The organism is Methylomonas sp. HYX-M1, from assembly GCF_040741385.1.
Classification (GTDB): Bacteria; Pseudomonadota; Gammaproteobacteria; order Methylococcales; family Methylomonadaceae; genus Methylomonas; species Methylomonas rhizoryzae.
In genome coordinates, this window is the sequence record NZ_CP160405.1 from 3,855,870 (window position 1) to 4,527,494 (window position 671,625).

Consider the following 671,625-nt stretch of genomic DNA (forward strand, 5'->3'; position numbering starts at 1 on the left):
ACCATTTATCGTTTGAGGTCGATGTATTTGGCCCATCCACAAATATCAATTTCGTTGGCAACACTAATCAACCCTGGTCTGACGAAGGATTTGGCATCGATAACATTCGCGTCACAAACCTAAGTGCTGTCCCTGTTCCCGGCTCATTGCCTTTATTTGGTTCAGCTTTAATGGGTATTGCTGGCATCATGCGGCGTAAGCGCGTTTTTCAATTTATGTAACCCGTAACCCGTAAGGCGGATTCGCGCTAGCAATCCGCCATTCGAGGGTGCCGTTTGGTGAATTGTCAACCGATCGCTCATAGTATCGACTGTGGGCGGTCTTTATGTCTACGTTGTGCAATATCCCATTCTTAATGGCGGTGTGCTCCACTCTGTTCCGCGAAACCGCCCTACGCCATCCGATTTGAGATGATTTTTATGGAAACGCGATTAGGAAATTAATCGCACATGTTTAGAGGCAGTTGATTTGCCTTTTCAACTTAATCGTCATTGATCGCTTGGTTCGTAACAACACGATCGTTGCACACCCACCCAAGCCAATAATTCCCCAGAACCGGATTCCAACCCAAGTTTGCAAATAGAGCTTAAATCATTCGCGGATAGATCCATGCCCGGCTTCTGGCATTAATTGCCGGATAACCCGACTAGCCGTGCGCTCGCTATAACTGTCTCTTGGCCAATGTCCGGGGCTCCAGCCTTTTAAAAAACGGTGAAAATCGGTCCAGGCGACTGGGTATAGGGCGCGCCAGTCGGTAATTAGCGCCTCGGCTTTCGCGGATTTGCCGTGTGTATGCAGCGACCGGCGTAGTTCGGCGAAGTAAACATCCAACAATTCGGTTTCGCGGCGTTCGCATGCGTCCGGCGGCAAACAGCTGTCGATGAAATAAGCGACGTCCTTGATGCCGGGGCCGCCGCCGACATATTGAAAGTCCACTGCCGCAACGCCTACCCCGTGATCTGCGAAACAAAAGTTGTCCAGTTTGGCATCGCCGTGAATCAGGGTTTGATACGGACTGGCTTTTAGCGCGCGGTCTATGGCCGCCGCGGCCCTTTTCAACGGTGGGTCGTCCAATACCAGCCATTCATCCAGGCGGGTATCCAGATGCCAATAGCTGCCGATAGGCCACAGGCCTTCCGGCGCTTCACCCAGGAAATTGGCGTGAAATTCGGCCAGCCAGCGTAAACAGGCGACGATGTCGCACTCGCTGACGCGACGCCTGCGGCGCGAATAGCCGGCGGCATCCAGATCCTCCAACACCATGACCACTTCGCCGCCGAAATCCGCGCATGCCAAGCCGTGCGCTACCCGACAAACGCCATTGCAACGTCCGGCCCATCGATCGTACCAAACGGTTTCCACTTGATAGGAACGTACCTTGCGTTGGTGGGACAAGTCGCCGGCGGCTTTGCCTTCCGGCAGTTGCACATGCTTGACGACCACGCTGTCGTAGACGCCGCCGGTCAATGCGTAACGGGCGATCTCGCCGTAACCGCTCCACAGCCGCTGTATGGCCTGCCGTTTTGCGGCGGTTTTGGCACCGGTGGCTTGACGGACAAAGGTGCAAATATCGACTGACACGGTATAGACGGCTACGGCTGTGGAAGATGCGCTTATTATACAAAGCAGCCCAGGCATGCATTGCATATCTAAACGATCCGCATGCGTGCGGCACTTGTCTGGCCGGCATCAATTGCCTTTCATGCTCATATCCAGTTTCAACTCCCTGGCGGTTTGCGCTTTCAGCAATTCGATCAAGTCGTTGGCCGCCCCGCCGCCGGTCGCGCCGGCACCCATTTGAATTTCCGGCACCCATTTTTGCTTTTCTATCGCTTCGGCATAGCGTATGTGTACCGTTTTCCAGGCCTCCAGTTTGGCGGTCAAGGCACCGTCCGCACTCATCACCAGCCGCTTGTATTCGCTATCGCCTTCGCCGCGCAATCGTTGCTCTTCTTTATAGGCAATGGCGGCCAAGCGCTTTTGCTCCGCTTCCAGTTTGCCTTGCTCGGCGACCAACACCGCCTGAGTGGCTTTGGTAACCGCGACTTCTTTTTCCTTTTCGGCGTCGACTACGGCCTGGATTTTTTCCTGTTCCTTGGCGTAACGGTCCACCATGACGTTTTTCTTACCCTGTTCCTCCGCCGTCAAGGCTTCTTGCCGCGCCCGCTCCGCATCGGCTTTGGCGGTGATGATGCCCATGGTCGCCTCGCGTTTGCGGGAAATTTGCTCCAGGGTCTTTTTTTCGAAATCCCAATCGGTGATTTGAAAGCCGTTAACCAGAATGCCGTACATTTTAAAATCGCTGGAATGCTGCAGCGGCTGGCCGTCTTCGCCGTACTTGATGACCGGTATGTTACGGGTAATGTGCTCTTTGGTGCTTTCTTCCTTCTCGGTAACGGCTTTCAACTCGGTAAAAAACTTGCCGGAGGTCACTTGTTGTTCAGCCCATTGGGTAAAAATTCCGCGCTTTTCCGCATAAGCCTCTTCCGAAGTCATCAAGCCCGCGGTCAAGTTCATCGATTCTTCGGTGATCGTGCGGATCAATTTTTCGGCGACGGCATAACGGTTGCGGAAGTCTTTGTGCAAGCGAATCATCGTTTCTTCGTCGTTAGGCAAGGCAAAACGCGCTTTGCCGTAAACGACGCCGGTACCGCCATCCTGATAGCGTACCGATATACCGTTAGCCGATAAACTATGTTCGCTGTCTTTACCGGCCGAGCCGGCCTTGTCGAAATCGTAGGTAGCCACATCCCAGTACGGTTCGGTTTTGCCGAAACCTTTGAAATAAATACCGGGGTTGAACCTGACGTATAAGGTGCCGTTGGGGTATTGCACCACCGTGCGTTCGCCGGCGTCGTTGATGCCGAAACAATAGTGACCGACGACCAGCAAGGCAGCTGCCGAGAGCAGATAAATCGGCCATTTGCCGGAAACTTGCAGTGGCGGAACTTTACTAAAAATCGTTTCGGAACTCATAGGCTTTCCTCGATCAAGAATGGATGAACGACGACAAAATTTATACTCTGAAAGTCATGGTGGGAGCGACGCCTTCGTCGCGACGAAGGCGTCGCTCCCACCGAAAAACCTCAATACTTTGAACATCTTGGTAGGACAGACACATAGTCGCGATTTGCAAAACCGGCCTCGCGACTGCACGTCGTTTGACTCAGCGCTTCGCACCTGCCTCCATCATCGCTTTACGAACCATAGCTATCGGCGGCGCACCGTAGGACAGAAATGCGTCGTGAAAGGCCGGCCACGCCGCTTTGCCGCCTCGCTTGGCCGTCCAATCGTCGCGTAATTGCCGAATCAACAGCTTACCCAAGGTATAGTTTAGATAAGCCGGGTCGAAGGTACCGCGCGCGGCCTGTTGGCGGGCGTTGCCTGGATCGCGGAAAGCGTGTTCGCGAAACATGTGCTCGGCTTGTTCAACCGTCATGCCTTGGGTATGCAAGCCGATGGCCGACAAAAAACGCACGTTGCGCAACAAGGCGTTCAGCAATTGGCCGATATGCGTTTCCGGATCGCCGTGGCTGTAACCCGCCTCCCAAATCAATTCTTCGACATAATGGGCCCAGCCTTCCGAAAACGCATAACTGGTGAATAAGCGGCCTAGTGGCGAGCCGGCCCGATGCGCATGCAGATGTTGCAGAAAATGCCCCGGCCAGACTTCGTGAGCGGAAACGAACAGCAAATTCGCCTCTCCCGGCACGTAGGCGGCTTGCTCTTCGACTGTCCAAGCCGGATCGGGCGGAGCCACGTAATAGATGGACGGCAAGTTGCGTTCGAACGGGCCGGGAATGTCGATATAAGCCAAATTCCAACGGGCATAAGCCGGAGAGGGTGCGACAACGGCATCTTCGTCGCCGGGTATGCTCAGCAAATGCCGTTCGGCAACAAAGGCTTTGAGTTGCTGCAACTGCCGATTGGCCGCGGCCACCGCCCCGTCGGCCGGTTTATGCGCTTCGGCTTTGGCGACGCACTCAGCCGTCGTCTCGCCGGGTGCATACAGCCCGCACGCTTGCCGCAACGCGGTTAAGTTGCGTTGCAAATCGGCCCGGCCCATTTGCTCCAGGTGCGGCAACGGAATGTCGACGCCTTCTGTTTCTTTCAGCATTTGCGCAAACCGTTGCGCTCCCAAAGCGAAATCATCGGTCGCCGTAGCACGTTGCTGCTCCAGCCAAGTCACCAAGTCCAGCATGGCCTGCACCGCTTTCGGCACGGTTTGGCCAAATCGTTGCTGCAAAGCCGTATCGGCAACGTCGGCGAACGCGGCTTTGGCGTCGGTTTGGTAAAACTTGGCCATGCCGCCGAATACGGTTTTACCAATGTCGATGAAGCTGCGCGGCAACGGTAAAGCCAAGTTGGCGCGGATATGCGCGGCGGCTTGAGGCACATTGTCCGCATAGTTCAAAAACGCTTGCATGCGGACCGGCAGCGGCGCGTAAGCACGGTTGACGTATAGGTTGGGATCCAGCGCACGGGAATAAAACAGCGGATTTTTGTACGGCGTGCCGACTTGACGCCGCCAAAACAGCTGTTTGCCGACTACGGCTACCAGATAATCGCGTTCGAAGCGCTGTTGCGGCGTCAACGCTTGATCCGGATAGGCCAAGGCTTGAACGCGCTGCGCTTCCAGCCAATTTTCGGTGTTGCGCAAACCGGCCGCACTCCAATCCGGCAGACGCCCGTCATACTCGTGACGACCGGCATCGGCGGCGAATTCGGGATGCTGTTCGAAATAGCCCGCAACGAATCGCTCGACGAAATCGGGCCAAGGCAGAGCGCCGGTCACGGCGGATGCCGACGGACTTGTGGCGACAAGCAAGACTAAAAGCAGTGCCCGGCTGTAGATAAAAATGCGGCTGATCCATTTCATGGCGGTTTACTCGGATAACGGAGCTGCGCCGGATGATACCCCCGCGCCGGCCGTCAAGCCAGAAATTGCTGCTCGCCGGCTAACGTGCACGAAAGCATCGCACTCACCCCGGCCGATGAAAAAGCATTGACAGTGGAATCGCGACTCGAAAGGCTGTTCGCGAAGAGGACGCACTGCCACTATGATTTTCACAGCCAAGCCGGAATACATTTGTTTGCTACATTTACCTCTAATGCTAGCGCTTTCGTGACTATTCAGCGGTTATCGTGAAGAAGGCGGTTACGCCCTCTCCTGATGGAGGGGCGATTTGTGCTTCGCGCTGAATAGTTACCCGCTTTCCGTTTCGCACCGAGAATGTGGAAAACACATGAACATTTTTTTTAATTTATCGATTCGTTACAAAACCGGCATACCTATCGCTTTGATGTCTATCGCCTTAATCATAGTGGCCGGGGTTGGTTACCACTACATCAACCTATTAGGCGAGCGAGTCACCCGATTAGGCGGCGTGCAAATGCCGGCCTTGGGCGTTCTGTTGGAAAGCGACCGCGACATGTATCAAGCGATAGTGGCGGAACGTTCGCTACGCTTAGAGAAACCGCATTCGGAAGCCTTCGAAAAACTGAGCCAATTCCGCAGCGACAATGTACAGCAAGCCAGAACCCGCTTCGATAAATTTGTGGCCCTTAGCGATTTGCCGGATACGGCGGCTTACAAAACCCGCTTCGATAGCGCATTTAGCGCGTGGCAGCAACAAAGCCTGGAGAACGCGCAGGCGATAGAAGCCGGCAAACCCGAGAATTACCAGCGCGGCGAAGCCGCATTCGAAGCGGCCCGTCAGGTGATAGACGAATTAACCGATCTGATCAACGCAGCGGCCCGGGATACCCAAACCCAATCGGCCGAAAAAATCGAACTGGGCATTGCCGGCATGACGATTGCTACCGCCATCGGCCTGAGTTTAGGCTTGCTGTTCGTCTGGTTTTTTCCTCGGCATATCGGTAAATCGCTGGCGGCTACCGTCGACGCGGCACAAAAGATCGCCCAAGGCGATATGGATTTCCAACTGGAGGCACGCAACCAAGACGAAACCGGACAATTGCTGGCTGCCATGCAAACCTTACGAACCGCGCTGCATGCCGTGTTGGCCGACGCCCAACTCCTGGTGGAAGCCGCGCTGGCCGGCCGCTTGGAGGTACGGGCGGACGCCGGCAAACATCAAGGCGATTTCCGTAAACTGGTGGCCGGCTTCAACAATACTTTGGATGCGGTGATTTTACCGGTCAACGCAGCGGCCGACGCCTTGCTGCGGGTGGAACACGGCGATTTGACCTGCACGGTGGCGGGGGATTACCAGGGCCAACTCGGCAGCTTTAAGGACACGGTGAACAACACCATCGCCAAATTGTCGCAAACGATTTCTCAAGTGCTCGCCGCGACCAACCAGCTAGCCCAAGCGTCGGAATTAATCGCCGATACCGCGCACTCCCTGGCGCGCGATTCCAACGAACAATCAGCCGGAGTGGAAGAAACCAGCGTCAGCATCGAGCAAATGGCGGCCAGCATCAAGCAAAACGCCGAGAATGCCAAAATCACCGACGGCATCGCGACCGCTGCCGCCGCCGAAGCGACTAAAGGAGGTATCGCGGTTAAAGACACCGTCGATGCGATGAAACACATCGCGGCAAAAATCGGCATCATCGACGACATCGCTTATCAAACCAATATGCTGGCGCTAAACGCCGCCATAGAGGCGGCCCGGGCCGGCGACTATGGCAAAGGCTTCGCGGTAGTCGCCGCCGAAGTGCGCAAATTAGCGGAGCGCAGCAGCGTCGCAGCCCAGGAAATCGGCACGTTGGCCGAGAATAGCGTCGCCAAAGCCGAAATCGCCGGCAAAATGTTAGAAGATATCGTCAGCGGCATCGACCGAACTTCCCATTTGGTTCAGGAAATTTCCGCCGCTTCGCAAGAACAGTCGGCCGGCGTGCACCAAATCAACGTTGCCATGAACCGCATCAGCCGTATTACCCAACAAAACGCGGCCGCCAGCGAACAATTGGCCACCACAGCCGAGCAAACCACCAGCCAAACCGAGCAATTGCAACATTTGATGAGCTTTTTTACCCTTAAACAAGTAGAGCCTATCGAGCTATTCGTCGATCATTACCGAGAATCCTCCCCAAGGCGCGAACCGCGGGCGAGGCGAACCAATCCCGGCAAAGCGCCGGTCGACTTAAACAAATTCGAGCGCTTCTAAGGATTTCGCTAATAACAACTTCCCTATTTTCTCAAGCCTTATGGATTCTTAGACCCAAATCCCGTTTGCCGCGCTGAGCGCCGAAGGATTCACGCGGCTGTCGGGTGTCGGCTGACTCGGGCCTTCCAGGCCGTCGCACTAGCGACTCAAAAACCGATAGCCTTTCATAAATCCTGCTCTTTCAATTTCGGGACGTTATTTGTGACGGTATCCTAAGTCCATCAATCGCACCCAAGCGGCCGGCCACTTCCGAGCATCTCATCGGGATTGCGAGCGCAGCAGGGCGATGCGTTCCTCACTGGCCGGATGGGACGACAGATAATCCAGCACCGAGTCCAGGCGCCGCACAAAACCCGCTTCATCCTGCGCTTGCCGGGCTTGCAATTTGAGCAACAGGTCGGCCAAGCGGCCGGGCGGGATGTGATTCAAGCGCATCACTTCGATTGCAAATTCGTCGGCACTACGCTCCAAATCGCGTGAATAGCGCGTTTGCAATAGTGCGCTCGGCACTACGGCCAACAGGCTGCTCGAATCGCCCACATACCAAGCGACTATCAGGCCGACCAGCGAGGCCTGCAACAGCTGCCGCAACGCGTGACGCTGACTGACGTGGCCGCTTTCGTGTGCCAAAACCGCGACGATTTCATCCTCGTCCGCCATTTCGACCAAGCCGTCCAGGATCACTACGCTACCGCCTGGCAAGGCAAAGGCATTCGGCTCCAAACGCTCACTGCCGCGAAAAACCAACTGCGGCCTGACCGCTCCCGCCGGCAAAATCAGATCGGCTACCCGCTGTTCGATGGCTTGCCGACGCGCGCCGTCCAACACAGAGGCGCCCAACACGCTATCATCCAAGTTGCCGAGCCAATAGCCGTCCATGTCTGTTAGCACCGCATCGGGAATCCTGTCCGCCACCAGCCGCGCCAAATAAGGCAGCCCCCACCAATAGGCGGCTACGGCCAAACCGGCCGCCAATACCAGCGCCGTTATCGCGTACAGCCAGCGGCCTTCCAGCTGATTAGAGCCCGGACCTGCCGGAAACAGCGCGGCAAAGCCTTGGATGTCCTCCACTTCACAGCGGCCGCCGTCGGCAAACAAAATCGTCCTGGGCGCGGAACCCAGCGGCGCAGGGATGCTCAACGCCGCCAAAGCGTCCCGGCGTTCGAGATTGTCGCCCTGCAAAAACAGCACCGAACCGCACACTCGCAGTTGCACCGTGTGCGGAACGGCCGTCCGACCGTCGTAATAGCGGGCGGACAACATGCTTTAAAGCGCGATGTCGAAATCGAACATTTCGGCGATTTCCTCGCCGGTTGCCGCGGCCTGAGACTCTATGCCGGCAACTATGTTTTCCAAATCCGCACCGGGAATCAGGCTGATATGCTCGATGCGATAGCGGGCCAAGCGAATATCGGCAAAGGGTTTATAAAAACCCAAGGTCAACAGCGTCAGTATTAAATTGCTGAACATGATGCCGAACAAGCCGGACGCTTTAACCTCGGAGGTGAAGCGATGTACGCCGGCCAATTGAGTATTGTTCCAAATCAGATTTTGCAAGCGGGCCGACACGTAGGGATAGCCGAAAATCAGCATGCCCAGGTATGTGCCTATGCCGGCCAAGGCGCCGCCGACCGCCATGCGTTGCTCGACGTCATCGGGAATCACCAACTGGCTGGCGACCAAAAGCAGGACGAAAATGGCCACCAGCATGGGGATCACCAATAAATAAATTTTATAAAAACCGCCCGTGCCGGCGGTGAAACGGAACAATGCATTGCCGTAAGCCGAGTTGTCGCGCATATAGCGAACGATGCGTTGCTGAGTCAAAGGCCACAACAATCCCACACTAAGCGCGGAGGCAAGCGGCCACGCCAGCCAACTGAGATAAGCGCCGCCGGTTTTGCCGTAAAAAGCGAACCGCAACCCCCGGTAGCTGGAATTGTATAAGCGAAACCGCAAGGAGCGCTTCAGCAGCCACGGCATCACCAACAGGATGAGCAACAATATCGCCAGCGCGATGAGCGGGGAAAATCTTCCGGCCAAGGTATACGCCACTACCAAGACCACGGCTATTATTCTGCCTTTCAGAATGGCTTTCGGGTCGCCGTGATAATCGAAGCACGCGCCGGCCAGCCGGGTGTGCCGGTAAAAATATTGGTTACGCCTAACCTTGGCCCAAGCCGAATAAATGCCCAAGGTTAAAATACTCAACAATAAGTTGACGATCCAAATTTTGAAATACTCGCCGCCTTGACCGGTAAATTGCAGCCGTTCGCGATTCTTCATAGCCATGATTCCTGGGTTTGCTGTGGATATACTCCCACAAGAATAACGGATTGACGCAAGCTAACAAGAATAATACGCCGCTGCCTTCGACTTTAATGATACTTTCAGGACCATGAAAGGCTTGCCCTACCCTATCCGAGGACGGAGGATGCGTTCAAACGCGGCGGGCCAAGGGATTAGGGGTAGGTTCGGCAATCTTGTCGAGGATATTCTTATCGGTATGATGGAAGGGCTGAGCTTGGCCCTGGATTTGCAGAACCGTGTCTTCTTGGTATGACCAGGTACCATCGGGGTTAAACAGCACGCGAATATTGAAGGCCACGGTACGAAAAGCTTGCGCTAAAAACGGCGCGGAACAAATGCCCCAGGTATCCAAGCCTTCGCTGGCTTGCAACTCGAATCCGTCGGCGTCGGCCGCGGCCCGTCCCGCCGCCATGGCCACCAAGCCGCGCGGTATCGTCAAGGTATGTATCACGGTTTCGGTCGCCGGTTCCCACAGCCAATAGCCGACTTGTTCGTGATAGGTTTTAATCCGGCCGGGCTTGGTAATGTGAGTAAAATAACGCAAACCGTACAGCAGTTGCGGACCGTTGGTGACCGGGTCTATCGGTTGCAACTCCAGCCGCTCGACGAACTCCTGCGATTTAGGCCCGTCAGCCTTGGGTTTTATGTCGACGCCGCGCCGACCCGACCAGATGCCGGCCATTCTGCGTAGCGGCCCCAAGTTGTTTAAGGTGTTCAGGTCGATGTCGCTAGGTTCGGTGTAAATATCTACTTTTAATTCGTTCATTTCTTCAGCCCTAAGATTCACTCAAGCAAACACGATAGGCGTCAGCCACAGCACTAGCGCACTGTATACCACTAGTATCGGCAAACCGAAACGGATGAAATCGCGGGTTTTATATCGACCGGGCGATAACACCATCAAATGGGTTTGATAGCCGCTCGGGATTAGAAAACAAGCGCTGGAAGCGTAAGCCACCACCATCACGAACGGCATAGGGTCTACCCCATGAGCCTTGGCGGCTTCCAGGCCCACCGGCAAAGCCAGAGCCGCGGCGGCATTGTTGGTGATCAGTTCGGTCAACAGCCAGGTCATTAGATATACGGCGAATAAGGACCCCATCAAGCCGCCGTGGCCGAATAGCCCGTTCAATGTCCCGGCAATCAGCTTGGCGGCGCCGGATTGCTCCAACGCTCCGGCAACCGCCAAGGCCGATCCGACCAACAGCCAGACGTCGAACGGGAAACGCCGCCGCATTTCCATTCGCGTGAGCACGCCGGCCGCCAATAATATTCCCAGCATCACCAACAAGCCGTTCAATAGCGGAAATACCCCGGCGGCCGAACAGGCTATCACCAGCGCGAAACACCCCAGCGTCAGCAGGTTTTCCTTGGCGTTCAAGCGGGGCCGTAACGGTTCGCTGGAGAGCAGATGAAAGTTGCGCTCCACATTGCGGTGCTGCCTGAAATCGTGGCCCGCCGCCAGCACCAGGCAATCGCCGACCTTCAGTTCGACTTGCCCCAGTTTGCCGGTGAGTTGCCGGTCGCCGCGCCGAATCGCCACCACGCCGGCGTCGAACATCAAGCGGAAATCCACTTCCCGCAATGTCTTGCCTTCCAATTCCGATGAATGTGCGATCACCACTTCCAGCAAATTATCCGCGAACAATGCGTCGACATCATTGCCGAAAATTTCCAAACCGGGATAACGCTGTAATTCCTGAACCTTGTCCAAGCTGCCGCTAAACAACAAAATGTCGCGGGCTTCCAGCAGGTCGGTGGGGCGTACCGGACTGAGCAGATGCCCGTCGCGCACCATCTCCACTAAAAACAGGCCCTGCATGCCGCGCAAGCCGTTTTGCTCCACGCTGCGGCCGATCAGCGGCGAATGTTCCGCCACCCGGGCTTCCAAAAAATACGGTGCGTGCTGCCGGCTTTGGGCCGAACCGTTAGCGGGTAGCAAACGGCGCATCAACAACATCGTGGCGCCGCAAGCCAGCAGCAACGGCACCCCGACCCAGGCAAATTGAAACATCTGCAACCCCGGCATGCCGGCCTGGCGCAATAGCGAATCGACTACCAAATTGGTGCTGGTACCGACCAAGGTGGTGACGCCACCCAATATCGAGGCATAAGACAGCGGCATCAGCAAGCGTCCGACCGGATGCTGGGTCTGCCGGCTTAGCGGCCCCAGCAAGGTGCCCACCACCGCGGTATTGTTCAGTACCGACGACATTAACGCGGCGGCCCCGGTCAACTTCAGCATGGCGCTGAATTCGGAACCGTTCAACATGTGCTTGATGATGGCCTCGATAATCCGGGAGCGCTCCAAAGCCAGTGACACCAGCAACAACAATACCAAGGTAACCAGCGCCGGGTTGGCGAATCCGCGTAAAAACCGGTCTACGTCGCACCAGCCCAACAACAAAAACCCGACCGCCCAGCCGGTAAACAACAAGGCCGCCGGCCAGCGGCCTATCACCAACAGTACTAATAAAAGCAATACCGCCGACAACACCAGTATCGCGGTCATCGCTCGCCACCCGCGTTCTGCCGCTGCCGATAGGCCCTGACGGCGGGATAGGCGATTGCGCCGAATAATCCGGCAACCAGCAGCAACGGCCAAAATTTTGCCCGGTTCCAGGCTTGGCGCTGCCGCTCGCGCGCGTCGATATCGATGCGGCTGTATTTCAAGCGGTTGCTGATCATGCGGGCCGGCTTCAAGTTTTTATACCAGCTGTGCAGCAAGGCGAAATCCTTGGGGTAATAGCCGAACAACCAGGGCGAATCGCGGCGTAGAATGTCCTGCATGCGGTCGATGATGGCTTGCCGTTCCTCGCCGTTCGGCATGTTGCGCATCTGCTCGAACAAGCGGTCGAACTCGGGATTGGCATAGTTGCCGGCGTTCTCGCCGCCTTGCTTGACCTTGGAATTAGGGCCGTACAGCAAAAAGAAAAAGTTTTCCGGGTCGGGGTAATCGGCGTTCCAGCCCCAGACGAAGATTTGCGCGGCGCCGCTACGCATTTTTTCCTGAAAGCGGTTGTAGTCCGTGCCGCGGATCACCAGCTGGATGCCCAACTTGTCGAATTGCTTGCGATACCAATTCATCAAGGCTTGATCGTCGGCACCGACTGCGGTGGTATCGAAATACAACAACAATTTTTCGCCGCTGGCCGGATCAATACCGTTGGGGTAGCCGGCTTCGGCCAACAAACGTTTGGCTTCGGCTAGCGACTTGCGCTTGGGAGCGCCGTTTTGCCAGTCGAACACCACGGGATTCAGACCGGCTTGGCCGTCGCGGTAACCGAAGATACCGGGCGGCAAAGCCCCTTGCGCCACCACGCCGCGACCGTTGGCGAAAATGGCGATGAATTCTTCGTAATCCACGGCTATCGCTATGGCTTGCCGCAATTTGCTTGCCCGTTCGGATGCGCCGCCGACTAGCGGATCCAGCCAGTTAAACCCCATGTAAAACAAGGAGCTGGCTACCGAAGTCTGCAATTGAATCTGCTTGTCGCGCATCAGCGGCGTCAGTTGCGGGTCGCCGCTACCGGAAAACTGAACGGCCTGATCGAAGTTGTCGGAAGCGATGCCGGACGCGTCGTAATAGCCTTGCAGAAACTTGGCCCAATACGGAATGGTTTCCTTTTCCAAGGTAAACACCACCTGGTCGACGAACGGCAGCGGCTGCCCGGCATCGGCCAGCAAACCGGCCTCCAGGTCTCCGGGATCGCCATCCTGCGGATAGAAATCGCTGTGATAGTAAGGGTTTTTGCTGAGCACCATGCGCCGATTCGGGTTGTTTTCCGTCAACCAATACGGACCGGTACCGACCGGATACCAATCCAGGGTGATGTTTTTGCTTTTCAGTCCCGGTTGGGCGTAAAACAGCGCCGCCTCCCAGGGCATGGGCGCAAAAAACGGCATCGCCAGCCAATATTGGAATTGCGGGTATTTGCCTTTGATGCGGATGCGATAATGCCGCTCGTCCAAGGCAGTAGCGCCGCGCATAGGCTTATTGCGCAATTCCGCTATGGGCGAGGCGGCAGTGTCTTGACCGAACTCGGCGAAACCGTCGATATAAGCCGCCATCAACTCGGCGATAGGCGATTGCGTTTTGGGGTAGGCCAGACGTTTGATCTGATAAACGTAGTCTTCCGCTTGGAGTAAGCGACTGCTTTGTATCGGAAAATCGCTCAAGGTTTCGATCCGCGCCAGTTGCCGCTCGTCCAGCTGGTGATACAAAAATCGGCCGTCGTCGTCCCGGCTAAAGGCCGGATGCGGCTGGTAGCGTATGTCGTCGCGGATTTCGATCAGGTAGTCGGTGAACGCCACCTGGTCGTCGCTGGCGGTTTCCGGCAGCTCCGCGCCATGCGCATCCAGATAGCGAATTTCGGGCAGATCGGTAGCGGTCAACGCCTGCAGCTGGTAAGGCCGCTTCAGGAAATGGTATTGCAAAGGCGGTTCGTAGATTTGGCCGATGAAGCCGTATTCGTCGCTGCTGTAGGACACCGCCGGATCCAAATGCTTGGGTTGCTCGGAAAACGACGAATACATAATCGCCCGAGCGCGGTCGCTGTCCGGATACGGATTGTTAAGCTGGGATACCTCGCATGCCGTTAACGAAACGATAGACAGCGCCAGGAAAGAGTTTCGAATCGACGAAATATTGAACATGTGGCGGACCAAGCGGATAACTTGGCCGCATTCTACCGCAATGCTAGGGGGATTAGGCCGTCAAGCCGAGGTATACGCCCCATAGCAGCAGCAAGCATCCCAGCGTCCTGCTCAAGGTTTCCGCAGGCACGGGCGCCCATTTCTCGACCAGTACCATCAAGCTAACCCATACCATGGCCGACAAGCTCATCACACCAAAGGCAAACATCAATAACATCTGTGCCCAACAACAACCTAAACAGTACAAACCGTGTTTGAAGCCCATGTTGAACGCGCCGCGCCTGCCGGGTTGCCAATGCCGCAATAGAAAGCCCAGCGTTGAACGGCATAGCCGCAAGCACGCGTTTTTAAACGCGGCGAACTGATAACTGCCAGCCAGCATCAACAGCGCCGCCGCCAACCACGGTTGCCGGTTTTCCATCATTGGCGACAACCACGCCCGACTATGCAACAGGCTTTGCAACAAGGTCGGCAACACGCTGAATAACAGCCAAACCGTTAAATAGCCTGCGGCGAACAACAGCGTACCGGCCGGCGCGCTGGTACCGCCTCGTCGGCAATATACAGCGAAGGTTTGCAGCATAGGCCAGGCGGAAGGCAACATCATTGCCGCCGTCATGACTGCCCACATTGCCGACAGCCAGATATAATCGGCCAAGCGCCAATCCGCCAGGGCGGAAGGCGGCATCCACAGCTGTGTCATCGGCAGGGTTTGCATCTGCCAAGCCTGATAAGCCAAATACAGCCAGCTGGCGGCGATCAGCGCGGCAAACAACGCGGCAACTTTAAACGGCATCAAGGCTGATAAACGAAAGCCGAATGGTAGCCGTTGCGTGCGGAAAATTCCCAGTCTTGCCCGTAGTCCCGATAACGGTAGCGGGCGGATTTGGCCACCACGGCCGGATGACTGGGCACCACGCACAAAGGCGGGTTGGCAATAGTCGCATCGCCGCCGGTAATGCCGCGTATGCTTTGAATTTCCGCCTCCGCCACGCCCGGAATATGCAAACTGCGGCTGTCGCCTTGCTCGCAGTAATCGATTACCACTTTCCGAACGCCCCACACCTCGCCGATCAATGCGGCCAACACGCCGGGATGGCCGCCTGCCCGGCCGGTAAAGATAGTAGTCAAGGCTTGAGTTTGCGAGGCATCGGCCCGCAGGTCCAGATATAGCGCCGCCTGCCAGCCGCCGTCTATCATGTTGCCCTTAGCGTAACAGGCCAAGGCTACGTTCAAACCGTCCAAGCCGACCTCGGCGCAATAACCATTGTCGATGTGCCAAGCCGCCAGCAACTTGCATTCGCCTTCACTGGCCGGCTGCAACCATACGCACGGGCAAGCCACTTCGCAATTACAGGTTTCGAAGTAGCGGCCCTGCAAGCGCCAATCAATGGTTTCGGCAGCCATCAAAACGGCTCCTTGTAAGGACGCAAATCGATTTCGTGCGTCCAGGCGCTGGGATGTTGTAAATGCAACTGCCAATACGTTTCCGCTATCGCTTCCAGCTGCAACAGCCCGTCCTGCCCTTTGGCCGTCACGAACCGGGCAAACTGTCCGCGCGAACGCTCCCCGTCTATCACGCCGTCGATCACCGCGTGCACCACGTGTATGCCCTGCGGCCCGAACTCGCGGGCCATGCCTTGCGCCAACGCCCGCACGCCGGCTTTGGCAACGGCAAATGCGGTGAACGGCGGCTTCGCCCGCAAAGACGCGGTCGCGCCGGTGAAAATGATGGTGCCGTGGCGTTGCACCTGCATATACTTGGCGGCCTCACGGCCGAACAAAAACGCCCCCAGACTGTTTTGCTTCCATAACGCGGTAAACATGTCCAGATCGGTTTGCAGTAGCGGGGCCGACCAATTGCTGTCGACGTTGTAGGCGGCGATCTGCAAATCCTCGCCATCCGCAACGGCTTCGTTAAACAGCTTGACCACGTCGGCTTCCACGGTGGCGTCGACAACCACCGGGATTACCGAACCACCCTTGGCGGCTATAGCGTCGGCCACCTTGGCCAAGCGATCCGGGCTACGGCCGGCGATAAACACCCTTAAGCCTTCGGTCGCAAACCGTTGCGCCAGAGCCGCCCCCAAACCTTGCAACGGCCCGACTCCCAATACCAGCGCGGTTTTATTAGCGGCCATCGCTTGCTCCTATCTCACCCGCGCCTGCTAGGCTGGCGAACGCGGCTGCCGTTTCTAACGCTATAACCATGTCAACTCCTCCTTTAAACTCTGCCGAACACCAAAGAAAAGTTGTTGGCCGGCATGTCTATGATTTCTTTCAATTCCAACCCGTGTTTAGCGGCGGCGGCCTTCAAATCGGCGACGTCTTTCAAGCCCCACTCCGGGACCTGATAAGACGACAGCGTATCGTGGAACTCTTGGTTGGATTCGGTGGTAAACCGCCCTTCCACCTTGAACGGACCGTAGATCAGCAATATGCCGTCGCTGCACAGCAGATGCGCCGCGCATTCCATCATACCGTCGGCAATCGAGATCGGCGCCACTTGAAAGATGTTGATGCAAAAAATCGCATCGAAGCCGGCTTGCTCTCCGACGTTGAACCAGGTCGCCGGATCGGTTAAGTCCAAATGCGCCGGATCGGCGATATTGTCGTTGCCATGCTGCGCAGTCAGCTGTTTGATGTTATCGAACACCTCCTGATCTTTGTCGGTGGGATGAAAATGCAAGTGCTCGAAATGCGGCGCAAAATAATTGATATGCATCCCGCTGCCGCTAGCCATTTCCAGCACCCGGCCCGCTTGCTTGGGCAATTTTTCCTTGAGCACCCCTAATATCGGTTCGCGGTTACGGTTGCCGGCCCAGGCAACGTATTCGCTGAGCGGATGCGGATTTAACGGCGGCTTGTCGGTCATCATGATGTACTCCTGAAAAATGTAGGGTTATAGATTACCGCCTCTAACGGGCGTTTGCGTAACTCGCCGAAAGGCAAGTCCCCTATCAGCAGCAATTTACAGACCAAAACCATAGCAAGAAAATACCTTTATAAATCAATATATTGATATTCATCACTTGGTCAAATTGCGAATCGATGCTTCAATCTGCGAACTATAACTTCACAACCCTGCGCCGATGAGTGGAAACGATTTCTCGCAAATCACCCCAGCGTTCTTTTTGCAGACCTTTATTTTGGAGTTGATGCACGCCGCCGAGCAACTGGGCGGCGAGTATTGCGAATCGTTGATCGAACACATCGCCAAAAGCGCCGGCCTGTATTTCGAGCAAACCTACCGCGACGACCACCAGCTGGGCGCGGCTTTGGACCACGACCAGTACATCGACTTGATTTTGGCCCTTAAGAATCATATCGGCGGCCATTTCTCGCTGGCGTCGACCGACGCCGATACCATAACGGTAATCAATAGCCGCTGTCCGTTCGGCGAGCGGGTAATCAACTTTCCGGAACTGTGCCGCATGACCTCCAGCGTATTCGGCGGCATCGCCGCCCGCAACTTCGGCTACGCCAAGGTCGAAATTCGCCAGGCCATCGCTCGCCGACACGGCGGTTGCGAAGTTTGCATACATACCAACCGCGAACAGGCCGCGGACAAACCCGGTTTGGAATATAAGCGCAGCGCCCAGCGGCAGGACAAAACGGAAATCGCCGAATTGCATTCGCGCATAGAGCAGCAGATGCGCAAGGTGTGGTGGACAAAAGCCAAGCAACAAGGCGCCAAACCAGCCCCGGCCATCGTCGCCAAATCACCGGCCATGCAACAGGTATTGCAGCAAATCGAAGTCGTGGCGCCCACGCGGGCAACGGTGCTGATCAACGGCGAAACCGGAGTCGGCAAGGAATTGGTTGCCCGGGCCATCCACGCGATGAGTGCGCGCGAACATCAGCCTTTTGTCGCCATCAATTGCGGCGCGATTCCGGAAAACCTGATCGAAAGCGTGTTGTTCGGCCACGAAAAAGGCGCTTTTACCGGTGCCGTCGAGGTACATCAAGGCGTATTCGAACGGGCCGAAGGCGGCACCTTGTTTCTGGACGAAGTCGATACCCTGTCGGCCGCGGCGCAAATTCGCTTGCTGAGAGTCTTGCAAGAAAGCGAAATGGAGCGGGTCGGCGGCAAACATACGTTAAGCGTGGATGTACGCATCGTGTCCGCAACCAATCGAAATTTGGAACAACGCGTAGAGCAGGGCTTGTTCCGTATGGATTTATTTTACCGGCTGAATGTGGTACGGCTGTGGATACCGCCGTTAGCGCAACGCCCTGAAGACTTACCGCATTTAGTACAGTTGATTCTGAAACGGCTGAATGAAAAGTACGACAAACAGGTACAAACGGTCAGCCGTGAGGTGATGGAACGGATTCGCGCCTATCCCTGGCCCGGCAACATCAGAGAATTGGAAAATATCCTGGAAAGAGCCGTTTTGTTCTGTGCCGGCAGCGAATTGAAGCAATTGCCGCTGGACCTCAAACCGGCCCAATCCGAGCTGACGGATTGGGCCGCCGGCAAGCGGCAACTGGTCGATGCGGCCGAACAAGATTTCTTAGTCGGGCAATTGCAATCCTGTCACGGCAACGTCAAACAAGTGGCTGCAGCAATGGGCGTCAGCTCCAGGGCCGTGTACGCCAAATTAAAAAAATTCGGCCTCAACCCGGCCACGTTTAAATAAACCCTGCCGGTACGCCGCAAACAACCGTTAGAGCAAATTGGCGATCGGCACGACCGGTTCGACGTCGGCTTCGTAATCCACGCCGTCGACTTCGAAGCCGAACAGCTTCAGAAACTCGTGTTTATAGCCGGCAAAATCGGTAAGTTCGCGCAGATTTTCGGTCTTGACTTGCGGCCACAATGCATTGATTTGTTGCTGCACCTGCGGCGCCAGTTCTTGCAAATCGGCGCGTAACCGGCCTTCGTCGTCTAAAATCGGCGCCGAATTGTAAAGACTGTCACGGAACAAACCGTTGACCTGTTCAATACAGCCTTCGTGGCAGCCTTCGGCCTTCATCACTTTGAACAGCAAAGCCAAATACAAGGGCATGACCGGAATCGCCGCGCTGGCTTGAGTGACCACCGCTTTCAATACGGACACACGCGCATCGCCGTGCAAAGCCGCCAGTTTGGCGCGAATATCCACTACCCGCTTGTCCAAATCCTTTTTGGCCGCACCTATGGTGCCGTCCCAATAGATATCCCAGGTGACTTTTTCGCCCAAATAGGTAAACGCGGTGGTTTTAGCCCCCTCGGCCAACACATCCGCTGCCGCCAAGGCATCTATCCACATTTGCCAGTCTTCGCCGCCCATTACCGCCACGGTGTTGTCGATTTCCTCCTGGCTAGCGGCGGTCAAGGTAAACGACTTGATCAGCTCCTTGTCGGTATCGATACCGTTTTGCACGAAATCCTTACCTATCGGCTTTAGGGTTGACGTATAGGTAACGCCGGTTTTCGGGTGGGTGCGACGCGGCGCGGCCAAGCTGTAGATAACGAGGTCGACTTTGTCCATGTCTTGTTTGATCGCGGCTATCGCTTTGGCTTTGACTTCGTCCGAAAACGCGTCGCCGTTGATGCTTTTCGCGTACAAACCTTCGGCGTCGGCAAACTTGTGGAATGCCGCCGAATTGTACCAACCCGGCGTAGCCGGTTTGCCTTCGCTGCTTTCCCGTTCGAAAAACACCCCCAAGGTCTTCGCCCCCGCCCCGAAAGCGGCAACGATGCGCGAGGCCAAACCGTAACCGGTAGAGGCACCCAACACCAATACGTTTTTCGGACCGTCGCTGATGGCGCTAAAGCTTTTGACGTAATCGATCTGCTGTTTGACGTTGGCTTCGCAGCCGACCGGATGAGAGTTGACGCACATAAAACCGCGTACGCGAGGTTTGATGACCATGTTGCTCCTCGAATAAAGCCTTAAAAAAGAATCGGCGACACTATCGCCCTAGGCGCTAAAGTTTATCCCATCGCCAGAGGTTACAGGAAAATTAATAGCGACTCGCCTTAACTCAAGCGTCACAAACTGTATCCTGCAGGGTAATGTTTGTTTCAGACGCGATTGGGTTGACTGCCGAAAACGCGAAAGGGCGGTGCCTTGCGGCACAGCCCTTTCGGCATTTAGGTTTTAAGCGGGCATCCTGCGGCGATTGGATCCGCAAGCGCCCGCCGGACGGAAGCGATTAAGCCAGCCAGAGCGACTCGTCAGCGTTCGACACGCCCACTTGCGCAATCAAATCGGCAAAACTGATGGCTTGGCCGCCGGCTGCAACTACGTCGTCAGTCGACACGTTGAAATACACGTCGGTCATGTCCACGCTTTGACCGTCCGCCAAGGTCGCGCTGCTGCGTTCGAAGTGCAAATTGCCCTGCGCATCGATAAACGGCAGATCGGTATGGCCTACGGTTAGCGAACTAACGCCGGCCTCGCTCAAACTCATCAGTTCGCCGGCGTCGGTTTGGTGATTGCCGTTACCGTCTTTCCAAATCAGCAAGCTGCTGAAATCGGCGTCATTGGCATCGACCAGACCGTCGCCGTTGCTATCGAACGCTGCCAATTTGGCAAAACCTGCACCGATCTCGCTGCCTCCGAACAACTCGCTGATATTGTCGATCAAGCCGTTGCCGTTGCTGTCCACCGCCAGGAAACCGTCGTCGCCGGAAATCCAGCCGGATTCGACTTTGGTGCCGGTTCCGAACAAATCGAAGCTGCCGGCGGCATCGGCACGGCTGACGGTTTGCACGCCGTCGCCGTTTAAATCTATGACAACCGGAGTAATGGCGGCGTCCCAACTCATGTCGTTTTCGCCGGATACCAATTGCGTATATTGGGTATATACCACATTCGCCTTGGTGCCGTCGGACAGGGCATCGGAGTCAATATTGTCATTAGTGCCGACATTGGCTTTGACGTCCCAATACCAATCGTTCATGTTGGCCCAATAGTTCCAATAGCTGTAATGCGACACGTTAGCCTTGTCGAAGCACAATCTATAAGTACCCGGATCCAAATTAACGAATTTGTAGTTACCGGCGCTATCGGTGTAGGCGGTTTGAAGAGTTGTGCCGCTGCTATTTTGCAACATCACCTTCACGCCTTTAATACCGATTTCGCCGACGTCTTGAATACCGTCGTGATCGGAGTCTTCCCAAATGCGATCGCCAATACTGGCTTTACGGTATAAGCCGGCATCTATGGTCAGATTCTGCTGTCCTGCCGCCAAATCGATTACCGAAGTCTTACCGGATGAGTCGATATCGGAGTCAATCGCATCGTTACTGCCTTGATTGGATTTAGTCACGTAATAGCCCGAGGGACTAACCACGGTTACCTGATATTTTCCCGCATCCAAGTTACTGAATTGATAGTAACCGCTTGCATCGGTTTTAGTGGTGTAGGCTTTATCGTCCGCCGTATCGAATTTCCCATCCGCTCCAGCATATTGCAATTTGACGGTCACATTGCCGATGCCATTTTCGCCAGCCTCCTGTTTACCATCCATATCAAGATCTTCCCATACCCTGTCGCCAAGCGAACTTTTCAGCGCACTTGAGCCGGTATAGTTAGCCGCATCCGAATCGGTCACTTTAGTACCGCTAATAGAATCGTAACCGGTAACTGTAGCGATATTGGTCCTTAAGCCGGAAACTGCCGCCTCCGAAGCGGTATAAGTCCAGGACTCGCCAACATCCAAAAACCCGTTTTTGTTACTGTCGCCGCTAACATAAGTAACCGTAGCAATTTTGTCGTCGACTAACGAAACGTTTTTCAACGCGGTATCGCCGGTATTTTTCACTATGTAAGTAAAAGTAACGTTGGTGCCGGTTTTAACTTCCAAACCGGGTGCGGCGTCCGCATCGTATAAGGTCGTGTCGACGGTGCAATTATAGGTATGCTTGCTATCGGTATAGTTACAGCCCAATTTATTCTCGTAAGAGAACATATTGATGGTATCGGTGAAACTACCGCAACTCAGCGCATATTTAGTTTGTGCGCAAACCTCTTCTTTGCTGTAGGCAAAATCGACGCCCGTATGGCAAGCATTCAAGTAGGCCGCGACACATTCGCGCATCATGACATCCTGACTACCGGTACCTGTCGAACACAAAATATCGTAAAGAGACTTATTACCGCCGCTGCAATTGACCCCGAACACCGAATTGAAAGTATCGCTTGCCTTGCAATCGCTTATACCATTCCAGCCGGTCGGCGTTTTCGTTTCCTGCCAACCCGACCACCAGTTGTAGCTCCAAGACGACGAGAAATTACAATTGGACTTCCAATCGTTAACAGAGGCGCCCTCGCCTCCGCAATTGTTTTTGGTCACGCATTGGGTACTGGAGACGTATTTTTCGACGTCGACACCTATGAAATAAACGCCCGCATCCCAGCTTAAATCCACTTCGCCCGCTGAGAGAGTGGTTTTATCCATAATCCCGTAATTTAACGGCACAGTTGTCGAACCGTATTGGGTAGAAACGTCCGAATCCACATTGTCGTTGCCGCCAATATTGGCTTTGGTAAATTGGTAACCGCTAGGCAAAGTGGATTCGACGATGTCGATGTGATAATCGCCAGGATTGAGATTATCGAACAGATAATTGCCGTTAGCGTCAGTCGTGGTGGTTTCAAGTATATTGCCGTATGTACCGGTGTTGTCTCTCAATTCAACGGTAACACCGGCAATGCCTTGCTCGCCTGCATCCTGAATGCCATTGGCATTTGCGTCATGCCATATTTTGTCGCCAATCGTTGCCTTCTTAGCCACGATACCGGCGTCCCAGCTCAAGTCGACTTCACCGGAAGTCAACGTGGTTTTATCCATAACACCCCAACTGAGAGGCACAGTTTCCGCTCCGTAAACGGTGGAAACATCCGAATCCAGTTCGTCATTGCTTCCCGCATTCGGTGTAGTGAATTCGTAACCGTCGGGCAGGGTATCCTCTTGAATGTCGATGTGGTAATCGCCCGGTTTTAAGTTATCGAACAAATAATATCCGTTCGCATCGGTCGTCGTGGTCTGCAACACGGCACCAAGGCCATTGTTATCCTTCAAGTCGACCACTACACCGGCGACGCCGCTTTCTCCGGCATCTTGAATGCCGTTGGCATTGGTGTCATACCAAATTCTATTGCCGATACTCGCTAGTTGATACAAACCGGCGTCTACCGTGTCGATGTTGTCGCCGCTGTTGACGGTGTAGCAACCGGTGATGCCGGCGCTGTCGGCGTCGCTGTCGTTGCCCAGGGCTTCGGCAGTGACGTCTTGCGCGGTGAATACGTAGCCGTTCGGCGCCACGAATTCCACGTGGTAGGTACCGGGCAGCAAACCGGTAAAGCTGTAGTTGCCGTCGGCGTCGGTGGTGGTGGTCGCCAGCAGGTCATTGGTCACGCAGTCGTACAGGTTGACGGTGACGTCGGCGATGCCGTTCTCGCCGGCGTCTTGCACGCCGTCGGCGTTGCTGTCTTCCCACACCCGGTCGCCCAGGCTGGCCAGTTTGACCAGACCGGCATCCCAGCTCAGGTCGTTTTCGCCGGAGGTCAAGCTGGTGGTGACGGTCAGGCCGGTCGTGGTGTCGGCGTCGCTGTCGGCAGCGTCGTCCGCGCCTTGATCTTGCTTAGTAAACGCATAACCGTCCGGTTGCACGAATTCGACTTGGTAGTCGCCCGGAACCAGGTTGTCGAACAGATAATAGCCGGGGTTGCCGTTGACGTCGTTCGCGGTTTCGGTGGTCGCCACCAGATTGCCGTTGCCGTCGTACAGGTTGACGGTGACGCCGTTCAAGCCGTTGCCGTTGGCTTCGTTTTGTTTGCCGTCGTAGTTGTCGTCTACCCAGACGTAATCGCCCAGGCTGGCGGTTTGATACAGGCCGGCGTCTACCGTGTCGATGTTGTCGCCGCTGTTGACGGTGTAGCAGCCGGTGATGCCGGCGCTGTCGGCGTCGCTGTCGTTGCCCAGAGCTTCGGCGGTCACGTCTTGCGCGGTGAATACGTAGCCGTTAGGCGCCACGAATTCCACGTGGTAGGTACCGGGCAGCAAACCGGTAAAGCTGTAGTTGCCGTCGGCGTCGGTGGTGGTGGTCGCCAGCAGGTCATTGGTCACGCAGTCGTACAGGTTGACGGTGACGTCGGCGATGCCGTTCTCGCCGGCGTCTTGCACGCCGTCGGCGTTGCTGTCTTCCCACACCCGGTCGCCCAGGCTGGCCAGTTTGACCAAGCCGGCATCCCAGCTCAGGTCGTTTTCGCCGGAGGTCAAGCTGGTGGTGACGGTCAGGCCGGTCGTGGTGTCGGCGTCGCTGTCGGCAGCGTCGTCCGCGCCTTGATCTTGCTTAGTAAACGCATAACCGTCCGGTTGCACGAATTCGACTTGGTAGTCGCCCGGAACCAGGTTGTCGAACAGATAATAGCCGGGGTTGCCGTTGACGTCGTTCGCGGTTTCGGTGGTCGCCACCAGATTGCCGTTGCCGTCGTACAGGTTGACGGTGACGCCGTTCAAGCCGTTGCCGTTGGCTTCGTTTTGTTTGCCGTCGTAGTTGTCGTCGATCCAGACGTAATCGCCCAGGCTGGCGGTTTGATACAGGCCGGCATCGACCGTGTCGATGTTGTCGCCGCTGTTGACGGTGTAGCAGCCGGTGATGCCGGCGCTGTCGGCGTCGCTGTCGTTGCCCAGAGCTTCGGCGGTCACGTCTTGCGCGGTGAATACGTAGCCGTTCGGTGCCACGAATTCCACGTGGTAGGTACCGGGCAGCAAACCGGTAAAGCTGTAGTTGCCGTCGGCGTCGGTGGTGGTGGTCGCCAGCAGGTCATTGGTCACGCAGTCATACAGGTTGACGGTGACGTCGGCGATGCCGTTCTCGCCGGCGTCTTGCACGCCGTCGGCGTTGCTGTCTTCCCACACCCGGTCGCCCAGGCTGGCCAGTTTGACCAAGCCGGCATCCCAGCTCAGGTCGTTTTCGCCGGAGGTCAAGCTGGTGGTGACGGTCAGACCGGTTGACGTATCGGCATCGCTGTCGGCGCCATCGTCCGCGCCTTGGTCTTGTTTGGTGAAGGCGTAGCCGTCCGGTTGCACGAATTCGACTTGGTAATCGCCCGGCACTAACGCATCGAAGAAATAGTAGCCGGGGTTGCCGTTGACGTCGTTCGCGGTTTCGGTGGTCGCCACCAGATTGCCGTTGCCGTCGTACAGGTTGACGGTGACGCCGTTCAAGCCGTTGCCGTTGGCTTCGTTTTGTTTGCCGTCGTAGTTGTCGTCGATCCAGACGTAATCGCCCAGGCTGGCGGTTTGATACAGGCCGGCATCGACCGTGTCGATGTTGTCGCCGCTGTTGACGGTGTAGCAGCCGGTGATGCCGGCATCGTCGGCGTCGCTGTCGTTGCCCAGAGCTTCGGCAGTGACGTCTTGCGCGGTGAATACGTAGCCGTTCGGTGCCACGAATTCCACGTGGTAGGTACCGGGCAGCAAACCGGTAAAGCTGTAGTTGCCGTCGGCGTCGGTGGTGGTGGTCGCCAGCAGGTCATTGGTCACGCAGTCGTACAGGTTGACGGTGACGTCGGCGATGCCGTTCTCGCCGGCGTCTTGCACGCCGTCGGCGTTGCTGTCTTCCCACACCCGGTCGCCCAGGCTGGCCAGTTTGACCAAGCCGGCATCCCAGCTCAGGTCGTTTTCGCCGGAGGTCAAGCTGGTGGTGACGGTCAGACCGGTTGACGTATCGGCATCGCTGTCGGCGCCATCGTCCGCGCCTTGGTCTTGTTTGGTGAAGGCGTAGCCGTCCGGTTGCACGAATTCGACTTGGTAATCGCCCGGAACCAGGTTGTCAAACAGATAATAGCCGGGGTTGCCGTTGACGTCGTTCGCGGTTTCGGTGGTCGCCACCAGATTGCCGTTGCCGTCGTACAGGTTGACGGTGACGCCGTTGAGGCCACTAGCGGCGCTGTCGTTTTGCAAGCCGTCGTAGTTGCTATCCACCCAAACGTAGTCGCCAAGGCTGGTAGGCTCGGAAATATTTTCCGCAATCAAGCCCGCGTCTATGGTTTGATCGGATTCGCCGGCAACCAGATTAATGATGCCGGTTTCGCCGGTGGTAATATCCGCGTCGCTATCGGCTGCATCGGAACCGTTGCCGTTGGCGTCTTTAACGGTAAACGCCATGTCGGCAGGCGTTATAAACTTGACTTGATAGTCGCCAGCTTTTAAGCCGGTGAATTGGTAATAGCCGTGCTCAACTGCGGCGGTGCTGTAATCGTCGCCAGTTGTTGTTTCGGCGAGCAAATTACCTTGGCTATCGTAGAGTTGCACGATGACGTTGTCCACACCGGCTTCGTTGGCATCTTGAATGCCGTCGGAATTCTGGTCGAACCAGACGTAGTTACCCAGTTTGGCGCTTTGTAGTTGGATGATTAACGGCTGGGCATTCCCGGCCGGATCGATAACGGCAGTGAAAAAACTGTCGGTAGGCAGAACGCCGTTTCCGCTTGCAACGGCATTTTGCGCCGCTTGTACCAAGAACGTGATATCGGACGAACTGACTACGTTTCTATTGTTGTCGTTCAAAAAACGATCCAAACCGGCATCGTGAATCTGTTGGTCGGTAAAACCTACGATTTTCCAAATGGCGGTTTGTACTTCGCCGTAGTTGAACTGCCCGCCGTATTTCGCATCCGAGGTAAAATTTTGTGCCAGCAACCAATTGAGTTGATCGACCTGCAGCTGGGTCAAATCGCTTAAGCCAACCGGTTGTATGGAGGTAAAAGAGTCTAACGAATCACCTTCTGCGCCGGAGGCCGAATAAGTGGTTGGAGAAAGTAAAATGTCGATTAAAGGATTCAGACAGTAAGCATCGTACACCCCGTTAACGATAACCGGATCGGTACTATTGGTGACTATCATGTCAAGAAAACTGGGCGCGCCCAGGTCGGGCTGTTGGCCGTAAGCAGTCCCTGCCTTATTGGTTGCGGACGAAGTAACGCGTATCGTGAATGTGCTCATTGTCGAAATCCTCTGGAATTTATTGTTCTACTTGCGAAAGCCAACTCCGAAATGAACGCGCAGGCGGGCGCTCTACGGCTTTGCAGTGCGCTAAGTAAAACCCCTTTAGCCTAACGCTGCCGGTAACGGCTGTGGGCGATGAAGCCCCGGGGATCCCAGACTCTCCGGACGGATTCCGGAAATGTTGACAGGATCTCCCAAGGCGCAATGCTGACTAACTTATTTTTTCGCGCGTTTTTTTGCCACCGCAAAAGCTAAAGCGCCGATGGCCAACAAAGAATAAGCTTCCGGCTCCGGAAGATTGAATGTGGGAGCTGCAAATGCGGGAACGGCAGCCAACGACATTACTAGCAGAGAAACCAATTTACCCATGATACTTACCTAACCTGTAATAACTGAATGAATGTTAACTGGGATCATGTATCAACAGACCGCACGGACAGCTACCGCATATTTTCCGTTCGAGCGAAGTCACTCATGAACAATTCCAGTTTCCGGTCGCGAGGGATACCGCTTATTCTCGCTGACACAAAACAAGCAAACATCAGGCCATATCTACAAATCTCGGCTCAACGAACGTGATTCGTTTCAAATTCTTGCCATTTAACCGATTTTTAGACCCAGTTTGTAAAATTTACTGACGCTTTACTTGCATTACATAAACTAGTCGCCGGCTTGTATTCCCGCCAAACCGAAACAAAAAATAAATAATTGATTTTAAAAATAAAATAGCCAATCTCTACACCAATGGCACTCAGCAAGGCCCACCAGGCCCTAAAGCATTAGAGATTGCTAATTTAGACAGTTATGACAGTTTTTGCCGACTTCGTCACATTACCGGCCACTTTCCGGTTTAAATAAACGGCATCAACAGCACGGATTACTAAACCTATCTTTAATCCAACCTTAATCTATCTTTAATGTCACCGGCAAAAACAATGTCGATCGCCGAATCAAACCCGCAAGCCAGAATCCGTCTTCACGCGCCGAAAAGATCCAACGATCAACTTATATCGACTCGAAACGCCATCAAACCCTGTAAAATTAGTTGACGCCTACCTACTTATGGCCTACACCCATACATTCGATGGATTTATTCGTCCCTAACCGCCATTCTTACCGCGCATTTGCGTCAATGCGGTAAACTCTTTCCGATAACCGCATAGCCACTCGAACCCGATGCAACGAAAAAACGCCTCAGCGAATCCGCTTCGCTCCGATTTAGAACTCGCCCTGATGGAATGCAAAGGCGCTTTCATCTCCGCCGCCGGCTTCAGCATGGTGATAAACCTGTTGATGCTGACCCCGTCCATATACATGCTGCAGCTCTACGATCGCGTGGTCTCTACCGGCAATAAGTCGACCTTGCTGATGCTGACCATTTTGATGATCGCACTGTACCTGACCATGAGTTTTCTGGAATGGATACGCTCGCAAATTCTGGTGCGGGTCAGCGCCAGACTGGAAACCTTGCTGAATTACCGGGTATTCGCCGTCGCCTTTCAACAATCGCTGGCCAGCAACCAGCGCGCCGGCACGCAACCATTGGAAGATTTAACTGCGTTGCGGCAATTTTTAACCGGCAACGGCTTGTTCGCATTTTTCGACGCGCCCTGGCTGCCGATTTATGTAGCCTTGCTATTCGTGTTTCATCCTTGGTACGGTTGGTTTTCGGTCGCGATAGTCCTGCTGCTAATGGCTATCGCCATCGTCAACGAAAAATTGACCGCCAAGCCGCTCGCGGAAGCCAACGATATGGCTGTGCAAGGCCGCGCGCAAGTCGCCCGCAATCTCAGAAACGCCGAAGTGATCGAGTCCATGGGCATGCTGGCCGACATTCGCCGCCGCTGGCTGGAAACCACCTATAAAATACTGGAACTGCAATCGATCGCCAGCTCCAGAGCCGGCTTAATCAGCGCGATTTCCAAAGTTGTGCGCCTCACCGCACAGTCGGCGATTTTAGGTTTGGGCGCTTATTTGGCGGTCGAAAGGGAAATTTCGCCGGGCTTGATGATCGCCGGCTCCATTCTACTAGGCCGTGCACTAGCCCCTATTGACTTGTTGATAGGCACCTGGAAAGGCTTTATCAGCGCCCGTGGTCAATACAAGCGTTTGCACGACATATTGCTGGAAGTACCCGCGGAAAGCGAAAAAATGTCATTGCCGCCGCCGTCCGGGCAAATCGAATTCGAAGCAGTACAAGTCAATCCGCCCGGCTCGCAAAAAGCCACCTTGCGCGGCATCAGTTTGGTTATGGAACGCGGCGACCTAATCGGCGTGGTTGGCCCCAGCGGAGCCGGCAAATCGACCTTCGCCCGGGCGGTGTTGGGCATTTGGCCGGCCTCCGCCGGTAAAATTCGCTTGGACGGTGCGGACATCGCGACCTGGAATCGCCTGGAGTTAGGCCCCTACATCGGCTATTTACCGCAAGACATCGAACTATTCGAAGGCTCGATCAGCGAAAACATCGCCCGCTTCGGCGCCGTCGATGCGCAAAAAGTTATCGAAGCCGCGCAAATGGCCGGAGTACACGAGCTGATCTTGCATTTGCCGAACGGTTACGATACGCCGATCGGGCCGGGCGGCGCCACATTATCCGGAGGCCAGCGCCAACGCATAGGTCTGGCACGGGCCTTGTACGGCAATCCGGTCATCGTGGTGTTGGACGAACCGAATTCCAATTTGGATGACCAAGGCGAGGAAGCGCTGGCGCAAGCACTTAACCAATTAAAACAACGGCAAGTGACGGTGATATTGGTCTCGCACCGCCAGAACGCGCTGTCGAAAGTGGATAAACTGCTGATTTTGAACGAAGGTAAGCTGGCGCTTTACGGCTTGCGCGAACAGGTAATCGCGCATTTGCAAAGAAACATCCAACAACAAACCAACGCCCAACCCAACCCGGAACCGGCATAACCTCCCACCATGAACTCGCAACCCAACATCGAACAATCTTCGCTTCATCTGGTCACCGACGACAGGCCGATCCGCCGTTTAGGCACTATCGTCCTGCTATGCACCGTTGGGGTATTCTTCGCCTGGAGTTTTCTGGCACCGATAGACGGCGCGGCCTATGCTCCCGGCGTGGTAGCGGTCAAATCGCACCGGAAAACCATACAACATTTGGACGGCGGCATCGTCAGCCGAATGCTGATCAAGGAGGGCGACGTGGTCCATGCCGGCGATTTGCTGTTGACCCTGGATGGGACCGAAAACAAAGCCCAGTTGGAAATCGCCCGCGGCCAATTTATCACCTTGGCGGCTCAGCTGGCTCGGCTGGAGGCCGAACGCGACGGCTTGCAATCGGTACGCTATCCGCCCAGCCTGGATGACGACAGCGATGCGCGCATCAGCGAAGCCAAAAAAACCGAAAACCAATTGTTCATGGCCCGCAAGATTGCCCGCGAAGGCGAAATGGAGGTGCTCAAGCAGCGCATTCAACAACTCAATTCCATCATCGCCGGCTTGCAAGGGCAACGCGCCAGCAAACAGGAATTAGTGGAATCCTATGCCGAAGAGGCTAAAGACCTCAAAGAACTATTGGCGGAAGGTTTCGCCGACAAACAGCGTCTACGCGACATCGAACGCAACCACACCATGAATAAAGGCGACATCTCCTCTATCAATTCGGAGATAGCCTCCAACCAAGTGCAAATCGGCGAAACCAAGCTGCAAATCCTGCAATTGGAGAAAAAATTTCAGGAAGAAGTCACCACCAAGATGAGCGAGACGCAAACCGATTTGTACGGAGTCAATCAACGCATCCTGGCCACCCGCGACAAAGTAGTGCGCATAGACATCAAGGCCCCGGTCGACGGCCGGGTGATGGGCATGACGGTGCATACCATAGGCGGCGTGGTGATGCCGGGCACCCCCATCATGGACCTCGTCCCGCTAAAAGAAGAGTTGGTCATCTCGGCCCGCGTTGCGCCTATCGATATCGACAGAGTCAGCGTCGGTCTGATTGCCGACGTGCGCTTTACCGCGTTCAAGCAGGCCTTGACGCCGGTTATCGAAGGCAAGGTCACCACCCTATCCGCCGATAGTTTCACCGACGAAAAAGAAGGCAAGTCTTACTACCAAGCGGAAGTCACGCTAACCCCGGAAAGTATCGAAAAAATGGCCCATCTGGAACTAGTACCCGGCATGCCGGTAGAAGTGTTGATCAAAACCGGCGAACGCACCTTGTTCGAATATCTCACGCAACCGATAACAAACGCCTTCGCCCGGGCATTCATTGAGGACTGAGCCCATGGCCAAACCCGCATTATGCCTTTTGGCTGCACTGGGCTTCGCCTGCCCGGCGGCGGCGGAAAACTTATTGGAAATTTATCATCAAGCACTGCTGGCCGATCCGGAACTCAAAGGCGCCGCGGACAAACTGGATCTCGGTAGCGCCCAAACCGGACAAGCGATGGGCCAAATGTTGCCGCAAGTAACGGGTACCGCCAACTGGTCGGCCAACGACCAACAGATCGTCAATTTTGGCGGCCAGCATTACAAGGGCACCCGCTATTACGTGTCGTTGAACCAAACCTTGATCGATTTCGGCAAATTCTGGGACTGGAAACGCGCGCAACGCATAGAAGATCAATACACCACCGAATTACTGGTCGCCCAACACAATTTGCTGTTCAACGTGGTCGAGCGCTATTTCGACGTTTTGGCCGCCGCCGACCAGCTGAATCTGACCCTGGCGGAAATCGACGCGACGCAAAACGAATTGGAACAAGTCAAAAAGCAATTCGACAAGCAATTGATCAAAATCACCGATCTTTACGAAACCGAGGCCCGCCTCGACCAGCTTAAAGCCGAAGCGATAGCGGCGGAAAGCCAGCTCATCATCGCCAGACAAGCCTTGACCCAGCTGACCGGTCAAACGCCGCAACAATTGAGCCCTTTGCAAGACGAAATCGACTTTCCGGAAATCGAAGGCAAACTGGAAGACTGGATAGCCGTCGCGCAGGGTCAAAATCCCGGCATGGCCGCGCAAAAACTGGCGATCGAAGCCGCCAGCGACAACGTGGTCGCACAACGCGCCAAACACTTGCCGGTGGTCGATCTGCAATTGTATTTTTACGATACCGACATCGGCTTCCAAAGTTCGCGCACCAGCCACACCCAAACCCAAGCCGCCGCCATCAACGTCAACGTGCCGATTTTTACCGGCGGCACCACCATGTACCGGGTAGACGAAGCCCAAAGCCGCCTGGAAATCGCCAAGGACGAAAGCGAAATCAAACTACGCGAATTGGTTAAAGAAACCAGCGACGCTTTTTCGGCCTCCAACGCCGACGCCAGACGCATCAAAGCCTCCGAAAAAGCCTTGGCCTCTGCGGTGAAATCGCGCGAAGCCATGCAAAAAGGCTTGAAATTCGGAGTGGAAACCGTCGCCGACTTGCTCAGGGCGCAACAACAAGAATACAAAGCCAAGCGAGACTTAGCCGGCACCAAATACAATTACATCACCAACCGGATTCGATTTTTGAAAGCGATAGGCTCCATCAGCGAAGACAACATACAAGAAGTCAACCAGTGGCTGACAGTCCCACTTAAAAACTAAAGCCAAGCGAGGACGAGACTTTGATATAGGCCGGCCATAGCCTGCCCCTCGTCCGCCGCCATGCCATTAAGCTAGGCCTAACCCATTTCTTTTGAACCCGCCGAAGCGCGATGGTCAAGCCGTCAGGTTTTATAAACTCTTCACGGAAAGAAGCAACGACGGTGACGACTCGACAACCGAAAATTGAAATGCACTGAGTGCCGCATCAGCCTTTGTCCGATACGGCACTCAGCGCGGACTCAACGCTAGATATCGAAGTCCAGTTCGAATCCGCCGTAAGCGAACAGCGGCATACCGGGGCGAGGACCGTAAGGTTGGCGGGAAACGATGTATTCCTCGTTGCCGGCGTTCTGTACTCCGCCGAGTATCTTCACGCCTTTAGCCACTTTGTAATAAGCGGAAACATCCAGGATCACGTATTCGTCGGTTTTACCGTAGCGAGAATCCACGCGACCTATGCCGTTGATTTGGCTTTCGGTATTATTCGCACTGGTAAAGGTTTCGCTGACGTAATTCGCCGCTACCTCCATGCCCCAGCGCTGAAAATGCAAACCGCTGCCGAAGCTCAAGGTAAAATCGGGGATGTAGGGAATCTTGTTGCCTACTTTTCCGTAGCTAAAGATCGATTCCGCGTCGGTCGAAGCCGCGTTATTCAACTGCTCGGTATCGGTGTAAGTGAACGCCAGAAAATACGGGTTACTAAAGCCCCAGCCCCAATCCTCGCCGGCATCGTAATTCATCGCTACTTCAACGCCACGGCTGTCGACCTTGCCGAAATTCTCGCTTTTCCCGGTCCCGGTGCCGCCGATGTTGCTGACAACTAACAGGTTTTCAAATTGAGTGTAAAAACCGGTGATTTCGGCGTTGAACGCCCCGCGCGAATATTTAGCGCCCAATTCGTAAGCGTTAGAAGACTCTTCCAGCAATTTATCGACCACCGAGTTCTGCGGACTGGGCGGTGAAAAACCGCGATGTGCGCTGGTGAATACCATTAAATCGTCGTTAACTCGATAATCCAGGCTAGCGCCGCCGGCGTACATATCCAGCGAACTTTTTCCGCTGCTTTCCGGCGCCAAGTGATTGACGTATTCTTGGTTCAAATGCTCGTAGCGAATACCCGGCGAGAATCCCCATTTGCCCCATTCCATACGGTCTTTAAGAAAAAACGCATAAGCATTGGTCAAGCCGTAGCGATCGTCCTGGCTACCCGGATCTGTGCGCGTCACGCCGGTAATCGTACCATTGGCGGCCTGGCTGTAACGGGTATCGTGCTGAAAACGATCTTCCTTATCTTCGTGATAACGCATGCCGCCGTTTAATTCGTGGTGAACCGCGCCGGAATCGAAGCGATAAGTCGCCATGGTTTCGACGCCGCCGGCATAATAACTGCGGTTGTTGTCTCTAATTCGCAATTGGCAGGCAAAATTGCCTTTCAGACAAGCCAAGCCGTCGCCGCCGTAATCGCCGGCCAGCGAACGGGCCAAATCACGGTTGGCACCACCGAAGTTAATATCTTGCAGCTTGCTCCAGTTTCGATTGAATTCCTTGTAATAAGCCGTGGTGACGATATCCAAATTATCGGTGGGCGAAACGAAATAACGGGCAAATCCGCCGTATTGCTCGCTGTCGATATTATCGAAACGGCTCGCGGCATAGCGCCGGTAGGGATCGGCCCGAAAATCCGCTTCGCTCAGTCCCAAGTAAGTTTCGTCGGCATCCATGCTGGAATAACCGAATTTAACCTCCAGTTTTTGGTACATCGCGGTATTCGGCTCCCAAGATAGCCGCACCATAGGCTCTACCTGTTGAAAGCCGGTTTGGTCGCCGTTATTAAAATCCGGCGTGGCATCGATAGTTTTAAAACCGTCCGAACCGCGATAAAAACCTTCCACCAAATAACCAACCCGGCCGTGCGCGGTATCCAAGGTATCGCCGACAAAACCGTGCGACCGGAATTCGCCGTAACTGCCGTAAATCGATTTCAGATAAGCCTTGCCCTCAATCGGGATAGGCGTAGACAGATAATTCAACACCCCGCCGGTAATGTGCGGCCCGTATTTGATTTGGCTCCCGCCTTTCAAAACCTCGAGGCCGCTCATGCGTCCGCCGGCCGGGTTGAAATAGGCCGCCGGTGCCGAATAAGGCGCCGGTGCCACCATCACCCCGTCTTCCATCACGGTGATCTTGGCACTACGCGTGGTATCCACACCGCGAAAACTGATATTCGGAAACAAACCGAAGCCGTCTTCCTCGCGTATGTTGACTCCGGGTGCTTTGCGCAAAATCCGGTTCACGTCGCTGTAACTTTGTGCGCGTATATCGTCGGTACCTAAATAAGTTGCGGATGCAGGCATGTCCTTTGCTTCTTCGGCACTCCCCACCACGCTAACGATATCCAACAACTCGGCAGCAGCAGTTTGTTTCTCTTGCGTTTGTTTCTCTGAAGCTTGTTCGGCAAAGCCGGTTTGCACCGATGTGACAATCAGCGACATAACGCCAATCGTTTGTTTAGTGTTGAGCATGAGCAATCTCGGAATATTTAAATGTAAAAATATGTTAAGACGATTTCATACTACCCTCCACATCAATGAGAATCAATATTATTTTTACCAACAAGGCATGACATCCGCCCGGCTTTAACCGTGTCAGACCAGCCTGAAAGATCGGCAAAGCGACGCCTGATACCGCTAAGTTAGGCATATGTAGCCCCACTATGTCTAGCAACTAAAGCGCACTCTCTTGAACGTCTGATTTCGACAGCATGGAAAGATATTGGCCGGCCGCAATCGGATTTAGAAGCAAAAACCGCTGTTGTAGCCGAACAAACCTTGAGAAGGGGAAGCAGGGAAGAGCGAGAGCACCGGCCGAACCGCCTACCGTGCACGGGATTACCGGCATCTTCCAACCGGGACGGCAAGTGATGGAAATCCGCGGGGCGCCAAGCGCTTTGGCATGAGTATCCGGAAAACAGCTACGTCCATTCTGTCGCTCGCAGACAAATCCTGTGAACTAAGCGGACATTTGCGCCCGCAACCAACACGTTTGAAGGTTTTATAGTACACTTCGCGTCGATTATTTCACGTCTAGCAACCAACTAATAGTCGGAGAACTCTATGTTGACTCATGACGAACGGCGCGATTACATCCGCATGGAAGTCGACTGCGACATTCTGTACAAACCAGCCAACGCCAGCGACTGTAAAACGGGACGCTGTACCACCCTTAGCGGCGCCGGGGTTTCCTTTATCGCCGACCAGCATTTCGAACCGGGTTTGGCAATGGAAATCAGCGTAATCCCCAAAACCAGCATCACGCCCCCGATGACGGCTTTTATCGAAGTGGTACGCAGCATAAAACGCGGCGACAACGAGTACGAAATTGCCGCCTCCATCAAAAGCATCAAAGGTCATTGACGTAAAGCATTTATTTACGGCCAGGGATAGACATGTACCTCATCACCAAAGAAGTTTATTTCTGTTACGGACACCGGTTGATGCACCATCCCGGCAAATGCCGCAACCTGCACGGCCACAGCGTTAAAGCCAGCATCACCCTGAAAAGCGAGCAGTTAAACGCGCAAAGCATGCTCTGCGATTTCGCCGACGTCCGCGACGCGGTGGAATCGTTTGTCGATTTGCATTTGGACCACAATTTCCTGCTGCACAAAGACGATCCCATCATCCCGGCCTTAATCGCCAACAACGAACGTTTTTTGGCGATAGACGAACACCCGACCGCGGAAGTGCTCAGTAAAATGATTTACCTGCACCTGAAACAACAAGGCTTGCCGGTCGATCAAGTGGTGCTGTGGGAAACCGCCAGCGCCTATGCCTGTTACCGGGAGGATTAGCGTGAGCCAGGTCAAACCGGTCAACACCTCGCTGTGCCTGGAAAAGATTTGCGAATCCAACTATCAAAAACTATTCAGACTGATTCCCAATCTACGCCAGCTGGGAAGATACGCGGTCGGCCGCACCTCTAACAAGCCGGCTTTGCACGTAGAGATAGTGGAACGCAATCCTTATACCTTAACCATAGAATTGAGCCACTGCTTCAAAATGCCACTGGAAGAGTTACTCGCGCCGGCGGTACGGATCAGGGTGTATTTAGACGCGCAACTGGCCGAGGTGATCCGCGACCACGATAGGCCGGCGGTCGACCGGGTCTACCCGAATCCGGGAAAATCTTTGGAAATACAAGATTATAAATGGCGGCTGAACTATTTTTTACAAAAATGGCTGGACCATTGCTTGCAGACCGACTACTACTTCGACAGCGCCGCCGATTACGTCATTTGACGCGCTGCAACAGCAGCGCGTGCACGCAGCGCAACACACCATAGCTATAAGCTGCGCCGAACTGCTCGAAAACCGGCTTCAACGAACCCGCCTCCCAATCCGGCTGCGCCAACCACCCATTCTCGATATCGGCAATCTGCAGCTGCGAAATGCCGTGAGCCAGCAAAACGTCGGTTAGGTCTGTCGAACGGAGCGCGCCTTGCGTCAATCCTTTGGCCAGATGGGAATAAATCGTATCGGTTTTCAGGCCGCGCTGACCGGCAATTTGCTCGACGCCGTAACCCAATTTCAGTAACTCCAGACTTTCCTTGATTGTGTCTTTTTTGTCGGCAACGGGTTCCCTGTCGTCGAACTCGGCCAAGACTTGTAAAAAGGCGTCGCCGTATAAGTCCAACTTGCGCTCGCCTATGCCGGAAAGACGCGCCATTTGCTCGTGATTGCGCGGTCTGGCCTCCATCATCGCCATCAAGGTGGCATCGTGAAAAATCACATAGGGCGGCACGTCCTGTTCATCCGCCAATTCGCGCCGTTTGGCGCGCAACGCATTCCACAGCGCATTGTCGCCGCCGTCCTCCCGGCGATTGTCGAATTTCTCGCGCTTGTTTTTAGGGTTGGCGGCGTCTTTGCGCAGCATCAAGGTTTGCTCGCCGCGCAGCACCGGCCGGCAGGCTTCGGTGAGTTTCAAACTGCCGTGGCCGTCGAAATCGATTGCGACTAAAGACTTGGCTACCAGCTGTCTGAAGATAGAGCGCCATTGTTTTTCGTCTATGTGCTTGCCGATGCCGAAGGTGGATTGTTTGTCGTGACCGAATTGCTTGATGCGTTCGTCGTCCTTGCCCAACAGCACGTCGACCAAATAAGCCACGCCGAACCGTTGGCCGGTGCGGTAAATACAAGACAAGGCCTGTTGCGCGGCCACGCTGCCGTCCCAGGTTTGCACCGGTTCCAAGCAGGTATCGCAATTGCCGCATCCTTGTTCCAAACTGTCGCCGAAATACGCCAGCAAAGCTTGGCGGCGGCAACTGACCGTTTCGCATAAAGCCAACATGGCTTCCAATTTGTGGTATTCGACCCGTTTATGCGTCTCGTCGGCATTGGACGAAGCCAGCATTTGCCGTAAAGTCAACACGTCCTGCAAGCCGTAAGCCATCCAGGCGTCGGCGGGTAAACCGTCGCGGCCGGCACGGCCGGTTTCCTGATAATACGCCTCCACACTTTTCGGCAAATCCAAATGCGCGACGAAGCGGACGTTCGGTTTGTCTATACCCATCCCGAACGCGATGGTGGCTACGATGATCAAACCATCTTCCATCAAAAACTGGTGTTGATTGCGCTGCCGTTGCTCGTGGCTCATACCGGCATGGTAGGGTAAGGCGCGCAGACCTTTTTGCTGCAACCAATCGGCGGTTTCTTCGACCTTTTTGCGCGACAAACAATACACGATGCCGGTATCGCCGTCGTGTTCGCCCCGAATAAACTCCAGCAATTGTCGGCGGGCGTTATCTTTTTGCACGATGCGATAGCGGATGTTGGGCCTGTCGAAGCCGCTGACGAACAGCCTGGCCTCCTCTAGCGCCAGCCGGGCAATGATTTCCTGCCGGGTGCGCTCGTCGGCCGTCGCCGTCAGCGCGATGCGCGGCACCTGAGGAAACTGCTGGTGCAGCACCGACAACTGTAGATAGTCCGCGCGAAAATCGTGTCCCCACTGCGACACACAATGCGCTTCGTCGATGGCGAACAGCGAAATCCGGCAGCGGGCGAACAGATTTTGGGTGCGCGGGTTGGATAAACGTTCCGGCGCGATATACAGCATATCCAACTCACCGGCTAGCAAGCGCTGCTCGGTATCGCGCACCTGTTCCAGCGACAAGGTGGAATTCAAAAACGCCGCTTTAACCCCCAATTGATGCAAGGCGTTGACTTGATCCTGCATCAAGGCGATCAACGGCGAAATGACAATGCCGACCCCGTCGCGCACCAAAGCCGGAATTTGGTAACACAAAGACTTGCCGCCGCCGGTCGGCATTAACACCAATGCGTCGCCGCCGGCGACGACTTGCTCGATGATGGCTTGCTGCTGGCCGCGAAAGCTGTCGTAACCGAACACGCTGCGCAAGGTGTGCAAAGCGGCCGGTACGGGCTCACCTGGGGGAGATAGTTTTTGCAAAGTACTCTAAACCTTTATAATGGATTCGATTATATCAACATCGCCGTAGTGCGCCGCTACACTATCCCGTTCATGAACAACCCTAAACAGCCTATCCCCAAGCGTCTGCAATACCTGCTCGACAACAACTTGCACCATCTGCTGCAATTAGGTTTAAAAGGCATAGAAAAAGAGAGCTTACGCATAGACTTGCGCGGTCTGATTGCGCAGACGCCGCATCCCGCCGCGCTGGGCTCGGCCCTGACCCACCCTTACATTACCACCGATTATTCGGAAGCCTTGCTGGAATTCATTACCCCGCCGTTTGCCGACATCAAGCAAACCTTGGGCTATATGCACAAGATTCACCAGTTTGTCTACCCGCATTTAGGCGACGAAATGCTACTGTGCACCAGCATGCCTTGCGGCATAGACGGCGACCTCAGCGTACCTATCGCCGAATACGGCAACTCCAACGTCGGCAAGATGAAACACGTTTACCGCAAGGGCTTATGGCATCGTTACGGCCGGACCATGCAGGCGATAGCCGGCATCCATTTCAATTATTCGGTACCGCAGGCGCTGTGGCCGATGCTGCACCGCCAAGCCGGCAATCCGGGCGCACTCGATCAATTCATCGCCGACGGTTATTTCGGCTTGATTCGCAACTTTCAGCGCTTGGGCTGGCTAATGTTATATTTGTTCGGCGCCTCGCCGGCCATCTGTAAAAGCTTTTTCAAAAGCCGGCCGCAGTTGATGACCGAGTTCGAGGAATTCGACGAATTCACCCTGTACCACCCCTACGCCACCTCGCTACGCATGAGCGACATCGGCTACAAAAGCAAAAATCAGGCAGGATTGAAGATCGATTACAACTCGCTGGCCGGTTATGTCGACAGCCTCAGCGCCGCGATCAACACCCCATACCCGGAATATCAAAAGATCGGCATCAAAGTCGACGGCGAATACCGGCAGCTGAATGCCAACATTTTGCAGATCGAAAACGAGTTCTACAGCACCATCAGACCCAAGCAAATCGCCGAATCCGGCGAAAAACCGACTTTGGCACTCAAGCGGCGCGGCGTGATGTACGTGGAAATGCGCTCTTTGGATTTGAATCTGTTCAATCCCATCGGCATTGAAGAAAGCACGGCCCGCTTTATAGAAGCCTTTTTACTGGGCTGTTTGCTGTACGACAGCCCGCCGCAAGGCGAACAGGAATTCCAAATCAACAACAACAACCAATTGCTGGTGGCTAACCGAGGCCGGGAGCCCGGCTTGATGTTGAGTAACAATGGCAAACCTATAGGCCTGCAAACCTGGGCCCATCAAATTCTGAACGCCTTGCAGCCGATTTGCGCACTGCTCGACCAAGGCGGCGTGGACAAGCCGTATCAAATGGCGCTGCAGCATCAGCTGGCCTTGGTGGATAATCCCGCCCTGACCCCGTCGGCACACATCTTGGCCTGCATGGGGCAAAACAATCAGGAATTCGGTTGTTTCGCCCGCAAGACCTCAACGTTGCACAAACACTATTTCTTGGCCCAGCCTTTGGACAGCCAGACCCAGCGGCAATTTGCCGACATGGCCGAAACCTCCATCCAGAAACAAGCCGACATCGAAGCTAACGACAGTTTAAGCTTCGACGACTTTTTGACCCGGTATTTTTCTCAATCATGACCCTATTCGACCTAGCAACCGCCCAAACCGAACTGCACGGCAAAAACCCGCGCACCATTTTAAAAGCCGCCCTGGCCCAATTCGACAATATCGCGATTTCCTTCAGCGGCGCCGAAGATGTGGTGTTGATCGACTTGGCGATACAATTTCGCGAAGACATCCGGGTTTTTTCGCTGGACACCGGCCGCTTGCATCCGGAGACCTACCGCTTTATGGAATTGGTGCGCAAACACTATCAAATAGAGATCGAGTTACTCAGCCCGAGCCACGACGCGGTGGATAAATTGGTCAAGGAAAAAGGCTTGTTCAGCTTTTATCAGGACGGCCACCACGAATGCTGCGGCATCCGTAAGGTGGAACCTTTGAAACGCAAATTGGCGACCCTAGACGCCTGGATTACCGGTCAACGCAAAGATCAAAGCCTGGATACCCGTAGCGACATACCGGAAGTGCAACTGGATAGCGCATTCTCGACGCCGGACAAGCCGCTGATTAAATTCAATCCTTTGCTGAACTGGTCGTCCGCCCAAGTGTGGGACTATATCGAAGCCTACCAAGTGCCCTACAACGATTTACACAAGCAAGGCTACATCAGCATAGGCTGCGAACCCTGCACCCGCCCGGTACTACCCAACCAACACGAACGGGCCGGCCGCTGGTGGTGGGAGGACGCGGCCAAGAAAGAATGCGGCCTGCATGCGGGGAACGTCGACAAAACCTAATCAGCCAAGGTTGCGGGGAACTCACCCTATTTGCGCGTTTTTTTGCGCTTCGCTTTCGACGAAGCCTTGGCCTTTTTGCCGGAGCCGGTTTTTTTAGCGGATCTTCGCTGGGTCGATACCGGTTGCACTGCGGCTTCCTCAGCCGCGACCGACGTAGACTCAGCGGATTCCGGAGACGACGCCGGCGGCGCGCTCTCCCTATCCTGCAACGGTTGCTCGCAATCAGGCAACTGCTCGCCATCCGGCGTACATATGACGCGGTATGTGATGCGTCCGTCGTCGACCGGCACTTGGTCGGCGGTCGGCGGCGGCGCACTGTCTTCGGAGATGTGCTCCAACAGTTCCGCCGCCGTGCCGGGAAGGGAAGTCGTTAACGCTAAAACAGTGACCGTGCCACAGACACTGTAGCGCAGCAGTTTGGCTAAAACAGAAATATCAATGACTTGCATGATTGAACGCGGGTAAAAGCTTTACGGCGGGGACTAAAGAAAAAACCTAATTGGCACGCAAGGCGCACGTTTTAAACAGCAACGCGACGGGCATCGCTCAAGAGTCGACCACCGCGCTTTTGCTTTGCACCCGCTTGGCCTCGTTCCACAAGGCGTCCAACTCTGCCAGCGGGCAATCCAACAATTGCCGGCCGCTGGCGGCGACTTGGCGTTCGATGTAATTAAAACGGCGGGTGAATTTTTTGGTCGCTTGTTGCAAGGCGATCTCGGGATTCACTTTCAAATGCCGCGCCAGATTGACGACCACTAACAACAAATCTCCGATTTCTTCCTGCACGTGAGCTTGGTCGCCGGATTGCCAAGCGTCGTGTACCTCGTGCAATTCTTCCCGCACTTTATCGAACACCGGTTCCGCTTCCGGCCAATCGAAACCGTGGCTGGCGGCGCGGTTTTGAATTTTTTCGCAAGCCACCAAGGCCGGCAAACTTTTCGCCACCCCGTCCAGCACGCTCTGCGGCTGGTCGTTGCCGTGTTTTTGCCGGCGTTCGCGGGCTTTGGCGTCTTCCCAGGCTTGCTGGCGCTCCGCGTCGCTGGCAAATACCGCATCGGCGAATACGTGCGGATGCCGCTCTACCAGTTTGTTGCCGATGGCTTCGGCTACCTGTTCGAAATCGAACAAGCCCTGCTCCTCGGCCATTTGGGAATGAAACACCACTTGCAGCAGCAAATCGCCTAATTCCGCGCGCAGGTCTTCAAAATCGCCGCGCTCTATCGCATCGGCCACTTCGTAAGCTTCTTCAATGGTGTACGGAATCAGGCTGCGGAAATCCTGCTTGAGATCCCAGGCGCAACCGGTTTGCGGGTCGCGCAAGCGAGCCATCAGATTCAGCAGATGCCGGGTTTTCTCCAGAGTCAAAACGGCGTTCCGAATGTGTCCAGATAACGCTGCTTGAATTCCGTCAGCGTGAACACGTGGTTTTGGGTGCCGCTATGTTCGATTTTTATGGTACCCAACAAGGACGCAATGCGGCCTGTGACCTGCCAATCGTAATCGTTCAGCAAGCCGTACAGCAAACCGGCCCGGTAAGCGTCGCCGCAACCGGTCGGGTCTTGAAGCTGTTTAGCCGGCGCGGCCGGAATGTCGATGCATGTACCGCCGGTATAGATGTGCGAGCCTTTAGCCCCCATGGTCACGATCAAGGCCTGCACGCGCTCGGCCAGCTGCGCCAGACTCAAACCGGTACGTTGTTGCATCAATTCCGATTCGTAGTCGTTCAGCGTCAGATAGTCCGCCAAATCGATCAGTTTCAACAGCTCTTCGCCGTCGAACATCGGCATGCCTTGGCCGGGGTCGAAAATAAACGGAATACCCAATTCGGCGAATTGCTCGGCGTGTTGTTGCATGCCTTGTTTGCCGTCCGGCGACACGATGCCTATGCTGATTTCATGGCCACGCGGTACGTCGTTCAGATGGGAGAAATTCATCGCGCCGGGATGGAAAGCGGTGATTTGATTGTCGCTCTCGTCGGTGGTGATATAAGCTTGGCCGGTGTAATGATCGTCCAGCAATTTGATAAAGCGGGTGCTGATGCCGCACTGACTCAACCACTGCGCGTAGGGTTCGAAATCGTGTCCGACCGTAGCCATGATAAGCGGCTCTTCCTGCAACAATTTCAAGTTGTAAGCGATGTTGCCGGCACAACCGCCGAATTCGCGCCGCATCACCGGCACCAAGAACGACACATTCAGAATGTGCACTTTGTCCGGCAGAATATGATTGTTGAATTTGTCGTGGAACACCATGATGGTGTCGTAAGCCATCGATCCGCAAATTAACGCACTCATTGTTTTCCTTTCATCGTTGAACGAGTGGCGCTAAGGTAACGGATGTTGGCTTACGGCACAAGCCGGCGCTATGCCGAGCTTACAATAGGATCAACGCCCAAGTCGCCGCGGCCCAGGCCAACGACAGCATTACCGCTGCCGAACCGATATCCTTAGCGCGGCCGGATAGCTCGTGATGTTCGAAGCCCACCCGGTCCACAACCGCTTCCACCGCCGAATTCAATAGTTCTACCAACAACACCAAAACGACGCTGCCGATTAATAATACTTTTTCTATCGGGGTATGGCCCAACCACAACGCTAAGGGGGCCGAAACGGCGAAAAGCGTCACTTCTTGGCGAAACGCTTCTTCGTGTTGCCAAGTCGCTTTGAATCCGGCCACCGAAAAAAAACAAGCGTTGATTAAGCGCTTTAAACCTTTTGCATTCTGATTGGCCATCGTTACTCTCGTTATTCCTCTATCATTTTTTGATAGGCCTGTGCATCCATCAACTGGTCCAGTTCGGACGGATCGTCGGCCTGTATGCAAAACAGCCAATTGACAAACGCATCCTCGTTGATCCGCTCGGGCTCGTCCTGCACGGCCGGGTTGACCGCCACGACGGTCCCGGTTGCCGGGCTGAACAAATCCGAAGCGGTCTTAACCGATTCCACGACCGCTAGCTGTTCGTTGAATTTGACTTTACGGCCTATGTCCGGCAAGCCTATGAATACGATGTCGCCCAATTCCGACTGGGCGAAATCGGTGATACCGACCCGGACGATTTGTGCGTCTTCGAGACAAGCCCATTCGTGAGTCACCGCATATTTCAAGTGGTCTGGCATGTGTTTCATTTCCGATTCCCGCAACAGTAAGCAACTCCCACAGCATAACCGGCTATTTTTTTTTAACAACAAAAAATTACAATAGCCAAGTATGCAAAAATCGTCACCCGCTCATGTCAGGCTTAGCGCCCGCCCACTGATAACTCGAACTATGTTGGTTAAATCCGCCGTAATAACACTATTGGCCGTGCTGCTTAGCCGCGGCCCGGTTAGTTACGCCGATGACGACGAGGCGCCGGCCGCCGCATCCGAAAACGCCAGCACCGATTTACGCCAGCTGGCGGGCATTAAAACCCAAGCCTTAGCAGCCGCAAGCCAAGCACCGGAAACCACGGCCTTCGGCAGCGTCATCAACCTGGAGCCCTTGCTGACCTTTCGCCAGCAATTGTTGCAGGAACAAGCCGTGCAAAGCAGCGCACAAGCTCGCTACCGCGCATCGGACGCCAATTTAGCCAGAACCCGGGATTTGCACAGTCACGACATCGTGTCCACCCGCCGCTTGCAAGAGCAGCAAGCCCAATGGCAAAGCGATCAGGCCAATTTAGCCGCTACGGGCTACCGCCGGCAGAATCTACTCTCCGCCAGTCGCTTGCAGTGGGGCGATACACTGACGGCGTGGTTCGCCGAGCCCGACGGCAAACAGATAGCGCCGTTTCTGGTCCAGCGCCGCCAATTGCTCATCATTAGTCTGCCGCCCAACTCATCGCTACCGGACAACACCCAAGACATCGCCGTGGCACAACACGGCGACCGTACCCAAGCCATTACGGCGCATCTAATCGGCCCAGCTCCCCAGGCCGACCCCTTGACCCAAGGCCGTCAATATTTCTGCTTCACCGAACAACAAAACCTGCCTTACGGCGCCCGAGTGACTGCTTGGATCAAGCGCGGCAATCAGGCGAGTCAAGGCGTATGGATTCCGGAATCCGCCGTCGTCTGGCATTTAGGTCAAGCCTTTGTGTTTGTCCAAAGCGCGGCAGGCCAATTCGTCCGCCGCTTGTTACCGACCTTGACGCCGGGCGCCAACGGGTATTTTGCCGGCGAACCGTTCTCGCCCGGCGAAGAGATCGTGGTTCAAGGCGCGCAAACCATGTTGTCGCAAGAGTTGAAAAACCTGATACCCGACGAAGATAAGGACTAAGCGGTATGTCCCGGTTTATGCCGGATTTGCAAAACTTCCACACTGTTCCAGACATTCTCCACGAAATCCATATCCATGGCCGGCATGCCGTCGTGTAACCACTGCACCAACACCTTCGCGACGTTGGGGTAAGTAACGTGTACGGCATGCGGATTGTGCAGCCAGTCTTCTATCACCGCGCTGTCCAGTTCATACATGGTATGTCCGTAACCCAATTGCACCAGCGCCGCCGCGTTGGAAATTTGCTCCATTTGCGCGTGCAAGGGCTTGGCAAGGATTTTTTTGCCAAGCTGCAAGGATTCGCTGGCCAATTCGAAACCGGCGTTGCTGATAATGCCGGCGCAATCGTACAAGTCGCGCTGAAACCCTTCCCGGGACAAGGCTTTGAATTGCACGTGCGAATATTTGGAATCAATGACGTCCGGCGAATAGACGTGAAAGCGAAAGTTCTCGAACGGACATAAGTGCTGGAGTACCTTGTGCGGATTTTCGAACGGCAAATACACCAAAATCTTGTCCGCCTGAATTTTCTCCGGAAAATTCGGCGTCTCTATGATGGGCGGCAAGATCGGTTGACCGAAATGATGCCAATGCAAACCGACACCGATGTCGGCCGGCGCGAAATATTTCATTACTTGTTCCGCCAAGGGATCGGAACCCTGGCGCGGCACTTGATGGCCGAACGCATACTGGTGGCCTATGCCTATCACTGTTTTTCTTTGCCGTTTTGCCGCCCAAGCGGTGACGGGCTCAAAGTCGCTGATCACCAAATCGTAAGCGCGCAAATCCAGGCGGTTGACGTCTGTGACAAAGCGGATAGGCTTGGCTTGCAGTGCGGTTTTCAAATACGACACCTGGCCGTTGCTGGTATTAAAGGTTAATCCTTCCCTAACCTGATAACCATTGAACACCTCCATGTCGAAATACTTGTCCGCCGGCCGGCCGGTAAATTGAAAGGTAACATCGAAGCCGGCTTTAAATAACTCGCGCGCCATCACCCGGGCACGGGTGATGTGTCCGTTACCGGTGCCTTGGACACCGTAAAAAATTTTCATCATAGAATGCTATTAAGACTGATAAACGCAGTAAACGAGCCTAACACCGCCCCCATCAGGGTATCGGTAGGGAAATGCACGCCCAGCACCACGCGGGAAAAACCGATAGCTAAAGCCCAGGCGTATAACCCCGGCGCTAGTGCCGGAAAAAAATAACTGACCATGGTTGCCACCATAAAGGCGGCGGAAGTATGGCCCGACGGAAAACTAAATTGATCCGAAGGGGTAATGACGCTACGAAAGCCGGTTAATGCCTGTTGCGGCCTATTCCGTTTAAAGCCGTTTTTCAACAGAAAATACAGCGGTCTTTCCAGCAAAAAGCCCAAAACCATGACTTGCAATAAAGGATCGCTCACCCCGTGCTGCCACAGCAGCAGGGCTGCCAGCAACACGTACAGTAGACCGTCCGCCGTCTTGGACAAGCGCCGGCAGAACGCAGCCAAGCCGGCATGCAAGGCGCTGTTGGTCAAACTGGTAAATAACCGGACGTCGTAATTGTGTATGGTATACATCAGTTTCATGTCAGTACTCCGCTTAGCGTGCCGCACCCCGTTGCGGCAACTGGAAAACCCATTTTTTCCGTAATTTTCTATTTCTCCGGATGTGTGCTAAGCGTAATCCCACAAGATGACGAGCAAATGACTGTTGTTTTACCGTTATATGACGGCGCGAATTTATGCGAATGTTTGCTACAATCCCCACCCCTGCCAACCATTACCAATCTGGTCGCCAGCCGCGTTTTTTCGGCAAAAACAGGCCCCTATGCAACGATTTTGTACTTTAGGCTTCGTGTTAGGCCTGATCTTGATGATTTTCGGGTTGACCTACACCCTGCCGATTGCGGCTTCGCTTTATTTCGGCGACGGCATGACCGAACATTTTCTGCGCGGCATGTCCTTGAACATAGGCATAGGCGGCACCTTAGCCGGAGCGACCATGCGTTACCGCGGGGATTTGCGGAATCGCGACGGCTATTTATTGGTGGCGTTTTTTTGGCTGTTGATGGCATCCGCCGCCACCTTACCCTTGCTGTGGGGCATGCCGGGCTTGTCGTTTACCGACGCTTTTTTCGAAACCATGTCCGGATTCACCACTACCGGGGCAACCGTATTAGTGGGGTTGGACAATCTGGCACCGTCGCTGAATCTTTGGCGGCACGAATTGAACTGGATAGGCGGGCTGGGGATTATCGTGTTGGCCGTAGCGATTTTGCCGTTATTGGGCGTCGGCGGCATGCAGCTGTATAAAGCGGAAATTCCCGGCCCGGTTAAAGACAGCAAGCTGACCCCGCGCATCACCGAAACCGCCCGCTTGTTATGGCTGGTCTATGCCGGTTACACCCTGCTGTGTAGCGTATGTTTGTACGTCGCCGGCATGACCTGGTTCGACGCGATTTGCCATGCCTTTTCCACGCTATCGCTGGGCGGCTTTTCCACCCACGACGCCAGCATAGGTTATTACGACTCGCCGGCGATAGAACTGGTGATTACGGTATTCATGTTAATCGGCGCAACCAATTTCGCCACCCATTACTCCGCCATTCATTGCAAAAGCACCAAAGCGTATTCCCAAGACCCGGAATTCATGCCCATGCTAGGTCTTTTAACCGGTAGCATCCTGCTATGCGCGTTTCATATTGAACATTTCGCCGTTTATCCGGATTTTCTCACCGGTTTACGCTACATCACCTTCAATTTAGTCTCGATCGCCACCGATGCCGGATTCACCAACGACGATTTCGACAAATGGCCGCCGTTTATTCCCTGGTGGATGCTGTTTCTCAGCTGCATCACCATTTGTACCGGCTCAACCGGCGGCGGCATCAAAATGTTTCGTGCCTTGCTTTTATTCAAACAAGCGGGCCGGGAAATGTTCAAAATCCTGCATCCGCGCGCCGTCAATCCAATCCGCATCGGCAACACCGTCATCGCCAATAAGATCATCTTCGCGGTGCTGGCGTTTATTTTCTTGTACTTCATTTCCGTGGTGGTAATGACCTTTGCGCTGATATTTACCGGCATGGACCCCATTTCCGCCCTCAGTGCGGTTTTAGCGTGCATCAATAATGCCGGCCCGGGTTTGAACAGCGTAGGCCCCTCGACAAACTACGCGCATTTAAACGATTTTCAAACCTGGATTTGCGCCGTAACCATGTTGCTCGGACGCTTGGAGGTTTTTACCCTGGTCGTGCTTTTTACCCCTACTTTCTGGAAAAAATAGTACAATTCAACAATTTGGCTCTTGACCATAGAATCAAAGCCTACGTGGTTTTACTTCACTGATAGGATTCGTGCATGCAAACCGTTTCCCAACTCGATTTCTTAGGCAAGCGCAAGCTGGCATTCATTTTTTCCGGCCTGTTGGTCGCCGCCTCCATTCTCTCGTTATGCATTAACGGCTTGAATTTAGGCATAGATTTTACCGGCGGCAGCGTATACGAAATGCATTTCAACCAATCGGTGGATTTGACCAAGATGCGCGATAGCTTTGCCGAACGCGGCTTTGCCGACGCCAACGTGCAACATTTCGGCAGTTCCGAAGAAGTATTGGTGCGATTAAAACCCATTACCGCCGTTAACCAGCAACAACTGGGTCAGCAAGTATTGGATGCGGCCAACGCCAGCCAGACGCAACCCGGCGAATTGCGGCGGGTGGAATTCGTCGGCCCGCAGGTCGGAGACGAATTGCTGGACGACGGCGGCCTTGCGCTGCTGTTCGCTTTCATCGGCGTGATGATTTACGTTAGCGTGCGCTTCGAATGGAAATTCTCGGTCGGCGCGGTCCTCGCATTGGTTCACGACTCGGTTATCACCCTGGGATTTTTTTCCGTCTTCGGCTGGGAATTCGACATGACCGTGTTGTCCGCACTGTTAGCGATTATCGGTTATTCGATTAACGACACCATCGTCGTTTACGACAGAATCCGGGAGAATTTCCGCTCCAGCCGGGTAAGCAGCGTGGATGAAGTCACCAATGTCGCGTTGAACGAAACCTTGAGCCGCACCCTGCTGACCTCGTTCACCGTGTTCTTGACCGTGCTGGCATTGGTATTTTTAGGCGGAAAAACCATACACGGTTTTTCTGTCGCGATGCTGATAGGCGTCGTGGTCGGTACTTATTCCTCCATCTACGTCGCCAGTGCAATTGCCCTCGCGCTAGGCTTGAATAAAGACGACGTAATGGAAATACAGCGCGATAACACTATCGAAGATTTACCCTAACGCGCATGAACGCATGACAAGCCCCCCCCGGCCAATGAAAAGCATTGATAACGGGACCGACGCTCCATCGCAATTCGAAGGGCTATTCGCGACGAGAAGGCCCCCCTACGATGATTTTCAGAGTAATAACATCCCAAATTGCCTAAGCCTTGGCGGCGGCCACGGAACCACCGTCCACCCCAAGGCATAGCGTAAAGCCAGCATTGTTTTCCATCCCTCTTCTTAACTTAAGGAACAAGTCCATGTCACAGCATCCCAACACCAGTCAATTTACTCAACTGTCCCTGGGCCTGCCCGGATTCGACTATCAGGATCTGCACGACGCTCAGCGCTTGCAAGACCTGATGACGACGTTCGACGATTCGGTCAAGCAGCACGCCCCCGAGCTGTTCGCGGAGCTTAGCGCCTACCGCGCCTGCGGCGGCGAAGGCATGAAGCCCGAAGCCGTGTCGGAACTTTTAGTTAAATTGGCGCCTTTGGTTGGTACCTTCGTGGCTCGCTTGTTCAATGTAACCGATGTACGCGAGCAACAAATCGGCAAAATCGGCGACGAATTCGACAGCATCTTCGTCTACCGCACCGAAATCGTCGGCAAATTGGCCAGCCGTTTCAAAGGCCAAACATGCGACGGCTGGAACTTAACCGAATTACAAGGGCAGTTGGAAGCTTTAATAAGCGCAACCGCCAAACAAACCGTGTTCGCCCAAGACCCTGAACTTGCCGTCGCGCAACTGGGCGCCGAATTGTGGCAGTTGTCGCAGCAAGCCGAGCTAAGCGAAGCGGACGTAGCCGTACTCAAAAGTCGCATAGCCGAATTTCCGGCCCTGAATGTCAACTACGACAGCGCTAGCAGCTTGATCGGCGGCTTGCTGGACATCGTCTGGCGCTGGAGTTTCGCCGCCAAACAAGCCCCGGAATTACAAGCCTTAGTCAAAAAATGGCTCAGTTTTAAAATTGCCGAGAAGACCGATTTGGACAACTTGGTCCATCACGACTCGGTTGAACAGTCCGGCTACCGGGTATGGGCTTGCGGCGAACACGAACACCGGCGCCGCGACGGTTTCGCCTTGACCGATAAACGCTTCAATCAGCGCCAAACCTTGTACGAAGTCGACCATTGCATTTATTGCCACGACCGCGACAACGACTCCTGTTCCAAAGGCATCAAAAACAAAAAAGACGGCACGTTCAAAGCCAATCATCTGGGCTCGTTGATGACCGGTTGCCCGCTGCAGGAAAAAATCTCCGAAATGCACTTGGTCAAGCGTCAGGGCGACAACATCGGCGCGCTGGCGATGATCATCATCGACAACCCGATGTGCCCCGGCACCGGCCACAGGATTTGCAACGACTGCATGCGCGGCTGTATCTATCAAAAAACCGAGGCAGTCAACATTCCGCAAATCGAGACCAACGTCCTGACCGACGTGTTGTTCATGCCGTGGGGATTCGAAATTTACAGCCTGTTGACCCGCTGGAACCCCCTAAACGTCAAACGCCCGGTCGCCTTGCCTTACAACGGCAAAAACGTGCTGATCGCCGGCATGGGACCGGCCGGCTACACCCTGGCCCATTACCTGTTGAACGAAGGCTTCGGCGTGGTCGGCATAGACGGCCTGAAAATAGAACCGCTACCCCTGCATTTGACCGGCGACCGCAACAACGCCCCAATGCCGATTTTGGACTTTAAGGAGCTGTACGACGATCTGGACAAACGCATCATGCTGGGCTTCGGCGGCGTGGCCGAGTACGGCATCACCGTGCGCTGGGATAAAAACTTTCTAAAAGTCATTTACCTGACCTTGCTGCGCCGCAATGCGTTTAAATGTTACGGCGGCGTGCGTTTCGGCGGCACCGTCAGCATAGACGAGGCCTGGGAGTTGGGTTTCGACCATATCGCCATCGCTAGCGGCGCCGGCAAACCGACGGTCATCGATCTGAAAAACAACATGATCCGCGGCATTCGCAAAGCTTCGGACTTTTTGATGGGCTTGCAATTGACCGGCGCGGCCAAAGAAACCTCGCTGGCCAACCTGCAAGTCCGGATGCCGTGCGGCGTCATCGGCGGCGGCCTGACCGCTATCGACACCGCCACCGAATTGTTGGCCTATTATCCGTTGCAAGTCAGCAAAATCACCAAGCGCTACGACAAACTGGTCGCGCAATACGGTGAAACCGAAGTACGCAGCCGTTACGACGCCGAAGAACTGGAAATCCTGGAAGAATTTTTAGCGCACGGCCGCATCATAGAAGCCGAACGCACCCGCGCCGCCGCAGCCGGCGAAACCCCGGATTTTCTGCCGTTTTTGAAACAGTGGGGCGGCGTCACCCTGTTTTACCGCAAAGGCATCAAAGACTCGCCCGCTTACCGGCAAAACCACGAGGAAATCCACGAAGCCCTGTCGGAAGGCATTTATCTGGCCGAAGGCATGAGCCCCTTGGAAGCCGTCGAAGACCCATACGGCCATCTAAAGGCAGTCCGCTTCGAAAAACTGGAATTACAAGACGGCAAATGGCGTAAAACCGACGAAGTCGAGGTCGGCTTGCGCGGCTTGTTCATTGCCGCCGGCACCGCGCCCAACACGATTTACCAAAGCGAACACCCGCGCACCTTCCAAATGGAAGGCAAATTCTACAAACGCCACGAACCGGAATGGCTGGACGGCAAAGCGGCATTGGTAGCGATGGCCGACGAAGCCCAGGTAAAAGTCGGCAAACCGGCGCCTTTTACCTCGTATTGCAGCGAAGGCCGCTACATCAGTTTCTACGGCGACAACCACCCGGTTTATGCCGGCAACGTGGTAAAAGCCATGGCTAGCGCCAAAGACGGCTATCCCTATGTGGTAAAGCTGTTTGCTGACGAATTGGCCGCGCTGGACCCGGCCGAACAAAACGAACGCAACGCCCGATTGCACGCTTTGCAAGACTCGCTGGACGGTTATTTCAAAGCCCACGTGGTTGAAGTCAACCGCTTGACCCCAACCATCATCGAAGTCGTGATCAAAGCGCCGGCAGCCGCCAAAAATTTCGAGCCCGGCCAGTTTTACCGGGTACAAAACTTCGAATCCCTGGCTCCCGTGGTCGAGGGCACCGCCTTGGCCGCCGAGGGCTTGGCCCTGACCGGCGCCTGGGTGGATAAAGAACGGGGCTTGGTGTCCTTGATCGCCTTGGAAATGGGCAGTTCCAGCCGCTTGTGCGCCACCTGGAAGGCCGGCGACCCTTTGGTATTGATGGGCGTCACCGGCGCACCGACCGAGATCCCCACCGGCAAAACCGTACTGTTGTTGGGCGGCGGCTTGGGTAACGCAGTGCTGTTCTCCATCGGTAAAGCCATGCGCGCAGCCGGCAACAAAGTGCTGTATTTCGCCGGCTATCGCAACCGTGCCGATTTGTTCAAAGTCGCCGAAATCGAGGAAGCCTCGGACGTCATCGTCTGGGCCGTCGATAATCGCCCCGGTAACGAAGCGATTCCGGTCACCCGCCCACAGGATAAAACCTTCGTCGGCAACATCGTCGAGGCCATGATCGCATACGCCGAGGGCCAGCTGGGCGAAACCCAAGTTCGGCTGCAAGACGTGGAACATTTGATCGTCATAGGCTCGGACAAAATGATGGCCGCCGTCAAAGCGGCCCGTTTCGGCGTGCTAAAACCCTATCTCAAGGAAGGCCACGAAGCGGTAGGCTCGATCAACTCGCCGATGCAATGCATGATGAAAGGGGTTTGCGCGCAATGTATGTGTAAGCACGTCGATCCGGACAGCGGCGAAGAAAGTTTCATGTACTCTTGCTACAACCAGGACCAAGCGCTGGACTACGTCGACTTTCCAAATCTGGCCGCCCGCTTGCGGCAAAATACCGTGCAGGAAAAACTATCATCCTTGTGGTTGACTTACTTGCTGGAGCAAGCCTGATCAACCTATCGGTAAGCGCTACTAACGGCGCCGAGCACCGAGCACCGGCAGCGAACTATACTGTCCGGTAAGTGCCTAAGGCAGTTGCGGAACCTAGAGGTATCGCAACTGCCTTATTGCTTTGATGATATAACTCTTATCTCGATGAAGGGCTTATGAAGCTCGACGTATTTTTGTCTTTATTCAGTTTGATGTTAATTTCGCTGGCGGTTTTCATGCTGTCGAAAAAACTCAAGCTACCTTACACCGTGTTGCTGGTGATCGCCGGCTCGCTGCTGGTTCCGTTGTCTCATATCGAATTATTTTCATTCATTACCAGTTTCGAGCTCACGCCGGAATTGTTGTTTTTCGTGTTTTTGCCGATCTTGATTTTCGAATCGGCCTACAACATGAATATCCGCCACGTCACCGAAAACATCTACTCGATCGGCTTGTTGGCAGTCGTCGGGCTACTCGTATCCACCCTGTTCATCGGCATCGCCGGCTTTTACGCCTTCGAAACGGCTGGATTCGACGTCCCCATGCTGGTATTGCTGTTGTTCGGCGCCATCATTTCGTCGACCGACCCGGTAGCCGTCCTCGCCTTGTTTAAGGAGTACGGCGCTCCGCAACGGCTAACCCTGATATTCGAAGGGGAAAGCTTGTTTAACGACGCCACCGGTTTCGCCGCTTTTTTAGTGACCCTGGATTTGATGCTCAAAGGCTTCCACGGCTTCGACTCCGTATGGACGGCCTTGTTTTCCTTTTCCACCATGTTGTTGGGCGGCATTCTGTTTGGCCTGATCATGGGCTTTTTGTTCGCAAAATTGATCGAACGCGTCCACGGTAACGAGCACCTGGAAATCACGCTGACGCTGCTAGTCGCCCATTTCACCTTCATACTGACCGAAGTCATTTCCGAACATCTGCAAATTGCCGGTCAGGAAATCCGCTTGTCGTCCATCATCGCTACCTTGACCGCATCCATGGTCATCGGCAATTTCGGCCGCTACAAAATGTCCGCCGACGTCGAAGAATACATGGAGAAGTTCTGGAGTTACTTCGCTTTCGTCACCAACTCCCTGGTATTCATTTTGATGGGCTTGCTGTTCGCCGACTTGGCGATCGACTTGAATATCGCCTTACTGCCTATTTTATTAGGTATCGCCACCGTCGTCGTCGGCCGGGCTGTTTCGGTATACCCCTTGCTTTGGTTGTTGAACCGGACCGGTAAAGAACGACCGATTCCCAGCAACTGGATGCATCTACTCGCCTGGGGAAGCTTACGCGGTTCATTGGCGGTAATCATGGTGCTGTTGATTCCCGACGATTTGACCGTGTCCGGCTGGCACTTCAACTTCAGCGTCAAAGACTTTGTCGCCGCGGTGACCATAGGCAGCATTTATTTCACCCTGCTGGTCAAAGCCACCACGATAGGCAAAGTCATGCGCGCCCTAGGCATCGATGCTTTAACCCCTATGGAGCAGGTGGGCTATCACAAGAGTAAGGCGCAAATTTACGACAAGTCGCTGGATAAATTGGAAGAACTGTTGCAAGACCAGCAACTGACCCCTAAGCAATACGAAAAACTGAAAAGCCGCTACCAAAGCTTGTACCAAATCGCTTGCCTGGAGTGCAAAAACGCCATCGGCGAGTCCGATACCTTAATTGAAGATATGTTGCGCACCTATGCCTTGGGCGTAGAAAAAGAAGCGCTTAAAGACATATTTCTGCGCGGCGAAATCGAGGAAAAAACCTATAAAAAAATCAGCAACATGCTGAGCATACAAACCGAGCGCATCAAACGCGGTCAGCAACAAGTCCATTCTATCGACGAAAACTTCCCTATCGACAGCTTGGACCGTTTTGTATCCATTGTCAGCCACCTAGTATTTTGGCGCGATTATCAAGTCAAACCGGAGGAAATTTACCGTTACTATCGCGCTTTGAAAAAAATCAGCAACGAAGTGCTGAAGGAGTTGGACGCGGTGGAAAACTCCAGCCTTAGAGAAGTATTCGACGACAAAGCCGCGTTAGAAAACCTGCGCAATCTATTCCGCGCTATCCGCGACAATACCCATGAAAAAATGGAAGCGGTTATTCGTGAAAACGAAGAAATTTTAAGCCGCTTGAACGAAGCCACTACCCTGCAATCTTTATCGGTTTTAAGGGAAGAAACCTTGGAAAAATTGCACAAAAACGAAATCATCACCAGCAAGCTGTATATTCTATTAAAGCACGAACTGGAGCAAAGCGGCCTTTAATCCCCCGTTTTGCCTCAAGTCGGGCGATGAACCGGCTTGAGGCAAAAAGCCGCCCTCTTCCCCGAATCCGAACGCCGTCATCCGCCGCGCCCGGCCGGTCAATAGAACTAAGAAGCTAGACAGTTAGCTTAAACGCCGCCTCGAAACCGGCCGATAATAAACAAACGATTTTGCCGAAATTTAAAAAAAATCGCCCTTAGGGCGTGTCACCCAACCTTAACACACAGAATCCATCTTTTTTCTTGGACTATCGATATTGCTATGTATAATTAACCCTGATTTAGCTCGGTAATCGTTGTCGCTACAGATGTGCCTACTTCTACCTGCTTTATTCAACACCCGTAACAACCCGCCGGCGACGGCAATTTTGTAAAAGAGAGATTTATGTCAGCACAAGTAGAAGGTAAAGTGAAATGGTTCAACGATGAAAAAGGCTTCGGCTTCATCGAACAAGACGGCGGCAAAGACGTATTCGTTCATTTCAGCGCCATTAACGGCTCAGGCCGTAAAACCTTGAAAGAAGGCCAAAAAGTGACCATGGAAGTGACTAACGGTCAAAAAGGCCTGCAAGCCGAAAACGTTACCCCGCTGTAATCGCTTCGCCTTGTAATTTCTGAGCCACTGCGGCTAATAGCCGCAGTGGCCAAGCTACTGGTCCTGCCCCTCGCACTGCAGGTTCAGCAAACTTAAACCATGGGCTGTTGACTGAGGCGATGCCTGCGCCTTATTGACGGTCGGGATTTTGCTGCTGACGTATTGAGCAGAGCGCGGCTTTTTTTGCCCCCTCTTTACTTAAGGGGGCAAAATCTAAGGTGCTAACCACACTACAAGTTCTTCGCGCCATTCGCCCTGTCGTGGCGACCATACCGGAAAAGCGTTAACGACATCCGCACAGACTAATCGGCGCACAATCTGGCCCACAAGTCGTATTCGTCCGCGTCTTCAATTTGCACCCTAACAAAATCACCCACCTGCAAATGGGTAGCTCCATCGATGAATACCTGACCGTCGATTTCAGGCGCATCGCTCCTGCTGCGCGCGACCGCACCTTCTTCCACTACTTCGTCGACTAACACCGTCTCTATTTTGCCGATTCGTCTCAGCAATCGCGCGGCACTGATTTGCGCTTGATGTTGCATGAAGCGCTCCAAACGCTGTTGCTTGACGTCTTCGGCTACAGCACCGGGCAATGCGTTAGCCGCCGCGCCTTTCACCGGTGAATAAGCAAAACATCCCACTCTATCCAACTGCGCTTCGGACAGAAACTGCAGCAACTCCTCAAAATCCTGTTCGGTTTCCCCCGGAAAACCGACGATGAAAGTACTGCGTATGGTCAAATCGGGGCAAACTTGTCGCCAAGCACGAATCCGTTCCAAATTGTTTTCAGCCGCCGCCGGCCGGCGCATCGCTTTCAACACCCGGGAGTTAGCGTGCTGAAAAGGAATATCCAAATACGGCAAGATTTTTCTGTCCGCCATCAGCGGAATCACCTCGTCGACATGGGGATAGGGATAAACGTAATGCATCCGCACCCAAATGCCCAATTCACCCAAAGCCGCAGCCAGATCGTAAAAACGGGTTTGCCGTTCCAGTCCGCGCCAGATAGCAGGTTGATACTTCAAATCCAATCCGTAAGCACTGGTATCTTGCGAAACGATCAGCAACTCTTTAACACCCGCATTCGCCAGATTTTCGGCCTCTTGCATCACACCGTCGATAGGCCGGCTAAGCAAGTCGCCGCGCATGGAGGGAATGATGCAGAACGTGCAACGGTGATTGCAACCTTCGGAAATTTTAAGATAGGCATAGTGCTTAGGGGTTAATTTAATGCCTTGCGGCGGCAGCAAATCCATAAAAGGGTTATGTGCCGGCGGCAAATGCTGATGAACCGCATCGACCACTTCCTCGGTAGCGTGCGCCCCTGTAATTTTCAAAACCTGCGGATGTCTGGCCAAAATTTCATCTTGACGCGCGCCCAAACACCCGGTGACGATGACTTTGCCGTTTTCGGCCAAGGCTTCGCCTATGCTATCCAAGGATTCCTCGACCGCCGCGTCTATAAATCCGCAGGTATTGACGATAACCAAATCCGAGTCTTTATAGTTAGGCGCAATCGAATAGCCCTCGCTACGCAACCGGGTCAATATCTGTTCGCTATCGACCAAGGCTTTTGGACAACCCAAACTAATAAAACCTACGCGCGGATTCCTCATTCGTGACTCTCAAAAAAGTTATAGGGGCTAAAGACAGGTTGGCGGCTTCGGCAAACCCGCCAATTTACAAGCATATTTCAGCGGCCCTTGCGGAAACAGTGTTTGCAGGTAGCGACTCGCCGCTTTTTCGTCGCCCAATTGTTTGCGGATTGCCGCGGCGAACATGCGCGCATTGGGAAGATGTTTGAATTGGCTGTAATAGTTGCGGATGAAATACAGGATTTCCCAATGTTCCTCGCCGATTTCAATGCCGTCCGCGCAAGCCAGCGCCTCGGCTACTTGACGATTCCAGGCGCTGCAATCGCGCAAGAAGCCATCATCGGTCGTTTCCAAACTTAGGCCATCGACTATCAACACCATGTGGCAATCACCGGATTTTGTTCCGTCAGTACCACCAACTCGCCGTAATCTATGGCCTCAACGCCGGTCAACAATTGATCTAAAGCGATACCGTTAACCGTTAACCAATCTTGTAAGGCATAAATCCGGCATGTCAATCCTAACAAATGCAAAACTTTTGGATTATCGGCATGTCCCCGGAAAGCGGCCCAAACCGCGCTGCCTTGCAATAACACATCGTCTCCGGCTGCAACGCGCAGCATCACCTCATCGGACAATGACGCCTGTGCCAGCAAATGCAGCATGACTATTCGACGTGGGTCAATTTCAAACCCGCAATACCGACAACAATCAGCAAGATAGAAGCCAACCGGATCCAATCGGCGGACTCTTTGAACATCACTATACCGATTACGGCAACTCCGACCGCCCCCATCCCCGTCCAAACCGCATAAGCAGTACCCAACGGCAAGCTTTTAAGAGAAAGCATCAACAAATAAAAGCTGCCCGCCCCGGAAAAACAAGTCAAAACGCTAGGCCATAATTTACTGAAACCTTCGTTATACTTAAGGCTCAACGCGAAGACGATTTCCGAACACCCCGCACTGAACAATAACAACCACCCCATTCGGCTTTCCTAATCATGCAGAAACATCCAGGCTATTTTACAATACCGGGTCTATCAAACCGTAATTTTTAGCCGCCGCCGATGTCCACCGAATCCGATTACGTTGTCAAAAATGCCAAGCTGGTATTCAGCCACTTCAGCGAATTAGTCAGTAGAAAGTGTTTGATCAGCGCACACTTCGGCGATCGAAATACCTCGTTCCTGACGACCATCGTCAACCTGGACAAAAACAACAATAGCCTTAGCCTGGACTGCGGCCCAAACGACAGCATTGATCAGCAATTGCTGGCGTCCGGCAAAGTGCTGTTTCGTACCGAAGTGGAAGGAATCAAAGTCTCCTTCAGCGGCAAAGGCATTAAAAAAACCCGCGAGGACGACGAATGGGTATTATCGATGCCCATTCCGGAAGCGATTTTCTGGATGCAGCGCCGGCAATTTTATCGGGTAAAAATCCCTTTATCCCATACGGAAAGTTATTGCCGTCTCAAACTGGTTACATCTAACGAAAACGAGGAAACCGTCGAACAGTCCGTGATATTCCCCTTGTACGACCTCAGCGTCAGCGGGATGGCGTTTTTGAACGCCGATGCTAAGTGGGCCGCCCAACTGCAGCCGGACTGTCGCTTCACCGAATGCGAATTACATTTGCATAACGGCAATCACGGTAACATCAGCTTTGTGATTAAAAACAACGTCGAAACCAAAACCAGTGCGACCACCACCAAAAACCGAATAGGCTGTTTATTCGAAAACGTGCCGACCAGCTTCGAAACCAATATATTGCGTTACATGCAAGAAATCGAAATTCAACAGAAAAATGTCAACCATTAATTAAAACGCCCGTCATTCATCCCGGCGGTTACCCAACCTCCAAACTGCCAACTAATACCCGCAGCGCAACAACCTTTAATGTCTTATACCTCGTTTCCGATCCCGCCCATTCCTCGTAGCAACGAGGCCGTTAGCGCTTGGCAAGGCCACGCCGCCTGCAGCCAATCATTGACACTGGCAAACGCCATCCGCTCCGAAAAACGCTTGTTCGTCGTGATCGCGCCGGATAGTAACTGTGCCCTGCGCTTGGAGCAGGAACTAGGTTTCTTCTTAAACGATTGCATCCCGATATTGCAATTTCCGGATTGGGAAACCTTACCTTACGACGTATTCTCGCCGCTACCGGAAATCATTTCCGACAGGCTACGCACCCTGGCCCTGCTCCCGGAAACCAAGCACGGCGTATTAATCGTCCCCGTCTCTACCTTGATGCACCGGCTGGCACCGCGCGAACACGTGCTGGCGCATACCTTTTCCATTGAAATCAACGGCACGTTAAATCTGGAATTGACCCGCGCGAAATTGGAAGCGGTCGGCTACCAGTGCGTGTCCCAAGTGTATCAACACGGCGAATTTGCGGTGCGCGGCTCGATTATGGACCTGTTTCCCATGGGCTCCAAACAGCCGTATCGCATCGAACTGTTCGACGACGAAGTCGAATCCATTCGCAGCTTCGATCCGGAAACTCAGATGTCGAAAGACAAGATGTCCAAGGTCGAACTATACCCCGCACGCGAGTTTCCGTTTACCGACGACGCCGTCAAACGCTTTCGTCAGGCCTTTCGCGAACAATTTCCCAACGCGTCGGCCAAAAACAATCTCTATCAAGACGTCTCCAAACAAATCGCCCCGGCCGGGATCGAATACTACCTGCCGTTATTCGTCGAACATACCGAATCCATATTCGCCTATTTGCCGCAGTCGGCGTTATTGGTTTTGCCCGGCGAATTCGACACCGCGCTCGACCGATTTTACGCCGAAGCCCAAGAACGTTATCGGCAACGCAACTTCGACGTCGAACGCCCCTTGCTGCCGCCGCAGCGATTGTTCCTGACGACCGCAGAAACCCTTGCGCACACGCAACGTTTCGCCCGCGTCCGTTTCGACACGTCAACGAGCGTCGAAACGGCGGAAGCGCCGCTGCCGAATCTGACCATCGACAACCGACTCAAAGAACCGGCCCACGCCTTACGCCAATTCATCGAAAATTTTTCCGGCAAAATTTTATTCGCGGCCGAAACCGCGGGCTACCGGGAAAGCCTGCTGGACAAGTTAAAAAGCGTAAAACTGACAAGCAAACCGGTACAAAACTGGCAGGAATTCCTACAAAGCGAACACAAAGTCTGCATTACCGTCGCGCCGCTGGAACAAGGCTTGATTCTCCGCGACCCGCCGCTCGCCATTATCGTCGAAAGCCAACTGAGCGGCGAAAAAGCCCAACAACGCAGGCGCCGACAAAAATCGGCATCGCGCAACCTGGAAAACATCTTCAATAACCTGGACGAGCTGAGCATAGGCTCGCCGGTCGTCCACCGGGAACACGGTGTCGGCCGCTATCTAGGGCTACAAACTTTGAACGTCGGCGGTATAGACGCCGAATTTCTAATGCTGGGTTATGCCGGCGGCGACAAAATCTACGTTCCGGTATCGTCGTTGCAATTAATCGGCCGTTACAGCGGCGTCAGCGCGGAAAGCGCGCCTCTGCACAAATTAGGCAGCGAACAATGGAGTAAAGCCAAACAAAAGGCCCTGGAGCGGGCGCGCGACGTCGCGGCCGAACTGCTGGACATTCACGCCAAACGCGCCGCCCGGGAAGGCTACGCGTTCAACATCGACGACGGCGATTACAACGCTTTTTGTGCGGCATTTCCTTTCGAAGAAACGCCGGACCAAATCAGTGCCATCGACGCCATCGTGCAAGATATGGCCTCGCCTCATCCCATGGACCGGGTGGTATGCGGCGACGTCGGCTTTGGCAAAACCGAAGTGGCGATGCGCGCCGCTTTCGTAGCGGTACAAAACGGCAAACAAGTCGCCGTTCTGGTTCCGACCACCTTGCTTGCCCAACAGCATTACCAAAATTTCCGCGACCGCTTTGCGGATTGGCCGATACGCGTAGAAGTCATGTCGCGTTTCGTGACCGCGAAACAGCAAAAATCCATCATAGACGAACTCGCGGCCGGCAAAGTCGACATCATCATAGGCACACATAAGTTGCTGTCCAAGGACTTGCAATACCAGGCATTGGGCCTGGTCATCATCGACGAGGAGCATCGCTTCGGCGTCACCCAGAAAGAGCACTTTAAAAAACTGCGCTGCGAACTGGACTTGTTAACCCTGACCGCCACGCCGATTCCGCGCACCCTCAACATGGCCATGTCCGGCTTGCGCGATATTTCCATTATCGCCACCCCGCCGCCCAATCGGCACGCGATCAAAACATTTATCACCGAATGGATAGATTCCCAAATCCAAGAGGCTTGCCAAAGGGAAATCAAGCGCGGCGGACAAGTATTTTTCTTGCACAACGACGTCAAAACTATGGAAAAAATGGCCGGAGAGCTGGGCGTGTTAGTACCGGAAGCCCGTATCCAAATTGCTCACGGACAAATGGCGGAACGCGAACTGGAGCGCATCATGTTGGACTTTTACCATCAACGCTTCAATTTGCTGATTGCCACCACCATCATCGAAAGCGGCATCGACATCCCCAGCGCCAACACGATTGTCATCAATCGCGCCGACAAACTCGGCTTGGCGCAATTGCACCAACTACGCGGCCGGGTGGGCCGTTCGCACCACCGCGCTTACGCCTACTGTATCGTCCCGCCTAAAACCTTGATGACCGCGGATGCCGTCAAACGCCTGGAAGCCTTTGAAACTTCCGGCGAACTGGGCGCCGGCTTTATGCTGTCTTCACACGACATGGAAATTCGCGGCGCCGGCGAATTGCTGGGCGACGAGCAAAGCGGACAAATGCAGGAAATCGGTTTCACGCTGTACACCGAATTATTGGAGCGCGCCGTCGCTGCATTGCGCTCCGGACGACAACCGGAATTGGAGATTCCGTTAGAACTGGGGCCGGAGGTCGATTTACAAATTGCCGCATTAATTCCGGAAGATTATCTGCCGGATATTCATGCTCGCCTGGTGCTGTACAAGCGCATCGCCAGCGCGGAAACCGAAGAAGACTTGCGTAAATTAAAAATCGAGATGATAGACCGCTTCGGCCTTTTGCCCGATCCGGTCAAGGCATTGTTCGCCGTTACCGAACTTAAACAGCTGGCCGCGCCGCTGGGAATCAAGAAAATCGAAGCGTCCGCCAAAACCGGACGCTTGGTGTTTAGCAGTTCGTCGCATATCGACACCGGCGAGCTGATCTCGCTGATTCAAACCCAAACCGCGCTATACAAATTCGACGGCGCCGATAAGCTACGGTTTAACCGGAGCTTCGACGATCTGGAAAGCAAAGTCGCTTTCCTACAACAATTGCTGTTGCGCCTAACGCCGAAAGATGCACCGTAGCTAAAACAATGGTTTACGTCAAACTCACGGATAATCGCCAAAAGCATCATGAACAGCGCTATGGAAATAAACAAACGCTAAACCAGCCCAGACCGCTAACAAAGCTCTTAATTCGCCTTCGCATAAAATAAATCGACAAAAGCCGATATTTACGCTATTTTCTAGCCGTGCAGAGCATGGCGGACCTAAAGTCGCCTCATATTACAACCTAGCAATGAAGGGTGTACTATGTCCAAATTATTCGGCCTTGGCGTTAGGCGAAACAATCGCACCGGCTTCAGTCTCACCGAATTGATAGCGACTGTGGCAATAGCCTCAATCCTGTTGACATTGGCTTTGCCTAGCCTTAGCGCAATAGTCGTCAACAACCAACTATCCGCAACCGCCAACGAATTTTTGGCGGCTCTGAACCTGGCCCGCAGCGAAGCGATCAAACGCGGTCAATACGTGGTAATGCGCAAGACCGGCAGCGATTGGGAAGACGGCTGGCAGATTTTCATCGACCTCAAACGGGATTCAACGGATAGTAAAAACGCCTTCGACGCCGATAGCGACATCCTGCTAAAAACCTACCCCGGTTTGAACGATGGCTACACCTTGCGCGGCAACAACAGTAGATTTCAATCTTACGTCGGCTATCAACCGAACGGCAGCAGCAACGGCATGGGGAGTTTCGCCCTTTGTAAGAACCAGCAACTGCAAGGCACAAAATTGCTGATCGTCAACCTGGTAGGCCGCCCCAGGATTGCTACGGACAGCGACCGCGACGGCATCCCCGAAAAAGACTCCGGACAGGACATCACTTCATGCATGTCCGGATTTTGACCCGGCAGGTATTTCGTGGCTTGCCGCAAATCTTATACGCTCTGTGTTGAATTTCACATTCCCCGATCCCTGCCTATACTAGCATCTTGATCAGGGGTAGGCGCTTATCCGCTTATCGAACCGGACTCATCGAATTTAGGAGGAAAGACATGCCGATCAGGCAAAGCGGGGTAACTTTGATCGAACTGATGATCGCCGTTGCGGTTGCCTCCGTATTGCTGAGCATGGCTATTCCCAGCTTCAAACAAACCATCGTCGGCAACCGCTTGTCCACCATAAACAATGAATTTTTCGCTGCGCTGAATTTTATCCGGGCCGAAGCCATTAGGAGCGGGCATAAAGCGGCCATTTGCAAAAGCCCGGAAACCACCTCGCCAAGAACCTGCTCGACCTCGGCGAGCGAATATTGGGAACAAGGCTGGATTGCCTATGTGGACAGCAACAACAACGGCAGCTTGGATAGCACCGAAATTCTGAAAGTCTGGCCGGCGCTTCCGAATCAATACACCCTGCGCAGTTCCGCCTTTCCACACATCATCTGGTACGACCCCAGGGGCGCCACGTCCGGCAACGGTAATTTCGCCGCCTGCCATAACAGTGACGAAGAAAGCGCCAAAGCCGTCATTATTACGCCGTTACGGCCCCGTATCGCGGTTGACAATAGCAGCGATACCGACCACATCCCGGAAACCGATAACGGAAACCTTACCAGTTGCGAGTCCCCCTAGTATGCGCCCTGTACATCGCCAACCTCAGCTAGGTTTCTCTTTACTGGAAGTGTTGATCGCCGTATTGATTCTATCCTTCGGCCTGCTTGGCATTGCCGCGCTACAGACCAATGCCCTCAAAAATAACCAAAGCGCCTTTCAACGCAGCCAAGCCACAATGCTGGCGTATTACATGCTGGACGCCATGCGAGCCAACCGCGATGCCGCCATGATTGCGTCTTACAACTTGAGCAAAACCTGTTCCGCCCCCGCCACCGGTTCTTTGATCACAAACGACCAAGCGGCCTGGATTTCCGCCCTTAAAACCAATTTGGGCAACCTGAACAGTACCTGCGGCGAAATTACCTGCAACGTAACCAGCTGCACCGTGAAAGTCTATTGGGACGACAGTCGCGGCCTCGGCGGCGCCAGCACCCAAACCGTGGAAATCAAAACCCGACTATGAATAAAACCTACGTCCCCAACTCCCCCCAAGCGGGATTCAGTTTGATCGAGCTAATGATCGCGATGATGCTGGGCCTGTTTTTGATCGGCGGCGTCGTCAGCGTGTTTTTATCCAATCGGGCGGTTTATCGGCAAAACGAGAACCTGTCTCGCATGCAGGAAAGCGCCCGCTATGCCTTCGAAGTGATTGCCCGCGATTTGCGCGAAGCCGGCGGCATTCCGTGCGGTAGCAATTTGCCGACCGGCAACGTGTTGAACGATGCCGACACCACCTGGTGGGCCAACTGGGGCGAAGGTCTGCACGGTTACGAAGGCACGGAGACCCTGCCCGCCAAAGCCATCGGCACCGCAACCGCTTCCAGAGTCTCGGGCACCGACGCGGTGTCCATTTTGAGCGGCACGGCGTACAACGGCACCACGGTGACCGACCATAATCCGACCGCCGCCGAATTCAAAGTCAATACCACGGCACACGAGATCGTCGACGGCGACGTATTGATGGTTTGCGACTTCAAACAAGCCGCCATCTTTCAAACCACCAACGCCAACGACAGCAATGTCACCATCGTCCACAATACCGGTGGCTCGCAAGCCCCCGCTAACTGCAGCAAAGGCCTGGGCTATCCCACCATCTGCACTACCAACGGCGAGGAATATTCTTTCGAAGACGGCGGCATCCTGACCAAACTATCCTCCAATGCCTGGTATATCGGCTACAACAGCCGCGGCGGCAAATCGTTGTATCGGGTCAAAATGTACAACAGCGGCGGCAACGCCGCGACCCAAGCCGACGAAGTGGCGGAAGGCATTACCGATATGCAGCTGCAATACTTAGCCAAAGACGCCAGCGGCAACTTGGCAAGTAATTACGTTGACGCCACCAGCATTACCACCTGGACCCGAGTCGTCGCGATACGGCTGATATTTACCTTGCAATCGCTGGAAAACGTCGCCACCGGCACGGCGCAACCGTTAACGCGCACCTGGAACGCCACCATCACCATCAGGAACCGGCAGTCATGAGCTCCCTACCTGCCTTAGCCCGGCAACAACGCGGCGTCGCCCTGTTTGTTTCCCTGATGCTGCTGATCGTCACCACGCTGTTAGGCGTAGCCGGCATCCGCTCGGTCAGCCTGGAAGAAAAAATGGCCGCCAACAGCTTCGACCGAAATCTGGCCTTTCAAGCCGCCGAAGCCGCCTTGCGGGAAGCGGAAAAGTACGCGGAAGACAATAAACCTACGCCATCTTATACCGATAGCACCGCCAACAGCTGCCCCACCAACCCGAATGTCATCAACAACTGCACTAACGGCATCTGCCCGAAAGCCGACAGCGATTGTACCCCGCGTTGGGAAAGCGCGTCCGGTTTTACCGGCTGGACCAATGCCAGCGCCAGCTTGGGAACCCTGGCAGGCAACGCCCCCCAATATTTTATCGAATACTTGGGTAGCGAATTTCAATGCACCGACGGCGGCGCCTCCGATCCCAAGAACTGTAAACGTTACCGAATTACCGCGCGCAGCAATCCGGGAACAGGGCGGGCCACCGTCATGCTCCAGTCGATTTACGCCACCAACTAACGCTGGAGGACCCTATCCATGAAGCAAAATGCATCTTTCGTTCTCCGTTATTTACTCAACGTAGCGCATGTGCTGCCATGGTTTTGTCTCAATCCGGCGCTTGCCGCAGTGGACATTCCCGATATTCCCTTGGCGGTTAATATCTCGGCCACCCCGTTAACCTTGTTAACCGCCGCCAGAGACCACAAGCTGTATTACGAGGCCTATAACGACGCCTCCGACCTGAATGGCGACGGCTCTATTGACGTTGGCTATCAACCCACGATTACTTATTACGGTTATTTCGATTCCTACAAATGCTATAGCTATAACAGCTCTAACGGCGTATTCGAACCCGCTTACACCACGGTCAACAAAACGTGCGCCAATTCCAGCGGCGAATGGAGCGGCGATTTTCTAAACTATTTGACCATGTCGCGCATGGACGCATTGCGTAGAGTGCTGTATGGCGGCTACCGCAGCACCGACACCGACAGCGCCACCATTCTGGAAAGAGTTTATATCCCGCAAGACGCCCACAGCTGGGGAAAAGAATATACCAGCACTGCGGTGGACGGTTACGACATCAGCTCTTACACCCCGCTATCCCAACCCGCTACCGACAAACGCCATCTGTTCGCCAACACCACGCTGCTGGAAACGACCACACCGTTATTGCGCGTGTTGGAAAACAGCGGGTTTAGGGTGTGGGAATGGCTGTCCATTGAACGCCCGGTAGCCGGCAGCGACTGTGCCACCGGCAACAACGTGCGCACCGCTTGCGCCGTTGCCGGCAGCACCAGCTGGGAGATAGTGCCGGCCAGCTATTTTTCAGGCTTGACTCAAGCGACATACAACACCGGCAATACCTCGCGCAGTGGCAACAATTGCTATTGCACCTACCCCACTACTAACTCGGAATTCAATAGCTTAGAGACTAATTACGCCACCAGCAGCAGACGCTACGGCAGCAAATCCGTTACGCAAATCAACGGCAGCGGTAACCCGAACTCCTCCGCCTCCGGCTCGCAAGACAACTACCTCACCCTCTTCGAAGGAACGTTGACCATCCCAACCGGGAAAAGCGGCACCTATACCTTCGCAGTTGACGGCGACGATGCCGTCGAGGTGATCATCGATGGTACGGTAGTGGCTTGGTGGTACGGCGGCCACGGCTCCAATAACAGCGACACCAGCCTAACCAGTCATTCCGGCAGCATCTATCTGTCGGCCGGCGCTCACACCGTCAAATTCCGCCATCAAGAACGAGATGGCGGCGACAGCTACTATTTATATTGGAAAAAAACCGTGGTCGCATCCACGCTAACCGATTACGCGGTACGGGTAAAAGCCTGTGTTAGCGGCTTATTGGAATCGGAATGCCGCGGCTACCCGTCGGCCAGCCCGGTTTATTACAAACCCGGCGGCATTTTGCAGCAATACGGCGAAACGGACGCCATGGCCTTCGGCTTAATGACCGGCTCTTACGAGAAAAACACCTCGGGCGGGGTATTGCGTAAAAACATTTCCTCGTTGACCAACGAAATAGATTTGAACACCGGCCAGTTGACCTCCACTGTTGGGGTCATCAAGGCCCTGGATAAATTAAAAGTAACCGGCTTCGGTGACTATTATTTTTATCACGAGGACTGCGGCGTACCGGAAGTTGGCGGCCCGCTTGCTCAAGGCAGATGCCGGATGTGGGGCAACCCGATTGCGGAAATCATGTACGAAGGCTTGCGCTATTTAAGCGGTGCCACGTCCCCAACCACCGCATTCGACATCTCGGCGTCAGGAAACGACGACACCACGCTTGGCTTGCCCAAACCGGACTGGCTGGATCCGTACCGCACCACTACAGGCGGCTATCCGCGTTGCTCGAAACCCTCGCAAATCGTCATCAGCGACATCAGCCCCAACTACGACACCGACCAATTGCCGGGCCGTTACGAATATACCGCTCCGTCCGGCCTGACTAGCTTCAGCGGCGACAGCAGCATCAACGGCAATTCCTTGGGCGTCAAATCGCTGGGAGACCAAGTTTGGGCAACCGAATTCGAGGGGGCCGCGAGCAAGAATTTTTTCATCGGCCAATCCGGCAACACTTACGACGGCGCTCCTACGGTAAAAAGCGCTTCCAGCTTCGGCAGCATACGCGGCCTGGTACCGGAGGAACCCACGCAACAAGGCGGATACTATCCCCCCAGCGTCGCCTTCTTCGGCAAGACGAAAGACATCAATTCGGTTACAGACGCCCAAAATGTCGATACCTATAGCGTGGCATTGGCTTCGCCCAAACCGCAGATGACTTTTAGCGTAAACGACAAAACCATAACCTTGGTCCCGTTCGGCAAAACCGTCGGCGGCTGTTTGTCGGCCAGCATCCTTGAAAGCAACTTTAGACCGACCAACACCATTGTCGATTTCTATGTCATATCACTGAAAAATACCAACAGCAGCAACCAGGACTCCAGCGTCAATAGCGGCCGGCCTTACGCAAAATTCCGGATTAATTACGAGGATTCGGAATACGGCTCCGACCACGACATGGATGCGATTGTGGAATACGAACTCAGCGTGACGTCCAGCAATAAATTGGACGTTAAACTGACCTCGGACTACGCGGCAGGCGGCTGCATTCAGCACATGGGCTACGTTATCTCCGGCACTACCGCCGACGGCACCTATTTGGACGTGCGCGACTCGGACACGGACGCGGCATCGGACGTCAACTACGCGCTGGACACACCCGATACTAGCAGCGCATTGCCGTTAACCAACACCCGCACCTTTACCCCCGGAAACACATCCAGCGGCAGTTTCGTACCGCACGATCCTCTGTGGTACGCCGCTAAATGGGGCGGGTTTTCCGACTTAAACAACAATAAACTACCGGATTTAAAACTGGAATGGGACGCCGATAGCGATAACGCGCCGGACACCTATTTCTACGTCCAAAATCCGTTAAAACTCAAAGAATCGTTGCGCAAAGCCTTCGATAAAATCATAGACCGCACTGCCAGTGCCAGTAACGTCACCTCCAACAGCACCTCAATCCTTACCGATACACAGGTGTTTCAATCGCTGTTTAGTACGGCGACTTGGTCCGGTAGCTTACGAGCATTCCCGATCAGTACGGGCTCAGGGGTGGGCGATACATTCAACTGGGATGCCGCAGAAAAAATCCCTACCCATACCGGCCGCAAGATTTTCACCAAAACGGGCGGTACGGCGACAGAATTTTTGTGGGCCAACTTGACCACTACCGACCAGGCGGCATTAATCAGCGAAAACGTTACCAATTGGCTGCGAGGCGACTCGTCGAACGAGGTGAACTCGAGTGAGAGCGGAACGCTACGGGACCGTACGTCTACGGTTTTAGGCGATATCGTACACTCGTCGCCCTATTACATTAAAGACACCGAGACGGTGTTCGTCGGCGCCAACGACGGTATGTTGCATGCCTTCGATGCCGAAACCGGCGTCGAACTGTTTGCCTACATTCCCAGCATACTACTTCCCAAACTTAAATATTTATCTCAAATTAATTACGGCAGCGATTCCAACCCGCACGATTATTTTGTAGACGGCGAAATTGCGGTGTCGTCCACCAGCCAAACGCCTAGCCATAATTATTTGATCTCCACCTTAGGTCACGGCGGCAAGGGTTTATTCGGCTTGGAGGTAATCAGCCCTTCCTCGTTTTCCGCCAGCAACGTTCTTTGGGAATATTTCGACGCAACGGATGCCGATCTGGGCTATATGTTGGGTCGCCCGGTCATTGCCAAAATGAATGACGGCACTACCGCGCTCATTGTCGGCAACGGCTACAACAGCAGCGACGGCAAAGCGGTGTTATACATCTTCAATCTAACTACCGGCGCCGTCATCAAGAAAATCGATACGCTGGTCGCCGGTGACAATGGCCTAGCCTCACCCGGCGTATTCGACAACGACAATGACGGCGACGTCGACTTCATTTATGCCGGCGACCTTAAAGGCAACGTCTGGAAGTTCGACGTATCGGCGAGCAGTGCCGGCGCCTGGGACGTCGCGTTCAAATCGGGCATTACCCCGGCACCGTTTTTCGTCGCTCAAGACGAAAATGGTACGGCCCAACCGATCACCGCGCAAATAACCGTGGCGGTGGACGACGTGCAAAGCGATGCGAATTACGGCAAACGCTTTATTTGGTTCGGCTCCGGCAGCTATTTTGTCAGCGCCGATCCCGCAAACCTGAACATTCAAACCTGGTACGGCCTGATAGACCAAAACGCGCAAATCAGCGGACGCACGACCCTGAAACAGCGGACTGTGGTAGCGGAAGGAACTTTCGACGGCAATCCGGTACGCACTCTTTCGGCCTCCACAGACGGCGACATGATAGGCAAAAACGGCTGGTATCTGGACCTAACCCTTGCCGCCGGGACAGCCCAAGGCGAGCGGATAGTGACCTCGTCCAAAGTCTATAAGCTTGCCCAATCTACCCTAATCGCAAGCTCCATCATTCCTGACGACGATCCGTGCAAGTCCGGGGGTAGCGGTTACGTCAATGCCGTCAACCCTTACACCGGGGCGAGATTAACCATCGGCATTTTCGACGTTAACGGAAAAAATAAATTCGAGGACGACAAATTGAACGACATACTGATCAGCTCAATCGATTTAGACGTAGGAATGCCCAGCGAACCGGTATTAGTCGGAAACAGGCTGGTAGTTGGCGGCTCCAAAGGCGAAATCAAAGACCTCGAAGTCAACGTGGACGTCACCGTTAATAAAGGCAGAATATCGTGGCGCGAACTAATTTTTGATTGACGCAAATCGGCTAAGAGCCAACACACTGCTCTCAGCAATTTAATACCTTTTTACGATATCGAGGAGACCAAGCAAACATGGCGAGTAATTCGACGAATCGAGGATTCACCTTGTTGGAATTAATGATTGCCGTGGCGGTAATCGGCATATTAGCGGCGATAGCCTATCCCTCCTATATGGAACACGTCGGAAAAACCCGCAGAACCACGGCAGGCTCGTGTTTACTGGAGCTAGGCCAATACATGGAACGCTATTACACAACCAATATGAGTTACGCCAACGCAACCTTGCCATCGACGCAGTGTAGAACCGACTTGGCGGGTTTCTACACATTTGCTCTTGCAGACGGCGAACCTACTGCATCCACCTTTTTGATTGAATCCGCACCGACAACAGGCCCTCAAGCCAATGACAAATGCGGCACACTGACCTTAAGCGAAACCGGAGAAAGAGGCATCAGCTCCGCGCACACCGGTGTGACCGCCGGCGACTGCTGGTAATTTAACTTCCCGACGCTCTACTGGCCCACGGACGGGCACGAATGTGATGTAACCCGCATTCTCCAAGACAAACCGCGCCAAGCATACGCCCGGGCCCATCTTATGCGTATAGAATTTCCTGCTATATTTTCTTTCAAAACATTAAACAAAATTTAGGAGTTGATCGTGGCAACGATTCTTGCAGTTGATGATTCAGCATCGATGAGGCAGATGGTTACTTTCACGCTAAAAGGCGCCGGATACAATGTCGTCGAAGCCGTAGACGGAGTTGACGCGCTAACCAAGGCAAAGTCCCAAGCTTTCGATTGTATTGTGACCGACGTCAATATGCCGAATAAAGACGGTATCACCCTGATTAAGGAATTACGCGCCCTACCCAACTACAAATTTACCCCGATGCTAATGTTAACGACAGAATCGGGAATGGATAAAAAACAACAAGGTAAAGAAGCAGGCGCGACCGGTTGGATCGTTAAACCGTTTAATCCTGACCAATTATTGAAAACCATCAACAAGGTTTTGGGCTAAAACGTTTCGGTCCACACAAACATCACAACCTGGGTAGCGACGATGTCTATTGATATGGCGCAATTTCATCAAGTCTTTTTCGAGGAGAGCTTCGAAGGACTTGACACAATGGAATCAGGCTTGCTTAACCTCGACATGGGAGATGTCGATGTGGATGAAATCAATAACATCTTTCGCGCGGCCCATTCGATTAAAGGCGGTAGCGGCACATTCGGGTTTACCGCCGTATCCGATTTCACTCACGTGATGGAAACCTTGTTGGATGAAATGCGCGACGGGCGCCGCCAAGTCACGCAACAAGCTGTAAACGTCTTGCTAGGCTCGGTCGACTGTCTGCGCGAGATGCTTCAGAGCATTCAAAGCAACCAGGACATCGACCGGCTGACCGTAAACATGCATCAGCAAGCGCTTGACCACGAATTGAACAATTCACCTGACGGCACATCGACAGATTTAAAATCATTCGTCCCATCGCCGTCCGCTGAGCTTTCCAGCTTGACCCCCGCCATTGCCGATTGCGTATCCGAGTGGACCATCGCGTTCAGCCCTCATGCCCACATGTTGAAAACCGGCAACGAGCCTATCAGAATGTTTCGAGAACTGGCTACGCTAGGGGAGTTAAGCGTAAAAGCCGATTTACAGGGCGTGCCTGACTTGTTCGATCTTGACCCGGAAGAATGCCATCTGTCTTGGAGCCTCACGTTAAAAGGAAATGTTCCCGCAGCCGATATTGACGAAATTTTTGATTGGGTGGAAGAAGATTGCGATTTCGCCAAACAAGCCCATTACGTAACAACCTCCATCCTTGCGGATAGCCGCAGCTATAGCAACGAAGACAACAACTACAGTGGCGCGGTTTATAACACAGAAGGGCCGAACGCCTTTTCGTCCGACGAAGATTCTTCCTCGATTGCGAATAACGACATTCAAGACCCGACCAACAAAAACAAAAAAGACGAAACTAAAGCCGCTGCTAAAGGTTCCAGTTCCATTAGGGTAGATACCAGTAAGATCGACACATTAATCAATATGGTCGGTGAGCTGGTAATCACCCAATCCATGCTCAGCCTAATCGGTGAGCATTTCGAACTCAATAAATTGGATCAGCTAAAAAACGGGCTTTCCCAGCTGGAGCGCCATACCCGGGAATTGCAAGAAAGCGTGATGAATATACGAATGCTGCCGATCAGCTTCGTATTCAGCCGTTTTCCACGCCTCACCCACGACCTTAGCAGCAAACTCGGCAAAAAAGTCGAGCTTAAATTGGTTGGCGAAAATACCGAAGTCGATAAAACGGTTGTCGAATTACTCAGCGACCCCTTAGTGCACCTGGTTAGAAACAGCTTGGACCACGGCATAGAAATGCCCTCGGTTCGAATTGCCGCCGGCAAACCGGAAGTGGGTACGGTGACGCTGGAAGCCTATCATCGCGGCGGCAATATCGTCATAGAAGTCAAAGACGACGGCAAAGGTCTCGATAAAGAAAAACTCAGAACCAAAGCAATCGAAAAAGGACTCATCGACCCGGACACCATTCTTACGGATAAACAAACCTACGAACTGATATTCATGCCGGGCTTCTCTACCGCAGAGAAACTAACCGATATTTCCGGCCGCGGTGTCGGCATGGACGTGGTACGCCGCAACATTCAATCGCTGGGCGGCAACATCGAAATTGTGTCCGAATTAGGCCGCGGCACAACCATATCGATTCATCTACCGTTGACCTTGGCGATACTCGACGGTCAATCGGTTGCGGTCGGCAACGAGACCTATATCGTACCGCTAGGCGCCATCATCGAATCCCTGAACATAAAAGAAGAGCGGGTAAACCGAGTGGTAGGCAAAGGCGAAACCTTCAAATTGCGCGATCAATATCTGCCTATTATTCGGATGCACGAGATTTTCAATGTCCCTACCGCGAAACACACCAAACTGACGGAAGGTCTTTTAGTGGTAGTCGAAGGTCAAGGCGAACGTTGCGGCTTGTTTGTGGACGATCTTCTCGGGCAACAACAAGTAGTCATCAAGTCATTAGAGGCGAACTACAGGCGAATCGAGGGCGTTTCCGGCGCTACCATACTCGGCGACGGTTCGGTGGCTCTGATACTTGACATACCGGGCTTAGTGCGACTGGCAAATCAATAATCTAACGGCTTATGTCTCAAATACAAGAAAGCGAATTAACTGAAAAAAGGCTGCAATTAGATAGCGAGCAGTTTTTAAGCTTTACTCTAGGCAAAGAAGAATATTGCGTCGATATTTTGCGCGTGCAAGAAATTCGTAGCTGGGAACCGGTATCGAGAATCCCCAACGTACCCAGCTACGAAAAAGGCGTGGTTAATTTACGCGGTTCGATTGTGCCTATTATCGATTTACGGGAACGCTTCCAACTCGGCCGAAGCGAATATACGCCGTTAACCGTTGTCGTAGTCGTTCAGGCCCATATCGGCGATAAAACTCGGATTATGGGCATCGTTGTTGATACTGTGTCGGACGTCATTGATGTCAATAAGAAATTAATACAAGGCGCTCCGAATTTCGGCACTAAAGTCAGTACCGAATTTATCAGCGGCCTGGTATCCGTGAACAATCGCATGGTTATGCTGCTTGATGTAGATAAATTACTGAGATTGGATGGCGTAGACGATGATGACGATACGGTCAAAGCCGCTACTTCGCATTAAACCTTACACATTTATTTATAACTTTTGCCGCTAAATAATATTTATCAGTTAATTAATTTTACCTCCATGCAAGCCGGCCACGCCCGGCTTGCAAGCGAAAGCCCAATTCACTGATACGCAAAAAACCACGAATTCGAAAATACGTCGGGAGAAATACATGTTTAACTCATTATTTAACAAGCAAGCGAATTCTGTTAATGATCGACACAACCAGAGCGCGATGCAAACCGACTACCTCGGCCAAATCGATGCGATAGAAAAATCCCAAGCCGTGATCCACTTCAATATGGACGGCACCATAATAAAAGCCAATGATTTATTTCTAAAAATCATGGGCTATACATTGGACGAAATCAAAGGTAAACATCATAGTATGTTCGCTACCCCGGAATTGCAAAACAGCCTGGAATACAGACAATTTTGGGATAAATTGAACCGGGGTGATTTTGACAGAGGAGAATACAAACGTATAGGCAAAAACGGCAAAGAAGTATGGTTACAAGCCACTTACAATCCCATTATGGATACTAACGGCCGGCCGTTTAAAGTGGTGAAATTCGCCACCGACATTACCGAAGCTAAACTTAGAAACGCGGATTACCTAGGGCAAATAGAAGCCATCAAAAAATCGCAGGCCGTCATCGAGTTCAACATGGACGGCACCATTATTTCCGCTAACGATTTATTCTTGAAGGCTATGGGCTATGGACTGGACGAAATAAAGGGCAAACATCACCGCATGTTTGCCGCCCCGGAAGAAGCCGCCAGCTCGGCGTATCGGCAATTTTGGGAAAAACTTAATCGCGGCGAATTCGACAGCGGCGAATACAAGCGTATTGGCAAAGGCGGCCGGGAGGTGTGGTTGCAAGCTTCTTACAACCCCATCATGGACATGAACGGCAAACCGTTTAAAGTCGTTAAATACGCCACAGACATTACCGAAACCAAACTCATCAATGCCGACTATACCGGACAAATCGACGCGATCCATAAATCGCAGGCCGTCATCGAATTCAACATGGACGGCACGATAGTCAATGCCAACCACCTGTTTTTAAACGTGATGGGTTACAGCCTCGACGAAATCAAGGGCAAACATCACAGAATGTTTGCCGATCCGGAAGAAGCTGCCAGCCCGACATACAGACAATTTTGGGAAAAACTCAATCGCGGCGAATTCGACAGCGGCGAATACAAGCGCTTCGGCAAAGGCGGTAGGGAGGTGTGGCTGCAGGCTTCTTACAACCCCATCATGGACATGAACGGCAAGCCGTTTAAAGTCGTCAAATACGCGGCGGATATAACGGAACAGACCTTAACCAAACAAACCTTGGAGCAAGTCTTCTCGGAAGTCGGCGAAGTGATGAACTTTGTTTCGGAAGGTGATTTGACCCATAAAATACTGGGTGATTACGAAGGCATTTACTTGGATTGTAAAAATGCGATCAACGCGACGATAGACAAGCTGAGCGAAATCGTCACGCAAGTCAACGAATCGGCGACGTTCATCAACAACTCCTCTCAGGAGATTGCCAGCGGCAACAATAACTTGTCTCAACGCGCCGAACAGCAAGCGGCAAACTTGGAGCAAACCGCAGCCAGCATGGAAGAACTGACCAGCACAGTAAAAAACAACGCGGAAAACGCTCAACAAGCCAACGCCGTAGCCAGTAATGCGCGGGAGCTGGCCGAAAAAGGCGGCAACGTGGTGGCGGCCGCGATGACCGCCATGCAGGAAATTAACGAAAGCAGCAACAAAATTGCGGACATCATTGGCGTGATCGACGAAATCGCTTTCCAAACCAATTTATTGGCACTCAACGCCTCCGTCGAGGCCGCTAGAGCCGGCGAACAAGGGCGCGGCTTTTCAGTGGTCGCCACCGAAGTACGAAACCTTGCCCAGCGAAGTGCTACGGCAGCGCGGGAGAGTAAAGAGCTCATTCAAACAAGCGTCCAAAAAGTCAGAGCGGGTAGCGAGTTTGTCAATCAAACCGGATCTTCGTTAAACGAAATCGTCACCAGCGTTAAAAAAGTCGGCGACATCGTGGCGCAAATAGCAGCGGCAAGCGCTCAGCAATCGTCCGGCATCGCGCAAGTCAATCAAGCGGTGGCGCAAATGGATGAAATTACTCAGCAAAATGCCGCATTAGCCGAAGAAGCCTCTGCAGCCAGCGTATCGATGAGCGACTTATCGAATAACATGGTCGAACTATTATCATTTTTCAAACTCGACAACCACCCGGTATCCTCTAAACATAGCAGCCCGAAATCACATAAAACACATCAACCCGCTCGACCAAGTACTGTCGTAGAGGCTACACGCAAGTCGTCAACCCAAGCGCCTAAAAAAACTTATAAAAGTGTGGCCGGCGATGAAGATTGGCAAGACTTTTGAGAGCAAGCGTAGATTTGATGCCGAATTATTGGGAAAACAAAATGAGCTCCACTGCCAAGCCTGAAAATCAAGTCGAACAATTCCTGACTTTTGAACTGGCGGGAGACGCATACGCGATAGAAATACTCAAAGTACAAGAAATTCGCGGCTGGGAAAAAGTCAGAAAAATTCCCAACACCCCATCATATGTAAAGGGCGCCTTAAATTTACGCGGCACTATTGTGCCGATTATCGACCTTCGCGACCGGTTTAATATGGAGCCTGCAGAATATACACCGGTCACGGTCGTAATCGTAATGTGTATTCAAACGGAAAGCTCAGGCAAGCTGGTAATGGGAATAGTGGCCGATGCGGTTTCCGATGTATTGGACATCCATCCGGAGGATGTAAAATCTCCCCCTAATTTAGGAGTCAAAATTAATACTCGCTATATTCGCGGCATGTATGTGGGTAGAAAAAATATGGTGATGTTGCTGGATGTAGACAAATTGCTTAATCCTGACGAATTTGTCGAAATTTCAAATATCCCGGACGTATTAAGCGGAAAATGAGTGCACGAATTGTTGCCGTTATTAATCAAAAAGGCGGAGCAGGTAAAACCACCACATGCGTTAATCTCGCTCATGCTTTATCGAGATTGGGCTATCGCGTTTTAACAATAGACCTCGATCCTCAAAGTCATCTGGGAATAGCCCTGGGACAAACAAGCCGTACCCAATCTGGAATCGATCAAGTTCTGCTTGGCCTGAGCTCGATAGAAATTCAAATGCTATTAGTTCGCGAAAATTTAAACTTGATCGTGGCCGGCCCCAGACTACAAGAAATCGAACAGCTTGCCGACGGAACCAGCCACCGAGGTGATTTGTTAAAAACCGCACTGACCAATTGCAACGATCTGGACTTTATATTTATCGACTGTCCACCTTCGTCTGGAATTTTGGTAGCAAATGCTTTATTTGCGGCTGAAGAATTGCTAATACCTATGACCAGCGACTATATGGCATTACAGGGCTTATCGCATTTAATGGGTACAATTAAAAAATTCGAAGCCGCTTTAGCTAAAAACTACAAAATTAAACTGGTAATGTCACGCTACATTCCAACTAGGCGGCTTTCTCATGACGTACTGGAAACCATACAAAAATATTTTCCCAATCAGATATTAAAAACGCCGATTCGAGAGACCGCGTCTTTAGCCGAGAGCCCGAGCTTCGGTAAAACCATTTTCGAATATCGCCCCGGATGGCGGTCGGCAAAAGACTTTTCGTCACTAGCAAACGACTTTATTAACGAGAGGGTGATGTGATGTCCGAACAAAATGAGCATAGTTTAATCGGTTACGATCCATTAGCATGGATGAAGGATGCAGAACAATCTAAAAATCATCTGATTGCAGAAAACGATGCATTTGCCGACTCGGAATCAATCCTTAAAACCACCAAAGCTGAGACTCTAGCGTCGGATAGTCTAATCACCGCTACCGAGTTATCCGAAGCTGAATGTAATGCAAATCTCCCTAAAAACATACCATCAGAAAATAACATCGAAATAACCCCAAATAAAAACGCTGACACAGCGAGCACCGCTCAAATTACATTAGAAAAAGCGCCAAGCATTCAGAACATTAATCTGCTACACGAGCAACTGCTAGCTGCCTTAAATAAAAATAATAAAATCGATATAGACGCATCTGCGGTCATCTCCATCGATACAGCCACATTGCAGCTATTGCTAGTCGCTAAACGGACAGCACTCCCCCTTCACAAGCAAATCTCGATCGACTTTCCTTCAGACCAGTTTATTGCAGCCGCTCATTTGCTGGGGCTTGCCGAAATATTAGACGTTAACCACGCCGCCGCAGGATTTTTTTAAAAAATTCGGCGTAAAATAAACTTAATATACTACTTACTCCCCATAACAAGTAGCAATACACGCCAATAACGGTCTGATGCGAAATAAATTTATTATATTATCATGCAGAAAGAACTATAAAAAGCCATATATATTATGAGCGCAAATATAAAAGAAAAGCCCCGCGAGTTTGAATATACTCTGGAAGACTTTGACTACCTTAGAAAAATATCTAACGAGCACTCCGGCATCCAAGTACCAAATGATAAATTCGACATGTTTTACTCTCGCTTATCCAAGCGGGTTCGCCTGTTAGGCTTAAAAAACTTTAAAGAATATTGCAAATATTTAGAGTCCAATCCGGAGCATGAATTTACTGAATTCATTAATGCGGTAACAACCAACTTGACCTCGTTCTTTAGAGAAAATCATCATTTTGAATACATTATCAATCCGCTTTTACCGAATTTACTAAAAAGAAATCAAAATCGGCAACAAATAAAAATATGGTCGGCCGGATGCTCAACCGGCGAAGAACCTTATTCTCTAGCCATGACATTATTGGAAAATACGCCACCAGCTTGGAGCATCAAGATTTTAGCCACGGACTTGGATACCAACGTATTGGCGACAGCGGCAGAAGGAATATATTCGATGGATCTGGTTGAAAATATCGGAGAGAAGCGGCTACAACGCTGGTTTCAAAGAGGAACGGGCTCCCAAAACAATAAAATTCGCGTTAAACAGGAACTTAAACAAATTATAAGTTTTAAGCAATTAAATCTAATAAAAGAGTGGCCCATACAAGGCAGCTTTGATTTTATTTTTTGCCGAAACGTATTGATATATTTTGACAAGGATACTAAAGAAAAATTAGCCAACCGTTACGCTGGCGTGCTCAATGCCGGAGGCACTTTGTTTATCGGACACTCCGAATCTTTACATCAGCTGGACACCCCTTTTCACCTTATTGGTAAAACCATATACCAAAAAGCCTTATGAATAAACGGCACGACATACCTCCGGCTGCCATTCCCGGCTTTTCCGAGATAAATAGATATTGGGATCAAGAAAACCAAATCATTTCCGCTAAATTATTACCAGGTGAATATTATGTCACCTATGAAGACGAAATGATTACTACCGTTTTAGGTTCCTGCGTATCGGCCTGTATTCGCGACAGCGTCTCCGGTGTTGGCGGCATGAATCACTTTATGCTCCCCGAAACGAGCAAAACAAAGCTGGCATCCCGGGATGAATCGGTTATTGGTACCGCTTTACGTTACGGAAACTATGCCATGGAGCACTTAATCAATACGATCTTACAAAACGGCGGCAAACGAAAAAACCTTGAAGTCAAATTATTTGGCGGCGGCAAAATTATTGCCACCTTAGGCGATGTAGGCTCCCGGAATATTGCCTTCGTTATGGATTACGTGGATATGGAGGCGCTAAAATTGGCATCGCATGACCTAGGCGATATTTATCCTCGGAAAGTAAACTATTTTCCGAAAACCGGTAAGGTTAGAATGAAAAAAATCAAAGACCTACATAACGAAACCATCATCATGCGGGAAAAACAATACGGTTCTCAAATTAAAGACATTGAAATTGAAAGCGACATAGAATTGTTCTAGGAAATTTCATGGATAAAATTAAGTTGCTGATAATCGATGATTCCGCATTGATTCGGCAAATGCTCACTAAAATTTTCAGCGAAACAAACGACATCGAAGTAGTCGGTACCGCAAGCGATCCTTTAATTGCCCGAGAAAAAATAAAGGCGTTGAATCCTGACGTGCTAACCTTGGATGTCGAAATGCCCAGAATGGATGGATTAACATTTCTTCGCAACTTGATGCGGCTTCGGCCCATGCCCGTGGTAATGATTTCTACGCTGACATCTCAAGGCGCAGAGGTTACCTTGGAAGCGCTTGGGCTAGGCGCGATAGACTTTGTCGCAAAGCCCAAAGCGGACGTCGCTCAGGCTCTGCAAGTTTATGCGGATGAAATTATCGAAAAAGTGCGTATAGCGGCAAAAGCCAAAGTAAAAGCATTGGAACTATTCAACTCCTCTAGCCAAGTGACAAACCGGGACGACAACAACACGACCCCGATTTACAAAAATCATTTTCGAACTACCAACAAAATTGTTGCGGTCGGCTCTTCAACAGGAGGCACGGAAGCACTGAAGCAAGTGGTAAAAAGATTGCCCGCTAATGCTCCGGCCATGGTTGTTACTCAACACCTACCTGTTGCCTTCAGTGCGTCCTTTGCCAAGCACGTTGACGAAGCCGGATTATTGAACGCTCACGTTGCCTACGACGGCCAGCTTATAGTTCCGGGAAACGTTTATATCGCACCGGGAGATAAACATTTAAAGGTAGCGCGAGACGGCGCACGCTATATCTGCCGTTTAGACGACGGTCCATTGGTTAATCGGCATAAGCCATCCGTTGAAGTGTTGTTTCAATCAGTCGCTGAAAACGTCGGTAAAAATGCAATCGGCGTCATGTTGACCGGAATGGGAGCGGATGGTGCCAACGCGATGCTGCAAATGCGGCAAGCCGGCTCAATCAACATAGTTCAAGACGAAGCCTCGTGCGTTGTTTGGGGCATGCCGGGGGAAGCCTTCAAGCGCGGCGCCGCTCACCATGTGCTTTCCCTAGACAAAATAGCCAATCAAATCATGGCATTAGTTGACGGATGACTCTATGATAATATTTCTCCGTAATCATGGAGTCGCATTAGTCTGTACAGTGCTATTATTGAGCGCCTCCCCCATCCTTCTGCCTGCGACCATTGGAGTTTGGTTGCCGAGCGCTGTGATCGCCGGTATTTGGATTTACAAAATCTGGAAACTGGATAAACATCAACAACCACTGCATACCTACGACTCTAACGAAGAGTCCGGCCGCCTGCATCGTGTCATAGACCGCTACGTAAACGGACTTAAGTCTTGCAGCGATGAACAAGTGCAAGTCTACTTCGATGAACTGCATAAATTGAAATTTATCGTGGCCGACGCCGTGGCCACTATGAGCAATAGTTTTAACACGTTGCACCGCTTGACGTCCGGCCAGTCGCAAATCGTACACGCCCTGCTCAAGGATTTGGAAGGCGGGAATTCCGAATCCGACGCTACCATGACTTTTCAACAATTCACGGAAGAAACCGATCTTGTGCTGGGTTATTTTATCGAGCACATCCTCCAAATCAGCAAACAAAGCATGGAAATGGTGGGGGTCATCAACGATGTGGGCAGTCATATGTCACAAATTGAAAAACTACTGGGAGACGTGCAAAAAATAGCGGACCAAACCAATTTGTTGGCTTTAAACGCCGCGATAGAAGCCGCACGTGCAGGTGAAGCCGGCCGGGGATTCGCCGTAGTCGCTGACGAAGTCAGAACCCTATCCAAACATTCGGATAAATTTAGCGAGGAAATAAGAACGGTCGTCGTATCGTCCAAACACAATATTCACCTTGCACAGTCGATGATAGAAGTAATGGCTTCTAAGGATATGAATCTCGCCATCAGTTCGAAAGCCAAGATCGGTAAAATGATGGCGGACATTGCAGTCATTAACGACAAGGTTTCCCGGAGTGTGGCCGAGGTTTCAGAGATAACCGAAAAGGTGGAATCGAGCGTCAACGATGCCGTCAGAAGCTTGCAATTCGAAGACATGTCCCGACAACTCATTGAATGCCTGCAACAAAATCTTCAACACTTACGCGCGCTATCCGACGAGATCGAGATCGGCATTAGCGTTTTTAAAACTAGCGACCCCGCGGAATGGGAAAAACAACTGAATGACGGCACCGATCGGATGAAAGCCATGAAACAAGAATGGCGTAGCACCCAGAATACCGTAGTAACCCAAAACTCGGTTGCCGAAGGTGAAATCGAGTTATTTTGACTTTCAAAGCCCGCAATAATCGCTAAACTTTAAGATCAGCCCCTACTCGTGCGGACTGCATACGTCTTTTCCACCCTCCTTTTCTAACTGACAACTCGATATTTCAAGAGGCATTAATATGGGCATAGAAGCCAAAGTGGAATTCGGAACCTTGACCATTCGAATAAGCGGACGTTTTGATTTCGGCGTCCACCAACAAATGCGGGAAGCCACCAATCTAGTCAAGCCGGACGTCACCAAGATCGTGGTAGACTTGTCTTTCACTGATTATCTTGATAGTTCCGCCCTAGGCATGCTATTAGTTCTCAGGGAAAAAAGCGCCACACAAAGTAATACTGTGGAAATTAAGGGCGCTCATGCCGAAGTAAAAAAAATACTCGAAATCGCCAACTTCGATAAACTGTTTACCTTGTCTTAACTAAAACCAACGTTCTCCTGAATGGGTCCGCTCCTCCCACTCACTTGCCTAATCGACCGCTGCACAATGCGATGAGTAAGCAAACCGATTTTTCCAACCTGGATTTCGTCAGAGATTTTTTCCATCGCTTTCTACCCAATTCCCAAGTCGTTGCCTTAGCAATCAGCCTAGTCGTAGGCTCATTGCTGATTTACGGCCTTTCCGGCCTTTTAATGCCGGTGTTTGCGTCGATTGTCATCGCGTACTTACTGGATGGCTTGGTCGTCAAGACCGAGAAGCTGGGCTTACCCCATCTGATTTCGGTACACGCCGTGTTTTGTAGCTTTCTTACCGTATTGGGTTTCGTACTTTTTGTGCTGGTTCCGGTCGTATCGGAACAAACGGTGCAACTGGTACAACGCATACCGGAGATGGTCTATAGCGCTCAGACTGAGATTCTCAGATTACCGGAGGTATATCCGGAATTCATCTCCCAAGCGCGAATACGAGAAATCATGTTCGTCGTACAACAAGATTTGTTGAAATACGGCCAAAACATCCTTTCAGGCTCGGCCCAGTCTTTCGCCGGTTTATTAGCCGCCGCGATTTATTTATTTCTGGTGCCGATGATGGTGTTCTTTTTTTTAAAAGATAAACACATATTAATCAAATGGTTGTCTCAATATTTACCTAGCGATATGTCGCTGACCATCACGGTGTGGCAAGAAGTCGATTTGCAAATCGCCAATTACGTCAGAGGCAAGCTCTTAGAAGTATTCATCTTATGGGCGGCCAGTTATTTGACCTTCGCCATGCTGAATCTGAATTATGCAATGTTGTTGGCCGTGCTGATGGGAGCGTCGGTCATCATTCCTTATGTCGGCGCAACCTTGGTCACCTTGCCCGTGCTGGGAGTGGCTTACGTGCAATGGGGTAGTAACAACGGCGATGAATTCATGTACGTATTGATTGCCTATTCGTTGATTCAAGCGATTGACGGCGTCGTCCTGGTGCCCTTGCTGTTTTCGGAAGCAGTCAACTTACACCCTATCGCTATCATCATCGCGATATTATTTTTCGGCGGCCTATGGGGATTTTGGGGGGTATTTTTTGCCATCCCGTTAGCCACGCTGGTTAAAGCCGTGTTAACCGCGTGGCCCAGAGCCGGTCATGCGCACAATACGCTAGGCGTTTAATTACAAATGATCGGAAGCATAGTCCGCAAGCCGCGAGCGCTCTCCCCGCTTTAGGGTGATATGCGCACTGTTTTCCCAGCCTTTAAACCTATCAACCACATAAGTCAGTCCCGAGCTGGTTGCCGTCAAATAGGGCGTGTCGATTTGCGCCAAATTGCCGATACAGATGATTTTCGACCCCGGCCCCGCCCGCGTAATCAAGGTCTTCATTTGCTTTGGCGTCAAATTCTGGGCTTCGTCGATAATCAAAAAACGATTTAAAAAGGTGCGTCCGCGCATAAAGTTCAGCGAGCGTATCTTCACCCGATTCATAACCATGTTGTGGCTCGCGTTCTGCTCCCATTCATTGGCGCCGGAACGGCTACCCAACAACTCCAAGTTATCCATCAACGCCCCCATCCAGGGCGCCATTTTTTCTTCTTCCGAACCGGGTAAAAACCCGATGTCTTCTCCCAACGGTACGGTTTCGCGCGTCATTATAATTTCATAATATTCTTTTCTCTCCATCGTCAGAGCCAAACCGGCCGCCAGTGCCAGCAGGGTTTTGCCGGTACCGGCCGAGCCCAACAACGTAACAAAATCGACATTTCTATCCAGCAGCGCGTTTAAGGCGAAATTTTGTTCCCTGTTTTTAGCAATCACTCCCCAGACGCTGTGATGCTTGTTCCGATAATCGTTGGCAAGTTGTAATACCGCGCTTTCCCCGTTGCGGGATTTAACAATCGCTTCGAATCCCGATTCATCGTCGAGATACAGAAATTGGTTAGGATACCATTCAGCAACCAGAGGGCTATGGATGCGATAAAAGGTATTGTTGTTTTCCTGCCAAGATTCCATTCGATTGCCGCATTCCTCCCAAAAATTGGCGTCCAAGGCCAAAGAGCCGCTATAAAGCAAGTCTATGTCTTCGATCGTTTGATCGTTGTGATAATCTTCCGCCGTAATTTGTAAGGCGGCGGCTTTAATCCGCATGTTGATATCTTTGGACACCAAAATGACTTTGACGTCCGGATATTCTTTAGTTAAAGCCAATACCACGCTTAAAATCGAATTATCGGCTATTTGGCCGGGTAAATCGTCGGGCAACAAATGCGTCAATTGCCGGGTTTGAAAATACAAACGCCCGGACTGATCAACCTCGTTTGCCAGACCGTGCTCTATCCGAGACAGAGGCAAACCTTCGTTAATACTATGCCGGTCGGCATCTCGAATCAGTTCGTCCAGAAAACGACTCGCTTGCCGCACGTTGCGCGAGACATCCGACAACCCTTTCTTGGCGTGGTCCAATTCCTCCAGCACCACCATAGGGATGAATAAATTATGTTCTTGAAAACGAAAGATCGAAGTAGGGTCGTGCATCAGCACGTTAGTATCTAAAACAAATAATTTTTTTTCGTTTGACTGAATATTCATGAATTATCGATCTCGAGATTGCTCGGTATAGCCGAATTTCCGTTACGCCCTCATTACTCTATCAGAAAAGCGAGCAAGGCATTGAACTCGGAGGCAACCGTAATCGGCCCGATTCCAAGCGGCCGGCTAACCGTGCGCCGCACGCATACCGCGAGCGGAACGCTGGATTTGTTGCCGACACAGGCCCTTAAATCATCCCACCCTTTTCATCCCTAGCAAGTAAGCCGCACCGCTTCAGAGACCTGTCCACAACTGGTAAAATACGCACCAAACGCCGCGCTCCGGCGCATTCACACTATCCATCGACGCAAACATCACCATGAAATTAGAAAAATCCTCCCGTTTCACGCCTGCCCCCGGCCCGGTCGTCACCATCGTTCTGGACGGCGTCGGCATTTCGCCGCGCGAAGACGGCGACGCGATCAAAGCCGCCCGCACGCCCACTCTGGACCGGCTAATGGCCAGCTACCCCATGACCAGCCTGCGCGCCCACGGTACGGCAGTCGGGATGCCCAGCGACGAAGACATGGGCAATAGCGAAGTCGGCCACAACGCCATCGGCGCCGGCCGGGTATTTGCCCAAGGCGCCAAATTGGTCGCCGAATCTATTGCCAGCGGCCACTTGTGGCAAGGCCACGCCTGGCACGAAGTCGTCGCGGCTGCCAAGCAAGGCGGCAGCTTGCACTTCATCGGCCTGTTTTCAGACGGCAACGTGCATTCTCACATCGACCACCTGAAAGCCATGCTGGAACGCGCCAAGCAAGAAGGCGTCGGTAAAGTGCGCTTGCACATTTTGCTGGACGGCCGCGACGTCGGCGAAACCTCGGCGCTGGATTACGTCGATCCGTTTGAAGTCTATCTAAGCGAATTGCGTAGCGCCGATTTCGACGTGGCTATCGCCTCCGGCGGCGGCCGTATGAGCATCACCATGGACCGCTACGAAGCCGATTGGAGCATGGTCAAACGCGGCTGGGACATCCACGTCCGCGGCGAAGGCCGGCAATTCGCCAGCGCGCACGAAGCGGTCCAAACCTACCGCAACGAATTGAACGTCATCGACCAAGACCTGCCCGGCTTCGTCATCGCCCAAGGCGGCCAGCCGCTAGGCCCCATCGTCGACGGCGATGCGGTGGTGTTTTTCAATTTCCGCGGCGACCGGGCTATCGAAATCTCCCGCGCCTTCACCGAACAGGAATTTTCCGCATTCGAGCGCGGCCCGCTGCCTAACGTGACCTACGCCGGCATGATGCAATACGACGGCGACACCAAACTGCCGCCGCGTTTTCTGGTGGAGCCACCGGCCATAGACCGCACCCTGGGCGAATATCTGGCCAAAAACGGCGTGTCGCAATACGCGATCAGCGAAACCCAAAAATACGGCCACGTCACCTATTTCTGGAACGGCAACCGCACCGGCAAATTCGACGAAGCGCTGGAAACCTATGTGGAAATCCCCAGCGACGTGGTACCGTTCGAGCAAAGGCCGTGGATGAAATGCGCGGAAATCACCGACGCCCTGATAGCCGCGGTGCGCAGCGGCAACTACCAATATCTACGGGTCAACTACGCCAACGGCGACATGGTCGGCCACACCGGCAACTTCGAAGCCGCCGTCACCGCGATGCAAAGCCTGGACATTCAGCTGGCTCGTCTAATCCCGGCGATCCTGCAAGCCCAAGGCACGGCGATCATTACCGCCGACCACGGCAACGCCGACGAAATGTACGAGCTGGACAAAAAAGGCAACGTCATCCGCAACGGCGAAGGCCGCGCCAAAGCCAAAACCTCGCATACCTTGAATCCGGTGCCCTTCGTGCTGATTTCCGGCGAGGAAAACCCCGGTTATAAACTGCGCGACGATTTGGCCGCCGCCGGTTTATCCAACCTGGCGGCCACCGTGCTGAATCTTTTGGGCTACGAAGCCCCCGCCGATTACGATGCGAGCTTGATCGAAGCGGTTTAAAGTCCGTCCTCAGGTGGGCGCCATATGCAGTGCGCCCACCACTTCAACTAACTTTCCGGAACGTGCGGCTGATGTGCTTTGCCGATTGGCGAGAATTAGCCCAACTGGGAAACGATCGGCGCCACCCGTTGATTGACTGCCTCCAGCAATTGCTGCTGGCTCTTGCCGCTGTCCAAACCGGACTCGATAGGCAGGATAAAAGCCTGCCACGCGCTTTCGCCTGGCGGGAACGTGCCGGTTTCGAAAAAACCGGTATTGAATGCGCTACCCCACGGTTCGTAATACTCGGTTTTCGGCCGGCCGGCTGCCAACGGCGGATTCTGCGCCAAAGCCTGTTGCCGGTTGAACAACGCGGGGTTACCCCAGGACCACATCTTGGTGTAGTGCGGCCGACCGGCATCGGATAGCGTCAGGTAGGCAATGCCTCTGCCGTCGCCGTAACTCAACGCATGGTAATCGCCGTCCCGGCGCGGATAGTCGTACAAAATGCCGCCACTCCCGGTCGGCCAAGCCAGCGGCTTGTTCAAATCGGCGTCGTTCCAATTGGCCGGCGTCGGCGGACAGCCCAACACGAAGCCGTTTTTGCCGCGATAAGCCGGTAAATCCCGATCCGGGTCCAAACGCATGTCCTGCGCCAGAAAGTTGTCTTTCACCATGCCCTGATACACCCACAAATCCTTGCAGCGGCGTTTTTGCTGATGGGAAATCACTTGCCCGTCGGCGTTGACCGGATAGGTCTGCGGCAGCCAAATCTCACCGGTCACCTCGCTGTCGCGGCTATTGATTAAACCGGCGCGCAAACGCACGAAATCCTCGCCCGGACGCAGGCCGATCTCGAACACGAATAAGGCATCGGTCACCGGATACTTACTCATCGGCAAATCGGAACCCGGCGCCGAAAACTGGCCGCGACTCAAGGTATCACACAGCAACGCCCGGTTCTCCGCCGAATCGCGAATACTCAGCACGATGTTGGAACCGGCTTGGTCGGCCACGAATTCCACGTCCCAATCGCTGTCGTAATACAGTCCGTGCTCCGCAGTCACCGCCGCCACCCGGATGCCGCCGTGCAAAATCAAGCCGCGGGTCAACGGAAACGCGTTGGAACCGGCGCCGTAATACGTAGCCCCGGCCTGGTTTTGCCAGATATATTCTTGGCCTTCTTTTTCGATGGACACCAAATTGCCGCCCATCGAGATTGCTTTGACCCGCAACACGCCGTTATCCAATACCCAGCAATCGACCGTTTCCCGCCCGCAAATAGGCCCGTTTTCTATGCGCTCGATGGACTCGACGAAGGTCAACACATAGGTGCTGCGGCTAATCGTTACCCCGCTGGGAAATGCGGACGGCAGCTCGCCGACAGCGCCCGCGCGCAACGCTCGTAACGGAATAACGCCTTGTGTTTCGGCCATGCTCTGCCTCCTGAAATGGGGGAAATTGCGCTGAAGTTTAGTGCAAGGTTGGAGATGCGGCGGGATTTGTAATGCTTAGCAGGAGGGGGGCCTTTTTCCGAATCTGCTCACTGCTGTTCGTATTCTATGGCCTTGCAGCACTGTACGGCGAAGTTATGGACTGCTCGACAGGACCGGCTTGACTTAATCTAATATTCCGATAACGCCAAGTAATTCATCCAACCCACGATTTAGCGGCGCAGTTCGCGGTAGCGGTAAGCCAGGCTAACGCCCCGCGAGCGCCCGGTGAGTTGTTTGATGCGATACTTAACGTGGTGTAACGCATGGTTGCCCCGGAAGCGAAACCCGAGAAACTCCAATTCGTTGCGGGTGCGCCGGAGCGGGAGGCAAGCCCCCTATTTTTCAAATTCAATTCACGCCTTTCTGCGCCACAAATCCTTCCCAATTGCTGGTCGTTACCGCGCGCAAGTAAGCTTGGGCCATCTCCGGTGTGAGCAATTCGAACAATACCCGGTTTTCCAGCCAAACCTCCACCACCTGAAACATGCCGCCGCGCTCACAAGTGATCGCCCTCCAGCCTTCCCGCGCGGCAATCGCTTTGATAGCGGCTTCGTCCAATGACACGGATAATGCGGCGTGGGTAGGCACGTAATCGGGCTGATCCCCATCGGTTTGAAACTGCACCTCCTGCTCTCCCGAACCGGGCTCCATGACGGTACCAAGCGGATAGACCTCGACCAGCGTGGCATGGCCGTCGTCGCAGATCGCAACGTGACTGCCATGCGCGGGTGGAAACGGGTAAGCCTTGCCGCCGATCAATTCGGCAACGACGGCTGCTACTCGGGCTGGTTCATGGGCGGAAATCGATAAATGGTGAATCATATTCGGTTCTCAATTTGTAATAAAAATGGGGGCGGGTTACTTTTTGCCGCTTTTTCCTCGACAATCATATATCCTGACTTTTATTTGAGCGAATACTCCGATGATCATTGCTCACATGCCCGCAGGGTAGGTCATCGCGAAACTGCTGGTCCGCTATGCAGAGCCGCTTGGAATATCGGCAACCGCATTTCTCTGGTCCGGTGTCGTCGGAGCCTTGGCACCCGACCTCGACATGTTCTATTTTTACCTCGTCGACCACCGACAACACCCTCACCATAGCTACGTCACCCACTACCCGGTGGTTTGGCTTATGTTGCTACTCGGCTCTATTATCGGGTTTTACCTTTCTACCTCTAAACATATCGCCACCTATGCGGCGATATTTTCACTGAACGGCTTTGCGCATATGTTTTTCGACACGATAGTAGGCGATATCCGCTGGACCGCGCCCTGGGGTAATAAAGCATTCGCTTTCTTCACGGTACCGGCGCTCTACAAGCCGTGGTGGCTCAATTTCCTGCTGCACTGGTCGTTTGCCGTAGAGCTTGCCATCGTTGTTTGGGCCTACTATCTTTGGCACAAGTCACGCCATCTCAAACAGTGAGATACTGGCCGATTTAACCAATCCGTTAGAGGCTGCCATGAAAACCCTTATCTTCGCAACACTAATCGCAGCACTGCTGGTAACCGGCGGATGCGCCTCCCGTAACCAAACGCCGCCGCAAGCATCGGCGGCAGGGACAGGCAATCCGCCTGAATCGCTTATCGAGGGTAACTTTCCGCCCGACAGTGCCTTTGCGAAAATTCGCCTGGGCATGGCACAAGGCCAGATCCACGAAATCCTCGGTCAGCCCAACGATACCAAGTACTACCAAACCGGCAAGGCATGGATACCGTTTTACTTCGGTCAGGACACGATGCGCGCCGACGAATTTTACAAAGGCGTCGGCGTCCTCACCTTCACCGGGGCCGGCATCGGCGGGGTGCATTGGACGCTGTTTAGAGCGGTATACGATCCTAGCGAAGACGGCTATCCGAACAATTGACCAAGCGAGTTAAAGAGACTTCCGTTCAAAGTCATCGCCCTGCTCCGGCATGAAATGGCCGGAATTGGGACTTCATGGACGGACCGGCATCCACCCCCGGCACTGGCCGCCCGCTACCCTGAGCGAACATCGAAAATTCCGGTTAACCGGCCAATAAATTGACTTGAACATTCACCAACATACTCGGGGAATGATTCCTGGGCCCGATGTAGCTACCCGAAATGGGCGGTACCGCTTCCGGATTACGAGCCACCGCGACGGCGATGTGGCTATTTCCGGTCATGTAACCGACAGTCGGATCGAAACCTTGCCAGCCTGAGCCGGGAAAATACACCTCCGCCCAAGCGTGGGTAGAAGCGTTGCCTATTTCCGTCGCGGGGGCGTGCAGATAACCGCTGACGAAACGGCTTGCCAGACCCAGACAGCGACAAGCCTCGATAAACAGGGTGGCGTAATCTCGACAAGACCCGCTTCCCAGATTGAGGGTAAGCAGCGGCGATTGCACCCCGGCCTCTTCTCGGACGGTGTAGCGAAATTTACTGTTGATGACGTGATTAAGCATGGACTGCAAATACGGCATATTCAGATCGCCGATTTCGAAGCCGATTTCCCGCAACCAACTCTGTAAGGCCGGTTGTTCTTGTTTAAAAATAGGCTGTTGGTAGGCGGCAAGATCAATCAACTCGGCCGGATCATAATTTCGCGGGTTGACCAGCGGATAAGCGGTTTTGCTAATATTCAGCGCTGAGTCTTCGTAATGTTGGATCACAACCTCGCTCACAATTCGCAGCCTGTTCGTAGGCTGCGAAAATTGAATCAAAGCCACGGAATTGTCGAACACGTCTCGATACCACTTGATGGAATAGGTCGGACTAATCTCCAATTTCGAAGATTCGATACGCACATCGTGGCCCTCGCGCGGCCGAAGCAACAGACGGTGACTGTTCAGCGTGACCGGGGCCCAAAATACATATTCCGTAACATGCCGGATACGCAGTCTTTGCACGCCGTCATTCCTGAATATTCGGCAAGCGTTCGACGCTGACGGACAGGCGAGCAGGACGTAGCGGTAAGCCGAATTGGGTAAAAATGGCGACGTCGGCGGCATCATGGCCGTAGGCGACTATCACTCGCCCCCCGCGCGGCGTCGGCTGGGTAGGATCGAAGGCATACCAACGCCCGCCGACGTAAGCCTCGAACCAGGCATGAAAATCCATGGGGTGCAAACCGTACAAATAGCCCACGACCATGCGCGCCGGGATGCATAACGCTCGGCACAATGCGATCCCCAAATGCGCGAGGTCGCGGCAAACGCCCTGTCCCGCCAGATTGACCTCTATAGCCGATAGCTGCAGCTGAGCGGTGTCCTGATTGAAACGAATATGCTCGCGCAACCACCGATTAACCGCATCCACCTGGTCGTAACCGGGCGCCATTCCCGCCGCTATGTCGCGCGCAAGCTCGATAAAGCGGTCGGATTCGCAATACCGCGAGGGCAAAAGATAAGTCAATACCGAATCGGGCAGCGACCCAATTTCAGCAAACGGTGCGCCGGGTGCGATGTCGATTTGCTCGGAGGTTCGAATATCCGCGTCGGTATGAATCGAGAGCGTACCCGCCGGAGCTATCAGACGCTGACATAAATTTCCGTATGCATCGATATACTCAAACAGCTGGATGCCCGGTTCAATGACAAAGGACTCTCTCTCAATCCATTGATTCCAGCCGCTGCGTGGCCGCAGCATGAGTATGATCGGCGTGGGCAGATCGACTTCAAAACAAAGGTCGCAACGAGTACGTAACCGCATAAACCTTATCCCGCTAGCGTCCATCGGGGGGAAAACATTTCATTGACCATAACGTAAGAATGCCTACAAGCGGAAACTATAGCTGCGCAAGTAAAAGGAGTTGCATGGTTTTGCTCAATCCCCGTATCGGTTGCGGCCGGGAGGTTGACGAATACATTCGATTTTGAGTGCGCGAAAAAGCTTTGCGCCGCAGCGATAGTCCGATCATCGCCGCGCCGGCGGGCAAAACCGCACTCACCGCAAGCGCCGGCTGGAAAGTCACTATCCTTGTTTGCCGCCGCGCTTCGCCGATAGCCGGTACACTTTGTCTTCCGCACGGGTCGGCATTTGCTCAGGCAAGCGCGGGTCGGATTCGAAAACGCTTTCCATACAGGTCAATTTAACATCGAAATCGGCCGCGTAAAGGGCGTCAATTTCTTCGTCAATCCCGAAGATTTGGCTTAAGGGTTCATTCGCCTCGGCATATTCTGTGGTCAACAGCAAGATTTGAGCGCCGGGAGAGACAATCTTGAACAAATGCGCCACATAACGTTTGCGCAAGTCTGGCGGCAGCGCAGTCAAGGCGGCGCGATCGTAGACGATGTTCACCGGACCTAAAACAGCAGCGGTCAGGGCAAAATAATCGCCGCACAATATACCGAGTTTGCCGCCCTGCCATAAGGTGAATCGGCCGAGTTTACGGCGGGTGGGCTGCAATTGGTTTTCCCGAAAAAAATCCCGCACAGCGATTGGGCTCAACTCCACCCCTATGACCGAATGTCCTTGCTGTGCCAGCCAGATCATGTCCAAACTTTTTCCGCACATCGGTACGAATACCCGGCTGCCGGCCGCACAGTCCAGACTAGGCCAATACCTTGGGAGAAAACGGTTGACGCTGGCTTGATGAAAATCGCCGGTGTTTTCCTCCTGCCAGCATCGCAACCACAAGGGATTGTCGCGGCCGGTCATGCGGCAACCGCGGCCGAAGGCCGGTTGAAGATCAGAAATCGACCTTTGTAGGGGTCGCCGTTTTCCAACCGGCGATCCGCCCGGCGCCAGCTATTTTGATAACCCAGCGCGCTCATTTCCCGGCAGAAGGCAACCCGGTTGCCGCGGTCAGGGTCCACGATGATCACTTGCGCGTCCTCCGCGGCGTGCTTGTCGATAAAGCGTGCCAACAAACCGGGGTGTTGCGGTTCGTAGAGCACGTCGCTGCCGATGATCAGATCAAACCAGCCCAGCTCAGGGTTATCGCCGGCCCAATTACCGGTTTGATAAGGTAAAGGCGTCATTCGATTCAAAACCAGGTTTTCGTTTAAGAATGCACTGCTCAACGGATGCCAGTCACTGACGGTGATATCGCCGGCGCGGCGGTGAATCACCAAACTGGACAATGCCAGTCCGGCACCAATTTCCAGAATGCGCTTACCATCCAAATCGAAGTCGTGCATGGCCCTAGCCAATACTAGCGCCGAAGGCCAAATTTGCCCGAACAGCGGCCATCCGGCTGAGGAAATGCCCATACGCTGAGCGTCTCCGGCAGGGTCTGAAAACTGCTGCAGATCAAGCAGCGAACGGATTTTATACTCGTTACCGGCTACGGTAACGGTCTGATATCTAACTTGATAGGATGGCATGATCGGCGTCTTCTCATGGTGAGCAGTGATGCGGCGGAGGGTTCTAATCGAACGGGCACAACACTTCGAGAGAAGAGACATGCAGGCCGAAAAGGCACTAGCAGAAGGATTAACCTAATGTGAAAGTCTTGCGGCAGCTTATCACAACTCAGTGCAGGACGGCGAAAATAGCAAGGTAGTCCATGCAACCCGGATACCTGCCGCATCAGCAGCCCATAAAGGCTACACATCGGCAAGCTTTATGTCTTGCGGGCGGTAACAGACAAACAATTGACATATCCTACTAAAACAGTATGTTTATGTCAGCTTCGGCACAGGTGCTAAAATTATCGGCGCAGCAACTGGAACGCCAGTCCACGGCCGGTGTTCCGTGTGATTCGATTTCATGGCCTTGCTGACTTGCATGGCTACTCTGCGGCGAATCCGGCGGCAACCGTTGCGCGGACCGCAACAGCGCGCTCGCACCCTATCCTTGAGGGCATATCCGTGAAAATGCACGACAGCAAATATCTGGTATCGGTACTGGAAACGGTATTGGATGCGATCATCACGATAGACGATTGCGGCATCATACAAACCGCGAACGCCGCCACCGAACGCATGTTCGGTTATTTAGCCGAAGAAATCGTCGGCCAAAACGTCAGCATGCTGATGCCGGAACCCTACCGTTCGGCGCACGACGGCTATCTTTCCAACTATTTGCATAGCGGCGAGAAAAAGATCATCGGCATAGGTCGGGAAGTGCAGGGTAAACGCAAAAACGGCAGCGTCTTTCCCATGTCCTTGGCAGTAACGGAAATGCGCTTCGAAGAAGCCGATCACCTGCATATCGAATTTGTCGGCATCATTCGCGATCTCACCGTACAACATCGGCAACTGAACGATCTAAAGCTATTGCACGCCGGCCTGGAAGCCGCGGACGACGCGGTAGTGCTGACCGATGCGCAAGGCGTGATCGTCTGGATCAATTCCTCTTTCACCCGTCTGACCGGCTATACGGAAGCCGACGCGCTCGGCAACAACGTGCGCATCCTCAAATCCGGCGTAACCCCGGACGCCGTGTACCGCAAACTGTGGGAAACCATCGCCAACGGCCAGGAATGGCGCGGCGAAATGGTCAACCGCCGCAAGGACGGCAGTCTCTATCCGGAAGATCAAAGCATCACTCCGGTACGCAGCGAAGGCACGATTACCCATTACGTTGCGATCAAGCGCAACGCCACCGCACGCAAACTGGCTGAACAAAACGCCGCCTCGGTGGCCATGGCGGCCTATGAACATCTGCACGGCGAAATCCTCGGCACCATGAGCCGCAGCCGGGACCGGCGCAATTTGCTGCAAGAAACCTTGACCATACTCGGCAACTCCGGCAAGTACCCGACTTCGGCCTTGTATTTGTTCGACGACTGGCACGGTACCCTGCAATGCCAGGCTAGCTACTGCGCACCGGACGATTTGGCCCAGGAGATCAACCCCGGCGAAGGCCTGGTCGGCCAAGCGTTTAACGAGCGACGCATGTTGACCATAGAATCCGCCGATCAAATGCCGCTACGCATAGAAACCGGCTTGTTGGTGATCAACCCTGTCGCCGTACTGGCCTGTCCTATCAGCTATCAAGAACGCTGCCTGGGCGTACTGGTATTGGCCGCAGCCAATCAGGTGTCGGCTTCCGACCGGGAATTCAACCAACGCATCGCCACCGAACTCGGCGCAGCCTTACAAAACTTGCGCCAATACGAAGAGTTGAAAGCCATGGCCGAGCAGCTGAAGCTGCGTACCCAGGAAATCACACACAAGAACGCCGAGCTGGAACATACCAATCAACTGAAGCGCGAATTTCTGGCCAATATGTCGCACGAATTGCGCACGCCGCTGAATGCGGTAATCGGTTTTTCGGAAGTACTGCGCGACGAACTGCTGGGCCCGTTGAATCCCAAGCAACACGACTACGTTGGCGAAATTCTGGACAGCGCCAGCCATCTTCTATCGTTGATCAACGATATTCTGGATTTGTCGAAGATCGAAGAAGGCCGCATGGAATTGGCGCTCGAACCGGTCAACGTAGAAGAAGCCTTGCGTAACTGCATGTCCATCGTCAAGGAAAAGGCCAACGCCCGTTCGATCAAATTGAATCTGGAATTTGCCGGCGAGATCGGCATCGTCCGGGCGGACGGGCGCAAATTGCGGCAAATCGTTTACAACCTGCTATCCAACGCAGTCAAATTCACGCCGGAAAACGGCCAAGTACAACTGGCGGCCAGACTCGACGAACACAAACTGCGCATAGACGTTTCCGACACCGGCATCGGTATTGCGGAAAAAGACCAAGCCCGGCTGTTTCGGCCGTTCGAACAATTGGACGGCGGCCTGGCGAGAAAACAAGAAGGCACCGGCTTGGGCTTGGCCATGGTCAAACGCTTGGCCGAACTGCACGGCGGCACGGTATCGGTCAACAGCCAATTGGGTGTGGGCAGTTGTTTCAGCGTGTGCTTACCCGTTCACCCGGTAACGGACGCCGGCGAAAAACCGGCCGGCGAAGCGGATTCCGCAGTCGTCGTATCCGCCGTAGCTCAGGCCTTGCCGCCGGCAACCTGTATCTTGCTGATAGAAGCGCAAGACGGGGTCGCCGACATCATTACCGCCGAACTGACGGCGGCCGGCCATCACGTCCTGCGCGCCACCACCGGCCGGCAAGGCTTGAGCCTTGCGGCGGAATTGCTGCCTTCCTTAGTCATTCTGAATATCCGCCTGCCCGACATCGACGGTTGGGAGGTGTTGAAACTGATGCGCCACCAACCGGAACTTAGGGCTATCCCGGTAATTTCGGTCGCGGCCGAAGCCGATAAAGGCGTGCACTTGGGCGCCATCGACGTGCTGGAAAAACCCTTGCGCCGGGAATGGCTGTTGGAAGCGGTCGTCAGGGCCCTGCCCAAAAACGATCTACATACCAAGCCCTACATATTGGTGGTCGACGACGATCAGCGGGCGCTGGATTTTATCGGCACGCGTTTAACCCAGGCCGGTTTCCGCGTCACCACGGTCAACGGCGGCCGCGCCGCCATCGAATCGGCCAAATCGTCCCCGCCGGATTTAATGATCGTCGACCTGATGATGCCGGAAATCAGCGGCTTCGAAGTCATAGCCGCCTTGCGTCAGGAGCCGGCCACCGCATCGATACCGATCATCGTGCTGACCGCTATGCAACTGGGCGATCAGGAACGCCGTAATCTGGAACGCAGCCAAGTGATTTGGATGGAAAAAAGTTCGTTCAATTTGGCCGACTTCATGCGTTTGGTCGAACAATCCATGGTGCAGCCGCTACGTAAAACCCGGCTTGCGCACGATACGGGCGGCTATCAGGCCAAACTGCTGGTCGTCGAGGACAATCTGCAGCACGCGGAGCTACTGCGCATTTATCTGGAAGACGCCGGTTACCAAGTCAGAATCGCCAACAACGGCCGGCTGGCGCTCGAAGATCTGGCTTCCAGCGAACCGGACCTGATCGTCCTGGATTTATTGATGCCGGAAATGGACGGTTACGCGTTCCTGGACGCCAAAGCAGCCCGGCCGCAATGGCAACACATTCCGGTCATCGTGGTTTCGGCGATAGCCAACCCGCAAGCAAACTCGCCGGTACTGGCCGCCGACGCGGTCCTGCGCAAGCCCATCGGCCGCGCCGAATTGCTGGAAACCGTCTCGCGCTTCGCCCCCAACCGGCAACAGCATCACAAACCCCGGCTGCTGATCATCGACGACGACCCGAAAGCGGTCAAAATCATCACCAGCTTTCTGAGCGGCGGCGAATTCGAACTGGTCACGGCATTCAGCGGCAGCGAAGGCCTAGCCCTGGCGAAAAGCGAAAAGCCGGACATAGTGCTATTGGATCTGATCATGCCTGATCTAACCGGCTTCGAAGTATTGGCGTCGCTAAAAGAAGACAGCGCTACCAACCGCATTCCGGTATTGATTATTTCGGCCAGACGCCTGAGCGCCCAAGAACACATAGAGTTGCAAGACAAGGTAACCGCTATCGCCGAAAAAGGCCGCTTATCCAATCATTATCTACACGACTTGATCAAACGTGCTTTATATGGAGACCGTCCATGAGCAGCATTGCCGTGATCGAAGACCACGCTCCGAGCCGCAAGCTGCTCACCGACGTGTTGGAAACGGCCGGATACCGGGTATTAAGCGCCGAAAATGCCGAAACCGGCATTGCGATGATACGGGAAGCCGAACCGGATTTGATCTTGATGGACATCCAAATGCCGGGTATGGACGGCTTAACCGCGATTCGCTTGTTAAAAGCGGATTTTCGCACCGCTAAAATCCCTATCATCGCGGTCAGCGCCCTGGCCATGGAAGGAGACCGCGAACGCATCTTGGCGTCCGGCTGCGAAGACTACACCAGCAAACCGATACGCTACAAAGAATTGCTCGGCCAAATTCAACGCATGTTGCAGCCGACATGAACGAGTCGTCCTTACTCATCGTCGACGATGAGCAGATTAACCTCAAATTAATCCGCAACCTGTTGCAGCGCGAAAACTACCTGCTTTACGAAGCCCGGGGTGGGGAAGAAGCCCTGTACATCGCCAAGTCAAAATTACCGGACGTGATTTTATTGGACGTGATGATGCCCGATTTGGACGGCTTCGAAGTAACCCGCCGCCTGAAAGCCGACGAATCGACCCGCGATATCCCGGTGATATTGCTGACCGCGTTGGACGGCAGCGAAAACCGTACCAAGGGTTTGGAGGCGGGTGCCGACGAATTCTTAAGCAAACCGGTGCACGTCGACGAATTGCGGATTAGGGTACGTTCCATGAGCCGGCTGGCCAATATGCACCGCGAACTGCGCACCCGCACCGAGGTCGGCCGCCGCTTATTGAAACTACCGGCCGAAAACGACTTTCCGGACATGGACAGCATACTGCTCGCCGAAAACGACCCTGCCCTGGCCAAACTATTGACCGGGGTCTTGGAACAAGCCGGTTTTTACGTGTTCATAGCGGAAAGCGAAGCGGAGCTTTGGGAAGTTTTGACGCAAATTCTACCGGGCTTGATCATACTCGGCCTGGACTTGCCGGAAAATAGCAACCTGCAATTGCTACGCTCTTTAAAACGGACGCCCGGCTTGCAAGACATTCCGATTCTGGAAATCGCTGCGGACTGCGAACCGCAACAAAAACTCGATTGTCTGGCGCAAGGCGCCGACGATTATTTAAGCAAACCGGTCAACAGCGACGAATTGGTCGCGCGTAGCAAGGCCGCCTTGCGCCGCGCCGAAACCTTGCAGCAAATCAAACGCGAATACGAAAGGCTTTGCATAGACACGATTACCGACGCCTTGACCGGCGCGCTGAATCGCCGTTACTTGGACGCCGACCTCGCGCACCGCACCGGCGAATTGAGCCGCTATCCCGGTAAGTCGCTGGGCGTGGCAATGCTGGACATCGATCATTTCAAATACGTAAACGACCAATACGGCCATGTGGTCGGCGACCAGGTGCTGAAACATATCGCCAAATTAGTGCAACGGCAATTACGCGCGTCCGACTATCTGGCGCGTTACGGCGGAGAAGAATTCTGCTTGATCATGCCCAACACCCATCACGACCAGCTGTTGCAAATTGCCGAACGCGTAAGGTGCGAGATGGCGCACAACAGCTTGCAAGCCATCAGCAACCATACCGTGACGGTAAGCCTCGGCGTCACCACTTACCGCCCCGGCGACACCGCGGAATCCCTGCTGAAAAGAGCCGACGCCGCGTTGTACAAAGCGAAATTGAACGGCCGCAATCAAGTGTTCGGTATCAGGGCGCAACAGCTGTAAACAGAAGGTATAGCCATGTATAAACTGTCCGGTCCGCCGAAACGCCTGCTATTGGTGGACGACGACCCCCGCAACATCAAAATCCTGGAGATGTTCGTCAAAACCGCCGGCCACGACTGCCGCGGCGCCGCTAACGGTAACGCCGCGTTGCAGCTATGCCGCAGCTGGGCGCCCGATCTGTTGCTGTTGGACATCATACTGCCGGACATGACCGGCATCGACATTGTCAGAATATTAAAAGCCGATCCGACTACCACGGACATTCCCATCATCATGCTAACCGCCAGCGCCGACCGGGCCGCTTGCCTGCAAGCCTTGGCCGCCGGTGCGGACGACTACCTGTACCGGCCGGTGGACCGGGACGAACTCAGCATACGCATAGGCAATCTGCTGCGGGTTAAAGAGCGCAACGATTTGCTGCGCGAACGCCTGGAACTGGTGGACCAACTGGCCACCGTCGCGGCAACCGTACCCGGCCTGATTTTTTCGATGCAACGCCGACAAGACGGCCAACTCAGCCTACCGTTCGCAAGTTCGGCCATCGAAGACCTGTTCGGTATGACACCGGAACAAGTGCAAAACGACGCCGCCGGCTTGCTGGCCCAGATCCATCCGGACGACGCAACGGCTTTTCTAAGCGCCATGCAAGTTTCCGCGCAAGGCTTAACGCCGCTGAGCACGCAGTGGCGCATGCACCATCCGATACGCGGCGAGCGCTGGATCGAATGCCATGCCCGTCCGCACCGTATAGCCGACGGCGGCATACTCTGGCACGGCCATGCTCAGGACATATCGGAAGCCAAATCGGCCGAACGGCAACTGCGTATCGCCGCGGTTGCATTCGAGTCGCAAGACGGTATGGTGGTCACCGACGCAACCGGCACCATCTTGCAAGTCAATCAGGCGTTTTCGACCATTACCGGCCTGACTAGCGCGGAAACCATAGGCAAACATTCCTTGACCCTGCAAAACGGCCACATCGACGAGAACCTGAATCGCGTCATCTTGCAATCCTTGCGTCACGAAGGGCGCTGGGAGGGCGAAGTGCGCAGCCGTAGCAAAGACGGAGCGATCGACATGTTGTGGTTGTCCATCTCCTCCGTGAACGACCGCAACGGCCGAATCTCCCACTACGTAGCCAGCTTATCCAGCATTAGCGAACCCCGGGTGGCGCAACGGAAAATCCTGGAACTGGCCATGTACGATCACCTGACCGGCTTACCGAACCGGCGGCTATTCTTCGACAGGCTGCATCAAGCCTTGTTGGGCGCTCATCGTAGCGGCGGTTACGGCGCCTTGTTGCTGATAGACCTGGACCGCTTCCACGACATCAACGACAGCCACGGCCACGAAACCGGCGATAACTTATTGATCGACATCGGCAAACGCATCCAACAGCAACTGAGGGGCGGCGACAGTGTCTCGCGGCCGGGAGGGGACGAATTCCTGGTGCTGCTGGACGAACCCGGCAGCGATTTGCTCACGGCCGCCGCCGCCTGCGATTCCGTCGTCGGTAAAATGCGCGACGCCATCAACCAGCCCTTGTGGATAGACGGCCTGGAATTGCAGATTACCGCCAGTATAGGCATCACCTTGTTTCACGATCACGATTCTCAGTCGCCGGAAAAATTGCTGAAACAAGCGGAACTGGCGCTGTATCAAGCCAAACAATCCGGGCGAGACAATTTCCGTTTCTTCGAAATGTCGATGCAGGAAACCCTGCTGACCCGCACCCGCATCGAATCCGGACTGCGTTTGGCCTTGCGGGACGGGCACTTACTCCTGTTTTACCAACCCCAAGTCGCCAGCGACGGCAAACTGCTGGGCGCCGAAGCGCTGATACGCTGGCAACCGCCCCAACAAGCGCTCATATCCCCGGCCCTATTCATTCCAATCGCGGAAAACAGCACCATCATCCTGGCCATAGGCCATTGGATACTGACTACCGCCTGCCGGCAGCTGGTGGCCTGGTCGCAAGACCCCGCCACCCGCCAATTGGTTCTGGCCGTCAACATCAGCGCCCGGCAACTGCTCGATCCGGGTTTGGAACAAATGGTCAAGGACATTCTGGAGCAAACGGGGGCCAACCCGACCTTGTTGAAACTGGAATTAACCGAAAGCGCGGTATTGGGCAACATAGAATCGGCCATCAGCACCATGCATAAAATCAAAGCGCTGGGCGTCAGTTTTTCGATGGACGATTTCGGCACCGGCTATTCGTCCTTGACCAATTTAAAACGCCTGCCCCTGGATCAAATAAAAATCGATCAAAGCTTCGTGCGCGACATCCCGGCCGATCAAGACGATTACGCCATCGTCAGCGCCATCATCGGCATGGGCAACAGCCTGCGCCTGCAGGTGATTGCCGAAGGGGTGGAAACCCTAACCCAATTCAACGCCCTGGCGGAATTAGGCTGCGACGCCTACCAAGGCTATTTATTCGGCAAACCGGGACCCGCGGAAATGCTGGAAGCCATCGCCCGCCAACGTTGCGGATAAAACTACTTTGCGCATTCGTCGAGGCGTCGTCACCAGGCGGGTAGGATCTCACTCACAAGCGCTTCGAACCCGCCTGGCGAAAATAGTGTCATCGCCCGTTCGATATGATTCCGCAGGAGCAGGCCTTAGCCGGAACCATGCCTATCCCGCACAACCTTCTGAATCATGGCTGCAATCCCGGCAACTTGAAGAAGCGAGGCCGCCGTCATGGATAGAAATACCACAAACCATGCGCTGAACAATCTCACCGCACGCTTTCAGTCTCTGACGGAACGGAAATCGAAACATTCGCACGATTACGCAACGCTGATCGCACCCAAGCGGCCTGTCATGCCGCCCGTGAACGCTCATATGCAGCGCTTTGATAATCCGCTGCACAGTATCCCATTTAGATTAAGTCTTTCCGGACAAGGCTTTATACAGGCTTTCCCGATTCAGGCCGGTGTCTTCCGCCAGCGCTGACCGGCGTAGAGGATGGTCAAGGCAACAAAATCACTTATACCTTAGACGCGATGGGCAATCGCACCGGCGAAGATGTCTTCGATCCCGGTCAGCAGTTGGTTCGTACCCGTTCGCGCGCCTACGACATTCTGAACCGATTGCAGCAAGATTTAGGCAGCAGCGCGGGTAGGGTCACCGATTACGAATACGATGCCGAAGGCAATCGCACCGCGAACTTACAGCCGCTGAATCGCAGCATTCACCAAACCTACGATGCCTTGAACCGCCTGGCCGACGTCGTGGACCCGCTCGGCGGCACGACCCACTATAGCTACGACGGACAAAACCGTGTGATCGGCCTGACCGATCCGTCGAATCAAACCACCAGCTATACTCGAAACGGCTTCGGCGAAGTGATTCAAGAAGTCTCGGCCGACCGGGGGACCACAAGCTACGCCTACGACGAAGCCGGCAATCTAAAAATCCGTACCGATGCCCGAGGGTTGGCGGTCAATTACGCCTACGATGCCTTAAACCGCATAGTGTCGATCGAGGCCGGCGACGACCAGAACAAAACCTATATCTGGGATAACTGTAACAATGGCATTGGCCGCCTGTGCCAACTTACCGATTTCGCCAACACCACCGAATACCAATATGATCTTCATGGCCGCGTCGTCAATAAAACGCAAACGGTAGGCAGTTCAACCCTATCGATCGCCTACGCATACGATGCCGATGGACATTTGACATCGATGACCACACCGACCGGGCAAACCATCGGATACGGCTATGCGAACAACCGGATTAGCGATTTGTCGCTAAACGGCCAACCGTTGTTGACAGATATCGGTTACGAGCCTTTCGGCCCGGTTAAAAGCTGGACCTGGAGCAACGGCCAATCCGCGTATCGAGGCTATGACTTGGATGGCCGGCTAACCGCTAACGACAGCGGGCCGACGGCGGCGGTTAACTTGACCTGGGACGATGCCGACCGCTTGGAATCCGCATCGAGCGGCGCCGAGGTACAAACCTTCGGTTACGACGACATGGATCGCGTCACCGACGCCTTGGGTAATTGGGCCGGCAAACCTTTGCTTACGACGCCGTCGGCAACCGCCTGAGTAAAAGCGAGCCATCCGGCCTGACGCAATACGGCTATGGCGCCAACAACCATCGCTTGGACAGCCAGACTGGCACGATTAACCGCAGTTACCAATACGACGCGGCCGGCCATTTGCTCAATGAAGGATCGCTCGGGTTTGTGTACGACAACAGCGGCCGGCTGCTGGGCGCTCACCTGTCGGGTACGCCGATTAGTGTGTACCTTCACAACGCTCTGGATCAGCGGGTGGCCAAATTGACGGTGAACGGCCCCTCGGTATTCGTCTACGACGAAGCCGGACGGACGATCGGCGATTATAGCGAAAGCCGGTTAACCGAAACGATTTGGCTGGACGACATCCCGGTCGCGCTACTCAAATCGCAAAGCAACGGCAGTGTTGCCTTAGCCGGTTACATCCATACCGACCACCTGGGTACGCCGAGAAAAATCACCGACCCCAGCAGCAATACCCTGATTTGGCAATGGCAAGGCGCACCGTTCGGTGAAACGGCAGCCAACGACGACCCGGATGGTGACGGCAACCACTTGGCCTTTAACCTGCGCTTCCCTGGGCAGTATTACGATACGGAAACGGGAAAGCATTACAATGTCCACCGAAATTACGACCCGGCGCTGGGCCGGTATATCCAGAGCGATCCGATTGGGTTGGCTGGGGGCATTAATACCTACACCTATGTTGAGAATAATCCGGTTAATTGGATTGATCCATTGGGGCTTGCTAAGAAAAATAATAAGCTTCCACAGTCATCGTATTTTGATTGTGATGCGGCCGACTTGGAGCAATGTGCAAAAAAATGCGGTAGTGCCGACAACGTAGAGCGTTGCGTAGTACGCATCACACCTAAGATCAAGTGCATAACATCTGATGGAACGCAACTGACTGAAGACAAAGTGGAAACATTGTGTGAATGTAAGGGGGATGATGTTAATCCTATTGAGAATGAACCAAATCCGGTAATTATTCCAATAAAGCCGTTACCGCTCCTAAGGTTACCAGTGCCAGTGCTAGTGCCAATAATTCCGTAAGTTTTGAATATCGTAATAAGCCTGTTTAATATTCAAAAAATGGATATTAGACATAAGGATATAAAATTAAACCTTATGAGGAAAATATAATGGATACTGTTAGTAATACAACTACTTACGTTTCAAGGAAATGTTACTTTCAGCTTTCATATTTCGATTATGATTTCCTTTACCCAAAAGTGGATACTGTCGTATATCTTGGTAATGCGTACGAATTAAAAGACAAGCTACCAACCGAAGAAGGTTATTTGTATTTTCAAGATGCGGAATCTTACGCAAATCACGGATTCCTTAATTCGAAAGGCCATAAACTTGATGAAGGAGAAATGGTTGTTATGCAGAAAAGTGAAGCTATCGCGAAAAAGACAATAATTGATATCAACAGTTTTATTGAAAAATTCAAAAATTTGGCGAAACAACCCCAGTTCAGCTAATGGGGGCTTCCCGTCAGGCGGAACCGGCCACAGGTTCCGCCGACTGCTAGCCCTACATGCGCATGGATTGCCCAAGCCCTCTATTCACCGTCAAGGTTTTAACCTTGCCGACAGGACTATCAGCCGCCGAAGGCCCTTGATCGGTTGCTGCCGCGTCTTGTCCCAAGCGCTGTTGTTTTTCCCGCTCCATTGCCTCAATGTCACGCTGTAACGATTCTTTTTTTATCAAGGCCGTAAGGCGGACGGCCGTACGGCGGATGAATCGCATGGTGACGTGTCGTAAGGCCGTAAGGCGGAACGCATCGCGGTTCAGCCGAATGTCATACGGTTAATTGTACCGGAAGCGTTCGGAGTATCCGGTTCGGTTTAACGGTGTTGGTTTTTCGGGCGTTTTTTGGCGGATCACCCTGCGGGCATCCGCCCTACGGTCTTTACCTCAACCGGCCTTGCTCATCAAATCAAATCCTCCTTGTTAGGGTTCGGATTCCACACAAACCCCTTGGTCTTGTCCGCCGCCCGCGTGGCGGCGGGTTCCGGCTTTTCGGTCTGCGGCGTCGCCGGCTTATTGCCCTTGGCCTGCCTTCGCGTCTGCCCCGGATTCAAAATCAAGGGCCGTAGGGCGGATAAGCTTGCGTCATCCGCCGAATGAAATAAACTTGTTCCATGCCAAACTATCGACGCAATCGCATTCCGGGCGGGACTTATTTTTTCACGGTTAATTTGCTTGAGCGAAAATCGGCATTGTTGATCGAGCATATTGCCGAATTACGGGAAGCGGTCCGCGCAACTCGGCAACAACAGCCCTTTCATATCGACGCCTGGGTTGTTTTGCCGGATCACATGCACGCCATTTGGACATTGCCATCTGGTGATGATCAATACTCCAATCGATGGCGAGCTATCAAAAAAGCTTTTTCAAAAGCACTCCCAAAAATCGAATATCGCTCCCAAATCAGAATCAAACGTCACGAACGCGGCATTTGGCAACGGCGTTTTTGGGAGCACACCATTATCGATGACGCCGATTATGCGGCTCACATGGATTATATTCATTACAATCCGGTAAAGCACGGTTGGGTGCGCACGGTCAAAGACTGGCCTTATTCCAGTTTTCATCGCTTGGTCGCTGCCGGCATTTATCCCTTGGAATGGACTGGCGATATTTCCGAAGCTTTCGAGGTAGGTGAATTGGGTGATTGAAATGTTTTCAAATGGCGGATGGCGCTCCGCTTATCCGCCCTACGGTGTTTGCCTCGACCGACCTTGCCTATCAAATCAGATCCTTGTTAGGGTTCGGATTCCAGATAAACCCCTTAGCCATGTAGGGTAACCGCGTACCCTACATCTGAGACGATGCCGACCGCTCGCACATAGGGATCAGGTCTTTCAAAATTACACCCCACACTGTTATCTCTTCTTCGGCTGCGTCGTAGACGCATCCGAGGGCCGTTGACCGTCAATTTGGCCACCCGCTAATCCAAGGCGTTGTGAAGATCGGCGTACCCGACAGGTGAGTGCTCCGCAGCCGGGCCGCGTCGTATTGATAAGGCCGGTTAACCGTGCCGATTTAGCTTGCCTACACGGTCACTTCGGTTCGAAACTCATCAAATAGCCGCAATGGTCGGACACTCGGCCGTAATCCCAATCGGTAAACAATACCCGAGCCGACGTCACCCTCAAGTCGCCGGATTTGTTCATGAAGATGTAGTCGATACGGTAATCATCGGCCAATAAATGCTGCCAATGCGCGTCGTTGACCCGGAATATTTTTTCGAACAAGCCGATTTGATTGGCCGCCAAATACTGGTCTTCGTAGCGGCGGCCGTCCACCACCAGGCGATAACCCGCAGAACCCGCGGCAACGTTGAAATCGCCGCATAACAAGGTGGTTTTGACCTCGCCGCCCAACTGGCTATCGGCCCAGGCGCACAGGCGCTCGAATTGGTGTTGAAAGCCGTCTTCCCACCAGCTCAAATGGGCGGAATACACATTGACGACGCCCATATACGGAATATCCAGTTGCGCCATCACCACTTTGCGCGCATGGATGCTGTAAGGGTCTTGACTATCGGACACGTAGCGGGACCGGGCCTGCCGAAAGGGATAGCGGCTTAAAATCGCCACCCCTTCGCGGTATTTGTCGAAGCCCAAGTGCGACCAATCGGTGTGGATATGCATGGGCCGCCGTAAACGCCGGTTGATGATGTTGGCGGAGTTGGAGGCCCAATCGCCGTGGCCGTGATTCCAATGTTCGGCCACTTCCTGAAAACACACCACGTCCACGGCTTGTTCGTCTATGGCTTTGGCGATTTGGCTGAGTTTGACGTCCTGCCTGTCTTCCTGATAGCAATGCAGATTCAAGATTAAAACCCGTAGCGGCTCGCGGCTGAGCCGATAATTTTTGCCGTGGTTGTTGTCCCAAACTTCGCCGAGCTTGCTGCGGTAACACAGGCAGTACTCCAGCGCGAACGCCTGCTCCACCGGCAAGCGTGCCGTCCAGATCTGCGCGGTATGTTGCTTGGCCCGCCGGTTGCGCCGGCAGGCGGTTTGTCGACTGGTGCGCCAATTGTCGTCGCTCCAGTGAATCACCACTTTGTCGGCGGCCTGGGCCGGGCGGGTGGCGACTTTGATCTGCAAATAGTGTTGTCCGGCCTCCAAGCGCTGTTTGATCGCCAGGTTTTGTACGGCCAAGCCGGCTGCCAATGCCACGCCGCTACGTGCCGGCGCGTGATAGTTCCATCCGCCGTTGTTGTCCCAGATTTCGCCACCGTCGTAGCGAAGCCGCAAGGCGAAATTGACGGCACCCGGCAAGGCTAATCCGGAGCGGTTGCTGATACTGACCCGCGCCAGCCAATATTCGCGCCCGTCGCCGCGCCGTGCCTGATAAGCGGCCGACAGGGTTTGCCAGACGCCGTCCCGGCCGGCCCAGTACACTTCGACCTGTTTATCGTAACCCCTGTTTTCGACGACCAACCAAAACTGCAGCACCTGATATTGGGCTTGCTTGCTTCGGCTTAAGCTATTTTCCACCGCCAGCAATTCTATGGCTGCCATGGCTTACTCCTGTTCAATCGGCCGACCGGTAATCGCGAAAATCGATAGTCGGAAAAATATCGTCCATGATTTCCAGCGCGCTCAAATAACGCTCGTCTATCCGGTTTTTGCGTAAGCAATCGTGCAAATAATTAAAGCGGGCCAAATGGTCGCTAACCCGTTTACGCGCGTAGTCTTCAGTCGTACCGGATTTCATGATAAACGGCCAATCCGAAGCCTGTGCCAACAGCAGCGAACGCAAGGCCTGATTCAAGGCCCGCTGCTGCAGTTCGTTCACTTGCAGCCGGGCCAAATCGCCAACTAACTTGGCCATGTCGGCACTGGCTTTGTGCAACAATGGGTAAATCCACTCGTTGCTGTCGTTCAGCCAATATTCCGAATACCCCCGATCGCCCCAGGTCGATGCGGCCGGTACGGCCTTAAAGGCGTGCGGATAGCGCGCCAAATAATCGCCGCCGGTGACCGTTTCTATGCCGCTAGCTTCCGCGGCCGCCAGGCGCAAAACCGCTTCCAGCCACTGCGGACCTTCGTACCACCAATGACCGAACAACTCGGCATCGTAGGGCGCCACCATGATAGGCGCAGTCGGCATTTCGGCCTGCAATGCCGCGGCCTGCCGTTGCCGCTTGAGCGTGAAATCCTCGGCGTGCCGTTGCGCTTGCCGGCTGGCCGCGTCCGGCCGGTACGGCCGTTTCTGAGCGCCGGCCTCGCTAACCGCGTAATATTTGATGCCCGTGTCGATACGCGTCGCTCCGTCCAAAATATACGGGCCGATATAGTCCAGTGGCAAATCGAAACCGATGTCGCGGTAATACTCCCTATAATTCGCATCCCCGGGATAGCCGGTTTGTGCACTCCATACCTGCCGGGAGCAATCCGGGTCTCTGCCGAATGCCTGCACCCCGTTTCCGCAATCCACCGGCGCGTAAACGCCGCTGCCGGGGCAAGGATTTGCGGCTAAAAGCCCATGGCTATCGACGAAAAAATACTCCACGCCGGCTTCGTGCAACACCTGCTCCAAGCCAGGATAATAACCGCATTCCGGCAGCCAGAAACCTTTAGGCGCGACGCCGAAACGGCTTTGAAAAGCGTGTACGCCCAGGAAAACTTGCTGACGCACCGCGACGGGGTCTACGTTCAGCAGCGGCAACAAGCCGTGGGTCGCCGCGCAGGTGATCAACTCCAGGCGTCCGCCACGAAAATGGTGCAGAAAGCCGGCCAATAGGTCTTGTTGGTAGCGGTTTCGATAGCTATCCCAGGCCGTTCTAAACCCTTGTTGATAAGCTAGCGCCAGAGCGTGAAACTCGGCTTGCCCGCGCGTGCGCTCGACTTCCTTGTCCGCCAATTCGATCAGGCGCTCCAAATGCCTTAAATAACGCTGGCGCAACAAAGCGTTGTCCAGCATGGCCGTCAGCGTCGGCGACAACGACACGGTCAAACGGCATTTGACCTTATCCCGCTCCAGCCTGTCCAGCACCGCCAATAACGGCAGATAACATTCGGTGATCGCTTCGAACAGCCAGTTTTCCTCGAAAAAACTGTCGTATTCCGGATGGTGCACAAAGGGTAAATGCGCGTGCAAAACGAAACAAAGCAAACCTGAATTCATCGTTGTTTTTTCAGTGGGATTCGGCCGGGGATACCTTGACGCTAACGGAACTGGCTGCGGGCAAATTCGGCAGGATGAACTGCGAAAAAACCTGCGGCAATGCGGTTAGCGAATCCCAATACCGGGCCGGCGCCGTGGCCGAATTGGAAACCAGCAACGGTTTGAAAGCCCCGTCGGCGGCTGTCTCGCCCAGAACCGCACTAAACTCGCTCACCGCATTTCGCAGCCAGACATCCGGTAGCGGAATGTCCGCGTGGAAACCGCTACGAGCCACGGCCAGATCGAGCCATGGCGACTCGAGCCTATTTTCCGCCGTTGCCGCGGCATGCGGGAATACTCTGAGCGTCAGCGGTTCCTGCGCTGCCTCTGCGCTCTGCGGCATGGCCGTCGACAAGGGTTGAGGAGCTTGCCAATAGGCATGCAAACGCTGCGGCGACAAGGCCAGCAACACCAGACCGGGCGGACGGACGAGACGGTTCGGGGCAAATTCGCGGCTAATTTCGCAACCGATGTCGCGCAATTCTTGGGACGAAAAACTGCAACCGCTCCCCGGCGCTAACTGGCGCCGAAAAAAACGCGGTGCGAACTCGCGACCTATGGCTTGACTAATGGTACGCATTTCCTGCTGGGACAGCTCGGCCCGGGGGCGGGAACGGGTAGGCGAAAACGGCATTATTGGCCAAACAATTAAAAGGTTGCGCGAAAATCTCCTGATTCAAAGTGTTCAGCACAGACTCATATCACTCGCCGCAGGTAGGAGAAAACTCTACCTGTTGTCGCCGCTTTAAGCAAGACAAGGGCAGAATTGCAACCGGCAACCGGAAGCGTGCGGAACCCTAGGCCGCTGCCACGGTCCCAGGCAACGTGCCATTTGCTGCCCCGGTATAGCGCCGGCGGCCGGAGCGGCCAGGCATTTTTCGCTACAATCACCTGAAACGGCAACCGACCAAGCGCCCATGGATATTCCCTGCCAGCAGCAACCAACACAGCCTGTTAAACGCACTCTTGCGGGTACAGCCGGAAACCGCCCTGCCAGGCTACCGCCGCCCTACCCGTCCGGACATTAGCGTCCGTTTTGTCCCCATATATAAAGTTTCGATCGCTGACCATCCCACACAAAGGAGTTCACAATGGCAAGCTCGCAGTCCCCGCTTCAGCGCCTGCGCGAATTGATCGCCGTCGAACGCGACGACGTACATACCTTGATCATATACGGCATTGCCATAGGCTTGATGTCGCTGGCGACGCCGATAGCCGTTCAAGCCTTGGTCAACACCATTGCTTTCGGCGCCCTGCTGCAGCCTTTGGCGGTATTGACACTGATCCTGTTGGTGCTGATGCTGCTCGGCAACAGTCTGGCGGCTTTGCAGTTTTACGTTGTGGAAATGTTGCAGCGCCGTTTGTTCGTGCGGCATTTTGGCTTGGCTGCGCAACAATTGGCCCACGCCCGCTTCGAACTGCACGATAGCCGACACTTGCCGGAATTGGCAAACCGCTTTTTCGACGTCGTCACGCTGCAAAAGACCGCCGCCGTCATGCTGCTGGAAACCCTGGGCTATCTGCTGCAAACCCTGATAGGCATGATCTTGCTGGCGTTTTACCACCCGATGTTGCTGGCCTTCGATTTGTTCATGGTGGCCATGCTGGCTTTCATTTTATTCGTGCTGGGTAAGGAGGGGGTCAAAACCGCCATCGAACAATCCAAAGCCAAATACGAAGCGGCCGCCTGGCTGGAGACCATAGCGACTCACCCGCTGTTGACTCGCAACGCGGCCGGGGAGCGCTTTTTCCACGAACGTAGCGAACGCTTGGCAACCGACTATTTGAACGCCTGCCAACGCCACTTTCGCATTCTTAACCGGCAAAACATTGCCGCCCTGTCGCTGCATGCCGTCGCCAATACCTTATTACTGGGCATGGGCGGCTGGATGGTCATCGAGCGCCAACTCAGCCTGGGTCAATTGATCGCCGCCGAACTGGTGGTCAGCGCCATGATTTACGGCCTGACCCGGCTCGGCAAGACCTTGGACAACTTTTACGAATTGCTGACCAGCCTGGACAAAATCGGTCATTTACAAGACTTGCCGCAAGAAATCGGCAACGACGAAGCCATCCTTGAAATCAGCGAGCCGTACCGGGTGGACATACACCATCTAAGCGTGGCCCGCCTACCGACACTAGATCGCCTGGACGACATCGACCTGCACTTGACGCCCGGCGAACATTTACTTATAGGCACTGGTGCGGAACGCGGCACGCTGCTCGATTGCCTGTTCGGCTTGCGCACGCCGCTTAGCGGCCGCATCGAAATCGACGGCCACGATTTGCGGGAGTTGAATTTACTCCGGCTGCGCGACCGGATCGCGCTGGTACGCGAGGCCGAAATCATCGAAGCCGGCATCCTGGACAACCTCAAATTGGGCTGGAATGCCGATAACCAACAATGCCGCAAGGCACTTGCAACCGTTGAGCTACTGGATTTCGTGCTCTCGCTGCCCGACGGTCTGAATACCCGGCTGGCCGCGAACGGCGCGCCGTTGAATCAGGAACAAGCGCTACGGTTGACGCTGGCCCGCGCCGTTTGCCGCCAACCGAAACTGTTATTGCTGGACCGCGTCCCGGACTGTATAGACCGGCGCGCGCTGCCCGGCATATTGCATAGCCTGACTAGCGAGCAGGCCCCGTGGACGCTGGTCGTCGTCAGCCAAGAACCTGCAGTCGCGGATTTTTGCCGCCGCCGCATCGAGATTCGTAACGGCCGGGTAATGGCGCTTCCCGCACAACCCGACAACGGAGCCGCGTCATGAGCCGGTTGGAACTGGATACCCTGCAACAGGCGCAAACCGCCGGCATTGCCCGACGCGTCGCCCGCTCCATGGCGTGGCTGTTTGTCGGTTTACTGATTTTTCTCGCCCTGACACCCTGGCAGCAAAACGTGCGCGGCATCGGCCGGGTGGTGGCGTACTCGCCGAACGAACGCCAACAACTCATAGGCGCGCCGGTCGACGGCCGGATAGCCCACTGGCGGGTGCGGGAGGGAACTCAAGTGAAAAAAGGCGAGGTCATCGCCGAACTCAACGACAACGATCCTTTGATATTGCAACGCATTCAAGCCGAGTATGCAGCCTTGCAAGCCAAACAGGCGGCTACCGACGCCCGGGTCGAAACCTTGCGCCAGCAATTACGCATGGCCCAACAAGCGCGGCCGCAAGCACTGGCCGCCGCTGAAGCGCGAATCGCCATGGCTCGCGAACGCCGCAAAGCCGCTCAGCAAACAGTGGACGCCGCCACAGCCGCCCACCACACCGCAGCCCTGAATCTCGACCGCCAGCAGCACTTGCAGAACAAAGGCCTGGCTTCCCGCCGCACCCTGGAATTGGCGCAACTGGAACGCGCACAGCGTCAAGCCGACAGCGAGCGCGCCGATGCGGCGCTACGAGCCGCAAGCAGCGAAATCAAGGCGCTGGAAGCCGACCTGGGCAAACTCGACGCCGATACCGCCGCGTCTATCCAAAAGACCGAGTCAGACTTGAACAAGGCGGTAGAAGACCAGCAATATGTCCGTGCCGACGTGCTGAAATTGGAAACCCGGCTGGCCCGCCAGCAAACCCAAAGCATTACCGCGCCGCGCGACGGCACCATACTGCGCTTGTTGGCAAATCCCGGCGCCGAAATGGTCAAATCCGGACAGCCCCTGGCGATTTTGGTGCCGGACAGCGAGCAGCGGGCGGTAGAACTTTGGATGGACGGCAACGACTTACCGCTGATCGTGCCCGACCGCCCCGTCCGGCTGCAGTTCGAGGGCTATCCGGCCGTGCAATTCGGCGGATGGCCGGAATTTTCGGTAGGCTCGTTCGGCGGACGCGTCGCCCTGATCGATGCCACCGACGACGGCAAGGGCCACTTTCGCATCCTGGTGATCGCCGATCCGGACGACATCCCCTGGCCTGAACCGCGTTTTCTGCGCCAAGGCGTGCGGGTCAACGGCTGGGTGTTGCTAAGCCAAGTCACGCTGGGTTACGAGCTGTGGCGGATATTCAACGGTTTTCCGCCGTTGGTGCTGCCGGAACCCGCTGCCGGGCAAACCATCAAAGACGGCGCCAAACAGAACGACGCAACCCGGGATAAATGATTATGAAGGTTCGCTTGACATCATGGCTGATGGCCGTCTTATTGGTTTGCCCGACCAGCCGGGCCGACCCGCCCGCACTACTGAGCTTGGCCGAGGTGCAAGCCGCGGCCTTGCGCGCCTTTCCAGGGCTGTTGGCATCCGAGCAATTGAAAGACGCCGCCGAGGGGCGGGTGCTGGAAGCCGAAGGCGGCTTCGATACCTTGTTGAAATCTAAAAACCAATGGTCGGTCGTCGGCTTGTACGAGAACCGCAACGTCGACGTCGGGTTCGAACAAGCGACACCGTTCCTGGGCGCGACCTTCTTCGGCGGATGGCGGCGCGGTAGCGGCGATTATCCGGTTTACGAAGGCAAAAGCCTGACCGCCACCGACGGCGAAGCCCGCATCGGCGTCAACCTGCCGCTCTGGCGCAACCGCGACATCGACCGGCGCCGGGCAGGCCTGTTACAGGCGGAATTGGGCAAGCTAATTGCCAGCCACGAATTCGATCAAAGCCTGATCGATATTCGCCGGATGGCCGGCCACCGCTACTGGGACTGGGTGCTGGCGGGACAGCGCCTGCACATCGCGGAAAAGTTACTGGCTATCGCCGAACAACGCAATGCGGGCATTCTGGAGCGAGTGGCGGCCGGCGACATTCCGGAATTCGAAGCGCTGGACAATCAGCGGGCGATTATCGAGCGCCGCGAGCGCGTGGTCGCCGCCACTCGGCTGTTGGAGCAAAGCGCGATTCAATTATCGCTGTACTGGCGCGATGCGGACGGTCAACCGCAATTGCCGGGCCGCGAACGCTTACCTAACGGTTTTCCCGAACAAGCCCCGCCGATTAGCGAGGTTTTCGACGACATGCTCGGCACGGCGTTATCGCAACGGCCGGAACTCAAACGTCTGGCCTTGCAAATCCGCCAGAGCGAAACCGAAGTGGAGTTGCAAGACAATCAGCGCGCGCCCGGCATCGACCTATCGGTGCTGGGTGCCAAAGACATCGGCGACGGTAAATACAAGCTCAATCGGGACGAACTCTACGTCGGTCTCAATGTCGATATTCCGTTGCAACAAAGAGTCGCTTCCGGCCGCGGGCAAACCGCCTCGGCCAATTTGCGGCGGCTGCGTTGGGAGCGCAAAGGCGCAGAAGACCGGATCGCAGCGGAAGTGAAAGATGTATTGTCGGCCTTGCACGCCGCCCGCCAGCGTCTACAGCTCAGCCGTGAGCAACAACAGGCGGCCCGCATGCTGGAAGACGGCGAACGCACCCGTTTCGATTTGGGCGAAACCACGATCTTGTTCGTGAACTTGCGTGAAATCGCTGCCGGAGACGCCGCGCTTATGGCCGCCGAGGCCGGCGCCGGTTTATTCAAGGCCAATGTCGATTACCAAGCGGTCATCGGCCAACTTCAGTAAATCCAACCGAGGATATTCCCGGTTAACTTATACGACACACCGAGAGCCGGAGGACAACCGCATGAAAAAACCGTCGATAAAAACCATTGCGATAATGATCGTATTGATCGGTCTACTGGTTTCACCCGATGTCATGTTCGATCTGAAAGCCAAGTTGCTGCACGGCATCGCCATCATTTTGCATATGGTTTACGAAATCGAATCGTTTTTGTTGGAAGAATGGCTGATCCATAGCTTCGAGCTGAATAAAGCCACTGCGCAAATGCTGACGTTTTACTTTAATTGCATGGTAGGAGCAGGCATGGCTTACCGTTTCTGGCGGCGCTTGCCGCGCATGCTGCACCGCTGGCGCCACCGCTGCCACTGTTTTTTCGAGCAAAGCAAACTCAACATCCGGTTTGCCTGGGAATCCATGCCCAATCGGCAAAAAATCCAATGGGTGGCCACGCAACTCGTTGTCTTAACCGGCGGTTTTTTCTGGCTAATGGCATGACCGCGCATCGCTGTTCGGCTCGTAGGCCGAACAGCGGTGGAACGCGTTGAATAAGTCTAACGCCCATGAAAAAGCGGCATCATCCCGGCAAATGAAAGTTTTTCGGTGGGAGCGACGCCCTCGTCGCGACGAGGGCGTCGCTCCCACAATGACTTTCATCGTCAACATCCTTAATCCGAACCGGGTTTGAACGGGCAGACAGGTGAAACCCGCTGTCGCCCCCGGACACCAACACTATCGCGGCAACACATCGCTCCCGCACATTGAGCGCTCATCGGCCGGTCTCATGCCCCGTACTCGGCCTCTCCAAGACCGGACGATCAAAGCCGGCAAGCTCGGCAAACCTAGGCCTATTCTTACTCGTAGCCATGCCCGGACAGGACGGAAAGCCAAATGCCGATAGGGCCTAGCCGCTGATTTGCAGTAAAATCCCCGCATTCCATCGTTTTCCTACCCAACCCATGCACCCTACATACCATCTACGACCGGGCAGCCCTTACCCTCACGGCACCTTAGTCAGTGCGGAAGGCGTGAATTTCTCGATCATGAGCCGCTATGCCACTCAGGTAGAGCTGTTACTGTTCGCGCAGGACGATAGCGCAACCCCTTTTCAAGTCATCCCGCTCGATAGACATAAAAACCACACGTTTTTTTCCTGGCATGTGTTCGTAGAAGCACTACCCCCCGGCGTTTGGTACGGTTGGCGCATAGACGGCCCTTGCGCCACCCGGGAAGCCGGCTTGCGGTTCGACCGCGACAAATTGCTGCTGGACCCTTGGGCCAGGGCGGTCAGCGACAAGTTGTGGAACCGTGCCGCCGCCTGCCTGCCGGGCGACAACAGTGGCCGCGCAATGCGGGCCGCCGTGGTGGATGAAAGCGATTACGACTGGGAAGGCGACACGCCGCTGGCGATTCGCAGCGAAAAAGCCATCGTTTACGAGCTGCACGTGGGCGGTTTTACCCGCCACGAGTCGTCTCAAGTCAAACACCCGGGTACCTTTGCCGGCTTGATCGAAAAAATACCCTATCTGCGCGATTTGGGCATCACCCACGTCGAGTTACTGCCTGTCATGGCCTTCGACCGCCAAGACGTACCGCCGCATACCGCCGATTTAGGTTTGAACAATTATTGGGGATACAGCACGCACAGTTTTTTCAGTCCGCACCCCGGCTATTGCGTGACGCCGGAGCAAGCCAGCCATATCCGCGAATTTCGGGACTTGGTCAAGGCTTTGCACAAAGCCGGCATCGGCGTAATCATGGACGTGGTGTTCAACCACACCTCGGAGGCCGGCGCGGAAGGACCGGTCATCAATTTCAAAGGCATCACCGGCAATAGTTTTTATCTGACCGATAAGCACGACAGGCGAATTTTCTTCGACTACACAGGTTGCGGCAACACGGTGAACGCCAACCATCCGGTGGTCAGCAATTTCATCATCAGTTCGCTGGAATACTGGGTGCGGGAAATGCACGTAGACGGTTTTCGCTTCGATTTGGCCAGCGCGCTGTCGCGCGGAGAAGACGGCCACGTGATGCAAGATCCGCCGGTAGTCTGGGGCATAGAACTGTCGCAACAACTAGCCAAATCCAAATTGATCGCCGAGGCCTGGGACGCATCCGGTTTATACCAAGTCGGCAGCTTTCCGGGTTACCGCTGGGGGGAATGGAACGGCATGTACCGGGATACCGTCCGCCGGTTTTTACGCGGCGACGGGGGCGTAGTCAGCGAACTGGCTACCCGCATTTGCGGCAGCAGCGATTTGTATCAACATCAAGGCCGGCTGCCCATCAGCGGCATCAACTTCATCACCTGCCACGACGGCTTCACCCTGCACGATTTGTTCAGCTACAACGATAAACACAATTACGCCAACGGCGAACATAATCGCGACGGCTGCAACAACAACATCAGTTACAACTGCGGCGCGGAAGGACCGACCCAAAATGGCGCCATCCTGGCCCTGCGCCGCAAACAAGCTAAAAACGCCTTCGCGCTATTGCTGCTGAGCCACGGCGTACCGATGTTATTGGCCGGGGACGAGTTCTTGAACAGCCAGAAAGGCAACAACAACGGTTATTGTCAAGATAACGACCTCAGCTGGTTGGACTGGAACGATTGCCAGCAAAATACCGACATCGTCCGCTTCGTCCAACAAATGATTCAACTGCGTAAACGCCATCATTCGCTGATGCGCCGCAACTTTCTGAGTGGCGACAAATTGGAGCTGCGCGACCTTGCCGACATTGCTTGGTACGGTACCGAGCCCAATCAGGCTCCGGACTGGCACAATCCCGAGCTGCGCTTTTTGGCTTATACCTTGGCCGGAGTAGCGCCGGAAGACCCGGATTTGCACGTGGTGATGAATATGTCGCATCTGAAGCACAAACACCAGCTACCGCACATCGAAGGCCGCACCTGGTGCCTGGCGCTGGACACCTCGTTAAAATCGCCGCACGATATCCTGCCGCCGGAACAACAAAAACTGCACAATAAACCCACTTATACCGTCGATAGCCGCAGCATCGCGGTGTTCGAAAACGTCGCCAACCATTTGCTGCACACCCGCGCCGGCAGCGGTTTTTTTAGCAAACTGACCCACATCAAAATTTTCGATTTAAACGAATAAAGCGCTTAGTCGATTGCCGGGAATAACTGCACCCGAACGGCACCGGTTTGTTGTGCGGCTACCGAGTGTAAAAGCGGCCGCCTATCAGGCGAGTATGAGTATATTTTCGCAGTCAATCGCCTCAGTCCTTCGTCAACCGGTCGGGAGTAAGATTGGCCTCCGCCGCGGTTTGCAACGCGGCCAACAAGGCTTCTCGCTGCTGCCGCAGTTCGGCCGCACTTTGTTGCAAGCCGTCGATTTGCCGCTTGAGATTTTGCTCGCCGGCGTTGATTTCCTGCAGTTTTTCGGCGGTCAATTCCAGCAGCAGCTCGCTTTGCCCCTTATACGGTTGGCCGAAGCGCCGCCGATAAGCCGACAACAAGACATCCAGTAACTGCTGGAAATCCTCGGCATGAAAGTCGTCGCGCGCGATGCCGTCCACAAGTTCCTGCCTGGCGTCGAATACCTCGGTTTTAAAGGCCTGCCGGTAGGCGCTACGCAATTGCCCGATCAAGCCGCGCAAACGCGCTTCGTCACCTTGGCTCGCCGCAACCAAGCGTGCGGCGTGAGTTTCCACACTAAACAGCGGCTGCTGATGGCGCAGCATGTACAGCACTTCCAAATTAGCGACTAATTCCTGCAACTTGGAGCCGGCATAATCTTCCGCTTCCAGCCAGCGAAACAACACTGCCTCGAATCCCGGCGGATATACGCCAAGCGCATCGACATACGCCGTCAGCAAATCGCCGAAAAAGCCTTGAAGTTGCGGCTGGTCGCCGCGGTAATTTGTGAAAGCCGCCAACACGCGGCGGCACAAGGCCTCCAACGTTTGGCTCTCGGCCACGCTCGCGCTGCCGTCCGGCACCGGGCCGGATACCGCTGCGGCTGCAGGACTAAGCTCGACCTCGGCCAACAAACTTCGCCAATAATCCGTCCAACCGGATGCGCCGGCTTCCGCCCCCAGATAACGCATGATGTTATCGGCCAAGGCATATAAGCACCGGCTGGCCGGCGCATTGGGCAACGATTCGACGATAGGCGTTTGCCGGAGAACCGATTTGGCGACCTCGGCATCATCGGCCACAAAGCCGCCGTATTCCACTTGCAACTGCAGATATTTCTCCGCGGCCGCGGCAAAGCGGCGAAAGGTTTCGGTGGCTTGGGCGTAATCGCCGGCCATGTTGACGATCACCCGCAACCGCCCCGGGTAACTGCGGCCGTGCAATAATTTCAACAAGGCAAAGGCGTCGGTCAGCGAGGTCGGCTCTTGGGTGATCAATAAAAACGTGTAGGGCGCCGCCTGGATGATTTTCAGCACGTTGTCCGCTACGCCGGCGGCGGTATCGATCAAAAAATAGTCGTAGTCGGCCTCGAGTTCCGCCATCGCCGCACTCAAGCGATTTAACCCGGCCGAGTCGAGATTGGCCAAGGCCTCAACGCCGCTGGCCCCCGGCACCACGGATACGCCTTGCGGGGTTTCAACCACGATGTCGCGGATGGATTTTTGCCCGTCGATCACCTGCTCCAAGGTAAACTCCGGCCGCAATCCCAACAGAATGTTGATATTGGCCAAACCGGTATCGGCATCGAACAAACAGACCCGCCCGCCGCGGCGGGCGATGGCCGTCGCCACATTGGCGGCGACGCTGGTTTTGCCGACTCCGCCTTTGCCGCTGGTAAACACCATGACTTGGGCCGATTGGCCGGCAGCAGGAGTAGAAGCGAGAATATTGTTGATCTGCATAGCGACTTTCCGAACCGGCACGCAAGACCGGCAGCAGCGAAATTGAAACTACCCGCAATCCAAACCGCCGAACGCCACCGATTGCGCAAATCGGCTTGCGCCAAACAGCATAGGAAGCGAGTCCGGCATGGCGGCTGGGGTATAATGCCCACCTGTTTGCTCGTTGAATTTGCCGATGAAACCACCACGACTCGCCTGGGCGATTACAGGCTCCGGCCATTATATCGAAGAATGCCTCGAATACCTGCTCAGCCTTAGCGACGTGGATTTATACCTCAGCCAAGCCGGCGAAGAAGTGCTGCGCATGTACGGCGTTGAGCTGAAAGACATCCGCGACCGACTGCCGATATACCGGGATAAAGCGGCTTCCGCGCCGCCGGTAGGCTGGTTTTACACCGGCCGCTATCATACCTTCGTGATGGCGCCGAGCACATCCAATACCATCGCCAAATGCGTATTGGGCATCGCCGACTCGCTGGTCACCAATCTGTATTCGCAAGCAGGCAAATGCCGTGTGCCCAGTATCGTCTACCCGTGCGACGTGGCGCCGGAAATGGAAACTACCGCGCCCGGCAAGAAAAAAGTCATGGTGTATCCGCGCCCCATCGATTTGGAAGCCACCGAAAAAATCAAAACCTTTCCCTATACCGAAGTCGTGGAAAGCGTGGACGAGTTAAAAATCGCGGTCGACCGGCGCCTGGCGCACTTGGGCTTATGAACGCCGAACCGGAACGCATTTTATTTCTGACCGGCAAACTGGCCGAAAAACAATTGCGGCAAATTCTGGCGGCCATGCAGCCGGACTTTTTGTACAAGGTCAAGGAAATGGGAGTAAAAGTCGCCGCCTTGATGACCACCGAGATGATAGGCCGGCGTTTGCAGGACACCGACGGCGCCACCCGCATCGTCATCCCCGGCCGTTGCCGCGGCGACATTGCCGCGTTGTCGCAACAACTCGGCGTGCCGGTCGAGCGCGGCCCGGAGGAAGTCAAGGATCTGCCGCTTTATTTCGGTAAGGGCGCACATCACTATGATTTAAGCCGTTACCGGACCAAGATTTTTGCCGAAATCGTCGACGCCCCCACTATCTCGGTGGAGGCCATCGTCGAACGAGCCCATTATTACCGGGCCAACGGCGCCGACGTGATCGACATCGGCTGCCTGCCCGGCACGCCGTTTCCGCATCTGACCGACAGCATACGCACCCTGAAACAGGAGGGTTTCACGGTCAGCATCGATTCGCTGGAAGACGCCGATTTGCTGGCCGGCGGCCGGGCCGGGGCCGATTATCTGCTCAGCCTGACCGAGCGCAGCTTGTGGATAGCCGACGAAGTGGCGGCCACGCCGATAGTAATTCCGCAGGTGCACGGGGATTTATCCAGCGTGGATACGGCCATCGAAGGTTTACAGCGCAAAGGCCGCGCCTTCATCGTCGACCCGATTCTGGATCCTATCCACTTCGGCTTCACCGCCTCGTTAGCGCGCAACTACCAATTCCGCCAACGTTATCCGGAAGTCGAAATGATGCTGGGCGTCGGCAACTTGACCGAACTCACCCACGCCGACACGGCCGGCATGAATGCTCTTTTGCTCGGCATTTGTTCCGAGCTGGACATCAACCACATTCTGGCCACCGAAGTCAGCCAACACGCCTGCCGCGCCGTCCGCGAGGCCGACCGGGCCCGCCGCATCATGTATGCCGCCAAACAGCACGACAGTCTGCCCAAACACATTTCGGCGGACTTGCTGACTGTGCACGATACCGCGCCTTTCCCGTACCGGCGCGACGAAATCGAGGCTATAGCGGCCGAAATCAAGGACCCCAGTTATCGCATTCAAGTCAGCCGCGACGGCTTGCACGTCTTCAACCGCGACGGTTTCCACACCGCCGTCGATCCGTTCGAGCTGTTTCCGAAATTGGGGGTGGAAAGCGACGGCGGTCACGCTTTTTATCTGGGCGTCGAGTTAGCCCGGGCCCAAATCGCCTGGCAATTGGGCAAACGTTTCACCCAAGATCAACAATTATCCTGGGGCTGTGCGGCGCAGGGCGTGGAATCGGAAGCCGATTTGCACACCTTCAAACCAGCCGGCACTACCTTGAAAAAAGCCCACCGCGACGAAACCGACCATCCGCAATCCCCCGATCAACCCGCGCCGTCCTCCGCGTCCTGAGGAAAATTCCGCCTGCCTGCAATCCGCTTTCAAACATGCTCGAACCAATAGACTCAACGGCGGCCGACCTGGCCGCCGCCCCGCAGCCCCATCCCGGCTTGAGCCGACGCTTTTGCGTTGCGCCGATGCTGGATTGGACCGATAGCCACTGCCGTTACTTTTTTCGCTTGCTATCCAAACGCGCCCTGCTATACAGCGAAATGGTCACGACCGGCGCAATTTTGCGCGGCGACGCAGCCAGACACTTACGCTTCAATGCCGAAGAACAACCGGTCGCGCTGCAACTGGGCGGCAGTGATCCCGGCGATTTGGCGGCCTGCGCCCGCATCGGCGCAGAATACGGCTACGCCGAAATCAATCTGAACGTAGGCTGCCCCAGCGACCGGGTGCAGAACGGCCGTTTCGGCGCCTGCCTGATGGCCGAACCCAAGCTAGTGGCCGATTGCGTCGCAGCGATGCATCAGGCGGTGCCGGTTCCGGTCACGGTCAAATCGCGCATCGGCATAGACGACAAAGACTCCTACCCCGAGTTGCTCGACTTTATCGCCACCGTGTCCGCAGCAGGCTGCAACACCTTCATCGTACACGCCCGCAAGGCCTGGTTGAGCGGACTATCGCCGAAACAAAACCGGGAAATTCCGCCGCTGCGCTACGACGTGGTCGCCCAGCTGAAGCGGGACTTTCCGCATCTGGAAATCGTCATCAACGGCGGCATAACGACCCTGCAAACCGCTACAAGTTTGCTCGAAACGGTGGACGGGGTGATGCTGGGCCGCGAGGCCTATCACAATCCCTATATTCTCAGCCAGGTAGACCGGGAGTTGTTCGGCAGCGACAGCCCGATTCCCAGCCGACGCGACGTCGTATTGGCACTGATACCGTACGTGGAACAGCAATTAGCCCAAGGTGCGCGCTTGAACAACATCGCCCGCCACCTGCTCGGCCTGTTTCACGGCGCCAACGGCGCGCGGGCCTGGCGCCGGCATCTCAGCGAACACGCCGCCAAGCCGGGAGCCGACGCGCGGGTACTATTGCGCGCCTTAGAATTTACCGGTGGTTGAGGTATACTCGGGCCATTTTTTGCATCAGGGGGGACGGCAATGGAAGAATATTTCCGCAAAATTATTGAGACTATCGGCGAGGACGTTAACCGGGAAGGTCTGCGCGATACCCCGAAACGGGCGGCCGAAGCCTTCAAATTTTTGAACAACGGCTACGAGAAAAATTTGGACGACGTACTGAACGGCGCCATCTTCGAAGCCGACACCGAAGACATGGTGATCGTCAAGGACATCGAACTGTATTCTTTGTGCGAACACCATTTGTTGCCGTTTATCGGCAAATGCCATATCGGCTATTTGCCGCAAGGCCGGGTACTGGGTTTATCCAAACTGGCCCGCATCGTCGACATGTACGCGCGCCGCTTGCAAATCCAGGAACAACTGACTAGACAAATCGCCGACGCGGTGGAAACCTCCATCAACGCCCGCGGAGTGGCGGTTGTGGTCGAAGCCAAGCATTTGTGCATGATGATGCGCGGCGTGGAAAAGCAAAATTCGGTGATGACCACCTCGGTCATGACCGGCATCTTCCGCGAAGAAATTTCCACCCGCTCCGAGTTTTTAAATCTGATCAACCGTAAGTAACGTATGGCTGCAAGCTTAGCGCGCAAAACCGGGGTGCTGCTGGTCAATTTGGGGTCTCCGGCCAGCACCCGCACCCGCGACGTTCGCCAATTTCTGCGCGAATTTTTAGGCGACCCACGGGTAGTCAATCTGCCGCGGCCACTGTGGTGGCTGATATTGAACCTGTTCATCCTGCCGCTGCGACCGCGCAAATCGGCCCATGCTTATCGAGCGATCTGGACCGACAAAGGCTCGCCGCTGCTGGCCTATACCCGGCAACTCAGCGACAAACTCGCCAAGCGCATAGGCGACGAACAGTTGTTGATCGATTGCGCGATGCGCTACGGCAAGCCGGCCTTGGCCGACAAGTTGCAGGAACTCAAACAGCAAGGCGTGCAAAACATCGTGATTGTACCGCTATATCCGCAATACTCCTCCACCACCACCGCAGCGGTTTTCGACGTGGTAGCGGCCGAGTTCTGCAAATGGCGCCACCTACCGTCGTTGCGCTTCGTCAGCGATTACCACCAAACGCCGGCCTATATCAAAGCCGTCGCCGAGTCGATTCGCCAGCATTGGCAAACCCAAGGCCAAGCCGGCTTGCTGCTGATGTCGTTTCACGGATTGCCGGCGGCCTTGACCGAAATGGGCGACCCCTATTTCTATCATTGCCAAACCACTGCGCGTTTGCTGGCGGAAGAATTGCAGTTGACGGATAAACAATGGCGTCTGGTGTTCCAGTCGCGTTTCGGCCGGGCCGAGTGGCTCAAACCGTATTGCGTAGAAGTTTTACAGGAATTGCCCAAACAAGACGTCCGTCAAGTCGACGTGGTTTGCCCCGGCTTCGCGGTCGATTGTCTGGAAACCTTGGAGGAAATCGCCATTACCAACAAAGAACTATTCTTAGCCGCCGGCGGTAAGAGTTACCGCTACATTCCGGCTCTGAACGACAACGACAACCACGTGGAACTCATGGCCGAATTAATATTAGCCGCCGAATAAGAGCGGCCTTTGACACCGGAGGGGAGCATGCAACAAAACGTATTACAAAGCTGGAACGACGACGAATGGCCAGTGGTGCGAAAAAGCCAAGCGCTCCCCACCGGCCAAGGCGTACTCGACCCAAGCGCCTTCAATACCATAGAGGTCGACGAACTGTTCGACCATCTCAACTACGCCGGCACCCTCGCCGGGCAAACCGTGTTGTACCGTTCGCTGACTCAGCCCCCGGCGGACCTGAATGAGATTGTCGCCAAGCAGGCTGCCGTGCGCGAGATCCGCGACAACCCGGCAGTGCGGGAAAACGTGGAAAACATCGTCGCCCAGGCCGCGCCCGGCGAGCACCGTTTGTATTTACTGCTGTTCGGCGAATTTTTAGGCAGTTTCGGCACCGCGCGCGCCGACAACCAAATCGAAGGTTACGGTTACAAGCAATACCGGCGCGGCATCAACTTCGTACTGAATCTGGTCGGTGCCATTCAAAATTCCGGCAAACCGCAATCGCCTTATCTGCAAAGCGTGTTCGACAAAATCGGCCGTTTTGCCGACAGCCACGACTATTCGCTGATGGTGGGCCCGGTCTATAACAGCGAACAAGGCATCCAGAGCAAAGAAGAGCGAAAAGGCAGCTTCGCGCCGGCTACTCTTTTTCGCCCCACCCTGTTCAAACCGCTGTTGCTCGGCCTGATCGCCGCGGCGATTTGGGGGGTATTGAAAATCTTTCCCAGCGACATGTTCCAATTCAGCAAGGACGGCATCTCGGTCGCTTCGGTGTTCTTTTTACCGCTGATGCTGGCCTATATCCCGGTCATCGGCGGCTACGATCGGGACAATTGCATCATCCCGCTACGCGAGCGGTTTCGCCGCTCGGCAGTCTTGGGCGAACTACTGGACGGTTTAGGGCAACTCGACGAACTTCTGGCCTTCATCAAATACGCTGAAAATTACGGCAGCGACACCGTGTTGCCCGAGCTGCACGACGGCGAATCTCACAGCCTGCAATTGACCGAAGCCAAAAACCCGGTATTGGGCAATAAAAACCCGGACTACGTCGGCAACGATTTTGCCATGGACGAGCAGCGCCTGGTCTGCGTAACCGGGCCTAACAGCGGCGGCAAAACCGCGTTTTGCAAAACGGTGACGCAAATTCAATTATTGGCGCAAATCGGCTGCTACGTGCCCGCTAAAGCGGCACGTTTAAGCGTGGCCGACCGGATTTTCTACCAAGCCCCGGAAATCAGCCACCTGGACGACGGCGAAGGCCGCTTCGGTACCGAACTGAAGCGCACCCGGGATATTTTCCTGGCCAGTAGTGCAAAAAGCCTGGTCGTGCTTGACGAAATGGCGGAAGGCACTACTTTTGAAGAGAAAATGCAATCGTCCATCGACGTGTTGGACGGCTTTTACCGCAAAGGCAACTCCACTATCCTGATCACCCACAACCATCAGCTGGTGGACGTATTCGTCAAACGCGGCATCGCCGTTCCCAAACAAGTGGAATTTGCCGACGAACAACCGACCTTCAAACTGATAGACGGTATTTCCAGAATTAGCCACGCCGATCGGGTGGCCAAAAAAATCGGCTTCTCCAAGCAGGACATCGACCAATATTTAGCCCAATCCAGATGAACATAGGCACTCCCAATAGCCCGACCGCCACGAAAGTATTACTGTTGGGCAGCGGCGAACTCGGTAAAGAAATCGCCATTTCGCTGCAACGCTTCGGCGTGGAAGTGATAGCGGTGGATCGCTACCCCGGCGCGCCGGCCATGCAAATCGCCCATCGCAGCCACGTGATCGACATGACCGATCCCGAGGCGGTTAAACGCTTGATCGCCGACGAAAAACCCGCCCTAATCGTCCCCGAGCTCGAGGCTATCGCTACCGATGCGTTAGCCGAAGTCGAAGCGCTGGGCGGTATCACCGTGGTTCCGAATGCGCGCGCCATTCAACTAACGATGAACAGGGAAGGCATACGTCAACTGGCGGCGGAAGAACTGGGCTTGCCGACCTCGAAATACGCCTTCGCGCAAACGTTCGCCCAACTTCAGACCGCTGTCGATGCCGGCATAGGCTATCCTTGTTTCGTCAAGCCGACCATGTCCTCGTCCGGCAAAGGCCAATCCATGGTGAAAAGCCCGGATCAATTGCAAGCGGCCTGGGACTATGCCAAAGCCGGCGGGCGCACCGATACCGGCAAAGTCATCGTCGAAGGCAAAATCGATTTCGAGTTCGAAATCACCTTGTTAACCGTCCGGGCACTGGACCCGGCCGGCAACGTACAAACCTATTTTTGCCAGCCGATAGGCCACGTACAGGAAAACGGCGATTACAGGGAAAGCTGGCAACCGCAGCCCATGAATCCGAAAGCCTTGGCCGCCGCTCAAGCCATTGCCGGCAAGGTCACTCAAGCCTTGGGCGGTTTGGGGCTATTCGGGGTGGAATTGTTCGTGCGTCATGACGAAGTCTGGTTCAGCGAAGTCAGTCCTCGCCCGCACGATACCGGCATGGTCACCATGGTCAGTCAACGGCAAAGCGAATTCGATCTGCACGCCAGGGCTATCTTGGGCTTGCCGGTCTGCACCGATTTGCAAAATGCGGGCGCCAGTGCGGTAATTTTGGGCGGTATCGACGCCGTAGCGCTTCAATATCAAGGCCTGGCCCAAGCGCTGGCGATTGCCGACAGCGAGATACGCCTATTCGGCAAGCCGCAGGCTTTTGCAGCCCGCCGCATGGGGGTGGCCCTGGCGACTGCGGACAACCCGGACGCCGCGCGGCAAAAAGCGCTAAGCGCCGCACACGCCATAAAAATTGTTGCTTTGGAATAACGAGTATCACGGGGAGTACGACGGATGAAATGGCAAAGGGCTCCGTTATTACTACTATTGCTCCCGGCAATCGCGGTTGCCGACATATACAAGCGGGTGGATTCGGACGGTCGCATCTACTATACCGACCGTCCGGAAAAAGGCTTGTACTATCGGCTCATCATCCGCACTCCCCCGAAAACTTACAAACGCGATCTAAAATTCATGTCGGGCAATAAAGCCAAATATAACGACTTGATTGCCCGAGCCGCAGCCAAGCACCAGATGGATCCCAAGCTGCTGCACGCCGTGATTCAAGCCGAATCGGCCTATAACCCGCACGCAGTGTCGTCAGCCGGCGCGGTGGGCTTGATGCAGTTGATGCCGGACACCGCCCGCCGTTACGGGGTGACCGACCGCCACGATGCCGAACAGAATGTAGACGCCGGCACCCGCTATCTGAAGGACTTGTTGGCCATGTTCGACTCCAATCTAAAATTGGCGGTAGCCGGTTATAACGCGGGCGAAGGCGCGGTGATGAAATACCATTATTCCATTCCCCCCTACCCCGAAACTCAAAACTATGTGCAGCACGTGCTGAAACTTTACGGAAAAAGCTAAACGTGAAACCCAGTTCCCCACAAACGCTCGTCGCCACCATCAAGGATTTAGTCACTTTACCCGACATCTATTTTCAGCTTAACGAAATGATGGACGATCCCCGCTTCACCCTGGCGGATATTGGTAGCGTGATCAGCAAAGACCCGGCGTTAACGGCCAGACTGCTTAGAACGGTAAACAGCTCGTTCTACGGCTTCGAATCCCGGATAGACACGATTTCGCGGGCTATAGCCATCATCGGCGTCCAAGAACTTTACAACTTAGTGGTCGCCACCTGCGTGGTGGATAGTTTTCGCAAAATTTCCACCGATTTGGTCGATATGACCTTGTTTTGGATCAGAAGCGTCGAATGCGCCATCGTCACTCGGCTATTGGCCAAACAATGTTCGATTCTTAACGCGGAACGTATGTTTCTGGCCGGATTGCTGCACGACATAGGCTCCTTGGTGATGTACCAAACTATCCCGGAGCTATCCTCGCAAGTATTGGTTACCATACGCCAAGACCGGCGCCTTTTACCCGAGGCGGAACGGCAAATCGTCGGCTTCACCCATGCCGACGTCGGCCGCGAACTGTTGAAATCCTGGAAATTACCGGACTCGCTCTACCAAGTGATAGGCCATTACCGGCAACCGGATTTTGCCGCGGAATTCAGATTGGATGCCAGCTTGGTATATTTAGCCAGTAGGTTGATCGACGACAAGGAATACGGCCGGCATTTCGAAGAAACTCTATTAGAGAGTCCGGCCTTACCGCTGGAAGTTAAAAATCTCAGCATCAGCGGGATACATAGCGCGATGGAACAATTGCCGCTCGAATTTCTGGAAATCTTCGAACAACTGATGCCCAACCGCAAACTGTCGCCACCTCACGGAATCAGCAAACCGCATTGATTCAGTAAAGCGCACAGCTTGATCAACGGCAACCCGACCAAGGCATTCGGGTCGTCGCCGTTTATCCGTTCGAACAAACTAATTCCGTAACCCTCGGATTTGAAGCTGCCGGCGCAGTCGAAGGGCTGTTCAACGGCTAAATATCTGCGAATTTGCTCCGCACTCAGCGGCTTGAAATGCACATAGCAGCTATCCAAATCGGTCAATTGCCGATTCGCTGCAGTATCGAGGACGCACACGGCCGTGTAAAAAGCCACGACTTGCCCGGACTGCCGGGCAAGTTGCTCCGCTGCGACTTCCGCGGTTCCGGGTTTGCCTAGTAACACGCCGTTGCAAACCGCGACTTGATCGGAGCCGATAATTAAACCGCGCCGGTTTGCCGCCGCCGCTTGCGCCTTGGCTATCGACAGTCTTAACGCCAACGCCGGCCCCGTTTCGCCCGGCAAGGCCGTTTCATCCACCTGAACGGCACAACAGGTAAATTCCACATGCAATTTTTGCAATAATGCTCGTCGATAAACCGAAGTCGACGCCAAGACAAGCGCCTGCGCGCTCTGATTCATACCCGCCCACCATCTGTTAGTTTGACGCAACAAACGCGAATCTGTATGATTGTACAGTTATGTCAGACAAACTTCCTGAATTTATCGATCCTGTGCTATTTGCCGAACGGCGAAGCATTTTGTCCGGGTCTTTGAAAATAGCCAGTCTCGAACGTTTGTCGAGCGCCGTTTCCGAAAATAGCGGAAATATTCTGGTCGAGTTGCAATTCGACAAACAGGGCAAGTACGCGGTGGTATCGGGCCACATCAAAACCGTGCTGCAACTGGAATGTCAATCGTGCTTGCAACAATTGGAATGGGCAATCGATGCACCGATAAAATTGGCCGTGGTCTCGTCGCTACAAGAAGCCGATCAATTGGAGATCGATTGCGAGCCCTTGCTGTTCAACGGCGAAAAAATTTCGCTCAATGAGTTGATAGAAGACGAAATTTTGCTGACGTTACCCGACTACCCTAAGCACGATTATGACTGCATCGTCCGCCGTCATTCCAAAGATGCGGATTTCGACGATAGCAAACAAGACCAAACCCATAATCCATTTTCAGTTTTAGCCAATCTTAAAAAAACCGGAGAGTAAAAATGGCAGTACAAAAGAGCAAAGTCTCACGCTCCAGACGCGGCCAACGCCGTTCCCACGACGCGTTAACCGCTAGGACGCTTTCTCAAGATCCGTTGACCGGCGAAATGCACCTGCGTCACCACATGACGCCGGACGGATTTTTCAAAGGCCGCCAAATCGTCAACACCCGTAGCGACGACGAATAAAGCGAACCTCTAAGCGCCGAACCGCCATTTCGCATCGGCGCAAGAGTTTCCGCGCGATACGCATCGGAGCCGATCTCCTGCGGGAAGCGGCCGAATGCACATTATGTACATTCATCGTAACGGCACATTGTCAACAATGTGCCTTTTTATTCTTTAACTTCACGGGTTAGGTCCTAAGTGTGAGCTCAACTCTCTCGATTGATGCCATGGGCGGCGACTTCGGTCCCCAAGTGACGATACCGGCATCGCTATCCTGTTTACGAAAAAATCCCCGGCTTAACTTGATCATGGTCGGCGACCAGACGATATTGCAAGAAATGCTGGCGAGCGCTCTGCAAGAATTTCCGGGCAGATTAAGCATCGTGCATGCTTCGCAAGTCGTCGAAATGGACGAAGCGCCGCAAAAAGCCTTAAAGAATAAAAAAGACTCCTCCATGCGAGTGGCGATCAATCTGGTCAAGGACGGTCGCGCCGACGCCTGCGTCAGCGCCGGCAACACCGGCGCCTTGATGGCAACCGCCCGTTTCGTGTTGAAAATGATTCCGGGCATCGAACGTCCGGCCATTATTTCGACACTGCCCTCTACTTTCGGGCATACCCACATGTTGGATTTGGGCGGCAACGTAGATTCCAGCGCCGAACATTTATACCAATTCGCCGTAATGGGCGAAGAAGTGGTCAAGGCCGTCGAAAACATCGAGCGCCCGAGAGTCGGCTTGCTGAACATCGGCGAAGAAGACATGAAAGGCAACGAACAAGTCAAAGCCGCGGCCAAATTGCTGGAAAACTCCAACCTGAATTACATCGGCTATGTCGAAGGCAATTCCATCAATGCCGGCAACGTTAAAGTGGACTTGATCGTAACCGACGGTTTCGTCGGCAACATCGCGCTGAAATCCATAGAAGGCGCCGCAAAAATGATAGGCGTCAAACTCAAAGCGACCTTCGCGCGCAACTGGCTGACCAAACTGGCCGGCTTAATCGCTTACCCGGTGCTGAAGCAATTCAAGGACAGCATAGACCCGCGTCTCTACAACGGCGCCAGTTTCGTCGGCTTGCGCGGCTTAGTCATCAAAAGCCACGGCGGCGCGGACGCCTTGGCGTTCGAGACCGCAATCCATCTCGCCGAGGTGGAGGTTGAAAAAGACGTATTACGCAAAATCAGCGACAAGCTGGAAACCGCACTGGCCCCTAGGGAAACCGCATGACTTGCTGGAGTAAACTCATAGGTACCGGCGGCTACCTGCCCGCCACCGTACGTAGCAACGACGACATCTCGCAAATGGTGGATACCTCCGATGCGTGGATTTACGAACGCACCGGCATCAAAAGCCGCCGTATCGCCGCAGACGACGAAAGCGCCTCGACCATGGCGGAGGCCGCCGCTCGTCAGGCTTTGGCGATGGCGGGCATACAGCCCGAATCGATAGACCTGATTTTGGTGGCGACCGGCACGCCCGACAGAGTCTACCCTAGCACGGCTTGCCTGGTGCAACGACTCTTGGGCGTAACCAATTGCGCCGCATTCGACATTCAAGCCGCCTGCTCCGGATCAATTTACGCCCTGAGCGTCGCCGACCAATACATACGCGCAGGCACCTACAAACACGTGCTGGTGATAGGCTCCGAAGTCTGTTCCCGTATCGTCGACTGGAGCGATAGAGGCACCTGCATCTTGTTCGGCGACGGTGCCGGCGCCGCAGTACTCGCGGCTTCCGACCAGCCCGGCATTCTGTCGACTCACATCCATTCCGACGGCGGTTACGAAGACTTGCTTTATTGCCCGAATCCGCAAGTCGCGGCAGCTGCAAAACAACAAGAAGCGGCTTACATCAAAATGCGCGGCAACGAAGTGTTTAAAGTTGCGGTCAACACCTTGGGCCGTATCGTCGACGAAACCCTGGAAGCCAACAATTTACAACACAGCGACATCGACTGGCTGGTGCCCCACCAGGCCAACACCCGCATCATCGCCGCTACCGCTAAAAAGCTCGGCATGTCGATGGAGCAAGTTATTCTAACCTTGGAAAATCAAGGCAACACCTCGTCAGCCTCGGTATTGCTGGCTCTGAACGAAGGCATCAGGGACGGTAGAATCCAACCCGGTCATACGGTGTTGATGGAAGCGTTCGGAGCGGGCTTTACCTGGGGCTCCGCCCTGCTCAAGTATTGAATTGAATGATGAATCAGCAAAACTACAGTCTGGCTTTCGTATTCCCTGGTCAAGGATCGCAATCAATCGGCATGATGTCGGCCTTAGCCGATGCCTTTCCTCAGGTCAAAGAAACCTTCGTCCAAGCCTCGGACGTCTTGGGCTTCGATTTGTGGCAATTGGCCAACGAAGGTCCTGAAGCCGATTTAAATCAAACTCGGAACACTCAACCCGCCATGCTGGCGGCTGGCGTCGCCACCTGGCGGGTTTGGTGCCAACAATCGCCAGTCCGGCCAGGCTGGATGGCGGGACACAGCCTAGGGGAATACACCGCGTTGGTATGTTCCGGGGCTATCGCTTTCGAAGATGCAATTAAACTGGTTGCCGAGCGCGGCCGCTTGATGCAGGAAGCGGTGCCGGCAGGCGTCGGCGCGATGGCGGCTATTTTAGGCTTGCAAGACCACCAAGTCGTCAATGCCTGCGCCGAAGTCGCCCAAGGCGAAGTGGTCGCAGCCGCCAATTTCAATGCGCCCGGCCAAGTGGTCATTGCAGGCCATAGCGCCGCGGTGGATCGGGCCATAGAGGCCATGAAAGCCCTGGGAGCCAAGCGGGCGGTAAAACTACCGGTCAGCGTGCCGTCGCACTGCTTGCTGATGGAGCCGGCTGCAGAAAAACTTGGCGCGCTATTGCAAAGCATAACGATCGTCCCGCCTAGCGTCTCCCTGATACACAACGCCGACGTTAAATCGCACGGGGCGCCGGAAGTCATTCGCGTCGCGCTGACAGAGCAATTGTTCAAACCGGTACGATGGGTGGAAAGCGTGAAGTTCATGCACGAACAAGGCGTCACCGGCTTTGTCGAGTGCGGTCCGGGCAAAGTGTTGATGGGACTTAACAAGCGTATTGCCCCGGACGCCGCGCATTACGGTTTGTTCGATCCTGATTCTTTACAAAAAGTATTGGAGCTAACCAACAATGGATAAGAAACTTGCCATCGTCACGGGCGCCAGCCGTGGCATAGGCCGAGCGATTGCGGAAAGATTGCTGGCCGACGGATTTTTCGTGGTGGGCACAGCCACTTCCGACAGCGGCGCAGACGCTATTTCCGCTTACCTAGGCGATAACGGTAAAGGCTTTAAATTAAACGTTGCCGATGCTGCCGACATCGACGTCTTCATCAAAACGGTGGACGAAAGCTACGGTACCCCGGCCGTCCTGGTCAACAATGCCGGCATTACCCGCGACAACTTGCTGATGCGCATGAAGGACGAAGACTGGGACGACATCATCAACACCAATCTGACCTCCATCTTCCGCATGAGCAAGGCGGTGATGCGCGGCATGATGAAAGCCCGTTACGGCCGCATCATCAACATTTCGTCGGTTGTCGGCTCCACCGGCAACGCCGGACAGGCCAACTACGCGGCGGCCAAGGCCGGCATGGTCGGCTTCGCAAAATCCATGGCTAAAGAGATAGGTTCGCGCGGCATTACCGTCAACACCGTGGCCCCGGGTTTCATCGATACCGACATGACTAAAGAATTGCCGGGAGAAGTCAAGAAAAATCTGCTTTCCGCTATAGCAGTCGGCCGTCTCGGCCAACCGGAAGAAATCGCTCACGCGGTCAGCTTCCTGGCATCCGAGCAAGCGTCCTACATTACCGGCGAAACACTGCACGTCAACGGCGGCATGTACATGCCTTAAGGCTTTCGCCGAACACTACGGGCACGGACGCCCGCTACTGCACCGCCAAAACCAACCCCGCCAATCCCAAGCTCAACACTGAAATCCCGCCGACCAGGCTGGCCAACCGGCTATCGCCCAGCACCCAAGTCAACGTGACTTTAAACCCGGTGTTGCTGATCACCGCCAACAAAATCGCGTAAGCGGCAGTTTGCGTCTGCATCGTAGATTTGCCCATTTGCGCCAGCGACAAGGTTATCGCATCCACATCGGCAATACCGGAAATCGCCGCCAGTACATAAGTACCCATGTCGCCGAAATAATCCCGCATCCATTGAGTCAGTAACATAACGGCCAACAGCAAGGCACCGAATTTCAAAGCCGTACCCAATTGAAACGGATTTTCCAGCTTAAATGCCTGTTGCTCTCGATAATCCGCCGCCGAACGCCATAGCAGGAATGCCGCCAGATAGGTGGACACGCTCATCAAGACCAATGCCGGCCACAAACACTGAAACAAGGCTTTATTGAACAACCACGACAGTAAAACGATACGGGCCGGCATGGTCGCGCAAGCGGTCAAAATACCGGCCGCCAGCGCGTTATGCAAGCCCGGTAGCTGCACAGCCAGACGCGACAGATTCAAGGTCACCACGGTGGAAGAAACCAATCCTCCGCAAATCCCGGTCAATAGCGGGCCGTGCCTATCGCCGGCGATGCGTATCGCAAAATACCCCAAATACGAAATCGCGGCGATCAGCACCACCATCCACCAGATTTGGTAAAGGTTTACCGGCGCCCAAGACACGATGTCCCGGTTCGGCAATACCGGCAACACTACCACGGAAATCAACAACAGCTTTAATGTGGCGTGTACTTCCTCTTGGTCCAGCCGGCTTATCCAATCGTGCAATAGCGGCTTATAACCTAGCAACGAGGTCACCACGACTGCCGCGGCCACCGCCAACATACTATGTCCGCTTAAGGTCAACGCCCCCAGCGAAAAGGTCAGCAAGGAGGCTACGCTGCCGGTAATGCTCAAGTCTGCGAAGCGTTTTACCCCGCCGCGGTAGGCGACCAGCAAAATCAAAGACAAACTCAAAAACACCAGCCCCAGTAACAAAGGGCCCAATTGCTGCGCGATCAGCGCCCACACCCCGCCCAACAGCCCCAACAAACCGTGAGTACGCAATCCGGCCACCCGCATGCCTTCGGCCTTGTCGCGCATCTGCCAGCCCCGTTCCAAGCCTATCAACAAACCGATCGCCAACGCGATGCCCAGTGCTTTGAAATTCGATAAATCGGCCAAATGCATGCCGCCCGTTACCGTAGGTACCGCTACCGATTCAACGGGATTACCGCTCATTTAAATTCTCCACCGTAATTACTGGCCAAGCCGATTTCCGGTGAAAACACACCAGCCTAACCGGTCTTTTTATCCATCTACTGCAGCTAGGAAATGCTTGCAGCACGCCGCAGTGCCTCTCGTTTTTAAGCTTGCTCGGGGCACAAAATTCCGGCACCGTTCCGATATGTTTATTGTTGAAAATCGCCTAAAACCGTAAGGATGTACCGCACAGGATAGTATCGAAATCTGCAAAGCTGTCGTTGGAATCACCCCTTTCAATTGCCCAAGCGCCACGTAACGGTCATAACGCGGCTATATCGCCCGGTAAATCAAAACCTATCAGTGGGATGAGCGCCTTCGATAAGGTTCACGGCACACAAACACCTGCTTATTCGATCGACCCAGCCGCATCAAAAAATCGGACGCGATTCAACCGGAAAAAAGCAATTACCTATTGCCTCCCCGGCTATTGCAACGGCTAGGCCATTAGAGCATATAATCCGCGCGATACCCTCCCATAGCAATAACCGAATTACCACTATGCACAGCATATTCTCAACACGCCGACTCGTGAGCGGCAAGCCGGCAACAGTCATGCACGGCCTGATTTCGCATTTCGATCTTCCTTACCGCCACTCCCCAAGTTTCGCGCCGCAGCATTAAAGGACACTCTCGCCGACAATGGACTCACAACTCGACTTATTCCCGCATTTTCAACCCATTATCAGCGTCGCCAACGGCAAAATCATCGGTTACGAGGCTTTAGCTCGACAGCGCAACGCGCAGAACAAAATCGTATCGGCCGGCGCGCTGTTTTCTTCGCCGGATTTAGACGCCAAACAACGTACCGAGCTGGACCGTCAAGTGCGCTGGAAAGCCCTGCAAAAGTTCGCCGAATTGGACAACAGCACTTATTTGGCCATCAATATTTCTTCGGCCTGGATCAACAACCTGAGGCAATTGAACGCCTCGCCCACCCTAAAAATGCTGGAAGAACTGAATATCGACCGGCAGCGGATTATCGTGGAAATCACCGAGGAACATGTCGATTTGCATAAGCTGAAAGAACTGGTGCGCCGCTACCGAGACCAAGGGCTCAGAGTCGCGTTGGACGATTTCGGCAGCGGCGCCGCGCAATTGCAACGCGTCACCACCCTACACCCCGACATCATCAAAATCGACATGCGCTTGTTCAAACAAGCCAGCAAGGGCGGCATTGCCGGAGAATTGGTAAACAGCTTGACCCGGCTAGGAAAACGCACCGGCTGTCAAATCATTTGCGAAGGGGTGGAAACTGACGAAGAATTTCTATTCGGTTTGAACTGCGGCGCGCAATTCGTGCAAGGGCATTTATTCTCTCCGGCCAGTGCGGAATTCAAACCTTCCAATTTGTTCGAGCAGCACATCGTGTCCTTGCGCGGCAAATTTTTGAAAAATACCTTAAGCAAACTGAAACAAGAATTCAGCGCCATCAACGCTACCAAACAGCTGATTTACCGCTTGGCCGACGCGCTGCAAGGCGATTTCAACCTGAACGAATTGGCCAGCTGGAATTTTACCCAAAGCGGCGTCGTGCGCTTTTTCTTATGCGACAACCAAGGCAACCAACTTTCCCCCGACTTTAATTTCCAACAGGACAAATGGTTCACCAACCCACGCAAAATCGGCTACAACTGGTCATGGCGCCCTTATTTTTATCAACTGTTGGCTTTGGAAACCATTGGGGATAACCATCGCATCGTCACTTCGGAGCGTTACCGCGACTTCGGTAGCGAGCTTTTGTGCAAAACCCTATCGTTACGCCTGGATGCGGACCGCATTTTATTGGTCGACATCGTAGCCAACGACTAAATTCCTAGCAAACATGACAGGTATCGCCGTGAACTATTGGTTAATGAAATCCGAACCGGACGCGTTCGGCATAGACGACTTGCAGCAACGCCCCAAACAAACCGAACATTGGGACGGGGTGCGAAATTATCAGGCCCGCAACATGATGCGCGATCAAATGAAAGTGGGCGACCCCATCTTTTTTTATCACTCCAACTGCGATTTGCCGGGCATCGTCGGTATCGCCGAGGTAGCCCGGGAAAGTTATCCCGATTTCACCGCCTTCGACCCCGACAGCAAATATTTCGATCCGAAAAGCAATGCGGACAACCCCACTTGGTTTATGGTCGACGTCCGTTTCGTCCGCAAACTCGCGCGCACGATCAGCTTGCAGGAATTGAAACCCTATCCGGAACTGGCAGACTTGGCGCTGGTAAGGCGCGGCAACCGCCTGTCCATCATGCCCGTCACCCAACCGCAGTGGGAATTCATCCTGAGTTTGGAATGAGCGCAGCTTTACAGCGCCCGTTACCGACCATGAGCCCGGAAGAATTTCAACTGCGTTTGCTGGCTTGGTTCGACATGCACGGCCGCAAAGACTTGCCGTGGCAGCAAGACATCAACCCCTACCGGGTTTGGGTGTCCGAAATCATGTTGCAGCAAACCCAGGTAAGCAGCGTCATCGGCTATTACCGGCGTTTCATGGAACGTTTTCCCAATATCGCCGCATTGGCCGCCGCCGATACCGACCATGTTCTGCAGTATTGGGCAGGACTCGGTTATTACGCCCGGGCACGCAACTTACACAAAACAGCAAAAGCAATCGCCGCAAACGGTGGCGCCTTTCCGACCGGCATCGAGGAACTGAGTGCTCTGCCCGGCATAGGCCGCTCGACGGCCGGCGCAATCTTGAGTATCGCTTGCGGACAATCCCAGCCCATTTTGGACGGCAACGTCAAACGCGTGTTGAGTCGCTTTCACGCCGTCCCCGGCTGGCCGGGCAACAGCAAAGTCGCCGCACAACTCTGGGAAATCGCCGGACGCTATACGCCGAACCGGCGCTGCGGCGCTTACACCCAAGCAATGATGGACTTGGGCGCCACACTCTGTACCCGTAGCAAACCGCAATGCAAGCGCTGTCCGGTTGCCACGGGCTGCGCAGCCTATCACGCAAACGCGGTAGCGGATTACCCGGCCGCCAAACCGCGCAAAATCCTACCGGTAAAACGCAGCTACTTATTGGTATTACTCGATCGCCGGCAGCGTACCTTGCTGCTCAAGCGCCCGCCGGCCGGCATTTGGGGGGGCTTGTGGAGCTTGCCCGAATTCGACGATCTGGACCGGTTGACCGCTTGGGCCGGGCCGCACGGCGTAGATAGGCAACGCATTCGCTTGCTCCCCGAAAACCGGCACAGCTTTTCTCACTACCATCTGGATTACACCCCCGTCGTCGCTCAGGCACAAAACCCTACTGATGCTGTGATGGAAGCAAATCAAGCGCTCTGGTATAAATTCGCCGACTTCGATACGCTCGGACTACCGGCGCCTATCAAGCGCCTGTTAACACAACTGAAAGAGGACTACTATGGCTAGAATGGTTAAATGCGTAAAACTGGGTATGGAAGCGGAAGGCTTGGAGGCCCCGCCGTTTCCCGGCCCTAAAGGTCAGCGCATTTTCGAACAGGTTTCCAAGCAGGCCTGGAAAGATTGGCTGGCGATGCAAACCATGATTATCAACGAACAGCGGCTGGCCAGTTTCGACCCGATGACCAAGAAAATCCTGGAAGTCGAACGGGAAAAATTTCTGTTCTCCGGCGGCTTCGAAATGCCGGAAGGCTACGTACAGCCCAAGGCTGAATAAGCCTTGCTTAAAACCGTGACCTCAAACAAAAAGCCGGCATGTCGCCGGCTTTTTTATATTCCTATCGAAAATTCCCTTAGCGGATCAAACTGCGATTTTTCAGTGCTGCATAGATTTCGTCGACGCTGTATTCGCTGCAATCGAAAGCCACCTCGTATTGCGCCGGTTTTGCTTGCACGCAAATACACAGCAAGCCGGCATTTTTGACTGCGGTTACCAATTCGTCGCTCACAGTTTCCAGAATGGTGGCCGCGTGACCGGTATCGAACAACTTCCGCTCCAAGCGATAGGCTGCGTCCTGGGCCGCCGCGCCGCTTAACACGATGGCGCCGGCGGTTTGGCCGAAACGGGTGGCCCGCTCTTCCGCGCTAACCGGCGACCAATCTTCTGCACTGGCATCGCCGGCTATCATACCGGCGCCGACGGTAATGTTGGTCAAGCGGTCGATTACAATGAACGAACCGGTGGCTTTGTTCAATTTATAGGGGTCAAATACTACAGGGGCATTGACTGCCACCGTGCAATAGCCGATTTCGTTCAACTTCAATTCGTTGGCGTCGTGGTGCTCCAAGGTGTTCACATCGATGCGGTGATGAATCATCGAAATCGATCCGGACACGCTACGGCTAGCCAATTTCAGCAGATATTGCCGTCCGGGCGTCATCGGCTGTTCGGTCATCCACACGATGGTTGCCTTGAATTTATCCGCCACGCTAGGCGCGGCTTGGTGTTTGCCGACGATGACGTCGCCGCGGCTAATGTCGATTTCGTCGGTCAGAGTCAGCGTGACCGCCATGGCGGCAAAGGCCTCCGGCAATTCGCCGTCGAAGGTCACGATAGATTTGATATGACTGGTTTTGCCGGACGGCAGCGCAGTCACTTCGTCGCCTTGCCGAAACACGCCGGACGCCACGGTACCGCAAAAACCGCGAAAATCCAGATTCGGCCGGTTCACGTATTGCACCGGGAAGCGGGCATCGGCGAAATTGTGGTCGTTGCCGATTTCTATGGTATTCAGCAATTCCATCATCGGCTTGCCGTTATACCAGGGCATGTTGTCGCTGGGGTTTACCACATTGTCGCCATCCAACGCCGACATCGGGATGAAATAAATATCGTGCAAATCCAAGGATTGTACGAAAGCCAGGTAATCGGCCTTGATGTGATTGAAGGTTGCTTCGCTATACGCCACCAAATCCATTTTATTGACCGCGACGATGATGTGCTTGATGCCCAGCAGCGAAGCAATGAAGCTGTGGCGTTTGGTTTGGGTTTGCACGCCGTAACGGGCGTCGATCAGAATCACCGCCAAATCGCAGGTCGAGGCGCCGGTGGCCATGTTGCGGGTGTACTGCTCGTGGCCCGGGGTGTCGGCGATGATGAATTTGCGGGTCGAAGTCGAGAAATAACGGTAGGCCACGTCGATGGTAATGCCTTGCTCGCGCTCGGCCTGCAAGCCGTCGACCAGCAGGGCCAAGTCGATCTTGCCGGCGCCGGTGGTGCCGGATTTGACGCTGTCGGCCGCGACGGCGGCCAATTGGTCTTCGTAAATCATTTTCGAGTCATGCAGCAGGCGGCCGATCAGCGTGCTCTTGCCGTCGTCGACGTTGCCGCAGGTCAAAAAGCGCAGTAGCTCTTTACGTTCGTGTTGCGCCAGGTAGGCGTTGATGTCGGTGGCGATGAGGTCGGATTGGTGGGACATTTAAGGATTCCTAAAATATTTGTCGAAGTAGATTTCAATTGGCTAATTGGTGTCGTATGGCTTCTGCTTCATTAAAAACTTTGATTGCCGTTGGCGATATGTTCCAAATTTTCATCAATGGCTTAAGTGCGGGTCTAAGACTATTAAGCACAGGGCGCAACCAAGCATCCTCACTTGTTTTTATTACTAAAATAAATTCAAAATCGATGTTTTGAAGTGAAAACTTTTTGAATTGATTAGGCAACCCGCTGAAGCCAGATGAATGCCGATTTAAATAATAGGAAACAAAAAGGTGCAGGCTATTGCTTAGCTTTGACTTTATGTCGCCAATATATTTATCAAAGTCCTCTGTATTGCCAGGCTTAGGCGATGATGTCTTTGCTTCTATTATGGAAATATAATTCCTACTTTTTTCAGACTTGATTAATAAAAACTCTGCTATAGCTATGCCTTCACCTTTATTTGAACTCTTGTTGAGTTCCAATAATGCAGGGCTTTTTTCTATAAAAAACACATGATCCTCTGAAAAAGGCCCAAATGACATGCCTGATTTTAATATAGTTATCATGACTATCAGGCTGGCAGGCTTATTTCTTCTTTAAACAACCGCGTTGCTTCATCAATAATGGGATTGTCTGGAAAATCCTTCAACAAATCCGATTGAACCCAACCTTCTTGGTTTGATAGAACCGGAACTGAAATTTTTTGTTGTTGAGCTATTAGAAATAACTTTTTGACAACAAAATAAGAATGGCTGGCTATAAAGAATTGGATGCCTCGACTAGCAAGGGCAGAGACAATATCCAACAAAATTGAAACAGCTTTGGGATGAAGTGCTGATTCAGGCTCATCAATGAAAACTATAGAACGATCTGACAAATAGCGGTTTCCTAATAAAGTATCCAGTATGGCTATTTTTTTGCTACCTTCGGCTGTAACTCCAATTGAAAACCTCTGGTTATCTTTCTTAAATTGCCAACGACTCGATGGTTGGTCGTATTCTACCTTGCCACCAAACATATCCTCTAAAGACTTCCTAGACTGCGAAAACTCCTTGGAGTTTCCACCTTTTCTCGGCACTTGGCTTAGAGCTTTTGCCAAATCATAGTAAGTATCATCAAATCCATAAGCATTATCTTGTTCACGAGACTTAATTATTATGTTATGAATTGATAGAACTTCCTTTGCAGGCAAAAAAATAGAATTGCTATCTCCTCTTGGAGCTACATGATTCTCAAGCCTAGGAATAGCCTTTGTAGTATCTTTTCCAAATGTGTAAGAAAAATCCTTGTCATCAACGGTAAACTTAAAGTCAAGAGGTTGATCTGAGTTTTTAGAAACCAAATCACCAATTCTGTTATCTGGCTGAAAAGTCCAGTATAGCTTGGAAGCCAAAATCTCCGATGCGGAGCGAGGTTCATTACCCCTTTTGTATTCTTCCAAAGTTCGTATTGCGGTATAAAGGGACTTTAATAGACAAGTTTTACCCGCGCTATTACCACCAATAACCAAGTTAACTCTTCCCAAATTGGACCAGCTTAAATCATCAATTGGACCAAAATTTTTAAGCTCTACACTATTAATCATTAGACGCCTAACTCTAAAAGTAACCCTCGCGCTTCTTCTGCTCCATCGATCCGGCCTGGTCGTGGTCGATCAAGCGGCCTTGGCGTTCGGACGTGGTAGTCAGCAACATTTCCTGAATGATTTCCGGCAAGGTGGTCGCGGTGGATTCGACCGCGCCGGTCAGCGGGTAGCAGCCCAAGGTACGGAAACGCACCATTTTCATTTCAATTTTATCGTCAGGCCCAAGCGGCATGCGGTCGTCGTCGACCATGATCAGCATGCCGTCCTTGTTGACGACCGGGCGTTCCTTGGCGAAATACAACGGTACGATAGGGATGTTTTCCAGGTGGATGTATTGCCAGATGTCCAATTCGGTCCAGTTGGACAGCGGGAAGACGCGGATGGACTCGCCCTTGTCGATCTTGCCGTTGTAGATGTTCCACAGCTCCGGCCGTTGATTTTTCGGATCCCAGCGGTGGTTTTTGTCGCGGAACGAGTAAACCCGTTCCTTGGCGCGGGATTTTTCCTCGTCGCGGCGGGCACCGCCGAAGGCCGCGTCGAATTGATATTTGTTTAGGGCTTGCTTTAAGGAATCGGTTTTCATCACGTCGGTGTGTTTCTTACTGCCGTGGGTAAAGGGCCCTATACCCTGGGCGACACCTTCTTCATTAATGTGCACCATCAAATCCCAACCCAGGTCTTTCGCCATCCGGTCGCGGAATTCGATCATTTCGCGGAATTTCCAGGTGGTATCCACGTGCAACAGCGGAAACGGCGGCTTGCCGGGAAAAAACGCCTTGCGGGTCAAGTGCAGCATCACTGCCGAATCCTTGCCGATGGAATACAGCATCACCGGCTTTTCGAATTCCGCAGCGACCTCGCGAATGATGTGAATACTTTCGGCTTCGAGTTGCTTTAGATGGGTCAGTTTATAATCGGTCATGAACGCTTCCGGAACAAAAGGCCTTAGGGCCTCAGAAAAATACAGGTATTTTAAAGGCAAAAGCAAAGTCGATGCCACGGGCAATAGTGCAACCTTCACAGCCTAGCTCAAGCGCGAATACCTAGCCACCGGTTTAAAGCCTTACAGCGCGCCCGGCCAAGCAAATATGCCGCCCGGCTAAGGGACTACGCAATAAGGATTGAACCCTTGAGTTTCCACTTGAATTCCACGATCCGGCGCGGCCAATAGAAAATCGGAAATGGTTTCCAGTATGTCTTGATCGATAAACAGGGCTTTGCTGCCGTCTATCAACAATTCGCAGTCGTTCGGGATCTCGCTCAAATGCTGCCGCAGCACCGCTTTATTCAGAAACGAAACATCTTTATGCAGGCGCAACAAGCAATGGTTGCCGTGTATCGTCAATGTCATCGCCTCGTGGAAATTAGTACGCAGCACAAAATAGATGCCGATGCACATGCCTATCGCAATCCCCACCAATAAGTCGGTTAATAAAATTGCCGTTACGGTAATCGCGAACGGTAAAAACTGATTCCAACCGCGCCGATAAAACTCTATAAATAATGCAGGTTTGGCTAATTTATAGCCGGTTTGCAGCAGGATTGCCGCCAAACACGCCAACGGAATTTGATTCAGAAACTCGGCAAAAAAAATCACGCTGACGAACAGCAACACCCCATGGAAAAAACTGGACCAGCGGGTACAGCCGCCGGCATTGATGTTGGCGGAACTACGCACGATCACTGCGGTAATCGGCAAGCCGCCCATTAAGCCGCAGATCATGTTGCCCAAACCCTGGGCTTTCAGTTCGCGGTTAGTCGGCGCCACGCGTTTAAAGGGGTCCAGCTTGTCTACCGCTTCGATACTTAACAAGGTTTCCAAACTGGCAATGATGGCCAGCGTGAAGGCAATGCTGTAGACCTTGGGCTCCAGCCATTGACTAAAATCGGGTAATTGCAACTGATTGATAAAGTTGGTGGCGCTGCCCAATTCCGGCAAGGTTACCAAATGCTTGTCTTGAATCGCCCATTCCGGTGCCGTTTGTAAGGCCCAGGCGTTATAAGCCACGCCCCAAACCACCGCCAACAGCGGGCCGGGGATGAGCTTCAACCAAGCGATTTGTTTAATCCGACGGCTTTCCCATAGCACCAGTATCAACAAGGCGATCAGACTGACTACGGTAGCGCCCGGCGAGACGCCTTCCAACGCTTCTACCAGCTCCGAAAAGCTGGAGGCGGCGGTTTCCTGCATATAACTTTCGTCGCCATCGAAGCTGGTATCGTAACCGGTTGCGTGCGGGATTTGCTTGATGATCAAAATCAAGCCTATCGCCGCCAACATGCCTTTAATCACCGCAGACGGAAAAAACGCCCCTATCAAGCCGGCTTTCAAATAGCCTAAAGCGAGCTGCAAAACGCCCGCCATGAACAAGCTGAGCAAAAACGCCCCGTAGCCGCCTAGCGTCTCGATGGCATTGAACACGATAACCGTCAATCCCGCCGCCGGTCCGGACACACTAAGCTGCGAGCCGCTGGCCCAGGACACCACGATGCCGCCGACAATGCCGGCAATCACCCCGGCAAACAGCGGCGCTCCGGACGCCAGGGCAATCCCCAAACATAGCGGCAAAGCCACCAGGAACACCACAATACTGGCGGGAAGATCTTGACGCCAATGTTTAATTTTCCGATCCATTACACATCCCCGTTAAGTAGCAAACCTGGCATTAATCGGTATAGCGGTAGATCGAACTGATCTGGGCGTTATGATCCAGTTTGATCAATTCGCTCAACAAACCGTCGTGCAAACCGTACACCCAACCGTGCAGAGAGGGTTTGTGGCCGTGCCGCCAGGCGTATTGCACAATGGAAGTATGCGCCAAGCGGTACACTTGTTCGATGATGTTCAGCTCTATCATGCGGTCCATCTTTTTTTCCGCCGGCATGTATTCCAATTCGTCCTGGTGCAAACGGTAAATATCTTTGATGTGCAACAACCATTTATTGGTGATCGCCAGATCCGCCCGTTGCGGTTGTAATGCCGCCTTGACGCCGCCGCAGCCGTAATGCCCGCAAACGATGATGTGTTTTACCTTCAATACCGAAATCGCATATTGCAAGACGCTTAAACAATTGAAATCGGTGTTAATGATTTGATTGGCAATATTTCGGTGCACGAAAATTTGCCCGGGCTGAGCGTTTACCACGGTTTCCGCCGGCACCCGGCTATCCGAGCAACCTATCCATAAAAAATCCGGTCGCTGCTCTGCGGCAAGATGGCTGAAAAAACCGGGGTCTTTTTTACTGATCTCTTCCGACCAGGCTTTGTTTTCCAATAATAGCTTTTCAGGGGCGTGCATAAGGAACTCCTTGTTGATATTCAAGAAATAGACGGACTGCAAAACATTCGGTTCAACCCGCGCACAGTCATTATATTATCGATTCGATATTATTAAAGCATTTCTAAAGCCCGCCTTGGCGAAACGGCAGACTGATTGGAATACGGTTAAAGTAACGGCTTGGCTGTTGCGGTGAGAATTTGCGTATGCTGCGGCTGCAAACGATGCGTCCAAGCCGTCAGTGCGGGAGCTTGTATCGATAGCAAATGCTGCGGAAACAAGCCCAACCACAGCACCAACAAAGCGGGCACGGCCAATATCGCCAACTCGCGGGACAACAAATCTTCGCCATTCTGCACAGCTTCGCGCACCACCGGCCCGAATAAGCCGCGCCGGATAAAACCCAAGCTATAGGCCGCTCCGACCACTGCGGCAAACAATACCGGCACCGCCAGCACCGGAAACGCCTCTACCGTTGCCCATAGCAACAACCATTCGGCCGGAAAACCGTTGGTTCCCGGCACGCCGATAGCGGATAAGCTGAACAATATGAACAGGGTCGCCAACCGTGGCATCGGTTTGGCCAAGCCGCCCAGATGCAAAATATCGGTACCGCCCAAGCGCTGCTGAAGCATGCCGGCCAGCAACATCAAAGCCGCAGCCGCAACCCCGAAATTCAACATTTGCATTAATGCACCCTGCAGACCTTGCATATTGCTGGCCGCGATCCCCATTAAAACCAAGCCGACGTGGCTAACCCCGGCATAGGCCAGCAACCTGCGCAGATTGCTTTGTTGCAACGCAATCAAGCCGGCATAAATCAGCGTCGCCGCCCCGACAACCGCCAACAACCAGCGCTGCTCGCCGGCGGCGTCCGGCGCTAGCGGCATGGCAAACCGCACGATACCGTACAAACCTAGTTTCAAGCCGGTCAACAGTGCGGTGATCTGGGCGGGCGCTTCGAAGGCTACGCTCGGCAACCAGGTATGAAACGGCGGCAACGGCGCTTTAACGGCAAATCCCAACAGCAACAATGCAAAAATCGAGCGCTGCAGGGAATCGGACAAGGGCAAAGCCAAAAGCTGCGGTAAGCTAAAACTCAAACTGCCGGTAAGTTCCGCATGTTGCAATGCCAGCAATGCGAATCCAAATAACAAGGGCACTCCGCCGAACAGCATGTATAAGGTGTATTTCATCGCCGCGTAACGGCGTTGCGCCCCGCCGCCCCATAAGCCGATCAGGAAAAACAGCGGCGGCAGGGTCAATTCCCAAAACAAAAAGAACAGCAACAAATCCAGTGCGGTGAAAATGCCCAAGGTCGCCGTTTCCAAAGCCAACAGCAAGGCCAGATGAAAACGTTGCAGCGTCGTCACCGAACGCCAGCCCATGGCTATGGCCAGCAAAGTCAACAACGCGGTCATCGGCAGAAACAACAAGGAAATGCCGTCCACGCCCAGCAAATAATGCACGTTCAAAGCCTCTATCCACAGCCGATCTTCCAGCAGCTGAAAACCGGCCTGCTCGCGCTCGAACACTGCCACCACGACCAGCGTCAGCAGCAACTCCAGCGCCGCGACCGCCAACGCCAATGGCTTGGCCCGCTCGGGTTTGCACACGGCCAGAAGCAACGCTCCGCCTAGCGGCCAAAACACGCAGATTGATAGCAAAGGCAAGTTATTCATGGTCGGGGAGATTGCTGTGGTGCCTATGATGTTCCGGATAGTGTTCGCCGATTTCGCTGGCTTCCTGATCGATGTATTTGAGCCAGGGGGTGGTGTAAAAACCGGTAGCGATCAACAAACCGCACACGGTCAGCGCAATCAGCCGTTCTTGCAAAACCGGGTGATGGATGCTGCTGTAAGGCTGTGCAAAACGCCGCCTATGGGTGATAAACAGACGTTGGAACGCCCACAACAAAAACGCCGCCGCCAATACGTTGCCCAACAAAATTGCGATGGCGGTCAACCAGCCGTGTTCTTCTATCACCCCTTCGATCAACAAATGCGCCGCATCGAAACCGGGAGTACCCGGCATCACCATGGTGCTGAGCGCCGAGATCAAAAACAACAGCGCAATCGCCGAATTGGTTTCGAACAAACCGCCTAGGCGCGGCAAGAACGAGGTGCGGGTGCGTTCGTAAATCAAGCCTATGCTGAACAGCATGCCGGCCGTCGCCAAGCCGTAAGCGATAGACAGCAAGATGCTGCCTTCCAACGCAAAATCGTTGAACGAAAACATGCCGATGACCAGCATGCCGGTATGGCTGATCACCGCAAACGACAACAAACGGCGCATATTGATCTGCATCAGCGCCAACACTGCCCCGTAGAAAATCCCGATCAACCCCAAGGCCAGCGCGAAATGCGCCCACTCCTCCGCAGCACCGGGCACCAAAGGCAAGATAAAGCGGATCACGGCGTAAATGCCCAATTTCAAGCCGTGCAGAAAAATCGCCGCGCTGGCCGCCGTGCCGTGCTCGGCCAGGGGCGGCAGCCAGGCGTGAAACGGAAACAGCGGCATCCGCACCGCAAACCCGAAAAACAACAGGATGAAAATCAGGGTCTCATGCGGAATCGCCAATTGATGGTGCTTCAGCGTCAGCCAGTCGAAACTCAAGGGCAAACCGCTGTCTGCCAGCCCGAAACTCAATAGCAGAAAGCCGGCCAAACTCATCGCCAAGCCGGACAACCAATATTGCAGCACGGTTTTAATCACTTGGTTGCGCCGCATGCCGGTACCGGCGGACAGGGTCAGCAACACCACCGGCACTAACTCCATCAAGCACCAAAACCAAAATTGCAACACGTTCAGCGCCACGAACGCGCCGATCAATACCCCCTGATATGCCAGCACGCACACCACGAACAGCCGATCGTGCACATGGCGGGTAATGGTGGTGTAGATCAGGGTCAGCAAACCGACGATAGCCGCCAAAGGCACGAACAAGATGTTGGTCCCGTCCACCCCGGCGCGATAAGCCAATCCGAAAATATTCCAACTTTCCGCCAAATGAATGCCGGCCGCGTCGGCGTCGAACACGCTCAGCAAATACAGACTCAGCAACACGTTGGCAACCGCGCCGCCAAAAGCAATCCTGAAGGTTAAGGCCGGGCGGGCCAACAAGACCGCCAGCGCCGCAACCAGCGGCAGCAGGGTCAAACTGCTCAACAACGGAAAGGCACTGGCGGCCGGCCAATACACAATATCGGTCGTCATCCCGGATACCCCGCCGCGGCCATCAAAACGATCAACACGAACAACGACAAATAACGCGGTTTCAGCAACAAGCGCTCGAAGCGGTTGGCGGCCCTGCCCAAACGGCGCCCGAACCGAACCGAATCGCGCCCTATCCCGGATAAAATGAAGCGGTACTCGAACCAATTCAACACTGCCGCGCTCCACTGCGCCAACTTGCCGGCAATGCCGCTGCCTTGCGCAAAACTGTCCTCATCGCTTTCCAAATTTGCGCCCATCCGCCGCTCTTCCCATTGCGCCAGCGAAGAAATCGCCCTGATAGTCGGGGCCGGCATCCCCAACGCCGGGTCTACCCATTGTTCGTCGAAATAGCGCATGTCGGCACCTAAGCCCTGCACCGGTTTGACCAGCACCGCATCCACCGCCGGTTCCAGCCAACCGCGCTGCAGAGCGGCTAAAAATCCAAAACGCCAGTCGTTTAACGACGCATGTACCGGCTTGACCGGACGGGCACCGGTAACGTGCAAAATCGAAGGCGCGCTCAACAGCAAATAGCAACGCACCACCGCGTGCGCCGCCATGTGCCAGGTCGCCACTTCCCACCAACCCAGACCGCATTCGGCAAACATCACCCCCAATTGACCGGCGGCCGCATAGGCTTGGGCGCTTTTGACGTCGGTTTGCGCCAAGCCTACCCAGTAGCCGTACAGCGCCGTCGTAGCGCCTACCGCCAGCAACAACGCCCGGGCGACCGGGGCGTGTTCGAACATGGCTTGCAACTGTATCAACAAGAAAACCCCGGCGTGTATCATGACTCCACCATAAAACACCGCACTGGACGGCGTGGGTCCTTCCATCGCTCGGGCCAGCCACGGGGTAAACGGCACTTGCGCGGACTTGGCACAGGCGGCCAACGCAAAGCACAAAGCCAACAGATTGCCGTCTTGCGCGGCTAATTCCGCACTACGCGCATTGATCTGCGCCCAATCCGCGCTACCCAGCCACACCAAAGCCAGCGCGATACCCAACAAAAATCCGCCGTCGCCGACCCGATTGGTGACAAAAACGCGGGTGGCGTTGTGCGCGGCGATAGGCCTGTCGTAGGCGTAAGCGATCAACAAATACGAGCACAGGCCGGCCAATTCCCAACCGACGAAGGTAAACAGCGCATTAGCCGACAGCACCAGCAGCAACATGGCCGCGCCGAACAGATTCAACAAAAACACGAAGCGGTGAAACCCGGCTTCCCGGTGCAAATAGTTGACTGCAAAGCGCATGACCAGCCACAGCAACACGCTAAAAAGCGCGGCAACGGCCAAATTGAACGGGCGAACTTGCAGTGCGAGCGCGATACTGACCTTGCCGGACTGCAGCCAATCGGCGAAATGCACGGTTTCCGCAGTCGTCCATCCCAAAAACAAAGCCAAGCACCAAGCGACCGACAACAAACCGCTTAAACTTAAAGCCGCCACGCCAAGCCCACTGCTGGCCCGTTCGCCCGACTCGCCGGCAACGATGCGAAAAAAATGCAAGCCGCCGATAGCTAGCGCAGCCAGAAAAGGACATAAAGGGATTAACGCAATCCAAGCGTTCATGGCGATCTCAGCAAACGGTAGGTTGTTGAATCAGCAGAGTGGCAACCGGGCCGGTTTCCTCGCGGTAGCAATCCGGCGAGGACGCGCGTACCGGCAACTCGCCGGGCTGCGGCTGCCAGGCGACGAAACCTCGGCCGCGTTCGAACACCTGGATGGCGCCGTCGTCCGGATCGATGGCGCTAAGATGCAGCCAACCGCCGCCAACCAGCTCTTGCAAGGCGGCTTGACGGGCGTAAATTCGTTCCAACACCTGGGTTTTGGCTTCCACCACCAACTGCAAGCGCATCGCTTCGTGAATTTCTATCATTTGCCGCGGTAAACCGGTCCGCAAATCGCTGGCCGCACCCTCCATCACCGCGAAAAACCCGGTCGGATTGTGCGGCACCTTGGAACCGCAGCCCAAGCGTTCGTTATTGACCGTGGAAAAATAGTATTCCAGATTAATGCCGGCGCCGACCGGACCGACCGCCAACAATATGCCTTCCAAAATACTGCCGTCCGGATCTTGAGTCGGATCGTAGGAAATCAAAAACAGCCGCCTGTCGAAAAACGCGCCTTGGCTTAGCGCCCGCCGGCCGACCAAGGCCGAGGCGTTGGTGGCGTGGCCCAGCTCGGGCCGGGCTTGCGAGTAATCGGCCGTGCGCTCGAAAAAATGCCGCAAGGCCTGCGCCGGCTTGGGACGGCGCGGCGCGGAGGCCAAACGCCGGCAGCGCTCGTGGGCCGACATCTGCCGGGCGTGCTGCATTTCGGATTGGAAGCGCTGCAGTGCCGGGCGGCGTGCGCCGGGCACTGCATCGTCGTCGTACCAAGTCAGTTGCTCGTTGCCGGTATTGTGCTCGGCACCGACGAACCAGGTATCGGCCGGAATGTTAATCCCGCGCTCGGCCAGCAAAGCCCTCACCTCGGCGCGATTGGCCATCGCCGCGAACAAGCGCGCATTCGGCCCGCCGTGACGGCCGCTGCAAGCCCCGCAATCGTAAGCGGCCAGATGCGGGTTGTTCTGGCTGATGGACCCGTGCCCCATCAACACAACCAGCTCGGCAAACCCGTAGGTCAAACCGGTATTGCGCAAAAACCCCGCAACCCGCTCGGCTTGCTCGCGGTCGGTAAAGCCGTGACGGGGATGCTCCGGCGTCGCCGGCAGGCTGGGGTCCTTGGCGTTGAACTCCAATCGGGACGCCACTTGCGGATCAAAGCGGTCGAGCAGCGCATCGACTAAGGCCGCCTGTCGCGCCGGAGCCACGCCTTTCAGCAGCAGATTCAGCAGCGTCAACGGGGCGAGCGCATGCAGCAAGGGATAAGCGACCAATACGTGCCGACGCAAGCCGTGGAACACCGCTTCGGCAATTCGCTTCACCCGGAGATTTGCCCGCCGGTGTTTAGCCAACGCGACCTCCTGCCCGGCCTGGCTTGCCTCGTTTACCTCGTGCGCCGGAACCACTACCACCGGACATAGCGGCGTAGCCTGGCTATCGTCCAGACCGCGATAATTCATGGGCACCCCGAAAAAACCGGCGGCCCCCAGCGTTTCTATCGCCGGATTCAATTCTTCCAAGTGGCGGCGAATGCCCTCTTCCCGGTCATCCATGCAGAAAATAATCTGCGCCTGCGGCCGGGCGTTGCGTTTGGCCCAACGGCCGCGCCCACGGTTGGCATGCAGAGCTTGCAGCAATTGCTGGCGATAATGACGCTCGTAAGCGGTCAGCCAAACCTGACTCTGCCGAGCCGGATCGAATTGTTCGATCGTCTTAAGCCAATCCAGCAACTCGGTTGGCGCGATTCGACCGATTTCCGCAGCGCTCAACTCTAATGCCCGGCACAATCCGAATGCGCGCCAGCCGTGGTCACACACCCCGAGTTGGCCCGATTGCGCAGATCCCAACGGACTGCGCCGCCAAGTCCAAATCCTTTCGGCCAACTCCTGCCAAGCTTGCTTGGGCGACGCCGAGGCCAGCAAGGCTTGGCCGGCTTCCTGCAGATATTCAGGCAATTCGCCGGCAAAAACCGCTACCCGCACACTGAATTCCGCCGGGTTTTTGTCGAAATAGCCGCGCAACTTGTCCAGTCTGGCCGAATGCCGCCATTGCTCTCGGCACAGCGGCTCCAGGTAGAGCCGGTCCAAGACCAGACGTAACGCCAGATAATCCGCCAAGCGCGGCGCGCCGACCGCCCCGCGCCGGTAAGACGGATGGGTTTGCCGCCAATTGATCAAACCGGACCAACCGGGCAACTCCAACGCCAGTCGCTGCAGATAGGTTTCCCAGCGTTCGCACGGAATCGCCATGGCTTGCAATTGCTGCACGATAGCGGCTACGGGATCGGCCGGCAATTCGGCGATCAAATCGCGCCAGCCGGACAATTCTTGCAACGTCGCGGACAGGTCCGTTCCGGCCGACGCCAACCAGGCCGAGTACAAGCCCTGCTCGCCCGCCGGCAGCTGCCAAGCCGCCATGCCTTCGTCCAGGGCAATAGCGCACCAGCGGATCAATTGCGGGCGAACCTGCTCCAGCGCGTCCGTGCCGGTCAATGCCTGCAACAAGCCGCGCATCGTCAATTCCCGCCCGACTTGCGCGAATAGGCTATCGATTTCGCCGCCAATCCGCCGCTGCATTTCGGCGGACAACAGCGCGCCGCTATCGCCGCTCCACGCTTGCGCCTGCTCGTCGGACAAATCCAACAACTGCTCGGGGTGCAGATCGGGAGGCTGTAGATTGAGTAGCGCCAACACCGCTTGCCACACCTGCTGCTGTTCGGGGTCATGACTCAACTTTTGCTGCAACTGCCATGACAACCGGTTGGCCGGCAGCGGCGTCAAATCGTGCAATAAGCCGGCCCGGTACAAATCGCGCCGGCTTATCGACTTTTGCCCTAACACGAATAACGGCGCCGGTTCCGATAGCATGCCGGCTTGCCGTAACGCGGCATCCAAATCGCTATCGTCTATCCGCCCTTGGGCGTAAAACTTGCGAAATTCCGTAGCGGGCAAATAGCAATCGATCCCGGTTAACGCCTGAAATTCGGCCAAGGCCTGTTCGAACGGCAAATGCTGAAAGCCGTGCAGCGTGTTGTGGTGCACGAAATCGTGTATCGGCGCCTGCCCCGGCAGGATATGATCCAAATGGGCGATGGCATTCAACACATAATCGCGCAGTTCGGCCGTTTCCGGCCCATGCGGCTGAACAGGCGCAGTCATGGCAACCGCTCCCCTATCACCTCTATCATCCGGGCCACGGTGGCGTCGGATATAGCGATCAACGGCGACGGCAACAAACCGAAGCCGACGATCCCGACCACCAGCGTGCCGGAAGCCAGCCACTCCATCGGTTTCAAGTCGGCGATCTCACGCATCTGCGGCTTGATCGGGCCGGTGAACAGCAAACCTATGGTCCGCATCGCATAAGCGGCGCTAATCAGAATACTGAGGCTGAACAACGCCATTAGCGCGCCCCATTGCTGCAATCCACCCAGCAGCGTATGCAATTCGGCGATAAAACCGACCGAGCCCGGCAAACCCATCGCGGCCAACAGGGTCAACGTCGTCAAGGCCGCGAATCCCGGCATGACTTGCACTAAGGAGCTGTAATCTTGGATGTTACGGGTGTAAGTACGCTCGTACAGCAAGCCAACGAGCAAGAACAATGCCCCGGCGATCAAGCCGTGCGCGGTCATTTGCAAGATGGCGCCGCTAAATCCGGCCGGATTCAGAGTGGCTATGCCCAACAGCACCACGCCCATGTGGCTGAGGGAGGAATAAGCGACCATGGCTTTTAAATCGGCTTGACGCCAGGCCAGCAGACCGCCGTACAACATGCCGAACAAGGCAAGAAACACCAATACGGGTTGCAAAAGCTGGGCGGCTACCGGCAGCATCACCACGGTCCGCAACAAACCGTACGCGCCCATTTTGAGAAGAATGCCGGATAGTAGAATGCTGATAGGACTGGGGGCTTCGACGTGGGCCAAGGGCAACCAGCCGTGCAAGGGGAAAATCGGCATCTTTACCCCGAAACCCAACAAAAAACCCAGTAGTACCAGCACTTGCTCTACTATCGGCATGTTCTGCGCCGCTTGCCCCATAGAGGCCATCAACGAACCTTGATGTTCCAAATCGTACTGGCTGACGGCCAACAGGCTCAACAGCATGAACACCGAGCCGCCCATGGTATACAGGACAAAATTCAAACTGGCCGCGTGGCGGCGCTTACCGCCCCAGCGGTCGATCAGGAAAAACAGCGGAATCAGCGTGACTTCCCAGAAGATGTAGAACAAGGCCCAATCTTGAGCCATGAACACGCCGAGCATGCCGAATTCCAGCAGCAGAACGCAAATATGATACCCCTTTGTATCGTACTTGACCGAAAAAGATGCGAACAAGGCGATCAAGGTTAACAAGCAGGCCAGCACCAACATCGGCATGGACAAACCGTCCACGCCCAAGGCATAGGCGCTGCCGAGTTTGGGATTGAGCGGATAGAACTCGCTAAACTGCATGGCGCTGTCGCCGGCATCGAACCGATACAGCAGCAAACAAGCCAGCAACAAAGCCAAGGCAGCGAACGTCTGACTGACGCCGCGAACGACCCCGGTGCGCTGCGCGGAAACCGGCAGCAACAACAGCGCCCCAACGGCCGGCGTCCACAGCAAGCTACTTAAAATGGTCATGTTGAAATATCGACAATAGAACTGGTCGACATTTTAATAGCATTTGGTTGAAATAAGCCAATTTTATATGTCAATGGTTTATATAAACCAAACTTTAGATAACACACAGAATCAGCCCCGCACCAGTCGCCACCACCCCGATCACGCCAACGGCGTATCTCAGTCATCCAGCTGATATTCCAGCTCCGGCAGCACCACCTCCCAGCGCTGGCAGCGCAAATTTTCCGAACCGCCGTTCTTGACCTGCCTCGCCAAAATGCCGGCGACGCGGACGGCGGCGATAGTGCCGCGCGGCGGCGCAAAGGCCTGAGCCATGCGGGCAACCGCGGTACCGTTCGCATCGGCCAGCTCCCAACCGGACTGGCCGTCGCCGCGCGGACGCAGGACCAGCGGAGTACCGTAGTCCAGCGCGGCGATAGCGCGGTGGACGGGATGAGCGGCGGCGAAGTAACCGGGCCAGGATAATATGACGTGCTCCGGAGTAGCCTGCCACAGGCGCCGTTTTACGTCGGCCACCTCGCTCGCCGCTTCGATAGACCTGCTCAGGCACAGCGGCGCGCAATCTTCGACAAAGGCGTGGCGGCCGCCGGTGCGCCGGCACAGCGTTAAGGTCTGGCGGGCACGGGTCATCGCCACGTAAAATAACCGGCGCTCGTCGTCGCCGGTTTGCTGCCAGCCGTCCGCATCCAAAATCAGCACGTGGTCGAATTCCAAACCCTTGGCTCTATGGGCCGTCATCAGCAATAACGGCGCGTTCGGGCCGTCGGCAAAGCGGGCTTGACGGCCGCTGCCGAATTCGTACACGGCTTCGATCAGATCGGCTACCACCCGCCGAGAGGCCAACGGCCAACCGCTGCCGGCCGCACCGTCGCTAGGCAGGGTTTCGCTATCGGCGATGAACTGCGCCAGCATGGCCCGGTAGGGATGTTGCAGCGGTTCGTGGACCGCTTGCCGGTAGCGGCGGCGAAACCAGCGCGACAGTACACCGCAACGCAGCCACAGACGCGGCCGGCCGTGGCGTTGCCGATTCAGCAAGTCCAACAGCAGCGCGCCTTCGCGGGTCGTGTACAAGGCCGGCAAGTTTTCTTCGCTGAGCAAGCGCGCCGGAATGTTTTGCCGGCGGCACAACGCGGCCAATGGCTCCAACGCCGCCCAATGCCGGGCAATCACGGCACAGCGCCCCCAGTAACGCACGCCCTCGCCGTACTGCACAGCCTGCAAGCGCTGTAACTCGGCCAGTGCTACCGCCAGCTCGGCGCCGGCTTGCGTCGGCGTTAGCAAAATCTGCACCCGCCCGCGGGCAAGCGGATCCAGCACCTCAAACGCACCGCCGTCCGCCTGGTCAGCGCGGGCATGGTCGATGCGGATTTTGCCATCGTGTTTCATCCGCTGCCGCGCCTTGGCGATCACTCGGTTGGCACACGCGATGATGTGCAGGGTAGAGCGGTAATTTTCCAACAGATAATGGGTCGTGGCCTGGTAGTCCTCGGCAAAGCGGCGGATAAAACCGGCATCGGCCAGATTGAAGGCATAGATGTTTTGATCGTCGTCGCCGACCGCCATCAACGCCAGCTTGTCGTCGGCCGTTTGCACCCCACGCCCGGCCAGTGCGCTGATCAATTGGTAATGGTCGGCGTTGATGTCCTGATATTCGTCGATCAATACGTGACTCAAGCCGGCCAACAACCGGTCGCGACGAAGCGAAGCACCGTTGGCTTCATCGACGTCGGCCCCGCGCAGCAGCTCGGCGGCGCGCTGGAACAACAACTGGAAATCGACGCTCTCGCCGCGCTCGGCGGCTACCGCGCAGCTGGTACCGGTCAGGCGCAGAGCCAAGGTATGCAGGGTTTGCACGGTGACTCCAGCCCCATCGGCGCCGGCCAAGGCACGCAAGCGGCCGCGAATTTCCGCCGCAGCGGCCCGGTTATAGGTCAACACCATGATCGCATCGGCCGGCACACCCGCCTCGTGCAGCAACCAGGCGACACGATGGACGATGACCTTGGTCTTGCCGGAACCGGGACCGGCCAACACCAACAGATTGGCGTTTGCCGGCGCGGCAACCACGGCTTGCTGCTCGGGATTCTTCAAGTCGACCAGGATGCGGCGGTGCGCGGCTTCGCTGCCGGCCATCGTCAATATGTCCTCGCGGCCGGCGAAATAGCGCCGCACGAATTCGTCACGCTGCAGCGCGAAGTAATCGACGATAAACGCCATCGCCGCTTGAAGTTTACCCAACGCCAGTTTGGCGTATTCGCTCATCACGTGAATCTGGATGATTTTGTCGCGGTAGTGCAGCGCCAGCTCGGCGTAATCGGCATTTTTGAACTGGCGGCGACGGGCGTCCGGATTCAGCCGGATATGCATGGCGGAGCGAAACACCGCCTTACCGCGCGCCAAATGCAACACGTCGTTGGCATCCAGGTACAACAGCGCGGCGGCTAGCGCCAATTGCCAATCGGCCACATCCAGGTCTTGCAAGGTCGCATCGTGTTGCAACGCCGCCTCCAAGGCTTCCTGCCGGCACACAATCAGCAAATTGTTGCCCTGGCGCAGATTATCGAAACAAGCCACCAGGGCCTCAGCCACCCGGCGGCGCTTGGCGCAAATGACCTCGATCTGCCACCAGTCGCGCTGCAATTTGACGTAGCGGTAATCCGGACCGCCGGGGCGCAAACTGAAAAACGCCCGGCGGGCGCCACCGAAGGCTTTGTCGCCGAACGGCTCGGCGAAGGCTTTCAGCAAACGGGTCAGCCGGTCCGGTTGCAAGTCCACCCCGGCATCGCGCCGCAAGCTATCGCATAAACGCCGCACATGCAGCAACTGCCATTGCTCCGAATCGGCGTCCGGCGCCGCTTCGCGCAAGCTATCGATCAGCGCCCGCTCCAGCTTGGCCAAATCGGTCAGCCGTTGCCGCGTGTCGGGCTCGCGATAGAATTGCACGCCGATTTCCTGGTCGTTGGACAGCAATTGAAAGCCGGCCAGTTCATGCAACAACTTCTGCACCGCGTGCACCGGCCGGCCGGTGGCCAGCATCAAATCGTCGGTGCTGATGCCGGCGTCGTCGCCTGCGCTCAGCAGTTCGGCCAGAATAGCCAAATAGGGGCCGGGATCGGCATGCGCTTTCAACTTTTTCGCCAATAGGGCTTTGGCTTCGTCCAGACTGGCGACCCGCAAACTGCCCGGAAACACCCGCACGTGATTTTCCTCGCGCTTGAGCAAACGCGCCTCTTCCAGCCAGGCCACGGCGATGCGCACCTTGGTATCGGCGTCGGCGGCGTCCGGATCGATGCCGTGTTTGTCGGGGATTTCCAGCAGGATCTCACCGCTGCTGACCACCAGCTTGCCTTCGGCGCGCTCTTTGTGGTCCAGACTGCGCAAGGCCTTCAGGATGGCGTAAATGTCTTTTTGGCTGAGCCGCGAGTTGCGCAGCAAGCGAAATTGCACCTCCATGTCGGCCTCGTCGAACAGCAACACGCAACGAGCCGGGTCCTGGTCGCGGCCGGCACGGCCCGCTTCCTGCAAATAGTTTTCCAGCGAGCCCGGCGTATCCAGGTGAATGACCAGACGCACGTCGGCCTTGTCCACCCCCATGCCAAAGGCGTTAGTAGCCGCGATGACCCGCAATTCGCCGGCAATGAACGCCTCCTGCACCCGGCGCTTGTGCTCCGGCAACATGCCGCCGTGGAAATAGCCGCAATTCAAACCGGCCTGGGTCAGAAATTCGGCGGTGTCTTCGACGGTTTTTTGCCGGGCGCAAAATACGATGGCACCGCCGGGTTCGCGCAACGCCTCTTCCAATAAACTCAAGGCCGCCTGCTGTTTACCGTTTTGCGGCACGGCGTGCACTTCGTAGCTCAAATTCTCCCGGCTGACCCCGCCGACCAAACAAGTCAATTCCAAACCTAAGCGCTGGCGGAAATGGCCGACGATGTCGGCGACCACGTCCGGTTTCGCGGTAGCGGTGAAACAGAACACCGGCGACGGCTTGTCTTTTTGTCTGGCTTTGACGAAGCGCGACACGTACAAATAATCCGGGCGAAAGTCGTGACCCCATTTGGACAGGCAATGCGCCTCGTCGAATACCCAGCAGGCAATGTCGCGGTAGGCCAGCGCGTTGGCAAAGGCGCTGCTGCGAAACTGCTCGGGCGCAACGAAGATCAACCCCAAGTCGCCCAGACGCAGCTTGTCCAGCACGGCGCGCCGCTCCAGCGGATTGAGCAGACTGTTCAGATAGCCGGCGCAGGTAATTCCGCGAGCGTCCAGATTGTCGACCTGATCCTTCATCAAAGATTGCAGCGGCGAAATCACCACGGTCAGCCGGCCGCTACGATAGTACCTCGCCAAGGCCGGCAGCTGGTAACACAGGGACTTGCCGCCGCCGGTCGGCAGAATCGCCAAACTCGGCCTGTCGGCCAAAGCGTGTTCGACGATGGTTTGCTGCAAAGAGCCGCCGTCCGCGGTCGCCGGCGTTGGCCTAAACCTGCTGATGCCGGCGAAATAGCGCGGCAGCAACTGTTTCAGATCGTGCTGCTCGGCGCACCAAGCGCATTTCGGATCGCCGCAGGGTATGTCGCGCAGCTGGTTAATCAAGGCTTTACTTTGCGGAAACCGGATGCCGACCCATGGCGGCAACACCGAATTGCCGCCGGCCAGCCGCAACCAAGCCAGCACGTAGGCTAACGGTTTGCGCATATCGGCATCGGCCAGGCCTTGCTCGGCGATTGCCCGTTGCGCCGAAGCGCACACCTTGCCGGCCGTCGCCGCCAGCCAAGCCGCTTGAGCCTCGGTCAAACTCGGCCGCTCGGCATGCCGCAGGCCGGCAAAAAAACCGGCCGGGCCGCGGCCGTTTTCCGGCGCCAGCAAAAAATGCAGACACAACATTTCCTCGGGCTGTTCGGCTACCCGTTGCAGCAAGGCCTCGCGCTGGTCCAGAAACAGCTCAAAAGCCAGCTCCGCGTCGCGCACCGGATCGTTGCGGGTGGTCGTGCACAGTTTGTAATCCTTGACCAGCCGGTGGTAGGGGTTTTGCGGAAAGGCCACCGGCGACAATTCCAGCGTATCCACCAGCGGCAAACCGTGTAGAGCCAGATTCGGATGCAGTAGCGACAGGGCCGGCTGGTCGAAAGCAATCACGTTATGACCCAACACAAACGCCGCACCTTCGGCGATGTGATCCAGACGCTGGGCGAAATCCCTGGCATTGCCGGAGATCCGCAGCCGTTCGCCGGTATCCGGGCGGAAGGCGCCGACCTCGCGCAATTGCAGATTGTTCTGCCGCGCGGTTTCGATGTCCAGGCACAAGCAACGGGGTTTGAATATGGGAGCGGCAAACGCCGTGGATTCCGGATGTAACGGCCGATTAATCATGTGCTGATTTTAGAGTAATCGGCGCCGCATGAGCCAACGGCCCTCATCCAACCGGAGACATTTTTTCAGCGGGCCTTGCCACACCAGTGATTGCGGAAGCGATGCCCCGGCCGAGACGCAAGTGGCGTTACCTGCGACTTCCTTTCATTCGCCGGGGCGGCGATATCGCGGTTTCATGATCGTGAAACCGCCGGTTTGCCGGCTATCCGGCGGATTTTTTTGCTTGTCGCGGCCTTGGAAAAGCGGTTACAAATGACGGCTTTAAACTATAGGAGGAACGCATGAAAACCAAACTGCGCATTTTAACCGTCGCATTCGGCGGATTGATTGCCGAAGCGCAAGCCGGAAGTCTGCACAACGGCACCTGGACCCCTTCCGGCTGCGGCGAACGCCCGCCGGCGCCGACCGTCAACGGCCAAAGCGTGGAAGACTTTAACGCCAGCGTCGCGGCGATCAACGACTGGCAACAGCGTTCCAAGCCTTATTTCGAATGCCTGATCAAAGAAGCCAACGCCGACAACAACGCTATCGCCGATTCGGCCAACAAAGCTCAAGACGACTTTCGCGCCAGAGTGCAGGCTATCGCTGCCGAAGTCGACGCCGCTAAACAAAAATTGGAAAAGTAAAGCGCGGCCGCTTGCGGATAACCCAATGCGTTCGGGCTGGACTCGCTTTACAACTAACGGAACCCGCAAGCCGCGGCCTGCGGGGGTTCTGTAGACGCCAAGCGAACAACCTCAATCGCAATCGGCCGGCTTGCCGGTTTGCCGGCAAGCGTTTCCATCCGCCCCGCTATCGGCAGGGCCGGACGAGCGACCGGTACCCACCGCGGTGTTGCCTATGCGTATCGAGGTACTGCCGTCGTCGTGGTAGATCGAGCTGCCTATCGCCGTCCCGGTCGAACCGTCCGAACCGTACACGGTATTGCCCATCCGGATGTAACTCGTACCATCGTCGGAATACAGCGTGCCGCTCGAAGTCCGGTTGCCGTCCGCAGCCGCGACCGTCGACACAATGATCAGGAATAACATTAAGCGTTTCATACTCTCCTCCTGCCGCTGGTTCGGCTTTGTAAATCCCGCTATTACCGGCGTTAGAGGCAGGTTTGCCGCAAAAGTTTACCGGCAAATCGGCCCGTACCGTTCTTAGGCGAATAGCATGGTACCCCGGGGAAGGCGCGGCGTATAGCGGCGGAACGTCGCTCCGGCTTGACTTTCGCCTGCACGAACAACATGATTGCAACAGGACCTGGCGGCGGTGCCGCCGTGCAAACCTGCCGGGGCGGCTTCGCAACCACCGGGAGCATGGGCGAAGGGAAGACGAGGAATCGTTCCCGCACCGCTTAAGCAAAGCTAAAGAATGGTTTGCCAAGCTAATCGAGAGACACTAGCCGTTGTTCAGTTTCCAGGCGCCCGCCAGGGGGGTGAAGCATGAAATATCGATTATCATTAGCCGTAACCGTTTTAGCGGCATGCATGGTACACAGCTCGGCGGCGTGGCCGCACGGCCGCGGCGGAGGCTGGGCCGGCCACCATCACCATGGCGGACGTTTCGGGTTTTACGTGGGCTCGCCGTTTTTCTCCGATCCCTTCTATAGCTGGAGATTCGGCTACCCCTATTCGTATTATCCGCCGACTATTATTACCGTACCGTCACAACCGCCTGTATATATCGAGCAAACGCCGACCCGGCAGTACCCGGCGGGCTATTGGTATTACTGCGATAACCCGCAAGGCTATTATCCTTACGTAAAACATTGCCCGTCCGGCTGGCAACCGGTGGAACCCACCCCGCCGCAATGAAACCGCATATAAGCCGGCGTTGTTTGGCCGCAGGCTAAACGGAACGATGGAATACCTCATTTTTAGGGAGAACTGCTATGTTGCGCTATTCAATGATTCCAGTAATAACCACCGCCTTACTACTCGGCGGCTGCGCTAGTTTGCCGGACGGCCCCAGCGTAATGGCGCTAGCCGGCCACGGTAAAAGCTATGAACAATTTCGCAGCGACGACTATGTCTGCCAGCAATATGCCCTGATGCAAGTGGGCGGCGTAACCCCCAATCAAGCCGCAACGCAAAGCGGACTGAGCTCGGCCGCAGCCGGTACCGTAGTCGGCGCGGCGGCCGGCGCAGCCTTGGGCGGCGGCACGGGCGCGGCGATAGGCGCCGGAACGGGATTGGTAACCGGCAGCGCGGTAGGTACCGGCATGGCAAGCAGTTCAATGTCCGCCACCCAACAACGCTACGACATGACGTACATCCAATGTATGTACGCCAAAGGCCACCGGGTGCCGGTAAACGGGCAGTTTTCGGCGCCGCAAACGCCCAAACCGATTTCCGCACCTGCAGCCAACCTTCCGCCGCCGCCCGCCGGCACGCCGCCCGAACCGCCGTCGCAGTAACGCCGCCCGCACCCTTAGTCAATTTTCAGCATCCTCACTGTGAACGGCCTGCAGCAACGCTCGATCCGTATAGAGCGGCCGACCTTGGCCCTTAAGTTAATCGAACAAGCCTGGCGCCTAAAACTCGGATTGGAACAAAAATTCGCACAAAACAACGCCGCTTCGGATATCGGCCAAAGCGGCGTGTCGCGCTTGCCGCAACGCAAGATCGATCAACTCAGCCACCTGCACACCAAAGCCCACATCCGCTACCTACGTCGCCTGCAAGGCGTTTGGTATTAACGCGGCCCGGCATTGGAATTTCCGATAGGCTAAGGATTTGGTCAAAAATAATGCCCCTAATTGATAACAGTGTGATAGAGCGAATAAATTCGCCCCCTACCTTATAAAACAAGCTATCAACGAAATCCCGGCTTTGCGGTGATGTGAAATTGTCGGCACGGTGGTATCGTGTGCAGCGCCGATTGAATTGGAGTAGCCGCACGCCTCCCACAAAGCCTTGTTGCGGCAAAACTACCCAACCCTGCTAAGTTTCGATTCGCCATGCTGCCTAAAAACCTAGAAGAACTCAACGAAATCCGTAGCGAATGCTACACGATGGTCACCACGCGGGCCTCCGTCTCGGCCGGTTCGTCCTTGCTTCCCACCCCCGGCATCGACATCGCGGCGGACGTCGCGATATTGATGGAGCTCATTCCGGCGATTAACCGGAAATTCGGGCTAAGCAGCGAACAAATAAAGGGTTACGATCCTGTGACCAAACAAATCGTTTTTCAAGTCGTTAAAGGCGCCGGACTGGCCATGATAGGCGCGGAAGTCACAAAAACCGTCGCCATGCAAACCCTCACCAAAGTAGCCGGGCGCACAGCCGGAAAGCAAGTGCTGAAATTCGTACCCATCATCGGTTGGGCGGCCAACGCTGCGGTCGGATTCGGAGCCATGAAATTTGTAGGCAATTCGCACGTGGACGACTGCTACACCGTCTGCAAAAGACTCATTTCGGTCAAAAGCCTACCGTAACATGCCTGCCACTCTCCGAAAACCGGGGACAAGATTGAGCTCAAGCGATTTCCGCCCGTTCTCTCCCGCCCCACGCAACCTAGCTCAATCGATGCAACCACCCTCCGGCCTATGAGAACCTGGCGGATGCTATACGACATCGCCGGCAACGACCGCACCGATTTCACTCCGTTTTTATATGTCGCCGGCGCCATGTTGCTGCTTGCGCTACTGTTTCAACTACGCGCGCACCGCCGCCGGCAGAGCTCCGGCAGCGCCAAAGTCATCGCCGTATTTGCCACGCTGATAGGCGGCTTGGGTTACGGCATCAATACCTGGGATCAACAACGCCTGATCGGCAGGCTTTCCGGCGGCGACTATCTCATCGCCGAGGGCCTTATCGCGAACCACCAACAATGGGAGCAAGAACTAGCGCGCGGCAAAGACGGCCGGCGCCGCTATGACCGTTGGGAAATCGTTTACGTCGCCGGCATCGCTTTTATCTGGTCCCCCGGCGCGCAAGAACCGGCGTTTACCAACGCACAGCAGCCGCCTATCGACATTCGCGACGGTCTACCGGTGCGTATATCCTACGTGGAAGACGTGGCAGGCGAAGCTCATCAACGCCGTATCCTGCGCTGGGAAATAGCCGAACCTTTCGGTGGCCAGGCCGCCGCGCCATGAGGCACAACGGCCCGCTTTGCAAGCCTGTGGTCAAATCAGGCGCATACCGTTAGAATCCGGCAAAAAATCACTTGCCCGGCATCATGGATAAGCAACTTTTTCTCTACGACACCGAAGGTTTGCATCGGCTTTGTTCCGACGAGTTGGTCAAGCAAGGCTTGCGCTATTTCACCGATAACCGGGTTATCGGCGTCGGCGTCAAAGACGGCAGCCTGGAAGCCCAAGTCGAAGACGAAAACGGCGAACAATATTGGCTGAGGTCATACGAAGCCGATGAGCGCTTGGAGGTGGACTGCGATTGCCGCTCGACAAACGGTATGTGCGTGCATGCCGTCGCCGCACTATACGCCTACGCCGATCAATATGCCCCTATCGAATCCGGCAGCTTGAACAGCGCTTTGGACGAAGCGATTCAAGAACGCATCAAAAAAGGCCGCAACGAAGTCAAGGTCAAGCTGATCAGCGGCAATCCGGGTTTCGGCACTTGGCAGGCAAGCTCTTTAGTATCCGCCAGCCATTGGCAGCGCTCCTACCAAGTGCACATTCGCTCCTTGGATTAGCGCGTCAATTATTGCACCTGCCCGGATCTGGCAAGCAACCGGCTGGGCACCTGCAAACATATCGAAGCGGTGCTGCACTTTGCCCGCAAACATCGCGACTATCAGCGCTTAAAAGCCGCCGGCTGCCCGGTGTCCTTCGTCTACTTGGCCTGGGAATCGGCCACCCTGCCTATTCTGCGCTTACAGCGCCGTCCCGATTTGCCGACGGACTCAAGCACACGGCTGACGGAGTTTTTCGATGAGCAAGACCGCTTTACCGGCCGACTTCCGGAAGACTTTTACCGTTTGGAACAGCTGGTCTACGGCCGCGACGATTTCCAACTCGGCGACGATGCGAAACGCTATGTACAGCAATACGCCGAAGACGCGGCGACTGCATTACGTGGCCAGGAAATCAGCCGGCAAATCAAGCAAAGCAACGGGATTTTGCCGGGTTTGAAAGTCAAACTGTTTCCGTACCAAGTCGACGGCGTCGCGTTTTTGGCCTCGCGCGGCCGGGCGCTATTGGCCGACGACATGGGATTGGGCAAAACCCTGCAAGCATTCAAACCGCCTTCGGAACGCGCATAGAACGCATTCTAGGTAAGGCCGGCGGCTTGCTGGTCGTGGTGCAACATTGGCAGGATGACGACGAAAGCACGGCGCAAAGCCTGTCCGGCAAGCTACCGGTAGCCGTGATCGACCGCCGCACTTGGCGCAGCCTGCAACGCTTGGGTGCGGCGTCGCCGTTGGCCGCCGGTCAAGCGCTATACGAAGCTGCCGCCGACGCGCCTATTGCCAACCCTTTGCACGCCATAGCCGCACAAAAACTGCGTTCCGCGCAAGTCTTGCTGGAACAGCAATACCCGGCCGGCGTAATGGATTTGCTGGCGGCGGCGTTAATCGCCAAAACCGCCACCGAAGCCACCGTCTATATGCAGACATTGTGCCTAGCGGCCTGCTTACGGCCGAACAAGCAGCCACGGTATTGCGCATCGCCGCCTTGAGTCTATCCGGCCAACTCGATGAAAGCTTGATCCGCCAAGCGGCGGCGGATTGCGCCGCTTGGTTTGCCGAATCCTAGCCAATATGGGCATCGAGCGTTAAAGGTCCGGCAACGCGGCCAGCTTAGGCGGAGTGAAGAGAAAATAAGGCTATTTGCATTCTGAGCTTGGAATCAAAGCCACTGGGATGTAATGTTAAGTCCAGTTTGGTTAGGTTGGATTTCAGTGCGCGGAAAATCCACCGTTTGGTAGGGCAGGATCGTCTTGTCCCGACTCCTATGTATAGTGCCCAACTATGAATAGAAGCGATTTATTTTGATCTGCATCCTACGTGTTATTAGCGATTACCAGCAGAGCGCTATACATAGTTTTGATGCTTTTAAAACTGAGTCGATTCATTTCTAGCCGGTTGATAACTAGAAACGGAGTTGGTGCATGGCAATATTCAACCAAACGAAGCATAAAACCATCAACAAAGGCTGCCAATTGGCACTCAAGCAGGCAAGTGTAAATGTGTTAGTCGGCAAGGATCATTGAATTTTCTGAAGTGAAGAAATTTTCACATCAAAACCCTTGCAAAATTATGTAAAGCTTTTTAGCCAAGGATTGGCTGAAAGACCAGTAAAATCAGACTTTGCCACCGATCGCAATATACGGCTACTCATAGTTGGGCACTATACATAGGGGTCGCTATGGATAGCTATCCATAGCGACCCATTGCAGCCTATCGTCTAATCTGATTCAATGACCGCAGTTTGATGTTTACCAGTCATGTCTACTAGGTTCCGATGATATACAGAAGGGAAAATCGCATGTTAATCAATAAATTATCGGTTCTAGGAATGATTTTCGGTAGATATACAGAACTATCTAATTACTAGTTAGGCATACGGAGGTTATGTGCCAGTAATTAAATATCCATATTCATGTGATGTGAACACTATTTTCGAATTTTGCAACGAAATTGAACAGTATTGTGAAGAGAATGAAGTCGTAATCGATTTTTCCAATATGGGTCGGATTGAACCATTTACCATAGTCTATGTTGCAAAGTATATTCGTGAGTTCAATCGCCGAAATAAGGATACGGTCGTTTCCTGTAGAGGACACAAAACTAAAGACTATGCAGCTAATATGGCATTTTTTCGGGCATTTGGTCTCAGGCACGGTAGAGAACCTAATTGCGTAGATGGCAATGACCGATTTGTGCCTTACACCATCCTTCGCATTCAAACAATTGTAGATGAAGCCACAAAAGAGTGGGAAGTAGAGCAAGAGATCATTGAGCGAAGGTCAGCGCATCTAGCAGAGATATTGGCACAGCAAAATAGTGGAAACCTTGTTGATGCACTAACATTTTCTATACGTGAAATTATGCGTAACGTATACGAGCATAGTAAATCGAAGAGTATTGAGTACTGTGCTCAATACTGGCCCTATTACAGCAAAGTAGAAATTGCGATTGTCGATCATGGAATAGGCCTTAAAGCTTCACTAAAAAACAACCCCCATGTCCAGATAGCAACCCATAGTGATGCTATCCAACAGGCATTAATGCCTGCAATATCAAGCAAGAACTACAAAGGAGCGATCGTTGATACAAATGACCCTTGGCATAACTCAGGTTTTGGTCTTTATATGATTAATAGAATTTGTCGCCTTGGGGGTAGTTTTTTAATTTGTTCTGGCGACCACGGAATTCAGCTTGATGAAAATGGAAAAGAGCATATTGATTTACCTCATTTATGCAGAGGTACAGCGGTTAGAATGGTTCTGAATACCGGCAAACTTGCTGAGTTAAATTCCATGCTGGCAAAATTTAGAAATGATGGGTACGAAATTGCCAAGCAAATTAAAGGGGTTGGAATGTATGAGGCCTCCGCTGCATCACAAATGCTATCGCGGGATTTTGAGAAAAATGCCTAACCAGCGTATTAACTTGACCCCAAAAAGCTCCGCGGCTATCGCCGCTCCGCTTTTTGAGTCAAGTTATACTTGGCGTTAGAGCTCTGAGGCCCATCGGAAGCATTTGGATGACTAAGTACATTATTGATTGCAAGGATATTCAATCGAAAGTTGATTTTTGGAATTTATATCTAGAAGTTGTCGACCCGGATGGAGCAGAGTATTTTGGAAAAAATCTGGATGCACTCTGGGACGCTTTGCACGCGGGTGGTCCCGGTTTTCCGGGGGAAGAAGAATGTACTATAAAGGTAATAAATACTGCCACACTGAAACAAATAGAAGACGGAATATTTTATGATCATCTGAAACAAATTTCTTACGATCTAAAATCTGATCCTGGATGTCAAATTTCTTTTAAGGTCGAGTGAGATGGAAGAATGCTCTAACAATTTTGTCCAGCCGACGCTTTGGCCTACGTTCCGTTTTGGGGTGGCTACGCCACTTTACCCCAAAACTCCACTTCAGCCAAAGCGCGGCTGACAAAGGCGTTAGCTGTTTGCGGAATGTATGCCAAAGTACAATTACAAAAATTGCCAATCTCTTTTCGGATATTCCGCGGAGGTACACATACGGTGTAAGGGTAAGTGTCAGCTATGTGGTTGTGGTGGAGAGCCATTAAATTTTGATCTTTGGCGTCAAATGACAGTAGAACATTTAATCGGAAAATCACAAGGCGGCTATCTGAAACAAATTCGGTGAGGAAGTGAAAGATAAATTCCCTTTTTTCTCAGGCGCTGAAATTGAATCTTTAGCAAAAGAAATCGAGGCGCTTAATACGGTAACAGCGTGTCAATTTTGCAATTCAACTACAAGTAGAGATGTAAGCGAAATATCAATGCATGAGCTGTTTTTAAAATCAGAACCAAACCGTAAATCGGTTTTAGAGAATATAACTCAGGCATGCGCTGCGATTTTGAAACGAAAGCAAGATGCTGTGAAGTGGAAATTAGAATCAGTAGAGGAAGCATTTTATGAGCAGGTCGTTTCAAAAATGGGCGACAGCTAACAACCGCATTAACTCCGACCTTCGCCGCGATGCGGCTCAGTCGGGTTATGCGGAACGTTATGCGTCTTAACTCATGAGCAAACTGATCCTCGACTACCTGAAATCTGGCGTAGAGTCCTTCCCCGACTCCAATTACGGTGAGGGCTTTCGCTGTAGCGCTTACCTGAAGGACGGCACGTACCTACCGTGCGTAATGCTGAGAAAATGCGGCCCTATCGTCGAGCTCGCGATTCGGCGGTTTGAGCAGGAGAAGAAGGGCAAGGGCATCTTCCGCTCAGGCAACGGCTACGAATCAATCGTCAAGAGCTTTGTGGCTTCTGGCAACCGCGTAAATCACTACGACATCGAGCGTGTCCAACCAAGTAGATTCGCTATCCCTCTTGCGCTACTGAAGAAGATCGAAGGCGAAACAACCATGGGGTGGACTGGGTTCGTCTTTGAAATGCAGGATGGAAAATTGTTTTCCTATGGAACGTCGTTTGGCGTGGAGTTCTTCGGTCTTCCAGACGGTTACGGTTTCGAGAACGTGGTTGCGGTCCACAACCACGCCTATATTTCGCCTACTGGGGCGCTTAGTCCTCTTGCGGTGGGGATGGGAGCGCAGCCCGACGGCTACGATCGATCGCTAGTGTTCCGTGAACGACCGTATTTTGTTTGCTACTACGATGCTTAGTCCGGCGACGCATAACGATTGCGTGAACGTGACCGGTTTTCTGCTGGCGCTCCAAACCGGCCCGTTACGCTGGCGTTAGCCATTTTCAATCGTAAGGAACCCGTATGCCCTTTGATGAAGGATTGGCCGAGAGAGTTCGCGATATCTTACGCCCGGATCGACACATTATTGAGAAAAAAATGTTCGGTGGACTGGCCTTCATGTCCGGTGGCTACATGTTCGTTGGTATCTCGGGTGAAGTTTTGATGGCAAGAGTCGGCCCCGCAAACTATGAGGAGGCACTCTCACAGCCTCATGTCCGAGAAATGGATTTCACTGGCAAACCGATGAAAGGGTATGTATTTGTCGATCCGCCGGGTTTTCAAAACGACTCAGACCTTTCTAATTGGGTCACCCAATGTCATCGTTTCGTCAAATCTCTTCCACCGAAAAAACAAAAGGAACCTTCAAGATGAACAAGTGTTTCTTGGCTGTCTTGGCGTACATGCTCCCAACTTTCCCTCTCGGATTCTTCTGGCACCTGACCATTTTTGCCGATTACTACCAATCCCTGCATGTCTATCGTGATGACGTAATCATTCCCTTCGGCATCGCGTCTATGCTCATCCAAGGGGTAATTTGGTCAATCGTGTACGAACGGCTGTTTGCGGGAGAATCAATCGTCAAAGGCGCGCTCAAATTCGCAGCTCTCGCATGTCCGCTAGCGTGGAGTTTCATGGTTCTTGCTGTCAGCGCCAAGCACATCATGTCGTCGGTCAGTGGCTACTTGGCTATAGAAACTGCATTTGTCTTACTGCATTACGCTGTCGTCAGTCCGCTAATCGCGGCAGTCTATGCGCGAAAGGGCTAACCGGACGTTCCAGCGGACCTGCGCAAAAAGCAGCGCAGGCCGCTGAACTACACGTGTGTGCCGGGCATGGCACGTTACTATGTCGGTGAAAGTCCGGCAGCCAGGTGTTCGTAGAGCCGAAGGCTAGGGAAACGGCAAGGGCGTTGTCGCGAGGCAAGGTCTGGAAGAAGCCGCACCCAAAGCTGCGGGGCGATGACAAAATCGTTGGGAACGATTTTGAACGCACAACGTGCGGCCCGCAAGGTGAGCATCAGGAAGATGCGAATAGCAAGAACCGGATATGAGGCGTGATACATCCGGGGCGAGCGGGCACGTGACCGCGAAGCCCTCGGCTTTGGCTTCCTGCGTCGCCCTAATGGGAGCCCCAGTTTCACCGGGATAGTTTCGGCTTTCGCCCGAACCGTTCGGCGCACCAAGCGGTACGCAAGCTGCAAGCGGATATTCGCCAAGGCTACCGCTGGGTGGTTGACCTGGATTTACAGGCGTTCTTTGACCGCGTCAACCATGACCGGCTCATGGCCAAGCTGAAAAGCCAAGTCTCTGATCCAGCCTTGCTGCGCTTGATCAACCGCTACCTGAAGACAGGCATCCAAGTTGGAGATACGTTGCAACCTTGCAAAATGGGTGTTCCGCAAGGTGGGCCGTTGTCACCGCTGTTAGCCAACATCGTACTGAATGAATTGGATTGGGAACTGGAGCGGCGCGGCCACCGTTTTGCCCGCTACGCTGATGACTGCAACATCGTCGTCAAAAGTCAGCGTGCGGGCGAGAGGGTGATGGCAAGCGTGACACGCTGGCTGAGTGACAGGCTGAAGCTCACCGTCAATCCGCTCAAAAGCGCGGTGGATCGCCCTTATAACCGAAAGTTTTTTGAGCTTCACCGTCAGTCGCAACGGGAGTAAACTGAAAGTGGCCGATCAGGCTATGGACAAACTCAAAGACCGTATCCGCGAACTGACCCGTCGTACCCGAGGCCGCCGTTTGGAACAGATCGTTGCAGAATTAAGAAAAGCCCTGCTTGGTTGGACAGGTTTTTGCTCCTGCAAAACCTGCATTCCCGCCATCCATGGCGGTCAAAGCAACTTCGGCATTGCCGAAGTGATGAGCCCGCTGCGCGACATCGACAAATGGATACGACGGAAGCTACGCTGCCATCTCTGGAAACAATGGGGTCGAGCCGGCTACCGGGAATTGCGCAAACGCGGAGTCTCCGTGCGAGAAGCGTGGAACACCAGCAAAAGTGCGCATGGCCCGTGGCGCCTATCGAAGACCCCGGCGTTATCGCTGGCTTTGCCGGCGAGGACTTTTGCACAAATGGGGCTGCCCGCCTTGGCGGAGCGGCAGGTATGAATCATCGAACCGCCGTGTACGTGATCCGTATGCCCGGTGGTGTGGGAGGGAGGAGCCGCGAGGCTTCTTCCTATCCCGATTAGCAGCCATGAACCAAATTGTCTTTTTCGGAATCGAAGCTACTCTGGTAGCAGCGCTCCCTGTCGCCTTTGTCATCACCGGCATTTTTGCCAAGCATGCTTCGCAGCATACGCGCAGACTCATCGTAGCCTCTGTTATCTCCCTTGCCGCTATTGCGGCGCTGTGGTTTGCCGGTGTATCAATGCGGTGGATTGAGGCAGATATATTTGTTCTCTTCATCGCTTCTGTTTTCTATTCGTCTATATTTATGTTCGCTTTTCGCATCATACCTATTGCGCCACGAATCGTGGCTGTTGTTGTCTTAGGGAGCCCCATCGTTCTTGGGTATGCAATTGGTACAGTAGGGATTCTCGCGTTGATGTTCATCGCTGGTGACTTAGGTTCTTCTGTTGAGATGAATACAAAAACAGGCCTCCTGTGTCGAGCGGAACCGTTTGGAAACGTCACTACTGATGTCAATGGCTACTTAACTAAGTTGGTTCGTCCAATGGGTTTTCTGGAAAGAAATGTTTTCGAGGCGCGCTTTGTGGACCCCATTACACCCGAAGAAGCATGTTTTCGGGCGAGCGTTAAATATGGCAGCTAACAATCGCGTTAACTCGGACGCCAGAAAGCTACGTTGCGCTCCGCTTCCTGGCGCCGGTTACGCGAAACGTTATGTTTCTCGGAGCGAAATACCATGAGTATGGATATAAATGTATTTCTAAATGAGTTGGACGATTCAATCGTTCCAATTTGGTTAGAAAAAATGCAAGAGCTCGGCATGTCTTGCCAAATTCATCCCGAGTTCTCGTTTCGCACGCATTCGGGGTTTTTGCCTTTTAAAATCAATATACGGGACCATTCTCACCCTGACTTAATAGGCAAAGATTACTATGCAGGGTTTGAGTTCTATTACGACCATTTCGATGTCAATAAGCATATAAAGCAGCCTAAGCAATCATGGATAGATAAACTCTTGAGAAAACCAGTACCCGTTGCATATTTCGCTAATGCGGAAATAGATCAACGGCTTAAAAAATGCACGAAATCAACCTTATTCAATTTTGGCTCATCGGACACTTTTGATCTGAGAATGGCGTTACTTGCATCTGCAACACTTACCGAGATAGCGAAAGGTATCTGCTGGCAAGCGTTTTCAGACGCATGGCCTAGTAGTGATACGATAGTTTCCCAAGCACTTAATGAAGTGTGCGAGTATGAAAAATCATTAACGCCTAAAGACTTCAAAGTGCATGAATTCAAAGGATGGATATGAAAAAACATAACGATTGCGTCAACGTGACCGGTTTTCCGCTGGCGCTCCAAACCGGCCCGTTACGCTGGCGTTAGGCGTCACCAAATGCCGGACCACGAAATCACCATCGACTTACCCGAGCCGCACTACACGCTGTTCAACTCCAAGCGAGACGGGCTTCCCGAGGTAATCGTGGTCAACGATGCGTTGCTCGCCTTCCAGCACACAGCGATCTTCCCTTGGCACCTCTGCATCACGATAGAAGCCGAGGAACTAATCGAGAACGGCATGCCGTCGGAAAAAGGAGAGCAAACTCCTGTTCGATCTGGGCGACGAGATCGAATCCGTTGTTCTCAAGGGGCGAACCGAACAAGGAGCTGAGAACGCAATGTTCCTGGCTCGAAGCACCTGGAATGAGGCGCGTGAACTGATGTTCCAAGTCCATGATCCAGAGGTCGCTCATACCGAACTCCAAACCCTTCTTCACAGCCGCACATGGCAGCGGCAATGGAACTATCGAATGGAGAATGACCCCGAGTGGGAGAAGGCATCCTTCGTCTTCCAACTCTTTCCTCAGGCGCGTGGCTGTGACGCCTAACCCTTCCATCGAGCTGACATGCCCCGGCAAGCCGGGTCATGCAGCTCATGTCAAACGTTATGCAGAGGAATTGCCATGGTGAAAATTATTGGACTTATCATTGGCTTGCTATTTGGCACGACTTCAATGGCGCATGAGCAAATAGGCTTTAAAGTTAATATTCCTGATTCGTGGAAGTTAGTGACATATTCCGCCGACGATAACTTGTGGGCGTATGAGTCAAATGATGGAAATCATCGGCTTACTGTGTCAGTTCTCTACTACTCTAAAGAACCCGCTCATGCCCAGCAGAGACAGTTTCTCGATGACTTCCTGAAAACGAGACAAGAACAGTCCGCTAATATCGCAACCAACGTTAACTTTAGCGAAATCGCAGTTCAAGAGCATAAGTCAGCTTGGGTAGCAAAGTATAACGAGACTTCCCCCAATGGCAGAATTGCTACAACTAAAGCGATATCTTCGAAAATAGGCATTGCAAATTTCTATTTAGAGTCATTCTCTACTTATGAATCCCATGAAGAAGTAAGTAACATCATATTGTCCACAACTGGATTTGCTAGCTAAATGCATAACGATTGTGTCAACGTGATCGGTTTTCCGCTGACGCTACAAACCGGCCCGTTACACTGGCGTTAAACAAGCAATGTCTGATCTAAACCAGCCATTCAACAATCAACCCCGACTGACGTGGTTTTGGCCGATAACGGCCATTACTCCCAACCAACTTTTACACATAACAAGTTATTGCGCCCAGCTACAATCCAACCGTGTTTTGCTCAAAACGGTGCAGTCTGAAAACATGAGTCGAGCTGCTTTCCTATCCTAGAATGCAGATAGCCGAAAATAATTTCCCGGTTTGCGGGATTGCATCACTAAATGACGCCGCATTCTTGTTCCCACTGCGTGGCAGTTGGATAAAGGACCGGTCAGACGGAATGAACAGCCCTGTGCCTTAACTGCCTCTTCACCGTGAGACATATCTTTTGTGTTAGTCTATTTCGGCTCTAATCGACAGTTTTCGGCTACCGCCGCAAACGCGTTGCCTTTTTCGGCATGCTGCGGCAAAAATCAACCGTCATTCGCTGCCGACATTTCAATTTCCGCAACCAGCACCTAAAAGAACGCAATGAATGTCTCCGGGAATAAACCACATGTTCAATAGTCAATCCGATGTTCAAGCGTGTTTCACTTTGTTGGACGAATACGAAAAAGGGATTTCCAAATCCATTGCCCGTTACATTCTATCCGGAGACAATCACGCTATCCCGGCGCATTTGGGGCAATTCAGCCGCGAACAATTGCAAACGGCCGCAGTTTCCGCACCGCGCTATCACTACGGGTATTACCAACTGGGTGCGGAACATCAAAAGAAAGCCACCAAGGTATACGAAAACTTCGAAAAACTGTATCGCTCCGACCTCTTGGCTGATATCGAAATAGCCCGACGCTTGGGCGTGGTCATGGCCGCCTGCGCCGATATGAACAACATCCGTCGACATTATCTGGCGGAAGTACCGGATTGGTTTGCGGTCTTGGTTTCCGAGCTGAATATGTTGCATGCCTTCGCCGGGGATCGCGCCGAACTGGCGCAGCATTACGATCAACGCTGGTTTTTATTGTTGACCCGGCAAAACGATTTGGACGTCGCACAGTGGATGCCGGTTTTGCTGGAACGCAGAGAAAACGAATGGAATTGCGGTTTCGTTAAAAAATTGGCGTCGCGCTTCGACTGGCCGGCATTGCTGCAAGACCCCGACCTTAGCGCTACCTTGGCGGCACTACACTATTCGGGCCGCGTAGTGCTGGCGGAGTGCTTGTTGCCGCAACAAAATTTGGATGCCGTGCTGGCGGTCGTGGTTTCTTTGCTTTGCGACAAAAGCAAACAAGTGCGGCAAACGGCTCTACCGTTGATACCGAAATTGAGCGCGGAAAAATTGTTGGCCTACTTGGATGCGCATTACCTTGGTTTCGACAACGCAGCGCGTAAAACATTGGTGCCGACGTTACCGGTCATGATCGGCGACGAAGCGGTCGACTTATTGAAAAAGTGGCAAAGCAGCGAACCCAGCAAGGCCATACAAGAAACCATCGGCCAGGCTTTGGCGAACAAGGCGGCGGCCCGGCAAACCGCCGATGCCGAGTTGGAACTGCCGGAATGGAGTCCGTTGGAATCGGAAGCACCCATCGGCAAACATTGGCTCGACACATTAACGGACCAGTACGCCAAATCGCTCAAAGCCTACGAGCGCGCCGCCGAAGCAGAGCGGACCGGAAACCTCGCTCAAAAAACCCAGTACGACTGGCAACAAAAAAACTATAAGAGCTGGCTGGCTTATAAAGCCGACCACATCAAACGCGACTTGGATAAATTGTTGGGCGCTTCGACCGAGTTAGGCTTAAGCGAACGAATTCGGCAAAGCGTCGGGCAATTGACCGGCCAACAATCGGATAGCGATTTTAAAAAGCTCAAGGAATTGTGCTTGAAAGCCGATTTGTTTGCCGATGCCGACTTCAAAGCCGTCCATTTAGTCCGTTTTTTTCAAGGAAATATCGAGATGACCCAAGCCAGGCAATGGTTTACCGCCCATCCCGGCGTCATTACCGATTTACGCCAGTTGGCGCAGCTGGTCCGTACACAAGCAGGCGACATTCGCAAATTGGCGCAATGGCTGTTGATTCATTATTGGAACACCGATGCGAGCTTGCCCGATACTTACGGCATGGCGATCTGGCCGTTTTTTGCCGAGAACGAAGACTATCTCAAAGAAGCCTTTGGTCTGCTGGAAAGCCGGGAAGACAGATACCGCAAATTCGAACTCGCGCGCGGCATGGCCATCCTGGCGCAGTTCCCGGTGATTCCGGACATGTATCTGCAAGTGTTGTATCAACAAGCCTTGTCGCCCGCTAAAACCTACGGTCCGTTGGCACGGTCGATTTTAAGCGGCTACGGCATAGCGCCGCAGCGCATCATCGACGCCTTAAGCTCGGGAAAAGCCGACGAACGCATCGTCGCCGCCGACTGGATTGCCGAATTGAAGCTGAACCAGGCAATTCCGGCGCTGCAGACGGCCTTGAAAAAAGAAAAACATCCGGCGGCAACAGCCGTATTGCTTGGCACGCTGCATGACTTGGGCTGCAATATCAGCGCTTATCTGGCGCCGGCCACGATGTTGAAAGAAGCGCAGATCCATTTAAAACAAGCGCTGCCGAAAGGATTGTGCTGGTTTCCGTTCGACGCGCTGCCGGCACTCAAATGGCTTAGCGGCGAAGCGGTAGACCGGGACGTTTTGCAATGGTGGCTGGCATTGGCCTGCAAACTCAAACAACCCGAGGGCAATCCCTTGCTGGATTTGTACGTGCGGCAACTGGATGACCGGAGTCAAAAAGCCTTGGGCAATACCATACTGCATGCTTTCATCCGCCAGGACACCTTGAATCCGGGCGACGACGCGGCACATGCCCATGCCAAGCAGTACCATCAAGGGCTTTTCGATAGTTGGCAGCGTTGGGCAAAAAGCGACTGGGGCAAGCAATATGCGGATAAAACCTTGGATGACGCTTACCGCGAGTTATTCAACCAAAAAAAGGCCGAGTATTTAGGCTCGGCAATCGGCGAGAAAGGCATCCTGGCGCTGGCGGCTTATGCCGAGCCGGCCGATGCGGTGCTGGTCGTCAAACGATACATGAAGGACCATTACACCCGACGCGCACAAATCGAAGCCTTGCTGACCGCCTTGGCCAACAACAACGATCCGACTGTAATCCAGTTGCTGCTCGCCGTGGCCCGGCGCCACCGCACAAAATCCGTTCAGGAACGGGCCAACGAACTGGTTGCCGCCATTGCCGCCAGAAACGGCTGGAGCCACGACGAATTGGCGGACCGCACCATTCCTAGCGCGGGCTTCGAAAGCAACGGCACGCAACAACTGTCTTACGGTACGCGCAGTCTAATCCTGAAACTGAACAACGACCTAAGCCTCATTCTGGAAAACCAAGCCGGCAAAACCCTCAAGTCCTTGCCGGCCCCGCGCCAGGACGACGACGCCGAAGCGGTCAAACAGGCCAAGGCGGATTTTTCCAATAACAAGAAAGAACTGAAACAAGTGCTGGAAATGCAAACCCAGCGTTTGTACGAGGCGATGTGCGTCGGCCGTGTTTGGCAAGGTGCCGAATGGCGCGCTTACCTACTGGAACACCCGCTGATGCAGCGCTTGTTGCAACGCCTGGTTTGGCAAGTCGAGAGCGATGGGAAAACGCGCCGCTTACGGCCGACCGCCGAGCTGGAACTGATCGACCTGGATGACGAAACCTACGATTTGGCCGACGACGCCCGGATCAGCGTGGCCCATGCCGGCCAGTTGCCGCAAGAGGAAGCGAAAGCCTGGGCAAAGCATTTCAAGGACGAAAAATTGAAACCCTTGTTCGAGCAGTTCAGTCTGCCGCAACATGAACTGACCGATGCCGAACTCGCCGGCAAGCAATTGGATTACCATCAAGGCTGGATGACCGATGCCTTTACCCTGCGCGGCGTATTGACCAAGCGCGGCTACCAGCGGGCCGCGGCGGAAGACGGCGGCTTTTTCACTCACTATTACAAAGATTTCGCCTCCTTGAACACCCGCGTGACGATCGAATTCAGCGGCAATTGCCTGCCGGAGGAAAACGTCGCGGCGACTTTATTCCATCTGGCCTTCACAACCCCGGACCAACGCGGCTGGGTCAGCGAGGAAAGTTTTAAACCGCTGCACGCCATACCGGGCAGCTTACTTTACGAAGCCATGCTGGATTACGAAGCCGTTGCCGCCAAAGGCAGCTTCGATGCCGATTGGCGGCACAAATCGCCTTGGTGAGCGGGGGGTAAATAAACATGTCAGAGGTGATTAAACAAGCCGCCGAATCGCTGTTTCACCAAGAGTTGCAAACTCTACGCGAGCAGGATAAAGGTCCCAAGCCTGCCGGCTGGCAATTGTCCGGGCAGGCCGTGAGGGACTTCGTAATCGGCAACGCGGCATTGGGCATTAGCCAGAAGTTTTACGGCGACGACGCCTTGGTCGAGCGGGCCATCGTTACCTTGATGGGTCATCAGGCCTTGCTGTTGGTGGGCGAACCGGGCACCGCCAAATCGTTGTTGTCGGAACTGTTGAGCGCGGCGATCAGCGGCGACTCGCAAAAAATCGTGCAAGGCACCGCCGGCACGACCGAAGAACACATCAAATATTCCTGGAATTACGCCTTGCTGCTGTCTCGCGGCCCCAGCGACGATGCGCTGATTCCCGGCGCAATTTATCGCGCCATGCAAAGCGGCTCGCTGGCGCGCTTCGAAGAGGTCACCCGTTGTCCGCAGGAAATCCAGGATGCGCTGATTTCGCTATTGTCGGAAAAGCAAGTCATGCTGCCGGAATTGCACCGCGTCACGGCCGCCAAACCCGGTTTCAATCTGATCGCCACCGCCAATCTGCACGACCGCGGCGTCAACGAAATGTCGAGCGCATTGAAGCGGCGCTTCAATTTCGAAACCGTTTACCCGATTCGCGACGTGGAACTGGAAAAACGCCTGATTCGCCAGCAAGTTGCCGAAAAACTGTCGCGCCTGTCGTTGCAACCGGCGATGGACAACGATGTGCTGGAAGTACTGGTCACCGCCTTCGACGAATTGCGCGGCGAAAAGCAGGCCGCCGTCAAAGCGCTGGATGCGGTGCTGTCGACCGCCGAAGCCGTCAATATCGCCTATGCCTGCTGCCTGCAAAACCACTACATGGGCAGCCGGCCGTGCAGCTCGCAAGTTGCCGAACAAATGCAAGGCAGCATCCTGAAAGACAAACCGGACGAGCGGAAAAAGCTGGCACATTATCTGGACGTCGTAGTGCGCGACCGCGCCAAAAAAGACGGACGTTGGAAAGGTTTTTTCGAGGCGGGCAGAAAGCTCTGGCTAGGCGGCTAACAACCTGACAAGCATCGCCGCCGGTACCGCATACAGCCATGCTCCAAGACACGCTTACCCCGCAGCTCCAAGCCGCCCGCGCTAAATTCGCCGGCGACGACGGCATTTTTTGGGCGCCGATCCGCCACCATAGCCCCGCTTGCAGCATTTATTTAAGGCAATTGCTGGACAGCGTGCAGCCGGACGCGGTATTGATCGAAGGCGCGGTGGATTTCAATCGCCAGCTCGAAACGCTGTTGGACGCGCAGACCGTACCACCGGTGGCCCTGTACGGCCAAAACAGTTTTTACCCTTTGTACGACACCAGCCCCGAATGGGTCGCGTTGCGCTGGGGCCGACAACACAACAAAAGTCTCTATTTTATCGACTTACCGATAGCCGACAAGGCCTGGCAGCGGGAAGACCGGGAACACGGCGGCATCAGCTTTCTGCACGAAGCGTATTTGCAGCACAGCGAGTTCATCCGCAAACTGGTGCAAACGACGCGCTGCCGCCATGGCGACGAGTTATGGGAGCGTTGGTTCGAGCTAAGACGCTTCGACGACCCGGCACAATTTTTCGGCCGGGTTTTCGATTATTGCACCGCCGCCCGTTTGACCTACAGCGAGCAAGCCATCGCCGATTCCGGCGATGGCGCGCGGGAACGCTTCATGCGCGGCGAAATCGCCCGCCATGCCGGGAAAGGTCAACGTTGCGTGGTGGTAACCGGCGGTTTCCACACCTATGCTTTGCTCGATTGGCAAAACGCGCCGTCCCACAAACCGCAGCAGGCAAGCCCTAGTTGGCTGGTCCGCTACAGCGAGGATCGTCTCGACGCCTTAAGCGGTTACAGCGCGGGCATGCCGGTGCCCGGGTTTTACCGGCGCTTGTTGCAGTGGCGCTCTGACTTGCCGGAATACGGTGTCGCGGAGGAATTACTATTGCAAGTGCTTGCCGACCTTCACCAACATCCCTTATTTCGGCAACAGATGAATACCGCCGCGAAGCAGGCGGTGTTTTACCAAGCGATGCAGTTGCAGCAATTGCGCGGCCATGCCTGGCCGGGCTTGTACGACATCCTGGACGGCCTGCGCAGCGTGCTGATCAAACACGACGCAGCCGGCGACGAGCCTTTATTGAAACAGGCGTGCAGCTTGCTGGCCGGCGACCGACTGGGGCAAGTCAGCAGCGCTTTGCCGCCCTTGCCGTTAGTCGACGAAGTCTATCGCCTGTTGAAGCGCGCCCGTTTCAAACTGGAGCAGACCACCAAAGTCACCACCACCTTCACTATCCGGCAACGCGACAACGAGCGCTTGGCGCTGTTATATCAATGCCGGTTTATCGGTCTGGGCTTTGCCGAAAAAACCGCCGGGCCCGACTGGGAGCATGGCCTGCATCTGCATTTGCGCAGCGAAGAATGGCAGTATGCCTGGACTCCGTGGGTGGAAGCCCGGTTAGTCGATTTGAGCCTCACCGCGCCGGATTGGCAAAGCTTGTTGAATCAGCGTATCCAAGAACAATTAGCCGAATTGCGCGATCTGAGCCTCGCCGAACACCAGAAGTTTTTCGTGCAACTGCTGCTGATGAAGCGTTTGGACTTGGCTCATGAGCTGTGGCGGCAAATCGGACAGCAGTTGAACGATTGCAGCGATTGCGGGCAATTGGCGGAGTTTTTACTGTTATTGCTGCGCCTGCGCCAACACCAAAACGAGTTGTTCGAGCACTACGCCGAGCCGATCCGCCGGGTAGTCAAGCAAGCCTGGCAACAGCTGATGTTTATGCTGCCGGCGCTCAACTCGCTGCCAACTTCGGCGGGATTGCGCTTATTGCTGCAAATCCGGGAAATCACCCGCGAATGCGCCGAAGCACTGACCGACGACTGGCAAAATGCCTGGCAGGCGCGCCTGCATTGGCTGGAACAATACGGCGAATTGAGCGTCGCTTTGCGCTATGCCTGTCTCGCCTTGCTGACGGAACTGGGCGACGGCGGCCCGGCGGAATTGTGCGCGGCGCTGGGCAAACTGTTCGACTACGCCCCGGAGGCCGCTTACCAGGCGGTCAACGCGGTGATCACTGTAACGCCGCACTATTTGCTGCACGACGATGCGCTCGGATTACCGGCCTTGCTCAACCGCCTACTGGCCGGCTGGGACGAAGAACGCTTTATGTCGGCCTTGCCGGAACTGCGTTTGTTGTTCAGCCATCTCGACCCGGCAGCGGTCGAAAAGCTCGGCGATACACTGTGCGAATTGAACGGCTGGCAGGCGGCACCACCGTTGTTCAATGCCGACGTGGACGAACACTTGCTGCTGCAGGCCCGCCACTTGCAGCAACAACTCGCCGCGCAACTTAAAGCCGACGGCCTCGAACATTGGCTGGAACCAGATGAGTGAAGCTCATTAAGGCATGGCAATCGCCCCGACAAACGAATGCTTCCACCATGATTTTCAGAATAAGGAGAGACGGCATGACTAGCAGTTTGGAACAACGTTGGCGTTTGGTACTCGGCCGTTTTGCCAACAAACATTTGTGCTCGGTGCCGTTAAGCCGGCAACAGAGCCAACAAGACCAAGTGTTGGAGCAACTCTATAAAAAACAATTGGAACGCCGCGGTCTGCGGACGTCCGGCACACTGGACGATTCCCAACTGCAGGTGGTCGATTGGCTGCATCGGGCCGACCGTTTGTTTCCGAAAACCGTGCGGGAAAAAATTCAGGACCATGCGGTGCGCGAATTCGGCATCAAGGAATTGTTGAAAAACAAGGATTGCCTCGGCAACCTGACGCCCAACCTGGCTTTGCTGAAACAGTTGCTGGCGGTACGTGCCGAGCTAAGCCCCGAGTTGATGCAGGAAGTCAGGCGCATCATCCAAACCGTGGTCGACGAATTGCTGCAGCAACTGCAACCGAAATTCAACCAAACCTTCAGCGGCCGATTGAACCGCCACCAAAGTTCGCCGCAACCGCTGTTGGCCAATCTGGATTGGCCCAAAACCATCCGCCGCAATCTCAAGTATTACGACCGGCAACGGCAGTGCTTGCTGCCGCAAACCATCTATTTCAGCTCCCGTAGCCAAAAGCATTTGCCGTGGCGGGTCATTTTATGCCTGGACCAAAGCGGATCGATGATGGATTCGGTGATTTACAGTGCGGTGATCGCCGGGATTTTGGCGCGATTGCCGTGCGTCGATCTGAAACTGGTGTTGTTCGATACCAATGTCGTCGATTTGTCCGCCAAGGCGCACGATCCGGTGGAAGTATTGTTGTCCGGCCAAATGTGCGGCGGCACCCATATCGCCAAGGCGTGGAGCTACTGCCAGCAATTGGCCGAGCAACCAAGGCGCACCGTCATCGCCACGGTCAGCGATTTCGAAGAAGGCGCTTCGCCCGCCGCATTGTTGCGACAAGCGGCACAGATGCTGGAAAGCGGTATCAAAATGCTCGGCATTACCGCGATGGCGGCCGATGCGGCCCCGTTTTACGACATCGCGATGACCGCTAAACTTGGGCAATTAGGCATGGAGATCGCATCGCTCAGCCCGGACGTGTTTGCCGATTGGCTGGCCAAAGCCATGGAGTTATAGCGTGTTCGGTATCGAGCAATTGGAAATTCTCAGCAGTCCCGGCTTGGTACGGCGCGCAACGAAATCGCTGGAGAAAACCAAGGTCGAATGGACGGCCAAGGAAAGCGATGCCTGGCAATTCGATTTCGAAAGCCAGCAAGGCAAAATTTTGCCGGCGCGCATCGAACAGAGCGTTTGCAACTGTCCGGCAACCGGCCTATGCAAACATATCGTCGCGGCGGCCATTGACTATCTCAACCACCACCAAGCGCAAAGTTTTACGCCACCCGCTTTGGACCACCCCCAATTGTTCGACAGCGCCGGCAAAGCCGCTTGCCGCCAAGCGTACCGGCTGTGGCAAAGCGGGGCTTGGCCGCAGGCCGAAATCCGCATCGCCGAGCGTCATGTCGAAGTCAGTTGGCTGCAGCAAAAAGCCGTCATTCGCCAAGGCGAAGGACTGGATGCGGTGCTGTGCGAATCCGGCGCGGCCAGCGAACGCTTGATCGCCGCACTGCTTTACCAACCGCCGTCCGCCTGGCCCGACTGGCTGGAGCGGGAACAGCAAGCGGCGCAAAGCGAATACCGACAACAGCGCGAACAATTATGCGGACAAGTCAAAACGCAAACCTGCATTCTGCTGCAAACCGGCGTCAGAAACCTGCAACCCGCCAACCTGAGCGAATTGACGAGTCTGGTACCCCAGCTGAAAAACGGCGGCGAACCGCGCTTGGGCAATGCCGTGCTGGCATTGCATGAATGGGTCGAGCGCCGCAGCCAAGCGCAAGGTTTGGACCCGAGCGCAGCGATATTGCGGCAACTAGCCTTAATCTATGCGTGGGCCGATTCGACGCTGCCGGCGGCTGAGCAGGAGGAGCGGCACGCAACGGAGTTGTATTTACTGTGTCTCGGCGGCCATCAATGGCGCACGGTGAGCGGTGCCTTGGGATTGAATATGCTGTTTCTGAGCGACGACGGGCGGATTTTTAGCGCGAGTCTGGCGCGTAGCGGCAAAGGCCGGGGTTTCAGCATTGCCGAAGCCTGGAAAAACTGCAGTTTATGGTCCGGCGCACCGCTCAACCGAGATTTGCCGGGCCGCTATCTGCGCTTGCACGCGGCGACCTACAATCCGCGTAACGGCCTCAGTTTAAGCCAAAAGACCGAAGCCAAACCAAGCGATGAGGCCTTTGAATGGGTCTATACCCAAGACTGGATGCAGTTAACCGAGTTACCGGAATACGGTTACGCACTGCTCAAAGTCGAGCGTTGCCTAGCGTGCGAGTTCGACGAAACCCGGCAGCAGTTGCTGCTGCAACTGGTCAACGATAGAAGCCAGCGGCTATTGGTCCGGCAAACCTATAGCGAAGGCATGTCCGAACGCTTAGTCAACCTACAAAGCCTGAAAAATGCCCGGGACTTTCATCTGGTGATTCGCCATGTCATCGCCGACCACAGTCATCAATTCGAAGCGCTATGCGTTTACCGGGATCAGTGGCAATCACTCGATTTTCAAAAGCCGGAAAAGCACCGCCTGGACCTGTTAACGCGTTTGCTCGGCCGCTTCAAAAACCGGCCGCTCGAACAAACCGCCGAGCCGCCGCTGGCGGAACTCTGCCGCAGCGCGTTGGAAACCTTGCAGGATTACCCCCATTGCTCGGCAACCCGCCTCGACGCCTCGCAGGCACAATTCGCCGCTTTGGGGTTAGACCTATTGCAACAGAAACTAACGATCGGCCGGCAACAACCGGAAGCCGTATTACAGCTAGTCTATTTACTCACGCTGGCTTATCACTCGGCAAACGGATGGCCGGTGGCCGAAGCAAGCTAATTGGGCTGCTAAGCCGGAACCGCCGAAATAGGTCGTGCCGCACATGTGCCGCCACACTTGGATAGCGAGCGGCGGTTGGTGCGCCCCATCGCACCACCGGTTTTCACCGCGCCCACGAGCCGAAAGCCGTCAACCTTTACGGCGCGTCCTACCGCGGTCCGGAAGAGAGATGAAGAACTATCGCGGCAATAGAGGGGCGCCACCCGATTCAGCGGAAAAGCCGAAGCAAAAACGACGGCTAACGAAATTTATAAACAGACTTCGGTTTTGACCGTCAACGACAACTTTTGCGCAATTCCGGGGCTTGCAGTCGCGCACCGCGCCGAGCGGAACCAAGCAATGCTCAAGCCGGCAGCAAATAGCCAGACGGCAGGCGGTAGGGGTATCGGGGCGGTGGAGTAGGTCAGATTATCGACAATCAATCCGTCACCGCTTTGGCCATGAAACTGGATTTTGTCGACCCATCCGGCGTAGCCCGATGCCAACCAATATATCCCCAGTGGTTGATTGGCACTGTCTAACGGAGAGCTGTAGACCTGTTGCCCCTGATAGAACAGCGAAAAACTGATGTTGGTATCCGATCCCCAATAGTTGTAATACATGCCTTGGAAAATCACCGGACCATGGTCGAACGTCAGCTCGCCGGCATGGCTATGCAACCGATTCTCGCCCAATTCCGGCGCGTGCGCTTCGAACTCCGAATAACTCGACACCTGGGCGTACATCGACTCCCAACCCGACAAACCGCCGTAGCCGTCGACCAGATCCCAGTCGGAAATGCCTTCGAAATCGACCACAGTCGCCGCCGCATTGGCCGGACCGTTGCTAAGCGACACCGCTAACAAAGCGGCTATAAATGATTTTTTCATACGCTCTTCTCTAATAACTTCGGACACATTGCCGGCTTAAATCGTCGCTTCGGCTTTATCGCTCTTAGCTGGACCGGCAGCTGCCCGCCGCCCCGCGATCGAACAGTTGGGCATGCGCAGCCGGAGCCGTCGTGGCGGCGTCACTCAATTTAAGCTTCATATAGCCCGTCGGAAACGGAAACAAGCAAAAATCGGCTGCGGTTTTGCGAGGCATTATCAGCACCGGCCCCGGACAGTGAAACCCTACCGTAGTGGGGTTAGGATAGACGTTGGAATCTGTTAAGATGCAAACCATTTACATCTAAAGACTGCCATCCGAAAACAGGAAGCCTGCAGTATCCATATGACTTATCGAGATAAGCGCGGACACTTTGATGCCATTATTTTTTGGAAAGCATAATTGTAAAATTCCGCCATATGTCAATAGACTCATATGGATACATTATTAACCAGCTGCGGCATGCAGGATTTAGGCTGTATGTATCCAGCCACTAGCAGCTCTGCCGCGGACTGAATGTTTAGCCCCGCTGTCGATTCCCAAGGGAGCATTAACGTGAAATATTCGGCATGGGCAGCGGTTGTGGACGACCATCCGCTGGTTGCGCACGGCATCGCCGATTATTTGGTCACTCATTGCGGTTTTTCCCGCGCCGCCCCCATATCCGGCGTCGGCGAATTTTGGCGATTGCTGGAAACCGGCCAGCCGCCGGCGTTAGCCGTGATCGATTTCTGGTTGCCGGACGGCATTTCGTTACCGCTGCTGTTGCAGCTAAAACAATCCCACCCGGCCATACGGGTACTGGCGATCAGCGCCGACGACGACCGGGCCGTCGCCGGCAAAGTCGCCTCCGCAGGCGCGGACGGTTTCATCCACAAGCAAGCGGCCCCTAGTGTCTTTGCCAAAGCGGTTGAGGCAGTCATGGCCGGGGATTCCTGGTTCCACCCGCAGGCGGCCGGATTTGCGCCGACTCGGGAGCTGCCGGTTACGGCCGCCGAGCTGGGTTTAACCCCACGCCAGGGCCAGGTGCTGGCGATGATGCTGAAAGGTCTGCCCAACAAACGCATCGCTCTGAACCTGTCGCTGTCCGAACATACCGTCAAGGAACACGTCACCGGCATATTGGAGCGGTTGGGCGCGAAAAACCGAATCGAAGTGATCACAATGCTGCGCGGGCGACGGCTGGAAAATCCATGACCTCCCAATCGGCCCAGACAGATTCGGCCGGCACTCGCTTGCATTTTGAGGATCTGACGCCGGAAGGCCAGGCCAGCCTGTTGGATATGACCCACAATCGGCTAGTGTTCGGCATTACCATCATTCCTTTCGTCGGCATGCCGTTCGTCTATTGGAAATACCAGTTGGATCAAAATGCCTGGGGGCTGCTGGTTTGGACGTTGGCATATCTCGTGGCACTGGCAGCAGTACGCCTTCAATTTCGCCACTACCAACGTGACCGTTATCACCTTAGCACCCCTGAAGCGATTGGAAAATGGATGCCGGTCATTTTGCGCATGGCCTTGGCCCATGGCCTGGGGTTAATGGCGTTGGCAGCCGTGATAGCCGGCCGGGTACCGTTCGAATTTGCCCTGCTGCTGTATATGAGCCTGGCGGCGATTATGGCCGCCAATGCCACGCACCAGTCGCCGCTGTTCAGTGCCTTCAAACGATTTTTTTATGCCGGTTGGGGCGGATGCACGCTGCTGACGCCGTGGGCTTTCCCCGAGCATTGGCATTTGGTCATGCCCTTGTGCGCCAGTTACATCGTCTCCATCCACCGCCACTCGTCGATTGCCCACCGCTTCTTCCTGCAACAGGTCAAGCTGGAGGAAAACAGCAAACGCCTGGCCGAAGATTACCGGCTCGCCAAGGAACAAGCCGAAGCGGCGCTCCGCGCTAAAAACCAATTCCTCACCACCGCCGCCCACGACTTACGGCAACCCGTGCATGCGATGGGCTTTCTGATCGAATCGATCTCGCACCGCAACCAAGACCCGGCATTGCGTCCGGCCTTGCAGGACTTGCGGCAAAGCGTGCAATCGGTGACCCAAATGTTCAACTCCCTGCTCGACTTATCCAAAATCGAACTCGGCGTCCAACCGGTGCAACTGCAAGCGGTGGCCGTCGACCCGCTGATGGCCGACATTGCTACCTTGTTCCGGGAAGAAGCGGCGGCCCGCAACATCCAATTACGGATACGCACCAGCGGCGGCAAGGCCTTAGTCAACGCCGATCCGTTGCTGCTAAAACAATCGATGGTCAATCTGATGCAGAACGCCTTGCGCTACACCCGGCAAGGCGGGGTACTGATGACAATAAGACGCCGCGCCGGCCAATGGCAATTCGAAGTCTGGGACACCGGTGTCGGTATCGCTGAAGCCGACCTGCAGCGCGTGTATTCGCCGTTCTTCCGCCCCGAGCACGCCTGGCGCATCGACAATGCCGGCCACGGTCTGGGCTTGGCTGTGGTCGCCCGCTGTGCCGACCTGATGGGCATCAGCCAAGGCTTGAGTTCGCGCCGGGGATCGGGCTCCCGTTTCTGGTTACGGCTGCCGGCGGCCGATGTTGGCGAACGCCGCGCCGAATTATGCAACGCGTCCTTTGTAACGGCCAAGCGCCCTATTCGGCTGCACGGCCGCTGCTTGATCGTGGACGACGAACCGCAAGTACGCAGCGCCTGGCAGGCGCTGCTCGATACCTGGGGCATCAACGCGGTCTGCGCCGGGTCGGCCTCCGAGGCATTGGCCGCGCTGGAAACAGGATTCGAACCGCAGGCAATTTTTTGCGACCAGCGCCTGCGCTCCGGGGAAAGCGGCTTTGAATTACTACAAGCCCTGCTGGAGCGCTGCCCGGAAGCCGCCGGCGCGATGATCAGCGGCGAGTTCGACTCACCGGCACTGGCGCAAGCCGAGCAGGAAGGCTATCTGCTGCTGCACAAGCCGCTGAACCCGGACGCTCTGCATACCTTGCTCAGCCGGCTATTACCGCCGGAGCCTTGATAAAAGATGAAGTAAGCACACCGTCGCCGTCTCGTTGCCGAAAAATGGCATCAATCTTGACTGATACCCGCAACCTTGCCATTGAAATCCGCAGTGTGCGATGAATATTTCGAATATAAAGCCAAGTCTTGCCGCCCACCGGATCACTAGCGAAAAAACTGCACCGCCCGCTACCGGCATTACCCGCAGCGCTACCGACTCCGAGCGGAACCCGGCACGCAAAACCGTCGATATGCAACGTCTCGCTGAACGAAATCGATGCGCTGATCAAGTCCGGCGTCGACGGCTTGCTGGACGTGGAGCCCTATATTCCCACTGCGCTTACCCACCAATCGGCGGCACAGGAAATCGGTGACATTAGCTACCTCTGTCCACATTGCCCCTTCTCGCCGTGCACTAACCGAAATTCGCTGTCCAGCCTTCATTATTAGAAGCGGAGATTGACAATCGGCACCACTAATTGGCCCCCTGCAAAGGTTTGATCGGCACGCCCGTGCGCAAGAGCGACACCACAGGCAGCGCGGGATGGAGCTCAGGCCATCACCTGTTGATAAAACCCGGTCAGTCGGTCGATATTGTTATGCATTTGCAACTCTTCTCGGGCAGCCACAACATTTTTTTTCAATCGGGCAATATCGGTTACTGCAACGATCTCTGGAATAAGATCCAGCTCATCCGGCCCGATAATCACACCAATATCATATTCTTTAACTATATTGCACACAGCCGAAAATCGCTCGCTTACCAATACCGGCAACCCTGCCTCTAAGTAATTAAATAACTTAGTCGGGATGAGATGTTTAAAGTGCAAATCTCCCGCATATGTACCACAAAAATCGTAAACCATAAGACCAATATCATAAGCGGAAATTATTTGATTGATATACTGCGGCATATCGCCGGCATAAAAATTGAATCTATCACTACTTTTGGCCATATCCATATAATCAGGATACAATCGTTTATACTCGGACTCCGGCGCCAATAACGGATTATTATAAATATCAAGATAACATCCGCTATCGATGAGGCTTTTTACTAAATTGAGCAGCTGCGAGTCGCCGAATAACTCATGAGGCCGGTTATTCGTCAACGGTGGAATACCTCCGACGAACACAAGACGTTTTTGCTGATTAGATTGATTAGATATATAAAAAAAATCTTTTAACGGCAAAGCCGGAAACGCTAAATGTTTATCGCGCAATCCTTGGGAGTCGCGCTTGACTAGGGGTTCGCGATAAGTTTCATCGCCGTTGAAAATAACGCCATCGGAATGATGAACTATGTAATATTCGCAAGCCAGCTGCACGGCATGATTCTCCAGGACATTATCGCCCCATGCCTGTTTCAAAGAATTAGGAAACTTACTAAATAAAGATTCCGGCAGATAAAACGACTGACTGTCCATCATCTCGATAATCTGCTTACAGCGCGTGGATTTATACATGTCTATAATAACAGGGATGTGGTATCTAAATAACCAGCCTTGGGTATGCAATAGCACATCTTCGTCGAATTTGTTTAAAAACAACAAAAAACTCAACAAGTCGGTGTAAATAACCTCATCGAAAAAACCCGCTTGGTGTTGGGCCATCGAGCAATCAAACACCAACGCGATCGTCCGATAGCCCTTGTCGCGTAAAACCTTACTCATACGCAGTTGATTGAAATATACCTTTTTCGCCGTAAAAACCACGACCGGCCGATCTGCCGCAATACAACCCGTAAGTTTTTCGGTCAAATCTCGCCGATGTTCCGCCAGAAACCCTAAATAAAATTCACCGAAACGTTGATTGGAAAAAATTTGATCGGCTACGATAAGATCGCTATGACATTTATCGCCGGCTGACGCTTCCGAGTCGGAGTTTCCGTCCGATTTAATCACTTCGTAGCCGTGAGCTGATAACGCCGACGTTAATCCCGCACAAAATTCCGACGCGGAATTTACCAATAAACGTGCCTTATGCTTTAAACGCTCTGGATCGTAAGCTTGCAAACTAAGCTGTATGGCATGGGCATTAATGCTTTCTTCCTTTAAAAAATCCGGCACTCGGTCCGCTAGTACCCGTTGAGCCATTACATTTTTTAGCTCAAGCGCCGCATGCGACACACTAAAAACATCATCAAACAATTTGCTCGTTCTCATAACGTCATTCTATGTTGCAGCTCGGCATCGCCACATTGGCGAATAAATGCTCGAATAATCGAATCGACGGTCTGTTCGGAAACATGATGCGTTGAACCGTCTTCCGCCCCGAACGCATCGCCACGATATCCACCGACCCACCGTACCACTTCGAACGAAGGCCAATAATAAATACCGGGAATTCGCTCGCGCATCAGCTGGTCCGCGGCAATTCTCAACACCGATTTCGAAACGCAATCGGCGACAATGGGCGAATCGTATTCGAAAGTTACCGCTAGCGGCACCGGTGAGACCGTAATGACAATAGTAACGGCGGGTGATAATCGCCTGACAAGCGCCACCATGGCTTTTAAGTTATTTAAGTTTTCGTCCACTGTTGTAGTTCGAAAGTGATATTTCGCGGCAAACAAGCGCATATTGATCTGACTGGCTTTAGGCAAAACGAATTCGCCGCTTTCCAGTTCGAAAAACGCCGGAGCCACGCCTAAGGTAATAATCAACAATTGCGCTTTGGCAATTTTTTCGCGGTAACTTTCGGCCGGCTGATCGAAAATTTCGGCAAGCCGATGCCCGAGTTTATCGGAAATCGTTTCGCCAGCAACCCAACGCAAATAAGCTAAATTGGCAAACGTACTGTTTATATACTCGCCAAACGTAATATTTTCTGCATCGACGTCAAATTTGCGTAGCACTCTGGCAATATTGCCGGCAAAACAGGAACCGAAGGTACATATTTTCGATTGGCCATTAAACAAGTTGGTCGGCGCAACTCCCTGTAACACATGCTTTCCGATACATTGATCTAAATCTGCAAAATCGCTCAGCTTAGCGGGCCAGCGGGCAATGTTTACTTTTTGTTTATGTTCGCTAAGAATGGCCTCTATATCGTGCAAATCATTTTGGATTTCCCGATCTTCCGGCGCCAAGGCCGAAGCCGCACGCAACTCGCGTTGCGCGCTTTTCAGATCACCCTCGATCAAATGCTCGTGCGCTAGAAACTGACGCGCCACGTAATGTCCCGGATCTAAGCGAATCGCCTCGCGAAACCAGTGGTCGCAACCGCCCTTGCCTTGCATGCGTACCGCCAATCCCAAGTGGAAAAACGCAAAAGCAGATCCACAACCTAACGAAATTGCCCGGGATATATGCTGTTCGGCACAGACCCCGTCGGAGATTTTTTGAGTATCCCTCTGCAAATAGTACACTCCCAATTTCAAGTGTAATTGCGCATCGTTCGGCTGCTCCGCCACCAATGCAGTGCACTGGGCAATTTTATCTTCGATCGCGGCGTTTACGGTCATTCGTAGTGCTTGGTAGATTAAATTTCGCGGTACATACTGCCGAGGTCATGCGGCGGTAATTCGGCGGTCACCGGACAAGGATTGTAAAAACCCAACTTTTGATAATTCGGATTAACCTCTACCCGGTTAAACACTGGATGGACAAAATAGTGTTGGTGTAGAGGCCTGGCCCAACTAACCGCCCGCACGCTGCGCCGCGGACGATTCCCGCTTAGAATTCCGCCACCGTGCAGACAGTAGGTATCCAAAAAAATAATAGTGCCGGGCTCGCCTTCGAGATGCAGTTGCTCATACGCAGCGGCATCGGACAAAAAACTATCTGAAACCAACGGGTTCGGATTTTGTTGCAAGGCTCGTAGCGCAAACTCGCGCGCCGGCACGTGCGAGCCGGGCAACACCCGCACCGCGCCATTGTCCCGGGTCGTGCGATCCAGATATATAAATGTTTTCAGTGAAGGCACCATGTCGAAATGCAACGGACTGCCGTTGGTGCTACCGAGCTTAAAATTATGCTCTACCTCAAAGACCTCATGAACGTCGTTACGCGGATAATCAAAAAACAAGTTCATGTAGGCATGCACGACATCCCGCAATTTTTCCGCGTCGAAAAATTTCAATAACGCCTCAAACCCGGTAAATTTACGTAAAGTGGAATGGTGTACGTTGTAAAGATGACCGTTATCCAACGTTACCGTATGTACTTGAGGCGGTTCCAATCTAAATACGTTCTCGTAAGCGGCGGCGAAATCGACCAAATCCGCCAGATTAACCGCATCGCGTAACACGTAATAGCCTTGATCGACAATACTGGCCACCGCTTCCTGAACTGCGCATTCGATCATTTCACACTCCCGATAGTTGATGTCGTGTTACCGGCGATAGGACTCAAGTTGCCGCCAGATCTTCGATGATTTGCTCGGCGCGATGGCGCCAGGTATGCTGCGCAGTGATGGCTTGAAATGCCGCATCTCTGACTTTATCGGCCAGATTGGTATTATTTGAATAGTATTGATACAGCTCGATTAAGTTCTCGGCCTGAAACGCGACGTAATGCACTCCCGGTTCGAAGAAGCGATCAAGCCCCGCATCTCCTTCGTGGTAACCATGATTTTTTACGAACAACAGACTGCGACAAGCCATGGCATCGACCACTCTAAAATGCATGCTACAGCCCTCGTGAAAATTAATCTGCGATTGATTGTAAACGGCGCGTAGCTCATCGACCGATGACAAAAATCGCTGATAAAACGGTCGATACTGCGGCCATAACGCCCAATTGTCCGGACCATAGATAGCCAATCCCTCTATCTCGACCAACTGATCCACTAAGGCCCGGCGGTTAAGCAAACGAATCAAGCGCCCGCTTAAATCGTAATCCAATACGGCACCGAATCGAATATTTACGCCAAAGTGCTGTGTTGCCAATTCGCTCAGCAATGCATTGTAATCGGCCTGCACCACATAGCGGGATTTGTGCCGCGTTAAGGTATCCTCCAACATTGGCAAAACATCGGCAAACCGCAAGACTCGATCTCCGGCGGCGATATTCCGCTGCAACTCCGCCTCAGACCATGGTTTGGGAATATGTCCGACAAAAGAAGCAATATGACTAAACGCTCCCGCTTGCGGAAAATAACATTCGGCACTCACTCCGGGCGGTAGCCAATGGTAATTTTCCCGACTACCGCAACTCTGCAGCCATTCCGCGGCAAACAAATAGGTAATATCGCTTCCGGCAAAAGCCTCCAAGCTGCGACCGTTAAAGTCGACCACCCAGCAAATATGAAAAATGTCCGAACCAAGACCCGGCCTATCCGCCCGCGAGCAATTCATATCGAATATCAATTGCGGCTTATGACACGCCACCCAGCCCGCCAACTCCGCTTCGGTAAGCGTACCGCAGTAATAACTCGCCTGCAGACCCAGTGCGGAAAATCCTTGGGCAATTTGCGCCGCCACCGACCAATACCATGGATTATCCTTTGGCATCAATACCGATACTCGATGTATCCTTCTTTTTAGATCAAGCATCGGCGAACATTAAATTCCAGCTAATTAACTGCCTTGGCTTTACGTGGTGTCGTTCGAGTCGGTCGATCAGGTTACGAAACTCAACCCACGGCAAAATGACCACAACTTTGTCATTAAATTGCTCGATATTATTACTATCGATCAACGCCGTGGAATGACCTAAAAAGAGTTTATTCTCACGAAATGACCGAGTATCGAACACAGCCTCAACGATATTCTCATCGATATGCATATCTTCCAAAAATACCTTGGCAAATCGATCCAGCGATGGCGTGAAAATGGCTTTTTGCCCATTAGCCTTGATTTCATCCAGCGCGCGTTGAAAACGCTGGTAAACCCCTTGCATATGCGGAATATCCTTGGCTTTCAAATGCATTTTCCGCCCGCAATCCGGGCATAATACGTTCATGCCTTGCACCCCGACCGGTCCGGCTAAAATCGGGCCGTTTTCGTCCTGTTCGAACGGAAATGGCAAATCCAGGGTTTGTTGATGGCTACAACAGGGACACTCGATGGTGATTCTCGATTTCCAGCGCTCCAAAATCTCGCCGGCCACCACTTTGGTACAGCGCTTTCGGTGATTTTCATCGTTCAACTCGCGCAACGAAATATACCAATCCTTATATTCCTCGTCGCTCATCTGCGTCATATTGACCTGGCTGTTATATAAATAGCCGGAAATATTGCATAAACTGCGCATAAAGGTTTCGCGATCGGCAATTAAGCCTTTTTCCAACGCATAATGGTAAATAGGGGTACCGGCATAGGGAATCACCGCCGACCAATCGCAAAAATATAATTGATTGTCTTGTTGAAACTGCAAACTCTCGCGGATGGTTTCCTGAGTTTCGGCCGGATCGCCGAATAAGAAATTACCTTGTATGCCGATTTTCGCCTCGCGCACGATTTTTACCGCATCGGTAATCGTTTGCTTGGTAATTTTTTTCTTCATGCTGCCCAATATCGCGTCGCTGCCGCTCTCTATGCCGAAGGAAATATAATTACAGCCGGTTTCCTTCATCATTTTCAGCATCGGCAAATCCAGCTGATCCATGCGCAACTGGCAAAACCATTGAATATTCAGTTTGCGCTGTTTCAGCAAATCGCAAAACTCGACCACCCTAGCCTTATTGGCCGAGAATAATTCGTCGTAAATCGAAAAATTATTGATGCCGTAGGTTTGAATATAACCCTCGATTTGCTCGACCACCCGACCAATGTCGTGTTTTTTATACGCCCCCATGCCGGCATGATGGCAAAACGTACATTTAAACGGGCAGGATCGACTGGCGGCAATCGGGAACGAGCGGCCGGCGTCCAGCCGGGTCAAATGATAGGAGAACTGACCGTGTTCGCCCTGTAAACCGATATGCTCGCGTATCCCGAACGAGTCCAAATCCGGCAACGGCAAGTCGTCCAGATACTTAGGCGACTCACCCTCGCCGGTGAATTTGGGCCTATCGGCGTCCCAGCACCAGATCCCGGCGATTTTGCGCACGTCGTCGCCTTCCTCCAAGGCTTTCAACAAGCGGGTGAAAATCAACTCGCCCTCGCCGACTACCGCGTAATCCGGCCGCAAGGTGTCCATCATCAATTCGCCTTCCACCGAGGTAATGCCGCCGCCCAATACGATGGGCACGTCGGCGCGAATGTCCCGAATGGCTTTGATCAAACGGTCGATCTCGTTAAACGCCACGGTCAAACCGCTGATACCGATAATATCGACCGCTTCGTGCAACAAGGTATGGCGCAAGACCGGATTGCGTTTTTCCATCGGCATGTGGTTGAAGTTCAAGCCTACCACCTGATGGCCTTGGCTCTGGATATAGGCCGAAATATAAGCCAGGCCCAACGGATAGTACGAAGCGTTGGCCTGCGGATAATAACTGGGGGAAATCAAGAGGGTTCTCATCGCAATCACCTGTCAGACATAGGCTAAGTCGTGAATGATTTTTTCGGCGCGGGCGCGCCAGGTATGCTTGGCTGCGATCAGCGCCCGCACCTCGGCGACGATAGCACGCCCCGTGGCCCGACACTCCGCGGCCTGATGATAAACGTGTTCGAAATTCTCGCGTTTAAAGGCAAAGTAGTGTCGACTGGCGTCGAAGTGGTCGTGCAAGCCGCGGCCGAGCAAAACTTCTGAATTGACCTCGTCGTTATCGTACCAAAACAACAGACCGCCGGAAGCCAGACAGTCAATGGCGCGAAAGTGAAAACTCACGCCGTCGTGCAAATTGATGCGCGAATATTGATGCACCCGGTTCAATTCGGCCGGACAATCCAGAAAATGCCGATAAAACGGCCGGTATTCGCGCCATTGCGCCCAGTTGGCGCTGCCGTAAATCGCAATCGACTTCGACTTGCCCAGCGCGAAATTCAACAGCTCCGTGCGATTTTGCACGCGTTTGGTCCGCTCCATCAAGTCGTAATAACAGACGTTTAAAAATTCGGGTTCCGGCGTCGCGCCTGCTTCGGCCAATAGCGCGTCGATGATGCGCTTTAAATCGCCGTGGGTTTTGATTTGCTCGCGCGTAGCTTGTAGATGCCCGTCGTAACGCTGCAACAATTCGGCAAAGCTCAGCGCCGAATCCGCCGCGACCGGTCGCGCCAGTTCGGCAGCACTCCACGGCAACGGAATATGACCGATAAAATTGAATTCCACATCCGCCGGCAAGGCCCCGGGCAGCGGCTGAAAGGTTTGCGCGCAAGTACCGGGCGGCAGCCAATCCTGCAAACCGCCGGTGCGGTAGTTGACATCCCAGCCCGGATCGAAAAAATAGGTGATTTCGCTGCCGGCGATTTGCGCCTCGGTCCGTCCCTGAAAATCCACGATCCACGCAATATGCGGGATTTTATACCGGTGTAAAGCCGGCACTTCGTTCTTGACCCGATTCATTTCGAACACTGCGTCCGGCTTGTGCTTGACCAACCAAGTGTGCATTTGCGCATCGTCCAGCAAACCGCAACCGCCGCTAACCCGCACGTCCAGACTGGCGAATGCGTCCCGCAAAAAACCGTAAATGCGTCGATAAAACGGGGTATTGCGCGGCATGAACAACGCCAGATGTTGCAACCTCATGCCGGTTCCAGGGCACAAAAGCGCTGTACCGCCGCCGCCAAAATTCGTTCGGCAACAGCCCGATATGACAATTTCTGGTCCAGACCGCGCAGCGCATTGGCGGCAACCCGCTCGCGCGCCTGCGGGTTGTTCAAGTAATACTCGACTTTGGCCAGCAAATCCGCCTCGTCGCGGTACAGCACTACCGCGTCGGCATCGAAGAACTCGCGCAACGGCGAACCGTCGTAAAGCATCTGCCTAGACAACATAAACCGGCCGGCGGCGATAATTTCCAGGGCCCGCATGTGCAGTGTCACTCCGGGATTGGCATTCAAACAAATTTTAGCCTGTTGCATGATGCGGTTCAGCGCCGCACCGTTTTCGGCCACGCCTCTAGCTAAGCCGGCAAACGCCGGATAGGCCTCCCAATGTTTACCGTACACTTGAATCTTTAGATTCGGAAAAGCCCCGGCCAACAACCGGATCGGCCAATATTTCATGCGATTCAAATACTCGCAATGCAGGCGGTTGCCTTTCAGGCACAGCAGTAAGTCGAGGACCTCGTCGCTAAGCGTGTAGCCATGTCGGGCAAACAAATCGCGAAAATCGGCCGCGGTTTTACCCGGATGCACGGTGCAAAACTCCTCGAATTCGGCCATCGTCATCGGCGCGCAATGACTTTCCAGGACGGCGTATAGGGCACGCAACTGCGTCAAACTCAGCACGCCGCGCCGAATCAAGTCCGCTTCCTCGGCGTTAAGATTCAACTGCAACGCCGGGTCGCGTAACGGCTGCAAGGTATCGCCCGGTGCTTCCAGATGACTAACCAGCAATACGTCGCACTCGCTAACCGTTTGCGGCAACGGGTGATATTGGCTGTCATTGAAACCCAAGGGCAAAAATTGCAGTGGATAGTCTTGATACAACGGCAGGGTGTTAAAGCTAAGCCAGCGCTGGGCAAACACGAAATTCAAATCGAACGGACCGGGCGCAATTTGATTGAAGCGAATGTTGGGTAACATATCCTGTATCCAATTGACAAACGGCAATTGCTGCGGGATGCCTTGGTATTCGTGACGGAAATGATCTATGGTCAAAATCAGATCCGGCTTGAAACGATTGATGTCGTCGAGCAACTGTTCGATGGTGCTCAAATAATAATTTTCCGATTCGCTGCACAACTGGACATTCGCACCCAGGCGTTCAAAGCCGTCCAGCCAGTCGCGCATGCAATATTTTAAATAGCTGGAAAAACGCGAGATAAACCCCATCACCCGCAGTTCGCCGCGCCGCTCTTCGCGAAATTTGTCTCGCCAGGCATCCATACCTATGCCCGCATAGTATTCCGCCACGTCGCGCAGATTGTCGGCGTGGCGTTGCGCCCTGTTCTGCTTGGCGTCGATCACCCGTTGGAAAATTGCTTCGGCGCCGAACTCGGCGCCCGGGTCCAAGTTGAACAAGACGTCCGGCAGCGCTGCCTCGAAGCGGGCAAACTCGGCCTCGATTCGCTCGGCCAGCCGCTCGCCGTGGTAAATGCGCAGGCGCGGCGCGGCCAATAGCGGAACAAGATCGTGCAACAGCAGATTCAACAACCACATGTCCGGGCGGGATTCGAACACATACAGCGGCACTTCGAACTCGGCCATTTCCGGAATCGGCCGCTCGCTCGCCTGAAATGCCGCCAGCAACTCGTAGCCGGCGCCGATGCCGGCCAACGCGTAACAACAGGTATTTTCCCGCGTCATGGTTTTGGCGTTGTCGGCAAGCATTGCGCGATGTTCCAGCAAAGCGACGATGTCCAAGCGGTAGGCCGCCCGGCCGGATAACGACACGCTGATGCGCCAAAATTCGTCGCCTATCGGGCTGCCCAGCTCGATTTCTGCATGCAACGTCTGCCACGCTTGCATCAGCTGAGCATGCAATTGCGGACGATGTTGCGCCAAGGCCGCTAAATTCGCTTGCCAGCGGCCCAGGCAAGCCCGGCGGGTAGCCGCGCTGTCGCACTGCAAGCGGAGCCGTGCGCCGAACGAATCCGGCAACAACGCATCGCCCATAGCCTCGATTCGCGCCGCCGGATTCGCCCAGGATGCCAGCCCGGCCACTTCGCCGACCCGGCGCGCGGCGGCTTTGTAAGTAAATTGTGCCGCCAATAATTCCGGCGGCTCGGCCGGACGTAAGCGCCGGCTCAGTATGTTCTGCAGATCGGCGGCGGTTTTGAAGAATAGACAATGCCGTTCCCAATACGGCGCTTCGGCCACGTCGCGACAATCGTAAACCAACGGAATACAACCGCAGGCGGCCACTTCGGCCAAGCGTTGCGAATTCACTTCGAACGGATGGCAGACCAGCGCATAGCGGGCACGGCGGTAAACCTCGGCTACTGCCTCGCCGTGCACCAGTTCACCCCGAAAATAAGGCGCGATTAAGTCGTCTTGCTCCCAATAACGGCCGTACACGTCGATAGGCAGTTCGGACCTCGCTTGGCACAGCCAATGCAGCGAATGATCGCGCGTGGCGTAATGCAGCAACTTCCAAAACACGAATTCGTAATCCAGACCGGCCGCGGCGGCGATAGCGGCCACCGTCGCTTGATCGAAGGTGCCGCCGCTTTCCATCACTGCCGTCAACCCATCCAGAGCCTGCCGGTGCCGGGTATCGGCGAAATTAACGAACGGCCGGTAGGAACTGCCGATGAACACCACGCGCTCGGCGCGCTCGCCGCCACCACTGTTGTGGAATACCGCATCGTCGATGACGAAGTGTAAACGCTCCACCTGCTTAGCCGCGCAGTCCGTCAAATAGCGATCGAATTGCGGCGTGATCGAGAAATTGAAATCCCTATCCCGCCAATTCAAGGGCTGGCGGTTTTTTAACTGCGGCATCAGGTCCTGCCACCACACCAGATTGACGACCTCGTCGTGCAGGAAACTGTTGTTCAAACTGTTGACGTAGAAACAGGCGTGCGGTGCAAAGTCGATGTAACTTCGCAGCATATCGACAGTATTGCTGCCTTCCATGTCGTTGGCCTCGATGTAAACCAAAGTCTCCCAACCCATAGCGGCAAAAGCCTTGGCGATACCCCGAGAACTGTATTGCATCACCGTGGTCAGGCGGCTGCTGGGGACAAACATGCGCGGTCGCCCGCTATTCGGCCCCGGCCGCAACGCCTTGGCTTTGTTCAACAATTGCTGAATCAAGGCGATACGCCGCCGCTTGACCGATTCGACCGCATGGGCAATATCCTGACGAACCGCCGTTTGCACGTCCTGTTCCAATCCGTCGGGTATCTGAATATCCTCGGGCATGCGCAAGCGGGAACGCACGAAAAAGTCCTCGAATTCGTCCAACTCCAAATGCAGCAGATTTTCCAGCGCGTGTTCCGGCAACTCGCCCCGGTAATAACACACTTGCAGACCGTCTATGGTCGGGTGGCCGCAGGTAACGCGGTTGCGCTGTTTGGCCACGTTCAAGGCCAGTAACGGATCGACGAAATAGGTATCGAAATGGATGGATTCGGCCGGCGTGTATGTGGCCCGGTATTGGCGAATTTCCTCGACGATGTCGGCCGGCATATCGTCGAAATGCAGCTTGCCGTCTTGGGAAATCGCGATTTTGCCGGGAATCGGCAATTGGTTGTGCGAGAAGAATTCGACGAAACGTTCGGCCGAAACCTGAATAAAATTCGGCAAGGTAATATCGGTCAGCGGGCCGTCGTAATAGCAATAGGCCTGGCGCCGGCGGCCGTCCGCGCCAGCCACCGTATGCCCGGCCTCGGCCGCTCGATAAGCGTCCTCGATATTCAGATAAAAACAGTCCAACACCGTTTCGGCCATCGGTTCGTCAGATGAAATTGATGTGTTCCGGCGGATTTTTTAAATCCCACAGAAACTTATTCACGTAATCCTGGCGGCAGCCGATCGCGCAGTCCTTGTGGACGTCCACCGATTCGGCCACGTCCTTATGCACTTGCCAGTAACGCTCGCTGTTGGCGACCAAGTCGTAAAACGAATCGCTGTGCAAATCGCCGATGTAAAAGCGTTCCTTGTTGAAAAACGGCCCGCACGGATAGATTTTGCCGTTGCCGGAGATTTGCAGCAAAAACGGCGTGCCGAAGCATTGATCGTATTTGCGGTAGCCGTCCTTATACAGATTGGTTTCGCCGGCGGCATTGATCTTGTTCCATTTAGCCTGCACCACATAGTGCTCGTTGCTCAATGCCTCGGCTTGTTTCAACAGATCGTTGACGTTCAGATACGCGTCGTAATCGATGCCGATTTCCTTGTATTCGGAATCCGAGCAATGCTTGATCACGAAGTAATCCACGCCCAGTTCGGCACCCAGCCGGGCTTCGGCCAATACTTCGTCGAAGCACTCGGGGATCAGCACCATTTGCAGGCCTATCGTGCATTTGTAATTGTTTTCTTTCTTGATTTTGACCAGTTCGCGAATCTTGGCGATCAGCAAGTCGAAATTGCTTTCCACCGATTGGTGCACCCGGCGGAAACCCTCCGGGGTGCCGGCGGACAGGTTGAAGCGGATATAGCTCATGTTCTTCAGCAGGTCGTGGGCGCGCTCCATGTCCAAGGCGATGCCGTTGGTGGCCATCGCGGTGTCTATGCCCAGTTCGCCGGCCAGCACCGTGGCGTCGTACAAAGTCGGGTTCAGCGTCGGCTCGCCGTCGCCGATGAAGCCCAACGAGCGCACGCCCAACTTGCCGCAGTCGCGGACGAAATTCAACAAGGCCTCGCGGCCTATCATTGCGCCCTTGGTCATGTTTTGCACCACTGCGTAACAGTACAGACACGCAGTATTGCAAAACTTGGTCAGGCCCATGTCGATATGCACCGGCGCGAAGCGCTGGCCGTTTTGCCAGGCTTGCACGCGGTCCAGATGGTGCATCATCTTGTGGCCGTCGAAGCGAAAGCGTTCGCGCTGGGTGCGGAAGCTGGGCCCGGTGAACTGATTGGGTACCGAAGGCTCGTGCTCGCAACCGGCCTCCAAACGCACGATACCTTCCTGGCCGTCGTGGCTCACGGTCTTGAATTTTTGCCCCGGCAAGCGGCTTAATTGGCTGGTATCGATGACTTGGTAGTCTTGCGACAACGCACTGCGGTCGACAATCTGGTTGGAGGTACGCAGCTTGTGGCCCGGCTTGTTGAACAGCGGCGCGTCTTCAGGGATGGAGGTAACCGCGGCATTGCCGAATCGGTTGATGTGCTCGGGTTTGGACATGGCGAGTTCTCGAATAAGTTAAAACGGGCCGACGAAACTGCGGTCGGGCTGATCCTTGGCCAAATCGGATTGCAATTGCCGGTGCAGCGTATCCATTAGCGGCCGTTGCGCCAATAATTCCAGCGCCGCTTCGGCGATCCGCTCCGCGCCGGGGTAGTAATGGTTGGCCTGAAAATGCGTGGTCGGCACCGGATGGTTCGGATAAGCGACCAGGCAAGGCGCTTGTTTTAAGGTGTTTGGCTGGCGCTGATACAAGCGCGAGATCAACACATGGCCCAGCGAGGCCATTTCCGGCGCGCAATCGGCCACCAACAACAAACCGGTTTTGGCCGCCGACCCGGCCACGCTGTCGACATCCAGCGGGGTCAGGCAGCGCATGTCGATCACTTCGGCTTCGATACCGTGCTCGGCCAACACGGTCGCCGCTTTCAGCGCTTCGATGCTCATATGCGAGAACGCGGCGATGCTGATGTCGCGGCCTGCGCGCAGTACCGCCGCGCCGCGCAAGCCGGCGGCGGGCCGCTGTTTATCGACTTCGCCGATCACGTGATGCAACCAGCGGTGCTCGACGAACAACACCGGGCCGTCGTCGGCAATCGCATCCAGCAGGAAATGGTAGGCGTCGCCGGCCGTGGTCGGCATCACCACTTTCAAACCCGGCACCTGGGCGAACATCGCTTGCAGGCTTTGCGAATGCTGCGGCCCCTGCCCCCAGCCGCGGCCGATAATGACCCGCACCACCAACGGCACACTTTGCTTGCCGTCGAACATGTAATGCCATTTGGCGGCGTTGTTGACCAGCTGGTCCATCGCCAGCAACGCGAAGTCGATGCGCTGATGTACCAGCACCGGCCGCATGCCGGCCAGCGCCGCGCCGATGCAGATGCCGGTCATGCCGTTTTCGGCCAGCGGCATGTCCAGTACTCGCTCGGCGCCGTATTTCTCGCGCAAGCCTTGGGTGGTGGCGAAAATGGTTTTCGGATCGGGCACGCCTTCGCCGATCAGCAGCATGTCCGGATATCGGTTTAGCCCGTCGTCCAGCGCCTCGCGAATCGCCGCGCCGTAACTCAGCATCAAGGTCTCAGACATATAGATGCCGCTCCATGTCGGCCAATTCCGGCGGTTGGCCGGCCAGCGCCCGCGCGAAGGCCTCGGCGATCTCGGCGCCAATCCGCTGCTCGATGTCGAGCAAGGCCTCGGCGGCGACGCCGGCCTCGGCCAATGTCCGGCCGGTATGCAACAACGGGCAACGTTGTTTCCAGGCCAGCAACTCGCCGGGAAAGCGGTAACCTAGCTCGTCGTCTTCGTTCGGCCCGCAATGTTCCGGCCAGCGGTGGGTATGCAATTCCAAAAATTGCGGACCAGCGCCATTTCGAGCAGCGGCGATGGCATTTTCCGCCAGCGCGTACACTTGCTCGACCTTGTTGCCGTCGCCGCTGACGGCTTGTAAGCCGTGGGCGGCGGCGATGGGGTAAATGTCGCGGGCCGGCTGGCGTTCGTACAGCGGCGTCATCACCGAATATTGATTGTTCTCGCACACCATCACCAAAGGCAGTTGCTTCAGCACCGCGAAATTCATGGTCTCGTGCAACACGCCTTCCTCGAAACAGCCGTCGCCGAAAAAGATCACCACCACGTTTTTCGAGTTCCGGCGCTGTTCGCCCCAGGCGTAACCGGCCGCCACCGGCACGGTGCCGCCGACGATGGGCGTGGAGGCGATAAAGCCGGCCGACAAATCGCTCAAATGCATCGAGCCGCCACGCCCGCCGCAACAACCTTCGGCAAAGCCGTACAGCTCGGCAATCAAGCCGACCAGACTGCCGCCCTTGGCCAGGTAATGGCCGTGGCCGCGATGATTGCTGAATACTTTGTCGCTGTTGGTCAGATGCGCACAGACCCCGACCGCGATAGCTTCCTCGCCGATGCACAAATGGGTCGGGCAACGCATTTGTTGCTCGACGTAACGCTCGGCAATGGCTTCTTCGATCCGGCGGATGCGCAGCATCCGCTGATACAAATCCAGTAATTCGGCCGAATTTAGCGAGTTCATTTCAACAAGGTGGTGATGTATTTGAACAAGGCCACCGCCCGCACCGGCTCGCGGTTGCAGACGATTTGCACGTCCAGCGCCGCCGCCGCGCTGCCGGCGAACAAGGCCAGGTCCGGCGCCAGACCGGCGCCTAGGCACAGTCCGGCCAGCGATAAAAAGGCATCGCCGGCGCCGATGCGGTCCACCACTTTCGACGACAAGGCCGGGATCTTGTATTGCGTTTTGATGTGATCCAGCAGCAGCGCGCCCTTGGTGCCGCGGGTGATCGCAATGTGGCTGGCCTGTAATCTATCGGCCAGTTGTCCGGCCAGCTCTTCGATCGCCCCGCCTCTATCGTGGACGGCCAAGCGCAGTTCCGGTTCGTTCATCGACAGAAAATTGGCGCGCGGATAGCGGGTAATCAAATGGTAGCCGCGATTACCGCTGTTGACCTGGGCGTTGACGGCCAGGAATTTGGCGCCGCCGGACAAGGCCGCCACCATCTCGCCGGAAATGAAGCCGTTGCCGAAATCCGGCACGATCACCACGTCGAAATCACCTAAATGCCGATCCAGCCAGACCAGAATCTTGCGATTGGTTTCTTCCGGTAGCGGCGCGTCGTTGTAAAAATACACTTCGAACAACTTAGCAATATCGGCGTCGACATAACGGCGCTTGACGATAGTCGGCCTATCCTGGCTGAAAAAAAATACCGGATCGATGTTGGCATTCAGGTTGGTGCGAATGAAGTCTTCGTGGCTCTTGGTCGCGCCCAACCCGGACAGCAAGGTAACGTTGCCGGCGAATTCGGCCACGTGATTGGCGACCGCGATCGCGCCGCCGGCAAAGCGTTCGTAGTCGTGGTATTTGACCGAAAACACGTTGCCCTTGCCGGACTGGCCCAAGGCCGAGGTGTAATGGTATTCGTCGACGATGGCCTCGCCGACCACCAACACGTTCAGGCCCTGCAAACCTTTCAGCTGCTCTATCATCGCGTTGGCCGAAATCCGCTCCTTGAACTCGTCCAGATAGGCGGAAATTTCCGGCGAGAACACCTCGAAATATTCGTTCAGCAAGCGGGTGGAACTGGAGGTCAGCTCGTCGGTGAAAAACACCTTGCCGCCGTGGCGTTCCACCGCGTCCCGTTCGTGCTGAATATTGCCGGTCAAATCGTCGCTGGTGCTTTTGTAGTCGCTGCCCTTGACGTACAGATCGGGCTTGACCGCGTCCAGCACGTTGACCGCGGTCACCGCATGATTGATCGCCACACTATCGACGCAGGCCAGCGCGGCGATGTTTTCGGCCCGTAAATATTGATTGAACACCGGCCGGCCGGGGCCTTTGTTGACGTATTCGTCGGCGGTGACGCTGACCAACAGCGCGTCGGCTTCGCGAGCCGCAGCCTGCAAATGGCGGATATGGCCGATATGCAGCAAATCGAAGGTACCGTGGCACAACGCCACGGTTTTGCCCTGTGCCTTCAATTCGGCGGAACGCTGGGCCAGTTGCTCGATCGACAGAATTTTGGTGGTGGACATGGTTTTAGGTTTTTATCAAATGATCGGTGATGTGGTGCAACACGAACAAATGCGCCAGCTCGACCATGCCGTAATGGCTGCTGTCCAGCCAGACGTTCCAGCGCCCCAGTTTGCGTAACGGATTGTCGGGCTTGAAACCGCTCAGGGTCAGCACCGCCAAACCCTTGGCATTGGCGGCCGCGACCGCGTTGACGATGTTGGCCGACTGGCCGGAGCTGCTGATCGCGATCAACAAATCGTCGGGATAGGCGAAGGCCGCGACCTGCTTGGCGAAAGCCTGTTCGTAACCGAAATCGTTGGTAAAACAGGTCAACGGCGCCGCCTCGTGCAAGGTCAACGCGCATAAGCCGCCGACGTTGCGCAGATCGGTGATCACATGGCTGGCAATCGCCGCGCTGCCGCCGTTACCGAGGATGATGACCTTGGCCTGTTGTTGCTTGACCCGCGCGAATTCGGCCAGGACCTCGGCGACGACGCCTTCGCCGTCCAATTCGGCGCCGGCCGCATCGCTGAAACGGCACCCGGCCAGCAATTGCGCAAACTGTCCCGCGGCTTTGACGATGGGCATAGCGGTCTCCTTATTTGTCCAGGTATTTGAACCAATCGGCGGTGGCGTCGGCGATCGAAGCCGAAGTCCACAGCGGCGCTTCCCGCCAATAATCGATATGCGCCAGCATATTCGCTACGCCCTGCTCAAAATCGACTTGCGGTCGCCAATTCAGCTTTTCCCGGATCTTGCGGGTGTCGGCAAAGGTGCAATCCGGCTCGCCGGGCCGCTTGGGAATATATTCGATGTCCCCGCCCAGCAACCCCACCAATTTATTAATACTGTAGCTGCCGCCGCTGCCGACGTTCATCACCTCGCCGACCCAAGCCGATTCGGCGGCGGCGATGAAGGCGTTGGCCACGTCGGTCACATAGGTAAAGTCGCGGGTTTGCTTGCCGTCGCCGACCACGGTGAACGGCTTGCCGTTCAGCTTTTGCGCCAAAAACACCCCGAACACCGCCCCGTAAGCACCGGTGGTCCTGGAATGCGGGCCATATACGTTAAACAGACGCAGGGATAAGGCCGGCAAACCGTACAACTGCGCCCAGTGCAATACCAATTCCTCGCCGAGATACTTGGTCAACGCATACGGGTATTGCGGTTTGACCGGCGCGGTTTCCGGCGTCGGAAACTGCTCGGCCAAACCGTAGCAGGACGACGACGCGGCATACACCAAGCGTTTGACGCCAACCGCGCGGGCCGCTTCCAACACGTTGAAGGTGCCGTCGACGTTGGTTTCGTAATAAGCCCGCGGCTTTTCGATGGACGGCACGATGTCGGCCAGACCCGCCAGATGAAACACCCAATCGACGCCTGCGAATAGCGGCGCGATGGCGGCAAAATCGCGAATGTCGGCCTGATGAAACTCGAAGCGCTCCTGGTCCAGCAAGTCGGCGATGGTTTCCCTGCGGCCACCGACCAGATTGTCGATGACCTTGACCGCATGGCCTTGGCGCCACAGTTCGCGGCTCAGATGACTGCCGATAAATCCGGCGCCGCCGGTGACGATGACCTTCATGCGCGATCCTTAAATGAAATTGACATGAGCGGGTTGGTTGTCGGCCAGTTGGTCCAAATATTGATTCACCGCTTCCATCCGACAGTTTTTGCGGCACTCGTGGATGTCCAGTTCGTGGCCGATGAAATGCCAATTCGCGCGGCGCTTCTCGCCTTCCCAAATCGCCTGAAAACTTTGTTCGGCGATGTTGCCGTAGGCAAAGCGCGAGTCGGTCAGATAGGCGCTGCAACCGTAGACCTCGCCGTCGGCCATGATATACGCCCAAAAATACGGCGTGGCGTGGCAGGTTTTGTAACGCTGTTGGTCCGACTGGCTGTAGTTTTTCATGGTTTGTTCGCGAAACACCACGTTGAAGCCGTCGCCGTTAAAAGCCGCCAGTTCTTCGGCCATGCCCAGCAAATCGTCGTAGCGCAGGTTTTCGTAAACGCGGGTCTCGCTGAACAGATGTTGGGAATACGGTTTGACCACCAGATAGTCCAGGCCGATGTCCTTGCAGATCCCGGCCAAGGTAGCGATCTCGTGGCGGTTTTCCGGTAACAACAGAATCTGCGCGCCCAGCGTGCAGGCCAGACCGTTTGCCCGCTTATACGCGACCGCCGCGCGCAGGTTGTTCAACACCAAATCAAAATCCGCCGGCTTGGTGCGGTGTATCGCCGCGTAAGTCTCGGCGCTGCCGGCATTCAACGACACTTTGATCCAGGAAGTCAGCGGCAGCGATTGTTCGATGAATTTGGCATTCATCAGCGTGCCGTTGGTGGTGAACGATACGTCGATGCCGGCATCCACGCTGGCCTTGACGATTTCGTTGATCTCTTTGTGCAACATCGGCTCGCCCTCGCCGGCGTACATGATGCTCTTGACGCCGAGCCGGCCCATCTCGGCCAGGCGCTGCGCCAGAATTTTGACATCCAGCCGCTTGGCCTGGTAACCGATGTAATCGACCGCGCAAAAGGTGCAGCGATGGTTGCAGGCGCCGACCGGCGAGATTTCCATGTAGATCGGATAGACAGCCTTAGCCCGTTCCCAGTCGGCGCGGCCATCCAGCCACTGCGCGACCCGGCGCGGGTGGTAAACCAATTTGTGGCTGTCGATAGCGTACTTATCCGTCATAACTTTGTCACCGACCGGTCGAAAAACTTGAGTATTTCAATCAAAGCGATATATGTGCCAGTTACCGAGCCATGGCTCCGCCTGACTTAAGCGCGCCAGCCCGACCAAGCAAAGGCTTAGCGACTATCGCCCCCATAGCCTAGCGGATTCTTTGCGTTTGACGAATAAACGGCCAAGCAAACGTATTACCGATAGATGTATGAGCCGCACACACATGTCGCCCGATGTCGGTCGCCTTAAGTCTGGTTAATGTTGTCGGCCAGCGCCAGCAAAGCTGAAGTCTGCCGACGTATCTGCCCGGCTACCTCGGCGTCCAAGGCATCCAGCCAGCGTTGAGGTATCGCGTCGAGGCCGTAATAGGCGCCGGCCAGCATGCCGGCCAGAGCTCCGGTAGTGTCGGCGTCGCCGCCCTGATTGACCGTTGCGATCAGACAATCTTCGAAACTGTCGGTAGCAAAAAAATAATGCAGCACGGTCTGCACGGTATCGACGATATAAGCGGAAGCCTTGCCGGGATAGGGCCGGAATTCGAACTGAGGAGCGGCTTGAATCAAATCCTCGGCGATGCGGCTACAGGCAGCCTCGTCGCCACCTAGCAGCAGACTGCGCAGCATCTGCGCCATGGCCAGGGTTCCCGAATCGGCCAAGGGATGGTGATGGGTCAAGCGGCATTGCTGCAAGCTGCAATCGAGCATTAGCTGCGGCTGCCGCAAGGTCGCCAGCACCACCGGCAGGTTGCGCATGCAGCCGCCGTTGCCGGCTTCGTCGTCCCTCGGCTCGCCGTGCAGAAAGCCCGTGTCTCGATAGCGCTGGATACCGCGCCGGCAGGTGTTGCCGACGTCAGGCGGCTCGCTTTGCAACCAAGCGACGAAATTGTCCGCAATCGCGCGCAAATCCCAAGCTTGCCGGTCGATCAGCGCTTGGCCCAACGCCAACGCCATTTGGGTATCGTCGGTAACCTGCCCGGCGTCCAGTCCTAACCAGCCACCGCCGGTAATGTCGCGATGCACGCCGATGCGGCGGCGGATAAGCTTGGGCGACATGAACTCCACGGTCGCTCCCAAGGCGTCGCCGCAAGCAAAACCCAAGTAGGCGCCTAACGCCCGGTCGGCCAATTCCGTCTCGTCTACCATCTGGCCACCTTGACCCGGTAATCGCCGCCTATCACCAAATATTCGGCTTCGCCGTGCAGCGCGTGATGCGGCAGCAACTCGCTGAAAAACACCAATTTCACCATAGGCACATCGACTTCCAGGATATAACTGCCGAATTCGCCGGCAATGTCGCGTTGATCGGTAAACGACATCAAACTGTTGAAACGCACGATTTTGTGTTGCTTATCTTCGTCGCCCAAAATTTCGTGCTCGTCCAAGGCGTTGACGCCACGGTACAGAGTTTTGCGAACCGCTGCCGGTACCTGGAAACGCTCTATCACCCATTGGCAATATTCGTACAGCAAATCCAGCTGCATGTAGATGCAGTTGTTGTGGTAGCGGCTGTTCATTTTTTCCTGAACGTAGTCCAACCAATCCTTGGTCATGAAGCCGGTGATGCGCTGTTTATGATAATTGGGAAACAAACCGAAGCGGCTTTCCACCCAACCTTTAAACACCGCGCCTTGGGCGTTGTTGGAATCCAAGCCCCAATCCTGTATCAGCCGCAAATAACTGTTGCGATAGCGTCTACGGCCGCTGGCGTCGTCGCGCAATCGCTGCTCGGTCTCGAAGCCGAACACCACGCACATATAGTCTTGAAAGAGTTGCCCGCACGCCTGCATCGAATCTTGCGTTTCCAATTGCTGGAACAAGCCGGGCGCCGATTCTCGGGTGCCGGCGATATGCAAAGGTTTGGGATCGTCGTTAAACAAATGACTGGCGATGCAAGCGCTGGCAACGCCGATCAGGTTGGTACTGTGCGAATAGGGCGAACGAAAAGGCATTGCAGGCAAAATTAGGCGCGCAAACGGGTCAAAATGCATATCATCGGCGAAACGGCGCCCGGCTGGCCAGTGCTTTCGCGCAAGCCGCCGCCAGTACACCTAATAGCACCCCGCCGCAGTCGATAGCGATGTCGCTCAATCTCGGGGTACGGCCCTGAATGAACAACTGCAAGACTTCGCTAGCGCCGGCAAACAGCGCCAAGGCCGGTAAAACCCGCCGCCCGCTTCCTTTCACGCCAAGCACAAATGCCAAGCAGGCAAACAGGCCGAAGTGGCCTAGTTTGAACATGTCCCAATCCGGCCAATGTAACGCGGTTTCGAAATAGGGAAAATCGCTGCTTTGGAAAAACACATCAGCCGAGGCGACAGACTGCAGACCATAACGGACAAGCCAGCCGCCGACTTGGTGTTTCACGCTCCCCGGCATCAATACTCCCGCTAGAATGCCCATAGTCAACAAGCATTTCACCGGGTCTTGCGCTTTCAACAAACCGCTACGCAGCCAAGCTAGCAACAGACCCGCCCCCAAGCTTATCCACAACGTCAACAAGGTGTAACGCCAGGCGTGGAAATGTTGGGATAATTCCAGCCTGCTTAAACGGCAATCCTTGACCCAAAGCTCGCCGGGGCTGTGCATCAGTTGCGCGGCCACTTTCAGCTCCGCCACACCGGCGGCCACGGCAAATACCTGTGTCACCGCGTTCCAAGCGCGGCTGCCGGTCAATGCGGTTAATAAATGCGGGTAGGCGTAAATCGGCTTGCCTTGCCGGTCAACGGAAAGCAGCACCAGCCGGCCCAGCTCCCATCCGCGGGTGCCGGGCTGAATAGCCTGACTTTTGACGTGGCAACTCAGCTGCAACAAACTGCCTAGCGGCGGCGCCTTGATGGTTTGGCTGACTTCGACGCCGCCTTTGGCCTCCGCCAAACCCAAGCGCAAGCTGCCCGCTACCGCCTCGGCCGTGCCGGCACCCGTTACTTGCCAGCCGGTCAGCGCATCCGCGAAACCCGGGTTCCGCAACAACTGCGGCCCGGCCAGATAGCGCGGAAAGTGGTTGAAAAACACTACGGTCGCCAAGCATAGCAGCAGCACGCATGCCGCCCATAAGCTTTGCCGCCGCCAGCCCGCCATTACGCCGCCTTCAGCCGCATGCTAATCTCATCAACCGGCTGCAACACTACACGTCAGCCAAATTGCCTTTTTCCTCCAACCAGCTCTTGCGGTCGGCGGCGCGCTTTTTCGCCAACAGCAAATCCATACGCTGGAAGGTTTCGCCGTCGTCGTCCACGGTCAACTGCACCAGCCGGCGGGTATCCGGGTTCATCGTGGTTTCTCTGAGCTGCGACGGATTCATCTCGCCCAAACCTTTGAAGCGTTGAATATTGATTTTGCCGGACAGTTTTTCCGCCTCTATCCGCGCCAACACCCCTTGCCGCTCGGCTTCGTCCAAAGCGTAAAACACCTTTTTACCCACGTCGATGCGATATAACGGTGGCATTGCCACGAACACGTGGCCGGCCTTAACCAAGGGTTTGAAATGTTTGTAAAACAAGGCGCAAATCAGGGTGGCGATGTGGTTACCGTCCGAGTCGGCATCGGCCAGTATGCAAATTTTGCCGTAACGCAGATTCTGCAAATCGGCACTGTCCGGCTCTATGCCCAGCGCCACCGCGATGTCGTGCACTTCTTGCGATGCCATGACTTCGTTGGAATCGACTTCCCAAGTGTTCAAAATCTTGCCGCGCAACGGCATGATGGCTTGGTATTCGCGGTCGCGAGCCTGCTTGGCGGAACCGCCGGCCGAATCGCCTTCGACCAGAAACAACTCGGTGCGGGTAATGTCCTGTGCGGCACAATCGGCCAATTTACCGGGCAAAGCCGGTCCGGCGGTCACTTTTTTACGCACGATTTTCTTGGCCGAGCGCAAGCGTTTTTGCGCACTGACGAGGATGATTTCGGCGATTTTCTCCCCTTCTTGCGGATGCTGGTTCAACCACAGGCTAAAGGTGTCCTTGGCGACGCCGGACACAAAGGCCACGCATTCGCGTGAACTCAGGCGTTCCTTGGTTTGCCCGGAAAACTGCGGATCTTCCAATTTGACCGACAACACGAAATGGCAGTTTTCCCAAACGTCTTCCGGGGCGATTTTAACGCCGCGCGGCAGCAGGTTGCGAAAATCGCAGAATTCGCGCATCGCCTCGGTCAAACCGGCTCGCAAGCCGTTGACGTGGGTACCGCCCTGCGCGGTCGGCACCAGATTGACATAACTTTCGGCCACCGCCTCCGCCAACCCTTCGGGAGTCCAGACGATGCCCCATTCCACCGCCTCGTTGCTGGCGGCCATATTAGCCATGAACGGCGGCTGCGGAAAAATTTCCGCATCGCCGATCCGATCCAGCAAATACTCTTGCAGACCGTTTTGATAGCACCATTCGATGCGTTCGTCGCTTAGCTCCGAGACCAAGACGATTTTCAAACCGGGGCATAACACCGCCTTGGCCCGCAACACCTGCTTGAGCTTGCTGACCGATACCCGATTGGAATCGAAGTATTTGCCGTCCGGCCAGAAATGCACGCTGGTGCCGGTGTTGTTTTTGCCGACCGTGCCGGTTTGCTGCAATTCGCCGATCTTATCGCCGCCGGCGAATTCCATTTGAAAAACGCCGCCGCCGCGCCTGATTTCCACCAGCAACTTTTCGGACAAGGCGTTGACCACCGACACCCCGACGCCGTGCAATCCGCCGGAAAATTGGTAATTTTTGTTGGAAAACTTGCCGCCGGCGTGGAGTTGGGTCAGGATCACTTCGACCCCCGGAATGCCTTGTTCCGGATGAATATCGACCGGCATGCCGCGGCCGTTGTCGACTACCTTGATCGAGCCGTCTTTGAACAAGACGACTTCTATGTTGTCGGCGAAACCGGCCAGCGCTTCGTCGACGCTGTTGTCCACCACTTCCTGCACCAAATGGTTGGGGCGGGTGGTATCGGTATACATACCGGGACGCTTACGCACCGGGTCCAGACCGCTAAGTACCTCGATCGCGGCGGCGTTATATTCTTGGCTCATGCTTGATTACTGTGAAAGTCATGGTGGGATGCGCTCCGTCGCAATGGGCAAGACTGTGGCCGCGGCAAAGTGCCCGCACCTGCCAATCCGCCTTTCATGCTCAGCGGTAATACTTACCTTGGCTCCCTGCTCATTAAGTTGGGAAATTCGATTCGGAAAGGCAAGCAGCCGTTCGCCGGACAAAGGCTGCGGCAAGCCGCCACATCCTCTAAGGCGTTCGACCGTTCATCCGTCGGCTACGGCCGCCTAAGCGCAAATCGTCTCAAGAAGCCGCCAGCATGTTATCCAGCGCCGATTTGGCCAGCGCGGCTTGCGCGGCCGGCACCGCTACCTGATTGACGACATGGCCGGCGGCGAGATTTTCCAGCACCCAGCATAAATGCTGCGGATCGGTGCGGAACATCGTGGAACACATGCTTAAGGTAGGCGCCATAAAGTGCACGCTTTTGCCTTGCGCTTTACATTCCTGCGCCAGCCGGTTGACCAAGTTCAATTCGGTCGCTACCAGCCAACGGGTGTTGGCTTCGGCTTCGCGGACTATCTTTAAAATCATTTCGGTGGAACCGATGTAATCGGATTTTTCGCACACCTCGAAACAGGCTTCCGGGTGGGAAATGACGATGGTCTCAGGATGCCGCTGTTTGAAGTCGTCGATTTGCTCCGGTTGAAAGGCTTGGTGCACCGAACAATGGCCTTTCCACAAGATTATTTTAGCCTCACGGATTTGTCGTTCGGTCAGGCCACCCTGCGCTTTATTGAAATCCCAAGTCACCATCTGTTCCAACGGGATACCCATTCGGAAACCGGTGTTGCGGCCTAAATGCTGATCCGGGAAAAACAGCACTTTCTCCCGTCGCGCGAAACTCCAGTTCAGGATTTTTTGTGCATTGGACGAGGTGCAGACGATACCGCCGTGTTGGCCGCAAAACGCTTTCAAATCGGCTGCCGAGTTGATGTAAGTGACCGGCGTTACGCAGTTTTCAACGTCGATGATCTTGGCCAATTCGTCCCAGCATTGCTGAACTTTGATTTTATTGGCCATGTCGGCCATCGAACAACCGGCCGCCATGTCCGGCAAAATGGCGATCTGCTCCGGGCGCGACAAAATATCGGCCACTTCGGCCATAAAATGCACGCCGCAGAACACGATATATTCGGCTTCGGACTGCGCGGCCTTACGCGACAACTTCAGCGAGTCGCCAAACGCGTCGGCGTGCTTGAACACTTCGTCGCGTTGATAGTGGTGACCCAGGATTATGCAACGCTTGCCCAACTTAGCCTTGGCCGCTTCTATGCGCATATCGCATTCGGCATCGTCTAACAGGGCGTAATCGTGTATCGGTAAAGCGGAAGTCGTCATATCTGTCATCAAACTCTAATCGTTTGCGCCGCCGGTTCAGTACAGCGCTCTTTGCAATAAACTCATCGCCCCGCTGCCGCCTTGACCTTGCACGTACTGCAACACGACCGGGACGAATTGACTCGCCATATTGGCATTCATACCCAAGGACTGAAACGATCCGCCTAATGCCGCCAGCTTGCCCAGTCCGCTGCTCTGACCGCCCAGCAAGGTCGCGGCCGAACCCAGCAATACATTGGAAGCGCTGCTTTGCGGCACCGCCCCCAAATACTGATCCATGCCGGGGATACTACCGCTGAGCTGGGTAAAATCGCTAGGATTCATGTACTGCTGCGCCAATGCGAAGATGGACCCGGCCCCACCTAAAGCTTGTTGCGGGTTTACTCCCAGTTTATCGACCAACAGGGTCACCAAGCCGAGCTGGGACGAAGAACCGGTGAGAGTCCCGACCGCTTGTTGCGCGGCGGCTTGCGCCAATACTTGTCCTGCGCCGGATGGCGTCTGCGCGCAGCCGGCCAGCAAACCGGCAACGCAAATGCTGGAAACTGTCGATATCGTTTTCATCGTTGGTGCTCCTCGGGTAGACAACTGGATTTTCACCCGAGCCGCACCGGCGGCTGGGCGACTGATTAGCGGCCTTATTTTTCTTCGCTGCCTGCCGGCTTGCGCAAGCGTATTCCCAGTTCTTTGAGCTGTTCTTCGCTGACCGGCGCCGGTGCATTGAACAGCGGGCAAGCCGCGGTCTGGGTTTTCGGGAAGGCAATCACGTCGCGTATCGAGCCGGCGCCGGTCATCAACATCACCAAGCGGTCCAAACCGAAGGCGATACCGCCGTGCGGCGGCGCACCGTAACGCAGAGCATCCAGCAAAAAGCCGAATTTCTCGCGAGCCTCGTCGTGGCCTATGCCCAAAATCGCGAATACGATTTGCTGCATCTCGGTGCGGTTGATCCGAATCGAGCCGCCGCCGACTTCGGTACCGTTCAGCACCAAATCGTAGGCACGCGACAGAGCCTTGCCGGGATCGGCTTTCAATTCGTCGACCGAACATTTCGGCGCGGTGAACGGGTGGTGAATCGCCGTGTAACGTTGCGCTTTTTCGTCCCAGGCAAACATCGGAAAATCCACGACCCACAGCGGCTTCCAAGGGCCGGTCAGCAGGCTGCGCTCCAAACCCAGTTTGACTCGCAACGCACCCATGGCTTCGTTGACGATGTCGGCCTTGTCGGCGCCGAAGAAAATCAGGTCGCCGTTCTCGGCCCCTACTTTCTCCATGACCTTGGCCCAAACGTCGGCCGGCGCGAATTTGACGATAGGCGATTGCAAGCCTTCCACACCGGCAGCCAAGTCGTTAACCTTGATGTAGGCCAGACCTTTGGCACCGTAGATGCCGACGAATTTGGTCAAGGTATCGATTTCGCTACGGCTCAAGTCGCCGCCTTGCGGCAATTTCATAGCCACTACCCGGCCGTGCGGATCGTTGGCCGGGCCGGAAAACACTTTAAAATCCACTTCGCGCATTTCGTCGGCGATGTCGACCAGTTCCAGCGGAATCCGCAAGTCCGGACGGTCGGAACCGTAACGGTGCATCGCTTCGGCATAAGTCATCACCGGGAACGACTCGCCCAAATCGACATCGATGATGTCTTTGAACAAGCGGCGGATCATTTCTTCCATCACCGCCATAATTTCGGCTTCGTTCATGAACGAGGTCTCGATATCCAGCTGGGTGAACTCCGGCTGGCGGTCGGCGCGCAAATCTTCGTCGCGGAAACAACGCACGACTTGGTAATAGCGCTCCATGCCGGCCACCATCAACAACTGCTTGTACAACTGCGGCGATTGCGGCAACGCAAAAAACGAGTTTTGGTGGGTACGGCTGGGCACGATGTAATCGCGCGCACCTTCCGGCGTGGCCTTGGTCAGGTAAGGCGTCTCGATTTCGAAAAACTCGTTGGCATCCAGATACTGGCGCAAATGGCGGGTCACGTCGCGGCGCACTTTCATTTTTTCCAGCATGGCCGTGCGGCGCAAGTCGATATAGCGGAAACGCAGGCGGGTTTCCTCGTTGACCTCGATTTCGCTTTCTAACGGGAAAGGCGGCGTCTCGGATTCGTTCAACACTTCGATATGCTTGCCCAATACCTCGATTTGGCCGGTAGCCATGTTGGGATTATGCGTGCCTTCCGGCCGGTCGCGGACAATGCCTTCGATGCGCAATACATATTCGCTACGCACGTGTTCCGCTATCGCGAAACTCGCCTGGGCATCGGGATCGAACACCACTTGAACCAGACCGGCTCTATCGCGCAAGTCGATGAAAATCACGCCGCCGTGGTCGCGACGACGGTGTACCCAGCCGCACAACGCGACGGTTTGTCCTAAATGTTGGGTATTCAGTTCTCCACACTTGTGGCTACGCATATCGAGTCTCGGAAAAAATCACTAATTGGCAATAGTTGGGCCGGGCCGCACTGCAACAAGGCAGGCCCGGTCGAAGATAGGCGCCGATGACGAATACCGGCGCAACTGATTTGGCTAGTGGCAGGCGCAACTGCCGCCGCAACCGCCGCCGGCAGGCGAGTTGTTAGAGCTGCCGCCGGAGTTTTCGCCGGCGACATTCCTTTTGCTACCGCTTTTGAAATCGGTCTCGTACCAGCCGCCGCCTTTCAAACGAAATCCGGCGGCGGATATTTTCTTTTTCAATTCCGCTTGGTTGCAGGCCGGGCAAATCAGCAACGGTTCGGCACCTAGTTTTTGTAAGGCTTCGTGCTCGTGGCCGCAGGCGTTACATTGATACTCGTAGATAGGCATGGCTACTCCCCAAAAATAAAATCGAAAAAACGAATTCTGAATAAGGCTTGCCTTGATCGTTTTCAAGGCCCTTGGTGATAGAATGCCGACCATTTTAATCGAAGTTGACACTATTGGCGTAAAAATGGACGCATCGCTTACCCGTTTGACTCTCACCCGCCCCGACGATTGGCATTTACACGTCCGCAGCGGCTCCCTGCTCAAAAGCGTCATCGCCCATAGCGCCCGGCAATTCGCCCGCGCCATCGTCATGCCGAACCTGAAGCCGCCGGTCACTACCGTAGCTCAGGCCTTACAATATCGCGAGGAAATTTTGTCCGCCCTGCCAGCGGAATCTAACTTCCAACCGCTGATGACCTTGTATTTGACTGCCGACACGCCGCCGACGCAAATCCAACAAGCCGCCGAGTCCGAACACGTTTACGCCATCAAACTGTACCCCGCCGGTGCGACCACCAATTCCGCCGCCGGGGTTGGCGACATCCGCGCCGTTTATCCCTTGTTCGAGACGATGCAGCGCTACCAGCTGCCGTTATTGATACACGGCGAAGTCACCGGCGAGCAATACGATATTTTCGATCGCGAGAAGCTGTTTGTAGATAACCATTTGAGCGAAATCGTCCGGCAATTTCCCGAGTTACGCCTCGTGGTCGAACATTTGACAACGGCAGACGCGGTGCAATTCGTGTCCGCAGCCGGCCCCAACGTTGCCGCCACCATCACGCCACAGCATTTGCTATACAACCGCAACGCCTTGCTGGCCGGCGGCATTCGTCCGCATTACTATTGCCTGCCTGTCCTGAAACGCGAGCAGCACCGTCAAACCCTGCTCGCGGCCGCCACCAGCGGCAATCCCAAATTCTTTTTGGGTACCGATAGCGCACCGCATCCAACCCATCTTAAAGAGAACGCCTGCGGCTGTGCCGGCTGTTATAGCGCCCACGCCGCGCTGGAGTTGTACGCCGAAGCGTTCGAACAAGCCCGGGCATTGGACAAGCTGGAAGGTTTTGCCAGTTTTTACGGCGCCGATTTCTACCGCTTGCCGCGCAATACCGATCGCATCACCTTGCAAAAGCAAACCTGGACGGTACCCGACCGCTACGGCGAAGGCGAGGCTTCGATTACGCCGTTAAGGGCCGGCGAACAACTGACTTGGCAACTTGAAAACGCCTAATGCCTTTGGTGAATTTGAACCGGACCAGGCCATTTCAACCACTCCCCGCACAGTTTGCAGCATACGCTAACAGCCGGAAAGCGGGTGTCGGCCGAACGGATACAGCCGGCATCAACCACTAACCGCTTCACAGCAAAATGGCACAATCTTGGCATGGCTTTAGCCGACTTCCTGCTACCCACTAATGATGAGCAATCCCCTGTCCAGTTTTGCCCTTAAACCGGCATCCGCCGCTTCGCTTTACCGTTGGGGGATTTTTCCGCTATGGGCCTTGTTAACCGCGACCTTATTATTTCGCCCCATCATTCCTCTGGACGAGACCCGTTATCTCAGCGTCGCCTGGGAAATGTGGCAACGGGCCGACTTTTTGGTCCCCTATTTGAACGGCCAGCCTTACAGCCATAAACCGCCGCTGTTGTTCTGGCTGATCCATGCCGGCTGGTCGGTTTTCGGCATCAACGACTGGTCGCCGCGCCTGATCGGACCGCTCTGCTCGCTATTGAATTTGGTACTGATTCGCACGCTTGCCGCCAAACTTTGGCCAAACTCACCCATAGTTGCATGGACTAGCCCTTGGTTTTTACTCGGCACTTTGCCGTGGACCTTGTTCGCCACGGCAACCATGTTCGATACCTTGCTCACCGACTGCGTGCTTGTCGGCATGCTGGGTTTAATCGCGGCGTCCCAAACCGCCGCCCGCTTACTCGGCTGGAGCTGTTTTGCCTTGGCGACCGGACTGGGCTTATTGGCTAAAGGCCCGGTGGTACTGCTGTATTTATTGCCGTGCGCGCTGACGGTTCGCTTTTGGTTGCAAACAGTACCTGAGCGCTGGTTCATTCATTTAGTGATCGCCCTATCGGCCGGCATGGGTTTGGCTTTGTGTTGGGCAATACCCGCAGCCGCAGCCGGCGGCGAAAATTATGCCGGTGCAATTTTATGGCATCAAACCGCGGACAGGGCTGCCGGCACTAGAATCCACGCCCGACCGTTTTTTTTATATTTGCTGTTTTTGCCGTTGCTGACTTTTCCCTGGATTAGTTGGCGGCCGCTTTGGCGCGGCGGTCAATGGCAGTTAATCAAATCCGACCCGGCCTTGCGGTTTTGCTGGCTGTGGTTGTTAAGCGCTTTTTTATTGTTTTCGCTGCTGCCGAGCAAACAATTGCACTACTTGATTCCGGCATTGCCGGCCTTCGCATTAATTTGCGCCCGCTATTCAAGCCTGCCGCAAACAATCGGCAAGCGCGCACTGGAGTCGTTACCCGGCTTATTGTTGTTAGCGATAGGCGGGCTGCTAGCACTGATCCCAAGTTTACCCGGTTTGGCCGATCTGCGTTGGGCGCAATCAATCGAACCGACCTGGGGCTTGAGCGTCGCCGCCATCGCCCTAACGCTAACGCTTTACGCCTTAGTCCGCGGCCGCTTGCCGATAGCGGCAATCGCCGCCGCGATGACAGTCAGCATATGCATAGGGTTCTTTTACTTTTTTCGAGACGCCGGCTCGCAATACGATTTACGCCCCGCCGCCAATTTTTTAAAGCAATTGGACGAGCAACAGATACCCAACGCCTTTATCGGCGACTACCAAGGCCAGCTACATTTTCTAGGTCGACTGACTCAACCAATAGCCGTTATTCAACCGCAACAAGCCAAAGACTGGTACAGGCAACATCCCAACGGTTACCTGTTGTCGGTTAATCGGGAAAAGCCCGAGCGCGCCGGTTTTCTGCAAGCGCACCGCGAGTATTGGCTGGCGTTTCAAAACGCGGACGACCGCCTCAAACCCAAACCGCACAAGCCGTAATAAAAGCAACACTCTTCGATTAAAATAACCCACTCAATTCTAATTTCTCGACTTGCCTCAAATATGAAAATATCGGTCGTAGTTCCGGTGCATAACGAATCGGAGAACGTTGCTCCGCTGATAGATGAAATCCAACAAGCACTTAGCAGTCTGGAAAGCTGCGAAATCATTTTCGTCGACGACGGCAGTACCGACGACACCTTGCAAACACTATTGCAAATCCAAAACCATTGCCCGCTACTGCGCATCCTTACGCACCAACGCAGCTGCGGGCAAAGCCGCGCAATCCACAGCGGCATCGTCGCCGCCAAGTACGAATGGATAGCTACCCTGGACGGCGACGGGCAAAACGACCCTGCCGACATAGCGAATTTGATACTTGCTTACCGGCAACAACCATCGGACCGGCTTTGGATGTTGGCCGGCCACAGACATCGGCGCCGCGATACCGGCTGGCGGCGTTTTTCATCCAAATTCGCCAACGGCATCCGTCAGGCGATATTACACGACGACACCCCCGATACCGGCTGCGGCCTAAAATTGTTTCGGCGCGACAAATTTTTATCGCTACCCTATTTCGACCACATTCACCGGTTCCTGCCCGCCATGATACAAACGGCCGGCGGACAAGTGATTTCGGTAAAAGTCGGCCATAGATCCAGAAGCCACGGCCAATCCAAATACGGCACCATGGACCGCTTATTGGCAGGCATCGTCGACATGCTCGGCGTGCTTTGGTTACGCAATCGCCATAGCCTGCCTATCGTCAGCGAGGTGAAGCATGGATAGCAATACCCTGTGGCTGATTGTCGGCTTCGTCGGCCAAGCGCTATTTTCCGCACGCTTTCTGGTGCAATGGCTGGCCAGCGAACGGCAAAAGAAAAGCGTAATTCCGGTCATGTTCTGGTATTTCAGCCTATTGGGCGGCTCGACTTTACTGATCTACTCAATCCACAAACAGGATCCGGTGTTTATTTTCGGGCAGGCCGGTGGCTTGTTAATCTATGCCCGCAATTTGTATTTTGTGGTCAAACACCGCAAAAGCACGGAAACCGCGCCGCAAGCCGACCATAACGCCAACAGCCAAAACGCGCTCAACTGCTCCGGCATCGGCAAACCTAGATAGCGCTTGAAGCCCGCCGCACAAAACAGTATAATCGCCGGTCTTTATATAGCCTCGAACATTTGAGAAGCAAAGATGAAAACATTTAGTGCAAAGCCCGCAGAAGTTAAGCGCGATTGGTACGTAATTGATGCAGAAGGAAAGACGCTTGGTCGCCTTGCTACTGAAATTGCACGACGTCTTCGCGGCAAACATAAACCGGAATTTACCCCGCACGTAGACACCGGTGATTACATCATTGTCGTCAATGCCGAGAAAGTGGGCGTTACCGGCAACAAAGAAAAAGACAAAATCTACTATCGTCATACCGGCTACATCGGCAACATGAAATCCGCGTCTTTGGGTAAACTGAGACAAACTTTTCCCGACCGCATTATCAGCACCGCCGTACAAGGCATGCTGCCTAAAAATCCTTTAGGCCGGGCTATGTTCAAAAAACTTAAAATTTACGCGGGTCCTGAGCATAACCACCAAGCTCAACAACCCAAGGCACTCGATTTTTAAACAGGTAATTAGTTTATGGCAGCTCAATACTACGGAACCGGTCGTCGCAAAAGCTCGATTGCCCGCGTCTACGCCACCGTCGGCTCAGGAAAATTCATCATTAACAGCCGGCCGGTCGCAGAATATTTCGGTCGCAAAACCGACGAAATGATCGCAAGACAGCCTTTGGAATTGCTGGGCAAAAGCGGCGATTTCGACGTCAACATTATCGTTTGCGGCGGCGGCCCATCAGGTCAAGCCGGCGCCATCCGCCACGGCTTAGCCCGGGCGTTGATCGAATTCGACGAAGCATCCCGCTCTCCGCTGAGAAAAGCCGGCTACGTCACCCGCGATGCCCGCGTGGTAGAGCGTAAAAAAGTGGGCTTACACAAAGCTAGAAAACGTCCGCAATACTCGAAACGTTAATATCTTGCCCACCCGCAAAAAAGCCGCTGTACAGCGGCTTTTTTGTGCTTATCGCTTGCGTATTGCGAATCCAGCCGGCGTTACCGGCTGGCGCGCGTTGGCAACCTCTTAGTGACTGACGTCGACTTTGTTACCCTTAGCCTGACCGATTTGTGCCAACATTTGACCAAACCATTCGGCATCGATATCGAAAGGTTTGCCGCCTTTGATGCGCGGAAACTCGATAGCCCGCAACACATTATTGTTATCCTCGTCATGGCCGATAACGCCGGATTCGCGGCGAAACGCACACTCGACAGCCAAATCCGCGCAAGACTTGATTAAACGCATGTCATCGACGTTAGCCGCCGCGGCGCGCGAGAAATAACCGGATTTTTGTATCAAGGTTTTTTCGGCGCCTATCATTTGTGCGAATTGCTCGCCGAACCATTTACCCGGATTAACCGCATCCAGCTTAATATGCCCGAACGCATCGCGCGGCACTTCTTGGCCTTTTGCTTGCATTTCCGCAACGATGGCCTCGACTCCCGCGCCCTCGGACACGAAAATATTAACGCAATCGACCTTGTCCATCACCGCTCGCAGCCGCGCCGCTTCCGCCGCCAAATCGACATCCATTTCCGGAATGAAGACCGCGTGCACCTCGTAGGATTCGCGCGACAACCCTAACTCCGGCAGCCACTCGGCTTTATCGAGCAATTTACGGTACTCTTGCGCGGTGGCCGCCGTTAACCATCCGCAGTTACGACCCATGACTTCGTGCACAATCAGCATTCGCGGGTTTGAATTATTTTCGGCCGCCACGTTTAAGAAATAACGCGCACCTTGCTCGGCCGCGGTCCATGCACCTAAGGATTGTTTGATCGGAAATACGTCGTTATCGACCGTTTTCGGCAAACCGATTACCGTCAAGCCGTAGTCGTTGGAAGCCAAAAATGCCGCCAGATCGGCCGCCGCGGTATTGGTATCGTCGCCGCCTATGGTATGCAAAATATCGACGCCGTCTTTAACCAATTGGTCGGCCGCCACTTTTTGCGGATCCTGGCCTTCTTGGACCAAACCGCGCTTCACGCAGTCTTTAACGTTAGTCAGCTTGACCCGGCTGTTGCCGATCACGGACCCACCAAAAGCTTGCAACACGCCGGCTTTTTTACGTACCGCCTCGGTGACCGGATAAGAATCTCCCAACAGCAAGCCCTTGTAACCGCCCCGGTAGCAAATAATTTCGATACTCGGATCAATCTCGGTATAGCGCTCGATCAAACTACCGATAGCCGAGTTCAAGCAAGGCGCTAAACCGCCTGCGGTAAGAATTGCCACTTTCTTTGGTTTATTCATGAGAGTTTTCAATTTGAGTTAACGACAAACACATTGAGCGGACATTGCGCAGACTAGCGACGTCCAAACAATACGGTAGAGCAATCAAACGAAATGGTCGCCCTGAAACCGTGCTGACGCGATTTTAACATATCAATCCGCTCAATAATTAGTCGACCCAAGAGTCCGGCCATTCCCAATTTAAAACCCTGAGTTTGTCCGGACAATACAGGAAATCGCCTAAACCACTAATCGCTTACTTTGTTTAAATACCGATTGATGTCTTGCAAATCCGCTTCGCTTAAACTGCCTGCGGCCTGCTTGAGCTTGACGCCATTGATCAGATAATTGTATCGACTGGTCGCATAATCGCTTTTGGCCTTATAGAGATTACGCTGCACCGTCAATACGTCCACCATGGTCCGGGTACCGACTTCAAACCCGGCCTCCGCGGCTTCGACGGCCAATTCCGCAGACTTTACCGTCGTATCCAAAGCTTTAACCGTATTAATGCTGGTCAAAACCCCCCGATAAGCGTCCTTCACTTGACGATTCACGCTACGCTTGACTTTGATCAATTCTTCGCGCGCCGCTTGATAAGCGTATTCCGCCTGTCTGACTTTGGACGCAACCCCGCCGCCTTGAAATAACGGCAAATTGAGCTGCAAACCGAAACTTTCAGTATTCCCGCGTAACCCGTACAGGTTGCGATTGTCTTGCTCTTGATATTGGGCGACGAGATCGACGGTCGGCAAATGCCCGGCTTGTTGTAACTCAATGCTTTTACGTATGTATTCGGCCTGGTTAATCTGCGCGACGATAGAAAAATTATTGCTTTCGGCACTATGCGCCCAGGCCGATATATCCTGCGGAGCCGGTTCGCCCAGCGGTACGCTTTGTCCCAATGCACTTAAACCGGCGGGATGCTCGCCGATAATCTGGCGCAAGGCTTCCTTTCGATTATCGATAGTATTCTCCGCCTCTATCACCGAAGCCGTGGCTCTATCGTATCCTGCTTGAGCCTCATAGACATCGGTAATGGCAATCACGCCGACGTCGAAACGCTGTTTGGCTTGCTCGAGCTGTTTTTCGATCGCCTTCTTCTCCGCCAGACTAAAGGTCAAATAGTCTTGAGCAGCCAGCACATTGAAATAGGCTTCGGCCGTGCGCGCCATCAAATCCTGTTGTTTGGCCTGATTTTGCGCTTCCGCTTGCGCAATCTTGTTGTCCGCCTGATCCAGCCCTATCCAATGCTCCCAGTGAAAAACCGGTTGCTTGAGCGATATACCTAGCGAACTGTTCCAAAAGTGCTGTAATGTTTGCCCTAAAAAGCTCTGGCTTTCCAAACGATTGCGCGAACTGTCCGCGGTAAAACTGATATTGGGCAACATCTGTGCGATGCTTTGCGAACGCACTTCGGCAGCGGCGGCTTGATCGATAACGCCTATCTTCGCATCGGGGTCGTTTTCCCTGGCCAGCTGATAGATCTGCATCAAATCGTCTGCAATAGCGGCCGCACCCGGTATCGACGCCAGCCATAGCGCCGCCAACAGTCTTAACATCGCACTATCTCTCCAGAAAGAGTGAAAAATTACCGGCATTATCACCTAAAATAATCAGACCACCGCAGCTAATTGCGTTTAGGCACGTTAGATTCCAAGCTACGCCGTCTGGCGACAACCCATAACCGACACGATTTTCGCCAACTCGACAACCTGAACTAACCGCCGACGCTTAAGAATTAATAAATGCTAGGCTGCCAACATGGATTCGTCAAAACCAACCATCAACCTAAAGTCACTATGAGTCAAAAAGTCACTAAAGCTGTATTTCCGGTTGCCGGCCTCGGCACACGGTCACTTCCCGCCACTAAAGCCGTGGCCAAGGAAATGCTACCGGTAGTCGATAAACCGCTGATTCAGTATGCCGTTGAAGAAGCTATCGCGGCCGGCATAGACACCATGGTTTTTATCACCGGCCGCAACAAAAACTCGATTCCCGACCATTTCGATAAATCTTACGAACTGGAAAAGGAGTTGGAGAAAAACGGTAAAACCGAATTGCTAAAAATGCTGCAAAACCTTCTGCCGCCCCATGTTTCCTGCGTATTCATACGCCAAGCCGAAGCGCTCGGACTTGGTCATGCCGTGTTGTGCGCCAAACCGGTAGTCGGCAACGAGCCTTTTGCCGTCATATTGCCCGACGATCTGATCGAAGACGGCGCGCGCGGATGTATGAAGCAAATGACGGAATTGTTCGCCAAAGAACAAAGCAGCATTTTAGGCGTGGAAAGAGTGGACCCGAAAGAAACCCACAAATACGGCATCGTCGAGCACAACGCAATGGCGCCCCGCGTTGGTCGGCTAAAATCCATCGTGGAAAAACCCAAACCGGAGGTCGCACCCTCCAACATCGCCGTAGTTGGCCGTTACATTCTAACCCCGGCCATTTTTCAAAAAATCGAAACTACCGGACGCGGTGCCGGCGGGGAAATTCAGCTCACCGACGCCATCGCTGCCTTAATGCACGATGAAGCCGTGTTGTCTTACGAATTCGAGGGCAAGCGTTACGATTGCGGCTCGAAGTTCGGTTTTTTGCTGGCAAACGTAGAATACGGCCTGTTACATCCCGAAATAAAAACCGAATTCGCCGCTTACCTAAAGCAACGCTCCGAACAAATCTAAACCTTACGCTACATAGGATAAAAGATATTCGCCCTCCTACCTTCGCAGAATGGGGGACCTCATGGGAAACGCCGCGCGCACGAGCGGCGTTTTATTCGGCGCCATAAACCGGCTATACCAGCCATCCAAGGCTTGAATCGTTGGCTCACATATAAAAAAGAATTTTTCCTATCGCCGATAAACCGTACTTCCCAAATAATACTCGGTTTAACGGTTTTTAACGCATGAGCCTTCGGTACCAAATCCTTTTCCGCATTTTATGCTCGTCGCTGTGCATCCTGGTACTTGGCGGCGCAATTGTCGTTTGGCAAGCCAGACTTTCCGTGGAAAAAGAAGTCGATGCCTCGATTCGCTTAGCCTTGCAACTCATCACGCTAGGCATTACCGATACGTCGTCCTTACAGCAAATCACCGATTTATCCCGTCTCAGCGCTTTAAGGCAAACCCGGCACTTAAGCATTCAATTGCACAAGCCGGACGGCCAACTGGTGCATTTCACAGGCGAACCGTTACCCAGCCACAGCCGGGATTTACCGCCGGCTTGGTTTATACATTGGGTGAAAGAGGAATACCCTAAAGTTCAACACCGGCTAAAAACCGAAGACGGAGAAACCGTCAGTTTGATCATCGAGGCGCAACCGCTAGACGAAATCACCGAAGTCTGGCAAGAAAGCGTGGCGTTTTTTACCTCTATCTCGGCTTTAACCCTGCTAACCTTCCTAGCCGTCAACCTAGTGTTCAATAAGTCGTTGAAGTCTATAGATATCATCGTTTCGGGTCTACAGACCATAGAAACCGGCCAATATCGCTATAAACTCCCGCCGTTTTCCACGCAAGAGTTCGACGCTATCGCTAATGCGATCAACCACATGACGGGAGAATTGGATAAAACTCGCCAGGAAAACCGAGCGCTTACCCAACATTCACTAGCGATACAGGAAGAGGAGCGTCAGCACTTATCGCAAGAGTTGCACGACGAATTAGGTCAATCGCTGACGGCTATTAAAGTCATGGCGGTTGCCGCTGCGCACCGAAACGCCGATACCGAAAAAATCACGGCATCGATCGGGCAGATTTGCGATCACTTGATGAGCGTCGTACGCTCTATGATGCAGCAACTTCATCCTTTAATGCTGACCGAACTGGGCTTGAAGGCTACATTAGAGGATCTTTTAAACCATTGGTCCGAACGCAACCCCAATCTTCGACTGGAAATCGATTGCGACGAGGCCGTCGACACACTGGACAAAAACCTGATTCGCCAATTATTCAGAGTGATACAAGAGTGTTTAACCAATGCGCTCCGCCACGCAAAAGCCAACCGCTTAAAGATCGATTTATACTTTGCCGACAACGGCAATAGGCTGGAACTGAAAGTCGCGGACGACGGACAAGGCTGCAATCCGGATACTTTAAAACATGGCTTCGGCTTACGCGGCATGGCGGAACGCATACGCTCGCTGGACGGCGAGTTCAACGTAAACTCCAGACCGGGCCAAGGCATGACCATTACCGCTTCCATACCTTTGACATGAGTACAAAAACGAAAATCATTTTGGTGGACGACCACGCCGTAGTGCGGGCGGGTTTCAAAATGTTGCTGTCGGCCAGCGAAACGATAGAAGTGATCGGCGAAGCTTCTCGTGGCGAGCAAGCCATCCGAATGGTGGAAGAATTAAAACCCGAAGTCATCGTCATGGACTTGTCCATGCCCGGCATAGGCGGCTTGGAAACGATACGCCGCATTGTCCAGCGGGACGGCTCGGCGCTGATCCTGGTATTCAGCGTCCATCACGAACAGGTATACGTCAATCGTGCACTTAATGCCGGCGCCAAAGGCTACATCACCAAAAACAGCGCCCCCGAAATCTTGGTTGAAGCCTTGCAGCGCATCGCCGGCGGCGAGCGTTACATCGAAACCGGCTTATTGAAATCCGTTGAAGACCTGCACGAACCCAGCGATCACCAGAGTGCGATTGCGGCGTTTTCGCCCCGTGAATTCGACGTATTCGGCTTATTGGCACAAGGCATGACGGTACAACGCATCGCCGACCAACTATGCCTGGGCCAAAAAACCGTAGCCAACTACGCGACGCAAATCAAGAAAAAGCTGCAGGTCGACACCAGCGCGGAATTGGCTCATATCGCCGTCAATCTGGGCTTAACACTCCATAAGCGCGGATAAGCGTAACCGGTTTATTAACTGTAGTGGTCTAATAAAAAAGGACATCCGAATAGGTTGATAAACTATCCCTATCAACATTCTCGGACCGGCGGAGGAACTGTTCGATTGCCTGTGCCGCTGCGGCTGGCCTTGTTTGGAGCAGGAAGTGTGGCCCCTCCAGCTTGGCTACCGTGGTGGCCGGTTGGACGCGCAGCACCTCTCGGGCGCACGAAGAAGGGACAACTCGATCGTGAGTCGCCTGTAGGTAGAGGATGGGACAGCGCAGCAGTGCAAGGCTGGGGCGAGCGTTGGCCGAAAGTGCTGCGGCGGCGCGGTGCCGAAGCACCACCGGCTCGACCGTCTCGAGCGAGCACGACAGTGCCGCGCGTAGGTTTGGGGTTTGGTTCCATCCCATGAGTGCCAGGCTCAAGGGGCCGACGAGCATTGCTGGCGATGGCAGCCAGCCGAGCAGTGCCTTGAGCGGCGTGAGCATCGGCCTTGGATTGCCAATGAACGAGCAAACCAGAACTACCGCGAGAGGTGCGCTCCGAGCAGCAACAGCTACCGCTACCGGTCCTGAGAAGGACTCACCAAGGATCGCGAAGGGCGGGTCCGGCAACTGCCCGAGCACGAAGTTGGTGAGTTCGTCGTAAGACAGCGACTCACGCGCGGGGTATGAGACAACCTTTGGGACGATTCCGGGAGGAAGGTGAGGCAGCAGGAATTCGAACAAGATCCCGGTGCCATCCATGCCGGGGAGGAGAACGAGGGTCGTCATGCGGCCTAACGACAAGGGTAGCTTTTGCCGGTCAAGTTTACCCGTTGGTTAGGCATTGGCGCGGGAACTCCAGATCATAATTAAACCAACAATCCACGCCACGATTACAAAAAGCGCAAATGGCATTAAGAGGAAAGGCAAATTTCCGAAGGCTGCATATTTGAAGACAATAAGTAACACAAGCGCTGTGGTGCTGATACTTATGACATTTGCTATAGCCACTAAAAGATGCCCCTGCTTAAAACGTTTTTCACGCTCAGGAATAATTGTGCTTGGAGATAGGCCTATGCTGTGCCAAACAATAATGAGCGCAATTGCAATAAGTAAATACGATGTAAATGGCACCAAATATGGATTAGCGGTTTCGGGGAAAAATTTCATAAAGAAGATGTAAATAAAGCCGGAAAGCATAGTACCCAGCACAGTACTTAGCAGACTAAAATACGGTAGGAAAAGATTTAAATTCCGTAGAAACATTCGATCACCTTTTCCTAACGTTGAAGATCGGCCGAGCGAAAAGCGTGTAGCGTTTTTTGGGTCGGCTGGAGCAACTGGTTATGTCTTAACATTGAATTTACCCCAAGGCTCAAAGTCTGCGCCACACTTTAAGCACATTTTTGCCTGCCAAGTTTCAAGCTTCATGTTACACACAAGACAGTTTCTTGTTTTTAATGTACAAAGCTCAAAAAGGCCATGCTCTGCCCAAGAAGTTGCAACTTCCTCACTAACATTTTCTAGCTTAACAAGCGAATTTATATATGCTTGCTTAGAGCCTGTATCATACAAGTTCAAATTTTCTACATGAATTGATCTGCGATAAATTAACTCGCCGCAACGATCACAAATTATCTTTCCATTTAAATCGTTGATTTCCATCTAAGACACATAACGTTTGACATGAGAGGCTCGGCCCGGCTTGCCGGGGCGAGTCCTCTCGATGGAAGGGTTGGGCGTCATTCTCGCGGACTACTGCAGCGATGACATTGAGCCTTGCTCGGGCAAGCCCTGAATGAGGGCTGTATGGAGAGATGCGAGGCAGCCCTTGATGGCCAAGGAGACGATTGGATTTTCGATCATGCTTTCTTCATTGAGCTTTGCTCCGAGCAGCGGAATGCTCACCGACGCCGGCTCAACGATGACAGCGGACATTGTTCTGAGCGTTTCGCGTAGCGCTGAATCGGCGTGATGTGCACGTGGGGATGAATTCAGCACAACGACATGCTTGCCTACGAATAACTCGAAGCTCACCAACCAGTCGAGGGTGTTCTTGATAGCCCCAGTGACACCATGAGCGTATTCGGGGCTTGCAAAGAGAAGTGCATCTGATTTCGCAACTGCACCATGCAAAGCAAGTACTTGAGAAGGTAGGCTTGCTTCGAGATCGGGGTTGAACAGCGGTAGGCCTCCGACACCATTGAAGACTGTGAATTCCATGCCCGGCGGCGCAAGGCGACTTGCCGCCCGCAGCAGGGCTGAATTGATAGAGGCTTTGCGCAGGCTACCGGATATGCCAAGGACTCTCATGACGCTCAACTAACTGTGTAACCTGCCCGCGGCAGCCACGCCGTTGCGGGTCAGGTTGACACAATAGTTAGGCTTAGGCAGCGTGGTGAGCAACGGCACGGCCTTGGTGGGTGAACTCAGAAACAGCGAGCGACGCCCGTTTGCGGACCCGACAAGCGAGGGGGTAGGCAGCTGCGGCTGCGCGCTTGTGAAGGCACTCACTCCGCACCGTATTGCGCTGCGAGGGCCGCGGCAACCTGGCCAATGAGCTGCAGCGGCAGTTCCTCTGTGTGCGGAAAGGACAAGTTTCCCTTCGGACCCCGATACGCCTTAGTAGCTTCGATGAGTTTGGCGTCTTCTGTGACCGGTGGATAGATGCCAATGTGCTTCTTGAAGGCCGCGAAGTAGAAGAAGGTGCGCCGGAGTTTGAAGGCTGGCAGGTGTAGCTGATGGTTCTTTGCGCTCTGGGAAACTGAGACTCGACTGTTTTCCGCACTTGCTCCAGCCGGCTTCTCATTTCCTCGGACTTTGCTTCGAAGTACTCGTCGTGGGTCTTGAAGGGCATGCTCTTCTCTCCATGGTTCTGCGGGCACGGGAGTGGGTGCCTGCGATGCCTAACGTAGAGCTAACCGGGCGCGGCCCGGAAAGCTGAAAAAACAAAACCGCATTACATTATATGTTGGTTTCCTCTTGTTTAAAGCAATTAGTTGGGAAAGAAGCGGCCCAATAGAATCCCGGGACTGAAGAAAATTGACAGTATTAGATACTTTTCCTCTTTCAGCGGAAAGTCGGCTCTACTTGATTACACGTAGTAGTCGCGGGTATTGGGCCTGCCCCAAGCAAATTGGCCGAAACGCAGGCATGAATGATTGAGGCTAATTCAAAAGTTTGGTCAATAACATCACCTCCTTTGTGGTAAGTTTGTTTTACTGGTTGCCTAACGAAAAGGGTAACTTGCCTGCGAAAGCGTAGCGACGATAGGAGCGTAGCTTTTGCCGGTCAAGTTTACCCGTTGGTTATGCATATTGTTTTTCCAAAATAATATACCCAGGGAACTCCTTTAATAGCGCATCCATCAGGCGATTAGATAATGCATTGTCTGACAGATTTCGCACAATAGTTATTCCAACAACATGGTCACCAAAAACTCTAACTAAACAACGGAATACCTCAGCATTCCGCTCGTTTCGAAGGATATATTCCTCTCCATATTCCGGTACTCCATATCCCTCGGTAAGCCACCAGTATATTTGCTTTATGATGATTTTTGCTTCTAGGTGCAATGGCAATTCAATGGACCAGGGCGATACTTCTGATTTTTCAATTACAACTGTATTGACTCGAGCTGCGGAATTTCTGATACGCTCGGCCACCTCTTTATGAACAATAGATGCAGGACCAACGGTGCCTTGCCCGAGTAGCGCAACCGTCGCTATAAGCCCCATAAGGACAAAAATGATTGCCGTTAATTTAGGCCGCATAGATGCATAACTAGTGATTAGATAGTTTCCGTATATCTACTACAAAAGCAGTGTTGTACCAATAACTTTATGACTGCCAGGGTTTTTCCCAACTGTATATCATTCGGACTGTGCCAAAAGCAGCGTTAGAGGTTGCCATGTTAGCGGTTCCTGTATCGCTTAGCCGGGCATTTGAGGTGCATAGGTCGCGAACGATGGGCTTCACGTTGTTCATCCTCCGGTTCTAATTTATTGCCTTTCCGTATATCCCGAAAGCTAGGTAGTTATTATGGGCACCGCTCAATTCGTTGTTTGCACTATGGTTGTTGTTCTGCGCCGAGTGTCCCGGTTTGGCGATATCCGAGTTGACGGGAATGCTAGCTAAGCTAGGACAATCGAGTACAGCCAATATCCCAAACACCCGCACCGCCACCGGTTGGCAGCAGTGCGGGTACTGGAGGAACGTCACTTAAGCCAAGGTCAAGCTGACCACGGCGCCCTGAGTCGTCGATGCCAACAAGGTGCCGTCCGCTTGGAAGGCCAGGCCGCTGACCCGATTGTTGCTGTCTATGCCTTGGCTGGCGGCGTCGAACTGACTGACTTCGGTTAGCGTGGCACCGGCATCGTCGATGGAATATTCGACCAGGGTGGATACGCCGTTGTAGGCGCCCAGCCACAAGTGGCCGGTGTTGGGATCGATGGCCAAGCCGCTCCAGCTTTGCACGTTGTACGGCGCGCTGAAGCTGGCGACCACGCTGCCGTCGGCCGCGCTGACTTCGACGATTTGGTTGCCGTTGTTGGCGGTCAGGAAGAGGTTGCCGGTGCCGGGATCGTAAACCGCGCCGGTCAAATCGTGGTTGGCGCTCAAAGTCAGCGTCGCCAGGATGCTGCCGTCGGCCGGGTCTACCGCGAAGACTTTGTCGGTGTTCGGATAACCGTTGAATACCAGCAGGCTGCCGCTCGGCACGTTGGTGCCGCCCAGGCTGATGTCGGAAGTCAATACTTCCAGTCCGGCGTGATTGTAAAGATACGGCGTACCGAAGGCGTCGGTCAGGGTAATGGTTTGCAAGGTATCGCCGTTAGCCGGATCGATGCGTAGCAAATGGCCGGGGTTACTATAGTCGCTGACCCACAATTCGCCGGCGGCATTGACGGCAACGTCGCCTAGATTGGTGCCTGCCACCGTCACTTTCAGCAGATTTAACGCCAAACCGGCGCTGGTACCGCCGGCAGTGGTGACCGCGACGCTGCCGAAGCCGTTGTGGTCGAGATCGGCGGTGTCCAGCACCGCATAACCGTTGTAGACGTAAGTGCTTCTATTGTTGTCGTAGTAATAGCTGACGTCCACGCCGTCGCCGGTTGCCGTGTCGTCCACGGTAACCCCGCCAACGGCATATTGGGTGCCGCCTTCGACGAAACCGGCGCCATATAGCAACAAGCTGCCGTTGTAGTCGAAACTGTCCAGCAAAGGTACGATTTGCAGCTCCAAGGTGGTATCGCTGCCCAACATGCGCACTTTGACCACGCCGTTGGCATCCAGCGGCGCGGTAAAGCTTGCACTGCCGGCGCCGTCGGCGACCGAATCGGGGCGGATACGCACCGTTTTTTCGTTGCCGTCATAGTCGGTATAGGTCAGCAATACGTCGCTGGTGCCGGTAAAGCCGCTGCCGCTCAGGGTAAAGCTTTGGCCGGGATTGGCTGAAGCTTTACCGGCGTCGGCCGGCGTGCCGGAGGCGGCGGTGCCGCTGATGCCGGCCAGATCGACGTTGAACGCAGCGCTGCTGCCGCCGGCGGAGACCACGCCGATCGGCCCGAAGGTACCTGCGGTGATCGGCACGGTCATATAGACCCGGCCATTGACGTATTGGTTAAGGGTGGCATTGTAGATCAGCTGCACGTCCGGGCCGGTGCCGGTGCCGGGATCGTATATGACCGTGCTGTCGGCGTCGGCGCCGAAACGGTAAGCATTGTTTGCGCCTTCCACGAAACCGCTGCCGTACAGGTAAATCTGCATCGAGCTGCCGTTGATGCCGATGACTTCCACCCCGGTAACCGCCGGGACGATTTGTAGCAACAAAGCGGCGCCGTTTTGGTCGCCGACGATGTGCACCGTACCGGTGACCACATTCCACGGCACTTGCACCTGGATTTCGCTGCCGTCCTCGTTGACGCTGGTCGGTTTGACCACGACATCGCTCAGATTGCCGGATTGATCGACCACTTGGAACACGATGTCGGTGGTGGCATCGAAGCCGCTGCCGGTCAAGCTAATGGTTTGGCCCGGATTGGCGGAAGCGCCTTCGCCGGCCGCGCTGCCGCTGTCCGCGGTCGCGGTAATGCCGGTGAAGCTCGGCCCGAACGCGGCGCTGGTGCCGCCGGCCGTGGTGATTTGGATGGGCCCGCCGGCCGCGCCGTCAGGTACCGGAATCGTCAGACTGGCGGAGTCGACGTATGGTAAATAGGACGAGCTATAGTCGCGAATATCGACGCCACCGATCGAGACGGTAGTAGCGCCGTCCATGTAGCCGCTGCCGGTGATGGTAAGGTTGTTGCCGATAAAGCCGTTGCCGGCGCTCATGCTGAAGTCGTTCAACGTCGGTACGATTTGCAGCAGAATGCCGACGTTTTCGCGTGCTAAGCGGACTTGGCCGCTGATCGCGGTACTCGGCACCACGACTTGTAGGCTGTTGCCGTCTTCGGCGACGCTGGTGGGCGACACGGTTTGTTCGCGCAAATTACCGCTGCTATCGACCGTCGTGAAGACCACGTCGTCGTCGCCGGTCAGGCCGCTGCCGGTCAAGGTGACGGTCTGCCCGGTATTGGCCGAAGCGACGCCGGCTTGCGCCGGGGTGCCGCTGGCGGCGGTGGCGGTAATGCCGCTCAAGCGGGTAGTGCTGCCGGCCAATCGTTCCACGCTTAATGTGTAATCGCCGACCAACGATGAGCTGGTGCCGCTGCCGCTGACGGTGGGATCGTAGTTGGCGTTGTAGTAACCGCTGACGCCGAGGTATAGGCTACCGGTATACGGTACGGTGTATTGCAGCTCGGACGAGTCTCCGGCGAAGAAGTAGCGTGACGACAACTGGTTGCCGTCGGCATCGAATAAGCGTAGCAAGTGATAACTGTCGCCGGTGTCTACGTTCAAGGTCAATACGTCGCCGCCGTTCACATCGAGTTTGAACATGTCGACGTCGAAACCGGCCAGGGTGCCGCCTATGCTGGCGCTGACCTCTTGGCTTTGGTTGTTGCCTATGGTCAAGGCCAGCGCGTCGGCCAAGGTACCGGCGACGTCGTCGGCCGGGGCCAAATTATCCAAAGCGGTAACGCTGGCGCCTGTGGTCAGGCCGGCGCTACCGCCGCCGGTACTGACGCCAATCACCCCGGCGCTTACACCGTCCGGAACCGTCAGCGTAACCAGCTGCTGATCTTTGGACGAACCGCTGCCGTCGCGCAGGGTGCGGATGTCAACTACGGTAGCGGCGATGCCGTCAATCGTGAAGACTACGTCATCGGCATTCAATCCGGAAGCCTCGATGACCAGGGTATTGCCGGCGGCGATGGTGCCGCCGACCGAGCGTAGGGTCGGCACGACTTGCAGCTCGAAGCTGGCGTTGCTGCCCAACACGGTGACCGGGCCGGTGACGGCCAAGGCCGGTACCTGGATGGTCAATTGCGTACCGTCGCCGTTCGGGGTACCGGTGCGGGTGATCAGACCGGCTTGGCCGCTGTCGTCTATGCCTTGGAACTGCACCAGGGTGTTGTAGGTAAAGCCCTGGCCGGTCAAAACGATGGTTTGGCCGGTGTTGGCTGCCGGGCTGTCGGCGTCTGCCGCCAGCCCGCTGGCGGCTTGGGCTTGGATGCCGGTAAAGCCGGCCAAGGGCTGGTTGCCGAAAGTCGGCCCGGCCAGTTCGGCGTAACCGCCTTCGGTGGTGATACGGATCGGCCCGTCCAGGGTCAACGGCGACACCGCGTTGAGGGCGGTGTTGTTGCTGTAGATGTCCAACGGGCTTTGGTTGAGGTATTGATCCGGGATGGCGATGCCGCCGATAGTGAGGGTGCTGGCGCCTTCCATGAAGCCCGAGCCGTACAGGTAGAACAGGTTTTCCTGGTTGGGCCGGCCGTCCATGCCGGTCAGGGTCGGTACGATCTGCAGGCGGATGCCGTCGCTGCTGTTCAGCGTTTGCGCGACTTGCAGATTGTAGTTGCTGACGCTGTCGTGCAATACGCTGACGCCGTCCACCGACACGTCGAACACGTCCGGGCCGTTGACGCCGTCCCAGCTGTCCAGTACGTACAAGTCGAAACTCAGCGTGTAGGTCTGGCCGGCGGTCAAGCCGCTCAAGTTCAGGGTTTGGCTGGCGTTGTTGAAGCGGCCGGAAAACTCGGTGAAGTTGGCTTGATAGGCGCTGCTGGTGGCCGGATCGCTCCAGGCGGCGTCGGCGCCACCTTCGAAGTCGTCCTGGAATACCGTGCTGCCGCCTTGTTTGACCAGGACGTTATCGATACCCCAGCTTTCGTTGCTTAAGTCTTCCAAGCCGCCGTCGGCGAAGCGCACTTCTGCGCTGTCGCTGCCGGCGGTGAAGCTGACCGTGACTTGCCGGTAGATCGAATCGGTATAGCTAGTAAAGCCCAAGTCGCGGGTGCCGAGGTTGCTGATGCGGACGTCGCCGCTGGTGGCGGTTGGCGGTACCAGCACCTGCAGGCGGGTGCCGTCGGCGTTGATCAGCTGCGGCACCACGGCTTGCAAGCCGACGTTGCCGTTGCTGTCGCGGACCGGGAACAGCACTTGGGTGCCCGGGCCGAAGTTGGAGCCGGTCAGTTCGATGATCTGGCCGGCGTTGGCGGAGGCTTGGCCGGCGTCGGCCGGGGTGCCGGCCGCGGCCAGCGCGTCGATGGCGGTCAGGGTCGGAGCCAAGGTGGCGGCGTCTTTGCCCAGGTCGATTTTAACCACGATACCGCTGGTGGTTGCAGCCAGCAGGCTGCCGTCGGCGGCAAAACTCAGGCCGCTGATGCGGTTGCCGCCGTCTATGCCCTGGCCGCCGGCGTCGTAGCGGCCGACTTCGGTCAAACTGGTGCCGCCGGCGCCGATGGCGTATTCGACCAGCTCGCCGCCGCCGTTGTAAGCGCCCAGCCACAGGTGGCCGGTGGCCGGGTCGATGGCCAGGCCGCTCCAGCTTTGGATGTTGTACGGCGGTTCGAAGCTGGCGACCACGCTGCCGTCGGCGGCGCTGACTTCGACGATTTGATTGCCGTTGTTGGCGGTCAGGAAGAGGTTGCCGCTGGCGGGGTCGAATACCGCGCCGGTCAAATCGTGGTTGGCGCTCAAGCTCAGGCTGGCCAGGATGCTGCCGTCGGCCGGGTTGACGGCAAACACTTGGTCGGTGTTCGGGTAGCCGTTGAATACCAACAGGCTGCCGGCCGGTACGTTGGTACCGTTCAAACTCATCTCGGCAGCGACGATTTGCAGGCCGGAATGGTTGTACAAATACGGCGTGCCGAAGCTGTTGGTCAGGGTGATGGTTTGCAGTACGGCGCCGTTGTCCGGGTCTAGGCGCAGCAAATGGCCGGGGTTGGTGTAATCGCTCACCCACAAATCGCCGGCGGCATCGATGGCGAGGTCGCCCAGATTGGTGCCGGCGGCGGCTACTTTCAATTGGTTCAACGGCAAGCCGGCGCTGCTGCCGCCGGCGGTGGTGACCACGATGCTGCCGAAGCCGTGGTTGGGCAGGTCGGCGGAATCCAAAATCGCGTGGCCGTTGTTGATGTACGTGCTGCGGGTGTAGTCGTAGTAATAGCTGACATCCACCCCGTCGTCGACGACGGTGTCGTCGACCGTAACCCCGCCGACCGCGAACTGGCTGCCGCCTTCGACGAAGCCGGCACCGTACAGCAACAGATTGCCGTTGTAGCTATAGCTTTGCAGTACCGGCACGATTTGCAGACTCAAGCGGCTGTCGCTGCCGAACAGGCGCAAGCTGGCAATGCCGTTGGCGTCGTAAGGCACGGTCACGGTGGCGCTGCTGCCGTCTGCCGACACGGTAGCCGGGCTGACCTTGACCATCTGCGGATTGCCGTTGTAATCGGTATAGCTAAACAGCACGTCGGTGGTGGCGCTGAGGTCGGCGCCGCTGATGGTGATGCTTTGCCCGGGGTTGGCCGAGGCCTGACCGGCGTCGGCCGGCGTCCCGGACAAGGCGGTGGCGGCGATGCCGTCCAGGCTGGTGGTGAAGGCCGCGCTGACGCCGCCGCCGGTTTTGACCGTAATCGGCCCGAATGCCCCGTCGGTCAGCGGTACGGTCAGTACCACCCGGCTGTTGACGTACTGGTTCAGGTTGTTGTCGTAAGTTTGCTGTACGTCCGGGCCGGTATTCGCGCCGGCGTCTAACAAGACCAAGCCGCTAGCGCCGAAGCGGTATTCGCTGTTATTGCCTTCGACGAAACCGGTGCCGTACAGGGTGATGTTGGCGCTGCTGCCGTCGGCAGCGACGCTGTTTACATCCATGCCGGTGATCGTCGGTACGATTTGCAATTCCAAGGCCGTGGCGGTTTTGTCGCCGAGTACCCTCACTACCCCGCTAATCGCGTTCAAAGGTACGATCACTTGCATTTCGGTGCCTTCGGCATTGACCAAAGACGGGCGGACGATGATGTCTTTAGCGGTGCCGGATGGATCGACCACGCTCATCACGACACTCGTCGAGTTTTTGAAGCCGCTACCGGTCAGCGTGACGGTTTGCCCGGAGGTTGCCGATGCACCGCTGCCGCCGGCGGTACCGCTGGCGGCCGTGGCGCTGATGCCGGTTAAGCTCAAATCGAATATCGCGCTGCTGCCGCCGGCGGTCACGATTTGGATCGGGCCGGTCGCTGCGCCGTCGGGCACCGTCAAGCTCAAACTGGTGTTGCTGACATAGGGGCTATAGCTGCGGCTGTAGTCGACGATGACTTGATCGCCGATGTTGATGGTGGTGCTGGATTCGGTGAAACCGCTGCCGCTGATGTTCAGGGTACCGCCGATGAAATCGGCGTTGGGGAACATGCTGACGTCCTCCAGGGAAGGGACGATTTGCAGCAATACGCCGCTGGAATCGCGTTCCAAACGGACGGAGCCGGTCGTCGCGTCGCTGGGCACTATGACGGTCAGGCTACTGCCGTCCTCTGCCACGCTGGCTGGATCGACGGTATTGGAATACAGATTGCCGGAACTATCGATAGAAGTGAAAACGATTTGATCCTCGCTGGTCAGGCCGCTGCCGGTCAAGGTGACGGTTTGCCCGGTATTGGCCGAGGCGACGCCGGCTTGCGCCGGGGTGCCGCTGGCGGCGGTGGCGGTAATGCCGGTCAGACGAGAGCTATCGACCGCCAATCGTTCGATGTTTAACGCATAATCGCCGGTATAGAACGACGATTCGCCGCTGCCGCTGACGTTCGGGTCGTAGCTGGAGTTGTAAGCACCGCTGATGCCTACGAAATAACTGCCGCCGGCCGGTGCGGTCCAATGCATTTGTTCGGTAGTGTTGCTGTAAAAATAGTTGATGTCCAGCTGATTGCCGTCCGCATCGAATATTCTCAGGATATGGTAGTCATCATTGCTGTTGCTCAGGTCGAAACTCAGTACGTCGCCGCCGTTAACGTCGATACGGTACATGTCGACGTCGAAACCGGCCAGGGTGCCACCTATGTTGCCGTTAACCTGCCGGCTTTGATTGCTGCCGACGTTGAGCGTCAGCGCGGTATCCAAGGTGCCGCCGACGTCGTCGGCCGGACTGAGCGGGTCCAGCACCGTGATGTTAGCACCTAGGCGCAGGCTGGCGATGCCGCCGCCGGTTCCAACGGTTATCACGCCGGCGGTAATGCCGTTGGGCACGGTCAGTGTCAGCAATTGCTGGTCGTTGTAATAGGAATACGTGCCGTCGTACAAGGTGCGAACGCTAAAGTCACCGACCGGGCGGCCGTCGATGTTGATGATCAAGTCATCGGCATTCAATCCGGAAGCCTCGATAACCAGGGTATTGCCGGCGGCGATGGTGCCGCCGACCGAGCGTAGGGTCGGCACGACTTGCAGCTCGAAGCTGGCGTTGCTGCCCAACACGGTGACCGGGCCGGTGACGGCCAAGGCCGGTACCTGGATGGTCAATTGCGTACCGTCGCCGTTCGGGGTACCGGTGCGGGTGATCAGACCGGCTTGGCCGCTGTCGTCTATGCCTTGGAACTGCACCAGGGTGTTGTAGGTAAAGCCCTGGCCGGTCAAAACGATGGTTTGGCCGGTGTTGGCTGCCGGGCTGTCGGCGTCTGCCGCCAGCCCGCTGGCGGCTTGGGCTTGGATGCCGGTAAAGCCGGCCAAGGGCTGGTTGCCGAAAGTCGGCCCGGCCAGTTCGGCGTAACCGCCTTCGGTGGTGATACGGATCGGCCCGTCCAGGGTCAACGGCGACACCGCGTTGAGGGCGGTGTTGTTGCTGTAGATGTCCAACGGGCTTTGGTTGAGGTATTGATCCGGGATGGCGATGCCGCCGATAGTGAGGGTGCTGGCGCCTTCCATGAAGCCCGAGCCGTACAGGTAGAACAGGTTTTCCTGGTTGGGCCGGCCGTCCATGCCGGTCAGGGTCGGTACGATCTGCAGGCGGATGCCGTCGCTGCTGTTCAGCGTTTGCGCGACTTGCAGATTGTAGTTGCTGACGCTGTCGTGCAATACGCTGACGCCGTCCACCGACACGTCGAACACGTCCGGGCCGTTGACGCCGTCCCAGCTGTCCAGTACGTACAAGTCGAAACTCAGCGTGTAGGTCTGGCCGGCGGTCAAGCCGCTCAAGTTCAGGGTTTGGCTGGCGTTGTTGAAGCGGCCGGAAAACTCGGTGAAGTTGGCTTGATAGGCGCTGCTGGTGGCCGGATCGCTCCAGGCGGCGTCGGCGCCACCTTCGAAGTCGTCCTGGAATACCGTGCTGCCGCCTTGTTTGACCAGGACGTTATCGATACCCCAGCTTTCGTTGCTTAAGTCTTCCAAGCCGCCGTCGGCGAAGCGCACTTCTGCGCTGTCGCTGCCGGCGGTGAAGCTGACCGTGACTTGCCGGTAGATCGAATCGGTATAGCTAGTAAAGCCCAAGTCGCGGGTGCCGAGGTTGCTGATGCGGACGTCGCCGCTGGTGGCGGTTGGCGGTACCAGCACCTGCAGGCGGGTGCCGTCGGCGTTGATCAGCTGCGGCACCACGGCTTGCAAGCCGACGTTGCCGTTGCTGTCGCGGACCGGGAACAGCACTTGGGTGCCGGGGCCGAAGTTGGAGCCGGTCAGTTCGATGATCTGGCCGGCGTTGGCGGAGGCTTGGCCGGCGTCGGCCGGGGTGCCGGCCGCGGCCAGCGCGTCGATGGCGGTCAGGGTCGGAGCCAAGGTGGCGGCGTCTTTGCCCAGGTCGATTTTGACCACGATACCGCTGGTGGTTGCAGCCAGCAGGCTGCCGTCGGCGGCAAAACTCAGGCCGCTGATGCGGTTGCCGCCGTCTATGCCCTGGCCGCCGGCGTCGTAGCGGCCGACTTCGGTCAAACTGGTGCCGCCGGCGCCGATGGCGTATTCGACCAGCTCGCCGCCGCCGTTGTAAGCGCCCAGCCACAGGTGGCCGGTGGCCGGGTCGATGGCCAGGCCGCTCCAGCTTTGGATGTTGTACGGCGGTTCGAAGCTGGCAACCACGCTGCCGTCGGCGGCGCTGACTTCGACGATTTGATTGCCGTTGTTGGCGGTCAGGAAGAGGTTGCCGCTGGCGGGGTCGAATACCGCGCCGGTCAAATCGTGGTTGGCGCTCAAGCTCAGGCTGGCCAGGATGCTGCCGTCGGCCGGGTTGACGGCAAACACTTGGTCGGTGTTCGGGTAGCCGTTGAATACCAACAGGCTGCCGGCCGGTACGTTGGTACCGTTCAAACTCATCTCGGCAGCGACGATTTGCAGGCCGGAATGGTTGTACAAATACGGCGTGCCGAAGCTGTTGGTCAGGGTGATGGTTTGCAGTACGGCGCCGTTGTCCGGGTCTAGGCGCAGCAAATGGCCGGGGTTGGTGTAATCGCTCACCCACAAATCGCCGGCGGCATCGATGGCGAGGTCGCCCAGATTGGTGCCGGCGGCGGCTACTTTCAATTGGTTCAACGGCAAGCCGGCGCTGCTGCCGCCGGCGGTGGTGACCACGATGCTGCCGAAGCCGTGGTTGGGCAGGTCGGCGGAATCCAAAATCGCGTGGCCGTTGTTGATGTACGTGCTGCGGGTGTAGTCGTAGTAATAGCTGACATCCACCCCGTCGTCGACGACGGTGTCGTCGACCGTAACCCCGCCGACCGCGAACTGGCTGCCGCCTTCGACGAAGCCGGCACCGTACAGCAACAGATTGCCGTTGTAGCTATAGCTTTGCAGTACCGGCACGATTTGCAGACTCAAGCGGCTGTCGCTGCCGAACAGGCGCAAGCTGGCAATGCCGTTGGCGTCGTAAGGCACGGTCACGGTGGCGCTGCTGCCGTCTGCCGACACGGTAGCCGGGCTGACCTTGACCATCTGCGGATTGCCGTTGTAATCGGTATAGCTAAACAGCACGTCGGTGGTGGCGCTGAGGTCGGCGCCGCTGATGGTGATGCTTTGCCCGGGGTTGGCCGAGGCCTGACCGGCGTCGGCCGGCGTCCCGGACAAGGCGGTGGCGGCGATGCCGTCCAGGCTGGTGGTGAAGGCCGCGCTGACGCCGCCGCCGGTTTTGACCGTAATCGGCCCGAATGCCCCGTCGGTCAGCGGTACGGTCAGTACCACCCGGCTGTTGACGTACTGGTTCAGGTTGTTGTCGTAAGTTTGCTGTACGTCCGGGCCACTGCTTGGGTCTAAGTCTTGCACAACCGACGCGCTATCGCCGTTGCCGAAGCGGTATTCGCTGTTATTGCCTTCGACGAAACCGGTGCCGTACAGGGTGACGCTGGCGCTGCTGCCGTCGCTGCTGACCGAGTTGATTTCGAAACCGCTAATGACAGGCACGATTTGCAACGGGAAGGTACCGTCGGCAAAATCGGTTCGCACCTCGCCGACTTGCGAATACACGACAATGTCGGCGGTGACGGCGTTCATGGGGACCACGAAATAAGCGACGCCGGTGGCGCTGTCCCAGCGGTTGGCCTTGAGGCTGAGCGTGGATTGGCTGCCGCCGGCGTCTATCACGGTGAAATCCGCTTTAGCGGTGGACGGATCGAAGGGTACCGAAATGCCGAATTGTTGCCCCGGGTTGGCGGCCGGTGCGGTAGGCACGTCCGGTACGCCGGATGCGGCGACGATATCGCTGGCCGTGCGGATGCTGAAGTTGCGTACTATGGGATCCGCCAGGCCATTGCCCGCCAAGTCGCTGATTGCGGCGGCCGGCAGGGTAAAGCGGTAAGGTCCGGGCGGCAGGATGCCGGCGATCAGGAAACTGACCCGCTGTCCGAACGCGCGGCTGTCGATGCTCACCGGAATATTGACGTCGTCCTCGGTATCCAGCACGCCGTCGGTTCCGGCGCCGATCAAGGTGACGCCGGTGGACGTTAACAGCTCGGTATCGATCGGTTCGTCGAATACGACATTGATGGCGCGCACGATGTAACGTTCTTCGCCTTCGTTGACGTTGACCGAGGTGACGTTGGGCGCGAAGGTGTCCGGCACCACGTCCACCGTGATCAAGTTGGACAAGGCTTCGTTGCCGCCGGTATCTGAGGCTCTAATTTGCACGGTAAAGCTGTCGCCGCCTGTGGCGATGGCCGGTGCTTGGGTGAACAGTTCGAACGGAAAGGCAATGTCGTTGGCGACCACTTGGCCGTTGACCAACAGTTCCACGTTGCGAACCTGCACGTCGTCGGTGATAGTCGGCAGGATGCGGATGCTGTGGCCTTCCAACACTTGAATGCCGTCGGTGGCCGGGTCGGCGTCTATGCCGTCGACGCTGATGGAGACGGTTGGGGCCACGCCCAAGGTGTCGAAATTGACGTAGTTGACGATTTGTAAACCGCCGCTGCCGTCGGCCACAAAGGCCAAGCCGTTGGCCAGGACGACGTCTTTAGGCGTTTGCGGCAAGTCGATGCGGGTAACCAGATTACCGGTATCGGTGGGGTCGGCGACGTTGACGACGTCCAAGGCGTTGTTGCCGAATACGCCGCCGGGGTTGCCGACGCTGACCGCCAAGCCGGATCCGTTGGCGACGATGGCGTTACCGCCCAGGTTGGTGCTGTCCGGCCCGCTCAACAAACTGAGGTTGCTTGGGTCGCTGACGTTTACCGTCGAGAAACCGCCGTTGAAACCGTCGTTGCGGCCGATATAGGCCACCCCGCCGCCCACGAACAATTTGCCGCCGCCGAGACCGACGTTCAGCGAATCCAGGGGCGTCAATTCGTCGCCGGCAATGCCAATCGTGCGCAACACGTTGTTTCTGTCCAGGCTGAACAGGGTGTTGCCGTCTATGGCCAGATCGGCCAGGGTGTTGCCGCCCAACGCCGATAAATTCAAGGTGTTTATCAGTTCGCCGGTGTTCAAATCGACAGTTGCGATGTCGGTACCTGTGGTGACGAAAGCCACGCCGTCGCGAATGTCGACGTGGGTGACCGGGTTGACGAAAGCTAAGGTTTTGCTGAGCACCGGATTGCTCGGATCGGCGATATTCACAATGTGCAGACCGGCGCTGCCGCCGGCCACCGCGGCAATGTTGCGGGCTGCGTCCACCGCCACATCGGTGTTGTTGCCGTCCAGCGCCAGCTCGGCCAAAACCTGCGGCGAATTGAATTTGGAGGCATCTATGATGGCCAAGCCTTTGTTGCCGGTAGCGACCAGTGCGGTCAAGCCGGAATCGCCGGACGTCGAGCCGAGCATGGCGACGGCTTCCGCGCTGCCTTGCAGGCCGACCGAGGAAACGATGCCGGTCGGTATCGCCAAACCGCCCAAGGGATCCAAGCCTTGCTCGATTTCGGTGAAATCGTCCAGCGAATCTTTATCGGTGTCGGTTTTGTTCTGGTTGGTGCCGATGGCGAATTCGGCGTCGTCAGGCAAACCGTCGCCGTCTGTGTCGATGGCGGTGGAAGGCCGGAATACTAGGCCGGAGGCCAGATCGGTACCGCCGCCGGAAGCCGGGGTAGTGCCGGAACCGTGGGCGACCAAGCCGCTTTCCGGATCGAATACCGTGATTTTGTAAGCCTTGTCGGAGGGCAGGAAGAATTCGAAATAACCGTCGTTGCCGCTTTGGGTGCGTAACACCGTGCCGTCGACTTCGACCGCGACGTAATCGTTGCCCCAATGATATTGGTAAGACTTGTCGTAACCGGTGCCGACCACGTTGACTTTCAGGGTGCCGTTAGCTGGGTCGTTGGTGGCGACGTTGACTGTGCCGCGCAGCAGGCCGGTAGCGCTGGGGTCGAATTTGACTTCGAAAGTGTAGGTTTCCCCGAAAGCCAGCGTGATCGGGTTGGTGTCCAGGTCGCTTGGCGCGTTGACCAGACTAAAGTCGCTGGCACCGTTCGCTATCGACAGGCCGGAAATCACCAAGTCTTGTTGGCCGTCGTTGCGCACCGTGAAGCTGCGGGTGACTTGGCCGGTTGTCAGATCGGCGCCGCCAAAATTGTTGTTGGCGTAAACCGCCGTTGCGGTGGCTGCGGCGTTTTGGCCGAAGCCGGCCAGATCGATTTTGGTTAGACCGTTGACTGCGTTGCTATTCAGATTGATCGTGCCGGTAAAGCTGCCGATAGTTGCCGGGCTGAAGTTCAGCGTGACGTTAACCGATTCGCCCGGATGCAGCACGGTGTTCGGGGCTAGATTACCCAACGTGAACGCGCCGCCGGCCGAGGTCAGGCCGGCTATGCTTAGGTCTTCGTTGCCGTAATTGATCAGCAACAGGTTTTTTTGCACCGTGCCGCCGACCGCTACGTTGCCGAAATCCATGTCGCCGAAGATGCCCATTTCCGCGTCGGCGTCGAATACCGCCAAATGCGGGCCTTGGAACACCAGGTTGGGGGTTTCCGGCTCCTCGCCGCCATCTTCGGCCGGGGTAGAGAAACCGCCTTCCACCACAATGTTTTGGTAATAGTAATTGGAGATGACTTGTGCGTCGGCCGCGGTATAGTTCAAATCCAGCGACATTTTCAGCGCGGTACTGGTTTGAGTTTTTAGCGACAGATTGCCGCCGTGCGAGGACGGCAAGTCGCCGGCATGGCCCATCATTAAGTCCAGCGTGTTGCCGGGGCCGGTTTGTTTGCTGGGATTAGGCGCGAAGGTTTTGTAGGTGTGGGCCAAACTCAGGGTATGCCCGAATTCGTGCGCCGCGGTCTCGGCCACCATTTGAATAAAGGTTGCCCGCGGGGTGGCTTGCGCGGCCAAATCCCAATATTCGAAATGGGTGTCGGGATGGACGTTGACGTCCCCGTCGTATTCGGGGTTAATGGAATTGTCCAGTCTGAACGCCAGCTCGGCCTTGCTGTAGTTGTTCATGTTGTTGATGACGGTGGAGACCGTATCTTCGCTGGAGCCGCTGCTTTGGTCGAATACGTTATCCACGCCGCCGGCCGGGCTGGAAGTGCCGTACAAGCCGGCCTTGGCGACGCCGCCTTCGCTATAAGTGCTGAATACGATTTCGATTTCGTCGCCCAGCAAGGTGCCGCCGCCTACCAAGCCGTCGGTAAAGCCGCTGTAGAAACCGTACATCGCGGTCGCGATGTCGTTGGCCAGATCGCTGCGTTCGTTCGGTTTGGCGGTAACACCGTCGTCTTCCAAATTATCGAACAGCTTGATTTCGGCAGCGCTAACGAAAGAATAATCGACGTTGCCGTCGCTGCCGCCGGCGATGGAGGCCAGGGTGGATTCCAGACTGCTGACGTCGATATCCCACACTTGCTTGTCCGCGCCGACGCCCTTTAAGTCGATCGTGCCGGCCACGTCGCCGTTTTGCGGGTTTTTAATCTCTAATTCGTCTGTCAGTTCCTCGCTTGCACTGAGCAGGCCCGAGCTGACCGGATCGAACCACAGTTCTCCGCTGGAAGAGGCGTCGAAGAAATGGGTGCCGCTGCTGATGTTCAGTTCGGGTTTTTGCGAGCCGGTGCGGAATTCGATCGGGGCAACCCGGTGGATACCGGCAGCGCCGTCGTTGATGGTTTTGGAGAATTCGGTCTGGCCGTCGGTATGGTTGTCGTCGGTAGCGTCCACATAACGGGTCAACAGATATTCTTTGGTGGTGGTGTGGGTGCTGCCGTCCGGCCGGCCGGTGACTTCCTCGATGGTGATGGAACTGCCGAACAGCACGTTCTTTTCGAAGTCTTTCATGCCGTTGGCGGATAGCTCGGCAAAGGTTTTAGCCACCATGTCGAAGGTCTTGGTGATGCCGGTGCCTGCGCGCAATGCGAACGAATCGCCGGTCAGGGCGACGTCGCCGGTTTGTTTCATGTAATCGCCCAGCGGCCCGTCGACCGTGATGGTAACCTGGATGTAGGGCTGTTTTTCGTCCGGTAAATCCGGGGCCGGTTGCGGACAGCCGGATGGATCGGGCGGAGTCGGCGGCGTATCCGGTAACGGATCGGGCGCAGTCCAGCTCATGTCCGGGAAGTCGAAGCTGCCGCCTTCGTCGGTAATCAGCGGCAGCGTAATGTACTCTTTCGGATCACTGGTGTCGTTAGGATCCGGCTCGTGCGGCGGCATCGGCGGAGTTGGGGCGCCGCCACAACCTCCGGGCGGCGTCATGCCGTGCCAACCCGGCGCACGCACGCCGGAACCGGGGTCGGAAACCACGGTCAAGCCGTCGGCCGATACGGTGCCGGTGCCGTTGATGACCAGCATGCCGGTGGTGTGGTCGAAACTCAGAATGTTGAGTTTGGTACCCGGTGCGGCGTTGAATACGTTAGGAAAGGTAATCTCTACCGGGTCGGTGAAGGTAGCGATGCCGGGCGCCTGGATGGTAATGTCGAAGGTGTGTTGCAACACGCCGGGCGGCAGCATGTCGCGCACCAATTCCGGCGGTACCGTGGCGATACCGATCTGCGCGTTGTCCACTATAGTGCCGTCTTCGCCGACGGCGGTGCCGGGATTGATGGTCAGGGTTAGTTTTTCCCTCTCTTCCGGGGTCAGATTCGGTGCGGCGTCGGCGTTGGCCGTAGTGATGGTGGTCGGTTCGCTGTTGCTGACGTCCTGCAATACGGTATTGGCGATGCGCGGCAGATAGGCTTCCACCCGGTCGGCATTGGCCAGTTTTTCTTCGTCGCTGCCCATGCTGCCCATCACGGTGTTGGTGACGCCGGCTTTGATTTCCAGCGCCATGACCATTTCCGGGAAGAATACGCCGTCCGGCGCATTGGTGGCGGTGCGGCCGTCTATCGCCAATTTCACTTCGCCGGCCGGAACGTCGGTCAGCTCGAAATTGCCGTTTTCATCGGTATAAACGAATTGGTCCTCGTGGCCCAGGATAAATACCTTGGCGTGGGCTATCGGCAATTTGAACACGTCATCGGCGGTATGCGGCACGCCGTCCGGGCCGCGGCGGATGTCGTCGAAAGTCATAGGCTCCAGGTCTGGACCGGGGTCGACCACCTTGCCGATCAATTTAGTGCCGGTAATGGCCGTGGTGCTAACCGTGGTGAAGCTGACCGTGGTCTCGCCGCCGGCCGTGCCGTCGCCGTCCGCGTCCAGAAAGCTGCCGTCCGCCGCGGCGCGGATTTTGGAGCCGTCCACATGAATGGTGATTTCCGAACCGCCGGGCATGGGATTGGTGAAAAACAGCCAGGCGAAGCTGCCGTCGGCCGCGGGAACGATGGTGGTGGCCAGTTTGGTGCCGTCCGGCGCCGTAGCGTACAGATTTTTACCGGTCAGCGTGGCGGGGTTGACCGCGCGGCTGAAATTGATTTGCGGACGCTGGGTGACGCCGACGTTGGCGCTGCCGTCGGCCGGGCTGATTTTAGTGATGGTAAACGGTGCCAGCGCGTCGACCTTGACCGTCAAGGTTTGCACGGTTTGGTTGCCGGCCGAATCCTGGGCGGTGATTTTCAAACTATGTTCGCCGACGCTCAAGTCGCCGTATTGCAATAAGTCGTCGAATTTGCCGGTGCTGTCGTAAATCAAGCTGCGCACCGTGCCGGTGTCGAATTGGTAATTCAGCATGGTCAGCGTGGTGCCGGTGCCGTCTGCGCTGCCTTTCAAGCGGATGTTGGCGGTCAAGCTGTCGCCTTCGGCCAAGCTGGTTACGGTGACGGTCGGCGCTTGGGTGTCCAGCGTAAAGGTGCGGGTATAGGCGCCGCTGGCGTTGCCGGAGGCGTCGGTTGCCATGATGGATACGCTATGGCTGCCGTCGGCTGAGCCGTCCAACGCAAATGCGGTGGAAATACTGAATTTGCCTTCCGCATCCAGGTTCAGCGTTTGCCAGTCGCCGCCGTCGATGCGGTATTGCGCGCCGGCTACTCCGGATAGATTGTCCACTACTTGTCCGGTCAGGGTCGGGTTGTCTTTGGCGTAAGCGGCGACATTGTCGACGATGACTACCGGCGCCTGGGTGTCTTCGGTCAGCGCAAAGCGGGTCAGAACCGCGTTGGCGACTTGGTTGCCCAGCGCGTTGCCGGCCTGATTGGTGAATTCGTAATGAATACCGCCGTACACCCGGCTGCGGCCGGCTTCTTGCGAGGCTTCGCTAAAACTGGTGTAGTCGCGAGTGACGCCGGGTAATGTCGCCGAAGTGGTGCTGAACGCGACGTCGTCGCCGAAAGTGGCGGCCAATACCGTCGCGGCGGCGGCGCTGAAGGTGGAGTGGCCGGATACGTATTCCGGGTGCGGCGGGGTAAGAAGCAAAGGCCGCCAGTCGTCGTCGTCCTCGGTGGCCGGGTTGTTGTCGAACTCGGCGTCTTGAATGGCGGTTATCGGCCGCCACAGGCCGTAGGTGTATTTGGCGTCCCAACAGGCGATACCGGCGTCCGCCAGGGCGACGTTCAATTGGGCAAACAAGCGCACGTTGGCGCTGAGGCTGTTGCCCTGGGCGAAAGCGACTTCGGACGCGATTTGGTTCCAATGCCCGGGCGGGGTGAAGCTGCCCTTGCCGTCGGCCCAAAACAAGGCTTGTTCCGTTTGGTCCGCGGTTCGGGTACTGCTGTCGGCGCTGCCTAGAGCTTTGATTTCATTGACGGCTTCGGCGTATGCGGCGCTGTCCAAGGCCGGAGGCGGGGCCGGGCGGAATTCGTCCGCCGAATCCAGGGCGAACGGCGTCACATTCCCCCAATGCGGTTCGTCCGGTAAGTCGAAAGCCGGGGCGGTAGGCCGCCAGGCGCCGGGTTCTTCGCTGCCGATATAAGTATCGTAGTCGTCCGAGCCGTCGTTTTCGCGTATGGCCCAGACCGCATCGGCAATACTTAACCCCAAGGCGATGCCGTTGTCTTTGGCCGCACCGTCGGCTATCAGGGTGAGATCGGAAGCTAGAGCTGCATCGAAAGTGGCTTTTTGCGCCGGGTAGCTCAAGGTCAAAATGCGGTAGGCGGCGGTGGCCAAGGCGGCCTGAGCGTCGACCTCGCCGGTTAGCGAGCGCTGTACCATATAGGCTTGCGTGCCTTCGATAGCCGCCAAGGTATCGTATTGCGCCAAGCTGAGCATGGCCAACATACGGGTGGCGATCGGCGGGTCGGTCACGTCGCGCTGGATGGCGTGCAAGGCAATGTCGTTCCAGGCCAGTACCGGGTCGGCCTGGGTTTGATCGACCCGGGTCAAAGTGCGGGTTAATTGGTTGACATTGCCGGCCGGGTCGGTAATGGCTAAAGTGATGCTATTGTCGCCAAGCGTCAGTGCTACGCCGGGCAGGGTGAAGTTACCGTTGTTGCCGACTAAAACCGTTTGGTTGCCGTAACTGACTTGCGAGCCGGCTTCGGCGCTACCGCGCAACACTACGTTGGCGGCGGCGGTTTTGCTGGTGTCGCCGCCAACCGCGTCGGTTTCGGAGACTCCGAAACTGGCGAATTGGGCTACCGTATCCAGCGTAAAGCTAAGGTCGAATGACTTAGTGCCGCCTTCGGCATTAGTGGCTAAAAAGTGAATGGTATGGGCTCCGTCGGCTATTTGCTGGTTCGGGAATAGCGCAACCAATTCTTGATGGCTGATTTGAAAACTGCCGCCATCCCCGACTTTGCCGCTGAAGTCGCTGTAGCCGGTGGCGTCGTCGAATCGAACCTTGAGTTGAATGCCGGTACCGGAGGTGTCGACGGTTCCGCTGACGCCAATGTTGTTGGTGACGTTGTTGGTGCCGGGGTTTTGCAAGGCAGCGGACAAGTCGATCAATACTTCCTGGCCGGGGGCTTGAGTCAGGAACTGATCCACATCAGCGGACGATTGATTTCTGCCGCCGATTTTGACCCGAGCCGGGAAGGCGGCCGCAAACACTTTGGTGGTGCCGGTCAAGTCGCCTTGCACAGTGATTTTTTTGAACGGGGTGCCGCTCAGCAAGCTGTCATCGCCGTCGTCGTAACTGCCGTTGGTCGGATTCATGCCGATGCGAATCCGGCTGTCGGCGACGTCGCCTTTAACGAAGAAGTTGGCGATGGCGGCCTGCCCGAAGCTGTCGGCCGCATCGCCGGTGCCGCCCAAGGCACCGTCGCTACCCAGGTTGGCGCCGATGTTGAGTACGGCGGCGTTCAGATTCCGCCCGACTTGCAAGTTTTTGACGTTAGGCGTATCCAGCGTGCCGGCCAAATCGCCCTTGGTTTTCAATAAGCTGATTTCGCCGGTAAAGGTGCCGTGCCAACTGCCGGAAGTGCTGTCCAACAACAAACGGCCGGTTTTACCTAGCACTAACCATTCGCCGCTGCTGTCGCCGCCTATCGTGGCGCTGCCCAGGGTCATGCCTTTGGCGTCGGCTTGCGACAAGTTCAGGTCGGCTTGAAAATCGCCTTTAATTTTCAAGGCCGCCAACGACGGAGCGGTTAGGCTGTCGGCGGTATCGTCGGTATCCAGCCACTCGTTGGCGGTGAATTTGCCGATGGCCGTGGCGCTGTCGAAGCTGAGGTCTTTGATGTCTTTGGCTGTGACGTTCAGCTTGCCGCTGGTGCCTTCAATGACCACGCTACCGCCCAATACGTCGTCCAAGCTGAGTTTGGCCAGATTGCCGCCGATTTGGATATCGCCTTGTAATGGCGCGTTGATCAGCTTGATCGAGCTGAGGCCGGTAGCGCTGGTTATGCTGCCTATACTGCCGTCGCCGTCTTTGATGTTGACGGTCAGGTTGGAGCGGTTGCCGGTATCGGCCAGCTGGATAGCGAATTGGCCGTCGGCATAGCTGACGCTGCCGCTGCCGCCGCCGGTCAGTTTGAAGCTGGCTTCGGTACCGTCTTCGGTCTCGACGTTTAAGGTGACGTTGCCTTTGTGGCCGTCCACTTCGCCGAACGCCCAAATGTTGTTCAGGGTGCCGATGTTGGTGACGTTGTTGGTCTCGTCGTTTTCGGTGAGCTTCGCGTTCGGGTCTGCCTCCGCGAACAAGGTGTAATCGCCGGGGATTAAGTCTTTCGGCAAGTTCAGCTTGAGTTTTACGGTTTTATCCTGACCGTCCGCCAATTTGCCGGTGGCTTTGCCGCTGCCCAGCAAAATGTCGTTTTCGTCCAGCGTGTCGTCTAAAGAGGCCCAGACCGCGACTTCCGGTTTGCTGACCGAGGCATCGCCGTCGTTGCTTAGATTCAGCGTGACCGAGATGCGGTCGCCCGGCACTTGGTTTTCCAAGGCCAGGTCTTGGCCGATGTCGATTGCGAGGTCCGCACTGAGCAAAAGGCGCGGCTCCAGGCGTTCCAGCTTAAGGTGTTGCGGAGAATAAGGCGGATGGTTGGGCCGATTGTCGGCGGAAGGCTTCTGATGCTTATCGCGTATGGACTGAACCAAGGTTTTAAGTGTGAAGCCGTTGTTGCTGCTCGTGATGGTGTGCCGTTGTTGCGGTTTCATGGCCGTAACCTCCGCTGATTGTTATTTTTGTAGTGATGGGGGCAATCTCTTGCCGTATTGCTGGATGATAACCAAAATTTAACAAAAGTTAACTTTTGTTTATGGTTATTTTCGTCAGCCCCGGTCTAGCCTGATTTGGCGCTACTGTTTGTTAAGCGCAATTAGACAAGTAGCGAGACGTTTTGCTCCCGACAGTCGCCGATCTCACGGGAAAGGAAGACGGTCTATTGTTCAGGTCTACAGCGGGATGGTAATTCAAGATGAAACGCCTCCCTCTTATTGGGTTGGCGGCGGTTGGCTTTGGGACTAATTTAGGCTAGTCGGTTGAGAATCCGTTCGGCGTTGAAAAACCAATAAGCGGTTGTTAGCCGGCATGGCATGGTCGGCTGTAAGCGTCATGCCGATTTGCGCCGCTAGTCCGGCGATGTGTTCGAAATGTTTGATGCAGCTTAAAGGGTTGCGCTCTTTGAGCCACGCATCGAAGCGGGCATTGCTGGCGCTGGTGTAATTCCCGGCATAGTTGAAGGGACCGTAAATACAGAGAATCGCCTGTTCGGATAGGTAGACGTTCAAACGCAGGAACAAGGTTTCGACTTCCGCTTGGCTCATGATGTGCAGGGTATTGGCGGTAAACACGGCTTCTATTCGTTCGGCCGGCCAAGCTTCATCGTTGACGTCCAGCGATAGCGGTTGTCCAAGATTCGCTAGCTTTGCGTCCGCTTGCCATAGCCGAATGCCGGGCAAATTGTCCCGGCGATCGGTCGCTTGCCAGAACAGGTGCGGAAGGTTGGCGGCAAAATAGCAGGCGTGCTGGCCGGTCCCGCTGCCGATTTCCCAAATCGTCGTCGGCTTTACGAAGACCGTTTGCAAAATTTCCAATATCGCTTGTTTGTTGTTTTCGCAGGCTTGCGAGAAGGGTTTTTCAGTCGTCATGGCGGACAATCGGTGCTATGGTGAAGTTTTGACTGTAGCGCGAATGCCGATGCAAGTAAAAGTTATCGCCAGTCTGGCCCAAGTGGCGGCACAGGACTGGAATCGTTTATTGGTCGACGCTTATCCCTTCCTTCGCCACGAATATTTATCGGCTTTAGAGCGTAGCGGTGCGGCCAGCCTTGCTACCGGTTGGCAGGCAAGGCATTTGTTGGTGCTGCAAGGGGAAAGTCTGATTGCCGCGTTGCCTATGTACCAGAAGCAGCATTCCTGGGGTGAATACGTGTTCGACCAGCAATGGGCGCTGGCGCATGAACGATACGGTTTGGAATATTACCCCAAATGGTTGACCGCGATTCCGTTCACGCCTTGTCTGGGGCCGCGGTTGTTGATTGCGCCCGAAGTCGATGCGCGTTTGATTTGGAATTTAGTGTTAGACCACGTTCGCGCTCAGGCTATTTCCTCTTGGCATTGTTTGTTTCCCGACGCGGTACAGTTGGGCATGTTGCGGGAGATGCAATTGATCGTTCGCCATGATGTACAGTTTCAGTGGTTTAATCGGGGGTATAAAGATTTCGACGATTATTTGCAGGCGCTCAATGCAAGCAAACGCAAAATGATTAAGAAAGAACGCCGGCGGGTAACCGAACAAGGCATCGATATGTTGCAAATAGCCGGGACGGAGGCTACTCCGGAGCAATGGCATGTGGCATTTCAGTTTTATTCGATGACCTACTACAAACGGCGGCGCGAGCCTTATTTGTCCGAAAGCTTTTTTCGACAAATCGCCAAAGAGATGGCGGAGAGCTGCATATTGGTATTCGCAGTTAAAGACGCCGCTTACGTCGGTGCAGCCTTATTTTTTGTCGGGTCGGATTGTCTGTACGGACGCTTTTGGGGATGCCGCGAAGAATACGACGTTTTGCATTTCGAAGCCTGTTATTACCAAGGGCTGGAATTTTGCATTCAACAGGGCTTGCAGAGATTCGATTCGGGCGCGCAAGGCGAACACAAGATTGCCCGAGGTTTCGAACCGATACTTACCCAATCCGCCCATTGGATCAAGGATCCGCGGTTTGCCAGATTGATTGCCGATTTTACCGAGCGTGAAAAACAGCATGTTTTAAAATACCAAACCGATGCCGCGAGGCTTTTACCTTTCAAACAAACGACTGCGACCTAAAGCAATAGAGGCGGCCGCGTTTCGGCAATTTGACCGCGTTGTAAGCAGGTACGGCCACAATACACTGGGCCCGGCTGATTTCCTCCTTTTACAGATGCTTGTTCGACGGGGGGCGGCTTTTTATTTCAAGCGCCTCGTTATAAAACAGCCTCCCAAGAAATTTGATCCACTTCAAATTTGCTATTCACGTAATCTTTAAATTAGCGCTATTATTCCTTGAAAAACTTGGCGATTGCGTCACAAATCGACCGCGCAGTTGTTTTTCGTCCATGCTGTCCACCCCGCGATAAAACGATGAATCGATTCCATTTTGCTTTTGTAACCCTGCCCGTTTGTTTGATCCTAGCAAGTGGTTGTTCGCCTAAGACGACTGCGTTAAAGCGGGATAATTCAACGTCTTATCGAACTTATACCCGTAACGCTAATCCGCCGCCTAAGGTAGTGTCGGCGATGAGTTATTCGGGGCAATTCCCCAAACCGGCGGAATTGGAGCCTGCCGTGGATTTTTGGCGTAAGACTTACGCGGTGTGGCAGCGTTCGGAAGTGGCGTATCACGACGACCGCTATATGAATGTCGTGTATGAAGTGATGACGCTGCCGGGTTATGTCGGCGAAGGCTTGACCGCGGAACAAAAGCGTCTAATGTCCGAGCGCCGGGATTATTGGAAGGGTCAGCTCGCAGGGTTGGAAAGCAAGCTCCGTTACAACGCGCCATTAACCCCGCAGGATAGAATGTTGATCGATAAATTCGAACGCGCCGGATTGTCGGTAAATACCGTGTTGGCCGGGGCCGGTGACCGGGTTAGGGCGCAACGCGGTACGCGCGAGCGCTTCAAACGGGGCATGGAAATCAGCGGACGTTACAATTTACAGTTCAGAAAGATTTTCCGCGATGCCGGATTACCGGAGGAATTGGCTTTGTTGCCTCACGTGGAATCCTCGTTTCAGCCGGCCGCACGTTCGTCGGCGGGGGCGGTAGGCATGTGGCAATTCACCAAAGCGGCTGCACAGACTTTTATGCCGGGCAACAATCGGGTCGATCAGCGCTTGGACCCTTTTATCTCTGCCGTCGGAGCGACGCGCTACCTGAGTTATGCCTACGGCAAATTAGGCGATTGGCCCAGTGCGGTCACTTCCTACAATCACGGTATCGGCGGAATGAAACGGGCTCAATCCAATATGGGTAAAGATTTCGCCCGTATCGTCCGCTACTACGATGGGCCGGCCTTCGGTTTCGCGTCCAGAAATTATTACGCACAATTTCTGGCTGCCCGGGAAATCGCTGCGAATACGGACGCTTATTTCCCGGAGGGCATCCGATACGAAGAGCCGTTAGGGCCGGGGCAATATTTGGCGGCTGAGTAGTGGGGGCTGTGTTGCAAACGGAGTGGGCAGCGCATGTATTTGCCGTCGATGATCCGGGAGACGCTTAGGCTCCCGGAGACGATTACGCCGGTTTTTATTCGATGACCGGAACGCTGACGGTAGTCGGACGATAGGCCGCAACCAAAGGTGCGGTGTAATTGATGGTTTTGGCTTGATCCGAGGCATTGGCATCGCCTTCCGCAAAACCGCAAGGAGCGCCGGCGCATTCGCTGCTTAAGTCAGGCGTCGCAAACAACATCAGCGCCGGGCCTTTATAACTCATAATTGTACCGAAGCTTTCATCCACACCCCATGCGTAGGAGTAATCGAATTTTCCGGCAAAGCTGCTGTATTCGCGGTCGTGAACCGTTCCGAAACTATGGCCTAGTTCGTGGGTAAACGTATTGGAACCGCAGAAAAAGCTATCGTCTTCGTCTTTTGAATAACCATCGCCTATCGTTCCGAAACCGGTGTTTGCTTGAGCGTCGCCGCCGTTGGCAAAGCCTACGTAAGTAGTGCCGCAGCTGCCGGCCGTTGCGGCGTGTAAGGGGCGAAACAACACGACCAAATCCGCTCCGTATTGATTGCGTAGCGCGGCGGTGCCCGCAAACGCGCCGTTGTCGTTCGCTAAATCGAACAAGGCGGTGGCATTCGCGCTAGCCTCCGAATAGTGCGTTTTCTGAGTGTGCACCAGTCGTAAGCGCATGTTGATGCCTGAATCCTGATACGCTTGGTTGGATACGTCTACCAGATATTGGATACGTTGTTTGGCGTAGTCGGCGGTTTGATTTTCCGTGGTGTACAACACCATCAGATCGACGATAACCTTGTCTGAAGAATTGTTGGCGACCGTATCATTGGAGCCGGATTTTTGCGCTTCGTAGCTTGCTTGCGCTTGTAGCGCGTTGGCTTGTGCCGCTTTGGCCAGCGCGAGTTTTTTCTTATAGCCGGCTTTGGCAAGTTTGATTGCTTTTAGCGTTGTACGCAGGGCTTTGCTGCTGGCGCGTAATTCATTTTTAATTTGTTTCAGTTGTTGAGTGAATTGGGCAAGCTGCGCGCCTAACTGAGTATCGGTTTTAGCGGTTGCCAGCGCTTTGCGCACTGCCGTTAGTTGGGCTTTTGTCGTCCGCAATTCGGACTTTAAATTGGCAATTTCGGATTTAATCGCTACGCCGTCGGCGATGGCTTGCTGATAGTCGGCCAATAGGGTTTCCGCTTGGGAGGCCAAAGTTTCGGCATTTGCTTTGGCTTGTTCCGCTGCGATCTGCAGATTGTCGAGTTCGCTGTTCATGCTCAAGAGCGGGTTGTTCATCGTTGCCGGCTGACCGGGTATCGGCTCTACTTCATCGTGTTCCAAGCCGGCGTTTGCCAAGCCCGATTGACTAACGTCCACAATGACGGTTTGGCCGTTGACGGTTTCTATGTTGTAAGCTCCGTCCGGGGTATAAACGTTTCCAATCACCCCGGCGTCGCCTTCTGACAGATAAATTCTGTAACCTTTACCCTCGTCTCCCAGATAACCCATCCAGGTCGAGCTGCCGTCTTCGTGTTCGATTTGGCTGTCGTGGCGGACGGTATATTGACCTATCGGCAGGTCCAATACGAAGTCGTCGCCGGAGGCTACATCCCGTAATTCATCCATGGGTAAAGCAACGTTCATGACCGAGCCTTGATTGAAGTGCCGATATTGTTCCGGCAAATTGGCATTCGATTCGGGTTGCACCAGTATCAACTTGGCCTTTTCGATCGCGCTATCCGCGGCGATATTGCCGCTGCCGTTACGGCCGCTGATAACCACCGTCGTAATTTTGTCGTTTAAGCTTTCAACCGAAAAGTTATAACCTTCCAACAGTTGATTTAAAGCTTCCGTCCAGTTGGCGGCAGCAAGTTTTCGGTTAATCAAATCTTGCTCGACGTCGGCATTGATTTCGAACGAAATCCCGCTACGGTTAGCCAGTTGATTAGTTACTTGGAGTAGCGTTTTGTTTTTTGCTACGTGATAGATCGTGTGGTGTTGTTCTTTAAACAGATTGGCACTCACGCTGGTAGGAAATGCCATAGCCAACGCTAAGGCAAGCAGTATTGTATTTGTTTTCATCTCGGTCACCTTGAACAGCGAAAACCTCAGCAAGCAAACCAACCGAACCAACTTGCTGAGTTAATTAAAATTTCGAGTGAAAATTTATCAAAATCCCCGGATTTATCTGTGAGCGGGTGACCGCTTTTTTGGCCCGTTAGTTAAAGGGCTGCGTAACGTTTCACGTTTCTAGGGTAGGGAGTGGGTGTGCGGATGTTGAAGAGTGAGCGAATGGGGCCGGAGCTGCTTGCGCCGTGACCGGCGGTCAGTCAAAAACGTCGCCCCAGGAGGGTTCATCCGGGTTAGCGGCATTTTCGGAATGCGCGGGTTCGCTGCCGGTAGTTTCGGTTAAAGGCGTGGCGTCGTGGGAGCTGGGCGCGCTGTTCGAGGCATGGCATTTAGGGCAAGTGACGGCCAGATAGCTGTCTAACAGCTCGCAAAGTTGTTCGTAGAACTGTTCTATCGGCTTTTGTTGCATTTGTTGGTCGATAAATTGTTGCAAAAACAATTTTTCGGCGGTGATCAGTTGTTCGCTTAGCCCCAGGGCATCGGTTTTATCGACGTTGAGTTTATCCGCCAGACGGCGGGCCAAAAGATTGCCGCGCATGGTTTGGCGGTTTTTAATGTCGTCCAGCAGCCGTTCGAAATCCCGGTGGCGTTGGTTTTTGTTTCGCCAGATCAGAAGCAATACGCCGGTAATCAAGATGACGACCGATGCCGTCGTCAACGAACCAATCAGCCATAGCAAATTCATCCCGGCGCCTCACTGCTTGGAATGATGCTTGGCCGCATCGATTGTGGATTGAAATATCTGCAGCATTTTTTTACTACTGTTTTCCAATTCCAGTTGGCTTTGGTGACCTGCAAATACCCGCGCATATTCCGCGCTGATTTCGTCTATGGTTTTCATTGCAGTGTCCAACTGCAACACTAATTGCTCGTTGATTCGTTCCAGCCCCGGTGGGGCTTTGGTTACGCTGTGCGTGGTTTTACCGGCGGCAACGTCGGTCAGCAAACGTTGGTAAGGTGCGGACAATTGGCCGATTTTTCGGTCGATCTGGGAGAGCAAGGCCATTTCCCGATGCAGGAAAAATTGAATCACGCTGTGCAGCAGCGCCCGTTCCGATTCGGAAACCTCGTGCAACACATTGTCGATCGATTGTTTGTCCAGCCCGCAATTGTCGGTTAACAGTTGCTCTAAAGGCTGATTTTTCAGAAACATTTGTTCATCGAATTTGCTGATGAATTTATCGATCGCTTCGATTTCCCGGTTTTGTTTTTTTCGCGACATAAAAAACAGAATCCCGGCTAAAAGCACTACGCCGGCCAGTAATTCCACCATTAAGACTATCAATGCGGCGTCAGCGGTCATCACGTCAGCTTCTCCAAAAGTTGCTGCTGTTTTTTCAGATTGGACTTGTTCAGCGCACGGTAAACGGCGTATCCAATCCCGAACAATAGTAAATTAGCGAACGTTACAATGCCGATAACCATTGCCCAATTCGTGGTTGCTTCCGCCGCCTCCATCGGCGGCGCGGGTACGGATTCCGGTTCGGTTTGCGTTTCGGGTGATGGCGGCGTTGCTTTCTCGTCGGTAGCGACGCTGGCCGGGCTGGCGGATGCGAACCAGCTTTCATCTATCGTAATCGCCGGCAAGGTAGGGCTGATAGCGTTTCCGTCCAGGGTTTTTGCGGTGACGTCAAAGCGTATGTGCAGTGGCACGTCTGTGGGAACATGCTCGATTTGCATCTGCCATATGCCGTTTTGTGCCGTCACTACTTGGCTTTGTGCGGCTTCTTCGCCTTTTTGAACGTGCGCGGTAATGCTCATTGCCGCCACGTCAAGCACCGCGATGTCGGGTTGAAACGTCAAGCCGACTTGGCGCTTGTCGACGTTTACGGATTTTTCCAGGCGAACGACTTGGGCAACCGCTTCAATGTCCCGATTCAATTCACGTTGAAAGGTTTTGCCGTCGGCGACGATGTGCAAGCGATGTTTGCCTCGGGATAGTCCGGGTATTTGATGACTAAAAAATCCCGCTTGCCCTGCCGAAGCGGGGATGGGCGCGGCCGCCTGCTCGTCCACGGCGACGGACAGGGAAATCAGTTGTAAAAAATCGGCTCGGCTAATCAGTTGCCCTTGTTCGGTAAAACTTAGCGTTAACGGGACAGCTTCCGATTCGGACACGAAATTGCCCGGTCCTTCGAGCACCAATTGTAAATCGGTCAGAATCATCACCTGATTGTCGGGATCGATAGCCGCTTGAATCTGCCAACTGCCCAGCGCCGGTTGCTTAACGGTAATCAAATCGTATGACGGGTTTGCCAGCCACGCGACGTTGGGCCGTTTGGATTCGGAATCTATGCTTTGCCGGTCCGGGTCGATTAAGCGGGTGGGATTAGCGCCGGCTTGCTTGAACACCAACACCGAGAACTCCCGAATGCTGCCGTCGATAGTAAAGCGGTTGTCGGTTAAGGGAACGGTGTCGCGCGGAGCCGCTTTTTGCGCCATTTTCAAAAACGCGCGTTGCAATTGGTCGGCGGTGACGGCGATTTCGTTCCAACCGCCGCTGTCGTAAGCCAAACTGTGCAGCAATGGTTTATCGGCTTGGTCGGACAAAGCGATGGTATTGATTTTGATGCCGCGTTGTATCAATCGGGGTAATCCTTCGCTCAAGATGCGTTCCCTGGAATCGGCACTGACCATGATATCTTTGGAAATATCCACCATGCCGTCGGTCAACAGAATCAGGTTTTTGTTGCCGGTGCCGCCAAACCCTTGCCCCGTAGCGGTTTCGAGCGCGCGTTCTATGTTGGTGAAGGCACCGCGCGAATGAATGGCTTTTAACGACTTCAGCGCTGTTTTGCGCCAGTCGCTATCCAGCGCGTCGGTATGGCTGAGCAACTTGACGTCTTCCGCAAACAGCCACAAGGACACTTTGGCGCTGTCCGGCAACAAATCAATCAGTAATTCCGCCGCGTCCACCCGCAAATTGTTGGGATCGTTCTGCTTCATGCTGCCGGACACGTCGATTAACACCTGCACTTCATCCGTTTCGGCGCAGATGCAATAATGCGGATAAAGCCACAGGCAAAGCAGCAAGGTATGCAACCACAGTTTCATAAGCTTATTGCGGGAAACAAGATTGCTGAAACTATAGTTCAAGATGCCGGCCGGGCAGCACGGAATATGTCTTGACAAACGGCAATGTTACCCTCTAGGCTCAGCCGACCCTTTCCGCTACCGGAGTTTGCCATGCACTACCTACGATTGAGTTTATGGACGGCGGTTTTTGCAGGGATGATGGCCAATGCACACGCTGTAAGCATTACCGAACGCGCAGGTAATCAGTTTCGCACCGCGGCCAACAACCAAGAGTTTTTGTTGAATAAAAGCAACGTGAACCCGGAGCGCTTCGGATTGCTCAGAACCTACGATTTCAACGCTAAAGTGGAAACTCAGCCGTTAGTGCTGGAAAATGCCGCCGGCGGCGACGATTTGGTCGTCGTCACCACCATGAAAAACGAGGTGATCGGCATCAACGGCCGTACCAATGCCACGGTGTACAACGTCAAACTCGGTCCGGAAGTCAGTTCGCAAGACATGGACATGTGGAAACACACCCCCACTTGGGGCATATCGGCGACGCCTATTATCGATCCGGCTACCAATACCTTGTTCGTTGCGGCTTGGCAGCGAAAAAACACCCACGACAACCGCTTTCGCGATTACTGGCTGTACGCGCTGAATCCGCTGGACGGCAGCCGCAAGGCAGAACCGGTGCGAATTTGGGGACAGTCGCAGGAAGGCAACGGCTGTTGGTTTAACGACGCCGACGCCACTTATATGGAAAACGGTCAGAAGAAACAATACGTTTATCCCAAATTGCGCGCCGGCTTGGCCTTGACCGACAACCACGGACTGGTACTGGCCTTTGCCGCCAATGCCGAATCCAATTTGGGCGGGCGGAAAAATCCGCACGGCTTCGTGCTGGCCTACGATACGCGCGGCTTGTTAGCACAGCCGGGATTTTCCAACCAGCCCGCCATGTTTTGCGCCACCCGCTTCAATTCCTGGGGCGCCGGAATCTGGCATGCCGGCGGTGCGCCGGTTACCGAAGGCGACATGATTTACGCCGCAACCTCTAACGGCACCTCCAACAACGGCGGCGAAGACTTGGCCGAGAGCATGCTCAAATTGCGTTTCGTACCCGGTAGCGGCGGCTCCCGGCCGGTATTGCAATTGGTGGATTATTACAAGGCTTTCATGGACGAACGTACCAGCGGTGCAGGCTGTTTATGGAACGACAACAACTCGGAAGTGTCCTGCGGCCGCGCCGCCCACGGCGCGGCCGGGGCGGATTGGGACTTCGGCGCCGCCGGGCCGATGTTGGTGCCCGGCTCCAGTCTGCTGCTGCAGGGCACCAAAGACGGCATCATTTATTCGTTGGACAAATTCAATTTGGGCAAAAGCGATAAATTCAATCAACTGATGTCCAAGCCGCCGTTGGTCGCTGCCTATTACGGCGGCGATCAAGCGCAAAATTGGGACAGGGCGCAGCGTCTCAACCGCAGCTTGCCGTGCCCTGCGGCCGGCAACAGCGACCACGGCTGGTTCGTACCGTGCGGCGATCCGGAAAACAACAAAATGCACCACATTCACGCCTTGGCCCTGGCGCAACGCGACCAGCTAGGCGGCATCGTCTACGTGTGGGGCGAAAACTCCCGCTTGAAAACCTATAACTTTTCTACGGTAGACGGTGCGTTGCCGACCTTTCGCGCCGAGGGCGACGACATGGCTTCGGTAGACGTGGAATCGCCTGGCGGCATGCCGGGCGGCTTGCTGATGGTGTCCGGCAGGCCTTCGACCAGTTCCGCATTTCCGCATGCCATAGACTTCGGTACCGCCCTGCTTTGGGCGGTATACCCCAAATACGGCGATGCCAACAAAGATTTCGGCGAAGGCCAGCTGGTCGCTTACGACGCCACCACCATCCTGCCCGGCAACAAACTGCGCCGCTTATTCCGCACCGGCGACGACACCCACGGCGGCTTGGGCAAAATGTCCAGGATGATTCCGCCGGTCGTCGTCAACGGCCGAGTGTACGTGATGATTTACCGGGTAGGCGACGTCGACAATTGCAGCGTACCGGACAATCAACTCAAAGTCTGCAGCCAGCTAAAGGTGTACGGCTTGAAATAATCCGGTGGCCCCCCCCCGCGGATCCGACGCTAAGGCCGCAAACGCCGGGGAATTCAGCTTTCGCCCGCGTCCCGGGCCTTAGAAGCGTTTGCTGAGATACGGGCCGCTTAACGGCAGTCATCCCGGCTTGTTACCGGATTTGTACCACCAAGCGGCGGCCAAGATGCTCAAGCCGGCAACAGATGCCATCAGCATGCTGGGATGCTGATATAACAGATCGAAAAAAGCGCCGACTAATTTGGGTGTGCTGCGATAACAGTTTTCCATGGCTTGCCTCCGAATTGATCGAAAAGGCCTAGCTTATTGCCGGCATAAGGTTGTGTCCAGTCCGGGACGAGCAAGCAGGCAAGCGTATCGGGAACCGGGTGCGGCTTGGTTTGAGCGGTTGAAACACCGCCTCCGCTCCAATCGGGCACCACAGCCAGCTTCGAAACGATAGCGATAGGAAGCGCTTACGACGATTGGAATTGGTGAGTTTTTCGAAATCGAGCCGTAGCGGATTATCGTTTAGAATGATTTAACGACAGTAAATGGATGTTTACCGGGCATTTTCAATTGCTCCCCGTGATATACAGGCGCAATATTTTATGCTTATCAATAACTTATATTTAATGACCTCGTTTTCCGGTAGATATACGGAACCATCTAATAGCTAGTTAGCAATCCAATCATGCTTCAAAACGCTATCACGTCTGCCGGATTCGTGCTGCTTCCTTTAATTCGGCAATAAGTTGTCGCGGTTCATCATTAAAACGGCGCATAAGTTCGGGAGGTGCTGCCGTGTTTTCGTCGTAAATTATACTCCAACGACTAATTTCAAGCAGTATAGGCACTAAGTCGAGAGCTTTTTCCGTTAGTTCATAGAAAATTTGGCGCTTATCTTCAGGATTTTGTTTGCGGATGATTAGCCCATCTGCCTCCATTTTTCGGAGGCGCGATGTCAAAATGTTAGTCGCTATGCCCTCCTTTGAGGTCATCAACTCACGATAGTATCGCTTTCCGCTTAGCATCAGATCGCGCAGCACGAGCAAAGTCCATCTGTCTCCAAACACTTCGAGCGCATAATCAATTGGACATTTATTGTTAAGTTTAGATTTTGGCATTTTTCAAATTACTTGCATTTTGCAATTAATATAGGATAATTAGTTGCAATATACAAGTGTTTATCAATAACACTGGTTGTTTTGTAATCACATCCACAGGAAATCGTATATGTCACCTATAAACTCCACTGCTCCAGTTATCTCTTTAACGCAGATTTACACCGCCCCAGGTATTATTGTTGGGACAGCCACCGCGTGGTTATTTTGGGTAGTAACTGGGGAGCATTACGCTGCTCGGTCAGAGTTACTTATTGCCCCAATGGTTGCGCTCTTTGCCTTGACGGCTTTGGTGTGGCTTATCATGGTTATCGTCCGCAACCTCGCCGTTATTCGAGGGTATGCTTCTATCAAGTATTTCGCTGATTTCAAGTCGGATGCCCCCACCGATGACCGCTTAGAACGCCCCGCCAGGACATTTAACAATCTAATGCAAGTACCAACCCTTTTTTATGTCATTTGTATCCTGATGCTTATCATAAAAGAAGCTGACAACACTCAAATTATACTCGCATGGACTTTTGTCGTGTTCAGGTGCTTCCACGCTATTATTTACATGACTGTGAATTGGGTGCCGTATCGCTTTGCAACGTGGGCTTCAAGCTGCATTATACTTGGTGTCATTTGGTTTCGCTTCGTAGTCCAAGCATCGTTTGGCTAACACGGCGCTCAACCGGAGCGCGGTTTTATAATGCGGTTTTATTTTTTCAGCTTACCGTGCCGCGCCCGGTTAGCTCTACGTTATGTAGGCAAAGAGAGACCATTATGACAATCGAAGTTGAGAAACGGCAAAAGTTGGCACTGGATGCCATCAAGCACGCGTTCGGTACCGAGGCAGGTGAGGACAGCGTTAATTTGTTTGTTGGACACCATTTGGAGGAGCTTCCACAAAGTTATTGGCAGCAACATCTTGGCTCCAGTACCCCAAAACCAACGGCTGTAATTGGCTTGCTCCAACTTCGCTCGTCTTGGGGTGAAGATGACATTGAGTTTTTTGACTTCACACTTCCAGACGAGGTCACGGATTACGTCGTTTCGGTGCATTTTGATAGTGCAGGCAAAATTGATGGCATCTCAATGGAGAGTTAGCGTGCCGTGTCTGCCTAACCCGGCGCTCAAGCCGACCCGCTTCCGCTACGCTCCAGCGGTCGGCTTAGCTCTACGTTAGGCGAAAGCATGAATAGAGTTCTTTTTATTTTTGCACCGATACTTGGCCTATTAATTGAGGGCTGTGCTGCCCCAGGAAGCGGAATTGGAAATTTGGCTGTGTCTGGTAGGCTCACCTCATCATCTGATCAGCCGATATCTGGCAAAGAAATACAATTCATTTTGCCCGCCACTTATGGGTTAGGCGGGCTAGATTTAGTCATGAATTCGCCAGACGACTTCGGGCATAAAGATAGGCGGTTTAACGTTACGACCGACGAAAATGGTCAGTTTTACCAAGATCTAGGCCAAACTATTTACCACGTTACGTGCTGGTTGCTACCGCCTGTAGGTTGTTATCCAAGCGGACCACCTGCTCCATTTCTATTGGTGCGCCTACCAGACAATCAGAGCGAGTATTACGCCGTACAAACTCAAGACGGACAATTCAAGGTATTTACAATGTCTGGTAAAGAGACTCCCGTTGAAGAATCTAGCGTTAAGTCCATCTCGACAAAAGTTGAGAATTCCAATGACAAAAAGGAACGTTCTACTGTAGGCGTTATAAATATTCAAATAAAGTAAGTTGCCTAATCGGGTAAGGGCGAGTTTCTCTCTCACCCTCCCCACACCATCTAGCATGCGGGTCCGTACTCAAGCGGTTGAAACAGGGTAATGAAAACGAACCCACTGATCTTTGATCGATACCAAGCCCTGCGCTTTTAACCACTCGTGTTCTTCATCGCCATTTGCGTAATCGGCGTCCGCGACATGGCGTAAGGCCCTTTCGAGCTCACGCCGGTTTTGATCGCTTCTTTTAGGCTGGCGCCCAGACTGACCAGATGGCTAATCTTGGTGCGCGGCCATCGCCATTGTTTAAGCGCCAAGGATGGCGCGAATGCAGATATTGCAGGAGCATATATCTGCCCAGTAGCAACAGCGCATGCGCCGCCGTAGCCATTCTTCGTCCGGTTGGATAATACAAGCTCCGATTAGCGAAGCGTAATCGGAGAAACGACGTAACGATAGATGCTACGGCCTTCAACCTATCCTCCAAGTTAATTCGGACACCGAATATCGATACCTAAACCTGCGTTAAATTTTGAGCGGTAAAATCTCGCAAACGCCGCCAACGGATTTGTAGATCATCCAGTTCCAGCAACGATTGCTTCAAAAAGGCTGGCAACGGTGCGTACATGGCAATATAGTTCATCGCAAGTTCCGGGTCGCTAAGCAGCTCCGCTTCGGCATGAGCGAGTATTCCACTGTTACCTAAACTTTTTAACACCGCCGTCCAAATGGGTGGAATTTCGCCCTGGCAGGCGTTGATTTCCGCTAAATCGTCGGTTTGGCCAAGCCACAGTCCGTCGGCTTGTTGGCGAATTCGCCGCAAACGTTGGCGTTGTTCGCCTTGTAAGGAAATAGATAACAAGCCATTGGGCATTTGGCCGAAGTCGATTATTCTGGCGCTGGTACCCAGTGAATAACAAATCGGTACCGGTTGCGCGGGTGATTCGGCATTGCCAAGCACCTCCAGTTTTTCAAATCCCTCCCGTAGCAAGCACACGGTAAAACTCGCTCCGCTTCGCAGACACGCCGATATCATATTCAGATAGCGCGGTTCGAATATCTGCAGCTGTATGATGCATTTTGGGAACAGTGGCGTATTCAACGGAAACAGGGCTTGTTCAGCGGGTTGCGGTTGCTGCATAACATCAATCCTCAATGGGTTGTTATCACTATTCGGCTCGCTTATCCGGCAAGTAAAAAATAGCGAAAAAGCGTTTGGCGATTTTGTCGGGAATATTGAAGCAAAAGTTACACCAACTTAAGTTATCCGGATCTGCCGTCTATTAATTAATCGGAGGGACACCATGCAACACGTATTAATCATTCACGAAGTCGAATCTTATCCGGCATGGAAAGCCGTTTTCGATCAGGCGGCGGACATTCGCAAAAATGCCGGCGAAATCCGTTACCAGTTACTGCGTTACGACGAGGACGGAAATAATATCGTCCACTTTTCCGAGTGGACTTCGCTGGAAAACGCCCGACGCTTCTTCGAATCTCCCGAACTGGTGGAAATCCGGAAAAAGGCCGGGGTAAAAGCGCCGCATTTCATCTACCTGCAAGAAATAGAGCGTGGCGTGTTATAGCTCGGCCACTATCCTACGGCAGCCGTTAGATCTTAAGGAATGCCATGACACCGCTGGAAATCGGCCGGGCTTACAATAGCATCACCCACTTATGGGAAAGCCCGGCGTTCGACCGCAGCAACGGCATCGCCCAGCACCAAAAAGCAATAGCATTCGCTCACAAACGCGGCCATGCATTGGACATCGGCTGCGGCTGCAGCGGAAGGTTAATCGACCTATTATCGAATAATGGGTTTGCAGCTGAAGGCCTCGATGTTTCGGACGAAATGATCAGACTAGCCAAGCAAAAACATCCTTGCCTGCAATTTCACCAGCAAGACATTTGCGAGTGGATTTTCCCCAAACGCTACGACTTTATCACCGCCTGGGACAGCATTTGGCATATCCCGCTGACCCGGCAGGTTGAGGTGCTGACCAAAATCGTCGACGGCTTGAATAAAAACGGCGTGCTGATCTTCTCCTTCGGCGGAACCACCGAGCCGGGCGAACATAAGGATAACGCCATGGGACCGGAAGTTTATTATTCTTCGTTAGGGACGAACGGCTTCCTGTCGCTACTGATCAATTTGGGCTGCGCATGCAAACACTTGGAGTACGAGCAAGTGCCGGAACTGCATGCCTACCTGATCGCGCAAAAAATCTGACGCTGTCCGAGCAATCTTGCGCGGCATATCAAACCCGCCGAGCAAGCGCTAAAATGTCCGGCATGCAAAATCCCTCACCGCCAACCCGGCCTGCAGCAACGCTTAAACCCGACCCGCGTCAGGCCGCAGCCAACGCGCCCAAACAGCTTAAAGCCGATTTTTACGTCGGCCCCGGCCGCTTGGGCATGCAACAAGCCAGCTTGGCGCAAGAATTCAGCACCCTCTCCAGCCAAGCCACGCCGCTGCCGGAGTTGTGCTCGGCCTGGCTGCAGTGGCTGGCCAAACACCTGGAGGCTTTCGACTGCGGCATCGTCACGCTGAAAACCGAAGGCGATAAATTGTCGCTGCCCATCGCCGCGTGGCCCGCGCAACCAGCCGATTTAACCGGCCTGCTGAGCTTGGCGCAATCCGCTTTAAAACAACGGCAAAGTCTGGAAATGCGGATGGCCGGCAAAGGCCCGTCGGCCAAGATAAACAGTTTGCTGGCAGTGCCCATCCAAATCGAAGACGCATTGTACGGAATTGCCGTGATCCGTTTGCTGAACGACGATGCCCCGCAGTTCGCCCGCGCCAACCATTTAATGACCTGGGGCCTGGCCTGGCTGACTCAATATTTCTGGCGTGACGGTTACCGGCAAAGCACTTTGACCGCCGAACGAGCCGCTTTCCTGTCCGATCTGATGCTGATGACCGCCGAAATGCCCAGCTTTCAGGAGGCCTTGTTTGCCTTGGTCAACGATCTGACGGCTCGCCTGAAATTGCGCCGGGTCAGCATCGGCTGGCTGGAAAACGGGCAAATGCAGGTCAAAGCCATTTCGCACAGCGCCCATTTCCGCCAAGCGCATGAATCGGTGCAGCGCTTGGCGCGGGCCATGGAGGAAGCCTACGACCAAAACCAAACCATCGTCTTGCCTGGCGGCGACGGCCCGGCGCCGGCGCCATCCGGCCGGCTGATCGTCAGCGACCACCTGCAACTGGCGCAAGCCGAAGGCGGCCACGCCGTGGCCTCGTTTTTGATTCGCATTCCCGGCCGCATCGTCGGGGTGCTGACCTTCGAATTCGAACCCGGCCGGCAGCCCGGCGCCGACGAGCAGCTATTGGGCGAATTGCTGGGCAGCGGCCTGGCCGCGCTATTGCAACAAAAGCATCTGCACGAACGCTGGCTGGGCGGCAAGTTTCAAAAGCGCTGGCAAGCGGTTAAAGACGGCCTGCTGGGTAACGAGCATCCGGTGTATAAGCTGGCGACGTTCGCCGCCGCCTTGTTGCTGGCGGCTCTGTTCTGGGTGCAGGCGGATTTTCGCATTACCGCCAAAACCGTGATCGAAGGCCTGATTCAGCGCGCCGCGGTGGCGCCGTTCGACGGTTACGTGGCCCGAGCCGAGGTGCGTGCCGGCGACAGCGTGCGCGCCGGCCAGGTCGTAGCGGCCCTGGACGACAAAGATTTGTTGCTGGAACAACAGCGTTTGACTAGCGAAGTCGCACAGCATCAGCGTAAATACCGCGATGCGCTGGCGAAACACGACCGCCCGGCCGCCGCAGTGCTCGGAGCCGAGCTGCAGCAAGCGCAAGCACAACTGGCCTTGGTCGACGAAAAACTGGCGCGCGCAGAAATCAAAGCCCCGTTTGACGGCATCGTCGTATCCGGCGATTTGAGTCAAAAATTGGGCGCGCCGGTCAACCAAGGCGACGTGTTGTTCGAGATCACGCCGCTAAACGCCTACCGTATCATTTTGAAAGTCGACGAACGCGACATCAGCCTGGTCCGCCCCGATCAATCCGGTCGAATGACGCTGGCCGGCCTGAGCGCCGAACCACTGCCGTTCACGGTTAAACAGGTCACCCCGGTAGCGGCGGCCGAAGAAGGCATCAATTATTTTCGGGTGGAAGCCGAAATCATCGGCGACAAGCCCTTGCTGCGGCCCGGCATGGAAGGCATCGGCAAAATCGGCGTGGGCGAAGCCAGCCTGTGGCACATCTGGACCCGGCGCTTGTTCGACTGGCTGCGCATCGGCCTTTGGACTTGGCTGCCCTGATATGTCCCGATTTTTAGACGCCTCCTGGCACCGCGTAGCTCAGTTGAAACCACGGCTGGCCGACCATGTGGATGTGCAAAAGCACCGCTATCGCGGCCATCCCTGGTACGTGCTGGTCGATGCCCGCAACGCCCGTTCTCACCGCTTGACGCCGGCCGCATTCGGTTTGATCCATGCCATGGACGGTAAGCGCACGCTGGACCTAATCTGGCAGCGCGCGGTCGAACTGGCGGGCGACCAGGCGCCGGGACAAACCGAAGTGATTCAACTGCTAGGGCAATTGCACGCCAACGACTTATTGGTCTGCGACGTGGCACCGGACAGTGCCGAATTATTGAGCCGGCTGGACAAACAATCCCGCAGCCTGCTGTGGAAAAATCTGCGCAATCCGCTGTCGATGCGGGTGCCGCTACTGGACCCGGACGCATTTTTGCAAGCTACCCTGCCGCTGGTTCGTCCCTGCTTCAGCACGATGGGCTTGGTCTTATGGCTGGTTTGGGTAAGCTTCGGGGTCGCACTGGCCGCGCAGCATTGGCAGGAACTGACCGGCAACCTCGCCGACCAAATTTTTTCGGCCCACAATCTGGCCGCGCTGTGGCTGACCTTTCCGCTGGTCAAGGTACTGCACGAGCTGGGTCACGCTTACGCCACCCGCGTCCACGGCGGCGCGGTGCACGAAATGGGTTTAATGAGTTTGATGGGCATGATCGTGCCTTACGTGGACGCCAGCGCATCCGCCGGTTTTCGGGATAAATGGCAACGGGTGCTGGTCGGCGCAGCCGGCATGATGGTCGAGTTGGCGGTCGCCAGCGGCGCCATGCTGCTTTGGACCTTGCTGGAGCCCGGCTTGCTGCGTTCCATTCTGTACAACGTCATGCTAATCGCCAGCGTGTCGACCTTGATTTTTAACGGCAATCCGCTAATGCGCTACGACGGCTATTACATGCTGGCCGACTGGTGCGAAATTCCCAACTTGGCCGGGCGCGGCCCGCAATACTGGTATTTTCTGATCAACCGCCACGCCTTCGGCGTGCATAAACCGGAGCGCTTCGACGCCACACCCGGCGAGCAGCGCTGGTTCTTGTGGTACGCGCCGCTGTCTTACCTATACCGCTTGTCGGTCATGCTGGGCATCGCCATGTATATCGCCGAACGCTATCTACTGCTAGGCGCCCTGCTCGGCCTGTTTTACGCCTATTCGCTGCTGCTGTTGCCGGCGTATAAAGCCGGCAATTATTTGCTAGGCCATCCTACGCTCGCCCCGCACCGACGACGCGCGGTTTTAGTCAGCCTGGGAACGCTGACGGCATTATGCATAGCGGTTGGATTGTTGCCCATGCCGATGCGTACCCAGTTCGAAGGGGTGGTCTGGTTACCGCCGCAAGCCCAGGTTAGAGCCGGCGCGCCCGGTTTCGTGCGCACCATCGTCGCCGCACCGGGGCAATGGGTGCAGCCGGGCGACGTTCTGGTGATTTGCGAAGATCCCGATCTTGCCGCGCAAATCCAAGTGTACCAAGCGAAAATTGCCGGCATAGAAGCCCAACGCCTATCCGAATGGCGGCAAGACCGCAATCAGGCGGAGATTACCCGGCACGCCCTACTGCAAGCGCAAGCCGACTTGGCCAGAGCCCGGCAACGCGCGGCGGATTTGATCTTGCGCAGCCGCAGCAGCGGCCGGTTTTTTCTGGAGCGAGGCCCGGACCTGCCCGGCCGCTTTTTGCACCAGGGCGATTTGATCGGCTTTGTGGTCGATCCCTCCCGCGACATCGTCCGCATCGTCGTACCGCAAGCCGATATCGCCTTAGTGCGGCATCAAACGGAAGCGATTCAGGTACGCTTGGCCGAACGCCCCGAGCACGTGTTGCAGGCCCGTTTGCTGCGCGAAGTGCCTGCCGCCGATACCGAGCTGCCCAGTCCGGCCTTGGCGACCGAAGGCGGCGGCCAACAAGCACTGGACCCGCGCGAAAAAAGCCCGACCAAGGCCATGAACCGCTTGTTTCAATTCGACCTCGGCCTGATCCGCCCGCAGCAGTTAGATGCCGCCGATACCCCGGTATTGCCTTACGGCACCCGCGCCCACGTACGTTTCGAGCATCCTGCGCAACCTTTGGCCAGCCAAATCTGGCGCCGAATCAGACAAACCTTTTTATCCAGGCTGGCGGTGTAAGCGATGACCGCCACCCTCAACCGCTTGCCGCAACGTTACGCCAACGGCCCCTACCCGGAAAAAGCCGATCCGCAAGAATTCGCAATAGACCGGCGTTTGCGCAATCTGGCGGCCCGTCATTTATTCAATCTCGGTCCGCGCGACCGCACGCCGGAGCGCTTCGTGGCTGCGGTGGATGCCTGGAGCGAACGCCTCGAGGCCCTGGACGAGGCCGCCTTGCAACAAGCGGTGGCGCAAATCGGCCGCCGCTTGCGGCGCAGCGGCTTCGCTTGGGACTTGGTGGTCGAATCCTTTGCGCTGATCCGCGAAACCTCGCGCCGGGTCATGGGCAAACGCCATTACGGGGTACAGTTACAAGGTGCGTTCGCCTTGATCCGCGGCCATATCGCCGAAATGTCCACCGGCGAAGGCAAAACCCTGACCGCCACCTTGGCAGCGGCCACCGCGGCCTTGAGCGGCGCGCCGGTGCACGTGGTAACGGTCAACGATTATCTGGCGGCGCGTGACGCCGAAGAAATGCAACCTTTGTACAACGCGCTGGGATTGTCGGTCGGAGTGGTCAACAGCGAATTGTCCAACGATCAAAAACGCCAAGCCTATGCGGCTGACATTACCTATTGCACCAACAAGGATTTGGGCTTCGATTATCTGCGCGACCGCTTGCAGTTAAAGGAATGGCTTAGCGTCAGCCGCCTGAATTTTCTGCGCTGGTTGCGCGGCGACACCCCGGCATCCAAGCTACTGATGCGCGGCTTGTGCTTTGCCATCGTCGACGAAGCCGATAGCGTGTTGATAGACGAAGCCCGTACCCCTTTGATCATCTCGGGGCCCGGCAAGGGCTACGTCGGCGAAGAGGCTTTTCAGGCGGCGATTGCAGTCGCGCAAACGCTGCAACAGGACGACGATTATTGGTTGAATAGCAAGACTCGCAGCAGCTATTTGAAACCGGCCGGCAGCGCCAAAGCCAAACTGCAGCGGGAAGCGTCCGGCCTGCCGGCGCCGCTGGAATCGGTTTGGCTGGACTTGGTCAATCAAGCCTTAACCGCGCTGCATCTGTATCAAAAAGACCGCCACTATCTGGTTAAGGACGACAAGGTGCAGATCATAGACGAATATACCGGCCGGCTGATGCCGGACCGCAGCTGGGAGTACGGCTTGCATCAATTGATAGAAGTCAAGGAACACTGCCCCTTGAGCCCGCAAAAAATCACCTTGTCGCGCATCACCTACCAGCGCTATTTCTGCCGCTATTTGCACCTATCCGGCATGACCGGCACCGGCAAAGAGGTGCAGGCGGAATTTTGGTCGGTGTACGGCTTGAAAACCTCGAAAATACCCACCCATCGGCCGGTACAACGGCTGTTGTATCCGCCGCGCCTGTATCGCAACCAAACCGAAAAGTGGCGGGCGGTAGTGGAAGCCGCCCGCTTCCAAGTCTGCGAACGCGGCCGGCCGGTATTGATCGGCACGGTCTCGGTGGAAGCGTCGGAGATCCTGTCGCAACTCTTGAGCGAAGCCGGCTTGCCGCACAAAGTGCTCAACGCCCGCCAGGACGCTGAAGAAGCCGAAACCGTCGCCGCTGCCGGCCAAGCCGGCAGTCTGATGGTCGCCACCAACATGGCGGGACGCGGTACCGACATCAAGTTGGGGTCAGGCGTCGGCGACCTGGGCGGCCTGCACGTCATATTGACCGCCTACGCGGAATCCAGCCGCATCGACCGGCAACTTTACGGCCGCGCCGGCCGCCAGGGCGATCCCGGCAGCGCCCAGGCCATTGTGGCGATGGATGACGATTTGTTCGAGCAATATCTGCCGGCCGGCTTGAGTCCGCTGTTGGCATTGGGCTTGATCAAGCCGGCCTGGGTCAGGCTGCTGACTCATTTCGCTCAGTCGCGGGCCGAACGGCGCAATGCCCGCATTCGCGAACAAACCCTGGTATCCGATCGGCAAATCGATACAATGCTGGCTTTTGCCGGCAAGGAGGGCGCTTGAAATTTCGTTTAACCGCGGCCCTGCAGCCGGTGGCGGCCGGCATTTGTGCGGTTTTCAGCGCGGTATCGGCAGCTAAACCGGTGGAATGCTTGATCGAACCCAGCCAAATCGTGGAGGTCCGCGCCCCTGTGGACGGGCTGATAGAAACGATTGCGGTCGATCGCGGCGACAAGATCAAACAAGGCCAAGTGTTGGTGACGCTGGACAGCGGCGTGGAACGCGCCCGCTTCGCTCAAGCCAAATTCAAATCCACGACGCGCGGTGCGCAACTCGCCGCGCAAAGCCGGGTGGAGTTTTCCGGCAAAAAATTCGAGCGCGACCGCGAGCTGTATAAGGATCAATACGTATCGGCCAACGCGGTCGACGAGTCGGAAAGCAGCCAGAGACAAGCCGCCGCCGATTTGATTGCCGCGCGCGACAACAACAGAATCGCCGAATTGGAAGTGCGCGAATACGAGGAACTGATCCGCTTGAAAACCTTGAAGAGCCCGTTCGACGGCGTCGTCCTGGAACGCTCCCACCATCCCGGCGAAGTCGCGCAAATCAACGACCGGCTGCCGATTTTGAAACTGGCCAAAATCGACCCTGTGTTCATCGAAGTGGTGTTGCCGGCGGCGGCCTTGGGCAAAATCAAAACGGGCGAGGTATTCAAGGTATTCCCGCACGCCGGCGAAACAGCGGAATTTACGGCCCGCGTCGGCGTCATCGACCCGGTATTGGATGCCGCCAGCGGCACGCTGGGCGTGCGCCTGCAAGCGGAGAACGCCGCCGGCCGGATTCCGGCCGGTATCAGTTGCCAAATCGAAATGCCGCAACTGTAACCATGCAGTCGCCATTCAAGCCGTTAAGCGTGGCGCTGGTGCTATACGTGTCGCTAGTGTCTGCGGCGCACGCCACTGCGCTGAATGTGCTACAAATTTACGATCTGGCCTTGCAAAACGATCCGACCTTGCAGGAAGCGGAAGCGAATCGCAATGCCTTGTTGGAAGTCAAGCCGCAAAGTCTGGCACGCTTGCTGCCGTCCCTATCCGTGGTAGGCAGCGTCAACGCCAACCGCTACGATACCACCAACACCTTCAGCCGCCAGCAACTGGGCTTGCAATATTTTTGGGACAGCCATGTGTCGCTTAAATTGTCGCAACCCATCTACCACCACGATTACTGGCTGCAACTCAGCCAAGCCGACAACCAGATTGCCGAAGCCGAGGCGGAATTCGTCGCCGAGCAACAAAACTTGCTGCTGCGCAGCGCAAAAGCCTATTTCGGCGTGTTGCTGGCGCAAAACGCCCATACTTACGCCCAGGCCGAGCAACTGTCGCTAGCCAAGCAATTGCAGGAAATGCAACGCCGCCTGGCGGTGGGCGCCGGCGCCTTGCCGGAAGTACAAGACGCGCAAGCCGGGTTCGACCAGGCGCTAGCCGAGGCCTTGGAAGCGGAACGAAAACTGAAAGCGGCCCGCAACGAATTGACGGAAATCCTCGGCGTGCCGGTTTCGGCGCTGACGCCGTTACGCCAGGATTGGCAACCGGTGACGCCTGAACCGAACAATGCCGCCGACTGGTTGCAATGGGCCGCGCAAAACAACTTATCCTTGATAGCCGCCGGCCATCATGCCGAAGCGGCCAGAAAAACCGTGGAAGTACAATTCGCCGGCCATTTGCCGACTTTGGACTTGGTCGGCAACGTCGGCACCACCGACACCGACCGACCGCAAGGCTTGATTTCCAACTCGCAAACGGTCGGCCTGCAACTGAACGTACCGATTTATCTCGGCGGCATGGTGGATTCCAAAGTCCGGCAAGCCGAATTCCAGTACCAAGCCGCGTTAAAACATGTCGATAAACAACGCCGGGCTGCCGAGCGGCAAACCCAAGACGCATTCGAAGCCGTTCAAACCGCCATCGGCCGGGTACAGGCATTGGCCACCGCTCGCCAATCCGGCGAAATCAGCGTAGCCGCCACCGAAAAAGGTTTGGAAATCGGCACCCGCTCGGTAGCGGAGTTGTTGACGGCCAAACGCAATCTGGCTCGCATCCGCCGTGATTACGAACAAGCCAAATACGATTACCTGTTGAACAGCCTGCAATTGAAACTGGCGGCCGGGCTATTGGGCCGCAATGATTTGGAAGCGGTCAACGCCTGGCTATCCGAGCGCTGACCTGAGCTGCCGTTATTTATTGAGGGTGGCCTCGATCAAGACCAGCAAGCGCTTGACGCACTCGATTTGGTTGAATTCGTTAACCACCAATTCGCGGGCCGCTTGAGTGACTTTACCGGATTGCGCCGGCTTGGCGTCCAACTGTTTGATAACCGCGTTAACCAAGCCGTCGCCGTCGAAAAATTCGAACAAACTGCCGGTTTTCCCTTGCCGGATGAACTCTTTAACCGGCGCGGTCGCCGAGGCTACGATAGGCGCACCGCACGCCATGGCCTCCAACAGCGACCACGACAAGATGAACGGATACGTCAGATACACGTGGGCTTTGGAGACTTGCAACACTTCGCGGTACTGGTCTTTATTCAAAAAACCGACCAAATGCACCCGGCCCGGATCCAGATAAACCCCGACCTCGTCCAGCATCATGTCCTGCCAGGTATCGAAACCTTCCGGCTCCGCACCGTAAGAAGCTTGTTCCTTACCCATGATGATCACGTGCGCGTTCGGCCGTTGCGCCATCAATTCCGGCAAGGCGCGCATGAAGGTATGGAATCCGCGCACCGGCTCCAGCGAGCGGGCGGCATAGGTGATCACCTCGTCCTTGCGGGTCAGGGTAATGTTTTTGTTGTCGATACGAAACTTGGCCTTGGGATTGGGTTTGAAGTATTCGGTATCTATGCCTTCGTGCAGTACTTGGATTTTGCTTTGCGCCCATTTCGGAAAGGTTTTTTGTTGCCATTTGGTGGGCGCCCATCCGGCGTCGGCCACGTCCAGGGCTTGCAGCATCGCGGTTTTTTTCATCCTTAGTTTGGCCAAGGCTTCGATATCGGATTTTTCGAATTCAGGGTCGAAGTTATATTCCTGACCCACGGTGTTATAAAAGTATTCGAAATAACAAATTAATTTGACGTCCGGCCAAACGTCTTTGATGAACAAGGCTTCGCCCCAACCCGGATGAACGACGATCACGTCCGGCTTATAGCCCTTCTCTTTAATGCGGACCAATGCGTCCGCCACCGCTTCTCCCCGTAACACTTTGGCTTCCGTATCTTGCAGCAATGGATGAATGTCCGCTTGCGGCTCGTGCTGAAACCGGTATGCCGCCACGCCGACACCCTCTATCTGGACTCGATTAGGGGGTTGTTTCAAGGCCAAAACCTCGTGGCCGCCGACTTTAACCAAATAATCCACTATATGGCGAAATTGAGCCGGAAAGTTTTGATGTATAAAGAGAATTTTCATTCGTCCGTTCGTGTTTGCTGTTGGTTTTCGCGTAGAGCGGGATAATCCGATTCGGCCAACGCGCGACCGCGCGGCGGCATGGCCAATCCGGCATGGCTGTAATTTTCCAAATTCAGATTAGGATTGTAATATGGGTCATCGATAATCCAATGCCGCCATTTTTGCATGAATTTGTCTTTTTCACGCGCTAAGCGGCTACGCCGGTCCGGTTGCTTGTCTTTGCCGCGGCTGGCCGACTCGGCGTGCAGCAAGGTAGCATCCGGGGTCCAAACGATGCGCTTGCCCAAACTGCGTAATTTCAAACAAAAATCCACATCGTTGAAATTGACCGGGAAATCGGTCTCGTCCAAGCCGCCAACCGCCAAATAATCGGCTCGCCGGCATAGCAAACAAGCTCCCGTCACCGCGCTGACGCTGCGGGTAATTCGATTATAATCGAAATAGCCGGGATCATCGCGGTACCAGTTGTTGCCTATATGCCCGACCAAGCCGTGCAAACCCAACACCACGCCGGCGTGTTGCACCATGCCGTTAGGCCACAACAATTTGGCACCGACCGCGCCGACTCCGGGCCGCAACAAATGAGTAACCATCGTTTTCAGCCAACCCGCGTCCAACGCTTCTATGTCGTTGTTGATCAAACCGATCAGTTCGCCCTCGGCCAGCTGCACCCCTCGGTTGTTGATCGCCGAAAAATTGAAAGTGCCGGGATAAGGCTCTACCCGCACCGCACCGCCGCGGCTTGCAAGTTGCTCAAGGTAGCTCAAAGCCTGCGGTTCGGCACTGTCGTTATCCATGACGATGATGTCCAGATGCGGATAATCCGTGCCGGCCAGGCTGTCGATGCAACGGCGCAACAAATCGGCTTTGTCCCGGGTCGGGATAATCAACGTGACTTTCGGCCATTCCGCCGGCTGCGGCCAAGACAAACGCGGCGGCCGATGCTCGCCGGGCAAACGTTGCATACCGGCGGCCAGCACCTCGTCACAGGCATGCATGGCTTGGGCATGCTCCGGTTGCTGTGGTGCGCAACGCCGATACAACACCTTGGCAATATGCCGAATCGAAGCGACTTCGTCTCCCACCGCCCGCACCGCCAACCATGGCCAAGCGTTCGGGTCTTGCAAGGCTTGGCTCGCCGTTGCGATAAGTTGCGCACGAACGCCGAACAGATAATGCAACGGGGTCGCGGCAAGAAACAAATCCGGATCCCAATCCGGTTTGAACCAGGGCATGATCCTGCCGTCAGAGCCGAGGTATTCACAGTCGCTATAAACAACGTTCACCTGCTGTTCGGCGAATGGTCGCGCCAACTCCGCTAGCGCATCGTCCAATAACACATCTCCCGCTTCTACGAAACTTAAAATTCCTGCGAAGTGGTTCGGACCTTGTTTGATTCGTTGCAGCCATTGGCCGGCATCGACATATAGGATGCGGGCGTCCTTGGCCGGTTGCCGGGCTGGGGCGCTTAGCACCCAAGCCTCCCAGTTACTGTGGGTTTGCGACAGTAAGCTGTCGATAGTCACCGAAATATCGCCGGCGCCAATCACCGCGACTAGTACCGGCATCGTATCGCTGTGCGCGGGCGATGCCGCGGCGAATTTGCGCCGCCAAACCGGATACGCGGAAAAGTCCATGGAAACCGGCACATGCCAGACATAACGTTCCATCATGGCGCTAAGTATGCGCCGGTCGTCGTCCGGCAATGCCAGCGCCGCCGCCCATGATTTCACGCCGGCGGGCAAAAACACGCGCAACGGACTACCGGCCAGCGGCTTGCCGCTGGCAGTGACCACGCGGACTTCGTGCACGCGGCCGTCGGCCAACGAAAACGGCAATGTCAGGCTGAAGCCGTGCGCAACGCCGTTGCCGGAATCGGCTTCCGGTTCGGCGCTGGGTTCTTTGGCCTCGCATTCGGCCAGTAGCGAGTCGCCTTCGTAGACGCGCACACTCAGTTGGGCTTGCGGCTCCATCAAATCCCAGGCCCAACCCCACAGCCTTAAACTGCCGTCGTTTTCGACATAATCGGTCTGGCTAGGCAACGGTCTATCCGCTTCCAAGCGGGTGAACACGCTGCCGGGCAAGCAGTGATCGTGGTTGCTGATCCTAGCGTCGATTCTCGCTACACCTTGCCAAACGTAGCGCGGAACCGGGAATATGAAAAAATGGCCTTGGGCGCTATCGGGGAGCTCGGCTTGTTTGACCGGCATGTGGTGCCCGGCCCTGACGGTGCCTAACCATTGTCCGTCTCCGCAAACATCGATAACGACCAAAGCATCCGGATTGCGATTATCCAAGGCCCAGCCCAGCAAATAATCGCCGTTGCGGCCCAATAAAGCACCGCTAAAACGGCTATCGCCAACAGAACTTGTCATTGCTAATGAGTGAAGTGGGTTTCTTGTAATAAAGGTATGTTAAGTCGACCAGCGACATCGTGGGCCAATTTACGCTCGTATTCGTCATCGGCAAAGGCGGCAATAGCTTGAACGTGGTAAAGCTCCAGCTTGCCGATGATGTCAGCGGTATCGCTAACCTCGACCAGATGGACATTGGGCCAGCGCCGCAAATCGTTGTCGCTAATGCTATGGCCGAATATGAACCACTGTACATCAATTTGCCTCTCCCAAGCGTTTTTCACCTGCTGCTGTAAGCGATAGTAACCGCTGGATGAGGCCTGACCGAATACCGCCACCCGCATCGCCCTGACCAACACGCTTGCGCCCGGTTTTTTACGATTTTGCCCTTTAGCCGCAGACCGAGCGGGCTTGTCGATGTCGATGCGCTGTGCCAATTCAGGAAAACGCTTACTGTGGGCTTCGCCTATCTCGTCGTTCAGGGCAGTGATTTTTTCCGCGCCGCCCAATAATCGTCTGGCGCGCGACAACCAGGCGTCCATCCCTTGGTAACCGTATGCCAAAGGCCCGAATTTGTGCACGCAGGCTTGGCAGATCGCAATATCCGCAGGATCGGCGCAGGCTGTTGCCTGCTCCTGCAAGCGGTACCGACGCGGGCAATAAGCGCTATAGTCATCCAATCTCAACCGATAGGGCAGGAAACCGTTGGTGAGAAAATCGAGCGGCCGGGCCGGCCAATCGGCCCATCCGGAAATGTGCAGACAGGAAAAGCCGGCGGCTAATAGGTCTTGCTGCAATTGTTCGCCTTGCTCCGGCCAATCGTAGGAAATGACCGCTAAGCCGGTGATGCCGTACATCTTTAAATTCAAACGCCATTGTCCCGGCCGATGTTCAACGGCGTTCAATTCAAACCTCGGGCCGTCCGGGTCGTCAGCATCGGTAGGCGATAACGTCAGCACCGCCTTGCTGCCGGCCGCCGTTTGCGCCAACCATGTTCGCTGCAATTGCCGGCGCAACGGTCCTAATGGATCGGTATTCAAAAAGTGGTCGTATTCGGCCTCATGCCCCGGATATTTGGCATACAGCTTAGGCAAATTTTGCGCGACCAGATGGGCTTTTTCCGCGCCGAAAGACTTGCTGCCCCAATGCACCACATAGGTGTTCGCCGCACAAACGTTACGCCAGCCGGCTTGCCGAACCCGCAAACACAAGTCGGTATCTTCGCCGTAGCCGCGTCCGAACAGGAATTCGTCCAATCCGCCGACCCGATGCCAAACAACCCGTTTAATGTACATGCAAAACCCGACACCGGCCGGCAAGTCGATCACTCGCTCCGATGCAATGACGCGCAATAACGCGTCCAACTGCTCAGCCTGCCGTATATCGCCTACCGGATTATTTTTCATGGCTTGCGGATAGCTGACCAATTCTCCGAAATTAGATAGCGGCGTGACCGTGCCGATGTCTTCGCTTTGGTATGCCGCCGCGTGCAGCCTGTCCAACCAATAATCGAATACCTGGGTGTCGGCGTTCAACAAAACCAAATCACGGTTGTCGTCCAGACTCGCCCCGGTATTCACCGCACCGGAAAATCCGGCATTGATCGGCCGCAACAGCAAGATAATCTTTTTATCCGACGCCAGGCGTCGCAGTTCTCGACCTAGTTGCGGATCGGGCGAACAGTCATCCACCACCACAATTCTATAAGCGATATTGGTTTTAGCCGACAGCACGGACTGAATGCATTGCAGGGTTTCCTGACGACCGCCATATACCGGCACGACGACATCAACGGCTTCGGAAATGGCAACGCGGGTTTGGACTACTGCCTGTGCAGGTGTTACCGACCTCCCTTGGATCGGGCAACCCCAAAGACTCACTCCTGCGATGCCCAGCCTCAACAATGAAAATTCGTCCGGCAATTGGAAGCGAAAACCATTCAAGCCGTCACCTATCCCCAATTGTTGCAAGCCGGGTGTGGCTATCGAACATTCGGCTTCGAAGAAGTTTCCATCTATTTCAACTTGTAATGTCCTACTAGGCATATCTCGCCGGACAGCCCAACCGCATATAAACTCGCCGTCGCGCCAAACGCAACCAAAAGCGGCCAATTCCGCCGCGTTGACCCATTCCGCCACTTCCGGTTCATGGGCTAATTGCGGCGCCAATCGTAAGATGTTGGTCAGTGTGCGCCGATACAAATCCCGGTAGCGGACCCTATCAAGACAACAGGCTCGCAACAACGCGCGAGCAACGTCCAAATTGGTAGGCAATAGTTGCAATGCAGCACAATAATCGGCTAGCGCTAAATCCAGTTTATCCAGCCTTATCAAGGTATTGGCTCTGACTAACAGCGCACTGGCTTGCGGAGGGGATGTCAGCTGACAGGCTCGCTCCGAGAACGCTAAAGCATCCGGAAGATTTCCCGCTTCGAGCGCATGGAACGCCAGTTCCAGTAAATCCGTCAACTTAGTCGGCAAACAGAACTCGGCGGCAACGGCTAAATCTATCATCAAAAAATTCGGACAAAAAAAAGGCAGGCTTTTTAGGCCTGCCCCGGTTTTAACAATTTAGACTGTAAAACTCTTAGCTAAGAAACTCCTTAGCTACCTGGGTTAAAAAAGTCGTCAAGTTGAGTCAAACCTACGGTTTTAATGCCGCCATTGCTCAGCGTACCATTCGAGTCGAATACGAATTTCTCGAAGTTGCTGGCGTTAATCACACCGCCGTTTTGCAACGTAATCGATACGGAAGTACCGGCAACCGTTACGTCGGCAATATCGACAGCGCTCAAGTCAAGTTTGTCATTGCCCGCACCGCCGTCTACCACAGCGGTACCGACGAATTTACCGACCAGCTTGACGATGTCGTTACCAGCGCCTGTATCAACAGTATCACTGCCGGCACTATCGGAGCCATCACCCAGGAATACAAGGTCATTGCCGCCGTTGGTTTTAATATTGTCGTTACCGTCGCCGGTTGCAACAGTATCTTTGCCATCACCGGTAGTAACAGAATCGTTACCGTCGCCGGTTGAAATAAAGACTTTCTTGGTATCTTGAACAGTCAGGTTATCATCGCCGTCGTTGGTAGAAATGGTGCCTTTGAATTTTTTCGCACCATCGCCAGTTAGAGTGAAGGTAACATCGCTGTTGTCACCAAAGACGATAGACTTAACACCTTTAAGGTCGTTTTTGCCGGCGCCAGAAAAGTTAACAGTGGCAGTACCGCCAGTACCGGTGAACAGAGCGAGTTTATGCCCTGCTAAGTCACTAGACGAAGAGGTATTACCAAATTCGCCAACGGTTACTTTGCCGCCACCCAGCGATTTGATGATTTGTTGCGCAGTTGAAAAGGAAAGAGTTGAGTCCAGTAAATTATTTACCGCTTCTTGTTTACTGATACCGTCATCGTAATTAGATGCCATAAGCCCCCCATAGAGAAATTAAAAATTTTTTAACAAAAGTTACCGCGGATTGTAAGGAGTTGTAACAAAATAATTCTGTGAAACATCACCAGAATGTTGCCCGCGTCACAAAATTTACAGGTACGCTTATTTTGTTCCATCCTAAGTGGAAGCCACTCGCTTACCAGTGTAGTACAGAACCCACAAAACCAAAGTACGAATTCATTGTAAAGGTGTTGTGGCCATTTCACAACATTGTTAATGTGTTAAACGATAAAACCAGCACTGAACAATGTGTTTCTTAACCCGCTTCCCTGCTCTTTTGACAATTAGCTACATACAGCAGCTAATCGCGCAAAACCGCGTTGCGCCGGTCGCTCTGCTTGCGAATGCCGCCTAATACCCACATTTGATAAATAGACACTGTCCACATGAACGCAAACGACGCGCCCAACCCAGCCCCGGCCAAAATAACTAGCCAGGCAAAATGCGGATTGATTTTGGTCAACCACCAAGAGGCAATGTCGACCAACAAAAAAAGATAAGGCATGACTATTGCCGGATACTTAAGGAAATACGGCACACCCGTGGAAAACGCAAAAATTACGCCGACAAACATGAAAATGAAGCTGATGCCGAACAAATGGATGTGCGACAACCGGGTTAACGATTGAAACGTAGCGCCCTGACTGGATTCCGCCACTTTTTTAAGGTTTTCCAATTTGGAAAAATCCGGCAACGAACCGGCATTCTCGTTGTGGCAAGCCACACAGTTTTTATCGACTATCGTTTTGATGGACTCCCAATAACCGGCTTCCAACGCACCGTCGCGCACCCACTGAATCAATTTGAATCTATCTTGTTCAGGAGCATTAAATTTCATAGACCCGTTTAACTTAGATTCTAACACGGAACCCGAGCGGTCTCCGTAGTAACTATACACTATATCTTCCAAAGATAAACCGAGTTTTCCATCGGCCATGCCGTGGGTCATCAGAATCTGCCCAAGTGCCATCAAGTAACCGACTGCGATAGTGACCAAGTAACCGGTGAATAACAGCTTGATCGACAGACCGAAGCTGATCAAATTAACTCCCTTGTACGCGTATTTGACGGGTATGTCAGCCTCGGCCATAAAGTTCCCCTCTGTAATTTGAGGCGGTCGGCGGCGTCGAATAGCCAGCCGACCGCCAGCGTGCCTTTTATTTACCGGTATTTTGATAATAAAAGCCTAGCTGCTCGATTTCTTCGTTGGTTAAATTTTCGGCAATCAAGCGCATTCGCCCGTAGATATCGTTATGTCTCTCACCGGATTTGAACGCCTTTAGCGCAGCCGTCGTATAGCTAGCGGCTTGCCCCGACAGTGCCGGCATATCCATGACTTGTCCCTGCCCGCTACTGCCGTGGCACACCTCGCAAGGCGGCAAAATGCGTTCGCGGTCCCCGGATTTCACCAAGGTCTCAGCCGCTTGATAAACCATCACGCTACGCGACTGAAACGCCGGAGTTTGAGAGGCATACCACACAGCCAGATTAGCCGCATCCTGCTTGCTAAGCCCTTTTGCGATACCGCCCATGATTACATCCTGCCTATCCCCGTTTGCGTAATCCTGCAACTGCTTATAGAGATAAGTCGCCAACTGGCCCGCTAACGATGGATACGCCCCTGTGACACTAATGCCTTTATCGCCGTGACATCCGCCGCACGATTTGGCCAATGCTTCGCCGGCCGCCGGATTTCCCGCTTTGACGAAATTTAATTGTTCCGCCGTCCATGCCACTTGCGTCGATGGTTGTGCGGCTAGCGTCAATGACCAGCAACAGGTTGCAATAAGTACAAAGCTTCTCATGACTATACCCCCCATCTACCGGAACCGAAGGTTTCCATGAAGAAGAATTGCAAAATCGGATACCCGAAAGCCAACAGCATAAAGGCCGCAATCACGATGTTCCACAGCTTGAATCCATTCAAGTAAGCGGGCAATGCGCCGACCGGATGAATCGGTTCGGCATATTCCACCTCGCCTTCAAAGCTACCGCTACCGACTTGGGTTTGATACAAGTTATAAAGCAACAGCGCCGACGATGCCAGCAATATCGCACCACCGAATATCATCGCCGCCTCGTACGGCTCCCACGATAACACCAACAAGTTGTTGTAATTGACGCTATCGATGCGGCGTGGCTGGCCCAGCAGCCCTAAAATATGCCATGGCGTGGTCATGATGATCATGCCTATAAACCAAATCCACAGCTGAGTAATCGCCAACGACTGGCTGAACAAGGGCTTACCGGTCAAGATCGGCCAAAAGTAATAAGCGATGCCGAAATACATGATGATGGTAGTACCGCCGAAAATCAGATGAAAATGGCCGGAAACCCACGCGGTATTGTGTACCATGGCATTCATGGCATAACTGGCGTTGACCAAACCGCCGAAGCCGCCGAAAATCAACATCAGCAAGCCCAGGATAATCGCCAACACCATAGGATTATCCCACGGCAAGGCGGCAATCCAACCGAACAAACCCTTGCCGCCGTTCAAACGTCCTGCGATTTCCAAAGAGGCAATGACGGTAAATCCGGTAATGAAAGTCGGCAGGGTAACGACAAAGGTGCCGATCGCATGCACGATCTTCCAGCCGTGGCTCTGTTCCGGATCCATATATAAATGGTGAAAGCCTATCGGCAGGCTGAACACGACCAGCAACATGAAAGCCGCCCGAGCCATTTCGTCGCTGAACAAAAAACCGCCGGCCTGCTTAGGTACCAAACAGTAAAACGCGGTATAGGTTGGAATCAACCAAAAATAAACGATGGGATGTAAGGTCCAAGCAAACAAAGTGCGTGCCAAGCCGGCGTCTATTGTGTCTATCCAGCCCAAGGCCCAGGGAATCAGCTGGAATAACACTTCCACGGCCACTCCGGCACTGGTCCAAAGCCACAAGATAGCGTTTCCGGTAGTCGCAAACATCGCCAGCGGTACCGGCTGCCCCGGATGGGCGGCTTTCCACTGTGCATACATCACGATCATCGACACACACCAAAACCACGAACCGACAACCAACAAAGTGGCGCCGATATAAAACGCCGGGTGCGCCATCAGCGGCGGATAAAACGTGAATAAAACCGATGCATTCCCGGTCAGCAGCGGGCCGGCCGCCAACACCACGCCCAATAGCGACAGTGCAAAGCCGCCCCAGGCAAACGACACATTCCAGATCGGCAACTTAAGCGTTGTAGTCGCCACGTAATAGCCGAAGCCCATGATAAAAAAAGTGGTCAACACAAAACCCATCAATACCCCGTGGGTACTGACGGAGGCGTAATACACTTCCCGCGACTCCAAAAAACCGAAAAACCCGCTTCGCTCCACCACCTGATACAAGCCCATGACGGCCGCCAAACCGAATGCGGCGAAAGCCACCCAGAAATGGCACAGCGCCAACTTTTTTTCCGCCACATTAGCCATGATTCTCTCCCCCGGTCCGATTTATCGTTTGCCACTTCTCTTTGCCGACCACGCTGATGTTGCTCCACATATGCGCATGCCCCATGCCGCAGTATTCATTACACAACAGCGGATATTCCCCGGTATGTTTCAACTCGGTAGTCAGTTGCGCCACATAACCCGGCACTATCATGGTGCTCATATTGGTCATCGGAATATGCACCCCGTGCAACACGTCTAAACTGACCCAACGAAAAATCAGTTTGGTCTGGGCCGGCAAAGTCAAGGTTTTCGGATAAAAACCATAACGCCCGGCGACCATACGCACGGTCACACTGCCGTCCGAATTCTGTTGCGGACCCAAATGATCCTCGGCAAATTCTGCCGATAAATGCAAACGCGCCGAATCGATGGTTTCCACGTTACTCGGCGCGTGTATGCCGTGAAACAGTGCCGACGTCAAAATCACCAGCACAAACAAGCCGGCTATGCCGAGCGCGATATTCGCCCAACGCCTTTCCAATTGATCGATATGCATACCGCCCCCTAACCGATATGGCCGCGCGGGATGAACACCCCGTAATACATCATTAACCAAGCGATCACCATGCCGGCCCCGACTATCAGCATCAACGCCCAGGTACCCACCGGCGAACTCTCCAGGATTTTCCTACGCTCTTCTTCGCTTAATTGGCTCATTACTCCCCCCCGTGGAAAACAATCTACGTAGCCTAATCGTAGCCAAAAAAACATAAATCGCCTAACGATCATACGGATATATCGTCTCCGCGAACAATCAAGGGCATGACCCGAGCGGACAAGACTTTCGTTGCGGCGCCAGCCTTTCGAATCGCAACCTGGCCGCGCTAACCACGTATTTCGGCGAATGTTTGCGGAAACCTTACGCGACAACCGCGCTAGCCGGCTTCCTTGTTGGCGAGCGGCTATTGTCGGCGCGCCCCTTGCAATCCGCCTGTGTGCAAGGCGACGATACGCTGGCCGGCAACGAAGTAATCTTTATTAAGCAAATCGTAGATTGCATACAAAGCTTTTCCGGTATAAATCGGCTCCAACGGCACATCGTGTGTGAGCCTAAAATTCGAAATAAAATCGGTCAACTCCGGGCGAGTTTTGGCGAATCCGCCACAGTGATAGTTCAACAGCAACTCCCAGTCGCATACCGGCTGCAGCCGGCCTAGCAACGCCGGAATATCCCGATGCAAGAACTCTCCGCCTTTTAGCGCCGCCACGCCGAGTATCTTAGTCTCCGCGCGAGCCGCGCCAATCAAGCCCGCCAACGTAGTACCCGTACCGCATGCGCACACTAACACGTCGTATGCGCAATCCAGCTCCGAGACGATTTCGGCCACGCCTGTCAACGCCTGCCGCGACGCCCCGCCTTCCGGAATCCAATAACTGCCCGCTTGCAAATTCAAAGCGCCGGCCGTCACGTCCGAATAACGTAAATCCCGATAGGCGCTTCTGGAAACGAAATGCAATTGCATCCCCCAACGCTGCAAATCTGCCAAAGTCGGGTTGAGCACCCCGGGCCGTTCTCCGCGGATGTAAGCGGCCGAATGCAGCCCCAGTTCGCGCGCAGCGAAAGCGAGAGCGTGCAGATGGTTGGAATAAGCTCCACCCATGCTGACTACGGTATGCGCGCCGGCATACAGTGCGTCGTTCAACGGGTATTTAAGCTTGCGCCATTTATTGCCGGATATGACGGGATGCAATAAATCGTCGCGTTTGAGCCACAACTCGACGTTATGCGCACGCGTCGCCGAATCGACAATCCGCGACAGTGTAGATACCCCCAGTTGCCGCTGCAGCGCTTGTAAACGCGGATGCAGCGCCGTCATTGGGCTTGTTTGATTGCCCAGGCCAAATCCGCCGCCTGCCGATTCGGCAATATGTCGTGCACCCGAAACAGCCGCACGCCGGCCATCACGCCCAGCGCGGTAGTCACGGCGGTAGCGGTAACCAATTCGGACGGCTCGGAGACATTGCAGATACTGCCCATGAAGCGCTTCCGGCTGGTACCGAGCAATACCGGAAAGCCTAAAGCCGCGATTCGCTGCAAATTCGCCAATAAATCGATATTGTCTTGCTTGCGTTTGCCAAAACCGATGCCGGGGTCTATCGCAATGTTGCGCTCGGCAATCCCGGCCGCCAAGGCCGCATCGATTCTACCTTGCAAGCCATCCGTCACTTCGGCGACCACGTCGTCGTAATAAGGATCGAGCTGCATGGTCTTGGGAAGCCCCTGCATGTGCATCAATACGATAGGCACATTTCTATCCGCCGCCAGCGCTAAAATCTGCGGATCCACCACCCCGCCGGAAACGTCGTTCACCAGAGTCGCGCCGGCCTGCAATGCCGCTTGCGCCACGCAGGCGGACATGGTGTCTATGCTGATCGGCAATGCCGGATACACGCTACGAATGGCGGCGATAACCGGCACCACTCGGCGGATCTGTTCGTCGTGACTCACAGGATCAGCCCCAGGACGAGTCGACTCGCCGCCTACGTCGACGATATCCATCCCTTCCTCCAGCATGGCTTGCACCCGGCACAAAGCCGCGTCGGCGCCGGAATAGCGCCCGCCATCCGAAAAACTATCCGGGGTGACATTCAAAATGCCCATTAATTGCGGCGCCGATAATTGCGTAAACATAAACCTCTTAACTCCTGAAATACCGAGCAAATATTGTATACGCGATTAACCGTCCGGCAGCTCGGCCGGCTCGGGACCCAAGCACTAAGCAAAATGGAGCGGCTGCCGCCGCGGCTCACGGACTAAAGATTGTGCCGAAGCGGCCGTCGGACGGATGCGGAGCACTACCCAGCCAGCGCGCTATCAACAGCGGCACCTGTTGCGGACAGTCGTTGCGCAACAACGCCGCAGCCGGTTCCACATAGTCCAACAACGCTCGGTCCCGCGCCAAATCGGCGATTTTGAACTGAATTTGTCCGGTCTGCCGGCTGCCGATAATTTCGCCGGGACCGCGCAATTCCAGATCCCGCTCGGCAATCACGAAACCGTCGTGAGTTTCTCTGAGTATCCCCAAGCGTTGCTTGCCGGCTTCCGATAACGGCGACTGGTACAGCAGCAAACAATAGCTGTCCAGATTGCCGCGCCCCACCCGTCCGCGCAACTGATGCAATTGCGACAGCCCCAAACGCTCGGCGTTTTCGATGATCATTAAGCCGGCATTCGGCACATCCACCCCGACTTCAATCACGGTAGTCGCCACCAACACCCCGAACAAGCCGGATTTAAAGGCCTGCATGGCGGCCTCTTTATCGGCAGGTTTCATCCGGCCGTGCACCAGACCGACCTTGGCCTGCGGCAGCAGCGCACGCAAACTCTCGGCGGTTTGTTCCGCCGCTTCGCATTGCAGCTGCTCGGACTCTTCTATCAAAGTACACACCCAATACGCTTGTTTACCGGTTGTCAGCCAATGAGCGATACGCGCTACGACATCGGCGCGCCGTTCGGACGGCAGCACGCTGGTAGTAACCGGCCGGCGGCCGGGCGGCAACTCGTCGATGACGGAAATATCCAGATCGGCATATTGCAACATTGCCAAGGTCCTTGGAATCGGGGTAGCGGTCATGACCAGCTGGTGCGGCGCCAAGCCAGCCGCTTGGCCTTTAGCCCGCAAGGCTTGCCGCTGGTGCACGCCGAACCGGTGCTGCTCGTCTATGATCACCAAGCCCAATTTGTGAAATTGAACCGCATCCTGAAACAAGGCGTGCGTGCCCACCACCAAACCGGCACTGCCGTCGGCCAGCTGCTGCAATATCGCCGCCCGGGCCTTGCCCTTACTCTGCCCGCTCAGGTACAGCAGCGCATGGCCGCTATCGGCAAACCAACTTGAGAAATTGCGAAAGTGTTGCTCCGCCAATAATTCGGTTGGCGCCATCAACGCTACCTGATAACCGGAACTCAAAGCGGCCAAAGCCGCTAATGCGGCCACCACGGTTTTACCGGAACCCACATCGCCTTGCACCAACCGCAGCATCGGCTGCACGCCGGCGCAATCGGCTTCGATTTCGCCGACGACTCGAGTTTGGGCACGGGTCAACGTGAACGGCAAGCGCATCAAAAACGCTTGCTTGGCATGTGCGGGAACGGTAAAAACCGGCGCTTGCCAATGCCGGTATTGCTGTTTTCCCAGCCATAACGCCAAATGATGGGCTAAAAACTCTTCCAAGGCCAAACTTTGCAAAGCCGGCGAACTGCCGTCGGTCAGGGTAATTTCAGATAAACCCGGCGGCGGTTGATGCAAGGTCAGCAAAGCCTCGGACAAGCGCGGAAAACCTAACTGCCCTCGCAACTCGTCCGGCAACACATCCGGTAACGCGCTCGGGTCGCGTAAACACAGCTGCAGCGCCTGCTTGACCGCCTTGCGGATACTGGCCTGATGCAAACCTTCGGTACCCGGATACACCGGGGTCAAGGCCGGCTCGGCAGCCGTCTCGCCGGACGCCAGCAACCGATACTCGGGATGAATCATTTCCAAGCCGTTAAAGCCCATGCGGACTTCACCGAAACAAGCCAATTCGACGCCTGGCTGCAACTGCTGGATTTGTTGGGCGGAAAAATGAAAGAAGCGCAAACTCAAAAAACCGCTACGATCGCCGATCCGGCAAATTACGCTGGAGCGGCCGCGTTGCTGGGCGTCGATAAATTCGACGGCGCCCTGCACCAAAGCGGTGCCGCCCGGTATCAAATCGCGAATGGCGACAACGCGCGTCCGATCTTGATAACGTTGAGGTAGGTGAAATAGCAAATCTTGCAGAGTACGGATGCCGAGTTTTTGCATCCGCGCGGCGGTCTGGGAGCCGATACCGGCTAAACTGGTCACCGGCTGTTTATGCACTTCCCCGCTAGGCATCAATGAAAAGGCGCCGGTGCCGGCGCCTGATTAACGTCAGTAGTACTCGTCTCGCAACATCATCACGCCGTCCATCTCAACGCCGACGCCTTTGGGCAAAGCCGCAACTCCGACCGCCGCGCGGGCCGGATAAGGTTCTGCAAAATACTCGGCCATGATGGTATTGACGATGGGGAAGTTCCCCAAATCGGTCAAATAGACGTTCAGCTTGACGATGTCCGCAAAATCTCCGCCGGCTGCTTCGGCCACTGCCCGAAGGTTATCGAACACTCGGCGAATTTGCAGCTCGATGTCCCCGTCCACCACTTGCATCGTTGCCGGGTCCAGGGCAATTTGCCCGGATAAATAAACAGTGTTGTCGATTTTTACCGCTTGCGAATAAGTGCCAATGGCTTGAGGCGCCAACGGCGTGGAAATGATGGTTTTTTTCATGCTTAAGCTTTGATGCGAGTGATTTTTAGAACAATGGATAATTTTTTCAGCTTGCGGATGATGTTGGCCAAATGTACGCGGTCGCGCACCGCCAACGTTAATAAATCCACCGATACCCTGTCGTCTTGACTGACAACGGTGATGTTTTCGATATTGGATTCCATGAAGGAAATGGTAGACGCCACGGTGGCCAGCGAACCGCGTTGGTTCAAAATTTCAACTCGGATTTCGGCCGAAAATTCGCCACTCGCTTCCGGACTCCATTCCACGTCTAGCCAGGTGGTTTGCTTTTTGCGTACTTCGTTGCTGTTGCGGCATTCGTGGTGATGCACGACTATGCCTTTACCCGGATTGAAAAAGCCGATGATGGGATCGCCCGGAATTGGCCGGCAACACTTGGCCAAACTAACCACCATTCCCTCCGTACCCTTGATGATCAACGGCGATTTATTACGCGGCTCGTGCCCGTCCAGTTTGACCCCGGTATTGCTGCCGATCTGACATATGTGTTTGGCGACCAGAAACGGCATGCGATTGCCCAAGCCGATGTCTTCCAATAGATCGTTCAACGAATGTTTACGCAAAGAATGCAAAACTTGCATGATTTGCGTGTCGTCCACTTCGTCCAAAGTGATGTTGGAACTGTTCAATTCCTTTTCCAACAAACGCCGGCCTAGATTGATCGCTTCCTGCTGATTGAAGTTTTTCAAATACGAACGGATACAGCTGCGGGCTTTTGCCGTCACCACGTAATTCAGCCACAAAGGGTTGGGGCGGGCCCACGGCGCGGTGATGACCTCTACCGTCATGCCGTTTTCCAATTTGGTTTGCAGCGGCACCAGCTTTTTATCTATCCTGGCCGATATGCAAGCATTGCCGACGTCGGTATGCACTTGATAGGCAAAATCCACCACCGTCGCGCCGCGCGGCAACTTGATGATTTTGCCCTTGGGCGAGAACACGAACACCTCTTGCGGAAACAGATCGACTTTGAGGTTATCGATAAACTCCAAGGAGTCGCCGGCCGATTTTTGAATCTCCAACAGCTCGCGCAACCATTCGTTGGCCCTAGCTTGCATGGTCTCGCTTTTTTCGTGGTCGGATTTATACAACCAGTGCGCGGCAATGCCGGACTCCGACAAACGATGCATTTCGTGGGTGCGAATTTGAATTTCGATCGGCACCCCGTAAGGCCCTTTCAATATGGTATGCAGGGATTGATAACCGTTGGCTTTGGGCAAAGCGATATAGTCTTTGAAGCGTCCGGGTATCGGCTTAAACAAATTGTGCACGCAACCCAAAGCCCGGTAACAATCGTCGACCTGATGGCAGTAGATCCTAAACGCATACACGTCGAAAACGTCGGAAAAGGAAATCTTTTTACTGACCATTTTATGGTAGATGCTGGCGATATTCTTTTCCCGGCCAGCTACCGAACAGTCCATCCCGGTCTCGGTCAACCGGTTTTGTATCGCGTTTTGAATGGTATCGATGATTTCCTTACGGTTACCGCGAGACTTTTTAACGGCATCGCTCAGCACTACAAAACGATTGGGGTACAAGGCTTTGAAGCCTAAGGTTTCCAGCTGGTGACGAATATCGTTCATGCCCAATCGGTTAGCGATGGGGGCATAAATTTCCAAAGTTTCTTTGGCAATCCGGCGTTTTTTATCCGCCGGCATATTGCCCAGGGTTTGCATGTTGTGCAGACGGTCCGCCAGTTTGACCACGATGACGCGTAAATCCTGCGCCATCGCCAAAAACATTTTGCGGACGTTTTCCGCCTGCGCCTCGGCCCGCGAACGGCTATCGATTTTGGACAGCTTGGTGACCCCGTCCACCAAATCCGCCACTTCGCTGCCGAACTGTTCGGTCAACTCCGCCTTGGAAACCGGCGTATCTTCAATAACGTCATGCAATATCGCCGCCATGATGCCGTTGGCGTCCATATGCATACCGGCCAAAGAAATCGCTACCGACACCGGATGACAAATATACGCTTCGCCGCTTTTCCGAAACTGCCCGGAATGAGCCTTTGCGCCAAACCGATAAGCCCTAACGATATTAGCCACCGCGTCTTGATCGAGATACGCGCTCAACACCTCGCACAACTGATGCAGCAGCTTCTCTTCCGGATGCTCTACGTCCGGCAGCGGCGGTAATGCGTGCGCGATCTCGACCATACCTGCGATCAGATTTCCAAATAGGTATCGGAAACGTTGCCGCCGCGGTGTAAACGATCTACGTTCTCTTCGTTAACGTAACCGGCCGCGATTTCCCGCAAGGCAATGACGGTATCTTTGTCTTTACCGCGCGGTACGAATTCGTCGGCGCCTTTTTCCAGTTGTCGTACCCGCTTGCTGGCCAACAACACCAGTTTGAAGCGATTTTCCACGTGTTCTAAACAATCTTCCACAGTAACGCGTGCCATCTAATAACCTTCTAAAATTTGAGATTGAATCGGATTGTATCGGCTAAACGAACCGAATGGGAAACAAAACCGGAAACAGCGCGTTTCTCTGAGTGCGGCAAACATCTGAAAGCCACTCCCCAACGGACGCAAGCCGTGTTGAGCCGGTTTGTTTTACCGCATTATAAGTACAAAGTGACGGAAAATAAAAAGCCCGCAGAAGCGGGCTCGTCCTATTGGTTATTATTGTTGTTTTTAAGTCGGACGTCTGCCAATAATGGCAGCTTAGTCAAGCAGTTACTATTGTTGTTATAGTTATGAGCCTTAGTTACAGGCCGCTCCCTCCCCTCAAAGACATGATCCGAAGATCGTGTGCACCCCTATTAAGGTGGCGACAGTCTAGGCAAATTTTTTTGTGATGTCCATTAAAAATTGGCTTCGCCCACGAAAATTAGTTTCGCCCCGAAATTAACATTTGGAAACAAAAACTTGTGTATATTAGAAACACCTAATTCATATTACCGCAGACTTTTCCGCTCTTGCTCTTCGCTTAAAAAGAAATTCAAGCGCTCGTCCAAAATCGCTTGTAGTTGATAGCTCAAATGCTTTTGCTGCTTGGCCAAGCGTATTTGGGTAATGGCTTCTTCAGTATATCCGCTCGCATAATAGTGCTCGGCCATATAACGGTGCGATTCGGCCTGCTGGCCGATCCCGGCCGAGATTTGCGCCATCAGCTCGTAATACATCGGCTGTCTTTTCCAACGCTCAGACAAACCCGCCAACACCTGCTTCGCTTGCTCCGGCTGATTATTTTTCAGCAGGCAACGGGTAAACTCGATTTTAATCGCATCATCGTTAGGAAACAGCTGAATCGCTTTGCCGAACAGCCGGTTGGCCATCTCGTAATCCTGGCTTTCCAGCGCCGTGCGCGCATAGGCGGACAAAAAATGCGGCTGATCCGGATAACGGTCCGCCAATGCCTGAAACACCGCCAAAGCCTTGGGGTACTGCAAACTTTTGAGATAGACTAAACCCATGCCGTAACGGGCGACAGCACGCTGCTGTTCGGTGCCTTGCTGTTCTAACGCGCTGAAATAACGTTGCGCGGCGGCTTTGTCCTCGGTAGTCGCGGCGTATAGCTTGGCCTTGGTTAAGGAATAACCCATGGAATCGGGATATTGTTTGTAGGGATACACCTCGGCGCGGCCACGGGTATCGGCAATCCTGCTTTCGGAAACCGGGTGGGTGCGTAAAAACTCCGGCACGCCCTTACCGTAATAACGCGTCGATTGCTGTAAACGCTCGAAAAAAGTCGGCATGCTGCGCGGATCGTAACTCGATTCGGCTAAGGTTTGCATGCCTACCCGGTCGGCCTCTTTTTCGTTGTCCCTGGTGAAGTTGATTTGAAATTGAATGCTGCCCGCTTGCACCGCCATCAATGCCGCCTGACCCATCCTAGGCGATTGAGTGCCGATTAAAATGGCCGCCAAGGTGGCAGCCACGGTCGGAATGGACATTTTGCTGGCCGCTTCGATTTGCCGATACAAATGACGTTGTGTCACGTGACCTATCTCATGCGCCATGACCGAAGCCAACTCGCTTTCCGCCTCGGTCAGCAAAATCAACCCGGAATTGACCCCGATATAACCGCCGGGCCCGGCAAACGCGTTGATGGTAGGATCTATCACCACGAAGAAATGAAACGGCGTCGACGGCGTATCGCTGTGCGCGGCCAATTGCCGGCCTATCGTCTGGATGTATTGTTCCACTTCCAGGTCCTGGCTGATTTCCGCTTGCGAATGTAAATTCCGGAAAAACGCCTCCCCGAGCTGCGCTTCTTCCACCGGCGAAATCAAGGCGCCGGCCGAATCGCCCATTTCCGGCAACTGGATTTTTTCGATTTCTATGGCCTGCGGCGGCGATGGCGCCAAAGCCAACAAGATAGCGGTCGTTAATAAGCGTAGTCTCATGGCGAAAACAAGCAGTCGAGAAATAAGGCCGCCGGACCGATCCGCCCAAAACGCGGGACAAGCCGTCCGGCCGATACTAAAATGACGCGATTATAAAAGAATTAGCCCGGGCAAACAGCGACATGAAGTACGCCATTTTAATCAATTGCAGCCCTGAGAGCTCGGACGCCAGCCGAGTCGCTTACCGCTTCAGCGCGGCAGTCCTGCAAAAAGGTCATCGAATTTTGCAAATTTTTTTCTACCGGGACGGCATACACAACGCCTTACGTTATGCCTTGCCGCCGGAATCTCAAACACCTGCCGCAGAGCAATGGTCGCAACTGGCGGCGGAGCACGGCATCGATTTAGTCGTGTGCATCTCCGCCGCACAACGGCGCGGGCTATTACACGCGGACGAAGCGCAACGCCGGGGGGCATGCGACGACAATCTGGCGCCGGGCTTTAGAATCGCCGGCCTCGGCCAATGGTTGCAGGCCTCCATGGAAGCGGACCGCCATCTGGTGTTCGGTTAAGCGATGAAACGTTATTTGTTCATCATGCGCCGGCCTCCGCACCAAGGCTATCGCTTGGCGGAAACCTTGGACCTGATCCTCACCACCGCCGCTTTCGACCAACCAGTCGGCGTTTTGTTCTGCGACGGCGGCGTGCTGCAACTGGCGCCCAACCAACAGGCCGAACCGGCGGATTTACGCGACACGGCAGCCACTTACGCGGCATTCTCGGTATACGGCATCGACAAACTCTATGTGGAGCAAGAGTCGCTCAGCCAAAACGGCTTGGCAGCCGGTGCGTTGATCCTACCGGTTCATCCGGTCCGGCGCCGCGACATAAACAGCTTAATCGCCAGCCACGATATTGTGGTTCCCGATTGAGGCGCCCCATCGCGACCGGCTTTCGATTAAAATTCAGCGCAGCCCTTCTTCCGGAGACTATGACCATGATCGACGACGCGCAAGAAAAACGGCGTTTTTTTCGCATCAGCGATACGATCAATCTTTTGTTTCGCCGCATAGACTCCGAAGAAGCAAGACGCCACAGCTTGGCCTCGGACCGCATATTGGAAAGCTGCAGCTTAACTACCGCGATGAGCATATTAAACCGGGAAGCGGCCCTACTGGCCCCGCGTCTGGAACGGCGCGATCCCGAAATGTTCGAATATTTGAAAATCATCGACAACAAAATTAATGTGCTGACCCAGAGCTTAAGCAGCAACGACAGCGATTTTTCCGACAACGACCGCTGCGAAGTCAATTTGAGCGCCGCCGGTATTGCATTCACCCATGAACAAGCCATTCCGGTCGGCACGATGCTGGAATTGAAAATGCTCTTGACCTCGTCCTTGGTGGTAATCGTAGCGATAGCCCGCGTCGTACAATGCAAAGCACCTCCGGACAAGGATGCCGGAGTCTATACGGTCTGCGCCGAATACGAAAATCTGCGCGAAGAAGACCGGGAATTGCTGGTCAAACACGTCATGAAAAAACAAATGCAGCAACTGCGCGATAAAAACACCCAATAGCCCCGTTCCAGTTGCAAATGACCGTTCCTGCCCCGGGATTATTACAGCTTGTGTCGTTGCTGGCCGACGGCCGGTTTCATTCCGGCACGGAACTGGCACAAACTTTATCCGTCAGCCGTGGCACGGTTTGGAAGCAGATGCAAGCATTGACCGAATGGGGCCTGGAATGGAGCGCACTCACCGGCAAGGGTTACAAATTGCTAAGCCCCTTGCAATTGCTGGAGGAAACCACCCTACGAGCCCATTTAACCCCCGAGGCGGCCGAATTGCTGGGCGAATTGGAACTGCATGCCGTGATCGACTCCACCAATACTTATCTGAAACAACGCAGGTTAGCGCTAAACCGCCAAGCTATCGTATGTTTTGCCGAGTACCAGACTGCCGGCAAGGGGCGGCGCGGACGCTCTTGGGTTTCACCGTTCGGACACAACCTCTATCTGTCGATAGTATGGGAGTATGCCGACGGCCCCGCCGCACTCGCCGGATTGAGCTTGATCGTAGGCCTTGCGGTGGCACGAGCCTTAAGCCGCGCGGGAATCGACGGCATTGGTTTGAAATGGCCGAACGACATCTACTGGCAACAACGCAAATTAGCCGGCATTTTGATAGAAGTCTCGGGAGAAAGCGATGGCCCTTGTCAAGCCGTTATCGGCCTGGGCTTGAATTTCTACCTGCCCCGGTCCGAAGCGCTAGCGATAGATCAAGCATGGGTGGACCTGCGGCAAATTTTAGGCGAACACGTTTATTTGCAGCGTAACCGCATCGCTGCGTCGGTCTTGAACGAAGTGCTGCCGGCCATTGCCCATTATCAGATCGATCGACTGACCGAAGCCTTACCCGCTTGGCGCAGCTACGACTGTCTGCAAGGCAAACCTGTGGTTGTCAGCATCGGCGCACAACGCATTGAGGGCATCGCTCAGGGCATAGACCATCGAGGTTTGCTGCTATTGACCGGGTCGGACGGCCAACTGCGCAGCTTTGCTTCCGGCGAGGTCAGCGTCAAAGCCTTATGAAGTTATTAGTCGATCTCGGCAATTCCCGTTTGAAATGGTGTACGGAACAAGACGGCCGGCTAAGCCCGGTCAACGCAATAGACTACAAGCACGCACGCGATTTAGAGGCGCTAAGACAATCGTGGTCGGAGTTGGCACAACCACGCGATTTGGCCATTTCATCGGTAGCGCACGGCGCCTTAGCACAAGACACGATCGCCTTAGCCCTCGCCTTATGGCCTAAAGTTACCCTGTATCAGGCGCAATCGGCCGCATACGAATACGGGGTACGCAACGCCTATGCCGAGCCGACCAAACTCGGCGTGGACCGCTGGCTGGCCTTACTGGCCGCACACCGCCATTACCCCGGCAACGTCTGCGTCGTCGACTGCGGCACGGCTGTCACCTTAGATGCCGTGACGGCCGACGGTCAACACTTAGGCGGCTTGATTTGTCCCGGCCTTAACCTGATGCGCAACGCTTTAGCCGCCAATACCGCCAATCTGCCGTTAAAGGCCTACACCCCGCAAGCGCAGTTAGCGAACGCCACCGAACCGGCAATAGCAAACGGCGTGTTGCTGGCAGCGGCCGGGATGGTAGCACTGGCCGCAAAACAGTTAACCGGCAATTTCCGCCTATTGATCACCGGCGGCGACGCCGACCTACTGGGCTCGGCATTAGAGCTACCGGTAACGATAGACTCGGACTTGGTATTAAAAGGCCTGGCATTGGTTTGCCGGGGTAGCGGCAATCGATGAAAGCGCTGTTTTATCTACTGCTGCTGTTGAACATCGGCTTCGGTGTCTGGCAATACGCTAAAAGCCGCCTGACCGTCACACAGCAAACCGAACCGAACAGCGGCAGCATCCTCTTGGCCGGGGAGTACACCCGCGCGCGGCGCGGCGCGGCAATCGAACAAATTTTGAATCGCCGGCCACGCAGGATCGCCACTGAAACCGTTAGCGAACTATTGGCCGGCCTGCTGCAGAAATCCCCAACAGTCGCCAAACCTACAGGCCCAATCCTAGCCAAGGGCAAAACGCCAACCGCGCCGTTTCCTGCTGCCCATGCGAATCAGCCCCGCAAGCCGACCCGTTTGCGCTGCTTGCAAACCGCCCCCTTCTCCAGCTTCGCTGCCGCCCAAAATTGGCTACGCGACACCGGCTTCGCCCCGGAGAACATCATCAGCAAAGACGCATCCTACCCGGCCGATTATCAAGTTTACTTCCCGGCCGCTAAAACCCAGGAACAGGCGCGCTTGGACAAAATGATGCTAAACGCTAAAGGCTTGACCGACATCTGGCCGATAGCACCCGGCGACCCTCGTAGCGGCTATTCGCTTGGAGTATTCAAGAGCAAACAACGCGCCGAGGTGTTCCAGACCGAGCTTGCACAACGCGGCGTCAAAGCGGACATTAAAGCCCGGCTAAAATCCAAGACCGAATGGCTGGCCCGGATTAAAATCGACGCGGACAAAGCCTTACCGGCCAAGTTGGCGGCACAAACGTTAACGGTTTGTAAGGACAATTAACCGACTCAACGCCGATTGCGTTCCAGCGCCAGCGCCTCGTGGCGTAAATCGACGTAGTTGCTGCCTATCATTTGCCAAAACATCGCCGCCGCTTCCGGCTCGCTGCTCACTAATTTCACCGCAATCGCGCCTACGTCGCTGATATCGGTAATTTGCGCATCGATGGTGACGTCAGTCTGATTTTGGATAATGCGCTTGTCGGCCGGAAACTGAAAGGTCACGTTCTCGCCGACTTTAAAAACCAAGTCCCGCTTCAATCCGCCGAAAAACTTTAACCGATATTCGGGTACCGATTGAAAAGGCAGCACAAACTCGGCATGCCAGCGAAACGGCGGACAATTTATCGGCCCGCTACGCTTGGGAAAATGTATGGTGTAACCGTCATCCACTTGGGCTTTGACCACACCCTTGGTATAAATCGAACGACAATTGGTCAGAACGGTATCTCCCGGCGCGAAACGATAATTCCCTGCGGCCGCGGCGGCGGTTAGCCATCCCACGTATAACAACACGGCAAAAACGACTTTCTTGGACTGCACGATACACCTCCGTCTTTATAGTTATCTCGTGAGTCTGAAATTGAGCGCCACTCTTGTCAAGACAGGTAAGCCCGCCAACCTTTCGATACGGTCAATTAAACGGATAGCGGCGCAACAATCCGTTATAGGCGCCACGCAGAGCATCCACCGCTAAGTCTAGCGTTTCATTGAAGATGGGAAAGAAGATTTTGCTGCCGGGCTCGGCTGTAAAATTCGTCTATATCGTCGACATACAGGCAATTGGCGGGCAACTTGCCCTGTACCGACGCCCAGTATTTACCTCCGGCTCCGGCAATCCACAACTGAGTTTGCCCACCCGCGACGAAACGGACCAAGCGTTCGACATCGGCCGCCGTTTCCGCATCCGGCGGGTTTTTCACCAGACCGATCACAATAATCCTCGGTGCCAAGTGTTCGCAGGCATCGATAATATCCGCCGCCGGCAAATCGGCACCTAAATAATAGCAATGGTATTGCAGCGTGGAAGCTACCAAACTGCCCAACAAAATCCCAAGTTCGTGTGGTTCCCCGCTGGGCGTAGCGAACAACATGGCCGGTTGCCGCTTGGACGTATGGTATAGATTGTTAACCATTGTAAGCACAATACGTTTCACGCAGCCGGAAAACAAATGCTCTTGCGCAACATTGAGTTTTTTTTGATGCCAAAGCAACCCAACTTGGTGCAAAACAGGTAGTAACACGTCTCTAGCGTACTCTACCGGTTCATGCGCCAGCATTGCCCGTTTTAATAACTGTTCGCAACGCTCGATTCGGTAGTTTTGTAAGGAATCCAAGATCTGGCTGAACAAATCCCGTTGGGTATTGTCGGTACGCTGGTGCGTTGGATTACGAAAATGCCGCAATTGTTCGCAACTTAGATTAGCTATCTTACCGATGGCATGACCGTTGCGTGTCAAATTGACAAGTAGCGTTAATTTTTCCAGGTCCTCCTGAGTATAAAAACGCCGCCCGTTTTCGGTGCGTTGCGGAGTGACGCACTCGTAGCGCCGCTCCCAAGCGCGCAGGGTTTCCGGAGTCAAACCGGTTAATGCGGTAACGGCTTTAATTGAGTACATTGTTCATGTTTTGTACAAATTTTAGTTTGACAAAAATATTACACCCTTGTATCTTCGCTGCCAACCCAAATTTTCGAATCGGTGCATCCAAATGTCTCAGGCAACAAAAAAAGTTTTAGACTTGGAATTATCGACGGCGGAACCGGACGCCAGATCCCGCGCCTTACAAGTGGAGTCGGCCCGGCAAACGTTGGCGGATCTGTTGTTGAGCAACACGAAAGTCGCTGCAATCATGGCCAAGCAACTGCTGTTGGATCTCAGTAATGGTCTGGAATACTCCGATGTGGTTCTGATCAAACAGCAGGAAAGCTATAAAGACGGCTTACGCCGATTCGTATCGGAATTTTCCAAACCGGACATTTTTACCGGCTTGTTCGGCGAATGCAGCCCCTATTCGCTACACAAAGCTGTACAACAGAAAAATGTTGTACAAGTCGGTCACTTCAATCGTATCGACTCTCAAGCCATAAACGAATGCTCGCGCACCAACATGCAGCGTCTGCATTTTTTGCCCTTATACCTAATGAGAATTGCCGAGCGGGTGGAAAAAGAACTGTCCGACAGTGACGATTACGTTCGAAAAGTCAAACGAGCCCGCACGGAGCTAAAAAAAATCCGGCAACTTATGATTGCCGAAAATACCGGTCTGGTTGCCTTTGTCGCCCACAAATATAAAACCCTCAGCTTAACCTTCGACGACCTGATGCAAGAAGGTTTGGTGGGCCTGATCAAAGCGGTAGACCGCTTCGATGCCGAACGCGGCCATTGCTTTTCCACGTATTCCATTTTTTGGATCAAGCAAGCGATCTCCCGCTTGATCGTCAAACAAGACAAAATCGTCGCCTTGCCGGTCGCGCTGGCGGAAAAGTCCGCGCCTATCTTCGAAGCAATGCGCATCTCCTATACACAACAGGAACGCTGGCCAACCCTGAAAGAACTGAAAACCTGTTGCGATTTGTCGGAACAAGACATTCGCACCATCTCCAGTTATTATCAATCCGCATTCCTGCAAGACGCCAACGCCGAAGAGGATGACGGCATGGCTATCATGGAACGCATGAGTCAAGAACAATTCAATCAACCGATTGACGATTTAATCGACAATGATTTGGTCTGCTATATGAATAAAGCGGTAGAGGCATTGCCGGAAAAACAAGCCACCATTTTAGCGATGCGTTTCGGTTTGAAAAATCACACCGAAATGACCTTGCAAGCGGTTGCCGATCAACTCAACGTCACGCGAGAGCGGGTAAGGCAAATTCAAAACGAAGCGCTGGCACGACTAAAACAACAATTCGGCTTCGACTTGATGCTGTTTCTGGAACCAAACGATACCTGATTCTATCTATGGCTTCACGGTTTCCACTTACCGCCCGCATCCGGCGGCTACCAACCAACTATAACTGCATAGCCCGATCCGGCTACCTTATCAAGAGGAGTAACTATGTCATCTGAAAACCACAACGCAGACAAACCGACCCCACCGCCGGATTGGAAGATGGAATTTGATAAACAGTGGAAACACATCTCCAATAAGACCACCGAGTTCTACCACGAACACGAAAACCTGTTTTCCGTCACCAAAATCGGCGGCTTGCTCGGCGGCGCGCTCGCCTTGGGCTGGCTGATCAGCGGCATTTACATCATCGACCAAGGCAACCGGGGCGTCGTCACCCGCTTCGGCGCTTACGTCGAAACCACCCAACCCGGCCCGCACTGGCATCTGCCCGTGCCGATAGAAGCGGTGTCCGTGGTCAATGTGGAGCAGCAACGTTTTATCGAAGTCGGCTACAACGACGTCAGCCGTTTCAGCAAATCGCCCAACAATCCGCAAGAGTCTTTGATGCTGACCAGCGACGAGAACATCATCGCCGTGCGCCTGGCCGTGCAATACCAAATCAAAAACGCCGGGGACTATTTGTTTAACGTCAAGAACAACGAAAACACCCTGAAACAATTGACCGAAAGCGTGTTGCGCGGCGTCATCGGCCGCAACGACATGGACTTCGTGTTAACCGAAGGCCGCAGTCAAATCGTCGCGGAAATCAAGGAACAGATTCAAGAAGCGATGGACGATTACAAAGCCGGCATCAGCGTGGCCAGTGTCAACCTGCAAGACGCTCAGCCGCCGGAGGAAGTGCAAGGCGCCTTCGAAGACGCGATCCGCGCCCGCGAAGACAAGCAACGCCTGATCAATGAAGCCGAAGCTTACTCCAACGAAGTCATTCCCAAAGCGCGTGGCGCCGCGTCCCGCATCCTGCAGGAAGCCGAAGCCTACGCCTCCGAAAAAGTCTCCAAGGCCAAAGGCGAAACCGAACGTTTCGACCAACTGCTGGTGGAATACGAGAAAAATCCGGCGATTACCCGCAAACGCTTGTATTTGGAAGCAAAAGAAAAACTTTACAGTTCAACCAACAAAATCGTGGTCGACACCGACCAGCCGCCGGCCTTGTACATGCCGATGGCCCCGAATGTGGTGCACCAAAACGCCGCTTACGTCAACCACGAAGAACCTGTAACGACCGAGGAATCCTATAGCCCGGCGAAATACAACCACGGAAAATCGGCCCCTCACGATATCCGTCCCAGCAGGAGCAAACCATGAACAAAGCGCAACTCGCATTTCCGGCCGGCTTGTCGGTCCTGGCTTTAGCCGCAACGATGTCGGTTTTCCACGTCAATCAAAACGAAAAGGCTATCTTGTTTCGACTGGGCGAAATCGTTACCACCGATTTGCAACCCGGACTCCACTTTATGACTCCCGTCATCAATAACGTCAGTACGTTTGATGCGCGCGTACTGACCTTGGATGGTAAATCCGAGCGTTTTCTTACCTCCGAAAAGAAGAACGTTATTGTCGACTCATTCGTCAAATGGCGAATCGGTGACGTGGGTCTTTTTTATACCACGGTCGGCGGCGACGAATTCCAGGCCAACCTGCGCCTCGACCAAATCATGAAGGACGCCATGCGCAGCGAGTTCGGCGTGCGCACGATCAAACAACTGATTTCGGAAGACCGTAACCAACTACGCGATACCTTGTTGGAAAAAGTCTCCCCGGCCGCACAGAAATTCGGTATCGAATTGATAGACATCCGCGTCAAACGCATCGACTTGCCGCCGGAAGTCAGCAGCTCGGTGTACCAACGCATGCGGGCCGAACGGGAACGCGTCGCCAGGGAATTCCGTTCCCAAGGTGCGGAAAGCGCAGAGCAAATCAGCGCCGAAGCCGACAAGCAAAAGCAAGTGATCGTCGCTAACGCACAACGGGATGCGGAAAACATCCGCGGCCGGGGCGACGCCGAATCGGCGGACATATACGCCAAGAGTTTCGGTAAAAACCCGGAGTTTTACGCGTTCTACCGCAGCTTGCAAGCATATCAAGCCTCGTTCGAACACACGCAAGACACCTTGGTGCTGAAACCGAACTCGGACTTTTTCAAATATTTCTCCAACGAGAAATGAGTTAAGGGGATAGGCAAATGAAAAAGTTTTTCTTCTTCGTTTTGATATTGGCGACCATAGGCATCGTGGTATCGTCGATATTCAACCGCACGATGCCGGAATACGATCCGCACAACGAAATCTCCTATTCCGATTTCATCGAAGACGTGCGCAACAACGTAGTCACCGAAGTCGTGATCGACGGCAATTACGTCGACGGCAAACGTAATAACGGTACCCGTTTTTCCACCTACAATCCCAACGACATGCGGATGATCGACGAGCTGTTGGAATACGGCGTTAAGATCAAAGTGGAAAAACCGCAGCCGCCGTCCACGCTAATGAATATCATCATTTCCTGGGCACCGACCTTGCTGCTGATCGCCGTATTGGTTTACTTCATGCGCAAACAAGCCATGTTGGCCGGCGGCCGCGACGGGCAAATGGGCTTCGGCAAAAGCCGGGCCAAATTGATGGAAGAAGACCAAGTCAAAGTCCGCTTCAAAGACGTGGCCGGGGTAGAGGAAGCCAAGGCCGACGTGGTGGAAATGGTGGACTTTTTACGCGACCCCGGCAAATACGAAGCGTTGGGCGGTAAAATCCCGCGCGGGGTTTTGATGGTCGGACCGCCCGGTACCGGTAAAACCTTGCTGGCCCGCGCCATCGCCGGCGAAGCCGGTACCCCCTTCTTCTCAATATCCGGTTCGGATTTCGTCGAAATGTTCGTCGGCGTCGGCGCCTCCAGGGTGCGCGACATGTTCGACCAAGCCAAAAAGCGCGCGCCCTGCATCATCTTCATCGACGAGATCGACGCGGTGGGCCGCCAGCGCGGCAACGGCAACATCGGCAACGACGAACGCGAGCAAACCTTGAACCAGCTGCTGGTGGAAATGGACGGCTTCAGCGGCAACGAAGGCATCATCGTCATCGCTGCCACCAACCGGGCCGACATTCTGGATAAAGCCTTGCTACGGCCTGGCCGTTTCGACCGGCAGGTGCAAGTCGGCCTGCCGGACATCAAAGGCCGCGAACAAATCCTCAAAGTACACGGCGACCGGGTACCTTTGGCCGACGACGTCAACCTGACCGACCTGGCCCGCGGCACCCCCGGCTTTTCCGGCGCCGAACTAGCCAATTTGATCAACGAGGGTGCCATCTTCGCGGCTCGCAACAACAAGCGGCAAGTGTCCATGAGCGACTTGGACAAAGCCCGCGACAAGATGATCATGGGTGCCGAACGCCGCACCATGGTGATGACCAAGGAAGAGCTGTTGATGACCGCCTACCACGAAGCCGGTCATGCCATCGTCGGCCGCTTGGTGCCGGAGCACGACCCGGTGTACAAAGTCAGCATCATGCCGCGCGGCGGCGCCCTGGGTATCACCATGTTCCTGCCGGAACGCGACCAATACAGCGCTAGCAAGGATAAACTGGAAAGCCAGATTTCCAGCTTGTTCGGCGGCCGCATCGCCGAAGCCTTGATTTACGGCAAGAACAAAGTCACCACCGGCGCCTCCAACGACATCATGCGCGCCACCCAACTGGCCCGCAACATGGTCACCAAATGGGGCTTGTCCGACAAACTGGGCCCTATGGATTACGGCGACAGCGAAGGCGGCTACATGGGCCCGCAATCCAAGCCGATGTCGGAGAAAATGGCACAAACCATAGACGACGAAATTCGCGCAGTCATCGATCAAAACTATCAGCGCGCGGAAAACATTTTGAAAGACAACATGCAAGTCCTGCACAACATGGCACATGCCTTGTTGGACTGGGAAACCATCGATAAATACCAAATCGACGAACTGATGCAAGGCAAGCTGATTGCTCCGCCGGAACCCGAACCGGAACAGCCCGAGCCGGAAGCGCAAGCCGCGATGACCGAATTGGAACTAGACGACGGACCCGACCGCTCCATCCCGACACAACCGGTCGCGACGTCTTAACGGTCCTCCTCTATATACCCTCCCAACGCGGTACTCCGGGAGGGTATCTTTTTCTCCCACGGAGGGTCCAATATGAACACTCAAGCCCTATCCCACCACTCCATGCGCTGCTTGCTGCTGCTATTGCGCATCAACTTTAACGCCTCGGTCATCATCGTCTTGGTAGCCGGCATAATGACCTTGACCGGCAGCGAACTCTTCTTCCGCAACACCGTGGATTTATACGGGCCGCTGGCCAACAACCTGCGCTGGGTGTTGATGTATTTGTGCCTGGTACAATTAGCCGTCTACGGTTTTTACCAATTCAGTCAGAACTACGCGGCGGTATTCGCGTTGGGCGGGTTTATATTGCTGCTGATTCTGTCGCTGGAATACTATTCATCCATCAACCAAATCGAAATTGACGACAACTTCGAGCCGTTTTTGTTGTATACCGGGCTGTCACACGTTCTGTACGGCGGTTTGCAGATATTGCAGCAGCCACGCCGCTAACGGCGGCAGTTGCCGCCTTTTCGGCCGCAATTCATCATTACCCTCCCTATCCTCACCGTCATGTCCGGCAACACTCCCACTTTTCGCAGGCGATGCGGGCGGCCCTTGCCGCCGCCTGTCACGATGGTCTGTACGAACAGCTGAAACGCCCCTCAACACACAAAAAATTGGCCGCAGCTGCGGCCAAATTCCACTGACGCGTTGTCGAATCGATTTAAAGCCGATTAAGCCGCTTTGCGCGCCTGCACCATTTCCAACAAATCTTGGCAATCGGCTTCGATCAGTTCGAAACCCAGTCTTTCCGAGAAACGTTTTTCCTTGTCGGTTGGATTCTTACGCAAGAACCAACCTCTGTGCTCGTTAGCACCGTAAGTAATGTCGCTCATCACCATACGCTCCGAATCGCGGTTCAGCGGCAAGCCGAGCAACAGATATTTTTTGCCTTTGCGGTATTCTTTCAAGAAATCCGGAATCGCGAACCCGCCCATCAACTCGGTAATGTAATCGACATAATCGGCGTCGGAGGCAATATAGTTGGACTCCGGCTTGGGCGTGCCCATAGGCTTGAACAAAATCGGCAAACGCGGATCGACCTGGCCTTGTTCAATTTCGAAATAGTTTTGCCCATCGTATTGAAAAATCTTAAAACGGTAGCTAGTACCAACGATACGTGCCAAACCGATAATCAAGGTATGCTCTTCGTCGGCGTAACTGTCTTGCAACTGGGTATCGCGATTGACATCGATGATGTAGTTCGGCTTCCATTCTGCCAGCCAATCGTGAATGGCGGCCCGGGTATATTGGGTTTCGCCATAGGTTTTGTCTAAAAATTGGGTCAAAAAGTTACGTCCGCGTTTGAGCTCTTGATTCATCGCCGCACGCGGAAATTCGTACATCAATTTCGGCGCCATCGGTTTGCCGCCATTCATCGCCAAAATCAGGCTGTCACTATCGGCCGGAATCGGGCTGCCGTTCAGTTTGCTGGTTACATCGAATAACACGCCGGGTCCCAAATAAGGGACGACTTGGTTGTCGTAAAGTCCGCTGAGAATTTCGCTGAAAACGGAACTGGTCATGATGAACTCCTGAGAGGAATGAAGATTTTCCAATCAAGCAAGCAAAAACCAATCCAACATTACACAAAAACAAAAAATAGTTAACTATCAATAATTTATAAACGCGGCAAACATCAGCACGCCTTCTCAAACTCAACAAATGTAGGGTTTATCACAAGCCAAAGCCGAGCGCACCACAGTGGTCGAAAACACGGAAACGACCCGGCCATTGTTCGGACGCCAGCATCGGCAGACCTCAATTTTCCGCCTTACCCCATTCCGAAAAAAAGAACTTCTCGGCTAAGGCCGCGCGCTGTCTTTCGGCCGTTTCGCCGGTCCGGAAATCTTCCGGCAAGCTATCCGCTTCGGCTTGGTATCCGACCGCCAACACCGCCATCGGCGTGCAAGCTTCCGGCAAATTGAAAAGCGCCCGGCACCGGTCGGCATCGAAACCGCCCATTTGATGCGCCGCCAAGCCCAAGGCCTGGGCCTGCAAACACAGACTGAGACTGGCCGCGCCGGTGTCGTAAGCAGCCCAGCGGTTAGGATTGCCGTTGTGGCCGAAATGCTGCATCGCAATCGATAAAATCAACAGCGGCGCATTCTTTGCCCATGCCTGATTTTTCTCGGCCAAGCAAGACAGCATTTTTTCCCAAGCGGGCCGGTCCCGAAAGCTATCGCAAACCAGATAGCGCCACGGCTGGTCGTTAAAACAAGACGGCGCCCAGCGGGCTGCCTCCAACAATGCAGTCACCGCGTCCGGCTGCACGGCTTTATCCGGGGCGAACGCGCGCGGGCTCCAGCGATTTTGAATCAGCTCGTGCAAAGGCACGGCGGAGAGTGCGGGTTTTGCTTGCATATTCGAGTCCTTTAAAAATCTCTAATTAAAACTTACTGGGTTTTTTCGGCCGGCTATTCGCAAGATTGCCTTGGAAAAACACCGCCCACATTTAGTAATAGTAGTAATACCAGCGGCCCGCCCCCCAACGCCAATAATAGGGATAACTATGAGCCCAATAGTTATAAAAAGTTTGGCGCCAACGTTGCCGCCAACGGTAATCGTCTGCTAGCTCCTGCTTAGCGGCATTCGCTTCTTCCAATAATTTTTCCGCTTCTTTGTCGCCACGGCCGGCGGTGATGGTCAACCATTTTTGCGCTTCCATCGGATCGGAACCCATTTCCGCCAAGCCGGTTAAATACAGACGCCCCAACGCTTTTTGCGCATCGAAATGCCCGCGCTCCGCCGCATCGCGCATCCACTGCACCGAACGGTACAAGTCCTGTTTAACGCCGTCGCCCCTGAACAACCTGAGCGCCAAATCGTAAGCCGCGCTAGGGTCTTTTTTAGCGATCGCTTCCAACGCGGCGATTTGTTGCACGCCGGCCTCTTCTTCCGCCGTGCGTTGCGGGCGAAAACTTTCGTAATCGCGCGGACGTTCGGCGCACCCCTGCTCGTCGCACACGCTAACCGTGCTTGGCACCACAGGCTGCGGCGGGGTCTGCGCACACGCCGACACCATCGCTAAGCAGAAAATTGATATAAACCGATTTGACGTTTTCATAGGGACATAACCACCATTATCGCGTTGCTACGGAACTTGCGTTATTATCTTCGGGAATATTATTAGTTTAAGCCGGTTAATACCAAGCCCGTTTTACAACTTCAAACAATCTAGTTTGATTTTATTCGATAACCCTTAATCAGGAGGTAATATGCACTTACAGCCATCAAGAAGAATTTTATTATCGGCTGTTATGATGAGTTTAACCGCTTGCGCGCCCCAGCAACCCGCATTGCAAACCGGCGGCAGCGGCAGTTTGTTAACCGGCTCGGCCGGCGGTTCCACCAGCGTCAACGCCAACAAAGCGCTGGAACGCTGCAGTCAATCTTTGGGCACCTTGGCGGTCGCCGACGGCCGTTTCAGCGGGGCCGGCTCGGTAACCACGGTCGAGCCGTTGATCAGACTGGCGGTCCAACAATCCAATTGCTTTGTGATTACCTCCATCGGCAATCAAGCCACCCGGGCGTTGATCAACGACATCGTCTCCGAACAACGCGAATCCGGCGAATACCGTGCCGGCTCCAAGCAACATAAAGGCCAGCGCGTCGCTGCAGATTATCTGTTGGACCCGCAAGTCATCGTCAACAATGAAGTCACCAGCGGTAGCTCCAACACCGTAGGCGGCGGACTTTTGGGGATAGGCCTGAACGCGGCCGGCTTGGGCGCATTGGGCGCGGCAGCCGGCGCACTGTCCAACGCGGTGCAAACCCGCACCTCCGACGTAGCCCTGACCTTAACCGATATTCGTTCGACCGTGCAGGTGGCGGTATCCTCCGGCAGTGCGACGGTTAACAACAGCAACATCTCCGGCGCGTTGGGCCTGGGCGGCTGGGGCGGCGTCATCGGCGGCGCAGTCGGCGGCGGCGCCAGCTCGTTTACCCAAACCCCGGAAGGCCAAGCCATCGCCGCAGCGTTTTTCGACGCCTACAACAACATGGTCATCGCCGTGCGCAATTACAAAGCCCAAGACGTACAAAACGGCCTGGGCACCGGCGGCTTGCTGCAAGTCAAATAAGCCATTGCACGTTCTCATCCTCTACTCGCGCCGGTTGCAAGATTTTGATAACCGGCGCGCTCGACAACAAACCTCTGATACAGGATTCGAGCCGGCATAGCCGCAAGCTTTGATCCGCCATGCGACCGACTCTCGGCCGAGCAGCGGCAAAAGTCTGTTTACAACAGCGCCCGCCAAGCCGGATGCTTGGCGATTGCAGCCAAAGCCTGCGCCAACAAGCTTTTACCCGGTTCGCTACGATGCCAGGTGGATGCGCCGGACGGGTGCGGCAGCGGGATCAGGTCGGTTTCATGGCCGAATAGGCCCAAACGAAACTGCCGACCGATCACATCGCTGAGCTTATCGGCTTCCAGCCATTGCCGGATCGCCAGTTTACCAACCGGAATCACCAGTTGCGGGCGCAACAACTCGACTTCCGTCTGCAGCCAAACCGAGCAATTGGCCACTTCCACCGGGCTGGGCAGCCTGTCCCCGCCTTTAGCCTGCTTGCCGGGAAAACAGCGGCACACCGCCGCCATGTAGACTTGCCGGCGAAACGCCGCCTCGTCCAAGCCTATGCCGGCAAACCAACCGAACAAGGTTTTGCCGGCCGTCCAGGCGAAAGGCTTGCCGAACTCGCCTTCCTTAGCCCCCGGCGCCTGGCCGACCAACAACACCCCGGACTGTACCGGCTGGCCGCAGACTACCGGCCCGATCATATCCGGGCATCGGCGGCAAGCCAATAAAGCGGAACGGTGTGCGAGCAAAGCGTCGCTTGCGGGGAGATCAGGATGCATCGGCGTTATTTTGCAAAGTTGCCGCATTGTAGCCCGACCCAGCCGAAACATGGCACTTTGGTATCTGCCAAAATCATCCTGATCCGCCCGATCGTAGAAAGACACCTAAGGAGGAACCCGGAGGCCGGACGCCACCGAAAATGGTTTAACGCATGATAGCCGCGCCCCAAGTCAAGCTTGAGTCCTCGTCTCGCCACTATGCAACCATCGTTACGCCAACCTGTCGGCCATTGTCGCGCCCGAGCCACCTGTAACGGCGTTTTGTAGCATTTGCGACAATCGGAATTTAACGAAAGCGATGCTAAATCAATTTGTTAGCCTATGGCACAGGCGTTGCTTGATCTACAACAAAAATTGAGGAGTTTCGCGATGAAATCCACGAAAGACATAGCAGAACTGTTAGACGAACCAGCCTGCGAACACAACAAAAAGGAAAAATCCGGTTGTGCCAAGCCTAAACCCGGTTCGGCCGCGGGCGGTTGCGCCTTCGACGGCGCGCAAATCGCGTTATTGCCCATAGCCGACGTCGCTCACATCGTACACGGTCCTATCGCTTGCGCCGGCAGCTCCTGGGACAACCGCGGCACCCGCTCGTCCGGGCCGGATCTGTACCGGATCGGCATGACCACCGACCTGACCGAGCAAGACATCGTGATGGGCCGCTCGGAAAAACGCTTGTTCCACGCCATCAAGCAAGCGGTAGAAACTTTTAACCCGCCGGCGGTATTCATCTACAACACCTGCGTGCCGGCCCTGGTCGGCGACGACATCAACGCCACCTGCAAAGAAGCCACCGAACGCTGGGGAGTGCCGGTGGTGCCAATCGACGCGGCAGGCTTTTACGGTACCAAAAACCTGGGCAACCGGATAGCGGCAGACGCCATGATCAAACACGTGGTCGGTACCCGCGATCCCGATCCGTTGCCGCCGGCCGCACTCGAAGCGGAAAAAGCCGGCATTAAAATCCACGACGTCAATCTGGTCGGCGAATACAACATCGCCGGCGAATTCTGGCACGTATTGCCGCTGCTGGACGAAATGGGTTTGCGCGTCTTGTGCACCTTGTCCGGCGACGCCCGCTTCCGCGAAGTGCAAACCATGCACAAAGCCGAAGTCAACATGATGGTGTGCTCCAAAGCCATGATCAACGTGGCCCGCAAACTGGAAGACAAATACCAAATCCCCTGGTTCGAAGGCAGCTTCTACGGCATTACCGATACCAGCCAAGCCTTGCGCGACTTTGCCCGCATCATCAACGATCCGGAGCTGACCGCCCGCACCGAAGCCATCATTGCCCGCGAAGAAAACCGTATCCGCGAAGCCTTGGTACCCTGGCGCGAACGCCTGAAAGGCAAACGGGTACTCTTGTTTACCGGCGGCGTCAAAAGCTGGTCGGTGATCTCGGCGTTGCAGGATTTAGGCATGGTGGTGGTTGCCACCGGTACCAAAAAATCGACTGAAGAAGACAAGGCGCGGATTCGCGAGCTGATGGGCGAAGACACCTTGATGATAGAAGACGGTAGCCCGAAAGCCTTGTTGAAAGTGGTCGCAGACTACAAAGCCGACATTTTGATTGCCGGCGGCCGCAATATGTACACCGCCTTGAAGGCCCGCATCCCGTTTCTGGATATCAATCAAGAGCGCGAATTCGGCTACGAAGGCTATCAAGGTATGCTGGAGCTGGTGCGCCAGCTGGCGCTGACCCTGGAAAGCCCGGTCTGGGAATCGGTCCGCAAACCGGCGCCTTGGCGAGTAGCCAAAACGGTTAACGACAGTAGCGATGAAGTAACGGTCGAGACCGGCGACGACAGCGTCGGACTTAGCGAACCCATGAAAATTCAGGCGGCTTGATATGGCTGAAATTCAAAAACGCAAAAAAGCGCTGTCGGTCAGCCCGCTGAAAGCCAGCCAACCGACCGGCGGCTCCCTGGCCTGTTTAGGTTTCGACAAAGCCATGCCGATGTTGCACGGCTCGCAAGGCTGTACCGCGTTTGCGAAAGTATTCTTCGTCCGCCATTTCCGCGAACCGATTCCCCTGCAAACCACGGCGATGGACCAAGCCAGTTCGGTATTGGGCGCCGACGAAAACGTCATCGAAGGCATTAAAGCCATCGCGGAAAAATCCAACCCGGCCCTGATCGTGGTATTGACCACCGGTCTGGCCGAAACCCAAGGCTGCGACGTGCACCGCAACGTGCGCGAATTTCGCGACAAGTATCCGGAATACAACCACGTCGCCGTAGTCGCGGTAAATACCCCGGACTTTTCCGGTTGCGTCGAAAGCGGTTACGCGCTGACGGTATACGAGATCATCAAGGCGCTGGTCCCCGATGCCGCCGAAGCCGGTACCAAACCGGGCAACCGGCAACGGCAAATCAACGTATTGACCCCGCCGATGCTGACGCCGGGCGACCTGGAAACCTTGCGCGATACCATAGAAATGTTCAACCTACGTCCGGTGTTCGTACCGGATTTGTCCGAATCCTTGGACGGCGTACTGACCGACGATCCGTTCTCGCCGGTCACCATAGGCGGAACTACAGTCTCGGAAGTCGCCACGTTGGGCGAAGCCAAGGCGACCTTCGTCATCGGCCCGTCCTTAAAAAAATGCGGCGATTTATTGCAAGAACGCACCGGTGTACCCACGTTTTATTTCGACCATCTGTACGGCCTGGAAGCCAACGACGCCTTGATCTCGACCTTGGCCGACATCAGCGAAATGCCGGTACCGCCGCGCCTGGAGCGTCAGCGCATGCAGTTGCAAGACGCGATGCTGGATACCCACTTCATGCTCGGCCAGCTGCGAGTAGCCATTGCCTCCGACCCGGATCAATTGAACGCCTTCGTGCATCTGCTGCAAGCCATGGGTGCGGAAATCGTCGCGGCGGTCGCCCCCGCCAATGCGCCCATCCTGGCGAAAATGCCGGTCGATGCCGTCAAGATCGGCGATTTGGAAGATTTGGAAATCACCGCCAAAGAACGCGGCGCCCAGTTGCTGATAGGCAATTCCCACGCAGTGCATAGCGCCGAACGTCTGGAGTTACCGATTTTACGGGTTGGTTTTCCGTTGTACGACATCATAGGCGGCTACCAAAAAACCTGGATAGGTTATAAAGGTACCCGGCAAACCCTATTCGATCTGGCGAATCTGGTCATCAACTTCGCCCACGAAGATATTGAACCTTATTTCTCGCCGTACGCGCAAAAACCGGAACAAGAACTTGCCGCTCACGCGTCGTCATGTCATTAGCCCGCCGTATGCAGGTCGTTCTGACCCAAGAACAGAAAATGCCTATGGAAACAGCCATAAAAGTGGCTTTTGCCACCACCGACATGGTGCACGTTAACCAGCACTTCGGCTCCGCCCGCTCGTTCGCCGTCTACGCCGTCGATCCGGAACAATCCGAAATGCTGGAAGCGGCCCAGTTCGGCGATTTAGCCCAGGACGGCAACGAAGATAAATTGTCGGTCAAGCTGCAACTGTTGGAAGGCTGCGCGGCGGTGTACTGCCAAGCCGTCGGCGCGTCGGCGATCAAGCAAATCGTGGCGCAAGGCATACAGCCGATCAAAGTACACGAAGGCAGCACGATCAAAGATTTGATTTCGGACTTACAAAACGAAATGAAATCCGGCCCGTCCACCTGGTTGGCAAAAGCGATCGGCCGGCACCAAGCTCCCGACCCCAATCGGTTCGACTCGATGGAAGAGGAGGGCTGGGACGAATGAGCCAGCCGGCCCGTTTCGTCTTAAGCCGCCACCCGGCCATTTTTTAAGCATTTTCACTCATAGGAGAACATTATGTCCCAAGCTGCCCTTGTTATCGAAACCGGCGATCCGTACATGTCGTCCGACGTCGTCGTCGAGATGATCAAACAACTGCGCGCCTTAGATACTTACGATACTTACGAAGGCTGGTCCGAAGAAAAAATCATCGATCCATTGATCATGACCAAAGAGCGCAAACGCGAAATTCCCATCGTCGGCGATCCGGACGAAATCACCATGGCCCGGGTCAAAGCCTATTACAACAGCATTGCCTCGCTGGTCGAGAAAAAAGCCGGCCTGATGGCAGTACCCGTCATCAACATTACCCACGAAGGTTTCGGCCGCGCTTTCGTTCTGGTCGGCAAATTGATCGTGGTCGACAAAACCTTGCGCGACGTACACCGTTTCGGCTTCCCCAGCCTGGAAGAGATGGCGCAAAAAACCGAGCAAGTCATCGATAAAGCCGCCGCCTTGATCGAGCAATTTAAAGAAGTTGCGGAAGCGTGAGGTGCAACATGAGTGACGAAGACATCAAAAAACTGGAAAAAGAAGTGAAGAAAACCAAGCGGCTCGCCGGCGAAGCGGCCATGGAACTGCACGACTTGATCGAAGACCGTTTGCCTGACGCCTATGGCGAATTGATGGCCGTAGCGCAAAACACCTACGAGGCTTGCAAAGCGTGGGACGAAGCAAACAAGAAATATTTAGCGGCAAGCGCCGAGACTGCCTGAGGATACAGTCATGAGTGAATTTGTAACCGGTGTAACCTTTGGCGGCAAGGTCTGGACGCCGTCTTACGTTGCCGACTTGAATCAGCGCGACTGCATAGGCTGCGGCCGCTGTTTCAAAGTCTGCCCGCGCGACGTGTTCGACTTGATCGAACGCGACGAAGCCTTTGCCGATGCGGACATGGACGACGATTTCGACGAAGACGATAACACCATGGTCATGAGCTTGAAAAACCCGGCCGATTGCATCGGTTGCCAAGCTTGTTCCAAAGTGTGTCCCAAGGATTGCTTTACCCACGAGCACAAGCTGGCGGCTTGACGGGTTTCCTGCCGGCACGCCGACCGGCATTGGGACGAAAATTCCGGAATCTATCGGACTCGCCGGCAAACTCTCGCAGCTTGCGCAGCCGGTCGTAGATGCGCTGACCAACGCCTGCCGGCTTTGTCAGCGCCCGGTTAAGAACAGTTCTTAACCTTTCCAACGACGCGGTCATAGGCTTCCGGCAGCACCCTGCCCGTTTAAGGCTTGAATCGCGCGACAATCCGGGCCGCCCCGGCGAGTCAACTCGGCAAATATCCGAGGAATGCGCCTGCGCCGCATGGCGTGACGGACCGTCCGAATTTGTCGAGTGCTTGCAAGCGCACGGCCCAAACCAGCCGGAAAACGGCTGAACCTAGCGAATTTGGTAGTCCCCAGTCATTTCTAAATTGAGGAGCAATACAATGCCACGCCCCGAAAAACACGTATTCGTCTGCACCCAACAACGCCCGCAAGGACACCCGCGCGGTTCCTGCGGCCAAGTAGGCTGCGCCGAAGTGATGAACGAATTCATGAACGAAATTCAAGCCCGCAACCTGTACGAAAGAATAGGCTTGACCAATACCGGCTGCATGGGGCCTTGCATGACGGGACCTAGCGTACTGGTGTATCCGGAAGGCATTATGTACGGCCACGTCAAGAAAGAAGACGTTAAAACCATTGTGGAACAGCATCTTTTAGGCGGCACCCCGGTTGAAGCGCTGAAAGTTCCGCCGGAAGTGTGGTAACCATGCAAGCGACTCCGTTATTCGAAGAACGGGTGCTGTTTAGCCCGAATATTCCCAAGGCCGTCAACGAGCTGCTGCAAGCCGCCGTGGCGGCCAGCCACGCCGATAAACCGCGCGCGGAACAACTGTTCAAACAAGCCCAGGCAGCCGATCCCAGTTGCTTACAAACCTATTTTGCCCTGTATAAATTTTATTTTTACCAAGGCAGATTACAGGAAGCCGAACGGGAAGCCTTGGCCGCCTTGGAACAGGCCGCCGCGCTCGGCGAGTTTCCCAACGATTATCAGCGCTTGGCCAACGAAGCCGCACAATGGGACATGTACGCCAGCGAGACGCATTTGTTTTATTTGTATTCGCTGAAAGCCTTATCCTTCATCAAACTGCGTAGCGGCCAAGAAGAGCAATCGCGCGAAATCTTGAGCAAGATACGCATTCTGGACCCGGAAGACCGCTGCGGGGCCTCGGTAATCATGACTCTGGCGGCGGCGCTGGACGAGGAAAACGCATGAGCGAAGTCAGCGAACATATCGAAGCCAGACGCGAATTCGGCCAGGCGGTGTGCAAACGCATAGGCGAAAACATTGCCAAATTGGGCTTCGCGCCCGAAGAGGGCGTCAGCGCTCCCGAATTCGACGGCGCCGAATTCAGTCTGGTCGTCGACCCCTACACCCAAAGCCAAGACCTGGTCGGATACTGGTACAATCCCGGTAAACAACGTATCGGACAGATCAAGTTTCACGGCGACGGCAGTTTTTATGCCGAATACGACGTGGTAAAACCGCATCCCCGTAAAAAACAATTTTTCGTCGAAGCGATCAACGCTTGGGGCCAGCAAGACAACATCAAAACCGAAGCCAAGTTGTTGGATGTACCCGAATAGAGGCCTAAATGGCGCACCCTAAGCATATTTACGAATTGCTGTTGGACCATTGCAGTACCGATGCGCTATTGGAGCATCTCACCATCGGCTTGGTATGGACTTATTGCAAAAACAGCGATGCCAACGGCATCGGCTTGGCGATGAGCCCCGGCACCTCGATACGCACCCTGTCCTGGTCCGGCGAGTTAAACGGCAAACCCATCGTCGATCTGGCCGCCTGGGTGGAAGAATGGAACCTGTATCAAGCCACGGTCGGCATGGCCGCGCTCAACAGCTGCATCAATAGCCGGCCGCTACCGGATTCGGTGCCGGTCATCCGCTGCCAGGAAAACGGCAATTTATCGGTGTTCGAACACTTTCTGCCGCAGCTGTTGGGTAAGAAAGTCGTCGTGATCGGCCATTACCCCGGCATAGAGCGCTACCAAAACCAAATGCTGCTCAGCGTGCTGGAAAAGTATCCGGTCGCGGAAGACCTGCCGGATTCTGCCTGCGAATTTTTATTGCCGACCGCCGACTGGGTATTTTTGACCGCCAGCTCGATTACCAATAAAACCTTCCCCCGCCTGGCCGAATTGGCACAACACGCCACCACCGTGCTGATGGGGCCTACCGTACCTTGGTTGCCGCATTTACACGAATTCGGCATCGATTACCTGGCCGGCGTCGAAATATTGGATCCGGAAAACCTTTATCACACCGTCGCCCAGGGCGGCGGCGTACGCATATTCGGCAACGGCTTGCGCTACCGGATTGCCGACTTGACCCCAGCCAACAGCATAATCTGGCTGAAACGGCAAATCGCCGACTGTGCCGCCGAAAGAGCCGCGCTGACCCAAGAAATGGAAAGCTGGTATGCCGCAGGCAACCTCAGCCGCTTCCCCAAATACGCTTTGCTGGAGCGGGTAAACGCGCGTTTGTCGCAGTTGGACAGTAGCTACAAACCGTTGTGGGACAAATACGGCGCGGTATCGGCGCATCTTCACTAATATGACTGCCGATGAAGTATTTGCTCGTCACCGCCTTTTGCTGTTTTATAAAGGCGACATCAGCGCGTTGATGTTGTTTGCCCAGCAAAGCAACGGCAGCGTATGCTTTCCGGAGTCGTTGCCGCCGTTGTCCAGCCCGCTCGATCCGGAAGAATTCGACAACGCCAAGGTCAGCATGCATCCGGCCATCTTGCTGAACCGCATCAATCAAATGATGGGTTTCGACAACGAGCTGTTGCGCATCGAATCCGGCGAAGGCGAACCGGTAGACGCGCCCGGCGGCGTCATCGTCGTGCACATGGCCCGCTTCATGCTACTCGATCCGCCGCACAAGCTGCTGCAAAGCCGCGATTGCCACTTGCGCACCCTGCCGGAATTGCGCGGCCGCCCACCCGCGGAAATGGAACTGCTGCGGCGCGCTTATATCCGCGTCATGGAGGGCTGAATGTTCGACTTCATGGACATGGCATTCGGCCAAACGTCGGCGATGCCGGCTGCCGACGGCCCTTACATTCCCGACGCCGCCGAATGCATGCGCTGCGGCATGTGCGTCAGCGGCTGCCCCACCTTCCGCTTGTTTCAAATAGACGAAGAAACCCCGCGCCGACGCATCCGCACCATCAGCAAAATCCTGGTGGAAAAGGCCGAGGTATCCGCCGACGAATTAACCCACCTGAACAATTGCGTGCAATGCCGGGCCTGCGAAGCCATCTGTCCCAGCCGCATGGCCTACGGCCGATTGTTCGACCAAGCGCAAGCTGCATTGCAGATCCAGCCCGGCGGCTGGGGACGCTGGGCATTGCGCCTGATCGAGAACAAAAAGGCCCGAAACCGCTTGCAACCCTTGATTGCCTTGTATTTGAAATCCGGCCTGCGCCGGCCTTTGCAAAAATCCGGGCTACTGGCTGCCATCGGCTTGGCGGATGCGGAGGCCATCACCACGATGCCGACACTAGTCGCCTTGAAAACCGTCTATCCCGTTGCCGCACCGCGCGGCAAAGTAGCGTTGTTTACCGGCTGCGTAGGCGAACATTACGACCGGGAGAGCTTAAGCGCCGCCATTCGCATCTTGAATGCCATCGGTTTCGAGGTACTGGTGCCCGAGCAACAAGGCTGTTGCGGGGCGGTCCACCAACATAACGGCCAAGCCGCCGACGCGCTAATCGCCAACAATCTGGCCGCCTTCGCCAATCCGGACGTGGACGCGGTAGTGCATTGCGCCACCGGCTGCGGAGCCATGCTGAGCGAATATCCCGACGAAGACCCGGCCGCCGCCAGCTTCAAGCAACGCTTGGCCGATGTTAACGACTTCGTGCTACAGCATTGGCCCGAACACTTGGCCTTGGCGCCCCTCAATGCCAAGGCCGCGGTTCACGAACCCTGCTCGCAGCGCAACGTGCTGAAAAACCGGCAAAGCGTCTACGCTTTACTCGGCAAAATCCCCGGTCTGGAAGTCTCGCCGCTGCCGGATAACCAGCTTTGCTGCGGCGCCGGCGGCAGTTACATGCTGAGCCATCCGGAGAACGCCAAGCAGATTCGACAAATGAAAGTCCAAGCCGTCAGTCAAACCCCGGCCGACTGGCTGTTAAGCAGCAATTACGCCTGCGCGGCCTTTCTATCCGCCGGCGCCGGCCGCTTCTGCCATCCTCTATCCTTGATTGCCCGCCAGCTTCCCGCGTGACGCTCCGGCCTTTACGCGGCCCAACATTAAAATCAGGTTAATACCCGCCCAAACCATTGACGGATCCGCATATTTCGGACTACTGTCCTAGCGGGCGAGCCAACCGGCTCTTTCGCGCCCAACCGCAATTCTCGAATACGCGCGGTCCGTTCAAACAACCGCGCGCCCCATCAGCCATTGGGAGAAAACATGTATGCAGCAGTCATCAACCATTAAAATCGTTCTTGCCGCAGCGCTCCTCGGATACGCTGCCGTTGCTGCGGCGGCTCCGGAAATGCGCGTCAGCGGCCGCGTCGAGCTGGACGGCACATTTCCGCCGTTCGATTCTTTCTTGAGCGATACGGAAACCGGCACACCCGAATTCACCCGCTCAGCGATCGAAGTCAGCGATCAACAAACCGGGGTATGGGAATATCTGGCCCGCGTCGACAGCAGCGTGCCCAAGTTGCAAGTCGCCGGCTCGCTGACCAACAGTAGCGACAGCACGCTCGGCGACATCGAACTCGGCGCGCTGAATGCGTTCGCCAGTTACACCGACACCATTACCCTGACGCCGAACACCAGCGATCCCTATTTGGTCACCATCGACATGGTGGTAGACGGTGACCTGCAAATCGACGGCAGCAGCTCGCGGGCCGGCGCCGGCTTGATCATCACCCCGCTAGGCCAACTGCAATCCTTCGATTTCAGCAACTACACCACGACCGGCATCGTGCACGACGTCCTGACCGCGCAATATCAATTCAGCGGCGAAGCGGTGTTCGACCTAAATAGCAACCTGCAATTCACGATTTCGCAAATCGATCCCGGAGTCACCGCATCCGGCGACTTCAGCAACACCGCCATCATCAACTTGCTGATCACCACCCTGAACGGCGACCCGCTACCGGCCGGAACGATAGAGGTGAGCAGCGCATCCGGGTTCTTCGACACCGCCCCGGTGCCGGTGCCAGCCAGCTTGCCATTGTTCCTGGCCGGACTCGTCGGCGTGTTTAACGTCAGACGCAAGGCTTGATCGGCCGGTGGGCGGTTCCAACCCGTCTTGAGCCGGGCACACGCTTACGGCCGCCCGCCAGCGGATTAAAATCTCCCCTGCGCCGGGCCGTCGATGCCAAATGGTTACCGATCCCGGCCGCTTAGCCTAGCCATCGATCGTCACCTTAGGGCCGGGCCATACACACCCGGTCCCGCACGGGATGTTTGCTGCCGTGTCCAAAGGCTGTCACCTGCTTGTAAGCAGGCTGGCTCCGCTCGGTTAGCCAGGCGATCCCGCCGGGCTAACCGGCTCCTGACCGGGCCGGATGGGACCTCAGGCGAAAGCCCGGGAAGCTGCCGGCAAAGCCGGGTTGGCGGGCGTTGGCTAGCAAAGTTACTGCGATGTCCGGCTTGATCGGTTATCCATCGCAGATTTGGGTAGCCGTAGCCCCGGTCGACATGCGGCGCGGCCTGGATGGTTTGTCGGCGATCATGCAGCACAGTCCGGGGCATGCGCCTTGCGCCGGCTCGGCTGTCATCTTCCGCAATCGAACGGGCAATCGCTTGCGCGTGCTGCTGTGGAATGGCAATGGCGTCCGGTTATATCAGCGCCGATTGCATCAGGGCAGCTTTGTCCCGCCCAAGGCCCATGATGCGGTGTTTGCGCTCGATCAGACTCAACTCAAAACTCTGCATTATTAAACGGCCGACCTTTGCCGCACGATCGTCAGCATCAATCTTGGGAACCAGCCAACAGGCCGCCGGTTGCGAAAATTTCCTTTTTCCGGCCGAGCGGCACTTTTCGCGGCGGCGCGTTTTACACTGCCGACAACAGCTGCTGAACCGGGACGACACGATGGTCATTAAACCCTATACCCTGTTTACCCTCACCCTGCTGACGTGGAATCCGTCGTTATCTCCCGCCGCGGAACTGAGCCGCGAGCAACTTTCGGCACTGACCGCCGTCGGCTCCCCGTTGAAACTGGCTAATCGGGATTTATCCGGCCTGGACCTGTCCGGCATCGACTTGCAGGGCGCGGACCTGTTTTCCGCCAATCTGGACGGGGTCAATATGGACGGGGCCAAACTGCATGGCGCGAATCTGAACCGGGCGCAATTGCGCAAGGCCAGTTTGCGTAATGCCGATTTGTCCAACGCCAGCCTGTACGCGGTGGTGATGGACGGCGCCGATTTGACCGGGGCCAATCTGGCAGGCAGCCGGGTAATCGGCTTGCTAAACGGCGCGAATCTGAGTCAAGCCGGCTTGGCCGGAGCCGATTTCGGCGCCGACATGGCCAATCAAGGCATGGCCCCTGCCAGGGTGGAAATGAACAATGCGGTGTTGACCGGGGCCGATCTGCGCGGGGTGAATTTGACCCATGCCGTCATGGCTTACGTCAAACTGCAAAACGCCGATCTGCGGGGCGCACGGCTACGCTGGGCGGATCTGTCCGGTGCGAACTTGTCGGGAGCCAATCTGGCCGACGCCGATTTCAACCATGCCAACCTGGATGGCGCGGCTTTACACGGTGCCCAAGGCTTGACCACCGCCACCGGGCTGGCAGCAAGCGTCGGCGCAAAACATTAACCCGGTGCGGTTCGGGCGGTCTCCGGCAAAATTTGGCGATTCCTGCGATACGCGTCACAGTTTAACGCGACTGTCATATAGCCGGTTTAGCATTCCCGTTGCGCATTTTGCGCGCCCGCAACCGGCCGAATGCCGGCTTCGGCGGAACGTCAAACCTCGGCAATATCTCAGGAGCACGCTTTATGAAACTACTTCCACTCGCCGCGGCAATTGCCGCGGCGCTGGTATCGGCCGGCGCCGCGGCCGCCGATTTTCAATGGTCGCACCAATGGACCTTCAACCACACCGCAGCCAACGGCTCCAATGCCATGGGTTCGGAAATCGTCGCCTACGATGCGCTTAACGACCGCTTGTGGATTGCCGGTACCGACGCCAATCAGGCCAACATCGGCCAAGGTGGCATCGACGTACTCGATTTATCCGGCAATCTGGTACAAAGTTTTTCCACCGCCGCGCTGGGCGGCATCAATAGCGTGGCGCTGAGTCACGGCCAAGCCGCCGTCGCCATTACCGCGCCGACCAAGACCGACCCGGGCGTGGTGCGCTTTTACGACGCGGCCGATTATTCGTTGCAAGGCTCGATAACCGTCGGCGCCAACCCGGATGCGGTGACTTATACCCCGGACGGCAGCCGCCTGCTGGTCGCCAACGAAGGCGAACCGAGCAGCTATTCGATAGGTCCTGCCGGCGACCCGGAAGGCTCGGTCAGCATCATCGACACCTCGACCTTCGCGGTGCAAACCGCCGGTTTCTCCGGCTTTAACGCCGATGCCGACGCGCTGACAGCCGCCGGCGTGCGCTTGACCGGCCCCAATGCGACCGTGGCTCAGGACCTGGAACCGGAATACATCGCGGTCAGCCGGGATGGCAGCACAGCCTTCGCCACTCTGCAGGAAGCCAACGCGGTCGCCATCATCGACATCGCCAGCGCGACCGTCACCGACATCAAGTCCATGGGCCTGAAGGATCACAGCCTGCCCGGCAACGGTCTGGACGCCTCCGATCGTGACGGCAGCGGCAACAATCCGTTGAACGGCAACATTCAAAACTGGAACGTCCAAGGCCTGTACATGCCGGACGGCATCGCCAGCTTCAGCCAAGGCGGCAAACAATATTACCTAACCGCCAACGAAGGCGATTCGCGCGCGGATTGGCCGGGCGGCAATGATGAAATCAGAGTCGGCAGCGCCGACATAGACCCCGATTTGCGCACCGCACTGGACGCCGCGCACGGCACCGATTGGCAAAGCAACAACGACAAATTGAGCCGGCTGACCGTATCCACCAGCGGCGACAGCGACGGCGACGGCGATCTGGACCGGTTACAGGTATTCGGCGCCCGCTCCTTCTCGATTCTGGATGCCGACGGCAACATGGTATTCGACTCCGGCGACCAACTGGAACAAATCATCAAAGCCCAATTCCCCAGCCTGTGGGACGACGGCCGTAGCGACAACAAAGGTCCGGAACCGGAAAGCGCGGTAGTGGGCAAGGTGGACGGCCGCGAGTTGTTGTTTCTGGGCCTGGAGCGTTCTAACGCCGTGATGGTATGGGACTTGACCGACCTCAGCAGCATTGCATTCCTTGACATGCTGTTCACGTCCGGCGACGTCGGTCCGGAAGGCCTGAGCTTCTTCAGCAATGCCCAAGGCAGCTACCTCGCCGTCGCCAACGAAGTCAGCGAAACCACCTCGCTGTACAAAGTCTCGGCGGTACCGCTGCCGGGCGCGCTGTGGCTGTTCGGCTCCATGTTCCTGACTTGGCTAGGCTTGCGCGAAAAACGCGAAGCTTGAGGATACAAGGCCCGCGGCGTTACCCGGCGCGGGCGGTTTTCCGCTTTCCCACACTCAGCGGATGAGCGTTCCTCGCCGCCTGGATAGCTGAAGCAACATCCGTGGCACAGGATACCCCCGAGCGTGGCGGCAACCTGTACCTTGTAGTTTGAGGTTTTTTCCAATCATGAAATGCGCATAGCCAAAACAAGAACATCCCTACAACGCTATGCTTCTTCCTTGTTATTCAAATTCCTGAAGGCCAGATATCCCGTCAACGCCCCCCAGGTAATCATGTAAATGCCGTGTAGAATGATTTCGAAATTGAAGCGGTAGGCGTCGATAAAGTAGTCATACAGATAATCCAGAAACACAATGACCACTATTACTTTCAGCGCTTGCCCAAACCGCATTTTTTGCGCGTAAAACGCATTGGCGCCTAGAATGAAAAATCCGAGCAAAAAACGTATGCCTGCATGTTTCCCCCATTCCCAATCTAAAAACGGCATTTTGATCAGGGCTATGTTGATGAAATAAAGGCCTATCAGACCTGCTAGCAATACCAACCACAACATTTTCATACCGTTTTCCCCCCATAGTAATGGTTCGGACTATAGAGCAATGCACATGTCCGACCTTGGCAATCAAGGCTTTTACACAAGCAACCCGCTCAGCTTTAATCGGCTTAAGACTTCCTGCCATTTTATACGACCGCATAACCGAGATCATTTCGTCCGCCTCCGGTTCCCACCGCTATCCGCAGAACATTCACCGCGTTGTAACATTGTCCCTATATTATTCGGCCGTATGAGTTTCCGAAAATTACCGGGCACTCGATGAAACCATGGGTGTAAAAAACCAACCGGCCGAACCGGGAACAATGCTTGCTTTCCATGCGTTACGGCCGCCAGTGTCAACTTGAAAGCGTCCGTTACGTCGGCATTATCCAACGGATCCGCAACCGGCCGTCCGAATCGAATAAAAAAGAGGTAAACACCGTGAGTCTAGGACTATCCGAATTATTGTTGGTACTGGCGATTGTGGTCGTTCTTTTCGGCACGAAAAAGCTGCGCACTGTTGGCAGCGACCTGGGCGGGGCCATCCGCGGTTTCAGGCAGGCCATGCACAACGACGACAAGGCTTTACCCCAAACCACCGATAACGCCGGATCGGCCGACAAGGTGAGCGAAACGGTTGAAAACCGGTCCTGAGCGCTCTGTACGCCATCGGTTTTGCTGAATGGTCGGCATGTCTGACAAGCCCTGGAGAAACAGCTTTCATATGCTCAAAATCCATGGCTGCCAAGATATAAAAATGCAAAAAAAAATCACGGCAAACAGCGGCTGTTTATTGGTAACGCCGTGCGCCCGCAAGGAGGCTTACCTTGATCGTCACTAACGGCTTAAGTTGGCGCCTAAATTTCGATCGCCCACGCCCTCGCCGGACCAATCTAGCGAACGGAATAATTTAAACACGCCGAGGTCGCCCCGCCGGGTTGCTGCCTGCCATACAACCTTTAAATCCGCGTCACGGCCTTGTCACAGTATCCGGTTAATTTGTGAAATGCCACACAACACCCACGAACCATTTGTATATGCAAGGAGTTGAATCATGATTTCACGCAAACCGTTACTGCTGGCTTCGGCACTGTCTGCCGGCCTGGTGTTCTCCGCAAGCTCGCAAGCGGCCCTGGAAGCGCGCGCCAACGGCATGTTTTACGATACCGTTTTGAACGTGACCTGGCTGGATGTGAGCGTCGCCGACCTCAGTTGGCAACAAGCGATGGACTGGGCGGACGCATTGACTCACGCCGGCCTATCCGACTGGCGCCTGCCTTCGGTTTCGCCCGTCAACGGCACGGCATTCCAGTATGACGAAAGCGTGGACGGCAGCAGCGACTGGAGCTACAACATCAACAGCCCGGCCTCCGAATTGGCACATTTGTACTACGTCACGCTGGGCAATAACGGTGCTTATGACAACCAAGGCAACTATATCGACGGCACGCTGAGCCAGGCCGGCCCGTTCAGTCAACTGCAAGCCGGCTTGTATTGGACCGGCGTCGACTACGCGCCGGATGCGCAGAATTTTGCCTGGTCGTTTCTGACCGATTTCGGCTTGCAAACCGATGCGCTGAAAACCGGCACAGGTTATGCCATCGCCGTACACGACGGCGACGTCGCCCCGGTCCCGTTACCGCCCGCCCTCTGGCTGTTCGGCAGCGCTCTGGCCGGACTCGTCGGTTTCCGCCGCAAACAGCCGACCATTTAATGACACTTTAAACACCTGCATTCCACTCGCCAAAGCAATACTCGCCGGCTCGAATTGCCGTCATATTTCCTTCATAGGCCCGTCACGGATTATTCATATCGGCCCGTTATCGTGAAGGCTTATTCTGAGCCATTACGAGAGAGCACATACAATGAATGATAACGATCGTAACCTGACGGACTTCGGCGACGAGCCGATGAGCAACCATTCCGACAACCCGCATTTTTCAAGCATTCTTGAAAGACGTTTGTCTCGCCGGGATATGCTGACCGGCAGTTTGACCGTAGCGGTGGCCGGCATGTTCGGCGCTTCCGGCTTAGGCAATTTAGCGGAAGCGGCTACCAGCGGCTTTCTGCCGCCGACCGCCGGCGGCAATCCGTCTTTCGCCTTGAACCCAAGCCTGGGTTTTACGGCGGTTCCGCCTACCCGTTCCGATACCGCTACCGTACCCGCCGGCTACAAAGTACAAACCCTAGCACCCTGGGGCACACCGTTGACCGGCAGCTATCCCGCCTATAAAGCCGACGGTAGCAATACGGGTGCCGAGCAGGAACAGCAAGTGGGCATGCATCACGACGGCATGTACTATTTTCCCATGGCCAATAATCCGAATGCCCACGGTTTGTTGTGCGTCAACCATGAGTACGTCGATCAGTACAACCTGCATCAAGGCGGTGCCAACAACAGCGTGCCGCGTCCTGAAGACCAAGTCAGAAAAGAAATTGCGGCCCACGGCATCAGCGTCATCGAAGTCAAGAAAGACGAATTCAGCGGCGAATGGGAAATTGTTTATGGTCAGTATAACCGCCGCATCACCGGCAACACGCCGATCGAAATTCGCGGTCCGGTCCGCGGCAGCGATTTCGTCAAAACCAAGTACAGCCCGAATGGCACCATGACCCGCGGCACCCTGAACAACTGCGCCAACGGCTACACGCCTTGGGGCACTTACCTGACCTGCGAGGAAAACTGGGCCGGCTATTTCGTCAACAAAACCGGCCTGCCGCGCGAACACAGCCGTTACGGCGTATCGACCAGTAACGGCCGTTACCGCTGGGAAAGCGCGCAAGGCGACGCCGACCAGTACATTCGTTTCGACGCTTCGGTGAAAGCGGACTCCGCTGTCGACGATTACCGCAACGAACCCAACGGTCAGGGCTGGGTCGTAGAGATCGATCCGTTCAATCCCAACAGCACGCCGAAAAAACGCACCGCCATGGGCCGTATTGCCCACGAAGGTTGCATCGTAGCGCCGCCGCAATTAGGTCAACCGGTCGTGTTCTATTGCGGTGACGACTCGCAAAACGAATACGTCTACAAATTCGTCACCAAGGCGCGCTATAGCAAACACGTCAACGGCGACATCCTCGACCAAGGTACCTTGTATGTGGCGCGCTTCAACGAAGACGGCAGCGGCGAATGGTTGCCTTTGGACATCAACGATTTGGCGTTCCAGGCTGCGGCGTTTGTCAAAGGCGTGAGCTTCGCCGATCAGGCCGACGTACTGGTCAACACCCGTCTAGCGGCCGACGTGGTCGGCGCCACCAAAATGGACAGACCGGAATGGGGCGCGGTGCATCCGCAAACCCGCGAAGTCTATATGACCATGACCAACAACGCCAGCCGCAACGCCGGCAACATCGACGCCGCCAATCCGCGCGGCCCTAATCCCTACGGCCACATCATCCGTTGGCGCGAGCAAGGCAACCGCTCGTGGGCCACCAAATTCGAGTGGGATATCTTCGTGTTGGGCGGTACCGAATCCGACAGCCAGGTGTTGCCGGAACAAGGCGGCCCCGCGCTGACTCAAGACAACATCTTCGCCAGTCCGGACGGACTGTGGATAGACCAAAACGGCATACTATGGATTCAGACCGACATGAGCGGTTCGCAGCAATTGTCCGGACCTTTCGGCGCCAACCAGATGCTGGCGGCTAATCCGGTCAGCGGCGAAATCAAACGCTTTTTGGTCGGTCCTAACGATCAGGAAGTTACCGGAGTGGTCTCGACCCCGGACGGCAAAAACCTGTTCGTCAACTTCCAACATCCGGGCGATCGTTCCAGCGCCGGCACCGGCTTTACCAGTAACTGGCCGGATCACGGCGCCGTTTACCGTCACCCCGGCGAGGCGACGGTAGTTGCGGACCCTGCAGGCCCGCGCCCGCGTTCCTCGACCATCGTCATCAGCCGTGAAGACGGCGGCGTGGTTGGTTTATAACCCGGGCGCTAACGTCATTCGCCGGTAACCAAGCGGCTTGTTCGGCATTTGCACGCGGACGAAAGACTTCGGCAATTGTCGAGCAAAAGCGGCACCGATGCGTTAAACATCGAATCGGTGCCGCATTTTTTCAGTGATTCAGCGGATTAGATTTGCTTGACGCTGATATTCAGAGTCTGAATCCTGTAAGCGATTTGCCGCGGGGTCATGTCGAGCAAACGGGCGGCTTTGGCTTGCACCCAGCCGCATTGTTCCAAAGCGGCGATGACTCGTTCACGCTCGTCCATGTCGCTATCGTGTAGATTGACCACCCGCGCGACAGTAGCTTGAGGGCGGCTCACCCCGATTTCGTCTTCCAAACCGGTACTAATGATGACGTCTCTGTCGATGACGCCGTTCGCGCTCATGATGGCCGCACGCTCCAGGCGATTCTCCAACTCCCTGACGTTGCCGGGCCAACCGTGTTTCATCAGTATGCGCAAGGCGCTTTCCTTGATTTCCAGCGGCCTTCCACCCTGTTGTTTGGAGATTCTATTCAGCAGGAAGTTGGCAAGGTCGGGAATATCTTCGATGCGGTCGCGCAACGGCGGCATGTTAATCGGCATCACATTCAAGCGGTAATACAAGTCCTCGCGGAACGAGCCTTCCGCGACGTCCTGTTCCAGATTACGGTTGGTCGCGGCAATGATGCGGACGTTGACCTTGATGGTTTTAACGCCGCCGACCCGCTCGAACTCGCCTTCTTGCAATACCCGTAATAGTTTGGCCTGAAACGAGGCGGAGATTTCGCCGATTTCGTCCAAAAACAAGGTGCCGTTATCGGCTAGTTCGAAGCGGCCTTTGCGTTGACCGATTGCCCCGCTGAATGCCCCTTTTTCGTGGCCGAATAGTTCCGATTCCAACAACGTGTCGGGTAATGCGGCACAATTCAGCTTTAAAAACGGACCGTTCGCGCAGGTGGAGTTAAAGTGAATCGCGTTGGCAACTACCTCTTTACCGGTACCGGATTCGCCGCGAATCAAAACGGTGGTATGCCACTTGGCGACTTGGCGAATGATATCGAATACTTTCAGCATCGGCTCGGAGTGGCCGATGATGTTTTCGAACCGGTAGTTTTTCACCAAGGCTTGTTTTAAAAAATCGCGCTCGTTAGTCAACTCGTTTTGCTTGCGCTCCATGACGCGCAGCATATTGACGCTATGTGCAATCAAGTTTGCGACCATCTCCAGGAAGCGCGCCCGTTCGCCCAAAAAAGTCGCCACGCAGGGTTGGGCCGCCAAAATGCCGACAACTTCGCCTTGTTCTATCGATAACGGCGAACCGATGAACGGTAAATCCGGGTTGTAAACGCCGAGCCGGCTAAGAAAGCGCGGCTCGTCGGCTATGCGTTCCACCACAATGGTGCTGCCTTCGTCCAAAATCGCGCCGACCAAACCTTCGCCGGGTTGATAGCGTACCGACCGGTCTATGCCTTCCCCGTAAATTTCGCAGATGCTCATGCTGTCGTCGTCGATATCCCGTAGGGTGATCATGCCGAAGTGCAGCCCCGAGCGCTTATGCAGTATTTCCAGAATTCCTTTTAGTTTGGTCCTGAGATCGTGAGTGCTGTTGAGAACCTGACTGACAAGGTACAGGGTATCCAGCTCCGACTCGACCAGAAGCAAACGATCACTCATGAATGTCCACCTTCTCTCCGTAACGATGGCTAGGAAAACTGACGTTAAAACAACAGCCTTTTAAATAAGCAGCATCTATTTCAATCATCCCGCCGTGCTGGCTCACGATTTCCCGCACCATCACCAAGCCCATGCCGGCTTGTACGCCGCCCAGGTGTTGAGGATTGGTGGTAAAAAACGGCTCGAACACTTTGCTGCGTTGTTCGGGCGGAATACCGGGTCCGCTGTCGGCAATGGTCACGCAAACCCAATCTTTTTCGGTTGCGGTGGCAATTTTGATGGTGCGCTCGCTACAGCTTGTCCGGTTAATGGCGTTGACGGCATTATCGATCAGCAATTTGAACAACATACGTAATTTATTCTCCGCTCCCAGCACCGAAGGCAAGATGGGATTGGGCAGCCAATCGATCACAATGCCGTTCGCTAGAAACTTCTGACTGTATAGTAAAACCACTTCGTGTAACAGTTGGTTCAAATTGACAGGAATCACCGCCGATTCGGGAATCTCGGGTACGCAACGTTGCAGAGTCGCCAAGGTTTCTTCGCCCATCTGGTGCACTTGATTCAATAATTCTTTCAGCGGTTGATGCTGACTGTCGTTGCGTTGCGCCATCAATTGAATCGCGGCGTTGATCTGATTCACCGGCTGCCGAATCTTATGCATCGCCCCGAGCAGGGTTTCACGGATGCTGCGGATATGTTCTTCCTCCGCCATCATGTTGCGCAAGGTCTGCAATTGCAGTTTTTCTTGCTGCCGACGTTGTGAGGTGATGTCGTTGATACTGAGGAGTAGATAGTCGCTGGTTTGCGGTAGAAAGAATTTGTCGGCCTGAGTATCGTTTTCGCTAAACCAATTGCCGGAACAGGCAAACCAGCGGGTGCCGCGCCGGCCGATGCCTTCCACCCTCACTTCGCGATTGGCAAATCCGCGCCGGCTGCCGTCGTCTTGCGCCCGCCAGATGTCGCCCATCTCTTGTTGCAGCGCATCCAGAAAGAACAACGCCGGTTCGGCGTGGCCTAATTCGCTGATCAGCATTTTATAGACTTGGTTGTCCAGGATGATGCGGTGCTCGCTGTTCAACACCACCATGGCCACCGGCGAAGCGTTAATCACCGACTCGATCAGCTTCTTTTGGTTGTTCAGCTGTTGCTCGACGTGGTGGCTTTGCGTCACGTCGCGGTGCATGCCGATGTAATGACTGATCGCCCCGTTTTCGTCCAACATCGGGGCGATAGTCAGATCGGCCAGATAACGTTCGCCTTGCTTGCGCCGATTAATCAGGCGGCCGTTCCAGACTTTCTTCCTGGATATGGTGTGCCACAAATCGTAATACACCTGGCGCGGCGTGGATTTATCCGATAGTTTCGATTCGTTCTCGCCCAATATTTCGTCACCCCGGTATCCGGTCACCTCGGTGAACGCGTCGTTGATGTATAGGATGTTGGCTTTTTTATCGGTAATGGAAATCGCCACCGGTGCCTGCTCTACGGCTTTAACGAACAAAGAAAACGGCAAGGTTTTTGACGAATTGAGTTGGACTATTTCTTCTCGGGCAAGCGCTATCAAGGGCGAAAGTGCCGATTCAAGCTCGGTACCGACGCTAACTTCTAATTCTTTGGGCGGTGGATTTTTCATGCTGATCGTCTCATTACCTAATGCGTAACTGCCAATTAAACTAGCAAATAAAACGCCAATCTTAAAAATGAATCTTATCCGACAATTCCGAATGAATATCCCCGCAGGGAATTTAGCGTGTTTGTCGCATTTACTACAAAGATCGGCGCCTCTTGCCGGCTTATGTGTCCTTTAACACAGGCTCAAATGCACCAAAAGTCGCGTTGCGCGCCCTATCCGCGCCCGAATTCGCTTGTTTAAACCTTACAAATATTGTTGGCATGGATGATGCTGCTGGTATAGCAAAACACAACGCGATACAGCAATGAGTGAATATCTTCTGCTAATTCTGGGTACCGCACTGGTCAACAATGTAGTACTGGTCAAATTCCTGGGCTTATGCCCCTTCATGGGCGTATCCAATAAATTGGATACCGCTCTGGGCATGGGACTGGCAACGACCTTTGTATTGACCTTGGCATCGGCCGCCAGCTGGGTAGTGGAACACCGTTTGCTTATCCCGTTCGATATCGGTTTTTTACGCGTACTCGGTTTCATTCTGGTAATCGCCGCAGTCGTGCAATTTACCGAAATGGTGATCCACAAAACCAGTCCGGTATTGTATCAGGTGTTAGGCATCTTCCTGCCTCTGATTACTACCAACTGCGCGGTGTTAGGGGTTGCTTTGCTGAACATTCAAGAACATTACAACTTCGTCCAAAGCTTGCTGTTCGGCTTTGGGGCGGCGTTAGGATTTACCCTGGTGATGGTGCTATTTGCCGGTCTCCGTGAACGCTTAGCGTTGATGGCTGTACCGGCACTTTTTTCCGGCACGCCGATCGCATACATCACAGCCGGCATACTCTCCTTGGCCTTTATGGGCTTCGCAGGTCTGTATACCAAGTAAGCGCGTGCATGAACAATTAACGGACACTGACCGACCATGTACATACTTTCCGCAATCGCCATTCTGACAGCCTTGGGTCTCTTGCTCGGCTTGAGCCTAGGTATCGCCGCAAAGTATTTGAAAGTGGAGTCCGATCCCTTGGTGGAACAAGTGGAAGCCATGATGCCCGGCTCACAATGCGGGCAATGCGGATTTCCCGGCTGCCGACCCGCCGCGGAAGCGGTAGTATCCGGCGCCGCTCCGGTAACGCTGTGTCCGCCCGGAGGCACGCCGCTAGTGGAACAGTTGGCGAAGCTTTTGGGCGTGGAAGTCGATTTGAGCCAAACCCAAGATCAAGAGCCCATGGTTGCCCGCGTCAGCGAGGAAACCTGTACCGGCTGTACCCGTTGCTTCAAAGTCTGCCCTACCGACGCCATCGTCGGCGCTCCCAAACAAATTCATGCCGTGGTGGCCGACGCCTGCATAGGCTGCGAAAAATGCGTCAACGTATGTCCAACCGAATGCCTGCAAATGCATCCCGTAGAAGTCACGTTGCGCGACTGGCGCTGGCCGAAACCTCTGTTGGCCGCCTAAGCGGGAGAGACTGCCTATGTTGTCCTTGTTCGAAAACCCGAGACTGCGCGGCGGCATCCATGCCGAAGAGCACAAAGTGGAAACCTCCGGCGTCCCTATCGCACAGGGCATGCCGTTGCCCAAGCGCTTATACATCCCGGTCCAGCAACATGTCGGCAAACCGGCGGAACCTCTGGTCAAGGTGGGCGAAAAAGTACTGAAAGGACAATTGCTGGCTTACAGCCAAGGTACTATTTCCGCACCCGTGCATGCGCCCAGTTCCGGCCTGATCGCCGACGTGCTGGATTACCCGGCGCCTCATCCTTCCGCATTGCCTATTCGCACCATCGTCATAGAGACCGATGGCTTGGACGAATGGGTGCCACTACAAATTCCCGTCGACCCGTTCGAATTGCAGCCCGAAGAGATCTGCATGCGGGTAGGCGCCGCCGGCGTGGTAGGCTTGGGCGGCGCGGTATTTCCTTCCGCGGTTAAATTGGATTTAGGCCGTAAAAACCAAATCCATACCTTGCTGATCAACGCCGGCGAATGCGAACCCTATTTGACCTGCGACGATAGGCTGATGCAAGAACGCGCCGCCGACATCGTGACCGGCATCCGCTTGATGCTGCGCGGCATGAACGCTCCGGCCGCCATCATCGGCATCGAGGACAACAAACAGGAAGCCTACGACGCGATGACCCTCGCCTGCGCGGCCTATCCGGAAATTACCGTAAGACAAGTCCCTACCCGCTACCCCATGGGCTGGGACAGGCAAATGCTGCGCTATCTGACCGGCTGGGAAATTCCGGCCGACGGCCGCGCCACCGACATAGGCGTGGTCATCCACAATGTTGCTACGGCCTATGCGGTATTCAAAGCCGTGTGCTTGGCACAGCCCTTGATCAGCCGGGTAGTGACGGTATCGGGCGGCGCTGTCGGCAAACCGCAGAACGTGGAAGTGTTGATCGGCTCCTTGATGACCGAGGTGCTGGCCTATTGCGATACCGACAAGGCGGCCATTTCGCGGTTGATCATGGGCGGCCCCATGATGGGCGACGCTCTGCCGCGAGCCGACGTGCCGGTAGTCAAGGCATGCAACGGTATTCTTGCGCTGGCGGCCGAAGAAATCGAAACCCCGGACGTCAAGCCCTGTATTCGTTGCTCAACCTGCGTAGGCGCTTGCCCGGTCGGATTGTTGCCTTTGGAAATGGCTAGCCGCATCAAAGCCAACCAACTGGACGCTGCAGTCGACCTGGGCCTCAAGGATTGCATCAATTGCGGCACCTGTTCTTACGTCTGTCCGTCCAACATCCCGTTGGTGCACTACTTCAAATACGCTTCCGGCGAATTATACAAACGCCAGCAGATGGAACATAAATCCGAGCAAACCAAGCGTTTGGTCGACGACCGCAATCAACGTATGGAACGCATCCGCTTGCAGCAGGAAGAAGAAGCCCGCAAAGCCGCCGAAGCCAGAGCCGAGCGTCAACGCCAGCAAGAGGCCGCTAAAGCGGCTGCCGCTGCGGCCAAAGCCACCGAAGCGACCAAAGTTACCGAGGAAAGCTTATGAGCATAAAGCCTGTCAGCGGCCCGCACGTCATCGCGGTGCGCCGCGTCGATGAAATCATGGGCCTAGTCATCATCGCCTTGGTGCCGGCTACTGCCTGGGGTTTACTGTTATTCGGTTTCCCCGCGCTTTACCTTTGCTCGGCCACCATCGGCTCGGCGCTGCTGTTCGAGGCAATGTGCTTGAAAATGAAAGGGGTGGAAGCCGCGCCTTTTTTACGCGACCGCTCGGCAATTTTGACCGGCTTGTTGGTCGCCATGACCTTGCCGCCTTGGGCGCCATGGTGGATAGGCGTAGCCGGCTCGGCCATCGCCATCGTATTGGGCAAACAAGTGTACGGCGGCTTGGGCCAAAATTTGTTCAACCCGGCCATGCTGGCCAGGGTCGCCTTGTTGATTTCCTTTCCTATCGAGATGACGACTTGGGTAAACGTCAATCCGCTATTCTTTGGCCCAGGCCCCATCGATAGCTTAGCGATTACTTTCGGCAACGCCGGCGCCGACGCCGTCACCGGCGCAACCACGCTGGGCGCGGTCAAAACCGGCTTCTCCAATCATCTGACCTTACCCGGCTCTTTATCTGACTATAACGGCTTTTTATCCTTTATCGGCTGGGAACGCGGCAGCTTCGGCGAAACCTCCAGCCTGCTGGTGCTGGGCGGCGGCTTGTGGCTGCTGTACAAACGGGTAATTCAGTGGCATGGACCGGTTGCGCTGTTGGCCTCCATAGCGCTTTTATCGACTGTATTTCACTGGATAGACAGCAGCCACTACCTGGGACCGTGGGCACACCTGAACTCCGGTGCGATCATGCTGCTGGCCTTCTTCATCGCCACCGACTACGTCACTTCTCCCAATACACCGGCAGGCCAAATGCTATTCGGCGCGGGCTGCGGAATCTTGATTTTCATTATCCGTACCTGGGGCGGCTACCCGGAAGGTAGCGGGTTTGCGATTCTATTGATGAACGCCACCACACCGTTGATAGACCATTACGTTCGTCCGCGCATTTACGGCCGCTACCGTAACGGCAGACCGATCGACATCAGCCAATCTTGAGGAAAGCCATGAGTTCAGAGCCTGCGCCTGACACTGCATCCGGCGAATCGGCGATCGATTCGGCGACGACTGTCAAAATATTGTCTGAAAAGCTGAAAGCATTTCTTGAACCCGAAAACTTGGAACGACTACGCCCGCAATTAAAGTATCAAGCCGGCGTATTGGCGGGATTTGCATTGCTGGGCAGCTTATTGCTAGGCGTAGCCGATTTCGCGACCCGTGACGTCATCAAGCTGCGTTTGGAAGAAGATTTGAAAGCCAGCTTGGAAGAAGTGGTACCTGCAGATTTATACGATAACGATTTGCTGGCGGACACCGTAAGCTTGCCGTCCGCCGAAGCCAACATAGGCGCTGAGCAAACCACGGTGTACTTGGCAAAGAGACAAGGCAATTTGACTGCGGCGTGCTTTAAATTCGTCGCGCCGGACGGTTACGCCGGCCCTATTTATCTGGTCATGGGTGTCGATAAAAACGGCGAAATCTTAGGCGTGCGAGTCATTTCTCACGTAGAAACGCCGGGGCTAGGCGACAAAATCGAACTGAGTAAATCCAAATGGGTACTGAGCTTTAACGGCAAATCGCTGGACAACCTAACGGTAACCCAATGGGCCGTCAAAAAGGACGGCGGGGTATTCGACCAATTTGCCGGGGCCACTATCACACCGCGCAAAGTCGTGCAGGCCATCAAACGCGGTTTGGATTTCTACCGCAGTCACCAGCAGGAGCTGTTGGCTCCGCATAAGCCGTAATCGCGCATACCCTGCAATTTCTATCGGGAGACGAACATGAATTTCTTATCCGCATCCTACCGGAAAATCGCCTCTGACGGCCTGTGGCACAACAACGTGATCCTGACGCAGAACCTGGCGCTTTGCCCGCTGTTAGCCGTCACCGGCACCGCAACTAACGGTCTCGGCATGGGGCTGGCTACCACCGCCGTGATGGTGGCTTCCAACGGCGCGGTATCCGCCAGCCGTCATTTGATTCCTGCGGAAATTCGAATTCCCATTTTCGTGCTGCTGATCGCCGCTCTGGTCACTTTGGTGGATATTTCGCTGAATGCCTGGATGCACGAATTACACAAAGTGTTGGGTTTGTTTATTCCGTTGATCGTTACCAACTGCGTCATTCTAGGCCGAGCCGAAGCCTTCGCCTCCAAACAAGCTTTAATGCCTTCGATGTGGGACGGCTTGATGATGGGCATCGGTTTCACCTTAGCCATGGTGGTATTGGGAGCGCTACGGGAAGTGAGCGGCGCCGGCACCTTATTCGCAAACGCATCCGTGTTGCTCGGCGAGGGCTTTCGTTTCATGGAATTCACCGTGATTCCGGAATACAAAGGTTTTTTATTGATGGCCTTACCGCCGGGAGGCTTCATCATGTTGGGCTTTTTAGTCGCAGCCAAGCGCCTGCTGGATAAAAAAGCCGAAGCCAAAAAAGATTCCGGCGTCGAAAATTTAACCATCGCCGAACAACAAGCCACTTCTTAAATCCGGCCAGTTAGGAGTTTTCAATGAACGTTGGTGTTTGTTACGCAGAAGCGGACCGGCAAACATGGGTCAAATTGGAAGTACCGGACGATGCCACGGTACAGCAAGCCATCGAACTGTCCGGCATGCTCAAGCAATATCCGCATATTAATTTGGACATTCAAAAAGTTGGCATTTTCGGCAAATTAACCAAATTAAACAGCCCCATCAAAGAAGGGGATCGCATAGAAATTTATCGGCAAATTACCGCAGACCCGGCCAAAGTCAAACGCCGTCGTATCGAAGTAGACGATGATGACGACGACGATGACGACGATTAACAGCCGCTCGCACGCCGAACACGGCAATCCAGTTACCAACCGAATTTTTAATCAGGAGACTATTCATGCTACTTGAAAGCTACGATAAACAAGGCCTCACTTTCATCTCAAACGTGTTAGGTCAGACCAGCGAGAAAGGCGTTACCGCTTATCGCGGCGATTTGGTATTGATCGAAGGCGGCTACCGCGAAGGCTCTACCACCGACCGTAAACCGCCGGTATTATTGCTTCATCAAACCGCAATCTTGGCTAACAGCGAAAAATTCATTTTTTTGAACGGCCTATTCGACGAATTGCAACACGTACCGGTATTCGTTGAAAAATACAAAAGTGCTTTGAGTCCGGATACCTTGACCTTGTTCTATGTGGAAAACATTGCCGAACCCATGCAAGTGGAATTGGAAGGCGTATTGTTTAAATTTTTGCCTTTCCGCGAAGGCATGATTTGGAACGACACCCTGGAACTGCTTTATATCGAAAAAGCCGACTTGAAAGGCCAATCGGCCGAAGATAAAGTCGTCACCATGTACGAAGCGGCAAAAAGCTTTAAGATCAAATCCGCGCCGATCAGCTTCGACGAAGCCATGAGCAAAACCGTCGTCGTGAAAAAATCCGCGGCGGTCGGCCCGGTATAAGATCAGTACCATCAAAGGTCAACGTATGAAACCGTTCAAAACCGTTTCCGCCGCCGAAGCGGTGGAGCTGATAAACGCCAACGGCCCGGCGATTCTGGATTGCCGCGAACTCAAGGACTATCGTGCCGGACATATCGATCAAGCCATGCATGTGCACGAACAGCTACGCGACAGCCTGCTGCGCAAAGCCGATAAAAATCGACACATGCTGATTTACTGCTATTACGGCCACGCCAGCGAACATCTAGCGGAAATGTTTTGCGATTTCGGTTTCAAGCACGTCTACAGTCTGGCCGGCGGCTACGCCGGCTGGAAGGAACATCACAACCTTTAGCGGTGAGAACATGACTCAACTATCAAGAGATTTGGCGTTGCGTATCGCGTTGGCCTCGCGCGTATTGCCCGGCGTGGGCGTTCAAGAACTGATCGACATTTTGCACGAAAAAGTCGGCCGCCCCTTGTCCGACGAAAGGCTTAAAACCATCACGGTTACCAATCTGAAAACCGGAATCGGCAGTCACGACGGCGAGGAAGACGGCGAAGACATAGGCATAGGCTTGGCCAACATCAAACTCGCGGTACGCTACCTGTGGGGCGAAGAAGAAGGCGACGAAGGACTACCCCAAGTACACCCTTACAAAGAAGGCGACATGCCGGAATCCATTCGGGTAGCCATTGCTTCCAACGCGGGAGCCGGGCTAAACGGCCATTTCGGTTCTTGTATCCGGTTTTTGGTCTACCAATTGTCTCGCACGGATTACCGTTTGGTCGACATCCGTTCGACGATTGAAGCGGACAGCGCCGAAGACCGTAATCTATTCCGCGCCAATCTAATCAAAGATTGCCACGTGCTGTTCGTACAATCCATCGGCGGCCCGGCCGCAGCCAAGGTAATCCGCGCGGATATTTATCCGATTAAAGTACCGGACGCTATAGAAGCGGAAGAACAATTGCGCGAATTCCAGCAAGTATTTGACGCCCCGCCGCCTTGGCTGGCAAAGGCGTTAGGCCGTAGTGCGGAAGAGCGCAAACGCTTCGTAGCCCATGAATAGCTATTGCTTGATATTACCGATATATTATGTATAATGTATCGAGTTGACGCGGGGTGGAGCAGCTTGGTAGCTCGTCGGGCTCATAACCCGAAGGTCGTTGGTTCAAATCCAGCCCCCGCTACCAAATAAATCAAAGGCTTAGGTTTAACGACCTAGGCCTTTTTTGTTGCTTGTATGTTTTGTGTAGGCACTTTGTAGGCAAATTGCATCAACATTACTCGACTTTAGACACAGCACTGGCCGCGCCGCGCCAGCTTGACCTAAAGACGAAGGGGCCGCGTAGCGATGGACCCGCGTATTTTCGTGAGACCAACTGGTCAAGGCGACAATCGAGAGGCGCCGCGCTGTTCTGGGACACTGAATTTTTGCGACTTCGGGTCAAAACCGTCGCGAAAGGCAAGTCCTGTAAATTCAATCCGCAACCCTTGCGCGACGAGACCCGCCGTCAAGGGATGCCCTTCGCGCCAGGGCGCAATTTCACGTGGCGGGAAGGTCTCGTCGACGGCCAAAGCCAACAACTGTGCCAGCGTCCAAGCGGTGGAGCGAATTTGCATCCAGGTTTCCAGCACGGTGGCGACTGTTGCCACAGATTGCTAATGCCCCAGCAGCGTTTCAGATGATGAAACAAGGGCTCGATGCCCCAACGGCGAGCAATACAGTTCGAGAATGGCCGAGGCCGATAACGCCGTTTCGGTGGCCAGCAGCAGGCGGGGCTTCGCCCAAGTCTGTTTCCGGTCGTCGTAAAACTCGCACCAGACGGCCCGCACCGGCGCGTCTTTCAGAAAGCGGGCCAAGGCCACTGCCGACCGTAGCCGCAGCTTTTGGGGTTTGCCGTGCAGCGTTAACGACCGCTCTCACAACGGCAAGCCGGCAATCGCTTCGGCCGTCAGGCGTTGACCGTATTTGTGCGGCCGCCCGATACGGCCGGCAAGTCCGGTCGTATCGGGCGGCAAAAACAACGGGTATCGATGCGGGCCTGAGCGATGACCTGGATCCCCCGGCTCAGCAACGGCAAGACCAGCCGAGCGCGCATGAACCACGAATCGCATAGCAGCCGTGCCGGCGCCAACACCCGCAGCAAAGCCAGTGCAATGGTCAATTTATTCCGGTTACCGGTGTCCGGCACCAGGCGTGACAACATCGGCAACACCAATTTGGCCTTGCCATGGCCCGGCACACTGACCCCCAGCGTCACCCAGCACTGGGCCTGCACGAAATCCGGGCGATTGGCTTCAGTTCGTTCTCGTCGAGAATCCGCCAAACCGTACTTTTACCGACCCTGGCAAGCCGCGGGAACCCTGCCGACTCCGCGTGTTCGCACACATAGCGTGCCAAGGCCGAGAGGCTCCACAATTCCGCGGCCAGCCCCAGTTCCTTCAGCTGGATGCAAGCGATACTGACCACCCTGGCCTTAGCCTCCTCAGTAATCTAGGGCGGGCGAGGGCGATGATAGGCATCTTTCAGCCCTGCCTGAACGCCGGCCGCCAGTGCCTTGTCGATACATTTATCAATCGTCGGCCGGCTCACGTGCAATTGCCGTTGAATCTCGCTGATCGACAGACCTTGTGCGTACTTCAGCAGCACCCCGGCCCGCTCCACTTCCCGCACCGGCGCCGTACGCGAGTCTGCCAGTTCAGACAATTTGCACCTTTGTTCATCGGTCAATACCAGAGCCGCTCGCTCACTTTTACGTCCCATGATCACCCGCCAATAGAATAATAGGAGGATCCTGACAATTCAGGATAAACCTGTAACCTAATTAATGGGACGATCTACTAGGCAAGCTGGCACTCGTTTCGACGCTGGAAAGGTGATTTCGGAAACATCCAACCAATTTCGCCAGGTCTGTTTGAGTGAGGCCCAACCGTAACCGGGCCTGTTTGATTTTTGCACCGGTCACAGTAGCGGTCTGACGCATCGCAATCCGTTTATCCACCCCATTTCCCACCCATTGCCGAATCTCCTCATCGGACTTGGCGGCCCAGAATAAATCCGTGCCGGCATACTGGCGTATGACTTTCTCAAACAACAATCGTTATAGCAACCGTGACGGAAGCCACTGAGACCGTTAATTCCCAGATCGCCGTCCTGCATTGTATCGACCATCCGGTGCGCAAAGGCCTGAATCACGTCGGCTCGAAAATGCGCAAACGGGTCGCGGCTGATCTCTTTTTCAGGCGCAAGCGTGATTGGACAAGGCTTAAGATTGTTTAATCACTTGCTTTTGGGGATAATGCCAAAGAACTAATTTTTTGGTCTGCTGCAATGAATGAACTCATGTCTTCCGGAATTGAACTGATGCTGATCGGCATGGGCATGGTCTACGCCTTTTTGGCGATGTTAATCGTTGCTATTAAAACCATGTCGGCCTTGATCCTAAAATTCTTTCCGGAGATGCCGGCCGGCCGGCATGCCGGCTCGCATCATGGCGAGGATTTAGGCACTATTGCGGCCATTAGCGCGGCCGTCCATCAATATCGGAATAAATATCTGAAGAAAGAGAAGTAAGTCTTCAGATACGTTCATAATTCCGCCGTTTTATCGTTTGGATATTGCTGCGAGACAGCTTAGCCCCATCCCACGAATAGGAGAAACACGCGTGGCAAAGGTAAAAAAACCTTTAGGCATAACCGAGGTCGTCTTGCGAGACGCCCACCAATCGCTGTTGGCAACCCGTTTTCGTATCGAAGACATGCTGCCGATTTGCGCTGATATCGATCAAATCGGCTATTGGTCTGTAGAGTCTTGGGGCGGTGCGACTTTCGATGCATGCATCCGCTATTTGGGGGAAGACCCTTGGGAGCGCCTGCGTTTACTGAAAAAAGCCATGCCTAATACCCGCCAGCAAATGCTGTTTCGCGGCCAAAACATTTTGGGCTACCGGCACTATGCGGACGATGTCGTCGATAAATTCGTAGAGCGTTGCGTAGTCAACGGTATCGACGTATTTCGCATTTTCGACGCGATGAACGACATGCGCAACATCGAGCGGGCCGTTAAAGCCGTGTTGCAAACCGACGCTCACGCGCAAGGTACCATTTCCTACACCACCAGCCCGGTACATACCATAGCCAAGTGGGTGGAACAGGGCCGCGTCATCGAAGATATGGGCGCGCACTCCATCTGCATCAAAGATATGGCCGGTTTGTTGACTCCGTATGACGCATACGAGCTGGTCTCCAAACTGAAAAAAGCGGTTTCTATCCCGATTCACATGCAATGCCACGCGACTACCGGCTTGAGCGTAGGAACCTACATCAAAGCGATAGAAGCCGGCCTGGACAACGCCGATACGGCGATTTCTTCGATGAGCATGACTTACGGCCACAGCCCCACCGAAACGATCGTCGCCAGCTTGCAAGGCCAAGCCAGCGATACCGGCCTGGATTTGAACAAACTCGAAAAAATTGCCGCTTACTTTCGCGAGGTCAGAAAAAAATACGCCAAATTCGAAGGCAGCTTGAAAGGGGTGGACGGCCGCATACTGGTATCGCAAGTACCCGGCGGCATGTTGACCAATATGGAAAGCCAGCTGAAAGAACAAGGGGCGGCCGACAAATTTGACGAAGTTTTACGCGAAATCCCGCGGGTACGGCAAGATTTGGGCTTCCTCCCCTTGGTGACGCCCACGTCGCAAATCGTAGGCACCCAAGCGGTTCTCAACGTGCTGTCCGGCGAGCGTTACAAAACCATCAGCAAGGAAACCGCCGGCGTATTAAAAGGCGAATACGGAGCCGCCCCCGCCCCGGTGAATACAGAGCTACAAGCCCGGGTACTGGACGGTGCCGAGCCGATTACTTGTCGTCCGGCCGATTTGCTGGAGCCGGAAATGGACAAACTGGTCGCCGAAGTCCAACGCAAAGCGGCGGCGGAAGGCGTTAAGCTATCGGCCTTCGTCGAAGAGGATGCCTTGATCGACGGCATGTTCGCGCAGATTGGCTGGAAGTTTTTGCAAAACCGCGGCAACCCGAGTGCGTTCGAGCCTGCTCCGGGTTCAGAAGCCGCTACAGCCCCGGCTGCGCCGCAAGCTGCCACCGCCGGGCCGACCGAAATCTACAGCGTTAACGTCGACGGGCGCACCTACCACGTGGCGGTCGGTCCTGCCGGTAGCAATCTCACCATACAGCCGGTTTCGGCATTGCCGGCCGGGCCGGATTTAGTCGTGGCACCGCCCATGATCAGCGGCAGCGGCGTGGTCGTCTCCCCCTTGGCCGGCGTGGTATTAAAAGTCAACGTCAATGTCGGCGCGCACATTTCCGAAGGCGACGTGGTTTTAGTCATGGAAGCCATGAAAATGGAAACCGAAATTCGCGCGAAAGTGGCGGGCATCGTCAGCGCGGTCAACGTTAAACAAGGCGATAACGTGGCGGTTGGCGATGTGCTGGTCACCCTATAACGCGGGGTAAATCAAATTCATGGAAAATTTATACCTGTTATGGGAAAGCACCGGCCTTTATAACTTCACGGCTTCGCAAGCCGCCATGATGGCGGTGGGCTTCGTGCTGCTGTTTTTGGCCATTAAAAAGGGTTTCGAGCCTTTATTACTACTGCCGATAGGCTTTGGCGCCGTCCTCAGCAACATTCCGGTGGCCGGGATGACCGAAGAAGGCGGCTTGCTCTATTATCTGTACTACGGCGTTAAGACCGGGATGTTTCCGCTATTGATTTTCATGGGCGTGGGTGCGATGACCGACTTCGGCCCCATGCTTGCCAATCCGAAAACCCTGTTGCTAGGCGCGGCGGCGCAGTTCGGCATATTCGCAACGCTGTTGGGCGCTTTGGCGTTAAACATCGTTCCGGGCATGGAATTCGACCTAAAACAAGCCGCCGCGATTGCAATCATCGGCGGTGCGGACGGGCCGACCGCGATTTACGTAGCCTCCAAACTGGCGCCGGAGTTATTGGGCGCTATTGCGGTGGCCGCTTATTCCTATATGGCGTTAGTCCCCTTGATTCAGCCGCCTATCATGCGGGCCTTGACCACCGAAGAGGAGCGCAAAATCGAAATGCAGCAACTGCGGGCGGTAAGCCAGACCGAAAAAATCGTGTTTCCGTTAATGTTGATCACCTTGACCGCATTGTTGTTGCCTTCGGCGGCTCCGCTGGTCGGCATGTTCAGCCTGGGTAATTTGATGAATGCCTGCGGCGTGGTCGATAGACTGAGCAAAACCGCGCAAAACGAATTGATCAATATTGTGACTATTTTTCTGGGTTTGTCGGTCGGCTCCAAATTGAGCGCCGAGGCGTTTTTAACCATGGAGACCCTGGGAATTTTAGGCCTGGGCGCGGTCGCGTTTGCTATAGGCACCGCCAGCGGCGTGATCATGGCAAAAATCATGAACCGTTTCAGCAGCACGCCTATCAATCCCTTGATAGGCGCCGCCGGGGTTTCCGCCGTGCCGATGGCCGCCCGTGTGGCGAATAAGGTCGGCCAAGAAAGCAATCCTTATAACTTCCTGTTGATGCACGCCATGGGCCCTAACGTAGCCGGCGTCATCGGCTCCGCGGTGGCCGCCGGGGTGCTTTTAAGTCTGATCCGTTAAAACCTAACTCTACCGCTGTATGCAAACGGAGCCGCAGGCTCCGTTTTTTTGCCCGACATTTCGACTCGCCGGCATAGCACATGAGTCTGGCCGACAGTTAAACCGCTCCACACCTACTAAGCCCCCGCGTCGAAAACTTGACGATTGCCGCCGGCGGAAAATTTTTGCCGCTTGGCGAAAAACAGCATTTTCTTGACGCCTTAGAGCGGCATATATCCCCATACCTAACTGAAAGCAAATGAAAAATTTATATTGGCATGAGCCATGCTGTGCTCTTGGCAAAGCAGGAGGTACATACCATGGCTATCAATTTCAACAATGCTTTAGGCATACATCCGCAAGCCTTATCGCTACGCGAGCAGCGTGGCGAAATCCTTGCCGCAAACTTGGCGAACGCCGATACCCCGGATTACAAAGCGCGCGATCTCGATTTCAGTTCGGTGCTGCAGCAAACCCTGCAATCCGAACCGCGCATCAACAAAACCAATGTCGGTCATATGGAGGCTAGCAATTCGGTATTAGAGGCCGATTTGCTGTACCGCAATCCGCATCAGGCTTCGTTAGACGGCAATACGGTTGAAGCCCATGTCGAGCAAGCCAAGTACGCCGAGAACGCGGTGCAATATCAAGCCAGTTTGCGTTTTATCAATAACAAATTCGCCGGCTTGATGTCGGCGATACGCGGAGAATAACCATGTCGTCCCTGAATATCTTCGATATTGCCGGTAGCGGTATGAACGCGCAAAACCTGCGTTTGAATCTGGTGGCGTCGAATATTTCCAACGCCAACAGCGTCAGCAGCAGCCTCGACCAAGTTTATCGTTCCCGCCAACCGGTGTTCGCCGCCGAGTTGCAAAACATCATGGACAAAAACGATGCCGTCAGCGGCGTCGACGTGCTGGGCGTAGTGGAAAGCCAGGCCCCGCCCATCATGGAATATGCGCCTCAACACCCGATGGCGGACGAGTTGGGTTACATCTACAAACCTAATGTCAACACGGTTGAGGAAATGGCCAACATGATGTCGGCGTCACGCGCTTACGAAAACAACGTAGAAGTACTCAATACTGCCAAAAACTTAATCCTGCAGACTCTAAAAATGGGTCAATGAGGCTGAATCATGTCCAGCAGCGCGATAGATACCTTTAACAGTTTAGGCCTTGCCACCACATCGAATAGCCAAAGCAGCGGCAACCAAACTCAAGCGTTGGGACAGGAGCAGTTTTTGAAACTGTTGACTACCCAATTGACGCATCAAGACCCCAGTAATCCGATGGAAAACGGCGAATTTTTAGGACAAATGGCCCAATTCGCCACGGTATCCGGCATACAGGATTTACAGACCTCGTTCAAGGAATTCGCCGATTCGATCAATTCCGGCCAGGTGTTACAAGCATCCGGCCTGGTAGGACGATACGTACTGGCCCCTACCGACCAGGGCGTGTTGTCGGCAGGCGGCACCATCAGCGGCAATTTCGAACTCCCGAGCAGCAGCACTCAGGTCAGTTTAAGGATTGTAAATCCGCAAACCGGCGCGACCGTGCGCGAGGTCGATTTGGGCGATCTGGCCGCAGGGCAAAACGATTTTTCCTGGGACGGTCTGGACGAAGACGGTCAACTGGCCAATCCAGGCGTCTACGACATCCAAGTTCAGGCATTGATAGACGGCAAAAACACTCAACTGAGCACCAACGTCAAATCCTTGGTGGAAAGCGTGACCATGGGCAGCGGCAGCAGCGGGCTGCAAGTCAATCTGAGCGGATTGGGTTCGGTCAAATTTAATCAAATCAAACAAATACTTTAATCGAGGAGCGTGTCATGGGTTTCGCGACAGCATTAAGCGGCTTGAATGCCGCATCCAACAACTTGGCGGTAACCGGCAACAACATTGCCAACGCCAATACCGTAGGTTTTAAGAAATCCCGCTCCGAATTCGCCGACGTTTACGCGTCCAGTCTAGGCGGCGTCACCAGCACGACTCCGGGTGCCGGCGTGAAAGTGGCCAACGTGGCTCAGCAATTCAACCAGGGCAACCTGAACTTTACCGACAACAGCCTGGATATGGCGATCAGCGGCGAAGGTTTTTTCATCATGGCGAAAAGCCCCACCGAAGTAAACGATTTGTCTTACACCCGGGACGGCGAGTTTAAGTTGGATAGCGAAGGTTATCTGGTCAACAACCAGGGCAAAGCGTTATTAGTTTACGCCCCCAACGGCACCGAGATTTCCGACGGCTTCAGTACCGGGGTGACTCAACCGGTGCGCATCAACACGCTGACCGGTTTGCCGGTCGCCTCCGAATCGGTCAACCTGACCCTCAATCTAAATGCCGACGATACCTCGCCGGTCGATTCTAACGGTAATGCGTTGACTTTCGATCCGGACGATTCCAATACCTATAACAGTCAAACCTCCGCGACGGTTTACGATTCCTTGGGATCCCCGCACATCTTGACGACTTATTACGTCAAAAACCCGGTGACTTCCGGCAGTAGCGGCACCTCTTGGAATGTATATCACTACATGAGTGAACCGGACGATTTACCGGGCGCGAGAACAGCTATTTCCGCGGGAGACTTCGGCACCACCATACCGGCAACCGGGTCAGGCGCGTTGCCGACCCCAGCCGTATTGACATTTGGTTCGGACGGCAAGTTGACCGACCCTGCCGACGGTAAATTTGCGCTGGAAGATTACGTGATTACACCAGCGACCGGTGCCGCGGACGTCAAAATCAGCACCATGAATTATTTCGGCTCCACCCAAGTCCAGCAAAAATTCAGCGTCAACGAATTGACGCAAGACGGCTTGCCGGCCGGACGCTTGACCGGCATTGCGATAGACGACGAGGGTGTCATCTTTGCCCGCTTCAGCAACGGCGGTTCGCAAACCATAGGCAAAGTGGCAATGGCCCGCTTTCCCAATCTGGACGGTCTAGCAAAGATTGGCGATACCGCTTGGGCGGAGAGCGCCAACTCGGGTCAACCGATCCGCGGCGAGGCCGGCGGCAACAGCTTCGGCACCATCCAGTCCGGGGCCTTGGAAAGCTCCAACGTCGATTTGTCGGCCCAACTGGTTAATTTGATCGTCGCCCAGCAGCATTATCAAGCGAACGCCAAAACCATCACGACCGAAAACACCATTATGCAAGCGATATTGAACATCTAACCGCGTTTAGGAGGTAAGCCGTGGATCGTAGCTTATACATCGCCATGAACGGTGCCAAGCAAACCCTGATGGCGCAAACCGCCAATTCCAATAATTTGGCGAATGCGCAGACGGTAGGATTTAAAGCCGATTTCGAACAATTTCGCGCCATGCCGGCATTCGGCCCCGGTTATCCCAGTCGCGTCTACGCGATGACCGAAAGACCGGGTAGCGACTTGTCCGCCGGCAGCTTGCAAACCACCGGCCGCGAGCTGGATATTGCGATCAACGGCAACGGCTGGTTTGCGGTGCAAGCCCCGGACGGCAGCGAAGCCTATACCCGGGCCGGCGATCTGCGCATAACTCCGCAGGGTTTGTTGCAAAACGGCGCCGGCTTGCAGCTTTTGGGCGAACAGGGGCAACCGATTGCCGTCCCGCCGGCGCAAAAGGTGGAAATCGGCCGCGACGGCACCATCAGCGTCATTCCGCAAGGCACCAACGCGACCAACTTGGTGTTGGTGGACCGGATCAAACTGGTCAATCCCGGCGACGACAATCTGGAAAAACGCCAAGACGGCCTGATGCACATGAAAGACCCGAACACGCCGGTCCGGCCGGACGCCAACGTCAACATCGCCCAAGGCGTTTTGGAAGCCAGCAACGTCAACGCCATGTCGGCCATGGTGGAAATGATAGAGTTGGCTCGCAATTTCGAATTGCAAAGCAAAGTCATGAAAAACGTCGATCAAACCGCCGGAGTCACCGCCAAACTGATGCAAATGGTATAGTTTCTGCATTACTCCTGATAAGACAAAATTTTGTCAGTTAGGAGGTTAACATGACAGAGCGCGCATTATGGGTGGCTAAAACCGGCCTGGACGCTCAACAAACGCGAATGGCGGTGATTGCCAACAACTTGGCCAACGTCAACACCACGGGCTTCAAAAAAGTCAGGCCGCTGTTCGAAGATTTGATTTATCAAAACATTCGCCAAGTCGGCTCGCAAACCACCCAAAACACTCAATTACCCACCGGTTTGCAGTTGGGTACCGGGGTTAGAACGGTAGCCACCGAAAAACTGCATACCCAGGGCAATATCCAGCAAACCGAGAATTCTCTGGACGTGGCGATCAACGGCCGCGGTTATCTGCAAATTTTGATGCCGAACGGCGACATCAACTACACCCGCGACGGTTCGTTCAAACTGGATTCCACCGGCCAGCTGGTTACTTCTGGCGGCTTGACCGTAGAACCCAATATCACCATCCCGCAAGACGCCATCAGCATCAGCATAGGTCGCGACGGCTCGGTCAACGTAGTGCAGCCGGGCAACGCCGCGGCAACCAACGTGGGCCAGCTGCAATTGGCGGATTTCGTCAATCCGACCGGACTGGAACCGGTCGGAGAAAATTTGTTCAGAGAATCGGTGTCCAGCGGCGCCCCCATCGTCGGCATACCCGGCGAAAACGAATTGGGCTACATCCAGCAAGGCGCGTTGGAGACCTCCAACGTCAACGTCGTGGAAGAACTGGTCAACATGATAGAAACCCAAAGGGCTTACGAAATGAACTCCAAGGCGATTTCCACCACCGACGAAATGCTGTCCTTCGTGACCCAACAACTGTAGGCCGAGGCTTAACACCATGAAAGCATTCCTGATAACCGGTTTAGCGCTGCTGAGTCTGACCGGCTGCGATACCCTACCGAAACGCGATCCCGATTTTGCCCCGGTGCAACCGGCCGATTTACGGCCGCCGGACCAGCGCAACGGCGCGATTTACCAGGCAGGTTACGACATTCGTTTGTTCGAAGACATCAAAACCCGCCGGGTCGGCGACGTACTGACCGTCAGGTTGGCCGAAGCGACTCAGGCCCAAAAGCAAGCCAATATGGATGCCTCCAAAAGCACGCAGATTTCCGCCACCGCGCCGACGTTGTTCGGCTTGGCCAGCCAGGCTGTGCTGGGACATGATTTGAAAACCAGCATCGCCGCCAGTTCCACCTTCGAAGGCGAAGGCAAGGCCGACCAGAGCAACAGGCTAACCGGCGACATCAGCGTGACGGTGGTGGAAGTATTGCCCAACGGCAATTTACGGGTACGCGGCGAAAAACGGGTGGCGTTGAACGACGGCGACGAATACGTCCGCCTGTCCGGCATCGTCCGGCCGGTCGACATTTCCACCGGCAATATCGTGTCGTCCACCAAAATCGCCGACGCCACCATTATGTACAAAGGCGACGGTGCCATGGCCGATTCCAGCAAAATCGGCTGGCTGGCCCGGTTTTTCTTTAGCCCGTTGTTTCCGTTTTAAACATGCGGACGGTTAAGCGTTTGGAGGGGACCATGCTCAAAATACTGTATGTCACGTTAAGCGCCTGGTTAGCGCTCGCCGGTCCGGAAGCCCATGCCGAAAGAATCAAAGACTTGGCCTCGGTCTCCGGGGTCAGGAGCAACCAATTGGTCGGTTTCGGCATCGTCACCGGTTTGGATAAATCCGGCGACGTGTCGTCGTTGTTCGTGCGGCAAAGCATGCGCAACATGGCGGCCAATTTAGGCATCACCTTGCCGGCCGATACCAATCCGAAATCGAAAAACACCGCAGTGGTTAGCGTACACGCCGAATTGCCGGCCTTCGCCAAACCCGGGCAAGCCATAGACGTCACCGTATCGTCGGTCGGCGACGCCAAAAGTCTGCGCGGCGGCTCGTTGATTATGACGCCGTTGCGCGGTGCCGACGGCAGCGTATACGCGGTAGCCCAGGGCAACCTGGTGGTGGGCGGCTTGAGCGCTCAAGGCCAGGACGGCTCCAAAATCACCGTCAACAACCCGCTGGTCGGCCGCATTCCCAATGGCGCGACCGTGGAGCGCAGCGTGCCGACCTCGTTCGATCAAAGCAGCGACTTGGTGTTCAACCTGCATAACGCCGATTTCACCACCGCCACGCGAGTAGCCGAAGCCATCAACAAAGAATTGGGCGGCGAGACCGCCAGAGCGACCGACGCCACCTCCGTCAGCGTGCGCGCGCCCATCGATCCCAATCAACGAGTCTCTTTCGCCTCGGTGATCGAAAACATCAACGTGTCTCCGGACGACGCGCCAGCCAAAGTGATCGTCAATTCGCGCACCGGAACCGTCATCATTAACAGCAAAGTCAAAGTCCAGCCGGCGGCGGTATCGCACGGCAGCTTGACCGTGACCATCAACGAAAATCCGCAAGTCAGCCAGCCCGGTCCGTTTTCGCAAGGCCAAACCGCGGTAACTCCGCAATCCGATATTTCGGTAAAAGAAGAGAACAATCACATGTTCGTGTTCAATCCGGGCATTTCGCTGGACGAGATCGTACAGGCGGTCAACAGCGTAGGCGCGGCGCCTAGCGACTTGGTGGCGATATTGGAAGCCTTGAAGTCGGCCGGGGCGTTGCGGGCCGAATTGATCGTCATTTAACCCGGACAGTTCACCGTAACCCAGAGTGCGATAAGGGGGAGCCATGTTAAACGCGGATACCGCTTCGGTTTATACCGATTTCAACGGTCTGGCCAAACTGAAACAAGGCGCACGCGAGCAATCGCCGGAAGCGATCAAACAAGTAGCCAGCCAGTTCGAGTCGATTTTTTTGAACATGGTGCTGAAAAGCGCGCGGCAGGCCAAACTGGCGGACAGCATCATGGACAGCAAACAAAGCGAGTTTTACCAAGACATGTACGACCAACAGATGGCGATGCACCTGGCCGCTAAACCGGGCGTCGGCCTGGCTGACATGATTGTTAAACAATTGTCGCCGCAATCCGAAGCGGATTCCGACGAAAAATTGGACGCCGGCGATTATTTGGAACGGGCTTTCGGCGGCAGCGGCGAGGTCAAGCAGGCGCAACCCAATTATTTCGCCCGGCCCATGGACACATCCGGTTTGAACCGGCTGCAAGCCAGCCTGGATAAACTGGAACAAAGCCAACAGGCGCTGGACGATCACTGGGCGGCGCTGGAAACGGCCTGGGACGCAAGCGCCGTTTCCGGCAGCAAACAAAGTTTCTTGACCGAATTGTGGCCTCATGCGCAACAAGCCGCCAACGAGTTAGGGGTAGACGCCAAAGTCCTGGTGGCGCAAGCGGCCTTGGAAACCGGCTGGGGACAATCGGTGATTAAAAACCGGGCCGGCGAAAGCAGCTACAACCTGTTCAACATCAAGGCGGACAGGAGCTGGCAAGGCAAGCAAGCCCAGGTATCCACGCTGGAGTTCGACGGCGGGGTGGCGCGCAAACAAATGGCCGGTTTTCGCTCCTACGATTCGTTTAAAGAAAGCTTCGACGATTACGTCGCTTTCATAAAATCGAATCCGCGTTACGACGCGGCGCTACAACATGCCGGCAACGCCCAACGCTACGTGCAAGAGCTGCAAAAAGCCGGTTACGCCACCGACCCGCAATATGCGCAAAAAATCATGCGTATTTATCATAACCAATTCGACGCCGGCATCGAGTCCAACGCGGGGTAAGGAGGATCTATGGCTATCGGAATTTTAGGCTCCGCACTTTCGGGTTTGGCAGCGTTCCAACGCTCGTTGGACGTCACCAGCAACAACATCAGCAACGCCAACACCGAAGGCTATAGCCGCCAACGCACCGAACTGCAAACCAGCCCCGAGCAATATGTAGGCTCCGGTTACTTGGGTAGCGGCGTCAACGTCAGCAACATCAAACGCAGCTACGACCAGTTCATCACCGGGCAAGTACGCGCCAGCTCCTCGGCGTTCAAAGAAGTGGATAGTTTTCATAGCCTATCCTCGCAAGTGGACAACGTATTAGCCGACAGCAATACCAGCGTGTCGACGGCGATGAAGGCGTTTTTCGATTCGGTCAACGACGTCGCCAACGATCCGACCTCGTTCGCCGCCCGCCAGGTTATGTTGGCACAAGGCGCAACCCTGACCAATCAATTCAATACGCTCAGCACCCGCTTCAACGAATTGCAGCGCCAAGTCAATTCCAATTTGACCCAAGCGGTCAAAGACGTCAACAGTTACGCCGCGTCGATAGCCGAGCTGAATCTGCAAATCAGCGACGCGATAGGCAAGGCTTCGGCTGGCCAGTTGCCTAACGAGCTGATGGACAAACGCGATGTATTACTAACCAAGCTGGCCGAAAAGGTCGACATATCGGTACTCAACCAGGAGGACGGCACGGTCAGCGTGTTCGTCGGCCAAGGCCAACCCTTGGTGATGTCCGGCAATACCGCTACGTTATCGCAGCAGGACAATGGCACCGACCCTTATCATCCCGATCTGCAGATCAACGGCGTTTCGGTAGCCAAATACTTATCCGGCGGCGAGATTTACGGCAATTTACGTTTTAGGAACGAAGTCTTGGACCCGGCGCAGGCGCAATTGGGGATGTTGGCGACCGGGTTTGCCACCGAGTTCAACAACCTGCACGCCGCCGGCTACGACACGAACGGCAATACCGGGGTGGCATTTTTCGAGCTCGGTACTCCGCAAGCCTTGATAATTCCGCATACCAAAGACTCGGCGCTGGTGGCGACCGCCAGTTTCTCGGCGCCGACCTCGGCGGCTAACCTGGGAGCCTCCTACCGCTTGGAGGTAACCGGTGCAGGCGTGTTCAGTCTGACCAATCTAACCGATAACACCACTACCGGTGGATTGAACGCGGCGTCCTTGGCGACCTTGTCGGCCGCCAACGGCTTCAGCATCAGTTTTAGCGGCGGTTCGCTGAATGTCGGCGATTCATTCGAAATCACCCCGAATTTCAACGTCGCCGGCACGATTAAAGTCAATCCTGCCTTGACTTCGGCCAGCCAAATCGCCGCGGCTTCGGCTGCCGGCTCGACCGGCGACAACGGCATCGCCCTACAATTGGCCGACTTGGAGCAAAAAACCAGCATGCTGGGCGGCAAGAAAACTTTTACCCAAGTGTACGGGCAATTGGTATCCGACGTCGGTTCCAAAACCAGCAGTGCCGCAGTCGGGGTAAGCGCCCAGCAAGTGCTGCTGAATCAAGCCACTGAGGCCAGAGAAACCTTGGCCGGGGTCAATTTGGACGAGGAAGCGGCCAACCTGATCAAATTCCAAAACGCCTATCAAGCCGCCGCCAAGGCGGTGTCGGTAGCGAGTTCGGTGTTCGATACTCTGATTAACGCGGTATAGTCCGGAGCGTATGATGCGAATTTCGACTTATTGGAACCAGCAATCCAACGTCAACCGAATGTTGGATCAGCAAGTTAAGCTAAACGACATTCAACTGAAATTGTCGTCCGGGCAAAAATATCTGACGCCGTCGGAAAACCCCGCCGTCGCCGCGACCGGCATAGACTTGCAACAAAACATCAAGGAAGGCGAGCAGTATCAAGTCAACATCGGTTTTGCCAAACAACGCTTGGGTCTGGAAGAATCCACCCTAAACAACGCCACCGAGGTATTGCAAAAAATCCGCGAACTGGCGGTGCAAGGCATGAACGACATCAACACCGCGGAAAACCGCAAGCAAATCGCCTTCGAAATCGACGAACTGAACCAGCATTTATTGGAATTGGCCAACACCCAAAACGCTAACGGCGAATACATATTCTCCGGCTACAAAACCGACGCACCGGCGTTTTCCAACAGTTCCGGCTATAGCTACGACGGCGACGCCAATCAGCGCACGCTGACGATAGGCCCCGGCCGCACCATCACTGACGGCGATCCCGGCGAAGCGGTATTCGGTACCGTTGCCGCCGGAACCTTAACCGCGGGCAGCATAGACAACGTCTTTCAGGCCATCGATAAACTCAGTACGGATTTCAAGGCCGACGTGGCCAACTCCGCGTCGTTGAACGATCTGGATACCACGCTGAAGCGCATGGGCACCATCCGCGCGTCGGCCGGCGCCCGCCTCAATGCTCTGGACAGCCAAGACAGTTGGAATACGGAGTACATCCTGCAAAACAAATCCACCGCTTCGGACATCGGCGATTTGGATTATGCCGACGCATTGACCAAATTCAATCTGCAACAAACCTCGTTGCAAGCGGCCCAGCAAGCCTACGTTAAAGTTCAACAGTTGTCGCTGTTCAACTACATCTAAGCGCCGATGAGCCCGCGCCGCGCCCCCGGCCAAAAGTTAAAGCGCCTGTTCTTCGCGCTGTGGCCCAAGGACGACGAACGCGCGCAATGCACTGCCATCGCAGCCGCCCACGCCGCCGGTTGCCGCAAGGTACCGTCCCACAATCTGCACGCGACGCTGGTTTTTCTCGGCAACGTCGATGCGCAACGCTTTGAAGCGCTAAGCGCAATCGAACCCCTTAAGCTGAAAACCGAACTGCTGCTCAGTTTCGACCGTATCGAATTCTGGAAAAAACCGCGTATCGTCTGTTTGACCGCCGGGAAAGTCGATCCGGAATTGCTGCAACTGGTAGAGCACCTGCAGCACACCGCCCGCGAACTCGGCATCGTATTAGACGAACGCCCCTACCGCCCGCACGTCACCCTGCTCAGAAAAGCCCAAGCGCTTGACGCCTGCGACATTCCGCCCATCGTCTGGCGTACCGACGCATTTTGTTTGGTGCAATCCTTAAGCACCGACCACGGTGTGCGCTACCAAGTCGTCAAATCTTGGAACTTTTTACATAAGACAGGCAAAGACAACGGACACCCGGATTGTTCTTTACACGATTAACCGGAACGCAGTTAGATGGACATCGTGCCCGACATTTTGTCCAGGGGAATAAATTGCAGACGCTTGTCGACTCCGCGCTAACAAATAAAATTTTGCGATGACAGGAAAAGACAAATAAGCTGTCAGTCAAGATGCGATAGTATTCCGCAAATGATGACTTTTAAATGGACGTACCAACGTTTTTACCTACCAAGAGCCATTTTCTTTAGCCGTCTGGATCTCGACCAAACGGACATGATTAGCAGTCGTACATCAGCGAGGAGATAATATGAAGGTTTTCATTAGTTGGTCCGGTGATACCAGCAAAGCTGCGGCGATTGCCATAGGCCAGAGCGTTTCTGACGTTTTCTCCAGCGTTGAACCTTGGATATCCGCGGTGAATATCCAGGCAGGGCAGCAATGGTTTAGTGAGCTTATGCAAGCGCTTGAGGACTCGAAATTCGCCATCGCGTGCATCACTAAGCGCTCCCTCGGCGCTCCCTGGATCATGTTCGAGTCCGGCGCCTTGTCGGCAAAATTCGGCTCCCCTAGACTTGTCCCGCTCATGCTGGATTGTGTCGCAGAGGATCTGGTAGATCCACTGGCGCGGTTTAACGGAGTCCTGTTCGACGAAGACAGCGTACACGGCTTGTTCAAGTCTATTAATTCGAGCGTAGGCACTCCATTGACACCAAAGGCGCTGAAAGCGGCTTTCAAGGAAATATGGCCCGACCTCAACGCCAAAATACACGATGCGCTCGAGGCCGAGCGCAAGACTCTCCGGCCCGAATACGACGTCTTCCTGTCTGCTCCGATGGCCTCATTCAAGGACGATAGCGAATATCAATCGTTTCGCGCAGAGGTTCTCAAGGTTATCCATGCCCTTGACGCCTGCGGACTGTCGGTATTTTGTGCACTGGAAACGATCGAATCAATGAGCATGTTCGACACCCATGGCGTCAGCACGCATGACGACTTGGACATTATGAAAAAGAGCGGGAGCTTCATCATGCTCTATCCGCAAAGACTCGCGACGAGCGCATTGTTCGAAGCCGGCTACGCGCTGGCACTGGGGCTGCCTAGCCTATTCTTTGTCCGCGACGAGCAAGACTTACCTTACTTAATGCAACGCCTACCGGAAGCCGTCACCCACGTTTCCATCCTGGACTCGCGTGAGTGGCAAACGTACGAAGATATCGGCGATCTGCTTCGCCGAAATGCCCATCACTACTTCAGGACGGGATCCGTAGCCCAACTCAAACTCTAAGCTGGGCGGCACGCGCATCGCAGGATTGCCGCCGAACAAGGCGCTGTGGCTATCATTGAAGAATTCAAGCCGATGAATCGAGCGTTGAACGACAGCTTACTATTGGCAAGCAATATGCTAAAAACATCGAATGTCGCAAATTGGCCGCAGTGAGGCAGCCACAAACACCGCGCGAGCATAGGCGGAATCATCGCAACCATTGTGAAGTACGCGAATAACCGAAAATACCGGCGCTCCGGTTACAATGCCAAGTGCGGCAAGCCCTAACTCGTCTCGTCATTGTATTAGCCCCCATCTGGAAAACCGGCAACCCCATGAACATCAAAGCATTTGTTGCGACCTTATTGCTTGCCGGCCCAATACCGGCAATGTGCCAGGCCAATCCGACTCTAACGGATACGGCAATCGACCTTGCCTTCTATCGCCCGGCAGGGCTTTTCCAAACCTTGCTCGGTTCGGCGGTTTTCCCGGTGCTTCTGCCGATGTCATTGGTGGCATCGGCGCTTGACCGCAGCTTGGTAATCGCCGATGTTGCCGAAAGTTTGGTCATAAAACCGGCGGAATTTACCTTTGTCCGGCCCTTGGGAATATCGAATTCGGAATGGCAGGCCCTCCGGCGGCAGGAAGAAGCGAACGGCGGCGGTTGAGTCAAGCCGGCTAGGCCTGCCGGGGATGATTGCCGGGTTTTCGTGGCTATTCATTACTTTCATTTGCCGAGGCGCTACAGTGCCCGCATGAACGTTAGGGATCGATAAAGAGCGGATGGAGCCGGCATACCCTGTTGATATTTCATCCCCTGCCGACTTTCGGCCGAACTAGCCCCCGAGCTCCGGTTCTTTTCGCCTATAACCTTTTCTGCAACCCAAATCCAGCACAACAAAATTGCCCCTGCAATTTCACAAACAGCCGGCGCTTCGTGTAATCTAGCTCTACTTTTCAGCCTTCGCGTTTTCGTTAACCCCTTCGCCCCCGTCACCGTTTCGCATGCAAATTCACTTAATTGCCGTCGGCAACAAAATGCCGGACTGGGTGCAGCAAGGCTATAATGAATACGCTAAACGCTTGCCGCGCGAGTGCGAGTTGGTCCTAAAAGAAATTGCGCCGGACAAGCGGCGCAGCGGCGATATTGCCCGCATTACCAAGGACGAAGGCGATAGGATGATAGCCGCTCTGCCGGCCCGAGCTCACGTAGTCACCCTGGACGTACCCGGCAAACCCTGGTCTACCGAAGACGCTGCCCGCGCATTGCAGCGCTGGCTGGGCAACGGTCAGCCGGTGGCCTTGATGATCGGCGGCCCGGAAGGCCTGGCGCCGGAGGTAAAGGAACTGGCTAGGGAATCCTGGAGCCTGTCGCCGCTGACGTTCCCGCATCCCTTGGTCCGCATCATCGTTGCTGAACAAATTTACCGCGCTTGGAGTCTGATCCAAAACCACCCCTACCACCGCCCATAGCATGAAACCGCAACTGATTTTGGCCTCCGCCTCGCCTCGCCGTAGCGAACTACTCAGGCAAATCGGCATTCGCCACCTAGTTAAAGCCGCAGACATCGACGAAACCCCGCTGCCGGGAGAAACGCCGCTAGCCTACGTCGAGCGTGTCGCCGGGGAAAAATCCGCCGCCGGAATGGCCGCTACCTGCGAGGATTTACCCGTACTGGCCGCCGACACCAGCGTGGTACTGGACGGCGAAATTCTCGGCAAACCGCAAAACCCGGCCGATGCGGTTAGAATGCTGGGTTTGTTATCGGGGCGCCGCCACCAAGTATTTAGCGCGGTGTCCTTGCGGGGCGACAGCCACTGGCAAGCCGTAAACGTCAGCGAAGTCAAATTCCGCCCTATCAGCCCGGACGAAATTCAAGCCTATTGGCAAAGCGGCGAACCGCTGGACAAAGCCGGCGCCTATGCGATTCAGGGCTTGGGCAGCATATTTGTGGAATCGATTAGCGGCAGTTTTTCCGGGATCATGGGCCTGCCGTTGTTCGAAACCGCGCAACTATTAGCCAGACAAGGGATTAAAGTGATTGCATGAGCGAGGAAATATTAATCAACGTCACGCCGCCGGAAACCCGGGTGGCGGTGATAGAGAACGGGGTACTGCAAGAACTGATTATCGAGCGGGTGCGGCAAAAGGGCCTGGTCGGCAATATTTACAAAGGCGAAGTGTGCCGGGTTTTACCGGGCATGCAGGCGGCATTTGTCGACATCGGCCTGGACAAGGCGGCGTTCTTGCATTTGTCGGATTTCAACGCCCAGGAATTGGCCGAAGGCTCCGACAATATCGAGCACTATCTTAAAGAAGGCCAGAAGATCGTAGTTCAGGTCACCAAAGATCCTTTAGGCAACAAAGGCGCCAGGCTGACCACCGACATCTCTATTCCGTCGCGCTATCAGGTCTACATGCCTTACGCGGCCAATTCCGGGGTTTCCCAGCGCATAGAGTGCGAAGACGAACGCATCAGGCTGCGCAACTGCATAGAAAGTTATTTGCAAAAACATACGATTCCGGGCGGTTTTATCGCCCGTACCGCCGCCGAATGCGTCGAAGAAGCCATTTTGTTTTCCGACATGACCTTCTTGTTCAAGCTGTGGGAATCCATTCTGGACAAGGGCAAAAAAGCCAAAGTCAAAACCTTGATACACGAAGATTTACCGCTGAGCGTCAGGACCTTGCGGGATTTGTATAAAGAAGGCGTCGAAAAGGTGCGGGTGGACTCCAAAGAAACGTTTTTGCGCATGGTGGAATTCGCCGAAACCTTTCTGCCGGAAGTGGTGCCGGTGATCGAGCATTATTCCGGCGAGCGGCCGGTGTTCGACATTTACAACGTCGAAGACGAAATCAGCAAGGCCCTGGACCGCAAGGTCAAGCTGAAATCCGGCGGCCATTTGGTATTCGACCAAACCGAATCGATGACCACGGTGGACGTCAACACCGGCGGCTACGTCGGCGGCCGCAATCTGGAAGAAACCATTTTCAAAACCAACCTGGAAGCGGCTCAAACCATATCCCGGCAGCTACGGTTACGCAATCTGGGCGGCATCATCATCATCGATTTCATCGACATGCAGAGCGAGGAACACAAAAAACAAGTGTTGTACGCTTTGCAGCGCAACTTGGACAAAGACCACGCCAAAACCAAAATCACCGAGGTTTCCGCGCTGGGCTTGGTGGAAATGACCCGCAAACGCACCCGCGAAAGCCTGGAACACATATTATGCGAACCTTGCTCCACCTGCGGCGGGCGCGGGGTGCTGAAAACCGCCGAATCGATCTGTCTGGAAATATTCAGAGAAATCATCCGCGTGGTCAGACAGTACAACGTGCAGCAAATTCTGGTGCTGGCATCCGAACAAGTGGTGGAAATGCTGCTGGACGAAGAAGCCGACATGCTGGCCGAGCTGGAAGTATTTCTTAAAGTCGGCATCAAGTTGCGCGCCGAAACCGAATACAATCAAGAGCATTACGACGTCGTTCTGCTGTAGTTTCGCCCGTGTTCGCCCATTTAACCCGCGCCGCCCGCCTTGCCTTGTTTTGGCTGCTGATCAGTGCAGCCGTGTTAATCAGCCTTGCTCGCTGGCTACTGGCCGACATCGGCGATTACCGCGGTCAGTTGGAACGGCAAATCCGCGACACCACCGGCCTGCCGATACGCTTCGGCCACCTCAGCGCCGGCATGCGCGGCCTCAACCCGGAAATCGTGTTCGGCGACATCAGCATAGACGCCGACCGGGCGGATGCGCATACCGACATTCGCTTGCGGGAGATCCGCGCCGGCATCGATTTTTCCGAGCTGTTACTGACCTGGAATTGGGCTGCCGCGGGCCGCATTACCCTGGTCGGCGCCGACATCGCCGTGCTGCGCCAACAAGACGGCAGCCTTGCGCTCAAAGGCTTGCAGGCCGGCGACGAACCGCCGCTGTGGCTGCTGCAGGGCGGCAGATACGAGATCCTGGACAGCCGCATGACCTGGCAGGACCTGCTGCACGATAGCCCGCCGCTGCCGGTGGAGCACATCGATTTGGTGTTCAAAAACCATCATTTCGATCGAAGCCACGAACTGCACCTGCTGGCCCGCTTGCCGGAACAATTCGGCGAAAGTGTGCGGATTTCCGCCCGCTTCGACGACAAGGCCGTGGAATCCGGCAGCTTCACCGGCGAGATTTATATCGAAGCCGTCGATTTACAAGCCAACGCGCTCACAAGCGCCGAACTGCCGATGGATTTGCATTGTTATAGCGGCGCCGGCGACCTGAGAGTTTGGAGCGCTTGGCGCGACTCCGCCCCGTACCGAATCGCCGGCTACCTGCAAGCACAGCAAATCAAGGTCGGCAAGAAAGACAGCAAACCGGTCGTCATGGACACCCTGGACGGCAACTTCAGCTGGAGCCACCAAAACGGACGCTGGCGCCTAGCCGCTTACGACCTCAACATTTTCGCCAATAAGCAGCGTTGGCCGCACGGCGAGTTCTATCTGCAACAAAATCAACAAGGCGATTTGTCCGTCAGCATTACCCAACTCGACCTGCCGGCCGCCATGTTACTGGCGCCGCTGCTGACCCCGGCAAAGCCCGATTACGCCGATTGGTTGAAACTGAATCCGCGCGGACGTTTGAACGATGTCCGGGTATTCGTCGGCAGCGATGGCCAACAATTCGCGGCTAACGGCCGCTTTACCGGCTTGGGTAACGACCGCCATGGCGAGCTGCCGGGGCTGAGCAACCTCGACGGCAACATAGAATTGACCGACCGGAGCGGCCACCTGGCGTTGTCCGGCAGCGACATTACCGTAGACGCGGCCAACTGGTTTCGGCAAAACCTATCGGTAACCAGCCTGCACGGGCGAATCGCTTGGCGGCACGACACCGACCGATGGTTGATCGGCAGCGAAAACCTGCTGCTAGCCAGCCCCGACTTTCATACCGAAAGCACGTTTCAATTCAGTAAGTTCGATGAAGCCGGCAAAACACCGCATTTACGTCTGCGCACTTCTTTCGCCGATTTTGCCGACATCGGCCGGGTCAAAACCTATTTACCCGCCAAAATCATGGATCAAGACGCCGTCGCCTGGCTGGACGATGCCTTTGTCGCCGGCCGGGTAAGCCGCGGCGAACTGATTGTCAACGGCGATTTGGACCGTTTTCCGTTCGCCGACGGCAACGGCCGGTTCGAAACCGCGTTCGTCATCGAACACGGCGACATCCAATTCAACGAACTATGGCCGCATTTGCAAGACGTATACGCCGACGTGCAATTTCTCGGCCCGGATTTACAGGTCGCCATCGCATCGGGGCATAGCGAAAACGTCACCATCCACCAGGCGCTGATCACCATTCCGCAGGTGGCCGACAGCGATCACGTCTACGTCTGGGGCGCGCTGCAAGCCAGGATCATGGATAGTCTTAGTTTTCTGCACCATTCGCCGCTGAAAAGCGACGTGGCGCCGGTAGCCGGCATACTGCAAGCGGAAGGCGACACCGAAATCAGCCTACAGCTGCAAATTCCCTACGACGTAAATGCCCCGGTCGGAGTAAACGTCGACGCAAGCTTGCAAGACGCGCAGCTGACCGTCAAACCGGTCGGGCTGAAAGTCGACGGGGTTAGCGGCGTGTTGAATTTCACCGCCGACAGCATATCCAGCACCCGCATCGACGCACGCACACTGGGCCAACCCATCCGCGCCAAACTAAGCAGCGACGCGGCGGCGACTTATCTGAGCGTACAGGGCGCGGCCTCGGTCGAGCGCGTGCAAAAGCAATTCAGCTACTTAAAAACCTCCGCCGTGACCGGCAATGTTAATTACGATTTGAAACTGACGCTGCCCGGCGCCGAGGCACAAGCCGCCCAATTGCTGATAGACAGCGATCTCAAAGGCGTGGCGGTCGACGGCCTGCTGTTGGAAAAAGCCGCCGCCGACTCCAAACCGCTGAACTTGGAATTCACACTAGACGACGCGCCGCTGATGCCGTTAAGCATCGCATACGGCAACGATTGGCATGCCAGTTTGCTGATCGACAAAAAACGCGAAAGCCTGCATTCGGCCCATCTGTTGTTCGGACAGGGCCGCAGTGCGCCGTTTCAGGAAGCCGGCATTAAACTGGAGGTGCGCCAACCACGCTTCGATTTGTCGCAGGCTTTGGCCGCCTTCGGCAAACAAAGCGGTCAGACCGGCCTGCCGGCGCTTAAGTCGCTAGCGTTGGACACCGCGCAATTACTGTGGCACGAACGAGAACTAGGCCCGTTCCATTTTCAAGCGCAGCACCAAGACCGGCATTGGCGCGGCAAGATACAAGGCGCCATGGCCGACGGCGAGTTCGACGTGCCGGACCAAAACGGCGGCGACAACCGCATCGTTCTGGAAATGAACCAGCTCAACCTGTCCGCGCTGGAAAAATTCGACCTTGGCGAAGCCGGCGATCCCACACAGGAACTGCCTTTGATCGACATCGACAGTCGCCGGCTGTTGTGGCGCGGCATCGATTTAGGCAGCTTGCGCTTGCGCACCGAACGCCGCAACAACGGCATTCACTTTAAAAAAATTCAATTGCAAGACCAGCAAAACACCCTGGAAGTCTCGGCCGATTGGCTGAAGCAAGCCAACGGCACCGTCACCTTGGTACAAGGCAGCTTGGATTCCGACGCATTCGGGCCGTTTTTGTCGCGCCTGAACTTTAGCGACGACATCAAAGAAACCAAAGCGCATTTGGAATTCAAAGGCGGCTGGCGCGGCGCTCCGCACCAATTCTCGCTCGCCAGACTAAACGGTCAACTGCAGCTGAACATGAAAGACGGGCGAATTTCCAGCATAGAGCCGGGCTTCGGCCGTTTGCTGGGCTTGATTGCCGTCGAGCAGTGGGTCAAGCGCTTGAGTCTGGATTTCAGCGACGTCTACCGGCAGGGCTTGGCCTTCGACGAAATCAAAGGCCACATCAAAATCAAAGACGGCTTGGCGTTCACCGACGATTTGCAGGTAGACGCGGTAGCGGCTAAATTTCAGCTGGCCGGCTTCGCCAACCTAGTCGACAAAACCCTGGATCAGCGGGTGGCGGTGGTTCCCAAGAGTTCCGACGCCGTCCCCATTGCTGGTACAATCGTCAGCGGCATTGCCGGCCTGATTACCCAAGCCGTCACGGACGATTACAAAGAAGGCTATTTCTTCGGCTCGCAATATCAGTTGTCCGGCACCTGGGGGAATATCGAAGTAACCCCCTTGCACGATCAAGACGGGCTGTTGAAAAAAACCTGGCGCGGCCTGACCGATTTCGGCTGGCTGGATTTCAGCAGCGAATGACCGCCCGTAGCGGCTAGATACAATAACAATACATAAGGACTCTTCATGACAATCTGCGCAGCGATTCAGATGGCTTCCGGGCCGCAAGTCAACGCTAACTTGCTGGAAGCCGAAAAACAAATCGCCGAAGCCGCCAAAGCCGGCGCCCGCTTGGTGGCTTTACCGGAAAACTTCGCCATCATGGGCATGAACGAATACGATAAAGTCCAAGTGCGCGAAGCGGACGGCCACGGCCCCATCCAGGATTTTTTGGCCGCCACCGCTAAAAAATACGGGGTCTGGGTCATAGGCGGCACCATGCCGATGGCCGCCAACGCCGACAACAAAGTCCGGGCCGCCTGCTTGGTTTACGACGAGCAAGGCCAACGCGTCGCCCGCTACGACAAAGTACATTTGTTCGACGTCAGCGTGCCGGACACCGCCGAAGAATACCGCGAATCGGATTCGGTCGAAGCCGGCGATCAACCGTGCATAGTCGACACCCCGTTCGGCCGCATCGGCATCGCGGTGTGTTACGACCTGCGTTTTCCGGAATTTTTCCGCCCCATGACCCGCAAAGGCTTGGACATTATCGTCATTCCGTCCGCCTTTACCTCCAAAACCGGCGCGGCCCATTGGGAAGTGCTGCTGAGAGCCAGAGCCATCGAAAACCTCTGTTACGTCATCGCCCCCAACCAGGGCGGTTTCCACATCAACGGCCGGCAAACTTACGGGCACAGCATGATCGTCGATCCCTGGGGCGTCGTGCTGGATTGCTATAAAACCGGACCCGGTTTCGTGTCCGCCGAGGTGGACAAGAACCGGCTGGTCAAGATGCGTACCGCATTTCCGGTACTGGAGCATAGACGCTACTTTTGCGAATAAACTTATGCGTAAACTGTTAACCGTCGGCTTGCCCGCCTTATTGCTGGGCGCTTGCGCCGACACCTCCGAACGCTACCGCGATACCCACCAACTGGAACTGCCGCCGGAACTGCCGATAGAACACACCCACGTGCAAGAAGCCGTCGCGGTCGACGATTTAAAACCTAAAGCAACGGCCGCGTCGTCGCTAGCCGGTCTGATCGAATTAAAAGACGACGAAAAAAGCCCTAAGCTAATCTTGAAAACCCGCCCGGACCGGGCTTGGGAAATGGTGGTGGTGGCACTGAAGCTTTGCAATACCGAAGTAATAGACAAAAACCGCGAAGAGCTTAAACTGCAAGTCCGTTACGACCCGGATAGCGCTTGCGAAGAACAAGGCATTTGGGATGCTTTGATGCATAACGACTATGCCGAGGCCGAATACACGCTGAAGCTGAAAGAAGACGCGTACGGGGTTAACGTCACCGCCGGTTTGAGCAAACCGGACGATCTGGAATTCGGCGAAGACGGCTCGCCCCGGCTGATCCGTCTGCTCCACAAAACCATGGACGAAAAAATCATCCATCGCGAGCAACGGAAAAAACCGGAACAAGAGTGACTTAGCCTAATCCGCGCCGCGTAGCCAGCGGCCGGATTTGCCGCCGGTTTTTTCCAGCAAGCGCACACCCTGAATCGCCATGCCGCGGTCGACCGCCTTGCACATATCGTAAATGGTCAACAAAGCTACCTGCACCGCGGTCAAGCCTTCCATTTCCACTCCGGTTTGACCGTTGGTTTTTACCGTCGCCAGACAATGCACCCGGTTGCGCTCGGGCTGCGGCTGCAGCTGCACTTCCACGTGGGTCAACGGCAACGGGTGGCAAAGCGGAATCAAATCGGCGGTTTTCTTGCTGGCCATGATGCCGGCGATACGGGCAATGCCTAAGACGTCGCCTTTTTTATGATTGCCTGCGATAATCAGCGCCAGAGTATCCGCCTGCATCTCGATGTAACCTTCGCAAACCGCGGCCCGCTGCGTGACGGCTTTATCGCCGACATCCACCATGTGGGCCTCGCCAGCCGCGTTGAAATGCGTCAAGCTTGTTTCAGACATAATCGTTATCCGCCAAAAGCCCCATTGTATTGTATTCGGTGACCCCCATGCCCATTCGAGTCCGCTATTTCGCCAGCCTGAAAGACAAGGTCGGCCGCTCGGAAGACGAGTTGATTTATGCAACGCCGCTCAGCGTGCGCGACGCTTGGCGGCAACTGCACCCGAATCTGCCGTTGCCGGAACCGCTGTTGGCTGCCGTCAACATGGAATACGTCGATTTGGATGCGTTAGTGCAAGACGGCGACGAACTGGGATTTTTCCCGCCGGTAACCGGAGGTTGAGATGCTGATCGAACTACGCGCCGAGGCTTTCGACCCATGGCGGGAAGTCCAAGCCTATCAAGCCAACTTCCAGGATTTAGCCGGCAAATTCGGCGCTACCGCCGTGTTCGTCGGCAGCATGCGCGACTTCAACCAAGGCGACGGCGTGTCCGCCATGAGTTTGGAGTATTATCCGGGTATGACCGAAAAACAGCTGCAACGTATTGTTGAATGCGCCCAAAGCCGCTGGCAACTACTGAATAGCTTGGTACTGCACCGGATAGGCGATGTAAAACCGCAAGACACGCTGGTATTAGTCGCCGTCTGGTCGGCGCACCGCGGCGACGCCTTCGACGCCAACCGCTACATCATGGAAGAATTGAAAAGCCAAGCGCCGTTCTGGAAGCGAGAAACCTTAAGCGACGGCCGGCAACGCTGGGTGGAAAAAAACAGCGACGGTTATGCGCATTGAGCCGCAGGCCGGCCACTCAATGCGCAAACGTTAACAAGACTAGACCGCTAAATCCTACACCCGTTCCGCAATCCAAGCCGCCACGCTCTGCAATGCACCGGGCAAACCGGCCGGATCGTTGCCGCCCGCTTGCGCCATATCCGGCCGGCCGCCGCCTTTGCCGCCGACCTGGGTCGCGACAAAATTCACCAACTCGCCGGCCTTGATCTTATCCATCGCGTCTTTGGATACGCTGGCCACCAAGCTGACTTTATCGCCGCTAACCGCGGCCAACACCAGGGCGCAACTACCCAGTTTGTTTTTCAGCTGATCGGCCAAATCGCGCAAGGCCTTGGGATCGACATCGTCCAATTTGACCGCCAGCACCTTAACGCCGTTTACGTCTACCGCTTGATCGGTCAATTCGTCCCCGGCCGAGCTGGCTAGTTTGCCTTTGAGTTTTTCCAGTTCCTTTTCCAGATGGCGGGTTTTCTCCAGCAACTGTTGCACCTTGTCGGCGGTCTTGTCCGGCGCCGCTTTCAGCAGGCCGGCAATGCTGAGCAAGGCCTGTTCGCGCTGGGCAATCCATTCCAACGCGCCTTGGCCGGTCACCGCTTCGACGCGGCGCACGCCGGCGGCAACGCCGGTTTCAGTGACGATTTTCAGCAAGCCGATATCGCCGGTGCGCTGCACGTGGGTACCGCCGCACAGCTCGGTGGAAAAATCGCCCATCGTCAATACCCGCACTTCGTCGCCGTATTTTTCGCCGAACAGCGCCATCGCGCCGGCCTTGACTGCTTCGTCTTTAGCCATGATTTGCGCGCAGACCGCGTTATTGGCGCGGATTTGTTCGTTGACCAGGCGTTCGACGGCGGCGATTTGCTCGGCCGTCATCGGCTCGAAATGCGAGAAGTCGAAACGCAAGCGCTCGGAGTTGACCTGCGAGCCTTTTTGCTGCACGTGTTCGCCCAACACGCTACGCAAAGCCGCGTGCAATAAGTGGGTCGCCGAGTGGTTACGCTCGGTCGCTTTGCGGATCTCGGCGTTGACGCTGACTTCGCAAGCCATGCCCTCGGCAATCACGCCTTTAACGACTTTGCCTTTATGCAAAAACAACTGGCCGCCCTGTTTTTGGGTGTCAGTCACTTCAAACGTGCCGCCAGTGCATTCGATCAAGCCGCTGTCGCCAACCTGACCGCCGGATTCGGCATAGAACGGGGTTTGGTCCAGAATCAACACGCCTTCATCGCCAGCTTCCAGGCTCTCCACCGCTTGGCCTTTTTTGAACAAGCCAATGACTTGCACCGAGCCGTCCAGATGCGAGTAACCGGTAAATTCGGTGACGCTGTCGTGGCGAATATCCTGGTCGTAATCGGCCGCGAACTGGCCGCCGGCCCGAGCCCGGTCGCGCTGGGCGCTCATTTCGATTTCGAAGCCGGCGTGGTCCACGCTGAGGTTATGTTCGCGGGCGAAGTCGGCGGTCAAATCCACCGGGAAACCGTAGGTGTCGTACAGTAGGAACACCACGTCGCCGGGGATGACGTGGCCGTCCAGTTTGGCAACGCAGTTTTCCAAAATCTTCATGCCCTGGTCCAGGGTCTCGGCGAAGCGCTCTTCTTCCTTCTTCAAAACCCGCTCGACCTGCTCTTGAGCCTTAACCAATTCCGGATAGGCTGCGCCCATCTCGGCCGCCAGCGGCGCGACCAGTTTGTAGAAGAAGGTGTCCTGAATGCCCAAACGGTAGCCGTGACGAATCGCACGGCGGACGATGCGGCGCAACACGTAGCCGCGGCCTTCGTTGGACGGCAGCACGCCGTCGGCCACCAAAAACGCACAGGAACGAATGTGGTCGGCGATGACGCGCAGCGAGCTGTTGCTCAAATCGCTGGTGCCGGCCAACGCGGCGGCGGTTTTGACCAGATTTTGGAAAATATCGATTTCGTAATTGCTGTGCACGCCCTGCATCACGGCGGCGATGCGCTCCAAGCCCATGCCGGTATCGACCGACGGCGCCGGCAGCGGCGTCAGGTTGCCGTCCTTGTCGCGCTCGTATTGCATGAACACCAGGTTCCAGATTTCGATGTAACGGTCGCCGTCTTCGTCCGGACTGCCCGGCGGGCCGCCGGCCACGTGTTCGCCGTGGTCGTAGAAAATCTCGGTGCAAGGGCCGCACGGGCCGACATCGCCCATAGCCCAGAAGTTGTCCTTGGCGCCGATCCGCGAGAAGCGGGTCGGATCGATTTTGACTTCTTCCAGCCAAATCGCTTCGGCTTCCGAGTCCTCGTCGAACACCGTCACCCACAGCTTAGCCGGCGGGATGCCCATTTCCTGAGTCAAAAAGTCCCAGGCAAAATTGATGGCGTCGCGCTTGAAATAATCGCCGAAGCTGAAGTTGCCCAGCATCTCGAAGAAGGTATGGTGGCGGGCGGTGTAACCGACGTTCTCCAAATCGTTATGCTTGCCGCCGGCCCGCACGCAGCGCTGGCTGGTCGCGGCACGGTTGAAATCGACTTTCTCCCGACCCAGAAATACGTCTTTGAACTGCACCATACCGGCGTTGGTGAACAGCAAGGTCGGATCGTTGCCCGGCACCAAACTGCTGGAGGGACGCACGGCATGGCCGCGCTGGCGGAAGAATTCCAAAAAGGCGGCGCGGATTTCGGCGCTGGTCATGTGTTTCATCGTGGTTATTTCGTATGTTCCAAATTAAATTCGCTCGCTTCCCAAGGTCGGCACCTATGAAAAGTTTTTGTCAATATCTCGTCTGCGCAAACAACGGGTAAAATCAACTCGCCAATCAAAAACTCTAATCCGACTCGCAAATCGCCCATCCGTAGCTGCTAAAAACGCTCGTAACCTAGTAGTTTTTTTACTTGGCAAATTGCCTTAAGTTCGGCTGTTTCAATGTCAACCCAAGTAAAGTTCGGCCCCCAAAAAACCTATCGAGAATTGGACATACCACCGATCTCTCCACGGTTAAACCGCTTCCGAGCCTAGCTGCGCGATATAGCCGTTCAAATCGTCCGCCAAAGACGGCACTTCGGCGGTCTGATAGCGGTAGTTTTCCGCGCGCGCCAACAATGGCAATACCTCGCTCAATTCGCGGGTCCATAAAATCGGCACCACTTTAGCCAGGCGCGCCAGAAACTGAGTCTGATGGTCGTCGGCCCCCTTGGGATTGGCCACCGCGACGAACTTTTTGCCGCGCGCCACTACGTCCAGGGTACTACCGGTGCCACCGTGGCAAATCACCCTGTCGGCTTGATCCAGATAGTCGGACAGCGACTGGCTGTAGTGGAAAAACTCGCAATGCCGCGGCTGGTAGGCGCCGTGGCCGATTTGGCAAATCACCTTATCCTGTATTGCCCCGCAACCCACCGCTTCGTCGACCAAACGAATCAAATCGTCGAATGGTAGCGTGGTACCCACCGTCACGAAAATCATAAAACCGTACCTTTATAGACGGCGCCTTTATACAGCGTCACCGCTTCCGGCCATTGCACGTAAAACCGGTCGGCCAATTTGAATTTGCTGAGCAAGCGGCCGGTAGTCGAGGCTTGATTGACCCGGGTGATACTGTCTATGTACACCGTCTTGATTCCTAGCAGCTTGGCGGCCAAAAAAATCGGCACCGCCAGCGACGAGGCCACGGTCACCACCAAATCCGGCCTGTCGCTGTGCAGCATAGCCAGCGCCGCCCGGATACACTTAACGAAATTCAGTGCCCGCGATACGGCCGACGACGCAATCGTGGTCACCGGCGGAATCCTGACGATTTCGAAACGGCGCTGCAAGCGCTTTTCGATCTCCGGAATCATTTGCAGACTGTCGGTAGGCACGGCCAAGCGGATCCGATTGGCCGCGTTAAGTTTGCCCAGCAGCGATACGCTTTGAAAAAAGAACCCGCCGCCGCCTATGACCATGACAATGTGTTTCATGCAAAACTCTCCGTACCGCTTATTTTCTCGCGCGCGCCGTTCGGCTGGCGTACTTTGCTTAGCTCAGTTGGCGAATCCGCTATCGGCATCCACCCTGCTTAGCTTAATTTTCAACTCGGCGAACACCTGTTTGATGGTGTCGCCGGCAAACCCACGTTGCTGCAAGAAGCGGCTGCGCTTGGCCCATTCGCGCGGCGTCAGCGATTTTTCGTCGCCGAATTTGCCCGCGTAAACCTCCAAGGACAGATTCAGCCAACCGCCTCGGCTCTCGGCCTGCACATCCAAATCGGCGCCCACAATGCCGCGTTGCTGCAATTCGTAAGCGATCCGGATCGGTCCGTAGCCCTTGGCAATCCGGTCGCGGATGTAGCATTCGGCATAACGCGCGTCGTCTTGCCAGCTTTGCCGGCTCAAGTCGTCGATAACCGCCGCCACCTCGTCGCGCTCGAAGCCGCGCATCGCCAGTTTGTCCAGCAACTGCCGCTTACTGTGCTCGCGGCGCGCCAATAAACGCAGGCAAATCGTCTCGATTCGGACACGGCGCTCCGCTTGATTTTCGCCCGATTCAACCGTCATCGTCCGCGCTCGTAAAATGCGGACATTATCACACAGATAAGCGCTGCGGAAACAGCGAGGACAAAGGCTGCCGGCCAATACGACACGTTCGAGCGCCCGGACTGACTTTAAGCGAAATTGCCCAGCCACTGCGAGCCGGCTAGAAATAGCAACCGAATTTCACACCACGCCTTACCGCGCGAGCGTCGCCAAATCGATCCAAACTTTCCTGCACACTGGCCAGAAAGCCAATTCATACTATAATGCTCGGTCATTTTTTTAGCACTGCGGCGCGCATATCATGTCTAGACGCAAAAGCGCTTCCCAATTCGAAGAGGCGATGGAAGAACTGCAAAAACTGGTGGAGCAAATGGAACGGGGCGATCTTTCCCTGGAAGAATCGCTGAAAGCGTTCGAACGCGGCATCAAATTGACTCGCACCTGCCAACAAGCCTTGCAAGACGCCGAACAAAAAGTCCAAATCCTATTAGAAAAAAACGGCCAACAAACTCTGGAGCCCTTTAACGATGAGTAATTTAAAAGCCTACCTCAGCGCCTGCCAGAATCGCATCGAGCGTGCGCTGGACGCTCGCTTGCCCGGCGACAACATCCTGCCGCAACAACTGCATCAAGCCATGCGTTATTCGGTACTGAACGGCGGCAAACGCATGCGCCCGTTATTGACTTACGCCACCGGACAAGCCTTGGGCTTAAGCGAAGACGTATTGGATGCCCCCGCCTGCGCCGTGGAATTCATTCACGTTTACTCATTGATTCACGATGACCTGCCGGCAATGGACAACGACGATCTGCGCCGCGGCAAACCCACTTGCCATAAAGCCTTCGACGAAGCGACCGCCATTTTAGCCGGCGACGCCCTGCAAGCCTTGGCCTTCGAAATCCTGGCCCACGACGCCGGCATCCGGGTAGATGCGTCCGCACGCTTGCAAATGATCAACACGTTGGCCAGAGCCGGCGGTTCTCAAGGCATGGTAGGCGGCCAAGCCATAGACCTCGGCTCGGTGGGCCGGACATTGAGTTTGCCGGAACTGGAAAATATGCATATCCATAAAACCGGGGCGTTGATTCGGGCCAGCGTCAATCTGGCGGCCTGGTCCAAGCCGGATCTGGATACTGTAATAGCGAAAAAACTCGATCACTACGCCAAATGCATAGGCCTATCGTTTCAGGTTAAAGACGATATCCTGGATGTGGAAGCCGACACCGAGACTTTAGGCAAAACCCAGGGCAAGGATGCGGACAACGACAAACCGACCTATCCGGCGCTATTGGGCATGGCCGGCGCCAAGCAAAAAGCCCGGGAATTGCACGAACAAGCCGTCGCCAGTCTGAGCGATTTCGGCAGCGAAGCCGATTTGTTGCGCGATTTATCGCTTTACATCATCGAACGCACGCATTAAGCGGTCGCCCTCTTTTTAATTCTTTTAATTTTCGATGAGCCTTTCCGGAACTTATCCCTTACTGAACACCATTCAGTGCCCTGCGGACCTGCGCCAGCTGCCCAAGGACAAGCTGAGAGCCCTGGCCGACGAAGTACGCTGCTTTTTGACCCATTCGGTCAGCATCTCCGGCGGTCATTTCGCCGCCGGCCTGGGCACGGTGGAATTGACTGTGGCCTTGCACTACGTCTACAACACCCCGGTCGATCAACTGGTCTGGGACGTCGGCCATCAGGCGTATCCGCACAAGATTCTGACCGGCCGCAAAGACCGCATGACCACGATACGCACTCTGGGCGGGGTGTCGGCCTTCCCGTCCCGCGACGAGAGCGAGTACGACGCCTTCGGAGTCGGCCATTCCAGCACCTCGATCAGCGCCGCCTTGGGCATGGCCATCGCGTCGCAATTGCGCGGCGAAGACAAGAAAATGGTGGCCATCATCGGCGACGGCTCCATCACCGGCGGCATGGCTTACGAGGCGATGAACCACGCCGGCGACGTCAACGCCAATCTGCTGGTGATTTTGAACGACAACGACATGTCGATTTCCCCGCCGGTCGGGGCGATGAACAATTACTTGACCAAAGTGTTGTCCAGCAAGTTGTATTCGTCGGTGCGCGAGGAGAGCAAGAAAGCCTTGTCCGGCATGCCCAGCGTGTGGGAATTGGCCCGCAAAGCCGAGGAACACGTCAAAGGCATGATCGTGCCGGGTACCTTGTTCGAAGAATTGGGCTTCAATTATTTCGGCCCGATCGACGGCCACGATCTGGAGGTGTTGGTCTCCACCCTGGAAAATCTGAAAAACATCCCCGGTCCGGTGTTTTTGCACGTGGTGACTAAAAAAGGCAAGGGGTTCGCGCCGGCCGAGAAAGATCCTTTGGCCTACCACGGCGTGCCGGCCTTCGACCCGACCAAGGATTGCCTGCCGAAAAGCCAGGCCGGCCAGCCGACCTACACCGAGGTGTTCGGCCGCTGGCTGTGCGACATGGCCGCCAAGGACGAGCGTCTGCTCGGCATTACGCCGGCAATGCGCGAAGGTTCGGGCTTGGTGGCGTTTTCCCAAAAATACCCGAAGCGCTATTTCGACGTGGCCATCGCCGAACAGCACGCGGTGACGCTGGCCGCCGGCCAGGCCTGCCAGGGCGCCAAGCCGGTGCTGGCGATTTATTCGACGTTTTTGCAACGCGGCTACGACCAATTGATCCACGACGTGGCTTTGCAGAATCTGGACGTGTTGTTCGCACTGGACAGGGCCGGCTTGGTCGGCCCGGACGGCCCGACCCACGCCGGCGCCTTCGATTTCAGCTATTTGCGCTGCATTCCGAATATGCTGATCATGGCCCCGGCCGACGAAAACGAGTGCCGGCAGATGCTGACCACCGGTTTCAACCACCCCGGCCCGGCGGCGGTGCGCTATCCGCGCGGCAAAGGCCCCGGCGTGGCGATAGACCCGGCCTTGACCGAATTGCCGATCGGTAAAGCGCACATCCGCCACCAGGGCGGGCGCATCGCGATTCTGGCCTGGGGCGCCATGGTGGCGCCGGCCGCGGAAGCCGGCCAGCCCTTGGGCGCTACCGTGGTCAACATGCGCTTCGTCAAACCCTTCGACCAGGCCTTGGTGCTGGAGCTGGCCAAAACCCACGAGGTGTTGGTGACCGTGGAGGAAAACGTCATCGCCGGCGGGGCCGGCAGCGCGATCCTGGAGTTTTTGCAAGCGCAGAAAATTCTGCTGCCGGTATTGAACATCGGTCTGCCGGACCGCTTCGTCGAGCAAGGCAGCCGCGAGGAGCTCTTGAGTCTGGTCGGCCTGGACTCTCAGGGCATTTCCGCTAAAATCCAGGCGTTCTGCGCTTGATAGATGGATAAAAAATGGAAAGACTTAAAAGCAAAATTCGCGACATTCCCGATTTCCCCAAGCCGGGTATCGTATTCAAAGACATCACGCCGCTAGTCAAGGACCCGGCCGCATTGCGCCTGGCCGTACATCAGCTATTACACCCGTTTTTGGGTAAAGACATCACCGCAGTAGCCGGTATGGAAGCGCGCGGTTTTATTTTCGGCTCTCTGGTGGCCTGGGAGCTCGGCATACCGTTCGTCCCGCTCAGAAAACCCGGCAAATTGCCGTACGACGTGCAAAGCGTCAGCTACGATTTGGAATACGGCTCGGCGGAATTACAAGTTCACATCGATGCCGTCGACAGTAGTGACCGGGTTTTGTTGATAGACGATTTACTCGCCACCGGTGGAACCGCAAAAGCCAGCTGCGAATTGTTGGAGAAATTAGGCGCCCAAATTGTCGCCTGCGCATTCGTAGTCGAGCTGGATTTTCTGCATGGGCGCGAATCGTTACGAAACTACCAGGTTCATTCGCTATTACATTATTGAAATTCCCGGCAGAAATAAACCACCGCCCATAAAAAAGACGCTTAAGCGTCTTTTTTATGGGCGGTGCCGGATAATCCACTTATCTACGCCGCTTCCGAACCGCTTGTTGGCCCAGCTTATCCATTTTGTCGGACGCGAGTTCAAATTGGTTTAAAGCCTGATCGACCGATTTGGACATTTGCTCGAACGCCTCGACAGTCGCATCGTTGCCGGCCTTAGTCGCTGGAACGGCTTGAACGGACGGAGCGGAATCTACATCGGCGTTACTTTTTTTTTTTGAGTCGCCAACCCCATTGTCTTCGTCGAGGGCGGCGTCGACGTCCAACTCGAGGGCGGACGCATCGGCCTCGCCGTCGTTAATCAAATGTTTTCGATACTGCAAAAAAGATTCGCGGGTGAAGACATAAGGGTCCAAAGCCGCTTCGTCGATAAAATTTAAGGCCCCTTCGGCGTTCGCGCGCTCGTTGATGCCTTCTATGATGCCGGTACCCGGCACATAAGTTCCCGGATTGGCGGCTTTATCGACGATGATGGCACCGCCGTCGCGCAAAGTAGTCGGTCCCAATACAGGCAACACCAAGTACGGCCCTTGATCGACCCCCCAAACCGCCAAAGTTTGCCCGAAGTCTTCAACGTTTTGTTGAAAACCTAAATCGCTTGCCACATCGAATAAACCAAGCATGCCTATTGTCGAATTGGTGGTAAAACGGCCGAGATCGGAAGCGCTCTGTGAAAACTTACCTTGTAATACGTCGTTTAATACGACGTTGATACCTTTCAGATTGTTAAAAAAATTAGTGACTCCCGTCTGCATAAAGTCGGGAGTCACAAAACGATAACCATCCGAGATGGGTTTAAGAAAATACTTGTCCAAGCCCATGTTAAATCCGTACATCGAACGGTTAAAACCTTCGTACGGATCTGCGGGAACGGAATTGGCTTCGCTAGCGAGATTGCCGCTCGACGGAGCCGTGTCGGTACTTGCGCATCCGGCCAATAAACTGGCTCCGAAACACACCACTACCGGCAACATCGAAATTTGGCGATTATCTGCGCAACTTGGAGTAAACATCTGCAGTGCTTCCTGACAACTTATTGTTTCGAGTAACTCTGAATCTTTTCTTTGATTTTCGCGATTAATGCGTCAAATCCTTCGCGATTCAATACACTGGTGTAATCCGAACGCTTTAAAGCCAAGTCGCTGACACCATCCGCTATTATATTGATAATCTGCCAGCCATCGTCTTTTTTCTTCATCATGTAATCGAACTTGACGTCCTTTTCGCCGGGAATCTTCAAGTTGGTATGTACGATCACGCCGCCGCGCCCGGTTTCTTCTTCGGAAACGAAATTGAACGATTCGCCCGAGAAATCCTTGAAATTATGCGCATAGGCAGACACGCTGAGCCGGCTGAACACATCCTCAAGCTGAGTTTGTTGCTCGGGCGTCAAGTCCTCCCACTGCTTACCGACCACGATACGGGCAATTTTGGGCAAATCATGGCTTTTCTTGACCGCTGCCTCCAGCTTGTCGTAACGCCCCTGAAAACCCAAGTCCTTGCCCTGCTTCATAACGTCTATCAATTGATTTTGGAATTCGTCCACCACCTGACGAGCCGCGATTTCTTCGGCAAACGGCGCCGCCGAAAAAAGCGTAAACAGTACGCTCAAGCCGATCATTATTGTTTTAAACATAACTGCCATTCTGTGCTAGAAAAAGTGGAAAAAACCTTATCGCAAGGCCGTTAAGATTCGACTTTGACCGGAATTTCAGCCAGCCTGGCATTGACTGTCGCGCCGAATTGCGGAACGACCTCCGGCACCATTTCACCCGTCGTCTTCGGCCCGCGAATATTAGCCCACAGCGCTTTCAACGGATTGGACAACGTATCTTCGACGGCAGTCGCTTCGTAACCGCAGTGCGCCATGCAATTAGCGCACTTAGGGTTTTTGACGGTGCCGTATTTATCCCAAGGCGTACTATCCAGCAATTCTTGAAAAGATGAAGCATTACCTTCGTCGGCCAACAAATAGCATGGCTTTTGCCACCCGAAGACATTCCGGGTCGGGTTTCCCCAAGGGGTGCAATTGTAGCTTTGATTACCGGCCAGAAAATCCAGATATAGCGAGGAGTGATTGAGTTTCCAGTTGCGGTTTTTGCCGATTTTGAAAATGCCGCGGAACAAATTTTTCACGTCCGCGCCTCTAATGAACACATCTTGTCTTGGCGCACGCTCGTAACTGAAACCCGGAGCAATGGTGACGCCTTCCACGCCGAGCGCCATGACGTAATCCAAAAATTCCGCCACTTCTTCCGGCGACTCGCCCTGAAACAAGGTGCAATTGACGGTAACCCTAAACCCTTTCCCCAGCGCCAGCTTGATCGCTTCGACGGCAATGTCGAACACCCCCTCCTGGCAAACCGAGGCATCGTGCCTATGCTTTAATCCGTCCAAATGCACGGAAAACGTCAAATAGGGCGAAGGCTTGTAGTCGTTGATGCGCTTTCTGAGCAACAAGGCATTGGTACACAAATAGACGAACTTCTTGCGCGCGACGATGCCTTCGACAATTTGCGGCATTTCCTTGTGAATTAAAGGCTCGCCGCCCGGAATGGAAACCATGGGCGCGCCGCACTCGTCGACCGCATCCAAACATTCCTGGACCGACAATCGCCTGTCTAGGATTTCGTCCGAATAGTCGATTTTCCCGCAACCGGCGCAAGCTAAATTGCAGCGAAACAACGGCTCCAGCATTAAAACCAAAGGGTATTTCTTAACGCCTTTCAGTTTTTGCTTGATCAGATAACTACCCACTGCCAACTGTTGACGTAACGGAACACTCACAACCTACTCTCCAAAACTATTGAATCGATTAGCATCGGCATGCTGTTAAAAAAAAACAACACCCCAAAACCAATGGCGATGAATCGAATTTAGTAGGAACTCTGCCTTAAATAAGGCAAAATAGCCCTCCTGATACGATTCGCTGTTGTTAGAATACTACTTTTTTTACATCTACTCCAGCGCAATTCAAAAAAAGCAACACAAGCGCCGAAAAAACATCAGACTAAAAACCGGTCTGCCGCACAAGCGCTTTACAGCTAATCGCCGCAAACTGGCGGGAAAAACCCTTTAAAAACAAAGAGAATACCCAACTACTCACGCCATACACACCGGAACGCTTACCCGCTAAACAATTTGCCCGCCACAAGATTTGCAGTAAAACAACAACACTTTGCAAATCACCAACAAAGCGACTATCATTTAGCCAGCTTATTAAGTTCACTTTATATGTTCATGAACGGATCTCAGCCAACGGCAGACAAACCGGAATCACTAACACAGCTTTCCGATAGCGAATTGCAAGCCACTTTGCTCGAAGGCGTGTCGCGCACGTTCGCACTAACCATTCCACAGCTGCCGTCCTCTCTATACCCTGCGGTCGCTAACGCTTACCTGCTCTGCCGTATTGTCGATACCATAGAGGACGAAGTGTCTCTGACCGCAGAACAGAAAAAACGTTTCTGCGCGGAATTTATCTCTGTCGTGAAAACCGGCCGGAATGCACAAGCGTTTGCCGATGAATTGGCACCCTTGTTATCGGAGCAAACCATACCGGCCGAACACAGCTTAATCAAACTGATTCCCAGAGTCATCGCCATCACCCATAGTCTGGATCAAGCTCAAATCGATGCTTTGGCCTGTTGCGTAGAAACCATGGCCGGCGGCATGCCCGTCTATCAAGCGCTGGATTTGCATGCAGGCTTGAAGACCATGAAAGACATGAACGACTACTGCTACTACGTGGCCGGTTGCGTCGGCGAAATGCTGGCCAAATTGTTCTGCCATTACTCGCCGGAGATCGACCGCCACAGAGAACAGCTATTGGCATTATCGGTATCATTCGGTCAAGGCCTGCAAATGACCAATATTTTGAAAGACATTTGGGACGACGCCCAACGCGGCGTATGTTGGCTGCCGCAAGACATCTTCACGGAAACCGGTTTCGATTTGGCGCATTTAACCCCGGAAACCGACGACCCCGGATTTCGCCAAGGCTTGCTGCACCTGATCGCGATAGCGCGCGGCCATCTGCAAAACGCCCTCACCTATACCCAATTGCTGCCCAGCCACGAAACCGGCATCCGCAATTTCTGCTTATGGGCACTCGGCATGGCGGTGCTGACCTTGAAAAAGATCAAACAACACCTGGATTTCAACGAATCCAACCAAGTCAAAATCAGCCGTAACAGCGTCAAAGCTACCATTGTCGCCAGCAAAATTTCCGCCAGGTACAACTGGTTGTTATCGCTCATCTTCAATTTCGCCAGCCGAGATCTGAAAACTCCCGGCTGGCACTATTTACCGGAATCGCACTCTGGACATTAAGGAATCGCCATGTTTACTGAATCCCCTGTCGAAACCAACAGCAACGAGTCGTTCAATTCCAGCAACACGCAAAAGACAGCCCGAATCGGTTTGAACAAAGCTATCGAGCGCGCACAAAACAAGCTGCTCAGCTTGCAACATTCCGCCGGTTATTGGGTATTCGAACTGGAGGCCGACTGCACCATTCCGTCCGAATACATCATGATGATGCATTACCTGGACGACATCGATTTAGAGTTACAACGGAAAATCGCCGTCTATTTGCGCAGCCGGCAAAATCCCGACGGCAGCTATCCGCTGTTCACGGGCGGCCCCGGCGACATCAGCTGCAGCGTTAAAACCTATTACGCGTTGAAAATGGCAGGCGACGACATCCATGCGCCGCACATGAAAAAATTGCGCGCCTGGATACTCGGCCAAGGCGGCGCGGCGCGCGCCAACGTGTTTGCCCGCATCGCACTAGCCATGTTCGAGCAACTGCCATGGCGCGGCGTACCGTATATCCCGGTCGAAATCATGCTGCTTCCATCCTGGTTCCCCTTCCATTTAGACAAAGTCTCTTATTGGTCGCGAACCGTGATGGTACCGTTGTTCATCCTATGCACCCTCAAAGCCAAGGCCAAGAATCCGCACAAAATCGACATTTTGGAATTGTTCGTCGTGCACCCGGACGAAGAGAAACATTATTTCCCGGAACGGACTTGGCTGAACAAACTGTTTTTAGCCCTGGACAAACTCGGCCGGGTAAGCGAACCCTTGATTCCTCAGCGGGTTCGCCAAGCGGCGATAGACAAGGCCGTTGCCTGGTTCACCGCAAGACTGAACGGCGAAGACGGCTTGGGCGGAATCTTTCCCGCCATGGTAAACGCTTACGAATCCATGCTTTTACTAGGCTATCCTAAAGACCACCCTCATGTGGTCGTTGCCCGCCAATCCATCGACAAATTGTTAGTGGTCAACGAACACGATGCTTATTGCCAACCCTGCTTGTCGCCGGTTTGGGATACCGGTTTAGCCAGTCTGGCACTGCTGGAAGCCGATAAATCCGCAAATGCCGCAGCATTGCACCGCGCCTACGACTGGCTGAAAAGCGTTCAACTTTCCGACGAACCCGGCGACTGGCAGATCAAGCGCCCGCAGCTGCCCGGCGGCGGCTGGGCATTCCAATTTGCCAATGCCTATTATCCGGACGTAGACGACACCGCCGTGGTCGCTTTTTCGATGGCGGAATCCGGCCAAGCCGGTTTGGACGAACCCATTGCCCGCGCTACCCGCTGGATTATCGGCATGCAGTCTAAAAACGGCGGCTACGGCGCCTTCGATGCCGACAATACCTGCTATTACCTGAACGAAATTCCGTTCGCGGACCACGGCGCCTTGCTGGATCCGCCTACCGTCGACGTCAGCGCCCGTTGCGCAATGTTGATGGCCAGAATGCGCAAAACCATGCCCGAGTGTTTGCCAGCCCTGCAGCGCACCATCGACTACATACGCAATGACCAGGAAGCGGACGGCTCCTGGTTCGGCCGCTGGGGAACCAATTATATTTACGGCACTTGGTCCACCCTGCTCGGATTGGAACAAACCGATCTGCCCAAGTCCGATCCGATGTACGTCAAAGCGGCCGCCTGGCTGAAAAGCGTACAACGCGAAGACGGCGGCTGGGGCGAAGACAATCTCAGCTACCACGACGACAGACAGTACCGCGGCCGTTACGATTTCAGTACCGCATTCCAAACTGCCTGGGCGGTATTAGGCTTGATCGCCGCCGGAGAAACGCACAGCCCGGAAGTTAAAGCCGGCATCGATTTTCTGCTCCGCAACCAGCAAGCCGACGGACTCTGGAACGACCCATGCTTTACCGCCCCCGGTTTTCCAAAAGTGTTTTATCTGAAATACCACGGCTACGACAAGTTTTTTCCGTTATGGGCGCTGGCCCGCTACCGTAACGAATTGGCAAAGCAGTGAACGTTGCCGAACAAACCGCGCCGTCGCTCCTGAATTTCTCAACCGGTCTGAACGGTATCGTCGTCGCGTTGCCCGAAGAATTGGCAACCCTGACCGGCCGCAAACTAAAACCGGGAAACGTGCAGCGCGATGGCAATAGCTTGCTTGCGCTCAGCGGAGCGGGACCTAAAAATGCGGAGCAAGCTACGCAGGCACTGATTGCGCACGGCGCGACACGCTTGATCAGTTGGGGATGCGCGGCCGGACTAAGCGATACGCTTAAGCCGGGCGATTTGGTTATTCCGGAATCCATCGTCACTCCCCAACAAGCGCTCGCTCCGAACCCAGCGCTACGTAGCGCCGCCATTGCGCAGCTGACTGGCGCTTGCAAGGTAATAAGCGACGATCTATACAGCGGCGGTGACTTAGTCACGCAAAGCAGTCAAAAGCGCAGCATCCATCAAAGCTACGGCGCAACAGCGTTAGACATGGAAAGCGCGGCGGTCGGCCGAGCCGCGCAAGCGGCCGGATTGCCTTTTCTGGCGATACGCAGCATTGCCGACCCGGCCCACATGGATCTACCGCCTGCCGTGTGCACCGCGCTGAATTCGCAGGGCCAAGTGGAGTTAAGTCGTCTGCTGTCCGCCTTGCTCAAAAACCCGCGGCAAATTCCGGCTCTAATCCGCTTAGGCTTATTTTTCCGCGCCGCACAGAAAACACTGAGCGCCGCAGCCCGATTATTGCACTTGCCGTAAATAGCCATGACCGCTGTTCATGGCCGGACTTTCCCGAACACCTAAGCGCTGCCTACCTAGTCCGTAGCAGCCGATTATCAAGAGGTATTAAATGTCTTTTAGCATTGCCGATCTTTTCGCTCAGCATTTCAACGAGAAGTTCGACCTACACGAGCATTATTTAAACAACCAAATGGTGCGGGTGCTGCGCACCATAGGTTACGACCGCAACTACAAACGGGCGCTCGGCCAATACCTTTACGACGAAAACGGCAACGAATACCTGGATTTACTGAGCGGTTTCGGGGTATTCGCCATCGGCCGCAACCACCCGACGGTAATCGGCGCGCTAACCGAAACCTTGACCTTGGAATTGCCGAACTTGGTGCAAATGGACGTCTCCTTGCTTAGCGGGCTGTTGGCTAAAGAAATATTGGCGACCTGCCCGGATAATTTGGACAAGATGTTTTTTTGCAATTCCGGCACGGAAGCGGTGGAAGCCGCCATCAAATTCGCCCGCTATACCACCAAGCGTTCGCGGGTGGTGTATTGCGAGCACGGCTACCACGGCCTGACCATGGGTTCGTTATCGCTGAACGGCGAAGAAATTTTCCGCGAAGGTTTCGGACCGCTGTTACCCGAATGCAGCGCCGTGCCGTTCAACGACTTGGCCGCGTTGGAGCGCGCGTTGAGCGGCAAAGACGTTGCGGCATTCATCGTCGAACCGATTCAAGGCAAAGGCGTCAACCTGCCGGACGACAACTATTTACCGGAAGTCGAAAGGCTGTGTAAAAAATACGGCACCTTGTTCGTGGCCGACGAAATCCAAACCGGCATCGGCCGCACCGGCAAATTCTGGGCGATAGAACACTGGGGCGTCAAACCGGACATGATTTTAATGGCCAAAGCCTTGTCCGGCGGCTTTGTGCCGGTCGGCGGCGTGGCGATGACCGCACACATCATGGACAGCGTATTCAATCGCATGGACAGAGCCGTGGTGCACGGCTCCACCTTTTCGAAAAACAACATGGCCATGGCGGCCGGCTTAGCCAGCTTGCACGTCATCCATGCGGAAAAATTGGTGGAAAATAGCGCCCGCGTCGGCGAGGACGTCATCGCCAGCATCAACGCGATGAGCGATAAATACGAATTTTTGAAAGAAGCCCGCGGCAAGGGCTCGATGATAGCCATCGAATTTCATTCGCCGAAGAGCTTGGGGCTAAAGGCGGCCTGGGCCATGCTGGAAGCCGCCAATAAAGGCTTGTTCTGCCAGATGATTACCATACCGTTATTTAAGGAACACCGGGTCCTCAGCCAAGTGGCCGGCCACGGTATGAACGTGGTCAAACTGCTGCCGCCGCTGAATCTGACGCCGAAAGACCGCGACTGGATAGTCGGCGCGATGGACAAAACCATTGCCGACACGCACAACGTCACCGGCTCGATTTGGACCTTGGGCAAAAACCTGGCCGGTCACGCTTTAAAAAACAAAAAATAAACAGGAAGTCCCATGCGCTTAATCAGCAAGCTAGTGTTTGTTTTATCTTTAATCACCAGCTGCGGCGTGCATGCACACGCAGTAGTCACCCACAATTCGCTGGCATTGAAACCGGTACCGGTCAATCAAGCCAGCCAAGTCGAGTTGTCTTTCAACTCCAAAGTCGAGCTGGATCTATCGGAAATTCATCTGGTCAGCGCCGGCGACAAGATGCAAGTCATCGAGGCCGTCCCCGGCGACAAACCCGGTAAAGTGCTGTTGAATCTACCGGCTTTAATGCCGGGCGAATACGCCATCAAACTGAAAGTTTTCGCCGCCGACGGCCATTTAAGCGAAGACTTGTTGCGTTTTTTTGTCAAACAACCCCAATAACGTATGGAAGGCATAGCTGATTACCTAGACTCTCTGATCGGCGGCATCGATCTGACGTTTTATTCGATCGCCATCGGCGGCCTACTGTGGGGCTGGTTGATTCTGAAACCCTGGGAAGACGAAACCCGTTTCAATAACGCGCTGTTGGAGAAAACCGTAGCGCTGATTCAATTCGGCAGCAAGGCGTTGATTTTTACCCAATTGTCGAAAATCGGCCTAAAAATCTGGCTGATGTCGGTTACCTTGGGCAAATCGCCGTTTCCGGCATTTTTCCATACCGTACAATTCAACGCCGGCATCGCCCGCGCCGCGTCCGCCGCCGTGTTGTTTTACTACGTCAAAACCGCTTTGAGCAAACACTTGCGTAGCGAACAACGCTGGCTGACCGCAAATGCCATTCTATTGCCGCTAGTCGTTTCCGCCGCTTGGCTGGTACACGGCGCCAGCCGCCTGGAAGACCGTGGTTTGTTGATGAGCATCACGGTCATCCATCAAATCGCCGCAGCGGCTTGGGTAGGCGGAATCTTTCAATTACTGGCGATTTGGCGCTTGAAAAAACGCAATCTGGTCGGCGTGGAATTATGGCCTGTCGTACTCAAGCGCTTCTCGGTATTGGGCGTAGGTGCCGTCGTGGTACTGCTGCTTACCGGTACACCGCTGGCCTGGTACTACATCCGCACCTTCCAAGGCTTTATCGGCGCCGGCTACGGCAACCTGTTGATGGTGAAAATCATGATGATGGGGCTAGCCTTGGGCTTCGCCTGGCTAAACCGCCAAGCCGTGGTCGAATTTTTCGAAAGTCGCAGCCTTTACACCTTAACCGCTAAAGTTCCGTACTACATCGAAGCGGAAACCTTGGTGCTGTTGACCATATTGTTCACCGCCGCCAGTTTGGCCTCGCAACCGCCTTCCATGGACATCCCCAGTCTTACCGCAACTTGGCAAGAAGTGTTAGGCATGTTCGAGCCGCGCCTTCCGCGCTACACCTCACCCAGCCACGAAGCGCTATTGGCCGGCGAACCCGGCCGGGTGGCGATTGTCGGCCAAGTACCGTCGGAAGCCGCTACCGCTTGGTCGGACTACAACCATAATATCTCCGGCATTTTCCTAACCACGATGAGCTTTTTCGCCATGCTGTCGTATTCGGCGCGTTTTCATCGCTGGGCGCGCTTTTGGCCGGTCGGTTTTATGCTGCTGGGAGTATTTTTATTTTTCCGTAGCGATGCGGAAACCTGGCCGCTAGGACCCATAGGTTTTTGGGACAGTACCTTCAACAACGGCGAGGTGCTGCAACATAGAATCGCCACCTTTTTGGTATTCGGCCTGGGTTGGATGGAAATCAAAGCCCGCATTGCCAAAGAACCGGGAATGCTGCCGTTCGTTTTTCCGTTACTGGCGGCTTTCGGCGGCATGATGCTATTGGCCCATTCCCATGTCGGGTTCGAACCTAAAACCGCATTTTTGATTCAAGTGGGGCATACGCTGATGGGCGTATTCTCCTTGATCCTTGCATGCGGCCGCTGGCTGGAATTGAAATTGGATGCTCCTGGCAAAAACATCGCCGGCTTCATCTCAGTGTTCGCCCTGTTTCAGATAGGCATCGTCCTGATGTTCTATCGTGAACCCTTGTACTGATTATGAACCTGTCAACCGACTACAAATTACTGAATACCATCAACAGCCCTGCGGACCTGCGCCAGCTGCCCAAGGACAAGCTGAGAGCCCTGGCCGACGAAGTACGCTGCTTTTTGACCCATTCGGTCAGCATCTCCGGCGGTCATTTCGCCGCCGGCCTGGGCACGGTGGAATTGACCGTGGCCTTGCACTACGTCTACAACACCCCGGTCGATCAACTGGTGTGGGACGTCGGCCATCAGGCGTATCCGCACAAGATTCTGACCGGCCGCAAAGACCGCATGACCACGATACGCACTCTGGGCGGGGTGTCGGCCTTCCCGTCCCGCGACGAGAGCGAGTACGACGCCTTCGGAGTCGGCCATTCCAGTACCTCGATCAGCGCCGCCTTGGGCATGGCCATCGCGTCGCAATTGCGCGGCGAAGACAAGAAAATGGTGGCCATCATCGGCGACGGCTCCATCACCGGCGGCATGGCTTACGAGGCGATGAATCACGCCGGCGACGTCAACGCCAATCTGCTGGTGATTTTGAACGACAACGACATGTCGATTTCCCCGCCGGTCGGGGCGATGAACAATTACTTGACCAAGGTGTTGTCCAGCAAGTTGTATTCGTCGGTGCGCGAGGAGAGCAAGAAAGCCTTGTCCGGCATGCCCAGCGTGTGGGAGTTGGCCCGCAAGGCCGAGGAACACGTCAAAGGCATGATCGTGCCGGGTACCTTGTTCGAAGAATTGGGCTTCAATTATTTCGGCCCGATCGACGGCCACGATCTGGAGGTGTTGGTCTCCACCCTGGAAAATCTGAAAAACATCCCCGGTCCGGTGTTTTTGCACGTGGTGACTAAAAAAGGCAAGGGGTTTGCGCCGGCCGAGAAAGATCCTTTGGCCTACCACGGCGTGCCGGCCTTCGACCCGACCAAGGATTGCCTGCCGAAAAGCCAGGCCGGCCAGCCGACCTACACCGAGGTGTTCGGCCGCTGGCTGTGCGACATGGCCGCCAAGGACGAGCGTCTGCTCGGCATTACGCCGGCAATGCGCGAAGGTTCGGGCTTGGTGGCGTTTTCCCAAAAATACCCGAAGCGCTATTTCGACGTGGCCATCGCCGAACAGCACGCGGTGACGCTGGCCGCCGGCCAGGCCTGCCAGGGCGCCAAGCCGGTGCTGGCGATTTATTCGACGTTTTTGCAACGCGGCTACGACCAATTGATCCACGACGTGGCTTTGCAGAATCTGGACGTGTTGTTCGCACTGGACAGGGCCGGCCTGGTCGGCCCGGACGGCCCGACCCACGCCGGCGCCTTCGATTTCAGCTATTTGCGCTGCATTCCGAATATGCTGATCATGGCCCCGGCCGACGAAAACGAGTGCCGGCAGATGCTGACCACCGGTTTCAACCACCCCGGCCCGGCGGCGGTGCGCTATCCGCGCGGCAAAGGCCCCGGCGTGGCGATAGACCCGGCCTTGACCGAATTGCCGATCGGTAAAGCGCACATCCGCCACCAGGGCGGGCGCATCGCGATTCTGGCCTGGGGCGCCATGGTGGCGCCGGCCGCGGAAGCCGGCCAGCCCTTGGGCGCTACCGTGGTCAACATGCGCTTCGTCAAACCCTTCGACCAGGCCTTGGTGCTGGAGCTGGCCAAAACCCACGAGGTGTTGGTGACCGTGGAGGAAAACGTCATCGCCGGCGGGGCCGGCAGCGCGATCCTGGAGTTTTTGCAAGCGCAGAAAATTCTGCTGCCGGTGTTGAACATCGGTCTGCCGGACCGCTTCGTCGAGCAAGGCAGCCGCGAGGAGCTCTTGAGTCTGGTCGGCCTGGACTCTCAGGGCATTTCCGCTAAAATCCAGGCGTTCTGCGCTTGATGTTTAAACCATGTTGGAAATCCGCCTACTACCGGTTCTCAGCGACAATTACATCTATTTGCTGCACGAGCCTAACTCAGGCAAAACTGCGGCGGTAGACCCTGCCGTCGCGGAACCGGTATTAGCCGCTCTGGAATTAAATGGCTGGCATCTGGATTTCATTTTCAACACCCACCACCACACCGATCACATCGGCGGTAACCTGCAATTGAAGCAAGCGACCGGCTGCCGGATCGTAGGTGCCACGGCGGATAGGCAACGCATACCCGGCATCGATATCGGCCTGGGCGACGGCGAGCGTATTGCCTTAGGCAACGCCGAATTTCAAGTCTTGGATACGCCCGGTCACACTTGCGGACACATCGTTTACTATTGTGCAGATAGCGCCGCATTGTTTTGTGGAGATACCTTGTTCGCATTAGGCTGTGGACGCTTGTTCGAAGGTAGCGCCGAACAGCTTTGGCGCTCTTTGCAAAAACTCAAAGAATTACCGGGCTCAACCCGGGTCTATTGTGCCCACGAGTACACCCAGGCCAACGCGCGATTTGCGCTGAGCGTGGAAACGGATAATGCCGAGCTTAAGCGGCGCGCCGCCGAGATCGATCAATTACGCCTACAAAACCTGCCAACCTTACCGTCGACCCTCGCGCTCGAATTGGCGACCAACCCGTTTATGCGCGAACATAGCGCCAGTATTCGTACTGCGGTCGGCGCCGCTGCCTCGGATACGCCGGCAGCAGCATTCGCCAAAATCCGCTTGGCAAAAGACCGGTTTCGGTGATTAACGCTTAAACGCCTTCACGATCACGAATTTGGGGTTAGCCGCCACCTGCTCCCAGTTACCGAACAATTTTTTCAAGCTATGGTGGTATTGCAAATGCCGGTTGCCTATCACCCGCAGTTCTCCTCCCCGGCGCAACACCTGATGGGCTTGCCGGAACATCTGCCAAGCAATTTGATCGCCGATCGCATGTTGCTGATGAAAAGGCGGATTGCAAATAATGCAATCGGCAGTTTCGCCAATAAAACCGCTCAAGGCGTCGTTAACTTTGAATTCGGCATGACGTGCGGGAAACGCCCGCGCAAAATTTTCGCGGGCCGAAGCGACTGCCATAAAGGATTCGTCTACAAAGGTGACCGTTGCGTTTGGCAATAACAAGGCCAATTTCATGCCGACGATGCCGTTGCCGCAACCTAAATCGATCAGTTGCCGGTATTCCGGGTTATCCGGCAAGTGCTGAAGCAAAAACCGGGTACCGATATCCAAACTGTCGCGGGAAAATACGTTGGCATGATTGCTGATCACCCAATCGGAATGCTCCAAGCGGTACGCAAGCGGATAAGGATTGATAGGAGGAACCAAGTTCGGATCCGGATCGGCAAAGATCAGACGGGCTTTTTTTACCGCTAACGAAGTTCGGGTCGGACCTAGTAAACCTTCCAGCAGTTTCCAAACTCCTGCCGGCAGATTTTTCACCATTCCGGCCACGATGACTTGGCTGTTTGATTGCAAAAACGGTCGTAAACGATGCAGCTGATATTCCAGTAAGGCCAAATTCTTGGGCACTTTGACCAATAAGTAATCGATCGCTTTACTCGGCCGGCTCAAACTATCCAGCAAATTCACCGCTTCTACATCTATCCCGTTCATACGGCAATTTTGCAGGGTTGCCTGTTGCGACAAATACGAATCGGAAATAGCAATCGGCGAATAGGCATGCAGCGCAAGACTCAAAGCCCCGAAGCTATCGTTCAGCAACACGATGCTAGAGTCTTGGTTTAGCTTATCGCCCGTTAAAAACTCGAGCAAATATTCGTCGGCGGCATCCCAAGCGCGCAGTTGATCGTGCTTGCGGTAAGGCAAGCGCCTTAATTCGAAACGGCCGTACGGAGAATAGAAGATTGACATGAGAGCGGGTGGTTGACAGCGACAAACTGCCACGCGACGAATTGCCACATTTAAAATCTATATGCTATTAGTTAGACTACTGGCGACTCTTGTATGCGTCCCGAAAGGGAAAAGAGTTACTTCCCTCTCCTCAGGTCAGGTTTCTTGTCGTACCTGACCTTTTTTTGCAGCATTCGCTAAACAATCAATGCGGCGCAAACAAGCGTTTGAAGTTTTGAGTGGATAGTTCGGCAATTTCCTCTATCGTAGTCCCGCGCAACTCGGCTATATGTTCCGCCACGTGACGCACATATAAGGGATAATTCGGTTTGCCTCGGTACGGTACGGGCGCCAAATAGGGCGAGTCGGTTTCGATCAGAAACCGGTCTGCCGGTACTTTTTGGGCTACTTCCTTAATCGCCTGCGCGTTCTTAAAGGTCACAATACCTGAAAAAGAAATGTAAAAATTCAGGTCCAAGGCCTTTTGCGCGTAGTCCCAATCCTCGGTAAAACAATGGATGACGCCGCCCACCCTATCGGCATTTTGTTCCGCCAGCACTTTCAACGCATCCTGACCTGCTTCGCGGGTATGAATGATCAACGGCTTGTTCAATTGTTTAGCCGCTTCGATATGATTGCGAAAACGGCGAAATTGCCAAGCCAAATCCCCACTGCTGCGAAAATAATCCAAGCCGGTTTCGCCTATCGCAATCACCTTGTCGTTATCGGCCAGTTGCAACAATTCGTCCACCGATGGATCGCGACCCTCGGTCACATTGGGATGCACGCCTACCGATAGGGAAATGTCTTGATAGGGACTCACCAAGGCGGCCATATCGGCATAAGATTCCAAATCGATGCCGATACATAACATATGGCGAATCTGTTGCTCTCTGGCCGTTTGCATAAAAAGCGAGAAATCGTGCCGGTACGGTGCCAGATCGATACGATCCAGGTGGCAATGCGAGTCTATAAACATGGGGCAGTATGGTCTTACGTGTTGATTGCGTAAGAATTTACATGGTATGGGTGGAGCGGTCGGACTCCAAAGCGCCGGCCAAATACGTCTCGATTTTATTTCGAGCGGTGCCGTTATCCTGATCGCTGAATTGCACGCCTATGCCGGGCGCACGGTACCCTTCCGCACCGACCGGCGTTTTCCAAATAATTTTTCCGGCAATCGGCAAACGCTCGGTTTCGTCCATAAGATTCAATAGCATAAATACTTCTTCCCCCATTTCGTATTCTCGCTTGGTGGGAATGAACAAACCGCCGTTTTTGATGAAAGGCATGTACGCCGCATACAACGCGTTCTTATCCTTGATGGATAACGATAGAATACCTTGTCTCGGGCTGGATTCCGCCATAGTTTTACCGTGAAAAAAGTTGACACCAAGCAATCAATAGCTGCTCCATCAGCATTTGCTTGTTCAGTTGCGTGTACAGTTGAGAACGCATGGTTAGCAGGTCGTCATAATGCGCAAATAACCGGTTCAATTCTATCCGCTGGGCCAACGCATGCAAGGGATTTTTCAAGTCCGGATTGAGCAGCGCCTCGCTATCCAATTGGTGCGCGCACTTGACGACGTCGGACAACCAACCGGCCATCCACTGCAACAGCGTTTCCAATTCGGCCGTATCGAGTTTCTGCCATTGCTCCGCTAGAACCAAGGGGTTTTGTTTACCGTCGGCCAATTGACTCCACGCTTGAAAATACTGCCGGCGAACGGCAAGCGCATTGGACTCGGCAAATTGTTTCGCTAAAACCGGCTTATCTTGAGCCATACGCAACAAAATCCGCATATCGTCTTTTACACCTTGCTGCTCTAACCAACTTTCGGACTGGCGCTGATCCGGCACCGCGCAATTCAGCGTTTGGCAGCGACTGCGTATGGTAGCGGGCAATTGCGACGGCTTATCGGTCAACAAAATAAGACAGGTCCGTTCATTCGGCTCTTCCAGACATTTCAAAAATGCGTTTGCCGACGCGTTGTTCAACAGGTCCGCCGGCTTGATCAACACCACCCGGTATTGCTCGAACTGCGGCGTCAATGCCAATTTAACGATCAGTTGGCGAATTTTGTCGATACCGATCGCTTTGCCGGGCTCATCGGGCTCTATTGCCAAATAGTCAGGATGGGTTTGCGCATCAGCTAATTTGCAACTGTCACAGGTGCCGCAAGCCAGATGATTTGAGCGCGGAGAGCGGCATAAAATCGCTCGGGCATAACAATCAGCCAGTCGGTCAGCGCCATCGCCCGAACCGCCCAACAACAGCAAGGCTTGCGGAATTCTACGCAACTCAATGTAATTGGCCAATTGTTGCCATTGGGCCTGATGCCACGGATATAACTCGGGAGACACCGCTCAGCCTCTAACGATCAACGCATCCAACGCAAGGCGAATTTGGCGCCTTACTTCCGCAATCGGTGCGGCCGCGTCAATAATGCGGTAGCTTTCGGGCATGGCTTGCGCTCTTTGTAAATAGGCGGCTCGCACCCGCTGGAAAAACGCCACACGCTCGCTCTCGAATCTATCCAAATGGCCTCGCTGCTGCGCTCTTTGCATACCGACCTCAACCGGTACGTCCAGCAACAAGACTAAATCCGGCCGCAATTCTTGTTGCACGGTTTGTTCCAGCCAAGCAATGTTAGCGCAATCCAAACCGCGCCCTCCGCCTTGATAAGCGTAGGTGGCATCGGTAAAACGATCGCAGACTACCCAAATCCCCTGGGCCAGTGCCGGCCGTATCACGTGGCGGATATGCTGGGCGCGAGCGGCGAACATCAGTAACAACTCGGCGTTAGGATCCAGGGTTTCGTCATGATGCCCTAATAACAACTCCCTAAGACTCTCCGCAATCGGCGTACCTCCAGGCTCTCTTGTCGCCAGAAAATCTATATGACGCTCCGCCAATAATTCTTTCAGGTATTGCAGATTGGTGGTTTTGCCGCCGCCTTCTCCACCTTCCAGCGTAATAAACCGACCCGGTTTCATCGTTGATACATGGCGACATATTTTTCATGTGCGCTGTAGGTCGATGAAAAAACGTGTTTGCCGTCGCCTTTGGCGACGAAAAATAATTCGTCCCCCTCGGCAGGATGGAGCGCCGCCTCGATAGCCGCCTTTCCGGGCATGGCGATGGGAGTAGGCGGCAAGCCTTTATTCACGTAAGTGTTATAGGGCGTCGGTTCGAGCAAGTCTTTACGGCGAATATTGCCGTGAAAATCCTCGCCCATACCATAGATCACGGTAGGATCGGTTTGCAGCAACATTCCCATTTTCAACCGACGGCTAAATACCCCGGAAATTTTCTTGCGCTCTTCCGCCGCGGCGGCTTCCTTTTCGATGATGGAAGCCATAATCAAGGCTTGGTAAGGCGTTTCCAACGGTATGTCTTTATCGCGTTTCCTCCAGGCACCGGCCAATACCTGCTGCATCTTGGCGTGCGCTCGCTTTAACAATTCCACGTCCGAACTGTTTTTTTCGAAATAATAAGTATCCGGAAAAAACAGCCCTTCCGGATGCGGCTCGGAGAAACCGATTTTCCGCACGACCTCAGCCATGTCGGCATCGGCAGGTAATAGGTGTTGTAAATTAGGGCTGTCTTGTATGGCTTGAAACCATTGTTTGAAGGTCCAACCTTCCGGAAATGTCATTGCGTACTGTTTGGTTTTGCCGCTTTTCAACAGCGCTAGGATGTCCGCTGCCGTCGCACCTTTATCCAATACGTATTCGCCAACTTTAAGCATCCTATCCAAGTGGGTGCGGTAGGAAGACAATCGAAACCACAAGGGATCGATCATAATCCGCTGGGCGCGCAAATTTTTGATCACGTTCTCCAGCGAGTCTCCCCGGCTGATTTCCAAGGTACTCGCATTTGCAACTACAACTTTTTTGATAAATATGTGTTGGTGCATCGCCCCCCAAACCATCAGCAATCCGATAGACATCAGGGTAGTAAAGGCTACAATGCTTCTAATCATGCGCTCACCTCAGCTGCTCTTGCCGCTGCATACCAGAGCTGCACTTTCCGAGTGAGTTCGCCGCACTCGAAACCTTGCTGTTCGAGTTGCTTGATGGGCCATACGCCTATCACCGAATTCGTGACAAATAGCTCGTCCGCGTCTAGTATGCTTTCCCTGCTGTAATTATTTTCAACAACGTTAACGTTGTACCGGGCCGCGAAGTTTAGCACCATCTGACGTAAAATCCCGTTAATACCGCATGCAGCCAGGGTAGGCGTATGCAATACGCCTTGTTTTACCAGGAAAAGATTACTCATCGTGCCTTCCACCACGCGGTCTTGGTAATCAAGCATCAAACCTTCCTGAATGGCGTCGCCGGACCATTCCGCCCTAGCCATGACCTGCTCCAAGCGATTCATGTGCTTGATACCGGCCAACGCCGGATTGACGGCCAATCGCTGCCGGCAAAACCGGGCAACTATGCCATGGCCTTGGTAGGATTCGGGATAATCCGGGTAGGGATATAAGGCGAGTAGTCTAGTTGGATGAATCGGCTCCGGTTGTCGGTACCCGCGCCCGCCGCTGCCGCGGGTAACGATCAGCTTTAGCACGGAGCGGCAGCCGGATTGTTCGGCCAACTCGCAAGCCTCTTTGCTTAATAACGCCGAGTCGACTTCGGGTATCCCCAAAGTCCTACAGCCCAACGCCAAGCGCGTTAAATGCGCCTGCAAAAATAAAGGCTTGCCGTTATCTACCTCTAGGGTCTCAAATACGCCATCGCCGTATTGGAAACCTCTATCGGATACGTCGACCCTGTGCCCGCGTTCCCCGTTTAATAAAAACATCGGCGGACACAGTGCTAGAGAGATTATTCGAAGCGTTTAAAGACCAGCGAACCATTGGTCCCGCCGAAACCGAAAGAATTCGACACGGCGATATCGATTTTCATATTCCGGGCGATATTGGGAACATAGTCCAGATCGCACTCGGGATCGGGATTTTCCAAATTGATAGTCGGCGGAGCGATTTGGTACTTGATCGCTAACGAAGTAAGCACCGCTTCTATCCCGCCGGCGGCACCCAACAAATGCCCTATCATGGACTTGGTCGAACTGACCGCGACTTTATAGGCATGCTCGCCTAAAGCCGATTTCATGGCGTGGGTTTCGCCGACATCGCCAGCCGGAGTAGAGGTACCGTGGGCGTTGATGTAATCGACTTGATCCGGGTTAATTTTGGCATCGCGCAATGCGTTTTTCATACAACGCGCCGCCCCTTCGCCGCCTACCGAAGGCGAAGTAATGTGGTACGCATCGCCGCTCATGCCGTAGCCTATCAATTCAGCGTAAATCTTCGCACCGCGTGCTTTAGCGTGCTCCAACTCTTCCAATACCACAACGCCCGCACCGTCGCTGAGCACGAAACCGTCCCGGTCTCTATCCCAAGGCCGGCTGGCCCGCTGGGGATCGTCGTTACGGCGCGACAAGGCTTTCGCTGAAGCGAAACCACCCATCGCAGTCGGAGAAGTCGTACAACGTTCGGCTCCTCCGGCTATCATGACGTCGGCATCGCCGTATTTAATCAATCTCGCCGCATCGCCGATATTGTGGGTACCTGTGGTGCAAGCGGTGACAATGGCAAAATTAGGACCTTTCAGACCGTACTTAATAGACAAGTTACCGGAAATCATATTGATGATATTCCCGGGCACGAAGAACGGCGAAATCTTGCGAGCCCCACCTGCCACATAGGTGGCGTAGCATTCTTCAATGCCGGTAATACCGCCTATGCCGGCTCCTATCGCAACGCCGATACGGTCGGCATTTTGCTCGGTGACCACAATTCCGGAGTCTTCGAACGCTTGGCAACCGGCAGCGATCCCATAATGCATGAAACCATCCATGCGTTTCGCGTCTTTTTCCGGAATATAATCGCCGATGTTGAAATTCCGGATCACGCCGCCAAACGTAGTCGCAAAAGTGGATATATCGAAGGAATCGATCGGGCCGATTCCGCTTCTGCCGTTGCTGATTCCGTCCCAAGTATCGGCGACATTATTCGCTAAGGGCGTGACAGCGCCTAAGCCCGTTATAACAACTCGACGTATGCTCACAGTAAACTACCGCAAAAAGAAGGTAATCTGAGGGGGAAAAGAAATGTGGGCTAGTGAAGAACAACACTAGCCACGAAGATAGTGCTATTGCAGATTGGCGTTGATGTAATCGATAGCCAATTGAACGGTGGTGATTTTTTCAGCTTCTTCGTCAGGAATTTCGCATTCGAATTCTTCTTCCAGGGCCATGACGAGTTCAACTGTGTCTAAAGAATCCGCACCAAGATCGTCAACAAAAGACGCGTCATTTGCGATTTCCTCTTTTACGCCTAATTGCTCTGCGACAATCTTTTTTACTCGTTCTTCGATGTTACTCATAATTTTTATTCCTCGAACCATGCGAACGCCCGACAAACAGCATTCACCTTAAACTAGTGTGGTATTGTTAATCTGAAATCTCGTCACCGGCCAAGCCCAACGACTTCGACGATTATACTTGATGTTCAAAAAAATTCACAATATTAGCACCGCGAAACACAACATTATGAAAACTAACGCGATTTCGAACTCAAGTTTTTCAATATTTCTTCTAACGGCACCAGATTGAGCTTAATCCGAAACAATACGGCTTGGTTTTCCAATATGCCATAGCACTCGTAGGTTCGCAGCATGATGTTGGTTTGATTCAAGGTATTGTGCTTGGATTCCGGCAATTGCTTAACCAGAATATGGAGTTTGTCGTTATTTTTCACTTGCGCCAGATGCACGCGATCGATTGAAAAATCGTGCGAGGTGTATACCATCGGGTTGCGCAGAAAATCGTGACTCTCCAACTGAGCCTTCTCCAATAACGCGCCGGACGTCAGACTGCAGGGAAACACTTCAGGATAATTCGCCATATGAGACAATTCGTCGAAATAATCGGACTGTTCGGCCAACGAACCGGACAAAAAATTCTTGACGTTGCCGTTCGTCATCCATTTGCGCTTTAAAAAATAATCGGTCCCGGGCACCAAGGACCTATCCGGCAGCGTATTCAAGTCCGGCAATCCGCTTAAGTCCTCGTCCGCCAAAAACAAAGGCCGCTTGGTTTCCTTTTTGTATCCCAGCAATATGGTCTTACCTTGAGACTTGATCGCTATCCGATTGGTCAAGGTCAGCTCCGGTATGGTCGCAATCAGCGTTTTCTTGATATCCAGAGATATTTCCTGCCGCGGCCGCAAGGCATTGACGAATGTAATCTGGTAATTGCTAAACCTGAGTTGATTATCGGCGATGATATCGTCCTCATGCTGCGCTTCCCGGTACAGCTTCATCTGATACTCAATCAGGGTATTCAATTGAAAACCTAGCACAATCGGACCCTTGAACGGATTATGGGTGATTTGCAGCCACTTGTGCTTATCGTGAAACAAGTTGAAATCGTCCGAAGCTGCCCGCGCGACCTCTATGTGAAATTGTTCGAACACGAACGACGCATCTTTACTCATAAACTCCCAGCAGATACAAACCGGCCGGCGACGGATCGCACCACCACGTCGCCACTCCTATGGAAAAGCGTGAGCTTAATCGACCGCCAAGCAGCTAGCGACCGACATATTGCATCACAAAATTATTGCAATAATCCTTACGATTCCAATAGTCCTCACCCTCGGCCCGCTGATGCTGATTGGAGTTGAATTCGGCAACCGGACGCAATCGCCCGCGCTGTACGAAATAACCGTCGTAACCGAAACTACGAAAGTACCCCAACACCTCTTCGACGCCATACTCGGTCAGGTGCCGGTTTTCACATTCGCAAACGATCAAAGGTCTGTGGTGCGACATAATCGATTCGGCACCGCGCAAAACTGCCAGTTCGTGGCCTTCCACATCGATTTTAATAGCACCGATTCGGCGGCTCTCAGTAGCAAAATAGCCATCCAACGTGCAAACCGGCACGTCTAACAACGTGCAAGATTCGCGAGTCATAACCGCCTCCTCGAAGGATGCGCCGGGCGAACTTGCCCCATACCCCGGAATACCTAGGCGCAAGCTGCCCGACCTGTCCGACACGCCTTGCGCCTCGACCTGGACATTCGATAAACCCGCCGCGGCGACAATGCCCTTCAAATAATCGGCCAAATAAGGCTGGGGTTCGAAGGCAATCAGCTTACCAGCGGCCACCGCCTTCGCCAACGACGGGATAAAGCTGCCTTTATTGGCACCAACATCCACGGCAATATCGCCCGGCTGCAACGCACTAGTCAGCGCGAGAATCTCGGCCTTATGATCACGGTAACGAGCCTTCCAGCCGCGGTACAAAAATTTAACAACAGTCGCATCAATTCCCGGCATATCGGATCACTCTTTAGCCTTGCGGCAACACTTGCTCGATATCGTCTTCCAAAGCAGCCGGCGTTACGATCGGCGCATAACGCTTGACGACTTGCCCGTCACAGCCAACCAAAAACTTGGTGAAATTCCATTTTATCGCCTGCGTACCTAGGAGCCCGGGCTCGGCCTCTTTCAAAAACCGATACAAAGGGTGGGCATCGTCGCCATTTACCGAAATCTTTTCGAACATGGGGAAAGTCACCTGAAATTTAGCAGCGCAAAACGCCGCCACTTCTTGATTAGTCCCAGGCTCCTGCTGACCGAATTGATTGCACGGAAACCCCAACACCACCAACCCCCTATCTCGGTATTTCTGATACAGCTGCTCCAAACCTTGATATTGGGGCGTAAATCCGCATTGACTGGCAGTGTTGACGATTAACATCACTTTATTGCGAAAGACTTCCAGCTTCAGCAGCCGCCCGTCTAAGGTATTGACCGAAAAATCATAAATAGGAGCTGTCACTTAAGCCACCTGATGCCGCAACACCCTACCAACGCCAAAAAAGCGCTTGAAATAAGGCATGAAGCTGACGGTAATCGGAATCGAAAACAAGCAATATATTGCTGCAGCCTCGCCGGTCGTGACCCCTAGCAGCCATTGCGGTACAAACAATGTCATCAATGCCATCAGACAGTGATAAGACGCAATGCGCCAATTGTCTCTCCATAAAAAACCGCTCAAGGCTAATGCAAACAAGGAGCCGTGGGTTACCAAGGTGCCGAATGCCGCCGGAATTTTATAGCCGATGTGGTAAATCCCCATATACAGACAAGCCACCATGTCGCCGATAAAGTTCGGCTGCATGCCGAACAACTGCCATTCTCTAGGTAATCCGGTACATACAAGAAAGAATCCGCTCAAGCAAATACCGATTATGCTAGCTTTCTTCAGCGCTTCTTTATCGCTCGAATAAGTGGCCAAGGCCGGCATGATGGCAAACGCCTGCAAAGCGATGTGATAAGTCGATAATTCGCTCAATAATAAATTCGTACCGTACCCGCACTGATCGGCGACCGGATAGGCGAAATATTGAATCAGCTCCATCAACGAAAAATGAAAAATGGCGTAGGCCCGCGCCATACGCACCCAAAACGGCTCGTCCTTATCCAAAAATGTAACGCTGGCGGCGGCGACCCCCACCAGCCCCAAGCCCAAAGACATATTTGCACTAAAACACATAGTCGATCCGTATCAATGACAGCCCAGCCCTACGCACGCCTCGCTTTAGACTAAGGCCGGATTTGCAACACCTGGGCAAGCCGCTAGCCCGCAGCCCGTCCAATCCGAAATAAGTTTAAGTTTTGATTCTAACAAATTAAAAGGCAAAACGAACCGATCCACACATTTGCGTTACGACATCCCACCCATCACAATACTTTTTGAGGAGAACAACAGAAACCGCTCCGCATCGGCCAAGACCGGCACGGACAAGCCTGGCCCAGGCTTGTATCCCCAGCTGTGGCAAGATGTCGAGATGAAAGCCGCACCGGCCCGGACAAACCGAAAAGTATCCGACAGCCCGCCCAGCAAGACGAGACGAGCCTGCATCGCCGCCGGAAAGACAGGTAACATAAGACCAATAAAGAGCCAACTCACACGGCGACGTTACAGCGACCGAAATCGCAGCTTAGCACTTTATTGAAGAGTAAGGAGTCAAGGCTATAGAACGCAACTTGTATTCCAGAGATTAGGCACAGCCCTTATAGATAAAAGCCGGCAAATATCCAAATGAAAATGGGAAGGCTTGTTAGCGCAGAGGACGGCGTCCCTTAGTGCGGGACGAGGATAAACTTGAAAATATTGGGGTGAACGATGGGGCTCGAACCCACGACAACCGGAATCACAATCCGGGGCTCTACCAACTGAGCTACGCTCACCATAATGGAATTTGAAATGGCACGCTTGGCAGGACTCGAACCTGCGACCCTCGGCTTAGAAGGCCGATGCTCTATCCAGCTGAGCTACAAGCGCATAGTTGGTCGGGGTAGAGAGATTCGAACTCCCGACATTCTGCTCCCAAAGCAGACGCGCTACCAGACTGCGCTATACCCCGTTGCTATTTGACTCAGACAGTTGAACGTCATTCGGCGCATTATATGCAGATTTTTTTATTTGTCAATTTTTTGTCGGATATGCCGCGCGTATCGCGCCATATCCATATATAGCTACACCCCGCGCACCTATGGCGAATTCGCTCGCCTCGCCTCCCCTCCAATCATTCAACAACCCGGCATTCTCCTAACTCCCCCCCACCACTCAACTTTGCGAACCTTCGCAAGCCTCCTACCCTTGAAAAGTTTTCCCGCCACCCCCATAAAGCCTTCGTTCGATTAAACCACCATTACGAGCAACGATTATGACTGTTGAAGCAAAAAAAGAAACCTTAGGCTTTCAAACCGAAGTGAAACATTTGTTGCACTTGATGATTCACTCCCTGTACAGCAACAAAGAAATTTTCCTGCGCGAACTGATTTCCAACGGTTCGGATGCCGCCGACAAACTGCGTTTCGAAGCGCTGGCCAACGACAGCCTGTACGAAGGCGACAGCGACCTGAAAATCCGCGTCGATTTCGACGAAAGCAAAAAAACCATCACCATCACCGATAACGGCATCGGCATGAGCCGCGAGGAAGTACAGGATCACATCGGCACCATCGCCAAATCCGGTACCAAACAATTCTTCGAAAAATTGACCGGCGATCAGGCCAAGGACAGCGAACTGATCGGCCAATTCGGGGTCGGCTTTTACTCATCATTCATCGTCGCTGACAAAGTGACGTTGACCACCCGCAAGGCCGGTGCATCACACGACCAAGGCGTGCGCTGGGAATCCGACGGCCTGGGCGAATACAGCATCGAATCGGTCGAAAAGGCGACGCGCGGCACCGAAATTGTGCTGCATCTGAAAGAGGGCGAGGACGAATTTTTAAGCAGTTGGAAGCTGCGCTCCATCATCAAAAAATATTCCGACCACATCTCCCTGCCCATCGTCATGAGCAAGGACATCCCGGCCGAGAAAGACGACGACGGCAACGAAACCGCGCCGGCCCGGGTCGAAGACGAAACCGTCAACAGCGCTTCCGCTTTGTGGACCAAAAACAAGGACGACATCAGCGCCGAAGATTACAACGAGTTCTACAAACACGTCGCGCACGACTTCCAGGATCCGCTGGTTCACGTCCACAGCAAGGTCGAAGGCACCAACGAATACAGCCTGCTGCTCTACGTTCCGGGCCGGGCGCCGTTCGACTTGTGGGACCGCGATGCCAAACACGGCGTCAAGCTGTACATCAAAAAAGTCTTCATTACCGACGACGCCGAACAATTGATGCCGCGCTACCTGCGCTTCATCCGCGGCGTGATCGATGCCGACAGCTTGCCGCTGAACGTGTCGCGCGAAATCCTGCAACAAAGCAAGCAGATCAGCAACATCAAGGCCGGCGCCGTGAAAAAAGTGCTGGGCATGCTGGAAGATTTGGCCGAGAACGATGCCGACAACTACCAAAAATTCTGGGAGCAATTCGGTAACGTCATCAAGGAAGGCCCGATCGAAGACCACAAAAACAAGGAGCGCGTCGCCAAATTGTTGCGCTTCTCGTCCACCCATACCGACGATAAAACCCAGAACGTGTCGCTGGCCGACTACGTCAGCCGGATGAAGGAAGGTCAGGACAAAATTTACTTCATCACCGCCGACAGCTTCGCCGCCGCCAAGAACAGCCCGCACCTGGAAGTGTTCCGCAAGAAAGGCATCGAGGTATTGCTGCTGACCGACCGCATCGACGAATGGCTGGTGTCCAGCTTGACCGATTTCGACGACAAGCACCTGCAATCCATCGCCAAAGGCGAACTGGACCTGGACAAATTCGATAGCGAAGAAGAGAAAAAACACCAGGAAGAAGTCAGCAAGGACTTCGAATCGGTGGTCAAGCAAATCAAGGACGTACTCAGCGACAAAGTCAGCGAAGTCAAAATCAGCCACCGCCTGACCGACTCGCCGGCTTGTCTGGTGACCGGCGCCTACGACATGAGTCTGCACATGGAGCGCATCATGAAGGAAGCCGGCCAGGCCGGCGGCCTATTCGGCATGGGTGGCAGCAAGCCGATCTTCGAAATCAACCCGGATCATGCCATTGTCCAGGCCTTGAAAAACGAGCAAGATGACACGCGCTTTGCCGACATCAGCCACATCCTGTTCGACCAAGCCATCCTCAGCGAAGGCGGCCAGTTGGAAGACCCGGCGGCATTTGTGCACAAGTTGAATGGGTTGTTGCAGGGGTTGTTGAAATAAGCTGTTTTTGATTGGAAAAGGCCGGGAAACCGGCCTTTTTTGTTGACTCGGATTGGATTGTAAGAGCGTCGGGGGTGGCTGATCAAGAGCAAGATAAACAAATATCAATCGTCGTCGTTCTTGTTGGAAGCGTCTGATTTGAATTTTGCCTTGGCGATGAAATACCCGGTGACTGCGCCGATGCCGTATTTGAATAGCTCAATGAATAAGCCAATCAACTCGGATAACACGGCTTCTTTGTCTTTGGAAATAACGTATCCACCAAAGATCAAAAGCATGAGAATAACTACACCTAAAAAGATCAGTGCGTATTTGGTCAGCTTGGTGGCTTGTACACGCGTTCTGGATCGGTCTTCCAACTGAGCGTCGATAGATTTCTCAGCTAATGCTTTATCGGTGTCGATTTCCCGATTTTTGAGCCGCATTTGCTCTTTTTGGATTTCCATTTCCATGCGCTGGTTTTCCAGCCATTTATCCATCAAATCCGCTTCGCGTTGCGGATCAAGGCGTGCCGTTTCTTGACGCGGTACGGGCGGTTTAGCCATCAATCAGTTCAAAGTCTTTAAATTCGACGCGGAAGCGGCCAAAGCTATTTTCGCCGACTTTAGGCGGCACAAAGCGGGTGGACTCAATTTTGTTACGGCGAGTCTCCACTAGGCTCACTAGTTCCTCAGGAGAAACGATGCGGTATTTGATGGGTTTTAACGTTCGGATTTTTTTCATGGCGAAAAGTATAGGCTTGCAAGCTTATCAAAGCAATGATACTGAGGCAATTTGTCGCGTGATTGATGGCGATATAAGCCATGTAGATACGCACCGCGTACCTTCTGGCTTTTCCCATCGGGAAAGGCCCTCATTTGGTACGCATTGCGTATCCTACATCTTTGCGGCCAAGCCCGGAAGGAAGGCATACTAGCAAAAGAAGCAACCGATTCCGGCTATCCAATCGGTTACTGAGCGTTCATTGGCGACCCGGACGGCCATATTTTGTAAATTGCATACGGACAAGAGGTCGGTTTGACCATAGAGCAATCGCAAGTAGGTTGAACTGTACTCGCCTGAAGCAAGTAACCTCGATAAAATCCGGGATCTGCAATCCGAGATAACGACGCTTCAAACTTCAATAGTCCTTAGGCAAGCGCGCCGCCAACTCATCCCAACGAATCGCGATCTCTGGCAATATGCCGACCGGGGTTACGCCTTCCAGCGGGTAAAGATCGGGTTTACCGTATTCACCGTTTTGCAACAGGTAAACGGTCAGTATGCGGTCTATGGGATGCACCAGCCAGTATTCACGGACACCGTGGCGTTGGTAGAGGTCGCGTTTATTAATTTGGTCGTGGCTGGCGGTGGATGGCGACAACACTTCCACGATCCAGTCCGGCGCACCGCGCACGCCGCGTCTGTCCAGTTTGCCGGCGTCGCAAACCACCAGCACATCGGGTTGCACGACGCTGTCGATGAGCGCATCGGCTTCGTCGCGTTTCGGCAAGCGCACGTCCAGCGGGGCGATAAAGACACGGCAGGGTTTGCCTTGCAATGCCTGTCGAGCTTGGAAATAAATTTCGCCGGCAACATCTTGATGCGCCAGGTCCGGGGCCGGCGACATTAAATATGCGTTGCCGTCGATCAATTCGTAACGCACATCCTCGGGCCACTGCAAATAGTCACCGTAGCTGTGTCGTTGCCGGTCTTTAAGCACTACAGCCATCGCTCGTCTCCTGCTTCCACCCGTTATTGAACCATCCTAACCGGCCCATCCAGCGGCGGCAAGTTGCCTCAATTGAAAAACCGCCGCAAATATTTTCCGGTATGCGAAGTCTTGTGTTTGGCGATCTGCCGGGGCGTACCTTCCGCGACCAGGGTGCCGCCGCCGCTGCCGCCTTCCGGGCCCATGTCGACGATCCAGTCGGCGGTTTTGATCACGTCCAGATTGTGCTCGATGATGATGACGGTATTGCCGTGGTCGCGCAGGGTGTGCAGTACGCTGAGCAGTTGCTTGATGTCGTGAAAGTGCAGGCCGGTGGTTGGTTCGTCCAGAATATACAAAGTGGTGCCGGTATCGCGCTTGGAGAGCTCTTTCGCCAGTTTGACCCGCTGCGCTTCGCCGCCGGACAGCGTTACGGCGTTCTGGCCCAGGGTGATGTAGCTTAGGCCCACGTCGATCAAGGTTTGCAGCTTGCGCGATAAACTCGGTATCGCCGAGAAAAACCCCGCCGCATCCTCCACTGTCATCTCCAATACTTCGTGGATGGTCTTGCCTTTGTAGCGGATTTCCAGGGTTTCGCGGTTGTAGCGTTTGCCGTGGCAGATGTCGCAGGGCACGAAGATGTCGGGCAAAAAGTGCATTTCCACCTTGATCACGCCGTCGCCGGCGCAGGCCTCGCAACGCCCGCCCTTGACGTTGAAGCTGAAGCGGCCGGGCGTGTAGCCGCGCGAACGGGCTTCCGGCACCGCCGCGAACAGTTCGCGGATCGGCGTAAAAATGCCGGTGTAGGTGGCCGGATTGGAGCGCGGGGTGCGGCCGATCGGGCTTTGGTCGATGTCGACCACCTTGTCGAACTGCTCCAGGCCTTCGATGGCCTGGCACGGCGCCGGAATACAGCTGGCGCCGTTGATCAAGCGGGCCGCATGGCTGTACAAGGTATCGTTGACCAGCGTCGACTTGCCGGAGCCGGACACGCCGGTGACGCAGGTCATAAGGCCGACCGGAAACTGGACGGTCACATTGTTTAAATTGTTGCCGCCGGCGCCTTTGATAACCAATTGCTTGGCCGGATCGTTGGGCGTGGTCTTGTTCGGTACGGCTATGCTTTGGCTGCCGGCCAGATATTGACCGGTCAACGAATGGGCATCCGCCAGAATTTGCTGCGGCGTGCCTTGGGCGACGATTTGCCCGCCGTGCACGCCGGCGCCGGGGCCTATGTCGACCACGTGATCGGCGGCGCGAATGGCGTCTTCGTCGTGTTCGACCACGATGACGGTGTTACCGAGGTCGCGCAGCCTGAACAAGGTGTTCAATAGTCTTTCGTTGTCGCGCTGGTGTAATCCGATGGACGGTTCGTCCAGCACGTACATGACCCCGACCAAGCCGGCGCCGATCTGGCTGGCGAGACGGATACGCTGGGCTTCGCCGCCGGACAGGGTGTCCGCACTTCGATCCAGGGTTAGGTAATCCAGGCCGACATTGACTAAAAATTCCAGGCGCTCCTGAATTTCCTTATTGATTTTGGCAGCGATTTCGCCGCGGTGGCCGGGAATGTGCAAGGCTTGAAAAAAGCCGAGCGCATCTCTAATCGGCAGCCGAGTCAGGTGATGCAGCGGCTTATCCTCGACGAACACATTGCGCGCGCCCAGATTCAAACGCGCGCCGTCGCAAACCGTGCAGGTCTGTTGCGCCAGATATTTAGCCAGCTCGTCGCGCACCACTTGCGAGTCGCTCTCGCGGTAGCGGCGCTCCATATTTGGGATCACCCCTTCGAACGGATGGCGCACGGTCTTGGGTTTAGCGTTGCCCATCTGGAATTGAAACTCGATGGTTTCGTCGCCGCTGCCGTACAAAATCACCGCCTGTAGATCGCGCGGGATATGCGAGAACGGCGCTTCCGGGTCGAAGCCGTAGTGCGCGGCCAAGGCACAGACGATTTGGTAATAATAGGCGTTGCGTCTATCCCAGCCGCGCACCGCTCCGCCGGCCAAGCTGAGTTCCGGATTGTGCACGATCAACTGCGGGTCGAAATGCTGACGCACCCCCAGGCCGTCGCAGCTGGGGCAAGCGCCTTTGGGATTGTTGAACGAAAAGATGCGCGGCTCCAACTCGCTGAGGTTGTAGCCGCAATGCGGACAGGCGTAGCGCTCGGAGAACAACAATTCCGTGCTCGTTTCCATCGATGCGGCAATTGCCAAACCTTCCGAGAGTCTTAGCGCGGTTTCAAACGATTCGGCCAGTCTGAGGGCGATGTCGCCGCGAATTTTGAAGCGGTCGACGATCACTTCTATGGTGTGTTTTTTACGCAGATCCAAGGCAGGCGGTTCGTCCAGTTCGTAAACTTCGCCGTCGATACGGGCCCGCAAAAAACCTTGGGCTTTCAAATCTTCCAGCAATAGTGCGTGTTCGCCCTTGCGCTGGTTGACTACCGGTGCCAGCAGCATCCAGCGTTCGCCTTCCGGCTGCGCCAATACCTGATCGACCATCTGGCTGACAGTCTGCGCCTGTAAAGACACGCCGTGTTCCGGACAGCGCGGAATGCCGACCCGGGCGTACAGCAGACGCAGGTAATCATAAATCTCGGTTATGGTACCGACCGTGGAACGCGGGTTGTGCGAGGTGGATTTTTGTTCGATGGAAATGGCTGGCGACAAGCCTTCGATATGGTCGACGTCCGGCTTTTCCATCATCGACAAAAACTGGCGAGCGTAAGCCGACAACGACTCCACATAGCGGCGCTGGCCCTCCGCGTAAATCGTGTCGAAAGCCAACGACGATTTGCCGGAGCCGGACAAGCCGGTAATGACGATCAATTTGTCGCGCGGCAAATCGAGATCGATGTTTTTCAGATTGTGAGTGCGGGCGCCGCGTATGCTGATGGTTTCCACTACGTTGGTTTCCTGCGGATGGGATCAACCGAATACTATACGGGCAATCGCGGGAATTGGGCAAAGGTCGGTTGTGGCCGGGATTGGCGCAATGGCGGCAGTCCACCGCCACGGTGTTATGATTGCTATCCTGACCAGATACGGAGTTAATGATGAAAGTCACCATTTATCACAACCCGCGATGCGGCAAGTCCAGGGACACTTTGAAGTTGTTGCAGGCCAAGGGCATTGAGCCCGATGTCGTCGAATACTTGAAGCATCCGCCGACCGCCGACGAATTGCGGACGATTTTGGCTAAACTGGGCATGGCGCCGCGCGAGTTGATGCGGACCAAGGAAGCCGAATACCGGGAAAACGGCTTGGACGACCCAGGCTTGAGCGAGTCCGAATTGATCGAAGCGATGCTGCGCATTCCCAAATTGATCGAGCGGCCCATCGTGTTGGCCAACGGTAAAGCGGCGATCGGCCGGCCGCCGGAAGCGGTGTTAGGCATCTTATGACGGCGAAAATTCTGATCGTTTATTTCAGCCGTAACGGTAGCACCGCCAAACTGGCGCAGCATATCGGCCGCGGGGTGGCTTCGGTCGCCGGGGCCGAGGCGGTGCTGCGCACCGTGCCGCAAGTATCGCCGTTATGCGAACAAGTAGAGGACAGCATTCCGGCCTGCGGCGCGCCTTATGCCAGCTTGCAGGATTTGGAAACCTGCGACGGTTTGGCGCTGGGCAGCCCGACCCATTTCGGCAATATGGCGGCACCGTTGAAACACTTTATCGACGGCACGACCGCCCTTTGGTTTTCCGGCGCCTTGTCCGGCAAGCCGGCCGGCGTGTTCACCTCGACCGGTAGCATGCACGGCGGGCAGGAAACCACCTTGTTGTCCATGATGTTGCCGTTGATGCACCACGGCATGTTGCTGATGAGTTTGCCGTGCAACGAAATCGCCTTGCGCGAGACGGTCAGCGGCGGCACGCCTTACGGCCCCAGCCATTGCTCGGATAACGACAGCGATTTGACCGAACACGAAAAGCGCTTATGCTGGGTACTGGGACAGCGCTTGGCATCCGCGGCCTTGGCATTAAAGGCCGAGAAACGATAAGACGTTACGATGTTGCTCGAGACCGATTAAAACGCTACGGCGCATTCGAGCCATTCCGTGATCCGGAGTTTGTCTAAAGAGGGGCTGTGTTATGACTAGTATTGCCGTGAGTTCCGACGTTTTCAGTCAATTGCATATCGACGTGGCTCGCAACTCCACCGACGACTTCAATCTGTTTCACGATAGCCGTAACTGGGACAAGATTAAAGACAATCCGTTCGGCGGGCCTATTACCATGGGCTTTCAGCTGGAGTCGCTGTTGGAAGGCAAAATTGCCGCGTTCCGCCGACAAAACGGCGAAGAGCAGTTGATAGCCGAACGCGAGCTTCATTTCAGCAATTACCAGTTTTCGTTCGCCAATGCGATTAAAGCCGGACAATTGGTGGAAATCGAAATCAAGCCGTCGCAATTCAAAGCCGATAGCTTGACGCTAGGCAATCGTATCTCGGTAAAAAGCGATAGCAGTTTGGCCTTGCTCGGCTATAAAAAAGAAACGGCCCAGCCTTTGTTTTTGGCGGATGCGGACTTTGCCGCTTTCGGCGATATACGTACGCAACCGGACCGCAGCTTTTTACCCAGCGGACACTTTCTGAAACGCAAATTCATGACCACCAGCAACGGCAAGAATTTTTTGTGCGGCTCGCTCCGCGATCAAACCGAGTTTTTCGACGAAATTCAAGACAAAGTTCGGTTTCCGGAAATGTTTCCCTGCGCATTGCTGTCCAGCGCGTTGCTGGAGAAGGCATTGAAAAATCGCCACGATTTCGAAAAGAATCCTATGGTTTACACCTCCCATAAAATCAGCTTGGACCGACGCTTGCTGGCCAAGCTCAAAAGCAACGACGTTTTGCATCTTTTGATCAAACCGGCGCCGGGTTCGGCCGAACACGATTTCGGCGAAGATTTTGCGGCGGCGCTGGATTACGAATGCTTCGGATTGGTCGCCGAAAACGCCGTGTTGTTTCGCGCGTTGATTTGCTTGGCGCCTTTGGAATTGATCGTCAAAGCACTGGGATGACCGCCCGGCGCAAGCTTTAGACCGGTAAGTCGTCGGCCCGGTTTTATCCGCTAGCGATTGAGCTTTGCTACACTGTGAAGCTGTACCGGCCGGAGCGCCGCGTTTTCTTGATCCGTTCGAGTTATTCAACCCGTACCTTTCATCAATCTTCTTATCACGATGCGATTGAATTCATTGCTTATGCTGGCAACAGCTGCAATTTTGGGCTGTCAGCGCGAAATCCCGCCGGAAGCGCCGCCCCGGCCGGCGTTGGTGGTCACCGTAGGCGAACAAACCGAGGCCGCACCGGCCATTTTGGTCGGCGAGGTGCGTTCCCGTTACGAATCGGCACAAGGGTTTAGGATTCCCGGCAAGATCGTGCAACGCTACGTCGAGGTAGGCGCCTTGGTTGAGCAAGGTCAGCTGTTAGCCCGGTTGGATAACCAGGATAGGTCTTTATCGACCGAAGCGGCCCGCGCACAAACCGCGTCAGCCCAAGCCGATTGGGTATTGACTCAAGCGGAGCTGCAACGCCAGCAAGCCTTGTACGAAAAGCACTTCATTTCCAAACAGGCGCTGGACGTGCAGATAGCCAAGGAGAAAGCCGCGGCGGCTCAGGTTCGGCAACTGCGAGCGCAAGCGGCCGTGACCGGCAATCAAACCCAGTACACCGATTTGCCGGCCGATCGTGCCGGCGTGGTGACCTGGATTCGCGCCGAGCCCGGCCAAGTCGTCGACGCCGGGGAAACCATAGTCCGCATTGCGGTACCGGAGACTTTGGAGGTCGACATCGCCGTGCCCGAATCGCGCATGCAAGGCATAGTCCCCGGTAGAACGGCTCTGGTTAAATTGTGGGCCCAACCGGCAAACATATACCAAGCCCTGGTGCGCGAGGTCGCGCCGGCGGCCGACAGCGCCACCCGGACCTTTGCGGTCAGAGTGGCTTTTCAGGACGCCGATCAGAACGTGCGTTTGGGTATGACGGCCGGCGTGCGGTTTGCGGACGAGTTCGATCAATTATGGTTGTTGCCGTCGCCCGCGGTAACCCAACGGGATGGCCGCGCGGTGGTTTGGGTAGTGGACGGCAACAACCAGGTGCAGCCGAGACCGGTTACCGTCGGCAGCTACCGCGAGGACGGCGTCACGCTGACGCAAGGTTTGGAGAAAGGCGAAAGAGTTGTGGCGGTAGGGGTACACAGTTTGTTGCCGGGCCAAACAGTTACCCCGCAAGCCTTGCAGGGTAGCCGATGAAGGCATTCAATCTGTCCGAATGGGCGCTGGCGCGCCCGGCCTTAGTACTGTTCGTGATGCTAATGTTGACCGCGGTAGGCATGATTTCCTACACCCGCTTGGGGCAGTCGGAAGATCCGCCGTTTACGTTTAAGGTTATGCTGATCAGAACCGGGTGGCCGGGCGCCAGCGCACGGGAAGTCGAGCAGCAGCTTACCGATAAACTGGAAAAGAAATTGCAGGAAGTACCTTGGCTGGATTACGTGCGCAGTTTCTCCAGGCCGGGCGAGTCGATGATTTTCTTGCTGGTCAAAGATTCCGCTCCGGCCGGTGAAATCCCCAATGTTTGGTATCAAGCCCGAAAGAAAATCGGCGATATTCGCCATACCTTGCCCGTTGGGGTGGAAGGCCCCAGCTTCAACGATGAATTCGGCGATGTTTATGGGAATTTATATGCACTGACCGGCAAGGATTACGACTATGCCGAGTTGAAACGCCAAGCCGATTCCGTCAGGGCGGAATTGCTTGGCATCAAGGACGTGGCCAAGGTGGATTTTTTCGGCGAACAGGCACAGCGCGTTTATATCGATATTTCCAACGCCAAATTAGCCACGCTGGGCATAGACACCGCGACTTTGTTGAGAACCTTGCAAACTCAAAACCTGGTGACGGAAGCGGGCAGTTTCGATGCCGGCGAGGAACATATCCGCATTTCGGTCAGCGGCCGTTTCGATGCGGTACAACAACTGCGAGAAGTGCGGTTGCGCGCCAACGACCGGGAATTTCGCCTGGGAGACGTCGCGCAAGTCAGCCGCGGCTTTGAAGATCCGCCGGTAGAGAAAGTGCGTTTTCAGGGAAAGGAAGCCTTGTTGATCGGCGTCGTCATGCGGCCTGGCGGCGACGTCATCGCATTGGGACGGCAGTTGGAACGGGCGGTGCAAAGCATACAAGCCCGCTTGCCGGTGGGATTGGAATTGGCGACGGTGTCGTCGCAACCGCGCGCCGTTCAGCGTTCGGTGGACGATTTCGTCAAATCACTGACCGAAGCGGTGGTGATCGTGTTGGCGGTGAGCCTGCTATCCCTGGGGCTACGTACCGGTATCGTCGTGGCGGTGTCGATTCCGGTAGTGTTGGCGATTACCTTCTGGTTCATGCATTTATTCGGGGTCGGCTTGCACAAGATTTCCTTGGGCGCGTTGATTTTAGCCTTGGGCTTATTGGTGGACGACGCGATCATCGCGGTGGAAATGATGGCCTCCAAGATGGAACAGGGCTGGGAACGGGCCCGGGCGGCGGCGTTTGCCTATACCTCAACCGCCATGCCCATGCTGTCCGGTACCTTGGTGACCGCGGCCGGATTTTTGCCGATTGCTACCGCCGAATCGTCGACCGGCGAATACACCCGGTCGATTTTCCAAGTCGTGGTGATTGCCTTATTGGTGTCCTGGCTGGCGGCGGTAGTGTTTGTACCCTACCTCGGTTTTCGACTATTGCCGGACTTTTCCCGCGACCACGGCCATGATTCGCAAGGATGGTCGGCTTGGCTGAAACGGCGCTTAGCGAAAAATACGCATGCCGACGATGGCGACAAATCCACCGCACCCGGCCGGCAACACGGCGTGTACGACACGCCTTTCTATCATCTGTTCCGCAAGCTAGTGACGTTTTGCGTGCGGCGGCGATGGTGGGTTATCGGCGCCACCGTAGCATTGTTCGGCATTTCGATAGCCGCGTTTTCTTTGGTACAACAGCAGTTTTTTCCCGATTCCACCCGGCCGGAATTGATCGTCGACCTCCGCTTGGCGGAAGGCGCCTCGTTTACCGCCACCGAAGCCGAAGTCAAGAAATTGGAAGCTTGGCTGGATAAACAAAGCGGCATCGAAAATTACGTCGCTTATGTCGGCACCGGCAGCCCGCGCTTCTACTTGCCGCTGGACCAACAGCTGAAGCAACGCAGTTTCGCCGAGTTCGTGGTGTTGACCGAAGGCGCGGCGCAACGCGAACAAATTCGCAGGGATTTGATTGCATTGTTTCAACGCGATTTCAGTGCGCTCAGGGGCAGCGTATTCCGCTTGGAGAACGGGCCGCCGGTCGGATTTCCGGTGCAGTTCAGGGTGTCCGGGCCGGACATCGACACGCTGCGCACCCTAGCCTATCGGGTAGCCGAGGTAATGCGCGGCAATCCCTATTTGTCCAATGTGCAGCTGGATTGGGACGAGCCGATCAAAGTCGTGCGGCTGCACGTCGATCAATCCAAAGTACGCTTATTAGGCACCAGTTCGGCGGAAGTGGCGAATTTGATCGACGGTGCACTTCAAGGCTTGTTCGTCACACATTTTCGCGAAGGTATAGAGTTGATAGACGTACTGGCCCGCGGCGCGCAAACCGAACGCAAACATTTGTCCAGGCTGGAAAATCTGATGATTCCGCTATCCGGCGGGCGTAGCGTGCCGTTGTCGCAATTGGCGACCTTCGAATACGCATTCGAACCGGGGGTGATTTGGCGGCGCAATAGAATCCCGACTATTACCGTGCGCGGCAATCTTTACGGCGACATTCAGGCGCCCACGGTTTCCGCGAGCGTCGAAGCCGAGCTAGCCCAAATCAAGCGGGATTTACCGCTAGGCTATCGCCTGGAAACCGGCGGCGCCGTAGAAGAATCGGCCAAGGGCGGAGAATCGGTCGCCGCGGGTATGCCGTTGTTTTTTTGCACCGTGCTGACCGTGTTGATGGTGCAGTTGCAGAGCTTTTCCCGCGTAGCCTTGGTCGTGTTGACCGCGCCGCTCGGCATGATAGGGGTGACTGCGTTTTTGTTGTTGTTCAATCAGCCATTCGGCTTTGTGGCAATGTTGGGCACGATTGCGCTGTCCGGCATGATTATGCGCAATTCGGTGATATTGGTAGATCAGATCGATCAGGATTTGCGCGACGGCCTGACAGCAATGCAAGCCGTGGTCGAATCGACGGTACGCCGTTTCCGCCCTATCGTACTTACTGCGGCCGCGGCGATTCTGGCCATGATCCCATTGACCCGTAGCGCGTTCTTCGGCCCGATGGCGGTATCCATTATGGGAGGCTTGACGGTAGCGACGTTGCTGACCTTGCTGTTCTTGCCGGCGTTATATGCCGCCTGGTTTAAAGTGGAAACCGATCCGGTCCCCTGAAGTTATACGCCCGGCCGCATCAATATCGAATTTAGGCATATTTAAATGCTTTTTTATTATTAAATTTTCAGCGCAGCCGTTGCTATAGTAGGCCGCAATTGTTACTGACTTAAGGATTGATGCCATGAATTTGCTGTATACCGCTTCCGGTTTTGTCGTCGGTTTGTTGGTCGGGGTAACCGGCGTCGGCGGCGGTTCGTTGATGACGCCATTGCTGGTGTTTTTGTTCGGATTCAAGCCGGCGGTCGCGGTCGGTACCGATTTGCTCTATGCCGCGATCACTAAAACCGCCGGGGTGTTCGTCCATCACGGCAAACACCGCTCGGTGGATTGGCGCATCGTGGGCTGGTTGGCGCTGGGCAGTTTGCCGTTTGCCGGCGCCACCTTGTACGTGCTGAAGCATTTGATGACGGTGGGCAAAGAAATCACCGGCATGATTACTTTCACTTTGGGAGTGGCACTGCTGCTGACCGCCAGTGCATTGTTGATTCGTAGCGTGTTGTTGAAGTTGGCCGCCAAGGCGCCGCAAGTCGACGACGAGCTTAGCAATCCGGACAATGCCGGCCGCTTTTCGCCGCGTTGGGAAAAGGTCGCCACGGTGCTGACCGGCGCGGTGTTAGGCGTGCTGGTTACCTTGTCGTCGGTCGGAGCCGGCGCGTTGGGGACGGTGGCCTTGTTATTTTTGTATCCCAGGATGAGCACGCTCAAAATCGTCGGCACCGATTTAGCGCACGCAATTCCGTTGACGGCGGTCGCAGGCTTGGGGCACTTGAGTCTGGGCAACTTTGATTGGCAGCTATTGGTTAGTTTATTGGTGGGTTCCATCCCGGGTATTTGGGTGGGTAGCCATTTGAGCGCCAAAATTCCCGAACAATTTTTACGGCCGGCGTTAGCCACCTTGCTGATGATAATCGGGGTTAAGTTCGTGTTGGTTTAATTAAAACGCCGCTGTTCTTGAACGAACAGCGGCGTTTTTTTGGCGGTTGCTTACTCGGCCGAACGGGATGCGCGCTTGCGCTCGTTTTCGGTCAACAACTTTTTGCGTAATCTGATCGATTGCGGCGTGACTTCCACCAACTCGTCGTCGTCGATAAACTCCAAGGCTTGTTCCAAGCTCATTTTAATCGGCGGGGTCAGCAAGATGTTTTCGTCGGAGCCGGCGGCACGAATGTTAGTAAGCTGCTTGGCTTTGGTCGGATTGACCACCAGATCGTTATCGCGGGAATGAATGCCGATCACCATGCCTTCGTAGACTTCGGTGGCGTGTTCTATGAACAAGCGGCCGCGCTCCTGCAGGTTGAACAGGGCATAGCCCAGGGCCTTGCCCTGCACCATAGACACCAACACGCCGTTGATGCGTCCGCCGACGTTGCCTTTTTTCATCGGCCCGTAATGGTCGAATACGTGGTAGAACAGCCCGGAACCCGAGGTGGAGGTCATGAATTCGGTTTGAAAACCGATCAAGCCGCGCGACGGCACCATGTACTCCAACCGGGTACGGCCCTTGCCGTCCGGCACCATGTTCAGCAAATCGCCTTTGCGTTCGCCGAGTTTTTCCATGATGGCCCCCTGGTGCTCGTCTTCCAGTTCGATGGTGACCATTTCGAACGGTTCGTGCAACTCGCCGTCCACTTCCTTCAAAATCACTTCCGGTCGGGATACGCCTAACTCGTAACCTTCGCGCCGCATGTTTTCGATCAGAATGGACAAGTGCAATTCCCCGCGACCGGAGACCTTGAATTTATCCGGATCTTCGGTGTCCTCGACCCGCAACGCCACGTTGTGCTGCAGCTCTTTATGCAAACGGTCGCGAATTTGCCGCGAGGTAACAAACTTGCCTTCCTTGCCGGCGAACGGCGAGGTGTTGACTTGAAAAGTCATACTGACGGTAGGTTCGTCGACTTTTAACGGCGGCAAGGCTTCCACCGCATCTTGCTGACATAAGGTGTCGGAAATTTCCAATTTATCGATGCCGGTGAAGGCAATGATATCCCCTGCTTGCGCTTGCGGTACTTCGACGCGTTCCAGGCCTTTAAAACCGAAAATCTGCAGTATGCGACAGCTGCGGGTGGCGCCCTCGCGGTTGATTAAGGCCAACGCTTGATTGGTTTTGACCGTGCCGCGCTGAATGCGGCCTATACCGATTACGCCGACGTAGCTGTTGTAATCCAAACTGGATACTTGCATTTGAAACGGGCCGTTCAAATCCACGTCGGGAGGACTGACTTTATCGACTATGGTCTGGAACAAGGGGGTCATATCGCCGCCTTCCACGCTGCTGTCCAAACCGGCGTAACCTTTCAAAGCCGAAGCATAGACGATGGGGAAATCCAGCTGTTCGTCGGTAGCGCCCAAGCGGTCGAACAAATCGAAGGTTTGGTCGATAACCCAGTCCGGACGAGCGCCGGGCCGGTCGATTTTGTTGATTACCACAATCGGATGCAGACCTAAGGCAAAGGCTTTTTGGGTGACGAAACGGGTTTGCGGCATCGGGCCGTCCACTGCGTCTACCAGCAGCAATACCGAATCGACCATCGACAATACCCGTTCGACTTCGCCGCCGAAGTCGGCGTGGCCCGGGGTGTCGACGATGTTGATGTGATAGCCGTTCCAATCGATCGCGGTGTTTTTGGCCAGGATGGTGATGCCGCGTTCTTTTTCCAGAGCATTGGAATCCATGACCCGTTCGTCGACTTTTTCGTGGGCGCCGAATGTGCCGGATTGTTGCAGCAATTGATCGACGAGAGTGGTTTTGCCATGGTCGACGTGCGCGATGATGGCGATGTTTCTAAGTTTTTCTATCACAGGAATTTAAGGGCTAAAAATGAAATGGGTCGGGTGGAATACAGGGAGTAATCTTGTACCGCATCGCGGCGAAGCGGGCGCCGGCTATTATGCGCGGACAATTACGACAATCGTATGTTTTCGTATGCGCATTACTCTAAATGCAGCATGGCCGCACTTGGAAGACTATTATCGCAACCATGCCCCGCTACAGTACCGGCCTGGATTAGCCGCTGTACTTGCATGCCGTCATGAGGAGCGCCAAGGCCTATCCGGCGGCGGCCAACCGGCGTTACGACATAACATTTTCCGCGACGAACCACGAAAAAGTTTGGCTCTTGGGTTGCTGGCTGTCGAATCGGCTGCTCCGGACGCGTTGGGAAGGCGCCCGAATCGGAAATGCTCAAGTCTGCTCCCAAGGCAGGCCGTGAAAACGCCAGCCGCCTAAAGTACCGCGGTGCTTGGCCTCGTCCAACGGTCCTTCAAAACCTTCCAGGATATTGACCAAATGCCGGTAACCGGCTACCTCCAAAGTCTTAGCGGCTTCCACGGAACGCACGCCGCTACGGCACAACAGCAAAACCGGAGCGTTTTTGTCGGGAGCATGCTTTTCGACTTGTGCGACAAACTCGGGGTTGACTTGCATGCCGGGAAATTCTTTCCAAGCAACGTGTATCGCCTTGGGCGGATGGCCCACAAAGCTATGCTCAATAGCGGTTCTAACGTCGATGAATACTGCCGTCGGGTCGTTTTGCAGCAGAGCCCAAGCTTGCTTAGGTTCGAGATTTTCAATCATGTCGTCAATCCAACTTTTGTCCAATGAAGCAGGCTTCGTTACGGTTGCCGCGGCCGAGGTCGCCTATGCCCTGGTATTCTTGGTAATACACCACATGCAGCGGAGCGAACAACCTGAGCAATTCGTTACGCTTTAACAAGTAATCCGGGTTGTTCGGGCCTATGGCATCGGGCTTATCGCGGGTGAACGTTTGATAAAACAGCAAGCCTGCGGGCTTTAAGGCGCTCATTATCTCATCACATAAGGTGCGGTCAAGAAATCGGCTAACCACGATAACGTCGTAACCGGCTTTCGGCCAGCTATGATTCGACAGGTCGTATTGCTGCGCGACTAGGTTCAATGCCAGTTGGGCGGCTGTGTGCTGCAAGCGGTCCGTGGCAACTTTAGAAATGTCCCAGGCGTTGACTTCCAAGCCATGCCGAGCGAGCAGAATGGCGTTAGCGCCTAAGCCGCAAGCAACATCCAGAGCCCGTCCGGCGCTCGGTAACAAATATCTGTGCGATGCCAAAACCTCTGCCGCGTCAGGCTCGATATTCTCCGCACTATAAATTCGATCCCACTTTTGCTGTATCGGATTCACGGCGGATCCATGCCGATACGGTGCGGCAGCCAGCCCTGAATAAAATCCAGGAACGAGCGGACTTTGGCGGACAAATACTTGCGGTGCGGATAAACCGCATAAATTTCCAACGGTTTAATGCCGTACTGATCCATTACGACTTGCAAACGCCCCAATTCGATATCGCGTCCGACGATGTATCGCGGTAGCATGATCAGTCCCAAGCCGTTGACGGCCGCGTTACGAATGGGGTCGGCCATATTGGCTTGCATACGGCCGGTAACGGTAATCGTTCGTTCGCCTAAAATGCCTTTAAAACGCCATTTGTTGCGCGGAGGGATCGCCCAGTTGATTAAACAGCTGTGGTCTTCCAGATCTTCCGGGTCTTGGGGGATGCCGTGATTTTTCAGGTAGTCCGGCGAGGCACAAACCACTAACGACGAACTAGCCAGTTTGCGCGCAACCAAGCTGGTATCATTCAGCTGCCCTAAATAAATGGCGATATCGACGCCTTCGTCTATCAAATCGACTTGACCGCCTTTAAGCACCATATCCACCGACAGGTCAGGGTAACTCTTTAAATACTCGGTCAGGCCCGGCGCAATATGCGTCGCCCCAATGACCGGCGGCGCGCAGATTTTCAGCACGCCGCGCGGTTCGGTCTGCAACTTGGTCACTGCGGCTTCCATCTCCTCGACGTCCAATAGAACTTGTTGGCAACGTTCCAGGTATTCCTCGCCGGCTTCAGTCAAACTTAAGCTGCGAGTCGTACGATTGAACAATCTTGTGTTCAACTCGCTTTCGAGCTGCATGATGTGTTTAGTAGCCATCGCCCTAGATATGTCCAGATCTTTGGCGGCTCCGGCAAAGCTGCCGGCTTTGGCCACTCGGACGAACACGGTCATACTGGTTAGTTTATCCATACGACATTCCCAATCGATGTAAAAATTGTTGACATTTTTATTATTTCTCTGTTGTTTACAATTTATTTTATATTAACCCAATTGTAAACGTTTTTTTATCCTGTATAGTATTAACCAACTGATGAACAAAGCAATGGCGCTTTGTCAAGATGACGCAATCTTAAAGAGGAACTAAAACTGAAATGAACGGCATAGGTAAAGATATTTTGGTCGGCGCATTATTTATCGCGGGCACGCTTAGCTTCTTATCCGGTTTGTTTATCGTTTCGACGGTTTTATTCGCCGCGACCACCATGTTCAGCAATATGAGCACTACGGCGCGTATCAAAGGTTAAGCACATCAACGAATTTGTAACTACCTCCTGGTGTTGTAATTCAAGCGGAATCTCCTCATAGCACTCTGCTTGGTTTTTACCTCCTTCTGCGCAAGCAGTGGGAGGTTTTTTTTGTCCGTCGTTTTAGCCAAGGCCACTCCATGTTATGATTTTTAGCGAACTTTGGTGAAGGAAGGGGTTATGAGCGATGTTTTACAACAATTGGCTGCCGTATTAGAGCAGCGTAAAGAACAAAGCCCGGACCAATCCTACGTTGCCGGCTTATACGCCAAAGGCTTGGACCATATTCTGAAAAAAATCGGCGAAGAAGCTACCGAAACAGTTTTAGCGGCGAAAGACGGCGATAAACAGAAAATAGTCTACGAAACGGCCGACTTGTGGTTTCACAGCATGGTAATGCTGGCGCAACAAGGCTTGGGCCCGGAACATGTGTTAAACGAATTACAGCGTCGTTTCGGATTGTCCGGCATAGAAGAAAAGGCGCAAAGAAATTCGCCCTAATCGTTATCTAACATTAAGGAGGGGATATGGGCGTAAGCATGACTCAATTGCTAATTGTGCTGGTGATAGTCATTTTAGTATTCGGCACCAAGCGCTTGAAAAACGTTGGTGGCGACCTCGGCGAAGCTATCAGAAATTTTCGTTCGGCGATGAAAGAAGGGAACGAAAACAAGTCGCTAACCGAGGAAAAAGGCGAAACCCTGGAAGGCGAAATCACCCAAAAAGAAAAAGACCAGGCTTGATTATTTATGTTCGATGTCGGTTTCTCCGAATTATTAATGGTTGGACTGATCGCGCTGTTGGTTATTGGGCCGGAACGCTTGCCGAAAGCAGCTCGAATCGCCGGATTTTGGCTGGGCAAAACCCGCAGCACGATTGCCAGCGTGAAGGCGGAAATCAAACAGGAGTTGCACGCTGAGGAAATGCGGCAATTGTTGCGCCAGCAGCAATCGATCGCAGACGAATTGCAGCAAGTTGCGCAAGAAACCCAAGCGGCGGCTGGCGAATTAGAAAACAAGCCGCAAAACGGCCAACCCTCCCGAACGATCGATGACCCATCAGCTTGACCCTATCGGCGAGCAGTCCTTCATCAGCCATTTAATCGAATTACGCGACCGTCTATTGCGGGTGGTATTGTGCGTGCTAGTGGTTTTTATCGGCACTGCGACTTACTCCAGCGAAATTTATCATTACCTTGCCGAGCCGTTGTTGGCGCATATGCCCAACAACAGCACGATGATAGCAATCGATGTCGCCTCGCCGTTTTTCACCCCGATTAAGCTGGCCTTCGTGGTGGCAGTATTTGCCTCGGTACCGTTCATTCTGTATCAATTTTGGGGCTTCGTGGCGCCCGGACTGTACCGGCACGAAAAGCTGATGATACTGCCGCTGTTATTGGCAAGCACCCTGCTGTTTTATGGCGGCGCGGCATTTGCCTACTACGTGGTGTTTCCGCTGGTATTCGGCTATTTGACGGCAGCGGCGCCCACCGGCGTCGCGGTGATGACCGACATCAGCACTTATCTGGATTTTGTGCTGACCTTATTTTTTGCGTTCGGCATTTGTTTCGAGGTACCGATTTTCACGATTGTACTGGTTTGGACAGGGATTACTACCCCCGAAAGCTTGGCGGAGAAACGGCCTTACATCATCGTCGGCGTATTTACCATCGCCATGTTTTTAACCCCCCCGGACGCATTGTCGCAAACATTATTGGCCGTACCGATGTGGATGCTATTCGAATCCGGCTTGCTGTTTTCCCGCTTGTTTGTCGGCACCGATCGAGAGCATTGACATGCAATCCTCCGACATAGCCGAGCGTTTTCGACACGTACGCAGCCAGATACGCCATGCGACAGGCATTGCCGGCCGACCGGCCGCAAGCGTGCAATTGCTGGCTGTCAGCAAAACCAAATCCGCTGCCGATATTGCACAGCTTTATCGACTGGGACAACGCCATTTTGCGGAAAATTATGTGCAGGAGGCGCTGTTTAAGCAACAACAACTGGCCGCATTCGATATTAGCTGGCACTTCATCGGCCCCATTCAATCCAATAAAACCAAGCCCATCGCCAGTCATTTCGCCTGGGTACACAGCGTGGACAGATTAAAAATCGCCCAACGCTTGAGCGAGCAGCGTTCCGAGCGCTTACCCCCATTGAACATCTGCTTGCAAGTAAATATCAGCGAAGAAAGTAGCAAGTCCGGCGTTAGTCTGGCTAACTTGCCCGAACTGGTAAGCGCGGTACGTCAATTGCCGAGATTGCGCTTGCGCGGCGTGATGGCCATTCCGGAACCGGAAACTAACTATGCAAAACAACGGCTGCCTTATCGCAACTTACACCAAGCCGTTCAACAGCTTAACGATCCCAGTTTGGACAGCTATTCTTTCGGCATGAGCGGCGACTTGAAAGCAGCAATCATGGAAGGAGCCACCATGGTCAGGATCGGCACGGCGCTATTCGGCGAGCGCCGATAAGTTTCGAAACTCAGTCCGGTTTCCTGCGGTTGCGGGGCTGTAATCAGCAAGCGAAGCCGGCGGTAACTCCCGCTCTCGGTAGCCACGATGGGGGTTTTCAGGGATAATAGCCGCAATTTCGTCCCCGTTTTTTCTCATCAATAATGAAAACAAAGCTCGAATACCTGTTGCAAAACGCTATAGACGCATTGAAAACGCAAGGTGTTCTGGATCGCGAACTAACCGTACAAATCGTGTTGGAACGGGCTCGCGACGCGCAACATGGCGACTTCGCCACCAATCTGGCCATGATGTTGGCAAAACCCGCTAAATCCAATCCGCGCCAGTTGGCGGAAAAGATTATCGCCGCACTGCCGGCCGACCGGCTGATCAGCAAGGTTGAAATCGCCGGCCCCGGTTTTATCAATTTTTTTCTGAATCCGGATTATTTATTCGATATCGTCAAGCAAATCCACGTTGCCGGTTCGACATTCGGCTTAAGCCAGTCAGGTCAAGGCAAACGGGTGCAAGTGGAATTCGTTTCCGCCAATCCCACAGGACCTTTGCACGTCGGGCACGGACGCGGGGCCGCTTACGGCTCCGCCGTCGCGGATTTGTTGGCAGCGGTAGGCTTCACGGTGGAACGCGAATACTACGTCAACGACGCCGGCCGGCAGATGGATATTCTGGCAACCAGCGTTTGGTTGCGTTACCTGGAAGAATGCGGCGAAGTGTTACCGTTTCCCGGTAACGGCTACCGGGGTGATTACATCCGCGACATCGCTCGCAGCTTGCATCAACGCGATGGCGAGTTATACCGCCGCGCGGCCGGTGCAGTCATAGCTGATTTGCCTGCCGACGAAGCACAAGGCGGCGACAAGGAAAAGCACATCGACGCATTGATAGACCGAGCCAAAACTTTGTTGGGCGAAGCGGATTATCGGTCGGTGTTTCAAGTCGGGCTGGACGACATATTGGCGGACATCAAGGACGATCTCGCCGAGTTTGGCGTAAGTTATCAGCACTGGTTTTCGGAACGCAGTTTGATGGAGGACGATTCGATACCCCAAGCCTTGCAACGTTTGGATTCCGCCGGATACTTGTACAAACAGGATGGGGCAACTTGGTTCGCGTCCAGCCGACTGGGGGACGAAAAAGATCGGGTGGTAGTGCGCGACAACGGCCAAACGACCTATTTCGCCTCGGACATTGCTTACCATATGAACAAGTTGGACCGCGGTTTCGATCAGATCGTCAATATCTGGGGGGCGGACCATCACGGATATATTCCGCGGGTCAGAGCGGCTATGCAGGCCTTGGGAGCCGACGAAACCAAGCTAAAAGTGTTGTTGGTGCAATTTGCGGTGCTCTATCGCGGGGACGAAAAAGTGCAAATGTCCACGCGTTCGGGGGAGTTTGTTACGCTAAGACAATTGCGCAACGAGGTCGGTAACGACGCCTGCCGCTTTTTCTATGCGATGCGCAAATCGGAACAGCACATGGATTTCGATTTGAAACTAGCCACCTCGAAAACCAACGATAATCCCGTTTACTATGTCCAATATGCGCATGCGCGGATTTGCAGCGTGCTAAGGCAACTGGACGAAAAACATCGCCCGCGCGACTTGGCCTTGGGAATGGGACATTTACGCTCGTTGACCGAGAGCCACGAAACCGAATTATTGACCGCACTCTGGAAATATCCGGAAGTAGTGGAGCGCGCTGCTACGCAGTTCGAGCCGCACCAGCTGATTACCTATTTACGCGAATTAGCCAACCAGTTCCATAGTTACTACAACGCTCACCAGTTTCTGGTAGACGACGACGGTCTGTGTAATGCCCGGCTAAACCTGATTTGCGCGGTTAAACAGGTTTTCGCTAATGCATTAGGTTTATTGAAAATAAACGCCCCAGAATCGATGTAATGGCCAGAGATTACAAACACCGCGTTCAATCGTCCGCCTATAGCGCCTCCCGGCGTCAAGCCGCAAAGCAGCCGCCATTATGGCGGCGCTGGTTGCTGGTGCTTGCATTGATTGCGGTTTTCGGCGCGTTCTTACACATTGTTAGCCGGAAGGTTGAAGAGTTGTTAGCGTCTCGTAGCGGCGAACCGGCACAAACCAACGTTTCCGAACTAAAAACGCCGGAGCAGCCCCCCGATCCTAAGCCGGTTGCGGCCGTGCAGCCGGTAGTCGAGCCGCGTTACGATTTTTATACCATCCTGCCGCAAGCCGAAACCGTAATACCCGATTACGAAATTCAAAGCCGGGTCAGAGAAGAATTGGTAGGCAAAAGCAAGGCGGTGCGCTACGTCATGCAGGCCGGCTCCTTCCGTGAGGGAGCCGAGGCGGAACGGCACAAGGCCAAACTGGCTTTATTGGGGATAGAAGCGCGAGTCGAGAAAGCCAAGGTCGGAAGCGCCATCTGGCATAGAGTCAAAATCGGCCCTTACGACAATCCGTCCAGTGTCGCCAAGATCAAGGAATTGCTGCAAAAAAACAATATAGGCGTCGTTGTGACCGAACAAGGTCAATAAGCTTTATTCTTGCTCCCGCTCCGGGGCCAGCCACTTTTCCAACACGGCATACAGCGTTTTGGGCAATATCGGCTTACAGATATAGTCCACCATACCCGCTTCCAAGCACTTCAATTTGTCTTCCTGCATGGCGTTAGCCGTCATCGCTATCACCGGGACGTTTTTACAGGCGTCCATTTCTTTTAGGCGTTTAGTAGCCATATAACCGTCGATCTCCGGCATTTGTACGTCCATCAATATACAGTCATAACGATGTTGGGCCAGCTTCTCCAAAGCAATTGCACCGTTTTCGGCGACATCCACTTGAATCAGCACTTTTTCCAACAGTTCGACCGCGACAATTCGGTTAATTTCGTTGTCTTCGACGAGAAGCACTTTGCGGCCTCGAAGCTGATGACTGTGTTTGGAGGCCATAGGCGAACCATTTTGCTGCCGAGCGTAGAGCACGCTAGCGAAGTCTGCAACGCCGAGTTTTACACTGAAAATAAACTTGGAGCCGACCTGCTTCTGACTGACTACCCGTATCGTTCCTCCCATTTGTTCGACGAGTTGTTTGCTAATCACCAAGCCTAAGCCGGTTCCGCCGTGTGTGCGGGTCACGCTGCTATCGCCTTGCGAGAAGGCTTGAAACAAGCGTTGTTGTTGCGCTTCGCTAATGCCTATGCCGGTGTCGCTGACACAAAATTGCAAACTAATATGCTGCGAAGTACGGTTCAATTCGACCACACTGATGCCGACTTCGCCATATTCGGTGAACTTGATCGCATTGCCGATCAAATTGATCAGGATTTGCCTGAGGCGTTGCGGGTCGCCGATCACCGCGTGTACGGTACCGGAAGCGGGGCAGCTCAGTTTTAAACCTTTCTGGGCCGCCAATTGATTCATCGTGGCGAAGACTTGCTCCAGAACGTCTTCCAGCAAAAACGGAATGCTTTCCAGCTTCATTTTTCCGGCTTCCATTTTCGAAAAATCCAAGATGTCGTCGATGATATCCATCAAGGAATGCGAGGCCGCTTCCACCCGTTCCAAATAAGTTCGCAACTTGTCGCTGATTTCGCTATTTAAACAGAGCTCCACTAAGCCGACAATCGCATTCATGGGCGTGCGAATTTCGTGGCTCATATTGGCTAGAAATTCGCCTTTGGTCTGGTTGGCCTGCTCGGCTTCTTGTTTTGCAATCTGCAGCTCGCGGGTGCGCAACAGCACTTGGTTTTCCAAATAGGCTTCGTTGGCTTGAATTTGCGACAACATGCTGTTGAAAGCCTCGGATAAATCGGAAATTTCGTCATTGCCGGCATAGTCGGAGCGCTTGCTGTAATCGTGGTCGCGCTCGATTTGCCGAGCGATGTTGGCCAAATGCACGATAGGCGTCAGCAACGAACGCTGTAACCGCAATACGAAAACAGCGGCGATACTTAAAGCAGCGAAGACGATTGCGGCGTTTAAGGCCGCATTGCGAATCAGCGCATGGTAGGGTTGTTTTAGATCGGCCACCAAAACGATGTCGCCGATTTCCCTATTGTTCGCATCCAAGATAGGACGCCGGGTCGTATGGTTTTTCTGCAAGGCCTTAGGCCATAGGATGTGCCAGTTGGAAGTCGCTTTGGCATAGCTTGCAAAAATTTCTCCGTTCGCAGATCGAATGACGCCGGAGATTATGTCCGGATCGTGAGCCAAAGCATTGAGAACTTCCTGCGCGGTTTTTTTGTCTTCAAACACAATCGGATAGCTGCAATTCTGCCCGATCATATCGGCGGTCAGCGTCAATTTGGTGTTGAGCTCTTGGTGCAGATCGTTGAACTCGCGCACAGAGAGAGAGACCGTGGCGACGAATAAGGTCAAGATCGCCATCAACCGCAATGCTTTGGCTAATTTGTTGACAATCGAAATCCGAGGGCTGCAAGGCCTGTTCATTGCACTATTTCCGCCATACGTAGCAATTTGGAACTGAGTTTTAGACCGGCGCGCTTAACCGCCGCTAAATTAACGATCAGTTTTAGCTTGTTGTTGCGTAAAGTGAATTGAATCATGCCGCCGCGTTCGGCGAAATCCTCGCTGTCGCTAACCAGCAAGATATGGCGGGATTCCGCTTGATTCAGGATGTCTTGGGTTAAGGTATGCGGATCGCTTAAAAACAAAATTTGGCACCGAGCCATCTCCGGCAAGGGTTCGCTTACTACTTGTACCGTAGAACCGCCCACTTGTTGGCCGTCCAGCGCCGGTAAATAAGCGCGTAACGGGCTGTCACCCCATAAACAGATAGTCACCTGGTCGGCTTTCGGCCATTCGGTTAATTCGACGAAGTGAAATAGATAGAGCGCTTTGAGCTGGTACTCCCGGCTGACCAATGCATCGTCAGCCGCTGCCGGACGGCTTAGGCAAACGCTGACGCTGAGTAGCAATAAGACAACCGAAAGCTTAGCGAAACGATTCACAGCTCAAGACTCAGAAACGCCAGGAAAATTGCGCCAACACGCTACGCTGGATCTGGCTGGCAACCGGTATGTACAAAATATCGCTAAATTCCGGGTGTTGATTGTCCAATAAGTTTTGCCCGCTGATCGAAATTTCCAAGTCTTTATGCGGATGCCATCCTAACCGTAAATCCATGGTGAAGTAGTCGGGAATGGCCATGTCCCGGTCGACCACGATTCTACCCACATAGCGGAACCAGGCATCCAATTCGATTTCGTTGGTCAGGTTGTATAAGGAGCGTAGCGACAAGGTATGGTTAGGGCTGGAATGCGGTTCGGTTAACTCGTCTCTGAACCAGCGGCGCGAGGTATCGTAATTCACGTCGAATCGATTGAGGCTATACGCGCCTTGTAAGCGCCAGGCGCTATTGGCTCGATAGTTGGCCGAGAGCTCCACACCGTAGCTTTTTACTTGCCGGCTATTGCTAACCGTTGCAGGATAGATTGGAACGTTGGTTGGAAAAGCCGGGGCAAAATCGGGGCTATTCAACGTTGTGCCGTCAAATTGAGTGCCTTGCATCCTGTCGTAAATGTTGTAGAACGCCGCGGTATCGATATCGAAGTTATGCAGAATTTGCCAGCGCCAACCCAATTCGAATGCCAGCAGGTTTTCGGTTTTCATGTCCGGATTGGCCTTCACGTCGACAAAATCGCTACTGCCCGGAATCGGTACAAACAGGCGAATACTGTGTTGCGCCCGATTGGGCAACACCACCGCCCGGGACACGGCTCCCCATAGACTGTGCGCCTTATTGGGCGTCCAAATCAAACGTAGGTTGGGTTCGGTTTCCCAGCCGGTGAAGGTAAAGTGTTCTACCCGATTGCCCAAGGTCAGTTTCAAATCGTCCAGGATGTCAATTTGATCCTGTAAATACCAGCCGACGTTGTATTGCGCGAATTTGGCCGGCTCGAAACCCAGTGTCAAACTATTTTGGAATTGATCGTGTACGGTCTGAAAGTTCAGGCCCCACAAAATTTGGTGGCTATCCAGTTTGGGTAGGCTGTGTTGGACATCGAGAACCGCGTGCGAACGGTCCATTTGTATCGTTCCCAATAGCCAATGGGTTTGGGTAAACGCAAAGTTGGTTTGGATAAGATGACCGCTATCGGTCGTATGTTTCCAGTTGCCTTGCAGGCTGCCGGTCATGCCGTCCCGACCGAAATCGTTCTGCACCCACAGCGGCGGCGTTTCGGAAGTAACGCCGATCAGATAACCGCGTTGTCGATAGCGGGCTAGGGTAGCTTCCAACGTCAATTGATCGTTTCGGCTCAATTGGCTGTCCATCCGTAGCGTGGCGTTTTGCGCGTTTCCGTTATCGTGCGTGTCGTCCGTGGCCGTCAGATCGGCACTGGAGTCTCGGTAAGCGGTATTCACGGTACCGCGCAAATAAGAATCTTCGGAAATCTTGGTGCCGTAGCGGACACCGCCGAAGCCCAACTCTTCGCTTCCGCCGCCACCGAACAATAGACCGCCCTGGGTGTCGCGGGCGGAGCGGGTAACGATGTTGACCGTTCCGTTAACGGCATTCGCGCCCCACAAGCTGCCGCTGGGGCCTCTTAACACCTCTATGCGCTCTATATCCCACAAGGATAAGTTCTGTTGCCCCCAATATACCCCGCTGACCAAAGGGTCGTAGATGCTGCGCCCGTCTATCATGACCTGCAGTTTGTTTGCGTACAAGTCGTTGAATCCGCGGGCGCTAATCGCCCAATTCCAAGCATTGACCTTCGCCACGTTCATGCCGGGCACCATGCGCAGCAGTTCCGGCAGCGTGGTTACTCCGGAGCGACGGATGTCTTCCGCGGTAATCACGAAAGCGGCGGCCGGACTGTTTTTGACGGATTGGGTCTGCCTGGATAAAGTGGAAATATCCAGCTCTGTCACTTCCTCCCAGCTTAGCGGCAATAGTTCGCTAGTCTCTTCAACGGCTTCGGCTTCGCCGGCCACTGCTGCAAAACCGGGTTTAATCGATAGACACGCCAATAAGGTGCCTGCAAGATAGACAACAGGGTACAACATTGCAATTATTGATCGGACAGTTATCTTGGGAAGCGGCGTAAGCCCTTAGTACGGAATTTTGACAGGTAATTAAGGCGGCACTCGGTTTTTTTAGACACGATCACGGCTCGCAACCCACTGATAATCAATATACCCTAGGATGCGTCCAAAGGCGCGCATCATTTCGATATTACAACCATTAGACCCAATAATAGGATATTTGTAACTATTCATCCATGCCAGGAGCTAGTCCCAGGGAGGCATTCCTCATCTGTTGTAACGTAGCTGCATTGAGGACTTCGTCCTCTAATGCGCATTCGGGCGCACAATCAACCGCGAACCGTGTGCGCTGAAAAAGCGTTTATTCGGCCGGCCAGCTTTGCAACAACGCCGCAACTTGCGCCGTATTCGGCATACCGGGCCTAGCCCCGATGCGCGTGCAGCAATATGCGCCGGCCGCGCTGGCAAATCGCAGCAGATCCTCCCAAGCCATCCCTGCCGCCAAGCCGGCGGCAAACGCGCCGTGAAAGGCGTCGCCGGCTCCGGTACTATCCAGCGCATGCACCGGCGGCGCCGACATGCGGCCGGTTTGCTCGCCGCGCCGCCACAACAAACCGCGTTCACCCAAGGTAATCACCGCAACCGGCGCCATCGCAGCCATTTGCGTCAAGGCGTCCCCCTCATCACCGGCCAATTGCAGGGCGAATTTTTCCGAAGCCAGCAGATAATCCACTTTATCCATCAACAAACGGGTACCGTCGTGTAATGAGCCGGCATCCAGCAGCGTCGGTACGTTCGGCAGCGCCCGGCTAGCGGCCAAGGCCAAATGCGGCTCGTGGCCGTCGCACAACACTACCTTGGCTTGCACGCCGGCGAAGGCGATGCGTTCGGCCGGCAAGGCTTGGGTATCGCCTTTGTAGTTGATCAAGACCCGTTTGCCGTCCGGTTTGACCAAAATCGTCGACAACGGAGTGGGCGAAGCACCCCGCACCAGCAAACCAAGGTCCACGCCCTCTACTCGCAATTCCCGGCAATGACTGTCGCCATAAACGTCGTTGCCTAAATAGCCGGCGAAACCGGCCTGATAACCAAGCCGGGCGACCGTCACCGCGGCATTGGCCGCCGGCCCGCCACCGCAACTCAGCAAACCGTCGGCAAACAACTTTTCGTCCGCACCGGGATGACGGGCGATCGAAAACACCAAATCGTAGCTGGCATGGCCGATACAGAGTACGTCACACGTTTTAGCATTCATAACATTTACCGCATATCACTAAAAACAGCGCACTGTATTCGGCAACCGCAATTGAGGAAAGCGCTTTTTCCCAACCACCACGTCCTCGGCCGAAACTAAAGCGGACGCGGCTTGATCAACCGCTGCCGTTTTTGTCATCGTATTGCGATAGCCGGCCGGCGGCGGTCCATGTAAAATGGCCGACCAGTTATCGACTGTCAACGCCCATCATGATCCAAACACCACCGCCCAAGCGTCACCGCGGCATTTATCTGCTGCCCAACTTGTTCACCACCGGCGCGATGTTTGCCGGCTTCTACGCCATTACTTCGGCGATCAACGGCCGCTTCGAGACCGCCGCCATTTCATTATTCGTGGCGATGGTATTGGACGGCTTGGACGGCCGGGTTGCGCGTTTGACCAATACCCAAAGCGAATTCGGCGTGGAATACGACAGCTTGTCCGATATGGTGTCATTCGGCGCCGCCCCGGCCATCGTGATGTATTTGTGGACCTTATCCAGCATGGGGCAAGTCGGCTTGTTCGCCGCGTTCGTGCACATGGCCGGCGGAGCTTTGCGCTTGGCGCGATTCAATACCCAAGTCGAAGTGGCGGATAAACGGTATTTTCAAGGCCTACCCAGCCCGGCGGCGGCGGCAATTTTAGCCGGCGGCTTATGGTTTTGCGTGGAAAACGGCTATCAAGTGGAAAACTTCAAGTACTTGGTGCTCGTCGCCACCATTTCCACCGGATTGCTGATGGTCAGCAACTTTCGCTATTCCAGCTTCAAAGAAATCGACTTCAAAAACAAAGTACCGTTCATCGCCACGATCTTGGCGATGTTGGTCATCGGTTTCGTGCTGGCCCAACCGCAACGCATGCTGTTTTTACTGGCGGTCGGTTACGCCGCATCCGGGCCTATCGTCACGCTGATCATGCGCAAAAAGCGCTTGCAAAGCCGAAAATCCTGACTGCGTCATGGCCAAAGAGGACGCCAAACTCATCCAAGCAGCATTGGAGCGTCATTGGGCCAAACATTTATCACGCTTGCAAGCCTGTCGCAACCAAGCCAGCGAATCCGCGGTACATAAACTGCGTATCAGTCTGCGCCGTTTGCTCGCTTTCATAGAACTACTGCAGATTCTGGCGCCCGACCCGGCGTTGCGCAAACTTAGAAAAGACCTTAAATCTCAGGTGGACGGCTTCGACGAATTGCGCGACACCCAAGTCATGCTGGCCGATTTGCTGGATTTGAATGCCTTGCCGGAGATAGCGCCTTTTCTCGCTTATTTGCGCGCCAACGAACGTCGTTTGTTAGCCGCTATCCCGCGACAACTCCATGTCTTGGACAGCAATTCGCAAGAACTGCTGCTAGCTAAAGTGCAAAAACGCGTTTTGCCGGCGCTACGCGAAATGAATCTGCCACGGGCTTGCTTAGCCGCGATAGACGCCGTATACGCGGTTGCCCTCCAGCGTTATCGCGCGATAGACGCCCAACAGCCGCAAACGCTGCACAAACTGCGCATCGCATTGAAAAAGTTACGCTATCTGCTAATTACCGCCAGCGAGCTGCTACCCCCGCTCCCCGACGGCCATCTGGCCAGCCTGCAAACCTATCTGACTTTATTGGGCGACATTCAAAATTCTTGTGTACGCCGGGAATATTTGAATCGTTACTTCGGACACCAACCGCCGCCGGCATTAGCGGAAATATTTGCCGAGCGTCATCAGTTGCTGCTGGACGCGTTTTGGTTAGAACGCCCGAAAATTGCCACGTTTTGGCGACTGAGCGACAAGCACCCCTGGCCATGGGACAACAAGGGCATGCATTAAGGAATAAAATGATTAAGACGCAGCCACAGCACTGTTGCCGCGTCCAGCACTAAGAAGAACGGCCCGAATTCGGGCCGTTTCGCAGTCGGGAGCCGCTTGTCTGTGGCAAGCGCTATTTTCAACACAAATCCCTGATGAAGCAGGTAGGATGAGTAGGGGCCGTTTAACGGCCTAATCTCCCCCTCCCGTCATCAGAGAGCAACCACCTTCTCGTTCGCCGCGCCAAAAGGCAATCAACGAACCAAATATGACTCGGGACAAGCTACGCCCGGTCACGCACGGCAAGATAGCGCGTTACGCGCTTCTTTTCTTGCCGGTCAAACCCAAGCCTAACAGTGCCGAGCCCATCAGCCAAACCGCGGCAGGCACAGGAACCGCGGCGATATCGATTTGCAAGGTATAGAAGAAGTCGGTACTGACACCGGCAAGACTTTCAAACCCAAAATCGTCATAACCGGCAACTGCCGCCGTGTAAGTGCCCGGCTCGGTAATTTCCCAAACCAGAAAGGCGTCGAAACCGGGACCGGCATCATCGTCATATGCCACAAGGCTTCCGCTCGTGTCGAACAACCCGACTATGGGATCATCGCCAAATAGCGGACCGTCCGGCGTAGTAACAGTCAATTTAAGCCAAGTAGGCGCAGTTATGTCGAAGCTGTAAAAATCCACATCGTCGTTATCGACTATCAAACCGCCGTATACCGAGCCGCGCACACCCAACACATTGATGACCGGATCGGCACCGGTAAGAGTACCCACATACTGCGCAGTAGCCACACTAGAGTTATCGGTGCCCAAATCTTCCAGTGCCGCCTGCGCGGAGGAAGATGCGACACCTAGCCCCACGGCTAACGCGAGCAAAGCTTTAGAAAAGTTCATAGAAACACCCTAACTACGAAATGTTTAAAAAATAGGCATCCTTCACAAAATTATCATCCTGAGCCTAATACTAGCAAAGATTAACCGTTAGTAAACCGATAGTTTTGATTAAAACAGCCGTCGCTTTCTGCGCTCAACCGGATGCAGCATTCGACATAAGCCTTTCCATCCATCCGGACTAACTCAAATCGGCAGGATCTACATCCAACGACCAATGCACTTGTTTCGCGCCTTCTAAACCGTCGATATGCTGCACCAGCCTATCCAGCAAGCCATGCAACGCCTTGCGGTTCGGGCTCTGCAACAGCAATTGAAACCGAAACTGCCCGGCCCTGCGCGACATCGGCGCCGGCACCGGTCCCAACACCTGGACGGCCGACAGCTGATTTTGCTGCGTCCAAGCGCGAACGGCGGCTAAAAAACCTTGTGCAGCTGCAGCCTGCTTGGCGTCCGCCCGCAATAAGGCATGGTGGGTGTAGGGAGGCAAGCCGGCCTGACGGCGTTCGTTCAATAACTCCTCGACATAAGCGGAATAACCGGCTTGCAGCAGAATCGACAGTAACGGATGTTGCGGGTGGCGCGTTTGCAGGATCACAGTCCCGCGCTGCTCGCCCCGCCCCGCCCGTCCGGCGACTTGCACGATTAATTGAGCCAATTTTTCCGAACTGCGAAAGTCGATGCTGAATAAGCCACTGTCGATGTCCAAAAGCGCCGCCAGGGTCACGTTGGGAAAATGATGGCCTTTAGCCAACATTTGCGTTCCCAAAATAATATCCGCTGCGCCGGCGTTGATTTGCTGCAAATACGTTTCCAGCGTGCCTTTGCGCTGGGTACTGTCCCTATCCAGACGGACGACGGTGTGTTCCGGAAATAAAGCGACCAACTCCTGCTCTATCCGCTCGGTACCGGCGCCTAGCGCCCGCATTTCTCCGGTTTTGCAGGCCGGACACTGCCGGGTCAACACGTAAGAAGCGCCGCAGTGGTGGCAGCGTAAGCGGTTTTCGGCGGCGTGTATCACCAAATTGGCATCGCAAAACCGGCAACGCGCCACCCAACCGCATGCATGGCAAATCTGCACCGGCGCATAACCGCGGCGATTCAAAAACAGCAGTACTTGCTGGCCTTGCTGCAACTTCGCCCGCATCGCCTGCAACAATCCTTCGGATAAGCCGGCCTGTAAATAGTGATTGCGGATATCCAGGATTTGCATATTCGGTTGCTCGGCGGCCCCGGCCCGGCCCGGTAGCTCCAACAAGCGGTAACGCTGCTGCCGGACGTTGAACAAAGATTCCAACGAAGGGGTTGCCGATCCCAACAAGACCGGAATATGCAGCAACTTACCGCGCGCGACCGCCACGTCCCGGGCCGAGAACCTAAAACCATCTTGCTGCTTGAACGAACTATCGTGCTCTTCGTCCAGGATAATCAAACCCGGCTTGGGCATAGGGGTAAACAGCGCCGAGCGGGTACCCAGCATAATCCCGGCTTGGCCCCGTTGAAACGTCAGCCAGGCCCGCGTCCGCTCGCCGTCACTGAGTTTGGAATGAAAACAAACGATGCCCGTGGCAAAACGTTGCCTAAACCGTTGTTCCAATTGCGGCGTCAAGGTAATTTCCGGCAGCAGTACCAAAACCTGCAAGCCCAGGGCCAATACCTTAGCCATGATCTGCATATAGACTTCGGTTTTGCCGCTACCTGTCACCCCTTGCAACAAGAACACCGAAAATCGGCCCAGCTGAGCGCTTACCGCGTCTATGGCTTGTTGCTGGGCTGGATTCGGCGCCAATGCCGGTGCCATGTCTACAGAGAATGCAAGGTTGTCTGGAACGGGCAGCCTGTGCACCCACCCCTTTTGTAACAAGACTTTCAGCAGCGGCCTGTCTTGCGCCAGCTCGGCGGCGGTGACAACCTGCCGTCCCGCCTGCAAGCGCTTGAGCAATGCCAATTGCTTGGGCGCTCGCGTACACGTTTCCGCGGCCCGCTCGCCTTCTTGGGTTAACGCATAGCCGAACGCTTGGCTGAACTCGGCCATTTTTCCATGCCGCAGTTGGACCGGAAAAGCCGTCAACATCACTTCGCCTATCGGGTGGTGATAATAACGGCCAGCCCATTGCAATAGCTGCAGGTCTTGGGTCGACAATAACGGTTGCGTATCGATCGCTTGTTCAACCCGCTTCAAGCGTTGCCGTTCTATGGCACTGCCGGACTGGACGGCCACCAACACCCCCACTTTGCGCGACCGGCCGAAAGGCACCCACAACCTGATGCCCGGCAAGTAATCCTGACCGGAATCAGCCTCGGCCGGCAAATAATCGAACAAGCGAGGCAAGGGGACGGCGATTGCCACTTGCAGGACGCTCGTGTGCGATGCGTCACAATTAGGCATGTTTTGTGATGTACCTATAGATATTTGCCGGCTAAACCATTATCGGCATTACGAAACTCAAGTTACCCACAAAAGCTGTGGATAACTCTGTGGATGGCAATGGAATTACTAGGATTAGTGCCGGTTTTTATTACAATTTTTTTAAATTGACCATTTTTGCGACAATGAATAATATTGTTTATATTCAATTAGTTACATAAAAATATTTCGATCTGGAATCTCAAATTTTCGAAAACGGCGCAGCTTAAGCGCATGATCCATTTTTGTGCATAACATCATTGCCGGGCGTCGATTCGATACCGTTTAAAGCAATTCGTCCGCCGCTTGCCGTTTAGCAAGAACAATGGCCGACAAACTGAACATGGCCAACAACAGAAAGGCGATTAACGTCCAAGCCGGAATGCTCAAGCCCAAAAACGTCGCATCCACTTGCGCGCACTCGCCGGTTCCGGTCAACATCAACTTCACGGTATCGGTCAAGGGAAAATGCTTGAAAACATACTCCAAGCCGGGGCTGCACTCGGGCACTTGTTCAGGCGGCAAATGCTGCAGCCAAACGTGTCGGCTGGAGATGCTCGCGCCGATTAAGGCACTGACCGCCCCGCCAATCGCGTAAGCCTTGATTCCCTTGTTATGAAGGGCGGCAACCAGAAACACCAGACCGGTCGCCAAAATGGCCAAACGTTGAGAAATACATAACGGGCAAGGTTCCAATTCTTGGACGAACTGAAGATAGGCCCCCATGCCCAACAGCGAAATACAGCCCAAAAACCCGATTAAAAACCATATGCGCGGCTTAAACATTGCCAGATTCATCGTTCACGTCCTGCTTGAAAGCTCTAATTTCCCGCGAGGGGCCCAAAATTACCAACACATCGCCCGGATTCAAACGCCGCTCGGCTTGTTCCGCCGCCCAATGCATGCGACCTCCCTGACGTTTGTTCACCACTCCGACCAACACTAAATTGTAGCGGCTGTTTAAAGCCAAGCGACCGATTTCGACTTCCAACAGACTGCAGCGTTCCGGCACGACAACTTCGGCCAAATGCAAATCGTGGCGGCCGAACACGGTATGATCGAACAAGTCGGTAATTTCCGGCCGGGTCAGCATCTCGTGTATTTTGCTACCGCAAATTTGGTATGGGTCGATAATCTTATTCGCCCCCGCTGCCAACAGCTTTTCCGACGCGTCGGGATTTTCCACGATCGCGATAATTTGCAAATCCGGATCCAAGCCGCGCGCCGACAGGGTAAGAAATACATTTTCCGAGTCGTCCTCGAAACAACAGAGCAAGGCATCCACCGGGCCGCCGATGCCGACCGACTTGAGCTCTTCGTCGCTGCGAAAATCCAGCAAGCGTGCATCGAATCCCGATTCTTCGGCCTGCTGCACATGTGCCAACTGGTGATCGTAAACGATCATTCTATGGGTAGCGATGTCGATACGATTCATCGCCTCCCTGGAAAGCCGGTTATAGCCGAACACCGCGATAGCTTTCATGGCATTGCCTTGCCGCGCAGACGCCGCTGCACCAATTCGCTGCGGAAATGTTCGATACCGTATTTATGCCCCAACACTACCAATAGATCGCCTTGCCGCAGTTCGAAATGCGCTTCCGGGTTGAAATAAAAATGCTGCTGCTTTACCCGATATTTGTTCTTGTGTTTTAAATGAATGGCGTTGCCGCTAATCACCCCAAGCAAAGTCAACTTCCATTGCTGTAATTGCAATTGACCGATTTGGCGACGATCCAGAGGCGATTCTGCATCAACCAACACGGTTTCCATTGCAATATCGCCTTGCTGGCGCAACACCCCGGACAAGGCTTCGAACGCCACCGGCTGCCCCAAGTATTCGGCAACCAACAAGCCGGCCACTTGAAACGGCAAAATCACGCTATCCGCGCCGGCCTGATACAGTTTGTTCTGATTTTCCTGACGGTTTGCCCGGGATACGATGCGAATCGTCTTATTCAAATGCCGGCTGGTCAAGGTAACGTACACGTTGACCACGTCGTCGCCGGTGATACATAAAATGGTGTCGGCACCGCGGCAAATTCCGGCGTTGATCAACACTTCGTTACGGGTGGCGTCGGCGCAGATTGCCGGGTAGCGGAGTTTTCGGGCCAGCGCGACGTTTTGTCCATCTTTATCGATGACCACGAAAGTTTGGCCGTCCTTCGCAAGCTGACCGGCAACTTCCTGCCCAACCCGCCCGAAGCCGCAGATAATCACGTAACCCTTACGCCGCTTGAGCTCGGTTAATATTTTGTTTTCCCGCAATTCCGGCATCTTTTCGTTGAAAGCGGCAATCAAAATCGAGGTAAAAAATGCCAGGATACCGATGCTGGTAAAGATCAAGATGATAGCGACCAGCCGCCCCCCCGAAGTGTGCGGGGTTATATCGCCGTAACCCACCGTCGCCAAGGTGACGATGGCCCAATAAAATGCATCGAACAAATTGCGAATATCCGTACCGGCTTCGGGATATTCGAACACGTAAATGGAAACCGCGGCGATAAACAGCAAAAAACCGGTGAATATCAAAAGGCTTAACAACTCGAAGCGCCTGCCGGCTAGCACGTCCGCGTACAAGCGGATGCTGTCGGAGTAGCGAAACAGCTTGAATAAGCGAAAGATCAGAAAAATCCGCAAGATGCGTAACGGCCGATAACTGGGCAAGATCGCCAGCAAATCGATAATCGCGAACGGCGACACCACATATTCGACTTTTTTGAATAAGGCTTTGCCCAAGGCCGCAAAAATCCTGAAGCGGACGTTCAGGTAAGCGGCTTTTTCGTAGTCGGCAATAATGATTTCGTGGCTATCGGAATATACCCAAAGCCGCAACAGGTATTCTACGACCAGCACGATCAGAATACCCCACTCGATCAGGTCGCCCGGTCCGCCGGACGGATAACCGGTTTCGTACAACAGCAGGTAAACGCTGAGAAACACCAGGCAGATCATAAAGCTATCGAAATACGATTTAGCCTTACCGGCCGGATTCTCCAAAAAATCCCAACAAAAACGCTTTATGGCTTGGTAAGAACCGGACGCTTTCAACGAATAGGCAAAATAGACGACAAGGCGACTGAGCATGCGGTTATTTTTTGAACGAAACGACTTTGGTGAGCGGGCTTAAATTGATTTCGTCCAAGGCGCAATAGCGGCCGGCATTCAACACGAAACAAACGGCGTCCGCCACATCCTGTACTTGTAGCGCTTGCGCCGGCGCGCTACCCGGCCGAAAGGCAAGCTGATCGAAAAACGGTGTATCAACCATGCCCGGATTCACTAACGACACCCTGACCCCGGTTCTACCGCATTCCTCCCGCAATGCCTGAGTAAATCCGCGCAACGCAAATTTGCTGGCGCAATAAATGCTGCCGTTGCGGCTACCGGATAGTGCCGCTTCCGATCCGATATAAACCAGATTCGCGTGCTGTTTTTGCTTCAGCTGCGGCAGCAGCCAGCGGGTCAAACAGGCTTGCGCCGTGAAATTCACCGTCATAAGTTGCTCGATCTGCTGTGTGGACATCTGCTCCAACGCGCCGAACCTACCGTATCCGGCGGCAAATATCACGCCGTCCAAGCCGGGATAATCGTCGCTAAGCTGCTTTGCCCACCGTTCCACAGCCGATAAATTCGCTAAATCCAAGCCCATCGCCACGAAGCCCGGCATATCCGGCCGAAATTTCTGCGGCTCCCGGCTGGTGCCTATCACCGTATGTCCCTGTATCAATAAGCGCCTGGCTACCTCGCGGCCTATACCGGAGCTGGCCCCTGTGACTAAAAGCGTGCGCATCAAGCCCGACACGGAAAAAAAATCTCGCTAGACAGGTATTCCAACAACATCTGCCGGCAATCCTCGAACATCGCCTGTTCCAAATCCGCCCGGTACGACACCATGCCGGCTTGCGCTTGCAACGGACCCGAGAATAGTCGCTCTTGCGGATACAATTTGTGCATTTTTTTAAAATACGCCTCCGGCAAACGGAACACCCCCAAGCTGACCGAATGCAAGCGAGCCGGATCAATCCGTGCGAATACCTGTTCGAACAATGCGCGGTATTGGCGCCGATAGTCCTGTTGATAGATCAAAGGATCGAAACGTAAACCGACCTGCCAACCTTGCCGCTGCAATTTAGCCGCCGCCTCCAGTCTTTTGAACAAAGGCGGCGCTTTAGCTTCCACTTTCTCGGCCACCCCCTCCGGCGACAGACTAAAGGCCACCACGCAACGCGCCACAGGCTCGCGGGCCGTCAAGCTTCTGATTTGCGTGCTTTTGGTGCGCAGTTCCAACCAGGCGTTCGGCAAAGCATCGAATAGAGGCAAAAAATTGTCGGCAAATCCGGTCACCGGCTCCAAGGCCAAACTGTCACAATCGTAACCCGAGAAAAAATACACCGGCTGCTGCGGAGTTTGCGCGCAAATGTCGCGGATCTGCTGCTGAAAATCCTCGTAGTTCACAAACAGCACGTAATTGGCCGACTCCAGCATCCCTTGCAGAAAACAGTAGCGGCAGTCGTACAAACAATTCAGCATATGGGAAAAATAATAATTGCGGCTGCCGCCTATGCCGTAGCCGGGCGGCGCCGGCAGTACCCATTTGTGATGTTTGCGGGCTAAAATCAAGGCTGGCCGGCGTTTCTGCAAACGAAAGTTTTGCGCCTTCGGGTTAAACACCTCACCGTAACGTTCGCACTCGACGATGCGGGCTTGGGCGAAATTTTTTCTAATCGCCAAGGTCCGCGGATGCTCGGCAACGGCGGCTTCGATATAAAGTGTGTCTATCATGCCTTGGGCGCTTGCGGGTTTCGGGCCGTCATTATAAATGAGGATGGGTTGAACGACCCGATCCTGTTAGAATCACGGCTTTTAAGTTCCTTACACCGATGCGTTTAATCCGGGGTATCAACCGCTTAGAAGCACTGCAGCATGGCTGCGTACTCACCATAGGCAATTTCGACGGCTTGCATTTAGGCCACCATCGCGTAATCGCCCGACTGGCGGCGCACGGACAGCACCTTGGACTACCGACGGTCGCGATGATATTCGAGCCCCAGCCCTTGGAATTTTTCCTCGGCGACCACGCCCCGTCCCGCTTGACCCGTTTAAGAGAAAAAGCCTTACATTTCGCCAAACTGCCTATCGATTATTTGCTGGTGCTGCCTTTTTGCAGCACTTTGGCGGATATAGACGCGGAGCGTTTCGTCCAACACATTCTGATCGACCGGCTCAACATCAGACATTTGGTGGTCGGCGACGATTTCCATTTCGGCAAAGCCCGCCGGGGCAACTTTGCGCTGCTAAAACATATCGGCGAACAAGCCGATTTCAGCGTGGAAGCGACCGATTCCTTCGAATTAGACGGCTTAAGAGTCAGCAGCACTCTGATTCGGGATGCGTTGGGAGAGGGCGATCTTGCCACCGCAAAGCTGCTGCTGGGCCGAGATTACTCGGTATGCGGCCGCATTGCGCACGGAGACAAACGCGGACGAGAGCTAGGCTTTCCTACCGCCAACTTGAAAATGTTCCGCAAAAATACACCCTTGGTCGGCGTGTTCGCAGTGACCATGAGCGGCTTGGACGGCAAAGCATTACACGGCGTCGCCAACCTAGGCACCCGGCCAACCGTGGATGGTGTCAGCAAACCGGTGTTGGAAACGCATTTGTTCGATTTTGACCGGGATATCTACGGGCGCTATGTGGAAGTGCATTTCAAAATGAAACTACGCGACGAAACCCGTTTTTCGTCGTTGCCCGCGTTGAAACAGCAAATCGACATAGACATCGCCCAAGCCCGGGCTTTTTTTGCCGGTTGCGCCACGTGAGCATGAACGACAATACCGTACCTTCGCCCTGCGTGCGTAATTGCTGCCTGAACGAGGAAGACGTTTGTTTGGGCTGTTTTAGAACCTGCGCGGAAATTTGCAGTTGGTCGCAAGCTAGCGGCGAACAAAGACGGGAAATCTTGCGCAAGGCTGCACAACGACGCAAGCTGGATGCACTAAAACGCGGCATTCCCGGAAACAGGCATTGAAGGCATGCCGGTGCCATGCGCTATTTTGCAGACCTGGGCATCAAGTCTTATCACTGTTGCGCTAAGCTCTTGAAAGCAATTCTATTTGCAATGCACCAAATTCGGCTGTGTCCACACCGTACGCGCCAGTTTGACAATCTCCGCCGGCCGCTTGGGCCAAGCGACCAATCAGTGTTACGCTATCCCTAGCGTTTTACTTGGTTTTCACCCGATTTTTTTATTTAGGAGTCCGCAATGACCGGCATTGACAAGGCTGATGTCGAAAATTTACTTAAAACTTTTATCGATCCCAATATGGCCACCGACTTGGTCAGCGCCAAGGCGGTAAAACAAATCGCCGTCGCAGGAGCAGACGTCTCGGTAAAAATCGAACTGGGCTATCCCGCTAAGAGCTATATAGAGGAGTTGCGCCGGCGTCTGCAGGAAAAATTAGCTTCTCTGCCCGGCGTCGGCCAAATAAGACTGGAAGTCGACGTTAACATCGCCGCCCATTCCGTGCAAAAAACCCTTAAGCCGTTACCCAACGTCAAAAACATCATCGCCGTGGCATCCGGCAAAGGCGGGGTCGGCAAGTCCACTACTTCGGTTAACATCGCTTTGGCGCTAGCCTCGGAAGGGGCAAACGTCGGCATTTTGGACGCCGACATATACGGCCCCAGCATCCCGACCATGTTGGGCGTGTCCGGACAACCGGACACTGTCGACGGCAAAATGTTGTTGCCGAAAGTATCGTTCGGGATTCAAACCATCTCCATCGGCTATCTCGTCGATCCCGACCAGCCTATGATTTGGCGAGGTCCGATGGTCACCGGCGCACTACAGCAACTACTCACCCAAACCCAATGGTCGGACTTGGATTACTTGATCATCGATTTGCCGCCGGGCACCGGCGACATCCAACTGACTTTGGCTCAGCAGATTCCGGTCAGCGGCGCCGTGATCGTAACGACTCCGCAAGACATCGCGCTAATCGACGCGCAACGCGGCTTGGGAATGTTCGAGAAAGTCAACGTGCCGATTTTAGGCTTGGTGGAAAACATGAGCATCCACATTTGCAGCAACTGCGGACATGAAGAAGCCATTTTCGGCCAAGGCGGCGGGGTGGCGATGGCCGAGAAAAACCACGTGGAACTGCTAGGTTCGCTACCTCTCGACATCAGCATCAGGCAATTGGCCGACAGCGGCCGCCCGACCGTTGTCGCCGACCCGGACAGCCGAGCGGCACAAATGTATAAGGCCATTGCCCGGAAAATGGCCGCTAAACTGGCACTGCGCGCTAAAGATTACAGCGGAAAATTTCCGAACATCGTCATCCAGAATACCTAGACTTAAACCGACGGTTGCCTCCGGAAATTCCGCGTAAACAGCGCACGGCTATGGACGCCTGCTTTAGATCAATACCAAATTGTCTCTGTGGATTAATTCGGCATCGTCGGCATAGCCGAGCAAGGTTTCGAACTCATTGCTCGGTTTGCCGGCGATTTTGAACGCCTCGTCAGCGGAATAATTGATTAATCCTCTGGCAATTTCCCGGCCCTGCAAATCCCGACAAGACACCAAATCGCCGCGCTTGAAGCTCCCTTGCACGGCTTTGACGCCCACGGCCAACAAGCTTTTGCCGGCATCGCGCAAGATTTTCACCGCCCCGTCGTCTAACGTCAGATTACCCTTGACCTGCAATTGCCCGGCCAACCACTGCTTACGGGCAACCAACGGCTCCAAGGTCGGAACGAGGTAGGTCCCTAAATCTTCGCCGGAAAACACCCTATCGATCGCCTTCTCCGCTTTACCCGACACAATGACGGTCGCCGCTCCGGAACGCGCGGCCAAACGCGCCGCCCGGACTTTGGTAAACATGCCGCCGCGCCCCAGGCCGCTGATGCTGTCTCCGGCCACTTGATCGAGCAATGGTTCGGCAACGCTAACGCGCGAAATCAATTTAGCATCGGGATTCAAGGTCGGATTCGCGTCGAACAGACCTAATTGATCGGTCAAAATAATCAATAAATCGGCTTGCACCAAATTCGCCACCAACGCCCCCAAGGTGTCGTTGTCGCCGAAGCGAATCTCTTCCGTCGCGACCGCATCGTTTTCATTAATGACCGGCACGACGCCGAAATCCAGCAGTGTCAATAAAGTACTGCGCGCATTCAAGTAACGCTGCCGGTCGGATAAATCGTCGTGAGTCAACAAGACCTGTGCCGCCAACAAACCGTGCAGTTGAAATTCGTCCTCGAAGCGCCGGACCAAGCCCATTTGCCCAACCGAAGCCGCTGCTTGTAATTCATGCAAAACCTTAGGCCGCGCTTTAAGCTTTAATCGGCTCATCCCTTCGGCGACCGAACCGGACGACACCAACACGACGTCGACGTTTTCCCGGCGCAGACCGGCCATTTGCGCCACCCAATCCGCGATAGCCGCTTTATTTAGCCCCCGGCCGCCGTCGGTTAATAGCGAGCTGCCGATTTTGACGACCACTCGCTTAGCTTTACAAAACTCAGTCCGGCTCATCGTTTTTTACCGCCTGTAGCGCCGCCTTTTGTTGATCCAAAAAATCCATGATGGCGAACATCAAGGCTTGAGTGCCTTGGTTTTTGAGTGCGGAGATTTTAAATACCGGCCCTTGCCATTCGAGTTCTTCGATTATGGCTTGACAATGCTGCTCCAGTTCGTCGTCCGGCACGTTGTCTATCTTGTTCAACACCAGCCAACGCGGCTTTTCCGCCAGTTCGTCGCTCCATTTTTCCAATTCACGGATGATCTTACGCGCGGAGGAAACCGGCGTTTCTTCGCTCTCGTAGGGTGCAATATCCAGCACATGCAGCAACAACCCGGTCCTGGACAAATGCTTAAGAAACTGCAGACCCAAACCGGCGCCTTCCGCCGCACCCTCGATCACGCCGGGAATATCGGCAATCACGAAACTACGCATGTCGTCGATACGGACCAAGCCTAAATTAGGGTGCAAGGTCGTAAACGGATAATCGGCTACTTTAGGCCTGGCCGAGGAAACGGTACGGATCAAACTGGATTTACCGGCATTCGGCATGCCGAGCAAACCGACGTCGGCTATGACCATCAATTCCAGGTGCAACAGCCGATGCTCGCCCGGCGAACCTTTGCTGCACTTTTGCGGCGCTCGATTGATACTGCTTTTAAAGCGGGTGTTGCCTAAACCGTGGAAACCGCCTTTGGCAACCAACAAGGTCTGGCCGACCCGAGTAAGATCGCCGATCTTTTCGCCGGTCGTCGCTTCGTAAACGAGGGTTCCGGGAGGCACCGGAACAAAGCAATCCTCGCCTTTGCGCCCGGTGCAATTTCTCGCCATGCCGTTTTGGCCGCGCTGCGCCCTATGTACCGAATGGTAACGAAAATCCACTAAGGTATTGACGTTCTCCGTAGCGATTAAATAAACGCTACCGCCGTCGCCGCCGTCGCCGCCGTCCGGTCCTCCCAGCGGAATGTATTTTTCTCGCCTGAACGAGACGACGCCGTTACCGCCATCGCCCGCCTCTACCCGTATATCCGCTTCGTCGACAAATCTCATGTTACACCGCTAGAAAACAAAAAAGCCCCGCTGAATAACGAGGCTTTCTGCATCGATTGTGCGCGAGGCACAGTCTGAAAATTTATGCTGCAACGATACTAACGAATTTGCGGTTATTCTCGCCTTTTTCAGCGAATACCACTTTGCCGTCTATCAGCGCAAACAAGGTATGGTCCTTACCGATACCAACGTTGTCGCCGGCATGAAATTTTGTGCCGCGTTGACGCACCAAAATATTGCCCGCTTTAACCACTTGACCGCCGAAACGTTTAACGCCTAAACGCTGAGCATTAGAGTCGCGCCCGTTTCGGGTACTACCACCTGCCTTCTTATGAGCCATTTTCTAACCTCGATTCGTTATGCGGAAATGCCAGTAATCTGGACTTCCGTGTAATATTGACGATGCCCCATTTGTTTCATATGGTGCTTACGTCTTCTAAATTTTATGATTCTGACTTTTTTGTGTCGGCCTTGAGAAACGACAGTCGCCGTTACTTTACCGCCATCGACAAAAGGCTGCCCCACTTTAACCGTGTCCCCGGACTGCACCATCAACACTTTATCAAACTCAACGCTGTCGCCTGCGCCCAACTCGAGTTTTTCAATTTTTAGGGTAGTACCTTCCGCGACACGATATTGTTTACCGCCTGTTTGAATTACCGCATACATCAGCGTAAGCTCCGTCAAGCATTGCAATTAAATAGAACAGACTATTATATTTTTGTTATTTCAATAGGTCAACGCGAAATTGCGGTTAAAATACAGCTAATTGAACTCGCTCCCCGCGAGTGGAACACGGGTACTATTGACACTATTGAACAATATCAATAGGATTCCGCCCATTTTAGCCCAAGCCCGCGCTACCGGACGACGAAAATCTCCACATGACAGCCACCAACTCTACGACCTCTCCGGTCACTATCGATTTCGAATCGATCAAAAATTTGACTGCGACGGAAACGCAAGCGACTGATCGGTTGATCATAGAAGAGCTTAGTTCGGATGTTGTTCTCATCAACCAAATCGGCCACTACATTATAGGCAACGGTGGCAAACGCCTGCGTCCGATGCTACTGCTGCTCGCCGCCAAAGCGCTCGGCCACGTGGACAAGCACCACCTCACCCTAGCTGCCGTCATCGAATTCATTCACACAGCCACCCTGTTACACGACGATGTGGTGGACGAATCCGTGTTGCGTCGCGGCAAAGAATCCGCCAACGCGGTCTGGGGCAATGCGGCCAGCGTATTGGTCGGCGACTATTTGTATTCCACCGCCTTCGAAATGATGGTTCGCACCAATAACATGCGCGTGATGGACATCATGTCCAAGACCACAACCGCGATTGCCGAAGGCGAAGTCCTGCAATTGTTAAATTGCAACAACCCCGACACCACCGAAGAAAAATATCTGGACGTCATCGCTAGAAAAACCGCCATCCTATTTAGCACGGCAACCCGGTTAGCCGCCGTAATCTCCGGCAGCAATAACGCAATTGAAGAAGCACTCGCCGTCTACGGCCAGCAACTCGGCGTCGCCTTCCAATTAATCGACGATGCTTTGGACTACAAAGCCAACACCCAGGAACTCGGCAAAAACCTCGGCGACGACTTAGCGGAAGGCAAACCCACTCTACCGCTTATATACGCAATTGAGCACGGCTCGCCGGAACAGGCACGGACAGTAATAGAAGCAATTAAAAAAGGTTCGCGCGAAGCGTTTAACGCTGTTTACCAAGTCGTCTTAGCTACCGATGCAATCGAGTACACCGAGAAATGCGCGGAACGGGCTGCGGAAAAAGCGATTAGCGCTTTAGAAATCTTGCCCGAGTCCGCATACAAAACCGCCCTGATCCAATTAGCGCATTTTTCCGTGCAGCGGGATTATTGATCGCATCGACTTGAATTCCGCACATCTTGCAACACTGCAATCCTCGCAGCTTAGACATCGCCCGCCGCCCCTTCCTCCGCCAACAACCCTCCAGCCTGTTGGATGAGACAGAGTAGCGCGGCGTGCTGCTTTTCGATTTTATCGAGCAACTCGCCCAACAAAACCCCCGCCTCACCCTCCGCACTCAGATCGCACAATCTTGCTTCCAGCGAACTCATCACGTCGTTATCCACCATCCCATCCAATTCGTCTATCAGCGGATCGAAGCGCATTCGCTCGGCAAATTCCAACTTATCGATTTGCGCGGCACATTCTCGTAACTTCTCACAAATCACCAGAATCCGCCTAACACAGTCCGTCATATCCTGAAACTGGGAAAGCCCATTGACTAACAAATCCAGCTCGCGCGCGGCTTGATCAACATGTATCAACCATTGTTTAAAACGTTTTTTTACCGACTTCATGCCAGCCCGACCTCGACCTATTCGAAAAAAATTAGCTGATAACCAACGCCTGTCCCAGCAAAAAAGCATTGCAAACCAACCCTGCGCAAATTCCCGCAAAGCAGGCGCCCGCGACTTGAAAACTCATCTGTTTCTTAAGAAATTTAGCAGCTTATCCAGTACTAGAATACTTGCAATTATGCGTTCAATCCATTACCTTAACCGTCCAACCAAAGGCTAGGGGTGCTTGTGCCGACTGTCGGCAAAGCTGAGAAAAACCCTTCGAACCTGAACCGGTTAATACCGGCGTAGGGAAGCCAAGCCCTTCCCTGCGCTCACGACTATTGATTTTTGGAGACACTGATGAGCGCTGTCCGCAACGACATTACTACCGACACCGGCAGTAACATTAGAATCGATTCCTACCCCGCATCGGAAAAAGTATATCTCGAAGGCAGCCGCCCCGACATCCGAGTGCCGATGCGCAAAATTCATTTATCCGACACCCCTGCCCACTTCGGTGCAGAAAAAAACCCGCCGATATACGTCTACGACACCTCCGGCCCCTATACCGATCCGAATTACCCCGTCAATTTGCACAAAGGACTGAAATCCGTTCGGACCGCGTGGATCGAAGAGCGCAGCGATACCGAACAACTTATTTCGCCCAGCTCCAAATACGGCCAAGAACGGCAAAACGACCCCAAAACCTCCCACTTGCGTTTCGAGCACATTCGCCTGCCCAGACGAGCCAGACACGGTCATAACGTCAGCCAAATGCATTATGCGCGCCAAGGCATCATAACCCCGGAAATGGAATTCATCGCCTTACGGGAGAACCAAAATCTGGAAGAAATGCGCGACCGCTATCAAGGCCAACACCCCGGATTTTCTTACGGCGCCAATATTCAGTCTTACATCACCCCCGAATTCGTCCGCTCCGAGGTGGCACGCGGACGCGCCATCATCCCGGCCAACATCAACCACCCGGAACTGGAACCGATGATCATAGGCCGCAACTTCCTGGTCAAGATCAACGGCAACCTGGGCAATTCAGCACTGACCTCGTCGATCGAGGAAGAAGTGGAAAAAATGCTGTGGGGCATCCGCTGGGGTGCCGATACCATCATGGACTTGTCGACCGGCAAGAATATCCACGAAACCCGCGAATGGATTTTGCGCAACTCACCGGTTCCTATCGGCACCGTGCCTATCTATCAGGCGCTGGAAAAAGTCGACGGTAAAGCCGAAGAATTAACTTGGGAAATCTTCCGCGACACCTTGATCGAACAAGCCGAGCAAGGCGTCGATTACTTCACCATCCATGCCGGCGTGCGCCTACACCACGTGCCACTGACCGCCCGCCGCTTGACCGGCATTGTCTCGCGTGGCGGTTCCATCATGGCCAAATGGTGCCTGGCTCACCATACCGAGAGCTTCCTCTACACCCATTTCGAAGAAATCTGCGAAATCATGAAGGCCTACGACGTGTCGTTCTCGCTGGGTGACGGCCTGCGCCCCGGCTCGATCTACGATGCCAACGACGCCGCCCAGTTCGGCGAACTGGAAACCCTGGGCGAGCTGACCCAGATCGCCTGGAAACACGACGTGCAAACCATGATCGAAGGCCCCGGCCACGTGCCGCTGCAAATGATCAAAGTCAACATGGACAAACAGCTGGAAGATTGCTTCGAAGCGCCGTTCTACACCCTGGGCCCTTTGACCACCGACATCGCCCCCGGTTACGACCACATCACTTCAGCCATCGGCGCCGCCAACATCGGCTGGTACGGCTGCGCGATGCTCTGCTACGTGACCCAGAAGGAACACCTGGGCTTGCCTAACAAACAAGACGTCCGCGAAGGCATCGTCACGTATAAAATTGCCGCCCATGCCGCCGACCTGGCCAAGGGCCATCCCGGCGCGCAGATTCGCGACAACGCCATGTCCAAGGCCCGTTTCGAATTCCGCTGGGAAGACCAGTTCAACCTGGCGCTGGATCCGGAAAAAGCCCGCTCGTTCCACGATGAAACGCTGCCCAAAGAGTCTGCAAAAGTCGCCCACTTTTGCTCGATGTGCGGCCCGCACTTTTGCTCGATGAAAATCACCCAAGACGTGCGTAACTACGCCCAAGAACGCGGCATGCAGACCGAAGAAGCCCTTAAACAAGGCATGCAGGAAAAATCGGAGGAATTCTTAAAAGACGGCGCCCGCATTTATCGAGAGGTCTAGCCGCCGACAAAATCCTCAGCGATGTCAACTTATTTAACATCAGCCGACCGAAAAAACCTATAAAACGTGACAAGCCGGCAACAAAAACTATTTTTTAGCCACAATTAGTATGCATTTTGGCCACAACCTTCAGCCAGCGCCCCTAAAACAAAGTAAAAGTGTCGGATATTTTGACACTCATCTCATTTTAATGTGGTAATACATTGATAAGTAGTTAACAATTTTTAGGCTTAAAATTTGCTTCAGACCAACCGGGAGAAAAGCATTTAATGGCATTCGTATAAGATTCAAGCTTCTGCGCAATTTAAATGCCTTTTTCCCATATCCCTTAATACTTAATGCAACTCTTGAAGGTGTTTACTTATGTTCTCTAAACTCAAAGCGAGCATGGTACTGGCGCTAGCATTAGCCGCCAATATCGCTCAAGCCGGTGTATGGGCACCAGCAGCCAACCCGTTAGTAGCAGCGGACTTACAAACCCTTTACCAATTGCCTAGCAATGCGGAATTCGGGATTTTTGAAGATACCGCAGACGTCTCTTCAGCCGCACCGGTATTAACCTTTATCGGCGGAGCCGAAATCACTTTCGCTCAAAGCGGAAGCGACTACACCGTTAGCGCCAATGGCTCAGAAGGAACTTTATCCGGATCATTCATGTTCCAATTCGGCTGGAATAACAATGGCGTTTGGGAAACCGAAACCTCCAGCGCGCAATTGACTGCAGACGGCTTTTGGCTGTTAGCATTCGGAACCGGTCAAGGCAATTTGGTTCCGTTGTTAGCACAAGTAACACCCATGGGCGAAGTCGGCGAAGTACCGCTACCGGCAACCGCATGGTTTATGGTAACTTCACTGTTCGGCATGCTGTTCGTAGGCCGCAGAAAAGCTTAATAAGCTGATTAACTCGTGACTGCGAGTTATTAAAGCCGGTTAACCGAGCACTTTTGGTTAACCGGTTTTTTTTGTCCAAAATACGTATGGCCTATCTATTCTCGCAATCCCGTTAAATTAGACGTCACGATGCGCCGCATCATTTCGATTGCCCACCGAATCCGCAACATCGGTTTTCTCCCTCGTTTCCTTGGTGTAACATCTGCGCCACCCAATTATTGCCGCTCGCGTGTTCAGCTTTTAGATTCCTTCTATGCGCATACTTAATCTGTACTTCAAAAACATCAATTCGCTGGAAGGCGAGAGCCGCATTCATTTTGATAAAGGCCCGATTGCCGACAGCGGCGTGTTCGCGATTACCGGGCCGAACGGCTCCGGAAAGTCGAGCATACTTGATGCAATGACCCTAGCGTTATACGGAGAAACCTATCGGCTAAACAAGCCTGCAACCCACGTCGTCACCAAGCACGCGCAAGAATGTGCCGCGCAAGTCGAATTTGCGGTTGAAAACAGCCGCTACAGAAGCGCTTGGCGCATAGACCTCGTCAACCATTTAAATGAACAGATTGACTTAGCCCAGCCGAGCATGCAGCTATGGGAAATCACCGGCCAGGAGGTATTGCTCGCCGAAACGCCTAATCAGGTGCGCAAGCTAATCGCCGAATTGACCGGGATGGATTTTCACAAATTCAGCAAATCCATTGTTCTACCCCAAGGGGATTTCGCCGCGTTTTTACGCGCCCTGGATAGCGAACGCATGGATATTTTGGAAAAGATCAGCGGCTCATCCATCTATTCCGATCAAATTAAACAACTGGAAGCCAAGCATGCACAGATAAGCCAAACCCTTACCCAACTAAGGCAAGACTTGGCGGCCCTACCGTTAATGAGCCAAGCGGAAGTCGATGCCGCAATCCATGACTTAGAAGACAACCAAGACGAAGTTGCCGATTTAAAACAAAAACAGCAACGATACCAAAGCAATTTGGCACAAGCCCTGCAGATTGCCGAGCTTGAACAGACACAACAAAAACTGCACATCCAGCAACAGACATTAACGACCGACTTACACCTGCGAGAATCTCAATTAGCACAGATCGATCAACACGCCGCCGCACTACACTACCGTAGCGACATAGAATTACTGGACCAAAAACAAACGCAGATCAGAACCTACCAAACCGAACTCGAGCAAATTCGTCACGAATTAACGCTTCTACAAGCCAAGCTTGCCGCGTCAAACGCCACAGCAGCACCGCCCTTGTCCGAGAAATCGTTGGCCGAACAGCAACAAGCCATAGACTCACTAAAACTTTCGGTCAGCGAACTAAAACTTGAATTGCCTCGCCAACAGGAATTAGCCGAGTCTATCCGCCAAGCGATACACAATAGCCAAAATGCACAAAGCGAATTAGACCTCTGGCTGGATAAGCACTCGAGCGATGCTGTACTGGTCGAACAATTTCCCGATGTTGTCCGCTTACGCAATTTACGCAATGAACTCGTTGAACTCGGCAAAAAACAAAAAAACCAGACTAATTGGAGCAAAAATACCGGGGCTTCATTGCAGAAGACAAAGGACTCCCTGCAAAAGCTACAAGCCGAATTGAAAGACTCGACCGCCAAGATAGAAGCTGATCGGCAAACCTTGGCCGAATTAGCTCAAGGTAGACCAATCGACAGCTTGCTCGACTTGCAACAAGAACAGCAAAACCGCGTCAATGATTTCTTAGAGTTGATCTCGCTAGCAAACGCCACAGCCAAACTCACCCATAAAGGCTTGCTGAGCTGGCTAGGCATCAAAAAGCCTGCCGAAACCCCGCTGGACGCCAACCTGCTGGTGTCTCGCGTCGACGAACTGCACATAGAAATCGCCCGAGAAGAAAACATCATCAAAGTCTTGGAACGCGCCTTGCGCAACGAGGCTCTGGTCAAAAAAATGAGCGCCGAAAGAGCCAAATTGATCGAAGGCCAGCCGTGTTTCTTGTGCGGCTCTACAACTCATCCTTATGCGCAAAAGCCACCGGTCTTTACCGATGCCAAACAAGCGCTCCATGATCAACGCAACAAAATCCAGGCCTTAAAATCGCGTCTGGAGCAGGCTAACGCCCAGCTCATCAGCACCGAAAAACAAAATTTCCGCTTAAGCGCCAAACAGAAACGTTTGCAACAAATGCAATCACAATGGACGCTATTGGCTAATCGCTTGAACATCATGCGCGCCGAAATGCATATCGAAAATTTGTCGCTGCAAAAATATTTACTGGCGCATGAAATGGAAGAGCTGGACAAAATAAACGGCACGGTCAAGCAACACCAAAGTTTACAGCGCAGCATCGCCAAGATGCAGGCCGATGTTGCCGCCAAACAAGAACAGCAACAAAAATTGGTGCTCAGCGTCACCGAGTTGGAAGCCGCATGGGCCAATAGGCCCGCGGATTACGATGAAGTGGAAAAGCGCTTCACAGAATGCCGGCTGGAAGAACAAGCATTAAGTACCGCGCTTAAACAACAACTGGCAACCTTAGGCGAAAAACTGCCGGGGCGCGGCAAAGAAAACTCCTTGTTCGATCGTCTCAACGCCAGACGCCAGGATTACCAAGTCTATCAGCTCCGAAAACAAGGAGTCCTCAAGGAAGTCGCCGGCTTGCAAGAACAATTGCGGGCCGGCGAAAACCGCATAACGCTGTGTCAGCAGCAATTACAACAATACAGCGAGAATTTAAATAGCCAAGAACAGCTAGGCATTCACATCGCCATCATCGAAAAACAAAAACTGTTGATCGCCCGCGAACACGAATTGCGCATCGTACAAATAGAACACAACACCATCTTGGAAACCGTCGCACACCGACTTGCCGGCACTTCCATTAAGGACATCACCATGTTGCGAGAGCTACTCGCGCTCATTGCCCGGCAAGCCGAAATTCAAGCGGCCCACGACAACCTCAAGGCGCAGCTTGACGAAAATGCCGAGCGCCGGGTAGGAATGCAAACAGAATTGGCCGAGGCCTATGCACAGGCAAGCGATTTGCCGGCTCCGCAAGAGCTTCAACACGAACTGCAACAAATCGCCAATCGGATCGAGCTATTCGAGCACGAAATCGTCCGCTTGGAGCAGAAACTCGAAAAACAAAATACCTATCGCGATCAATTTGAAAGCTTATCGCGACAATTAGAGCAGCAAAGTAAACTTTACGAACAAACCGGCAGCGAATTGCAGGCTATTCAGGACGATCCCGCCGGTTTCAAGCAACGCATACGGCAAATACTGGCAGACCGGCTATTGGCGGAAACCAATCGCATCTTGGAACGGTTAAGCGGCCGCTATTTTGTCCGTAGCGGTGTCAGCGAACACGGTTTGGCTTTGGAAATAGAGGACAGCAAGCAACAAAACGTGCGCCGCTTGCCGCAAACGCTTTCGGGCGGAGAAAGCTTTGTCGTCAGCTTGGCTCTGGCACTCGCTTTAGCCGAAATCGCCGGCAACGGTAAGTCGATCGACTCGTTCTTTTTGGACGAAGGATTCGGCAATCTGGATGCGGAATCGCTATACCTAGTGATGTCCACGTTGGAGAACCTAAAAACTCACGGTAAAGTGATAGGCGTTATTTCCCATATCGACGGCGTGAAAAAGCGTATCAAGACCCAAATCGAATTGGTTAAAAAACCCAACGGGCTTAGCGAATTGAAAATGGTCGCTTGATCCTAACGACCATGAAGGTCTGGCAAATGAAAGGTAGTTTGGCATAGTCGCGACGATGGCCTTGCGAATCGCGGCTATGTGTCGTTCCCACCATGACTTTCATAAGTAACAATCAAGACCACAGTAAAGCCGCTATAGCGAGCCCTGACACCTCACTGGACTAACATCCAAAGCCTTCTCAACCGCCACAACCGTCCTGCTATTTAGCCACAAGTCTTAACCCACCCATACGCAAAAAATCCCTACAAACTTACATTTGTTTTTTATTTGTTCTTGGTTTATGCTTAACATAAAGAACAAATATAGAACAAAAAATGAATCTGACTCGCAAACAACAAGACCTTTTCTACTTTTTACTGAACAACCTGGACAACTTACCTCAACCCTTAACGCTAGAGGCATTATGCTCGGCCATGGGTTTGAAATCCCGCGGCTCACTACACGGACACATCAAAGCCTTGATAGACGCCGAGCTATTGGAGGCTCCGGAACGTAAACAACGCGGCATCCGTTTAACCGAGCGCGGAAAGTCTTACGCCAAACCCAAACCAAATACACAAGAGACTCGCCTGCCTTTGGTAGGAGTCATTGCGGCCGGCCGGCCCATAGAGGCTCTGGAAAACATCAGTTACATAACCGTCCCGCACCAATTGCAGACGGAAAAACCTTGTTATGTCTTAAAAGTTAAAGGCGACTCCATGATAGAACAAGGCATATTCGATGGAGACTGGGTCATTATCGAACAACGCAGCCACGCCAGAAACGGCGAAATCGTAGTCGCGTTGATCGACAAATCCGACGCAACCCTGAAAATTATCGAGCAATATCCGCACGAAACCCTATTAATCCCCGCCAATCCAGACTTGAACGTCATGCGTTACCGCCCCGAGCAAATCGAAATTCAAGGGGTATTGGTCGGACAAATGCGTAGCTATGTCTCTCACCATTAGGAGCTTCCTATGAAAACCCACTATGTGCACATGCGAGATCAAAAAGCCAATCAACAAGCCATGCAATGCCGACAAACCCGGCAATCGGCAATCAACATGCTGGAAGACGCCACCGTACTGGCCGTACTCTGGGGGCTGATGTTGCTGACAGGCGCACTTTAAAACACAGACATGTATCAAATCACGTTCTACGTCCCTGCCAGTCACTTGGACAAGGTCAAACAAGCCTTGTTTAGCGCCGGCGCGGGACGTTATCGCAGTTATGATCAATGTTCATGGCAAACTTTAGGCCAGGGCCAATTTAGACCGCTGGCCGGCGCTCAACCCTATTTGGGCGTAGCCGGACAGCTCACCAAAATTGCCGAATATAAAGTGGAAATGATTTGCGAATCGGCAAATTTACCCGCTGCACTGAATGCCTTGTTCGCAAGCCACCCTTACGAACAACCCGCCTACGCCGTACAGAAAATCTTGCAAGCTTCCGATATCGCCGACTAATCGCATACGTTATTCACCGACACCGCGGAAAATGCAATCAGTGCTCGTCTTCATTTTCGTCCTCGTCTTTGATGATTGCCTGCAGCGACAAGCCGCCGTCACCCGCCGGCTTGTCTTTAGCAGCCGTCGCAGAGCCTAAACCCTCGCTTAAATTGATTTTCAATTTCAAGTTGTTAGGTGAATCGGAATTGCGCAAAGCCTCCTCCAAGGAAATCACTCCACTTTTATATAGTTTCAGCAAGTGACTATCGAAAGTCTGCATACCGATATTTTCGGATTTTTCCATGGCCTCCTTGATGGCATGCACGTCGCCCTTTTGAATCAAATCGCTGACTAACTTGGTTCCCAGGAGGATTTCAATAGCCGCCACCCGTTTTCCTTCCACCGTGGGTACTAAACGCTGGGATACAAAAGCTTGCAAATTCAGCGACAAATCCATTAGCAGCTGCGGCCGGCGTTCTTCAGGAAAAAAATTGATAATTCTATCCAGGGCTTGGTTGGCATTATTGGCGTGCAATGTCGAAAGGCATAAATGCCCGGTTTCAGCGAATGCCAATGCATGCTCCATGGTTTCCTGGCTGCGAATTTCCCCGATCAGAATCACGTCCGGCGCTTGCCGCAAGGTATTTTTCAACGCGTCTTCGTAACTCAAAGTATCTACCCCGACTTCACGCTGGTTAACCAGCGATCGTTTATGCGGGTGGACGTATTCGATAGGGTCTTCAATGGTAATGATGTGACCGGAAGAATTACCGTTGCGATAATCGATTAATGCTGCCAACGATGTCGACTTTCCGGACCCTGTGCCGCCTACAAACAAAATCAGACCGCGTTTTTCCATGATTTTGTCTTTCAAGATTTGCGGCAATCCTAGCGCGTCGGCATTAGGAATATCGACTTTAATGTTGCGGATGACCAAGGCATGCGTATTGCGCTGCTTGAAAATATTGACCCGAAATCGGCCGATGCCCGGCTCGGCTATCGCCAAGTTCATCTCCGGCTTATGCTCGAAGCTGGCACGCTGGTCGGCATCCATAATGCTGTTTGCAATCTCGCGCAGCCGCTCGGCGGTCAATTTAACATTTTCCAACGGCTTCAGCGTTCCCTGAAACTTCGCGGCAGGCGGTGCATTTTGAGTCAAATACAAATCCGAACCATCGTGTTGAACCAATATCTTCAAATAGTCTTTAAATTCCATAAACCAACCTAGCGCAATACACCCATTGCGCTTAAGTTTAGAGTAAAGCCATTAAAGTTGAAGCAAGGTAAGCTGTCGTGGAATGGCGTATAATGTTACTTTTTTACAACACCTTGGCGTTTTTGTGGTTATCGCTCAACAAAAAAAGGCTGTAGCACTGATTTCCGGCGGTTTAGATTCCATGCTGGCCGCCAAAACCATCATGGCTCAGGGCATACATGTCGAAGGCATTAACTTTTTCACCGGCTTCTGTGTTGAAGGTCATACTCACGCAATACGCAAGCAGGACGAAAACAAACCCAAGCGCAATAATTCGTTATGGGTCGCCGAACAACTGGGCATCAAGCTCCATATCATAGACATCATAGAAGAATACAAACAGGTCTTGCTCAATCCCAAACATGGTTATGGCGCAAATATGAACCCCTGCCTGGATTGCAAAATCTTCATGGTCAACAAAGCCAAACAATGGATGGCGGAAAACGACTTCGACTTCATCATCACCGGCGAAGTCGTCGGCCAACGCCCGATGTCGCAACGCAAACAAACCATGCCTATCGTTGCGGCCGAATCCGGCGCGGACGATTTATTAGTGCGACCTTTATCCGCGCAAAATTTGCCGACTACTTTGCCGGAACGCCAAGGCTGGATCGATCGTACAAAAATGCACGGCTTTAGCGGCCGTTCCAGGAAACCGCAAATGGCATTGGCCAAGCAGTACGGCTTTTCGGATTACGCGCAACCGGCCGGCGGCTGTTGTTTTTTAACGGACGAAAGCTATTCGCTGAAACTGGTCGATCTCTGGCAAGCCCGCGGAAAGCGCGATTATGAACTGGACGACGTCATGCTGTTAAAGGTCGGCCGTCATCTGCGGCCACGGGCGCACTTCAAAATCATTATCGCCCGCGAAGATGGCGAAGCTCGCTTCATGAGCGGTTATAAAAATGATTTCATGAGTATGTATTGTACTAGCCACCGCGGACCGCTAGCCTTGATAGACGGCAATCCCAGCGATGACGATCTGCAGTTGGCCGCCCGCATAACCGCCCGTTACGGACAAGGACGGGAGGCGGATTCAGTCGAGGTCGCGGTACGTAATCCTTCAGGAGAAGAGCGGCACTTGCAAGTTAAACCATTGCCCGCCGACGAAATCGAGCAGGGTTGGTTCATATGAATCAAGAAACGTTAAACACTCACCGCTTGCTCTGTCCTTTGCCGGTCATTCGTACTCAAGACAAAGTAAAAACCCTGCAAGCGGGCGACCGGTTAACCGTGCGCTGCACCGATCCGGGGGCCATGCACGACATTCCAGCCTGGTGCCGCATCAACGGCCACAAAGTTCTGGAAACCAAAGCCGAGAACGGCGAATATGTAGTGGTATTGGAAGTTGCTTAATTTATGTCGAATGGGAGATGACATGGCAGTAGGACTCTGTGATTTTCCAACTATGCATCCGGTAGCGGGAATCAAACTCGGTACGTGTAACGCGGGAATCAAACAAACACAACGAGATGACGTTTTAATCATTCAAATGGCTGAAAACGGCAGCTGTGCGGCAGTATTCACGCAAAACGCCTTCTGTGCGGCTCCGGTCATTCTCGCTCGAGATCATTTGACCATGGGAGCGCGCTGGTTGCTGGTCAACTCCGGTAACGCCAACGCCGGCACCGGCAAGCAAGGGCTACAGGATGCTTTTGCCTGCTGCGCAGCGGTGGCGGACGAAGTGGACGCTATAGCCCAACAGGTATTGCCCTTTTCTACCGGAGTCATCGGCGAGCCGCTGCCCGTGGACAAAATTGCCGGAGCAATACCCAAGGCGGTGGCCAATCTCGATGAATCACATTGGGATAAGGCCTCCCGAGCCATCATGACCACGGATACTTTCGCCAAAGGCGCTTCCTGTGCCGTCGAGATCGCCGGCCAAAAGATAACGATCACCGGTATCGCAAAAGGCGCCGGCATGATACATCCCAACATGGCGACTATGCTCAGTTTTGTCGCCACCGACGCGACGGTTGAACAATCCGTCTTGCAACACATTTTGTCCGAAGCGGTTGAACAATCATTTAACCGTATTACGGTGGACGGCGACACATCCACAAACGATGCTTGCGTTTTATTGGCATCCGGCTGCAGCAACGCTCCGGAAATATTGCCCGGCACCGATCACTACGCGGTATTTTCCGCAGCCGTCTCGCAAATACTCAAACGCCTGGCCGAGTTGATCGTACGAGACGGGGAAGGCGCGACCAAACTGATACGGATTGCGGTGGAGCAAGCGAAAGATGACGCCGAAGCCGTATTAGTGGCCAAAACGATTGCCCATTCACCCTTGGTTAAAACCGCATTTTTTGCCAGCGACCCGAATTGGGGGCGCATTTTGGCAGCAGTCGGCCGAGCCGGCCTTGTCAATTTAGAGTTAGAAAAAGTACAAATTTATCTGGGTACGGTTTGTATCGTCGAAGCCGGCGGACGCTCACCCGGCTATACCGAACAAGACGGGCAACGCGTAATGGATCAAGCGGAAATCGCAATTACCGTGCGGCTTGGCCGCGGCAACGCTTGCCAAGAAATTCTTACCTGCGATTTTTCCTACGATTACGTCAAGATCAATGCCGAATATCGCACATAAATGTTAGATCCAGCCCCGTTGCATGTCGCTGTCGGCGTAATACGCAACCCGGACGGCCGAATTTTGTTAACTCAACGCGCCAAGAATGTTCACCAAGGCGGCTTATGGGAATTTCCCGGCGGTAAGCTGGAGCCGAATGAGTCTCCGGAACAAGCCTTATACCGAGAACTGCATGAGGAAGTCGGTATTGAGGTCCATCACGCACGACCGTTACTGAAAATCAAACATCGATACCCGGAGCTGGCGGTTCTGTTGGATGTGTGGCAAGTAGTCGGATATTCAGGAACGCCGTACGCGCGCGAAGATCAAGCAATGGCCTGGGCTAAGCCCGACGAACTTTCCGATTACAGATTCCCTGCCGCTAACTACCCGATCATAGCAGCCGTGCGCCTACCCGATCGCTATGCAATTTTAGAGGGCGTAAATTGTTCTTCGATTTCGGACAAACTGGAATTATTAAAAAAGCAAGGCATCAGCCTGTTGCAATTTCGTTGTAAATCGGCCCGGACATCAGAAATTAGCCAGCTCCATCATCAGGTCGCTGCTTTTTGCAAAAGCAATGCTATTACCTTGCTTGGTAACTCCGATCATAACTTCGAAGCACACGATATCGACGGCATTCATCTTACGGCACGCCGGCTGGTAACCCTGAATCATCGCCCTCGCGGTTTCGACTGGGTTGCTGCATCTTGCCATAATATTGGGGAACTCGAACACGCACAACGCATTGGCGTGGATTTTGCTGTTTTAGCGCCCGTCATGCCTACCCCAACCCATCCGGACGCGCCTGCGTTGGGTTGGTCGGCTGTAAGCAGCTTAGTGGCCGAAATTAATATTCCGGTCTTCGCCATGGGCGGTTTGAAAGCGACCGATCTACAACGGGCAATTGCGGCCGGCTGCCAGGGTATGGCCGGTATTAGCGCTTTTTTAACGGCCGACAAATTCACTCAGAAGCCTGACCGGAGCTATTGAGCTCGGAAAATTCGACCGGTTCGCCTGGAATTTTATGCGCCTCGGTGGCCCAATCACCTAAGTCGATCAATTTGCAACGTTGGCTGCAAAACGGCTTATAGCGCTGCTGAGCAACCCAAGGCACCTGTTTTTTACAAGTCGGACACGACACAAAAAACAGGTTTTGCTCGCTCATCTTCACACGGCACAGCGCGCCAAATTGAATACCACGTCCTCTTGAGTTTGTACCGGACGATTCTCATCGGTAGACGGAAGCAAAAACCGAATACTAAACCTGTGCTTACCGCCACTGATTTCGGCAAAACAACCCGCCGCTTTAGGCACACCCACCCTAAGCAATTGAACCGGATGATTTTTATCCAACGCTAGTTGAAAAAATCCTGCGTGTGCAAGCTCTTGCCGCGGAACGCAACTTTGCCGGATGAATCCCAAAATCAAATCGATAGCCAATTGAATATCAACAAACGGCTGAGTCCAGGTTTCTAAATCCTTCTGCTGCTGTACCGCATCTTGTTCCAGCCAATAATGAAAAGCGGGCAAGTCAAACGAATAGGTCCCACCCGGGATTGCGCTACGTTGGGAAATACTTTGAAACAATCCGCTTTCTAAAACGCTAATGCCGATTTTACCGCTGGCATTATATAGTTTGCGGCTCGCCTGGCTCAGCTGGTCCAGTATGGTTTGCAACTTGTGGCGATCAACTTCCTCGCTCTGACTTAAATGCCCTAGCACTTTGGAATGGCGCTCCAATTCCTTGATTAATTCCGATTTCAAATCACTACGGCCGAAAATCGTCAGAATATCCAGCAAAGAATCGATAGCAGCCCTTTTATCGAATACCGAACCACCCGCCATAAAGTGGTTGAGTTGTTGAAACAATTGTTCCAAACGCATAAACACCCGAACTCTCTCGTTCAACGGAAATTCGTAGATCGTTTGTGTATTCAAGCCGGCGTAGTCCTTAAGTTGGCTAATGCAAGGTAAAATTGATGCAATTTTTTCACGCGGTCGGCAAGCAAGCTTTCGTCACCTGAATTTTCTATTACGTCATCCGCAGCTTGAAGCCGGAGCTGCCGGCTGGTTTGTACAGCCATAATTGCGCGCACCTGCTCCGGCTCGACATTATCGCGTTTCACTACGCGTAATACTTGCAACTCCTCGGAACAATCCACAACTAAAATGCGATCGATGGAGGCCAAATGACGCGTTTCCAATAATAAAGGGAGAGCGATGATGTAATATCCGCACTGAAAACTCCCTAGCTCCGATTCAATCTGCTGGTAAATTGCGGGGTGCATGATAGCATCCAGCGCTTTACGACGCGAGTGGTCGGAAAAAACGATGTTTCTCAACTGCAGCCTGTCTAACTCGCCGTTCGGCAAAATAATGCCTTCTCCAAACAGTTGAACTAGGCTATTCAGCAATGGCCGCCCCGGTTTCACTAACTCCCTAGCTACCAGATCAGCATCAATAACCGTTGCGCCCAATTGCGCAAATAAGCGGCAAACATAACTCTTGCCGCTGCCGATACCGCCGGTTAAACCGACCCGTAACATTCTATAAACCTGTAATACCTAGGTAGAATTGGTTGATTTCCCTACCGTAAATTAGCGCCAACCAGCCGGCCCCCGCCAGATAAGGGCCAAATGGGATGGGTCGGCTAATATCCTGTCGTTTCAACACTATCGAAACAACGCCGATAAGCGCGCCAACGAACGATGCAAGCACAATGATCAACGGCAAAAATTGCCAACCTAACCAAGCTCCCAACAACGCCAACAACTTAAAGTCGCCATACCCCATACCTTCTTTCCCGGTAAGCAATTTGAATAGCCAGTAAATACTCCAAAGGCTTAGATAACCGGCTATCGCTCCGATAATGGCGCTGTGACTGTCGGTATAAAGGGAAAACAAACTTAGCAATAAGCCTAACCAGAGCAGTGGCAGGGTGATGGAATCCGGTAGTAATTGGTGATCTATGTCGATAACACTTAACGCGATTAGACTCCAGGTCAGCAATAAAGCAAATGCCAGCGCTATTCCGTATCCAAAATGAAGGGCAACCATAGCGGACGAAATCGCGGTAAAAGCCTCTAATAATGGATAACGCCAAGTAATGTGTGCGGAGCAATTGGCGCATTTACCGCGAAGCAAAAGATAACTCAAGATAGGAATATTTTGATGCGGTTTGATTTCGGCTCGGCAACTTGGACAACGCGAGCCAGGCCAAATCAAGTTGAAAGCCTCGGCATCCTGTTCCGGCGGTAACTCCAAATACTCCAGACAATCTCTGCGCCAAGCCTTTTGCATCATCAGCGGGAGCCGATAAACTACGACATTCAAAAAGCTACCAATCATTAAGCCCAACACGAATGTCAGGCTCACCAGCATTAGCATGGATTGCTGCAAGGTTTCGACTAACATACTCGAATTTTGTAAAGATCCGGCCTTGAAATAATTGGAATTTTGCTTTGCGGCAGATTATGCGAACACGGCCTAACCAACCGCCGCCCCCAATTTGAAAATAGGCAAATACATCGCCACGATAAGCCCCCCGACTAAAACCCCGAGCACCGACATAATGATAGGTTCCATCAAACTGCTGAGATTATCGACCAAATTATCCACCTCCTCTTCGTAGAAATCGGCAACTTTATCCAACATACTATCGATGGAACCGGACTCTTCGCCGATGGCTACCATTTGGATCACCATATTAGGAAATAACCCCGTCTGAATCATAGAGAATTGCAATTGCTGACCGGTTGCCACGTCATCGCGCATTTTCATCACGCCGTCGTAGAACAAAATGTTACCGCACGCTCCTGCAACGGAAACCAACGCTTCTACCAGAGGAACACCTGCGGCGGACATGGTCGATAGCGTCCTGGCAAACCGCGCAATAGCGGATTTTTCCAAAATCATTCCCACCACGGGTATTTTCAACAACGTTCTATCCAAAAAGTGATTAAAAGGCCGAGAGCGTTTTTTAAAAAAACTAAAGGTGTAACCGGAAGCTCCTATCACACCGACAATAGCCCACCACCATTCTTGTATCCATCGGGACAATTCAATGACGAATTGCGTAAAAGCGGGCAAGTCGGCGCCAAACCCTTTAAACAAATCTTCGAAAACCGGTACCACAAAAATTAAAAGCACCGCAGTCACAATGCACGCAACCACCAAGACGGCTATCGGATAAGTTAAAGCCTTTTTTACTTTTTTACGAATGGACTCGGTTTTTTCTTTGTAGGTTGCAATCTTATCCAATAACGATTCCAACACACCGGCTTGCTCGCCTGCGTTCACCAGATTGCAAAACAAATCGTCGAAATATAGATTCTTTTTAGCCAGTGCCTGCGCTAAGGTATCGCCACCTTCAATATCGGCCTTAATGGACAACAACATTTCAGACATACTCGCGTTATCGTGACCTTTGCCGATAATGTCGAAAGATTGCACCAAGGGCACTCCAGCTTCCAACATAGTGGCTAATTGCCGGGCAAAAACCGCAATATCAGCACTGGTTATTTTCTGTTTTTTGGGCCCGAACAACGGCTTTGGCTTGGGCTTGATTTTAATGACCCTAACCCCGGACTTTCTTAACTCCGTCCGTGCAACCGCTTCACTTTTAGCGCTAAAAAGCCCCCCGGTCTTTTTGCCTTGTTTATCCAAGCCCTCCCAAAGAAAATCAATTTGATCGCTTTCTTTTGCCATGATTTAGTCCTTGGTTACGCGGTCGACTTCTTCCAGCGAGGTAATACCTTGCCGCACTTTCAACAAACCGGAAGCCCGTAAATCGTTGATACCTTCGGATTTTGCCAATTCAGCCATCTCCATCGAATTTCCGCCGCGAAGAATTAACGCCCGCATTTTTTCACTGATGGGCAACACTTGGTAAATCCCCACCCTACCTTTATACCCGTTGTTACAATGTTCGCAACCGACCGGCTCGTATAATTTGAATGTACCGATCTCCTCCTCGTTAAAACCAGCCGCTAACCAAACATTTGCAGGAAAATCGGCTTCCTTTTTGCAATGTTCGCACAACCTTCTCGCTAAACGTTGTGCCATAATTAAATTGACGGCGGATACGATATTGAACGGCTCTATGCCCATTTGCACCAAGCGGTTGATTGTCTGCGGAGCATCGTTGGTGTGCAGAGTGGACAACACTAAGTGTCCCGTTTGCGCGGCTTTTACCGCAATACTTGCAGTCTCTATATCCCTAATTTCGCCCACCATTATAACGTCCGGGTCTTGACGTAAAAATGCTTTTAGCGCTTCGGCAAAAGTTAGTCCTGCCTTGGGATTGACGTTTACCTGATTAATACCCTCCACTGTAATTTCGACCGGATCTTCTGCAGTGGAAATATTTCGTTCGACGCTATTCAGCAAGTTTAGCCCCGTATACAAGGAAACCGTCTTACCACTACCGGTGGGCCCTGTAACCAAAACCATTCCATATGGCTTATGTATGGCGTCTAAAAAATATTTTTGTTGCGCGGGTTCAAAGCCCAATTTTTCTATCCCGATTTGCGCACTGGTAGGATCGAGGATCCTCAATACAACCTTTTCGCCAAACAAAGTCGGACAGGTATTTACCCGAAAATCAATGGCTCGCGTCTTCGATAATTGCATTTTGATCCGCCCGTCCTGCGGCACACGGCGTTCTGCAATATCCATTTTCGACATGACTTTGATGCGGGAAATAATTCGGTTAGCGATCCCGATTGGTGGGCTTGCGATTTCAGCAAGGATACCGTCCGCGCGAAATCGAATCCTGAATCGCTTTTCGAACGGCTCTAAGTGGATGTCGGAAACCCCTTTTTTTATCGAATCCAATAGAATTTTATTGACGAAACGAACGATCGGCGCCTCGTCGATGTCGGAAGACGATACGTCTTCCGCCGGCTTTTCATCGCCGCCGGAAATATCGATATTATCTAAATCTTCGTCAAGTAAATTCCCCATTGTCGTATCAACCGCTTCCAAAGCAGCATCGATACAACGGACTAACTTATCTTCTTCGACGAGAATATTTTCGGTATTTAACCGCGTATGAAACTTGATTTCATCCAGAGCCTGGAAATTTGTAGGATCTGCAGTTGCAATAAACAAACGGTTACCGCGTTTGAATAGAGGTAACGCATGATGTTGACGAATTAGTTTTTCGCTGACTAATTTGACCGGAATCGACGTGAGGTCAACTGCGTCCAGATCCAGCAGTGGCACCCCAAATTCGCTAGACGCTAATTTGGCGATAGTTCGACTATCGACTTGCTTGTTGGCAACCAGATAGGTTACCAGTGGTTGTTTTTGTTTTTGGGCCTCTTGTGCGGCTACAGCTGCAGCGTCTTCGGTTAGCAAGCCTTGTTGGACTAAACATTTTGCTAAGCCACTAAAATGGATGTTAGGAGGAGCCGTCACCATATTTAAGTAATTTCTTCTAGTTGTGGCGTAACTATAGATGATTCAAGGATTTTGTCTACAGGTCTCACTGAGCACCGTCGCTATCACATAACAATCAACTACCCCAACAACTGCATAATTAAGCGCTTTACCGAACCCGGCTCAAAGGGCTTGTCCAAGATCGCCGATACACCTGCTTTTTCGATTGCCGCTAATCGATTTTGATTTTGCTCACTCGTTACCATCATAATAGGTACCATGGCTCGTTCAAAATCCTTCCGCATAGCCTGAACCATCTGCACACCGTCCATTTCAGGCATATGGTAATCGGTAACTATCAAATCGAAATAATATTCTCGGTAAAGTTGCAGACCTTGTTTGCCATTGGAAGCAGTCATTACACGTTCTATTCCAATATTGCTCAATACCTTGCGAATGTATTTAAGTGAAAACTCGCTGTCATCCACTAATAATACCTGCAAATCTTCTATATCAAAGTGTTGTATATATAGCTTTTGAGGATGTAGATATTCCACTGTAGCATATAAGGCCGTTTCCAACTCTCCCTGAGTAAAGGGTTTAGGTAATATAGCAATCGCACCAGCCTGTCTTATCGGTTCAAGATACTTAATGTTTGTTTCGCTCGAAATCAGCAAATAAGCCATATCGTAAGACTCGCTGTCCTTTCTTATAGCGTGGACTAAATCCACGCCCGTCATATCGGGCAAATACATACTACTAATAATTAAATCAGGTCTACCATGCTTCAATTGTGCCAATAATTCACTTCCAGTGCTTATATCTGTTACCGACTCAATTCCACAACTTCGTAAATGTTGTTTGATAATGAGAGCTTGGGTATGCGAAGGCTCGACTAAATAAATATCCAGCGTGGAAATTTCCTGTTCGTTCATATAGCATCAATGTCGGATTCGGTATAGTGTCAAACCAATTTGCACTTGTTTTACGAAGTGATTAACGATCGAGAAGTCTTCTATCGTCAATGGCCGATGGTGCACACCTCTATCACAATAAATCAATCCGATTGGTTTCATTTCGATTTGCACCGGAAATACAAAGCACTCATGTTTACCCATATGCTTTACAATTTGTGCCGTATAAAGCGATGGGTGTTCTTGCGGTTTGGCCCAAAAACCGTTTTTACTTTCTAATCCATGAAAAAGGATGTTTCGACCAGACTCCTCGTTTGTAAACTGAATCTTGTTAGAACCGCTAAGCTTGCTCCATCCTAACGATATTTTCTCTATTACTGAGGTCCTATTTTTATTTAATATCATAAACAGCGTCCTATCCATGTTAACGCCTCTATGAACACCCTCCAATACCATTTCTAGTAATATATTTATATCGATTGCCCCACTAACGTGCAACGCGATTTCTTGTAATATCTGTAATTGCAGATTCTTATAATCAAACTGTGCTTCCGATATTTTAGGCTCGATTTCCGTTACAGCTATTGATTCTTTACTAATATATTTCGAAGCATCATGAGCTCCAAATTGCTGAGCAATTTCAACTGCTTTTAAAGTACTCAAACTAACTTTAGCTTTAACTTGCTCTTTGGACAAATCCGATAGACCAGCCAATTCTTGCACACAATCCATTAATTCTTTAGACTCTTCCCCGATTTCTAAAGCCCCGCAAAGCTTTTCACTTAGCCTTACCAATTTAACTCTAATATCGTTAGTATCTTTGTTCGTCATAGCCGCCTCTATTAATCCACCAAGTCGCCATGATTGATTTAATTTACCGCCCAATTCCTCCAGAGTGAATCCCAAAACTCTTTTCTCAGCATCCAAAGAATTAACACCGACCTTAAGTAACTCTTGAATTTTCGCAGCAGCAGGACTATTCGAGCACCAAAAAGCGACTTTTCCAACATTCATCAACAAAGCAGCGACAAACACTTCCTCGGGCGATTTATCTCCCATTGATACGGCTAACTCTCTGGCCTGCACAGCGGAATGAATTGCCTTTGCGATTTCTCGATTTGCACATTCCTTATTAGCCGATGATAATATTGACTCAAAAAAAGAACATGCCAGCGTCAGCTCCCTGATCAATTGCATACCCATAATGACAATCGCTCGAGACACAGTGCCTATCTTTTGTCTCGAGGGGTTGTAATAAGGGCTATTGCTTATTTTTAGCAACTTAGCAGTTAGATTTGGATCCTGCAAAATTATAGAAGCCAACTCCATAGCCCCTTTATTGTTGTCGTCTAATGCCGAATAAATTTGTCCTGCGGTATGGGAAAAAATCGGCATTTTTTCAACTTGTAATGTATAGACCCATTCCTCTAGGCTCTGCGGGAGCGTGGATAAAGAGTCATGCCGCTTCATTATAAACTTCGAATTTTGATGACTTGCTCTAACAAGCCGGCATGAGACAGTTTCAACGTTGCGAGCTTTTCTCGCTCTTTAACAATTACCTCAACAGGTGCCTTTTCTACGAACGATGTATTAGCTAATTTTCCTTCTATTCTGGGAAGCTCTTTTTCAATCCGTTGAATTTCTTTTTCCAGCCTTGCCAATTCAGCAGACTTATCGATCAATCCGGCAATTGGTATCAATACCCGTAATTCACCAATTAATGCAATTGCCGCTTCCGGCGCATTCTCATTTAATTCTAAAATCGTGATGTTAGCTAATCGTCCTAATTTCAGTAAATAATCTGAATTCGCTAGCAACAGCTCGTGATCTTTTTCAGTGACGTTCTCCAATAGTATATCGAGCGGCTTTCCTGGAGCGATATTCATCTCCCCGCGAATTCGACGTACCGCCAACAAAAAATCCATGACCCAAGAAATGTGGATTTCCGCCTCGTTGTCCAGCAAGTAATTATCGGCTTCCGGGTAGGGTTGTAACATTATGGTAGGTGCTTTGATTCCTGCTAGCGGAGCTATCCTTTGCCAAATTTCCTCAGTTATGAAAGGCATGATAGGGTGAGTCAGACGAAGTAAACATTCGAATACACTCACTAGCGTTTGCCTAGTTCCTCTACGCAACAATTCGTCTTCAGCCTGCAATGTTATTTTAGCCAGCTCCAGATACCAGTCGCAGTATTCATTCCAAGTAAACTCATAAATTGCTTGCGCCGCCAAATCAAACCGGTACTGATCGATTGCATCTCTTGTTACGCCGATTGTGCGATTTAATCTCGATAATATCCAACGGTCGGCTTGGCTGTATCTACAATCGACATTATTAGCTGCGTTTTCTTCTCCTGCCGTATTCATTAATACATAACGCGCCGCATTCCATAGCTTATTGCAGAAATTACGGTAGCCTTCCGTTCGTTGTAAATCGAATCTTATATCTCGTCCGGTTGAAGCCAATGAAGCAAACGTAAATCGCAAAGCGTCTGTTCCGTAGGATGGAATGCCATTGGGAAATTGTTTCCGTGTGGCTATTTCTATTTTTGGCGCATCTCTAGGCTGCATCAAGCCAGTGGTACGTTTTTTTACTAGCGTTTCAATATCGATTCCGTCAATGATGTCTATAGGATCAAGCACGTTGCCCTTTGACTTAGACATTTTCTGGCCTTCCGCGTCTCGAACCAGACCATGAATATATACCTCACGAAAAGGCACATCACCCATAAACTTTAGGCCCATCATGATCATCCTTGCCACCCAAAAAAATATGATATCGAACCCGGTCACCAACACACTTGTCGGATAATGCTCAGCCAACTCGGGAGTTTTGTTCGGCCATCCCAGTGTCGAGAAGGGCCAAAGCGCCGAGGAAAACCAAGTATCCAATACATCACCATCCTGCTGTAGCGGATAATCGTGACTCAAATTATGCCTTTCTCTAATTTCCGATTCGCTTCGACCTACATAGATATTGCCTTTTCCATCATACCAAGCAGGGACACGATGACCCCACCAAATTTGCCGGGAAATACACCAGTCTTGGATATTGCGCATCCATTCGAAATAGGTATTTTTCCAGTTATCCGGTACGAATTTTATTCGGCCGGACTCTACTGCTTCTATAGCGGGCCCTGCTAACGGTGCAATTTTGACGTACCATTGATTAGTTAAGTACGGCTCAATAACAGCTCCCGTCCTATCCCCGCGTGGCACCATAAGCTTATGATCAACTATTTTTTCCAATAAATTCTGTGCCGACAAATCGGCAACGATTTGCTTCCTAGCTTCAAAGCGATCTAACCCGATGTAGCCTGATGGAATAATCTGGTATTCGTCGTTATCGCGTATGGTCGCATCGGGCGTAAAAACATTAATCAATCCGCCATAAGGTTGTTCAGATATTGCCAGTGTTTGCTTATGACGCCCCCACACTTCGTAATCGTTGAAATCATGTGCAGGAGTAATTTTGACGCAGCCCGAACCAAACTCAGGATCGACGTATTCATCTGCAATAATAGGAATAAGTCTTCCGGTCAGCGGTAATTCTACCAACTCGCCAATTAAATGTTTATAGCGCTCATCACCTGGATGCACAGCAACGGCAGAATCGCCCAACATCGTTTCCGGCCGTGTTGTCGCCACCACCAAGTATCCGGAGCCGTTGGATAATGGATAACGAAGATGCCACATTGAGCCATTTTCTTCTCCCGACAGAACTTCCAAATCTGAAACTGCCGTATGTAATACAGGATCCCAATTTACTAGGCGTTTACCGCGATATATAAGACCCTCTTCGTACAATTGAATAAATACTTCTCTGACGGCATCGGACATTCCTTCGTCCATCGTGAACCGCTCTTTTGCCCAATCGAGCGAAGACCCCATTCGCCTTAGTTGGCGAGTAATCATTCCGCCGGATTGCTTTTTCCACTCCCAGATTTTATCTACGAATTTATCCCTACCAAACTCATGACGCGTCTTCCCTTCTGCGTTTATCAATCTCTCCACGACCATTTGCGTTGCTATTCCGGCATGATCTGTTCCGGGTTGCCATAGAGTATTGCAACCTTTCATTCTATGGTATCGACTCAACGCATCCATTATTGTGTCCTGAAACGCATGCCCCATGTGCAAGCTACCGGTCACATTCGGTGGTGGAATCATGATGCAATAAGAACTCCCATTGCGGTTCGCAGCAAAGTATCCTGCTTCTTCCCATACTTGATACCAACGTTGTTCTATTGCATGAGGCGAATAAATTTTATCCATAATTTTTTAATACTTATATAATATAAATAAGGATTCAGAATTTTTATTAAATTCACACACTCAACTAATCATCAAGCCACATATATTCAAAGCATTAGCATTATTTTCCTTATATATCTTAAAGCTCGACAATGGCTAAACAGCTTTCAATTATTGCTTTTTAATACAAATATAAATAATACAAAAATCGAACCTAGAAATAATACCTACCCTTTAAAACAATCAAGTAGCCCTACCCAATACGATTTACTTAGAAATATCCGAATCTCATTCAGAATTGTAACCCGCACATTCCGCACACTGAAGACGCAAACCAATCAGTTACATATCTTAATATTGGAGCACCATTTGTTTTTGAAACAATCAAGATCGAAAGCCTCCCTTTATCAACCTCCAACAATCATCGCTTTATCAGATTTCGTTTTTATTCTTATGTTTTGAGCAGGGCAGTGAAATACTCAAATTTAATACGTACCTTTAATACACAAGTCAACATGCGAGTACTCGCCAAGCCTTTGTTCACCTGACCTAAGCAAAACTTGCGTATAGCGAGACAAGTAAAACTTTTTATAAATTTTTCGATTTTTTGCCGTGCAAATGCGATTTTCGGAATAAGCAGGCACACTTATCTATCTTGTATTTTAGTTAAGCTCTAGTAGTAATTTTAAAAAACCTTATCGCATCATTTTGCCTGTTTTTGCTCGGAAAGGGACTCTTCCCCTGCAGTTACGATTCCATTTAAACATTCAACAACACTTTGCGCATAATTTGCTCGCGCCTCTGCTAACGATTTTGCAGATCCGAACGCAACCGCAAGCTCTTTTATTTCACCCACAGGGTCTGTTGATTCGGCTAACTTCATCATTCTAATATAGCTTTCATATGCTTCTTTTTTGCGTGGATCCAACGGTGTAAAACCGGGCATTTTACTACTCGTTTCCATGACTACACATTTAGCCATCTCATTTATATCAACTTTATAATCCATTACATCTTGATCTTTTTTTAGCTGCTCCATCACTGCGGCTTCATATTCGCTTTTCTCTTGGCATCCTAATAACCCCAATAACACAGCAACGACAACTATTTTTTGCATGATTTTGTAATCCATCCGGTTAAATACAATATTCATTTATTTGGTCTACAACAAAAAAAAGCCCCCGCTACCTAGATGGTAGCGGAGGCTTATTCTGTCCTAATTGACTATTAGAACACCTTCATTTATTAGATGAAAGTTGGAATCAGCGGAGCGTCAACAGTTACCATTTGACGTGTTCCGTTTTCATCCCAGAAGAACAACAAACCAGCGAAACGGCTATCTGGGTCGTAGATCAAGTCAGCCAGACGATATACTTCCCAAGCAGCGTCAGAAGCAGTAACTTCAACGGTGCGGGTTTCGCCTGGAGCAAGCGGACTGTTATCGCTAACGGTCAAACCTTCTTCAGCCAACAAGTCATCTGGATAGTTGGTATCGTCTTCGTGAACAGCAGGATCCAAGAAGCGAACACCTGCAGTGTTGAACTCACCCAAACGTACTGCTGAATCACCGTTATTGGTAACGGTTAAAGTCATTTGCATTGCACGACCAGGTACGCGATAAGTCGCGTCGTCAACTTTAACTGAAACAGTTGACTCAGGCATTTGGTAAGTTTTCATGCCACGCAACAAACCAGCTTGCAGTGGAGTGGTCACAGGATACTTTTCGTTGGTAGCACCCATTGACGCAGCAACGATAACCATGGTACCAACACCGAACAACATACCGACTTTTTTATCGCCAGAGCTGATCAGAGTGTCTGCTTTGCCAGTGCTTACAGCAATGTGACGTGGAACGAACATTGGGCGTTTGATCCAGAACAGCAACCAAGCGAACGCAATGCCAAACCATACTGCGTGCCAGAAGTAAACGTTATCCAGCGCGTATTTTTCCAGATCAATGGTTTGACCGGTCAAAGTAGTTACTGGGTTAACGAATTGGCTCATTGAACCGGTAATGGTTACCCATTTTCCTGGCCCGATGATAGGACCACCGCCCTCAACGTTCATCATAGAGTGAACGTGCCAGTCACCTGGACGACGTGCTTTCAACAGTACTTTGAACTCATAAACTTCGCCCAATTCCAATGAAACTGAACGAGGAACCAACTGACCACCAATCCAAGAACCTGCACGGATAAATACAGGGCCTGGGATACCTACGTTCAAGAAGGATACTTCCGGTTTATCAACAGTTTCCGGCCATCCTGCAAAAACCAGGAACTTACCAGAAATAGTCATGGTTTCGTTCACAGCCACTTCTTCTTTTGACCAGTTCAAGTCAAACCAGTGGATAGTACGCATACGCATGAACGCAGCCTGTGATTTTTCACCGTGAGCAGAAGCTGCTGGCGCGTAGAACATCGCTGCTGTCAATGAGATCAGCAGGGCGACAAAGGACAGTTTTGCAACTTTGTCTTTAATTATTTTCATATTTCCTCCTCTATTACTAGAGAACCTTGTAATTTTAAGATCTTCTGGCAACAAACCAAACATGCCAGTCGTTTATCAACAAAATCTTCGAATTAAGAAGCGTCGTCGGCGATAAAGTCGGTTTTAGAAAACCAACGACCGAAGAAGTGCCACAAGAAGTAAATGATGATAGAAACGAATCCAGAGAAGAACGCTGATACAGGCGCAACGTCTTTACCGAAAGTTCTTAAAGTACCTTTCTCTACCATACGGATGTACTCAGGAGTACCAGTACGTACATAGTGATAACCTTGCAAGTCCGCCAAAGTCATCATCATGCCGTTGTACTCTACAGGCACGTGCAGAGGAGCGATAACCGGCCAGTTACCTGGATAGAACAACAGACCGTAAGCCAAACCACCAACTACCGCTGTCAAAGTCATGCTGCTGCCCAGCATCAGAATGACGTCCAGAACGATTGCACCTGGCAACAAGTTTGATGGGAAGCAGATGTTTACTGGGAAATATGTCCAGCCCCAGAAATTGAAGTAGCGGTTAATCCACTCACCAACCATCAGAGCAACCACAGACAAGGTTGCACCAACTGGTAAACGGTATCTCCACCACAAGCAAGCTTGAACAGCCGCAGGGAATGTAATGGAAACGATAGGTGCTACAGTAACCCATAGACGTCTATCTTTCCAGTCGGTCCAGAAATCCCAGTCACCACCGGTCAACATGTAGTGAATGTGATAACCGCCCAAAACTGCTGTAAACAGTGTAAAGAGAATCATCCAGTCAAACGCACGGGAAACTTGCACCGCTTCCGCACGTGAACGTACAGCTGATTGAGATGCGCTCATTAGCTTACCTCCTAAAGAATTAAAATTATTTTTTATTACTTTTCTTACCTTATCTCGTCCTGCCTATAAAAGCAGGACAAGAAAGGAGATAGTATTTTACTTTTACAACTTAACTAAATTAAGCCAAGTCTTTTTTCAGCAATTTCGCAATTGCCATTACTTCAGTGTTCACAACACCCATTACAGCCAGAGCAGCCCAACCAAAGAATACGAAACCGTAGTGCAATGGAGCAACAAACAACTCTTCCATAAACCAGAAGGTGTGACCCCACTCATTCAAACCAACGTTTGGCAGAATCATGAAAGGTCCGATAACTGCAACCAAGTACATCAAGTGCAAACCTTCATGATAGGTTGGCAGTCTGGTTTTTGCATACATGAAAGAAGCAGTACCAGTAATGATGTAGATTGGGTATGACAGATAGAATTCGATGATATGACTTGGAGTGAAGTCGGTATCACGAACGATTGTTTGGTGCCAAGTACCATCTTGCTCGGTGAAGTAAGAAGCACCCCAGTAGATTGCCCAGCCGTAGCACACCAACCAAATCCAGTGTGTGAAATGACGGCGCAGTTCTTCACGTGGAGTGATTGACATCACTTTACGATCACGAGTTTTCCAGATATAGCCATTGATACCTGCGAAAAACAGTACTTCCAGAACGATCTCGGTATATAAGAAGTTCATCCAGTATGTTTCAAACTCAGGCGCGAATGAGTCAAGACCAGCGGACCAGCCATAAACGCCTTCATACCAACGCACCCAGGTGTAAAACACTTGATAAAGAAGAATACCTAGAATTAGGTTTCTTTTGTTCAAAAGCGGTGCTTCCGCAGCATCAGCCTTAACTGATTCAGTTGTAGCAGCCATTTCTACCTCCTAAAAGATTTAAAAATTTCCGGAAAATTCCGAAAGCTCTTTTTATACATTTCCATCTATCGAATCGTAAAGTTTACGACCCACTTCCATCCCTAAAAGTGCCACGCAGTCTACCATCTCACTGATCCTTGTCAAGACAATATTCATCGTTTCTCGGTAAGATTTTTCCGATTCACCACATCGGCGAAGAATAAGCCATACCCCCTATATCAGACATCCATCTTTCCGACAGAAAGCCATGTACCGGCTCACTCCAAATCAGCCCTACCCTCTTTACACCACTTTCCTCCAATCAACTATTGATATTCAGCCTCCGCCCCCGGCAGGATCGACGGTTTTTGCGGCCAAATTTCATGCAACCCAAAAAGTACTTGACGCCCCTTCGCCCGACGACACTCGACAACATATGTTTTTGACGTAACCCAAGAGATTTCCTAAAAATACCCACCCATAACAAGTAAAATAGCCCTCCCTTAATACAACCGGCTAAGTCGCAAAAACTCAGCTTCCCGGAGCAGCACGGTAACCCGCTGTTGCCGCCTTAACCAACCACCGTGCCCGACCATTCTCCGCTCAATCAATACGCGCCCACTCCGTCTTGTAGCCAAGTCAGTGCGGAGTCACCTGTGCGGCACCTAAGGTCGGACTTCTTTCACCAACAATACCGGAATACAACGCATAAGCCCCAAACCGCATTTGATGCGCCCGCCCTAATTTCTCTTTGCTGAAGTCAATTGCAAATTGCTCGGTCAATTTTGTACCATCCCAACTATAGGCTTTCAGAAATTGCTCGTCCTCTTGACCCTTTTTATCCCAGTTCGCTAACAGAGAAGAGGTAAAATACAATCTCTTACCATCCCAGCTCGATGAGACCATATTCACTTGACTGGCAATCTTCTTCTCATACACTTGCTTAGGATGAAATGGATCAGTTATATCGAATTGCCGAGCTTTACCATCCATAAACGTATTGACCCATAAGGTTTTGTCGTCACTAGAAATGGATATATCAACCGGCAACGGCACCTTACCCGGATCACCGACATCGGCAACCTCTTTTGCCAGCCACTCCCCAGTAGCTTCCTGATAAATTAGCCAGATCTTGGATGTCAATGCAGTACTGGTAAAACAGTAGTTGTGCGCATCATTCCAAGCGCAACGAATTTCTAAAGGCGCCCCCGGCACATCGAAAATTTTTTTAGGCTGTCGAGTATGTAAATCCCATTGAACCATAGTACTCCCAAAACGCTTCATCGCTTCCGCATCGCCCAACATCTTGCCGAAATCCATCATGTAGTTCGACCAGCCGGTAAACGATGAAGTCAACAACAAATTTTTACGCGGCAAAGCGCGAACATCGTAGTTATAACCATCGGCATACTGCCCGGACTTTACGGCACCTTGTAAATCACCATCCGTTGGCAGCCAGTGCGTAGCAACATATTCACCACTATTGCTGTACTCTACAAGCGCTGTTCGCCCGCCATGGTCTTTATTATTCGACAAACCTGTAATAACCATCCGTCCCGGCAATGCGTAAAAGCTATGCGGCCCCACCACCCCACCGGTTTTAGTCACGAAATCACTGAGGGTTTTTACTAATTTGGGCTTTGCAGGATCGGAAGCCACATCAAAAATAAAAATTTTGCTGGTATCTAAACCACCTGCCCAAAGATACCTGCGATCATCCGTAAAATCAGAATGGTGCGCTTCGTTACGCCCTCCTACCGATAAACTAGCTATTACTCTTCCGTATTGTTTTGATTTAGGATTTACATCTACGGTCACCAACTTGTCTTGCTCATCACCAACCCCTTGTTCACCCAAGGTCCAGACATATACAAAGTCTTCCTGCCCGGTAATCTTTGCCATATACGGTGACGCACAAGTTTCGTCGGCATGACCGGAAACGCTAATACAGCCAAACGCAAATGTTATAGATAACACACTGAATTTTAATTTCATATTAATTTCCCCCGTTTAAAAAATTTTTCTCCTCCGAGAAAAAAGCGTGAGTTTCATTGTCTAATGTCACGTAGCAAACAAATAAATGCCCCATCACTCTTTTGACAATGATTCAGCAGTAGTCGGATCGATTATAGTTTTGATCTCTTCTATGCGATTTACCGGAAACCCTCCAAGCTCAGCATGCCGCCGTATTGACTTCTCGTCATCGGCAATATAAATACAATAAACCTTATCTCCCGTAACAAAGCTCTGCAACCACTGAATATCCGGCCCCATTCCCTTTATCACGTCACAAGATTTCTGCGATATTGCTTGCAAATCAATCGCAGTCAACTTACCCACTCCCACGATACCCCGTTCTATGATGTATTTTGGCATTACACACTCCTAATAAATGACCGGTCGTCTAAAAACAACCGAATAAAACCCCCGCTTTGTCGGTACTTAACTAGCATCAAATTTAATACACCCTGACAGCAAGCATTTTCTACGATAAACACCGACATTAAACTTGCTTTAAAAGCCTCAATAATCCTAGATTTAATTTTTCAACAAACACAGCTTCAACAACATATTCTTTGTTATTCTTAAATCCGTGACTCCAAGGCCTAAAATCACTGTAACTTGTTGAATAAAATACAAATACTCGTTTTTATGATTTCACCCAATCCGATCAAAAAGCAATTTATATTCAATAAGTTACGAATAAAGCCACTACTTCATATTATTTATTGCATTGCTTTCACTACGAAAGCATTCCATAAAATCGGAAAGATCATTATCACTAACTTGAATAATGACTACATCAGCAGCTAAAAACCTAGCATGTTGCTGATAATACTGCCATTCTCGATCTATGCTATACCCCGACATACCTGCATTAATCACCTGCTTTTGATACATCGCTTTATTCAAAATCGAAGTATATATATCTTCATTAGAAATGTGCGCACCGTAAGTAAAGGAATCCCCCAGCACTAGCACTCTCGACTTATACGAACTAATCACTTCATCCATCCTGTAGCCTTGGGCATTTGTGATCAACCTATATGGACGGCCCGACATTTCCACTCGAATTTTATTCGTATTTCCTTTAAATAAACCTTTGCTTTTATCGATTTGCAGAACTTCAAGATTTTTAGTTGAAGCCGTTTGCAAATATTCAAATAATCTTTTAGCTATTAATTGATGCCCTAAGCGAGACATGTGGTTGTCGCCAGGAAGCAAATATATTAACTCAGACTCATACCTAGAAAACTCACCAGACATATCAATTAGCTCAACTCCAACTTGCTTTGCTAATCGATAAAAAACATTTTTACACTGCAGCCCTTGAACGCCGTAAACTGGTATATATATTACAACAACTCCCGCTCCGGACTGCTTTATGGCGTCGATCAATTTATTAAAATAAAAAGAATAATTACTACTTATCGACTCAAGCAGTTCATTACTGTCAGCACACAATTTTTGTTCGATCTGCCGTCGACTTAATATTGACTCCTCTGCAGCGTTATCCATTGGGAGAAGCCCTCCGCTAACGACCGACCAAAGCAATGGCCTTCCTGGACCCACTTCGAATTGATAACGAACATAGCCAAGACCAAGTTCTATAACTATAACCAGCGCCAAACAAAAAAAACTGAGCCTAATAATCAAGGTCTTGATATACAACTCCTACTAAATCAGGCAATTTATTTTTTACGCACCATTGTCTTATTTGCCAAAGCATAACTCGCATTAAGTATCGGGCGCTCTATAGTCAGAAAAAAAGACACCCCTCCAATAACCGCACAAACAAATAACAGCACGTAACTAATCCAAACGGGAATACCATTCAAAACGCCTGCAAATGTCATAATTTTGTAAGCAATTCCAATGAATAGCAAATGCATCAAATATATAGAATATGATGATTCTCCGATTAAGACCATAACCCCCGGCACTCGCAGGTAGCCCGAGCGCTCGCATTCGACTAAACTCATTAAGATAACCAACGAAAGAATGCCGTAAGGTATGCGGGCGTAAGATTTGGTTCCATCCAAAGCATCAATATTCTCATACATACCGGTCACTAAAAAACCAAAAATGGATATAATCAGCAAAATCATTGGAACTGGCAACTTGTATTTTGATAAATAAAATCCGGCAAACAAACCTAATATAAATTCAAAATTCCAAGCCGAAATAAATAGCCCCATAAATGGATTATCCGGCTTAAGTAGCAAACCTGCCGAATATGCCAATATTGCCAACATCCAAACCACCAACAATGCAACACCCACCCGGAAAGAAATAATCACCAATGAAAACAAAAAGTAAAATAATATTTCGAAGCGCAATGTCCACGCCACACCCAGTGTTTCCAGTTTCGAGCCGGGCATAAGGGTAGCATCCCATAAAAAACCCGGAATTGAATAATTCTTACCGCTAAAAACATTTACCGTCAATAATATACACATTGCCACCCAGTATATTGGATATATTCTTGTAAATCGCTTATAAATATAGCGCCCAAGCTGTTTGGGCCGGCCCAAATCTCTTTGGTGCGCATAAAATATAATAAAGCCGCTTAATACGAAAAAAAAATCGACTCCAGCTCGACCGAAATGAAACAGTCCATCTAACGGAAGATAGCCTACATCCTGTTTTAGATGGTTTGCCGCATGGTGCAAAACTACCAACATCGCAGCCACACCTCTTGCTGCTTGTATCCCATTGAGCTTTTGTTTTTGGACCAACATGTCATACCTACCTAAATTCGGATGCGCCTAATTACATTTTAATTCGCAAGAAACGATGTTCACACCTGCGCCTCCAAATCAATCGGCGTTGCTAGCAAATATCTCGTCAACTTTTAAAGTAGTCATCCAACAACTCGCGACACACTTCCCGCAAAGGTTGTACGGACTGCTCAACCTTCATGCGCAATAGAGCCCCCTGCCAACCGTTCAGCATTAAATCCGCCATACTTTGAGCCGATTTATCGACTCGCACTATGCCCTCACTCTGCCCACGCTCCAACGCGGATCTCTGCAACGCACTATACCGATCCACCGCCTCCAATAACGCATCTCGACACAACGAACTGGTATCGCCGATTTCGCCCATTAAATTACCTAACAAGCACCCTCCTTTAAAACCGCGCAGTTCTACCTCGACGATGAGCTCGTTATAGTAGGTTTTCAGTGCCGCTAAGCCATCTAACTCGGAATTGTGTAAGTGCTCATTCAAACGCAATATGAACGGCTCGATGTAATGCTGTATAACCTCTGCAGCAAATTGTTCTTTGCTGGGAAAATAAGCATAAAATGACCCTTTGGGAATCCGCACTGCATCCAATATCTCTTTTAAGCCGGTAGCATGGTAACCCTTCTCCAAGAGCAAGCCCACCCCCTGATCTAATAAACGATCTTTTCTAATTTGTTTTGCTATCGATTTTGTCATGGAACAATTATATGACCGGTCGTCTTAATTTGCGAGATTTTTTCGAAACCATTCTGCGAGTATTTCATCTTGTGCAGAGCAACACCACTTACTTGACCATCGTGAAATTGGGACCTCGGCATCGTTGAAATCGTTTTTGTTGTCCACCACAAAGACTTTCACGTAACGGGCGTTCAGCAGTTCAACCTCATAACCCGGCTGTTAAATCGACCGCGCCTAATGATGCGAACCGCGCAGGTTTACAGCACAATCAGGCTCGGCGGCAGTCGGGCAGTGGCGCCAATGAGGCAGCTCTGAGCAGGGGCCTGCATGGAATTGACTTAAACGCCAGAAGCGCGTACAACCAACCCGCCCGCACAAATTGCGATAAATCGCAAAATTCGGTTCTATCGCTTGGACAGCCGGTAGCCGGCGGGCCAACCGCAAGGTTACTAACCGGACAACTTTTAGGGGGTATCATGAAAAATCATTTCGGCCTATTGCTCATCGGCTGGTTGGCGGCATCAGGTAGTGCGCTCGCCGCCAATCAAACGGTTTACGACTTCGAGCTGAGCGGCGCTGCAGAAGTGCCCAGCGTCTCCACACCGGCTACGGGCTCAGGTTCGGTATCATTCGATTTGGATCTCAAGACCATGCGCATCCAAATGACGTTCGACAATCTGACCGGCACCACAACCGCCGCCCACATTCACTGCTGTACCTTGCCGGGCTCCAACACCGGCGTGGCCACCATCACGCCCACGTTCACCGGCTTTCCGCTGGGCGTTTCGTCCGGCAACTACGACTTTACTTACGATTTAACCCAAACCGCAAGTTATAGCGCCGGCTTCCTCGCGGCAAACGGTGGAACTGCGGACGGGGCAATGGCCGCTCTATTAACCGGCGCAGACAACGGTCTGGCGTATTTCAATTTGCACACCTCGACATTCGGCGGCGGAGAAATCCGCGGCTGGTTACAACCGGCGGCCGTGCCGCTTCCGGCCGCGGCATGGTTGTTTGCCGGCGGATTGATCGGGTTATTGCCGCTTAGGACCGGCAAACGGCCTACTTAAGCGGCTTATACCCCACTGGTAATAGCGCGGTTGATCTCACCGACCCTTCTGCTACAAACGGAGCAAGCGCCAGGAATTTGTCACGCCTTTCTGGCCACGATGGCCAACCAAGGCTGTTCATGCCTGGGTTTGCCGGCGGGACGATAGTAATGACTCAGAATGTCGAAACCGGCGTCGGCTAGATAACGGCTGCCGGTTTCGAATTCGACGAAATACCCGTAACGTTGCCCGGACCAGCCTTCGCCGCTGCCGCGCGGGTTAGACATAAACAAAACGCCGCCCGCTCGCAATGCCGCATGTAATTCCATCAACACCCTAGGCAATTCAATACGCGGCACATGAAATAAGCTGGCATTGGCAAAGATACCGTCGAAACGCTGCTGCGGCAAATCCAAGTTCAGAAAACTCTGGTGCCATATCGAACAAGCGGTGTAAGCGCGCGCCATGCGGCAAAACGCCTCGCTACCGTCCAGTCCGACCGGATTATGTCCCAATGCGCGAAAATGTTTGACGTCGCGGCCGGGGCCGCAGCCCAAGTCCAAAATGTCCAACGACTTGCCCGCCGGCAGCGCATCTAAAAATGCCGTGTAGTTTTGCGAGACGTCATGATCTTGCGTACCTTGCCAATACGATTCGGCGTTTTGGTTGTAATGTTGCAGCGTGGATGCTTCGATATGCGCCAACTCGTCGCTAAGATTTTGCATAGCCACCGTATCTGAAATTCGGGAACGCCAGCCATCATATCGTGTTTCGGCTTGAAAAGTTCGGTATCTCCCGTTATCGAGGCAGCCCGGCCAACCGGCCGGACATCAGCCCAATTCGAACGAGGTGACGCCGTACACGCCGGACAATGCAAGCTGCGGCGCGACGCCTTTGTACATGCGAGCGGTTTCGAAAACGCTGTACATGGCGTGGCGCTCGGCCAATGCCACGGCCTGAGCGTTGCACTCGGGCACATCCATAATGATCGGTTCCGACGCATTTAGCTTGGCTTTCAGCGTCAAAAACAACGCCTCGGCGATTGCCGGCGAGTCGGCGAACAGAGGGCCGACTTTATAACCGGAACGGCATTTACGTAATACGCCGTAACCTAGAAGGTCATGGTTACGCACCATTCCGCACGCATAAGACTCCGGCTGTTCGAACCAGCGATGCAAAAATGCCGGGCGCGCAGCCGGGAAATGACGCAAATCGTAAGCTTCGATCTGCGGCCAAGCCAGCGCCGACAGCTCGACCAAATCGGCTTCGGCCGGACAATCGCCGCCGCCGAATCCGGCATAGCGGATGTTGCGATAGGCAAGGGAAAATCCGGATTTTCGATAATTGTCCTGCTGCTCGACCACCCCGTCCAACCCGACGGTACACCCGGCCAAATAATCCAAACCGGCTTGCCAGATTTCCAAGCCGAAGCCCAGCCCGCGGTATGCCGGCTTGACAATGTAAAAACCCAAGAAGCCGAAAGCGCCGTATTTGACTGCCGACAAGGTTGCAATCGGTTCGCCGTGCAGCAACCCGAGCAGAAATCCCCGGCAATCGGCCGCATAAAAACAATCCGCGTCGTACAAACCGGGATTCCAGCCCTCGGCAGCCGCCCAATCTAGGGCAATGTCGAGTTCCGGCCTAGTCATATTACGGATTATGAATGGATTTTCCGGCATGGCCTGCTCCGTAACGTATGGGGAAGCAGACACGCTGTCACGACAATCGCTTTACGAATCGCCACGGAGCGGCTGCCCACTTTAACTGGCACAAATATCTGTAGATACATCTGACCGCCAGGATCGCTACTTTTCGATATTCAACCGAGTCAACGCTTCGATTGTAGCGCTTCCCACGCATCGATCAATTTAACGGCGTCGGAAAAACCTTGGTCTGCGTGCTTCAATAATTCCAGCCACCCCTGTTTGATCAACTCACATTGTTTCTTGGTCAACATCCAGGACAGCGGCGGTTTGTTTTGTACCTGATTTAAGAATTGTTTCCCGTTGTAGGAAAGCGATACTTCGAAGAACTTGGATTTAGGAAAGGAAATCTTGAAATCCTGAATATCCACCATCCCTTGCCATTTTTTGATCAAATCCTGCACGTCATCGTAATTGCGCTGGCCTTGGGTGGAGTTTCGTGCGTCCAGAATCGTGAATATCGGCCCGAATAACGCCATTTTCCAGCCTACTCGTTGATCTTTTGCGGTTTGCAACGGTGCTTCGTCCGGAAACGCCCGTATTTGCACGAATAAGACGTTTTTGATCGAACGCCCCTGATCGTGTTCCAGAATTTTCTCCAGAAAGTCGATTGCGGCCACGATACCGTAGTTATCGAAATAGCCGCCGTCGGCGACGTGAAATATCTTTTGATTCGGTGGCTGCCGGCTGTTGCGGGTCACCGGCGTCACGTAGGGGAAGGTTGCGGACAACAAGGCGGCGGTACTGGCGTCGATGTCGCAACCGGGATACAAGCCGTTGAATTCGACGCCCTCTACCGGTTTTAAGCCGAAGGACATCGGACTAAGCGAATAGCGGCGGCCGTCTTCGACTATCGTCGCGTTGAAAACCGGGATGGGCATTTTGCCGCGCAACACAGGATCGACCCAACCGCGCAAAGTTGATTGGGGCTTGTTCAGATGACTCTTCCAATCCAGGTCGACTGCTTTGCCGCGATCGCGCGGTTGGGTGGTCAAAAACGGCAAGCCTAGCAGCCGCCATAAATCCGGATACACCAGTCCCCAACCGGTAGCCCCCAAACTTTCCTTGGTCGATGCATCGAAGATTTCCGCCAGTTTATCGTGAGGAGGCGCGCCTAAACCGTCGTCGAAACGATCCAAAAAATGCAAGGCCCCGACCGAGCCGCCGGATACCGAGCTGATCAGTCCAATGGCTTTGGTAAAGTCGGGGCCCAGTCTTTGCTGCAACCGGATCAACACTTGCGTCGTCCAACCGGCCGCTTGAATGCCGCCGCCACTGGCGCAGATTACCACCAAAGTCTTTTCCGCCCCCTGATGCGTCAACCTGGCTTTTACCGCCGCGAACAAAGCTTCCGTGGCCGGAGGAGAAGTCGGACAGGTTTTCAGCTCGTAATAATGTTCGACTTTCCACAGATAATACGCCAGCGCCGAAAATGCAAACAAACACAACAATACCGGGACGCGATAAAAGTCCAACCAAAAGGTTAGCAAGCCGAGTACTAAGGTAAAGATTTGCAACAAGCCCAATACGTAGGAAATGACCGGCAGCTGCCTACCATCTCCGGTGGGCGGACGATAGCGAACCAGGCCGATCAGATAGAGCACTGCCGCAACCAGCAGATAGCTGGCCAGCACCGCGTGCCCTTCGGCAATTTCAATGCCCTTATTGGTATCGATCAAATAGCCGCTCTGCGCGCCTTCCGGCAACAACCCGGCCAAACCAACCAACCATTGCCGAGCGGAATCGAAAACCGCCAGCGAGCGCAACCAGTACACGGCAAAGAAAAACGCAAGGGATAACAGCGCTCCGGCAATCGCCCCCCGGGTCCGCTCGCTGGAAAGCATTTCTTGCGAATACGGTCCGGAAGCCCAGTACGCGGTAAACGCAGTGGGCAAGGCCAATAAAGCCGCCAGGACATACGGCCATGGCGACTCGGAACCGGCCAAATCGCCCAGAAAATCGACCCCAACCAAACTAAACCGCTCGTCGGCGTTAGCGCCTATCACCGCACCGACCAGTACGATACCGAGGCCGACCGCCGCGGCCCCGGCCGTGACGAGAGCCAGCTTCCACCAGCGATTCAACGCAAAGATATTACCCAGCATCGTCGGCAAGCCCAAAAGGCAGATAACCGGTAGAAACAGCAAAAGCAGTCCGCTGAGGATAGGCACCCGTAAATGAAACAGATACGGCAAGGTAGCGCCGCCGTAACCGATTAAAACTGACAATACGGCGACGGCCGCTAACCAGCCCAAAAACGCCGGCTTGTTCGAAAAATCAATCTTCATGCATCGCTCTCCGTGTTTAACTTGCTGGATGACGGCTTCTTACGGGCTGAGGACCCACAATTCGCAGTCGTTTAGAAATTGCGGCTTTACCGCGAATCCGCTTAAAAGCAATTCTGCACAACACAAATGGACTAGACGAGTAACATTTCGTACTAGTACAAATGTACTGCTACACCCAGCAAGGTTAGATCTAAAGATATTCGTCGCTGTCGAAATTCTGACTCCGTGTCAAACATTGTGTCATCAATGCCTTAAATTGCCGTGTTAGCTCGTCCACCATCAAAGATGCCGTGCACAAAGCGCTAGGCGCCAGCATCTCCCCAACCATCACGTCGCAGTTGAACGGCACCAGCAAGGCTTCGCCGCGCGGCAGGGCCTTGCCCAAGCCGTGCATGACCACCGGAATAACGGGGATTTGCGGCCGGTCTTCCAACAGGTAAAACAACCCTTTCTTCAGCGGGCCGAATTTTTCCGGTTCGCCGCGGCTACCTTCCGGGAACAGAATGACAATATCGCCGGCGTCCAAGGCCGCGTGACAAGCGGCGAACAATTGGGCTTTAGCGGCCTTGCCGCTCCGGTCTATCGGAATGATGCCGATGCAGTAGCGAGCCAGCCAAGCCAGCACGCGGTTGCTCAAAAAATAATCGGCTGCCGCAACCGGACGGATTTTGTGAATCAAATGCAGCGGAAACAGGCTCATCAGCACCAATGCGTCCAGATGACTATTGTGATTGGCGGCAATGATAGCCGGGCCGCTTAACGGCAGACGCTCGCGGCCGCGCAGATTGAGGCCCAGCAGCAGCAGCACCAAGGGCTTGACCAGCAAGCAGAAAAACAACACCTTAACCAAGCGCACGCTACCCCTCAATACGCCGTGTAATAAACGTAATGAAAAAACAGCGGCGCGCTGTAAATCAGGCTGTCCAGACGATCGAGAATGCCGCCGTGGCCGGGAATCAGACTGCCGCTGTCTTTGATCTGCAGATCCCTTTTGACCGACGACAGCACCACGTCGCCGAAAAAGCCGGACACGGCAATCAACGCGCCGGCCAGCAAACCTTGCTGCGCGGTCAACGGCGTCAACCAGGGCGCGCAACCGGCCGACACCAAGGTTATCGTCGCCACGCCGCCGAGAAATCCGCCCCAGGTCTTGTTGGGGCTGACGTTGGGAATGATTTTGCGCTTACCGAAGGTTTTGCCCCACACGTATTGGCTGACGTCGTTAAGTTGGGTCATGAACAACAAAAACAACACCGGCCCGAACGGCCCGGCGGCGGGATTTTGCACCGGCAAAGTCAGCAAGTAGGCAATGTGGCTGATCGCAAACACCATCAGCATGACCGCCCAATGCAAAATCCCTGCGGAACGGATGAAGCCGCGGGTATCGCCGATCAACACCATGCGTATCGGCAAAAACAAAAACACGTAGACCGGAATGAATATGATGAACATACCGTACCACTGCTGACTAACCCAATAATATTGAAGCGGTATCGCCAGATAAGCCCAAAAGATGACCCGCCTGTCGGTCAGCCGGATCGGCACGATGGACAAAAACTCTTTTAGCGCCAAAAAGCTGAGAAAGCCGAAGAAAACGATAGCAGGCGTTTGCCCCAGGCTAAGCACCGTAAACAACATCAACACCATCCACCACCAGGAGCGGATGCGCAAATTCAGTTCGCTATAGTCTTTGCTTACATTTCGTTTGGCCAGCCAATGACCGATTGCCGTGGCAACGAGTAAAACCGCCTGAGCCGCCGCCATGGCGTACAAAGCATGCGGAGCGTTAACGATTTGCATGATTTTGCAGATAGTCGTATGCGGCCTTGCTGCGTCTATACAGGGTCGCCACGCAACCGACCGCCATTGCCGCTAAGGCAAGCAACATGGCGTAGTTGCCGCTGCCGAACAAGTTCTCCAAAGTGGTCAACAAGCAGGCGCCGGTCAACAAGGCCATGCGGTGCTGTTTGGCCATGGGCCCGGCAAAGTTGACCGGTGCGCCCAGACTCGCCGCCAGTGTGCGCACATAGGCGGTGGAGACCGCCAACAGCGCTACGCACCAACCCAAGGCCGGCGCCCAATCCGGCGCCGGCACCGAGTATCCGGCCGCCACCAGCAGCAAGGCGTCGGAAAGTCGGTCGGGCATGTCGTTGAACAACTCGCCGGCCGCGGTTTTCTTGCCGCCTTCGATGGCGACCAAGCCATCGAACAAATTGCACAGCAAACGGCCCTGGATGCCGACCGTCGCCGCCAGCGGCAGCCACCAGGCCATTTTGCCGCTCTGTCCCGGCAAAGCCAGCAAACAAACGCTGCCGAGCACGGCAAAACCGATGCTGGCCAGCGAAATTTGATTGGGAGTAATGCGCTGCCGGCTCAATAGCCGGGCGATACGCTGAGTGATTGCCAGTTCCCGCACGCGCAGGTAACGGCGATTGCTTAAATCGGTCATGCCAAATCCGGACAAGAGGGTGGTACCAAACGCGGATGATAGCGCAAAGTCAGCCACTTAAATCGAATACGTCCCTCTTCTACACCCAAACGGGCCATACCCGCATGTTGCAAAATTTTCGCTATGGCATATCTTTAAATGTGAATATGCTAACGTTTCTGATAGATTCGTACCGTTTTAGCTCCACGGCAAGCGACGCCCTGTGAAAAACGGACACTCGACTGACGTAACTTCTTGCATCGAGTGCAGATAAACTAACCCTTCGTTGGACTTCAATGGATTATTGCAGCTCTTTCATACCGACCTACGACTTTTCCACCGATGCCAATCAAAAAGTGTTACAGCAAGTTTTACCGCTGCTGGAGCGGCATCAGATTGCCGCCAATCCAATCAACTATGCCATTTGCTACGACTATATCGTCGGCAGCAACACCGGCCTTAGGAAGGTTGTTTCCGATTTACTCAAAGAAAACAAGCCGTTGGATCGATCCACCAGTTTAGAGATTTACAGCACCCACATCTGTAGCGCGACGCTGGCTTCTTTCGAAAAGCTCAACGCCAGTTTACGCCAGGTACTGGATCAGGCCAGCAACGCGATTAGCGACACCTGCAGCAAAGCCGAAGAAACCAACGACAGCTTCCAAAAAAAATCGCAGATCTTGCAAAGCCTGTCCACCCGCAGCGACATTAACTCGCTGTTGCAAGAGATCATCACCGAAACCCATGCCTTGGCCGCTACCAGCCAAACCATGCAATCCCGGCTACTGGACGCTAATCGGGAATTGAGCCAGTTGCGCACCGAGCTCGATCAAATGCGGCAGATAGCCGTCACCGACAGCCTGACGGGCTTGTTGAACCGGCGCGCATTCGATCAAACCTTGAACGAGGTACTCGCCCATTTTTCGGAAGCCGAATCCACGTTTTTAGCCTTGCTGGACATCGATCGTTTCAAGCGAATCAACGACACTTACGGCCATACCATAGGCGACAGCGTGATCCGCTTCGCCGCCAGTTTGATGAGGCAATACGCGCAAAGTCACCACCACACCGCCCGCTACGGCGGCGAGGAATTGGCCATCATCATGCCGGGTACCAGCCGCGACGATGCATTGGCGATTTGCGAAAACATCCGCGCAACACTGGAAAAAAGCCGGCTGAAACGCAAAAACGACCAACAACCGCTGGGCGTCATTACCGTATCGATAGGGCTGGCCGAATTGCAAGCCGGAGACGATAGCGAAAGCTTCATCGACCGGGCCGACAAAGCGCTGTATACCGCGAAAACCAGCGGGCGAAATAAAATCGTCATTTAAATGCTCTACCACGCCACAAGCTCCGGTACTTCGCGCATAGCGAGCTAAAACCCGGATTCCCGTATCAGCACGGTGACTATCCGGTTCCAAATTTTCTCGATCGGGCTGATGGCCGGGGTGTCCAAGCGCACGCTGCCGCGCAATACCGCAGGATGAGCCAAGGCCGGCATGGCGGCGTCGGCTTGCGGGCGTAAAAGCATGCGATACACGGCAGCTTCCGGGACCAACTGCTGCTGCGCATCGATTCTGGCCGCGATCTCGCCGCCGTTCACCGATGCCAGCAAGGCCGGAATCCGCGCGCTATTGCCCTGCTCTATCGCCTGCACCGTGCAAGCGATCCCCGGCAAATCCGGATCTTCCGGATAGAATATCGCGGCGGTTGCGCCGGCCGCCTGCTGCAAATCGGCTTCTTCCAGGTACACTTCGATCAACTGACTGCTCAGATCAGCAACTATCATCAACGCCTGTCCTTCCGCCAGCCATTGTCCCGCTTGGACCGTATCGTTCAAATCCAGCACGACCCCGGCAAAAGGCGCGCGCATCTCCAGTTGCCGCCGTTGCAGCTGGTAACCGGCTTGTTTGCTACTTGCCGACTCCAATTCTTTTAACCAAATCCGGCGCCGCGTCGCCAAACGTTGCTCCAACCCGTGATAAGCCAGTTGCCGGTCTACCATGACGCGTTCCAGCGCGCTGTGCTGCGCCTGAAAATCAAGCTCGCTGGAACTGAATGCGGCCAGCAGTTCGCCTTGCGCCACCCGGCTTCCGGTCTGCAGTTGCCAAACGTCCAGACGCCCGGCCCGCGGCAAATAGATTTCGGCATAGCGTTCGGCTTTCATCAAGGCCGGTACGTTGACGTGATCTTGCCAGGGAATCAGCAACAACACTAAAAAACCCATAGCCAGCGACAAGCTCAGCCGGCTGCGCGGGTTACTCCAAGTGGCAACGGACAAGGATTTCCAGGTTCGCATTTCCGTCCAAATCGGCCGGACGATGAACCAGCCGACTTCCACCACCAACAAGGCTATGCCCAATAATTTGAAAAAAAAATGGTAGACCAGCAGTGCTATCCCCAGGAACAGCATTAAGCGGTACAGCCAAGTCGCCCAGGCGTAAGCGACGAATATCCGCTGCATGCGCGGTGCGAGCCGCTCGGGCGGCACTTCTTGGCACCCGAACAACAGCCGGCGCAAATGCCAACGCGCGTAGGCAAAGCTGCGCGGTTGCAAATTGTCCACTCCCAACCAGTCGGCCAATAGGTAATAGCCGTCGAAACGCATGAACGGCGATAAATTCACCGTCAAGGTGATGATCCAGGTCGAGGTTGCTAACAAGAAGGCGCCGCTGCGTAGCGGGCCGTCCGTCAAAAAACACCACGCCAACGCGGCTAGCATCGCCAAGCCCAATTCGGCCGCCATGCCTGCCCCGGCCACGGCCAGGCGCTGGCGGCGATTCTGCAATTTCCAGGTTTCGCTGGCGTCGGTATACAAAACCGGGTACATCACCATGAATGCCACTCCCATGCTGGGAACCCGGCAGCCGTAGCGGTGTGCGGTCAAGGCGTGGCCGAGTTCGTGCAGTATCTTGGCCGCCGCCAAGGCCGCGCCGTACTGCAGCAAACCGGACCAATTGAAAAAATACGAAAACGTTGTGATGAAGCGTTCCCATTGCCGAGAGATCAAAAACAAGGCCAGCAATGCGCAACCGCAAATGCACAGGCCGAAGCCGCGGCTGTAAACCCAGGCCACCCGCGGATACAACCACGCCAAAAGCCGATCCGGTTTAACTAAGGGAATTCGAAAAAACAGATAATTGTGTAGCAGCCATTGCTGCCAACTTAATTGCTGCAATCCGGCTTGTTTACGCAAAAGTTGTATGCCGCCGTCGCCCTGCAGGCGCAGCAAATTGTTGACGAGCAGAAACTGACCCAGCGTTGCGACCCGCTCGGCATCAACCTGCAACGTGGTCTGAGCGTTAATCGCTTGCACGATGGCTTCTGCTTGCCGTAAGCCCCAACGACTCACTATTTCGAAATCGACCCAACCCAAGCGGAAAAATCGGTTATTAGCCGGGTCGTGCAAAGTCCAGGTCGGGGCACCGTCGGCATCGCGCGGGCCGGCTGTACAATGCAACTCCTCGCGCAAAGGCGGCAGTAGCTCCTGCGTCGAATTCACAGGCCCAGCCATTGTCTAGCAGCCGCCAACGGCCGCCGAAACAGGTAATAGAACAAGCTCACTCTAGGCCCGTACAGCTTGGCGGTCCCCTTCAAACCGATGCGCGGGACCTGATCTTGCGCCCGTAACCGGGCTTTCACCCGATAAGCCAGGGTTTGATCGGCTCCCGCTTCGGCTTGGTAACTGACCGAATATACTTCGGCATCCAGCGGATGTTGCGGATCGACGTTCAAAAACATCACCGCTTGCGCACCGTCGGCAAACTCGATGTAATCGGCAACCGGAAGACGCATTTCCAATTCAGCCTTGGCCGGGTCGGCCAGCATCAAAATCCGTTCGCCTAAAGCCACCGGCCGGCCTATCCAGTCGTGCACGTCGCTGAAAATCGCAATGCCGTCGCGCGGCGCTTTGATTTGGGAGCGCTCCATTTGGTCTTGCATATAAGCCACTTCGGCGGCGTGTTGATCTATGCGGCTTTTCAAAACGGCCAATTCAGCCTTGCTGTCGGGATCGAACATGGCTTGCTGGGCCGACTTGCGGTATTCGGCTTCCGCCACCGCCCAGGCTTTGCGGGCAATTTCCAAACGGTTGGCAATATCGGTATTGGTCAAGCTCAACAGCAATTGTCCACCGCTTACGTTTTGATTGGGCAGCACCGAAAAACTGTCGACCACGCCTTCCAGCGGAGCGCGCACCACGACCGGCTCGGCGGCTATCACTTCGGCCGGCGCCAATACCGACTGCCTGACCGGCAACAACATCAAGGCGGTTAAGCCCACCAGCCAATATTTTAACGAACCCGCGCTTATGGATTTTAGCCAACCCGGCCGGGTCCTATGCAAAGCCTGCCAAGCATGGGCGTAAGCATCGGCCAATTCCGCCAGCAACACACTGTCCGCCTCCTGCCAAGGCTGCTCTCTGGCCAGCAGCAAACCGCCCCAAGCCCGGCCTTGATACCGTAAAGGCAACCATAAACCGAACGGCGGCAGCCATTGCGGCCAATCTTGCCGCAAACGCTCCGGCAAATCCTGCGCACCTACGGCTTGGGCAGCCCCCGAAAACCGGCCGGAGTCGCATGTCTGCGCCACACCGTTCAGCCAGACGATGTAAGGCGCATTCGCCTCCAACTGTGCCACCCCGGACACGGCTTTGACCGCTCGCGCATCGGCAATCCACAAGGCGGCTTGCCGGTAATCCAGCAAACTGCGCGTTTCATTGACCATAATAAATGCCAACTCGGCCGCGTCTTGTGCGCTGCGGGCTTTGCGTTGCAATTGCAATAGTAACGCCAACCCCTGCAACTGACGTTGGCGGGGGTCGTTTGGATTGACGCTCAACTTAGTTGGCCTTTTCCGGAAATTTTGCCTGACCGCTCATGCCCGCCAGCAACTCGGGATGTTTTCCTTTAATTTTGCCTATTACCGCCACGGTTTGACTGACGGGATCGATGCGAGCACCTAGGGTGCTCACTTCGGCCGGATACTCCTGATTCAACTCGTCGATGTGAATTTGAAACTTTTGCCCGGCTTTCAACCAGCTGAGCCAGGGTGACGGCACTATCATGCGGATTTCCAATTGACCGTCGTCCAAAATGTCCATGATGGGGTCGCCCACTTTTAAGTGCTGATACTGGTGGGCGTGCAATTGCGCCACCCGGCCGGAAAACGGCGCACTGATCCGGCATTTTTTCAAGCTGGCTTTATACAAAGCGATATCGGCTTTGGCTTCGCCTAATTTGGCTTCGGCCACGTCGACTTCCAGGCTGCTGATGGATTCCAGCTGCGCCAGACGCGAATTGACATCGTAGGTTTTTTTCGCGCCGTCCGCGGTGGCCTGCGCCTTATCCAATTGCGCTTTTTGAATAGAGCAATCGAACTCGACCAAAAGCTCGCCGTGCTTAAAGCGCTCACCGTCCCGTACCGTCAATTTTTGAATCACCGCAGCCAACTCGGCGGATAAGGTCGTCGTATTGATGGGTGCCAATTGCACCCTAACTTCCGGTTCGGATACTGCGGCCGTTTCGGGATTTACGGCTTGCGCACCGGCATCGCCGGCCAGTACCAGCCCCAGCAAAACTCCGGTATAAGCAATCTTGTGCATCAAGACTGCCCCCCTTGGGCGGAATCGGATGTTTCCGGGGCTAACGGATCGTCCGTGGCCCGAACCGGGTAATGACCTTGCCGCCATTCGTTGTCGATGGCTTCCAGCTCGCCGGCCAAGGTATCGATGCTATCGTCCGGCGCCGTAGCCGGCAGAGGATCGAAGCCCAACGAAACATATAGATTACCCAAGGCCTCTTGCGATTCGGCATAGGCTTGGTGGCGTTGCAATTCGGACAACACCGAATCCACCGACACCCGTATCCGCTCTACCGCGCTCATAGCCTCGGTCAATTCGCTGTTCAGCACGTGATGGTGTATCTTCTGATTGATGTCGTCCAACTCGGCGCTACGTTGATAGAGTTTGTGCGCTAGATCGAACTGTTGCTGCGACAAATGTACCTGGGTCAAGATCGCCATGTGGGCGGCCAAACGCCGCGAGTGAGCCAGTTCTTCCTGGGTTTCCGCGGTAGCGATAGCATGCGGTGCCGACAGCAATTCGAACAGGTTTTTGGACATCTGTGCGCCGATTTCCCCCCAATTTTGATTCAGCAGGTAGGAGTTGGAATCGTAGTTGCCGCCCAGTTGCACTTCCACACCCGGCAACAAACGCAACATGGCTTTCTTGACTTCGGCCGAACCAATGCGGGTTTGATACATTTCCTGACGCAGCTCCGGCCTGAGTTGCAGCGCCAAGTCGCCCATTTTGTCGACGTCGAGCTGCGGCGCGGCGATTTGCGGCCAGCTGCCGTTTAAGTCGTCGGTCAAGCGATAATCCTGGTTCGGCGGCAAATTGATCAGGCCGGCCAATTCGGCTTTGGCCATTTGCTGTTGTTCCAGCAAACTTTCGAGTCGGCGCACAATTTCCAGCAAACTTTTACGATAGCGCAGGCTTTCCAGCGGGGGGCGCAATTTCTCCGCTTCCGCTTGCTCGGCCAGGCCCAACGCGTGTTGCGCTTCGGCCAACACCGGTTGGATTTTGGCGGTCATTCGTTGTGCGCTCAGCGCGCGCCAATAGGCACTCCGCACGTCTTTCATCAAGTTGTGGCTGACTTTGCGCCGGCTTTCCGCGGTTACCAAGGCTTTGTTGCCTTCCTGTTGCGCCCGATAATAACTGACGCCGAAATCCAAAATATTCCACCTTAAACTCAAATCGCCCAGGTAGCGGCTGCGGTCTTGCGAGGTAGAGGTTTCCAGCGACTGGTTACCGCTCCTGATCGAACGGCTGGACGACGCATTAAAGTTGTCGCGGCTGCGATAACCCGCCGAAGCGACCACTTCCGGCAACAAGTCGAATCGCGCCAAAGTGGCTTGTCCTTCCGCTACCGCCCGCTCCATCATTTTGACCCGGTGATTCAAATTGTATTTCAATGCCCTCGACATGGCTTGATACAAGCTCAACGGCGCTACCAAAGGTTCCTGCCGGTCGAATAAACGCACTTGATCGCTGCCGATTTGTGCTTGGCGCTCTTGCTGGGTCAAGGGCGACGGCGCCAACGAACAGCCGTTCAGGAAAACGGCACCTATCGCCGCCGCTAACGCCCGCCTGGTCAACTTCGGCCGGACAATGATGGAATAAAATGCTCGCATGTCGAGTTCCTTATTGGGATTAAGTTATGCTGCGTCGTGGCGGTCGGCGAAACTTCGAGCCAACTGCTCCAGAAAGGTTTGTGCGTCTCGATGTAGTTGCTCACTGCCGAAACCCTGCAGTTGTTCGGTTAACGACGGCCTTCCGGCAAACGCAGACAGCCGGTCGCCGCCGAGCAAATAGCCTTCGGCCGAAGAACGAATTTGTCCGTTAGTTCCGCGTCCGCCGCCTTGACCCTGATGCTGTCCTTGTCCCCGGCTATCGCCTTTGGGCTTCACGACAATGGTCACCACGCTCTGGTTACCCTGCCCGTCCGTTGCCAGGACTTTGACCACGGTCTTGCCTGCAGCAAGCCCGTCCAGTCCTTGCTGTAAAACCCTTAAGGTACCGGTATGCGGATCTATGCCCAGCCAAGCGGGCAACGGACTACCATCGGCCAAACTTGCTTGAAAACTGACGCCGGAAGCGGTATCCAAACCGAACAGTGCTTCCGCCGGCAAATCAAATATCCCGCCATCGGCACTACCGAAATCTAAAGTAGCCTCCATACTCAGCGAGCTACTCAGTCCCAGGCCGGAAGACAGACCGCCGTCTACCCCGAAAGTGGGCGCGGTGCCGAAGCCGAAACCGCCGCCAAAGCCACCGCCGAGACCGGGTACCGCTCCACCGCCTAATAAACCGGCCAAACCGCCGCCGCCAAAACCACCTAAACCTCCGCCGGTTCCGCCACCTAAACCGGCTCCACCCGGTCCGCCTACTGAAGTACCTCCACCCAGTACGTTAGCCAAGCTAGCACCCGAGCCGCCCAATCCCGGCAAACCGGCATTCGCCCCCCCAACGCCTGGCGTACCGCCCGGCTCACCGATAATCGTGATGATGTTAGACCCCGCTCCGCTGCCGGCTGCGCCGTTCGTGCCTATCACACCGGTCGACGAGTTGAAATCCACTGTTTGGGTTGCGTTAGTAACCACCTGTTCCTCAATGTGTATCGAAGCGGTGAAATTCGTGCTAACGCCGCCGTTACTATCCACAACTCGGAAGGTAAAACCGGTATGTAGCGTTTGGTTCTCGGCCGGTACAAAGCGCAACTGCCCGGCACTGATATCGGCCAATTGGATAGTTTGACCGACAGTCACACTAGCACCGTTCAAGCTTATGCGGCCACCGCTAGGTATTGCGGTAATCTGGATAGCTTGCAAGCGATCGCCGGCATCCGCATCACTAAACGCAAATTCGTCAGCGGTGAATACGTGACTAGCGCTAGCGCTGACCGTAAAGCTGAAGCTACGGCTGGTAGGGATGTCGTTAGCGGCGGCAATATTTACGATATAAATCGCCGTCGAGCTCAAGCTGCCGTCGCTGACCGTTACGGTAAAGTTTTCACTGGCATCAAGACTCAAAGCATTGACCGCATCGTTATTGGGCGTAAAAGTGTAAGCGCCGGTCACGGTATCGACCGTCAGGGTACCAAAGTTGCCGACCAAGCTGCTGGTGGTGCCGGAGACGCTACCGCCGTCGATGCCATAGACTAAGGTGTCTCCCGGATCGCTATCGGCGCCGACCAAGGTCCCGGTATCGTTGCCAAAGGTATCGTTTGCCGCCGTATCCGTATAGTTCGCCGCCGCCGGTATCGCCAAGGTCGGCGCATCGTTAGCGGCAAAGACATTGACGGTATAAACAGCCGTGGCCGTGGCCGTGCCGTCCGACACTGTGATGGTAAAGCTATCGATACCGTCGCCGCTCAAGCCGTTGATTGCCGCGGCGTTGGGCGTGTAGGTATAGGCGCCGGTCACGGTATCGACCGTCAGGGTGCCGAAGTTGCCGACCAAGCTGCTGGTGGTACCGGCGACGCTGCCGCCTTCGATGCCGTAGCTCAGGTCGTTACTCTCGCCGTCGGACGCGCTCAAACTACCGCTGTCGGCTGCGAAGCTGTCGTCGCCGGCCGTGTCGGTGTAGCTGGCGGCCACCGGCGTCGCCAGTACCGGCGCGTCGTTGCTGCCGCTCAGGTTGACGCTGTACACGGCAGTCGACGTGCTGCTGCCGTCGGATACCGTAACGGTAAAGCTATCGATACCGTCGCCGCTCAAGCCGTTGATTGCCGCGGCGTTGGGCGTGTAGGTATAGGCGCCGGTCACGGTATCGACCGTCAGGGTGCCGAAGTTGCCGGCCAAGCTGCTGGTGGTGCCGGCGACGCTGCCGCCTTCGATGCCGTAGCTCAGGCCGTTACTCTCGCCGTCGGACGCGCTCAAACTACCGCTGTCGACTGCGAAGCTGTCGTCGCCGGCCGTGTCGGTATAGTGGGCGGCCACCGGCGTCGCCAGTACCGGCGCGTCGTTGCTGCCGCTCAGGTTGACGCTGTATGTCGCGGTCGCCGTGCTGCTGCCGTCGGATACCGTGACGGTGAAGCTGTCGCCGGCGTCGCCGCTCAAGCCGTTGATTGCCGCGGCGTTGGGCGTGTAGGTATAGGCGCCGGTCACGGTATCGACCGTCAAGGTACCGAAATTACCGACCAGTGTACTGGTGGTGCCGGATACACTGCCGCCTTGAATACCATAACTCAAACTGGCGCCGCCATCGCCGTCCGACCCGCTCAAGCTGCCGGTATCCTCGGCGAAACTGTCGTCGCCGGCCGTGTCGGTGTAGCTGGCGGCCGTCGGCGTGGACAGCACCGGGGCATCATTGGAGCCGCTCAAGCTGACGCTGTACACGGCAGTCGACGTGCTGTTGCCGTCGGACACGGTGACGGTGAAGCTGTCGCCGGCGTCGCCGGTCAAGCCGTTGATCGCCGCCGCATTCGGGGTGTAGGTATAGGCGCCGGTCACGGTATCGACCGTCAGGGTACCGAAATTGCCGACCAGTGTACTGGTGGTGCCGAATACACTGCCGCCTTGAATACCGTAACTCAAACTGGCGCCGCCGTCGCCGTCCGAACCGCTCAAGCTGCCGGTATCCTCGGCGAAACTGTCGTTTCCGGCGGTATCGGTGTAGCTGGCGGCCGTCGGCGTGGACAGCACCGGGGCATCATTGGAGCCACTCAAGTTGACGCTGTACACGGCAGTCGACGTGCTGTTGCCGTCGGACACGGTGACGGTGAAGCTGTCGCCGGCGTCGCCGGTCAAGCCGTTGATCGCCGCCGCATTCGGGGTGTAGGTATAGGCGCCGGTCACGGTATCGACCGTCAGGGTACCGAAATTGCCGACCAGTGTACTGGTGGTGCCGGATACACTGCCGCCTTGAATACCGTAACTCAGAGTATCGTCGGCATCACTGTCGAAGGCATTCAAGTTCCCGCTATCGTTAATAAAGTTGTCGGTAGCTGACGTATCACTGTAATTGGCTGAGGCTGGTGTACCTAATGTTGGAGCATCGTTCACCGGATTGACATCTAAGGTCAGGGTGTAGGTGTCGGTCGAGTCGCTTTTGCCGTCGCTGACTTTGAATTGAAAGTTGGCGTAGCCCGTGCCGTTGCCATCCGCCGCCGGGCTGAATTGCAGTTTGCCGGCCACAATGTCGGCTACGGTTATGATTTGGTTGAGCGTGACTGCGACGTCGTTTAGGCTCAGACTGCCCGCCGCCGGCAGGCCGGTAATGGTGATACTTTGCAGGCTGTCGCCGCTGTCGGGGTCGCTGAAGGCGAAGTCGTTGCTGCCGAAGGTGTAGGTGGTGTCTTCGTCAAGGCTGACTGTGCGGTCGCTGCCGGTCGGCGCGGCGTTGCGCACGACTTGGACGTCGGCCGTGGCTTGGCTGCTGCCGCCGTCGCCGTCGTTCAGCGTGAATTGGATCGTGCGGGTGCTTTCGGTGGCGGTCGCGTTGTCCAGGTTGCGGTAACTGATGCTGTGCAGCAGGGCGCTGACGGCTGCCGCGTCGGCGTTGGCGTTGAGGCCGATCACCAGGTCGCTGCCGCCGCTGCCGCCGCTCACGCTGCCGATGACGCTGCCGCCGTAGCTGACGCTATTGCCGTCATAGCCGATTTGTCCTGTACCGTTGCCTTGGTTGCGGATGGACAGGACGTCTTCGCCAGCCACGCCGTTGGCGCTGATCGCGACGGTCAGGCTGCCGCCGGCAAAGTCGCCGGGATCGAGGTCGCTGACCAGGGCGTCGCCGTTTTGGTCGATGAGTTGCGCGATGCCGTCGCTGGCCGCGTAGTTTAGGTGGTCGCCGTCCAGGCCGCTGATGCCCGGGGCGTCGTTGACGGAGAGGACCGTCAGTTGGCTGCTGCTGTCGCTGCTGCCGTCGCCGCTGCCGTCGTTGACGGTCAGGGTGAAGTGGGTGACGACGCTGGAACCGGGCGCGGTTTGGTTTTCGGTCGGGGTGAACACCAGGGCGCGCAGTTGGCTTTGCAGGCTGGCGGGGTCGGTCGCCGCCAGGGTGTAGCTGCCGGCGACGCCGCTTAGGCCGGCGCCGGAGAGGCTGCCGTTCGCTGCGTTGTAGCTGATGCTCAGGCTGACGTTGTCGCCATCCAGGTCTTGGACGCTGACGGCGGCAAACGGCTGGGCGCTGGCGGTGTCGTCGATTTGGATGGCGGTGGCAAAGCCGCTCAGGGTCGGCAGGTCGTTGGCGCCATGCAAGGTGACGGTCAAGACGGCGGTGTCGCTCAGGCTGCCGTCGCTGACGCTGTAGTTGAAGCGGTCGGTCAAGCTGGCGCCGGCGCCCAGGGCTTGGACGTCGGGGTTGCTGTCGTCGATGAGGTAGCTGTAGCTGCCGTCGCTGTTGAGGGTCAGGCTGCCGTACTGGCCGGCTAAAGCGACGCCGAGACTGCCGACGGTACCGCCGCCCTCGGTGCCGCCGCTGCGTACGGCACTAATGCTGAGGCCGCTGCCGCTGTCGTTGCTTAGGACGTTGCCGCTGGCGACACTGCCGACTTCGCTGTTGTTCAGGCCGCCGGCTTCCGTGGCATCGCCGCTGTCGTCGCTCGCTGTCGGGATTCCGGTTTCGTTGGCGTCGGTGACGGTTACGGCGATGGCCTGGCTGTCGCTGTGGCTGCCGTCGCTGACTTCTACCGTGACGTCGTAGACGTTGTCGCTGCCGCTGTCGGTTGGGGTTTCGTAGTCGGGCGCGGCCACAAAGGTCAAAACGCCGGTGGCCGAGTCAATCGAGAATAGGCCGGCGTCGGCCCCGCCGACGATGCTGTAGGTCAGGGTGTCGGTCACGTCCGCGTCGGTCGCGCTGACGGTGGTGACGGCCGTATTGTTTTCTGCAATGTTGACTGTTGCCGTGGCGCCGCCGCCGTTCGAGCCGATGACCGGACTGTCGTTAACCGGGTTGACGTCTAAGGTCAGGGTGTAGGCGCTGGTCGAGTCGCTTTTGCCGTCGCTGACTTTGAATTGAAAGTTGGCGTAGCCCGTGCCGTTGCCATCCGCCGCCGGGCTGAATTGCAGTTTGCCGGCCACAATGTCGGCTACGGTTATGATTTGGTTGAGCGTGACTGCGACGTCGTTTAGGCTCAGACTGCCCGCCGCCGGCAGGCCGGTAATGGTGATACTTTGCAGGCTGTCGCCGCTGTCGGGGTCGCTGAAGGCGAAGTCGTTGCTGCCGAAGGTGTAGGTGGTGTCTTCGTCAAGGCTGACTGTACGGTCGCTGCCGGTCGGCGCGGCGTTGCGCACGACTTGGACGTCGGCCGTGGCTTGGCTGCTGCCGCCGTCGCCGTCGTTCAGCGTGAATTGGATCGTGCGGGTGCTTTCGGTGGCGGTCGCGTTGTCCAGGTTGCGGTAACTGATGCTGTGCAGCAGGGCGCTGACGGCTGCCGCGTCGGCGTTGGCGTTGAGGCCGATCACCAGGTCGCTGCCGCCGCTGCCGCCGCTCACGCTGCCGATGACGCTGCCGCCGTAGCTGACGCTACTGCCGTCATAGCCGATTTGTCCTGTACCGTTGCCTTGGTTGCGGATGGACAGGACGTCTTCGCCAGCCACACCGTTGGCGCTGATCGCGACGGTCAGGCTGCCGCCGGCAAAGTCGCCGGGATCGAGGTCGCTGACCAGGGCGTCGCCGTTTTGGTCGATGAGTTGCGCGATGCCGTCGCTGGCCGCGTAGTTTAGGTGGTCGCCGTCCAGGCCGCTGATGCCCGGGGCGTCGTTGACGGAGAGGACCGTCAGTTGGCTGCTGCTGTCGCTGCTGCCGTCGCCGCTGCCATCGTTGACGGTCAGGGTGAAGTGGGTGACGACGCTGGAACCGGGCGCGGTTTGGTTTTCGGTCGGGGTGAACACCAAGGCGCGCAGTTGGCTTTGCAGGCTGGCGGGGTCGGTCGCCGCCAGGGTGTAGCTGCCGGCGACGCCGCTTAGGCCGGCGCCGGAGAGGCTGCCGTTCGCTGCGTTGTAGCTGATGCTCAGGCTGACGTTGTCGCCGTCCAGGTCTTGGACGCTGACGGCGGCAAACGGCTGGGCGCTGGCGGTGTCGTCGATTTGGATGGCGGTGGCAAAGCCGCTCAGGGTCGGCAGGTCGTTGGCGCCATGCAAGGTGACGGTCAAGACGGCGGTGTCGCTCAGGCTGCCGTCGCTGACGCTGTAGTTGAAGCGGTCGGTCAAGCTGGCGCCGGCGCCCAGGGCTTGGACGTCGGGGTTGCTGTCGTCGATGAGGTAGCTGTAGCTGCCGTCGCTGTTGAGGGTCAGGCTGCCGTACTGGCCGGCTAAAGCGACGCCGAGACTGCCGACGGTACCGCCGCCCTCGGTGCCGCCACTGCGTACGGCACTAATGCTGAGGCCGCTGCCGCTGTCGTTGCTTAGGACGTTGCCGCTGGCGACACTGCCGACTTCGCTGTTGTTCAGGCCGCCGGCTTCCGTGGCATCGCCGCTGTCGTCGCTCGCTGTCGGGATTCCGGTTTCGTTGGCGTCGGTGACGGTTACGGCGATGGCCTGGCTGTCGCTGTGGCTGCCGTCGCTGACTTGGACGGTGACGTCGTAGACGTTGTCGCCGCCACTGTCGCCCGGGGTTTCGTAGTCGGGCGCGGCCACAAAGGTCAAAACGCCGGTGGCCGAGTCAATCGAGAATAGGCCGGCGTCGGCCCCGCCGACGATGCTGTAGGTCAGGGTGTCGGTCACGTCCGCGTCGGTCGCGCTGACGGTGGTGACGGCCGTATTGTTTTCTGCAATGTTGACTGTTGCCGTGGCGCCGCCGCCGTTCGAGCCGATGACCGGACTGTCGTTAACCGGGTTGACGTCTAAGGTCAGGGTGTAGGCGCTGGTCGAGTCGCTTTTGCCGTCGCTGACTTTGAATTGAAAGTTGGCGTAGCCCGTGCCGTTGCCATCCGCCGCCGGGCTGAATTGCAGTTTGCCGGCCACAATGTCGGCTACGGTTATGATTTGGTTGAGCGTGACTGCGACGTCGTTTAGGCTCAGACTGCCCGCCGCCGGCAGGCCGGTAATGGTGATACTTTGCAGGCTGTCGCCGCTGTCGGGGTCGCTGAAGGCGAAGTCGTTGCTGCCGAAGGTGTAGGTGGTGTCTTCGTCAAGGCTGACTGTGCGGTCGCTGCCGGTCGGCGCGGCGTTGCGCACGACTTGGACGTCGGCCGTGGCTTGGCTGCTGCCGCCGTCGCCGTCGTTCAGCGTGAATTGGATCGTGCGGGTGCTTTCGGTGGCGGTCGCGTTGTCCAGGTTGCGGTAACTGATGCTGTGCAGCAGGGCGCTGACGGCTGCCGCGTCGGCGTTGGCGTTGAGGCCGATCACCAGGTCGCTGCCGCCGCTGCCGCCGCTCACGCTGCCGATGACGCTGCCGCCGTAGCTGACGCTATTGCCGTCATAGCCGATTTGTCCTGTACCGTTGCCTTGGTTGCGGATGGACAGGACGTCTTCGCCAGCCACGCCGTTGGCGCTGATCGCGACGGTCAGGCTGCCGCCGGCAAAGTCGCCGGGATCGAGGTCGCTGACCAGGGCGTCGCCGTTTTGGTCGATGAGTTGCGCGATGCCGTCGCTGGCCGCGTAGTTTAGGTGGTCGCCGTCCAGGCCGCTGATGCCCGGGGCGTCGTTGACGGAGAGGACCGTCAGTTGGCTGCTGCTGTCGCTGCTGCCGTCGCCGCTGCCGTCGTTGACGGTCAGGGTGAAGTGGGTGACGACGCTGGAACCGGGCGCGGTTTGGTTTTCGGTCGGGGTGAACACCAGGGCGCGCAGTTGGCTTTGCAGGCTGGCGGGGTCGGTCGCCGCCAGGGTGTAGCTGCCGGCGACGCCGCTTAGGCCGGCGCCGGAGAGGCTGCCGTTCGCTGCGTTGTAGCTGATGCTCAGGCTGACGTTGTCGCCGTCCAGGTCTTGGACGCTGACGGCGGCAAACGGCTGGGCGCTGGCGGTGTCGTCGATTTGGATGGCGGTGGCAAAGCCGCTCAGGGTCGGCAGGTCGTTGGCGCCATGCAAGGTGACGGTCAAGACGGCGGTGTCGCTCAGGCTGCCGTCGCTGACGCTGTAGTTGAAGCGGTCGGTCAAGCTGGCGCCGGCGCCCAGGGCTTGGACGTCGGGGTTGCTGTCGTCGATGAGGTAGCTGTAGCTGCCGTCGCTGTTGAGGGTCAGGCTGCCGTACTGGCCGGCTAAAGCGACGCCGAGACTGCCGACGGTACCGCCGCCCTCGGTGCCGCCACTGCGTACGGCACTAATGCTGAGGCCGCTGCCGCTGTCGTTGCTTAGGACGTTGCCGCTGGCGACACTGCCGACTTCGCTGTTGTTCAGGCCGCCGGCTTCCGTGGCATCGCCGCTGTCGTCGCTCGCTGTCGGGATTCCGGTTTCGTTGGCGTCGGTGACGGTTACGGCGATGGCCTGGCTGTCGCTGTGGCTGCCGTCGCTGACTTGGACGGTGACGTCGTAGACGTTGTCGCCGCCACTGTCGCCCGGGGTTTCGTAGTCGGGCGCGGCCACAAAGGTCAAAACGCCGGTGGCCGAGTCAATCGAGAATAGGCCGGCGTCGGCCCCGCCGACGATGCTGTAGGTCAGGGTGTCGGTCACGTCCGCGTCGGTCGCGCTGACGGTGGTGACGGCGGTGCCGTTTTCGCCGACGTTGATCGCGGCCGTAGCGCCACCGCCGTTCGAGCCGATGACCGGCGCGTTGTCGTTGGTGTCGGTTACTGTGATTGCAATCGCTTGGCTGTCGCTGTGGCTGCCGTCGCTGACTTCTACCGTGACGTCGTAGACGTTGTCGCCGCCGCTGTCGGTTGGGGTTTCGTAGTCGGGCGCGGCCACAAAGGTCAAAACGCCGGTGGCCGAGTCAATCGAGAACAAGCCGGCGTCTGCCCCGCCGACGATGCTGTAGGTCAACGTCGCGCCGGCGTCCGCGTCGGTCGCGCTGACGGTGGTGACGGCCGTATTGTTTTCTGCAATGTTGACTGTTGCCGTGGCGCCGCCGCCGTTCGAGCCGATGACCGGCGCGTTGTCGTTGGTGTCGGTTACTGTGATTGCAATCGCTTGGCTGTCGCTGTGGCTGCCGTCGCTGACTTCTACCGTGACGTCGTAGACGTTGTCGCCGCCGCTGTCGCTTGGGGTTTCGTAGTCGGGCGCGGCCACAAAGGTCAAGACGCCGGTGGCCGAGTCAATCGAGAATAGGCCGGCGTCGGCCCCGCCGACGATGCTGTAGGTCAACGTCGCGCCGGCGTCTGCATCGGTCGCGCTGACGGTGGTGACGGCGGTGCCGTTTTCGCCGACGTTGATCGCGGCCGTGGCGCCACCGCCGTCCGAGCCGATGACCGGCGCGTTGTCGTTGGTGTCGGTTACTGTGATTGCAATCGCCTGGCTGTCGCTGTGGCTGCCGTCACTGACTTCTACCGTGACGTCGTAGACGTTGTCGCCGCCACTGTCGGTTGGGGTTTCGTAGTCGGGCGCGGCCACAAAGGTCAAGACGCCGGTGGCCGAGTCAATCGAGAATAGGCCGGCGTCGGCCCCGCCGACGATGCTGTAGGTCAACGTCGCGCCGGCGTCTGCATCGGTCGCGCTGACGGTGGTGACGGCGGTGCCGTTTTCGCCGACGTTGATCGCGGCCGTGGCGCCACCGCCGTCCGAGCCGATGACCGGCGCGTTGTCGTTGGTGTCGGTTACTGTGATTGCAATCGCCTGGCTGTCGCTGTGGCTGCCGTCACTGACTTCTACCGTGACGTCGTAGACGTTGTCGCCGCCACTGTCGGTTGGGGTTTCGTAGTCGGGCGCGGCCACAAAGGTCAAGACGCCGGTGGCCGAGTCAATCGAGAACAAGCTGGCGTCGGCCCCGCCGACGATGCTGTAGGTCAGGGTGTCAGTCACGTCCGCGTCGGTCGCGCTGACGGTGGTGACGGCGGTGCCGTTTTCGCCGACGTTGATCGCGGCCGTAGCGCCACCGCCGTTCGAGCCGATGACCGGCGCGTTGTCGTTGGTGTCGGTTACTGTGATTGCAATCGCCTGGCTGTCGCTGTGGCTGCCGTCGCTGACTTGGACGGTGACGTCGTAGACGTTGTCGCCGCCACTGTCGCCCGGGGTTTCGTAGTCGGGCGCGGTCAGGAAGGTCAAGACGCCGGTGCTCGCGTTTATCGCGAATAGGCTGGCGTCGGCCCCGCCGGCGATGCTGTAGGTCAGGGTGTCGGTCACGTCCGCGTCGGTCGCGCTGACGGTGGTGACGGCGGTGCCGTTTTCGCCGACGTTGATCGCGGCCGTGGCGCCACCGCCGTTCGAGCCGATGACCGGCGCGTTGTCGTTGGTGTCGGTTACTGTGATTGCAATCGCCTGGCTGTCGCTGTGGCTGCCGTCGCTGACTTGGACGGTGACGTCGTAGACGTTGTCGCTGCCGCTGTCGGTTGGGGTTTCGTAGTCGGGCGCGGCCACAAAGGTCAAGACGCCGGTGGCCGAGTCAATCGAGAATAGGCCGGCGTCGGCCCCGCCGACGATGCTGTAGGTCAACGTCGCGCCGGCGTCTGCATCGGTCGCGCTGACGGTGGTGACGGCGGTGCCGTTTTCGCCGACGTTGATCGCGGCCGTGGCGCCACCGCCGTCCGAGCCGATGACCGGCGCGTTGTCGTTGGTGTCGGTTACTGTGATTGCAATCGCCTGGCTGTCGCTGTGGCTGCCGTCACTGACTTCTACCGTGACGTCGTAGACGTTGTCGCCGCCACTGTCGGTTGGGGTTTCGTAGTCGGGCGCGGCCACAAAGGTCAAGACGCCGGTGGCCGAGTCAATCGAGAACAAGCCGGCGTCGGCCCCGCCGACGATGCTGTAGGTCAACGTCGCGCCGGCGTCTGCATCGGTCGCGCTGACGGTGGTGACGGCGGTGCCGTTTTCGCCGACGTTGATCGCGGCCGTGGCGCCACCGCCGTTCGAGCCGATGACCGGCGCGTTGTCGTTGGTGTCGGTTACTGTGATTGCAATCGCCTGGCTGTCGCTGTGGCTGCCGTCACTGACTTCTACCGTGACGTCGTAGACGTTGTCGCCGCCACTGTCGCCCGGGGTTTCGTAGTCGGGCGCGGCCACAAAGGTCAAGACGCCGGTGGCCGAGTCAATCGAGAACAAGCCGGCGTCGGCCCCGCCGACGATGCTGTAGGTCAACGTCGCGCCGGCGTCTGCATCGGTCGCGCTGACGGTGGTGACGGCGGTGCCGTTTTCGCCGACGTTGATCGCGGCCGTGACGCCACCGCCGTTCGAGCCGATGACCGGCGCGTTGTCGTTGGTGTCGGTTACTGTGCTTGCAATCGCCTGGCTGTCGCTGTGGCTGCCGTCGCTGACTTCTACGGTGACGTCGTAGACGTTGTCGCCGCCACTGTCGCCCGGGGTTTCGTAGTCGGGCGCGGCCACAAAGGTCAAAACGCCGGTGGCCGAGTCAATCGAGAACAAGCCGGCGTCGGCCCCGCCGACGATGCTGTAGGTCAACGTCGCGCCGGCGTCTGCATCGGTCGCGCTGACGGTGGTGACGGCGGTGCCGTTTTCGCCGACGTTGATCGCGGCCGTGGCGCCACCGCCGTTCGAGCCGATGACCGGCGTTTCGTCGTTGCTATCTGTCACCGAGATAGCAATAGCTTGCGCATCGGTGTCGGTGCCGTCGGACACTTGCACTGTCACATCGTAGACATTATCCGCCCCGCTGTCGGCTGGATTTTCGTAGTCGGGCGCTGTAACAAAACTGAGCTCGCCGCTGTCGGCGTCGATGCTGAACAAGGCCGCATCGGCCCCGCCGCTAATCGAATAAGTCAGGGTGGCGCCGCTGTCGGCGTCGCTGGCGGTGACGGTGGTCACGGCCGAGGCATTTTCGGCAACGCTGACACTGGCGCTTGTGGCTCCACCGTCGGAGGTGATGACCGGGATGTCGTTGGCCGCGGTTAGATTGACCGAATAATCAGCTGAATCGCTCGCGTTGCCGTCGGAAACGGTGACGGTAAAGCTTTCGGATGCATCCGCACTGAGGCCGTCGATCGCGGCCGCGTCCGGCACGAAAACGTAAGCGCCGCTGCCGCTGTTGAGGTACAAGGTACCGTAGCTGCCGGCCTTGCTGATGTCGTAAGTCGTCGCGCCTATGGTCGTGGAGGTGCTGCCGCCGCCTGAAATGCCGTAGCTCAGGCTGGCACCGCTATCCACGTCGCTAGCCGACAAGCTGCCGCTATCGTCGCTAAAGGAATCGCTCGCCGAGGTATCGGTGTAATTTGCCGGGTTCGGGGTGTCGAGCAACGGGCTATCGTTAACGTCGCTGACCGTTATGCTCGCGGTAGCACTATTGCTGGAAAATCCGCTGTCACCGCCTGTCGCCGAGGTATCCGCGGCGCTAGGCGTGGTGTTGGTCGACGCACTACCGCCGGTTTGATCCCAAGCCAGATAAGTGAAACCGGCGGACTCGCCGTTTGCGCCGTCCGGCACGTAGCGCACCTGACTGGCCGCATCCAACAGTAAGGCGCTATTGGTCGATACGCTGCCGAAACCTTGCCAACTGACGCCGTCGGTGGAATATTGCCAAACGCCGTTGCCGCTGGTCGCTTGCACTGCGATACCGCTAAGCGCGCCGTTATCCTCATCGCTGTGCCCGGCGTTGGATAATATCGCCGAGACAGTGACCGCGCTGCTCTGGGTATCTTCGTCTGTAGTCGAAAAACTGTAATCGGTGCCGGCGTTTAGGGTCGGCGCGTGGTTTTGTACAGTCAACACCACGTCGTTTCCGTCTCCGCCGCTATAGCTGACCAGCAAATCGTAGCCGCCGGTACTGTATACCGCCCCCTCGCTCAGTCCGGCAAAGATACCAGTTACAAGATCGGAACCGTCGTTATCGATAATGACGAATTGATCGCCGACGCTGGCGCTATAACCTACACTGGCCGACAGACTGGAGCCGGTCAAGTCCACGCTGCCGGTAACTGCCAATTGGTCGTATCCGCTTCCGGCACTGGTACCGTTTAATTCCGCGCTTAAGGTGCCGGCGATGACGACGCCGTTCCCCAAGCTTAAGACGCCCAGGCTGTTCCCCGGCGCTACATAAGCACCGGAATTTACAGTCGTGGCAGCATTGATACTGCCGCTACCGGCCAGCGTCGCACCGGATTGAACGCCGACCGCTCCGCTACCGGTCAAACTGCCGTTGACCGCCAGGGTGCCGGCGGCCACGCTGGTGCTGCCGCTGTAGGTGTTAACGCCGGACAACGCCAGCAAACCGGCCCCGGCTTTAGTCAAGTCACCGCTTCCGCTAATCACACCGGATAAGGTAGCGCTGTTTGCGTTTTGCAAAGTGCCGCCGCCGGCGGCCAGTACCATGGCGTTGCTCAGCGTTTGGCCGCTGCCGGTAAAAATCAGGGAGGCGCCGTCTAAACTGACGCTACCGCTGCCCAGATTGTCGTCGCCGGACACACCCAGGGCACCGGCTGTTACCGCTATACCGCCGGAGAACGTATTGCTGCCGGTCAAAGTCAGGGCACTGCCGCCCTGCTTGATCAAGCCGCCGCCGCCGCTGACCGTACCGCTCAAACTGGCGTCTGCGCTTTGGTTGACGGTTAAACTGCCTCCGTTCAAATCGATATTGCCGCCGCCGCTCGCACTGCCGACGGTTTCATCGCTGTCTAAAGTAAGGGTAGAGCCCGAGTCGATTTGCAGGGCGGCGCTATCGTGTAACGCCGCGCCGCCGGACAGGGACAAACCGCCGGCAGCCACTTGGGTGCCGCCGCTAAAACTATTGCTGCCGGATAAGGTTAGCGTTTCGCTGCCCTGTTTGATCAACATGCCGCTGCCGCTAATCGAACCGGAAAACGTCGTCGCCTGATATTGGTTAAGCGTTAAATCCGAGCTGCCCAGTGCGACGCTACCGGCACCGGCCAGCGAGCCTAGGGTTTCGTTGGAGGCTAATTCCAGCGTGGCGCCGGATTGCACGGTTACCGACCCGGTATTGACACTGGAGGCCGAAGTCGGGTCTGCAATCGCCGCACCGCCGGACAAAATTAACGTTCCGGCATTGACCGCGGTGCTGCCCAAAAAGCTATTGCTGCCGGATAATACCACTGCCCCATCGCCGTCTTTGCTGAAGGCTGCACCGGAATCTCCGGCGATCGTGCCGGATAAGGTCAAAAGATCGCCACTGGCGGTATTACCATAATTCACCGCACCGCCACCGGTCGCCAGCGTGATGTTTCTGTCGATAGTCACGGCCCCGCTGCCGGTGACCGCCAAAGTGGCCCCGCCGGATAAGGTCACATTGCCCGAACCGAGATTATCGGCATCGGCGACCGTCAACGTACCGGCTTGTACCGTGGTAGCATCAAAACTGTTGGAACCGCTCAAGGTCAGATTGCCGGCGCCCGATTTAGTGACATTGCGAGTCGTCAAGCTCGCCTTGCTGATGGTACCGCTGAGCGTAACCGTAGCATCGTTGCTGATGCTCAGGTTAGTGTCGATGACGATGTTGTTCGCCAAAGTACCGGTGCCTGTAATCGTTAAAGAACGGTCACCGCTTCCGCTGGTTTTGATGCCGGCGCTACCGGCCAGGGAGCCTGTCGCAGCCACGCTGAGCAAGCCATCTTCGATCACCACGAAATCGCCGGCGAAACCCACCGTATCCGCCAAGGTCATCCCGCCCGCGCCCGACTTCAGCAAACCTTGATTGCCGGTGCCGCTGGTAGTCACGCTACCGCTCAGCGTCGCAGTATCGCCAGCGTTGCTAACGTTGACTTCGGTATTACTGCCGCTGGTTTGCGCCAGCACGATGGCGTTACCGATCGTGGTAGTCCCGGTCACCAGCAGCGAAGCACCGCCGCTGAACGTCAAGCTGCCGCTTCCCAAACCGGCGGCATCGGCTATGCTAATGCCGCCTGCGGTCACCTGCATGCCTCCGGCGTAAGCGCTATTGGCACCACTTAAGGTCAACACCCCTGCCCCCGTTTTGACCAGGCCCTGGCCCGACAAAACGCCGGAAATTTCCGCTGTGTCGGCATTGCTTAGCGTACCGCCGTCAACACCGATAGCGATTGCGTTGTCGATATCCGCCGCGGTTCCGGTCAGGGTCAACTGACCACCGTTCAGCGTCAACAGACCGGAAGTCAAATTGGCGTCGTCCGCTACCGCCAAAGCGCCTTCGCGAACCGTAATGTCCCCGTTGTAATTGGAGGCATTGTCGGATCCGCTCAGAGTCAACGCGCCGGCGCCAACTTTCAGCAGCGAGCCGGTGCCGGTCAGCGTTCCGGACAGTGTTACTGCGTTAGCATTGGATATAGACGCGCCGCTGCTGCCCATGTCAATATTTTGCGAGACGGTGACTGCGTTGCCGGTTATCTGCAGCGTGCCGCTATTCAATGTCACGTCGCCGCTGCCTAAATTATTGCCGTCGGTCACACTGAGGGTGCCGTTGGACAGAAAAGTACCGCCCGAATAGGAATTGGTGCCGGATAAAATTACGGTGCCGCTACCGGTTGCATTCAATGTCCCGCTACCTGAAATGTCACCGGACACCGAAAATGAATGACTGGTGGTTAGATTGCCGTTGGCATTACCCAGTACCAAGCTGTTGTCGTATACCGTCCCGCTGCCGGCGGTAGTTACGCCTAACGCACCGCCGTCCAGGGTAATCGTGCCGCCGACCATGGCGTCGTCGCTGCTCGCCGCGACCAGTCCGCTAGTCACGGTGATACCGCCGGTAAAGCCGGTTTCGTTGCCGGCATGGGTCAAATCCAATTCGCCGGAGCCGGTTTTAGTCAATTCGGAACTGCCCGTCAATAGGCCGGACAACACAGTATCGGCAGCGATGTTCAAGGTAGCGTCGCCGGTCAGCGCAATAACATTGTCGATGGTGCCGGCACCGGTCACTTGCAGCGTGGTACCGGTGCTCAAACTCAAGCTACCGTTGCCCAGATTGCTGTCGGAAGCGACCGATAAGCTACCGGCGGATACCGTCGTGCTGCCTAGATAACTGTTGCTGCCCGATAACACCAGAGTGCCGCTACCGGACTTGGTCAAACTGCCGGCATTGAGACCGTCGTCGGTGATGACGGAACTGACCGTTAGCGTATCGCCGCTGCCATTACTGACATTCACGGTAGCGTCTATATCCAGCGTGAGCGTAGCACCGGCTATGATCAAACCATCCGCGGCGTCTGCATTCAAGCTCAGGCCGTCTTCCAAAAATAAATCGGAGCCCAGCGTGATGGTTTGTCCACCCAAGGCGCTGCCGAACACGATGGTTTCGGCACCGGACTGGTTGTTGGCCCGACTGACGGCCTCGCGCAAGCTGAAACCGTCGGCGGCATCGCCGTCGGCTTCGTCGTTGCTTTGGTCGACGTAGATGGTGGAGCTGGTGACCGTAACATCCGCGGTGACTTCGTTCGCAACGTATTTGTCGGTCAAGGTAAACCGGATGGTGGCATCGCCGTAAGGCGTGGCATTGCTATAGCCTATGCTGCGCATCAAGGCTTGTACCCGCGCCGTCGTCGCACTGCCGTCGCCGGCGAAGGTGACGACCAAGCTACCGCTGCTGCTGGTATAAGCCCAAGTGGCGAATTGGGTGGCGCCTTCGGATAAGGTACCGCTGCTGTCCGAACCCTGGCTGATACTGCCGGTCGCAGTCAGTCCGGCGTCGCTCAGAAAATTAAACGCGTCGTTGCTGCTGCCGTCCGCGCTGCCGCCGGTGACGCGTTGCACGGTTAAGGTGCCGTTATTCCAATCGCCCTCGCCGTCGGTCACGGTGGCGTTGGCAACGTCGGCCAAGCCGCTGCCGGCATCGGCCAATGCGACAGTATTGCCGGTGCCGCTGTCGGCACCGTTCAAATCCAGCGTCGGCGGCTGATCTATCGGCGCTTGCAGCATGAATTCGTTACCGCCGGACGTAGCACCCGCGTCGGTGGCGGCATAATATGCCGTCAGCAGTGTGCTGCCCTGAGTCGTGGTGCCGCCTTCGGTTAAGCCGGAGAAGGTTCCGGTAATCGCAGCAGCGCCGCTTTTGCTAATCAACCGATAACTTTCGCCGCTGGCCGGCGAGGTGACGCTGTAGTTAAGACTTAAGATGGTGCTACCGTCTATCGTCACGCTGCCGTCGACCGCGACAACGTCGTAACTACTGCCGATGCTGTCGCCGCCGATGTCGGCGGCAAAAGTGGCGCCGGCGCCGAATACCAGATTGCCCTGCACGGTCAAGGCGCCGAAACCGCCGCCGGCCGCGCCCGGCGCCAAGGTTCCGTTGACAGTCAAGGTATTGGTCGAACCGGAGCCAAACAGCGTACCGCTACCGCCCAGCGTTGCGCCGTTGTCTACCGTAATAGCGGATGTGCCGCTGAGGGCGCCGTCCGCTATCAATGTACCGGCGGATACTACGGTGGCACCGGTGTAACTCGCCGCACCGGCCAAGGCCAGCGTGCCGCTGCCGGATTTACTCAAACCGGCGCTACCCGATAGCGTACCGTTCAAGGTCAAAGTCGAATCGGATTCGACATACAGCGTCGAATCGGCGCTCATTGTGACGGCACCGTTCAAGCTCGCCGTGCTACTGGCAGCGGCTATCGAAATCGCGCCAGATGAACCGCTAATGCCGGTGCCGGCGATAGTCAGGTTCTCGTTCAGCGTCCGCCCTGATACCCGTAGCTGCGCACCGCTGGCGATAGTGGTGTCGCCGCTGCTGTTACCGAGCGCATTGTCGTGCCCGACATCCAGTACGCCGGCACTGACCACGATAGCGCCGCTAAAACTGCCGTTGTCGCCTTGCAGGGTCAGCCGGCCATCGCCGATTTTGGTCAACGTTGAACTTCCGCTTACCACCCCCGATAGCGTCAGAGCCGTGTCGGTACCGGCATTGATCGTCGTGTTGCCGGCCAAGGCAACCGAACCGCTCACGCCGGCGGATATGGCGCTACCGCTGGTGGTAACCAACAGGGCGCCGCCGTTCGACACGCCTGTGCCGGTTAAGGTCAGGTCTTCGGCGATGGTATAGCTTCCGCCGAACTTGAGCGCCGCGCCGGAGGACACCGTGGTGCCGGCGCTGCTGTCGCCCAAGGCCGAATTGCTGCCTATTGTCAATATCCCGCCGGAAACCGTTGTTGTACCGGAATAGGTATTATTGCCGCTTAGTGTGATGTTGCCGGTGCCGACGCTGTTAAAAACGATACCGCCGTTAGCGATCGTGCCGCCGAATGTCAGCCCGGCGCTAATGGTATTGTTGATCGTCCGCGTAGCGCCGCCCAGATCCACCGCCCCGGTAAACGTCAGGCCGGCGCTGCCGGACATCGTCATCGTACCGCCCAAGGTCAGATCGTTCGCCAAGGTGCGAGCGGTAGTTAATCTTGCGCGAATCTTGCCGCCGTTGATATTTAACCCGCCGCTGCCTAACGCCGAGTCGTGGCCCACTTCGATGATGCCGTTATTGAGCGTGGTAGTGCCGCTATAGCTGCTGTTATTGCTTTGCAGCGACAAAACATTGCCACCGACGGTTGAATTAACGCTGACGGAACCCGAGCCGCTCAGGGCGCCGGACAAGAAAATCGAACCGTTGGACAGATCGAATGTACCACCGCCGGCGCCGACGGAGACTCCGCCGCTGTAACTTAATGAGGTCGATGTGTTGGTTTTCAGGGTTCCGCCGTCCAGAGCCAACGCCGCGGAGCTGAGGTTATCGACTTGCAAGGTACCGGCGCTGATCGTAGTGGTCCCGGTATACGAGTTGGTCCCGGCCAACGACAACAGACCACTGCCGGTTTTAGTGAAACCGCCGCTACCGTTTATGTCACCGTCGAAGGTCGCGTCGGCCGCTTGTTGTACGGTTAAAGTGAAGCCGTTCAGATTGACCGTGCCCAAGCCGGTAATCCCGGCGACGGTTTCGTTACCGTCTACTCTGAACGTTGCGCCGGTATCCACGGTTACGGTGCCGGTATCGGCAATGGCCGAACCGGTCACCGCCAACGTGCCGGCCGAAATCGTGGTACTGCCGGTATAGGTATTGGTCCCGCTTAACGTGACCGTGCCGCTTCCGGTTTTCGTCAAGCTGCCCGTCCCGCTGATGTTGCCGGAAAAAGTACCGGTCGCGCTTTGATTGAACTCTACGGTACCGTCGTTGCTAATGTTTCCCAGCAATGTCGAAGTCGTGCCGCTCAGAGTACCGGCGGTCACGGCCAAGCCCCCGGAATAGCTGTTGGACGTGCCGGACAAGCTCAGGGTTTCCGCGCCGGCTTTTGTGAACAAACCCGAACCGGCGATGTCCCCGGACAAGGTCGCAGCCGCACTGTTGTCCACGGTACCGCCGCTGCTGCCTAAGCTGATGCTGTTATCGACAGTGGTAGCTCCGGTCAGCGAGAGGGTACCGCCGTTCAGCTGCACGGTTCCCGTCCCCAAGTTGCTGTCGTCGGCTATCGACAACGTGCCGCCGCTTACGCTGCTCACGCCGGAATAGGTGTTGCTGCCTGACAGGGTCAGCACGCCGCTGCCGCTCTTGATTAAGTTACCGCTACCGGAAATAACCCCTTGCAGTTCCAAATCCGCGCTTTGTGCGACGGTTAAGGAATATATCCCCAACGCAACGGATCCTGCCGCATTATTGCCGAACAGACCGCCGATAGTTTCGTCGCCCAGCAGCGCGAAAGTGCCGTGGCCGTTGACCCTAAGAATGCTGGCGTCGGACAGCGCCGACCCGCCGCTGACCTTCAAGATACCGTAATTGATCACGGTGGTATCGCCGCTGTAATCGCTGGTGATACCGTCCAGCGTGATGCTGCCGGTATTGCTAACGCCGCCGGAGACGACCAAACCGCCGCTACCGGTAATTTTACCGGAGAAGGTGGTATCGACGCCGGTGGTCAACCCGGTAGTCAGCGTATTGCTAGCCAAATCGATAGTGCCGTCGCCCGACAACGTACCGATGCTCTCGCTGGCCGACAAGACTAAGCTGGAGCCGCTCGACATGGCGACGGCACTACTATTGCCGATAGCCGCCCCGCCTGAGACCTCCAGCGTACCGGCCGAAATCGTAGTCGTGCCTGTGTAACCATTGCTGCCCGATAGCGTTACCGACCCCGCCCCGACCTTACTTATCCCACCACTGCCGCTCAGCGCCGTGGCGACGGTCAGGCTATCGCCGACACCGTTGCTCAGACTCAGCGCAAAGCCGGAATCGATGCTCAAACTGCCGTCGCCGGCCAGAGTGGCGCTGCTCGCGGAATCGGCATCGATAGCAAGGTTTTCGCCCAAGCTGGTTGCGGCCGACGTTGAAATCGATTGCCCGGCCAGCGAGCTGTCCAGCACCAGAGTTTGGCTACCGCTGACATCGGCGGCGGCGATAGCGATCGCTTCGGAAAAACTGACGCCGTCGGTTAGATCTATCGTCGCGGTATCGCTAGTATTAGTGACATAGATGGAATCGGTGGCCACCGTCACATCCGCAATGTCCGTCGTAGTGCCGTCGGACAGGCTGAAACGGATAGTCGCATCGCCGGCCGGCGTATCGTTACGGTAGGTAATGCCGTTTAACACCGCAGAGACCAGCGCCGTAGTGGCTCCGCCGTTGAAGCTGATACTAAGGGTGCCGCCGCTATTCGTAAAACTGGCAAACGCGCTGCCGCCGTCTTCCAAGTCCGACCCATTGACCGTATAGCCTGTCTGGTTAAAGTCGAACAGGTCTTGCGACCAAGCCCCGCCGGCCCGTTGCACAGTCAACGTGCCGTTGTTCCAATCGCTGACGTCGTTGTCGGCATCGCTGGCCGAAGCCACTGTTCCGCTGTCCAACAACACGGTATTGCCGACTCCGGCCCAAGCCACGCTGTCCCCGTTTAAATTGGAAATGACCGGGCTATTGTCGTTGTCGTTGATTACCGAAATCGAAAGGGTTTGGGTATCGGTGTTGCTACCGTCGCTGACTTGCACTTCGACTTGGTAAACGTTATCGGTATTGGCATCGGTCGGATTTTCGTAGTCGGGCGCCGCTTGGAACGTCAACGCACCGGTCGAACTGTTGATGCTGAATTCCGCGGCGTCGGCTCCGCCGCTTATCGAGTAGCTCAAGGTCTGCCCGGTATCCGAGTCGGTAGCGGTCACCGTTGTTACCGCCGTGGTGTTTTCCGTAATGGAAACCGACGCCGAAGCGCCACCTCCGTCCGAGGTAATCGTCGGTGTAAATTCGTTGACCTCGGTAACGGTGACCGCAATATCCTGAGTATCCGAGGCGGTGCCGTCGCTGACTTGCACCTGCACGTCGTAAACGTTATCCGTACCGGAGTCGGTCGGATTTTCGAAATCCGGCGCCGATAGAAAACTCAGCACCCCGGTACTGCTGTTGATGCTGAAGCTAGCGGCGTCGGCGCCGCCGCTAATCGAGTAAGTCAAGGTATCGCCGCTGTCGGCGTCGGTCGCGGTTACGGTCGTGACGGCCGTGCCGTTTTCGGCTACGTTGACCGAGGCGGTGGCGCCGCCGCCGTTGGAAGTAATTACCGGGGTGCTATTCGCGGTGGACGTGATGCTGCTGCTATTGGCGGCGGTCAATCCGCCGGATGTCGCGCGCAACGCCAGCGTGTTGGAACTGCCGGAATTGGTATATTGCAGAGCCAAACCGGTAAAAGTCGCCACCCCGTTGACGTAGGTTGCGCCGGTACTGGCAGTCGACAAAGTAACCGTGGTTCCCGTCCCGTCCTGATCGCCGGAGCTGACGCTAAGACTGTTGACTGTGCCGTCTACGGTACCGTCGTTGGGATCGGTGACTGACAATACCAGGTTGGTCGCATAATCGGTATCGACGAGACCATTGGCGTCAACTGCGCTGACGACCGGTACCGTCGAAAAACCGGTGGACACGCCGCTGCTAATAGCGGTCGGCGCAGGCTGGGTGCTGAAAATCAATCGAGTCGCCACTACGTCCGGATTGATGGTAGTGGAGGTAGCACCGGTCAACGATCCGCTGGATGCGCTCAGCGTGAAATTGGCGTCGGCATCCGATGCAGAGGTATAACTGATGTTGGTAAACGTAGCGATCCCGGCACTTGCTGCTAGCGTGGCGGTACCGCCTAAAATACCGCTACCGTTTTCGCTAAGCGAGACATTTGAGGTATAACCGGTATCAAGATTGCCGCGTGCATCCACGGCCATCACAATCGGCTGCGTACCGAAAGTACTACCGCTGGTAACCGTCGCGGATGGATTTTGCGAAAACACCAATTGCGTAGCCGTCACGTCGACAGCCGCGCCGGAACCGTTAGTCACGTTCGCTTGGCTGGCCGCCATGGTCGAACTGCCCGAACCGGTGGTAAAAGCGGAAGCGTTGGTCGAAAGAATTAATGTATGACCGTCGGTGATGTCGTTACTCGAGGTACTGTCGTTGTAATAGGCGCTGATGGTATACGTCTCGGAGCCGCCGTCCGCAATGGATAGACTCAGACTCGAAAAGGTGATTTTGTCGGTCCCAGAATCGTATGTCCCCTGCACGTTGCTGGCATCGGGGCCGTTTAGCAGGAATACCATGTTGGCGCGTTCGGCGTCGGTGGTGGTACCGGAGACGTCAACCGTGAATGCGCTGATGGTAGTCGCTACCCCGTCGGACGTACCGGCATCGCTAACGGTAAAATCCAGCAAATTTACGGCGGTGCCGGACGAGGTTGCGGTGGTGCCGAAACTGGACGCTTCCGAACCCGCACCGGCGGTGACGGTGGACGTGGCGTTCACCGGAGCAGCAGCTGTCGTGTCGCCTGTCAGGGTATCGATCGTAAGGTTATTAAAATCGGTGCCACTGATCTCCAAGGTGTCCAGAGTCACGTTGCTAAAATTGACCGTTGTGCCGCCGCTACTGGTAACTGTCTGCGTAGCAACGGTGCTCCCCGACAATTTCGCGGTCAGGGTAACGTTGGCCGAGTTGACTAAATCGACCCAGATTGAACCCAACTTCCAAGAACTGCCGTCCGCTTTGGAAAATTTAACTACTTCGGTGGTACCGGTATCATGAACAGGGGAGCCGCCACCGGAATCGATCGTCAATGAATCAGTGTTACCTTCCCCAAACTGCGAAAAAAACCGGATCGCAGTTCCGTCGCCATTACTGGCGGCGGTTAATCTGAACGTAGCGCCGCTGGCGGTAAAATCGTAAGTAGACGGCTCGGTTGTTCCGCCATCCGAATCGACAATGTACTGGCTTTCGCCAAAGCTCCAATCGAAGTTTTCGGTAAACGCGGCCAGCACGTAAGCGTAGGTTTGCTGAGCCGTTGCGGAAAAAACCAGCGGTATTTCCACCGCGCCGGTCTGATATTCCAATTTCCAATCGCCTCCGAGGGTCGCGTTCCCGGTAATGTCGCTACTCGCCGCCACGTCAGCGCCGGTGTATTGCGCGATGGCGTTTACTAACGCCGCACCGGCGCTGCCTTCGGCAATATCGCAGCCGTACAGCAAAATATCGGCGTCAGCGCTCAACGCGCTGCCGATTTGCCGCAAGGCGTCGGCGTGATCTGCAATAGTGTCGTTGCTAAGATCGAGCGAGCCGAGTTCTACATTAGCCGCGGAACCGTGCGAAACGATGTGGATGGCGTCTATGCCGGTTCGTCCGTCCAAAATATCCGCGATTTGCGCCAAGCCGTTTTGTCCGGCATCCAACAGGTGAACTTCGATACCGCTGACCGCGCCGGCCAGCAAGGTTTGGTAATCGGCCACGTTGCTTTCGATGAACAATATTTCGTTGCGCGATTCGCCGCTTTCCGAAACGGCTGGAGCGTAACTCGCGGCCGCGTCCAGCAAAGTTTGCATATCGTTGCCCTGCGTGCCGCTGTCGGTAACGGTCTGGGCGTCTACGGCCGCATCGGCCGTCGCCGCCGCAGCGCCGTCGAAAAACAAGCGCGGCTCCAATGCGAATGCGGTCAATACCGGCTTAGCTAAGGTGTCGGCCGAACCGTTAGCCCGTTTTCTGCTGCCGATTTTCATGCTAACTCCTATGCTAAGTAGAGATGGGTGCCCCGGGCAAAACCGGTCGCGCGAAGTTGCGAATTAAACACGTTTTGAGCTCGGTATCACAGCGGCTAAGCCTAGACAAAGATCAAAATTTGTCCACCGTCACAAACCCTTTTGCGTTCGCCTGCTCAGCCGCGGCTGGCGGCAAGCGGGCATGGCCTGACCCCAGCCAGGTCAAACTCTGCTAAAACAACATTAGCGGGGAAACAAAACACTGCAGTAGCAAGCGGGTGATGCTTGCCACTGACTTGGGAAGGGGAAATCGAAGCTTACAACTTAGCCTGAACGATGCGGTACACGGCGCCGGACTCGTCCTCCGCATGGCGCATAATCTCGTCCAGCTCGGCCAACTTGGCCTCGGCAAACGCCCGGTCTTTCAAGGCAGCGGCGTTGATTTGCACATTCAAAGCCGCACTTTTCAAGCCGGCATAAGCGGCCATCACCGCCACGCCGGCGTCGCTGATCACACCTAAATTGCCTTTTTCCGCCGCGACCCGGCTCAAGGCTATCGCTTTTGCACACGCCCCGGCACAGGCTAACGGCACCTCGGTGGCTACCCGCAAGGCCGCTTGAATTTGCGCGTTGCGGACGGCTTTTTCGGCGTCGCCGGCTTTGGGCAAGGCGTAACAGGCCATTAACCGGTCGAATACCTCTATGTCGGCTTTGATCATGCCGGTCAAGTCTTCCCGGAGTTGCTCGGATTCGCGCAATAAGGCGACCAGTTCCGCCTCGACTTCGGCGTATTTAGGCTTGCCTATGGTCAAGTTGCACACCATGCTCACCAGCGCAGCCGCTTGCGCGCCCATCAACGCCGCGGCGCTGCCGCCGCCCGGCGTGGCTTGTTTGCCGGCCAATTCGTCTAAAAACCGGCTGAGCGGTTTATCTTTCATTTCCGTCATGACTGTTCCTTAATTTTCCCGCCGCCAAATGGTGTTACCGCCGGCTACGTCTTCCAATAGTATGCCTTGCTGTTTTAACCGGTCGCGAATCGCGTCGGCTTGCGCCCAATCCTTGTTGGCTTTAGCGACTTTGCGCGCGGCGATTTGCGCATCGATGTCCGTTTCCGACAATCCGCTGTCCAAGCCGCTGCCTTTTAAAAATTGTTCAGGATCGTCTTGCAACAAACCGAGGATGCAAGCCAAACCCTTTAAGGTAGCGGCCAACCCGGCTTTGTCGCTGGCTTTGTTGAGTTCCCTTGCCAGGTCGAACAACACCGAAAGCGCCAGCGGGGTATTGAAATCGTCGTCCATGGCTTGTTCGAAACGCAGTTTGTAGTCGGCGTCGATTACCGATTCGCCTATTTCCACGCCACGCAAGGCGGTATACAAGCGGGTCAAAGCAGCGCCCGCTTCATCCAATTGCTCGTCGGCGTAGTTCAGCGGGCTGCGGTAGTGGCTGGACAAAATAAAAAAGCGGATCACTTCAGGCCGGTATTGCTTCAGTACCTCGCGCACCGTGAAAAAATTGCCCAAGGATTTGGACATTTTCTCTTCGTTTACCCGCACGAAGCCGTTATGCATCCAGTAATTGACGAACGGCTCGCCGGTAGCGCCTTCGGATTGGGCAATTTCGTTTTCGTGGTGCGGAAACTGCAAATCCATGCCGCCGCCATGGATGTCGAAATGATTGCCCAAGCAGCACGTGGACATGGCCGAGCATTCGATATGCCAGCCGGGTCGCCCTTGGCCCCAAGGCGAATCCCAATACGGCTCGCCGGGTTTGGCCATTTTCCACAACACGAAATCCAAGGGGTCGCGCTTGGCATTGTCAACGTCGACCCGCTCGCCGGCGTTCAAATCCTCGGTGTTTTTACCGGACAATTTGCCGTAGCCCTCGAACTTGCTCACGCTGTAAAACACGTCGCCGTTGCTGCCGACGTAGGCATAATTGTTATCAATCAATGTTTCGATCATCGAAATTATGTCGCCAATGGAACTTGTGGCTCTGGGTTCGATATCCGGCGGCAGTACCGACAAAGCCCGCTCGTCTTCGTGCATCGCGGCGATGAAGCGCTCGGTTAACGCGCTGAAGTCCTCGCCGTTTTGATGGGCGCGCTGGATAATTTTGTCGTCGATATCGGTGACATTACGCACATAGGTTAATTGGTAACCGGCATGACGCAGATAGCGGGCCACGGTATCGAAAACCACCATCACGCGGGCGTGGCCGATATGGCAGTAGTCGTATACCGTCATGCCGCAGACGTACATGCCGACTTTGCCGGGTTGGCGCGGCACGAATTCCTGCTTGCTTCGAGTGAGGGTGTTATAGATTTTCAACATGTTGGGGAAAGTGGAATACAGCTAAAGACCCGGCAATCTATCAAGGTTGTGGCTTCTCTTTCAAGCCGAAAACACCTAGAATTCGTGGCTTGCAGCGAACACAAGGAGCTTTACATGCTGAGATTGCCTGCTTTTTTGATGCTGTTTTTGTCTTCAACCCTTTTATTTGCAACGGAAAAATCAATGTCCGATACACCCACCAAAGTCAAACTGACCACTAGTTTGGGCGCTGTCGTCATCCAACTGGACACCGCCAAAGCGCCGGTCACCACGGCCAACTTTATCGAATACGTCAAAAGCGGTTTCTACGACGGCACGATCTTTCACCGCGTCATCAAAGACTTCATGGCCCAAGGCGGCGGTTTCGACACCGGCTTCGAGCAAAAAACCACCCAAGCGCCTATCAAAAACGAAGCGGACAACGGCCTGAAAAACAAACGCGGCACGCTGGCGATGGCTCGCACCAACGATCCACATTCCGCCACTGCACAGTTTTTCATCAACTACAAAGACAACAGTTTTCTGGACTTTACTTCGGCAACTCCCAGCGGCTGGGGCTACGCGGTTTTCGGCGAAGTCGTCGAAGGCATGGACGTAGTCGACGAAATGGCCAAGCAACCGACCGGCAACCGCGGCATGCACCAAGACGTACCCAAAACCGACATCGTGATCGAGAAAGCCGAACTCGTTCAATAATGCCATGGCCGGATCGGTAGGCGCCGGTCCGGCGTTTCTCCCCCTTATTCATTTGCGGTCTTGAAACGCGAAATTTTATTCATCTCCGATTTGCACCTCTCCCTGGAAAAAACCGAGATCACTCGGCGCTTTCTGGAGTTTCTAGCGTCCCGCGCCCCCAGAGCCCGAGCGCTTTACATTCTGGGCGATTTATTCGACGCCTGGATAGGCGATGACGACAATACGCCGCCCATCCAGCCGGTCAAGCGGGCTCTCAACACGCTGGTTGCCAGCGGCACTGCGGTGTATTTGATGTTGGGCAACCGGGATTTCCTGCTGAGCCAACGTTTTGCGGCCGAAACCGGGGTAAAGCTATTAGGCGACTATGAACTGATCGACTTGAACGGCCGACGCACCTTATTGACCCACGGCGACTTGCTATGCAGCGACGATGTGCCTTATCAAGCTTTTCGGGCCAAATCCCGTAGCCCGGAGTGGCAACAAGCAGTGTTGAGCAAACCCTTATGGCTACGCTTGCTGGCAGCTAGATGGTACCGCTTGCGCAGCTATTGGCACAAACGGCAAAAGTCGGCGGAAATTATGGACGTCAATCCGCAAACCGTAGAACAAGCAATGCGCCAATTCGGGTGCTCGGTATTGATACACGGCCATACTCACCGGCCGGCAAAACATGAACTGATTATTGACGGGGTTCCGGCGCAACGTTGGGTGCTCGCCGACTGGAAAAAGGACCGGGCCGAGTGTTTGTGCTGGCATGGCAGCGGTTTTGCGACGGAACGCTATTAGGGGGAATACGCCCGCGCCTCAAACCCGGTAAAAAAATCCGGCAGCCTTTCGAGTTTCCCCGGGTACTGCCGAATGCTTACTATCTCCCGACTCTACGACATATGTGTTTTTATTTAGTTCCAACGTATCAAGCCGTTAAAACGCACAGCCCGATTTGACTCCAAACTTTTTCAGCACTATCGCCAACGGGCAAAAGCCGGTGAATGCCGCTTGCAGCAAATTGGCTCCCACGAACGCGGTAAACCATAACCAATTGGGCGAATGCCAATGCGCCAGCGCCAAGCTCAGTAATATGAAGCTACCGGCAAACGCCATCACTAAACGGTCGATAGACATTATCGCCTCCTATTTCAAGCGGACCACGCCCATAAATTTCAGCATCATCCGCTCGTAAAACGGTTCGCTGATGCCCTTTCTGACTTTGCGCATAAAATATTTTTCGAATGCAATTTTGGCCAAGTGCACCCATTTGCCGTGATTGGACCAGGTTGTGTTACGCGGCGGAATCTGCGGGACGGCCAGAAATGCGACGCCGGTATCGCCCAAATCCGCTAAACACAATGCGCTTAAACTCGGAATATCCGACGGTTCTTTACCTGCCAGTTCGTCGCGGATGTTATGCGCGGTCGCGGTAACCATGGATTCGATCATGTAACCGGTTTTAGGGGTACCGGTAGGTACCGGAGTTTTTTCGACCGGCGGCAGCGCCACGCACACGCCGACCGAATAAATGTTTTTAAAGGTCGGGTTGCGTTGGTGTTGATCCACCACTACGAAACCGCGCGGATTGGTTAAGCCTTCGACACCACAATTGCGCACCGCGTCCACGCCGGTAAATGCCGGCAACATCATCGAATGCTTGAACGGCAGTTCGTGCTTTTTCTTTTCGTTGCCGTCATCGTCGACTTCGGTCACATACATCATGCCCGATTCGATGCGTTCGACCTTGGCGTTGGTTATCCAGCGTATGGTTTTGTCGCGTAACACGCTTTCCAGCATACCTTTGGTATCGCCCACGCCGCCCAAGCCTAAATGGCCGATGTAGGGCTCCGAGGTAACGAAGGTCATAGGCACTTTGTCGCGAATCTTGCGTTTCCGCAGCTCGGTTTCGATAATCATCATGTACTCGTAAGCGGGTCCGAAACACGACGCGCCTTGCACCGCACCGATTACGATAGGACCGGGATCAGCCATGAAGCGCTCCCAATCGTCGGCGGCCAATGCCGCGTGATCCACATGACACACCGAAGAAGTAAAACCGCCGTGCGGGCCTAATCCCGGCACTTCGTCGAAAGCCAGACGTGGACCGGTCGCAATGACCAGATAATCGTATTCCACTGAAGTGCCATCGGCCAAATCCACTTTGTTGCCGGGCGGGTCGACCTTGACCGCCGCTTTTTGAATAAAATTGATACCTTTTTTGGCCATGACCGGCGCCAGCTCGATTTTTAATTCTTCCGGTTTACGCCACTTTGGCGGCACCCATGGATTGGAGGGCACGAAATGAAACGTTGGAGAATCCGAAATCACCACGACTTCGTGTTCTTTACCGAGCAATTCCCGCATTTCGTATGCCATAGGCACGCCGCCTATGCCGGCTCCTAGAATTACAATTTTCGCCATGACTATAACCTCTCTGATACGTTGATTAAAGCGTTTCGAAGCTGCGCGCTAAGCGCCTGGTTATTGTTGTGTACGCTCCGAAACCACCGAACCGTAGAATATTAGAATTTTATAATATATGCAAGTCCGGACGTTTTGCACCCCGTCGTAGACGCTTACCGATACTAGTCACAACGCGTACAATAGCCGAATCTTACTCTTATCTGTGCGGCCTCCAAATGACTAAATTAGAAAACGACCTAGAGCTGTGGCGGGAAAAACTATCGCCGGAACAATTCCACATCTGCTGGGAGAAAGGCACTGAACCGCCGTTTACCGGCAAATACACCGACTGCGAGACTCCGGGGCTATACCGTTGCGTTTGCTGCGGACACGCGTTGTTTCGCTCCGATCAAAAATTTCACTCGGGCTGCGGCTGGCCGAGTTTCTGGGAGCCGGTTAGCCCGGATGCCCTGCAAGAACACCAGGATCTGAGTCACGGCATGCGTCGGATCGAAGTCACCTGCGGCCAGTGCGGGGCGCATCTAGGCCATGTATTTCCCGACGGCCCGCCGCCGACCGGTTTGCGTTATTGCATTAATTCGGTGGTACTGGATCTGGAAGAAAACTCATGACTGCACGACAACAGGTGCAAGACCTGCTGAACTTTATCGACGCCAGTCCAAGCCCGTGGCATGCGGCGGAAAACCTTGGCCGCCGCTTGCAACAGGCCGATTTTCAGCGCTTGTACGAGACCGACGCCTGGTCGCTGACGGCAGGCGGACGCTATTATCTGGTCCGCGACGATTCCTCTATCGTGGCTTTCGTCGCCGGCGGCAAAGATCTCGCGCACACCGGCTTCAAAATTATCGGCGCCCATACCGATTCGCCCGGTTTACGCCTAAAGCCCAAGCCGCTTATAGAAAGCGACGGCCTGCTGCGCTTAGCCGTCGAGATATACGGCGGCCCGATAGTGGCAACGTTTACCGACCGGGATTTAAGCTTGGCCGGCCGGGTTGCTTATCGGGCAGAGAACGGCTCGCTTGCCAGCCGGCTGGTACGCTTCGAAAAACCCTTGCTGCGCCTACCCAATCTGGCTATCCATATGAACCGCGGCGTCAACGAAGACGGCTTGAAGCTGCAAAAACAGCAAGAACTGGCCTTGTTGTTTTCCCAAGCGAATCCGCAATTGGCTGCGAATCGGTTCGACGACTTGCTGCAAGACGCAACCGGGCTGGATAAAGAAAACCTGTTAAGCTGGGAATTCAACGTCTACGACACCCAACCGGGTAGTTTTTGGGGCGACGGCGACGCATTTTTTACCGATAGCCAATTGGACAATCTGGCCTCTTGCCATGCGGCGGTGAGCGCGCTTATCAGTGACAGTGCATTAACCAGCGGCAACACCTTGGTATGCGCGCTGTTCGACCACGAAGAAATAGGCAGCGAGACCTGCAAAGGCGCCGCCGGCAGCTTTTTGCCCGACGTTCTGGAGCGTGTCGCCATGGCAACCGGACTGGCTCCGCAAGGTTACAAGCAGGCGTTGGCCAATAGTCTGATGATCAGCGCGGACATGGCGCACGCCTACCAACCGAATTTTCCCGCTGCTTACGAGCCAAATCATAAGATAATCGTCAACCAAGGCCCGGTGATCAAAATCAACGCCAATCACCGCTATGCGACGCAATGCTTGTCCGAAGCCGTGTTTGTGGAGGCCTGCCGGCACACACAAGTGCCTTATCAAAAATATGCCCATAGGGGCGATTTACCTTGCGGCAGTACCATAGGCCCGATTGCCTCGGCGAAGTTGGGGATAGCCACGGTGGACGTCGGCAATCCGATGTGGGCCATGCATAGCATCCGGGAAAGCGCCGGGGTAAAAGACCATGGCGACATGATTACGGTACTTCGCCATTTTTTGAGCAATTGATCACGTAAAGCCAAACTTCGGCTATCTTTGTCGGAAGATTTCTTACGATAGGATGCCACCTTGCCCCACTTCGCGACTGACGGTTTATCAGCCAAGCTGATAAACGCCGTCTATCGGATTGTATTGCCGATATATCTATGCATCGGCTTGGCTCAAGCAGACGACAGCCTCGAATATAAAATCAAGGCCGCCTATCTCTACAACTTTACCAAGTTCATATCCTGGCCAAGCATCGATCCGGATACCTTCAATATTTGTATCGTCGGCGTAGATCCGTTCCAGCATTATCTCGATAGCGTCGAGAGTAAAACCGCGCTCGGCAAACCGATCCGGGTTTTGCATTTCGAGGACGGTTCCCAAGCGCGTAACTGTCAAATTATCTATTTCGACGACGCGCAGGCAGCCAACATACTGTCGCCTGCAGCGCATACCTTGCTGGTAGGAAGCTTGCGCAACGGCTTAACGGTTTCCAGTCAACCTTTTTTTGCCGAATCCGGCGGCATGATCGGCTTCGTATTGGAAGAAGGCAAAGTCAAATTGCATATCAACCTTAAAGCCGTAAAAGATGGCGGCCTAAATATCAGCGCCAAACTGATAGAAGTATCGTCACTGGTTGGAGAAAACAGCCGTGACTAAACTGCTTGCACGCTTTTCGGTAAAAGCCAAATTATTCACTATCGCGCTGGCATCCAGCTTCTTCGCCTTGTTGGTGACCATTTTGATCCTGGTCGCGATTAACGTCACCGAAGTCAAACGTAAGGCGCAAAGCGACTTTACCGCTACCGCGAACTTGATCGCCAACCGTAGCGTCGCGGCCGTGATGTTCGACGACCCCAAAACTGCCCAGGAAAACTTGAACTCGTTGACCGAGTTGCCTGAACTGCAAAATGCCTGCGTATTCAACAAATACGGTTTGCTTTACGCATCGCTAAATCGTCACGCCACCCTCTGCCCGAAACATGTGGAAGACAGCGCCAACCGCATCAACCGATTGGCGTTATACGTTTATCAGCCCATGCTGGTGGATGACGAGAGAGTGGGTACGGTTCTGATTATTGCCGACCTCAGCGTGACTTTACTCAGGCAATTACAGTTCATCGGCTTGATACTGGTCGTGTTGTTTATAGCCCTATTCGCGGCCTTTCTGTTAAGCGTACCGCTATTCAACCAAGTCGCTAAACCGATCGCTTTACTGGCCTCCACCGCGGAAAAAATCAGCAGGAGCCACGACTATTCGCTACGGGTAAAAAAACACAGCAACGATGAAATCGGCATTTTGGTGGATTCTTTCAACAGCATGCTGGACACCGTAGAGCAAAAGAACGACAAACTATTATCTTTAAAAAACAACTACCAAGCGCTGTACGACAACAATCCGACCATGCTGTTCGATTTGGATGCCAACGGAGAAATCCAGTCGGTCAATCAATTCGGCGCCAAACAAATCGGTTTAAGCCCAACTGAAATACAAGGCCTGTCGATCTTTGAATTCATTCACCCGGAAGATGTGAAAGACAGCACGGCATTTTTCAACATCTGCCGCGAGTATCCCGACCATGTGCATAAACAGGAAAAGCGCTTCATCTGTAAAAACGGCAGCGTGATCTGGGTCAGGGAAACCTGCCGATTCATAGAAATCGAACACAACATCCAACGCATGCTGCTGGTCTGCGAAGACATTACCGAAACCCGCCGGCTAGCGGACAAAATTGCCTATCAAGCCAGCCACGACGAATTGACCGGCCTACCTAACCGGCGCCAATTCGATATTAATATTCAAAACCTAGTCAGTCAGGCGCACGCGGACGGCAGCGAACACGTGATGTGCTATTTAGACCTGGACCAGTTCAAAGTCGTTAACGACACCTGCGGCCATCTGGCGGGGGACGAATTGTTACGCCAGCTTGGCGAGGTTTTAAAACAAAACGTCCGAAAAACCGACATCTTAGCCCGCTTAGGCGGCGACGAATTCGGCATTTTGATGTCGCACTGTCAGGTCGAACAAGCGGTGATCGCCGCCGATAAATTTCGCAGCGTGATCCGCGATTTTCAATTCGCTTGGGAAAACCGCAGTTTCAGCATCGGCGTCAGCATCGGCATAACAGCCATTAACCAAATTAGCGGCAACGCCGTGGACATTCTTAAGAAAGCCGACGCAGCCTGTTATGCCGCCAAAGAAAAAGGCAGAAATCGGGTGCACGTCTTCAATCCGGACGACGAGGAATTGGCCGTTCGGCAAGGCGAAATGCAGTGGGTGGAAAAAATCCGCTTAGGGATTGAAGAAAACCGCTTCAAATTGTTCGGCCAATTGATCGTGCCTGTCGACGATAAGGGATGCGGTTTGCATTTCGAAACCCTGATCCGTTACATGGATGAAAACGGCAGCATCATCCCCCCGGGCGCATTCTTACCGGCCGCCGAACGTTACGGCATTGCCCCGGCGCTGGATCGCTGGGTCATCGAAAACCTATTCCGGCATATCAGCATTACGGAAGGTTTCAGCGAACGGCTGGAGTTGTGCTCGGTGAATCTGTCCGGCTTATCTCTGTCCGACGAAACCATGCTGGCCTTCATTGCCGGCCAATTCGAAAAATGGCAGGTTCCGACCGGGAAAATTTGTTTTGAAATCACCGAAACCGCGGCGATAAGCAATTTATCGTATGCCCGCCATTTCATCGAATCGTTACGCGATAAAGGCTGCCGGTTTTCACTGGACGATTTCGGCAGCGGCCTGTCGTCTTTTGCCTATTTAAAAAACCTGCCGGTAGATTTTCTAAAGATAGACGGCCTATTTGTCAAAGATATCTTAGAAGATCGCATCGATTGGACTATGGTTAAAGCCATCAACGAAGTGGGTCAAGTCATGAATAAAAAGACCATCGCCGAATTCGTAGAAAATCAGGACATCCTCAATCTATTGAAAAGTTTGGGTGTCAATTTTGCGCAAGGATACGGAATTGCCAAACCCATACCTCTTCAAGACCTGTAATCGCACCATGCAAAGACGCTTCCAACTGCGCCTCGTTCTGCTGTTGCTGGGAATCTGCGGCAAAGCTGTCGGCGACAGCGAAAACATGGACGAGCTATTGACGCTTTCGCCGGCCGAACTGGCGGAAATACCGGTAACGATCGCTACCGGCACCGCCACCAATCTTTCACACTCAGCCGCGGTAACCAGCGTGATTACCGCCGAGCAAATCGCTTCGATGGGCGCAACCGAATTGCACGAGGTCCTGGAAACCATTCCGGGCATGCACGCGACGCTGCAACCCGTGAACTACGATTACAGCTATAGCTTGCGAGGCATACAAAATACCGGCAATTCACAAGTACTGATGCTGATAGACGGCACCCGATTTTCGGTGCCCTATCAAGGTACTCACATGGCGGGCATGGAGATTCCCGTTAGAAACATTCAGCGCATCGAAGTGATCAGAGGCCCCGGTTCCGCGCTGTACGGCGCCGATGCCTTCGCCGGCGTCATCAATATCGTCACGAAAAAAGCCGCCGACCTGGACGGTTTGTCGATAGGCGCACGCGGCGGCTATGCCGATACCAAAAGCAGCTGGGCGCAATACGGCGGCTATTGGCAAGGCTGGGATGTCGCCGCCAGCTTACAATACAGTCACAATGGCTATGATGCGGACCGTATTATTCAGGCGGACCTGCAATCGCAATTGGATGCCGCTTTAGGTACCCGAGCCTCACTGGCGCCCGGCCCCATGCAGGACCAAAACGAACGTTGGAACGGCCACCTGAATCTGCAACGCAAACATTGGCAACTCGGGTTTTGGGCTTTCGATACCAACGGCGGTTTCCGCGCCGGAGCGGCGGGTGCCTTGGATAATTTGGGCAAACGCACCGGCAGCAATTATCTTGCCGATCTACGTTATTCAACGGAAGATTTATTCGGCGATTGGGAACTACAGGCCCACGCCAGTTTTTTACACACCGACGTCAACGCCGACATCTATAGCTTTCCACCCGGTGCCGTTTTACCTCTCAGCCCCGACGGCAACATCACAAGCAACATTACCGCTGCCGATACGCGGTTTTTTCGTTTCAACGATGGGGTACGTTTTATTACCGGACTGAAAAATACGGTGCCCAGTTTTGAACTAACCAATTTATACAAGGGTTTTACCGACCACCTGATCCGCGTAGCCGGTGGTTTCCGTTACGAAGAGCTTAATTCGCAAGAATCCCGAAATTACGGCCCGGGCGTCATCGATACGACAGGCCTTCCGAATTCGGCCATCTATACCGCCGGCGGCATTAAAGACCTTACGGGAACGCCTTATACCTTCATTGCCGACCATCACCGCGATATTTGGTCTATCGCCGCGCAAGATGAGTGGCAAATCGCCGCAAATTGGCAGTTGACCACCGGTTTGCGCTACGACCACTATTCGGACTTCGGCAATACGGTCAATCCTCGCGCCGCGCTGGTATGGGACATCAACTCCGATCTCACGGCCAAAATTTTGTACGGACGCGCATTTAGAGCGCCCAGCTTTCTGGAACAATATCAACAAAACAGCCCATTGTTTACCGGCAATCCCTCCTTACGCCCGGAAACCATACAAACCACCGAGCTCGCATTCGACTATCGGCCGACTTACAACCTGAGAACCGCGTTAAACCTATATTATTACGAGATTAAAGATGCTATTCGACCGGTAATGTCCAACCGGGGCGTACTGTCGGCCGCTAACACGGCCGGTCAAAACGGCTACGGCAGCGAACTCGAATGGGATTGGCGCATCACCCAAGACTGGAATTTTCGCGGTAACTACGCCTGGCAATACGCCAGAAACCAGGATAGCCACAGCCGGGTCAGCAATGTCCCCGAACACCACGTATACGGGGCAGTTGCCTGGAGTTTTATGCCGAAATGGCAAATACAAACCCAGCTCAATTGGCTAGGCCACCGAATTAGCGATGCCGGCGATCCGAGAATATTGAAAGATTACTTCACCATCGACGTAACCTTGAATGCAAAGCGCTTATTCGGCCATTTGGATTTAACCGCTTCCGCGCGCAACCTGTTCGATGCAGAAGGTGCGGAGCCTGCGACCTCGAGCTATCCATACAACCTCCCCATCCCCGGTCAAAGCTACTATCTGGAAGCATCGGTGCATTTTTAATGCACCCGAATTTAAACTTAAACATTGAATGCATAAAACGCTCCTTCCGTCGAAAGTCTTACTCTGGAAATCTAAGCGATGCTGAACTGGAACACAATCGACACGGTGCTGCTGGATATGGACGGCACGTTACTGGATTTAAATTTCGATAATCACTTTTGGCAGGAATTCGTGCCGTTGCGTTTTGCCGAACTGCATGACTTGTCGCTAGAGGAAGCCAAGCGGCAACTTGCGCCCCGCTTTAAAGCAATGGAAGGACGGCTGGAATGGTATTGCCTGGATTATTGGAGCCGGGAATTGAGTCTGGATATCGCCGGATTAAAACACGAGCTAGCCGGTTTGATTGCCGTTCATCCGCACGTTGTAGATTTTTTGGAGGCTGCCAGAAACGGCGGCAAGCGTTTGATATTAGTGACCAATGCCCACCGCGACAGTTTGGCTCTGAAAATGGATAGGACCTGCTTACACCAATTTTTCGACGCCATCGTTTCGTCGCATGATTTAGGCATGGCCAAAGAACAGCAAGGCTTTTGGCTAACATTTCAACAAAACTATCGCTTCGATAAACTGCGCACTCTGTTAGTCGACGACAGTTTAGCGGTATTACGCTCCGCTCGGGCATTCGGCATTGCCAACCTGATTTCGATTGCCCAACCGGACAGCCGGCAACCCAAACGGGAAATCATTGAGTTTCCGGCAATGGAGGATTTTCGGGCGTTACTGCCGGATCTGCATCCGATTTCGGCTTTTTAAACTCCCAAGACTTACGCTGATCTTTGGACATTCGGCGTTTCTCGAAGGGTAGAACCCGTTCTCTGGGCTCCCGTTTGCCCGGCTTGATCACCTCATCGGCCAACAATTGTGCCGTGATCGGTTCGACCGGAATTTTTTCCCCAATATATTCCTCAATATCCGGCATAGAGTAAGCGTATTCCTCGCAAATGAAACTGATAGCTTCACCCGACGCACCGAAGCGCGCCGTCCGGCCGATTCGGTGCACGTAATCTTCCACGTCTTGCGGCAAATCGTAATTGAATACATGCGATACGTCGGGAATGTGCAAGCCGCGCGCGGCCACATCGGTCGCTATCATCAAAGTAACTCGATTTTCCTGAAAGTCGTTCAACAGACGCTGACGCTTTTCTTGCGGGACGTCGCCGCTGAGTAAAGCCGTTTTGTATCCGTTTGCTTGTAGGTAATCGTCCAACAGTTCGGCACAACGCTTGGTGTTCACAAACACGATGCTGCGTTGCGGCTGATGACTCTTCAACAAACCCAACAGCAGCGGAATTTTTTGCTCGTTAGCCGGACAATAGCCTAACTGCTTGATTGCTTTAGAAGTTACTTCCTCCGGCTCGATGCGTATCATCACCGGATTATTCATATGTTCGTAAGCCAGCTCGGTCACCTTGTAAGATAAGGTAGCGGAAAACAATAAATTCAAACGCTTTTCGGGAACCGGCATCCGCCTTAACAAAAAGCGTATGTCCTTGATAAATCCCAGATCGAACATACGATCCGCCTCGTCCAGCACCGAGACTTGTATATTGTCTAAGCTAAACGCCCCTTGTTTATAAAAGTCGATGATACGGCCGGGCGTGCCGATAATAATATCGACGTTGGCCTTGAGTTTATCCAACTGCTTTTGATAATCGGTGCCGCCGTATATCAACGCGAATTTTAAATTCAAATACTTACCGAGCAGCAAGGCATCTTTATGGATTTGTATCGCCAATTCCCGTGTCGGCGCCAGAATCAACGCCCGCGGATTCTTGATCTTTTCACTTTCGTCATTAATCAGGCGCTGGAAGGTCGCCAGCAAAAAACTGGCGGTTTTCCCGGTACCGGTTTGCGCTTGTCCGGCGACGTCCCTGTCTCGTAAAGCAATCGGCAAAGACCTATCTTGTATCGGCGTACAATGAATAAACCCGGCCTCTTTCAAGCCCTTGACAATAGAATCGGACAATTCCAGATTACTAAAACGCGTTTCAGTGACATGTGCTTTTTTCATAACCGAATAGCATATCCTAAAATCCAATTCCGTTGAAATCGATTGACAATTGCCGAGCGACGAAACTATAGTTTTCACTTTAAAAATTATTGGAGAATGGCGTGAGCGACCTAGTCCTTCATGTATCAGATGCAGATTTCAACGATTCCGTCCTTAAAGCCGGCGGTCCGGTTTTAGTCGATTACTGGGCTGAATGGTGCGGCCCATGCAAGATGATCGCGCCAGTTTTGGAGGAAGTAGCGGCCGAATATCAAGGCAAATTAACGGTAGCAAAACTCAACATCGACGAAAACCCCAAAACCCCTCAACATTACGGGGTTCGCGGTATCCCGACATTAATGTTGTTCAAAGGCGGCGAAGTGGAAGCCACCAAGGTTGGAGCCTTGACCAAGTCTCAACTGACTGCGTTTATCGATAGTAACATCTAATACAGAATACCTACACGCCGGACTTATCACAAAACGTTTTGATAAGTCCGGTTATTGAGCTAAAATCTGCAGCGCTTGCTGCATACATACTCCAGCTTCCGAATTAACCCCAACCTGTACCTCTTGTCGTAAACGGTTTCATGCCGTTTGCTTTTCTTCACGCCAAACAATCTGCTATGAATCTTACCGAGTTAAAGCTTAAACAAGTCAGTGAAATCATTTCTATCGCGGAGTCTCTAGGACTCGAGAACATAGACAGGGCACGAAAGCAAGAGTTGATATTCTCCATTTTAAAGAAGCAAGCGAAAAGCGGCGAAGACATATTTGGCGACGGGGTATTGGAGATCTTGCAAGACGGCTTCGGTTTTTTACGGACTCCGGGCTGCTCTTATTTAGCCGGTCCGGACGACATTTACGTCAGCCCTAGCCAAATCCGCCGCTTCGGACTACGCACAGGCGACACCGTCAGCGGCAAAATAAGACCCCCCAAAGAAGGCGAACGTTATTTCGCCATGCTGAAAGTCGAAAGCATCAACTTCGAATCGCCGGAACAAGCTAAAAATAAAATTTCTTTTTCCAACCTCACCCCATTATTCGCCAATAAACGTTTCCGCTTAGAACAAGGCAACGGCACCAGCGAAGACTTAACCGCCAGGATGATAGACTTGGTCGCGCCTATCGGCAAAGGCCAACGCGGCTTGATTGTATCCCCGCCCAAAGCCGGCAAAACCATGATCATGCAAAGCATCGCGCATGCCATCGCCGAAAAAAACCCGGAATGCTATCTGATCGTGTTGCTGATCGACGAACGCCCCGAAGAGGTTACCGAAATGGAGCGCTGCGTGCGCGGCGAAGTGGTTTCCAGCACCTTCGACGAACCGGCGACCCGACACGTACAAGTCGCCGACATGGTAATCGAAAAAGCCCGCCGCCTGGTAGAACACAAGTTCGACGTGGTTATTCTGTTAGACTCCATCACCCGCTTAGCCCGTGCTTACAACATGGTCGTGCCGTCGTCCGGCAAATTGCTGTCCGGGGGGGTTGATGCCAACGCCTTGGAAAAGCCGAAACGCTTTTTCGGTGCAGCGCGTAACATCGAAGAAGGCGGCAGTTTGACCATTATCGCCACGGCATTGATCGATACCGGTTCACGCATGGACGAGGTGATCTTCGAGGAATTCAAAGGCACCGGTAACATGGAACTGCATCTGGAGCGCAAAATCGCCGAAAAACGCATCTATCCCGCCATTAACATCAACCGCTCCGGCACCCGCCGCGAAGAGTATCTGGTAGACCCCGACGAACTACAAAAGACCTGGATACTACGCAAAATTCTGCAACCCATGGACGAATTGGCCGCTGCGGAATTTTTATTGGGCAAACTCAGAGATTTCAAAACCACCGCCGAATTTTTCGATTCGATGAAACGCTAGATAGAAGGCAGCAACCTTTCCGATAAACGACAACCTAGAGGCTATACCCCTGCGACGCATCTGCGCGTCGCTTCGCTGTTCGAACATGGCCGAACAATGAAGTTGTTATTCATTCATTGAATTTGTATATTGCCCGCTCAAGCTATATAGGAGTTCGGCATTGCAAACCACCAGCAGATTTTTCGTCCAATTTGTTCGCCTTGCCGGACCGTATTGGAACTCGGAAGACAAAATATCGATCAGGCTGTATTCCCTGGCGCTCTTCGTACTAACGGTTTTGCAAATCGTGATCTCGGTGGTGATCACCATCTGGAGTGCCGACTTGTTTGACGCCCTCGACCAGCGCTCGATGTCCAGGTTGTTCACTCAAATCGGTTTGATCATTCTGATTTTCATCGCCAACATGGCGGTTACCGCCACGCATTTGACGGTAAAGCGCCGGCTTCAGCTAGGTTGGCGCGGCTGGTTGACGGACAAACTGATAGAACAATGGATGAACGACGGCCGTCACTACTTGGTGACACACATTCCGGGCAAACACGATAATCCCGACGGACGTATAGCCGAAGACGTACGCATCGCCACCGAATATGCACTGGACTTGGTTCATAGTTTAGTCTTCAGTCTAATGCTGTTGATTAGCTTCACCGAAATCCTTTGGGATTTATCCGGCACCCTGATATTAGACTTAGGGATTATCGAGATACCGATGCAAGGACATTTGGTCTGGATTGCCATGATGTATGCCGCCAGCGCCTCGGTGTTGGGCTGGTGGATAGGCAGACCGTTGACCAAAGCCACCGACGACAGACAAACCGTGGAAGCCAACTTTCGCTTCGCCTTAGTCAAAGCCCGCGAGAATTCGCAAGCAATCGCCCTCATCCACGGCGAGCGTCATGAAAACCCGCACTTCCATCGCCGCTTCGGCGACATCGTCAACGCCTGGAATTTGCAGACCAAAGCCTGGCAGCAAATCATGTTGTTCAGTTCCGGCTACTCGGTGCTGTCCATGGCTTTTCCTATCCTGGTCTCCGCGCCCCGCTACATTCTGGGCAGCATCACCCTGGGCGCCCTGATGCAATCCGCCCAATCCTTCCAGCATATGGTCTCGGCACTTTCCTGGCCGGTGGATAACATGGGCAGGGTTGCCGAATGGCGCGCATCGGTAGAACGAGTATTGGGCCTGGTCGGCGCACTCAGTCAACTGGAGCGAGAAATTGCCAAACCGGATCCGCACCGGATCCGCATAGAAAAAAAACAGCGATCGGTTCTACGTTTCAACAACTTGAGCCTGTGCCGACTGGACGGCTTGGTATGCATACCCTTGCTGAACGAAGAAATAAATCCCGGCGAAAGAGTGCTAATCCTGGGTAACACCTTTACCGGCAACAAATTATTCAAGGCAATTGCCGGCTTGTGGCCTTGGGGCACCGGCTGTATCGAACTACCGGACGACGAACCCTTATTTTTCATGCCGCCGCGCCCCTTTTTACCGACCGCAACCTTGCGTTCCGCGATATGCTACCCGTCCCAAGCCCGGGACTTCAGCCAGGAGGAATTGGAAGACGCCTTAAAGATCGCCGGAGTGGCCGACTTGATCCCCCAGCTGGACGACTTCGGCGACTGGGAAAAAACCCTGGAAAGAGAGCAGCAACAGCGCCTCGGCATGGCCAGACTGTTATTGCAGCGCCCCAAATGGATCATGATGCAAGAAGCATTCGATTCGCTAAACCCCGAGGGCGAAGTCGATATGATACGCATCATCAATAACAAGCTGCCTCAATCCACCCTGCTGACCATCACCAAACAACCCACAATCCAAGCCATGCACCAACGCCGCATCTTGCTGCCGTAGCCCGGACCGACTCATGCCCTCGACTTCAACTCCTAGCAAATTACGCGGCGTCAATCTGGGCGGCTGGTTGGTGTTGGAAAAATGGATGACGCCCAGCTTATTCGCCGGCATGACTGCGCGCGACGAAACCGACTGGTGTGTGGAACTCGGCAAACAAGCCGAGCCGAAGTTAAAAAGCCACTGGAAGAATTTTATCGGCCTAGCCGATTTTGCTTGGCTGGCCGAGATCGGCATCAACGCGGTGCGCATCCCGGTCGGTCATTGGCTGTTTGCCGACGATTACCCTTATCACCCCAGTTACGGTAAAGTCCGTTATCCATACGTGGCCGGCGGCTGCGAATTCCTGGACCAAGCCTTCGTCTGGGCACAACAGTTTGATTTACGGGTAGTGCTGGACTTACACGCAGCTCCCGGCTGCCAAAACGGTTTCGATAACGGCGGCATCCAAGACGTCTGCGAATGGCATACTCGGCAGGAATATATCGACTATTCGCTGCTGACCTTGGAACGGCTGGCTCAACGATACGGATGCAGCCCGGCACTACACGGCATAGAAGTTCTGAACGAGCCGCGCTGGGACATCGATACTACCTTACTCAAGCGCTATACCTTGGACGCATACCGACTGATTCGCAAGCACTGCCCGGCAGAGCGGGTCAGCGTGGTCTTCCACGACGGTTTTCGCAGTTTTCGGGATTATCAAGGCTTTATGTCCGGCCCGGAATTTCCGAATGTCATCTTCGACATCCACCGTTACCAATGCTTTATAGCTGAAGACGCCCGGTTGGACATTTTCGGCCATCTACACAAAACGGTCACCGACTGGAAGGACGAAGCAGAGGATATCATCCGTCACTCCGGCCTACCCACCTATGTCGGCGAATGGAGTTTAGGCCTGGACTTAAAAATGCTGGAAACCTGGGCGGCCGGCGCCTTCGACCATCGCCAAACCCAAATGGACGCGTTTCAATTGGACATAAGCTACCGCGGCTATGCCGCTGCGCAATTGGCTTGTTTCGAGAAATATTTAGGCTGGTTTTTCTGGAGCTACAAAACCGAAACGATGCGGCACTGGAGCTTTCGCGATTGCGTTGCCGAAGGCTGGCTACCGCAACGCTTCGGCTGACACGCCTCCAAGCGGTACAAACTAATAAGCTTGCTTGCCGATAAAGCCTTTTAATACCGTCATCACCACGATCTTAAAATCCAGCCATAACGACCATTTACGCATATATTCCAGATCGTGATGCACCCGGCCCTCCATTTTTTCAATGGTGTCGGTTTCGCCGCGAAAACCGTTAATCTGCGCATGGCCGGTAATGCCCGGCTTGATTTTATGCCGCAGCATATAGCCTTGAATTTGCTTGCGGTAATACTCGTTATGCGCAATCGCATGCGGCCTGGGGCCGACCACGGACATGGTACCGAATAGCACGTTAAAAAATTGCGGTAATTCGTCCAGCGAAGTGCGGCGTAAAAACGCCCCTAATTTGGTAACCCGAACATCGTTTTTCGTCGCTTGTTTAACGCTATCGCCGTTTTCGCAGACCGTCATAGAGCGGAATTTCCACACCTCGATCGGCTCGCCCTTCATCCCGTAACGTTTTTGCCGAAAAATCACCGGCCCCGGCGAGCTGAGTTTGACGGCCAATGCGATAACCAACATCGGCACAATGATGACGGGCAATATAATCGCGCATAAAAACAAGTCTTCAGCCCGTTTCAAAAAGCCGTTGAAATCGCCGAAAGGCGTGTCGAACACGCTAACCACCGGTATCCCTTTGACGTTACTCCATTTGGATTGAATCAAATTGAAGGTAAAAAAGTCCGGCACGATGTTCACCGATACCGTCGTATCGGCAAGCTCTTGAATTAAATCGCCTATCCGTTTTTCCGCCCTGAGCGGCAGGGTGATATAGATATGGTCGATATCGCCGTTACGCGACTGCGCCAGCAACGCAGAAAAATTCCCCGCTATCGGAATCGCGTTGTTTTCCAAACGCCCTTCTTTGCCGTCCACCCTATCGTCGAAAAATCCGACAAAACGGTAGCCCAACCATGGCATTTCGGTCAGTGCCGTTTGTAATCGCACGCCCAAGGTATTGGCGCCTAAAATAGCGTAGGTACGGGTGTTCATCCCATGCTGGCGCACAAACGACAGAAAAGCCCGCCGGCTGGTATGTACGCCGATCAAAGCCAATGGTACCAATGGCAACCACAAATCCAACGCCAAGCGGGAAAACTCGAACGGCAATTCGAAGAAATAAATCCCGGCACCGATCAACCCGAAAGTTGCCAGCCAACTCAAGAATATTCTGACCGCCTCGTCGAACATCGGCGCCCCGCGCCAACCGTGGTAAACCTCTTGGTTCTCGGCAAAAATCCCGAAAACGACAATACTGGCCATACACAGCATCAAGTACTCGGCACGCAACGGCTCTTCATAAACCGCCAGCGACAGATAAAGCATCGCAAAAATCAATCCGCCATCGATTGCTCGGATGAAACCTTGAATTTCGGAGTTGAGAGGTCGAATCAATCCCTTGGAGCGAATTTGGTTCATGGTCGGTAAAACCCGGGTTTTGCCAGTTTATATAAACTATCGAATAGTACAGTAAACCACACAAGCATTAGCCAGTTAGATTCGATAAAGTCGTGCGTAATTCAAGCCGGTTGAATGACGCCTGAGCAACTATAGTAAAGAAATGCGTAGGTTTCATTAAGGCACAATTAGGAAACAATTCAGTTGCAAAAAACAACATATAGACATTTTTAATTACCAATCTCAAATGACCTTGCCCTAAAAACCTTAACTATTCGTTTGATCTGTCGACGCAGTAAAATAGTATTGGCAATCGATTGAGATTCAACCGATCAATGCCTACCCGCATGTCGTGTTTATTGGTTACTGCACATATCCGTTGCCATTCCCGTTTCATCCATCACCTACTAAAAACCTAAATGAATCCGTCATATATCTCTCAAAAACCCATTCCGAGCCGCGAACGCCTGATCATGGCCCTTGATTTGCCCGGCATCCCGGAGGCCCAATCCTTGGTAGAAGAACTGGGCGATAGCGTGGTGTTTTACAAGGTGGGCATGGAATTATTCATGTCCGGAGATTATTTCGGCTTCATAGAATGGCTGAAAGCCAGAGAGAAAAAAGTCTTCGTCGATCTTAAGTTTTTCGATATTCCCGCCACGGTCGGCCGCGCCATCAAGGCACTCAGCAATAAAGGCGTCGACCTGGCGACCATACACGGCAACGATTCCATCATGGAAGCCGCGGCGCAAGCCAAAGGCGATCTCAAGGTGCTTGCAGTAACCGCCCTGACAAGCCTGGATAGGGGCGACTTAACCGATCTCGGCTTTCAATGCGACGTGACGCAACTCGTTTTATCCCGAGCCAAACGCGCTCTGCAACTCGGCTGCGACGGCATCGTTTCATCCGGCTTGGAAGTCCCCATGATACGCGAACAGTTGGGAGACAAGTTGTTGGTGATCACCCCCGGCATTAGACCGGTAGATAACCGCGAGGATGACGATCAAAAACGCGCGGTCAGCGTGGAATTAGCCATTCGAAACGGGGCCGACTATCTGGTAGTCGGCCGCCCCATCCGTGACGCCTCCGATCGAAAAGCCATGGCGGAAACCATACAAGCGCAAATCGCCGCCCAATTTGTTTAGCCCATCTGCAACTTAAAAACTAAGCGACCGGGTAGAGCCGTGTAGGCATGGACTCTATCGTTCGAAACCGGACCGGCTGGCCCGGCCGGTGCGGTCACGGCCTCTTTTCACGAGACACCACGACTAGCGCCGACAGCAAAAATACCTCAGCCTTTCAGTTTGGCAACCAGCATTTTATTGACTTCCGCCGGATTGGCCTTGCCCTGGGTTTCCTTCATGATTTGGCCGACCAGAGCCATCAGCGCTTTTTCTTTGCCGGACAAGTATTGTTCGACCGGCACCGGATTGGCGGCGATGACTTTGTCGACAATCGCTTCGATGGCGCCGGTATCGGTGATTTGCTTCAAGCCTTCTTTTTCGATGATTTCGTCGGCCGATTCGCTGCCGTTCCACAGTTTGTCGAATACCTGTTTCGCGGTCTTGCCGGAGATGGTGTTGTCGGCGACGCGCTTCAGCAAGCCGGCCAAGCGTTCGGCGCTGACCGGGCAATCGCCGATTTCCAAGCCGGCCTTGTTCAACGCGCCCAGCACGTCGCCGGTCAGCCAGTTAGTCGCCAATTTGGCTTCGGCGGATTCGGCAACGACTTTTTCGTAAAAGTCGGCCAGTTCGCGCGACGAGGTTAAGGTGGCGGCGCTTTCACCGTCCATGCCGTATTGCGCAATGAAGCGTTGTTTCTTGGCATCGGGCAGTTCCGGCAAGGTGGCGCGAATTTCGTCTTTCAAGCTTTCTTCGATCACGACCGGCAATAAGTCCGGGTCGGGGAAATACCGGTAGTCGTTGGCTTCTTCCTTGCTGCGCATCGAGCGGGTTTCGTCCTTGTTGGCGTCATAGAGCCGGGTTTCCTGCACGATTTTGCCGCCGCCTTCCAGCACGTCGATATGGCGCTCGATTTCGTAATTGATGGCTTTTTCGACGAAGCGGAACGAGTTGATGTTCTTGATCTCGGTGCGGGTACCGAATTCTTTCCGGCCTTTGGGGCGGACCGAGACGTTGGCGTCGCAGCGGAACGAGCCTTCCTGCATGTTGCCGTCGCAGATTTCCAGGTAACGCACCAGTTCGTGCAATTTACGCATGTAGGCCACGGCTTCCTTGGCCGAGCGCATGTCGGGCTCGGAGACGATTTCCAGCAGCGGCGTGCCGGCGCGGTTCAGGTCGATGCCGGTCAGGCCGTGGAAGTCTTCGTGCAAGGATTTGCCGGCGTCTTCTTCCAAATGGGCGCGGGTGATGCCGATGCGTTTGCTCTCGCCGTCGACCTCTATATCCAGATGGCCGTTGCCGACGATCGGCAGTTCGAACTGGCTGATCTGATAGCCTTTCGGCAAGTCCGGATAAAAGTAGTTTTTGCGGGCGAAGATTGAGTGTGGAGCGATGTCGGCGTCGATGGCCAAGCCGAAGGTCACCGCTTTGCGCACCGCGTCTTCGTTCAACACCGGTAATACGCCGGGCAAGCCCAAGTCAACCGCGCAGGCCTGGGTGTTGGGCTCGGCGCCGTAAGCGGTGGCGGCGCCGGAGAAGATTTTGGATTTAGTAGACAGTTGGGTATGGATTTCCAGGCCGATGACGGCTTCCCATTGTGAGCTCATGGTGCTTTCCTTTTAAAACTTATTCGGCAAAAACGTCGTTCAGGTCGATTTGCAGATCGGGGAATAAATGTGGGGCGGCGGTTTCGTTACCGGGATACAAGGCGCGCAGTTGATATTTGCCGCTATCGTCAAGCACGAACTGTTGCACAATTTGCTCGTACGGAAAGACCAGCCAATATTCGATCACACCGCTTTCTTCGTATAAGTCATATTTCAGGCGCACTTCCCTGCGACTGTTGCCTGGGGAAAGAATCTCGATAATCCAGTCCGGGGCGCCGTCGCAACCTTGCTCAGTCAGTTTATCCTGGTCGCAGATCACACAAAGATCGGGCTGCACAACGCTGAAAGCTTCGCGGTTAGTCAGTAGCGATTTGCGACGGTCGTAAAGCTTGACGTCGAACGGGGCGATAAAGATTTCACAACTTTTACGCAAGAAGTAGTTATCGATTGGTCGCAGTAACTTAAGCGCGATCCTTTGATGCTTGACATTGGGTGCCGGCGACATCGCCATGATCTTGCCCTTGATCAGTTCGACCGATTCCTCGAGCTGCCAGGTCAAATAATCGGCGTAGCTGTAGGTGCCGTCGGGATCCAGTTGCGATAATTGCGTGATTGGCGCCATGGTGCCTCCCGTGTTATTCGAAGCCTTTGGGACTTTGCAAATGCCAATCGGTCGCTTGTTGGTAGCGGTGGCCGATGTTCAGCAATTTGGCTTCGCTGAAATAATTGCCGATCACCTGCAAACCAACCGGCAAGCCGGCTATGAAGCCGGCCGGAATCGAGAGGGCGGGTAGGCCGGCCAGGTTGATCGCTATCGTATAAATATCCTCTAAATACATTTGTATCGGATCGCTGGTTTTTTCGCCGATCTTAAACGCCGTACCGGGCGTGACCGGCCCCATTAATACGTCGACTTCGCTAAACGCCCGCTTGAAATCATTACTGATTAGGCGGCGCACCTGTTGGGCCTTCAGATAGTAGGCATCGTAATACCCGGCAGACAGCGCATAGGTACCCATCAGAATCCGCCGCTTGACTTCCTGGCCGAAGGCTTCGCCGCGCGAACGAGTATACAGGTCGGTCAAATCGGCCGGATTTTGGCAGCGATAACCGAAGCGCACGCCGTCGTAGCGCGACAGGTTGGACGAACATTCGGCCGATGCGATAACGTAATAAGCAGGAATTGCCAGCTCCAGATTCGGCATATCGACCTCTATGACCTCTGCACCCAGCTTTTGATACTCCCCAATCGCCGCATGAACGGCAGTGGCCATCCGGTTGTCCAACGCCGCGCTGAAGAATTGTTTCGGCAGGCCTATTCTCAAGCCTTGCAGGCTATCGTTCAGCGTCGCGCCATAGTCAGGCACTGCTTGGTCAACGCTGGTCGAGTCTTTAGGATCGAAACCGGCCATGACTTGCATCAGCAAGGCCGCGTCTTCCGCACTCCCCGCCATCGGTCCGCCTTGATCCAGGCTGGAAGCATAGGCGATCATGCCGTAACGCGACACCCGCCCGTAGGTCGGTTTCAAACCGGTAACGCCGCACAATGCAGCCGGCTGGCGAATGGACCCGCCGGTATCGGTACCGGTCGCAGCCGGAGTCAAGCGCGCTGCCACGGCCACCGCCGACCCGCCGGACGATCCGCCTGGTACCCGTTCGCTATCCCAGGGATTCCGCGCCGGGCCGTAAAAGCTGGTTTCGTTGGACGACCCCATCGCGAATTCGTCCATATTGAGCTTGCCCAGCATGACGGTACCGGCCTGCTTAAACCGCTCGACTACGCTGGCATCATAGGGTGAGACGAAGTTGTCCAGCATTTTCGAACCGCAACTGGTTTTAACACCCTGCGTGCAAAAAATGTCTTTGTGCGCCAGCGGAATGCCAGTCAAAAGACCTGCTTCGCCGTTGGCCAGACGCAGGTCGGCAGCCTTAGCCTGCTCCACCGCCGCGCTTTCGGTCACGCTGATAAAGGCGTTTAGCGCCTGATGTTGTTTGATCCGGCTTAGAAAGACATGCGTTAATTCGACGCTGGAAAATTGCTTATCGCGCAGCCCGGCAGCCAACGCGCTCAATGAAAGTTTATGCATGATGAAAACTATTCGATGACTTTAGGAACCAGATAAAGACCGGCTTCGGTCTGCGGCGCAATGGCCTGGAAACATTGCCGCCGGTCGGCCTCCGTGACCTGGTCGGCACGCAAACGCTGGGTTTGGTCCAAAGGATGAGACATAGGCACCACGCCCACGGTATCCGCCTGCTCCATTTTGGCCACCAAATCCAATATGCCTGACAAATCTTTGGCATAAGATTCAATATCTTGGCTATCAATACCCAAGCGGGCCAAATAAGCGATTTTATTTACGTCATTTGCCGTCAACGACATTTCCCAGCTCCGTGTTTATTCAACCGCTTATGATACTTTATATCTTGCCCTACCGCCCGCTTGATTGATAAAGTAGCGGGATTTTCTGTGCGCTCTGGTGAGATCATGTTCAAACGAATTCGCGGCTTGTTTTCCAACGACTTGTCCATCGATTTGGGTACCGCAAACACCCTAATCTATGTACCCGGCCAAGGTATCGTCTTGAACGAGCCGTCCGTGGTCGCCATTAAGGAAGACAAAATTCGCGGACAAAAAACCATCGCTGCCGTCGGCGCCGACGCCAAAAGCATGCTGGGCCGCACGCCTGGAAACATTACCGCTATCCGCCCCCTGAAAGACGGCGTGATTGCCGACTTCGCCGTGACCGAGCGCATGCTGCGCCATTTCATCAAAAAAGTTCACGAAAACAAACTGCTCAGACCTAGCCCGCGCATTCTGATTTGCGTGCCTTGCGGCTCGACGCAAGTCGAACGACGGGCGATTCGCGAATCGGCAGCCATGGCCGGCGCCCGCGAAGTCTATTTGATCGAAGAACCCATGTCGGCGGCAGTCGGCGCCGGCTTGCCGGTGGATACCGCACACGGCTCCATGGTACTGGACATAGGCGGCGGCACCTCGGAAGTGGCGGTGATTTCCTTAAACGGCATCGTCTATTCCGCCTCGGTACGGATAGGCGGAGACCGCTTCGACGACGCCATCATCTCCTACGTGCGCCGCAATTACGGCACCCTGATCGGTGAGGCCACCGCGGAAAAGATAAAGCATGAAATCGGTACCGCCTATCCCGGCAGCGAAGTCAGGGAAATGCAAGTCACCGGCCGCAACTTGGCCGAGGGCATACCGCGCAGTTTTTCCTTGAACAGCAACGAAATTCTGGAAGCCTTGCAAGAACCCTTATCCGGCATCGTCAGCGCGGTTAAAGTTGCGCTGGAGCAGACTCCGCCGGAACTGGGCGCAGACGTCGCCAGCCGCGGCATCGTGCTGACCGGCGGCGGCGCACTGCTTAAAGACATCGATCGCTTAGTCGCCGAAGAAACCGGCTTACCGGTCTATATCGCCGAAGACCCGCTAACTTGCGTGGCGCGCGGCGGCGGCATGGTCTTGGAAATGCTCGACAAAAAAGGCGCTTCGGCGTTTTCCTTGGAATAAATCGGCCAAGCATCTGCATCTAAGCGGGTTTCCCTGCCCCAAGCACCAACGGGCTTCATTGTTTATCCGATTCTTGCAAAATAAGCCCGCGCGTTTTTCGGCCTAAGGCTGTTGTCAGTTTTCCCGCCAACTTATAATACCCATACCTACCGGCCAACTTTTCTCGCTGCTTGAGGATTTGCCATCAAACTGCTATTTGCCCAAGGCCCTTCGTTAAACACCCGTTTGTTAGTAGCGATGCTGGCCGCTATTTCGTTACTGGTAACGGATTACCGTACCCAACGGCTGAATCCGGTTCGCTCATTGCTGTCCTTCGTGACCTACCCTTTACAGAATTTGGCCAGCCTGCCGGTAGACGCTTACCTGAGTGTCTCAAGTACCGTGATTTCCTACGCGGAACTGCAAAAGGAGAATCGGCGCTTAAAAGAATCGCAATTGATCAACGATGGTAAGCTGCTGAAGTTGGAAGCGCTGGAAAAAGAAAACATTCGCCTGCGCATGCTGTTGGAAAACTCGTTTCAACTCGGCGAACAAGTGCTAATCGCCGAACTATTGTCAGTAAAATTAGCACCTTACGAACATACGGTAGTCGTCAACAAAGGCTCTCGCTTCGGCGTACATTCGGAACAACCGGTGTTGGACGGCAACGGCATCGTCGGCCAAGTGGTACGCGCCCTGCCTTCCAGTTCCGAAGTCATGTTAATCACCGATCCCGACCATGCCATCCCGGTGGAAGTCAACCGCAACGGTTTACGTACCATAGCGTTCGGCACCGGCCAATCCAACCGCCTGCATTTACCGTTCTTAGCCAAAAACGCCGATATCGTACCCGGTGATTTGTTGGTCACATCCGGCCTCGGCGGGGTATTTCCTGCCGGTTATCCGGTTGCGGTAGTGGATAAATTCGAAGCTCGCCCGGATAAATCATTCGCCAACATTTACGCCACGCCTAAAGCCCGCCTGGAAACCAGCCGCGAATTCCTGATCGTCTGGAGCGACACCACACCGGTGGAATTGGATCAACTCCCCAAACCCGCCCCAGCGAACGGCCCCTCTCCGGACGAAAGGCCTTAGAACATGCAGGCCGACAAGCTGTCCGCACCGTTTTATTTCGCCGCATCCATCGCAGTCGCCATGATGTTTAGAGTCGCTTCACTGCATCCTTTGCTGGACATGCTCAATCCCGACTGGATTGCACTCACCCTAATTTATTGGTGCATCGCCTTACCGGAACGCTTCGGCGTGTTTACCGCTTTTACCGTCGGCCTGTTGACCGATGTATTGACCGGCCATTGGTTAGGCCAATACGGCTTAATCTATTCCCTGATTAGTTATTTCAGCATCAAGCAATACCGGCGCCTACGCCAGTTTCCGTTACCGCAACAAAGCCTGTTTGTCGGCGCCTGCCTGTTTGTCGGGCAAAGTTTGTTGTTCGGCATGGAAAGCATGCAAGCCGCCAACCGGCTACCGGTTTCGTTCTGGTATCCGGTCTGTACCGGGGCCTTAATTTGGCCGGCTGTGTATTTACTGCTGCGCGCCCTGCGGCAAATGGCGCGTATCAGTTGACGATGGATAATAGACTCGCCTTCAAAGATCCTTTGGCTGAGAACAGAATGTTTCTGAGCCGCATCGTCGCAGCCTTTCTGTTGATCCTGGTGATGGTCGCCGGCTTGATCGTGCGTTTGGTTTATTTACAAATTGTCGGACACGAGCATTATGCGACGCTGTCCAAAGACAATCGGATTAAGATTTCGCCGTTACCGCCGACGCGAGGGATCATTTACGACCGACACGGCCGCATGCTGGCGGAAAATGTTCCCACCTATAGCTTGGAGCTAATACCGGAACAAATTAAAGACATGGACGAAACGTTGCAAAAATTGCAGCAACTGTTGAACATCCCCAGCGACAAAATCGAACAATTCCAAAAGCAACGCAAACGCAACAAGTCTTTTACCGCGACACCGTTGCTACAAAACCTGTCCGACGAAGAAGTCGCCAAATTCGCGGTGGTACGCCCGTATTTTCCCGGCGTAGACGTGTATGCCCGCTTGGTACGCTACTATCCGTACGGCGATTTGGCCTCGCACGTCGTCGGCTATGTCGGCCGCATCAATGAACAGGAGCTTAAATCCATACCTACCGCCGAATATCGCGGCACCGACATCATCGGAAAAATCGGCATAGAAAAATCTTACGAATCGCAACTGCTGGGCACCGCGGGTTACGAAGAAATCGAAACCAACGCCCAAGCTCGGGCGGTCAACACCGTAGCCACAGTCGAGCCCATAGCCGGTTCGAATATTTACCTGACCTTGGACATCGATCTGCAAAAGATCGCATACGACGCATTGGCCGAATATAACGGCGCTGCCGTAGCCATCGACATCAAAACCGGAGGCGTATTGGCATTTGCCAGCCGCCCGGGCTTCGATCCCAATCCGTTCGTAACCGGCATCTCCAGCAAAGACTACAAAACTTTGCGAGACTCCCCCGACCAACCTTTATACAACCGGGCGCTACGCGGACTCTATCCTCCCGGCTCCACCGTCAAACCGTTCATCGCCTTGGCCGGCTTGGAATACGGCGTGACGGACTTCGGCCACCGTTTGTTTTGTCCCGGCTACTACCGCTTGCCTAACGTCGACCATAAATATCGCGATTGGAAAAAATGGGGGCACGGCATGGTGGATATGAACGAAGCCATTACCCAATCGTGCGACGTTTATTTTTACGATCTCGCCCTGGCACTCGGCATAGACCGGCTGTCGGCGTTTATGCAAAAGTTCGGTTTCGGCGAAAAAAGCGGTATCGATTTGGTGGGCGAAGTCAGCGGCCTGATGCCGTCCAAAGAATGGAAGCGTAGCCACCGAAACCGCGCATGGTACCCCGGTGAAACCTTGATTACCGGTATCGGCCAAGGTTATATGCAAGTCACGCCCCTACAATTGGCACGCGCCACCGCTACATTAGCCAGCTACGGTAAAGTGGTTACGCCGCATTTGGTTCATGAAATCATCACGCCGGATTTGGCCACTCCGCCCGAACTATTGCCGGAAACCCGCATCCCCCTCAGCACAAAACATGTGGACAACATCATTTATGCCATGACCAACGTCGTACATGGCTCACGCGGCACGGCAGGCCGTTTGGCGAAAGCCATCGATTATCAGATCGCCGGCAAAACCGGCACGGCGCAGGTTTTTACCGTCAAGCAGGAAGAAAAATACAACGAGGACGCTATCGACTTCAAAATGCGCGACCATGCGCTTTTCATCGCTTTCGCCCCGGTCCACGATCCGAAAATCGCGGTAGCGGTGGTAGCCGAGCATGGCGGTCACGGCGGTTCGGTAGCCGCACCGATTGCCGGTAAAATTATCGACGCCTACCTTAATCCCAAAAAAGGTCCGCCCGATGAAACTTGAAATGCGTACCGAATACTTTCAAGCGCCCTCCATTCTAGGCAACCTGCTTAGAAAGCTGCACGTCGACATCCCGCTGTTCTTAGCGTTATTGATGATATGCGGTCTTAGCTTTGTGATCCTCTACAGCGCCGGCGGCCAAGATACGGCAGTGCTGTACCGTCACGCCAGCCGAACCGGTCTCGCCATGTCCATTATGGTCGTGTTGGCGCACGTCAATCCGCGCCGCTTTCAATCGTTCTCGCTAGCTTTGTTTTCAGTATGTATTTTGTTGCTGATTGCCGTGGCGGTGATGGGACAAATCAGTATGGGCGCCCAGCGCTGGTTGAATTTAGGCTTTTTCCGCTTTCAACCGTCCGAATTCGCCAAGATCTCCGCACCGATGATGATCGCTTGGTATTTATCGGAACACCAATTGCCGCCCAAACCCAAACACATTTTAGCTGCCGCAATCTTACTGATGGTGCCCGTCGTATTGATAGCCAAACAACCCGATTTGGGTACGGCCATGCTGGTCGCCAGCTCGGGTGCGGCCGTATTGTTTTTCGCCGGATTATCTTGGTGGTTGATGATAGGGGCACTGGCGCTGTTAGCCGCGCTCACTCCGCTGCTCTGGCATTTCCTGCGCGAATATCAGCGCAACCGGGTTTTGACGTTTATCAACCCGGAAGCCGATCCCATGGGTACCGGTTACCATATCATCCAGTCCAAAATCGCAATCGGCTCCGGCGGCATCAACGGCAAAGGCTGGCTAGGCAGTACTCAAGCCAAATTGGATTTTCTGCCGGAAAGTTCCACCGACTTTATCTTCGCGGTATTTGCCGAGGAGTTCGGCTTATTCGGCTGCGTCGGTTTATTGCTTTTATATCTACTCGTGATCAGCCGCTGCTTTTACATTGCCGTGCAAGCCCAAGATACCTATAGCCGCTTGTTGGCCGGCAGTCTGGCCTTTACTTTTTTCGTTTACGTATTCGTCAACATCGGCATGGTAATCGGTATATTGCCTGTAGTAGGCGTACCGCTACCTCTGGTAAGCTATGGCGGAACTTCCATGGTGACGCTAATGGCCGGCTTCGGCATACTGATGTCCATTCACACTCACCGCAAATTGTTACCCGTTTGATGCTATGAAATTCAAGACCGCATTACGTGCCGCAATCGCCAGCCTTTACAGCCTCTCCACCGCCCATGCCGCCATTCCGGAAAGCGATGCCTTCAATAAATTTATCGCTCAAATGGTGTCCGAACATCATTTCAACGCCGACGCGCTGAAAAACTTGTTCCAGTCGGTCGAGATTCAAGAGCAAATTTTGGCCGCTATGACTAAACCGGCGGAAGCAAAACCCTGGTATCAATACCGGCAAATTTTTATGACGCCGGCACGCATTGAGGGGGGAGTAAAATTTTGGCAGGACAACGAAACCACTCTGCAGGCGGTAGAGCAACAGTACGGGGTGCCGGCGGAAATCATTGTTGCCATCATCGGCGTCGAAACTCATTACGGCAAAAACACCGGCAAATACCGCGTAATCGATGCACTTGCCACGCTTGGTTTCGCCTACCCCCCGCGAAGCGACTTTTTCTTAAAGGAATTGGAAAACTTCTTGCTGTTGAGCCGGGAGGAAAACCTCAATCCCTTGCAACCTCTGGGCTCTTACGCGGGCGCCATGGGTTTGGGCCAGTTTATGCCCAGCAGCTATAGAACTTATGCCAAAGATTTCGATCAAGACGCCAAACGCGACATCTGGCAAAATCCGGCCGACGCCATCGCCAGCGTAGCCAATTATTTTGCCGCCAACAAGTGGCAACCGGGCGAACAAATCGCCTTTCCGGTCAGCGCCAATGGCGAAATATACAAGCAAGCCCTTTCCAAAGGCGTCAAGCCGGATACCTCTATCAACCAATTACGGCAACTGAAAGTCAATCTACCCAGCGGCCTGGCCGACAACCTTGCAGGAAAGCTACTCAGTTACCAACTGCCGGACGGGGAAGAACTGTGGCTGGGCTTACATAACTTTTATGTTATTACCCGTTATAACCACAGCCCCTTGTATGCATTGGCGGTTTACCAGCTAAGTCAGGAAATCCGCCAACGAATTGGCCATTGACCCCATTCAGCCAACCAAAAAATTTCTAAGCATGTCATGGCCGTGCTCGGTCAAGATGGACTCCGGGTGAAACTGCACGCCTTCCACCTCTAAGGTCTTATGCCGTACCCCCATGATTTCATCGATATTACCGTCATCGTCTTGAGTCCAGGCGGTAATCTCCAAACATTCCGGCAAGGTAGCCTGATCAATCACCAATGAATGATAACGAGTTGCGGTAAAAGGATTGCTCAAGCCTTTAAACACACCAATATCCTTATGGTAAACCGCGGAAGTTTTCCCATGCATAATGGCTTTGGCATGAATGATTTGCCCGCCGAACGCATAACCGATGCTCTGATGCCCCAAGCAAACTCCCAAGATGGGGAAACGCCCCGCATATCGGTGTATGGTATCGACCGAAATACCGGCTTCCTTCGGGGTGCAAGGGCCGGGGGAAATCACGATTTTATCCGGCTTTAGGGCTTCGATTTCTTCGACCGAAACTTCGTCGTTACGAACCACGATTACATCGGCGCCCAACTCGCCGAAGTACTGAACCAGGTTGTAAGTGAACGAGTCGTAATTGTCGACCATTACCAGTCTTAGCGCGCTCATGCTATCCCTCCCAGCCCGGCTTCGGCCATGCTGACCGCACGAAACACGGCACGGCCTTTATTCATCGTTTCCTCCCATTCGCTACGCGGCACCGAATCGTACACGATGCCGGCGCCGGCTTGTATATGTAAGGTCTTGTCTTTAATTACCGCCGTACGAATCGCAATCGCAGTATCCAGATTGCCCGACCAGGAAATATAGCCGACAGCCCCCGAATAAATGCCTCGCTTCACGGGCTCTAACTCGTTGATGATTTCCATCGCTCGAATCTTAGGCGCGCCGCTGACCGTACCGGCCGGAAAAGTGGCCGCCAACACGTCGAACGCATTTTTGCCGTCTTGCAGCTCGCCGGTCACGTTCGATACGATGTGCATGACATGAGAGTAACGCTCTATGATCATCTTATCCGTCAATTTAACGCTGCCGATTTTTGCGACTCTCCCGGTATCGTTACGCCCCAGATCGATCAACATCAAATGCTCGGCAATCTCTTTAGGATCGGCCAATAACTCCTGCTCCAAGGCAAGATCTTGTTCGTGCGTGGTTCCGCGCGGCCGAGTTCCGGCAATCGGCCTGACCGTCACATCGCCGTCTTCCAAACGGACCAAAATCTCCGGCGAGGAGCCGACGATATGTAATTCGCCCAAATTCAAGTAATACATATAAGGCGACGGATTCAAACATCGCAACGCCCTGTACAAATCCAAAGGGGCGGCATCGAACGGAATCGACATCCGTTGCGATAGCACCACTTGCATGCAGTCGCCGTCGGTGATGTACTGCTTGGCTTTCATGACCGCGTCTTCAAAGCCCCGCTGAGTAAAACCGGATACAAAGTCGGTTTCCTGCACCTGCTTGGTGACAGGATGCTGACTGGGATGCGCCTTAAGCTGATGCAATTTGTCGATCAGAATTGCCAAACGTTGGTTCGCTTGCTCATACGCATCGTGCACAGCAGGATCCGCATGGGTAATCAGCAGCATCTTGCCTGACAAATTGTCGAAAACCAACAAATCCTGCGAAACCATTAGCAAAATGTCCGGCGCGCCAATGGGATCCGGTTTATGCAAATTCTGCAACCGCGGCTCTATATAGCCAATGGTCTCGTAGCCGAAATAACCAACCAAACCGCCGTTGAAACGCGGCAAACCGGGAACGTCCGGCACACGGTATTGCTTACGAAACTCCGCCAGCCATTCCAGCGGTTGAGCATGTTCGATCCGTTCAACCGTCTTGCCCTCTTCCACTATTACCGTGTAGCCGTAAACTTTTATGCGGGTTGAACACGGTAAACCAATAATCGAATACCGCCCCCATTGCTCGCCTCCATGTACAGACTCGAGCAAATAAGAATAAGCACCGTCAGCTAATTTCAAATATGCGCTTAGCGGCGTATCCAAGTCTGCCAATATTTCTCGGCAAACCGGAATTCGGTTATATCCCTGGCGGGCAAATTCGGAAAATTGCGAAGGCGTCATGCTAATTCTCTGAAATCGGAAGAAAACTAAAACCCGGCATTGTATCGCACATTCAAACCGGATCATGTGCTGAAACTTACTGTCCGATCCACCCTGACGGCAAAACTTCGGAGCCGACAGGCCACAGATTTTGCACACCAGTTTGCATTTATCAGCCTAATCCCCGATTTTCGCCGCCGCCGGCACGGAGAATTAGAGGTAATTCAAAGATGTTGGTTAGCCAAATCGCTATAAAAAGCACCGTGTTTAGAAATTAAACCAAAACCCAAAATAACTTATAACTCAGTTTTCCCTTCAACAAGTTGGATCGGTTGGTGTGCTTGTTGAAGGTTATCCCCAAAAGGTGACCGATATGAAAACCGCTACTTTGGCTTTAGCCATTTCCCTAGAAATGGCTGTTTCCGCCGGCGCATTCGCCGCCACCCCTGCTGACTTAACCGGAATTAATCTGGAACAAAATCGCGAATTAGTCGCTGCAGTCATGCAAGGCCGCAACTATATGATCCAAGTGGATCAAGCCGGCAGCATCAAACAAATTATCGATACCGGTGCTAACGGCGATGGCAAAGATCCTTTGCAATTGGCAAAATCCGCAGTTTATAAATCAAGCGCGGCAACCCAAAAATCGGTAAATCTACCGACCCATTTCGAAGGCCAAGATGCAATTAACCATATAGGCGTTGACTTACCGAAAGTCGCAGCCAATTACGGTTTAACCGCCGAAGCCTTAACGCAAAAACTGCTGCAGGACGACACCTTGAAAGTCGACAGCAACAATCAATTGTTTGTCGTCGATACCGGCGCGGACCACGACAACCACGATCATTCCGAGCCACAGATGGCCGGCGGCTCTACTGCCGGAACCGAAACGGCAACGGCGGTACCGATAGCCACCACAGCTCAACGCGAAAACGCCTTTAAACTGCATAGCAAACCCGGTGCTTCAAAAACGCTATATATCAACTTTGTCGGCTACACCGCCACAGGAACAGCCTGGTCAAGTTCAACCATCGTTGCGCCGGCCTATGATTTAAACGGCGACCCGACCACCTTCGACGATAACGAGCGCAATAACATCATCAGCATCTGGAATCGCGTGGCAGAAGATTACATACCGTTCGACATAGACGTAACCACCGAACAACCTTCAACAACAGCATTAATACGTAGCAGCACTTCCGACACCACCTACGGCACGCAAATCGTGGTTACCAAAAAAGGCACCATCAGCTGCACCTGCGGCGGCATTGCGTATATCGGCATGGTCGCGATGATAAACAATACCGCCTATCAACCAGCCTGGGTGTTTCAACAATCGTTGGCAAACAACGAAAAATACATTGCCGAAGCCATTTCCCACGAAGCCGGCCATACGTTTGGTTTACTCCACGACGGTACCTCGTCAGCCAGCTATTATTCCGGTCACGGCAGCGGCACGACAGGCTGGGCACCTATCATGGGCGTTGGCTACTATAAAAACGTCACGCAATGGAACAGCGGTACTTATCCCGGCGCAAACAACCGTCAAAACGACTTTTCCGTAATGGCGGCCAAAGGCTTAGTAACGAGAACCGACGATACCGGCAACACATTCGATACCGCGACTTCATTAACGAATACGACCGATAACTCCGCAGCACAAGTACTAAATTTCGGGATCATCGAAACCGCTGCCGACGTAGACATGTATTCATTCAATACCGCCGGCGGAGACGTTAGCTTTACAGTTGCTCCCGCAGCTAAAGGCCCGAACCTGGATACTCAATTGACCTTGTACAGTGCAGACGGCACTGTTATCGCCAGCCATGCCCCGGTGGACAATCTGTCAGCCACGTTAACAACTAACGTATCGGCAGGCCTATATTATCTCGCGGTAAAAGACGCCGACCGTCCGGCCAATGGTTCCGATTATGGATATCCGACCTACGGTAGCTTAGGTCAATATCAAATTACCGGTTCGTTTGAAGCCGCCGCAGTAGCAGAACCGCCGGTTGCCGTGGTTACCAGCTCCACTCAATCAGGTCCGGCGTCATTGACTGTGGAGTTCTCTGCTAACGATTCCATAGGTAACGGCGCTATCGTGGCCTACCACTGGGATTTTGGCGATGGACAATCTTCCGACAGTTCCAATCCAACCCATACCTACACCACGGTCGGTAATTACACTGCTGTATTGACTGTGACTAACGAGCACATGCTAACTAACACACAAACGATAGGTATTGAAGTAACCGCTCCCGAAGTCAACACAGCTCGCGTGGCATCAATGTCAATGCAATTGATCAAAAGCACAACAACAAGAGCCAAGGTAGTACTCAAACTGGTAGACAGCCAAGGTCAACCTGTACCTAACGCTATAGTCACAGGCGCTTGGTCCGGCACATTCCAAGGTTCCTCAATCGGAAAAACCAACCAATACGGCGTCGTAACCCAAATTTCAAAGCCCGTATCCTCCGGCGCAACCGGCTCAGGAGCCTACACGGTCAACAAAGTAGTCGTCAGTGACTACGTGTACGACGCAACGGCAAACACACAAAATATTGTTACCTTGACTTGGTAATCTCTTTCTGCAAACTCAATGACTATCGGGCAAGCTATCAAGCTTGCCCGATAGCGTATCAGGTCTTTTAAAATCCTTCCGCCCGATATAGATTCCGCAAACCATCCCATTGTTGTAAAGCGCTCAAAACGCGGCAATCGTTACATAGACCTACAAAGCTAATTGAGCCCATTACCGCCTTCACTGCCCAATTATTTAATGCGCGGCGCTGAAATCTCAACGAATCTCTAGTGCTGACGCCAATAGGCTTTGGCCTACGTCACCTGAAAAATCTGGCCCGAATTTTGATTGGATGTGGCTAAGAATTGAAAATTAAAAGTCACGATGACCCAATCCATTAATTCCGCCCCCTTGGAGCAACTTAGCCATTATGTGGCCAATCGAAAATCCGCTGCCAAAGGCGAATACGAACGGCGTCTAGCCTACGACCTGTCCCATCAACAATGGTCAGGTTGTTTTCAGCGTAATGTGTTAGCCGTGCTGCAACAGATGTACGACGATGCCTTAACGGAAGTCAAAAGCCTGTCTTTCAGTTCAAGCGGGCTATCGGCCACCGACGGCATGTCGGACTTGACTCAATCCGTGCTGGCTAATTTCCGCGGTTTCAGCGACGAATTTTTGTTGTCCGTCGTTGAAAAACATCGCACGTCATGCGCCCTATCCAACTTTCCGACCGAGCACAAACCCGACAAGGATTACATCGACGAGGTAAGACGAGAGCTTGCCCTGATCTGGAAAGACTTCGCTTTAGCCGTCAACGAGCATTTTTTGCAAATCCAATGATGCGGTTTTACTTCACCCCCGGAGCTTGTTCTATAGGAATCCACATTCTGCTCGAGGAATTGGATTTAGTATTCGAAGCTTATTTGCTCAATTTAATGAACGGCGATCAACATAAACCGGAATTTTTGGCCATCAACCCCAAAGGCACGATTCCAACCTTGGTATGCGACAACGGAACAAGCTACAGCGAATATCAAGCCATTGCCTATTGGTTAGCGCGCAAATACCCCAAAGCACATTTGTTACCCGACGACATGGACTTGGCAACCAAAGCTATGGAAATCATGGACTATGTCGTCGGCACGATACACGGACAGGGATTTCTACGCATTTTCGTGCCTGAAAAATTCAATACGGCAGCTGAGGCCTTCCCGGCAATCAAACAGGAAGGCGAAGTTATAGTCAATAAAGCATTCGCGATTCTCAACGCACAAATCGCCGACTCCGGCTACTGCCTGGGCGATTTTAGTATCGCGGATGCCGCATTATTTTACGTGGAGTTTTGGGCGCTACGATCCGGCATTCAACTTCCGGCGAACTGCTTACAGCATTATCAACTGATGTTGTCTCGGCCTGCTGTCAAACGCGTTTTGCTCGAAGAAGGCTATAGATTGGAATAAGACGATGCCAATCCGCGAACGTACTCAGCCTGGCCCAACTATCGAGCACGCATCGGCAAAGGCCTTAAACAACGGCGCTACAGCCATGTCAACCTCGGCCGGCAATCAGCTTGGTCACTGCGCACCAATCCCGGAACTGGAATATATTGCAGACTTTTTCGATGCCGAGGAAAGCGAATTCCTGTTTAACAGTTTTCGGCACCGACAATGGCCATCGAATCACTACGAATATTCAGGACGGCAGTTTGTATTGCCGCGCTTACAAACATGGCATGCCGACGCCGGCATTCGTTATAGTTACAGCAACAATTTGCTTAAAACCACCCCGTGGACGCCGGTTCTTTTAGATATTCGCGTCAGGTTAGAACAATACCTAAACGCCCCTTTCAACTCGGTGCTGGCCAATTATTACCGCGATGGCCAAGACTTCGTCGGTTGGCATGCCGACGACGAAGCGGAATTAGGCGAAGCCCCGTTGATCGCTTCCGTGACCTTCGGTTCCCCGCGCTGGTTCGCATATAAACAGAAAGCTAGCGGGCTTACCGGCAGGTTTATACTCGATAGCGGCAGCCTGTTAGTCATGAAACCGGCGTTTCAACGTGATTGGTGGCACAGCGTACCTAAAGACAAACACGTTTCCGAAGGACGCATCAACCTTACCTTCCGCCACGTTTTCAATCTAAAAGCCGCAATCTCAGCGTAACCTGCCAAAACCGATGACCACACTTAGCCTGAAATTCGCAGTAGCCAGTAAAGATAAAATCGCTATCAACGAACATTTCGGCCACGCCAAGCATTTCCATATCTATTCCATCCACGATGATCGCTGCCATTATCTGGAAACGCGAGACGTGGCCAACTACTGCTTAGGCCAAACCGCGGACGAATCGGCAATGCCGGCTATATTGGCCTCGATCAAAGACTGCCATAGCGTATTCGTGGCCAAGATCGGCGACGGCCCGACTGAAAAAGTTAATGCCATCGGCGTGCAAGCAGTTGCCGAATACGCTTACATGGCCATCGAAGAATCGCTGATGACCCACGCCCATCGGATCGCTGCATTGAGAGCCGGCAAATGACAATAGAACATGTTTCCGCATGGGCAACAGCCTATGAGCTCAACCCGATTCAAGTCGATTGCGCCGTGACTGTGATGTTAAAAATCTTGGACGGCAAATGCAAAATGCCGGAACATGAAAAAGTCATCATGACCCTGCTGTACGACCGAATCAAAATGCGCAAAGGCCAAATACTGAATAACGAACTGCATGCATTGATCGCACAAGCTAGAGTTCAACCAACGGACGAAACCTTAAAAATGCAGGTATACGAACAACGATTATTGGCGGAAACCGCATTAACTCGGCCGGTCATGAAGAAATTCAAAGCTTATATTCGCGAACATGGGTTATTAGCCGTCACGGAAAGTGACGACGACTCCTAAGCCTAAGCGGCACCGACCCGTGCCTGTATTGCAAAGTCGCGACGCGGCAATGAAATGAGTTGTTGCGGATTGTCTAAATTGCGTGCCGAAAGGCCGTCAATCGACGGTAAGGGATAAATGCCGGGAACGCTACCATCCAAAAAGTTAGCGTCGTCGGCAAATAGAATCCGCAATTGGGCGTTTGCACGATTCGGCACCCGATACCACGGCATCAAACCAGCTGTTTGTGCACCGACCGGTCCAATCGTCTGAAAATCCAGCCGTCCTTGCTCGTTACAGTACTTGATCTGCGTACAGGCATTCGTAATGAAATTCGCCCGCTTCCAACCTCTCAATTTGGCATGCCATCTGGTTTGATCCAACCGTCTATTTTCCAAAAAAGCCAGATAGTTAGGCCCGGTCAGCCCGGACTCCACTTCAAACGCAAACGTCAAAGCTTGGCTGTAAGTCCATTCCGCCGGCAGCCCGGCGTGTACTATCGTAAAATTCAACGTACTATCATGATGAACCAAGCTGCAACGCCTTAACCAGCGTATCAGCTCGTCTTTATCTTCCGCGTCCAAAATCTCTTTTGCTCCGGGCAGCAAATCCGCTTCGGCAAATCCGGCTGCTATTTGCATCAATTGCAACTCATTGTCGCCCAACACGCTAAGCGCCGATTTGCCGAAACTTTTAACCATGCGAAGAGTTTGCAAAGATCCAGGGCCTCCCGCTAAATTACCGGCAAACCATAATCTATCCTGAGCCGGATTAAAATCGATGTGTTGCAAAAGCTCGGATAACAAGCGGTAATTGCCGAGTACGCTACCGATAGCATAGGTTGTCATAGTATTTAGGCCTTTAATCGCAGCAAAACTCAAAAGGATTTAACTTATTCGTATAATGTTGAATCAAGTTTGATGCCAATTACGTTCGTGCCTAGCGATGCACAAGCCCAGATAGGCCGTAGCCGCGCGATCTAAAAATAGCCAATAAATATCAATAAGCTATAAAACAATATTTAAAGTCTTGCCTTGCACACTCGTTAATCCCCCTGATGCTAGCCACCGACATCCGTCTATTAACTATGGTTTTTGTCGCCATTCCTACAGACACAAAGCACACTCGGGCGACAGTGCAGGTTAATCGCAGACCCCCACTTTGTCATTTTTCATTTGCCTATGAGTAATATCACATTAGCTAACGCCGAAACATTAGGACGACAATTAGGCTTGCGGGGCTGGAAATTAGCCGTGGCGGAATCATGTACCGGCGGAGGCATTGCCCATGCCGTCACCGACATTTCCGGCAGTTCCGCATGGTTCGACCGGGGATTTGTAACCTACAGCAATCAGTCGAAAATAGACATGCTTGGCGTCAAGGTGCAAACCTTGGAAAGCTTCGGCGCGGTCAGCAAACAGACGGCACTGGAAATGGCTGCGGGAACCTTAATGCACAGTCAAGCCGACCTGGCACTGGCGGTGACGGGCATTGCAGGTCCGACCGGAGGTAGTGCGCACAACCCGGTAGGCACTGTCTTTGTGGCATGGATTGTTAAAAACTTTACCGCCGAGTGCACACACCTAAGACTGTCCGGCAACCGGCAAGAAATCAGACAACAAGCCATCGACTATTGCCTGGAAAAAGCCCTAGCTCTAAGCCGGCACCCGCAATAATTACGCATACGTCTACAGGCCCAAAGGCGTTTTTCGTTTATCGCTAACAAATCCGCAAAGCGTATAAAGACTCTTCGGATAGTCACTCGGCTAGCAAGCGCAACCCCGGAGGAAGGGCTTCGCCAAAGATTTGTTTTTCCTGGCTTTCGTCCAAGCGGCGAAATTCGGCCACCATTTCCTGCCACGAAACCGGCGCCTTTACCTGCCTGAGTCGCTCCAACACCCGTCCGCGCATAGCATCGTCTATATCCCATAACCTATCGTTACAGCGCCGGGCCAGTAAGCTTGCTGCAAAACCGGCTTGCGGCTGTTTTTTCCAATCGGTTTGCAGAACTTTTTGCAGCCAGTTTTCCACAACAGCGGGCAAAATCGCGTCGTGCTGATTGCCGTGAAACAAGACGCGACCGCCTATGCGGCCTAAAGCCCACCAACTCGTATCGGGCTCACCGGCTTTGCCTAGGCGACTCAATATCCATTCCCCCAGTTGAATTTTATGGCAGGACGGCAAACGCTCCAACACGGCAGCCAAGCGAACAATGTCTTCATAGCCGCGCACAGCGAGTTGTTTGGTCACTGCACTTTGCCGGGCACTCGCGGGATTAATAAATTTAGAAATATCTTCGAACAGTTTTTGTTGTGCTTCGGTCGGTAAGCCACCGGATACCCTGCGCCAAAAAGTCCACCATTCGGTCCAGTTTTGCTTTTCGTTAACGAATTGGATGCCTTCCGGATATAGCTTCCAAATTTGTTCGATACGCCAATCGTCCAGCGGATACCCAAAGCCGGGCCTTAGGCAAAACCCGGTCAGGCTCAGCCACAGTCTTTCATGTTGCTCGCTACGACGACGGTATTTTCCGCCCTCCAACAATACGCCGAATAATTCGCGCAACAGCGGCGTCTGCCAATCCGAACGCGGCAAAGCCAACACATTTTCTAAATCGAGCCGCAAAGTTTTTACTGCTTGCGGGCTAACCTGTTTTGATTTGGCGCCGAAAACGGCCTGTATCTTTTCCAAAGCTAACGGCAATTGAGCCGGCAAGTCGGCTGTTCGTGAGAACGAGGGTTGTTTACGGATTTGAAATTCCACATCCCATCGCGCGTCGGCGTTTTGCAACGCAACGCACTGCAAGTGCAACGTGCCGACTTCGGTGTAAGTCGCCGCCAGTTGCACCGCGATTTCCTGTTTTTGCTCACCTTCGAAGGCTACCGCCAATGGCGGCAAATCATGAAAATGTTCGTCGTCTAAAGTTACGATATCGCCTGGATGTTGCATGCTGTCGCCGCTGGCGGACAACAAATGGAATCGTACCGGTTGACCGATCTTCAGCGCAAAATGCCGGCCGGGGAGTATGATTTCCCGGCCTTCCTCACTACCTTTCGGTAATACGCACACCCCTTGCCGAACTTCGTTGTCTTTGTTGTCGATCAGTAAAAAATAACTACGCGCACAGCCGCCGCCAATCTTGAGCGTTTTCTCGCGCCTAGCCAATGCATAGCATACGGCACCATAGGCTACCGCTAATTCGGGATGTCGGTTCTCCAACACCAACGGCGGATTTTCATTACGCCAGTAGGCAAGCAGCCCGGTTATTCTGCTAACCATGGCCGAGCTACGAAACACCCCGCCGTTAAGCAACAACGCATCCGGCACTATGTCATCACTTTGCAATGCCGAACGGGCAGCTTGGGCGTGGGCATGCAAAAAGGCGGCAATGTGTTTGCTGATAGCCGGCTCGGCGGCATAAGGCAGGCCGAACTCAACTACTCCGCTACGTTTTCTATCCGGCCATTCGCCGAGCGAAGACAATGGTAAGAAACCGTCTAATGCGAGACGCTCCACCTCTACGCGTTCGAGTAATGTCGACTTGCTGCCGCCAATCAGTTTAGAACCGCTACCCAGCAGGGTCACCGGCAGTTGCGTTGGTGCATCGTCGGTCAACAAGGCTTCTTTAACGATCCGGCATTGCTCCAACAACTGAGATAATTCCGCGGTGGAGAGCTTCTTATCTCCATGACGTAATCGGCCTTCAGCTAAATGGGCTAGCGCCAAATCGACGTTATCGCCTCCCAACATTAAGTGATCGCCCACCGCAATCCGGGTTAGCGTAGGCTCACCATCGCCGTACTCGATTTTGATCAAGGTAAGATCTGTGGTTCCGCCTCCCACGTCGCAGACCAACAATAATCGGCTCCCCGCTAAGGCCTCGTTCACCGTTCCGGCATGACGCCGTAACCAATCGTAAACAACCGCCTGCGGTTCTTCGAGCAAGCGGACGCCAACTAAACCGGCCGTTTTGGCCGCTTGCAAGGTTAACGAGCGCGCCGATTCATCGAATGAAGCCGGTACCGTGATGACCAGATCTTGATTTGATAACGGTGCATGCGGAAACTGCTGGCTCCAAACCGTAGATACATACTGTAAATAACTGGCACACGCTTGTAGCGGCGACACTTTAAAAACCGATTCGTCGCTACCCCAAGGCAAAATGGCCGCCGTTTGATCGACCGAAGGATGCGATAGCCAACTTTTGGCGCTCGTGACCAAACGACCTAAAGATTTAGAGCCCAACAGCCTGGCGGCTTCTCCCAATATTGCACCGTCTTCTGCAATTAGAAACCCGGCTTCAGCGCTAAATTCGCCCGGAGCCGGGTGATAACGGACGGAAGGCAACAACGGCCGCGTAGCAACCTCACCAGGGGCGACAAGTTGCGGAATTTCAAATAGCCGGATGGATTTATCCGGATCGTGGATGTCGGCGTAAGCCACTACCGTATGGGTAGTACCCAAATCGATGCCAACCAGAAAGTTCGGCTTTTTTGTGTTCAAAGTCTTGCCTATTTTTACTTACCGAAGCGCATATTGTAATTTACAAAAGCGCGATGGGTTGTTTTGACAGGCAATAACCCGAGGTAGCTTTCAACCGAAAAGGCATTTATTGCCCAAAATTTGGGGGGCGTTAAATCAATGACGCTAAAAACCCATTTTTCGCGACGGCAACGCAGCTCCGTTGGACGCCTATCTTTGAGTAGAAACTAATCAGGGAAGCGGATTGATACGAGTTCGAAAACTATCTGCCATTATAAGCGTGCAATGCTTGCTTGCCGCGCTCGAATGACTGCTGTTCGATTTTGAGTTGATCGCGGATTTGCTGAATACGCGCTTGGAACGCTTGGTCTTGAGATAAGACTTGTTGAATTAAGCCTTTAAATCCCGTAACGCATAAAGCTGGAATGGGGCCGGACTGTTGCCGTTCGAAATAAATCTGCCGAGCTTCTAATACAGATTGCAGGCCTTCCCAGTCCTTGTTCTCTATACGAGACTCAATTTGACGCGTAAAGTCTTGTAATTCCCTTTCACGCTGCTCCAACCATCCCTGTACGCTTACCGAACGATTAGCCAATGGCATCCCACGCTTCTTTTATATCGCGCATCAGTCCGGCCACTTCGTCCAATTTTTCGATACTGTTTTCCCTGCTGGCTTCTAACAAGCGCATATTCATATACTCGTAGAGCTGACGTAAATTCAAGGCAAGCTCCCCGCCTTGCTCCAAGTCTAAGGCCTCGTTTAAACCACCGACGATGCCGATGGCTTTAGAGATAAAAATACTTTTCCCTTCGACATCCCCATGATCCATTGCGCCTTTGGCGGAGTTTATCCGAGCAAGCAGGCCCTCCATCAGCATCTGAATAAGACGATGAGGGGTGTTTTCCTCCAGCCTGCCGGTATTGTGCATTTCGGCGTATTGCCGGGCACCCTTTTTTTGCGCATCGACGTACATGACAACCCCTTTAAGTTATAAATTGCTAATCCAGCTGCTTAAGAATGAACCGGTGGAATTGAATTGCCCCACGGTAACATCCATTGCCGTAAATTGTTTTAATAGCGCCGCTCGAAACGTCTCGGAACGGGCTTCCACATCAGCGAGGCGATCTTCGAGTTGCGCACTTCGATTGTTCAACGAAGTGGTCTGACTATCGATAGAGCCGCCCGATTGCAAAAACTGGTCAAGGATGTCATCCAAGCGGGTTGCGACACCATCGTCGGACGAAAAAACCTCGGCTACCGAGGATAAACTTGAATTCAACGCCGCTTCCATGTCGGTCTCGTCCAGGGACATGACGCCGCTTTTATCTATCGTCACGCCTATCATAGCCAGCGAATTGTAATTCCCGGACGCAGACGAAACGGAGGACGAAGTGTTCTGCCGAATTTGGCTGGTAACGAGTCGCAAAGTTGCATCGCCTATCAACGCTCCGTTCCCGGTACCGTCGTCACTACCGCCGTATTTTCCAAGCGCTGCCGTGGTGGAATGCAAGGCATTGTATGCCGACACAAAGCCACTGACCGCTTTACTGATTGCATCGGTATCCAGACTAACGTTCACATTGACCGTCGTACCGATTTCCGCTTTCTGTAAATCTAAAGTAACGCCTTGCAGCACGTCGCTAATCGAATTTGTACTCCGAGTGGCGGTTTGGCCGTCAACTTCGATGATCGCATCCAAGGCGGACGTTTGCTCGTCAAGGTTAGCGGAGAACAACTGCGACAATCCCGATGCGTCGCTATCGTTGCCGTCATCGTCGCTGCCGCTGACGGTAAAGGCATTCGTAGTCCCGCTATTTTTAGCGGTGAGTACCAGTTTAGAGATTGTTCCGGTACCGCTACCGTTGTCTACGTTAATGATGCTTGCAGTCACCGAGCTATTGTCGGACGAGGCATTAATGGCGTCGCGAATCCCGGCCAAAGTATTGTTGCTACTGTCGACGGTAATGTTAAACGATGAACCGCCGGTAGTTGCAAAGGTTAATGTTCCGGTACCCACGGTAGCGGACGAACTAGCGAATTCAGTATTGGAAATGGATTTTTGCGCTTTGGCCAATTGTTTGACTTCCACGGCATAATTTCCGGCCACAGAACCGGACGAGGCAGTGGCCTTAACGATGCTCTCGTCCGCAGACGAGCCTGCATGGGTTTTGAACAGGGTGTCGTCCTTCAATTTGGCAACAGCCGTTTGAAACGTGGATAACGCGCTTTTTAAGCTACCCAATCCGCTCAACCGCGTGCTAACGGCATCTTGCTGACGCGTTATCGCGTTGACCGCAGGCTGCTTCTCCGCCGCGGTCAATTGCGAGACCAGAGATTGAATGTCGATGCCGCTACCAAGACCTGTTGACGATACGATACTCATGGCTGCCTCCTAAAAACCCCACCTGCAATTTAAGCCCTATCCTGTATCATCGAGCCTTGATGACCATCCATTTCTTTCATGTGTTTGATAAAAGCCAACATTTCCTCGGACGGAATTTGCCGCACAAGTTCGCCGGTTTCGCTATCTACAATTTTGACCACCAATTCATTGGTAGTATCGTCGACCTTGAATTGCAGATTGCGCTTGACTTCTTGCAATAAAGCGTTTCCTTCGTCCGCAGCCTTTTTAACGTCTTCCAAAGGCGTCTTAGGGTTGGTTTTTTTATCGTCTTCCTGCTTAGCTTGAAAAGTCAATGGATTGGAACTTTCCGTCGGCGTAGAAGCAGGCGTAGGCGAAACAGACAACTGCTCGCCTTTAATTACGTCTTTACTTGAAGAACGGTCGTCGGTTTGCTTGTCGGCTTTCACAACAGTCACGGGAGATAACTTCACTACATTGGTAATCTCGCTGTTCATGATGTTCACCTTATACGTTTAGTAATCGGGAAGGTGCTATATACCATACCACCTTCCCATCAAAACTACCTCAGCAAACTGAGAACGGATTGTGTGGATTGGTTAGCTTGCGCCAACATCGCCGTACCTGCTTGTTGCAGGATTTGCGTGCGGCTCAAGTTGGAAGTTTCTATCGCAAAATCCGCATCTATAATCCGCGATCTGGCGGCGGATTGATTTTCAATAGACGACTGCAGGTTAGCAATGGTGGTAGTAAACCGGTTTTGGGTTGCACCCAAAGTCGATCTGAATGTATCGATTTTTTTGATGGCGCTATCGATAGCGGTAATCGCAGATCTGACGTTGTTGGAGGTAGCATTCGAACCGATCGACAACTTGGTGCCGAACAATGCACTCAAGCTAGTGACTTTTTCCAAGTCGGAGATGTTAACTGAAATTTGGTTGTCTGTTGCCGTATTAGCACCAACTTGGAAGTTAGCGTTTTTCAACGAACCGTTCAGAATTTTTTTGCCGTTAAACTCGGTGTTTTGAATGATACGTTTCATCTCCAAGCCGAGTTGTTTGAATTCGGTTTGCAGTTTCTGTCTATCACTCGACGATACCCCCGCGGTGTTGGCAGCTTGAACGGCCAAGTCCCGCATCCTTTGCAGCGTATCGGTAATATTTCCCATGCCGGCCTCAGCGGTTTGCGCCATGGAAATACCGTCGTTCGCGTTTCTCACCGCAACAGTCATACCGCGAATTTGCGATGTCATTTTGTCGCTGATAGCCAAGCCGGCCGCGTCGTCTTTAGCCGAGTTGATTCTCAAACCCGAAGACAAACGCTCCATAGAGGTCGATAACGACATATTGGTATTATTCAAGAACCGTTGACTATTCAACGATTGGACGTTTGTATTGATGACCATTGCCATGATATTACCCTCCAGATACCGAGAATGCGCGATTCTGCGGAAATGCCTTGTTTAGTTGACTTTAAGAAAAAAGGATTGTTTCAAACTCGCTGGTTTTATCGGCTTTGGTTTGGAGAACTTTAATCATCGAATTCAAAAATACTGGGCAAACTCGCCCTGCGCACGCAAAAAATCGGCTTCCCGGCCTATGTCCAACCAATAATCGTTGACCGCAAACATAGACACCGCCTCGCCTGCGGCGATTTGCCGGTTGAATAGGTCGGGCATATCCAGTTTTTTTTGCGCGGCGATGCTGTTTATCAAACTGTGATCCAATACATAAATTCCCGCGTTTGCCAAACAATGTTGCAAAGGCTTTTCATCGATACCAACGATACGCTGCTGATCCAGCCTCACAACTCCGTAAGGAATTTGATACTCATACTGCCGCACGCACATGGTCGCGATGGCTTGTTGCTCGTTGTGATACGCCAGCAGCCTGGCAAAATCGATTTGGGTAAGAATGTCGCCGTTCATCACGATCAACGGTACGTCCGGCAAGTCGGCCGGCAGCATACCGATGGCTCCGGCAGTTCCCATAGGCTCCAATTCGTCGATATAGACGATCGAAATGCCCCAACGACTACCGTCACCAAAATAGCGCTTGATTTTTTCGGCTTTAAAATGCACAGCGATATAAAACTGCCGAAAACCGGATTTGACGAAATTTTCGATAATGGTCTGCAGAATCGGTTTCCCGCCGATTTCCAACAAAGGCTTGGGGCAATCGTCGGTATAGGGCCGTAAACGTTTTCCAAAACCGCCCGCCATTAAAAACACCGGATTGGGGAAACACGGTTGTTTATACAAGGCTTGCAAAGATTCCAAGCGCACCACGCGGCCGCGTTCGTCGACCACAGGTAGTTGATATAAATGGTGTCCCTCCATCATTGCGATCAACTGGGTTTTACTATCCTGTAGCGTGGCGACTTTAGGCCGCTTATTCATCACGTCGCCGACGGCATGTTCCAGCGACAACCCGCGAATGAGCGCTCGGCGAATGTCGCCGTCGGTCACTACACCGATCAATTTTTCGTTGCCGTCTACCACCAAAGCAATTTGCAGCGCGCCGCGATCTATCACTTCCAGAGTGGTTCTGAGAGAAGTGTCCGATCCTATCACCACCTGTTGCCAATGCTGCTTCATTTCATGCTCTTAATAAATGTCTTGTATGCGCGCGCGAGCCGGATACACAATCTGGCGCACGCCGATATCGCGAGTTACTACGCTGCCGGCGCCGACGATACTACCCGCTCCAATCCGAATGCCTTGAATGATGACCGCCCCGGTACCGATATGCACGTTATTTCCGACCTCCACGTTGCCGCTCAGTACCGCTCCGGGTGCTACATGTGCATGGCAGCCGATCACGCAATCATGCTCGACTATCGCGCCGCTATTGATAATAGCGTTCTCAGCAATTACTGTGCCTGCCTGAATTATGGCGCCCGCCATCACTTGCGCTCCGGCGCGACACAAAACACTGCTTGCAACTATTGCATATGGATCTATCACCGTATCGAACCGATATTTTTGCGCCACGAACTCGTTATAGAGTTTTGCACGCAATCCACTATCTCTGGGCAAAGAACCGAGGCCATTAACCAATATCACGTCATCCACCGCGAACCGCGAGATCACGCTGTCGTCACCCAATACCGCGACATTCTCCCAACTACTACCCGGCGGACGAGCCGGATCGGTTATCCCTACGATCTCCCGGCCACCTCTACGCAAGGTTTCGAGCAGAACTTTTGCATGGCCTCCGCTCCCCAGCAAAATTATCCGTTGTCTCATTCGATTAAATCGTCAACGCGATAATCCCGTTCGCTTGTCCGGCCTAACAGCCGCCAATAATCCATCGGACTTCTACCGGTGCCGGGCCGCTTGAATGTCAAATTTTCGACGCCGAATGTTTCCCCTCGCCCAATCTCACGCGCCGCTACCACGCTTTTTCGGGCGACATCGCGCGTTTTCAATTCCTCCTTTTGCGGGGTTTTACGCGCCGAACCTAATGCGCTTTCCACACAGCGTATCGCAGCAACCATTTGTTTCAATTCCTCCGGCTCCAAGGAAACCTGATGGTCCGGGCCGGGTTGGTTGCGGTCCAGCGTGAAGTGCTTTTCGATCAATACCGCGCCGCGAGCTACTGCGGCAATCGGCACGGCCAGACCGACGGTATGGTCGGAATAGCCGACCGGCAATTCAAAGGCATGGGCCAAAGTATCCATGGCCTTTAGGTTTACGTGCTCGGGCGGTGTCGGATATTCACTGGTGCAATGCAGCAGCGTGACTTTTTGTTTCAGAATATCGTGACCCGCGCTATTTTCGTAAGCGAGGCGAAACCGCTCCAAACTCGGCGCCTCCCAGCCCAAATAACCGAAAGCCAAAACCCCTAATGCGGTTTCGACTTCGCCTAAGCCGGCCATACCGGTCGACAAAACCAGCTCTTTGCCGGTTTGGGCATGCGCCAATAAAAACGGTCCGTTGTTGATTTCTCCTGAGGGAATCTTCAAACGGCTCACGCCTACTTCGTTAGCCAAAAATACCAAGCTGTCGAAATCGAAGGCCGTAGATAAAAACTCGATTCCGCGGCCGCGGCAGTAATCGCGCAATTCGTAATGAAATACCTGTTGCAATTCCAAGCCGCGTAACATTTCCAACTGGTTTTCGCGCGAACCCGTCGCTTGCTTTTGATAATCGGCTTTACCGGCCAGGGCCGTTGTGAGTTTTTCGGCTTTGAAAGTTTGAAACTTAACCGCATCCGCGCCTGCAGCAACGGCGGCATCTACCAGCTGAAACGCCGCTTTCGGCTTGCCGTTATGATTCACGCCGGCTTCGGCGATGATATACACGTGACTCATGCCTTCTCCCAATGTGGCAACAATAAAAAAGCCATCAATTAACACGCTAAGGTTAGCCTAATGTGAATCCGTCCGCATTTAAACCAAGACCTGCCATCCAGTCCCTGCCTGCGCCACCGTAGTTGTCGCCAACTGATAAACAAGTAACGACTAGACTAATAGAACTTTGCTTTTTTCAGCGCTAAGTCGTTTGACCTTAGCATGCCAAATACGCCACTTCTCCATTGCATGCATGAAAATTCGTCAACCTGTTACACGCAGTACAAAGCGATCCGCTTGCCGCCCAAATGACGCTCTGTTTACGGGTAAAACACGCGTTCCACTTTACCGCATGGGTATCTATGACTAGTCAAACTATAGATTTACATAGTGCAATTACCGCATTGAGCTGCGCGTTGGATTTAGTCGGATACGATGAAATCAAACACGGCAAAAGAGTAGCGATCATGGCTTTTCACATCGCCAACCATCTCGGCTGGCCCTATGACGAATGCTTGTCCATCATGCATTCCGGCATGTTGCACGATTGCGGCGTGGCGCAAATGCAAGAGAGGCATAATATTTTGAATGCTCTTGAATGGGCCGGCGCCGAGGCGCATGCCATTCGCGGTGCCCAATATTTACAGCAATGCCCGCCCCTCGCACAGTTTGCCGAAGAAGTGCGGTATCACCATACCCGCTGGGAACAACTGTTGACGCTGCCCGTAAGCGATCGTGTTCGGCTACGGGCCAACCTACTGTTTCTGGTCGATCGGGTCGACATGCTGTTGGTACCCTATTTAAATACCGAGCGTGTATTGACGGCCTGCACGGACATTCTGGCACAGTTGCAAGATTGCGCCGCCACCTTATTTTCGCCGCATTTATTGGATGCATTGACAGTAGTCGGGAAAAGCGAGGCATTTTGGCTGGCGATGGAACCGGACTATTTGGACGAGGATTTGCGCAGCCTGGGAAAAGACGTGGCGCCGGTTAGCTTAGATTTCCAAGCGCAACGCGAACTAGCCAGATTATTCTCCCGCGTGGTGGACGCGAAAAGTCATTACACGGAATTGCATTCCGAACGGGTAGCGGCAATTGCCAGGCAGCTTGCGCAGGATTTCGGTATTGCCGGAGCGGAATTGGAACAAGTCGAGATTGCCGGACTACTGCACGATTTAGGCAAGCTGCGCGTCTCCGAAAATATCATCGATAAACCCGGCAAACTCACGCCTGACGAACGGGCGAGCATGCAACGACATAGTTACGATACCTATCGCATTTTGCAACGGGTATTCAGCCAGTCAAAAATCCCGCTCTGGGCCGGATTTCACCACGAAAACCTGCGCGGCGAAGGCTATCCGTTTAAAACCGCCAGCGCCTCGCAAGACTTGGAATGCCGAATCATCACGGTAGCCGACATTTTTCAGGCTTTGATACAAACCCGCCCGTACCGGCGCAGCATGCCGTTGCCCGAAGCCCTCCAAGAACTGGAGCGGCGCGTGGCAGCCGGCGAATTGGATGCCGAGGTCGTGGAACGATTAAAGCTCAATGCCGAGTCGTATTATCGATTGGCTAACGGCTGATCCAGGCTAAGCGCTGAGTTATAATTGACGGCCGCATTTCGTGCCGCTTTTTCAACCTCATGTCCGACGATTATTTTCTTGAACCCGACTATGCCGTCGATTCCTTAAAAGTTCCCCCTCATTCTTTGCAAGCCGAACAATCGGTATTAGGCGGCTTGTTGCTCGACAATCAAACTTGGGACTCGGTCGCCGACAAGGTCAACGAGGTGGATTTTTATCGCCGGGATCACCAGCTCATTTTTCGGGCTATCGGTCAACTAGCCGAAAAGCAAGAACCGTTCGACGTCGTCACCTTATCGGAAATATTGGAGGCAACCGGAGAACTAAAAGATGTCGGCGGCTTGGCCTATCTGGCTTTTTTGGCCAAAGAAACGCCCACCGCCGCCAACATCGTGGCGTATGCCAATATCGTGCGGGATCGCTCGGTACTTCGGCAACTGATACATGTAGGAACCGAGATATCCGATTCGGCCTTTAGTACGGAAGGCCGGGAAACCGCCGAATTACTGGAAAACGCCGAACGCAAGGTGTTCGAGATCGCCGAACAGCGGCAACGCGGACAAGGCGGTTTTGCGTCGATAAAATCGCTACTGGCCAAAGCCGTCGATAAAATCGAAACCCTATACGAGTTGGACGGCAATATTACCGGCGCCAGTACCGGATTTACCGATCTGGACGAAAAAACCTCCGGCTTGCAGCCATCCGACTTGATCATCGTCGCCGGACGGCCGTCTATGGGCAAAACCACCATCGCGATGAACATGGCGGAAAACGTAGCCGTCAAAAGCGGCATGCCGGTAGCGGTATTCAGTATGGAAATGCCCGGCGAAGCGCTGGCCATGCGGATGATGTCCTCGCTGGGCCGCATCGATCAGCACAAAGTCCGCACCGGTAAATTAGACGACGACGACTGGCCTAGACTGACGTCCGCGATTAATCTTCTTGCCGAAACCAAGCTATTCATAGACGACACGCCGGCCTTAACACCAACCGAAGTGCGTTCGCGCGCGCGCCGCTTAACCCGCGAATACGGCCAACTCGGCTTAATCGTGATCGACTACTTACAGCTCATGCAGTCACCGACTAGCGGCGACAACCGGGTACAACAAATTTCCGACATTTCCCGCGGACTTAAAGCATTAGCCAAGGAATTAAACACGCCGGTCATTGCCCTGTCGCAGTTGAACCGTAATCTGGAACAGCGCCCCAACAAACGGCCGGTCATGTCTGACTTACGAGAATCCGGCGCCATCGAACAAGACGCCGATTTAATCATCTTCGTGTATCGCGACGAGGTTTACAACGAGGATAGTCCGGATAAAGGCATAGCCGAAGTAATTATCGGCAAGCAGCGTAACGGTCCTTTAGGGACGGTACGCTTAACGTTTTTAGGGCAATACACCCGTTTCGAAAACTTTGCCGGCCATTATTCGGGAGACGGAGATTACGAATGACCCCGGCCGCATACGTCCGTTTGGATTTAGATGCCGTACGACACAATCTACATCAAGTAAAACGTTACGCACCTAACCACAAAATCATGGCGGTCATCAAGGCCAACGCCTACGGCCATGGGATCACGCGCGTAGCGAGAGCTTTGACCGAGGCCGACGGCCTAGCCGTTGCCAGATTGGACGAAGGCGTGCGCCTGCGTAAAGCCGGCATAACCCAGCCTATCACCGTATTACAAGGGTTTGTCTGCAGCGACGAGCTGCAGTCCATGCTGCAACACGGCTTGGACGCAGTCGTTCATACCCCCCAGCAAATCGAGCTTTTACAGCAACAATCGGCTCACAATGCCGGATTGACGGTCTGGTTAAAAATGGATTCCGGCATGAATCGCTTGGGTTTTAAAAACGCGGATTTCGCTAACGCCTATCAAGCCTTATTGCGTTGTTCAATTGTCGAACAGCCTGTCAATTTGATTACTCACTTTGCCAATGCGGACGATTTGCTGGACGACAAGACGCGTTGTCAAATCGATGTGTTTAACCGGGCTATCGAGGGTTTTCCCGGACAGCGTAGCATCGCTAACTCGGCAGGCATCATCGGCTGGCCGAACGTGATTAGCGACTGGGTAAGACCGGGGTTAATGCTGTACGGCTGCTCGCCGTTTGCCGGAAAAACCGGCACAGACTTCGGATTAAGGCCGGTAATGAGTTTACATGCCCGGGTAATTGCCGTAAAAAATGTCAGTGCCGGAGAGACGGTCGGCTATAGCGGAACCTGGCAATGTAAAGTCGATACCCGCATAGGGGTCATCTCGATAGGTTATGGAGACGGTTATCACCGCCATACCCGACCGGAAGCCCCCGTCTTGGTCAACGGGCAACGTGTACCGCTGATCGGCAGAGTTTCGATGGACATGATTACGGTAGACTTGACGAGCCAACCCCATGCCAGCCCCGGCGATCCGGTTACCTTGTGGGGGCCGGGGCTACCGGTGGAAGAAATTGCCCGCTACGCCGATACCATTCCTTACACCTTGCTATGCGGCATCACTCAACGCGTATACGTGGTTGAGCAATGAATTTCCGTGCCGTTTAATTCACATTCGCTCGCATCTTCAGCATTAAGGCCAAAATTGACAGCCGCCGAAGGGTAACTGTATATCGCAGGTCCATAAGCTTGACTGACATAAAATTGGCCGTCTTTTCCGATGGTTTTTGCGGCGATTGGATTGAAATAACTATGTATGCCGCGGTTAATTGCCGGGTCATCGTAGACAATTTCGACCACACGATTTTTAAGCATGGTTTCCGCTGTGATGTGATCTCCATGCGCATAGGCTACTGCGGAAGATAATGTAGCGGTTAAAACGATTGATGCGGTAATAATTACTTGCGTTTTCATGATAAGCCTCCATAAGCCACTGTTAGTATTGGCGGCCGATTCTTAATTTCGGTCTCACCAAGTTGGAGGCATTTTGCACCCATTTTATCAATCAATAAATTTGATAGTTTTTATGTTAAAAATAGAAAATATCAATTGATGCCCTGCCGCATTCACGAAAAACTCACACCATAAAACCCATCCCGTTATACACAACCCAATTCTAACGGTCGACTTATACGGCCAATCAGTGCGATACGCATGCGCCATACGCTGCAAAGACAGAAGGGGATGTAAAACTAACTTATTGTCGAAAAAAACTGCGCTGCCTGTCGAACACCCGTATCGCATTGGCCATTACCTGCGCAGCCGGCCCGGCTCCGGCAATCGCAACCGCATCAACCAGACAATACCAAGCCGCAACGCCGCTAGGCGGATTTCCTTGCGGCAAACTCGACGCCGGATCTATTTCCGCCCATGCCCACGTTCCCGCTGAAGTTCCGACAATTTCTAACCAAGAAGTAATAAAAAACGCCCCTAAATAAACCATCGGTGAGCGCCCTTTGAATAAATAGCCTAGAAACACTAGATATAAAACCGCCCCGATTACATCGAGCCTGCCTACACCGCTTAACCCCCATACCACCCACACAGCACATACCGCAACTACAAATACGGCAATACGCCGTGCATGTTGTTGAAATAAGCCGGATCGCCCTAATGCGACCGCAGTCAAATAAACCAGTCCATGTCCGGCAGGTACATAAGCAGGCACATTTTCGAAACGGTACACATAGCCTTTCATATATACCGAAGCGAAATACTCACCTATCAGCGCAAAAGACACGGCCACCGCAACCTGCATTCTCACATACCCGGATTCGCCTCGCAGAAATGCCAACAGGAAAATCCAACCGCATAACGCCAACACATACTGCATGAACTTTGGCGTGAAGCCGTCCAACGTCAGGCAAATGGTGGTGGCTATAAACGTGAAGCCGGCGATGAAATAATCACGATAGCGATGTACGGCGACCGTATTTCTAGGTGGAAAATGTGGCAGTGAGAAATTAATCATAGTCGGGCAATTGTTTTGACAAATCACACTACTGCATACGCAATTACAAGATATCTAAGCACTTTCCCTATAGCAATCAATACCATCGAGCCGTAAAGCGACAATCTTAACCAACCCGCCGCAAAGCACAATCCATCACCCACAATCGGCAACCAAGAAAACAATAACGAGAAAATCCCCCAACGCTTGATAGTCGTCAGTGATTTCTGCCGCGAGCTATTCAATAACGCTTCCGAAGGATATTTGCGCGACATCCAGACGCCCAGCCAGAAAGTGGTCAAAGCGCCCAAAGAGTTTCCCACAGTAGCCACCGCTACCAAATCAGGCACCGAAAATTGCTTGCTCTTAACCAACAAAGCCAAAACGATTTCGGAACCTCCCGGTGCTAGCGTTGAAGAAACAAACGCACTAAGAAATAACCCCAATAACCCAAACGACTCAAACTGCATAATTCATTAATAAAAAAGCCCCTGAAACCGAAGGTTTCAGGGGCTTGATAGCAAGAACCTTATTTGTCAGGTAACGGAATAGCTTTTTTTCCGGTTAACTTTTTGATTAATTTTGCCAGCAGGTCGATTGAAGCGCCTATTGCTCCGGAAAGCCATTCGAAAATAGTTGCCACTACCTCGCCAGCACTCATTCCCTTGAAGCGTTTAGCTAATATCGGTCCAATAAAAATACCCACAACCAAGCCAACAATGGAAACTCCGGACAAAAAGCCGCTGTCATCAGCCACCGCCACATCCGAATTTGCGGCAGGTTTAACCGATGCTTTGGCCGCTGCCGCTACGGCAGCGGCAATGGCTGCCGCCTCTTGTTCGGCGAAAGCAGTCACAGAAAACGGCTTTCCACTATAGTCATCCGGAAACACGCTAGCGGTAACCCCGGGGATACTGGGCAAGTCTTCTCCCCCCTTCCCTACTTTTAATTGCGCCTTCATGCCTTTTTCCATATGTTGCGCAATATCGCAATGCACAAGATAGGTTTTGTCACCCGGCGGAAGAATTAGGGTACCTGTGACACTGCCGGGACCGCTGACTTCCAAATGAAACATACCTTTAGGATACAGGTATTTAGGCAACCCATGCATCATCCACTGATGCCGAATTTCATCCTCGTTAACGAAATGCACCGTCAACTTAGTGCAAGGCTCAAACTGAAATTCCTGTTGATCGAATGCCCACATTGTGCCGGGAAATTTTTCCGAATATTTGTGCCCGGCGCGAACGGTAATTTCTTTACTCGCCGCAATTTTATCGCAACCACCTGGCAAGGTATCAACATTCTGCCCCATAACCATTGCGCCATCCATATCCATTAAGTGGCCGTCGCCATGATCCATCATGTTGTTATGTTCCTGAAAATCTTTCGCGTAAACATTGGCAAACGATAGAATCCCAACTAGCGCGGCCATTGAAATGACTTTGAACATTGAAGCTAACCTCTGTCGTAAAGCGGCAGTAAAATTATGCAGGCTGAATCCGCCCAAAAATTCGTAAGCAAGGAATAACGAAAGAGAACGTTTACCCTAGTCCATCTCTGGACAAGGTAAACGCCGTTTAGTTTAGAACTCTTTTGCTTTGCCAAGCAAACCATCAACCTTTTGCTTGAATCCGGCATGAGATAAATAAGCGATATAAAGCCCGGCGAACAGAACCAAGGCGTAAAGCCCGATACTGCCTTTGCTGGCAGGCTGCCCTGCGCCGGCCTTGAAGCTCATGTGAGCATCCAAGCGCTCGCCATTGTCTTGCAGCAAAGTAATGTGTATTAAATATTTTCCGGCCTCAGAAACCCCGTTTGACAGATTCAATATAACGGTGCCTGACTTATGTTTTTGCGGTTCTTGATAAAAAACCCGGGTACCTTCCGGCTCTTTGGTTACCTCAAACTCTATCGCCATATTTCTATAACGTTGGTCCTGATAGTCAAAAACCAACTGTATCAACGAGTTTAAGTCCGGGATATTGCCGCAAAACTCTTCAGCCGGATAGGCTTTAGGCTGATAAGCCGTATAATGGATCCAGTGGTCTTTTTCCAATTCGAATTTGCATTGATCGGTATCAGTCCCGGCGGCACCGCCGTGCGCCAATACAGTTGAGGAAAAAATTAGCCCTAAGAGACCTAGGAAAACATTTCTTACTTGTCGAATTGTCATCATAATTACCCTTCCCGAAGTTGTTAATTTTTATATCCACGCTCTCGGCATGGTGGATTTGCCATGAGCGCAGCACTGGCAAAAGCGCGCCCACTCTAGCACATCGCCCTAGGCAAATAAAGGCAATACTCATCATCAGCAAGGTATTCGCTAGCCCATGTATTTTTTTGTCAACACCACAACACAATCCTTATAATATGTAGGTTATCCTTTCCGCTACACAGCAACAACTCTCCGGTTTTCTGAACTGTCACTAGGCTCAAGGCACTCAAAACATATGTCCAGTCTGATCAAGTCCGCCGAATGGAACGCCGTCAAGCAACATCACCAAGAAGTTGCCGGCAAATTTTGCATGAAAGAGGCGTTCTCCAAAGACCCGCACCGATTCGAAAAGTTTTCGATTGAATTTAACGATTTGCTATTCGATTTTTCTAAAAACCTCATCACAGAGGAGACGATTCCGCTGTTAATCAATCTGGCTAATCGAGCAGAATTGCATGAGAAAACCGAAGCGATGTTTTCGGGCTCGATTATTAACACTACGGAAAAACGTGCTGTACTGCATACGGCGTTGCGCAATAGGGGCAACGACCCTGTCTATTTCCGCGGCAAAGACGTCATGCCGGAAATCAATAAAGTACTGGAAAAAATGCGGGAATTTACCGAAAAAGTACGTTCGGGCGCTTGGACCGGCTACACGGGAAAACCCATAACCGATATTGTCAATATCGGCATCGGCGGATCGGATTTAGGCCCGAAAATGGTCGATACCGCCCTCACACCCTACGGTAAAGAATCTTTAAAAGCGCATTTTGTCTCCAACGTCGATCAAACCGACATTGTCGAAACGTTGAAACAGTTAAACCCTGAGACCACGCTATTTCTCATTTCGTCAAAAACCTTCACCACACAGGAAACCATGACCAATGCGCGCTCGGCGCGGAATTGGTTTTTAAATACTGCCAAAGACTCTGCGCACATTGCCAAGCACTTCATCGCCATCTCGACCAACGTAGCAGCGGTGAAAGAATTCGGTATAGACCCGGACAATATGTTCGAGTTTTGGGACTGGGTTGGCGGCCGTTATTCGCTTTGGTCCGTTATAGGTATGTCCATAGCACTCTATATCGGCATGGACAATTTCGAAGAATTATTGATGGGCGCCCATTTAGCGGATGAACATTTCCGCAATGCGCCTTTCGAGCAAAACATTCCCGTAATCATGGGGTTACTGGGCATTTGGTATAACAACTTCTTCGAAGCTGAAACCTATGCCATCTTGCCTTACGCACAATCGTTAAAATTCTTCGCCGATTATTTCCAGCAAGGCGACATGGAAAGCAACGGTAAGAGCGCCACGATTAACGGAGAAAAGGTCGATTACAACACAGGCCCCATCATTTGGGGCCAACCGGGCACCAACGGGCAACACGCTTTCTTTCAGCTGATTCACCAAGGAACCAAGTTAGTACCTAGCGACTTCCTTGCGGCGGCGCAAAGCCATTATGACCTGCCCGATCACCACGACATCCTGATCGCAAATTTCTTGGCACAAGCCGAAGCGCTAATGCTTGGTAAAACCGAAGAAGAGGTTAGAAAAGACTTAAGCCACGAGCCCAATCTGGACGACGCTTTAATTGTATCTAAGATATTTGACGGCAATCGGCCATCAAATACGTTTCTATTTAAGAAACTGACGCCAAGAACGCTCGGGATGTTAATCGCCTTTTACGAACATAAAATTTTCGTTCAGGGCGTTATCTGGAATATCAATTCCTTTGATCAAATGGGCGTAGAGTTAGGCAAGGTTTTAGCGAAAGCCATTTTGCCGGAATTAAAGCATGATGAACCGATCCACAGCCACGATTGCTCGACTAACGGCCTAATCAACGCTTACAAAAAATTGCGAAACTCTTGACGCCGATTCTACCTCTTTAGATTTACGCATCATCCTGGAAAATTTGATAAAGAAAGCGCTCGGTACCGCCGACCACGATAGACAAATCGCCGGATTGACATATGTTTATCCGGTGATTTCCCGCCGTTCCGGCGGACTCTCGATAGGCATTAACTTCAACCCCAATAATGCATGCAACTGGCGCTGCATTTACTGCCAAGTTCCCGACCTGAAACGCGGCTCAGCCCCCATCTTGGATATAGAAATACTTCGCTCGGAACTGGAGCTTTTATTAGATGACATCATTTCCGGCGAGTTCTACGAGCGCTTCGAAGTGCCGCCGGAAGCGCGGGAGATCAAAGACATCGCACTATCAGGGAATGGCGAACCTAGCAGTTTGACTAATTTTCACGAAGCGGTCAGCACAATTGCACATACAGCAAAAAACAAGAAGATATTTCCCGCATGCAAATTCATATTGATTACCAACGGCAGCTTGCTGCACAAACCCAACGTTTGCCAAGGCCTAGTTTGCTTGGCCCAAAATAACGGAGAAATTTGGTTTAAGCTGGACAGTGCCACGACAGAAGGACGCCGCCTGCTCAACAATAGCAGGCAAAGTCGCAAACACCTCGTTAATAACTTGAAGATCGCCAGCGAACACTGCCCGACAAAATTGCAAACTTGCATGCTGCATTACGGCGATGCTTGGAGCAATGATGAGAAAACGGCTTATCTTTCGCTGCTAACCGAACTACAACGACAAAACATCTCCATTCGCGGCGTTATGCTGTATAGCCTTGCCCGCCCTTCACTGCAGCCTGAGGCGCCATCGCTAGACAAAGCATCCGAATTGGAAATAAAGGCCTTCGCTGCTGACATCGAAAAACTAGGGTACGACGTCAGCGTTAATGGTTAGACTTTTATATCCAATAAACTGCCTACCGTTTTTTCATGGGATTTAATTACCTTTGCGGCCGCCGAGGTTTCCAGTTCCGCCTCTTTTAAACTCAGAACAGGTTTAAATAAATCACCTGAGCTGAATTGTTCGGCGGTTCCAACTTCTTGTTTATCGACAGGCAGCCGAGCAATGGTATTGGCGGCGTCATTTGCTCTTTGCTGCGTAGTACTAATCAAATTAGTGACGCTGGAAAATGTATTGATGTTCATGACGGCCTCCGCGAGATTTCTCTACCCGAACTCTATCTTAACCCTAAGAGCGGCGGCAATAAATTAAATTCCATAGCCCATCGCCACCGATTTGTCCTTAGTATCACAATACGCGCTAATTTTTCTTGGCAAACACCTTGGTAAATCGCTCTTTAACGTAAGGATAACCCACTTGCAACCACTGCCTCCACAAAGCGCTTAAGCCCGATTTGCACATACACCACAGCCGTCCGCTGATAGACAATGCACTATCGCAACCTATGCGCTGCAACCTAGTTTCGACGATAGTGCTCCAATTCGGCCGACGATGACCTTGCGAATCGATAAACACCTTCTCAAACATCCACATTTCCAACACGGAAACCGTCCACATAAACGCAAACGAAATAGCCATGCCTGCACCGGCGATTATTACCAGAATCGCAAACATAGGATGTAATTTGGTTAACCACCAAGACAAAATATCCACCAGCAAAAACACATAAGGCATACCGATTGCGATCGACTTGTATTTGACGGTGCTGGTTTCGGCAAAACTGAAAATCAATCCGACGAACATAAAAATAAAACTAATCCCGAACAAATGGATATGCGACACCCTCGTCAAGGAACCGAAGGTCGCGCCTTCGTCTTGCCGAGATAATTCGGTCAATACTTTAAAATCATCGAAATTGGGCAAGCCGCTTTCCTTGTTATGGCACATCACGCAACGTTCTTTGATGATATTCTGAACACCTGATTCGACGTAATCATCTTGGTCTGCGCCGTCTCGAACCCACTGAATAATCTGAAACCGTTCTTGCTCCGAAGCGTTTTCCTTCATAGAGCCGTTTAATTTAATCTCCAATGTGGTCCCGGATCGGTTTCCATAGTAACTGTAAACAATGTCGTCTATAGACAATCCGAACTTGCCGTCCGCCATTCCGTGAGTGAATAAAATTTGAATCAACGCAACCAAATACCCCACCGCCACGGTGGAGAGATAGCCGGTAAACAATACTTTCACTGGGACGTCAAGGTCTTGTAACGATGAAAATTCGCGCGCCATAGCTTCGGGGAGGGTAGTTAGGAAGGGTAAGCTCGATTATAGCGCCGCAACAAAATAAGTAACTATGTTAAAAGCCGGGTTAAGGGCAAAAAAAAGGCCCTCGCGAAACCGGAGGGCCTTTTCCGCGGAGTGAGTAGTCCTTATTTGGGCTGTACGTTAGCCGCAGTCAAACCTTTAGGTCCTGTCTCAATGTCAAACTCTACCGCTTGTCCCGGAGACAACGTTTTAAATCCATCGCCCAAAATTACCGAGTGATGGACGAAAACATCCTCGTTGCCCTCCGAAGGTTCGATAAAACCGAAGCCTTTGGTATTGTTGAACCACTTGACTGTGCCTGTTGCCATTTTAGAGCTCCTACTGATTAATACTGTTCACCGCGCAGAAAATAACATTGATAGCCGGCCGGAATAGGCTTTGGTGACATTCAACATCGTTATCTGAGCCGACTAATTGTACTGTTATTTATTCGGCAACGCTACTCGGCCCCAGTAGCGGCAACGGTTTCAGCGCGTTGGCTGCCTTTCCGGCCGAAATCAACCGGCCAATTTTCGGCAATACGGAATAGTGAGCGACCCGATCTAAAAATAAAAACAACAAGCACAATTCGCAACAAACACGTCGAGATAACGTCGCTCATTGCCGAGAAATTTGTCGTTAATGGCTTTCATTTCATGGCCGCATCCCTCTTGAAAACATATAAGTAACGCCTTATATCGGTGGCAACACTATTCATCCTAAGAGGCCTCACCATGCGAATGGACAAACTCACCAGCAAATTCCAACAAGCACTCGGCGATGCGCAAAGTTTGGCGCTGGGCAAAGACCACCAATTCATCGAACCTTTACACGTCATGCTCGCCCTGCTGGATCAGGAAGGCGGCAGCATAAAGCCTTTGCTTCAACAAATCGGTGTGCAGGTCAACGCCCTTAAAACCGATTTAAACAAAGAAATTGACCGTCTCGCCAACGTTAGCGGAGCCGGAGGAGACGTACAGATTTCCAACGAACTTTCGCGCACGCTAAATTTGACCGATAAACTCGCGCAAAAGCGCAAAGACGCTTACATATCCAGCGAACTCTTTCTGCTTGCCTCTCTGGAAACCGCCGGCACCCTACAAAACGTATTGAAACGGCACGGAGTCGTCGCGGCTGCCGTCGAGCAAGCCATCCTGAACATGCGCGGCGGACAATCGGTTAACGACGCTAACGCCGAAGACCAACGCCAAGCCTTGAAAAAATACACCATCAACCTGACCGAGCGCGCGGAACAAGGAAAACTGGATCCGGTTATCGGCCGTGACGACGAAATTCGCCGCACCATCCAAGTGCTGCAACGCCGCACCAAAAACAACCCGGTACTGATCGGCGAACCGGGCGTCGGCAAAACCGCCATCGTCGAAGGCTTGGCGCAACGCATCGTCAACGGCGAAGTGCCGGAAGGCATAAAAGGCAAACAACTGCTGTCGCTCGATATGGCGGCACTGATCGCCGGTGCTAAATTTCGCGGCGAGTTCGAGGAAAGACTGAAAGCCGTTTTGAACGACATCGCCAAGCAGGAAGGCCAAGTGATTTTGTTCATCGACGAGTTGCACACCATGGTCGGCGCCGGTAAAGCGGAAGGCGCAATGGATGCCGGCAATATGTTGAAACCCGCTCTTGCCCGCGGCGAACTGCATTGCGTAGGCGCCACCACCCTGGACGAATACCGCCAATACATCGAAAAAGACGCCGCACTGGAACGTCGCTTTCAAAAAGTGTTAGTCGACGAACCCAATGTCGAAGATACCATCGCCATCTTACGCGGCTTAAAGGAGCGTTACGAAATCCATCACAGCGTCGATATTACCGACCCGGCCATTGTAGCCGCCGCTACGCTGTCCCACCGTTATATTTCCGACCGGCAACTGCCGGACAAAGCGATAGATTTGATAGACGAAGCTGCCAGCCGCATCCGTATGGAAATGGACTCCAAACCGGAATCTATGGATAAGCTAGACCGGCGACTGATCCAGTTGAAAATCGAGCGCGAAGCGTTGAAGAACGAAAACGATGCGGCATCCAAAAAGCGTTTGGAAATATTGGAACAAGACATCGGTGAACTGGAAAAAGAATATTCCGATTTAGAAGAAATCTGGAAAGCGGAAAAAGCCGCATTACAAGGCACGGCCACCATCAAAGAACGCTTGGAACACGCCCGGCTGGAACTGGAAGCCGCGCGCCGCGGCCAGGACTATACCCGCATGTCCGAACTGCAATACGGCGAAATCCCGAAATTGGAAAAAGAACTGGACCTGGCTTCGCAAGCGGAAATGCAGGATAAAACGCTGCTACGCAGCAAAGTCACCGAAGAAGAAATTGCCGAAGTCGTTTCGAAATGGACCGGTATACCGGTTTCGAAAATGATGGAGGGAGAACGGGAAAAACTGCTACGCATGGAAGACGAACTCGGCAAGCGCGTGGTCGGACAAACGGAAGCATTAAAAGCCGTCAGCAACGCCATCCGCCGCTCGCGCGCAGGTCTTGCCGATCCCAACCGCCCTAACGGTTCATTTCTGTTCTTAGGCCCGACCGGCGTCGGCAAAACGGAGCTCTGCAAAGCCCTAGCCGCATTCATGTTCGATACCGAAGAAGCCATGATCAGGATAGACATGTCGGAATTCATGGAAAAACACTCAGTTGCCAGACTAATAGGCGCCCCTCCAGGGTATGTGGGGTACGAAGAAGGCGGCTATTTAACCGAGGCAATCAGACGCAAACCGTATTCGGTCATCTTATTGGACGAGATCGAGAAAGCTCATGCCGACGTATTCAACGTCTTGTTGCAAGTATTGGACGATGGCCGCCTTACCGACGGTCAAGGCCGCACGGTAGACTTCAGGAATACCGTCGTGGTTATGACTTCCAACCTGGGTTCCCATGTCATACAAGAGCTCTCGGGAGAGGAAAACTATGCCACGATGAAGGAATCGGTGATGGAAATCGTCGCCCAACACTTCCGCCCGGAGTTTATCAACCGCATCGACGAGGCCGTGGTGTTCCATCCTTTGGGCAACGCGCAAATCCGAGCAATATGCGAAATTCAGATCGAACTGTTACGTCGGCGGCTGCAAGAAAAAGACATGGGGCTGGATATTAGCGAAGCGGCCTTGGATTTGCTCGGCGAAGCCGGCTACGATCCGGTCTATGGCGCAAGACCGTTAAAACGCGCCATCCAAAAGCAATTGGAAAATCCGCTAGCTAACGCCATATTGTCCGGCCATTTTCTGCCCGGAAATATCATCAGGGTAGATAAAGCCACAGACGGCTTGACGTTTAGCAAATAACTGCGCCTTGAGGGGCGGCAAACGGACCGCCCCTTTCTTCGGCCTTTAGCAACCGAACTATTCCGCGCCGCCCGGCCATTGTAACGAGTTAAGCCGGAATAATCACGGCCCTGCCCGGGCCCTCCCCCCCAAATTTGCAAAAGACAGTCCAAAGCCGTTACCTATTGCTTGGAATGCGTCAATCGATCCGCTTACAATGATAGCGTACGCCATGTATCCGAACTTTCGCTAACCCGCCTATTGCTTGGGCTAACTATTTGATTAGGGTTTTTAATGCTCCTTAAGAAACTGTGGCCCTTCGGCAAGAAAAAAGCATCGTCGCGCGATTCTTCCGCGGTTACTTACAGCGTACCCGAGAGAGTCTATACGCCCACAGCACACTTGGCTATCGGCATGTACATCATAGAATTGGACCGCCCTTGGTTGGAAAGCCCTTTTAAATTCCAAGGGTTCGAATTGACGTCCGAGAACGACATCCGCGCGGTTCAGGAAGTATGTAGCTATGTATACATAGACACGACTCGGCAGCGCGCAAAAACCAGCAAACCAACACCGCCACCCACTCCCTATCGCGAACAGTCGGATTTCGAAATCTCCGACCCTCCGCCGAAATTGGGAGAGTTCAGCCAAGAAATCCGGCGCGCGGAGTCGGTGCATAAGGAAGTGGGTATGTTGGTGTCTAACTTTATGGAACGCATCGCCCGCGGCGAAGGCGTGGATGCCAAATTGGCCAAGGCGGCTGTGGCGGAGTGCGTCAATAGCGTATTGCACTCTCCGGACGCCTTCCTATGGCTAAGTCAACTAAAAAATCGCGACGAATACACGTCTCAACACAGTTTGAATGTTTGCGTGCTGTCGATTGTATTAGGCAGGCAAATCGGCTTATCGGTGGCGAATCTCAACAATGTGGGTTTGTGCGGCATGATGCACGATATGGGCAAGATGCTGATTCCCCTGCAGATATTGAACAAGCCCGGAAAGTTGGAACCGGACGAATTAGCGATCATGCGTTCTCACACCACGTTGGGCCGCGAACTATTGGCATCCAGCCACGGCATGTTCCCGGGCGCAGTCACTACCGCGTTATCCCATCACGAAACCTTAAACGGCCAAGGTTATCCGAACAAAATCAATCACACCGGCTTGCCGTTGTTTACCCGCATCGTCACGATTGCCGATATTTACGACGCAATTACTAGCGACCGGGTTTATCAAAAAGGCAGGACCCACCTGGAAGCCACCAATGTGTTGTCGAATTTGAGCGGCCCCCAATTGGACGAACGCTTGGTGATTAAATTTATCGAGGCGCTAGGCGTCTATCCTCCCGGCTGTATCGTGATGATGACGAACGGCGCCGTCGCCATCGTAGTAGAAGTGAACGAGACGGTCAGACTCAGGCCGAAAATTATTTTATTACGAGACCCGCTCGGTCAACCGGTTGCGGAGCAAGTCATTAATCTGGCGGAAATGCCCTTGGACGAATTAGGCAAGGTATTAACCATTAAAGGCATAGTCAAAGCCCAGGATCACGATATTGACATTAGCAAATACTATCAGCAAGGCATTCTGCAAAAAGGCTTTGCCCATTCCGCTTAAACACATCGTATTGCCCCCGTAGAAAAAGATAACCGAAGAGTCAAAGTCGTTGCCTCATATTAGAGTTGTTTTGCTCGACATGAGGATTGTCGTTTTTCTGTAAGCGCCCTTTAAACCACGCCATTGATTTTCAGAACGAAGTTGTAACAGTTTATGCGGTTTTTTGCTCGACGAGTTGCCAAGGCAGCAATGCCTCGAAGTCTGCTACGGTTTTTGCCAGAGGCAGTTGACGGAACAGCTCCACCAAATAGGTATAGGGTTCGATGCGGTTGGCTTTGCAGGTTTCAATCAGCGAGTAGAGATTGGCGCTGGCCCGGGCACCGGCCACCGTGTCGCAGAACAACCGGTTGCGGCGACCGACCACAAACGGACGAATCGCGTTTTTGCAGAGGTTGTTGTCGATGGGCCAAGCGCCGTTCTCGACAAAGCGAATCAGCTTCGGCCATTGCGACGACAGATAATGCAAGGCTTTGCCTAGTCATGACTTTCTCCGACACGGACTTTTCACCATGCTGTTTACGCGCCGGCTGAGTTAAACAAAAGCGAAGCCGCAATTGATGCCAATTCGTTGGTTATCATTGTATTCAACCCGAAAGCCCCCCTTATTACGCTAAACGGATTCTATTCGATCATCTCCTGCCACGAGCCTATACAATGCGAAGAATATTTTCAGAAAGCAAAGGGGAGTCTCGAATGAGTTTAGGTGCATCCAAGACACTTATTACGGTTCAGGCTCTAAGAGCACTCGCTGCTAGCGCTGTTGTCGTATACCACGTTCTATTTATGCTGGTACACAACGGCGGATATTCGTTTGCTGTATCCGAGATTGGAGCAAGCGGCGTCGATTTGTTCTTCGTAATAAGCGGCTTCATCATGATCTACACAACCTATGGGTCGTTCCGCCAACCGAAGGCTACGGCAGCTTTTATCCGCCGTAGAGCGATACGGATTATTCCTATCTACTGGTTTTACACTACCGTAATTGTCCTATTATTGGCGTTTGCTCCCACTCTGTTTTCCGAAATCAAATTCAACTGGCAAAACGTCATATCGTCTTATCTATTCTTGCTATCTAAAAATTCCAAGGGAGATGTCGGTACCGTGATGCAAACAGGATGGACTTTGTGCTTCGAGGTCTATTTTTATCTGATGTTCGCGATACTTCTTAACCTGCCTAGAAAGTATTTTCTGATCATCTCGGGAACCCTATTCATGACGGGCATCATTTTCGGCGCATCAAGTTGGTCACCGCCGACATGGGCGGGGGTGGCAACCAATCCGATACTGTTTGAGTTTTATCTGGGGACGGTAATTGCCTTCCTATTTGTAAAAGGATTTTCCTTACCGCCTTACCTCGCCACAGCCGCAATCATCCTCAGCATAACGGCAATTTTCGTGACGAGTGATGTCAACATGGGAAAATGGACACGCGTTATATGCTGGGGTCTACCGGGAGGTATCCTGCTGTTAGGCGCCCTTTCACTGGAACACGCCGGAATTAAGGTCCCAAAGTTATTCACAGCCATTGGGGACAGCTCCTACAGCCTTTACCTCGTCCATCCTTTTCTCGTGCCGGCCATGGGCAAGGTGTGGATGGCACTACACCTTCACGAGCGGTTAGCCCCTGCGGTTCTTTTTATCGTGGCGTTTATCTGCTCCATCACGGCGGGACACATGCTGTACCTCGTGATCGAGAAGCCGATTACCCAATGGTTATCGCGAACGTGGAAGAGTCCTGCAGGAGCGTAAGCTTGGTCGAAAACATGAAACCCGGCATTGGCGACATTTGTGCCCGGTATCGCCTTCGCTCAATCCTGCCTACGGCCCCGGCACGCATGGCGTAATGCGCCGTTCGAAAGGGATGACGGTTTACGGGAACAGGGCGCTCAAGCCTTGATTCCCGTAAACCGGTAGGCAAATAACATTAATGCATAGCCGGGCAATCCATATACTCGGGCTGGCCGGTCAGGACGATAGCCACCCTATGCTCCTGGTTGGGGGTATTGTCCGGCCCGTCGGCTTCACCGAGCGCTTTCAAGCTTAGCTGGCCGCTGTTTGCCCCTTGTTCCACCAACATTTTGGCGACGTTTTGCACCCTGCGCTGGGACAAGGCTACGTTATAATCGGGCTTGCCGACCGTATCGGTAGAGGCGGTCACGGTCGCACGCGCATCAGGATGCGCCTGCAGCCAGCGGCCGACGCGGCCTATGGATTCGTAACGCACTTTATACGGCACATCGCTCGCCGTTTTGAAATACGCCACTACTTCGTGCGTCGCGTCCAAAAAACGGTGATTGTTGCCGTGTACTTCGGTAAGCCATAAACACATCTCTTTTTCCGATTCCAAGCGGTGTTGAGCGGCCAGCTTGGCCGCATCCAGCGCCATCGCCTTCTCGTCGATGTTCCAATAATGATTTTTTTCTATATGCCGCAACACGTTGTTGGCCTCGGCCAGTTTTTCTTCCGAGAGCTCTTCGTGCAACATCGCTTGCCCGTAATGGCCGGTTCTGGCGGCGTCGATTTCCGCTTTCAAATCCGTACCGTCCATACGCGGCGCGGAGCAAGCGGACAGCGCCAGAGCCAAAACAGCCAGCGCTAGGGAGTTTTTATTGTTGTCCATGGTGGTATCCTCGCAATGGTTGACGGTCGCAACGGCTTATTTGCCGTCGTCCAACGGGCCGTAAGTGGTCCAATAACCGGGGAAATTCAAACCGAAATATCGGCTATCCTCGCTAAACCGGTCCCAAACGTAAGCCGGCGAGGCGAAATCGTCACTGGGGATGGGTGAGGTCAAAAATTCGGCGCCGCCGACCAAAGTTCGCGTCACGCCATGCGCAGTACCGCGTAGCAATCCCCAGGTCATGCCGACAAACAAATTTTGATCCGTGGTGAAATTGATCATGTTCTTGGGGATTTCGAAAAAACCGGTCGACATATTGGCAACACCTTGACTGAATTTACTGGCGAAACAGCTCCAGTAACTATCCGCGTGCGCCGGCGGCGCAATGCTCAATGCGCCGGCCGCACAACAAACTGCCACAATAGTATGCTTATTCATAGGACACTCCTTTTATCTGAGGTTTACGCCGCTCAAACTCTGCGTGCAGAAATCAAGGCCGGCAATCGCCGACTATTGATGGAATAAAGCATATCCGGTAACCCGAAAATTGGTAGGGACATCGCACCGTCTTATTTTACGAACGACCGAGAGCGACAAAACGGCAGCACGGTAAAGCGGTTGGTGCAGATATAGAACGAATGGGACTATTCCAGCCCGAATCCCGCTTGCCGCCATGCCTTGGTGCCTCCGTCCAGATTATATAAACGCTTGTATCCCAAGTCGTGCAAGACTCTGGCTGCGGCATTGCCCATAGGGCCGCCTTCGCAATAGAGGTAAATCGGCGTGTCTTTATCGGCCGGCAGTTTGCCTTGATACTCTTCGACCCGGTTGAACGGAATCACCAAGTCGGTACCGGCAATGTGTTTTTGTTCCGGAACGTGCACGTCGATCAACACTACGTCTTGTTGTTGCAGCACTTGTTTCAACTCGGCCGGACTCAACATCTGCACGTAATCCGGCTGCACGAAATTACAGCCGGTATTGACCGCGGCCAGCCAGCATAGGGATATTAGGTAGTTACGCATCGTCGATCTCCTTAGCAATACGATCTATTTAAAAGCAATGACCACACTATACGCTTTTTGTTGCACACGGCCATTCGAACGGCCAGGCATTCTCGATTATGCTCAGCATGCGTAGAGGAGCCAGCGCTTTCGCAAACATCCTAGCCTCGCTCTGAAAGTCACTCGACAATCTTCCAAAAGAGTAACGACATAACAACGTCAACTTTCATTTGCCGGGGCGACTGCGAAACTTCATGATCGTTAGGCTGAAAAATTGACCATTGGCAACTACTCGCGCCTAATATAGTTGGAGCGCTGCCAGACAGTGGTATACCTGCAGAAGTTGTGTATAACGGGATGTCTATAAGTACGCAATTAAATCAGGGGCAACACAAGGTTATGCCGACTTGATGTGCTTACGCGGCTTGGTGAAAAGTTGGTTGAGCTTGATACACTTATCGAATTCCGAGATCGCAGTGATTGACCATGCGCCAACGGCGCTTTTGGCGGCATATGTGGTCAATTTGCCGGCGGTAGCGGTCGGTACCGGTTTCGAATTACCGCCTGATTGCACGCCATCACCCTCCATCCGAGCGCGGGAGAGACTGTCGACATCGGTCGTTTACGCCGCTCCGAGGCGATATTGTTGCAACGTATGAACGCGATAATCACGCCATTCAAGCGACCTGAACTACATCGTCTCGGCGAACTATTCGGCCATGCGAAAACATTGCTCGCGACCTATCCCGAGTTGGACTATTACGGTGAACGAGACGGCGGGTGTTATATTGGCTCTCTATTTTCGAGCGGCGGCGGTCAATCTGTACGGCGGCAATCTTCCGATAAACCTCGTATCTTCGCGTATTTACGCCCAAGTATGCCGGGTTTCGACGTGTTACTACGCGTATTGTCGGCGTTTCCTGCGGAAACTATTGTTGTGGCACCCGGGGTTCGTTCCAATACATCCGGGCAAGAGAATACACCATCTTTCCGGCTTTATACCCGGCCTATTTCGTTAGAGCGTGATTGGTTGCAACAAGCCGATCTAGCCATCTCATACGGCGGCGCTGGGACAGTCAGTCAATGTTTATAGCTGGGGTGCCGCTACTTTTGGTTCCTCAAAATGTTGAGCAATATTTGATGGGTCGGCGTGTGGAGTCCTTAGATTGCGGGCTAGTTGCAAGAAAGCCTTTTAGCAAAAAACAAATTACAGCGATGCTGGAGAACATATTAACCGAGCCAAAATATCGGTTATCCGCTAAGGACTTTGCCAATCGATACGGGAACAAGCACAGTGGCCAAACGTTAGATATTATCGCGCGAGTTATTGAGACTCTGATACGAGTATAGGCTAATTAAATCAGCATTGCCCCTATGATATAGAGCTATAACCAGTATCATCAGCGGAACCAATCCTAGCGCAATAATAAATTAAAGAATCCGATGAAAACCAACCGAGAAAACTGCCTAGATAATGGATTTCCGTGGTTAAACCAGATGATCGCTATTGGTTCCCTATTTCTAATTTTGAGTAATGCAAGTTATGCCATGGGATCAAGTGCAAAAAATGCACGCACTCAGGGCGACCATATCATTCACGCCAAACAAGTATGTAGCAAAGACGGATTGAGCGGCCAGGGGGTCAGCATTGCCGTCATCAGTGACAGTTTCAATTGTCTGGGCGGCGCCGACGCCGGCCAAGCTAATGGTGAACTGCCGCCGACGGTGACGGTTCTGAAAGAAGCCGACTGTCCGAGCGAAACGACACTCGACGAAGGCCGCGCCATGCTGGAGGTTATACATGATCTGGCGCCCAAGGCTAATCTGTTATTTCACGCCATGGGCGACAATCCCAACGACTTCATACAAGCCTTAAAGACAGTGGCCGAGCATGGTGCGCGGATCATCGTCGACGACGCGGTCTATTTCAGCGAACCAATGTTTCAAGATGGCCCGGCGTCTCAAACCATTGACCGCTTGGCGACCCTACGCGGCATCGCCTTTTTTACGTCCGCGGGCAATGCAGGTCTCAACAGCTATCAATCCGCATTTGTCGACAGCGGAACTTATCCCTTGGGCGCAAAACAAGGCGTCGCCCACGACTTCAATCCCGATCCCAATAAAACCGATACCTGCCAAACCATCACCGTTGGCGCCGATGCGTTTACCGTGTTGAGTCTACAATGGGACCAGCCGGCCAAGTCGATTAGCGGCGGCAGCGGTTCGGCCAGCGACCTGGATGTGGCGGTTTACGACGATCCGTCTTGTAAGCAGCTCAGTCAAGCCGGGGTCATTGGCGGCACGACCAACAATCTGGGCGGCGACCCCGTCGAAGTGGTTGGATTCGATAACATAGGCAACCATCATAGAAAAACGGTTGGCTTGCGCATTTTGAAAGTAGCGGGTCCCGCGCCCGGCTTGCTGAAATACATCCTGAGCGGCAGCTCGCTACCGAGCGAACACCCCAGTATCGACGAATATCGCAACGATCCGAAAACCATCACTTCAGCATTTGGCCATGCCAATGCCGAAAACGTATTCAGCGTCGGAGCGGTCGAAACCGGCCCAAACAACAAGCCACTGCGCTTGAGTTACTACTCGTCGCCTGGAGGACTGCCGATTTTGTTCGACGACCAAGGCAACCGCTTGCCCGAGCCCGTCGTCCGACATCACGTTGATGCGGTCGCGCCCACTAACGTCAACACCAGCTTCTTTTCCAAAACCCGGCCGGACCTGGAAAAAGACGGCAAACCCAACTTCACCGGCACATCGGCCGCTGCTCCCCATGCAGCCGCGGTGGCTGCATTGTTATTGCAAGCCGCAGCACGAAACGACCACGTTTTACCGCCAACGCAGCTTTACGACCTGTTGCGCCACAGTGCGTTGGACATGGGTGAGCCGGGCTACGACCATGCGACAGGCTACGGCTTGCTTCAGGCCGACCGCGCTTTACAGTGGTTACCGTAATTCTGGCAGTTAACTCGCTTCGATACTCCACATGCCCATATCGATCATATACGGCCCATTTAGCCAATGCTGCATGGCACATGCTTCAACCAATGTGTGAAATCCCCTAAAAAACGAAGAGCCATGACAACACCAAATACACCGGAACACCGTCGTTCACGCATTTGCACCTGGATTCTTGGCAGTAGCCTAACGATATGTTGGGGCCAATCAACGTACGCAGAAGAATCTCTACCCAGCAAACCCGTTTTTGAGTTGATTAACAGGGTGTTGAAATTTGCCTATATGCCTTCGGCTTCAAAACCATTTTTTGGTTTTGTTGGGCTTCTGGAAGCCCGATCAGGCCTCAAAAACCGGTTTTAGCCGGTTATATTCGCCCCGAAGGGCGTTAAATTCCGCCTTTTGGCGGATTTCAGGCGCACCACCGCCTAGGCGGTACTGTATCGCCAGCCGAAAATGGTACCCATGCGCGTCAGGTTATAGGCGGCAAAGGTAAAAATCGTTTGCGCGGCGACCTTCTTTAACCCCGGAACTTGGTTTGGCGTAGCGGGCCGACCGTCTTGGCCCAACCGAAGACTTCTTCGATCCGCTTGCGGACGTTGAGGCTTTTCCGGTAACCCTCATGCCGTGTGGTACGTCCGTCGATGGCCGAACCTTTTTCCTTGCTGGCGACATGCGGCGTGACTTTGCGCTGGCGTAACTTGGCGACAAAATCCTGCGTATCGTAATTTTTGTCGGCGGCCAAGGTCGCGCCCGGTTTGTGGATCGTGCGTTTGACCATGGCATGGGCCGCCTCGCGTTCTGCGGTGCCGGTGGCCTGGGTGACTTCGACGTCGACGACCAAGCCATTACGGTTCTCCATCAAGGCATGACCGAGGAAAGCCAGCTGCGATTTGTCGCCCTCGCTCTTTTTGTACAGCCGAGCATCGGGGTCGGTGCGTGATGCGTGGGTTTCGTTACTGCGTTTCTCGCCCTTGAAGTTGACCGTGGGATTGCGGCCGCCATCTTCCGGCGGCGGGGTCGAGCCGTCTTTCTTGACGAAACTCTTGTGCGAGGCCCAGGCTTGAATCAGTGTGCCATCTACGGAGAAGTGCTCGTCGGAGACAAGCTTTTTCCAATCCGCCAAGGCCAGTACCCGTTCGAAAAACAAGCGGCTGATCCGTTCGTTGAGCAAACGGTCGCGGTTGGCGCTGAAGGTCGAGTGATCCCATACCTCGTCGTCCATCGTCAAGCCGACGAACCAGCGGTACAAGAGGTTGAAGTCGATATGCTCCACCAGTTGCCGTTCCGAACGGATGGAAAATAGCACTTGCAACAAACTGGCGCGCAACAAGCGTTCCGGCGGAATGGAATCTCGACCGCGACGAGCGTAGAGCGCGTCGAACTCGTCGTTTAGCGTGGCGAGCAACAAGTCGACCACTTGACGCAGCTTGCGTAGCGGATGCTTTTTGGGAATCCGGCTTTCCAGGGTTCGGTAACTGAACAGGTCTTCTTGAGTAATGTCGGCGCCGCGCATGGGGTCAATGCAATAGATTGGAGATAGAACTATTTTATCATTTAGAACAATACTTTATGATTTACCAACACATCTGACTCAACCAGCCAATGCGGGTTACAGGGGAGATAAAATCAACAGCCTGTTAAAGGGCATGGAGTAGAAGTCTGCGAAGCGTATTTGCAACGGCTCAATGCCACCGAATTTCTCGATAATAATCCGGTTAAAGGCCGAGTCACAGAACCGTTGCTAGAGGGGTTTGTTGACCTTAAACCAGTACCGCTGACAGCGGAGGAAATACAACGCATTAATTACAAAACCATAAGCTTCGATCGTTATCAGGATCAGGACTTGATCGAAAAATTATCAAATAAACAATACGAATACCGGACCAAAGTTGGCGGACTACTTGAAGGTGGTCCAAAGGGGGTAAGAGGCTTACCTGCCAATAGCCTAGAGGCAATAAATGCCAATATCCTTGTGAACAAAAAGACACCGTTTGTAAGGTATCAAACTCAACTGGATTTGGATAATGATGGTATAGCCGACGATGTGGTTATCAAAAACAAGCAAGGCGTTTACATTGTTGATCCATCGATGCAGCAAATCACCGAAGATAAAATGAAACGTATATTTGCGGATCAGGAGGCTCTGGACTGGCCTAGTCTGATTTCTTTTCCTGTCTTGGCATTTCCGATAAACGTATTTGCGTATAAAGGCAAATATTATTTCGATGGTTTTTTCACTAATTTGTCTGTTTCTAGAGGATACGGCGCCTATTTAACTAGTAGTCTATCCGAACCCTATTATTTCGGGGTTTTTATGCACGATAGAAATCAGAATAACAGAATATGCGAGTATCAAGTATTTGGTATGTATATCTTATTAACACATTGAGATGTAACCATGAAAATAAAAACGAGCCTGTCAAATGTGTTGATCTTTTCGACATTGCTTGCGATGAATTGCCAAACGAAAATGGCATATGCGGAAAATAAACCGATTATTACCTTGTCGTATGGAACGCCCTATCTGGCATGTGGCCTAAAATGCGAGCCTTCTTTTATTATTAAAATATTTGAAGACGGTCTCGTTCAATACAAGGGTGTAAAAAACGTCGAAGTCTTGGGACGTGACGAACATCGTATTGATAAGTCTTCTTTGGAAAAACTCATTCATAAATTCCAAAAAGCGCATTTTCTTGATGCAACCGGGCCGGCAGATCCTGCGTGGATCCCCATTAATGCAACAGACCGAACTGCTTGGATATGTGCAGGAATTCGTTTTCGCCAGGGAACTCGAGAGATGACTACATTCAGGCGTCAGTGCGAGTTGGTGAATGAAATTATTCGAACTACCGATGCCGAACGCCTGTGGGACTTAGAATGGATTCGTATGAGTTATTGTCGTTAATTAATATTAGGAAAATTGATTATGTCTAACAGGGTGTTGAAATTCTGATGGGTTCGCCTGATATTGCCGCCACTGACATCTGGGTGGTTTAAGGTAACCGCTCGTCAAACGTTGCCCGCATGCTGATTCAACTTGGTTCCCGGCGGCAATAAATCGGCCAAGCTTGCCCCGTCTAAAACTTGCAGAAATTGTTCCACGGCCTTGCCTAAAACCGGTATCAACCCGCATTGCGCTTCTAGTAAACATTGGCCGCTTTTGGCCGCATTGAAACATTCGGCCATCTGAAAGTGACTTTCCATCTGCCTGACGACTTGGCCCACGCTGATTTGCCGGGCCGGTTTGGCCAAGCTTATGCCACCGCCCTTGCCGCGGGCGGTATTGATGAATCCTTTAACGCCCAAGTTATGCACGACTTTCACCAAATGGTTTTTGGACACTTGGAAAAACTCCGCCAATTCGTCGATGGTGATCCGTTTATCTTGATGTACCGTCAAATACATTAATACTCTCAGCGCGTAATCGGTGTGTGCAGTCAGTTGCATGGTCTCCTCCAGTCAGCGTGCATTTGAAATTCATAGTAACGGCTACTACACTGCTGCAAAAGATGCATGTAATTTCCATGTTTAGTCAAATTAAGGTACCGAGATGCTGATTGAACCCGTGTCATTATCCGACTTTTTCCTCAGCTTCTTCAGTGCCGCCGCCATTGTCTTGACGGCGCTATTGTACGCGGCACTTTACGCATGTGCGAAATTGCACAACCACCGTGGCTTATTCCTTGGCGCTTGGCTTAGCTACGGTTTGCTGTTGATCTGCGTTGCGCTATTCAGCAAGGTTAACCACTTAAACGGAATTTGGCTGCTGCTGTCTTTAAGCATGGTTATAGGGTACGCGTTTATGCCTAGAATGATCTGGCAACTATGCGTGGCTACCCATTCCGATTCCGATCACTCTTTACCATCCGGAGGTGCGCATGACTGAGCAAATTCCCCGCTGGGCTCAGGAAAGTTTTTGGAAAAAAGTGGCCGTCTGGGTAACCGGCGGCTCATTCGTGCTGTTGGTGATACTCACTTTCGATTCCATGGCCAAGATCTCTGCCGGCGGTGCCAAAGTACCGGCTTACAGCGTGATCAACCTCGACGTTAGCTACCGCTACGACAAGGCTAAACAGCGCTTTCAACCGGTCATAGGCGCTGAGGCGCCGTTGTTCGGCAAACTATTGAGCGAGAACGAAGCCGAGCAATTGGTCAGCCTGGGCAAGAAAACCGTGCAAGCTAAAAACTGCATGAACTGCCACACCCTGCTCGGCAACGGCGCTTATTACGCACCGGACTTAACCAAGGCCTGGCTGGACCAGGGCTGGATCGCCAAGGAATCGCGCGAACAAATGATGCTGAATTTTTTGTTGGACCCGGAAAACAACGCCCGCACCTTCGGCAGCAATCGCAAAATGCCCAATCTGGACATCAGCCAAGCGGAAGCCGAAGCGGTCATCGCTTTTTTGAAATGGATGTCGGCCATCGACACCAACGGCTTTCCGCATAACTTCATTGCACTGGGCGAAGGGGAATAGACGATGAGCGATAAACACTTGCAACAGTCGGCGGCCGCATGCTGGGCCGACTGCAAACAGGCTTATGCCGAATTGATGGCCAATCCGCATTTGAGCGGTGGCCGTAAACTGGCGCTGCATTACTTCGGCGTCGCCATGGTGTTGTTCATGGCTCAGTTGCTGTTCGGCTTGTTGGCCGGATTACAATTTATTTTTCCGAGCTTTCTTTACGAAATTCTGGATTTCAACGTCAACCGCATGGTGCACATCAATGCCATGGTGGTGTGGATGTTGTACGGCTTCATGGGCTCGGTCTATTGGTTTTTGGAGGATGAAAGCGGCGTCGAGATCGTCGGCCTGAAATGGGGGCAACTGGCATTTTGGGTGTTAACCGGCGCCGTCGCCGTCGTCGTATTGGTGTATCTGTTGATTCAAATCGGCAGCGGTAGCGATACTTCGCTGTGGTTGATCAACGAGGGCCGCGAATACATAGAAGCGCCGCGTTGGGCGGACATCGGCATCGTCGCGGTGATGCTGGTATTCTTCTACAACGTCGCCGCAACCTTTGCAGCCGGCCAATGGTCCGGCATCGCCGGAGTGCTGACACTGGATTTGGTGGCCCTGGCCGGCTTGTATCTGGCCGGGATGTTTTACGTCACCAACATTTCCGTCGACCAGTACTGGTGGTGGTGGGTGATCCATCTATGGGTGGAAGCCACCTGGGAAGTATTGGTCGGCTGCATCATGGCCTGGAGCCTGATGAAACTGTTAGGCGTGCGCCGGCAAGTGGTGCAAACCTGGCTATACATCGAAGTGGCGCTGATGTTCGGCTCCGGCATACTCGGCTTGGGCCATCACTATTTCTGGATAGGCACGCCGGAATATTGGTTCACCATCGGCGGATTTTTCTCCGCGCTGGAGCCTATTCCTCTGGTCGCCATGGTGGTTCATTCGGTTTACGACGCCGGCGTGCACCGCTTCAAAAACAGCAACCACCCGGCCTTGGCCTGGGTCATCGCCCACGCCTTCGGCAACTTTTTGGGTGCCGGCGTCTGGGGCTTTATGCATACCCTACCGCAAATCAACTTATACACCCACGGTACTCAATGGTCCGCCTCGCACGGCCATCTGGCCTTCTTCGGCGCTTATGCGACCATCAATATCGCCTTTTTCTACCTGGCCGCTCAGCAAGCGCGCGGCAACGTCTGGATGGGCGGCGGGCTGGCGGATGGTTGGCGCTGGAAGGCCGCGCTGGCACTGCTGAACATCGGGGTAATGGGCATGACCGTAGCGCTGCTGATTGCAGGTTACGAACAATCGTTCATCGAGCGCGCGGTCGAAGGCTCCACCTGGGCGGGCTACTTTGCCGCGCAAAACCATCCGTGGTTCATACAAGCCATGGTGTGGCGCATGTTGTTCGGCCTGGTGACATTAACCGGCGGCGGCCTGCTGTTTTGGGACCTGCTGACCATAGGCCGCGGCGAGCAACGCTTGGCCCCCATCATTAGCGAAGCTTAATTAGCACCTGACCGTAAATCAATATATAACATATATATCAATATGTTATAATTATATCACAGCACGAAGATGTGCAGCTCCTACACCGGTTTTGCCTGCTTTTCGGCAAAACCGGCCTGAAAACGCCCAAAAGCTAAAATCTTCGTTCGCCGAAATCGATATTGCCGTCATCAATCGCCAATCATGCGGCGACAATCCCGCAACTGCACGACCAACAGCAACACATCCGGTGTCAAGCGTAGCGCGGGTAACAACTGCGCTTCCTCGGCGAGCAATTGCTGTACTTTTTTGACCGCGGCTTCCACGTCAATGCTGTCGATCGTCACGATGAAACCCTGTAAGGCGTTGAATTGACGGTTATTAGAAGGCTGGTTTGCAAAGCCGACTTTGGCCTTCGAGAAGCGCGCGCAGGCGATTTTTCCTATCGGATGGCTAGGCTCGCATGTTGTAAGATTTGTCCCGACGGATAAGCCCTGTAGGGACGTTTGAATGGCCGATTAGGTGCGTTTCGGACAAGGCATCTCAAAATCACTTTTTGACGAAAAACCTTGTCAAGCTTTATTTTTGAATGTGGCTGAATAATTACAAAACAAATTGCTCAGAGGTTCCTTAATAATCAACCCTGTTTTGCTCGATACGGCGTGATTTAAAAATTAGATCCGTTCCGACTTTCAACCCTAGGTTGCAAATAGCCTAGAATTTTTGTTCGTCTTCGCCGAATTTATCGGATAGCCGCAACAACACATACAAAGCGCCGGTGCCGCCAGCCCGCGGCGGTGTGGAGCAAAAGGCCAATACGTCTTGGTGCTGGCGCAGCAGTAAGTTAAGGTCGTTTTTTAATACCGGCTGCCGCTCGGGCGAGTTGTAGCCTTTGCCGTGGATGATTTGCACGCAACGGCGCCCGTCTTCCACGCAGGCGTGCAAAAAACGCAACAGTTGCTGCCGGGCTTGCCGGCTGGTCAAGCCGTGCAAATCGATGTATGCGTCCAAACCGAAATCGCCCTTGCGCAATTTTTTCAACACCGCTTTTTGCAAACCCGGCGCCAGAAACCCCACTTTGTCTTCCTGATACAAGGTTTCCAATTCGCCGTCCACTTCGTTTTGCAGGGGATCCACCGCTTCCAGCGGCTTAAAGGCCGGAACCGGGCGCGGTTTTTTATCCGGCCGCAACACGACCTTATCGCTTTTGACCGGCTCCACTTTACCGACCCTGTCTCTGAATAATGCCCCGTCCTCGGGAGCGATGTTTTTTTTTGTCACGTAAGCTGCTGGTTTTGCGGTTTTTTTGCTACTATGCGGCAATTTTATAGCGTTTTCCGCGACATGCATATTCTAATCAGCAACGACGACGGTTACTTGGCGCAAGGCATCAATACCTTGGCCGCCGCCTTGGCCCAATACGCCAACGTGTCGATTGTCGCCCCCGACAAAAACCGCAGCGCGGCCAGCAATTCGCTGACGCTGGACATGCCGCTACGCGCCACCTTGTGCGACAACGGCTTCGTGCGGGTGGACGGTACGCCGACCGACTGCGTGCATCTAGCCATCACCGGCTTGTTGGAACAAGAGCCTGACATGGTATTTGCCGGCATCAACCACGGCGCCAATTTAGGCGACGACGTAGTGTATTCCGGCACCGTGGCCGCCGCCACCGAGGGCCGATTTCTCGGCTTGCCGGCCATAGCGATTTCCCTGGTCGGCAGCGACCCCAAACATTTCGACACCGCAGCGCACGTCGCCGTGACGTTGTTGCACAAAATTCAATCCAAGCCGTTGCCGGAAGACACCTTGCTGAACGTTAACGTGCCGGATTTACCGCTGGCGGAATTGAAAGGCTACCAAGCAACCCGTTTGGGCTTGCGGCATAAGGCGGAAGCCGTCATCCGCGCTAACGATCCGCGCGGCCAAACCATTTACTGGGTGGGGCCGCCCGGTAGCGAACAGGACGCCGGCCCCGGTACCGATTTCGATGCCATCCGCAACGGCTATGTGTCGGTTACCCCCTTGCAATTGGACTTGACCCGCTACGACCGCTTGGCCGGGTTACGCGATTGGCTGACGTAAGAGAGCGGCAGGTGAAGCAGCGTATCCAAGGCACGGGCATGACATCCAGGCGCACGCGCGAGCGCATGGTCGCGCGCCTGCGTCAGCAGGGCATCAGCAACAATCAGGTGCTGCAGGTGATGGCGCAAATTCCTCGCCACGTGTTCGTCGACGAGGCATTGGAAAGCCGCGCTTACGAAGATACCGCGCTGCCCATCGGCCACAATCAAACCATTTCCCAGCCTTATATCGTGGCCAAGATGACCGAACTGTTGTTGGAGCGCGGTCCGCTGGACAAGGTACTGGAAATAGGCACTGGCTGCGGCTATCAAACCGCGGTGCTGGCCAAGCTGGTCGGGCAGTTGTACACCGTTGAGCGCATCGCGCCTTTAATGAAAAAAGCCCGCGACTTGTTGTGGGAGCTGGATATTAAAACCGTCGGATTCAAACACAGCGACGGCGGTTGGGGCTGGCCGGAACACGCGCCGTTCGACGGCATATTGGCCGCTGCGGCGCCGGTAGAAATTCCGGAAGCCTTACTGCAACAACTGGCGCCGGGCGGCGTCATGGTCATTCCGGTTGGGCCGGAAGGCTGGCAGGAATTGCACCGCATCACGCGGACCGCGAACGGTTTCGAAGACGAGGTTTTGGAAAGAGTGTCTTTCGTGCCGTTTTTATCCGGCATCAGCTAAATTGAAACTTAGAAAAAAGTCGCGGCGACCGCAATCGCCGCGGGCTTTTCCATTGCCCGGATAACAGCTAGCTCCTTACCATTATCCGGGGCTTTCCCTGGCATCTTATTTTCCATGTTCACGGGGGAGAGAACTAAAAATCCCTGACACCTGTTTTTATTAAGCTATAAGCGTGCCATTGTTTAATCTCTTCTGTAAAAAGCGGCTTGCCGATTTTCGCAAATATCATCGCCCGCCCCAGCAAAAACAAGCTAAATAATTGAAATAAAATTATTTTTATCGCGTTCCGCAGCCCGATTCGATAAACGTCCCGCCGGCTATTTCGCGGGTGTTCCGGCTCCGGCAATTTGATTTTAATTTGATCCTTAGAGTCTACGCTGCTCGACGGCAACACTAACCCTTAAAACTATGTTATTTAACCCGGCAAACTGGGCCAAATAACCCATACATCTTTCTTCTCCTTCGGCATTCAAGCAAGCGCCGGCACTTTTTCCAGCCGGCTTTGCAGCTCGGTTAAAAACGCTTCAGTGGTCATATAAAGGCCCGGACTCACCGCGTCGCCGTGTATGCAGACCGCCAAATCCTTAGTCATCGCCCCGCTTTCCACGGTGTCTACGCAGACTTTTTCCAGCTTATGGCAAAAATCGATCAAGGCCTGATTGCCATCCAACTTACCGCGAAAGGCCAAGCCGCGGGTCCAGGCGAATATAGAGGCAATCGGATTGGTGGAAGTCGCTTTACCTTGCTGATGCAAACGGTAATGTCGGGTCACGGTACCGTGCGCGGCTTCGGCCTCCATGATTTTGCCGTCCGGCGTGACCAGCGTCGAGGTCATCAAACCCAGCGAGCCGAAACCTTGGGCGACGGTATCGGATTGCACGTCGCCGTCGTAGTTCTTGCAAGCCCAGACGAATGCCCCGCTCCATTTCAGGGCCGAGGCAACCATGTCGTCTATCAATTTGTGCTCGTACACCAAGCCTTTGGCTTCGAAATCGGCCTTGAATTCCGCCTGATAAATGGCTTCGAAGATGTCCTTGAAGCGGCCGTCGTACTTTTTCAAGATGGTATTTTTGGTGGACAAATACAACGGCCAGCCTCTGTCCAGCGCCACGTTGAAACAGCTGCGCGCGAAACCGGCGATAGACTCGTCGGTGTTGTACATCGCCAAGGCCACGCCGTCGCCTTCGAAATGGTAAACCTGATAACTTTGCTCGCCGCTGCCGTCGTCCGGCGTGAACGTGATGGTCAGTTTGCCTTTGCCGCGCGTCACGAAATCAGTAGCCCGGTATTGGTCGCCGAACGCGTGCCGGCCTATGCAGATCGGCTGGGTCCAATTCGGCACTAGCCGAGGCACGTTGTTGCAGATAATGGGTTCGCGAAACACGGTACCGTCCAAAATATTGCGGATCGTGCCGTTGGGCGATTTATACATGCGCCTTAAGCCGAATTCCGCTACCCGCGCTTCGTCCGGGGTGATGGTCGCGCATTTGATGCCGACGCCGTGTTTCTTGATTGCGTTTGCCGCATCGATGGTGATTTGGTCATCGGTCGCATCGCGTTGCTCAATGCTCAAATCGAAGTATTCGATAGGCAAATCCAAATACGGCAATATCAAGCGGTCCTTGATGAAATGCCAAATAATGCGGGTCATTTCGTCGCCGTCGATTTCGACGACGGGTTGGTCTACGCGTATTTTGTTCATGCCCGGCTCCGGCGGATTAAGTGGATTAGCACTATAAGCTTAGCGTAGCTGCGGCGTTGCGTTGGCGGTTGCTTCATTGTATAAGCTAGCCTGGGTTTACGTTTTCGGCGCATAGCCTAATCGCATGAAAGACTACCGAGATTTGCGCAACCAACTGCTGAGTATGCTGGAAGATTTGGACGACCGTCTAGGCAAGATCGCCGACGCGGATACGCCCGGCGCTACGGCGGAAAACGCAGGCCCGCGCCAAACCGAAGCTTGCCGGGCCGAGGAATTCGGCGCCGAAGATGCGGCGCGTGGCGAGATCGACAAAATTAAACAGGCCCTCGGCAATATCGATAAACACACGTACGGCATTTGCCTACAGTGCGGCAGGCCGATTAAGAAGGCTCGGCTAGCCACCGCGCCGTTTACCCTGCACTGCGAATTCTGCGCCCCAACGCCGAATAAATCCGGCCGCAAAGCCTGACCTTGCGGATTGCCTATCCGCCCCCGCTTCAGATCCCCCTTTATCAACCGTCAGGTAACTGCCGGGCTGCCGCAAATCCGTAACCGGCTCACAGGCTGCCCCGGCCCGATTCTGTACTATTCTTGGCTCATTCCCTTCGACTCGACCTTTGAGTAACCAAGCTATGGATATCGCCGAACTGTTGACCTTTTCCGTAAAAAACAAAGCTTCCGACTTGCACTTGTCCGCCGGCTTGCCGCCGATGATCAGGGTCGACGGCGATATTCGCCGCATCAACATTCCGGCCTTGGAGCATAAGGAAGTGCACGCGCTGATTTACGACATCATGAACGACAAGCAGCGGCGCGACTACGAAGAGTTTTTGGAAACCGACTTTTCCTTCGCCTTGCCCGGCGTGGCCCGTTTCAGGGTCAATGCCTTCAACCAAGACCGCGGCGCCGGGGCGGTATTCAGGACTATTCCATCGAAAGTGCTGACCTTGGAGGAACTCGGCGCGCCGAAATTTTTCGAAGAAGTCTGCACCAAGCCGCGCGGGCTGATTTTGGTTACCGGGCCCACCGGCTCCGGCAAGTCCACCACGCTGGCGGCGATGATCAATCACATCAATTCCAACGATTACTCGCACATCCTGACCGTCGAAGACCCTATAGAATTCGTGCACGAAAGCCAGAAATCGCTGATCAACCAGCGGGAAGTGCATAGGGACACGCTAGGCTTCAACGAAGCCTTGCGCTCGGCCTTGCGGGAAGACCCGGACATCATCCTGGTCGGCGAGATGCGCGACCTGGAAACCATACGCCTGGCGTTGACCGCCGCGGAAACCGGCCACCTGGTATTCGGCACCCTGCATACCACCTCGGCGGCAAAAACCATAGACCGCATCATCGACGTCTTTCCGGCGGCGGAAAAAGACATGATACGCTCCATGCTGTCCGAGTCGCTGCAAGCCGTGATTTCTCAAACCTTGTTGAAAAAGGTGGGCGGCGGCCGAATTGCCGCGCACGAAATCATGGTCGGCACCCCGGCTATCCGCAACCTGATCCGCGAGGCCAAGGTCGCGCAAATGTATTCCGCCATTCAAACCGGGCGCAAGGACGGCATGCAAACCCTGGATCAAAACCTGAAGGAACTGGTCGATCGCGGCCTGATCACCGGAAAAGCGGCGATGACCAAGGCGGTCAACAAAGACATTTTCCGTTAACCGTTTTTTGGGGGAGATAGGTTATGGACTTCAAAGCGTTATTGGCCTTGATGGTGGAAAAAAAAGCATCCGACTTGTTCATCACCGCCGGCAAACCGCCGTGCATGAAAATCGACGGCAAAGTGGTGGAGATTTCAAAAAACATTCTTACCGCCGAACAGGCGCTGAAAGTGGTGCACAGCATCATGGACCAGCGGCAGAAAGACGAATTCGAACACACCAAAGAATGCCAGTTCGCCCTGGGGGTACACGGCCTGGGCCGGTTCCGGGTTAGCGCCTTTACCCAACGCGACGCGGCCGGCATGGTGTTGCGCCGCATCGAAACCCATATCCCCGATACCGAAGAACTGCACTTGCCGCCGGTTTTGAAAGAACTGATCATGCATAAACGCGGTTTGGTGATGTTCGTCGGCGCCACCGGCACCGGTAAATCCACATCGCTGGCAGCCTTGATCAAGCACCGCAACGCGAACAGCAGCGGCCACATCATCACCATCGAAGATCCGATAGAATTCGTGCATCCGCATAACGGCTGCATCATCACGCAACGCGAGGTCGGCCTGGATACCGAATCCTACGAGGTGGCGTTGAAAAACACCTTGCGGCAAGCGCCGGACGTGATTCTGATCGGCGAGGTCAGAACCAAGGAAACCATGCAACACGCCATCACCTTCGCCGAAACCGGCCATTTGTGCTTGTGCACCTTGCACGCCAACAACGCCAATCAAGCTTTGGACCGCATCCTGCATTTCTTTCCGGAAGAAATGCACAACCAAATTTTTATGGACTTATCCTTGAATCTACGCGGTATCGTCGCCCAGCAACTGGTAAAACGGGCCGACGGCAACGGCCGCTATCCGGCCATCGAAATATTGCTGAATACGCCGCTGGTTTCCGATTTGATTCGCAAGGGCGAAGTGCATAAACTGAAAGAATTGATGAAAAACTCGCGCGAACACGGCATGCAGACCTTTGACCAAGCCTTGTTCGATTTGTACGCCGCCGGCAAAATCAGCTACGAAGACGCTCTGCTTGCAGCGGATTCCAGAAACGAAGTGCGCTTGATGATCAAGCTGAGCACGGAAACCGGTGGTTTCGACGACGAAAACATGCGTTTAAGCGAAACCGATGAAGAAAGCGGTCGATTGTATAAATTTTAAATTCAAATCCACAGCCAACGCCTTACGCCTATCGCCGATAGTTCTTGCGCTGTTTTTATCGGCGGCATGCGCCGGCCAGCAAGCCGGTCGTAGCGGCCTTAAGCCGCAGAGCCACGCCCCCGCACAGCCAAACACACCCGGCCCATTGCGCGACTCCGGTCCCGAGGAACGGCGGATGCCGGCCGAAACCGGCGCGTATCGGGCAAGCCAAATCGGCGGAGATTTTGCCGGCTATGCAAGCTTGCAAAGCTTTATCGATTACATGGCCGGCAAACACGGGTTCAGCCGCGAGTATTTGTACGGCGTGTTCTCGCAAGCCAAGCGCAAGCAATGGACGTTGGACTATTTGCGTAAGTCCGATCAAAGCCTGAAAAGCCCGCCCGGCAAAGGCAGCTGGTCGCGCTATCGGGCCAAATTTTTGGACGAGCGCCATATCAACAGTGGTGTGGCATTCTGGCAAAAACATAAACACACGCTGGAACGGGCCAGCCGGCAATACGGTGTGCCGGCCGAATACATCCTGGGCATTATGGCGGTGGAAACCACCTTCGGCAGCTTTGTCGGCAAAGACCGCATCTTGGATGCGCTGACTACGCTGGCCTTCGATTATCAGCGCCGAGGCGACTACTTTCGCGCCGAATTGGAAAACTTTCTGGTCATGACGCGTAACGAGCATCTAGACCCGGTGCAACCGGTCGGCTCCTACGCCGGGGCGATGGGCTTGGGGCAATTCATGCCCGGCAGTTTTCTGGAATGGGCGGTGGATTTTAACGGCGACGGCCGCCGCGATTTATGGAATCCGGAAGACAGCATAGGCAGCATCGCCAATTATTTCGCTCAACACGGTTGGCAAGCCGGCCAACCGGTCATTGCCGGCATACAAGGCAAACCGAGCAGTTTAGACGATTTGCAGCACGGCCTCAGCGCGGCCTATTCGCCCGGGCAACTGCAGCAACGCGGCGTCGTACCGTCGAAAAACTGCGGCTGCGACGGCCCGTTAAGGCTATTGCTGTTGCGCCACCAACACGGCGACGAATATCTGATCGGGTTTCCCAATTTCTACGTGATCACCCGTTACAACCAAAGCACCCACTACGCCATGGCGGTACACGAATTGGCGCAAGCCATTAAGTTCAAAAGCGCAGCCTTGGCCGCCAATTAAGCGCGCGGGCGCAACCAACATCCGCCACCCGCGCGAAGATTATCAGTCTCTGAGCAATTCGTTGATGCCGGTTTTGCTGCGGGTTTTTTCGTCGACTTGTTTGATGATGACCGCACAATACAAGCTATGGCTGCCGTCTTTGCTGGGCAGGTTACCGGACACCACCACCGAACCGGCCGGGATGCGGCCGTAGCTGACTTCGCCGGTCATCCGGTTGAAAATCTTGGTGCTTTGGCCGATGTAGACGCCCATCGACACCACGCAGTTGTCTTCGACGATCACGCCTTCGACGATCTCGGAGCGGGCGCCGATGAAACAGTTGTCGCCGATGATGGTCGGGTTGGCTTGCAAAGGCTCCAACACGCCGCCGATGCCGACGCCGCCGGACAAATGCACGTTTTTACCGATTTGCGCGCAGGAACCCACGGTTACCCAGGTATCGACCATGGTGCCGCTGTCGACATAAGCGCCGATGTTAACGTAGGACGGCATCAAGATAGCGCCGGGAGCGACATAGGAGCCATACCGGGCCACGGCATTAGGCACCACGCGGACGCCGGCTTTGGCGAAATCGTCTTCGCTATACTGGCTGAATTTGGTCGGCACTTTGTCGTAGTAACGCACGTCGCCGCTCTCGATAACTTTGTTTTCGTTGATGCGGAACGACAGTAGCACGGCTTTTTTCAACCATTGGTTGGTGACCCAGTCGCCGTCTTTTTTCTCGGCAACGCGGGCTTCGCCCTTGTCGAGCAAATTCAATGCGGTGGCGACGGCGTCGCGAATTTCCGGGGAAACGGAGGACGGGCTAATTTCGGCGCGGTTTTCGAACGCGGCGTTGATGATGGTTTCCAGGTTTGACATGGTTGTTTCAGGTTAAGTTAAAAAATGTAGCTTGGGTTAGGCGTAAGCCGCAACCCGACAGGATGGCTTTGATTGTCGGATTAGGCCACGTTAATCCGACCTACCTCAAATTTTCGATAAAGGTTTTGATGCGCTGCGCGGCTTCCACGCATTCTGTCAACGGCGCAACCAAGGCAATGCGCACGTGGTTGGCGCCGGGGTTGATGCCGTTGCTGTCGCGAGACAAATAACTGCCCGGCAACACGGTAATGTTTTGTTCGGCGAATAATTGCCGGGCAAATTCGGTATCACTGATAGACGTCTTCAGCCAGATATAAAAACCGGCCGGCGGCCGGCTGATCTCGCATACGTCTTTGAGAATATCGATGAAGGCGGTGAATTTGTCGCGGTACATCTCGCGGTTACGCCTAACATGTTCTTCGTCGTTCCAGGCGGCGATGCTGGCGTGCTGGGTCGGCACCGGCATCGGGCAGCCGTGGTAGGTGCGGTATTTGAAATACTGATTCAACACCGCGGCATCGCCGGCCACAAAGCCGGAGCGCAAGCCCGGTGCATTGGAGCGCTTGGACAGGCTTTGGAAAATCACGCAGCGTTTGAAAGCGGTACTGCCGGCGGCGTAAGCACTTTGCAGCAAGCCCTGCGGCGGATTAGTCTCGTCGTCGTACAGTTCGGTATAACATTCGTCCGAAGCCACCACAAAATCGTATGTTTCCGCCAATGCCAATAATTTCAGATGATCGGCTTGTGACATCACCGCCCCGGTCGGGTTGCCGGGCGAACAGATGAACGCCAATTGGCAGCGCCGCCAAATGTCAGCCGGCACACTGTCGAAATCCGGCAAATAGCCGTTTTCCGCCGTCGTATTCAGATAATACGGCTCGGCACCGGCCAACAACGCCGCACCTTCGTAGATCTGATAGAACGGATTCGGCATCAGCACCACCGGCTTGTCGGCCGGATCGACCACCGCCTGCACCAACGAAAACAGCGCTTCCCGGGTGCCGTTGACCGGCAGCACCTGGGTTTCCGGATCCACGCTCGCATCCGGCAGCGCGAACCGCCGGCAGGTCCACGCCGCAATGGCGGCACGCAATTCCGGCAAGCCTTTGGTGGTCGGATAGTGCGCCAGGCCATGCAGATGTTGCAGCAAAGCCTCTTGAATGAAATGCGGCGTCGGATGCTTGGGCTCGCCGATCGACATGGCGATATGCGCTTTGTCGGCCGGCGGCGTAATGCCTTGCTTGAGCGCCGCCAGTTTTTCGAACGGATAAGGATGCAGTTGGTTTAAATTCGGATTCATCTCGGTTTACTTACTACAGCGCGGCTGTTTGCCGGCACGCATGGCCTGTTGTTGCAATTGCACGGCTTGCGGGATCTGCTGGTTTAAATTGTCGATACGGCTGGCATGCGAAGGGTGGGTCGACATGAACTCCACCGGCTGCCCGCCTTGCGAAGCTCTATCCATCTTCAACCAAAGGTTAATGCTTTGGCGCGGATCGAATCCGGCTTTGGCCATTAAATTCAGGCCTATGGTATCGGCCTCGCTTTCCTGCACCCGGCTGAACGGCAATATCAGTCCGTATTGAGCGCCCAGCCCCAATGCCCCCATGGCCATCTGCCCCATCTGGCTTTGCGGATTGGCCATGGCTTGCACCATCGACAAGCCGGTGCTGACCGCGGTTTCTTGCGACAAGCGCTCGTTACTGTGCCGGGACAATACGTGACCCACTTCGTGGCCGATAACCGCAGCCAACTGGTCTTGATTGTCCACCAATTGGATCAGGCCCGAATGCACGCCGATTTTATTACCCGGCAACGCAAACGCGTTCAAACTATCGTCTTGAAACACCACCACTTCCCATTGCCCGCCGGTCACGGAAGTAATCGCATACGCCACGCATTGCGCGAATCGGTTAAAGCCGGCGTTGTTACTGACCGGATTTTTGCTTTTCATCGTGTCGAAGGCCTGCAAGCCCATTTGGTCGACCTGACTGTCCGGCATATAGATGAATTGACTACGTCCGGTCGGGCTGGTAACGCACGCGGCCGCGACCAGCGCTACTGCGCATAATCCGAAAAGTTTTTTCGGCATGGCCACCCTCCTTAAAAAACAAAACGCCATTTTACCGTACATTATTCGCCTACCTGTAATTCAGACCACAACCTGAAACCACGCGAGGCCAGCGGTTAGGGATATAAAGCGACCGTTTCCAAACCCAGAATTTCAGGTAAGCCGAACATCAAATTCATGTTCTGCACAGCCTGACCGGACGCGCCTTTCACCAAATTGTCTATCACCGACAATACCACGACGGTATTGCCGTCCTGCGGCTGGTGCACGGCAAGCTGGCAGCGGTTGCTGCCTCGCACGTTACGGGTGTCCGCATGACTGCCGGCCGGCAACACGTCGACGAAAGGCTCGGCTTGGTAACGGTTTTCGAACAAGGCCTGCAGGTCGACGCCTTGTTCCAAGCGCGCATACAATGTGGCATGGATGCCGCGTATCATCGGCGTCAAATGCGGAACGAAGGTTAAACCTACCGATTGTCCCGCCACTTGCCGCAAGCCCTGCTTGATTTCCGGCAAATGCCTGTGCCCCGGCACGCCGTAGGCTTTAAAACTCTCGCCGGCTTCGCTCATCAGCGACGACAGCTCGGCTTTGCGCCCGGCCCCGCTGACCCCGGATTTGGCGTCGGCGATCAAATTTGCCGCATCTATCAATCCCGCTTCCAGCATCGGCAGGAAGCCCAACTGCACCGCAGTAGGATAACAACCGGGGCAGGCAATCAAGCGTGCATTTCGAATGGCGTCCCGCTTGAGTTCCGGCAAGCCGTACACGGCTTCGGCAATCAAATCCGGACTAGAGTGGCTCATGCCGTACCATTTTTCCCATTCCGCCACGTCTTTAATCCGAAAATCGGCGGACAAATCGATGACTTTGACGTCGCGTTGCAAAAGCTGCGCGGCCATCGTCATCGCCGTGCCGTTCGGGGTGGCGAAAAAGACGACGTCGCACTCGGCCAAACGCTCGATCTCGGGGAGTGTAAACGACAGGCCGCACAAACCTCGCAAGCTGGGATATACGCTGTCGACGCGTTGTCCGGCGTCGGCGCGCGAGGTGACCGCTACAACTTCCACCTCGGTATGCAACAGCAATAACCTCAGTAATTCGACCCCTGTATAGCCGGTGCCGCCCACAATTCCCGCACGTATCATTTAAATTCCCGCCAATAAAAACACTTGCTCGCATAAACCAACGGCTTGCGAGACGAATTTGCTCGATAAAGCGGCATATAATAATGCGATTTGGCGGTGAAAGGCGGTTAGCAATGCGCGCGATTGATATTGTCTCAACCGAAAGCGGCAATGCTTTGCTATTGCGAGACTTTCCGCGCCCGCTGCCAGGCGACGGTGAAGTACTGATTCAGGTCGCGGCTGCCGGCGTCAATCGGCCGGATTTAATGCAGCGGCAGGGTGTCTATCCGCCGCCGCCCGGTGCATCTGAGCTACTTGGATTAGAGGTGGCCGGCACCATAGTCGAAACCGGCCCCGGCGTCCAAGGCTATAAGGTCGGCGATGCGGTTTGCGCATTGCTCACAGGAGGCGGGTACGCCGAGTTTTGTTTGGCCCCCGCCGGCAGCTGTCTGCCGGTTCCGGCCGGGCTCAGCATGATAGAAGCCGCAGCCTTACCGGAAACCTTTTTCACCGTGTGGAGCAATCTGTTTCAACGCGGACGCTTGCTGCCGGGAGAAAGCGTGCTGGTACACGGCGGCGCCAGCGGTATCGGCACCACCGCCATTCAATTGGCCCGCGCGTTCGGCAACAGCTGTTACGTCACGGCCGGCAGTCCGGATAAATGCCAACGCTGTTTAGCGTTGGGCGCAGCCGCCGCCATCGATTACCGCCGTGACGATTTCGTCGCGCAAATCCTGCAACTGACGGCCGGCCGGGGCGTGGATTTGGTATTGGACATGATAGGCGGCGACTATTTTCCCCGCAATTTAAAATGCTTGGCAGCCGAAGGCCGTTTGGTGCAAATTGCGATTCAAAACGGCGCCCGGAGCGAAATTCAACTCTGGCAAGTCATGAGCAAGCGTCTGACTATCACTGGATCAACCTTGCGTAGCCGAGACCAAGCGTTTAAAAGCCGGATTGCGGCAGAGCTAAGCGAACGCGTCTGGCCGTTATTGGCAAGCGGCTCGATCAAGCCAGTCATAGATCGTACGTTTCCGTTAGCCGCAGCCGAACAAGCTCATGCTTATTTAGCCGACGGCCGACATTTTGGCAAAATCGTTCTGGAGTTATAAATGACATACACCACCTTGATTTCCGCATCCGAGTTAGCCCGCCGGATAAACAAGCCGGATTGGCTGGTATTCGACTGCCGTTTTTCGCTGGCCGACCCAGAGGCCGGTGCCAGAGCTTACCGGCAAGGTCATATTCCCAATGCCCGCTACGCGGATTTGAATCGGCAGCTTTCCAAACCCGTTAACAGTTATAGCGGTCGTCACCCGCTGCCGGATTTTGCCGCGCTTACCAAGCAATTAGGCGCTTGGGGGGTTGGCAACCGCAGCCAAGTCGTGGTGTACGACGATGCCGGCGGCGCTTTTGCCGGCCGCCTCTGGTGGTTGCTGCGTAGCATGGGTCACGAAACCGTTGCGGTACTGGACGGCGGCATTCAACAATGGCAAAAACAACAACTTCCGCTGACGACTATTCTGCCGAAAGTCGTCGCAAGTCAATTTCGCTGCTATTTGAATTCCGAAGCTTGGCTAAGCGCTAGGCAGGTGGAAAACGGCTTGGCTGCGAGAACGTTAACACTGATCGACGCCCGTACTCCGGAACGCTATCTAGGCCGCAAAGAACCCATAGACCCGGTGGCCGGTCACGTGCCTAAAGCCCTAAACCGCCCGTTTCAAGCAAATTTGACTCCAGAAGGTTTATTTTTACCGGCGGCACGCTTGAAACGGGAATTCCAGGCCTTGATCGGCTCGTATGCTGCAACGCAAACCGCACACATGTGCGGTTCCGGAGTAACGGCCTGCCACAACGTATTGGCCATGGAAGTCGCCGGCTTGCCGGGCTCCAAGCTGTATGCCGGATCGTGGAGCGAATGGATAACCGACAAAAATCGCGGTGTTGCGCGCGAAAACGCATGATGTCGGCAACTGCTAAGCTTTAAGGGGATGAGGCTAAACCAGCCTTTGGATGGAAAGAAATGCGGGAACGGGATACACAGAAAAAAGGGGCTATGTAAGCCCCTTCAATCAACCGTAATTACAGCAACGATTTTAAAGTCGCATTTTTTTCTTTTGCGGCTTTCAGATGTTCTTTGGATTCGGTCAGGTTGGCCGATTTCGCTGCGGTAATCGCTGCTTTCAAATGTTGTCTGACTTTGGAGTTTTCTCTCGCTACTTTATCGTTCGCGTTCAACTCTTCGCTGAAGTTGGATGCTTTTCTGATCAGGGCAGCAACTTCGGCATCTTCAGCGCCGTTATCGATGGCAGTTTCCGCTTCAGTGATTCGATCGTTAACACCTTTTATGACATCGATCGGTTTAACAGAAATCCTGCCTGGATCGGACTCAGCAACCGCAGATGTCGAGAAGCTACCCATAGCAACAGCCAAAGAGAATGCAACAACGGCACTTTTAAAAATTTTCATGTATTGAACCTCGCAGTTATTTTTATAAACACACACAGCGTCGCCTTGAATTAAACCACCATATGCGGCTGGGGATAATAGCATAGAAATTGAGGTTTCATAGCATGCTTGTTACCAAGTCATGACAATTTGCAGAATTTTTAATGAACTTTTCGTTACTCTACGCTAACCAGGATTTTGTCCAGCCATCCGGTCGGCAACAATCGTTTCAGCCAGGCGAACAAATGGGTAGGCACCGTCACCCGATAACGGGCTTTAGGCCGTTTGGCGGTCATAGCCTGAAAAACTTTTTCGGCCACGGCATTCGCCGGCAAGGTAAATGGGGCCGCCGGGCCGATCTTCTGCAATCTGGCTTCCATAGCCAGATACGTTTGGCGATGAGGACTTTGGTTGACGTCGATATATTGCTTATACATCGAAAACGCATTGGCGCGAAACCGGCTTTCTATTGGGCCCGGCTCCACTAATACAACGTGTATCCCGGTTCCCCGCAACTCCAAACGCAGGGTATCCGCCAATCCTTCCAATGCGAATTTACTGGCGTTATAGGCCCCGCGAAATTTCATCGCGACAAAACCCAATACCGAACTGTTATAGACGATTCGTCCCATTCCTTGCTTGCGCATCAAGGGTAGAATTAAATTGGTTAATTCGTGAGTGCCGAAAAAATTGGTCTCGAATTGATTGCGCAACGCTTCACGGCTTAAATCCTCCACCGCCCCCGGCTGCCCGAACGCCGCATTATTGAATAAGCCATCGATTTTTCCACCGGTAATCTCGGCCAATTCCGCTACCGCGCGATGCACACTGGCCGAATCGGCCAAATCCAACGGCAAACATTCAAAACCTTCCGCCATCAGCCTCTCCACGTCTTCCGGCTTGCGCGCGGAACAAATCACCCGAAATCCCCGGCTTTTCAGTAACACTGCCGTGGCGTAGCCAATTCCGGAAGAACAACCGGTGATGAAAACCGTTCGATTGGGAGCATTCATTGTTTTAACTCGGATTCGTTGAACATGAATACGGCACCGGAGCTGCAACTGATTGAAAACACCAAGTTTTCTAGACTGCTCTTGCCGTGCAAATCATCCGTTTCGACCCGCTGACAATTCCCGCTCGTCAAAGCTTTTTCGGCCGCCAGCCGCCGATATTTCTCGATATCCGGTAACCGCTGTTCGAATGACTTGACTAGCGCCGGCAATTTACCCGGCTGATAAGGCGGAATCGCAAAAGCGGAAAACTGTAACGGTTTTTGTTTGATCAATGCCTGAGTCAGCTCGCTTTCCTGCTTGGCCAATTGTTCTCTTTGGATGATTGCATCCAATTGGGCCTTTTCGGCTCGCATTTCCTCTTGATGCTGCTGTTGTTCCGCTCGCACTTCGCGCTGGTGCTGGGATTCAACGGCATTCAAATCCACCCGGCTGCCGGTTTTGGTATTGATCTGCACCGCTTTGTCTTCTTTGGTGCAAGGAGAAGAGCGATAATCTATGTGTCCCTCTGCATCCGTACACTTATAAACGCCGGCCGAACTTTGGCCGGCAACCGCCAATGCGAGAACAGTAATCAGAACTTTCATGTTTATCTACCTTGCAAAAGTAACTTGGAACCAGAGCATAAACGGCTGACGGCAAGACGCGCAAATTGACCGTCGCTTGCCCCGAGACACGCCCAATGCCATCTCGACAAGCAATGGAAGCAAGGGCATGAGCCCATTCATCGCAACCGTTTTAACGCCTAAACGCTAGACCGCTCTATCCGCCAGCAGAGTCGAAACCCGGTAGCAAAATAGTGCGTTTGCCGGATTGTCGTCAAGCTTCTCCACCATCTCTGGAACAGCATCGGGCAGCACAAACGCCGACGAGACCAGTAAACTCTTGCCTTCCATTTCCGCGGCGCATTTAAGTCCCAAGCGCGGCATCACCGCAGGCGTTAAATAAGCGAACACCATGTCGCTCCCGGCTAACGAACATTCCCAAAAATTACGAAAACAAACCGTTACGTTCGGTAAACGCCGACAGCGCCAGCGCAATACCAGCCAGGGTAAGGGCGCCTGTTCGACGGCGGTTATTTGCAGATCCGGCAACCGTCGCGCCAGCGGCACCACCACGCTGCCGATACCGGCACCCAATTCGACCAGATTTTTTGCCCGCTCCGTTTCGGCGAGCCGCGCCAAACCGTCTGCGACCGAATCGGAAGACAAGTATAAAGGCGCATCGCCCCCGGCGGTTCGCCAAAACACCAACGCGGATACGATAAAGCCAACCATACCGTACTGCCCGGAAATGCCGTTGCTATGCGCCCACCAAAGCGCAGGCGGGAATAACAGATGTATCCAGCACCACCACATCGGCTGCCGCAGCAAATAAGACAAAAGTGCCGCACTAGCGCCTTGCAGCCAGACTAACGCCTCTGCATGCCACACGCTAACCGGCAACAACGGCCGCATTGCCGCGACCAACAGCATGGCACCGAGTTGGCAATAAATCGCCGGAATCAGCTTACCGGCCGGGCGGCGGGGGCGGGCTGCTGCCGTCATAAGTAGTGCCTTGGGAGGGCTGCTGACCGGCCCGCTCGCCGTCGTGCAAGACATATTGCTCGGACTTTCTGTTCATCACGATAATCGATATTCTCCGGTTCATCGGATCGTTAGGGTTGTCACGATTGTAAGGGATACTGGAGGCCAAACCCACTACCCGTAAAATCTTGTCTTCGCCCAAACCGCCTTCCGTCAGTTGCTGGCGCGCCACGTTGGCCCTCTCGCTGGAAAGCTCCCAATTCGAATAACTACGCCGGGTACCGGGAAAAGGCAAGGCGTCGGTATGACCGTTGATGGTGACCTTATTCGGCAGTTTATTAATCTCCGAGGCCAATTCTTTTAAGATCATTTTGGCGTGTTCCTCGATTTCCGAGCTGGCCAATTTGAACATCGGCCGGTTTTGCGCATCAATGATTTGAATTTTCAGACCTTCCGGGGTGGTTTCCAGTTTGATTTGCTCGCGATACTCCGTCAACTGCGGATTGCCGTCCAATACGGCTTGTATATCCTGCTGCAGTTTTTCCAGGCGGATTTGCTCCTGTTGTTCGGCCAGAATTTCAATGTCTTGCGGTGTCGGTGTCTTGACCGGCGAGGGCGGCACGTCGCCAAGATGAACCTGACCTTTTTGCTGCGAACTTAAATCGCTGCCGCCGCCGGGGATGATCGCGATTCTATCCCCACTCCCTTCACTGCTGCGCAACGAAACCGCGAAAGGATGCTGGAAATATTCCGAAATACCTTCGCGGGTAGCTTGATCCGTGGAACCCATCAACCACATCAACAAAAAAAATGCCATCATCGCCGTAACGAAATCCGCATAAGCGATTTTCCAGGCACCGCCGTGGTAAGCGTGACGAGCTTTGCGCCTAATCTTTTTAACGATGATGAGGTTTTCAGCCATGCCTTAACCCTTGCTGGATTTCAAATAATCCTCCAATTCGAAAAAGCCGGGTCGTACCTGATAAGGTATTGCGGTACGCATAAACTCCACAGTCATCGGCGGCGAAGTGCCTTTGGCGCAATTCAACAGGCCTTTTTGGGCACAGCGATAAGCATTCGACTCGTCTTCCAAACGCTCTTCCATCAGTGCGGCGACAGGGCTGACGAAGCCGTAGGACACCAAAATGCCCAAAAAAGTGCCTACCAGCGCGGCGGCAATCAACTTGCCTAATTCGGCCGGCGGAATCCCCACCGACTCCATGGTATGCACCACGCCCATCACCGCGGCGACAATACCGAAAGCCGGCATGCCGTCGCCCACGCGCTGGACGGCGCGGATAGGCACATGACAATTGTCGTGGTGAGCTTCGATTTCGGCGTCGATCAAATCTTCCAACAGCGCCGCATCCACGCCGGTCAGTATCAGCCGCAACTTATCGCAGATAAACTCCATCAAATGTCGATCCGACACAATCCGTTCGCCGAAAATCATGCAGCCTTCCGGATCGTCCGCCACTCGTTCCAACGAAAGCAAGCCTTCCTTACGGGCTTTCTGACTCAAGGCGTTAAAGCTCAACAATAAATCCAAATAATATTCTTTGTTGTAGCGGGAGGGTCTTAGCGTGCCAATCCCTCCGGCTAAAGCGGCCTTAATGGTATTAAGCGAATTACTGGCAATAAACGCGCTGAAGGCGGAACCGACGATAATCAACACTTCGATCGGCTGAATCAGCACACCTATTTCGCCGCCGGCCATCATAAAGCCGCCAAACACACAAGCGAAAATACCTAAATAGCCGAGAATCAGTAACATAACCGCCCTTGCCTATTACCGAGCTGAACAAACCGACCGCGCGTGCCGCCGGCATTCGTTGGACCGCAATTTTCCGTCCGGAAAGAACCCATTGCAAAAATAGTAGCAAGGCTTTCGGCTTGCGCTCCGCGCGACCGCAGCGGCCCATCAGTGCCGCCAGGAAACCATATCTTCGATAGGTTCCAAATGCGTGTCTATATCGATACCCTCGAAACGGTCCGCGATTTGTCGTTCGATGCGTTCGAGCAAATCGTGGCCTTGCTGCACCGTCCATTGGCCGGGCACCAGCACGTGCACGGACATGAAACGGCGAGAACCGGCAAAGCGGGTGCGCAACGCATGGAAAGCGACATGATCGGAACAGGCGAAGCCGGTTAAAATAGCTTCGATTTCCACAACTTCTTCGACCGGCAAGGCCGCATCCATCAGTCCTGCGATGGTGCGCGAGATCAACTGCAATCCGGCCCAAACAATATGCAAAGCCACCGCAATGGCAATGACCGGATCCAAAATTTCCCAGCCGGCCAAGCCCAAGCGGGAAGCCAACGCAAGATCGGCGTCGAAACGATTGGCCACCGCGATGGCGCCTATGCCGATCAATATCCCTAAAGTCGTCCACACGTCGGTCATCAAATGCTTGCCATCCGCCTCCAAAGTAATGGAATATCTGGCACGGCCGACGCCGATCAAAACACGGGCGACGATCAGATTGATCAACGAGGCGAACACCGCAATGGCAATGCCGACATCCAACTGACGCAACGGCATAGGATGCAGTAAGCGCTCCCAAGCGGCAAAAATGATGCCCAACGCCGCCAGCACTATCATCACCCCTTCCGCGCCGCTGGAGAAATATTCGATTTTCTCGTGTCCGTAAGCGTGCCTGGCATCCGGCGGACGGCTCGCCACGCTCAGCACGATCAACACGATAACCGCCGCGACCAAGTTAATCAGCGACTCCAACGCGTCGGACAATAAGCCGACCGATCCGGTCAACCAGTACGCGTAACTTTTCAACCCTATCGTCGTCAATGCGGCGGCGATCGACAGCCAACCGTATCGGGTTAAGGAAGAAGCAGCCTGATTCATAAACGCACGACCTATAGGGGGCGACAATAGTCGCCGGACCCGTGTGGGGGGGGTAAATCAACCGTTCGCCGGCTTAACCGACTCCAGCGACAAACGCATGGACAGGTCTATGGCTCGCAAGTTTTTAGTCAACGCACCGATAGATATATAATCGACACCGGTTTCGGCCACGGCCCGAATGTTGTCCAAGTCAATATTGCCGGAAGCTTCCAACTCTATCCGTCCCTCGTTAAGAGCTACCGCCTGCCGCAATTCGGGTAAGGAAAAATTGTCCAGCATTATCCGATCCGGTTGCGCGTCCAAAGCTTGCCGCAACTCGGCCAACGATTCGACTTCCACTTCGATTAATGCGCAAGTGCTATTGCGCGCGGCCTTAACCGCTGCAGCAATGGAACCTGCTGCGGCAATATGGTTTTCTTTGATCAGCACGGCGTCGAACAAACCGATCCTATGGTTATAGCAACCGCCGCAAACCACTGCATATTTTTGCGCCCGCCTCAAGCCGGGCAGGGTTTTACGGGTATCGAGCACCTTACAACCGGTACCCGCGACCGCATCCGCATAGCCGCGCGCGACCGTCGCGGTAGCCGACAAAGTTTGCAGCAAATTCAACGCCGTGCGTTCGCCGCTCAACAAGGCGCGAGCCGGGCCGGACAAGCGGCACAACACCGTCCCTGCTTCGACCGAGTGACCTTCCGCTACCAGCCACTCTACGTTAACCTTGGCGTCCAACTGTTTGAAAACCTGCTCGAACCACGCAGTGCCGCACACCACCATGGCTTCGCGGGTTATCACACTGCCCGACGCGGTTACCGAGATGGGAATAATGTTGGCGGTCAAATCGCCGCTACCTATGTCCTCGGCCAAAAATGCCGAAATATCCTCCGCCGTGGGTTGCAAGACGTTAACTCCGAATCGATAAACAATGGCATTATAAACCAGGGCAACAGCCGGCAAGGCAGAGTCGTCCAGTCGGTAGGTGTCAAAATGCCCGCTAACCAGCGGCGAATTCGATATGCCGACAAATAATTTCACAGGGAGAAATGGCCGGCGCACGCGTGGATAACTCGCTAGCGCCTGTTTTTTCTAAATGACCGACAAATTCCAGCAAACAGCTATCGGACAATTTGCCGAGTACGACATTGTTATCCAGCCCCTCTTGGCGCTCGGTTGAGCGCCGCATTAAAAAGGTAGGCACGTTCAAATACGACAACTCTTCTTGATTGCTGCCGCCATCGGTAATCACAAAGGTGCTGGCAGCCAGCAAGTGCACAAAATTCACGTAGCCGGTACGCTTGCGCACACTAATGTTCGGGTTAGTTTTCAGCGCTTCCAACAACTGCATTTTTTGTAAACGCTTCTCGGTACTGGGATGCAGAACGAATATCAAATAATACGAACGCGATATTTCGGTGATTTGTTGAATTATTTTCTTTAGCCTATTCGGATTAAACAGATTTTCGAAGCGATGTATCGATATTATTCCAAACGTTTGTTCCGGAATAGGACAGCTATCGTCGCCCGGAAGCGCCAATGCATAGTTTAAGGCATCCCACAAGGTATTATTTTCGGTATTGACCTTTATACATGAATATCGACTCAAATTATCCAAGGCCCACTGACCGGGACAAAAAGCGATATCCGTCAACGTGAAAGTAACTAACCGATTAATTTCTTCCGGAAACGGTTCTAGTAGATTGAAAGAACGCAAGCCGGATTCGATATGACCTACTTTGATACCGAGCCGCTTCGCCAACAAGGCGCCAATTACCGTAGAAAACGTATCGCCGTGTACCAAAACGATATTTTGGCCCGCCGCATAGTCTTGATAATCAGGCAAAAGTTGCGCAGGTTTTAAGATTATCTGCGAGAACAATCCAATCAACCAACGCACGGCATGCGCAATGGATTTGACTTCTTCCTTACTGCTATACAGATAATGCCAAGCAACGTCTAAATTAAAATCTTGCAAAATTTCGGCTAAACTTTCTTTATGCTGCCCGGTATGCACCAGGGTAAAAGCATAGTTTTTGCTTTGCATTTGCTTGATTAAGGGCGCCATTTTTATCAGCTGGGCGCGAGTACCTAGTATAACGTATATCATACTAATTAATTTAATCGTCTGTGTTTTTATAATGCAACGATGATATTTGCTCCGAGACGATACCGATCAAAAATATAATCAAAGAAGCCAATATTAATACCGCTCCCATATTAGTGAATCGGCTCAATGTAATATACGTATAGGTGTAATACAAAATTCCGGTAATAAACGTCAATCCGCTAATCGGCAAAAACAAGCGCATCGGCGAAAACAGCGCACCGATTTTTAAGATAATGATAAAAAAACGAGTGCCGTCTTTCAAAACCCGCAAGTGGCTTTTGCCCTGACGCTTGCCGGCATGAATCGGCACGTAGGCGACCGGAAACCCGGAGCGGAAAAACGCCATCGTGCTGGTGGTGGGATAAGAAAATCCGTTCGGCAGCAAATACAGAAATTTACGGAATTTATGCGCCCTTACGGCGCGAAACCCCGAGGTCAAATCCTCGATTCTATGCCCGGTCATCAGCGAGGCCAATTTGTTGTAAAACGAATTACCAACCCGCCGCGCCCAGGAAGCATGCGAGCTTACATGCCTGGCGCCGATAGCCATGTCGTAGCCTTGCCCTAACTTAGCCAGCAAGGCCGGCACGTCGGCCGGATCGTGTTGGCCGTCGGCATCCATGAACACCAAAATGTCGCCCGAAGCATTTCTCGCACCGGTTTTTACCGATGCCCCGTTGCCCTGACTATAAGGATGTCGAATCACCCGTGCCGCATATTGCGTTGCAATCGTTGCAGTCTCATCGCTGGAACCGTCGTCGACCACCAATAATTCGGCGTCCGGAAAATACAGCGACAGGATTTGCAGTACTTGGCCGATATTATCCGCTTCGTTTTTTGCCGGCAGTATGATGCTGAGTTTAGATGGCTGTGTCACGGAGTATTTCGACCGGTAAAGAATCAATGACCCCGGCGGCGTTACGCTGCCGGTTCGGATTTGAGAAAGTCGCTGGCAATCTTCAAACTGTTTGCCACGACCTGATGCATATCATAGTAAATATACTGACCGCAGCGGCCGATAAAGGTCATATTGGCTAGCGATTTGGCCAACTCTTGATATTGCGCATATAGGCGCTGCGGCCAACCGTCTACCGTCTTCACCGGATAATAGCGTTCGTAGCGATTGTCTTCGTAGCCGCACGGAATTTCCCGGGTCAATAGGCTTTTGTTCGCCCCCAAATCGCAACCCGGATACAGCCGCCATTCGGTTTGCCTAGTATAAACCCCTTGATCAGTGAAATTGACGGTAGGCACGGGTTGCGTCAGCTCGTCCACTACACGGTGTTCGAATTTGATCGAACGATAAGGCAACGCACCGAAACATTGCTCGAAATACACGTCTATGGGCATGGAATTGAATACATGCAGGTAATCGGCTTCCATCGCTTTTTCGAACCGGCAATTCAACCTGACTTCGATTGCCGCATGGTCCAGCATGTTATCGATCAGACTGAGATAACCGTTTTTCGGCATGGCCTGGAAACGGTCGTTGAAATAATCGCAGTTGTCGTCGTAACGTACCGGTAGCCTTTGCAAGACGGAAACCGGCAATTCCTCCAGCCTCAATCCCCACATTTTATAGGTGTAACGCCCGAAAAACAGATCGGTCAGATACGGGCCGAACAAATTTTCGGCCACTTCCCGAGCATTGGCGGGCCGCAGGTGACGCACACATTGCGTGGCCAAAAACGCCTTTACCTCTGCTTCGTGTTGCAGCGACAACGCAAACAAACGGTTTAAGGTTAAACGATTGATCGGCAGCGGCACGTAGCCGATGCTTTCCACCCACGCTTCCACTTTGTGCCGATAGGGCAGCCATTCGGTAAAGCGGGAAAGGTAATCGAAGATGCCTTGGTCGTTGGTATGAAAAATATGCGGACCGTAGCGGTGCACCCGCAACTTGAGGTTCTCGTCAATCGGGTCGAACGCGTTACCGGCAACATGATTGCGGCTATCGATGACATCAACGGCGTAGCGACCGCTATCGGCCAGTTCACGAGCCACCGTTGCCCCCGCGAACCCGGCCCCGACCACCAGGACGCGCTTCATGTTTGCAACCAAGCCGCCAATTTTTCCGCCTGCTCGGCCCAGGTAGGGATGGGCAAATCGACGGATTCGGGATGGGCCAACAGATCGAGGATCTTGGTTGACAGGTCTTCGACGCTATCCGGCTGATAAAGACAGCGTGGGTAGTTCTGAAACAATTGTGCCAGCGCGCCAACCCGCGCTGCCAATACCGGCGTTTTGCAAGCCAAGATTTCGTATGTCTTCTGCGGAAAGGCGTAACGCCCGAAATCGCTGTCTCGCATACAGATCACCGCCAAATCGAGCGCGTTATAAAACACCGGAATATCTTGATGCGCTAGCATTCCTAAATAATGAATCCTAGGATGCGCAGGTATAGGACAGGCATTATCGGTAGGACCCGCCAAGACCAAATGCAGCAGCAAATCGCTTTCGGCAAGTTGCAAGAAACTGCGGTAAAGCAGGTCAATCCCACGAGACGAATCCAAGGCGCCGGCAATTCCGATTAACGTTCCTTGAACCGGTAGCTTCAGTTTTTCTCGACATGCCTGCTTGTTCAGCGGGATGAAGTCGCCACCTGAAATCGTGCTTTCTAGCGTTATTACGTTGGGATGTTGGTAGCGTTGACGGATATAGTCAGCGAGTGCATCGCTAACGCAGCAAATGCCTTTAGCTCCTTTAACCGCGCGACGATACAGCCACAAAACTCCGGGTAATTTAGCTAAGCCAAAACTTTCATAATTATCGTATAAATCGAGATAATAGGGTCGCCTATAAACCCAAGCAGTCAGCATTGCAAATGTAGCCAGCAAACAGTCGGAACTGCCGATAACAATATCATGACGAGCAAATATTACGCTATTGAATACTTTAATAAAATCGATAATAGAACCAATAAAAAAACCGTAAAACCTTGATCTCGAATCTATCTCAACAACCTTAAGTTTCCGATTAATATGGTAATCCATGCAAACCGCCGTCATACTATTAGTAAACAATGACAACTCTAAAGGTAAATTAAATAATCGACCATAGCGATCATCCAACACATCTTTACCCATATATCTGCGCTTGCACAGAAACAAGACATTCATTTTTTACAAGAAAATATCATAGCCATGATGAAGCGATTTTCATAAGCACTTTTTACCATAATACTTAAATTGCAGCACAAACCAGTGCCACGGAGAAACGATACAAGACGCAGTCAACGCAGCCAATCTTATTACCTGCTCTTGCATACAATCTATAACAGAAATTTTCTCCAGCTTACTACCTGCCACCCGATAAATTGTTTTAGCATAAAATAGTGAAAGAAAACTATACGACTTACCTATAATAATGCTCGAATACACATCATCAATTGCAACACGAACGTTTGACCGAGAAAAAAGCCGCAAATAATGTGCGTATTTTTTAGGCATAAAAAACTGCAAATTCGAATTAAATTTACTTATTAAATCTACAATTTTCAGCAATTCTCCAGCCCCATCTCCGACATCAATTAATACTTTATCACCCAGCGCGTCAAACTTAATAGAATCGATAGAATAAGACTCAAAAATTGCAGAACTTCGCTTACCTAAACATCCTTTGAGCGCATCATTCCTTGCTAAAATATAAACTTGATCAAGTGGCGTAAACTTAAGCCAACAGTGTAAATATATTAAGTAATTGATATAAACAATATAAACCAAACTCGCTAATTGTTTGCCGTGTTTAGGTGGGTATACAGCCAACATCGCCAATCGGTTACGTTTTCGATAATATTCTCGCCAGGGAACAATCGGCTTAGTTTCACTATAGTTATGTCGGATAACCGAAGCAGGTACGGCCCACAAAGTCCAACCCGCCTTTTTCGCCCTCAACCCCCATTCTACGTCGTCGTAAAACACAAACAAATCTGCAAAAGTGCCCACTTGCGCCAGGCATGACCGGCGAATCAACACTGAACATGCAGCCAAATAACCTACTTGATAGGGATTAGTTTCAGCCGGCACGCGCGGTTGACAAGAAAAATTTTGCCTTAACGCGCCAAGCCACGGCGAAATCTCTCCTCCGATTTCCTGAACGGTATTCCGATCATGGTACAAACAAATTTGCGAGCCGACTGCTCCAGCCGAAACATGCGCGTCCAAGCAGTCGATTAAAGGACCTAGCGCACCTTTTTCGACAATAACATCGTTATCCAGCAACCAAACATATTCGATTTCCGGCCTAGTCAGGGCGACACGCATTCCTGCTGAAAAGCCGCCTGCCCCGCCTAGATTTTCGGCATGCTGCAAAATTTCAACTGATGGAAAATTCGCTTTGATATACTCAACGCTTCCATCGCTTGAAGCGTTATCCACCAGCAAAAGCTGACCATTAATAGGAGCGAGCTCATTCAAAACTGAAGACACGCTTGCAGGCAAAAATTCTTTTCCATTCCAATTGACCATGACGGCCAGTATTCTAGGCGCTATAAACGGCGTGATATTGCTCATCTAAGTAGTAATTTATTAGCCAAGCGCTGTCCAAATAATAATGACCTCATAATCACCCGAATCCAAGGTGGCGACAATGCAATTGCCCCCTCAACCCAATAGCACCCTAATTGCATATTCCCCTTAAATCCCATTTCATATCGTATTAGATTTAATAGATTTGTAAGACTGATGGGCACCCCTATTTTCAAATAGCAACTCATCTTATGCGACTGATCTAACACAAGCGGAACCCAGTTAATCGATTTTACCGCTTCCGCCGAAGGGTACTTTAAAAATCGAATTACGGCTGACCGTATCGTTCTATCCATCGATATGTCGGGATTGCGCCAAACTCCAAGAAGAGCACTTTCCTTGGCAAACTCAAGGCAAAGCGAGTGAAGAAATTCAGCGTATGCGGAAAGTTGAATATCTTGACTTTCCGACACAAAAACAGGACTAGTCCACCCTTTTGACACCTTGTAACCGGCAACCGAAGAATGTGTCGACGCGGTAAATATGTGCTCAATTATTAAGCCACGTTTAACAATAATATCTTCGGAACCTCGAAAATAGGAATGGCAACTTCCCTCCGCCGCCGACTCTACCACGGACTCGGCTAAACCCAAATAGTATCCTTTTGCACGGCAAGACCAACCCAACGAAGAAAAAATGCGATTCAGCGCTGTTTGACAATTAAGCCGCCATCCAACATCTACGATAGCCCAATTCCCGTCCTGGTTTAGATTTTCTTGTTGAAAGTATTTCTGAACGTTTACTAACGCCGATTTCGCCTTGTCCATGATAAGGACTCGAATTTCTTGGTTATGTAAAACGAATAATCTAAATTGCTCCAGGCGCTCTACCGAAAGCGCGCTTTGATAATCGTATGCCCCAAACTCAGTGCCGCATAAAAGCTCATCTACTTCATCCCGCGAAAAATTGAATCTCGCCAATATGTCGTATATCGCAGTGGAACCGTTTCGTGAAAAGGCCCAGTCAATGTTCTCCAGGGCGTCACCCAGTATCGAAGGAAGGAACCATGCTTGTCGTGAACCATATAAATACTTGATTTCCGGCCCATCTTGAACAACGCTCAATTCTTTTGCAATTTTATAAAGAATTTCTCCATCCCTAGAAACAAAATAAAGCCGCTCAATTCCATGAGATCGAGCGCTACGAAGCACCCACGCTGTAAAAGCCGTTAACACAGGAGCAATTAATCCGGTTACGACAGGTACGCTTTCTGTGAATGGTCCGGGGTTGCTTCCATGCTTGAGTCTGATTATACGTTGCAGCCCGACGATTTTCGATAAATTCGGGCTCAAATCAGTTTTGACTAAAAAACGTTCGTATTCAGTTAGTTTAGCGCTACCGACATAAGTGGCGACAATTCCAAATCGAGACGGCACTTTAATATCCGAATAGAGGTTATCCCCGAAATGACTTATATCTGAGGGTAAAACTCCCTCTTTATCTAAAACATATTTGTATAGGGAACCATGATGCTTGGACAACCCGATATCTCCCGAAACATAAACAGAATCGTTCTGTTCGGCTAAACCGCTTTTAATCAGGCAAGCCCTAATAAAAGAAGTAGGTAGATACATATCGGAAATAAACAATATACTGACCCCTCTCCGTCTAGCATCAGCAATAATGCGAGCAACATAGGGATTTGGCCTAGCAGCTTGCATTTCCAACTCCAACTCGATATTCATGGCAGTTTGAATATCAATTTTGAAAGGCAACAAATCGCTGAAATGATAATATATGTCGGATAGCCTTATATCTTCCCTATAATATCGTAAAGTACGCCTTGCCACCTTTTCCGCTTTGATTCTTAAAAGTGCGATATGATTTATGTCGTGCTTGCAGGTGTCGAAAACAAATTGACTGATCAAGGTACGAGCTAAATCATAGAATAGATCAATAGGATAAGCGGTCGAACGAATTAACGCAGTATCAAACACGTCAAATGAATATACCTCGCTCATTCATCCACCAAAGAATGATATAATTTTAAATACTTCGTTATAAGTATATTTTCATTAAAACTATTTTCTACTTTCAATCTAGCCGCCTTACCCCACGATATTCGCTTTTCTACATTGTCTATCGCGAATCGTAACGCAGCTACTAATTCAGAAACGTTCTTAGGCCTAACAAGCAAACCAGTTGAATTATGATCAATTAGCTCCGGTAATCCACCGACCGAAAAAGCAATGGTAGGAGTGGCAGTCGCCATCGTTTCAAGCACCGAATTCGGACAGTTGTCTGCTAGCGTAGGAAACAAGAATATATCGGCTGCTGAGTAATATTGTGCGAGCAAAATATCGTCCTGAATATAGCCGGTAAAATGTATATTTAAACCTTTAAACTCATCACTAATATTTTTTGGCGGACTGCCAATGGCAAGAATATAAGGAGGCGGATCAATATGTCTTAATGCCTCCAACGCATAGTTAAGTCCTTTAAATTTATTGTTCAACTCCATTGATCCGATTAGCACAATAAACTGGTCTACTGGAAGCTGTAAAATTTGTCTAATAGTAACCTTATCCAAAGGCCTAAATAAATTAATATTTACTGAATTATAGATTACAGCGGGCTTTTCTTCGAAAAACCCAGACGACATGGCTTGCTCCGCCATCCAATTGGATGGCACAACTGGGATAAACAGATTTTGCCTTGCGGTAGTCCGCTTGAATCTCCGTACAAAACCCGTTCTATCAATTGAAGTCAATAAAGGCCATTGACCCAATTGCGGACAATTACCACAATCATTCATATAAGCCGTACATTCTAGAGGATATATACAGCCGCCGGTAAATGGCGAGCAATCCCTAAATGTCCATACGACCCTAGTATGTTTAGCCAACCACCTTAAAGCTATCGGTGAAAAAGTGATAGTAATATCGTTAAAATGATATATATCGTAGTCAACTTCTTTGCGATAGATATGAAAAAAAATTTCAGGAGTAATAAAATCAGGCAAACCGATCCTTCGAGACAGATATAGGCAAGATCTATAAAACATTTGACCGAAAAACTCACCGTGAAGCTTACGCATACTAGGCAACCAACGTTTACTCGGATAACCTAGCCAGTGATGAGCAACATGACCGTTTTGAATTAATAACCTCGTTAGTGTCTCCGCGCTTCGGCCTGCACCTCCACCGGAAGCATCTGATTTGCTTATAACGGCGACCAATAATTTTTTCATTAGTGGTTATGCTTATCTACTACCGATTGATAAAATTCCAACAGCCTACCAATCCTATCTTCAGCAACAACCTTTTTCATGTTCTGCCGAATGTAATTTTTCATTAATTTCAATTCTTCCGGCGAAAGTGACAGCAACTTATGAATAGCTTTTTTCAATGATTCTGGATCAGAATTTTCAGCCAAAAATCCAGTTCTTCCATCTATGATCATTTCCTCCAGACTTGATTCATACGTGCCAATGACTGGCGTCTCCAGAAATAGCGCCTCAAGGCAGGCATTTGGATAATTATCTAACTTTGATGGAATCAATACCGCTTTAGCATTCATAATAAAGGGAAATAATTGAATTCTATTAAGCGGCGAAAAAAAAAATAAGCGTTCTAAAACCGAAATATCACATTTGCTTTTAATATAACTTTGCCACGTTGTATGCCCTATTTGATCCAAGCCTACGCCATTGTCCTGGCCTATAAATACAAAACTAATATGATTGTACCGATCTAGGATACTGCCAACTGCATCAGCTATTACATCTATACCTTTTATAGGGTCAAACTGATTGAAATACAAAATGTACTCAAGCTCGACTCCACTCTTATCATAAACTGTATAATCAAGAACAATGTTACCCGGCTCGACTACTGTATAGATAGTCTCTATCTCTACCTTCGTCTTTCTATATGTCAATTCAGAAGTACTTTTACATGGCGAAAAAACTGCGGCGGATTTATTTAACTTGTAAATCGTGAACATATGATTTAAGCAATCTATAATTTTCCTCTGCTTTAAATGAGCGAAATACGCCGGTGGAAAACAAGACAAGCGACAAACGACAGGAGCTCTATTAAACTTTCTTAAAATATATAGCCCTAACACCTCTCCATAAGGCAAGATTGGAATTTGAACAATATCGAATGGAGTACTTTTGTCTATTACTGAAAACCCCAAAAAAAGCCGTCTATCGACCAATATCCCTACAAGAAATTGGCATAGTATTCTTAATAAAGGAACATCGTTAATCCAGTTTGAAAACTTAATTGTCGCATCTATTTCGTAGATATGTACCTCATTATCTTTCCAATAATAATTTCTATTTGACAACAAGATTATATAAGCTTCATGACCTTTAGATGCCAAAAAATACGACGTTTTCTTTAAATAAGCTGCCAAACCGCCATGCGGAGTTTTCTCGGTTGGATATTCGGAGGTAATAAACGCAATTCGCATTATAATTATCTCTTGCTCAACCACGCTTGAAACATCAGCACATTCCAAAGGAGATATTCATGATTATCGCCAGCCAAATGAGCTTTCCATAATTGCTGAATATAGCCTGGATTCAAAAATTCGTTTTTCTGAATGCTCCGCTGGTCCAAAAGACTTTCAGCCCAATCTCTGAGACTCGTTCTGAGCCATTGACCTATGGGAACTCCAAATCCCATTTTGGGACGTTGAAACAAGTGCTCAGGCACATATTCGTTCAGCAACTTTCTCAATATCAATTTCCCTTGTTTTTTATCAACCTTTAAATCTAAAGGGAGTCGCCATGCCTGTGAATATATCCGATGATCAAGCAGCGGAACGCGAACCTCCAATCCGACAGCCATACTAGCACGATCAACTTTGGTTAATATGTCATTGGGAAGATAATCGGTAGTGTCTAATAATTGGAACTCTTCGATGTAATTATTAAAATGGCGATTGTACAGGGCTTCTCTATCGATATTATTACTTATTTCTTTGCTCACCAGTAAGTTATAGTCTCCCTGCCATTGCATCATATTTTTTAAATACGTTTCAATAGGATTGGCGGATACCCTATCGGCGTATCGATGTGCCTTATAACCTAAGTTCGTTATTTTTAGTTTCGAAGGCATACTCCGCGAAATTACATCCCAGGTTCTTTTATCAATTTTTTTAATATTATTCCCAATAATGCGTCTCAATTTTTGATTAAGGAATGGCAGCATCAAAGGACTATTATGTACAAAATATCGGTCATATCCGGCGAAAATCTCGTCGCCGCCATCACCTGAAAGAGCGACGGTAACTTCCTGTCGGGTTAATTTCGAAAGAAACAATGTTGGAATTTGTGAGGAGTCGGCAAAAGGTTCATCATAAACACCTCCTAATTCTTCAACAATTGACAAGCCTTGAGTCGAAGTCATATAGGCTTCAGTGTGGTCAGTCCCAAGGTATTGAGCAATTTCTTTTGCGTAGTTGGCTTCGTTATAAGACGTTTCCTCAAAGCCTATAGAAAAAGTCCGAATTCGTTTGATACTTGATGATTGCATAATTGCTACAACCAGCGAAGAGTCTATTCCTCCGGATAAAAACGCACCGACTGGTACGTCGCTAACAGTTGTTATATTCACTGCGTTATTAATCAATTTTTCCATTTGATCAATATAATCACTGGCGTTACGGTATCTTATGCTTTGTTTTTGCCGCAAGGCTTCTTCCAGTGCATCCCAATATATTATTTCTTTATATGTAAAATCGCTATTAAATTTAATCATACTGCCAGGCTTTACTTTTACCGCACCCTTATATATCGAACAATTACTAGCCACATAACCGTGCTTAAGAAAACTAGACACTGCATCAATATCAACTTCACTCTGAAACCCGGGATAATATTTGAACGTTTTAACCTCTGAGCCAAAAAGTATAACCCGTGAGTTTAAGTACATGTACAAAGGCTTTATCCCAAATCGATCTCTTACTAGATAAAGTTCGCGACTTTTTATATTCCAAACTGCAAACGCAAACATTCCAATTAGTTTTTTAGCCGTTTGCTCCACTCCCCATTCAGCGCATGCCTCCAATATCACCTCAGTATCCGAATGACCTTTGCACCATCTACCGATCGCTTCTAACTCCCTTTTTATTTCCTCAGTATTATATACTTCTCCATTATATGAAATTATAAGTTGTTTACAACTTGACAACATAGGTTGGCGCCCTAATTCCGACAAGTCACGAATAGCCAGTCTACGATGACCTAGAGCCAGTGAATTGTTATTATCTATCCAGACACCGCGACCGTCAGGCCCTCGATTTTCGAGCGCATCCGTCATACAATTAATAATATTTTCAAGCTCAACCCGTGACAAGCTTGAGCTTCGTACCCACAGGCCGGATATTCCACACATTTTGCTAATTAGTTTTTTCGATTACGATTATTAAATTTTCACTTTAATTGGCGCAAAGTTTCCCAACACAACTATTCTTTACAATTTAATATTTGAAGTATTCCTTATATTCCACTCGCACTTCATAGTAATTACCCCTGTTCTTCCACCACGCGTACTATTTGCCAGGCATGGGATATCGCCTGTTGTAAACTGTATATTATCTATACAATCTATAATGCCTGTATCAGGATGCCACAACAGCACTTTTACTCCATATGACTTGTTATGGAACATAATATTTCCAGGAATTATTACTCGTGCATGATACTCTCCAGACTGATCAGGTGTTTTCAGACCGGCATCTTCAGGAAACGATCCAAATATTTGATTTTTATATTCATCCAGTAATGCGACAGTAATTTTCATTTCGTTTACAGGCTTTGCGATAACAAAACACATATCAATAAACGTATCGTTATTTGGAAATATCACATTAAGTTGAGTATCTGTGGAGTTAGTCACTTTGATTGATGTTATTTGCGCATCTTTGTCGTGTTCATATTGCTTTCTTGTCCATTCGAGGTACTCTTTAGCGCTACCTAGTGTGGCTAGGTAATCTCGGCAAGCCTCGTTAGATGTTTTCTGGCTTATCATTTCACCGTAGGCCAACAGGATGCATGTGGTACATAGCTGTTGAATAAAAGACAGGTTGTGGCTAACGAAAATGACAGTTCTTCCGCTATGTCCTATTTCCTCCATCTTACCTAGACACTTCGCTTGGAATTTTGCATCGCCTACAGCAAGCACTTCGTCAATTATGAGAACTTCCGGCTCCAAATGCGCCGCAACCGCAAATGCCAGCCTGACATACATCCCGGACGAATAATGCTTGACCGGCGTATCCAAAAACCTTTCCACTTCAGCAAACTCAACTATTTCGTCGAACTTACGTTGAATTTCATGCTTGCGCATACCGAGAATCGCGCCATTTAGATAGATATTTTCCCGGCCGGTCAGTTCGGGGTGAAAACCGGTCCCGACCTCGAGCAAACTTGACACCCGCCCGTTGATGACGACTTTTCCCGTCGTCGGGTGAGTGATCCGGCTTAGTATCTTAAGCAGGGTGGATTTTCCCGCGCCGTTTCTACCGATAATGCCAACTCTATCGCCTTGCTCGATCTCGAAATTGAGGTCTCTTAACGCCCAAAATTCTTCCCGGCTTTGCGCCGTTTCGATACTTGCAAAAGGATGAACGATGCGGCTGCCGAGTCGGCTGATGCCACTAGTGAGTTTTTCCGCCAGGGTTTGATAGGTGTACCTGCTCTGTTGCTGATGTTGAATGCAGTAACTCTTACCCAGATTTTCGACTTTGATCGCGACACTCATGTAATAAAGGCCAAGCTGTTACAGACTATCGGCAAACTGGCGTTCGGTGCGCATAAAATACCGATAGCCGATCAAAAAAAGCAGGATGGAAACGCCTGTCGACAACCCAAAGCGCTGCCAGTCCAACTGCACCGAATCGCCAATCACCATCCAGCGGAAACCGTCGATAACGCCTACCATGGGATTCAGGGAATAGAGGGAGCGCCATTGTTCAGGTATCACCCGGCTGCTGAAGCCGACCGGAGAGATATACAGCCCGATTTGCACTAAAAACGGAACGACGTAACGGAAATCCCGATACTTGACGTTCAACGCCGATATGAGATAACCGAGCCCTAATGCCGTGATAGCGGCCAGCAGCAGAAAACCCGGTAACAGCACTATCGCAAGCGAAGGTACGAAACGGTACCACGCCATCATTACTATCAATAGCGCGAAGGAAATGAAAAAATCGACCGTATTGACCAACAATGGCGCAGTCGGCGCGATGATTCGTGGGAAGTAAACCTTGCTGATCATCGCCGAATTGTTGACGACCGCGTTTGCGGCTTCGCTCAGCGTGTTGGCAAAGAAGTACCAAGGCAGCATCGCGGTGAAAACCATGATCGCGTAGGGTGCTTCGCCCTCACTCGGCATTTTGGCGAGGCGTCCGAACACCACGGTAAACACCAACATCGTTAACAGCGGCCGTAATATCGCCCAGGTTGCACCGATTGCGGTTTGCTTGTAACGCACTTTAAGATCGCGCCAGGCTAAAAAATAGAATAAATCCCGGTACTCCCACAATTCGCGACCGGCATCGCTGATGGTTTTCTGCGGGGTGATAACTGTCTGCTGATATTGGTGCATTCGTCAAGTCGAAGGGATATTCTCAAATGCGCATAAGGCGCGCAACCTTGTTGGGGCATTTCAAGTTTAGCGGAGCGACTAACAATGCCGGCTACACAGTTAAAGCCCGCTATCGGTCTATCTTTCATCGTTGGGCACGCCCAAAGCTACTTTTTTGCTATCCGTGCTGGCCGAATTAGCCATCGGCGCTGATTACTGGACAACTCTAGTCGGTTTTTCACACAATAGGGCCCGCTATCTACAGTAATTTTTTCTCACCCTCTTTTAACTCCTTAGTATTTGTGATGCAAACCCCAACCATCGTCATATACGGCATCAAAAACTGCGATAGCGTAAAGAAAGCGCGCTCTTGGTTCGATGGCCGTAATCTTGCCTATCATTTCCACGATTACCGGACCGACGGTTTGGACGCGGAGTTATTACGGCAATTCGTCGCTACCCTCGGCCTGGATGCGGTGTTGAATCAACGTAGCACCAGCTGGCGGCAGCTAAGCGAAGACAGCAAACGCGACCTCACCCCGGAAAAAGCCTTACAGCTGATGCTGGAAACCCCGACTTTAATCAAAAGGCCGATCGTTTCCATCGACGAACGCCTGTTGGTCGGCTTTGATCCCGAACAAATCTCCGCACTGCTATGAGCGATACCCTGGAACTGTTACAACGCCTGATTCGACTGGAATCGGTCACCCCGGCCGATGCCGGCTGCCAAGACGTGTTGGCCGAATGCTTAACCCCTTTGGGTTTCGTCGATGAGCGTCTTCCATTTGCCGATACCGAAAATCAATGGTTGCGGCGTGGCACTCGCAGCCCCTTGTTCGTGTTTTTGGGCCATACCGATGTAGTTCCGCCCGGCCCGGCCGAGGCTTGGGGTTCTGCACCGTTCAAACCCAACATCCGCGACGGCAAACTATTCGGTCGCGGCACGGCCGACATGAAAGGCAGCATCGCCGCATTCGTCACTGCCGTCGAGCGCTTTCTGACTCGGCATCCCTCGCACAAAGGCTCGATCGCGGTGTTGATGACCAGCGACGAAGAAGGCATTGCCACCCACGGCGTCGTCAAAGTCGTCGAAGTTCTGGAGGCGCGGCGCGAGAAAATCGATTGGTGTTTGGTGGGAGAGCCTTCCAGCAGCAAAACCGTGGGGGACGTGATTCGAGTCGGTAGGCGCGGGTCCTTATGCGCCAAATTAACCGTGTTCGGCATCCAGGGCCATGTGGCCTATCCGGAATTGGCCGCTAATCCGATTCACGCCTTTGCTCCGGCTTTACAAGAATTGACCGCCGAAGTTTGGGATAACGGCAACGCCTTCTTTCCGCCCACCCGCTTGCAGGTTTCCAACATCAACGCCGGTACCGGCGCGGAAAACATTATTCCCGGTCAATTGGAGGCCTTATTTAACTTGCGTTTCAGTACCGAACTGAACGAAGAGGCCATCAAAGCCCGCACCCACGCCATCTTCGACAAATACGGCTTCGACTACCAAATAGACTGGCGCTTGTCGGGTAATCCGTTTTTAACCGGCTCCGGCGAATTGTTGCAGGCTACCCATACCGCAATCCGAACCGTTTGCGGTATCGAACCGATAGACGACACCGGCGGCGGCACCTCCGACGGCCGCTTCGTAGCGCCTACCGGCGCGCAAGTGATCGAACTGGGCCCCTGCAACGCCAGCATCCACAAAGTCGACGAACACATCGGCTTGGAGGAACTGGAAACCTTAAGCCGCATTTACGAGCAAATATTGATCAATTTGCTCGCTTGATTTTCTGCGTTTTCGTTTACGAGGAGTGACACATGAACTGCCACCAAGTGGATTACCAAATCGTCGGTCACGACATCCAGATGGTCGAAGTGGAATTGGACCCGGGCGAAACGGTGATTGCAGAAGCCGGCGCGATGACCTACATCGAACAGGACATCGATTTCGAAACCAAGATGGGCGACGGCTCCGGCGGCGTCATGGATAAATTGTTCGGCATCGGCAAAAGGATGCTGACCGGGGAGTCGGTGTTCCTGACCCATTTCACCAACAAGGGAAAACAAAAACGGCGGGCGGCATTTTCCGCGCCTTATCCGGGCTCGGTCATTGCGTTGAATCTAGAGGAGCTTGGCGAACAGGTGATTTGCCAGCGCAGCGCGTTTTTAGCGGCGGCCTTCGGCACCAAGGTGGATATTGCGTTCAACAAGCGCTTAGGCAGCGGTTTTTTCGGCGGCGAAGGATTTATCCTACAACGCTTGCGCGGCGACGGCATGGCATTCGTTCACGCCGGCGGCACGGTCATCCGCAAGGACCTGCGCAACGAAACCCTGCGCCTGGACACCGGTTGCCTGGTCGCGTTCTGCGGCGACATCGATTACAACATCGCTCTCAGCGGCGGCTTGAAAAGCATGTTGTTCGGCGGCGAAGGCTTGTTTTTGGCAACCATGAAAGGCACGGGCTCGGTGTGGGTGCAAAGTATGCCGTTTTCGCGGCTGGCGGAGCAGGTGATAGGTCATTTGCCGCCGGTTGGCGACCAAGGTTAAGTATTAGCCGAGTTTTGCCAATTGCCTGACCGACGCTTACACCGATCGGTCACGGGCCTGGACGTTTTCGGCTGCCGAGGTTCGTCAGCCCGTTCGCGGCTCGAAAACCGTCACTCCCGACCGGACAGCCACAATTTCAGATATTTATAATAAGTGATTTCCGCATTGGAGACCGCCAGCATGAAGCCTTGCGGGCCGTCCAAGATCGCCAGCCGCAGAAAATACGTACGGACAAACGCCCAAAACGCTTTGCCCACCGCAGCTGCCGGACTGGAAGACTCGCCGCGTTCTCTTAACTTTTGCGCCCCCAAGGTCGAATAGCTGTTGACTTTCGCCAACACCTCTTCCAAGTTGACATAGCTTTCGTGCAAGATCGGATTGTTTAAACGCCCAAGCTCACCGTCTACTATCACCCGTTCGTGCACCACGTCGTCGCTAAACCGGCCGGCTTCGGCGCGAAACAACCGCACGACGTAATCGGGCCACCAGCCGCCGTGCTTGATTTGTCGGCCGCAATAGCTGGAAAGCCTGGGTATTTGATAGGCAGGATAAGCGCCGGTCCGCATCACGGTTTCGATCTCCGCTCTTAACGCCTCAGACACCTGTTCGTCGGCGTCCAGCGATAACACCCATTCCTGGCCGGCTTTCTGCAGCGCGCGTTGCTTTTGCGGCCCGAAGCCCGGCCAATCGGTACTGTAAACCCGGTCGGTAAATTGTCGGCAAATCGCTACGGTATCGTCGTCGCTGCCGGAATCGAGCACGACGATTTCGTCGGCCCAAGTCACGGATTGCAGACATTTTGCGATGTGAGCCGATTCGTTGCGGGTGATGACGATGACGCTAAGCATAGGCGACTGTTCCAACCCGAATCAATACCAGAAAAACTCGCCGGCTTCGCGCTTGCCGTGCAGCGTCATGCCGAATTCGACCAGCTCGTGCTGACGCCAGGCCTTAGCCTGACTCACCCGTTGATACTTGGCCCATTTTCGCTGCAGCCAACTCTGTTGCAACAAGCGGTAGTTGTAACGATTGCCCAGTCCCTGTTTGGCGGACAAACCACGCTCCTGCTTCATCGCGGTTTGGGTAATGGATCCGTAATGATGCAACCAGGAAGCGCCGGTAATCGCGCACGGGATGCCGGCCTTATCCACTTCGTGAAAGAACAGGGTATCTTCGTAGCCGAGCAGTTTCGGTACCGGCTGAAAATAGCCTATCTGTTGCCAAACCGATTCGTGCACCGCCAAACAAACGGCATGCCGGCCGCCGCGGCGCAATACCTTGCCCATCTTTTGTTCAGCCGTTTTTGCGAAAGCGTCGAAATCGTAATCCAAAGGTCCTTCGATCAATGCCGGAGAAACCAGCTTCAATCCATTTTGTTCCGCGCTGGTAAGCAGATTTTCCAACCAACCCGCGCTTACCAACACATCGTTGTTCATGATGACGGACCATTCGGCTTGCAAGGCCAGAACCCCTTGATTCCAAGCCGTGCCGCAGCCTAAATTGGACCGGTTGTAGATACGCCCGCCTAGCGGCAGCGACTGCAGATAATCCCGGGTGGCGTCGCTGGAATCGTTGTCCACTACGACCAAACGGGACAGATCAAACCCATGTTTGAGCATGCTGTCTATACATTGGCGAGTGTAATCGACTTGGTTGTAACAAGCGAAGGTAACGGCGTACTTGGCTGGATTCATGATTTCAAATTTACGGAGGCGGATGACGAACGGATCAACAGTGCGCCGATAAAACAGCTCAACATCATCGCGTGAAAAGAAGCGGCAAACTTTAAATTGAAGACTTCGGTCGTCATACCGCTGACAAAGGTACAAAGCAAATAACCCAAGGCTAGCAGCCCCAATCGTTGGGTGATTTTGCAGTCGGCCCACAGTTGCTTGCCGAAATACACGGCCGGCACCACAAACAACGCCAAACTGGACAACAAACCCCAAATGCCGGAACGCACCGCATTGGTAGCGATCTCGTTATGAAAGCCGGCGTTTAACGCAAATTCTTGGGTTTTTACCACGGCGTAACGGTTCAGTTCCGGATGGCCGATAAACGTTGCGAAACCACGGTCGCCGAAACCGCCGAAAGGATTTTGTTCCAGCAAAAAAGCGGCCATGCGGATAAACGATAAACGGGCGCCGACCGAGTTATGCCGGTTCGGCCCATCCCAGTGGTAGGTCATGATTTCCTCTATCGCCATGCCGGTACGTTCCCGTAAGGTCGCCGATAAATAAAACACCGCCAAGCTCAACAACACCGCCGCGGCAAACGCATACACGCGATAGCCCGCCAGACGGGCGTTTAGCCATATCAACAACACCAGCGGTGCGGCGGCCCAACCGGTCCGGCTACTGGACAACACCGATAGATACAGGCCGACCGCGAAGCCGCAAAATTTGTAGAGTCGTACTATCCACTCATCTTTTTGGTACAAATCGATCGCTAACAGGCAAAACAAGCCCAAAGTGAGATTCACACTGCCGAAGGTTAGAGGATCGACGAAATGGGTCGAGACGCGCGTTGTATCCCACCACAGATTCCACTTCAACGAAATCACCAAGCCGGTCAACAACAAGCCGCAAGGCACGACGTAAGCAAAAAATTTAACGACGTCCGCCCGTAACTTGACCAGCGCCAGCAAAATCGGCACGCAAAGCAGAAAACGCGCCGGACTATCGTAGTAGCGGCCTATCCAGTCGTGGCGTATCGCCTGACTCAGCGCAATCGCGAGCACCGGCATGCAAAACAGCACCGCAAAACCCAGCATCCATCGGCGTTGACCGGGCGGCAAATCGAAGGGTCGATTCCGCTGAGCAACCACGATCCACACCCCCAATACCGCGCTCAAAACCAGTATGACGCCGGACCAGCCGGACTTGGTCAAAACCAACAAAGGTAAAACAGCCAAGCAGGCTTGAAGTGCATCGCCCGGCGATGCCAGAGGTCTTAGCCCCAGCAAGATTTGCGGCATTATGGGTGCTCTTTGATTGGTTTCGATGATCTGCCGGTTATTTTCGGCGACCGGGAAGCAACCGCAGCGGCGCCGAACAAATTATTCATATTAAACGCTTAATCTATACATAGCATAAACCAAGCTAAACCCATCCGGCGTTAAGAATAGTAAGCAACTGGGTTTTCCCGGCTTGACTTTGCCTGCGAAATAAATTCGTCGACCGCCCGTATCACGGTTTGAACCGGCAAATCGTCCAAACATTCGCTATGACTGTTTCTATGCCGCTCGCAGCCCTCCAATTGGCAAGGCAGGCACTCCTTATCCGTGTGACCTTGAATCAAATAAACGTTACCTACTCGCCGGGAGCCACGGGCGGCAAACGGCGCTTGTGCATTCTCATAACCAACCGGCCACGGCGCCCATTTGCGTGGGTCGGTAGGGCCGAACAAGGCTATCGTCGGCGTACCGGTCGCCGCCGCCATATGGGTGATGCCGGTATCCGGGCCGACAAACAGAGCCGCGCCGCCAATCAGATCGGCTAATTGCGCTAACGACAACCGGCCACTCACATCGATAGGCACTGCCGCCGCGTCAGCCACGATTTCGTTCAGTACCTGCCGCTCCGCAGGATGTCCGCTGCCGGACAACACCACCTGTAAGCCGCTCTTGGTCAAGTAGTCGATCAATGCCCGCCAGCCGGCGCTATGCCATTGTTTATAGCGCCATTGCGGCATAATGTGCAGCACGGCATAGGGCTTGAGCGGCTCAACCGGCGGCTTCTGGTCCGAACAAGGCGGCGTCAGCCGATAACACGGCTCAACGCCCAATACCTCGCAAAACCGCAGGTTCTCCAATAGCGGATGCCGATAATCCCGGGGGAAAACCAGAGCATCGGAAAATAACAGCTTTTTCCACCAGGCTTTGCCTAGCGCTTCCGGCACGAAACCTAAACTACGCTTACCCGCTATGATTGCGCACAAGGCCGGCCTATCGCCGTCTTGCGCGGCAATCGCCCAATCGTAGCGCCGATATAACCCAGCCAAAAACCGCAAAAACGTCCATAGTTTAGGTTTGACCGGCATTTCGACGATCTGCGCAACGGCCGGATTGCCCGCCAACATCCCGGCGTTGGCCGCCGGCAACAGCACGTCGATGGCCGCCTGCGGATAAGCTTGATGCAAGGCATTGAGCAAGGGAGTCGTCAACAAGGTATCGCCCAAATAGCGCAGGGTTATCACTAAAATGCGCTTAGGCTGTATATTGGCGGGTTTGGCTTTCGGCATAGCAATCGTCTCGCGCCGTAGTGCGCGGCAAAATTCAGAGGTTAAGTCTTGGACAGCACACAAACTCACAAAAACCGGCCAAGCGACGGGCAAGTATACAAGCGACTACTGCGCTATGTTTGGCCTTATTGGCGCATGTTCTTGGTCAGCGCGCTCGGCTTCGCCGTTTACGCCGCCACCGAACCGGCGGTGGTAATGATCATCCAACGCATCATCGACAGCCTCAGCAGCCCGAACCGCGCCGACTTGCAATTCCTGCCGCTATTGTTTATCGGCTTGTTTTTGGTGCGCGGCACCGGCGCGTTTTTAGGCAACTATTATTTGGCGCGCATCTCCGGCAACGTCATCCACCAACTGCGCTGCGATATTTTCAATCATTACACCCAACTGCCGGTGCAGTATTTCGACAGCCACAACAGCGGTTACATGATTTCCAGGATAACCAACAATGTCGGCGAGGTAACCCGGGCCACTTCGGATTCGATCCGCTCCTACATCCGGGAAGGCTTGACCGCGTTGGGCCTGCTGGCTTATTTGGCCTATACCAATTGGCGCCTGGCTTTGGTATTTTTGCTGATCGCACCGGTGGTGATCACCATGGTGCGCTATGTCGGCAAACGGCTGAAGCGTTTAAGCCGCAATATGCAAGAAACCGTCGGCGATTTGACCCACATCACTTCGGAGATGGTCACCGGCAACCGCATCGTCAAAAGCTTCGGCGGCGAAGCCTACGAACGCCGGCGCTTCGAGGACGCCAGCCTGGAAAATCGCAAGCAATACCGCAAGTTGATCATGACGGTGTCGCTGAACAATCCGTTGATGCAACTGCTAATTTCCTTCGCATTGGCCGGCATGATGTTTTTGGCCCTGGTGATCATGCAACACTCCAGTCCGGGCGAATTCGTCGGCTTTTTCACCGCTGCGTTTTTGCTGCCCAAGCCCATACGCCAACTGAGCGACGCCAACGCCGAAATCCTGCGCGGCATCGCGGCGGCGGAATCGCTGTTCGAAGTACTGGATCAACCTTTAGAAACCGACCAGGGCGACTTCGTGACGCCGCGCAGTCAAGGCCGTATCGAATTCAAGCACCTGAGCTTCACCTACCCGGGCAGCGAAACGCCGGCCTTGCAGGACATCAACTTGAGCATAGAACCCGGACAAACCGTCGCCTTGGTCGGCGCTTCCGGCGGCGGTAAAAGTACCCTTATCAACCTGTTGCCGCGTTTTTACGACTACAGCGAAGGCGAAATTCTGATCGACGGCGTGGATCTCAAACGCTACCGGCTGGACAGCCTGCGCCAACAAATCGCCTTGGTGACCCAGCACGTCACCTTGTTCAATACTACGGTGGCGAACAATATCGCCTATGGCACCCTGGAACAGGCTAGCCCCGAGCAAATTCGGCAAGCTGCAGTCGACGCCTATGCCGGCAATTTCATCGACAAAATGCCGGCCGGCATGGAAACCGAAATCGGCGAAAACGGCGTCAAACTATCCGGCGGCCAGCGTCAACGCTTAGCATTGGCTAGAGCTTTGCTAAAAGATGCACCGATACTGATTCTGGACGAAGCCACGTCCGCGCTGGATACCGAATCGGAACGCTACATCCAGGCGGCGCTAAAACGGGTCATGCAGGGCCGCACCACACTGGTGGTGGCGCATCGCTTATCGACCATAGAAAACGCCGATGTCATTTTAGTCATGGAAAAAGGCCGTATCGTCGAACGGGGCAGCCACCGCGAGCTATTAGCCCGCAACGGCGTGTATGCGAAATTGCATAGCATGCAATTCAAAGAAATGCCCGTACAAACCGACCATCAGACGGCCCCCACGACAAAGCCCGATTCGTAACTAGCCGAAATTCGCCCGTATTCGCCATGGAACACCAACCCTTCGCACCGCCTTGCCCGGAAAACGGTTTCCATTCCCGCCAAGTCGAACTGCTGCTGAGCAGTTACCTCCGCTTGCTGGGCCAACCGCTACTGCCCCCGCATCCGGTTAACAATCCGGCGCAACAGATTTTTGAAGCCAAGCGGGTAGTGTTGTCGCACGATACGGCGGCCGATCCTGTGTTCAATTACGCCAATCGCGCGGCACTGACCTTGTTCGAAACCCGCTGGCAGGACCTTATCGGCATGCCGTCGCGCTTTTCCGCGGAACCGGTCGCACGCGAAGAACGCGAACGCTTGCTGGCAGAAGTCGGCGCTAAAGGCTACATCGACCATTACAGCGGTGTGCGCATTGCCAAAACCGGCAAACGTTTTTTGATCCGCAACGCGGTAGTGTGGAATCTGTACGATGAAAACCAAACCTATCGGGGCCAAGCCGCCTGTTTCGCCGAGTGGACGCCGTTGGACTGAGGGTTAGGCGTTTAGCCCGCTATCCGGCGCCGGCAAAGACTTTATAGACAGCTTAAAATCGGCGTTGGCCACCGCAAGCGCAGCGTAGTGATCAACCCCCACGTCCAATTCGACTATGCGCCAAGCGTCGCGGTCGCCGCAGCCCGGCGGCAGCGCCGTTATTTGGCCATGCTCGGCCGGGTCGAATTCGCAGTTTTCCAACCCGAACCCAATACCCCGGCCTATCGCCTTGACATAAGCTTCCTTCTTGGTCCACAAGCGGTAAAAGCTTGCGCTGTGTTCGGCGGCCGGCAAGGCTTGCCAATGCGCGTATTCGGCCGGGGAAAAGCAGCGTTGCGCCAAGCACGTCAAATTAGCGCGCGGTTTCACCGCTTCGATGTCGATGCCGACTTCGGAGACATCAGTCACGGCGATCGACAGCATCTCACCGGTATGCGAAATATTGAAAAACAGCGAGCCACAGGCCAGACTCGGCTTGCCGTAGGGACCTAGGGTAAATCGCAGGCCGTGCGCGGAGCAGCCTAAATAATCAGCCAAGGTTTGCCTAAGGTAAAAACGGCTTGCCGCATAGCGATCCCTCACGCGATTCAATTTGAACGATTCGGCTTTGGCCCGTTCTTCCGCCGACAACATGCCGTAACAGCCGGCTAGCGCCGGACGGTCAAGCGCCAAACTTCCAATCCAGACATCGACGAACGCCGCTCTAATCACCCGACCGCCTCGGCCTTTCGGAAATCCGGTTTTCCGCGTAAAAACTGTGCAAATGCTTGGTTTTCCTTGACGAAACGCGATAAAGAAAGTAGTTTACACAACCTTTTTCCGTAAATCGCATTTTCAAAATTGCTTGGTATTTTGAGGACATAAAATTGGAACTCAGCGGCGGACAAATTCTGGTCCAAAGTCTTAAAGACGAAGGCGTCGAATATATTTTCGGTTACCCCGGCGGGGCCGTGTTACACATCTACGATGCCATTTTCCATCAAGACGACGTAAAACACATCCTGGTTCGGCACGAACAAGGCGCCACCCATTCGGCCGACGCCTACGCGCGCGCAACCGGCAAACCCGGCGTGGTGCTGGTGACTTCCGGCCCCGGCGCCACCAACGCGGTGACCGGCATTGCCACCGCCTATTTGGATTCGATTCCTATGGTGATCATTTCCGGTCAGGTACCTTCGCCCGTGATCGGCAGCGATGCCTTCCAGGAAGTGGATACGGTCGGCATCACCCGCCCCTGCGTCAAGCACAATTTTTTGGTCAAGGACGTCAACGACATTGCCGAGACCGTCAAAAAAGCTTTTTACCTGGCGACTACCGGCCGGCCGGGCCCGGTTTTGGTCGACATTCCCAAAGACATTACCGATCCGAACATAAAAGTTCCTTATAAATACCCGAAAAAAGTCAGCATGCGCTCCTACAACCCGGTGATTGTCGGGCACAAGGGGCAAATCAAGCGCGCGGTGGAATTGCTGCTGTCGGCGCAACGGCCGGTGATTTATTCGGGCGGCGGCGTAATTTTGGGTGAAGGCCACAAAGAATTGACCGAGATGACCCGAATGCTGGGTTACCCGATCACCAATACTTTGATGGGCTTAGGCGCCTACCCGGCCACCGATAAACAGTTTTTAGGCATGCTGGGCATGCACGGCACTTACGAAGCCAATATGGCGATGCACGAAGCCGACGTCATATTGGCGGTAGGCGCGCGTTTCGACGACCGGGTAACCGGCAAAATCGCCGAATTCTGCCCGTATGCCAAGATCATCCATATCGACGTCGATCCGTCCTCCATCTCCAAAACCGTGCGGGTCGACATCCCCATCGTCGGCGAAGTCAAGCCGGTGCTGGAACAAATGATCGAGTTGATTAAGGACAGCAAACATAAGCCGGCCAAATCCTCGCTGGACGCCTGGTGGCAGTTGATCGAAAGCTGGCGCGAGGTCAAATGCTTGGAATACGATCGCGGCAGCATGTTCATCAAACCGCAATTCGTCATTGAGCAGCTGTACGAAATAACCGGAGGCGACGCCTACGTCACCTCCGACGTCGGTCAACATCAAATGTACGTGGCGCAATACTACAAATTCGACAAACCACGTCGCTGGATCAATTCGGGCGGACTGGGAACGATGGGCTTCGGTTTGCCCGCCGCTATCGGCGTCAAGCTGGCGTTCCCGGAAGCCGACGTCGCCTGCGTCACCGGCGAAGCCAGCATCCAAATGTGCATACAGGAACTTTCCACCGCATTGCAGTACCACACCCCGGTTAAAATTGTCAATCTGAACAACCGTTACATGGGCATGGTGCGGCAGTGGCAGGAATTTTCCTACCAAAGCCGCTATTCGCAATCCTATATGGACACCATTCCGGAATTCGTCAAACTGGCGGAAGCGTACGGCCACGTCGGCATGCGCATCGAAAAACCGGCCGACGTACGTCCGGCCTTGCAAGAAGCCTTCGCAATGAAAGACCGCACCGTATTCCTGGATTTCATCACCGACCGGACCGAAAACGTCTATCCGATGATAGAAGCCGGCAAAGCCCACCACGATATGAAACTGCGTGTCGCCCCGGGCACACCGCTGGACAGGGAGTTATCGTAAATGAGACATATCATCTCGATTTTGATCGAAAACGAATCGGGCGCTTTATCGCGCGTATCCGGTTTGTTCTCGGCCCGCGGTTACAACATCGAATCGCTAACCGTCGCCGCTACCGAAGACCCCAGCCTGTCGCGCATGACCCTGGTGACCCGCGGCAACGACGAGATCATCGAACAAATCACCAAACAACTGAATAAACTGATCGATGTCGTCAAGCTTATCGATTTGGCCGACGCACCGCATATCGAACGCGAACTGATGCTGGTCAAAATTAAAACCACGCCGGAAACCCGCACGGAGATCAAAAACATGGCCGACATTTTCCGCGGTCAGATTATCGATGTCACCCCGAGCAGTTACGTGGTGGAAATGACCGGCCCTTCCAATAAATTGGACGCCTTTATTCAAGCTTTCGAGGAAGGCTGCATCATCGAAGTGGTGCGCTCCGGCCCGACCGGCATTTCCCGCGGCGAAAAAGGTTTACATCTATAACTCATAGAGACGTAGCGCGGCCGGACTGTAAAATTCCCGGCCGCAAGCTCGCCAAACTTCACCAACCCAAACAAAAACGAGAACATCTATGCAAGTTTATTACGACAAAGATGCCGACTTGTCGGTCATCCGCGGTAAAAAAGTCGCGATCATCGGTTACGGTTCGCAAGGCCACGCTCATGCCAATAATCTGAAAGACTCCGGCGTCGACGTCGTGGTCGGCTTGCGCGCCAGTTCCGCATCCGTCGCTAAAGCCCAAAACAGCGGCCTGACCGTCAAAGACGTGCCGGAAGCCGTTGCCGGAGCCGACGTGGTGATGATTCTGACCCCGGACGAATTTCAGTCCAAACTCTATAAAGAAGAAATCGAGCCGAACATCAAACAAGGCGCAGCCTTGGCTTTCGCCCACGGCTTTTCCATTTTGTTTAACCAAGTCGTACCGCGCGCGGATTTGGACGTGATCATGATTGCCCCGAAAGCGCCGGGCCACACCGTGCGCTCCGAATTCGTCAAAGGCGGCGGCATTCCTGATCTGATCGCCGTGCATCAAGACGCATCCGGCCAAGCCAAGGCAGTCTGTCTGTCTTACGCCTCCGCCATCGGCGGCGGCCGTTCCGGCATCATCGAAACCACCTTCCGCGACGAATGCGAAACCGATTTGTTCGGCGAACAAGCGGTACTGTGCGGCGGCGCGGTAGAACTGGTCAAAGCCGGTTTCGAAACCCTGACCGAAGCCGGCTACCCGCCGGAAATGGCTTACTTCGAATGCTTGCACGAGCTTAAACTGATCGTGGATTTAATGTACGAAGGCGGCATCGCCAACATGAACTACTCGATCTCCAACAACGCCGAGTACGGCGAATACGTGACCGGCCCTAAAGTCATCAACGACGAAAGCCGTAAAGCCATGAAAGAAGCGTTGAAAAACATCCAAGAAGGCCGTTACGCCAAACAATTCATCTTGGAAGGCGCTACAGGTTACCCGGAAATGACCGCACGCCGCCGCCTGAATGCCGAGCATCCGATCGAAACCGTGGGTGCAAAACTGCGGGCCATGATGCCTTGGATAAAGGCCAACCAAATCGTAGATAAAAGCAAAAACTAAGCTTTTCTACTAGGCTTAAAGCCCATCTCACGATGGGCTTTTTTATGCCCGCAGGATTTTTAGATGTTCGATCCACCGCGCTGCGCTCGCCTGGCCTCAGCCTCCATTCTCGCTTCCTTCGCCATTACCCCGTGCCTAGCCGATTGGATGCTATGGAGCGTCAGCGAAATTCAATACCTACACGGCGCCAATTACCGGGAACCCTTTAATCCCAATGACGTCAGCCGTTCGTTAATAACGGTGACCCATAGCCACGGCTGGGATTTCGGCCGCAATTTTTTCTTTATGGATGTGATGTTCTCAGAGGCCGGCGAGCCGTCCCAAACCCAGTTGTACGGCGAGGAGTACAGCACGCTGAGCATGGGCAAGCTCACCGGCTTGGATTTGTCTTACGGCATTGTCAAGGATTTCGGTCTGACCGGAGGCATAAACCTGGGCGAAAATCTGGATGCTCCGTATAGCGGCTATAGAGCTTGGCTATACGGAGTAAGCGTCGATTTAGACATTCCCGGCTTCGACTATTTCAATATCGATTTTCTACGCCAGCGCGTAACTGAACCGGACGATGTCGGTACTTCCTGGCAAATCACCCCGGTTTGGAAGTTTCCGTTCGAGATTGCCGGCAGCCGCTGGAGCTTCGAAGGCTTTGCCGACTTCATCGGCGCCAAAGGCAACCACCAAGCACGGCAGGCCCTAGCTCAACCGCAGTTGCGCTTGGACGTCGGCGACTTGTTTGAACACCGCAACCACTTGTTTATCGGCTTGGAATACCAGTATTGGCATAATAAATACGGCATTAAAGGCTTACACGAGAGCGTGCCGCAAGCGTTAATTTTGTGGAAATTTTAATTGTCGAAAAACCAACCTAGCACGCAAGCTTGAGCCAACGTCCGTAACCAGCGTATCTGCAATAGCACAAGCAAACTCATGAGCAAAAAAAACCCTCGCAAAGGCGAGGGTCAGAAGTGTTAACAGAGCTAGAAAGACAGGATGTTAACAACGAGGGAGGTACAACAAAATAACGCTTAAGCTTTAAACGAACCGGTAAAATCAAGATTGCTTGAAATTGTGGCGGCGCCGAACAACATGGTGGAGAGTATGAACTCGCCAGACATGAATCCGAGCACACCGGTGGTAAAGAAAATACCGGTCGCAATATCTCTGTAAAGATTATTGGATTTGTTCATGTTAGCCCCTAGCTGAATTTCAGCCGTTTCATTGAAGACGGCTTCACTATATCAGCAGGTTTTTTTATTTACAATAGAACACAAAGTGCACTCATTGTTTTTCCATGCGAAACAATAAGTCATTGCCGCGTCATAATACTTTAGTAAAACGCTAGGTTATTGAAATGTTGAGATTATTTCCTTCTTATGAATTTCCGGCAAACGAATACACACGCGTACTTGTTCTGCAAATTCCTGCATGATGATACTGCCGTCGAGTTTTTTAAGTTGATATTCCAACATTTGCAGCTGGCCGTAACTCAAATCCAACTGCAATTCCACCATCTTGACGTATTCCACCAGCACGGCATTTTCAATGACCTGTCTCGCTACGTTGCCATAGGCTCTGGTTAAACCACCGGCACCGAGCTTTACTCCACCGAAATACCGTACTACGGCAACCAAGAGATTAATCAATTGCTTACCTTCTAAATGTTGGAAAATGGGTTTACCGGCGGTTCCGCCGGGCTCTCCGGCGTCGTGAAATCGGCAGGCTAAACCATCCGGCGTTTGAATCCGATAGGCATAAACGATATGCGTCGCTGCAGGATGCCGGTCATGCAAGCACCTGATTAGTTGTAAGGCTTCATTTTCACTGCCGCACGGATTGATAAAACCGATAAAGCGGGATTTTTTGATCGTTTCTTCGTAAACGCCCGGCGCAACGACAATCTTCATCTATAACAAGCCATTGATTTCGGCGTGATTTTGCAATAGCTTGACACGAAATGCTTCGATTTCGCTCTCGTTGTTGCGCTGGCTGCGCTCGACAGTCACCGGAATGTCGCCGAGCAAACGCATGGGCCGCGGCGATAAGAAAAGTAACCGATCCGCCAACGCGATGGCCTCGCGCAAATCGTGAGTCACGAACAGCACCGTATGCGGCCGTTGTTGCCACAAGGCATACAACAAATTGCGAACTTGGCGCGCGTTAGGCGCATCCAGGGATACGAAAGGCTCGTCCATTAACAATACGTCCGGATTAAGCGCAAATGCACGGATAATGGCAACCCGGCGCTGCATGCCCAGCGATAAACGTTGCGGAAATTGGTTTTGCATCTCCGATAGCTGCATGCTATCCAGCAAGCTGTCTATCAGATCCGACTCCGCAAATGGGCCGCCTGCCAACTCTATGTTTTGCCTCACCGTGCGCCAGGGCAATAAGCGCGGATTTTGAAACACGTAGCCAATGCGCAAGTTTCGCCCGTCCTTACCAACGGCAATATTGCCGTCGTAATGTTTATCCAAACCCGCAATCATATTCAGCAACGTGGTTTTCCCGCAACCGGAGGGCCCCAGCAAACAGGCGAATTGATTGGCCGGCACATGCACTTGTAAATCCGCAATGGCATGATGGGCTTGTTCGATGCCGCCCCCGGGTTGGCTATAAATCTTGTTGACGACCCGTATATCGAGTTCGCTCACCGGCGCCACCTCAAGCTGTTGAGTTCTATCGGCTTCAAAATGAACGACTCGATCAGTTGAATGACCGCAACAAACGCAAAGCTATAAGCCAACAAACCGGCGACGTCGAATAATTGAAAAAAAAGATGCAGCTGATAGCCCATGCCGTTGCTGCGTCCTAATAACTCCACGACTAGAATAATTTTCCATATCAACGCTAGACCGGAACGGGTTGCCGCCATGATAAAAGGATGTAATTGCGGCCAAATCACGTGTATCAAAGTCTTGCGCCAACCGAATCGATAGCTTTGCGCCATTTCCAATAAGTCTCTATCCAGCGCCCTGGCGCCTTCGCGCAGAGTCACCACGACATTCGGTACTTTGTTGATGACTACCGCGGCTATGGCCGCCGATTCGATCAAACCGAACCAGACGTAACATAAGATTATCGTTACCAAAGCCGGAATGTTCAGCAGGATAACCAACCAATTGTCAAAAAACGCATCGGCCCCCCGATGCCTTCCCAATCCGATGCCAATCGCGCATCCGAGCAACATCGCAATCGAAAAACTCGCCAGCAATCGCAGCAAAGTCACGCCAAGATGATAAGGCAATTCCCCGCTGACACAGGCTTGCCAAAACACGGCGAAAACAACGGCGGGACTCGGCAGGGTCGGACTGTGCAACATCGCCGCGCCGAGCTGCCAAATCGCCAATAAGACCAGCAGAGATAGAACACTCAAGCCGCGTTGCAAGGATCGCGTCATTGACCTGCTGACCAAAAAGTGCCGGGCTCTATCTGTGCGGATTTGTCGGTCAATTTATTTTGCGCGACTTTTCGCAGCCACTGATACACACGCTGCGTAGCGGACTTTTCCGCTTCGCCCCAGTTTTCCACCCGGCCTGCGCAATAGCCCTGCCGCAGCTGAATTTGCTCGTCGACGCTTTCGGTACCGGTCAGCGGCACGATCCGCTTCCAAGCAATTTCCGAATCGCATAAACGGTTTCTAGCCGTTGCGGCTAAAGCAAAAAAGCTTTCCAGTTCGGCCTTATGCCGCTCCGCCCAGCCGGATTTGAACACATAGCCCATTTGCGGTACCTCGGCTTCGACCCCCAATTGCTTGATGACTTCTTCGCCGCTCAACAACTGCTGATAGCCTTGCGATTTCAAGTGCGCCGCAAAGTGCCAGTAGGTTAATAAGGCATCGATACGACCGGCTTTCAATTGCTGAGTTAAAATCGGCGGAGCGCCGTAGACTTTTTCCAGCTTAGCATTTAAATCGAAACCCTGTTTTTGCGCCAAGGCCTGCAGCAACAACCAGTTTTTGTCCAATTCGCCGCCGGCTATACCTAATTTTTTACCTTGCAAGTCTTGCAGACTTTTGATCGGACTGCCGGCAGGAACCAGCAAGCTACCGGACACGTCGGAATAAGGATAAAAGCTCAAATCGCTGCCTTGCGCCCTCATCCCAGACACCCAAATCCAATCGGAAATAATGATGTCTACGCTGCCGGCCTGCAAAGCAACCTTACCCGCTTGCGGATTAGCCGTTGAAACGCTGTCGATTTCGAAGCCGGCCGCATTCAAAAGCCCTTCGTTTTGCATCGCCGCTAATTCCCAGGCTAAAGTGCCGCCCGCCATCACACCGACTCGTATCGGTTCGGACGCCTGCACCAAACCGCCGCTAAGTGCTACTATCAGGAGACTGGCCAAATGTGCTGTTGATCTCTTCATCGCTGCTTCCGGTCGGATTAAATGCCTAATTTTACCGTAGACCTAAAGCTATCGTCTTGCACACGGCCCTTTGCAGGCTAAAATCCCTACGACCTTAACGGCGGATTTGGATAATCCCGGTCGCTAATGCAATTTCACGCAGAAAACAAAGCAATCCGGTAATCAGCGAGAGCATCGCAGCAATAAACAAGAAAGCCACCGCTTTAGAAAGATCCAGGCGAACCTCAACCCCCACGAACAGCGCCGCAATGGATAAACACACGCATAAGGCCGACAAGGTACACAAGCTGATCGCCCAATGAATTAACCGCGCACGCGCCGACAAGGTACGCATTTCTTGCCGGTGTTTTTCTTCCGGCTCTTGCACTTCACTCAAGCGCCGAAAGCGGTCGATGGCCCGGCCCAAACGATTGGTCAACACGCTTAAAATAGAGCCGACGCCGGTCAGCAAAAACACAGGCGCTACCGCCTGCTGAATGGCATGCGCCACGGTGGGAATATTATCTAAGGCATCCATAGCCCGAAAGCCTGCTTCAAAAAGCGGTATTAGTAGTGATAGTTGAAATTACAAGCACCGACCACGCGGCTGGACAAAGACGTTCCACCAACAGTCGACGGATTCAAATCCATACCGCAGCCTATATCTGCCGGCCTGGTATCGGATTTCTCGGGTAACAGCACGCTGGCGTTATCACTGGAACCGTTCTGCCTGAATCGGCCGTTAGGCGCCTCAGAAGCCAACCATTTATCCGACAACGTCAATACCAACTTTTCCGAAGCGTTCGCATCGTCTGTTGCATAGTCTTCTGCCGCCACAATCGGAGATGCTAGAGACAGAGCTGCCATGAACACCAATAATCGAAACCAACAAGAGCAAATAAAATCATATGCTTTCATGACTTTTCTCCCGTAAAAACTCAGGTGAACTAAATGTTAGCGCGCCCTGCGCATTTTGCAATCCCGGCAAGAATTAGCAAGTAAAAAATAACTGCCGCAAAACTATAAGGCAGTAATAAATATGAAACTTTCTGTCAAAATATCGGCCTTTGCTTAAGGTTCTATATAATCAGCGGAAATTCGCTCCGCATTGCCTATGAACGACACTTCCCCACACCTAATCGACCGTTTCGGTCGAACCGTCAATTATCTTCGGGTTTCCATTACCGACCGCTGCGACTTTCGTTGCGTGTACTGCATGGCCGAAGACATGCAGTTTCTGCCGCGCCGGCAAATCTTGAGTCTCGAAGAAATTCATTGCATCTGCCAAGCCTTTGTCGAATTAGGGGTAGGTAAAATCCGCGTCACCGGCGGAGAACCACTGGTTAGAAACGGCGCCTTAGACTTGCTGCAGCAACTAGGTCGAATTTCCGGACTGAACGAGCTGGTAATGACAACCAACGGTTCGCAACTGGCTGACAAAGCACAATCGCTAAAAACGGCCGGCGTGAAACGCATCAATATCAGCTTAGACACCTTGGACCCGGCCAAGTTTAAAGCTCTAACCCGGACCGGCGATCTGGAAAACGTGCTGAAAGGCATCAACGCGGCTTGCGCTGCAGGTTTCGAACGCTTAAAACTCAATACTGTCGTGCTTAGGGACAGAAACCACGACGAAGTCTGCGCATTAGTGGAATATGCGGTTAATCGCGGCATCGATATCAGTTTCATCGAAGAAATGCCGCTAGGCACCGTCAACAATCACAACCGGGCCGAGGCTTACTACCCTAGCCGTCTGATCAAGAACGACTTAGAGCGGCGTTTCACGCTGCACGATCTAACAGACACAACCGGCGGACCATCCGATTACTTTGCCGTCGCCGGCAGCAACACCCGGGTAGGGTTTATTTCACCGCACAGCGCTAATTTCTGCGCCAGTTGCAACCGGGTAAGGCTCACCGCGGAAGGACGTTTGCTGTTATGCTTGGGCAACGAACACTCGGTAGACCTAAAAGCCGTAGTCAGGCAACATCCGGGCGACGCGGATCTTTTAAAACAGACCATTGTAGACGCTATGTCGATCAAACCCGAGAAACACGAATTCAATATCTACGAAAAGCCTGTGATATTACGCCACATGAACGTCACCGGCGGCTGAAAGAAAAGAGGGAATCAACATGAGCAAAGCCAATCAAATCATTGCCGAGGCGAGGCGCTATAAAGAAGAACGCGAAAAAGGCTACCGCGAACAAGCCTTGAAACTATTTCCCTGGATCTGCGGACGTTGCGCACGCGAATTCGACCACAAAAACTTGCGCGAACTCACCGTACACCACAAAAACCACGACCACGATCACAATCCTGCCGACGGCAGCAACTGGGAACTGCTGTGTTTATATTGTCACGATAACGAACATCAGCGCTATGAATCGCAAGTTCGGTACGGCAGTAGTACTCATCGCGAGGGCTCCGGTCCTACCGCAACCTTCAGCCCGTTTGCCGATTTGAAAAAACTGATGCAAAACGGCGAATGAACAAGTGCCGCTGGGCGCTGGCCAGCGCCGGCGAAGAACACTATCACGATACCGAATGGGGCGTACCGGAATTCGACGACCGTAAACTGTTCGAATTTTTGATTTTAGAGGGCGCCCAAGCCGGCTTGAGTTGGCGCACCGTTTTGGCTAAGCGGCCGGCCTACCGGGAAGCCTTGGATCATTTCGATGCGGCAAAAATTGCAAACTACGACCAAGAAAAAATCGCGCTGTTAATGCAAAATCCCGGCATCATTCGTAACCGTTTGAAAATATTGGCAGCTATAGAAAACGCCCGAGCGTTTTTGCAGGTAACAGCGCAATTCGATAGCTTTGCCAGCTACATCTGGCAATTTGTCGACGGCCGACCGAAACAAAACCACTGGAACGATTCCAAGCAAATCCCAGCGTTCACAATAGAATCGGAGCTGATGAGTAAAGACTTGCAACGCCGCGGCTTCAAATTCGTCGGAAAAACGATTTGCTACGCTTATATGCAAGCAGTAGGCATGGTCAACGATCACACGCTGGACTGCTTCCGCTATCACGATTTATCGGGATAATTATCATGTCTTTAAATGCCGACGCCGCGCAAAATGCTTGCGATGAGCTGGTCAAAAACCAGCAAAGCTTGTTGCTAGCCAGCCGGCGCAGCAATGGCGACGCGGATATCGGTTACGCGCCCTATCTATTGATCGATAATGTGTTTTACATCTTCGTCAGCACGTTGGCGAGTCACACCGACAACTTATTGAATTACCCTAAAGCGTCCTTATTATTTATCGAAGCCGAATCCAGTGCCGCCAATCCTTTCGCCCGCCGGCGCTTGACGCTGGATAGTTCGGTGGCTCGCATCCCGGCCGACGACCCGGCATATCCGCGGATTTTAGACGCCCTCGCCCAACAATTCGGCGAAACCGTGTCCGTCTTGCGCGGTTTGGCCGATTTTCAATTGCTGGCTTTAACCCCTTTAGGTGGCCGTTTCGTAGCGGGTTTCGGTAAAGCCTACCCTGTAGATGAACGATGGCGTATTCAGCATCCCTCGACCGCTTAAGGTTCAGCGTATGCACGCGCCGTTCAGCCAGCCACTAATCAACGCATTCGCTGCCCTTGCGTATTTCGCCAGCGCTTGGCTAGGCAACTTGTTGTCCAGCGCGGCGGGCGGCGTCAGCCCGCTCTGGCCGGCGTCCGGCATTGCATTGGCCCTGACGATGGTATGCGGCCGTGGCATCTTGCCCGGACTGTTCCTAGGGAGCTTTACCAGTTATTTCGTATCCGGCACCGAATGGCCATTGACCATAGAGCAAGCGCTACTGGGTGCGATGGCAACCGCAACAGCTGCTTGTGCACAAGTGTGGCTAGGCATGCTTGCCATTAATCGCTGGATAGGCAAGCAAAATCCGTTGATCGAAGACCGTAGTATCTTCCTGTTTTTTCTGATCGGGATAGCCAGTTGCTTGTTGTCTGCAATGGTCAATGCCGCCGTGATGTTCAATCACGGCGGCATTGACGCCGAAAACCTGTTCGATACCGTCATCCAAACCTGGGTAGGCAACGCCATAGGTACGGCTATATTCGCGCCGATGTCATTGCTATTCATAGGCAAACCGGAAGCGGTTTGGCACGGCAGACGTCAAGCGGTACTGTATCCCTTATTGCTCACCTTGCTCGCCACCATACTTGCGTTTAAATTCAGCCAGCGCCAAGAAAGCGAGCGCTTGCACAATCTGCTCGAGCGGCAAACGGACTTGCTGCACACCGCATTGTACCAAAGATTGAATTTAAATCTGGCCGGCGCCAAAGCGCTAAAAGCCTTCTTCGACAGCTCGGTGATCGTAACCCCGGACGAATTCGTACGTTTCGCCCAATCGATAGGCAACCAATGCGACGGCTTGCTGGAATGGATACCCAAAATATCCCATCCCGAACGCAAGCCATGGGAACAAGCCCATGGCACCGTCATACGCTACGCAGACTTCGAATACGAAATGTTTGTCCCGGCAGGCGATAAAACGGACTATTTTCCGGTAGAAATTGCAGTCAAAAACACTATCGATCCTAGCGGTATCGGTTACGACATCAGCAATAATCCGCAGGTTGCCGAAACGCTCAACTCGATTGTCGAACAAAACCAACCCTTAGTCGTTTCGGAAACTCGGCTACAAGCTAATCATCGCCCCTATTTGGCGACCGTTATTTACGCTCCGGTGTTTAAGCAACAGGAACACGAATTGACTAGTCCGGATCACAAACGGCAAGCCCTTTTAGGTTTTGTCGCCAATGGATTCCGTCTGGACGCGCAGATAGCCGAAATCTACCGTTTGTTCGGCGATAACGAATTGCAAATCAGCATCACCCTTTACCAACAGCAACGCGTCTTATTCAGCAACGTCGTTCCCGGACCCTATCCGTATCAACATCAACCCGAGCTCGGCAGCGAACGCACGCTCAATTTTGCCGGCAGCGCTTGGCGACTGCACGCTGTTCCATCCAGCGATTTCTACGCATATCAACAATCGCCGTTAAGCGCGTGGCTGCTCGGCGGCGGGCTATTGCTGTCCAGCCTTATCAGCTTGGGTTTACTGCTGGTGACCGGCCGCACTACCCAAGTGGAAAATCTAATAGCGGAGCGCACCTCTGCATTGCAACGCATCAACGACACCCTGAATCACGAAATTTCCACCCGTTTGCACCAAGAAGAAGAATTGCGGGTAGCCGCCACCACCTTCGAATCGCACGAAGCCATTGTAGTGACGTCGCCGGACGGCACTATTCTGCGGGTAAACAAAGCCTTTTCAACCATCACCGGCTATTCCGCCGACGAAGTGATAGGCGACAACCCGCGGCTGTTAGCGTCCGGCTTTCACGATGCGGAGTTTTTTCGCGCCATGTATGCCGCGCTGGAACAGACTAACCAATGGGAAGGCGAAATCTGGAATCGGCGGAAAAACGGCGAAGTCTATCCGGAATGGCTGACGTTGACAGGCGTGCGCGACGAAGCCGGGCATTTGAGCCATTACGTCGGTATCTTTTCGGATATCAGCGAGCAAAAAGCCAAAGAGCAGGAAATTCTCAATTTGGCCTACTACGACCCGTTAACAGGCCTGGCCAATCGGCGCATGTTGCTGGACAGACTGAGCCAAGAGATTGCCGCCGCTAAACGCCAGCATATGTTCGGCGCCTTGTTCTTTTTGGATTTAGATCATTTTAAAATTCTAAACGATTCGCGCGGCCACCAAGTGGGCGACGAACTCTTGATTCAAATGGCGCAACGCTTGAAAGCGACGATACGTCGCGAAGATAGCGCCTGCCGTTTAGGCGGAGACGAATTCATCGTGATGGTGCCGGCTCGTTATCACAGCCTGCGACAAGCCAACCAACACGCGGCGATATTGGCCGACAAAATTTTGCAAACCATCAACCAACCGTTCATCGTACAGGGCAGCGAGCATCATTTTTCTACCAGCATAGGCGTCAGCTTGTATCCGCAAGGCGACGAAAAACCGGAACAAATCATTCAACAAGCCGATACCGCCATGTATAGAGCCAAAGAAAACGGCCGTAACCGTATCCGGTTTTACGAACCGGAAATGCAAACTGCGGCGAACAAGCGGTTAACCCTGGAAAAAGAGCTGCGCTTGGCCTTAAAACACCAACAATTCAAATTGGTCTACCAACCGCAAGTGGACGAAAGCGGCAATATCCTCAGCGCCGAAGCGTTGATTCGCTGGCAACATCCGCAAAAAGGCAGCATATCTCCGGCCGACTTCATTCCATTAGCGGAAGACACGCAACTCATTCTACCGCTGGGCAGCTGGGTATTGCAGGAAGCCTGCCGACAAATCAAACGCTGGGATTTACTGGGCCGCTCTATCGGGCACGTCGCCGTAAACGTCAGTTCCCGCCAATTCCGCCAATCCGGGTTCGTGCAACAAATTCAACACGCCTTGCGCGCCGCCGGCATCGATCCTCACCGCTTGGTCGTCGAATTAACCGAAGGCAGCGTGATCGAAAACATAGACGACACCGTGGCAAAAATGCAGGCCTTACAAGCCATGGGGGTACGCATTTCCATAGACGACTTCGGCGTCGGCTACTCATCCCTGTCCTATCTGCAAAGCTTGCCGCTCAGCCAATTGAAAATCGATAAAAGCTTTGTCAGCCGCCTAGGCGAATCCAACGCCGAAGTCATCACCGAAACCATCATCATGATGGCCAAAAGCTTAGGCTTGGGCGTTATTGCGGAAGGGGTGGAAACCAGCGCTCAAGTCGAATTTCTGCTGTCTAAAGGCTGCACCTCGTTTCAGGGCTATTTTTTCTTTACCCCGGTACCGGCGGAAGAATTTCCGGTTCACCTGCTGTCCTCCAATCACTCACAAGCTTAGAGCCAGCCTTGTAGCACTATGCGCTTGTACGCCGGCAAGCCAACCCGCTAAAACCAGCTTACCAAACCCGGTATGCCTGCCCGTTGAATCCGGCCGGCATTGTCGCCGGCCTCATACGCCGGCAACTGGCCGGTTTCGTGCCAAAGCCGAAACGCTAAGGCATAACACAGGACTCTGATCGGGTAATCCCTGGGCAACTGCTGAAAATAGGGCTGCATGGTAACGAAATCCACTGCACCGTAACGCTGCATGATGTGCTTCAAGCCGCCGTTTTGCGGCCCGATGTTATAAGCCAGTAAACCTAAAAACAGATCGCCTTTCATTTGCGCCAGATAGTGCTTCAAGGTGGCTGCGGCAACCAGCGCGTTGTGCTTCGAATCGGCCAAATTAACCGCTCCGCCTGCTATTTGGCTTGACACTTGCTGCAGGATAAATTTAGGAACCGCGGTAATTTGAAACAAGCCTTGGCCGCCGTCCGCACTGGTACGCGGCAAAAACGACGATTCGGCGGCAGCAACGCCATACAATAAATCAGGATCCAACTCGTAACTGGCCGCGGCGTAGCGAATGTCAGCGTCGAACGACTGAGCCCGGCCGATCAATTTGTTTAGCTGTGCGGAATCCGAACGCCGATAAGCGGCATAAATCTGGTGAGCTAAGGTAGTACGAGCGGCCTGTTGTTTTCCGCCGACCAAACTGCGCAACTGCTCAATAGCCATCGGAAAACCCTGTTGCCAAACAGCGTTCACCGTCCCGAAACAAACGCATAACGCCGTTAAAGCCGGCAACAACTCCGACTTTGCTACCAACCAGCGCCTGGATTTAAACCAAAGCAACAACAAGCCGGCCGCAACCGCGACCCATATCGCTATCCCCAATGCGAAAGGCAATAAGTTGGCAAAAAAGCCGGTACCGGAAAAGAATCTCGCCGAAGCCCCTAATACAAGTACCGTAGCCAGCAAGCCCGAGGCCGCCAATCCGGCGCATTCTACGCCGATCAACCCGAGAGCGGGGCCGCTCAGCCAAACGGACTGTTTGCCGAAATCGGCCTTACCTTTTGCCGAACGTTTCTTGCTCTTGGGCTTTACCGCGACTTTTTTAAGCGCCTTACCCGTCGATTTGTTGACGATTGAACTAACTGGTTTAGAGCGAGTGGACAAAGTGATATGCCGAACCTGGGAATGAAGAACACGCAGACGCGCGACGCGAGTGCATACGAACTAAAGGCACAACTTAAACCGTTTGTGAAACGCCGAAACGCTGTCATTATATCGGACTGGGCAAAAAACTCGCGGAGAACCTTAAGTGTTGGGAAGTTTGCAAAAGATGACGGTCGACCTGGAAAAACCGGTGCGCTACCGGCTACCCATCGGCGACCAGCAATTAGAGATCAATCCCCTGCTCGGAAAAACCCTGCAACTGCAATACAGCGGCAGGATATTGTGCGTACATTGCGGAAAAAAGACCAACAAAAGCTTCAATCAAGGCTATTGCTATCCTTGTTTCACCCGGCTGGCGCAATGCGACCTGTGCATCGTCAAACCGGAAACCTGCCATTACGCGGCCGGTACCTGTCGAGAGCCGAGTTGGGGCGAAGAGTTTTGCTTTCAGCCGCACATCGTTTACCTAGCCAATTCGTCAGGTCTGAAAGTAGGCATTACCCGCCGCTCGCAAATCCCGACCCGTTGGATCGATCAAGGCGCCGTGCAAGCGCTACCGATATTTGCCGCCCGCTCCAGACATATTTCCGGTTTGGCCGAAGTAGCCTTGGCCGCCCACGTCAGCGACAAAACCAACTGGCAGCAAATGTTGAAAGGTTCGGCCGCGCCGCTCGACTTACCGGCATTAAGGGACAACTTACTGGCTAAATGCGCCGATGACTTAGCGGCAATTTCCGCCCGACACGGCGCAGACGCCTTACATGCAATCGGCGACGCCGAAGCGCAAGTCGAAATCGATTACCCTGTGCTGCAATATCCAGCCAAAGTGAAATCGTTTAATTTGGATAAAGATCCGTTGATTGCCGGTCAGCTGGTCGGCATCAAAGGGCAATATTTGATATTCGACACCGGCGTCGTCAACATACGCAAATTCGCCGGTTACGAAATCCGAGCGGCTCTTTGAAACAAGCCGGGCTTTGTTGCAGACTCAACAGAATATCCCGACATTCAAAGCACCCCAAATCCCGCTACCGCGTACTCCATTACCGATAGGCAACCCACAAATAGTGTGATACGCTTCAAACTGCGCTATGTTCGACACATTTTTATATCTAGTGAGCACTCGTCTTTTTCACACTTACCAGCCGTCGCTGCAAGCAGGCTCTTTCGAAATTCCGGAGGGAAACATGCAAAAATCTAGGACCGCTAACACGCTCGGTCTGACGCTTCTATTGTCTTTATCAGCTAGTCCGGCGTTCGCAAACGAAGCGCCGGTAGCCAAAGACCTGCAAAAAACGCTAAGAGAAGACAAACCGGCTAACATCCTGTTAAAAGGTAGCGACGCGGACAAGGATGCGTTGACTTTTACGATTTCGCAAGCGCCGTCACACGGCACGTTATCCCCCGTAGGCAATAGCGGCAAACGCTTCAAATACACGCCCGCGGCTAATTACCACGGTACGGATAGCTTTACTTACACCGCAAACGACGGCGCATTGGATTCGCAGACCGCAACCGTCACCTTGACCGTTAAATCGGTAAATGACCGTCCGGTTGCCGAAGCCAAAAACCAAACCGTATTGACGACCGACCCATCGTTTACTTTCAGTTTAAGCGCCAGCGACATAGACGGCGATGAATTAACTTACAAACTCGCCGCTAGACCAAAGTACGGCAAAGTGGTAATCAACGCAAATTACGCTACTTACACGCCCAAGGCAAAGTTCAAAACCGGTAACCGCACCGACAAATTTAAATTCAAGGTTAAAGACAGTAAAAAAACCTCAAAACCGGTGTTAGTCAGTTTGACGATAACCGATACTCCATACGGCGAAATCAACGATACGGCGGTAACCCAATGTGCCAACGCCAGCCAAAACAATATGACTTGCCCTATTACCAATTTTGCTTCGCAAGACGCGGAATGGGGGCGTGACGTTGCGGCCGGCGTTACCGACGACAACGGCGTCGCCGGATTCGTCTTTACTAAGTTAGATAGTGACGGTACCGCCTTAACGATTCAAAACGCCGGCTGGAGCGATGAAGGTAGCGAGGCAGCCGGCACGCAATGGTCCTGCGTGAAAGATGAAACCACCGGCCTGACTTGGGAAATCAAAACCAACGACGGCGGCTTGCAAGACAAAGACAACGTTTACACTTGGTACCAAACGGACGCGAGTAACGACGGCGGCGACAGCGGCCAAAACTGCAGCACGAATGGCTGCACCACGGATACCAAAGCGTATGTTGCCGCTATCAACGCACAAGCTCTATGCGGCAAAACCGATTGGCGGTTACCGACCGTCGCCGAGCTATCCGACATCACGCTTATGAACGGCGCGACCGGGGCTATCGATAGTGCATATTTCCCGGAAGGGCAACAGAACGTGTATTGGACCTCTTCGCCATTAGCTGCCAGCAGCAGCATGGCATGGGCGGCTAATTTCGCTTCCGCCTATACCACTTCCGATCTTAAAGCCAACACCAATTTTGTGCGCTTGGTCAGAAGCGGCCCATAATTGCTACCCCAGCCGGCTCGGTGCATAACGCCGGGTCCGGCTGGGGCGTCTAATCCATAACTGTTCAGTAAAAACCGGGCAAAGCTGTTGTAGGTTCGAATTTATCGGATCATCAGGCTAAACTCTGGTTATTGCGCAAATAAATTCGCACCTACGCACAGCTGGCAACGCATAGCCTCCGGCATCCCGGCTCTAAAAAACTTCAGCGCAGCGCCCGGGCACGAGCCTAGACTGCCGCAACTTCACTTTCTCACAGCGTTGTTGCAAACACTGCCGCCGCCGCCTCTACCGTAGCATCGATGTCCGCAGCAGTGTGGGCTGACGATACAAAGCCGGCTTCGAATGCGGACGGCGCCATATAAACGCCGCGCGCCAACATAGCGTGAAAAAAGCATTTGAAACGCTCTTGATCGCAAGCGACCACCTGCGCAAATCGGCTAACCGGCGTTTGCTCGCTAAAGAATACGCCGAACATAGCGCCGACCTGATTGGTGGCAAATGCGATACCGGAGACATTGGCCGCTTGCTGCAGACCGCTCAACAATTGCGCGGTTTTGGCTGTCAACCCATCGTAGAATCCGGGAGCCGCAATCAATTCCAGCGTTTTCAACCCGGCCGCCATCGCCACCGGGCAACCCGACAAAGTACCGGCTTGATAAACCGGTCCCAACGGTGCCAGGCACTCCATGATTTTACGGCTACCGCCGAACGCTCCCACCGGCAAACCGCCACCGATAATTTTTCCCAGCGTGGTCAAATCCGGTCTCACCCCGTATAACCCCTGAGCGCCCTGCAGCCCAACCCGGAACCCGGTCATCACCTCGTCAAATATCAACACCGCGCCGTATCGATCGCAGACCTGGCGCAAAGTCTCTAAAAATCCGGGCTCCGGCGGAATACAGTTCATATTGCCGGCAACCGGCTCCACGATAATGCAAGCGATTTGCTCGCCGATTTCGGCGAAGGTAGCCTGTACCGCTTCGCCATCGTTGTAGGTTAACGTGATGGTATCCGCGGCTAACGCGGCCGGAACGCCCGGAGAGCTGGGTACGCCCAAAGTCAGCGCCCCGGATCCCGCCTTGACCAACAAGGAATCGGAATGGCCGTGGTAACAACCTTCGAATTTAACGATCTTATCCCGGCCGGTATAGCCGCGCGCCAAGCGTAACGCGCTCATCGTAGCTTCGGTACCCGAACTCACCATGCGCACCAGTTCGACCGACGGCAACAGCTCGCAGACTTTCTTCGCCATGGCAGTTTCGATTTCGGTCGGCGCACCGAAACTCAAACCTTTTTCAGCCGATTGCTTGACCGCCGCTATCACCTCCGGATGGGCGTGGCCTACTATCATCGGCCCCCAGGAGCCGACGTAATCGATATAACGCGCGTTTTCGCTATCGTAAACGTAAGGGCCTTCGGCACGGGAAAAATACACCGGCGTACCGCCTACACCGTTGAACGAGCGTACCGGCGAATTAACCCCGCCGGGTATGTATTGCTTGGCTTCCGAAAATAGAACGCTGGCTTCAGTCATGATTCGATGGATTGGAAAAACCTGGAAATCCGAGGCCGGCCGTTCGGCCTCGGTGTCACGGCAAACGCTCAATGTTTGCCGAAAATCTGCGGGCCTTTGGGATGTTGTTTGTTTTGCAAACAAAAATACGCAGCCGCGTCGAACTTAATCCGCAACGAATGCGTGTTCTCGTGTTGCTTCAAGAATTTTTTGGCATCTTCCGCCGTCAAGTCCTTCATCATGTACCGGGCAATACACATGCAGTCCTTGTCCAATCGCGGCTTGTCGACATCCGGGTTTTGCGAGGTTTTCAATTCGCGCGCCACGCACTGATCGGCAAATTCGTGCTCGAACTGGTGCTTGACCACGTCGGTGACGACTTCGTCGTGCGAATGATCGAAGGGGTTGTGAGCCGGCTTGGCCGAAGACGCACCGGCAGCCGGTGTAGACTTGGATTCGGCAGTTTTGTCATCGGAGCAAGCGCTTAGCAACAAGGCCATGCCTAGACCGGTTGCCAACGCGATAGAAAAGGTTCTGCTGTTCATAATCTTATAATTGTTCTAGTGAAGTAAATGGATTAACAAGTCGCTAAGGGCTTGTTGCTGGCGCGGCTGCCGTAAACGCTGAGCAGTAACGATACTCTTTAACTGCCTTAGGGCTAAATCGAAGTTATCGTTGACAATTAAATAATCGAACTCGGCGTGATGGCTCATTTCGGCGACTGCGTCGCGCATCCGGCGTTCGATGACCTCGGCATTATCCTGTCCGCGATTTTGCAAGCGCTGCTGCAACACCTCAATTGACGGCGGCAAAATAAAAATCGAAACCGCCTCGGGCAACATGCGCCGTACTTGGGCGGCGCCTTGCCAATCGATTTCCAAGATCACATCCAAGCCGCCGGCCAAATTATTCTGCACGGTTTGTCGGGCTGTGCCGTAAAAGTTGTCGAACACTTGGGCGTGCTCTAAAAAAGCCCGGTTTTCTATCATCGCTTTAAATTCGTCGACGCTGACAAAAAAATAGTCGACGCCGTGGGTTTCGCCGCTGCGCATGGCTCGGGTGGTATGCGACACCGAAACCGCCAATCCCTGAGTATCGGCTCGAAGCTGCTTCAACAAACTGGTTTTGCCGGCGCCGGACGGCGCCGAAACGATGTAAAGGGTACCGGTAATCATTTGCGGACTAAGGTTTAACAGTGCACCGGACATTCTTTAATCTTCACGCTTAACAGTCAAGCCAAAAAACGCCTTTTCGGGGGCTGTGGTATCATGGCTGGCCATTCACAGCCCGCATACATGCCA

The 671,625-nt window shown here is 53.9% G+C and carries 575 protein-coding genes, 4 tRNA genes, 5 pseudogenes and 1 riboswitch (1 of these 585 cut by a window edge); of the genes and pseudogenes, 303 read left to right on the top strand and 281 right to left on the bottom strand.

The window, feature by feature from the left end:
* Nucleotides 1-221 carry the final stretch of a PEP-CTERM sorting domain-containing protein gene (locus tag AB0A83_RS17470; protein WP_367154834.1) on the top strand. 481 nt of this gene lie to the left of the window's left edge, so the window shows 221 of its 702 coding nt (coding positions 482-702); its start codon lies beyond the left edge, outside the window; its stop codon occupies nucleotides 219-221.
* A 370-nt stretch (nucleotides 222-591) separates the two neighbouring features.
* Here the strand turns inward: AB0A83_RS17470 and AB0A83_RS17475 are convergent, their stop codons facing one another.
* From AB0A83_RS17475 to AB0A83_RS17485, 3 genes are all read right to left on the bottom strand, one after another.
* Nucleotides 592-1,581 (bottom strand): phosphotransferase, encoded by a 990-nt coding sequence (locus tag AB0A83_RS17475; RefSeq protein WP_367154835.1) that lies wholly within the window; start codon nucleotides 1,579-1,581, stop codon nucleotides 592-594.
* Between the two features lie 108 nt (nucleotides 1,582-1,689).
* Nucleotides 1,690-2,976 (bottom strand): SPFH domain-containing protein, encoded by a 1,287-nt coding sequence (locus AB0A83_RS17480; RefSeq protein ID WP_150050601.1) that lies wholly within the window; start codon nucleotides 2,974-2,976, stop codon nucleotides 1,690-1,692.
* Nucleotides 2,977-3,166: 190 nt separating this feature from the next.
* Nucleotides 3,167-4,879: a DUF885 domain-containing protein gene (locus AB0A83_RS17485; RefSeq protein WP_367154836.1), complete on the bottom strand. Its 1,713-nt coding sequence runs from the start codon at nucleotides 4,877-4,879 to the stop codon at nucleotides 3,167-3,169.
* Between the two features lie 367 nt (nucleotides 4,880-5,246).
* Between AB0A83_RS17485 and AB0A83_RS17490 the strand changes: the two genes are divergently transcribed.
* Nucleotides 5,247-7,136, top strand: a complete 1,890-nt coding sequence (locus AB0A83_RS17490; protein ID WP_150050605.1) for a methyl-accepting chemotaxis protein — start codon at nucleotides 5,247-5,249, stop codon at nucleotides 7,134-7,136.
* A gap of 258 nt (nucleotides 7,137-7,394) precedes the next feature.
* Here the strand turns inward: AB0A83_RS17490 and AB0A83_RS17495 are convergent, their stop codons facing one another.
* From AB0A83_RS17495 to AB0A83_RS17535, 9 genes are all read right to left on the bottom strand, one after another.
* Nucleotides 7,395-8,399: a M48 family metallopeptidase gene (locus AB0A83_RS17495; RefSeq protein WP_150050607.1), complete on the bottom strand. Its 1,005-nt coding sequence runs from the start codon at nucleotides 8,397-8,399 to the stop codon at nucleotides 7,395-7,397.
* A gap of 3 nt (nucleotides 8,400-8,402) precedes the next feature.
* Nucleotides 8,403-9,422 carry a YjgN family protein gene (locus AB0A83_RS17500; protein ID WP_367154837.1) on the bottom strand — a complete coding sequence of 340 codons (1,020 nt, stop codon included), beginning with the start codon at nucleotides 9,420-9,422 and terminating at the stop codon, nucleotides 8,403-8,405.
* A gap of 154 nt (nucleotides 9,423-9,576) precedes the next feature.
* Complete coding sequence (locus AB0A83_RS17505) at nucleotides 9,577-10,212, bottom strand: heme-binding beta-barrel domain-containing protein (protein ID WP_150050611.1); 636 nt, start codon at nucleotides 10,210-10,212, stop codon at nucleotides 9,577-9,579.
* Nucleotides 10,213-10,233: 21 nt separating this feature from the next.
* The gene (locus tag AB0A83_RS17510) at nucleotides 10,234-11,958 is read right to left on the bottom strand and encodes an SLC13 family permease (protein WP_367154838.1); all 1,725 of its coding nucleotides are present in this window, start codon (nucleotides 11,956-11,958) and stop codon (nucleotides 10,234-10,236) included.
* Nucleotides 11,955-14,102 carry an ABC transporter substrate-binding protein gene (locus tag AB0A83_RS17515; RefSeq protein ID WP_367154839.1) on the bottom strand — a complete coding sequence of 716 codons (2,148 nt, stop codon included), beginning with the start codon at nucleotides 14,100-14,102 and terminating at the stop codon, nucleotides 11,955-11,957. The genes AB0A83_RS17510 and AB0A83_RS17515 overlap by 4 nt, the downstream gene beginning before the upstream one ends.
* A gap of 52 nt (nucleotides 14,103-14,154) precedes the next feature.
* Nucleotides 14,155-14,898 carry a DUF2182 domain-containing protein gene (locus AB0A83_RS17520; RefSeq protein WP_150050617.1) on the bottom strand — a complete coding sequence of 248 codons (744 nt, stop codon included), beginning with the start codon at nucleotides 14,896-14,898 and terminating at the stop codon, nucleotides 14,155-14,157.
* Nucleotides 14,898-15,509 (bottom strand): DUF1326 domain-containing protein, encoded by a 612-nt coding sequence (locus AB0A83_RS17525; RefSeq protein ID WP_367154840.1) that lies wholly within the window; start codon nucleotides 15,507-15,509, stop codon nucleotides 14,898-14,900. Before AB0A83_RS17525 ends, AB0A83_RS17520 begins: the two co-directional genes overlap by 1 nt.
* Entirely contained in the window at nucleotides 15,509-16,243 is a 735-nt protein-coding gene (locus tag AB0A83_RS17530) for an SDR family NAD(P)-dependent oxidoreductase (RefSeq protein ID WP_367154841.1), read from the bottom strand. Before AB0A83_RS17530 ends, AB0A83_RS17525 begins: the two co-directional genes overlap by 1 nt.
* A gap of 83 nt (nucleotides 16,244-16,326) precedes the next feature.
* The gene (locus tag AB0A83_RS17535) at nucleotides 16,327-16,980 is read right to left on the bottom strand and encodes a DUF938 domain-containing protein (protein WP_190303181.1); all 654 of its coding nucleotides are present in this window, start codon (nucleotides 16,978-16,980) and stop codon (nucleotides 16,327-16,329) included.
* A gap of 214 nt (nucleotides 16,981-17,194) precedes the next feature.
* Here AB0A83_RS17535 and AB0A83_RS17540 point away from each other — a divergent pair, with 214 nt between their 5' ends.
* On the top strand, nucleotides 17,195-18,745 hold the full coding sequence (locus AB0A83_RS17540) for a sigma 54-interacting transcriptional regulator (RefSeq protein WP_367154842.1): 1,551 nt from the start codon (nucleotides 17,195-17,197) through the stop codon (nucleotides 18,743-18,745).
* A 27-nt stretch (nucleotides 18,746-18,772) separates the two neighbouring features.
* On the opposite strand, the gene fabV is transcribed toward AB0A83_RS17540, so the two are convergent.
* From fabV to AB0A83_RS17555, 3 genes are all read right to left on the bottom strand, one after another.
* Nucleotides 18,773-19,963, bottom strand: a complete 1,191-nt coding sequence (fabV, locus tag AB0A83_RS17545; protein ID WP_150050627.1) for an enoyl-ACP reductase FabV — start codon at nucleotides 19,961-19,963, stop codon at nucleotides 18,773-18,775.
* Nucleotides 19,964-20,246: 283 nt separating this feature from the next.
* Nucleotides 20,247-27,050, bottom strand: a complete 6,804-nt coding sequence (locus AB0A83_RS17550) for an SdrD B-like domain-containing protein (protein WP_367154843.1) — start codon at nucleotides 27,048-27,050, stop codon at nucleotides 20,247-20,249.
* A 219-nt stretch (nucleotides 27,051-27,269) separates the two neighbouring features.
* Nucleotides 27,270-27,422, bottom strand: coding sequence for a PEP-CTERM sorting domain-containing protein (locus AB0A83_RS17555; protein ID WP_150050631.1), 153 nt, complete (start codon nucleotides 27,420-27,422; stop codon nucleotides 27,270-27,272).
* Between the two features lie 807 nt (nucleotides 27,423-28,229).
* Between AB0A83_RS17555 and AB0A83_RS17560 the strand changes: the two genes are divergently transcribed.
* Genes AB0A83_RS17560 through AB0A83_RS17570 form a run of 3 tightly spaced genes read left to right on the top strand, consistent with a single transcriptional unit; the run spans nucleotide 28,230 to nucleotide 32,613 of the window.
* Nucleotides 28,230-29,966, top strand: coding sequence for a type I secretion system permease/ATPase (locus AB0A83_RS17560; RefSeq protein ID WP_150050634.1), 1,737 nt, complete (start codon nucleotides 28,230-28,232; stop codon nucleotides 29,964-29,966).
* 9 nt (nucleotides 29,967-29,975) lie between these two features.
* On the top strand, nucleotides 29,976-31,298 hold the full coding sequence (locus tag AB0A83_RS17565) for an HlyD family type I secretion periplasmic adaptor subunit (protein ID WP_150050636.1): 1,323 nt from the start codon (nucleotides 29,976-29,978) through the stop codon (nucleotides 31,296-31,298).
* Between the two features lie 4 nt (nucleotides 31,299-31,302).
* Complete coding sequence (locus AB0A83_RS17570) at nucleotides 31,303-32,613, top strand: TolC family outer membrane protein (protein ID WP_367154845.1); 1,311 nt, start codon at nucleotides 31,303-31,305, stop codon at nucleotides 32,611-32,613.
* 245 nt (nucleotides 32,614-32,858) lie between these two features.
* Here AB0A83_RS17570 and AB0A83_RS17575 read toward each other — a convergent pair whose 3' ends face one another.
* The gene (locus AB0A83_RS17575) at nucleotides 32,859-35,135 is read right to left on the bottom strand and encodes a TonB-dependent receptor (protein ID WP_150050640.1); all 2,277 of its coding nucleotides are present in this window, start codon (nucleotides 35,133-35,135) and stop codon (nucleotides 32,859-32,861) included.
* Nucleotides 35,136-35,726: 591 nt separating this feature from the next.
* Here AB0A83_RS17575 and AB0A83_RS17580 point away from each other — a divergent pair.
* From AB0A83_RS17580 to AB0A83_RS17590, 3 genes are read left to right on the top strand one after another with little or no spacing between them, the layout of a single operon-like run.
* Nucleotides 35,727-36,026, top strand: a complete 300-nt coding sequence (locus AB0A83_RS17580; RefSeq protein WP_150050642.1) for a PilZ domain-containing protein — start codon at nucleotides 35,727-35,729, stop codon at nucleotides 36,024-36,026.
* A 32-nt stretch (nucleotides 36,027-36,058) separates the two neighbouring features.
* Nucleotides 36,059-36,463 carry a 6-carboxytetrahydropterin synthase gene (locus AB0A83_RS17585; RefSeq protein ID WP_150050644.1) on the top strand — a complete coding sequence of 135 codons (405 nt, stop codon included), beginning with the start codon at nucleotides 36,059-36,061 and terminating at the stop codon, nucleotides 36,461-36,463.
* A 1-nt stretch (nucleotide 36,464) separates the two neighbouring features.
* On the top strand, nucleotides 36,465-36,911 hold the full coding sequence (locus AB0A83_RS17590) for a DUF1249 domain-containing protein (RefSeq protein WP_150050646.1): 447 nt from the start codon (nucleotides 36,465-36,467) through the stop codon (nucleotides 36,909-36,911).
* Here AB0A83_RS17590 and recQ read toward each other — a convergent pair.
* On the bottom strand, nucleotides 36,904-39,078 hold the full coding sequence (recQ, locus tag AB0A83_RS17595) for a DNA helicase RecQ (protein WP_367154846.1): 2,175 nt from the start codon (nucleotides 39,076-39,078) through the stop codon (nucleotides 36,904-36,906). The genes AB0A83_RS17590 and recQ overlap by 8 nt on opposite strands.
* A gap of 72 nt (nucleotides 39,079-39,150) precedes the next feature.
* On the opposite strand from recQ, the gene gshA reads away from it, so the two are divergent.
* Together gshA and AB0A83_RS17605 are read left to right on the top strand one after the other, a co-directional pair.
* The gene (gene gshA, locus AB0A83_RS17600) at nucleotides 39,151-40,737 is read left to right on the top strand and encodes a glutamate--cysteine ligase (RefSeq protein WP_367156182.1); all 1,587 of its coding nucleotides are present in this window, start codon (nucleotides 39,151-39,153) and stop codon (nucleotides 40,735-40,737) included.
* Nucleotides 40,734-41,459, top strand: coding sequence for a phosphoadenylyl-sulfate reductase (locus tag AB0A83_RS17605; protein ID WP_150050652.1), 726 nt, complete (start codon nucleotides 40,734-40,736; stop codon nucleotides 41,457-41,459). Before gshA ends, AB0A83_RS17605 begins: the two co-directional genes overlap by 4 nt.
* Nucleotides 41,460-41,485: 26 nt before the next feature.
* On the opposite strand, the gene AB0A83_RS17610 is transcribed toward AB0A83_RS17605, so the two are convergent.
* The 5 genes from AB0A83_RS17610 to gcvH all read right to left on the bottom strand — a co-directional run bounded on the left by AB0A83_RS17610 (nucleotide 41,486) and on the right by gcvH (nucleotide 44,587).
* On the bottom strand, nucleotides 41,486-41,908 hold the full coding sequence (locus AB0A83_RS17610) for a hypothetical protein (protein ID WP_367154847.1): 423 nt from the start codon (nucleotides 41,906-41,908) through the stop codon (nucleotides 41,486-41,488).
* Nucleotides 41,909-42,005: 97 nt separating this feature from the next.
* Nucleotides 42,006-42,824, bottom strand: coding sequence for a nucleoside triphosphate pyrophosphohydrolase (mazG, locus tag AB0A83_RS17615; RefSeq protein ID WP_367154848.1), 819 nt, complete (start codon nucleotides 42,822-42,824; stop codon nucleotides 42,006-42,008).
* Nucleotides 42,821-43,753, bottom strand: a complete 933-nt coding sequence (locus AB0A83_RS17620; RefSeq protein WP_150050656.1) for a carbohydrate kinase family protein — start codon at nucleotides 43,751-43,753, stop codon at nucleotides 42,821-42,823. Before AB0A83_RS17620 ends, mazG begins: the two co-directional genes overlap by 4 nt.
* 79 nt (nucleotides 43,754-43,832) lie before the next feature.
* Nucleotides 43,833-44,192: a diacylglycerol kinase gene (locus AB0A83_RS17625; protein ID WP_367154849.1), complete on the bottom strand. Its 360-nt coding sequence runs from the start codon at nucleotides 44,190-44,192 to the stop codon at nucleotides 43,833-43,835.
* Between the two features lie 11 nt (nucleotides 44,193-44,203).
* On the bottom strand, nucleotides 44,204-44,587 hold the full coding sequence (gene gcvH, locus AB0A83_RS17630; protein ID WP_150050660.1) for a glycine cleavage system protein GcvH: 384 nt from the start codon (nucleotides 44,585-44,587) through the stop codon (nucleotides 44,204-44,206).
* Between the two features lie 142 nt (nucleotides 44,588-44,729).
* Here gcvH and AB0A83_RS17635 point away from each other — a divergent pair, with 142 nt between their 5' ends.
* Nucleotides 44,730-45,719: a hypothetical protein gene (locus AB0A83_RS17635; protein ID WP_150050662.1), complete on the top strand. Its 990-nt coding sequence runs from the start codon at nucleotides 44,730-44,732 to the stop codon at nucleotides 45,717-45,719.
* Here the strand turns inward: AB0A83_RS17635 and AB0A83_RS17640 are convergent.
* Entirely contained in the window at nucleotides 45,716-46,774 is a 1,059-nt protein-coding gene (locus tag AB0A83_RS17640; protein ID WP_150052069.1) for an MJ1255/VC2487 family glycosyltransferase, read from the bottom strand. The genes AB0A83_RS17635 and AB0A83_RS17640 overlap by 4 nt on opposite strands.
* A complete protein-coding gene (locus AB0A83_RS17645; protein ID WP_150050664.1) occupies nucleotides 46,774-47,295 on the bottom strand; it encodes a phosphatase PAP2 family protein in 522 nt (173 codons plus the stop codon). The genes AB0A83_RS17640 and AB0A83_RS17645 overlap by 1 nt, the downstream gene beginning before the upstream one ends.
* A gap of 241 nt (nucleotides 47,296-47,536) precedes the next feature.
* Here AB0A83_RS17645 and AB0A83_RS17650 point away from each other — a divergent pair, with 241 nt between their 5' ends.
* The 5 genes from AB0A83_RS17650 (at nucleotide 47,537) to AB0A83_RS17670 (ending at nucleotide 56,743) form a co-directional block, all read left to right on the top strand.
* On the top strand, nucleotides 47,537-48,994 hold the full coding sequence (locus tag AB0A83_RS17650) for a TrkH family potassium uptake protein (RefSeq protein ID WP_150050666.1): 1,458 nt from the start codon (nucleotides 47,537-47,539) through the stop codon (nucleotides 48,992-48,994).
* Nucleotides 48,995-49,068: 74 nt separating this feature from the next.
* Nucleotides 49,069-49,995: a protein translocase subunit SecF gene (gene secF / locus AB0A83_RS17655; RefSeq protein ID WP_367154850.1), complete on the top strand. Its 927-nt coding sequence runs from the start codon at nucleotides 49,069-49,071 to the stop codon at nucleotides 49,993-49,995.
* 242 nt (nucleotides 49,996-50,237) lie between these two features.
* The gene (locus tag AB0A83_RS17660; protein ID WP_367154851.1) at nucleotides 50,238-53,906 is read left to right on the top strand and encodes a pyridine nucleotide-disulfide oxidoreductase; all 3,669 of its coding nucleotides are present in this window, start codon (nucleotides 50,238-50,240) and stop codon (nucleotides 53,904-53,906) included.
* 155 nt (nucleotides 53,907-54,061) lie between these two features.
* The gene (locus tag AB0A83_RS17665; RefSeq protein WP_150050672.1) at nucleotides 54,062-56,149 is read left to right on the top strand and encodes a sodium:proton antiporter; all 2,088 of its coding nucleotides are present in this window, start codon (nucleotides 54,062-54,064) and stop codon (nucleotides 56,147-56,149) included.
* A gap of 384 nt (nucleotides 56,150-56,533) precedes the next feature.
* Nucleotides 56,534-56,743: a cold-shock protein gene (locus AB0A83_RS17670; RefSeq protein ID WP_150050674.1), complete on the top strand. Its 210-nt coding sequence runs from the start codon at nucleotides 56,534-56,536 to the stop codon at nucleotides 56,741-56,743.
* A 302-nt stretch (nucleotides 56,744-57,045) separates the two neighbouring features.
* Here the strand turns inward: AB0A83_RS17670 and rimO are convergent, their stop codons facing one another.
* The 4 genes from rimO to AB0A83_RS17690 are packed head-to-tail and all read right to left on the bottom strand — an operon-like array spanning nucleotide 57,046 to nucleotide 59,329.
* The gene (gene rimO, locus AB0A83_RS17675) at nucleotides 57,046-58,362 is read right to left on the bottom strand and encodes a 30S ribosomal protein S12 methylthiotransferase RimO (RefSeq protein ID WP_150050676.1); all 1,317 of its coding nucleotides are present in this window, start codon (nucleotides 58,360-58,362) and stop codon (nucleotides 57,046-57,048) included.
* Nucleotides 58,363-58,389: 27 nt separating this feature from the next.
* The gene (locus AB0A83_RS17680; protein WP_150050678.1) at nucleotides 58,390-58,722 is read right to left on the bottom strand and encodes a TusE/DsrC/DsvC family sulfur relay protein; all 333 of its coding nucleotides are present in this window, start codon (nucleotides 58,720-58,722) and stop codon (nucleotides 58,390-58,392) included.
* Nucleotides 58,713-59,006 (bottom strand): DsrH/TusB family sulfur metabolism protein, encoded by a 294-nt coding sequence (locus tag AB0A83_RS17685; RefSeq protein WP_150050680.1) that lies wholly within the window; start codon nucleotides 59,004-59,006, stop codon nucleotides 58,713-58,715. Before AB0A83_RS17685 ends, AB0A83_RS17680 begins: the two co-directional genes overlap by 10 nt.
* Before the next feature lie 2 nt (nucleotides 59,007-59,008).
* Entirely contained in the window at nucleotides 59,009-59,329 is a 321-nt protein-coding gene (locus AB0A83_RS17690) for a multidrug efflux SMR transporter (protein ID WP_367154853.1), read from the bottom strand.
* 81 nt (nucleotides 59,330-59,410) lie between these two features.
* Here AB0A83_RS17690 and AB0A83_RS17695 point away from each other — a divergent pair, with 81 nt between their 5' ends.
* The 22 genes from AB0A83_RS17695 (at nucleotide 59,411) to AB0A83_RS17800 (ending at nucleotide 85,530) form a co-directional block, all read left to right on the top strand.
* Nucleotides 59,411-60,160, top strand: coding sequence for a flagellar brake protein (locus AB0A83_RS17695; protein WP_150050684.1), 750 nt, complete (start codon nucleotides 59,411-59,413; stop codon nucleotides 60,158-60,160).
* Between the two features lie 78 nt (nucleotides 60,161-60,238).
* Nucleotides 60,239-63,685, top strand: coding sequence for a transcription-repair coupling factor (mfd, locus tag AB0A83_RS17700; protein ID WP_367154854.1), 3,447 nt, complete (start codon nucleotides 60,239-60,241; stop codon nucleotides 63,683-63,685).
* A 228-nt stretch (nucleotides 63,686-63,913) separates the two neighbouring features.
* On the top strand, nucleotides 63,914-64,510 hold the full coding sequence (locus AB0A83_RS17705) for a GspH/FimT family pseudopilin (protein ID WP_367154855.1): 597 nt from the start codon (nucleotides 63,914-63,916) through the stop codon (nucleotides 64,508-64,510).
* Between the two features lie 149 nt (nucleotides 64,511-64,659).
* A complete protein-coding gene (locus AB0A83_RS17710) occupies nucleotides 64,660-65,238 on the top strand; it encodes a GspH/FimT family pseudopilin (RefSeq protein ID WP_150052073.1) in 579 nt (192 codons plus the stop codon).
* A gap of 1 nt (nucleotide 65,239) precedes the next feature.
* On the top strand, nucleotides 65,240-65,683 hold the full coding sequence (pilV, locus tag AB0A83_RS17715) for a type IV pilus modification protein PilV (protein WP_150050688.1): 444 nt from the start codon (nucleotides 65,240-65,242) through the stop codon (nucleotides 65,681-65,683).
* Nucleotides 65,680-66,705, top strand: coding sequence for a PilW family protein (locus AB0A83_RS17720; RefSeq protein ID WP_367154856.1), 1,026 nt, complete (start codon nucleotides 65,680-65,682; stop codon nucleotides 66,703-66,705). The genes pilV and AB0A83_RS17720 overlap by 4 nt, the downstream gene beginning before the upstream one ends.
* Entirely contained in the window at nucleotides 66,702-67,262 is a 561-nt protein-coding gene (locus AB0A83_RS17725) for a PilX N-terminal domain-containing pilus assembly protein (RefSeq protein WP_367154857.1), read from the top strand. Before AB0A83_RS17720 ends, AB0A83_RS17725 begins: the two co-directional genes overlap by 4 nt.
* Before the next feature lie 18 nt (nucleotides 67,263-67,280).
* On the top strand, nucleotides 67,281-72,056 hold the full coding sequence (locus tag AB0A83_RS17730; RefSeq protein ID WP_367154858.1) for a PilC/PilY family type IV pilus protein: 4,776 nt from the start codon (nucleotides 67,281-67,283) through the stop codon (nucleotides 72,054-72,056).
* A 77-nt stretch (nucleotides 72,057-72,133) separates the two neighbouring features.
* Nucleotides 72,134-72,556, top strand: coding sequence for a type IV pilin protein (locus AB0A83_RS17735; protein WP_150050695.1), 423 nt, complete (start codon nucleotides 72,134-72,136; stop codon nucleotides 72,554-72,556).
* Nucleotides 72,557-72,721: 165 nt separating this feature from the next.
* A complete protein-coding gene (locus AB0A83_RS17740; protein ID WP_150050697.1) occupies nucleotides 72,722-73,084 on the top strand; it encodes a response regulator in 363 nt (120 codons plus the stop codon).
* A 42-nt stretch (nucleotides 73,085-73,126) separates the two neighbouring features.
* Nucleotides 73,127-75,232 (top strand): chemotaxis protein CheA, encoded by a 2,106-nt coding sequence (locus AB0A83_RS17745; protein ID WP_367154859.1) that lies wholly within the window; start codon nucleotides 73,127-73,129, stop codon nucleotides 75,230-75,232.
* An 11-nt stretch (nucleotides 75,233-75,243) separates the two neighbouring features.
* Nucleotides 75,244-75,771: a chemotaxis protein CheW gene (locus tag AB0A83_RS17750; protein WP_150050701.1), complete on the top strand. Its 528-nt coding sequence runs from the start codon at nucleotides 75,244-75,246 to the stop codon at nucleotides 75,769-75,771.
* A 220-nt stretch (nucleotides 75,772-75,991) separates the two neighbouring features.
* Nucleotides 75,992-78,166, top strand: coding sequence for a methyl-accepting chemotaxis protein (locus AB0A83_RS17755; protein WP_367154860.1), 2,175 nt, complete (start codon nucleotides 75,992-75,994; stop codon nucleotides 78,164-78,166).
* A 41-nt stretch (nucleotides 78,167-78,207) separates the two neighbouring features.
* Entirely contained in the window at nucleotides 78,208-78,717 is a 510-nt protein-coding gene (locus tag AB0A83_RS17760; RefSeq protein ID WP_150050705.1) for a chemotaxis protein CheW, read from the top strand.
* On the top strand, nucleotides 78,714-79,472 hold the full coding sequence (locus AB0A83_RS17765; protein ID WP_150050707.1) for a ParA family protein: 759 nt from the start codon (nucleotides 78,714-78,716) through the stop codon (nucleotides 79,470-79,472). Before AB0A83_RS17760 ends, AB0A83_RS17765 begins: the two co-directional genes overlap by 4 nt.
* The gene (locus AB0A83_RS17770) at nucleotides 79,472-80,038 is read left to right on the top strand and encodes a lipid asymmetry maintenance protein MlaB (protein WP_367156183.1); all 567 of its coding nucleotides are present in this window, start codon (nucleotides 79,472-79,474) and stop codon (nucleotides 80,036-80,038) included. Before AB0A83_RS17765 ends, AB0A83_RS17770 begins: the two co-directional genes overlap by 1 nt.
* Before the next feature lie 135 nt (nucleotides 80,039-80,173).
* Complete coding sequence (locus tag AB0A83_RS17775) at nucleotides 80,174-81,019, top strand: protein-glutamate O-methyltransferase CheR (protein ID WP_150050711.1); 846 nt, start codon at nucleotides 80,174-80,176, stop codon at nucleotides 81,017-81,019.
* Nucleotides 81,016-81,654 (top strand): chemoreceptor glutamine deamidase CheD, encoded by a 639-nt coding sequence (gene cheD, locus AB0A83_RS17780; protein WP_150050713.1) that lies wholly within the window; start codon nucleotides 81,016-81,018, stop codon nucleotides 81,652-81,654. Before AB0A83_RS17775 ends, cheD begins: the two co-directional genes overlap by 4 nt.
* 8 nt (nucleotides 81,655-81,662) lie before the next feature.
* Nucleotides 81,663-82,727 carry a chemotaxis response regulator protein-glutamate methylesterase gene (locus AB0A83_RS17785; protein WP_367154861.1) on the top strand — a complete coding sequence of 355 codons (1,065 nt, stop codon included), beginning with the start codon at nucleotides 81,663-81,665 and terminating at the stop codon, nucleotides 82,725-82,727.
* Between the two features lie 103 nt (nucleotides 82,728-82,830).
* A complete protein-coding gene (locus tag AB0A83_RS17790; protein ID WP_367154862.1) occupies nucleotides 82,831-83,937 on the top strand; it encodes a methyl-accepting chemotaxis protein in 1,107 nt (368 codons plus the stop codon).
* A gap of 118 nt (nucleotides 83,938-84,055) precedes the next feature.
* Nucleotides 84,056-84,355 carry an STAS domain-containing protein gene (locus tag AB0A83_RS17795; RefSeq protein WP_150050720.1) on the top strand — a complete coding sequence of 100 codons (300 nt, stop codon included), beginning with the start codon at nucleotides 84,056-84,058 and terminating at the stop codon, nucleotides 84,353-84,355.
* Nucleotides 84,356-84,426: 71 nt separating this feature from the next.
* Nucleotides 84,427-85,530 carry an AI-2E family transporter gene (locus AB0A83_RS17800; RefSeq protein ID WP_150050726.1) on the top strand — a complete coding sequence of 368 codons (1,104 nt, stop codon included), beginning with the start codon at nucleotides 84,427-84,429 and terminating at the stop codon, nucleotides 85,528-85,530.
* Here the strand turns inward: AB0A83_RS17800 and AB0A83_RS17805 are convergent, their stop codons facing one another.
* Complete coding sequence (locus AB0A83_RS17805) at nucleotides 85,531-86,943, bottom strand: PhoH family protein (RefSeq protein ID WP_150050728.1); 1,413 nt, start codon at nucleotides 86,941-86,943, stop codon at nucleotides 85,531-85,533. It abuts the gene before it with no gap.
* 319 nt (nucleotides 86,944-87,262) lie between these two features.
* On the opposite strand from AB0A83_RS17805, the gene gpmI reads away from it, so the two are divergent.
* Nucleotides 87,263-88,906 carry a 2,3-bisphosphoglycerate-independent phosphoglycerate mutase gene (gene gpmI / locus AB0A83_RS17810; RefSeq protein WP_367154863.1) on the top strand — a complete coding sequence of 548 codons (1,644 nt, stop codon included), beginning with the start codon at nucleotides 87,263-87,265 and terminating at the stop codon, nucleotides 88,904-88,906.
* Between the two features lie 95 nt (nucleotides 88,907-89,001).
* On the opposite strand, the gene AB0A83_RS17815 is transcribed toward gpmI, so the two are convergent.
* Together AB0A83_RS17815 and AB0A83_RS17820 are read right to left on the bottom strand one after the other, a co-directional pair.
* Nucleotides 89,002-90,321 (bottom strand): hypothetical protein, encoded by a 1,320-nt coding sequence (locus AB0A83_RS17815; protein WP_367154864.1) that lies wholly within the window; start codon nucleotides 90,319-90,321, stop codon nucleotides 89,002-89,004.
* Nucleotides 90,322-90,729: 408 nt separating this feature from the next.
* Nucleotides 90,730-91,203, bottom strand: coding sequence for a hypothetical protein (locus AB0A83_RS17820; protein WP_150050734.1), 474 nt, complete (start codon nucleotides 91,201-91,203; stop codon nucleotides 90,730-90,732).
* A gap of 172 nt (nucleotides 91,204-91,375) precedes the next feature.
* On the opposite strand from AB0A83_RS17820, the gene AB0A83_RS17825 reads away from it, so the two are divergent.
* Nucleotides 91,376-91,807, top strand: coding sequence for a metal-dependent hydrolase (locus tag AB0A83_RS17825; RefSeq protein ID WP_269473513.1), 432 nt, complete (start codon nucleotides 91,376-91,378; stop codon nucleotides 91,805-91,807).
* Between the two features lie 37 nt (nucleotides 91,808-91,844).
* On the top strand, nucleotides 91,845-92,249 hold the full coding sequence (locus tag AB0A83_RS17830; RefSeq protein ID WP_150050736.1) for a hypothetical protein: 405 nt from the start codon (nucleotides 91,845-91,847) through the stop codon (nucleotides 92,247-92,249).
* A gap of 142 nt (nucleotides 92,250-92,391) precedes the next feature.
* On the opposite strand, the gene AB0A83_RS17835 is transcribed toward AB0A83_RS17830, so the two are convergent.
* From AB0A83_RS17835 to AB0A83_RS17850, 4 genes are all read right to left on the bottom strand, one after another.
* Nucleotides 92,392-93,255, bottom strand: coding sequence for a transglutaminase family protein (locus tag AB0A83_RS17835; RefSeq protein WP_150050738.1), 864 nt, complete (start codon nucleotides 93,253-93,255; stop codon nucleotides 92,392-92,394).
* A gap of 4 nt (nucleotides 93,256-93,259) precedes the next feature.
* Nucleotides 93,260-94,057 (bottom strand): transglutaminase family protein, encoded by a 798-nt coding sequence (locus AB0A83_RS17840; protein WP_150050740.1) that lies wholly within the window; start codon nucleotides 94,055-94,057, stop codon nucleotides 93,260-93,262.
* Between the two features lie 261 nt (nucleotides 94,058-94,318).
* Nucleotides 94,319-95,005, bottom strand: a complete 687-nt coding sequence (locus tag AB0A83_RS17845) for a thiopurine S-methyltransferase (RefSeq protein ID WP_150050742.1) — start codon at nucleotides 95,003-95,005, stop codon at nucleotides 94,319-94,321.
* Nucleotides 95,002-95,673, bottom strand: coding sequence for a methyltransferase (locus AB0A83_RS17850; protein ID WP_150050744.1), 672 nt, complete (start codon nucleotides 95,671-95,673; stop codon nucleotides 95,002-95,004). Before AB0A83_RS17850 ends, AB0A83_RS17845 begins: the two co-directional genes overlap by 4 nt.
* A 492-nt stretch (nucleotides 95,674-96,165) precedes the next feature.
* Here AB0A83_RS17850 and AB0A83_RS17855 point away from each other — a divergent pair, with 492 nt between their 5' ends.
* From AB0A83_RS17855 to AB0A83_RS17890, 8 genes are all read left to right on the top strand, one after another.
* Nucleotides 96,166-99,780, top strand: coding sequence for a response regulator (locus tag AB0A83_RS17855; RefSeq protein ID WP_232056882.1), 3,615 nt, complete (start codon nucleotides 96,166-96,168; stop codon nucleotides 99,778-99,780).
* The gene (locus AB0A83_RS17860; protein ID WP_150050748.1) at nucleotides 99,777-100,145 is read left to right on the top strand and encodes a response regulator; all 369 of its coding nucleotides are present in this window, start codon (nucleotides 99,777-99,779) and stop codon (nucleotides 100,143-100,145) included. Before AB0A83_RS17855 ends, AB0A83_RS17860 begins: the two co-directional genes overlap by 4 nt.
* Complete coding sequence (locus tag AB0A83_RS17865; protein ID WP_150050750.1) at nucleotides 100,142-101,509, top strand: diguanylate cyclase; 1,368 nt, start codon at nucleotides 100,142-100,144, stop codon at nucleotides 101,507-101,509. The genes AB0A83_RS17860 and AB0A83_RS17865 overlap by 4 nt, the downstream gene beginning before the upstream one ends.
* 15 nt (nucleotides 101,510-101,524) lie before the next feature.
* On the top strand, nucleotides 101,525-104,008 hold the full coding sequence (locus AB0A83_RS17870) for an EAL domain-containing protein (protein ID WP_367154865.1): 2,484 nt from the start codon (nucleotides 101,525-101,527) through the stop codon (nucleotides 104,006-104,008).
* Between the two features lie 207 nt (nucleotides 104,009-104,215).
* Complete coding sequence (locus AB0A83_RS17875; protein WP_367154866.1) at nucleotides 104,216-104,470, top strand: hypothetical protein; 255 nt, start codon at nucleotides 104,216-104,218, stop codon at nucleotides 104,468-104,470.
* Nucleotides 104,471-104,520: 50 nt separating this feature from the next.
* Complete coding sequence (locus AB0A83_RS17880; RefSeq protein WP_367154867.1) at nucleotides 104,521-105,573, top strand: hypothetical protein; 1,053 nt, start codon at nucleotides 104,521-104,523, stop codon at nucleotides 105,571-105,573.
* The gene (locus AB0A83_RS17885) at nucleotides 105,528-106,601 is read left to right on the top strand and encodes an RHS repeat domain-containing protein (protein WP_367154868.1); all 1,074 of its coding nucleotides are present in this window, start codon (nucleotides 105,528-105,530) and stop codon (nucleotides 106,599-106,601) included. The genes AB0A83_RS17880 and AB0A83_RS17885 overlap by 46 nt, the downstream gene beginning before the upstream one ends.
* 89 nt (nucleotides 106,602-106,690) lie before the next feature.
* Nucleotides 106,691-107,035 carry a hypothetical protein gene (locus AB0A83_RS17890; protein WP_367154869.1) on the top strand — a complete coding sequence of 115 codons (345 nt, stop codon included), beginning with the start codon at nucleotides 106,691-106,693 and terminating at the stop codon, nucleotides 107,033-107,035.
* 52 nt (nucleotides 107,036-107,087) lie between these two features.
* Here AB0A83_RS17890 and AB0A83_RS17895 read toward each other — a convergent pair whose 3' ends face one another.
* Nucleotides 107,088-107,303: a hypothetical protein gene (locus AB0A83_RS17895; protein ID WP_367154870.1), complete on the bottom strand. Its 216-nt coding sequence runs from the start codon at nucleotides 107,301-107,303 to the stop codon at nucleotides 107,088-107,090.
* Between the two features lie 185 nt (nucleotides 107,304-107,488).
* Nucleotides 107,489-107,791 carry a hypothetical protein gene (locus AB0A83_RS17900; protein WP_367156189.1) on the bottom strand — a complete coding sequence of 101 codons (303 nt, stop codon included), beginning with the start codon at nucleotides 107,789-107,791 and terminating at the stop codon, nucleotides 107,489-107,491.
* Here AB0A83_RS17900 and AB0A83_RS17905 point away from each other — a divergent pair.
* Nucleotides 107,699-108,235: a transposase gene (locus AB0A83_RS17905; RefSeq protein ID WP_367154871.1), complete on the top strand. Its 537-nt coding sequence runs from the start codon at nucleotides 107,699-107,701 to the stop codon at nucleotides 108,233-108,235. The genes AB0A83_RS17900 and AB0A83_RS17905 overlap by 93 nt on opposite strands.
* Before the next feature lie 384 nt (nucleotides 108,236-108,619).
* Here the strand turns inward: AB0A83_RS17905 and AB0A83_RS17910 are convergent, their stop codons facing one another.
* From AB0A83_RS17910 to AB0A83_RS17920, 3 genes are read right to left on the bottom strand one after another with little or no spacing between them, the layout of a single operon-like run.
* Nucleotides 108,620-110,089 carry an endonuclease/exonuclease/phosphatase family protein gene (locus AB0A83_RS17910; protein WP_367154872.1) on the bottom strand — a complete coding sequence of 490 codons (1,470 nt, stop codon included), beginning with the start codon at nucleotides 110,087-110,089 and terminating at the stop codon, nucleotides 108,620-108,622.
* A 13-nt stretch (nucleotides 110,090-110,102) separates the two neighbouring features.
* Nucleotides 110,103-111,698, bottom strand: coding sequence for a 1,4-alpha-glucan branching protein domain-containing protein (locus tag AB0A83_RS17915; protein WP_150050763.1), 1,596 nt, complete (start codon nucleotides 111,696-111,698; stop codon nucleotides 110,103-110,105).
* Nucleotides 111,699-111,708: 10 nt separating this feature from the next.
* A complete protein-coding gene (locus AB0A83_RS17920; protein WP_367154873.1) occupies nucleotides 111,709-112,317 on the bottom strand; it encodes a hypothetical protein in 609 nt (202 codons plus the stop codon).
* Between the two features lie 511 nt (nucleotides 112,318-112,828).
* On the opposite strand from AB0A83_RS17920, the gene AB0A83_RS17925 reads away from it, so the two are divergent.
* The 5 genes from AB0A83_RS17925 to glgX all read left to right on the top strand — a co-directional run bounded on the left by AB0A83_RS17925 (nucleotide 112,829) and on the right by glgX (nucleotide 120,353).
* Nucleotides 112,829-114,505: an ABC transporter ATP-binding protein gene (locus tag AB0A83_RS17925; RefSeq protein ID WP_150050767.1), complete on the top strand. Its 1,677-nt coding sequence runs from the start codon at nucleotides 112,829-112,831 to the stop codon at nucleotides 114,503-114,505.
* The gene (locus AB0A83_RS17930) at nucleotides 114,502-115,830 is read left to right on the top strand and encodes an HlyD family secretion protein (protein ID WP_367154874.1); all 1,329 of its coding nucleotides are present in this window, start codon (nucleotides 114,502-114,504) and stop codon (nucleotides 115,828-115,830) included. The genes AB0A83_RS17925 and AB0A83_RS17930 overlap by 4 nt, the downstream gene beginning before the upstream one ends.
* Before the next feature lie 2 nt (nucleotides 115,831-115,832).
* Nucleotides 115,833-117,230 carry a TolC family protein gene (locus tag AB0A83_RS17935; RefSeq protein ID WP_150050771.1) on the top strand — a complete coding sequence of 466 codons (1,398 nt, stop codon included), beginning with the start codon at nucleotides 115,833-115,835 and terminating at the stop codon, nucleotides 117,228-117,230.
* Between the two features lie 61 nt (nucleotides 117,231-117,291).
* Nucleotides 117,292-117,723, top strand: a complete 432-nt coding sequence (locus AB0A83_RS17940) for a hypothetical protein (RefSeq protein WP_150050773.1) — start codon at nucleotides 117,292-117,294, stop codon at nucleotides 117,721-117,723.
* 461 nt (nucleotides 117,724-118,184) lie between these two features.
* Nucleotides 118,185-120,353: a glycogen debranching protein GlgX gene (gene glgX, locus AB0A83_RS17945; protein WP_150050775.1), complete on the top strand. Its 2,169-nt coding sequence runs from the start codon at nucleotides 118,185-118,187 to the stop codon at nucleotides 120,351-120,353.
* Between the two features lie 121 nt (nucleotides 120,354-120,474).
* Here the strand turns inward: glgX and AB0A83_RS17950 are convergent, their stop codons facing one another.
* Complete coding sequence (locus tag AB0A83_RS17950) at nucleotides 120,475-122,076, bottom strand: MinD/ParA family protein (RefSeq protein WP_150050777.1); 1,602 nt, start codon at nucleotides 122,074-122,076, stop codon at nucleotides 120,475-120,477.
* A gap of 175 nt (nucleotides 122,077-122,251) precedes the next feature.
* On the opposite strand from AB0A83_RS17950, the gene AB0A83_RS17955 reads away from it, so the two are divergent.
* Genes AB0A83_RS17955 through AB0A83_RS17995 form a run of 9 tightly spaced genes read left to right on the top strand, consistent with a single transcriptional unit; the run spans nucleotide 122,252 to nucleotide 131,193 of the window.
* Nucleotides 122,252-122,794 carry a flavoprotein gene (locus tag AB0A83_RS17955; protein WP_150050779.1) on the top strand — a complete coding sequence of 181 codons (543 nt, stop codon included), beginning with the start codon at nucleotides 122,252-122,254 and terminating at the stop codon, nucleotides 122,792-122,794.
* Nucleotides 122,791-124,248, top strand: coding sequence for a DUF6513 domain-containing protein (locus AB0A83_RS17960; protein ID WP_367154875.1), 1,458 nt, complete (start codon nucleotides 122,791-122,793; stop codon nucleotides 124,246-124,248). The genes AB0A83_RS17955 and AB0A83_RS17960 overlap by 4 nt, the downstream gene beginning before the upstream one ends.
* Nucleotides 124,249-124,283: 35 nt before the next feature.
* Nucleotides 124,284-125,309, top strand: coding sequence for a tRNA dihydrouridine(20/20a) synthase DusA (gene dusA, locus AB0A83_RS17965; protein WP_150050783.1), 1,026 nt, complete (start codon nucleotides 124,284-124,286; stop codon nucleotides 125,307-125,309).
* 39 nt (nucleotides 125,310-125,348) lie between these two features.
* Nucleotides 125,349-125,894 (top strand): GTP cyclohydrolase I FolE, encoded by a 546-nt coding sequence (gene folE / locus AB0A83_RS17970; protein ID WP_150050785.1) that lies wholly within the window; start codon nucleotides 125,349-125,351, stop codon nucleotides 125,892-125,894.
* Between the two features lie 3 nt (nucleotides 125,895-125,897).
* Nucleotides 125,898-126,875 (top strand): ferrochelatase, encoded by a 978-nt coding sequence (gene hemH / locus AB0A83_RS17975; protein WP_150050787.1) that lies wholly within the window; start codon nucleotides 125,898-125,900, stop codon nucleotides 126,873-126,875.
* Nucleotides 126,876-126,902: 27 nt separating this feature from the next.
* On the top strand, nucleotides 126,903-128,501 hold the full coding sequence (locus AB0A83_RS17980) for a DNA mismatch repair protein MutS (protein WP_367154876.1): 1,599 nt from the start codon (nucleotides 126,903-126,905) through the stop codon (nucleotides 128,499-128,501).
* Complete coding sequence (gene purT / locus AB0A83_RS17985) at nucleotides 128,498-129,700, top strand: formate-dependent phosphoribosylglycinamide formyltransferase (protein WP_150050791.1); 1,203 nt, start codon at nucleotides 128,498-128,500, stop codon at nucleotides 129,698-129,700. Before AB0A83_RS17980 ends, purT begins: the two co-directional genes overlap by 4 nt.
* 24 nt (nucleotides 129,701-129,724) lie before the next feature.
* Entirely contained in the window at nucleotides 129,725-130,300 is a 576-nt protein-coding gene (locus AB0A83_RS17990; protein WP_150050793.1) for a lytic transglycosylase domain-containing protein, read from the top strand.
* A gap of 2 nt (nucleotides 130,301-130,302) precedes the next feature.
* The gene (locus AB0A83_RS17995) at nucleotides 130,303-131,193 is read left to right on the top strand and encodes an HDOD domain-containing protein (protein ID WP_150050795.1); all 891 of its coding nucleotides are present in this window, start codon (nucleotides 130,303-130,305) and stop codon (nucleotides 131,191-131,193) included.
* On the opposite strand, the gene AB0A83_RS18000 is transcribed toward AB0A83_RS17995, so the two are convergent.
* The gene (locus tag AB0A83_RS18000) at nucleotides 131,169-131,756 is read right to left on the bottom strand and encodes a nucleoside triphosphate pyrophosphatase (RefSeq protein ID WP_367154877.1); all 588 of its coding nucleotides are present in this window, start codon (nucleotides 131,754-131,756) and stop codon (nucleotides 131,169-131,171) included. The genes AB0A83_RS17995 and AB0A83_RS18000 overlap by 25 nt on opposite strands.
* 59 nt (nucleotides 131,757-131,815) lie before the next feature.
* Between AB0A83_RS18000 and AB0A83_RS18005 the strand changes: the two genes are divergently transcribed.
* The 6 genes from AB0A83_RS18005 to fabG all read left to right on the top strand — a co-directional run bounded on the left by AB0A83_RS18005 (nucleotide 131,816) and on the right by fabG (nucleotide 136,378).
* Nucleotides 131,816-132,334, top strand: a complete 519-nt coding sequence (locus AB0A83_RS18005) for a YceD family protein (RefSeq protein ID WP_150050799.1) — start codon at nucleotides 131,816-131,818, stop codon at nucleotides 132,332-132,334.
* Nucleotides 132,335-132,336: 2 nt separating this feature from the next.
* Nucleotides 132,337-132,522, top strand: coding sequence for a 50S ribosomal protein L32 (gene rpmF / locus AB0A83_RS18010; protein ID WP_150050801.1), 186 nt, complete (start codon nucleotides 132,337-132,339; stop codon nucleotides 132,520-132,522).
* Nucleotides 132,523-132,701: 179 nt separating this feature from the next.
* Nucleotides 132,702-133,730, top strand: a complete 1,029-nt coding sequence (plsX, locus tag AB0A83_RS18015; RefSeq protein ID WP_150050803.1) for a phosphate acyltransferase PlsX — start codon at nucleotides 132,702-132,704, stop codon at nucleotides 133,728-133,730.
* Complete coding sequence (locus AB0A83_RS18020; RefSeq protein ID WP_367154878.1) at nucleotides 133,727-134,695, top strand: beta-ketoacyl-ACP synthase III; 969 nt, start codon at nucleotides 133,727-133,729, stop codon at nucleotides 134,693-134,695. The genes plsX and AB0A83_RS18020 overlap by 4 nt, the downstream gene beginning before the upstream one ends.
* Nucleotides 134,696-134,703: 8 nt before the next feature.
* Nucleotides 134,704-135,657, top strand: a complete 954-nt coding sequence (fabD, locus tag AB0A83_RS18025) for an ACP S-malonyltransferase (RefSeq protein ID WP_367156184.1) — start codon at nucleotides 134,704-134,706, stop codon at nucleotides 135,655-135,657.
* Nucleotides 135,650-136,378, top strand: coding sequence for a 3-oxoacyl-ACP reductase FabG (gene fabG / locus AB0A83_RS18030; protein WP_367154879.1), 729 nt, complete (start codon nucleotides 135,650-135,652; stop codon nucleotides 136,376-136,378). Before fabD ends, fabG begins: the two co-directional genes overlap by 8 nt.
* 34 nt (nucleotides 136,379-136,412) lie before the next feature.
* Here the strand turns inward: fabG and AB0A83_RS18035 are convergent, their stop codons facing one another.
* A complete protein-coding gene (locus AB0A83_RS18035) occupies nucleotides 136,413-137,723 on the bottom strand; it encodes an MgtC/SapB family protein (RefSeq protein ID WP_232056696.1) in 1,311 nt (436 codons plus the stop codon).
* A 663-nt stretch (nucleotides 137,724-138,386) separates the two neighbouring features.
* Here AB0A83_RS18035 and AB0A83_RS18040 point away from each other — a divergent pair.
* Genes AB0A83_RS18040 through AB0A83_RS18055 form a run of 4 tightly spaced genes read left to right on the top strand, consistent with a single transcriptional unit; the run spans nucleotide 138,387 to nucleotide 141,396 of the window.
* Nucleotides 138,387-139,556, top strand: a complete 1,170-nt coding sequence (locus tag AB0A83_RS18040) for an EAL domain-containing protein (protein WP_150050811.1) — start codon at nucleotides 138,387-138,389, stop codon at nucleotides 139,554-139,556.
* Nucleotides 139,557-139,584: 28 nt separating this feature from the next.
* Entirely contained in the window at nucleotides 139,585-140,043 is a 459-nt protein-coding gene (locus AB0A83_RS18045) for an EVE domain-containing protein (RefSeq protein ID WP_150050813.1), read from the top strand.
* On the top strand, nucleotides 140,040-141,128 hold the full coding sequence (mutY, locus tag AB0A83_RS18050) for an A/G-specific adenine glycosylase (protein ID WP_367154880.1): 1,089 nt from the start codon (nucleotides 140,040-140,042) through the stop codon (nucleotides 141,126-141,128). Before AB0A83_RS18045 ends, mutY begins: the two co-directional genes overlap by 4 nt.
* Nucleotides 141,121-141,396, top strand: a complete 276-nt coding sequence (locus AB0A83_RS18055; protein WP_150050815.1) for an oxidative damage protection protein — start codon at nucleotides 141,121-141,123, stop codon at nucleotides 141,394-141,396. Before mutY ends, AB0A83_RS18055 begins: the two co-directional genes overlap by 8 nt.
* 76 nt (nucleotides 141,397-141,472) lie before the next feature.
* On the opposite strand, the gene cysN is transcribed toward AB0A83_RS18055, so the two are convergent.
* The 12 genes from cysN to AB0A83_RS18115 form a co-directional block, all read right to left on the bottom strand.
* Entirely contained in the window at nucleotides 141,473-143,098 is a 1,626-nt protein-coding gene (cysN, locus tag AB0A83_RS18060; protein WP_367154881.1) for a sulfate adenylyltransferase subunit CysN, read from the bottom strand.
* Between the two features lie 34 nt (nucleotides 143,099-143,132).
* On the bottom strand, nucleotides 143,133-143,666 hold the full coding sequence (locus AB0A83_RS18065; RefSeq protein ID WP_367154882.1) for a hypothetical protein: 534 nt from the start codon (nucleotides 143,664-143,666) through the stop codon (nucleotides 143,133-143,135).
* Between the two features lie 5 nt (nucleotides 143,667-143,671).
* Nucleotides 143,672-144,685 (bottom strand): AAA family ATPase, encoded by a 1,014-nt coding sequence (locus AB0A83_RS18070; protein ID WP_367154883.1) that lies wholly within the window; start codon nucleotides 144,683-144,685, stop codon nucleotides 143,672-143,674.
* 13 nt (nucleotides 144,686-144,698) lie between these two features.
* Nucleotides 144,699-145,607 carry a sulfate adenylyltransferase subunit CysD gene (cysD, locus tag AB0A83_RS18075; RefSeq protein WP_150050823.1) on the bottom strand — a complete coding sequence of 303 codons (909 nt, stop codon included), beginning with the start codon at nucleotides 145,605-145,607 and terminating at the stop codon, nucleotides 144,699-144,701.
* A gap of 177 nt (nucleotides 145,608-145,784) precedes the next feature.
* Nucleotides 145,785-147,320: a SulP family inorganic anion transporter gene (locus tag AB0A83_RS18080; RefSeq protein WP_150050825.1), complete on the bottom strand. Its 1,536-nt coding sequence runs from the start codon at nucleotides 147,318-147,320 to the stop codon at nucleotides 145,785-145,787.
* 31 nt (nucleotides 147,321-147,351) lie between these two features.
* On the bottom strand, nucleotides 147,352-147,984 hold the full coding sequence (gene can, locus AB0A83_RS18085) for a carbonate dehydratase (RefSeq protein ID WP_150050827.1): 633 nt from the start codon (nucleotides 147,982-147,984) through the stop codon (nucleotides 147,352-147,354).
* 146 nt (nucleotides 147,985-148,130) lie between these two features.
* Nucleotides 148,131-149,645: a NuoM family protein gene (locus tag AB0A83_RS18090; protein WP_367154885.1), complete on the bottom strand. Its 1,515-nt coding sequence runs from the start codon at nucleotides 149,643-149,645 to the stop codon at nucleotides 148,131-148,133.
* Nucleotides 149,638-151,179, bottom strand: a complete 1,542-nt coding sequence (locus AB0A83_RS18095; protein WP_367154886.1) for a NuoM family protein — start codon at nucleotides 151,177-151,179, stop codon at nucleotides 149,638-149,640. The genes AB0A83_RS18090 and AB0A83_RS18095 overlap by 8 nt, the downstream gene beginning before the upstream one ends.
* Complete coding sequence (locus tag AB0A83_RS18100; RefSeq protein WP_367154887.1) at nucleotides 151,176-152,753, bottom strand: proton-conducting transporter membrane subunit; 1,578 nt, start codon at nucleotides 152,751-152,753, stop codon at nucleotides 151,176-151,178. The genes AB0A83_RS18095 and AB0A83_RS18100 overlap by 4 nt, the downstream gene beginning before the upstream one ends.
* Before the next feature lie 7 nt (nucleotides 152,754-152,760).
* Nucleotides 152,761-155,946: a DUF2309 domain-containing protein gene (locus AB0A83_RS18105; RefSeq protein WP_150050835.1), complete on the bottom strand. Its 3,186-nt coding sequence runs from the start codon at nucleotides 155,944-155,946 to the stop codon at nucleotides 152,761-152,763.
* Nucleotides 155,943-157,415 carry a NuoM family protein gene (locus AB0A83_RS18110; RefSeq protein WP_150050837.1) on the bottom strand — a complete coding sequence of 491 codons (1,473 nt, stop codon included), beginning with the start codon at nucleotides 157,413-157,415 and terminating at the stop codon, nucleotides 155,943-155,945. Before AB0A83_RS18110 ends, AB0A83_RS18105 begins: the two co-directional genes overlap by 4 nt.
* Before the next feature lie 159 nt (nucleotides 157,416-157,574).
* The gene (locus AB0A83_RS18115) at nucleotides 157,575-162,785 is read right to left on the bottom strand and encodes a RecQ family ATP-dependent DNA helicase (RefSeq protein WP_367154888.1); all 5,211 of its coding nucleotides are present in this window, start codon (nucleotides 162,783-162,785) and stop codon (nucleotides 157,575-157,577) included.
* A 281-nt stretch (nucleotides 162,786-163,066) separates the two neighbouring features.
* Here AB0A83_RS18115 and AB0A83_RS18120 point away from each other — a divergent pair, with 281 nt between their 5' ends.
* Nucleotides 163,067-163,411, top strand: a complete 345-nt coding sequence (locus tag AB0A83_RS18120) for a hypothetical protein (protein WP_150050841.1) — start codon at nucleotides 163,067-163,069, stop codon at nucleotides 163,409-163,411.
* 111 nt (nucleotides 163,412-163,522) lie between these two features.
* On the opposite strand, the gene AB0A83_RS18125 is transcribed toward AB0A83_RS18120, so the two are convergent.
* Nucleotides 163,523-163,828 carry a hypothetical protein gene (locus AB0A83_RS18125; RefSeq protein WP_150050843.1) on the bottom strand — a complete coding sequence of 102 codons (306 nt, stop codon included), beginning with the start codon at nucleotides 163,826-163,828 and terminating at the stop codon, nucleotides 163,523-163,525.
* Between the two features lie 387 nt (nucleotides 163,829-164,215).
* Between AB0A83_RS18125 and AB0A83_RS18130 the strand changes: the two genes are divergently transcribed.
* From AB0A83_RS18130 to AB0A83_RS18250, 25 genes and pseudogenes are all read left to right on the top strand, one after another.
* Nucleotides 164,216-164,587, top strand: coding sequence for a hypothetical protein (locus AB0A83_RS18130; RefSeq protein ID WP_150050845.1), 372 nt, complete (start codon nucleotides 164,216-164,218; stop codon nucleotides 164,585-164,587).
* Nucleotides 164,588-164,664: 77 nt separating this feature from the next.
* Entirely contained in the window at nucleotides 164,665-165,189 is a 525-nt protein-coding gene (locus AB0A83_RS18135) for a glycine zipper family protein (protein WP_150050847.1), read from the top strand.
* A 39-nt stretch (nucleotides 165,190-165,228) separates the two neighbouring features.
* Nucleotides 165,229-165,471, top strand: a complete 243-nt coding sequence (locus tag AB0A83_RS18140; protein ID WP_367154889.1) for a hypothetical protein — start codon at nucleotides 165,229-165,231, stop codon at nucleotides 165,469-165,471.
* A gap of 261 nt (nucleotides 165,472-165,732) precedes the next feature.
* Nucleotides 165,733-166,209: a hypothetical protein gene (locus tag AB0A83_RS18145; RefSeq protein WP_150050851.1), complete on the top strand. Its 477-nt coding sequence runs from the start codon at nucleotides 165,733-165,735 to the stop codon at nucleotides 166,207-166,209.
* A gap of 111 nt (nucleotides 166,210-166,320) precedes the next feature.
* Complete coding sequence (locus AB0A83_RS18150; protein ID WP_150050853.1) at nucleotides 166,321-166,872, top strand: hypothetical protein; 552 nt, start codon at nucleotides 166,321-166,323, stop codon at nucleotides 166,870-166,872.
* 83 nt (nucleotides 166,873-166,955) lie between these two features.
* Nucleotides 166,956-167,432, top strand: coding sequence for an SWIM zinc finger domain-containing protein (locus AB0A83_RS18155; protein WP_367154890.1), 477 nt, complete (start codon nucleotides 166,956-166,958; stop codon nucleotides 167,430-167,432).
* Between the two features lie 69 nt (nucleotides 167,433-167,501).
* On the top strand, nucleotides 167,502-168,002 hold the full coding sequence (locus tag AB0A83_RS18160; protein ID WP_367154891.1) for a hypothetical protein: 501 nt from the start codon (nucleotides 167,502-167,504) through the stop codon (nucleotides 168,000-168,002).
* Between the two features lie 26 nt (nucleotides 168,003-168,028).
* Nucleotides 168,029-168,418, top strand: coding sequence for a hypothetical protein (locus AB0A83_RS18165; RefSeq protein WP_367154892.1), 390 nt, complete (start codon nucleotides 168,029-168,031; stop codon nucleotides 168,416-168,418).
* An 897-nt stretch (nucleotides 168,419-169,315) separates the two neighbouring features.
* Entirely contained in the window at nucleotides 169,316-170,341 is a 1,026-nt protein-coding gene (locus AB0A83_RS18170) for a hypothetical protein (protein WP_367154893.1), read from the top strand.
* A 107-nt stretch (nucleotides 170,342-170,448) separates the two neighbouring features.
* The gene (locus AB0A83_RS18175) at nucleotides 170,449-170,748 is read left to right on the top strand and encodes a barstar family protein (RefSeq protein WP_367154894.1); all 300 of its coding nucleotides are present in this window, start codon (nucleotides 170,449-170,451) and stop codon (nucleotides 170,746-170,748) included.
* Between the two features lie 335 nt (nucleotides 170,749-171,083).
* On the top strand, nucleotides 171,084-171,386 hold the full coding sequence (locus AB0A83_RS18180; RefSeq protein ID WP_367154895.1) for a hypothetical protein: 303 nt from the start codon (nucleotides 171,084-171,086) through the stop codon (nucleotides 171,384-171,386).
* 73 nt (nucleotides 171,387-171,459) lie between these two features.
* On the top strand, nucleotides 171,460-172,059 hold the full coding sequence (locus AB0A83_RS18185) for a hypothetical protein (protein ID WP_367154896.1): 600 nt from the start codon (nucleotides 171,460-171,462) through the stop codon (nucleotides 172,057-172,059).
* Nucleotides 172,060-172,163: 104 nt separating this feature from the next.
* The gene (locus AB0A83_RS18190) at nucleotides 172,164-172,514 is read left to right on the top strand and encodes a TfoX/Sxy family protein (RefSeq protein WP_367154897.1); all 351 of its coding nucleotides are present in this window, start codon (nucleotides 172,164-172,166) and stop codon (nucleotides 172,512-172,514) included.
* A complete protein-coding gene (locus AB0A83_RS18195; RefSeq protein WP_367154898.1) occupies nucleotides 172,511-172,909 on the top strand; it encodes a hypothetical protein in 399 nt (132 codons plus the stop codon). The genes AB0A83_RS18190 and AB0A83_RS18195 overlap by 4 nt, the downstream gene beginning before the upstream one ends.
* A gap of 374 nt (nucleotides 172,910-173,283) precedes the next feature.
* Nucleotides 173,284-173,811 (top strand): annotated as a pseudogene (locus AB0A83_RS18200) (reverse transcriptase domain-containing protein); the annotation flags it as partial.
* Nucleotides 173,780-174,259: a group II intron maturase-specific domain-containing protein gene (locus AB0A83_RS18205; RefSeq protein ID WP_367154899.1), complete on the top strand. Its 480-nt coding sequence runs from the start codon at nucleotides 173,780-173,782 to the stop codon at nucleotides 174,257-174,259. The pseudogene AB0A83_RS18200 and the gene AB0A83_RS18205, both read left to right, overlap by 32 nt.
* An 88-nt stretch (nucleotides 174,260-174,347) precedes the next feature.
* Nucleotides 174,348-174,926 carry a hypothetical protein gene (locus tag AB0A83_RS18210; RefSeq protein WP_367154900.1) on the top strand — a complete coding sequence of 193 codons (579 nt, stop codon included), beginning with the start codon at nucleotides 174,348-174,350 and terminating at the stop codon, nucleotides 174,924-174,926.
* A 93-nt stretch (nucleotides 174,927-175,019) separates the two neighbouring features.
* Nucleotides 175,020-175,598: a hypothetical protein gene (locus AB0A83_RS18215; protein ID WP_140913071.1), complete on the top strand. Its 579-nt coding sequence runs from the start codon at nucleotides 175,020-175,022 to the stop codon at nucleotides 175,596-175,598.
* Between the two features lie 84 nt (nucleotides 175,599-175,682).
* Complete coding sequence (locus AB0A83_RS18220; protein ID WP_367154901.1) at nucleotides 175,683-175,958, top strand: hypothetical protein; 276 nt, start codon at nucleotides 175,683-175,685, stop codon at nucleotides 175,956-175,958.
* A 292-nt stretch (nucleotides 175,959-176,250) separates the two neighbouring features.
* Nucleotides 176,251-176,739 (top strand): hypothetical protein, encoded by a 489-nt coding sequence (locus AB0A83_RS18225; protein WP_367154902.1) that lies wholly within the window; start codon nucleotides 176,251-176,253, stop codon nucleotides 176,737-176,739.
* A gap of 587 nt (nucleotides 176,740-177,326) precedes the next feature.
* The gene (locus AB0A83_RS18230) at nucleotides 177,327-181,025 is read left to right on the top strand and encodes a DUF4132 domain-containing protein (RefSeq protein WP_367154903.1); all 3,699 of its coding nucleotides are present in this window, start codon (nucleotides 177,327-177,329) and stop codon (nucleotides 181,023-181,025) included.
* A gap of 17 nt (nucleotides 181,026-181,042) precedes the next feature.
* The gene (locus AB0A83_RS18235) at nucleotides 181,043-182,116 is read left to right on the top strand and encodes an AAA family ATPase (protein WP_150050879.1); all 1,074 of its coding nucleotides are present in this window, start codon (nucleotides 181,043-181,045) and stop codon (nucleotides 182,114-182,116) included.
* A gap of 38 nt (nucleotides 182,117-182,154) precedes the next feature.
* Nucleotides 182,155-184,488: a DUF5682 family protein gene (locus tag AB0A83_RS18240; protein WP_367154904.1), complete on the top strand. Its 2,334-nt coding sequence runs from the start codon at nucleotides 182,155-182,157 to the stop codon at nucleotides 184,486-184,488.
* 74 nt (nucleotides 184,489-184,562) lie between these two features.
* Nucleotides 184,563-185,678 carry a VWA domain-containing protein gene (locus tag AB0A83_RS18245; RefSeq protein WP_367154905.1) on the top strand — a complete coding sequence of 372 codons (1,116 nt, stop codon included), beginning with the start codon at nucleotides 184,563-184,565 and terminating at the stop codon, nucleotides 185,676-185,678.
* Nucleotide 185,679: 1 nt separating this feature from the next.
* Nucleotides 185,680-187,482 carry a hypothetical protein gene (locus tag AB0A83_RS18250; protein ID WP_367154906.1) on the top strand — a complete coding sequence of 601 codons (1,803 nt, stop codon included), beginning with the start codon at nucleotides 185,680-185,682 and terminating at the stop codon, nucleotides 187,480-187,482.
* Nucleotides 187,483-187,730: 248 nt separating this feature from the next.
* Here the strand turns inward: AB0A83_RS18250 and AB0A83_RS18255 are convergent, their stop codons facing one another.
* Nucleotides 187,731-188,351 carry a hypothetical protein gene (locus AB0A83_RS18255; RefSeq protein WP_150050887.1) on the bottom strand — a complete coding sequence of 207 codons (621 nt, stop codon included), beginning with the start codon at nucleotides 188,349-188,351 and terminating at the stop codon, nucleotides 187,731-187,733.
* A 553-nt stretch (nucleotides 188,352-188,904) separates the two neighbouring features.
* Between AB0A83_RS18255 and AB0A83_RS18260 the strand changes: the two genes are divergently transcribed.
* The 3 genes from AB0A83_RS18260 to AB0A83_RS18270 all read left to right on the top strand — a co-directional run bounded on the left by AB0A83_RS18260 (nucleotide 188,905) and on the right by AB0A83_RS18270 (nucleotide 191,779).
* Nucleotides 188,905-189,546: a LuxR C-terminal-related transcriptional regulator gene (locus AB0A83_RS18260; RefSeq protein WP_367154907.1), complete on the top strand. Its 642-nt coding sequence runs from the start codon at nucleotides 188,905-188,907 to the stop codon at nucleotides 189,544-189,546.
* Nucleotides 189,543-191,348, top strand: coding sequence for a hybrid sensor histidine kinase/response regulator (locus tag AB0A83_RS18265; RefSeq protein WP_150050892.1), 1,806 nt, complete (start codon nucleotides 189,543-189,545; stop codon nucleotides 191,346-191,348). Before AB0A83_RS18260 ends, AB0A83_RS18265 begins: the two co-directional genes overlap by 4 nt.
* A gap of 128 nt (nucleotides 191,349-191,476) precedes the next feature.
* On the top strand, nucleotides 191,477-191,779 hold the full coding sequence (locus tag AB0A83_RS18270; protein ID WP_367154908.1) for a hypothetical protein: 303 nt from the start codon (nucleotides 191,477-191,479) through the stop codon (nucleotides 191,777-191,779).
* A gap of 101 nt (nucleotides 191,780-191,880) precedes the next feature.
* Here AB0A83_RS18270 and AB0A83_RS18275 read toward each other — a convergent pair whose 3' ends face one another.
* From AB0A83_RS18275 to AB0A83_RS18380, 22 genes are all read right to left on the bottom strand, one after another.
* On the bottom strand, nucleotides 191,881-193,494 hold the full coding sequence (locus AB0A83_RS18275; protein WP_367154909.1) for a hypothetical protein: 1,614 nt from the start codon (nucleotides 193,492-193,494) through the stop codon (nucleotides 191,881-191,883).
* A complete protein-coding gene (locus AB0A83_RS18280) occupies nucleotides 193,491-194,795 on the bottom strand; it encodes a GSCFA domain-containing protein (protein WP_150050897.1) in 1,305 nt (434 codons plus the stop codon). Before AB0A83_RS18280 ends, AB0A83_RS18275 begins: the two co-directional genes overlap by 4 nt.
* A gap of 17 nt (nucleotides 194,796-194,812) precedes the next feature.
* Nucleotides 194,813-195,637 carry a phytanoyl-CoA dioxygenase family protein gene (locus AB0A83_RS18285; RefSeq protein WP_150050899.1) on the bottom strand — a complete coding sequence of 275 codons (825 nt, stop codon included), beginning with the start codon at nucleotides 195,635-195,637 and terminating at the stop codon, nucleotides 194,813-194,815.
* Nucleotides 195,638-195,680: 43 nt separating this feature from the next.
* On the bottom strand, nucleotides 195,681-196,784 hold the full coding sequence (locus tag AB0A83_RS18290) for a glycosyltransferase (protein ID WP_190303186.1): 1,104 nt from the start codon (nucleotides 196,782-196,784) through the stop codon (nucleotides 195,681-195,683).
* A 34-nt stretch (nucleotides 196,785-196,818) separates the two neighbouring features.
* On the bottom strand, nucleotides 196,819-198,738 hold the full coding sequence (locus AB0A83_RS18295) for a radical SAM protein (RefSeq protein WP_367154910.1): 1,920 nt from the start codon (nucleotides 198,736-198,738) through the stop codon (nucleotides 196,819-196,821).
* A gap of 12 nt (nucleotides 198,739-198,750) precedes the next feature.
* The gene (locus AB0A83_RS18300; protein WP_367154911.1) at nucleotides 198,751-199,905 is read right to left on the bottom strand and encodes a hypothetical protein; all 1,155 of its coding nucleotides are present in this window, start codon (nucleotides 199,903-199,905) and stop codon (nucleotides 198,751-198,753) included.
* Nucleotides 199,902-203,717, bottom strand: coding sequence for a glycosyltransferase (locus AB0A83_RS18305; protein WP_367154912.1), 3,816 nt, complete (start codon nucleotides 203,715-203,717; stop codon nucleotides 199,902-199,904). Before AB0A83_RS18305 ends, AB0A83_RS18300 begins: the two co-directional genes overlap by 4 nt.
* 7 nt (nucleotides 203,718-203,724) lie before the next feature.
* Nucleotides 203,725-205,116 carry a radical SAM protein gene (locus AB0A83_RS18310; RefSeq protein WP_367154913.1) on the bottom strand — a complete coding sequence of 464 codons (1,392 nt, stop codon included), beginning with the start codon at nucleotides 205,114-205,116 and terminating at the stop codon, nucleotides 203,725-203,727.
* An 18-nt stretch (nucleotides 205,117-205,134) separates the two neighbouring features.
* The gene (locus AB0A83_RS18315) at nucleotides 205,135-206,205 is read right to left on the bottom strand and encodes a transketolase C-terminal domain-containing protein (protein ID WP_150050911.1); all 1,071 of its coding nucleotides are present in this window, start codon (nucleotides 206,203-206,205) and stop codon (nucleotides 205,135-205,137) included.
* Nucleotides 206,198-207,166 (bottom strand): thiamine pyrophosphate-dependent dehydrogenase E1 component subunit alpha, encoded by a 969-nt coding sequence (locus AB0A83_RS18320; protein WP_367154914.1) that lies wholly within the window; start codon nucleotides 207,164-207,166, stop codon nucleotides 206,198-206,200. Before AB0A83_RS18320 ends, AB0A83_RS18315 begins: the two co-directional genes overlap by 8 nt.
* Complete coding sequence (locus AB0A83_RS18325) at nucleotides 207,163-208,683, bottom strand: PfkB family carbohydrate kinase (RefSeq protein WP_367154915.1); 1,521 nt, start codon at nucleotides 208,681-208,683, stop codon at nucleotides 207,163-207,165. Before AB0A83_RS18325 ends, AB0A83_RS18320 begins: the two co-directional genes overlap by 4 nt.
* A 4-nt stretch (nucleotides 208,684-208,687) precedes the next feature.
* The gene (locus AB0A83_RS18330; protein WP_150050917.1) at nucleotides 208,688-209,251 is read right to left on the bottom strand and encodes an SIS domain-containing protein; all 564 of its coding nucleotides are present in this window, start codon (nucleotides 209,249-209,251) and stop codon (nucleotides 208,688-208,690) included.
* A gap of 10 nt (nucleotides 209,252-209,261) precedes the next feature.
* Nucleotides 209,262-210,248 carry an SDR family oxidoreductase gene (locus AB0A83_RS18335; RefSeq protein WP_367154916.1) on the bottom strand — a complete coding sequence of 329 codons (987 nt, stop codon included), beginning with the start codon at nucleotides 210,246-210,248 and terminating at the stop codon, nucleotides 209,262-209,264.
* A 9-nt stretch (nucleotides 210,249-210,257) separates the two neighbouring features.
* Entirely contained in the window at nucleotides 210,258-211,358 is a 1,101-nt protein-coding gene (locus AB0A83_RS18340) for a radical SAM protein (RefSeq protein ID WP_367154917.1), read from the bottom strand.
* 236 nt (nucleotides 211,359-211,594) lie between these two features.
* Nucleotides 211,595-212,491: an ADP-ribosyl-[dinitrogen reductase] hydrolase gene (gene draG, locus AB0A83_RS18345; protein WP_367154918.1), complete on the bottom strand. Its 897-nt coding sequence runs from the start codon at nucleotides 212,489-212,491 to the stop codon at nucleotides 211,595-211,597.
* Nucleotides 212,485-213,297 carry an NAD(+)--dinitrogen-reductase ADP-D-ribosyltransferase gene (locus AB0A83_RS18350; protein WP_150050925.1) on the bottom strand — a complete coding sequence of 271 codons (813 nt, stop codon included), beginning with the start codon at nucleotides 213,295-213,297 and terminating at the stop codon, nucleotides 212,485-212,487. Before AB0A83_RS18350 ends, draG begins: the two co-directional genes overlap by 7 nt.
* Nucleotides 213,298-213,337: 40 nt before the next feature.
* A complete protein-coding gene (locus tag AB0A83_RS18355; RefSeq protein WP_367154919.1) occupies nucleotides 213,338-214,426 on the bottom strand; it encodes a VanZ family protein in 1,089 nt (362 codons plus the stop codon).
* Nucleotides 214,427-214,472: 46 nt separating this feature from the next.
* On the bottom strand, nucleotides 214,473-216,362 hold the full coding sequence (gene parE, locus AB0A83_RS18360; RefSeq protein WP_150050929.1) for a DNA topoisomerase IV subunit B: 1,890 nt from the start codon (nucleotides 216,360-216,362) through the stop codon (nucleotides 214,473-214,475).
* Nucleotides 216,363-216,624: 262 nt separating this feature from the next.
* Nucleotides 216,625-217,722: a quinolinate synthase NadA gene (gene nadA / locus AB0A83_RS18365; protein ID WP_367154920.1), complete on the bottom strand. Its 1,098-nt coding sequence runs from the start codon at nucleotides 217,720-217,722 to the stop codon at nucleotides 216,625-216,627.
* A gap of 36 nt (nucleotides 217,723-217,758) precedes the next feature.
* Entirely contained in the window at nucleotides 217,759-218,286 is a 528-nt protein-coding gene (locus tag AB0A83_RS18370; RefSeq protein ID WP_367154921.1) for a DUF2780 domain-containing protein, read from the bottom strand.
* Nucleotides 218,287-218,360: 74 nt separating this feature from the next.
* Nucleotides 218,361-220,145, bottom strand: coding sequence for an aspartate--tRNA ligase (gene aspS / locus AB0A83_RS18375; RefSeq protein ID WP_367154922.1), 1,785 nt, complete (start codon nucleotides 220,143-220,145; stop codon nucleotides 218,361-218,363).
* 114 nt (nucleotides 220,146-220,259) lie between these two features.
* Nucleotides 220,260-220,535 (bottom strand): FmdB family zinc ribbon protein, encoded by a 276-nt coding sequence (locus AB0A83_RS18380; protein WP_150050937.1) that lies wholly within the window; start codon nucleotides 220,533-220,535, stop codon nucleotides 220,260-220,262.
* A gap of 82 nt (nucleotides 220,536-220,617) precedes the next feature.
* Between AB0A83_RS18380 and pyrC the strand changes: the two genes are divergently transcribed.
* From pyrC to rpsI, 6 genes are all read left to right on the top strand, one after another.
* Nucleotides 220,618-221,709 (top strand): dihydroorotase, encoded by a 1,092-nt coding sequence (gene pyrC / locus AB0A83_RS18385; protein ID WP_150050939.1) that lies wholly within the window; start codon nucleotides 220,618-220,620, stop codon nucleotides 221,707-221,709.
* A gap of 184 nt (nucleotides 221,710-221,893) precedes the next feature.
* Nucleotides 221,894-223,510, top strand: a complete 1,617-nt coding sequence (locus AB0A83_RS18390) for an ArnT family glycosyltransferase (protein WP_367154923.1) — start codon at nucleotides 221,894-221,896, stop codon at nucleotides 223,508-223,510.
* A gap of 63 nt (nucleotides 223,511-223,573) precedes the next feature.
* The gene (locus AB0A83_RS18395; RefSeq protein ID WP_150050941.1) at nucleotides 223,574-224,299 is read left to right on the top strand and encodes a glycosyltransferase family 2 protein; all 726 of its coding nucleotides are present in this window, start codon (nucleotides 223,574-223,576) and stop codon (nucleotides 224,297-224,299) included.
* A complete protein-coding gene (locus tag AB0A83_RS18400; RefSeq protein ID WP_232056700.1) occupies nucleotides 224,292-224,636 on the top strand; it encodes a lipid-A-disaccharide synthase N-terminal domain-containing protein in 345 nt (114 codons plus the stop codon). The genes AB0A83_RS18395 and AB0A83_RS18400 overlap by 8 nt, the downstream gene beginning before the upstream one ends.
* A 72-nt stretch (nucleotides 224,637-224,708) precedes the next feature.
* On the top strand, nucleotides 224,709-225,137 hold the full coding sequence (rplM, locus tag AB0A83_RS18405; RefSeq protein ID WP_150050943.1) for a 50S ribosomal protein L13: 429 nt from the start codon (nucleotides 224,709-224,711) through the stop codon (nucleotides 225,135-225,137).
* Nucleotides 225,138-225,152: 15 nt separating this feature from the next.
* The gene (gene rpsI, locus AB0A83_RS18410; RefSeq protein WP_150050945.1) at nucleotides 225,153-225,542 is read left to right on the top strand and encodes a 30S ribosomal protein S9; all 390 of its coding nucleotides are present in this window, start codon (nucleotides 225,153-225,155) and stop codon (nucleotides 225,540-225,542) included.
* 108 nt (nucleotides 225,543-225,650) lie between these two features.
* On the opposite strand, the gene AB0A83_RS18415 is transcribed toward rpsI, so the two are convergent.
* Both AB0A83_RS18415 and AB0A83_RS18420 read right to left on the bottom strand, forming a co-directional pair.
* Nucleotides 225,651-226,880, bottom strand: coding sequence for a pyrophosphate--fructose-6-phosphate 1-phosphotransferase (locus tag AB0A83_RS18415; RefSeq protein WP_150050947.1), 1,230 nt, complete (start codon nucleotides 226,878-226,880; stop codon nucleotides 225,651-225,653).
* Between the two features lie 227 nt (nucleotides 226,881-227,107).
* A complete protein-coding gene (locus AB0A83_RS18420; protein ID WP_150050949.1) occupies nucleotides 227,108-228,421 on the bottom strand; it encodes a TolC family outer membrane protein in 1,314 nt (437 codons plus the stop codon).
* 240 nt (nucleotides 228,422-228,661) lie between these two features.
* On the opposite strand from AB0A83_RS18420, the gene galU reads away from it, so the two are divergent.
* The 3 genes from galU to AB0A83_RS18435 all read left to right on the top strand — a co-directional run bounded on the left by galU (nucleotide 228,662) and on the right by AB0A83_RS18435 (nucleotide 231,728).
* Nucleotides 228,662-229,543, top strand: a complete 882-nt coding sequence (gene galU, locus AB0A83_RS18425; RefSeq protein ID WP_150052081.1) for a UTP--glucose-1-phosphate uridylyltransferase GalU — start codon at nucleotides 228,662-228,664, stop codon at nucleotides 229,541-229,543.
* Between the two features lie 224 nt (nucleotides 229,544-229,767).
* Nucleotides 229,768-231,078, top strand: coding sequence for an ATP-binding protein (locus tag AB0A83_RS18430; protein WP_150050951.1), 1,311 nt, complete (start codon nucleotides 229,768-229,770; stop codon nucleotides 231,076-231,078).
* Nucleotides 231,075-231,728, top strand: a complete 654-nt coding sequence (locus AB0A83_RS18435; protein ID WP_150050954.1) for a response regulator transcription factor — start codon at nucleotides 231,075-231,077, stop codon at nucleotides 231,726-231,728. The genes AB0A83_RS18430 and AB0A83_RS18435 overlap by 4 nt, the downstream gene beginning before the upstream one ends.
* Nucleotides 231,729-231,756: 28 nt before the next feature.
* Here AB0A83_RS18435 and AB0A83_RS18440 read toward each other — a convergent pair whose 3' ends face one another.
* The 7 genes from AB0A83_RS18440 to AB0A83_RS18470 all read right to left on the bottom strand — a co-directional run bounded on the left by AB0A83_RS18440 (nucleotide 231,757) and on the right by AB0A83_RS18470 (nucleotide 257,283).
* Complete coding sequence (locus tag AB0A83_RS18440; protein WP_150050956.1) at nucleotides 231,757-232,485, bottom strand: alpha/beta hydrolase; 729 nt, start codon at nucleotides 232,483-232,485, stop codon at nucleotides 231,757-231,759.
* Between the two features lie 48 nt (nucleotides 232,486-232,533).
* Nucleotides 232,534-232,896 (bottom strand): hypothetical protein, encoded by a 363-nt coding sequence (locus AB0A83_RS18445; protein WP_367154924.1) that lies wholly within the window; start codon nucleotides 232,894-232,896, stop codon nucleotides 232,534-232,536.
* Nucleotides 232,897-233,040: 144 nt separating this feature from the next.
* Nucleotides 233,041-233,361, bottom strand: a complete 321-nt coding sequence (locus AB0A83_RS18450; protein WP_367154925.1) for a hypothetical protein — start codon at nucleotides 233,359-233,361, stop codon at nucleotides 233,041-233,043.
* A gap of 90 nt (nucleotides 233,362-233,451) precedes the next feature.
* Nucleotides 233,452-234,009, bottom strand: a complete 558-nt coding sequence (locus AB0A83_RS18455; protein ID WP_367154927.1) for an NADPH-dependent FMN reductase — start codon at nucleotides 234,007-234,009, stop codon at nucleotides 233,452-233,454.
* Between the two features lie 995 nt (nucleotides 234,010-235,004).
* Nucleotides 235,005-235,469 carry a hypothetical protein gene (locus AB0A83_RS18460; RefSeq protein WP_367154928.1) on the bottom strand — a complete coding sequence of 155 codons (465 nt, stop codon included), beginning with the start codon at nucleotides 235,467-235,469 and terminating at the stop codon, nucleotides 235,005-235,007.
* A 448-nt stretch (nucleotides 235,470-235,917) separates the two neighbouring features.
* Nucleotides 235,918-256,350 (bottom strand): choice-of-anchor D domain-containing protein, encoded by a 20,433-nt coding sequence (locus tag AB0A83_RS18465; protein WP_367154929.1) that lies wholly within the window; start codon nucleotides 256,348-256,350, stop codon nucleotides 235,918-235,920.
* Between the two features lie 306 nt (nucleotides 256,351-256,656).
* A complete protein-coding gene (locus AB0A83_RS18470) occupies nucleotides 256,657-257,283 on the bottom strand; it encodes a DUF938 domain-containing protein (protein ID WP_150050970.1) in 627 nt (208 codons plus the stop codon).
* A gap of 49 nt (nucleotides 257,284-257,332) precedes the next feature.
* Between AB0A83_RS18470 and AB0A83_RS18475 the strand changes: the two genes are divergently transcribed.
* Nucleotides 257,333-258,463, top strand: coding sequence for a GNAT family N-acetyltransferase (locus tag AB0A83_RS18475; RefSeq protein WP_150050972.1), 1,131 nt, complete (start codon nucleotides 257,333-257,335; stop codon nucleotides 258,461-258,463).
* A 450-nt stretch (nucleotides 258,464-258,913) separates the two neighbouring features.
* The gene (locus AB0A83_RS18480; protein WP_232056702.1) at nucleotides 258,914-259,828 is read left to right on the top strand and encodes a lytic transglycosylase domain-containing protein; all 915 of its coding nucleotides are present in this window, start codon (nucleotides 258,914-258,916) and stop codon (nucleotides 259,826-259,828) included.
* Between the two features lie 94 nt (nucleotides 259,829-259,922).
* On the opposite strand, the gene AB0A83_RS18485 is transcribed toward AB0A83_RS18480, so the two are convergent.
* The 4 genes from AB0A83_RS18485 to AB0A83_RS18500 all read right to left on the bottom strand — a co-directional run bounded on the left by AB0A83_RS18485 (nucleotide 259,923) and on the right by AB0A83_RS18500 (nucleotide 265,028).
* Nucleotides 259,923-261,926, bottom strand: a complete 2,004-nt coding sequence (locus tag AB0A83_RS18485; RefSeq protein ID WP_367154930.1) for a reprolysin-like metallopeptidase — start codon at nucleotides 261,924-261,926, stop codon at nucleotides 259,923-259,925.
* 244 nt (nucleotides 261,927-262,170) lie between these two features.
* Nucleotides 262,171-262,659, bottom strand: coding sequence for a hypothetical protein (locus tag AB0A83_RS18490; RefSeq protein WP_150050978.1), 489 nt, complete (start codon nucleotides 262,657-262,659; stop codon nucleotides 262,171-262,173).
* Nucleotides 262,660-262,668: 9 nt separating this feature from the next.
* Nucleotides 262,669-263,280 carry a hypothetical protein gene (locus AB0A83_RS18495; RefSeq protein WP_150050980.1) on the bottom strand — a complete coding sequence of 204 codons (612 nt, stop codon included), beginning with the start codon at nucleotides 263,278-263,280 and terminating at the stop codon, nucleotides 262,669-262,671.
* The gene (locus tag AB0A83_RS18500) at nucleotides 263,277-265,028 is read right to left on the bottom strand and encodes a VWA domain-containing protein (RefSeq protein ID WP_367154931.1); all 1,752 of its coding nucleotides are present in this window, start codon (nucleotides 265,026-265,028) and stop codon (nucleotides 263,277-263,279) included. Before AB0A83_RS18500 ends, AB0A83_RS18495 begins: the two co-directional genes overlap by 4 nt.
* 132 nt (nucleotides 265,029-265,160) lie before the next feature.
* Here AB0A83_RS18500 and AB0A83_RS18505 point away from each other — a divergent pair, with 132 nt between their 5' ends.
* Nucleotides 265,161-267,107 carry a hypothetical protein gene (locus AB0A83_RS18505; RefSeq protein ID WP_232056703.1) on the top strand — a complete coding sequence of 649 codons (1,947 nt, stop codon included), beginning with the start codon at nucleotides 265,161-265,163 and terminating at the stop codon, nucleotides 267,105-267,107.
* A 117-nt stretch (nucleotides 267,108-267,224) separates the two neighbouring features.
* Here AB0A83_RS18505 and AB0A83_RS18510 read toward each other — a convergent pair whose 3' ends face one another.
* A complete protein-coding gene (locus AB0A83_RS18510; RefSeq protein WP_190303190.1) occupies nucleotides 267,225-267,374 on the bottom strand; it encodes a hypothetical protein in 150 nt (49 codons plus the stop codon).
* A gap of 419 nt (nucleotides 267,375-267,793) precedes the next feature.
* Nucleotides 267,794-268,210, bottom strand: a complete 417-nt coding sequence (locus AB0A83_RS18515) for a winged helix-turn-helix transcriptional regulator (protein ID WP_367154932.1) — start codon at nucleotides 268,208-268,210, stop codon at nucleotides 267,794-267,796.
* Between the two features lie 109 nt (nucleotides 268,211-268,319).
* Between AB0A83_RS18515 and AB0A83_RS18520 the strand changes: the two genes are divergently transcribed.
* The 3 genes from AB0A83_RS18520 (at nucleotide 268,320) to AB0A83_RS18530 (ending at nucleotide 269,938) form a co-directional block, all read left to right on the top strand.
* Entirely contained in the window at nucleotides 268,320-268,868 is a 549-nt protein-coding gene (locus tag AB0A83_RS18520; RefSeq protein ID WP_367154933.1) for an MAPEG family protein, read from the top strand.
* 104 nt (nucleotides 268,869-268,972) lie between these two features.
* Nucleotides 268,973-269,296, top strand: coding sequence for a DUF2004 domain-containing protein (locus AB0A83_RS18525; RefSeq protein ID WP_367154934.1), 324 nt, complete (start codon nucleotides 268,973-268,975; stop codon nucleotides 269,294-269,296).
* Nucleotides 269,297-269,383: 87 nt separating this feature from the next.
* Nucleotides 269,384-269,938: a hypothetical protein gene (locus tag AB0A83_RS18530; RefSeq protein ID WP_367154935.1), complete on the top strand. Its 555-nt coding sequence runs from the start codon at nucleotides 269,384-269,386 to the stop codon at nucleotides 269,936-269,938.
* A gap of 499 nt (nucleotides 269,939-270,437) precedes the next feature.
* Here the strand turns inward: AB0A83_RS18530 and AB0A83_RS18535 are convergent, their stop codons facing one another.
* Entirely contained in the window at nucleotides 270,438-271,064 is a 627-nt protein-coding gene (locus AB0A83_RS18535) for an LON peptidase substrate-binding domain-containing protein (protein WP_150050988.1), read from the bottom strand.
* A gap of 163 nt (nucleotides 271,065-271,227) precedes the next feature.
* On the opposite strand from AB0A83_RS18535, the gene AB0A83_RS18540 reads away from it, so the two are divergent.
* Genes AB0A83_RS18540 through AB0A83_RS18570 form a run of 7 tightly spaced genes read left to right on the top strand, consistent with a single transcriptional unit; the run spans nucleotide 271,228 to nucleotide 280,503 of the window.
* On the top strand, nucleotides 271,228-271,509 hold the full coding sequence (locus AB0A83_RS18540; protein WP_150050990.1) for an antibiotic biosynthesis monooxygenase: 282 nt from the start codon (nucleotides 271,228-271,230) through the stop codon (nucleotides 271,507-271,509).
* A gap of 44 nt (nucleotides 271,510-271,553) precedes the next feature.
* Complete coding sequence (locus AB0A83_RS18545; RefSeq protein WP_367154936.1) at nucleotides 271,554-272,153, top strand: trans-aconitate 2-methyltransferase; 600 nt, start codon at nucleotides 271,554-271,556, stop codon at nucleotides 272,151-272,153.
* Nucleotides 272,154-272,206: 53 nt separating this feature from the next.
* Nucleotides 272,207-274,186 (top strand): efflux RND transporter periplasmic adaptor subunit, encoded by a 1,980-nt coding sequence (locus AB0A83_RS18550; protein ID WP_367154937.1) that lies wholly within the window; start codon nucleotides 272,207-272,209, stop codon nucleotides 274,184-274,186.
* 1 nt (nucleotide 274,187) lies between these two features.
* On the top strand, nucleotides 274,188-276,353 hold the full coding sequence (locus AB0A83_RS18555; protein WP_367154938.1) for a hypothetical protein: 2,166 nt from the start codon (nucleotides 274,188-274,190) through the stop codon (nucleotides 276,351-276,353).
* A 3-nt stretch (nucleotides 276,354-276,356) separates the two neighbouring features.
* Nucleotides 276,357-278,345 carry a hypothetical protein gene (locus AB0A83_RS18560; protein ID WP_150050998.1) on the top strand — a complete coding sequence of 663 codons (1,989 nt, stop codon included), beginning with the start codon at nucleotides 276,357-276,359 and terminating at the stop codon, nucleotides 278,343-278,345.
* On the top strand, nucleotides 278,342-279,166 hold the full coding sequence (locus AB0A83_RS18565; protein WP_367154939.1) for an efflux RND transporter periplasmic adaptor subunit: 825 nt from the start codon (nucleotides 278,342-278,344) through the stop codon (nucleotides 279,164-279,166). Before AB0A83_RS18560 ends, AB0A83_RS18565 begins: the two co-directional genes overlap by 4 nt.
* Nucleotides 279,167-279,168: 2 nt before the next feature.
* The gene (locus AB0A83_RS18570; RefSeq protein ID WP_367154940.1) at nucleotides 279,169-280,503 is read left to right on the top strand and encodes a TolC family outer membrane protein; all 1,335 of its coding nucleotides are present in this window, start codon (nucleotides 279,169-279,171) and stop codon (nucleotides 280,501-280,503) included.
* A gap of 12 nt (nucleotides 280,504-280,515) precedes the next feature.
* Here the strand turns inward: AB0A83_RS18570 and AB0A83_RS18575 are convergent, their stop codons facing one another.
* From AB0A83_RS18575 to AB0A83_RS18650, 16 genes are all read right to left on the bottom strand, one after another.
* Nucleotides 280,516-281,745: a glycosyltransferase family 4 protein gene (locus tag AB0A83_RS18575; protein WP_150051004.1), complete on the bottom strand. Its 1,230-nt coding sequence runs from the start codon at nucleotides 281,743-281,745 to the stop codon at nucleotides 280,516-280,518.
* Nucleotides 281,742-284,120 carry a glycosyltransferase gene (locus AB0A83_RS18580; RefSeq protein WP_150051006.1) on the bottom strand — a complete coding sequence of 793 codons (2,379 nt, stop codon included), beginning with the start codon at nucleotides 284,118-284,120 and terminating at the stop codon, nucleotides 281,742-281,744. Before AB0A83_RS18580 ends, AB0A83_RS18575 begins: the two co-directional genes overlap by 4 nt.
* Nucleotides 284,121-284,122: 2 nt before the next feature.
* On the bottom strand, nucleotides 284,123-286,612 hold the full coding sequence (locus tag AB0A83_RS18585; RefSeq protein WP_367154941.1) for a glycosyltransferase: 2,490 nt from the start codon (nucleotides 286,610-286,612) through the stop codon (nucleotides 284,123-284,125).
* An 89-nt stretch (nucleotides 286,613-286,701) separates the two neighbouring features.
* Nucleotides 286,702-287,526 carry a calcium-binding protein gene (locus AB0A83_RS18590; RefSeq protein ID WP_150051010.1) on the bottom strand — a complete coding sequence of 275 codons (825 nt, stop codon included), beginning with the start codon at nucleotides 287,524-287,526 and terminating at the stop codon, nucleotides 286,702-286,704.
* Nucleotides 287,527-287,851: 325 nt separating this feature from the next.
* Nucleotides 287,852-288,640, bottom strand: coding sequence for an elongation factor-1 alpha (locus AB0A83_RS18595; RefSeq protein WP_150051012.1), 789 nt, complete (start codon nucleotides 288,638-288,640; stop codon nucleotides 287,852-287,854).
* Nucleotides 288,641-288,707: 67 nt separating this feature from the next.
* Nucleotides 288,708-289,355, bottom strand: a complete 648-nt coding sequence (locus AB0A83_RS18600; RefSeq protein WP_150051014.1) for a c-type cytochrome — start codon at nucleotides 289,353-289,355, stop codon at nucleotides 288,708-288,710.
* A gap of 2 nt (nucleotides 289,356-289,357) precedes the next feature.
* Complete coding sequence (locus AB0A83_RS18605) at nucleotides 289,358-290,977, bottom strand: b(o/a)3-type cytochrome-c oxidase subunit 1 (protein ID WP_150051016.1); 1,620 nt, start codon at nucleotides 290,975-290,977, stop codon at nucleotides 289,358-289,360.
* Nucleotides 290,970-291,494, bottom strand: coding sequence for a cytochrome C oxidase subunit II (locus AB0A83_RS18610; RefSeq protein ID WP_150051018.1), 525 nt, complete (start codon nucleotides 291,492-291,494; stop codon nucleotides 290,970-290,972). Before AB0A83_RS18610 ends, AB0A83_RS18605 begins: the two co-directional genes overlap by 8 nt.
* Before the next feature lie 8 nt (nucleotides 291,495-291,502).
* Nucleotides 291,503-291,655, bottom strand: coding sequence for a hypothetical protein (locus AB0A83_RS18615; RefSeq protein WP_190303195.1), 153 nt, complete (start codon nucleotides 291,653-291,655; stop codon nucleotides 291,503-291,505).
* A 245-nt stretch (nucleotides 291,656-291,900) separates the two neighbouring features.
* A complete protein-coding gene (locus AB0A83_RS18620) occupies nucleotides 291,901-292,815 on the bottom strand; it encodes a pyridoxal-phosphate dependent enzyme (RefSeq protein ID WP_150051020.1) in 915 nt (304 codons plus the stop codon).
* Nucleotides 292,812-293,630 carry a dihydropteroate synthase gene (gene folP, locus AB0A83_RS18625; RefSeq protein WP_367154942.1) on the bottom strand — a complete coding sequence of 273 codons (819 nt, stop codon included), beginning with the start codon at nucleotides 293,628-293,630 and terminating at the stop codon, nucleotides 292,812-292,814. The genes AB0A83_RS18620 and folP overlap by 4 nt, the downstream gene beginning before the upstream one ends.
* A 115-nt stretch (nucleotides 293,631-293,745) precedes the next feature.
* Entirely contained in the window at nucleotides 293,746-295,857 is a 2,112-nt protein-coding gene (recG, locus tag AB0A83_RS18630; RefSeq protein WP_367154943.1) for an ATP-dependent DNA helicase RecG, read from the bottom strand.
* Nucleotides 295,858-295,893: 36 nt separating this feature from the next.
* Nucleotides 295,894-296,289, bottom strand: a complete 396-nt coding sequence (locus tag AB0A83_RS18635) for a RidA family protein (protein ID WP_150051026.1) — start codon at nucleotides 296,287-296,289, stop codon at nucleotides 295,894-295,896.
* 2 nt (nucleotides 296,290-296,291) lie between these two features.
* A complete protein-coding gene (locus AB0A83_RS18640) occupies nucleotides 296,292-298,472 on the bottom strand; it encodes a bifunctional (p)ppGpp synthetase/guanosine-3',5'-bis(diphosphate) 3'-pyrophosphohydrolase (RefSeq protein ID WP_150051028.1) in 2,181 nt (726 codons plus the stop codon).
* Nucleotides 298,473-298,480: 8 nt separating this feature from the next.
* The gene (gene rpoZ, locus AB0A83_RS18645) at nucleotides 298,481-298,720 is read right to left on the bottom strand and encodes a DNA-directed RNA polymerase subunit omega (protein WP_150051030.1); all 240 of its coding nucleotides are present in this window, start codon (nucleotides 298,718-298,720) and stop codon (nucleotides 298,481-298,483) included.
* Nucleotides 298,721-299,217: 497 nt separating this feature from the next.
* Entirely contained in the window at nucleotides 299,218-300,669 is a 1,452-nt protein-coding gene (locus AB0A83_RS18650) for a M48 family metalloprotease (protein ID WP_150051032.1), read from the bottom strand.
* A gap of 122 nt (nucleotides 300,670-300,791) precedes the next feature.
* Here AB0A83_RS18650 and tusD point away from each other — a divergent pair, with 122 nt between their 5' ends.
* From tusD to AB0A83_RS18680, 6 genes are read left to right on the top strand one after another with little or no spacing between them, the layout of a single operon-like run.
* On the top strand, nucleotides 300,792-301,181 hold the full coding sequence (gene tusD / locus AB0A83_RS18655; RefSeq protein WP_150051034.1) for a sulfurtransferase complex subunit TusD: 390 nt from the start codon (nucleotides 300,792-300,794) through the stop codon (nucleotides 301,179-301,181).
* Nucleotides 301,182-301,184: 3 nt separating this feature from the next.
* The gene (gene tusC / locus AB0A83_RS18660) at nucleotides 301,185-301,541 is read left to right on the top strand and encodes a sulfurtransferase complex subunit TusC (protein WP_150051036.1); all 357 of its coding nucleotides are present in this window, start codon (nucleotides 301,185-301,187) and stop codon (nucleotides 301,539-301,541) included.
* Nucleotides 301,542-301,600: 59 nt separating this feature from the next.
* Nucleotides 301,601-302,188, top strand: coding sequence for a PilZ domain-containing protein (locus tag AB0A83_RS18665; protein ID WP_367154944.1), 588 nt, complete (start codon nucleotides 301,601-301,603; stop codon nucleotides 302,186-302,188).
* A 17-nt stretch (nucleotides 302,189-302,205) separates the two neighbouring features.
* Nucleotides 302,206-303,201, top strand: a complete 996-nt coding sequence (gene birA, locus AB0A83_RS18670; protein WP_150051038.1) for a bifunctional biotin--[acetyl-CoA-carboxylase] ligase/biotin operon repressor BirA — start codon at nucleotides 302,206-302,208, stop codon at nucleotides 303,199-303,201.
* Nucleotides 303,198-303,938, top strand: a complete 741-nt coding sequence (locus AB0A83_RS18675; RefSeq protein ID WP_367154945.1) for a type III pantothenate kinase — start codon at nucleotides 303,198-303,200, stop codon at nucleotides 303,936-303,938. The genes birA and AB0A83_RS18675 overlap by 4 nt, the downstream gene beginning before the upstream one ends.
* Nucleotides 303,935-304,711, top strand: a complete 777-nt coding sequence (locus AB0A83_RS18680; protein ID WP_150051041.1) for a hypothetical protein — start codon at nucleotides 303,935-303,937, stop codon at nucleotides 304,709-304,711. The genes AB0A83_RS18675 and AB0A83_RS18680 overlap by 4 nt, the downstream gene beginning before the upstream one ends.
* Before the next feature lie 5 nt (nucleotides 304,712-304,716).
* Here the strand turns inward: AB0A83_RS18680 and AB0A83_RS18685 are convergent, their stop codons facing one another.
* On the bottom strand, nucleotides 304,717-305,250 hold the full coding sequence (locus tag AB0A83_RS18685) for a hypothetical protein (protein WP_150051043.1): 534 nt from the start codon (nucleotides 305,248-305,250) through the stop codon (nucleotides 304,717-304,719).
* Between the two features lie 164 nt (nucleotides 305,251-305,414).
* On the bottom strand, nucleotides 305,415-306,326 hold the full coding sequence (locus AB0A83_RS18690; RefSeq protein WP_150051045.1) for a MerR family transcriptional regulator: 912 nt from the start codon (nucleotides 306,324-306,326) through the stop codon (nucleotides 305,415-305,417).
* A gap of 91 nt (nucleotides 306,327-306,417) precedes the next feature.
* On the opposite strand from AB0A83_RS18690, the gene AB0A83_RS18695 reads away from it, so the two are divergent.
* From AB0A83_RS18695 to AB0A83_RS18715, 5 genes are all read left to right on the top strand, one after another.
* Nucleotides 306,418-307,665, top strand: coding sequence for a sigma-70 family RNA polymerase sigma factor (locus AB0A83_RS18695; protein ID WP_150051047.1), 1,248 nt, complete (start codon nucleotides 306,418-306,420; stop codon nucleotides 307,663-307,665).
* Between the two features lie 105 nt (nucleotides 307,666-307,770).
* On the top strand, nucleotides 307,771-308,931 hold the full coding sequence (hflK, locus tag AB0A83_RS18700; RefSeq protein ID WP_367154946.1) for an FtsH protease activity modulator HflK: 1,161 nt from the start codon (nucleotides 307,771-307,773) through the stop codon (nucleotides 308,929-308,931).
* Nucleotides 308,928-309,791, top strand: a complete 864-nt coding sequence (gene hflC / locus AB0A83_RS18705; RefSeq protein ID WP_150051051.1) for a protease modulator HflC — start codon at nucleotides 308,928-308,930, stop codon at nucleotides 309,789-309,791. The genes hflK and hflC overlap by 4 nt, the downstream gene beginning before the upstream one ends.
* 17 nt (nucleotides 309,792-309,808) lie before the next feature.
* The gene (gene ftsH / locus AB0A83_RS18710) at nucleotides 309,809-311,719 is read left to right on the top strand and encodes an ATP-dependent zinc metalloprotease FtsH (RefSeq protein WP_150051053.1); all 1,911 of its coding nucleotides are present in this window, start codon (nucleotides 309,809-309,811) and stop codon (nucleotides 311,717-311,719) included.
* Nucleotides 311,720-311,791: 72 nt separating this feature from the next.
* Nucleotides 311,792-312,211 (top strand): hypothetical protein, encoded by a 420-nt coding sequence (locus AB0A83_RS18715; protein ID WP_150051055.1) that lies wholly within the window; start codon nucleotides 311,792-311,794, stop codon nucleotides 312,209-312,211.
* 224 nt (nucleotides 312,212-312,435) lie between these two features.
* On the opposite strand, the gene AB0A83_RS18720 is transcribed toward AB0A83_RS18715, so the two are convergent.
* The 3 genes from AB0A83_RS18720 to AB0A83_RS18730 form a co-directional block, all read right to left on the bottom strand.
* Entirely contained in the window at nucleotides 312,436-313,287 is an 852-nt protein-coding gene (locus AB0A83_RS18720; protein WP_150051057.1) for an SIR2 family protein, read from the bottom strand.
* Nucleotides 313,288-313,522: 235 nt separating this feature from the next.
* Nucleotides 313,523-314,125: a nitroreductase family protein gene (locus AB0A83_RS18725; protein ID WP_367154947.1), complete on the bottom strand. Its 603-nt coding sequence runs from the start codon at nucleotides 314,123-314,125 to the stop codon at nucleotides 313,523-313,525.
* Between the two features lie 91 nt (nucleotides 314,126-314,216).
* The gene (locus AB0A83_RS18730; RefSeq protein WP_232056705.1) at nucleotides 314,217-314,786 is read right to left on the bottom strand and encodes a tetratricopeptide repeat protein; all 570 of its coding nucleotides are present in this window, start codon (nucleotides 314,784-314,786) and stop codon (nucleotides 314,217-314,219) included.
* A 235-nt stretch (nucleotides 314,787-315,021) separates the two neighbouring features.
* On the opposite strand from AB0A83_RS18730, the gene AB0A83_RS18735 reads away from it, so the two are divergent.
* A complete protein-coding gene (locus AB0A83_RS18735; protein ID WP_232056706.1) occupies nucleotides 315,022-315,843 on the top strand; it encodes a hypothetical protein in 822 nt (273 codons plus the stop codon).
* Nucleotides 315,844-316,001: 158 nt separating this feature from the next.
* On the opposite strand, the gene AB0A83_RS18740 is transcribed toward AB0A83_RS18735, so the two are convergent.
* Nucleotides 316,002-316,541, bottom strand: coding sequence for a uracil-DNA glycosylase family protein (locus AB0A83_RS18740; RefSeq protein ID WP_150052090.1), 540 nt, complete (start codon nucleotides 316,539-316,541; stop codon nucleotides 316,002-316,004).
* A 447-nt stretch (nucleotides 316,542-316,988) separates the two neighbouring features.
* Here AB0A83_RS18740 and nifE point away from each other — a divergent pair, with 447 nt between their 5' ends.
* From nifE to AB0A83_RS18820, 16 genes are all read left to right on the top strand, one after another.
* Nucleotides 316,989-318,470 carry a nitrogenase iron-molybdenum cofactor biosynthesis protein NifE gene (gene nifE / locus AB0A83_RS18745; RefSeq protein WP_367154948.1) on the top strand — a complete coding sequence of 494 codons (1,482 nt, stop codon included), beginning with the start codon at nucleotides 316,989-316,991 and terminating at the stop codon, nucleotides 318,468-318,470.
* A 1-nt stretch (nucleotide 318,471) separates the two neighbouring features.
* On the top strand, nucleotides 318,472-319,869 hold the full coding sequence (nifN, locus tag AB0A83_RS18750) for a nitrogenase iron-molybdenum cofactor biosynthesis protein NifN (RefSeq protein ID WP_150051067.1): 1,398 nt from the start codon (nucleotides 318,472-318,474) through the stop codon (nucleotides 319,867-319,869).
* Nucleotides 319,860-320,345, top strand: a complete 486-nt coding sequence (gene nifX / locus AB0A83_RS18755; RefSeq protein WP_367154949.1) for a nitrogen fixation protein NifX — start codon at nucleotides 319,860-319,862, stop codon at nucleotides 320,343-320,345. The genes nifN and nifX overlap by 10 nt, the downstream gene beginning before the upstream one ends.
* A 72-nt stretch (nucleotides 320,346-320,417) precedes the next feature.
* On the top strand, nucleotides 320,418-320,891 hold the full coding sequence (locus AB0A83_RS18760; RefSeq protein ID WP_150051071.1) for a NifX-associated nitrogen fixation protein: 474 nt from the start codon (nucleotides 320,418-320,420) through the stop codon (nucleotides 320,889-320,891).
* A gap of 8 nt (nucleotides 320,892-320,899) precedes the next feature.
* The gene (locus tag AB0A83_RS18765) at nucleotides 320,900-321,115 is read left to right on the top strand and encodes a CCE_0567 family metalloprotein (protein WP_150051073.1); all 216 of its coding nucleotides are present in this window, start codon (nucleotides 320,900-320,902) and stop codon (nucleotides 321,113-321,115) included.
* Nucleotides 321,116-321,125: 10 nt separating this feature from the next.
* Nucleotides 321,126-321,431 carry a ferredoxin III, nif-specific gene (gene fdxB, locus AB0A83_RS18770; protein WP_150051075.1) on the top strand — a complete coding sequence of 102 codons (306 nt, stop codon included), beginning with the start codon at nucleotides 321,126-321,128 and terminating at the stop codon, nucleotides 321,429-321,431.
* A gap of 404 nt (nucleotides 321,432-321,835) precedes the next feature.
* Nucleotides 321,836-322,159, top strand: a complete 324-nt coding sequence (locus AB0A83_RS18775) for a (2Fe-2S) ferredoxin domain-containing protein (protein WP_150051077.1) — start codon at nucleotides 321,836-321,838, stop codon at nucleotides 322,157-322,159.
* Between the two features lie 2 nt (nucleotides 322,160-322,161).
* Nucleotides 322,162-322,668: a hypothetical protein gene (locus tag AB0A83_RS18780; RefSeq protein WP_367154950.1), complete on the top strand. Its 507-nt coding sequence runs from the start codon at nucleotides 322,162-322,164 to the stop codon at nucleotides 322,666-322,668.
* Entirely contained in the window at nucleotides 322,665-323,039 is a 375-nt protein-coding gene (locus tag AB0A83_RS18785) for a hypothetical protein (RefSeq protein ID WP_150051081.1), read from the top strand. Before AB0A83_RS18780 ends, AB0A83_RS18785 begins: the two co-directional genes overlap by 4 nt.
* 8 nt (nucleotides 323,040-323,047) lie before the next feature.
* Nucleotides 323,048-324,025, top strand: coding sequence for a DUF364 domain-containing protein (locus AB0A83_RS18790; protein ID WP_150051083.1), 978 nt, complete (start codon nucleotides 323,048-323,050; stop codon nucleotides 324,023-324,025).
* Nucleotide 324,026: 1 nt separating this feature from the next.
* Nucleotides 324,027-324,470, top strand: a complete 444-nt coding sequence (locus AB0A83_RS18795; RefSeq protein WP_150051085.1) for a hypothetical protein — start codon at nucleotides 324,027-324,029, stop codon at nucleotides 324,468-324,470.
* A complete protein-coding gene (locus AB0A83_RS18800; protein ID WP_367154951.1) occupies nucleotides 324,471-325,706 on the top strand; it encodes a (Fe-S)-binding protein in 1,236 nt (411 codons plus the stop codon).
* A gap of 193 nt (nucleotides 325,707-325,899) precedes the next feature.
* Nucleotides 325,900-326,721: a VPLPA-CTERM sorting domain-containing protein gene (locus tag AB0A83_RS18805; protein WP_150051089.1), complete on the top strand. Its 822-nt coding sequence runs from the start codon at nucleotides 325,900-325,902 to the stop codon at nucleotides 326,719-326,721.
* Between the two features lie 362 nt (nucleotides 326,722-327,083).
* The gene (tnpB, locus tag AB0A83_RS18810) at nucleotides 327,084-327,383 is read left to right on the top strand and encodes an IS66 family insertion sequence element accessory protein TnpB (RefSeq protein ID WP_367154952.1); all 300 of its coding nucleotides are present in this window, start codon (nucleotides 327,084-327,086) and stop codon (nucleotides 327,381-327,383) included.
* Between the two features lie 154 nt (nucleotides 327,384-327,537).
* On the top strand, nucleotides 327,538-328,269 hold the full coding sequence (locus AB0A83_RS18815; protein ID WP_367154953.1) for a pentapeptide repeat-containing protein: 732 nt from the start codon (nucleotides 327,538-327,540) through the stop codon (nucleotides 328,267-328,269).
* Between the two features lie 182 nt (nucleotides 328,270-328,451).
* The gene (locus AB0A83_RS18820; RefSeq protein WP_367154954.1) at nucleotides 328,452-330,062 is read left to right on the top strand and encodes a choice-of-anchor I family protein; all 1,611 of its coding nucleotides are present in this window, start codon (nucleotides 328,452-328,454) and stop codon (nucleotides 330,060-330,062) included.
* A 206-nt stretch (nucleotides 330,063-330,268) separates the two neighbouring features.
* On the opposite strand, the gene AB0A83_RS18825 is transcribed toward AB0A83_RS18820, so the two are convergent.
* Nucleotides 330,269-330,622: a hypothetical protein gene (locus tag AB0A83_RS18825; RefSeq protein WP_150051095.1), complete on the bottom strand. Its 354-nt coding sequence runs from the start codon at nucleotides 330,620-330,622 to the stop codon at nucleotides 330,269-330,271.
* Nucleotides 330,623-331,039: 417 nt separating this feature from the next.
* Between AB0A83_RS18825 and tatA (AB0A83_RS18830) the strand changes: the two genes are divergently transcribed.
* From tatA (AB0A83_RS18830) to AB0A83_RS18840, 3 genes are all read left to right on the top strand, one after another.
* Nucleotides 331,040-331,252 (top strand): twin-arginine translocase TatA/TatE family subunit, encoded by a 213-nt coding sequence (gene tatA / locus AB0A83_RS18830; RefSeq protein ID WP_232056708.1) that lies wholly within the window; start codon nucleotides 331,040-331,042, stop codon nucleotides 331,250-331,252.
* Nucleotides 331,253-331,652: 400 nt separating this feature from the next.
* Nucleotides 331,653-332,312: a hypothetical protein gene (locus AB0A83_RS18835; RefSeq protein WP_232056709.1), complete on the top strand. Its 660-nt coding sequence runs from the start codon at nucleotides 331,653-331,655 to the stop codon at nucleotides 332,310-332,312.
* 151 nt (nucleotides 332,313-332,463) lie between these two features.
* The gene (locus tag AB0A83_RS18840; protein WP_367154955.1) at nucleotides 332,464-334,530 is read left to right on the top strand and encodes a PhoX family phosphatase; all 2,067 of its coding nucleotides are present in this window, start codon (nucleotides 332,464-332,466) and stop codon (nucleotides 334,528-334,530) included.
* 146 nt (nucleotides 334,531-334,676) lie between these two features.
* Here the strand turns inward: AB0A83_RS18840 and nifA are convergent, their stop codons facing one another.
* Nucleotides 334,677-336,206 (bottom strand): nif-specific transcriptional activator NifA, encoded by a 1,530-nt coding sequence (gene nifA / locus AB0A83_RS18845; RefSeq protein WP_150051099.1) that lies wholly within the window; start codon nucleotides 336,204-336,206, stop codon nucleotides 334,677-334,679.
* The gene (gene nifL, locus AB0A83_RS18850; protein ID WP_150051101.1) at nucleotides 336,199-337,842 is read right to left on the bottom strand and encodes a nitrogen fixation negative regulator NifL; all 1,644 of its coding nucleotides are present in this window, start codon (nucleotides 337,840-337,842) and stop codon (nucleotides 336,199-336,201) included. The genes nifA and nifL overlap by 8 nt, the downstream gene beginning before the upstream one ends.
* Before the next feature lie 304 nt (nucleotides 337,843-338,146).
* Here nifL and rsxA point away from each other — a divergent pair, with 304 nt between their 5' ends.
* The 11 genes from rsxA to AB0A83_RS18905 all read left to right on the top strand — a co-directional run bounded on the left by rsxA (nucleotide 338,147) and on the right by AB0A83_RS18905 (nucleotide 345,529).
* Nucleotides 338,147-338,728: an electron transport complex subunit RsxA gene (rsxA, locus tag AB0A83_RS18855; RefSeq protein ID WP_150051103.1), complete on the top strand. Its 582-nt coding sequence runs from the start codon at nucleotides 338,147-338,149 to the stop codon at nucleotides 338,726-338,728.
* Nucleotides 338,729-338,764: 36 nt separating this feature from the next.
* Nucleotides 338,765-339,301 carry an electron transport complex subunit RsxB gene (gene rsxB / locus AB0A83_RS18860; protein WP_150051105.1) on the top strand — a complete coding sequence of 179 codons (537 nt, stop codon included), beginning with the start codon at nucleotides 338,765-338,767 and terminating at the stop codon, nucleotides 339,299-339,301.
* A 16-nt stretch (nucleotides 339,302-339,317) separates the two neighbouring features.
* Nucleotides 339,318-340,853, top strand: a complete 1,536-nt coding sequence (gene rsxC / locus AB0A83_RS18865) for an electron transport complex subunit RsxC (protein WP_367154956.1) — start codon at nucleotides 339,318-339,320, stop codon at nucleotides 340,851-340,853.
* Complete coding sequence (locus AB0A83_RS18870) at nucleotides 340,850-341,908, top strand: RnfABCDGE type electron transport complex subunit D (protein WP_150051110.1); 1,059 nt, start codon at nucleotides 340,850-340,852, stop codon at nucleotides 341,906-341,908. Before rsxC ends, AB0A83_RS18870 begins: the two co-directional genes overlap by 4 nt.
* A gap of 8 nt (nucleotides 341,909-341,916) precedes the next feature.
* Nucleotides 341,917-342,657: an electron transport complex subunit RsxG gene (gene rsxG, locus AB0A83_RS18875; protein ID WP_150051112.1), complete on the top strand. Its 741-nt coding sequence runs from the start codon at nucleotides 341,917-341,919 to the stop codon at nucleotides 342,655-342,657.
* A gap of 36 nt (nucleotides 342,658-342,693) precedes the next feature.
* Complete coding sequence (locus tag AB0A83_RS18880; protein WP_367154957.1) at nucleotides 342,694-343,398, top strand: electron transport complex subunit E; 705 nt, start codon at nucleotides 342,694-342,696, stop codon at nucleotides 343,396-343,398.
* Between the two features lie 23 nt (nucleotides 343,399-343,421).
* Nucleotides 343,422-343,718, top strand: coding sequence for an RnfH family protein (locus AB0A83_RS18885; RefSeq protein WP_367154958.1), 297 nt, complete (start codon nucleotides 343,422-343,424; stop codon nucleotides 343,716-343,718).
* Nucleotides 343,719-343,783: 65 nt separating this feature from the next.
* Nucleotides 343,784-344,353, top strand: coding sequence for a hypothetical protein (locus AB0A83_RS18890; RefSeq protein WP_150051118.1), 570 nt, complete (start codon nucleotides 343,784-343,786; stop codon nucleotides 344,351-344,353).
* A gap of 25 nt (nucleotides 344,354-344,378) precedes the next feature.
* Nucleotides 344,379-344,687, top strand: a complete 309-nt coding sequence (locus AB0A83_RS18895; RefSeq protein WP_150051120.1) for a thiosulfate sulfurtransferase GlpE — start codon at nucleotides 344,379-344,381, stop codon at nucleotides 344,685-344,687.
* 10 nt (nucleotides 344,688-344,697) lie between these two features.
* The gene (locus AB0A83_RS18900) at nucleotides 344,698-345,405 is read left to right on the top strand and encodes a dinitrogenase iron-molybdenum cofactor biosynthesis protein (protein ID WP_367154959.1); all 708 of its coding nucleotides are present in this window, start codon (nucleotides 344,698-344,700) and stop codon (nucleotides 345,403-345,405) included.
* Nucleotides 345,406-345,452: 47 nt separating this feature from the next.
* Nucleotides 345,453-345,529, top strand: a tRNA-Met gene (locus AB0A83_RS18905).
* Nucleotides 345,530-345,722: 193 nt separating this feature from the next.
* Here AB0A83_RS18905 and AB0A83_RS18910 read toward each other — a convergent pair.
* The 5 genes and pseudogenes from AB0A83_RS18910 to AB0A83_RS18930 all read right to left on the bottom strand — a co-directional run bounded on the left by AB0A83_RS18910 (nucleotide 345,723) and on the right by AB0A83_RS18930 (nucleotide 347,323).
* Nucleotides 345,723-345,992: a hypothetical protein gene (locus tag AB0A83_RS18910; RefSeq protein WP_367154960.1), complete on the bottom strand. Its 270-nt coding sequence runs from the start codon at nucleotides 345,990-345,992 to the stop codon at nucleotides 345,723-345,725.
* 6 nt (nucleotides 345,993-345,998) lie between these two features.
* Nucleotides 345,999-346,199 carry a hypothetical protein gene (locus tag AB0A83_RS18915; RefSeq protein WP_367154961.1) on the bottom strand — a complete coding sequence of 67 codons (201 nt, stop codon included), beginning with the start codon at nucleotides 346,197-346,199 and terminating at the stop codon, nucleotides 345,999-346,001.
* Nucleotides 346,200-346,291: 92 nt separating this feature from the next.
* Nucleotides 346,292-346,666: a hypothetical protein gene (locus AB0A83_RS18920; RefSeq protein WP_367156190.1), complete on the bottom strand. Its 375-nt coding sequence runs from the start codon at nucleotides 346,664-346,666 to the stop codon at nucleotides 346,292-346,294.
* Nucleotides 346,633-347,103 (bottom strand): annotated as a pseudogene (locus AB0A83_RS18925) (helix-turn-helix domain-containing protein); the annotation flags it as partial. The gene AB0A83_RS18920 and the pseudogene AB0A83_RS18925, both read right to left, overlap by 34 nt.
* 61 nt (nucleotides 347,104-347,164) lie before the next feature.
* The gene (locus AB0A83_RS18930) at nucleotides 347,165-347,323 is read right to left on the bottom strand and encodes a helix-turn-helix transcriptional regulator (protein ID WP_367156185.1); all 159 of its coding nucleotides are present in this window, start codon (nucleotides 347,321-347,323) and stop codon (nucleotides 347,165-347,167) included.
* A gap of 347 nt (nucleotides 347,324-347,670) precedes the next feature.
* On the opposite strand from AB0A83_RS18930, the gene AB0A83_RS18935 reads away from it, so the two are divergent.
* The 23 genes from AB0A83_RS18935 (at nucleotide 347,671) to AB0A83_RS19045 (ending at nucleotide 371,757) form a co-directional block, all read left to right on the top strand.
* Entirely contained in the window at nucleotides 347,671-347,913 is a 243-nt protein-coding gene (locus AB0A83_RS18935; protein WP_150051154.1) for an OadG family transporter subunit, read from the top strand.
* A 91-nt stretch (nucleotides 347,914-348,004) separates the two neighbouring features.
* Entirely contained in the window at nucleotides 348,005-349,801 is a 1,797-nt protein-coding gene (oadA, locus tag AB0A83_RS18940) for a sodium-extruding oxaloacetate decarboxylase subunit alpha (protein WP_367154962.1), read from the top strand.
* 19 nt (nucleotides 349,802-349,820) lie between these two features.
* Complete coding sequence (locus tag AB0A83_RS18945) at nucleotides 349,821-350,948, top strand: sodium ion-translocating decarboxylase subunit beta (RefSeq protein WP_150051158.1); 1,128 nt, start codon at nucleotides 349,821-349,823, stop codon at nucleotides 350,946-350,948.
* Nucleotides 350,949-351,247: 299 nt separating this feature from the next.
* Nucleotides 351,248-351,640, top strand: a complete 393-nt coding sequence (gene flgB, locus AB0A83_RS18950) for a flagellar basal body rod protein FlgB (RefSeq protein ID WP_367154963.1) — start codon at nucleotides 351,248-351,250, stop codon at nucleotides 351,638-351,640.
* Nucleotides 351,641-351,642: 2 nt separating this feature from the next.
* Entirely contained in the window at nucleotides 351,643-352,059 is a 417-nt protein-coding gene (gene flgC / locus AB0A83_RS18955; protein WP_367154964.1) for a flagellar basal body rod protein FlgC, read from the top strand.
* A gap of 9 nt (nucleotides 352,060-352,068) precedes the next feature.
* Nucleotides 352,069-352,752: a flagellar hook assembly protein FlgD gene (locus AB0A83_RS18960; protein ID WP_150051164.1), complete on the top strand. Its 684-nt coding sequence runs from the start codon at nucleotides 352,069-352,071 to the stop codon at nucleotides 352,750-352,752.
* Between the two features lie 14 nt (nucleotides 352,753-352,766).
* Nucleotides 352,767-354,116: a flagellar hook protein FlgE gene (flgE, locus tag AB0A83_RS18965; RefSeq protein WP_150051166.1), complete on the top strand. Its 1,350-nt coding sequence runs from the start codon at nucleotides 352,767-352,769 to the stop codon at nucleotides 354,114-354,116.
* Between the two features lie 20 nt (nucleotides 354,117-354,136).
* Nucleotides 354,137-354,883 (top strand): flagellar basal-body rod protein FlgF, encoded by a 747-nt coding sequence (flgF, locus tag AB0A83_RS18970; protein WP_150051168.1) that lies wholly within the window; start codon nucleotides 354,137-354,139, stop codon nucleotides 354,881-354,883.
* Nucleotides 354,884-354,933: 50 nt separating this feature from the next.
* Nucleotides 354,934-355,722, top strand: coding sequence for a flagellar basal-body rod protein FlgG (flgG, locus tag AB0A83_RS18975; protein ID WP_150051170.1), 789 nt, complete (start codon nucleotides 354,934-354,936; stop codon nucleotides 355,720-355,722).
* A 16-nt stretch (nucleotides 355,723-355,738) separates the two neighbouring features.
* Nucleotides 355,739-356,407: a flagellar basal body L-ring protein FlgH gene (flgH, locus tag AB0A83_RS18980; RefSeq protein ID WP_150051172.1), complete on the top strand. Its 669-nt coding sequence runs from the start codon at nucleotides 355,739-355,741 to the stop codon at nucleotides 356,405-356,407.
* A 32-nt stretch (nucleotides 356,408-356,439) separates the two neighbouring features.
* Entirely contained in the window at nucleotides 356,440-357,540 is a 1,101-nt protein-coding gene (locus AB0A83_RS18985) for a flagellar basal body P-ring protein FlgI (RefSeq protein WP_232056712.1), read from the top strand.
* A 43-nt stretch (nucleotides 357,541-357,583) separates the two neighbouring features.
* A complete protein-coding gene (flgJ, locus tag AB0A83_RS18990; protein WP_150051176.1) occupies nucleotides 357,584-358,588 on the top strand; it encodes a flagellar assembly peptidoglycan hydrolase FlgJ in 1,005 nt (334 codons plus the stop codon).
* A gap of 9 nt (nucleotides 358,589-358,597) precedes the next feature.
* The gene (gene flgK, locus AB0A83_RS18995; protein ID WP_150051178.1) at nucleotides 358,598-360,253 is read left to right on the top strand and encodes a flagellar hook-associated protein FlgK; all 1,656 of its coding nucleotides are present in this window, start codon (nucleotides 358,598-358,600) and stop codon (nucleotides 360,251-360,253) included.
* Between the two features lie 13 nt (nucleotides 360,254-360,266).
* Complete coding sequence (gene flgL / locus AB0A83_RS19000) at nucleotides 360,267-361,172, top strand: flagellar hook-associated protein FlgL (RefSeq protein WP_150051180.1); 906 nt, start codon at nucleotides 360,267-360,269, stop codon at nucleotides 361,170-361,172.
* Nucleotides 361,173-361,178: 6 nt separating this feature from the next.
* Complete coding sequence (thpR, locus tag AB0A83_RS19005; RefSeq protein WP_150051182.1) at nucleotides 361,179-361,763, top strand: RNA 2',3'-cyclic phosphodiesterase; 585 nt, start codon at nucleotides 361,179-361,181, stop codon at nucleotides 361,761-361,763.
* Nucleotides 361,764-362,031: 268 nt separating this feature from the next.
* Complete coding sequence (locus tag AB0A83_RS19010; protein WP_150051184.1) at nucleotides 362,032-363,009, top strand: toll/interleukin-1 receptor domain-containing protein; 978 nt, start codon at nucleotides 362,032-362,034, stop codon at nucleotides 363,007-363,009.
* 314 nt (nucleotides 363,010-363,323) lie between these two features.
* Nucleotides 363,324-363,656 (top strand): hypothetical protein, encoded by a 333-nt coding sequence (locus tag AB0A83_RS19015; RefSeq protein ID WP_367154965.1) that lies wholly within the window; start codon nucleotides 363,324-363,326, stop codon nucleotides 363,654-363,656.
* Between the two features lie 337 nt (nucleotides 363,657-363,993).
* Nucleotides 363,994-364,461, top strand: coding sequence for a 23S rRNA (pseudouridine(1915)-N(3))-methyltransferase RlmH (rlmH, locus tag AB0A83_RS19020; RefSeq protein WP_367154966.1), 468 nt, complete (start codon nucleotides 363,994-363,996; stop codon nucleotides 364,459-364,461).
* A 1-nt stretch (nucleotide 364,462) separates the two neighbouring features.
* Nucleotides 364,463-365,038: a nucleoside triphosphate pyrophosphatase gene (locus AB0A83_RS19025; RefSeq protein WP_367154967.1), complete on the top strand. Its 576-nt coding sequence runs from the start codon at nucleotides 364,463-364,465 to the stop codon at nucleotides 365,036-365,038.
* Nucleotides 365,035-366,489 carry a ribonuclease G gene (gene rng, locus AB0A83_RS19030; protein ID WP_150051192.1) on the top strand — a complete coding sequence of 485 codons (1,455 nt, stop codon included), beginning with the start codon at nucleotides 365,035-365,037 and terminating at the stop codon, nucleotides 366,487-366,489. The genes AB0A83_RS19025 and rng overlap by 4 nt, the downstream gene beginning before the upstream one ends.
* 8 nt (nucleotides 366,490-366,497) lie before the next feature.
* Nucleotides 366,498-370,295: a YhdP family protein gene (locus tag AB0A83_RS19035; RefSeq protein WP_367154968.1), complete on the top strand. Its 3,798-nt coding sequence runs from the start codon at nucleotides 366,498-366,500 to the stop codon at nucleotides 370,293-370,295.
* Between the two features lie 45 nt (nucleotides 370,296-370,340).
* Nucleotides 370,341-371,159, top strand: coding sequence for a carbon-nitrogen hydrolase family protein (locus tag AB0A83_RS19040; RefSeq protein ID WP_150051195.1), 819 nt, complete (start codon nucleotides 370,341-370,343; stop codon nucleotides 371,157-371,159).
* 4 nt (nucleotides 371,160-371,163) lie between these two features.
* Nucleotides 371,164-371,757, top strand: a complete 594-nt coding sequence (locus AB0A83_RS19045; protein ID WP_150051197.1) for an outer membrane protein assembly factor BamC — start codon at nucleotides 371,164-371,166, stop codon at nucleotides 371,755-371,757.
* 6 nt (nucleotides 371,758-371,763) lie between these two features.
* On the opposite strand, the gene moaC is transcribed toward AB0A83_RS19045, so the two are convergent.
* Nucleotides 371,764-372,252 carry a cyclic pyranopterin monophosphate synthase MoaC gene (gene moaC, locus AB0A83_RS19050; RefSeq protein ID WP_150051199.1) on the bottom strand — a complete coding sequence of 163 codons (489 nt, stop codon included), beginning with the start codon at nucleotides 372,250-372,252 and terminating at the stop codon, nucleotides 371,764-371,766.
* A 47-nt stretch (nucleotides 372,253-372,299) separates the two neighbouring features.
* Here moaC and AB0A83_RS19055 point away from each other — a divergent pair, with 47 nt between their 5' ends.
* Nucleotides 372,300-372,533 carry a MoaD/ThiS family protein gene (locus tag AB0A83_RS19055; protein ID WP_150051201.1) on the top strand — a complete coding sequence of 78 codons (234 nt, stop codon included), beginning with the start codon at nucleotides 372,300-372,302 and terminating at the stop codon, nucleotides 372,531-372,533.
* A 1-nt stretch (nucleotide 372,534) separates the two neighbouring features.
* Entirely contained in the window at nucleotides 372,535-372,984 is a 450-nt protein-coding gene (locus AB0A83_RS19060; protein ID WP_150051203.1) for a molybdenum cofactor biosynthesis protein MoaE, read from the top strand.
* Nucleotides 372,985-373,038: 54 nt separating this feature from the next.
* Here AB0A83_RS19060 and alaS read toward each other — a convergent pair whose 3' ends face one another.
* From alaS to AB0A83_RS19080, 4 genes are all read right to left on the bottom strand, one after another.
* Nucleotides 373,039-375,645, bottom strand: coding sequence for an alanine--tRNA ligase (gene alaS / locus AB0A83_RS19065; RefSeq protein WP_367154969.1), 2,607 nt, complete (start codon nucleotides 375,643-375,645; stop codon nucleotides 373,039-373,041).
* A 294-nt stretch (nucleotides 375,646-375,939) separates the two neighbouring features.
* Entirely contained in the window at nucleotides 375,940-376,407 is a 468-nt protein-coding gene (locus AB0A83_RS19070; RefSeq protein WP_150051205.1) for a glycosyltransferase, read from the bottom strand.
* Nucleotides 376,404-376,901: a glycosyltransferase gene (locus AB0A83_RS19075; protein WP_150051207.1), complete on the bottom strand. Its 498-nt coding sequence runs from the start codon at nucleotides 376,899-376,901 to the stop codon at nucleotides 376,404-376,406. The genes AB0A83_RS19070 and AB0A83_RS19075 overlap by 4 nt, the downstream gene beginning before the upstream one ends.
* 63 nt (nucleotides 376,902-376,964) lie before the next feature.
* Nucleotides 376,965-377,477, bottom strand: a complete 513-nt coding sequence (locus AB0A83_RS19080) for a regulatory protein RecX (protein ID WP_150051209.1) — start codon at nucleotides 377,475-377,477, stop codon at nucleotides 376,965-376,967.
* A 280-nt stretch (nucleotides 377,478-377,757) separates the two neighbouring features.
* Between AB0A83_RS19080 and AB0A83_RS19085 the strand changes: the two genes are divergently transcribed.
* From AB0A83_RS19085 to AB0A83_RS19100, 4 genes are read left to right on the top strand one after another with little or no spacing between them, the layout of a single operon-like run.
* Nucleotides 377,758-377,991, top strand: coding sequence for an exodeoxyribonuclease VII small subunit (locus AB0A83_RS19085; RefSeq protein ID WP_150051211.1), 234 nt, complete (start codon nucleotides 377,758-377,760; stop codon nucleotides 377,989-377,991).
* The gene (gene ispA, locus AB0A83_RS19090) at nucleotides 377,984-378,877 is read left to right on the top strand and encodes a (2E,6E)-farnesyl diphosphate synthase (protein ID WP_150051213.1); all 894 of its coding nucleotides are present in this window, start codon (nucleotides 377,984-377,986) and stop codon (nucleotides 378,875-378,877) included. Before AB0A83_RS19085 ends, ispA begins: the two co-directional genes overlap by 8 nt.
* A 34-nt stretch (nucleotides 378,878-378,911) precedes the next feature.
* Nucleotides 378,912-380,771: a 1-deoxy-D-xylulose-5-phosphate synthase gene (dxs, locus tag AB0A83_RS19095; protein WP_150051216.1), complete on the top strand. Its 1,860-nt coding sequence runs from the start codon at nucleotides 378,912-378,914 to the stop codon at nucleotides 380,769-380,771.
* Nucleotides 380,772-380,785: 14 nt separating this feature from the next.
* Nucleotides 380,786-381,301, top strand: a complete 516-nt coding sequence (locus tag AB0A83_RS19100; protein ID WP_150051218.1) for an adenine phosphoribosyltransferase — start codon at nucleotides 380,786-380,788, stop codon at nucleotides 381,299-381,301.
* A gap of 79 nt (nucleotides 381,302-381,380) precedes the next feature.
* Here the strand turns inward: AB0A83_RS19100 and AB0A83_RS19105 are convergent, their stop codons facing one another.
* The 3 genes from AB0A83_RS19105 to hpnH are packed head-to-tail and all read right to left on the bottom strand — an operon-like array spanning nucleotide 381,381 to nucleotide 384,147.
* Entirely contained in the window at nucleotides 381,381-382,373 is a 993-nt protein-coding gene (locus tag AB0A83_RS19105; RefSeq protein WP_367154971.1) for a VacJ family lipoprotein, read from the bottom strand.
* A gap of 20 nt (nucleotides 382,374-382,393) precedes the next feature.
* A complete protein-coding gene (locus AB0A83_RS19110; protein WP_150051222.1) occupies nucleotides 382,394-382,996 on the bottom strand; it encodes an ABC transporter substrate-binding protein in 603 nt (200 codons plus the stop codon).
* A 50-nt stretch (nucleotides 382,997-383,046) separates the two neighbouring features.
* Complete coding sequence (gene hpnH / locus AB0A83_RS19115) at nucleotides 383,047-384,147, bottom strand: adenosyl-hopene transferase HpnH (RefSeq protein ID WP_150051224.1); 1,101 nt, start codon at nucleotides 384,145-384,147, stop codon at nucleotides 383,047-383,049.
* Nucleotides 384,148-384,600: 453 nt separating this feature from the next.
* On the opposite strand from hpnH, the gene AB0A83_RS19120 reads away from it, so the two are divergent.
* The 8 genes from AB0A83_RS19120 (at nucleotide 384,601) to gloB (ending at nucleotide 394,521) form a co-directional block, all read left to right on the top strand.
* Nucleotides 384,601-385,692, top strand: a complete 1,092-nt coding sequence (locus AB0A83_RS19120) for a phytoene/squalene synthase family protein (RefSeq protein WP_150051226.1) — start codon at nucleotides 384,601-384,603, stop codon at nucleotides 385,690-385,692.
* 9 nt (nucleotides 385,693-385,701) lie between these two features.
* Nucleotides 385,702-387,660 (top strand): squalene--hopene cyclase, encoded by a 1,959-nt coding sequence (shc, locus tag AB0A83_RS19125; RefSeq protein ID WP_367154972.1) that lies wholly within the window; start codon nucleotides 385,702-385,704, stop codon nucleotides 387,658-387,660.
* Nucleotides 387,657-388,394, top strand: a complete 738-nt coding sequence (locus tag AB0A83_RS19130) for a phosphorylase (protein WP_232056713.1) — start codon at nucleotides 387,657-387,659, stop codon at nucleotides 388,392-388,394. Before shc ends, AB0A83_RS19130 begins: the two co-directional genes overlap by 4 nt.
* Before the next feature lie 91 nt (nucleotides 388,395-388,485).
* A complete protein-coding gene (locus AB0A83_RS19135; RefSeq protein ID WP_367154973.1) occupies nucleotides 388,486-389,871 on the top strand; it encodes an aspartate aminotransferase family protein in 1,386 nt (461 codons plus the stop codon).
* A gap of 12 nt (nucleotides 389,872-389,883) precedes the next feature.
* Entirely contained in the window at nucleotides 389,884-390,243 is a 360-nt protein-coding gene (locus AB0A83_RS19140; RefSeq protein WP_150051232.1) for a copper resistance CopC family protein, read from the top strand.
* Nucleotides 390,244-390,246: 3 nt separating this feature from the next.
* On the top strand, nucleotides 390,247-391,878 hold the full coding sequence (locus AB0A83_RS19145; RefSeq protein ID WP_150051234.1) for a CopD family protein: 1,632 nt from the start codon (nucleotides 390,247-390,249) through the stop codon (nucleotides 391,876-391,878).
* 2 nt (nucleotides 391,879-391,880) lie between these two features.
* Nucleotides 391,881-393,740: a 1-deoxy-D-xylulose-5-phosphate synthase gene (dxs, locus tag AB0A83_RS19150; RefSeq protein ID WP_150051236.1), complete on the top strand. Its 1,860-nt coding sequence runs from the start codon at nucleotides 391,881-391,883 to the stop codon at nucleotides 393,738-393,740.
* Between the two features lie 10 nt (nucleotides 393,741-393,750).
* Nucleotides 393,751-394,521 carry a hydroxyacylglutathione hydrolase gene (gene gloB / locus AB0A83_RS19155; protein WP_150051238.1) on the top strand — a complete coding sequence of 257 codons (771 nt, stop codon included), beginning with the start codon at nucleotides 393,751-393,753 and terminating at the stop codon, nucleotides 394,519-394,521.
* On the opposite strand, the gene AB0A83_RS19160 is transcribed toward gloB, so the two are convergent.
* The 16 genes from AB0A83_RS19160 to AB0A83_RS19235 form a co-directional block, all read right to left on the bottom strand.
* Nucleotides 394,522-395,649, bottom strand: a complete 1,128-nt coding sequence (locus AB0A83_RS19160) for a methyltransferase (protein WP_367154974.1) — start codon at nucleotides 395,647-395,649, stop codon at nucleotides 394,522-394,524.
* Nucleotides 395,650-395,833: 184 nt separating this feature from the next.
* Entirely contained in the window at nucleotides 395,834-396,607 is a 774-nt protein-coding gene (locus AB0A83_RS19165; RefSeq protein WP_367154975.1) for a TatD family hydrolase, read from the bottom strand.
* A gap of 37 nt (nucleotides 396,608-396,644) precedes the next feature.
* Nucleotides 396,645-396,995, bottom strand: a complete 351-nt coding sequence (locus AB0A83_RS19170) for a PilZ domain-containing protein (protein WP_150051244.1) — start codon at nucleotides 396,993-396,995, stop codon at nucleotides 396,645-396,647.
* A gap of 4 nt (nucleotides 396,996-396,999) precedes the next feature.
* Entirely contained in the window at nucleotides 397,000-397,992 is a 993-nt protein-coding gene (locus AB0A83_RS19175) for a DNA polymerase III subunit delta' (protein WP_367154976.1), read from the bottom strand.
* Between the two features lie 3 nt (nucleotides 397,993-397,995).
* Entirely contained in the window at nucleotides 397,996-398,625 is a 630-nt protein-coding gene (gene tmk / locus AB0A83_RS19180; RefSeq protein WP_150051248.1) for a dTMP kinase, read from the bottom strand.
* Nucleotides 398,622-399,614: an endolytic transglycosylase MltG gene (gene mltG / locus AB0A83_RS19185; RefSeq protein WP_150051250.1), complete on the bottom strand. Its 993-nt coding sequence runs from the start codon at nucleotides 399,612-399,614 to the stop codon at nucleotides 398,622-398,624. Before mltG ends, tmk begins: the two co-directional genes overlap by 4 nt.
* A complete protein-coding gene (pabC, locus tag AB0A83_RS19190; protein WP_367154977.1) occupies nucleotides 399,611-400,441 on the bottom strand; it encodes an aminodeoxychorismate lyase in 831 nt (276 codons plus the stop codon). Before pabC ends, mltG begins: the two co-directional genes overlap by 4 nt.
* Before the next feature lie 23 nt (nucleotides 400,442-400,464).
* Nucleotides 400,465-401,709 (bottom strand): beta-ketoacyl-ACP synthase II, encoded by a 1,245-nt coding sequence (gene fabF, locus AB0A83_RS19195; protein WP_150051254.1) that lies wholly within the window; start codon nucleotides 401,707-401,709, stop codon nucleotides 400,465-400,467.
* A gap of 84 nt (nucleotides 401,710-401,793) precedes the next feature.
* Entirely contained in the window at nucleotides 401,794-402,027 is a 234-nt protein-coding gene (gene acpP / locus AB0A83_RS19200) for an acyl carrier protein (RefSeq protein ID WP_013820083.1), read from the bottom strand.
* A gap of 173 nt (nucleotides 402,028-402,200) precedes the next feature.
* The gene (locus AB0A83_RS19205; RefSeq protein ID WP_150051256.1) at nucleotides 402,201-403,139 is read right to left on the bottom strand and encodes a hypothetical protein; all 939 of its coding nucleotides are present in this window, start codon (nucleotides 403,137-403,139) and stop codon (nucleotides 402,201-402,203) included.
* A gap of 94 nt (nucleotides 403,140-403,233) precedes the next feature.
* Nucleotides 403,234-403,986 (bottom strand): FkbM family methyltransferase, encoded by a 753-nt coding sequence (locus AB0A83_RS19210; protein ID WP_150051258.1) that lies wholly within the window; start codon nucleotides 403,984-403,986, stop codon nucleotides 403,234-403,236.
* 13 nt (nucleotides 403,987-403,999) lie between these two features.
* A complete protein-coding gene (locus tag AB0A83_RS19215) occupies nucleotides 404,000-404,491 on the bottom strand; it encodes a glutathione peroxidase (RefSeq protein WP_150051260.1) in 492 nt (163 codons plus the stop codon).
* On the bottom strand, nucleotides 404,492-405,208 hold the full coding sequence (locus AB0A83_RS19220; protein WP_150051262.1) for a DUF5765 domain-containing protein: 717 nt from the start codon (nucleotides 405,206-405,208) through the stop codon (nucleotides 404,492-404,494).
* 622 nt (nucleotides 405,209-405,830) lie between these two features.
* A tRNA-His gene (locus AB0A83_RS19225) sits at nucleotides 405,831-405,906 on the bottom strand.
* A 17-nt stretch (nucleotides 405,907-405,923) separates the two neighbouring features.
* A tRNA-Arg gene (locus AB0A83_RS19230) sits at nucleotides 405,924-406,000 on the bottom strand.
* 5 nt (nucleotides 406,001-406,005) lie between these two features.
* Nucleotides 406,006-406,082: transfer RNA gene (locus AB0A83_RS19235), tRNA-Pro, on the bottom strand.
* A 303-nt stretch (nucleotides 406,083-406,385) separates the two neighbouring features.
* Here AB0A83_RS19235 and htpG point away from each other — a divergent pair.
* Nucleotides 406,386-408,320 (top strand): molecular chaperone HtpG, encoded by a 1,935-nt coding sequence (gene htpG / locus AB0A83_RS19240; RefSeq protein WP_367154978.1) that lies wholly within the window; start codon nucleotides 406,386-406,388, stop codon nucleotides 408,318-408,320.
* Between the two features lie 104 nt (nucleotides 408,321-408,424).
* On the opposite strand, the gene AB0A83_RS19245 is transcribed toward htpG, so the two are convergent.
* The 4 genes from AB0A83_RS19245 to uvrA all read right to left on the bottom strand — a co-directional run bounded on the left by AB0A83_RS19245 (nucleotide 408,425) and on the right by uvrA (nucleotide 412,916).
* Nucleotides 408,425-408,865: a hypothetical protein gene (locus AB0A83_RS19245; RefSeq protein ID WP_367154979.1), complete on the bottom strand. Its 441-nt coding sequence runs from the start codon at nucleotides 408,863-408,865 to the stop codon at nucleotides 408,425-408,427.
* The gene (locus tag AB0A83_RS19250; protein ID WP_150051280.1) at nucleotides 408,858-409,043 is read right to left on the bottom strand and encodes a hypothetical protein; all 186 of its coding nucleotides are present in this window, start codon (nucleotides 409,041-409,043) and stop codon (nucleotides 408,858-408,860) included. Before AB0A83_RS19250 ends, AB0A83_RS19245 begins: the two co-directional genes overlap by 8 nt.
* A 397-nt stretch (nucleotides 409,044-409,440) precedes the next feature.
* Nucleotides 409,441-410,031, bottom strand: coding sequence for a Uma2 family endonuclease (locus tag AB0A83_RS19255; protein ID WP_367154980.1), 591 nt, complete (start codon nucleotides 410,029-410,031; stop codon nucleotides 409,441-409,443).
* A 68-nt stretch (nucleotides 410,032-410,099) separates the two neighbouring features.
* A complete protein-coding gene (gene uvrA, locus AB0A83_RS19260) occupies nucleotides 410,100-412,916 on the bottom strand; it encodes an excinuclease ABC subunit UvrA (protein ID WP_367154981.1) in 2,817 nt (938 codons plus the stop codon).
* Between the two features lie 152 nt (nucleotides 412,917-413,068).
* On the opposite strand from uvrA, the gene arsC reads away from it, so the two are divergent.
* The 6 genes from arsC to AB0A83_RS19290 all read left to right on the top strand — a co-directional run bounded on the left by arsC (nucleotide 413,069) and on the right by AB0A83_RS19290 (nucleotide 420,340).
* Nucleotides 413,069-413,416 (top strand): arsenate reductase (glutaredoxin), encoded by a 348-nt coding sequence (arsC, locus tag AB0A83_RS19265; protein ID WP_197737390.1) that lies wholly within the window; start codon nucleotides 413,069-413,071, stop codon nucleotides 413,414-413,416.
* Entirely contained in the window at nucleotides 413,413-414,012 is a 600-nt protein-coding gene (gene wrbA / locus AB0A83_RS19270) for an NAD(P)H:quinone oxidoreductase (protein WP_367154982.1), read from the top strand. The genes arsC and wrbA overlap by 4 nt, the downstream gene beginning before the upstream one ends.
* A gap of 91 nt (nucleotides 414,013-414,103) precedes the next feature.
* Nucleotides 414,104-415,030: a hypothetical protein gene (locus tag AB0A83_RS19275; protein WP_367154983.1), complete on the top strand. Its 927-nt coding sequence runs from the start codon at nucleotides 414,104-414,106 to the stop codon at nucleotides 415,028-415,030.
* Between the two features lie 159 nt (nucleotides 415,031-415,189).
* A complete protein-coding gene (locus AB0A83_RS19280) occupies nucleotides 415,190-416,260 on the top strand; it encodes an efflux RND transporter periplasmic adaptor subunit (protein ID WP_150051291.1) in 1,071 nt (356 codons plus the stop codon).
* Entirely contained in the window at nucleotides 416,257-419,403 is a 3,147-nt protein-coding gene (locus AB0A83_RS19285; protein ID WP_367154984.1) for an efflux RND transporter permease subunit, read from the top strand. Before AB0A83_RS19280 ends, AB0A83_RS19285 begins: the two co-directional genes overlap by 4 nt.
* A gap of 124 nt (nucleotides 419,404-419,527) precedes the next feature.
* Nucleotides 419,528-420,340 (top strand): sulfite exporter TauE/SafE family protein, encoded by an 813-nt coding sequence (locus AB0A83_RS19290; protein ID WP_367154985.1) that lies wholly within the window; start codon nucleotides 419,528-419,530, stop codon nucleotides 420,338-420,340.
* A gap of 50 nt (nucleotides 420,341-420,390) precedes the next feature.
* Here AB0A83_RS19290 and typA read toward each other — a convergent pair whose 3' ends face one another.
* From typA to AB0A83_RS19310, 4 genes are all read right to left on the bottom strand, one after another.
* On the bottom strand, nucleotides 420,391-422,208 hold the full coding sequence (gene typA, locus AB0A83_RS19295) for a translational GTPase TypA (protein ID WP_150051294.1): 1,818 nt from the start codon (nucleotides 422,206-422,208) through the stop codon (nucleotides 420,391-420,393).
* 382 nt (nucleotides 422,209-422,590) lie between these two features.
* Nucleotides 422,591-422,983 carry a rhodanese-like domain-containing protein gene (locus AB0A83_RS19300; RefSeq protein ID WP_150051295.1) on the bottom strand — a complete coding sequence of 131 codons (393 nt, stop codon included), beginning with the start codon at nucleotides 422,981-422,983 and terminating at the stop codon, nucleotides 422,591-422,593.
* Between the two features lie 4 nt (nucleotides 422,984-422,987).
* Nucleotides 422,988-423,563: a methyltransferase domain-containing protein gene (locus AB0A83_RS19305; protein ID WP_150051296.1), complete on the bottom strand. Its 576-nt coding sequence runs from the start codon at nucleotides 423,561-423,563 to the stop codon at nucleotides 422,988-422,990.
* Entirely contained in the window at nucleotides 423,560-424,465 is a 906-nt protein-coding gene (locus tag AB0A83_RS19310) for a LysR family transcriptional regulator (RefSeq protein WP_150051297.1), read from the bottom strand. Before AB0A83_RS19310 ends, AB0A83_RS19305 begins: the two co-directional genes overlap by 4 nt.
* Before the next feature lie 182 nt (nucleotides 424,466-424,647).
* Between AB0A83_RS19310 and AB0A83_RS19315 the strand changes: the two genes are divergently transcribed.
* From AB0A83_RS19315 to AB0A83_RS19350, 8 genes are all read left to right on the top strand, one after another.
* A complete protein-coding gene (locus tag AB0A83_RS19315) occupies nucleotides 424,648-424,800 on the top strand; it encodes a hypothetical protein (RefSeq protein WP_367154986.1) in 153 nt (50 codons plus the stop codon).
* A gap of 180 nt (nucleotides 424,801-424,980) precedes the next feature.
* Entirely contained in the window at nucleotides 424,981-425,301 is a 321-nt protein-coding gene (locus AB0A83_RS19320; RefSeq protein ID WP_150051298.1) for a phosphoribosyl-ATP diphosphatase, read from the top strand.
* Nucleotides 425,302-425,327: 26 nt separating this feature from the next.
* Nucleotides 425,328-425,543, top strand: coding sequence for a twin-arginine translocase TatA/TatE family subunit (tatA, locus tag AB0A83_RS19325; protein ID WP_150051299.1), 216 nt, complete (start codon nucleotides 425,328-425,330; stop codon nucleotides 425,541-425,543).
* 6 nt (nucleotides 425,544-425,549) lie between these two features.
* Nucleotides 425,550-425,867: a Sec-independent protein translocase protein TatB gene (gene tatB, locus AB0A83_RS19330; protein WP_150051300.1), complete on the top strand. Its 318-nt coding sequence runs from the start codon at nucleotides 425,550-425,552 to the stop codon at nucleotides 425,865-425,867.
* A complete protein-coding gene (tatC, locus tag AB0A83_RS19335) occupies nucleotides 425,851-426,594 on the top strand; it encodes a twin-arginine translocase subunit TatC (protein WP_150051301.1) in 744 nt (247 codons plus the stop codon). Before tatB ends, tatC begins: the two co-directional genes overlap by 17 nt.
* A gap of 1 nt (nucleotide 426,595) precedes the next feature.
* Nucleotides 426,596-427,279: a YggS family pyridoxal phosphate-dependent enzyme gene (locus AB0A83_RS19340; RefSeq protein ID WP_367154987.1), complete on the top strand. Its 684-nt coding sequence runs from the start codon at nucleotides 426,596-426,598 to the stop codon at nucleotides 427,277-427,279.
* Nucleotides 427,280-427,422: 143 nt separating this feature from the next.
* Complete coding sequence (gene argS / locus AB0A83_RS19345; RefSeq protein ID WP_367154988.1) at nucleotides 427,423-429,183, top strand: arginine--tRNA ligase; 1,761 nt, start codon at nucleotides 427,423-427,425, stop codon at nucleotides 429,181-429,183.
* The gene (locus AB0A83_RS19350; RefSeq protein WP_150051307.1) at nucleotides 429,183-429,794 is read left to right on the top strand and encodes an SPOR domain-containing protein; all 612 of its coding nucleotides are present in this window, start codon (nucleotides 429,183-429,185) and stop codon (nucleotides 429,792-429,794) included. The genes argS and AB0A83_RS19350 overlap by 1 nt, the downstream gene beginning before the upstream one ends.
* Before the next feature lie 3 nt (nucleotides 429,795-429,797).
* On the opposite strand, the gene AB0A83_RS19355 is transcribed toward AB0A83_RS19350, so the two are convergent.
* The 4 genes from AB0A83_RS19355 to AB0A83_RS19370 form a co-directional block, all read right to left on the bottom strand.
* Nucleotides 429,798-431,708, bottom strand: coding sequence for a response regulator (locus AB0A83_RS19355; RefSeq protein WP_150051309.1), 1,911 nt, complete (start codon nucleotides 431,706-431,708; stop codon nucleotides 429,798-429,800).
* A complete protein-coding gene (locus AB0A83_RS19360) occupies nucleotides 431,705-432,229 on the bottom strand; it encodes a YfiR family protein (protein WP_367154989.1) in 525 nt (174 codons plus the stop codon). The genes AB0A83_RS19355 and AB0A83_RS19360 overlap by 4 nt, the downstream gene beginning before the upstream one ends.
* Nucleotides 432,230-432,239: 10 nt before the next feature.
* Nucleotides 432,240-434,288, bottom strand: a complete 2,049-nt coding sequence (locus AB0A83_RS19365) for a TonB-dependent siderophore receptor (RefSeq protein WP_150051313.1) — start codon at nucleotides 434,286-434,288, stop codon at nucleotides 432,240-432,242.
* Between the two features lie 340 nt (nucleotides 434,289-434,628).
* The gene (locus tag AB0A83_RS19370) at nucleotides 434,629-435,522 is read right to left on the bottom strand and encodes a carbohydrate kinase family protein (RefSeq protein WP_150051315.1); all 894 of its coding nucleotides are present in this window, start codon (nucleotides 435,520-435,522) and stop codon (nucleotides 434,629-434,631) included.
* A gap of 209 nt (nucleotides 435,523-435,731) precedes the next feature.
* On the opposite strand from AB0A83_RS19370, the gene pssA reads away from it, so the two are divergent.
* Nucleotides 435,732-436,472 (top strand): CDP-diacylglycerol--serine O-phosphatidyltransferase, encoded by a 741-nt coding sequence (gene pssA / locus AB0A83_RS19375; protein ID WP_150051317.1) that lies wholly within the window; start codon nucleotides 435,732-435,734, stop codon nucleotides 436,470-436,472.
* A gap of 7 nt (nucleotides 436,473-436,479) precedes the next feature.
* The gene (locus AB0A83_RS19380) at nucleotides 436,480-437,334 is read left to right on the top strand and encodes a CHAD domain-containing protein (RefSeq protein ID WP_367154990.1); all 855 of its coding nucleotides are present in this window, start codon (nucleotides 436,480-436,482) and stop codon (nucleotides 437,332-437,334) included.
* 294 nt (nucleotides 437,335-437,628) lie between these two features.
* Here the strand turns inward: AB0A83_RS19380 and AB0A83_RS19385 are convergent, their stop codons facing one another.
* The 7 genes from AB0A83_RS19385 to AB0A83_RS19415 form a co-directional block, all read right to left on the bottom strand.
* Nucleotides 437,629-438,213: a DVUA0089 family protein gene (locus AB0A83_RS19385; protein ID WP_150051321.1), complete on the bottom strand. Its 585-nt coding sequence runs from the start codon at nucleotides 438,211-438,213 to the stop codon at nucleotides 437,629-437,631.
* Nucleotides 438,214-438,391: 178 nt separating this feature from the next.
* Nucleotides 438,392-440,599 carry a primosomal protein N' gene (locus AB0A83_RS19390; RefSeq protein WP_367154991.1) on the bottom strand — a complete coding sequence of 736 codons (2,208 nt, stop codon included), beginning with the start codon at nucleotides 440,597-440,599 and terminating at the stop codon, nucleotides 438,392-438,394.
* Nucleotides 440,600-440,902: 303 nt separating this feature from the next.
* On the bottom strand, nucleotides 440,903-441,415 hold the full coding sequence (locus AB0A83_RS19395) for a disulfide bond formation protein B (RefSeq protein ID WP_367154992.1): 513 nt from the start codon (nucleotides 441,413-441,415) through the stop codon (nucleotides 440,903-440,905).
* Nucleotides 441,396-442,100: a TrkA family potassium uptake protein gene (locus AB0A83_RS19400; protein ID WP_150051327.1), complete on the bottom strand. Its 705-nt coding sequence runs from the start codon at nucleotides 442,098-442,100 to the stop codon at nucleotides 441,396-441,398. The genes AB0A83_RS19395 and AB0A83_RS19400 overlap by 20 nt, the downstream gene beginning before the upstream one ends.
* A complete protein-coding gene (locus AB0A83_RS19405; RefSeq protein WP_150051329.1) occupies nucleotides 442,097-443,701 on the bottom strand; it encodes an NAD-binding protein in 1,605 nt (534 codons plus the stop codon). Before AB0A83_RS19405 ends, AB0A83_RS19400 begins: the two co-directional genes overlap by 4 nt.
* Before the next feature lie 4 nt (nucleotides 443,702-443,705).
* Complete coding sequence (locus AB0A83_RS19410) at nucleotides 443,706-444,407, bottom strand: SDR family oxidoreductase (protein ID WP_332095524.1); 702 nt, start codon at nucleotides 444,405-444,407, stop codon at nucleotides 443,706-443,708.
* Nucleotides 444,407-445,399, bottom strand: a complete 993-nt coding sequence (locus AB0A83_RS19415) for a spore photoproduct lyase family protein (RefSeq protein ID WP_150051333.1) — start codon at nucleotides 445,397-445,399, stop codon at nucleotides 444,407-444,409. Before AB0A83_RS19415 ends, AB0A83_RS19410 begins: the two co-directional genes overlap by 1 nt.
* A 98-nt stretch (nucleotides 445,400-445,497) precedes the next feature.
* On the opposite strand from AB0A83_RS19415, the gene ribF reads away from it, so the two are divergent.
* The 3 genes from ribF to apbC all read left to right on the top strand — a co-directional run bounded on the left by ribF (nucleotide 445,498) and on the right by apbC (nucleotide 447,971).
* Complete coding sequence (ribF, locus tag AB0A83_RS19420; RefSeq protein ID WP_367154993.1) at nucleotides 445,498-446,436, top strand: bifunctional riboflavin kinase/FAD synthetase; 939 nt, start codon at nucleotides 445,498-445,500, stop codon at nucleotides 446,434-446,436.
* Nucleotides 446,437-446,438: 2 nt separating this feature from the next.
* Nucleotides 446,439-446,645 carry a DUF1289 domain-containing protein gene (locus tag AB0A83_RS19425; protein WP_367154994.1) on the top strand — a complete coding sequence of 69 codons (207 nt, stop codon included), beginning with the start codon at nucleotides 446,439-446,441 and terminating at the stop codon, nucleotides 446,643-446,645.
* 234 nt (nucleotides 446,646-446,879) lie between these two features.
* A complete protein-coding gene (gene apbC / locus AB0A83_RS19430; protein WP_150051339.1) occupies nucleotides 446,880-447,971 on the top strand; it encodes an iron-sulfur cluster carrier protein ApbC in 1,092 nt (363 codons plus the stop codon).
* Nucleotides 447,972-448,034: 63 nt separating this feature from the next.
* Here apbC and proB read toward each other — a convergent pair whose 3' ends face one another.
* The 4 genes from proB to rplU all read right to left on the bottom strand — a co-directional run bounded on the left by proB (nucleotide 448,035) and on the right by rplU (nucleotide 450,861).
* On the bottom strand, nucleotides 448,035-449,156 hold the full coding sequence (gene proB, locus AB0A83_RS19435; protein ID WP_367154995.1) for a glutamate 5-kinase: 1,122 nt from the start codon (nucleotides 449,154-449,156) through the stop codon (nucleotides 448,035-448,037).
* Nucleotides 449,143-450,192, bottom strand: a complete 1,050-nt coding sequence (gene cgtA, locus AB0A83_RS19440; protein ID WP_150051343.1) for an Obg family GTPase CgtA — start codon at nucleotides 450,190-450,192, stop codon at nucleotides 449,143-449,145. Before cgtA ends, proB begins: the two co-directional genes overlap by 14 nt.
* Nucleotides 450,193-450,274: 82 nt before the next feature.
* The gene (gene rpmA, locus AB0A83_RS19445) at nucleotides 450,275-450,532 is read right to left on the bottom strand and encodes a 50S ribosomal protein L27 (RefSeq protein ID WP_150051345.1); all 258 of its coding nucleotides are present in this window, start codon (nucleotides 450,530-450,532) and stop codon (nucleotides 450,275-450,277) included.
* 17 nt (nucleotides 450,533-450,549) lie between these two features.
* The gene (gene rplU, locus AB0A83_RS19450; RefSeq protein WP_150051347.1) at nucleotides 450,550-450,861 is read right to left on the bottom strand and encodes a 50S ribosomal protein L21; all 312 of its coding nucleotides are present in this window, start codon (nucleotides 450,859-450,861) and stop codon (nucleotides 450,550-450,552) included.
* A 215-nt stretch (nucleotides 450,862-451,076) separates the two neighbouring features.
* On the opposite strand from rplU, the gene ispB reads away from it, so the two are divergent.
* A complete protein-coding gene (gene ispB / locus AB0A83_RS19455; RefSeq protein WP_150051349.1) occupies nucleotides 451,077-452,081 on the top strand; it encodes an octaprenyl diphosphate synthase in 1,005 nt (334 codons plus the stop codon).
* A 50-nt stretch (nucleotides 452,082-452,131) separates the two neighbouring features.
* On the opposite strand, the gene AB0A83_RS19460 is transcribed toward ispB, so the two are convergent.
* Nucleotides 452,132-452,545 (bottom strand): hypothetical protein, encoded by a 414-nt coding sequence (locus AB0A83_RS19460; protein WP_150051351.1) that lies wholly within the window; start codon nucleotides 452,543-452,545, stop codon nucleotides 452,132-452,134.
* A gap of 208 nt (nucleotides 452,546-452,753) precedes the next feature.
* Nucleotides 452,754-452,856, top strand: a riboswitch (TPP riboswitch).
* A 31-nt stretch (nucleotides 452,857-452,887) separates the two neighbouring features.
* Here AB0A83_RS19460 and thiC point away from each other — a divergent pair.
* The 6 genes from thiC to AB0A83_RS19490 all read left to right on the top strand — a co-directional run bounded on the left by thiC (nucleotide 452,888) and on the right by AB0A83_RS19490 (nucleotide 460,798).
* Complete coding sequence (gene thiC, locus AB0A83_RS19465) at nucleotides 452,888-454,756, top strand: phosphomethylpyrimidine synthase ThiC (RefSeq protein ID WP_150051353.1); 1,869 nt, start codon at nucleotides 452,888-452,890, stop codon at nucleotides 454,754-454,756.
* A 363-nt stretch (nucleotides 454,757-455,119) separates the two neighbouring features.
* A complete protein-coding gene (locus tag AB0A83_RS19470; RefSeq protein ID WP_150051355.1) occupies nucleotides 455,120-455,647 on the top strand; it encodes a hypothetical protein in 528 nt (175 codons plus the stop codon).
* Between the two features lie 253 nt (nucleotides 455,648-455,900).
* Nucleotides 455,901-459,350, top strand: coding sequence for an AAA family ATPase (locus tag AB0A83_RS19475; protein ID WP_367154996.1), 3,450 nt, complete (start codon nucleotides 455,901-455,903; stop codon nucleotides 459,348-459,350).
* 314 nt (nucleotides 459,351-459,664) lie between these two features.
* A complete protein-coding gene (lexA, locus tag AB0A83_RS19480; protein ID WP_367154997.1) occupies nucleotides 459,665-460,300 on the top strand; it encodes a transcriptional repressor LexA in 636 nt (211 codons plus the stop codon).
* Nucleotides 460,301-460,309: 9 nt separating this feature from the next.
* Nucleotides 460,310-460,462: a hypothetical protein gene (locus AB0A83_RS19485; RefSeq protein ID WP_190303340.1), complete on the top strand. Its 153-nt coding sequence runs from the start codon at nucleotides 460,310-460,312 to the stop codon at nucleotides 460,460-460,462.
* Nucleotides 460,463-460,471: 9 nt separating this feature from the next.
* Complete coding sequence (locus AB0A83_RS19490; RefSeq protein WP_150051361.1) at nucleotides 460,472-460,798, top strand: NGG1p interacting factor NIF3; 327 nt, start codon at nucleotides 460,472-460,474, stop codon at nucleotides 460,796-460,798.
* Nucleotides 460,799-460,835: 37 nt separating this feature from the next.
* On the opposite strand, the gene AB0A83_RS19495 is transcribed toward AB0A83_RS19490, so the two are convergent.
* On the bottom strand, nucleotides 460,836-461,996 hold the full coding sequence (locus AB0A83_RS19495; RefSeq protein ID WP_150051363.1) for a PilT/PilU family type 4a pilus ATPase: 1,161 nt from the start codon (nucleotides 461,994-461,996) through the stop codon (nucleotides 460,836-460,838).
* Nucleotides 461,997-462,126: 130 nt separating this feature from the next.
* Between AB0A83_RS19495 and AB0A83_RS19500 the strand changes: the two genes are divergently transcribed.
* Genes AB0A83_RS19500 through AB0A83_RS19515 form a run of 4 tightly spaced genes read left to right on the top strand, consistent with a single transcriptional unit; the run spans nucleotide 462,127 to nucleotide 465,600 of the window.
* Nucleotides 462,127-463,170 carry a tRNA (5-methylaminomethyl-2-thiouridylate)-methyltransferase gene (locus AB0A83_RS19500; protein ID WP_150052100.1) on the top strand — a complete coding sequence of 348 codons (1,044 nt, stop codon included), beginning with the start codon at nucleotides 462,127-462,129 and terminating at the stop codon, nucleotides 463,168-463,170.
* Entirely contained in the window at nucleotides 463,167-463,391 is a 225-nt protein-coding gene (locus tag AB0A83_RS19505) for a sulfurtransferase TusA family protein (protein WP_367154998.1), read from the top strand. Before AB0A83_RS19500 ends, AB0A83_RS19505 begins: the two co-directional genes overlap by 4 nt.
* Nucleotides 463,392-463,413: 22 nt before the next feature.
* A complete protein-coding gene (gene argJ / locus AB0A83_RS19510; RefSeq protein WP_150051367.1) occupies nucleotides 463,414-464,628 on the top strand; it encodes a bifunctional glutamate N-acetyltransferase/amino-acid acetyltransferase ArgJ in 1,215 nt (404 codons plus the stop codon).
* Nucleotides 464,629-465,600 carry a Nudix family hydrolase gene (locus tag AB0A83_RS19515; protein ID WP_367154999.1) on the top strand — a complete coding sequence of 324 codons (972 nt, stop codon included), beginning with the start codon at nucleotides 464,629-464,631 and terminating at the stop codon, nucleotides 465,598-465,600.
* On the opposite strand, the gene yacG is transcribed toward AB0A83_RS19515, so the two are convergent.
* From yacG to AB0A83_RS19605, 18 genes are all read right to left on the bottom strand, one after another.
* Nucleotides 465,572-465,775, bottom strand: coding sequence for a DNA gyrase inhibitor YacG (yacG, locus tag AB0A83_RS19520; protein ID WP_150051371.1), 204 nt, complete (start codon nucleotides 465,773-465,775; stop codon nucleotides 465,572-465,574). The genes AB0A83_RS19515 and yacG overlap by 29 nt on opposite strands.
* 2 nt (nucleotides 465,776-465,777) lie before the next feature.
* Entirely contained in the window at nucleotides 465,778-466,548 is a 771-nt protein-coding gene (gene zapD, locus AB0A83_RS19525) for a cell division protein ZapD (RefSeq protein WP_150051373.1), read from the bottom strand.
* The gene (gene coaE, locus AB0A83_RS19530) at nucleotides 466,545-467,156 is read right to left on the bottom strand and encodes a dephospho-CoA kinase (protein ID WP_150051375.1); all 612 of its coding nucleotides are present in this window, start codon (nucleotides 467,154-467,156) and stop codon (nucleotides 466,545-466,547) included. The genes zapD and coaE overlap by 4 nt, the downstream gene beginning before the upstream one ends.
* A gap of 1 nt (nucleotide 467,157) precedes the next feature.
* Complete coding sequence (locus AB0A83_RS19535) at nucleotides 467,158-468,024, bottom strand: A24 family peptidase (RefSeq protein ID WP_367155000.1); 867 nt, start codon at nucleotides 468,022-468,024, stop codon at nucleotides 467,158-467,160.
* 72 nt (nucleotides 468,025-468,096) lie between these two features.
* Nucleotides 468,097-469,317, bottom strand: coding sequence for a type II secretion system F family protein (locus tag AB0A83_RS19540; RefSeq protein ID WP_150051379.1), 1,221 nt, complete (start codon nucleotides 469,315-469,317; stop codon nucleotides 468,097-468,099).
* 3 nt (nucleotides 469,318-469,320) lie between these two features.
* Nucleotides 469,321-471,033 (bottom strand): type IV-A pilus assembly ATPase PilB, encoded by a 1,713-nt coding sequence (gene pilB, locus AB0A83_RS19545; protein ID WP_150051381.1) that lies wholly within the window; start codon nucleotides 471,031-471,033, stop codon nucleotides 469,321-469,323.
* A 98-nt stretch (nucleotides 471,034-471,131) separates the two neighbouring features.
* On the bottom strand, nucleotides 471,132-471,926 hold the full coding sequence (locus tag AB0A83_RS19550) for a response regulator (RefSeq protein ID WP_150051383.1): 795 nt from the start codon (nucleotides 471,924-471,926) through the stop codon (nucleotides 471,132-471,134).
* A gap of 6 nt (nucleotides 471,927-471,932) precedes the next feature.
* Complete coding sequence (locus AB0A83_RS19555) at nucleotides 471,933-473,375, bottom strand: HDOD domain-containing protein (RefSeq protein WP_367155001.1); 1,443 nt, start codon at nucleotides 473,373-473,375, stop codon at nucleotides 471,933-471,935.
* Nucleotides 473,375-476,179 carry a valine--tRNA ligase gene (locus AB0A83_RS19560; protein ID WP_367155002.1) on the bottom strand — a complete coding sequence of 935 codons (2,805 nt, stop codon included), beginning with the start codon at nucleotides 476,177-476,179 and terminating at the stop codon, nucleotides 473,375-473,377. The genes AB0A83_RS19555 and AB0A83_RS19560 overlap by 1 nt, the downstream gene beginning before the upstream one ends.
* Before the next feature lie 682 nt (nucleotides 476,180-476,861).
* A complete protein-coding gene (locus AB0A83_RS19565; RefSeq protein WP_232056715.1) occupies nucleotides 476,862-477,311 on the bottom strand; it encodes a hypothetical protein in 450 nt (149 codons plus the stop codon).
* A 92-nt stretch (nucleotides 477,312-477,403) separates the two neighbouring features.
* Entirely contained in the window at nucleotides 477,404-478,648 is a 1,245-nt protein-coding gene (amoB, locus tag AB0A83_RS19570) for a bacterial ammonia monooxygenase, subunit AmoB (protein ID WP_150051389.1), read from the bottom strand.
* 92 nt (nucleotides 478,649-478,740) lie between these two features.
* A complete protein-coding gene (gene amoA / locus AB0A83_RS19575) occupies nucleotides 478,741-479,490 on the bottom strand; it encodes a bacterial ammonia monooxygenase, subunit AmoA (protein ID WP_150051391.1) in 750 nt (249 codons plus the stop codon).
* A gap of 118 nt (nucleotides 479,491-479,608) precedes the next feature.
* Entirely contained in the window at nucleotides 479,609-480,361 is a 753-nt protein-coding gene (amoC, locus tag AB0A83_RS19580) for a bacterial ammonia monooxygenase, subunit AmoC (RefSeq protein WP_367155003.1), read from the bottom strand.
* A gap of 618 nt (nucleotides 480,362-480,979) precedes the next feature.
* Nucleotides 480,980-482,335 carry a selenium-binding protein SBP56-related protein gene (locus AB0A83_RS19585; RefSeq protein WP_367155004.1) on the bottom strand — a complete coding sequence of 452 codons (1,356 nt, stop codon included), beginning with the start codon at nucleotides 482,333-482,335 and terminating at the stop codon, nucleotides 480,980-480,982.
* A gap of 93 nt (nucleotides 482,336-482,428) precedes the next feature.
* Nucleotides 482,429-482,716, bottom strand: coding sequence for a DUF4242 domain-containing protein (locus tag AB0A83_RS19590; protein ID WP_150051397.1), 288 nt, complete (start codon nucleotides 482,714-482,716; stop codon nucleotides 482,429-482,431).
* Between the two features lie 336 nt (nucleotides 482,717-483,052).
* Entirely contained in the window at nucleotides 483,053-483,859 is an 807-nt protein-coding gene (locus AB0A83_RS19595; RefSeq protein WP_150051399.1) for an SGNH/GDSL hydrolase family protein, read from the bottom strand.
* A 173-nt stretch (nucleotides 483,860-484,032) separates the two neighbouring features.
* Nucleotides 484,033-485,082 carry an acyltransferase gene (locus tag AB0A83_RS19600; RefSeq protein WP_150051401.1) on the bottom strand — a complete coding sequence of 350 codons (1,050 nt, stop codon included), beginning with the start codon at nucleotides 485,080-485,082 and terminating at the stop codon, nucleotides 484,033-484,035.
* A gap of 106 nt (nucleotides 485,083-485,188) precedes the next feature.
* Nucleotides 485,189-485,785: a TetR/AcrR family transcriptional regulator gene (locus AB0A83_RS19605; RefSeq protein WP_150051403.1), complete on the bottom strand. Its 597-nt coding sequence runs from the start codon at nucleotides 485,783-485,785 to the stop codon at nucleotides 485,189-485,191.
* Nucleotides 485,786-486,243: 458 nt separating this feature from the next.
* On the opposite strand from AB0A83_RS19605, the gene AB0A83_RS19610 reads away from it, so the two are divergent.
* Nucleotides 486,244-486,837, top strand: coding sequence for a CHRD domain-containing protein (locus tag AB0A83_RS19610; protein ID WP_150051405.1), 594 nt, complete (start codon nucleotides 486,244-486,246; stop codon nucleotides 486,835-486,837).
* Between the two features lie 80 nt (nucleotides 486,838-486,917).
* On the opposite strand, the gene AB0A83_RS19615 is transcribed toward AB0A83_RS19610, so the two are convergent.
* From AB0A83_RS19615 to AB0A83_RS19640, 6 genes are all read right to left on the bottom strand, one after another.
* Nucleotides 486,918-487,541, bottom strand: coding sequence for a class I SAM-dependent methyltransferase (locus tag AB0A83_RS19615; RefSeq protein ID WP_367155005.1), 624 nt, complete (start codon nucleotides 487,539-487,541; stop codon nucleotides 486,918-486,920).
* A 105-nt stretch (nucleotides 487,542-487,646) separates the two neighbouring features.
* Nucleotides 487,647-488,465: a GNAT family N-acetyltransferase gene (locus tag AB0A83_RS19620; RefSeq protein WP_367155006.1), complete on the bottom strand. Its 819-nt coding sequence runs from the start codon at nucleotides 488,463-488,465 to the stop codon at nucleotides 487,647-487,649.
* Nucleotides 488,466-488,644: 179 nt separating this feature from the next.
* Nucleotides 488,645-490,807 (bottom strand): hypothetical protein, encoded by a 2,163-nt coding sequence (locus tag AB0A83_RS19625; protein WP_367155007.1) that lies wholly within the window; start codon nucleotides 490,805-490,807, stop codon nucleotides 488,645-488,647.
* Between the two features lie 190 nt (nucleotides 490,808-490,997).
* The gene (locus AB0A83_RS19630) at nucleotides 490,998-491,663 is read right to left on the bottom strand and encodes a lysophospholipid acyltransferase family protein (protein ID WP_150051413.1); all 666 of its coding nucleotides are present in this window, start codon (nucleotides 491,661-491,663) and stop codon (nucleotides 490,998-491,000) included.
* 8 nt (nucleotides 491,664-491,671) lie between these two features.
* Nucleotides 491,672-492,607, bottom strand: a complete 936-nt coding sequence (locus AB0A83_RS19635; RefSeq protein WP_367155008.1) for a phosphatidate cytidylyltransferase — start codon at nucleotides 492,605-492,607, stop codon at nucleotides 491,672-491,674.
* The gene (locus AB0A83_RS19640; RefSeq protein WP_367155009.1) at nucleotides 492,594-493,256 is read right to left on the bottom strand and encodes a CDP-alcohol phosphatidyltransferase family protein; all 663 of its coding nucleotides are present in this window, start codon (nucleotides 493,254-493,256) and stop codon (nucleotides 492,594-492,596) included. The genes AB0A83_RS19635 and AB0A83_RS19640 overlap by 14 nt, the downstream gene beginning before the upstream one ends.
* 275 nt (nucleotides 493,257-493,531) lie before the next feature.
* Here AB0A83_RS19640 and AB0A83_RS19645 point away from each other — a divergent pair, with 275 nt between their 5' ends.
* Nucleotides 493,532-494,569, top strand: a complete 1,038-nt coding sequence (locus AB0A83_RS19645) for a GGDEF domain-containing protein (RefSeq protein WP_367155010.1) — start codon at nucleotides 493,532-493,534, stop codon at nucleotides 494,567-494,569.
* A gap of 44 nt (nucleotides 494,570-494,613) precedes the next feature.
* On the opposite strand, the gene AB0A83_RS19650 is transcribed toward AB0A83_RS19645, so the two are convergent.
* From AB0A83_RS19650 to cysS, 7 genes are all read right to left on the bottom strand, one after another.
* Nucleotides 494,614-496,740 carry an HlyD family efflux transporter periplasmic adaptor subunit gene (locus AB0A83_RS19650; protein ID WP_367155011.1) on the bottom strand — a complete coding sequence of 709 codons (2,127 nt, stop codon included), beginning with the start codon at nucleotides 496,738-496,740 and terminating at the stop codon, nucleotides 494,614-494,616.
* Nucleotides 496,737-498,077: an HlyD family efflux transporter periplasmic adaptor subunit gene (locus AB0A83_RS19655; RefSeq protein WP_150051421.1), complete on the bottom strand. Its 1,341-nt coding sequence runs from the start codon at nucleotides 498,075-498,077 to the stop codon at nucleotides 496,737-496,739. The genes AB0A83_RS19650 and AB0A83_RS19655 overlap by 4 nt, the downstream gene beginning before the upstream one ends.
* A gap of 1 nt (nucleotide 498,078) precedes the next feature.
* Nucleotides 498,079-498,840, bottom strand: coding sequence for an efflux RND transporter periplasmic adaptor subunit (locus AB0A83_RS19660; protein WP_150052106.1), 762 nt, complete (start codon nucleotides 498,838-498,840; stop codon nucleotides 498,079-498,081).
* On the bottom strand, nucleotides 498,840-500,429 hold the full coding sequence (locus AB0A83_RS19665; RefSeq protein ID WP_150051423.1) for a TolC family protein: 1,590 nt from the start codon (nucleotides 500,427-500,429) through the stop codon (nucleotides 498,840-498,842). Before AB0A83_RS19665 ends, AB0A83_RS19660 begins: the two co-directional genes overlap by 1 nt.
* A gap of 24 nt (nucleotides 500,430-500,453) precedes the next feature.
* Entirely contained in the window at nucleotides 500,454-524,681 is a 24,228-nt protein-coding gene (locus AB0A83_RS19670; protein ID WP_367155012.1) for a cadherin domain-containing protein, read from the bottom strand.
* A 296-nt stretch (nucleotides 524,682-524,977) separates the two neighbouring features.
* Nucleotides 524,978-525,607: a methenyltetrahydrofolate cyclohydrolase gene (gene fchA / locus AB0A83_RS19675; protein WP_367155013.1), complete on the bottom strand. Its 630-nt coding sequence runs from the start codon at nucleotides 525,605-525,607 to the stop codon at nucleotides 524,978-524,980.
* A gap of 9 nt (nucleotides 525,608-525,616) precedes the next feature.
* Nucleotides 525,617-526,990, bottom strand: coding sequence for a cysteine--tRNA ligase (gene cysS, locus AB0A83_RS19680; protein WP_150051429.1), 1,374 nt, complete (start codon nucleotides 526,988-526,990; stop codon nucleotides 525,617-525,619).
* A 183-nt stretch (nucleotides 526,991-527,173) separates the two neighbouring features.
* On the opposite strand from cysS, the gene AB0A83_RS19685 reads away from it, so the two are divergent.
* Together AB0A83_RS19685 and AB0A83_RS19690 are read left to right on the top strand one after the other, a co-directional pair.
* Nucleotides 527,174-527,686: a peptidylprolyl isomerase gene (locus AB0A83_RS19685; RefSeq protein ID WP_150051431.1), complete on the top strand. Its 513-nt coding sequence runs from the start codon at nucleotides 527,174-527,176 to the stop codon at nucleotides 527,684-527,686.
* A gap of 60 nt (nucleotides 527,687-527,746) precedes the next feature.
* Entirely contained in the window at nucleotides 527,747-528,472 is a 726-nt protein-coding gene (locus AB0A83_RS19690) for a UDP-2,3-diacylglucosamine diphosphatase (RefSeq protein ID WP_150051433.1), read from the top strand.
* 135 nt (nucleotides 528,473-528,607) lie between these two features.
* Here the strand turns inward: AB0A83_RS19690 and AB0A83_RS19695 are convergent, their stop codons facing one another.
* Together AB0A83_RS19695 and AB0A83_RS19700 are read right to left on the bottom strand one after the other, a co-directional pair.
* On the bottom strand, nucleotides 528,608-528,808 hold the full coding sequence (locus AB0A83_RS19695) for a DUF2892 domain-containing protein (protein ID WP_150051435.1): 201 nt from the start codon (nucleotides 528,806-528,808) through the stop codon (nucleotides 528,608-528,610).
* A 9-nt stretch (nucleotides 528,809-528,817) separates the two neighbouring features.
* Entirely contained in the window at nucleotides 528,818-530,095 is a 1,278-nt protein-coding gene (locus AB0A83_RS19700) for an FAD/NAD(P)-binding oxidoreductase (RefSeq protein ID WP_150051437.1), read from the bottom strand.
* Nucleotides 530,096-530,313: 218 nt separating this feature from the next.
* On the opposite strand from AB0A83_RS19700, the gene msrB reads away from it, so the two are divergent.
* The 6 genes from msrB to yrfG all read left to right on the top strand — a co-directional run bounded on the left by msrB (nucleotide 530,314) and on the right by yrfG (nucleotide 537,904).
* Nucleotides 530,314-530,709: a peptide-methionine (R)-S-oxide reductase MsrB gene (msrB, locus tag AB0A83_RS19705; RefSeq protein WP_150051438.1), complete on the top strand. Its 396-nt coding sequence runs from the start codon at nucleotides 530,314-530,316 to the stop codon at nucleotides 530,707-530,709.
* Nucleotides 530,706-532,004: a M18 family aminopeptidase gene (locus AB0A83_RS19710; RefSeq protein WP_150051440.1), complete on the top strand. Its 1,299-nt coding sequence runs from the start codon at nucleotides 530,706-530,708 to the stop codon at nucleotides 532,002-532,004. The genes msrB and AB0A83_RS19710 overlap by 4 nt, the downstream gene beginning before the upstream one ends.
* A gap of 60 nt (nucleotides 532,005-532,064) precedes the next feature.
* Nucleotides 532,065-532,640, top strand: a complete 576-nt coding sequence (locus AB0A83_RS19715; RefSeq protein ID WP_150051442.1) for a YfiR family protein — start codon at nucleotides 532,065-532,067, stop codon at nucleotides 532,638-532,640.
* Nucleotides 532,633-534,993, top strand: coding sequence for an EAL domain-containing protein (locus AB0A83_RS19720; protein WP_150051444.1), 2,361 nt, complete (start codon nucleotides 532,633-532,635; stop codon nucleotides 534,991-534,993). Before AB0A83_RS19715 ends, AB0A83_RS19720 begins: the two co-directional genes overlap by 8 nt.
* 7 nt (nucleotides 534,994-535,000) lie before the next feature.
* On the top strand, nucleotides 535,001-537,151 hold the full coding sequence (locus tag AB0A83_RS19725) for a TonB-dependent receptor plug domain-containing protein (protein WP_367155014.1): 2,151 nt from the start codon (nucleotides 535,001-535,003) through the stop codon (nucleotides 537,149-537,151).
* A gap of 78 nt (nucleotides 537,152-537,229) precedes the next feature.
* Nucleotides 537,230-537,904 carry a GMP/IMP nucleotidase gene (gene yrfG / locus AB0A83_RS19730; protein ID WP_150051448.1) on the top strand — a complete coding sequence of 225 codons (675 nt, stop codon included), beginning with the start codon at nucleotides 537,230-537,232 and terminating at the stop codon, nucleotides 537,902-537,904.
* Here the strand turns inward: yrfG and AB0A83_RS19735 are convergent.
* Entirely contained in the window at nucleotides 537,834-539,162 is a 1,329-nt protein-coding gene (locus tag AB0A83_RS19735; protein ID WP_150051450.1) for a DEAD/DEAH box helicase, read from the bottom strand. The two genes, yrfG and AB0A83_RS19735, sit on opposite strands and share 71 nt — an antisense overlap.
* A 101-nt stretch (nucleotides 539,163-539,263) precedes the next feature.
* On the opposite strand from AB0A83_RS19735, the gene trxA reads away from it, so the two are divergent.
* The 4 genes from trxA to AB0A83_RS19755 all read left to right on the top strand — a co-directional run bounded on the left by trxA (nucleotide 539,264) and on the right by AB0A83_RS19755 (nucleotide 544,004).
* Nucleotides 539,264-539,590, top strand: a complete 327-nt coding sequence (gene trxA, locus AB0A83_RS19740; protein ID WP_150051452.1) for a thioredoxin TrxA — start codon at nucleotides 539,264-539,266, stop codon at nucleotides 539,588-539,590.
* 176 nt (nucleotides 539,591-539,766) lie between these two features.
* Nucleotides 539,767-541,023 (top strand): transcription termination factor Rho, encoded by a 1,257-nt coding sequence (gene rho, locus AB0A83_RS19745; protein ID WP_150051453.1) that lies wholly within the window; start codon nucleotides 539,767-539,769, stop codon nucleotides 541,021-541,023.
* 160 nt (nucleotides 541,024-541,183) lie between these two features.
* Complete coding sequence (locus AB0A83_RS19750; RefSeq protein WP_150051455.1) at nucleotides 541,184-542,878, top strand: ABC transporter ATP-binding protein/permease; 1,695 nt, start codon at nucleotides 541,184-541,186, stop codon at nucleotides 542,876-542,878.
* A gap of 13 nt (nucleotides 542,879-542,891) precedes the next feature.
* The gene (locus tag AB0A83_RS19755; RefSeq protein ID WP_150051457.1) at nucleotides 542,892-544,004 is read left to right on the top strand and encodes a glycoside hydrolase family 5 protein; all 1,113 of its coding nucleotides are present in this window, start codon (nucleotides 542,892-542,894) and stop codon (nucleotides 544,002-544,004) included.
* Nucleotides 544,005-544,025: 21 nt separating this feature from the next.
* Here the strand turns inward: AB0A83_RS19755 and AB0A83_RS19760 are convergent, their stop codons facing one another.
* Nucleotides 544,026-545,441 carry an undecaprenyl-phosphate glucose phosphotransferase gene (locus AB0A83_RS19760; protein ID WP_150051459.1) on the bottom strand — a complete coding sequence of 472 codons (1,416 nt, stop codon included), beginning with the start codon at nucleotides 545,439-545,441 and terminating at the stop codon, nucleotides 544,026-544,028.
* 398 nt (nucleotides 545,442-545,839) lie between these two features.
* Between AB0A83_RS19760 and pyrF the strand changes: the two genes are divergently transcribed.
* Entirely contained in the window at nucleotides 545,840-546,565 is a 726-nt protein-coding gene (pyrF, locus tag AB0A83_RS19765) for an orotidine-5'-phosphate decarboxylase (RefSeq protein ID WP_150051461.1), read from the top strand.
* A 146-nt stretch (nucleotides 546,566-546,711) separates the two neighbouring features.
* Here the strand turns inward: pyrF and gatB are convergent, their stop codons facing one another.
* The 4 genes from gatB to gatC are packed head-to-tail and all read right to left on the bottom strand — an operon-like array spanning nucleotide 546,712 to nucleotide 550,531.
* Nucleotides 546,712-548,148, bottom strand: coding sequence for an Asp-tRNA(Asn)/Glu-tRNA(Gln) amidotransferase subunit GatB (gatB, locus tag AB0A83_RS19770; protein ID WP_150051463.1), 1,437 nt, complete (start codon nucleotides 548,146-548,148; stop codon nucleotides 546,712-546,714).
* A gap of 19 nt (nucleotides 548,149-548,167) precedes the next feature.
* Nucleotides 548,168-548,770 (bottom strand): Uma2 family endonuclease, encoded by a 603-nt coding sequence (locus AB0A83_RS19775; RefSeq protein ID WP_150051465.1) that lies wholly within the window; start codon nucleotides 548,768-548,770, stop codon nucleotides 548,168-548,170.
* A gap of 13 nt (nucleotides 548,771-548,783) precedes the next feature.
* Nucleotides 548,784-550,235: an Asp-tRNA(Asn)/Glu-tRNA(Gln) amidotransferase subunit GatA gene (gatA, locus tag AB0A83_RS19780; RefSeq protein WP_367155015.1), complete on the bottom strand. Its 1,452-nt coding sequence runs from the start codon at nucleotides 550,233-550,235 to the stop codon at nucleotides 548,784-548,786.
* 8 nt (nucleotides 550,236-550,243) lie between these two features.
* Nucleotides 550,244-550,531 (bottom strand): Asp-tRNA(Asn)/Glu-tRNA(Gln) amidotransferase subunit GatC, encoded by a 288-nt coding sequence (gene gatC / locus AB0A83_RS19785; protein ID WP_150051469.1) that lies wholly within the window; start codon nucleotides 550,529-550,531, stop codon nucleotides 550,244-550,246.
* Nucleotides 550,532-550,636: 105 nt separating this feature from the next.
* Here gatC and AB0A83_RS19790 point away from each other — a divergent pair, with 105 nt between their 5' ends.
* The 6 genes from AB0A83_RS19790 to mltB (AB0A83_RS19815) all read left to right on the top strand — a co-directional run bounded on the left by AB0A83_RS19790 (nucleotide 550,637) and on the right by mltB (AB0A83_RS19815) (nucleotide 557,210).
* Complete coding sequence (locus AB0A83_RS19790; protein WP_150051471.1) at nucleotides 550,637-551,680, top strand: rod shape-determining protein; 1,044 nt, start codon at nucleotides 550,637-550,639, stop codon at nucleotides 551,678-551,680.
* A 237-nt stretch (nucleotides 551,681-551,917) separates the two neighbouring features.
* Nucleotides 551,918-552,754, top strand: coding sequence for a rod shape-determining protein MreC (mreC, locus tag AB0A83_RS19795; protein ID WP_232056716.1), 837 nt, complete (start codon nucleotides 551,918-551,920; stop codon nucleotides 552,752-552,754).
* 3 nt (nucleotides 552,755-552,757) lie between these two features.
* Nucleotides 552,758-553,246, top strand: a complete 489-nt coding sequence (gene mreD, locus AB0A83_RS19800; protein ID WP_150051475.1) for a rod shape-determining protein MreD — start codon at nucleotides 552,758-552,760, stop codon at nucleotides 553,244-553,246.
* A 2-nt stretch (nucleotides 553,247-553,248) separates the two neighbouring features.
* Nucleotides 553,249-555,105 (top strand): penicillin-binding protein 2, encoded by a 1,857-nt coding sequence (gene mrdA, locus AB0A83_RS19805; protein WP_150051477.1) that lies wholly within the window; start codon nucleotides 553,249-553,251, stop codon nucleotides 555,103-555,105.
* Nucleotides 555,095-556,225, top strand: coding sequence for a rod shape-determining protein RodA (rodA, locus tag AB0A83_RS19810; RefSeq protein WP_150051479.1), 1,131 nt, complete (start codon nucleotides 555,095-555,097; stop codon nucleotides 556,223-556,225). Before mrdA ends, rodA begins: the two co-directional genes overlap by 11 nt.
* A gap of 4 nt (nucleotides 556,226-556,229) precedes the next feature.
* Complete coding sequence (mltB, locus tag AB0A83_RS19815) at nucleotides 556,230-557,210, top strand: lytic murein transglycosylase B (RefSeq protein ID WP_150051481.1); 981 nt, start codon at nucleotides 556,230-556,232, stop codon at nucleotides 557,208-557,210.
* A 6-nt stretch (nucleotides 557,211-557,216) separates the two neighbouring features.
* Here the strand turns inward: mltB (AB0A83_RS19815) and AB0A83_RS19820 are convergent, their stop codons facing one another.
* Both AB0A83_RS19820 and trpE read right to left on the bottom strand, forming a co-directional pair.
* Nucleotides 557,217-557,807, bottom strand: coding sequence for an aminodeoxychorismate/anthranilate synthase component II (locus AB0A83_RS19820; protein ID WP_150051483.1), 591 nt, complete (start codon nucleotides 557,805-557,807; stop codon nucleotides 557,217-557,219).
* Nucleotides 557,804-559,285, bottom strand: coding sequence for an anthranilate synthase component I (gene trpE, locus AB0A83_RS19825; protein ID WP_150051485.1), 1,482 nt, complete (start codon nucleotides 559,283-559,285; stop codon nucleotides 557,804-557,806). The genes AB0A83_RS19820 and trpE overlap by 4 nt, the downstream gene beginning before the upstream one ends.
* Before the next feature lie 352 nt (nucleotides 559,286-559,637).
* On the opposite strand from trpE, the gene AB0A83_RS19830 reads away from it, so the two are divergent.
* From AB0A83_RS19830 to AB0A83_RS19855, 6 genes are all read left to right on the top strand, one after another.
* A complete protein-coding gene (locus tag AB0A83_RS19830) occupies nucleotides 559,638-561,845 on the top strand; it encodes a PKD domain-containing protein (protein WP_367155016.1) in 2,208 nt (735 codons plus the stop codon).
* Nucleotides 561,846-562,169: 324 nt separating this feature from the next.
* Entirely contained in the window at nucleotides 562,170-562,628 is a 459-nt protein-coding gene (locus AB0A83_RS19835; RefSeq protein ID WP_150051489.1) for an amine oxidase, read from the top strand.
* Nucleotides 562,625-563,248, top strand: coding sequence for a glutathione S-transferase N-terminal domain-containing protein (locus AB0A83_RS19840; RefSeq protein WP_150051491.1), 624 nt, complete (start codon nucleotides 562,625-562,627; stop codon nucleotides 563,246-563,248). Before AB0A83_RS19835 ends, AB0A83_RS19840 begins: the two co-directional genes overlap by 4 nt.
* Nucleotides 563,249-563,252: 4 nt before the next feature.
* The gene (locus tag AB0A83_RS19845; protein WP_367155017.1) at nucleotides 563,253-563,951 is read left to right on the top strand and encodes an alpha-ketoglutarate-dependent dioxygenase AlkB; all 699 of its coding nucleotides are present in this window, start codon (nucleotides 563,253-563,255) and stop codon (nucleotides 563,949-563,951) included.
* 13 nt (nucleotides 563,952-563,964) lie between these two features.
* Nucleotides 563,965-564,327 carry a NifB/NifX family molybdenum-iron cluster-binding protein gene (locus AB0A83_RS19850; protein ID WP_150051493.1) on the top strand — a complete coding sequence of 121 codons (363 nt, stop codon included), beginning with the start codon at nucleotides 563,965-563,967 and terminating at the stop codon, nucleotides 564,325-564,327.
* Nucleotides 564,324-564,692: a hypothetical protein gene (locus AB0A83_RS19855; protein WP_150051495.1), complete on the top strand. Its 369-nt coding sequence runs from the start codon at nucleotides 564,324-564,326 to the stop codon at nucleotides 564,690-564,692. Before AB0A83_RS19850 ends, AB0A83_RS19855 begins: the two co-directional genes overlap by 4 nt.
* A 2-nt stretch (nucleotides 564,693-564,694) precedes the next feature.
* Here the strand turns inward: AB0A83_RS19855 and AB0A83_RS19860 are convergent, their stop codons facing one another.
* Nucleotides 564,695-565,519: a symmetrical bis(5'-nucleosyl)-tetraphosphatase gene (locus AB0A83_RS19860; RefSeq protein WP_367155019.1), complete on the bottom strand. Its 825-nt coding sequence runs from the start codon at nucleotides 565,517-565,519 to the stop codon at nucleotides 564,695-564,697.
* Nucleotides 565,520-565,852: 333 nt separating this feature from the next.
* Here AB0A83_RS19860 and AB0A83_RS19865 point away from each other — a divergent pair, with 333 nt between their 5' ends.
* Nucleotides 565,853-566,347 carry a CinA family protein gene (locus AB0A83_RS19865; protein ID WP_150051499.1) on the top strand — a complete coding sequence of 165 codons (495 nt, stop codon included), beginning with the start codon at nucleotides 565,853-565,855 and terminating at the stop codon, nucleotides 566,345-566,347.
* 82 nt (nucleotides 566,348-566,429) lie between these two features.
* Here AB0A83_RS19865 and AB0A83_RS19870 read toward each other — a convergent pair whose 3' ends face one another.
* The 9 genes from AB0A83_RS19870 to neuB form a co-directional block, all read right to left on the bottom strand.
* Nucleotides 566,430-569,174 (bottom strand): Hsp70 family protein, encoded by a 2,745-nt coding sequence (locus AB0A83_RS19870; RefSeq protein WP_367155020.1) that lies wholly within the window; start codon nucleotides 569,172-569,174, stop codon nucleotides 566,430-566,432.
* Between the two features lie 241 nt (nucleotides 569,175-569,415).
* Nucleotides 569,416-569,754, bottom strand: coding sequence for a flagellar protein FliT (gene fliT / locus AB0A83_RS19875; protein WP_367155021.1), 339 nt, complete (start codon nucleotides 569,752-569,754; stop codon nucleotides 569,416-569,418).
* Nucleotides 569,741-570,127 carry a flagellar export chaperone FliS gene (gene fliS / locus AB0A83_RS19880; RefSeq protein ID WP_150051505.1) on the bottom strand — a complete coding sequence of 129 codons (387 nt, stop codon included), beginning with the start codon at nucleotides 570,125-570,127 and terminating at the stop codon, nucleotides 569,741-569,743. Before fliS ends, fliT begins: the two co-directional genes overlap by 14 nt.
* Before the next feature lie 15 nt (nucleotides 570,128-570,142).
* Nucleotides 570,143-571,537 (bottom strand): flagellar filament capping protein FliD, encoded by a 1,395-nt coding sequence (gene fliD / locus AB0A83_RS19885; protein ID WP_150051507.1) that lies wholly within the window; start codon nucleotides 571,535-571,537, stop codon nucleotides 570,143-570,145.
* A gap of 29 nt (nucleotides 571,538-571,566) precedes the next feature.
* Nucleotides 571,567-572,013, bottom strand: coding sequence for a flagellar protein FlaG (locus tag AB0A83_RS19890; protein ID WP_367155023.1), 447 nt, complete (start codon nucleotides 572,011-572,013; stop codon nucleotides 571,567-571,569).
* 65 nt (nucleotides 572,014-572,078) lie between these two features.
* Nucleotides 572,079-572,927, bottom strand: a complete 849-nt coding sequence (locus tag AB0A83_RS19895; protein ID WP_150051511.1) for a flagellin — start codon at nucleotides 572,925-572,927, stop codon at nucleotides 572,079-572,081.
* Between the two features lie 132 nt (nucleotides 572,928-573,059).
* A complete protein-coding gene (locus AB0A83_RS19900; RefSeq protein ID WP_150051513.1) occupies nucleotides 573,060-574,112 on the bottom strand; it encodes a nucleotidyltransferase family protein in 1,053 nt (350 codons plus the stop codon).
* Nucleotides 574,113-574,121: 9 nt separating this feature from the next.
* Complete coding sequence (locus tag AB0A83_RS19905) at nucleotides 574,122-574,763, bottom strand: acetyltransferase (protein ID WP_150051515.1); 642 nt, start codon at nucleotides 574,761-574,763, stop codon at nucleotides 574,122-574,124.
* Nucleotides 574,760-575,830, bottom strand: coding sequence for an N-acetylneuraminate synthase (gene neuB, locus AB0A83_RS19910; protein ID WP_150051517.1), 1,071 nt, complete (start codon nucleotides 575,828-575,830; stop codon nucleotides 574,760-574,762). The genes AB0A83_RS19905 and neuB overlap by 4 nt, the downstream gene beginning before the upstream one ends.
* Nucleotides 575,831-576,171: 341 nt before the next feature.
* On the opposite strand from neuB, the gene AB0A83_RS19915 reads away from it, so the two are divergent.
* Genes AB0A83_RS19915 through alr form a run of 3 tightly spaced genes read left to right on the top strand, consistent with a single transcriptional unit; the run spans nucleotide 576,172 to nucleotide 579,925 of the window.
* Entirely contained in the window at nucleotides 576,172-577,395 is a 1,224-nt protein-coding gene (locus AB0A83_RS19915) for an HD-GYP domain-containing protein (protein ID WP_367155024.1), read from the top strand.
* A gap of 59 nt (nucleotides 577,396-577,454) precedes the next feature.
* Complete coding sequence (gene dnaB, locus AB0A83_RS19920) at nucleotides 577,455-578,849, top strand: replicative DNA helicase (RefSeq protein WP_150051521.1); 1,395 nt, start codon at nucleotides 577,455-577,457, stop codon at nucleotides 578,847-578,849.
* Complete coding sequence (alr, locus tag AB0A83_RS19925) at nucleotides 578,846-579,925, top strand: alanine racemase (RefSeq protein ID WP_367155027.1); 1,080 nt, start codon at nucleotides 578,846-578,848, stop codon at nucleotides 579,923-579,925. The genes dnaB and alr overlap by 4 nt, the downstream gene beginning before the upstream one ends.
* Here alr and AB0A83_RS19930 read toward each other — a convergent pair.
* The 5 genes from AB0A83_RS19930 to AB0A83_RS19950 all read right to left on the bottom strand — a co-directional run bounded on the left by AB0A83_RS19930 (nucleotide 579,898) and on the right by AB0A83_RS19950 (nucleotide 583,463).
* Nucleotides 579,898-580,248, bottom strand: a complete 351-nt coding sequence (locus AB0A83_RS19930; protein WP_150051525.1) for a hypothetical protein — start codon at nucleotides 580,246-580,248, stop codon at nucleotides 579,898-579,900. The genes alr and AB0A83_RS19930 overlap by 28 nt on opposite strands.
* Before the next feature lie 283 nt (nucleotides 580,249-580,531).
* Nucleotides 580,532-581,305 carry a hypothetical protein gene (locus AB0A83_RS19935; protein ID WP_150051527.1) on the bottom strand — a complete coding sequence of 258 codons (774 nt, stop codon included), beginning with the start codon at nucleotides 581,303-581,305 and terminating at the stop codon, nucleotides 580,532-580,534.
* A gap of 23 nt (nucleotides 581,306-581,328) precedes the next feature.
* Nucleotides 581,329-581,754, bottom strand: coding sequence for a YqaA family protein (locus AB0A83_RS19940; protein ID WP_150051529.1), 426 nt, complete (start codon nucleotides 581,752-581,754; stop codon nucleotides 581,329-581,331).
* A gap of 59 nt (nucleotides 581,755-581,813) precedes the next feature.
* Nucleotides 581,814-582,737 (bottom strand): copper oxidase, encoded by a 924-nt coding sequence (locus AB0A83_RS19945; protein ID WP_150051531.1) that lies wholly within the window; start codon nucleotides 582,735-582,737, stop codon nucleotides 581,814-581,816.
* Nucleotides 582,738-582,869: 132 nt separating this feature from the next.
* Complete coding sequence (locus AB0A83_RS19950) at nucleotides 582,870-583,463, bottom strand: hypothetical protein (protein ID WP_150051533.1); 594 nt, start codon at nucleotides 583,461-583,463, stop codon at nucleotides 582,870-582,872.
* A 274-nt stretch (nucleotides 583,464-583,737) separates the two neighbouring features.
* On the opposite strand from AB0A83_RS19950, the gene pgi reads away from it, so the two are divergent.
* Both pgi and AB0A83_RS19960 read left to right on the top strand, forming a co-directional pair.
* On the top strand, nucleotides 583,738-585,378 hold the full coding sequence (gene pgi, locus AB0A83_RS19955) for a glucose-6-phosphate isomerase (protein ID WP_150051535.1): 1,641 nt from the start codon (nucleotides 583,738-583,740) through the stop codon (nucleotides 585,376-585,378).
* 112 nt (nucleotides 585,379-585,490) lie between these two features.
* Nucleotides 585,491-586,276 (top strand): radical SAM protein, encoded by a 786-nt coding sequence (locus AB0A83_RS19960; protein ID WP_332095601.1) that lies wholly within the window; start codon nucleotides 585,491-585,493, stop codon nucleotides 586,274-586,276.
* On the opposite strand, the gene AB0A83_RS19965 is transcribed toward AB0A83_RS19960, so the two are convergent.
* From AB0A83_RS19965 to AB0A83_RS19975, 3 genes are all read right to left on the bottom strand, one after another.
* Entirely contained in the window at nucleotides 586,273-586,527 is a 255-nt protein-coding gene (locus tag AB0A83_RS19965; protein WP_150051537.1) for a hypothetical protein, read from the bottom strand. The genes AB0A83_RS19960 and AB0A83_RS19965 overlap by 4 nt on opposite strands.
* Before the next feature lie 115 nt (nucleotides 586,528-586,642).
* Complete coding sequence (locus AB0A83_RS19970) at nucleotides 586,643-587,575, bottom strand: hypothetical protein (protein ID WP_150051539.1); 933 nt, start codon at nucleotides 587,573-587,575, stop codon at nucleotides 586,643-586,645.
* A 140-nt stretch (nucleotides 587,576-587,715) separates the two neighbouring features.
* Nucleotides 587,716-587,919, bottom strand: coding sequence for a cold-shock protein (locus AB0A83_RS19975; RefSeq protein ID WP_150051541.1), 204 nt, complete (start codon nucleotides 587,917-587,919; stop codon nucleotides 587,716-587,718).
* 405 nt (nucleotides 587,920-588,324) lie between these two features.
* Here AB0A83_RS19975 and clpB point away from each other — a divergent pair, with 405 nt between their 5' ends.
* Together clpB and AB0A83_RS19985 are read left to right on the top strand one after the other, a co-directional pair.
* A complete protein-coding gene (gene clpB, locus AB0A83_RS19980; RefSeq protein WP_150051543.1) occupies nucleotides 588,325-590,898 on the top strand; it encodes an ATP-dependent chaperone ClpB in 2,574 nt (857 codons plus the stop codon).
* A 273-nt stretch (nucleotides 590,899-591,171) separates the two neighbouring features.
* Complete coding sequence (locus tag AB0A83_RS19985) at nucleotides 591,172-592,494, top strand: HD-GYP domain-containing protein (RefSeq protein ID WP_150051545.1); 1,323 nt, start codon at nucleotides 591,172-591,174, stop codon at nucleotides 592,492-592,494.
* 151 nt (nucleotides 592,495-592,645) lie between these two features.
* On the opposite strand, the pseudogene AB0A83_RS19990 reads toward AB0A83_RS19985, so the two are convergent.
* Nucleotides 592,646-592,981: pseudogene (locus AB0A83_RS19990) on the bottom strand (transposase); the annotation flags it as partial.
* Nucleotides 592,982-593,187: 206 nt separating this feature from the next.
* Between AB0A83_RS19990 and AB0A83_RS19995 the strand changes: the two are divergent.
* Nucleotides 593,188-594,243: an acyltransferase gene (locus AB0A83_RS19995; protein WP_190303200.1), complete on the top strand. Its 1,056-nt coding sequence runs from the start codon at nucleotides 593,188-593,190 to the stop codon at nucleotides 594,241-594,243.
* A gap of 175 nt (nucleotides 594,244-594,418) precedes the next feature.
* On the opposite strand, the gene AB0A83_RS20000 is transcribed toward AB0A83_RS19995, so the two are convergent.
* The 3 genes from AB0A83_RS20000 to AB0A83_RS20010 all read right to left on the bottom strand — a co-directional run bounded on the left by AB0A83_RS20000 (nucleotide 594,419) and on the right by AB0A83_RS20010 (nucleotide 596,139).
* Nucleotides 594,419-595,114 (bottom strand): OmpA family protein, encoded by a 696-nt coding sequence (locus AB0A83_RS20000; protein ID WP_150051549.1) that lies wholly within the window; start codon nucleotides 595,112-595,114, stop codon nucleotides 594,419-594,421.
* A 36-nt stretch (nucleotides 595,115-595,150) separates the two neighbouring features.
* Entirely contained in the window at nucleotides 595,151-595,552 is a 402-nt protein-coding gene (locus AB0A83_RS20005; protein ID WP_150051551.1) for an exosortase system-associated protein, TIGR04073 family, read from the bottom strand.
* A 206-nt stretch (nucleotides 595,553-595,758) separates the two neighbouring features.
* Nucleotides 595,759-596,139 carry a rhodanese-like domain-containing protein gene (locus AB0A83_RS20010; RefSeq protein ID WP_150051554.1) on the bottom strand — a complete coding sequence of 127 codons (381 nt, stop codon included), beginning with the start codon at nucleotides 596,137-596,139 and terminating at the stop codon, nucleotides 595,759-595,761.
* Between the two features lie 547 nt (nucleotides 596,140-596,686).
* On the opposite strand from AB0A83_RS20010, the gene AB0A83_RS20015 reads away from it, so the two are divergent.
* Together AB0A83_RS20015 and AB0A83_RS20020 are read left to right on the top strand one after the other, a co-directional pair.
* Nucleotides 596,687-597,211: a hypothetical protein gene (locus AB0A83_RS20015; protein ID WP_367155031.1), complete on the top strand. Its 525-nt coding sequence runs from the start codon at nucleotides 596,687-596,689 to the stop codon at nucleotides 597,209-597,211.
* A gap of 455 nt (nucleotides 597,212-597,666) precedes the next feature.
* A complete protein-coding gene (locus tag AB0A83_RS20020; protein WP_367155032.1) occupies nucleotides 597,667-599,085 on the top strand; it encodes a S8 family serine peptidase in 1,419 nt (472 codons plus the stop codon).
* Between the two features lie 428 nt (nucleotides 599,086-599,513).
* Here AB0A83_RS20020 and AB0A83_RS20025 read toward each other — a convergent pair.
* Nucleotides 599,514-600,601: pseudogene (locus tag AB0A83_RS20025) on the bottom strand (IS5 family transposase).
* Between the two features lie 159 nt (nucleotides 600,602-600,760).
* On the opposite strand from AB0A83_RS20025, the gene AB0A83_RS20030 reads away from it, so the two are divergent.
* Together AB0A83_RS20030 and AB0A83_RS20035 are read left to right on the top strand one after the other, a co-directional pair.
* A complete protein-coding gene (locus AB0A83_RS20030) occupies nucleotides 600,761-601,477 on the top strand; it encodes a hypothetical protein (protein WP_367155033.1) in 717 nt (238 codons plus the stop codon).
* 9 nt (nucleotides 601,478-601,486) lie between these two features.
* Complete coding sequence (locus AB0A83_RS20035; RefSeq protein WP_367155035.1) at nucleotides 601,487-601,993, top strand: DUF6438 domain-containing protein; 507 nt, start codon at nucleotides 601,487-601,489, stop codon at nucleotides 601,991-601,993.
* A gap of 104 nt (nucleotides 601,994-602,097) precedes the next feature.
* On the opposite strand, the gene AB0A83_RS20040 is transcribed toward AB0A83_RS20035, so the two are convergent.
* Nucleotides 602,098-602,535, bottom strand: coding sequence for an Rrf2 family transcriptional regulator (locus AB0A83_RS20040; RefSeq protein ID WP_150051566.1), 438 nt, complete (start codon nucleotides 602,533-602,535; stop codon nucleotides 602,098-602,100).
* 103 nt (nucleotides 602,536-602,638) lie between these two features.
* On the opposite strand from AB0A83_RS20040, the gene AB0A83_RS20045 reads away from it, so the two are divergent.
* From AB0A83_RS20045 to AB0A83_RS20055, 3 genes are read left to right on the top strand one after another with little or no spacing between them, the layout of a single operon-like run.
* On the top strand, nucleotides 602,639-602,974 hold the full coding sequence (locus tag AB0A83_RS20045; RefSeq protein ID WP_150051568.1) for a hypothetical protein: 336 nt from the start codon (nucleotides 602,639-602,641) through the stop codon (nucleotides 602,972-602,974).
* Entirely contained in the window at nucleotides 602,967-603,566 is a 600-nt protein-coding gene (locus tag AB0A83_RS20050) for a cytochrome c (RefSeq protein ID WP_150051570.1), read from the top strand. The genes AB0A83_RS20045 and AB0A83_RS20050 overlap by 8 nt, the downstream gene beginning before the upstream one ends.
* 3 nt (nucleotides 603,567-603,569) lie before the next feature.
* Entirely contained in the window at nucleotides 603,570-605,063 is a 1,494-nt protein-coding gene (locus tag AB0A83_RS20055) for a cbb3-type cytochrome c oxidase subunit I (RefSeq protein ID WP_190303202.1), read from the top strand.
* 170 nt (nucleotides 605,064-605,233) lie between these two features.
* Here AB0A83_RS20055 and AB0A83_RS20060 read toward each other — a convergent pair whose 3' ends face one another.
* A complete protein-coding gene (locus AB0A83_RS20060; protein WP_367155036.1) occupies nucleotides 605,234-605,389 on the bottom strand; it encodes a hypothetical protein in 156 nt (51 codons plus the stop codon).
* 367 nt (nucleotides 605,390-605,756) lie between these two features.
* Complete coding sequence (locus AB0A83_RS20065; protein ID WP_150051572.1) at nucleotides 605,757-606,323, bottom strand: Smr/MutS family protein; 567 nt, start codon at nucleotides 606,321-606,323, stop codon at nucleotides 605,757-605,759.
* Nucleotides 606,324-606,386: 63 nt separating this feature from the next.
* On the opposite strand from AB0A83_RS20065, the gene surE reads away from it, so the two are divergent.
* A complete protein-coding gene (gene surE, locus AB0A83_RS20070) occupies nucleotides 606,387-607,127 on the top strand; it encodes a 5'/3'-nucleotidase SurE (protein ID WP_150052114.1) in 741 nt (246 codons plus the stop codon).
* A gap of 38 nt (nucleotides 607,128-607,165) precedes the next feature.
* Nucleotides 607,166-607,798 (top strand): protein-L-isoaspartate(D-aspartate) O-methyltransferase, encoded by a 633-nt coding sequence (locus tag AB0A83_RS20075; RefSeq protein ID WP_197737448.1) that lies wholly within the window; start codon nucleotides 607,166-607,168, stop codon nucleotides 607,796-607,798.
* A gap of 469 nt (nucleotides 607,799-608,267) precedes the next feature.
* On the opposite strand, the gene AB0A83_RS20080 is transcribed toward AB0A83_RS20075, so the two are convergent.
* A complete protein-coding gene (locus tag AB0A83_RS20080; protein WP_150051576.1) occupies nucleotides 608,268-609,500 on the bottom strand; it encodes an NADP-dependent isocitrate dehydrogenase in 1,233 nt (410 codons plus the stop codon).
* A 124-nt stretch (nucleotides 609,501-609,624) separates the two neighbouring features.
* Here AB0A83_RS20080 and AB0A83_RS20085 point away from each other — a divergent pair, with 124 nt between their 5' ends.
* The 4 genes from AB0A83_RS20085 to mltB (AB0A83_RS20100) all read left to right on the top strand — a co-directional run bounded on the left by AB0A83_RS20085 (nucleotide 609,625) and on the right by mltB (AB0A83_RS20100) (nucleotide 613,492).
* Nucleotides 609,625-609,969 (top strand): TraR/DksA family transcriptional regulator, encoded by a 345-nt coding sequence (locus AB0A83_RS20085; protein WP_367155037.1) that lies wholly within the window; start codon nucleotides 609,625-609,627, stop codon nucleotides 609,967-609,969.
* A 163-nt stretch (nucleotides 609,970-610,132) separates the two neighbouring features.
* Nucleotides 610,133-611,170, top strand: coding sequence for a type IV pilus twitching motility protein PilT (locus tag AB0A83_RS20090; RefSeq protein WP_150051580.1), 1,038 nt, complete (start codon nucleotides 610,133-610,135; stop codon nucleotides 611,168-611,170).
* Nucleotides 611,171-611,193: 23 nt separating this feature from the next.
* The gene (locus tag AB0A83_RS20095) at nucleotides 611,194-612,330 is read left to right on the top strand and encodes a PilT/PilU family type 4a pilus ATPase (protein WP_150051582.1); all 1,137 of its coding nucleotides are present in this window, start codon (nucleotides 611,194-611,196) and stop codon (nucleotides 612,328-612,330) included.
* 175 nt (nucleotides 612,331-612,505) lie between these two features.
* Entirely contained in the window at nucleotides 612,506-613,492 is a 987-nt protein-coding gene (gene mltB / locus AB0A83_RS20100) for a lytic murein transglycosylase B (protein ID WP_367155038.1), read from the top strand.
* Between the two features lie 42 nt (nucleotides 613,493-613,534).
* Here mltB (AB0A83_RS20100) and dapD read toward each other — a convergent pair whose 3' ends face one another.
* From dapD to argC, 4 genes are all read right to left on the bottom strand, one after another.
* The gene (gene dapD, locus AB0A83_RS20105; RefSeq protein ID WP_150051586.1) at nucleotides 613,535-614,353 is read right to left on the bottom strand and encodes a 2,3,4,5-tetrahydropyridine-2,6-dicarboxylate N-succinyltransferase; all 819 of its coding nucleotides are present in this window, start codon (nucleotides 614,351-614,353) and stop codon (nucleotides 613,535-613,537) included.
* A 100-nt stretch (nucleotides 614,354-614,453) separates the two neighbouring features.
* A complete protein-coding gene (gene dapC, locus AB0A83_RS20110) occupies nucleotides 614,454-615,653 on the bottom strand; it encodes a succinyldiaminopimelate transaminase (RefSeq protein ID WP_150051588.1) in 1,200 nt (399 codons plus the stop codon).
* A gap of 6 nt (nucleotides 615,654-615,659) precedes the next feature.
* On the bottom strand, nucleotides 615,660-616,445 hold the full coding sequence (locus AB0A83_RS20115; protein ID WP_150051590.1) for a M48 family metallopeptidase: 786 nt from the start codon (nucleotides 616,443-616,445) through the stop codon (nucleotides 615,660-615,662).
* Between the two features lie 95 nt (nucleotides 616,446-616,540).
* Nucleotides 616,541-617,569, bottom strand: a complete 1,029-nt coding sequence (gene argC / locus AB0A83_RS20120) for an N-acetyl-gamma-glutamyl-phosphate reductase (protein WP_367155039.1) — start codon at nucleotides 617,567-617,569, stop codon at nucleotides 616,541-616,543.
* 113 nt (nucleotides 617,570-617,682) lie between these two features.
* On the opposite strand from argC, the gene AB0A83_RS20125 reads away from it, so the two are divergent.
* Both AB0A83_RS20125 and AB0A83_RS20130 read left to right on the top strand, forming a co-directional pair.
* Complete coding sequence (locus AB0A83_RS20125; RefSeq protein ID WP_367155040.1) at nucleotides 617,683-618,660, top strand: NAD(P)H-quinone oxidoreductase; 978 nt, start codon at nucleotides 617,683-617,685, stop codon at nucleotides 618,658-618,660.
* Nucleotides 618,661-619,512 (top strand): sulfurtransferase, encoded by an 852-nt coding sequence (locus AB0A83_RS20130; protein WP_367155042.1) that lies wholly within the window; start codon nucleotides 618,661-618,663, stop codon nucleotides 619,510-619,512.
* Nucleotides 619,513-619,630: 118 nt separating this feature from the next.
* On the opposite strand, the gene AB0A83_RS20135 is transcribed toward AB0A83_RS20130, so the two are convergent.
* From AB0A83_RS20135 to AB0A83_RS20225, 19 genes are all read right to left on the bottom strand, one after another.
* Nucleotides 619,631-620,017, bottom strand: coding sequence for a hypothetical protein (locus tag AB0A83_RS20135; RefSeq protein ID WP_150051598.1), 387 nt, complete (start codon nucleotides 620,015-620,017; stop codon nucleotides 619,631-619,633).
* Nucleotides 620,018-620,172: 155 nt separating this feature from the next.
* On the bottom strand, nucleotides 620,173-621,009 hold the full coding sequence (locus AB0A83_RS20140; protein WP_150051600.1) for an SDR family oxidoreductase: 837 nt from the start codon (nucleotides 621,007-621,009) through the stop codon (nucleotides 620,173-620,175).
* Complete coding sequence (locus AB0A83_RS20145) at nucleotides 621,006-621,593, bottom strand: DUF4124 domain-containing protein (RefSeq protein ID WP_150051602.1); 588 nt, start codon at nucleotides 621,591-621,593, stop codon at nucleotides 621,006-621,008. The genes AB0A83_RS20140 and AB0A83_RS20145 overlap by 4 nt, the downstream gene beginning before the upstream one ends.
* A 165-nt stretch (nucleotides 621,594-621,758) precedes the next feature.
* Nucleotides 621,759-622,553 carry a hypothetical protein gene (locus AB0A83_RS20150; RefSeq protein ID WP_367155044.1) on the bottom strand — a complete coding sequence of 265 codons (795 nt, stop codon included), beginning with the start codon at nucleotides 622,551-622,553 and terminating at the stop codon, nucleotides 621,759-621,761.
* The gene (gene motB / locus AB0A83_RS20155) at nucleotides 622,516-623,454 is read right to left on the bottom strand and encodes a flagellar motor protein MotB (protein WP_150051606.1); all 939 of its coding nucleotides are present in this window, start codon (nucleotides 623,452-623,454) and stop codon (nucleotides 622,516-622,518) included. Before motB ends, AB0A83_RS20150 begins: the two co-directional genes overlap by 38 nt.
* Before the next feature lie 3 nt (nucleotides 623,455-623,457).
* On the bottom strand, nucleotides 623,458-624,306 hold the full coding sequence (gene motA, locus AB0A83_RS20160) for a flagellar motor stator protein MotA (protein WP_367155045.1): 849 nt from the start codon (nucleotides 624,304-624,306) through the stop codon (nucleotides 623,458-623,460).
* 147 nt (nucleotides 624,307-624,453) lie between these two features.
* Nucleotides 624,454-625,395 (bottom strand): cation diffusion facilitator family transporter, encoded by a 942-nt coding sequence (locus AB0A83_RS20165; protein ID WP_150051616.1) that lies wholly within the window; start codon nucleotides 625,393-625,395, stop codon nucleotides 624,454-624,456.
* Between the two features lie 57 nt (nucleotides 625,396-625,452).
* Nucleotides 625,453-626,295 carry a carboxylating nicotinate-nucleotide diphosphorylase gene (gene nadC / locus AB0A83_RS20170; protein WP_150051618.1) on the bottom strand — a complete coding sequence of 281 codons (843 nt, stop codon included), beginning with the start codon at nucleotides 626,293-626,295 and terminating at the stop codon, nucleotides 625,453-625,455.
* Between the two features lie 94 nt (nucleotides 626,296-626,389).
* Nucleotides 626,390-627,457, bottom strand: a complete 1,068-nt coding sequence (locus AB0A83_RS20175; protein WP_190303204.1) for a UDP-N-acetylglucosamine 2-epimerase — start codon at nucleotides 627,455-627,457, stop codon at nucleotides 626,390-626,392.
* Between the two features lie 52 nt (nucleotides 627,458-627,509).
* On the bottom strand, nucleotides 627,510-628,376 hold the full coding sequence (locus AB0A83_RS20180; protein WP_367155046.1) for a glycosyltransferase family 2 protein: 867 nt from the start codon (nucleotides 628,374-628,376) through the stop codon (nucleotides 627,510-627,512).
* Nucleotides 628,377-628,417: 41 nt separating this feature from the next.
* Nucleotides 628,418-629,548, bottom strand: coding sequence for a UDP-galactopyranose mutase (locus tag AB0A83_RS20185; RefSeq protein ID WP_150051624.1), 1,131 nt, complete (start codon nucleotides 629,546-629,548; stop codon nucleotides 628,418-628,420).
* Complete coding sequence (locus tag AB0A83_RS20190) at nucleotides 629,545-630,585, bottom strand: glycosyltransferase family 4 protein (protein ID WP_367155048.1); 1,041 nt, start codon at nucleotides 630,583-630,585, stop codon at nucleotides 629,545-629,547. The genes AB0A83_RS20185 and AB0A83_RS20190 overlap by 4 nt, the downstream gene beginning before the upstream one ends.
* Before the next feature lie 72 nt (nucleotides 630,586-630,657).
* Nucleotides 630,658-632,010 carry a glycosyltransferase family 2 protein gene (locus AB0A83_RS20195; RefSeq protein WP_367155049.1) on the bottom strand — a complete coding sequence of 451 codons (1,353 nt, stop codon included), beginning with the start codon at nucleotides 632,008-632,010 and terminating at the stop codon, nucleotides 630,658-630,660.
* Nucleotides 632,007-633,986: a hypothetical protein gene (locus tag AB0A83_RS20200; protein ID WP_150051629.1), complete on the bottom strand. Its 1,980-nt coding sequence runs from the start codon at nucleotides 633,984-633,986 to the stop codon at nucleotides 632,007-632,009. The genes AB0A83_RS20195 and AB0A83_RS20200 overlap by 4 nt, the downstream gene beginning before the upstream one ends.
* Complete coding sequence (locus AB0A83_RS20205; protein WP_150051631.1) at nucleotides 633,983-635,215, bottom strand: glycosyltransferase; 1,233 nt, start codon at nucleotides 635,213-635,215, stop codon at nucleotides 633,983-633,985. Before AB0A83_RS20205 ends, AB0A83_RS20200 begins: the two co-directional genes overlap by 4 nt.
* On the bottom strand, nucleotides 635,215-636,444 hold the full coding sequence (locus tag AB0A83_RS20210) for a glycosyltransferase family 4 protein (RefSeq protein WP_367155050.1): 1,230 nt from the start codon (nucleotides 636,442-636,444) through the stop codon (nucleotides 635,215-635,217). The genes AB0A83_RS20205 and AB0A83_RS20210 overlap by 1 nt, the downstream gene beginning before the upstream one ends.
* Before the next feature lie 5 nt (nucleotides 636,445-636,449).
* On the bottom strand, nucleotides 636,450-638,372 hold the full coding sequence (gene asnB / locus AB0A83_RS20215; RefSeq protein WP_367155051.1) for an asparagine synthase (glutamine-hydrolyzing): 1,923 nt from the start codon (nucleotides 638,370-638,372) through the stop codon (nucleotides 636,450-636,452).
* A 78-nt stretch (nucleotides 638,373-638,450) separates the two neighbouring features.
* Nucleotides 638,451-639,740 (bottom strand): polysaccharide ABC transporter ATP-binding protein, encoded by a 1,290-nt coding sequence (locus AB0A83_RS20220; RefSeq protein WP_367155052.1) that lies wholly within the window; start codon nucleotides 639,738-639,740, stop codon nucleotides 638,451-638,453.
* A gap of 18 nt (nucleotides 639,741-639,758) precedes the next feature.
* Entirely contained in the window at nucleotides 639,759-640,589 is an 831-nt protein-coding gene (locus AB0A83_RS20225) for an ABC transporter permease (protein ID WP_150051639.1), read from the bottom strand.
* Nucleotides 640,590-640,873: 284 nt separating this feature from the next.
* Between AB0A83_RS20225 and AB0A83_RS20230 the strand changes: the two genes are divergently transcribed.
* The 3 genes from AB0A83_RS20230 to AB0A83_RS20240 are packed head-to-tail and all read left to right on the top strand — an operon-like array spanning nucleotide 640,874 to nucleotide 643,112.
* Complete coding sequence (locus AB0A83_RS20230) at nucleotides 640,874-641,227, top strand: ArsC family reductase (protein ID WP_367155053.1); 354 nt, start codon at nucleotides 640,874-640,876, stop codon at nucleotides 641,225-641,227.
* Nucleotides 641,224-642,351: a succinyl-diaminopimelate desuccinylase gene (gene dapE, locus AB0A83_RS20235; RefSeq protein WP_367155055.1), complete on the top strand. Its 1,128-nt coding sequence runs from the start codon at nucleotides 641,224-641,226 to the stop codon at nucleotides 642,349-642,351. Before AB0A83_RS20230 ends, dapE begins: the two co-directional genes overlap by 4 nt.
* Nucleotides 642,352-642,383: 32 nt before the next feature.
* The gene (locus tag AB0A83_RS20240) at nucleotides 642,384-643,112 is read left to right on the top strand and encodes a TIGR00266 family protein (RefSeq protein WP_367155056.1); all 729 of its coding nucleotides are present in this window, start codon (nucleotides 642,384-642,386) and stop codon (nucleotides 643,110-643,112) included.
* 110 nt (nucleotides 643,113-643,222) lie between these two features.
* On the opposite strand, the gene AB0A83_RS20245 is transcribed toward AB0A83_RS20240, so the two are convergent.
* The 4 genes from AB0A83_RS20245 to AB0A83_RS20260 all read right to left on the bottom strand — a co-directional run bounded on the left by AB0A83_RS20245 (nucleotide 643,223) and on the right by AB0A83_RS20260 (nucleotide 647,354).
* Entirely contained in the window at nucleotides 643,223-643,960 is a 738-nt protein-coding gene (locus AB0A83_RS20245) for a glycosyltransferase family 2 protein (protein WP_367155057.1), read from the bottom strand.
* A 21-nt stretch (nucleotides 643,961-643,981) separates the two neighbouring features.
* Nucleotides 643,982-644,806: a glycosyltransferase family 2 protein gene (locus AB0A83_RS20250; protein WP_367155058.1), complete on the bottom strand. Its 825-nt coding sequence runs from the start codon at nucleotides 644,804-644,806 to the stop codon at nucleotides 643,982-643,984.
* A complete protein-coding gene (locus AB0A83_RS20255) occupies nucleotides 644,803-646,089 on the bottom strand; it encodes an O-antigen ligase family protein (RefSeq protein ID WP_367155059.1) in 1,287 nt (428 codons plus the stop codon). The genes AB0A83_RS20250 and AB0A83_RS20255 overlap by 4 nt, the downstream gene beginning before the upstream one ends.
* A gap of 140 nt (nucleotides 646,090-646,229) precedes the next feature.
* Entirely contained in the window at nucleotides 646,230-647,354 is a 1,125-nt protein-coding gene (locus tag AB0A83_RS20260; RefSeq protein ID WP_367155060.1) for a glycosyltransferase family 9 protein, read from the bottom strand.
* 48 nt (nucleotides 647,355-647,402) lie between these two features.
* Here AB0A83_RS20260 and msbA point away from each other — a divergent pair, with 48 nt between their 5' ends.
* The gene (msbA, locus tag AB0A83_RS20265; protein WP_150051654.1) at nucleotides 647,403-649,205 is read left to right on the top strand and encodes a lipid A export permease/ATP-binding protein MsbA; all 1,803 of its coding nucleotides are present in this window, start codon (nucleotides 647,403-647,405) and stop codon (nucleotides 649,203-649,205) included.
* A 26-nt stretch (nucleotides 649,206-649,231) separates the two neighbouring features.
* Nucleotides 649,232-649,714 (top strand): MEKHLA domain-containing protein, encoded by a 483-nt coding sequence (locus AB0A83_RS20270; protein WP_150051656.1) that lies wholly within the window; start codon nucleotides 649,232-649,234, stop codon nucleotides 649,712-649,714.
* A 3-nt stretch (nucleotides 649,715-649,717) separates the two neighbouring features.
* Here the strand turns inward: AB0A83_RS20270 and AB0A83_RS20275 are convergent, their stop codons facing one another.
* Complete coding sequence (locus tag AB0A83_RS20275; RefSeq protein ID WP_367155062.1) at nucleotides 649,718-650,425, bottom strand: 4'-phosphopantetheinyl transferase superfamily protein; 708 nt, start codon at nucleotides 650,423-650,425, stop codon at nucleotides 649,718-649,720.
* Nucleotides 650,426-650,580: 155 nt separating this feature from the next.
* Here AB0A83_RS20275 and AB0A83_RS20280 point away from each other — a divergent pair, with 155 nt between their 5' ends.
* The 4 genes and pseudogenes from AB0A83_RS20280 to AB0A83_RS20295 all read left to right on the top strand — a co-directional run bounded on the left by AB0A83_RS20280 (nucleotide 650,581) and on the right by AB0A83_RS20295 (nucleotide 654,763).
* On the top strand, nucleotides 650,581-652,317 hold the full coding sequence (locus AB0A83_RS20280; protein ID WP_150051660.1) for an acetolactate synthase 3 large subunit: 1,737 nt from the start codon (nucleotides 650,581-650,583) through the stop codon (nucleotides 652,315-652,317).
* Entirely contained in the window at nucleotides 652,318-652,809 is a 492-nt protein-coding gene (gene ilvN, locus AB0A83_RS20285; RefSeq protein WP_150051662.1) for an acetolactate synthase small subunit, read from the top strand.
* 61 nt (nucleotides 652,810-652,870) lie between these two features.
* Nucleotides 652,871-653,914: pseudogene (gene ilvC / locus AB0A83_RS20290) on the top strand (ketol-acid reductoisomerase); the annotation flags it as partial.
* Nucleotides 653,915-653,977: 63 nt separating this feature from the next.
* The gene (locus tag AB0A83_RS20295) at nucleotides 653,978-654,763 is read left to right on the top strand and encodes an outer membrane protein OmpK (RefSeq protein WP_150051666.1); all 786 of its coding nucleotides are present in this window, start codon (nucleotides 653,978-653,980) and stop codon (nucleotides 654,761-654,763) included.
* 176 nt (nucleotides 654,764-654,939) lie between these two features.
* On the opposite strand, the gene AB0A83_RS20300 is transcribed toward AB0A83_RS20295, so the two are convergent.
* From AB0A83_RS20300 to AB0A83_RS20330, 7 genes are all read right to left on the bottom strand, one after another.
* Nucleotides 654,940-655,101, bottom strand: a complete 162-nt coding sequence (locus tag AB0A83_RS20300; protein ID WP_190303206.1) for a hypothetical protein — start codon at nucleotides 655,099-655,101, stop codon at nucleotides 654,940-654,942.
* Between the two features lie 156 nt (nucleotides 655,102-655,257).
* Nucleotides 655,258-655,818, bottom strand: a complete 561-nt coding sequence (locus AB0A83_RS20305) for a YigZ family protein (protein WP_150051668.1) — start codon at nucleotides 655,816-655,818, stop codon at nucleotides 655,258-655,260.
* Nucleotides 655,819-656,565 (bottom strand): ABC transporter ATP-binding protein, encoded by a 747-nt coding sequence (locus tag AB0A83_RS20310; protein WP_150051670.1) that lies wholly within the window; start codon nucleotides 656,563-656,565, stop codon nucleotides 655,819-655,821.
* Nucleotides 656,562-657,311 carry an ABC transporter permease gene (locus tag AB0A83_RS20315; RefSeq protein WP_150051672.1) on the bottom strand — a complete coding sequence of 250 codons (750 nt, stop codon included), beginning with the start codon at nucleotides 657,309-657,311 and terminating at the stop codon, nucleotides 656,562-656,564. The genes AB0A83_RS20310 and AB0A83_RS20315 overlap by 4 nt, the downstream gene beginning before the upstream one ends.
* Complete coding sequence (locus AB0A83_RS20320; protein WP_367155063.1) at nucleotides 657,308-658,279, bottom strand: ABC transporter substrate-binding protein; 972 nt, start codon at nucleotides 658,277-658,279, stop codon at nucleotides 657,308-657,310. The genes AB0A83_RS20315 and AB0A83_RS20320 overlap by 4 nt, the downstream gene beginning before the upstream one ends.
* Before the next feature lie 94 nt (nucleotides 658,280-658,373).
* Nucleotides 658,374-658,796, bottom strand: a complete 423-nt coding sequence (locus AB0A83_RS20325; RefSeq protein ID WP_150051676.1) for a DUF2721 domain-containing protein — start codon at nucleotides 658,794-658,796, stop codon at nucleotides 658,374-658,376.
* Nucleotides 658,797-658,825: 29 nt separating this feature from the next.
* A complete protein-coding gene (locus tag AB0A83_RS20330) occupies nucleotides 658,826-659,176 on the bottom strand; it encodes a hypothetical protein (protein ID WP_150051678.1) in 351 nt (116 codons plus the stop codon).
* 196 nt (nucleotides 659,177-659,372) lie between these two features.
* Here AB0A83_RS20330 and moaA point away from each other — a divergent pair, with 196 nt between their 5' ends.
* From moaA to AB0A83_RS20355, 5 genes are read left to right on the top strand one after another with little or no spacing between them, the layout of a single operon-like run.
* The gene (moaA, locus tag AB0A83_RS20335) at nucleotides 659,373-660,374 is read left to right on the top strand and encodes a GTP 3',8-cyclase MoaA (RefSeq protein WP_150051680.1); all 1,002 of its coding nucleotides are present in this window, start codon (nucleotides 659,373-659,375) and stop codon (nucleotides 660,372-660,374) included.
* 19 nt (nucleotides 660,375-660,393) lie between these two features.
* Nucleotides 660,394-660,750 carry a YajD family HNH nuclease gene (locus AB0A83_RS20340; RefSeq protein WP_150051682.1) on the top strand — a complete coding sequence of 119 codons (357 nt, stop codon included), beginning with the start codon at nucleotides 660,394-660,396 and terminating at the stop codon, nucleotides 660,748-660,750.
* Nucleotides 660,747-661,310, top strand: a complete 564-nt coding sequence (locus AB0A83_RS20345) for a DNA-3-methyladenine glycosylase I (protein WP_150051684.1) — start codon at nucleotides 660,747-660,749, stop codon at nucleotides 661,308-661,310. Before AB0A83_RS20340 ends, AB0A83_RS20345 begins: the two co-directional genes overlap by 4 nt.
* A gap of 5 nt (nucleotides 661,311-661,315) precedes the next feature.
* A complete protein-coding gene (locus AB0A83_RS20350; protein WP_150051686.1) occupies nucleotides 661,316-661,801 on the top strand; it encodes a HugZ family protein in 486 nt (161 codons plus the stop codon).
* A 10-nt stretch (nucleotides 661,802-661,811) separates the two neighbouring features.
* Nucleotides 661,812-665,132, top strand: a complete 3,321-nt coding sequence (locus AB0A83_RS20355; protein ID WP_367155064.1) for an EAL domain-containing protein — start codon at nucleotides 661,812-661,814, stop codon at nucleotides 665,130-665,132.
* 47 nt (nucleotides 665,133-665,179) lie between these two features.
* Here AB0A83_RS20355 and AB0A83_RS20360 read toward each other — a convergent pair whose 3' ends face one another.
* Nucleotides 665,180-666,292: a transglycosylase SLT domain-containing protein gene (locus AB0A83_RS20360; protein ID WP_367155066.1), complete on the bottom strand. Its 1,113-nt coding sequence runs from the start codon at nucleotides 666,290-666,292 to the stop codon at nucleotides 665,180-665,182.
* A 145-nt stretch (nucleotides 666,293-666,437) separates the two neighbouring features.
* Here AB0A83_RS20360 and AB0A83_RS20365 point away from each other — a divergent pair, with 145 nt between their 5' ends.
* Together AB0A83_RS20365 and AB0A83_RS20370 are read left to right on the top strand one after the other, a co-directional pair.
* Nucleotides 666,438-667,256, top strand: coding sequence for a DUF2797 domain-containing protein (locus AB0A83_RS20365; protein ID WP_232056722.1), 819 nt, complete (start codon nucleotides 666,438-666,440; stop codon nucleotides 667,254-667,256).
* 223 nt (nucleotides 667,257-667,479) lie between these two features.
* Nucleotides 667,480-668,811 carry an Ig-like domain-containing protein gene (locus AB0A83_RS20370; protein WP_190303208.1) on the top strand — a complete coding sequence of 444 codons (1,332 nt, stop codon included), beginning with the start codon at nucleotides 667,480-667,482 and terminating at the stop codon, nucleotides 668,809-668,811.
* Nucleotides 668,812-669,061: 250 nt separating this feature from the next.
* On the opposite strand, the gene hemL is transcribed toward AB0A83_RS20370, so the two are convergent.
* From hemL to gmk, 3 genes are all read right to left on the bottom strand, one after another.
* Entirely contained in the window at nucleotides 669,062-670,345 is a 1,284-nt protein-coding gene (hemL, locus tag AB0A83_RS20375; RefSeq protein WP_150051695.1) for a glutamate-1-semialdehyde 2,1-aminomutase, read from the bottom strand.
* 68 nt (nucleotides 670,346-670,413) lie between these two features.
* The gene (locus AB0A83_RS20380) at nucleotides 670,414-670,869 is read right to left on the bottom strand and encodes a hypothetical protein (protein ID WP_150051697.1); all 456 of its coding nucleotides are present in this window, start codon (nucleotides 670,867-670,869) and stop codon (nucleotides 670,414-670,416) included.
* Between the two features lie 15 nt (nucleotides 670,870-670,884).
* Complete coding sequence (gene gmk / locus AB0A83_RS20385; RefSeq protein WP_150052118.1) at nucleotides 670,885-671,499, bottom strand: guanylate kinase; 615 nt, start codon at nucleotides 671,497-671,499, stop codon at nucleotides 670,885-670,887.
* Nucleotides 671,500-671,625: the final 126 nt, after the last annotated feature.

Excerpts from the sequence above, each read along its gene's own strand:
- AB0A83_RS17480 (WP_150050601.1), bottom strand. The coding sequence starts at position 2,976 with ATGAGTTCCGAAACGATTTTTAGTAAAGTTCCGCCACTGCAAGTTTCC.
- AB0A83_RS17485 (WP_367154836.1), bottom strand. The coding sequence starts at position 4,879 with ATGAAATGGATCAGCCGCATTTTTATCTACAGCCGGGCACTGCTTTTA.
- AB0A83_RS17490 (WP_150050605.1), top strand. The coding sequence starts at position 5,247 with ATGAACATTTTTTTTAATTTATCGATTCGTTACAAAACCGGCATACCT.
- AB0A83_RS17495 (WP_150050607.1), bottom strand. The coding sequence starts at position 8,399 with ATGTTGTCCGCCCGCTATTACGACGGTCGGACGGCCGTTCCGCACACG.
- AB0A83_RS17500 (WP_367154837.1), bottom strand. The coding sequence starts at position 9,422 with ATGAAGAATCGCGAACGGCTGCAATTTACCGGTCAAGGCGGCGAGTAT.
- AB0A83_RS17505 (WP_150050611.1), bottom strand. The coding sequence starts at position 10,212 with ATGAACGAATTAAAAGTAGATATTTACACCGAACCTAGCGACATCGAC.
- AB0A83_RS17510 (WP_367154838.1), bottom strand. The coding sequence starts at position 11,958 with ATGACCGCGATACTGGTGTTGTCGGCGGTATTGCTTTTATTAGTACTG.
- AB0A83_RS17515 (WP_367154839.1), bottom strand. The coding sequence starts at position 14,102 with ATGTTCAATATTTCGTCGATTCGAAACTCTTTCCTGGCGCTGTCTATC.
- AB0A83_RS17520 (WP_150050617.1), bottom strand. The coding sequence starts at position 14,898 with ATGCCGTTTAAAGTTGCCGCGTTGTTTGCCGCGCTGATCGCCGCCAGC.
- AB0A83_RS17525 (WP_367154840.1), bottom strand. The coding sequence starts at position 15,509 with ATGGCTGCCGAAACCATTGATTGGCGCTTGCAGGGCCGCTACTTCGAA.
- AB0A83_RS17530 (WP_367154841.1), bottom strand. The coding sequence starts at position 16,243 with ATGGCCGCTAATAAAACCGCGCTGGTATTGGGAGTCGGGCCGTTGCAA.
- AB0A83_RS17535 (WP_190303181.1), bottom strand. The coding sequence starts at position 16,980 with ATGATGACCGACAAGCCGCCGTTAAATCCGCATCCGCTCAGCGAATAC.
- AB0A83_RS17540 (WP_367154842.1), top strand. The coding sequence starts at position 17,195 with ATGAGTGGAAACGATTTCTCGCAAATCACCCCAGCGTTCTTTTTGCAG.
- fabV (WP_150050627.1), bottom strand. The coding sequence starts at position 19,963 with ATGGTCATCAAACCTCGCGTACGCGGTTTTATGTGCGTCAACTCTCAT.
- AB0A83_RS17550 (WP_367154843.1), bottom strand. The coding sequence starts at position 27,050 with ATGAGCACATTCACGATACGCGTTACTTCGTCCGCAACCAATAAGGCA.
- AB0A83_RS17555 (WP_150050631.1), bottom strand. The coding sequence starts at position 27,422 with ATGGGTAAATTGGTTTCTCTGCTAGTAATGTCGTTGGCTGCCGTTCCC.
- AB0A83_RS17560 (WP_150050634.1), top strand. The coding sequence starts at position 28,230 with ATGCAACGAAAAAACGCCTCAGCGAATCCGCTTCGCTCCGATTTAGAA.
- AB0A83_RS17565 (WP_150050636.1), top strand. The coding sequence starts at position 29,976 with ATGAACTCGCAACCCAACATCGAACAATCTTCGCTTCATCTGGTCACC.
- AB0A83_RS17570 (WP_367154845.1), top strand. The coding sequence starts at position 31,303 with ATGGCCAAACCCGCATTATGCCTTTTGGCTGCACTGGGCTTCGCCTGC.
- AB0A83_RS17575 (WP_150050640.1), bottom strand. The coding sequence starts at position 35,135 with ATGCTCAACACTAAACAAACGATTGGCGTTATGTCGCTGATTGTCACA.
- AB0A83_RS17580 (WP_150050642.1), top strand. The coding sequence starts at position 35,727 with ATGTTGACTCATGACGAACGGCGCGATTACATCCGCATGGAAGTCGAC.
- AB0A83_RS17585 (WP_150050644.1), top strand. The coding sequence starts at position 36,059 with ATGTACCTCATCACCAAAGAAGTTTATTTCTGTTACGGACACCGGTTG.
- gshA (WP_367156182.1), top strand. The coding sequence starts at position 39,151 with ATGAACAACCCTAAACAGCCTATCCCCAAGCGTCTGCAATACCTGCTC.
- AB0A83_RS17605 (WP_150050652.1), top strand. The coding sequence starts at position 40,734 with ATGACCCTATTCGACCTAGCAACCGCCCAAACCGAACTGCACGGCAAA.
- AB0A83_RS17610 (WP_367154847.1), bottom strand. The coding sequence starts at position 41,908 with ATGCAAGTCATTGATATTTCTGTTTTAGCCAAACTGCTGCGCTACAGT.
- AB0A83_RS17620 (WP_150050656.1), bottom strand. The coding sequence starts at position 43,753 with ATGAGTGCGTTAATTTGCGGATCGATGGCTTACGACACCATCATGGTG.
- AB0A83_RS17625 (WP_367154849.1), bottom strand. The coding sequence starts at position 44,192 with ATGGCCAATCAGAATGCAAAAGGTTTAAAGCGCTTAATCAACGCTTGT.
- gcvH (WP_150050660.1), bottom strand. The coding sequence starts at position 44,587 with ATGAAACACATGCCAGACCACTTGAAATATGCGGTGACTCACGAATGG.
- AB0A83_RS17635 (WP_150050662.1), top strand. The coding sequence starts at position 44,730 with ATGTTGGTTAAATCCGCCGTAATAACACTATTGGCCGTGCTGCTTAGC.
- AB0A83_RS17640 (WP_150052069.1), bottom strand. The coding sequence starts at position 46,774 with ATGAAAATTTTTTACGGTGTCCAAGGCACCGGTAACGGACACATCACC.
- AB0A83_RS17645 (WP_150050664.1), bottom strand. The coding sequence starts at position 47,295 with ATGAAACTGATGTATACCATACACAATTACGACGTCCGGTTATTTACC.
- AB0A83_RS17650 (WP_150050666.1), top strand. The coding sequence starts at position 47,537 with ATGCAACGATTTTGTACTTTAGGCTTCGTGTTAGGCCTGATCTTGATG.
- secF (WP_367154850.1), top strand. The coding sequence starts at position 49,069 with ATGCAAACCGTTTCCCAACTCGATTTCTTAGGCAAGCGCAAGCTGGCA.
- AB0A83_RS17660 (WP_367154851.1), top strand. The coding sequence starts at position 50,238 with ATGTCACAGCATCCCAACACCAGTCAATTTACTCAACTGTCCCTGGGC.
- AB0A83_RS17665 (WP_150050672.1), top strand. The coding sequence starts at position 54,062 with ATGAAGCTCGACGTATTTTTGTCTTTATTCAGTTTGATGTTAATTTCG.
- AB0A83_RS17670 (WP_150050674.1), top strand. The coding sequence starts at position 56,534 with ATGTCAGCACAAGTAGAAGGTAAAGTGAAATGGTTCAACGATGAAAAA.
- rimO (WP_150050676.1), bottom strand. The coding sequence starts at position 58,362 with ATGAGGAATCCGCGCGTAGGTTTTATTAGTTTGGGTTGTCCAAAAGCC.
- AB0A83_RS17680 (WP_150050678.1), bottom strand. The coding sequence starts at position 58,722 with ATGGTGTTGATAGTCGATGGCCTAAGTTTGGAAACGACCGATGATGGC.
- AB0A83_RS17685 (WP_150050680.1), bottom strand. The coding sequence starts at position 59,006 with ATGCTGCATTTGCTGGCACAGGCGTCATTGTCCGATGAGGTGATGCTG.
- AB0A83_RS17690 (WP_367154853.1), bottom strand. The coding sequence starts at position 59,329 with ATGGGGTGGTTGTTATTGTTCAGTGCGGGGTGTTCGGAAATCGTCTTC.
- AB0A83_RS17695 (WP_150050684.1), top strand. The coding sequence starts at position 59,411 with ATGTCCACCGAATCCGATTACGTTGTCAAAAATGCCAAGCTGGTATTC.
- mfd (WP_367154854.1), top strand. The coding sequence starts at position 60,239 with ATGTCTTATACCTCGTTTCCGATCCCGCCCATTCCTCGTAGCAACGAG.
- AB0A83_RS17705 (WP_367154855.1), top strand. The coding sequence starts at position 63,914 with ATGTCCAAATTATTCGGCCTTGGCGTTAGGCGAAACAATCGCACCGGC.
- AB0A83_RS17710 (WP_150052073.1), top strand. The coding sequence starts at position 64,660 with ATGCCGATCAGGCAAAGCGGGGTAACTTTGATCGAACTGATGATCGCC.
- pilV (WP_150050688.1), top strand. The coding sequence starts at position 65,240 with ATGCGCCCTGTACATCGCCAACCTCAGCTAGGTTTCTCTTTACTGGAA.
- AB0A83_RS17720 (WP_367154856.1), top strand. The coding sequence starts at position 65,680 with ATGAATAAAACCTACGTCCCCAACTCCCCCCAAGCGGGATTCAGTTTG.
- AB0A83_RS17725 (WP_367154857.1), top strand. The coding sequence starts at position 66,702 with ATGAGCTCCCTACCTGCCTTAGCCCGGCAACAACGCGGCGTCGCCCTG.
- AB0A83_RS17730 (WP_367154858.1), top strand. The coding sequence starts at position 67,281 with ATGAAGCAAAATGCATCTTTCGTTCTCCGTTATTTACTCAACGTAGCG.
- AB0A83_RS17735 (WP_150050695.1), top strand. The coding sequence starts at position 72,134 with ATGGCGAGTAATTCGACGAATCGAGGATTCACCTTGTTGGAATTAATG.
- AB0A83_RS17745 (WP_367154859.1), top strand. The coding sequence starts at position 73,127 with ATGTCTATTGATATGGCGCAATTTCATCAAGTCTTTTTCGAGGAGAGC.
- AB0A83_RS17750 (WP_150050701.1), top strand. The coding sequence starts at position 75,244 with ATGTCTCAAATACAAGAAAGCGAATTAACTGAAAAAAGGCTGCAATTA.
- AB0A83_RS17755 (WP_367154860.1), top strand. The coding sequence starts at position 75,992 with ATGCAAACCGACTACCTCGGCCAAATCGATGCGATAGAAAAATCCCAA.
- AB0A83_RS17760 (WP_150050705.1), top strand. The coding sequence starts at position 78,208 with ATGAGCTCCACTGCCAAGCCTGAAAATCAAGTCGAACAATTCCTGACT.
- AB0A83_RS17765 (WP_150050707.1), top strand. The coding sequence starts at position 78,714 with ATGAGTGCACGAATTGTTGCCGTTATTAATCAAAAAGGCGGAGCAGGT.
- AB0A83_RS17770 (WP_367156183.1), top strand. The coding sequence starts at position 79,472 with ATGTCCGAACAAAATGAGCATAGTTTAATCGGTTACGATCCATTAGCA.
- AB0A83_RS17775 (WP_150050711.1), top strand. The coding sequence starts at position 80,174 with ATGAGCGCAAATATAAAAGAAAAGCCCCGCGAGTTTGAATATACTCTG.
- cheD (WP_150050713.1), top strand. The coding sequence starts at position 81,016 with ATGAATAAACGGCACGACATACCTCCGGCTGCCATTCCCGGCTTTTCC.
- AB0A83_RS17785 (WP_367154861.1), top strand. The coding sequence starts at position 81,663 with ATGGATAAAATTAAGTTGCTGATAATCGATGATTCCGCATTGATTCGG.
- AB0A83_RS17795 (WP_150050720.1), top strand. The coding sequence starts at position 84,056 with ATGGGCATAGAAGCCAAAGTGGAATTCGGAACCTTGACCATTCGAATA.
- AB0A83_RS17800 (WP_150050726.1), top strand. The coding sequence starts at position 84,427 with ATGAGTAAGCAAACCGATTTTTCCAACCTGGATTTCGTCAGAGATTTT.
- AB0A83_RS17805 (WP_150050728.1), bottom strand. The coding sequence starts at position 86,943 with ATGAATATTCAGTCAAACGAAAAAAAATTATTTGTTTTAGATACTAAC.
- gpmI (WP_367154863.1), top strand. The coding sequence starts at position 87,263 with ATGAAATTAGAAAAATCCTCCCGTTTCACGCCTGCCCCCGGCCCGGTC.
- AB0A83_RS17815 (WP_367154864.1), bottom strand. The coding sequence starts at position 90,321 with ATGGCCGAAACACAAGGCGTTATTCCGTTACGAGCGTTGCGCGCGGGC.
- AB0A83_RS17820 (WP_150050734.1), bottom strand. The coding sequence starts at position 91,203 with ATGATTCACCATTTATCGATTTCCGCCCATGAACCAGCCCGAGTAGCA.
- AB0A83_RS17830 (WP_150050736.1), top strand. The coding sequence starts at position 91,845 with ATGAAAACCCTTATCTTCGCAACACTAATCGCAGCACTGCTGGTAACC.
- AB0A83_RS17840 (WP_150050740.1), bottom strand. The coding sequence starts at position 94,057 with ATGCGGTTACGTACTCGTTGCGACCTTTGTTTTGAAGTCGATCTGCCC.
- AB0A83_RS17845 (WP_150050742.1), bottom strand. The coding sequence starts at position 95,005 with ATGACCGGCCGCGACAATCCCTTGTGGTTGCGATGCTGGCAGGAGGAA.
- AB0A83_RS17850 (WP_150050744.1), bottom strand. The coding sequence starts at position 95,673 with ATGCCATCCTATCAAGTTAGATATCAGACCGTTACCGTAGCCGGTAAC.
- AB0A83_RS17855 (WP_232056882.1), top strand. The coding sequence starts at position 96,166 with ATGCACGACAGCAAATATCTGGTATCGGTACTGGAAACGGTATTGGAT.
- AB0A83_RS17860 (WP_150050748.1), top strand. The coding sequence starts at position 99,777 with ATGAGCAGCATTGCCGTGATCGAAGACCACGCTCCGAGCCGCAAGCTG.
- AB0A83_RS17865 (WP_150050750.1), top strand. The coding sequence starts at position 100,142 with ATGAACGAGTCGTCCTTACTCATCGTCGACGATGAGCAGATTAACCTC.
- AB0A83_RS17870 (WP_367154865.1), top strand. The coding sequence starts at position 101,525 with ATGTATAAACTGTCCGGTCCGCCGAAACGCCTGCTATTGGTGGACGAC.
- AB0A83_RS17875 (WP_367154866.1), top strand. The coding sequence starts at position 104,216 with ATGGATAGAAATACCACAAACCATGCGCTGAACAATCTCACCGCACGC.
- AB0A83_RS17880 (WP_367154867.1), top strand. The coding sequence starts at position 104,521 with ATGGGCAATCGCACCGGCGAAGATGTCTTCGATCCCGGTCAGCAGTTG.
- AB0A83_RS17890 (WP_367154869.1), top strand. The coding sequence starts at position 106,691 with ATGGATACTGTTAGTAATACAACTACTTACGTTTCAAGGAAATGTTAC.
- AB0A83_RS17895 (WP_367154870.1), bottom strand. The coding sequence starts at position 107,303 with ATGCGATTCATCCGCCGTACGGCCGTCCGCCTTACGGCCTTGATAAAA.
- AB0A83_RS17905 (WP_367154871.1), top strand. The coding sequence starts at position 107,699 with ATGCCAAACTATCGACGCAATCGCATTCCGGGCGGGACTTATTTTTTC.
- AB0A83_RS17900 (WP_367156189.1), bottom strand. The coding sequence starts at position 107,791 with ATGCTCGATCAACAATGCCGATTTTCGCTCAAGCAAATTAACCGTGAA.
- AB0A83_RS17910 (WP_367154872.1), bottom strand. The coding sequence starts at position 110,089 with ATGGCAGCCATAGAATTGCTGGCGGTGGAAAATAGCTTAAGCCGAAGC.
- AB0A83_RS17915 (WP_150050763.1), bottom strand. The coding sequence starts at position 111,698 with ATGAATTCAGGTTTGCTTTGTTTCGTTTTGCACGCGCATTTACCCTTT.
- AB0A83_RS17920 (WP_367154873.1), bottom strand. The coding sequence starts at position 112,317 with ATGCGTACCATTAGTCAAGCCATAGGTCGCGAGTTCGCACCGCGTTTT.
- AB0A83_RS17925 (WP_150050767.1), top strand. The coding sequence starts at position 112,829 with ATGGCAAGCTCGCAGTCCCCGCTTCAGCGCCTGCGCGAATTGATCGCC.
- AB0A83_RS17930 (WP_367154874.1), top strand. The coding sequence starts at position 114,502 with ATGAGCCGGTTGGAACTGGATACCCTGCAACAGGCGCAAACCGCCGGC.
- AB0A83_RS17935 (WP_150050771.1), top strand. The coding sequence starts at position 115,833 with ATGAAGGTTCGCTTGACATCATGGCTGATGGCCGTCTTATTGGTTTGC.
- AB0A83_RS17940 (WP_150050773.1), top strand. The coding sequence starts at position 117,292 with ATGAAAAAACCGTCGATAAAAACCATTGCGATAATGATCGTATTGATC.
- glgX (WP_150050775.1), top strand. The coding sequence starts at position 118,185 with ATGCACCCTACATACCATCTACGACCGGGCAGCCCTTACCCTCACGGC.
- AB0A83_RS17950 (WP_150050777.1), bottom strand. The coding sequence starts at position 122,076 with ATGCAGATCAACAATATTCTCGCTTCTACTCCTGCTGCCGGCCAATCG.
- AB0A83_RS17955 (WP_150050779.1), top strand. The coding sequence starts at position 122,252 with ATGAAACCACCACGACTCGCCTGGGCGATTACAGGCTCCGGCCATTAT.
- AB0A83_RS17960 (WP_367154875.1), top strand. The coding sequence starts at position 122,791 with ATGAACGCCGAACCGGAACGCATTTTATTTCTGACCGGCAAACTGGCC.
- dusA (WP_150050783.1), top strand. The coding sequence starts at position 124,284 with ATGCTCGAACCAATAGACTCAACGGCGGCCGACCTGGCCGCCGCCCCG.
- folE (WP_150050785.1), top strand. The coding sequence starts at position 125,349 with ATGGAAGAATATTTCCGCAAAATTATTGAGACTATCGGCGAGGACGTT.
- hemH (WP_150050787.1), top strand. The coding sequence starts at position 125,898 with ATGGCTGCAAGCTTAGCGCGCAAAACCGGGGTGCTGCTGGTCAATTTG.
- AB0A83_RS17980 (WP_367154876.1), top strand. The coding sequence starts at position 126,903 with ATGCAACAAAACGTATTACAAAGCTGGAACGACGACGAATGGCCAGTG.
- purT (WP_150050791.1), top strand. The coding sequence starts at position 128,498 with ATGAACATAGGCACTCCCAATAGCCCGACCGCCACGAAAGTATTACTG.
- AB0A83_RS17990 (WP_150050793.1), top strand. The coding sequence starts at position 129,725 with ATGAAATGGCAAAGGGCTCCGTTATTACTACTATTGCTCCCGGCAATC.
- AB0A83_RS18000 (WP_367154877.1), bottom strand. The coding sequence starts at position 131,756 with ATGAATCAGAGCGCGCAGGCGCTTGTCTTGGCGTCGACTTCGGTTTAT.
- AB0A83_RS18005 (WP_150050799.1), top strand. The coding sequence starts at position 131,816 with ATGTCAGACAAACTTCCTGAATTTATCGATCCTGTGCTATTTGCCGAA.
- rpmF (WP_150050801.1), top strand. The coding sequence starts at position 132,337 with ATGGCAGTACAAAAGAGCAAAGTCTCACGCTCCAGACGCGGCCAACGC.
- AB0A83_RS18020 (WP_367154878.1), top strand. The coding sequence starts at position 133,727 with ATGACTTGCTGGAGTAAACTCATAGGTACCGGCGGCTACCTGCCCGCC.
- fabD (WP_367156184.1), top strand. The coding sequence starts at position 134,704 with ATGAATCAGCAAAACTACAGTCTGGCTTTCGTATTCCCTGGTCAAGGA.
- fabG (WP_367154879.1), top strand. The coding sequence starts at position 135,650 with ATGGATAAGAAACTTGCCATCGTCACGGGCGCCAGCCGTGGCATAGGC.
- AB0A83_RS18035 (WP_232056696.1), bottom strand. The coding sequence starts at position 137,723 with ATGAGCGGTAATCCCGTTGAATCGGTAGCGGTACCTACGGTAACGGGC.
- AB0A83_RS18040 (WP_150050811.1), top strand. The coding sequence starts at position 138,387 with ATGGACTCACAACTCGACTTATTCCCGCATTTTCAACCCATTATCAGC.
- mutY (WP_367154880.1), top strand. The coding sequence starts at position 140,040 with ATGAGCGCAGCTTTACAGCGCCCGTTACCGACCATGAGCCCGGAAGAA.
- AB0A83_RS18055 (WP_150050815.1), top strand. The coding sequence starts at position 141,121 with ATGGCTAGAATGGTTAAATGCGTAAAACTGGGTATGGAAGCGGAAGGC.
- cysN (WP_367154881.1), bottom strand. The coding sequence starts at position 143,098 with ATGTCCCACCAATCCGACCTCATCGCCACCGACATCAACGCCTACCTG.
- AB0A83_RS18065 (WP_367154882.1), bottom strand. The coding sequence starts at position 143,666 with ATGATAACTATATTAAAATCAGGCATGTCATTTGGGCCTTTTTCAGAG.
- AB0A83_RS18070 (WP_367154883.1), bottom strand. The coding sequence starts at position 144,685 with ATGATTAATAGTGTAGAGCTTAAAAATTTTGGTCCAATTGATGATTTA.
- cysD (WP_150050823.1), bottom strand. The coding sequence starts at position 145,607 with ATGACCGATTATAAACTGACCCATCTAAAGCAACTCGAAGCCGAAAGT.
- AB0A83_RS18080 (WP_150050825.1), bottom strand. The coding sequence starts at position 147,320 with ATGGATCGGAAAATTAAACATTGGCGTCAAGATCTTCCCGCCAGTATT.
- can (WP_150050827.1), bottom strand. The coding sequence starts at position 147,984 with ATGCACGCCCCTGAAAAGCTATTATTGGAAAACAAAGCCTGGTCGGAA.
- AB0A83_RS18090 (WP_367154885.1), bottom strand. The coding sequence starts at position 149,645 with ATGAATAACTTGCCTTTGCTATCAATCTGCGTGTTTTGGCCGCTAGGC.
- AB0A83_RS18095 (WP_367154886.1), bottom strand. The coding sequence starts at position 151,179 with ATGACGACCGATATTGTGTATTGGCCGGCCGCCAGTGCCTTTCCGTTG.
- AB0A83_RS18100 (WP_367154887.1), bottom strand. The coding sequence starts at position 152,753 with ATGAACGCTTGGATTGCGTTAATCCCTTTATGTCCTTTTCTGGCTGCG.
- AB0A83_RS18105 (WP_150050835.1), bottom strand. The coding sequence starts at position 155,946 with ATGACTGCGCCTGTTCAGCCGCATGGGCCGGAAACGGCCGAACTGCGC.
- AB0A83_RS18110 (WP_150050837.1), bottom strand. The coding sequence starts at position 157,415 with ATGACCATTTTAAGTAGCTTGCTGTGGACGCCGGCCGTTGGGGCGCTG.
- AB0A83_RS18115 (WP_367154888.1), bottom strand. The coding sequence starts at position 162,785 with ATGATTAATCGGCCGTTACATCCGGAATCCACGGCGTTTGCCGCTCCC.
- AB0A83_RS18120 (WP_150050841.1), top strand. The coding sequence starts at position 163,067 with ATGAAAACCAAACTGCGCATTTTAACCGTCGCATTCGGCGGATTGATT.
- AB0A83_RS18125 (WP_150050843.1), bottom strand. The coding sequence starts at position 163,828 with ATGAAACGCTTAATGTTATTCCTGATCATTGTGTCGACGGTCGCGGCT.
- AB0A83_RS18130 (WP_150050845.1), top strand. The coding sequence starts at position 164,216 with ATGAAATATCGATTATCATTAGCCGTAACCGTTTTAGCGGCATGCATG.
- AB0A83_RS18135 (WP_150050847.1), top strand. The coding sequence starts at position 164,665 with ATGTTGCGCTATTCAATGATTCCAGTAATAACCACCGCCTTACTACTC.
- AB0A83_RS18145 (WP_150050851.1), top strand. The coding sequence starts at position 165,733 with ATGCTGCCTAAAAACCTAGAAGAACTCAACGAAATCCGTAGCGAATGC.
- AB0A83_RS18150 (WP_150050853.1), top strand. The coding sequence starts at position 166,321 with ATGAGAACCTGGCGGATGCTATACGACATCGCCGGCAACGACCGCACC.
- AB0A83_RS18155 (WP_367154890.1), top strand. The coding sequence starts at position 166,956 with ATGGATAAGCAACTTTTTCTCTACGACACCGAAGGTTTGCATCGGCTT.
- AB0A83_RS18175 (WP_367154894.1), top strand. The coding sequence starts at position 170,449 with ATGACTAAGTACATTATTGATTGCAAGGATATTCAATCGAAAGTTGAT.
- AB0A83_RS18185 (WP_367154896.1), top strand. The coding sequence starts at position 171,460 with ATGAGCAAACTGATCCTCGACTACCTGAAATCTGGCGTAGAGTCCTTC.
- AB0A83_RS18190 (WP_367154897.1), top strand. The coding sequence starts at position 172,164 with ATGCCCTTTGATGAAGGATTGGCCGAGAGAGTTCGCGATATCTTACGC.
- AB0A83_RS18195 (WP_367154898.1), top strand. The coding sequence starts at position 172,511 with ATGAACAAGTGTTTCTTGGCTGTCTTGGCGTACATGCTCCCAACTTTC.
- AB0A83_RS18210 (WP_367154900.1), top strand. The coding sequence starts at position 174,348 with ATGAACCAAATTGTCTTTTTCGGAATCGAAGCTACTCTGGTAGCAGCG.
- AB0A83_RS18215 (WP_140913071.1), top strand. The coding sequence starts at position 175,020 with ATGAGTATGGATATAAATGTATTTCTAAATGAGTTGGACGATTCAATC.
- AB0A83_RS18220 (WP_367154901.1), top strand. The coding sequence starts at position 175,683 with ATGCCGGACCACGAAATCACCATCGACTTACCCGAGCCGCACTACACG.
- AB0A83_RS18225 (WP_367154902.1), top strand. The coding sequence starts at position 176,251 with ATGGTGAAAATTATTGGACTTATCATTGGCTTGCTATTTGGCACGACT.
- AB0A83_RS18230 (WP_367154903.1), top strand. The coding sequence starts at position 177,327 with ATGTTCAATAGTCAATCCGATGTTCAAGCGTGTTTCACTTTGTTGGAC.
- AB0A83_RS18235 (WP_150050879.1), top strand. The coding sequence starts at position 181,043 with ATGTCAGAGGTGATTAAACAAGCCGCCGAATCGCTGTTTCACCAAGAG.
- AB0A83_RS18240 (WP_367154904.1), top strand. The coding sequence starts at position 182,155 with ATGCTCCAAGACACGCTTACCCCGCAGCTCCAAGCCGCCCGCGCTAAA.
- AB0A83_RS18245 (WP_367154905.1), top strand. The coding sequence starts at position 184,563 with ATGACTAGCAGTTTGGAACAACGTTGGCGTTTGGTACTCGGCCGTTTT.
- AB0A83_RS18255 (WP_150050887.1), bottom strand. The coding sequence starts at position 188,351 with ATGAAAAAATCATTTATAGCCGCTTTGTTAGCGGTGTCGCTTAGCAAC.
- AB0A83_RS18265 (WP_150050892.1), top strand. The coding sequence starts at position 189,543 with ATGACCTCCCAATCGGCCCAGACAGATTCGGCCGGCACTCGCTTGCAT.
- AB0A83_RS18275 (WP_367154909.1), bottom strand. The coding sequence starts at position 193,494 with ATGAGAACGAGCAAATTGTTTGATGATGTTTTTAGTGTGTCGCATGCG.
- AB0A83_RS18280 (WP_150050897.1), bottom strand. The coding sequence starts at position 194,795 with ATGACCGTAAACGCCGCGATCGAAGATAAAATTGCCCAGTGCACTGCA.
- AB0A83_RS18285 (WP_150050899.1), bottom strand. The coding sequence starts at position 195,637 with ATGATCGAATGCGCAGTTCAGGAAGCGGTGGCCAGTATTGTCGATCAA.
- AB0A83_RS18290 (WP_190303186.1), bottom strand. The coding sequence starts at position 196,784 with ATGCCAAAGGATAATCCATGGTATTGGTCGGTGGCGGCGCAAATTGCC.
- AB0A83_RS18295 (WP_367154910.1), bottom strand. The coding sequence starts at position 198,738 with ATGAGAACCCTCTTGATTTCCCCCAGTTATTATCCGCAGGCCAACGCT.
- AB0A83_RS18300 (WP_367154911.1), bottom strand. The coding sequence starts at position 199,905 with ATGAGGTTGCAACATCTGGCGTTGTTCATGCCGCGCAATACCCCGTTT.
- AB0A83_RS18305 (WP_367154912.1), bottom strand. The coding sequence starts at position 203,717 with ATGGCCGAAACGGTGTTGGACTGTTTTTATCTGAATATCGAGGACGCT.
- AB0A83_RS18310 (WP_367154913.1), bottom strand. The coding sequence starts at position 205,116 with ATGTCCAAACCCGAGCACATCAACCGATTCGGCAATGCCGCGGTTACC.
- AB0A83_RS18315 (WP_150050911.1), bottom strand. The coding sequence starts at position 206,205 with ATGTCTGAGACCTTGATGCTGAGTTACGGCGCGGCGATTCGCGAGGCG.
- AB0A83_RS18320 (WP_367154914.1), bottom strand. The coding sequence starts at position 207,166 with ATGAACTCGCTAAATTCGGCCGAATTACTGGATTTGTATCAGCGGATG.
- AB0A83_RS18325 (WP_367154915.1), bottom strand. The coding sequence starts at position 208,683 with ATGTCCACCACCAAAATTCTGTCGATCGAGCAACTGGCCCAGCGTTCC.
- AB0A83_RS18330 (WP_150050917.1), bottom strand. The coding sequence starts at position 209,251 with ATGCCCATCGTCAAAGCCGCGGGACAGTTTGCGCAATTGCTGGCCGGG.
- AB0A83_RS18335 (WP_367154916.1), bottom strand. The coding sequence starts at position 210,248 with ATGAAGGTCATCGTCACCGGCGGCGCCGGATTTATCGGCAGTCATCTG.
- AB0A83_RS18340 (WP_367154917.1), bottom strand. The coding sequence starts at position 211,358 with ATGACGGATAAGTACGCTATCGACAGCCACAAATTGGTTTACCACCCG.
- draG (WP_367154918.1), bottom strand. The coding sequence starts at position 212,491 with ATGGTAGACGAGACGGAATTGGCCGACCGGGCGTTAGGCGCCTACTTG.
- AB0A83_RS18350 (WP_150050925.1), bottom strand. The coding sequence starts at position 213,297 with ATGCCTTTTCGTTCGCCCTATTCGCACAGTACCAACCTGATCGGCGTT.
- AB0A83_RS18355 (WP_367154919.1), bottom strand. The coding sequence starts at position 214,426 with ATGGCGGGCTGGCGGCGGCAAAGCTTATGGGCGGCATGCGTGCTGCTG.
- parE (WP_150050929.1), bottom strand. The coding sequence starts at position 216,362 with ATGAGCCAAGAATATAACGCCGCCGCGATCGAGGTACTTAGCGGTCTG.
- nadA (WP_367154920.1), bottom strand. The coding sequence starts at position 217,722 with ATGACGACTTCCGCTTTACCGATACACGATTACGCCCTGTTAGACGAT.
- AB0A83_RS18370 (WP_367154921.1), bottom strand. The coding sequence starts at position 218,286 with ATGAAAACGATATCGACAGTTTCCAGCATTTGCGTTGCCGGTTTGCTG.
- aspS (WP_367154922.1), bottom strand. The coding sequence starts at position 220,145 with ATGCGTAGCCACAAGTGTGGAGAACTGAATACCCAACATTTAGGACAA.
- AB0A83_RS18380 (WP_150050937.1), bottom strand. The coding sequence starts at position 220,535 with ATGCCTATCTACGAGTATCAATGTAACGCCTGCGGCCACGAGCACGAA.
- pyrC (WP_150050939.1), top strand. The coding sequence starts at position 220,618 with ATGCCGACCATTTTAATCGAAGTTGACACTATTGGCGTAAAAATGGAC.
- AB0A83_RS18390 (WP_367154923.1), top strand. The coding sequence starts at position 221,894 with ATGATGAGCAATCCCCTGTCCAGTTTTGCCCTTAAACCGGCATCCGCC.
- AB0A83_RS18395 (WP_150050941.1), top strand. The coding sequence starts at position 223,574 with ATGAAAATATCGGTCGTAGTTCCGGTGCATAACGAATCGGAGAACGTT.
- AB0A83_RS18400 (WP_232056700.1), top strand. The coding sequence starts at position 224,292 with ATGGATAGCAATACCCTGTGGCTGATTGTCGGCTTCGTCGGCCAAGCG.
- rplM (WP_150050943.1), top strand. The coding sequence starts at position 224,709 with ATGAAAACATTTAGTGCAAAGCCCGCAGAAGTTAAGCGCGATTGGTAC.
- rpsI (WP_150050945.1), top strand. The coding sequence starts at position 225,153 with ATGGCAGCTCAATACTACGGAACCGGTCGTCGCAAAAGCTCGATTGCC.
- AB0A83_RS18415 (WP_150050947.1), bottom strand. The coding sequence starts at position 226,880 with ATGAATAAACCAAAGAAAGTGGCAATTCTTACCGCAGGCGGTTTAGCG.
- AB0A83_RS18420 (WP_150050949.1), bottom strand. The coding sequence starts at position 228,421 with ATGTTAAGACTGTTGGCGGCGCTATGGCTGGCGTCGATACCGGGTGCG.
- galU (WP_150052081.1), top strand. The coding sequence starts at position 228,662 with ATGAGTCAAAAAGTCACTAAAGCTGTATTTCCGGTTGCCGGCCTCGGC.
- AB0A83_RS18430 (WP_150050951.1), top strand. The coding sequence starts at position 229,768 with ATGAGCCTTCGGTACCAAATCCTTTTCCGCATTTTATGCTCGTCGCTG.
- AB0A83_RS18435 (WP_150050954.1), top strand. The coding sequence starts at position 231,075 with ATGAGTACAAAAACGAAAATCATTTTGGTGGACGACCACGCCGTAGTG.
- AB0A83_RS18440 (WP_150050956.1), bottom strand. The coding sequence starts at position 232,485 with ATGACGACCCTCGTTCTCCTCCCCGGCATGGATGGCACCGGGATCTTG.
- AB0A83_RS18445 (WP_367154924.1), bottom strand. The coding sequence starts at position 232,896 with ATGCTTTCCGGCTTTATTTACATCTTCTTTATGAAATTTTTCCCCGAA.
- AB0A83_RS18450 (WP_367154925.1), bottom strand. The coding sequence starts at position 233,361 with ATGGAAATCAACGATTTAAATGGAAAGATAATTTGTGATCGTTGCGGC.
- AB0A83_RS18455 (WP_367154927.1), bottom strand. The coding sequence starts at position 234,009 with ATGAGAGTCCTTGGCATATCCGGTAGCCTGCGCAAAGCCTCTATCAAT.
- AB0A83_RS18460 (WP_367154928.1), bottom strand. The coding sequence starts at position 235,469 with ATGCGGCCTAAATTAACGGCAATCATTTTTGTCCTTATGGGGCTTATA.
- AB0A83_RS18465 (WP_367154929.1), bottom strand. The coding sequence starts at position 256,350 with ATGAAACCGCAACAACGGCACACCATCACGAGCAGCAACAACGGCTTC.
- AB0A83_RS18470 (WP_150050970.1), bottom strand. The coding sequence starts at position 257,283 with ATGACGACTGAAAAACCCTTCTCGCAAGCCTGCGAAAACAACAAACAA.
- AB0A83_RS18475 (WP_150050972.1), top strand. The coding sequence starts at position 257,333 with ATGCAAGTAAAAGTTATCGCCAGTCTGGCCCAAGTGGCGGCACAGGAC.
- AB0A83_RS18480 (WP_232056702.1), top strand. The coding sequence starts at position 258,914 with ATGAGTTATTCGGGGCAATTCCCCAAACCGGCGGAATTGGAGCCTGCC.
- AB0A83_RS18485 (WP_367154930.1), bottom strand. The coding sequence starts at position 261,926 with ATGAAAACAAATACAATACTGCTTGCCTTAGCGTTGGCTATGGCATTT.
- AB0A83_RS18490 (WP_150050978.1), bottom strand. The coding sequence starts at position 262,659 with ATGAATTTGCTATGGCTGATTGGTTCGTTGACGACGGCATCGGTCGTC.
- AB0A83_RS18500 (WP_367154931.1), bottom strand. The coding sequence starts at position 265,028 with ATGAAACTGTGGTTGCATACCTTGCTGCTTTGCCTGTGGCTTTATCCG.
- AB0A83_RS18505 (WP_232056703.1), top strand. The coding sequence starts at position 265,161 with ATGCACTACCTACGATTGAGTTTATGGACGGCGGTTTTTGCAGGGATG.
- AB0A83_RS18510 (WP_190303190.1), bottom strand. The coding sequence starts at position 267,374 with ATGGAAAACTGTTATCGCAGCACACCCAAATTAGTCGGCGCTTTTTTC.
- AB0A83_RS18515 (WP_367154932.1), bottom strand. The coding sequence starts at position 268,210 with ATGCCAAAATCTAAACTTAACAATAAATGTCCAATTGATTATGCGCTC.
- AB0A83_RS18520 (WP_367154933.1), top strand. The coding sequence starts at position 268,320 with ATGTCACCTATAAACTCCACTGCTCCAGTTATCTCTTTAACGCAGATT.
- AB0A83_RS18525 (WP_367154934.1), top strand. The coding sequence starts at position 268,973 with ATGACAATCGAAGTTGAGAAACGGCAAAAGTTGGCACTGGATGCCATC.
- AB0A83_RS18530 (WP_367154935.1), top strand. The coding sequence starts at position 269,384 with ATGAATAGAGTTCTTTTTATTTTTGCACCGATACTTGGCCTATTAATT.
- AB0A83_RS18535 (WP_150050988.1), bottom strand. The coding sequence starts at position 271,064 with ATGCAGCAACCGCAACCCGCTGAACAAGCCCTGTTTCCGTTGAATACG.
- AB0A83_RS18540 (WP_150050990.1), top strand. The coding sequence starts at position 271,228 with ATGCAACACGTATTAATCATTCACGAAGTCGAATCTTATCCGGCATGG.
- AB0A83_RS18545 (WP_367154936.1), top strand. The coding sequence starts at position 271,554 with ATGACACCGCTGGAAATCGGCCGGGCTTACAATAGCATCACCCACTTA.
- AB0A83_RS18550 (WP_367154937.1), top strand. The coding sequence starts at position 272,207 with ATGTCCGGCATGCAAAATCCCTCACCGCCAACCCGGCCTGCAGCAACG.
- AB0A83_RS18555 (WP_367154938.1), top strand. The coding sequence starts at position 274,188 with ATGTCCCGATTTTTAGACGCCTCCTGGCACCGCGTAGCTCAGTTGAAA.
- AB0A83_RS18560 (WP_150050998.1), top strand. The coding sequence starts at position 276,357 with ATGACCGCCACCCTCAACCGCTTGCCGCAACGTTACGCCAACGGCCCC.
- AB0A83_RS18570 (WP_367154940.1), top strand. The coding sequence starts at position 279,169 with ATGCAGTCGCCATTCAAGCCGTTAAGCGTGGCGCTGGTGCTATACGTG.
- AB0A83_RS18575 (WP_150051004.1), bottom strand. The coding sequence starts at position 281,745 with ATGAAAATTCTCTTTATACATCAAAACTTTCCGGCTCAATTTCGCCAT.
- AB0A83_RS18580 (WP_150051006.1), bottom strand. The coding sequence starts at position 284,120 with ATGACAAGTTCTGTTGGCGATAGCCGTTTTAGCGGTGCTTTATTGGGC.
- AB0A83_RS18585 (WP_367154941.1), bottom strand. The coding sequence starts at position 286,612 with ATGATAGATTTAGCCGTTGCCGCCGAGTTCTGTTTGCCGACTAAGTTG.
- AB0A83_RS18590 (WP_150051010.1), bottom strand. The coding sequence starts at position 287,526 with ATGGCATCTAATTACGATGACGGTATCAGTAAACAAGAAGCGGTAAAT.
- AB0A83_RS18595 (WP_150051012.1), bottom strand. The coding sequence starts at position 288,640 with ATGGCCGAGGCTGACATACCCGTCAAATACGCGTACAAGGGAGTTAAT.
- AB0A83_RS18600 (WP_150051014.1), bottom strand. The coding sequence starts at position 289,355 with ATGAGAAGCTTTGTACTTATTGCAACCTGTTGCTGGTCATTGACGCTA.
- AB0A83_RS18605 (WP_150051016.1), bottom strand. The coding sequence starts at position 290,977 with ATGGCTAATGTGGCGGAAAAAAAGTTGGCGCTGTGCCATTTCTGGGTG.
- AB0A83_RS18610 (WP_150051018.1), bottom strand. The coding sequence starts at position 291,494 with ATGCATATCGATCAATTGGAAAGGCGTTGGGCGAATATCGCGCTCGGC.
- AB0A83_RS18615 (WP_190303195.1), bottom strand. The coding sequence starts at position 291,655 with ATGAGCCAATTAAGCGAAGAAGAGCGTAGGAAAATCCTGGAGAGTTCG.
- AB0A83_RS18620 (WP_150051020.1), bottom strand. The coding sequence starts at position 292,815 with ATGACGGCGCTGCATCCGCGTTTACAAGCGCTGCAGCGGCAACTGGGG.
- folP (WP_367154942.1), bottom strand. The coding sequence starts at position 293,630 with ATGTTTACGCAATTATCGGCGCCGCAATTAATGGGCATTTTGAATGTC.
- recG (WP_367154943.1), bottom strand. The coding sequence starts at position 295,857 with ATGCCTAGCGGGGAAGTGCATAAACAGCCGGTGACCAGTTTAGCCGGT.
- AB0A83_RS18635 (WP_150051026.1), bottom strand. The coding sequence starts at position 296,289 with ATGAAAAAAACCATCATTTCCACGCCGTTGGCGCCTCAAGCCATTGGC.
- AB0A83_RS18640 (WP_150051028.1), bottom strand. The coding sequence starts at position 298,472 with ATGGTCGAGATCGCGCACGCATTACCGCCGCTGCCGGACGTAGAGCAT.
- rpoZ (WP_150051030.1), bottom strand. The coding sequence starts at position 298,720 with ATGGCACGCGTTACTGTGGAAGATTGTTTAGAACACGTGGAAAATCGC.
- AB0A83_RS18650 (WP_150051032.1), bottom strand. The coding sequence starts at position 300,669 with ATGAGACTACGCTTATTAACGACCGCTATCTTGTTGGCTTTGGCGCCA.
- tusD (WP_150051034.1), top strand. The coding sequence starts at position 300,792 with ATGAAGTACGCCATTTTAATCAATTGCAGCCCTGAGAGCTCGGACGCC.
- tusC (WP_150051036.1), top strand. The coding sequence starts at position 301,185 with ATGAAACGTTATTTGTTCATCATGCGCCGGCCTCCGCACCAAGGCTAT.
- AB0A83_RS18665 (WP_367154944.1), top strand. The coding sequence starts at position 301,601 with ATGACCATGATCGACGACGCGCAAGAAAAACGGCGTTTTTTTCGCATC.
- birA (WP_150051038.1), top strand. The coding sequence starts at position 302,206 with ATGACCGTTCCTGCCCCGGGATTATTACAGCTTGTGTCGTTGCTGGCC.
- AB0A83_RS18675 (WP_367154945.1), top strand. The coding sequence starts at position 303,198 with ATGAAGTTATTAGTCGATCTCGGCAATTCCCGTTTGAAATGGTGTACG.
- AB0A83_RS18680 (WP_150051041.1), top strand. The coding sequence starts at position 303,935 with ATGAAAGCGCTGTTTTATCTACTGCTGCTGTTGAACATCGGCTTCGGT.
- AB0A83_RS18690 (WP_150051045.1), bottom strand. The coding sequence starts at position 306,326 with ATGTACTCAATTAAAGCCGTTACCGCATTAACCGGTTTGACTCCGGAA.
- AB0A83_RS18695 (WP_150051047.1), top strand. The coding sequence starts at position 306,418 with ATGTCTCAGGCAACAAAAAAAGTTTTAGACTTGGAATTATCGACGGCG.
- hflK (WP_367154946.1), top strand. The coding sequence starts at position 307,771 with ATGTCATCTGAAAACCACAACGCAGACAAACCGACCCCACCGCCGGAT.
- hflC (WP_150051051.1), top strand. The coding sequence starts at position 308,928 with ATGAACAAAGCGCAACTCGCATTTCCGGCCGGCTTGTCGGTCCTGGCT.
- ftsH (WP_150051053.1), top strand. The coding sequence starts at position 309,809 with ATGAAAAAGTTTTTCTTCTTCGTTTTGATATTGGCGACCATAGGCATC.
- AB0A83_RS18715 (WP_150051055.1), top strand. The coding sequence starts at position 311,792 with ATGAACACTCAAGCCCTATCCCACCACTCCATGCGCTGCTTGCTGCTG.
- AB0A83_RS18720 (WP_150051057.1), bottom strand. The coding sequence starts at position 313,287 with ATGACCAGTTCCGTTTTCAGCGAAATTCTCAGCGGACTTTACGACAAC.
- AB0A83_RS18725 (WP_367154947.1), bottom strand. The coding sequence starts at position 314,125 with ATGCAAGCAAAACCCGCACTCTCCGCCGTGCCTTTGCACGAGCTGATT.
- AB0A83_RS18730 (WP_232056705.1), bottom strand. The coding sequence starts at position 314,786 with ATGGTGTCGGCGTGTGCGCAGACCCCGCCGCAGCCTGTGGTGCCAAGC.
- AB0A83_RS18735 (WP_232056706.1), top strand. The coding sequence starts at position 315,022 with ATGATGAGTTTAACCGCTTGCGCGCCCCAGCAACCCGCATTGCAAACC.
- AB0A83_RS18740 (WP_150052090.1), bottom strand. The coding sequence starts at position 316,541 with ATGATCGGGCCGGTAGTCTGCGGCCAGCCGGTACAGTCCGGGGTGTTG.
- nifE (WP_367154948.1), top strand. The coding sequence starts at position 316,989 with ATGAAATCCACGAAAGACATAGCAGAACTGTTAGACGAACCAGCCTGC.
- nifN (WP_150051067.1), top strand. The coding sequence starts at position 318,472 with ATGGCTGAAATTCAAAAACGCAAAAAAGCGCTGTCGGTCAGCCCGCTG.
- nifX (WP_367154949.1), top strand. The coding sequence starts at position 319,860 with ATGTCATTAGCCCGCCGTATGCAGGTCGTTCTGACCCAAGAACAGAAA.
- AB0A83_RS18760 (WP_150051071.1), top strand. The coding sequence starts at position 320,418 with ATGTCCCAAGCTGCCCTTGTTATCGAAACCGGCGATCCGTACATGTCG.
- AB0A83_RS18765 (WP_150051073.1), top strand. The coding sequence starts at position 320,900 with ATGAGTGACGAAGACATCAAAAAACTGGAAAAAGAAGTGAAGAAAACC.
- fdxB (WP_150051075.1), top strand. The coding sequence starts at position 321,126 with ATGAGTGAATTTGTAACCGGTGTAACCTTTGGCGGCAAGGTCTGGACG.
- AB0A83_RS18775 (WP_150051077.1), top strand. The coding sequence starts at position 321,836 with ATGCCACGCCCCGAAAAACACGTATTCGTCTGCACCCAACAACGCCCG.
- AB0A83_RS18780 (WP_367154950.1), top strand. The coding sequence starts at position 322,162 with ATGCAAGCGACTCCGTTATTCGAAGAACGGGTGCTGTTTAGCCCGAAT.
- AB0A83_RS18785 (WP_150051081.1), top strand. The coding sequence starts at position 322,665 with ATGAGCGAAGTCAGCGAACATATCGAAGCCAGACGCGAATTCGGCCAG.
- AB0A83_RS18790 (WP_150051083.1), top strand. The coding sequence starts at position 323,048 with ATGGCGCACCCTAAGCATATTTACGAATTGCTGTTGGACCATTGCAGT.
- AB0A83_RS18795 (WP_150051085.1), top strand. The coding sequence starts at position 324,027 with ATGACTGCCGATGAAGTATTTGCTCGTCACCGCCTTTTGCTGTTTTAT.
- AB0A83_RS18800 (WP_367154951.1), top strand. The coding sequence starts at position 324,471 with ATGTTCGACTTCATGGACATGGCATTCGGCCAAACGTCGGCGATGCCG.
- AB0A83_RS18805 (WP_150051089.1), top strand. The coding sequence starts at position 325,900 with ATGCAGCAGTCATCAACCATTAAAATCGTTCTTGCCGCAGCGCTCCTC.
- tnpB (WP_367154952.1), top strand. The coding sequence starts at position 327,084 with ATGTCCGGCTTGATCGGTTATCCATCGCAGATTTGGGTAGCCGTAGCC.
- AB0A83_RS18815 (WP_367154953.1), top strand. The coding sequence starts at position 327,538 with ATGGTCATTAAACCCTATACCCTGTTTACCCTCACCCTGCTGACGTGG.
- AB0A83_RS18820 (WP_367154954.1), top strand. The coding sequence starts at position 328,452 with ATGAAACTACTTCCACTCGCCGCGGCAATTGCCGCGGCGCTGGTATCG.
- AB0A83_RS18825 (WP_150051095.1), bottom strand. The coding sequence starts at position 330,622 with ATGAAAATGTTGTGGTTGGTATTGCTAGCAGGTCTGATAGGCCTTTAT.
- AB0A83_RS18835 (WP_232056709.1), top strand. The coding sequence starts at position 331,653 with ATGATTTCACGCAAACCGTTACTGCTGGCTTCGGCACTGTCTGCCGGC.
- AB0A83_RS18840 (WP_367154955.1), top strand. The coding sequence starts at position 332,464 with ATGAATGATAACGATCGTAACCTGACGGACTTCGGCGACGAGCCGATG.
- nifA (WP_150051099.1), bottom strand. The coding sequence starts at position 336,206 with ATGAGTGATCGTTTGCTTCTGGTCGAGTCGGAGCTGGATACCCTGTAC.
- nifL (WP_150051101.1), bottom strand. The coding sequence starts at position 337,842 with ATGAAAAATCCACCGCCCAAAGAATTAGAAGTTAGCGTCGGTACCGAG.
- rsxA (WP_150051103.1), top strand. The coding sequence starts at position 338,147 with ATGAGTGAATATCTTCTGCTAATTCTGGGTACCGCACTGGTCAACAAT.
- rsxB (WP_150051105.1), top strand. The coding sequence starts at position 338,765 with ATGTACATACTTTCCGCAATCGCCATTCTGACAGCCTTGGGTCTCTTG.
- rsxC (WP_367154956.1), top strand. The coding sequence starts at position 339,318 with ATGTTGTCCTTGTTCGAAAACCCGAGACTGCGCGGCGGCATCCATGCC.
- AB0A83_RS18870 (WP_150051110.1), top strand. The coding sequence starts at position 340,850 with ATGAGCATAAAGCCTGTCAGCGGCCCGCACGTCATCGCGGTGCGCCGC.
- rsxG (WP_150051112.1), top strand. The coding sequence starts at position 341,917 with ATGAGTTCAGAGCCTGCGCCTGACACTGCATCCGGCGAATCGGCGATC.
- AB0A83_RS18880 (WP_367154957.1), top strand. The coding sequence starts at position 342,694 with ATGAATTTCTTATCCGCATCCTACCGGAAAATCGCCTCTGACGGCCTG.
- AB0A83_RS18885 (WP_367154958.1), top strand. The coding sequence starts at position 343,422 with ATGAACGTTGGTGTTTGTTACGCAGAAGCGGACCGGCAAACATGGGTC.
- AB0A83_RS18890 (WP_150051118.1), top strand. The coding sequence starts at position 343,784 with ATGCTACTTGAAAGCTACGATAAACAAGGCCTCACTTTCATCTCAAAC.
- AB0A83_RS18895 (WP_150051120.1), top strand. The coding sequence starts at position 344,379 with ATGAAACCGTTCAAAACCGTTTCCGCCGCCGAAGCGGTGGAGCTGATA.
- AB0A83_RS18900 (WP_367154959.1), top strand. The coding sequence starts at position 344,698 with ATGACTCAACTATCAAGAGATTTGGCGTTGCGTATCGCGTTGGCCTCG.
- AB0A83_RS18930 (WP_367156185.1), bottom strand. The coding sequence starts at position 347,323 with ATGCGTCAGACCGCTACTGTGACCGGTGCAAAAATCAAACAGGCCCGG.
- AB0A83_RS18935 (WP_150051154.1), top strand. The coding sequence starts at position 347,671 with ATGAATGAACTCATGTCTTCCGGAATTGAACTGATGCTGATCGGCATG.
- AB0A83_RS18945 (WP_150051158.1), top strand. The coding sequence starts at position 349,821 with ATGGAAAATTTATACCTGTTATGGGAAAGCACCGGCCTTTATAACTTC.
- flgB (WP_367154963.1), top strand. The coding sequence starts at position 351,248 with ATGGCTATCAATTTCAACAATGCTTTAGGCATACATCCGCAAGCCTTA.
- flgC (WP_367154964.1), top strand. The coding sequence starts at position 351,643 with ATGTCGTCCCTGAATATCTTCGATATTGCCGGTAGCGGTATGAACGCG.
- AB0A83_RS18960 (WP_150051164.1), top strand. The coding sequence starts at position 352,069 with ATGTCCAGCAGCGCGATAGATACCTTTAACAGTTTAGGCCTTGCCACC.
- flgE (WP_150051166.1), top strand. The coding sequence starts at position 352,767 with ATGGGTTTCGCGACAGCATTAAGCGGCTTGAATGCCGCATCCAACAAC.
- flgG (WP_150051170.1), top strand. The coding sequence starts at position 354,934 with ATGACAGAGCGCGCATTATGGGTGGCTAAAACCGGCCTGGACGCTCAA.
- flgH (WP_150051172.1), top strand. The coding sequence starts at position 355,739 with ATGAAAGCATTCCTGATAACCGGTTTAGCGCTGCTGAGTCTGACCGGC.
- AB0A83_RS18985 (WP_232056712.1), top strand. The coding sequence starts at position 356,440 with ATGCTCAAAATACTGTATGTCACGTTAAGCGCCTGGTTAGCGCTCGCC.
- flgJ (WP_150051176.1), top strand. The coding sequence starts at position 357,584 with ATGTTAAACGCGGATACCGCTTCGGTTTATACCGATTTCAACGGTCTG.
- flgK (WP_150051178.1), top strand. The coding sequence starts at position 358,598 with ATGGCTATCGGAATTTTAGGCTCCGCACTTTCGGGTTTGGCAGCGTTC.
- flgL (WP_150051180.1), top strand. The coding sequence starts at position 360,267 with ATGCGAATTTCGACTTATTGGAACCAGCAATCCAACGTCAACCGAATG.
- thpR (WP_150051182.1), top strand. The coding sequence starts at position 361,179 with ATGAGCCCGCGCCGCGCCCCCGGCCAAAAGTTAAAGCGCCTGTTCTTC.
- AB0A83_RS19010 (WP_150051184.1), top strand. The coding sequence starts at position 362,032 with ATGAAGGTTTTCATTAGTTGGTCCGGTGATACCAGCAAAGCTGCGGCG.
- AB0A83_RS19015 (WP_367154965.1), top strand. The coding sequence starts at position 363,324 with ATGAACATCAAAGCATTTGTTGCGACCTTATTGCTTGCCGGCCCAATA.
- rlmH (WP_367154966.1), top strand. The coding sequence starts at position 363,994 with ATGCAAATTCACTTAATTGCCGTCGGCAACAAAATGCCGGACTGGGTG.
- AB0A83_RS19025 (WP_367154967.1), top strand. The coding sequence starts at position 364,463 with ATGAAACCGCAACTGATTTTGGCCTCCGCCTCGCCTCGCCGTAGCGAA.
- rng (WP_150051192.1), top strand. The coding sequence starts at position 365,035 with ATGAGCGAGGAAATATTAATCAACGTCACGCCGCCGGAAACCCGGGTG.
- AB0A83_RS19040 (WP_150051195.1), top strand. The coding sequence starts at position 370,341 with ATGACAATCTGCGCAGCGATTCAGATGGCTTCCGGGCCGCAAGTCAAC.
- AB0A83_RS19045 (WP_150051197.1), top strand. The coding sequence starts at position 371,164 with ATGCGTAAACTGTTAACCGTCGGCTTGCCCGCCTTATTGCTGGGCGCT.
- moaC (WP_150051199.1), bottom strand. The coding sequence starts at position 372,252 with ATGTCTGAAACAAGCTTGACGCATTTCAACGCGGCTGGCGAGGCCCAC.
- AB0A83_RS19055 (WP_150051201.1), top strand. The coding sequence starts at position 372,300 with ATGCCCATTCGAGTCCGCTATTTCGCCAGCCTGAAAGACAAGGTCGGC.
- AB0A83_RS19060 (WP_150051203.1), top strand. The coding sequence starts at position 372,535 with ATGCTGATCGAACTACGCGCCGAGGCTTTCGACCCATGGCGGGAAGTC.
- alaS (WP_367154969.1), bottom strand. The coding sequence starts at position 375,645 with ATGAAACACATGACCAGCGCCGAAATCCGCGCCGCCTTTTTGGAATTC.
- AB0A83_RS19070 (WP_150051205.1), bottom strand. The coding sequence starts at position 376,407 with ATGATTTTCGTGACGGTGGGTACCACGCTACCATTCGACGATTTGATT.
- AB0A83_RS19075 (WP_150051207.1), bottom strand. The coding sequence starts at position 376,901 with ATGAAACACATTGTCATGGTCATAGGCGGCGGCGGGTTCTTTTTTCAA.
- AB0A83_RS19080 (WP_150051209.1), bottom strand. The coding sequence starts at position 377,477 with ATGACGGTTGAATCGGGCGAAAATCAAGCGGAGCGCCGTGTCCGAATC.
- AB0A83_RS19085 (WP_150051211.1), top strand. The coding sequence starts at position 377,758 with ATGTCTAGACGCAAAAGCGCTTCCCAATTCGAAGAGGCGATGGAAGAA.
- ispA (WP_150051213.1), top strand. The coding sequence starts at position 377,984 with ATGAGTAATTTAAAAGCCTACCTCAGCGCCTGCCAGAATCGCATCGAG.
- dxs (WP_150051216.1), top strand. The coding sequence starts at position 378,912 with ATGAGCCTTTCCGGAACTTATCCCTTACTGAACACCATTCAGTGCCCT.
- AB0A83_RS19100 (WP_150051218.1), top strand. The coding sequence starts at position 380,786 with ATGGAAAGACTTAAAAGCAAAATTCGCGACATTCCCGATTTCCCCAAG.
- AB0A83_RS19105 (WP_367154971.1), bottom strand. The coding sequence starts at position 382,373 with ATGTTTACTCCAAGTTGCGCAGATAATCGCCAAATTTCGATGTTGCCG.
- AB0A83_RS19110 (WP_150051222.1), bottom strand. The coding sequence starts at position 382,996 with ATGTTTAAAACAATAATGATCGGCTTGAGCGTACTGTTTACGCTTTTT.
- AB0A83_RS19120 (WP_150051226.1), top strand. The coding sequence starts at position 384,601 with ATGAACGGATCTCAGCCAACGGCAGACAAACCGGAATCACTAACACAG.
- shc (WP_367154972.1), top strand. The coding sequence starts at position 385,702 with ATGTTTACTGAATCCCCTGTCGAAACCAACAGCAACGAGTCGTTCAAT.
- AB0A83_RS19135 (WP_367154973.1), top strand. The coding sequence starts at position 388,486 with ATGTCTTTTAGCATTGCCGATCTTTTCGCTCAGCATTTCAACGAGAAG.
- AB0A83_RS19140 (WP_150051232.1), top strand. The coding sequence starts at position 389,884 with ATGCGCTTAATCAGCAAGCTAGTGTTTGTTTTATCTTTAATCACCAGC.
- AB0A83_RS19145 (WP_150051234.1), top strand. The coding sequence starts at position 390,247 with ATGGAAGGCATAGCTGATTACCTAGACTCTCTGATCGGCGGCATCGAT.
- dxs (WP_150051236.1), top strand. The coding sequence starts at position 391,881 with ATGAACCTGTCAACCGACTACAAATTACTGAATACCATCAACAGCCCT.
- gloB (WP_150051238.1), top strand. The coding sequence starts at position 393,751 with ATGTTGGAAATCCGCCTACTACCGGTTCTCAGCGACAATTACATCTAT.
- AB0A83_RS19160 (WP_367154974.1), bottom strand. The coding sequence starts at position 395,649 with ATGTCAATCTTCTATTCTCCGTACGGCCGTTTCGAATTAAGGCGCTTG.
- AB0A83_RS19165 (WP_367154975.1), bottom strand. The coding sequence starts at position 396,607 with ATGTTTATAGACTCGCATTGCCACCTGGATCGTATCGATCTGGCACCG.
- AB0A83_RS19170 (WP_150051244.1), bottom strand. The coding sequence starts at position 396,995 with ATGGCGGAATCCAGCCCGAGACAAGGTATTCTATCGTTATCCATCAAG.
- tmk (WP_150051248.1), bottom strand. The coding sequence starts at position 398,625 with ATGAAACCGGGTCGGTTTATTACGCTGGAAGGTGGAGAAGGCGGCGGC.
- mltG (WP_150051250.1), bottom strand. The coding sequence starts at position 399,614 with ATGATTAGAAGCATTGTAGCCTTTACTACCCTGATGTCTATCGGATTG.
- pabC (WP_367154977.1), bottom strand. The coding sequence starts at position 400,441 with ATGTTTTTATTAAACGGGGAACGCGGGCACAGGGTCGACGTATCCGAT.
- acpP (WP_013820083.1), bottom strand. The coding sequence starts at position 402,027 with ATGAGTAACATCGAAGAACGAGTAAAAAAGATTGTCGCAGAGCAATTA.
- AB0A83_RS19205 (WP_150051256.1), bottom strand. The coding sequence starts at position 403,139 with ATGAGTAAAGATGCGTCGTTCGTGTTCGAACAATTTCACATAGAGGTC.
- AB0A83_RS19210 (WP_150051258.1), bottom strand. The coding sequence starts at position 403,986 with ATGCCGGGAATTGATGCGACTGTTGTTAAATTTTTGTACCGCGGCTGG.
- AB0A83_RS19220 (WP_150051262.1), bottom strand. The coding sequence starts at position 405,208 with ATGTGTTTTAGTGCAAATATGTCTTTGGGCTTGGGGCTGGTGGGGGTC.
- htpG (WP_367154978.1), top strand. The coding sequence starts at position 406,386 with ATGACTGTTGAAGCAAAAAAAGAAACCTTAGGCTTTCAAACCGAAGTG.
- AB0A83_RS19245 (WP_367154979.1), bottom strand. The coding sequence starts at position 408,865 with ATGGCTAAACCGCCCGTACCGCGTCAAGAAACGGCACGCCTTGATCCG.
- AB0A83_RS19250 (WP_150051280.1), bottom strand. The coding sequence starts at position 409,043 with ATGAAAAAAATCCGAACGTTAAAACCCATCAAATACCGCATCGTTTCT.
- AB0A83_RS19255 (WP_367154980.1), bottom strand. The coding sequence starts at position 410,031 with ATGGCTGTAGTGCTTAAAGACCGGCAACGACACAGCTACGGTGACTAT.
- arsC (WP_197737390.1), top strand. The coding sequence starts at position 413,069 with ATGAAAGTCACCATTTATCACAACCCGCGATGCGGCAAGTCCAGGGAC.
- wrbA (WP_367154982.1), top strand. The coding sequence starts at position 413,413 with ATGACGGCGAAAATTCTGATCGTTTATTTCAGCCGTAACGGTAGCACC.
- AB0A83_RS19275 (WP_367154983.1), top strand. The coding sequence starts at position 414,104 with ATGACTAGTATTGCCGTGAGTTCCGACGTTTTCAGTCAATTGCATATC.
- AB0A83_RS19280 (WP_150051291.1), top strand. The coding sequence starts at position 415,190 with ATGCGATTGAATTCATTGCTTATGCTGGCAACAGCTGCAATTTTGGGC.
- AB0A83_RS19285 (WP_367154984.1), top strand. The coding sequence starts at position 416,257 with ATGAAGGCATTCAATCTGTCCGAATGGGCGCTGGCGCGCCCGGCCTTA.
- AB0A83_RS19290 (WP_367154985.1), top strand. The coding sequence starts at position 419,528 with ATGAATTTGCTGTATACCGCTTCCGGTTTTGTCGTCGGTTTGTTGGTC.
- AB0A83_RS19300 (WP_150051295.1), bottom strand. The coding sequence starts at position 422,983 with ATGATTGAAAATCTCGAACCTAAGCAAGCTTGGGCTCTGCTGCAAAAC.
- AB0A83_RS19310 (WP_150051297.1), bottom strand. The coding sequence starts at position 424,465 with ATGGATAAACTAACCAGTATGACCGTGTTCGTCCGAGTGGCCAAAGCC.
- AB0A83_RS19315 (WP_367154986.1), top strand. The coding sequence starts at position 424,648 with ATGAACGGCATAGGTAAAGATATTTTGGTCGGCGCATTATTTATCGCG.
- AB0A83_RS19320 (WP_150051298.1), top strand. The coding sequence starts at position 424,981 with ATGAGCGATGTTTTACAACAATTGGCTGCCGTATTAGAGCAGCGTAAA.
- tatA (WP_150051299.1), top strand. The coding sequence starts at position 425,328 with ATGGGCGTAAGCATGACTCAATTGCTAATTGTGCTGGTGATAGTCATT.
- tatB (WP_150051300.1), top strand. The coding sequence starts at position 425,550 with ATGTTCGATGTCGGTTTCTCCGAATTATTAATGGTTGGACTGATCGCG.
- tatC (WP_150051301.1), top strand. The coding sequence starts at position 425,851 with ATGACCCATCAGCTTGACCCTATCGGCGAGCAGTCCTTCATCAGCCAT.
- AB0A83_RS19340 (WP_367154987.1), top strand. The coding sequence starts at position 426,596 with ATGCAATCCTCCGACATAGCCGAGCGTTTTCGACACGTACGCAGCCAG.
- argS (WP_367154988.1), top strand. The coding sequence starts at position 427,423 with ATGAAAACAAAGCTCGAATACCTGTTGCAAAACGCTATAGACGCATTG.
- AB0A83_RS19350 (WP_150051307.1), top strand. The coding sequence starts at position 429,183 with ATGGCCAGAGATTACAAACACCGCGTTCAATCGTCCGCCTATAGCGCC.
- AB0A83_RS19355 (WP_150051309.1), bottom strand. The coding sequence starts at position 431,708 with ATGAACAGGCCTTGCAGCCCTCGGATTTCGATTGTCAACAAATTAGCC.
- AB0A83_RS19365 (WP_150051313.1), bottom strand. The coding sequence starts at position 434,288 with ATGTTGTACCCTGTTGTCTATCTTGCAGGCACCTTATTGGCGTGTCTA.
- AB0A83_RS19370 (WP_150051315.1), bottom strand. The coding sequence starts at position 435,522 with ATGAATGCTAAAACGTGTGACGTACTCTGTATCGGCCATGCCAGCTAC.
- pssA (WP_150051317.1), top strand. The coding sequence starts at position 435,732 with ATGATCCAAACACCACCGCCCAAGCGTCACCGCGGCATTTATCTGCTG.
- AB0A83_RS19380 (WP_367154990.1), top strand. The coding sequence starts at position 436,480 with ATGGCCAAAGAGGACGCCAAACTCATCCAAGCAGCATTGGAGCGTCAT.
- AB0A83_RS19385 (WP_150051321.1), bottom strand. The coding sequence starts at position 438,213 with ATGAACTTTTCTAAAGCTTTGCTCGCGTTAGCCGTGGGGCTAGGTGTC.
- AB0A83_RS19390 (WP_367154991.1), bottom strand. The coding sequence starts at position 440,599 with ATGCCTAATTGTGACGCATCGCACACGAGCGTCCTGCAAGTGGCAATC.
- AB0A83_RS19395 (WP_367154992.1), bottom strand. The coding sequence starts at position 441,415 with ATGAATCTGGCAATGTTTAAGCCGCGCATATGGTTTTTAATCGGGTTT.
- AB0A83_RS19400 (WP_150051327.1), bottom strand. The coding sequence starts at position 442,100 with ATGAAAGCTATCGCGGTGTTCGGCTATAACCGGCTTTCCAGGGAGGCG.
- AB0A83_RS19405 (WP_150051329.1), bottom strand. The coding sequence starts at position 443,701 with ATGCTCAGTCGCCTTGTCGTCTATTTTGCCTATTCGTTGAAAGCGTCC.
- AB0A83_RS19410 (WP_332095524.1), bottom strand. The coding sequence starts at position 444,407 with ATGCGCACGCTTTTAGTCACAGGGGCCAGCTCCGGTATAGGCCGCGAG.
- AB0A83_RS19415 (WP_150051333.1), bottom strand. The coding sequence starts at position 445,399 with ATGATAGACACACTTTATATCGAAGCCGCCGTTGCCGAGCATCCGCGG.
- ribF (WP_367154993.1), top strand. The coding sequence starts at position 445,498 with ATGCGTTTAATCCGGGGTATCAACCGCTTAGAAGCACTGCAGCATGGC.
- AB0A83_RS19425 (WP_367154994.1), top strand. The coding sequence starts at position 446,439 with ATGAACGACAATACCGTACCTTCGCCCTGCGTGCGTAATTGCTGCCTG.
- apbC (WP_150051339.1), top strand. The coding sequence starts at position 446,880 with ATGACCGGCATTGACAAGGCTGATGTCGAAAATTTACTTAAAACTTTT.
- proB (WP_367154995.1), bottom strand. The coding sequence starts at position 449,156 with ATGAGCCGGACTGAGTTTTGTAAAGCTAAGCGAGTGGTCGTCAAAATC.
- cgtA (WP_150051343.1), bottom strand. The coding sequence starts at position 450,192 with ATGAGATTTGTCGACGAAGCGGATATACGGGTAGAGGCGGGCGATGGC.
- rpmA (WP_150051345.1), bottom strand. The coding sequence starts at position 450,532 with ATGGCTCATAAGAAGGCAGGTGGTAGTACCCGAAACGGGCGCGACTCT.
- rplU (WP_150051347.1), bottom strand. The coding sequence starts at position 450,861 with ATGTATGCGGTAATTCAAACAGGCGGTAAACAATATCGTGTCGCGGAA.
- ispB (WP_150051349.1), top strand. The coding sequence starts at position 451,077 with ATGACAGCCACCAACTCTACGACCTCTCCGGTCACTATCGATTTCGAA.
- AB0A83_RS19460 (WP_150051351.1), bottom strand. The coding sequence starts at position 452,545 with ATGAAGTCGGTAAAAAAACGTTTTAAACAATGGTTGATACATGTTGAT.
- thiC (WP_150051353.1), top strand. The coding sequence starts at position 452,888 with ATGAGCGCTGTCCGCAACGACATTACTACCGACACCGGCAGTAACATT.
- AB0A83_RS19470 (WP_150051355.1), top strand. The coding sequence starts at position 455,120 with ATGTTCTCTAAACTCAAAGCGAGCATGGTACTGGCGCTAGCATTAGCC.
- AB0A83_RS19475 (WP_367154996.1), top strand. The coding sequence starts at position 455,901 with ATGCGCATACTTAATCTGTACTTCAAAAACATCAATTCGCTGGAAGGC.
- lexA (WP_367154997.1), top strand. The coding sequence starts at position 459,665 with ATGAATCTGACTCGCAAACAACAAGACCTTTTCTACTTTTTACTGAAC.
- AB0A83_RS19485 (WP_190303340.1), top strand. The coding sequence starts at position 460,310 with ATGAAAACCCACTATGTGCACATGCGAGATCAAAAAGCCAATCAACAA.
- AB0A83_RS19490 (WP_150051361.1), top strand. The coding sequence starts at position 460,472 with ATGTATCAAATCACGTTCTACGTCCCTGCCAGTCACTTGGACAAGGTC.
- AB0A83_RS19495 (WP_150051363.1), bottom strand. The coding sequence starts at position 461,996 with ATGGAATTTAAAGACTATTTGAAGATATTGGTTCAACACGATGGTTCG.
- AB0A83_RS19505 (WP_367154998.1), top strand. The coding sequence starts at position 463,167 with ATGAATCAAGAAACGTTAAACACTCACCGCTTGCTCTGTCCTTTGCCG.
- argJ (WP_150051367.1), top strand. The coding sequence starts at position 463,414 with ATGGCAGTAGGACTCTGTGATTTTCCAACTATGCATCCGGTAGCGGGA.
- AB0A83_RS19515 (WP_367154999.1), top strand. The coding sequence starts at position 464,629 with ATGTTAGATCCAGCCCCGTTGCATGTCGCTGTCGGCGTAATACGCAAC.
- yacG (WP_150051371.1), bottom strand. The coding sequence starts at position 465,775 with ATGAGCGAGCAAAACCTGTTTTTTGTGTCGTGTCCGACTTGTAAAAAA.
- coaE (WP_150051375.1), bottom strand. The coding sequence starts at position 467,156 with ATGTTACGGGTCGGTTTAACCGGCGGTATCGGCAGCGGCAAGAGTTAT.
- AB0A83_RS19535 (WP_367155000.1), bottom strand. The coding sequence starts at position 468,024 with ATGTTAGTCGAAACCTTGCAGCAATCCATGCTAATGCTGGTGAGCCTG.
- AB0A83_RS19540 (WP_150051379.1), bottom strand. The coding sequence starts at position 469,317 with ATGGCAAAAGAAAGCGATCAAATTGATTTTCTTTGGGAGGGCTTGGAT.
- pilB (WP_150051381.1), bottom strand. The coding sequence starts at position 471,033 with ATGGTGACGGCTCCTCCTAACATCCATTTTAGTGGCTTAGCAAAATGT.
- AB0A83_RS19550 (WP_150051383.1), bottom strand. The coding sequence starts at position 471,926 with ATGAACGAACAGGAAATTTCCACGCTGGATATTTATTTAGTCGAGCCT.
- AB0A83_RS19555 (WP_367155001.1), bottom strand. The coding sequence starts at position 473,375 with ATGAAGCGGCATGACTCTTTATCCACGCTCCCGCAGAGCCTAGAGGAA.
- AB0A83_RS19560 (WP_367155002.1), bottom strand. The coding sequence starts at position 476,179 with ATGGATAAAATTTATTCGCCTCATGCAATAGAACAACGTTGGTATCAA.
- AB0A83_RS19565 (WP_232056715.1), bottom strand. The coding sequence starts at position 477,311 with ATGAATATTGTATTTAACCGGATGGATTACAAAATCATGCAAAAAATA.
- amoB (WP_150051389.1), bottom strand. The coding sequence starts at position 478,648 with ATGAAAATAATTAAAGACAAAGTTGCAAAACTGTCCTTTGTCGCCCTG.
- amoA (WP_150051391.1), bottom strand. The coding sequence starts at position 479,490 with ATGAGCGCATCTCAATCAGCTGTACGTTCACGTGCGGAAGCGGTGCAA.
- amoC (WP_367155003.1), bottom strand. The coding sequence starts at position 480,361 with ATGGCTGCTACAACTGAATCAGTTAAGGCTGATGCTGCGGAAGCACCG.
- AB0A83_RS19585 (WP_367155004.1), bottom strand. The coding sequence starts at position 482,335 with ATGAAATTAAAATTCAGTGTGTTATCTATAACATTTGCGTTTGGCTGT.
- AB0A83_RS19590 (WP_150051397.1), bottom strand. The coding sequence starts at position 482,716 with ATGCCAAAATACATCATAGAACGGGGTATCGTGGGAGTGGGTAAGTTG.
- AB0A83_RS19595 (WP_150051399.1), bottom strand. The coding sequence starts at position 483,859 with ATGGATAACGCTGCAGAGGAGTCAATATTAAGTCGACGGCAGATCGAA.
- AB0A83_RS19600 (WP_150051401.1), bottom strand. The coding sequence starts at position 485,082 with ATGTTGGTCCAAAAACAAAAGCTCAATGGGATACAAGCAGCAAGAGGT.
- AB0A83_RS19605 (WP_150051403.1), bottom strand. The coding sequence starts at position 485,785 with ATGACAAAATCGATAGCAAAACAAATTAGAAAAGATCGTTTATTAGAT.
- AB0A83_RS19610 (WP_150051405.1), top strand. The coding sequence starts at position 486,244 with ATGAAAAATCATTTCGGCCTATTGCTCATCGGCTGGTTGGCGGCATCA.
- AB0A83_RS19615 (WP_367155005.1), bottom strand. The coding sequence starts at position 487,541 with ATGCAAAATCTTAGCGACGAGTTGGCGCATATCGAAGCATCCACGCTG.
- AB0A83_RS19620 (WP_367155006.1), bottom strand. The coding sequence starts at position 488,465 with ATGACTAGGCCGGAACTCGACATTGCCCTAGATTGGGCGGCTGCCGAG.
- AB0A83_RS19625 (WP_367155007.1), bottom strand. The coding sequence starts at position 490,807 with ATGAAGATTGATTTTTCGAACAAGCCGGCGTTTTTGGGCTGGTTAGCG.
- AB0A83_RS19635 (WP_367155008.1), bottom strand. The coding sequence starts at position 492,607 with ATGCAAATCGTTAACGCTCCGCATGCTTTGTACGCCATGGCGGCGGCT.
- AB0A83_RS19640 (WP_367155009.1), bottom strand. The coding sequence starts at position 493,256 with ATGACCGATTTAAGCAATCGCCGTTACCTGCGCGTGCGGGAACTGGCA.
- AB0A83_RS19645 (WP_367155010.1), top strand. The coding sequence starts at position 493,532 with ATGGATTATTGCAGCTCTTTCATACCGACCTACGACTTTTCCACCGAT.
- AB0A83_RS19660 (WP_150052106.1), bottom strand. The coding sequence starts at position 498,840 with ATGCACAAGATTGCTTATACCGGAGTTTTGCTGGGGCTGGTACTGGCC.
- AB0A83_RS19665 (WP_150051423.1), bottom strand. The coding sequence starts at position 500,429 with ATGCGAGCATTTTATTCCATCATTGTCCGGCCGAAGTTGACCAGGCGG.
- AB0A83_RS19670 (WP_367155012.1), bottom strand. The coding sequence starts at position 524,681 with ATGAAAATCGGCAGCAGAAAACGGGCTAACGGTTCGGCCGACACCTTA.
- fchA (WP_367155013.1), bottom strand. The coding sequence starts at position 525,607 with ATGACGGAAATGAAAGATAAACCGCTCAGCCGGTTTTTAGACGAATTG.
- cysS (WP_150051429.1), bottom strand. The coding sequence starts at position 526,990 with ATGTTGAAAATCTATAACACCCTCACTCGAAGCAAGCAGGAATTCGTG.
- AB0A83_RS19685 (WP_150051431.1), top strand. The coding sequence starts at position 527,174 with ATGTCCGATACACCCACCAAAGTCAAACTGACCACTAGTTTGGGCGCT.
- AB0A83_RS19695 (WP_150051435.1), bottom strand. The coding sequence starts at position 528,808 with ATGTCTATCGACCGTTTAGTGATGGCGTTTGCCGGTAGCTTCATATTA.
- AB0A83_RS19700 (WP_150051437.1), bottom strand. The coding sequence starts at position 530,095 with ATGGCGAAAATTGTAATTCTAGGAGCCGGCATAGGCGGCGTGCCTATG.
- msrB (WP_150051438.1), top strand. The coding sequence starts at position 530,314 with ATGACTAAATTAGAAAACGACCTAGAGCTGTGGCGGGAAAAACTATCG.
- AB0A83_RS19710 (WP_150051440.1), top strand. The coding sequence starts at position 530,706 with ATGACTGCACGACAACAGGTGCAAGACCTGCTGAACTTTATCGACGCC.
- AB0A83_RS19725 (WP_367155014.1), top strand. The coding sequence starts at position 535,001 with ATGCAAAGACGCTTCCAACTGCGCCTCGTTCTGCTGTTGCTGGGAATC.
- yrfG (WP_150051448.1), top strand. The coding sequence starts at position 537,230 with ATGCTGAACTGGAACACAATCGACACGGTGCTGCTGGATATGGACGGC.
- AB0A83_RS19735 (WP_150051450.1), bottom strand. The coding sequence starts at position 539,162 with ATGAAAAAAGCACATGTCACTGAAACGCGTTTTAGTAATCTGGAATTG.
- rho (WP_150051453.1), top strand. The coding sequence starts at position 539,767 with ATGAATCTTACCGAGTTAAAGCTTAAACAAGTCAGTGAAATCATTTCT.
- AB0A83_RS19755 (WP_150051457.1), top strand. The coding sequence starts at position 542,892 with ATGCCCTCGACTTCAACTCCTAGCAAATTACGCGGCGTCAATCTGGGC.
- AB0A83_RS19760 (WP_150051459.1), bottom strand. The coding sequence starts at position 545,441 with ATGAACCAAATTCGCTCCAAGGGATTGATTCGACCTCTCAACTCCGAA.
- pyrF (WP_150051461.1), top strand. The coding sequence starts at position 545,840 with ATGAATCCGTCATATATCTCTCAAAAACCCATTCCGAGCCGCGAACGC.
- gatB (WP_150051463.1), bottom strand. The coding sequence starts at position 548,148 with ATGAGCTCACAATGGGAAGCCGTCATCGGCCTGGAAATCCATACCCAA.
- AB0A83_RS19775 (WP_150051465.1), bottom strand. The coding sequence starts at position 548,770 with ATGGCGCCAATCACGCAATTATCGCAACTGGATCCCGACGGCACCTAC.
- gatA (WP_367155015.1), bottom strand. The coding sequence starts at position 550,235 with ATGCATAAACTTTCATTGAGCGCGTTGGCTGCCGGGCTGCGCGATAAG.
- gatC (WP_150051469.1), bottom strand. The coding sequence starts at position 550,531 with ATGTCGTTGACGGCAAATGACGTAAATAAAATCGCTTATTTGGCCCGC.
- AB0A83_RS19790 (WP_150051471.1), top strand. The coding sequence starts at position 550,637 with ATGTTCAAACGAATTCGCGGCTTGTTTTCCAACGACTTGTCCATCGAT.
- mreC (WP_232056716.1), top strand. The coding sequence starts at position 551,918 with ATGCTGGCCGCTATTTCGTTACTGGTAACGGATTACCGTACCCAACGG.
- mreD (WP_150051475.1), top strand. The coding sequence starts at position 552,758 with ATGCAGGCCGACAAGCTGTCCGCACCGTTTTATTTCGCCGCATCCATC.
- mrdA (WP_150051477.1), top strand. The coding sequence starts at position 553,249 with ATGGATAATAGACTCGCCTTCAAAGATCCTTTGGCTGAGAACAGAATG.
- rodA (WP_150051479.1), top strand. The coding sequence starts at position 555,095 with ATGAAACTTGAAATGCGTACCGAATACTTTCAAGCGCCCTCCATTCTA.
- mltB (WP_150051481.1), top strand. The coding sequence starts at position 556,230 with ATGAAATTCAAGACCGCATTACGTGCCGCAATCGCCAGCCTTTACAGC.
- AB0A83_RS19820 (WP_150051483.1), bottom strand. The coding sequence starts at position 557,807 with ATGAGCGCGCTAAGACTGGTAATGGTCGACAATTACGACTCGTTCACT.
- trpE (WP_150051485.1), bottom strand. The coding sequence starts at position 559,285 with ATGACGCCTTCGCAATTTTCCGAATTTGCCCGCCAGGGATATAACCGA.
- AB0A83_RS19830 (WP_367155016.1), top strand. The coding sequence starts at position 559,638 with ATGAAAACCGCTACTTTGGCTTTAGCCATTTCCCTAGAAATGGCTGTT.
- AB0A83_RS19835 (WP_150051489.1), top strand. The coding sequence starts at position 562,170 with ATGACCCAATCCATTAATTCCGCCCCCTTGGAGCAACTTAGCCATTAT.
- AB0A83_RS19840 (WP_150051491.1), top strand. The coding sequence starts at position 562,625 with ATGATGCGGTTTTACTTCACCCCCGGAGCTTGTTCTATAGGAATCCAC.
- AB0A83_RS19845 (WP_367155017.1), top strand. The coding sequence starts at position 563,253 with ATGCCAATCCGCGAACGTACTCAGCCTGGCCCAACTATCGAGCACGCA.
- AB0A83_RS19850 (WP_150051493.1), top strand. The coding sequence starts at position 563,965 with ATGACCACACTTAGCCTGAAATTCGCAGTAGCCAGTAAAGATAAAATC.
- AB0A83_RS19855 (WP_150051495.1), top strand. The coding sequence starts at position 564,324 with ATGACAATAGAACATGTTTCCGCATGGGCAACAGCCTATGAGCTCAAC.
- AB0A83_RS19860 (WP_367155019.1), bottom strand. The coding sequence starts at position 565,519 with ATGACAACCTATGCTATCGGTAGCGTACTCGGCAATTACCGCTTGTTA.
- AB0A83_RS19865 (WP_150051499.1), top strand. The coding sequence starts at position 565,853 with ATGAGTAATATCACATTAGCTAACGCCGAAACATTAGGACGACAATTA.
- fliT (WP_367155021.1), bottom strand. The coding sequence starts at position 569,754 with ATGCCATTGGCTAATCGTTCGGTAAGCGTACAGGGATGGTTGGAGCAG.
- fliS (WP_150051505.1), bottom strand. The coding sequence starts at position 570,127 with ATGTACGTCGATGCGCAAAAAAAGGGTGCCCGGCAATACGCCGAAATG.
- fliD (WP_150051507.1), bottom strand. The coding sequence starts at position 571,537 with ATGAGTATCGTATCGTCAACAGGTCTTGGTAGCGGCATCGACATTCAA.
- AB0A83_RS19890 (WP_367155023.1), bottom strand. The coding sequence starts at position 572,013 with ATGAACAGCGAGATTACCAATGTAGTGAAGTTATCTCCCGTGACTGTT.
- AB0A83_RS19895 (WP_150051511.1), bottom strand. The coding sequence starts at position 572,927 with ATGGCAATGGTCATCAATACAAACGTCCAATCGTTGAATAGTCAACGG.
- AB0A83_RS19900 (WP_150051513.1), bottom strand. The coding sequence starts at position 574,112 with ATGAAGCAGCATTGGCAACAGGTGGTGATAGGATCGGACACTTCTCTC.
- AB0A83_RS19905 (WP_150051515.1), bottom strand. The coding sequence starts at position 574,763 with ATGAGACAACGGATAATTTTGCTGGGGAGCGGAGGCCATGCAAAAGTT.
- neuB (WP_150051517.1), bottom strand. The coding sequence starts at position 575,830 with ATGAGTCACGTGTATATCATCGCCGAAGCCGGCGTGAATCATAACGGC.
- AB0A83_RS19915 (WP_367155024.1), top strand. The coding sequence starts at position 576,172 with ATGACTAGTCAAACTATAGATTTACATAGTGCAATTACCGCATTGAGC.
- dnaB (WP_150051521.1), top strand. The coding sequence starts at position 577,455 with ATGTCCGACGATTATTTTCTTGAACCCGACTATGCCGTCGATTCCTTA.
- alr (WP_367155027.1), top strand. The coding sequence starts at position 578,846 with ATGACCCCGGCCGCATACGTCCGTTTGGATTTAGATGCCGTACGACAC.
- AB0A83_RS19930 (WP_150051525.1), bottom strand. The coding sequence starts at position 580,248 with ATGAAAACGCAAGTAATTATTACCGCATCAATCGTTTTAACCGCTACA.
- AB0A83_RS19935 (WP_150051527.1), bottom strand. The coding sequence starts at position 581,305 with ATGATTAATTTCTCACTGCCACATTTTCCACCTAGAAATACGGTCGCC.
- AB0A83_RS19940 (WP_150051529.1), bottom strand. The coding sequence starts at position 581,754 with ATGCAGTTTGAGTCGTTTGGGTTATTGGGGTTATTTCTTAGTGCGTTT.
- AB0A83_RS19945 (WP_150051531.1), bottom strand. The coding sequence starts at position 582,737 with ATGTTCAAAGTCATTTCAATGGCCGCGCTAGTTGGGATTCTATCGTTT.
- AB0A83_RS19950 (WP_150051533.1), bottom strand. The coding sequence starts at position 583,463 with ATGATGACAATTCGACAAGTAAGAAATGTTTTCCTAGGTCTCTTAGGG.
- pgi (WP_150051535.1), top strand. The coding sequence starts at position 583,738 with ATGTCCAGTCTGATCAAGTCCGCCGAATGGAACGCCGTCAAGCAACAT.
- AB0A83_RS19965 (WP_150051537.1), bottom strand. The coding sequence starts at position 586,527 with ATGAACATCAATACATTTTCCAGCGTCACTAATTTGATTAGTACTACG.
- AB0A83_RS19970 (WP_150051539.1), bottom strand. The coding sequence starts at position 587,575 with ATGGCGCGCGAATTTTCATCGTTACAAGACCTTGACGTCCCAGTGAAA.
- AB0A83_RS19975 (WP_150051541.1), bottom strand. The coding sequence starts at position 587,919 with ATGGCAACAGGCACAGTCAAGTGGTTCAACAATACCAAAGGCTTCGGT.
- clpB (WP_150051543.1), top strand. The coding sequence starts at position 588,325 with ATGCGAATGGACAAACTCACCAGCAAATTCCAACAAGCACTCGGCGAT.
- AB0A83_RS19985 (WP_150051545.1), top strand. The coding sequence starts at position 591,172 with ATGCTCCTTAAGAAACTGTGGCCCTTCGGCAAGAAAAAAGCATCGTCG.
- AB0A83_RS19995 (WP_190303200.1), top strand. The coding sequence starts at position 593,188 with ATGAGTTTAGGTGCATCCAAGACACTTATTACGGTTCAGGCTCTAAGA.
- AB0A83_RS20000 (WP_150051549.1), bottom strand. The coding sequence starts at position 595,114 with ATGGACAACAATAAAAACTCCCTAGCGCTGGCTGTTTTGGCTCTGGCG.
- AB0A83_RS20005 (WP_150051551.1), bottom strand. The coding sequence starts at position 595,552 with ATGAATAAGCATACTATTGTGGCAGTTTGTTGTGCGGCCGGCGCATTG.
- AB0A83_RS20010 (WP_150051554.1), bottom strand. The coding sequence starts at position 596,139 with ATGCGTAACTACCTAATATCCCTATGCTGGCTGGCCGCGGTCAATACC.
- AB0A83_RS20020 (WP_367155032.1), top strand. The coding sequence starts at position 597,667 with ATGGGATCAAGTGCAAAAAATGCACGCACTCAGGGCGACCATATCATT.
- AB0A83_RS20035 (WP_367155035.1), top strand. The coding sequence starts at position 601,487 with ATGAAAATAAAAACGAGCCTGTCAAATGTGTTGATCTTTTCGACATTG.
- AB0A83_RS20040 (WP_150051566.1), bottom strand. The coding sequence starts at position 602,535 with ATGCAACTGACTGCACACACCGATTACGCGCTGAGAGTATTAATGTAT.
- AB0A83_RS20045 (WP_150051568.1), top strand. The coding sequence starts at position 602,639 with ATGCTGATTGAACCCGTGTCATTATCCGACTTTTTCCTCAGCTTCTTC.
- AB0A83_RS20050 (WP_150051570.1), top strand. The coding sequence starts at position 602,967 with ATGACTGAGCAAATTCCCCGCTGGGCTCAGGAAAGTTTTTGGAAAAAA.
- AB0A83_RS20055 (WP_190303202.1), top strand. The coding sequence starts at position 603,570 with ATGAGCGATAAACACTTGCAACAGTCGGCGGCCGCATGCTGGGCCGAC.
- surE (WP_150052114.1), top strand. The coding sequence starts at position 606,387 with ATGCATATTCTAATCAGCAACGACGACGGTTACTTGGCGCAAGGCATC.
- AB0A83_RS20075 (WP_197737448.1), top strand. The coding sequence starts at position 607,166 with ATGACATCCAGGCGCACGCGCGAGCGCATGGTCGCGCGCCTGCGTCAG.
- AB0A83_RS20080 (WP_150051576.1), bottom strand. The coding sequence starts at position 609,500 with ATGAACAAAATACGCGTAGACCAACCCGTCGTCGAAATCGACGGCGAC.
- AB0A83_RS20085 (WP_367155037.1), top strand. The coding sequence starts at position 609,625 with ATGAAAGACTACCGAGATTTGCGCAACCAACTGCTGAGTATGCTGGAA.
- AB0A83_RS20090 (WP_150051580.1), top strand. The coding sequence starts at position 610,133 with ATGGATATCGCCGAACTGTTGACCTTTTCCGTAAAAAACAAAGCTTCC.
- AB0A83_RS20095 (WP_150051582.1), top strand. The coding sequence starts at position 611,194 with ATGGACTTCAAAGCGTTATTGGCCTTGATGGTGGAAAAAAAAGCATCC.
- mltB (WP_367155038.1), top strand. The coding sequence starts at position 612,506 with ATGCCGGCCGAAACCGGCGCGTATCGGGCAAGCCAAATCGGCGGAGAT.
- dapD (WP_150051586.1), bottom strand. The coding sequence starts at position 614,353 with ATGTCAAACCTGGAAACCATCATCAACGCCGCGTTCGAAAACCGCGCC.
- dapC (WP_150051588.1), bottom strand. The coding sequence starts at position 615,653 with ATGAATCCGAATTTAAACCAACTGCATCCTTATCCGTTCGAAAAACTG.
- AB0A83_RS20115 (WP_150051590.1), bottom strand. The coding sequence starts at position 616,445 with ATGCCGAAAAAACTTTTCGGATTATGCGCAGTAGCGCTGGTCGCGGCC.
- argC (WP_367155039.1), bottom strand. The coding sequence starts at position 617,569 with ATGATACGTGCGGGAATTGTGGGCGGCACCGGCTATACAGGGGTCGAA.
- AB0A83_RS20125 (WP_367155040.1), top strand. The coding sequence starts at position 617,683 with ATGCGCGCGATTGATATTGTCTCAACCGAAAGCGGCAATGCTTTGCTA.
- AB0A83_RS20130 (WP_367155042.1), top strand. The coding sequence starts at position 618,661 with ATGACATACACCACCTTGATTTCCGCATCCGAGTTAGCCCGCCGGATA.
- AB0A83_RS20135 (WP_150051598.1), bottom strand. The coding sequence starts at position 620,017 with ATGAAAATTTTTAAAAGTGCCGTTGTTGCATTCTCTTTGGCTGTTGCT.
- AB0A83_RS20140 (WP_150051600.1), bottom strand. The coding sequence starts at position 621,009 with ATGAATGCTCCCAATCGAACGGTTTTCATCACCGGTTGTTCTTCCGGA.
- AB0A83_RS20145 (WP_150051602.1), bottom strand. The coding sequence starts at position 621,593 with ATGAAAGTTCTGATTACTGTTCTCGCATTGGCGGTTGCCGGCCAAAGT.
- AB0A83_RS20150 (WP_367155044.1), bottom strand. The coding sequence starts at position 622,553 with ATGACGGCAGCAGCCCGCCCCCGCCGCCCGGCCGGTAAGCTGATTCCG.
- motB (WP_150051606.1), bottom strand. The coding sequence starts at position 623,454 with ATGGCTGAAAACCTCATCATCGTTAAAAAGATTAGGCGCAAAGCTCGT.
- motA (WP_367155045.1), bottom strand. The coding sequence starts at position 624,306 with ATGTTACTGATTCTCGGCTATTTAGGTATTTTCGCTTGTGTGTTTGGC.
- AB0A83_RS20165 (WP_150051616.1), bottom strand. The coding sequence starts at position 625,395 with ATGAATCAGGCTGCTTCTTCCTTAACCCGATACGGTTGGCTGTCGATC.
- AB0A83_RS20175 (WP_190303204.1), bottom strand. The coding sequence starts at position 627,457 with ATGGCGCCCTTAATCAAGCAAATGCAAAGCAAAAACTATGCTTTTACC.
- AB0A83_RS20185 (WP_150051624.1), bottom strand. The coding sequence starts at position 629,548 with ATGAAGCGCGTCCTGGTGGTCGGGGCCGGGTTCGCGGGGGCAACGGTG.
- AB0A83_RS20190 (WP_367155048.1), bottom strand. The coding sequence starts at position 630,585 with ATGGGTAAAGATGTGTTGGATGATCGCTATGGTCGATTATTTAATTTA.
- AB0A83_RS20195 (WP_367155049.1), bottom strand. The coding sequence starts at position 632,010 with ATGAGCAATATCACGCCGTTTATAGCGCCTAGAATACTGGCCGTCATG.
- AB0A83_RS20200 (WP_150051629.1), bottom strand. The coding sequence starts at position 633,986 with ATGAGCGAGGTATATTCATTTGACGTGTTTGATACTGCGTTAATTCGT.
- AB0A83_RS20205 (WP_150051631.1), bottom strand. The coding sequence starts at position 635,215 with ATGAAAAAATTATTGGTCGCCGTTATAAGCAAATCAGATGCTTCCGGT.
- AB0A83_RS20210 (WP_367155050.1), bottom strand. The coding sequence starts at position 636,444 with ATGCGAATTGCGTTTATTACCTCCGAATATCCAACCGAGAAAACTCCG.
- asnB (WP_367155051.1), bottom strand. The coding sequence starts at position 638,372 with ATGTGTGGAATATCCGGCCTGTGGGTACGAAGCTCAAGCTTGTCACGG.
- AB0A83_RS20220 (WP_367155052.1), bottom strand. The coding sequence starts at position 639,740 with ATGAGTGTCGCGATCAAAGTCGAAAATCTGGGTAAGAGTTACTGCATT.
- AB0A83_RS20225 (WP_150051639.1), bottom strand. The coding sequence starts at position 640,589 with ATGCACCAATATCAGCAGACAGTTATCACCCCGCAGAAAACCATCAGC.
- AB0A83_RS20230 (WP_367155053.1), top strand. The coding sequence starts at position 640,874 with ATGCAAACCCCAACCATCGTCATATACGGCATCAAAAACTGCGATAGC.
- dapE (WP_367155055.1), top strand. The coding sequence starts at position 641,224 with ATGAGCGATACCCTGGAACTGTTACAACGCCTGATTCGACTGGAATCG.
- AB0A83_RS20240 (WP_367155056.1), top strand. The coding sequence starts at position 642,384 with ATGAACTGCCACCAAGTGGATTACCAAATCGTCGGTCACGACATCCAG.
- AB0A83_RS20245 (WP_367155057.1), bottom strand. The coding sequence starts at position 643,960 with ATGCTTAGCGTCATCGTCATCACCCGCAACGAATCGGCTCACATCGCA.
- AB0A83_RS20250 (WP_367155058.1), bottom strand. The coding sequence starts at position 644,806 with ATGAATCCAGCCAAGTACGCCGTTACCTTCGCTTGTTACAACCAAGTC.
- AB0A83_RS20255 (WP_367155059.1), bottom strand. The coding sequence starts at position 646,089 with ATGCCGCAAATCTTGCTGGGGCTAAGACCTCTGGCATCGCCGGGCGAT.
- AB0A83_RS20260 (WP_367155060.1), bottom strand. The coding sequence starts at position 647,354 with ATGCCGAAAGCCAAACCCGCCAATATACAGCCTAAGCGCATTTTAGTG.
- AB0A83_RS20270 (WP_150051656.1), top strand. The coding sequence starts at position 649,232 with ATGGAACACCAACCCTTCGCACCGCCTTGCCCGGAAAACGGTTTCCAT.
- ilvN (WP_150051662.1), top strand. The coding sequence starts at position 652,318 with ATGAGACATATCATCTCGATTTTGATCGAAAACGAATCGGGCGCTTTA.
- AB0A83_RS20295 (WP_150051666.1), top strand. The coding sequence starts at position 653,978 with ATGTTCGATCCACCGCGCTGCGCTCGCCTGGCCTCAGCCTCCATTCTC.
- AB0A83_RS20300 (WP_190303206.1), bottom strand. The coding sequence starts at position 655,101 with ATGAACAAATCCAATAATCTTTACAGAGATATTGCGACCGGTATTTTC.
- AB0A83_RS20305 (WP_150051668.1), bottom strand. The coding sequence starts at position 655,818 with ATGAAGATTGTCGTTGCGCCGGGCGTTTACGAAGAAACGATCAAAAAA.
- AB0A83_RS20315 (WP_150051672.1), bottom strand. The coding sequence starts at position 657,311 with ATGACGCGATCCTTGCAACGCGGCTTGAGTGTTCTATCTCTGCTGGTC.
- AB0A83_RS20320 (WP_367155063.1), bottom strand. The coding sequence starts at position 658,279 with ATGAAGAGATCAACAGCACATTTGGCCAGTCTCCTGATAGTAGCACTT.
- AB0A83_RS20325 (WP_150051676.1), bottom strand. The coding sequence starts at position 658,796 with ATGGATGCCTTAGATAATATTCCCACCGTGGCGCATGCCATTCAGCAG.
- AB0A83_RS20330 (WP_150051678.1), bottom strand. The coding sequence starts at position 659,176 with ATGAAAGCATATGATTTTATTTGCTCTTGTTGGTTTCGATTATTGGTG.
- moaA (WP_150051680.1), top strand. The coding sequence starts at position 659,373 with ATGAACGACACTTCCCCACACCTAATCGACCGTTTCGGTCGAACCGTC.
- AB0A83_RS20340 (WP_150051682.1), top strand. The coding sequence starts at position 660,394 with ATGAGCAAAGCCAATCAAATCATTGCCGAGGCGAGGCGCTATAAAGAA.
- AB0A83_RS20345 (WP_150051684.1), top strand. The coding sequence starts at position 660,747 with ATGAACAAGTGCCGCTGGGCGCTGGCCAGCGCCGGCGAAGAACACTAT.
- AB0A83_RS20350 (WP_150051686.1), top strand. The coding sequence starts at position 661,316 with ATGTCTTTAAATGCCGACGCCGCGCAAAATGCTTGCGATGAGCTGGTC.
- AB0A83_RS20355 (WP_367155064.1), top strand. The coding sequence starts at position 661,812 with ATGCACGCGCCGTTCAGCCAGCCACTAATCAACGCATTCGCTGCCCTT.
- AB0A83_RS20370 (WP_190303208.1), top strand. The coding sequence starts at position 667,480 with ATGCAAAAATCTAGGACCGCTAACACGCTCGGTCTGACGCTTCTATTG.
- hemL (WP_150051695.1), bottom strand. The coding sequence starts at position 670,345 with ATGACTGAAGCCAGCGTTCTATTTTCGGAAGCCAAGCAATACATACCC.
- AB0A83_RS20380 (WP_150051697.1), bottom strand. The coding sequence starts at position 670,869 with ATGAACAGCAGAACCTTTTCTATCGCGTTGGCAACCGGTCTAGGCATG.
- gmk (WP_150052118.1), bottom strand. The coding sequence starts at position 671,499 with ATGATTACCGGTACCCTTTACATCGTTTCGGCGCCGTCCGGCGCCGGC.